The 914,964-nt window shown below is 61.8% G+C and carries 837 protein-coding genes, 13 tRNA genes, 3 rRNA genes, 1 other RNA gene, 1 pseudogene and 1 riboswitch (2 of these 856 only partly in view); of the genes and pseudogenes, 459 read left to right on the top strand and 396 right to left on the bottom strand.

Annotation, left to right across the window (positions count from 1 at the left end):
• On the top strand, positions 1–130 hold the final stretch of the coding sequence (gene coaA / locus BLW50_RS21125) for a type I pantothenate kinase (protein ID WP_090706247.1). It extends 827 nt beyond the left edge of the window; 130 of the gene's 957 nt are visible here — the last part of the coding sequence; its start codon lies beyond the left edge, outside the window; its stop codon occupies positions 128–130.
• Between the two features lie 3 nt (positions 131–133).
• Here coaA and BLW50_RS21130 read toward each other — a convergent pair whose 3' ends face one another.
• A complete protein-coding gene (locus BLW50_RS21130; protein WP_090706250.1) occupies positions 134–715 on the bottom strand; it encodes a GNAT family N-acetyltransferase in 582 nt (193 codons plus the stop codon).
• A 213-nt stretch (positions 716–928) separates the two neighbouring features.
• Between BLW50_RS21130 and BLW50_RS21135 the strand changes: the two genes are divergently transcribed.
• Positions 929–1,996 carry an aromatic ring-hydroxylating dioxygenase subunit alpha gene (locus tag BLW50_RS21135; RefSeq protein WP_090706252.1) on the top strand — a complete coding sequence of 356 codons (1,068 nt, stop codon included), beginning with the start codon at positions 929–931 and terminating at the stop codon, positions 1,994–1,996.
• 74 nt (positions 1,997–2,070) lie between these two features.
• Here the strand turns inward: BLW50_RS21135 and BLW50_RS21140 are convergent, their stop codons facing one another.
• Both BLW50_RS21140 and BLW50_RS21145 read right to left on the bottom strand, forming a co-directional pair.
• Positions 2,071–2,982: a hypothetical protein gene (locus tag BLW50_RS21140; RefSeq protein ID WP_090706255.1), complete on the bottom strand. Its 912-nt coding sequence runs from the start codon at positions 2,980–2,982 to the stop codon at positions 2,071–2,073.
• A gap of 82 nt (positions 2,983–3,064) precedes the next feature.
• Positions 3,065–4,354, bottom strand: a complete 1,290-nt coding sequence (locus BLW50_RS21145) for a glycosyltransferase family 2 protein (protein ID WP_090706258.1) — start codon at positions 4,352–4,354, stop codon at positions 3,065–3,067.
• Between the two features lie 171 nt (positions 4,355–4,525).
• Between BLW50_RS21145 and BLW50_RS21150 the strand changes: the two genes are divergently transcribed.
• Positions 4,526–4,987, top strand: a complete 462-nt coding sequence (locus BLW50_RS21150; RefSeq protein ID WP_090706260.1) for a GNAT family N-acetyltransferase — start codon at positions 4,526–4,528, stop codon at positions 4,985–4,987.
• Positions 4,988–5,252: 265 nt separating this feature from the next.
• Positions 5,253–6,239, top strand: coding sequence for a Bug family tripartite tricarboxylate transporter substrate binding protein (locus BLW50_RS21155; protein ID WP_090706263.1), 987 nt, complete (start codon positions 5,253–5,255; stop codon positions 6,237–6,239).
• An 87-nt stretch (positions 6,240–6,326) separates the two neighbouring features.
• On the opposite strand, the gene BLW50_RS21160 is transcribed toward BLW50_RS21155, so the two are convergent.
• The gene (locus BLW50_RS21160; protein ID WP_090706266.1) at positions 6,327–6,797 is read right to left on the bottom strand and encodes a winged helix-turn-helix transcriptional regulator; all 471 of its coding nucleotides are present in this window, start codon (positions 6,795–6,797) and stop codon (positions 6,327–6,329) included.
• Between the two features lie 99 nt (positions 6,798–6,896).
• Between BLW50_RS21160 and BLW50_RS21165 the strand changes: the two genes are divergently transcribed.
• Positions 6,897–8,138 carry an MFS transporter gene (locus BLW50_RS21165; RefSeq protein ID WP_090706267.1) on the top strand — a complete coding sequence of 414 codons (1,242 nt, stop codon included), beginning with the start codon at positions 6,897–6,899 and terminating at the stop codon, positions 8,136–8,138.
• A 51-nt stretch (positions 8,139–8,189) separates the two neighbouring features.
• Here BLW50_RS21165 and BLW50_RS21170 read toward each other — a convergent pair whose 3' ends face one another.
• From BLW50_RS21170 to BLW50_RS21190, 5 genes are all read right to left on the bottom strand, one after another.
• A complete protein-coding gene (locus BLW50_RS21170) occupies positions 8,190–9,188 on the bottom strand; it encodes an adenosine kinase (protein WP_090706269.1) in 999 nt (332 codons plus the stop codon).
• 85 nt (positions 9,189–9,273) lie between these two features.
• Entirely contained in the window at positions 9,274–9,648 is a 375-nt protein-coding gene (locus BLW50_RS21175) for a helix-turn-helix domain-containing protein (RefSeq protein ID WP_090706271.1), read from the bottom strand.
• Positions 9,645–10,277: a Smr/MutS family protein gene (locus BLW50_RS21180; protein ID WP_090706274.1), complete on the bottom strand. Its 633-nt coding sequence runs from the start codon at positions 10,275–10,277 to the stop codon at positions 9,645–9,647. The genes BLW50_RS21175 and BLW50_RS21180 overlap by 4 nt, the downstream gene beginning before the upstream one ends.
• Complete coding sequence (locus tag BLW50_RS21185) at positions 10,274–11,398, bottom strand: murein transglycosylase A (RefSeq protein ID WP_244544334.1); 1,125 nt, start codon at positions 11,396–11,398, stop codon at positions 10,274–10,276. Before BLW50_RS21185 ends, BLW50_RS21180 begins: the two co-directional genes overlap by 4 nt.
• Positions 11,399–11,495: 97 nt before the next feature.
• Positions 11,496–12,224: a Tim44/TimA family putative adaptor protein gene (locus BLW50_RS21190; protein WP_090706277.1), complete on the bottom strand. Its 729-nt coding sequence runs from the start codon at positions 12,222–12,224 to the stop codon at positions 11,496–11,498.
• 156 nt (positions 12,225–12,380) lie between these two features.
• Between BLW50_RS21190 and BLW50_RS21195 the strand changes: the two genes are divergently transcribed.
• Positions 12,381–12,821 carry an FxsA family protein gene (locus BLW50_RS21195; RefSeq protein WP_090706279.1) on the top strand — a complete coding sequence of 147 codons (441 nt, stop codon included), beginning with the start codon at positions 12,381–12,383 and terminating at the stop codon, positions 12,819–12,821.
• 113 nt (positions 12,822–12,934) lie between these two features.
• The gene (gene secB / locus BLW50_RS21200) at positions 12,935–13,423 is read left to right on the top strand and encodes a protein-export chaperone SecB (RefSeq protein WP_090706281.1); all 489 of its coding nucleotides are present in this window, start codon (positions 12,935–12,937) and stop codon (positions 13,421–13,423) included.
• 66 nt (positions 13,424–13,489) lie between these two features.
• On the opposite strand, the gene dnaQ is transcribed toward secB, so the two are convergent.
• Genes dnaQ through BLW50_RS21220 form a run of 4 tightly spaced genes read right to left on the bottom strand, consistent with a single transcriptional unit; the run spans position 13,490 to position 16,286 of the window.
• Positions 13,490–14,176, bottom strand: a complete 687-nt coding sequence (gene dnaQ / locus BLW50_RS21205) for a DNA polymerase III subunit epsilon (RefSeq protein WP_090709476.1) — start codon at positions 14,174–14,176, stop codon at positions 13,490–13,492.
• A gap of 52 nt (positions 14,177–14,228) precedes the next feature.
• Positions 14,229–14,813 carry a dephospho-CoA kinase gene (coaE, locus tag BLW50_RS21210; RefSeq protein WP_090709478.1) on the bottom strand — a complete coding sequence of 195 codons (585 nt, stop codon included), beginning with the start codon at positions 14,811–14,813 and terminating at the stop codon, positions 14,229–14,231.
• 11 nt (positions 14,814–14,824) lie between these two features.
• Positions 14,825–15,445 carry a Maf family protein gene (locus tag BLW50_RS21215; RefSeq protein ID WP_090706283.1) on the bottom strand — a complete coding sequence of 207 codons (621 nt, stop codon included), beginning with the start codon at positions 15,443–15,445 and terminating at the stop codon, positions 14,825–14,827.
• A gap of 7 nt (positions 15,446–15,452) precedes the next feature.
• Positions 15,453–16,286 carry a pyruvate, water dikinase regulatory protein gene (locus BLW50_RS21220; protein ID WP_090706286.1) on the bottom strand — a complete coding sequence of 278 codons (834 nt, stop codon included), beginning with the start codon at positions 16,284–16,286 and terminating at the stop codon, positions 15,453–15,455.
• Positions 16,287–16,735: 449 nt separating this feature from the next.
• Here BLW50_RS21220 and hemE point away from each other — a divergent pair, with 449 nt between their 5' ends.
• From hemE to BLW50_RS21260, 8 genes are all read left to right on the top strand, one after another.
• A complete protein-coding gene (hemE, locus tag BLW50_RS21225) occupies positions 16,736–17,770 on the top strand; it encodes a uroporphyrinogen decarboxylase (protein ID WP_090709480.1) in 1,035 nt (344 codons plus the stop codon).
• Positions 17,767–18,195, top strand: a complete 429-nt coding sequence (locus BLW50_RS21230) for a CopD family protein (protein WP_090706288.1) — start codon at positions 17,767–17,769, stop codon at positions 18,193–18,195. Before hemE ends, BLW50_RS21230 begins: the two co-directional genes overlap by 4 nt.
• Positions 18,196–18,402: 207 nt before the next feature.
• On the top strand, positions 18,403–19,671 hold the full coding sequence (rho, locus tag BLW50_RS21235) for a transcription termination factor Rho (protein WP_090706290.1): 1,269 nt from the start codon (positions 18,403–18,405) through the stop codon (positions 19,669–19,671).
• 88 nt (positions 19,672–19,759) lie between these two features.
• Complete coding sequence (gene mnmE, locus BLW50_RS21240; protein WP_090706294.1) at positions 19,760–21,076, top strand: tRNA uridine-5-carboxymethylaminomethyl(34) synthesis GTPase MnmE; 1,317 nt, start codon at positions 19,760–19,762, stop codon at positions 21,074–21,076.
• A gap of 57 nt (positions 21,077–21,133) precedes the next feature.
• The gene (gene mnmG, locus BLW50_RS21245; RefSeq protein ID WP_090706296.1) at positions 21,134–22,996 is read left to right on the top strand and encodes a tRNA uridine-5-carboxymethylaminomethyl(34) synthesis enzyme MnmG; all 1,863 of its coding nucleotides are present in this window, start codon (positions 21,134–21,136) and stop codon (positions 22,994–22,996) included.
• A 1-nt stretch (position 22,997) separates the two neighbouring features.
• Positions 22,998–23,630 carry a 16S rRNA (guanine(527)-N(7))-methyltransferase RsmG gene (gene rsmG, locus BLW50_RS21250; RefSeq protein WP_170850282.1) on the top strand — a complete coding sequence of 211 codons (633 nt, stop codon included), beginning with the start codon at positions 22,998–23,000 and terminating at the stop codon, positions 23,628–23,630.
• A 40-nt stretch (positions 23,631–23,670) separates the two neighbouring features.
• Positions 23,671–24,486 (top strand): ParA family protein, encoded by an 816-nt coding sequence (locus tag BLW50_RS21255; protein ID WP_090706301.1) that lies wholly within the window; start codon positions 23,671–23,673, stop codon positions 24,484–24,486.
• Between the two features lie 52 nt (positions 24,487–24,538).
• Complete coding sequence (locus BLW50_RS21260) at positions 24,539–25,453, top strand: ParB/RepB/Spo0J family partition protein (protein WP_090706303.1); 915 nt, start codon at positions 24,539–24,541, stop codon at positions 25,451–25,453.
• Between the two features lie 86 nt (positions 25,454–25,539).
• On the opposite strand, the gene holA is transcribed toward BLW50_RS21260, so the two are convergent.
• The 3 genes from holA to leuS are packed head-to-tail and all read right to left on the bottom strand — an operon-like array spanning position 25,540 to position 29,752.
• Entirely contained in the window at positions 25,540–26,577 is a 1,038-nt protein-coding gene (gene holA, locus BLW50_RS21265) for a DNA polymerase III subunit delta (protein WP_090706306.1), read from the bottom strand.
• Between the two features lie 9 nt (positions 26,578–26,586).
• Positions 26,587–27,132: an LPS assembly lipoprotein LptE gene (gene lptE / locus BLW50_RS21270; protein ID WP_090706308.1), complete on the bottom strand. Its 546-nt coding sequence runs from the start codon at positions 27,130–27,132 to the stop codon at positions 26,587–26,589.
• The gene (leuS, locus tag BLW50_RS21275) at positions 27,119–29,752 is read right to left on the bottom strand and encodes a leucine--tRNA ligase (RefSeq protein WP_090706311.1); all 2,634 of its coding nucleotides are present in this window, start codon (positions 29,750–29,752) and stop codon (positions 27,119–27,121) included. The genes lptE and leuS overlap by 14 nt, the downstream gene beginning before the upstream one ends.
• Before the next feature lie 111 nt (positions 29,753–29,863).
• On the opposite strand from leuS, the gene BLW50_RS21280 reads away from it, so the two are divergent.
• Positions 29,864–30,553, top strand: coding sequence for a YggS family pyridoxal phosphate-dependent enzyme (locus BLW50_RS21280; RefSeq protein ID WP_090706313.1), 690 nt, complete (start codon positions 29,864–29,866; stop codon positions 30,551–30,553).
• A gap of 11 nt (positions 30,554–30,564) precedes the next feature.
• On the opposite strand, the gene BLW50_RS21285 is transcribed toward BLW50_RS21280, so the two are convergent.
• Entirely contained in the window at positions 30,565–31,290 is a 726-nt protein-coding gene (locus BLW50_RS21285) for a L,D-transpeptidase family protein (protein ID WP_244544335.1), read from the bottom strand.
• On the opposite strand from BLW50_RS21285, the gene BLW50_RS21290 reads away from it, so the two are divergent.
• Both BLW50_RS21290 and BLW50_RS21295 read left to right on the top strand, forming a co-directional pair.
• Positions 31,271–31,951, top strand: a complete 681-nt coding sequence (locus BLW50_RS21290) for a response regulator transcription factor (RefSeq protein ID WP_090706316.1) — start codon at positions 31,271–31,273, stop codon at positions 31,949–31,951. The genes BLW50_RS21285 and BLW50_RS21290 overlap by 20 nt on opposite strands.
• 25 nt (positions 31,952–31,976) lie before the next feature.
• Entirely contained in the window at positions 31,977–32,423 is a 447-nt protein-coding gene (locus tag BLW50_RS21295) for a Crp/Fnr family transcriptional regulator (RefSeq protein WP_090706317.1), read from the top strand.
• Positions 32,424–32,518: 95 nt separating this feature from the next.
• On the opposite strand, the gene xth is transcribed toward BLW50_RS21295, so the two are convergent.
• The 9 genes from xth to BLW50_RS21340 all read right to left on the bottom strand — a co-directional run bounded on the left by xth (position 32,519) and on the right by BLW50_RS21340 (position 44,363).
• Entirely contained in the window at positions 32,519–33,334 is an 816-nt protein-coding gene (gene xth, locus BLW50_RS21300; RefSeq protein ID WP_090706319.1) for an exodeoxyribonuclease III, read from the bottom strand.
• A 92-nt stretch (positions 33,335–33,426) separates the two neighbouring features.
• Positions 33,427–34,128: an outer-membrane lipoprotein carrier protein LolA gene (locus BLW50_RS21305; protein ID WP_090706322.1), complete on the bottom strand. Its 702-nt coding sequence runs from the start codon at positions 34,126–34,128 to the stop codon at positions 33,427–33,429.
• A gap of 75 nt (positions 34,129–34,203) precedes the next feature.
• Positions 34,204–36,795 carry a DNA translocase FtsK gene (locus BLW50_RS21310; RefSeq protein WP_090706325.1) on the bottom strand — a complete coding sequence of 864 codons (2,592 nt, stop codon included), beginning with the start codon at positions 36,793–36,795 and terminating at the stop codon, positions 34,204–34,206.
• Positions 36,796–37,000: 205 nt separating this feature from the next.
• Complete coding sequence (locus BLW50_RS21315; protein WP_090706326.1) at positions 37,001–39,202, bottom strand: xanthine dehydrogenase family protein molybdopterin-binding subunit; 2,202 nt, start codon at positions 39,200–39,202, stop codon at positions 37,001–37,003.
• Positions 39,203–39,204: 2 nt separating this feature from the next.
• The gene (locus tag BLW50_RS21320) at positions 39,205–39,663 is read right to left on the bottom strand and encodes a (2Fe-2S)-binding protein (protein WP_090706329.1); all 459 of its coding nucleotides are present in this window, start codon (positions 39,661–39,663) and stop codon (positions 39,205–39,207) included.
• 260 nt (positions 39,664–39,923) lie between these two features.
• Positions 39,924–41,408, bottom strand: a complete 1,485-nt coding sequence (locus BLW50_RS21325) for an ammonium transporter (protein WP_090709483.1) — start codon at positions 41,406–41,408, stop codon at positions 39,924–39,926.
• A gap of 37 nt (positions 41,409–41,445) precedes the next feature.
• Positions 41,446–41,784, bottom strand: a complete 339-nt coding sequence (locus tag BLW50_RS21330; protein WP_090706332.1) for a P-II family nitrogen regulator — start codon at positions 41,782–41,784, stop codon at positions 41,446–41,448.
• Positions 41,785–42,044: 260 nt separating this feature from the next.
• On the bottom strand, positions 42,045–42,923 hold the full coding sequence (gene tesB / locus BLW50_RS21335; protein WP_090706335.1) for an acyl-CoA thioesterase II: 879 nt from the start codon (positions 42,921–42,923) through the stop codon (positions 42,045–42,047).
• Between the two features lie 132 nt (positions 42,924–43,055).
• Positions 43,056–44,363 carry an ammonium transporter gene (locus BLW50_RS21340; protein WP_090706338.1) on the bottom strand — a complete coding sequence of 436 codons (1,308 nt, stop codon included), beginning with the start codon at positions 44,361–44,363 and terminating at the stop codon, positions 43,056–43,058.
• Positions 44,364–44,658: 295 nt separating this feature from the next.
• On the opposite strand from BLW50_RS21340, the gene BLW50_RS21345 reads away from it, so the two are divergent.
• A complete protein-coding gene (locus BLW50_RS21345; protein WP_170850283.1) occupies positions 44,659–45,891 on the top strand; it encodes an FAD-dependent monooxygenase in 1,233 nt (410 codons plus the stop codon).
• Positions 45,892–45,905: 14 nt separating this feature from the next.
• Here BLW50_RS21345 and BLW50_RS21350 read toward each other — a convergent pair whose 3' ends face one another.
• The 4 genes from BLW50_RS21350 to BLW50_RS21365 form a co-directional block, all read right to left on the bottom strand.
• Positions 45,906–46,073, bottom strand: a complete 168-nt coding sequence (locus BLW50_RS21350; RefSeq protein ID WP_090709485.1) for a Trm112 family protein — start codon at positions 46,071–46,073, stop codon at positions 45,906–45,908.
• 89 nt (positions 46,074–46,162) lie between these two features.
• On the bottom strand, positions 46,163–46,834 hold the full coding sequence (locus tag BLW50_RS21355; protein ID WP_090706342.1) for an LON peptidase substrate-binding domain-containing protein: 672 nt from the start codon (positions 46,832–46,834) through the stop codon (positions 46,163–46,165).
• A gap of 16 nt (positions 46,835–46,850) precedes the next feature.
• Positions 46,851–47,771, bottom strand: coding sequence for a thioredoxin (gene trxA / locus BLW50_RS21360; protein WP_090706345.1), 921 nt, complete (start codon positions 47,769–47,771; stop codon positions 46,851–46,853).
• 103 nt (positions 47,772–47,874) lie between these two features.
• A complete protein-coding gene (locus BLW50_RS21365) occupies positions 47,875–48,372 on the bottom strand; it encodes a prolyl-tRNA synthetase associated domain-containing protein (protein WP_090706347.1) in 498 nt (165 codons plus the stop codon).
• A gap of 183 nt (positions 48,373–48,555) precedes the next feature.
• Between BLW50_RS21365 and BLW50_RS21370 the strand changes: the two genes are divergently transcribed.
• The 3 genes from BLW50_RS21370 (at position 48,556) to BLW50_RS21380 (ending at position 50,765) form a co-directional block, all read left to right on the top strand.
• A tRNA-Gly gene (locus BLW50_RS21370) sits at positions 48,556–48,630 on the top strand.
• Between the two features lie 155 nt (positions 48,631–48,785).
• Positions 48,786–50,000, top strand: coding sequence for an LLM class flavin-dependent oxidoreductase (locus tag BLW50_RS21375; protein ID WP_139267699.1), 1,215 nt, complete (start codon positions 48,786–48,788; stop codon positions 49,998–50,000).
• 6 nt (positions 50,001–50,006) lie between these two features.
• Positions 50,007–50,765, top strand: coding sequence for an IclR family transcriptional regulator (locus BLW50_RS21380; RefSeq protein ID WP_090706352.1), 759 nt, complete (start codon positions 50,007–50,009; stop codon positions 50,763–50,765).
• Positions 50,766–50,863: 98 nt separating this feature from the next.
• On the opposite strand, the gene BLW50_RS21385 is transcribed toward BLW50_RS21380, so the two are convergent.
• Positions 50,864–51,118, bottom strand: coding sequence for a DUF2798 domain-containing protein (locus BLW50_RS21385; protein ID WP_090706354.1), 255 nt, complete (start codon positions 51,116–51,118; stop codon positions 50,864–50,866).
• Positions 51,115–52,005, bottom strand: coding sequence for an NmrA family NAD(P)-binding protein (locus BLW50_RS21390; protein WP_244544336.1), 891 nt, complete (start codon positions 52,003–52,005; stop codon positions 51,115–51,117). Before BLW50_RS21390 ends, BLW50_RS21385 begins: the two co-directional genes overlap by 4 nt.
• 181 nt (positions 52,006–52,186) lie before the next feature.
• Between BLW50_RS21390 and BLW50_RS21395 the strand changes: the two genes are divergently transcribed.
• The 6 genes from BLW50_RS21395 (at position 52,187) to BLW50_RS21420 (ending at position 62,986) form a co-directional block, all read left to right on the top strand.
• Positions 52,187–52,549, top strand: a complete 363-nt coding sequence (locus BLW50_RS21395) for an MmcQ/YjbR family DNA-binding protein (RefSeq protein ID WP_090706357.1) — start codon at positions 52,187–52,189, stop codon at positions 52,547–52,549.
• Between the two features lie 4 nt (positions 52,550–52,553).
• On the top strand, positions 52,554–53,447 hold the full coding sequence (locus BLW50_RS21400; RefSeq protein ID WP_090706359.1) for a LysR family transcriptional regulator: 894 nt from the start codon (positions 52,554–52,556) through the stop codon (positions 53,445–53,447).
• 113 nt (positions 53,448–53,560) lie between these two features.
• Positions 53,561–54,760, top strand: coding sequence for an oxygenase MpaB family protein (locus BLW50_RS21405; protein WP_090706362.1), 1,200 nt, complete (start codon positions 53,561–53,563; stop codon positions 54,758–54,760).
• Complete coding sequence (locus BLW50_RS21410; protein WP_090706365.1) at positions 54,757–55,674, top strand: LytTR family transcriptional regulator DNA-binding domain-containing protein; 918 nt, start codon at positions 54,757–54,759, stop codon at positions 55,672–55,674. The genes BLW50_RS21405 and BLW50_RS21410 overlap by 4 nt, the downstream gene beginning before the upstream one ends.
• Before the next feature lie 236 nt (positions 55,675–55,910).
• Positions 55,911–62,291, top strand: a complete 6,381-nt coding sequence (locus BLW50_RS21415) for an autotransporter outer membrane beta-barrel domain-containing protein (RefSeq protein ID WP_139267701.1) — start codon at positions 55,911–55,913, stop codon at positions 62,289–62,291.
• A gap of 185 nt (positions 62,292–62,476) precedes the next feature.
• Entirely contained in the window at positions 62,477–62,986 is a 510-nt protein-coding gene (locus BLW50_RS21420) for a GNAT family N-acetyltransferase (protein WP_090706370.1), read from the top strand.
• Here the strand turns inward: BLW50_RS21420 and BLW50_RS21425 are convergent.
• Genes BLW50_RS21425 through BLW50_RS21440 form a run of 4 tightly spaced genes read right to left on the bottom strand, consistent with a single transcriptional unit; the run spans position 62,983 to position 66,563 of the window.
• Complete coding sequence (locus tag BLW50_RS21425) at positions 62,983–64,032, bottom strand: LLM class flavin-dependent oxidoreductase (RefSeq protein ID WP_090706372.1); 1,050 nt, start codon at positions 64,030–64,032, stop codon at positions 62,983–62,985. The genes BLW50_RS21420 and BLW50_RS21425 overlap by 4 nt on opposite strands.
• Before the next feature lie 55 nt (positions 64,033–64,087).
• Positions 64,088–64,699: a LysE family translocator gene (locus tag BLW50_RS21430; RefSeq protein WP_090706374.1), complete on the bottom strand. Its 612-nt coding sequence runs from the start codon at positions 64,697–64,699 to the stop codon at positions 64,088–64,090.
• Positions 64,700–64,737: 38 nt separating this feature from the next.
• Positions 64,738–65,400 (bottom strand): methionine biosynthesis protein MetW, encoded by a 663-nt coding sequence (gene metW, locus BLW50_RS21435; RefSeq protein ID WP_090706376.1) that lies wholly within the window; start codon positions 65,398–65,400, stop codon positions 64,738–64,740.
• Complete coding sequence (locus BLW50_RS21440) at positions 65,400–66,563, bottom strand: homoserine O-acetyltransferase MetX (protein ID WP_280141540.1); 1,164 nt, start codon at positions 66,561–66,563, stop codon at positions 65,400–65,402. Before BLW50_RS21440 ends, metW begins: the two co-directional genes overlap by 1 nt.
• A gap of 230 nt (positions 66,564–66,793) precedes the next feature.
• On the opposite strand from BLW50_RS21440, the gene BLW50_RS21445 reads away from it, so the two are divergent.
• Genes BLW50_RS21445 through BLW50_RS21455 form a run of 3 tightly spaced genes read left to right on the top strand, consistent with a single transcriptional unit; the run spans position 66,794 to position 69,774 of the window.
• Positions 66,794–67,675 (top strand): chorismate mutase, encoded by an 882-nt coding sequence (locus tag BLW50_RS21445; protein ID WP_090706378.1) that lies wholly within the window; start codon positions 66,794–66,796, stop codon positions 67,673–67,675.
• 40 nt (positions 67,676–67,715) lie between these two features.
• Positions 67,716–68,834: a histidinol-phosphate transaminase gene (gene hisC / locus BLW50_RS21450; protein ID WP_090706381.1), complete on the top strand. Its 1,119-nt coding sequence runs from the start codon at positions 67,716–67,718 to the stop codon at positions 68,832–68,834.
• Entirely contained in the window at positions 68,815–69,774 is a 960-nt protein-coding gene (locus BLW50_RS21455; RefSeq protein WP_090706384.1) for a prephenate/arogenate dehydrogenase family protein, read from the top strand. Before hisC ends, BLW50_RS21455 begins: the two co-directional genes overlap by 20 nt.
• Positions 69,775–69,777: 3 nt before the next feature.
• On the opposite strand, the gene BLW50_RS21460 is transcribed toward BLW50_RS21455, so the two are convergent.
• Positions 69,778–70,803 (bottom strand): DUF2125 domain-containing protein, encoded by a 1,026-nt coding sequence (locus BLW50_RS21460; protein ID WP_090706386.1) that lies wholly within the window; start codon positions 70,801–70,803, stop codon positions 69,778–69,780.
• A gap of 155 nt (positions 70,804–70,958) precedes the next feature.
• Between BLW50_RS21460 and BLW50_RS21465 the strand changes: the two genes are divergently transcribed.
• Positions 70,959–71,525, top strand: a complete 567-nt coding sequence (locus BLW50_RS21465; RefSeq protein WP_244544337.1) for a gamma-glutamylcyclotransferase — start codon at positions 70,959–70,961, stop codon at positions 71,523–71,525.
• A gap of 28 nt (positions 71,526–71,553) precedes the next feature.
• Here the strand turns inward: BLW50_RS21465 and BLW50_RS21470 are convergent, their stop codons facing one another.
• From BLW50_RS21470 to ftsE, 3 genes are all read right to left on the bottom strand, one after another.
• On the bottom strand, positions 71,554–72,309 hold the full coding sequence (locus BLW50_RS21470; protein ID WP_090706388.1) for a lysophospholipid acyltransferase family protein: 756 nt from the start codon (positions 72,307–72,309) through the stop codon (positions 71,554–71,556).
• A 78-nt stretch (positions 72,310–72,387) separates the two neighbouring features.
• Positions 72,388–73,362, bottom strand: coding sequence for a cell division protein FtsX (locus BLW50_RS21475; protein WP_090706390.1), 975 nt, complete (start codon positions 73,360–73,362; stop codon positions 72,388–72,390).
• Complete coding sequence (gene ftsE, locus BLW50_RS21480) at positions 73,355–74,017, bottom strand: cell division ATP-binding protein FtsE (RefSeq protein WP_090706393.1); 663 nt, start codon at positions 74,015–74,017, stop codon at positions 73,355–73,357. The genes BLW50_RS21475 and ftsE overlap by 8 nt, the downstream gene beginning before the upstream one ends.
• Positions 74,018–74,149: 132 nt before the next feature.
• On the opposite strand from ftsE, the gene BLW50_RS21485 reads away from it, so the two are divergent.
• Together BLW50_RS21485 and BLW50_RS21490 are read left to right on the top strand one after the other, a co-directional pair.
• Positions 74,150–74,899, top strand: coding sequence for a hypothetical protein (locus tag BLW50_RS21485; protein ID WP_090706395.1), 750 nt, complete (start codon positions 74,150–74,152; stop codon positions 74,897–74,899).
• A gap of 19 nt (positions 74,900–74,918) precedes the next feature.
• Complete coding sequence (locus BLW50_RS21490) at positions 74,919–76,064, top strand: trans-sulfuration enzyme family protein (protein WP_090706398.1); 1,146 nt, start codon at positions 74,919–74,921, stop codon at positions 76,062–76,064.
• Here the strand turns inward: BLW50_RS21490 and BLW50_RS21495 are convergent.
• The 5 genes from BLW50_RS21495 to htpG form a co-directional block, all read right to left on the bottom strand.
• Entirely contained in the window at positions 76,061–77,737 is a 1,677-nt protein-coding gene (locus BLW50_RS21495) for an acyl-CoA dehydrogenase family protein (RefSeq protein WP_090706401.1), read from the bottom strand. The genes BLW50_RS21490 and BLW50_RS21495 overlap by 4 nt on opposite strands.
• Positions 77,738–77,838: 101 nt before the next feature.
• Complete coding sequence (clpB, locus tag BLW50_RS21500; RefSeq protein WP_090706403.1) at positions 77,839–80,487, bottom strand: ATP-dependent chaperone ClpB; 2,649 nt, start codon at positions 80,485–80,487, stop codon at positions 77,839–77,841.
• 256 nt (positions 80,488–80,743) lie between these two features.
• Positions 80,744–81,697: a DUF4167 domain-containing protein gene (locus BLW50_RS21505; RefSeq protein ID WP_244544338.1), complete on the bottom strand. Its 954-nt coding sequence runs from the start codon at positions 81,695–81,697 to the stop codon at positions 80,744–80,746.
• Between the two features lie 317 nt (positions 81,698–82,014).
• On the bottom strand, positions 82,015–82,929 hold the full coding sequence (gene prmC / locus BLW50_RS21510) for a peptide chain release factor N(5)-glutamine methyltransferase (RefSeq protein WP_090706406.1): 915 nt from the start codon (positions 82,927–82,929) through the stop codon (positions 82,015–82,017).
• 10 nt (positions 82,930–82,939) lie between these two features.
• Positions 82,940–84,880, bottom strand: a complete 1,941-nt coding sequence (htpG, locus tag BLW50_RS21515; protein ID WP_244544339.1) for a molecular chaperone HtpG — start codon at positions 84,878–84,880, stop codon at positions 82,940–82,942.
• A 469-nt stretch (positions 84,881–85,349) separates the two neighbouring features.
• Here htpG and BLW50_RS21520 point away from each other — a divergent pair, with 469 nt between their 5' ends.
• The gene (locus BLW50_RS21520) at positions 85,350–85,802 is read left to right on the top strand and encodes a DUF2794 domain-containing protein (RefSeq protein ID WP_090706409.1); all 453 of its coding nucleotides are present in this window, start codon (positions 85,350–85,352) and stop codon (positions 85,800–85,802) included.
• Between the two features lie 110 nt (positions 85,803–85,912).
• Here BLW50_RS21520 and BLW50_RS21525 read toward each other — a convergent pair whose 3' ends face one another.
• From BLW50_RS21525 to BLW50_RS21535, 3 genes are all read right to left on the bottom strand, one after another.
• Entirely contained in the window at positions 85,913–86,653 is a 741-nt protein-coding gene (locus BLW50_RS21525) for a Bax inhibitor-1/YccA family protein (RefSeq protein ID WP_090706410.1), read from the bottom strand.
• A gap of 186 nt (positions 86,654–86,839) precedes the next feature.
• Positions 86,840–89,443: an ABC transporter permease gene (locus tag BLW50_RS21530; RefSeq protein WP_244544340.1), complete on the bottom strand. Its 2,604-nt coding sequence runs from the start codon at positions 89,441–89,443 to the stop codon at positions 86,840–86,842.
• A gap of 1 nt (position 89,444) precedes the next feature.
• On the bottom strand, positions 89,445–90,146 hold the full coding sequence (locus BLW50_RS21535; protein ID WP_090709497.1) for an ABC transporter ATP-binding protein: 702 nt from the start codon (positions 90,144–90,146) through the stop codon (positions 89,445–89,447).
• A 105-nt stretch (positions 90,147–90,251) separates the two neighbouring features.
• Here BLW50_RS21535 and BLW50_RS21540 point away from each other — a divergent pair, with 105 nt between their 5' ends.
• Together BLW50_RS21540 and thpR are read left to right on the top strand one after the other, a co-directional pair.
• Positions 90,252–90,875, top strand: a complete 624-nt coding sequence (locus tag BLW50_RS21540; protein ID WP_244544485.1) for an arylesterase — start codon at positions 90,252–90,254, stop codon at positions 90,873–90,875.
• 129 nt (positions 90,876–91,004) lie between these two features.
• On the top strand, positions 91,005–91,595 hold the full coding sequence (thpR, locus tag BLW50_RS21545) for an RNA 2',3'-cyclic phosphodiesterase (RefSeq protein WP_090706415.1): 591 nt from the start codon (positions 91,005–91,007) through the stop codon (positions 91,593–91,595).
• On the opposite strand, the gene BLW50_RS21550 is transcribed toward thpR, so the two are convergent.
• From BLW50_RS21550 to argH, 12 genes are all read right to left on the bottom strand, one after another.
• Positions 91,536–92,021 (bottom strand): hypothetical protein, encoded by a 486-nt coding sequence (locus BLW50_RS21550; RefSeq protein ID WP_090706417.1) that lies wholly within the window; start codon positions 92,019–92,021, stop codon positions 91,536–91,538. The genes thpR and BLW50_RS21550 overlap by 60 nt on opposite strands.
• A gap of 4 nt (positions 92,022–92,025) precedes the next feature.
• Positions 92,026–92,595: an HNH endonuclease gene (locus tag BLW50_RS21555; RefSeq protein WP_090706419.1), complete on the bottom strand. Its 570-nt coding sequence runs from the start codon at positions 92,593–92,595 to the stop codon at positions 92,026–92,028.
• A 117-nt stretch (positions 92,596–92,712) separates the two neighbouring features.
• Positions 92,713–93,594 (bottom strand): 3-hydroxybutyryl-CoA dehydrogenase, encoded by an 882-nt coding sequence (locus tag BLW50_RS21560; RefSeq protein WP_090706421.1) that lies wholly within the window; start codon positions 93,592–93,594, stop codon positions 92,713–92,715.
• Positions 93,595–93,671: 77 nt separating this feature from the next.
• Entirely contained in the window at positions 93,672–94,616 is a 945-nt protein-coding gene (locus BLW50_RS21565) for an electron transfer flavoprotein subunit alpha/FixB family protein (RefSeq protein ID WP_090706423.1), read from the bottom strand.
• On the bottom strand, positions 94,616–95,365 hold the full coding sequence (locus BLW50_RS21570) for an electron transfer flavoprotein subunit beta/FixA family protein (RefSeq protein WP_090709499.1): 750 nt from the start codon (positions 95,363–95,365) through the stop codon (positions 94,616–94,618). The genes BLW50_RS21565 and BLW50_RS21570 overlap by 1 nt, the downstream gene beginning before the upstream one ends.
• Positions 95,366–95,490: 125 nt before the next feature.
• Complete coding sequence (locus BLW50_RS21575; RefSeq protein ID WP_090706425.1) at positions 95,491–96,180, bottom strand: rhomboid family intramembrane serine protease; 690 nt, start codon at positions 96,178–96,180, stop codon at positions 95,491–95,493.
• A 95-nt stretch (positions 96,181–96,275) separates the two neighbouring features.
• Positions 96,276–96,857, bottom strand: coding sequence for a cob(I)yrinic acid a,c-diamide adenosyltransferase (locus tag BLW50_RS21580; RefSeq protein WP_090706428.1), 582 nt, complete (start codon positions 96,855–96,857; stop codon positions 96,276–96,278).
• 35 nt (positions 96,858–96,892) lie between these two features.
• Positions 96,893–97,078, bottom strand: a complete 186-nt coding sequence (locus tag BLW50_RS21585; protein WP_244544341.1) for a twin transmembrane helix small protein — start codon at positions 97,076–97,078, stop codon at positions 96,893–96,895.
• A gap of 102 nt (positions 97,079–97,180) precedes the next feature.
• Positions 97,181–99,805: a TIGR02302 family protein gene (locus tag BLW50_RS21590; protein WP_244544342.1), complete on the bottom strand. Its 2,625-nt coding sequence runs from the start codon at positions 99,803–99,805 to the stop codon at positions 97,181–97,183.
• 204 nt (positions 99,806–100,009) lie between these two features.
• Positions 100,010–101,281, bottom strand: coding sequence for a diaminopimelate decarboxylase (gene lysA, locus BLW50_RS21595; protein WP_090706432.1), 1,272 nt, complete (start codon positions 101,279–101,281; stop codon positions 100,010–100,012).
• A gap of 11 nt (positions 101,282–101,292) precedes the next feature.
• Positions 101,293–101,520 (bottom strand): LPS translocon maturation chaperone LptM, encoded by a 228-nt coding sequence (locus BLW50_RS21600; RefSeq protein WP_170850284.1) that lies wholly within the window; start codon positions 101,518–101,520, stop codon positions 101,293–101,295.
• Positions 101,521–101,631: 111 nt separating this feature from the next.
• The gene (gene argH, locus BLW50_RS21605; RefSeq protein ID WP_090709505.1) at positions 101,632–103,017 is read right to left on the bottom strand and encodes an argininosuccinate lyase; all 1,386 of its coding nucleotides are present in this window, start codon (positions 103,015–103,017) and stop codon (positions 101,632–101,634) included.
• A gap of 25 nt (positions 103,018–103,042) precedes the next feature.
• On the opposite strand from argH, the gene BLW50_RS21610 reads away from it, so the two are divergent.
• The 5 genes from BLW50_RS21610 to BLW50_RS21630 all read left to right on the top strand — a co-directional run bounded on the left by BLW50_RS21610 (position 103,043) and on the right by BLW50_RS21630 (position 107,318).
• Positions 103,043–103,732, top strand: coding sequence for a thiol:disulfide interchange protein TlpA (locus BLW50_RS21610; RefSeq protein ID WP_244544343.1), 690 nt, complete (start codon positions 103,043–103,045; stop codon positions 103,730–103,732).
• A 101-nt stretch (positions 103,733–103,833) separates the two neighbouring features.
• Complete coding sequence (gene sdhC / locus BLW50_RS21615; RefSeq protein ID WP_090706436.1) at positions 103,834–104,247, top strand: succinate dehydrogenase, cytochrome b556 subunit; 414 nt, start codon at positions 103,834–103,836, stop codon at positions 104,245–104,247.
• A gap of 16 nt (positions 104,248–104,263) precedes the next feature.
• Complete coding sequence (gene sdhD, locus BLW50_RS21620) at positions 104,264–104,656, top strand: succinate dehydrogenase, hydrophobic membrane anchor protein (RefSeq protein WP_090706439.1); 393 nt, start codon at positions 104,264–104,266, stop codon at positions 104,654–104,656.
• Between the two features lie 51 nt (positions 104,657–104,707).
• Positions 104,708–106,522, top strand: a complete 1,815-nt coding sequence (gene sdhA, locus BLW50_RS21625; protein ID WP_090706441.1) for a succinate dehydrogenase flavoprotein subunit — start codon at positions 104,708–104,710, stop codon at positions 106,520–106,522.
• Between the two features lie 16 nt (positions 106,523–106,538).
• On the top strand, positions 106,539–107,318 hold the full coding sequence (locus tag BLW50_RS21630; RefSeq protein WP_090706443.1) for a succinate dehydrogenase iron-sulfur subunit: 780 nt from the start codon (positions 106,539–106,541) through the stop codon (positions 107,316–107,318).
• 82 nt (positions 107,319–107,400) lie between these two features.
• Here the strand turns inward: BLW50_RS21630 and BLW50_RS21635 are convergent, their stop codons facing one another.
• Positions 107,401–108,039 (bottom strand): GNAT family N-acetyltransferase, encoded by a 639-nt coding sequence (locus tag BLW50_RS21635; protein WP_090706445.1) that lies wholly within the window; start codon positions 108,037–108,039, stop codon positions 107,401–107,403.
• A 249-nt stretch (positions 108,040–108,288) separates the two neighbouring features.
• On the opposite strand from BLW50_RS21635, the gene zapE reads away from it, so the two are divergent.
• From zapE to lpdA, 8 genes are all read left to right on the top strand, one after another.
• Positions 108,289–109,464 carry a cell division protein ZapE gene (gene zapE, locus BLW50_RS21640; RefSeq protein WP_244544344.1) on the top strand — a complete coding sequence of 392 codons (1,176 nt, stop codon included), beginning with the start codon at positions 108,289–108,291 and terminating at the stop codon, positions 109,462–109,464.
• Between the two features lie 12 nt (positions 109,465–109,476).
• Positions 109,477–110,094, top strand: a complete 618-nt coding sequence (locus BLW50_RS21645; protein WP_090706450.1) for a TetR/AcrR family transcriptional regulator — start codon at positions 109,477–109,479, stop codon at positions 110,092–110,094.
• Between the two features lie 256 nt (positions 110,095–110,350).
• Positions 110,351–111,313, top strand: a complete 963-nt coding sequence (gene mdh, locus BLW50_RS21650; RefSeq protein WP_090706453.1) for a malate dehydrogenase — start codon at positions 110,351–110,353, stop codon at positions 111,311–111,313.
• Between the two features lie 86 nt (positions 111,314–111,399).
• Positions 111,400–112,599 carry an ADP-forming succinate--CoA ligase subunit beta gene (gene sucC, locus BLW50_RS21655; protein ID WP_090706457.1) on the top strand — a complete coding sequence of 400 codons (1,200 nt, stop codon included), beginning with the start codon at positions 111,400–111,402 and terminating at the stop codon, positions 112,597–112,599.
• A gap of 9 nt (positions 112,600–112,608) precedes the next feature.
• On the top strand, positions 112,609–113,493 hold the full coding sequence (gene sucD / locus BLW50_RS21660) for a succinate--CoA ligase subunit alpha (RefSeq protein WP_090706459.1): 885 nt from the start codon (positions 112,609–112,611) through the stop codon (positions 113,491–113,493).
• Positions 113,494–113,565: 72 nt separating this feature from the next.
• Positions 113,566–116,529 carry a 2-oxoglutarate dehydrogenase E1 component gene (locus BLW50_RS21665; protein WP_090706461.1) on the top strand — a complete coding sequence of 988 codons (2,964 nt, stop codon included), beginning with the start codon at positions 113,566–113,568 and terminating at the stop codon, positions 116,527–116,529.
• A gap of 62 nt (positions 116,530–116,591) precedes the next feature.
• Entirely contained in the window at positions 116,592–117,800 is a 1,209-nt protein-coding gene (odhB, locus tag BLW50_RS21670) for a 2-oxoglutarate dehydrogenase complex dihydrolipoyllysine-residue succinyltransferase (RefSeq protein ID WP_090709507.1), read from the top strand.
• Positions 117,801–117,844: 44 nt separating this feature from the next.
• The gene (gene lpdA, locus BLW50_RS21675) at positions 117,845–119,248 is read left to right on the top strand and encodes a dihydrolipoyl dehydrogenase (protein ID WP_090706464.1); all 1,404 of its coding nucleotides are present in this window, start codon (positions 117,845–117,847) and stop codon (positions 119,246–119,248) included.
• Between the two features lie 194 nt (positions 119,249–119,442).
• Here lpdA and BLW50_RS21680 read toward each other — a convergent pair whose 3' ends face one another.
• The gene (locus BLW50_RS21680) at positions 119,443–120,018 is read right to left on the bottom strand and encodes a DUF4337 domain-containing protein (protein ID WP_090709509.1); all 576 of its coding nucleotides are present in this window, start codon (positions 120,016–120,018) and stop codon (positions 119,443–119,445) included.
• Between the two features lie 111 nt (positions 120,019–120,129).
• Here BLW50_RS21680 and BLW50_RS21685 point away from each other — a divergent pair, with 111 nt between their 5' ends.
• On the top strand, positions 120,130–120,687 hold the full coding sequence (locus BLW50_RS21685; RefSeq protein ID WP_090706467.1) for a hypothetical protein: 558 nt from the start codon (positions 120,130–120,132) through the stop codon (positions 120,685–120,687).
• Between the two features lie 17 nt (positions 120,688–120,704).
• On the opposite strand, the gene BLW50_RS21690 is transcribed toward BLW50_RS21685, so the two are convergent.
• Positions 120,705–121,709, bottom strand: coding sequence for a tyrosine recombinase XerC (locus tag BLW50_RS21690; RefSeq protein ID WP_090706469.1), 1,005 nt, complete (start codon positions 121,707–121,709; stop codon positions 120,705–120,707).
• 101 nt (positions 121,710–121,810) lie between these two features.
• Positions 121,811–122,134 (bottom strand): DUF1476 domain-containing protein, encoded by a 324-nt coding sequence (locus BLW50_RS21695; RefSeq protein WP_090706472.1) that lies wholly within the window; start codon positions 122,132–122,134, stop codon positions 121,811–121,813.
• A gap of 318 nt (positions 122,135–122,452) precedes the next feature.
• Here BLW50_RS21695 and purC point away from each other — a divergent pair, with 318 nt between their 5' ends.
• The 7 genes from purC to grxD all read left to right on the top strand — a co-directional run bounded on the left by purC (position 122,453) and on the right by grxD (position 127,389).
• Positions 122,453–123,217 (top strand): phosphoribosylaminoimidazolesuccinocarboxamide synthase, encoded by a 765-nt coding sequence (gene purC / locus BLW50_RS21700; RefSeq protein WP_090706475.1) that lies wholly within the window; start codon positions 122,453–122,455, stop codon positions 123,215–123,217.
• Positions 123,218–123,295: 78 nt separating this feature from the next.
• Positions 123,296–123,535 carry a phosphoribosylformylglycinamidine synthase subunit PurS gene (gene purS / locus BLW50_RS21705; protein ID WP_090706478.1) on the top strand — a complete coding sequence of 80 codons (240 nt, stop codon included), beginning with the start codon at positions 123,296–123,298 and terminating at the stop codon, positions 123,533–123,535.
• Between the two features lie 18 nt (positions 123,536–123,553).
• Entirely contained in the window at positions 123,554–124,252 is a 699-nt protein-coding gene (gene purQ / locus BLW50_RS21710) for a phosphoribosylformylglycinamidine synthase subunit PurQ (protein ID WP_090706480.1), read from the top strand.
• 39 nt (positions 124,253–124,291) lie between these two features.
• Positions 124,292–126,508, top strand: a complete 2,217-nt coding sequence (gene purL, locus BLW50_RS21715) for a phosphoribosylformylglycinamidine synthase subunit PurL (RefSeq protein ID WP_170850285.1) — start codon at positions 124,292–124,294, stop codon at positions 126,506–126,508.
• Positions 126,509–126,522: 14 nt separating this feature from the next.
• Positions 126,523–126,726 (top strand): hypothetical protein, encoded by a 204-nt coding sequence (locus BLW50_RS21720; protein WP_090706482.1) that lies wholly within the window; start codon positions 126,523–126,525, stop codon positions 126,724–126,726.
• A gap of 4 nt (positions 126,727–126,730) precedes the next feature.
• Positions 126,731–126,964 (top strand): BolA family protein, encoded by a 234-nt coding sequence (locus BLW50_RS21725; RefSeq protein WP_090706485.1) that lies wholly within the window; start codon positions 126,731–126,733, stop codon positions 126,962–126,964.
• A gap of 83 nt (positions 126,965–127,047) precedes the next feature.
• The gene (grxD, locus tag BLW50_RS21730) at positions 127,048–127,389 is read left to right on the top strand and encodes a Grx4 family monothiol glutaredoxin (RefSeq protein ID WP_090706487.1); all 342 of its coding nucleotides are present in this window, start codon (positions 127,048–127,050) and stop codon (positions 127,387–127,389) included.
• Between the two features lie 65 nt (positions 127,390–127,454).
• Here the strand turns inward: grxD and BLW50_RS21735 are convergent, their stop codons facing one another.
• Both BLW50_RS21735 and BLW50_RS21740 read right to left on the bottom strand, forming a co-directional pair.
• Entirely contained in the window at positions 127,455–127,775 is a 321-nt protein-coding gene (locus BLW50_RS21735) for a DUF167 family protein (protein WP_090706490.1), read from the bottom strand.
• 12 nt (positions 127,776–127,787) lie between these two features.
• Positions 127,788–128,084: a YggT family protein gene (locus tag BLW50_RS21740; RefSeq protein ID WP_090706492.1), complete on the bottom strand. Its 297-nt coding sequence runs from the start codon at positions 128,082–128,084 to the stop codon at positions 127,788–127,790.
• 205 nt (positions 128,085–128,289) lie between these two features.
• On the opposite strand from BLW50_RS21740, the gene BLW50_RS21745 reads away from it, so the two are divergent.
• From BLW50_RS21745 to BLW50_RS21790, 10 genes are all read left to right on the top strand, one after another.
• Positions 128,290–128,365, top strand: a tRNA-Ala gene (locus BLW50_RS21745).
• Between the two features lie 366 nt (positions 128,366–128,731).
• Positions 128,732–129,898, top strand: a complete 1,167-nt coding sequence (locus tag BLW50_RS21750; RefSeq protein ID WP_090709514.1) for an ABC transporter substrate-binding protein — start codon at positions 128,732–128,734, stop codon at positions 129,896–129,898.
• A gap of 157 nt (positions 129,899–130,055) precedes the next feature.
• Positions 130,056–130,748 carry a glutathione S-transferase family protein gene (locus BLW50_RS21755; protein ID WP_090706494.1) on the top strand — a complete coding sequence of 231 codons (693 nt, stop codon included), beginning with the start codon at positions 130,056–130,058 and terminating at the stop codon, positions 130,746–130,748.
• Positions 130,749–130,830: 82 nt separating this feature from the next.
• A complete protein-coding gene (locus BLW50_RS21760; protein ID WP_090706496.1) occupies positions 130,831–131,487 on the top strand; it encodes a GntR family transcriptional regulator in 657 nt (218 codons plus the stop codon).
• A gap of 103 nt (positions 131,488–131,590) precedes the next feature.
• Entirely contained in the window at positions 131,591–132,160 is a 570-nt protein-coding gene (locus BLW50_RS21765) for a biotin transporter BioY (RefSeq protein ID WP_090706498.1), read from the top strand.
• Positions 132,157–133,131, top strand: a complete 975-nt coding sequence (gene bioB / locus BLW50_RS21770; RefSeq protein WP_090706500.1) for a biotin synthase BioB — start codon at positions 132,157–132,159, stop codon at positions 133,129–133,131. The genes BLW50_RS21765 and bioB overlap by 4 nt, the downstream gene beginning before the upstream one ends.
• 28 nt (positions 133,132–133,159) lie before the next feature.
• Positions 133,160–133,293: riboswitch (TPP riboswitch) on the top strand.
• Positions 133,294–133,346: 53 nt separating this feature from the next.
• Complete coding sequence (gene thiO / locus BLW50_RS21775; protein ID WP_090706503.1) at positions 133,347–134,546, top strand: glycine oxidase ThiO; 1,200 nt, start codon at positions 133,347–133,349, stop codon at positions 134,544–134,546.
• The gene (thiS, locus tag BLW50_RS21780; protein WP_090706505.1) at positions 134,543–134,755 is read left to right on the top strand and encodes a sulfur carrier protein ThiS; all 213 of its coding nucleotides are present in this window, start codon (positions 134,543–134,545) and stop codon (positions 134,753–134,755) included. The genes thiO and thiS overlap by 4 nt, the downstream gene beginning before the upstream one ends.
• Positions 134,715–135,524, top strand: a complete 810-nt coding sequence (locus tag BLW50_RS21785) for a thiazole synthase (protein WP_090706508.1) — start codon at positions 134,715–134,717, stop codon at positions 135,522–135,524. The genes thiS and BLW50_RS21785 overlap by 41 nt, the downstream gene beginning before the upstream one ends.
• On the top strand, positions 135,521–136,144 hold the full coding sequence (locus tag BLW50_RS21790) for a thiamine phosphate synthase (protein ID WP_244544346.1): 624 nt from the start codon (positions 135,521–135,523) through the stop codon (positions 136,142–136,144). The genes BLW50_RS21785 and BLW50_RS21790 overlap by 4 nt, the downstream gene beginning before the upstream one ends.
• Before the next feature lie 4 nt (positions 136,145–136,148).
• Here the strand turns inward: BLW50_RS21790 and BLW50_RS21795 are convergent, their stop codons facing one another.
• The 5 genes from BLW50_RS21795 to BLW50_RS21815 all read right to left on the bottom strand — a co-directional run bounded on the left by BLW50_RS21795 (position 136,149) and on the right by BLW50_RS21815 (position 140,925).
• Positions 136,149–136,853, bottom strand: a complete 705-nt coding sequence (locus BLW50_RS21795; protein WP_090706514.1) for an ABC transporter ATP-binding protein — start codon at positions 136,851–136,853, stop codon at positions 136,149–136,151.
• A complete protein-coding gene (locus tag BLW50_RS21800) occupies positions 136,853–137,575 on the bottom strand; it encodes an ABC transporter ATP-binding protein (RefSeq protein ID WP_090706516.1) in 723 nt (240 codons plus the stop codon). Before BLW50_RS21800 ends, BLW50_RS21795 begins: the two co-directional genes overlap by 1 nt.
• Positions 137,572–138,570 carry a branched-chain amino acid ABC transporter permease gene (locus tag BLW50_RS21805; RefSeq protein ID WP_090706519.1) on the bottom strand — a complete coding sequence of 333 codons (999 nt, stop codon included), beginning with the start codon at positions 138,568–138,570 and terminating at the stop codon, positions 137,572–137,574. The genes BLW50_RS21800 and BLW50_RS21805 overlap by 4 nt, the downstream gene beginning before the upstream one ends.
• Positions 138,567–139,433: a branched-chain amino acid ABC transporter permease gene (locus BLW50_RS21810; protein ID WP_090706521.1), complete on the bottom strand. Its 867-nt coding sequence runs from the start codon at positions 139,431–139,433 to the stop codon at positions 138,567–138,569. The genes BLW50_RS21805 and BLW50_RS21810 overlap by 4 nt, the downstream gene beginning before the upstream one ends.
• 253 nt (positions 139,434–139,686) lie before the next feature.
• Complete coding sequence (locus BLW50_RS21815) at positions 139,687–140,925, bottom strand: ABC transporter substrate-binding protein (RefSeq protein ID WP_090706524.1); 1,239 nt, start codon at positions 140,923–140,925, stop codon at positions 139,687–139,689.
• Positions 140,926–141,334: 409 nt separating this feature from the next.
• Here BLW50_RS21815 and phhA point away from each other — a divergent pair, with 409 nt between their 5' ends.
• Entirely contained in the window at positions 141,335–142,192 is an 858-nt protein-coding gene (gene phhA, locus BLW50_RS21820; protein WP_244544347.1) for a phenylalanine 4-monooxygenase, read from the top strand.
• A complete protein-coding gene (locus BLW50_RS21825; RefSeq protein WP_090706529.1) occupies positions 142,192–142,485 on the top strand; it encodes a 4a-hydroxytetrahydrobiopterin dehydratase in 294 nt (97 codons plus the stop codon). Before phhA ends, BLW50_RS21825 begins: the two co-directional genes overlap by 1 nt.
• A gap of 3 nt (positions 142,486–142,488) precedes the next feature.
• On the opposite strand, the gene BLW50_RS21830 is transcribed toward BLW50_RS21825, so the two are convergent.
• The 6 genes from BLW50_RS21830 to BLW50_RS21855 form a co-directional block, all read right to left on the bottom strand.
• Positions 142,489–144,906 carry a FecR family protein gene (locus BLW50_RS21830; RefSeq protein WP_170850286.1) on the bottom strand — a complete coding sequence of 806 codons (2,418 nt, stop codon included), beginning with the start codon at positions 144,904–144,906 and terminating at the stop codon, positions 142,489–142,491.
• A gap of 12 nt (positions 144,907–144,918) precedes the next feature.
• The gene (locus BLW50_RS21835) at positions 144,919–146,325 is read right to left on the bottom strand and encodes a tetratricopeptide repeat protein (protein WP_139267702.1); all 1,407 of its coding nucleotides are present in this window, start codon (positions 146,323–146,325) and stop codon (positions 144,919–144,921) included.
• 125 nt (positions 146,326–146,450) lie between these two features.
• The gene (locus BLW50_RS21840) at positions 146,451–146,726 is read right to left on the bottom strand and encodes a DUF6295 family protein (protein ID WP_090706537.1); all 276 of its coding nucleotides are present in this window, start codon (positions 146,724–146,726) and stop codon (positions 146,451–146,453) included.
• Positions 146,727–146,736: 10 nt separating this feature from the next.
• The gene (locus tag BLW50_RS21845; RefSeq protein WP_090706539.1) at positions 146,737–147,507 is read right to left on the bottom strand and encodes a dienelactone hydrolase family protein; all 771 of its coding nucleotides are present in this window, start codon (positions 147,505–147,507) and stop codon (positions 146,737–146,739) included.
• Between the two features lie 142 nt (positions 147,508–147,649).
• Complete coding sequence (locus BLW50_RS21850) at positions 147,650–148,309, bottom strand: CoA transferase subunit B (protein ID WP_090706542.1); 660 nt, start codon at positions 148,307–148,309, stop codon at positions 147,650–147,652.
• A gap of 21 nt (positions 148,310–148,330) precedes the next feature.
• Positions 148,331–149,038 (bottom strand): CoA transferase subunit A, encoded by a 708-nt coding sequence (locus tag BLW50_RS21855; RefSeq protein ID WP_090706545.1) that lies wholly within the window; start codon positions 149,036–149,038, stop codon positions 148,331–148,333.
• Between the two features lie 256 nt (positions 149,039–149,294).
• On the opposite strand from BLW50_RS21855, the gene BLW50_RS21860 reads away from it, so the two are divergent.
• Positions 149,295–151,067 (top strand): glucan ABC transporter ATP-binding protein/ permease, encoded by a 1,773-nt coding sequence (locus BLW50_RS21860; protein ID WP_090706547.1) that lies wholly within the window; start codon positions 149,295–149,297, stop codon positions 151,065–151,067.
• A gap of 93 nt (positions 151,068–151,160) precedes the next feature.
• Here BLW50_RS21860 and aroB read toward each other — a convergent pair whose 3' ends face one another.
• Positions 151,161–152,858, bottom strand: a complete 1,698-nt coding sequence (gene aroB / locus BLW50_RS21865) for a 3-dehydroquinate synthase (protein WP_090706550.1) — start codon at positions 152,856–152,858, stop codon at positions 151,161–151,163.
• Between the two features lie 171 nt (positions 152,859–153,029).
• Between aroB and BLW50_RS21870 the strand changes: the two genes are divergently transcribed.
• From BLW50_RS21870 to BLW50_RS21885, 4 genes are all read left to right on the top strand, one after another.
• Positions 153,030–153,173 (top strand): histidine kinase, encoded by a 144-nt coding sequence (locus tag BLW50_RS21870; protein ID WP_090709517.1) that lies wholly within the window; start codon positions 153,030–153,032, stop codon positions 153,171–153,173.
• 4 nt (positions 153,174–153,177) lie between these two features.
• On the top strand, positions 153,178–154,125 hold the full coding sequence (locus tag BLW50_RS21875) for a site-specific tyrosine recombinase XerD (RefSeq protein ID WP_090706553.1): 948 nt from the start codon (positions 153,178–153,180) through the stop codon (positions 154,123–154,125).
• A gap of 199 nt (positions 154,126–154,324) precedes the next feature.
• The gene (locus tag BLW50_RS21880; protein ID WP_090706555.1) at positions 154,325–155,278 is read left to right on the top strand and encodes an acetyl-CoA carboxylase carboxyltransferase subunit alpha; all 954 of its coding nucleotides are present in this window, start codon (positions 154,325–154,327) and stop codon (positions 155,276–155,278) included.
• 181 nt (positions 155,279–155,459) lie between these two features.
• On the top strand, positions 155,460–156,932 hold the full coding sequence (locus tag BLW50_RS21885; protein ID WP_244544348.1) for a L,D-transpeptidase family protein: 1,473 nt from the start codon (positions 155,460–155,462) through the stop codon (positions 156,930–156,932).
• 248 nt (positions 156,933–157,180) lie between these two features.
• On the opposite strand, the gene BLW50_RS21890 is transcribed toward BLW50_RS21885, so the two are convergent.
• Positions 157,181–157,498 (bottom strand): hypothetical protein, encoded by a 318-nt coding sequence (locus BLW50_RS21890; protein ID WP_170850287.1) that lies wholly within the window; start codon positions 157,496–157,498, stop codon positions 157,181–157,183.
• Between the two features lie 297 nt (positions 157,499–157,795).
• Positions 157,796–160,615 carry a preprotein translocase subunit SecA gene (gene secA / locus BLW50_RS21895; RefSeq protein WP_090706557.1) on the bottom strand — a complete coding sequence of 940 codons (2,820 nt, stop codon included), beginning with the start codon at positions 160,613–160,615 and terminating at the stop codon, positions 157,796–157,798.
• 285 nt (positions 160,616–160,900) lie between these two features.
• Between secA and BLW50_RS21900 the strand changes: the two genes are divergently transcribed.
• From BLW50_RS21900 to BLW50_RS21910, 3 genes are all read left to right on the top strand, one after another.
• Positions 160,901–161,761: a peptidylprolyl isomerase gene (locus tag BLW50_RS21900; RefSeq protein ID WP_090706559.1), complete on the top strand. Its 861-nt coding sequence runs from the start codon at positions 160,901–160,903 to the stop codon at positions 161,759–161,761.
• Positions 161,762–161,863: 102 nt separating this feature from the next.
• The gene (argJ, locus tag BLW50_RS21905) at positions 161,864–163,111 is read left to right on the top strand and encodes a bifunctional glutamate N-acetyltransferase/amino-acid acetyltransferase ArgJ (protein WP_090706562.1); all 1,248 of its coding nucleotides are present in this window, start codon (positions 161,864–161,866) and stop codon (positions 163,109–163,111) included.
• 10 nt (positions 163,112–163,121) lie between these two features.
• A complete protein-coding gene (locus BLW50_RS21910) occupies positions 163,122–164,732 on the top strand; it encodes an AMP-binding protein (protein WP_090706564.1) in 1,611 nt (536 codons plus the stop codon).
• Between the two features lie 370 nt (positions 164,733–165,102).
• Here BLW50_RS21910 and BLW50_RS21915 read toward each other — a convergent pair whose 3' ends face one another.
• From BLW50_RS21915 to BLW50_RS31270, 5 genes are all read right to left on the bottom strand, one after another.
• On the bottom strand, positions 165,103–166,254 hold the full coding sequence (locus BLW50_RS21915; RefSeq protein ID WP_090706567.1) for an AAA family ATPase: 1,152 nt from the start codon (positions 166,252–166,254) through the stop codon (positions 165,103–165,105).
• A gap of 111 nt (positions 166,255–166,365) precedes the next feature.
• Complete coding sequence (locus BLW50_RS21920; protein ID WP_090706569.1) at positions 166,366–167,598, bottom strand: FAD-dependent oxidoreductase; 1,233 nt, start codon at positions 167,596–167,598, stop codon at positions 166,366–166,368.
• Positions 167,599–167,670: 72 nt separating this feature from the next.
• Positions 167,671–168,963 carry a GNAT family N-acetyltransferase gene (locus BLW50_RS21925; RefSeq protein ID WP_090706571.1) on the bottom strand — a complete coding sequence of 431 codons (1,293 nt, stop codon included), beginning with the start codon at positions 168,961–168,963 and terminating at the stop codon, positions 167,671–167,673.
• Positions 168,964–169,113: 150 nt separating this feature from the next.
• Positions 169,114–170,277: a CobW family GTP-binding protein gene (locus BLW50_RS21930; RefSeq protein ID WP_090706573.1), complete on the bottom strand. Its 1,164-nt coding sequence runs from the start codon at positions 170,275–170,277 to the stop codon at positions 169,114–169,116.
• 10 nt (positions 170,278–170,287) lie between these two features.
• Positions 170,288–171,832 (bottom strand): D-alanyl-D-alanine carboxypeptidase family protein, encoded by a 1,545-nt coding sequence (locus BLW50_RS31270; protein WP_090706576.1) that lies wholly within the window; start codon positions 171,830–171,832, stop codon positions 170,288–170,290.
• Positions 171,833–172,047: 215 nt separating this feature from the next.
• Here BLW50_RS31270 and BLW50_RS21940 point away from each other — a divergent pair, with 215 nt between their 5' ends.
• Entirely contained in the window at positions 172,048–173,214 is a 1,167-nt protein-coding gene (locus BLW50_RS21940) for an acetyl-CoA acetyltransferase (RefSeq protein WP_090706579.1), read from the top strand.
• Positions 173,211–173,528, top strand: a complete 318-nt coding sequence (locus tag BLW50_RS21945; protein ID WP_139267703.1) for a hypothetical protein — start codon at positions 173,211–173,213, stop codon at positions 173,526–173,528. Before BLW50_RS21940 ends, BLW50_RS21945 begins: the two co-directional genes overlap by 4 nt.
• Positions 173,529–173,553: 25 nt before the next feature.
• Here the strand turns inward: BLW50_RS21945 and BLW50_RS21950 are convergent, their stop codons facing one another.
• Entirely contained in the window at positions 173,554–173,832 is a 279-nt protein-coding gene (locus BLW50_RS21950; protein WP_090706584.1) for a BolA family protein, read from the bottom strand.
• A 192-nt stretch (positions 173,833–174,024) separates the two neighbouring features.
• Here BLW50_RS21950 and BLW50_RS21955 point away from each other — a divergent pair, with 192 nt between their 5' ends.
• From BLW50_RS21955 to cobT, 3 genes are all read left to right on the top strand, one after another.
• Positions 174,025–174,627, top strand: a complete 603-nt coding sequence (locus BLW50_RS21955; RefSeq protein ID WP_090706586.1) for a J domain-containing protein — start codon at positions 174,025–174,027, stop codon at positions 174,625–174,627.
• Between the two features lie 87 nt (positions 174,628–174,714).
• On the top strand, positions 174,715–175,704 hold the full coding sequence (gene cobS / locus BLW50_RS21960; protein WP_090706588.1) for a cobaltochelatase subunit CobS: 990 nt from the start codon (positions 174,715–174,717) through the stop codon (positions 175,702–175,704).
• Between the two features lie 162 nt (positions 175,705–175,866).
• On the top strand, positions 175,867–177,804 hold the full coding sequence (gene cobT, locus BLW50_RS21965) for a cobaltochelatase subunit CobT (RefSeq protein ID WP_090706590.1): 1,938 nt from the start codon (positions 175,867–175,869) through the stop codon (positions 177,802–177,804).
• 128 nt (positions 177,805–177,932) lie between these two features.
• Here cobT and rpmB read toward each other — a convergent pair whose 3' ends face one another.
• Positions 177,933–178,226 carry a 50S ribosomal protein L28 gene (rpmB, locus tag BLW50_RS21970; protein ID WP_090706593.1) on the bottom strand — a complete coding sequence of 98 codons (294 nt, stop codon included), beginning with the start codon at positions 178,224–178,226 and terminating at the stop codon, positions 177,933–177,935.
• Between the two features lie 358 nt (positions 178,227–178,584).
• Here rpmB and BLW50_RS21975 point away from each other — a divergent pair, with 358 nt between their 5' ends.
• The 4 genes from BLW50_RS21975 to fdxA all read left to right on the top strand — a co-directional run bounded on the left by BLW50_RS21975 (position 178,585) and on the right by fdxA (position 184,174).
• Positions 178,585–179,400, top strand: coding sequence for a DUF3108 domain-containing protein (locus BLW50_RS21975; RefSeq protein WP_170850288.1), 816 nt, complete (start codon positions 178,585–178,587; stop codon positions 179,398–179,400).
• A 642-nt stretch (positions 179,401–180,042) separates the two neighbouring features.
• Positions 180,043–183,330, top strand: coding sequence for a helicase-related protein (locus BLW50_RS21980; protein ID WP_090706598.1), 3,288 nt, complete (start codon positions 180,043–180,045; stop codon positions 183,328–183,330).
• Positions 183,327–183,713, top strand: a complete 387-nt coding sequence (locus BLW50_RS21985; RefSeq protein ID WP_090706601.1) for an RNA-binding S4 domain-containing protein — start codon at positions 183,327–183,329, stop codon at positions 183,711–183,713. The genes BLW50_RS21980 and BLW50_RS21985 overlap by 4 nt, the downstream gene beginning before the upstream one ends.
• A 122-nt stretch (positions 183,714–183,835) precedes the next feature.
• Positions 183,836–184,174, top strand: coding sequence for a ferredoxin FdxA (gene fdxA, locus BLW50_RS21990; protein ID WP_090706603.1), 339 nt, complete (start codon positions 183,836–183,838; stop codon positions 184,172–184,174).
• A 420-nt stretch (positions 184,175–184,594) separates the two neighbouring features.
• Here fdxA and BLW50_RS31120 read toward each other — a convergent pair whose 3' ends face one another.
• On the bottom strand, positions 184,595–184,987 hold the full coding sequence (locus BLW50_RS31120; RefSeq protein WP_244544349.1) for a hypothetical protein: 393 nt from the start codon (positions 184,985–184,987) through the stop codon (positions 184,595–184,597).
• 169 nt (positions 184,988–185,156) lie between these two features.
• Here BLW50_RS31120 and BLW50_RS21995 point away from each other — a divergent pair, with 169 nt between their 5' ends.
• Both BLW50_RS21995 and BLW50_RS22000 read left to right on the top strand, forming a co-directional pair.
• Positions 185,157–186,050: a CarD family transcriptional regulator gene (locus tag BLW50_RS21995; protein WP_244544486.1), complete on the top strand. Its 894-nt coding sequence runs from the start codon at positions 185,157–185,159 to the stop codon at positions 186,048–186,050.
• Positions 186,051–186,141: 91 nt separating this feature from the next.
• Positions 186,142–186,498: a hypothetical protein gene (locus tag BLW50_RS22000; protein ID WP_090706607.1), complete on the top strand. Its 357-nt coding sequence runs from the start codon at positions 186,142–186,144 to the stop codon at positions 186,496–186,498.
• A gap of 10 nt (positions 186,499–186,508) precedes the next feature.
• Here BLW50_RS22000 and BLW50_RS22005 read toward each other — a convergent pair whose 3' ends face one another.
• The 4 genes from BLW50_RS22005 to BLW50_RS22020 all read right to left on the bottom strand — a co-directional run bounded on the left by BLW50_RS22005 (position 186,509) and on the right by BLW50_RS22020 (position 191,737).
• The gene (locus BLW50_RS22005) at positions 186,509–187,939 is read right to left on the bottom strand and encodes a M48 family metalloprotease (RefSeq protein WP_244544350.1); all 1,431 of its coding nucleotides are present in this window, start codon (positions 187,937–187,939) and stop codon (positions 186,509–186,511) included.
• Between the two features lie 279 nt (positions 187,940–188,218).
• Positions 188,219–189,352 (bottom strand): hypothetical protein, encoded by a 1,134-nt coding sequence (locus tag BLW50_RS22010; RefSeq protein ID WP_090706609.1) that lies wholly within the window; start codon positions 189,350–189,352, stop codon positions 188,219–188,221.
• Between the two features lie 2 nt (positions 189,353–189,354).
• Positions 189,355–190,725 (bottom strand): MBOAT family O-acyltransferase, encoded by a 1,371-nt coding sequence (locus BLW50_RS22015; protein WP_090706611.1) that lies wholly within the window; start codon positions 190,723–190,725, stop codon positions 189,355–189,357.
• A gap of 118 nt (positions 190,726–190,843) precedes the next feature.
• A complete protein-coding gene (locus BLW50_RS22020; RefSeq protein WP_139267704.1) occupies positions 190,844–191,737 on the bottom strand; it encodes a thermonuclease family protein in 894 nt (297 codons plus the stop codon).
• Between the two features lie 22 nt (positions 191,738–191,759).
• Here BLW50_RS22020 and BLW50_RS22025 point away from each other — a divergent pair.
• The 8 genes from BLW50_RS22025 (at position 191,760) to BLW50_RS22060 (ending at position 200,774) form a co-directional block, all read left to right on the top strand.
• Positions 191,760–191,836: transfer RNA gene (locus BLW50_RS22025), tRNA-Arg, on the top strand.
• 210 nt (positions 191,837–192,046) lie between these two features.
• Positions 192,047–193,129: a ComEC/Rec2 family competence protein gene (locus tag BLW50_RS22030; protein WP_090706615.1), complete on the top strand. Its 1,083-nt coding sequence runs from the start codon at positions 192,047–192,049 to the stop codon at positions 193,127–193,129.
• The gene (locus BLW50_RS22035; RefSeq protein WP_090706617.1) at positions 193,129–193,908 is read left to right on the top strand and encodes a hypothetical protein; all 780 of its coding nucleotides are present in this window, start codon (positions 193,129–193,131) and stop codon (positions 193,906–193,908) included. The genes BLW50_RS22030 and BLW50_RS22035 overlap by 1 nt, the downstream gene beginning before the upstream one ends.
• A 387-nt stretch (positions 193,909–194,295) precedes the next feature.
• Positions 194,296–196,113: a thiamine pyrophosphate-binding protein gene (locus BLW50_RS22040; protein WP_090706619.1), complete on the top strand. Its 1,818-nt coding sequence runs from the start codon at positions 194,296–194,298 to the stop codon at positions 196,111–196,113.
• The gene (locus tag BLW50_RS22045; RefSeq protein WP_170850289.1) at positions 196,106–196,999 is read left to right on the top strand and encodes an amidohydrolase family protein; all 894 of its coding nucleotides are present in this window, start codon (positions 196,106–196,108) and stop codon (positions 196,997–196,999) included. The genes BLW50_RS22040 and BLW50_RS22045 overlap by 8 nt, the downstream gene beginning before the upstream one ends.
• Before the next feature lie 123 nt (positions 197,000–197,122).
• The gene (locus BLW50_RS22050) at positions 197,123–198,163 is read left to right on the top strand and encodes a Bug family tripartite tricarboxylate transporter substrate binding protein (protein WP_090706624.1); all 1,041 of its coding nucleotides are present in this window, start codon (positions 197,123–197,125) and stop codon (positions 198,161–198,163) included.
• Positions 198,164–198,228: 65 nt separating this feature from the next.
• A complete protein-coding gene (locus tag BLW50_RS22055; RefSeq protein WP_090706626.1) occupies positions 198,229–198,981 on the top strand; it encodes a class II aldolase/adducin family protein in 753 nt (250 codons plus the stop codon).
• Between the two features lie 53 nt (positions 198,982–199,034).
• Entirely contained in the window at positions 199,035–200,774 is a 1,740-nt protein-coding gene (locus tag BLW50_RS22060) for a chorismate-binding protein (protein WP_090706629.1), read from the top strand.
• A 40-nt stretch (positions 200,775–200,814) separates the two neighbouring features.
• On the opposite strand, the gene BLW50_RS22065 is transcribed toward BLW50_RS22060, so the two are convergent.
• The 6 genes from BLW50_RS22065 to BLW50_RS31125 form a co-directional block, all read right to left on the bottom strand.
• Positions 200,815–201,882 (bottom strand): aromatic ring-hydroxylating dioxygenase subunit alpha, encoded by a 1,068-nt coding sequence (locus tag BLW50_RS22065; protein WP_090706631.1) that lies wholly within the window; start codon positions 201,880–201,882, stop codon positions 200,815–200,817.
• 24 nt (positions 201,883–201,906) lie between these two features.
• Positions 201,907–203,274 carry an MFS transporter gene (locus tag BLW50_RS22070; RefSeq protein ID WP_170850290.1) on the bottom strand — a complete coding sequence of 456 codons (1,368 nt, stop codon included), beginning with the start codon at positions 203,272–203,274 and terminating at the stop codon, positions 201,907–201,909.
• Between the two features lie 40 nt (positions 203,275–203,314).
• Positions 203,315–203,746: a Rieske (2Fe-2S) protein gene (locus BLW50_RS22075; protein ID WP_090706635.1), complete on the bottom strand. Its 432-nt coding sequence runs from the start codon at positions 203,744–203,746 to the stop codon at positions 203,315–203,317.
• Positions 203,743–204,849 (bottom strand): amidohydrolase family protein, encoded by a 1,107-nt coding sequence (locus BLW50_RS22080; RefSeq protein WP_090706638.1) that lies wholly within the window; start codon positions 204,847–204,849, stop codon positions 203,743–203,745. Before BLW50_RS22080 ends, BLW50_RS22075 begins: the two co-directional genes overlap by 4 nt.
• A complete protein-coding gene (locus BLW50_RS22085) occupies positions 204,846–205,949 on the bottom strand; it encodes an amidohydrolase family protein (RefSeq protein ID WP_090706640.1) in 1,104 nt (367 codons plus the stop codon). Before BLW50_RS22085 ends, BLW50_RS22080 begins: the two co-directional genes overlap by 4 nt.
• A gap of 456 nt (positions 205,950–206,405) precedes the next feature.
• Positions 206,406–221,663 (bottom strand): autotransporter-associated beta strand repeat-containing protein, encoded by a 15,258-nt coding sequence (locus BLW50_RS31125; RefSeq protein WP_170850291.1) that lies wholly within the window; start codon positions 221,661–221,663, stop codon positions 206,406–206,408.
• Between the two features lie 235 nt (positions 221,664–221,898).
• Here BLW50_RS31125 and BLW50_RS22100 point away from each other — a divergent pair, with 235 nt between their 5' ends.
• On the top strand, positions 221,899–223,590 hold the full coding sequence (locus BLW50_RS22100; protein WP_244544351.1) for a winged helix-turn-helix domain-containing protein: 1,692 nt from the start codon (positions 221,899–221,901) through the stop codon (positions 223,588–223,590).
• A 10-nt stretch (positions 223,591–223,600) separates the two neighbouring features.
• Here the strand turns inward: BLW50_RS22100 and BLW50_RS22105 are convergent, their stop codons facing one another.
• Together BLW50_RS22105 and BLW50_RS22110 are read right to left on the bottom strand one after the other, a co-directional pair.
• On the bottom strand, positions 223,601–224,512 hold the full coding sequence (locus BLW50_RS22105; protein ID WP_090706650.1) for a LysR family transcriptional regulator: 912 nt from the start codon (positions 224,510–224,512) through the stop codon (positions 223,601–223,603).
• A 138-nt stretch (positions 224,513–224,650) separates the two neighbouring features.
• Positions 224,651–225,622 (bottom strand): Bug family tripartite tricarboxylate transporter substrate binding protein, encoded by a 972-nt coding sequence (locus tag BLW50_RS22110; RefSeq protein ID WP_090706652.1) that lies wholly within the window; start codon positions 225,620–225,622, stop codon positions 224,651–224,653.
• Between the two features lie 164 nt (positions 225,623–225,786).
• On the opposite strand from BLW50_RS22110, the gene BLW50_RS22115 reads away from it, so the two are divergent.
• Complete coding sequence (locus tag BLW50_RS22115) at positions 225,787–226,668, top strand: LysR substrate-binding domain-containing protein (RefSeq protein WP_210186112.1); 882 nt, start codon at positions 225,787–225,789, stop codon at positions 226,666–226,668.
• A gap of 159 nt (positions 226,669–226,827) precedes the next feature.
• Here BLW50_RS22115 and BLW50_RS22120 read toward each other — a convergent pair whose 3' ends face one another.
• The 9 genes from BLW50_RS22120 to BLW50_RS22160 all read right to left on the bottom strand — a co-directional run bounded on the left by BLW50_RS22120 (position 226,828) and on the right by BLW50_RS22160 (position 237,728).
• On the bottom strand, positions 226,828–228,027 hold the full coding sequence (locus BLW50_RS22120; protein WP_090706657.1) for an FAD-dependent oxidoreductase: 1,200 nt from the start codon (positions 228,025–228,027) through the stop codon (positions 226,828–226,830).
• 186 nt (positions 228,028–228,213) lie between these two features.
• On the bottom strand, positions 228,214–229,944 hold the full coding sequence (locus BLW50_RS22125) for a tetratricopeptide repeat protein (RefSeq protein ID WP_170850293.1): 1,731 nt from the start codon (positions 229,942–229,944) through the stop codon (positions 228,214–228,216).
• 160 nt (positions 229,945–230,104) lie between these two features.
• The gene (locus tag BLW50_RS22130) at positions 230,105–231,730 is read right to left on the bottom strand and encodes an AMP-binding protein (RefSeq protein WP_090709529.1); all 1,626 of its coding nucleotides are present in this window, start codon (positions 231,728–231,730) and stop codon (positions 230,105–230,107) included.
• A complete protein-coding gene (locus tag BLW50_RS22135) occupies positions 231,730–232,878 on the bottom strand; it encodes an acyl-CoA dehydrogenase family protein (RefSeq protein ID WP_090706663.1) in 1,149 nt (382 codons plus the stop codon). Before BLW50_RS22135 ends, BLW50_RS22130 begins: the two co-directional genes overlap by 1 nt.
• Before the next feature lie 2 nt (positions 232,879–232,880).
• Positions 232,881–233,693: an enoyl-CoA hydratase family protein gene (locus BLW50_RS22140; RefSeq protein ID WP_090706665.1), complete on the bottom strand. Its 813-nt coding sequence runs from the start codon at positions 233,691–233,693 to the stop codon at positions 232,881–232,883.
• Positions 233,690–234,163, bottom strand: coding sequence for a MarR family winged helix-turn-helix transcriptional regulator (locus BLW50_RS22145; protein WP_090706668.1), 474 nt, complete (start codon positions 234,161–234,163; stop codon positions 233,690–233,692). Before BLW50_RS22145 ends, BLW50_RS22140 begins: the two co-directional genes overlap by 4 nt.
• Complete coding sequence (locus tag BLW50_RS22150) at positions 234,157–234,915, bottom strand: SDR family NAD(P)-dependent oxidoreductase (RefSeq protein ID WP_090706670.1); 759 nt, start codon at positions 234,913–234,915, stop codon at positions 234,157–234,159. Before BLW50_RS22150 ends, BLW50_RS22145 begins: the two co-directional genes overlap by 7 nt.
• Before the next feature lie 83 nt (positions 234,916–234,998).
• On the bottom strand, positions 234,999–235,391 hold the full coding sequence (locus tag BLW50_RS22155) for a RidA family protein (protein WP_090706672.1): 393 nt from the start codon (positions 235,389–235,391) through the stop codon (positions 234,999–235,001).
• 12 nt (positions 235,392–235,403) lie between these two features.
• Positions 235,404–237,728 (bottom strand): bifunctional salicylyl-CoA 5-hydroxylase/oxidoreductase, encoded by a 2,325-nt coding sequence (locus BLW50_RS22160; protein WP_090709531.1) that lies wholly within the window; start codon positions 237,726–237,728, stop codon positions 235,404–235,406.
• 259 nt (positions 237,729–237,987) lie between these two features.
• Here BLW50_RS22160 and BLW50_RS22165 point away from each other — a divergent pair, with 259 nt between their 5' ends.
• Positions 237,988–238,617, top strand: coding sequence for an invasion associated locus B family protein (locus BLW50_RS22165; RefSeq protein WP_090706675.1), 630 nt, complete (start codon positions 237,988–237,990; stop codon positions 238,615–238,617).
• Positions 238,618–238,619: 2 nt separating this feature from the next.
• On the opposite strand, the gene BLW50_RS22170 is transcribed toward BLW50_RS22165, so the two are convergent.
• Entirely contained in the window at positions 238,620–239,396 is a 777-nt protein-coding gene (locus BLW50_RS22170; protein WP_090706677.1) for a cyclase family protein, read from the bottom strand.
• 282 nt (positions 239,397–239,678) lie between these two features.
• Here BLW50_RS22170 and BLW50_RS22175 point away from each other — a divergent pair, with 282 nt between their 5' ends.
• From BLW50_RS22175 to BLW50_RS22185, 3 genes are all read left to right on the top strand, one after another.
• The gene (locus tag BLW50_RS22175; protein WP_090706680.1) at positions 239,679–240,908 is read left to right on the top strand and encodes a VOC family protein; all 1,230 of its coding nucleotides are present in this window, start codon (positions 239,679–239,681) and stop codon (positions 240,906–240,908) included.
• A gap of 76 nt (positions 240,909–240,984) precedes the next feature.
• The gene (locus BLW50_RS22180; protein ID WP_090706682.1) at positions 240,985–241,893 is read left to right on the top strand and encodes a fumarylacetoacetate hydrolase family protein; all 909 of its coding nucleotides are present in this window, start codon (positions 240,985–240,987) and stop codon (positions 241,891–241,893) included.
• Between the two features lie 140 nt (positions 241,894–242,033).
• Positions 242,034–243,035 (top strand): amidohydrolase family protein, encoded by a 1,002-nt coding sequence (locus BLW50_RS22185; protein ID WP_090706685.1) that lies wholly within the window; start codon positions 242,034–242,036, stop codon positions 243,033–243,035.
• A gap of 16 nt (positions 243,036–243,051) precedes the next feature.
• Here the strand turns inward: BLW50_RS22185 and BLW50_RS22190 are convergent, their stop codons facing one another.
• The 10 genes from BLW50_RS22190 to BLW50_RS22235 all read right to left on the bottom strand — a co-directional run bounded on the left by BLW50_RS22190 (position 243,052) and on the right by BLW50_RS22235 (position 257,552).
• A complete protein-coding gene (locus BLW50_RS22190; protein ID WP_090706687.1) occupies positions 243,052–243,321 on the bottom strand; it encodes a hypothetical protein in 270 nt (89 codons plus the stop codon).
• A gap of 143 nt (positions 243,322–243,464) precedes the next feature.
• Positions 243,465–244,631, bottom strand: coding sequence for a cellulose biosynthesis protein BcsN (gene bcsN, locus BLW50_RS22195; protein WP_090706689.1), 1,167 nt, complete (start codon positions 244,629–244,631; stop codon positions 243,465–243,467).
• A gap of 1 nt (position 244,632) precedes the next feature.
• The gene (locus BLW50_RS22200) at positions 244,633–247,311 is read right to left on the bottom strand and encodes a tetratricopeptide repeat protein (protein ID WP_090706691.1); all 2,679 of its coding nucleotides are present in this window, start codon (positions 247,309–247,311) and stop codon (positions 244,633–244,635) included.
• On the bottom strand, positions 247,296–248,426 hold the full coding sequence (locus BLW50_RS22205) for a glycosyl hydrolase family 8 (RefSeq protein ID WP_244544352.1): 1,131 nt from the start codon (positions 248,424–248,426) through the stop codon (positions 247,296–247,298). Before BLW50_RS22205 ends, BLW50_RS22200 begins: the two co-directional genes overlap by 16 nt.
• Positions 248,426–251,236, bottom strand: coding sequence for a cellulose biosynthesis cyclic di-GMP-binding regulatory protein BcsB (locus BLW50_RS22210; protein ID WP_170850294.1), 2,811 nt, complete (start codon positions 251,234–251,236; stop codon positions 248,426–248,428). The genes BLW50_RS22205 and BLW50_RS22210 overlap by 1 nt, the downstream gene beginning before the upstream one ends.
• A gap of 89 nt (positions 251,237–251,325) precedes the next feature.
• Positions 251,326–253,611 (bottom strand): UDP-forming cellulose synthase catalytic subunit, encoded by a 2,286-nt coding sequence (bcsA, locus tag BLW50_RS22215; RefSeq protein ID WP_090706700.1) that lies wholly within the window; start codon positions 253,609–253,611, stop codon positions 251,326–251,328.
• 287 nt (positions 253,612–253,898) lie between these two features.
• Positions 253,899–254,648, bottom strand: coding sequence for a cellulose biosynthesis protein BcsS (gene bcsS, locus BLW50_RS22220; protein ID WP_090706703.1), 750 nt, complete (start codon positions 254,646–254,648; stop codon positions 253,899–253,901).
• 254 nt (positions 254,649–254,902) lie between these two features.
• Positions 254,903–255,316, bottom strand: coding sequence for a Rieske (2Fe-2S) protein (locus BLW50_RS22225; protein ID WP_090706705.1), 414 nt, complete (start codon positions 255,314–255,316; stop codon positions 254,903–254,905).
• 2 nt (positions 255,317–255,318) lie between these two features.
• Positions 255,319–256,443 carry an amidohydrolase family protein gene (locus BLW50_RS22230; RefSeq protein ID WP_090706708.1) on the bottom strand — a complete coding sequence of 375 codons (1,125 nt, stop codon included), beginning with the start codon at positions 256,441–256,443 and terminating at the stop codon, positions 255,319–255,321.
• Positions 256,440–257,552: an amidohydrolase family protein gene (locus BLW50_RS22235; protein WP_090706712.1), complete on the bottom strand. Its 1,113-nt coding sequence runs from the start codon at positions 257,550–257,552 to the stop codon at positions 256,440–256,442. The genes BLW50_RS22230 and BLW50_RS22235 overlap by 4 nt, the downstream gene beginning before the upstream one ends.
• Positions 257,553–257,794: 242 nt before the next feature.
• On the opposite strand from BLW50_RS22235, the gene BLW50_RS22240 reads away from it, so the two are divergent.
• Both BLW50_RS22240 and maiA read left to right on the top strand, forming a co-directional pair.
• A complete protein-coding gene (locus tag BLW50_RS22240) occupies positions 257,795–258,826 on the top strand; it encodes an ABC transporter substrate-binding protein (RefSeq protein ID WP_090706714.1) in 1,032 nt (343 codons plus the stop codon).
• A gap of 3 nt (positions 258,827–258,829) precedes the next feature.
• Positions 258,830–259,474 carry a maleylacetoacetate isomerase gene (gene maiA / locus BLW50_RS22245; protein WP_090706718.1) on the top strand — a complete coding sequence of 215 codons (645 nt, stop codon included), beginning with the start codon at positions 258,830–258,832 and terminating at the stop codon, positions 259,472–259,474.
• Between the two features lie 86 nt (positions 259,475–259,560).
• Here maiA and BLW50_RS22250 read toward each other — a convergent pair whose 3' ends face one another.
• Complete coding sequence (locus BLW50_RS22250; RefSeq protein ID WP_090706721.1) at positions 259,561–260,448, bottom strand: alpha/beta fold hydrolase; 888 nt, start codon at positions 260,446–260,448, stop codon at positions 259,561–259,563.
• A gap of 12 nt (positions 260,449–260,460) precedes the next feature.
• Entirely contained in the window at positions 260,461–261,030 is a 570-nt protein-coding gene (gene efp, locus BLW50_RS22255) for an elongation factor P (protein WP_090706724.1), read from the bottom strand.
• Between the two features lie 230 nt (positions 261,031–261,260).
• Here efp and epmA point away from each other — a divergent pair, with 230 nt between their 5' ends.
• From epmA to BLW50_RS22275, 4 genes are all read left to right on the top strand, one after another.
• Positions 261,261–262,304, top strand: coding sequence for an EF-P lysine aminoacylase EpmA (gene epmA, locus BLW50_RS22260; protein ID WP_090706727.1), 1,044 nt, complete (start codon positions 261,261–261,263; stop codon positions 262,302–262,304).
• An 87-nt stretch (positions 262,305–262,391) separates the two neighbouring features.
• Positions 262,392–263,543: a lysine-2,3-aminomutase-like protein gene (locus BLW50_RS22265; RefSeq protein ID WP_244544353.1), complete on the top strand. Its 1,152-nt coding sequence runs from the start codon at positions 262,392–262,394 to the stop codon at positions 263,541–263,543.
• 66 nt (positions 263,544–263,609) lie between these two features.
• On the top strand, positions 263,610–265,982 hold the full coding sequence (locus BLW50_RS22270) for a DUF3772 domain-containing protein (protein WP_090706729.1): 2,373 nt from the start codon (positions 263,610–263,612) through the stop codon (positions 265,980–265,982).
• Positions 265,983–266,510, top strand: coding sequence for a CAP domain-containing protein (locus BLW50_RS22275; RefSeq protein ID WP_244544354.1), 528 nt, complete (start codon positions 265,983–265,985; stop codon positions 266,508–266,510).
• A 31-nt stretch (positions 266,511–266,541) separates the two neighbouring features.
• Here the strand turns inward: BLW50_RS22275 and BLW50_RS22280 are convergent, their stop codons facing one another.
• Both BLW50_RS22280 and BLW50_RS22285 read right to left on the bottom strand, forming a co-directional pair.
• Positions 266,542–267,279, bottom strand: coding sequence for a glutamine amidotransferase-related protein (locus BLW50_RS22280; RefSeq protein WP_090706734.1), 738 nt, complete (start codon positions 267,277–267,279; stop codon positions 266,542–266,544).
• Positions 267,280–267,376: 97 nt separating this feature from the next.
• Entirely contained in the window at positions 267,377–268,159 is a 783-nt protein-coding gene (locus BLW50_RS22285; protein ID WP_090706737.1) for an SDR family NAD(P)-dependent oxidoreductase, read from the bottom strand.
• 172 nt (positions 268,160–268,331) lie between these two features.
• On the opposite strand from BLW50_RS22285, the gene BLW50_RS22290 reads away from it, so the two are divergent.
• On the top strand, positions 268,332–270,647 hold the full coding sequence (locus tag BLW50_RS22290; protein WP_090706739.1) for a xanthine dehydrogenase family protein molybdopterin-binding subunit: 2,316 nt from the start codon (positions 268,332–268,334) through the stop codon (positions 270,645–270,647).
• A 113-nt stretch (positions 270,648–270,760) separates the two neighbouring features.
• On the opposite strand, the gene BLW50_RS22295 is transcribed toward BLW50_RS22290, so the two are convergent.
• Complete coding sequence (locus tag BLW50_RS22295) at positions 270,761–271,039, bottom strand: hypothetical protein (RefSeq protein ID WP_139267705.1); 279 nt, start codon at positions 271,037–271,039, stop codon at positions 270,761–270,763.
• An 83-nt stretch (positions 271,040–271,122) separates the two neighbouring features.
• Entirely contained in the window at positions 271,123–271,977 is an 855-nt protein-coding gene (locus BLW50_RS22300; RefSeq protein WP_139267706.1) for a hypothetical protein, read from the bottom strand.
• Positions 271,978–272,525: 548 nt separating this feature from the next.
• Here BLW50_RS22300 and BLW50_RS22305 point away from each other — a divergent pair.
• Both BLW50_RS22305 and BLW50_RS22310 read left to right on the top strand, forming a co-directional pair.
• A complete protein-coding gene (locus BLW50_RS22305; RefSeq protein WP_090706748.1) occupies positions 272,526–273,560 on the top strand; it encodes an aspartate-semialdehyde dehydrogenase in 1,035 nt (344 codons plus the stop codon).
• A gap of 162 nt (positions 273,561–273,722) precedes the next feature.
• Positions 273,723–274,880 carry a cobalamin-independent methionine synthase II family protein gene (locus tag BLW50_RS22310; RefSeq protein WP_139267707.1) on the top strand — a complete coding sequence of 386 codons (1,158 nt, stop codon included), beginning with the start codon at positions 273,723–273,725 and terminating at the stop codon, positions 274,878–274,880.
• A 261-nt stretch (positions 274,881–275,141) separates the two neighbouring features.
• Here BLW50_RS22310 and leuB read toward each other — a convergent pair whose 3' ends face one another.
• Together leuB and acnA are read right to left on the bottom strand one after the other, a co-directional pair.
• Positions 275,142–276,251: a 3-isopropylmalate dehydrogenase gene (gene leuB, locus BLW50_RS22315; protein ID WP_090706753.1), complete on the bottom strand. Its 1,110-nt coding sequence runs from the start codon at positions 276,249–276,251 to the stop codon at positions 275,142–275,144.
• A gap of 240 nt (positions 276,252–276,491) precedes the next feature.
• Complete coding sequence (gene acnA / locus BLW50_RS22320; RefSeq protein WP_090706756.1) at positions 276,492–279,218, bottom strand: aconitate hydratase AcnA; 2,727 nt, start codon at positions 279,216–279,218, stop codon at positions 276,492–276,494.
• Between the two features lie 161 nt (positions 279,219–279,379).
• On the opposite strand from acnA, the gene ccmA reads away from it, so the two are divergent.
• The 5 genes from ccmA (at position 279,380) to BLW50_RS22345 (ending at position 283,625) form a co-directional block, all read left to right on the top strand.
• Positions 279,380–280,036: a heme ABC exporter ATP-binding protein CcmA gene (gene ccmA / locus BLW50_RS22325; protein WP_090709534.1), complete on the top strand. Its 657-nt coding sequence runs from the start codon at positions 279,380–279,382 to the stop codon at positions 280,034–280,036.
• Positions 280,033–280,701 (top strand): heme exporter protein CcmB, encoded by a 669-nt coding sequence (gene ccmB, locus BLW50_RS22330; protein WP_090706758.1) that lies wholly within the window; start codon positions 280,033–280,035, stop codon positions 280,699–280,701. The genes ccmA and ccmB overlap by 4 nt, the downstream gene beginning before the upstream one ends.
• Before the next feature lie 120 nt (positions 280,702–280,821).
• Entirely contained in the window at positions 280,822–281,799 is a 978-nt protein-coding gene (locus BLW50_RS22335; RefSeq protein ID WP_090706760.1) for an ABC transporter substrate-binding protein, read from the top strand.
• Positions 281,800–281,802: 3 nt separating this feature from the next.
• Complete coding sequence (locus tag BLW50_RS22340) at positions 281,803–282,573, top strand: class II aldolase/adducin family protein (RefSeq protein WP_090706762.1); 771 nt, start codon at positions 281,803–281,805, stop codon at positions 282,571–282,573.
• 23 nt (positions 282,574–282,596) lie between these two features.
• Entirely contained in the window at positions 282,597–283,625 is a 1,029-nt protein-coding gene (locus BLW50_RS22345; protein WP_090706766.1) for a Bug family tripartite tricarboxylate transporter substrate binding protein, read from the top strand.
• 187 nt (positions 283,626–283,812) lie between these two features.
• Here the strand turns inward: BLW50_RS22345 and BLW50_RS22350 are convergent, their stop codons facing one another.
• The 3 genes from BLW50_RS22350 to BLW50_RS22360 all read right to left on the bottom strand — a co-directional run bounded on the left by BLW50_RS22350 (position 283,813) and on the right by BLW50_RS22360 (position 286,916).
• Positions 283,813–284,802 (bottom strand): DODA-type extradiol aromatic ring-opening family dioxygenase, encoded by a 990-nt coding sequence (locus BLW50_RS22350; protein WP_210186113.1) that lies wholly within the window; start codon positions 284,800–284,802, stop codon positions 283,813–283,815.
• Positions 284,803–284,836: 34 nt separating this feature from the next.
• Positions 284,837–285,790, bottom strand: a complete 954-nt coding sequence (locus BLW50_RS22355; protein ID WP_090706767.1) for an ABC transporter substrate-binding protein — start codon at positions 285,788–285,790, stop codon at positions 284,837–284,839.
• Positions 285,791–285,947: 157 nt separating this feature from the next.
• Positions 285,948–286,916, bottom strand: coding sequence for an ABC transporter substrate-binding protein (locus BLW50_RS22360; RefSeq protein WP_090706769.1), 969 nt, complete (start codon positions 286,914–286,916; stop codon positions 285,948–285,950).
• A gap of 191 nt (positions 286,917–287,107) precedes the next feature.
• Between BLW50_RS22360 and BLW50_RS22365 the strand changes: the two genes are divergently transcribed.
• Genes BLW50_RS22365 through BLW50_RS22375 form a run of 3 tightly spaced genes read left to right on the top strand, consistent with a single transcriptional unit; the run spans position 287,108 to position 288,602 of the window.
• Entirely contained in the window at positions 287,108–287,863 is a 756-nt protein-coding gene (locus tag BLW50_RS22365) for a heme ABC transporter permease (RefSeq protein ID WP_090706772.1), read from the top strand.
• Positions 287,863–288,015 (top strand): heme exporter protein CcmD, encoded by a 153-nt coding sequence (gene ccmD / locus BLW50_RS22370; protein WP_090706775.1) that lies wholly within the window; start codon positions 287,863–287,865, stop codon positions 288,013–288,015. The genes BLW50_RS22365 and ccmD overlap by 1 nt, the downstream gene beginning before the upstream one ends.
• Entirely contained in the window at positions 288,012–288,602 is a 591-nt protein-coding gene (locus BLW50_RS22375; protein WP_090706778.1) for a DsbE family thiol:disulfide interchange protein, read from the top strand. Before ccmD ends, BLW50_RS22375 begins: the two co-directional genes overlap by 4 nt.
• Before the next feature lie 195 nt (positions 288,603–288,797).
• Here the strand turns inward: BLW50_RS22375 and BLW50_RS22380 are convergent, their stop codons facing one another.
• Together BLW50_RS22380 and ftsY are read right to left on the bottom strand one after the other, a co-directional pair.
• Positions 288,798–289,457 carry a septation protein A gene (locus BLW50_RS22380; protein ID WP_090709538.1) on the bottom strand — a complete coding sequence of 220 codons (660 nt, stop codon included), beginning with the start codon at positions 289,455–289,457 and terminating at the stop codon, positions 288,798–288,800.
• Between the two features lie 16 nt (positions 289,458–289,473).
• Positions 289,474–290,547 carry a signal recognition particle-docking protein FtsY gene (gene ftsY, locus BLW50_RS22385; RefSeq protein WP_090706781.1) on the bottom strand — a complete coding sequence of 358 codons (1,074 nt, stop codon included), beginning with the start codon at positions 290,545–290,547 and terminating at the stop codon, positions 289,474–289,476.
• Positions 290,548–290,697: 150 nt separating this feature from the next.
• Here ftsY and BLW50_RS22390 point away from each other — a divergent pair, with 150 nt between their 5' ends.
• Positions 290,698–291,411, top strand: coding sequence for an RluA family pseudouridine synthase (locus BLW50_RS22390; RefSeq protein WP_090709540.1), 714 nt, complete (start codon positions 290,698–290,700; stop codon positions 291,409–291,411).
• Here BLW50_RS22390 and mtaB read toward each other — a convergent pair.
• Together mtaB and dapF are read right to left on the bottom strand one after the other, a co-directional pair.
• Entirely contained in the window at positions 291,408–292,703 is a 1,296-nt protein-coding gene (gene mtaB / locus BLW50_RS22395; RefSeq protein WP_090706784.1) for a tRNA (N(6)-L-threonylcarbamoyladenosine(37)-C(2))-methylthiotransferase MtaB, read from the bottom strand. The two genes, BLW50_RS22390 and mtaB, sit on opposite strands and share 4 nt — an antisense overlap.
• A complete protein-coding gene (gene dapF / locus BLW50_RS22400) occupies positions 292,700–293,569 on the bottom strand; it encodes a diaminopimelate epimerase (protein ID WP_090706786.1) in 870 nt (289 codons plus the stop codon). Before dapF ends, mtaB begins: the two co-directional genes overlap by 4 nt.
• Positions 293,570–293,734: 165 nt before the next feature.
• Here dapF and BLW50_RS30765 point away from each other — a divergent pair, with 165 nt between their 5' ends.
• Positions 293,735–294,463: a GyrI-like domain-containing protein gene (locus BLW50_RS30765; protein ID WP_170850295.1), complete on the top strand. Its 729-nt coding sequence runs from the start codon at positions 293,735–293,737 to the stop codon at positions 294,461–294,463.
• A 12-nt stretch (positions 294,464–294,475) separates the two neighbouring features.
• Here BLW50_RS30765 and BLW50_RS22415 read toward each other — a convergent pair whose 3' ends face one another.
• The gene (locus tag BLW50_RS22415) at positions 294,476–295,540 is read right to left on the bottom strand and encodes an MBL fold metallo-hydrolase (RefSeq protein WP_090706795.1); all 1,065 of its coding nucleotides are present in this window, start codon (positions 295,538–295,540) and stop codon (positions 294,476–294,478) included.
• Positions 295,541–295,766: 226 nt separating this feature from the next.
• On the opposite strand from BLW50_RS22415, the gene BLW50_RS22420 reads away from it, so the two are divergent.
• The 3 genes from BLW50_RS22420 to BLW50_RS22430 all read left to right on the top strand — a co-directional run bounded on the left by BLW50_RS22420 (position 295,767) and on the right by BLW50_RS22430 (position 298,048).
• A complete protein-coding gene (locus BLW50_RS22420; RefSeq protein WP_170850296.1) occupies positions 295,767–296,813 on the top strand; it encodes an LLM class flavin-dependent oxidoreductase in 1,047 nt (348 codons plus the stop codon).
• Positions 296,814–297,161: 348 nt separating this feature from the next.
• Entirely contained in the window at positions 297,162–297,449 is a 288-nt protein-coding gene (locus tag BLW50_RS22425) for a hypothetical protein (RefSeq protein WP_139267708.1), read from the top strand.
• A 341-nt stretch (positions 297,450–297,790) separates the two neighbouring features.
• Complete coding sequence (locus BLW50_RS22430) at positions 297,791–298,048, top strand: hypothetical protein (RefSeq protein WP_090706804.1); 258 nt, start codon at positions 297,791–297,793, stop codon at positions 298,046–298,048.
• 65 nt (positions 298,049–298,113) lie between these two features.
• Here the strand turns inward: BLW50_RS22430 and BLW50_RS22435 are convergent, their stop codons facing one another.
• Both BLW50_RS22435 and BLW50_RS22440 read right to left on the bottom strand, forming a co-directional pair.
• The gene (locus BLW50_RS22435) at positions 298,114–299,664 is read right to left on the bottom strand and encodes a UbiD family decarboxylase (protein WP_090706807.1); all 1,551 of its coding nucleotides are present in this window, start codon (positions 299,662–299,664) and stop codon (positions 298,114–298,116) included.
• A 75-nt stretch (positions 299,665–299,739) separates the two neighbouring features.
• Positions 299,740–300,813, bottom strand: a complete 1,074-nt coding sequence (locus tag BLW50_RS22440) for a Bug family tripartite tricarboxylate transporter substrate binding protein (RefSeq protein ID WP_090706809.1) — start codon at positions 300,811–300,813, stop codon at positions 299,740–299,742.
• 227 nt (positions 300,814–301,040) lie between these two features.
• Between BLW50_RS22440 and BLW50_RS22445 the strand changes: the two genes are divergently transcribed.
• From BLW50_RS22445 to BLW50_RS22490, 10 genes and pseudogenes are all read left to right on the top strand, one after another.
• Complete coding sequence (locus tag BLW50_RS22445) at positions 301,041–302,627, top strand: CYTH and CHAD domain-containing protein (protein ID WP_090706812.1); 1,587 nt, start codon at positions 301,041–301,043, stop codon at positions 302,625–302,627.
• Between the two features lie 76 nt (positions 302,628–302,703).
• Positions 302,704–303,480 (top strand): hypothetical protein, encoded by a 777-nt coding sequence (locus BLW50_RS22450; RefSeq protein ID WP_090709542.1) that lies wholly within the window; start codon positions 302,704–302,706, stop codon positions 303,478–303,480.
• Between the two features lie 264 nt (positions 303,481–303,744).
• Complete coding sequence (gene ffh, locus BLW50_RS22455) at positions 303,745–305,301, top strand: signal recognition particle protein (RefSeq protein ID WP_090706815.1); 1,557 nt, start codon at positions 303,745–303,747, stop codon at positions 305,299–305,301.
• Positions 305,302–305,368: 67 nt separating this feature from the next.
• Positions 305,369–305,728 carry a 30S ribosomal protein S16 gene (rpsP, locus tag BLW50_RS22460; RefSeq protein WP_090706818.1) on the top strand — a complete coding sequence of 120 codons (360 nt, stop codon included), beginning with the start codon at positions 305,369–305,371 and terminating at the stop codon, positions 305,726–305,728.
• Positions 305,728–306,303, top strand: coding sequence for a ribosome maturation factor RimM (rimM, locus tag BLW50_RS22465; protein ID WP_090706821.1), 576 nt, complete (start codon positions 305,728–305,730; stop codon positions 306,301–306,303). Before rpsP ends, rimM begins: the two co-directional genes overlap by 1 nt.
• Before the next feature lie 24 nt (positions 306,304–306,327).
• Positions 306,328–306,774 carry an acyl-CoA thioesterase gene (locus BLW50_RS22470; RefSeq protein WP_090706824.1) on the top strand — a complete coding sequence of 149 codons (447 nt, stop codon included), beginning with the start codon at positions 306,328–306,330 and terminating at the stop codon, positions 306,772–306,774.
• Positions 306,771–307,325, top strand: a complete 555-nt coding sequence (locus BLW50_RS22475) for an MOSC domain-containing protein (protein ID WP_090706826.1) — start codon at positions 306,771–306,773, stop codon at positions 307,323–307,325. The genes BLW50_RS22470 and BLW50_RS22475 overlap by 4 nt, the downstream gene beginning before the upstream one ends.
• An 80-nt stretch (positions 307,326–307,405) precedes the next feature.
• Positions 307,406–307,717, top strand: a complete 312-nt coding sequence (locus tag BLW50_RS22480; RefSeq protein WP_090706829.1) for a DUF1330 domain-containing protein — start codon at positions 307,406–307,408, stop codon at positions 307,715–307,717.
• Positions 307,718–307,752: 35 nt separating this feature from the next.
• The gene (gene rlmN, locus BLW50_RS22485; RefSeq protein ID WP_244544487.1) at positions 307,753–308,973 is read left to right on the top strand and encodes a dual-specificity RNA methyltransferase RlmN; all 1,221 of its coding nucleotides are present in this window, start codon (positions 307,753–307,755) and stop codon (positions 308,971–308,973) included.
• Between the two features lie 374 nt (positions 308,974–309,347).
• A pseudogene (locus BLW50_RS22490) lies at positions 309,348–310,099 on the top strand (MipA/OmpV family protein).
• A 16-nt stretch (positions 310,100–310,115) separates the two neighbouring features.
• On the opposite strand, the gene BLW50_RS22500 reads toward BLW50_RS22490, so the two are convergent.
• Positions 310,116–311,033, bottom strand: coding sequence for a LysR family transcriptional regulator (locus BLW50_RS22500; RefSeq protein WP_090706838.1), 918 nt, complete (start codon positions 311,031–311,033; stop codon positions 310,116–310,118).
• Positions 311,034–311,147: 114 nt separating this feature from the next.
• Here BLW50_RS22500 and mdlC point away from each other — a divergent pair, with 114 nt between their 5' ends.
• From mdlC to BLW50_RS22520, 4 genes are all read left to right on the top strand, one after another.
• Entirely contained in the window at positions 311,148–312,770 is a 1,623-nt protein-coding gene (gene mdlC / locus BLW50_RS22505) for a benzoylformate decarboxylase (RefSeq protein ID WP_090706840.1), read from the top strand.
• Positions 312,767–314,230, top strand: coding sequence for an aldehyde dehydrogenase (locus tag BLW50_RS22510; RefSeq protein WP_139267709.1), 1,464 nt, complete (start codon positions 312,767–312,769; stop codon positions 314,228–314,230). The genes mdlC and BLW50_RS22510 overlap by 4 nt, the downstream gene beginning before the upstream one ends.
• Before the next feature lie 241 nt (positions 314,231–314,471).
• Positions 314,472–315,797, top strand: a complete 1,326-nt coding sequence (locus BLW50_RS22515; protein WP_090706842.1) for an MFS transporter — start codon at positions 314,472–314,474, stop codon at positions 315,795–315,797.
• Positions 315,798–316,172: 375 nt separating this feature from the next.
• The gene (locus BLW50_RS22520) at positions 316,173–317,303 is read left to right on the top strand and encodes a PilZ domain-containing protein (RefSeq protein ID WP_090706845.1); all 1,131 of its coding nucleotides are present in this window, start codon (positions 316,173–316,175) and stop codon (positions 317,301–317,303) included.
• A gap of 168 nt (positions 317,304–317,471) precedes the next feature.
• On the opposite strand, the gene BLW50_RS22525 is transcribed toward BLW50_RS22520, so the two are convergent.
• The 5 genes from BLW50_RS22525 to BLW50_RS22545 all read right to left on the bottom strand — a co-directional run bounded on the left by BLW50_RS22525 (position 317,472) and on the right by BLW50_RS22545 (position 321,189).
• The gene (locus BLW50_RS22525) at positions 317,472–317,957 is read right to left on the bottom strand and encodes a disulfide bond formation protein B (RefSeq protein ID WP_090706848.1); all 486 of its coding nucleotides are present in this window, start codon (positions 317,955–317,957) and stop codon (positions 317,472–317,474) included.
• Positions 317,957–318,538: a YqaA family protein gene (locus BLW50_RS22530; RefSeq protein ID WP_090706851.1), complete on the bottom strand. Its 582-nt coding sequence runs from the start codon at positions 318,536–318,538 to the stop codon at positions 317,957–317,959. Before BLW50_RS22530 ends, BLW50_RS22525 begins: the two co-directional genes overlap by 1 nt.
• A 190-nt stretch (positions 318,539–318,728) precedes the next feature.
• Positions 318,729–319,322, bottom strand: a complete 594-nt coding sequence (locus tag BLW50_RS22535; protein ID WP_090706854.1) for a DUF2852 domain-containing protein — start codon at positions 319,320–319,322, stop codon at positions 318,729–318,731.
• 254 nt (positions 319,323–319,576) lie between these two features.
• Positions 319,577–320,236, bottom strand: a complete 660-nt coding sequence (locus BLW50_RS22540; RefSeq protein ID WP_090706856.1) for a TetR/AcrR family transcriptional regulator — start codon at positions 320,234–320,236, stop codon at positions 319,577–319,579.
• Positions 320,237–320,241: 5 nt separating this feature from the next.
• Positions 320,242–321,189: a LysR family transcriptional regulator gene (locus BLW50_RS22545; protein ID WP_090706858.1), complete on the bottom strand. Its 948-nt coding sequence runs from the start codon at positions 321,187–321,189 to the stop codon at positions 320,242–320,244.
• A 114-nt stretch (positions 321,190–321,303) separates the two neighbouring features.
• Here BLW50_RS22545 and BLW50_RS22550 point away from each other — a divergent pair, with 114 nt between their 5' ends.
• Positions 321,304–322,302 carry an NAD-dependent epimerase/dehydratase family protein gene (locus BLW50_RS22550; RefSeq protein WP_090706860.1) on the top strand — a complete coding sequence of 333 codons (999 nt, stop codon included), beginning with the start codon at positions 321,304–321,306 and terminating at the stop codon, positions 322,300–322,302.
• A 54-nt stretch (positions 322,303–322,356) separates the two neighbouring features.
• On the opposite strand, the gene BLW50_RS22555 is transcribed toward BLW50_RS22550, so the two are convergent.
• Genes BLW50_RS22555 through BLW50_RS22580 form a run of 6 tightly spaced genes read right to left on the bottom strand, consistent with a single transcriptional unit; the run spans position 322,357 to position 328,881 of the window.
• On the bottom strand, positions 322,357–323,805 hold the full coding sequence (locus BLW50_RS22555; RefSeq protein WP_090706863.1) for a porin: 1,449 nt from the start codon (positions 323,803–323,805) through the stop codon (positions 322,357–322,359).
• 37 nt (positions 323,806–323,842) lie between these two features.
• The gene (locus BLW50_RS22560) at positions 323,843–325,210 is read right to left on the bottom strand and encodes an MFS transporter (RefSeq protein ID WP_090706865.1); all 1,368 of its coding nucleotides are present in this window, start codon (positions 325,208–325,210) and stop codon (positions 323,843–323,845) included.
• A gap of 48 nt (positions 325,211–325,258) precedes the next feature.
• Complete coding sequence (locus BLW50_RS22565; protein ID WP_170850299.1) at positions 325,259–326,245, bottom strand: TAXI family TRAP transporter solute-binding subunit; 987 nt, start codon at positions 326,243–326,245, stop codon at positions 325,259–325,261.
• A 5-nt stretch (positions 326,246–326,250) separates the two neighbouring features.
• The gene (locus tag BLW50_RS22570) at positions 326,251–326,583 is read right to left on the bottom strand and encodes a non-heme iron oxygenase ferredoxin subunit (protein WP_090706869.1); all 333 of its coding nucleotides are present in this window, start codon (positions 326,581–326,583) and stop codon (positions 326,251–326,253) included.
• Between the two features lie 15 nt (positions 326,584–326,598).
• On the bottom strand, positions 326,599–327,954 hold the full coding sequence (locus BLW50_RS22575) for a cupin domain-containing protein (RefSeq protein ID WP_090706870.1): 1,356 nt from the start codon (positions 327,952–327,954) through the stop codon (positions 326,599–326,601).
• A 12-nt stretch (positions 327,955–327,966) separates the two neighbouring features.
• Positions 327,967–328,881, bottom strand: a complete 915-nt coding sequence (locus BLW50_RS22580; protein WP_090706872.1) for an aromatic ring-hydroxylating dioxygenase subunit alpha — start codon at positions 328,879–328,881, stop codon at positions 327,967–327,969.
• A 637-nt stretch (positions 328,882–329,518) separates the two neighbouring features.
• Here BLW50_RS22580 and BLW50_RS22590 point away from each other — a divergent pair.
• The 7 genes from BLW50_RS22590 to BLW50_RS22620 all read left to right on the top strand — a co-directional run bounded on the left by BLW50_RS22590 (position 329,519) and on the right by BLW50_RS22620 (position 335,538).
• Positions 329,519–330,178, top strand: coding sequence for a TetR/AcrR family transcriptional regulator (locus tag BLW50_RS22590; RefSeq protein ID WP_090706875.1), 660 nt, complete (start codon positions 329,519–329,521; stop codon positions 330,176–330,178).
• Positions 330,179–330,200: 22 nt separating this feature from the next.
• Complete coding sequence (locus BLW50_RS22595; protein ID WP_090706878.1) at positions 330,201–331,199, top strand: MBL fold metallo-hydrolase; 999 nt, start codon at positions 330,201–330,203, stop codon at positions 331,197–331,199.
• A gap of 6 nt (positions 331,200–331,205) precedes the next feature.
• Complete coding sequence (locus BLW50_RS22600) at positions 331,206–332,153, top strand: fumarylacetoacetate hydrolase family protein (protein ID WP_090706881.1); 948 nt, start codon at positions 331,206–331,208, stop codon at positions 332,151–332,153.
• Between the two features lie 93 nt (positions 332,154–332,246).
• Entirely contained in the window at positions 332,247–333,179 is a 933-nt protein-coding gene (locus tag BLW50_RS22605) for an ABC transporter substrate-binding protein (RefSeq protein WP_090706883.1), read from the top strand.
• Positions 333,180–333,181: 2 nt separating this feature from the next.
• The gene (locus BLW50_RS22610) at positions 333,182–334,003 is read left to right on the top strand and encodes an ABC transporter ATP-binding protein (protein ID WP_244544356.1); all 822 of its coding nucleotides are present in this window, start codon (positions 333,182–333,184) and stop codon (positions 334,001–334,003) included.
• A 36-nt stretch (positions 334,004–334,039) separates the two neighbouring features.
• Positions 334,040–334,777, top strand: a complete 738-nt coding sequence (locus tag BLW50_RS22615; RefSeq protein WP_090706885.1) for an ABC transporter permease — start codon at positions 334,040–334,042, stop codon at positions 334,775–334,777.
• Positions 334,774–335,538 (top strand): ABC transporter permease, encoded by a 765-nt coding sequence (locus tag BLW50_RS22620; protein WP_090706887.1) that lies wholly within the window; start codon positions 334,774–334,776, stop codon positions 335,536–335,538. The genes BLW50_RS22615 and BLW50_RS22620 overlap by 4 nt, the downstream gene beginning before the upstream one ends.
• Position 335,539: 1 nt before the next feature.
• On the opposite strand, the gene BLW50_RS22625 is transcribed toward BLW50_RS22620, so the two are convergent.
• Positions 335,540–336,019: a MarR family winged helix-turn-helix transcriptional regulator gene (locus tag BLW50_RS22625; RefSeq protein WP_090706890.1), complete on the bottom strand. Its 480-nt coding sequence runs from the start codon at positions 336,017–336,019 to the stop codon at positions 335,540–335,542.
• Positions 336,020–336,272: 253 nt separating this feature from the next.
• Between BLW50_RS22625 and rplU the strand changes: the two genes are divergently transcribed.
• From rplU to proB, 5 genes are all read left to right on the top strand, one after another.
• The gene (gene rplU, locus BLW50_RS22630) at positions 336,273–336,587 is read left to right on the top strand and encodes a 50S ribosomal protein L21 (protein ID WP_090706892.1); all 315 of its coding nucleotides are present in this window, start codon (positions 336,273–336,275) and stop codon (positions 336,585–336,587) included.
• A 128-nt stretch (positions 336,588–336,715) separates the two neighbouring features.
• Entirely contained in the window at positions 336,716–336,988 is a 273-nt protein-coding gene (gene rpmA, locus BLW50_RS22635; protein ID WP_090709550.1) for a 50S ribosomal protein L27, read from the top strand.
• Positions 336,989–337,155: 167 nt separating this feature from the next.
• Positions 337,156–337,764 carry a GNAT family N-acetyltransferase gene (locus tag BLW50_RS22640; protein WP_090706895.1) on the top strand — a complete coding sequence of 203 codons (609 nt, stop codon included), beginning with the start codon at positions 337,156–337,158 and terminating at the stop codon, positions 337,762–337,764.
• Positions 337,765–337,949: 185 nt separating this feature from the next.
• Positions 337,950–339,029, top strand: coding sequence for a GTPase ObgE (gene obgE, locus BLW50_RS22645; protein WP_090706897.1), 1,080 nt, complete (start codon positions 337,950–337,952; stop codon positions 339,027–339,029).
• A 93-nt stretch (positions 339,030–339,122) separates the two neighbouring features.
• Positions 339,123–340,271, top strand: a complete 1,149-nt coding sequence (gene proB / locus BLW50_RS22650) for a glutamate 5-kinase (protein WP_170850413.1) — start codon at positions 339,123–339,125, stop codon at positions 340,269–340,271.
• A gap of 17 nt (positions 340,272–340,288) precedes the next feature.
• Here the strand turns inward: proB and BLW50_RS22655 are convergent, their stop codons facing one another.
• Positions 340,289–341,041, bottom strand: coding sequence for a superoxide dismutase (locus BLW50_RS22655; RefSeq protein ID WP_090706901.1), 753 nt, complete (start codon positions 341,039–341,041; stop codon positions 340,289–340,291).
• A gap of 232 nt (positions 341,042–341,273) precedes the next feature.
• Here BLW50_RS22655 and BLW50_RS22660 point away from each other — a divergent pair, with 232 nt between their 5' ends.
• Positions 341,274–342,023, top strand: a complete 750-nt coding sequence (locus BLW50_RS22660; protein WP_090706902.1) for a sulfite exporter TauE/SafE family protein — start codon at positions 341,274–341,276, stop codon at positions 342,021–342,023.
• 108 nt (positions 342,024–342,131) lie between these two features.
• Here the strand turns inward: BLW50_RS22660 and BLW50_RS22665 are convergent, their stop codons facing one another.
• Genes BLW50_RS22665 through BLW50_RS22675 form a run of 3 tightly spaced genes read right to left on the bottom strand, consistent with a single transcriptional unit; the run spans position 342,132 to position 345,034 of the window.
• Entirely contained in the window at positions 342,132–343,109 is a 978-nt protein-coding gene (locus BLW50_RS22665; RefSeq protein ID WP_090706904.1) for a Bug family tripartite tricarboxylate transporter substrate binding protein, read from the bottom strand.
• A gap of 42 nt (positions 343,110–343,151) precedes the next feature.
• Positions 343,152–344,126, bottom strand: coding sequence for a Bug family tripartite tricarboxylate transporter substrate binding protein (locus BLW50_RS22670; protein WP_090706907.1), 975 nt, complete (start codon positions 344,124–344,126; stop codon positions 343,152–343,154).
• 14 nt (positions 344,127–344,140) lie between these two features.
• Positions 344,141–345,034, bottom strand: a complete 894-nt coding sequence (locus tag BLW50_RS22675) for an MBL fold metallo-hydrolase (protein WP_090706910.1) — start codon at positions 345,032–345,034, stop codon at positions 344,141–344,143.
• 111 nt (positions 345,035–345,145) lie between these two features.
• On the opposite strand from BLW50_RS22675, the gene BLW50_RS22680 reads away from it, so the two are divergent.
• Positions 345,146–346,057: a LysR substrate-binding domain-containing protein gene (locus BLW50_RS22680; protein WP_090706913.1), complete on the top strand. Its 912-nt coding sequence runs from the start codon at positions 345,146–345,148 to the stop codon at positions 346,055–346,057.
• Here BLW50_RS22680 and BLW50_RS22685 read toward each other — a convergent pair.
• Positions 346,054–347,079 (bottom strand): LacI family DNA-binding transcriptional regulator, encoded by a 1,026-nt coding sequence (locus BLW50_RS22685; protein WP_090706915.1) that lies wholly within the window; start codon positions 347,077–347,079, stop codon positions 346,054–346,056. The genes BLW50_RS22680 and BLW50_RS22685 overlap by 4 nt on opposite strands.
• A 151-nt stretch (positions 347,080–347,230) precedes the next feature.
• Here BLW50_RS22685 and BLW50_RS22690 point away from each other — a divergent pair, with 151 nt between their 5' ends.
• Entirely contained in the window at positions 347,231–347,881 is a 651-nt protein-coding gene (locus BLW50_RS22690; protein ID WP_090706918.1) for a carboxymuconolactone decarboxylase family protein, read from the top strand.
• 206 nt (positions 347,882–348,087) lie between these two features.
• Here the strand turns inward: BLW50_RS22690 and BLW50_RS22695 are convergent, their stop codons facing one another.
• Positions 348,088–348,969 carry a dihydrodipicolinate synthase family protein gene (locus BLW50_RS22695; protein WP_090706920.1) on the bottom strand — a complete coding sequence of 294 codons (882 nt, stop codon included), beginning with the start codon at positions 348,967–348,969 and terminating at the stop codon, positions 348,088–348,090.
• 130 nt (positions 348,970–349,099) lie between these two features.
• Positions 349,100–350,011, bottom strand: a complete 912-nt coding sequence (locus BLW50_RS22700) for a LysR family transcriptional regulator (protein WP_090706922.1) — start codon at positions 350,009–350,011, stop codon at positions 349,100–349,102.
• Positions 350,012–350,191: 180 nt separating this feature from the next.
• Here BLW50_RS22700 and BLW50_RS22705 point away from each other — a divergent pair, with 180 nt between their 5' ends.
• The 10 genes from BLW50_RS22705 (at position 350,192) to arsH (ending at position 357,572) form a co-directional block, all read left to right on the top strand.
• Positions 350,192–351,622, top strand: coding sequence for an NAD-dependent succinate-semialdehyde dehydrogenase (locus tag BLW50_RS22705; protein ID WP_090706925.1), 1,431 nt, complete (start codon positions 350,192–350,194; stop codon positions 351,620–351,622).
• Positions 351,623–351,697: 75 nt separating this feature from the next.
• Complete coding sequence (locus BLW50_RS22710) at positions 351,698–352,993, top strand: glutamate-5-semialdehyde dehydrogenase (RefSeq protein ID WP_090706927.1); 1,296 nt, start codon at positions 351,698–351,700, stop codon at positions 352,991–352,993.
• A gap of 82 nt (positions 352,994–353,075) precedes the next feature.
• Complete coding sequence (locus tag BLW50_RS22715; protein WP_090706929.1) at positions 353,076–353,264, top strand: type II toxin-antitoxin system HicA family toxin; 189 nt, start codon at positions 353,076–353,078, stop codon at positions 353,262–353,264.
• A gap of 17 nt (positions 353,265–353,281) precedes the next feature.
• Positions 353,282–353,677, top strand: a complete 396-nt coding sequence (locus BLW50_RS22720; RefSeq protein WP_090706931.1) for a type II toxin-antitoxin system HicB family antitoxin — start codon at positions 353,282–353,284, stop codon at positions 353,675–353,677.
• A gap of 106 nt (positions 353,678–353,783) precedes the next feature.
• The gene (locus BLW50_RS22725) at positions 353,784–354,434 is read left to right on the top strand and encodes a nicotinate-nucleotide adenylyltransferase (RefSeq protein WP_244544357.1); all 651 of its coding nucleotides are present in this window, start codon (positions 353,784–353,786) and stop codon (positions 354,432–354,434) included.
• Positions 354,435–354,496: 62 nt separating this feature from the next.
• Positions 354,497–354,853, top strand: a complete 357-nt coding sequence (locus tag BLW50_RS22730; protein ID WP_090706936.1) for an ArsR/SmtB family transcription factor — start codon at positions 354,497–354,499, stop codon at positions 354,851–354,853.
• Positions 354,846–355,373 (top strand): arsenate reductase ArsC, encoded by a 528-nt coding sequence (locus BLW50_RS22735; protein ID WP_090706939.1) that lies wholly within the window; start codon positions 354,846–354,848, stop codon positions 355,371–355,373. Before BLW50_RS22730 ends, BLW50_RS22735 begins: the two co-directional genes overlap by 8 nt.
• A complete protein-coding gene (arsC, locus tag BLW50_RS22740; protein WP_090706942.1) occupies positions 355,373–355,798 on the top strand; it encodes an arsenate reductase (glutaredoxin) in 426 nt (141 codons plus the stop codon). Before BLW50_RS22735 ends, arsC (BLW50_RS22740) begins: the two co-directional genes overlap by 1 nt.
• A gap of 6 nt (positions 355,799–355,804) precedes the next feature.
• Complete coding sequence (gene arsB / locus BLW50_RS22745) at positions 355,805–356,863, top strand: ACR3 family arsenite efflux transporter (RefSeq protein WP_090706945.1); 1,059 nt, start codon at positions 355,805–355,807, stop codon at positions 356,861–356,863.
• Positions 356,856–357,572 carry an arsenical resistance protein ArsH gene (gene arsH, locus BLW50_RS22750; RefSeq protein ID WP_090706948.1) on the top strand — a complete coding sequence of 239 codons (717 nt, stop codon included), beginning with the start codon at positions 356,856–356,858 and terminating at the stop codon, positions 357,570–357,572. The genes arsB and arsH overlap by 8 nt, the downstream gene beginning before the upstream one ends.
• On the opposite strand, the gene BLW50_RS22755 is transcribed toward arsH, so the two are convergent.
• The 3 genes from BLW50_RS22755 to BLW50_RS22765 are packed head-to-tail and all read right to left on the bottom strand — an operon-like array spanning position 357,569 to position 361,414.
• On the bottom strand, positions 357,569–358,819 hold the full coding sequence (locus BLW50_RS22755) for an MFS transporter (protein WP_090706950.1): 1,251 nt from the start codon (positions 358,817–358,819) through the stop codon (positions 357,569–357,571). The genes arsH and BLW50_RS22755 overlap by 4 nt on opposite strands.
• The gene (locus BLW50_RS22760; RefSeq protein ID WP_090706953.1) at positions 358,816–359,184 is read right to left on the bottom strand and encodes a hypothetical protein; all 369 of its coding nucleotides are present in this window, start codon (positions 359,182–359,184) and stop codon (positions 358,816–358,818) included. The genes BLW50_RS22755 and BLW50_RS22760 overlap by 4 nt, the downstream gene beginning before the upstream one ends.
• A gap of 7 nt (positions 359,185–359,191) precedes the next feature.
• Positions 359,192–361,414 (bottom strand): TonB-dependent receptor, encoded by a 2,223-nt coding sequence (locus BLW50_RS22765; protein WP_244544358.1) that lies wholly within the window; start codon positions 361,412–361,414, stop codon positions 359,192–359,194.
• A gap of 188 nt (positions 361,415–361,602) precedes the next feature.
• On the opposite strand from BLW50_RS22765, the gene BLW50_RS22770 reads away from it, so the two are divergent.
• Positions 361,603–362,661 carry a helix-turn-helix transcriptional regulator gene (locus BLW50_RS22770; RefSeq protein WP_244544359.1) on the top strand — a complete coding sequence of 353 codons (1,059 nt, stop codon included), beginning with the start codon at positions 361,603–361,605 and terminating at the stop codon, positions 362,659–362,661.
• Between the two features lie 62 nt (positions 362,662–362,723).
• Here the strand turns inward: BLW50_RS22770 and BLW50_RS22775 are convergent, their stop codons facing one another.
• Positions 362,724–363,401: a thioredoxin domain-containing protein gene (locus BLW50_RS22775; RefSeq protein ID WP_090706955.1), complete on the bottom strand. Its 678-nt coding sequence runs from the start codon at positions 363,399–363,401 to the stop codon at positions 362,724–362,726.
• A 199-nt stretch (positions 363,402–363,600) separates the two neighbouring features.
• Here BLW50_RS22775 and BLW50_RS22780 point away from each other — a divergent pair, with 199 nt between their 5' ends.
• Positions 363,601–364,968 carry a dicarboxylate/amino acid:cation symporter gene (locus tag BLW50_RS22780; RefSeq protein WP_090706958.1) on the top strand — a complete coding sequence of 456 codons (1,368 nt, stop codon included), beginning with the start codon at positions 363,601–363,603 and terminating at the stop codon, positions 364,966–364,968.
• 34 nt (positions 364,969–365,002) lie between these two features.
• Here BLW50_RS22780 and BLW50_RS22785 read toward each other — a convergent pair whose 3' ends face one another.
• The gene (locus tag BLW50_RS22785) at positions 365,003–365,935 is read right to left on the bottom strand and encodes a LysR family transcriptional regulator (protein ID WP_170850300.1); all 933 of its coding nucleotides are present in this window, start codon (positions 365,933–365,935) and stop codon (positions 365,003–365,005) included.
• Between the two features lie 150 nt (positions 365,936–366,085).
• Here BLW50_RS22785 and BLW50_RS22790 point away from each other — a divergent pair, with 150 nt between their 5' ends.
• Positions 366,086–367,069, top strand: a complete 984-nt coding sequence (locus BLW50_RS22790) for a Bug family tripartite tricarboxylate transporter substrate binding protein (RefSeq protein WP_090706962.1) — start codon at positions 366,086–366,088, stop codon at positions 367,067–367,069.
• Positions 367,070–367,120: 51 nt separating this feature from the next.
• Positions 367,121–368,326, top strand: a complete 1,206-nt coding sequence (locus tag BLW50_RS22795) for an FAD-dependent monooxygenase (protein ID WP_170850301.1) — start codon at positions 367,121–367,123, stop codon at positions 368,324–368,326.
• A gap of 71 nt (positions 368,327–368,397) precedes the next feature.
• Here BLW50_RS22795 and BLW50_RS22800 read toward each other — a convergent pair whose 3' ends face one another.
• From BLW50_RS22800 to BLW50_RS22810, 3 genes are read right to left on the bottom strand one after another with little or no spacing between them, the layout of a single operon-like run.
• Positions 368,398–369,288 (bottom strand): VOC family protein, encoded by an 891-nt coding sequence (locus BLW50_RS22800; RefSeq protein WP_090706964.1) that lies wholly within the window; start codon positions 369,286–369,288, stop codon positions 368,398–368,400.
• Positions 369,285–369,494, bottom strand: a complete 210-nt coding sequence (locus BLW50_RS22805; RefSeq protein ID WP_090706966.1) for a hypothetical protein — start codon at positions 369,492–369,494, stop codon at positions 369,285–369,287. Before BLW50_RS22805 ends, BLW50_RS22800 begins: the two co-directional genes overlap by 4 nt.
• Positions 369,491–370,867 carry an MFS transporter gene (locus BLW50_RS22810; RefSeq protein WP_090706968.1) on the bottom strand — a complete coding sequence of 459 codons (1,377 nt, stop codon included), beginning with the start codon at positions 370,865–370,867 and terminating at the stop codon, positions 369,491–369,493. Before BLW50_RS22810 ends, BLW50_RS22805 begins: the two co-directional genes overlap by 4 nt.
• Positions 370,868–371,094: 227 nt before the next feature.
• Between BLW50_RS22810 and BLW50_RS22815 the strand changes: the two genes are divergently transcribed.
• The 11 genes from BLW50_RS22815 to BLW50_RS22865 all read left to right on the top strand — a co-directional run bounded on the left by BLW50_RS22815 (position 371,095) and on the right by BLW50_RS22865 (position 381,977).
• The gene (locus BLW50_RS22815) at positions 371,095–372,069 is read left to right on the top strand and encodes a LysR family transcriptional regulator (RefSeq protein WP_090706970.1); all 975 of its coding nucleotides are present in this window, start codon (positions 371,095–371,097) and stop codon (positions 372,067–372,069) included.
• Positions 372,070–372,256: 187 nt separating this feature from the next.
• On the top strand, positions 372,257–373,423 hold the full coding sequence (locus tag BLW50_RS22820; protein ID WP_090706971.1) for a Rieske 2Fe-2S domain-containing protein: 1,167 nt from the start codon (positions 372,257–372,259) through the stop codon (positions 373,421–373,423).
• Between the two features lie 115 nt (positions 373,424–373,538).
• Complete coding sequence (locus BLW50_RS22825; RefSeq protein ID WP_090706973.1) at positions 373,539–374,438, top strand: VOC family protein; 900 nt, start codon at positions 373,539–373,541, stop codon at positions 374,436–374,438.
• A 10-nt stretch (positions 374,439–374,448) separates the two neighbouring features.
• Complete coding sequence (locus BLW50_RS22830; protein WP_090706974.1) at positions 374,449–374,829, top strand: nuclear transport factor 2 family protein; 381 nt, start codon at positions 374,449–374,451, stop codon at positions 374,827–374,829.
• 33 nt (positions 374,830–374,862) lie between these two features.
• Positions 374,863–375,672, top strand: coding sequence for an SDR family NAD(P)-dependent oxidoreductase (locus tag BLW50_RS22835; protein WP_090706976.1), 810 nt, complete (start codon positions 374,863–374,865; stop codon positions 375,670–375,672).
• Positions 375,673–376,015: 343 nt separating this feature from the next.
• A complete protein-coding gene (gene rsfS / locus BLW50_RS22840) occupies positions 376,016–376,351 on the top strand; it encodes a ribosome silencing factor (protein WP_348272861.1) in 336 nt (111 codons plus the stop codon).
• A gap of 174 nt (positions 376,352–376,525) precedes the next feature.
• Positions 376,526–377,008 carry a 23S rRNA (pseudouridine(1915)-N(3))-methyltransferase RlmH gene (gene rlmH, locus BLW50_RS22845; protein WP_090706978.1) on the top strand — a complete coding sequence of 161 codons (483 nt, stop codon included), beginning with the start codon at positions 376,526–376,528 and terminating at the stop codon, positions 377,006–377,008.
• A gap of 160 nt (positions 377,009–377,168) precedes the next feature.
• Positions 377,169–378,596, top strand: coding sequence for a murein hydrolase activator EnvC family protein (locus tag BLW50_RS22850; protein ID WP_090706980.1), 1,428 nt, complete (start codon positions 377,169–377,171; stop codon positions 378,594–378,596).
• On the top strand, positions 378,593–380,056 hold the full coding sequence (locus BLW50_RS22855; protein WP_090706981.1) for a S41 family peptidase: 1,464 nt from the start codon (positions 378,593–378,595) through the stop codon (positions 380,054–380,056). Before BLW50_RS22850 ends, BLW50_RS22855 begins: the two co-directional genes overlap by 4 nt.
• Positions 380,057–380,209: 153 nt before the next feature.
• A complete protein-coding gene (locus BLW50_RS22860) occupies positions 380,210–381,451 on the top strand; it encodes a divergent polysaccharide deacetylase family protein (protein ID WP_170850304.1) in 1,242 nt (413 codons plus the stop codon).
• Positions 381,452–381,473: 22 nt separating this feature from the next.
• Complete coding sequence (locus tag BLW50_RS22865; protein ID WP_090709559.1) at positions 381,474–381,977, top strand: RNA pyrophosphohydrolase; 504 nt, start codon at positions 381,474–381,476, stop codon at positions 381,975–381,977.
• 59 nt (positions 381,978–382,036) lie between these two features.
• Here the strand turns inward: BLW50_RS22865 and BLW50_RS22870 are convergent, their stop codons facing one another.
• On the bottom strand, positions 382,037–382,627 hold the full coding sequence (locus BLW50_RS22870; protein WP_090706985.1) for an acyloxyacyl hydrolase: 591 nt from the start codon (positions 382,625–382,627) through the stop codon (positions 382,037–382,039).
• Positions 382,628–382,836: 209 nt separating this feature from the next.
• Here BLW50_RS22870 and BLW50_RS22875 point away from each other — a divergent pair, with 209 nt between their 5' ends.
• The 3 genes from BLW50_RS22875 to BLW50_RS22880 all read left to right on the top strand — a co-directional run bounded on the left by BLW50_RS22875 (position 382,837) and on the right by BLW50_RS22880 (position 385,316).
• The gene (locus tag BLW50_RS22875) at positions 382,837–384,126 is read left to right on the top strand and encodes an NCS2 family permease (protein ID WP_090706988.1); all 1,290 of its coding nucleotides are present in this window, start codon (positions 382,837–382,839) and stop codon (positions 384,124–384,126) included.
• 262 nt (positions 384,127–384,388) lie between these two features.
• On the top strand, positions 384,389–384,592 hold the full coding sequence (locus tag BLW50_RS30475) for a hypothetical protein (RefSeq protein ID WP_139267711.1): 204 nt from the start codon (positions 384,389–384,391) through the stop codon (positions 384,590–384,592).
• A gap of 130 nt (positions 384,593–384,722) precedes the next feature.
• Complete coding sequence (locus BLW50_RS22880; RefSeq protein WP_139267712.1) at positions 384,723–385,316, top strand: hypothetical protein; 594 nt, start codon at positions 384,723–384,725, stop codon at positions 385,314–385,316.
• A gap of 4 nt (positions 385,317–385,320) precedes the next feature.
• Here BLW50_RS22880 and BLW50_RS22885 read toward each other — a convergent pair whose 3' ends face one another.
• From BLW50_RS22885 to BLW50_RS22900, 4 genes are all read right to left on the bottom strand, one after another.
• Positions 385,321–386,307: a tripartite tricarboxylate transporter substrate binding protein gene (locus tag BLW50_RS22885; RefSeq protein ID WP_210186114.1), complete on the bottom strand. Its 987-nt coding sequence runs from the start codon at positions 386,305–386,307 to the stop codon at positions 385,321–385,323.
• A 143-nt stretch (positions 386,308–386,450) separates the two neighbouring features.
• Entirely contained in the window at positions 386,451–386,687 is a 237-nt protein-coding gene (locus BLW50_RS22890) for a hypothetical protein (RefSeq protein ID WP_090706994.1), read from the bottom strand.
• Positions 386,688–386,905: 218 nt separating this feature from the next.
• Positions 386,906–387,604 (bottom strand): class I SAM-dependent methyltransferase, encoded by a 699-nt coding sequence (locus BLW50_RS22895; RefSeq protein ID WP_090706996.1) that lies wholly within the window; start codon positions 387,602–387,604, stop codon positions 386,906–386,908.
• Between the two features lie 31 nt (positions 387,605–387,635).
• The gene (locus BLW50_RS22900) at positions 387,636–388,568 is read right to left on the bottom strand and encodes a LysR family transcriptional regulator (protein WP_090706997.1); all 933 of its coding nucleotides are present in this window, start codon (positions 388,566–388,568) and stop codon (positions 387,636–387,638) included.
• 139 nt (positions 388,569–388,707) lie between these two features.
• On the opposite strand from BLW50_RS22900, the gene ilvD reads away from it, so the two are divergent.
• Positions 388,708–390,564 (top strand): dihydroxy-acid dehydratase, encoded by a 1,857-nt coding sequence (gene ilvD, locus BLW50_RS22905; protein ID WP_090706998.1) that lies wholly within the window; start codon positions 388,708–388,710, stop codon positions 390,562–390,564.
• A 132-nt stretch (positions 390,565–390,696) separates the two neighbouring features.
• Here ilvD and BLW50_RS22910 read toward each other — a convergent pair.
• Positions 390,697–390,781, bottom strand: a tRNA-Leu gene (locus BLW50_RS22910).
• A gap of 227 nt (positions 390,782–391,008) precedes the next feature.
• Here BLW50_RS22910 and BLW50_RS22915 point away from each other — a divergent pair.
• The 3 genes from BLW50_RS22915 (at position 391,009) to BLW50_RS22925 (ending at position 393,031) form a co-directional block, all read left to right on the top strand.
• Positions 391,009–391,098, top strand: a tRNA-Ser gene (locus BLW50_RS22915).
• A gap of 111 nt (positions 391,099–391,209) precedes the next feature.
• Positions 391,210–392,499: an MFS transporter gene (locus BLW50_RS22920; protein ID WP_090709561.1), complete on the top strand. Its 1,290-nt coding sequence runs from the start codon at positions 391,210–391,212 to the stop codon at positions 392,497–392,499.
• 34 nt (positions 392,500–392,533) lie between these two features.
• Positions 392,534–393,031, top strand: coding sequence for a GNAT family N-acetyltransferase (locus BLW50_RS22925; RefSeq protein ID WP_090706999.1), 498 nt, complete (start codon positions 392,534–392,536; stop codon positions 393,029–393,031).
• Positions 393,032–393,041: 10 nt separating this feature from the next.
• Here BLW50_RS22925 and BLW50_RS22930 read toward each other — a convergent pair whose 3' ends face one another.
• Entirely contained in the window at positions 393,042–394,586 is a 1,545-nt protein-coding gene (locus BLW50_RS22930) for an FAD-dependent monooxygenase (RefSeq protein WP_090707000.1), read from the bottom strand.
• Positions 394,583–395,734, bottom strand: coding sequence for an FAD-dependent oxidoreductase (locus tag BLW50_RS22935; RefSeq protein ID WP_090707001.1), 1,152 nt, complete (start codon positions 395,732–395,734; stop codon positions 394,583–394,585). Before BLW50_RS22935 ends, BLW50_RS22930 begins: the two co-directional genes overlap by 4 nt.
• Before the next feature lie 83 nt (positions 395,735–395,817).
• Between BLW50_RS22935 and BLW50_RS22940 the strand changes: the two genes are divergently transcribed.
• The 3 genes from BLW50_RS22940 (at position 395,818) to BLW50_RS22950 (ending at position 398,187) form a co-directional block, all read left to right on the top strand.
• Positions 395,818–396,486 (top strand): TetR/AcrR family transcriptional regulator, encoded by a 669-nt coding sequence (locus tag BLW50_RS22940; protein ID WP_090707005.1) that lies wholly within the window; start codon positions 395,818–395,820, stop codon positions 396,484–396,486.
• A 113-nt stretch (positions 396,487–396,599) separates the two neighbouring features.
• Entirely contained in the window at positions 396,600–397,505 is a 906-nt protein-coding gene (locus BLW50_RS22945; protein WP_090707007.1) for an alpha/beta fold hydrolase, read from the top strand.
• A 49-nt stretch (positions 397,506–397,554) separates the two neighbouring features.
• The gene (locus BLW50_RS22950) at positions 397,555–398,187 is read left to right on the top strand and encodes a class I SAM-dependent methyltransferase (protein ID WP_090707010.1); all 633 of its coding nucleotides are present in this window, start codon (positions 397,555–397,557) and stop codon (positions 398,185–398,187) included.
• A 9-nt stretch (positions 398,188–398,196) separates the two neighbouring features.
• On the opposite strand, the gene BLW50_RS22955 is transcribed toward BLW50_RS22950, so the two are convergent.
• Positions 398,197–399,456 (bottom strand): MgtC/SapB family protein, encoded by a 1,260-nt coding sequence (locus tag BLW50_RS22955; protein WP_090707012.1) that lies wholly within the window; start codon positions 399,454–399,456, stop codon positions 398,197–398,199.
• Between the two features lie 104 nt (positions 399,457–399,560).
• Positions 399,561–400,466, bottom strand: coding sequence for a LysR family transcriptional regulator (locus tag BLW50_RS22960; RefSeq protein WP_090707014.1), 906 nt, complete (start codon positions 400,464–400,466; stop codon positions 399,561–399,563).
• Between the two features lie 112 nt (positions 400,467–400,578).
• On the opposite strand from BLW50_RS22960, the gene BLW50_RS22965 reads away from it, so the two are divergent.
• The 4 genes from BLW50_RS22965 to BLW50_RS22980 all read left to right on the top strand — a co-directional run bounded on the left by BLW50_RS22965 (position 400,579) and on the right by BLW50_RS22980 (position 404,328).
• Positions 400,579–401,226, top strand: a complete 648-nt coding sequence (locus BLW50_RS22965; RefSeq protein ID WP_090707016.1) for a DsbA family protein — start codon at positions 400,579–400,581, stop codon at positions 401,224–401,226.
• Positions 401,227–401,258: 32 nt separating this feature from the next.
• Entirely contained in the window at positions 401,259–402,158 is a 900-nt protein-coding gene (locus BLW50_RS22970) for an MBL fold metallo-hydrolase (protein WP_170850305.1), read from the top strand.
• Between the two features lie 155 nt (positions 402,159–402,313).
• A complete protein-coding gene (locus tag BLW50_RS22975) occupies positions 402,314–403,063 on the top strand; it encodes a glutathione S-transferase family protein (protein WP_170850306.1) in 750 nt (249 codons plus the stop codon).
• 26 nt (positions 403,064–403,089) lie between these two features.
• Positions 403,090–404,328 carry an FAD-dependent monooxygenase gene (locus tag BLW50_RS22980; protein ID WP_090707023.1) on the top strand — a complete coding sequence of 413 codons (1,239 nt, stop codon included), beginning with the start codon at positions 403,090–403,092 and terminating at the stop codon, positions 404,326–404,328.
• Here the strand turns inward: BLW50_RS22980 and BLW50_RS22985 are convergent.
• The 3 genes from BLW50_RS22985 to BLW50_RS22995 all read right to left on the bottom strand — a co-directional run bounded on the left by BLW50_RS22985 (position 404,325) and on the right by BLW50_RS22995 (position 406,412).
• A complete protein-coding gene (locus BLW50_RS22985) occupies positions 404,325–405,155 on the bottom strand; it encodes an IclR family transcriptional regulator domain-containing protein (RefSeq protein WP_090707025.1) in 831 nt (276 codons plus the stop codon). The two genes, BLW50_RS22980 and BLW50_RS22985, sit on opposite strands and share 4 nt — an antisense overlap.
• A 302-nt stretch (positions 405,156–405,457) precedes the next feature.
• Positions 405,458–405,988, bottom strand: coding sequence for a hypothetical protein (locus tag BLW50_RS22990; RefSeq protein WP_090707028.1), 531 nt, complete (start codon positions 405,986–405,988; stop codon positions 405,458–405,460).
• Positions 405,989–406,055: 67 nt separating this feature from the next.
• On the bottom strand, positions 406,056–406,412 hold the full coding sequence (locus BLW50_RS22995) for a hypothetical protein (RefSeq protein WP_090707031.1): 357 nt from the start codon (positions 406,410–406,412) through the stop codon (positions 406,056–406,058).
• Between the two features lie 160 nt (positions 406,413–406,572).
• Between BLW50_RS22995 and BLW50_RS23000 the strand changes: the two genes are divergently transcribed.
• Together BLW50_RS23000 and BLW50_RS23005 are read left to right on the top strand one after the other, a co-directional pair.
• Entirely contained in the window at positions 406,573–407,139 is a 567-nt protein-coding gene (locus tag BLW50_RS23000; RefSeq protein WP_170850307.1) for a DUF4142 domain-containing protein, read from the top strand.
• A gap of 123 nt (positions 407,140–407,262) precedes the next feature.
• Entirely contained in the window at positions 407,263–408,396 is a 1,134-nt protein-coding gene (locus BLW50_RS23005; RefSeq protein WP_090707037.1) for an FUSC family protein, read from the top strand.
• A 4-nt stretch (positions 408,397–408,400) separates the two neighbouring features.
• On the opposite strand, the gene BLW50_RS23010 is transcribed toward BLW50_RS23005, so the two are convergent.
• Both BLW50_RS23010 and BLW50_RS23015 read right to left on the bottom strand, forming a co-directional pair.
• Positions 408,401–409,438: a Bug family tripartite tricarboxylate transporter substrate binding protein gene (locus BLW50_RS23010; RefSeq protein WP_090707038.1), complete on the bottom strand. Its 1,038-nt coding sequence runs from the start codon at positions 409,436–409,438 to the stop codon at positions 408,401–408,403.
• Between the two features lie 180 nt (positions 409,439–409,618).
• Positions 409,619–410,479 (bottom strand): polysaccharide deacetylase family protein, encoded by an 861-nt coding sequence (locus BLW50_RS23015; RefSeq protein ID WP_170850308.1) that lies wholly within the window; start codon positions 410,477–410,479, stop codon positions 409,619–409,621.
• A 210-nt stretch (positions 410,480–410,689) separates the two neighbouring features.
• Between BLW50_RS23015 and BLW50_RS23020 the strand changes: the two genes are divergently transcribed.
• Both BLW50_RS23020 and BLW50_RS23025 read left to right on the top strand, forming a co-directional pair.
• Positions 410,690–411,622, top strand: coding sequence for a LysR family transcriptional regulator (locus BLW50_RS23020; RefSeq protein ID WP_170850309.1), 933 nt, complete (start codon positions 410,690–410,692; stop codon positions 411,620–411,622).
• Positions 411,623–411,723: 101 nt separating this feature from the next.
• Complete coding sequence (locus BLW50_RS23025) at positions 411,724–413,502, top strand: chloride channel protein (RefSeq protein WP_170850415.1); 1,779 nt, start codon at positions 411,724–411,726, stop codon at positions 413,500–413,502.
• Between the two features lie 33 nt (positions 413,503–413,535).
• On the opposite strand, the gene BLW50_RS23030 is transcribed toward BLW50_RS23025, so the two are convergent.
• Entirely contained in the window at positions 413,536–415,128 is a 1,593-nt protein-coding gene (locus BLW50_RS23030) for an alkaline phosphatase D family protein (protein ID WP_090707044.1), read from the bottom strand.
• Positions 415,129–415,246: 118 nt separating this feature from the next.
• Positions 415,247–416,545 (bottom strand): guanine deaminase, encoded by a 1,299-nt coding sequence (gene guaD, locus BLW50_RS23035; protein ID WP_090707046.1) that lies wholly within the window; start codon positions 416,543–416,545, stop codon positions 415,247–415,249.
• 183 nt (positions 416,546–416,728) lie between these two features.
• On the opposite strand from guaD, the gene BLW50_RS23040 reads away from it, so the two are divergent.
• On the top strand, positions 416,729–417,274 hold the full coding sequence (locus tag BLW50_RS23040; protein ID WP_090707049.1) for an AAA family ATPase: 546 nt from the start codon (positions 416,729–416,731) through the stop codon (positions 417,272–417,274).
• Here BLW50_RS23040 and BLW50_RS23045 read toward each other — a convergent pair.
• On the bottom strand, positions 417,271–417,735 hold the full coding sequence (locus BLW50_RS23045) for an Lrp/AsnC family transcriptional regulator (RefSeq protein ID WP_090707052.1): 465 nt from the start codon (positions 417,733–417,735) through the stop codon (positions 417,271–417,273). The genes BLW50_RS23040 and BLW50_RS23045 overlap by 4 nt on opposite strands.
• Before the next feature lie 129 nt (positions 417,736–417,864).
• On the opposite strand from BLW50_RS23045, the gene alr reads away from it, so the two are divergent.
• The 6 genes from alr to BLW50_RS23075 all read left to right on the top strand — a co-directional run bounded on the left by alr (position 417,865) and on the right by BLW50_RS23075 (position 424,269).
• A complete protein-coding gene (gene alr / locus BLW50_RS23050) occupies positions 417,865–418,986 on the top strand; it encodes an alanine racemase (protein ID WP_090707054.1) in 1,122 nt (373 codons plus the stop codon).
• A 26-nt stretch (positions 418,987–419,012) separates the two neighbouring features.
• Positions 419,013–420,266, top strand: coding sequence for a D-amino acid dehydrogenase (locus BLW50_RS23055; protein ID WP_090707056.1), 1,254 nt, complete (start codon positions 419,013–419,015; stop codon positions 420,264–420,266).
• A gap of 125 nt (positions 420,267–420,391) precedes the next feature.
• The gene (locus BLW50_RS23060) at positions 420,392–421,636 is read left to right on the top strand and encodes an MFS transporter (protein WP_139267713.1); all 1,245 of its coding nucleotides are present in this window, start codon (positions 420,392–420,394) and stop codon (positions 421,634–421,636) included.
• Positions 421,637–421,757: 121 nt separating this feature from the next.
• Entirely contained in the window at positions 421,758–422,297 is a 540-nt protein-coding gene (locus BLW50_RS23065) for an SRPBCC domain-containing protein (protein WP_170850310.1), read from the top strand.
• Positions 422,297–423,325 carry a quinone oxidoreductase family protein gene (locus BLW50_RS23070; RefSeq protein ID WP_090707063.1) on the top strand — a complete coding sequence of 343 codons (1,029 nt, stop codon included), beginning with the start codon at positions 422,297–422,299 and terminating at the stop codon, positions 423,323–423,325. Before BLW50_RS23065 ends, BLW50_RS23070 begins: the two co-directional genes overlap by 1 nt.
• Before the next feature lie 14 nt (positions 423,326–423,339).
• The gene (locus BLW50_RS23075) at positions 423,340–424,269 is read left to right on the top strand and encodes a PDR/VanB family oxidoreductase (protein WP_170850311.1); all 930 of its coding nucleotides are present in this window, start codon (positions 423,340–423,342) and stop codon (positions 424,267–424,269) included.
• 206 nt (positions 424,270–424,475) lie between these two features.
• Here the strand turns inward: BLW50_RS23075 and BLW50_RS23080 are convergent, their stop codons facing one another.
• Positions 424,476–425,387 carry a LysR family transcriptional regulator gene (locus tag BLW50_RS23080; RefSeq protein WP_090707067.1) on the bottom strand — a complete coding sequence of 304 codons (912 nt, stop codon included), beginning with the start codon at positions 425,385–425,387 and terminating at the stop codon, positions 424,476–424,478.
• 98 nt (positions 425,388–425,485) lie between these two features.
• Here BLW50_RS23080 and BLW50_RS23085 point away from each other — a divergent pair, with 98 nt between their 5' ends.
• Complete coding sequence (locus tag BLW50_RS23085) at positions 425,486–427,009, top strand: aromatic ring-hydroxylating oxygenase subunit alpha (protein WP_170850312.1); 1,524 nt, start codon at positions 425,486–425,488, stop codon at positions 427,007–427,009.
• A gap of 3 nt (positions 427,010–427,012) precedes the next feature.
• Here the strand turns inward: BLW50_RS23085 and BLW50_RS23090 are convergent, their stop codons facing one another.
• From BLW50_RS23090 to BLW50_RS23110, 5 genes are read right to left on the bottom strand one after another with little or no spacing between them, the layout of a single operon-like run.
• Entirely contained in the window at positions 427,013–428,464 is a 1,452-nt protein-coding gene (locus BLW50_RS23090; RefSeq protein WP_090707072.1) for an amidohydrolase family protein, read from the bottom strand.
• Positions 428,465–428,513: 49 nt separating this feature from the next.
• Complete coding sequence (locus tag BLW50_RS23095; RefSeq protein ID WP_170850313.1) at positions 428,514–429,593, bottom strand: ABC transporter substrate-binding protein; 1,080 nt, start codon at positions 429,591–429,593, stop codon at positions 428,514–428,516.
• A gap of 43 nt (positions 429,594–429,636) precedes the next feature.
• Complete coding sequence (locus tag BLW50_RS23100) at positions 429,637–431,034, bottom strand: amidohydrolase family protein (RefSeq protein WP_090707076.1); 1,398 nt, start codon at positions 431,032–431,034, stop codon at positions 429,637–429,639.
• Between the two features lie 12 nt (positions 431,035–431,046).
• Positions 431,047–431,847, bottom strand: coding sequence for an ABC transporter permease (locus tag BLW50_RS23105; protein ID WP_090707078.1), 801 nt, complete (start codon positions 431,845–431,847; stop codon positions 431,047–431,049).
• Positions 431,844–432,650 carry an ABC transporter ATP-binding protein gene (locus BLW50_RS23110; RefSeq protein WP_090707081.1) on the bottom strand — a complete coding sequence of 269 codons (807 nt, stop codon included), beginning with the start codon at positions 432,648–432,650 and terminating at the stop codon, positions 431,844–431,846. Before BLW50_RS23110 ends, BLW50_RS23105 begins: the two co-directional genes overlap by 4 nt.
• 184 nt (positions 432,651–432,834) lie before the next feature.
• Here BLW50_RS23110 and BLW50_RS23115 point away from each other — a divergent pair, with 184 nt between their 5' ends.
• The 6 genes from BLW50_RS23115 (at position 432,835) to BLW50_RS23140 (ending at position 439,236) form a co-directional block, all read left to right on the top strand.
• Positions 432,835–433,383: a MarR family winged helix-turn-helix transcriptional regulator gene (locus tag BLW50_RS23115; RefSeq protein ID WP_170850314.1), complete on the top strand. Its 549-nt coding sequence runs from the start codon at positions 432,835–432,837 to the stop codon at positions 433,381–433,383.
• Between the two features lie 437 nt (positions 433,384–433,820).
• Positions 433,821–434,450, top strand: coding sequence for a fused MFS/spermidine synthase (locus BLW50_RS23120; protein ID WP_090707086.1), 630 nt, complete (start codon positions 433,821–433,823; stop codon positions 434,448–434,450).
• Positions 434,447–436,039: a fused MFS/spermidine synthase gene (locus BLW50_RS23125; RefSeq protein ID WP_090707088.1), complete on the top strand. Its 1,593-nt coding sequence runs from the start codon at positions 434,447–434,449 to the stop codon at positions 436,037–436,039. Before BLW50_RS23120 ends, BLW50_RS23125 begins: the two co-directional genes overlap by 4 nt.
• 195 nt (positions 436,040–436,234) lie before the next feature.
• Entirely contained in the window at positions 436,235–436,744 is a 510-nt protein-coding gene (locus BLW50_RS23130) for a VOC family protein (protein ID WP_090707091.1), read from the top strand.
• A gap of 65 nt (positions 436,745–436,809) precedes the next feature.
• Positions 436,810–438,012, top strand: coding sequence for an alpha/beta fold hydrolase (locus BLW50_RS23135; RefSeq protein WP_244544360.1), 1,203 nt, complete (start codon positions 436,810–436,812; stop codon positions 438,010–438,012).
• 27 nt (positions 438,013–438,039) lie between these two features.
• Positions 438,040–439,236 (top strand): FAD-dependent monooxygenase, encoded by a 1,197-nt coding sequence (locus BLW50_RS23140; protein WP_090709567.1) that lies wholly within the window; start codon positions 438,040–438,042, stop codon positions 439,234–439,236.
• Positions 439,237–439,331: 95 nt separating this feature from the next.
• Here BLW50_RS23140 and ybaL read toward each other — a convergent pair whose 3' ends face one another.
• The 7 genes from ybaL to BLW50_RS23175 all read right to left on the bottom strand — a co-directional run bounded on the left by ybaL (position 439,332) and on the right by BLW50_RS23175 (position 450,187).
• Entirely contained in the window at positions 439,332–441,068 is a 1,737-nt protein-coding gene (gene ybaL / locus BLW50_RS23145; RefSeq protein WP_090709568.1) for a YbaL family putative K(+) efflux transporter, read from the bottom strand.
• Between the two features lie 171 nt (positions 441,069–441,239).
• Positions 441,240–441,722 carry a hypothetical protein gene (locus tag BLW50_RS23150; RefSeq protein WP_090707094.1) on the bottom strand — a complete coding sequence of 161 codons (483 nt, stop codon included), beginning with the start codon at positions 441,720–441,722 and terminating at the stop codon, positions 441,240–441,242.
• A 63-nt stretch (positions 441,723–441,785) separates the two neighbouring features.
• On the bottom strand, positions 441,786–443,627 hold the full coding sequence (locus tag BLW50_RS23155; RefSeq protein WP_090707097.1) for an ABC transporter ATP-binding protein: 1,842 nt from the start codon (positions 443,625–443,627) through the stop codon (positions 441,786–441,788).
• Positions 443,628–443,664: 37 nt separating this feature from the next.
• Positions 443,665–445,725 (bottom strand): FAD-dependent oxidoreductase, encoded by a 2,061-nt coding sequence (locus BLW50_RS23160; protein WP_090707099.1) that lies wholly within the window; start codon positions 445,723–445,725, stop codon positions 443,665–443,667.
• 301 nt (positions 445,726–446,026) lie between these two features.
• Positions 446,027–447,085, bottom strand: a complete 1,059-nt coding sequence (locus BLW50_RS23165; protein ID WP_090707101.1) for an ABC transporter substrate-binding protein — start codon at positions 447,083–447,085, stop codon at positions 446,027–446,029.
• Positions 447,086–447,169: 84 nt separating this feature from the next.
• Positions 447,170–448,357, bottom strand: coding sequence for a M29 family metallopeptidase (locus tag BLW50_RS23170; RefSeq protein WP_090707104.1), 1,188 nt, complete (start codon positions 448,355–448,357; stop codon positions 447,170–447,172).
• A gap of 87 nt (positions 448,358–448,444) precedes the next feature.
• On the bottom strand, positions 448,445–450,187 hold the full coding sequence (locus BLW50_RS23175) for an ABC transporter permease (protein ID WP_170850315.1): 1,743 nt from the start codon (positions 450,185–450,187) through the stop codon (positions 448,445–448,447).
• Positions 450,188–450,374: 187 nt separating this feature from the next.
• Between BLW50_RS23175 and BLW50_RS23180 the strand changes: the two genes are divergently transcribed.
• The 4 genes from BLW50_RS23180 (at position 450,375) to BLW50_RS23195 (ending at position 453,512) form a co-directional block, all read left to right on the top strand.
• On the top strand, positions 450,375–451,412 hold the full coding sequence (locus BLW50_RS23180; RefSeq protein ID WP_090709570.1) for an aromatic ring-hydroxylating dioxygenase subunit alpha: 1,038 nt from the start codon (positions 450,375–450,377) through the stop codon (positions 451,410–451,412).
• Between the two features lie 146 nt (positions 451,413–451,558).
• Positions 451,559–451,939, top strand: coding sequence for a PilZ domain-containing protein (locus tag BLW50_RS23185; protein ID WP_090707108.1), 381 nt, complete (start codon positions 451,559–451,561; stop codon positions 451,937–451,939).
• A 102-nt stretch (positions 451,940–452,041) separates the two neighbouring features.
• Positions 452,042–452,824: a hydroxypyruvate isomerase family protein gene (locus BLW50_RS23190; RefSeq protein ID WP_170850316.1), complete on the top strand. Its 783-nt coding sequence runs from the start codon at positions 452,042–452,044 to the stop codon at positions 452,822–452,824.
• 10 nt (positions 452,825–452,834) lie between these two features.
• Positions 452,835–453,512 (top strand): class I SAM-dependent methyltransferase, encoded by a 678-nt coding sequence (locus BLW50_RS23195; RefSeq protein WP_090707113.1) that lies wholly within the window; start codon positions 452,835–452,837, stop codon positions 453,510–453,512.
• Between the two features lie 338 nt (positions 453,513–453,850).
• Here the strand turns inward: BLW50_RS23195 and BLW50_RS23200 are convergent, their stop codons facing one another.
• From BLW50_RS23200 to BLW50_RS23210, 3 genes are all read right to left on the bottom strand, one after another.
• Positions 453,851–454,117 carry a hypothetical protein gene (locus tag BLW50_RS23200; protein ID WP_139267715.1) on the bottom strand — a complete coding sequence of 89 codons (267 nt, stop codon included), beginning with the start codon at positions 454,115–454,117 and terminating at the stop codon, positions 453,851–453,853.
• Between the two features lie 65 nt (positions 454,118–454,182).
• The gene (locus BLW50_RS23205; protein ID WP_090707117.1) at positions 454,183–455,295 is read right to left on the bottom strand and encodes a patatin-like phospholipase family protein; all 1,113 of its coding nucleotides are present in this window, start codon (positions 455,293–455,295) and stop codon (positions 454,183–454,185) included.
• Positions 455,296–455,308: 13 nt separating this feature from the next.
• Positions 455,309–456,094, bottom strand: coding sequence for a 3-hydroxybutyrate dehydrogenase (locus BLW50_RS23210; RefSeq protein ID WP_090707120.1), 786 nt, complete (start codon positions 456,092–456,094; stop codon positions 455,309–455,311).
• A gap of 106 nt (positions 456,095–456,200) precedes the next feature.
• Between BLW50_RS23210 and BLW50_RS23215 the strand changes: the two genes are divergently transcribed.
• Together BLW50_RS23215 and ispG are read left to right on the top strand one after the other, a co-directional pair.
• Complete coding sequence (locus tag BLW50_RS23215) at positions 456,201–456,671, top strand: transcriptional repressor (RefSeq protein WP_090707123.1); 471 nt, start codon at positions 456,201–456,203, stop codon at positions 456,669–456,671.
• An 86-nt stretch (positions 456,672–456,757) separates the two neighbouring features.
• Entirely contained in the window at positions 456,758–458,047 is a 1,290-nt protein-coding gene (ispG, locus tag BLW50_RS23220; protein WP_090707126.1) for a flavodoxin-dependent (E)-4-hydroxy-3-methylbut-2-enyl-diphosphate synthase, read from the top strand.
• Between the two features lie 26 nt (positions 458,048–458,073).
• On the opposite strand, the gene BLW50_RS23225 is transcribed toward ispG, so the two are convergent.
• The 5 genes from BLW50_RS23225 to BLW50_RS23245 all read right to left on the bottom strand — a co-directional run bounded on the left by BLW50_RS23225 (position 458,074) and on the right by BLW50_RS23245 (position 462,376).
• The gene (locus tag BLW50_RS23225; protein ID WP_090707128.1) at positions 458,074–459,267 is read right to left on the bottom strand and encodes a D-alanyl-D-alanine carboxypeptidase/D-alanyl-D-alanine-endopeptidase; all 1,194 of its coding nucleotides are present in this window, start codon (positions 459,265–459,267) and stop codon (positions 458,074–458,076) included.
• A 119-nt stretch (positions 459,268–459,386) separates the two neighbouring features.
• Entirely contained in the window at positions 459,387–460,148 is a 762-nt protein-coding gene (locus BLW50_RS23230; protein WP_090707130.1) for a class II aldolase/adducin family protein, read from the bottom strand.
• Between the two features lie 2 nt (positions 460,149–460,150).
• The gene (locus BLW50_RS23235; RefSeq protein ID WP_090707132.1) at positions 460,151–461,176 is read right to left on the bottom strand and encodes a Bug family tripartite tricarboxylate transporter substrate binding protein; all 1,026 of its coding nucleotides are present in this window, start codon (positions 461,174–461,176) and stop codon (positions 460,151–460,153) included.
• A 175-nt stretch (positions 461,177–461,351) separates the two neighbouring features.
• The gene (locus BLW50_RS23240; protein ID WP_090709572.1) at positions 461,352–461,627 is read right to left on the bottom strand and encodes a hypothetical protein; all 276 of its coding nucleotides are present in this window, start codon (positions 461,625–461,627) and stop codon (positions 461,352–461,354) included.
• An 11-nt stretch (positions 461,628–461,638) separates the two neighbouring features.
• Positions 461,639–462,376 (bottom strand): sulfite exporter TauE/SafE family protein, encoded by a 738-nt coding sequence (locus BLW50_RS23245; RefSeq protein ID WP_090709574.1) that lies wholly within the window; start codon positions 462,374–462,376, stop codon positions 461,639–461,641.
• A 91-nt stretch (positions 462,377–462,467) separates the two neighbouring features.
• Between BLW50_RS23245 and BLW50_RS23250 the strand changes: the two genes are divergently transcribed.
• A complete protein-coding gene (locus tag BLW50_RS23250) occupies positions 462,468–463,349 on the top strand; it encodes a LysR substrate-binding domain-containing protein (RefSeq protein ID WP_090707135.1) in 882 nt (293 codons plus the stop codon).
• Here BLW50_RS23250 and BLW50_RS23255 read toward each other — a convergent pair.
• Both BLW50_RS23255 and BLW50_RS23260 read right to left on the bottom strand, forming a co-directional pair.
• Entirely contained in the window at positions 463,346–464,056 is a 711-nt protein-coding gene (locus tag BLW50_RS23255; RefSeq protein ID WP_090707137.1) for a DUF1345 domain-containing protein, read from the bottom strand. The two genes, BLW50_RS23250 and BLW50_RS23255, sit on opposite strands and share 4 nt — an antisense overlap.
• A gap of 21 nt (positions 464,057–464,077) precedes the next feature.
• The gene (locus tag BLW50_RS23260; protein WP_090709577.1) at positions 464,078–464,989 is read right to left on the bottom strand and encodes a polyprenyl synthetase family protein; all 912 of its coding nucleotides are present in this window, start codon (positions 464,987–464,989) and stop codon (positions 464,078–464,080) included.
• A 285-nt stretch (positions 464,990–465,274) separates the two neighbouring features.
• Here BLW50_RS23260 and rpmF point away from each other — a divergent pair, with 285 nt between their 5' ends.
• Both rpmF and BLW50_RS23270 read left to right on the top strand, forming a co-directional pair.
• Positions 465,275–465,463: a 50S ribosomal protein L32 gene (rpmF, locus tag BLW50_RS23265; RefSeq protein WP_090707139.1), complete on the top strand. Its 189-nt coding sequence runs from the start codon at positions 465,275–465,277 to the stop codon at positions 465,461–465,463.
• 168 nt (positions 465,464–465,631) lie between these two features.
• On the top strand, positions 465,632–466,885 hold the full coding sequence (locus BLW50_RS23270) for an alpha/beta hydrolase (protein WP_244544361.1): 1,254 nt from the start codon (positions 465,632–465,634) through the stop codon (positions 466,883–466,885).
• A gap of 19 nt (positions 466,886–466,904) precedes the next feature.
• On the opposite strand, the gene BLW50_RS23275 is transcribed toward BLW50_RS23270, so the two are convergent.
• The 3 genes from BLW50_RS23275 to BLW50_RS23285 form a co-directional block, all read right to left on the bottom strand.
• Complete coding sequence (locus tag BLW50_RS23275; protein WP_090707141.1) at positions 466,905–467,135, bottom strand: hypothetical protein; 231 nt, start codon at positions 467,133–467,135, stop codon at positions 466,905–466,907.
• Between the two features lie 154 nt (positions 467,136–467,289).
• Positions 467,290–468,438, bottom strand: a complete 1,149-nt coding sequence (locus tag BLW50_RS23280) for an efflux RND transporter periplasmic adaptor subunit (RefSeq protein ID WP_090707143.1) — start codon at positions 468,436–468,438, stop codon at positions 467,290–467,292.
• Positions 468,439–468,453: 15 nt separating this feature from the next.
• Complete coding sequence (locus BLW50_RS23285) at positions 468,454–471,609, bottom strand: efflux RND transporter permease subunit (protein ID WP_090707145.1); 3,156 nt, start codon at positions 471,607–471,609, stop codon at positions 468,454–468,456.
• A gap of 465 nt (positions 471,610–472,074) precedes the next feature.
• Between BLW50_RS23285 and BLW50_RS23290 the strand changes: the two genes are divergently transcribed.
• The 4 genes from BLW50_RS23290 (at position 472,075) to BLW50_RS23305 (ending at position 474,337) form a co-directional block, all read left to right on the top strand.
• Entirely contained in the window at positions 472,075–472,722 is a 648-nt protein-coding gene (locus BLW50_RS23290) for a TetR/AcrR family transcriptional regulator (RefSeq protein ID WP_090709582.1), read from the top strand.
• Positions 472,723–472,792: 70 nt separating this feature from the next.
• Complete coding sequence (locus tag BLW50_RS23295; protein WP_090707147.1) at positions 472,793–473,095, top strand: Mpo1-like protein; 303 nt, start codon at positions 472,793–472,795, stop codon at positions 473,093–473,095.
• Between the two features lie 41 nt (positions 473,096–473,136).
• On the top strand, positions 473,137–473,691 hold the full coding sequence (locus BLW50_RS23300) for a chromate resistance protein ChrB domain-containing protein (protein ID WP_090707150.1): 555 nt from the start codon (positions 473,137–473,139) through the stop codon (positions 473,689–473,691).
• Between the two features lie 58 nt (positions 473,692–473,749).
• Entirely contained in the window at positions 473,750–474,337 is a 588-nt protein-coding gene (locus BLW50_RS23305; protein WP_090707153.1) for a hypothetical protein, read from the top strand.
• A 37-nt stretch (positions 474,338–474,374) separates the two neighbouring features.
• On the opposite strand, the gene BLW50_RS23310 is transcribed toward BLW50_RS23305, so the two are convergent.
• The 3 genes from BLW50_RS23310 to BLW50_RS30480 all read right to left on the bottom strand — a co-directional run bounded on the left by BLW50_RS23310 (position 474,375) and on the right by BLW50_RS30480 (position 477,698).
• Positions 474,375–476,123: a thiamine pyrophosphate-requiring protein gene (locus BLW50_RS23310; RefSeq protein ID WP_090707156.1), complete on the bottom strand. Its 1,749-nt coding sequence runs from the start codon at positions 476,121–476,123 to the stop codon at positions 474,375–474,377.
• Between the two features lie 83 nt (positions 476,124–476,206).
• Positions 476,207–477,178, bottom strand: a complete 972-nt coding sequence (locus BLW50_RS23315) for a Bug family tripartite tricarboxylate transporter substrate binding protein (RefSeq protein ID WP_170850318.1) — start codon at positions 477,176–477,178, stop codon at positions 476,207–476,209.
• 304 nt (positions 477,179–477,482) lie between these two features.
• Positions 477,483–477,698: a hypothetical protein gene (locus BLW50_RS30480; RefSeq protein WP_139267716.1), complete on the bottom strand. Its 216-nt coding sequence runs from the start codon at positions 477,696–477,698 to the stop codon at positions 477,483–477,485.
• On the opposite strand from BLW50_RS30480, the gene BLW50_RS23325 reads away from it, so the two are divergent.
• Both BLW50_RS23325 and BLW50_RS23330 read left to right on the top strand, forming a co-directional pair.
• Complete coding sequence (locus tag BLW50_RS23325) at positions 477,675–479,864, top strand: dehydrogenase E1 component subunit alpha/beta (protein WP_090707164.1); 2,190 nt, start codon at positions 477,675–477,677, stop codon at positions 479,862–479,864. The genes BLW50_RS30480 and BLW50_RS23325 overlap by 24 nt on opposite strands.
• On the top strand, positions 479,861–480,895 hold the full coding sequence (locus BLW50_RS23330) for an ACP S-malonyltransferase (protein ID WP_090707166.1): 1,035 nt from the start codon (positions 479,861–479,863) through the stop codon (positions 480,893–480,895). Before BLW50_RS23325 ends, BLW50_RS23330 begins: the two co-directional genes overlap by 4 nt.
• Positions 480,896–480,922: 27 nt before the next feature.
• Here the strand turns inward: BLW50_RS23330 and BLW50_RS23335 are convergent, their stop codons facing one another.
• Together BLW50_RS23335 and BLW50_RS23340 are read right to left on the bottom strand one after the other, a co-directional pair.
• Positions 480,923–481,198, bottom strand: coding sequence for a hypothetical protein (locus tag BLW50_RS23335; protein WP_244544362.1), 276 nt, complete (start codon positions 481,196–481,198; stop codon positions 480,923–480,925).
• Between the two features lie 216 nt (positions 481,199–481,414).
• Entirely contained in the window at positions 481,415–481,621 is a 207-nt protein-coding gene (locus tag BLW50_RS23340; protein ID WP_090707168.1) for a hypothetical protein, read from the bottom strand.
• A gap of 577 nt (positions 481,622–482,198) precedes the next feature.
• Between BLW50_RS23340 and BLW50_RS23345 the strand changes: the two genes are divergently transcribed.
• Positions 482,199–483,293, top strand: coding sequence for a phospholipase D family protein (locus BLW50_RS23345; RefSeq protein ID WP_090707171.1), 1,095 nt, complete (start codon positions 482,199–482,201; stop codon positions 483,291–483,293).
• Here the strand turns inward: BLW50_RS23345 and BLW50_RS23350 are convergent.
• Positions 483,290–484,648, bottom strand: a complete 1,359-nt coding sequence (locus BLW50_RS23350; RefSeq protein ID WP_090707173.1) for a DNA adenine methylase — start codon at positions 484,646–484,648, stop codon at positions 483,290–483,292. The two genes, BLW50_RS23345 and BLW50_RS23350, sit on opposite strands and share 4 nt — an antisense overlap.
• A gap of 80 nt (positions 484,649–484,728) precedes the next feature.
• Here BLW50_RS23350 and BLW50_RS23355 point away from each other — a divergent pair, with 80 nt between their 5' ends.
• Together BLW50_RS23355 and BLW50_RS23360 are read left to right on the top strand one after the other, a co-directional pair.
• Positions 484,729–485,985, top strand: a complete 1,257-nt coding sequence (locus BLW50_RS23355) for a site-specific DNA-methyltransferase (RefSeq protein WP_090707175.1) — start codon at positions 484,729–484,731, stop codon at positions 485,983–485,985.
• Positions 485,986–486,701: 716 nt separating this feature from the next.
• On the top strand, positions 486,702–488,576 hold the full coding sequence (locus BLW50_RS23360; RefSeq protein ID WP_170850319.1) for a DEAD/DEAH box helicase: 1,875 nt from the start codon (positions 486,702–486,704) through the stop codon (positions 488,574–488,576).
• A gap of 125 nt (positions 488,577–488,701) precedes the next feature.
• Here the strand turns inward: BLW50_RS23360 and BLW50_RS23365 are convergent, their stop codons facing one another.
• Positions 488,702–489,532: an oxidoreductase gene (locus BLW50_RS23365; protein ID WP_348272862.1), complete on the bottom strand. Its 831-nt coding sequence runs from the start codon at positions 489,530–489,532 to the stop codon at positions 488,702–488,704.
• Between the two features lie 77 nt (positions 489,533–489,609).
• On the opposite strand from BLW50_RS23365, the gene BLW50_RS23370 reads away from it, so the two are divergent.
• Together BLW50_RS23370 and BLW50_RS23375 are read left to right on the top strand one after the other, a co-directional pair.
• The gene (locus BLW50_RS23370) at positions 489,610–490,056 is read left to right on the top strand and encodes a MerR family transcriptional regulator (RefSeq protein ID WP_090707179.1); all 447 of its coding nucleotides are present in this window, start codon (positions 489,610–489,612) and stop codon (positions 490,054–490,056) included.
• Between the two features lie 59 nt (positions 490,057–490,115).
• The gene (locus tag BLW50_RS23375) at positions 490,116–490,754 is read left to right on the top strand and encodes a LysE family translocator (RefSeq protein ID WP_244544364.1); all 639 of its coding nucleotides are present in this window, start codon (positions 490,116–490,118) and stop codon (positions 490,752–490,754) included.
• 104 nt (positions 490,755–490,858) lie between these two features.
• On the opposite strand, the gene BLW50_RS23380 is transcribed toward BLW50_RS23375, so the two are convergent.
• The 4 genes from BLW50_RS23380 to BLW50_RS23395 form a co-directional block, all read right to left on the bottom strand.
• Positions 490,859–490,934: transfer RNA gene (locus BLW50_RS23380), tRNA-Thr, on the bottom strand.
• Positions 490,935–491,235: 301 nt separating this feature from the next.
• Positions 491,236–492,816, bottom strand: coding sequence for a heme biosynthesis protein HemY (locus tag BLW50_RS23385; protein WP_090707182.1), 1,581 nt, complete (start codon positions 492,814–492,816; stop codon positions 491,236–491,238).
• A 16-nt stretch (positions 492,817–492,832) separates the two neighbouring features.
• Complete coding sequence (locus BLW50_RS23390; protein ID WP_090707184.1) at positions 492,833–494,161, bottom strand: COG4223 family protein; 1,329 nt, start codon at positions 494,159–494,161, stop codon at positions 492,833–492,835.
• 103 nt (positions 494,162–494,264) lie between these two features.
• Positions 494,265–495,215, bottom strand: a complete 951-nt coding sequence (locus BLW50_RS23395; RefSeq protein ID WP_170850320.1) for an HpcH/HpaI aldolase/citrate lyase family protein — start codon at positions 495,213–495,215, stop codon at positions 494,265–494,267.
• 190 nt (positions 495,216–495,405) lie between these two features.
• Here BLW50_RS23395 and BLW50_RS23400 point away from each other — a divergent pair, with 190 nt between their 5' ends.
• Genes BLW50_RS23400 through BLW50_RS23410 form a run of 3 tightly spaced genes read left to right on the top strand, consistent with a single transcriptional unit; the run spans position 495,406 to position 498,154 of the window.
• A complete protein-coding gene (locus tag BLW50_RS23400) occupies positions 495,406–496,122 on the top strand; it encodes a carbonic anhydrase (protein ID WP_090707187.1) in 717 nt (238 codons plus the stop codon).
• Positions 496,123–496,171: 49 nt separating this feature from the next.
• Positions 496,172–497,212: an LLM class flavin-dependent oxidoreductase gene (locus BLW50_RS23405; protein WP_090707189.1), complete on the top strand. Its 1,041-nt coding sequence runs from the start codon at positions 496,172–496,174 to the stop codon at positions 497,210–497,212.
• Between the two features lie 57 nt (positions 497,213–497,269).
• On the top strand, positions 497,270–498,154 hold the full coding sequence (locus BLW50_RS23410; protein ID WP_090707192.1) for an MBL fold metallo-hydrolase: 885 nt from the start codon (positions 497,270–497,272) through the stop codon (positions 498,152–498,154).
• A gap of 161 nt (positions 498,155–498,315) precedes the next feature.
• Here the strand turns inward: BLW50_RS23410 and trmD are convergent, their stop codons facing one another.
• Together trmD and BLW50_RS23420 are read right to left on the bottom strand one after the other, a co-directional pair.
• The gene (gene trmD, locus BLW50_RS23415) at positions 498,316–499,002 is read right to left on the bottom strand and encodes a tRNA (guanosine(37)-N1)-methyltransferase TrmD (protein WP_090707194.1); all 687 of its coding nucleotides are present in this window, start codon (positions 499,000–499,002) and stop codon (positions 498,316–498,318) included.
• On the bottom strand, positions 498,999–499,886 hold the full coding sequence (locus BLW50_RS23420; protein WP_090709595.1) for a methyltransferase domain-containing protein: 888 nt from the start codon (positions 499,884–499,886) through the stop codon (positions 498,999–499,001). The genes trmD and BLW50_RS23420 overlap by 4 nt, the downstream gene beginning before the upstream one ends.
• 182 nt (positions 499,887–500,068) lie before the next feature.
• Between BLW50_RS23420 and BLW50_RS23425 the strand changes: the two genes are divergently transcribed.
• The 6 genes from BLW50_RS23425 (at position 500,069) to BLW50_RS23455 (ending at position 503,482) form a co-directional block, all read left to right on the top strand.
• Complete coding sequence (locus BLW50_RS23425) at positions 500,069–500,809, top strand: ComF family protein (RefSeq protein WP_090709598.1); 741 nt, start codon at positions 500,069–500,071, stop codon at positions 500,807–500,809.
• Positions 500,810–500,841: 32 nt separating this feature from the next.
• Positions 500,842–501,099: a glutaredoxin 3 gene (grxC, locus tag BLW50_RS23430; RefSeq protein ID WP_090709600.1), complete on the top strand. Its 258-nt coding sequence runs from the start codon at positions 500,842–500,844 to the stop codon at positions 501,097–501,099.
• 12 nt (positions 501,100–501,111) lie between these two features.
• A complete protein-coding gene (locus tag BLW50_RS23435; RefSeq protein ID WP_090707196.1) occupies positions 501,112–501,597 on the top strand; it encodes a DUF1178 family protein in 486 nt (161 codons plus the stop codon).
• Positions 501,598–501,652: 55 nt separating this feature from the next.
• On the top strand, positions 501,653–502,213 hold the full coding sequence (locus BLW50_RS23440) for a GNAT family N-acetyltransferase (RefSeq protein WP_090707198.1): 561 nt from the start codon (positions 501,653–501,655) through the stop codon (positions 502,211–502,213).
• 117 nt (positions 502,214–502,330) lie between these two features.
• Positions 502,331–502,666, top strand: a complete 336-nt coding sequence (locus tag BLW50_RS23445; protein WP_090707199.1) for a DMT family transporter — start codon at positions 502,331–502,333, stop codon at positions 502,664–502,666.
• 591 nt (positions 502,667–503,257) lie between these two features.
• Positions 503,258–503,482, top strand: a complete 225-nt coding sequence (locus tag BLW50_RS23455; protein WP_139267718.1) for a hypothetical protein — start codon at positions 503,258–503,260, stop codon at positions 503,480–503,482.
• Positions 503,483–503,610: 128 nt separating this feature from the next.
• Here BLW50_RS23455 and ubiG read toward each other — a convergent pair whose 3' ends face one another.
• Complete coding sequence (gene ubiG / locus BLW50_RS23460) at positions 503,611–504,396, bottom strand: bifunctional 2-polyprenyl-6-hydroxyphenol methylase/3-demethylubiquinol 3-O-methyltransferase UbiG (protein WP_090707203.1); 786 nt, start codon at positions 504,394–504,396, stop codon at positions 503,611–503,613.
• Positions 504,397–504,630: 234 nt separating this feature from the next.
• On the opposite strand from ubiG, the gene BLW50_RS23465 reads away from it, so the two are divergent.
• Entirely contained in the window at positions 504,631–505,881 is a 1,251-nt protein-coding gene (locus BLW50_RS23465) for an aspartate kinase (RefSeq protein ID WP_090707205.1), read from the top strand.
• 16 nt (positions 505,882–505,897) lie between these two features.
• Here BLW50_RS23465 and BLW50_RS23470 read toward each other — a convergent pair whose 3' ends face one another.
• A complete protein-coding gene (locus tag BLW50_RS23470) occupies positions 505,898–506,836 on the bottom strand; it encodes a DMT family transporter (RefSeq protein WP_090707207.1) in 939 nt (312 codons plus the stop codon).
• A gap of 5 nt (positions 506,837–506,841) precedes the next feature.
• Positions 506,842–507,798: a DMT family transporter gene (locus BLW50_RS31130; protein ID WP_090707210.1), complete on the bottom strand. Its 957-nt coding sequence runs from the start codon at positions 507,796–507,798 to the stop codon at positions 506,842–506,844.
• A 117-nt stretch (positions 507,799–507,915) separates the two neighbouring features.
• Between BLW50_RS31130 and BLW50_RS23480 the strand changes: the two genes are divergently transcribed.
• Complete coding sequence (locus BLW50_RS23480; RefSeq protein ID WP_170850321.1) at positions 507,916–508,920, top strand: Bug family tripartite tricarboxylate transporter substrate binding protein; 1,005 nt, start codon at positions 507,916–507,918, stop codon at positions 508,918–508,920.
• Positions 508,921–509,096: 176 nt separating this feature from the next.
• Here BLW50_RS23480 and BLW50_RS23485 read toward each other — a convergent pair whose 3' ends face one another.
• From BLW50_RS23485 to BLW50_RS23585, 21 genes are all read right to left on the bottom strand, one after another.
• Positions 509,097–510,335 carry a threonine ammonia-lyase gene (locus BLW50_RS23485; protein ID WP_090707216.1) on the bottom strand — a complete coding sequence of 413 codons (1,239 nt, stop codon included), beginning with the start codon at positions 510,333–510,335 and terminating at the stop codon, positions 509,097–509,099.
• Positions 510,336–510,403: 68 nt separating this feature from the next.
• On the bottom strand, positions 510,404–511,519 hold the full coding sequence (gene cfa, locus BLW50_RS23490; RefSeq protein WP_090707218.1) for a cyclopropane fatty acyl phospholipid synthase: 1,116 nt from the start codon (positions 511,517–511,519) through the stop codon (positions 510,404–510,406).
• Between the two features lie 102 nt (positions 511,520–511,621).
• Positions 511,622–513,376, bottom strand: a complete 1,755-nt coding sequence (locus BLW50_RS23495) for a mucoidy inhibitor MuiA family protein (protein WP_090707220.1) — start codon at positions 513,374–513,376, stop codon at positions 511,622–511,624.
• A 164-nt stretch (positions 513,377–513,540) separates the two neighbouring features.
• Positions 513,541–513,948, bottom strand: a complete 408-nt coding sequence (gene ybgC, locus BLW50_RS23500; protein ID WP_090707223.1) for a tol-pal system-associated acyl-CoA thioesterase — start codon at positions 513,946–513,948, stop codon at positions 513,541–513,543.
• Positions 513,945–514,874, bottom strand: a complete 930-nt coding sequence (locus tag BLW50_RS23505; protein WP_090707226.1) for a metallophosphoesterase — start codon at positions 514,872–514,874, stop codon at positions 513,945–513,947. Before BLW50_RS23505 ends, ybgC begins: the two co-directional genes overlap by 4 nt.
• Before the next feature lie 62 nt (positions 514,875–514,936).
• Positions 514,937–515,980, bottom strand: coding sequence for a Holliday junction branch migration DNA helicase RuvB (ruvB, locus tag BLW50_RS23510; protein ID WP_090707228.1), 1,044 nt, complete (start codon positions 515,978–515,980; stop codon positions 514,937–514,939).
• A gap of 25 nt (positions 515,981–516,005) precedes the next feature.
• Positions 516,006–516,623, bottom strand: a complete 618-nt coding sequence (gene ruvA / locus BLW50_RS23515; protein ID WP_090707231.1) for a Holliday junction branch migration protein RuvA — start codon at positions 516,621–516,623, stop codon at positions 516,006–516,008.
• Between the two features lie 135 nt (positions 516,624–516,758).
• The gene (gene serA, locus BLW50_RS23520; protein WP_090709603.1) at positions 516,759–518,345 is read right to left on the bottom strand and encodes a phosphoglycerate dehydrogenase; all 1,587 of its coding nucleotides are present in this window, start codon (positions 518,343–518,345) and stop codon (positions 516,759–516,761) included.
• Between the two features lie 92 nt (positions 518,346–518,437).
• Positions 518,438–519,610, bottom strand: a complete 1,173-nt coding sequence (locus BLW50_RS23525) for a phosphoserine transaminase (RefSeq protein WP_090707233.1) — start codon at positions 519,608–519,610, stop codon at positions 518,438–518,440.
• Between the two features lie 122 nt (positions 519,611–519,732).
• On the bottom strand, positions 519,733–520,119 hold the full coding sequence (locus BLW50_RS23530; protein WP_090707236.1) for a VOC family protein: 387 nt from the start codon (positions 520,117–520,119) through the stop codon (positions 519,733–519,735).
• A gap of 11 nt (positions 520,120–520,130) precedes the next feature.
• The gene (locus BLW50_RS23535) at positions 520,131–520,418 is read right to left on the bottom strand and encodes an addiction module antidote protein (protein WP_090707238.1); all 288 of its coding nucleotides are present in this window, start codon (positions 520,416–520,418) and stop codon (positions 520,131–520,133) included.
• Between the two features lie 2 nt (positions 520,419–520,420).
• Positions 520,421–520,711, bottom strand: a complete 291-nt coding sequence (locus tag BLW50_RS23540; protein WP_090707241.1) for a type II toxin-antitoxin system RelE/ParE family toxin — start codon at positions 520,709–520,711, stop codon at positions 520,421–520,423.
• A 62-nt stretch (positions 520,712–520,773) separates the two neighbouring features.
• Positions 520,774–521,220 carry a DUF3237 domain-containing protein gene (locus tag BLW50_RS23545; RefSeq protein ID WP_244544490.1) on the bottom strand — a complete coding sequence of 149 codons (447 nt, stop codon included), beginning with the start codon at positions 521,218–521,220 and terminating at the stop codon, positions 520,774–520,776.
• 21 nt (positions 521,221–521,241) lie between these two features.
• On the bottom strand, positions 521,242–522,540 hold the full coding sequence (locus BLW50_RS23550; RefSeq protein ID WP_090707244.1) for a TRAP transporter large permease: 1,299 nt from the start codon (positions 522,538–522,540) through the stop codon (positions 521,242–521,244).
• A 4-nt stretch (positions 522,541–522,544) separates the two neighbouring features.
• Positions 522,545–523,042, bottom strand: coding sequence for a TRAP transporter small permease (locus BLW50_RS23555; protein WP_090707247.1), 498 nt, complete (start codon positions 523,040–523,042; stop codon positions 522,545–522,547).
• Positions 523,043–523,113: 71 nt separating this feature from the next.
• A complete protein-coding gene (locus BLW50_RS23560; protein WP_090707250.1) occupies positions 523,114–524,127 on the bottom strand; it encodes a TRAP transporter substrate-binding protein in 1,014 nt (337 codons plus the stop codon).
• A 268-nt stretch (positions 524,128–524,395) separates the two neighbouring features.
• Entirely contained in the window at positions 524,396–525,439 is a 1,044-nt protein-coding gene (locus BLW50_RS23565; protein WP_090707253.1) for a TRAP transporter substrate-binding protein, read from the bottom strand.
• Between the two features lie 187 nt (positions 525,440–525,626).
• Positions 525,627–527,246: a GMC family oxidoreductase gene (locus BLW50_RS23570; RefSeq protein WP_090707255.1), complete on the bottom strand. Its 1,620-nt coding sequence runs from the start codon at positions 527,244–527,246 to the stop codon at positions 525,627–525,629.
• A 95-nt stretch (positions 527,247–527,341) separates the two neighbouring features.
• Complete coding sequence (locus BLW50_RS23575; protein WP_090707258.1) at positions 527,342–528,961, bottom strand: GMC family oxidoreductase; 1,620 nt, start codon at positions 528,959–528,961, stop codon at positions 527,342–527,344.
• A gap of 32 nt (positions 528,962–528,993) precedes the next feature.
• Complete coding sequence (locus BLW50_RS23580) at positions 528,994–529,974, bottom strand: D-2-hydroxyacid dehydrogenase (RefSeq protein WP_090707261.1); 981 nt, start codon at positions 529,972–529,974, stop codon at positions 528,994–528,996.
• Between the two features lie 131 nt (positions 529,975–530,105).
• On the bottom strand, positions 530,106–530,891 hold the full coding sequence (locus tag BLW50_RS23585) for an FTR1 family iron permease (RefSeq protein WP_090707263.1): 786 nt from the start codon (positions 530,889–530,891) through the stop codon (positions 530,106–530,108).
• A gap of 445 nt (positions 530,892–531,336) precedes the next feature.
• Here BLW50_RS23585 and pal point away from each other — a divergent pair, with 445 nt between their 5' ends.
• From pal to ftsH, 4 genes are all read left to right on the top strand, one after another.
• On the top strand, positions 531,337–531,840 hold the full coding sequence (gene pal / locus BLW50_RS23590) for a peptidoglycan-associated lipoprotein Pal (RefSeq protein WP_090707267.1): 504 nt from the start codon (positions 531,337–531,339) through the stop codon (positions 531,838–531,840).
• 258 nt (positions 531,841–532,098) lie between these two features.
• A complete protein-coding gene (locus BLW50_RS23595) occupies positions 532,099–533,175 on the top strand; it encodes a tetratricopeptide repeat protein (RefSeq protein ID WP_090707270.1) in 1,077 nt (358 codons plus the stop codon).
• The gene (tilS, locus tag BLW50_RS23600) at positions 533,162–534,190 is read left to right on the top strand and encodes a tRNA lysidine(34) synthetase TilS (RefSeq protein WP_244544365.1); all 1,029 of its coding nucleotides are present in this window, start codon (positions 533,162–533,164) and stop codon (positions 534,188–534,190) included. The genes BLW50_RS23595 and tilS overlap by 14 nt, the downstream gene beginning before the upstream one ends.
• A 178-nt stretch (positions 534,191–534,368) precedes the next feature.
• The gene (gene ftsH / locus BLW50_RS23605) at positions 534,369–536,285 is read left to right on the top strand and encodes an ATP-dependent zinc metalloprotease FtsH (protein WP_090707276.1); all 1,917 of its coding nucleotides are present in this window, start codon (positions 534,369–534,371) and stop codon (positions 536,283–536,285) included.
• A 53-nt stretch (positions 536,286–536,338) separates the two neighbouring features.
• On the opposite strand, the gene arsC (BLW50_RS23610) is transcribed toward ftsH, so the two are convergent.
• Positions 536,339–536,689 carry an arsenate reductase (glutaredoxin) gene (arsC, locus tag BLW50_RS23610; RefSeq protein WP_090707279.1) on the bottom strand — a complete coding sequence of 117 codons (351 nt, stop codon included), beginning with the start codon at positions 536,687–536,689 and terminating at the stop codon, positions 536,339–536,341.
• 208 nt (positions 536,690–536,897) lie between these two features.
• On the opposite strand from arsC (BLW50_RS23610), the gene glmM reads away from it, so the two are divergent.
• The 6 genes from glmM to BLW50_RS23640 all read left to right on the top strand — a co-directional run bounded on the left by glmM (position 536,898) and on the right by BLW50_RS23640 (position 542,630).
• Positions 536,898–538,262 carry a phosphoglucosamine mutase gene (gene glmM / locus BLW50_RS23615; RefSeq protein ID WP_090707282.1) on the top strand — a complete coding sequence of 455 codons (1,365 nt, stop codon included), beginning with the start codon at positions 536,898–536,900 and terminating at the stop codon, positions 538,260–538,262.
• A 163-nt stretch (positions 538,263–538,425) separates the two neighbouring features.
• Complete coding sequence (locus BLW50_RS23620) at positions 538,426–539,334, top strand: outer membrane protein (RefSeq protein ID WP_090707284.1); 909 nt, start codon at positions 538,426–538,428, stop codon at positions 539,332–539,334.
• Between the two features lie 188 nt (positions 539,335–539,522).
• Entirely contained in the window at positions 539,523–540,464 is a 942-nt protein-coding gene (locus BLW50_RS23625; RefSeq protein ID WP_090707286.1) for an outer membrane protein, read from the top strand.
• Positions 540,465–540,536: 72 nt separating this feature from the next.
• Entirely contained in the window at positions 540,537–541,058 is a 522-nt protein-coding gene (locus BLW50_RS23630) for a carboxypeptidase regulatory-like domain-containing protein (protein WP_139267719.1), read from the top strand.
• Positions 541,055–541,462 (top strand): (deoxy)nucleoside triphosphate pyrophosphohydrolase, encoded by a 408-nt coding sequence (locus BLW50_RS23635; RefSeq protein ID WP_090707291.1) that lies wholly within the window; start codon positions 541,055–541,057, stop codon positions 541,460–541,462. Before BLW50_RS23630 ends, BLW50_RS23635 begins: the two co-directional genes overlap by 4 nt.
• 118 nt (positions 541,463–541,580) lie before the next feature.
• The gene (locus BLW50_RS23640) at positions 541,581–542,630 is read left to right on the top strand and encodes an amidohydrolase family protein (RefSeq protein WP_170850322.1); all 1,050 of its coding nucleotides are present in this window, start codon (positions 541,581–541,583) and stop codon (positions 542,628–542,630) included.
• Between the two features lie 12 nt (positions 542,631–542,642).
• Here BLW50_RS23640 and BLW50_RS23645 read toward each other — a convergent pair whose 3' ends face one another.
• From BLW50_RS23645 to tsaD, 4 genes are all read right to left on the bottom strand, one after another.
• Entirely contained in the window at positions 542,643–543,056 is a 414-nt protein-coding gene (locus BLW50_RS23645; protein ID WP_090707296.1) for an EVE domain-containing protein, read from the bottom strand.
• A gap of 81 nt (positions 543,057–543,137) precedes the next feature.
• The gene (locus BLW50_RS23650) at positions 543,138–544,151 is read right to left on the bottom strand and encodes an NAD(P)H-dependent glycerol-3-phosphate dehydrogenase (protein WP_090707299.1); all 1,014 of its coding nucleotides are present in this window, start codon (positions 544,149–544,151) and stop codon (positions 543,138–543,140) included.
• Positions 544,148–544,771, bottom strand: a complete 624-nt coding sequence (locus BLW50_RS23655) for a phospholipase D-like domain-containing protein (protein WP_090707302.1) — start codon at positions 544,769–544,771, stop codon at positions 544,148–544,150. The genes BLW50_RS23650 and BLW50_RS23655 overlap by 4 nt, the downstream gene beginning before the upstream one ends.
• Before the next feature lies 1 nt (position 544,772).
• On the bottom strand, positions 544,773–545,831 hold the full coding sequence (tsaD, locus tag BLW50_RS23660) for a tRNA (adenosine(37)-N6)-threonylcarbamoyltransferase complex transferase subunit TsaD (protein ID WP_090707305.1): 1,059 nt from the start codon (positions 545,829–545,831) through the stop codon (positions 544,773–544,775).
• Positions 545,832–545,972: 141 nt separating this feature from the next.
• On the opposite strand from tsaD, the gene hemC reads away from it, so the two are divergent.
• The 6 genes from hemC to BLW50_RS23690 all read left to right on the top strand — a co-directional run bounded on the left by hemC (position 545,973) and on the right by BLW50_RS23690 (position 553,851).
• A complete protein-coding gene (gene hemC, locus BLW50_RS23665; protein WP_090707308.1) occupies positions 545,973–546,887 on the top strand; it encodes a hydroxymethylbilane synthase in 915 nt (304 codons plus the stop codon).
• A 3-nt stretch (positions 546,888–546,890) separates the two neighbouring features.
• On the top strand, positions 546,891–547,607 hold the full coding sequence (locus BLW50_RS23670; protein WP_090707311.1) for a uroporphyrinogen-III synthase: 717 nt from the start codon (positions 546,891–546,893) through the stop codon (positions 547,605–547,607).
• A gap of 599 nt (positions 547,608–548,206) precedes the next feature.
• Positions 548,207–549,349, top strand: coding sequence for an ABC transporter substrate-binding protein (locus BLW50_RS23675; RefSeq protein ID WP_090707313.1), 1,143 nt, complete (start codon positions 548,207–548,209; stop codon positions 549,347–549,349).
• Positions 549,350–549,442: 93 nt separating this feature from the next.
• Positions 549,443–550,537: an NAD/NADP-dependent octopine/nopaline dehydrogenase family protein gene (locus tag BLW50_RS23680; RefSeq protein WP_090707316.1), complete on the top strand. Its 1,095-nt coding sequence runs from the start codon at positions 549,443–549,445 to the stop codon at positions 550,535–550,537.
• Positions 550,534–551,538 (top strand): 3-hydroxybutyryl-CoA dehydrogenase, encoded by a 1,005-nt coding sequence (locus tag BLW50_RS23685; RefSeq protein ID WP_090707319.1) that lies wholly within the window; start codon positions 550,534–550,536, stop codon positions 551,536–551,538. The genes BLW50_RS23680 and BLW50_RS23685 overlap by 4 nt, the downstream gene beginning before the upstream one ends.
• 48 nt (positions 551,539–551,586) lie before the next feature.
• A complete protein-coding gene (locus tag BLW50_RS23690; RefSeq protein ID WP_090709607.1) occupies positions 551,587–553,851 on the top strand; it encodes a primosomal protein N' in 2,265 nt (754 codons plus the stop codon).
• Positions 553,852–553,872: 21 nt separating this feature from the next.
• Here the strand turns inward: BLW50_RS23690 and BLW50_RS23695 are convergent, their stop codons facing one another.
• Together BLW50_RS23695 and BLW50_RS23700 are read right to left on the bottom strand one after the other, a co-directional pair.
• On the bottom strand, positions 553,873–554,547 hold the full coding sequence (locus tag BLW50_RS23695; protein WP_090707321.1) for a hypothetical protein: 675 nt from the start codon (positions 554,545–554,547) through the stop codon (positions 553,873–553,875).
• Between the two features lie 432 nt (positions 554,548–554,979).
• Positions 554,980–556,431, bottom strand: coding sequence for an aldehyde dehydrogenase family protein (locus BLW50_RS23700; protein WP_090707323.1), 1,452 nt, complete (start codon positions 556,429–556,431; stop codon positions 554,980–554,982).
• Between the two features lie 528 nt (positions 556,432–556,959).
• Here BLW50_RS23700 and BLW50_RS23710 point away from each other — a divergent pair.
• From BLW50_RS23710 to BLW50_RS30920, 7 genes are all read left to right on the top strand, one after another.
• Positions 556,960–557,523: a F0F1 ATP synthase subunit delta gene (locus BLW50_RS23710; protein ID WP_090707329.1), complete on the top strand. Its 564-nt coding sequence runs from the start codon at positions 556,960–556,962 to the stop codon at positions 557,521–557,523.
• Entirely contained in the window at positions 557,523–559,052 is a 1,530-nt protein-coding gene (gene atpA / locus BLW50_RS23715; protein WP_090707331.1) for a F0F1 ATP synthase subunit alpha, read from the top strand. Before BLW50_RS23710 ends, atpA begins: the two co-directional genes overlap by 1 nt.
• Before the next feature lie 78 nt (positions 559,053–559,130).
• Positions 559,131–560,015, top strand: a complete 885-nt coding sequence (locus BLW50_RS23720; RefSeq protein WP_090707334.1) for a F0F1 ATP synthase subunit gamma — start codon at positions 559,131–559,133, stop codon at positions 560,013–560,015.
• A gap of 24 nt (positions 560,016–560,039) precedes the next feature.
• A complete protein-coding gene (gene atpD / locus BLW50_RS23725) occupies positions 560,040–561,473 on the top strand; it encodes a F0F1 ATP synthase subunit beta (protein WP_090707336.1) in 1,434 nt (477 codons plus the stop codon).
• 27 nt (positions 561,474–561,500) lie between these two features.
• Positions 561,501–561,902, top strand: a complete 402-nt coding sequence (locus BLW50_RS23730) for a F0F1 ATP synthase subunit epsilon (RefSeq protein ID WP_090707338.1) — start codon at positions 561,501–561,503, stop codon at positions 561,900–561,902.
• A gap of 249 nt (positions 561,903–562,151) precedes the next feature.
• On the top strand, positions 562,152–563,447 hold the full coding sequence (locus tag BLW50_RS23735) for an adenylosuccinate synthase (RefSeq protein ID WP_090707340.1): 1,296 nt from the start codon (positions 562,152–562,154) through the stop codon (positions 563,445–563,447).
• 100 nt (positions 563,448–563,547) lie between these two features.
• Positions 563,548–565,029 (top strand): hypothetical protein, encoded by a 1,482-nt coding sequence (locus tag BLW50_RS30920; RefSeq protein ID WP_090707343.1) that lies wholly within the window; start codon positions 563,548–563,550, stop codon positions 565,027–565,029.
• 257 nt (positions 565,030–565,286) lie between these two features.
• On the opposite strand, the gene rpoH is transcribed toward BLW50_RS30920, so the two are convergent.
• Positions 565,287–566,204 carry an RNA polymerase sigma factor RpoH gene (gene rpoH / locus BLW50_RS23745; protein ID WP_090707345.1) on the bottom strand — a complete coding sequence of 306 codons (918 nt, stop codon included), beginning with the start codon at positions 566,202–566,204 and terminating at the stop codon, positions 565,287–565,289.
• 342 nt (positions 566,205–566,546) lie between these two features.
• Here rpoH and ssrS point away from each other — a divergent pair.
• The 7 genes from ssrS (at position 566,547) to BLW50_RS23780 (ending at position 573,276) form a co-directional block, all read left to right on the top strand.
• Positions 566,547–566,701: non-coding RNA, 6S RNA (gene ssrS, locus BLW50_RS23750), on the top strand.
• Positions 566,702–566,841: 140 nt separating this feature from the next.
• Entirely contained in the window at positions 566,842–567,441 is a 600-nt protein-coding gene (locus BLW50_RS23755; protein ID WP_090707346.1) for a 5-formyltetrahydrofolate cyclo-ligase, read from the top strand.
• Between the two features lie 49 nt (positions 567,442–567,490).
• Positions 567,491–568,306 (top strand): TIGR00282 family metallophosphoesterase, encoded by an 816-nt coding sequence (locus BLW50_RS23760; RefSeq protein ID WP_090709609.1) that lies wholly within the window; start codon positions 567,491–567,493, stop codon positions 568,304–568,306.
• Positions 568,307–568,468: 162 nt separating this feature from the next.
• The gene (locus tag BLW50_RS23765) at positions 568,469–569,452 is read left to right on the top strand and encodes a DMT family transporter (RefSeq protein WP_090707347.1); all 984 of its coding nucleotides are present in this window, start codon (positions 568,469–568,471) and stop codon (positions 569,450–569,452) included.
• A gap of 143 nt (positions 569,453–569,595) precedes the next feature.
• Entirely contained in the window at positions 569,596–570,342 is a 747-nt protein-coding gene (locus BLW50_RS23770; RefSeq protein WP_090707348.1) for a YebC/PmpR family DNA-binding transcriptional regulator, read from the top strand.
• A 146-nt stretch (positions 570,343–570,488) separates the two neighbouring features.
• A complete protein-coding gene (locus BLW50_RS23775) occupies positions 570,489–572,369 on the top strand; it encodes an ABC transporter ATP-binding protein (RefSeq protein ID WP_244544366.1) in 1,881 nt (626 codons plus the stop codon).
• Between the two features lie 214 nt (positions 572,370–572,583).
• Complete coding sequence (locus BLW50_RS23780; protein WP_090707349.1) at positions 572,584–573,276, top strand: DUF4336 domain-containing protein; 693 nt, start codon at positions 572,584–572,586, stop codon at positions 573,274–573,276.
• 21 nt (positions 573,277–573,297) lie between these two features.
• On the opposite strand, the gene BLW50_RS23785 is transcribed toward BLW50_RS23780, so the two are convergent.
• Together BLW50_RS23785 and BLW50_RS23790 are read right to left on the bottom strand one after the other, a co-directional pair.
• Positions 573,298–573,672, bottom strand: a complete 375-nt coding sequence (locus BLW50_RS23785; protein ID WP_090707350.1) for a cell division protein ZapA — start codon at positions 573,670–573,672, stop codon at positions 573,298–573,300.
• A 2-nt stretch (positions 573,673–573,674) separates the two neighbouring features.
• Positions 573,675–573,980 (bottom strand): DUF4164 domain-containing protein, encoded by a 306-nt coding sequence (locus BLW50_RS23790; RefSeq protein WP_090707351.1) that lies wholly within the window; start codon positions 573,978–573,980, stop codon positions 573,675–573,677.
• A 263-nt stretch (positions 573,981–574,243) separates the two neighbouring features.
• Between BLW50_RS23790 and tkt the strand changes: the two genes are divergently transcribed.
• The 11 genes from tkt to BLW50_RS23845 all read left to right on the top strand — a co-directional run bounded on the left by tkt (position 574,244) and on the right by BLW50_RS23845 (position 586,201).
• Positions 574,244–576,223: a transketolase gene (tkt, locus tag BLW50_RS23795; protein WP_090707352.1), complete on the top strand. Its 1,980-nt coding sequence runs from the start codon at positions 574,244–574,246 to the stop codon at positions 576,221–576,223.
• 50 nt (positions 576,224–576,273) lie between these two features.
• A complete protein-coding gene (gene gap, locus BLW50_RS23800; protein WP_090707353.1) occupies positions 576,274–577,281 on the top strand; it encodes a type I glyceraldehyde-3-phosphate dehydrogenase in 1,008 nt (335 codons plus the stop codon).
• 55 nt (positions 577,282–577,336) lie between these two features.
• Positions 577,337–578,536, top strand: a complete 1,200-nt coding sequence (locus BLW50_RS23805; RefSeq protein WP_090709613.1) for a phosphoglycerate kinase — start codon at positions 577,337–577,339, stop codon at positions 578,534–578,536.
• Between the two features lie 57 nt (positions 578,537–578,593).
• Positions 578,594–579,658: a class II fructose-bisphosphate aldolase gene (gene fba / locus BLW50_RS23810; RefSeq protein WP_090707354.1), complete on the top strand. Its 1,065-nt coding sequence runs from the start codon at positions 578,594–578,596 to the stop codon at positions 579,656–579,658.
• 123 nt (positions 579,659–579,781) lie between these two features.
• Positions 579,782–580,234 (top strand): MarR family winged helix-turn-helix transcriptional regulator, encoded by a 453-nt coding sequence (locus tag BLW50_RS23815; protein WP_090707355.1) that lies wholly within the window; start codon positions 579,782–579,784, stop codon positions 580,232–580,234.
• Between the two features lie 94 nt (positions 580,235–580,328).
• Positions 580,329–580,997 carry a thiamine phosphate synthase gene (locus BLW50_RS23820; RefSeq protein WP_090707356.1) on the top strand — a complete coding sequence of 223 codons (669 nt, stop codon included), beginning with the start codon at positions 580,329–580,331 and terminating at the stop codon, positions 580,995–580,997.
• 2 nt (positions 580,998–580,999) lie between these two features.
• Complete coding sequence (locus BLW50_RS23825) at positions 581,000–581,995, top strand: tetratricopeptide repeat protein (RefSeq protein ID WP_090707357.1); 996 nt, start codon at positions 581,000–581,002, stop codon at positions 581,993–581,995.
• A gap of 134 nt (positions 581,996–582,129) precedes the next feature.
• Positions 582,130–582,921 (top strand): inositol monophosphatase family protein, encoded by a 792-nt coding sequence (locus BLW50_RS23830; protein WP_090707358.1) that lies wholly within the window; start codon positions 582,130–582,132, stop codon positions 582,919–582,921.
• Positions 582,922–583,171: 250 nt separating this feature from the next.
• Complete coding sequence (locus BLW50_RS23835; protein ID WP_090707359.1) at positions 583,172–584,125, top strand: flagellar motor protein MotA; 954 nt, start codon at positions 583,172–583,174, stop codon at positions 584,123–584,125.
• On the top strand, positions 584,125–585,150 hold the full coding sequence (locus tag BLW50_RS23840) for a peptidoglycan -binding protein (RefSeq protein WP_090707360.1): 1,026 nt from the start codon (positions 584,125–584,127) through the stop codon (positions 585,148–585,150). The genes BLW50_RS23835 and BLW50_RS23840 overlap by 1 nt, the downstream gene beginning before the upstream one ends.
• 25 nt (positions 585,151–585,175) lie before the next feature.
• Positions 585,176–586,201, top strand: coding sequence for a Bug family tripartite tricarboxylate transporter substrate binding protein (locus tag BLW50_RS23845; protein WP_090707361.1), 1,026 nt, complete (start codon positions 585,176–585,178; stop codon positions 586,199–586,201).
• Positions 586,202–586,274: 73 nt separating this feature from the next.
• On the opposite strand, the gene BLW50_RS23850 is transcribed toward BLW50_RS23845, so the two are convergent.
• Together BLW50_RS23850 and BLW50_RS23855 are read right to left on the bottom strand one after the other, a co-directional pair.
• Complete coding sequence (locus BLW50_RS23850) at positions 586,275–588,197, bottom strand: L,D-transpeptidase family protein (RefSeq protein ID WP_244544367.1); 1,923 nt, start codon at positions 588,195–588,197, stop codon at positions 586,275–586,277.
• A 162-nt stretch (positions 588,198–588,359) separates the two neighbouring features.
• Positions 588,360–589,844: a sigma-54-dependent transcriptional regulator gene (locus BLW50_RS23855; protein ID WP_090707363.1), complete on the bottom strand. Its 1,485-nt coding sequence runs from the start codon at positions 589,842–589,844 to the stop codon at positions 588,360–588,362.
• Positions 589,845–590,041: 197 nt separating this feature from the next.
• Here BLW50_RS23855 and BLW50_RS23860 point away from each other — a divergent pair, with 197 nt between their 5' ends.
• Both BLW50_RS23860 and BLW50_RS23865 read left to right on the top strand, forming a co-directional pair.
• Positions 590,042–591,154, top strand: a complete 1,113-nt coding sequence (locus BLW50_RS23860) for a DUF2252 family protein (RefSeq protein ID WP_090707364.1) — start codon at positions 590,042–590,044, stop codon at positions 591,152–591,154.
• Between the two features lie 136 nt (positions 591,155–591,290).
• Positions 591,291–593,639 (top strand): bifunctional salicylyl-CoA 5-hydroxylase/oxidoreductase, encoded by a 2,349-nt coding sequence (locus tag BLW50_RS23865; RefSeq protein WP_090707365.1) that lies wholly within the window; start codon positions 591,291–591,293, stop codon positions 593,637–593,639.
• A 28-nt stretch (positions 593,640–593,667) separates the two neighbouring features.
• Here BLW50_RS23865 and BLW50_RS23870 read toward each other — a convergent pair whose 3' ends face one another.
• A complete protein-coding gene (locus BLW50_RS23870; RefSeq protein WP_170850323.1) occupies positions 593,668–594,633 on the bottom strand; it encodes an AraC family transcriptional regulator in 966 nt (321 codons plus the stop codon).
• Positions 594,634–594,855: 222 nt separating this feature from the next.
• Between BLW50_RS23870 and BLW50_RS23875 the strand changes: the two genes are divergently transcribed.
• On the top strand, positions 594,856–596,157 hold the full coding sequence (locus BLW50_RS23875; protein ID WP_170850324.1) for a phenylacetate--CoA ligase family protein: 1,302 nt from the start codon (positions 594,856–594,858) through the stop codon (positions 596,155–596,157).
• 8 nt (positions 596,158–596,165) lie between these two features.
• Here BLW50_RS23875 and BLW50_RS23880 read toward each other — a convergent pair whose 3' ends face one another.
• The 4 genes from BLW50_RS23880 to BLW50_RS23895 all read right to left on the bottom strand — a co-directional run bounded on the left by BLW50_RS23880 (position 596,166) and on the right by BLW50_RS23895 (position 600,188).
• The gene (locus BLW50_RS23880; RefSeq protein ID WP_090707368.1) at positions 596,166–597,539 is read right to left on the bottom strand and encodes an ABC1 kinase family protein; all 1,374 of its coding nucleotides are present in this window, start codon (positions 597,537–597,539) and stop codon (positions 596,166–596,168) included.
• A 4-nt stretch (positions 597,540–597,543) separates the two neighbouring features.
• A complete protein-coding gene (locus BLW50_RS23885; RefSeq protein WP_090707369.1) occupies positions 597,544–598,416 on the bottom strand; it encodes a heme-dependent oxidative N-demethylase family protein in 873 nt (290 codons plus the stop codon).
• 32 nt (positions 598,417–598,448) lie between these two features.
• Complete coding sequence (locus BLW50_RS23890) at positions 598,449–598,850, bottom strand: DUF2147 domain-containing protein (RefSeq protein WP_244544368.1); 402 nt, start codon at positions 598,848–598,850, stop codon at positions 598,449–598,451.
• Between the two features lie 129 nt (positions 598,851–598,979).
• A complete protein-coding gene (locus BLW50_RS23895; protein WP_090707371.1) occupies positions 598,980–600,188 on the bottom strand; it encodes a pyridoxal phosphate-dependent aminotransferase in 1,209 nt (402 codons plus the stop codon).
• Positions 600,189–600,416: 228 nt separating this feature from the next.
• On the opposite strand from BLW50_RS23895, the gene BLW50_RS23900 reads away from it, so the two are divergent.
• Positions 600,417–600,701, top strand: a complete 285-nt coding sequence (locus BLW50_RS23900; RefSeq protein ID WP_090707372.1) for a hypothetical protein — start codon at positions 600,417–600,419, stop codon at positions 600,699–600,701.
• Positions 600,702–600,756: 55 nt separating this feature from the next.
• Complete coding sequence (locus BLW50_RS23905) at positions 600,757–601,152, top strand: ComEA family DNA-binding protein (protein ID WP_090707373.1); 396 nt, start codon at positions 600,757–600,759, stop codon at positions 601,150–601,152.
• A gap of 58 nt (positions 601,153–601,210) precedes the next feature.
• Here the strand turns inward: BLW50_RS23905 and BLW50_RS23910 are convergent, their stop codons facing one another.
• The 8 genes from BLW50_RS23910 to BLW50_RS23945 all read right to left on the bottom strand — a co-directional run bounded on the left by BLW50_RS23910 (position 601,211) and on the right by BLW50_RS23945 (position 609,291).
• Entirely contained in the window at positions 601,211–601,570 is a 360-nt protein-coding gene (locus tag BLW50_RS23910; protein WP_170850325.1) for a DMT family protein, read from the bottom strand.
• A 173-nt stretch (positions 601,571–601,743) separates the two neighbouring features.
• The gene (locus tag BLW50_RS23915) at positions 601,744–602,979 is read right to left on the bottom strand and encodes an MFS transporter (RefSeq protein ID WP_090707374.1); all 1,236 of its coding nucleotides are present in this window, start codon (positions 602,977–602,979) and stop codon (positions 601,744–601,746) included.
• A gap of 35 nt (positions 602,980–603,014) precedes the next feature.
• On the bottom strand, positions 603,015–604,250 hold the full coding sequence (locus tag BLW50_RS23920) for a DUF1501 domain-containing protein (protein WP_090707375.1): 1,236 nt from the start codon (positions 604,248–604,250) through the stop codon (positions 603,015–603,017).
• Positions 604,251–604,256: 6 nt separating this feature from the next.
• Positions 604,257–605,765, bottom strand: coding sequence for a DUF1800 domain-containing protein (locus BLW50_RS23925; protein WP_090707376.1), 1,509 nt, complete (start codon positions 605,763–605,765; stop codon positions 604,257–604,259).
• A gap of 126 nt (positions 605,766–605,891) precedes the next feature.
• Positions 605,892–607,019, bottom strand: coding sequence for a zinc-dependent alcohol dehydrogenase family protein (locus BLW50_RS23930; protein WP_090707377.1), 1,128 nt, complete (start codon positions 607,017–607,019; stop codon positions 605,892–605,894).
• An 84-nt stretch (positions 607,020–607,103) separates the two neighbouring features.
• Entirely contained in the window at positions 607,104–607,475 is a 372-nt protein-coding gene (locus BLW50_RS23935; RefSeq protein ID WP_090707378.1) for a VOC family protein, read from the bottom strand.
• 46 nt (positions 607,476–607,521) lie between these two features.
• The gene (locus tag BLW50_RS23940; RefSeq protein ID WP_090707379.1) at positions 607,522–608,406 is read right to left on the bottom strand and encodes an NAD(P)-dependent oxidoreductase; all 885 of its coding nucleotides are present in this window, start codon (positions 608,404–608,406) and stop codon (positions 607,522–607,524) included.
• 21 nt (positions 608,407–608,427) lie between these two features.
• Positions 608,428–609,291 carry a hypothetical protein gene (locus BLW50_RS23945; protein WP_090707380.1) on the bottom strand — a complete coding sequence of 288 codons (864 nt, stop codon included), beginning with the start codon at positions 609,289–609,291 and terminating at the stop codon, positions 608,428–608,430.
• Between the two features lie 145 nt (positions 609,292–609,436).
• Here BLW50_RS23945 and BLW50_RS23950 point away from each other — a divergent pair, with 145 nt between their 5' ends.
• The 3 genes from BLW50_RS23950 (at position 609,437) to BLW50_RS23960 (ending at position 612,253) form a co-directional block, all read left to right on the top strand.
• Positions 609,437–610,423 carry an ABC transporter substrate-binding protein gene (locus BLW50_RS23950; RefSeq protein ID WP_090707381.1) on the top strand — a complete coding sequence of 329 codons (987 nt, stop codon included), beginning with the start codon at positions 609,437–609,439 and terminating at the stop codon, positions 610,421–610,423.
• Between the two features lie 103 nt (positions 610,424–610,526).
• The gene (locus BLW50_RS23955) at positions 610,527–611,345 is read left to right on the top strand and encodes an NAD(P)-dependent oxidoreductase (protein ID WP_170850326.1); all 819 of its coding nucleotides are present in this window, start codon (positions 610,527–610,529) and stop codon (positions 611,343–611,345) included.
• Positions 611,342–612,253, top strand: coding sequence for an amidohydrolase family protein (locus BLW50_RS23960; RefSeq protein WP_090707383.1), 912 nt, complete (start codon positions 611,342–611,344; stop codon positions 612,251–612,253). The genes BLW50_RS23955 and BLW50_RS23960 overlap by 4 nt, the downstream gene beginning before the upstream one ends.
• 230 nt (positions 612,254–612,483) lie before the next feature.
• Here the strand turns inward: BLW50_RS23960 and BLW50_RS23970 are convergent, their stop codons facing one another.
• Positions 612,484–614,103, bottom strand: coding sequence for a bifunctional 3-(3-hydroxy-phenyl)propionate/3-hydroxycinnamic acid hydroxylase (locus tag BLW50_RS23970; RefSeq protein ID WP_090707385.1), 1,620 nt, complete (start codon positions 614,101–614,103; stop codon positions 612,484–612,486).
• A gap of 18 nt (positions 614,104–614,121) precedes the next feature.
• Positions 614,122–614,892: an IclR family transcriptional regulator gene (locus BLW50_RS23975; RefSeq protein ID WP_090707386.1), complete on the bottom strand. Its 771-nt coding sequence runs from the start codon at positions 614,890–614,892 to the stop codon at positions 614,122–614,124.
• 203 nt (positions 614,893–615,095) lie between these two features.
• Between BLW50_RS23975 and BLW50_RS23980 the strand changes: the two genes are divergently transcribed.
• From BLW50_RS23980 to BLW50_RS24005, 6 genes are all read left to right on the top strand, one after another.
• Positions 615,096–615,896, top strand: coding sequence for a class II aldolase/adducin family protein (locus tag BLW50_RS23980; RefSeq protein ID WP_090707387.1), 801 nt, complete (start codon positions 615,096–615,098; stop codon positions 615,894–615,896).
• Positions 615,897–615,952: 56 nt separating this feature from the next.
• Positions 615,953–616,999: a gentisate 1,2-dioxygenase gene (gene gtdA / locus BLW50_RS23985; protein ID WP_210186117.1), complete on the top strand. Its 1,047-nt coding sequence runs from the start codon at positions 615,953–615,955 to the stop codon at positions 616,997–616,999.
• A 308-nt stretch (positions 617,000–617,307) separates the two neighbouring features.
• Complete coding sequence (locus BLW50_RS23990; protein WP_090707389.1) at positions 617,308–618,555, top strand: glycerate kinase type-2 family protein; 1,248 nt, start codon at positions 617,308–617,310, stop codon at positions 618,553–618,555.
• Position 618,556: 1 nt separating this feature from the next.
• Positions 618,557–619,126, top strand: a complete 570-nt coding sequence (locus tag BLW50_RS23995) for a chromate transporter (RefSeq protein WP_090707390.1) — start codon at positions 618,557–618,559, stop codon at positions 619,124–619,126.
• Positions 619,119–619,676 carry a chromate transporter gene (locus BLW50_RS24000; protein WP_090707391.1) on the top strand — a complete coding sequence of 186 codons (558 nt, stop codon included), beginning with the start codon at positions 619,119–619,121 and terminating at the stop codon, positions 619,674–619,676. Before BLW50_RS23995 ends, BLW50_RS24000 begins: the two co-directional genes overlap by 8 nt.
• 177 nt (positions 619,677–619,853) lie before the next feature.
• A complete protein-coding gene (locus tag BLW50_RS24005; protein WP_090707392.1) occupies positions 619,854–620,180 on the top strand; it encodes a rhodanese-like domain-containing protein in 327 nt (108 codons plus the stop codon).
• A gap of 63 nt (positions 620,181–620,243) precedes the next feature.
• Here the strand turns inward: BLW50_RS24005 and BLW50_RS24010 are convergent, their stop codons facing one another.
• A complete protein-coding gene (locus tag BLW50_RS24010; RefSeq protein ID WP_090707393.1) occupies positions 620,244–621,275 on the bottom strand; it encodes a S1C family serine protease in 1,032 nt (343 codons plus the stop codon).
• A gap of 207 nt (positions 621,276–621,482) precedes the next feature.
• Here BLW50_RS24010 and BLW50_RS24015 point away from each other — a divergent pair, with 207 nt between their 5' ends.
• The 9 genes from BLW50_RS24015 (at position 621,483) to BLW50_RS24055 (ending at position 629,493) form a co-directional block, all read left to right on the top strand.
• Positions 621,483–621,926: a c-type cytochrome gene (locus tag BLW50_RS24015; protein WP_090707394.1), complete on the top strand. Its 444-nt coding sequence runs from the start codon at positions 621,483–621,485 to the stop codon at positions 621,924–621,926.
• A gap of 237 nt (positions 621,927–622,163) precedes the next feature.
• Positions 622,164–623,090 carry a cytochrome c gene (locus BLW50_RS24020; RefSeq protein WP_090707395.1) on the top strand — a complete coding sequence of 309 codons (927 nt, stop codon included), beginning with the start codon at positions 622,164–622,166 and terminating at the stop codon, positions 623,088–623,090.
• Positions 623,091–623,165: 75 nt separating this feature from the next.
• Positions 623,166–623,837, top strand: a complete 672-nt coding sequence (locus BLW50_RS24025) for a hypothetical protein (protein WP_139267720.1) — start codon at positions 623,166–623,168, stop codon at positions 623,835–623,837.
• A gap of 9 nt (positions 623,838–623,846) precedes the next feature.
• On the top strand, positions 623,847–624,881 hold the full coding sequence (locus BLW50_RS24030; RefSeq protein WP_090707397.1) for a DMT family transporter: 1,035 nt from the start codon (positions 623,847–623,849) through the stop codon (positions 624,879–624,881).
• Between the two features lie 105 nt (positions 624,882–624,986).
• Complete coding sequence (locus BLW50_RS24035) at positions 624,987–625,604, top strand: helix-turn-helix domain-containing protein (protein ID WP_090707398.1); 618 nt, start codon at positions 624,987–624,989, stop codon at positions 625,602–625,604.
• 35 nt (positions 625,605–625,639) lie between these two features.
• Complete coding sequence (locus tag BLW50_RS24040) at positions 625,640–626,788, top strand: ABC transporter permease (protein ID WP_090707399.1); 1,149 nt, start codon at positions 625,640–625,642, stop codon at positions 626,786–626,788.
• Between the two features lie 38 nt (positions 626,789–626,826).
• Positions 626,827–627,663, top strand: a complete 837-nt coding sequence (locus tag BLW50_RS24045) for an ABC transporter ATP-binding protein (RefSeq protein ID WP_090707400.1) — start codon at positions 626,827–626,829, stop codon at positions 627,661–627,663.
• Positions 627,664–627,750: 87 nt separating this feature from the next.
• Positions 627,751–628,797, top strand: a complete 1,047-nt coding sequence (locus BLW50_RS24050) for an MlaD family protein (protein ID WP_090707401.1) — start codon at positions 627,751–627,753, stop codon at positions 628,795–628,797.
• 78 nt (positions 628,798–628,875) lie between these two features.
• Entirely contained in the window at positions 628,876–629,493 is a 618-nt protein-coding gene (locus BLW50_RS24055) for an ABC-type transport auxiliary lipoprotein family protein (RefSeq protein ID WP_170850327.1), read from the top strand.
• A gap of 136 nt (positions 629,494–629,629) precedes the next feature.
• Here the strand turns inward: BLW50_RS24055 and BLW50_RS24060 are convergent, their stop codons facing one another.
• Complete coding sequence (locus BLW50_RS24060; RefSeq protein WP_139267721.1) at positions 629,630–635,509, bottom strand: apolipoprotein A-IV repeat region-like domain-containing protein; 5,880 nt, start codon at positions 635,507–635,509, stop codon at positions 629,630–629,632.
• 284 nt (positions 635,510–635,793) lie between these two features.
• On the opposite strand from BLW50_RS24060, the gene BLW50_RS24065 reads away from it, so the two are divergent.
• From BLW50_RS24065 to BLW50_RS24075, 3 genes are all read left to right on the top strand, one after another.
• Positions 635,794–636,189 carry an Hpt domain-containing protein gene (locus BLW50_RS24065; RefSeq protein WP_210186118.1) on the top strand — a complete coding sequence of 132 codons (396 nt, stop codon included), beginning with the start codon at positions 635,794–635,796 and terminating at the stop codon, positions 636,187–636,189.
• A 209-nt stretch (positions 636,190–636,398) separates the two neighbouring features.
• Positions 636,399–636,719 (top strand): 2Fe-2S iron-sulfur cluster-binding protein, encoded by a 321-nt coding sequence (locus tag BLW50_RS24070; RefSeq protein WP_090707405.1) that lies wholly within the window; start codon positions 636,399–636,401, stop codon positions 636,717–636,719.
• Between the two features lie 170 nt (positions 636,720–636,889).
• Positions 636,890–637,927 (top strand): NAD(P)/FAD-dependent oxidoreductase, encoded by a 1,038-nt coding sequence (locus BLW50_RS24075; protein ID WP_090707406.1) that lies wholly within the window; start codon positions 636,890–636,892, stop codon positions 637,925–637,927.
• Positions 637,928–637,939: 12 nt separating this feature from the next.
• Here BLW50_RS24075 and BLW50_RS24080 read toward each other — a convergent pair whose 3' ends face one another.
• From BLW50_RS24080 to BLW50_RS24090, 3 genes are all read right to left on the bottom strand, one after another.
• A complete protein-coding gene (locus BLW50_RS24080) occupies positions 637,940–639,196 on the bottom strand; it encodes an Hsp70 family protein (RefSeq protein WP_090709618.1) in 1,257 nt (418 codons plus the stop codon).
• A 162-nt stretch (positions 639,197–639,358) separates the two neighbouring features.
• Positions 639,359–640,090, bottom strand: a complete 732-nt coding sequence (locus tag BLW50_RS24085) for a DUF2161 domain-containing phosphodiesterase (protein ID WP_090707407.1) — start codon at positions 640,088–640,090, stop codon at positions 639,359–639,361.
• A gap of 125 nt (positions 640,091–640,215) precedes the next feature.
• The gene (locus tag BLW50_RS24090) at positions 640,216–641,310 is read right to left on the bottom strand and encodes a diguanylate cyclase domain-containing protein (protein WP_170850328.1); all 1,095 of its coding nucleotides are present in this window, start codon (positions 641,308–641,310) and stop codon (positions 640,216–640,218) included.
• 187 nt (positions 641,311–641,497) lie between these two features.
• On the opposite strand from BLW50_RS24090, the gene BLW50_RS24095 reads away from it, so the two are divergent.
• On the top strand, positions 641,498–642,373 hold the full coding sequence (locus BLW50_RS24095) for a protein-methionine-sulfoxide reductase heme-binding subunit MsrQ (RefSeq protein ID WP_090707409.1): 876 nt from the start codon (positions 641,498–641,500) through the stop codon (positions 642,371–642,373).
• Here the strand turns inward: BLW50_RS24095 and BLW50_RS24100 are convergent.
• The 6 genes from BLW50_RS24100 to BLW50_RS24125 form a co-directional block, all read right to left on the bottom strand.
• On the bottom strand, positions 642,354–643,418 hold the full coding sequence (locus BLW50_RS24100; protein WP_244544370.1) for a YcjF family protein: 1,065 nt from the start codon (positions 643,416–643,418) through the stop codon (positions 642,354–642,356). The two genes, BLW50_RS24095 and BLW50_RS24100, sit on opposite strands and share 20 nt — an antisense overlap.
• A 23-nt stretch (positions 643,419–643,441) precedes the next feature.
• A complete protein-coding gene (locus BLW50_RS24105; protein ID WP_090707411.1) occupies positions 643,442–644,935 on the bottom strand; it encodes a YcjX family GTP-binding protein in 1,494 nt (497 codons plus the stop codon).
• 120 nt (positions 644,936–645,055) lie between these two features.
• The gene (locus BLW50_RS24110) at positions 645,056–646,018 is read right to left on the bottom strand and encodes a hypothetical protein (protein WP_090707412.1); all 963 of its coding nucleotides are present in this window, start codon (positions 646,016–646,018) and stop codon (positions 645,056–645,058) included.
• A gap of 12 nt (positions 646,019–646,030) precedes the next feature.
• Complete coding sequence (locus tag BLW50_RS24115; RefSeq protein ID WP_090707413.1) at positions 646,031–646,558, bottom strand: SixA phosphatase family protein; 528 nt, start codon at positions 646,556–646,558, stop codon at positions 646,031–646,033.
• An 8-nt stretch (positions 646,559–646,566) separates the two neighbouring features.
• Entirely contained in the window at positions 646,567–647,409 is an 843-nt protein-coding gene (locus BLW50_RS24120; protein WP_090709621.1) for an AAA family ATPase, read from the bottom strand.
• A gap of 115 nt (positions 647,410–647,524) precedes the next feature.
• Entirely contained in the window at positions 647,525–647,779 is a 255-nt protein-coding gene (locus BLW50_RS24125) for a GlsB/YeaQ/YmgE family stress response membrane protein (RefSeq protein WP_090707414.1), read from the bottom strand.
• 183 nt (positions 647,780–647,962) lie between these two features.
• On the opposite strand from BLW50_RS24125, the gene BLW50_RS24130 reads away from it, so the two are divergent.
• Both BLW50_RS24130 and BLW50_RS24135 read left to right on the top strand, forming a co-directional pair.
• Complete coding sequence (locus BLW50_RS24130) at positions 647,963–648,919, top strand: amidohydrolase family protein (protein ID WP_090707415.1); 957 nt, start codon at positions 647,963–647,965, stop codon at positions 648,917–648,919.
• 41 nt (positions 648,920–648,960) lie between these two features.
• Positions 648,961–650,136 (top strand): vWA domain-containing protein, encoded by a 1,176-nt coding sequence (locus BLW50_RS24135; RefSeq protein WP_090707416.1) that lies wholly within the window; start codon positions 648,961–648,963, stop codon positions 650,134–650,136.
• Positions 650,137–650,344: 208 nt separating this feature from the next.
• Here BLW50_RS24135 and BLW50_RS24140 read toward each other — a convergent pair whose 3' ends face one another.
• The 4 genes from BLW50_RS24140 to BLW50_RS24160 form a co-directional block, all read right to left on the bottom strand.
• Positions 650,345–651,430, bottom strand: coding sequence for a YeeE/YedE family protein (locus BLW50_RS24140; RefSeq protein WP_090707417.1), 1,086 nt, complete (start codon positions 651,428–651,430; stop codon positions 650,345–650,347).
• A gap of 186 nt (positions 651,431–651,616) precedes the next feature.
• Positions 651,617–654,298 (bottom strand): alanine--tRNA ligase, encoded by a 2,682-nt coding sequence (alaS, locus tag BLW50_RS24145; protein WP_090707418.1) that lies wholly within the window; start codon positions 654,296–654,298, stop codon positions 651,617–651,619.
• 521 nt (positions 654,299–654,819) lie between these two features.
• Positions 654,820–655,887 carry a recombinase RecA gene (recA, locus tag BLW50_RS24150; protein ID WP_090707419.1) on the bottom strand — a complete coding sequence of 356 codons (1,068 nt, stop codon included), beginning with the start codon at positions 655,885–655,887 and terminating at the stop codon, positions 654,820–654,822.
• A gap of 823 nt (positions 655,888–656,710) precedes the next feature.
• Entirely contained in the window at positions 656,711–657,703 is a 993-nt protein-coding gene (locus BLW50_RS24160) for a Bug family tripartite tricarboxylate transporter substrate binding protein (RefSeq protein WP_090707421.1), read from the bottom strand.
• Between the two features lie 120 nt (positions 657,704–657,823).
• On the opposite strand from BLW50_RS24160, the gene BLW50_RS24165 reads away from it, so the two are divergent.
• Positions 657,824–658,324: a MarR family winged helix-turn-helix transcriptional regulator gene (locus tag BLW50_RS24165; RefSeq protein WP_090707422.1), complete on the top strand. Its 501-nt coding sequence runs from the start codon at positions 657,824–657,826 to the stop codon at positions 658,322–658,324.
• On the opposite strand, the gene BLW50_RS24170 is transcribed toward BLW50_RS24165, so the two are convergent.
• From BLW50_RS24170 to BLW50_RS24185, 4 genes are all read right to left on the bottom strand, one after another.
• On the bottom strand, positions 658,321–659,304 hold the full coding sequence (locus BLW50_RS24170; protein ID WP_090707423.1) for an aromatic ring-hydroxylating dioxygenase subunit alpha: 984 nt from the start codon (positions 659,302–659,304) through the stop codon (positions 658,321–658,323). The two genes, BLW50_RS24165 and BLW50_RS24170, sit on opposite strands and share 4 nt — an antisense overlap.
• A 6-nt stretch (positions 659,305–659,310) precedes the next feature.
• A complete protein-coding gene (locus BLW50_RS24175; RefSeq protein ID WP_244544371.1) occupies positions 659,311–660,288 on the bottom strand; it encodes an ABC transporter substrate-binding protein in 978 nt (325 codons plus the stop codon).
• Positions 660,289–660,461: 173 nt separating this feature from the next.
• Positions 660,462–660,845, bottom strand: coding sequence for a hypothetical protein (locus BLW50_RS24180; protein ID WP_090707425.1), 384 nt, complete (start codon positions 660,843–660,845; stop codon positions 660,462–660,464).
• A 132-nt stretch (positions 660,846–660,977) separates the two neighbouring features.
• Positions 660,978–663,437 carry a cell cycle histidine kinase CckA gene (locus tag BLW50_RS24185; protein ID WP_244544491.1) on the bottom strand — a complete coding sequence of 820 codons (2,460 nt, stop codon included), beginning with the start codon at positions 663,435–663,437 and terminating at the stop codon, positions 660,978–660,980.
• A 514-nt stretch (positions 663,438–663,951) separates the two neighbouring features.
• On the opposite strand from BLW50_RS24185, the gene BLW50_RS24190 reads away from it, so the two are divergent.
• Positions 663,952–664,914 (top strand): flagellar biosynthetic protein FliO, encoded by a 963-nt coding sequence (locus BLW50_RS24190; protein ID WP_090707427.1) that lies wholly within the window; start codon positions 663,952–663,954, stop codon positions 664,912–664,914.
• 201 nt (positions 664,915–665,115) lie between these two features.
• Here the strand turns inward: BLW50_RS24190 and dksA are convergent, their stop codons facing one another.
• Positions 665,116–665,538 (bottom strand): RNA polymerase-binding protein DksA, encoded by a 423-nt coding sequence (gene dksA, locus BLW50_RS24195; RefSeq protein WP_090707428.1) that lies wholly within the window; start codon positions 665,536–665,538, stop codon positions 665,116–665,118.
• A gap of 151 nt (positions 665,539–665,689) precedes the next feature.
• A complete protein-coding gene (locus BLW50_RS24200) occupies positions 665,690–666,901 on the bottom strand; it encodes an NADP-dependent isocitrate dehydrogenase (RefSeq protein WP_090707429.1) in 1,212 nt (403 codons plus the stop codon).
• Positions 666,902–667,185: 284 nt separating this feature from the next.
• On the opposite strand from BLW50_RS24200, the gene BLW50_RS24205 reads away from it, so the two are divergent.
• From BLW50_RS24205 to BLW50_RS24225, 5 genes are all read left to right on the top strand, one after another.
• Entirely contained in the window at positions 667,186–668,763 is a 1,578-nt protein-coding gene (locus BLW50_RS24205) for an ABC transporter substrate-binding protein (protein ID WP_090707430.1), read from the top strand.
• Between the two features lie 154 nt (positions 668,764–668,917).
• Positions 668,918–670,477, top strand: coding sequence for an ABC transporter substrate-binding protein (locus BLW50_RS24210; RefSeq protein ID WP_090707431.1), 1,560 nt, complete (start codon positions 668,918–668,920; stop codon positions 670,475–670,477).
• 257 nt (positions 670,478–670,734) lie between these two features.
• Positions 670,735–672,210, top strand: coding sequence for a DEAD/DEAH box helicase (locus tag BLW50_RS24215; protein ID WP_090707432.1), 1,476 nt, complete (start codon positions 670,735–670,737; stop codon positions 672,208–672,210).
• A gap of 116 nt (positions 672,211–672,326) precedes the next feature.
• Complete coding sequence (locus tag BLW50_RS24220; protein WP_090709624.1) at positions 672,327–673,217, top strand: RNA methyltransferase; 891 nt, start codon at positions 672,327–672,329, stop codon at positions 673,215–673,217.
• Positions 673,218–673,246: 29 nt separating this feature from the next.
• Positions 673,247–673,972: an alpha/beta hydrolase gene (locus tag BLW50_RS24225; protein ID WP_090707433.1), complete on the top strand. Its 726-nt coding sequence runs from the start codon at positions 673,247–673,249 to the stop codon at positions 673,970–673,972.
• 148 nt (positions 673,973–674,120) lie between these two features.
• Here BLW50_RS24225 and murD read toward each other — a convergent pair whose 3' ends face one another.
• The 3 genes from murD to BLW50_RS24240 all read right to left on the bottom strand — a co-directional run bounded on the left by murD (position 674,121) and on the right by BLW50_RS24240 (position 680,040).
• Positions 674,121–675,431, bottom strand: a complete 1,311-nt coding sequence (gene murD, locus BLW50_RS24230; protein ID WP_170850329.1) for a UDP-N-acetylmuramoyl-L-alanine--D-glutamate ligase — start codon at positions 675,429–675,431, stop codon at positions 674,121–674,123.
• A complete protein-coding gene (locus tag BLW50_RS24235; protein ID WP_139267723.1) occupies positions 675,421–676,785 on the bottom strand; it encodes a MurL-like N-terminal domain-containing in 1,365 nt (454 codons plus the stop codon). The genes murD and BLW50_RS24235 overlap by 11 nt, the downstream gene beginning before the upstream one ends.
• Positions 676,786–677,109: 324 nt before the next feature.
• Entirely contained in the window at positions 677,110–680,040 is a 2,931-nt protein-coding gene (locus BLW50_RS24240) for an autotransporter outer membrane beta-barrel domain-containing protein (protein WP_090707436.1), read from the bottom strand.
• Positions 680,041–680,572: 532 nt separating this feature from the next.
• On the opposite strand from BLW50_RS24240, the gene BLW50_RS24245 reads away from it, so the two are divergent.
• Positions 680,573–681,019 (top strand): DsrE family protein, encoded by a 447-nt coding sequence (locus tag BLW50_RS24245; protein WP_090707437.1) that lies wholly within the window; start codon positions 680,573–680,575, stop codon positions 681,017–681,019.
• Positions 681,020–681,021: 2 nt separating this feature from the next.
• On the top strand, positions 681,022–682,023 hold the full coding sequence (locus tag BLW50_RS24250; RefSeq protein WP_090707438.1) for an NADP-dependent oxidoreductase: 1,002 nt from the start codon (positions 681,022–681,024) through the stop codon (positions 682,021–682,023).
• Between the two features lie 2 nt (positions 682,024–682,025).
• Here BLW50_RS24250 and BLW50_RS24255 read toward each other — a convergent pair whose 3' ends face one another.
• Positions 682,026–682,532, bottom strand: coding sequence for a winged helix-turn-helix transcriptional regulator (locus tag BLW50_RS24255; protein WP_090707439.1), 507 nt, complete (start codon positions 682,530–682,532; stop codon positions 682,026–682,028).
• A 94-nt stretch (positions 682,533–682,626) separates the two neighbouring features.
• Here BLW50_RS24255 and BLW50_RS24260 point away from each other — a divergent pair, with 94 nt between their 5' ends.
• A complete protein-coding gene (locus tag BLW50_RS24260; RefSeq protein ID WP_170850330.1) occupies positions 682,627–683,214 on the top strand; it encodes a dihydrofolate reductase family protein in 588 nt (195 codons plus the stop codon).
• 10 nt (positions 683,215–683,224) lie between these two features.
• Positions 683,225–683,878 carry a glutathione S-transferase family protein gene (locus tag BLW50_RS24265; RefSeq protein WP_090707441.1) on the top strand — a complete coding sequence of 218 codons (654 nt, stop codon included), beginning with the start codon at positions 683,225–683,227 and terminating at the stop codon, positions 683,876–683,878.
• Between the two features lie 208 nt (positions 683,879–684,086).
• Here BLW50_RS24265 and BLW50_RS24270 read toward each other — a convergent pair whose 3' ends face one another.
• Positions 684,087–685,151 carry a Bug family tripartite tricarboxylate transporter substrate binding protein gene (locus BLW50_RS24270; protein ID WP_139267724.1) on the bottom strand — a complete coding sequence of 355 codons (1,065 nt, stop codon included), beginning with the start codon at positions 685,149–685,151 and terminating at the stop codon, positions 684,087–684,089.
• Positions 685,152–685,503: 352 nt separating this feature from the next.
• On the opposite strand from BLW50_RS24270, the gene rpsD reads away from it, so the two are divergent.
• Positions 685,504–686,121, top strand: coding sequence for a 30S ribosomal protein S4 (gene rpsD, locus BLW50_RS24275; protein ID WP_090707443.1), 618 nt, complete (start codon positions 685,504–685,506; stop codon positions 686,119–686,121).
• Between the two features lie 79 nt (positions 686,122–686,200).
• Here the strand turns inward: rpsD and BLW50_RS24280 are convergent, their stop codons facing one another.
• Together BLW50_RS24280 and BLW50_RS24285 are read right to left on the bottom strand one after the other, a co-directional pair.
• Entirely contained in the window at positions 686,201–686,656 is a 456-nt protein-coding gene (locus BLW50_RS24280) for a cupin domain-containing protein (protein WP_090707444.1), read from the bottom strand.
• A gap of 68 nt (positions 686,657–686,724) precedes the next feature.
• Entirely contained in the window at positions 686,725–687,378 is a 654-nt protein-coding gene (locus tag BLW50_RS24285) for a glutathione S-transferase family protein (RefSeq protein ID WP_090709628.1), read from the bottom strand.
• Between the two features lie 38 nt (positions 687,379–687,416).
• Here BLW50_RS24285 and phaZ point away from each other — a divergent pair, with 38 nt between their 5' ends.
• Complete coding sequence (gene phaZ / locus BLW50_RS24290) at positions 687,417–688,691, top strand: polyhydroxyalkanoate depolymerase (protein ID WP_348272865.1); 1,275 nt, start codon at positions 687,417–687,419, stop codon at positions 688,689–688,691.
• On the opposite strand, the gene BLW50_RS24295 is transcribed toward phaZ, so the two are convergent.
• From BLW50_RS24295 to BLW50_RS24310, 4 genes are all read right to left on the bottom strand, one after another.
• Positions 688,688–689,404 carry a cytochrome c biogenesis CcdA family protein gene (locus BLW50_RS24295; RefSeq protein ID WP_090707446.1) on the bottom strand — a complete coding sequence of 239 codons (717 nt, stop codon included), beginning with the start codon at positions 689,402–689,404 and terminating at the stop codon, positions 688,688–688,690. The two genes, phaZ and BLW50_RS24295, sit on opposite strands and share 4 nt — an antisense overlap.
• A gap of 13 nt (positions 689,405–689,417) precedes the next feature.
• Complete coding sequence (locus BLW50_RS24300; protein ID WP_090707447.1) at positions 689,418–689,816, bottom strand: thioredoxin family protein; 399 nt, start codon at positions 689,814–689,816, stop codon at positions 689,418–689,420.
• Positions 689,817–689,953: 137 nt separating this feature from the next.
• Positions 689,954–690,964: a Bug family tripartite tricarboxylate transporter substrate binding protein gene (locus BLW50_RS24305; protein ID WP_090707448.1), complete on the bottom strand. Its 1,011-nt coding sequence runs from the start codon at positions 690,962–690,964 to the stop codon at positions 689,954–689,956.
• 57 nt (positions 690,965–691,021) lie between these two features.
• Positions 691,022–691,606, bottom strand: a complete 585-nt coding sequence (locus tag BLW50_RS24310) for an RBBP9/YdeN family alpha/beta hydrolase (protein ID WP_348272885.1) — start codon at positions 691,604–691,606, stop codon at positions 691,022–691,024.
• Positions 691,607–691,736: 130 nt separating this feature from the next.
• Between BLW50_RS24310 and BLW50_RS24315 the strand changes: the two genes are divergently transcribed.
• The gene (locus tag BLW50_RS24315) at positions 691,737–692,177 is read left to right on the top strand and encodes an HPP family protein (protein ID WP_170850331.1); all 441 of its coding nucleotides are present in this window, start codon (positions 691,737–691,739) and stop codon (positions 692,175–692,177) included.
• Between the two features lie 21 nt (positions 692,178–692,198).
• On the opposite strand, the gene purB is transcribed toward BLW50_RS24315, so the two are convergent.
• On the bottom strand, positions 692,199–693,506 hold the full coding sequence (gene purB / locus BLW50_RS24320; protein WP_090707451.1) for an adenylosuccinate lyase: 1,308 nt from the start codon (positions 693,504–693,506) through the stop codon (positions 692,199–692,201).
• Between the two features lie 386 nt (positions 693,507–693,892).
• Between purB and carB the strand changes: the two genes are divergently transcribed.
• From carB to BLW50_RS24335, 3 genes are all read left to right on the top strand, one after another.
• Entirely contained in the window at positions 693,893–697,393 is a 3,501-nt protein-coding gene (gene carB / locus BLW50_RS24325) for a carbamoyl-phosphate synthase large subunit (RefSeq protein WP_090709630.1), read from the top strand.
• A 203-nt stretch (positions 697,394–697,596) separates the two neighbouring features.
• Positions 697,597–698,073: a transcription elongation factor GreA gene (greA, locus tag BLW50_RS24330; protein WP_090707452.1), complete on the top strand. Its 477-nt coding sequence runs from the start codon at positions 697,597–697,599 to the stop codon at positions 698,071–698,073.
• Positions 698,074–698,184: 111 nt separating this feature from the next.
• Positions 698,185–699,156, top strand: a complete 972-nt coding sequence (locus tag BLW50_RS24335) for a mitochondrial fission ELM1 family protein (RefSeq protein ID WP_090707453.1) — start codon at positions 698,185–698,187, stop codon at positions 699,154–699,156.
• Positions 699,157–699,262: 106 nt separating this feature from the next.
• On the opposite strand, the gene BLW50_RS24340 is transcribed toward BLW50_RS24335, so the two are convergent.
• Entirely contained in the window at positions 699,263–699,937 is a 675-nt protein-coding gene (locus BLW50_RS24340) for a 2OG-Fe(II) oxygenase (RefSeq protein ID WP_090707454.1), read from the bottom strand.
• Between the two features lie 207 nt (positions 699,938–700,144).
• Here BLW50_RS24340 and BLW50_RS24345 point away from each other — a divergent pair, with 207 nt between their 5' ends.
• A complete protein-coding gene (locus BLW50_RS24345) occupies positions 700,145–701,080 on the top strand; it encodes an alpha/beta hydrolase (protein WP_244544372.1) in 936 nt (311 codons plus the stop codon).
• 52 nt (positions 701,081–701,132) lie between these two features.
• On the opposite strand, the gene carA is transcribed toward BLW50_RS24345, so the two are convergent.
• The gene (carA, locus tag BLW50_RS24350) at positions 701,133–702,335 is read right to left on the bottom strand and encodes a glutamine-hydrolyzing carbamoyl-phosphate synthase small subunit (RefSeq protein WP_090707456.1); all 1,203 of its coding nucleotides are present in this window, start codon (positions 702,333–702,335) and stop codon (positions 701,133–701,135) included.
• 168 nt (positions 702,336–702,503) lie between these two features.
• Between carA and BLW50_RS24355 the strand changes: the two genes are divergently transcribed.
• Entirely contained in the window at positions 702,504–702,953 is a 450-nt protein-coding gene (locus tag BLW50_RS24355; protein WP_090707457.1) for a GatB/YqeY domain-containing protein, read from the top strand.
• Between the two features lie 71 nt (positions 702,954–703,024).
• On the opposite strand, the gene BLW50_RS24360 is transcribed toward BLW50_RS24355, so the two are convergent.
• Positions 703,025–703,327 (bottom strand): hypothetical protein, encoded by a 303-nt coding sequence (locus BLW50_RS24360; RefSeq protein ID WP_090709632.1) that lies wholly within the window; start codon positions 703,325–703,327, stop codon positions 703,025–703,027.
• A gap of 249 nt (positions 703,328–703,576) precedes the next feature.
• Here BLW50_RS24360 and dnaG point away from each other — a divergent pair, with 249 nt between their 5' ends.
• The 5 genes from dnaG to BLW50_RS24385 all read left to right on the top strand — a co-directional run bounded on the left by dnaG (position 703,577) and on the right by BLW50_RS24385 (position 708,751).
• Positions 703,577–705,523, top strand: coding sequence for a DNA primase (dnaG, locus tag BLW50_RS24365; RefSeq protein WP_090707458.1), 1,947 nt, complete (start codon positions 703,577–703,579; stop codon positions 705,521–705,523).
• A 174-nt stretch (positions 705,524–705,697) separates the two neighbouring features.
• The gene (gene rpoD / locus BLW50_RS24370) at positions 705,698–707,749 is read left to right on the top strand and encodes an RNA polymerase sigma factor RpoD (RefSeq protein ID WP_090707459.1); all 2,052 of its coding nucleotides are present in this window, start codon (positions 705,698–705,700) and stop codon (positions 707,747–707,749) included.
• Positions 707,750–707,773: 24 nt separating this feature from the next.
• Entirely contained in the window at positions 707,774–708,049 is a 276-nt protein-coding gene (locus tag BLW50_RS24375; protein ID WP_090707460.1) for an HlyU family transcriptional regulator, read from the top strand.
• Positions 708,050–708,147: 98 nt separating this feature from the next.
• The gene (locus tag BLW50_RS24380) at positions 708,148–708,564 is read left to right on the top strand and encodes an acyl-CoA thioesterase (protein WP_090707461.1); all 417 of its coding nucleotides are present in this window, start codon (positions 708,148–708,150) and stop codon (positions 708,562–708,564) included.
• 111 nt (positions 708,565–708,675) lie between these two features.
• Positions 708,676–708,751 (top strand) — tRNA-Ile (locus BLW50_RS24385).
• A gap of 100 nt (positions 708,752–708,851) precedes the next feature.
• Here the strand turns inward: BLW50_RS24385 and BLW50_RS24390 are convergent.
• From BLW50_RS24390 to BLW50_RS24400, 3 genes are all read right to left on the bottom strand, one after another.
• The gene (locus tag BLW50_RS24390) at positions 708,852–710,213 is read right to left on the bottom strand and encodes an MFS transporter (RefSeq protein WP_090707462.1); all 1,362 of its coding nucleotides are present in this window, start codon (positions 710,211–710,213) and stop codon (positions 708,852–708,854) included.
• A 196-nt stretch (positions 710,214–710,409) separates the two neighbouring features.
• On the bottom strand, positions 710,410–711,222 hold the full coding sequence (locus tag BLW50_RS24395) for an alpha/beta fold hydrolase (RefSeq protein WP_244544373.1): 813 nt from the start codon (positions 711,220–711,222) through the stop codon (positions 710,410–710,412).
• Positions 711,219–711,716: a 4-hydroxylaminobenzoate lyase gene (locus tag BLW50_RS24400; RefSeq protein ID WP_244544374.1), complete on the bottom strand. Its 498-nt coding sequence runs from the start codon at positions 711,714–711,716 to the stop codon at positions 711,219–711,221. Before BLW50_RS24400 ends, BLW50_RS24395 begins: the two co-directional genes overlap by 4 nt.
• Before the next feature lie 154 nt (positions 711,717–711,870).
• Here BLW50_RS24400 and BLW50_RS24405 point away from each other — a divergent pair, with 154 nt between their 5' ends.
• Complete coding sequence (locus BLW50_RS24405) at positions 711,871–712,677, top strand: enoyl-CoA hydratase-related protein (RefSeq protein ID WP_170850332.1); 807 nt, start codon at positions 711,871–711,873, stop codon at positions 712,675–712,677.
• Positions 712,678–712,685: 8 nt separating this feature from the next.
• On the opposite strand, the gene BLW50_RS24410 is transcribed toward BLW50_RS24405, so the two are convergent.
• Positions 712,686–713,594 (bottom strand): shikimate kinase, encoded by a 909-nt coding sequence (locus BLW50_RS24410; RefSeq protein ID WP_090707465.1) that lies wholly within the window; start codon positions 713,592–713,594, stop codon positions 712,686–712,688.
• Between the two features lie 139 nt (positions 713,595–713,733).
• On the opposite strand from BLW50_RS24410, the gene boxC reads away from it, so the two are divergent.
• The 13 genes from boxC (at position 713,734) to BLW50_RS24475 (ending at position 729,118) form a co-directional block, all read left to right on the top strand.
• Positions 713,734–715,434, top strand: coding sequence for a 2,3-epoxybenzoyl-CoA dihydrolase (boxC, locus tag BLW50_RS24415; protein WP_090707466.1), 1,701 nt, complete (start codon positions 713,734–713,736; stop codon positions 715,432–715,434).
• A gap of 32 nt (positions 715,435–715,466) precedes the next feature.
• Positions 715,467–716,936: a benzoyl-CoA 2,3-epoxidase subunit BoxB gene (boxB, locus tag BLW50_RS24420; protein WP_090707467.1), complete on the top strand. Its 1,470-nt coding sequence runs from the start codon at positions 715,467–715,469 to the stop codon at positions 716,934–716,936.
• A gap of 59 nt (positions 716,937–716,995) precedes the next feature.
• Positions 716,996–718,204, top strand: a complete 1,209-nt coding sequence (gene boxA, locus BLW50_RS24425; RefSeq protein ID WP_090707468.1) for a benzoyl-CoA 2,3-epoxidase subunit BoxA — start codon at positions 716,996–716,998, stop codon at positions 718,202–718,204.
• Complete coding sequence (locus BLW50_RS24430) at positions 718,188–718,652, top strand: acyl-CoA thioesterase (protein WP_090707469.1); 465 nt, start codon at positions 718,188–718,190, stop codon at positions 718,650–718,652. Before boxA ends, BLW50_RS24430 begins: the two co-directional genes overlap by 17 nt.
• Positions 718,653–718,689: 37 nt before the next feature.
• Positions 718,690–719,874, top strand: a complete 1,185-nt coding sequence (locus BLW50_RS24435; RefSeq protein ID WP_090707470.1) for an ABC transporter substrate-binding protein — start codon at positions 718,690–718,692, stop codon at positions 719,872–719,874.
• 72 nt (positions 719,875–719,946) lie between these two features.
• Positions 719,947–720,849: a branched-chain amino acid ABC transporter permease gene (locus tag BLW50_RS24440; RefSeq protein ID WP_090707471.1), complete on the top strand. Its 903-nt coding sequence runs from the start codon at positions 719,947–719,949 to the stop codon at positions 720,847–720,849.
• On the top strand, positions 720,846–721,904 hold the full coding sequence (locus BLW50_RS24445; protein ID WP_090707472.1) for a branched-chain amino acid ABC transporter permease: 1,059 nt from the start codon (positions 720,846–720,848) through the stop codon (positions 721,902–721,904). The genes BLW50_RS24440 and BLW50_RS24445 overlap by 4 nt, the downstream gene beginning before the upstream one ends.
• Positions 721,897–722,673, top strand: coding sequence for an ABC transporter ATP-binding protein (locus BLW50_RS24450; RefSeq protein WP_244544375.1), 777 nt, complete (start codon positions 721,897–721,899; stop codon positions 722,671–722,673). Before BLW50_RS24445 ends, BLW50_RS24450 begins: the two co-directional genes overlap by 8 nt.
• Positions 722,663–723,379: an ABC transporter ATP-binding protein gene (locus tag BLW50_RS24455; protein WP_090707474.1), complete on the top strand. Its 717-nt coding sequence runs from the start codon at positions 722,663–722,665 to the stop codon at positions 723,377–723,379. The genes BLW50_RS24450 and BLW50_RS24455 overlap by 11 nt, the downstream gene beginning before the upstream one ends.
• Positions 723,380–723,405: 26 nt before the next feature.
• Positions 723,406–724,989 (top strand): benzoate-CoA ligase family protein, encoded by a 1,584-nt coding sequence (locus tag BLW50_RS24460; protein WP_244544376.1) that lies wholly within the window; start codon positions 723,406–723,408, stop codon positions 724,987–724,989.
• Positions 724,986–726,539: a phenylacetic acid degradation bifunctional protein PaaZ gene (paaZ, locus tag BLW50_RS24465; RefSeq protein WP_244544377.1), complete on the top strand. Its 1,554-nt coding sequence runs from the start codon at positions 724,986–724,988 to the stop codon at positions 726,537–726,539. The genes BLW50_RS24460 and paaZ overlap by 4 nt, the downstream gene beginning before the upstream one ends.
• Before the next feature lie 98 nt (positions 726,540–726,637).
• Entirely contained in the window at positions 726,638–728,362 is a 1,725-nt protein-coding gene (locus BLW50_RS24470) for a feruloyl-CoA synthase (protein WP_170850334.1), read from the top strand.
• 444 nt (positions 728,363–728,806) lie between these two features.
• A complete protein-coding gene (locus tag BLW50_RS24475) occupies positions 728,807–729,118 on the top strand; it encodes a hypothetical protein (RefSeq protein ID WP_090707476.1) in 312 nt (103 codons plus the stop codon).
• Between the two features lie 208 nt (positions 729,119–729,326).
• On the opposite strand, the gene BLW50_RS24480 is transcribed toward BLW50_RS24475, so the two are convergent.
• Entirely contained in the window at positions 729,327–730,259 is a 933-nt protein-coding gene (locus tag BLW50_RS24480; RefSeq protein WP_170850335.1) for a flagellin N-terminal helical domain-containing protein, read from the bottom strand.
• A 251-nt stretch (positions 730,260–730,510) separates the two neighbouring features.
• Between BLW50_RS24480 and flgB the strand changes: the two genes are divergently transcribed.
• From flgB to BLW50_RS24630, 31 genes are all read left to right on the top strand, one after another.
• Positions 730,511–730,897 (top strand): flagellar basal body rod protein FlgB, encoded by a 387-nt coding sequence (flgB, locus tag BLW50_RS24485; RefSeq protein WP_090707478.1) that lies wholly within the window; start codon positions 730,511–730,513, stop codon positions 730,895–730,897.
• 2 nt (positions 730,898–730,899) lie between these two features.
• A complete protein-coding gene (gene flgC, locus BLW50_RS24490) occupies positions 730,900–731,322 on the top strand; it encodes a flagellar basal body rod protein FlgC (protein ID WP_090707479.1) in 423 nt (140 codons plus the stop codon).
• Entirely contained in the window at positions 731,319–731,657 is a 339-nt protein-coding gene (locus tag BLW50_RS24495) for a flagellar hook-basal body complex protein FliE (protein ID WP_090707480.1), read from the top strand. Before flgC ends, BLW50_RS24495 begins: the two co-directional genes overlap by 4 nt.
• 8 nt (positions 731,658–731,665) lie before the next feature.
• A complete protein-coding gene (gene flgG / locus BLW50_RS24500) occupies positions 731,666–732,454 on the top strand; it encodes a flagellar basal-body rod protein FlgG (RefSeq protein WP_090707481.1) in 789 nt (262 codons plus the stop codon).
• Between the two features lie 4 nt (positions 732,455–732,458).
• Complete coding sequence (gene flgA / locus BLW50_RS24505) at positions 732,459–732,935, top strand: flagellar basal body P-ring formation chaperone FlgA (RefSeq protein WP_090707482.1); 477 nt, start codon at positions 732,459–732,461, stop codon at positions 732,933–732,935.
• Positions 732,935–734,035 carry a flagellar basal body P-ring protein FlgI gene (gene flgI, locus BLW50_RS24510; protein WP_090707483.1) on the top strand — a complete coding sequence of 367 codons (1,101 nt, stop codon included), beginning with the start codon at positions 732,935–732,937 and terminating at the stop codon, positions 734,033–734,035. Before flgA ends, flgI begins: the two co-directional genes overlap by 1 nt.
• Before the next feature lie 495 nt (positions 734,036–734,530).
• Complete coding sequence (locus BLW50_RS24515; RefSeq protein ID WP_139267725.1) at positions 734,531–735,073, top strand: MotE family protein; 543 nt, start codon at positions 734,531–734,533, stop codon at positions 735,071–735,073.
• A complete protein-coding gene (gene flgH / locus BLW50_RS24520) occupies positions 735,057–735,800 on the top strand; it encodes a flagellar basal body L-ring protein FlgH (protein ID WP_090707485.1) in 744 nt (247 codons plus the stop codon). Before BLW50_RS24515 ends, flgH begins: the two co-directional genes overlap by 17 nt.
• A 15-nt stretch (positions 735,801–735,815) precedes the next feature.
• On the top strand, positions 735,816–736,322 hold the full coding sequence (locus BLW50_RS24525; protein WP_090707486.1) for a flagellar basal body-associated FliL family protein: 507 nt from the start codon (positions 735,816–735,818) through the stop codon (positions 736,320–736,322).
• Positions 736,319–737,065 carry a flagellar type III secretion system pore protein FliP gene (gene fliP, locus BLW50_RS24530; RefSeq protein ID WP_090707487.1) on the top strand — a complete coding sequence of 249 codons (747 nt, stop codon included), beginning with the start codon at positions 736,319–736,321 and terminating at the stop codon, positions 737,063–737,065. The genes BLW50_RS24525 and fliP overlap by 4 nt, the downstream gene beginning before the upstream one ends.
• Positions 737,066–737,255: 190 nt before the next feature.
• Positions 737,256–738,185 carry a flagellin N-terminal helical domain-containing protein gene (locus BLW50_RS24535; protein ID WP_090707488.1) on the top strand — a complete coding sequence of 310 codons (930 nt, stop codon included), beginning with the start codon at positions 737,256–737,258 and terminating at the stop codon, positions 738,183–738,185.
• A 143-nt stretch (positions 738,186–738,328) separates the two neighbouring features.
• Positions 738,329–739,966: a flagellar basal-body MS-ring/collar protein FliF gene (gene fliF, locus BLW50_RS24540; RefSeq protein WP_090707489.1), complete on the top strand. Its 1,638-nt coding sequence runs from the start codon at positions 738,329–738,331 to the stop codon at positions 739,964–739,966.
• On the top strand, positions 739,963–740,592 hold the full coding sequence (locus BLW50_RS30495) for a hypothetical protein (protein ID WP_139267726.1): 630 nt from the start codon (positions 739,963–739,965) through the stop codon (positions 740,590–740,592). Before fliF ends, BLW50_RS30495 begins: the two co-directional genes overlap by 4 nt.
• Positions 740,492–741,973 (top strand): flagellar motor protein MotB, encoded by a 1,482-nt coding sequence (locus BLW50_RS31280; RefSeq protein WP_170850336.1) that lies wholly within the window; start codon positions 740,492–740,494, stop codon positions 741,971–741,973. Before BLW50_RS30495 ends, BLW50_RS31280 begins: the two co-directional genes overlap by 101 nt.
• A 329-nt stretch (positions 741,974–742,302) precedes the next feature.
• On the top strand, positions 742,303–743,130 hold the full coding sequence (locus tag BLW50_RS24550) for a hypothetical protein (protein WP_139267727.1): 828 nt from the start codon (positions 742,303–742,305) through the stop codon (positions 743,128–743,130).
• On the top strand, positions 743,127–744,722 hold the full coding sequence (locus BLW50_RS24555) for a flagellar hook-length control protein FliK (protein ID WP_090707492.1): 1,596 nt from the start codon (positions 743,127–743,129) through the stop codon (positions 744,720–744,722). Before BLW50_RS24550 ends, BLW50_RS24555 begins: the two co-directional genes overlap by 4 nt.
• Before the next feature lie 19 nt (positions 744,723–744,741).
• Positions 744,742–745,254 carry a transglycosylase SLT domain-containing protein gene (locus BLW50_RS24560; protein WP_244544378.1) on the top strand — a complete coding sequence of 171 codons (513 nt, stop codon included), beginning with the start codon at positions 744,742–744,744 and terminating at the stop codon, positions 745,252–745,254.
• Positions 745,255–745,390: 136 nt separating this feature from the next.
• Positions 745,391–746,641: a flagellar hook protein FlgE gene (locus BLW50_RS24565; protein WP_090707494.1), complete on the top strand. Its 1,251-nt coding sequence runs from the start codon at positions 745,391–745,393 to the stop codon at positions 746,639–746,641.
• A gap of 29 nt (positions 746,642–746,670) precedes the next feature.
• Positions 746,671–748,140: a flagellar hook-associated protein FlgK gene (flgK, locus tag BLW50_RS24570; protein ID WP_090707495.1), complete on the top strand. Its 1,470-nt coding sequence runs from the start codon at positions 746,671–746,673 to the stop codon at positions 748,138–748,140.
• Positions 748,141–748,144: 4 nt separating this feature from the next.
• Complete coding sequence (locus tag BLW50_RS24575) at positions 748,145–749,191, top strand: flagellar hook-associated family protein (protein ID WP_090707496.1); 1,047 nt, start codon at positions 748,145–748,147, stop codon at positions 749,189–749,191.
• Positions 749,192–749,221: 30 nt separating this feature from the next.
• Positions 749,222–749,569 carry a flagellar biosynthesis regulator FlaF gene (flaF, locus tag BLW50_RS24580; RefSeq protein ID WP_090707497.1) on the top strand — a complete coding sequence of 116 codons (348 nt, stop codon included), beginning with the start codon at positions 749,222–749,224 and terminating at the stop codon, positions 749,567–749,569.
• A 7-nt stretch (positions 749,570–749,576) separates the two neighbouring features.
• Positions 749,577–750,002: a flagellar biosynthesis repressor FlbT gene (locus BLW50_RS24585; protein ID WP_090707498.1), complete on the top strand. Its 426-nt coding sequence runs from the start codon at positions 749,577–749,579 to the stop codon at positions 750,000–750,002.
• A gap of 25 nt (positions 750,003–750,027) precedes the next feature.
• Positions 750,028–750,426: a flagellar hook assembly protein FlgD gene (flgD, locus tag BLW50_RS24590; RefSeq protein ID WP_090707499.1), complete on the top strand. Its 399-nt coding sequence runs from the start codon at positions 750,028–750,030 to the stop codon at positions 750,424–750,426.
• On the top strand, positions 750,427–750,699 hold the full coding sequence (locus BLW50_RS24595) for a flagellar biosynthetic protein FliQ (RefSeq protein WP_090707500.1): 273 nt from the start codon (positions 750,427–750,429) through the stop codon (positions 750,697–750,699).
• Between the two features lie 181 nt (positions 750,700–750,880).
• Positions 750,881–752,971 carry a flagellar biosynthesis protein FlhA gene (flhA, locus tag BLW50_RS24600; protein WP_090709642.1) on the top strand — a complete coding sequence of 697 codons (2,091 nt, stop codon included), beginning with the start codon at positions 750,881–750,883 and terminating at the stop codon, positions 752,969–752,971.
• A complete protein-coding gene (fliR, locus tag BLW50_RS24605) occupies positions 752,968–753,723 on the top strand; it encodes a flagellar biosynthetic protein FliR (protein WP_090707501.1) in 756 nt (251 codons plus the stop codon). Before flhA ends, fliR begins: the two co-directional genes overlap by 4 nt.
• 6 nt (positions 753,724–753,729) lie before the next feature.
• Positions 753,730–754,128, top strand: coding sequence for a hypothetical protein (locus BLW50_RS24610; RefSeq protein ID WP_139267728.1), 399 nt, complete (start codon positions 753,730–753,732; stop codon positions 754,126–754,128).
• A gap of 130 nt (positions 754,129–754,258) precedes the next feature.
• On the top strand, positions 754,259–754,654 hold the full coding sequence (locus BLW50_RS24615; RefSeq protein WP_244544379.1) for a rod-binding protein: 396 nt from the start codon (positions 754,259–754,261) through the stop codon (positions 754,652–754,654).
• 23 nt (positions 754,655–754,677) lie between these two features.
• Positions 754,678–755,190, top strand: coding sequence for a hypothetical protein (locus tag BLW50_RS24620; protein WP_090707504.1), 513 nt, complete (start codon positions 754,678–754,680; stop codon positions 755,188–755,190).
• Positions 755,187–755,636, top strand: a complete 450-nt coding sequence (locus tag BLW50_RS24625) for a hypothetical protein (protein ID WP_090707505.1) — start codon at positions 755,187–755,189, stop codon at positions 755,634–755,636. The genes BLW50_RS24620 and BLW50_RS24625 overlap by 4 nt, the downstream gene beginning before the upstream one ends.
• 28 nt (positions 755,637–755,664) lie before the next feature.
• On the top strand, positions 755,665–756,114 hold the full coding sequence (locus BLW50_RS24630; RefSeq protein WP_090707506.1) for a hypothetical protein: 450 nt from the start codon (positions 755,665–755,667) through the stop codon (positions 756,112–756,114).
• A 22-nt stretch (positions 756,115–756,136) separates the two neighbouring features.
• Here BLW50_RS24630 and BLW50_RS24635 read toward each other — a convergent pair whose 3' ends face one another.
• On the bottom strand, positions 756,137–756,679 hold the full coding sequence (locus BLW50_RS24635) for a hypothetical protein (protein ID WP_090707507.1): 543 nt from the start codon (positions 756,677–756,679) through the stop codon (positions 756,137–756,139).
• 272 nt (positions 756,680–756,951) lie between these two features.
• Here BLW50_RS24635 and BLW50_RS24640 point away from each other — a divergent pair, with 272 nt between their 5' ends.
• Positions 756,952–757,644: a response regulator transcription factor gene (locus BLW50_RS24640; RefSeq protein ID WP_090707508.1), complete on the top strand. Its 693-nt coding sequence runs from the start codon at positions 756,952–756,954 to the stop codon at positions 757,642–757,644.
• A gap of 127 nt (positions 757,645–757,771) precedes the next feature.
• On the opposite strand, the gene BLW50_RS24645 is transcribed toward BLW50_RS24640, so the two are convergent.
• Genes BLW50_RS24645 through BLW50_RS24660 form a run of 4 tightly spaced genes read right to left on the bottom strand, consistent with a single transcriptional unit; the run spans position 757,772 to position 761,254 of the window.
• Positions 757,772–758,383 carry a hypothetical protein gene (locus BLW50_RS24645; RefSeq protein ID WP_139267729.1) on the bottom strand — a complete coding sequence of 204 codons (612 nt, stop codon included), beginning with the start codon at positions 758,381–758,383 and terminating at the stop codon, positions 757,772–757,774.
• A gap of 5 nt (positions 758,384–758,388) precedes the next feature.
• On the bottom strand, positions 758,389–759,714 hold the full coding sequence (gene fliI / locus BLW50_RS24650) for a flagellar protein export ATPase FliI (RefSeq protein ID WP_090709645.1): 1,326 nt from the start codon (positions 759,712–759,714) through the stop codon (positions 758,389–758,391).
• 38 nt (positions 759,715–759,752) lie between these two features.
• Positions 759,753–760,472: a flagellar basal-body rod protein FlgF gene (gene flgF, locus BLW50_RS24655; RefSeq protein WP_090707510.1), complete on the bottom strand. Its 720-nt coding sequence runs from the start codon at positions 760,470–760,472 to the stop codon at positions 759,753–759,755.
• Between the two features lie 2 nt (positions 760,473–760,474).
• On the bottom strand, positions 760,475–761,254 hold the full coding sequence (locus BLW50_RS24660; RefSeq protein WP_090707511.1) for a DUF1217 domain-containing protein: 780 nt from the start codon (positions 761,252–761,254) through the stop codon (positions 760,475–760,477).
• Positions 761,255–761,384: 130 nt separating this feature from the next.
• Here BLW50_RS24660 and motA point away from each other — a divergent pair, with 130 nt between their 5' ends.
• The 8 genes from motA (at position 761,385) to BLW50_RS24700 (ending at position 768,056) form a co-directional block, all read left to right on the top strand.
• On the top strand, positions 761,385–762,254 hold the full coding sequence (gene motA / locus BLW50_RS24665) for a flagellar motor stator protein MotA (protein WP_090709648.1): 870 nt from the start codon (positions 761,385–761,387) through the stop codon (positions 762,252–762,254).
• 6 nt (positions 762,255–762,260) lie between these two features.
• Positions 762,261–763,259: a FliM/FliN family flagellar motor switch protein gene (locus BLW50_RS24670; protein ID WP_090707512.1), complete on the top strand. Its 999-nt coding sequence runs from the start codon at positions 762,261–762,263 to the stop codon at positions 763,257–763,259.
• A gap of 12 nt (positions 763,260–763,271) precedes the next feature.
• Positions 763,272–763,592, top strand: coding sequence for a flagellar motor switch protein FliN (gene fliN, locus BLW50_RS24675; RefSeq protein WP_090707513.1), 321 nt, complete (start codon positions 763,272–763,274; stop codon positions 763,590–763,592).
• 42 nt (positions 763,593–763,634) lie between these two features.
• On the top strand, positions 763,635–764,621 hold the full coding sequence (locus tag BLW50_RS24680) for a flagellar motor switch protein FliG (protein WP_170850338.1): 987 nt from the start codon (positions 763,635–763,637) through the stop codon (positions 764,619–764,621).
• Between the two features lie 53 nt (positions 764,622–764,674).
• Positions 764,675–765,790 carry a flagellar biosynthesis protein FlhB gene (flhB, locus tag BLW50_RS24685; protein ID WP_090707515.1) on the top strand — a complete coding sequence of 372 codons (1,116 nt, stop codon included), beginning with the start codon at positions 764,675–764,677 and terminating at the stop codon, positions 765,788–765,790.
• Complete coding sequence (locus BLW50_RS24690) at positions 765,768–766,196, top strand: hypothetical protein (RefSeq protein WP_210186119.1); 429 nt, start codon at positions 765,768–765,770, stop codon at positions 766,194–766,196. The genes flhB and BLW50_RS24690 overlap by 23 nt, the downstream gene beginning before the upstream one ends.
• A 462-nt stretch (positions 766,197–766,658) precedes the next feature.
• Positions 766,659–767,567 carry a hypothetical protein gene (locus BLW50_RS24695; RefSeq protein WP_090707517.1) on the top strand — a complete coding sequence of 303 codons (909 nt, stop codon included), beginning with the start codon at positions 766,659–766,661 and terminating at the stop codon, positions 767,565–767,567.
• 84 nt (positions 767,568–767,651) lie between these two features.
• The gene (locus tag BLW50_RS24700; RefSeq protein WP_090707518.1) at positions 767,652–768,056 is read left to right on the top strand and encodes an NUDIX hydrolase; all 405 of its coding nucleotides are present in this window, start codon (positions 767,652–767,654) and stop codon (positions 768,054–768,056) included.
• Between the two features lie 98 nt (positions 768,057–768,154).
• Here BLW50_RS24700 and BLW50_RS24705 read toward each other — a convergent pair whose 3' ends face one another.
• The 3 genes from BLW50_RS24705 to BLW50_RS24715 all read right to left on the bottom strand — a co-directional run bounded on the left by BLW50_RS24705 (position 768,155) and on the right by BLW50_RS24715 (position 770,883).
• Positions 768,155–769,048 carry a dienelactone hydrolase family protein gene (locus tag BLW50_RS24705; protein WP_090709650.1) on the bottom strand — a complete coding sequence of 298 codons (894 nt, stop codon included), beginning with the start codon at positions 769,046–769,048 and terminating at the stop codon, positions 768,155–768,157.
• Between the two features lie 228 nt (positions 769,049–769,276).
• Positions 769,277–769,963: a GntR family transcriptional regulator gene (locus tag BLW50_RS24710; RefSeq protein ID WP_170850339.1), complete on the bottom strand. Its 687-nt coding sequence runs from the start codon at positions 769,961–769,963 to the stop codon at positions 769,277–769,279.
• Between the two features lie 128 nt (positions 769,964–770,091).
• On the bottom strand, positions 770,092–770,883 hold the full coding sequence (locus tag BLW50_RS24715; protein WP_090707520.1) for a TauD/TfdA dioxygenase family protein: 792 nt from the start codon (positions 770,881–770,883) through the stop codon (positions 770,092–770,094).
• Positions 770,884–771,231: 348 nt separating this feature from the next.
• Between BLW50_RS24715 and BLW50_RS24720 the strand changes: the two genes are divergently transcribed.
• The 3 genes from BLW50_RS24720 to gdhA all read left to right on the top strand — a co-directional run bounded on the left by BLW50_RS24720 (position 771,232) and on the right by gdhA (position 775,844).
• Positions 771,232–772,500, top strand: a complete 1,269-nt coding sequence (locus tag BLW50_RS24720) for an MFS transporter (protein ID WP_210186120.1) — start codon at positions 771,232–771,234, stop codon at positions 772,498–772,500.
• A gap of 80 nt (positions 772,501–772,580) precedes the next feature.
• Entirely contained in the window at positions 772,581–774,200 is a 1,620-nt protein-coding gene (locus BLW50_RS24725; RefSeq protein ID WP_170850340.1) for a tannase/feruloyl esterase family alpha/beta hydrolase, read from the top strand.
• 294 nt (positions 774,201–774,494) lie between these two features.
• On the top strand, positions 774,495–775,844 hold the full coding sequence (gdhA, locus tag BLW50_RS24730) for an NADP-specific glutamate dehydrogenase (protein ID WP_090707522.1): 1,350 nt from the start codon (positions 774,495–774,497) through the stop codon (positions 775,842–775,844).
• 61 nt (positions 775,845–775,905) lie between these two features.
• Here the strand turns inward: gdhA and BLW50_RS24735 are convergent, their stop codons facing one another.
• The 8 genes from BLW50_RS24735 to soxY all read right to left on the bottom strand — a co-directional run bounded on the left by BLW50_RS24735 (position 775,906) and on the right by soxY (position 782,623).
• Positions 775,906–776,298, bottom strand: coding sequence for a c-type cytochrome (locus BLW50_RS24735; RefSeq protein WP_090707523.1), 393 nt, complete (start codon positions 776,296–776,298; stop codon positions 775,906–775,908).
• 138 nt (positions 776,299–776,436) lie between these two features.
• Complete coding sequence (locus tag BLW50_RS24740; protein ID WP_090707524.1) at positions 776,437–777,708, bottom strand: NAD(P)/FAD-dependent oxidoreductase; 1,272 nt, start codon at positions 777,706–777,708, stop codon at positions 776,437–776,439.
• Between the two features lie 20 nt (positions 777,709–777,728).
• Positions 777,729–778,046 carry a c-type cytochrome gene (locus BLW50_RS24745; RefSeq protein WP_090707525.1) on the bottom strand — a complete coding sequence of 106 codons (318 nt, stop codon included), beginning with the start codon at positions 778,044–778,046 and terminating at the stop codon, positions 777,729–777,731.
• Positions 778,047–778,060: 14 nt separating this feature from the next.
• Positions 778,061–778,738, bottom strand: a complete 678-nt coding sequence (locus BLW50_RS24750) for a c-type cytochrome (RefSeq protein ID WP_090707526.1) — start codon at positions 778,736–778,738, stop codon at positions 778,061–778,063.
• Positions 778,722–780,002: a sulfite dehydrogenase gene (gene soxC / locus BLW50_RS24755; protein WP_090707527.1), complete on the bottom strand. Its 1,281-nt coding sequence runs from the start codon at positions 780,000–780,002 to the stop codon at positions 778,722–778,724. Before soxC ends, BLW50_RS24750 begins: the two co-directional genes overlap by 17 nt.
• A gap of 27 nt (positions 780,003–780,029) precedes the next feature.
• Entirely contained in the window at positions 780,030–781,727 is a 1,698-nt protein-coding gene (gene soxB, locus BLW50_RS24760) for a thiosulfohydrolase SoxB (RefSeq protein ID WP_090709656.1), read from the bottom strand.
• A gap of 86 nt (positions 781,728–781,813) precedes the next feature.
• Entirely contained in the window at positions 781,814–782,140 is a 327-nt protein-coding gene (soxZ, locus tag BLW50_RS24765) for a thiosulfate oxidation carrier complex protein SoxZ (RefSeq protein ID WP_090707528.1), read from the bottom strand.
• An 18-nt stretch (positions 782,141–782,158) separates the two neighbouring features.
• A complete protein-coding gene (gene soxY, locus BLW50_RS24770; RefSeq protein WP_090707529.1) occupies positions 782,159–782,623 on the bottom strand; it encodes a thiosulfate oxidation carrier protein SoxY in 465 nt (154 codons plus the stop codon).
• Positions 782,624–782,885: 262 nt separating this feature from the next.
• Between soxY and soxA the strand changes: the two genes are divergently transcribed.
• Both soxA and soxX read left to right on the top strand, forming a co-directional pair.
• The gene (gene soxA / locus BLW50_RS24775) at positions 782,886–783,671 is read left to right on the top strand and encodes a sulfur oxidation c-type cytochrome SoxA (protein ID WP_244544493.1); all 786 of its coding nucleotides are present in this window, start codon (positions 782,886–782,888) and stop codon (positions 783,669–783,671) included.
• Positions 783,672–783,684: 13 nt separating this feature from the next.
• Positions 783,685–784,302, top strand: coding sequence for a sulfur oxidation c-type cytochrome SoxX (gene soxX, locus BLW50_RS24780; RefSeq protein WP_090707531.1), 618 nt, complete (start codon positions 783,685–783,687; stop codon positions 784,300–784,302).
• 83 nt (positions 784,303–784,385) lie between these two features.
• Here the strand turns inward: soxX and BLW50_RS24785 are convergent, their stop codons facing one another.
• Positions 784,386–785,102, bottom strand: a complete 717-nt coding sequence (locus BLW50_RS24785) for a substrate-binding domain-containing protein (RefSeq protein ID WP_170850341.1) — start codon at positions 785,100–785,102, stop codon at positions 784,386–784,388.
• Between the two features lie 127 nt (positions 785,103–785,229).
• Between BLW50_RS24785 and BLW50_RS24790 the strand changes: the two genes are divergently transcribed.
• Positions 785,230–785,844: a hypothetical protein gene (locus BLW50_RS24790; RefSeq protein ID WP_090707533.1), complete on the top strand. Its 615-nt coding sequence runs from the start codon at positions 785,230–785,232 to the stop codon at positions 785,842–785,844.
• Between the two features lie 2 nt (positions 785,845–785,846).
• Here the strand turns inward: BLW50_RS24790 and BLW50_RS24795 are convergent, their stop codons facing one another.
• Positions 785,847–786,557: a B3/B4 domain-containing protein gene (locus BLW50_RS24795; RefSeq protein WP_090707534.1), complete on the bottom strand. Its 711-nt coding sequence runs from the start codon at positions 786,555–786,557 to the stop codon at positions 785,847–785,849.
• Positions 786,558–786,762: 205 nt separating this feature from the next.
• On the opposite strand from BLW50_RS24795, the gene BLW50_RS24800 reads away from it, so the two are divergent.
• Together BLW50_RS24800 and BLW50_RS24805 are read left to right on the top strand one after the other, a co-directional pair.
• A complete protein-coding gene (locus BLW50_RS24800) occupies positions 786,763–787,695 on the top strand; it encodes a fumarylacetoacetate hydrolase family protein (protein ID WP_090707535.1) in 933 nt (310 codons plus the stop codon).
• Between the two features lie 4 nt (positions 787,696–787,699).
• Positions 787,700–788,479, top strand: a complete 780-nt coding sequence (locus BLW50_RS24805) for a sulfite exporter TauE/SafE family protein (protein WP_170850342.1) — start codon at positions 787,700–787,702, stop codon at positions 788,477–788,479.
• Positions 788,480–788,490: 11 nt separating this feature from the next.
• Here BLW50_RS24805 and BLW50_RS24810 read toward each other — a convergent pair whose 3' ends face one another.
• Positions 788,491–789,387, bottom strand: coding sequence for a LysR family transcriptional regulator (locus BLW50_RS24810; protein WP_090707537.1), 897 nt, complete (start codon positions 789,385–789,387; stop codon positions 788,491–788,493).
• A gap of 90 nt (positions 789,388–789,477) precedes the next feature.
• On the opposite strand from BLW50_RS24810, the gene BLW50_RS24815 reads away from it, so the two are divergent.
• The 3 genes from BLW50_RS24815 to BLW50_RS24825 are packed head-to-tail and all read left to right on the top strand — an operon-like array spanning position 789,478 to position 792,600.
• Entirely contained in the window at positions 789,478–790,281 is an 804-nt protein-coding gene (locus tag BLW50_RS24815; protein ID WP_090707538.1) for a hydroxypyruvate isomerase family protein, read from the top strand.
• On the top strand, positions 790,275–791,588 hold the full coding sequence (locus BLW50_RS24820; RefSeq protein WP_090707539.1) for a Rieske 2Fe-2S domain-containing protein: 1,314 nt from the start codon (positions 790,275–790,277) through the stop codon (positions 791,586–791,588). The genes BLW50_RS24815 and BLW50_RS24820 overlap by 7 nt, the downstream gene beginning before the upstream one ends.
• A gap of 28 nt (positions 791,589–791,616) precedes the next feature.
• Positions 791,617–792,600, top strand: coding sequence for a Bug family tripartite tricarboxylate transporter substrate binding protein (locus tag BLW50_RS24825; RefSeq protein WP_090707540.1), 984 nt, complete (start codon positions 791,617–791,619; stop codon positions 792,598–792,600).
• 69 nt (positions 792,601–792,669) lie between these two features.
• On the opposite strand, the gene prpB is transcribed toward BLW50_RS24825, so the two are convergent.
• From prpB to BLW50_RS24845, 4 genes are read right to left on the bottom strand one after another with little or no spacing between them, the layout of a single operon-like run.
• On the bottom strand, positions 792,670–793,584 hold the full coding sequence (gene prpB, locus BLW50_RS24830) for a methylisocitrate lyase (RefSeq protein WP_090707541.1): 915 nt from the start codon (positions 793,582–793,584) through the stop codon (positions 792,670–792,672).
• A gap of 9 nt (positions 793,585–793,593) precedes the next feature.
• Positions 793,594–794,802: a bifunctional 2-methylcitrate synthase/citrate synthase gene (gene prpC, locus BLW50_RS24835; protein ID WP_090707542.1), complete on the bottom strand. Its 1,209-nt coding sequence runs from the start codon at positions 794,800–794,802 to the stop codon at positions 793,594–793,596.
• A gap of 13 nt (positions 794,803–794,815) precedes the next feature.
• On the bottom strand, positions 794,816–796,381 hold the full coding sequence (locus BLW50_RS24840; RefSeq protein WP_090707543.1) for an MmgE/PrpD family protein: 1,566 nt from the start codon (positions 796,379–796,381) through the stop codon (positions 794,816–794,818).
• Positions 796,378–796,806 carry an acyl-CoA thioesterase gene (locus BLW50_RS24845; protein WP_090707544.1) on the bottom strand — a complete coding sequence of 143 codons (429 nt, stop codon included), beginning with the start codon at positions 796,804–796,806 and terminating at the stop codon, positions 796,378–796,380. The genes BLW50_RS24840 and BLW50_RS24845 overlap by 4 nt, the downstream gene beginning before the upstream one ends.
• A 139-nt stretch (positions 796,807–796,945) precedes the next feature.
• Between BLW50_RS24845 and BLW50_RS24850 the strand changes: the two genes are divergently transcribed.
• Positions 796,946–798,370 carry a short-chain fatty acyl-CoA regulator family protein gene (locus BLW50_RS24850; RefSeq protein WP_090707545.1) on the top strand — a complete coding sequence of 475 codons (1,425 nt, stop codon included), beginning with the start codon at positions 796,946–796,948 and terminating at the stop codon, positions 798,368–798,370.
• Positions 798,371–798,449: 79 nt separating this feature from the next.
• On the opposite strand, the gene BLW50_RS24855 is transcribed toward BLW50_RS24850, so the two are convergent.
• Positions 798,450–798,526: transfer RNA gene (locus tag BLW50_RS24855), tRNA-Pro, on the bottom strand.
• Positions 798,527–798,785: 259 nt separating this feature from the next.
• On the opposite strand from BLW50_RS24855, the gene BLW50_RS24860 reads away from it, so the two are divergent.
• The 3 genes from BLW50_RS24860 to BLW50_RS24870 all read left to right on the top strand — a co-directional run bounded on the left by BLW50_RS24860 (position 798,786) and on the right by BLW50_RS24870 (position 800,236).
• Positions 798,786–798,860, top strand: a tRNA-Gln gene (locus BLW50_RS24860).
• Positions 798,861–799,120: 260 nt separating this feature from the next.
• Positions 799,121–799,498: a nuclear transport factor 2 family protein gene (locus tag BLW50_RS24865; RefSeq protein ID WP_090707546.1), complete on the top strand. Its 378-nt coding sequence runs from the start codon at positions 799,121–799,123 to the stop codon at positions 799,496–799,498.
• 291 nt (positions 799,499–799,789) lie between these two features.
• Positions 799,790–800,236 carry an RrF2 family transcriptional regulator gene (locus BLW50_RS24870; protein WP_090709659.1) on the top strand — a complete coding sequence of 149 codons (447 nt, stop codon included), beginning with the start codon at positions 799,790–799,792 and terminating at the stop codon, positions 800,234–800,236.
• A 55-nt stretch (positions 800,237–800,291) separates the two neighbouring features.
• On the opposite strand, the gene BLW50_RS24875 is transcribed toward BLW50_RS24870, so the two are convergent.
• From BLW50_RS24875 to BLW50_RS24890, 4 genes are read right to left on the bottom strand one after another with little or no spacing between them, the layout of a single operon-like run.
• Positions 800,292–801,131 (bottom strand): CmcJ/NvfI family oxidoreductase, encoded by an 840-nt coding sequence (locus BLW50_RS24875; protein WP_090709661.1) that lies wholly within the window; start codon positions 801,129–801,131, stop codon positions 800,292–800,294.
• Between the two features lie 34 nt (positions 801,132–801,165).
• Entirely contained in the window at positions 801,166–801,894 is a 729-nt protein-coding gene (locus BLW50_RS24880) for an ABC transporter ATP-binding protein (protein WP_090707547.1), read from the bottom strand.
• 2 nt (positions 801,895–801,896) lie between these two features.
• Positions 801,897–802,664 carry an ABC transporter permease gene (locus BLW50_RS24885; protein WP_090707548.1) on the bottom strand — a complete coding sequence of 256 codons (768 nt, stop codon included), beginning with the start codon at positions 802,662–802,664 and terminating at the stop codon, positions 801,897–801,899.
• Positions 802,661–803,638: an ABC transporter substrate-binding protein gene (locus BLW50_RS24890; RefSeq protein WP_090707549.1), complete on the bottom strand. Its 978-nt coding sequence runs from the start codon at positions 803,636–803,638 to the stop codon at positions 802,661–802,663. The genes BLW50_RS24885 and BLW50_RS24890 overlap by 4 nt, the downstream gene beginning before the upstream one ends.
• A gap of 93 nt (positions 803,639–803,731) precedes the next feature.
• On the opposite strand from BLW50_RS24890, the gene BLW50_RS24895 reads away from it, so the two are divergent.
• The 7 genes from BLW50_RS24895 to BLW50_RS24925 all read left to right on the top strand — a co-directional run bounded on the left by BLW50_RS24895 (position 803,732) and on the right by BLW50_RS24925 (position 812,655).
• On the top strand, positions 803,732–804,688 hold the full coding sequence (locus BLW50_RS24895; protein WP_139267730.1) for an ABC transporter substrate-binding protein: 957 nt from the start codon (positions 803,732–803,734) through the stop codon (positions 804,686–804,688).
• A gap of 13 nt (positions 804,689–804,701) precedes the next feature.
• Positions 804,702–805,931 carry an SfnB family sulfur acquisition oxidoreductase gene (locus BLW50_RS24900; protein ID WP_090707551.1) on the top strand — a complete coding sequence of 410 codons (1,230 nt, stop codon included), beginning with the start codon at positions 804,702–804,704 and terminating at the stop codon, positions 805,929–805,931.
• A gap of 33 nt (positions 805,932–805,964) precedes the next feature.
• Entirely contained in the window at positions 805,965–807,092 is a 1,128-nt protein-coding gene (locus BLW50_RS24905) for an LLM class flavin-dependent oxidoreductase (protein WP_090707552.1), read from the top strand.
• An 11-nt stretch (positions 807,093–807,103) separates the two neighbouring features.
• Positions 807,104–808,045 carry an amidohydrolase family protein gene (locus BLW50_RS24910; RefSeq protein ID WP_090707553.1) on the top strand — a complete coding sequence of 314 codons (942 nt, stop codon included), beginning with the start codon at positions 807,104–807,106 and terminating at the stop codon, positions 808,043–808,045.
• 236 nt (positions 808,046–808,281) lie between these two features.
• Positions 808,282–809,724 (top strand): DUF6600 domain-containing protein, encoded by a 1,443-nt coding sequence (locus BLW50_RS24915; protein ID WP_090707554.1) that lies wholly within the window; start codon positions 808,282–808,284, stop codon positions 809,722–809,724.
• A 257-nt stretch (positions 809,725–809,981) separates the two neighbouring features.
• Positions 809,982–811,100, top strand: coding sequence for an FAD-dependent monooxygenase (locus tag BLW50_RS24920; RefSeq protein WP_090707555.1), 1,119 nt, complete (start codon positions 809,982–809,984; stop codon positions 811,098–811,100).
• Between the two features lie 67 nt (positions 811,101–811,167).
• Entirely contained in the window at positions 811,168–812,655 is a 1,488-nt protein-coding gene (locus BLW50_RS24925) for an aldehyde dehydrogenase (RefSeq protein WP_210186121.1), read from the top strand.
• Between the two features lie 44 nt (positions 812,656–812,699).
• On the opposite strand, the gene BLW50_RS24930 is transcribed toward BLW50_RS24925, so the two are convergent.
• Positions 812,700–813,482 (bottom strand): short-chain dehydrogenase/reductase, encoded by a 783-nt coding sequence (locus BLW50_RS24930; protein WP_090707556.1) that lies wholly within the window; start codon positions 813,480–813,482, stop codon positions 812,700–812,702.
• A gap of 184 nt (positions 813,483–813,666) precedes the next feature.
• Between BLW50_RS24930 and BLW50_RS24935 the strand changes: the two genes are divergently transcribed.
• A complete protein-coding gene (locus BLW50_RS24935; protein ID WP_090707557.1) occupies positions 813,667–814,830 on the top strand; it encodes an acyl-CoA dehydrogenase family protein in 1,164 nt (387 codons plus the stop codon).
• A gap of 65 nt (positions 814,831–814,895) precedes the next feature.
• On the opposite strand, the gene BLW50_RS24940 is transcribed toward BLW50_RS24935, so the two are convergent.
• The 12 genes from BLW50_RS24940 to BLW50_RS24995 form a co-directional block, all read right to left on the bottom strand.
• Positions 814,896–818,156, bottom strand: coding sequence for an efflux RND transporter permease subunit (locus tag BLW50_RS24940; RefSeq protein ID WP_090707558.1), 3,261 nt, complete (start codon positions 818,154–818,156; stop codon positions 814,896–814,898).
• Between the two features lie 10 nt (positions 818,157–818,166).
• On the bottom strand, positions 818,167–819,396 hold the full coding sequence (locus BLW50_RS24945) for an efflux RND transporter periplasmic adaptor subunit (protein WP_090709665.1): 1,230 nt from the start codon (positions 819,394–819,396) through the stop codon (positions 818,167–818,169).
• 84 nt (positions 819,397–819,480) lie between these two features.
• Positions 819,481–819,864 carry a hypothetical protein gene (locus tag BLW50_RS24950; protein ID WP_139267731.1) on the bottom strand — a complete coding sequence of 128 codons (384 nt, stop codon included), beginning with the start codon at positions 819,862–819,864 and terminating at the stop codon, positions 819,481–819,483.
• A 9-nt stretch (positions 819,865–819,873) separates the two neighbouring features.
• Positions 819,874–820,266, bottom strand: a complete 393-nt coding sequence (locus BLW50_RS24955) for a hypothetical protein (RefSeq protein ID WP_090707560.1) — start codon at positions 820,264–820,266, stop codon at positions 819,874–819,876.
• A 147-nt stretch (positions 820,267–820,413) separates the two neighbouring features.
• Entirely contained in the window at positions 820,414–821,484 is a 1,071-nt protein-coding gene (locus BLW50_RS24960; RefSeq protein ID WP_090707561.1) for an acyltransferase family protein, read from the bottom strand.
• A gap of 263 nt (positions 821,485–821,747) precedes the next feature.
• Positions 821,748–822,926, bottom strand: a complete 1,179-nt coding sequence (locus tag BLW50_RS24965; RefSeq protein WP_090707562.1) for an alpha/beta fold hydrolase — start codon at positions 822,924–822,926, stop codon at positions 821,748–821,750.
• Positions 822,927–822,939: 13 nt separating this feature from the next.
• Positions 822,940–823,470: a VOC family protein gene (locus BLW50_RS24970; protein ID WP_090707563.1), complete on the bottom strand. Its 531-nt coding sequence runs from the start codon at positions 823,468–823,470 to the stop codon at positions 822,940–822,942.
• A gap of 73 nt (positions 823,471–823,543) precedes the next feature.
• Complete coding sequence (locus tag BLW50_RS24975; RefSeq protein ID WP_210186122.1) at positions 823,544–824,281, bottom strand: ABC transporter ATP-binding protein; 738 nt, start codon at positions 824,279–824,281, stop codon at positions 823,544–823,546.
• On the bottom strand, positions 824,274–825,074 hold the full coding sequence (locus BLW50_RS24980) for an ABC transporter ATP-binding protein (RefSeq protein ID WP_090707565.1): 801 nt from the start codon (positions 825,072–825,074) through the stop codon (positions 824,274–824,276). The genes BLW50_RS24975 and BLW50_RS24980 overlap by 8 nt, the downstream gene beginning before the upstream one ends.
• On the bottom strand, positions 825,071–826,000 hold the full coding sequence (locus BLW50_RS24985) for a branched-chain amino acid ABC transporter permease (RefSeq protein WP_090707566.1): 930 nt from the start codon (positions 825,998–826,000) through the stop codon (positions 825,071–825,073). Before BLW50_RS24985 ends, BLW50_RS24980 begins: the two co-directional genes overlap by 4 nt.
• Positions 825,997–826,893: a branched-chain amino acid ABC transporter permease gene (locus BLW50_RS24990; protein WP_090707567.1), complete on the bottom strand. Its 897-nt coding sequence runs from the start codon at positions 826,891–826,893 to the stop codon at positions 825,997–825,999. The genes BLW50_RS24985 and BLW50_RS24990 overlap by 4 nt, the downstream gene beginning before the upstream one ends.
• Before the next feature lie 29 nt (positions 826,894–826,922).
• Complete coding sequence (locus tag BLW50_RS24995; protein WP_170850343.1) at positions 826,923–828,089, bottom strand: ABC transporter substrate-binding protein; 1,167 nt, start codon at positions 828,087–828,089, stop codon at positions 826,923–826,925.
• 131 nt (positions 828,090–828,220) lie between these two features.
• Between BLW50_RS24995 and BLW50_RS25000 the strand changes: the two genes are divergently transcribed.
• Together BLW50_RS25000 and BLW50_RS25005 are read left to right on the top strand one after the other, a co-directional pair.
• Positions 828,221–828,814: a VOC family protein gene (locus tag BLW50_RS25000; RefSeq protein ID WP_090707569.1), complete on the top strand. Its 594-nt coding sequence runs from the start codon at positions 828,221–828,223 to the stop codon at positions 828,812–828,814.
• Between the two features lie 213 nt (positions 828,815–829,027).
• Complete coding sequence (locus tag BLW50_RS25005) at positions 829,028–829,672, top strand: TetR/AcrR family transcriptional regulator (protein ID WP_090707570.1); 645 nt, start codon at positions 829,028–829,030, stop codon at positions 829,670–829,672.
• On the opposite strand, the gene BLW50_RS25010 is transcribed toward BLW50_RS25005, so the two are convergent.
• The 6 genes from BLW50_RS25010 to BLW50_RS25035 all read right to left on the bottom strand — a co-directional run bounded on the left by BLW50_RS25010 (position 829,669) and on the right by BLW50_RS25035 (position 836,945).
• On the bottom strand, positions 829,669–830,196 hold the full coding sequence (locus BLW50_RS25010; protein ID WP_090707571.1) for a MarR family winged helix-turn-helix transcriptional regulator: 528 nt from the start codon (positions 830,194–830,196) through the stop codon (positions 829,669–829,671). The two genes, BLW50_RS25005 and BLW50_RS25010, sit on opposite strands and share 4 nt — an antisense overlap.
• Positions 830,197–830,285: 89 nt before the next feature.
• Complete coding sequence (locus BLW50_RS25015; RefSeq protein WP_090707572.1) at positions 830,286–831,479, bottom strand: aromatic ring-hydroxylating dioxygenase subunit alpha; 1,194 nt, start codon at positions 831,477–831,479, stop codon at positions 830,286–830,288.
• A gap of 90 nt (positions 831,480–831,569) precedes the next feature.
• Entirely contained in the window at positions 831,570–832,688 is a 1,119-nt protein-coding gene (locus BLW50_RS25020) for an ABC transporter ATP-binding protein (protein WP_090709668.1), read from the bottom strand.
• Between the two features lie 7 nt (positions 832,689–832,695).
• On the bottom strand, positions 832,696–834,477 hold the full coding sequence (locus BLW50_RS25025) for an ABC transporter permease (RefSeq protein WP_090707573.1): 1,782 nt from the start codon (positions 834,475–834,477) through the stop codon (positions 832,696–832,698).
• Positions 834,477–835,511: an ABC transporter substrate-binding protein gene (locus tag BLW50_RS25030; RefSeq protein ID WP_090707574.1), complete on the bottom strand. Its 1,035-nt coding sequence runs from the start codon at positions 835,509–835,511 to the stop codon at positions 834,477–834,479. Before BLW50_RS25030 ends, BLW50_RS25025 begins: the two co-directional genes overlap by 1 nt.
• A gap of 114 nt (positions 835,512–835,625) precedes the next feature.
• Positions 835,626–836,945 (bottom strand): Rieske 2Fe-2S domain-containing protein, encoded by a 1,320-nt coding sequence (locus BLW50_RS25035; protein WP_090707575.1) that lies wholly within the window; start codon positions 836,943–836,945, stop codon positions 835,626–835,628.
• Positions 836,946–837,104: 159 nt separating this feature from the next.
• On the opposite strand from BLW50_RS25035, the gene BLW50_RS25040 reads away from it, so the two are divergent.
• Complete coding sequence (locus BLW50_RS25040) at positions 837,105–838,487, top strand: UbiD family decarboxylase (protein ID WP_090707576.1); 1,383 nt, start codon at positions 837,105–837,107, stop codon at positions 838,485–838,487.
• Here BLW50_RS25040 and BLW50_RS25045 read toward each other — a convergent pair whose 3' ends face one another.
• Genes BLW50_RS25045 through BLW50_RS25060 form a run of 4 tightly spaced genes read right to left on the bottom strand, consistent with a single transcriptional unit; the run spans position 838,488 to position 842,312 of the window.
• The gene (locus BLW50_RS25045; RefSeq protein WP_244544380.1) at positions 838,488–839,402 is read right to left on the bottom strand and encodes an ABC transporter permease; all 915 of its coding nucleotides are present in this window, start codon (positions 839,400–839,402) and stop codon (positions 838,488–838,490) included. It lies immediately after the preceding gene.
• The gene (locus tag BLW50_RS25050; protein WP_244544381.1) at positions 839,392–840,204 is read right to left on the bottom strand and encodes an ABC transporter ATP-binding protein; all 813 of its coding nucleotides are present in this window, start codon (positions 840,202–840,204) and stop codon (positions 839,392–839,394) included. Before BLW50_RS25050 ends, BLW50_RS25045 begins: the two co-directional genes overlap by 11 nt.
• Before the next feature lie 10 nt (positions 840,205–840,214).
• A complete protein-coding gene (locus tag BLW50_RS25055) occupies positions 840,215–841,243 on the bottom strand; it encodes an ABC transporter substrate-binding protein (RefSeq protein ID WP_090707577.1) in 1,029 nt (342 codons plus the stop codon).
• 19 nt (positions 841,244–841,262) lie between these two features.
• Positions 841,263–842,312, bottom strand: a complete 1,050-nt coding sequence (locus BLW50_RS25060; RefSeq protein WP_090709673.1) for an aromatic ring-hydroxylating dioxygenase subunit alpha — start codon at positions 842,310–842,312, stop codon at positions 841,263–841,265.
• Positions 842,313–842,780: 468 nt separating this feature from the next.
• Here BLW50_RS25060 and BLW50_RS25065 point away from each other — a divergent pair, with 468 nt between their 5' ends.
• Entirely contained in the window at positions 842,781–843,668 is an 888-nt protein-coding gene (locus tag BLW50_RS25065; protein ID WP_090707578.1) for a TauD/TfdA dioxygenase family protein, read from the top strand.
• A 71-nt stretch (positions 843,669–843,739) separates the two neighbouring features.
• On the opposite strand, the gene BLW50_RS25070 is transcribed toward BLW50_RS25065, so the two are convergent.
• Positions 843,740–844,753, bottom strand: coding sequence for an aromatic ring-hydroxylating dioxygenase subunit alpha (locus BLW50_RS25070; RefSeq protein ID WP_090707579.1), 1,014 nt, complete (start codon positions 844,751–844,753; stop codon positions 843,740–843,742).
• Positions 844,754–844,812: 59 nt separating this feature from the next.
• On the bottom strand, positions 844,813–845,850 hold the full coding sequence (locus tag BLW50_RS25075; protein ID WP_090707580.1) for a LysR family transcriptional regulator: 1,038 nt from the start codon (positions 845,848–845,850) through the stop codon (positions 844,813–844,815).
• Positions 845,851–846,041: 191 nt separating this feature from the next.
• Here BLW50_RS25075 and BLW50_RS25080 point away from each other — a divergent pair, with 191 nt between their 5' ends.
• From BLW50_RS25080 to BLW50_RS25100, 5 genes are all read left to right on the top strand, one after another.
• Entirely contained in the window at positions 846,042–847,049 is a 1,008-nt protein-coding gene (locus BLW50_RS25080) for an isopenicillin N synthase family dioxygenase (protein ID WP_090707581.1), read from the top strand.
• The gene (locus BLW50_RS25085) at positions 847,046–847,522 is read left to right on the top strand and encodes a VOC family protein (protein WP_090707582.1); all 477 of its coding nucleotides are present in this window, start codon (positions 847,046–847,048) and stop codon (positions 847,520–847,522) included. Before BLW50_RS25080 ends, BLW50_RS25085 begins: the two co-directional genes overlap by 4 nt.
• Positions 847,523–847,583: 61 nt before the next feature.
• Positions 847,584–848,585, top strand: a complete 1,002-nt coding sequence (locus BLW50_RS25090) for an ABC transporter substrate-binding protein (RefSeq protein WP_090707583.1) — start codon at positions 847,584–847,586, stop codon at positions 848,583–848,585.
• A gap of 33 nt (positions 848,586–848,618) precedes the next feature.
• Complete coding sequence (locus BLW50_RS25095; RefSeq protein WP_210186123.1) at positions 848,619–849,401, top strand: ABC transporter ATP-binding protein; 783 nt, start codon at positions 848,619–848,621, stop codon at positions 849,399–849,401.
• Positions 849,349–850,200, top strand: coding sequence for an ABC transporter permease (locus BLW50_RS25100; RefSeq protein WP_090707584.1), 852 nt, complete (start codon positions 849,349–849,351; stop codon positions 850,198–850,200). Before BLW50_RS25095 ends, BLW50_RS25100 begins: the two co-directional genes overlap by 53 nt.
• Here the strand turns inward: BLW50_RS25100 and BLW50_RS31145 are convergent, their stop codons facing one another.
• The 3 genes from BLW50_RS31145 to BLW50_RS25115 are packed head-to-tail and all read right to left on the bottom strand — an operon-like array spanning position 850,201 to position 852,671.
• Entirely contained in the window at positions 850,201–851,091 is an 891-nt protein-coding gene (locus BLW50_RS31145) for an energy transducer TonB (protein ID WP_244544382.1), read from the bottom strand.
• Positions 851,092–851,138: 47 nt separating this feature from the next.
• Entirely contained in the window at positions 851,139–851,909 is a 771-nt protein-coding gene (locus tag BLW50_RS25110) for a VOC family protein (RefSeq protein WP_090707585.1), read from the bottom strand.
• Between the two features lie 33 nt (positions 851,910–851,942).
• Positions 851,943–852,671 carry a DUF899 domain-containing protein gene (locus BLW50_RS25115; protein WP_090707586.1) on the bottom strand — a complete coding sequence of 243 codons (729 nt, stop codon included), beginning with the start codon at positions 852,669–852,671 and terminating at the stop codon, positions 851,943–851,945.
• Positions 852,672–852,752: 81 nt separating this feature from the next.
• Here BLW50_RS25115 and BLW50_RS25120 point away from each other — a divergent pair, with 81 nt between their 5' ends.
• Positions 852,753–853,208 (top strand): MarR family winged helix-turn-helix transcriptional regulator, encoded by a 456-nt coding sequence (locus BLW50_RS25120; RefSeq protein ID WP_090709680.1) that lies wholly within the window; start codon positions 852,753–852,755, stop codon positions 853,206–853,208.
• A gap of 27 nt (positions 853,209–853,235) precedes the next feature.
• Here the strand turns inward: BLW50_RS25120 and BLW50_RS25125 are convergent, their stop codons facing one another.
• The 4 genes from BLW50_RS25125 to BLW50_RS25140 all read right to left on the bottom strand — a co-directional run bounded on the left by BLW50_RS25125 (position 853,236) and on the right by BLW50_RS25140 (position 858,250).
• Positions 853,236–855,053 carry an ABC transporter ATP-binding protein/permease gene (locus tag BLW50_RS25125; protein WP_090707587.1) on the bottom strand — a complete coding sequence of 606 codons (1,818 nt, stop codon included), beginning with the start codon at positions 855,051–855,053 and terminating at the stop codon, positions 853,236–853,238.
• A gap of 114 nt (positions 855,054–855,167) precedes the next feature.
• Positions 855,168–856,082: a pirin family protein gene (locus tag BLW50_RS25130; RefSeq protein WP_090707588.1), complete on the bottom strand. Its 915-nt coding sequence runs from the start codon at positions 856,080–856,082 to the stop codon at positions 855,168–855,170.
• A gap of 290 nt (positions 856,083–856,372) precedes the next feature.
• Complete coding sequence (locus BLW50_RS25135; protein ID WP_090707589.1) at positions 856,373–857,557, bottom strand: FAD-dependent monooxygenase; 1,185 nt, start codon at positions 857,555–857,557, stop codon at positions 856,373–856,375.
• A 141-nt stretch (positions 857,558–857,698) separates the two neighbouring features.
• Positions 857,699–858,250 carry a gamma carbonic anhydrase family protein gene (locus BLW50_RS25140; RefSeq protein ID WP_090707590.1) on the bottom strand — a complete coding sequence of 184 codons (552 nt, stop codon included), beginning with the start codon at positions 858,248–858,250 and terminating at the stop codon, positions 857,699–857,701.
• Positions 858,251–858,470: 220 nt separating this feature from the next.
• Between BLW50_RS25140 and BLW50_RS25145 the strand changes: the two genes are divergently transcribed.
• From BLW50_RS25145 to thiD, 4 genes are all read left to right on the top strand, one after another.
• Positions 858,471–859,481, top strand: a complete 1,011-nt coding sequence (locus tag BLW50_RS25145) for a Bug family tripartite tricarboxylate transporter substrate binding protein (RefSeq protein WP_170850345.1) — start codon at positions 858,471–858,473, stop codon at positions 859,479–859,481.
• A 140-nt stretch (positions 859,482–859,621) separates the two neighbouring features.
• Positions 859,622–859,936 carry a DUF1244 domain-containing protein gene (locus BLW50_RS25150; RefSeq protein WP_090709682.1) on the top strand — a complete coding sequence of 105 codons (315 nt, stop codon included), beginning with the start codon at positions 859,622–859,624 and terminating at the stop codon, positions 859,934–859,936.
• A gap of 40 nt (positions 859,937–859,976) precedes the next feature.
• The gene (locus BLW50_RS25155) at positions 859,977–860,486 is read left to right on the top strand and encodes a DUF2937 family protein (protein WP_090707592.1); all 510 of its coding nucleotides are present in this window, start codon (positions 859,977–859,979) and stop codon (positions 860,484–860,486) included.
• A 5-nt stretch (positions 860,487–860,491) separates the two neighbouring features.
• On the top strand, positions 860,492–861,292 hold the full coding sequence (gene thiD, locus BLW50_RS25160; protein ID WP_090707593.1) for a bifunctional hydroxymethylpyrimidine kinase/phosphomethylpyrimidine kinase: 801 nt from the start codon (positions 860,492–860,494) through the stop codon (positions 861,290–861,292).
• Between the two features lie 171 nt (positions 861,293–861,463).
• Here the strand turns inward: thiD and BLW50_RS25165 are convergent, their stop codons facing one another.
• Positions 861,464–862,399, bottom strand: a complete 936-nt coding sequence (locus BLW50_RS25165) for an aldo/keto reductase (RefSeq protein ID WP_090707594.1) — start codon at positions 862,397–862,399, stop codon at positions 861,464–861,466.
• A complete protein-coding gene (locus BLW50_RS25170) occupies positions 862,396–863,706 on the bottom strand; it encodes an NTP/NDP exchange transporter (protein ID WP_090707595.1) in 1,311 nt (436 codons plus the stop codon). The genes BLW50_RS25165 and BLW50_RS25170 overlap by 4 nt, the downstream gene beginning before the upstream one ends.
• Before the next feature lie 191 nt (positions 863,707–863,897).
• Here BLW50_RS25170 and hemH point away from each other — a divergent pair, with 191 nt between their 5' ends.
• Entirely contained in the window at positions 863,898–864,968 is a 1,071-nt protein-coding gene (gene hemH / locus BLW50_RS25175) for a ferrochelatase (RefSeq protein WP_090707596.1), read from the top strand.
• The gene (cutA, locus tag BLW50_RS25180) at positions 864,968–865,297 is read left to right on the top strand and encodes a divalent-cation tolerance protein CutA (RefSeq protein WP_170850346.1); all 330 of its coding nucleotides are present in this window, start codon (positions 864,968–864,970) and stop codon (positions 865,295–865,297) included. Before hemH ends, cutA begins: the two co-directional genes overlap by 1 nt.
• 3 nt (positions 865,298–865,300) lie before the next feature.
• Here the strand turns inward: cutA and BLW50_RS25185 are convergent, their stop codons facing one another.
• The 3 genes from BLW50_RS25185 to BLW50_RS25195 all read right to left on the bottom strand — a co-directional run bounded on the left by BLW50_RS25185 (position 865,301) and on the right by BLW50_RS25195 (position 869,603).
• Positions 865,301–866,755 carry an AMP nucleosidase gene (locus tag BLW50_RS25185; RefSeq protein ID WP_090707598.1) on the bottom strand — a complete coding sequence of 485 codons (1,455 nt, stop codon included), beginning with the start codon at positions 866,753–866,755 and terminating at the stop codon, positions 865,301–865,303.
• 113 nt (positions 866,756–866,868) lie between these two features.
• Positions 866,869–868,275, bottom strand: a complete 1,407-nt coding sequence (locus BLW50_RS25190; protein WP_090707599.1) for an SGNH/GDSL hydrolase family protein — start codon at positions 868,273–868,275, stop codon at positions 866,869–866,871.
• A gap of 17 nt (positions 868,276–868,292) precedes the next feature.
• A complete protein-coding gene (locus BLW50_RS25195; protein WP_090707600.1) occupies positions 868,293–869,603 on the bottom strand; it encodes a lytic murein transglycosylase in 1,311 nt (436 codons plus the stop codon).
• Between the two features lie 262 nt (positions 869,604–869,865).
• On the opposite strand from BLW50_RS25195, the gene BLW50_RS25200 reads away from it, so the two are divergent.
• Together BLW50_RS25200 and BLW50_RS25205 are read left to right on the top strand one after the other, a co-directional pair.
• Positions 869,866–870,849 (top strand): SPFH domain-containing protein, encoded by a 984-nt coding sequence (locus tag BLW50_RS25200; protein WP_244544383.1) that lies wholly within the window; start codon positions 869,866–869,868, stop codon positions 870,847–870,849.
• Positions 870,850–870,880: 31 nt separating this feature from the next.
• On the top strand, positions 870,881–871,330 hold the full coding sequence (locus tag BLW50_RS25205; RefSeq protein WP_090707601.1) for an NfeD family protein: 450 nt from the start codon (positions 870,881–870,883) through the stop codon (positions 871,328–871,330).
• 12 nt (positions 871,331–871,342) lie between these two features.
• Here the strand turns inward: BLW50_RS25205 and BLW50_RS25210 are convergent, their stop codons facing one another.
• The 5 genes from BLW50_RS25210 to BLW50_RS25230 form a co-directional block, all read right to left on the bottom strand.
• Positions 871,343–872,053: an ABC transporter ATP-binding protein gene (locus tag BLW50_RS25210; RefSeq protein WP_090707602.1), complete on the bottom strand. Its 711-nt coding sequence runs from the start codon at positions 872,051–872,053 to the stop codon at positions 871,343–871,345.
• A complete protein-coding gene (locus BLW50_RS25215) occupies positions 872,040–873,845 on the bottom strand; it encodes a branched-chain amino acid ABC transporter ATP-binding protein/permease (protein ID WP_090707603.1) in 1,806 nt (601 codons plus the stop codon). Before BLW50_RS25215 ends, BLW50_RS25210 begins: the two co-directional genes overlap by 14 nt.
• A 1-nt stretch (position 873,846) precedes the next feature.
• Positions 873,847–874,695: a branched-chain amino acid ABC transporter permease gene (locus tag BLW50_RS25220; RefSeq protein ID WP_210186124.1), complete on the bottom strand. Its 849-nt coding sequence runs from the start codon at positions 874,693–874,695 to the stop codon at positions 873,847–873,849.
• A 31-nt stretch (positions 874,696–874,726) separates the two neighbouring features.
• Positions 874,727–875,959: an amino acid ABC transporter substrate-binding protein gene (locus tag BLW50_RS25225; protein WP_210186125.1), complete on the bottom strand. Its 1,233-nt coding sequence runs from the start codon at positions 875,957–875,959 to the stop codon at positions 874,727–874,729.
• A 193-nt stretch (positions 875,960–876,152) separates the two neighbouring features.
• On the bottom strand, positions 876,153–877,169 hold the full coding sequence (locus BLW50_RS25230) for a KpsF/GutQ family sugar-phosphate isomerase (protein ID WP_090707604.1): 1,017 nt from the start codon (positions 877,167–877,169) through the stop codon (positions 876,153–876,155).
• Between the two features lie 323 nt (positions 877,170–877,492).
• On the opposite strand from BLW50_RS25230, the gene BLW50_RS25235 reads away from it, so the two are divergent.
• Positions 877,493–879,079: an outer membrane beta-barrel protein gene (locus BLW50_RS25235; protein ID WP_170850347.1), complete on the top strand. Its 1,587-nt coding sequence runs from the start codon at positions 877,493–877,495 to the stop codon at positions 879,077–879,079.
• 45 nt (positions 879,080–879,124) lie between these two features.
• On the opposite strand, the gene galU is transcribed toward BLW50_RS25235, so the two are convergent.
• Positions 879,125–880,012, bottom strand: a complete 888-nt coding sequence (gene galU, locus BLW50_RS25240) for a UTP--glucose-1-phosphate uridylyltransferase GalU (RefSeq protein WP_090709690.1) — start codon at positions 880,010–880,012, stop codon at positions 879,125–879,127.
• Positions 880,013–880,245: 233 nt separating this feature from the next.
• Here galU and galE point away from each other — a divergent pair, with 233 nt between their 5' ends.
• The 5 genes from galE (at position 880,246) to BLW50_RS25265 (ending at position 885,915) form a co-directional block, all read left to right on the top strand.
• Positions 880,246–881,253: a UDP-glucose 4-epimerase GalE gene (gene galE / locus BLW50_RS25245; RefSeq protein ID WP_090707606.1), complete on the top strand. Its 1,008-nt coding sequence runs from the start codon at positions 880,246–880,248 to the stop codon at positions 881,251–881,253.
• A gap of 279 nt (positions 881,254–881,532) precedes the next feature.
• Positions 881,533–883,287, top strand: a complete 1,755-nt coding sequence (locus tag BLW50_RS25250; RefSeq protein ID WP_244544384.1) for a peptidoglycan L,D-endopeptidase MepK — start codon at positions 881,533–881,535, stop codon at positions 883,285–883,287.
• A 216-nt stretch (positions 883,288–883,503) separates the two neighbouring features.
• Positions 883,504–884,367: an ABC transporter ATP-binding protein gene (locus BLW50_RS25255; protein ID WP_090707607.1), complete on the top strand. Its 864-nt coding sequence runs from the start codon at positions 883,504–883,506 to the stop codon at positions 884,365–884,367.
• A complete protein-coding gene (locus tag BLW50_RS25260) occupies positions 884,360–885,136 on the top strand; it encodes an ABC transporter permease (protein WP_090707608.1) in 777 nt (258 codons plus the stop codon). Before BLW50_RS25255 ends, BLW50_RS25260 begins: the two co-directional genes overlap by 8 nt.
• A complete protein-coding gene (locus BLW50_RS25265) occupies positions 885,115–885,915 on the top strand; it encodes an ABC transporter permease (RefSeq protein ID WP_244544385.1) in 801 nt (266 codons plus the stop codon). The genes BLW50_RS25260 and BLW50_RS25265 overlap by 22 nt, the downstream gene beginning before the upstream one ends.
• A gap of 50 nt (positions 885,916–885,965) precedes the next feature.
• Here the strand turns inward: BLW50_RS25265 and BLW50_RS25270 are convergent, their stop codons facing one another.
• The 3 genes from BLW50_RS25270 to BLW50_RS25280 all read right to left on the bottom strand — a co-directional run bounded on the left by BLW50_RS25270 (position 885,966) and on the right by BLW50_RS25280 (position 888,506).
• Positions 885,966–886,214, bottom strand: coding sequence for a DUF2312 domain-containing protein (locus BLW50_RS25270; RefSeq protein WP_090707609.1), 249 nt, complete (start codon positions 886,212–886,214; stop codon positions 885,966–885,968).
• A gap of 186 nt (positions 886,215–886,400) precedes the next feature.
• A complete protein-coding gene (locus BLW50_RS25275; RefSeq protein WP_090707610.1) occupies positions 886,401–887,366 on the bottom strand; it encodes a Bug family tripartite tricarboxylate transporter substrate binding protein in 966 nt (321 codons plus the stop codon).
• Positions 887,367–887,489: 123 nt separating this feature from the next.
• Entirely contained in the window at positions 887,490–888,506 is a 1,017-nt protein-coding gene (locus BLW50_RS25280; RefSeq protein ID WP_090709695.1) for an amidohydrolase family protein, read from the bottom strand.
• A gap of 369 nt (positions 888,507–888,875) precedes the next feature.
• On the opposite strand from BLW50_RS25280, the gene BLW50_RS25285 reads away from it, so the two are divergent.
• The 3 genes from BLW50_RS25285 (at position 888,876) to BLW50_RS25295 (ending at position 891,058) form a co-directional block, all read left to right on the top strand.
• Positions 888,876–889,457, top strand: a complete 582-nt coding sequence (locus BLW50_RS25285) for a DUF1134 domain-containing protein (protein WP_244544386.1) — start codon at positions 888,876–888,878, stop codon at positions 889,455–889,457.
• A 155-nt stretch (positions 889,458–889,612) separates the two neighbouring features.
• On the top strand, positions 889,613–890,869 hold the full coding sequence (locus BLW50_RS25290; RefSeq protein ID WP_139267734.1) for a coiled-coil domain-containing protein: 1,257 nt from the start codon (positions 889,613–889,615) through the stop codon (positions 890,867–890,869).
• A gap of 114 nt (positions 890,870–890,983) precedes the next feature.
• Positions 890,984–891,058: transfer RNA gene (locus BLW50_RS25295), tRNA-Glu, on the top strand.
• 112 nt (positions 891,059–891,170) lie between these two features.
• On the opposite strand, the gene BLW50_RS25300 is transcribed toward BLW50_RS25295, so the two are convergent.
• Positions 891,171–892,454, bottom strand: coding sequence for a pilus assembly protein TadG-related protein (locus tag BLW50_RS25300; RefSeq protein ID WP_090707612.1), 1,284 nt, complete (start codon positions 892,452–892,454; stop codon positions 891,171–891,173).
• Between the two features lie 287 nt (positions 892,455–892,741).
• On the opposite strand from BLW50_RS25300, the gene BLW50_RS25305 reads away from it, so the two are divergent.
• Together BLW50_RS25305 and BLW50_RS25310 are read left to right on the top strand one after the other, a co-directional pair.
• On the top strand, positions 892,742–893,416 hold the full coding sequence (locus tag BLW50_RS25305; RefSeq protein ID WP_090707613.1) for an FABP family protein: 675 nt from the start codon (positions 892,742–892,744) through the stop codon (positions 893,414–893,416).
• Positions 893,417–893,991: 575 nt separating this feature from the next.
• Complete coding sequence (locus tag BLW50_RS25310) at positions 893,992–894,930, top strand: class I SAM-dependent methyltransferase (protein WP_090707614.1); 939 nt, start codon at positions 893,992–893,994, stop codon at positions 894,928–894,930.
• 17 nt (positions 894,931–894,947) lie between these two features.
• Here the strand turns inward: BLW50_RS25310 and BLW50_RS25315 are convergent, their stop codons facing one another.
• Genes BLW50_RS25315 through dctP form a run of 6 tightly spaced genes read right to left on the bottom strand, consistent with a single transcriptional unit; the run spans position 894,948 to position 901,545 of the window.
• Positions 894,948–897,308 (bottom strand): xanthine dehydrogenase family protein molybdopterin-binding subunit, encoded by a 2,361-nt coding sequence (locus tag BLW50_RS25315; protein ID WP_090707615.1) that lies wholly within the window; start codon positions 897,306–897,308, stop codon positions 894,948–894,950.
• Complete coding sequence (locus tag BLW50_RS25320; protein ID WP_210186126.1) at positions 897,305–897,787, bottom strand: (2Fe-2S)-binding protein; 483 nt, start codon at positions 897,785–897,787, stop codon at positions 897,305–897,307. Before BLW50_RS25320 ends, BLW50_RS25315 begins: the two co-directional genes overlap by 4 nt.
• The gene (locus tag BLW50_RS25325) at positions 897,784–898,662 is read right to left on the bottom strand and encodes an FAD binding domain-containing protein (protein ID WP_090707616.1); all 879 of its coding nucleotides are present in this window, start codon (positions 898,660–898,662) and stop codon (positions 897,784–897,786) included. Before BLW50_RS25325 ends, BLW50_RS25320 begins: the two co-directional genes overlap by 4 nt.
• Positions 898,659–899,969, bottom strand: a complete 1,311-nt coding sequence (locus BLW50_RS25330) for a TRAP transporter large permease (RefSeq protein WP_210186127.1) — start codon at positions 899,967–899,969, stop codon at positions 898,659–898,661. The genes BLW50_RS25325 and BLW50_RS25330 overlap by 4 nt, the downstream gene beginning before the upstream one ends.
• Positions 899,966–900,508 carry a TRAP transporter small permease gene (locus BLW50_RS25335; protein WP_090707618.1) on the bottom strand — a complete coding sequence of 181 codons (543 nt, stop codon included), beginning with the start codon at positions 900,506–900,508 and terminating at the stop codon, positions 899,966–899,968. Before BLW50_RS25335 ends, BLW50_RS25330 begins: the two co-directional genes overlap by 4 nt.
• Before the next feature lie 32 nt (positions 900,509–900,540).
• Positions 900,541–901,545 carry a TRAP transporter substrate-binding protein DctP gene (gene dctP / locus BLW50_RS25340; RefSeq protein WP_090707619.1) on the bottom strand — a complete coding sequence of 335 codons (1,005 nt, stop codon included), beginning with the start codon at positions 901,543–901,545 and terminating at the stop codon, positions 900,541–900,543.
• Between the two features lie 415 nt (positions 901,546–901,960).
• Between dctP and BLW50_RS25345 the strand changes: the two genes are divergently transcribed.
• From BLW50_RS25345 to mtgA, 16 genes are all read left to right on the top strand, one after another.
• Positions 901,961–902,359, top strand: coding sequence for a VOC family protein (locus BLW50_RS25345; protein ID WP_090707620.1), 399 nt, complete (start codon positions 901,961–901,963; stop codon positions 902,357–902,359).
• Positions 902,359–903,519: an enolase C-terminal domain-like protein gene (locus BLW50_RS25350; protein ID WP_090707621.1), complete on the top strand. Its 1,161-nt coding sequence runs from the start codon at positions 902,359–902,361 to the stop codon at positions 903,517–903,519. Before BLW50_RS25345 ends, BLW50_RS25350 begins: the two co-directional genes overlap by 1 nt.
• A gap of 19 nt (positions 903,520–903,538) precedes the next feature.
• The gene (locus BLW50_RS25355; protein WP_170850348.1) at positions 903,539–904,873 is read left to right on the top strand and encodes an aromatic ring-hydroxylating oxygenase subunit alpha; all 1,335 of its coding nucleotides are present in this window, start codon (positions 903,539–903,541) and stop codon (positions 904,871–904,873) included.
• Entirely contained in the window at positions 904,873–905,352 is a 480-nt protein-coding gene (locus tag BLW50_RS25360) for an aromatic-ring-hydroxylating dioxygenase subunit beta (protein WP_170850349.1), read from the top strand. The genes BLW50_RS25355 and BLW50_RS25360 overlap by 1 nt, the downstream gene beginning before the upstream one ends.
• Positions 905,353–905,366: 14 nt before the next feature.
• Complete coding sequence (locus BLW50_RS25365; protein ID WP_090707623.1) at positions 905,367–905,933, top strand: TetR/AcrR family transcriptional regulator; 567 nt, start codon at positions 905,367–905,369, stop codon at positions 905,931–905,933.
• Between the two features lie 830 nt (positions 905,934–906,763).
• Positions 906,764–908,247 (top strand): 16S ribosomal RNA (locus BLW50_RS25370).
• A 165-nt stretch (positions 908,248–908,412) separates the two neighbouring features.
• Positions 908,413–908,489 (top strand) — tRNA-Ile (locus tag BLW50_RS25375).
• A gap of 46 nt (positions 908,490–908,535) precedes the next feature.
• Positions 908,536–908,611: transfer RNA gene (locus BLW50_RS25380), tRNA-Ala, on the top strand.
• Between the two features lie 348 nt (positions 908,612–908,959).
• A 23S ribosomal RNA gene (locus BLW50_RS25385) occupies positions 908,960–911,772 on the top strand.
• 102 nt (positions 911,773–911,874) lie between these two features.
• A 5S ribosomal RNA gene (gene rrf, locus BLW50_RS25390) occupies positions 911,875–911,989 on the top strand.
• Together the 16S, 23S and 5S rRNA genes with 3 tRNA genes alongside form the textbook arrangement of a ribosomal RNA operon.
• 114 nt (positions 911,990–912,103) lie before the next feature.
• Positions 912,104–912,180: transfer RNA gene (locus tag BLW50_RS25395), tRNA-Met, on the top strand.
• A gap of 173 nt (positions 912,181–912,353) precedes the next feature.
• Positions 912,354–912,536 (top strand): hypothetical protein, encoded by a 183-nt coding sequence (locus BLW50_RS25400; protein ID WP_090707624.1) that lies wholly within the window; start codon positions 912,354–912,356, stop codon positions 912,534–912,536.
• Positions 912,537–912,633: 97 nt separating this feature from the next.
• Positions 912,634–912,849: a hypothetical protein gene (locus tag BLW50_RS25405; protein WP_139267735.1), complete on the top strand. Its 216-nt coding sequence runs from the start codon at positions 912,634–912,636 to the stop codon at positions 912,847–912,849.
• A gap of 257 nt (positions 912,850–913,106) precedes the next feature.
• On the top strand, positions 913,107–913,457 hold the full coding sequence (locus BLW50_RS25410; RefSeq protein WP_090707626.1) for a hypothetical protein: 351 nt from the start codon (positions 913,107–913,109) through the stop codon (positions 913,455–913,457).
• A gap of 60 nt (positions 913,458–913,517) precedes the next feature.
• The gene (locus tag BLW50_RS25415; RefSeq protein ID WP_090707627.1) at positions 913,518–913,817 is read left to right on the top strand and encodes a hypothetical protein; all 300 of its coding nucleotides are present in this window, start codon (positions 913,518–913,520) and stop codon (positions 913,815–913,817) included.
• 490 nt (positions 913,818–914,307) lie between these two features.
• Positions 914,308–914,964, top strand: the 5' portion of a protein-coding gene (gene mtgA / locus BLW50_RS25420) for a monofunctional biosynthetic peptidoglycan transglycosylase (protein ID WP_090707628.1). It continues 51 nt past the right edge of the window; the window shows 657 of its 708 coding nt (coding positions 1–657); it begins with the start codon at positions 914,308–914,310; its stop codon lies off the right edge, out of view.

The following is a 914,964-nucleotide window of genomic DNA, read 5'->3' on the forward strand; positions in this document are numbered from 1 at the left end:
CGACATCTGGACGCGCATCAACCTGCGCAACCTCAACGAAAACATCCTGCCGACACGGCCACGCGCCAGCCTGGTGCTGACCAAGGCCGCGATGCATAGCATCGAGCAAGTGGCGTTGCGGAAGCTGTAGGCTTTATGCCCAGCCCAAGCGATCGCGCAGACGAGCGCTGACCTGCGGCCACTCGCTATCGATGATGCTGTAGCGCATCGAATTGCGCTGTCGGCCATCCGGCATGATGCGCTCGTTACGAATCAACCCTTCCTCGGTGGCCCCGAGCCGCAGAATGGCGGCGCGCGACGCTTGGTTGAGTTCGTCTGTCGTGAACTGCACCCGGACGCAGGCCAAACTTTCAAACGCATGTTGCAGCATGAGGAACTTCGCCTCGGTGTTGACGAAGCTGCGCTGCTGGCTGGCGGTCAGCCAGGTGTGGCCGATCTCAAGCTTGCGATTTTCCTGGTCGATCTTCCAAAAGCGCGTGCTCCCCACAATACGGGCATCCACCTGCGTCACGAACGGGATGACCGTCCCCGCCTCGCGTCCTTTCAAGGCCGCCTCGATATAGCGATCGACGCTGTCAGGTCCGGGAACGGTCGTTACGCGCAGCTTCCAAAGCTCGCCATCGGCGGCAGCGGCAAGAAGCGCCTCCCGGTGCTTTGTTTCCAGGGGGATCAGACGCACGCGTGGGCCCGAGAGAGTCGGACGCAGATCGATCATGTGAAAGCCTCGATATCTTCCTGGCCTTCGCATATCATTCCGATGCAGATGTTGTCTTTCGACGAGTTTTTCGCCAGGAATTTCTCGGCCGCTTTGAAAGACTTACGCCACTCATAAGTGGCCTTACTACATTTATAATTTCAAACCGCGTTGTTGCGTGCGGGAACCCCTTCGTACGCTGTCGACATCGGGTCGCGACGGGAGGGTCAAGACATGAGCGATAAAATCAACGCTCCGTTTCTGAGAAACGCTTGGTATCAGGCGGCGTGGAGCGACGAGCTGAAAGACGGCATGCTGGCGCGCACCATCATGAATGAGCCGTTGCTGTTCTTCCGCGATGCCAGCGGCAAGATCGGTTGTGTCGAGGATCGTTGCTGCCATCGCGGTGCGCCGCTGTCGCACGGCAAGATCGTCGAGAACGGGCTGCAGTGCGGCTACCACGGCCTCGTCTTCGACGTGAATGGCAAGTGCGTTGAGATCCCTGGCCAAGACAACATTCCGCCGATGGCGAAAGTGAAGTCGCATCCGGTCGTCGAACGGCAGGAGTTCGTCTGGGTGTGGATGGGCGATCCGGCGCTGGCTGACGAAAGTAAGATCGTCGACTGGCCCTATCACGACAATCCGAGGAAATATCCGCACCGCAAGGCGATGATGCCGATCAAGATCAATTACATGATGATGATCGACAATCTGATGGACCTGACCCATCTCGGCTATGTCCACACCAAGACCATCGGCGGCAATCCCAAAATCCATGTCGAAGCAAAGATGCACGCGGAGCGCACCGAACATGGTGCCCGCCTCATTCGCTGGCTTCTCGATGTCACACCGCCGCCGACCTACGTGCGCGCGGTGGGTTTCAAGGGTAAGATCGATCGCTGGATGGATTTCGAATACGTCCTCCCCGGTAGCGTCAAGCAATGGACCGGTGCGCTCGATGTCGGCCGTGGCGCGGTCGAAAACCGCGAACAGGACGGTTTTCACCTGCATCTCTTTCACGGCATCACACCGCAGACCGAGAATACCTCGCTCTATTTCTGGTCAGCCGCCAACAGCTATCGGCAGGATGAGCCGCATGCCACCGACGAACTTTACAACGAGATTCACCCGACCTTCCTGGAAGACGTGGTGATCATGGAGGCGCAGCAGCAACGCCTCAGCGCCGATCCCGATCGTCCGCTGCTACCGATCAAGGCCGACTATGCGCTGACCCATGCGCGCCGCGCTTTCCAGAAGGCGCTGGATGAAGAGCGAGCGACCCTCTCCACGGCGGCGGAATGACCTTCGCGATTGATGGCGGAGCGTGGGCTCGTTACACAGGTCGCGGCTTTGTACTTCGTTCCGCAAGCTCGATGCTACCAGCCGAGCAAACGCCGAAACCAAGATCGTTTGGTCGCACTCGTCAACTTGTCATATCGCTCGATAGTCACCCATTCTCGAGCCTGCTGAGAAGGTCCGTGTCCAATTTTCGTAATAAGATTGTACTTAGGAGATTCATAGTGATTCTCCGCAGTGAATGGTTTGCGAAACTTCCGGCCGACGTCACTAGCGGCCACAAAATACGCGTTGACGCCAATCGGGTCGCACCCGACAAGGTACATCTCCTTGTTCAGGCCAATAAGCTCCAGCGCCTTTAACCCGGCTCCGAACCAATTTGATCCGTCCCATACAGCGATCGGATCATAAGGCACTTCGATCGGATAGCTGGGCGGTAAAGATGCGTTGTATTCGACGCACACAACCCTCGATCGCCGATTGAGAACACGCCAAATATGGCTCGTGTTTTGGTCAACATCGATAGATACGAGGTCGAATAAAGGGGGTGCCCCGGCGTCATCCAACAGCTCGTTGATGTTGCTGGTCGTCACCATCGCCGAGACGATCTTCAACGCGCCGGATTGAATATAGCGTCGAAAAAGCATTCTCGCGCGTTCTGCTTTTTCACTGTCGCCTTCTATCCAAATGCCATGCCATCCCTGCTCCAGCAGGAGGCGCGTCGTGCATTCGCGCCCATCTTCGATTCCTATTTCAAGAAAAACTCGGTATCTGATGCCAATTCTATGAAATATTTCGGCAAGTACTCCGTCTTCGGAATGCTGGCTGTAGACCTGCGAATACGCGCGACCCAGGCGAAGAGGATCGCTGTATCTGCCATCGGCGGCATTCAGCAACGCGAGAAGACTGAGATTCGAATATTCCTTTCCCAGCCAGGTGTGAGTTTTGATGGCGTCTAGATTGGACTGCAATCTATCTGCGAATTTCGACATCGTATTTGGGCCTATGCCGTTGTTGTCGATTAAGGGTTGAATGAAACCCCTTGGAGCTTCGTGGACGATCCAAGCCTCAAAGTCACAGCCGAGGCAGCAATCGCAAGCCCACTAGGAGACGGAAAAGACGATTTCGCCCCAAAGAAAGACAATGGTCGTTGAATTTGTGAAGAACTCTCGTTGTTTCATCGAGCCGTGTAGATGTTTGCTCGAAGTTGTTGCGCAGCGTTTCATTTTTTTCAGCGAGCACTCGATTCGTCTCTGTTAGGCTGCTTGTGTGGTTCGTTTGCGCCTCAAGAGCCCGTCGAGCCTCGGCGGCCCACCGCATAGTTGAGAGGATTAACTCGTCGACACCGGACGCAGGTGCACGTTGATCCCCATTGTGCATCTGTGGAAGAAAATAGAAACAGTTCTTGGATTTTGCGTCCGCGACGCCAGCATTCTCTGGCGGCAGCTTCGCAGCAACCTCCAGAGCAAAATCCCAATCGTTCAAAACCACTCCGGCTAAGACGGCGAGTTTTATATGCGCTTTTCGTTGAACCGGCTTGGCCGTGGGCTTTCGCCAACTGGAGCAATGTCGAGCAACAACCATGTTCCGCATAGCGAGGTATTCGTGAAGATCAAACAGTCGGTTCTTGATGACTTGTGCATCGAGACGACGGAGAATTCGGCTCCATGAAGGTACGTGAGTTATGTCAAGTTCAACCCCACCTTGTTTGGGATGAATGACGAATACCGCGCCGGGCTCCGTAGTGATGTAGACTGGAAACTCGCTAAAGACTTGCGTCTGAAAATCGATGTCGCTTGGCAAGCCCGCGTGCAGATATGGATATCCAATAAAGCGCAAAACGTCGGATCGCCATAAAATCGAACTCCAAGCGTAATGACCAAACGTCATCCAATCCCTTAGATGTTCTTTCGCTGTGAGCTTGCCGAACCGAAGTTTATCAAGGGGCGACGGATACGTGCCGAGAAAATCGCCATCTTCATTTCTAACTTCAGACACAAATATCGCGGCGCCAAGTTCTCGATCTTGATCGAGGATTGAAGCGGCTTTCCACAAAAAGTCCGGAAGAAGCCAATCGTCGTCGGCTAGCGGCACGAAATAGTCGGACTTTATGCTACCGAGCGCCCGCTGAAAGTTGGCGGTAGGGCCAACGTTGTCTCCATTTCTGAAATAGGTAACTCTCGAATCTGATCTCGCCAGGCTGCTTACGTATTCCTCTGTCCCATCAGTGGATGCATTATCGAAGACATGCACCTGGATTGATACACGCGTCTCCTGAAGCACGCTTTCAAGCGCCTTTTTTAATGAATCGCGACGATTGTAGGTCGGCACAACAACGGTAATTTTGACGTCAGCTGATTGCATTTTTCGGGCCGATCGAACTCTGTCTCATATGAGCGGCATTGTCGCGGTGGTCTCTAAAATGTCAATTTATTAAGGGGATAGCCGTGGCCACTCTCTTCGCATGGCGACTGCCACGCGCCCTGACACCAACATGCAGATTATCTGCCAGCCATAAGCTCATACAAACACCCCATGATCGACATCACCTTCCGCAAGGCGACCCGCGCCGACCTGCCCGCCATTGTCGCCTTGCTGGCGGATGATCCATTGGGCGCGGCGAGAGAAGAATTCACAGATCCATTGCCCGCAGCCTACGTCGAAGCGTTTGAAGCCTTGGACCACGATCCCAACCAGCTTCTCGCAGTCGCCGAGAGCGAAAGCAAAATCATCGGCACGCTGCAATTGAGCTTCATTCCCGGTCTGTCGCGACGCGGCGCCTGGCGTGGCCAGATCGAGTCGGTGCGTATTGCAGCAGGCTCTCGCAGTGCGGGGATTGGCGAAAAGATGTTTCACTGGGCGATCGAGCAATGCCGCGCGCGCGGTTGCCAACTTGTGCAGCTGACGACCGATAAGAGCCGCGCCGACGCGCATCGCTTTTATGATCGTCTGGGCTTCAAGGCGTCGCACGTCGGCTACAAACTCGAGTTGAATTGAGGCGCTTTACGCAACAGTCCTCCGCACATCCCTAGATCCTGGATCGCCTTCGGCGTCCGGGAAGATGCCAAGGTGCGTGCTCGCCAGGGGCGATGGGCCAAGTCCCAAAAGCCAGCTCCCAAGAGCGCTGTCCCACATCAATGGCCGTGCTCATCGCGGCAAACCGTCGGAACATGTTGTTCTTGCACGAGACGCCACCCTCCGGTTAATGACGAGGCAACGAACCCGCATAGACATTGAACGCGGGCCATAACGGGAGGGATGCATGAAACGCAAAGATTTGGATCGAAGAGACGTCGTCAAAGGGCTTGGCGCAGCAGGACTGACGCTGACCATACCGGCCGCGGCTTTTGGTCAAACCGAATATCCGGCGCAACCCATTCACATCTATATCGGCTTTCCGGCCGGCAGCGGCGCGGACATTCTTGGCCGTTACTTCACCAACAAGCTCGCCGAGATTTCCCCCAAGCCGATCGTTGTCGAGAATCGCCCGGGCGCGACCAGCAATATCGCGGTCGGCTTGGTCGCCAAGGCAAAGCCCGACGGCTATTCGGTGCTGTTTGTCGCCAACTCGAACATGGCCGGTTCGCGCTATCTGTTTAAGTCGCTGCCGTTCGACACGGTGACGGATTTCACGCCCGCCGCTTCCTTCGCGCAGATCGTGTTCGTCATCGTCGTGGCGCCGGACTCGAAATACAACTCGGTGGCCGAGCTGACCGCGTTTTTGAAAACCACCGATCGCGCCAAATATGGCTATACCAACCAGACGGCGCAGTTGGCCGCCGAGCTGTATAAGGCGATGGGCAACGTCAAAGCCGAGCCAGTGTCCTACCGCACGGCGCCCGATGCCTTGCCGGACGTGACCAATGGGACGCTCGACTTCATGGTGATGGACGGCACGTTCGCCGCGGCTCAAGTGCGATCCGGCCGGCTCAAATGTCTTGCCGTCACGACGAAGGAGCGCTCCTCGTCCTTCCCCGGCGTTCCGACCATGGATGAGGTCGGCTTCAAGGGCTATGAGTTTGCCCCCTGGTGGGGCGCCTTCTTCCCCAAAGGCACACCGCAACCGATCATCGATAAGTTCGCCGGTTGGTTGATCGAGATCGGTAAAATGCCTGAGACGGCGAAATTTCTTGAGACGGTCGGCGCCATTCCGCACCATGAAAACGGCAAGGAAGTTTCAGCGCGGATCTTGGCCGACATCGAACGATGGGGGCCGATCGTCAAGGCGGCGAATATCGTACCGCAATAGGCGGGTCGCCTAAGCGCCACACGCTCGGAAATCCCGGATCACCTGCTGTGCAGGTGTCCGGAAAGACACCGAGCGAGATCAAATCATTTAGCGGTCGTCCCCGACGACACGCGTTTCTGGCACCTTGAGAATGAGCGTATCGTCGGCGACCACAGGCCGGCCGCTCTGGGCGCGCACGTCGAGGCGCACCGGCTCTCCCGTGGCGCGTTCAATCAAGCGCGAATGCTCCTCGCCTGGTCCGAACAGATGCTGCTCGCCCCATTGCCGGAGCGCCACCATGACTGGGAAGAGATCACGGCCCATGGCGGTGAGGTGATATTCCTGGCGGGAGCCTTTGTCGGAGGCCGGCACCGCTTCAAGAATGCCCCGCGCGATCAGCATGCGCAGGCGCTCGGACAGAATGTTCTTGGCGATACCGAGGTTCTTTTCGAATTCGCCGAACCGGGTCAGCCCGTCGAAGGCATCGCGCACGATCAGCAGCGACCACCAATCACCAATGGCATCAAGCGCCCGGGCGCTTGGGCAATAATCGCCTTGCAGGCTCCTGCGCTTGACCATGGCTGTTATCCATCACAACTGCGTTATATGGTTGCATAATAAAACCAATATTGATACGGATCAATTAGTTTCATTATAAAACTAACTGGAGCCAATCACATGGCCTTGGACATTGGAGCGCCACCGGACGACCGCGTCGAAACGGCCACGCTGTCCCGCGCCCTCATCCTGCTGTTCGCGGTGGCGAGCGGGCTCGCGGTCGCCAACGCTTACTTCGCCCATCCGCTGCTCGACGTGATGGCGGACGACCTTGGCCTGTCGCGCGCCACGGCTGGAATGATCGTTGGCGCCACCCAGGTCGGCTATGGGCTGGGGCTCATCCTGCTGGTGCCGCTGGGCGATCTCGTTGACCGGCGCAAGCTGGTGTTGGGGCAATCGCTGCTCTCGGTGCTCGCGCTCGCCGCGGTGAGTTGGTCGACGACGGGGGCGATGCTGCTGGCCGCCATGGCGGCGATGGGCCTATTGGCTGTCGTCACGCAAACCCTCGTCGCCTATGCCGCGAGCCTAGCGAAACCGGTTGAGCGCGGACAGGTCGTCGGTGTCGTCACCAGCGGTATCGTGCTCGGCATTTTGCTGGCGCGTGTCGTCGCCGGCGCACTCACCGACATTCTCGGCTGGCGCGCAGTCTATCTCGCCTCAGCCATCGTGACGCTGGCGATCGTCGCGCTGCTTTACAAATTTCTGCCGCCGCAGGAACGGCGCGAACAGACGCTGTCCTATCCGCGCCTGATCGTGTCGCTGTTCACGCTCTTTATGGAGGAGCCGGTGCTGCGCATCCGTGCCGTGATCGCCATGCTGATCTTCGCCAACATCACCACCTTGCTGACACCGCTGGTGCTGCCGTTGAGCGCGCCGCCGTTCTCACTGTCCCATGCGGAGATTGGCTTGTTCGGTCTAGCTGGTGCTGCTGGCGCGCTTGGCGCGACACGCGCCGGGCGCTGGGTCGACCAAGGCTACGGTCAGCGCACGACGGGCATCGCGCTGGTGCTCATGCTCATCGCGTGGTTCCCAATCGCGCTATTGTCACACTCGATCCTGTGGCTTGTTCTCGGCGTCGTCGTCATCGACTTCGGTCTGCAGGCCGCGCACGTTACCAATCAGGGCATGATCTATCGCGTGCGGCCGGAGGCGCAGAGCCGGCTGACCGCCGCCTATATGGTTTTCTATTCCATCGGCAGCGCCCTCGGCTCGTCGAGCTCAACGTGGATCTATGAGCATTGGGGATGGAGCGGCGTCTGTTTGCTCGGTGCCGGCATCAGCGCGCTGACACTGATTTTCTGGGCCGCAACGTTGCGGGCAACGCCGACGGTGGCAACGCAAGCGAACACCAGCAATACGTGAATAAAAAACGGCGCCCATGAAGGCGCCGTTTTCGAACTCGGATTAAACCGATCAGAGACCGAGGCCGTTTTCGTTGGCGAGCGCTGACAGGTTGCGCTGCGGGCGGGCGCCGATGTGCTGGATCACTTCGCCGGCGGCGAGCGCGCCCAGCTGAGCGCAGGTCCTGTGGTCCTGACCGCGCGACAGGCCGGCCAAGAAACCGGCGGCGTAGAGATCGCCGGCACCGGTGGTGTCGACCAGCTTTTCGATCGGATAGGCCGGCACCGCGATCGTCTCGCCACGGGTGACGACGAGCGAGCCCTTCTCGGAAACGGTGACCGCACCGAGAATGTCTTCGTTGCGCAGGGCGGTCACGGCCGAGTCAAAATCCGAGGTTTCGTAGAGCGACTTCAATTCGTGCTGATTGGCGAACAGAATGTCGACGGTCTTGCTGCGGATGAGTTCGAGGAATTCAGCGCGATAGCGATCGACGCAGAATTGATCCGACAAGGTCAGCGCGACGCGGCGACCGGCGGCATGGGCGATCTCGGACGCGCGCACGAAAGCCTGCTTGGCCGCTGGCGGATCCCAGAGATAGCCTTCGAGATAGGTGATGGCTGAAGCGCGCACCAGGTCAGCATCGACATCTTCGGGGCCGAGATTCTGGCAGGCGCCCAGGAAGGTGTTCATGGTGCGCTCGCCATCGGGCGTCACCAGCACGAGGCAGCGCGCGGTGGCCGGGCCATCCTGCGCCGGCTGGGTGGTGAAGTGCACGCGCATGGCGCGGATATCATGGGCGAAGGCCTTGCCGGTCTCATCCGCCTTCACTTTGCCGATGAAGGCCGTGCTGGCGCCAAACGAAGCCGCGCCGACGATGGTGTTGGCGGCGGAACCACCGGAGATGATCGTCGTCGATCCCATCTGCTTGTAGAGGCTTTCGGTACGCGCCTCGTCGATCAGCATCATGCCGCCCTTGGCGAGCTTCTCGCGCGACAGCAGATCGTCGTCCACCATGCTGATGACGTCGACAATCGCATTACCCAGTCCAAGCACATCGTATTGGGACGTCATCGTGCGGCATTCCCTCTGTAAATTCGGGTCAATTCAGGCGGGTTCGTGTCGCATCCACCGTCCGCGCCGTCAAGCACGGGCCTATCTAAGGGTTGGAATGGGCCTTCAGCCGCTTGCGCAGAAGTTCCAGAAATTGCACCAGATCCTCGCCATCGAGATTGCCAATCTCCTTGGCCAGGCGATTGGCGAATTCGGTGGCCTTGGGATTCATCCCAGCCGTCGACAGCGTGACGTTCGGATCGGATATCTCAGCCAGACGCTCGAGTTCCTCGGCCTCATCCCAGATAACATTGAAGAAGACGATGATGCGCTGGACCAGATACCAGGTGGGCCTGCCGCGACGGCCATGTTCCAAAGCCGACAGATAGGCGGGCGAGACGCTGAGCGCATGCGCCATGGTTTTGAGCGTAATTCCCCGCTCTTCCCGCAGGTCGCGGATTTTCTGGCCGAAGGGCGTCATGGATCGGACATCCGCGCACCCCGGCTGCGCAACCGCACATAGAGCGCGCCGCTACCGCCATGACGGGCCGAGGCTTCCTCGAAGCCGAGAACAACCGTGCGCAGTTCCGGCGCCGACAGCCATTGCGGCACAGCGCGTCGCAGCACGCCCGCTTCGCGAAACGGCATCGCGTCATCGGCCACGCGGGTCGAGCCCTTACCGGTGACGACGATAACGACACGGCCACCAGCCGCTTGGGCACGATGCAGAAAGCCGATCAACTGCACATGGGCGGTGGCTTGGCGCATGCCATGCAAATCGATGCGGGCGTCGACTTCGATCTGTCCGCGCGAGAGCCGCTGGCGGGTGCGCCGCTCGACCGGCGCCAAAGGCAGCAGCGCCGGTTTGGCCACGGGCGGTGCGACGACCGGCTTTGCGACGGCGGACACTTTCATCGGCTTGGCTTGCTTGACCGGTTTGTTGGCCGGCTTGGTCTCTTTCTGCGGCGGCTCTTCGACAGGCAACGCCTCGGCCGCGCGTTTGCGCCGGCGCAGCGGATTGACGTGCCGGGTCACGATTTTCCAGAGCTCCGCTTCATGCGGCTCAAGAGCGCGTTTACCGCGCGATTTGGAAACATCTTTCGGTTTCACCGTGACCCCACGCCGGTGCGCGGCAACAGAACATAGAAATTGCCGCCGTGCCTGATGTCACCCGCCAAAGCGCCGGCCTTGTCGCCCGTGCCGTAGAAAATATCGGCACGCGCAGCGCCGACAATCGCGGTGCCCGTATCCTGGGCGATCATCAACCGGCGAAATGGTTTGGTGCGACCCAACGCATCGGGCAGATCCGCATCGATCCAGAACGGCAGACCATAGTGCCATAGGCTGCGATCAACCGCGATCGATCGCAGCGGCGTGAGTTCGACCCCTTCGCCGCCGACGGGTCCCTGTTCTTCTTTGAGATTGTCGAGCGCTTTATAGAAGACATAGGAGCGATTGCTCTGCAGCAGCTTTCGACCCGGCTCGCCTTCGCCCTGGCCGTTGTCGCGCACCCATTGCTTCAATCGCGCCAGCGACATGTCGGCGACCGCGATCTGTCCGCCATCAACGAGGAGCTTGCCGATCGAGGTATAAGGATGGCCATTGCGCCCGGCATAGGCGAGACGCAGCAAGCGCCCACCGGGCAAGCGAACGCGTGCCGATCCCTGCACGTGAATCATGAAGGCTTCGATGCCGTCACGCACCCAAACGACAGGGCGGGTGCGCGTGGCGAGCGCGCCCTTGTCGATCTCGGCGCGGCTCGGCAGCACCGGCTGGCTGCTGATCGACGACGTATAAGCGATGTCATCGGGCAGGGACAGAATCGGCTCTTGAAAGTCGGCGCTACGTTCGAGGCTGCCTGCCACTTCCGGTTCGTAATAGCCGGTGAGAAAGCCGCGATCGTAAGGATTGGCGCCGGGGATCGGCTCGATGCGCCACGGCGCGAAATAGCGTTCGATCAAAGCGCGTGCCGCATGCGCATCTCGCGGGGCAGCTGTCAGCGCGACAGAGCAGAAAGCTTGAAACGTCGAACTCGGCACCTGGCCGATGCGGATCGACGGAGCGGCCTCATTGAGACGTTCGCAGGATTTGCGCAGCGTCGTCCAGGCAGCAAGGTGATCATCGCCGGCAAAACCTGGCAGGCGCTCGAAGGAAATCTCTTGCAAGCGGGCGCGCGCCGCCAGTTCGGGCGGCGGGAAGCTTTCAGCGGAGAGAGAGGAGACAGGGGCCATGGCGATCACCATGACAGAAAATACAACGCCTAACCCTACCGATCTATGATCGGTTCCGCTCCGGCCGGTTTTATCCGGCCGGCTCTCGGCCGACGCCTCAACGATCGCCGTCGGCGACAATCACCAGGCGCCAGTTTGGATCGCGCGCGCTGGTATCGCGCTCGAAGGTCCAGACGTCGACAAGATCGGACACATGTTCCGCATCGCCATCGATGACAGTGCCGTTCCGGTCGCGAGTCGCAGTGATGAGCTTGCTGACGAAGCGCATGGTGATCTGCGCCACCTTGCCGCGCAGGATCGCATCGGTCATCTGCGCCTTGTCGATGGACACAAAGGTGGTCTCGACCTTTTCGCCACGCGCTTCGCGATCGGTGATTGCCTGGGCGAAGCTGTCGAACACCTCTTTGGCGAGCAGTCCACGCAGGGCCTGGCGGTCGCCCGAGGCAAAGGCCGTGATGATCATTTCATAGGCGGACTTGGCGCCGGTGATGAAACCCTTGCCGTCGAAACTCGGGTCGACAGCGACGATCTGGTCAAGGCCAAGCCAAACCTTGGAGCCAGGCTCGGCCACATCGGTCCAGCGATCGCGGGATTCGGCCACCGCGGCCGTTGTCGGCGCGCCGGCATCATTAGCCGCTCCCGGCAGGCGCACGACGACGCCATCATTGCCATTACGGCCGGGGGCCGCGCCATTGGGCGCTGGCGACCGCTCGGGCCGGGGCTTTTCCGGACCCGGTCGCGTCCCAAGCACGGATCGCAGCTTCCAGACCACGAAAATGGCCAGAAGCGCGAAAACAATGGTTGTTACATCAAACGAGTCCTGCATACCGACCTGTTTCCTAGTCTCTTACGCCTTTGACCACAGGCCCTGGCTCGTTATCTTGCCGGGTCTTGTGTTGCGCAACCATAAAATTTCGCCGCGCCCACCCTATATTGGCGTCAAATGGCTTTCTAACCAGATGAAGGATGCGAACAAAGCAGCATGCGCGGATTTTCGCTAGGAACTCTGTCCTTTATTTTGCTGTTTCTTGCAGAAATTGCGACTTATGTGGTCGTAATCGACGCATGGGGCTTTGGCGCCGCTCTTGGCATCGGTTTTGGCTCGCTGATGCTCGGATTTTTGGTCCTGGCTAAGCTTGGCAGGAATATGGGCGAGGTGTTCGCCGGCGCGGGCGGGCGGATCGTCCAGCTCTCTTTCAACGGCCTGTTTTCGGGCGGCTTGCTGATCGCCGGCGCAATCTTGCTGATTCTGCCGGGTTTCCTCACCGATTTCATCGGCCTGCTGCTGATCGGCGCCAGCTGGGGCCTGAAACTGCTGCCGGCGCGTTTCAGCCCGGTCTCTTCGCCGATCCGCGAAGCCAATGACGGGATCACCGACCTGCGGCCGGAGGAATGGTCGTCGAACCGCAACAGCCAGCCCTGATGGCTTTTGCGGGATCGCATTTGTCCCGGCCCGGCAATCATGCTAGGCGGCGTCGCGATAATTGAAGGCAGCCCATTGGCTGTCCGACGACACGACCGGACAAGGGTTTAGCAATGGCGGAGAATGGGTCGAACGGCGCGGCGAACGGAGCAAACGGCGGCGCTTTGCCGCAGCTCAACGTGCTGGTCCAATACACGAAGGATTTGTCGTTCGAAAACCCGAACGCGCCGCGTTCGCTGGCCCCGCAGGGCGAGCCGCCGAACATTTCCATCCAGGTCAATGTCAACGCCAACCAGATCAACGAGACCGATTTCGACGTCAATCTGATGCTCGAAGGCTCGGCCGGCGAAGGCGCCAATGTCCTGTTCAAGTTTGAACTCACCTATGGTGGCGTGTTCAAGCTGCAGCACATTCCCGAGAACGAAATCCATCCGGTCGTGTGGATCGAATGCCCGCGGCTGCTGTTCCCCTTCGCCCGGCAGATCGTCGCCGACGCGGTGCGCAATGGTGGCTTCCCGCCGCTGCTGCTCGATCCGATCGATTTCGTTGCCCTCTATCGGCAGCGCATGGAACAGCTGCAGGCAGCTGGCGCGACCGCGTAACCACGGTCCGTCATTCCAAATCATCGAAGCTGGTTCTGACACGGTCAGAGCCAGCTTTTTTATTGTTTAGAAATAGCGTTGCCAGATCGCCTTTTCGCCGAGCTTCTCGAGCAGCTTGCTGTGTGCGGCAAGCTCTTCGACGCTGACGGTTGGCGCCAACGCGGTTTCGCGCTTTTTCAAGAAATCGCCCACCACTTGATCGACGGCGGTGGACTGGGATTCGGCCAGCACGAAATGCGACTGACGGCCACCCAAGAGCTCCGCATAGACCTCGGCGAGAATTTCCGAATCGAGCAAGGCGCCATGTTTGGTGCGGCGTGAATTGTCGATGCGATAACGGGAGCAGAGCGCGTCGAGAGAATTCGAGGCGCCTGGATGTTTGCGCCGCGCTAAGGCGAGGGTGTTCGTCACCCGGTCCATCTTGAGCAGCGTGCGCTGCGTGCGCCCCAGCTCAGCATTGAGAAATTTGATATCGAATTCGGCGTTGTGAATGATCAGCTGATCGCCGGCGATGAACTCAATAAACTGGTCGGCGACATCAGCGAATTTCGGTTTGCCCTTCAGAAATTCGGCCGACAGGCCGTGAATGCGAAAGGCTTCCTCCGGCATGTCGCGTTCGGGATCGAGATAGACGTGAAACGTCTGTCCGCTTGGAATGAGATTGATCAGTTCGACGCAGCCGATTTCGACCAGTCGGTCGCCGCTGTTGGGATCAAGGCCCGTGGTTTCCGTATCGAGAACGATTTCGCGCAGCGACACTCGTTATCCTCTTCAAACACTCAATATATAGTTCAACGGCAATAATTCAGCGTCCTGCGATCGCAGACAGCAGATCATCGACCTGCCGCGCCGCATGGGCGAATCCATGGCCGGTATCGACAATATAATGAGCTTTGGCGCGCTTGATTGCGTCAGGAGTCTGCCGGGCGAGAATTGCACTGAATTTTTCGTCGCTCATGCCTGGCCGCGCCAGGACGCGCGCCTTCTGGACCTCCGCACTGGCGCTGACGACGACGACCATATCGACGCTGCGCTCACCACCGATTTCGATCAGAAGCGGAATATCCAGGACGACGACGGGTGTGCGCTGGGCGCGGCAGCGGGCGAGGAAAGCATCGCGATGGGCGCCGACCAGCGGATGGATAAGGGCTTCGAGTTGCTTCATCGCTTCAGGCCGGTTGAGCACGGCGGCACCGAGCTTTTGCCGATCGACAATGCCGTCGACGACGGTGCCGGGAAACGCCGCCTCGATCAGCGGCGCGGCCGTACCCTGATAGAGTTCATGCACGGCGCTGTCGGAATCATGCACAGGAACGCCGCGATCGCGAAACATCTGCGCGGTCGTGGATTTTCCCATGCCGATCGAGCCAGTCAGTCCGATGACGATCATCTGGCGTCCCTTCATCGGCACAGATAACCACTTTCCCGCAGGAAGGCGAGCAAAGGCATGAGCGGCAGGCCGCGAATCGTCCAGTGATCGCCGGCGATCGCAGCGAACAGATGAACGCCGGCGCCTTCGATGTGATAGCAGCCGACCGAGCCCAGAACCTCCGCACCGACATCCTTGAGATAGCGGTCGATGAACGCCTCTGAGAGAGTGTGCATGGTCATGTCGGCGATCGACAGGGTTTCGAACACCACTTTCTCGTCACGCACGAAACAAGCAGCGCAATGCAGACGGTGGGTCCCGCCCGCAAGACCCCGCAGGGTCGCCCGCGCTCCGGCTAAATCGGCGGCTTTATGAACAATGTCATCACCGACGGCGAGAAGCTGATCGCCACCCAGCACCAGACGTCCCGGCAAGCGGCGCGATACGTCACAGGCCTTTTCGCGCGCCAGCGCGGCGGCTATACGCGAGGGACGATTGGTACCGGTGTCGATCGCGGCCTCCAGGGCCCGCTCATCAACCTGCGGCAAAGCCACCTCGAATGGCAGCATGGCCTCGCGCAGGATTTTACCGCGTGAGGCACTGCCTGAAGCCAGCACCAATGGCTGTTCCGCTTGCCACAGGGAGGAAGCCATCTTGCTGTTATGACTCGGCAATGAATTTCAGGCGGTGCTCGCGATAGAGATCGATGATCGCAGCAGCGGTCTCCTCGATCGAGCGACGGGTGACATCGATGGTCGGCCAGCCGTTCTGCTGAAACAACCGACGGCTGTTGGTGATTTCCTCAGCCACCGCCATGCGATCGACATAGGGCGTTTCCTGATCGGCATTGAGCGTCAGCAAGCGGTTCTGGCGAATTTGAACGATACGCTCCGGCGAGGCGAGAAGACCGACGATGAGAGGATTGCGAACTTCCGTCAGCGCATGGGGCGGTGGCACATGGGGAACCAATGGAATATTGGCGGTCTTGATGCCGCGATTGGCGAGATAGATGCTGGTTGGCGTTTTCGATGTGCGGCTGACGCCGAGCAGGATGACATCGGCGTCTTCAAGATTTTCCGGCAACTGGCCATCGTCATGCATCATGGTGAAGTTCAGCGCATCGATGCGTTTGAAATATTCTGCATTCAGCATGTGCTGGGCGCCGGGGCGCGATGTCGACGCGGTACCAAGATAAGATTGAAACAGATTCAACACCGGCTGCAGCACGTTCAACGCAGGGCTGCCAGTCTCCGCACAAACCCGTTCCACTTCCGCCGATAGTTCCGCATCGACCAACGTATAAAGAACGATACCCGGCGAGACCGACAATTCGGACATAGCGCGATCGAGCTGCGCGCGATTGCGGATCAAGGGATAGACATGTTCGATCGCCGAGATGCCCTGGAACTGCGCGGTGACGGCGCGGCTGACGGCAATGAGAGTCTCGCCCGTCGCGTCCGACACGAGATGCAGATGGAAATAATTGCGGTTCACGCGGGCCTCTCGATGACGTTCTTAGACGCTGTGCTGAATGCTGTGAGTCAGTGTGGAAAACTAGCCGGGAATTGGTTGCCGCGGACTTATCAGCAGGTCTGCGGGGATAAGCCACCGGGTTCTAGGTCATTCGCGGGGCTGGGGATAAAGGGGGCAGGTCTCGCCGCCTTAATTGTTAACACAAAGCTAAGGCGTCTCTCATCCACAAGGGGCATTTAACGCATCTTAATGAAATCTTAACGGAAACTTTCCTGCCCACAGGGCATGGTTGAACCCGATCCCTCTCTACACGGCTGTGGAAGAGAACGGGGATGAAAGATGGTTAAGAATTTATGAGTCTTATCCCCTGCCTAGGAATCTAATAAGCAGACTCTTAAAATCTATAATATTTCTTTAAGTGAGATCGCGTGACCCAGCTTTCCGGGGAATCCAAAACAAGGACCAAGCCAATATCGAAACCAGTTTTTCTTTCGGTTCTCGACGGACAGGCTTTCGCACAGCCACCGATCTGGATGATGCGGCAAGCGGGACGGTATCTTCCCGAATATCTGGAGATCCGGGCGAAGACGAAGTCGTTCCTCGAGTTCTGCTACAACAGCGAACTGGCGATCGAGGCAACCCTTCAGCCCATCCGGCGCTTTGGGTTCGACGCCGCTATCATCTTCAGCGACATTCTGGTCATCCCTGATGCTCTAGGGCAGGACGTTAGGTTTGAAGTCGGTGAAGGACCTCGTCTTGCAGCGATCGAGGCTCCCGACGGATTGAAGCGCCTATCGACAACGCTCGATATGGATCACCTGGCGCCTGTCTATCGGGCGATCACCGGCGTGCGCGCCCAATTGCCAGCTGACGTGGCGCTGGTCGGATTTTGCGGGGCGCCGTGGACTTTGGCGACCTACATGATCGGCGGGCGGGGAACCCCGGACCAGGCGCCGGCGCGGCTGTTTGCCTATCGCTATCCGGCAGCTTTCGCGCAGCTCATCGATTTGTTGGTTGAAGTCGCTATCGTGCATCTGTCGGCGCAGATCGAGGCTGGCGCCAATGCGGTGCAGATTTTTGACTCCTGGGCTGGCAGCTTGCCGACAGGGGAATTGAAGCAATGGTCGGTCAGGCCGATCAGGCGGATCGCTGAGGGGGTGAAAGCCCGTCATCCAGGGGCAAAGGTCATCGGCTTCCCCAGGGCCGTGGGCGAGCAACTGACGCGGTTTACGGAGATCGGCGCTCTCGATGCTTTGAGTATCGATACGACAGCCGATCGGCGCTGGGCGCGGCAGGCGGCTGGTGGCAAGCCTTTGCAAGGGAATCTCGATCCGCTGGCTTTATTGGCTGGAGGTTCGGCGTTGGATCAAGCAATCGATTGTATTCTTGAAGATTTCGCCGGCTATCCCCATGTCTTCAATCTAGGACATGGTATTCTACCACCGACGCCGATCAAGAATGTTGAACATTTGATCGGTCGAGTAAGATCAGGTAGAAGACGATGACCTTCTATACTGCGGTCAAGATCGTCCATGTTCTCTCTATTATTTCATGGATGGCAGCGATACTGTATCTGCCGCGGCTTTTCGTCTATCATTCTGATACTGATCCACAATCGGATACCAGTCGATTACTGAGCGTGATGGAACGAAGACTGCTGCGGGGCATTATGACCCCCGCCATGATTGCTGCCTGGCTCACCGGTGGTTGGCTGGCAGTCACCGGCGGTTTCACTCATGATATTTGGTTTATGGTCAAGTTTGCAGCTGTCCTGCTCATGTCCGGGATGCATGGATTTCTGAGCCGGGAGCGCAAGCTGCTGGAGCTGGGACAGCGGCCGCATACATCGCGTTTCTATCGGCTCATCAACGAAGTACCGACGCTGTTGATGATCGTCATCGTGACCATGGTGCTGGCCAAGCCATTTTGAACCGATGCGGATGTGCTGCTGAAGTCATGCTTAAAGGTTTCGCTTGAAGTCGGCACTGAATCGCATTATCCCGAAACTCCCTCCCCAAATCCGGTCCTGACGACCCTTTAGGTTCGCGACCGGCCATCGCCGTATCGTCACATCCGCCTCATTTGCGATCTGACCGCCCGGTTTGTCTTTTCCGTCTTTTAGCTACGGCTACACTCAATGTCCGAGATCAAACTCCAGGATTTAAAGAAGAAGTCTCCCACCGAACTGCTTGCGTTCGCTGAGGAGCACGAGGTTGAAAACGCCTCGATCATGCGCAAGCAAGAACTCATGTTCGCCATTCTGAAACAGCTGGCGAGCAAGGAAATCGAAATCGTCGGTGAAGGCGTTGTCGAGGTTTTGCAGGATGGCTTCGGCTTTCTGCGTTCCGCCGATGCCAATTATCTCGCCGGCCCCGATGACATTTACGTTTCGCCCTCGCAGATTCGCCGCTTTGGCCTGCGCACCGGCGATACGGTTGAAGGCCTCATCCGCAGCCCGAAGGAAGGCGAACGCTACTTCGCACTGCTCAAGGTCAATTCGATCAACTTCGAAAACCCTGAGAAGGCCCGTCACAAGGTTCACTTCGACAACCTGACGCCGCTCTATCCCGATGCACGGCTGAAGCTGGAAATCGAAGATCCGACCCGTAAGGATTTTTCCTCGCGTGTCATCGATATTGTGTCGCCGATCGGCAAGGGCCAGCGCGCGCTCATCGTCGCGCCGCCGCGTACCGGCAAGACGGTTCTGTTGCAGAACATCGCTCAGTCGGTGACCGCCAATCATCCCGAATGCTATCTGATCGTTTTGCTGATCGACGAGCGTCCGGAAGAAGTCACCGATATGCAGCGTTCGGTGAAGGGTGAGGTTGTCTCCTCGACCTTCGACGAACCGGCGGTGCGCCACGTGCAGGTCGCCGAAATGGTGATAGAGAAGGCGAAGCGCCTGGTCGAACATGGCCGCGATGTCGTCATCCTGCTCGACTCGATTACGCGTCTTGGTCGCGCCTACAACACGGTGGTACCGTCATCGGGTAAGGTTCTGACCGGCGGTGTCGACGCCAATGCGCTGCAGCGTCCGAAGCGCTTCTTTGGCGCCGCGCGTAATATCGAAGAAGGCGGCTCGCTGACCATCATTGCCACGGCACTGATCGACACCGGCTCGCGCATGGACGAAGTCATCTTCGAAGAGTTCAAGGGCACGGGTAACAGCGAAATCATTCTCGACCGTAAGGTCGCGGACAAGCGCGTCTTCCCGTCGATCGATATCACCCGCTCGGGCACGCGTAAGGAAGAGTTGCTGGTTCCGCCGGACATCCTCAAGAAGATGTATGTGCTGCGCCGTATCCTCAATCCGATGGGCACGATCGATGCGATCGAATTCCTGCTCGGCAAATTGCGTGAAACGCCGAAGGGCAATTCGACGTTCTTCGACTCGATGAACACTTAGTCGAAAGACATACTCGGTAAGCATGTTCGCCGGTCGATTCGGTTTCGTGACGAATTGACCGGCGTTTTTGTTTTCAGGATGTGTGGACATGGCCGATACGATCTTTGCTGTTTCGAGCGGGATGGGTCGGTCGGCAGTTGCCGTCATCCGCATCTCCGGGCCTGAAGCTGGCCCGCTCTGCCGGAGCCTGATCGGCTCGCTCCCGGCGCCGCGTCATGCACAGCTGGCGGCTCTCCGCGATCCCAACACCCAAGACATTCTCGATCGCGGGCTCGTGCTGTGGTTTCCCGGCCCGCACAGTTTTACCGGCGAAGATAGCGTCGAGCTGCAAATCCATGGCGGACGCGCGAGCATCGCCGCTGTCCTGCGTGTGCTGGGCGCGCATCCGTCCTGCCGCTCGGCGGAACCTGGCGAGTTCACCAAGCGGGCCTTCACCAATGGCAAGATGGATCTGGTCGCCGTCGAGGGGCTGGCCGATCTCATCGATGCCCAAACCGATCTGCAACGGCGCCAAGCGCTCAATCAGACTGACGGCGCTTTGGCGCGGCAGATCGATGGGTTGAGAGAGAGTTTGATCGAGGTGATGGCACTGGTCGAAGCCAGTATCGATTTCGCTGACGAGGGGGAGGCACCGGCCTTTGAACCGGCGCAGCTCGCGGCGCTTCTCCAGGATATGCGGATGCGTCTGACAGATGCGCTCGCCAGCTATCGCCGCGCCGAGATCGTGCGCGAAGGATTCACGGTTCTCTTGAGCGGGCCGCCGAATGCCGGCAAGTCGAGCCTGCTCAATCATATTGCTGGGCGCGAGGCGGCTATCGTCTCGGATATACCCGGTACGACCCGCGATCTCCTCGAGGTGACCTTCGATCTCGAGGGACTCCCGGTCGTACTTATCGACTCGGCCGGTATCCACGAAGCCGGGGACGAGGTTGAGCGAATCGGCATAGAGCGGGCGCGCAGCCGCAGCGAGCATGCTGATCTGGTGCTTTGGCTGAGCGATCGCGCCGAGACCGACGTGCCGTTGGTGATGGAACGGGACGATCGGCAATCGATTCGGATCAGAACCAAGACGGATATGGGCAGAAGCACGCTTGGCGGCCTCGACGTGGCGATCTCGACGCGGACAGGTGAGGGCGTCGATACGCTGTTGGCTCTTGTTCGTGAAAGACTGTTTGCTGTAGAGAACTTCGCAGAGACCGCCGTGGTCACTTCGGCGCGGCAGTTTGCGGCGCTCTCGGATGCGGTCGCAGGGATCAACAGAGCGCTGATGCGGATCGCCGGGCAGCCTGAGGTTCTCGCGGAAGAGCTTCGCTCTGTTGCGGTCTCTCTCGGACGCGTATCTGGCAGGATCGGAGTCGAGGACTTGCTCGATTCGATTTTTGCCCGGTTCTGTTTCGGTAAATAAAACGTTAACGGCCGGAATGTTTCACGTGAAACACTCCGTCGATTCGGAAGCGGATTGATGACCCAGTTCTACGATGTGATCGTCATTGGCGGCGGACATGCTGGTTGCGAGGCTGCGGCTGCCGCAGCACGCATGGGCGCGCGGACGGCACTGGTCACTCATTCCGCCGGAACCATCGGCGAGATGTCCTGCAATCCCGCGATCGGTGGTCTTGGTAAAGGCCATCTGGTGCGCGAGGTCGATGCCCTCGATGGGCTGATGGGCCGGGTGGCAGATGCGGCCGGTATTCAATTCCGAGTTCTCAATCGATCGCGTGGTCCCGCGGTGCGGGGTCCTCGCGCTCAGGCTGACCGCAAGCTCTATCGGGTCGCCATGCAGGCGGCGATTGCCGACCAAGCTAATCTGACTGTGATCGAAGGGGACGTCGAAGAGATCTGCCAGATGGAAGGGCGTATTACCGGGGTTGTGGTCTCAGGTGATCGTCGATTCGGATGCGGTTCAGTTGTCGTGACCACGGGGACCTTCTTAAGGGGCCTTATTCATATCGGCGACCAGCGGGTGCCGGCCGGTCGGGTTGGTGAAGCGCCTTCGACCCGACTTTCGGCCTCGTTTGAACAGTTCGGCCTGCGCCTGGGTCGTCTGAAGACGGGAACACCGGCTCGGCTGGATGGTAGGACCATCGATTGGGCCAGTTTGGAGCGTCAGCCGGGCGATTCGGTACCGGAACCCTTTTCCGAGCTGACCCGGGTGATCACAACCCCCCAGGTTGATTGCTTCATCACTCGAACAGTGGAAGCGACCCACCAGATCATTCGTGACAATATGCATGTGGCGCCGATCTTCAACGGATCGATTTCCGGGCGCGGCCCGCGCTATTGCCCGTCGATCGAAGACAAGGTGACCCGTTTCGCCGATCGCGATACCCACCAGATCTTCCTGGAGCCGGAAGGGCTCGACGATCCGACCATTTATCCGAATGGCATTTCGACCTCGCTCCCGGCAGATGTCCAGGCGGCTTTCCTACGGACCATACCGGGTTTGGAGCAGGTGGCGATCATCCGGCCGGGCTATGCCATCGAGTATGACCACGTCGATCCGACCGAATTGCGCTCGACTTTGGAAACAAAGAAGGTGGAGGGCCTATTCCTCGCCGGTCAAATCAACGGGACGACCGGCTATGAGGAGGCGGCCGCCCAGGGCGTACTAGCGGGCATGAATGCTGCCGCTAAATCATCCGGTTCCGAACCAATCATCTTGAGTCGTACCGAGGCTTATATCGGGGTGATGATCGATGATCTGATCACCCGAGGCATCACCGAGCCCTACCGAATGTTTACATCGCGGGCCGAGTTCCGTTTGTCCCTGCGTGCCGACAATGCCGATCAGCGGCTGACTTATCGGGGCCTGACCGTTGGGGTGGTGGGGCCGGAGCGAGCCGCCTATCACCGCGATAAGATGAAGAAGCTAGGTGACGCCCGGCAGATGCTGGAATCCCGCAGCCTGTCGCCGACCGAGGCGCGCCGTCATGGCCTGATGATTAACCAGGACGGCGTGCGCCGGAGTGGGTTTGAGCTGCTTTCTCATCATGAGATCGAGGGCGCGGCTCTGGCCGGCATCTGGCCAGAAATCGGTGCGGTAGAACCTAGGATTCTCGAGCTGGTTGGGTTCGAGGCCAAGTACCACGTCTATCTGGATCGCCAGCGAGCTGAAGTACGTGATAGTCTGCGTGAGGAAAGCCTACCGATCCCGCCAGATCTTGATTTTGCCGGTATTTCGGGGCTGTCCCAGGAATTGCGGTTACGTCTGGCCCAAGTCGCTCCGGCGACCATCGGTCATGCCGGACGGATCGAAGGGATGACCCCGGCGGCGATCGCGCTGCTGATCGCCCATTCCCGCAAGAGCCAGCGGCAGGCCGTCTGACGTGATCAACGCACCTGATCGGCAACGGGCAGCGAAATGGCTGGATGTTTCACGTGAAACATTGGCTCGGTTGGAGCTCTACGAGGACCGGCTGCGCAAATGGCAGAAGGTCAAGAATCTGGTCGCACCCTCAACCTTGGACCAGATTTGGACCCGGCATTTTGCCGATTCCCAACAAATTCTTGCGCACGGTGGCGGGGCTAAAACCTGGGTTGATCTTGGCTCCGGTGGTGGCTTCCCAGGCCTGGTCATCGCGATTTGCCTAGCCGGGACCGATGCCCGTGTTCATCTGGTCGAAAGCGACCATCGGAAATGCGCCTTTCTGCGCGACGTCGCGCGCGAAACGCAGGCGCCGGCTGTCGTCCACAATCTTCGCATTGAAGACTGCTACGCAGCGGTGGGCCGAGTTGATATGGTGACCGCGCGGGCCTTGGCGCCGTTGTGGAAATTGCTCGATCTGGCGGCGCCTTTTATCGAGGATGGCGCCAAGTGCTTGTTCTTAAAAGGACAAGATGTAGAGTCAGAGTTGACCGAGGCTACAATATCTAGTAGTCTCGAAGTGAGTCTGATCAAAAGCCAAATTGATCCGCAGGCCCGACTCGTGGCGGTGCGGAAAGCGGATACGGACCAATAGCCAGACCTAGTATTGGTCTGCGGCGGGGCAAGACGAGATCATGGGTACGCCAGCCAATCTGAGAGTCATTGTTCTCGCCAACCAGAAGGGCGGGGTCGGTAAGACCACGACCGCCATCAATCTGGGCACTGCCTTGGCGGCCATTGGCGAGAAAGTTTTGATCATCGACCTTGATCCGCAAGGCAATGCCTCGACGGGTCTGGGCATCGACCGTCAGTCGCGCAAGCTGTCGACCTATGACGTCTTGGTGGGCGAGAAGGGGCTGCTCGAGGTTAGCCGTCCCACCTGTGTGCCGCGACTTTTTGTCGCACCATCGACTCTCGATCTTCTCGGCGTCGAACTCGAGATCGCCAACGACAAGGACCGTGCCCACCGCATGAAAAGCGCGGTGCACGATTTCGCCGTGGCGACCGAAGCCACCGACGACCCTTTCACCTATGTTCTGTTCGATTGTCCGCCGTCGCTCAATCTGCTGACGGTCAATGCGCTTGTGGCCTCCGACAGCGTGCTGGTGCCGCTGCAGTGTGAGTTCTTCGCGCTTGAAGGTCTGTCGCAATTGCTGTCGACCATTGATCAGGTGAAGCGTGCGCTGAATGCCGATCTCGCCATCCATGGCGTGGTGCTGACCATGTTCGATCCGCGCAACAATCTCGCCACGCAGGTCGTGGCCGACGTGCGCAAGTTCATGGGCGACAAGGTCTATGACACCATTATTCCGCGCAATGTGCGCGTGTCGGAAGCACCGTCACATGGCAAGCCGGTGCTGCTCTACGATCTGAAATGTGCCGGCAGCCAGGCCTATCTCAAGCTGGCGTCGGAAGTGATTCAACGCGAGCGCCGGCTGCGCGCGGCTTAAATCTTTGAGCGAATGATCCGGTTCGCGTGATGCGTAAACAAGAGGGTATGTGATGGCAGAGGAATCGCGCCAGCGATTGGGACGTGGTCTGGCGGCGCTCTTAGGAGACTCGGCGCCCGATCCGGAAGTCAAAGCAGCGGCTGTGCCGACGCGGCAGGTGTCGATCGAACTTCTGCGGCCGAACGCGCACAATCCGCGCAAGGTGTTCGACGAAGCGGCGCTGGAAGAATTGTCCTCGTCGATCCAGAAGCGCGGCATCATTCAGCCCATCGTCGTGCGTAAATCGGCCAACCCCTCCGAGACGTCCAACGTCTACGAGATCATCGCCGGCGAACGACGCTGGCGGGCGGCGCAGCGCGCCGGTCTGCATGAAGTGCCGGTGCATGTGATCGATGCCGATGACCGCATGGTGCGGGAACTGGCGATCATCGAAAACGTGCAGCGCGCCGATCTCAATCCGATCGAGGAAGCCGCTGGCTACGAACAGTTGATGCAGGACTATTCCTACACGCAGCAGGACGTGGGGCAGATTATCGGCAAAAGCCGCAGCCACATCGCCAATACGTTGCGTCTGCTGAACCTGCCCGAATTGACCAAGAAGCTAGTGTCCCATGGACACTTGTCGGCCGGTCATGCGCGCGCGCTGTTGTCGCTGCCCGATCCGGATGCGGTGGCGCAACGGGCCGTGGCGCAAGGCTTGAGCGTACGCGATCTGGAAAAGATGGTGCAGGAGCAATCGGCGCCGAAGGCCACAGCCGCTGGCCCGCGCAAGGCGAAGGCCGAGAAAGATGCCGACACACGGCAGATCGAGCGCGAGCTGAGCGAAGCCACGGGCGTCAAGGTGACGATCGAGGCGAACAATCCGGACAACGGCCAGGTGGTGTTGCGCTATACGTCGTTTGATCAGCTCGATGCGATCATCGAACGGCTGCGGCAGGGTTTGCAGCTGTCGCAGCGGAGCAACTAAGAATTCTTTCCGCAGTCTCTGTGCCTTCCCGGACACGCGCAGCGTGATCCGGGAGCCAGGGCAAACGGTAGAACATCACGTCGTCTTCATCGCCCGGGGTTGCGCCCCGCCAGAGCAATCGACCAGAGCGCGCGGGTGGCGATCTCAGGCGCTAAGTGCGCCTCCAACCGTGAGCGGCGAATCGCGTCACCCAGTGTCGTTACGGCGCGCGCCAGTTTCGGTGCGCTCCATTGCCGGGCGTGAACCGAGAGGGGTGCGCGACGCGGAAACGGCACCGGCATGATGCGTGTCGCTGTTTCAACCGCGCGATCGGCGGGCGTTCCGCTGTCGATTTCGAGCCGGGCGCGATGGGCGATAACCGCGTGGCGGAGCGCCTGAATCAAAAAGCCGCCCGGATCGTTGCCGGCGGCGAAGACACGTTCCAAGGTTTCGCTAACCGCCGCATGATTGCCGGCGAAGGCGCCGTCGATGGCTTCATCAATGACCAAAGCCGAAGCGTCGGCGCAGCTCTGCAACACAGCGTCGAGATCGACCACGCCCTTTTCATGGGCGTAGAGCAATAGCTTGTCGATCTCGCTGCGGGTGGTGAGGCGGTCCGCGCCAAGCAGCGAGACGAGCAGCTCCTTGGCGTCGGGGTCGATCTTCATCTGCGCCCGCGCTACCTCGGCGTCGATCAGGCGAACCAGATCTTCCTCGCGATCGGGATTACACTCGATGGCGACGGCCTGGCGATGCTGGGTGAAAAGTTTGCGCAGGGCCGAATCGCTGCGCAACGCCCCGGCCTCGACGATGACGGTCGAATCAACCGGCGGCACATCGAACAGCGGTTCGAAGGCCGGTGCGATATTGCCCGAACCCGAGCCGATAAACACCGCCCGCTTGCCGCCGAACAGGCCAACCGTATTGGCTTCGTCCAAAAGCCGCTGCGGATCGGACGCCAGTTCCTCGCTGGTCATCTCGACCACTTGGAACGGATCCTTGGGATCGTCGACTGAAAGGCGCAGCGCCTTGCGGGCGCGCTCGCTGATCAAGCCGGTATCGGCGCCAAAAAACAGATAGAAGCGGATATGCTCCTGCCGCGACGCCAGAAGGCGATCCGCTTCGCTGCTGCGAATCGCGACCATGATGCGCGATCAGCTCTTTTGGGCCAGGCCGGCCGCGATGCGGGTGCGAATCTGGTCGGCGAGCACCTTGGCATTGCGAATTTCCGCATCACGCGCTGCGCGCTGGTTGGCGAAGCGCTGGCTGGTGCGGTCATAGCTCTGTGCCGCCACCACAATGCCTTCTAGAACCGGCTTCTGGTCGTCGGTCGTGGTGAAGAGTTTATACTCGGCGTCGATCAGAACCGTGGCGGCGGTGGCACGCGCGGTGACGGTGTCGACCAGCGGCGAAGTCACCCGCTCGCGCGCGGTGATGACAAGCCGATAGCGCGGCGGCACACTCGATCCCGTGCCGTTGAGCGCGAAGATCAATTCGTTGCCGAGATAGTGGCCGAGCCGATCGGGAACCGGCTCCACCTTGATGGCCGCCAGATCGTCCTGCAATTGCTGGCCGGCGAGGCCGCCATACATGGGCTGGAAACAACCGCCGAGCGAGACAGCGAGCGTACCGGCGACAGTCAGCGCCGCGATCCGTGCACGAAAGTCTTGCCGAAAGCCTTGTTGGTTAGACCACCACATTGACGATCCTGTTGGGTACGATGATGACCTTCTTGGCGGCCTGACCATTCAGGACGCGTTGGACGTCATCAAGCTTCAAGGCTTCGGCTTCGAGCAATTTTGCATCAGCATCGCGCTCGATGACAAGCTCGCCGCGCTTCTTGCCGTTGACCTGGACGGGAATCGAAATCGTGTCTTCCCGCGACAGGGCCGGATCGACCTTGGGCCAGGGCGCATAAGCGACGGCGCCGGAATGGCCGAGACGTTCCCAGCATTCCTCTGCCAGATGCGGCATCATCGGCGCGAACATCAGCACCAGCGAATCAGCCGCTTCACGACAAGCCAAACGGAACTGCGGCGACAGCTGCTCCGGCGATTCGATTTCGCCGATGACTTTGCTCAGCGCATTCGACAGCTTGCGGATTTCGGCGATGGCGGTGTTGAAGCGCAGGCGCTCGATATGTTCGGCGATGCGGGCGCAATGCCGATGGGTCAGACGCCGGACGTCGATGGCCGCGGGCTCGGTGACATTCTGTACCGGCGTGCCGGCCGGTGCCGCCATATCGGCGAGCAGGCCGATCAACCGCCACAGCTGCTGCACATAACGCGCGGCGCCCTGCACGCCTTCTTCCGACCAGATGACGTCGCGATCAGGCGGCGAATCGGAGAGCATGAACCAGCGCGCAGTATCGGCGCCATAGGTGCCGATGATGTCGTCGGGATCGACGGTGTTGCGCTTCGACTTTGACATCTTCTCGACGGCGCCGATGGTGATCTCACCGCCGGTGGCAAGGTTGAAAGCCTTACGCGTGCCGTTGTCGATGCGCATTTCGATCTCGGAGGGCTGCAGCCAGTCGCCGTTGGCCGAGCGATAGGTCTCGTGCACGACCATGCCTTGGGTGAACAGGCCTTCGAACGGTTCGGCAATACCCAGATGACCGGTCTTGGTCATGGCGCGGGTGAAGAAGCGCGAATAGAGCAGATGCAGAATCGCGTGTTCGATGCCGCCGATATATTGGTTCACCGGCAGCCAGGCGTCGGCATCGCGTCGCGTCGTCGGCGCCGTTTCGTTCCAGGGATCGGTGAAGCGGGCGAAATACCAGGACGAATCGACGAAGGTGTCCATCGTGTCGGTTTCGCGTGCCGCCGGCTTGCCGCACTGCGGACAGGCGACGTGCTTCCACGTCGGATGGCGCTCCAGCGGATTGCCCGGCCGATCGAAGGTGACATCCTCCGGCAATTTCACCGGCAGGTCCGCATCGGGCACCGGCACGTTGCCGCAGGCGTCGCAATGGATGATCGGAATCGGGCAACCCCAATAGCGCTGACGGGAAATGCCCCAGTCGCGCAGTTTGAAATTGACCTGACGCGCGGCGCGCGGTTGACCGCCTAAGGTCTCGCCTTCCAGACGACGGGCGATATCTTCCTTGGCGGCGGCGATGGTCATGCCATCGAGGAAGCGTGAATTGATCAGCAGGCCATCGCCGTCATAGGCGGTGTCGGTGATCACGAAGGTGGTGGGATCGACATCCGGCGGGCAGACGACCGGCGTGTTGCCGAGGCCATAAGCATTGGCGAAATCCAAGTCGCGCTGATCATGAGCAGGGCAGCCGAAGATGGCGCCGGTGCCATAATCCATCAGCACGAAATTGGCGACATAGACCGGCAGCGTCCAGTTCGGATCGAACGGATGTACGACGCGGATGCCGGTATCATAGCCTTTCTTCTCGGCGGTCTCGAGCGCAGCCACCGAGGTGCCCATGCGATGGCATTCGTCGATGAAAGCCTGCAAGGCCGGATTGCCGACAGCAACCGCTTTGGCCAAAGCGTGATCAGCTGACACGGCCAGAAATTTCGCGCCGAACAGCGTGTCGGGGCGGGTCGTATAGACCTCGATCTCGCTGGTGTCGGTCTTGTTCGTCGCGGCATCGATGTCGAAGCGAACCAGCAAGCCTTCCGAGCGGCCGATCCAGTTTTGCTGCATCAGCCGAACCTTTTCCGGCCAGCGGTCAAGCGTTTGCAAGGCGTCGAGCAGTTCCTGCGAATAGTCGGAAATTTTCAGGAACCATTGGGTCAGCTCGCGCTGTTCTACCAGGGCGCCCGAACGCCAGCCGCGGCCGTCGATGACCTGCTCGTTGGCGAGCACGGTCATGTCGACTGGATCCCAGTTCACCTTTGACTTCTTGCGGTCGACAAGACCGTTGGCCAGGAAGTCCAGGAACATTTTCTGCTGGTGGCGGTAATAGCTCGGATCGCAGGTGGCGATTTCGCGCGACCAGTCCAGCGACAGACCCATGGATTTGAGCTGCCCACGCATGGAGGCGATGTTCTGATAGGTCCAGGTCGCCGGGTGAGTGTTGTTCTGCATGGCGGCATTTTCGGCCGGCATGCCGAAGGCGTCCCAGCCCATCGGGTGCAGCACGTTGAAGCCGGTGGCGCGCTTATAGCGTGCGACGACATCGCCCATGGCGTAGTTGCGGACGTGTCCCATATGAATGCGCCCGGACGGATAGGGAAACATTTCAAGGACATAGTACTTCGGCTGTGGCGCATCGTTGCGCGTTTTGAACGTGCCGGACTCGTCCCAGAACCGTTGCCATTTCGGCTCTGTCTCGCGTGGGTTATATCGATCGGAAAACATTCAGGGTCGCAATCTGCTGACGGAGGGCGCTATAGCGCCGAAACTGGCGTCCTTTTACGGCCCAACACAATGGCTTGCAACTTGTGGCGCAGGTAAGGAGCGACGAGGCAAATGGGTGAATTCGGTGATGACGCCGGCGATATTCTGGCACGGTTCCGTAAGGTCCGCGAGGATATTGACCGGGCGGCGCGGCATGTGCCGCGCGATCCTGCGTCGGTGGCGCTGCTGTGCGCCTCGAAAACGCAAGATGCCGCGCGAATCGAGCCGCTGCTGGCCGCCGGCCATCGCCTGTTCGGTGAAAACCGCGTGCAGGAGGCGAAATCGAAGTGGCCGGATCTGCGCGTCCGCTATCCCGACCTGGAGCTGCATCTGATCGGGCCGTTGCAGACCAATAAGGTGCGCGACGCCCTGGCGTTGTTCGATGTCATCGAAACCCTCGATCGGGACAATCTGGCCGAGGCGATTGCTACCGAGAGCGCCAAACTTGGGCGGCGGCCGAAACTGTTCATCGAGGTCAACACTGGCGCCGAGCCGCAAAAAGCCGGCGTGCTGCCGGCGGAAGCCGATGCTTTCATTGCCCGTTGCCGGCAGGTGCATGGCCTGGATGTGGTTGGGCTGATGTGCGTGCCACCGGCCGAGGAACAGGCATCGCCGCATTTCGCTTTGCTCGGCGAGATCGCCAAGCGCAATGGGCTCAGCCAATTGTCGATGGGCATGAGCTCCGATTTCGGCCAGGCGGTGCAGCTCGGTTCGACGGAAGTGCGGGTTGGGACGGCGATCTTCGGGCAACGCCAGGCTTGAGCCTGGCGGACCTACCCGATCTCGATTCGGCAATCGCGGGCCAGGCGCGGCAGTAGCCGGCGCATGGCTTCAGCTGAAATCGCCACGCAGCCGGCGGTTGGCGCCGGCGGGGTCCGGGTCAGGTGGAAGAAAATGGCGCTACCGGCGCCGCGAATCCTTGGTCTATGGTTATGGTCAAGGATCAGGACCACGTCATAGATATGGTCGTCCCGCCACATCGCCTCATGGCTGGCCGGAGAGGGGTGAGGGACGGGGCGGTTATATTGTCCGCTCGCGCGATCGTCGCACCAGCCATCCGAAGGGCGCTGCGGCTGCAGGGGAATGACCGTTTGCGGGCGCCGCAGTCGATCCGGACGATAAAAGCCACGGTAGAGGTGGAAGGAGCCGGCGGGCGTGGCGCCATCACCTTCGACCTTGCGGTGAACGATACCGGCGGGGCCTAGTTTGCAGGGGATGGTTAAGGTGCCGATGGTCAGCCAACCGTCGGAGCGACTGCCAGCCGCTTGGGAGACACGGAGACGCGAGATCGGCTTCACGGCGGCGGGACCTGTGGCATTCACCTGTTTGTGCATGGCATTCGTCGCCAGATCAATCAGTTCAGGGCGCCGTCGCTTGCGGAACCGATAGATTTCCTTGAATATTGCGCAGCGCAAATCAGTTTGCGCCTCATTTGTGCTGCGTAGCGTCACGCAGCGCGCAATTGGACCGGCACCGCACTTGATCCGAAAAATCCTCATCACTGACGATGACTTCGATCTGCGCACGGCTTTGGCCAGCCAGCTCGACCTGCATGAAGAATTCTCGACGATCGAGGCCGATACGGCGACCAAGGCCCTGCAGATGACCCGCAGCCAGACGCCGGACCTGGTCATCATGGACGTCGGGCTGCCGGACATGGATGGTCGAGAGGCCGTGCGCATCATGCGCAAGGACGGGTTCAAGAATCCGATCATCATGCTGACCGGGCAGACCTCCGACGCCGATGCGGTGCTCGGCCTTGATTCCGGCGCCAATGATTATGTCAGCAAGCCGTTCAAATTCGCTGTGCTGCTGGCGCGCATCCGCGCCCATCTGCGCCAGCATGAATCGAGCGACGATGCGACTTTTCAGATCGGTATCTATTCGTTCAAGCCGAGCTCGAAAATGCTCGTCAACGACAAGGGCAGCAAGCTCCGGTTGACGGAAAAGGAAACGGCGATCCTGCGGTTTCTCTATCGCGCCGGCCAACAGGTGGTGACGCGCGATGTGCTGCTGCGCGAAGTGTGGGGCTATAACGCCAATGTCACCACGCACACGCTGGAGACGCATATCTATCGCTTGCGGCAGAAGATCGAAAAAGATCCGGCCAGCGCGCAATTGCTTGTGACGGAAGCGGGCGGCTACAAGCTGGTGCCTTGAAGCGTAGAGAAAGTAACGGTTCACCATGTCCCTTGAAGACGATATCCGCACGCTGTCAGCGGTGCCCGTTTTCGACCAGATGGAAGTCGAAGCGGTCCGCTTGATCGCTTTCTCGGGCATCACGCGCAATCTGAAAGCCGACGAAGTGCTGTTCAAAACGGGTGACACGTCTGAGGGCGGTTATCTCGTGTTGAACGGCCGCATCGCCATCGAGCAGAATGGCAATGTCGCTCGACATATCGCTGGCGCCGGCACGCTGATTGGCGAAGTGGCGCTGATCGCGGAAACGGAATGCGGCGCCACCGCAACGGCTTTGCAGCCAACGCAAGTGTTGTTTGTCTCGCGGACCCTTTTTCGCCGCGTGCTGGGGGAATTTCCCGTGAGCGCCAACAGGCTCAAGACACGCATGGCGGAACGGTTGACGCGCACCAGCCGCGAGCTGGCGCAGATGCGTGGTGTGTTGGAGAATTAGCGAAAGCTCTGTGTCATACCGGATCACGCTGCGCCCGCCCAGGATGACATCGAGGTTTAGGATCGTTTGGGCTTCGAATCGTTTTGGCGGACTCTTTAAGAGTCGAGATCAACGATGACAGGTACATGGTCGGATGGCCGTTCCCAGCCGCGTGCCTCTTTCAGAATTTCCATCGTCTTCAATTGCGGCGCCAATTTCTGGCTGAGCCAGATATGGTCGAGACGCCGGCCTTTATTGGCCGCCGCCCAATCGGAAGAGCGATAGCTCCACCATGTGTAAAGCCGCTCCGGCTCCGGCACGAGATGGCGCATTGCATCGATCCAGGGGCCGGCGCCGAAGACGCGCTGCAGCCGTTCCACTTCCACCGGCGTGTGGCTAACGATTTTGAGCAGCGCCTTGTGATTCCAGACGTCGCTTTCGAGCGGCGCGATGTTGAGATCGCCGACCAGGACTGCTTTGCCGCCAGCTAGGCCGTCGGTCTTGGTCCAAGTTTCCAGCTCATCGAGGAAACTGAGCTTGTGCTCGAATTTTGGGTTGAGCTGCGGATCGGGAATATCGCCGCCGGCGGGAATGTAGAAATTGTGCACGGTCACTGGCTCCGCGCCGAGCGTGCCGGCGTCGAAGGTCGCGGCAACATGGCGCGCATCGCCCTTCTGGCAGAATTCGCGTGCGAACGATTTTCCAAACGGCACGCGCGAAGCAATGGCGACGCCGTGATAGCCCTTCTGCGCATTGATCGCGATGTGCGTGTAGCCCATGGCCGTCAGCGGCGCGGAAGGAAATTCAGCCTGCCGGCATTTGATCTCTTGCAGGCAGAGAATGTCGGGCTGATGCGATTGCACGAATCGCTCGATCAACGGCATGCGCAGGCGAACGGAATTGATATTCCACGTGGCGATACGTTTGGTCATCGGCGATCCGGGTCAATTTCAATCCCGGATCGGATATCACGTGGAAAGCGGAAGTCGAAATAGCGCTACCGAGGGTTCGGCTCCGTGGCTTCTCAATTGTTGTCGGTGCGCTCGTAATTGATGCGGAACAGAGCTGGATCCGGGATCTTGCGCAGATCGACATTGCTCAGCGCCACCAGGGTTTCAAAGCCCTGTGGGTCGCTGACCACCCAGTTGCGCAAGGAAAAGTCCGAGGAGTTGAACACCAGCGTGATACGCGAGGTGCCGCCAAACGTCGCCTTGTCCTCGATCTTGATCGAGGTCACTTCCGGTCCCTGAGTGACATCGAGAATCTTGGTGTCGCGGGCGAGGTCGATATTGGGCTTGAGCAGGAATTTGAGCGGCGTCTGGCCGATGAAATAGAGATCCTGGGTCGCCAGCTTGCGGTTGCGGATGGCGACGCTGGTGCCATCGGCGATGACTTCGAGTGGCGATGGCTTGGTATATTCGAAGCGCAGCTTGCCCGGCTTCTGCAAATAGAGCGTGCCCGAGGTTTTCCGGCCATCATTGCCGGACTGGGTGAAATCGCCGATCAGGGTGGTGATGCCATTGAAATAAGCGTTGGCACGGCGCACGGCGGCGGCGGCATCCTGTGTGGCGATGCGGGCCGGAGGTGCGGCTTTGTCGATGGCTTGGGCGGCGGGCGCGGGCTTTTTGCCGCCGAGAATATCCATCTGCGCCGAAGCGGGACCCATTGCGGGCGAAGCTGCGGAGATCGCGGCTCCGAGGCCCAGAACGAGCATTAAATGGCGCATTTTACTGCCTTTCGAACGATCACAGTCCTAAATAGGAGCCGGTTATGGCGAATGTTCGGCCAATAAAGGGCCGTTTCAGTCGTCAGGACCCGGTTCGAACGCACCACGATCGACACCACCACCCACGAGGATCTCACGCTTGCCAGCGTGGTTGGCCGCACTGATGAGGCCTTCCTGCTCCATGCGCTCGACCAGCGAGGCGGCCTTATTATAGCCGACCGACAGGCGGCGTTGGATATAGCTCGTCGAGCATTTGCGGTCGCGCAGGACGATGGCCACGGCGCGATCGTAATAGTCGCTCGATTCCTCGGCATCCATGGAACCCGGATAGGCGCTGTCGCCGCCGCCGCCCGCGTCATCGCCACTGTCGTCGTCGGCGGTGATCGCTTCGAGATATTCCGGCGTGCCCTGGGTCTTGAGATGGCCAACGATCTTTTCGACTTCCTGGTCCGACACGAAAGGCCCATGGACGCGCGAGATGCGGCCGCCGCCGGCCATATAAAGCATGTCACCTTGGCCAAGCAGCTGTTCGGCGCCCTGCTCACCCAAAATGGTGCGGCTGTCGATCTTCGACGTCACCTGGAAGGAAATGCGCGTCGGGAAGTTGGCTTTGATGGTGCCGGTGATGACGTCGACGGAGGGACGCTGCGTCGCCATGATGAGGTGGATGCCGGCGGCACGCGCCATCTGCGCCAGGCGCTGGATGGCGCCTTCAATATCCTTGCCGGCGACCATCATCAGGTCGGCCATTTCGTCGACGATGACGACGATGAATGGCAGGCGATCGAGCTTCATCTCTTCCGACTCGAAGATCGCCTCGCCGGTCTCGCGGTCGTAGCCGGTCTGCACGGTGCGGGTGATGATCTCACCTTTCGCCGCCGCTTCCGTGACACGCGCGTTGAAGCCGTCGATGTTGCGCACACCGACCTTCGACATTTTCTTGTAGCGGTCTTCCATCTCGCGCACGGCCCACTTGAGCGCGACGACGGCTTTCTTCGGATCGGTGACGACGGGCGTCAGGAGATGCGGAATGCCGTCGTAGACGGAGAGTTCCAGCATCTTCGGATCGATCATGATCAGTTTGCAGTCATCGGGTTTGAGCCGATAGAGCAGCGACAGGATCATGGTGTTGATGGCGACCGACTTGCCCGAGCCGGTGGTGCCGGCGACGAGCAGATGCGGCATGCGCGCCAGATCGACGATCACCGGCTCGCCGCCGATGGTTTTGCCGAGCGCGATGGTCAGGCGGTGCTTCGATTTCTCGAAATCTTCCGATGCCAGAAGCTCTCTGAGATAAACGGTTTCGCGACGCTGGTTAGGCAGTTCGATGCCGATGGCATTGCGCCCCTGCACGACAGCGACGCGGGCCGAGACAGCCGACATGGAGCGGGCGATGTCGTCGGCCAGACCGATGACGCGCGATGACTTGATGCCAGGTGCGGGCTCAAGTTCGTACAGCGTGACGACCGGGCCGGGGCGCACATTGATGATCTCGCCCTTGACGCCGAAATCATCGAGCACGCCTTCCAGCAGGCGGGCGTTCTGTTCGAGTGCATCCTCTGACAGTTTGCCGACGGTGAGTTTCTTGGCTTCGCTGAGCAGCAAAAGCGGTGGCAGTTCATAGCGTGAGCGATCGAGGAAGGAGGGCTGCGCTTCGCGCGACGCACGCTTGCCTGGCTTGATCGCGGCCGGTGGTTTGGCGACGCGTGATTCGGCCGTCAGATCGAGATCGTGATCGTCGGCGTCATGGCTCGCGGCTTCGCGGGCGACGGGAATGTCGAAGGAGACCGGCGCGTCGATGGTGATGCGGCGCGGCGCTTTGCGTTCGGTTTCCGGCGGCGCTGCCGCGGGCGCGCGCAATCTTGGCTCCACCAGCTCCGGCTCGTCGCGCTCGTCGAACGCGGGACGCGGCGCTTTGCGGCGCGTCAGCAGGCGGGCAAGGTTGGCCTTGCCGCGCAGCGCCAGATGGATGGCGCCGCCAAGCATGGTGAGCGCCAGACCCGGCTCGCTGCCACGATCTTCTTCATCCTCCGGCTCGGCCGCGGCGCGGGCGCGCTTCTTGGTCGGCGGCAGATCATATTCGTCGGCCAGCGCTTCTTGCTCGTCGGCGGCGACGCGGCCCATGGCGGCGGTGAAGGCGACGATGGCGATGGCGCCAATGATGGTGGCGAATACGGCAACGACGATGGTGCTGCCGCCGAGCCCGCGCCGGGGCAGGGCCAGCATGGCATCGCCGATGACGCCGCCGAGGCCGGTCGGCAGCGGCCAGCTGCCGCTCGAGGGGAAGAGCGAGACAATGGCGGCGGCGCAGATCACGCCGGCCACCATGCACAGGATGCGGAACGCGACCCGGTCGAGACGCCGGCGCGACAAAAGCGACACGGCCCAGCCGAGAATCGGTGGAATAAAGCCGATCGAGGCCAGACCGAACAATTGCATGCTCAGGTCGGAAACAACCGCGCCGTTCTTGCCGAGCAGATTGCGGATACGGCCGGAGGCGGCATAGTTCAAGCTAGGGTCGAGCGCTGACCAGGACATCAGCGCGACGACAAAGCACCCGGCGAGCACCAGCAGCAAAAGACCGGCGCTTTCGGCCAAGCGACGGCCGAAATAGAGGCGGACTGGATCGGGAATGCGTTCCAGTACCGATGAATTGTGGGTGCGCATCGTGCAAGCAAACAATCAGTCGCGAGGAAAGATCTGGCGGGCCGCCGCGTGAGCCTTAATGCTACGGCGCGCGCGGTTAATGCGCGCTTAACCTTACCCCTCCCCGCCCACAGCATTTTGCCGTTTGACGGCAAGCGCCAAACGGCAAAAGATCTTGAAAAATAAGAGGTTAAAAACCGCGTTTCCATCGAAACGCGGTTTTTTCTTAGGTCGACAGGTGTTTGAGGATCGGCAGTTTGCGAACCGTTTTCCCCGTTGCCGCGCGCAGCGCATTGGCCACCGCGGGTCCGATCGGCGGCACACCGGGTTCGCCAACGCCTGTCGGCGGCTCGTTGGACGCTACGATATGAACCTCCACCTTCGGCATCTGGTTGATGCGTAGGGGCGTGTAGGTGTCATAGTTCTGCTGGTCGACCACACCGCCGGTCAATGTCAGCTCCTCCTGCAGGATCGCGCCCAGCCCGAAGCCGATGCCACCTTCCATTTGGGCGCGGACCTGATCGGGGTTGATCGCCGTGCCGCAATCGACGGCGCAGACGACGCGGTCGACCGAGAAGTCGGCGCCACTTTTGACGGTGATCTCGACCACCTGGGCGACAAAGGTCGAGAAGCTTTCGTGCAGCGCCACGCCGCGGAAGCGGCCTTGCGCCAACGGCGTTCCCCAACCAGCCTTTTCGGCGGCAAGTTTGAGCACGGCGGCATGCCGTGGGTGCTTGTCGAGCATCGCCAGCCTGAAATCGATCGGATCGCGCTTGGCAGCTGCCGCGAGCTCGTCGATGAAGGTTTCCACCGCGTAGGCTGTATGGGTGGAGCCGACCGAACGCCACCACAGCACAGGGATTTTTGTCGCGACCGTGGTGAGATCGATTTTCAGGTTCGGGATCGCATAGGGCATGGTGGCCGCGCCCTCGACCGAGGTCGGGTCGATCCCGTCCTTGATCATCATAGCGAACGGGCCGCCGTCCATGATCGACTGGCCGACGATATGGTCATAGAGCGCGACCAGTTTGCCGTCTTTGTCGAGGCTTGCTTTCATCGCATGCACGTAAGCTGGCCGGTAGCGACCACCGCGCATGTCGTTCTCACGCGTCCACTGCACCTTCACTGGCTTGCCAGGGCCGAGCGCCTTGGCGATGGCCACCGCTTCGGCGATCAGATCGCCATCGGAGACAGCGCGACGACCAAAGCTGCCGCCGGTTTTCATCACATGCAGACTGACCTTGTCTGGTGTGGTGCCGGCGACCTGCGCGGCGATGGCCTGGTAGAGATCAGGCATCTGGTGGCCGCCCCAAACGTCGACGCGACCGTCTTCACTGATGCGGGCGACAGCATTGAGCGGTTCTATGGCCGCATGGGCCAGATAGGGAAACTCATAGGCCGCTTCGATCGTCTGCGCCCCGGCGCCGGCATTGGCGAAGGCGCCAGCGACGTCGCCGTCGTTGCGCGCCGTAACCGCAGCTGGGCCCTTGGCGAGTTTCTCATACTCATTGAGCAGATCAGCGCTGCCACGTTGCTCGGCATTGCTCTCGTCCCATAGAACTGTCGTCAGATCGCGTCCCTTCAACGCGGTCCACATGTCGCGGCCGACCACGGCGACGCCGCGCGGGATCTGCACGACATCGACGATGCCGTTGAGGGCCTTCGCCTTCGACGCATCGAAGCTCTTCACTTGGGCGCCGAACTTGGGCGGATGAATCATCACCGCCGTCAGCAGGCCGTCCATCTTCAGATCGATCGTGTAGGGTTGCTTGCCGTTTGTCTTGCCGGCCGAATCGTAGCGCTTGAGCGTGCTTGAGCCGATCTGCGTCCAGCGCTCACGCGGCTTTAGCGGCACATTGGTAGGCACGGGGAGTGCCGCCGCCGCCGTCGCTAGATCGCCGAACGTCGCCGTCCGACCGGAGGCGTTGGAGAGCGTCCCAGCCGCGACTTTGATCTCGCTTTCCGGCACATTCCATTGTTTCGCCGCAGCCGCTACCAGCATGGCGCGGGCCGTGGCGCCGGCCTTGCGATAGCGTTCCCAGGACGAGGCCATTGAGGTCGAGCCGCCGGTGCCTTGGAAAGCTCCGCCCATGGCGAGATTGCCGTAGAGAGACGGATTGCCCGAGGCGCCGATTACATCGACCTGGCTCCAATCGCCGCCCAGTTCCTCCATCACCAGCGTGGCGACACCGAAATAGGAGCCCTGACCCATTTCGAATTGCGAGGAATGGATCACGATCCGATTGTTGGCTGTGATTCCGACATAGGCCTGGAACGGATTTGGTGCTGTCGCAGCCTGAGCCAGCGCCGGTGCGGCAACGACCAACTGGTACCCCACAGTCAGGCCGGCTGCCGTGGCCGCCGTGCCGATGAGAAAGTGTCGGCGGGTTGGTTGGGCGGCGCCTGTTTGTGAGCGGAAGTGCAACATGATCAGCCTCCCAGCCGGTTGGAGGCTTCATGGATGGCGGCGCGGATGCGGTGATAGGTGGCGCAGCGGCAGAGGTTGCCGCTCATCGCCGAATCGATGTCCTCGTCCGTGGGTTTGGGCGTGTCGGTCAAAAGTGCGGTAGCCGACATGATCTGGCCGGACTGACAGTAGCCACATTGCGGGACGTCGAGTTCGGTCCAAACCGTCTGTACGGCTTCCGCGACTTTGCCCGAGAGGCCCTCGATGGTGGTGATCGACGCGCCGTCGATATTGCTGATTTCAGTCTGGCACGCGCGCACTGGAGATCCGTCGACGTGGACGGTGCAAGCGCCGCATTGCGCCATGCCGCAACCGAACTTCGTGCCGGTCAGGCCAATCACATCGCGGATGGCCCACAGCAAAGGCATCTGTGGGTCAACGTCCAGCGTGTGTGCTTTGCCGTTGAGGGTGAAAGCAACCATTCTGCGCTCCTCTATGAGCTTCAATCTTTATGAGGTCTGTCGTCAGCGCCGAGGGAGGGAACGGGGCGGCGCGTGGCTCTGAGAGTCGTGGGGTTGCGAAGCGATCTGATCAAGTGCGGCTCACGCCGTTGTGAAGTGTCACAGCGCCTGGAGAAAATAACTCCGGGCAGAATTAAATATCTGTCGAAGGACGATGGGTAGAGCCGCAAACAAAAACGGCGCCCCTTAGGGCGCCGTCTGTTGTTGTAAATATTGGACTATCAGTTGTTGTAAGCGCGCTCGCCGTGTTCGGCGACGTCGAGACCTTCGCGCTCCTGATCGGGGGCGACGCGCAGGCCGACGATCAGATCGACGATCTTGTAGAGGATCGCCGAGCCGATGCCGGACCACAGCAGGGTGAAGACGACCGCTTTCACCTGAGCCATGAAGGCCGGGGCGAATTCATAGGCCGCGAGGACCATTTCGCCCGGCTTGCTCTCGTAGTCGGCGATGCCGGCGCCGCCCAGGGCCTGGTTGACCAGGATGCCGGTGCCCAGAGCGCCGATGATGCCGCCGATGCAATGGATGCCAAAGACATCGAGCGTGTCGTCATAGCCGAGCTTGTTCTTCACGGTGGCCACGAAGAAGAAGCAGATCGCACCGGCGACAATGCCGAGGACGATCGAACCCATCGGTCCGGCGAAACCCGATGCCGGCGTGATGGCGACGAGACCGGCGATGGCGCCAGAGACCATGCCGAGGAGCGATGGCTTGCCCTTCGCACCCCATTCCGCGAACAGCCAGGCGAGAGCCGCGGCCGACGTGGCGACGAAGGTGTTGAGGAAGGCCATGGCGGTGGTGCCGTTGGCTTCGAGGTTCGAGCCGGCGTTGAAGCCGAACCAGCCGAACCACAGCAGCGAGGCGCCAACCATGGTCAGGGTCAGGGAGTGCGGCGCCATCATTTCTTTCGGATAGCCGATGCGCTTGCCGAGCATCAGACAGCCGACGAGACCGGCGATACCAGCATTGATGTGAACGACCGTGCCGCCGGCGAAGTCGAGCGCACCCCATTTGAACAGCATGCCCGCGTCGGCCTTGACCTCATCGAGCTTAGCCATCGCCAGTTTCTTGGCAGCTTCATCGGTCGCAGCAGCAACCGCCTTGGCGGCATCGCCGATCGCGTCCGGGCCGCCCCAGTACCAAACCATGTGGGCCATTGGGAAATAGATCAGAGTGACCCAGAGGATGGTGAACAGCACCAGTGCCGAGAACTTCATGCGTTCGGCGAAGGCGCCGACGATGAGAGCCGGTGTGATGCAGGCGAAGGTCATCTGGAAGGACAGATAGGCCATTTCAGGAACGACGACGCCGTTCGAGAAGGTGCCAGCCGTCGTTTCCGGCGTGACGCCCATCAGGAAGGCCTTGGAGAAGCCGCCGACGAAATCGTTAAGGCTGCCACCATTGGTGAAGGCCATCGAGTAGCCGTAGAGCACCCAGATGATCGAGACGAGACAGACGATCATGAAGACCTGGGTAAGGACCGACAACATGTTCTTGCTGCGGACGAGACCGCCGTAGAACAGAGCGAGGCCTGGGATGGACATCAGCATGACGAAGGCGGTGGCGACGAGCAGCCAGGCCGTGTCGCCCTTGTTGGGGACGGGGGCGGCTGCGGCGGCCTGCGCGAAAGCTGGCAGGGCCGAGCCGAGCGCGAATGTGCAGGCAAGGCCAATTAAGCCGCCAACCCTGCCGAGATTAGGTGTCATTTTCATCGTTAAAAGCTCCTGGAGGAAAGGCGATGGCTCACAGCGCGTCGGAATCTTTTTCGCCTGTGCGGATACGGACGGCGCGCTCAAGGGATGAGACGAAGATTTTGCCGTCGCCGATCTGGCCGGTGCGGGCGGCGGCGATGATTGCGTCGACCACGGTGTCGGCCAGCTCGGAGGCGACGGCGACTTCAATCTTCAGTTTCGGCAGAAAGCTGACGGCATATTCGGCGCCGCGGTAGATTTCGGTGTGGCCCTTTTGGCGGCCATAGCCTTTGACTTCCGAAACGGTAAGGCCGTGCACCCCAACGGCGGTGAGCGCATCGCGCACCTCGTCAAGCTTAAACGGCTTGATGATTGCCATGACTATCTTCATTCGCTTTTCCCTGCTTGGCCGCAAATTCGACGCGCGGAATGCGACGCCCCCGGCTAGTCACGCGGCGCATCGTACGGACGGCCTCGTGCCCGTTTGGGAATCAATCTGCGTGCCAAATGACTTGGGCGGGACTCGTGCCGCGATTCAGCGCATAGCGAAGGAAGCGAGAGACTATTTTTTATGCAGAAGTGGGTCGATCGCCTAGGATCTAGGCGTCATGAGCTCGGCAGGCGGAGATCCTGAGTCTCGGAGATCTTCGATCAGGCTTTGGGCCTGATCAGCCCTTCCTGGGCGACCGAGGCCACCAGGTCCCCGTTGCGGGCATAGATGCCGCCCCGGGTGAGCCCGAGCGCGCCATTGGCATTGGGGCTGTCCTGGACATAGAGCAGCCAGTCGTCAGCGCGGAACGGCCGATGGAACCACAGGGCGTGGTCGAGGCTCGCCGCCTGGACCGTCGGGCTGAACACGGTGGTGCCGTGGGTCACCAGCGAGGTGTCGAGCAGGGTCATGTCGGAGAGATAGGCGAGCACGGCGCGGTGGATGCTTGGATCGTCGGGTAGGGGCCGGGTGGCGCGCACCCAGGCGCGCTGCTGCGCCGGCCGGTTTTCACCGTCTTTCAGCGGCAGATAGCGGCCCAGATCGACCGGGCGCAGTTCGATCGGCCGCTCGCCGGTGAAATATTGCTTGATGACTGGCGGAATGAGCTCGCCGTAATTCTTGATGATCTCCGCGAGGCTCGGCAGCGAATCCGGATCGGGGACGTCCGAGGGCATCGGGGTCTGATGCGAGAAACCCTCTTCCTCGATGTGAAAGGACGCCGAAAGGAAGAAGATCACCTGGCCGTTCTGGATGGCGACGCAGCGCCGGGTCGAGAAACTGCGGCCGTCGCGCACCCGCTCCACCTGATAGACGATGGGTTTCGAGGAATCGCCGGGCAGGATGAAATAGCCGTGCAAGGAATGCATGGCCTTGTCGGGCTCGACCGTGCGCGCCACCGCAGTCACGGCCTGTGCGATCACCAGGCCGCCGAAAGTGCGACGCCAGCTGGTGCGCAGGCCGACACCGCGAAAAATGGTCTCCTCGATCTGTTCGAGATCGAGAAGATGCAGAATATCGTTGTCGCTGTTGTCGCTGGCCATCAAACACACCCGGAAAACGGTCGTTGACCTACCTAGAGCAAATCGCGTTTCGATAGAAACGCGATTTTGCCCAGGATCGCCAAACTGCGAACCCTATGAGGGCTGTTCGCACCGGCTCGTCAAATCAACCGATTAGGGATGAAGCGCCTCACCGTGCAGAGACAGGTCGAGGCCCTCGCGCTCCTGATCGGAAGAGACGCGCAGGCCGATGGTGAGATCGAGCGCTTTCAGCACCACGGCAGTGCCAATCACGCACCAAACGATGGTGACGATGACGCCAATGGCCTGAATGCCGAGCTGGCGGACATTGCCTTCGATCAGGCCGGCGACGCCAGGCGCATCCGACGAGGCCGAGAGGGCCGCCGTGGCGAAAATGCCGGCGCACAGCGTGCCGAGAATGCCACCGACGCCGTGAACGCCAAAGACGTCGAGGGAATCGTCGTATTTCAGGCGCATCTTGATGACGGTGCAGAAATAGAAGCAGACGATGCCTGCAACCGCGCCAATGACGAGGCCATGCCAGGGTAGGACGTAGCCGGAGGCCGGCGTGATCGTGCCGAGGCCGGCGATGGCGCCAGAAATCACGCCAAGCACCGAGGGTTTGCCGCGTTCGATCCATTCGAGCGCGCTCCAGGTGATGGCGCCGGCGCAGGCTGCGAGATGGGTGGCGACAATGGCGAAGACCGCCCGCGAGCCGGCGCCCAGCGCCGATCCACCGTTGAAGCCAAACCAGCCGACCCAGAGCAGGCCGGTGCCGACCACCGCCAGGGTGAGATCGAACGGCGACATGTTCTCGCGGCCCCAGCCCTGGCGGCTGCCGATCATGTAAACAGCGACGAGGCCAGCGACACCGGCATTGATATGGACCACCGTGCCGCCGGCGAAGTCGATGACGCCAAGGCTCGCCAGCCAACCGCCGCCCCACACCATATGTGCCAGCGGCACATAGACGATGAACAGCCAAAGCACGCAGAACCAGCAGAAGGCGGAGAATTTCATGCGATCAGCAACGGCGCCGCCGACCAGCGCGCAGGTGATGATCGCGAAGGTCATCTGATAGGCGGCGAACAGCAGTTCGGGGATGGTCTTGGCCAGGGGATTGATCGAATCGAGGCCAATGCCAGCGAAGAACAGGCGATCAAAAGAGCCGAAAATGCTGCCCTCACCAGCGAAGGTCAGCGAATAGCCAGCGACAAACCATAGGATCGAGACGATGGCCGTGGCGGCGGCGCATTGCGCCATGGTCGCCAGCACGTTCTTCTTGCGCACCATGCCGCAATAAAACAAAGCCAGACCCGGGAGGGTCATCATCAGAACCAGGCCGGTGGCGATGATCATGAAGCCGGTATCGGCGGTGTCGATCCTGGCGCCGTCCTGTGCATGCGCCGCCGTTGCCGTCAGCACGCTTCCTGCGGCGGCTACCCATCCCATACGCTTCATCTCAGATGCCCCTGCCTAGAAATCCTGCATATGGCGAAATTCTAAGCAAACTTTATGCCAATAGCGGCGCTGGATTGGGCAGCCTGCGCAAACGTGGCTCATCGCAAGGGAATCCTTCAGATTGCGATTGGCGCTGCGAGACCATGCCAAGCGGTCTGCAGTTTAGAGCGGCAAAATGCCTATTTTCTGCTCACTCTGATGCTGGCGGATCACGCTGGTCTGCGAAGCCTGACCCGCTCCTGCGGTCGTGATACAAGCCCGCATCAGGGATTTGGGTCGATCCGCAAGAGCTATGATGTCCAGGAATTATGATGTGATCGTCGTCGGTGGTGGCCTGTCTGGGCTGGTTCTGGCGACCGCGTTGAAGCGATTGGGCGGCTCGGCCTTGGCTGTCGTTCTGGTCGATGGGGCGTTGGCGCGTCCGCGTCGTCATCATCGCACGTCGGCGGTGGCGCCGGGGCCGCGGGTGATGCTGGAGCGGCTCGGCATCTGGCAAGCGGTGGCCGATCGCGCCGCGCCGGTGCTGCGGATGGAAATCTCCGACTCCCGCCTCGCCGATGCGGTACGCATCCCCAATCTCACCTTCGACAGCCGCGATGTGAAAGGTGAGGCGCGAGGCGAGGTCTTGGCTCATATCGCCTTCCATGCCGATCTGGAGGATGCCGCGCATCAGGCTGCCACGGCGGTCGGCGTGGAGTTCAAGGCGGTCCATGCGGCCACGTTTGAAGCCGGGCCCAGTCTGGCGCGGGTGCGCCTCGCCGATGGCGAGGAGATCGCAGCGCGCCTGGTGGTCTCGGCCGATGGCAGCCGTTCTCCTCTGCGCGATCAGGCCGGGCTGAAATCCGTCTCCTGGGACTATCAGCGCACGGCCATCGCTGCGACCCTTGGCCATGAGGTCGATCACGAGGGTGTTGCGGTTCAGCACTTCCTCGAGTCCGGGCCGATCGCCATGCTGCCTTTGACCGGGCGGCGCTCATCGCTGATCTGGACGGCGACATCGGACGAAGCCAACGACGCTTTGTCGCTCACCGACGATCTCTTTCTGGCCGAAGTCGAACGCCGCGTCGGTCATCGCTGGGGCAAGCTGAGCCTCGTCGATCGTCCCCTGACCTTCCCGCTCACTTTCGGGCTGGCGCGTACCTTTGTCGCGCCGCGCTTTGCCTTGGTCGGCGATGCGGCGCATCGCATTCATCCCTTGGCTGGACAGGGTCTCAATCTGGCGATGCGCGATGTTGGTTGCCTGTGCGATGCGATCATCGAACAGGCGTCGCTTGGTCTCGACATCGGATCGGACCTGACGCTGAAGACGTATGAATCGGCCCGGCGTTTCGACTCCGCCGTTTCGGCGATAGGTGTCGATCTTCTGCACCACATCTATAAGATGAAAGGTCCGCTGGCCGATCTGCGGCGCAGCGGCGTGGCGGTGGTGCAGAATTCGCGATTGCTGAAGCGCGCGTTGCTGAGTGAAGCGATGGGCCTGTCAGGCCAACCGCCGCGTTTGTTTCGCGCGGAGAAAGCGGCGGCCTGACCGGGGCGTTTCGCTCAGTCTTCGATGCGCCGCGCTTCGTCGATGATGAGAATGGGAATGCCGTCACGCACTGGATAGGCATAGCGCGCCGATTTCGAAATCAGCTCCTGCGCCTCGCGGTCATAGACCAGCGGACCGCGCGTCACCGGGCAGACCAGAACCTGCAACAGCCGCTGGTCCATGGCCGTGCGCTCGTCCGCATGAGGTTCTTGCGCGTGAAGCTCTTGATGCGGCTCTTGCCCCACCGGCACGAGGTTGTTGTCGTTGTCGCTCATTGCAGGGCGGAGGGTGGCGTGGCGCCACCGCGCGCCAGTTCGAACTCAGTGATGGCGACCAGCGTTTCGGCGCGCGCCTTGAGATCGATGGCTTCGAGCAACGCCTGTTTTTCGCTTGGGCCGAAGGGGCTCATCATCGACAGTGCGTTGACCAGAGCTTCCGTCGGCGCACGCTGGATCTCATCCCAGTCCATGCGCAGGCCGCGCGCCTTGCTAAAGGTGCGCAGCGCTTCGACGACACTTTCGCGATCGACTTCATCGTCGCCGGCGTTCGGCTGCAGGTCATGGGCGAATTCGGCATAGGAGACGTGGCACTGGCGATAGGCGTGCTGCATCGGCAGTTCATCGATGACGCGAAAACGGCAGACGCCGGAGAGCGTGATCACATAGCGACCATCGCCGGACTCGGCGATCTGGGTGATGCGGCCGACGCCGCCGACCCCATGCAGGTGCGGATGATCGATATCGGATGCTTCCGTCATGCTGGGCTGAATCATGCCGATGAGACGATCGGCTTTCATCGCATCGTCGAACATGGCGATATAGCGCGGTTCGAAAATGTTCAGCGGCAACTGCGTGCGCGGCAGGATAATGGCGCGCGGCAGCGGAAACACCGGAATGATCTGAGCCAGGCCCGCAATGGATCGATAGGGTTTGTTGATCGACATGGCGGACCTTTGCTGATCAGGAGAACAGAGCCGCAGACAACTTGCGGCGTGCCGAGATCGTCTCTTCGTCCATATGGCCCCAGGCTTCGAAGAACTGCACGAGCTGCTTGCGCGCGCCGTCGTCGTTCCAGGTGCGATCGCGCTTGATGATGGCGATCAACTGGTCGGTCGCTTCCTCGCGCTTGCCCTGGGCGTTCAGCGCGAGGGCGAGATCGAAACGCGCCTGACTGTCGGCGGGATTGGCGGCCACCTTGGCTTCGAGTTCCGTTGTCTCGCCCAAATCGCCGGATTGTTCGGCGATCTCAATGGCGGCCTTGGCGGCGGTGATAGCGGGATCGTTCTCGCTGCCCTTGGGCGTCTGCTCCAGCGCGGCGCGGGCCTGTTCGAGATCGCCCAGGGCGACGAGCGCGCGGACCAGGCCGCCTAGCGCCTTGACGTTGGCTTCGTCCTCTTCCAAGGCGGCGGCGAATCCCTCCGCCGCACTCTCGGCCTCGCCAGCGGCAAGCGCTGCTTCGGCTTGCGCGATCAGATCGTCGGCGGCGCCGGTCAGCGGGCCGGTGAGGCGTTCGATGAAATTCTTGATCTGGCTTTCGGGCAGTGCGCCCATGAAGCCATCGACCGGCTGGCCGCGCTGGAAGGCGATGACGGCGGGAATCGACTTGACGCCAAGCTGGCCGGCGATCTGCGGATGCTCGTCGATGTTCATCTTGACCAGGCGTACCTTGCCCTGGGTGGCCTGGACGACCTTTTCCAGAACCGGGGCGAGCTGTTTGCAGGGGCCGCACCAGGGCGCCCAGAAATCGACGAGAACGGGTTGGCGCGCCGATTCGGCGATGACGTCGACGCGGAAACTAGCGCTGGTGACATCTTTTATGGCGTCTTGGCCGTTCTGCCCGCCGGTGGCCGCGCCCTCACCGATAATCAACTCGTCGTTCATTTCGTTACCCCAAAAGGCGGCCCGCCGCCCTAGCTTGAAACATATGCCACATATGGCGCCGAGAATACCGTTTCGCCAGCTTGGTTTGCCAGCTTTTCACCCGTCAGTCGGATAGCGGCAGCACCAGCGGCGGATGGCCGGTCGCCGCCAGAAAGCGCCGGAAGTCCGCCATCTTGATGCTGGTGGTCATCGTATTGGTGAGCGGATGGCAATTCATGATGTCGGCGTCGGCCAGCGCCGGGTCGAGAATGAACTGCACGGCGTGGCCGACATCGTTGACCAGGCCGAACGGCGTCACCGACCCTGGCGTCACGCCGAGAAATTCGCGCATTTTCTCTTCAGCGCCGAAAGAGAGCCGGCCGGCGGCGCCGAGCTTGCGGTGCAGGCCGTTGAGGGCGATTCGGGTGCTCTCCTGGGCGGTGACCAGGAAAAATTGGCTTTTGCGGTCCCACAGGAACAGATTTTTGGTGTGGGCGCCGGGAATCGCCTCGTGCAGATGCCGTGATTCGTCGACCGTAAACACCGCATCATGGCGCTGAGTGGTGGTTTCGACGCCGATTTCGTCGAAATAGCGGAACAATTCCTCCGGTGTGCTGGCCATGCGGTCCCGTATTGCCTCTGTCATTTCCCACAGATTCTGCTCTGGCGGCTCGTTTAGGGCAAAATGCCGCTGAAATCACCGGTGGCCAGATGCAAAATCGTTGCACATCGCCCCATTGAGCGTGTTGCAATCGCAAAAGGAATACGGCATATACGCCGCCGGAAGCGATCGCGTCCACGAGACGCGGGTGTAGCTCAGTGGTAGAGCACAACCTTGCCAAGGTTGGGGTCGAGGGTTCGAATCCCTTCGCCCGCTCCAATTTTCAGAATGAAGCAGCAGTCTAGATGATGCCAGGCAGGCATCGTCTATTTTTGCTTGCGTTGCGTCAGGCGCAAGAACCGCGATTGACGGTCTGCGCCGATCATCAAGACTTCCCCTAGCGACGATTGGGTTCGCGATTGGGGAGTTTTGCCGTGAAATTCGGAATGTTTTATCCGGTCGCCGTTGCCTCGGAAGCCGAGCTCGGGACCGGACTTTGGGGCCTCGACCGGCAGCGCTACGGCAATACGCTCGAAGAGCTGCGCGAGCAGGCGATCGCCGCCGATGAGACTGGCTGGACCTCGATGATGTTTGCCGAGCATCATTTCGAGATCGAGGGATATCACGTCACCCCGAATCCGCTGATGCTGAATGTCTATCTCAGCCAGCACACCAAGCGGTTGCGCCAGGGCCAGATGGGCCTTGTGTTGCCCAATTGGAATCCGTTGCGCCTGGCGGAGGATATCGCCATGGCGGACCACATGACTGGTGGCCGCCTCGATGTCGGGCTGAGCCGCGGCTATCAACCACGATCTGTCGGCGTCATGGGGCAACATTATCATGCCAATGCGTCAGGCAGCGGCCGGGCGGAGGTCGAAGCCACCAATCGCAAAATCGTCGAGGAATGGTTCGACGTCATGTATCGGTCGTGGACCGAGGACCTTTGGAGTCTCGATGGCGAATTCATCAAGGTGCCGCCGCAGGGACTTGAATGGAAGCATCCGATCTCGTCCGGATTGGCGGCGGGCGTTGAAGACGGTGTTCTCAAGCGAATCGCCACGGTCCCAAAGCCAAAGCAATTGCCGCATCCGCCGCTGTTCACGACGCTGACGCAGAGCCTGGAAACGCTCAAATGGTCGGCCAGGATCGGCAGTTCGGTTGTTACGCTCGCCGCCAATCTCGATATCGTGCGTGCGGTCTTTCAGGGCTATGTCGATGAAGCGGCGAAACATGGTCGGCAGCTGAAGTTTGGCGAATATTCGCCGCGGGGTGGCGTCGTCCTCTGTCGCAATCTCGCTGTTGGGCGCACCCATGACGAAGCCATGGAAACGGCCCGGCAGGGCGCGGCTTTCTGGACCCATTGGCTCGGTGAGTTTGGCTTCTTCGAAGCGCTGCGCATGCCTGGTCAGGAAGGGCCTGTGCCGAAGACGTTCGAGCAGATGATCAAGAGTGGTTTTCAGATTGTCGGAACGCCTGATACAGTCGCCGCCGAAATACAACGTCTGAAGAACGAGCTGCAGGTGGAGTACATGATCTTCATCATGTATGGCGGCATTACCGAGCACGCGCGCATGCTCGATTCCATTCGTCTATTTGGCGAGCATGTTATTCCCAGATTTCCCGATCTTTCCGCGCCAATAGGAGCGTAGAAGACCTTGGCGACAAAGAGCGACACGCCTGGCGAAATTCGCTCCGTCGGGCGGGCTTTTGAGCTCCTTGAAATGATGCAGCTGAGAGCACCGGACGGGATCCGGGTGCAAGAGGCAGCCAAACATTTGAACGTCGATCCGGCGACTGTTTCCAGGCTCCTGTCGACTATGATGGCGCATGGCTACGCCAGCCGGTTGCCGAACCGACGCTACATGCTCGGCACGCGTTCACTTAGGCTTGCGATATCGTGGATCGATCGTCTGACCCAGGCTGTCGGGCCGCCGATGGCACGCGTCGCGGCCAACTGCGGCGAGACGGTCTATCTTGTACAGCTGATCGACTCGCAAGCGGTGACCGTTGCGCGGCTTGCTGGCGGGCGCCGCGCGATGATCGATGTCGAGATCGGCCCAAGCTATCCGCTTTGGGCATCGGCCGCGGGTCGCGCGCTCTTGAGCCGCGTCGAGAACAGGCATCGTCCGCTGCTCTTGCCGCCGGAACCTTTTACAGCTTTTACGCCGAAAACGAGGACGCGGTGGTCGGAGATCGTCGCGGCCATGCAGCAGGCCCAGCGCGATGGCATCCATATCGAGGAAGGCGAGCTTGATCCGCATCTCAGCTGTTACGCGATCCCGCTTTTGCATCATAGCCGTGACGAAAAGCTCGCCATTGCCATCAGCTTTGAAAGCCAACGCTCCGAGGGCGATCGACGGCTCATCAGGCGCGCCTTGATGAAAGAAGGCCGGGAGCTCGTGAAGCAGATTTAAAGACCTGATGCATTGCGATCATCGTCACCTCGTTTTGTCGCATGCTGGCGGGCGATAAGATAATGCGCATCGACACTCTCATCGCCCGCTGTTGATCATCACTTCGGTGCTTCGACGAGACGTGACACGATCCGCCGCACCATGGGCAGGAGCAGCAGCAGGCTGGGGAAGGCGACGAGCCAGGAGATCGCCCAGGCTTTCGGCCAGGCGTGCAGAGCGGCGAGCGCGAAGCCCGTGTTGACCGCGATGGCCGCGGCCGAGACGACGGCCGACATGACGATGGAGAGAAGCAACGGCACGAGCAGCGCGGCGTAAGCGCTCGGCAGCCGCTTGAGAAGCAGGATGTGGGTCATGCGCGCGCCCCCGACACCGTGCTCTGCGACTGCGCCGCGATCAGATCGCGAATGTACGTGCGCATGGAACGGGGCTCGCGGCCCAGCGCCGCTTTCAGCGTCAGCGCATTGCCGCCCAGGCCGAAGGCGCGGTAATGCGCATGCACCTTGGCGAGCAGCGCCAGTGCCTGTTCATCATAAGGCAGGCGCGCTTTTGCCACCCATGCGTCAAAGCTCACTTCGGCGGCTTCGATCGGCCGGCCGAGTTCTTCGCTGATGATTTTCGCGATCTCGATACGGTCATACATGCCGGCGCTGAGTTCGAGCGTCGCATAGGACAGGCTGTCGCCGGTCAAGGCGATGGCGGCGGTCTCGGCCACGTCGCGATAATCGACTTTCGCCAGCCGCGCCGTGGCGGGAAAGGGTTCAGCGAACGTGCCGGAGGCGATAATGCCGGCCCAGGCGAAGGCGATGTTCTGCATGAAATTGGCCGGGTGCAGGATCGTGTAATCGAGCCGCGAATTGTACAGCGCCGTCTCGACGGGGATTTTGCTGGCGTGGTTTTTCAGCGTCGCATTGGTCGGCTGGATCACCGACGAATAGACGAACTTGCGCACACCGCCGCGCGTCGCGGCTTCGACCAGCGCGACGCCCATGGTGCTTTCATCGGGCGCGAAGGCGGGGCCGATGAAGAAGACGCCGTTCGTGCCGGCGACGGCGGGCGCCAGCGTGTCGGGATGGCCGAGATCGGCGCGCACCACTTCGCTGGCGCCGAGGCTCCGCACCAGCGGCTCCTGGCTGGCGTCGCGGATCAGGGCGCGCACCTGTGCCTTGCGCTTGACCAGTTCCGGCACGACGAGCTTGCCGAATTTTCCGGTCGCGCCGGCGACCAGGACGGTTGGATTCATCTGTCTCATCTCGCTCATTCCTTGTCCGCCGGGATGGCCGCAGTGGCCGGCTCCGGCCGCTGGAAAAAGGATAGGAACTTGCAATTTTGCGGACAATCCTCGTAGATTGAGAGATATTTCACCGATTTTCGAGAGAATAGGGCCAATCACATGCTTGGCCGGCGCGTGACGGGGCTCGTCCATGACCTATGAGGAGTACAACGCCTTCTGTTCTGCCCTTCCGGCGACGAGCCATGTCGTCCAGTGGGGCGGATCGCATGTCTGGAAGGTCGGCGGGAAGGTGTTCGCCATCGGCGGCTGGCATAAGGACGAGCCGAGCTTCACATTCAAGGTGAGCGACATCGCCTATGAGATGTTGAAAGAGCAGCCGGGCCTGCGGCCGGCGCCCTATCTCGCCTCGCGGGGCATGAAGTGGATTCAGCATTTCGCCAAGCCCGGCCTCTCGGATGGCGAGCTGCGCGACTATCTGCGCCAATCGCACACCATCGTCGCGCGCGGGCTCTCGAAGAAACGGCGGATCGAACTCGGGCTCGTGGAGCCCTAGAGCGATGGCGCGTCTGACCGACCTCGAAACCTTCGTCGCCATCGTCGAGAGTGGCAGCCTCACCGAGGCGGCGCGGCGCCTCGGCCGGTCGTTGCAAAGCGTCAGCCGGTCGTTGAACGCGGTCGAGGCTGATGTCGGGGCCAAGCTCATTCACCGCACGACGCGGCAGCTCACGCCGAGCGAAGCCGGTACCGGCTTCTACAATCGCATCAAGTTGGCGGTGGCTGAGATCAACGAAGCGACGCAGGACGTATCCAACAGCCGTTCGGAGCCGTCGGGCGTGTTGCGCATCGGCGCGCCGGTGCTGTTCGGGCCGGATTATCTTGTGCCGATCATCCGCGATTATCAGGCGCTCTATCCGCGCGTCGAAGTCGATCTGCAACTGGCCGATACCTTCGTCGATCTGCCGATCAGTGGCCTCGATCTGGTGGTTCGCATCGCGCACCTGCCCGACTCCAGCCTGCAAAGCAGACAATTGGGCGCGCTGCGGCTGGTCGTGTTCGGTGCGCCGTCCTATTTCGCCCGGCACGGGCGGCCGCAGCATCCTAAGGAGTTGAGCGGACATAATTGTCTCGTGCGCTCGGTCGATGCGCAGCCGGGCAAGTGGGCTTTCATGATCGACGGGCGGCCGAAGACGATCGCGGTGAACGGCTCGTTCAGGGCCAACACGACGAAGGCTGTCTATGCGGCAGTGACGGCGGGCATGGGGCTGGCCTGTTCGCCGTTGTGGCAGATCCGCGATCTCGTTGCGGATGGTGCGCTCGAACTGATCCTCGAGGATTACGAAGTCAAGCCGGTGCCCATCCACGCGCTGTGGCAGGAGAACCGCATGGCGCCGGCGAAAATCCGCAAATTTATCGACCTTCTGTCGGCGAAACTGAAGCTGCGTGGACTTTAACCATATCGCGGTGCCGGCGCGCTCATCCGCGTTTATGAATCGTCTTCCCTGTCGACAGCGTTCCGGCGTGATGCGACGATCCTGTCGCGGGTTGATGATGAAGGGGCTGCGTTTTGGAGAGCGTTCGAGATAACGGCTGGCCGGGCGCGCGTGGGCGGCGATCGAGCATTGCAACGCAGTTTGGGAGCGACCGGGCCGATCTTCTTGCCTGGGCGCTGACCACCGGCGATCCGCAGGCCGATGCGGTGGTCGAAGCGCTCGCGCAAGATGGCGCGCAGAATGGTGCGCGCGACGATCTCAATCGCGGTCTCGTCTACGGCCTGGCGTCGCTGCACAATCCACATGCCGCCGTGGCCGCCTTTCTCGGCCATCTCGAACGTACGCCCGACTATGTCGATGACGATCTCCTCGATCGCGGTTCGCGGCCATTTCACAGCATGCCGCCGGCCGTGCATATCGTCTCGCTCAGCGTTGGCGCACTCATTCGCGTTTATGAATCGCCTTCGATCACCGCCGTTCTCGCCGACACGGGGCGACTGATCGATGGCGCCGCCGGGCGCATTCGCGAGACCGCCAAATGGCTCGGCACGGTGATGCTGCCGGGGGCGCTGCGCGTCGGCGGCGCCGGTTATGTGGCCACCGCGCAGGTGCGGTTGCTGCATGCGCGCGTTCGCCATGCGGTGCGGCGGCGTGGCTTCGATGAGGCGGCGTTTGGTGTGCCGGTCAATCAGGTCGATCTCGGCCGCACATGGATGGATTTCACGCTCACCGCCTGGAGCGCCGAGGCGGCGATGGGCTTTGGCCTGACGACGGTGGAGCTCGAACGGCTCTATCGCATCTGGTGGCATGTCGGCCATCTCCTTGGCATCGATGCACGCCTGATCGAAGGCGTGTCCAATCACGAACAGGCGCGGCGCATCGACGATCTCTTTCAGGCGGTGACCGGCCCGCTGACGAAAGACTCGGTCGCTCTCGCCGATGCGACGTTGCACAGCATCCAGGCCGAATTGCGCGCCGCGCTTAGCCTGCCCGAGACATTGGGCATTCGTGCGTTGTGGAGCCTGGCGCGGCGCTTTCATGGCGATCGTATCGCCGACGAATTGCAAATCCCGCGTTCGCCTGTCGCCGATCCACTGATCGCGGGTGCCATCGAGATCGTCAGGTCGCGCCGCGCCCATGCGCGCAAAGATGCGGTGCAGTGGGAGGCGGGGATAGACGGGAACATCGACGAGTTGTCGAAGCAGCTGGCGGCGTTTCTCTCCAAAGCTGAATATGAAGACGTCGCGCCCACGTATCAAACCTCTCGCCGATGACAGACCGCGCCGCGCCCTTCGAAACCCTGCATCGCGATGATGTCGCGGGCGCGGTGGCACCTGAATGGGCATTTCGATCGGCTCAGCAGTTGCTGCAGCAGCCGGTCGATGCGGCGCTGTCATCGGTGCTGGAGGAGGTCGGCCATCTGGCGGCGGCGGATCGGGCGTGGATGTTCGAATATGACGAGGCGCTGCTGCGCTTCCGTAACACCCATGAGTGGTGTCGGCCGGGTATCCTGTCCTTCCTCGATGATCTGCAGGATGCGCCGGTCACCATGATCGCCTGGTTGCAGCAGTATCTTCTGGCCGATTGCGCGGTCATGATCAGTCAGGTGAAGGCGCTGCCACGGTCAGCGCGGCTGTTGCAGGTCGAGATGCTGCGCCAGAGCGATCAGAGCGTGCTATGCGTGCCGGTGTTTCATGGCGAACGGCTGCGCGCCTGTATCGGCTTCGATGCGGTGCGCAGCGCGCATCAGTGGTCGCCGGCCGAGATCAAGGGGCTCTTCCAATGTGCCGACCTGATCGCGCTGGCGCGTTATGGCGTGGCCAGCAAACCATCAGCCACCGGACGCGTTGATTTCACGCCGCTGATTTATCTGCGCCGCCATGGCGGTGTGCGCGGCGTCTCGACAGATATGATCATTGGTTTGCGCTCGGCCCGCAATTACACCGAGATCTGGCTAACGGACGGATCATCCGTTCTCGATCTGCGCCCCTTCGCGATCTGGTCGGCGCTGGTGCCGGCTGCATCTTTTTTGCGCATTCATCGGACCACGATCGTTAACACGATGCATATCCGCGATGTCGAGCGCCCCATGAATGGTAAATGGCTGGCGTGGATGCGCGGGATGAAAAGTCCGTGGGCCGTGTCGCGATCCTATCGACAGGAGCTGCGCACGCGGCTCGGCATTTGAGGCGGATGGGACTGCACAGGCCGCATGCGGTTTGACCGACCGGCATGTCGATTCGTCCTAATTCGCTTGTCGTCTCGCGAAAGCGGTCCTTCATGAGACATTGAAGGGAACCGGGGGCTCGCATGGATGAAGCGGGGCGGCGCGATGGTGGCGCGCCATGTCCGTCTGCATGTTGTCTGTCAGCGTATGGGGACAATGGGTCGGAGCTGAGGCGGCCGTCGCCGGCAGGCGTGCGCATGTTGCGTCGTCGCACGGCTTATCTCGCGGCGACTTCGTTGAGTGCTCTGGCGGTTTCCTGGCTGGGTGTGGATCAGGCCGCAGCTTGTTCGCCGAGTTCGCAAGTGCCCTATACCCTCGATTGTAGCGGTGCGCGGGGCGCCGACGATTTCAGCAGTTCCAACGGCCAGGACGGTGGTGACGGCGGGAAGGCCAACGCCACGCTTTCAAATAGCATCACGACCAGCCACCCCACTGATCCGTTTACCGGCGCCGTGACCATTACCGCACGAGGTGGTGATGGCGGTAACGGCAAGGATTACACCACAAGTCAGAATCACTGGGGCGGCAACGGCGGCAACAACGGCACGATCAGCCTTTCGGCTGAGAATATCACCATCACCAATCAAGCTGGCAATGGTGTTGTACTTGATGCTTCGGGCGGCAACGCCGGCTCTTATGCTTTCGGCACTCCCGGGGAGTCGACGCTTTACGGGTATGGCGGCAGCGGCGGTATCATCGACGTCAATCTGCAAAACGTGACGATTAATGCCCATGGCATTTATGCTCTGGTGGCCACGGCCAACGGAGGCTATGCGGCGCCTGCCTCGATCCGAGGCCTCGGCGCCAATCCCATGGGCGGTGAAGGTGGATTTGGCGGCGCGATCATCGCGACGATCTCGGGCGACATCACCAACCCCGCCGGCGTCGGTATGGCCTTTCAGGCGATCGGGGGTCGCGGTGGCGATGGCACTGGCGATGCCTCTCATCCGGCCGGCTATGGTGGCGCGGGCGGCACGATCAACGTCACCTATTCGGCGGGCTCCATCAAAACCATGCAGGCGGGTATTTATGCGCTGAGCCAGGGTGGCGGCGGCGGATCGGCCCAGGACGGATATCAGACTCCAGGCGGCGCGGACCTCGGCGCCGGTCAAATCCATATTGTCATCGGGGCCGGCGCCTCTATCGTGACCACGGGCACCACCAGCAGTATTGGCGACGCGGAGCACATTGCCGACGGTGTCTTTGCGCAAAGCCGGGGCGGCGACGGCGGCAATGGCGGCAGCAGCGGCGTTTTCAATCCGATCACCGGTAAGCCGGGCGGCGATGGTGGAGCCGGCGGTGCCGTCAACATCCAGAATTATGGGTCCATCTCGACGTCGGGTTTCTCGGCGCGTGGGATTGTCGCGATTTCCGAAGGTGGTCGCGGTGGCTCTGGCGGCTCGGATACCGGCATCATCTATTCACATGGCGGCAGGGGCGGGGCCGGCGGAAGCGAAGGCGACGTTGTTGTCGACAATTATGGCACCGTTCGAACGACGGGTGATCGCGGCTCCGGCATTGTCGGCCAAAGCCTTGGCGGTGGTGGTGCGACGGCGGGTTCGGCGGGCGGTGGCTTCGTCTCCATCGGCGGCTCTGGTGGCAACGCTGGCAGTGGTGGCTGGGCCGTGATCAAAAACCGCGCTGGCGGCTCCATCGAGACCTATGGCAGCCAAGCCAATGGTCTTGTCGGACAAAGTATCGGCGGCGGCGGCGGTGACGCCGGCGGTGCCTTCGCCATCGGCGTCTTGATCCCCCTGACAGTCAGCGTTGGTGGCACGGGTGGTGTCGGCGGCGACGGGGGCGTCGTCAACATGGAGAACGATGGCCAGATCACGACCCATGGTCATCAGTCATACGGCATTCTGGCGCAGAGTATCGGCGGCGGCGGTGGCAATGGCGGGACGGCAACGTCGGATCAACTCGTGCTCGCGCCGCCCAATCCGTCCGGGATCAGCATCGTCAGCCTGAATCTTGCGATCGGTGGCAAGGGCGGCAGCGGTGGTAGCGGTGACCACGTCAGCGTCGATAACTATGGGCGTATCGTCACTTACGGATCGCAGTCCCATGGAATCGTCGCACAGAGTATCGGCGGTGGTGGCGGCAATGGCGGTTCCGCGACGGTCAACAGCATTACCGTGTCCCCCGACATATCCCTTTCGGTCAGCGCCGCCGTCGGTGGTGATGGCGGCACCGGCGCCATGGGTGGCGGCGTCAGCGTCTATAATGATGCCGCTGGCATTATCTCGACACTCGGCAGCGGTGCGGTCGGCATCTTCGCGCAGAGCATTGGTGGCGGGGGTGGCAACGGTGGCAGCAGCATCAGCCATGTCGGCGGTGCCGCACTTGTTAAGGGATACTCGCTCGACGCCGGTATTTCCGTAGGCGGCAATGGCGGCAGCGGTAATGTCGGCGGCGCACTCGACGTGATCAACTATGGGTCCGTCACCACGGAAGGCGATCATGGCTATGGCATTTTCGCGCAGAGTGTCGGTGGTGGCGGCGGCAATGGCGGTAACAGCCAGGGCTTGTCGAGTTCAACACCGGTGTTCCGTTCGACGATAACGCTTGGCGGTATGGGCGGCAGTGGTAACCATGGCAGCGCCGTTTCGATCTCGAACCACGGCGCCATCACCACTTACGGAGATTACGCGGCCGGCATCTTCGCACAGAGCATTGGCGGGGGTGGTGGTAACGGCGGCCAGGCCAGCGATGTCGCGAGCTCGACCTTTCAGTCGGCCTTCTCGGATGCGAACGCCCTGCAGAACGTATTGCTGGCCATCGCCAAGGGTGTGTTCAATTTCATTCCGGGTGGCGACCCCAACAATCCCGCTCCGCCCGGACAGCTTTCCTCCGTCAATGTCAATGTTGGTGTCACGGTTGGCGGTGGTGGCGGCAGTGGTAACAACGGCGGTTATATCGAAGTCGACAATAGCGGCTCTGTTGATACCTCCGGCGCCAATTCTCCGGGTATCATCGCGCAGAGCATCGGCGGTGGTGGCGGCAATGGCGGAGCGGTCAACTCGGCCTCCAACATGTCTCAGACGCAGATGATCTTGGATCTTCTGGCCGGCGTGGCCAAGGGTGGCGCTACGATCTATGGCGGACAATATTCGCCGAGCCTTGGGTTCCAGTTTTCGATTGGCGGTTATGGCGGTTCTGGTGGCGATGGCGGAACTGTGATCGCCAACAACTCCCATACGGTTATAACCCGAGGCGATAATTCGCCCGGCATTCTCGCGCAGAGCATTGGTGGCGGCGGTGGCAATGGTGGCGGTGTCGAAAAGCCCCTCAGTTCGCTCTTGTCCAACGCGGACAGTCACGCTGCCGATATCGTCAACAGCATCCTCAAACTCATCCCTTACAACGCCAGTCTGACGACCGGATTCTCGGTGGGCGGGTCGGGCGGTGCTGCCGGCGATGGTGGTTCCGTCACGGTCAACACGAGCGGTACGATCGTCACCGCGGGCGCCAATTCCGACGGCATCTTGGCGCAGAGTATTGGCGGTGGCGGCGGCAATGGCGCCCATGCTGCACCGATTAACGGCGACAGTTTGGTCGATCTGCATCTTGAAGCTGGTGGCAGGGGTGGCGGCGGCGGTAAGGGTGGAGCCGTCTGGGTCGAGGTTCAGCCCAACGGCGGCGTCCACACTGTCGGGGCAAACTCGATGGGCATCTTGGCGCAGAGCATCGGCGCTGGCGGTGGCAAGAGCACCGAACGCATTGGCGGCGGCTTTGGCATCATCAATCCCCGGCTGAGCGGCAATTGGTACAGCGGCCTTGGCGCGGATGGCGCTTCTGGGGCCGGCGGCTCCGCAACCGTGCAAGTCGATGCGGGCGGCCAGGTGCAGACCGAGGGCGTGCTGTCGCACGGCGTCATGGTTCAGAGCATTGGCGGTGGCGGCGGCACCACGGTGATGACCTTCGATCTGCCGGTTGCGCCACCGGCGCCGACGCTGGATGCGGCGGATGCGAAGACCAACACCTATGAGCTCGGCGCCAATGGCTCCGGCGTGCGGGGTGATGGCGGAGCAGCGACAGCGACAATCGCGGGCTCTGTCCAAACGTCGGGCGCGCTCGCCTTCGGCGTTCTGGCGCAAAGCGTCGGTGCCGGCGGCGGCTATTCGGCTGTCGTCGATGGCAAGGATGCGGCGACGACGCCCTTTGATCTCCGGCTGAACGCGACTGGAGACGCCGTTGGATATGGCGGCACGGTGTATGTGAAGGCTGAAGCTGGCGGCAGCATCGCGACCAGCGGCCAGAATGCCTTCGGCATCCTGGCGCAGAGCGTCGGCGGTGGTGGCGGCGTGGCCGGTCTGACAACGAAGTCCGGCCTGGTGACTCTGATCACCGGTTCCGGGCATGGTTTCGGCGATGGCGGCACGGTGAATGTCGATGTCGATGGCCGTATCCAGACAACTGGCGATGGAGCGGCCGGCGTGGTCGCGCAAAGCGTCGGCGGCGGCGGTGGTTTGGCCGGCAATATGGCCAGCGTCACCTACGATCTCAATCTGATCAAGGATGCCGGGGTCAGCGGCGGTGCGGGCAACGGTGGAACCATCAACATCAATGTCATCGGCAATGGTGCTGGGGACACGGGTCATCCGGGCTCCATCAGGACGAGCGGTGCCAACGCGCCCGCTATTCTGGCGATGAGCCTGGGCAGCGGCGCCGTTCTCTCCGATGCTGGTTTGTTGTTGCGCCAACCCTGGGAAGGGGCGGGGAATGCTGGCGGCAATATCAACATCAAGGTGGACCAGAGTGCAGACGTCATCGCGCAAGGACTGAATTCGCCGGGCATCTATGCGGTGAGCGTCGGCAATTCCAGTTCCGGCCACCGGGGTGGCGCCATCGACATCACGGTGGGAACGGCTTCCACCGTCAAGGGTGGAACGGGGTCGGGTGCTGGCATCATCACCAACACGACCGGCATGACGACGATCACCAACAGCGGCACCATTGCCTCGCTTGGCAATGACGCCATCGTCACGGCGGGCAACGCGACGATCAACAACGCAAGCAATGCGAGCATCAACGGCAATATCCGGGTCGGCGGAACGGGCACTTTCACCAATGCCGGTGACTTCTCCCCCAACGATACGATCGATCTGGGCGTCAACGGCCTCTTGACCAATTCAGGCTATCTGGATCTCACCAACAGCGGGCAATATTACGTGACGCGCCTGACGGGCGGCTTCACGCAGACAGCCGACGGCAACCTGGTTGTCGGCCTTGATTTTCTGAACAATCGCAGCACTCGGCTTTCCGTGAGTGGCGAGACGAATCTGGCGGGCACGATCGATTTCGATACGCGCAATCCGTTGAAGGGGCGGTCTCTGGCAATCGGTCATTTCGATACGCCGGTGTCGAATTTTTCGGCGCAAAGCAGCGATCTGGACGGGCTGCCAATCAATTACGCGTTGCAATTAAGTGCGGATCGACGCGACCTTTCGGTGTCGGCCACTGGTAATTTCCGTAACGCGGCCGCGGCTCTTCCGGCGGATCGTTTCAATACCGCCAATTATCTCCAGGCGCTTTGGGATTCGGGCTATACCGGGGCTGCACCTCTGTTCACCTATTTCGCTCAACTGACCAGCGCCAAAAGCTATGGCGATATGCTCGCCGGCTTGGCCAACGATGCGACGCACAGCCGTCTCGCCGCGCAAGCGCATCATTCCTATTCTTTCTTCAACACGCTGATGAGCTGCCCCTATTTCCTCAACGGCAGCACCCAGCGCAGCGAAGGCGAATGCGTCTGGGGGCGCGTCACCGGCAATCGCGTCAATCGCTCTGGCACGAGCGACGACACCGGTTATCGCGCCACTGTGGCGACCTACCAGATCGGCGCGCAACGACAGATCGCCCGCGACTGGTTCCTCAGCGGCTCGCTGAGCTACATGGCGAGCGACACCAAGTCCGACGCAAGCGCCGTGGCCATCACCAGCAACACGGTCAATGTCGGTGCTGCTCTCAAGCGGCAGGTCGGGCCTTGGCTGTTCGCCGCCGCCGTGCGTGCCGGCTATGAGAGCTCCGACATGACGCGGCGAGTCTTCCTGCCGGGCTTTTCCGCTGTGGCGCGGAGCCATCCGCAATTCGTGCATCTCGGCGGCCGGCTGCGGGCGGCTTACGAGTTCTCGTTCAATAACTGGTATCTCAAACCGTTCGCCGATCTCGATGTCAGCTTTGTGCGTCAGTCGGCCTATCGCGAGGCCGGCGCAGGGCTGTTCGATCTGGCGGCTCTGGCGACAAGCCGCACCAGTGTCATGGCGACGCCGGGCCTTGAGATTGGCGGTCGGATCAATGTCAGCAAGACCATGACGTTGCGGCCCTATGTGATCGGTGGCGTCAGCTTCCTGGGTAATGGTGGCTGGGTGGCGCGGATGCAGCTCGCCGATTTCGCCGCCAGCGGCATCGCGCCGTTCCAGATCACCACGGGTGCGCCGAAGGTCTATGGCAATCTGACCGCCGGCCTGGAACTGGCGACACAGAGCGGTTTTGAGTTGCGCGCCGAATATAGTTTGCGCGCCGCTCAGCGCTATATCGATCAGACCGCCTCGTTGCGGGCGGCGCTGCGGTTTTGAACGACCGCGCAACCTCCAGTTCGGGCGACAATGTCTTGTTCAAGCAAAGCGGCGCGGTAGCGTACCTCGTAGGACGCTTAAACGCGCTGCACAGCCTTTTCGAAAAGACACAATAGAAAACAACGAGTTCTAAAAATCCAAAGCAAGGCTTGTGCATGTCGGCGTTTCGGACCAGTCTACGGAGGATGCAACAGGCTCTCCTTTCGGTGCGAAGCGCGAAGGCCGATGACATTGCCGGCCTAGCCGACGTCTATGCTGCTGCGTGGGTTCACGCCTATCGCGGCATCATCCCTGGGCGCGAACTCGATCGCATGGTGCGCCACCGCGGTGCGCGCTGGTGGCGGGCGGCGATGCAGCGCGGCAGCGGCCTGCTCGTCGCCGATTTTGAAGACAGTGTCGCCGGCTATGTCAGCTATGGTCGCAATCGCGATGCCTCGGCGCGCTACAGCGGTGAAATCTACGAGCTTTATCTCTTGCCGGAATTTCAGGGTCTCGGCTTTGGTCGTCGCCTGTTCCGCACCGCCCAGGACGATCTGGCGCGGCGCGGCTATGCCTCGCTGGTGGTCTGGGCCCTGGCGGAGAACGAACTCGCCACCGGCTTTTATGAAGCCATGGGAGGCAAGGTTTCGGGCAAGGCGCTTGAATATTTCGGCGCGAAAGTGTGCGAGCGCGTTGCCTTCAAGTTCGAGCGCTAGCTCGCCAGCAGGTCGTGCACCATCGGAATAACCTTGCGACCGTAGAGCTCGATGCTGCGCATCAGCTTACTGTGCGGCAACGGGCCGGCGCTGTATTTCATGTCGAAACGGTCGATGCCGAGGTCCTTTACGGTCGCGGCGATCTTGCGGGCGACGGTTTCGGGCGCGCCGACATAGAGTGAGCCGTGGGCGATCTCTTGGTCGAACTGGGCGCGGTTTGTCGGCGGCCAGCCACGCTCAGCACCGATGCGGTCGTGCATGCGCTTGTAGCAGGGCCAGAGATCTTCGCGCGCCTGCTCGTCGCTGTCGGCGACATGGCCGGGCGAGTGCACGCCGATCGGGAGCGCTGGCTTCTTGAACTCGGCCAGCGCCCGATGAAACAGATCGACATAGGGATTGAAGCGGGCGGGATCGCCACCGATGATGGCGAGCATCAACGGCAGGCCGTAGTGCGCGGCGCGCACCACCGATTGCGGGCTGCCACCAACTCCGATCCATGTCTTCAAGGTGCCGCGTTCGATCGGCGGATAGACGCGCTGCTTGTCGAGCGGCGGACGCACGCTGCCATGCCAGGAGATTTCCTGTTGCGGCAGCAACGCGGCAAACAGATCGAGCTTCTCCTCGAACAGTTTCTCGTAGTCGTTGAGGTCGAAGCCGAACAGCGGAAAGGATTCGGTGAAGGAGCCGCGCCCGAGAATGACTTCGGCGCGGCCGTTCGAGGCGGCATCGAGCGTCGAAAAGCGCTGGAACACGCGGATCGGATCATCGGATGAGAGCACGGTCACGGCCGAGCCAAGCCGGATGCTTTTGGTGCGCGCGGCGATAGCGGCCAGCACCACTTCCGGCGCGGAAATGGCGAAATCGCTGCGGTGATGTTCGCCCAGGCCAATGAAGGCGCAGCCAACCTCGTCGGCCAGGACAGCCTGGTCGATGACATTGCGAATCACCTGGGCGTGCGGCAGCAGCTCACCATCGTCGCCGAAGGTAACATCGCCGAAGGTGTCGAGGCCGAGTTCTAGGGGGCGCTGGGTCGCGTCATCAGTCATGAGGCGGGGATCCGAAAGAGGCGGGAAGCTGAAAGAGGGTCGCCCCTTATTTAGGTTATCGTTCGCTCAGTGCAAGCTTGGCTCCGAGCGCCACGAAAGCGGCCGCGAAAGTCCGCCGCATCCAGGCCAGCACCGTCGGGCTCGACAACACCCTGTCACGCATCGTTGACGCGAACAGGCCGTAGAGCGTGAAAATGACGAAGGTCGCCAGCATGAAGACGCTCGAGAGCACCATCATCTGCGCCAGTACATTCGGCTGCGCAGGGCTGATGAATTGCGGCAGGAAGGAAACGAAGAAGATCGACAGTTTCGGGTTCAGCAGGTTGATCAGAATGCCGTCGACGATAACCTGCCAACGGCCGCGCGCATCGTTTCCTGCGTCGATCTTCATCGACCCCCGTTCCTTGAGCATCGCCCAGGCCATGTAGAGCAGATAGGCCACGCCGGCATATTTGACGATTTCGAACAGAAGCGCCGAGGCATGCAGCAGCGCGGCCAGTCCGGTCATCGCCGCCAGCAGATGCGGGACGATGCCAAGCGTGCAGGCGAATGCGGCCCAAACGCTCGCCTTGGCGCCGCGGTTCAAGCCGGCGGCGATCGTATAGGTCGCGCCGATGCCGGGTGAGGCGACGATAATGAGCGTGGTGATGAGGAATTCGGGAGACATGATGCGCAACCCTTTGCACAGCGGCGCCCCCGAGGGGGCTAGCGAGAGCCGCGTTTCAAAAGAAAAAGCCCCTGCTCGCCGAACATGTTCCAGACCCACCAGGGCGCGGTGAAGCCCAGAGGAGCACCGAAGCGGTTGAGCGCCTCGGCCCGTTCGATCTTGGCGCCCACTTCATCGACCAGACCGACGAAGTCGCGAATGGTGCAGAAGTGAATGTTGGGCGTGTCGTACCAGGGGTTGGAGAGAATGCCGGTCATCGGCATCTTGCCCTTGACCAGCAATTGCAGACGCAATTTCCAATGGCCGAAGTTTGGAAACGATACGATGGCATGGCGACCGACCCGCAGCATGTGTTCGAGAACCACCTTTGGGTGGCGGGTCGCCTGGATCGTTTGCGACAGGATCACATAGTCGAAACTGTCGTCGGGATAATCGACAAGGTCGGTGTCGGCATCGCCCTGGATCACCGACAGGCCCTTGGCGACGGCTTCGTTGACGCCGCTCTTTGACAATTCGATGCCGCGTCCGTCGACGCCATGCTTGTCGGTGAGCAGGCGCAATAGTGCGCCGTCGCCGCAGCCGACATCGAGCACGCGCGTGTTGTCGCTGACCATGCTGGCAATGAGGAGATGATCGAGGCGGCCTTCGTTGCCGAAGGACGGAACGTTGATGCCGCCCGAGCGCGTCACGGTGTCGGTCATCAGGACGATTTTACCTTTGGTGGGAGACCGCGTGCCCGCGCCGCCGCTTCGAGGAAGCCGCGCGATGTAGCGAAGAGTTCCGGCACGTTGAGCAGAAAGGCATCGTGGCCACGATCGGTTTCGATCTCGACGAAAGACACCGATGCGCCGCTGGCATTCAGCGCATGGACGATGGCGCGCGATGCCGATGTGGGAAACAGCCAGTCGGACGTAAACGAGGTGACGCAGAAGCGCGTGCGGCTGCCTTTGAAGGCGTTGGCGAGCACGCCGCCGTAATCTTCAGCGAGATCGAAGTAATCCATGGCGCGGGTGACATAGAGATAGGAATTGGCGTCGAAGCGCTCGACGAAGGTCGAGCCTTGGTAGCGCAGGTAACTTTCGACCTGGAAGTCGGCGTCGAAGGAGAAGGTCGGGGCTTCGCGGTCTTGATATTTGCGGCCGAATTTGCGCTGCAGCGCTTCGTCGGAGAGATAGGTGATATGCGCGGCCATGCGCGCGACGGCGAGGCCCTTCTGGGGCCTCACGCCCTGGTCGAAATAGCGGCCAGCGCGCCAGTCGGGATCGGCCATGATCGCCTGGCGGCCAACCTCGTGAAAGGCGATGTTCTGCGACGAATGCCGGGCGGCCGCGGCGATCGGCATGGCGGCGAAGACGCGCTGCGGATACAGCGCCGCCCATTGCAGTACCTGCATACCACCCATGGAGCCGCCGGCGACGCAGAACAATTGATCGATGCCGAGGTGGTCGATCAGCATCGCCTGGGCGCGCACCATGTCGCGAATGGTGACGACCGGCAGGTCGAGGCCATAGGGCTTGTCGGTGGCCGGATTGATCGAGGTCGGGCCAGTAGTGCCCATGCAGCCGCCGACCACATTGGAGCAGATGACGAAATAGCGCTCGGTGTCGATCGGCCGGCCCGGGCCGACCATGGTGCCCCACCAGCCCGGCTTGCCGGTAACCGGGTGCACATTGGCGACATGCTGGTCGCCGGTCAGGGCATGGCAGATCAGGATGGCGTTGGACTTGTCGGCATTGAGGGTGCCGTAGGTCTGGTAGGCGATGGTGAGGGGGGCGAGCAGGACGCCGGCGTCCATGGCCAGGGGCTGGCTGGCGGGAAAATGGGCGAATTGGCTGGGAATGTCGTCGGGGGCGGCCGTGGACAGGGGCGCATCCGCCGGGAGCGTTCCGGTACCTGCCACGCTTAACGTCCTTTCGATCGCGTATCGTTCTCTATTTCGAACGCGTTGTACGATATATAGGTGTCGCTCCAGCGGTAAGTCAAGGCAAGAGGGCGCTTCGGGGCAAGCCTTAAACTCTATTCCTTTGCCTTCGGCGGGGTGCGTGATTATGACATTTTCCGCCGCCCCATCGTGTTCAGGCCGTGAAACAAGCTATGTCAGCAGACCTCAAGCCGAAATCTGGTTCTTCTGCCGCCGATCCCGTGGTGGATCTGGCGACGCTCCGCGTCGATATCGACCGGATCGACCAGGAGATGCATGAGCTGCTGATCGAGCGCAGCGCCATCATCGACAAGTTGATCGCCATCAAGGCGTGCCAGGGCGGTGGATCGGCGTTCCGGCCCGGCCGCGAGGCTGAAATGATGCGCCGCCTCGCCATCCGCCACCGGGGCTTGCTGCCGCTCGACACTGTCGAGGGCATCTGGCGCATCATTATCTCGACCTTCACCTATGTGCAGGCGCCCTACAGCGTCCATGTCGATACGGCGGCGGGCGACGCGATGATGCGCGACTCCGCCCGCTTCCATTTCGGCTTCACGGTGCCCTTCATCCCCCATTATGGCGCCTCTGGCGTCATCGACGCGGTGGCGTCATCGCAAGGCGATCTCGGCATGGTGCGCATGGACAGCGGTGCCATGGCGCAGCCGTGGTGGCATCGCCTGGCGCCGCCCGAGGCGCCGAAAATCATCGCCCGCCTGCCCTTCGTCGAACGGCCCGATCATCCAGCCGGCGTGCCGGCCTTCGTGCTGTCGCTGCCGCTCGCGGAAGCGGCTTCGCGCGACGTGGTGATCTACGAGGCGTCGATCACGCGCTGGCGCGATGCCTTGCCGGAACTGGTCGGGCGTGCCGGCGGCGAAATCCTGGGCAATGTCGGCAGCGAATGGGGCCTGTCGCTGCTTTTGGCCATGCCGGGCGATGTCCCCCTCGCCAATGTCAAAACGCTGTTCGCGCAGGCCGGACATAGCGATGTGCGCCTGGCTGAAATCGGTAGCCATGCCTTGCGACATCAAGTGCACCGACATTCCACCGACATCTGATTTCACCTTTTCTGACGCATCGACGTTTCCGGAGTTTCTGATGACAACCACCCTGTCTCGCCCCGCCCCGCGCGCCGGCATTCTCGACATTGAAGCCTATGTGCCTGGCAAGAGCCCGGCCAAGGGCAGCGGTAAGACCTTCAAACTATCCTCGAACGAAACGCCGTTCGGGCCGTCGCAGGCTGCATTCGAAGCCTATCAGGCCGCCGCCAAGACGCTTGATCTCTATCCCGATGGCGCGGCGCGCGTGTTGCGCGAAGCCATTGCCGCGCGCTTTGGCCTCGATGCCAATCGCATTGTCTGTGGCTGCGGCTCAGACGATCTGCTGCACTTGCTGGCGGCGGCCTATATCGGGCCCGGCGATGAAGCGATCATGACCAAGCATGGCTTCCAGATCTATTACATCGCCATTCAGGCGGCGGGTGGTACGCCGATCATTTCGGAAGAGAAGAATTACACCACCGATGTCGACGATATCCTGTCGCGTGTCACGGAACGCACCAAGGTTGTCTTCATCGCCAATCCGAACAATCCGACTGGCACCTATCTGCCGTTCGAAGAGGTGAGGCGCCTGCATGCCGGCCTGCCGCCGCATGTGCTGCTGGTGCTCGATGCGGCTTACGCGGAATATGTGCGCAAGAATGACTACACCTCAGGTCTCGAAATGGTGTCCGAGTTCTCCAACGTGGTGATGACGCGGACGTTTTCGAAGATCCACGGCCTGGCGGCTGTGCGCATCGGCTGGATGTATGCGCCTGAAGAGGTTTGCGACATCATCAATCGCGTGCGCGGCCCGTTCAATGTCAGCGGTCCTGGCCTGATGGCCGGTGCGGCGGCGATCAACGACACCAAGCATGTCGAAATGTCGGCGGCGCATAACGAGAAGTGGCTCGACTGGCTGACGCAGGAAGTGCGCACGGCCGGCCTCGAAGTGACGCCGAGCGTAGCCAATTTCATTCTGGTGCATTTCGGCCAGAAGCCAGGCTTCACCGCCAAGGAGGCCGAGGCCTTCCTGGGCCAACGCGGGCTCATCGTGCGCGGCGTCGGCTCCTATCACCTGCCCGATGCAATCCGTATCACCATCGGCACTGACGAGGCCTGCCGCCTTGTTGCCGAGGCGCTGCGTGATTTCGCCAAGCATGGTGCGAAGGGTGGCTGATAGCCAAGACCACGCGCCGCTGTTCGACCGGATCACCATCGTCGGTGTCGGTCTCATCGGCTCGTCGATCGCGCGAGTGGCGCGCGATCGACATCTCGCCCGTCACATCGTCGCTTGCGACAGCGACAAAGCGGTGCGCGAGCGCGTGGTCGAACTGAAGATCGCCGATGAGGTGATCGAGGACGTGGCGCAGGCCTGCGCCGACTCAGATTTTGTTGTGCTGTGCGCGCCGGTCGGCGCCAATGCGGCGATCGCCGCCGCCATTGCCAAAGTATTGAAGCCAGGCGCTATCGTCTCCGATGTTGGGTCGGTGAAACAGGCGGTGGTCGATGCAATCGCGCCGCAGCTGCCCAAGGGCGTGCATTTTGTGCCGGCGCATCCGGTGGCGGGCACCGAATATTCCGGGCCCGATTCTGGCTTTTCGACGCTGTTCATCAATCGCTGGTGCATCCTGACGCCGCCTGAAGGCGAGGATGAAACGGCGATCGACAAGGTGCGCCGCTTTTGGGAAGCCTGTGGTGCCAATGTCGAAGTGATGTCGCCTTTGCATCATGATCTGGTGCTGGCGATCACCAGCCATGTGCCGCATCTCATCGCCTATAATATCGTGCGCACGGCCGACGATCTTGAAAGCGTGACGCAGTCGGAAGTGATCAAATTTTCCGCTGGCGGCTTTCGCGATTTCACCCGCATAGCCGCCTCCGATCCGACGATGTGGCGCGATGTCTTCCTCAATAATAAACAAGCCGTGCTGGAAATGCTCGGTCGCTTTCAGGAAGATCTGGCGTCGCTGCAGCGGATGATCCGCTGGGACGATGGCCAGGGCCTGTTCGATCTGTTCACCCGCACGCGCGCCATTCGCCGCAGCATCATCGCGCAGGGACAGGAGACCAATGCCGCCGACTTTGGTCGTGGCAGTGCGCCGCCGCCAAAGACATAGAGCCTAATATAGTGGGCGCAGGCGTACGGGCGCGCGCACGGGCCCGATATAGACGCCGCCATTGCGCAGGGTGACCGGCAGGCGCAGGCCGGCAGGTTCCGTCTTATCCGCGCCAGGAGAGCGCCGGCGCATCAGGCTCTCGATCGCGGTGAGGCCCGTGGGAATCCCAAAGCGGGTGAGCAGTGGCTCGATGCCGGCAAAGCGCGCGCTGATATCGCCGGCCAGTCGATGGGACTCATCAAGTGTCAGACGGCCGCTGGCTTCCGCCGTCGTGTCGCCCTTGGAAAAGCGCAGGCTGTTGATGACGAAAGCGCCGCCCAGCAGGCGAAATTCGTCAAGCCGCTCTTCCAGCGGTCTGTTGCCGAAGGGCGAAAACTGCGACAGCCGGCCCTTGCCGTCGAGATGTGTCGCTTGGCCGTTGGCGATGAAGGAGTCGACCGCGGGCGAGGCCACGCCAGCGAGCGTGAAGGCGATGTCATAGGCGTTCTGATCGGCGGTGACGTCGGCGGCCTGGGTGATGTCGACCGACAGATGATCGATGCTCTCGATCTCGCCGTCGGGCATCAGCGATTTGCCGGTGAAAGCGAGTTTGTCGCCGGTCAGGCGCGCGGCGACCGGGCCGCCCGAACCGAATCTCAGTTCGGTGTGCAGATCTTGCCAGGAGACAGCGCTTGCTTGGCCTTCAATGTCGACGTTGAGCGGCGCGATGGCTTCGAGCAGCAAAGTGCGCGGTGCCTGCGCCTCGGCGCGGGCGATGAGATTGGGCAGGGTGGCGGAGAAGGCCTTGCCGGCATGGGTGCCTGACACCCGCGCGTCCTTGCAGGTGATGCCCAGGGTAAAGGGGAAGCCGAAGGCGTTCTGCTCGCCACAGGTCCAGGTGCGGCCGCGATCGGCCTCTGCGCTCATCCATTGGCCCAGGTGGTGACGGGTCAGGAGCAGACCGCCGTACCAGACAAGGGACCAGATTGCGGCGAGCGCGATCAGCAGGCCGAGGGCGAGAACGGGAAGTCTGGCCTTGCGGCTTGGCATTTCAACGGGGCTCCGGAGTTTCGCAGACAGTGGCGGGCATTCGCCGGGGCGGCAAGTGCGTTTGGTCAGTGCGTTTGGTCAGTCAGGCCTGTCCTTACCGCAGATGCACCAGACCGTGCAAAAACGGCCGATTTACAGCGGGGAAGGGCGGCTATATGTCCAGCGCCATGACGACGGCCAAGGCGACCACGATGACCACGGCGCACGATTTCTGGGTGTTCGGCTACGGCTCGCTGATGTGGCGGCCGGGCTTTCCGTTCGAGGAAAAGCAGATCGCCTCGGTTCATGGCTATCATCGATCGCTGTGCATCTATTCGCATGTGCATCGGGGCACCCAGGAGATTCCAGGGCTGGTGCTCGGGCTCGACCGGGGCGGCTCCTGCCAGGGCGTGGCTTTCCGCGTGCGGGCGGAGAATTGGGACGAGGTGATCGCTTATCTGCGCGAGCGCGAGCAGGTCACCATGATCTATCTCGAGACCTTCCTGCACGTGCGCCTCGCCACAGGCGACAAGGTGGCAGCCGTTGCTTACGTCGTCGATCGAAGCCATCAGCAATATGCCGGTCGGCTGGAGCGGGACGAGCTGATCCGTCTCGTGCGCCAGGGCAAGGGCGTGTCGGGTGACAATCCAGACTATGTGGTCAGCACTTATCAGCACCTGCGCGAGATCGGCGTGCATGATGCGACCTTGGCCTGGCTGGCGAAGCATCTCGCGGCGAATTGACGGATGATACGAAGGTTGGGCAGAAGGCTCAGCCTTCCTTCACCATCAGTTGCGCCAGCGATGGGTCCTTGGCGATAGCCTCAGTCATCAGCCGGTTGGAGGCGTCCTCGATGACGGTTTGCAAGCGGGTGAAGAATTCCTCGCGCGGCAGGCCGGGGGGAATGACCGGCAGAAATTCCACGACGATGGTTCCCGGCCGGCGCAGGAAACTGCGGCGTGCCCAGAACAGGCCGGAGTTCATGGCGACGGGCAGGCAGGGCATGCCGGTTTCCATATAGATCTGGGCGATGCCGATCCTGTAGCGCGGGGGCGCGCCTGGCGGGCGGCGCGTGCCTTCGGGAAAGCAGAGCAATTGCCGGCCCTGCGGCGGGAGCTTTTTGGCCTGCTGGATAATCTGCTCCAGTGCCGATCGGCCGCTGGCGCGGTCGATGGCGATCAGGTCGGCGCGCTTGAGATACCAGCCAAACAGCGGCAGCCACATCAGCTGCCGCTTCAGGATGATCGAATAGTCGTCGAAGAACATTTCCAGCGCGAAGGTTTCCCAGATCGACTGGTGTTTCGGCGCGATGATGAGTGCGCCCTTGGGAATATTCTCGAGGCCACGAAATTCAGCCTTGGTGCCGCAGATTTTGTCGAGCAGCCAGAGCGAGGACTTGCCCCAGATCTTGCACAGCCAGAAGACCGAATAGCGGTTTGTCGCGAGCAACGGCAGGCCCAGAATCATGATGATGATCAAGTTCAGGTAAAACAGCACGTTGAACAGGGCCGAGCGGATGTAGAGCATGTCACGCCAATTGTGTTGAGGGCCTGCTTTTATAGCATTTTCGGGGGAAGGAAATGCGCCAGATCGGTCAGTTCTTCTTCAGTTCATGCGCCGCAGGCGGTGCAGCACGACCGAGCGCGACATGGCGGCGGTGAGCAGAGCGATGCCTGCCGAAATGACGATGATCGTCAGATAGCCGACAAAACCGAGGGAAAAACGGCCGAACATTGCTTCGACCTGGCTTGCCTCGGGGCTGGCGATCCACCAGGCGGTGAGGAGGCCAGCCAGATAAAAGATGACCAGGGCGCTGACGCCGCCGATCAATCCGCCCCGCAGACCGAGCTTGAGGAAATGGCGCTGGAATTCGGCGGCGATGAACCTGTTTCGGGCGCCGACGAAATGCAGGACATCGATGATCTCGCGGCTGCCGGCCATGGCGCCACGGGTGGCGAAGGCGACGGCCAGCACCATGGCGAGCAGCACCAGGAGCAGGATGACGACGGCGACGACGACCAGTGCTCGCGACATGGTGCTGAGGCGGTCGAGCCAGAGGTGATGATCGTCGAGCGCCGCGTTGGGCACCTGCTGGCTCAATTGCGTGCGCAGGGCGCCGAGATCGGGCCGGGCATCGTCGGCGAGTTTGAGCACGATCAGCCGTGGCACCGGCAGTTCGCTGAGATCGAGCCCGGCACCGAGCCACGGCTCCAACAGTCGTGAAGATTCCTCGCGGGTAAACACGCGCACGTCGGCGAAGCCTGGCATCCGGGCGATCGCCGCCGCCTTGCGCACATCGGCTTCGATGTCGCGACCGAGCTGCGGTTTCACCTGAATCGTCATTTCGCGCGAGATCGCGGAATTCCAGTTCTGCGATGCCTGATAGATCAGCATGGCGCCGCCGCCCGTTAGGGTGGCGAGGAAAGTCATAATGGCGATGACGATGACGAGTGCCCGGCTGGCGGTGCTGTCGGCGGGAATCAAGGTCAGCCGCGGTTTGGAAAAGGCCTGGATCGACCGCTTCAGCGGGCTTTCGCGCGATGGCGGGGCCACCGCTTCCGGGCTGGAGGTGTCAGTCATAGATGTGCAGCCGTCCGTCGCCGAGTACGAAGCGCCGCGCGCTTTCAAACTGATCCATCAAGGCCAGATCGTGGGTGGCGATGACGACGGACGTGCCCGATTTATTGAGCTCCATGAATAGGCGCAGCAGCCGGCGGGCCAATGTCGGATCGACATTGCCCGTGGGCTCGTCGGCGAGCAGTAGTTCTGGCTGCACGATCAGGGCGCGGGCGATAGCGGCGCGCTGCTTCTCGCCGCCTGAGAGCACCGGCGGATAGGAATGGATGTGGTCGCCGAGGCCGACCCAGCGCAATAGTTCGATCACCTGCGGGCGATAGGTGCTCTCCTCCTGGCCCTGGACGAACAGGGGCAGCGCCACATTCTCATAGGTGGTGAGGTGATTGAGCAGGCGGAAATCCTGGAAAACCACGCCGATGCGGCGCCGGATCGCCGATATGTCGTCCTTCGCCAGTTGTGAGGCATCCTGGCCGAAGAGCGAGATGAAGCCGCGCGTCGGCTTCAGAGACATGAGAATCAGGCGCAGCAAGGTGGTCTTGCCGGCGCCCGAAGGGCCGGTGAGGAACTGGAAAGACTGCGGTTCCACAGAGAAACTGATGTCTTTGAGAACTTCCGTTCCCATGCCGTAGCGAAGGCCGACATTCTCGAAGCGAACCAAACCCGACCTCGTTTATCGGTGCGCCGATACCGTATCGGCGCGCTGCGAATCTTTAACCGGAATTAACCATAACCGTCGATGATCACAACGTCGCCAGACGAATCCCCGGCGCCCTCCAAACGGTCCCATTAGATGAATTCTCAGTCGATCACCACGTTCTCTCCCGATCACTCTTCCGATTACCTGCGTGTTGTCGAGGTTGAAGCCGATCCGTACTCGGTTGAGCATGGGTCGGCCGAGCTTGGGCAGATTGAGCTTGGGCAGGTCGAACATCGGTTAGTCGAGCATGCGCGTGACGATATGGCGTTCGACGTGCTCATTTTACGTGATGAGCAGTTTAGGCCGCGCTCGGTGAGCTTCAAGGGTGTTGCGCCGGTTGTACCGTCGTTTCCGGAGGTTCCAGTCCAGAGCCGCGCCGCGCGTCGGATGGCACCGCAAGCCCGCCCATTGCGGCGCTGGCCGGGTCGCGTGCCCTTGGTGGCCGCCGTCGCTCTGCTTGGTTTGTCGAGCGCGGCATTGGCTGGCCGGCATCAGCTGGCGGCGATCGCGCCGCCGACGGCGAGTGTGTTCAGCGCCATCGGACTGCCCGCCAATACGCTTGGCGTGGAACTGCGTGGCGTGAAGGCGTCGCTGCATGAAGCCGATGGTCAGAGCTATCTGATCGTCGAAGGCCAGATCGCCAATCCATCCAAAGCGCGCCGGAAAATCGGTGAGCTGCAACTCCTCCTGCAAGACAATGGCGGCCGCGAGATTTACCGCTGGTCGATGGCCGCGCCGGTGACACGTCTCGATGGTGGCGAAACCGCGAGTTTCAAAACACGCCTCGCAGCGCCGTTGCGTGAGGCCAGCGACGTGCTCGTGCGTTTCGCCAAGCGCGGATAGAATCGACGGTTGAAAAGCGATGGCTGAAAAAGGTGTTTTGCGTCCGCGGTCCTTAGTGGCGCAGGCGCTGGGGCGGATAGACGGGCCAAGCGGCGCCATCGTGTTGCCGATCCATGTGGCCAGTACCTATGAGCGCGATCCCGACAATGGCTACAGCCGTGGCAACAGCTATGGCCGGGCTGACAATCCCACCGCTCGTCATGCGGAAGAGATTATCTGCAAGCTCGAAGGCGGCGCCGAGGCGATGGTGTTGTCGTCGGGCATGTCGGCGGCGCTTGCGGTCTTTCTGGCGCTAAAGCCGGGTGATCGCATCATCGCGCCCACGGTTCTCTATTGGGCGTTGCGCCGCTGGCTGATGCAGGACGCGACCAAATGGGGTCTCGTTGTCGATCTCGTCGATATGCGCGATCTGGCAGCGCTTGAAGCCAGCCTGAAGCGCGCACCGACCGCGTTGGTGTGGATCGAGACGCCGGCCAATCCGCTCTGGCACGTCTGCGATATCGCCGCCATCGCCAAACTGGCGCATGCGCACGGCGCGTTGCTGGCAGCAGACTCGACCGTGGCGACGCCGATCCTGACGCGGCCGCTCAGTCTTGGCGCCGATATCGTCATGCATTCGGCGACCAAATATCTCAACGGTCATAGCGATGTGATCGCCGGTGCGCTGGTAACGACCACGATCAATGAGCTGTGGTCACGCATCGCAGCGGTGCGCAGCGCGCACGGCATGATCCTGGGCCCGTTCGAAGCGCATCAATTGATCCGTGGCATGCGTACGCTTGATCTCAGAGTGCGGGCCTGCTGCGAATCGGCGCAAGCTATCGCTGAAACTCTGTCAGTACATGCGCAGATCGATGCAGTGCTGTATCCGGGTTTGCCTGATCATCCCGAGCATGCCATCGCCGCGCGGCAGATGCATGGCGGCTTTGGCGGTATGTTGTCCATCCGTTGCCATGGCGGCGCTGAGGCCGCGATCAAGACTGCGGCACATGTGCGCTTGTGGAAACGTGCCACGTCGCTTGGATCGGTCGAGAGCCTCGTCGAACATCGCGCCAGCGTTGAAGGTCCGGGCACGCCCTGCCCCGACGATCTGTTGCGGCTATCGGTTGGCATCGAGGATCCGGAAGATTTACTCGATGATCTCGATCAGGCGCTGCGGGCCTAGGCTTCTTCCAACAGTCGCCGGCCGATGACATGGGCCTGAATCTCGGCAGCCCCTTCGAAGATCGACAGGATGCGCGCGTCGCAGAGCAGGCGCGAGGCGGGATGTTCGAGCGCGAAGCCGGTGCCGCCGTGGATCTGCACGGTGCTGTCGGCGGCTGCCCAGGCGACGCGTGCGGCCAGCAGTTTCGCCATGCCGGCTTCAAGATCGCAGCGCCGGCCGAGATCCTTGGCGCGGGCGGCGAAATGGGTGAGCAGGCGGGCGGCGAAAATCTCTACCGCCATCATCGCGATCTTGTCGCTGACGCGGGGAAAATCCATCAGAGCCTTGTTGAACTGGCGCCGTTCGAGCGCGTAGCGCATGGCCAATTCGAAGGCCGCGCGCGCGACGCCGATGGCGCGGGCGGCGGTCTGGATGCGGGCTGATTCGAAGGTCTGCATCAATTGTCGAAAGCCGCGGCCTTCCACCTCGCCGAGCAGCGCCGATGCCGGCACCACGACATCGTCGAACATCAGTTCGAATTCCTTCATGCCGCGATAGCCCAGCACTTCGATCTCGCTGCCGGAGAGACCTTGAAGCGTGAAAGAGTCGGCGTCGTTGCCACGCGGCTTTTCGACGAGAAACATCGACAGGCCATCGTGGCGTGCTTCAGCCGATCCGGTGCGTGCGAGCACCAACATCAGATCGGCGCGCGCCGCATGGGTGATCCAGGCCTTGGCGCCGCGCAACAGATAGCCGTTTGCGGATGGGGTGGCGCGCAGGCGCAGGCTGGCGAGATCGGAGCCGGCGTCCGGCTCGGTAAAGACGGCGGTGGTGATGATCTCGCCCGAGGCGATGCCCGGCAGGTATTTTTGTTTCTGTTCTGCTGTGCCGCCGGCGAGCAGAAGCTCGGCGGCGATTTCGGAGCGGGTGCCAAGCGAGCCGACGCCGATATAGCCGCGCGACAATTCCTCGGTGACCGCGCACATGGCGGTCTTGCCGAGGCCGAGGCCGCCGTAGGATTCCGGCATGGTCAGGCCGAAGACGCCGAGGCTCGATAGCTCCGTGATGATATCGAGCGGGATATAAGCATTGTCGCGGTGCCAGCCGTGCGCGTGCGGCGCGACTTTTGTTTCGACATAGCGAAAGATCGTTTCGGTGATCGCCGTCAGATCGTCGTCCGCTCCATCGTTGAAGAGCTGCGCCGGCTCGGCCTGGCGCAGCGCTCGCATCAACGCGGCCCGGGTTTCCGCTGTGTTGCCTTGGGCGATCAGTCGTTCGATGGCTGATGTCTGATAGGACGAGGCTTCCGCTGCCGAAAAGCCGAAATCGCTAGGGCGGGCGATTTCCGATTGGCTCATTGGCAGGCCGCCGAAACATTGCGCCAGATATTCGCCCGATAGGATCAGGGCCATCAGCTGCGTCGTCGCGGAGGCCTGCCCCTGCGCTTCGGCTTGTTTGAGGTGATCGCAGATCTCCTGCAATACTTGGCGATAGGTCGCGAGCCAGGCGAGGCCGTGCAGGGCGCGTTGCTCGGTGTCAAGCCGGCTGGCTGCGCAGGCCGCATCGTGCCCCAGTCTTTTGCGAACACGCGCCCTGGCGGCATCCTCGAAATGGGTCAGGGTCGTCACGGCGTCGGGCAGAAGGGCCAGAAGCGCGTCCACGTCGCTGTGTGGTTCGCTTGTCCGTGCGCGCATCGCCCTCTCCTCATACAAAAAAAACCGGGCGACGCTAACACGCCGCCCGGCTTCCAAGAACTTACGACGATCCAAACATCAGGACCGAAGATCAGGTGCGGTTACGCGCCTTTCGGAAAATTCACCACAGTGGCGCCGCCGCTCTTGGCTTTTTCCGGTGCGTCCTCGTCCTTCACCCGGCCGTTGATGACGATGCCGCCACGTTCGGCCGAGATGCGGATGGTGTCCTGATCGTGGATCTCGCCCGACAGAATGGCTTCCGCCAGCGGGTCCTGAACGTGCTTCTGGATGACGCGCTTCAGCGGACGCGCGCCATAGGACGGATCGTAGCCCTTGTCGGCCAGCCAGGTGCGGGCCTTCTGATCGAGATCGAGGGTGATCTTGCGATCCTCCAGGAGCTTCGCCAGGCGGCTCATCTGGATATCGACGATGGCGCCCATGTCCTCGCGGCGCAGCCGGTGGAACAAAACGATTTCGTCGACGCGGTTGAGGAATTCCGGCCGGAAATGGCCGCGCACCACGTTCATCACTTCCGTCTGCACCGCCGCCGAATCCTCGCCTTCCTTCTGCATGACGAGATATTCGGCGCCGAGGTTCGACGTCATGATGATGAGCACGTTGCGGAAGTCGACCGTGCGTCCTTGCCCGTCCGTCAGCCGGCCCTCGTCGAGAACCTGCAGGAGAACGTTGAAGACATCGGGATGCGCCTTCTCGACTTCGTCGAACAGCACGACCTGATAAGGCCTTCGCCGCACCGCTTCCGTCAGAGCACCGCCTTCGTCATAGCCGACATAGCCCGGAGGCGCACCGATGAGGCGAGAGACCGAGTGCTTCTCCATGTATTCGGACATGTCGATGCGCACGAGCGCCGTCTCGTCGTCGAACAAGAAGTTCGCCAACGCCTTGGTCAGTTCGGTCTTGCCGACGCCGGTCGGGCCTAAGAACATGAACGAGCCGATCGGCCGGTTCGGGTCTTGCAGGCCGGCGCGGGCGCGCCGCACGGCGGTCGAGACCGCATGCACCGCTTCCTTCTGGCCGACGACACGCCGCGACAGGTCGTCCTCCATCTTGAAGAGCTTTTCGCGTTCGCCTTCGAGCATTTTATCGACCGGCACGCCGGTCCAACGCGACACGATCTGGGCCACGTGGTTGGGCGTCACCGCTTCCTCGACGAGGCCGGCGGAAACAGCGTTTTCGTTGTCGGCCAGCGTCTTCTCCAGCTCCGGGATCACGCCATAGGCGAGCCGGCCGGCTTCGGCGAAATCGCCGCGGCGTTGCGCATTGGCGAGATCCGTGCGGGCGCTCTCCAGCCGCTCCTTGAGCTTCTGGGCGTCGCCGAGCTTGCTCTTTTCGGCCTTCCACTTGTTGGTAAGGACCGTGGACTTCTCTTCCAGCTCGTCGATTTCCTTGATGAGCTTGGCGAGCCGATCACGCGAGGCGGTGTCGGATTCCTTCTTCAGCGCTTCGCGTTCGATTTTGAGCTGGACGATGCGGCGATCGTATTCGTCGAGTTCTTCCGGTTTGGAATCGACCTGCATGCGCAGACGTGAAGCGGCTTCGTCGACAAGGTCGATGGCTTTGTCGGGGAGGAAGCGGTCGGAGATATAGCGGTTCGACAAAGTAGCCGCCGCGACGATCGCCGCGTCGGTGACGCGCACGCCGTGATGCAGCTCGTACTTTTCCTTCAAGCCGCGCAGAATCGAGATTGTATCCTCGACCGTCGGCTCGCTGACGAATACGGGCTGGAAGCGCCGCGCCAGAGCCGCGTCCTTCTCGACATATTTGCGATATTCGTCCAGCGTCGTGGCGCCGACGCAATGCAGTTCGCCGCGTGCGAGGGCGGGCTTCAGCAGGTTGGAGGCGTCCATCGCGCCATCTGCCTTGCCGGCGCCGACCAGCGTGTGCATCTCGTCGATGAACAGGATGATTTGGCCTTCCGCCGCCGTGACTTCGTTGAGCACGCCTTTCAGGCGCTCTTCGAACTCGCCGCGGAATTTCGCGCCGGCGATCAGGCTACCCATGTCGAGGGCGAGCAGCTGCTTGTCCTTCAGGCTTTCCGGCACGTCGCCGTTGATGATGCGCAGCGCCAGGCCTTCGATGATGGCGGTCTTGCCGACGCCGGGCTCGCCGATGAGGACGGGATTGTTCTTGGTCCGGCGCGACAGCACCTGGATGGTGCGACGGATTTCCTCGTCGCGGCCGATCACCGGGTCGAGCTTGCCCTCGCGGGCGGCTTCCGTCAGGTCGCGCGCATATTTCTTCAACGCGTCATAGGCGTTTTCCGCCGTCGCATTGTCGGCGGTGCGGCCCTTGCGCAGATCTTCGATGGCGGCATTGAGGGTCTGCGGCGTCACGCCGGCGTTCGCCAGAATCTTAGCGACGTCGCTCGACTTCTCCATGGCGAGTGCCAGCAGCAGCCGTTCGACGGTGACATAGGAATCGCCTGCCTTCTGGGCGATCTTCTCGGCCGAATCGAAGACGCGCGCCGTGGTTGGCGCGAGATAGAGCTGGCCAGCGCCAGTACCCTGAACCTTGGGGAATTTCGACAACGCCAACTCGGTCTGGACCAGAGCCTCGCGTGAACGCCCGCCGGCGCGATCGATCAGACCGGCGGCTAGACCTTCATTGTCGTCCAACAGAACTTTAAGCAGATGTTCGGGCGCGAACTGCTGATGGCCTTCGCGCAAAGCCAGTGACTGCGCCGACTGGATGAAGCCACGCACCCGCTCGGTGTATTTTTCCAAATTCATCAAATCCTCCTGCCCGCGCCCAAGTCCCGAAGCGACCGTTGCGCGTCACGCATACTGATTCGGCCCCGAATGGCAGCCGTCGAGTATGATGTAAGGAGCATTCGACGAAGTAAAAGGCGCGCGACTGTATTCTGGCAAAAATTTGGGTCGAAATCCGGGCGTTACCGGGTCACCAAGCGGTGCCCAAAGGCAAAGGCCCGGTTCGGGAACCGGGCCTTCGATCATTCTGAGGGATTATTTTCCGAGCGATCCGCGATCATTCCCCGGCGGGGAGATCGTCCGTCACCGGGCGTTCGGCTTCGCCTTCGGGGGCGGCCTTGGGCCGCCGGCGACGCCGGTTGCGCAGGTGGAAGGTCGCATCCTCATGTTCGGTGCCGGCCTCCGGTGCGCCTGCGGCAGCTGGTGCTGCTGCGGCCGGTGCGGGCTCGGGCGGCAACGGGCGGGTCGGCGCGGTGATGAAGGAGGGGAGACCGACGGGAAGTTCGGGCTCGGGCGCCGGGGCGCGATTGGCGTTCTGCTCCGGCTGGTTCTCGAAGCGGGGCACGTCGGGCTGCGGCTGCTGATAGTCGCGCTGCTGGCCATTATTGCCGCGATAATTGTCGCGGTTGTTATTGTTGTTGCGATTGCGATTCTGGTTGCGGTCGAAGAACGGCCGATCGGGGCGGGGGCCGCGATCCTGATAGGGTCGGTCGCCCTGTTGTCCGCCCTGCCGATCCTGACCTTGCTGGCGCTGATCGCGCTGATCGCCCTGGGGGCGGTCGCCGTAAGGCTGCTGGTTAGGATACTGGCCCTGCGGCTGCTGCCCGTTCTGCGGATAGGGCTGCTGCGGGGCCGGGGGCTGGCGCTCGATCGGCGAAGCGAAGCGATCCGGGATGCCACCGAAATCGTCGTCATCCTCCGATTCGTCGGCCTCCTGCTCGCCTGGCGGGCGGTTGGTGCCCATCTGGGCCTGCTGCTGAGCGAGCTGCGCGGCGGCGATCAGGCGGAAATAATGTTCGGCATGCTGGAGATAGCTCTCAGCCATGACCGGATCGCCAGAGGACTGGGCGTCACGGGCAAGCTGAAGGTATTTTTCAGCCACATGATGGGCGGTGCCGCGGATTTTGACGTCTGGACCGTTGGATTCGTAGGTACGTGTGAGCGGATTTGGGCCCTTGCGGTTGTTGTTATTGCTGCGACCGCGCATCCGCTTGTTCTGACCTGGTCTCATGGATCTTTCCTAAGGCATACCAATCACGACGAACGCCCCACATGACGGCAGTGCCATGCGCGCTCGTAATTCAAGGATCATTCCTGGATCATTTGATTGCGAATAATGAGGCTCTCCGGCCAAGGTTCGCTCGCCACGGCCCCGCCGTGGAACTATCTTTCCGGTCCATCACACAGGGCCGACAGATTAGGAGAAACATTTATCGTCGTTTCGGCGCTGCCTATAGCGGCAAGCTGGCTCGTCAAGACGATTCAATATCAAAACCCTAGTCGGTTTTTGCCCGTCTGCCAAGCGGCAAGTTTTACGTGTCCACCCGTCTAAGCAGCACGCGCAAACACGACGCGATCGTGGCCGCCGAAATCCTTGATCACCTCAATATGGGGAGTGCCGGCCGCCGCGACAATGGCTGAGACGTCCGCCGCCTGCGCCGCACCGATTTCAAGAGCTACCAGACCGGTGCCGGGGCGCAGCAGGTTTGGCAGGGCGCTGGCGATGGCGCGATAGGCGGCCAGACCGTCCGGCCCGCCGTCGAGGGCGAGATGGGGGTCGAAATGTCGCACCTCTGGGTCGAGGCCGGCCAGGGCCGCGCTTTCGATATAGGGCGGGTTCGACACCACGATGTCGAAAGGCCCGTCGATTCCGGTGGCGTAATCGGCGACGCGGATCTCGGCTCGTGCGGCCAGGCCGGCGGCCTTGAGGTTTTGCTGGGCGATGGCGCAGGCCGCAGGGCTGATGTCGGTGCCAAGTCCGGTGGCCGCCGGGAATTCGCTGAGCAGGGCAGCGAGAATGGCGCCGGAGCCGGTGCACAGATCGAGAATGCGCAGCGGCGCGTTGTGCCGGTCGCGGCAGGCGGTGACGACCGCCTCGACCAGGGTTTCCGTATCCGGGCGCGGATCGAGGACGTCGGGGCTGATCGCCAGATCGAGCGTCCAGAAACCGCGCCGACCCAGGATCCGCGACACCGGCTCGCGGTTGAGACGGCGCACGGCAAAGCCACTGAGCTTTGCAATCGCGTCGGCGTCGAGCCGGTCGCTGGCGTGGGCCAGAACGGCGGCGGCGTTCATATCCGTTGCCGCGGCGACCAGCAGGCGGGCATCAAGACGGGGCGTCTCGATGCCGGCCCGCGCGAAGGCATCGGTGAGCCGATCAATGGCGGCGGCGATGCCAGGCTGCGCGCGCAATACTTCCGAGAGCTCGGCCTCAGAAAGCGCGCGCACGGCAGCCGTGGTCATACGCGGATCCTCATGTTCCCGCCTTGGTCATGATCCGGAACAGGCGATTGGCAAAGGCGCTCAGATCAACGATCTTCTCGCCGTCCATCAGCCGCGCTTCGTCATAGATCAGCCAGGTGGCGTCCTCGACGAAGTTCTTGTCGTTCTCGTTCTGCACGCGCAGCTTCAGAACCTCGATGAGGGGATGCGTGGCGTTGATCTCAAGGATCGCCTTGGAGATGTTTTGTAAGCGGCCGTGTTCGGCAAGAATGCGTTCAAGCCGCCGGTCGGGGCCGCTATCGGGCGCGATCAAGCAAGCCGGGCTATCGGTCAGCCGATCGGAGACGCGCACATCCTCGACCGTCTCGGCCAGGGTCTGCTTCATATAGGCGAGCAGGGCCGCGGTCTCGGCCGAGTCGGCTTGGCTCGCCGGCTGTTCGCTGCCGTCGGCAAGCGGAATATCCTTCAGATCGGCGGCGCCTTGCGTCACCGACTTGAACGACTTGCCATCAAAGCCAAGCGCCGTCGTCACCCAGAAGGCATCGACCGGATCAGACAGCAGCAGCACTTCAATGCCACGGGCGCGGAAGCCTTCCAGCTGCGGGCCGACGGCCAATTGCTTGGCATCGTCGCCAGTGACGTAGAAGATGGCGTTCTGATTGGGCTTCAGGTCTTTCACATAGTCGGCGAGCGAGCGCTTGCCGTCTGGATGCGTCGAGGTGGTGAAGCGCGTGATCTTGAACAATTGATCCCGCCGTTCGGGATCCTCGTACAGACCTTCCTTGATGACGGCGCCGAAATTATCCCACACGCCGTTGAACTTCTCGGCATCGTTTTCCGAAAGCTTCACCAGTTCCTGAACAAGGCGATTGGCAACGGCCTTGCGGATGGTGGCGAACACCGGGCTCTGCTGAATGAGTTCGCGCGACACGTTGAGCGGTAGGTCAGCCGAATCGACGAGCACGCGGAAGAAGCGCATCCAGCCCGGCAAAAGATCGGCTTCGTCGGAGATGAGCACGCGACGCACGTAAAGCCGTGCGCGGCCCTTGCGCATCGGATCGAATAGATCGAGCGGGCGTGAGCCAGGAATGAAGCCAAGCACCGTATATTCATGCCGTCCCTCGGCGCGCCAATGGGCGGTCAAGGCCGGCTCGTCGAACTGATGGGCGAAGCCGCGATAGAATTCCGTGTAGTCTTCCGGCTTGATCTCGCTCTTGGCCTTCGTCCACAGCGCCACCCCTTCGGTGAGCTGGCGCGGTTCGGCGTCGGATGTTTCGCGCAGTTCGATGGGAATCTGCACAGCGCCGGAATGTTCGCGGACGACGCTCTCGATCTTGTAGGTTTCGAGATAGGTTGCGGCCTCTTCCTTCACATGCAGGACGATACGGGCACCACGAGCCGGCGCGGCGTCGGCGGCGACCGCTTCGATCGTATAGGCGCCGAGCCCGTCGGAGGACCAATGCCAAGCCGCGTCCTCGCCCGCCTTGCGGGTGAAGACATCGACCTTATCGGCGACCATGAAGGCCGAGTAGAAGCCAATGCCGAACTGGCCGATGAGCTGCGTGGCGCTCGTGCCGCCGCCGTCGGTCTCGCGCTCTTCGTCGCTCTTTTCAGTCTTGGGCTTTTCCAGCTTTTCAAGGAAGGCGCGGGTGCCAGAGCTGGCGATGGTGCCGAGCGCCTGGACCAGGTCGGCGCGATCCATGCCGATGCCGTTGTCGCTGACAGTGAGGGTCTTGGCTTCCTTGTCGAGGGTGATTTCGATGCGGAACGGTGATTCGTCACCGAGAAGCTGCGGTGATTGCAGCGCCAGATAGCGCAGTTTTTCGCAGGCGTCGGCGGCGTTGGAAATCAATTCGCGCAGGAAAATGTCGCGGTCCGAATAGATCGAATGGACCATGAGATGCAGCAGGCGCGCGACATCGGCCTGAAAGGCATGGGACTCGGAGGGCGTTTGTGCTGTTGTTTCGGTCAAGGACAAGCTCATCGCATGAGGCGGGGAATCCGGCGCTCATATCGCGGGATTGGCAGGATGTTTCAAGGCCTGGCCTTTCGGCGGCCGGATAACGACCCTGTAGACAAAGAAAAGGGCCGACAGGCGCATGGCGCTCTGTCGGCCCAGAAATCGCTTGCCCTCTGGGGGCTCTCTTACCGACCGTCATTCCCGGGGGGCTGGGGGGCTGACGAAATCCAGGAACGGACGGTCGTACTCAAGAGGCGACCATCACAGACTGATCCCGGATCGGGGCGCGTGTTCGGCTGGAAAGCGGCAAAACTGTGATATTTTCAATGCGTGAATCACGGGGAAAACCTCAAGAATTCCGAGGGATTTGTTGACCGGCTGTAAAGGTCTGGATGGGCGGGCATCGTGTCTTGCTGCGACGGGCCGGCGGGTTCACAATACGGTCACGTGATGATTTGCACGCGATCGGCTTGGAGGCCGGATGAGCGACGGCGATCAGGGATCGAAAGACGGGAGTTCAGGTCGCGGCAGTCCGGCGCGCGGTGGTCTTGGTCAGGTCGAATGGCTGCGACCACCAAGCGCGACAGCAGGCCAGGCCGCAACAAGCCAGTCGGGGTCTCGTGCGGTTCTGCCAACGGTTGTGTCTTTCAACCGGCTTGAGTTGCGCGAAATCATGAATCTCTATGGCCGCATGGTCGCCGCCGGTGAGTGGCGCGACTACGCGATGGATTTCCATAGCGACAAGGCTGTGTTCTCGATCTTCCGGCGCACCTCGGAAATGCCGCTTTACCGGATCGAGAAGGATCCGAAGCTGGCGCGCAAGCAGGGCCTCTACAGCGTGGTGGCGCCGATGGGCCTGATCCTGCGCCGCGGCCATGACCTTGCGAAAGTGATTGCGGTGATCGACCGCAAGATCAAGCTCGTCGCTGGCTGACGCAAGCACGATGGTTGCGGGGTAAGTCTCACTTCACGTTTGGCTTTATGCGCAAAGAAAAAGGCCCCGGCGGGAAACCGGGGCCTTCTTCATTCGTTCTGCGGCAACGATCAGTTGTTGCGCGAGCCCGTCAGCGACAGGATGAACTGGAACATGTTGACAAAGTTCAGGTAGAGCGACAGCGCGCCCATCACCGAAGACTTCGCCATCATCTGGCCGTCCTGCGACAGGTAATCATAGTCTTCCTTCAGGCGCTGGGTGTCCCAAGCGGTGAGCCCGGCGAAGATCAGCAGGCCGATCATGCTGATGGCGAAGCTGAGCATGCTGGAGCCGAGGAAGATGTTGATGACGCTCGCGACGATCAGGCCGATCAGGCCCATGATCAGGAACGAGCCGATGCCCGATAGGCTACGCTTGGTGGTGTAGCCGTAGAGGCTGAGACCACCAAAGGCGATCGTCGTCACCATGAGCGCCTGCACGATGCTGCCGACCTGGTAGACAAGGCCGATCGAGCCAAGCGAAAGACCCATGGCTGCCGCGAAGGCCCAGAACGTGCCGAGCAGCGCGGTGTAGCTCATCTTCTCAAAGCGGAAGGAGAGCACGAAGACGAAGGCGAGCGGCGCCAACATGATGACCCAGCGCAGCGGCGAGCCGTAAAGAGCCTGAGTGATCGGGCTGCCACGGCCGAGCATGAAAATACCGGTTGCGACGAGCGCTGAGATCGCCAGCGCCAACGTCATGTGATTGTAGATGCCGAGCATGTACGACCGGAGTCCGAGGTCGTATTCGGCCGTCCCGGCGCGAGCAGTGCTCCGGCCCCAGACGGTTGCGTTGCGATCGAAGTCCGACATGTGTCCCTCTCTGAATTCCGTCCGACGTCCTGTCGGGCCGGCCCGATGCCACGGCGGCATCCGAGTTGTGGATAATATGGAGACCCGCGAAGTTACACACAAGAGGAAGATTACCCGGTAACCTACGATAAATGGCGCAAGTTAATGGCTAAAATCAAAGCGAAACTGGTCTCCGTGGGTTCACGGTCACAAGTCCCGTAGGTGTCTTCCTGGTTTTTGCCCTAGTACTCTTACCGTGGCGACGAGACCCAAGAGCACGCTGACGACCAAGGCGGCCAAGGCGCCCAGTGAAGCCGCGCCCCAGGCGAAACTGTAATCCTGGACGCCCATTACCCGGGTCATGATCGCCCAGGCGGCGATCGAACCGGCCAGAACGCCAAAGACCGCCGTGGCGGCGCCCAGGATCGAATACTCAAGCAGGAGGGCGCTCAACAGCCGCCGTCGTGTCGCTCCCAGGGTTTTCAAGATCACGGCATCATAGATGCGCGCGCGCTGGCCGGCGGCCAAGGCGCCGCCCAATACCAGCAGCGCTGCTGCCAAGGCGATGCCAGTTGCGCCGCGAATAGCGAAGGCCAGCTGGTCGGCGATCTTGGAAACAGCCTCAAGCGTGTCCTTGATGCGGATGCTGGTGATCGTCGGGAAGGTTGCCGCCAGCTCCTTCAGCAAAGCGATCTCCTGCGTGCCATGATCGCCGTCTGGAAAGGTCGCCGTGGCGAGATGAGTGTGCGGTGCACCAGCGAAGGTGTTGGGCGAGAAGACGAAGACGAAATTGATCCCCATGGTGCGCCAATTGACGGCGCGTAGATTGGCGACCTTGGCGGTGATATTGCGGCCAAGCACATTGACGATCAACGTATCGCCGACATGAACGCCAAGGCCAACGGCAGCGTCGCGCTCCATCGAGACCAGCGGCGGCCCGTTGTAGTCGGCCGGCCACCATTCGCCGTCAACGAGTGTTGAGCCGTCGGGCATGCTGGCGGAATAGGTGATGCCTCTGTCGCCTTCCAGCACCCAGGCCGCATCTTCCTTGGCCTTGATGTTCTCGGCTCTCGTATCGTTGAGCTGGACGAGGCGGCCGCGCATCATCGGCACCCGTTCAACTTTGGCGTCCGGCGCATTGGCCTTCAGGAACGCGTCGAACTCGGCGGTCTGCCGGTTCTGAATGTCCATGAAGAAGAAGCTCGGTGTCTTGCCGGGCATGCCCTGGCGTAACTGGCCACGGATGTTGATGTCGATGAGAGTTAAAGTCGTCAGCAGCGCCAGGCCGAGACCGAGGGCCAGAACGACGGAATGAGTCAAAGCGCCCGGCCGATGAATGTTGGCGATCGCCATGCGCAAAGCGGTGTTCGATGAACGCGGCGCCCGACGTGCCAGAGCGATGATGGCGAGGCTGACAAGCCGCAGCAGCGCCATGCCGCCGAAGGTGGCCAGAATATAAATCAGCGCCAGCCGGCGATCGTTGGCGAGCCAGATGATGGTGGCGATGAGCAGTCCCGATACGCCGGCGAGCATGGCGAGATAGGGCCAGCGCAAACGCGTTGAACGATGATCGATGCGGTCGCGAAACAGCGCCGAAACTGGAAGATCATGGGCGCGGCCGATCGGGCCCAGCGAGAAGGCCAGTGTCGTCAACACACCATAGAGCAGGCCTGACAGGGTTTCCGTTGGATAGACGGCCGCTTTGAACGGCACGGGAATCAGGCTGCCAAAAGCCCATGAGATGACAAACGGCAACGCCAGACCAAGCACCATGCCGATGGCGATACCGGCCACCGACATCAGCAGTACTTCGGTCAAGGCGACAGTAAAGACGTCCCGGCCGGTGGCGCCCAGCGATTTCAACGTGGCGAAATCGGGCGTGCGGCGATCGATGAAAGCGCGCACTGCATTGGCGACGCCGACACCGCCGACGATCAAAGCGGTCAAGCCAACTAGTGTCAGGAATTGCGTGAAGCGTTCGATGTTTTTTTGGAACTGCGGCGAGACATTGTTACGCGTGCGGATCTGCCAGCCTGCATCAGGAAAGGCTTTCTCCGCTGCGCGCATCATCGTGTCGATGGCGGCATCGGGGGCTGCGCCGCCGTTGCGATCATCGACGAGAACCCGATAGGACCAGCGCACGAGCGATCCCGGCGCCAACAGTCCCGTGTCCTGCAAGGCCTGTTGCGACAGGATTACGCGCGGTCCAAAGCCGATGCCGCCGGCCAGTTTGTCAGGTTCGGAGAGCAGCGTGGCGCGGAATTCGAATTCGCCATCGCCGAGAAAGAAGCGGTCGCCCGGCTTGAGATTGAAGCGTGCCTGCAGGGCCTCGTCGGCGATGGCGCCGGGAAGGCCGTTGCGTTTCTCCAGCAATGTGGCGAGCGGTTGCGTCCCATCGGTCTCGACATCGCCGAGTGAGGGATAATTGCTGTCGACGGCTTTCAATTCGACTAGCGCTGGCGTGCCGTTGCCGGCGCGCGCCATGGCGCGCATGGTGGCGATGGTCGAGATCGCGCCTTGCGCCTTTAGCCAGGCCTCTTCCTGCGCATTGGCTTGGCGATGGATCAGCGAAAAAGAAATATCGCCGCCGAGAATGCGGCGGCCTTCTTCGGCGAGCGAATCCGACAGACCGCGCGATGTGGCATTGACGCCGACGATGGCGGTGACGCCCAACGCGATACAGGCGAGGAAGATGCGGAAGCCGCGCAAGCCGCCGCGCAGATCGCGCACGGCAAAGCGCAGCAAAGCACCCAGGCGTGTCAGGGCCGAGGCCGTGACCATTGGAACATGGGCCGTCTGAACATGAGCCATGTCAGGCGTCCGCCGCGACCGGAGCGGCATGCTCTGGATCAATCGCGCCGGAGCGCAGGCGGATGCGGCGGTCGCAGCGCGCTGCCAGATTGGCGTCATGGGTGACGAGCACCAAGGTAGCGCCACGCTCGCGCTTCATCGCGAACAACAGGTCCATGATCGACAGGCCGGTGGTCTCGTCGAGATTGCCAGTGGGTTCGTCGGCGACGAGGATCGCCGGATGGGGTGCCATGGCGCGGGCGAGCGCGACGCGCTGCTGCTCGCCGCCGGACAATTGCGCGGGATAATGATCGAGCCGTTCACCCAGTCCGACGGCGCGTAATTCTTCGGCGGCGCGGCGATCAGCGTCGGCGACGCCGGCCAGTTCAAGCGGCACCGCGACGTTCTCGAGGGCTGTCATCGTCGGAATGAGGTGGAAAGATTGGAAGACGATGCCGATATTAGCACCGCGAAAGCGCGCCAAGGCGTCTTCGTCCATATCGGTCAGCCGGGCGCCGTTGATGGAAATTATCCCCGAATCCGGTTTCTCGAGCCCGGCCATGGTCATCAGCAGCGTTGATTTGCCCGATCCGGACGGGCCGACGAGGCCGACTGCCTCACCCCGGCCAATTTCCAATGACACCCCCTTGAGGATATGGACGCGGGCCCGCCCCTGACCGAGGCTGAGATGAACGTTTTCGATGGCGATAACAGGTTGAGTCAAAGGCAGGATGTCCCCGGTGCGAGCCCATGGAGTGGCCAATCGATGTCATATGGTGTGTCGCGCAATTTCGTCCAGCACATGGCGAAGCCGTTGGCGTGTCTGCTGATGGCGCTCACGTTTTGCGTGATGGCGGGCACTGTTAAGGCCGAGGCGGCCACGCGGGTGCTGGCTCTGGGGGACAGTCTGACAGCCGGCTACAATCTGCCGGCTGATGCGATGTTCCCGGTCGTGCTCGAACGACGCCTGCGTGCCGCCGGTCATGATGTGGAGGTCGTTAACGCCGGTGTTTCGGGCGATACGGCCCAGGGTGGTCTCGAGCGACTGGATTGGGCGCTGGCAGACAAAGTCGATGCGGTGATCGTTGAACTTGGCGCCAACGACATGCTGCGCGGCATTGATCCGGCTCTGACCGAGAAGTCACTGGATGAAATTCTGAGCAAGCTGAGCGAACGCAAAATCCCGGTTTTGCTGGCTGGCATGCTGGCGGCGCCAGGGCTCGGCAAGGACTATGGCACGCAATTCTCGGCGATCTATCCGCGCCTCGCACAAAAATATGGCGCGCTGCTTTATCCGTTCTTTCTCGACGGCATAGTCGGCGACAATACTTTGAACCAGCCAGATGGCATGCATCCGACGCGGGCTGGCGTCGAGATAATCGTCGAGCGTATCATGCCGAAGGTGACGGAATTGCTGGAGCGCGCCAAGTCAAAAACGAGCCAGCCAAAATAGCGAGGTCGAATCGACGCACCCTAACGGTGCTTTTTTTCCCGTCAGCAAAATGAAATGCTGCGCATTCAGGATTTGCTGATTTGATTCGGTCTGCCGGGCCAGCCGGCGCATCTGGAGAAAGGGCGAGCCATGCCGAGACTCTTCACCGGACTCGAGCTTCCTGACGATCTCTCTGACGAATTGGCTCTTCTACGCGGCGGCTTGCCCGGCGCCAAATGGATTGAACCGGAAGACTATCATCTCACTTTGCGCTTCATCGGCGACATCGGCGATGCGATGGCCAACGAAGTCTACGATGCGCTGTCGTCGATCCGTCGGCCGGCCTTCGTGGTGACGCTCGATGGTTTGATGTCGTTTGGCGGGGAGAAGCCGCGCGCCATTGTCGCGCGCGCCAAGCCAACGCCAGAACTCACTGAGCTGCAGGCAGATCATGAACGCGTCATGCGCCGCCTTGGCTTTCCTGTCGAGACACGCAAGTTCGTTCCGCATGTGACGATCGCGCGGTTGCGCAATGCCTCGGCTGCTTTGACCGCTGATTGGCTCGGCTCGCGCGCGTTGCTGCCAAAGACATTCGCCGTCACCAATTTCGTGTTGTTTTCGTCGCGCGCTTCGACAGGCGGCGGGCCCTATATCAGCGAGGCCAGCTTCCAGCTCGAACGTTCAGCGTTTGGCGGGCGCTTGGCGGCGGCGGGTGAGAGCCCAGTAAATCGCTCCCGATAAGGCGGCGCAGATAAAAAACAGAGCCAGGAAGCGGTTCTCGACCGGCGCCTGATTCGCCGCTGGCGCCGTATCGCCGCGCAGCGTCAGGCGCAGGATCCACGGCATAGCCGCAGCCAGAACGCCTGGCATCAGCACATGCCATAGGAAGGAGCGTATGCGCGCCGCTTCCGCCAGCACCACGGATAGAACATGCGGCACGACGCAGATAGCGACGACCGCATGGGAGAGCACGGAGAAGGCGAGTATGAAAAAAGCGCCCGATTGCCAGTCCTGATTGGGCGCGAGCGCTTCGTCGAACAAGCCGGCGAGCAATTGTAATGTCGCTTGTCCCGCGATCGGATCGGAGACGATCGCGATGAACAGAAAAACTACATTGCAGGCGATCGCGAAGGCGAGCGCAAAAAGGGCAACCAGTAAACGTCGCATGCTTTTAGGGTTCCAAAATGGAATCCCAGTATAGGTAATCCATCCAGCTTTCGTGAAGATAGTTGGGCGGAAACAATCTGCCGCTTTGGTGCAGATCGCCAACGCTCGGTTGGAACGGCGAGCGCGACGGCCACATATGGACATCGTCGGGCAGCCGATCGGCCTTGCGTAGATTGCACGGCGAGCAGGCGGCGACGACATTCTCCCACGTGGTCATGCCGCCGCGCGAACGCGGGATCACATGGTCGAAGGTGAGATCGTCGCGGGTGCCGCAATATTGGCAAGCGAAGCGGTCGCGCAGGAAAACGTTAAAGCGGGTGAAGGCCGGTTGCCGCGTCGGCTTGATGTAGGTCTTCAATGAGACGACCGAGGGCAGCTGCATTTCGAAGCTGGGGCTGCGAACTGTCTTCTCGTAGTTGGAGACGATGTTTACCCGATCGAGAAAGACCGCTTTGATCGCATCCTGCCAAGACCACAGCGACAAAGGATAGTAACTCAACGGCCGGAAGTCGGCGTTGAGAACTAAGGCTGGACAGGCTTCCGGCGAAATCGCCGGATGGACGTGAACCGTCACTCCCGCAATCCTCTCGATACCCGGACAAAAGAATCGATCCGGTTTCGCTAGGCATTAATCTACAGGTGGGATGACGGCTTTGTGAAGGCCCTAGATGTCGCGGCGGAATCGAGGGTTTTAGCGGGTCGGAATCGGGGTGCCGGACCGGTAATCGTAGAAACCGCGCTTGGTCTTGCGTCCGAGCCAGCCAGCTTCGACATATTTCACCAGCAGCGGGCACGGCCGGTATTTGGAATCGGCGAGGCCCTCATGCAGCACCTGCATGACTGAGAGGCAGGTATCCAGGCCGATAAAATCGGCCAGTTGCAGCGGACCCATCGGGTGATTGGCACCCAGGCGCATGGCGGTGTCGATTGCCTCGACCGAGCCAACACCTTCATAAAGCGTGTAAATCGCCTCGTTGATCATCGGCAGCAAGATGCGGTTGACGATGAAAGCTGGGAAATCTTCCGACACTGTCGAGATTTTACCGAGCTTCTCGATGAAGCCCTTGGCAGCCTCGAATGTGGTGTCGTCGGTGGCGATACCGCGGATCAGCTCGACAAGCTGCATCACCGGCACCGGATTCATGAAATGGATGCCGATGAAACGCTCCGGCCGGTCGGTAACCGAGGCGAGCCGGGTGATCGAAATCGACGAGGTGTTCGACGCAACAATCGCATCGTCGCGCAGCGACGGGCACAATTTCACGAAAATCTTGCGTTTGACGTCTTCATTCTCGGTTGCAGCCTCGATGACAAGGTCGCAATCGGACAGATCGTCAAAGCTGATCGAGGGGCTGATGTGCTCGAAGGCAGCCTTGCGCTCAACTTCGGAAATCTGGCCGCGGCCGATCTGGCGGGCCATATTGCCGTTGATCGTCGCTAGACCCGCCGCCACCCGCTCTTCCGAAACGTCGTTAAGCCGGACATCGAGGCCCGCGAGCGCGCAGACATGGGCAATACCGTTGCCCATTTGTCCTGCGCCGATAATGCCGATCTTCCTGACGACGAGAGCCATGATGTCCTGTTGTTTGGCGAATGCTAATCGCCATGATCATAAGCCAAGCGCCGGGAAGGTCCAGCGCTGGCCACCGGCTAACGCTTGATCTTGTCCAGCTCCTGGGCAAGTTCGGGCAAAGCGGTAAACAGATCGGCAACCAGGCCATAGTCGGCCACCTGGAAGATCGGCGCTTCCTCATCCTTGTTGATCGCGACGATCACCTTGGAATCCTTCATGCCGGCCAGATGCTGGATGGCGCCGGAAATGCCGGCGGCGATGTAGAGTTGCGGCGCGACGATCTTGCCCGTCTGCCCCACCTGCCAATCGTTCGGCGCATAGCCTGCGTCGACGGCGGCGCGGGAGGCGCCCATGGCGGCGCCCAGGCGATCGGCTACCGGCTCGATATATTTCTTGAAGTTCTCGGCGTTCTGCATGGCGCGTCCGCCCGAGATGATGATCTTCGCCGAGGTCAGTTCGGGGCGATCGGACTTCGCCACCGCTTCTTCCTTGAAGGAAGAGAGCGACGGATTAGCGGCGGCGGCGATCTTTTCTATGGCAGCGGAACCGCCGGCGCCGGTTGCGGCGAAAGCGGCGGTGCGCACGGTGATCACCTTGATCTTGTCGGCGCTCTGCACGGTCTGAATGGCATTGCCGGCATAGATCGGCCGCTCGAACGTGTCGGGCGAGACGACCTTGATGATCTCTGAAATCTGCATCACGTCGAGCAGAGCTGCGACACGCGGCATGATGTTCTTGGCGCTTGTCGTCGCGCCCGACACGATGGCCGTATAGTCTTTGGCAAGGCCGACGATCAGCGCCGCAACAGGCTCTGCCAGTTGATGATCATAGATCGCATCATCGGCGACGAGCACTTTGGCGACGCCGTCGAGCTTGGCGGCGGCGTCCGCCGCGGCGGCGCAATTGTGGCCAACGATCAGAACATGAACGGGCGCACCCAGCGCCGTGGCGGCGGTGAGTGTCTTGGCGGTGGCGTCGCCGAGCGTATCCTTGGCGAGATCGGCCAGAACAAGCGTGCTCATTAGATCACTCCCGCTTCGTCTTTAAGTTTGGCAACGAGTTCAGCGACCGAGCCGACCTTCACGCCAGCCTTGCGCCCGGCTGGTTCCGTGGTCTTGAGAACCTTCAGACGTGGCGCGGTGTCGACCCCGTAATCCGCCGGTGACTTTTCATCGATCGGCTTTTTCTTCGCCTTCATGATGTTGGGTAGCGAGGCATAGCGCGGTTCGTTGAGGCGCAGATCGGTCGTCACCACGGCCGGCAGTTTCAACGTCACCGTCTGCAAGCCGCCGTCGACTTCGCGCGTCACGTCGACCGAGCCGTCGCCGATAACAATTTTGGAAGCGAACGTGCCCTGGCTCCAGCCGAGCAGCGCGGCCAGCATCTGGCCGGTCTGGTTGCTGTCGTCGTCGATGGCCTGTTTACCGAGGATGACGAGGCCGGGCTGTTCGGCGTCGATGATGCCCTTGAGAATCTTCGCGACCGCCAGCGGCTCAACCACACCGTCGGCTTTGACGAGGATGCCACGGTCTGCGCCCATGGCGAGGCCGGTGCGGATGGTCTCCGACGCTTGCGCCGGGCCGATTGAGACGACGATCACTTCCGTCGCTTTGCCGGCCTCTTTCAGGCGCAGCGCTTCTTCGATGGCGATTTCGTCGAAGGGGTTCATCGACATTTTCACATTCGCCAGCTCGACGCCGCTGCCGTCGGATTTGACCCGAACCTTGACGTTATAGTCGACGACGCGTTTCGCCGGCACGATGATTTTCATGTCGCGTTCTCCCGAAGGCGATCCCATCCAGGGGGTTTCTGGTAAATGTGGCCTGAGGCCAAGTCAACGCGCCAAGAAAGCACGTCAAGGCGACACGGGAAGTCAGCCTAGCCAATGCTCCGCTTTCAGGCGGTGCGCTTGCCAAAAAGCGGAACTTCGGGCCGGCGTAGCAGCGGTGTCAGCGCCGCGCCAGCGATCAGGCCGCCAACATGGGCCCACCAGCCGGTCTCCGTGTCGCTGCTGAACAGGGCCGAGCCAAACTGTACGACAATCCAGGCGAGGATGATGTAGAGCGCGGTGATCGACAGGGGCAGCCAGGCAAAGGCCAGCACGAAGACATGGACGCGCGGGTAGAGCAGCACATAGGCGGCGACGACGCCGGAGACCGCCGCCGAGGCGCCGATCAGGGGCGCCTGGGATTGTTGTTCGAGGGCGGCATAGAGCAGGGCACCGGCGACGCCGCTCAACAGATAGAAGGCGGTGAAGCGCAGCGATCCCATCGCGTCCTCGACATTGTCGCCAAACACCCAAAGGAACAGCATGTTGCCGGTGAGGTGCAGGAAGCCACCATGTACGAACATAGATGTCAGCAGTGTCGCCCAGGCCGGCACATGGGCGATGGCGGGGTCGACGACAGCCGAGCCGAAGATGACGGCGGGAATCATGCCGAGCTTTAGGCCGATGGTCTGCGGACTGCCGAGCAGGCCGGTGGCGATCGTCAGATAGACAAAAACATTGAGGGCCAGCAGACTATAGGTCGCGATCGGTCGTTTCAGATAGCGCAGCGCGACGCCGTCGTAGAGCGGAATGAACACGGACACTCCGTGAGATGAGGAGTGGCCAGCCTACAGCATTTTCAGGCGAAGGGGATGCCGGCTCGCGTCGGGGAGATGCGGGCGAGAAACCGGTTCTACCGGTTTTTGCCTGGCGTCCACAGGATGTCGCCTTGTGCCTTCCAGTTGCAGTAACGGGAGGCGACGAAGAGGAGATCGGAGAGGCGATTGACATATTTCATCGCCGGCGTGCCGACTGTCTCGTCGGGTTTGCCCACCAGCTCCACCATGCGCCGTTCGGCGCGGCGGCAGACAGTGCGCGCCACATGCAAAGCTGCCGCCGTCGGCGTGCCGCCGGGAAGGACGAAGGTGCGCAGCGGTTCAAGATGGCTGTTGAGCTGGTCGATCTCGGCTTCGAGACGGTCGACCTGAGTCTGAATGATGCGTAGCGGCTCGTAGCCGAGATCGCGATCGACGGGCGGCGTGCACAGATCAGCGCCGAGATCGAACAGGTCGTTCTGGATGCGGCCGAGCATGGCGTCGAGCGCCTCGTCCTCTTGGCGGGCGGTGAGGCGGGCGATGCCGATAGCGGCATTGGCCTCGTCGATGGTGCCGAAGGCCTCGATGCGCAGGTCGTATTTCGCCCGGCGCTCGCCGGTGCCCAGCGCCGTCGAGCCATCATCGCCGGTGCGGGTGTAAATACGGCTGAGAACGACCATGGTGCTAACCTCCCGACGACGCGCCTATTGACGCTCTAGCCGCGGAACCACAGCACGGCAAGCACGACGATGATCGCGACGAACTGCAGAATGACGCGCCAGCGCATCAATTTCTGCGACGTGTTGGGGTCGCCGCCGCGCAACATGTTGAACAGGCCGAGCAGCAAAACGACGACGACGGCGCCAAGCGCGATCCCAGGAAGTATGCCGGATGTCATCATGAAGGCCGGCTCCTCGCGGCGAAGTTCAATTCTAATGCATTCCCGAATGCATTGCCAAATAACGCCCGAGGAATTGCCGTAATTTGGCTGATTGCGACAGTCTCAATAACGTCGCAGCAGCCGCTCCAGATAGTCCAATTCCTCGCGCGGGCGGGTTTGGTCGCCGAGGCGCCGGCGCAATTCTTCCAGCACCTGCTGGGCGCGCTGGGCGGCGGGCACGCCGAGCGGATCATAACGGCTGCGCGAATTGTCGCCACGGTCGCGCGATTCCCGGCCGAGCGGATCGGATCGGGCGGCGTCGCGGCCGCGCTGGCCGGGGCCGTTGGGTTCGCCCTGGCCGCCGGCTTGCTCGCCGGGCTGGTTGCCTTGCTGCATCTGCTGCGCCAGCGACTGGGCGCCCTGACGCAGGGCCTCAAGGGCGCGCCCTTGCGAGCCCACGGCCTTGCCCTGTCCGTCGCCGCTGCCCTCGCCGAGCTGTTGCTCGGCTTCGCCCATGGCGCCTTCGGCGTCGGAGAAGCCCTGTTCCGGCGGCAGGCCCATTTCGCGCATGCGCCGCTGCAGATCCTGCAACTGCTTGCGCAGAGCCTCCTGGCGCTGTTGCAGGCCCTGGCTGTTCTGGTTGTCGGCGCTGTCCTGGTCGTCGCCGCCGGGTTGCTGTTGGCCTTGCTGGCGCTGGCCACGCTGCGACTGGCCGCCCTGGCCTTGTTGTTGATTGCGCTGCGCGCGCTGGCGTGGGCGGCCCTGGCTTTCGCCATAGGTGTCGTCGCGCAATTCCTGCTGATCGCGCATCATCTGATCGAGCTGGTTGAGCGCGCGGTTCATTTCGCGTTGCGCTGAATTTTGCTGCTGGTTCTGCCGCCGCGCGCTTTGCAGATTCTCCAGCATGTTCTGCAATTGATCGAGCATGCGCTGGGCGTCGGCCATATTGCCATTGCGCGCCATGTCTTCCATGCGGTCGAGCATGGAGCGCAGATCCTGCGGTGTCACGAAGCGCTGGTTCGGATCGGCCGGCTGGTTGTCGGCCTGTTGATCGCCGTCGCGCATCTGCCGTTCAGCCAGTTCCTGCATGAACTTGTCGAGCGCGGCGCGCATCTGGTCCATCAGCTTGCGCAATTCTTCGTCGGAGGCGCCACGGTTCATGGCATCGCGCAAGGCTTGCTGCGCGGCGCGCAGATCGCGTTCGGCGCCGCTGAGATCGCCCTCTTCGAGGCGCAGCGCCATCTCCCACATCACATCGGCGGTCTCGCGCAGATCATCGTCGGAACGGGCTGATTGCAGCCGCTTGGCGATCGCGTAAAGGCCAAGATAGGCGGCGGTGCCCGTCTGGAATCGCTCCGGCTCGATCATCAAGGCTTCCATCGCGGTCATGACGCGACTGCGGTTGTCAGGATCGAAGACGAGATTGCGGCGCTGTTCGACCAGCGCCCGCGCCAGCGGCTTGACGAAGGTGCGTTGCGGCAGGGTGATTTCCGTTGGGTCGCTGCGGCCGGAATTGCCGGCTTCATCACGCGCCACCAGCGTCATGGTCACTTGCGCGCCAGCCCAGGGATGTTCGGAGAGATCGCCCGTGGTCTCGCCGTCGCCGAGGCCGCCCGGTCCTTGCGCCAAAGCCAGCGGCATTTTCGGCGCATCGACGAGCATGCGTCCTGTCACCGGCTTGCCACGCAGGGACGGTTTGGCGAATTCGGCTTCGGCGCCGATGACGCCGTAGTCGTCCTCGATCTTGTAGGCCAGGGTCAACGATCCCCGCACATTGTTCTTCGGCTCGCCCTTCAAGGTGATCACCGGCGGCCGGTCGGCGATGGCGGCGATGTCGAAGGTGGCGATGGTGCTGCCGAGGCGGCGCAGGGTCAGGGTGCCGTCGGTGCGTAACGACCAGCGCTTCTCCTGATCCGACCGTTTGGTCTCCGCCACCGGCCGTGTCGCGGGTTTGGTCTTGTCGTCGGCTTTGGCGTCATTTTTGGCTTCATCAGCCTGGTTGACGATGCCGCCCTTGATTTCGGCGCTGACGCCGGCGCCGTCGGACGCCCGCATGATGATGGTCGAGCCGGCGGGCGCCTGGATCTTTTGCGCCAAGCTGCCGGGGCGGGCGCCGTTTTCGTCTTGCAGGCGCAGCACCAGCGGCGCGCGGCCCGTATAAGCGGGTGGGTCGATCCAGGCATCAAGGCGATAGCCTTGAGAGATCGAACCGGCGGCGCTGAAATCGAAAGCAGCGAGAACGCGCGGATATTTTTCCGGTCCGGCGATGAAGGCGGACGCGCATAAAGCCAGCAGCACGCCGCCGCGCACCGCATAACGATCGAGCTTCGATACGCCGGGCGAGGGTGTGCCGATCTTGAACTGCGAGGCCACCTGCGCTGCCCGCTGCAAGTGGATGCGCCACAGCGCGCTGGTGGCGGGATCGGCCGAGGCATTGGCGAGCTGGTCGTCGAGGGTCGCGGCGGGCCGGTGCGGCAGGCCGGAATCGCGGTCGATGCGATCCAGCGCCTCAGCGCGCGAGGGCAGGCGCACGCGCAGGAACAGCCAGGCCGGCCAGATCAGGAAGGCGGCGAACACGACAAGACCGGCGATCCGCCCCCAGCGCGGCAGCTGCAGCCACAGGCCGAGCCAGGAGACGGTGAGAAACAGGGCAACGATCACCCCAAGCGCCAAAAGCGGCGGCCACAACCGTTCCCACGACAGCGCCCACCCGGCGACACGCGCCAGGCGATCAAGCCGCTGGGTCAAAGATGAACTCCTGGTCGTCCGGTCCTGCAATAGCTCTCTCCGGGCGGCATTCCGCGCCGCACACAAAACCAACAGAGGTAGGCTAACACGCGTTCCCCGAGGATGCATATTGCCCGCCACGTCTTGACGTGAATGTGTTCACGCGACGTCGCGAGCAAGGCGTCTTTGCACTCTCCGGGAATTTTGTTCCGGGATTTCGGCGGGTCAGGCGAGCCAGTTGGGGGTGCGGTCGAGGCCAATCAGGTCGTCGAAGGTCTGGCGCGGCCGCACCACGGCCCATTTATCGCCGCTGACCAGCACTTCGGGCACCAGCAGGCGGGAATTGTAGGTGCCGGCCTGCACCGCGCCATAGGCGCCAGCCGACAGCACGGCGATGAGATCGCCCGGCTTGAGCTCCGGCAGCCGCCGGTGCAGGGCGAGATAATCTCCCGTCTCGCAGACCGGGCCGACGATGTCGGCATAGATCGTCGGTTCGTCGCCGGCCGGCTCCGTGACCGGCCGGACGCGGTGGTAGGCGTGATAGAGCGTCGGTCGGATCAGATCGTTCATCGCGCCATCGACGATGACGAAATTCTTGCCGTCGCCGTGCTTCAAATAGAGCACGCTGGTGACCAGGATGCCGGCATTGCCGACAAGAAAGCGGCCTGGCTCGAACAGCAGTTTGCAGCCGAGATTATGGGTGTGCTTGCGCACGATCGCCGCATATTTCTCGGGCTGGATCTCGTCTTCCGGATCGGAGCCGCGATAGGCGATGCCGAGGCCGCCGCCCAGATCGATGTGTTCGATGACATGGCCATCACCGCGCAGAGTGCGCACGAAATCCGACAATAGAGCGAAGGCTTCGTCGAACGGTGTCAGATCGGTGATCTGCGAGCCGATATGCATGTCGATGCCCGTCACCTTGATGCCGGGCAGTTTGGCGGCGCGCGCATAGACATCGCGGGCCTGGACCAGCGGAATGCCGAACTTGTTCTCCGACTTGCCGGTCGAGATCTTCTCGTGGGTCTTGGCGTCGACATTCGGATTGACGCGCAGCGAGACGTGCGCGCTCGTGCCGCGCGCTGTCGCGATGCGTGAGATCAATTCGAGCTCGGGCTCGGATTCGACGTTGAAGCAGAAGATGCCGGTTTGCAGGGCTAAGTTGATTTCCGCTTCGGTCTTGCCGACGCCGGAGAAGGTGATCTTGTTGCCGGCCACGCCAGCGGCGATGGCGCGGCGCAGCTCGCCCTCCGACACCACGTCCATGCCGGCGCCCAGGCGCGCCAGCAGTTTCAGCACGGCTTGGTTCGAATTGGCCTTCATCGCGAAGCAGACGAGCGCATCGGTGCCGGCGAAGGCTTGCGTGAACGCGCGATAGCGCGCCTCGATCGCCGATGCGGAATAGCAATAGAAGGGCGTTGGCAGTTCGGCGGCGATGTGACGGACATCAACGCCTTCGGCATGCAACGTGCCGAGCCGATAATCAAAATGGGTCATCGTGGCGTTTGTCAGAGAATGGGATCGAGGAGGAACGGTTCTTTCGACGGCACGACGGCTTTCGGTTTGTCGGACTGCCGTGTCGGCGAATAGATGTTGGTGTTCTGCTCGGCTGGCTTTGTGGCGCCGCCGTCGGGAATGTCGAGCGGGCCACGGCGGCCGCAGGCCGACAGGCCAAGCGCCAAGGCGGCCAACAAAGGGGCGATAACAAACAGGCGCGATTTGGTCTGCGGCGTCACTGACATCTCCGGATCACGCGACTTGAGTAACACAGGCCGGCGCGAAAGGCGCTCCCACCGCTAAGGTGGGCCGGCTTGGCAGGTTGGTCGGGTCTGCGGCGTTTTGCCGCATCAGGCGGGGCCGAGGCGCTTGCGCCAGGCTTCCGCCTGCTGCCGGACATTGGCGGGGGCAGTGCCACCATAGGAGGTGCGGCTCTCGACCGACTTCTCGACGCCGAGCACATCGAAGATCTCGGCCGTGATGCGCGGCTCGACGCTCTGCATCTCGGCGAGCGACAGCGCTTCCAGGCCGACGCTCCGGTCCGAAGCCAGTTTCACCAGCGAGCCGGTGACGTGATGGGCGTCGCGGAACGGCATTTTCAGGGTGCGGACCAGCCAGTCGGCGAGATCGGTGGCGGTCGCATAGCCGGCGCCTGCGGCTGCCTTCATCCGTTCGGTATCTGGCGTCATATCGCGCACCATGCCGGCCATGGCCGCCACACACAGCGACAGGGTTTGGAGGGCGTCGAACGTGCCTTCCTTGTCCTCCTGCATGTCCTTGGAATAGGCCAAGGGCAGGCCTTTCATAACGATCAGAAGGGCATTGAGACCGCCGATGACCCGGCCGGTCTTGCCGCGCACCAGTTCCGCCGCATCGGGATTGCGCTTCTGCGGCATGATCGAGGAGCCGGTGGTGAATTTGTCGGACAGGCGGACGAAGCCGAACTGCGGCGTGGTCCACAGAACGAATTCCTCGGCTAGGCGCGACAGATGCACGGCGCAGATCGAGGCCACCGACAGGGTTTCGAGCACGAAATCGCGGTCGGAGACGCTGTCGAGCGAATTGGCGGTGGGGCGGTCGAAGCCGAGCGCTGCCGCTGTCGCCTGACGGTCGATCGGAAACGAGGTGCCGGCCAAAGCGGCGGCGCCGAGTGGGCATTCGTTGAGCCGGTCGCGGGCATCGGACAATCGGCCGCGGTCGCGCGCCAGCATCTCCACATAGGCCAAGAGATGGTGACCGAAGGTGACCGGCTGGGCCGATTGCAAATGGGTGAAGCCGGGCATGACGGCGTCTGCATACTGTCCGGCGCGGGCAACGAGGGCTCTCTGCAAGTCCTTGATTTGGCCGTCGATCTGGTTGATGGCGTCGCGCACCCAGAGGCGGAAGTCGAGCGCCACTTGGTCGTTGCGCGAGCGCGCCGTGTGCAGCCGGCCGGCGGTCGGGCCGATTAATTTGGCCAGCCGCGACTCGATGTTCATATGAATGTCCTCGAGTTCGCGCGAGAACGTGAACGTGCCTGCCTCGATTTCGGCTTTCACCTGGTCTAGACCGGCCGAAATCGCCTGGGCGTCGGCCTCCGTGAGGATGCCGGTCTTGGCCAACATGGAAACATGCGCCTTCGAGCCCGCGATATCCTGCGCGGCGAACCGGTAGTCGAAACCGATCGAAGCGTTGATTTCTTCCATGATGGCGTCGGGGCCGGTTTCGAACCGGCCGCCCCACATCTTGTTGCTCATTTTGCGCCCTTTGGAACGAAACTCGATGGCTGACGAAGCGGAAAAGAAAATTTCAGGCGGTGCGGCGGGCAAACCCGGCGTACCCCGTGGCACGCTCGTGCTGGCGGGGGTGGCCGCCGTCGCGATCGCGGCTGTCGTATACGGGATCATCGCCGTCGGCGGCAAGGAAACGGCGACCGGAAATTGCGCGGTGACCGAGGCTGGCCTGGCGCCCCTGCGCGCCGCTGCCACCGGCGATGTCGCCGGGCTGACCGTCAACAAGCTGGTGAAACCCGCCACCGAGATCAGTTTCGACGGTGCCGACGGGCAGCGCAAGACCCTGGCCGACTTCAAGGGCAAGACCGTTCTTCTCAATTTATGGGCGACCTGGTGCCTGCCGTGCCGGGCGGAAATGCCGGCGCTCGACCAGTTGCAGGCGAAGCTCGGCGGCGCCAATTTCGAAGTGGTGGCGGTGAATATCGACACCGCGCGGCTTGAAAAGCGGCAGGCGTTCCTCGACGAAGCGGGGGTTAAGTCCTTGGCTTTCTACGCCGATCCGAAGGCCGGTGTGTTCCAGACCCTGCGTCAGGCGGGCAAGGTGGTCGGACTGCCGACGACCCTGCTGATCGATTCGCGTGGCTGCGAATTGGGGGTCATGTCTGGTCCCGCCGAATGGGCTTCGGAGGACGCGCTGCGCCTGATCCGGGCCGCAACGGCTCTAAAACCGGCAACATAGCTGATTTTGCGCCGTGAAATGTCGGGCTTAAGGTTCGGATTGCGCGGTGCACACTCTTCGATTAGTGAAGCCCCGACGAATTCAGAGCGAAGGGGCCCACCATGGCCGAACCGAATCCGAACCCGCTGGCCGCAGAATCGCGCCGTCCACTGTCACCGCATTTGCAGGTTTACCGCCTGACACTGACGATGATGATGTCGGGTATCCACCGCATCACCGGCATGGGCCTATATCTCGGGACCCTGCTGCTCGCCTGGTGGCTGATCGCCGCGGCGACTGACGCGACCTCCTTCGAAACCGTGTCGTGGATCCTGTCGTCGATCATCGGCCGCTTGATCCTGCTCGGTTTCACCTGGGCGCTGTTCACTCACATGATGGGTGGCATCCGCCACTTCATCTGGGACATGGGCAAAGGCATGGAGCATCCGGAGCGCGAATATCTCGCGCATATGACGGTCTGGGGCGGTCTCGCGCTGACCCTCATCGTCTGGATCATCGCCTACGCTGTTCGCTGAGATCGGGAACGCCGCCATGACAAACACGCCCAATTCCATTCGCACGCCGATGGGCAAGGTCCGTTATCTGGGCTCTGCCAAGTCGGGCACGCGCCACATGCTGCACACGCGGCTGACGGCGATCGCGATGGTGCCGCTGTCGATCGCCTTTGTGTGGATCGTGCTGTCGCTGGTTGGCAAGGACTACGCCACGGTGCGCGCCTCGCTCGGCAACCCGCTCGTCTCGATCACACTGCTGTTGTTCCTGCTCGCCGGCATCTACCACATGATGCTGGGCATGCAGGTCATCATCGAGGATTATGTGTATGGCGAGCACACCAAGTTCTGGTCGCTGACCGCCAACACCTGTTTCGCCATCGCCGTTGGCTTTGCCTGCGCCTATGCGGTGCTGCGGCTGAGTTTCGTTTAAGCACTTTCGTCTGCGCGACTGGCGCCACTAGACACGAAAAAGGGTAAACCCATGGCCACTTCTTCCGCCGCCAACGGTAGCGCCTATCCGATTACCGATCACACCTTCGACGTGGTGATCATCGGTGCTGGCGGCGCCGGTCTGCGCGCTACGGTCGGCTGTTCCCAGGCGGGCCTGCGCACGGCCTGTATCTCGAAAGTGTTCCCGACCCGCTCGCACACGGTAGCGGCGCAGGGCGGCATTTCCGCTTCGCTCGGCAATATGGGCCCGGACGACTGGCGCTGGCATATGTACGACACGGTCAAGGGCTCCGACTGGCTCGGCGACCAGGACAGCATCGAATATCTGGTGCGCAACGCGCCGGCCGCCGTCTACGAGCTGGAACATTGGGGCGTGCCGTTCTCGCGTACCGAGGAAGGCAAGATCTACCAGCGTCCGTTCGGCGGCATGACCACCGACTTCGGCAAGGGCATCGCGCAGCGCACCTGCGCCGCCGCTGACCGCACCGGCCACGCCATCCTGCACACGCTCTATGGCCAGGCGCTGCGCAACAACACCGAATTCTTCATCGAATATTTCGCCATCGACCTGATCATGGATCAGGAAGGCCGTTGCCGTGGCGTCGTCTGCATCAAGATGGATGACGGCACGATCCATCGCTTCCGCGCCAATCTGGTCATCCTCGCCACCGGCGGTTATGGCCGCGCTTATTTCTCGGCGACGTCGGCGCACACCTGCACCGGAGATGGCAACGCCATGGCGCTTCGCGCGGGTTTGCCTCTCGAAGATATGGAATTTGTCCAATTCCACCCTACGGGCATCTACGGTTCAGGCTGTCTGATCACCGAAGGCGCGCGTGGCGAAGGCGGCTATGTGACCAATTCGGAAGGCGAGCGCTTCATGGAGCGCTATGCCCCGTCGGCCAAGGATCTGGCTTCGCGCGACGTGGTTTCGCGCGCTATGACCATCGAAATCCGTGAGGGACGTGGCGTCGGCAAGAAGAAGGATCACATCTTCCTGCATCTCGACCACCTCGATCCGAAGGTTCTGCACGAGCGTCTGCCCGGCATTTCGGAAAGCGCCCGCATCTTCGCCGGCGTCGATGTGACCAAGGAGCCGATCCCGGTCATTCCGACCGTCCACTACAACATGGGCGGCATTCCGACGAACTATCATGGCGAAGTGCTGACCAAGAAGAACGGCGATCCGGACTTCGTCATCCCCGGCCTGATGGCGCTGGGCGAAGCGGCCTGCGTGTCGGTGCATGGCGCCAATCGCCTCGGCTCCAACTCGCTGATCGATCTGGTCGTGTTCGGCCGCGCCGCTGGTCTGCGCGCCGCCGAGCTGATCAAGCCCGGTGAGAAGCAAGCCGAACTGCCGAAGGGCTCGGCCGATCTGGCGCTGTCGCGGCTCGACAAGTTCCGCTGGGCTAAGGGCGGTACGCCGACGGCGGAGCTGCGCAACAAGATGCAGACGACGATGCAATCGAACTGCGCGGTGTTCCGCACTGGTGAAGTGCTCGAGGAAGGCTCGAAGCTCATTCACGATGTGTGGTCGGGCATCCAGGACATCGGCGTCACCGATCGCTCGCTGGTGTGGAATTCCGATCTCATTGAGACCCTGGAATTCGACAATCTCATCATCCAGGCGGTGGTGACGATGGATTCGGCGGTGCAGCGCAAGGAAAGCCGCGGCGCTCATGCGCGCGAGGATTATCCGAACCGCGACGACAAGGAGTGGATGAAGCACACCTTGGCGTGGGCCGATGACGAAAAGCAGCAGGTGGCGATCGATTCACGTCCCGTGCACACTTACACGATGTCGAACGACATCAGCTATATCGAGCCCAAGGCTCGCGTTTACTGAGCCGGAGAATTCCGCAATGGTCGAATTCGCACTTCCGAAGAACTCGCGGCCGACAAAGGGCAAGACCTGGCCGAAGCCGGCTGGCGCCAAGAACGTGCGCGAGTTCCGTGTCTATCGTTGGAACCCGGACGACGGGCAGAACCCGCGCATCGACACCTATCATGTCGATATGGACGATTGCGGGCCGATGGTGCTCGACGCCATCATCTGGATCAAGAACAAGGTTGATCCGACGCTGACCTTCCGCCGCTCTTGTCGCGAAGGCATCTGCGGGTCCTGCGCCATGAACATCGACGGCGCCAATACGCTCGCCTGCACCAAGGACATGAGCACGATCAAGGGCGCGGTGGCGATCTATCCGCTGCCGCACATGCCGGTGGTGAAGGATCTCGTTCCCGATCTGACGCGCTTCTACGCCCAGCACGCCTCGATCGAGCCGTGGCTGAAGACGGTGACGCCGCAGCCGGAGAAGGAATGGCGGCAGTCGCATGAGGATCGCGTCAAGCTAGACGGTCTTTACGAGTGCATTCTGTGCGCCTGCTGCTCGACCTCGTGCCCGAGCTATTGGTGGAATGGCGATCGTTATCTCGGCCCCGCCGTTCTGCTGCAGGCCTATCGCTGGCTGATCGATTCGCGCGACGAAGCGACCGGCGAGCGCCTTGACAATCTCGAGGATCCGTTCCGTCTCTATCGTTGCCACACGATCATGAACTGCGCCAAGACCTGCCCGAAGGGCCTGAACCCGGCGAAGGCGATTGCCGAGATCAAGAACATGATGGTGGCGCGGCAAATCTGAGCCTCCGCGCAGGCTGATAAAACAAAAGAGCCCGGTTCTGATCGCAGAACCGGGCTCTCTTCGTTTTGGAATGTTGAACGCGTCAGTCGGCCGGCTTGTCCTTCAGCCAAGTGCGCTTCTGCAGATCGACCATGGCGATGGCGAAGCTGGCGCTGTCTTCCACCATTTCCTGCCAGACCGAGGCTGGCGAGGCCGCCACCGGCTTGAAGGCGGCGTCGACCTGGTCGATGTCGTGCTGCAGGACGGCGGCGAACTTGCGGGCGATGCGCTGCATGGGCGTGTTGTGCGGCAGGCAGCTCATGTAGAGCTCGCCGGCGCGCCGATTGCGCGCCGCGCGCACGATGCGCTCCATCAGCTCGGTGCCGATGCCGCGGCCGCGCCAGTCACGTTCAACGCTGAAAGCGGCTTCGGCCGCGCCACCAAAGGCGAGCGGCAAGCCATGGCCAAGTCCGCGTAATTCACCGGCGCCGCGCAGGACGCCGTCGACGAAGAAGCCGTGAATCACGTCATCCATGCCGAAACAGCGCTCGGCATAGCGGGCGATGAAATCGTCGGAGACGCCGAAACCGAAGCGGTCATGGCGGCTTTGCGGGTCGAGACGGAGGAGGTGGTCGCGGAAGGCGGCCTCGTCGGCGCGCCAGATGCGGCGGAACTGTTCGCCGTCCTGCGGCGCATAGCGGCTCTGCGCAGGGGGGCGTGAGGGGGGTAATACATGTTGCATTGCGTCAAAACCTTGTAATTCCTACCGACTGTCTCCGCTCCCGGACAATCGGACGAAGGTAACTCCCTTTCGAATCAGTGACGAAGTCGGTGCCTGGCAGTATCCTTGATATCCCAAGGATATGCTGCGCTGCAATATCGATAAAATGATGGCCAGGAGCGGAAATTCAAGCCGGGCTGTTTGTCGCGCTTGCGCTGCCCACGCCTGCGCCGGTAAGTGGGTTGGTTTCATTTCACAGCCCGTTGTCACGTGACCCAGACCGTTTCGGATTTGTATACCCAGCATGTCCGCGACGGACATTTCGAGGACGACCCAGCGCAACGCAAGCTGGTGCGCCGGCTCGACCAACTGGCCGAAGCGCTGCGCGAGCGCCAGCTGGCGCGCAAATCCAGCCCGCTTGGCTGGCTGTTTGGCCGCCGCCAGGCCAAGGTCGAGATACGCGGCCTGTATATCTGGGGCTCGGTCGGTCGCGGCAAAACCATGCTGATGGACCTATTCTTCGAGGCGGCGCCGGTCGTGGCCAAGAAGCGCGTCCACTTCCACGCCTTCATGGCCGACGTGCATGCCCGCGTGCACGCCTGGCGCCAGGCCAAAAAGGCCGGCACCGCTAAGGGTGACGAACCGATCCCGCCGATCGCCGAGGCGCTGGCGGACGAAGCGACCCTGCTCTGCTTCGACGAGTTCAGCGTCACCGACATCGCCGATGCGATGTTGCTGGGCCGGTTGTTCGAAGCGCTGTTCGCGCGCGGCGTCATTGTTGTGGCGACATCGAATGTCGAGCCCTCACGCCTTTATGAGGGCGGGCTTAATCGGGCGTTGTTCCTGCCGTTCATCGCGTTGCTGAGCCAGAAGATGGATGTGGTGACGCTCGATTCGCGTACCGACTTCCGGCTTGAGAAGCTCAGCGGATCGTCGGTCTATTACGTGCCGCCGGATGCGGCGGCGCGCACCGCGATCGACCGCATGTTCAAATCGCTCACCGGCGTTGAGCACGGCACGGCGACAACCTTGCGCGTGCTGGGCCGCGATGTGCCTGTGCCGGAACAAGCGGCTAACGTGGCGCGCTTCACCTTTCGCGACCTATGCGAGAAACCGCTGGCGGCAGCGGATTACCTCGCCATCGCCGAGCACTTCCATACGGTGATCATCGAGAACATTCCGGTGATCCGACCGAGCCAGCGCAATGAAGCCAAGCGCTTTATCAATCTGATCGACACGCTCTATGATCGTCACGTCAAACTGATCGCCTCGGCCGAAGCGGAGCCGACCCAAATCTATACGGCAACCGAAGGTCGCGAAGCGTTTGAGTTCGAGCGCACCGGCTCACGTTTGATCGAGATGCGATCGGAAGAATATCTGGCTTTGCCGCATGGTCATGTCACGTCGGAAGCGTCTGGCGATACGACTGGGCTGATTGACACTTAACCGGAGGGTCGCATGGCGCGCCGAGCTCAGCCTGAACCGGTCGATGCCCGGCTTCTGAAGATCGCCGCCGCGCATATTCGTCGCTTCGGCATCGCCAAGACGACGATCGTGTCGATTGCCGCCGAGGCCGGCATGTCGCATGCCAATGTCTATCGCTATTTCCCCTCCAAATGGGCGCTGTTCGAGGCGCTGGGCGACCGTTGGTTGAAGCCGGTCGAGGGCCGATTGCGCGAGGTGGCCGACGGGCCCGATCCGGCCGACGACAAGCTGGAGCGGCTTGTCAGCCTGCTGCACCGGGCCTATCGCGACAAGCTGGAGGCGGAGCCGGAGCTGTTCGCCATCTTCGTCGAATCGCTCGAAAAGGGCCGGGCGGGGGCGCGGCGGCATCGCGCCCGGCTGCAGCAGGAAGTGCAGCAGGTGATCGAGGACGGCATTGCGGCCGGTGTTTTTCTGGTTTCCGATCAACGCCGCGCCATGGCGCTGGTTTTCGACGTGTTGCACCGTTTCATCCATCCGGCGGCGGTCTGGCACGACCGGGAAGTGCCGCGCGACCAGCTTCAGCTTCGCCTTGATCGGGTGACCGCTCTGGTGACCCGGGCGCTTGTCGGCGGGCTGCGGCAAGTTCTATGAGAAGCGGCGTAATAATTTACAAAATTTGAAAATTGTTACATAAATTTTCCGTGTGCTGGCGGGCACCGGAAAATCATCCTAAGAATTTGAATTAACGCATGAATATAGCAAAGCTGGCGCTTGGCGATCGCTGCCATTGCAGCGCATCAATGCGATTCAAGATGCTGGTTTGGCTTGCCTGGATCGTCAGAAAGAGTCAAAGACGCGCGCCGGCCTGAATAGAGGCCCCAGATTCAACTGCGAAGGACGTCAACCTATGGCGCGAAATAAGATTGCATTGATCGGTGCGGGACAAATTGGTGGCACGCTCGCTCTGCTGGCCGGTATCAAAGAATTGGGCGATGTCGTCCTCTTCGACATCATGGAAGGCACCCCGCAGGGCAAGGCGCTCGATCTCGCCGAAGCCGCCCCGGTGGAAGGCTTCGATGCCAAGATGACCGGCGCGAACGATTACTCGGCGATCAAGGACGCGGATGTCATCATCGTGACCGCTGGCGTGCCGCGTAAGCCCGGCATGAGCCGCGACGATCTGCTCGGCATCAACCTGAAGGTGATGGACTCGGTTGGCGCGGGCATCAAGCAATATGCGCCGAACGCTTTCGTCATCTGCATTACCAACCCGCTCGATGCGATGGTGTGGGCGTTGCAGAAGGCCTGCGGCCTGCCGACCAATAAGGTGGTGGGCATGGCTGGCGTGCTCGACTCGGCACGCTTCCGTTATTTCCTCGCTGAAGAATTCAACGTTTCCGTCGAAGACGTGACGGCCTTCGTGCTCGGCGGCCACGGCGACGACATGGTGCCGTCGGTGCGTTACTCGACGGTTGCTGGCATTCCGCTTCCCGATCTCATCAAGATGGGTTGGACCACGCAGGAGAAGCTCGACGCTATCGTCAAGCGCACCCGCGGCGGCGGCGGCGAGATCGTCAACTTGCTCAAGACCGGCTCGGCTTTCTATGCGCCGGCCTCCTCGGCGATCTCGATGGCCGAAAGTTATCTGCGCGACAAGCGCCGCGTGCTGCCCTGCGCCGCTTACCTCAACGGCCAGTATGGCGTGAAGGACATGTATGTCGGCGTGCCGGTAGTGATCGGCAAGAATGGCGTTGAGAAGATCGTCGAGATCTCGCTCGATGCGGCCGAAAAGGAAATGTTCGCGACGTCGGTGAAGTCGGTGCAGTCGCTGGTTGACGCCTGCAAGACCATCAATCCGGCTCTCGCCTGATCACAATCGATCCGTCACGAACCGCTGCCATGGTTCGTGACGGTTTGCACTGAAGCCGATCGCCCAAGCGGCATCCGGGGGTTTGCATGAACATTCACGAGTATCAGGCCAAGGCAGTGCTGAAGGAATTCGGCGTGCCGGTTTCAAAAGGTGTCGCCATTCTGAAGGCCAGCGACGCGGAAGCGGCGGCCAAGGAACTCGGCGGCCCGCTTTGGGTCGTCAAATCGCAGATCCACGCGGGTGGCCGCGGCAAGGGCAAGTTCAAGGAAGCCGCTGCCGGCGACAAGGGCGGCGTGCGTCTCGCCAAGTCGATCGACGAGGTGAAGACCTTCGCCCAGCAGATGCTCGGCAACACGCTCGTCACCGTGCAGACCGGCCCGGCCGGCAAGCAGGTCAACCGGCTCTATATCGAAGACGGTTCCGACATCGAGAAGGAATTCTACCTCTCAGCGCTCGTCGATCGCACGACCAGCCGTATCTCCTTCGTCGTGTCGACCGAAGGGGGCATGGACATCGAGACCGTCGCGCATGACACCCCGGAGAAGATCGTTTCCTTCTCTGTCGATCCGGTCACCGGCATCATGGCGCATCATGGCCGCACCGTCGCTGAAGCGCTCGGCCTTGAAGGCGATCTCGCCAAGCAGGCGGGCAAGATTGTCACGCAGCTCTATACGGCGTTCGTCGCCAAGGACATGGAGATGCTTGAGATCAACCCGCTGATCATCACCAAGCAGGGTCAGCTCAAGGCGCTCGACGCGAAGATCTCCTTCGACAGCAACGCACTCTACAAACATCCCGAGATCGTCGCCCTGCGCGACGAGACCGAAGAAGATGCCAAGGAGATCGAAGCCTCTAAGCACGATCTCGCTTACATCGCGCTCGACGGTAACATCGGCTGCATGGTCAACGGCGCCGGCCTCGCCATGGCGACGCTCGACATCATCAAGCTCTACGGCATGGAGCCGGCCAACTTCCTCGACGTCGGCGGTGGCGCCAGCGAAGAGAAGGTGACGGCGGCGTTCCAGATCATCACCGCCGACCCGAACGTGAAGGGCATCCTGGTCAACATCTTCGGCGGCATCATGAAGTGCGACGTGATCGCCCGTGGTGTGCTGGCAGCGGTGAAGACCGTCGGCCTGCAAGTGCCGCTGGTGGTTCGCCTCGAAGGCACGAATGTGGAGGAGGGCAAGCGCATCATTCGTGAGAGCGGCCTGAACGTCATCCCTGCCGACGATCTCGACGATGCGGCGCAGAAAATCGTGAACGCCGTCAAGGCCGCCGCGTAAGGAGCCCCGATGTCCATTCTGATCAATAAGAATACCCGAGTCATCACCCAGGGCTTCACTGGCAAGAACGGCACGTTCCATTCGGAACAGGCGTTGGCCTATGGCACGAAGGTTGTCGGCGGTGTTTCGCCGGGCAAAGGTGGCTCACGCCATCTCAACCTGCCGGTGTTCAACACCGTGGCCGAAGCGCGCCAGGAAACCGGCGCCGACGCGACCGTGGTCTATGTGCCGCCGCCAGGCGCGGCCGACGCTATCTGTGAAGCGATTGATGCGGAAATCCCGCTGATCGTTTGCATCACCGAAGGCGTGCCGGTGCTCGACATGATGCGCGTTAAGCGCTCGCTGGCGGGTTCCAAGTCGCGGCTGATCGGTCCGAACTGCCCGGGCATCGTCACCGCCGGTGAATCGAAGATCGGCATCATGCCGGCCAATATCTTCAAGCCGGGTTCGGTCGGCATTGTCTCGCGCTCGGGCACGCTGACCTATGAAGCAGTGTTCCAGACCACCCAGGAAGGCCTCGGCCAGACGACGGCGGTGGGCATCGGCGGTGACCCGATCAAGGGCACCGAGTTCATCGACATGTTGGAAATGTTCCTGGCCGACGAGGCCACGAAGTCCATCGTCATGATCGGCGAAATCGGCGGTTCGGCGGAAGAAGACGCGGCGCAGTTCCTTAAGGACGAAGCCAAGCGTGGTCGCAAGAAGCCGATGGTTGGCTTCATTGCTGGGCGCACGGCTCCTCCGGGACGGCGCATGGGTCATGCTGGCGCCATTATTTCGGGCGGTAAAGGTGGGGCGGAAGACAAGATCGCTGCGATGGAATCAGCGGGTGTCAAAGTCTCGCCGTCGCCCGCCAGGCTTGGCCACACGCTGGCCGAGCTGCTGAAGGGTTGAGTTTCAGGCCGGGCGTAAGCCCGGCCCTTTCGGTTGCCATAAACGGCGTAAAACGCTGCGAGGAAAACGACCATGTCACGTCAGGATTCAAACGCTGCGCTGAGCAGGACATCGTTTCTTGATGGCGCCAACGCGAGCTATATCGAGAGCCTCTACGACAAATATCGCAAGGATCCGTCGAGCGTCGACGGCGAGTGGCGGGACTTCTTCGCCAGCCTAGGCGATGATGCCGAAGATATCGCCGAGAACGCCCGCGGTGCCTCGTGGAAGCAGCCGAACTGGCCGATCCCCGCCAATGGCGAATTGGTCTCGGCGCTCGACGGCAATTGGGCACAGGTCGAAAAGGCCATCGGCGAAAAGATCGTCGCCAAGGCTGCCAAGCAGGGCGCGCCGGCCAGCGATGCCGATGTGCATCGGGCGACGCGCGACAGCGTCCGGGCCCTGATGATGATCCGCGCCTATCGCATGCGCGGCCATCTGCACGCCAATCTCGATCCGCTTGGCCTCGCCGCGGTGAAGGATCTCGAAGAGCTGCATCCGTCGAACTACGGCTTCGCCGAGACCGACTGGGACCGGCCGATCTTCCTCGACAATGTGCTGGGTCTGGAGTTCGCCACCATCCGCGAGATGCTGGCGATCCTGAAGCGCACCTATTGCGGCACGATCGGCTTCGAGTTCATGCATATCTCCGATCCGGCCGAGAAGGCCTGGATTCAAGAGCGCATCGAAGGGCCGGATAAAGAAATCACCTTCACCAGCGAAGGCAAGCGCGCCATCCTGCAGAAGCTGATCGAGGCCGAAGGCTTCGAGAAGTTCTGCGATCTGCGCTTCCGTGGCACCAAGCGTTTCGGCCTCGATGGCGGCGAAGCGATGGTTCCCGCGCTCGAACAGATCATCAAGCGCGGTGGTGCGCTTGGCCTGCGCGACATCGTGCTCGGCATGCCGCATCGTGGCCGCCTCAACGTGCTCGCCAATGTGATGCACAAGCCGACCCGCGCCATTTTCCACGAGTTCAAGGGCGGTTCGTTCACGCCTGACGAAGTGGAAGGCTCGGGCGACGTCAAATATCACCTGGGTGCTTCGTCGGACCGTGAGTTCGACAACAACAAGGTGCATCTGTCGCTCACCGCCAACCCGTCGCATCTCGAGATCGTCGATCCGGTCGTGCTCGGCAAGGTGCGCGCCAAGCAGGATCAGCTCGGCGACTTGACCGAGCGCAGCACGGTGCTGCCGCTGCTCATCCATGGCGACGCGGCTTTCGCCGGCCAAGGCGTCGTCGCGGAATGTTTCGGTCTGTCGGGCGTGAAGGGTCATCGCACCGGCGGTTCGATCCATTTCATCGTCAACAACCAGATCGGCTTCACCACCTATCCGCGCTATTCGCGCTCCTCGCCCTATCCTTCCGATGTGGCGAAGATGATCGAAGCTCCGATCTTCCACATCAACGGCGACGATCCGGAAGCGGTGGTGTTCGCCGCCAAGGTGGCGATCGAGTTCCGGCAGAAGTTCCACAAGCCGGTCGTCCTCGACATGTTCTGCTACCGTCGCTTCGGCCACAACGAAGGCGACGAGCCGGGCTTCACCCAGCCACTGATGTATCGCAACATCCGCAATCATCAGCCGATCCAGGAACTCTATGCAGATCGCCTGATCGGCGAGGGTGTGATCAGCCGCGAGGAAGTCGACACCGCGGTGGCTGACTGGCGTGGCAAGCTCGATATCGAGTTCGATGCGGGCCAATCCTACAAGCCGAACAAGGCGGACTGGCTGGATGGTCGCTGGGCCGGCCTGAAGGCTGGCGAAGGCATCACCGACGATCCGCGCCGCGGCGAAACCGGCGTCGAGTTGTCGAAGCTGCAAGCCATCGGCAATGCCATCACGACGATCCCGGAAGGGTTCAACGTCCACAAGACGATCCAGCGGTTCATCGAGAACCGCCGTAAGATGATCGACACCGGCACCGATATCGATTGGGCGATGGGCGAGGCGCTTGCCTTCGGCTCGCTGCTCGACGAAGGCCATCCGGTGCGCCTCTCCGGCCAGGACAGCGAGCGCGGCACGTTCTCGCAGCGTCATTCGGTTCTCATCGATCAAGAGAACGAAGAACGCCTGGTTCTGCTCAACCGCATCCGCGACGGCCAGTCTCGCTACGAGGTGATCAATTCGATCCTCTCGGAAGAGGCGGTGCTGGGCTTCGAATATGGCTACTCCCTGGCCGAGCCGAATTGCTTGACCATGTGGGAAGCGCAGTTCGGCGATTTCGCCAACGGCGCGCAGGTCGTGTTCGATCAGTTCGTCTCATCGGGCGAGCGCAAGTGGCTGCGTCTGTCGGGTCTCGTCTGCCTGCTGCCGCATGGCTATGAAGGCCAGGGCCCGGAACACTCCTCGGCCCGTCTCGAGCGCTTCCTGCAGATGTGCGCGGAAGACAATATGCAGGTGGCGAATTGCTCGACGCCGGCGAACTACTTCCACATCCTGCGTCGCCAGCTGAAGCGCGATATCCGCAAGCCGCTGATCCTGATGACGCCGAAGTCGCTGCTGCGCCACAAGCGCGCGGTGTCGACCTTGGCTGATCTTTCGACCGGTTCGTCGTTCCATCGTCTCCTGTGGGACGATGCCGAGCGCTCGAAGGCGGGCGACAAGATCAAGCTGGTCAAGGACGAGAAGATCCGTCGCGTCGTGTTGTGCACCGGCAAGGTCTATTACGACCTCTATGAGGATCGTGAGCAGCGCGGCGTCGATGACGTCTATCTCCTACGTACCGAACAGCTCTATCCGTTCCCGCTCAAGGCGCTGGTGAACGAGCTGTCGCGCTTCCCGAAAGCGGAAGTCGTCTGGTGCCAGGAAGAGCCCAAGAACATGGGCGCCTGGGCCTTCGTCGAACCCTATCTGGAATGGGTTCTGTCGCAGGCCGGTGGCGTCTCCAAGCGCCCGCGCTATGTCGGACGTCCGGCATCGGCGGCGACGGCGACGGGTCTGATGTCGAAGCATCTGGCGCAGCTCAAGTCCTTCCTCGATGAGGCGTTCGCGGAATAACACCGCGCCCGTCTCCACTGATTGATCACCTTGAAAGGCCGCCCGTGGGCGGGAAGACACCGATGACAACAGAAATCCGCGTTCCTACTCTTGGCGAATCCGTTTCAGAAGCGACCATCGGCAAGTGGTTCAAGAAAGCCGGTGATGTGGTGAAGGCCGACGAGCCGTTGCTTGAGCTGGAGACGGACAAGGTCACCCTCGAGGTGAACGCGCCGGCCGCCGGCGTGCTGGCTGAGATCACCGCCAAGGACGGCGAGACCGTGGCGCCGGGCGCGTTGCTCGGCCAGATCACGGCTGGTGGACAGGGCGCCGCTGCGGCTCCTGCCGCCAAACCCGCCGCCGCCAAGGCGGAAGCGCCGAAAGTCGAAGCCAAGGCCGATGGCAAGATGCCGCCGTCACCCGCTGCCGCGAAGGTTGCCGCCGACAAGGGCGTCGATGTCGATGCGGTTCAGGGTTCGGGCAAGCGCGGCCAGGTGTTGAAGGGTGATGTGCTTGACGCCGCCAGCGCGCCGAAGCCTGCGGCGGCTCCCGCGCCGATCGCCGTGCGCGCGCCCTCGCCCGCCGACGATGCCTCGCGCGAAGAGCGCGTGCGCATGACCAAGCTGCGCCAGACCATCGCGCGCCGCCTGAAGGAAGCGCAGAACACCGCCGCCATGCTGACGACGTTCAACGAAGTCGATATGACGGAAATCATGGCGCTGCGCGCCAAGTACAAGGATATCTTCGAGAAGAAGAACGGCGCCAAGCTCGGCTTCATGGGCTTCTTCGTGAAGGCCTGCGTGCAGGCGTTGCGCGACGTTCCGGCAGTCAACGCCGAAATCGACGGCACCGATCTCGTCTACAAGAATTACTATCACATCGGCATCGCGGTCGGCACCGAAAAGGGCCTGGTCGTGCCGGTGGTGCGCGACGCCGATCACCTGAGCATTTCCGGCGTTGAAAAGGCGATCTCCGATTTCGGCAAGCGCGCTCGCGACGGCCAGCTCAAGATCGACGAAATGCAGGGCGGTACGTTCACCATCACCAACGGCGGCATCTACGGTTCGCTGATGTCGACGCCGATCCTCAATGCGCCGCAGTCGGGCATTCTTGGCATGCACAAGATCCAGGAACGTCCGATGGTGGTTGGCGGCAAGATCGAAATCCGCCCGATGATGTATCTGGCGCTGAGCTACGATCACCGCGTCGTTGACGGCAAGGAAGCGGTGACGTTCCTGGTGCGCGTCAAGGAAGCGCTGGAGGATCCGGCCCGGCTCGTGCTCGACCTTTAATCTTGTCGGCGATCGATCGTTGTTCTTTTAAAATGCGGTGAGTGATGTCCTACGATCTTGTTGTTATCGGCACCGGCCCTGGCGGCTATGTTTGCGCCATCCGTGCGGCGCAGCTCGGCTTGAAGGTCGCCGTGGTGGAAAAGCGCAAGACCCTGGGCGGCACTTGCCTGAACATTGGCTGCATCCCGTCGAAGGCGATCCTGCACGCTTCGGAAATGTTCGAGCAGGCGACCCATGACTTCCCGGCTCTCGGTGTTGTCGTCGGCAAGCCGAAGCTCGATATGGCCGCCTTCATGAAGCATAAGGACGACACCGTGGCGGGCAACGTCAACGGCGTCGCCTTCCTGATGAAGAAGAACAAGATCGATACCGTCTTCGGCACAGGCACGATCGCCGCTGCCGGCAAGGTCACTGTGACCGGCGAGGACGGCAAGACGCAGGCGCTCGAAACCAAGAACATCGTCATCGCCACCGGTTCCGACGTGGCGACGCCTCCCGGCGTTGCGGTCGACTTCGACGAGAAGACCATCGTCAGTTCCACGGGCGCGCTGTCGCTGGCCAAAGTGCCAGGCAAGATGGTGATCGTCGGCGCCGGCGTGATCGGCCTCGAGCTTGGGTCCGTCTGGAAGCGTTTGGGTGCGGAAGTGACGGTGATCGAATTCCTCGATCGCATCTTGCCGGGCATGGATGGCGAAGTCGCCAAGCAGTTCCAGCGTTTGCAGGAACGCCAGGGCGTGACGTTCAAACTGTCGTCGAAGGTGACGGCGATCGCCAAGGGCAAGTCCGGCGCGTCGGTGACGTTCGAGCCGGTGGCAGGTGGCGAAGCCACGAAGCTCGATGCCGATGTGGTGCTGGTGGCGACCGGCCGCCGGCCCTACACCGATGGCCTCGGCCTCGAAGCGGTGGGCGTCGCGCTGGAGCGCGGCCGGGTCGTCATCGACAATCAGTTCAAGACCAATGTCGCCGGCATCTATGCGATCGGCGATGTGGTGCGCGGGCCGATGCTGGCGCACAAGGCCGAGGACGAAGGCATTGCGACGGCTGAGATCATCGCCGGCCAGCACGGCCATGTGAACTATGACGTCATTCCGGGCGTGGTCTATACGACGCCTGAGATCGCCGCCGTCGGCAAGACCGAAGAAGAGCTGAAGGCCGCTGGCATCGCCTACAATGTCGGCAAGTTCCCGATGTCGGCGAACGGCCGCGCGCGCGCCATGCGCGCCACCGACGGCTTCGTCAAAGTGTTGGCCGATGCCAAGACCGACAAGGTGCTCGGTGTGCACATCGTCGGCTTCGCGGCTGGCGAGCTGATCGCCGAAGCGGCGGTGCTGATGGAATTCGGCGGTTCGTCGGAAGATCTGGCGCGCACCTGTCACGCCCATCCGACCTTGTCGGAATCGGTGAAGGAAGCTGCGCTCGGCGTCGAGAAGCGTTCAATCCACTTCTAGTGGATAGGCCTGCCCTCTGTGTCTTCCCGGATGCCGCAGGCGATCCGGGAACCAGAGCGCGTGACGAATGCCGCTTATCTTGATGCGTTGAAGACGTTGCATCGCTGCTGCGATTAAACGCTTTACCGCCTGCCCCTGGATACCGGATCACGCTGGGCGTGTCCGGTATGACACCAAGATTCCAGCGCGTGTTCTCAGTGCAGCACGAGATGCAGCACTTCCGGCTTCAGCATCGCGCACAGCATCACGATGAAGGATATGCCGCCGAGGCCGCCTGCGGCCCAGGCCAGGGCCGCGATGCCGGTGATGATCATCGCTGAAGCCAGCACAATGCCGATTTGCACCAAGGCCGAGGCGATCTCGAACAATTCATTGCGGGCCCGTTCGTGGTCGCGTTTTTCCTCGGCCTGCTTGGCGCGCTCGACGAGCTGCTGACGGCCTTCGCCGGTTGAGGGCTCCGAGTCGTAGCGATCAGCCGTGCTCTTCCAATCGGCGATGCGCTTTTCCATCGCGGCTCTTACGCTGGGATCGGTGGCCAGCGGCAGCTGCGTTTCCATCTGTTCGGCCGCTACCTGCACAGTCGTGCGGCGCACCGTCTTGGCTTGGAAGAAAGCCCATAGGTTTGAGGCTTCCAGATTATGCGCCACCGCTTCGCGCTCGCCGTATTTGACGCCCATCTCGGCGAAGGCCAGCATGAGGGCGAGGATCGCGATCAGCAGTGCGACCCCTTTGTTGCCGCCGCCTTCCGGCATATGTGTATGCTCCGACATGAACGTCTCCGAAGTCCGAATCATCGATCCCGGCAAGCTGTCATCGTGTCCGGCCTGCAATCAAGTCGGGCTCCGATCCAACTTCGCCACAATTTCATGACGCAATTAGACATGCGCCGACTTCATCGTATTCCGCTCTATATTCTTGCCTTGCTCTTCCTGTTCGAGGCGTGGCTCTGGGACCTGTTCCGCGCGCTGGGTGACTGGCTGGCGCGGGTCATTCCGTTCGAGCGGTTCAAGGCCTGGATCGCAAGTCTCATCCAACGCCTACCGCCCTATGCGGCGCTGTGCCTGTTCTGCATTCCGATCCTCGTCATCTTTCCGTTCAAGGTCGCGGCGCTGTGGCTGATCGCCAAGGGCCATTTTGTGTTCGGCGGCTGTGCCTTCTTCGCCGCCAAGGTCGCCGGCCTTGGCGTCACAGCGTTTCTCTACAATCTGACGTCTGAAAAGCTGATGACGCTCGATTGGTTTCGGCGCCTCTATGTGCTGGTCATGAGCTGGCGCGATTGGGCACATCGCCTCGTCGATCCCTATAAACAGCAGCTGGCGGAATTCATGCGGGCGCAGCGCGCATGGGCCTTGCGCATGGCTGGCGGTCGGCGGGAAACGGCGGGCTTCAACAGGCTGGTGCTGCGTCTGCGCCAACGCATCCGCCGGCGCTTCAGCTAGCGCGCGATTCTAAACCGTTATGAACTGGCGCGCGGATGGGCGTTGCGCCAAGCATCCATCAGCCGGTTGGTGTCGACGGCGGTGTAAATCTGTGTCGTCGAGAGCGAGGCGTGACCGAGCAATTCTTGGATCGATCTGAGGTCGCCGCCGCGCGACAATAGATGGGTGGCGAAGGAATGGCGCAGCGCATGGGGCGTCGCCGTGTCCGGCAGGCCGAGCGCGCCGCGCAGCTGTTCGACACAAAGCTGGATGATACGCGGCGACAGCGGGCCACCCTTGGCGCCAACGAACAGAGGTCCGTCTGCCGGCAGCGAGAAGGGGCAAAGCTCCAGATAATTTTCGACCGCCTGCCGCACTGGCTGGATGACCGGCGTCATGCGGGTTTTGCGGCCTTTGCCGGTGACGGTGAGCTGGTCGACGGCGCCGACCGGCGCTTCGGAGCGGCGGATCGACAAGGCCTCGGAAATGCGCAGGCCCGCGCCATAGAGCAGGGCGAGGACGGCGGCGTCGCGTGCCAATATCCACGCTGGGCGCGTGTCGCCGGCCCGGCTCTCGGTCTGGGTCATGCCCCGGGCGGCGGCCGGAGACACCGGTTTGGGCAGGGAGCGGGCGATTTTCGGGGTCTGCACCAAAGAGAAAACCGAAGCAGAGCCTTTGCCGTGTTTTTCCAGAAAGCGGGCGAAGGAGCGTAGGCCGGCGAGCGCCCGCAGCAGCGAGCGGCTTTCGACGCCGGTGGACCGGCGGCTGGCCATGAAGCTGCGCAGGTCAGCCGGCGCCAGGGCGGCGAACAGGGGTAGCGACACCGGCTCGCCGAAATGGTCCTGCAGGAAGGCGATAAATTGTCTGAGATCGCGTCCGTAGGCGGTGAGCGTATGGTCGGCCAGCCGTCGCTCGGTGGCCAGTGCCGTCAGCCAGCGGCGCACCTCGGCCGCGAAGGCCGCGTCGGCACCGGGCAGGACAAGGCCTGAAAAGGCGGCGGGGGAGTTGGCCGCCGTCGTGTCGGTTGTTATTTGATCGGTCATGGGTCCAGCCTCGCCTGGGCCGGCTAATTTTCGGTTTCAGGCGAGGCGGAACCTGGGAGACCCCCAGGGGGATCTATTTGAAGGGGCCGACTTTAAAGGGCTTATTTGCCCGCTTGGATCTGCTCGATGGCCTGGGCGAACAATTCGTCCATGGTGCGGCGGATCTGGTGGTCGGACTGCTGCACGCCGGCGGCGTCGAAATCCTTGCGCAGCTTACGGAAAACGTCCTCGTCGCCGGCTTCTTCGATATCCGCGACAATCACGGCCTTGGCATAGAGGTCGGCGTCGTCGCCGGTTTTGCCGAGTTTTTCGGCAGCCCAAAGACCGAGCAGCTTGTTGCGCCGGGCATTGGCCTTGAAGCGAAGCTCCTCATCGTGGGCAAACTTCTTCTCGAAGCCTTCCTCGCGCTTGTCAAAGCTGCTCATACCTGGGGGTCCTCTCGGGGGTTGGCGGGGTGATTTAGCGGTCCCCATATAAGGCGCGGCCGTGACGATTGAAAGTGCGCCCCGGCGGCCGGGTGCTTGATGGCGAGCTGTTTCAGGCGCGGCAATTTGCTGGGCAAGAAAGGGCTTTGGCGCGCAGCTGGCGATTGTCAGGAGCAGCGGGACGGGATAGGAGGAAGCCCGCTCCGGAACGTTCAGCGAAGGGCCGAATCATTTGTCTGGCCGGTGCGGTCCGCAAGCCGGACGACCCGCTCCCGAGGCCGTCAATCGGATGCCGATCCTCAAACCACGGTAACGTCGATGAAATCCAAACGCCGCATCTACGAAGGCAAGGCCAAGGTTCTTTTTGAAGGGCCAGAGCCAGGCACGCTGATCCAGCATTTCAAGGACGACGCGACCGCCTTCAATGCCAAAAAGCATGAAGTGATCGACGGCAAGGGTGTGTTGAACAACCGTATCTCGGAATATGTGTTCCAGCACCTGAACGAGATCGGTGTGCCGACGCATTTCATCCGCCGGCTCAACATGCGCGAGCAACTCATTCGCGAGGTCGAGATCATTCCGCTCGAAGTCGTCGTGCGCAATGTCGCCGCCGGCTCGCTGTCGCAGCGCCTGGGGATCGAGGAAGGCACGCAGCTGCCGCGCTCGATCATCGAATTCTATTATAAAAACGACCAGCTCAACGATCCGATGGTGTCGGAAGAGCACATCACGGCCTTCGGCTGGGCGACGCCGCAGGAAATCGACGACATCATGGGCCTCGCCATCCGCGTCAACGACTTCCTGTCGGGCCTGTTCCTGGGCGTCGGCATTCGTCTCGTCGATTTCAAGATGGAGACGGGCCGGCTGTGGGAAGGTGACATGATGCGCATTGTCGTCGCCGATGAAATCTCGCCGGATTCGTGCCGGCTGTGGGACATCAAGTCGTCCGACAAGCTGGACAAGGATCGGTTCCGTCGCGACATGGGCGGGCTTGTTGAAGCCTATACGGAAGTCGCCCGTCGGCTTGGCATCATGAACGACAACGAGGCGGCGCGTCCCACTGGTCCCAAACTGGTTGAATAGTCGTTTTATAATAGCCTTTCCGTAAGAACTGTGTCGGCCTCTGCCGTTGTCGGCGGAGGTCGCGATCTGGAGCAAAGAATGAAAGCGCGTGTCACCGTCACGTTGAAGACGGGCGTTCTCGATCCGCAGGGTAAAGCCATCGAGGGCGCGCTGCGTTCGCTCGGCATCGATGGTGTCGACAGCGTGCGGCAAGGCAAAGTATTCGACATCGAGCTGGGCACGGCCGATAAAGCTGGCGCCGAGGCGGCGTTGAAGAACGCCTGCGAGAAGCTGCTCGCCAATACGGTGGTCGAGAACTATCGCGTCGAAATTCTCTGAGGCGATGGAGATCTTTCGATGAAAGCCGCCGTCCTTCTGTTTCCGGGCATCAATCGCGAGAATGATGTGGCGCGCGCGCTGGCGCAGGCCGGCGTCAAGCCGACCATCGTTTGGCACGCCGAACATAATCTGCCGCAAGGTACCGATCTCGTCGTCGTGCCCGGCGGCTTCAGCTATGGCGACTATCTGCGCTGCGGCGCCATTGCCGGCCGCGCCAATATCATGGACGCGGTGCGCGCCCATGCGGCACGCGGCGGCCTGGTGCTGGGCATCTGCAACGGCTTCCAGATTCTGTGCGAGAGCGGCCTGCTGCCTGGCGTGCTGATGCGCAATCGCGATCTGAAATTCGTCTGCAAGGAACAGCACCTGCGCGTCGAACGTCATGACACGCCCTACACCAATGCCTATGGTCACCATCAGATCATCAAGGTCTGCATCGCCCATGGCGAAGGCAATTATGTTGCCGATACGCAGACGCTCGTGGCGCTTGAAGGCGACGGCCGGGTGGCCTTCCGTTATTGCGATGCGGCCGGCCATGTTGGCGGCAAGGGTAATCCGAACGGCTCGATGAACGACATCGCCGGCATCTATTCGGAGAAGCACAATGTGCTCGGCATGATGCCGCATCCGGAAAACCTGATCGATTCTCTTGTCGGCGGCATCGATGGCCGCGGCATGTTCGAAAGTCTTGGCGCGTTCGGCGCGCGCGCCGCATGAGGCGTGCCGCCGTTTCTTTCTCGCGCGGTCCGTAACCGGATGGAACCAGTGCATCGTAACGAACCTGAAATCACGCCGGCCCTTGTTGCTGAACATGGGCTGAAACCCGATGAATATGAGCGCATTCTCGCTCTGATTGGGCGCACGCCGACGATAACTGAACTCGGCATTTTCTCAGCGATGTGGAACGAGCATTGTTCCTATAAGTCGTCGCGCCTGCATCTGCGTTCCTTGCCGACGAAGGCGCCGTGGGTGATCCAGGGGCCGGGCGAAAACGCGGGCGTCATCGACATCGGTGACGGCGATGCCTGTATCTTCAAGATGGAAAGCCACAACCATCCGTCGTTCATCGAGCCCTATCAGGGCGCGGCGACTGGCGTTGGCGGCATTCTGCGCGACGTCTTCACCATGGGCGCGCGGCCCGTGGCTTGTCTCAATCTACTGCGCTTCGGTTCGCCCGATCATCCGCGCACGCGTCATCTGCTTGAAGGCGTGGTCGCCGGCATCGGCGGCTATGGCAATTCCTTCGGCGTGCCGACGGTCGGTGGGTCGGTGAATTTCGATAAGCGCTATGACGGCAACATCCTCGTTAACGCCATGGCGGTGGGCATCGCCAAGGCGAATGAGATTTTCTACGCCAAGGCGACGGGCGTCGGCCGGCCGATTGTCTATCTCGGTTCCAAGACTGGGCGCGATGGCATTCACGGCGCGACGATGGCCTCAGCCGAATTCGACGAGAACAGCGACGAGAAGCGCCCGACGGTGCAGGTCGGCGATCCGTTCTCGGAAAAGCTGTTGCTCGAAGCAACGCTTGAGATCATGGCCAAGGGCTGCGTCATCGCCATCCAGGACATGGGTGCGGCGGGCCTCACCTCTTCGGCGGTCGAGATGGGTGCCAAGGGCGATCTCGGCATCGAACTCGATCTTGATAAAGTGCCGTGCCGCGAAGAAGGCATGAGCGCTTACGAGATGATGTTGTCGGAGAGCCAGGAGCGTATGCTCATGGTGCTCGATCCCGCCAAGGAAGAAGAGGCCGAAGCCATCTTCCGCAAATGGGGCCTCGACTTCGCGGTGATCGGCAAGACCACCGACACGCTGCGTTTCGTCATCAAGCATCAAGGCGAAGTGAAAGCCGATCTGCCGATCAAGGAACTCGGCGATGAGGCGCCGCTCTATGATCGGCCGCATGTGGAAACACCGAAGCTGCCGGTCATCGACGCGGCGCAGATCAATGCGCCGATGCCGCATGATCAGGCGCTGCTGCAATTGCTGGCTTCGCCCGACCAGTGCTCGAAGCGCTGGGTGTGGGAACAGTATGACCATCTCATTCTCGGCAACACCGTGCAGCAGCCCGGTGGTGACGCGGCGGTGATTCGTCTTGGCGATGGGCCGAAGGGTCTGGCGCTGTGCACCGACGTGACGCAGCGTTATTGCGAGGCTGATCCGTTCGAGGGCGGCAAGCAGGCGGTGGCCGAAGCCTGGCGCAATTTGACTGCGACCGGCGCGCTGCCACGTGCGCTGACCGACAATCTCAACTTCGGCAATCCGGAGCGGCCCGAGATCATGGGCCAGTTCGTTGGCTGCGTGCGCGGCATCGGCGAAGCGGCGCGGGCACTCGACTTCCCGATCGTCTCGGGCAACGTCTCGCTCTACAACGAGACTCAGGGGCGCGGCATCCTGCCGACACCGTCCATTGGTGGCGTTGGACTAGTTGCTGATGTGACGAAGACCGTCGGCATTGGCTTCCGTTCGGTTGGCGAAACCATCCTGCTGATCGGTGAAACCCAGGGCTGGCTCGGTCAGTCGATCTATCTGCGCGATGTCTGCGGCCGCACCGAGGGCGCGCCGCCGCCGGTCGACCTGGCGGCCGAGCGCCGCAATGGCGATGCGGTGCGGGCCCTGATTGGTACTGGGCTGATCGCCGCCTGCCACGATCTCTCCGATGGTGGCCTGGCGCTTGGCTTGGCGGAAATGGCGCTGCCTTACGGTGTCGGCGCGACGATCGCCGATCCGGCCGAGGGTGTGTCGCTCACCGGCTGGCTGTTTGGCGAAGACCAGGGGCGCTATCTCCTGGCCTGCCAGACGCCCAACCTTGAGGATGTCGAGGCGCAGCTGCGCGCCGCCGGCGTGCCCTTTGCGGTTATTGGTCGCACCGAAGGCAATGTTCTGGCCCTGCCCGGCGCTGCCCCGCTCTCCGTCCGGGCGATGCAACGGTCGCATGAGAGCTGGCTGCCGGATTACGTCGGCAAGGCCTGACACAGGAGCTGCGGATGGTCTTCATCGAGGTGAAATCGCTGGGCGGCATCAATTATCTGCGCGCCGCCGATGTGGTGGCGGTGCAATATGTCGAACCGAGGAAGAGCACGGTGGTTCTGGGCACCGGGGCGTTGATCCAATGCGTCGAGGCGGCCAAGGATATCGCCGAGCGGGTCGAAGCGGCTGTCGCGGCCACCGCGGCGGGATTGAAAGGGTAAGACCATGGCGATGCAGGCGAATGAGATCGAACGGCTGATCCGGGAGGCGCTGCCGGATGCCCAGGTCGAGATCAAGGACCTGGCCGGGGACGGCGACCATTATGCCGCCACGGTCGTTTCGGCCGCTTTCAAGGGTAAGAGTCGGGTCCAGCAGCACCAGATCGTCTATGCGGCGCTGAAAGGCCAGATGGGCGGCGTCTTGCATGCCCTGGCCCTGCAGACGAGCGTCCCGGATTAGCACCCTCTGGCAGGGGCTCTGCGGAGCGTCTATATAGGCAAATGACAGCGGAGCCTTGACCTCCGTTTTGAAAGGATTTGGCCATGGCCAATGCGCAGGAACAGATTGCCAAGGAAATCGCCGGCAACGACGTCGTGCTGTTCATGAAGGGCACGCCGCAATTCCCGATGTGCGGTTTCTCCAGCCAGGTTGTGCAGATTCTCGATTACCTGGGCGTCCCCTTCAAGGGCGTCAACGTGCTCGACGACGAAGGCATCCGCCAGGGCATCAAGGAATTCTCCAACTGGCCGACCATTCCGCAGCTCTATGTGAAGGGCGAATTCGTCGGCGGTTGTGACATCATCCGCGAAATGTTCCAGGCCGGCGAGCTTGCCGCGCATTTCAAGGACAATGGCGTGCCGGTGTCCGAGGCGGCCAACTCCTAAACTTCCTGCCTGAGGGTCTAGAGCAAATCACGTTTCGGTAGAAACGTGATTTTGCTTAGATTCTCTTATTTGGACAGCAGGGCCGTCAGCTTTTTGTCTATCTCTTGAACATCGCCTGAAATCGCCAGCACCTTGCTGCGTGCGGTGGCGCCGCTGCGCAGGCTCACCGCCGAGCGCGGCAGGCCGAGTGTTTCAGCCACCAGCCGAATCAGCGCCACATTGGCTTTGCCGTCTTCAGGCACCGCGCGGACCCGGACTTTCGCGACCGTCGAACCGTTCGCCAGGGTAGCGCTGCCGTCAATATTGTCGCGCGCCGCTTTCGGCGTCAGTCGCACCGAGAGCAGCACTTCGCCGTCACGCAGCGTCCAAGGCCGGGCGGCGCCCAATCACTTGCCCAGTCACATGCCGATGAAGGACGGGTAGATGTAATAGGCGATGATTCGCTGCAGCAGGAAGATCAGCAGCAGCAGCACGACCGGGGACAGGTCGACCGCGCCCATATTGGGCAGGATATTGCGAATCGGACGCAGCAGCGGTTCGGTGACGGCGGTCAGGGCCGACCAGATCGCCCGCACGAAATCATTGCGATAGTTAATCACGTTGAAGGCGATCAACCAGGACAGGACCGCCGAAACGACGATCACCCACGTATAGAGATCAAGGACAAGCAGAATAACGTCCAGAATCGCACGCATAGGCCCACCGGCTGCAAGAGGATCACTGCGCCGGTTTAGAGCATTTTTTCCCATTGGGGAATGGCTTGAGGGGCGTTTGCAAGGATTGGCTTGGCAATGTCCGCGCCGGACGCCCACCGCCCTGTGTTAGCGCCTCATTCTTGCCAGTCTTGCGTTGACAGTGCGCCAGCCGGGCCGTAAACCACGGCCGCTGGATCCTAGATCCGGGGCTGTAGCTCAGATGGGAGAGCGCTGCAATCGCACTGCAGAGGTCAGGGGTTCGAATCCCCTCAGCTCCACCAAGCCCCATAAAACAGAAGAGAGAATTTCGGCTGCGGCCGCGTCGACGGTGGTCGAGGCGTGCCTGGTGGGTCGAGTATTTGCTGCGATCCGTTTACGAGGCTGTCTCGACGAGGTGCCCCTGTTGACGTCCGGAGGAGTCTCTCCTTCTCGCCCACCTGACTCGGGCTGGCTGGCAAGCCGTGATTAATTGCCGTGATATCTGAATTCATACGAATATGTTGAATTCTCGGGTGCTCTCGCGGACTTCATGGTCCTCGACACTTCGGGCGAATGCCGCGTGTTTCGTGTCGGCATGTGCGTGCATTTACGCGCACTCATTGCGGCCCGTCGTCCAAGAAGAGATCAAAGAAAATCAGGAGTCCAGGATGAAACGTGGTGGATTGCTTTTGGGACTAGCAGCGTCGTTTCTGGCGACGGCGGTCCTCGCGCAGCAGCCCGTCAAGATCGGCATGATCACGACGCTGTCGGGGCCTGCGGGTTATCTGGGGCAGGACGTGCGCGACGGCTTCAAGCTCGCTGTCGACATGGCCGACGGCAAGCTCGGCGGCGTGCCGATCGAGATGGTTGTCGAGGACGATGGTCTCAAGCCTGGCCAAGGCAAGCAGATCGCCGAACGGATGATGACGGTCGATAAGATTAAGCTGATCAGCGGTCTGGTCTTCTCCAATGTGGCCTCCGCTGTCGTGCCCGATGTTCTCGATGCGGGTGGCATCGTCATCAGTCCAAATGCCGGCCCTTCGGAATTCGCTGGCCGCGAGTGTCATCGCAACTACTTCGTGATGTCCTGGCTCACCGACACGATGCAGGGCAGCGCTGGGCGCAATGCCACGCAGCTTGGTTACAAGCGCGCTTTTGTTCTGGCGCCGAACTATGCCGCCGGTCGTGATGCGATCACTGGCTTCAAGCGTTTCTTCGAAGGTCAGGTCATCGGCGAAATCTATACGCGCCTCGATCAGACCGATTTCGCCGCCGAGATGGCGCAGATCCGCGCGGCCAAGCCCGATGTGGTATTCCAGTTTCAGCCCGGCGGTCTCGGCATCGCGTTCCTGCGCCAATATCAGCAAGCTGGCCTGTTGGGGACGATTCCGATGGTGATCGCCGAGCCGTCCATGGATCATGCGATTCTGAAAGCTGTCGGCGAGTCGGCACTCGGACTGAACGTCTCGGGAAATTGGAATACCGATCTCGACAACGCCGCTAACAAGACTTTTGTCGCCGCTTTCACCAAGGCCTATGGCCGCGTGCCGACGATGTATGCCGCACAGGGGTATGACACGGCGCGCGCCATCGGCGCGGCGCTGGGCAAGACTGGCGGCAAGGTTGATGACGCAGCCGCATTCCGCACCGCGATGCTGCAAGCTGATTTTGAATCGGTGCGCGGTTCTTTCAAGTTCGGCGTCAATCAGCATCCGGTTCAGAACTGGTATGCCATGATCGTGGAGAAAGACGCGAACGGCGCGCCGACGTTGAAGACGACGGGCACGATCCTGTCGAACTATGTCGATCCCTTCGCCGAGCAGTGCAAGCCGTAACGCGCTGTTCGCTGCCTGGAGCCTTTGCTTCAGGCGGCGATACTCTTGGCATCGTCGTGCCTGCCACCGGGAATTGTCTCAGGGCGTTCGATGAGTCAGACTGCTCGGTGCGTTCCTAGGCCAGGAACATGGCCGAGGAAGCGCTGAGGAAACGCCAATGACGAAATATCTTCTGGTCAGCTTCAAGACATGCCCATGGGTGCAGCGGGCGGCGATCGTCTTGCGCGAGAAGAAGGCCGAATTCGAATTCACCCATATCGATCAGAACAATCGACCCGATTGGTTCCTGGCCATTTCTCCGCACAAAAAAGTGCCGGTGCTGCGTATCGACGATAAGGTGTCGCTGTTTGAATCCAACGCGATCGCCGAATATCTCGACGAGACGATCGCGCCGCGCTTGCACCCCGACGATCCCGTGGTGCGCGCGCTCAATCGTGCCTGGACAGATTATCTGCCGACCTTCGCCAGCGCCGTGACCAGCCTCGCCTATGCCGCGAGCGAGGCGGACTACACCCAAAACGTCCGCGATCTTTCGGTGCCGTTCCAGCGGCTGGACGATGCGCTTGGCAATCAGGGAGATGGGCCCTTCTTCAACGGTGTGCGCTATTCCTTGGTCGATGCGGCCTATGCGCCGTTTCTGCAGCGATATTTTTTCCTCGATCGGATCAAGCCGATCGGCGTCATCGAAAAGTTCCCGCGTCTGCAGGCCTGGGGCCAGGCGCTCGTCGCGCGCCCGTCGACGCATTCTTTTCCGGCGGCGGAATTCGAGGCTACGTACCGGTCTGTCTTGAAGCAGCGGCAGAAATGGCTGGCGCAATTCATTGCGCCAGATGCGGTCGCGGCGGCTTGAGCGGGGCCTGGCTTTCGCGGTGACGGTGGACGCCCGTAACGCGCGATTGCTATCGGCGGGGTCTCCGAATTATCTATAAAAGATGACGACAGCCAAAGACGACACGCTCGCGGTGCGGATCAGCAAGGTACTGGCCGAGCGCATTATCGCGGGCGCCATCGCGCCGGGCGTGAGGCTCGGCCAAGACCATATTGCCGAGGAATTTGGCGCCAGCCATGTGCCGGTACGCGAAGCTTTTCGCCGTCTCGAGGCGCAGGGGCTCGTCGTCAGCGAGCCGCGCCGGGGCGTTCGGGTGGCTGGTTTCACCGTCGAAGAGGTCAAGGAGGTCGCGGAAATGCGCGCCGCGCTGGAAGTGCTGGCGCTGCGTCATGCTGCGCCGCATCTGACTAAGGCTTTGTTAGATCAGGCGGAAGAGGCGACGCGGGCCGGCGACAAGGCCACCGATGTGCAGGCCTGGGAGCAGGCTAACCGGCATTTCCACCGCCTCATCCTGACGCCCTGCGCTATGCCACGCCTGTTGAAGGCGATCGACGACCTGCACACTGCCAGCGCCCGCTTCCTGTTTTCAGGTTGGCGGGCCGAATGGGAGGCGCCGACCGATCGGGATCATCGGGCGATTCTCACTGCGCTGCGGGCCGGGCAGGTGGAGACGGCCGGATTGGTGCTTGGCCGACATGTCCAAACGATCGGCCAGAAGCCCTGGCAAACCAGTCGCTTGCGCTCCACCGCGCGCAGCTGATGAAGGCCTCTGCGGCCAAGCTCTTGCAATTCCTCGCCGTCTGTGGACTCTTTTAGCGATAGAGTTAGAAAATTATCTATAATTTTGCGATGGAAGAGTAGCGATGCATGACATTGGTGTGCGGCCGGTCGAAAGCCGCGCCGTCTGGTCTTTCCCTCTCACCGTGGTCGCTGGTGCGGCCGTCATGACCTTGGCTGCCAAGGTGCAGGTTCCGTTCTGGCCGGTGCCGATGACCCTGCACACCTTGGCGGTGATGGGCTTCGCGGTCGCCTTCGCGCCGCGCCGCGCCGTCGCGATTTTCCTGGCCTATCTGGCGGCGGGTGCCGCCGGCCTGCCGGTCTTTGCAGGCTCGCCGGAACGTGGCATCGGGCTCGCCTATCTGGCAGGTCCCACCGGCGGCTATCTCGCCGGCTATCTCTTGGCGTCTGGCCTTGTCGGCCGGCTCGCCTCCGGCAAAGGCACGCTGGGTCGTTTCGCGGCCATGCTCGCCGGGCTGGCGGTGGTCTATGCCCTTGGCGTCGCCTGGCTCGCGGTCTATGTGCCCGCCGGTCAACTGTTCGCCGTCGGTGTCGCGCCGTTTCTACTCGGCGATCTCGTCAAGATTGCTCTTGTCGCTGCTGGCTGCAGTCTGTTGCCGGCTCTCTTCGCGCGCTTGCGGGATAAACGTTCATGAGTGCCGCGGATGAAACGATCCGGCACGATTGGACGGTTGACGACATCGTCGCGCTGCATGACCTGCCGCTGCTGGAATTGGTAGGCCGCGCCAATGCTGTACATCGCCAGCATCACGATCCCAACAAAGTGCAACGGGCGAGCCTGTTGTCGATCAAGACCGGGGGATGTCCGGAAGATTGCGGCTATTGCTCGCAATCGGCGCATCACCGCGAGGTGAAGCTGACGCGCGACAAGCTGATGAACCCGCAACAGGTGATCGCGCTGGCGACGACAGCGAAAGCGGCGGGCGCGGATCGCTTCTGCATGGGCGCAGCGTGGCGTCAGGTCCGCGATGGCAAGGAGTTCGATGCGGTCATCGACATGGTCAAAGGCGTGCGCGCGCTCGGCATGGAAGCTTGCGTGACGCTGGGCATGTTGCAGCCGCATCAGGCCGAGCGCCTCGCTGACGCCGGGCTCACCGCCTACAATCACAATCTCGATACGAGCCCAGAATTCTACGGAAAGATCGTGTCGACGCGCACCTATCAGGATCGTCTCGACACGCTGGCGACCGTGCGTTCCTTCGGTATCGATCTGTGTTGCGGCGGTATCATCGGCATGGGGGAGACGATCCGCGATCGCGCTTCGATGCTGCACGTGTTGGCGCAAATGGATCCACATCCCGAGAGCGTGCCGATCAATGCGCTGGTGGCTGTCGCGGGAACGCCGCTGGCACACCGCTCGCGCATCGATCCGCTCGAACTGGTGCGCATGGTGGCGACGGCTAGGATTGTGATGCCGACATCGACGGTGCGGCTGTCCGCCGGTCGTTCACATCTCAACCGTGAAGCACAGATTCTCTGCTTGATCGCCGGCGCGAATTCGCTGTTCTACGGTGACACGCTGCTGACGACACCGAATGCTGATCTTGGCGAAGACGCGGATCTGTTCGCGGCGATCGCAGAGCCGGAAAGTGTCCCCGCTGCTTGACATCGCGACGGGCGTGGTTTCAGACTGTGCCCATTCCAGGGAGATCCCCGGCAAGGGGCTGAGAAACCGCTGGCACGCCGGACATCGTCCGGATGAACGCGCGGAAATCCTTAGAACCTGATCCGGTTCATACCGGCGTAGGGATTGGATTTCGCCCCGCTCGCCACTCGCACGAAGCGCTCGATCTCCTCCCCGGCGCCGTCCGAGGAGTTGCGATGCGAGGCCCACCCACCACCACCCTACGGCGTTTTCGTCAGAACGTCCAAGATGAGAACACGCCTGCGGCGCAGGATGTGCCGAGGTCGACTGACATTGCCATTATTGGTGGTGGTCTGATCGGCCTGTCGATTGGCTGGCGCCTGGCGCGCCGTGGTCTCGACGTTACGTTGTTCGAACGCGGCAGCATCGGGCAGGGCGCGAGCCTTGCCGCCACCGGCATGCTGGCCGCCGCCGCCGAACTTGAACCCGGCGGCGAGACGCATCTGGCCTTGGCCCTGGAAAGCCAGCGGCTGTGGCCCGACTTTGCACGCGCGCTTGAAAACGAAGGCGGCGTTGATATCGACTATCGCGCCGATGGCGTTCTGCTGGTGGCGCTTGGCCGCGAGGAGGTCGATCGTCTGCGCATGCGCTACGATCTGCAACAACGCGCCGGCCTTGAGACGCAGTGGCTCAATGGCCCGCAATGCCGGAGCCTGGAGCCGGGCCTCAAACCTTCCGTCACCGCCGGCATTCTCTGTCCCGCTGATCATCAAGTCGATCCGCCACGCGTTATGGCGGCGCTGCGCCAAGCCTATCTGGCGCAGGGCGGCCAGCTTGTTGAGCATTGTGAGGCGCACCTGGAGTTGGCGGGCGGCAAAGCCGTTGGTGTGGCGACGCAGTATGGCGTGTGCCCCTCTCGCATTGTCATCGCGGCCGAGGGCGCTTGGACAAAGCTCGCGGGCCTCGACATTCCCGTGCGGCCGCTGAAGGGGCAATCATTGGCGTTGCGTCCTGCGTCAGGCCCAGCACCGCTGTCGCGCATGGTCTGGACCGAGCAGATTCATTTTGCGCCCAAGAGCGATGGGACTTTGATCGTCGGCGCCACGATGGAGGAATGCGGCTTCGACGACAGCGTCACCGCCGGCGGTGTCTACGCTTTGCTCGAAGGGGCGCGGCGCGCACTTCCTGCTGTCGAAGAAATGCCGTTGGAGGCCGTATGGTCCGGCTTCCGCCCGACTTCAATCGACGATGCGCCAATCCTCGGCGATACCGGCATCTCGGGCCTGCTCGTTGCCACGGGCCATCACCGCAACGGCTATCTGCTGGCGCCCGTCACAGCGGTCGCGATCGAACAGTGTGTCATCGACACTCACATCACTGGGCCAGCCGCTGAGTTCGGCCCGTCCCGTTTCGCACCCGTGGGAGCCCGCTCATGAAGCTGATCGTTAATGGCCAGAGCCGCGACAGCGCTGCCCAAACACTCGATGCGCTCTGGCACGAGGAGACCGCCGAACTCGATCTGCCAGGGCCGAAGGGCTTTGCCATCGCACTGAACGGCAAGGTGGTGCGGCAGGCCGATTGGGCCAAGACGCCTTTGTCCAATGATGACCGCGTGGAAATCATCCGCGCCTTTGCGGGAGGTTGATATGGAAGATGTTCTAACGATTGCCGGCGTGGCTTTGTCCTCGCGGCTGTTCATCGGCACTGCCGGCTATCCCAATCAGCGCATCATGGTGGATGCGATCGCGGCGAGTGGCGCCGATCTTGTCACGCTGTCGGTGCGTCGCATCTCCTTGAGTGGTCATGGATCGGATACGGCACGCTTGCTTGCCGGCCGCCGTTTCCTACCCAATACGGCCGGCTGCGAAACAGCGCGCGATGCCATTCTCACCGCACAACTGGCGCGTGAAGCGCTTGGCACCAACTGGATCAAGGTTGAAGTGATCGGCGATCGTGAGACGCTCTATCCCGATGTTGGCGAGCTGCTGGAAGCAACGCGTCAGTTGGTCGATGATGGCTTCGTCGTGCTGCCCTATTGCAACGACGATCCGGTGATTTGCGCCCGTCTTGCCGATCTGGGTGCCGCCGCTGTCATGCCTATGGGCTCGCTCATCGGTTCCGGCATGGGGGTCGCCAATCCGGCCAATCTCGAACTGATCTGCGCTCGTTCGCCTGTTCCCGTCATCGTTGATGCCGGCATCGGCACGGCGTCCGACGCGGTCATCGCCATGGAGTGTGGCGCCAGCGGCGTTTTGCTCAACACGGCGGTGGCGAAGGCCGACGATCCGGTGCGCATGGCTCATGCCATGCGCCACGCGGTGGAGGCGGGCTGGAACGCCCGGCAGGCGGGCCGCATCGCGCGGCGTGGCCGGGCGGAGCCGTCGAGCCCGCAGCTCGGATTGGTGGGCTCGTGAGTTTTGCGAACAGATTGCCGGACCAATTGCTGGTCGTTACCGACCGGCATCAGGCGTCACGAGATTTGCCGGATGTGATCTCGGCGCTCCTTGCTGGCGGTGCGCGCTGGATCTGGTTTCGTGATCGCGATCTTGCCGCAGCGGAACGCCGCGCCTTGGCGTTGCGTCTGTATGAATTGACGCAAGTCGCAGGGGCCATGCTGACCATTGGCGGCGATATTGGGCTCGCCGCCGAGGTGGGCGCGCAAGCGGTGCATCTGTCGCCTACTGACGACGTGCCTGCGGCTCGCGCGCTGCTTGGCGCTGATGTGCTGGTTGGCATCTCGGCCCACAACGAGGCCGATATTCAGGCAGCGCTCGCGGCCGGTGCCGACTATGTCACCTTGAGCCCGATTTTCCCTACTGCCAGCAAGCCGGGCTACGGCCCGGCTTTGGGTCCGGGGATGCTACGGCGGGCCAGCGCGCTCGGCCTGCCGATCCTGGCGCTTGGCGGTATCACCACGGATCGCGCTTCCGCCTGTCAGGCAGCGGGGGCCGCTGGCGTTGCGGTGATGGGCGAGGCGATGCGCGCCGATGATCCCGCAGCACTCGTTCGCAGCTTCCGCGCGCATGTGTCTTAAGCCGCTAAAGCCCGAGATAGGCCTGGCGCACACGTTCGTCGGCGAGCAGTTCGGCGCCGGTGCCCGATAGGGTGACGCGGCCGTTTTCGAGCACATAGGCGCGGTTGGCGATCTTCAGCGATACGGCGACATTCTGCTCGACCAGCACACAGGTCATGCCGGCGGCGTTGAGCGCGCGGATGGCTTTCAACACGTCGTGGACGATGGAAGGGGCGAGGCCGAGTGACGGCTCGTCGAACATGATCAGCTCTGGCTCGCCCATCAGGCAGCGGCCGATGGCCAGCATCTGTTGTTCGCCGCCCGACAGCGTACCGGCGGCCTGGCCGAGGCGCTCCGACAATTTCGGGAACATCGCTTCGACCCGCTCGCGATTGCGGGCGCGGCTGGCCCGCGCGCGCGGCAGCATGGCGCCCATGTCGAGATTCTCTGCCACGGTGAGCGAGGGGAACACCTGTCGCCCTTCGGCCACCTGGCCGATGCCGAGATTGCAGACGAGATGGCTCGGCAGGCCGGCGATCTCCTTGTCGTGGAAGCGGATGCGGCCGTCCGCTGGCTTGATCATGCCACCGATGGTGCGGATCAGCGAAGTCTTGCCGGCGCCGTTGGCGCCGACGATGGCGACGATGGTGCCGGCTTCGACTTCGAGGCTGACATCGTCGAGAGCCTGGGCGTCACCATAGAAGACATCGAGGTTTTCGACTGTGAGCATCACAGGTCCTCCACGCCGAGATAGGACTCGATCACCGCGCGTTCGCGCAAAACGGTGTCAGGCGCGCCCTGCGCGATCACCGCGCCGTGCTGGAGGACGAGAATGCGCGAGGCGAGTGCGGTGACGGCGCGCATCACATGCTCGATCAGCAAAATGGTGAGGCCGGTGCGATTGAGATCGCGCAGGATGGAGACGATGCGGTCGGTTTCCATCGGCCGCAGGCCGGCCATCACTTCATCGAGCAGCAGAAGTTTGGGTTTCGTCGCCAAGGCGCGGGCGACTTCCAGGCGCTTGCGGTCGGGTAAAGTCAGGCTCGAAGCGGTTTGCATGCGTTTGGTGGCGAGATCGAGCTGTTCCAGGATGTCCCGCGCCACGGTGCGCGCTTCGCCGATCGTTTTGGCATGCAGCAAAGCGCCGATCACCACATTGTCCTCAACGGTGAGGGCGGGAAACGGCTTCACCAGTTGGAACGTGCGGCCGATGCCGCGCCGGGCGATCTCGTCGGCGCGCCGGCCATCGATTGGCTGGCCATCGAAATGGATCGACCCGCTGTCCGGCGTCATGGCACCAGCGATCATGTTGAAGAGCGTGGTCTTGCCGGCACCATTGGGTCCGATCACCGCGAAGATTTCGCCGGGTTCTACGTCGAAGCTCACTTCGCTTACCGCAGTCAGGCCGCGAAAGCGTTTGGTGACATGGGTAACAGAGAGCAAGCCGGTCATTTGCCTGCTCTGTCGAGGCGAAGATAGCGGGCGAGCCAGGGCCAGACGCCTGAGGGCCGCAGCGAAATGATGATCATGAGGATGAGGCCGTAGAAGATCGATTTGGCGCCGGGAACGTTCAGGCCCGAGCTTTGGATGAAGGTCGTGAGGCCTTCTCCCAAGGGCGTCAGAATGATGGCGCCAACGATCGGGCCGAAGATCGTTCCCAGTCCACCGATGATCGGCGCGAGAATCAGCTCGATTGAACGGCTAATGTCGAAGATCTGCGACGGAAACAGGTTGCGATAGTAGAAGCCATAAAAGACGCCACCGACAGAGGTCATGCCGGCGGAGATCAGCATGGCGATCATGCGCACGCGAAAGACATCGATTCCTACGGCCTGCGCCGCCAGCGGATCTTCACGCACGGCGAGCCAGCGATAGCCGAGTGGGGATTGCCGCAGCCAGGCCACGAGCGCCGTTGCCGCCACAGCCAGCGCCAGCGCCACATAGTAGAAAAAGCCGACGCCGCCGTTCAGATTCCACCAATCGTGCGCCGTTGGGCTGACGGGCAGGAACAGGCCGCCGGAAGCACCCGTGATTTGCAGATGGTCGAAGCCGATGCGCGTGAATTCAGCGAAGGCGATGGTGAGCAGGGCGAAATAGACACCTTCGACACCGAAACGCCAACCGAGCCAGCCGACGATCAGTCCGGCTGACGCGGCAACGGCGATGGCAATAAAGACGCCGATCCAGGGACCGATGCCGAACAGCAGCCAGAGCGTCGTCGCTGTATAGGCGCCGAGGCCCAGGTAAAGGGCGTGGCCAAGCGACAATTGGCCGGCGAAGCCCATCAGCAGATTCCACGCCTGGCCGAGATAGGCGAAATAAAGCACCAGGATGAGAACCGACAGCAGATAGCGGTCGACGACAAATGGCGCCACGATGAAAGCCAGCAACAGCAGCAGACCAAGCCATATCCCGTGCCGGGGCATCTGCGTCCAAAGCGTATTCATAGGCGGCGCCCCATGAGGCCTTGGGGGCGCAGGATCAGCACCAGAATTAGCAAGCCGAAGGAGAACATGCTTTTCATCGACGGCTGAATGAAGAAACCCGCGAGCGCTTCCGACACGCCAATCAGGACACCGCCGACCAAGGCGCCGGCCATGGAGCCCAAGCCGCCGATGATGACGATGACAAAGGCCATCAAGGTGTAGGACGGGCCGAGGCTCGGAGAGGCGTCGGCAATCGTCTCCATCAAGGCGCCAGCGGCGCCGATGCAGACGAAGCCAACCCCGAACGTGACGGCATAGAGTTGTTTGACGTTGAGCCCGACAACGGCCGCGCCTGTGAGATTATCGGCGCAGGCGCGGATCGCGGTTCCGGTGCGCGTGTAGCGAAAGAACAGAAATAGGAGCGCCGAGACCGCGAGCGCGGCGCAAGCCGCCAGCACTCGCACCTTGTCGAGGATCAACGGGCCCAGCTCGTAGCTGTCGAAGCTATAGGACAGATTGACCGGCCGCGCGTCCGGCCCAAAGGCAATCAGCAGTCCATTGACGACTACCGTCGCCAGTCCGACGAGAAGGATGAATTGCTCGTGTTCGGCGCGGCCAATGAACGGATTGATCAAAGTTCGCTGCAACACATAGCCGAGGACAAAAAAAGCCACGGCGATTGGCAGAAGTGAGATCAACGGATCGAGATGGAGCATTTCGAACATGACGAAGGCGGCATACATCGCCACCACGGCGAATTCGCCATGGGCGAAATTGACGACGCGCATGACGCCGAAGATCACCGACAGGCCAAGCGCCATCAAACCATAGACGAGACCGGTCAGCAGGCCTTGAACGATGATATTCAAGGTGATGGCCGTCATGACGTACTGATCCTCAAATCTTGAGTCCTCGATAACTTAGTCCTGAAGGGGCGCTTTGCGATAGGCGAAACAAGTAGTCTATGGCCGAAGCCGGAGTGTCATCCCGGGCGCCGAAGGCGACCCGGGAACCAGGGACCAAAAGGCGCGAACGCCAATCGGCGATAGCTCGAAGTAACGCAGCCTTTGACTCCTGGATCCCGGATCGCGCCGTTGGCGCGTCCGGGATGACACAGAGGCTGCGGCTCGACGCTGCTCAGGTGCGCCCCTGCCACGGCGGCTCGGGGAGAACCGGCGTCATGGTCGCCACGTCGGCCGGCAGGACGACGGTTGGCACGCGCCCGCGGTTTTGCACGACAGCGGCCGGGATATTGGTGTTCTGGCCTTTCTCGTCGAAGGTGATCGGCGGTCCAATCATGGCGTGATCGGCCAGGTTGGTGGCCTTCAACGCTTTCATCAGTTCAACGCCATTGGTCGTGCCAGCGCGTTTAAACGCATCGGCGGCGGTGAGCAGTGCGTCGAAGGTGAAGCCGACGTTGAAACATTCGATGGGGAAGCGGAAATCGGGCTGCATTTTCTTGAAGGCGGCTTCCAGCGCCTGGGTCGACTTCGACTTGGGGTTGGCCCAAGGCAAAGCATAGGCGTGGTAGTCGGCCAGCGGCCCCAGCGCCTTGAAAAACTCTTCGTCATAGAGACCGGGCGACCCGGGCGAGAGAATGGCCATCGGCTGGAATTTCTGCCGCACAACATCGCGCACCAGTTTGATCGCATCGGCGGCGCGGGTCACTACCAGAAGAATATCCGGGTTGAGACTACGCATCTTGGTGACTTCGACTGAGAGGTCCTGCGCCTTGGGATCGTAGGCGATCGATTCGACCAGTTTGAACGGCATGTTGGCGGCCGGGAACAGCTTGTCCATGCCCTGTCGCTGCGCCATGCCGAAGGTGTCGTTGGCGTGCAGGAAGACCGCCGTTTTCGGCGCGACTTTGGTGACGTCGATCAGCGCCTTGATCTGCTGCAGGCCGCCGGTGACCAGCATCTGCCCGGTGGGGAAGTTGCGCACCAGGAATTTATAGCCCTGTTCGGTCAGTTGCGGCGCGGCAGCGATGTTGACGACGAGCGGCACCTGACGCTGTTCGCACACCTGCGCGATGGCCAGGGTTCCGGCCGAGTCGAAGGCGCCGACAATGCAATGGGCGCCATCGTTGATGGCGCGTTCCGCCTGGGTGCGTGCCACATCGGGATTGGACTCGATGTCGATGTGAACCAGTTCGACCTTATAGCCGAGGTCGGCCAGGACCGGGGCCGAGACCAGGGCGCCGCGGTGGCAGCTCTGGCCGGCCTGGGCGAGATAACCCGATCGGGGCAGCAGAACGGCGATTTTCAGGGTTTGCGCCTGCGCCCGCAGGATCGATGGGGAAGCCAGCACCGCGGTACCGACGGCGGTGCCCGCCAAAACGGTGCGGCGGCTGAACTTTGATCGGTCATTCAACATGGAAGATCCTCCTGCCCCGCCGCTCTCGAGGCGGCGATCTGATCGCATCATTATGGTTCGTGATGGCGAATGGCTGCCGATGGCATGGAAGCGGCGACACTGTGTCGGGCCGGCCCCTTGCCTCGGTTGGACTTCGCCTCGATGGAAAGTCTTGGTCTCCTCCAATCTTTCAGCAAAACATCCGTGAGCGGGACTTATCAATTAGTTCAGTATCGCGCCCGGACGTCTGCTCTGGGCGGAGTTTCGCCTGCTCTTTCGGCTTTGTCGAGCAGATGCGCTCGCCGGCGGAAACAATCGTTTCAAACGCTCGTCGCTCATTATGTGCGGAGAGCGTCGGCGAGATCACTTCAGTGGTGACCGCATGGAAAATCTCGTCGTTTTCTGCTAAGCTCTCTCCATGACAACGGTCTTGTCTACTTCCCCGCCGCCTGGTGCGGCCGCCGACTGGACCATCCCGCAGGCGTGGACCAGTTATCGTCCCGATGAGCATGCCATGTGGGACCGGCTGTTCCAGCGCCAGTCCGCCATGTTGCCGCAGCGCGTGACGCCGGCTTTTTTCGAAGGGCTCGACATCCTACGCCTGTCGAAGCCGGGCATTCCCGATTTCAACGAGCTCAACGATCGACTGATGAAGGCGACTGGCTGGCAGGTGGTGGCCGTGCCGAGGCTGGTGCCTGACGAAGTGTTCTTCGAGCATTTGGCCAACCGGCGCTTTGTCGCGGGCCGTTTCATCCGCACGCCGGCGCAGATCGATTATCTGGAAGAGCCGGATGTCTTCCACGATGTGTTCGGCCATGTGCCGTTGCTCGCCAACCCGGTGTTCGCCGATTACATGCAGGCCTATGGCCAAGGTGGCTTGCGCGCCGCCGGCCGTGGCGCCATCGAGAAACTGGCGCGGCTTTATTGGTACACGGTGGAGTTTGGCTTGATCCGCGATGGCGATCACTTGCGGCTCTATGGCGCCGGCATTGTCTCGTCCTACGGCGAATCGATCTTCGCGCTCGATGATCCCTCGCCCAATCGCATCGGCTTCAATGTGAAGCGATTGATGCGGACTAATTATAAGATCGACGATTATCAGCAGACCTATTTCGTCATCGACAGCCTGGAAGATCTTTTAGACAAGACGCTCAACACCGATTTTGCGCCGATCTACGAAGAGCTCGAAGGGGTGCAGGCCTATGCGACCGATGCGGTGCTGCCCGACGATGTGGTCTATCATCGGGGCACGCAGGCCTATGCGCAAACGCATTCGAAGGTAGGGTGATGATCAAGAAACTGGATGCGGCGGCACGCGACAAGGCCTTGGCGGCTCTAAGCCACTGGCGCTACGAATTCGAGCGCGATGCCATCGTGCGCGATTTTAAATTCGCCAATTTCGTCGAGGCTTTTTCGTTCATGTCGGCGGTGGCGCTGCTGGCGGAGAAGGCCGACCATCATCCCGAATGGTCGAATGTCTATAGTCGCGTCTCGATTCTGCTGACCACCCACGACGCCAAGGGCCTGTCCGAGCGCGACATCGCGCTGGCGCGGGAGATTGATCGGTTGGCCAAGGCGTAAGCCTCAGCGTTTGCCGATGAAAATGCCCGTGCCCATGTAGGGCGCTCCGCCATTGTTCTGGAACATGAAGCGGCCGCCGGTCTCGATGGCGTTCGGGCCATAGAACGAGCCGTCGAAAGCGCCGGTTAAACCGGGGCTGGACATTGCGCCGTAGAAATTGACGCTGTTGGCGCCAAAGCTCGAGGCGCCGGTGTAGTTGCGGCCGTCGAGATTGTTGATGGCGAAGGTGCCGGTGCGGGCGCCGAAATCGACCGTATGAGAGAAATCGCCACCGGCGACATATTCGCTGCTACCGGCGCGGATATTGGCGATCGCATTGCCCGTATAAGTGCCGGAACCGGTGATAGGCATGCTGGCGATGTCGGTTGGCTGCCCGGCGACCCAGGTGTTGAGATTGCCGGTGCGCAATTGCTGGCGCGAACCGTCGCTCGATGTGTAATTGATCTCGCCGGACCAGAAGCCCCATTGGGCGTAGTCGTAGTTGTGCCACTGGGTGACGGTGGGGAAAAAGCTGCGCGCCGTGGCGCGGTCCTGCGCCTCGAACATGCTCCAGGGCACGAGCAGCATGCGATTCGGCCGGCTCGGATCCGACGGGCGCAGGTCCCCGTTGTTGTTGGTGGTGATCTCCGACGGCTGATAATCGAGGGCGTAGGAATTGCCGGTGACGGTGCCGCCATTGCGCGACACCTGCTCGCGCATCACCCAGGTGTTGCGATCAATATAGGCGGACCGCGTCGGTGCATTGGCGTCATTCGGATTCTCGCCGAACTGGAACAGGCCACCAATGGCAGAGCCAATGGCGTTGCCCGTCGCTTCGACAAAGGAGATGAAGCCCGAGCCAGTTGACCGGTTCGGATTGAACTGCAGTTGCGTATCACCATAGACGGTGCCGGGATCGGCGTTCGGTGTCGCATTGCCATTCGGGTCGATGCTGAAAGACTGCATCGTGCCGGCGGCATACCCCTGCCACGTTCCCGCTGCGCGATCGGCGCCGATATTGCCGGGCGCGGGGCCTCCGGCCACGGGGATCAGATAGCTGTAGGTCGTGGTCGGTGACGTGCCGCCGAGATGCTGGGTCGCCAGATCAGGGACGATCGCGCCACTTGAGGGCACATAGCGGTTCTGGGTGAGAACCATCTGCGTCGGTAGCGCATCATTGTTGAGCGCGACGCTACCGGGAACCGACGTCAGATTGCCGCTGGAGAAGCCAGCGCCCTGGCCGGCGCTCTGGCGGCTGGCGGCGACAAAGCCGCCGGTGAAGCGTGAGCCATTGGCGGTGCCGTCACTGATGAAATTGCCGGTGGCGCCAGCAAGGGTCGAACGTTGGTTCGCACCCTGTCCATCGATAGACAAAGCCGCGGTGGCGAAACGGGTGCGTGAACCAGCGGTGCCCTCACCGCCATTGCGATAGCCATAGGCTGGCGTCACGATCACCGGGCCGTTGGTGATGAAGTTGCCCATCAGATAGGGCGCACTGCCAGCGCTGACGAGCGCATAGGTGCGCGGTTGATAGGTCAGTGGCGGCGGCGGTGGAGGGGGTGGGGGCGGCGGAGGCGGCGGGCCTACATTCGGATTGGTGCGCTGCGCCGCAGCGGTGCCCGCCGTGGCGTTCTGGATCACCGGCTGCTGATTGAGGAACTGCGGCGAGCTCGACAGGACACGTGGCCCATTGGCCGACGTGCTGGCCTGCTGCTGCGGGATGGTGTTACGCGGCTCGGTCATCGCATTGGTGCGGCCGAGGTCGTTGAGCGTGGCGATTGTATCGGTCGGCGGCGTCCTGGAGCCACCGGTCTGGGCGGTGCGGCTGGTCAGTTGCTTGTTGGCATCATCGAGCTGCGCTTGCGTCACGCGGGTGGGTGTTGGCGGTGGCTGATTGCCATCGACGATCTCGACGCCGAAGCCAGGGCGGGACATCACTTCGGTGCCGCCATTGGTCGTCACCGTGGTGCGGCCGAACAGGTTCGTCACCTGCGTGCCTTGCGGCGTCTGGAAGATCATTGCCACGCCGCCACGCACGCCGATCGTCGCCGTCGGCGTTTTGATGGCGACATTGCCGCTCTTGCTGATCTGGCCGCCGACAAAGCGCATGGCGCCGCGGGTCAGGCTGATGGCGGTGCGGCCGCTCTGGGCACTCGGATCGTAGACGAACTCGTCGATGACGAGCTGGCTGTTGGGGCCGATGCTGAGCGTCGATTTATCGACGAAGGTGACCTGCAGCGAACCGGAGGCCGAGGTGGCGATGCGTTCGCGGAAGATAACGTCGCTGCCCATGTCGACGGTACGCGTCGCGCTGCCGCGCTGTGCTGTCGTTGCCGGATTGACCGCGCCGGCGGTGCCGACCCGCTGTTGCGCCACGGCGGATGTGGCGGCGGCCAGCGCCAGAAGCGACAGGCCGGAGAGGAAAGTTGAACGAAATTTCATCATCCTCTCCGATCAATAGCGAGCCGTGGGGCCCATCACGATGGTGAAATTATTGGTGCGGTAGTTCGCCAGGCTGGACGTGGTTTTCGACCAGACCAACTGGGCGCCGAAGCCGAAATTCTCATGCACCGGCATGTCGAAAGCAACACCGGCGCGCCAATCGACATCGTTGCGGCGGATCAGCGGGTCGATGACGATGTTGGGCGTCGTGTAGCGGGTGGCGTAGCGGCTGACGAAGGGCGTCACCGTCCAGCGCTTCTGGATCGCGGCGAAAGGCGGATCGAAATCCATCGCCAGAGACGCCTCAAAACCGTTCTGGTGGAAGGAGTTATACGTCAGCACCGAGGCATTGTTGCCAAGCATGGCGCGCAGGTTCAGCCGTGCCCAAGGCGCCAGCGGATAGACGAAATTGGCATAGGCGATGTCGAGCTTGCCGGTCTGGCCGTAGGCGGTCGGATAGGTGAACGAATTAGAGAAAGTGCGGTCGCGGCGTTCGGCGCCGACTTCGATAATGCCGCCGAAGGGTGTCGGCGCGGCGACGCTGGCGCCATAGCCCAGCGTGCGCATGTAGGGATTGCCGCCAAGCTGGAAGCCATTGGCGATGAGATAGGGGCGGAAGGTCCAGCCGGTCAGCACATCAGGCAGGATGGCGAGGCGTGGGCCGGTGCTGATTTCACCGAGCAGCAGATCGAGTTGGGTGAAGCGGTTCTGCCGGGTCGCATAGCCCTGCACCAGGGTTTCCCAGGTGTCGCCGCGCTGGTTGTCGAAATCGTAGACATAGCGCACGCCGCCGAGCGCGAAGAGATTCCAGTCGGGCGCGCGACGGAAGTTCTGGCTGATCTGGCCGTCGAAGCCGAAGACGCGGGCGTTGCCGCCATCGGGCCCGGCATTGGCATTGCTCTGGTGGCGCACGCCGATCTGGCCGAAAGCCGTAATGCCATGGCGGCTGTTGCGGCGCTCGATCTCGGTCAGATAGGGCTGCACGCGAGCGCGTACTTCGAATGGTACATCCGGTTCGGCCAACACGGTTTCGAGATAGGATTTCGCCTGCGTGTAAGAGCCGAGGCGAAAATAGAGAATGCCGAGTTCGAGACGCACGCGGCCGAGCTTGCTGTTGTAGAACAGGATGCGTTCGAGCGCGCCGATGGCGGCTTCGTAGTCCTGCACCTGCGAGGCAACTTCAGCGAAGCGGAACGCCAGAGCCGCATCGCTTGGATTGTGCAAGGAGGCCTGGAACAATTGTTCGAATTCGGTGCGCTGCGCGGTCTGCGCTTGCGGCGAGGTCGTGGAGAGGACGAGGAACGCCGCGCTCAGCGCGGTGATGATCTGACGATGATGCTGGCCGAGAGTGGCGCCGAGGTGCCCGGCACGTCTCCACACATTCGCCGGCCCGCGACCCGGCGAGATCTTCGCAGTCACCCCTACGCTCCTTCACGCACGCCAGCTGGCTGTCCAGGCCAACTTACCCCAAGTAAACCATATAGGACCGGACTACGACTGTATACCCGGCCCAGAGTGTCGCGCTGTACTGTGACGCGAAAGCCTCAATACTGGTTAAGGCCGGCGTGTTCCATTTCGCCCCGATCGAGAGCGGCGGTGATCGCCTTCACCAGTTCGCGGGCGGTTTCAGCCGACAGTTCCACGGCGATGCGTTCGCGCCCACCCGCAGCTTCGTTGATGAAGTCGATCGACAGCGCGTGGTCGAGCGGCGTGTGGAACGGATGGTCGAAATAGACGTGGGCGGTGTCGATGCTTTTCCAGTCCGTCTGCGCCTTGGCGCTGCCGTAGAGGGCGACCTTTTCGACGATGTAAGAGCACATGGGGAACTCCTTAGTTCTCGGAAAAGCGGGCGCGCGGGCCGATGGTACGATCGAGGAAGTCGATGGTCTTGCGCCAGCCGTCGTGGGCCTGTTCGGGCCGATAGGCCGGCCGATCGGCGGCGAAGAAGCCGTGTCCGGCGCCGTCGTAACGGTGGAATTCGTAGGTTTTTCCCAGCTTTTTCAGTACGGCTTCGGTCTCGTTGACCTGTTTCGGGCTCGGATTGGCGTCGTCATTGCCGAAAATGCCAAGCAGTGGGCAGCTGATGTCGGCGGAGAGGTCGATCGGTGCCACCGGCCGCGCCGGCGTGATGTCGGCGGGATCTTCGACGATCACGCGGCCGCCCCAGCAATCGACGGCGGCATCAAGGCGCTTGAGTCGGCAGGCAGCGAGGTAGGCCTGTCGCCCACCCGAGCAGAAGCCCATCACCGCCACCTTGCCATTGCTGTTCGATTGCGCCCGCAAGAAGCCCATGGCGCCGGCGACATCACCCATCACCTGGTCGTCACTGACGCCGCCTTTGGCGCGGGCCCGCGCGGCGCAATCGTCCGGAGAGCCCGGCCGTTCGCGGAAATACAGATCGGGCGCGATACAGGCGAAGCCGAAATGGGCGAGCTTGCGCGTCGCCTCCTGAATCCAGTCGTCCCAGCCGGGCATGTGATGGATCAACACGACGCCGCCGACGGTCTGCTGCGTTGTCGGCCGTGCGTAATAGGCCTGTCCAGCTTCGCCCTCATGGGCGGCGAAGGGAACAACCTCGGTGACCATGCCCAGATATGACATTCAAAACTCCCTGCGAATTTTATGGATTTTGCGGCAGCCTATCGGGTTCCGCCATTGGGCGAAATGCTTTCAGGGCCACAGAGTTCCAATAAAAACGCCGGGCACGAGGCCCGGCGTTAAAAGAGACAATCGATGCTGCGTTTCAGGCCGCGACCGCGAGGCCCGGCGCCACTTTGAACGGTGCTTCGGTCTTGCTCTTGATCTCGTCGAGAGTGACGCCATCGGCCAGTTCGAGCAGCGTGAGCCCGTCCTTGCCTTTCTGATCGACCTTGAACACGCCCAGATCGGTGATGACGATGTCGACGACACCGGCGCCGGTGAGCGGCAGGTTGCAGCGGCTGAGGAGCTTGGGGCCATCCTTGGCCACATGTTCCATGACGACGACGACTTTCTTGACGCCGGCGACGAGGTCCATCGCGCCGCCCATGCCCTTCACCATCTTGCCGGGGATCATCCAGTTGGCGAGGTCGCCGTTCTGGGCCACCTGCATGGCGCCGAGGATCGACAGATCGATGTGGCCACCACGGATCATCGCGAACGAGTCGGCGGACGAGAAGTAGCTCGTCGTCGGCAGTTCGGTGATGGTCTGCTTGCCGGCGTTGATGAGATCGGCGTCCTCATCCCCTTCATAGGGAAACGGGCCCATGCCAAGCATGCCGTTCTCGCTCTGCAGCTGCACGCTGATGCCGGCGGGAATGTAGTTGGAAACCAGCGTCGGAATGCCGATGCCGAGATTGACGTAATATCCGTCCTGCAGCTCTTTCGCGGCGCGGGCGGCCATCTGTTCGCGTGTCCAGGCCATAGTGCCTCTCCCTTTACGAAGCTATGCGATCACGCGCTTGCGCGTGGTGCGGAACTCGATGCGCTTGGGTGCGTCCTTCGCCACAACGATGCGATTGACGAAGATACCAGGCGTGTGGATGTGATCGGGATTGATCTGGCCGGCTTCGACCAGTTCCTCGACCTCGACCACGGTGATCTTGCCGGCGGTGGCCATCATCGGGTTGAAATTGCGCGCCGTCTTGCGGAACACCAGATTGCCTTCGGTGTCGGCCTTCCAGGCGTGGATGATCGAGAGGTCAGCGCGCAGCGCCCGCTCCATCACATATTTCTCGCCGTCGAATTCACGCACTTCCTTGCCTTCGGCGATGATCGTGCCAACGCCGGTCTTGGTGAAGAAAGCGGGAATGCCAGCGCCGCCGGCGCGGATGCGCTCCGACAACGTGCCCTGCGGGGTGAATTCCAGCTCCAGCTCGCCCGCCAGATATTGCTGGGCGAAAATCTTGTTCTCGCCGACATAGGACGAGATCATTTTTTTGATCTGCCGGGTTTCCAGAAGCTTGCCGAGGCCAATGCCGTCGACGCCAGCATTGTTGGAAATGACAGTCAGGTTCTTGACGCCGGATTCGAGAATCGCATCGGCAAGAACTTCAGCAATACCGCACAGACCAAAGCCGCCGGACATGATCGTCATGCCGTCTTTGAGCACACCGGCCATGGCGCTGCGGGCGTCAGGATAAACCTTGTTCATGGAACCACCGGAAAATGTCGGAAAGTGACCGCAGATGAATACCCGCCGGACCCGGTGAATCCAAGCCATTTATCGCCCGGTCCGGGCCGAGAGGTGTCAGGGGCCCGTTGACGCGCCAACTGAGCTGCCAACTGAGCTGCCAACTGACCTGACAGGTGGCCCGCTATGTGATGCGATCATGCCGATGCGACAATGGCAGTGGCATGTCGGGCGCGGGTGAATTATCCCTAGGTGGATTATCTGGTGGAAACGGCGAATGAAAATTTTTCGGCTTTATATCCGCGTCTTGGGCCAACTCGGCAGTGAGCGCAATCTGGCTATCCTGCTGGTGCTCGCCAATCTGGCGCTGGCGATCGCGGCTTTCGCCGAGCCCGTCCTGTTCGGCCGGATCATCGACAAACTGAGCGAGGCCCAGAAGGAGGCGCGCGCGGTGAGCTGGAGCGAGCTGGGCACGCTGATCGGCGCCTGGGGCGCTTTCGGCTTTTTCACCATCGCCGCGTCGGTCCTGGTCGCCATGCATGCCGACCGGCTGTCGCATCGCCGCCGCCTCGTAGTGATGGGTCAATATTTTGAACACGTGTTGCATCTTCCGTTGGGCTTCCATTCGGCGGTTCATTCCGGTCGCCTGCTGAAGACGATGCTCGACGGCGCGACATCGATGGCAGGTCTGTGGCTGACGTTCTTTCGCGACAATTGCTCGTCCTTCGTCGGCCTGTTCATCTTGCTGCCAGCCACCATGTTCATCAATTGGCGGCTTGGCGCGCTGCTGGTGCTGCTGGTGTTCCTGTTCGCAGGGGTGATGTGGTGGGTGCTGCATCACACCGAACGTCTGCAGGGCAAAGTCGAAATGCTGCAGACGGATCTCGCCGAGCGGGCCTCGGACGCACTGGGCAATGTGCCCGTCATCCAGAGCTTCACGCGCATTCAGCGCGAGTCGCAGGCGCTGCGCAGCATCAGCGACATGTTCCTGGCCGCGCAGATCCCGGTGCTGTCCTGGTGGGCCCTGGCGGCGGTGGCGACGCGCGCCGCAGCGACCCTGACTTTGCTGTCGATCTTCCTGCTCGGCACCTGGCTTTACATGCATGGTCTGACGACGATCGGTCAGATCGTCACCTTCATGAGTTTTGCCGGTCTGCTCGTGGGCAAGCTCGAACAGGTGGTCACCTTCGTCAATTGGATGCTTATGGTGGCGCCGAAGATGCAGGAATATTTCGACGTGCTCGATACCAAGCCGCAGGTCAGCGACCTGCCGGGGGCCCGCGACATCGGCCGGTTGGAAGGGCGCGTCATCTTCGATCATGTGACGTTTAACTATGACGCGCGCCGCATCGCGGTGGACGATGTTAGTTTTGACGTTTCGCCCGGGGAAACCATCGCGCTGGTCGGGGCCACCGGATCGGGCAAGTCGACGACACTCGGCCTGCTGCATCGGGTCTACGATCCAGTCAAAGGTGCGGTGTTGATCGATGGTATCGACATTCGCGCCATGACCTTGGAATCGCTTCGCCGCAATATCGGCGTGGTGTTCCAGGAGCCGATGCTGTTTGCCCGTTCGATCGAGGAGAACATTCGCGTCGGCAAGCCGGATGCGACCGATGAAGAGATCGAATTGGCGGTCGAACGGGCGCAGGCCAAAGACTTCATCGCGCGCCAGCCCGACGGGCTCAAGACCATCGTCGGCGAACGCGGCCGGTCGTTGTCGGGCGGCGAGCGTCAGCGCGTCGCCATCGCGCGCGCGCTGTTGAAAGATCCGCCGATCATGGTGTTCGACGAAGCGACGAGCGCGCTCGACGCGACAACGGAGAAATTGCTGCAAGCGGCGCTGGAGGCGGCGATGCAGGGCCGCACAACCTTCATCATTGCGCATCGCCTGGCGACGATCCGCAATGCCTCGCGCATTCTCGTGTTCGATCAGGGCAAGGTGGTCGAGAGCGGCACGTTCGAAGAGCTGGTCGCGCTCAATGGGAAATTCGCGGCGCTGGCGCGGGCGCAATTCATGGCCGATGCCCCGGTGCCAACCGCGCACTGAACGTCATCTGCGCACCGGAATGTGGCGTCACGGGCCAAGGATCCGAGCGCAGTCTGCCGAAGCCTCTGTGTCATCCGTGGTTGCGGAGGACGTTTACGAGCGCGCCAATTCTTCCGTCAAAAACTCACGCACCTGCGCGGCATCGACGCCACGGGCGATGAAGCTGCGGCCGATGCCATGCATGAGGATGAAGGTCAGCGAGCCACGCTGGACCTTCTTATCCTGAAACATGGCTTCGAGGATTTGGTCGGGGCCGTGGTTCCAGCCCTTGATGTGCGTGATGCTACTTGGCAGGCCACACTCGCGCAGATGCGCTTCGACACGCTCCGCATCGGCTGCGTTGGCATAGCCGAGTTTGGCTGAGAAGCGCGCCGCGCAAGCAACGCCGATGGCGACGCCTTCGCCATGCACCAGCCGTTCGCTGTCGTAATGCAGCAGGGTTTCGAGGGCGTGGCCAAATGTGTGGCCGAGATTGAGCAGGGCGCGATCGCCCTGTTCGGTCTCGTCGCGGGCAACGACCGCGGCTTTCGAGGCGCAGCTCTTGCGGATCGCTTCAACCAGTTCGGGGCCACGGGCGAAGATCGCCTGCCAATGGGTGGTGAGCCAGTCGAAGAATGGCGCGTCGTCGATCAGGCCGTATTTGACGATCTCGGCATAGCCGGCGCGGAATTCGCGTGGCGGTAGGGTGGCCAGCGCGCCGGTGTCGGCGAGAACGAGTGAGGGCTGATAGAAAGCGCCGATCAGATTCTTGCCGTGTTCGGAATTGATCGCGGTCTTGCCGCCGACGGAGGAATCGACCTGCGCCAGCAGGCTGGTTGGAATCTGCACGAAGCGCATGCCGCGCCGCACGGTGGCTGCGGCAAAACCGGCGAGATCGCCGACCACACCGCCGCCGAGCGCCACGACCAGATCACCTCGTTCCATCTTGGCGGCGATGATGTCATCGCAGACGCGCGCGAAGGTGCTCCAGCATTTCGATGGTTCGCCCGGTGTGATGACGATGCGGGCGTGGCGGATGCCATGGGCATCAAGGCCGCGCTCGAGCGCCGGCAGATGTTCGCGCGCCAGGTTCTCGTCGGTGACGATGGCGCAGGCGGATTTTGGAAACAGCGCGGCGATGTGGCGTCCGGCCGAGGCAATCAGATCCTGGCCGATGATGATGTCATAGGCGCGCTCGTCGAGTTCGACGCGGACGGTGGCTTGAGTTGGTGTTTCTTGGTGCACGAGACGATCTAAACTGTTGCTGAGTTTGTCGAGGATGGCGTCGACGACCACGTCATGCGGTCCGTCGATGGAGACAACGGATAAATCGGCCTGGGCATAGATCGGACCGCGTTCGTCGATCAGTTTGCGCAGGGTCTCTTCCGGATTGGCTGTGTGGAGTATTGGCCGGTTGGTGCGCTTGCGGACGCGGCGAGCCAATACGTCGACGTCGGCATTGAGCCAGACCGAGATGCCGTGGCGGGCGATGTTCTCGCGCGTCTGCACCTGCATGAAGGCGCCGCCGCCTGTTGCCAGCACCCGCTGCTTTTCCGCCAACAGGCGGGCCATCACCCGGCGTTCGCCGTCGCGGAAATAATTCTCACCATTGCGGCTAAAGATTTCCGGAATGGTCATGCCGGCGGCGGCTTCGATTTCATGGTCGGCATCGACGAAATCGAGGCCGAGGCGCTGGGCTAGCCGGCGGCCGACCGAGGTTTTGCCGGAGCCCATCATGCCGACGAGTACGATCGATCGGCCGCGGAGCTGGCGGACGATGGAGGCGGCTCGGGGGTCGACTTCGGTAAGCATGGGCGAGCCTGTATCACGACGGCGGGGGAAATTTAAACCGATCCCTTCAACCGATCCTTTCGATCCCTGACGGACCTACCCTCTGACCCATCGCACGCCGGGACTGCGCGCGGTGATTGCAATCCGTTGATATCGGTGATCAAACACGCGGATTCCGGCGTGGAGACACCTGTGCCGAGCCTGATTCGGTTCCTGCTTGTCATCGCGATCCTGGTCGGCCTCGTCTGGGGCGCCATGGTCGCGCTCGTGTCTTTTGTCGAGCCGCAGCCGCGCGAAATGATCCAGACAATCCCGCCCAACCGGCTCAACCGGTAGCCCCATGCGCGCGCTTCCCGCCACCACTCTTGCTCGCCAATTTCTGGAAATGGTCGCGGCCGAGCGCGGCGCGGCCAAGAACACGCTCGATGCCTATGGCCGCGATCTGGAAGATTATCTTGGCTTTCTCATCGAGCAGGGCCTATCGCCCGGCGATGTCGACAGCACCGGTGTCCAGGCCTATCTGGCCGATCTTTCGGCGCGCGGCTTAAAGCCGACCTCGGCCGCCCGACGGCTTTCCTGCATCCGCCAATTCCATAAGTTTTTGCATGCGGAAGGCCGCCGCAACGACAATCCGACCATCATCATCGATGCGCCAAAAACCGGCCGGCCGCTGCCGAAAGTGTTGACGGTCGCCGATGTCGACCGGCTGTTGCAGGTGGCGCAGGAGGGGCTCGACGATCCTAGCCGCCCGGCCGGCGAGAGGCTGCGGGCGGCGCGCATGTCCTGCCTGTTGGAATTGCTCTATGCGACCGGGCTACGGGTGTCGGAGCTGGTGTCGCTGCCGCTGAGCGCGGCGTCGCGGCAGCAATGGCTCACCATCCGTGGCAAGGGTGGGCGCGAGCGGATCGTGCCGACCTCGGACGTGGCGCAAAAGGCGATGGCGGCCTATCGGGCGCTGTTTGACGAACTGCGCCCCGGGCAGGCGACTCAACCCTGGCTGTTTCCCGCCGACAGCGAGAGTGGTTATCTGACCCGCCAGGCCTTCGCCCGGGACCTGAAAACCACGGCGGCGGCCGCCGGCATCGCCGCCGCCCGCATCAGCCCACATGTGCTGCGCCATGCCTTCGCCAGCCATTTATTGCAAAACGGCGCCGATTTGCGGGTGGTTCAGGAGCTTTTGGGCCACGCCGACATCTCGACCACACAAATTTACACCCACGTGCTGGACGAGCGGACGAAAGCCATGGTGCGCGACCTGCATCCGCTGGCCGACGATCCGTCCGAATAGGTCCATTTCCGAGCCTATCTTCTTGACTTCGAGGGGGCTGGAGGCCAGTTTCCGCGCGCCGAGCCAACCCCAGAGCAAATTGCGATAAAACCGTAATTTTGCCTCGGCTCTTTGTTTTGACACGTCTTTGTGGCGTTTGGCCGGTTAACTGACTTGGTCAAACTGCAAAACGCTCCATAGCTCAGTTTCCCAGGTGCCGATGCGTTCCTATCTGGATTTTGAAAAACCTGTCGCCGAACTTGAAGCCAAGGTCGACGAATTGCGCGCCGTCGCCGATCGCGATGGCAGCATCGCCATTGGCGATGAACTGACGCAGCTTGAGGCCAAGGCCGCCAAGGCGCTCGGCGATCTCTACGGCAAGTTGACGCCGTGGCAGAAGACGCAGGTCGCGCGGCATCAAAGCCGCCCACATTTTGGCAATTATATCAAAGGCCTGATCGAGGATTTCACGCCTCTCGCCGGCGATCGCAAGTTTGCCGAGGATGAAGCCATCGTGTGCGGCTTCGGCCGCTTTCGCGGCCAGTCGGTCTGTGTCATGGGCCAGGAAAAGGGCTCCGACACGGAAGGCCGGCTCCGGCACAATTTCGGCATGGCGCGGCCGGAAGGCTATCGCAAGGCGGTGCGGCTGATGGAATTGGCCGACCGGTTCGGCATTCCGGTCATTTCGTTGGTCGATACGGCCGGCGCCTTTCCTGGCATCGATGCCGAGGAGCGGGGCCAGGCCGAGGCCATCGCGCGCTCCACCGATGCCTGTCTGCAGCTCGGCGTGCCGAATATTTCGGTGATTGTTGGGGAAGGCGGATCGGGCGGCGCCGTCGCCATTGCCACGGCCAATCGCGTGCTGATGCTGGAACATTCCATTTATACAGTGGCTTCGCCGGAAGCCTCGGCGTCGATTCTGTGGCGCGATAGCGCCCGCAAGCAGGATGCGGCGACGAATATGAAGATTACTGCCCAAGATTTGCTGAAATTCGGCATCATTGATGCCATCGTGCCGGAGCCGATGGGGGGTGCCCACCGCGATCCGGAGAAAGCTATTCAGTGGACTGGCGATGCCATCGAGACGTCGCTGCGCAGCATGGACAACATGCCGCCAGAGGCGATCAGGCTGGCTCGTGAAGAGAAGTTTCTGGCGATCGGTCGCCGGCTTTGATGGGTTGGCGAAGGCGTTTCTGTTGATGCGCCTTTGCCCTAGGACGCCGCACAGTTAACATATCGTTTACCCTATCCGGGAATTCGATCCAGCCTCAGTAACCTGCGTGTAACGATAACGGCCGTAAATCGGTTCGGGCCGCTTAATTTTCCTAACGCCGTTTAGACGGATTTGCTGCGCAATGACTTTGAAGAAGTTTGCTTCCAGCGCCACTTCGGCGAAAGCGATGAAAATCGCGGCGGCGCTCGTGGTCGCCGGCGTGCTTGCCGCCTGCCAGGATTCTGGCGGGTTGCGCAGTGCCAGGGCTTATCAGCCGATTCCGGCCGAGACATTGGCGCTGATCCAGACCAAGGGCTCGTCGAAGAACGCGCCGATCCTCATCCGGACTTATAAGAAAGAGTCCGAGCTCGAGATCTGGAAGCAGACCGCTGACGGCTCTTACGTTCATCTCAAGACCTATCCGATGTGCCGCTGGTCCGGCCAGCTTGGTCCAAAGCGCCGCGAAGGCGACCGGCAGGTGCCGGAAGGCTTCTATTCGATCACGCCGGCGCAGATGAATCCGAATTCGAACTACTATCTGTCGTTCAATGTCGGCTATCCCAACGCCTATGACCGGGCGCATGGTTATACCGGCAGCATGATCATGGTGCATGGCGACTGCTCGTCGGCCGGCTGCTTCTCCATGACCGACGAACAGATCGCCGAAATCTATGCGATCGCGCGCGAGGCTTTCTCCGGTGGCCAGCAGGCCATCCAGATGCAGTCGATGCCATTCCGCATGACGCCGGAAAATCTCGCCAAGCATCGTATCGATCCGAACATGCCGTTCTGGAAAGAAATCAAGGAAGGTTACGACCAGTTCGAGGTGTCCAAGCGCGAGCCGCGCGTGGCCGTCTGTAATGGCCGCTACGCTTTTGGTTCGGCTTCGATGAACGGTGCTGGTTGCGCGCCTGTGCAAGACGCGGACGTGAGCGCGCTTGTCGCCGAACGCCGCCGCGACCAGGAAGCCAAAGTCGCCGATCTCGTCGCCAGCGGCGTGAAGCCGGTGAAGGTGGTTTATTCGGACGGCGGCCAGAACCCGCAGTTCGCCCATGTTTCCATGGTCAGCCGGCCAGAGGCGCTCGCCGCCGGGCCGGTTGAAATCGCTCTTGATGAGAAGGGTAAGCCGGCGCCCGCGCCGCGCACTGCCGTCGCCAAGGTGACGCCGGAGGCGACCCAGCCCGCCGCCGCACCGCAGCCTGCAACAACGGCCGTCGCCCGCTCAACGGTTCAGCCGGTGCCGGCCGTGCCCGCCGCCACCGCTTTCGCGCCCGCCACTCCTGTCGCTGCGCCCGCCACGGCTTCCACCGACAAGCCGTTCTATCAGCGCTGGATGGGGATCGGCGACATTCTGAAGGCCGACGAGCAAGCCGCGTCGCCGGCAACGTCCGCCGATACGACGGCGTCGACCACGCCTTCGACAACACCTGCGGTGACGCCGGTTGTCGCGCGCCCGTCCGTCCGGCCCGCAGCGCGTTCGTCTTCGCGCCAGCAGCCGGCGCAGCAACCGGAGCAGAATTCCAAGATCGTCGATCCACGGCAGAAGACGTCGGCTCTGCCGCAAGTCATCGCTGGGGCGCAGCAGCCGCTGCCGGCTGGGACGCTGGCGCGCTGAAGCTTTGAAATTTGTCGGATTTTGCATGCCGCTGTCTCTCAAGGGCAGCGGCATTTTCTTTGCTTAGATCCTCTTATTTGGACGCGCTTTCATGGCGCTCGACGATTCCGTCGAGCTTTGAAACGCTATAGCGCGGCGCATAAAAAGACCCCTCCGGACGGGGTGATCCGGAGGGGCTGCGACGGTCCTGTGCGGTGCGGGGCGGGGTAAAGTTCAGGACCGACGATCAGTGACGCCGTGGTTGGCGATTAGTTACAGACGCGAACCGGACGCCAGCCGATGAAGTCGCCGTAAGCGTTGTAGGCCGGACGGCGGTCGACGTAGCAATAGGCCTGCGGCTCAGCCACGGGGTAATAAGCGGGGGCGTCGTAGTAGCGCGGCTGCGCTGCCTGCGCGGCGATCGCGCCGAGCGCCAGGCCGCCGATCACGCCAGCGGCGACAGGGACACCCCAACCGCCACGGCCGCGCCAGCCAGCGTCGGCCGAAGTCGAGGTAGCGACCATCGCAGAACCCAACGCCAGGGCAGCGACGGCGGCGGTTACGGTCTTGCGGATAATCGAGCTCATGCAAATCTCCTGTGTCGGTTTCAGTTCTGCCAAACCCGCAGGTCACTGAAGCGATGAGACGACATTAGAAGATGTTTGCTGAACGCAGCGTGGCAGCGGCGTTCATACACGGTTCATCGGGGTGCCCGGGCCTGGGTATTCGCGTCGATCCGGAGTTGGTGAAACGTACCGGCGACGCCATCAGATGATGGTCACAGCCTGACGGTTCCCGCGCTTTCAATCACCGCAAAATAAAAGCCTCGGTTCTGCTCATCAGAACCGAGGCTCAATCATGTGGCGGTGATGCTGAACGTCAGCTCAGACCAGCGCGCCGTGGCAATGTTTGAACTTCTTGCCGGAGCCGCAGGGGCAGACTTCGTTGCGACCGACCTTACCCCAGCTTGATGGATCGTCGGGATTGCGTGGCGCCGCAAGGACCGGAGCGGAGAGTGGCGCCAGGGCCGTCGCGGAGAATTCACCGGAGGCGATCTGCGCGTTGATGGCCTCGATCGCGGCCAGATCTTCCGCCGTCGGCGGCTGATCGGAGTAACCCTGTCCGGCGAGTGGATCCTGGTTGGCGCCCGGCTCGAACGAGACTTCGACGCGCATCAGCTGCTGGGTCGCGGTTTCGTGCCAGCGGGTGATCAAGGAGTTGAACAGGTCGAACGCTTCCGACTTGTATTCGTTGAGCGGATCGCGCTGCGCGAGGCCGCGCCAGCCGATGACCTGGCGCAGGTGATCGAGCTGCACGAGATGTTCGCGCCAGTAATGGTCGAGCACCTGCAGCACGACCTGCTTTTCGACATAGCGCATGACGTCGGGCGTGTTCTTCTCGACGCGCTCGGCATAGGCGGTATCGGCCGCCTTCTCGATGCGCTCGTTGAACTGTTCCCCGTCGATGCCCTCTTCCTTCGCCCAATCGCCGACGGGAGGTTCGATGCTGAGAATGTTTTTCAGTTCTTCGGTGAGGCCGGGGATATCCCAGGTCTCGGGATAGGAATCGGCCGGGACGTGTTTGCGGACCAGTTCGTCCACCACATTGGAGCGCATGTTGTGGACGGTCTCTTCCAGCGTTTCCTGCGCCATCATTTCGCGGCGCTGCTCGAAGACGACCTTGCGCTGGTCGTTCATCACGTCGTCGTATTTGAGAATGTTCTTGCGGATGTCGAAGTTGCGCGCCTCGACCTTCTGCTGCGCCTTCTCCAGCGCCTTGTTCACCCAGGGGTGGACGATGGCTTCGTCATCCTTGAGGCCGAGCTTGGTCAGCATCGAATCCATGCGTTCGGATCCGAAGATGCGCATCAAATCGTCCTGCAGCGACAGGAAGAACTTTGAACGTCCCGGGTCGCCCTGACGGCCGGAGCGGCCGCGCAGCTGGTTGTCGATACGGCGGCTTTCGTGACGCTCGGTGCCGATGATGTAGAGGCCGCCAGCGGCGATGGCCTTTTCCTTCAACGCGGCGATTTCGCTGCGGATCTCGGCTTCGCGCGTCTCGCGCTGCTGCGGATCGGTGACGTCCTTCAACTCGTGGGCGACGCGCATTTCGACGTTGCCGCCGAGCTGAATGTCGGTGCCGCGGCCAGCCATGTTGGTGGCGATGGTGATGGCGCCCGGCACGCCGGCTTCGGCAACGATATAGGCTTCCAGTTCGTGGAAGCGGGCGTTGAGGATGGCGTAGAGTTTCGCCGGCTTGCCGGCGTTGGCGGCGGCATAGAGCTTGGAGAGCTGCTTGGGATCGTCGAAGTTGATCTGCTTGTAGCCCTGCTTGCTGAGAAACTCTCCCAGCTGTTCGGACTTCTCGATCGAGGTCGTGCCGACGAGCAGCGGCTGCATGCTGGCATTGGCCGCTTCGATTTCGCGGACGATCGCCTTCAGCTTTTCTTCGGCCGAACGATAAACCTCGTCGTCTTCGTCGATGCGCGAAACCGGCCGGTTGGTCGGGATTTCGACCACGTCGAGCTTGTAGATCTCGGCGAATTCGTTGGCTTCGGTCGCCGCCGTGCCGGTCATGCCAGCAAGCTTCTTATAGAGGCGGAAATAGTTCTGGAAGGTGATCGAAGCCATGGTGATGTTTTCGGGTTGAACCGTAACATGTTCCTTGGCTTCGAGGGCCTGATGCAGGCCCTCCGAAAAGCGGCGGCCGGGCATCATGCGGCCGGTGAACTCGTCGATGATGACGACTTCGTCGTTGCGGACGATATATTCCTTGTCGCGCTGGAACAGCGTGTGGGCGCGCAGCGCCTGCTGGACGTGATGGACAATGGTGACGTTGGCGGCGTCGTACAGCGACGTATCGGTGATCAGTCCGGCCTCGCGCAGCAATTGCTCGATGTGCTCGTTGCCGGCTTCGGTCAAATTCGCCGTGCGCTGCTTCTCGTCGATTTCGTAATCGGCGCGCACCAGGTTGGGGATCAGCTTGTTGATGGAGTTGTAGAGATCCGACTTGTCTTCGGACGGGCCAGAAATGATCAGCGGCGTGCGCGCTTCGTCGACCAGGATGGAGTCGACTTCGTCGACGATCGCGAAATTGTGGCCGCGCTGGGCCATCTGCGCCAACTCATACTTCATGTTGTCGCGCAGATAGTCGAAGCCGAATTCGTTGTTGGTGCCGTAGGTGATGTCGGCCGCATAGGCGGTGGCGCGCTGCTCGTCGTCGATGCCGTGGACGATGATGCCAACGGTCATGCCGAGGTAGCGGTAAATCTGGCCCATCCATTCGGCGTCGCGGCGGGCGAGGTAGTCGTTGACGGTGACGACGTGGACGCCCTTGCCGGCCAATGCGTTGAGATAGGTGGCGAGGGTGGCGACCAGGGTCTTGCCTTCACCGGTGCGCATTTCGGCGATGGAGCCTTCGTGCAGGACCATGCCGCCGAGCAGCTGCACATCGAAATGGCGCTGGCCGAGGGTGCGCTTGGCGGCTTCGCGGACGGTGGCGAAAACCGGAACCAGGAGGTCGTCCAGGGTCTTGCCGGTGGCGAGCTCGGCGCGGAATTTTTCCGTCGAGGCGCGCAGTTCGTCGTCGCTCAGCTTAGCGATTTCGGGTTCCAGCGCGTTGATGGCGTCGACCTTGGACGCATATTGCTTCAGGCGTCGCTCATTGGCGGAGCCGAAGATTTTTTTCGCGATGGCGGCGAACATTCAAAAACCCTTCTGATCCGGCGAGCCGTTCTAGGCGAGCGGGCGGCTGTAGCTTGTTCCGCTGCCCAGGCGTCGGGCGGTGTGCTCTCGGGCGCAGCGGGAAGCTGGCAGAGAGCCGCAAAACGGGCGAGAAATAAGATCGGGGTACACCCTTGTCAATGAAACGAGTGCTTTGAAGTGGCGGGCCAATCGGCGCAGGCGGGACGTTCGCTTGTCCGACTCACGGAATTGACAGATTGTGGGTTCAGTAATCCTACCATCCTATGGCCGTTACTGGAGCTTTCTATGACATTTCACCGTTTTAGGCCGTGGCTTGGCGCGGCCGGCCTTGCTATTTTTCTGGCAGGGCTCACCCCGGCTACAGCCAAGGTTTTGGCCAAGGTGGACGGTCAGGAAGTCACCGACGATGACGTCAAACTGGCGTTGGACGACATTGGGGCCACTTTACCGGCCCAATTGCAAGGCGCCGAGCGCGAAGCCTATGTGGTCGACTATCTGATCGACATGATCCTGGTTGCCCGCAAGGCCGACGCCGACAAGCTTGGCGATGGCGCCGAATTCCAGCGCCGGCTGAAATATATGCGCGAACGGGCCCTGATGGAGACGCTTTTCGCCAATCTGGGCAAGGAAGCTGTGACCGACACCGCCCTCAAGGCGGTCTATGATCAGGCGGCCAAGGCGCAGACCAGCGAGCCGGAGATCAGAGCCCGTCACATCCTGGTGCAGACCGAGGCGGAGGCGAAAACGGCGCTGAAGCGCGTGCGCGACGGCGAAGATTTCGCCAAAGTGGCGACCGAAGTGTCGCGCGACCCCGGTTCCCAGGGCGGCGATCTCGGCTGGTTCACCAAGGACCAGATGGTGCCGGAATTCGCCAATGCGGCCTTCGCCATGGAGCCGAACCAGATTTCCGAGCCGGTGAAGAGCCAGTTTGGCTGGCACATCATCAAGGTTGAGGAAAAGCGCACCAAGAGCTTCCCGCCCTTCGAGCAGGTGAAGGATCAGGTGACGCAATATGTCGTCCAGCGCGCCCAGCAGGACCTGATCATGAAGCTGCGCAGCGCCGCCAAGATCGAGCGCATGACGGCGGATGCCAAGCCGGCGCAAGCCGCGCCGGATGCCGCCAAACCCGAGCAGCCAAAGAAATAGGCGCGCCGAAACCGGTTCTGCCTCTTGCTTTGGCGCGCCGGATCGGTTTTGGAGTGCGGCGTTCGCCCAACTGGCCTTCGTGGCCGAAATCCGGAAAATTCCATGGCCCAGTCCGTCGCCGTGTCTCCGCTTGCGCCGAAATCCTATCCTGAACTGCCCGCCATCGAGGGCGTGCGGTTCGCCACCGCCGCGGCCGGCATCCGCTACAAGGGCCGAACCGACGTGATGCTGGCGCTGATGGACAAAGGCACCCAGGCGGCCGGCGTCTTCACCAGGTCGAAATGCCCGTCGGCGCCGGTCGAATGGTGCCGCTCGAAGCTGAAGGGCGGCAAGGCGCGGGCGTTGGTCGTCAACTCCGGCAATGCCAATGCCTTCACCGGCAAGACCGGTCTGCAGCAGGCGAAATTCACCGCCGAACTGGCGGCCAAGGCCACCGGCGCGCCGTTGGGCGAGATTTTCCTCGCCTCGACCGGTGTCATCGGCGAGCCGCTCGACGCCAGCAAGTTCAAGGGCGTGTTCGACAAGCTGGTGAAGCAGGCGTCGCCGGATGGTCTGCTCGACGCCGCTCGCGCGATCATGACGACCGATACCTTTCCGAAGGTCGCCACGGCGCGCGCCAAAATCGGCGGCGTCGAAGTCACCATCAACGGCATCGCTAAGGGCGCCGGCATGATCGCGCCCGACATGGCGACCATGCTGTCCTATGTCTTCACCGACGCGCCGATCGCCGCCGCGGCCTTGCAGGCCATGCTGTCGAAGTCGGTGCAGGGCAGCTTCAATTCCATCACCGTCGACAGCGACACCTCGACCTCCGACAGCCTGATGCTGTTCGCCACGGGAGCTGCCGCCAAGCGCGGCGCACCGAAAATCGCCAGCGCCACCGATCGCCGCTTGCTGGAATTCCGCAAGGCGCTCGATGCCGTGCTGCTCGATCTTTCCCATCAGGTGGTGCGCGACGGCGAGGGTTGTCGCAAGTTCGTCGAAGTGATCGTCGAGGGCGCGGCCACCGCTACAGCGGCCAAGAAGGTGGCTTTCGCCATCGCCAATTCACCGCTGGTGAAGACGGCGATCGCTGGCGAAGACGCCAATTGGGGCCGCGTCGTCATGGCCGTCGGCAAGGCGGGCGAGAAGGCTGATCGCGATAAGCTCGCCATCTGGTTCGGCGGCATCCGCGTTGCTCACAAGGGCCTGCGCGATCCTTCCTACGACGAGGCGAAGGTGTCGACCTATATGAGGGGCGAAGCGATCGAGCTGCGTGTCCATATCGGCGTTGGCAAGGCCAGCGGCACCGTGTGGACCTGCGATCTGACAAAGGAATATATCGCCATCAACGGCGATTACCGGAGCTGATCCAAGCTTGATGCTGCCTGAAATCCGCGACTACGACCGGCTGATCCGCGCCTTCGAATGGCGCATGCCGCAGCGCTTCAACATGGGCGTTGCGACCTGTGATCGCTGGGCGGCGCGGGAGCCCGATCGCGTCGCCATTCTGGAAGCGCGTGGCGACGATTTCGCGCCGGTCTCCTATGGCGCCCTGCGCGAGCGTTCCAATCGTCTCGCTCAGGCGCTCATCGCGCGCGGTGTGAAGGTCGGCGATCGCGTCGCGATCCTGCTGCCGCAGATGAGCGATGTCGCCGTCGCGCATCTCGCCCTCTACAAGCTCGGCGCCATCGCCGTGCCGCTGGCGGTGTTGTTTGGCATCGATGCGATCGAATATCGTTTGCGCGATGCCGGTGCCAAGGCGCTGATCACCAATGACGCCGGCTTGCAGAAACTGCGCACCGGCACGCGGCCGGCCAGCCTCGAGATCATCCTCTCGACCGATGGTGATGATGGCGACGCCGTGGATTTCTACAAAGCCATCGCGGCCGCGCCGGCCGCGTTTACGCCGGTCGACAGCACGCCCGACGATCCCGCCCTCATGGTCTATACGTCTGGTACCACCGGCCAGCCGAAGGGCGCGCTGCATGGTCATCGCGTGCTCATCGGCCATTTGCCTGGCCTGCAATTCACCCACGAATTTCTGCCGCAGCCGGGCGACCGCATGTGGACGCCGGCCGATTGGGCCTGGGCCGGTGGCCTTCTTAATGTGCTGCTGCCGTCGCTCTATTTCGGCGTGCCCGTGGTCGCTCGCAAGTTCGAGCGTTTCGATCCGGAAGCGGCGTTCGATCTGATGGCGCGGGCCGAAGTCCGCAATGCCTTCATTCCACCGACCGCGCTGCGCATGCTGCGCGCGGTCGAGGCGCCGCGCAAACGCTTCGCTTTCAATCTGCGGACGATTTCTTCCGCTGGCGAATCGCTGGGCGCCGAGACCTATGACTGGGGTCATGAGGCGCTGGGTCTGACGATCAACGAATTCTATGGCCAGACCGAAGGCAATTATGTGCTCGGCTCCAGCGCGGCGCTTGGCGTCACGCGCCGTGGCGCCATCGGCAAGCCGATCCCCGGCCATCGTGTGGCGATCGTGCGGGCCGACGGCAGCGTCTGCGCCGTTGGCGAGCAGGGGCAGGTCGCCATGGCGCGGCCGGACCCGACCCTCTTCCTGGGCTACTGGAACAATCGCGAGGCGACCGAGAGGAAATTCATCGGCGACTGGATGATCACTGGCGACCAGGGCATGTGCGACGAAGATGGCTACATCCATTTCGTCGGCCGCGACGACGACGTGATTTCCTCGGCCGGTTATCGCATCGGGCCGGGTGAGATCGAGGATTGTCTGTTGCGTCATCCAGCCATCGCGCTGGCGGCCGCCGTCGGCAAGCCCGACGAGTTGCGCGGCGAGATCGTCAAAGCCTTCGTGGTGCTGCGCGAGGGCTATGTGCCTTCCGATGCGCTGGCTGGCGAAATCCGTGACTATGTGCGCACGCGCCTGTCGGCTCACGAATATCCGCGCGAGATCGCTTTTGAAACCGAATTGCCGATGACGACCAGCGGCAAGGTCATGCGCCGCCTGTTGCGCGACAAAGACTGACTGCGCACGGGCTCGCGTCATGGCGGGCCCGAAGTGACCTGGAAAATCACCTTGCATGGGGTTGTTCCTCAGAATCTCGTGGCACCCCCCCTTCTGACGAGATTATGCGGGTGGCTAGCGGGGCAGGTTCGGCTCGAAACGGTGGTTGCGGCCTGACCGCGCGGCTTCGATGTCTTTGTTCCCTGATCCAAGAGCCACTCTCCCCGAAGCCTGCCGCGATGAAGTCGGGCTCAAATTAGGGAGGAAGGCCGGCGGAATTATGTTCTTGTTTTGTTCTAGATAGTCGGCCACGCCGCCGCCGTTTGCGTATTCGGGATGACACCAAGGCCGTGGCGTAAAAACGCTATTGGTTCTTTCCACACAGACGCGATCATCGGTTTGGCCACTGCCACGCCATATGGTTGATCCCCTCGACAGTGGTTTCGCCGGTGTCCTTTTTGAGCTCGTGACTCAGCGCTCCCGCCGCCTCGAGTGTCTGCGCCAGTGTATCGGCGTGAGTGACCACAATGATCTGGCATCGTTTCGAAGCATCCTGGATGAGGCGCGCCAGCGGTGCCAGCAAGTCCGGGTGTAGGCTCGTTTCCGGTTCGTTGAGCACCATCAAGCCGGGCGGCCTAGGTGTCAGCAACGCGGCCAGGAGAAGCAGATAGCGCAGAGTACCGTCTGATAGCTCAGTTGCCCGGAGGCTCCGCAGCAGACCTTGCTGATGCATCAACAAATCGAACTTGCCGCCGCTTTCCTTGATCTCGATCGAGGCCCCAGAAAATGCGTCATCGATCGCGATATCCAGCCCTCGATTGTCTCCGATTTCGCGGATGGTTTGAAGCGCCGCGGCCAGGTCGCCGCCATCCGAACTCAGCGCCTGTGTTCGCGTTCCAATCCGCGATGATCTTGCGGGCGCCTCCGCGTCGGTTCGAAAGTGGTCGTAAAATCGCCAGCCGCGCATCCTCTCTCTCAGAACCAGCAGTTCCGCTAGTTCCCTTGGATCGGCGGCATGGGTCATCATGCTTTCGTAGGGCGGAAGGGACGGAATGAGAACAACCCTTCGTCCCGTGCGATCGAGAGCTGTTACCGCCGGGCCGGACCGCGCAGCAAACATGTTGCGCTTGCTCAGGACATCTCCCGCCCACACGGCTTCAGCTTTGATCTCGGGATCGAGATTGAACATCGATCGACCGGGGACAGGAAAGCCAAGATCGATGGCGTAGCCATAATCTTCGGCGGCGAAGCCAAGCCGGAGAGCGACGCTGCTTTTCCTAACCGTACCTTGTATGGGATGAATGCCCTGCCGCATGGAACGCGATATCTGTTCGGGTCCCGCCCACAAGGTCGAAGGCAATCCACCTTCCGTCGCGAGCGAGGTTATGACCCGTCCTTGGGCAACCTCCGCCAGCAGCCGCAAAGCGCGGTAGAAGCTGGATTTCCCCGTACCGTTTCGGCCGGTCACGATGGTTAGGCGTGCCAGTGGCAGGACAAGATCGCGGATGGAACGGTAGCCGGAAATTGCGAGTGAATGGATCAAGACACCTCCTTCGGTGGAAACTGACTCGCCGGTGGAGACTTCGATAATTCATTATTGGAAGCAGCGTAATCTGTACCGCAGCAGCGCAGCGCTCGCTTCGTTTGAAAATGCTCACCTCTTGATGGGCGGCTGCGGCGTCGTCGTCACATGTTCGGGTCGCACGCCGATGCCGACGAAGCGAGCCGGCAGGTCGCGCAGTAGCGGGATGTAGCGAAGGTGGCGCAAGAGCCATGGCGCGCGCCCGCGCGGCTTGTCGGCGAGTGCCGGTGCGATGATACGGTTCTGCACCATCACCTGCACCCATTGCGTGACACGCACGGGCCATTCGCGGCGTTGCTGCACCAAAGCGAGATCGCTTTCCCGGATGCTACGACTGCGCAATTTCGGCGCCAGCAGATTGGCGGTGGCGATGGCGTCCTGAATGGCGAGATTGATGCCGATGCCACCGATGGGCGACATGGCATGGGCGGCGTCGCCGATGCAAAGCAGCCCCGGTTTGTGCCAGACCGGCAGGCGGTCGACGGCAACCGTCAGCAGTTTCACGTCGTCCCAGCTGCCGATCTCATGGACGCGATCGGCGAAGATCGGCGCGATCTGGACGATGGTTTCCTGCAGGTCGGTAATGGGGTGCTGTCGCAGGGAGCCGAAAGAGCCCTTGGCGATCACATAGCCGCATTGCCAGACGTCGTTACGATTGATGGTGATGAAGATGCGGCCGGCGTCGAAATGGCCCATGGGTTCGGCATCATCGCTGGCGCGGCGGCTCAGTTTGAACCACAGCACGTCCATCGGTGCGCCGAGTGTTGTCGGCTGCAGGCCGGCCTGCGCCCGCATATGAGAATCGCGGCCGTCGCACGCCACCGTCAGGTCGGCGCGGATGGTCACGGGGCCGTCAGGCGAGGTGGCGTTGATGCCGACGATGGTGTCGCCATCGCGGATCAGTTCCGTCGCCTCGGTGCGCATCAGGATACGGAAATTGCGATAGGCGCTGGCTTTCCGCGTCAGAAAATTCAGCAGGTCCCATTGCGGCATGATGGCGATGAACGGATAGCGGATGTTGATGCGTGAGAAGTCGGCGAGGATGACGTCCTCGCCATTGATGCTGCCGTGCAGGGTACGGATCTTCTCATGTGGCAGTTGCAGCAGTTCGTCGGCGAAGCCCAGCTCGTACATTGCTTGCAGGGTGGGTGGATGAATGGTGTCGCCGCGAAAGTCGCGCAGGAAGTCGGCGTGTTTTTCGAGGACGATGACCTCGACGCCGCTGCGCGCCAGCAGGGTGCCGAGCACCAGGCCGGCCGGACCGCCGCCGACGATGCAGCATTGGGTGGTGAGTGAACTGGCCACGGCAGACCTCCCGCAAAGAATGTAATCTGCGGGCGCAGCGTGATGCTGGCAAGCGGCGTTAAATAAAGCTGCTTACGAGGCTTTACGGCCGCGCAGGCGATACCAGATATGCTTGGCGAAGGCGCGGGCGCGGCGACGGGTAAGCTCGCGCGAGACAAGCGACTGGAACGACGCATTGGCGTTCTGGGTGCTGATCATCACGTCAGCGATCGGCATGCGGTCGGGCCATAGGCGGTTGATCATCGGGTGATCGGGAATGGCGCAGGAATCGACCAGCTTGATACCCTTTTCCGTGGCCAGACGCTGGGTCAGGTCGAGGGTGAAATGCACGCCGGGTGAGAGCGCCGCCAGGCTTTCATCATAGGCGACCTTCCAGAAGGCGGCGGTGTCGTCGGCGAAGAGGACGATGCCCATGGCGATGGGTTTGCCGTCGATCTCGAGGCTGTCGACCCAGCAGCGGCCCTCATGCGCCAGGAGGCGCGTCATGGTGCGGGTGAAGGTGGCGAGCGAGGGATCGCAGAGCAAAGCGGTGTGGCGCTGGCCCTTCCAGCCCTGCGCTTCCAACGTCAGGAAACGCTCGATGGCGTCGCGCACGTCTTCCGGCTCGCGGGCCGAAACATAGGTCAGCGTGCCTTTGTCTTCGAGGCGATGGCGCTGTCGGCGCAACTCCTTGCGGCGTTTGGCTGGCATGGCCGCCTCAAGCAGGCGATGGTTGTCCATGCCGCCGTGCAGCACCGCCCGGTGATGCTTGTCGAAGTGATGATATTGCAGCCGCCGCGCTTGGGCGTGCGACTGTAACAAGCGCGCCGTTTCCGTCGCGGTCGGGACGGAGGGGAACAGCATTGCCGAGACATTCGGCCAGACAGCCGCCATCCAGCGATGCATGAGGTCCAGCGCCTCGAAGCCGAAAGTCCTGTCGAGCAAGGGCGTGCCGAGCGCCATTTGCGGGGGCCGCCAGGATTTGACGACGGCGTGGCGGCCGCGCTTGGGCATGTGCACGGGACACAGGCCGATGAGGCGACCCGGCACAGCGCCGGGGCGCGGATCGTGGACGACGAGGAACATCGGTCGCTGCGACTCGGGGAAATGCTGTGCGGCGGACGTGGCGAAGGCTGGTTCGATGAAAATATTGCGGTCGAGGGCCCGACGGGCGAGATCGTCCCATTCGCTCACGATGTTCATCGCCTGCGTCCAGTCGATCAGATCGACGTGGGTCGGCTTGGCGGCGGGGCTGCTGGCGCGCTCGAGCAGCAGCGGCGTGGCGGTCGCCCGGCCAAAATCGGCAATCGTCAGATTGGTGGCCAAGGACGCCGTCGCCGCTGATCGGCGCCGCCTGATCCCGAAGGGAAGCGAATCTGCACCCATACCCAACTCCGCCGGGCTACCCGGCGCCCCCACGTTGAACTTGGACAGGTCGTGCCATTTTGGCACGGATGCTGTGTATAAACGTCGTTCACCGAACAAAGGGACAAGAACCGGGCCAATGATCGGGGAAAGGTCCGGTGTTGGTTAAAATCAGCGCAATAGGCCGCCGGGACGGGGATTCAGGGGATTGTCGGCGGTTGCCGCCGCATCGGGCGTATCGATCCGGGATTCGCCCGAAAAGGCGGCGAACAGGCCGCGCAGGTGGTCGGGCTCGAGATCGCGGACGATGAAGACGATGCGCGTCGAATGATCGTCGTCGGGCCAGCGGTCGAGCCGCTGCGGCGGATGGAAGACGTGCTGCACGCCGTGGATCACCACCGGCCGGTTGGGATCGTCGCTGAGCGCCAGGATGCCTTTCACGCGCAACAGATTGGGGCCGTGAATCTGGCGCAGCATTTCGATGAAGGTGTCGAAGGCGCCGGGCGCCAGTGCGGCGGGGCTGGTCAGGCAGAAAGCGCGGATGCTGGCGTCGTGACGATTCACATCGTGGCGATGATGGGCATGATCATGCGCGTGGCCGTGATCATGGTGATGATGATCGTGGTCGTGATGATCCGATTCGGCCGCGTGTGTCTCGGCGTTCAGCCATTTGGTGACGTCAGGATGTTTGGACTTCGGGTTCCACAAGCCGGTGTCGAACAGATTGGCGGCCTTGGCCTCGTTCACATCGATGATCGTGGCGAAGGGTGCCAGCCGGCGCAGGCGCTCGGTGATGTCAGCGCGTGCCGCCTGACTGGCGATGTCGCCTTTGGTCAGCACGATGCGGTCGGCGACGGCGGCCTGCTTCACCGCTTCGATATGATTGTCGAGGGTCAATGCGCCATTGACGGCGTCGACGGTGGTGATGATCCCCTGCAGGCGGAAGCGCAGCATCAGATAGGGATGGTACATAATCGTGTGCAGCACCGGCGCTGGATCGGCGAGGCCGGTGGTCTCGATGACGATGCGCGCGAACGGTTTCAGGCGGCCGTTGTCGAGGCGTTTGAGAATATCTTCGAGCGTCGAGACGAGATCGCCACGGATCGTGCAGCACAGGCAGCCCGAGGCCATCATCAGCATGTCGCCGTCGATCTTCTCGACGAGCAGATGATCGAGACCGATCTCGCCGAACTCGTTGATGATGACGAGCGTGTCGGCGAGCGCTGGATCGCGCAACAGCCGGTTGAGCAGAGTGGTCTTGCCGGAGCCGAGGAAGCCGGTCAGGACGGTAAGGGGAACCGGAGGCGGCGGACGGCGCTGGAGAGCTGAGGTCATCTCAGTAAGGTCATTCTGCCTTGTCGGTGGCGCGGCTGCTGGCGCTCAGCTGCTTCTTCTTGTCGGCGGTGGTGTTGGCGGCCGCCGGTTTTGGTTTCTCGGCTTTTTTCTCAGGCTTCTTTCCAGCCTGCGGTTTGGCGCCAGCTTGGGGCTTTGCAGTGGCTTGGGGCTTTGCAGTGGCTTGGGGCTTCACGCCTTTGGTCTTGTCGACCTTGGCGGATTGCGCGTTGCCCGAGAGGTCGAGCGGCTTGGCGGCCGCTGCTTTGGCGCTGGGCTTGGCCGGCTTGGCGCCGACTTTCGTCGGTTTCGCCAGCGTTTCGCCGGCCGGTTCGGTGGTCGTTGTCGCGACGGCGCGGCCGCGGCGGCCGGCGTTCTTCTTGCCACGCGGATTGTCGGCCGCCGGATCGGCGGCCTCGTCATCGTTGGCATGGGCGACAGTGCCGCTCCAGCCCGGCGCACGGCCGAGGTAGATCGGGATGGGCTGGAACACCTGGCGCGGCCCCAGATCCATGCCGGAGCTGGCGAAGGCGGCGACGGGCGCCATGGCGCGCGCGCGGTCGGCAGCGAAGAAGGAGGCTGCGCTGTCGTTCTGATTGGCCGCCGTCGCCTGCGACGGATCGCCAGCGACCGGAATGCCGAAATCTTCCTCGATGCCGCGGTTGCGATTGCGACCGCAGATTTCCGGCCGGATGTTCGGCGGGTTCGGGTCCGAGGCATCAGCGAGCGACACGACATTGCCGCCGCCGCTGGTCTGGCCCATGAAAGCGGCGTCGAGCATCGACATCACTTTCAGAGTGCGGGCCTTCGCATTGGGCGAGCCCATGACGACGGCGATGAGACGACGGCCGCCGCGCGTCGCACTGGCGACGACATTGAAGCCCGAGGCACAGACGAAGCCCGTCTTCATGCCGTCGGCGCCGGGATAGCGGCCGAGCATGCCGTTATGATTGGTGATGATCGTGCGGCCGAGCTGCAACGCACCGATGCTGTAGAGGTCGCGGTGCTCGGGGAAGTCGCGATAGAGCGCGCGGCCGAGGATCGCCATGTCGCGGGCGGAGCTATAATGATCGTCGTTATACAAGCCGTTCGGATTGACGAAATGCGATTCGCGCATGCCGAGCTGGCGCGCCACCGAATTCATTTCGGCGGCGAAGGCCGGCACGGAGCCCGCCACGCCTTCGGCGACGGTGACGGATACGTCGTTGGCCGATTTGACCATGATGATCTTCAGCGCATTGTCGAGCGTGACCTCGGTGCCGGGCTTAAAGCCCATTTTCGAGGGCTGCATCCGCGCCGCGCGATTGGACACCACCATCGGTGTGTCGAGCGACATGCGCCCGTCGCGCACCGCCTTGAGGGCGACATAGACGGTCATCAGCTTGGTGGTGGACGCTGGATACCAGGGGCGGGTCGCGTCTTCCTGGTAGAGGACTTCGCCGGATGCGGCGTCGATGACGAGCGCCGGGGTGGCAGAAGCGGGGGAGAACTGGGCGGAAGACAGTGAGCCGGAGAAGCAGGTGAGAAGGCCCACGATCGCAAAAGTGATGCGTTTCATTCAGGGATCCGAATCGCAATGTTGGACGGGGGCCGAACAGCCTGAAAGCCTGTCCTAATCCCGAACATCTTAAAATGAAAGTCGGGCCACAGCGATCCGACAACGGCTGGCATGAGGCGGGATCGGCCGCGTCATACAGGTCAGCTTTGTAATTGCTGTCCAAACTGTGGCCGATTTGCGTATATTGACCGGGAATATGCCTGAGGAGGCCTGAAATGAGTGCGGCAATCGTGGGGTGGGCGCATCTGCCGTTTGGCAAGCATGATGCGGAAACGGTCGAAAGCCTGGTGGTTCGGGCGGCTTCCGAGGCTTTGGCCCATGCCGGCGTGCCGGCGGAGGCGATCGACGAGATCTTCCTGGGGCATTTCAACGCTGGCTTCAGCGCGCAGGATTTTACCGCCTCGCTGGTGCTGCAGGCCGATCCCGGCCTGCGCTTCAAGCCGACGACGCGGGTGGAAAACGCCTGCGCCACCGGTTCGGCTGCGGTCCACACCGCCATCCGCTCGATCGAGGCGGGCCGGGCCAAGCTGACCCTGGTGGTCGGCGTCGAGCAGATGACCCGCACGCCGCCGGCCGAGATCGGCCGCAACCTGCTGCGCGCCTCCTATCTGCCCGAGGATGGCGATATTCCAGCTGGCTTCGCCGGCGTTTTCGGCAAGATCGCTGAAGCCTATTATCAGGCCTATGGCGATCAGTCGGATGCTTTGGCGATGATCGCGGCGAAGAATCACGCCAATGGCGTCGCCAATCCCTATGCGCAGATGCGCAAGGATCTGGGCTTTGCCTTCTGCCGGCAGGAAAGCGACAAAAATCCCTTCGTCGCCGGTCCGCTCAAGCGCACCGATTGCTCGCTGGTTTCCGATGGCGCGGCGGCACTGGTCATCGCCGATCTTGAAACCGCGCAGACGATGCCGCGCGCCGTCGCCTTCCGCGCCACGCAGCATGTGCAGGATTTCCTGCCGCGCGCCCATCGCGACATCATCGCCTTCGAGGGCTGCGCGCTGGCTTGGCGCAAGGCGCTGGAAGAGGCGCGGATCGGTCTCTCCGATCTGTCCTTCGTCGAGACCCATGATTGTTTCACCATTGCCGAATTGATCGAATACGAAGCGATGGGCCTGACCAAGCCGGGGCAGGGCGCGCGCGCCGTTGCCGATGGCATCACGGCGAAAACCGGCAAGCTGCCGGTCAATCCGTCCGGTGGATTGAAGGCCAAGGGCCATCCGATCGGCGCCACCGGCGTGTCGATGCATGCGCTGACGGCGATGCAATTGTGCGGTGAGGCCGGCGACATGCAGATCGATGGGGCCAAGCTCGGTGGCATTTTCAACATGGGCGGCGCCGCCGTCGCCAATTATGTCAGCATTCTGGAGCGGGTCAGGTGAGACTATGGATTAGCGCGGCGCTTGCCGCGCTTGTCGTATCATCATCGGCCTGGGCGCAGACCATGCCGAACCTGCCGCCCGGCACGTTCGATTTTTGTCCGCGCCCGGTGCGCCCGGTCTGTGTCGATGACAACGATACCTATACCAAGCCGGCGTCGCGCAAAGCCTGCGACGAGGAGATGGCGCGTTTCGTCAAGGCGACGTTCGACTATCGCACGTGCCTGACGATCCAGATGGAGAACGTCATCCGCGAGACCAACAAGCTTGCCGAAAAATTCCGCTGCAAGGCGGACGGCAAGCGCACTTGCGGGTGAGCGTTCGCGAAATTATTCGCGAATATTATTCCCCCGGCGCTCTGGCTTCGATGGCGAGCGCGTGAACGCCGTCGTTCAGTTCCTGCGCCAGGGCCTCGTTGACCAGGCGATGGCGCTGCAGGCGTGATTTGCCGGCGAAGGCCGCGGCGGTGACGCGCACCGTGAAATGGGTTTCGCCGCGCGGTTCGACGCCACCGGGATGCAACATATGCCCGGCGTGTTTCGCGGAATCGTCGATGACGTCGAGGGACACCGGCGCGAGCGCAGCGGTGAGTTTCGCGACCATCGTTTCCTTAACCGTCACTTCGTATCTCCATTCTAGGGTCTGGTGTTTCGCTCAGGCCGGCGTCTCAGGTCGGGCGTCGCGGGAAAATGTAGCAGAGGAGCTCGTCATTTTTGCATCCCTGCTTTGCCTTTTTCGCAGCGCAACACCATTTATTGCTTCCGGGCCCGACAGTGCTTGCCGCAGCCCCTCCACGTACCTAATGTTTCGAGCATGAATCTCAATTCGCCACTCTTCGATCGGATCAGGACTAAGGCGGAAGCGCCAGCGCGGCCGGCTGAGCCGGCGCGTATCCGTTGCGACCATCCTGGGTGCGATCTCCCGGGCGACCACCGGGCCCCGATGGGGCGCGACCGGGAGGGACAGTACTTCTGTTTCTGCATGAACCATGTCCGCGAGTACAACAATTCCTATAACTATTTCAAAGGGATGACCGACGACGATGTCGCCCGGTACCAGAAGGAGGCGATCATTGGCCATCGCCCGACCTGGACCATGGGCGCCAAGGGCGGCGGCAATGGATTTCGTGAGGACGGGGTCGATCCGACCGGGTTTGTCGACCCGATGGGCCTGTTCCGGGCCCGTGAGCGGGCCCAGGCCGCACCGGCGCGTCCGCGCCTGCCCGTGGCTTCGGCCAAGGCCTTGGCGGTGATGAATCTTGAAGAATCAGCCGATGCACAAACCGTGCGGGCGCGTTACAAAGAACTGGTCAAACGCCTCCACCCGGACGCCAATGGCGGCGACCGGTCTCGGGAGGACAAATTGCGCGAGATCATCCAGGCCTATAAGCATCTGCGCAGCGTCAAGCTCGCGTAAGTTTATTGGGACCGCTGGATTTTCCGGCTCATGGCTTGAGGCCTTTCAGGGTGCGCGCACGCGCCATTAGCGTGCGGCGTTGGAGGAATGATGCAAGCGGATACGAAAGAAGCGAACGGCCTGCCCGATATCAAGGTTTCCGTGCGCCAGTTGTTCAATATCGATTCCGACATGGAAGTGCCGGCCTATTCGACGTCCAACTCTTATGTGCCGGACCTCGATGAGGATTACATCTTCGACCGACCGACCACCCTGGCCATTCTCGCTGGCTTTGCCCGCAACCGCCGTGTCATCGTCACCGGCTACCACGGGACCGGCAAGTCGACCCATATCGAGCAGGTCGCCGCGCGCCTTAACTGGCCGTGCGTGCGGATCAACCTCGATAGCCACGTCTCCCGTATCGATCTCGTCGGCAAGGACGCGATCGTGCTGAAGGAAGGCAAGCAGGTCACGGAATTCCGCGACGGCATTCTGCCCTGGGCCTATCAGAACAACATCGCGCTCGTGTTCGACGAATATGACGCCGGCCGCCCGGACGTGATGTTCGTGATCCAGCGCGTGCTCGAATCGTCCGGCCGCCTGACACTGCTCGACCAGAGCCGCGTGATCAGACCTCATCCGGCGTTCCGCCTGTTCGCCACCGCCAATACGGTGGGTCTCGGTGATACGTCGGGCCTCTATCACGGCACGCAGCAGATCAACCAGGCGCAGATGGATCGCTGGTCGATCGTCACCGTGCTCAACTATCTGGCCCACGACAAGGAAGTCGACATCGTGCAGGCGAAGGCGCCGCACTATCGCGACAAGGAAGGCCGCGAGATCGTCAACAAGATGGTGCGCGTCGCCGATCTCACCCGGAGCGCCTTCATGGCCGGCGATCTGTCGACGGTGATGAGCCCGCGTACGGTGATCACCTGGGCTGAGAATGCCGATATCTTCAAGGATGTCGGTTTCGCCTTCCGCCTGACCTTCCTCAACAAGTGCGACGAACTCGAACGCGCCCTCGTCGCCGAGTTCTATCAGCGCGCCTTCGGACAGGAACTGCCCGAGAGCACGGTGAATGTCGCGCTGAGCTAAGGCTCAGAGCATTTTCGAGCGAAGCGGACGCCGGTTCGCGTGGAAAATGCATCCAGACGAAAACGAGTTTGGTTCTGATTTGATCAGAACCAAATTCCAGTCGAGGCGAGAACACAGGGTCCGCACCGTGCTAGGTGCGGGCGGTAATGGGATAGCCATTTCATGAGTTCCAATCGCAAACCGGCAACAAAGGGCGAAGCGCCGCAGGAGCCGTTCAAGCGCGCGGTGGCGAGCTGCATGCGCGCCATGGCAGGCGTGCGCGATCTGGAAGTGACCTTCGCGGCCGAACGTCCCTCGCTCGTTGGCGGCGATACGCCGAAGGCGCGGTTGCCGGAGCCGGCGCGCAAGCTCACCGTGCAGGAAGCGGCGATCGTCCGCGGCCATGCTGATTCGCTGGCGCTGAAACTTGCCTGTCACGATGCCAATATGCATCGCCGATTGACGCCGACCAATCAGGCGGCGCGCGCTGTCTTTGAAGCGGTCGAGCAGGCGCGGGTCGAATCGATCGGCTCGCGGCGCATGCAGGGCGTGGCTGGAAATCTCTCGGCCATGCTGGAAGACCGCTATCATCGCGGCACCTATGCGGATGTGACCGATCGCGCCGATGCGCCGCTGGAAGATGCGGTGGCGATGATCGTGCGCGAACGGCTCACCGGCCTTGCGCCGCCCAAGGCGGCGCAGAAGCTCGTCGATCTGTGGCGGCCGATCATCGAGGATCGCGCCAGCGCCGATCTCAATGCGCTGGGCGCTTCCATCGAAGATCAGCGCGCCTTCGGCAAGGTGGTCCATAAATTGTTGCAGTCCCTCGAAATGCTCGACGAGGGTGCGATGGATCAGGACGAAACCGGCGACGAGCAGGGCGATTCCGAGCCCGATGCCAAGCCCGAGGACGCGGAAGGTGAGGGCGAGCAGGACCAGACCGGCGAGGCCGTCGAGATGGACCAGACCGACGACGCCTCCGACGACATGGAAGACGGCGAGATGGAGGCGGAAGACGCCCCATCAGGCGAAATGCCCGAGGACGCCGACATGGGCGACGCCGACGAAGCGTCCGAGAACAAGCGTCCGCCGACCCATGGCACGATCGAACATCGCGGCCCCGATTATAAGGCGTTCTCGATCAAGTTCGACGAGACCGTGCATGCCGAAGATCTGTGCGAGCCGGAAGAGCTGGAGCGTCTGCGCGCCTATCTCGATAAGCAGCTCAGCAATCTGTCGTCGATTGTCGCGCGTCTCGCCAATCGGTTGCAGCGCCGGCTGATGGCGCAGCAGAATCGTTCATGGGAGTTCGATCTCGAAGAGGGCATCCTCGATCCCGCACGTCTGTCGCGCGTCATCATCGATTCGCAGCAGCCGCTGTCGTTCAAGCGCGAAAAGGACATGAACTTTCGCGACACGGTCGTCACTCTGCTGCTCGACAATTCCGGATCCATGCGCGGGCGACCGATCACCGTTGCCGCGACCTGTGCCGACATTCTGGCGCGCACTCTCGAGCGTTGCGGCGTCAAGGTGGAGATCCTTGGCTTCACCACGCGGGCGTGGAAGGGCGGGCAGGCACGCGAAGCCTGGTTGCAGGCCGGCAAGCCGGCCAATCCGGGCCGGCTTAACGATCTGCGTCACATCATCTACAAGTCAGCCGATGCACCGTGGCGCCGCGCGCGCCGCAACCTCGGCCTGATGATGCGCGAAGGTTTGCTGAAGGAGAATATCGACGGCGAGGCGGTCGATTGGGCGCATCGTCGCCTGCTCGCGCGCAGCGAACAGCGTCGCATCCTGATGGTGATTTCCGATGGCGCGCCGGTCGACGATTCAACCCTGTCGGTCAATCCGGGCAATTATCTCGAAAAGCATCTGCGCTGGGTGATCGACGAAATCGAGAATCGTTCGCCGGTCGAGCTCATCGCCATTGGCATCGGCCATGACGTGACGCGTTATTATCGTCGCGCCGTGACGATCGTCGATGCCGAGGAACTTGGTGGCGCGATGACGGAGAAGCTGGCTGAATTGTTCGACGAGGATTCTGGTCCAGCGACGATCATCCCTTCGCCGCAGGTGGTACGCGCGGCGCGCATGGCGCAGCAGCCGGCGCGGCCGAAGTGATGTGACGGAAGCCTTGGTGTCATCAAGGCAGTGATGAGAAGCGCTGACACAGAGGTGTCGGTATTTTCCGCCAACAAAAAAGCCCGGTCGCGAGACCGGGCTTTTTTAATGCGATGATGTCGCTGAAATCAGGCTGCGACCGCAGCCTGCTTCTTGGCGATTTCACGCTTCAGGGTCAACGCGCCCTGCGACAACTCGGCGTCACGCGCCTTGAGCAGGAAGGCGTCGAGGCCGCCACGATGTTCGACCGAACGCAGAGCCGCGGCGGCGACGCGCAGGCGCACCGAACGCTGCAGCGTGTCGGAGATCAACGTGACATTGCACAGGTTCGGCAGGAACCGTGTCTTGGTCTTGATATTCGAGTGGCTGACGAGATTGCCAACCTGGACTGCCTTGCCGGTCAGTTCGCAACGGCGCGACATAGGATATTCCTTTCAAACGCTACGACAGACGATAGCCTCAAGAACGCCGCCGGCGGGCGGATGCCTTTGTCTACGACTGAACGGAAGGCGCGACAAACCGCAATCGTTCCGGGTTCGCCGGAATTGGGTCGCGGCTCTATAGTAGAAGGGGCGGTGTGGCGTCAAGGCTTTGGCGACAAAGGCCGGCAACAAAGCTGGATCAAAAGCTGCCGTAAAGCCACACGTCGGCTGGATCGGCGGCTTATCGGCCCTGAATCCGACGAATTTACGAAGTGTAAGCTATAAGATGTTTCAAATCCGACAACAGCATCGGGTTCAAAACTTCATGATCAGCAGGGCGTTCAAAATTAAGACGATTTTGCCTAGGGGGCAGATTCTTGCCGCGCTTTCCCTGGCCGCGCTGGCGCTGCCCTGTGCCAGCGCCCAGGCTGAAACGCTGCACGCGGCCTATTCGGTTCGTATCATCGGCCTGACCTTGGGAACCGCCGGTCTCGTCGGCACGATCGAGCAGAACGCCTATCGGCTTGAGGCTTCGGCCAAGCTTGCCGGGATTGCCTCGGCGCTGACCAAATCCGAGGGCGGCGCCACCTCCACCGGCGCCATCGTCAAGGGCCGGGTGCTGCCGGCGACCTATGCCAGCGCCTCGCAGAACACCAAGGAAACCCGCACGGTCCGCATGGCGTTGAACGCCGGCACGGTCAGTGCCGCCGAAATCGTGCCGCCAGCCGATCCGTATCCCGATCGCATTCCGGTGACCGAGGCGCAGAAGCGCGGCATCATCGATCCGCTGAGCGCGCTGGTGATGCCGGTCAGCACGCCGGGACCGCTCGTTGGCCCCCAGGCCTGCGCCCGTACCATTCCGATCTATGACGGGATCACCCGTTTCGACGTGCCGCTGTCCTATGTGGGAACGCGCCATATGGATGTGGCTGGCTATAGCGGGCCGGTGGCTGTGTGCTCCGCCCGCTACCGGCCGATTTCCGGCCATCGCCCCGATCGGGAGGCGACCCGGTTCATGGCCGAGAACAAGCAGATGGAAGTCTGGCTGGCGCCGCTTGAAGAAGCGCGGGCGCTGGCGCCGATACGCATCACCGTCGCTACCATGATCGGCATGCTGGTGATTGAGGCGACGCGTTTCCAGACCTCGCCCTCGACCACCGCCTCGACCCGTTAACACCTCACCGGTTCACTGGCCGGTCGAACCGTCCGTCTTTTGCGAACCCGCTGGCTATCTTGGCCGGCGGGTTTTCTCATGGCGGCTCAAGCGGCGCGCCCGCGCGGTCCCCCGGCCAGGCGCGGCCGTCCCAAATCGACCGCAATCGTTAATGCCTTCAATTTCAAACCCCTATTCCCTAAGCTCTGCAATGTTCCAGCTAGTGGTATTGGAGCGTCTGGCCACCCACATATGGCGTGAACGGGGCGGGAAAGGTCGGGATGCAGCGATTCGTGCCGGTTACGTTCGTGCTGCGTACTGGAGGTAAACGGTGGATGTTCTGGTCCCTGTGGAAAATCGATTGACAGAACAGCGGCTCGGAGTCCGTCCGACAGTCGAGCGCGAGTCTAGTGAATCGCGTCTCGAGTCGAGCCGATTCACAATACATAGTAATTCTTGGATGGGTCGGAACGAAATCTTGTGGGGAACAAAAGAAGACTCAGGAAGAGTCGCCGATTCGATGCCGATTCGTTCCCGCCCCGTTCGAATGCTGAAGAAATCTGCCCGTCCGCCGTCGCAGCATGATACACCGGCGCTGTTCCGGCAGGGTCCGGCGGGGCAACCCGCTTCCGTTGTTCGGCATCGTGCCGCAGGTTCGTTTCGATGAATGTTCCGCTGCCGGCGGGTCGCGCCGGCCTTCCGCCTTTTCGCTCCCGGCCGGTAACGGCGGTCCTGGGGCCGACCAATACCGGCAAGACCCATCTGGCGATCGAGCGCATGATGGGCCACACCAGCGGCATTATCGGCCTGCCGCTGCGGCTCCTGGCGCGCGAAGTCTACAACCGCATCGTCGACAAGGTCGGTCCGGCGCAGGTGGCGCTGATCACCGGCGAGGAGAAGATCAAGCCCGAGCGGCCGCGTTATTGGGTTTCCACCGTCGAGGCGATGCCGCGCGATCTCGACGTTGATTTCGTCGCGGTGGACGAAATCCAGGTCGCCGCCGACCTTGATCGTGGCCACGTCTTCACCAATCGTCTGCTCAACCGGCGTGGCCGCGAGGAGACGATGATGATCGGCGCCGAAACCATCCGGCCGCTGATCGAACGGCTGATTCCCGATGCGGTCATTGTGTCGCGGCCGCGGCTGTCGAATCTCACCTTTGCCGGCGAGCGCAAGATTTCGCGCCTGGCGCGGCGCAGCGCCATCGTCGCCTTCTCGGCCGAGGAGGTTTACGCGATCGCCGAATTTATTCGGCGCCATAAGGGCGGCGCCGCCGTGGTGCTGGGTGCGCTCAGCCCGCGCACCCGCAATGCCCAGGTGGCGATGTATCAGAACGGCGAGGTCGATTATATCGTCGCCACCGATGCCATCGGCATGGGCCTCAACCTCGATGTCGACCACATCGCCTTCGCCGGCGATCGGAAATTCGACGGCTGGCAATACCGCCGGCTCAACCCCAGCGAGTTCGCTCAGATCGCCGGTCGGGCCGGCCGCCACACCAATGACGGCACCTTCGGCACCACCGGGCGGTGCGCGCCTTTCGACCCGGAATTGGTCGAGGCGCTGGAGAATCACCGATTTGATGCCCTGACCACCCTGCAATGGCGCAATTCGGAGCTCGATTTTGCTCACATCGGCGCCTTGCAGGCCTCTTTGGAGCGGGAGCCGCCGGCCCAGGGCTTGACGCGGGCGCCGCTGGGAGAGGATGTTCTGGTTCTCGACGTGTTGTCGCGGGACGAGACCGTTCGCAAGAGTGCTGCCACCCGCAAAGATGTGGAGCGTCTCTGGGACGCATGCCAGATCCCCGATTATCGCAAACTATCCCCCGCCGCCCATGCGGAACTGGTGCTGACCATCTATGGTTTCATCGTTCGGGCGGGAAAAGTGCCGGAAGACTGGTTTCAACGCCATCTTTCGACTTTTGATCGCACGGATGGTGAGATTGACACATTGTCGGCGCGTATTGCACAGATACGCACCTTCAATTTCATCGCTAATCGTCCTGACTGGCTGAAGGATCCCGAGCATTGGCAGGGGATTACCCGTCAGGTAGAGGACAGGCTTTCGGACGCGCTGCATGAGCGGCTCGCCCATCGATTTGTGGACCGGCGCACCAGCGTGCTGATGCGCCGCCTGAGAGAGAACGCAATGCTGGAAGCGGAAGTAACGACGTCAGGCGATGTGCTTGTCGAGGGGCAGCATGTCGGCAGCCTGCAGGGGTTCCGTTTCACGGCTGATCCCATGGCCGAGGGCGAGGTCCAAAAGACCCTCAACGCGGCGGCGCAAAAGGCGCTGGCGAGCGAGATCGACGGGCGCGCCACGCGCGTCGGCGATGCGGTGGACGATGCCTTCGTGCTCGCCAACGACGGCACCTTGCGCTGGCTCGGCGAAGTGGTCGGTAAAATCGCCGCCGGCGATCACATCTTGAAGCCGGTCGTGCGCGTGCTCGCCGACGAACGGCTGAGCGGCGCGTCGCTTGAAACCGTGCAGCGCCGGCTCGATCTGTGGCTGGCGCAGCATGTCAAGAAATTGCTTGGTCCCTTGTTCGAGCTGGAAGCCGGCGAAGGCCTTGAAGGCATCGGCCGGGGCATCGCCTTTCAGGTGGCCGAATCGCTGGGCGTGCTCGAACGCCAGCGGGCAGCCGCCGAGATCAAGAATCTCGACCAAGCGGGGCGCGGTAGCTTGCGCAAGCTGGGATTGCGGTTCGGCGCCTATCATATCTACCTGCCGCAATTGCTGAAGCCGGCGCCGCGTTCGCTGGCGGCGCAATTGTGGGCGCTCAAGCACGGCGGTCTTGAGACGATGAAGGGGCTCGACGAAGTGGCGCATCTGGCGTCCTCGGGGCGCACGTCCTTCGCCGTCGATAAGGATGTGTCGAAAGGCCTGTATCTGGCGGCCGGTTTCCGCGCTTCGGGCGACCGCGCCGTGCGCGTCGATATTCTCGAACGTCTGGCCGATCTGGTCCGTCCGGCGATTGCCTATCGTCCCGGCGCCACGGCTGGCGATCCGCCGGCAGGCACGGCCGATGGCGATGGTTTCATCGTCACCGTGGCGATGACCTCGCTCGCGGGCTGTTCGGGCGAAACCTTCGCGTCGATCCTGCGTTCGCTTGGCTATCATTCGCAGCAGCGCAAGGGGCCGGCGATCACCGTGCCGCTGGTTCCCAAGGCCGCGACCGAGCCGGTCAAACCGGTTCAAGCCGCAGCGGAGACGGATGCCGCGACCGAAGCCGCCGCTGTGTCCGAGGATGCACCGGCAGCTGCTGACGTGAGCGCGGAAGCGCCGGCGGTCGAGGCTGTGTCGGAGACGGTCGAGGCCGCGCCGGTGGAAGCCGTCGTGGAAGCGCCGGAGCCCGTTGCGGACGTGGTGGCTGAAGCCGAATCGGAAGCCGTGCCGCAAGCTGAGGTGGCCGAGCAAGGTGAAGTCGCCGTGGTGGCTTCGCCTGAGGTTGCGACCGCCGACGCGTCGGTTGAGACGGCCGAGACTGCCCCAGACGTCGTCGCCGAAGACCCGATGATCGAAGTGTGGACGCCGCATCGTCGGCATGAGCCGCGTAAATTCGATTTCACCCAGCGCCGACCGGGACGTAACGAAGGTCGCAACGAGGGGCGTGGCGAAGGCCGCAACAGGGGCCCGCGTCCGCAGGGACGTTCCGACGGACAAACGGGCACTCCCGAGGCTGGCGTGGCGGCTGCGCCTGTCGATGGCGCGGAAGCGCCGGCGCAGCAGCAGCGGCGCGACGGTGGCCGCGATCGCTTCAAGAAGAAATTCGAAGGGCGCGGCGGTCAGAAGCCGGGCGAAGGTCGTCGGGACCGGCCGGATCAGCAGCGTCCGCAGAATCAGCGCTTCGAGCGGCCGAAGCCGAAAGAACGGCAGCCCGATCCCAACTCGCCCTTCGCCAAGCTGGCGGCGTTGAAGGAGCAGCTGGAGAATAAGGATCGCAGCAGGTGACGATTGCCGGGCGGCAACGGCTGGATAAGTGGCTGTGGTTCGCCCGCGTCGTTAAATCTCGCACCTTGGCGGCGAAGCTGGTGATGGATGGCTTTGTGCGCGTGAACAGCGTCAAGGCCGATGCGCCAGCCAAGCCTGTCGGTCCGGGTGATGTTCTGACGATCGCCTTGGAGCGCCAGGTGCGTATCCTCAAAGTTCTTGCGCCGGGCGTCCGGCGGGGTCCCTATGAGGAGGCGCGCACCCTATATGAAGATTGTTCGCCACCGCCCGCCGCGCGCGATGAGACGCCAGAATTTGGCGAGCGGGAGCGGGGAACGGGCCGGCCGACGAAGAAGGAGCGCCGAAGCCACGACGCGATCTTCGGCTCTGGCAAAGTTGATTAAGATGATCAGGGTTGCAATCGCCGACGCATTCAGCCAAGAGGCTGCCGATGTCAGGCAGCGGGCGTAGCCCCTGTGAATGACCGCCCAAATCCGCAAGGGGTCATGGGCGCGAGGAGAGACTGATGACCTATGTCGTCGTAGAGAACTGCATCAAGTGCAAGTATATGGATTGCGTCGAGGTGTGCCCCGTGGACTGTTTCTACGAGGGCGACAACATGCTGGCGATCCATCCCGACGAATGTATCGACTGCGGCGTGTGCGAGCCAGAGTGCCCGGCCGAGGCGATCAAGCCGGATTCGGAGCCGGGCCTGGACAAATGGCTCAAGCTCAATGCCGACATGGCCAAGTCCTGGCCAAACATCACGATCAAGCGCGATGCGCCGGCGGATGCCAAGGAATTCGACGGAAAACCGGGAAAATTCGAGGCTTACTTCACGGATAAGCCCGGCGAAGGCGATTAAAGCGCGGCATTTTGGCCCGGTCGCCGTGGCGGTTTCAGCCCGGCCACTGCCAGTAGGGTCAAAGTTCCGCCATCAATTCCAGTGAATTGCAACAATCCACGCCGTTCTGGTGGGACGGCGTTAACCTTTGCGCGCGGCCAAAGCACAGTTCCATGCCGGAATTCTTTGATTCCAGCAGTATTTTGTGCTATACCTCTTTTTAACAGTCGTTAATTCCGCTCACCGAGGACCCGCCGTTACAGGAGGCCGCTCCGGTTTTCCGGGGCTGTTTTTTTGTCGACATGGGACAGCCCCTTGCCGGCGCTGTTTTCAATCTGAACGAGCGAGCAATTAATCACTGTTTTTGTTTAGGTAATCAGTGCTCTGCTCCCATGTGAGCGCTGCTTCTACCTAACCGGATGCTCTCTGTCATCCGGAAAATCACCCCGTCTCCACAGCGGGGTAAGCAGGAGTAGCGAGTATGTCGTCGACCAAGAAAACGGCCAAAATTATAAAGGCCAAGGCTATGGCGCGTTCATCCACGAAGGAAAAGGTGAAAACCGGGCTTTCCGGCAAAACCGCGAAATCCGAAGTGGACAAGGCCAAATTAAAGGCGGCGACAAAAGACAAGGACAAGGCGGCCAGCAAGGCGAAGGACATCGCCAAACCGGTCGCGAAGACTTTCACCAAACCGGTGGCTAAGCCGGTGATCGTAAAGTCGGCTGTCAAGCCGGCGGTAGGGAAAGTGTCCGCTGAAGCCAAGGTTGACAAAAAGTCTGCCGGAACAACAGCAAAGACTGCTTCGGTACAGGTTCTTAAACCTGTTGCTGGCAAGAAGTCTGAGGCACTTCCCAAAGCGCAAGAGAACAAGACAACAATCGTGAAAAAAACTCAGCAAGCGAATGATGTGGCGCCTCCTGCCAAGGATAACGCGCCCGTGAAATCTGCCGCCCCGGTGAAGCCGGTGGCAAAAGCCATCCCCGCCAAGGCCGTCGAGGCCAAGGTGGAAGCCAAGACCGATGCGCCGAAGCCGGCTGCGAAGGTTGCTGCCAAGCCGGCGCCGGCGAAAGCCGAGAGCGCGAAGCCGGCGGCTGCCAAGCCTGCCGCGCCGAGCAAAGCGGCTGCCGCGCCTGTTGCTGAGACCAAACCTGCTGCCATTCCCGCCATGCCGCCGCGTCCCGTCGGGGGCCCGGTGCCGCCGCGTCCGCCAGGTGGTGGCATGCCGTCGGGCCGGTTTGGCGCCGCCCGCCAGCCGTTCCCGCCGATCGTCAAGCCCGTTGATCCGCGCGCTGCCGCCAATGGCGGCAAGGTGCCGGGTGGCGTCGCCAAGACCGGCTTCAAGACCCACGAATATATCGTCTATCCCGCTCACGGCGTCGGTCAGATCATCGCCACCGAGGAGCAGGAAGTCGCCGGCCACAAGCTGGAGCTTTATGTCATCAGCTTCTTCAAGGATAAGCTGACCTTGAAGGTGCCGCTGCCGAAGGTTCTGTCCGGCGCGATCCGCAAATTGTCGGATGGCCCGACGGTGCAGAAATCGCTCGACACGTTGACCGGCCGCGCGCGCGTCAAGCGCACGATGTGGTCGCGCCGCGCTCAGGAATACGAAGCGAAAATCAATTCGGGCGATCTCGTTGCGATCGCTGAAGTGGTGCGCGATCTTTATCGCTCCGAAGCGCAGCCCGAGCAGTCCTATTCCGAACGGCAGCTCTACGAAGCCGCCCTCGATCGGATGGCCCGCGAAGTCGGCGTCGTGCAGAAGCTCACCGAGACCGAATCGCTCAAGGTGATCGAGCAGCATCTGGAGAAGGGGCCGCGTCGCGGCACCCGTGCCGAAGCTGCGGCGGAGGCGGATGCCGATTCGGACAGCGACGGCGAAATCGACGCCGCCGCCTGATCGGCCCAAGCTTCAACATTTCAAGAAAAACCCGGCTCGCCAGCCGGGTTTTTTATTGCGAGACTGGCGTCATGGATCGGTGGAGGGGCCGATGGACGCGCATAACTTTCTCATCTCGGATCGTGCTCGCGCCTATTTCGAGGATTGCACGAAGCTCGATCTGTTCCGCGATCTCAGCACGAAAATTTCCGATCTCATTCCGCTCATTGCTTGGACGCTCGGTGTCGAGAGCCGCAACCGGGACGGCGAGATCATCGCGCAGCGTGGTCCCCACTACGCGATGACTTTCATGAGCAAGGATAAAATCCTCACGGGCAAACAGCCGTTCGTATTGCTGCCCTTTGACGGTGGAACAATCGGCCTCTGGCCCGGGCCTGACGTGACGACAGAAGCTGCTTACGAGATCGACGTGATCGAGGGGCAGATTTCGGTCTTGCCCCGCGCGTAACGATAGCCGTTTATTCGACGACGATCTTGTACTGCCGGCCCGGCTCCAAGCTGGCGCCGCGCTGTAGGCCGTTGATCAGCAGGAACACGTCGAGATTGCGATCGGTCATCGCCATGCGCTGCGCCATACTCGAGATGGTGTCGCCGCCCTGGGCCGGGACGATGGCGATGTGCAGCGGCTTGAGGGCGCGCGCCTCCTGCGGCGGCAGGCGGCGGAAGGAATTGATGGCGGCCAAGAATTTTTTGTCCGCGTCCGGCGTTAAATTCTTGCTGGCGAAAATGATGCGGAACACGTCGCCGCCCATGCGCACCACGGCGACGCGAAAGCGCCAATCGTTTTCGGTGGCTGTTGCGGTTGCCGCCGGCAGGCCGTTGATGGTGAGCGCCTGGATCGTCGATTGGTCGAGACCGGCGACCCAGCCTGTGCCGAGATAGGCCTCAAGCGATTGCTCCTCGCCGAGGCGGACATTGTCGAGGCGCAGGGCTTCCGAACCACCGGCGGCGACGCCGAGCACCGCCTGGGCGGTGTTCTCCAGGGTAAAGCCTTCCGGTGCGATGAAAGAGAATCCGAGCTTGCCATGGGCGAAGCGGCGACCGCGCACGATGCCGTCGGCTGGATCATCGCCGAAGTCGATGCCGTTGATCGCCGCGAGATAGGCCTCGCGGTCGATGGCGCCCATGCCCGGCGCGCCGAACTGGCGGGCGGCGTTGCGGGCCCGTTCGATGCGTTCCTGGGTCGAGGGATGGGTCGACATGATGTCGGGCTGTTGATCGCTGCTGCGGTTGCCGAGCAAGGCGGCGCGCATCGCGGTCGAGCGGCTCAGCGCCTGCAGGAAGCGCGAGGCGCCATAGGGATCGTACCCGGCGCGGCCGAGGTTGCGCACGCTGATCAGGTCGGCGTCGAATTCCTGCTGGCGGGTGAAGCCGGCGAGGGTGAGCTTGTCGAAGGCGGAGACCTCTTCGCTGCGCTCGCGGCTTTGCAGCTGCCGGGTGACGCGGCTGCGCAATTCGCTGGTCTTCAGCGCTTCCTCGCGCTGAAAAGCATGGCGCGCAGTGACATGGCCGATTTCATGGGCCATCACGGCGGCCACCTCAGCGGAATCATTGGCCAAAGCGAGCAAGCCGCGCGTCACATAGATATTGCCCGACGGCAGCGCGAAGGCGTTGACGACAGGAGAGTTAAGGATCGTGACACGATAGGCAGGGCCGGGATTTTCATCCGCCGCCGCCAGTTTCGCCAGAATCTGATTGAGCAGCTGTTCGGCCGCCGGCGCTCTGTATTCGCCACCGAACATGGAGACGAGCTGGCGATGTTCCGCCGTCCCTCGTGGTTCGTTTCCGGTGGTGCGCGGCGCCTGCGAAGGCACGGCCGGGCCTTGCGGCTGTTGGTTGTTGTCGGGGTCGAACGTGGCGCAGCCGGCCAACGCCAGCAGAAGGGCCAAACTGGCCAGCCGGGCGGAAAACGATCGGGAAAAAGGGTAAGTAAAAGAATTCATAGATTTATAACGGCAAACCATAGGATTGAGTTCAACCTGTGGCAAAAATCGACCGATCCGTCTCGGCAAATGGTCGAGCAGATGGTCGAGGTTGAAGCTCATGGCGTAAGGACGGGCTCCCCCAGGCTGATAAAATCTTAGAACCCATCTTGCCACGGCTCGATGGAGGATTTCTTACCACTTATTATTGCGACTTGTTACCTATCGCTTGTTATTTGCCGCTTGCTACCTGCCGCGGACACGCACTGTCCAGGCGCCATCGTCGGCGGCGTCCTTGCCAGCCAGCGCCGCCGCCAGATCGTCCTCGATGCGTTGAGCGACAGGCAGCCTGTGATGATAGGGGTCCCAGAAGGTGGCGTCGTTGCGATTCAAGGCTGAATCGATGCGCCAGTCGATGACCGTTGCCTGATGGCGGCGAGCCACCGCGTCCATGTCGACCTTGCAGGCGGCTTCCTCGGCCGCCTCGCGGGAACCCGGCACGGGTAAGGTCGAGATGTGGGTCGGCAGCCAGATCAGCACGGTGCGGGTGCGATCGCCTTCGCGTTTCAGAATGTCGTCGAGCCAATCTTGGGCCGGGAAGCGCAGCGCTGCCTGCTCGGCCGGTGTGAGCACGACCGGCGGCGTGACCGGCACGATGGTGTGGGGACGATCACCCCAGATGCGCTGTTGCGCGGCGGCGAGATCATAGGTGTCGTCGGGCGGCGTGTAGACGCTGAAGCCGTTGGGCTGCAAGCGGATGCGGCCATGGCCGAGATTGGTCATGACGATGCGCGCCGCCGTCTCGATCGTCTTGCCGTTCAAGAGATAGAGAAAATCGTTCCACGGATTGTCGTCGAACATCCAGTCGGGGAAAGCGCGGATGGTCAGCTTCCTGTCCGGCTGATCAGCGCGCGGGTCGCACCACCAATGATCGAGGCCGACGATCAGCACCTTCGGCGGGCCCTTCACGCGCAGGAACAGATCGGCCATCTGCATCTGTTCCCAGGGCGTCGCGGCGTTCATCGCCACATTGGCGAGGCGGCTGCCGAAGGTCTTGTCGAGCCGATCGGGATCGAACAGGCGGATCATCGAATTGCCGACGATGATCGAATCGTAATTCCCCTTGCGAATGATCGCTGGATAGAAATGCCGCTGGCTGGTGTCGATGTTCGGGCGTGGCATCGCTGGCGCGAACGGCACCACCTGATAGGGATCGACGATCAGGATGAAGGCCGCGCACGCCGCCAGTCCGCCAACGAAAGTGCCGAACAAGGTCTTGCTGAAACGGCGCCAGCGCGAACCGCTCGACGCGTCGCGTTGCGCATCGTCGCGTTTGGCGGCGATCCAGTTCGTCAATCCTGTGCGCAGCGTATCGAGCATGATCAGAACTGGAAGTAGATGAAGGGAGTGGGCGCGCCCTTGCCGATTTCAAGGACGCAGATGACGGCAACGACAGCGACGACGACGGCGAGCAGCACGCTGGGGAAAATATAGCGATCCTTCAATTCATGCGCTGAAGGGATGAGCGCGGCGATGGCGGCGGCCACCAGCATCATGCGCCAGGCTTCGAGCCGGCCGCTGAAACCGTTGAAGCCGGCCATGGAGGAGAGAATAGATCCGGCCGAGGTAAAATCGACGGAGCGGAAGATGACCCAGCCGACGATGACGAACAGCATGGTGATGAACCAGGCCAGGAGCGTCGGCATGGGGCGGCCGAGGCGTTGCCAATAGCGGCAGATGACCAGGCCGACACCGTTCCAGACGCCCCACACCACATAGGTCCAGCCGGCGCCGTGCCACAGGCCGCAGATCGCCATGGCGAGAATGATGGCCAAGATGTAGCGCAGTTCGCCATGGCGGCTGCCGCCGAGCGGAATGTAGAGATAGTCGCGAATGAAGTTCGACAGCGAAATGTGCCAGCGCCGCCAGAAGTCCTGCAGCGACGTCGACAGATAAGGCCGGCGGAAGTTTTCCGGCAGGACGAGGCCGAACATTAGCGCGATGCCGATGGCCATTTCCGTATAGGCGGAGAAATCGAGAAACAGCTGGAAGGTGAAGGCGAGCGCCGCCGTCCAGGCTTCGCCGAAGGTCAGCGCCGTATGCGTGGCTTTGTCATAGAGCCTATCGGCGATGGGACCGAGCTGATCGGCGACGAGAACTTTCTTGGCCAGGCCCAAAACGAACAGCACGCCGGCGACGGCGAAGCGTTGGGCGAGGCCAGGGCGGCGCGGATCGAGCGAGAACTGCGGCACCAATTCGTTGTGACGCACGATCGGGCCGGCGATCAGATGCGGAAACACCAGAACGAACAGCGCGAAGGGGCGCAGCGGATAGATCGGCGCTTCGCCGCGGCGCAGGTCCACCAGATAAGAGATGAGCTGGAAGGAGAAGAAGCTGATGCCGATCGGCAGTATCAGGCCGGAGCGCGGCAGATGCCAACCGGTGATCGCGTCCAGCGAGGCGACGAGGAAATCGAGATATTTGAAAGTGGCGAGCGAGCCGAGATTGATCAGAACGCCGAGCACGATCACCGGCAGGCGGCGGCCTTTGTTCGACAGCCGGGCCAGCAGCCAGGTCAGCCCGATCTGGCCGATGAGCAGCGGCAGAAAGCGCACATCCCACCAGGCGTAGAACACCAGCGAGGCGGCGATCAGCGCATACTGCCGCAAACGCTCGCTCGACACTGCCAGCCAATAGGCGGCCAGGGTCAGCGGCATGAAAATCAGAATGAACGGCTGGCTTTGAAACAGCATCCGGGGCGGTTGTTTGGTTATAGCGGCAGGTTCGATACGCCGCCGGCTGCGATGCGGCGGACCATAGTGGCTGGGGGGGCCGCCGCCAAGCCGGGATTGCCTTGGGGCAAGCGGCGGATCAGCGCTGGGGCGGGTGCCAGCCGTCGGATTGGGCTTCTTTGAGGATTTCCAGCGCGCCGGGGACGTAAAGCTCCATGCGCGGGCCGAAACGACTGTCGATGAGGCCGCGCGCCCGGATGGTTTTGCCGGTCAGGCCCTTGGGATCGAGGCCGGCGGCGGTGAAAGCTCTCATATTGCGGGCCGAAACGGTCAAAGTGAGCGATTTTCGCCGGTTTTTGCCCAGATTGATGAAAGTGCGATTACGGCCGGCGTTGACGTTGGCGACGATGCCCGAAACCACCGCGATCCGCCCCTCCAGGCCGGAAAAGTCGGGATCTTGAGCCGATTCCTGATCGAGCAGCGCATAGGCCGGATCGGCCCAGAGGCCGTGCCGGGCGGCCCGCGCGCCCTCCTCGGCTTGCAGAAGCGGTTTGAGGCAGGGGCCGGTTTCGCTCAGCGGATCGACCCGCGCCCAGCCGGCCTCGATCAAGGCGGTGGCCAGCGACAGGGTGTCGGGCGCCAAAAAGGCCCGGGCCCGCACCCGGCCCCAGCGGTCGGGGACCGGATCGAGCGCCGCCAGGGCCACGCTTGAACCGACGGTCCAGAGCGCGAGATCGGCCCGCGCCTTGTCCGCGAGCCGGGGATCGTCCCGGGTTGCCCGCGCCGGCTCGATGCCGGCGATGCGGACGATCCGGCCGTCGGCGAGTTTCAATTCGAGATGGGCGGTGACATCGGCGACCTCGACCGGCTCGCCCGAGGGGCGGTCGCAGGCGTCGCGCGCCGCAGCGGGAGCGCCTTGCGCCTGGGCGCCGGAGGGCTGATCCAGCAGACAGGACACGACAAAAGCGAGTGCAAACGACCACTTCTTCGCTGCCTTCAACTTTTCATTTGCCGCCCCTGTGCTAAACAGCATGCCCCGTGGGTCCTCCGCGTCCGTCCCGGTAGCTCAGCAGGATAGAGCAACGGTTTCCTAAACCGTAGGTCAGGGGTTCGAATCCCTTCCGGGACGCCATTCCGCTTACATGCGATCAAAAATAGCCGGAAGGCGCGGTTTATACCTGCGTCCTGCATAAGGATCGTTCCCCGTGATCAACGGCGGTCAGACAATCTGTTGGTAGCTTCCGGCGTGTGCTGGGGATTATGGTGAACGAACGGTTGCAGGCCGGCTCCCGCATACCCACACTGCTCAGGGCATTTGGGAAGGGAATCGGGGGCGCGGCCGATGGCCGATTTTTTTGAAATTGATTTCATTCCGGTGCATCGCCGAGATAGCGGCGATGCGATTTCCATGCGCTACATGATCGGTGATTTCTGGGACGTGCATGTCATTGATGGTGGTTTCGATTCGACAACGGCCCTTGTCTCGGCCCACATCAGGGAGAACTACAGGACTGATACCATTAACCGGGTCATCGTCACGCACCCGGATCAGGACCATGCCGAAGGGCTGGCCGGTATCCTCGAAACGTTCAACATCTACGAGCTCTGGATGTTGCGCCCATGGGAGTATGCGGACATTCTGCTCCCGGATTTCGCCCGCTACACCAGTGCTGAACGGTTGAAGGAGCGCTTGCGTGACGACTACCCCTACATTGCGAAGCTCGAAGCGATTGCGCTTCGCCGCGGGATCACGATCCGAGAGCCATTCCAGGGTAAGCAGATCGGAGCGTTTACGGTCCTCGCGCCCTCGCGTGAGCGATACCTGAACCTCATTCTCGAATCAGAGCGCACGCCGCAGCGCTCGATTCGGTCGAGGGCGCAGCAGACGCTCCTCGGAGCATTGACCGAAGCCGCGCGTCCCGTCCTCGCCTTCATCAAGGCCGGATGGGGCTCTGAGAAATTCTCGCCTGATCCTACGAGTGTCGAGAATGAAATGAGCGTCGTTCAATATGCTTATATCTGCGGCAAGCGTATTCTGCTGAGCGGTGATGCCGGACGCGAAGGGATGACGGAAGCGGCGGACTATCTCGAAAGCCGGGGCGTCTCTTTACCAGGGATTGATCGCTTCCAGTTTCCGCATCACGGTGGGCGCCGCAACATGTCTACGGAGCTCCTTGATCGCTGGGTGGGGCGACGGCTGACGCAACCTGTCAAGGAAGGTGAAGAGCTGTTCACCGCTATGATCTCTTCAGCGAAGGAAGATCCTGAGCATCCTCGCAAGGCGGTGCTGCGCGCGCTGCATCATCGTGGGGCCAAGATCGCGACGACGGAAAATGGACATTTCCGGACGCATAAGAACGCACCCCAGCGCGACGGGTGGATAGCACTCAAGCAACCGGCATATCCAGACGAACAGGAAAATTGATGCCGAAGGTGCTCGACGCATACGCGCTCAAGGCGCGCTACTATCCCGCACTCCTTGCAACCATTCCGGCGCTCGTCGCGCTTGCTATCTTGATCTCGCGCGTGAAGTTCAGCCTCACGACTGGCATCGCGTCACTCGCGATCCCAGTGCTCGTGTTCGCTGCCGCTGACGTGGCGCGACGCCTGGGCAAGCGGATCGAGAATGAAATCTATGCGGAGATGGGCGGTAAGCCTTCCGTCACGATGCTCCGCTACACCGACAATGAGTTCGACGTAGCGGCAAAGGAGCAGTACCGGGCATTCCTTTCCTCGAAGGTGAGCCAGCCTGTCCCGACTGAAGAAGCCGAGAATCAAAACGTCAAAGCAGGGGATGCCTTCTACGAGCGGGCCGGCGCGTGGCTGCGCGAGAATACCCGCAACACAAAAAAGTTCGGTATTTTGTTCGCGGAGAACGTAACGTACGGATACCGGCGCAATTTGCTCGGGCTCAAGTGGCCTGCACTCGTGACGAACGTTGTTCTCGTCCTGCTGTGCACGTTCGTTCAGTATAAAAAAGGCGCGATTGATGCCGACGATGAGACGACGATCGCGCTAATGATCGTGGTCGCGCTTGCCGTCGTTCACTCGCTCTTCATGGCCTTCGGTGTCAGTCGGCCAAGTGTCGTCGAAGCGTCGCGAACATATGCACGCCAGTTGATCCTCGCGTGTGAGACTTTCCTTGGCAAAGAAAAGCCCGTGGCTCCTAAGGCCACTCCTAAGCTGAAGGCAGCGAAGACGTAGGGGTAGCGATCCACAGCTCCGGCGTTGGGCGAACTTAGCTGTATTTGTCGCGGATGATCTACCAGCCGATCTCGCTGTCCGTATCCCGTGAATGTCCGTTTCGCTGCGGCCATATTTTCGATGGTACTTGGTGCGGGGCGAACGAAACTCTGGGCCATGGCTTCGCAAGCAAGCCGACGGGCGTAGCCAGGCCGCTATCGGCTGCTTGGGCGGCGCGATCTAGATAGTCGCATGAGCCGGAAATCTGACGATAGCGAATTGGCGCGCGCGAAAGCGATGCTGAACAGTTATGTCCTCGGGACAAAAAGGAAGTAGCGGCTCTGGCTGATGTTGGCCAACATGGACATGCATCCTAACAGGGATGCGGCCATGGGAGGCGCGCTTTAGATGACGGTCGTAGGCCTGGAAGATCTGGATCGTCCAACGAATGCGCGTAAGACCGATCTAGGGTGGGGATCCGATCCGATCGCGGTGCTGCTTTCGAAGTTGGGATATGAGTATGTCGCGCTCGTGCCCGGCGCCAGCTACAGGGGCCTCCACGACAGCATCGTGAATGTGCTGGGCAACGAAAACCCGCAAATGCTGACATGTCTGCATGAGGAGCATTCGGTCGCCATCGCCCACGGCTATGCGAAGGTGACGCAGCGGCCGATGCTCGCTTTCGTGCACAGCAATGTCGGATTGATGCACGCGACCATGGCGATCTACAACGCCTGGTGCGATCGCGTGCCGATGGTGATCATCGGTGCGACGGGGCCTGGCGATGCGCATCAGCGTCGGCCTTGGATCGATTGGATTCACACCTCCCGTGACCAAGGCGCGCTGGTGCGCAACTATGTCAAATGGGATGATCAACCTGGCTCCGTGCCGGCGACGTTTGAATCGCTGCTGCGCGCCCATCAAATCACCATGACGGCGCCTGCTGGGCCGACCTATATCTGTCTCGACGTGGCGATGCAGGAAGAGCGTCTGTCGGAGCCATTGCAGGCGCCAGACCCTTTGAAGTTTCGCGCGGCGCAGGCCCCGGTTCCCGCGCCAGAGCAGATCGACATGGCGGCCGATTGGCTTGTCGCCGCCAAGCGCCCCGTCGTTCTCAGCGGCCGCGCCTCGCGCTTCCAGCATGATTGGGATGATCGCCAGGCCGTGTGTGAAGCGATTGGCGGCGTGGTCATCACCGATCAGAGAACCGGCGCCTCGTTCCCGACCGAGCATGGCTTGCATGTCATCGAACCGCAATCGCGCTTGTCGGCCGCGGCGATTGCGCTGCTGGCCGAGGCGGATGTCATTCTGGCGCTCGATTGGCTCGATCTTGCCGGTACGCTCAAGACCTGCGCGCGCAAGGCGCGACTCACTGCGAAAATCATCCATGTCTCCGTCGACAGCTATCTACACAATGGCTGGAGCATGGATCATCAGGGCCTTGCTGCTGTCGATCTGCCTGTGCTGACGACGCCGGAGGCGATGTTGAGGCCGTTGCTCTCAGCGCTCGACGCGCGCGTGAGCGGGCGACGTCTGACACGTCCGAAGTATGACGTTGACGTGGTGGCAGCCAAGCGTGAGGCGGTCACATCGGGGCCGATTTCGCTACGCCAGATGGCGCGCTGTATCGCGCAGGCGACCAAGGACCAGGCGGTGACATTCACGCGCTTTCCGCTCAAGTGGCCGGCCGATGTCTGTCAATTCAAAGGACCGCTTGATTTCTTGGGCGGTGATGGCGGCGGTGGCCTGGGGTCGGGGACTGGTATTGCGATCGGTGCGGCCTTGGCGTTGAAGGGCACAGGCCGGATTCCGATCGCGATCATCGGCGACGGTGATTTCCTGATGGGCGTCAACGCGCTTTGGACCGCCGCGCGCTGTCGCATTCCCGTCCTCATCATCGTGGCCAACAACAGGGCCTATCAAAACGACGTCACGCATCAGGACCAGGTCGCGGTGGTGCGGGATCGCCCGCGCGAGAACAAGTGGATCGGTCAGAGGCTCGACGATCCGGCAGTGGATCTGGTGGCGATGGCCCGCGCGCAAGGATTCATGGCGTCGGAGCCGGTTCTCGCGTTGGAGGAGGCTTCGGACGTTCTGCAGCGCGGTCTGCAGGCCGTGCGCGAAGGCCACTGCTACATGATTGAATTTCTGCTCGATGCCGTGACCATCGGTGAACAGGCCTCTCTGAGCGATAAGAAAAATCGGGAAGGACATGCTCATGGATGACGCGCCGGTTTATCTCCAATGGGAGAAAAACACACGCAGCCCCAATCCGCCGCCGCCGCCGCGCAGTTGCGATAGCCAATTCCATATCTATGGTGACATCGCGCGATATCCGGCCAAGGAAGGCGCGCTCTACGACCCGCCCAAGGCTACGTTCGATGATATGATGGGCGTTCTGGCCAAAATGCGCTTCGAGCGCGGCGTGATCGTGCATCCGATGCCCTATGACACGGATCATCGCCTGCTGATCGACACGCTTGAAGCCATTCCCAACAACGATCACATCCGCGCCGTCGGCATCATCAAGGATCATGTCACCGACAGCGAGCTTGATCGGCTCAATAAGCTTGGCGTGCGCGCGGCGCGTTTCAACATCGGCAAATATTATAATGAACGGCGCTCGCCGGAATCGCTCATCCGCTCGCTGGAACGTGCGCGCGAGATCGGCTGGCATGCACGGCTGCATGTCGCTGGCCCCGATATTATCGAGTATTCCGATATCCTGGCTTCAGTGCGCGACATGACCTTTGTCGTCGATCACATGGGGCATGTGGATTTCAGCGCCGGATTGCAGGCGCCAACGTGTCAATGGCTGTTGGACAGATTACGTCATCACGGTTGGTGGATGATGCTGTCCAATGGCGCAAGATTGTCGCGCATGACGGATGACTGGGACGATGCCGTTCCTTTCGGACAGGCCTTTGTCGAAGCGGCGCCCGATCGCATGATCTGGGGATCGGATTGGCCGCATGTGCGCTGGCGCAAGAGCCGGATGCCAAACGATGGCGAGCTGGTCGAGCTCATGTACCGCTATGTCGACCACGATGCGGATCTCATCCAGAAGATCCTGGTCGACAATCCAGCGCGCCTTCACGGATTCGCGCCCTAGATTCTTGCCAGAACCTTGTCGCGCGCAGCGGACGTGGCTTCGCGCGAAGATAGTAACAGCCGACGCAAAGGGACGATCTAAATAGAGATTCGATGACTACAACATCACCCTGGGGAGGAGCGGATGTGCAAGGTCATTCTGGCCGGATTGGTATCCGTGTTGGTCTGGGGAGGCATCGTAGATGCTTCGCGCGCAGAATCGGTTGAGGATTTCTACAAGGGCAAGCGGATCACGCTTTATGTCGGCTCTTCTCCGGGAGGGGGAACCGACACTTACGGCCGGGTGATCGGGCAATTTCTGGGCAATCATCTGCCCGGAAAGCCAACTGTCGTTGTCGCCAACATGCCCGGCGCCAACGGCTTGATTGTGGCCAATCAACTGGCCAAGTCGTTGCCGAAAGATGGCACTGCGCTGGGCACGTTTGATCGGAACGCCGCCCTGCATTCGATCTGGGGCAATCCGGCCGCTCGTTTCGTCGCGGCTGATCTGGCATGGATCGGCAGCGCCAACGTCGACACCAGCACCTGCGTCACCTGGCATACAACGGGCATCGACACGCTGGAAAAATTCATGACCCGCGAAGTCGTGCTGGGGTCCACGGCGGTTTATCACGCCAATCTTCTCAACTCCTTGTTCGGCGCCAAGCTGAAACAGGTGTTGGGCTACCAGGGCGGTAACGACGTGGTCCTCGCATTGGAGCGGGGCGAGGTGCAGGGCCGCTGCAACTGGTCCTGGTCGTCCATCATCGCGACGCGCCCGGCTTGGGTGCGCGATAAGAAGATCAATATCGTGCTGCAATTCGCCGAGGAGAAACACCCGGAACTGCAGGATGTTCCGCTGGTGGGCGAGCTGGTCAAGACGCCCGAACAGAAACAGATGATCGATATGATTCTGATCAGCCAGACCATGGCCCGGCCCTTCGCCGCGCCCCCGGATGTGCCCGAGGTGCGGATCGCGGCGCTGCGCGAGGCCTTCATGGCGGTTGCGAAAGACCCTGACTTTATCGCCGCGGCCCATGCGCAGCAGCTCGAAGTCGCCTTCGTCGAGGGCGCGCGGATCCAGGAGAATATCAGGCGCATCTCGAGCGCGCCGAAGGCTCTAGCCAGGGAGCTGCGGGACGTTATGCTTGGGCCGGAAGCATCCGCCGAGATGGATCGTAAATAGCGTCAAAACAAAAATGAGAGCTCGGTTCTCGGTCGATCAAGACCGCGTTCGAGCCTGGAGGATGAATGTCGAGACCGATTGAACAGCAGCCCAGCAATATCGCGCGTCTGGCGGCCGAACTCGCCGCCGTTTCGCGCATGCTCGAGACGATGAACATCTTGAGCTACAGCGGGCATATCGCCGTGCGTATTCCTGAGCGCAACGCCCTGATGATTCAGCGCCGCACCGACAGCCGGGCCGAACTTGCGCCCGATCGCATGTTGCTCGTCGATCTCGATGGCAAGGTGATTCAGGGCGATGGCAAGCCACCCTCCGAGACCTCGATCCATATCGAAGCCTTCCGGGCGCGACCGGATGTCAACGCTTCGCTGCATAGCCACATGGACCTCGCCATCGCCTTTACGATGATGAAGGGCGTCCAGCTTCTGCCGATGCGGGCCCGCGCCACGCGCTGGAAAAGCGGTATTCCGACCCATCCCGATCCAAGCCACATCAAATATCCGCAGCAGGGGCGTGAACTGGCGGCAACGCTGGGGCCGCACCATGTGGCGTTGATGCGCGCGCATGGACTGTTGCTGGTGGCGGAATCGCTGCCGGCGCTCTTCAGCGATGCCGTGCACTTCCAGGAAAATGCCCAGGCGCAGATGGACGTGCAGCAGGCCGGAGCCGTTCCCGAGCCGCTCAGCGACGCGGAAATCGAAAAGATCCTGGCGCTGGAGGATCGTCCGCATCACATCGCTAAAATGTGGAACTATTATATTCGCAAGGGCTTGGCGGCGGGCTCGGTGGAAAAGAGCTGGAATCTGTTCGCGGCATAGGCCGCGCTGGCTCCCAATTGCAAAGCGCAATTGGGAGCGTTACCAGACGCGGCATGAGCCAGCCGAGCGCCGCCTGCACCATTGATTTCCCTGACGAAGCCGGTCGGCGCGTGCAGCACCGGTTCGCCAACCCGCGCACCGTTTTGACGGCGTGGCAGCCTGGCGAAGTGGCTGCGCTGCTGCGGCAGGTGGGCGAATTCAGCCGCGCCGGTTTGTGGGCGGTCGGCATGGTTTCGTATGAAGCCGCGACCGCCTTCGATCCGACCTATCCGACCTTCGCACCTATTCCGGGCTTGCCCCTGGCGGCGTTCGCCATCTTTGATACGCCCATCGAAAATGATCCTCAGAACGCACCGGGTGACTTTTCCTGCGCCGGATGGCGCAACGAAATCACGCGCACGCGTTTCGTCGACGCGATCAGAACGATCCGCGAAGATATTGCCGCCGGCGATTACTATCAGACCAACTTCACCACCCGTTTCCACTCGCCCTTCGCGGGGGATGCCGCCGGCCTGTTCGCAGCGCTGCGGGCGACGCAGCCGGAAGCCTTTCAGATCTATCTCGATTTCGACGCGTGGCAGATCGCGTCGGTGTCGCCGGAACTATTTTTCCGCTGGGATGCGACGACCGGTGCCTTGGTCACGCGCCCGATGAAGGGGACGTCGCCTTTAAGTGTGCCAGCGGCCGAACTCGCTGCCTCCGTCAAGGACCGGGCGGAGAATCTGATGATCGTCGATCTGCTCCGCAACGACATCAGCCGGATCGCCAAACTCGGATCGGTACAGGTACCGCATCTATTCACCATCGAGAACCTGCCGACCTTGCGACAGATGACGTCGACTGTTGTCGGCGTGACGCAAGAGCATGTCGGGCTAGCGGAGATTTTCGCCGCGTTGTTTCCGTGCGGCTCCATAACGGGCGCGCCGAAACACGCGGCGATGAAAGCCATCGCCGCGCTCGAAGCCTCGCCCCGAGGGCCCTATTGCGGGGCGATGGGGATCGTCCAGCCTTCCGGCGCGGCCATCTTCAGCGTCGGCATTCGCACCGTCTATGTCGCCAAGGACAAAGCGGAGTGCGGCATCGGCGCGGGGATTACCTGGGGGTCTGATCCGCAGGGCGAATATGCCGAGTGCCTGCTCAAGCGCCGGTTCCTGTTCCGAGCCAGCGCCGATTTTAAACTGCTTGAGACTATTCGGCTTGAGGGTGGGAAATACTGGTTTTTGCTGGCGCATCTGGAGCGCCTGATGCGTTCGGCCGATCATTTCGGCTTTCTCGTCGATCGGACGCAGGTTGAGCGCGATCTCGATCGTATGGCGCTGGACCATGCCACCGGCGCCCATTGCGTTCGTCTCTTGCTGGCGCGGGACGGCCGAGTGCAATTGCAGCTGCTGCCTTTGCCGCAGACGCCTGCCGCGCCCACCGTCGTTCTGGCCAGCCATCCCGTTCAGGCCGACGATGAATTTCTGTATCACAAGACCACTCGCAGAGACGTGTACGAGGCCCGCGCGCCGAAAGACACGGCGCATTTTGATGCGCTGCTGTTCAACGAGGCCGAAGAGATCACCGAATTCACGCGCGGCAATGTGGCCGTGATGATCGATGGCGCTCTGGTCACGCCGCCGCTCAGCTCGGGGCTCTTGCCGGGCACCTTACGCGGCGAGCTGCTTCAAACGGGGCAAATGCAGGAACGCGTCGTGCGGCTTGAGGACTTGAAAAGCGCGGACTCGATCTGGTTCCTCAATGGTCTCAGAGGAAAAATCGAGGTGCGGCTGGTTCATGGACTGGCGGGATGATGCACGCAGGATCGCCCGATCGGATCATGATGCGCGATGATCAGGCGGCTTGTTCCTCCGCCGCTTTGCCTTCTGGAGCCTCGGCTTGCATCAGCCGGGCGATCGCTTTGCGTATGGCGGCGCCGGCCTGATCGCCCTGAAAGTTCATCAAGGGCTTGCCGCTACGGTCGGCGCGGATCGTCTGCTGCTGGCGTTCCAGCATCTGCGCGTCTTCGTCGAAGGCATGGCGCGTTTGCAGGTACATCTGTTCCGACACATGGGCGTCGTCCAGCGCCGCGCTGCGGCAGACCGACCAGAAATAATGACTCGTTTCTTCAGTCTCCGGCGTTATGCAGTTCAGCACGATATGATGCGGCCGCTGCATCTCCTCGCAGACGCCGGCCAGTTCACCGCCGAGCACCACGGTGAAAAAGCTGGGGGCGAAGAAATCGGAGGTTTGGAAGCGATCGATCTTGTCGGTTTGGGCAAAGCGCCCGGTCATCAGCATGAAGCCCGACGGCGAGATATCGCGCATGGTGCGGGAGCTATGCACCGTGTCATCCTTGATGGTGACGCGCAGCGGGTTGTTGAACCAGCCGGTGCGGCCGCTGGCGCCGATGGTCGAGCGATGTACGAAGGCGAGATGGGTGAGATCGGCGAGGTTATCGAGCAACAGAAGGTAGTTGGCCTTGACGTGATGATAGCCATGCACGGTCGTCCAGTCCGGATCGGTGTTGGTGCTCCAGGCATCGGGAATGCCATCGTCCGTGGCGCGCGCGGGATCGCCGATCCAGACGAAAATCATGTCGTGGCGTTCCAGCGCGGGGAAATGCGTGACGCTCATGCCGCGCGGCGGGATCACATCCTGGCTCCGGATGTGGATGCAGCGGCCTTTGCCGTCGAATTGCGCGCCGTGATAGCCGCATTCGATCGCGCCATCGACCACTGATCCAGAGGACAGGGGCGCCTTGCGATGCGGGCAGATGTCCTCCAGCACGGCGATGCCGCCGTCCTTGCCGCGGAACATGACGAGCGGGATCTGGCAGATCGTGCGGGCGAGCGGCTTTGCCGTCAGTTCGGCTGATGTGGCGATCGCGTACCAATGATTGAGCGGATAGGTGCGGGCCATGGGACTGTCCTTCCGTTGGGGGTGTCAGCGCTGGCTCGCTGGTTGCAACATTGGCTGGCGCGCGGCTGCGCGTCGTCTGGCGCCCAGAAGGAACAGGCTGAGAAAGACGATGATCTCGGGCAATGCCGTGGCGAGGAACAATGTGCTGCGATCGACCTTCGCGGCGATCAGGAAGCCGCCCAGCAATGGTCCGAAGATGGCGCCGAACTTCGCCACCGCCAGCGCCAGGCCGACACCATTGGCGCGGCGTTCGCTGGGATAGAGCTTGCCAACGGTGCTGTTCAGCCCCTGATGAGAGCCGATGACGAAGAAGCCGGTGATGAAGATGACGACCAGGTAAAACAGGTTGTCGAGCTGGATATAGCCCAGCGTGGCGGCGATCGGGCCGGCGATCAGCGGCATGATCATCAGGCCGAAGGCGCCGTAGCGATCGACAATATGGCCGGCGAGCAGCCCGCCGAGCGCGCCGCCCATGGAGAGAACCGTCAAAGCAATGGCGGCTTCCGAGACGTTGCGGCCGAAGGATTCGATCAGCACCGGCATCCAGCTGATCAGGAAGAACATGGTCAAGGAACTGGCGATATAGGCGAGCCAGATCACCGCCGTGCTGAGGCGCAGGTCCGGCGAGAACAACGAGCGGACGATCGCGATCACGCTGGTATCGGCGGCCGTTTTCGCATCCTGGTTGGAGACGAAGGTGGTGCCGGCGGGCACGGGTCGGCCGGTAATGGCGCCCACGATCGACGCCGCTTGGGGCGAACGCGGATCGCGCCGGATCAGGAATTCCAGCGATTCCGGAATCCAGACATAGGCGACCAGCAGCAGGAGGAGGGCGGGAATGCCGCCGGCGATGAAGACGGCGTGCCAGCCGTAGCTGGGAATGATCCAGGCCGCGAGCAGGCCGCCCAGGCTCGATCCCAACACATAGCCAAACATGATGACCGCGACGATGAAGCCGCGCCGTTGCGGCGGCGTGTATTCGATGCAGAGCGCGTAGCAGATGGGGGTCAACCCGCCGACGCCGATGCCGGTGAGAAAGCGCAAGACGAGCAGATGCGCCATATCCGAGGCAAAGACCGTCGCGGTGGTGAAAATGCCGACGATCGCGATGGCCAGGAGAATTGTTGGGCGGCGCCCGAGCCGGTCGCCGAAATAGCCAAAGAGAATGCTGCCGACCATCAGACCGGCGAGACCGGCGCTGAACACCGGGCCGAAGAACGATCGATCGACCTTCCAGGAGGCGATGATGGAGGGGGCCGCGAAGGCAATGGTCTGCAGGTCAAAGCCGTCGACGAGCATCAGCAGCGTCGAGATGATGATCAGGCGCGTGACCAAGGCATTGCGTGACTGCGTGGCGACAACGTCAGCCACATTGACTGAATTCTGCAGCATGTAGTCCTCCCTTATCGTCCTTGGTTGTGCGCTTTGCCCCTCAGCCGTGCACAACCACGTACAAATCATCGAGCGAGACCTGTAAGGGCTCCGCTTTATAAGGCCCCTCTTCGTAAGGCCCTTTTTGCAACGCCCCGCCTTTGGTGACAGCGACGTCATAGCGTGGCGTGCGCGTCTTCCTGGGGTCGCAGTAGGATTGCCCGGTTTTGATGTCGAACTCCCAGCCGTGCCAGGGGCAGCGCAGGAACTGGTTGTCTTGCGCCAGGTCATAGTCGCCAGGTCCATCCGAGACGACGAGCGCGCCGAGACGGCCTTTGCAGAGCTCGGCGCCCTCATGCGGGCAGCGATTCAGCAAAGCGTAGAATTCATCCTCGACGCGGAAGACGACGACCGAGCGGCCATTGACCTCGACGACTTTGCGCGTGTTGGGCGGAAAGTCGTCGATATGGGAAATCACATGAGATGACGTCATAGTCTGTAGGCCCGTTGCGCATTGGTAGAGAAAATCATCTGGCGTTCGTCGTCGCTCAGGCGAAGTTTGAAGGCCTGTTTGGGGTCGTCGTAATCCCAGTGTGGATAGTCGCTGGAATAGAGCAGGCGATCGACACCGATCCATTCGATGACGTCACGCAGCTGGCCTGGCGTGCGGCATTCTTCCATCGGCTGTGTCGTGAACCAGGTGCGCGAGCGGATATATTCGGAAGGCTTCTGCTTCACATGCGGAACTTCGCTGCGCATGCGCTCCCACTGGCGATCGAGACGCCAGGTCATATGCGGCACCCAGGTGAAGCCGCCTTCGACAAAGACCACCTTGAGAGCAGGGAATTTCTCGAACACGCCTTCAAACACCAGGCTCATGATGATGTTCTGGTAGAGCGGGCCCGACGTGTAATGATCCTGGATATAGAACGTCGGCCAGCCGATGCCCGATGAAGGGTGCCCACCACCGGGAATCACCGGATGAAACACGATCGGTAGATTGGCACGGCAGGCCGCCTCATAGATCGGCCAATAGCGCCGCCGCCCCAAGGGTTCGATCGGCTTCGGCGAGAGCATGATGTGGGAGAAGCGCGGATCGGCCGCCCAATAGTCGATTTCAGCGACAGCCGCGAGCGGCTCTTCCTGGGTGACGATGATGCCGGCATGCAGGCGCGGATCCGGATCGACCCAGGTGGCCAATTGCCATTGATTGACCGCGCGCGACAGCGCCGCGCCATAATCCTGATTGCGCTCGTCGCTGACGGCGGTGCCCAGTGCGATCAAAGTGCCGGCACCGATATCGTTGGGGTCGAGATGCTGCCGCTGCATCAGTCCGAGGTCGGAGCCCGCCGGGCCGGTCTCGGGAAAGGCATCGAGCCGCATGCCACGGCCATCCATGCGCGGATGAATCTCCTGGCCGGTGATGCCCTGGCGGATATGCGGGCCGTAGTCGCGCATATGCGTCTTCCAGCGTTCCGACAGGAAGGGCAGGAGATCGTTGGGTGAGCGCGGCGTTGGATGCAGATCGCAATCGACCGTGGCGAGTTTTGCCGGCGTGGGTGTCGCCGGCGCGTTTGAACCAAGGGTGAGGGTCATGACGAAGCTCCAACGGGCTGGGTGCTGTCGGCAGCGATGGCGAGGCGGGTATAGGTCTCGACCGGATTGTCGATGGCGATGCGTTTGACCAGAGCGTCCGGGAAGCCGTCGGGCAGTGCGTTCAAGCCGTCGAAATGGGCGTGCGGGTAGTCGGTCGAGAACAGAATCACGCGATCGGAATCGAAGTGATTGATGAGCCGCTGCAGCGCGGCCGGTTCCTCGGGGCCATCGAAGGGCTGCAAGGTCAGCCGTATGCGCTCGTTGATGATCTCGTGCGGCACGCGCTCGATCCACGGCACTTCGCGGCGGGTGGCGCGCCACATGCGATCATTGCGCCAGAGCAGGGCCGGGTACCAGCTCACGCCGGATTCGGCCAAAACGAAGGTCAACCGGTCGAACTTGCGAAAAACCCCTTCGGCCAACAGGCTGACCACGACATTCTCGAAGGCGGCCGATTGGGCGATATAGTCTTCGACGAAGTGCGAGGGCCAGCCGCCGCCGGTGGTGGCGACACGATGCAGGCTGCCGGCATGAATGCAGATCGGCAGGTGCAGCCGCTGCGCAGCTTCAAAGATCGGCCAATAGAGGCGGCGGCCGAGCGGCAGCTCGCCCATCACCGGCAAAAGCACCTGCACGAAACGCTTGTCTTCGCCGAGGCGCTCGATTTCCGAGACCGCATGGGCCGGGTCGGTCGGCGACACCAGGATCGAGGCGCGCAAGCGCGGGTCGCCGGCCAGGAGGGTGTCGCGGGTCCAGTCGTTGACGGCGCTGATGATGGCGGCGGCCATGTCTTGATGGAACAGGGCGATGGAGCCATGCAGGACATTGCAGATGGCGTAACGAAGATTGAAGGGCTCAAGCAGCTCGTTGCGCAGTGTTGGGATGAGGTTCGCCTGGTCTTCCAGTGGCGTGCGCCAGTCAAGGCGGCGCGACAGCGGCACATTGGGTTTGTAGCTGGTGAAGGTGTAGTTCACCGTATCGAGCGCGCGCTCGACCAGCTGCGTGCGCCAATAGGGCGTCATATAGGGCAGCAGGCTTTTGATCGGCGGGGCGGCTGGATGGGTGTCGCAGTCGATGGCGCCTGTGAAAGGCAGTTGCATGTTTCCTCCCTGGCCGCATGCGTCGTGGCGTTGGCTACAAGCTGGGAACAGGGGAAACACACGCGAACAAGGCTGGGCAAATAACCGGGGCTAATGACGCAAATTAGCAAATCGAATTTTGCGCTGCGAAAGCAGCGAAATTCGAATGAAATCAGTTCTCGTGTCGATGGATGGGAGAACTATTTCCGCTTCAGTAGATTTGTCCTTGCTTCTTGCGAGGGCGTGGCAGGTGAAGCCAGTCGCTGGAGTGATGCATGGGTTTTGAAGATCAGCGCCGGCAAGGCAGCGCGGGGAACATGATTCCCCGCGACATAAGAACGGATCAAAGTCGCGGCGACGCGTAGCAGCCTATCTTGATCCAATTCCATGCTTCCCACCTCACGCAATAGTAGGCTTCAGTACAACCCTGCGTCCATCAACTCGTTCCATCTCCATCAGGCGTGCGTCGAGCGGGCCCTACCATTGGTAGCGAAGCGCACCCTTGCCGGCGTAGCTGTTGCCGCGACCGGAGAACTCGCCTTCAAAACTGGCCGCGATTGACCAGCCGCTCGGCCACTTCATTTCAGCGCCAGCCGTGACCAGCGCGGCATTGCGGGCTTGCGCCGCGCCGTTGACCACGAAGCTTGAGGCCGGAAGGTTGAGGAAGGATGCGGAGAGCGAGCCGTCCGGATTGAAGTTGTGCGCCCAGGCGAGGCGACCGCGCAGCCAGAGCGTGGCAGATCCGATATCGATCGCGGTATCGCCGCGCAGGCCGAGTTCCGTCCGCCAAGCGGTGACGTTCTTTGCTGCATAGTTCAGGGCGAAAAGGCCAGGGCCGGTCACTGCTTGCTCGCTATATGTCGGCAGAGCGATGTTGGTGAACTGGCCAGCCGCGTAGGGCGTCAAGCCACCAAACGGCGTGGTGATACGAGTGCCACTTTCGAGCCGTCCGGAGAAGCTGTGGGCGCTGAACCGCGCCCGCAACTGATCGAACATGACGCGCCGGTCGGTGGTCACGTCCTGCCAGCCATAGGCCAATGAGCCAGCGACATAGGCGGCGCCGAAATTCTGGCGACCATAGAGACCGGCCTGGAAGACATTGGACGAACCGCTGCCCACGCCGCTGGCGAGATGATAGCTGGTGCCGCCGCCGCCGAGCGCGAAGCCCACGACCGTATCGGGCGAGACGCGATAATCGGCGCCGGCCACCATGCCATAGATTCCGCCGCTATATGTGTTGGAGCCGATGAAGCTATTGCCACGCGTCGTTTGCGTGCCGCCATAGCCGGCCGCCCAGACACTCCAGCGCGGCTGCAAGGCGACCATGATCGGCTGCGTGCCGCGCGGTAGCGGGGCATAGGACATGGGCAGCATGGCCGTGGCGCGGCCGCTGGCCGAGGGATCGTTCATCAAGTTGAGGAAACGATCCATGATGGTGAACGTGCTCTGCTGCACGCCCGTGGCGGATTCGCCCGAGGCCTGTGTGAGGCCAGATGATCCAAGCGTGCCGAACACCAAGGGAATGCCGCCCGCAAAGTTGAAGGAATTCACCAGCCCGTAAGCGACGCGAGCCTGGTTCGACGTCAGACCACCGCCAAAGCTCGGTGCGGTTGGCGGCGTGTAGTTCAGCGTCAAGTCGAGATAGGCGTTGTTGGCATCGTAATTCAGCGCTGACGAGAAATTCGTCGGCAGGTTGGTGTTGACCGGCCCCGAGAACGTCCCATTCACGCCGCCGGTTGCGTTGAGCACGGTATAACGCTTGTTCACATAAGAGCCGGGATCATACATCGCCGCGAGCGAGGCGCCGTTCAGCGCTGCAGTGCCCGAGACATTGACCCGGTCGGCGGCGGAGGGCGAGACCTCGACCCGATAGGTCGATCCAGCCATGAAGGTCAGATCGCCTTGGACGGTGAGCAGGCCAATGGAATTGCCCGGCGCCAAAGTGCCGCCGGCATTGATGAGCGTGCTGCCAACCGTACCGTTGCCGGACAGCGTGCCGCCACTATTGACAGTCAGCAATGAAGACGAAGTGATCGAACCGTTCACCGACAGCGTGCCGTCGTTGACCGTCGTTTTGCCGGTATAGGTATTGATCCCCGACAAGGTCATCTTGCCGGTACCGACCTTGATCAGGGAGCCGCCGGTGCCGCCGCCCGTGCCGCCATCGGCGATCACGCCAGTGACTTCGGTGGACAGATTGTTGCCGCCGATAGTCAGTTGCTTTTCGCCGATATAGAAGGTGCCGCCGCCGGCGAACGAGCCCACGGTGAACTTGTTGTCGCTATTGGGGCCTGGCGTCATCGACAGATCGAAGACGCCGCTGGCAGCCGTATTGATCAGCTGCGCATTGCCTGGTGTCGAATTGCCATCGAACAGCACGTTGCCACTGTTCTTGATGGTGGCATTGCCGGCGCTCGTATTGGAGTCGAATGTAAGCTGGGCACTATTGTTGATCGTGGCGTTGCCAGCGGTGGACTGCTGGGTAAACAGCATCGTGGCGTTGTTAGCGATGGTGGCGCCGCCGGCCGTGCTGGAATTGTGGAATTCGAGAGTGGCAGCGTTCGTGATGGCCGCCGTGCCCGCCGTGGCGTGATCGGCGAAGACTAAACTCCCATTGTTGGTGATGGTTGCGCCGCCGGCGGTCGCGGTGTTGGCGATGCGCAACGTGGCGCCGGTAATGTTGGCGATGGTGGCATTGCCGGCGCTGGCGCTGTCGACAAACGAGAGCGAACCCCGGTTCGTAATCGTCGCGCTGCCGCCCGTGCTGTTGTCGGTGAAATCGATCTGGGCACCGGCATGATTCGTGATGATGGCGCTGCCGGCGCTGGTATTTTGCGCGAACGATATGATGCCGTCGCTATCGATCGTCGCGCTTCCAGCCGTGCTGCTGGTCGAGAAATCAATCCTAGCTCCAGCCACATTGGTGATCGTTGCCTGGCCGGCAGAGCTGTTGTCGTCGAAAGTGAAATATCTGTTGTTGGTGATATGAGCCGTGCCGGCGGTGGCGTTGTCGAAGAACTGGATCGTGCTGTCGTTGTTGATGGTGGCGCTACCAGCCGAACTCATATCGAGGAAAGCGAGAGGAACCGGGATGAAAGTGTGGCGGTCGCCGTTTTGGATGATCGCGGTTCCCGCTGTGCTGGTGTTGCTGAACACCATCGGACCCCGGTTGTTGATCTGGGCATTGCCGGCCGTGCTCGCGTCCTTGAAATCCACAGTGTAGGTATTAACGATCACCGCGTTACCGGCCGTGCTGGTATCGAAGAAGGATAGAGCGCCGGTGTTCGTAATGTAGGCGCTGCTGGCGCTCGTGGCATTGCGGAAGTTCGTGGCACCGCCGTTTGTAATATTGGTAACCCCGCTCATATCGGCGTTGAAGAGCTCGAAGGTTCCGCTGACACCAACCGAGACATGCCCCACGATAGAGCCCATGAGGCCGGCATTGCCGATCTGCAAGGTGCCGCCGTTGATCGCTGTTCCGCCGGTATAGGTGTTGGCGCCCGTCAGGATGAGCGTCCCGGCGCCAGCCTTGGTCAGGTTCGTGCCGCCCCAACCCGTCACCGGATTGGCCGCCTGATCGGTCAGCGATGCCCCGACCGTGAAACTGTCGGTGGCATTGGTCAGCGTGAACGTGCCGTGGGCGAGATTGTTGCCGGCGCTCCAGTTCAGACTATAGCTGGCGAGATACTGCAGGCTGTCAGCCGACTTGCGGGTCGACACGGTGAGATAATCCACTGTGCCGCTGAAGCCGCCGACGGTGACGGGGGCGAAGTCGCCGTTGATTCCGGAGCGGGTATCGATCAGCACCTTGTCGAGCTGGCTCGCATCGCTGATGCCGCTGATATTGAAGCCGACATTGTTGCCGACAATGACGCGATCGGCTGACAGCGCCGGGCTGTTCGTGCCCGCAGTGACGGAGAGCGCCGTGTTGTCGGCGAAGCTCACATCGCGCGCGACGTTCAGGGTCGCCGGTGTTTCGATTGCCAGCGTGCCGCCGTTGACGTTGACGTTTCCGCCAAGGGTGTTGCTGCCGCCCGCAGTGCCGTCGCCGAACTGCAACCGGCCGCCCGAGACGGTGGTGTTGCCCGTATAACTGTTCGTGCCGGTCAGGACCGTCGAACCCGGGCCGACCTGCCACAGCTCGCCGCCGCCCGAGATGTTGCCCGACAAGGTCAGCGTTCCCGTCCGGTAGATGGAGAGCACGCTATTGTTGACGACATTACCGACGATCGAACCGGTCGCTCCGCCATTGCCGATCTGCAGCAAGCCGTTGTCGATCCTCGTGCCGCCGGTATAGGTGTTGTCGCCCGACAGGGTCAGCCCGCCCGTACCCGTCTTGACCAGCGAACCGCCGGTGCCCGAAATGACACCACTCACCTCGTTCCCGGCGCCGTTGGAGCCGACCGTCAGTTCGTTGGCGCCGAGGATAAAGGCGCCCGCGCCAGCGATCGATGCGGCGCTGATCTTGCCATCGCCATTGAGTCCTGTGGTGCCCGAGAAATCGACCGTACCACTGGCATTGTTGACAATGGTCGCGTTGCCTGCGGTGCTGCGGTCGCTGAAGATCAGGCGATTGCTGTTGGTGATGGCAGCGTTGCCGGCCGTGCTTGAATTGCGGAAAGCGATCGTCCCTGGGGTGTTGTTGGTGATGGTGGCATTGCCGGCGGTGCTGGTGTCCAGGAAGGACAGGGCGCCGTCATTGGTGATGCCAGTGCTTCCGGCACTGTTGGCGTTGCGGAAATTCGTCGTGCCGCTATTTGAAATATTGACGATGCCGCTCATGTCGGCATTGAAGACGTCAAACGTGCCGTTGGCGCCGACCCCCACGTTGCCCAGGATCGCACCCGTGTCGGTGGAGGTGCCAAGCTGCAAGGCGCCACCGTTGACCGTGGTGCCACCTGTATAAGTGTTGATCCCGGACAGGGCTAGAGTGCCAGTACCGGTCTTAACGAGCGAGCCGCCAACGCCGGAAATAACGCCACTCGCCTCGGTCGAGAGATTGTTGGAGCCAACAGTCAGTTCGTTGGCCCCGAGGATGAACTGGCCATCCCCGGCGATCGAACCGGCCGTCAGTTTATTGTCGTTGTTCGGGCCTGTGCTGGTGGAGAAATCGATACTCGCGCTGGCCCCAGTGTTGATCAACTGCGCATTGCCGCCGGTCGACTGGCCTATGAAGGTGACGACGCTGCTGTTGCTGATGCGAGCATTTTCAGCGGTGCCATTGCCCAGAAAAATCAGATTCTGGCTGTTGGTGATATCGGCGGTGCCAGCCGTGCTGTTGTCTGAGAATTCAGTATAGGCGTTGTTGGTAATACGAACATCGCCAGCCGAACTGGCACCGTTGAAATAGAGGTCGAAAGCGTTGGTGATGACAGCGCCGGAAGCGGTGCTGCTGCCAAAGAAACGCAGCCGGCCATTGTTGGTGATTGTAGAGCCATTGGCCCCGCTGTTATCGGAAAACGACATGATGTTGTTGTTCGTGATGTTGGCCGGGCCGGCGGTGCTATTGTTTCGGAAAAGCAGGTTGCCAGCGTTTGTGATTGTGGCGCTGCCGGCCGTACTGGCGTCATAGAAGAATATGTCACCGGCATTGGTGATGCTGGCCGCGCCTGCCGTGCTGGCATCTTTGAAAGTCAGGCTCTGATTGTTCGTGACGGTGGCGGTGCCTGCGGTGCTGGTATCTTTGAAAGTCAGGCTTTGATTGTTTGTGATGGTGGCCGTGTCGGCGGTGCTGGTGCTGTTAAACGCGAGAGTACCGTAGTTGACGATCGTAGCCGCACCGGCCTTGCTGCCGTTGTTGAATGATAGATTCCCGTTGCTGTTGTTGCTGACGGTCGCAAAGCCTGCCGTGCTGTCATCGAAGAACGACATGTTGGCGGTGTTCGTGATAGTCGCAGATCCCGCCGTGCTGGTGTCGTAGAAGGACAGGCGATTGCCATTCGTAATACTGGCGCTGCCAGCGCTGTTGGTATTGCGGAAATTCGTGGTCCCCACATTCAGGATGTCGGTGATCCCACTCATATCGGCGTTGACGATTTCAAATGTGCCGCTGGGATAAGTATCGACGCGTCCCACGATGGAACCCGTGTTGCCGGCATCGCCGATCTGCAGGGTGCCGTCACCAATCGACGTGCTGCCGGTATAGGTGTTGCGGCCGGTCAGGATGAGCGTGCCGGCGCCGGCCTTGGTCAGGTTCGTACCGCCCCAACCGGTCGCGGGATTGGCCGCTTGATCGGTCAGCGATGCTCCCACCGTGAAGGTGTCGGAAGCATTGGTCAGCGTGAACGTGCCGTGGGCGAGATTGTTGCCGGCGGTCCAGCTCAGGTTGTAGCTGGCGAGATATTGCAGATTGTCGGCGGATTTGTGGGTGGACACGGTGAGGTAGTCCACCGTGCCGTTGAAGCCACCGACGCTGATCGAAGCGAAGTCGCCGCTGATTCCCGAGCGCGTGTCGATCAGAACCTTGTCGAGCTGGCTCGCGTTGTCGATGCCGCTGATGTTGAAGGCGACGCCGCTGCCGATCCCGACGCGCTCGGCCGATAGCGCCGGGCTGTTGGCGCCAGCGATAATGGACAGCGCGGTGTTGTCGGCAAAAGTCACGTCGCGCGCGACGTTCAGGGTCGCCGGCGTCTGGATCGCCAGCATGCCGCCGTTCACCGTCAGGTTGCCGCCGAGGTTGTTGCTGCCGCCCGTAACACCGTTGCCGAATTGCAACCGACCGCTGTTGATGATCGTGTCGCCGCTATATGTGTTGGTGCCGGTAAGGATCGTCGCGCCTGTGCCTGTCTGATACAGCGCTCCGCTGCCCGATATATTCCCGGCGAACGTATAGGCATCGTTGCGGTTGAAGGCGAGCACGCTGTTGTTGACGACATTGCCGATGATCGAGCCGGTGGCGCCGCCATTGCCGATCTGCAGCGTGCCGCCACTGATCGTCGAGCCGCCGCTGTAGGTGTTGGTCCCCGACAGGATCAGCGTGCCCGTGCCGGTCTTGACCAGCGAGCCGCCTGTGCCCGAGATGATACCGCTCACCTCGGTGGAGAGATTGTTGGAGCCGACTGTCAGCTCGTTGGCGCCCAGGATGAATTGGCCAAGGCCTTCGATCGAACCGGCGGTGAGTTTGTTGTCGCCGTTCGGGCCGGTGCTCGCGGAAAAATCGATCAGCGCGTTGGAGCGAGTGTTGATCAGTTGCGCGTCGCCGCCGGTCGCGTTCCCCGTGAAAGAGACAGAGTCGTCATTGTAGATCGTGGCGCTCCCAGCCGAGCTGGTATCGCCGAAGGACAAAGCTGCGTTGTTGTAAATGGTGGCGGTTCTGGCCGTGCTCGTATTACCGAATCTGACTAAACCATTGTTGGTGATGACCGCGCCGCCGGCCGTGCTCGCATCAACGAACCCAACCGTCGCTCCGCTATTGTTGGTGATTCTGGCGGAATCGGCTGTGCTGTTGTCGTGGAATGTCAAAGTTCCAGCATTCGTGATGCCGGCATTACCAGCCATGGAATTCCCCCAGAATCCCACGCTTGCGCCGCTCTTGTTGTCGATGGTGGCGCTGCCGGCCCTGCTGGTATCGACGAAATTCAAGCCGTAGTAGTTGGTGATACTGGCGGTGCCGGCGGTGCTGCTCTCCCTGAAATTGATATTGGTATAGTTGGTGATCGTGGCGGCGCCCGCCGAACTGGAGCCGTTGAACTCTATGCTGGCATTGCCGACATCGTTGAGGACGGTGGCATTCCCCAACGTGCTGTTCATGTAGAGATACATGCGGTTTTTGTTGGTGATATTCGCATTGCCGGCGGTAGCGAAATTGAAGAACGACAGGCCCATGTTGTTGGTGATCGTGGCCGAGGCCGCCGTGCTGTTGTCGACAAAGCCCATCACGCCGCCATTGTTGATGGTGGCGCTGCCGGCGGTGCTGGTGTCGTTGAAATACAAGCCGCCGTTGTGGCTGATGTTGGACGTGGCGGCCGTGCTGTTGCCATAGAAATAAATGGAACCGCCACTGGTGATGGTGGCGCTGCTCGCGCTCGTGCCGTTCCGGAAGAACACAAAACCGTTGTTGGAAATATTCGTGATGCCGCTGGTGTCGGCATTGACGATATCGAGCGTCCTTTGCGTGCCGACGCCCACGGTGACAGCGCCGACGATCTTGCCGGCGCTGCTCAAGGTGCCGAGCTGCAAGGTGCCGTTGTCGATGGTCGTGCCGCCGGTATAGGTGTTGGTGCCTGACAAGATCAGCGTGCCGGTGCCGGTCTTGACCAGCGAACCGCCGGCGCCCGAAATGACGCCGCTGACTTCTGTAGAAAGATTGTTCGATCCGACCGTCAGTTCGTTGGCGCCCAGGATGAATTGACCGGGGCCAGCGATCGAGCCGGCGGAAAGCTTATGGTCGCCGTTCGGACCGGCGCTCCCGGAGAAATCGAATATGCCCTCGTCGAAAAAATTGAGTAGCTGCGCGTTACCCGCGGTCGCGTTCTGATTGAAATAAACAGAGGAGAACAGATTTGTGATGTAGGAGCTGCCAGCCGTACTGTTTTCATTAAAATAGACGCGGGTGCGGTTATTAATGCTTGAACTTCCCGCCGTGCTCGTCCCCTTGAACGTCATGTTGCCATCGTTCGTGATGGCGGCCTGATCGGCGGTGCTGGACCCCGCGAAATTCAACTCGTTTTTGCTGATGATGGAAGCGTTTCCGGCCGTACTGCTTGCCGAAAAAGCTAAAGTGCCATGATTGACGATGTAGGCGTGGTCGGCGCTGCTGCTGCCGCTGAATGACGTGCTGTAGCCGTTATTGTTGGTGATGGAGGCGGATCCAGCGGTGCTGGCATTGTTGAAAGAGAGGATGCCTGCGTTGGTTATTGTGGCATCACCCGCCGTGCTGGAGCCGCTGAAGTCCAGATATGCGTAGTTGGTGATGGTCGCGTTGCCGGCGGTGCTGATGTCGTTGAAAGATGTATTGGCCGAATTTGTGATGATGGCGCTGCCGGCGGTGCTGGCGTTGTTGAAAGTCAGATTCACGAGATTGGTGATATTGGCCGTGCCGGCGGTGCTGGTGTCATTGAAGGACAGCAGGTCACGATTTTCGATGAGGGCGTTGCTCGCGCTCGTGCTGTTGTAAAATCTGGCGCTGCCGCGGTTGTCGATACTCGTGATGCCGCTGGTGTCCGCGTTGATGACCGAGAAAGAGCCATTCGGGTCAATAGCGACCGCGCCCGCAATCGCGCCGGTGGTGCTGAGGTTGCCGAGCTGCAGCGTGCCGCCGTTCACCCTGGTGCCGCCGGTATAGGTGTTGTGGCCGGTCAGGATGAGCGTGCCATCGCCGGCCTTGGTCAGGGATGTGCCGCTCCAGCCCGTCACAGGATTGGCCGCCTGGTCGGTCAGCGCTGCCCCGACCGTGAACGTGTCGCCGAAATTGGTCAGGGTGAAAGTGCCATGGGCGAGGTTGTTGCCGGCAAACCAGCTCAGGCCATAGCTGGCGAGATACTGCAGACTGTCGGCTGATTTGCGGGTCGACACGGTGAGATAATCCACCGGGCCGCTGAAGCCGCCGATGGTGATACTGGCAAAGTCGCCGCTGATCCCCGAGCGGGTGTCGATCAGAAGTTTGTCGAGCTCGCTCGCATTGCTGATGCCGCTGAGATTGAAGGATACGCCGTTGTTGATCAGGACGCGTTCGGCTGATAACGCCGGGGCGTTGGCGCCAGCGACAATGGACAGTGCGGTATTGTCGGCGAAGGTGACGTCGCGCCCGACATTCAAGGTCGCTGGCGTCTGAATGGCCAGCGTTCCGCCATTCACCCTCACATTGCCGCCGAGGTTGTTGCTGCCCCCCGTAATGCCGTCGCCGAACTGCAGGCGCCCATCGGAGATGATGGTGTCGCCGGTATAGCTGTTATTGCCGTTCAGGATCGTCGTGCCCGTGCTCGTCTGATACAGAGCCCCGCTGCCCGATATATTCCCGGCGAACGTATATGTATTGTTGCGGTTGAAGGCGAGCACGCTGTCGTTGACGACATTGCCGATAATCGAGCCGGTGCCGCCGCCGTTGCCGATCTGAAGCGTGCCGTTCGCGATCCGCGTGCCGCCATCGTAGGTGTTGTCGCCCGACAGGATCAGCGTGCCAATGCCGGTCTTGACCAGCGAACCGCCTGCGCCCGAAATGATGCCGCTTACCTCGGTCGAGCGGTTGTTGGAGCCCACCGTCAGTTCGTTGGCTCCGAGCATGTAGCTGCCACCGCCCGCGATCGACCCAGCGCTCAGTTTATGATCGCCGTTCGGGCCGGTGCTGGCCGAGAAATCCACAGTGCCGAAGGGGCCGTTGGTGATGGCGGCGTTGCCGGCCGTGCTGGCGCCCGCAAAACTCATAGAGCTGTTGTTAGTGAGGGTGGCATTGCCAGCCGTGCTGTTGCCACGGAATTGCGTAGCATTGCTGGTGATGGTGGCATCACCGGCTGTACTGGCGTTGTCGAAAGTCAGAATGAAATTGCTTGTGATGAAGGCATTGCCGGCCGTGCTGTTGCCGGAAAATTGTATATTGCCGATGCCGTTGCCATTGCTGCTGTTGGTGATGGTGGCGTTGCCGGCGGTGCTGGTGCCGTTGAAAAACAGGCTGCTGTAGTTGGCAATGGAGGCGGTGCCAGCCGTGCTGCTATCGTTAAAGGAAAGGTTGCCACTATTGGTGATGCCGGCGCTACCAGCGGTGCTGGTGTTGTTGAAGTTTAGGGTGCCGCCGGCGTTGTTGTTGATGGTGGCGGTACCGGCCGTACTGTTATCTTTGAAGGACAGGCTGGAATTATTGGTTATCTGAGCATTGCCAGCCGCGCTGCTATCGTTAAAGGAAAGGTTGCCACTATTGGTGATGCTGGCGCTACCAGAGGTGCTGGTATTGTTGAAGTTTAGGGTGCCGCCGGCGTTGTTGTTGATGGTGGCGGTACCGGCCGTACTGTTATCTTTGAAGTACAGGCTGAAATTATTGGTTATCTGAGCATTGCCCGCAGTGCTGCTCCAACCGAAGTTGATGTTGGAATTATTGGTGATCGTAGCATCGCCCGCCGAGCTATTTAGATAGAAATCGATGTTGGCATTGCCGGCGCTGTTGGTGATGGTGGCCTGCCCCAACGTGGCCTGATCGTAAACATACATCCGACTGTTGTTGACGATGGTCGAGGTGGCGCCGGTGCTATAGGCGAAGAAAGATAGACCGGAGTTGTTGGTGATGTTGGCAGAAGCAGCCGTGCTGTAATCGCGGAAGCCCATAACGCCCCCATTGGTGATGGTGGCGTTCCCCGCGCTGGAATAGCCGTTGAAATAGAAACGACCGGTTAAACCGGTTTGGCTGATGGTGGCGTTTCCAGCCGTGCTGACGTCATTGAAACTCAGATTGCCGCTACTGGTGATCGTAGCAGTGCCCGCACTCGTGCCATTGTAAAAATTGGTATCGCCGTTATTCGAAATGCTCGTGATGCCGCTGGTGTCGGCATTGACGATGTCGAACGTCTTTTGCACACCCACCGTGACAGTACCGACGATCGCGCCAGTCTGGGCCGCAGTGCCTAGCTGCAAAGCGCCGCCGTTGATCGTGGTCCCGCCGGTATAGGTATTGGTGCCCGTCAGGGTCAACCTACCCGTGCCGGTCTTCACCAGCGAGCCGCCGACGCCCGAAATGACGCCGCTCACCTCGGTCGAGAGATTGTTCGAGCCGACCGTCAGCTCGGTTCCGCCAAGATAGAATTGGCCACCGCCCTCGATCGAACCGGCGGAGAGCTTGTGGTCGCTATTGGGGCCCGCGCTGTTGGCAAAACTGAACGTCGCGCTTGGACTGTTATTGATCAGCCGCGCAGTGCCGCCCGTCGCCTTCTGCCCAAAGCCGATCGTGTCATTGTTAATGATCGTCGCATTCCCAGCGGTGCTCTCGTCTGAAAAGTACAAGAACCTATTGTTGGTGATGGTGGCTTGCCCGGCCGTGCTGTTGTCGAAGAATTCCGTGTATTCGTTGGTGGTAATCGTGGCGCTGCCGGCGGTGCTGGTGCCGCGGAAGTAAAGCCCGAAATCATTGGTGATCTGCGCCGTGCCGGCCGTGCTGCTGTCCCTGAAGTCGAGCCGGCCATTGTTGTTGTTGGTGATGGTCGCGGCACCAGCCGAACTGGTGCCATAAAAATAAACATACTCGGCATTAGAGATGGTGGCGCTGCCGGCAGTGCTGGCATCGTTGAAAGTCAGGGAGCTACCGGCGAGATTGGTGATCTTCGCGTTTTCAGCCTGGCTGGTGTTGTTAAAGAAAACATCGCCTCTGTTGGTGATCGCGGCGGTGCCGGCCTTGCTGGCATCATGGAAGCGCAGAGCGGTATTGTTGTTGATCGTGGCATTACCGGCGCTGCTGTCTTGAAAGAAGTTCAGATCGTTGTTGTTGAGGATCGTGGCGTTGCCGGCGCTGCTCGTGGCGGAAAAATAAGCGATGCCACTGTTGGTAATGCGCGCATCGCCAGCCGTACTTGCGCCGACGAAAGCTAGACTAACAGTGTTGGAGATGGTGGCCTGCCCGGCCGTGCTGCTATCGTTGAAGACGAGACCGGAATTGTTGGTGATGGTCGCGGTAGCAGCCGTGCTGGTGTTGTTGAAAGTCAGCGTGTCATCATTTCTGATCGTGACGTTACCGGCGCTCGTGCCGTTCCAAAACCGGACGGCGCCGGCGTTCGCAATGGTGGTGATGCCGCTGGTATCGGCATTGACCACATCAAACACGCCATCCAGCGTCACATTCACGGCGCCGGCAATCGCGCCAGTGCTGCTGATGCTGCCGAGCTGCAAGGCGCCATTATCGATCCGCGTGCCACCGGTATAGGTATTCACGCCCGACAAAATCAGCCTGCCGCTGCCGGTCTTGACCAGCGAACCACCGACGCCGGAAATGACGCCACTCACCTCGGTCGAAAGATCGTTCAAGCCGACCGTCAGCTCGTTGGCGCCGAGGATGAACTGTCCCACGCCCTCGATCGAACCGGCGGTGAGCTTTTTGTCGCTGTTGGGGCCCACGCTACGAGAAAAATCGATCTGCGCATTGGCATCATTATTGATCAACCGCGCGCCACCGCCGGTCGCGTTATGTCGGAAGACAAGATTGCTATTGTTGATGATCGTGGCGGTCCCAGCCGTGCTGGTTTCGGAGAAATACAGATCCTTGTTGTTGGTGATGTTGGCAGTGCCGGCCGTGCTGCTGTTGAGGAATTCCGTGTAGTGGTTGCTCACAATAGTAGAGGCGCCGGCGGAGCTGGTGTCTCTGAAGTCGAGCACAAAATTGTTGGTGATGGCGGCGGTGCCGGCGCTACTGCTGTCCCGAAAGGTGAACTGGCCGCTGTTGGCAATGGTCGCGGCACCCGCCGTGCTGGTGTTGTAGAAATTGACCCCGCCGAAACTGTCGTTGGTGATGGTGGCCGTGCCGGCCGTACTGGCGCCCAGAAAAGAAAGGATGTTGCTATTTGTGATGTTGGCGTTGCCAGCGCTGCTGGTGTTGTCGAAGGACAGAGTGCGGTAATTTCTAATAATGGCGGTTCCCGCCGTACTGGCATTTAGAAAAGAAAGGGTACCGCCGCTGAAATTGTTGATGGAGGCGTTGCCCGCCGTGCTGGTGTCGTTGAAAGACAGGGCGGAATAATTGTTAATTTTGGCGCTCTCTGCCGTAGTGGCATCTCTGAAAGCAGCGGCACCGAAGATTATGAGGGTAGCGTTGTTCGCCGTACTCGTATTTTTGAACGATAAGCTGCCGTTGTTGGAGACAGTTATGGCGGCGTTGCCGGCCGTGCTGGTGTCGTTAAAACCCAAAACGCCATTATTGGTAATGATGGCGTTGCCAGCGGTACTGTTGTTTTTGAAAAGAACGCTACCGCTAGCGGAATTGGTGATGTTGGCGTGACCCGCCGTGCTGGTGTCGTTGAAGCGCGTAAACAGGTTATTGGTTATCGTGGCGTAATCGGCCGTGCTGGAGCCGTCGAAGTTTAACCCCCCGTTGTTGGCGATGGTCGCGCTTCCGGCGGCGCTGTTGTTGGCGAAGAATATACTCCCCCAGTTAAGAATATTGGCGGTGCCGGCCGTGGTTGAGTCATTGAAAGTCAGATTATAGTTGTTGGTGATGGTCGCGCTGCCAGCCGTGCTGCTGCCGCTGAAATTCGCAGTCCCAGTCCCAGTGTTGATGATGGTCGCGTTACCCGCCGTGCTGGTGTCGTTGAATTGTGCAGTCCCTTCATTGGTTAAAGTGGCATGATCTGCCGTGCTGGAACCGTTGAAGTACAGAAGCGAGTAGTTGCTGAGGGTCGCGCTTCCGGCGGCGCTGTTATCGTTGAAGGATGCACGCAACCAGTTGGTGATTCTGGCATTGCCGGCCGTGCTCGAGTTGTTGAAAAACAGATTCTTGTTGTTGTTGATATTGGCGGCGCCAGCCGTGCTCGAATCATGGAAAGCCAACTCACCACTATTGGTGATCGCGGCATTGCTGGCGCTCGTGCTATTATAGAAATTTGTGAAACCACCGGTCGCTATGCCGGTGATGCCGCTGGTATCGGCGTTGACGACATTGAATGTGCCAAACGGGGTCGTGGATACGTTGCCCACAATCGTGCCGGTGCTGCTGGCGCTGCCCAGCTGCAGCACGCCATCAAGCACTCTGGTGCCGCCAGTGTACGTGTTGGTACCCGACAAGGTCAGCGTGTCGGTGCCGGTCTTCACCAGCGAACCGCCGACGCCGGAAATGACGCCGCTCACCTCGGTCGAAAGATTGTTCGCCCCCACAGTGAATTGCTTAGCGCCGATGACATAGTTGCCGGCGCCCTCGATCGAGCCGGCGGTCATCGCCGCGAACCCGCTCGGGTCGGAAACATCCACCGTGCCGCCAGCCTCGGTGATGAAACGCGCATTGGCGCTCGTACCGGCGGAGATAAACTGCGTGTAACCGCCATTCTGGGTCGTGATCGTCGCGGTAGCTGCCGTGCTGAAGCCACGGAAGGTCAGGGTCCCCCCGTTGCTGATGGTGGCATTCTCCGCCGAGCTGCTGTCGTAGAATGTCAGATCGCTCTTATTGGTGATCGTGGCGTTGCCGGCTTTGCTCGTATCGTTGAAACTCAGAGCGCTGTTGTTGAGGATGGTGGCGTTAGCAGCCGTGCTGAGATTGTTGAAAAGCAGCGAGTCATTATTGGTGATATTGGCAGAGCCGGCCGAGCTGGAGTCATAGAACCACGCGGTGCTGCCGTTGATGAGGGTCGCGGTGCCGGCGGTGCTGGTGTCGTGGAATTCCAGAAAGCTGTTGTTGTTGATCGTCGCCGCGCCAGCGCTACTGGAATTTCTAAAATACAGATCTCTATTGTTGTTTAAGGTGACGGCGCCGCCGTTGACGACGATGCCCGCGCCCGTGAAATTCAGATAAGCGCTGGTCGCATTGGTGATGTTGTAGCTTGAGGCGCCGGCGTTGAACGTCCATCCGCCGATGTTGATGCCGCCATCCGGGGGCGCGCCGCCGATCGTGATGCTTGTCCGAGCCGACGTGCCGAAGAAGGCCGTGCCGGTCGGCATGGCGCCGCTGTCCCAGTTGATGCCGCCGGTATAGACGCCCGAAAAACTTCCGGTCCAGGTGGCGTCCTGCGCCCGCACCGGGCCGGCGATCGGCAGAAGCGCGGCCATGACCAAAGCCGTGGTGGTCAGCAGAGCGGCCCGCAGTCCGCCCGCCGCGCCAAATCGATTTCCTACGGTCACCAACGCATCCCCCATACCGTCACACGGCCGAGGGGCGGCCCCCTCCGTCCTGCGGTGGGCGATCGTCCAGCCAGCCGAAAACTTTCATCAGCGCTGGATTCATCTCATTGTCGGGGGCGTAACGTCTTGATACGGAGCCCGATATAATTCTGAAAATTTCTGATATTTACCATTCAGACCCGGCATCGGGGCCATTTCGATAAACTTCCGTTGTATGAGGCGGTTGGAGAGTCGCTTGGGGGACACGGTGTACCGTTTCATCGGTTTTGAGCTGGACCCGCAGCGTGGCGAGCTGCGGGGCCCCGACGGCCTTGCGATCAAGCTCCGGCCGAAGACTTTTGAGATGCTGCGCCTGTTCGCGACCCATCCTGGCCGGGTCCTCAGCAAGCAGGACCTGATGGAAGCGGTCTGGCCGAACATTCATGTCGGCGAGGACAGCCTGTTCCAATGCGTCCGCGAGCTGCGCGCCGCGCTTGGCGACGAGCGGCGACAAATCATCAGGCTCGCCTCCGGCGGTGGCTATCTGCTGACAGCCCCAGTAACGGCGGACCCATCGGTCGAGCCGTCAACCGAGCTGGCTGGCTCCGACGCGACCTTCTCCAGCCCAGCCGCAGCGCCCGCGGCCGCTCAACCATCCATCTTTGGCTGGCGGGGGTGGACTGCGATTGCGGCGGCGGGGGTCTGCGCGGCCATTGGGCTTGCGGTGGCCGCACCGGCGTTGAGGCCAAGCTTCATCTTCCAGCGAGCGCCACCGGTCGTCGCCGTGATGCCGATTGCCGCCGCGAGCCTTGATCCGCGCGGCGTGGCAATGGCGGCGGAGGTGACCGGCCGTCTCGCCGATGGCTTCGCCAAGATCGACAATATCAGGATTGTCGCGCCACAATCGGCGAACGCCCCTGCTACGCCCGCCGATTTCGAAATACGGGGGGAATTGCAGCGCAGCGAGCACGCCTGGATTTTACGAGCGCGCATCATCAAGACGGCGACCGAGGAGGTTCAATCGGTCGCGACTGTTTCTGTCGACATTGACGAGGCGGACGCGCAACTTCAGCAGTCCCGGCTTGCCGCGGGGGTGGGCCACCCTCTGGCGCGCGGCCTGAACGACTTTTTGGAAGCCAGCGCATCTTCGTCCGCGAACAAGGTGACGTCGGCCGGGAAGGTTGTCATCGAGCAGGCGATCGCCTCGATCAATCAAACGACCGAAGAGCGGTTTGGCGTGGCGCAGACAATGTTGAAGAAAGCGCTCGCCGACGAACCCGAGAGTGTCGATATCGCGGTTGCGCTTTCCTCGCTGCAACTGCGCGGCATCCAAATGCGTTGGTTCAAACCGGATGAAGCGATCGCGGTCGAAGCCCAGGCCAGCGCGACGCTTGAGCGCGCCTTGCGCGCACGGCCCCATTCCATCGCCGCGCTGGAAACCTATTGCCGTTTTCTCAGCGCGACGAACCGTTTCGTCGAAAGCCTCGTCACCTGCGCCAGGATTTTGAGCTTCGATCCCTGGAACGGTGGCGCGCTCTATCTGATCGGTCTCGGGCAGATATTCCTGGGCCGTTTCGACGATGCGCTTGCGACATTCAAACAGGCCGACCGTTTTGACACACCGCGCGTCTCCCGCTGGACATGGCTTCTCGGCGCGGGCTGGACGAATATTTTGATGGGACGCGGTGAAGAGGCGGTGCCGTTGCTCCAAAAATCGATCGCGATTACGGCTGGGTCCGGACGCTCGCATATGATCTTGGCCGCAGCTTACCAAAAAATAGGTCGGCTCGAAGACGCAAGAGCCGCCATGCAAGAGGGGCTGAAACTGCGGCCCGGCACGACGACGCTCAATGTCGCGCCGCCGGCAAAGAACAACAGCCCGATTTATCTCGATGCCGCCAAACACGTCATCCAACTGATGGTCGACGCGGGGCTGCCGCAGCAGTGAACCGGGAGAACTATTTCCGCATCCAAAGTTGCGCCGCCAGCTGACGCAGCCATTTGTGGGCCGGATCCTGTTGCTTTCGTTTGTGCCAGATCTGCCGGATGTTCATCATCGGCGAAGGGAAGGGCAGCGGATAGCGGACGATGCCTGTTTGCTTGGCAAAGTGCCGGCAGAGGAAGTCGGAGGCGATGACGAGGAAATGCGCCGCCGGCAGAATCAGGGGAATGCTGACCAGATGCGGCAGTTGCAAGACGATGCGCGGCCGCAATCCCTGTTCCAGCATCATCTGATCGTAGAGCGTGCGCAGGCGGCCTTCCATGCCGATGAGGGCATGATCGAAGGTGGCGAAAGCCTCGAGCGTCAGGCCCTCGTCGGGAACCTTGAGGCTTTCGCTGGCGAGGCAGCCGAGCCCATGGTTGAACAGCGACTGCTGCATGTAGTTCGGGCTCGTGAGCTCAGGCAGGTAGCCGATGGCAAGATCGACGGTGCCATTGTCGAGCAGATCATCGATGGATTGCGTGTCGGCGGGCACGACCATGAGGGAGGATTGCGGGGACAGGCGCGTGATTTGCGCCAGAAGAGCTGGCACACAGGATAGCTCTCCCAGTTCACCCGTCGAGACAACGAAACGACGGCCTTCGGCCAGCGGGTCGAAGGTTTCCTTCTGCAACAGCGTGCCGTCGACGAGATTCAAAATCTCGGTGACGGGACCAGCGAGCGCCAGCGCCCGTTGCGAGGGTTCGAGGCCGCGCTCGGTGCGCACGAACAGCGGATCGTCGAACAGGGTGCGCAGGCGATTCAGCGACTGGCTGACCGCCGGCTGGCTGATGCCCAGATGTTTGGCGGCGACCGTCCCGTTGCGATAGCGCAACAGCGCATCGATCAGCTTCAGATGCCGTATTTCTAGATCCTGGACGTCCATCATCTTCCCCTGCGGACGTCTTACAGGAGTTTGGCGGCCATTGCGACGGCGGGGCTTCCGTCGAAATACGATCGGGGCATAAATCCGGCGGAAGCTGATCTTCCGCCGGAGATGTTGGGCACTTCTTGCGTGGGATACTGCCTACTGAATGCGCGCCTTGGACAGTTTCACCACATTCTCCATCCGGGCGGCTTCCTGCGCGATGAAGGTTTTGAAATGGTCCGGCATATCGGCGATGACGGTCAGGCCCAGGGTTTCGAGGCGCGATTTGACGGTCGGGTCGCGCAGCGCTTCAGCCATGGCTTTGTTGAGCTTCTCGATAATGTCGCGCGGTGTCGCCGCCGGCGCGACGATGCCGTACCAGATGCCGGCTTCAAGGTTCGGCAATCCGGCCTGGGGCGATGTCGGGACTTTCGGCAGCTGCGGGCTCGGTTCGGTGGCGGTGACGACGATCGCCTTCAGATCGCCGCTGTTGATATAGGGCACCACGTTGGAGAGGTTGTCGCAGATCATCGACACGCGACCGCCGAGCACGTCCTGAATGGCCGGCGCCGGACCCTGATAGGGCACATGAATGATATCGATGCCGCCCATCACCTTCAGTGCTTCGCCGCAGATATGGCTGGTGCTGCCGTTGCCGGCGGAGGCAAAGGAGAGCGTGCCGGGTTTGGCTTTCGCTTCCGCGATCAGCTCCTGCAACGTATTGGCTTTGACCGTCGGATTGACGACGATGATGTTGGGTGTCGCGGCGAGGTTGATGATGGGCGCGAAGTCCTTCTCGGGTGAGTATTGCGGCGACGCGTAAATCCATTGGTTGATCGCCAGCACGCCCGTCGTGCCGAGCAGCAGTGTGTAGCCATCTGCCGGAGCGGTCGCGACGCGCGTCGCGCCGACCGAGCCATTGGCGCCAGCGCGATTTTCAATGACGACCGATCCGCCGAGCGACTTTCCCATGATCGGTGCGATCAAACGCGGGATCGTATCGCTGGTGCTGCCGGCGGGAAACGGCACGACAAGAACGATCGGCCTGTCGGGGTAGTCGGCCATGGCGGGCATGGAGACAAGCGTCAAAACGGAAGTTGCGATCGCGATACTCAAGGCCCGGAAGGTCATGGCTTCTCTCTTTGCTGGAAGACGAAGGCTTAAGGCTAAGGCTCATGACAAGCCTAAAATTGCTGTACAATGCGGGCAAACGAGTTAAGTTGAAGAGTTCTTGAGTTTTCGGCAAGACCTGAAAAACCACTCGGAAAAGTCCCATTCGTCGCCGCATCCCCAGCATGAATGCGTTGCTTGCTTTTGAGGCAACTGCACGCCACGAGAGCATCACACGCGCGGCAAATGAGCTGGCGTTGACGGAAAGCGCTGTCTCCCGGCAGATCTCTTTGCTTGAAGAGCATCTCGGCGTGCGGTTGTTCAACCGTATCAAGAAACGTCTTTCGCTCACGCGCGCGGGCCGCGCCTACGCCAATGACATCTCGCACACGCTGGAACGGCTGGAGCGCGACACGCTCAAAGTCATGTCGCTTGAGGGCGCCGGCGGTAATCTCGAAATCGCCGCGCTGCCGACGGTTGGCTCGTCATGGCTCATTCCGCGTCTGTCCAGCTTTTACGCGCAACATCCCAATGTCACCATCAATGTCAGCGCGCGCAGCGAGCGCTTTTTGTTCGATGGCACCGATATCGATGGCGCGCTGTGTTTCGGCGATGCCAACTGGCCGGGCGCCTTGTCGGACTTTTTGTTCGAGGAAGATCTGGTGCCTGTCGCTAGCCCGAAACTGTTGACCGGGCGGCGCAGCGGCCAATTGGAACGGTTGATCCGGCAGCGGATGCTGCATTTGAAGACACGCCCCAGCGCGTGGCAGTCTTGGTGCGTGGCCAACGGCTTGTCGGATCTCAATTTCATGAGCGGGCCGCGCTTCGAAATCCAGGCCATGCTCATCGGCGCGGCGTGCGCTGGACAAGGCGTGGCGCTGCTGCCGGAATTTCTGATCGAAGCGGAGCTCAAGTCCGGCGCGCTGAAGATTCTGTCGGATAAATCCGTGCGCAGCAAAGGCGCTTATTACTTTGCCTATCCCGAATGGCAGGCGGATGAACCGTTGCTGTCGCATTTCCGAGCCTGGCTGCAGGACCAGGTTCGGCTGTTTCGCGGCAATGACTAGCGACGAAGCAATCCAGAGCACGCGGTAGAGTGTGAAGAAATGCCTGTGGTACAGGTCTATTTACGTCAACAACTCTGCACTTTGGTCCTGGGTTGCTTCGCTTCGCTCGCAATGACGATCGAGTGTTCGCGCGCCATTCCCGGATGCGACCTTTACCTGCTAGAGTTTCGCGGCGCGCTCTAGGCTGTCGAACATGGCGATGCGCCGCAGGAAAGCGCGGGTGTTGTCGCGGGTCGACAGCGCCGTCTTGATCTCATCGCGGAAAGCCTGGCGATCTTCCGGCGTCTTGGCTTCAAGATTGCGCTTGTTGCGGATGGTGCCGTTCTGAATGGCCTCCATCGTCACGGTGCGGCGCTGGCGGTCATAGGCATCGAGCGTGGCTGCATTGGCTTTGCCCTGGATGACCGGCCCAAGCAGAGCGGTTAGATTCAGGGCATCATGCACGCCACCGTTCATGCCCATGCCACCAAGCGGATTGTTGATATGGGCGGCATCGCCCGCCAAAAACGTGCGGCCTTCACGAAAATGGTCGGCGACGCGCTGGTGGACGCGATAGAGCGTGGTGTGCTTGATCGGCGCATCGGTGGCTTCGGGCAGGATGCTGGTGAGCATGTCGCGGGCGAAGCTGGCGCTGGTAACGGTCTCGTCGGGAATATCCGGCGGTACCGGGATCATGATGCGCCAGGCATCGAGGATGCGCAGGAAGAAATGCCAGCGCTGTGGGTCGGCCCAATAGCTGACCGAGGTGACATTGGGACGTGCCGCTTCCACATCGGCCGGCGTGGTGATGACGAGGAAACGCTCCGCCCAGGTGAACCCTTCGAACGGGATGTTCTGGCTGCGGCGCACGATGCTGTTGGCGCCATCGGCGCCGATGAGCCAGGCGCAGCGCAAGGTGCCGTCTCCGTCCGGTCCGGTGAAGCTGAGGCTGACGCCCTGTTCATCCTGCGAGACGCCCTTGAGTTCCGTGCCGAAGTGAATGTTGAACAGCGGGTTATCTTGCAGCGCGTCGAGAATGATGCGCGTGAGCTTGAACTGCTCGGCCTGCAAGCGGAAGGGATGGCGCGTCAGATCGGCGATCTCGGCGAAATCGAAGGTGCCGAGTTCGCCGTCGATCATCGAGCCGTATTGCACCTGCGGCGCCTTCAGCCCCTGCGCGATCAACGTTTTGGCGAAGCCGAGATCGTCGAGCATGTCCAAGGTAGGTGGATGAAAGGTCGAGGCGCGCGACTCGCGGCTGAGCTCGGCGCCGGCCTCCAGAACGGTGACAGGCACGCCCTGGCGCACCAGATCGGCGGCGGCGACCATGCCGACAGGGCCCGCTCCGGCAATCACGACGGGCAGCACATTCGTATCCATCACATCATCCTCATGTGGAACCGGACGATGACGGAACGCCGAGGCGCTCGATCATCCGGGCCGATGCTTAGAATTCGGCCGCGGAAGATCAATTGATGAATCCCGAACAGAACTTGAGTTTCGCTCAAGTCGGTGGCGAAGGGTGGCCCCGGGGCTGGACTTATAAGGCGTCGTCCAGGTGAGTCCTCAGCGCCCGGCTTGCGCTTTGCGTTTCACCGCGTCGGCGCGGTTGTCGATAGCCCGCTGATAGTCGGGGTTCAGCTTGATGGCTTGATCGTAATTCTCGATGGCGCGGCCATAGTCGCCTTTGCGGAAATAGGCGAGGCCGCGATTGTTGTAGGCCAGGGCATAGTTTGGATCGATGCGGATCGCCTGGTCGAAATCGAGAATAGCCCTGTCGTGCTCGCCCCTGCGGCTATAGATCAGGCCACGATTGTTGAAGGCGATCGTGTAATTCGGCTTGTGATTGATCGCCTGATCATAGTCTTGCAGCGCCTTGTCGTTGTCGTTTTTATTATTGTAGGCGATGCCGCGATTGTAGAGAGCCTTGGTGAGATCGTCCGGCGGTGGCTTGACGGCGCTGATGACGCCACTGCAGCCCTCGATCGTCTGGTCGTCGGTCGAGGCATTGCTGTTGCACAAGGCCCGTAGCTGGCCGTAATTTTGCGGCAGATCGCCAGTGGCAACAGCCTCGCGCAGTTTCATGGCCTCGGCGCGATTGTCGATGGCCTTTTGATATTCGGGCTGGATGCGCAGCGCCTGTTCGAAATCTTCCAGGGCGTGATTGAAGTCGCTCTGGTTCTCATAGGCGATGCCGCGATTGTTGAGGGCCAGGGTATAGTCGGGCTTGAGCCGGATGGCCTCGCTATAGTCTGCAATGGCGCGATCGTATTGAGCCTTGCGATTATAGGCATAACCACGGTTGTTGTAGCTGGTGGCCAGGTCCGGTTGCGCGCCATTGCTGGCGGCGGCGATCACGCCGTTGCAGCCTTCGATCGTCTCGTCATCCGTCGAGGCATCGCTGTTGCACAGCGCCTTGAGCTGCCCGAAATTCGCCGGCAGCCCGCCGGTGGCCTGGGCGTCGCGCACCTTGATGGCGCGGGCACGGTTATCGACGGCTTTCTGATAGTTCGGCCGGAACCTGAGGGCCTGATCGAAATCGGCGATGGCGCGGGCAAAGTCACCCTTGTTCTGATAGGAAAGGCCGCGATTGTTGAAGGCGAGCGCATAGTCGGGCCGCAGGCGGATCGCCTCGCTGTAGTCGCGAATGGCCTGATCGTATTGGCTCTTGTTGTTATAGGCATAGCCGCGGTTGTTGAGGGCTGGCACCAGATCGTCCGGCGGTGTCTTACCGGGCACGATGATGCCGTTACAGCCGGCGATCGTCTGATCGTCGTTGGAGGCATTGCTGTTGCACATGGCTCGCAGCGCGCCGTAATTCGCCGGCAGGTCGCCCCTGGCTTGCGCGTCGCGCACGACGAGGGCGCTGGCGCGGTTCTCGAGCGCCTTCTGATATTTCGGCTGTATCTTGAGCGCCCGATCGTAATCCTGAACCGCGCGGACGTAGTCGCCCTTGTTCTGGTAGGCGAAGCCGCGATTGTTATAGGCCAGCGCGTATTTGGGATCGCGGCGAATGGCTTCGTTATAGTCCTGGATGGCGCGATCATATTGCGCCTTGTTGTCGTAGGCATAGCCGCGATTGTTATAGGCGGTGGTGACATCGCGGCGCGACGCCTTGCCGGCGATCACGCCATTGCAACCGTAAATCGTCTGGTCGTCGGTGGACTCGTCGCTGTTGCACTGTTGCTGCAGCTCTTCAAAGGATTGCGCGGCGGCGGGCAACGCGCTGAAAAGAATCATCGCCAAAGCCGTCGTCGTCGAAAACAATCCGAGGGCGTGGGCCTTCGTCCGTATCATCGTCCGTCTCCAATGATTTTCGTTCTGCGAAATTATCGGATTCGTAGCCGAAAATTGGATGACAGGCCATATTGGATGGTTGCGACGCATGGAATGGACGTCCACGAAGATCGCGGACGTCCATCTTGTCGCCTACCGAAATAGATTATTTCCGAAGCGCTTACGCGCCTTCGCGCAATCGAAAGCGCTGGATTTTACCTGTCTGTGTCTTCGGTAGCGCCTCGACGAAATTCACCGCACGCGGATATTTGTAGGGCGCGATCGTTGCCTTGACGTGATCCTGCAGCTTCTTGATCTCCAGGGCGTCGGGCGCGATGCCGTCGCACAGCACCACATAGGCGGCGACGATCTGGCCGCGTTCGGGGTCGGTGGCGCCGATCACCGCGCATTCCCGCACATCCTCGTGGGAGAGCAGAGCTGCTTCGACCTCGGGGCCGGCGATGTTGTAGCCGGCCGAGACGATCATGTCGTCGGAGCGGGCGGCGAAGTGGAAATGGCCGTCCTCGTCCTGGACGAAGGTGTCGCCGGTGAGGTTCCAGCCGTCGCGCACATAGACCTTCTGGCGTTCGTCGGCGAGATAGCGGCAACCGGTCGGGCCGCGCACGGCGAGGCGACCGGGCGTGCCGCGCGGCACTTCGTTCATATCATCATCGACAATCTTGGCCTGATAGCCGCTGACAGGGCGGCCGGTGGAGCCCGGCGCCATGTCGTCGAAGCGATTGGTGATGAAGATGTGCAGCATCTCAGTGGCGCCGATGCCATCGAGCATAGGCTTGCCGGTCTTGCGCACCCAATCCTCGAAGACCGGTGCCGGCAGGGTTTCGCCGGCGGAGACAGCGACGCGCAGCGACGACAGATCGGCGCCCTTGTCCATGGCGGCGAGCATGGCGCGATAGGCGGTGGGCGCGGTGAAGCTGACCGTCGCCTTATAGTTCTCGATAATCTCGATCATGTTCGGCGGCGAGGCGTTTTCCAGAAGCGTCGCGGCGGCGCCGAAGCGCAGCGGAAAGATCGCCAGTCCGCCGAGGCCGAAGGTGAAGGCGAGCGGCGGCGAGCCGACGAAGATGTCGCTTGGCTGCACATTCAGCACTTCGCGGGCATAGCCATCAGCGATGATCAGGAGGTCGCGATGGAAATGCATTGTCGCCTTGGGTTTGCCGGTGGTGCCGGAGGTGAAGCCGAGCAGCGCGACGTCGTCGCGGCCGGTCTTCACGGCCTCGAACTTCACCGGCTTGTCGAGGGCGATGCGATCGAGTTCGGCATCGTGGTTGGCGGTGCCGTCAAACCCGACAACCTGTTCGAGGAACTGGCTTTCCTTGGCGCAAGCGACGAGTTCGTCCTTGATGCGGGTGTCGCACAACGCCAGTTTGATCTCGGCTTTGTCGATGACCTGGGCCAGTTCGCCGGCGCGCAGCATCGGCATGGTGTTGACGACGACGGCGCCGGCCTTGGTGGCGGCGAGCCAGCAGGCAACCATGGCCGGATTGTTGGCGGAGCGGATCAGCACGCGATTGCCGGGCTTGACGCCATAGACCTCAACCAGCGCATGGGCGAGGCGGTTGGTCCAGTCGGACAGCTCTTTGTAAGTGCGGCGCCGACCGTTGCCGATCAGCGCCGTATTGTCACCAAAGCCGCGCTCGACCATGCGGTCGGTGAGTTCAACGCCGACATTGAGATAGTCGGGATAGTTGAAGCCGCTGAGCGGGAGCTGCGGCCATTGATCGAGCGGCGGAAGATTGTCGCGGGTGAAGGTGTCGATATGCGCGGTGGGGCCTAGTCCTGACATCATGCGCCTCCCATAATCTGCCGGGCGATGACCACTTTTTGCACGTCCGACGCACCTTCATAGATGCGCAGCGCACGGATCTCCCGATACAAGCTTTCAACGATATGGCCGTGGCGCACGCCATCGCCGCCGTGCAATTGCACGGCCTTGTCGATGACACTCTGGGCGCGGTCGGTGGCATAGAGTTTCGCCATGGCGGCTTCGCGGGTGACGCGCGGCGCACCATTATCCTTGCTCCAGGCGGCGCGATAGACGAGTAGGGCGGAGGCATCGACATCGAGCGCCATGTCGGCAAGATGGCCTTGCACCATTTGCAGGTCGAACAATGGCGCGCCGAACAATTCGCGCTTGGTGGTGCGCGTCAGGCTTTCATCGAGGGCACGGCGGGCGAAGCCGAGCGCCGCCGCGCCAACGGTCGAGCGGAAGACGTCGAGCACCGACATGGCGATCTTGAAGCCATCGCCCGCTTTGCTGATCAAAGCGGAAGCCGGCACGCGGCAGTCCTTGAAGGCGAGGCGGGCCAAGGGGTGCGGCGCGATCACTTCGATGCGCTCGGCGATGGTCAACCCCTTCGTCTCGGCCGGCACGAGGAAAGCCGAGAGGCCCCTGGCGCCTGGCGCTTCGCCGGTGCGAGCGAAGGTGATGTAGAAATCGGCGATGCCGCCGTTGGAAATCCACGTCTTTTCGCCGTCGAGCACATAGCCATCGCCATCACGGCGCGCGGTCATGTCCATATTGGCGACATCGGAGCCGGAGCGCGGCTCCGACAAAGCAAAGGCTGCCAGCGCCTTGCCGGCGCGGGTCTTGGTGAGCCACTGGCGCTGCTCGGTCGTGCCGTAGAGGCTGAGCGCGCCGGTGCCGAGGCCCTGCATGGCGAAGGCGAAATCGGCGAGGCCATCGTGGCGGGCGAGGGTTTCGCGCGTCAGGCACAAGGTGCGCACGTCGAGGGGCTTGGGATCGGCGGGGTCAACGGCGGTTGGCAGCAACCAGCCGTCGCGGCCGAGCATGGCGACGAGTTCGCGGCAGGCGGCGTCGACATCGCCATGATCGACGGGCAGGTGTTTGGCGCACCAGGCGTCGAGCTTTTCGGCGTGGGCGCGATGGTGATCTTCGAAGAAGGGCCAGTGCAGAAAGGAACGATCGGGCATGATTAGTTTCCTTCAAACACGGGTTTGCGCTTGGCGACGAAAGCCTCGTAGGCGCGGCCGAAGTCCTGCGTCTGCATGCAGATCGCCTGGGCCTGCGCCTCGGATTCGATGGCCTGATCGAGGCTCATCGACCATTCCTGGTTCAGCTGCGTCTTGGTGATGCCGTGGGCGAAGGTTGGTCCTGCGGTGATGCGCTTGGCGAGATCGATCGCCTCGGCGTCGAGCTGTTCGGGTGCGACGAGCCGGTTGAAGAAACCCCAACGCTCGCCTTCTTCCGCACTCATGGTGCGGCCCGTATACAGCAGTTCAGCGGCGCGACCCTGGCCGATGATGCGCGGCAGGATGGCGCAAGCGCCCATGTCGCAGCCGGCAAGGCCGACGCGGGTGAAGAGGAAGGCGGTCTTGGCCTGCGGCGTTCCAATCCGGATATCGGAGGCCATGGCAACGATGGCGCCGGCGCCGACCGCGACGCCGTCGACAGCAGCGATAATGGGCTTGCCGCAATGGATCATCGCCTTGACGAGATCGCCGGTCATGCGCGTGAAGGTGAGGAGACCCTTCATGTCCAGGCCGATCAGCGGGCCGATGATGTCATGCACATCGCCGCCGGAACAGAAATTACCGCCGTTAGAGAGAAATACCACGGCGTCAATGTCGTCGGCGTAGACGAGATCGCGAAACGTGTCGCGCAGCTCGGCATAGGATTCAAACGTCAGCGGATTCTTGCGCTCTGGGCGCAGAAGCTTCACCCGGGCGATGCGATCGCTAACTTCCCAGAAGAAATGCTGCGGCTTGCGTGTGGCCATAGCTGTCATGTCTCGGCTTCCCAATTGCTGCGGAATGATTGCAAAACGGAGGCCAGTTCATGCGCCTCGCCTTCGCCAATGTCGGCGAGACGGGCATTGACCCAGCCTTCGTGAACGGCGGCCATTTTGGCGAAGAAGGTACGGCCGCTCTTGGTCAGGCTCACCATGGAGGTGCGGCGGTCGCCTTCGCGCAAGGCGCGCACGACAAAGCCATCGGCTACCAGACGATCGATGATGCCGGTGACATTGCCATTGGAGACCAAAAGATAGCGCGAGAGATCGCTCATCAACATGCCGTCGGGCTCGCGGTAGAGCGCGGCCATCACGTCGAAGCGCGGCAGGGTGGTGTCGAATTCGGTTTTCAGCTTGTCGCGCAGCTCCGCTTCGATCAGGCGCGAGACGCGCAGGATGCGGATCCACAGCCGCAGCCGCTCTTTGCCGGCTTGCGGCGCAAGCGCGGCAGGCCGGGCGGCTACCATGTTTCGCCTCCGGAGATGGAGATGGTCTGGCCGGTGATCGACTGCGCGCCATCGCCGATCAGCCAGAGCACAGCGGCGGCGATCTCTCGTGGCTGGACGAAACGTCCTTGCGGATTGGCGGCGGCGAGTTCGGCGCGGGCCTCTTCGGCGCTGCGGCCGGTCTTGGCGGTGATACGCTCGATCGAATCCGCCAGCAGTTCGGTTTCGGTGAAGCCGGGGCAGATGGCGTTGACGGTGACGCCGCTCTTGGCCGTCTCAGTCGCAAGCGCGCGCATCAGGCCGACGACACCATGTTTGGCGGCGACATAGGGCGCCACATAGGCATAGCCCTTGAGGCCGGCGGTCGAGGCGATGAAAATGATACGGCCGCTCTTGCGTTTGGCCATGGGGCTCAGCGCCGGCTTCACGGTGAGGAAGGCGCCGGTGAGATTGACGGCGAGGCTGGTCTGCCAATCGACAAGCGATGTGCGGGCGGCGGGCCCACTCATCGCCATGCCGGCATTGGCGATGACAATGTCGAAGGGCGCGCCGTCCGCGTCGGCCTTGGCATGAACGGCGGCCATGGCGGCCTCATCGGTGACATCGGCGACGGCGATGTCGATGCGCGGATTGTTTTTCGCCACCGCCTCGAGGGGTGCGGCGCGGCGGCCGGTGATGGTGACGTCGATGCCGGCGTCCGCCAGCGCCAGAGCAACAGCCCTGCCGACGCCGGTTCCTCCTCCCGTCACAAGAGCATGCTGTTTGACGCTCATTGTCCCTCCCGCGGGCTAGTCGGTTGTAGTTGACGCATTTTCTTCACGCGAACCGGCCTCCACTTCGCTCGAAAATGCTTCCGTTAGGGCACGACCGCCGTGGCTTGAATTTCGATCTTGGCGCGATCTTCGATCAGGGCGACCACCTGCACGCCGGCCATGGCCGGATAGTGTCGGCCGATGATGTCACGATAGGCGCCGCCGATGCCTTTCAGATTGTCGAGATATTCGCGCTTGTTGGTGAAGTACCAGGTCATCGAGACGATGTGCTCGGGCTTGGCGTCGCCGGCAGCGAGGACATCAACGATGTTCTGCAAGGTCTGGCGCACCTGGGCGACGAAGTCGTCGGTCTCGAATTCGCAATTGGCGTTCCAGCCGATCTGGCCACCGACATGGATGGTGCGGCCCGTGGCGGATATGCCATTGGAATAGCCGATGGGCTTCTTCCAGCCGTCAGGTTGCAGGATCTGATGCATGGTGTCTCTCGCTCACTTCACGCGCGCTGGTTCAGCACGGGCCAGCAGGGTCTCATATTGCGATTTGCCGGAATAATATTGTTTCGGCCAGGGGATCGAGGTGAGGCCGATCTTGGCGGCTTCATGCAGGGCCCAGGCCGGGTCGGCCAGATGCGGTCTGGCGACAGCACACAGATCGGCGCGACCGGCGGAGATGATGGAGTTGGCCTGGTCGGCGTCGGAGATCGCGCCAACCGCGATGGTGCCGATGCCGATTTCGTTGCGGATGCGATCGGAGAACGGCGTCTGCCACATGCGGCCAAACACCGGCACTTCTTCCTTCACCACCTGGCCGGTGGAGCAGTCGATCATGTCGGCGCCGGCTTCTTTGAACAGGCGGGCGAAGATTACGGCGTCGTCAGCCGTGTTGCCGCCCTCGGCCCAGTCGGTGCAGGACAGGCGAACCGAGATCGGCTTGTCCTTCGGCCAGACGGCGCGCACGGCGGTGAAGACCTCAAGCGGATAGCGGGCGCGGTTCTCGTGGCTGCCACCGTATTCGTCGTTGCGCTGATTGGTCAGCGGCGACAGGAAGCTCGAGAGCAGATAGCCGTGGGCGCAGTGCAGTTCGAGCCAGTCGACGCCGGTGGTGACGGCAAGCTCGGCCGAGCGCACGAAGTCGGCCTTGATCCGCGCCATGTCCGCTTGCGTCATCGCATGCGGCACCTGGCTGTTGGGCAGATAGGGCAGAGCCGAGGCTGAATAGAGCGGCCAGTTGCCGCTTTCGAGCGGTTGGTCGATGCCGTCCCAGGCCAGTTTGGTGGAGCCCTTGCGGCCGGCATGGCCGATCTGGATGCCGATCTTGGCCGCGCTGTTATGATGCACGAAATCGGCGAGGCGGCGCCAGCCGGCGGCCTGTTCTTCGTTCCATAGGCCAAGGCAGCCCGGCGTGATGCGTCCATCGGCTGAGGTGCAGGTCATTTCGCCGAAGACGAGGCCGGCGCCGCCCATGGCGCGCGAGCCGATATGGACGAGATGGAAATCGCTGATCAGCCCGTCCGTGGCTGAGTACATCGCCATCGGCGACATGACGATGCGGTTTGGCAGGGTGACGCCGCGCGCCGTAAACGGCGTGAAGATTGGCGGCAGGCCGCGCTCTTTTTTATTCTTCTCGCCCTTCACGCCGGCGCGTTCGGCATACCAATGCTCGAAGCTTTCCAGCCAGGTCTTGTCGCGCAGGCGCAGGTTCTCGTGGCTGATGCGCTGTGAGCGCGTCAGCATGGAATACATGAACTGTTCCGGCTCGAGCGTGTCGGCATAGCGCTCGCCGACCACTTCGAACCATTCCATGGCATTACGCGCCGCGTTTTGAATGCGGGCGACATCGACCCGGCGGATTTCCTCGTAGACCTTCAGGACTTCGGGGATGTTTTCCTTGGCGTGGCCATGGGTCTGGAACTGGCGGGTCAGTTCGATGGCGTCGTCGATGGCAAGCTTGGTGCCCGAGCCGATGGCGAAATGCGCGGTATGAGCGGCATCGCCCATCAGCACCACCTGGGACTGGCCGTTGAAATGGCTCCACTTGCCGCAGATCAGCCGGCTGAAATTGATCCAAGCGGAACCACGCACATGGCGCGCATTGGTCATCAAAGGCGCGCCTTCGAGCGTCTCGGCGAAGAGCTTTTCGCAGAAGGCGATCGACTCGTCCTGGCTCATCTTGTCGAGGCCGTGAGCGAGATAGGTCTCTTCCGTGGTCTCGATGATGAAGGTCGAGGTCTCGGCGTCGAATTTATAGATATGGGACTGGAACCAGCCGTGTTCGGTGCGCTGGAAATCGAAGGTGAAGGCGTCGAACAGCTTCTTCGTGCCGAGCCAGATGAAACGGTTGGGCCGCACCACGAGATCAGGCTGGAAGACCTCCGGATAGCGGTTGCGGATCTTCGAATTGACGCCGTCGGAGGCGATGATCAGATCGGCGTCGGCGAATTCGAGATCGGAATTGACGTCGCGTTCGAACACCAGTTCGACGCCAAGCGCTTCGCAGCGCCGCTGCAGGATGTTGAGCAGTTTCTTGCGACCGATGCCGACGAAGCCGTGGCCGCTGGTGCGCAGCTTCTTGCCCTTGAACACCAGTTCGATGTCGTCCCAGTGGTTGAAGGCGTCCTCGATCTCGGTGGCGCTTTCCGGATCCCAGGCGCGCATGGCCTCCATGGTGGCGTCGGAGAAGACGACACCCCAGCCGAACGTGTCATAGGGACGGTTGCGCTCGACCACCGAAATGGAATGTTCGGGGTGCAGCTTTTTCATCAGCAGGCCGAAGTAAAGGCCGGCCGGTCCTCCACCAATGCAGACGATACGCAAGGGCATCTCCCCAGTCTGGGCGCGGGCTGCTCAATTATTTCAAGCTTAAAATATCTAGGTTTAAAATATTGTCAAGGACCTCGGCTGTGCCAGGGACCTGGGCAAAGACTCGGCTCTGAGAGGTGGGGCGGCGTGCTGCAGTGATCTATTCTAGCGAACAAGTGTCACGACGACGACGATTTTGCGCAGCATGACGTGCTGGCTTTCGTGGGCGATATGGCTTATCGCGCAGCGGACAAATGTAGCGGGAACCATTGATATGCTTTCATTTTTCTCATTCAAAACTGTTTTCGGCGCCGCCGGCGCGCTGCTCGTGGCCGGCACCGCGCTGGCGCAGACCGCCGAGCCGTCGGCCGCCGATACGGCCGCCGCCATGGAGCGGCTGCGGCGCGCCGCGCAGAACACGCCGGCCGGTGCTCCGGCTGCGGCGACCACCGGTCTCGCCAATGGCGCTACGGCCATCAACGAAGTCTACGAGGATTGGACCGTCGATTGCCGCATCGCCAATGACCGCAAGCTGTGCCGGCTGTCGCAAGCGCAGGGCAACGGCCAGACTCGCCAGACGGTGTTCGCCATCGATCTCGATGTCCCGCGTGACAACAATCTGACCGGCACCGTGTTGATGCCGCTCGGCGTCAAGCTCGATGCCGGTGCGATCGTGCGGCTCGACGACAAGCCGCTTGGCCAGGGCCTGCGCTATTCGGCCTGCGTCGCCCAGGGCTGTATCGCGCCTTTGACCATTCCGGCGGCCTCGGTGGATGCGCTGCGTAAGGCGCAGAACATCAGCGTCGCCTCGCTCAACCTGCAGAATGACGAGCCGGTGGTGTTCCGCGTCTCGATGAAGGGCTTTTCGGCGGCGCTCGATCGTCTCGCTCAGTTGGCGAAGTAGGCTCAGTCCTCGAAAATGGCGACGGCGCGGGTCCAGCCGGCAGACCCGCCCTTCACCTTCACCGGGAAACAGGCGACCGAGAAACCTTTGGCCGGCAGGTTTTCGAGATTGTGCAATTTCTCGATGTGGCAGTAGCCGATCTCGCGGCCGGCCTTGTGGCCTTCCCAGATAATGCTGGCGTCCCCGGTTTGCGCATAGCGCTGGGCGGTGAAACCGAAGGGCGCGTCCCATGACCAAGCGTCCGTGCCGGTGACGCGCACGCCGCGCGAGGTCAAATACAGGGTCGCCTCGCGGCCCATGCCACAGCCGGTCGGCACATAATCGGGCTGGCCGTAGCGGGTGCCGGCGGCGGTATTGACCAGAACGATGTCGAGCGGCCGCAGGCTGTGGCCGATCCGTGCCAGCTCCTTCTCCACATCATCAGCGGTGGCGACATAGCCGTCGGCAAAATGGCGGAAGTCGAGTTTGATCGCCGGTTGAAAGCACCAATCGAGTGGCACTTCATCGATGGTGATGGCGCGTTTGCCGCCATCCATGGTCGAGGCATAGTGCCAGGGTGCGTCGAGATGGGTGCCGTTGTGCGTGGTGATCTGGCAATGCTCGATCGCCCAGCCCTCGCCGTCGGGCAGGTCTTCCGGTTTCAGGCCGGGGAAATAGCGGGCGACCTGCGGGGCTTGCTCCTTGTGGTCGATGTACTTGATTTTCGGTTCGAGGCCTGGTGGATCCGAGGCGATCCCGGCTTCCAGCGGCACGGAAATGTCGACAATACGGCGGCCCATGGCATCCTCCCGATCCAATGCTATCGCCAGTTTCTCCATATTCGCTGATTTGTCGATGCGGCCGGCGTGTCGACCTACAGCGATCGAACTGTCGAAAGCTGCGGCGACAGTGGTGTTTTTACATCGGCCCGGTGGACAAGACCCCTTGCGACTCGCTAGGTTCTCGCGCTGCCGATGCGAGCGATGATCGCCGGCTGCGGGCGCGGGCGACACACACTGTTTGGAACATGATCTTCCTGACAACCAAGACCAAAGGTCCTGCGCGCGACAAGGGAGGACGCTATGCCTGAAGATATTCGGGTCGGAGAACGGCAATTCAACGTGGGCGGCGTGGTGCTTGACCGGCCCTTTCAAATCCGCCGCCTCGGCCATTTCGGATTGGACGTGCACGACATCGATGCGGGAATCGCGTTTTACACCCGCATGTTCGGATTGAAGATTGCCGATCCGATCGATTTTGGCGCGCGCATGCCGGCCGAGGAGCAGGGCAAGCACGGATCGGGCATCGGCTATTTTATGCGCCACGGCACCGACCATCATTCCTTCGTGCTGTTTCCGCGCCGGGTGCGCCGGGTGCTGCTGAAGCACCTGCCGCCGCACATGACCATCAATCAGATCACCTGGCAGGTCGGCAGCCTGCGCGAGGTCGTCGACGGCTCGACCTGGCTGAAGGGCGGCGGCATCCGCGTCGCCCGCGCCGGCCGCGATAATCCGGGTTCCAATTGGCATGCCTATCCGGTCGATCCGGAAGGCCACACCAATGAAATCTACTATGGCATCGAGCAGATCGGCTGGGACGGCCTGAGCAAGCCTAAGGGCATGCATCGGCGCGACTATCACGATTCACCGGCTCTGCCGCACCGCTCCGAATTCGCCGAGGTCGAGGAAGGACTGGCGGCCAAGATCGCCGTCGCCGACGGCTATCGTTTCAAGGAGCCGCTGGACGAAAAATACGATGTCGGCGGCATTCTGCTCGGTCGGCCGTTCAAGGTGACCAAGATCGGGCCGATCCGCCTCTTCGCCGAAGACGTTGACGCCGTCACCGCCTTCTACCGGGATACGATGGGACTGCGCTTCACCGAGGAGGTGACGTGGAACGGCCATCGCTGCACCTTCCTGCGCGCCAATACGGAGCACCATTCGCTGGCGATTTATCCGGTGGCGCTGCGTGAGGAACTCGGCCTGAGCCCCCATACATCGCTGTTCTCCTGCGGCTTTCAGGTCGGCGATTATACGCAATTGCGCGATGCCGTGGCGTTTCTGGAGGGTGAGGGCGTCACCGTGCGCAAGCTGCCGCCGGAGCTATTTCCCGGTGTCGACTACGGCGCCTTCGCCATCGATCCCGATGGCCACGCCATTCAGCTCTATCATCACATGGAGCAGATCGGCTGGGACGGTCGGCCGATGCCGGCGAACTTGCGCCGCAAGGTCGATAATGCGAATTGGCCGCAGACATTGCCGGCGCAGAGCGACAGCTTTAATGGCGAGGTCTATCTCGGGCCTTGGAATTGAGGGCTGGGGATAAAGGCTGGGCTTAAGAAATTCGGGACGGTCATCGTGACCGGATCGCAATGATGAGGACGATAACGTGAAGTTTCTGACTTACAAATCCGGGAAAGAGTTGAAGGTCGGCGTACTGGACGAAGAGAATGGTGTGCTCGACGTCGTGCTGGCGGCCAAGAAGCTTTTGAAGACCGACCTGCCCGACACGCTGCGCGACATTATCGCTGGCGGCCCGAGCGCCCTGTCGACGGCCAAGAAGGCCCTCAAGGCGGCGCAGGCGAAGCCGAAGGGCATGTTCACGCCGCTCAAGAAGGTGAAGATCGCGACGCCGCTGCCCGGCGCCACGAAGAACGTCTTCTGCGTCGGCCGTAACTACAAGCTGCACATCGAAGAAATGGCCGCCACGCGTGGCATCCCGCCGAACTACCCGAAAATGCCGGAATTCTTCTCCAAGCCGCCGACCACCATCGTCGGCCACGAGGACAAGGTCGAGCGGCACGCCGACTACACCAACGAGCTCGATTACGAAGTCGAACTTGCTGTCGTTATCGGCAAGAAGGGTCGCAACATTTCCGAAGCCAATGCGCTCAAGCATGTGTGGGGCTATACGGTCGTCAACGACGTCACCGCCCGCGACGCGCAGCGCAATCACGGCCAGTTCTTCAAGGGCAAGAGCTATGACTCGCATTGCCCGATCGGCCCCTATGTCGTCACCGCCGACGAATTCGGTCAGCCAGGCGGCCATAACCTGACCCTCAAGGTCAATGGCAAGATCCGCCAGGATTCGAACACGTCCGACCTCTATTTCGGCGTGCCGCGCATCATCGAAAGCCTGTCGGGCGCGCTGACGCTCGAGCCGGGCGACATCATCGCCACGGGCACGCCGTCGGGCGTTGCCGCTGGCATGAAGAAGCCGGAATTCCTGCAGGTCGGCGACATCGTCGAGGCCGAGGTCGAAGGCATCGGCGTGCTGCGCAACAAGATCGTCGACTAAGACTGTTTGGGCTGTGCCCGCTGCGGCGGGCACAGCTTTTTCAAGCTGGATCAACCAGCAATAAAATAGCGAGGGAGCGGCGTCCTAGACCAAACGCGATTTTGGTTGGACGTTGCAGGAGAACGCCTGGGAGAGAGCCCATGACCATCGACATGCATGCGCATTGGCTGCCGGAGGCTTTCTGCGACGCCATGCGGGCGCGCAGCACGCCGCCGTTCATTCGCCGCAAGGACGACGGTCGCGAATATCTCGAATCCTCGTTCAATTCCTCGCCTTTGGCGCAGCGCGAAAGTGCTGAGCAGCGCATCATCGAAATGGACAAGGCCGGTGTCGCGTGCGGTGTGTTGTCCCTGACCCCGGTTTACGGCGTCGAGCGGCTGCCCAGCGCCGAGGCGGTGCCGCTCTGCCAAGCATTCAACGATGCGGTGGCCGCCGTTTGTGCGCAATATCCGGGACGGTTCAGCGGCCTTGCCGCACTGCCTGTCGCCGACATGCAGGAAACGCTGAGCGAATTTCATCGCATCATGGCCATGCCGGGCATGGTCGGAGCATTGCTGCCGGGCGACGGCTTTCTATCCACCAAGCGCGCCGAAAAGTTCCGGCCGCTGTTTGAGGCCGCCAATGCGCTGGGCGCCGTCTTCCTGGTTCACTACGCCAAGATTGCCGACGATCCGGAGGCGCCGAAGGTGGATGCCTCGGACAATGGCCATTCGCGGGTCGGCACGCTCGACATGCAGGCGCGCCTGTCGTCGAACATGATCACCTTCTGCATGACTGATTTTTTGAAGTCTTTTCCGAACGTGACGGTGCTGTCGCACAATCTCGGCGGCAATATCCCCTTCGAGGTCGACCGGCTCGATCACCGCAGCCTGCTCGACCGGCCGCAGGACGAATTGCCGTCGAAGCGGATCCGGGAAGCCTCGGTGCTGGTCGATTGCAATTCACTGGGCGCCAAGGCGATCGAATTGGCCGTCGATTGCTATGGGGTTGAGCGCATCGTCTATGGCTCGGACGGCACCGGTTTCGGCATGGACTGGACGAACAAGGCGATTGCCGACGCTCGCATTTCCGACGCGGAGAAGGCGGCGATCCTGCACAACAATGCGGCACGCGCTCTGGCGCGGGTCCGCAGACCGCAATAACTACGGTTCCAAGAAACTACGGTTCGAAGAACAGGCGGATGACGTCGGCGTGGCCGGAATCCATGACCGGGATGTCGCCGAACTCCGCTTCCATGGCGGGATAGGCATCCTTGGGCAAATGGATTTCCGTCAGCGGCGTGTTGGAACGCGCGCCGGAGAGAACGGCCTTTTCGAGCAACACCAGCAACTCGCCTTCATGGCGAGGAACTTCGGTCAGTGTCAGCGACGTCTTGCCAGTGCTGGGCAGGACCGCATGTAGCATCTGTTCGAACTCAGGTATCGACATGGGTACTCCCAGGCACGACGAACCCGCCAAATAGGCGCTCCGCCGTCGAATACAACAACTGTATGACGCGCGACAGCCGGATCGGTTTCGCTCCGGATGACCACAAAGATCAGCCGGGGCGGAAAAAAGGCTTTTTTGTCAGTTTATTGACGGGAATTGGGCGGCCGATACGGCTCCTGCGACGTTGGGCCGCGATAGGCCTGCGCCGGCAGGTTGGGGTTGAGCCGCTGCGGCACCGGGGCGCCCGAGGCATAAGTTCCCGCTTGCGGGGCCATCTGCGGAACTGCCGCCTGCTGGGGCACCGGGCCGAGGTAGCGCGGCCCGCTGGGCTGGGGTGGCTGCTGCGGTACTAGGGTGGTGGCCGGCGGCAGCTGCTGGACCGGGGGACTGGCGGCCTGACGCGGCTCGTCTTGCGGTTCGCGCGGCTTGTGGCGGGCAACGCGCCGGGCCGGGCGCGGCTGGGCTGCCACTTGTTGCCGGGCTTCGGTGACGGGGCGACCGCCGCTCAGAGCGCTTTCCAGGCTGCCGACCCGGGTGACGGGGGCGGTGATCCCGGTGGCCGCTACGCCGCGACCGCTGTCAACGGCGGCGACACCTGGATCGATATTGCGGCGATCCATCATCAGCACACGGGCGAGGGCTTCCGGCTCGCCCATCTGCAAGGACTCGACGGCGCTCGCCAATGTATCGAGGTCCTTGGTGCCGCTGCACAGGCGCACGCGGATCGAAGCCGGTGCGGCACGTCCGCCGAGCACCGAGCCGAAGCGCGCGAAGCTTGAACGGTTTGGTCCGGCGTCGCGAATATTGTCGACCCACTGCCAGGCGTAGATGCAGCGATGGCCGTTGCTCTGCTTGCCGATGGCGAGACCGAAGGGGCCGAGCGCATTCTGCATCGGCTTGGTGACGATGTTCATCTGAATGCCGCGAAACCGCGACAGAATCTCCGATTGAATGCCGCGCTCTGACGGCTTGCCGGCCTGCAGCATGTTCGGGCCGCCGGGCGAAGATGCGGTTTCGATGCTGACTTCGAGCACGTTCTCGGCTTTCGTGCCGGCATCGAAGCCCATCACGATATCCTGGCGCGTGCCATTGGGATAGTTGCGCTCGCGGATGCGCGTCACCGCGCCCGCTTCGATCGGCAGCAACATCACGGCCTGGGTGAAGGTCGCGTCGCCAGTGGGATTGGCGGTGACGGGAACGGTTGCGACCGTGGCGGTGGATTCATCACGTGAGAGAAAGCGCTGCTCGCTGGAGGATCTGCCGCAGGCGGCCGTGAGCAGCACGAGAGGCAGGACAAACCAATGTTTCATGTTAGTGGCCCTCCTCTGCAATGGGCGCTGTGACGATGAATTCCGCCGACGCCACGGGCGCGGGCGTGTTGAGATTGTCGAAGACCTGTCGGGCTTCACCCAACCGGCCGAGGTTGAGCAGAGACCAGCCGCGCACGAGACGCAGGTCGAGCGGTTCCGGCAGGGACCGGGCGCGGCGATCGAGCGCTGCCAGTGCGGCGCTGTAGTGTTGATCGTTATAGCGGGCGACGGCTTCGCGGCCGGCGTCGTCGGTGGCTTTCGCCTGCGGCGCCCGTGCCGGAGCCGCCGGTAATGCATCCGGATCGATCGGGCGCGGCTTCAGGAAAGCCAACAACGACAGCGTCCGTGCCGCCGGCGAGGAAGCGTCGGTGGCGCTGCTGCGCGCGATCCTGGTGATGCCGCCGCTGCCTGTTGGCGTGCGATCGATCTGCGAACGCCGGCCGCCGCCAGGCTGGAACTGTTGCATCGTCGGTTGCGGCTGCGCCGGCGTGAAGGGCGTCATGCCACCCAAATTGCCACCCATGACGGCGGCGGGCGGCGGCACGCGGGGCAACTGCCCGAGCATATTGGCTATGCCTTCGAGATCTTGACGCAGAGCATCGCCGCCGGCGCCTTGAGAGGTGCCGCGGGTGGCGAGAGCGTCCTCCGCCTGCTGGGTCGTCCAGATCGTGCCCTCGGGCGCTTTCTCCGCGTTACGCGGCTCGCTCGCGGTGGTTATGCCGTTCCATCCCGGCAGCAGTGCAAAGCCGTAGCGCTCATAGGGCATCGGTCCGACACCAGGCACGCGCCGCGCCACGAGCGGATAAGGGCCACGATAATATTCCGTCGCCATCGGCGTCAGCGCCATGGTGCCGCTGGCGGCGATCGGCATCGGCTTGCCGAACCATTTGCCGGACGAGGCAAAGCGCAGCGGATTCTCCGGACCGATCGCAACCGGGAATTCCTGCGGATTGAGCTTCGGCATCGGTGGTGCCGCCGTCTGCCACGATCCATAGCCCTGCTGCATCGGCGTAAACTGCTGCACGCTGCCGCCGTTATAGCCAGGGCGTAGACCGCCGGGTCCAGCTCCAGGTCCCGGTCCCGTTGTGCGCGGTGCCGCCTGGCCGAGATACATGGTCTGTTGCCCAGCAAAGGAACTTTGCGCCGCGTAATAGCCGTTCAGCATCTGCTGGCGCTGCTTGGGCGAAGCGCTTTGCAGATCGCAGGAGGTCGGCGGCTTGCGGACGCCGTCGGGGAAGACCAGCTCGATGACCTTCGGGAAAAGGCCGTCGTAGCGGTTGATCAGCTCGACATATTCCTTCATCCGCTTGGTGCGGCGCGCGGAGACGGCGAGGCCATAGACGGTTCCCTCTTTCGGGAACCAGGCGGCGGCGCGGGAGAACCATTCGTAGGCGGTGTCGAACTGGCAGGAGTTATAGGCATACCAGGCGAGCGCCTGAGCGCCTTCACCCGAGCCGATGTCCATCGTCACCTGCGCATAGCGCAACAGCCGCTCCGGTTCGATATAGGGCGGCACTTCCTTGGTGAGATCGCGCTCGAGAATATCGATGAAGAGGATGGCGTTGTTGATCAGCGGCTGCCGCCAAGCATAGGCGACTTCCTCGGTCTCGCGATACATGCCGAGTTCGCGCAGCGAATGGGCGAGACCATGGGCGATCATCGCATCGCCGCCGCGCTCAAGCGCCAGCTTGAACCATTCCAGCGCTTCGCGGAACGCCTTGGCCTTGTAATAGTACCAGGCGACGAGGCCGGCCTGGTTGGGATCGCTCGCGCTGCGGGCGTAATCCTCGAAGGTCTTCAGCTCTGGCGCCGGAACTTCGTCCCGCCGCTCATCATGCAGATAAGCGCTGATGCGCATGCGCGTGACGTCGGTTTGCATCCGGGCAAATTCATCGTTCTTGCCCATGGCGATCAGCTGTTCGACATCGGACGTGCGCAAGGTCGCCATCGCCTTCTGGATGGTGGCGAGGCGCACGTCGGATTCGCGGTTCATCGTCAGGATCGACTTGTAGGTCTGGAGCGCATCCTGCGTCTGTTTGGTCTTGGCATAGGCCTCGGCGATCGCCCACAACACGTCGACGTCGGCGTCTTCCGAATTGAAATTGTCTTTCTTAAGGGTGTCGAGCAGGTCCTGCAGCCGGCCGCTGTTGAAGAGGCCGAGAATGCGGTTGCGCTGGGTTTTCCGCGCCAGTTTTTGCGTCAGCTCGGCGGACGGATTCCAGCCGGGCTCGCTGCGCCCGCGCTGATCGATGGCGGCCCGCAAATCGTCGAGTTGATCGGCGGCGAACAAATCCCAGAAGGCTTGTTCGTCCTCACCGCCCGTCTTGCTCTGATCATAGAGATCGGCCGGCGCTTCCCAGCCCGGATAGAGCCGTTGCAGGCGGCGCATTTCCGTCTGCACGCGCTGGGTCTGGTTGAGCGAGGCGTAGTAACGCAGAGCTGAATCGTCGACTGTCTCGCCCGGTCCCAAAGGCAAGCCGAGGCCAGGCAGCGATTGCACGGTCTCTCTGGACGCGGGCCGCTGTGGATCAATCGGTCGGGCCGGCACCGGCGCGATCGCCGGGCGTGGCTGTGCGCCATCGACGATGAAATCGCTTTGGCCAAACGCCGTCGACGCCGCGACAAGCGCGGCGGCGCAAACGCTCAGGCTCAGGAGCCGCGATTTCAATTTCTGAGGCATGAAGCATACCTCATCTGAATCGCCAGCAACGTCATCATATGCAGGGTCGTCGGATAGTAATTGTCGGCGTCGCGCGTCGCCCGCAGATTGGCGGGGATCTGTGTCTGATCGACGGCACAAGACACCAAGGCCGCGATGCTCGCATAGCCGGCTTCGCTCAGCTGTTCGACTTCGCGACCAGAACTTACTTCAATGGCCGCGACCGTGCCGCGCTTGCGGTTGGCCCAAGCGTAGAACGGTGCGTAGCTGTCCCAATCGCCGACGCCGGCCCAAGCCATGTAGAGCGGAATGCGGATCGAATTATAGGAGAACTGCGCTGGAAAGCCGTCGGCTGGCCGGATGCCGCTGTCGCGGATGGAGATCCATTCGGTCGGCAGATTCTGCGGGCCAAAGCGCGCCGTCTTCATCAGGTCGAGGCCGGTCTGCGTCAGCCCGTTCCAATCGAGCTCGGGCGCGACGAGATAAAGCCGCGAGAAGGCCGGAAACACATAATAGGACAGGTTCAGCACCGGGCCGTCGGGTCGATCGCCGGCGGAGAAGCCGTTGATCGCCGGCAACAGCAGCGCGCCCTGCTGGCTCTTGAACAGAACCAGCTTGCGGCCGACTTCAACGGCAATGCGCCGCCCGGCAATATAATAGGAGACATCGGCCCATAGCTCGCCGGCTTCGGCGAGCGCCCAGGCGACGAGAATATCGCCGTCGCTGGCATTGTTCATGTCCGAGACGCCAGGGCGATGATTGGGCGACCAGCGCCAGGCCATCAGCTGATCGTCGCGCACCATCAGATTGGCGCGCGTCCAGGTCCAGATGCGGTCGAACGTCGAGCGGTCGTTGGCGGCGACCGCCAGCAACATCGCATAGCCCTGGCCTTCGCTATGGCTGATGAGATCGTTGGCGGTGTCGACGACGCGGCCGTTGTTGGTGATGAAGCGCGCCTTATAGGCCTGCCAATATTGCAAGGCCTTGAACGTGCCGCCGAGCGGCAGCACGCGCGCATCCAGGGCGAGAGCGCGCCGCGGCTCGCTCGCCGGCACATTGGCCGGCGTCACGGTCTGCGCCTGGACTGAGGACGCAAACAACAGCGAGGCGGTCACGATCGCCTTCAGGATACGCATCATGTACTCCGACCCACGCCCTTCAAGAACCAGTGCGTGGCACACGCTAGAACCAGCGCCAGTATGAAGGCCAACAGAACGTAAATATTTCGATTCAGCGACAGCCAGCCGGCTGCGATCAGCCGCATATTGTCGATCGACATCGGTTGCGTCGCCACCAACCGGGCGTTCTCGACCGGGATATCGACCATGGCGCCTTCGGCGGCGTTCAACACCGAGACACGGCCGCTGATCTGCTGCCAGACACGCGGGTCGATCAGACAGGCGACCGACTGCGCGAGCATGGCGGCGTTTGGCGCTGTCACCAGGGTGCGTACGCCGTCGGGGGTGCTGCCGGTCAGATCCTGGGCCATGACGAGCGAGGCTTGGCGGGTCAGGACCGGACGTTGGATGCGCACCTCGAAGTGGTCGCCGATCCAGCCGCGTGTATCGCTGAAGAGAGAGCTGCCCCAATCGACGACACGGTTATAGGTGTTGACAGCTCTGCCAATGATGCCGCCCTGGTTGCGGATATTGGAATCCCACTCATCGTAGAGACCCTTGTCCGCCTCGCCGATGGCGCCGACGGCGAACCGGTCGGTGGTGAATTTGGCTGAAGCCTCGGCGGTGCGATAGCCGCCTTGCGGCGTTGGCATGTGGCAGGCGGCGGGGAAGTTGCGTTGCAGGACGAGGCGATGGCGGGCCATGGCTTCGGTGCGCGTCAATTGATCGGACAGAGGCGCGGCTTCCGCATTCACCGCTTCGTTCCAATTGTCGAGGATGGCCTGCTGCTGCAGGCCGACGGATTTGAACGTGTCGCCTTGCACGGAGAGCGCCGGCGCGACGATCAGGGCGGGGCCTTGTTCCGCGGTTGGCGCGCTCAAGGTCAATTCGAAATCGATCGGCTTACCGGCGGAGGTGGCAAGGCGCGTGGCGATGGTCGCGGCAGCGCCAATCGCTTCCTTGCTTGGCGCTGGCACATAAAGCACCGGGCGCTTTTCGGCGGCGGCGTAGGGGAAGGCGCCGGTCGCGGTCACCGCAAGGTCGGGCATGCGGCCGATGCGGGCGATTTTCGGCAATTCGATCTCGGTCGAATCGAGCAACAGGAAGCGTTTTTGGCCGGTGATGGCGGCGAGGGGGTCGCAAGCCGTGTCGCTGGGAACCGCCAGTTGCGCCTCGATTTCGATGCGGTTGAGGCCGGGGCGCAGGGTGCCGAGGGGAATCGGAATCGGATTGCGCTGGAAGACGTCGCCGCTGCTCTTGGGCAGGCTCAAGCTGACCGCGGTGCGGGTGTTGACGCTGACGACGACCTGGGCGCCGGCGCGCAAACCGGGCGCATAACCGCCGGCGAGGTCGAGAATCACTTTCGCATAATCGGCGGAATAGAAGTCCGGTGGCAGGACCACATTGAAGCCGACGCGGAAGAGGCGGCCGCTGAATTCCTGGCTGATGACGCCGAGATCGCGCAGTTTGACGCGTTCGCCGCCGAACAGCCGATAGCCGGGGAAAGCCTGCGCGGCGCGAATGCCTTGCGGCGTGCCTTTCAGTTCCGACGAGATGGCGAACTGGCGTAGCGCCGCGTTCACATCTTCATCGGTGCGGCCGGTGAAGACCACGGTGGTGCGCTTGCCGCCGGAGGCCGGCACGATGACGACGCGTGGCCCCAGCACCTGACCGACATTCATCGGCCCGAGCAGGCTGCCGATCTCGGCGATGGTGCCGATGGCGAGATTGATGCCATGGATGCCGTCGGCGAGCGGGCCGACATCGACGACGGTCTGCTGGAAGCGGCCGTAGAGCGCCAGCATCTGGGTGGCGCGGATGACGCGATCGATACCCGCGACGCTGGTCTTGCCGGGGATGACGGCGCGGATTGGCATGGCGCCCTGTTCGTCAACGGGCAGGGCGGCGAGTTCGGCGATATTGGTGACGGCGCCACTGCCCGAAAGCACAAGGCCCGTCTGGGTCGGGTCGATCTGCGTCCACAATTCATAGGTCGCTTGCAGCGAGCAATCGACGCGATGGCGCTGCTCGGCCATGATGCGGATCGAGTTGAAGCCGGCTTTCATCAGGCCGTCGGGAATGTCGAAGACGGCGGTGCGCACGCCGCGCGAGCCGGTGATATTGGTGCGGCCGACCGTCTGATCGTTGATCATCAAGGTCAGATAGGACGCCTCCGGCATGACGGAGACCGCCGACAGAAAGCCGATCTGGAATTTCAGTCCACGCTGAATCTGGCTTTCGGTCATGTAGAGCGGCCATTCGGACGAACCGATTTCGCCGGTCAGGCGGAAGCCCTGCACATTGTTGGAGAGATGCCGCAGAACGACGCCGTTTTCCTTCAGCGAGCCGATATGGCTGGTGATGGGCTGGCGCGGCTGGGCCGTTGGCGTGAACGGTTTCGGCGCGGCCATTTGCGGCGAAGCTGGAATGGCGACCGGGGCCATCCCGGGCGCCGGCGCGACGGGGGCGGTCTGGGCCGTTGACGGGGCTTGCGCCACAGGGGCTTGAGCCACAGGGGCTTGAGCCATTGGGGCTTGCGCCACGGGCGCAGGCGCAACTGGCGCTTGAGCGACGGGGACCTGCGGTGCGGCGGCTGGCGCTTCAGCCGTCGTCGGCGCGGGGCCGAGGGGAATCTGGCGCGGCGGCGCGCGCGTCTCGGTGCTGGCCTGCGGGGGAAGCGACCGGCGCAATTGTTGGACGCCGTAGAGATCGGAGGGCGTTTGCGGCTGGGACGGCTGCGATGGTTGCGACGTCATCGGCTGTAGGCGCTGCAAGCTCGGCGGCGCGGTCGTGAATATCGGCTGCCCATGCGCGCTGGTGGCGGCCATGAGTATGACCGCGGCGAGCGTCTGCTTCGCTGCAAACGATATGGACCGGCTGTGACGCATTTTCTCTTGTCTGGTCCTTTGATCCTGTTTCACGCGGCCTTGGTTTCGATTTTCTTGCCGGCGGTTTCGGCGGACGGCGTCCCCGCCTTTGCCATTTCGACGAGTTTCTTCAGCATCTCGACGGACATTTCGGGCGCAGCATCTGCCTTATCGACGCTCTTCCGGTCGCCGATGTCCTTGCGCAGATAAGAGACCGCGCGGAACGGTTCGGTGATGCCCCACCAGACGAATTGGAGCGTGCCGGCGACGATGCTCTTGTGGGCGCGGCGCGTGGCGAGGAAGCGTGGCACGGCCTCGGAATCGGCATACATCAAGTCGGCGAGGACATAGTATTCGCGCGGCGTCAGATCGGCGAAGGCGAGACCGTGCACGACGACGCCCTTCACTGAGCGGCCGGGTTTCATCAAGACCGGCAAGGTCTCGGTGGTGATGATCTCGCCCATGGGGGTGATGCTCAGCCGACCGACAGCGCCTTCGTCCGCCAAGGTGGGTGCTGCATCCTCGAAGGTGATGGCGCAGCCACCGGCGGAGACATTGATGATCTTGACCGGATATTTCTTACCTTCGACCTCAACCTCGCCGCGGCGGTCGATGAGGAGGCGGGGATGGCGGTCAATCTGCTTGCGTTCGGCGACCGCGCCCAAGGCAACGCCGGCGATCATCAGATTGAAGGCATTCCACGCGCCGACCACGAGCATCAGATCGCTGACGCCGGGTTCAAACATATAGCGCCAGCCAGCCATCGCGGCGCCGGCGAGCAGCAGGCCGTAGAGGGCAAAGAACGGCCACGCCAGTTCGGAGAGATGGTCGTTGTCCAGCGACAGACCCTTCGCCGTCACGTTGAACGTCGGCTTGCGCGGGCTGAGCGCCACCGAGAACAGTGCTTTGGAGAGGAAGACGCCCTGGACATATTCGTAAAGCTCGGACACCCAGGGCCAGCGCACACTGCCGTAGAGGTAGTTCTGCAGCATCAGGTTCACGACGATATAGGTCGATGTATAGGCGAAGGCCTCGTCGACGTTGGAGACAAAAATCTTCACGTCGAAGAAAATGTAGGAGAGCGGCGCCAGCATGAAGGTCAAGCGTGGCAGCGGGAAGAACCAGAACGACATGCTGGAGAGATAGGCGAGGCGCTGGATGGCATGCAGGCCGCGCTTGAACAGCGGGTTCTTCAGAATCAAAATCTGGAACATGCCCTGCGCCCAGCGTGAACGCTGGCCGATGAAGGACACGAAGGTTTCCGGCTGCAGGCCAGCGATCAGCGGCTTGTCGACGAAGACGCTGGTCCAGCCGGAGGAATGCAGGTCGAGCGCCGTCTCGCAATCCTCGGTAATGGTGACGCCGGAGAAGCCGCCAACGGATTCAAGCGCCGTGCGGCGCAGCAGGGCGGCGGAGCCGCAGAAGAACGAACCGTTCCATTTGTCGAGGCCGCGCTGCGTCACCGAATAGAACATCTCGTTTTCGGACGGCATGCGATCGAAGGTTTGCAGGTTCTTCTCGATCGGATCGGGATTGAGAAAGACGTGCGGCGTCTGCACCAGAAACAGTTTCGGGTCGCGGGCGAAATAGCCGACGGTCTCGCGGAGAAAGGCGCGGAAGGGCGCGTGATCGGCGTCGAACACGACGACGACTTCGCCGCGCGAGGCTTTCAGGCCATTGTTGAGATTGCCGGCCTTCGCATGTTCGTTGCGGGCGCGCGTCAGATATTTCGTGCCCATCTGCGCGCACAGCGCCTGCAAGTCGACGCGGCGCTGGCGGGCGGCTTCGGCCTTGCCGGGGTTCGTATCGTTGCACTTCTGATCGGTGCCGCCGTCGTCGAGCAGCCAGACCGTCAGCTTCTCGCGCGGATAATCCATCGACATGGCGGCGGCCATGGTGGTGGCGAGAATATATTCGTCCTCGTTGTAGGACGGGATGAAGACGTCGACCGTCGGCAGGGCCTCATCTTCGTCGCGCGGCAGCGGCGCCCGTTGCAGCGGGTCGGCGTTGATGATCAAGCTGATGAACAGGATCATCACGCAATACATCTCGGCCATCAGCAGGAAGACGCCGAGGGAAAAGCCGAGCATGTCGGTTGCAGGCGGCAGCGTGCTGGTGAAGCGCCAGTAGAGGTAGCGCATGACCACGAAGGTGCCGAGCGCGAGGAACATCTGGCGGGCCAGTTTGCCGTGGCCGAATTTCCAAACGGCGATCATGGCAACGATGACAAAACAGCCGAGAGTCAGTTGCGTGCCGGTGCTGACCGGCTGGGTCAGAAACAGGAACGCGGCCAGGCCAGACGTCAACCAGGCGGCGGTACGCAACACAGCAAGCATCTGACTCGAACTCCAGCGCGACGCATTAACCCTAAAACGGAAGATGTAACGAAGGACTTAACATCCTGACTCTCTTCGAATTTCGGGCGATACTTGTCGTTAACGGTGTGTTGCCCCGACCATGGCAAAGCGCGCCTATGGGCGTAACCAATTGAGAAACACGTGAGCTAAGAGTCGGTTAAAGGCCGGCCAGAAATTGCCTCTGACCGGGTCCAGGTTTCTGTTTTCTTGCTGTTTGGCCGTAGTTTCTTCACGCGAGCCGCAACCGCGCTGCGCTCGAAAATGCCCTAGAAGGTGATGCGGGCGTCGAGAATGCCGTAAAAGCCGGTGCCGCGCACGCGGTCGCTGACATAGCCGCCTGACAGTCCAAACTGCAGTGAGCCGAACTGGATGCCGGTGATATGGGCGCCAGCGCGCCACTGGCTGTAGAAATTATCGCCGAGGAAGAGAACCTCGGGACCGACAAAGATGCGGTCGATGATGGCGATGCCGGCCTTCAGGCGGGCATAATAGGCCTTATGCGCGGTGGAGAACGAAAATACACCCGAGACCATCGTGTAGTCGGTTGGGTTGGCGTAGAAATCGGCCGAGACCTTCATACCGCCGGCCATGCCGGCCGATTTGTTCTGGATGTCGACCTTATCGAGCGTGTTATTGGCCACTTCGCCGCCGATATAGCCGGCGAAGCTGGCGTTACGCGTCACCCATTCATAACCGACCAATAATGAGCCGCTGGCCTGATCGCCCCTGACGCGGCCGACGCCCGGTGTCGTCGATATATAAGCAAAGGAGCCGAGGAGACCGCTGGCGCGGAGGCGGACGCCGCTCTCCTCCAATTTGCTGAACGGTGCGATCGTGCCGATGATCGTGCCATGGGCCGTGTCCTGGGACGTTCCGGTCAACGATAAGTCGATGGCGACGCTGGGGCGCGTGTCGTTCTGCGGCGTGCGCGGCGCGCCCGTATACCAATCCTGGGCCTGCGCGGCCGTGGCGCCGGCGGCGATGACCGCGGAAAGAAAGAGAACTCGACAACCCATGACGCCGATAACCCGTACTCGACCGTTGATGGTTGCGCGCGCCGAATGTCGGCGGCGAAACGCTCGGTATTCCAGCCGAGTATCGGGGGAGGGATTTACGCGGGAGTTAATCGAAAGCCGTTAGAATTTGTTATCTCTAACAAGAGATGAAGATCGGCTGTTTCGATTAATCCCGCTTTAGGACACCAGAGCATTTTCGAGCGAAGTGCGATGGCCGTGAAGCCTTACGGTTCGCTCGAAGAAAACGCGAAACCCTACAGGTTGATGACGACGTAATCGTCCTCGACCGTCACCTTGAAGGTCTCGGCGACATAGGGGCCTTTGCTCAGGTCGGTGCCGTGCTCGACCTTGGCGTCGTAAGCGCGCACCCGCGTGCCTTGCGGGTCGCACCAGGACTGGCCGGTGCGGATGTCGAATTCCCAGCCATGCCAAGGGCATTTGATGAATTCGCCGGCCCGCGTCAGGCGATAGTCGCCGGGCAGATCCGCTTCGGCCAAGCCGACGAGGCGGCCGGCGCAGAGCGAACCAGCCTCGTGGGGGCATTTATCGCCGATGGCGAAAAATTCACCTTGCAGATTGAACACAGCGATGGGGCGCCCCTTCACCGTCACCAATTTGCGGTCGCCGGGGGGGACATCGGCGACTTTTGCAACAACGTGCCTATCCATCTTCACTTCAATCCGTAGAGGGCTTTGGCATTGCCCGCCAAAATAGCCTGTTGTTTCTCCGCGCTGAGGGCGAGCTTGCTCAGGACGAAGCGTGGATCGTCGAAATCCCAATGGGGATAGTCGGTCGAGAACATGATGCGGTCGCAGCCGACGAATTCGAAGGTCTCGGCGAGGTCGCTGTCCTTGTCGGGCTCGTCGAGCGGCTGCGTCGTCAACCAGATGTGGTCATGGATATATTCGGACGGCAGGCGCTTGAGATGCGGCACCTCGGCTTTCAGGCGCTTGTAATGCTTGTCGAGCCGCCATTTCAGCGCCGGCATCCAGGCAACGCCGCCTTCGACCAGCACGACGCGCAGGGTCGGGAAGCGCTCGAACACGCCTTCCAGCACCAGGCTGGTGACGAGTTGCTGCATGCCCTGCACGTTGGTGTGCTGTTCCTCGATATAATAGGAGGGGTAGCCGCTGGCGGTGGCGGGATAGCCGTTTATGCCGCCGACATGAAGCGCGAGTGGCCGGTTGGCGGCAACCGCCGCCTCGTAGATCGGCCAGTAGCGTTTGCGGCCGAGCGGCTCGAGCGAGCGCGGCGGCAGCATGATCTGGGCGAAACGTTCGTCGCCGGCGCGCTTCTCGATTTCGGCGATGGCGGCTTCCGGATCTTCCTGGGTGACGACGATGGAGGCGCGCAGGCGCGGCTCCGGCGTCACCCATTTGGCGATCTGCCAGTCGTTGACGGCGGTCGCGAGGGCCGCGCCATAACCGAGATTACGCTGATTGCCGGGGCCGCGATTGAGCGGCATCAGCATGCCATAGGCGACGCCATTGGCGTCGAGATGCTGGGCGCGCATGAAGTCGAGATCGGAGCCGGGCGGGCCTTTCGGCGGCCAGGAATCGGCGCGCGACACTTCCGGCGACATGCGCGGATGCGACAGGGTGTCGGCGAAGGCCTGGCGGTAGTTGCCGCCGAAGGTCTTCACATGCTCGCGCCAGCGTTCCGGCAGGAACGGATGGATTTCCTCGGGCGTCGAGAAGCCAGGATGGATGTCGCAGTCGACGACGCTGAGTTTCTGGCGCTGCGGACGGGCAACTTGCGGCTGCCGTTCGGCGGTGATGCTGCCGGTGGTGCTCATGGAGAAATCTCCTTCGGCGCGAAAGCGGTCGCCGTCTGGGTGCCAGCGAGGCGCGTGTAAGTGTCGAGAGCGTTCTGGTAGAGAATCTTCGGCGCCAGCGGCGAGGACGGGCTGATCGGCAGAGCGTCCTTGTCGTCGAAATGCCAATGCGGGAAGTCGGTCGAGAACAGCAGCAGTTGGTCGGACTGCATCTGTTCGACGAAGCGCTCCAACCGGGCGCTGCCTTCGGGTTCGTCGAAAGGCTGCAGGGTCAGACGAATGTGCTGGCGCACCAGTTCGCCCGGCACGTTCTTCACCCAGGGAATTTCCGGGCGCACGCCGCGCCAGGTCTTGTTCAGGCGCCATATGCCGGCCGGCAGCCAGGTGACGCCGGATTCGATCAGCACGACTTTCAACTCGGGGAATTTGGCGAAGGCGCCTTCGCAGACCAGGCTGACGACCTGGTTCTCGAACGCGAAGGCATTGGCGACATAATCCTCGAGGAAAAACGAGCCCCAGCCGTTCAGTGTCGGATGATGATAGAGACCGCCGGCATGGACGCCGATCGGCAGGCCGTGGCGCACCGCTGCTTCATAGATCGGCCAGAGACTGCGCCGGCCCAACAATTCATTGCCCATGGCGAGCAGGGTGATCTGGACGAAGCGCTTGTCGTGGGCGCGGCGTTCGATTTCCGCGACGGCGAGTTCGGGCGCTTGCTGCGGCACCAGGATGGAGGCGCGCAAGCGCGGCTCCTTGTCGAGCCAGTTCTCGACCACCCAGTCGTTCACCGCCTTGCACATGACGGCGGCGAGATCTTCGCTGTGCAGCGCCATGCCGCCGAACAGGCAATTGGCAATGGCGAGGCTCGAGCCGAAACCGTCGAGCGCACCGGCGCGCAACAGATCGAGATCGCTGCCAGGCTTGCCGGCTTTCGGCCGCCAATCCGGCCGTGCCGCCAGCGGTGTGTTCGGTGGATCGCCCGTCAGGGTGAAGCTCGTCTTCTCGATGCCACGCGAGCGGAAGGCATCATACCAATAGGCATCGAGGTACGGCATCAGCGCGGCAGTGTTCGGCACGGCGATATGCACATCGCAATCGATCGCTGGATGGCCGAAAATGGAATTCTGCATTTCCAATTTCTGTTTCCTTGGGGCGTTTCAACTCATGGCGTAGATGTGGCATGAGTTGGCGGCAGCTTGACGCTGACGATTTGGTTGATCCGATCTTACAGCAACAGGTTTTGCGAGGCCAGTGCGCTAGACAGGCTGCCTGGCAATGTTAATGTCGCGCCGGACGAGGCCACTGTTGGCCATTATTGGCCGCTGCTCATGTGACGCGGCCCAACTGATCCATAAGAGTGGGAGGGATACCAATGACCGCCAGATTGAACCGCATACATGCCACAGGTCTTGCCGCCAGCCTTGTCGCGCTGCTCGTCGCGGCGCCGGCGATGGCGCAAGAGAACTGGGATGCGGTGGTCGCGGCGGCGAAGAAAGAAGGTTCGATCGTCGTCTATCATGCGCAGCTTGGCGCGGCGCATTGGAAGGACGTGGTGCGCGCCTTCGAGAGCAAATATGGCATCAAGGTGCAGGAATATGATGCCCGCGCCAGCGAATTGACCGAGCGTATCCGTGTCGAGCAGACGTCGAAGCGCTATGTCGCCGACGTCGAGTTCCACGGCAAGGCGTCGATCGCCCAGCAGCAGATCGAGAACGATTTCATCGCCGACATCGGCGATATCCCCAATGCGAAGAATCTGCGCGCCGACTATCCAGCCGACAAATATTCGGTTCCGGCCTGGAGCCAAGTCGTGTGCATGCTGTCGAACACGAATCTGATCAAGCCGGAAGACGAGCCGAAGAATTGGACCGATCTGCTTGATCCGAAATACAAGGGCAAGCTGCTCGCCGACGACATGCGCGCGGTCGGTTCCGGCCAGACCATGTTCGGCGTGACGATCAAGAAATACGGTCCCGAGTTTCACAAGAAGCTGAACACGCAGGATCTCGTCTTCAACCGCGATCTGCAGGTCAATTCGCGGCGCATCGCGCGCGGCGAGAACGCCATCTTCATCCATCAGATCATCGCCTTCGCCTCGGAGCTGAAGGGGCTGCCGGTGAAAGTGCTGCTGCCGACCGATGGTTGTCCGTTTACCGGCATTCGCGGCGCCATCCTGAAGGGTGCGCCGCATCCCAATGCCTCGCGGGTCTTCATCAACCATTTCCTCGATCTTGATTCGCAGGTTCGCTACGCCAATGCCTGGATGGGCACGGTGGTGAAGGGCGTGGCGGAAAAGCTCACCGATCCGGATGCGAAGCGCTATGCGGACGTGAAGCTGATGGGCGAGATCGACTACACCGAGCGTGAGCCGATGCTGAAAGCGGCGGTGGAGATTTATAAGTAGGCCATGACCGATACCTACATCGTCCATGGCGCGGTCAGATCTTCGGCGGCTTACCGCGTCCGCATCGTGATGAAACTGAAAGGTCTCGCCTATCGCGAGATCTTTCTCGATCTGGCTGGTGGCGACCAGAACAAGGACGACTATCGCGCCGTCAATCCGCAGGGTCTGGTGCCGGCGCTGGTCTGTCCCGATGGGGCGGTCATCAACCAGTCGATGGCGATCATCGAGTATCTCGACGACATGCATCCGGAGCAACCGGTGATGCCGCGCGATGCGCGCAGCCGCGCCCGCGTGCGCGCTCTGTCGCAGATGATCGCTTGCGACATTCATCCGATCAACAATATGCGGGTACGCAATCACATCCGCGATCTGTTCCCCGACGATCCCAATGCCGTGACGACATGGATGGAGCGGTGGAGCAAGGCGGGTTTCGACGCGCTCGAAGCGCGGCTCGCCAGCGACAAGGAGACGGGTCGGTTCTGTCACGGCGATACGCCGACGATGGCCGATGCCTGCCTGGTGCCGCAGGTCGCCAATGCGCGGCTCAGCAGTCGCGATCTGTCGCCTTATCCGACAGTGGTGCGCATTGCTGAAGCCTGCGAGGCGCTGCCGGCTTTCGTGGCGGCAAGGCCGGACAAGCAGAGTTAGGGGTTCTCACGCACCTTGGTGTCATCCCGGACACTTGCGCAGCAAGTGATCCGAGAGAGCCAGAGGCGTGTGATAGAGTGCGGGCCTTACAGCCCCACCTGGCGGAGAAACGCTTTCGTCTCGCGCACGCACTCGTCCGGCTTTTCCACCTGCAACATGTGATTGGTGCCAGGCACGACCACGTGATGGATGCCGTGATGGGCGGCAGCCACAGGGCCGACTTTGGCTGGGGCGAGCGGGCGCGGCACGTTCGGGTCGGCGCCAAGGATCATGGTCGTGGCGCGCGGCAGGGAAGCCAGCGCCGCCCAGGATTCGGTGTGCGCATTGTTGAGATAGATGCGCGCTTCATATTCGCCGGGGCAGGACAGTTCGAAACCGCCCGAGGCCGCGGGCCGTGTCGTGCCTTCCGCCATGTCGAAGGCGGCGCCATCGACCCAGCCGCGGGCGAGGCGAGCGCCGTAGATTTCGGCAAGCTCCTCGACGCGGTCGAAACGATGCTGACGCTTGCGGGCATTATCGGCGAAGAGGCTGTCGACGCCCTGGCCGTTGTCGCGCAGCGGGTTGCCTTCCGGCGCGATCAGCGGCGGATCGTAAAGCACCAGCGCATCCCATGGCGTGCCATGCAGGTGCACCGCCATGATCGCGGCGATCGATGAGACCGAGTGGAACAGACCTGCGGTTGGGCGCTTGCCGAAGGCCGCGTTGACCGCGTCGAGCACGCGGCCGTGGTCGGCGGCCATGTTGGCGATCGTGTGGCTCTCCACGTCGAACAGTGGATTGCGACCGTGATTGCGCAGATCGTAGACGACGATTTCATAATCGTCGCCGAGCTTTTCCCAGAACTTGCGATAGCCGTCGATGCCGAAGCCGTTGCCGTGCGACAGCATGAGGCGCGGTGCGCCATCCTTGCGATAGCGCCGCGCCAGAATGCTGGCGCCATCGCAGGCGATCGTCAGATGTTCGGCGGCTGACACGATGTGAGCGCTTTAGTCCTTGGCGCGCTCGACATAGGCACCGTCTTCCGTCTGGATGACGATGCGCGTGCCGGTCGCGATGTGCGGCGGCACCATCACGCGGGCGCCATTGGAGAGCTTCGCCGGCTTGTAGGACGACGACGCGGTCTGGCCCTTCATCGCGGGCTCGGTCTCGACCACTTCGAACGTGACGCGCTGTGGCAGCTGCACGCCGACGGCGAGGCCGTTGAACAAGCTGAGCATGACCTTCATGCCTTCTTGAAGATAGACGGCGCTGGCGCCGATCGTCTCTTCCGGCACGGCGATCTGTTCGAACGACGCGTTGTTCATGAAGTGATAGCCGTCGCCGTCACTGTAGAGGAAGTCGAAATCCTGATCCTCGACATGGGCGCGCTCGACCTGCTCGGTGGTCTTGTAGCGGTCCGTCGTCTTCACGCCATCGGAGAGGCGGCGCATGTCGATCTGGGTCGTCGGCGTGCCCTTGCCGGGGTGAAAGCTCTCGGCCGACAACACGACATACAAATTTCCGTCCTCGCGCTCGAGGATATTGCCTTTACGAATGGAACTGGCGATGACTCTCACGAGGCTCTTTCCTTGATGGTGCGGGCCGAACCGGCCTATGACCGGGCAGATGAAGGGTCTTCTGCCCAGTGAAATCCGGCGCACAATACTGATTGTGACGCGAATCGCTAGAGCAAATCGCGTTTCGGCCGAATCGCGATTTCGCCTAGAATCTCTTGTTTTGACGCGTCTTCTTAGCGTTTGATGCTTCTATCAAACGCAGAAACGCTATTGCCGTATTGACAGGGTCGATGACCAATAAACGACAGACCGCCAGTCCCTCGCCCTGGTGGAGCCCCCATGTCCATGCCGATCGCCGGCCCTTCCTGCTGGCCCGCCAGCGCATCGCCGCCGCCTGCCGGGCCTGGTTCGCGGACGGGGGATTTTGCGAGGCCGAGCCGGGGATTTTGCAGGTTTCGCCCGGAAACGAGGCCCATATTAGCGGTTTTGCCACCGAAATCGTCGATCCGGACGGGGAGAGACGGGCGCTGTACCTGCATTCATCGCCGGAATTCGTCTGTAAAAAGCTGCTGGCGGCCGGTGAAGAGCGGATTTTTGCCCTGTCGCGGGTGTTTCGCAATCGCGAGCGCGGCCCCCTCCACCATCCCGAATTCACGATGTTGGAATGGTACCGGGCTCAGGCTCCCTACAGCCAGCTGATCGCCGATTGCCAGGGCCTGGTCGCCGCCGCTGCCCGGGCGGCGGGCACCAAGGTTCTTGCCTGGCGCGGCCAGACCGCCGATCCCTTTGCGCCGTTCGAACGGCTGACGGTGCAGGAGGCTTTCCTTCGCCATGCCGGCATCGATCTTCTCGCCCTGTTGGGCGACCGCGATGGGCTGGCGGCCGCTGCCGCTGATCTGGGCCTGCGCATCACGCCAGATGACACCTGGTCGGACGTGTTCAGCAAGGTGATTTCCGAGAAAATCGAGCCAAATCTAGGGCTTGGCCGTCTGACTGTGCTTGATGAATATCCCCTGGCCGAGGCGGCGCTGGCACGCCCCTGCGCCCATGATGGGCGGGTGGCCGAGCGGTTCGAGCTTTATGCCTGCGGCGTCGAGCTGGCCAATGCCTTCGGCGAACTGACCGATGCCGCCGAACAGCGCCGTCGTTTCGAAGCCGAAATGGCCGAGCGGCAGCGGATCTATGGCGAGAGCTATCCGCTGGACGAGGATTTTCTGGCGGCGCTGGCGATCATGCCGGCTTCAAGCGGCATCGCGCTGGGGTTCGAGCGGTTGGTGATGCTGGCGGCGGGGGCGCAGCGGATCGACCAGGTCATCTGGTCGCCGGTTCCCTGAGCGAGCCAGCTCTCGCCGGTCCCGAAAATGGCATCGTTTGCGCCTTTCATCCGGCTCTTCTACACAAGCGGCCCGCGGACGACAGACATGGACGACAGAATGGACGATACATTTGGTCTTGCCGTCACCCGCACCCTGCGCAGCGCCGACGATCTCGTTGATGCCCATCTGATCGGAGCGGAGCAGCGGGAGGCCGTCGCGCGGGTCAATGCCGCCTATTCGATCGCCATCACGCCGGCCATTGCCGCGCTGATCGACCCGAGCGACCCGGATGATCCGATCGCCCGCCAGTTCGTGCCCGATGCGCGCGAGCTGGAGCGCTTGCCGCAGGAGCTGAGCGATCCGATCGGCGATGAGGCCCACGCGCCGGTCGAGGGCATCGTGCATCGTTATCCCGACCGGGTGCTGCTGAAATTGCTGCACGCCTGCCCGGTCTATTGCCGCTTTTGTTTTAGGCGCGAAAGCGTTGGCGATGGCGGCAGCAATATTCTGTCGCCACAGGCTCTGGCGGCGGCGCTGGGCTATATCGAGACGACGCCGGCCATTTGGGAAGTGATCCTCACTGGCGGCGATCCCCTGTTTCTGTCGCCGCGCCGACTGCGCGAGGTCATGGAGCGCCTTGGCGCGATCGCCCATGTCAAAATCATCCGCATTCACACACGCGTGCCGGTCGCCGATCCGGCTCGCATCGATGCGGCCCTCATCGCCGCGCTGCAGGCGAGCGGCAAGACGGTCTATGTGGCGGTGCATGCCAATCATCCGCGCGAACTCTCCGTAGCGGCGCGGGGCGCCTGCGCCCGCCTGGTCGATGCCGGCATCCCACTGCTCAGCCAGAGCGTGCTGCTGCGCGGGGTCAACGATACGGCCGAGACTCTGGCCGCTTTGATGCGGGCATTCGTCGAAAACCGCATCAAGCCTTATTATCTGCACCATCCCGATCTTGCCCCCGGCACGTCGCATCTGCGTGTTGAGATCGCCACGGGCCAAGCGCTGATGCGCGCCCTGCGTGGTCATGTTTCCGGGCTCTGCGTGCCTGAATATGTGCTTGATATTCCGGGCGGCCACGGCAAATCGCCGATCGGCCCGAGTTATCTGGGCGCGTTGCCGGATGGAACCCCAGATGGAACCCAAGATGGAACCGTTGTCGTCGAGGATTGGCGTGAGCGCCGCCATGCTTATGGCGACAGCTTGGGCGACAATTCTCGGGACGCCTCGTCAAAACCACATTCCCCGGCTTGAAAGCGTCGCGCGAGGTTGGCCGGTCTTCGCTAGACTGGCGCGGCTGATTCGCCGGGGAGACGACACTTGCTCAATAGGTTGCGGCCGCTGATTGTTGCGGTGTGCCTCTTCATCACTGCTGGCGTTCTGGTCGGTTCTGCGTTGGCGCAGACCACCGCGGCCACCGTCGGCGCGAAGATTGATGCGGCGCGCGCCAGCCTGTCCCAGGTCGAAAAATCGCTCGCCAATCAGGATCTTTCAGACGCGGCGCTGCTGGGATTGCGCAACGATCTCGATCCGGTGACGCAATCGATCCAGGATGCGCTGAGTGAGCTGACGCCGCGCCTCGACGAAATCAAGACGCGTCTCGATCAGCTTGGCCCCAAGCCTGCGGCCGGCGCCACGCCTGAAGCGCAAGGTGTGACGACCGAGCGGGATGACCAGCAGAAGCGTTTCAACGACATCGATGCCCAGGTGAAGCGCGGACGTCTCTTGCTGGTGCAGACCGAGCAGGTCGGCAATTCCATCGTCAATCGCCGGCGCGCCACGTTCCGTCAGGCGCTCTTCCAATTGTCGTCGAGCATTCTCAATCCGAGACTCTGGATTTCGGCGGTGAGCGAACTGCCGCGCGACGCGCAGGCCGCTCGTTTCGTGATTGGCGAATGGCTCGATAACGCGGCAGCGCAGTTGCGCGGCTCCAATGGCTGGATCATGGCGGGCTTGGTGGCCGCGATCGCGCTTGGCTATGCCATCGCCAAAATGTTGGCGAACCGCATACTGTCGCGCACGCCGACGATTCAAGAGCCATCGCGTCTGGCCAAAGCCCTGGCGGCGATTTGGGTAGCGGTGGTGACCGCTGTCGTGCCGATCGTGGCGACGATCTTACTGATCGAAGTGGCGCGCGCTTTCAACATCGTTACACCACGCACCGAGCCAGTGGCGCAGGTGATTTTCGAAGCCGTGCGCCGTATCGCGATCACCGCCGGCATCGTGCGCGGCCTGCTGGCGCCGAGCAATTCCGATTGGCGTCTGCTCGATCTGACGGATGAGACCGTCGAGCGGCTGGCGCGGCTCGCCATCGCTGTCGCCGTCATCGTTTCGGGCTTGAAAGTCATTGAAGCCTTCAACGATCTGGTCGCCGCCAATGTGCGTGTGTCGGTGCTGTTGCGCGCCGTCGTCGCGGTGATCGTCGGCGTGCTGATGGTCCGGGCGCTTTATGGTGTGGCGCCGCCGCCCGATCCGGCGGACGATTGTTTCGGGCCACCGATCGTGCCGACGCGCGACTGGTATGCGATCTGGCGCACCTGCGCCTGGGCCGTCATCGCCATTATTCTGGGCGCCTCGCTGATCGGCTATATCGCGCTGGCGACGTTCTTCGTCGATCAGTTGATCTGGGTCACGTTTGTCGGTGCCGCCGCCTATCTTCTGTACATCGTCGCCGAAGACGGGTTGGCCAGTGCGTTCCAGCCGCAGGCGGCTGTGGGACGGGCGATCATGAACAGCATCGGGCTGAAGGGCGACGGGCTGCTGCAGCTCTCTGTCGTCCTGCGCGGCCTCGCCAGTGTTATTCTCTGGGTTGTTGTTGCCCTGTTGATCCTGGCGCCATGGGGCATTGAGTCCGACGACATGCTGGGCAGCGTGCGCGCTGCCTTCTTCGGCTTCCAGGTCGGCGATCTCACCATTTCGCTGGCGACGGTGTTTTCGGCCCTACTGCTGTTCATCGTCGGCTTTTTGATCACGCGGGCGGTGCAGAACTGGCTTGAGGGCAGCTTGCTGCCCCATACCCATCTTGATCTGGGCCTGCGCGCCTCCATCCGCACCAGCGTCGGCTATGTCGGCATGCTGCTGTCGTTGGGTGTGGCCCTCGCCCATGTCGGCATCGGCTTGGACAAACTGGCCATCGTCGCCGGCGCGCTCTCCATCGGTATCGGTTTCGGCCTGCAGTCGATCGTCAATAATTTCGTCTCGGGCCTCATCCTGCTGTGGGAGCGGGCCGTGCGGGTGGGCGACTGGATCGTCGTCGGCGACGAGCAGGGATATGTTCGGCGCATCAATGTGCGCTCGACCGAGATCGAGACGTTCGATCGCGCGACGATGATCGTGCCCAATTCCAACATGGTCTCCGGCGTGGTGAAAAACTGGGTGCGCAGCGACCGGGTGGGGCGCATCAAGATTCCTGTGGTCGTCACCATGGCCGCCGATCCCGATCACGTGCGCGAAGTCCTGCTGGGCTGCGTCAAAGGGCAAGAGATGGTGCTGGCGACGCCACAGCCGAGCGTGGTGTTCGCCTCCATGGAAAATGTGCTGCGCTTCGAACTCGTCTGCTTCGTCAGCGATGTGGAGAAATCGGCGAAAGTGCGCAGCGATCTCAATTTCAAGATTCTGCGTTGCCTGCGTGATGCGAAGATCGAAATGAATGCGCCGGCGCCCGCGCCTATCGTCGTCAAGGTTAGTAACTGAATGTTAACTCTGCCTGATCACACCGGCCGTATGGCTTATTGCATCCCCTTCCTCGCCGCGCTCGGTCTTGCCGTCGCTGGCTGTGCCGAAAAACCCGCGCCGCCCTCGACGCCGACGTTCTATCGCTCCCTGGCCGAGCCTGGCGCGGCCATCGATCCGGCCGCGGCACGCGATATGATTTCGATCTACCGCACCAACAATGGCCTGCCGGTGTTGACGGTCGATCCGGCCTTGCAGCGGGCGGCCCAGCAGCGGGCGCAGGAGATGGTGAAGGCGGGCGCCGCCTCGCCCGACACGGCGCAGAAGCTCAAGGCGCGGCTGGCCTCCGAAGGCGTCACCGCCGGGGTGGCGGTCGAGAATGTCTCGGCCGGCTATCACACGCTGGCGGAGGCTTTCTCCGGCTGGCGCCAGTCGACCTCGCACAATGCCAATATGCTGAACCGTTCGGCGACCCGCATGGGCATCGCCACGGCCTATGCGCCGGATTCCAAATACAAGGTCTATTGGGCGCTGGTGCTGGCCAACTGATTTCAGGCCTGTGTCGTGAAGGCCGGCCTAGCTAGGCCGGCAAGGACATCGGCTGCCTCGTCGCCCAGGCGGCGAGGAAGGTGCGGGTCCACTGCGCGATGGTCTGGTCGTAGAGGAACCAGCCGTCGAAATGCCGGTCAGGCGTTTGCGCGCCGGCGCACATCATCCGTTCACCAGCCCGGGTCGTCCAACTGCAGATGGTCGAATAGCTGACCTCGGGATGGAATTGCAGGGCCACGGCGCTGCCATAGGCGAAGGCCTGGGTCGGGAAATCGGTGCCGCCGCGCGCCAAAAGCTGGGCGCCCTTGGGCAGGTCGAAGCCCTCGCGATGCCACTGATAGACCGTGCGGGGGCAGGGCGTCGGGCACAGCCGATCACCCTCGGGTGTCGGGTCGATCGGATAATAACCGATCTCGGCGCGGCCCTGCGGGTGCGGGCCGACCCGCTCGCCCAGATGCCGGGCGATCAGCTGGGCACCGAGGCAGATGCCGAGTAGAGGCTTTTCTTCCTTCAAGGCGATGCCGACGAAATCGGTTTCCTGGCGGATGTAGTCGTAATCGTCGTTGGCGCTCATCGGACCGCCGAAAATCACCGCGCCGGCATAGCCCGCCAGGGTGGTCGGCAGCGGATCGCCGCAGCTCGGACGGCGCTCGTCGAGGAGATAGCCCTGGCTCCGCAAGATCCGGCCGACGCGGGCAGCCGATGACGTTTCCTGATGCAGGATGACGAGAATCGTGCCGGAAGGGGAATCAGAGACGGGCAGATACATGGCCTTGCAGTTCTCGTGGCTGTTGAATCCAGAATCAAGCAAACACTGTGCCGCGGATCGAATAGACAGCCATCGTGGCGAGAACCCGGCAGCGAATCTATTTTCTACGGCCTGCTTGCAAATGTTGCAGAACAGACATGAACAGAAAGTGAGGAATGACACCTGACACGAAGGCCAGCAGGCGATTGTGCAGGCCTGGCACCACCACGCGGCGGCCGGCCATGAGGCCTCGATAGCCCGCTTGCGCCACCTGCATCGGCGACATCGGCCGCAGCGCCTGGATCAGTTTGGGGTTGACGCCGGCGCGGTCGAAGAAGGCTGTGGCGGTGGTGCCGGGGCAGAGCACGGTGACGCCGACCCCGTCCTGTTTCAGCTCCTGGTGTAGGGCTTCGCTGAGCGACAGCACATAGGCCTTGGTGGCGTAATAGACCGCCATGCCGGGCCCGGGAAAATAGGCGGCGGTCGAGGCGACATTGAGGATGCGGCCGCGCGCCGCGATCAGGTCGGGCAGCAGCAGATGGGTGAGCTCGGTCAGCACCCGCATGTTGAGATCGGCCATGTTGAGCTGGCTCGCGCCCTCGAGTTCGGCGAAGCGGCCGGCAAGGCCATAGCCGGCATTGTTGACCAGGATGGACGCGGTGGTGTCGTGCTGGCGCAGGGTGTCGACCACCTGTTGGGCCGCGCCTGCCGCCGTCAGGTCAATCGCCAGGACGATCGGCTTGGTCGCGCCTGGTACAGCCTCGATCTCGCTGGCCAGCGCCTCGAGCGCCGCCACATTGCGCCCGGTCAGCAGAAGGCGATGGCTGTTGCCGGCGAAAATGCGGGCAAGATCGGCGCCGATGCCGCTCGACGCTCCGGTGACGATGGTGACATGATTCATAGTTCATCCCGCTTTCGCGATGTTCAAATCGGGTTGCTTGCTGAAGGATTTGGTTGCTGAAGGAAATGTCGCGTCTGATGCCGAGCCGGGGCTATCGTATAGAGTGCTTATGATCGGCGCCATCGAGAAGCCGGAAAAGAGACGTCAAGAAACTGGAGCCTGGAGGAATCCCATGGGAGACTATGCGCTTGGACAGCCGGTGCCGCGTTTCGAGGATCCGCGTTTGATCCAGGGCGGTGGACGCTACACCGACGATGTGTCGATGGAAGGGCTCGTCCATGGCGTCGTGCTGCGCGCCCGCCATGCCCATGCGAAAATCTTGAAGATCGATACGAGCCGCGCTCTGGCCGCGCCGGGCGTGCTGGCCGTGCTCACCCATCAGGATTGGGCCGCATCGGGCTATGGCGACCTGCCGCGCCCGCAAGGCAAGACCAAGCGCGATGGCTCGCCGATGTATGCGCCGCCGCTGCCGGGCTTTCCCAAGGACTATGTGCGCTGGGTCGGCGATTTCGTTGCCTTCGTCGTCGCCGAGACGCGTTGGCAGGCGATGGATGCGCTTGAGCTGGTCGATGTCGATTATGAGGTGCTGCCGTCGGTGTTGACGGCCGAGGCGGCGATCAAGCCCGGTGCGCCGGCCGTGCATGCGGACAATCCCGGCAATGTCAGCTTCACCCATTTGGAAGGCGACAAGGCGGCGACCGATGCCGCCATCGCCAAGGCCGATCATGTGGTGAAGCACACGTTTTACATCAACCGCGTGATGGCCGCGACGATGGAGCCGCGCGCCTGCGTCGCCCATTACGATCCCGCCGCCGATCGCTACACGGTTTATACGACGTTGCAGCGGGCGCTCGATTATCGCGAGCGGCTATCGCAATCGTTGCGCGTTCCTGAAAGCAAGATCCGTGTCGTTGCCGGCGACATCGGCGGCAGCTTTGGCATGAAGTCTGGTGTCTTCAACGAAGTGGCGCTGGCGCTGCTGGCGTCGAAGAAATTGCATCGGCCGGTGAAATGGACCTCGACCCGCAACGAGGCTTTTCTGTCGGACGCGGCGGCGCGCGACAATCTGACGACGGCGGAACTGGCGCTGGACAAATCAGGCAAGTTTCTGGCTCTGCGCGTCAACACGTTGGTCAATCTTGGCGCCTATCTGCAGACGGGATCGGAAACGGCGCTGTTCAGCAACATCGGCACTCTGGCTGGCGTCTACACGACGCCGGCGATCCATGTCGATACGACCGGCGTGCTCACCCACACCCATTGGATGCGGCCTTATCGTGGCAATGGCCGGCCGGAAGCCGCCTATATCATCGAGCGCATCATCGACATCGCCGCCGATGAGTTGGGCTTCGACAAGGTGGAGTTGCGCCGCAAGAATTTGATTCCGGAAGATGCCTTTCCGTTCCAGACCGGCTTGTCATTCATCTACGACAGCGGCGCGTTCGAAAAGAACATGGATCTGTGCCTGAAAATGGCGGACTGGAAAGGCTTCGCGGCGCGCCGGGCCGAGGCGCGCAAGCGCGGCAAGCTGCGCGGCATCGGTCTGTCGAATTCAATTGAGAAGGCGGGCGCGCCGGGGATCGAAGGGGCGGAAATCCGCTTCGACCGTTCCGGCAGCATGACCATTTTGTCGGGTTCGGTGACCCAGGGGCAGGGCCATGAAACGGTGTTCAAACAGCTCGTCTGCGATAGGCTCGGCATCGATCCAGCCGAGGTGCATTACGAACAGGGCGACACCGATGTGATCTTCTATGGCGAGGGCACCGGCGGTTCGCGCACATCGGCGCTTGGCGGTGGCGCCATGGTGATGGCGAGCGAGAAGATCATCGCCAAGGCGGTGAAGATCGCCGCGCACGTGTTGAAGGTCGATGACATCGAGTTCAACGAGGGCGTGTTCTCAAGCCGCAAGACCAATCGCAGCATGACGATGAAGGAGGTGGTCCTGGCGGCCTCGAAACCCTCGAACCTGCCAGACGATATCGAGCCCGGCCTCAACGCCACGGCGGTCTACAACGCACGACAACCGAATTATCCGAATGGCTGTCACGTCGTCGAGTTGGAAATCGACGAGGAGACCGGCACGGTCGAACTGGTCAATTACAATGTGGTCGACGATGTCGGCGTGGTGATGAACCCGTTGCTGCTCAAGGGGCAGATCCATGGCGGCATCGCCATGGGCGTCGGCCAGATGCTGATGGAGGATATGGTCTACACCGAAAGCGGTGAGGTGCTGACCGCTTCCTTCATGGACTATGCCATGCCGCACGCGGACAATCTGTGCGCCTTCGAGGTGAAGAGCAATCCGGTGCCGACCAAGACCAATCCGCTGGGGGTGAAGGGCGCCGGGGAGGCAGGTTGTGTCGGCGCGCTGCCGGCGGTGGCCAATGCGCTTGTCGATGCGCTGCGCCATCTGGGCGTGCGCGACGTGCCCATGCCGGCGACGCCACCGCGGCTCTGGCGGCTCATTCACGGACTGCAGCCGGTCTAAAGCAAAAGCCGGCCGTTGCCGGCCGGCTTTTCGCGCAGAGGAGTTCTGCGATATCTTCTTGGTTCCCGGATCGCCTGCTGCGTCCGGATGCACACGACGTCCCTAAAATCAGCTCAGCGGCCCGGCAGGTCCCACAGGCGCGGCAAGGTCTCACCGCCGTAACGGCCGCGCTGGGCGTCGTAGGGCATTTTGTTGAAGGTGGTGCCGATGGCAACGTAATTGCTCAGGCTGCCGACGGGCACGACGCGGCCGCTGTCGAGGAAGCTGCGGGCCTTTTGGCCCTTGATGACGACTTCGCGCTTTTTGCGTGTTTGGGCATCGGCGGACGTGACGGTGAGGCCGGCCATTGCCAAGGCGCCGAGCGCCAGAGAAACCATAGCCACGATACGCATTGCATCCCCCGGTTGGTGTTGGTTCTTATAGGTAGTCATCGGCGCGCCGCCTGCCCAGGGCTTTTCGCGGTAATGTTTAAGATTTATCGGCGGCGCGGTTTTGCCGCCACGCCGCGCAGCGGAACGGCCATGGCGTTTTGGTCGATCCAGTTTGCAAGCACGTTGGGTTGGACGTTGGGTTGGACGTTGCTTTGGGCATCGGCCGGGGCATCCATCTGAGTGTGGTTGCGCCGCGGCGTGCAGTGCGGATCACGACGAGTTTCCGCGTTGGTGAAAAAGCGGGCGAGGTCGTGATCTTCCCCGGCGGAGATCAGCTGGATCCCGTCGAGCGTGCAGGCGAGCGTCTGGCGATCGACGGGTGTGTCCCCCGTGCCGCAGGCAAAGCCGGTCATGCGGACGAGGCGTTCAGCCGAACTGAAGCGGAACCCGAGGCAATTGGATTGAGCACTCCCGGATTCGAGCATGACATCGGCCGCCTCGAACAGGCCGAAGCGGGTCGTCATCGGGTCGGCGACATTGCCGCGGGTGATGGCGGCGCCAAAACTGGCGGCTTCGCGCACCATATGGATGAAGAAGGAGCTATCCGCGATCGCCTCGCGGCCAACCCGGTGGACGGCGAGGCGCAGATAGGGGTGGGCGTCGTCGTCGAGGCGGCCCCAGGTTAAAATATCGATGCGTCCGCGCCCCTCGCGGTGGCGCTTGGCCTCGAAAGAAGTGGGTTCGCGGCCAAATTCCGCGGCATTCAGCCCGTACATCTGAAATGGACGTTCGAGGACGGTCCAGGGGCTCTGGGGCAGCGGTTCGGGCGCGGGCGCTGGGGCCGGCGGGGCCGGAAACAGCGCTACAGCGATGAAAATGCTGGCGATCAGCCCAATTCCAAGACCAAGGTAAAGCCCGAAGGAACGGATGGTTCTGCGCCAAAACAGGCGGACGCGCACAGCGATTTCCGCAGTCTTTCCGGGGCCGTCTGGCGCGCCGAAGACGATGAAACTCATGGTCCGCTTACTCTCAATACTCGGCAGTTCGCCGATCGTCGGGCCCACCAAGCCCGGAATGTACGTATTTTGAGCAAAGCTCTTAACGACCGGGTTACCAGCCGGCGGCCAATTGGTCGGAGAGTGAACGTCTGGTTAAGCTCGGAGCCGGTTCGTGGGCCGGCTGGCGGTGCGCTGCAACCGGCGCCCGCAATTGGTGGCCGGCTCCCGCCTTTGGCGGTCTGCTCCCGCCTTTGGCGGTCGCGGGATCATTGACATTGTTCCAGATCGCGTGTTTTTGAGGGACACGGCATGTGTGCCGGGACACGTTCAGATCATGGTCATCGCTTCTTTCACGAAACCGACGACGAACCCGGCCGCTAAACGCGGCACGGTTGACTGACGCACGTCCTCGCTTCCGGGCCTCTCCCCTGGCGGGAGAAGAGGCGAAGCCCGCAAAAGCCGGGTCTTCATCCCCGGGGAGACAGATTTCCTACTCAGGGTCCACGCAGATGGGTTTCAAGGTCGCAATCGCAGGCGCAACCGGCAACGTAGGCCGGGAGATGCTCAACATTCTCGCCGAGCGCCATTTTCCCGCCGATGAGGTCATTCCTCTGGCCTCCAGCCGCTCGATCGGCACCGAGGTGTCCTATGGCGATCGCACGCTGAAGTGCCGCCATCTCGACACTTATGATTTCTCCGACACCGATATCTGCCTGATGTCGGCTGGCGGCACCGTGTCCAAGGAATGGTCGCCGAAGATCGGCGCCCTGGGCTGCGTCGTCATCGATAACTCCTCGGCCTGGCGTTACGATTCCGACGTGCCGCTGATCGTGCCGGAAGTGAACCTCCACGCGTTGTCGGGTTTCACCAAGCGCAACATCATCGCCAATCCGAACTGCTCGACCGCTCAGCTCGTCGTGGCGCTGAAGCCGCTGCATGACGTGGCGAAGATCACGCGCGTGGTGGTGTCGACCTATCAATCGGTGTCGGGCGCCGGCAAGGAAGGGATGGACGAACTGTTCGCCCAGACCCGCGCCGTCTTCGTCTCCGATCAGGTCGAGACCAAGAAGTTCCCCAAGCGCATCGCCTTCAATCTCATTCCGCAGATCGACGTCTTCATGGAGGACGGCTACACCAAGGAAGAGTGGAAGATGATGGCGGAGACCAAGAAGATCCTCGATCCGAAGATCAAGCTCGTCGCCACCTGCGTGCGCGTGCCGGTGTTTATCTCGCATTCGGAATCGGTGAATGTCGAATTCGAACGGCCGATCACCGCCGACGAAGCGCGCGACATCCTGCGTGATGCGCCGGGCTGTCTGGTCATCGATAAGCACGAGCCGGGTGGTTACATCACCCCGCACGAAGCGGCCGGCGAAGATGCCACCTACATTTCGCGCATCCGCGAGGACGCGACCGTGGAGAACGGCCTCGCCTTCTGGTGCGTCTCCGACAATCTGCGCAAGGGCGCGGCGCTCAATGCGGTGCAGATCGCCGAAGCGCTGATCGGGCAGAAGCTGATCCAGCCGCGTGCCAAGGCTGCCTGAGATATTGACCGCCTGACGTCTGCAGTTTGAACGATCGAGCCCCTGCCGTCCGCGGCGGGGGCTTTTTTGTCAGTTGCGCTGCGAAGCTAACGCATCTTGCGCGGCGGCGCATTTGGCGACATCGTGTGTGCGAATCTTCATCAAGAAGAACAGGAAACGCTCATGTCGATTGCTACAGAACGTAAACGCCGCATTCTCACGACCCATGTGGGCAGCCTCCCGCGCCCCGAAGCCCTCAGCGAATTCATGGCGGCGCAAATGGATGGGCGCACGGTTGATGCGGGAAAATATGCCGCCGCGGTCAGCCATGCGGTGGCCGATTGCGTCGCCTCTCAACTCGAGACCGGGATCGACATCATCAGCGACGGCGAGCAGTCGAAGCCGAGTTTCTACGCCTATGTGCATCAAAGACTTGGTGGCATCCAGCGCCGCACCGGCTCGCCGCAAGGGCGCAGCCATACGAAGGAAATCGACGCCTTTCCCGATTTCTACACCGCCGGCCATTCCGGCACGCAGCCGGCGGGTTTTGAGTGCGTCGGGCCGATGACCTATGCGGGCACCGATCTGTTGAAGATCGATCTCGACAATCTGCGGGCGGCGGTCGCCGGCCGTAATCCGGTCGATGTTTTCATTCCCGCCGCCTCGGTCGCAACCGTCGAAGGCGCGGTGGTCGATCGTCACTATAATAACGAAGAGGCCTATCTCGCAGCGATCATCGAAGCGATGCGCGTTGAATATGAGGCCATTGTCGCCGCCGGTTTCTCGGTGCAGCTCGACGATCCGCGCCTTGCCATGCATTACATGCTCAATCCTCAGATGACGGTTAAGGAGGCGCAGGCGTGGGCGCGTCGCCGGGTCGAGGCGATGAATGAATCGGTGCGCAATATTCCTTCCGACCGCATCCGCCATCACACCTGCTACGGCATCAATATCGGCCCGCGCACCCATGATCTCGAGATGAAGCATCTCACCGACATCATTCTGTCGATCAACGCCGATCATTATTCATTCGAATACGGCAATCCGCGCCATGAACATGAAGCGGGGATCTGGAAAGGCGTGAAGTTGCCGGAAGGCAAGGCGTTGCTGCCCGGCTTCGTCACCCATGCCAGCGTGCTGGTCGAACATCCCGAGCTGGTGGCGCAGCGTATCGTCCGGTTCGCCGATATCGTGGGCAAGGAGCATGTCATCGCTTCGACCGATTGCGGCTTCGCTTCGTCGCCGCGCGCTGTGCCGGAGGTGATCCCGAGCATCGTCACCGCGAAGCTGCAGAGCCTGGTTGAAGGCGCGAAGCTGGCGTCGAAGCATTTGTTTGGGTGAGCTCTATCCGCGACCTTGGTTTCATCCCGGACGCGCTGCAAGCGCGATCCGAAAACCAGGGGCGTGAGGTCGAGGCGAACGAAACGCACGCATCGGATCAAAGCCGCCGCCAATATTGAGGCGGTTGCCCCTGGATACCGGATCACGCTTCGCGTGTCCGGTATGACACCCAGGCTTCGGTGTGGTGATGGCCGTGTCGGTCTGACCCCAAACAACAATGCCCGGCGGAGCCGGGCATTGCGGTGGTCTTGATGGAGAAGCTTACGCCGACTTCTTCAGCTGCGCGACGATGGCGTCGCCCATTTCTGTGGTCGAGACATGGGACGGCGCATTGCCCTTGATGTCGGCGGTGCGCAGGCCGGCTTCGAGCACGTCGGCGATGGCCTTCTCGATCTTGTCGGCCGCGTCGCCGAGGCCGAAGGAATAGCGCAGGCACATGGCCAGCGACGCAATCATGGCGATCGGATTGGCGAGGCCCTTGCCGGCGATGTCGGGCGCCGAGCCGTGCACCGGCTCATAGAGCGCCTTGCGCTTCTTCGTTTTCGGATCGATGTCGCCCAGCGAAGCCGACGGCAGCATGCCGAGCGAGCCGGTCAGCATGGCGGCGATGTCGGACAGCATGTCGCCGAACAGATTGTCGGAGACGATGACGTCGAACTGCTTGGGCCAGCGCACCAGCTGCATGCCGAGGGAATCAGCGAGCTGGTGTTCGAGGGTGACGTCGGCGTAATCGCGCTTGTGCAGGGCGGTGACGACTTCGTTCCACAACACGCCGGACTTCATCACATTGCGCTTCTCGGTCGAGGTCACCTTGTTGCGGCGCTTGCGCGCCAGTTCGAAGGCGACGCGGGAGATGCGCTCGATTTCGTAGGTGTCATAGACCTGTGTGTCGATGCCGCGCTTCTGGCCGTTGCCGAGGTCGATGATCTGCTTGGGTTCGCCGAAATAGACGCCGCCGGTCAATTCGCGCACGATCATGATGTCGAGGTCCTCGACGATCTCGCGCTTCAGTGAGGAGGCATCGGCGAGCGCCGGATAGCAGACCGCCGGGCGCAGGTTGGCATAAAGGCCGAGGTCCTTGCGCAGGCGGAGGAGGCCCGCTTCCGGACGCACGTCATAGGGCACCGCGTCCCACTTCGGGCCGCCGACCGCGCCGAAGATCACGGCGTCGGCCGCATGGGCCATGGCCATATGCTCTTCGCTGATCGACTGGCCGTGGGCGTCATAGGCCGAGCCGCCGACCAGGCCGCGTTCCATATTGAAGCTGGCGACGCCGCTTTCGTCGAGGAAGCGGGCCACTTTCTCCACTTCCGCCATCACTTCCGGGCCGATGCCGTCGCCGGGCAGGAGAAACAGATTGTAGGTGGCCATGAGGGGTCCTCGGTCTGAACGGTTGAATTGCGCGGCTTTGCTACCGGCCTGCCGCTGGAATGGCAAGCGACCCGCTTCACGGGCGGGGCTGATATGCAAAAAGCCGCCACTTAAAGCTTTTTTGAGCGAAGTGGAGGCCGGTTCGCGTGAAGAAAATGCGTCGAAATAGAAAAGGGCTCGGTTCTTAGAACCGAGCCCCTGGGCGGCTTTTCAAGGGCCTGCCTTGGCCTATGCCTGAGATCAGGCGGCCAGCTGGCGGATCACGTACTGCATGATGCCGCCGTGGCGGAAGTATTCGAGCTCGTCGAGGGTGAGGATGCGGCAGTCGACCGGGATCTTCTTTTCCGAACCGTCGGCGAACTTGATCGAGGCTTCCATCTGCTGGCGCGGCTTCAGCTTTTCGCCGAGACCATGCACGGTCACCAGTTCGTCGCCCTTCAGGCCCAGCGTCTGCCAGGAGGTGCCGGCTTCGAAGGTGAGCGGCAGGACGCCCATGCCGACCAGGTTGGAGCGATGGATGCGCTCGTAGCTCTGGGCGATGACCGCGCGCACGCCGAGAAGGCGCGTGCCCTTGGCCGCCCAGTCGCGCGACGAGCCGTTGCCGTATTCCTCACCGGCCATGATGACCAGCGGCACCTGCTCGGCGGCGTATTTCATCGCCGCGTCGTAGATCGACAGCTTTTCGCCCGACGGATAGTGGACGGTGTTGCCACCTTCCAGCACGTTGCCGTCGCTGCCCTTGTTCATGAAGTTCTTGATGCGGATGTTGGCGAAGGTGCCGCGCATCATCACTTCATGGTTGCCGCGGCGGGTGCCGTACTGGTTGAAGTCCTTCTCGCGCACCTGACGCTCGGCCAGCCATTTGCCGGCCGGCGAGGTGAGCTTGATCGAACCGGCCGGAGAAATGTGGTCGGTGGTGATCTTGTCGCCAAACAGCGCCAGGATGCGGGCGTCGACGACGTCGGCGATCGGCGCCGGAGTCATCGTCATGCCTTCGAAGTAAGGCGGGTTCTGCACATAGGTGGACGACATGTTCCACTTATAGGTCTGGCCCACCGGCGCCTTCACCTTGCGCCAGTTGGTGTCGCCCTTGAACACGTCGGCGTAGCGTTCCTTGAAGGTCTTCTTGGTGACGAACTTGCGGATGAAGGTGTCGATTTCCTTGTTCGTCGGCCAGATGTCGCGCAGGTAGACCGGCTCGCCCTTCTTGGTGTGGCCGAGCGGCTCCTTGGTCAGGTCCTTGGTCACGGTACCAGCGATCGCATGGGCGACGACCAGCGGCGGCGAGGCGAGATAGTTCGCCTGCACGTCGGGGCTGACGCGACCTTCGAAGTTGCGGTTGCCGGAGAGAACGGCGGCGGCGACGATGCCGTTCTTGTTGATGCTCTCGGAGATTTCCGGCGCCAGCGGGCCGGAGTTGCCGATGCAGGTGGTGCAGCCGTAACCGATCAGGTTGAAGCCGAGCTTATCGAGATCCTTCTGCAGGCCGGACTTGGCGAGATATTCGCCGACGACCTGGGAACCCGGCGCCAGCGAGGTCTTCACCCACGGCTTGACGGTGAGGCCCTTGGCGGCCGCGTTGCGGGCGAGAAGGCCCGCGCCGATCAGCACGTTCGGGTTCGACGTGTTGGTGCAGGAGGTGATCGCCGCGATCACGACGTCGCCGTGGCCGATGTCGTAGTTCTTGCCGTCGACCTTGTAGCGCGAGGCCATGTCGTCGACCTTGCGGTAGTCGGTGGTCATCGCCGAGGTGAAGCCGGTGCTGACGCCTTCCAGCGGCACGCGGCCTTCGGGGCGCTTCGGGCCGGCCATGGACGGGGTGACGGAGCCGAGATCGAGTTCCAACGTGTCGGTGAACACCGGATCCGGCGTCGCCTTGACGCGGAACATGCCCTGCGACTTGGCATATTTCTCGACCAGCGCGATGCGGGCCGAAGCGCGGCTCGATACCTTCAGATAGTCGATGGTCTCGGCGTCGATCGGGAAGAAGCCGCAGGTCGCGCCGTATTCCGGAGCCATATTGCCGATGGTGGCGCGGTCGGCCAAGGTCAGCGAGTCGAGGCCAGGGCCGTAGAATTCGACGAACTTGCCGACGACGCCCTTCTTACGCAGCATCTGCGTGACGGTGAGCACCAGATCGGTGGCGGTGACGCCTTCCTTCAGCTTGCCGTCGACGCGGAAGCCGATGACCTCAGGCAGCAGCATGGAGAGCGGCTGGCCGAGCATGGCGGCTTCGGCCTCGATGCCGCCGACGCCCCAACCGAGCACCGACAGGCCGTTGACCATGGTGGTGTGCGAATCGGTGCCGACGAGCGAATCCGGATAAGCCAGTTCGACGTTCACGGCTGGGCCGCGTGCCGGCTTGTACTTTTCCTTCTTCGTCCAGACGGTCTGCGACAGATATTCCAGGTTGACCTGGTGGCAGATGCCGGTGCCCGGCGGCACGACGCGGAAGTTGTCGAACGCGCCCTGGCCCCACTTGAGGAAGTTGTAGCGCTCGATGTTGCGCTCATATTCGAGCTCGACGTTCTTCTTGAACGCGCGGGCCGAGCCGAATTCGTCGACGATGACCGAATGGTCGATGACCAGATCGACGGGGATCAGCGGGTTGATCTTCTCGGGGTCGCCACCGAGCTTGGTCATGGCGTCGCGCATGGCGGCCAGATCGACCACGCCGGGCACGCCGGTGAAGTCCTGCATCAGGACGCGCGACGGGCGGAAATTGATTTCGTGTTCTTTTTTGCCTTTGTTCGAGGCCCAGGCGGCGCAGGCGACGATGTCGGCCTTGGTGACGGTGCGTCCGTCTTCGAACCGCAGCAGGTTCTCAAGCACGACCTTCATGGAGAACGGCAGTTTCGAAACGCCCTTCAGCCCGTTCTTCTCGGCATCCTTCAATGAATAATAATGATAAGTCTTGGTGCCAACTGTGAGCTTTTTCCGGCATTTGAAGCTGTCGAGGGAGGTCATTGTATGATCCCGGTTGGAGGTGGGGGGATTGACGGGGCTTATAGATAATTCCTGCGGCGCGCGCTACACGCTGATTGGTTGATTTTTTGTCTCATATCACAAGACCGATCTCATGACGGGCTTAGACTGTTTTGCCTGATTTTTCGCCCTCCCCCGTTTCGCTGCGCGTCGCTGGTCTCGATCTGGTGCGGGGCGAGCAGCATCTGGCCGCTCAATTGACGTTCACGGTCGAGGCCGGCACCGCGCTGGCGGTCGTCGGCGCCAATGGCTCGGGCAAATCGACATTGCTGCGGTGTATCGCCGGCCTGCTGCCGTTCGAGCAGGGCTCGGTCGAAGTGTTGGGCGCAGAAATACCAGGCTCCGGCGATGCGCCGATCGCCGCGCTGTCCCACTATCTGGGACACCAGGAGGCGATGAAGCCGGCGCTGACCGTCGGCGAGAACCTGCGCTTTTGGGCCACCATGCTGCGTCAAGAAGCTGGAAATGCGGGGGCTGGTGAGGCGGCAAGCCAGGGCGAAGACCTCACGCCGGTCGCCGCGCTGGAGCGGTTCGATCTCGCCCATGTGGTTGATACACCGGCCGGATATCTCTCCGCCGGGCAGCGTCGCCGGGCCGCGCTGGCGCGGCTTCTGGTGGTGTCGCGGCCGATCTGGCTGCTCGATGAACCGACGGCGGCGCTCGATGCGGCTTCGGTGAAAAAACTCACCGAAGTCATGGCGGCGCATCTCAACGGCGGCGGTCTGATCGTCGCCGCCACCCATGACCAGCTCGGCATCGCGGTGCACGAACTGCGGTTGGGAGAGGATGCTGGTCCATGATGGCCGCCTGCGGCGCCTTGTTCATGCGCGAGCTGCGCATTGCCCATCGGATCGGTGGTGGGGCGACGATCGGCGTCGTGTTTTTCCTGATCCTCGTGACCATCGTGCCGTTCGCCATCGGCCCCGACCTCAATCTTCTGGCGCGCATAGGGCCGGCGATTCTCTGGATCGCGGCGCTGCTTGCGACCCTGCTCGGCCTCGACCGGCTGTTCCAATCCGATGCCGAGGATGGGTCGCTCGATCTTCTGCGCATGGCTGATCTGCCGCTGGAGCTGATCGTTGCGGTCAAATGCGCGGCGCATTGGGTGGCGACCTGCCTGCCACTTGTCATTGCGGCGCCGCTGTTTGGCGTGATGCTGGCGGTTGACGGGCCGGCGCTGGCGGCGCTGACAGCTACGCTGGCTGCTGGCACGCCGGCTCTTACCTTTGTTGGCGCCATCGGCGCGGCGTTGACGGCGAGCTTGCGGCGCGGCGGTTTGTTGATGGCGGTGATCGTTCTGCCCTTGACCATCCCGGTGCTTATCTTCGGTGTGTCGGCGGCGCAGGCAACGAGCGGCACCGTGCCGTTCTTGTCGCCGTTCCTGATTCTGGTGGCGTTGTCGCTGGCCGCGATTGTTCTGGCGCCTTTCGCAGCAGCGGCGGCGTTGCGCGCCATGGCCCGCTGAATTTGGCGCGCTGAATCTCTGCGACAAGCATCAATCGCGTAGATCAACATTGTTCTGCGCATTGATTGCGCCGGCCTGTGTCCTGCGCCATTGTCCCCGGCAAATCAGTCCGGAGGAACAATGACCAAGCTGAAACTAACTTTTGCCTGCGGCCCCTATGATCGGATGGAGGCGCTGGCGAGCGGCGAAGTGAAGCCGGAGGGGATCGATCTCGACTATCGGGTGATGGACGACCCGCGCGAACTGTTCGACCTGCTGATGTCGAGCGACGATTTCGACATGGCGGAGATGTCGTCGTCGGAATACATCGCCAATACGGTGGCGGGCACCAGCCCGTTCGTGGCGCTGCCGGTGTTTCCTTCCAAGGTCTATCGCCACGGCTTCATCTGTTACAATCGCAAATCCGGCATCAAGACGCCGAAGGATCTGGCCGGCAAGCGTATCGGCGTGCCGCTCTATACGATGAGCGCAGCGCTGTGGTGCCGGGGCATGCTGGAAGATGAATATGGCGTCGATCTCTCCGACGTCACCTGGGTGCAGGGCAATATGCATACGGCCGGCACCCATGGAAATCCGCACGCGCCGCCGCTGCTGCGTCCGCTCAAACTGGAAGTGAACGCCACCGCGTCCTTGAGCCAATTGCTCAGCCGTGGCGAGATCGATGCCACTTTGGGCGCGCTCATCCCCGATACGCTGGGCGTCGATCCGGATGTGGTGCGGCTGTTTCCGAACTTCCGCGATGTCGAGATCGACTATTACAAGCGCACGAAAATTCATCCGATCATGCATCTCGTGGTCATCCGCAAAAGCGTGTTCGAGAAGAACCCCTGGATCGCGCGGCCGCTGTACGAGGCGTTCGAGGCGTCGAAGCGCAGCATGTGGGAGAAATTGCAATATTCCGGTGCGCAGCGCGTCATGCTGCCGTGGCTTTATGCCGAGATCGACACGATCAAACAGACCTTTGGCGACGATCCCTGGCCTTATGGGCTGAAGGCCAATCTGCCGACCCTGACCAAGGCGATCGAATATATGCATCGCGACGCCATGATCGCGCGCAAGCCGACGATGGAAGAATTGTTCGTGGATGTGGGAGCCTGAGCCATGGACGCAATTAAATTGGATGCGATCAAAACCGCCATCCGCGATGTCGTCATCGCCAACCGCATTCTGGCTTATGAGCATGTGCTCGATGCCTATGGCCATGTCAGCATGCGCCATCCGCACGATCCGTCGCGCTATCTGCTGTCGCGCTCGCTCAGCCCCGGCATCGTGACGGAAGCCGATATCATCGAATTCCATCTCGACGGCACGCCGGTGTCGCCGGACGAAAAGCGGCCGCTCTATCTGGAGCGCTTCATCCACGGCGGCGTCTACGAGAAACGTCCCGATGTGATGGCGGTCATCCATTCCCATGCGGAGGATGTGCTGCCCTTCACCATTTCGCGGCGCAAGCTGCGACCGGTGCTGCATGCGGTCGGCAATATGGGCGCGCATGTACCGGTGTGGGATATCGCCGAGAAGTTTGGCGATCGCACCACGTTGCTGGTGACCAATATGGAGCAGGGTCGCGATCTCGCCGGCTGCCTCGACTGCAACCGTATGGCTTTGATGCGTGGCCACGGCTTTGTCTGCACTGGCGTATCGATCCAAGACCTGGTGCGCCTCGCCGTCTATATCCCCAAGAACGCGCGCGTGCAGATGGCGGCGATGCGCATGTGCTTGAGCGATGACGAGAGTGAGATTAGGGCTTTGTCGCAGGGTGAGATCGAGGCGCGGCTGGCGCTTGATCCGAACTCTCCAGCGTTGCTGCGCGGCTGGGAATATTGGGCGCGCGAGGCCGGTTGTGGCGATATGCTGGGCGAACTCTACTAAGAAACGAAAAAACGGAGGGAATAATGACCAAGGATAAGGTGCAGGCGGCGCTGTTGGCGGCTGCCGTTGTGGCGTTCGCGCCGACGGCGCACGGGCAGACGGGCGCTGATTTCTACAAGGGTAAGACGGTGTCCATCCTGATCGGCTTTCCGCCGGGCGGCGGTTACGACGCCAATGCGCGTCTGCTGGCGCGCTATATGGGTCAATATATTCCCGGCGAGCCCACTCTGGTGCCCTCCAATATGCCGGGCGCGGGCTCCCTGGTGGCCGCCAATTACACTTACAATGTCGCGCCGTCCGATGGTTCTGTGTTCACCATGTTCGCGCCCTCGACGGCGATGGAGCCGATCCTCGGCAATAAGACGGCGCGGTTCGACCCGGCGAAATTCTCTTGGCTCGGCTCGATGGCGCAAGAAGTGTCCTATTGCGGCATCTGGCAGGGGCCGGGTGTCGCGACTTCCTGGGATGATGCGATGAAGCAGGAAGTGATCTTCGGTGGTGGCGCCACATCGGCCATTACCTATCAGCATCCGATGGTGCTGAAGAATGTGCTCGGCGCCAAATTGAAGATCGTGCCTGGCTATCCGGGCACGCGCGAGATCAATCTCGCCATGCAGCGCGGCGAAGTGCATGGCTCCTGCGGGCTCTACGTCTCCTCGATTGCCACGCAGTGGAGCCGGGAAGTCGCCAACGGCCAGTTGAAGCTGGTGTTGCAGATGGGCTCGAAGACGACCGACCGCTACGGCAAAGTGCCGAGCGTCTTCGACTATGCCAAGACCGAGGAGCAGAAGCAGATCCTCGACGTGCATTTCGGCCAATTGCTGCTGTCGCGCCCCTTCGCCGCGCCGCCGAACGTGCCAGCCGACCGGCTGGCAGTCCTGCGCTCCGCCTTTATGGCGACGATGAAGGACAAGGGGTTCCTGGCGGAAGCGGAAAAGGCCGGGCTCGATGTCGATCCGGCGACCGGCGACGAAATCCAGGCGATCCTGGCGAAGTTCGCCAGCTTTCCGCCGGATGTGCTGAGCAAGGCCGATGCGGCGATGGGGCGGTAGGTTCTGCTCAATCTACGTGTCATCCCGGACGCGCTAAAAGCGCGATCCGGGACCCAGGGGCAACAGACGAAATGCTGTTCGTTGAAGGCGTTCTCGGTTGCAATCCGAGATTCATCCACACGCCCCTGGGTCCCGGATCACTTGCTGCGCAAGTGTCCGGGATGACACCGAGGGCTTCGGTAACCTCTCAGCCCCAGACCGCGAAACCCATGCCGCAGCCGGTGCCGGCGAGCGAGCGGTAGCAGGGCACATAGTCCTGCCACTGGGTGTCGAGATGTTCGCAGGCGCCCGCCACCGCCAGCCAGTTGCGCACTTCCGACGTGCCGGAATTGAGCTTGTTCATCGGGATGGCGCGCAGCCAATCCGCGTTCTTGTTGCGGAAGGCTTCGAGCAGAGCGAGATCGAGCTCCTCATTGACGGTAAAATGGCTGAGGCCGCCGGAGGCGAGAATGCCGACGCGGCGCTCTTCCGGCCAGGCTTTCACTGCGGCGGCGATGGCGCGGCCCAGATCATAGCAGCGCCGTGGGCGTGGCTGGTTCGGCGGAAAGTAGGTGTTGAGCGCGATCGGCACGATCGGCACGATTTCCTGCGGCATCAGCCGCTGGTGCACGAAGCCGAAGGCATGACCTTCGCCATGTTCCTTGCCGAGGCGCTTGGCATGGCTGATGTCGAAATCCGCATCCATCAACGCATTGGTCAGATGGCGGGCCAGCGCGGCATCGACCGGATATTCGATCGAGCCATTGGTGACGTGATATTGCTGGCGGGCCGTGCGCCACCATTGCGGCGCATCCTCATCCATATGCAGCGGATTGTTGAGGATGGTCTCGCCGGAATAGATCAGGATCGACGGCATGTTGTCGTCGAAGAACTGTTCGTTCTGATCGTCGCCGACGATGATCAGCGCATCAAGTTCACGGTGCTGGATGATACCAGCCAGCTTCTCGATATTGGCGGTGCAGCGCGCGGCGCGCTCTTCCATCACCTGCGGGGTGATCTGCGCGGCAAGCGTCGGGCCGGCCAGTTCGACGAGCTCGCCGAAGCTGCGCGGATTGCCGTCGCGATCAAGCAGCTTGCGGCCGCTTTGGTCGATCTCGGCGTGTTTCGGATAATCTTCGGCCGGGGTTGCCAGCATCGGCGAATGGGACGTGCCGATGCCCAATACGATCTGTGCCACGGTGTTCTCCTTTTCTTTTTCGTTATCGCTTCAATCAGCGCGGCAAAATCTGGAATAGTTCTTTTGTCTGGGCTTCGGTCAGCGGAGCGGCGATGTATTTGTAGGTCACCGCGTCGGGCATGATCTCGTTGAGGCCGACAATCTTGTCCGGATCGATCGCCGATTTGGCGAAGAACTCGTCGCGGGTGCGCGTGGCGACCGCTTCCGACACGCCGACGAATTCAGCATAGGTTTTCAGCATGGCCGGATCGTCGTACATGCGGTCGATGGTCTCGCGATAGGCTTTCATGAAACGTTCGAGCTGCGGTTTCTTGCTCTGCAGGGTCTGCGCATGCACGTCGAGCAGGCGCACGGTCTGGCCTTTGAACGCGGTGTCGTTGCCGGTGGCGATGACGCGGATTCTCTTCTGGTCGATGAAGTCGAGGCCAGAGGGCGGCGCCGACCAGCCCATGTCGACCTGACCGGACATCACCTGCGTCAGCGTGGTCGACGGGCTGCCCGTCGCGACGGGCCGTGCCTTCAGCTTCATCTCGTTGAGGAAGGCGGTGACGATGCCGTGGGTCGAGGAGCCGTTGGTCGAATAGGCGATGGTGCGGCCATCCATGTCCTTCATGGTTTTGACCGGTGAATCCTCGCGCACATACCAGAACAGATCGCCAGCGCCGGTCGATTGCGCGCCGATGACGCGGATGGGCGCGCCTTTCGAGAAAGCGCCGAGCGTGCCCATGATGCCAGCGGCAACGCCAACGTCGACGGAATTCGACAGCACCGCTTGAATGGTTTCGCCGCTGCCCTGAGTCCAGAGGATTTCAAGTTCAAGGCCGTGTTTCTTGAAGATGCCGGCGCGCTGGCCGATTTCAGCCACGGCGGAATCCCAATTGCCGCGCTGGCCCACCGCCAGTTTCAGCTTGTCTTGCGCGATGGCGGGCACAGCCGCCAAGGCCATGGCAAGTATCAGTCCGGCACGGATCAGCTTCGAGGCCGTCATTAGGGTTCCCTCCGAAAATATTATGGCGCGGGCCATCAGTAATGACCCGCGCCATAGCAAGAAAGATCAAGGGCAGCAATCGTTGTTGCCGCGTCGAGATGATGATGAATTCAGATCAAATCGATCATGATAGACGATCGGTTTGATGTTTCTTTGTTTAGCGCGGCGGAATCTGGATCAGTTCCTTAAGCTGCGCCTCGGTCAGCGGCGCGGTGATATATTTGAAGTTGACCGCGTCGGGCATGATCTCGTTGAGGCCGACAACTTTGTCCGGATCGATCGACGCGGGCGGAAAGAACTGGTCGCGCGTGCGCTTGGCCACCTGTTCGGGTATGCCGACGAAATCGGCATAAATCTTCAGCGCCGCTGGATCCTTGTACATCATGTCGATGGTTTCGCGGTAAGCCTTCATGTAGCGCTCGATCGCCGCTTTCTTGCCTTGCAGCGCCGTCGCATTGGTGATGACGAGCCGCACGGTCTGACCTTTGAAGGCGGTGTCATTGCCTGTGGCGATGATGCGGATCTTGTTCTGGTCGAGCAGGTCAAGGCCGAAAGGCGGCGCCGACCAGCCGATGTCGATCTGGCCGGACATGACCTGCGTCAAAGTTGCGGAAGGTCCGCCGGTGCCCGTCGGTGTCGCCTTGATGCCGAGGTCCTTGATGAAAGCCGTCACCACGCCATGGGTCGAAGAGCCGTTGGTGGAATAGGAGATGGTTTTGCCGGCGGCATCCTTGAGCGACTTGATCGGCGAATCCGCTTTCACATACCAGAACAGGTCGCCGGCGCCCGTGGTCTCGGCGCCGATGATGCGCACCGGCGCGTTCTTGGAAAAGGCGCTGAGCGTGCCCATGATGCCGGCGCCGATGCCGATGTCGGCCGAGCCGCCGATGACCGCCTGCTGGGTCTCGCCGCCACCCTGGGTGTAGAGCAGTTCCAAGACGAGATTGTGCTTTTTGAAGATGCCGGCGCGCTGGCCGATTTCGGAGACCGAGGTGTCCCAATTGCCGCGCTGTCCGACCGCCAAGAGCAGTTTGTCCTGGGCCAGGGCTTGGCCGGCGATGAAAAGGGAAGCCGCAGCGAGCGCCAGTTTCCAACCTGTTTGGCGCGAAACCCTCGAAATCGTCATTTGTCCCTCCCAAATATCGGTGATGTGGCGGCCTCTACGGGTGTTGCCCATCCGATAATAGGCAGCGATATCAAGAAACCTTAGGGTCGGCAAACAAATGATCCAATCGGTGTAGTTTGCGGTGTAATTTGATCGCCCTGTGACCGGCCGGCGCGTTGCCATGGGGCCTCAAGAGCAATAGACGTTTCGCGATGCTGAAATATGCCAATCCAGCCAATTTCCTCTGGCTTGCCGACCGCTTGATCCCCTGGCTCGGTGCGGCCGCCGCCGCAGTGCTGGCGGTTGGGCTCTATCTGGCTTTCTTCGTCGCGCCGGCGGACTATCAGCAGGGCGAAACGGTGCGGATCATGTTCATTCATGTGCCGGCCGCCTGGCTGTCGATGTTCTGCTATGGGCTGATGGCGCTGTCGGCGCTCGGCACCCTGGTCTGGCGTCATCCGCTGGCCGACGCGGCGCAGCAGGCGGCAGCACCCTTGGGCGCGGCTTTCACCTTCGTCTGCCTCGTTACCGGCTCGCTGTGGGGCAAGCCGATGTGGGGGACGTGGTGGGTCTGGGATGCCAGGCTGACCTCGGTGCTGGTGCTGTTCATCATCTATCTTGGCCTCATCGCCTTATGGCGCACCATCGAGGAACCGGCGCTGGCCGGCCGCGCCGCGGCGATCCTGACCCTGGTCGGCTGCGTCAATCTGCCGATCATCAAATTCTCGGTCGATTGGTGGAACACGCTGCATCAGCCGGCGTCGGTGTTTCGCCTCGGCGGCCCCACCATTCATCCTTCCATGCTGTGGCCGCTGCTGCTGATGGCGTTGGGGGGAACCTTGCTGTTCCTCACCCTGCATCTGATGGCGACACGCAATGAGGTGCTGCGGCGCCGACTGCGGCGGCTGACCATTGTCGCGGCGCAGCGTGGCGAGCGCGCGCCGCTGGCGGCGGGGGAGGCGGTCTGATGGGCGAGCACGCGGGCTATATCGTCGCTGCCTATGGCATCACCGTCGTCGTCATTCTTGGCGTCATCGGTTGGACGACGTTTGACTATGCGCGGTTGAAGCGCGCCTTGCAGCGCTTTCCGACGCGCGGCGATACGGACGGTGGCGCATGACCGATCAGGCCAAATCCGAAACCGGTCAGTCTTCACGCCGGCTTTTGACGCTGATCCCGCTTGCCGCCTTTCTGGCGCTGGCGTTGCTGTTCTTCTTCCGCCTCGGTGCCGGCGATGCCTCGCGTGTGCCGTCGGCCTTGATCGGCAAGCAGGTGCCGGCCTTCTCCCTGCCGCCGGTCGAAGGCACGAACCGCCCCGGCTTCAGCGATGCGGATCTGCGCCAAGGACATGTTTCAATCGTCAATATTTTCGCCAGCTGGTGCGTGCCGTGTCGCGACGAGCATCCGCTGCTGAGCCAGCTCGCCGCCGATGCAGCGTTGAGCGCCAAAGGCGTGCGCCTGATCGGCCTCAACTACAAGGACGAGCCGGTCAATGCGGCGCGCTTCCTGAACGAGCTGGGCAATCCCTATGCGCTGATCGGCAGCGACAAGCCGGGCCGGGCGGCGATCGATTGGGGTGTCTATGGGGTGCCGGAGACTTTCGTCGTCAAGGGCGACGGCACGATCGCCTTCAAAGTGGTAGGGCCGCTGAGTGAGACGAGCCTGCGCACCGTGCTGCTGCCGGAAATCGAGAAGGCGCTGCGCTAGCTTCTCAGGATTTGCCGCGATCTTCGTGTCATCCCGGACGCCGCAGGCGATCCGGGATCCAGAGCGCGTGGCAGGGGCTCAAATCTTGCTGCGGCACAGCTCTTTCTGAAGCATCAGGACAAGCAGCACTCGTCAAATGCCCCTGGATCCCGGATCACGCTCCGCGTGTCCGGGATGACACAAAGGCTTCGGTCTTTACTCCGCGTCCGGGTTCTTGACCTCGTACTTGAGGATCAACGGCACCTGAGACAGGGCGAAGATGATGGTCAGCGGCATAATGCCGAACACTTTGAAGCTCACCCAAAAGTCCGTCGTCTGCGTGCGCCAGACGATTTCGTTCAGCGCGGCCAGCACAAAGAAGAACAGGCCCCAGCGGACGGTGAGCTTGCGCCAGCCTTCCTCCGTCAGATGCATCACGGAATCGAGAACGACCGGCAGCAGCAGTTTGCCGAAGGCCAGCGAGCCGAGCAGCACCGCGCCGAAGATGGCGTTGACGATCGTCGGCTTCAGTTTGATGAACAGATCATCGTGAAACAGGAAGGTCAGCACGCCAAAGAAGACGACGGCGATGCAGGTGACGACGGGCATCACCGGCAGGCGTTTGGTCAGCCGCCAGGAGATGAGCAGCGAGACGACGACGCTGATCATGAGAACAAGCGTGGCGGCGAAAATGCCGGCCTTCTCGCCTTCGAGCAGTGACGCGGGCATGATCGGTTCAAGCAACGGGCGGAACAGCGCCGGGCGCGAATTGGCCAGGAAGAACAGAACCAGTGGCCCCATTTCGAGGGCCAGTTTCAGCATCGGGTTCTGTTTCGGTGCGGCGGTGCGCGCGGCGATGGTGGGTTCGGTGCTCATCAAAAGTCCTGTTGCATCATTCGTCGAGCCCGGCGATGGCGCGGGCGAAATCATTGGCGGTGAAAGGTTCGAGATCATCCATCTGTTCGCCGACGCCGATGAAATGCACCGGCAGGCGGAATTTTTCGGCGATGGCGACGAGAATGCCACCGCGTGCCGTGCCGTCGAGCTTGGTCATCACCAGACCGGTGACGCCGGCCTTCTGGCCGAAGATCTCCACCTGCGACATGGCGTTTTGGCCGACGGTGGCGTCGAGCACCAGCAGCACCGCGTGGGGTGCTTGCGCATCGACCTTCTTCATCACGCGGACGATCTTTTCCAGCTCGGCCATCAGTTCGGCGCGGTTCTGCAATCGGCCCGCCGTATCCATGATCAGCACGTCGGCATTTTCGGCGCGCGCCTGTTCGATGGCCTCGTAGGCGAGGCTCGCGGCATCCGATCCCTGCGCGCGGGCGACGACGCTGGCGCCGATGCGTGAGCCCCAGATCTTGAGCTGTTCGATGGCGGCGGCGCGGAAGGTGTCGCCGGCGGCGAGCATCACCTTGTGGCCTTCGGCGGCGAGCTTGCCGGAGAGCTTACCGATCGTCGTCGTCTTGCCGGAACCGTTGACGCCGACGACGAGGATGACGAAGGGCTTATGCGTCGTATCGATCTCAAGCGGCTTGGCGACCGGCGCCAGCACGCTTTCGATCTCGCTCGCCATGATGGTGCGCACTTCCTCCGGCGAAATTTCCTTATCGTAGCGGCCTTTGCCGACAGCTTCGGCGATGCGGCCGGCCATGGTGACGCCGAGATCGGCCTGGATCAGCGCGTCTTCCAGCTCCTCCAGCGTGTCGCTGCCGAGCTTCCGCTTGGTGAAAATGTCGCCGATGCTCTGGCCGAGCGCCGAGGAAGAGCGCGACAGGCCCTGTTTGAGCCGTTGCCACCACGATTTCTTCTCGGATTTTTCCTCGGGCTTTTTTTCCTCGTTCTTTTCGGCAACCGGGGTTTCAGCGGCGCGTTCGTCGACAGCGGTGTTGGCTGGCGCGGCCTCGCGCCCGAACAGGCGGCCGAAAAAGCCCGGTTTCTTCTGTTCTTCGTCCGACATCATCGCCTTCTATTGCGAACGGACTACGATATTCGCAGGCCGCTCCAAATATAAGATTGATCACGTTTATGACTTTTGATCGGTACGATCCAAGGTCATCGCGATCTTTGCGGGCTTGACGGGCCCGCGCCGCGCCTCGATAGCCTGTTCTCCATGACGCCGGAAGAACTTAATCAACGCCTTCTCTATCGCGACGGGCTGATGCTCGTGATCGACAAACCGTTCGGCATCGCCGTGCATAAGGGCCCGAAAGGCGGCGAAAATCTGGAGGCCTATTTCGACGCGCTGCGCTTCGGCCTGCCGCGCTCACCAGCGCTCGCCCATCGGCTGGACCGCGATACGGCCGGCTGCCTGGTCCTGGGGCGCCACCATAAAGCTCTGGAAAAACTAGGAAAACTGTTCAAACACGGGCAGATCGACAAGCGCTATTGGGCGGTTGTCGAGGACGGTCCGACAGAGGCGCAAGGGCTGATCGATTTGCCGCTCGGACGGCTCGACGCGACGCGCGGTTGGTGGATGAAGGTCGACCCGCTGGGCCTGCCGTCGCAGACCCGCTGGCAGGTGCTGGGGCGGGGCGTTGACGAAGAGGGCAAGGCGCTGACCTGGCTCGAGCTTGAGCCTTTGACCGGGCGCACCCACCAGTTGCGGGTGCACTGCGCCTCCATGGGCTGGGCGATTGTCGGTGACCCGGTCTATGGCTCGGCCGCGCCGGGCACGGGACCTGGCCTGCAATTGCTGGCGCGCGAGGTCAGCGTGCCGCTCTACAAGAACAAGGATCCGATCACGGTGACGGCGCCGCCGCCGGCCCATATGCGGGTCCGACTCGCCGCCTGCGGGTGGAGCGAAACGGCTGAAAACGCTGCTTAAACCAGCAGCAGCGCGCCGTCGTGGCCGGTGATGGTGGCCTCGACAATCTGGCCGTGAGCCGCCTCGCCGATGCGCACCGGCGTGAAATCCTCGGCGCGGCCGATGCCGCCGCGTTCTCCCAGCACGTTCAGTGTGCGGCCGATCTGGCTGTCGAGATGCAGGCGCAGGCGTTCCTCGCCTTTGGCGCGCAGCCGTGCGGCGCGTTCGCGGATGATGTTGCCGTCGACGGGGGGCATGCGCGCCGCCGGCGTGCCGGGGCGCGGTGAAAATGGAAAGACATGCAGGTGGGTGAGGCTGCAATCGTCGACCAGATCGAGCGAGCGCTGGAACATCGCCTCGGTCTCGGTCGGGAAACCGGCGATGATGTCGCACCCGAAGATCATGTCCGGCCGAGCCGCCTTGATGTCGGCGCAGAAGCGGATGGCGTCGTCGCGCAGGTGGCGCCGCTTCATGCGCTTGAGGATCATGTCGTCGCCGGCCTGCAGCGACAGATGCAGATGCGGCATGAATCTTTTGTCGCCGGCGATGACATCGAGCAGCGCCGCATCGGCTTCGATACAGTCGATCGACGACAGGCGCAGACGTTCGAGACCTTGCACATGGCGCAGGATATGTTGCACCAGGCGGCCAAGTGACGGCTTGCCCGGCAGGTCATCGCCATAGGAGGTGATGTCGACGCCGGTGAGCACCGCTTCGCGATAGCCGTTGCCGACAAGGCGGCGGATTTGCTCCACCACATCGCCCATGGGCGCCGAGCGCGACGGGCCGCGGCCATAGGGAATGATGCAGAAGGTGCAGCGGTGATCGCAGCCGTTCTGGATTTCGACAAAAGCGCGGGTGTGGCCCTCGATCGCATCGACGTCGCCACTGGCGACGAAGTGATGCGCCGTTTCCGGCAGCGCCATGATGTCGTTGACGCGGGCCTTTGCCGTTGCCGCAATGCCGAAATCGAGCGCTGTTCGAAGTTCGGTCCAAGTTGCTGGCTTGGTTTTGTCGCCGTTGCCGATCACGCGCGTCACTTCCGGCATGGCGGCGAAAGTGGCGCTGTCGATCTGCGCGGCACAGCCGGTGACGACAATCTGCGCGTCTGGCCGTTCGCGGCGCGTGCGGCGGATCGCCTGACGTGCCTGGCGCACAGCTTCGTTCGTCACCGCGCAGGTGTTGAACACCACGACATCGCGATGGCCGGCTGATGTGGCGGCGCGGCGGATCGCTTCGGATTCGATGGTGTTGAGGCGGCAGCCGAAGGTGACGACATCGACTTCATGGTCGTGTCGTACCGGCGCGTTCATACGGTGGCCTGCGCGAACAGGGCAGGATCGAAGTTGCCTTCGAATTCCAGCTCGACATCGCCGGTCATCAACACATGGTCGTCGTCGCGCCAGGTGATGACGAGGTCGCCGCCGGGGAGCGACACGGTGGCGCTACGGCCGGTGAGGCCGTTGCGGGCGGCGCAGACGAGGGTGGCGCAGGCGGCCGACCCACAGGCCTGGGTGATGCCGGCGCCGCGCTCCCAGACGCGCAGGCGGATGTGATCGCGGCTGACGACTTCGGCAAAGGAGATATTGGCGCGGGCGGGGAACAGCGGATGGTGCTCAAGCTGCGGGCCGAGGCCGGCGACGTCGATCGCGGCGACATCCCGCACCCAGAAGATGGCGTGCGGATTGCCCATGCTGGCGGCGGAGAAGGGGCCGAGCGCTTGGATTTCAGGGGTAGCGTCGGGGACGGCCACCACCCGGGTGTCCTCGACGGGGTCGCGCAGCGGGATGTCGCGCCAGCCGAGCCGGGGCGGGCCCATGTCGACGGTGAAATTGCGCTCGGCGTTGCGGCGAATATCCAGCTGGCCGGCGCTGGTTTCGAGCCGTAGCCGATCGCGGTCGCTGCCGCGCGTCAGCGCCCAGGCGACGCAGCGGGTGCCATTGCCGCAGGAGGCGGATTCCGACCCGTCATTGTTGAAAATGGTCATGAAAGCGTCGGCGCCGGAGGCGCGCGGATCGCCCAGTACCATCAGCTGGTCGTAGGCCAGGCCCTCGCCCCGGGCGATGGCGCGCGCATCCTGCGGCCGCACCGCAAGGCCGGTGCCGCGCAGGTCAAGAACGACGATCTCGTTGCCGATGCCGTTCATCTTCAGAAATGGGCGGTGCGCGAGCGGATTCATGGTAGATTTGCGGGGTTCCGGACGGATTTTCTCGCGCTCTATATAGGATCGCGGGGGCGGAGGCCAAATTATGTGCGGGACGAGCGGCCAGCATTGACATAGCTGTCTTGGATTCGCCGTAAGGTTACACTGCAATCAACGAATCGCGCGCCCTTCGGAGCGACCATGAACGTGCCTCAGACCCGGTCCCTTTTCCGCATGCCGCATTTCGGCTCGCCTTTGAGCTTGGCGGTGGCAGCACTGCTGTTGATTGTCGCGCCGGCCATGGCGCAGGCGCCGACCCCAGCGCCCCCGACCTTGGCGCCCCCGGCCGCGTCGCCCGCCGCACCTGCGGCGTCGCCGACTGTCCCGGCCTCGCCCCCGGCAGCGCAGGCCACGCCCGCACCCGCTGCCCCCCTGGCCGCCGGCGCGGACAAGCCTTCAGGCGATGCCTCCTCGGTTAAAGCGATCGAAATGGCGGCGCGCCCGGCCCTGACCTTCTCCGGCAAGGCGGATTGGGACACTGGCTATCAGACGATCATGGCAACGATCGCCAAATTGCGCGCTGAAGCAAAGCGGGCGGGCCTGACGGTGACAGGCTACCCGCTGACCGTGTTCCGCTCGACCGACGATGTCGGGTTTCGCTTCGATGCGATGCTGCTCGTCGATCCGGCGCCAACCGATCCGCAGCTCGGCGCTGATTTCAAGATCATGCAGACGCCGTCAGGCAAGGCGGTGAAGTTCGAGCATCGCTCGTCTTATGAAGAGATCGAATCGACCTATGAGGCGATCACCGCCTGGCTCGACGAAAAGGGCCTGGATTCCCGCGATCTGTTCATCGAGGAATATCTCAACGAAGGCAAAGGCGCCGATGACACCGACCTGCAGGTCGATATCTATGTCTTCGTGAAGTAGGCCGCCGATCCTCTAGACCACTGCCAATTGCAGCACTTCGCCTGGCCGTTTCGTTTGAAACAGCGATGCCGCGATGCCTTCGCGCTCCAGCGCGGCGGTGAGGCGGCGCGGCGGTTCGTCGATCGCCTCATCGGTCAGTTGAAACGTGCCCCAATGGTGCGCCAACGCCCGTTCCGCGCCGCACATCTGCAAAATGCTCACCGCCTCGTCTGGATCGATATGCTGGTCGCGCATGAACCAGCGCGGCTCATAGGCGCCGATGGGCAGGATGGCGAGGCGGAAGCCGCCGTGTTTCTCCCGCGCCTGGCGGAAGATGGCGCCATCGCCCAGAGCCGTGTCGGCGATATGGTAGATATTGCCGGACGGCGTCTCGATGACGAAAGCGCTCCACAACGCCATGCGTCGGTCGAACAGGCCGCGCGCCGACCAGTGATAGGCCGGCTCGAAATGCACGAAGACGCCGCGCCCGATCTCGACACGCGCATCCCAATCGAAGGCTTCGGCGCGAATTGAATTGTCATGACCGCGCATGATCACGTCATTGCCGAGCGGCGTCAGAAAGCGCGTGCGCGGATTGCCCGCCAGCGCCGTCAGGGTGGCGAGATCGAGATGGTCGTAATGGTTGTGGGAGACCAGAACCGCGTCGAGTGGCGGCAGATCGGCGAGCGCGATGCCGGGCGCGTTGACCCGTTTCGGGCCGGCGAAGCCAAAGGGGCTGGCGCGCTGCGACCACACTGGATCGATCAGAATATTGACGCCGTGGGTTTGGATCAGCAGCGTCGCATGGCCGACGTAGGAGACACGCAGATCGGCATCGTCGACCCGTGCCGGCGGTTTGTCGCGCGCCGGGCTTGGAAAGCTCTCGGGCCATTTCTGCCGGTTTCCGGCGAATTGCCATTTCAGCAAATCGCTCGTCGCCTTGTCGCGGGTGATGCCGGGAATATGAAACCGCAGGCCGTCGAAATGGTCGCTGACCGGGCCGTTGTAATAGGGATTGCGCAAGCTGGCGTATCCGGCATAGCCGGCGCCGCCGAGAAGAGGCAGGCCGAGCAGGGTGAGGAGGCGACGGCGGTTCATGGCTCGCAGGACTTCATAGTTCGAAGGACTTTTCGCGTGAAGGACTTGGGAGAGAAACGGCTGTTCGTCAAGGTGATGGGTTCATGTGGGGGTTCTCACGCCCTTTCGCCAGCTGGGTTGAGCCGCTAAGGTTCCGCGCGTCTAAGGGGTTTTGTTTTGACGCGTCTTTGTAGCGTTTGATGTAACCATCAAACTGCAAAACGCTATGGAGAGAGGGCGAGGAAACATGAAGTTCGGCATTTTCGACCATATCGACATGGCCGGTGATCGGTCGCTGGCGACGCAGTATGACGAGCGCCTGACCTTCGCGCAGGCGGCCGACGAAGCCGGCTTTTATTGCCTGCATATTGCCGAACACCATGCGTCGCCCCTCAACACCGTGCCGGTGCCCGGTATTTGGCTCGGCGCTTTGGCGCGGGTCACCAAGCGCATGCGGCTGGGGCCGCTGGTCTATCTGTTGCCGCTTTATTCGCCGCTGCGGCTCGCCGAGGAGATCTGCATTCTCGATCATCTGAGCAAAGGACGGCTGGACGTCGGCGTCGGGCGCGGCGTATCGCCGTTCGAGCTAGCCTATCACAAGATCAAGCACGATGATTCGCGCGATATTTTCGCCGATGCCTATAAGGCCCTGAACACGGCGCTGACCAGCGAACTGTTCAACTATGAGAGCGAGCGCTACAGCTACAAGAACGTGCCGATGCCACTGCGGCCGTTGCAGCAGCCGACGCCGCCCATGTGGTATGGCTCGTCGAACGCCACGGGTTCAGCCTGGGCTGGCGATCACGGGCTGCACTTTGCCTCGAATGGGTCGACCGAGCGGGCCAAGGGCAATATCGAAGTCTTCCGCGAACATTTCGCCAAGCATGGCGAGCCGGCGCATCCCAAGCCTGAGTTCGACGGCGGTGTCGTCATTGGCGTTGGCCGGCAGATTGTGGTCGCTGAAACAGAGGCGGAAGCTTTGCGCATCGCCAAGCCGGCGGCCGAGCATCATCACGCCAATCTCACCTATCTTCTGCGCGTGCACGCCAATGACGAAGCGGCGAAACGTTTCAATGTGCCGGTGCGCGCCGGCCTTGAGGAACAGATCGCCGACGGCAGCATGATCGTTGGGACACCGGCAACGGTGGCGGAGAAGATCGCCGAACAGGTCGAGACCATGGGTCTCAATTACATGATGGCCTATCTGTTCTTCGGCACGATGCAGCTGTCCGACGCATTGCGCTCGCTCGAACTGTTCCGCTCCGAAGTGATGCCGAAATTCGCCAAACGCTAGCCGGGGCGACGCTCGATTCGTGATCTTGCGTTGACGGCAGCGTCGTCAACGCAGTTCAGCCATCGATGGTGCGCACGTGAACGAAGCACGAGCGCGTGAACGCGATGCTGTGTTGTTTCACGAAGCTGCGAGCACAGCGGCTCTCGCACTTTCATCGTTTAAGCGCAAAGCCCTTGTCTCGCATGGCTTAAGCCATGGATGCATCTCACAGCGACATTACGGCCCGTTCACGCTTGTGGCGTGATGGCCAAGGTTGCGCCAGATTGCGCGCGCAATTGCAGCGCAACTCGACACCCGTGGGAGACATTCGATTGACGTTGATCGTCGATCACCCCGTGGAGCACGATCATGTTAAACTTGAACCGTAAGCGTCTCATTCCCGTTATGGCCGTTGCTGCCTTGCTGGGCGGCTTGGCTTCGGCGCCGGCCTCGGCGGCCGCGCGGCATCATCAGACGGATCAGTCGCAGAACTATCAGGCGATGCAACCGGACGAGGTTGAAGCGCCGTTGACGGCATCGCCGACCATCATGCGTGACAGCGAATCGGGTGGTGGTTGCTATCCGACGCGGATCCAGGAAGAGGTTGTTGGTCACGGTCTGCAATGGGTGCCGGAACTGACCTGCCCCTATGAATAGCCGCTGACGAACACGTGTCGCAAAACGGCGAGAGCAATCTCGCCGTTTTCCATAGGCGACGGCCGTTGCCTGTTTGCTATGCATTTCTTGCGTTTTGAAAGTGTCACGAACGCGTGACTATGGCAGTGGGTTGTCTCACGAACCCGCGACCGGGGCGTTAAGTCGTCATCGGATCAATCTCGAGAAAACCCTTGCGGCACAGGGCTTAAGTCGACAATCAATCTTGATGCGACATTACCGGCAATACACCTATGTGGCGAGATTGACAAAATTGAGCCAGAATCCAATCGCAATTGCGGCGCACCTCGACACCCGTGATCATTTTATCACGGAGAACTCACATGTTGACTTTCAGCACACGCCTTATCCCGGCCGTTGCTGCCGCTGCGCTGCTTGCTGGTCTCGCCGTGTCGCCTGCTTCTGCAGCTCGCGCCCGTCACCATCACGCTCAACCCGTGCAGGAACAGGACTTCATGGCGACTGTTCCGGTTGGACCGGAGACGTCGGATCCCAATTGCTATCCGACCCGCATTCAAGTGCCGACGGTGAGCGGCCTGCAATGGGAATATCAGAACACTTGCCCGTATGCGGACAATTGATCCTGATAACGCGTAAATAAAACGGCGGGCATGGGGCCCGCCGTTTTTCATTGAGCGGCTTTTTTCTAGCGGCTCTTCTGCCCTTCTTCCTGGTAGACGAATTTCTCTTCGCTTTCGAAGGCGCGCACTTGCGGCGCCTTGCCCGGCAAGCCCAACTCCTCCCAGCGCGCGGCGACCTTGTCATAGGTTGATTTGCGCAGCGTGGTGCGGGCGGAGAACACCGGCAGATAACGGTGATCCTTGCAGGCGTTGATCAATACCTTCGAGCCATAGGGCCGCTTCTCCGGCGGGTTCTGCGACGGATCGAGCGGCGTGCTCCAGGTGTTGCGCAGAATGTCCATGTCATCGATGGGATTGCAGCGGCTGCCCATGGCCCACAGCACCTGATCGATGTCGGTGGGATCGACGTCCTCGTCCACGGCGATAATGAACTTGGTGTAGTAGGCGCCTCCCGGCACTTGCGCCGCGAGCGCCAGCACCTGCGCGGCATGGCCAGCATAGCGCTGCTGCAGGCTGATGATCGTCATGCCGAAGCCGCCGGCAGCGGCAGGATGCGAATAGATGCCTTGAATGCCAAGCACACCGAGCTTGTCGAAATCGTCCCAGATTTTCGCCGAGCGGACAATGGCGAAGAAGCCGCTCTGCTCGCAGGACGGATAGTCGGCCATCAAGGCGTTGGTCAGCACCGGGCTGGTGCGATAGTGCACGGCGGTGATTTCGACGAGCGGGCAGGCCGCTTCCGGCTTGCCGTAATAGCCGGTGAACTCGCCAAACGGACCCTCCGCTTTCAAGGCGTTGGGGCGCAGGATGCCCTCGATGACGAGTTCGGCATTGGCCGGGATCAAGAGATCGGTGGTCGTGCCTTTGACGACGGGAATCGGCTGGCCCTTGATGCCGCCGGCATATTCATATTCCGACACGGTCTTGGGGAAGGATTGCGATCCCACCAGCATGAACAGCGGGTCGATGCCCCAGGCGGCGGCGACATGCAGCGGCTCGCCCTTGTCCCAGGCCTTTTGGATGTGCAGGCGCGCGTCCTTGCCGGGCGACAGATAGAGCCCGACATGGTTCTTGTCCTGCTGCATCATCCGGTAGGTGCCGATGTTGAGATAACCGGTCTCGGGGTCGCGGGTGATGACGGCGTCGCAGGTGCCGGCATAGCGGCCGCCGTCGCGCGGCCAATGCTTGGGGATCGGCAGCAGGTCGAGGTCGATATCCTTGCCGGTAAGCGTGTTCTCGTAGACCGGCGCTTCGCTGCGCGGAACCTCGCGCGGCGGCGTGCGGCGCTTCAATTTGTCCTTGGTGCGACGGATCAGTTCGACTGTCGGCGTATCTGGATCTTCCTCGAGCGAAATGGCGATGCGACGCACGCTCGGGCCAAACGGCGACCACAGATGCCGCGCGCCGATGGGATTGTTGTCGAAGCCGACGACCTTGCTGAACAAAGCGGCGGGTGATGGCTTCTGCTTGGCGAGCAGGTAGGAGATGGCGCTCATCTCTTCATCGCGATCGACCGGCTTGTCGACGCGCACCAGTTCACCGATCTCTTCCACACGGGCGAGCCATTCGCGCAAATCCTGAATCGGCGCGCGCACCGTGTTGGTCGTGTCGTCCATAGCGTTATCCTCTCCTAATTATGTCGCGTGCGAAGTGGCGCGGATTATTTCGCGCTCTATGGCACGGCGCGCGCTCTATTGCTCGAAATATTTGCGCGCCCGCAATTTCAGCGGATCAGGCGCGGCAAACAGTGCCTCGATGGTCTCGTGCATGCGCTGCGGGCTGATCGGATTGACGTCGATCTGGGCCGCCGCCGCTTCCTTGAGAAACTCCGGATCCTTGGTCATGGCGACGAAGGCTGAGCGCAAAGCCGCGACCCGCTCGGCCGGCACGCCGGGCATGACGGTGAAGGGATAGCCCATGCGATTGCCCGTGGTCACGATCCGCGCCACCAGTCGATCCTCCGCATTCGGGATCACATCGTCGAGTTCGGGGACGCTTTTGAGCTCGTCCGGCTTCAGGCCGGAATAAACCAGAATGGACACATCCTTGTTGGCGATCCAGTTCGGCTTGGTGCTCTTGATACTGTCCCAGGAGTTGTTGCGGGCTTCCACCTCGCCACGTTCCATGGCGAGGTTGAGAGCGCTGGAGCCGGGATAGCCGGTGATCATTTTGAATTTGGTGCCGGCCAGATCGTTGAGCATCACCGGATAAATATAGGTAATGCCGGAGGTGCCGTTGGAGCCGGCGATGATTTCCTTCGTGCGGGCTTCGGCGATGGTGTGCACGCCCGTCGTCTTCCAGGTGATCATGGTTTCGGTGGTCGGTGTTAGCGCGCCGATCCATTGGAACTGCCGGGCGTTGAATTGCACGCCCTCCTTGCCCACCGCCTGATAGGTCGGCAGTCCATTCTGGATCAGGCCGATGGCTGTCCCGTCGCGGGGGGCGACACGATAGAGATAGTTGGCCATCACCAGGCCGGTGGCGCCGGTCATGTTCTGCGGCACCGGTGTCGGATTGCCGGGGATGAAGCGGACAATATGACGCGCGACAAGGCGCATCTGCAGATCGTAACCGCCGCCGGCGCTGACGCCGACAAGAAACTGAAGATTCTTGCCTTTGTAGAAATTTTCGACCGGGTCGGCCTGCGCCAGAGTGGCTGCGGTCAGCAGACCAAGCGCCGCTCCCGTGCAAGCGCGACGAAAAGCCGAGCGACGAAAAGTAATGCGGAAAATGCCAAATTTGCTCCCGATCATCCCCATGATCATTATGTCGTCCTCCCGAATTTAATTTGTTGCAGTAATCTTATACGGAGTTCGGGCGGAAGGCGAAGGACCTGTGGTCTAGCTGGCTGCCGCGAGATTTTGATCCTGCGCGGAGAATCCGCTTCGCGCGGCTTGATTGTGACACTGAGGTGACGGCCTATAGTGCTGGCGGCAGCGGACCGCCCGCACGCGTTCTTTTGAACCCCCTGCGCCCTGGACCCGATTTAACCATGACAGACACGACCGATACGGTCGCGCCGGCCCCCGAGACTGTTGCGGAAAGTCCGCAATCGGTCGGCCGTGAAATTGAAATCAAGCTGACAGGCGACACGCGACAGATCGTTGATGCTTGCGATTGGCTGGCCCGCAATGGCGCTGCATTTCGGCCGCGTGCGGCCAGCCTCTACTCGGTCTATTTCGACACCGCCGACGAGCGGTTGCGCGCCGCCGGCATGGCGCTGCGCGTGCGCAAGGTGCGTGGCCGCCACATTCTCACGTTCAAATGGCGCAGCCCCGATGCGGCGACGGCGTTCGAGCGTGGCGAGGCGGAAGCGCGTGTCGCGGGGCCCGAGCCTGATCTCGATGCGTTGGGCGCCGACACAGCCGCGCTTATCCGCGGCGTGTGCGGCGAGGCGGCGTTGGAGCCGCGCTTCACCACCGAATTGAAACGGCGCGATGCCATCGCTCTGCCGGGCCTGTCGAATATTAAAGTGTCTGTCGATCGTGGCCATGTCATCGCGGGGGATCGCCGTGTCGAGGTCGAGGAAATCGAATTCGAACTGGCGGACGGCGATATTGGCGATCTGATCGATCTTGCCGCGCGCCTGACCGACGCCTGCGGTCTGCGGCTTGGGTCGCGCACCAAATCGGAACGCGGCTATGCGCTCGCCGCCGGCGAAGTGCCGCAATGCGTCAAGGCGCTGCCGCTGACATTAGCCGCCGATGCGGCGACAGAAGTGGCGATCGGCGCCATTCTCACCGCCGCCGTCGAGCAGTTCGTCGCCAACTGGCCGGGCCTGCTCGAAGCCGAGCAGCCAGAAGCCGTGCATCAGATGCGCGTCGCGCTGCGCCGCTTGCGGGCCGCGATCAAATTGTTCCAGCGCGAATTTCCCTGCGCCGATTTCGCCATTCTCGAGCGTCGCGCCAGCGACATCGCTTCGGCCATGGGCCAGGCGCGCGACATGGATGCTTTCACCGCTCTCGTCGAGGAGGGCCCCGGCGTCACTTTGAAGGATGATGCCGATTTCGGCCCGCTGCTGGAGAGCGCGGCGCTGCGCCGGTTCGAGGGCTATGAAAAGGTTCGGGCGGTTCTGCTCGATCCGACGACCACCGGTTTCGTGCTGGACCTTTATAGTTTCGTGCTGCGCCGCGGCTGGCGCGGGGCGCTCGATGTCGAAGCGCTCGGCCGCCTGTCGATGCCCGCCGAAGCTTTCGCGAGCGAAACCCTCAACCGGCTGCACAAGCGGGTGCGCAAGCGCGGCAAGGACATCGAGCATCTGAGTTCGGACGAGCGCCACCGCCTGCGCATCGCCTTCAAGGACCTGCGCTACGCCGCCGAATTCTTCTCGGCGCTGTATCCGCAAAAGGCCGGAGCGAAGTCGTTCATCCGCGCCATTTCCAAGCTTCAGGACGTGTTCGGCGCCTATAACGACACCATCACCGCCCACACCATCGTGGCGGCGCTGCAGGGCGAGGGCGCCATCGACGGCGCGGCCGGCATGGTGCTTGGCTGGTGCGCGAGGGGCGCTGCCGATGCCGAGACCCATCTGGCGGCGAGCTGGAAGACCTTCCGCAAGCTGGAGAAATTCTGGGACTAGGTGGAACGCCTTGGCGGTCCTGGCAACCCAAGGGGCCGATGGCCCCTTCCAAGTGCCCCTTCAATATGAGCCTTTCTTGAAATACACATTCCCGGCGCTTTTGTTGGCACTCTGGTTTGGTCTTGCGCCGTCGGTGGCCCAGGCTGATGTCTCCGCCTCAAACCAGAATGAAGCGGCTTCCGCGTTTCAAGCGGTTGATGCCCTGACGCGCCAGACGCGTGCGCAAGGGGATTTGCCGCGCTGGTCTAATCCGGAACACGCCAAAGTGCTCGGCAGGTTTTGGGATGTGAAGGCGACCCTGGGCACGCCGCCCTATCGCTCCGCCGACGTGCCGGCGCTTCTGCCTATCGGCCATCGGGCAGGGGCGCTCTACAAAACCTATGTCCTGTTCGCGCCGCAGGCGGGAACCGTGCCGGACACAGCCGCCAATACCGCGAAATATCAGGACGAGATCGCCCGGGCGGGCGCCTATCTCTTGCGTGTGCAGGCAGTCGGTCTTGAGGCCATCGCCGATTTTGTCGAGACGCTGCCGGCAGCCCAGATGAACGCCGCGCGCCGTGATGGACTAAGTAAATTACGACTTGGAATCAATGAGATGGTGACGGGTATCGTCTTGATGCTGCGCTCGCCGGACCTGCGCTCCGAAAACCGCGGCCTTCTGCTCGATGCGCTGGGCGAGGGCGCCGCGACCCTGGCGGCTTCGACCCCGCCGGCCGATCGGACGGCTCTGATCGCTCAGATCGACACGGTCCTGCCCGGCCTGTCCGCGCCGGAGCGTGAAAAGGCACTGGCGCTCAAAGCGGCTTTCGAGCGTAAGGCGTGCGTCGGGCTCTGCGCCGTGGAAGCCCAGTAAGTTGAAGGGCTTGCAGTTATCGACGGCGGCTGTGCGAAGCCGCTGAACTGTCATTGGGGCGGCCAGGGAAAGTTGACTCTCCCGTCGCCCCCGCCTAAAAACCACCCACTCTCGTCAGAGACGTTCTTTTGACACAGCCCCGTGGAACCCCTGAGGTTCGGGGTCAACGCCCGGCAGCGCGATGCGCCCCCGGGCGCGCTTGGCTTTGGAACTCGGCTTTGGAGCGCGGCTCTAAAGCCCTGACACGAGCGATTGGAGTTTTGCATGTTCGAGGGCCTTTCCGACAAGCTCTCCGGCATATTTGATACGCTGACGCGGCGCGGCGCTCTCTCCGAGAGCGACGTCAATACCGCTATGCGCGAAGTGCGACGCGCCTTGCTTGAGGCCGATGTCGCCCTCGACGTGGTGCGCGACTTCACCGAGAAGGTGCGCGTCCAGGCCATCGGCGCCAATGTGGTGAAATCGGTCACGCCGGGGCAGATGGTCGTCAAGATCGTCAACGACGTGCTGATCGAAACGCTCGGCTCGACCGCGGTGCCGATCGACCTGACCGCCGCGCCGCCGATCGCCATCATGATGGTCGGTCTGCAAGGCGCTGGTAAAACCACCACCACCGCCAAGATTGCCCGCCGCCTCACCGACCGGATGAAGCGCAAGGTGCTGATGGCCTCGCTCGACGTGAAACGTCCGGCGGCGCAGGAACAGCTTGCCGTGCTCGGCCGCCAGGTTGGCGTTGACACTTTGCCGATCGTCGCCGGGCAGACGCCGGTGCAGATCGCGCAACGGGCCGAACAGGCGGCGCGCTTGCAGGGCTATGACGTCGTTCTGCTCGACACCGCCGGCCGCACCCACATCGACGAGCCGTTGATGGAGGAGATGGCGGAGATCAAGCGGGCCACTAGTCCGCATGAAATCCTCTTGGTCGCCGATGCGCTGACCGGCCAGGACGCGGTCAATCTCGCTCGCAACTTCAACGATCGCGTCGGCATCACCGGCATCGTGCTGACGCGTACCGACGGCGATGGCCGTGGTGGTGCGGCGCTGTCGATGCGTGCCGTCACCGGCAAGCCGATCAAGCTCATCGGTACCGGTGAAAAGGTCGAGGATCTCGACGACTTCAATCCACAGCGCATCGCCAATCGCATTCTCGGCATGGGCGACATTGTCGCGTTGGTCGAAAAGGCGGCGGCGTCGATCGATGCCGAAAAAGCCCAGGCCATCGCCGAGAAGATGCGCAAGGGCAAGTTCGACCTCGACGACATGGCCGAACAATTGGCGCAGGTGGAAAAGATCGGTGGCCTTGGCGGCATCATGGGCATGCTGCCCGGCATCGCCAAGATGAAGGATCAGATCGCCTCGCGCATCGACGACAAGATGATCAAGCGCCAGCGCGCCATCATTCTGTCGATGACGCGCGCCGAGCGGCGCAATCCCGACGTGCTGAAGGCGTCGCGCAAGAAGCGCATCGCCGCCGGCGCTGGCATGAAGGTGGAAGACGTCAACCGGTTGCTGAAGCAGCACCGGCAGATGGCCGACATGATGAAGGCCATGGGCGGCGCCAACAAGCGTGGCCCGATGGGCAAGATGGCGCAGATGTTTGGGCTCGGCGGTGGCGGCGGCATGCCCTCGCCGGAGCAGATGGCTGAATTGCAGAAGCAGATGGGTGGCGCTGCACCGCAGCTCCCCGAAAAGCCCCCGCCGGGTTTGACCAGTGGCGGGCCGCTTCTGCCCAACGGACTTCCGGGACTGGGCGGGCCGAAACTGCCCGGCCTCGGCGGCGGAACACCGGGCGGGTTCAACCCGTTTGGGAAGAAGAAGTGAAGTGAAACGCGTGATGCGGGCAGGAACTGCCGTGCATCGTCAAATGAAGATCTGAAAGGAAGTCACTATGTCTCTTAAAATTCGTCTGTCGCGCGGTGGCGCCAAGAAGCGTCCGTACTACAGCATCGTGATCGCTGACTCGCGCATGCCGCGCGACGGCCGTTTCATCGAGAAGATCGGCACGTTCGATCCGCTGAAGCCCAAGGACAACGCCGCGCGTCTCGTGCTCGATGTCGAGAAGGCCAAGGATTGGATGACCAAGGGCGCCCAGCCGACCGATCGCGTCTCGCGTCTGCTCGATGGTCTCGGCGTGCTGAAGCGCGAAGCGCACAGCAACCCGGAGAAGGCCAAGCCGAAGAAGAAGGCGCAGGAACGCGCCGCTGCTGAAGCGGCTGCCGCTGCCAAGGCTGAAGCGCCGGCCGCTTGATGGCTGCTGCTCTGGGCGGGCGCGACGGCAACACTGTCGCGCCGGCTTCCGGCCTCGTCCTCGTCGGCCGCTTCGGCGCGCCGCACGGGGTGCGTGGCGAAATCCGCATCAAATCCTATACGGGCGACCCGTTGGCGCTTGCTGGTTACAGCGGGTTGACCGATGCCACGGGCACGCGGTCGTTCGCGCTGAAGCGGGCGCGGCCGGTGAAGGACGATATGATCGTCGGTCAGGTCGACGGGGTCGGTGACCGCAACGCCGCCGAAGCACTTGTCAATCTCGAGATCTTCGTGCCGCGCGCCAATCTACCGGCGCCCGACGAAGACGAATTCTATTTCTCCGATCTGATCGGGCTCGCGGTCCTGCTGCCTGACGGCAGCACGTTCGGCAAGGTGCGGGCGGTTGATAATTTCGGCGCCGGCGACATTCTGATGATCGAGACCGCCACGGGCGACGAGGCGCTGTTGCCTTTCACCAAGGCGGTGGTGCCGAAGGTCGATATCGCAGGCGGCGCCGTGCATGTGATTTTGCCGGAAGAGATCGAGGGCGAGCCCGAGAGTCCGCCAACCGAGTGAAATTTAAGCGCGAGGTGTTTGGGGATGGCTGAGAGATCGCAACTTGCCCGCCGCGCCGATTATGTGCGCTTCGTGCCGATCTCGACGCGCTGGCACGACAATGATGTCTACGGCCACATCAACAATGTCATCTATTATTCCTACTTCGACACGGCGGTGAATCAATTGCTGGTCGAAGCCGGCGTGCTCGATCCGGTGACCAATGAGATCATCGGGCTCGTGGTCGAAACGCGCTGCGCCTATTTCGCGCCGATCGCTTTTCCCGATCGGATCGATGTCGGCGTCAAAGTGGTGCATCTGGGCACGTCGTCGGTGCGCTATGATGTCGGTATTTTCCGGGGTGACGCGGAAATCACCAGTGCGCGGGGTGATTTCACCCATGTCTATGTCGAGCGCGCTTCGGGCGCGTCGACGCCTATTCCCGCCGCTGTCCGTGCGGTGCTGGAACAGTTGCAAGGCAGTGAAACATGAATGGTGTGGTCCAGGGCCTAGTCAAAGCCGTCAGCGTCAGCCCGCGCCATGCCTTCAGCAAGGCGAATGCCTTGTCGATCCGGCTGATCGAGGGCCATGGCGTCGATGGCGATGCGCATATGGGCGTGACGGTGAAGCATCGTTCGCGTGTGGCGAAGAACCCGCAGGCGCCGAACCTGCGCCAGGTGCATCTGATGCACGCTGAACTGTTCGAGGAATTGCAGGCGGCCGGCTTTAGCGTGGCTGCCGGCGATATGGGCGAGAATGTTACGACGCGGGGCGTCGATCTGTTGTCGCTGCCGCAGGGCGCGCGGCTCAGGCTCGGCGACGAAGCGGTGGTTGAAGTGACCGGCCTGCGCAATCCCTGCGGCCAGATCGATAAGTTTCAGCCGGGCCTGATGAAGGCGGTGCTCGGCCGCGATGCGGACGGCGGCCTCATCCGCAAAACCGGCGTCATGGCGATTGTGCTCACCGGCGGCGAAGTGCGGCCCGGGGATGCGATTGCCGTCGAATTGCCGCAAGGCGAGCCCAGGAAGCTGGAGCCGGTTTAGCGACTGCGGATGCGAAAATCGCCGAAAGGCGCTATGCCTGGGGTCGAAATTGCCGATTTCGGCCTGAAACAGGGTGGCGCATGTCGGACAAGGGTTTGCCCGCAAAGGGATATTGGATCGGGACCGTCGATGTGACTGACCCGGCCGCCTATAAGGACTATATAGCGGCCAATGCCGTGGCCTTCGAGAAATACGGGGCCAAGTTTCTGGTGCGCGGCGGTAAGACGGAGACGCTGGAAGGCCGGTTCCGGGCTCGAACCGTCGTTCTCGAGTTCAAGGATTACGAGACGGCGCTCGCCTGTTACCACTCGCCGGAATATGCGGCGGCCAGGGCGTTGCGGGACAATGCCAGCATGGGCGATCTGATTGTTGCCGAGGGCTATATGTCCTGAGGTGATGTGAAATGGTTGGAATGATGAACGAGACGATGACAGCGCAGACCGATTTGCGATCCGACATCAGCCCCGCGCCAGCGCGGGCTTTGCCGTCGCTTGTTGGTATGACGCGCGCGCGTCTTGGTGAGGCGCTGCGCGCCGTCGACGTGCCGGAACGTGAGATCCGCATGCGCGTCGGCCAGCTCTGGCAGTGGATCTATTTCCATGGCGCGCGGGACTTCGCCGCCATGCTCAACATCGGCAAGCCGCTGCGCGCCCTCCTGACCGAGCATTATTCGTTGACGCGGCCGCAGGTCGTCGCCGAACAGGTGTCGAGCGACGGCACGCGCAAATGGCTCATCCGCCTCGATCCTGTCGATGCCAAGGATAAGGGCGCGGAAGTCGAGTGCGTCTACATTCCCGAGAGCGATCGCGGCACCTTGTGCGTGTCGAGCCAGGTTGGCTGCACGCTCACCTGTACGTTCTGCCACACGGGCACGCAGAAACTGGTGCGCAATCTGAGCGCCGAAGAAATCGCCGTGCAGGTGGTGGTGGCGCGCGACATGCTCGGCGATTTTCCCGGCCAGACGCCGCCGACCAATGGCTTCATCCCCTCGGGCGAAGGCGTGCGCGCCGTCTCCAACATCGTCTTCATGGGCATGGGCGAGCCGCTCTATAATTTCGACAATGTCACCGCGGCGATTTCGGTGCTCACCGATGGCGAAGGCCTGTCGCTGTCGAAGCGGCGCGTGACGGTGTCCACCTCCGGCGTCGTGCCGCAGATCGGACCGTTGGGCGAAGCCAATGGCACCGCATTGGCGATCTCACTGCATGCGGTGCGCGATGATCTGCGCAACACGCTGGTGCCGCTCAACAAGAAATATCCGATCAAGGATCTGCTCGACGCCTGCCGCAATTATCCGGGGCTATCGAACGCACGCCGCATCACCTTCGAATATGTGATGCTGAAGGGCGTCAACGATTCCCGCGCCGAGGCGAAAGAACTGGTGCGGCTGCTCAAGGGCATTCCGGCCAAGATCAATCTCATTCCATTCAATCCATGGCCGGGCACGAAATATGAGTGTTCGGACTGGGATACGATCGAGCAATTCTCCGACATCGTCTTCAATGCCGGCTATGCCAGCCCGGTGCGCACGCCGCGCGGCCGCGACATCCTGGCTGCCTGCGGCCAGTTGAAGAGCGAGACCGAGAAGCTGCGGGCGCGCGCCCGCATGATCGAAGCTGATGACGAAAGTCATCCCGAATCCAAATGAAAACAGCGTCCTAAAATGGCTTTCATGTTTTGTTAGCCATGTTGCTTTGGCTCGCATTAACGTAAACGGCCTATCTGTCGATTCATTGATCGTTGCTGTTCATTTGAATCGGATTGTCCATGCGTTTGCGTTTGCCCATCGCTGTTTTCGCGGCGTCTGCTGTTGTCCTGCCCGCCTTTCTGATCAACACCGTCGAAGCCGCGCCGCGCCAGGAGCGACATCAAGAGCGGCATCGTCATCTGCACAAGACGACGAAGAAAAGGCCGCATCCCACCGTGCGCCGGCATCATCATGCGGCGCCGCGTCCCGTCTATCGACCGGCGCCGCGCTATGTCGCAGCACCCATGCCGATGTCGGCGCCCTTGTCAGCGCCGATGCCCGAACCGGCCGCGCCATCGTTCTTCTCGCCCTATGGCTGGTTGATCACGGTGAATGCCAAGACTTTCGTCTCGCCGCGCTTCACCGGTTCCGACAATTACAGTTTCATCGCTTTTCCCACCGTGTCGTTTCGCCGTCCGGGCGAAGCGCCGGAATGGTCATCGCCCGATGACAACATCAGCTTCGCGGCCTTTTCGAGCGGTGGTGTCAGCGCGGGCCCAGTCGTTGCCTATCGCGGCGGTCGCTACGATCAAGGCAATCGCGAATTGTGGGGCGTGCACAACGTGCGCTGGACGTTGGAGCCTGGCCTGTTCGGACAGATCTGGCTGGTGCCCGATACGCTGCGCGCCCGTCTTGAAATCCGCCGCGGCTTTCGCGGCGAGGATGGGTTCGTCGCCCTTCTGGGCGCGGACTGGGTGACGCGCTGGCAGCAGTTCACTTTCGCCATCGGCCCGCGCTTCAACTTCGCCGATGGCCGTTCGATGCGCTCGCGCTTTGGTGTCACGGCGACCGACTTCCTCGCCAATCCGGTCTATGCGCCCCACGCGCCGGGGCGGGGTTGGTTTCGGCCGGTCTCTATTCGTCGCTCACCTATCGCTATTCGCCGGACTGGGCGTTCACCCTGCACGGTGGCTACGACAGGTTGACCGGTGGGGCGGCGTCGAGCCCGATCGTGCGCCAGACCGGCAGCCGCAACCAGTTCACGGTCGGCCTAGCCGCCAGCTACACCTTCCAGCTGACACGCTGATCGGAATGCTGCTCGACTACGTGCCTTTACTGGCACGTTTTCCAACACTGCGGATGTAGTGGAGCAGGGCCGCAGCCGAAGGTGTCAGCAGGCCTTTTCTGCGACGATAGACGCGAAACGTGCGCCGCCATTCGAGCTCGGCAACAGGTATGCGCACCATCTCTTCCCGTCGTACTTCGGCCTGCACGGTTGGTAAGGGCAGCCAGCAGAGAATGTCGGCGGATTGTACCGCGGTCTTGATGACCTGCACCGAACGCGAAACGATCAACGGCATTTTCGGTTCAAGCGCGTGGTTGTGAAAGCGCTTCAACCACTCCTTGCCAACCGGGCTTCCGATCGGCGGCAGCGCCCAATCGCGGGTGGCGATATCCGCGATTGTCACGGAGCGCTGCTGGGTCAGCGGGTGGTGGGCGCCCGCATAGACATAGACCGTGTCGAACAGGATATCGGGCGCCGCCAGACTGATGGCATCGCCGACATAAGGCTCGGACGAGACGGCGATGTCCAAATCCCCCGATTTGAGGGCTTCCAGCACGCTGTCCTCTAGTCCCTCCGTGACTTGGAACGAGATGTCGGGATGGTTTTGCCGCATGTCGCAGATCGCCGCCATGACGATGCCGCCGACCACGCTGGCAACGCCACCGACGCGAACGACGCCACGGCTGGCGCCGCGCATCTGTTGGATCACGTCGCGGGCGCTGGCCAGTTCCGAGACGACGAGTTCGGCGTAGGGCAGCAGCGCCTCGCCATAGGGTGTTAGCGCCACGCCGCGCGTGTTGCGCTCGAACAGCGGAACGCCAAACCCCTCTTCAAGAATTTTCAATGATCTGCTGACCGCTGGCTGGGTCAGGTTCAAGGCCGTGGCTGCCCGCCCCAGGCTGCCCTTTCGCACGCATTCCAACAGAATCGTGGCGCTTCGCACGTCCAAAGTCATGTTTTTTTGTAATGGCTTTTTCCAATTTTATCAATTCCGGCGAGGGGCCCGGTTTGCCACTGTGCCCGCAAGTTCTTGACGCAAGCCCAGAAGCCGGGCGCACGAGGAGAGGGGATGAACAAGGAAAATAACGACTTCGCACGGGGTTCGGCGGTCGCTGGCCTCACCGTTAGCGAAGCAGTCTTCGATTTTCTGCGGCGGCAAGGGGTCGAGCGCATCTTCGGCAATCCCGGTTCGACCGAACTGCCCATGTTCGTCGATCTGCCGCAGAGCTTTTCCTATGTCCTGGGATTGCAGGAATCGATTGTGGTGGGCATGGCCGACGCCTATGCCCAGCTCACCGGCCGCCCCGCCTTCGTCAATTTGCATTCCGCCGCCGGGCTTGGCCATGCGATGGGCAATATCTACACGGCCTTCCGCAACCGCGCGCCTCTCGTGATCACGACAGGCCAGCAGACGCGCGACCTGCTGCCTCACGATCCCTTTTTGTTCAACGAAAGCCCGACGGAATTTCCCAAGCCCTATGTCAAATGGGCCTGTGAGCCGGCGCGCGCGGAAGACGTTCCTGCCGCGATCGCCCGGGCGTTCTACATCGCCATGCAGCCGCCGAGAGGCCCAGTTATCGTCTCCATCCCGCTCGACGATTGGTCGCGGCCGGCGCAGCCGGTGCTCGAACGAAGGTTGAGCACGGTCCTTGGATGCGATCCCGAGGCGCTTGAAAGAATCGCGGGCCAAATTGATGCGGCCAAGGAGCCGGTCCTGGTGGTGGGACCTGGTGTCGATAGCGATGATGCTTGGTTCAGCACCGTCCGGCTGGCGGAAAAACTGCAGGCCAAGGTCTGGGTAAGTCCGATCTCGGCCCGTTGCAGCTTTCCTGAGCGGCATCCCCTCTTCGCCGGCTTCCTGCCCGCGCATCAACCAGGGCTTTCCGACTGTCTGGCACCGGCGGACTATGTCCTCGTCCTCGGCGCGCCCGTTTTCACCTATCACTTTCCGGGAAGCGGCGGCCATTTGCGTGAGGGCACCGGCCTCGGCTTGATCAGCGATGATCCCCGTCACGTCACCGGCGCGGCTTTGGGCGACGCGATGCTGTCCAATATTCGCCTGGCAACGGAACAGCTCGGCGACAGAGTGCGGTCGCGCGCGGCCCGCGCGGATGGTCCAGCGCGTGTCATACGGCGCATCGAGGCGCCTGCCGGCATTACGCCTGACTTTCTGTTCCAGACCCTCGACGATGTCCGCTCGCCGCAGAGCATCATCGTCGAGGAATCGCCGAGCACGCGCTCGACAATGCATGACCACTTTCCCATCGAGAGGCCGCGTGGCTTCTTCGCAACCGCCAGCGGTGGTCTGGGTTACGGTCTTCCGGCGGCGGTAGGCGCAGCCCTTACGCGACCGGAGCATCCCGTCATCCTCATCATCGGTGATGGCTCCAGTCTCTATGCCATTCAAGCGCTGTGGTCGGCCGCTGAATATGACGCTGATCTCTTGATCGTCGTCCTCAACAATGGGGGCTATGAGGCGTTGCGCGGCATTGCGCGGACCGAAAGCGCGCCGCGTATCGACGGCGTCGGCATCGGCCATATCGATTTCGTCGCCATTGCCCAAGCGCAAGGCTGTGCGGCGACGCGCTGCGAACGCGGCGCGGAGCTCAACGCCTGTTTGCGCGATTTGCTGAACCGCAAAGGCCCGCGGCTCTTGGAAGTCATTTTGTCAAAGGAGGAGGGACAGGCATGAATATGATCGCTCGAGACATTGCACCGCCCAAGGCGCCGGAAAAGTTCTTCATCGACGGAAAATGGGTCGAACCCTTGTCGCAAAGCCGGCTGGAGGTCATCTCTCCTGTCACCGAAAAGTCGATCATGACCTATCCCGAGGCGGGCAAAGCCGACATCGATCGCGCCGTCGCTGCGGCGCGCGAAGCCTTCGACAACGGCCCTTGGCCGCGCCTCACTCCAGCCGAGCGCGCTGGCTACTTGCGCAAAATCGGCGACCTTCTGACCAGCCGCCTTGATGATATCGCCCATGCGTGGACCTTGCAGGTCGGCGCGCCCATCATGCTGACCAAGAAGCTGGTCGGACAGAACCCAACGCTTTTCAAAACCTATGCGGACATCATCGAAAACTACGCCTTCGTCGATGAGCGCACCCGCCAGGATGGCGGCAAGCTGCGCGTGGCGAAGGAGCCGATCGGTGTCTGCGCGGCGATCACGCCGTGGAACGCACCGCTGGTGCTGCTGTGCTACAAGATTTCGGCGGCGCTCGCGGCAGGCTGTACCATCGTCGCCAAGCCTTCGCCCGAGACACCGCTGGAAGCCTATATCCTCGCCGAATGTATCGAGCAGGCTGGCTTGCCGCCCGGTGTCTTCAACCTTGTGCCCGCCGGGCGCGACAGCGGCGATTATCTCGTTCGCCACAAGGATGTCGACAAGGTGGCTTTCACCGGCAGCACGGCCGCCGGCAAGCACATCGCGTCCGTCTGCGCCGAGAGGCTGGCGCGCGTCAGCCTGGAACTCGGTGGCAAGTCCGCCGCCGTTCTGCTCGATGATGCCGACTTCGCCGCGGCCCTGCCGTCTCTCATGGTCTACACCATGCCGATCACGGGGCAGGTCTGCTTTTCGCTGACACGCATTCTCGTGCCCGAACATCGTAAGCAGGAATTCACCGATCTGTATCTGGGCGCAGTTTCCAAGATCAAGGTTGGCGATCCGTTCGATCCGTCCACGACGATGGGGCCCCTGACCAAGGTCCAACAGCTCGAGCGTGTATTGAACTATATCCAGATCGGCCGCGACGAAGGCGCGACCGTGGCCATCGGTGGCGGTCGACCTGCTGGATTCGAGCGCGGCTACTTCGTCGAGCCCACCGTCTTCACCGACGTGAAGCCGGAGATGCGGATTGCTCAAGAGGAGATCTTTGGCCCTGTCGTCTCGCTCATCACCTATACCGACGAAGACGATGCGGTGAAGAAGGCCAATGATTCCGTCTATGGGCTGAACGCCTCCGTCTACAGCGCCGACCGCGAACGCGCCTATGCTTTCGCGCGCAAGGTTCGCGCCGGCAATGTGACGGTGAACGGCGTTATCGTCGATCCGCAACATCCGTTCGGCGGCTTCAAACAATCCGGTGTCGGCCGCGAAGGCGGCGTCGAAGGCCTCGAAAACTACCTCGAAACAAAGACGATTCATTTCGCCTGATTCATTTCGAACACCGGCGGCGGGAGAGTTGCCGCCGGTCCTGCGCCACAAAACCTGCCGGCCTAATGTTCTGCAGGCTCATATATAGAGGAATCGCTTGCTAGCCCGGCGGCGTTAGTTCGCCTGCCGGCGGCTCCCAATCTCGTTCAATCCGCCGTCAACAGGCGGCCATAGCTCACGCGCGACGCGCTGCGAGGCAGCCGTTGCTCGGCCATCTACAATCATATCCGAGGGAGAAATCATGACCGACCAAGTTGCCGCCATCCCTATTGTACGCGACGTCTCGAAGGAACGGAGACTGCTCGTTTCCTGCTTCTTTGGATCGACGCTCGAATGGTACGACTTCCTGATTTACGGCCTTCTGGCCCCGAGCGTCTTCAATGTGCTGTTTTTCCCGCAATTGAATCCGACCGTCGGCATGATCGCCGTCTTCGGCATTTTCGCGATCGGCTTCATTGCGCGGCCGCTGGGCGGAATTGTTTTCGGCCACTATGGCGACCGCGTTGGACGCAAGCCGGCGATGATTGTCACATTGATCATGATGGGCATCGCCACAACGGGCATGGGCTTGTTGCCGACCTATGAGATGGCTGGGTTATGGGCGCCCGTTGCCTTGACGGTTCTGCGCTTCCTGCAAGGCTTCGCGCTGGGTGGCGAGACGGTGGGGGGGCCGTTGCTGGCCATGGAAAGCGCGCCGAGCGAAAAGCGCGGTCTTTATGCCGCCATTGTGCAGAGTGGCGCCGCCTCCGGTTTTGCCTTGGGCGCCCTGGTCGCGCTTCTCGTCAACATGCTGCCGCAGCAAGATATGCTGAGCTGGGGCTGGCGCTTGCCCTTCCTGGCTTCCGTCATTCTGATCGGTATCGGCCTGTATATCCGCACCAAAGTCGACGAGGCCAAGGACTATCGCCTGGCAGCCCGTCAGGAGCAGCCAAAGGAAGCGCCGCTCGTGGCAGTGCTTAAATATGCCAAGAAGCCGATCCTGATCATTTTTCTGCTGGAACTCGCCGCCTCCAGCGTTCCCTATCTCATCACGGTGTTCGGCCTGGCTTACGGGCTTCAGACGCTCCACGTCGATCGCTCGGTGATGCTGACGGGTATCATCATCGGCAACGTCCTTGGGATCGCCACCAATCCCTTGGGCGGCTATATCTCCGATCGGGTTGGACGCCGGCCCATGCTCTGTGTGGCCTACATCGCGTGCGCGATCTACGTCCTGTTCTTCTTCTTTCCCATGCTGGCATCGGGCAATTCATTCCTGATCGCCGCATCCATGGCGGTTCCCGCGATGGTGCTGCAACCGATGATCCTGTCCGCCAATGGCAGCTTCTACGGCGAGCTCTTCGACGATCCGCGCTATCGGTTCACCGGGGCTTCATTGGGCAAGCAGCTCGGAAACGTCGCCGGTGGCGGCATGATCCCCATGATCGCGGCCTCGATTATGGCCGCGACAGGCAATATCGGGTTCGTTAGCGCTTATTTCTGCGGGCTGTGCGTGCTCGGTCTTTTCGCCCTGTCTATCGCTCATGAAACAAGCCATGGCGCGTTGCGGCGGAAGTCGCAGCCGTAAGGGGCAGCTGTAAGGGAATGTCCTGAAAGGCGTTCATTTACAGCCAGTTCATCCGGCCGTGCCTCGGTATGGCCGGAGTTGACTGCTCCAAGTGAGAGCGCGCTATCGAGAGGCCAAAAGAGCGCCAGCAAGCGCCGCCGCCACGATATTTTAAACATTTGTCCACCATACTGGCGCGGGATACTGGCGGGTTAGATCAGGATGACTTTGGATCATTTCGATCCGAAGTCATGAAACGTGATCGAATTCAAAAGTGTAGAGCGGAATGCGAAAAGCCGGTGTTGGTTTTCGCAAGCCGCTTGGGCCGCGCGTTGACGTATCGCAAGTTTTGCGTCGGCGAGTTTTGCGTTGGCAAGTGCTGCGTTGGAGTGGGTTATGGGTGTGCGTCACGAGTGGGTTGGCCGGCGTCAGGCTGTGCGCCAAGCCTGTCACATGCGCGCGGAAATGCGCTTCATCGACGGGCGCAAGTCGATCGACTGCATGATCACCGACATCAGCGCCACCGGGGCCCGCCTGGAATTGCCGGAGGGATTCGACTGTCCGCAAGATTTCGACCTCTACATTCCCTCCCGCGATGAGACCAAGCACGCCAAGGTCCATCGGATTACCGATGAGGGCGTTGGCGTCACCTTCCTGAAATCCCGAACCGAAGAGCCGCTGGTCGTGATGATCGAGCGGTTGGCGCAGCTGGAATTGGCTTTCAACGAAGCAAAAAGCCTGGCGCCGTCGCGAGACGGTGATGTTCGGCGTGCGGTGGCGCAGGTGGAGGCGCTGCCAGCGCTTGAAGCGCGGATCAATGAACTGGCCGCCGGCCTCGCCGACTTGCGTGCGATGTTCGAGACGCGGATCGCGACACCAGCGCCAGAGCCGATCGATCATGCGCGTGAGATTGCGTCGCTACGTGAAGAGATTCGCCATGTGAATGAAGCGGCAGCGCAGCCGGCGCGCGAGTTTGCTGAGGAGACGGCCAGGGATTTCGCCGGCATCCGCGCCGACATGGGCCGGCTCGACACATCGGTACGCGCCTTGACCGAGATGGCCAGCGTCAATGCGGCGCTGACCCCCAACGATCATGGGCCTGAGATCATTTCGCTGCGTGGCGAAGTGGCGGCTTTGGCGGCGGCGGTGCGTGATGTCATGGAGGGCGCTGCGCCGCCCTCGACGCCGGCCGAGGATCTCTCCGACATCCGCGCCGAGATGGAAAAGCTCGGCGTGTCGATGCGTGGACAGGCGCATATTCCGCGACCGGAATTGTTTCGGTCGGAGGAATCCGACCCTGCTGCGACGCCGCTCGCCAGTGCGTCTAGCGCGGCCGAGATCGTTGAGCTGAAAGCGCAGATCGCAGAATTACGCGCGGCAGTCGCCAAGCTGTCTGCTGAGCCTGCAGTGCCGGTAGAGGGCGGTTCGGACGCGCTGCGTGGCGAAGTCGCGGAACTGCGCCAGTCGGTGCGCGCTTTAATCCTTGTGGTGGCCAAGAGTCTCAACACGCCGCGTCAAGCAGCCTGACCGGCGGCAGAGCGCTAACCTTGTGTCACCCCGGATACGGGCAGCGTGATCCGGGGTCCAGGAGCGCGTGGTAGAAACAAACGAAAATCAGCAGTGAAGCGGTGGCCCTTGGGTCCCGGATCGCACCTGAGGTGCGTCCGGAATGACACCAAGGTTGAGGCTTGCTTCCTACGCGCGTCTGATGGTGCGCGCCGCCAGCGCCGTAAGCACCACCGAGATCACCGCGTTCCAGCCCGCCAGCGACAGGCCGAGGATGCGAATGGCGACGGCGTCGCAACGCACCACTTTGGTGGTTTCGAGCTGGCGCATGAAATCGCTCATGTCGGAGGCTTTCTGCGGGATCGCGCCGGTACAGCCGGTCGGGCCTTCCCAGAAACCCCATTCGACGCCGGCGTGATAGGCGCCGAAAATGGCGCTGCCGATGAAGATCAGAGTCAGCAGCATGAACAGCAGTTTCGCGACCGGCGATGGCTTGCCCGACAGGGTGCTGGCCACGGTCAACGCCGCCACGGGCACGCCGATGTAATAGGCCCAGCGCTGCTGCAAGCAGAGTTCGCACGGCAGATAGCCGGCGTATTCGAAAATCCAGGCGCCGGCGATGGTGGCGAAGGCGATGGCGAAAATAGCCAAAGCGATGCGAAAGGGAGAGAGCATCAGAGCACCTTTATGGCTAACCAAAAGCCCAGCACGACAAAAGCGATGATGACCACCATGAAGACACCAAAATGGCGGTCGAGCAAGGCGCGGGCCTGATCGCCGTAGCGATGCAGCAGGCCCGCGACAATGAAGAAGCGGGCGCCGCGTGTGATCAGACACAGCAGCACGAACAGCAGGAAATTATATTCGAGCAGGCCGCTGACGATGGTGACGAGCTTGAAGGGAATGGGCGTTGCGCCCTTCACCAGAATGAAAGCCCAGCCCCATTGGGCGTAGAAGGCGCGCAGGGCGTCGACCTTGTCGGTATAGCCATAGAGATTCATCAGCCATTGGCCGACGGTCTCGTAGAGCAGATAGCCGATGCCATAACCGACGATGGCGCCGAGCACGGAGGCGATGGTGCAGACGGCGGCGTAATAGTAGGCCTTCTCCGGCTTGGCCAGCGCCATCGGCACCAGCACCACGTCGGGCGGAATCGGAAAGAAGGAGGATTCCGCGAAGGAGATCGCCGCCAGCGCCGGCGTGGCGCGCGGCGATGCGGCGAGAGAGAGCGTCCAGTCGTACAAGCGTTTGAACATGGGCCCCGAGATCAGCGGCGGGAATCAGCACGGAAGATGATTGTTGGCAAAGGCCTAGCCGGCCGCTGGCGCGGCAGCAAGCCGTGGAGTTACAGGCACCGGCGATCCCGCATGATCGTGATCCGCGTTTGAACGAAAAATGCCGTGGCGGTTGGCCGCCACGGCATCGATATTGGGGAGGATTTAGGCCTTACTGGGGCTGGCCGTTGCCGTCCGATTTACGATCGTCGAAGGGCTTCCATCCACTTTCGCCACGGGCCTGGGAGTCTGAGCGTTCGCGCTTGAAGCGTTCGAACTCTTCGCGGTCGCGGGCCATGCGCAGATGGGCGAGATATTCACCGAATTCACGCTGAGCTGCCTCAAGTTTGCGACGTTCTTCCTCGATCCGCTCGAGTTCGGCTGAGCGCCATTCGTCGAAGGCCTGGTTGCCGGTCCGGTCCGAACCGCGACTCCAATTCGGGCCACCGCCGAAACCACCGTTGCCACCTTCCCGATTGCCGAACTGCCAGGGACCACGCCAATTGGCTCGAGCCTTCTCGCGCGCTTCATCGAAGCGCATATTGGCGAAACCGACCAAATCACCCGGTTGGCCCGACCTCTTCTGCCAGATTTTCAGCATCAGAATCGCCAGGCCGATCGGCCAGAACACGATGAAACCAAGGATCATCGCGACCAACTCGAGCGGGCGCCACGGCACCCGGTTGTAATTTCCACGTTTCCAGTCACAGCGGCCGCGGCGACCCTGGCCGCGATCGTTTTCCGCCCATTCCGCAGTCGCACTCATTTCCGCTCTCCATGTCGGCCGCTATGGCCTAATGTAAATGTAACGTACATTAACATGAGGCCCGAGTCCATGGCCCGCAAGAGGGCCGGCGAAAATTTCAGGCGGGGGGACCGATTTGGTCCGTCTGGGCACCTGAATATCCGGCGAGATTGAGGACTCGGGAAGAGGTGGGGGCTGCGCCGGGCCGTGCAAGACGGCGGGCGCGGACGAGCACATATTTAATGTGAGCTAAAGCTTGGTCGTGAACGCGATTGTTAGCGCGACCAAGGGCCCTTGCGGGCGGTGCGGCGGATGGCGCCCTCGACCAGGCTCTGGGCGGCGGCTTCCAGGATCGCCGCCGGATTGGCGCCGGTGCGGACCGGATCCAGATGGCCGGACAGCATCAGCATGGCCAGGCCGTGGGAGAGCGACCAGATTTCGAAAGCCAGCGCCTTAGCGCCGTCGCGTGGCGCGCCGTTGTGGTCGAGCACGCTGGCGCAGGCTTGGCGGATGCTTTCCAGCGCCCGGTCGGCGGCGGCGCCTGGCTCCGGCGCGTTCAGGGTTTGCACATTGCCGAACATTGAGGCGTAGAGGCCGGGCTCCTCCCGGGCAAACTCCAGATAGGCGGCGCCCATGCGGTGGAACGCCACCTCCGGTGACGGCTTGCCGCCGTCCCAGGCGGCATCGAGCTTTTTGACGAATTGTTCGAAACCGCGTTTGGCCAATTCTTCGATCAGCGCGCCGCGATCGGCGAAATGGCGATAGGGTGCTGCGGGGGTCACGCCGACGAGTTTCGCCGCCTCGGCCAGGGTGAAGCCGGAGGGGCCGCGCTCGGCCGCCAAATGGCGCGCCGCTTCCAACAGGGCCTCCTTGAGATGGCCGTGGTGGTAGCCGCGCCGTTCGCCGCCAAAGAATCCTGGGCCGAAAGTGTGCATGGCGCCTACATAGGCATGATTGCGGCGGACGGCGAATCCGGACTGGACGCGCTGGATTCTGTGTCCGGCTTAATAGAACGGCTCATCCCCTCGACCAGGGCGTCGAACACCGCCCGGCAGCGTGGGCTCGTACTGAGATCTTCGTGCATGACGATCCAGACTCCCATTTCGAGTGCAAAGTCGTTGGCCAGCACGCGGACCAGATCGGGATTGCGCGCCGCCAAGGGAATCTGGCACCCGCCGATGCCGAAGCCGCAACGGATCGCCGCGAGTTGGGCGAGGTCGCTGTCGGCGCGCAGCGCGAAAGACGATCGGTTCAAGGTCGGAACAGATTGTAGAAACGCGCGCAGCGCCGGTGTCTCGCGATCGAAGCCGATGCAATCGTGCTGCGCCAGATCGGCCATCGACGTCGGCACGCCACGTCGGGCGAGATAGCTGCGATGGGCATAAAGCCCCAGGCCGATGCTGGCGAGCCGTTTTGCCACAAGCGCGTCCTGCACCGGCTCAACCATGCGCACGGCGATATCGGCGTCGCCGCGCAACAGATCACCAACCGCATTGGAGAGCACCAGTTCGATCACGAGCTGGGGGTGGAGCTCGCGCAACCTGGCGAGGATGGGCGGCAGATGCTCGGCGCCGACGACTTCGCTGGCAGTGATCCGGACTGTCCCTCGCACCGTCTGGCCGTGACCCGATGCGGTGCGCATGAGCGCCGTCGCCGTTGCGGCCAGGGTTTGCGCATAGGGTTTGAGTTCGAGGGCCGCGTCGGTGGCGATCAATCCCCGTTGCGAGCGCAGAAACAGGCCGCAGCCGGTGGCCGCCTCAAGCGTATCGATGTGCCGGGCGATGGTCGGCTGGGTCAGCCCGAGCAAGCGCGCCGCGCCCGACAGGGAGCCTTCCTCGAGGACGGCCAGAAAACTGCGATAGAGATCCCAGCTTGGATCGGCGTTCATATATTTTCGTATATCATATCCAGATATTTCAGCAATTTTGTTTTATAGGCGCTTGGCCCATCCTCTCCCCATGGTTCATCCGGGTGGTTTCATCCAAGTGGTGGAGTGACGGCTATGCAGAACAAAATCGCACTGGTTCTTGGCGCAACGGGGGGTATTGGCGGGGAAGTCTCCCGCCGTCTCAAACTGCGGGGCTGGACGGTGCGCGCCCTGCACCGGAAGCCCGAACAGATTAACAGGCGTGGCGAGATTCACTGGCTTCGCGGTGACGCCATGGTGGCTGGCGATGTTCTGGCCGCAGCCGAGGGGGTGTCGCTGGTGGTGCATGCGGTCAATCCGCCGGGCTATCGGAATTGGGGCGAGCTGGTTCTGCCGATGCTCGACAATACGCTGGCCGCAGCGCGGCAGTCCGGAGCCCGCATTCTCTTGCCAGGCACCGTCTATAATTACGGGCCTGACGTTCTGCCGCTCATCGATGAACAGTCACTGCAAAATCCGCAGACCCGGAAAGGCAAAATCCGCGTCGAGATGGAAACCCGCTTGCAAGCGGCCGCTGCAGCGGGGGATGTCAAAGCCCTCATTGTGCGCGCCGGCGATTTCTTCGGGCCGCAGGCCGCCAACAATTGGTTCTCGCAAGGGCTGGTGAAGCCGGGTCAGCCGGTTCGTTCGATTTCCTATCCGGGCCGGCCAGGTGTCGGACATCAATGGGCCTATCTGCCTGACGTGGCCGAGACCATGGTGCGCCTGGTCGAACACGATGGTCTCGCCGATTTCGCGCGCTTTCATATGGAAGGGCACTGGGACCACGATGGCCGCCAGATGATCGACGCCATTGCGCGCGTGGTCTCCAAGCCCGACATCCGTGTCAGCCGGCTTCCCTGGCTGGCCTTGGCCTTGGCGTCGCCGTTCGTGCCGCTGTTCCGGGAACTCATCGAGATGAAATACCTCTGGCAAATGCCGGTGCGCATGCAGAACGGCCGCTTGTTGGCCGCGCTCGGGGCCGAGCCGCATACGCCGCTCGATGCGGCGGTGCAGGCGACACTGGCGGGCTTGGGCTGCATGGACGCGGGAGAGACCCGTCAGGCGACGGGTCAGAAGAACGTTCTGGCTTAGAAAAAACGCCGCCGGATTACGGCGGCGTTGTCGTTGGCAGATGATGTTGGCCGATTAGAACGTCCGCTCGGCGCGCACACGCGCTGTCCAATTGCTCGGGCTGACTTGAGCCAGCGTGCCAAGGCCAACTGGCGCCGACAGCGGTAGGCTCTGGTTCAATTTGGCGTAGGACAGTTCGACGCCGAGGTCGAAATTGCGCACCGGCGACCAAACCAACTGGCCGGCCACATTCCACAGACGCGCCTTCGATAGACCGCCCTGTGACCAGGCGGTGTTCTGGGTGATGCTGCCAGGTGTGACCTGCACGTAAGTGCCGATGAAGTTCGAGCGCAGCGACGGTGTCCAATAGTGGGTGAAGATCGCGGTTGCGCCAAAGGCTTTCGTTTGCTCTGCGCCGCCGGCCGTACACGCCGCATTGATGCAATACAGCGTGACGTTGCGGTCGACGCGCAGGAAGCCACCGAGGAAGTTCGTCGTCATCGCGAAGTTGGCATTGAGGCCCAAGCCATAAATGTAATCGAGCGCACCGACGCCGTAGTTGGCGAAGAACTGCACGTGATCACCGGCCGCGATCATCGGCAGCAGGATGCGGGCGCCAGCACCGACGGCCCAACCGGTGCGACGGATTTGTGGACCAGCATTGCCGACCACCGCGAGCGGTGCATTGCCGAAGGTGGCGGTGTTTTCCTGCAGCATGGCCGAGACCATCGCGGTGCCCCACGCCTGATCGACACGCAGGTTGCCGATGAGCGAAGGCAGACGCTGGGCGACGGGGCCAGCGGTCGCGGCGGTCGCGGTGAACGGATTGGCGCCGAGCGTGTTGGCGGCAGCCGTCAAGAGTTCGTCGCCGCGATTTTCCAGGGCCAGACTGGCCGAGAAACCATTGCCGAACGTGAGGGTGTAGGCGAGCTGGCGGACGCCGTTGGGGAAGCCGCCATTATAGAGCGAGTGATATTGATAGGGCGGCAGCAGGAAGAAGTTGGACGCGGCCTGACCGACGGTGAATCCGGCGAAGCGGATGTAGGCCGCTTCGATGGTGGCAGTGTTGTTATTGCCAGCTGCAAAGACACTCGAGGCATAGCCAAAGGGCGCGTTGGCGAGACCCGAGCCTGCCATGAGACGCAAAGCGAAGACGGTCTGCACCGTGCCCCACGCCGACTGCGTGCGGGCATCCATGTTGACGATACCGCGCGCGAACCAACCGTTCTGATCAACGCCGTTCGAGCTGATGAATGTGCCGGCCGGTGTTGCGGCGCTGGCGGTCGAGCGATGCACGACGGCATTTTTTGCTGGTGTGTACCAGGCTTCAATGCGGACGCGGCCGCCAACCTTCAAACAGGTGTCCGTGCCGGGGATCCAATAGAACCCCGTGCCATAGGCATCGCAAACCCGAACATATTCGACGGGGGCGGCTTTGCGCGAAGGCAAATCCGCGCCGTAAGCCATGGCGATAGGCAAAAGAATAGCGCCGGCGCTCAAGAGCGCCGTTTTGGTATGCTTCATAGTCCCCCTCCTCTTGAAAAAACTTGGAAGTCGGTGCTTAGGCCGGTGTGTGTTCCTGGGCCGGAGCGCGTTCGTTGGCGCCCGACACGGGGCGGGCGCGCAATGCGTAGAAGATCAGGCAGAGAATGGCGGTGACGATGTAGGGGATCGCCATAGCGATGCTCATGCCGCCCAGCGAGAGCTCCGACATGAGATGCCCACCGATGATCGGCCCGACGATGGCGCCAACGCGTCCGGCGCCGCTGGCGAGGCCGACGCCATTGCTCCTGATCGCCGTCGGATAGAACGAGGCAACAAGGCCATTCAACGAATTGTGCGCGGCGACCGCAAACGACATGGCAATGACGATGAGACTGACAACCATGGTTGTTGTCAGATCGGCCATGCTGAGGCTGAGCAGCGCGAGCGTGGTGATGATGACGGCCGCCAGGGTGGCGAGCCAGCCCAAAGAATCGATGACACGCGCCAACAGAAGTTGCGCGGCGAGGCCGCAGAACCCGGCATAGGCAAAAGCCAGCGAAGCGTGGGCTGGAGAAGCGCCGCCACGCTCGACGAGTACCGGTATCCAACTCGCCAGCGTGATGAAGGTGAGGGCCTCGGTGAAATAGATCGCCCAGAGCAATGGCGTAATGGTCGCCAGCCGGCCTTGAAACAGGTCGGCCAGCGCGACACGCGCTTTAGCTGGCTCGGCATCGAGAATGAATTGCGTCTGCGGCCCCACCGCGACATCGGGCGCGAGACGACGTAGGGTCTGACGCAGTTCGTCCGACTGCGGCTTCTTCAACGCGAGAAAACGGACCGATTCCGGCAAGATGAAATAAAGCAGAACGCTGAGCAGAAGGCCTATCGTGCCGACGACAATAAAGATCGAAGGCCAGCCGGCGCGGGGGATGAGCAAGGCCGCGACCGCGCCTATCGTGCCGGGCCCAAGGGAATAGCCAATTTGCGCAAGAAGCACAGAGCTGCCGCGCAAGCGTTTTGGAGCACCCTCGGTGATGAGCGAGATGACAAGAGGGAGGACGCCGCCGATGCCAATGCAAGTGAGGAAGCGCAGGATCAGGAGATGTTCGAAGGAATTGGCGAAGGTCGTTGCAAGCGCCGGTAGACTGTAGGCCAGCACGCCGCCGATGATGCAATTGCGGCGGCCGTAAATGTCGCCAAGTCTCCCGAAAATGAGCGCGCCTGTGAGCATGCCAAGATTACCGGCGCCAAAAATCGTGCCTATTGCCTTCGGGTCGAGCTGCCAGTCGCGCAAGATCGACGGTGCGGCGACAATCATCGCGGCGAAATCCATGCCGTCGACAAATAAAGTAACGAAGCAGAGGATGAAGATGCCGATATGCGTGCGGTTGATCTTCATGTCGTCGAGCAAGGGCCCGATGTGAATGGTCTGTCTGGCGTCCATGAAATTCCTCCCCGGATTTCTTCGTAAAACTCTCGGCTTTCGCTGCGTCTATGGTTGTTTTGTTAAATGCCCCGCTTCGCGGAAGTAGCGTTCAGCGCCCGGATGCAGCGGGATTGGCGTGCGGCAAGCGGCCTTCGGATCGATCGGATAATTGACCGGGCTGCGTTCCGAAGGGATGTGCGCGTATTGCCGCGACAGGCCCTCGTAGCGTTCGACGAGGCTCCAGGCCATGGCATAAGCGACATCGTCAGGCAGGTCGGTCGTTGTCAGCAGGATGAAGTCGGAGAAGTCGAGGAACTCGCTTTCGACGTCGAGGCCGGGCTGGTAGTTCGCCGGCAGGGTAGCGCTGGTCCAGCCATAGGTACGCTGCAGCTGTTCCTTCGTCGCTGCTTCGATCGGCAGATAGAACAGATCGACCTGGCGCGCCATGTTGTGCCAGAACTCGCTCATCACCGCTTCCATGATGATGGCGTCGGCACGGCCGGCGATCATGTCGCGGAAGCAGTCGATCGGCTCGTCGCGCTCCAAATAGCGACCGCCCCAGCTTTCCAGCGTGGTTCGCGGAATGCCGGCGGTGTGCATGAAGGTCTGCGTCATCATGCCGATGGGATTGGTGCCATCGTCGCGCGCGGCGATGATCTTGAGTGGCGGTTGCTTGGCGCGCAGATCAGCAAAGCTGCGAATGTCGTGTTCGCGCCGGATCGCCAAGATGAGGCGGTCATTCTGTGGCACGAGACCCAGGGCGCGCAGATGCGGAAAGGCTTCGTCGGCGCTGAAGCCAGTGCCCTCGAAGGGCATTCTCGCGCAGCAGGCTGGCGTCATGATGGCGACATCGATCTCGCCACGGCCGACGGCGCGCGCTGCATCCATGCCGCCGGTGCTATTCCAGATGGCGAAGCGAAACTGCGGCCCGGCGAGACGGCCAAGTTCATAGCCGAGCCAACCCATGACGCGATGCAGATTGGCGCGGCCCCAGTCGCCCATGAAATGCAGGGTGGGTGGGTTGTCGAGAGATGGCGGCGGTATTTTGGTCATCACCGTCATGCGGGTAGACCGACTGGCAAGCCGACGAGTACGTCTTCGCCGTCGACGCGGACGGGGAAGGTTTTCAGATCGTGCGTGCAGGGCGCGGCCACGGCCTTGCCAGTGCGGATCTCGAAGGCGCCGCCGTGATAGGGGCATTCGATGATCTCGCCTTCCACATAGCCCTCCGCCATACGCGCATAGGCATGGGTGCAGATGCCGGCGGTGGCATAGAAATCCTCGCCGAGGCGATAGATCGCCAGCAGAGTGGCGCCGACCTGGGCCTCGCGCATATCGCCATCGTCGAGATCGGCGGTGGAGGCGACACGGTGGTAAGTAAGTTCGCTCATCGATTTTCTCTGCACTCAGGCAACAACGGGAACGGGCGTGGATGCTTTGGCGGCGGCCTCAGCCATGGTCTTGCGCGCCTGAACGACGATATGGGTGCGGCGGCGATAATCGGCCCAACCCCAGTATTGCGTCGGAAACGGCGCGTTGACATGGCCGCAACTCTTGCAGGTGCGTAGCGACGGATCGCGGTTGGTCAGTTCGAACATCCAGGCGTCCTGGGAGATGGTCGGTAGGCCGAGAAGCACCGGATCGTCGGTCTCGATCGCGTCGGGGAAGACATGGGCATCATAGGGGTGGCGATGCAGCTCCGTGTCGCAATTGGCGCAGACGATGGAGACGGCCTCGCGCTGCGGCGTGTCGATTGCCTGGCGCTGGGTGATGACGGCGATGGCGATCATGTCGGCGCGGTCGCCATTGCCCGGCCGTTCGCCGACTCCGTGCTTGTCGCCGGCGTGATCGTCATCCGGGGCGTGCTTGTCGCCGACGCCGTGATGCAGCGGGCCGACGAAGACTTGGCCCGGCGCGCGGAAGGTGCTGCGCGCGCCGAAACAGACATTGACCTCCTGCTGGGTGTTCTCGTGCAGGAAATAGCCCATGCCGCCTTTGAATTCGGGATCGTGCATGGCGGTGCAGGGCACGATGCAGCCGGCGCCGAGATAGGGGAACAATGGATTGAGTTGCGTCGTCGCGGAGCGCACGGCGTCATAGACATTGACGCGCAGGGGTTCGGTATGGGTCGGCGGCGTGCGGAAGGTGCGATCGGCGCGCGGCTTGGCTTCAAACGACAGGCCACGCTTGGCGGCGCGTTCGCGTTCAGCCTTCTCGGAGGCGCGGATGTCTTCAGCCAGCGCCTGCCAGTTGAACCGGGAGAGATCTATAGGCGGCAACACCGTGCCGCTGGCCGGGCACGTCCGCATCGATGGCGTCGCATTAAAGAGCGTGCAGGCGCGCTGATAGGCTTCCTGCGGCAGCTCGGTGGCGCAATCCCAGGTGACGCGGCTGATCTCCTTGCCGGTCGCTTCGGAAAACCAGGCAACCGCTTCGAGGCCGGGATCGTCGGCCTTGTAGCGCAGATGCACGGAGGTTTCGCGCGGCATCAGGCGATGCGGCGTGCCGCCAGGCACATAGACGAAATCGCCGAGCACGAGATCGAAATAATTGACCGAAGCGTTGCGGAATTCGATCCGCGCCGACCCCGACATCTGCACGAGGACGCAATCATGCTCGCAGATCAGGAAGAAGGGCTGTGCCACTTCGTTGCGGCTGAGATGGAGTTGCGGATCGATGCCGAGTTCGAGGATCGGCATTTCATCGAAATTGCCGCGGCTGGCGGCTTCAGCAAAAAGATCGGCGCGATTCTTGCGGCGCATGTCGTTTCCCCTTTAATTTCCCTGTGCGTGGCCCGTGGCGTCTTGCCCGCTCTGCTCGATCAGCCGCGCAAGGGCCCGGCGCGCTTGGACGGCGCCGACGTCGATCGAGAGCAGCACCGGCTTGAGTGACCAGAAATCGGAGGTTCCCATATTGCGCTGCTGCGCTTCGATCATGGGCTTGTCCTCCGTCGTGAAGGCGTGCCGGATGACGGCCGCTTGCTTGGCCGTGAATTCGGCATTGTCCTGTTCGTAGTTACGGACCGCGCCGTAGAAGTAGTGCGTCGAGAATTCGGACTCCGGCGTCATGATGTGTGCCGAATTGGATTCGAACCAATTCTCCAAAGGCTCGCCGGCCGGTGCGACTTGCGCGCGAAGCAACATCACCGCCGGAGGCAACCATCGAACTTGCAGGCGCACGTGGGCCGGTTGTCCGGGCTTGGGGAGCCGTCTGTCGAATATGGGGAGCGCGACATCGTTGGGTGCATCCCAGGTGACGCTGATCATGGAGCCGTCCCGCTCCAGTCTGGGCGCGCTGCGCGTCATGGCGCCGCCACCCAGCGTGTCGGGATGGAGGAAGTCGGCGTGGCTGAGGTCCAGAATATTATCTGTCAGCAGTTCGTAGTGGGCTGCGGTTGGAAGGTGTCCGCCATGGAACCCGGCGTCGTTGACGTTATCGAAGCAGGAAAAGTCGGGGACGGCCGACACATTTGCTTCGGCTGCGTCGCCAAGCCAGATCCAAACGATCCGGTGTTTCACCGTAACGGCGATCGGGCGATGGCCGGCAGCGTTGGAGCGGCCGTTTCCTGCACCTTCGGCTGCGAGAGCGACCACGATCGGTTCGTCAGCAATCACGCGCGTGATCGAGGGCGCCGCGTCGAACTCCTTGGCCCAAGCGAACATGTACCAGCAATTGCGCAGCACTCTCATGCGACGCCTCCATCCTGCTCTATGCCGACAAAAATCTGACCGTCGCGCTGCTCCACAGGGTAGGCCGTTACTTTCGACAGGGACGGGATCGCACCGTCGCCATGGGGATTGAACACGCAGCGGCCGTGATGGCCGAACCTGAGGCCGTGATACGGGCACTGGATCGTCCCATCGACCACCTTGCCCAGGCTCAGAGGTGCGAAACGATGCGGGCAGCGATCTCGCAGGGGCTGTCACCCCCGCCGCGCTTCTGACGATCACAACGGGAATGTCGGACACGATCTTTGGGACGGGCTGTTCGATCGGGATCTCGTTCAAGGGACCGACTGGATGCCACGCAATCACCGGCTCGCCCTCCGCTCGAGGATCGGCATTTCATCGCAATTGCGGCGGCCTGAAGCCTTGGCAAATAGGGCAGCCCGGTTCTTGCGGCGCATATCACTCCCTCCGGCGTTTCTTCGGCCAGCGCAGGTGTCATCGCATATATGACAGAATGCTGTCAAGATGACAGTGAAGAGCTTTTCAGGGCCGCCTGGTTCCGAACTCCCCAGCCAAGGCCAAGTCCGTTGTTTTCGACTCGTTTCGACCTTGCCTGCCGGCCATTGACCGGCGGCGCGTTCTGAGCCAGATTTTGAACATGTGTTCAAAACGAGTGTTCAATGCCCGGCCCAATCCGACCCGCCACGCGATTGCGGAATCGGCGTTGCGGCTGTTCGCGGAGCGCGGGGTGGAGAACACGACCATGCGCCAGATCGTCGATGCCGCCGGCATCAGCCTGGGCACGGTCAATTTCCACTACGGTTCCAAGCTTGGGCTGGCGCAGGAGGTGCTGGAGCGCCTCTCCAAGGAGGTGCGCGATGCCCGTTTTGCTGAATATGACGCGCTGGAAGCGGCAGCCGGCGACAAGCCGGTCGACCTTCGCGATCTGTTTCGCGCGCTGATCCGGCCCTATGTCGAGGGCGACGAACATGCCCGCCTGCTCGTCATCTATATTTTGCAACAGCTCAAGCTTGCCAGCGTCGGCAAGCCGGAACTGACCACGGCCAGCATCATCACCTATTTCGACGAGGTGGCGCATCGCACCGTGCAGATGGCCAAGAAGGCCCGCCCACATCTGTCGGATGCGGATATCTGGTGGCGCTATTCGCTTGGCCTGGGCGCGGTCTTGTCGGCGGTGTCCGATTGCGGCCCCAACAACCGGCTGGCGCGACTGTCGGAGGGCATGGCCGATGCCTCGGATCGCCAGAAGCTGGTCGAGGAAAGCATCAAATTCTGGGTGAAGGGGTTCGACACTTAAAGCAAGATCGAGGGAGGAGCGTGTGAGCAAGTGGGAATATACGAAAGGTCTGCATGACCTGGGGCACGGCAACCATGCTTATCTGTTGCCGGATGGTGGTTGGGGCTGGAGCAACGCCGGCCTGATCGTCGATGGCGACCAGAATCTGCTCGTCGACACCCTGTTCGATCTTAAGCTCACCCAGGAGATGCTCGATGTCATGCGCGATGCCGTGCCGGCGGCGCGCAAGATCAAAACGCTGGTCAACACCCATGCCAATGGCGACCACACCTTCGGCAACCAGCTGATCACCGATGCTGAGATCATCACGACGAAGGAAACCGCCGAGGAAATGTTCGATCGGCAGCCTCACGTCGTCGCGGAATGGAAGCGCAATTACAAACAATTGGGCGAAGGCGCGGCCTTTCTCTACGAGGTCATGGGCCAGCATTTCGCTTGGGAGGACGTGCGTTATACGGCGCCCACCAAGACCTTCACGGGCAATCTCGATCTGAAGGTCGGCGATAAAGAGGTCAAACTCATCTATGCGGGCCCGGCGCACACCAAGGGCGACACCTTGGTCTTCGTGCCGCAGGACAAAATTTTGTATGCCGGCGACCTGCTCTTTGTTGGCGGGCATCCGGTGATCTGGGCCGGTCCCATCGGCAATTGGATCAAGGCCTGCGATCTCATTCTCGGGCTTGACGTCGATATCATCGTGCCAGGTCACGGACCGGTCGCCGACAAGGCGGCGGTGCGGAGCTTCAAGAGCTATCTCGAATATATCTACGCCGAGGCGCGCAAGCTCTATGACGCCGGCGTCGATCGTTACACGGCAGCGACGATGATCAAGATGGATCCCTATCTCGATTGGCTTGATTCCGAGCGCATCGTCATCAACGTCGCCTCGCTCTATCGGGAGTTTGGCTCAACCGAGCCGGTGGTTCCACTTGAGCTGTGGGCCAGCATGGCGCGTTTTCACAAAGCCGGGCTTTGCAACTGCAGCCATTTCCATCGCGGCTTCAAAGCCGAAGGCGTGTGAGGTTCCATGAAGCTCGTCACTTTCCTCACGCCGAAAGGCGAACAGCATATCGGCGCACTTGGCGTTGATGAAAGCACCATCGTCGATTTCTCCGCCACCGACCCTTCGCTGCATTTCCGCGACATGCTGGCGCTGATCGATGGTGGCGATCGGGCGCTTGATGCGGCGCGGAAGATGCGCGAAAGCGCTCGCTCCGTGGTCGTCTCCGCCGCGCAGCAAAGGTTGCTGGCGCCGGTGCCGGAGCCGCGCCAGATGCGTGACTGCCTGTGTTTCGAGAAACATCTGCGGCAAGCGCGCGCGTCGCGCATGCGGCGCGACGATCCGACATCAACGGTTACCCCGGCGGACATCAAGGTCGCCGACGTCTGGTACAAGCAGCCGATCTATTACAAATGCAATCGCTTCAGTGTCGTGGGCCCTGAAGCCGACGTGGAATGGCCGAGCTATTCCTCCATGCTCGATTACGAGATGGAATTTTGCGTCTTCACCGGCAAGGGCGGCAAGAACATCGCGCGCGACAAGGCGCGCGAGCACATCTTTGGCTATTCGATCTTCAACGATGTCAGCGCGCGGGATGCGCAAGCCGAGGAAATGGCCGGCATGCTGGGCCCCGCCAAGGGCAAGGATTTCGACACCGGCAATGTGATCGGCCCCTGGCTCGTCACCGCCGACGAAGTCGCCGATCCCTATAACCTCACCATGACGGTGCGGGTGAATGGCGAGCAGCGCTCCAGCGGCAATAGCGGCGAGATGCATCATAAATTCGAAGACATACTTGCGCATGTCTCGAAACATGAAACAATCCGGGCGGGAGAGTTCTTCGGCTCGGGAACGGTCGGTGGCGGTTGCGCCCTCGAAATCGGCGGGTTCCTGAATGTGGGGGATGTTGTCGAACTGGAAGTGACGGGACTTGGCGTTCTGCGCAACAGGATCGTCGCGCCGAAAATGCACTGAGCCAAATTGTTCCGAGAATAAACTGGCTGACGATGCATGAAGTGATGAAGCATGAATTGACGTTCTGATTTTGAACACCGGGGAGGGAGAACCATGTTCAAACGCATTTTGTCTTACGCGGGTGTGGGTGGCATAGCGCTGGCATTGATGAGCGGCGCTATGGCTGCAACAAAAATCAAGCTGGGATATTCGGCCTCGACGGCTTTCGCCAATGCCTATGTGGCGGCCGATCAGGGGCTTTTCGCCAAGCACGGCCTCGATGTCGAAATGATACTCGTGCCCAATTCCTCGACGACGCCAGCGGCGCTGATCGCCGACAGTCTGCAGATTGGGCCGCCGACAGCGCCGGTTACTTTGCAGGCGATGGAGAACGGTCTTGATCTCGTCATTCTGGGTGGTGGCGGCATCACTGATCGCAACGCCAGCGAAGTTGGCGTGCTGGCGCGCGAAGGCTCAGGCATCAAGACGGCCAAGGATTTCGAAGGCAAGAAGGTTGGCACGCCTGGCCTGAACGCCTTCTTGCACGTGATGTTTCGCGAATGGATGACGCGCAACGGGGCCGATTGGAAGAAGACCACTTTCGTTGAATCGCCATTCGCGCAGCTCGGCGACGTGATGAAGGCCGGTCAGGTCGACGCCGTCGTCACGGGCGACCCGTTCAAGACGCGCGCGCTGGAAGCGAAGCAAGGTTATCTCGTCGCCAACTATGTCAGTGACATGGGCGATGGCATCGCCACCGGCTGGTTTGTCGCGTCGCGCAAATGGGCGACGCAGAACAAGGAAGCCGCCAAGGCCTTCCAGACCGCGCTGAACGAGGCGACCGCGCTTGCCAAGAAAGATCCGGCCGTCCTGCGCAAAGCGATCGGCGCTTATATCAAGCTGCCGGAAGGGGTGTTGGCGCAGGTGCAATTGCCGGCGCTGCAGCCTGATGTCACGCCGGAGCAGATCAATGATTGGTCGAAAATCTGCGTCAGCCAGGGATTGACCAAGAAGCCGACCGATCCGGCGCGGGTTCTGTGGAAATGACCATGGTGCAGATGAAACCGGTGGAGCTGCAGCGGGCGGAGACGTGTCAAAGCCCGCTGTTGTCGATCGAGAACGTCAGTTTCTCCGTGCCCGTGGCACAGGGGAAGCTGACGATCCTGCAGAATATCTCGCTTGAAGTGCGGCAGGGCGAGTTCGTCTCGATCATCGGCGGCTCGGGTTGCGGCAAGACCACTTTGCTGCGGCTGATCGGTGGCCTTAATCAGCCGACCGAAGGCCGGCTAATGTTCGATGGTGCGCCGATCGATCGCCCGTCGCGCCGCCGCGCCGTGGTCTTCCAGGACTACAGCAAGGCGTTGTTGCCGTGGCGGACGGTGACGAGCAATGTGCAACTGGCGCTCGATACCGATCCGACGCCGCGCGATGCGGCGACGAAGAAGCAGATCATCGAACGGCTGCTGGCTCAGGTCGGCCTCGCCGAAGCGGCGGATCGCTATCCACGCCAATTGTCGGGCGGCATGCAGCAGCGTTTGCAAATCGCCCGCTGTCTGGCGCTGGAACCGAAGATGCTCTTGATGGACGAGCCGTTCGGCGCGCTCGATGCGATGACGCGCCAGACCTTGCAGGACGAGATCGCCAAACTGGCCAAGGAAACCGGCATGACGGTGATCTTTATCACCCATGACATCGAGGAAGCGATTTATCTTGGCGATCGGGTCTGCGCCATGGAAAGCCGCCCGGGCCGGATCTCGGCCGTGCTCGACATCGATCTGAAACGGCCGCGCGACCAGCTGACGACGCGCGAGGACGAGCAGTTCCTGCGCTATCGCCATGAGCTGTTCGAGTATCTGCCCAGGAAGCATTGAAATATTCAAACATTGAAACATTGACGGAAGGCTTGGATGCGCGCGCTCGTATTGCCCGTCTCACTGTTGCTGTTGTGGGAGTTCGTCGGTCGGTTTGGGATCATCCAATCCGACATGATGTCCTATCCGAGCGCCGTGATGGTGGCGGGCGCTGCCGCGTTGATGGACGGCAGCATGCTAATGGCGACGCAGCAGACTATCGCCAGCGCGCTGATCGGCCTTCTGATCGGTGGTGGCATCGGCATCGCGCTGGGCGCCTGGTTTGGCATGTCCGATGTGGCCAGCCGGCTCGGGCGTTTTTCGGTGGAGGCGGTACGGCCGATTCCTTCGGTGGCCCTTATCCCGCTCGCCATGCTGGTGTTCGGCTTCGGCTACGGCATGACGATTTCCGTCGTTGCCTTCGCTTGTATCTGGCCAGCGCTGATCATCACCCAGGCGGCGGTGAAGCAAGTGCCGCGCGAATTGCTTGAAGTGGCGCGTGGGCTCGAACTCGGCTGGGTGCGGCGCCTGTTCACTATTGTCCTGCCGGATGTGGTGCCCAATCTCTTCACCGCCTTACGCCTTGCGGCTGGTGTCGCCTTGATCGTCGCCGTGACGGTTGAGATCACCGGCAATCCGCAGGGGCTCGGTTATGCGCTGATCGTTGCGCAGGAAACGCTGCATCCCGATCGTATGTTCGCCTATCTGATCTGGATCGGCCTGATCGGTTGGCTGCTGAACTTCGGGCTGTTGCAGGCGCAACGCCGGCTCTTCACGCGTTGGGATTTGGCATGACCGCGCGCGCCTTCTTCCTCAACATCGGCAGTATCGTCGTCTTGCTGCTGCTGCTCGCCTTGTGGCAGTTCGTTGCCGTGACCGATCTGGTCTCGCGTGTATTCCTGCCGCCGGTCAGCGATGCGTTCGACGCCTTGTGGCGGCAGGTGGATGATGGGTCGTTGGTGCAGGCCATTCTCGGCACGACCGGCCGCATGCTGGTCGGCTTCGCCTTCGCCGTCATCGTCGGTTGTGGCTTTGGCCTGTTGATCGGCCTGTCGGCGACCGCGCGCGCCTATATCGAGCCGAGTCTGGAATTCTTGCGGCCGCTGCCGGCTTCGGCGATCATTCCGGTGGCGATCCTGCTGCTCGGCCTGACCAAGACGATGATCATTTTCGTCATCGCCTTCGGTTCGCTGTGGCCGATCCTGCTGGCCACCATTCAGGGGGTGAAATCGGTGGAGCCGCGCCTTTTCGAAATGGCGCGCAGCATGGAGCTGTCGCCACGGGAGGTCATTATCTCCATCGTCCTGCCGAGCGCCGTGCCGGATATTTTCGCCGGTGTGCGATTGGGGCTGACGGTTTCGCTGATACTAGCTGTGATCACCGAGATGATGTCGGCGGAGGTGGGGCTGGGCGCCAACATCCTGCACGCGGCGCGGTCCTTCAACAGTCCGGATCTGTTTGCCGGCGTCATCACCCTGGGCCTGCTCGGCCTCGTCATTAATGCGTTCATGGAAACGGCGCAGCGCCGCCTGACGCGCTGGCAGCAGGATTATTGAACTACCGCGCCGGCTTGCGGCCAGGCTTTTCCGCGTCCAGCGCCTGGCGAAAGCCGCGCAGGGTGCTGAGGGAGGTCTGCAGGTCCATGGTGGCGAGGCGGCCACCCAGTTCATTGGCCCAGGTGGTCTGGCGGACCTGCAGCTGCCGGCGGATGTCGACGCCCTTTTCGGTCAATTTGACCAGTTTGGCGCGCTGGTGGTCCGGGTTGTCGAGGAAAACCGCATAGCCGCTGTCCACCAGCCAGTCGACCAGGCGCTGCACGCTCTGGCGGGTCAGGCTCATATGGCGGGCGAGCTGGGCGACCGATCGGAGGCCGCTGCCGGCCGCGCCGAGCACCTGCCAGCGGGCGCTGGTGAAGCCGAGATCGCGGGACATGCGGTCGCCATCGGCGATCAGCTGGGCGTTGACCAGGAATATTGTCTGGATCAGCTCGGTGACAGCCGCGCCATTGGGGGTGTGGGAGGGGGGCGAGTCGGACATTGTCGCTCAGATCATAAGGATTCGGCCGGTTCCGTCGAGCCGCTAGGCGGGCTAGAGGCCGAAATCAGCGCCGAAAAGTTTGACAGGGCGGCGTTCTTGCGCTTATAGAAGCCCCGTTCCAGCGCGGCGAAGGCCGCGTTTTTCGCATTTTGCCGTTTGGCGGTCCGAAAATCGGGACATTTTCGCTGGTTAGACCCTGCAAAGAAGCCGGCCGCGATCCTCGCAGAGCCGGGAATGAACACGGAGAAAAACGATGTTCGCAGTGATCAAGACCGGTGGCAAACAGTATAAGGTTGCCGCCGACGATGTGATTACCGTGATGTTGCTGGCCGGAGCGGTTGGCGACAAGGTGACGTTCGGTGACGTTCTGATGAGCGTCGACGGAGACAAGACGAATTTTGGCGCACCGTTCCTGAGCGGCGCCCAGGTGTCCGGCGAGATCGTCGGGCAAGAGCGTGGTGAGAAGGTCATCGCCTTCAAGAAGCGCCGCCGCAAGAACTCGAAGCGCAAGCGTGGCCACCGTCAGGATCTGACCCTGGTCAAGATCACGGGCATCTCCCTGAGCTAATTTAGCTCCTCGGCGATTCCCTTTCCCATGTGTTTCGGGTATGGTGCCTGAATACACAGTTTCATCTGAGGCGGCGCCCCGGTTTTACCTTGGCGGCGCGCCTGACAGAAGCAGGTTCGGAGCAGGTTATGGCTCATAAAAAGGCAGGCGGCTCGTCCCGTAACGGTCGCGATTCAGACGGACGCCGTCTTGGCGTGAAGAAGTTTGGCGGCCAGGCAGTCCTGGGCGGCAACATTATCGTGCGTCAGCGCGGCACCAAGTGGCATCCCGGCGTCAACGTTGGCATCGGCAAGGACCATACGTTGTTTGCGCTCTGTGAGGGCACGGTTGCTTTCGTTTCGAAAGGCAAACGAGCTTACATCAACGTACTTGCGGCCCAAAAACTGCAAGCCGCCGAATAGGTGAAGGTCAGCGAAGGACTTCACCGGCTCCAAATCCCGGTGGACCGTCCTTCAGGGAAGACCTGAAATCCAGTCCAAGGCCAAAGTGGCCAAGCCAGGGGAAATGGGGCTCCATTTCCCCTTCGCGTTTTTGGGCGCGGAGGCGCCCGTTGGACGGGAGAACGGGTATGTTCCCGGATTTGCTACGCGACGACATTTTCCGGCTCGAAACCAAGCGTTTGTGGCTCCGTTGGCCGCGAATTGCCGATTCGGCTGCGATTGTACGCCTAGCCGGGGACAAAGACGTCGCGCAAATGACGGCGCGCATCCCTCATCCCTATCCGCAGGGCGCGGCCGACCGCTGGATTTTCGAGAGCCGGGTGGGCAATGCCCAGGGCAGCGCCGTCGTTCTGGCGATGACGTTGAAGGAAAAGCCCGGCGAGCTGATTGGCGTCATCGGCGTGCATCAGACGCGCTCCGGGCGGGCCTTGCTTGGCTATTGGCTCGGGAAGTCCTTCTGGGGCCAGGGGCTGATGACCGAGGCGACGCAGACTTTGGTCGATCTGGCCTTCCGCACCAGCGAGGTCGAGAAGATCGAAACGCATGCACGGGTCGATAATCCACGCTCGTGCGGCGTGCTGCTCAATGCCGGCTTCGTCGTCGAAGGCGAAAAGCCGGTGGATATGGCCGAGCGCGGTGGGGTGTTCGTCTGCCGGTATTTCGGTCTTGACCGGGAAGCTTGGCAGGCGCGCCAGACGGCGCCGCTGGCTTCGGGCGATTTGCGCGTCGCCTGCTAGTTTTACCTGCCCGACGGGTGGGTTTTAGGGTTATAGAGGTTCGCAGCCGCGGCTAGGGCAAATGCGTTTCGATGGAAACGCATTTGTCCTGGATTTTTGTTTTGACGCGTCTTTGTGGCGTTTGATTATGTCAAACTGCAAAACGCTATGGACGTCGCGGCTGTGGTTGTTTGTGGAACAGGGCGATGAAATTTCTCGATCAGGCGAAAATCTATATCCGCTCGGGCGATGGCGGCGGCGGATGCGTCTCGTTCCGGCGCGAGAAGTTCATAGAGTTCGGCGGTCCTGACGGCGGCGATGGCGGCCGTGGCGGCGATGTGATCGTCGAGTGCGTCGATGGCCTCAACACGCTCATCGACTATCGCTACCAGCAGCATTTCAAGGCCAAGACCGGCGTGCACGGCATGGGCCGCAATCGCGCCGGCGGCAAGGGCGCCGATGTGACCCTGAAACTGCCGGTCGGCACGCAGATTTTCGAGGAAGACAATGAAACGCTGATCGCCGATCTCACCGAGGTCGGCCAGAGCTTCGTCATCGCCAAGGGCGGCAATGGCGGCTTCGGCAATCTGCATTTCACCACCTCGACCAATCGTTCGCCGCGCCGCGCCAATCCGGGTCTGCCGGGTCAAGAAATGACGATCTGGTTGCGCCTGAAGCTGATCGCCGATGCCGGCCTCGTCGGCCTGCCCAATGCCGGCAAGTCGACCTTCCTGGCCACTGTCTCGGCGGCGAAGCCGAAGATCGCCGACTATCCCTTCACCACCTTGCATCCGGGGCTTGGCGTCGTGCGCGTCGATGAGCGCGAATTCGTGCTCGCCGATATCCCCGGCCTGATCGAGGGCGCGCATGAAGGCCTTGGCCTCGGCGATCGTTTCCTTGGTCATGTCGAGCGCTGCCGCGTCCTGCTGCATCTGGTCGATGCCGGCTGCGAACATGCGGGCAAATCCTACAAGATTATTCGTGGCGAACTCGAAGCCTATGGCGGCGGGCTCGAGGACAAGCTTGAAATCGTTGCCTTGTCGAAGACCGACACGGTCGATGCGGACACGCTGAAACAGCAGGCTGAACGGTTGAAGCGCGCCATCCGCTCGGCGGGGCCGGCGCGGGCCGAAGGCGTGAAGGCGCAGCCGTTGCTTCTGCTTTCGGCGGCGACAAGCACCGGCGTCACCGAGGTTTTGCGCGCGCTGTATAAGCAGATCGGCGTCGTGCGCGCCGCCGATCCCGAGGCCGCGGCGTCACGCGAACCGACTTGGCAGCCGCTGTAAGCTATTCACAGTCTACTGGGTGAAGGATCAAACCCGAGAAACAGTGGTTATCGTTTCTTTACGTTCCATTGGCATTACGGTCCCGTGACAACCATTCCGCACCTCGTCTCGTTTCGCCGCATCGTCGTCAAGGTCGGCTCGTCATTGCTCGTCGATCAGAGCAAGGGCGAAGGGGAAGGGGCTGTGCGCCGCGACTGGCTAGAGGCGCTGGCGCATGATCTCAGCGAATTGCATCGCAACGGCAAGGATGTGCTCGTCGTCTCCTCGGGGTCGATCGCGCTGGGGCGCACGATCCTGAAACTGCCGCGTGGTCCGCTGCGGCTGGAAGACAGCCAGGCGGCGGCGGCGGTGGGACAGATCGCACTGGCGCGCACTTGGTCGGAAGTGTTGTCGTCACGCGGCATCACGGCGGGGCAGATTCTCGTCACCCTCAACGATACCGAAGAACGCCGCCGCTATCTCAACGCGCGCGAGACGATTGGGCGCCTGCTCGAGATGCGCGCCATCCCGGTCATCAACGAAAACGATACGGTGGCCACCACCGAAATCCGCTATGGCGACAATGATCGTCTGGCGGCGCGTGTCGCCACCATGGCCAGCGCCGATCTCCTGGTGCTGCTCTCCGACATCGACGGGCTCTACACGGCGCCGCCGCATCTCGATCCGAACGCGCAACTGATTCCCGTCGTGCCGCGGGTGACGGCGCAGATCGAGGCCATGGCTGGCGGTGCGGCGTCTGAATTCTCGCGCGGCGGCATGTTCACCAAGGTCGAAGCGGCGAAGATCGCCACCACCGGCGGCACCCATATGGTGATCGCCGATGGGCGCATCGAACATCCGATCGCCCATGTGGCGGCGGGCGGTCGCTGCACCTGGTTTCTGACGCCGTCCAATCCGGTGACATCGCGCAAGAAATGGATCGCCGGTTCGCTCGAACCGCGTGGCACGGTGCATGTGGATGCGGGTGCCGCCCGCGCCTTGAAACGCGGCTCCAGTCTGCTGCCGGCCGGTGTTACGCGCGTCGAGGGCGCTTTCGCGCGCGGGGACTGCATCATCATCCGCGACGAACAGGGCGCTGAACTCGGGCGCGGCCTCATCGCCTATGATGCGGCGGAAGCCGGCCAGCTCGTCGGGCGCAATTCGAAGGATATCGAAAGCGTGCTCGGCGTGCCGGGGCGCGCCGAGATGATCCATCGCGATGACATGGCGCTCGCCGGCGACGTCTCGCTCGACGAGGCCTAGCGCTTAGCCCTAGGCCTTTATCCCTTGGCCTTGGCGTAATTGTCGGCTGCCTTGTCCCAGTTCACCACGTTCCACCAGGCGGTCAGGTAATCGGGCCGGCGGTTCTGGTATTTCAGATAATAGGCGTGTTCCCAGACATCGACGCCAAGCACGACGGCGCGGGCGCCGAGATCCCACGGCGTGTCCTGATTGGCGGTCGAAATCACTTTCAGCGCACCGTCCTTGTCGACGATCAGCCAGGCCCAGCCGGAGCCGAAGCGCGATGTTGCGGCCGCATTCATGGCCTGTTTCATCTTGGCGACATCGCCGAAAGTGGCATCGATGCCGGAGCGCAGTTTGTCTTGCGGCTCCTTGGTGCCGCCGGGCGCTATCAATTCCCAGAAGTAGCTGTGGTTCCAATGGCCGCCGAGATTGTTGCGCACGGCGGTGCGTTCCTTTTCGGGCACTTTGTTGAGATCCTGCAGGATCTCGATCACCGGGATTTTGGCGATCTCCGGCCAGCGTTCGGCCACAGCATTGATGCCGTTCACATAGGCCTGATGATGGCGCGTGTAATGAATGTCCATGGTCATTGCGTCGATGTTCGGTTCGAGCGCGTTGAAGGCAAAGCCCAGTTTGGGGAGGTGGAATGGCCCGTTCGGCGATGTGGCGACCGGCGCCGGCGATTGCGAGTTGACCTGTGCTTGCGCCGATCGTGGCAGCAGCGATTGAGCAAACGCCAGCGCTGCGGCGCCGACGGAGGACTGGAGAAGGGTGCGACGCGCATACATGGGACGTCTCCTGGGGAGTGTTGCGGCGGGAATGTAAGGCCCAAAATGTAAAGCAATTGAGGCCGGATTTGGTTTCAGCTTTTTCCGCAACGGGCCCGCAGCTTAGCGAAGGCCAGGAAAGCTGCCAATTGCTCGATCCTATCGACCTTCGTCGCCATGTGTTTCCCGCCTTGACGATGATCGCGTGTTGGCCGAAGTCTCAGGCTAACGCAGCCGCTAGGGACGGAGACGCATGACCACCTATCTCCTGCTATGTGCTGCGGGCTTTCTCGCCGGTGCGATGAACGCGCTGGCGGGCGGGGGCTCTTTCGTCACTTTGCCGGCTTTGATCGCCGCGGGCGTGCCCTCGGTCGCCGCCAATGCGTCGAGCACCGTGGCGTTGTGGCCGGGCGGTGCGGCCAGCGTCTGGGTCTATCGCAACGGGCTCGGTCAGGTGGCTGGCGTGCCGTTGCGGCCGACATTGTTGACGACGCTCATCGGCGGTCTTGTCGGCGCACTGCTGCTGCTATGGACGCCGTCGAGCTTGTTCGATCACGTGTTGCCCTGGCTGCTTCTCGTTGCCACCGTCATGCTGACCTTTGGGCCAAGGCTTGGGCCCTGGATGCGGCGGCATTTCTCCGCCGGCATCGTGACGATTCTGTCGATCCAGTTCATCCTGGGCGTCTATGGCGGCTATTTCGGCGGCGCCGTCGGCTTGATGATGCTGGCGGTGTGGAGCCTGCTCGATTCCGCCGACCTCAAGACGCTCAATCCATCGCGCGCCTTGATGACCACGGCGGCGAATACGATCGCCATGCTGGTCTTTGTGTTTTCAGGCATCGTCACTTGGCCGGAAACGGCGGTGATGGCGCTGGGGGCTCTGGCGGGCGGCTATGGCGGTGCCCATCTTGGACGTCGGTTGCCGCCGCAGATCGTGCGCGGCGGCACGATCCTGTTTGCCTGTGCCGTAACGGCGATGTTTTTCCTGCGGGCTTACAAGTGATTCAGGATTGTAGCGCTTTGCAGTTTGACGGGGCCGTCAAACGTCACAAAGACGCGTCAAAACAAAGACCACAGGCAAAATTGCGTTTCTATTGAAACGCAATTTGCTCTAGTCCGCGACCGCGAACTTGCCCTTGGCGACGATGTCTTTCCACATCGCGGCTTCCTTGATGCTGTTTTGCAGGAACTGTTGCGGCGTCTCGCCGCCGGGCAGGAAGCCCAGTTCGTCGAAGCGTTTCAGCACGGTCTTGTCCTGTAAGGCGGTGCGCGTCGCCGCATAGACGGCCTCGATCACCGCCGGCGGCGTGCCTTGCGGCGCGGCCAATCCCCACCAATTCTCCATCACATAGCCGGGCACGCCGCTTTCTCCGGCGGTCGGCAGATCAGGCACGTTGGGCAGACGTTTCTCAGCGGCGACAGCGAGCGCTTTCACCTGGCCGGATTCGACCAGGGAGCGGCCGACGCCCCAGCCGGCGAGATAGAGCTGGACGTCGTTTTGCACCACCGCCTGCAAAGCTTCCGGCGCGCCGCGAAACGGCACATGGGTGATCTCGATGCCAGTGAGCTGTTTCAACCGCTCGACCGCCAGATGCGGCGCTGTGCCCGCACTGGGTGAAGAATAATTGAGCTTGCCGGGGTTGGCTCTCGCATAAGCGATGAACTCGCCAAGCGTTTTCGCCGGCACCGACGGATGCGTGTACATGACCGAGGGAACAACGGCGACCCGGGTGATCAAGGCAAAGGCTTGCAGCGGATCGAGGCCTGATTTCGGCAGCATGAACTGGTTGATGACGAAATTGTTCGTCGCGCCCATCATCAGCGTATAGCCATCAGGGGCGGCGCTCGCGACCGCCTTGGCGCCGATCATGCCACCGCCACCGCCGCGCGCATCAATCACCAAGGGCCTGCCGAGCTGCTTCTCCATCACCTCGGAGAGAAGCCGGATGGTGACGTCGCCAGCACCTCCCGGCGCATAGGGCACGACGATCATGATGGGACGTTCTGGATAGGCGGCGAAACTTCGCGTCGAAATGAGAGGCGCGGCGGCGGCGATCGTCAGGAAAACACGGCGGCTGATCGCACTCATTGTATCTCTCCACGCTGGCTTTTCGATGCGAAAGCCTCTGTGTCAGTTGGTATTCGCGAACCCGCCCTTGGCGATAATGTCTTTCCACATTGTCGCTTCGGCGATGCTGTTGCGGGTGAATTGTTCGGGCGTCTCGCCGCCGACGAGCAAGCCGAGTTCATCGAATTTCTTCAATGCCGCTTTGTCTTGCAGGGCTTCCTGCAGTGCCGCCAGGATCAGATCAATCGTTGCGCGCGGCGTCCCCTTGGGTGCTGCAAGCCCCCACCAGTTGTCGGCAACAAATCCCGGCAGGCTTTCGATCGCGGTCGGAAGATCGGGAGCCTCCGCCAGGCGTTTCTCGGATGCTACCGCGAGGGCGCGGAGTTGACCGGCTTGCACGAGCGCACGGCCGGTTCCCCAGCCGCCAAGAAGAAGTTGAACGTCGTTTTGAACGACGCCCTGCAGCGCTTCCGGTCCGCCACGATAAGGGACATGCGCGATGTCGATGCCGGTGACCTGCTTCAGTCTCTCGACCGCGAGGTGCGGGGTCGTGCCAACGCCGGGTGAGGCATAGTTGAGTTTCCCCGGATTGGCCTTCGCATAAGCGATGAAATCGCCGAACGTTTGAATAGGCAGCGAGGGATTGGCGTAGATCACCGAGGGGACAATCGCCACCCGTGTAATCAGTTCAAACTGTTGCATGGGGTCGAACCCCGCCTTGGGCAGCATGAATTGATTGATGACGAAATTATTTGTCGCGCCCAGCAAAAGGGTGTGGCCGTCGGGGTCCGAGCCAGAAACCGCTTTAGCGCCGATCATGCCGCCGCCACCGCCGCGCGTATCGATGATCAGCGGTTTGCCAAGGCGCCTTTCCATGCTGCCGGCCAGAAAGCGCAGGATCGTGTCGCCCGTTCCGCCGGCGCCATATGGCACGATGATGGTAATCGGCCGCTCGGGGAAAGCGGCGAGCGCGCGGGTTGATAAGAGCGATGTGGCGAGGGTTGCGGAAAGAAATACACGACGGTCGAAGGATTTCATCGCAACCTCCCGCCTCAAAGATCGATCCGCATGAGATCGTGGGCGATCCGCAACGGACCTTTATAGGTGCTGCGGATTTCCTTCACGAAGGCATCGATCTGATGAGGCCCCATCAAATCGACCGGCAGATGTTTGCCCGCCGCGCGTTTGAGCACTGGCGATAGCGAATCGACGTGGCCGATATGGGTGGCGATCACTTCTTTCACGCCGCATTCGACCGCAAGCTTGCCCAGTTCAGCCGGGCTGGTGTGAGAAAAAGTGCCGACGGCCGATTTACGGCGATGTTCGATGAAGGCCTCGGTGAAGGTGCATTCGTGGATCAACAGATCCGCGCCTTTCGATATCTGGCGGATGCCTTCGCAGGGCGCGGTGTCGCCGCTGAAGGTGACGACCTTGCCTTCCGCCTCGATGCGGAAGCCGTAGCAGGGCGAAATCTCCACCGGGATGTGATCCATGAGCGCGGTGGTGACGCGAATGTCCTTGTCTTCGAAGACGAGGCCCTCGCCATATTCGTGCACGGCGGGGCGGATCGCTTCCATATTCGCTTGTCGTGCCGGGAAGGAGCTGCGGGCTCTAATATCGGCAGCGAAGGCGCCATTCTCGAACAGATGGCTGACCATGTCCTTGGTGCCGGCGGGGCCGTGCAGGTTGAGCGAACCGGTTTTGCTCAAGATCCATTGCGAGATGACGAAGAAGGGCAGCTCACAGACGTGGTCGTGATGCAGATGGGTGAGGAAGAGATCGCCGACATCGGCCGGATTGACGTCGACGCGCATCAGCTGGCGCGTTGCGCCATGGCCGCAGTCGAGCATCAGATGGCGGCCGTTGTCGAGGGTGACGAGAATCGAGGTATGGCCACGGTCAGGGTCGGGCAAAGCCGCGCCGGTTCCAAGCATCACGATCCGCATCTCTTATCCTCCGTTATGGGCGCAGTATGAAACGGCGCCATGATAAGAGAAGATGGATTTTTGGCATCATATGATAACTAATAGGAATATTATTTCGGGCGGAGGTTTGGGATGATTTCGTCGCTGCGCATGCGCCACCTAGAGGTCGTGCTCGCTGTCGCCCAAGCGGGCTCGATGCAGCGCGCCGCCCAGCGCGTGCGGCTGACCCAGCCGGCGATCTCCAAGCTGATCGGCGAAATAGAATCGATCCTGGGGGCGGTGCTGTTCACGCGCAGCAAGCGCGGCGTTGTCCTCACTGAAAGTGGTGTGGCCTTCGTCGGCCGGGCCGAGGCTCTGCTCAACGATGTCGAGCAATCGCGCAGTGAGGCGGTGGCGATCAGCAAGGGGCAGCGCGGCCTCTTGCGCATCGGCATGTTGTCGGTGGCCGAAGGCGATATCTTGCCGAAGAGCCTGCTCGCTATGCAAAAGATCGCGCCGGGTCTGCGTGTGCGCATCGAGGAGGGCACCTATGCGGCGCTGCTCGACGCGCTGCAGCGCGGCGAACTCGATTGTGTCATCGGCCGTCTTGAAACGGGGCTCAGCCAAGTCGACGTGCAGACTGTTGCGCTCACCCATCCGGCGCCGAGCCTTGTCGCGCGCGCCGGCCATCCGCTGGCGCGGCGCAAGCGCGTGGGCCTGGAAGATCTGGTTGAATGGCCCTGGGTGCTGCCGCGCGGCAATGCGCCCGTGCGTGTGGCCATCGACAAGATCTTCATTCAGGCGGGCCTGCTGCCACCGCTGCCTTTGGTTGAATCGACGTCGATCCGGTTGAACTACGAGCTTTTGAGCCAATCCGACATGATCGGCGTGATGACTGCGGATGCCACGGCCGACTATGTGGCGCGGCGCAAGCTTGTGGTCTTGCCGCTCGCCATCGGCGCACTGCTGCCGCCGATCAGCGTCATGCAGCGCGCCGGCCAGCGCTCGAATGTCATGAGCCTGTTTCTCGATGTGTTGAAGAAGGTCGGTGCTAACCTGGCTTAAGGTGCTGCCGTCGATTGGCGGGCAATGAACTGCGGGCGCAGCAGAATGTCGCCGGGCATGTCTTCGCCGGCGATGCGGGCGAGCAGGATGCGCGAGGCTTCCAGCCCCATGTCGCGCTGATGGATGCGCACCGTGCTGAGTGGCGGCGACACCACGTCCATGAACGGTGAATCGTTATAGCCGGTGATCGAGACGTCACGCGGGCAGACGATGCCCTGTTGCGCGAAGACGTCATAACAGCCAAGCGCGATCATGTCGTTGGCGGCGACGATGGCGGTGAGGCCGGGGTTTTGTGCGAGTAGGGTGATGCAGGCCTTGCGGCCTTCTTCGCGCGAGAAAGACTCGGCGGTGACGACCGGACGTTTTGCCTCGGGGATCGACAGTTCGGCGCAGGCGAGCAGAAAGCCATTGAGGCGCGCGGCGCCGGTCGAGAGCGAAGCCGGCCCGGCGATATGGCCGATGTGGCGATGGCCAAGACCAGTGAGATGGCGCACGGCGAGGCCGATGCCGCGAATGTCGTCGCTGAGCACGGCTGGGGCGCGGCCGAATTCATCGGTGCGGTTCATCAGCACGATCGGTGCTGGGCCCTGTAGCCATTCGTCGAGGATCGGATCGCGCAAGGTGGCCGATGCGATGATCAGGCCGTCGACTTGGCGCTCCATCATGCCGGCGAGGATGCGGCGATGGCGCTCGGGATCGTTGGCCGAATTGGCGACGATGGTCATGTAGCCCTCCTTCAGGAGGTTGTGCTCGATGCCTTCGAGAATGGGCGGAAACAACAGGCTCGCCATGTCGGGCACGACGACCCCGACAACGCCGGAGCGTTTGGTGCGCAGGCTGGAGGCGAGCGAATTGGGCCGATAGCCGAGGCTGCGCGCCGTCTCGACAATGCGGGCGGCGATCTGTGGCTTGACCAGAGTGCGGGTGGCTGGGTTGAGCGCCCGCGAGACGGTCGAAAAATGCACCCCGGTCGCTATGGCGACATCCTTGAGGGTGACAGGGCTTTTCGGCTGGGCGGACATGGTTTGGGGCCCGGAAGGCGAGAGGCTACAAACGTTTGTATCTTATTTCGCCAGGAACCCAATGGGCAATTGACAAAACCTGGGGATATAGGCGTATATTCTCATTACAAACGTTTGCAATGATAGCCGTTTGAAACCCAGGGAGGCCCTCATGGCGCCACGTATCAGCTATGTCGAACCCGCTACCATGACCGATGCGGCGATGTTGCAGGAGCTTGACCGCTGCCGGCGTGAAGGCACGCCGCGGCCGGAGAGCCAGGCGATCCGCGCCCATGTGCCGGCGGCTTTCTGGTCCTTCGCCAACACCTGGCAGACCGTGTTCCGCGAAGGTGTGGCCGATCACAACATCAAGGAATTGTGCCGGGTCTACGTGTCGCGTTCGGTGCTGTGCGAATATTGCGGCAATCAGCGCTCGGTGAAATCGGCCAAGGCCGGGCTGGAAGAAGCCGACTACAAGGACCTGATCAACTTCGAGAGTTCGTCGCGCTATGACGATCGGCAGAAGGCGGCGCTCGCCTATGCCGAATGCATCACCTGGGATCTGCCGTCCACCGACACATTGTGGGAACGGCTGCGCGCCCATTTCAGCGAGCCGGAACTCGTCGAGATTGGTTATTTCGTCGCTATCACCATGGGCCAGCAGCGCTGGTTGCGCACCTTGAACATCGAACACCATCAGGTGCTATCGGGCACCGATGCATCGATGGCGCCGGGCTTCGAGACGATGGACGATCTCGCCCGCTCGAAGGCCGATGCCAACTACTGGGCGAAGTCAAAAGCGGCGCCGAAGTCGGCTGCTTAGCAGGCTGATGCGTGGCATACCGTAGCGTTTTACCACGCGCCCCTGGGTCCCGGATCGCGCTTTCAGCGCGTCCGGGATGACACCAAGGTGCCGACCTGTTCTTCAACGTTCGTCATTTCTCCGCAGCCTCCGTGTCATCCCGGACACGCGTAGCGTGATCCGGGATCCAGGGGCAAAGGGGTGAATGTTTGATCGATACGCCGCTCTTACAGTTTCGCGATGTTCTCCAAGACCTCTGCGACAGCCTTGCGTTCGTTGCCCGCTAGCGCGCGCTGCGGCGCGATCGGATTGCCGACCTGATAGCCCTGGATCTCGAGCCCGGCCTTGATGCAGGCGGCGAGATTGAACTTGGCGAAGGCCTCGTTCAGTGCCCATAGGTCGCGCTGCAGCCGTGCGGCTTCGTCCCATCGGCCGGCGACGCAAAGATCATAGAGTTTCACGCTCTGTCGCGGCGCCAGACAGGCGGGGCCGGAGAGCCAGCCTTTGCCGCCGATCATCATCACGCTTGTCACGAGATGCGAAGACGCAGCGAAAATATCGAGACGATCCTGGCAGCGGCGCGCCACGGTCAGGAGCTGGCCGGTGTTGGTCGAAGCATCTTTCAAGGCGACGATGTTGTCGTGACGGGAGAGCTGCTCCAGCACCTTCAGGCTGAGGTGGGTGCGCTGAAAATTTGGATTGGTGTAGATGATCACCGGAATGTCGATGGCCGAGGCGACCGAGGTGAAATAGTCGATGACCTGGGCTTCATCGAGCGGGAAGTAAGATTCCAGGACGAGCAAGATGCCGTTGGCGCGCAGGGCTTGATAGCGTTTGGCTTGCCGGATCGCGTCATCCGTGCTCAGCGCCGCCACGCCAGGGATGACAGGAACGCGGTTCCGCGCCGCCTCGATCGTGGCCGTGACCACACGCTCGCGCTGAGCCTCGCTGAGGTAAGGATATTCGCCGGTGCTGCCGAGGGGTGTCAGGCCATGCACGCCCGACTTAATCAGGTCATCGCATAATTGACCGAGGACCGAGGTGCGTATGGTTCCGTCGGCGTCGATCGGCGTGACGAGGTAAGGCATCACGCCCTTGAAGAAACTCATGTCCAAATCCTGGAGCTGTCGATGGCTCGTTGCGAGCGATTCTGCAGCGACAGTCTCGGCCAACGAGCGATCGCATCAAGGTGCGATCGCTTATGGATTTATAACTCTGAGGTTGGACAAGAGTGACAGGTCATCCGGCGTTTGGCGGGAAGAGGCTACTCTTTTGCGCGCGTAACAGGCGCAGGAATGACATGGCCGCCGGCGACAGGGCGCGTGTTTCCGAATAGATGATCGAGACATCGCGGCGCACGTCCGGATTCGTCAGCGGTTTGGCGAGCACGCCAAAAGCCTGCGCGAAACGCCAAGTGTAGGACGGCAGAACCGCGATGCCGAGATCGGCGGCGACCATCATCACCGCCGTTGTCACCTGCGACACTTCATGGGCCGGCTTCACGGATAGGCCAAGGGACTCGTAGGCGTGGTCGAGCAGAAAGCGCAGGCGGCTTTCGCGCGTCAATGTGATCAGATCTTCCGAGGGGATATCGGACCAGTCCAGGCTCTTTTTGGCGGCGACGGGCGAAGACGGCGCGCACCAGGCCATCATGCTGTCCTGAAATAGCAATTCGTGGCGCACGCCCTGTTGCTCATCGGGAAAGGTGCCGATGCCGCAATCGGCATCGCCGCGCCGCACGCGATCGACGATCAGTTCAGGCGCGATGTCGAGGACGACGACCTCGATGCGCGGAAACTTGCGTTTGTACTGCTGGATCGCCTGCGGGACGATCATCGCGGCGAGCAGCGGCGGCGCGGCGATGACCAGCCGCCCGCGCTTGCGGTGCGCCAGCTCCCGGGTGTTATGAACCGCATGTTCCAGATCTTCGATCAGGCGGTCCACGGCCTGTAGAAATTCGCGGCCGGCGGCGGTCAGTTCGACACGGCGGGTGGTGCGGTCGAAGAGCCGGGCGTCGAGCTCCTCCTCGAGTTCGCGGACGATCTGCGACAGCGCCGGCTGCGCCAGCCCCAGGCGCTGGGCCGCTGCCGTGAACGTGCCGGCTTCCGCCACTGCTTTGAAACCATAAAGTTGGCGAAGGGTAATATTCATCAGCTCTGATTATAAATTGAGACGCGTTTCTTATCTTGCAGAGGGCGGCGCAACCAAGCAAGACAATTTCAAAGCCGCGAAAGTCGCCGTATAGGTCTGCTTCACGCCCTTGTTCACGTTCTTGCCATACGCATTTGCTTTCCGCTTCCGGCCCTGCCCGGTTGTCTCGTCGAGGTTCCCATGACGCGTTATCCTGATCTGCAACTCTACATCGGTGGCTCCTGGCGCAAGACCAAGCGGTCGCAGCCCGTGATCAACCCGGCCGACGAAAGCGTCATCGGCGAAGTGCCGCTGGTCGATCAGTCTGATCTCGACGATGCGCTGCAGGCCGCGGCCGAGGGTTTCAAAGTGTGGCGCAAGGTGGCGCCGCGCGTGCGTGGCGAGATCATGCTGAAGGCGGCGGCTCTGATGCGGGCCCGCGCCGATGAGATTGGCACCTCGATCACGCTCGAACACGGCAAGCCCTTCCCACAGGCGAAGTTGGAAGTGATCCGTGGCGCCGAATTCTTCGAATGGGATGCGGCCGAAGGCCAGCGCACCTATGGCCATGTCATTCCGAGCGAGCCGGGCATCAAATACATGACCCTGCATCAGCCGATCGGCATGGTCGCGGCGTTCTCGCCGTGGAACTTTCCGATGAGCCAGCCGTGCCGCAAGATCGCTGGCGCGCTGGCATCGGGCTGCTCGATCATCATCAAGGCAGCCGAAGAAACACCGGCGGGCGCCCTGCATGTTGCGCGTGCGCTCCATGATGCCGGCCTGCCGCCGGGCGTGCTGAACCTGGTGTTTGGCGTACCGGCCGAAGTGTCGAGCTATCTCATTCCGCAAGAGCAGACACGGCTGATCGCCTTCACTGGTTCGACGGCGGTTGGCAAGCATCTGACGGGCTTGGCCGCGCAGCATATGAAGCCGGTGCTGATGGAACTTGGCGGCCATGCGCCGGTCATCGTTTGCGACGATGTCGATCCGATCGAAGCGGCGATCACCTCGGTGTCGCGCAAGATGCGCAATGCCGGCCAGGTCTGCACCTCGCCGACGCGCTTCTATGTGCAGGAGCCGATCTACAACGCTTTCACCAAGGCGTTCGCCGAGCATGCGAAGAAGATCGTCGTCGGCAATGGTTTCGATGCGGGCGTTGAAATGGGCCCCGTCGCCAACCACCGCCGCATCGAGGCGATGGAAATGCTGGTCGCAGATGCCAAGGCCAAGGGCGCGCGCCTGCTCGCCGGCGGCGACCGCATCGGCAATAGTGGCTATTTCTTCGCGCCGACCGTGCTGGCGGATCTGCCCGACGATGCGCGCGTCATGCGCGAAGAGCCGTTCGGACCGCTGGCGGTGATCAATCCGGTGAAGACGCTGGATGAGGCGATCGAAAAGGCCAATGCCCTGCCGTTCGGCCTGGCCGCCTATGCCTTCACCCGCTCGTCGCACAATGCCGATCAGATCATGGACCGGGTCGAGGCTGGCAATGTCTCGATCAACACCCTGGAAGCCTCGGTGGCGGAAGTGCCGTTCGGCGGCGTCAAGGACAGCGGCTATGGCCGGGAAGGCGGCGCCGAAGGCCTGTCGCACTACACCGTCGTTAAAACCGTCTCGCATCGTATGATGTAAGCGCCGGGCTGGCTCGCGCGGGGGAGATACCCCCGCGGGTGGCGTGGCGGCGGCGCTGATGTTATAGGCACGCCCATGAACAGCCACGTCCAGCCCGCCGTTTCCGAGATCGCTAACGTGCCTGCCCTGATGGCAGGCCTGGGCGCCAACGCCCGCGCGGCCGCCCATGCCCTAGGCTTGGCCAGCACGCAGACCAAGAACCTGGCTTTAACCCAGGCGGCCACGGCGCTGCGCCGCGACGTCGACAAGATCATCGTCGCCAACCGCGTCGATATGGAGGCCGCGACCAAGGCTGGCGTGTCGAAGGCCAATCTCGACCGGCTGATGCTTGATGTCGGTCGCGTCGAAGCCATGGCGCGCGGTCTTGATGAAATCGCCGAACTGCCCGATCCCGTCGGCCGGTTGCTCGCCACCTTCGAGCGGCCGAACGGATTGAAGATCGAACGCATCGCCACGCCGCTTGGTGTCGTCGGCGTCATCTACGAGAGCCGCCCCAATGTGACGGCCGATGCCGGCGCGCTGTGCCTGAAGGCGGGCAATGCGGCGATCCTGCGCGGCGGCTCCGACAGCTTCCATTCTTCTCGTGCCATTCACGCGTGCCTGGTCGAAGGTCTCAGCGCGGCGGGTCTGCCTGAGGCCGCGATCCAGATCGTGCCGACGACGGATCGTGCCGCAGTTGGCGAGATGCTCAAAGGACTTAATGGCGCGATCGATGTGATCGTGCCGCGCGGTGGCAAGTCACTTGTCGCGCGCGTGCAGGACGAAGCGCGCGTGCCGGTGTTCGCGCATCTGGAGGGCATCGTGCATATGTATGTGCACGACAAGGCGAAACTCGACATGGCGCTGGAGCTGCTGCGCAACGGCAAGCTGCGCCGCACGGGTGTTTGCGGCGCGACCGAGACCTTGCTGATCGATCGTCGGGTGGCGCAAAGCCATGGCCCGGCACTGGTGAAAATGCTGCTCGATCTGGGCTGCGAAGTGCGCGGCGACGACACTTTGCGCACCGCCGATCCACGCGTCAGCGCTGCCACCGAACAGGATTGGTCGACCGAATATCTCGACGCGATCATCTCGGCGAAAGTGGTCGACGGGGTCGATGCCGCCATCGCCCATATCGAGCGCTATGGTTCGCATCACACCGATTGCATCATCACCGAAGATCAGGCGGCGGCCGACCGCTTCCTGCGCGAGGTCGATTCCGCCATCGTGCTGCACAATGCCTCGACGCAATTCGCCGACGGCGGCGAATTCGGTTTCGGCGCCGAAATCGGCATCGCTACCGGCCGCATGCACGCGCGGGGGCCGGTTGGTCTCGAACAGCTGACCTCGTTCAAATACCGCATCCACGGCGCCGGCCAGATCCGGCCCTGAGAACAGCCATCGCGGATTGAATTTTACACACTCATACACATTTACCTGTTGAGCCTGCCTATTTTTGTGTAATAATACACAAATGGACAGCCGTGAGATCATACGCCGGCTTACGGCCGATGGGTGGGTGCAGGTCGCCCAGGTCGGTAGTCACATCCAATTTAAACATCCGGTGAAGCCTGGCCGCTGCACGGTTCCGCATCCGAAAAAGGATATTCCGATCGGGACACTCAAAAGCATCGAGAAGCAGGCAGGGATCAGGCTTCGCTAGCCGGGCAGGAGGTTTTCATGAACCAGTATATCGCCATCATCCATAAGGATGCCGAGAGCGACTACGGCGTCAGCTTTCCCGATCTGCCCGGATGCATCACTGCCGGTAGCACGCTGGAAGAAGCGCGGGCGATGGCGCAAGAGGCGCTGGAACTGCATCTGCGTGGCCTCATGGAGGATGGCGAGGATATTCCCGCGCCGTCGACGCTTGACCAGATCGTCGCGTCGGGCGCAACGGCCGATGGTCTTGCCGTCATCACGCTGGCCGTCCCGATCGCGCCCAAAACTGTGCGCGTGAATATCTCGTTGCCTGAAGTGCTGCTCGCAGAAATTGATCGGCACGCGGAGGCAGAGGGCTATACGCGATCGGGCTTCATCGCCCAGGCGGCGAAGCGGGCCATGGAGAAGGCTTGATCTTTTCGACTGCGGCACGGCGCCTCTTGCGCGAGCCTCGCGGCCGGCGGTAAATATGTTCCAAATGAGCATAATGGCACCTGGAGGCGGCGATCCTCCCGATCGCGTGACAGAACTCGCTCTTGCGCGGGTGCAGCTTCCGATTCCGGGGCGGGTTCCCGCGCGCCTGCCGCCGCATGCGCCGGGCCAGCGCATTGGCCTGTTCGGTGGCTCGTTCAATCCGCCCCATGACGGTCACCGGCTGGTCAGCACCACGGCGCTGAAACGGCTGCGGCTCGATGCGGTCTGGTGGCTGGTGACGCCTGGCAATCCTCTGAAGGAAAACAGTGGCTTGCCGCCGCTCGCCACGCGTATCGCGGCGGCCCAGGCTGTCGCCGCCCATCCGCGCATCATCGTCACCGGCGTCGAGGCGGAGATCGGCACACGCTACACTTACGACACGGTGCGCTATCTGACGGCGCGCTGCCCGGCGGTGCGTTTCGTCTGGCTGATGGGGGCCGACAATCTGGTTGGTTTTCATCGCTGGCAACGCTGGCAGGAGATCGCCTCGCTCGTGCCGATCGCGGTGATCGACCGGCCGCAATCGACCCTGACCGGCGCGCACAGCCGCGCCGCCGCCTGGCTGGCGCCGCATCGGATCGACGAAGGCAACAGCTCGATCCTGCCCGATCTGAAGCCGCCGGCCTTTACCTTTCTGCACGGCCCGCGCTCGGATCTCTCCTCCACGGCGCTGCGCGCGGCAGGGCGGACGCTCTAGAGTAATCGGCTGTTTCCAGGTTCCGGCTTGCCAAAGACCAATATATCGATTATTCTCGATATATGGATGAAAAGCTCGCCCTTGATGCCTTTGCGGCGCTCGCCCAGCCGACCCGGCTGGAGACCTTTCGCCTGCTTGTGACGCGTGAGCCGGAAGGCGTGCCGGCCGGTGAACTGGCGCGCCTGATCGACGTTCCGCAAAACACCCTATCGTCGCATCTGGCGATCCTGGCGCGCGCCGATCTGATCATTGGCGAACGGCAAAGCCGCTCCATCCTCTATCGCGCCAACCTCGAAGGGCTGCGCAACCTGATGCTATTTTTGCTCAAGGACTGCTGCAACGGCCGAGCCGAGTTGTGCGTTCCTCTCTTCGCGGAACTCTCTTCCTGTTGTCCATCTGTGGAGATGTCTCATGAGTGATCGCGTCTTCAATGTTTTGTTTCTGTGCACGGGCAATAGCGCCCGTTCGGTCTTGGCCGAGTCCATCCTGCGCAAGGAAGGGCTGGGGCGTTTCAAGGCCTATTCGGCGGGTAGCCAGCCGAAAGGCGAGGTCAATCCGTTCGCCATCAAAGTGCTGCAAGCGCTCAACTATCCCACGAACGATCTGCGTTCGAAAAATTGGGACGAATTTGCCCAGCCGGATGCGCCAGTGATGGATTTCGTTTTCACCGTTTGTGACAACGCCGCCGGCGAAGCCTGTCCGGTTTGGCCCGGTCAGCCGATGACCGCGCATTGGGGCATCGAAGATCCGGCTGCGGCCGAAGGCACCGATATTGAAAAGGAGGCCGCTTTCGTCGCCGCGGCCCGCTATATGAAGAACCGTATTCTGGCCTTCGCCAATCTGCCGCTCGCCAGCCTGGACAATCTGACCACGGCGGCGCGGTTGCGGGAGATTGGCCATCAGGATGGCACGTCGCGCCGGCGGCCGGAGGTGGCGTAGTGGACGTCATCATCTATCACAACCCGGCCTGCGAAACCTCGCGCAACACTCTGGCGATGATCCGCAATGCCGGCATTGAGCCGCATGTCATCGAATATCTGAAGACACCACCGACACGCCACTTGCTGATAGACCTGCTGCGGCGTGCGGATTTAAGCGTGCGTGACATTCTGCGCGAGAAGGGAACGCCGTTCCACGAGTTACGGCTCGGCGACAAAACGCTCGCTGACGCTGCGCTGCTCGACGCGATCGAGGCGCATCCGATTCTGATGAACCGGCCGATCGTCGTTTCGCCTAAGGGGGTGCGGCTTTGCCGCCCCTCCGAAACCGTGCTCGACTTGTTGCCGCCGCAGCGCGGCGAATTGTTCAAGGAAAATGGCGAACGGGTTGTCGATGAGCATGGTCGCCGCGTGGCGACAGCGTGAGCCGCCATGTCCTTCTTTGAACGCTATCTGACGCTTTGGGTGGCTCTGTGCATTGTCGCTGGCATTGCGCTTGGCCAGGTCATGCCTGGCGCTTTCGCTGCTGTCTCGGCGATGGAGATCGCCAACGTCAATCTGCCGGTCGCCATTCTGTTATGGCTGATGATCGTGCCAATGCTGCTAAAGATCGATTTCGGCGCCCTGGGCGGCGTGCGTGAACATTGGCGCGGTGTCGGCGTGACGCTCTTCGTTAATTGGGCGGTGAAGCCGTTTTCGATGGCGCTGCTCGGCGCTTTGTTCATAGGCCATCTTTTTGCGCCACTGCTGCCGGCCGACCAGATCTCGTCTTATATCGCCGGCCTCATTCTGCTTGCCGCAGCACCCTGCACGGCGATGGTGTTCGTCTGGTCCAATCTGTGCGAAGGCGAGCCGCATTTCACCTTGAGCCAGGTCGCCTTGAACGACGTGCTGATGGTGTTTCTCTTTGCGCCATTGGTCGGGCTTCTGCTCGGCGTCGCTTCGATCACCGTGCCCTGGGCGACGCTGTTGCTGTCCGTGCTGCTCTACATCGTCGTGCCGGTGATTGTTGCGCAGTTGTGGCGGCGATCCCTGGTGGCGGCCGGTCCGGATGTTTTGAAGCGCACGCTGGCGCGCTTGCAGCCCGTTTCCCTTGTCGCGCTGCTGGCGGCCTTGATCCTGCTGTTTGGCTTTCAGGGTCAGCAGATCATGGCGCAGCCGATGATTATCGCGTTGCTGGCGGTGCCGATCCTTATTCAGGTCTATCTCAATGCCGGTCTGGCCTATTGGCTGAGCCGGCGCCTCGGCGTGGCCTGGTGTGTCGCCGCGCCGGCGGCTCTCATCGGCGCGAGCAATTTCTTCGAATTGTCTGTGGCTGCGGCGATCAGTCTGTTCGGATTGAACTCCGGCGCGGCGCTGGCCACCGTTGTCGGCGTGCTGGTGGAAGTGCCGGTGATGCTGTCGGTCGTGCGGATCGTGAAGGCGACGCGGCCTTGGTATGAGGAAGGGGCAGGAGTGGCGGCAAAACCAGAAGTGACATCGCATGGTTGATCTGTCGGGCCTCCCCAATCTTGATCCGGAAATCTTCGCACCCGTTGACGCAAAGGCCTTAAGCAGCGGTGCATTCGCTCATGCGCCGCGCATTCTGCTGCTTTATGGCTCCGCGCGCCCGCGCTCCTATAGCCGTCTTGCCACCTTGGAAGCCGCCAGGCTGCTGCGGGCGTTTGGCGCCGAAACCCGCATTTTCGATCCGTCCGGCTTGCCGCTGCCGGACGACGCGCTACCCTCCCATCCCAAGGTGCAGGAGTTGCGTGATCTTTCGACCTGGTCGGAGGGGCAGGTCTGGTGTTCGCCGGAGCGCCATGGGTCCATGACTGGGATTATGAAAGCGCAGATCGATTGGATTCCCCTCTCGATCGGCGCCGTGCGGCCGACCCAGGGCAAGACCCTGGCGGTGATGCAGGTGAGCGGCGGCTCGCAATCCTTCAATGCGGTCAATCAGCTGCGCGTGCTTGGCCGCTGGATGCGAATGGTGACCATTCCCAATCAATCCTCGGTCGCCAAGGCTTATCAGGAATTTGGCGAAGACGACCGGATGCGGCCCTCGCCCTATTACGATCGTATCGTCGATGTGATGGAAGAACTCGTGAAGTTCACGTTGTTGACGCGGGAACGCTCGTCCTATCTCACTTCGCGCTATAGCGAGCGGAAAGAGGCTGCGGACAGGCTCTCCGAACGGATGAGCCTGAACGCGATCTAGGCCGCTTGTCTTGGCATGGCCTCATGCAATTCCTTGCGGCCCAGCGACGTCAGAATCTGCAAGGTGGCGACGACGGCGATAGCCGACAGCGCGGTGGCGAGGCCAAAGAGCTGGCCGTAGCCGAGGAGATCGGCGATCTTGCCCGACAGCATCGAGCCTAAGAGATAGACGATCAGCTGCGCGCAGGCGAGAATGGTGAAATCGGTGCCGGGTTGTTCCGAGGATGTCACCGACATGAACAGCGAATACAGCGCGACGATTTCCATATAGCGGATCAGCGTCTGGAAGCCGGCGGCGCCAAACAGCGGCAGGGTGCCGGTGACCAGGCCGAAGGCATGGGCGGCGAAGAGCGCGAAACAGAGCGTGCGCAACAGGCCGAGCAAGCCGAGCGTTGTGGCGGTGCCGAAGCGCTTGACCAACACTGCGGCGATCACCGAGCCGGCGAGCCCGGCGGTCGTCGCCGAAATGCCGGAGAGATAGCCGATCTGGTCGAGCGGCACGCCGGCATCGACGAGATAGGGCCCTTCCATCGCTTTCACCAAGCCTTCGCTGACGCGATAGATCAAAGCGATCCACAGTATCTGGCGCACTTCGGGGCGGCGCAGGAAAGCCATGATCGAGGGGCGGGGCGCAAGTGCTGGCGCCACCGGATCGCTCTCGCGCATGGCGAAGGCGGCGATCAGCGGCAGCAATGAAAAGGCGGCGATGACGAGCAGCATCACCGTCCAGCCGGCATGATGATAGAGCAACAGGCCAAAGGTGCCGCCGATGACGACACCGAAGGCGATCGAGCCGCCTTGAATGGCATTGCCGATGGCGCGGTCTTCTGGCGGCAGATATTTCGCCGCATAGCCATCGGTCGCGATGTCTTGTGTTGAGATCAGCAGCGAGGCGACGAAGCCGACAGCGACAATGCCCATGACATGGGTGGGGCCAAGCGGCAGCATCGCCAGGATGCAGGCGATGACGCCGGCCTGCGTAACGATGATCCAGCCGGCGCGATGGGCCCTGGCGAAGGGGCGCAGACGATCGACATAGGGCGCCCAGAGGAATTTCAGCACCAGCGGCAGGAAGAGCACGCTCATATAGCCGATGGATGTGCGCGACACGCCGAGCTCGCGCATGATCGGCGGCAATGCTGCGACGATAAGATAGGACGGGATCGATTGCGCCAGATAAAGCCCGCCGAGCACGACGAACAGCCGCATGCGGCCGATCGGGCGAACGGGCGTGGTGAGTGCGCTCATGTCATCGCCATATGTTGCGCGAGAAAGGCGCGGGCTGCGGCCTCGTCGGCGGTTGCGGTGAGGGGCATCGGCCAGAGTTTGCGGAAGGTCTCGGCCATTTTCTCAGTGGCGCCAGGGCGCACGATGGCGATGGCCTTGCAGTGTTGGGCGAAGCGCGCGCGCGTTGCCTTGAACCACAAAGCCTGTTCGCGCTCGCCCGCCTGCGACAGGTGGCCGCCGCCGGCGAAGATGGTGAGCAGGACGAAGTCGCCGTCATAGCGGCCTATCTCAACGAGCGCGTCGAGATAGGCGCGCTCGTCGGTATCGGCGTAAGGCGGCAGGTAGCGCAGGATCTGCCAGCCGCCTTGTTGTTGGAGCGTGACCATTGTTGTCTCAGAACGTTTTGCGATAGCCGAGCGTCACCGTGCGGCCCCAGGAATAGACGGGCAGGTTGCGCACGGAGGTTGCGGTCGGGTTTTGCAGATTGGCGTTGAACAGATTGTTGACGGAGAGATAGGCCTCGCCATCCAGCATCGGCGCGGTGAAAGCGAGATTGACCGTGGCGCCTGAGGGGATCTTGTAGCGCGTGCCTGCCAGATCGATCGCCTGGTTACGGCCGCTATAGGCTTCCACTTCGACGCGGCTGGTGATGCCACTGTCGAAACGATAGCTGCCGAAGGCCATGCCGCGTAGCGGCGTGGCGATGCGGTTGTTGGGCAGCCAGCTGTCGAGTTTGCCATCTTTATTGCTGTCGTAACGACCCTCGCGATAGCCGACCATGCCGCCGAGCGTGAACTGATCCGTCAGCGCATATTCACCGGTGAATTCGGCGCCGTAGATGAATTCTTTCTGCTGCGAAATCACATTGGTCAGCGGATCGAAGGTGACGCCCTTGTCCGACGTGCTGATGAAGCCGGTGAGGCTGCCCTTGAAGCGGCCGAGCGAGCCGCGCACACCCAATTCGTAATTGTTGACGATCTGCGCCGAGGGGCCAATCATCGCATAGCTGATCGTGCTGCGTGACGCGGGCAGACAGTTGGGTGTCGCCACCGGGCAGGCATAGGCGGTGGAGAGACCGGCGCGGCGTGTATAGGCGCCGACATCGGGCAGAGCGAAGCCCTGCGAGAAGCCGCCGAAGATTTCGGTCGTGTCCGTCAACCTGAAAGTGGCGCCGATGTTGAAGGTCGGCGAGGCATAGTTGAAATTGCCGCCGATGACATTCAGCGCCGGCAGGACGAAGGCCTGATAGCCAAGCGGCGTGCGCGCCGCCACCGCCGCATAGGCGGCCGGCCGTGTGAAGCCGTCAACATCCAGCGCGAAATGTTCGTAACGCATGCCGCCGCGCACGGTCAGGCGATCGGTGAGGGGCACTTGCAGCAAGCCGAAAACAGCCTGGGTTGTCTGGCTCAATGGTGTGAACACATCCTGGCCATTGGTCAGTGTCTGGCGTGTACGCTCGTGGATGAGGTCGCCGCCCCAAGTGAATTTCGCGCCCTGCCAGACCGGATCGAGCGGCGTGTCGATGGTCAGGTTGATGCCGCCGCGCTTGGAGTAAAGCGTGGTCTGATTGGCTTGGCTCGTCGGGCTGAGCGGGTTGAAGGAATAATAGACCTGCGAATTATAGGGGTAGGAGAAGGTCGAATAATTGAAGCGCTTCTCGATGTCGTTGTAGAAGGCGACCGCACTCAGCGAGCCGAGAAAGAACTCCTTGTCGCTGTAGCGCGCGGTGAAGGACTTGGTGTTCTCCATCACGCTGCGACCGGTATAGGGCTGGGTATAATCAGGCCGCGCATAGGGGCCGGCGTAGTTGGTCAGATATTGCGGCGTCTGGTCGAAGGTGAGCCAATTGGCCGACATTTCGAAACGCTTGCCGCCGTCGAAATCGCGGCCGATCTTGGCGAAGAGATTGCCGCTGTTGAACCGATCGCCGCCGCCCTGGCCGAGCATGGAATCAGACGGCAGTTCACGGCCCGCGCCGTCATAGGTGCGCCGACCGACACGGCCGGAGCCGACCAAAACATAGTCGAAGCCGTTCTCGGCCTTGCCGGAAATGGTGGCCGAAACCTCCGGCGAGATCGAGGCGCCGGGGTTGGCGGTGAAGCCACGCAGGGCTGAATTGATGGTGATCTTCGGCGGGCCGGCCTCGGCCTTTTTGGTGATGAAATTGACCGTGCCGCCCGTGGCGCCGGCGCCATAGAGGCTGGAGGCGCCGGCGACCAGCTCGATCCGCTCGACCGAATTGAGATCGATGAGCGAGAGAATGCGCGAGACGTCACGCAACGGCGTGTTGAGCGGCACGCCATCGACGAGCACCAGCAGATCGCGGCCGCGATAGGTTTCCGAGGCGCCGGAGACGGTCTGGTTGGACATGGAGAAGCCAGGGACGATCTTGGCGAGCGCCGCTGAGGCGCTGCCCGATTGCTGCACCTGGGTCTCGATTGCCTTCTTGTCGATGATCTGCACCGACTGCGGGATGTCCGACTGCGAGCGCTCGGCGCGGGCCGCCGTCACGGTGATCGTGTCGAGCTCGACATAACCTTGGTTCTGCTGCGCCAGAGCGGCGGTCGCCACCAGACCAACCGCCGTGGTCGACAAAAGGATTCTTCGCATCATCATCAGCACGCCCCTTGTGTATTTCTTTTCAGCCCATGCTGTCTGCAAGCTTCTGGCTGTCATCGCGGCGGATGTTCTGCTGTTTGGAACTATTTTAATTTGCGTCTACTGCCGCAATGCTTTCCAAACGCCGCCCATCGCCATAAGTGTAGTGAATTGCACTAGAGCGTTGACGTCTCGGCATCTTGGACATGGGCGAAGTGGAAAGCGGACTCAGGCGAACAAAGGGCACGCGGCGCGCGCCTGTTGCGCCATTGCGACAGGCTGGACGCGGCGCTGAGTGCGCGCGGCTGACGCCTGTATGGTTCGTTGCTGATAGTGCGCGGGGGCATCGCAATCTGCCGGATTTCAAGACGCCGGGGCTTGGCGGTGCGCCGCGCCGTCTCGAATCGCCGCGCGATACCTTGTTCGAAGCCAAGGCGGTTTTGCGCATGGAGCCGGATGTCGGCTTGATGTCCTGCTTCGATCCAGCGCCGCTCTGGGCCTTCGATGCAAGCGCGCTGGCTCAGGCGAGCGCTTTGGTCGTGCGTCCGTCGAACGGCATTGTCGTCGTGCATCAGGATGGGGCGCAGGTCGTGGTCGCCTCGCGTGAAGCGGCGATTATCTCCTGCGCCAAGGCGGCGCGTTTCGTCCTCACCGATGTCGACCGGCTTGATTGCTTCTTGTTGCCACGCAGCGCGAGCGAGGATCCCTTCGCTGAAGCGACTTTACGCAAATTCGCGCAGGACAATGGCGCTCTGCTGCTGCTCGGCCATTATGCGGCGGCGTTGATGCGCGGCCTCCTGCCGATGAACAGTGATGGATTGCAGGATCTATCGATGCGCTACATGCGCGATCTCGTCGCCAAGATGTTCGAGGATGGGCCGGTGGTCGAGCAGGCGCCGCGCCCGGCGATGCGTCTGCGCGCCATCATGGTCGAGATCGAAGCGCGGCTCGACCAGCAGTCATTGTCGGCGCAGGAGGTGGCGAGCCAGCACGGTGTCAGCACGCGCTATCTGCAGAAGCTGTTCGAGGCGGAGGGCGGGACCTTCTCCGAATATGTGCTGCGGCGGCGGCTTGAGCGGGCGGTGCTGCTGTTACAATCCTCGGAAGCGCCGCAGCGGCCGATCAGCAGTATCGCCTTCGATGTCGGCTTCGACGATCTATCCTATTTCAACCGCACCTTCCGGCGCCGCTTCGGCTCCTCTCCGCGTGAGATCAGGGCGCGTCATCGCGCCAATCTGTTGGCGCAAGGGAGTGGTGGTTCTTAGTTGAAATCTTGGTGTCATCCCGGATCGTCTGCTGCGCAGTCGTCAGGGATGACACGGAGAATCTACCCGCAGCTCAAATCATCGCATTCGCGCACCGAGGCGACGAGGCGGGCGACGGTCTTGGGGCCGGGGTAGCCGAGGATGCCGACGCCGTTCAGCATGTAGGACGGCGTGGCGTTGAAGCCGAGATTTTCGGAGAGCTTGATATGTTTCTTCAAGGCTTCGCCGATCAGGGGATCGTTGGCCTGCGCCTCGACTTTTCCGACGTCGAGTTTCAGTTGCTCGGCGACATCAAGGGCGGTGCGGCCGCCGACGACACCGCGCCGGGCGAACAGTTCGGTACGCATGCGATGCGCCGGCTGCGGCCCATGCAGGCGCAGGACGGCGAGGAAGACGCGGGCGGCTTGGTAGGAATCGAGGCCGAGCACGGCATTCTGCACCATGCCTATTCGCAGCGCCTTGTCCTTCTGTCGTAAGCTTTCGAGATCGCGCGCGGCACGCTTGCAATAAGGGCAGTTGAAATCGGAAAACTCGGCGAGAATGACGTCGGGGGCATCGGAGCCGATCCAGAACACGCCGGGCAGGCCATCAAGCGACAGTTCTGACGGCACCTTGTAATTGGTCACCGGCTTGCCGCTGTCGTCCTTCAATTCGTGCAGGCTGTCTTGCGCGAAGGCGCCTGTGGCTGCCAGTGTCAGGCCGCCGGCCGCGACCATAAAATTCCGTCGTGTATAGAACATTCAATCGCCCGCATCTTGAGTGCCGCCGCCGAAAATCCAATTCAGCCCGCGTCTTAGGGCGACTCATGGCAATAGAAACCGGCGTAACTGGGGCAGGACTTCGAACTGCAACCCATGGATCGCGTGGCATATCGCTTGCTTTCTATCCTCCTGGCCACGCTTTCAGAGGAGCCTGGCCAAACCACCCAGGAGGGATGCGATGTCAACCTCAATGGCCGCTCCGGCGGAATCAATGAAAAGCGCCACGCCGCTTTATAAATCCTTATTCTTCCAAGTGATCGCCGCGCTCGGGCTCGGCGTCGTGCTGGGCATGGCGGCGCCCGACTTCGCCGTGCAGCTCAAAGTATTGAGTGACGGCTTTCTCAAGCTGATCTCGATGGTCGTGGCGCCGATCGTCTTCTGCGTCGTCGTGCATGGCATCGCTGGCGCCGGCGATCTGAAGAAGGTCGGCCGGGTCGGCGTCAAAGCCCTGGTCTATTTCGAAGTGATGACCACGGTGGCGCTCGCGCTCGGCATCCTGCTCGCTTATGTCTTCGGCCCCGGCCATGGCATGAATATCAACACGGCGAACCTCGACGGCAATGCGCTCAACAGCTATGCTGACAACGCCCATAAGTTGCAGGGCGGCGGCCTCTCGGCCTTTCTGCTCAACATCATTCCCAGCACCTCCTTCGATGCGCTGTCGCGCAACGATGTGTTGCAGGTGCTCTTCTTCGCGATCCTGTTCGGGGTCAGCCTGGCGCTCTACGGCGGCCCGCAGGCGCAGAAGGTCTCCGACATGATCGAGGCGGTGTCGGGCGTGCTGTTCAAGGCGATGAGCCTGATCGTGCGCGTTGCGCCGCTGGGCGTGCTCGGCGCCGTGGCCTATACGGTGGGGCGCTATGGCGTTGGCTCGCTGAAGCAGCTCCTGTCGCTGGTGGTGCTCTATTATGTGGCGGTGCTGCTCTTCGTCTTCGTGATCCTGGGCGCGGTGATGCGGCTTGCCGGTATCAATATTTTCAAGTTTCTGGCTTATTTCCGCGAGGAGCTGACGATCGTGCTGAGCACGGCGTCGTCGGATGCAGTGCTGCCGCAGATCATGCGCAAGCTCGAAGTGATGGGCATCAAGAAGTCGACAGTCGGCCTTGTGGTGCCGACGGGCTATTCGTTCAATCTCGATGCCTTCTCTATCTATCTGACGCTCGCGGTGGTGTTCATCGCCCAGGCCACCAATACGCCGCTGTCGGTCGGCGACCTCTTGTTGGTGTTGGGCATTTCGCTTGTCACCTCGAAGGGTGCGCATGGGGTGCCGGGTTCCGCCATCGTCATCCTGGCCGCGACGCTCCATGCGGTGCCATCGATCCCGGCGATTGGCCTGGTGCTGGTGTTGTCGGTCGATTGGTTCATCGGCATGGCGCGCGCACTTGGTAATCTCATCGGCAATTGCGTCGCCACCGTTGTTGTCGCTGCCTGGGAAGGCGATCTCGATCACGAGAAAGCAGAGCAGGTGCTGAACGGCTCCACCGATGTGAGCGGCATGGTGGAGGCGTCTGGGGGTGAGGCTGAACCGATAGCGTCTGCTGCGTGAAAGCGGTCTCACCGCTTCCTTACTCGCTGTTCCTCTAGCCGCGTGTGACAGCGGTGGTGTGGCGTTGCTTCAAAGCTCTTGCCGCGCGCTCCAAGCTCTCGATGAAGGTGATCGCGCCAGGCGAGAGCGTGCGGTCAGCGCGATGGACCACATCGAACTCGCGCTTCAACGACGGCCCGCTCAGCGGGCGCGCGATGAGCTGCTCCGATGGCAGTGCCGCTAACCCATAAAGCGGCAGTACGGTGATGCCGAAGCCCGCCTCGACCATGGCGATGACTGTCGCCAGCTGGCTGAACTCATGCAGCGGCTCGGCCGTTAGTCCGGCGGCAGCGTAGCCGCGTTCGAGTTGTTCGCGAATACCGTTGCCGCCGCGTAGCGCGATCAGCGCATGGCCGGCGAGGTCGCGCCAGCGTGGCCTCTTCAATGCAGCGAGCGGATGATCCGTCCGGCACAGCAGCGAGAAGGAATCGGTGACGAGGGAGCGGCGCGTGATCGCTGGATCGACGCGTAGGAATGTGCCGATCGCCAGATGCAGCTCGCCATCCTTCAGCATCTGAAGCAGGTCGGCGATCGGGCGATCGATCAAGGTCACGGTGATGCCCGGCGCGACGCTGGCGAAATCGGCCATGACATGCGGCATCAACGCGGCTGCAAGCAGGGGCGGTGCGCCGACGGCGATGTGGCCACGGCGGCGCAGGCCGATGTCGCGGGCGCGGCGCACGGCCATCTCAACATTGTCGTTGATCCGCTCGACGTCATGCAGAAATTCAAGGGCAGCATCGGTCGGCTCGACGCGGCGCGTCGTGCGATTGAACAGGCGAAAGCCAACCTCGGCCTCGAGATCGCGCACGAGGCCGGAGACGATGGGTTGCGCCAGGTTCAGCCGCTCCGCCGCGCGGGTGAAGCTCTGGGCCTGCGCCACAGCGATGAAAGCCTGTAATTGGCGAAGTGTGATGCGTGATGACATTGATATAATTTCCATATCAATTGATCAATTAATCGCTGATTGTTTAATAGATGTCGAGCCCCTAATTGCCATCACACGGTGGCCTCGATTTGAGGCCGTTCTTGATGCTGTTCTTGATGCTGTTCTTGATGGCGTTCTGGGGAGGAACATATGGATCGTCGCCGCTTCAATACGGCGCTGTTGGCTTCAGGCGCCGCCGCGCTGCTGCCGCAAGGCGCGCGGGCGCAACAGGCGGACTGGCCGAAACAGCTCGTGCGCATCGTCGTGCCGTTTCCGGCCGGCGGGACGTCCGATGCCCTGCCGCGGATGATCGCCGATATACTCACCCAGGTCTGGAAGCAGCCTGTCGTCATCGAAAACCGCCCAGGTGCTGGCGGCAATGTCGGTGCCGAAATGGTGGCTGTTTCTCAGCCCGACGGTTACACGCTGCTCGCCGCCCCGCCGCCACCGATCGCCATCAATCACAATCTCTATCCCAAGCTCGGCTACGATCCGACCAAGCTCAAGCCGATCACCATCATGGGCTCGGCCACCAATGTGGTCGACGTCAGCAACAAGCTCGGTGTTTCGACCGTGGCCGAATTGATCGCCAAGGCGAAGGCCAATCCTGGCCTCATCAACTGCGCCAATCAGGGCAATGGCAGCACTTCGCATCTGACGGCGGCGCTGTTTGAAAACATGGCGGGGGTCAAGTTCAACCATGTGCCCTATCGCGGCACGGCCCCGGCGCTGGCCGATCTCGTGGCCGGCCATGTCGATCTCTTCTTCGACAATATCTCGCAATCACTGCCGCAGCATCGTGCCGGCACGCTGAAGATGATCGGCGTCTGCGCGCTGGAACGCTCGCCCGACGTGCCCGATGTGCCGACCGTGTCGGAACAGGGCTTGAAAGGGTTTTCTGCTATCGCCTGGTACGGCATGATGGCGCCTCCGGGCACGCCCGATGCGTTGATCGACAAGATCAACCGCGACGTGGTGGCGATCATCCGGTCGCCGGACATCACCCGAAAATTTCTCGATCAGGCGGCGCAGCCGATCGGCAATACGCCGCAAGAGGCGGCCGCTTTCATCGCCAGCGAGGAGAAGCTCTGGGCCGGCGTGATCAAGCAGGCCGGCGTCAAGCTGGGTGAATGATTGGCTGGCGCATCCGCCGGTGCTAGGCAGAGAAAACTGAAGGATAAGACGATGAACGATCATCTGAACATGGGGCGGAAACTGCGTGTGGCTGTCGTTGGCGGCGGCATGGGCGGATTGGCGGCGGCGAATTTCCTGCTGCAACGGGGTTTCGACGTCACCGTCTATGAACAGGCGGCGGCCTTGGGCGAGGTCGGCGCCGGTCTGTTCGTCTATCCCAACAGCCTGCGTCTTTTGGAGCGGATCGGTTTTCGCGAGCCGCTGGGCAAGGTCGGCGCCAAGGTTGGTCCCGGCTCGCAATATTACCGGATGGACGGCACGGTCGTCGGCCCGATCCTGACGACGGATTCGAACGGCTGGAACGGCATGTATGGCATGCACCGGGCCGACATGCTGAACGCGCTGGCGGCGGCCCTGCCGGCGGATCGCGTGCGCACTGGCCATCGCTGTGTCGGCTTCGAGCAGGATGAGCAGGTGGCGCGGCTGTTCTTCGCCCACGGCGCCCAGGCAGAAGCTGATGTGGTGATCGCCGCCGATGGTATTCAGTCGGTGCTGCAGAAATATGTGGTGGCGCCGCAGCCGCCGGAATATTCCGGCTCGCGCGCCTATCGCGGCCTGGTGGCGCGCGACAAGCTCGCCAGCTGGAACGATCAGACCCATCAGGTGTGGATGGGCGACGGCAAGCATTTCATGGTGTTTCCGGTACGCGGCGGGCAATTGCTCAACTATGTCGGTTTCGTGCCGACGGGCGATGAGCTGGCCGAATCCTGGTCGGCCCATGGCGATCGTGACGAGTTGGCGGCGTCCTTCGCGGGCTGGCATGCACCGGTCACCGATCTGCTCGGCAAGGTGGAGAGCTGTTTCTGGTGGGGCCTTTATGATCGGGCGCCGCTTTCGTCCTGGGCCAATGGCCGGCTTGTTCTACTCGGCGATGCGGCCCATCCGATGTTGCCGCATCTGGGCCAGGGCGCCAATCAGGCGATCGAGGACGGCTGTGCCTTGTCGGTCTTCCTCGAGGGTTGCGCTTCATCCGATGTGGCGGCGCTTCTGAAAGACTACGAAGCTTTCCGCCGGCCGCGCACCGACATGATCCAGGCCGAGGCGCGCCGCAATGGCCTGCGCTACGATTCGCGCAGCGGCAGCATCGAACAACGTGACCGCGAGATCGCCACCTCGGCGCAGTTCCGCAAATCGCTCTATGACTATGATGTGGAGAAGGATGCGCTGGCGCGGTTGGGACGAGAGGTGGCGGCGTGAATTGAGCCAAGCCTCGCTCTTGGAAGAGCGAGGCTTCTATGACTTGGTAGATTGGGTTTGGGCCAAGGCGTCTACGGATAGCCGGGAAAGGTGCCGAACGAGCCGAAGCCCCAGGCGCTGCGCCAAGTTTCCTTGGGCCATTTCTTCGGCCGCAGTGGCATTTCTTCGTGCCAGGGCCTGGGCTCCCAATAGCCCAATTGTTCGTCAGCCATGATATCCATCTCGCAATAGCATTCGATCCGCAGATCATCACTGTTGCGATGGTAAGCGGCGACGTTGTGTCCGACGATGTGACGCAAAGGGCCCCAGACCAGTGGGAATTCGTTGCGCGCCAACACCTCGCAGGTGCGATGGATTTCCGCCCAGTCTTTCACTTCGAAGGCGACGTGATGCAGGCGCTGGGTTTCATATTGCACGAAGTTCACCGTGTGATGCTCGATGCCGCAGCGCATGAAGACGAAGTGATCGCCGAGCCAATCGGAGGCGCGGAAGCCTAAAAAATCCTGATAGAATTTGGCCACCTTCTGCACGTCGTGCACACGCGAGGCGACATGGCCGATCTTCAGCGGATTGACGCCACCTTCGCTTTTATCCCGCTTGTGAAAGCGGCAGTCGGCGAAAATCTCGACGAGCGTACCTTTCGGATCGGTGAAGGTCAGAGCGTCGCTGATGCCGGGCGTCGGATCAGACTGGCGGTCGCTGGCGACGCCTTCCTGCTTCAGCTGCCGCGCCAGGGCGTTGAGGTCCGTGCCAGGCGCGACTTGAAAGGCGATGCGTTGCAGATCAGCATGATCTCCGGCCTCCAGCACTACTGACTCTTGCCCGAGCTTGGTGGCGAGCACAGCGCGCTTCGGCGAGCGGTCCACCAGCGAGAGCCCCATGACGTGCGTCCAATAGTCGACCTGGCGGTCGAGGTCGGGCGTGGAGAAGGTTGCGTGCCCCAGCCGCTTCACTTGAATCATGCGTTCGCTCCCGGCGATATTTCGGCGGCCAATTGATTGGCGCCGCTTACCTCCATCTTCATGTATAAAAATCCGCCTTGCAACGGCAATTCGGGCGTTTCGAGCCGTTCGCCGCGGGGAGCATCCAGTTCGGATTTGGGCGGCCGCCGGGTCGCTTGCTTGGACACGAGCGGCCGTTCTTCAGGACGATGGTCCCGATCGTTCATTCGGCGCTGGCGAGAGCTGTCGCGGAGGATTTCCGGCGCCACATCAGGAAGCCCATCAAGAGAATGAGGACCACATTCGCCAGCGCCCCCGTGCCAAGCGTCAGTAGCGTAACGGGTGTTGCCCAGCTTGCCGCGAACATCAGGCCGACCACCAGCGGACCCATGGAACTGCCGACGCGGCCGAAGCCCGAGCTCCAGCCGATGCCGGTCGAACGCATGAAGGTCGGATAGATAATGGCTGCAAGCGCGTAGAGCCCGCTCAATCCGCTGCCCATGCAGAAGCCGGCGATCGCTGAGAAGAAACAGACAGCCAGGAAATGGGGTGCGGAATATCCGATCAGGCTCGTCGCGATCGCACCCCCGAGGAATACGCTGGCGAGCACCCAGAACAAGGCTGAACGATAGCGATCGAGAATCTGGCCGGCGATGACAATGCCCAAAATACTGCCGATGTTATTGAACATCAGCGCCAGGGAGCCCTCGGCAATGGTCATGCCAGCCTGTTTCATCAGGGTCGGCGTCCAGACGAGCGTGCCCAGAAGCACGAGATAGTTCACGAAGAAGGCAAGCCACAGGACCACCGTCAGCGGGCCGCGCGATTCGGTGAACAGGTGTTTCACCGGCGCGTCCTGCCTGATCTCCTCGTCGATGATGAATTTCGCGTTGGGGATGGTCGACATGCTCGGCTGCAGCTTGGTCAGCACCGAGCGGATCGATGCGGGATCATGCTTGCGGGTGATCATGAAGCTCAGGGATTCCGGCAGCGAGAGGTAAACCAGAAGACTGACCAAGAGCGAGAATATTCCGCACACCAGATAGACGACGTGCCAGTTGAAATTGCCGAGCAGGCTGGCGCCGAGCAAGCCTGCAACGATGCCGCCGCATGGAACCGCGCCGAGGATGGTGGCGACGACGCCGGCTCGTCGATTTTCGGGGGCGTATTCCGCAGCAAGCGCGAGATAGCAGGGTACGGCGCCGCCGACGCCGAGGCCGGTAATGACGCGTAGCGCGAACAGCGCCGTGAATGAATCGGCCCAGGCGGTCGCCAGCGTGCCAATGCTGAAGACGAGGCCGCAGGCGAGCAATGTCTGGCGGCGGCCCCAGCGGTCGGCGAAGAAACCGATGCCAAAGGCGCCGACGAGGGAACCCCATTGCGAAGCCGACAAAAGCGGTCCCAGTGCTCCAGCAGGCAGTTGCATATCCCGAGCCATGACCGGTCCGGTTACGCTCATGATCTGGGAGTCAAGGCCATCGACGAGCGAGATCAGAAAACAAATCGCGAAGAGCCAGAGCTGATAGCGCCCGATTCCTCTGTTGATTACCGTGCTTACGTTTACAACCGTGGCAGTTGTCATCGTCGCTCCCCCAAGCATGGCTTGCAAAGCACTTATGTTGCAAAGCGTTTATTTTGATTGCCAGGCGCAAATGCATGCACGTGCGCCTGTCCCTCTCCGGAACAAGAAGCTATAGAGTCGAGGGGTGTCGAGGGAACGCAGCCGGGCGTGATATTTTCAGAACGATTTATACCGGAACTGATATGAGCTGTCCGTAACGAGGCGCGCGAGGGAGGGAAACATGGTCTTGCGAGCAGGCAGACGACGTGAACCTTAAACAGAAACTGACCATCCGGCATTTGCGCCTGATCGACACATTGGGCCGCGAGCTGAGCATCAGCCGCTGCGCCGAGGTTCTGCACACCTCTCAATCGGCGATTTCGCGTGGGCTGAGCGAGGTCGAGGAGATTCTGCAAACGCGTTTGTTCGAGCGTACCACGCGGCGTGTCGTGCCGACCTCGTCGGGCCAGATGTTGATCTGGCATGCGGAGCAGATTCTCGGGCAATTCGATCGGGTGGAAGCTGATTTCGATGCGCTTCAACGCGGCGTCGGTGGCGCGCTCAATGTCGGCATGATGGGCGGGTTTTCACCCACCTGGCTGGTTCAGGCGGTGAAGCTCGCCAGCGAACAGGCGCCGGAGTTGACGATCCGGCTACGCAGTAATTTCGCCGACAATCTTCTGGCTGATCTGATCAGCGGTCGCTGCGATATCATCGTCACGCATTTCGATATCCGGCAGTTCAGCAATGAGGAACTGGTTGTCGATGTGCTGTACAATGAACAGGTTGTTGTCGTTGCCGCGCCAGGGCATCCGCTGACGCGGCGCAAGAAGATCGATTGGTCCGATCTGGTTAACGAACGCTGGGTGATGATGCCGCCCGAAACCTCGACGCGGCGTGCGGTCGAGCGCAATCTGGTGATGCATTCGCGCAGCATCAGTCCTGTCATCACTGAAGCGTTTGAGCTGCATTACATCGTCGAACTGGTGCGCAGTGCCGGCATGTTGACCGCACTGCCAACGGCGCTGGCAAGCTGGTTGGAGCGCGAGGCCAATCTCGTGCGCCGTCTTCCTGTCGTCGACGAATTTTCACCCTGGGCGGTCTGCGTGGCGCGGTTGCGTTCGCGCGCGGCTGGGCCGGCCGAACGGCTGTTCATCAACAGTCTGAAAACGGTCGCGGCCAAAAGCCAATCCGATCTGTCGCCGAAGAACAAGAAGAAGCAGCATTTCTTTGAAGCTTAGGCGTTGGCGGCAGGTTTGTTTCGGCGGGCCGTTCGGCGCGAAATTCCATTCATATCGCCGCGGGTATCAATGTTTGCGCAAAGATCAGCATTGGCGCCCTATGCGCCGCATATGGCCGCTCTATGGTTTTCTTCATCCGCAGTGAGGCGAAGGCAATTCGCATCGCTGCGCAAAGTGGAGGAAGACGATGGGCGTGGGAACGATGCAGCTGCGAAGCAAGAGCATGGATTATGCCTCGGCGGGGCCTGACACCATGGGTGGACGCTTTCTGCGAAAATTCTGGCAGCCGGTCTATATGTCGAACAGCCTGGCGAAGGGCACGGCGCGGCCGATCTTGATCATGGGCGAGAAGTTCACGCTCTATCGCGGGGAATCGGGCACGGCTTTCGTTGTCGATCAACGTTGCGCCCATCGCAGCACGCAATTGTCGACAGGCTGGGTGCGCGGCGACAATATCCGCTGTTTCTATCATGGCTGGACATTCGATGGCCGTGGCGCCTGCGTCGAGCGTCCGGGCGAAGTGCCGTCCGGCGCCGCGCCTGGCGTGCGCATCAAGGCCTATCCGACCCAGGAGCACATGGGCCTGATCTATGCCTATTTCGGCGAAGGTGAGCCGCCGGCCTTTCCGCCCTTCCCGGAATTTGAAGGCGAAGGCGTGGTCGAGAACATGATGGAAGAGTTTCCCTGCAACTGGTTCCAGACTTATGAGAACCAGGCGGACGAGGCGCATCTCTCCTTCGTTCACAGTCCCAGCGGATCGCACAATGCGCTTGGACGCGACCAGATCAAGATCCCCGAGTCGTCGGCGGAAGAGATGCCGTTTGGCATGGTGCGCTATAGCCGCGTCGGCGAAGGCAAGCGCCGCTCGACACTCTATCTGTTTCCCAACACCATGCGCATCATCATCCCGCCCTTCGGCGGTCTGCCCATCGGCGGCTGGCGTGATTCCTATCTGACCTTGGTGCCAACCAGTGACGAAAGCCATATTCTGTTCATGACGCAGTTCGCCCGCGTGGCGGCGGCGGACAAGGCGGCCTATGCCGAAGCGGCCGCGAAGAATGATCAGAACATCAAGGCGGCGCGGAAGCTTGCCGATATCGCCCGGGACATTCTCGACGGCAAAGCTGTGCTGGAGGATTTCCGCGATCACCCGCGGTTCCTTTTGATCGAGGACGCGGTTGCTCAGGGCGGACAGGGATGGATCGTCGATCGCAGCCAGGAGCATCTCGGCCGCACCGATATCTGCATCGTGCGCATGCGACGGCTGTTCGATCGCGAATTGAACGCCATCGCCGAGGGCGAGGCGACCAAAGACTTCCGCTATTCCGGCGAGCCGCCGGAGCTTGGTTTCTAAGCGGAACGTGGTCCAAAGCCTGCGGGTGGCGCGATCCCGGAAGGGTCGTGCTCCTGCAGGCGCGCCTCTTCTCGCCCCGCCAGCTAACTCATAAATCGTCGAGGGAAGAAACAGCATGCAGCCATTGGTTCATCGTCTAGGGCATATCGCTCTCAATGTTCGCGATCTCGATGTCGCCATCCGCGATGCGATCGATGTCATCGGCCTTGCGTTGGTGGAGAGGACCGCGACGGCGGCGCTCCTGACCTCCAACACGCGGCACGCGGAACTGGTGCTTCATCAAGCGGGGGCAAACGAGGTTCACCGGATCGGTTTGGAGGCACGATCGGCCGAAGCCGTTGAAGAAGTCGAGAAACGGGTCAAGGCTGAAAAGCTCCGTATCCTGTCCGACAAGCCTTCCCTTCCGGCGATCGAGCGTGCCGTGACGTTCTCGTCCAGCGAGGGTCACATCATCGAGGTCCATACACCGATGGCGACTGATCGGCCGCAGCGTTACGTCGGTGCGGGTATCCATCCCCGCTACCTGGATCACGTCAACCTTGCCGCGCAGGATCCCGAAAGAATTGTCGGTGAATTGAACCGCACGCTTGGTTTGCTGCTGTCCGAGCGCACACGAGGTTATGAGCTTGCCTGGATGCGTGCGGGCGATGGCCGTCATCACACGGTAGGTGTCTTGAAGGGGCGGTCGGGCATTCATCACTATAGTTGGGAGTTTGCTGACTTTGCCGACTTCAAGCGCCTTGGCGATGTTCTTGACTCTCTTGATCGTGTTCTTGCGTGGGGCCCAGGTCGGCATGGCGCTGGCGACAATATCTTTTCCTATTACGTCGATGCGAGCGGCTTTATGGTGGAGTGTACCGCTGAGATGGAAGTGATTGCCGATCCGAATTTCCAGCCGCGCATTGTCGACCCGGGTGAAAACCTCTCAAACTACAAGGTCGTCAACCGTTGGGGCATCTTGCCGTCGCAGGCGTGGATGTCGCATCACAGTGATTTCGCGCATCGTCCGGCCTAGGGATTACGTCATGATCAGCGACCAAACGCAGATGATCCATGATCTTGAGGCACGGCGTTACATCGCGATGTTGGCTGGTGATGCAGATACCTTGGCCGAACTTTGTTCCTCCAATCTCATCTATACCCATTCGCAGGGTGATCGGGATGATCGGGAAAGCTATCTCTCAAAGGTGATCGGCGGCTTCTTCGTCTATCGAGAGATTGCCCATCCAGCCGATCGCATTCTGGTTTGTGGCGATGCTGCTTTAGTCACAGGGCGCATGACAGCGCGCGTCAGTGTCGCGGGTGAAGAGCGCCGCATCGACAATAGTTATCTCGCTGTGTGGTTGCGCGAGGACGGCCTCTGGAAATTCGCCGCCTATCAGCCGACGCCGTTACCGCAAGGCTAGGGCACGATAAATCGACACAGGAGAGGAAGAGCGATGAAAACAGGGCTCAAGGATCGGTCGGCGGTGATCAGCGGCGGGAGCAAGGGGATCGGCAAAGCGATCGCCCGATCGCTCGCCGCTGAAGGTGTTCACGTTGCTCTGCTGGCAAGGTCTGAAGAGGAGGTCTCTGTTGCTGCTGCGGAGATTGCCGCGGAGTTTGGCGTCATCGCTGTGGGCCTGCCGACTGATATCACCAAGACCGATGCGCTCAAGGCCGCTGCGGTCCGTTTGCAGGGCATGGCTGAATTCAAGACGATCCATATCATCGTCAACAATGCCGCCGGCCCGATCACCAGTCTGGAACGGCAAATCGTGTGGTCTGACGACGAATGGATGTCGGCGATCGACGTCAAGACCGTCGGCGCTCTCCGGATTATTCGCGAATTCCTGCCGATGCTAGCCACCGACGGGTCCGGTCGCGTGATCAACGTCGCCGGTGCCTCGGGCGTTGCGGTGTGGAGCCCGGCGCTGCTCCACGGCATCAACAATGCGGCGGTTATCTACGCCACGGGCTTCCTGGCAGCCGACCTTGCGCCGTCCCGCGTCACCGTCAACGCGATCATCCCGGGTCTTGTGGCCACGGAATTTCGGCAAGACTGGGCGCAAAATCTGGGAGAGCAGCAAGGTAAGACCAGCGACCAGGCTATTTCCGAGCTTTGCAAGGCCAAGGGCATCTTGCTCGGCCGCATGGCGGAGATGGAAGAAATCGGTGATCTCGCTGTTTTTCTCGCTTCCGATCGTGCGTCCTATATCACCGGTGCCAAAATACCCGTCGATGGCGGTTTCCTGGTCAATGCGCGCTGAACGGAAATCTTTCCTCGCACTGGGCTCGGCCCTGTCTGTGGGGGCGGCCCCCCTGCGGCAACCTGTCCTGCTATCCGATGGGGGCAGGTGAAGGGCGCAAGTGTGTTGCTCCGCCGCATCATTTTCGGCTGATTTTGCTTACACGCGACCCGTGAGCGGCCAATAACCGGCCTGTGAATTGAAATTGTCGCGAATCGGGTCCATGTATTAAAGCATCGCGCTAGTTTTGATTGAGGCGCGAGCTCAAGGAGAAGTCGCACTGACAAGCACCGTTCATCTGGAAGCAGCCCTGGTGCCGCTTCGCCCGGTTCCCTCGCCGCGTGGCCTAGAGACCGGAAGCCTAGTGCAGAACGTGTTGCAGAGCCTTGAAGACCTGAAGGCGGAAGAGATCATCTCTATCGAACTCGCCGGCAAAACGACCCTCGCGGACACGATGATTATCGCGTCCGGGCGGTCGAATGTGCATGTGGGCGCGATCGCCGAAAGCGTCGTAAGGGCGTGCAAGGATGCCGGCATTGGTTCGCCGCGCATCGAAGGCGTGCCGCATTGTGATTGGGTGGTGGTGGATGCGGGCGATCTGATCGTCCATGTCTTCCGACCGGAAGTCCGCAAATTCTACAATCTGGAAAAGATGTGGAGCGGCGACCGGCCAAACGAGGCTGAGGCGCGCCGATCCTGATCGGTGACACCCAGCCCTGATCGCCTGATCGCTTGTCCATGCCCGTATGAGGCGGGTAGCGGACAGAGGGTTGCGCAGACGGCCGCCGCGCATTTGCGGCGGGAGATGAGTTTGCGCATCCCGGTGCCGATCGTGCGGTCTTGAAAAACAAGCGCCTATGACCATCATGGTTCTGTGAAAATCATCCTTGCAGCCGTTGGCCGCCTGAAGAATGGGCCCGAGCGCGAGCTCTGCGCCCGCTATCTTGAGCGCGCGCAGGCCAGCGCGCGCGGCGTGGCGCTCACCGGCGTCGAGATGAAAGAGATCGACGAAGGCCGCGCCCGCCGTGTCGAGGATCGCAAGGCGGAGGAGGCGCGTGTGCTCGCCGGGCTCATCACCGACGGCGCCCGCCTGATCGTTCTCGATGAGCGCGGCCGGCCTCAAAGCAGCGCCGAATTCGCCGCCGATATTGGTCGGGCCCGCGACGATGGCATGCCCGCTTATGTGTTCGTCATTGGCGGCCCGGATGGGATCGATCCGGATCTGCGCGCCCGCGCTCACAAGGTCATCGCCTTTGGCGCCATGACCTGGCCGCATCAGCTCGTGCGCATCATGGCGGCGGAGCAGATTTATCGCGCCATCACCATTCTTGCCGGCCATCCCTATCATCGGGTGTGAGCCACGTTTGCGCTGCCTGTATCAGCACGTTGGCATTTCGCGCGAAAATGCTCCCATGCCATTATGGTGGCTGCGAATCGCCACAATCGGCATTCATCTCGTGAAAGCGCCCCCGAACCGGCCGCGGGCCGCGCGAACGTTCAAAGGCCGGTGAGAGCCCATGCAGCGTAGTTCGTCCCTTCTTTCGGCGTCCGGCGTTCGTCGGTCCCGCCCTGCTGGGGTTTTGGCCGCGACTTTGTCCGTGGCGTTCGGCCTGGTGGCCGTGCAAGGGCGCGCGCAGCCCGCACCGCAGGGCGGCCAGCCTGCTTCCTCTAGTCCTGCGCCCGCAGGTTCGGCTGCCAGTGCTGCTCCTTCTTCCGCTGCCGAGCGCAGCCGGATCGAAATGCGCCAGGAAGAATTGCGGGCGATTGAGCAGGGGTTGCGCTTGTCGGACGAACAGCGGCGCAAGATTGAAACCGAACTCGAAGCGATCAAGACCGATCGCGCCCAGCTCAACACGGCCCTGGTCGAAACCACGGCGAAAGTGCAGGCCGCCGAGCGCAGCATCAGCGAGGTCGAACGTCGGCTCGAAAGTTCGGTGAATGCCGAGCAGGCGATCCGCAAGTCGCTCGAGGCGCGGCGCGGCGTCATCGCCGAAATCCTCGCCAGCCTGCAGCGCATGGGTCGCAATCCGCCGCCGGCGCTGCTGATCGCGCCCGAAGATATTCTGAAAGCGATCCGCACCGCGATGATGCTTGGCGGCGTGGTGCCGGAACTGCGCGCGGAAACGCAGGTTCTGGTCAATGATCTCAATGATTTGGTCGAATTGCGCAAAGCCATCGCGGTCGAGCGTGAGCGCCTCGACGGCGAGGTGAGGGCGATGGCGGCCGAGCGTCAGCGGCTCGCCGGCCTTATCGACGCGCGCCGCGCCACCATGGGGGAGACGGAACAGGCGTTGCAGACCGAGCGCGGCAAAGCGCAGCAGCTCAGCCGTCAGGCGCTTGATCTCAAGGATTTGATCGGCCGTATGGAGGCCGAGGTGGAGAGTGCCCGCAGGGCCGCCGAGGCCGCCAAAAAGGCCGAAACCGACCGTCAACAGATGGCGGCGATCAAGCCGCCGGATCCTCGTAAACCGGCCGATTCTTCGCGTCTGCAACCGGCAATGGCCTTTTCCGAGGCCAAAAACATGCTTCCCATGCCGGTTTCGGGCTCGATCGTCAAAAAATTTGGCGAGCCCGACGGGTTCGGCAGCGCCGAGCGCGGGCTTTATATCGGAACACGACCAGGTGCGATCGTGGCCTCGCCAATCGACGGTTGGGTGCTATTTTCGGGTACTTTCCGTACCTATGGACAATTATTAATCATCAACGCCGGCGGCGGATATTATATACTGCTCGCTGGAATGGCTCGGAACAATGTGGAGGTTGGCCAGTTTGTCCTTTCGGGCGAACCTGTTGGGCTCATGGGAGACGCGTCGGCAACAAACGCCGCCGCCCTTGCCATTGGCGCGACTCAACCCATTCTCTATGTAGAGTTTCGAAAAGACGGGACGGCCATAGATTCATCGCCCTGGTGGGCGAAGCCGGTAGCTGAGAAGGTTCGCGGATAATGCGGAAACTATCCCTCATTTTATTGAGCGCAGCAGTTGGTGCCGGAGCGGCCACCGCCGTTACGCAGGTCGGGTTTGTCGATGGCATGGCGGCGCGCGCCGCAGTCTCGGAGACCTACAAGAGCCTGAACCTGTTCGGTGACGTCTTTGAGAAGGTGCGCACCGACTATGTCGAGAAGCCCTCCGAGCAGAAGCTGATCGAGTCGGCCATCAATGGCATGCTCACCAGCCTCGACCCGCATTCGAGCTATATGGACGCCAAGAGCTTCCGCGACATGCAGGTGCAGACGCGCGGTGAGTTCGGCGGTCTTGGTATCGAAGTGACCCAGGAAGACGGGTTCGTGAAGGTGGTGACACCGATCGACGATACGCCGGCTTCACGCGCCGGCATCATGGCCGGTGACGTGATCACCGCCATCGATGACGAGCAGACGCAAGGTCTGACGCTGAACCAGGCGGTCGACAAGATGCGCGGCGCCATCAACACCGCGGTCAAGCTGACTGTGATGCGCGGGCCGGGGCGTGAGCAGAAAGAGTTCCGCATCACCCGCGATCGGATTCAGATCAAGGCCGTGCGCTCGCGCATGGAAGGCGATGATGTCGGCTATATCCGCGTCACCCAGTTCAACGAGCAGACCTTCGATGGGCTGAAAAGCGCCATCCAGAAGATGCAGGCCGATAAGCCGGGCGATCAGCTCAAGGGCTTCGTCATCGATCTGCGCAACAACCCAGGTGGTTTGCTCGACCAGTCGATCTATGTGTCGAACGCCTTCCTGGAGCGTGGCGAGATTGTCTCGACGCGCGGCCGTAACGCCGAAGAGACGCAGCGTTACAATGCCAAGCCTGGCGGCGAGCTGGCGAAGAACAAGCCGATCGTCGTTTTGATCAACGGCGGTTCGGCTTCGGCTTCGGAAATCGTGGCTGGCGCTCTGCAGGACCATAAGCGGGCGACCATTCTGGGCACGCGCTCCTTCGGCAAGGGGTCGGTGCAGACGATCATCCCGCTCGGCCAGAACAATGGCGCGCTGCGGCTGACCACGGCGCGCTACTACACGCCGTCCGGCCGTTCGATCCAGGCCAAGGGCATCGATCCCGATATCCAGATCCTGCAGGAAGTGCCGGACGAGTTTAAGGGCCGCGACTCCACCAAGGGTGAAGCGGCGCTGCGTGGCCATTTGAAGAATGGCGACGACGAGAAGGGCGGTTCGCAGGCCTATGTCCCGACCGATCCGGCCAAGGACAAGCAGCTGATCGCCGCTACCGAACTGCTGCGTGGCAGCAAGAAGGCGGCCGAGCTCGTCGAGCAGAACAAGGCGGAATTGATGGCTGCGGCGCAGACATCGCCCCCCGCGCAAGCGCAGACTCCGGCGCCTGCTCCGGCTGCCCCGACCCCGGGCGCTGCCGCCCCCGCCGCGCCCGCCCCGGCGCCGGTGGAGAAGCAGCCCGAAACGGTGAAGTAAGACGATCCGCGTCTGGTACGTGTGCCTGACGCGGAAAGGTTGAAGATTTCAACTCGACTGGCCCGGCGTGTCGCATGAAAATGCAGCGCCGGGCCTTTTGATTCGAAAACGCGGCGCATCTGAGAAATGGCATTGGTTGGACGGAATACTGGCATGCAGGGTCCCGATCAGGACGAATTCGACTCTCTCTCCAGTTCCCCTCTGCATGCGCCCCTTGGCCTTGAGCCACGGCGTCGCGGGCCGCCGAGCCATTTGTCGGCGCGGCAGCTGGTCGTTGGCGCCAGTGTCGTGGCTGTCGCGGGCATCGCGGTGCTGATCTGGCGCGGTAAGGATTCGATGGGCGGCGAGCCTTATGCCGTGGCGCGCATCGAGCGGGTCGCGCCGGAGAAGCCTGCCATTGTTGCTGCGCCCGTTGCGAGCGCTCCTGATGTCACCGGGTCGATCCCACCGCGCGCCAGCGGCGCCGAAGTCGAGGCCGCCGCCGGTGTGAAAGTGACCCGTGGCGGCGATGGTGGCGAGGTTCCGGCCGGGCTCATCATCCAGGTGCCCAAGACATTCGATATCCAGCTGACGCCAGCGCCAGATCGCCGCCTGGTCGAGAAGGGTCCCTATGGACCGTTGCCGAAGATGGGCGCCGACGGCACGCGAGCAGCGGATATTTATGCCCGGCCGCTGATCAGCCGCACCGATGCCCGCTCGGGCACGCCGCGCGTGGCGCTGATGGTCGGTGGCATGGGGCTGAATATCACGCTGACGCGCGAGGCGATCAACCAATTGCCCGGCGCGGTCACGCTTGGCTTCGCGCCCTATGGCAGCGATCTCGATACTTTGGTGGCGGAAGCGCGCAGCGCCGGCCATGAGGTGATCCTGCAATCGCCGATGGAAAGCTTTGGCGAGAGCGACGATCCCGGCCCCTTCGTGCTGAAGACGTCGCAAGAGAAAGCGCAGATCCTCGACAATCTGTATTGGCAGATGAGCCGCTTCCAGGGCTATGTCGGCATCGCCGGCTTCCTGGGCGGGCGCTTCACGGCGAGCGAGCCGGCGTTCACGCCGGTGCTGCGCGATATCGGGGCGCGCGGTCTGCTTTATCTCGATGACGGCAGTTCGCCGCGCTCCTTGGCCCGCTCGCTCAGCCAGACCACCAATACGTCCTTTGTCGGCGCCGATGTTCTGGTCGAAAGCCGCAATGGTGAAGAAATCGACGCGGCGCTGACGCGGCTTGAGAGCCTCGCCCGCGACAAGGGCGTCGCGGTGGGCACCGCGAACGGTTTGCCGGTGATCATCGAGCGCATTGCGCGTTTCACGAGAACGTTGGAGAACCGCGGCATAACGCTCGTTCCCGTGAGCGCGCTGGCGACACGTGCACCTTCGGTGTCTTCGCGGGCGCGCCGCTAGAGTAATTGAATTCGAGGCGATGATGGCGAAAGACGCATACCGTCCCTGTGTCGGCGTGATGCTGCTCAACCGCGACGGGTTGGCCTTCATCGGCCGTCGTCGCAACAAGAACCTGGTCGAGCATGTGGCGCCGGGGCACGAGTGGCAGATGCCGCAGGGCGGCATCGATGACGACGAGGAGCCGCTGGTGGCGGCGCGGCGCGAATTGATGGAAGAGACCAGCGTGACGTCCGCCACTTTGATCGGCGAAGCACCGGAATGGCTCGCCTACGATCTGCCCGACGACATCGCCCAGCAATCCTGGCGCGGCAAATATCGTGGCCAGATTCAGAAATGGTTCGCCTTCCGCTTCACCGGCGATGACAGCGAGATCAATATCGAACATCCGCCGGGAGGCCATAAGCCGGAGTTCGATGCCTGGCGCTGGGAGGAAATGACTCAGCTGCCATCGCTGATCATCCCGTTCAAGCGCCCGGTCTATGAGCAGGTGGTGGCGATTTTCGCGCCGCTGGCGCGTCAGGTCTGACATCAAGATATAGGTGCGTAGCTGGTGCAAATCGCGTTCCCATGGAAACGCGATTTCGCCTAGAACGACCAGGCGGCGCGCAGGCCGAAATTGGTCAGGCCGCGATTGCGCGCGCACAAGCCGGCATTCGACAGGTGTTCGACCGTGCCCATCACGGCGAGGCTGGATGTGAAGCGATAGCCCAGCGACACGCTCTCGCGGAAAGCGGCGCGGCAGCCCATGGCGTTCCGGCCTGGCACCGGTACGGCGCCGATCGTGCCGTTGTGGATGGCGCCGCCGAAAGACATTTCCGCGAACAGGCTTTGCGTCAGGTCGAACGTCCAGGTCAGGCCGGTATAGAGCGAACTGGTCTTGCCGGCGGTGTTGATCGTGGTGCCGGCATGCAGGCGCGGTGTCAGCCAGGACAGGGCGGATGGCGGCGGGTGGAAAGGTGCGAAGAGCGCTTCGGCATTGATGTCGATGCTGCCGCGTTCGGGGCTGAGGCTGTCGTGGACGAACGTGCCCAGGCGCAGTTCGTAAGTCTGGGGATTAAAGGCCGGGTTTGGCACATCACCTGCTACGGCGGTGCTGGCGGCCAGCAGCGCCGCGCATACGGATGCGAACGTTGCCGCTCGCTGGGCCGGCGCCGCGCCGCGTCCGGGCCGTCGCATGAAGAATTCCGCGCCGCTGAATCCAAGATCGGAATCAGATGGTTAATGATGTATTGACTGTGCCCTATCAGGGTTAATGAAAGGCAAATATCGCGCGCTGCTAGCCTGTGCGAAGCGACGGAAATTGTTAATAAAGTCTTGCCGTGTCGCGGAGGCTGTTGGACAGTGGCTTAAGCGATACTGGGGCATAGAAGAACGCGGGGGCGTCAATGCTGAATGACTTTTTCAAGCTCGAAGCGAATGGCACGAGCGTGCGCACTGAGGTGATCGCCGGGATCACGACCTTCCTGACGATGGCCTATATCATCTTCGTCAATCCCTCGATCCTCAGCCAGACGGGGATGGATTTCGGCGCCGTCTTCGTCGCGACCTGTCTCGCGGCGGCCTTCGGCAGCGCCTTTATGGGCCTGTTCGCCAATTATCCGATCGCGCTTGCGCCGGGCATGGGTCTCAATGCCTACTTCACTTTTGTCGTCGTCAAGAAGATGGGCTTCGCCTGGGAGACGGCGCTTGGCGCGGTGTTCATTTCCGGGCTGATCTTCTTCCTGATTTCGGCGGTGAAGTTGCGCGAATGGATCGTCAACGCCATCCCGTTGTCGCTGAAGCTTGGCATCGCGGCTGGTATCGGCCTGTTCCTCGGCATCATCGCGCTTGAGAATGCCAAGATCATTGTCGGCAACCCGGCGACCCTCGTGTCCTTGGGCGATGTCACGACACTTCCCGTGCTGCTGGCGACCATCGGCTTTGTTTTGATCGCGGCTCTGTCGGCGCGGAAAGTCACCGGAGCGATCATCATCTCGATCCTGCTGGTGACGATTGCTGCCGCCCTACTGGGCCTGACGGAGTTTAAGGGCATTGCTTCGATGCCGCCTTCGATGGCGCCGGTGTTTTTGAAAATGGACATCAGGGGCGCGTTCGAGGTCGGCCTTTGGACCATCGTCTTCGTCTTCCTCTTCGTTGATATGTTCGACAACACCGGCACGCTGATCGGCGTGGCCCATCGTGGTGGGTTTCTCGATAAGGATGGCAAACTGCCGCGTATCGGTCGCGCCTTGATGGTCGACTCGACGTCGGCTGCGGTCGGCGCCGCACTCGGTACCTCGACGACGACGAGCTATATCGAGAGCGCCGCGGGTGTCGATGCCGGCGGCCGTACCGGTCTCACCGCTGTCGTCGTGGCGATCTGCTTCCTGCTTGCCGTGTTTTTCGCGCCCTTGGCTGGCACCGTGCCGGCCTTCGCAACCGCGCCGGCTCTGCTGTATGTGGCCTGCCTGATGACGCGCAGCCTGAAGGATCTCGACTGGGAAGATACGACGGAGTTCGTCCCGGCCATCGTCACGGCGATCACCATGCCGCTCACCTACTCGATCGCCGATGGCCTCGGCATTGGCTTCATCGTCTATACGGCGATCAAGATTCTGTCCGGCCGCTGGTCAGACTTGAACCTCGCCGTGCCGCTGATCGCCATCGCCTTTCTGGTGAAGCTGGTCGTCGGCTAACTGGATACGATCCGTGAAGGCCACGGCGAACGTGGCCTTCACCATTCCAGAGTGCGGCGATGTTGCAGCGTTGCCGCGAGTTTACCGGGTGCGATTCATATCCTGAAAAGCCTGTGCGGCATCAAAGGGGTCGCGCCGGTTCAAAGTGCGACAATCGTTCAAATGCCAGCGATTCCGCTAAGCTTTGGTCAAGACTAACGCGCCAGTTTCGGCGTCTTGAGTTCCGTGTGATGGAACGGTCTGTGATCGAAGAGAGCGTCTCGTGAGCCAGCTCAAGCTTGATCCTGCCTTTAAACGGATGGCCCGGACGCCACGCGTCGGCGGCTCGGTGCCGCTGGAAACGCCGAAAGCGCCACGGCTGTCCTGGCCCAAGCTCGCCGCTTCGGCGTTCGTCTGCATCTTGGCTGGTGCGGCTGTCGTGTTGTCTTGGCCGCAGATCGCCTTCTGGCTCGGGCTGGCGCGTTGAGCGCAAGCTGAGCGCGACACCAATTCGTCCTCACGTGAAGTTGCTTTGCATCGCTCGCCTCGGCGCCTAACCATGCGAAAATCACTCACAAAAAGCTATAAGGGCCATGGGAGCCCCGGGGGAGGAAGTTATGCGATCGATGTTTTCATTTCAGGCTGTAGTCGGTCTCGCCATGCTGGGCTTTGTTGCGCCGGCGTTGGCGCAGCAGGCGACCAATATTCGCGGCACGATCACCAGTTTCGACGGCAAGGTCATCGCCATCAAGACGCAGGATAGCCGTGACATCACAGTCGATCTGCCGGAGACGGTGAATGTCGCGATCACGCGGCCCTTCACCATGGCCGATGTGAAGCCGGGGATGACGCTGGGCGTCACGACGGTGGTGCGCGACGACAAGGTCGTCGCCATCGACGTGCGGCCGATCCCACCGGCCGCACCGGCGGGTCTTTCGTCCTATGATCTGGCGCCGCAATCGACGATGACCAATGCGGTTCTGGAAGCCTCGGTCGCGGCGAGCGGCGGCAACGAGCTGACGCTCAACTATAAGACGGGAACGGTGAAAGTGCTGGTGCCGCCGGGCACGCCGATGTCGCAATCAGCGCCGGGCACGCGCGCCGATCTCAAGCCGGGCGAAACGATCTATGTCGCCGCGCGCAACGACGGTGGCAAATACACGGCCGTGCGCGTGCAGGTGTCGAAAGACGGCGTCAAGCCAACGCAATAAACGCTTATTCCACCGTAGCGCCCGATTGCTTGACGATCGGTGCCCAACGGGCGACGTCGCGGCGAATGAAAGCCGCGAAGTCGGTGAGGCTGTTGCCGGCTGGCGTCGCGCCTTCGGTCGCCATCTGGCTGCGCATCTTCGGGCCATTGAGCGCGGCGACAACGACGGCATTCAATTTCGTCGCGATCGGCGCGGGAAGGTTGGCTGGCGCGAAGAGGCCAAACCAGGCGGATGACTCGAATTGCGGAATCACTTCGCTGACGGAGGGGACATCGGGCAGGGCAGCTTGGCGGTCGAGCGTTGTGACCGCGTAGGCGCGTAGATTTCCGGCGCGGATTTGCGACAGGCCGACGACGGGGCTGATAAACATCAAATCGACGTGGCCAGCCACGACGTCAGCTATCGCCGGCGCCGTGCCTTTGTAGGGGACGTTCAAAAGATCGATGTTGGCCATGGTCTTGAATTGCTCGCCAGCCATGTGGAGAGACGAGCCGGTTCCGCCGATCGCGATGGTGAGCTTGCCCGGCTTCTGTTTCGCGAGCGCGATGAGTTCGGGGAGGGTCTTGGCGGGCACTTGCGGATGGCCAACCAGTATGTTGGGCACCGTGGCGATCATGCTGATGGGCGTGAAGTCGTTGATCGGATCGAATGGCAGCTTTGAATAGAGCGTGGCGTTGATCGTGTGGCTGGTGAAACTCATCAGCAGGGTGTGGCCATCGGGAGCGGCTTTGGCGACGAAGTCAGCGGCGATATTGCCACCGGCGCCTGGCCGATTTTCGATGATGACCGTTTGACCCAAGGCCGGCGCTATTTCAGCGGCGATGGCGCGCGCCATGGTGTCGGTCGTTCCGCCGGGAGGCGCGCCGACAAGGATCTTGATGGGCTGCGTCGATGCCAGGCCGGTTTGCGCCGGGTTCGTTTGGGCAATGGTTGGATGAGGTCCAGCGAGGATACAGGCGCCCAAAATCATCCCTAAATACTTCTGGCGCATCGTCCCCTCCGTTGTCGCACTCGTTTGCGAATGCCGATTGTCCGTTTGTAGGGAAAGGCGCTGCAAGCGGCAAGAAGTCTCAAGACGAGCAACAACGAAAGAGCCGGCTCGTATGAACCGGCTCTCTCACTCAGACACAACGGTTAACGGCAGACGCGAACCCAACCGATATAACCGGGCACCAAGCGGCAGCGCGGAATGTAAGCCATGCGGTAGCCGTAGCCACCACCATAACCCCAGCCACCACCATGGAAGTGGTGATGATGACCCCAGCCACCACCCCAACCACCACCACCCCAGCCTTTGGCGGAGGCGCTGGTGGCGGACAAGCCGACGGTGGCGAGGGCTGCAAACGAAGCGGCGAGAATGAGCTTTTTCATGACATATCTCCTAGAGTTGCGAGGGCGTGAGATATTCAAGTCCTGTGGTGATGAGGGGAGCTGCATCAGCCACGCTCGCAAGGTCTCACAGACATCGACGCATCGATGTGCAACGCCGCACAGGTCGTTCGCGTCACGAAGAAGGCGATCATCAGATCAAGTTGCCGACACCTTTGCTGTCATCTTCATCGTGCAGCTGCATGGGTGTGATGGCGAGGCTATGCGTATCCTACCCAGCCTCTGAAACTCAGGCCGGCATAGAATAGACTGACGTTTGAGAACCCCGCTTCGCGCAGCAGGGCTTCGTCTTCCTCAGGCGACAGAATGGATAGCTTGGTCGCGATCGCCTGCTTGGCGCGCTCGACGTGAGCGGGGTCGGTTCCGCTGAAGGTGACATGACGAGCGATCCATATCGACCGCTCGGGCTCGGTCTGCGGAAAACTGATGTGAGCGACGACGAATGGTGCACGCGGCACAAGGCGACGATGGATCTGGCGCAGGGTCTCGAGGCGTTGATCGCGGGACACGAAATGCAGTGTCAGCAAGCAAGTGGCGCCATCGAACGGCCCTTGCGGCGCAGTGTCGATGTAACCTTCATGAAGGTGGATGCGCGCCGCGTGCGGTGCCACGATCTGTTTCGCCACCTGGAGCATGTCGGCCGATGGGTCCACGCCATCAAACGTCCAACCGGGATGATCGTCGGCGAGCGCCTTGAGCTCCAGGCCGCCACCCGCGCCGAGCACCAGCACCCGCCCGTGGGCGGAGATGCGCTCCGCTAAAAACATCGAAGTCATGCGGAGAAGGCCGGCGAAGCCGGGAACTTGTCTGGGCGGCCCCTCGGCATAAGCGCGTGCATGGGCCGCGTTAAAGGCCGCAGTGCTGTTGGGAGCGCTCGGCAAATCGTTATCTCTTGTCATGTAACTTTTATCATTACATGATGCTTTAATGTCAACTGCCGACCGGCTGCGAAACGAGGCCCGTGGGATCGTCGATCACCGTGGCGAGGAAACGGCGCAAGGTCGGCGTCATGTCGTCGGTGCGCCAGGCGATGCCGGTTTCAAGCGTCGGTGGTTCGACCATCAGGTCGATGTAGCGCACGCCGGTGCGGGCGAGATGGCGCAATGAGGCCGGCACCAGCGCGATGCCCATGCCGGCGGAGACGAGACTGATGATCGTCTGCATCTGAATGGCCTTCTGTACGATTGTCGCGGGCCGGCCATGGGCGGTGAAATAGCCGGTGACGAGATCGTAGAACGACGGCGCCGACTGGCGCGGAAAAATGACCAGCGGCGCGTGGACCACGGCGTCTGGCGCCAGCTGGTTGTTGGTGAGCGGCAGGCGTCCCTCGTCGATCCAGCTGTCGGGCACGGCGGCGACCAGCGGTTCGGAGACGAGGCGATGATAGCCAAGCTGCTCCGGCAATGTGCCGTCGGCTGGCGGGATGATGAGCCCGGCATGGCCGCGGCCTTCCAGCAGAGCCGTGATCTGCACGTCGCTCGTCGCCTCGGTCAGGGCGATCTCGACATCGGGATAGAGCGACGCATAGCGGCGCACCAGGGTTGGCAGGATGCTGTAGTCGGCGGTCGAGACGAAGGAGAGCTCAAGCCGGCCGGTTTCGCCATCGCGCAGGCGTTTGGCGATGTCGGGCAGGGCGTTCACCCCCTCAAGGGCGGCGCGCACCGGAATGAGCCATTGTTCGCCGAAGGGAGTCAGGGCCACGCTGCGCTTGGTGCGCACGAACAGGGGCGTGCCCAGCTCCCGCTCGAGCGCTTGTATGGACTGGCTGAGCGGTGGCTGGGTCATGCCGAGCCGGGCGGCGGCGCGGCCGAAATGCAGGGTTTCGGCCACGGTGGCGAACTGTCGGAGCTGGCGGACGTCCATAATTCAATCCAGACTGATATATTTTACGACCTTATTAGCATGAAATAATATATTTCACCTTGTTCCGGAAGCAGCGTAGAGAAGTTCCAAACTAACCCCACAGCTGCCCCTCAGAGGCGCGACATAGAGGCTTGGACCCATGCCGGCATATCGTTCCAGAACCACCACCCATGGCCGCAACATGGCCGGCGCGCGCGGCCTGTGGCGGGCGACGGGCATGAAGGACGAGGATTTCGGCAAGCCGATCATCGCCATCTCCAACAGCTTCACCCAGTTCGTGCCCGGCCATGTCCATCTGAAGGACCTGGGTCAGTTGGTGGCGCGCGAGGTCGAGGCCGCCGGTGGCGTCGCCAAGGAGTTCAACACGATCGCTGTCGACGACGGTATCGCCATGGGCCACGATGGCATGCTCTATTCGCTGCCGAGCCGCGAGCTGATCGCCGACAGCGTCGAATATATGGTCAATGCCCATTGCGCCGACGCGATGGTCTGCATCTCCAATTGCGACAAGATCACGCCCGGCATGCTGATGGCGGCGATGCGGCTCAACATCCCGGTCGTCTTCGTCTCGGGTGGCCCGATGGAAGCCGGCAAGGTCGTGATGAAGGGCGAGACGCGCGCGCTCGATCTGATCGACGCCATGGTCGTCGCTGCTGATGATTCCTATACCGACGAGGAAGTGAAGACGATCGAGCGTTCGGCCTGTCCGACCTGTGGTTCATGCTCGGGCATGTTCACCGCCAATTCGATGAACTGCCTCACCGAAGCGCTTGGGTTGTCGCTGCCGGGCAATGGCTCGACGCTCGCCACCCATGCCGATCGCGAGCGGCTGTTCCGCGAGGCCGGCCATCTGATCGTCGATCTCGCCAAGCGCTGGTACGAGCAGGATGACGCGACGGCGCTGCCGCGCAACATCGCCAGCTTCAAGGCCTTCGAGAACGCCATGAGCCTCGACATCGCCATGGGCGGTTCGACCAATACGGTGCTGCACCTTTTGGCCGCCGCGCAGGAAGGCGGCGTCGATTTCACCATGGCCGATATCGATCGGCTGTCGCGTCGCGTGCCGTGCCTGTGCAAGGTCGCGCCGGCCAAGGCCGACGTGCATATGGAAGACGTGCATCGTGCCGGCGGCATCATGTCGATCCTGGGCGAACTGGAACGCGCCAATCTGATCGACGCGACCCTGCCGACCGTGCATGCGCCCACCATGAACGATGCATTGGCGCGCTGGGACATCGGCCGCACCAAGAGCGAGGACGTGCGCAATTTCTATAAGGCGGGGCCCGGCGGCGTGCCGACGCAGACCGCCTTCAGCCAATCAGCGCGCTGGAAAGAGCTCGATACCGATCGCGAGAACGGCGTCATCCGCTCGGCCGAACATCCGTTCAGCAAGGACGGCGGCCTCGCCGTGCTGTTCGGCAATCTGGCGCCGGAAGGCTCGATCGTGAAGACGGCCGGTGTCGATGAATCGGTCCTCACCTTCCGTGGCCCGGCGGTCGTCTACGAAAGCCAGGAAGACGCGGTGAGCGGCATTCTCACCGGCAAGGTGAAGGCCGGCGACGTGGTCGTCATCCGTTATGAAGGGCCGAAGGGCGGGCCGGGCATGCAGGAAATGCTCTATCCGACCAGCTATCTGAAATCGAAGGGCCTGGGCAAAGCCTGCGCCTTGATCACCGACGGGCGCTTCTCCGGCGGCACTTCGGGCCTGTCCATCGGCCATGTCTCGCCGGAAGCGGCCGAGGGTGGCCTGATCGGCCTGGTCGAGCAGGGCGATTCGATCCTCATCGACATCCCCAACCGGGTGATGAAGCTCGAGGTCGACGACGCCATCCTGGCGGCGCGCCACGAGGCCATGGTCGCCAAGGGCGGCGACGCCTGGAAGCCGATGGCCGCGCGCCCGCGCAAAGTCTCGCCGGCGCTCCGCGCCTATGCGGCGATGACCACCAACGCGGCGCGCGGCGCGGTGCGCGATGTCAGCCAGGTGGAGCGGAAATAGGCTGTTGCCATCGAAGTTTTGGAGCCCCGCGCCTCACCGTGCGGGGCTTTTTTGTGCGTGATGGCAGTCAAACGGCCATACAGCCACACCCGCCCGCGAGGACGGCCGAAAACGGCGCTAGGTAAAGAAAAATGGTGCCCCTGGCCGGAATCGAACCAGCACTCCTTGCGGAACTCGATTTTGAGTCGAGCGCGTCTACCAGTTCCGCCACAGGGGCCGCGCTTGGGCCTAAACCCTTGCAGCGGCGGGGATCATAGCCAGGGACGAGTCTGGGTCAACCGGCAAAATCGTGGTTTGCCAGGTTATTTTTCGGTGATTTCCCAATCGAATCCGTCGGCAGTGGGGGCAAGTGCGCCTTCCCCCGTAAATCGGCGCTACACCGCTTGTCTGCGCCCGCAGGTTCATGTTAGGTCGCCGCGACCATCGGACAGCTTGTCCGCACCCGGAGAGGTGGCAGAGTGGTCGAATGCACCGCACTCGAAATGCGGCATACGGGCAACCGTATCGGGGGTTCGAATCCCTCCCTCTCCGCCACTGCACCTTCGGAAAACGACCGGGGCCGGGCCTTGATCGCGTGGGCCGGCCGTTCGTCGTAATTTTGCGGACTGTCCGCCCGGAGGCGTATACGATCCGTAGGATACGATGATGACCCAAACGACCTCGCCCCTCGCTGCCGCCGCCAAGCCGCTGAACTCCCCCGCGCGGGTGCTGACGGCCAGCCTGATCGGCACGACCATCGAATTCTACGACTTCTATATCTATGCGACAGCCGCGGTGGTGGTCTTCCCGACGCTGTTCTTCCCTGGCAGCGATGACGCCACGGCCTTGCTGGCCTCCTTTGCCACCTTCTCGATCGCCTTCTTCGCCCGCCCGTTCGGCGCCTTGGTGTTCGGCCATTTTGGCGATCGCGTCGGCCGCAAAACCACGCTGGTGGCGGCGCTGCTGACCATGGGCGTTTCGACGGTTATGATTGGCCTTCTGCCGACCTATGCCTCGGTTGGATTGCTGGCGCCGCTGTTGCTGGCGCTGTGCCGCTTCGGCCAGGGCTTTGGTCTTGGGGGCGAATGGGGCGGCGCGGTGTTGCTGGCCACCGAGAACGCGCCGGAAGGCAAGCGCAGCTGGTACGGCATGTTCCCGCAGTTCGGCGCGCCGCTCGGCTTGTTCCTGGCCTCGGCGACGTTCTGGATCCTTCTGCATTTCATGTCGAAAGAGGATTTGCTGAACTATGGCTGGCGCATTCCGTTTGTCGTCTCGATCATTCTGATCGTTGTTGGCCTTTGGGTGCGGCTGTCGATCAGCGAGACACCGGAGTTTCAGGCAGCGATCGATCGCGCCGAGCGAGTTGCGGTGCCGGCCTTTGAGCTGCTGCGCAAACACAAGCGCAGTCTGTTCCTCGGCTCCTTCCTGGCGCTGGTGACCTTTGTACTGTTCTACCTGTCGACCGCTTATCTGTTGGCCTACAACACCAAGGTTCTGAATATGACCTTGGTCGATGCGATCGGCGTGCAGGCCTATGCCTCCGTGATTTTCGGCATCTCGACGATACTGGCTGGCAAGCTGGGCGATATTTTCGGTCGGCGCACGCTGTTGCTCGTCGGCATGCTGGCCATCGCCGCGTTTTCGTTTGCGTTCGGTCCGATGCTGTCGGGCGACGTCGAGGCCATCTACATCTTCGTCACGGTGGCGATGTTTCTGTTCGGTCTCAACTACGGCATCATCGGCGCGGTTCTCGCCGCGCCGTTCCCGCCGCAGGTGCGCTATACCGGGGCGTCGATGACCTTCAACATCGCCGGTATTCTGGGCGCGTCGCTGGCGCCCTATGCCGCGGTCTGGCTGCAGAGCCATTATGGCATCGTCTCCGTCGGCTACTATCTGCTGGTCTGCACGATCATTTCCCTGCTGTGCCTGCTGGCCACGCGCCGCGACGAGATCTGACCGGGCAGGGCAGTGCTCTGAGACGCAGGCGATCATGATACCGACCCTTATGACCACGCGATTGATCCTGCGTCCCCTGCGCCCCGAGGATTGGGTCGCCTATCGCGATTTCCTGGCGTCAGAGCGCGCGCGCTATGTGGGCGGGCCATTCGCGCTCAAAATGGCTTGGGGCATATTCTGCGCCGACCACGCCCAATGGGATTTCTATGGCTGCGGCGCCCTCATGATCGAAGAGCGCAACACCAGCGCATGTCTCGGACAAGTCGGAATCAATTTCGGGCCGCTTTTCCCCGAATGGGAACTCGGTTGGCTCCTCTATTCGGGGGCGGAAGGGAAAGGCTACGCCTTTGAAGCTGCGAGCGCCCTGCGAGATTGGGCGCGACAGGAAAGACAACTGAGCACCTTGGTCAGTTACATCGATCCGCAAAATGAACGCTCGCGCAGATTGGCTGAGCGTCTTGGCGCGACGCTGGACGAGCAAGCGCCGAAACTCGATCCGATCGATCTCGTTTACCGTTACTTCAAGTCTTGATCGCGCCGCTTCAGGCGGACCGGCGACCGAACCATTGCGACAGCGCCTGAGCGGCTTCGTCACGATCAGGCGTTCCTTCGCAGGCCCAGGCGATGAAGCCGTCGGGTCGCACGAGAACGGCACTCAGCCCCAGCCGCTCCTTGGCGTCGCTCGCCACATAGGCGATCCGGTCACGCCAACCACTTGCCAGCACTTGCAGCGATGAACGCGCGTCGAAGTCCAGCAATAGGCCTTTGCCTGTTCTCAGCAGACCGCCGATCTTCGTTCCGTCAGCGAGCTCGAAGTCGGGCACGCTGCGGCCCACGAGCGGATGGCTGTCGCCGAAATCATAGCGCAGGGAAACGCCCCACACGCGCTCGGCGAAATAGGTCGCGCCGTCGCGCGTGTCGATGAGATCGCGGATGATAGCCTCGAGCGCGCGCGAACTGCGGCTCGGTCGCATGAGTGCGACTTGAGCGCGCGACCAATCAAGGACATCTGCGCCGACGCGATGACGTTCGTTCGCATAGCTGTCGAGGAGACCGATCGGCGCGTGGCCTTTAATCGTGGCAGCGAGCTTCCAACCCAGGTTCATCGCGTCACCCAGTCCAAGATTGAGGCCTTGGCCGCCCAAGGGCGAATGGGTGTGCGCGGCATCGCCCGCGAGCAACACCCGTCCTTTCCGGTAAGCCGTCGCCTGATAGGCGCGATCCGTCCAGGTGCTGGCGAGATGGAGCGTGGTCAGCGTGACATCCGTGCAGGAGACACGGCGCAGAACCGCCTGCACATGTTCGCGCGTGATCGGCTGGGTGCGATGGAATGCGCCGCCGTCGAAATCGACCATCCCGATCGTCCCGGGCCGCGCGTAAGTGTACATGCCCGTCGGCGTGTAGTGACGGCCCAGGGGCAGCTTGTCTGGATCGCTCATCTCGACTTCGACGGAATAGCCGGTGAATTCGGGAGCGGTGCCGACGAACTCAAAGCCGCCGGCCTTGCGCACCGTGCTGCGGCCGCCATCACATCCAACGAGCCAGCGTCCGCGAAAGGTCTCGCCGGCAGTCCGAATGCTCACATCCTCGTCCGACAGAGCGAAGCCTTCGACACCGAGGCCGCGCCTGATCTCGACGCCCATCGCGCGGGCGTGAGCAGCCAATGCGAGCTCGAGCGTTTCTATGTCGACCGCCAGGCTGGTGCTGTTCGAGCTTGGCAGACGATAGGGCCATTTCGAAGTGTCGATGTTGTCGAAGTAGAATTGGATGCCGGCGAAGTGGCCGGCCGGGCGGCGCGGCTGTTGCATCCAATGCGCGGCGGCCATGGTGCTGCCGCCCGTGGCCTCACGCGCGCGCTGTGCCGCAACGATGTCGTCCAGCAATCCGCGACGGTCGAAGGCTTCAATGGTGGGCACTGAGAGGCCGCGCATGCCGAACGGCAGTCGCTTCAAGGGGGAGTGGGGATCCTCGGCTTGCTCCAGCACCAATACGGACAGGTCCGCGAGGCGCAGCTCGCAGGCGAGAAACAAGCCGACGGGGCCGGCTCCGGCAATCACGACATCGTAGATCACGGGTAAATTCCTCAAGCGATGGAGGCGCCTTCGTCGTGCCTCTCAAACGCACTCTTGAAGAAATCGATGAGGCTGAAGGGCGCGCGATCGTCGAGACAGAGCGCCAGGGTCTGGTGCGCCTCGGCTGCGGCCGTTTGGCTGCGCGGAAACATCGCCGCTTCATAGGCAGCAAGCGCCGCCTCGACGTTGTCGGGGTGGGCAGCGATCGCCGCTGCGAGCTCGGCGCCGTCGAACATCGCGAGGTTCGCGCCTTCTCCGGCCGGTGGCGCCAGATGCGCGGCGTCTCCGAGAAGTGTCACGCCCGGCACGCGCTCCCATCGATGTTCGGTCGGGAGGGTATGGAGCATGCGCAAGACCGGCACGGCTTCGCCATCGGTGATCAAAGCGGTGAGCGCTGGGGCCCATCCGTCGAACTCGGCCGCGACTTTCGCCAAGCTGCTCGTGTTGTTGAAGTCGATATCGGCGAACCACGTCGCCGGTCGGTTCAGCGCGACATAAGCATGGAGAATGTTTCCAGCCTCACGATGCGCGAAAATTCCCTGTCCGGCGGCAAGCGCGAACAAGGAACCACCGCCGGCCGCAGCGGCTGCCGCGGCGTGTCGCGCATCGGCGTCGTGCAGGTAGGTCTCGACGAATGACGTGCCGATATATTCGGGCTTTGCCTGGGAGAGCAGGGGCCTGACTTTCGACCAGGCGCCATCGGCGCCGACGAGCAGGTGGCTGGTTGCGGTCGACCCATCGGCGAAGCTCAGCGCGTGTCGGCCGTCGCCAAGCACTGTCACATCGCTCAGCTTCTTGCCCCACTGGATCGTCCTTGGCGGCAGGGAGTCCAGAAGAATGCGCCGCAGATCGCCCCGAAGAACCTCGGGCCGGCCGCCCGTGCTGTCGTCGAGTTCTTCGAAGAGCACCGCGCCGTGCCGGTCGAGCACGCGTGTGGCCTCGCCGCCTGCGTGGATGATGGCGCGGAATGCGTCGGTGAGGCCGGCCGCGGCCAGTGCGACCTGGCCATCGTGCGCGTGGATATCGAGTTGGCCGCCTTGGGTCCGGGCTTCCGCCGAAGGCTCGGCTTCGTAAATCGTCGCGGGGATGCCGTGGACATGGAGGACACGGGCCAGGACCAGGCCACCGAGGCCCGCCCCGATAATCGTCACGGGGGTCTTCATCGGATTTCCTTCAACAGTGGATTGGAACGTTGTTCCATTCATGCTTATTGGAACATTGTTCCAGGCATGTCAAGTTGAGTCTCATGACACCTAAGATTCGGACTGAACGGCGCGCGGATGCCCTCTCGAAGGAGCGGATCGTCGAGGCTGCGATCGAAATCCTCGACAAGGAGGGCGAGGGCGCGCTCACCTTCCGCGCATTGGCGGCGCGCCTGGCGACCGGCAGCGGCGCGATCTATTGGCACGTCGCCGACAAGCAGGACCTGCTCGCCGCGGCCACCGACCACATCATCGCCCGTGTCACGTCCGAGGCGGTGAAAGGGGCGACGCCGCAGGACGCGATCCGCACCCTTGCCCTGGGTGTGTTCGATGTGATCGACGCCCATCCTTGGGTGGGGGGACAGCTGTCGCGCGACCCATGGCAGTACGCGGTGCTGCGGATATTGGAGGGTATTGGCGGGCAGATTCAGGCTCTTGGCGTGCCCCAACAGGCTCAGTTCAATGCTGCCACCGCCCTGATGAGCTTCCTCCTCGGCCTCGCCGGACAATATGCGGCCGGCGCCGGCGTCCTGTCGCGCGACATGGATCGGACAACGGCGCTGCGCGCCGTCGCGGCCAAGTGGGCGCAGCTCGATCCCGTCGAACACCCGTTCGTGCGGCAGGTGGCGGCGGTGTTGCCCGAGCACGATGACCGCGAGCAGTTTCTGGCTGGCATTAACCTGATCCTTGCCGGCATCGAGAGTGTCGGATAGGGCGCGCGATTGACTCCAGACCCTATTGGCAAATATATTTTACCCGGGTATTAATTGGGCGACCCGCCTGACCGGTCGGTGGTTCGGCACAGAGGATTGCAACGGCCAAGATCATGACAACCGTCCAGGCCAATGGCCTCGAATTGGCCTATGAGAGCTTCGGCCATGATGCCGAGGAACCCGTCTTGCTGATCGCTGGGTTAGGCACCCAGATGATCCGTTGGTCGGTTCCGCTCTGCGAGAGGCTTGCGACGTGCGGCTACCGCGTGATCCGGTTCGACAATCGCGACGTCGGATGCTCGACGCATTTCAGCGCAAGCGCGGCACCTGATCTCGGAACGCTGGCGGCGGCGCTCATGGCGGGGCGACAGCCGGAGGTTCCTTACACGCTGCACGACATGGCCGCCGATGCCATTGGCCTGCTGGATGCCTTGGCCATCGAGCAAGCGCACGTCGTCGGCCGATCGATGGGCGGGATGATCGCGCAGATCATGGCGAGTGAATATCCCACGCGGATCTTGTCGCTCACCTCGATCATGTCGAGCACAGGCAATCCGGCGCTTCCACAAGCCGCTCCCGACATCATGGCGATGCTGATGCGCCCCTCGCCCAATCCCCACTCCGACGAGGCGGGATTTCTGGCGCAGAGCCTTGCCTTTGCCCGTCGCATCGCCGGCACGGGCTATCCGTTTGATGAAGACGCTTATCGTCGACTTGTTCTGGAAGAGGTGCGGCGCGCCTACGATCCCGGCGGTGTCGGGCGGCAGATCGCTGCGATGGCGGTTGCCGGTGACCGTCGCGCGCGTCTGGCGACCATCACCATGCCGACCCTGGTCATTCACGGGGCTGATGATCTTCTTATTCCCCCAGCCTGCGGTCGCGATACGGCGGCTGCGATCGCGAATGCGGATTTCAGGCTCGTTGCCGGCATGGGGCACGACCTGCCGCCCGAACTTGATCGTGATGTTGTCACGGCGATCGACCAGATAGCGAAAAAAGGGCTGCCGCATGCCCGCTAACGCTGTTCGTGCCTTTCTCCGCTAAAGATGTTGGTGAGGAGCAACCATCATGAGTCTTGCGAGCGACGCCCGCTTTTGGGACCGGACGTCACGGAAATATGCCAGGGGCGCGATCGCCGATCAGGCCGGCTATGAGCGCACGCTGGCGCGCACCCGCGCTCTGTTGCGATCAGGCGATCGGGTTATAGAACTGGGCTGCGGCACGGGAACGACGGCGTTTCATCTTGCGGGCCAGGTGCAGGACTATCTGGCGACGGATATCTCTTCTGCAATGGTCGCGATCGCCGAGGAGAAACGCGCGGCCGATCCGATCCCAGGCCTTATCTTTCGCGCGGCGACAGCCGAAGCGCTGCTGCCTGACGCGCCGTTCAATGCGGTGCTGGGTTTCAATTATCTGCATCTGGTTCGCGACCTGCCGGGCACCTTACGCAGCATCCATGCGCTGATCGCCACGGACGGCGTGTTCGTCTCCAAGACACCCTGTGTCGGAGAGATGAACCCGCTCATCCGGTTGGTCTTGCCGGCGATGCGCGCCATCGGCCAAGCGCCTTATGCGGGGGTCTTTCGGGCGGCGGAGCTGAGCCAGTACATCGAGGGCGCGGGCTTCGACATTATGGCCAGCGAAAACCACGCCACGAAGGGCAACGATCAGCGTCCCTACATCGTGGCGCGCAAGCGGTGAGGTGCCGCGTCACGCCTGCGGCCACCAGAAAGCGACGGCCAATCCACCAACAACCGCCACGGCGCTGATCCAACCCACCAGCAGCCCTATCCGTGCGCCGCCGGTCCAGGCCGAGAGAACGGCCTTCGATAAAGTGTTGGTGGCCACGGCGACGAGAATCGCCACGCTGGCGATGTTCAAGGTGAGGTCTTTGCCGCCCAGTTTGGCCATTGAGAGGGTGATCGCATCAACGTCGGCGATGCCGGAGAGGAAGGCCAGGATGATGATGCCGACGCCGCCGAGAGTGTCGCGCAGCACTTCCGCAGCCAGCATGACGACGGCGATGAAGACGACGAGCTTGATCGTCGTGCCCAGTGCCAGCGGATTGGCGATCTCAAGGCTCGGCTTCTCGTGGCTGTCGCGCCGGCTCAACAGGACGGCGGCACCGAGACAGAGAATGGCGCCGCCCGCGATCAGCGGCGGCGCCAGGCTCGGCAACAGCGCAGGGTTGAGCGCGATGGCGATCACGGCGACGCGGGCCACCATGATCACGCCGGCGATCAGAATGCCGGCGCCCAGCAGGCGAAAGGCTTGCGGATGATCGCGGTTCATCTGTGCGAAAGTGACCGTCGTTGCGGTCGATGACGCCAGGCCGCCGGCGACTGCCGTCATGACGACGCCCAGCCGGTCGCCAACAACTTTGACGGCGATATAGCCGCAGAAGGAGATGGTGGCGATCAAGATGGCGAGGACCCAGAGTTCATACAGGTTGATCGCATTCCACGGGTCGATCGGCTTGTTGGGCAGAAGCGGCAGGAGCAGGAACGACATCGTCAGGAGGACGAGCACGGAGCGAATTTCCGGCCATGTCAGCGAGGCGACCCATTTATGCAGTTGCTCGCGCAGCGCCAGAAGGATCGCCATGGCAACGGCGCAGGCAATTGCGATCTGTTGGTCGCCGGTGACCGCCATCGTGCCGAGCAGAAAGGTGACCATGCCGGCGACGACGGCGGTCACACTCATATTGTGTTCGGCTTTCGCTTCCAGCCAGTGAAAGGCGGTGAAGGCGAGGGCGTAGACGGCAAAAACAGAACTGACAAGCGCGCCGCCGACCTGTTGCGAGAGGACGCCGGTGACGCCGCCGAGCAATCCCGACAAAGCGAAGGTTCTCAAGCCGGCGGCACGCTGATGATCTTGTTCGTCGCGCGAGCGCCAACCGCGTTCCAATCCAATCAGAAGTCCGATGGCCAATGAGACGGCAAGGCGGGAGAGAATTTCGGTGGTGTTCATACCAGGCCAATGAATTTCAAAAGGAGAAGCTGTTCAGGCAGCTTATGCCATCTTCGCGATTGTGTTTCATGTGTTCTTGCTTCGTGTGTTTTTGTGACGGCAGCTCATTGTTTCGGCGTCGTCCGCTTCTGCGCGTCCACCAGCATCGCGACGAAGCGGGTGACTTTCGGCGGGCGAAAGCGTGCCGCGGGATAGACCGTGTGAATGCCGCCGGACGGCAGGTCCCATGCTGGTAACAGGCGCGCGAGCCGGCCGGATGCGATATGCGGCTGAGCTTCGAAATCAGGCAGGATGGACAGGCCGCCGCCCGCGAGCGTCGCCGCTAGCACTGCAGGCGTCGCGTTCATGGCAAGGGCCTGACGCAGGCGCACGGTGCGCCGGTCAAAGTCGCCTTGGCTGAAACGCCAAGTGAGGGGATCACGCAGGGCAAGGTTGGCGATGAAAGGGTAGCTCGCAAGCTCTTCCGGCGCCGTGGCGCGCACGGTCTGCGCCACGGCAGGCGCCGCCACCAGGAGTTGCCGGAACGTGCCGATCCGACGGGCCTGAAGTGTTGAATCCTGCAACCAGCCGACGCGAATAGAAACATCGATCTGGTTGTCGACCAGATCGATCTTGGCGTCGGACAGAATGAGTTCGACGCTGCAGGCGGGAAAGCGCTGCGAGAAGGCGGCGGCCAGCGGCGCGATCATCGAGGTGCCATAGTCGCTGGGCGCGGTGATGCGCAGCGTGCCCGTAGGTTCCGCATTGGCTTGCGTCAATTCTCCGACTGCATCCTCCGCCTCGCGCAGGATCAGGATGCAACGGGCATGCAGGAGGCGGCCGGCCTCGGTCGGCACGACCCGTCGCGTCGTGCGCAGCAGGAGGGTGGTCTTCAGCTCGCTCTCCAGCTTGGCGACCTGCTGGCTGACCACGGCTTTGGTGATGCCGAGCCGTTCGGCGGCGCGCGTGAAGGAGCCAGCGTCCACCACCGCCGCGAAATAAGCCAGCCGGTTGAAGTTGACGGCCTCCATCGGGCACTCCGCAATTGTAAGTCTATAGCATACATTATGTATTATTATGCGATATTTATCAACAAGCTAACGAGGTCTATCTTCCGATCATCGCTCACCACGGAAGATCGACATGCAAGACGCCTCTCTCCAAGCCACCTATCTCTTCGATCCGCTTTGCGGCTGGTGTTATGGCGCGAGCCCGGCGTTGGAGCGCCTGGCGCGATTGGACGGCGTTTCCGTCGCGTTGGCACCGACCGGCTTGTTCGCCGGTGAAGGCGCGCGCCCGATGGATGCGCAATTCGCCGCCTATGCCTGGCAGAACGATCAGCGCATCGCCCGTCTGACCGGCCAGCCGTTCACGCAGACCTATCGCACTGGGATTCTCGATCGGGCCGACGGCCTGTTCGATTCAGCGCCGGCCACTTTGGGCATCGTCGCTGTGGGTTTGAGCGAGAGCGCGCGCGAATTCGAAGCGCTGAAGGCGCTGCAACGGGGCCGCTATGTCGAGGGGCGCGACACCGCCGATCTGGCGGTCGTTGCCGACATTCTCGAGCAAGCCGGATCTGCCGCCGCCGCCGCGCGTGTGCGGCAGCCGGATGAGGACTTGCTCGCCGCTTATCGCAACAGGACTGCGGCCGCCCGCACCAAGATGAGCCGCTTCGGCGTCAACGGCGTTCCCGCCCTGATCGTGGAAGGTGCGAAGGGCGAGCGCCTGCTGCCGAGCCAAGCGCTGTTTGGCGACTTCGATCAATTGGCCGCGCAGGTGCGCGCCGCGTGACGCTGAAAGGAAGGATAGCCATGGAGACGATCATGTATTCGAGGAGAGATGCGATGAAGACGACTTTTGCTGTTGGCGCGGCTGCAATGTTCGCGCCTGCCGGTCTGAGCCATGCCGCCGGTTCCAAACTGAGCTGGAAGCATTTTCCGGCGGGGCCAAACGGCTTTTTCCGCGCGCCCGTTCTGCTTTCGGGGCCGAGCGAAGCGCTGTTGATCGATGGCGGGTTCACCTATCCCGATGGCAAGGCGCTGGCTGAAGCCATCAAGGCGACCGGCAAGAAACTGACGGCGATTTATATCAGCCAGTCGGACCCTGACTATTACTTCAGCCTGAAGCCGGTGCATGCGGCTTTTCCGGATGCGAAGGTCATTGCCGCGTCGGAAACCGTCGCCGCGATCAAGGCCAGCATCGAGAAGAAGCTTGCTGCCTGGGGGCCGCAACTGAAAGAGAACGGCCCGCAGACCTTGGCCGACATCGTTGTGCCGGAAGTGTTTGACGGCAAGTCGCTCACCGTTGACGGCGAAACTGTTGATATCGTCGCGGCGGAAGGTCTGGCGAACCGTCGCACGCTCTGGGTGCCGTCGCTGAACGCGGTGTTCGGTGGCGTCCTCATCTTCTCGGGCGTGCATGTCTGGACGGCCGATACGCCGACCAAGCAGGAGCGTGCCGCTTGGATCGCCAACCTCGACAAGATCGCGGCCCGCAAGCCGGCTGTCGTCGTGCCCGGTCATATGGCGCCGGATGCGGCAACCGATCTTTCGGCTGTAACATTCACGAAGACCTATCTTTTGGCCTTTGAGGACGAACTCGCCAAGGCGAAGGATGGCGCTGCCTTGAAGGCGGCGATGGAAGCGCGCTTCCCGAACCTCGGCATGGGTGTCGCGCTCGACATCGGCTCCAAGGTCGCTAAAGGCGAGATGAAGTGGGGTTGATCGGCAATCTGGAACGGGTGCGGAGGCCGCGCTGAATTAAGCGGCTTCCCTCCAGCATCGCGGTCCGGGCTGTTCGCCTGGCGGACGGATCGAGCGAGCCAGATTGAAAGTCGACCGCCTTGGTGGTCGGCTCTCCCGTCATGGGAGGTGGAACAATGTTGGAGCTCTATCACGATTGGCGGTCCTTCTGTTCGATCAAGGTTCGCCTGTGCCTGGCCGAGAAGGGCTTGCTTTGGGAAAGCCGCTTCGTCGATCTGATGAAACTTGAACACACGACCCCGGCCTATCTGCAGCTCAATCCGAACGGGGTGGTGCCGACGCTCGTCCATGATGGGGTGCCGATCCATGAAAGCACGCTCATCAACGAATATCTGAACGAGGTTTTTCCAACGCCGGCCTTGATGCCCGATAACCCCGTCGATCGCGCCCGCGCCCGTTTCTGGGTCAAGTTCGAAGACGACGTGTTGCATCCGGCCATCCGGCCGGCGACCTTTGCCGTGATGATGAGCCCGGAACTCGCGGGGAGGTCGGATGAGGAGCTTGAGGCGCTGGTGGCGTCGCATCCCAATAAGGCGCGGGCCGAGGAATATCGCCGGGCGGCGCGTCAACCGATCGACCAGGCGAAGGTCGATACAGCGCGACAGGCGATCATCTCGGCGCTTGGTCGCATGGAGCGACGGTTGTCCGACGTGCCGTGGCTGGGCGGGCAGGCCTATTCGCTCGCCGATATCGCGGCCGCCCCATTCATCGATCGATTGGAGGAGCTGAATTTTTCGGATCTCTGGGGGAGCCATGGTGCGATCCGCGATTGGGTCGCGCGTACCAAGGCTCGCCCCGCATATAAGATTGCTGTCCCCGACAGCGATCAGCGCTTTGCAGCTGCCGCACGACCCAACGTCGCCTAGCTCACGCAAGCGGGGAGGAGACTACGATGTTTGAGGCGCGTAATTCTTTGCCGATCGTCATTGCTGGTGGCGGCATCGGTGGTTTGGCCTGCGCGCTGGCTTTGGCGCAACGCGGCTTTCACGTCATCGTCTGCGAACAGGCGGCGGAATTCGGGCAGGTCGGTGTGGGTTTGCAGGTCGCGCCCAATGCCTTGTCGGTGCTGGATGCGCTTGGCGTCGGGGATCGCGTTAAGAGCGAAGGCCTGCTCATCGAGCGCATGCTGATGATCGACGGGTTGGATGGACGAACGATCTGCGACATTCCTTGCGGTGCCGACTTCATTCATCGTTTCGGCAATCCCTATGCCGTCTCGCATCGCGCTGACGTACATGGGGCGCTGCTGCAAGGCTGCATGGCGGCGCCTCTGATCGAGCTGCGGACCAACAGCAAGGTCGTCGCATATGCCAACACCGACGATGCGGTGAGCGTCCGCTTGCAAACAGGTGACAGCCTTGTTGCTGGTGGATTGATTGGTGCAGACGGCGTGCGGTCGCGGGTGCGTCAGCAACTGGTGGGCGATGGCGAGCCCACGCCAGCCGGCGCGGTCATTTATCGTGCCTTGGTGCCGGCGGCGAAAATGCCGCGCGAATGCCAGAAGCCCTATCCCAGTCTTTGGGCCGGTCCCGGCGCCCATGCGATCTATTATCCAGTGCGCGACTGGAGCGAGTTCAATTTCGCCATCACCGTGCATGCCGCGCCGGACGATGACTGGGAAGGGGAGACGAGCCCGGAGCGCCCGCGTGCATCGCTTGAGGGGTGGTCGAGCACGGTGACTCAGCTGGTCGAAGCACAGCCTCGCTTTCAGCGCTATGTCATCCGCCACCGCGCCCCCATCGATAATTGGACCGATGGGGCGGTGACGCTCTTGGGTGATGCGGCGCATCCCATGGTGCAATATATCGCGCAAGGTGCGGCGCAGGCGCTGGAGGACGCGCTCTGTCTTGCCGAAGAAGTGGATCGCGCCGCCGGCCATCTGTCAGCGGCCTTCGACGCCTATCAGGCTATCAGGATCGTGCGCGCCGCGCGCGTGCAGATCTCGGCGCTGATGATGGATCGGCTTCTGCATGCCTCTGGTATCGAGCGGCTGGTGCGCAACTCCCTCTTCGAGGGCCGGCAGGCGGCGGAGTATTATGATCGGCTGGCCTGGTTGTTCACCGCGCCAGAGTTTGTCGAGCGGGCACTCGCCGATGGCGGACTGCGGACTCGCATCGTCGCGACTGACTAGATTTCAGAAGACTTATTGATGCCGTCGGCGATTTTGGCCGCGGTGGCTTGCAGCAAGGGCAGATAGGAATCGACGACAGTCTGCGCGCTTTTCGCTGACGCGATATAGGTAATGGCAATCGAACAGCGCGCTTGTCCGTCGATGAGGACGGGCACCGCAAGACTGCCGGTTTCAGGCATGAAACTCTTCGCGCGCAGGGCATAACCGTCCCGCTGCACCTTGCGCAGCAGTTGCCGGATGGCTTTGGGCTCTTTCGCCAGGACGTCGTCGGGATGCCGGCTCTCGGACAGACGCTCGAGAACGCCGGCGACCACCTCTTCCGATTGATGGGCGAGATAGGCGCGGCCGCAGGCGGTCACCAGCAACGGGGTTCGCAGGCCAACCAAAGCGCGATCGATCGTCCAGGGACTGACGCGCCGGGTCGTGCGTCGCATGATCATCGTGTCGTCGAAGAAGGCGAACAGGTCCGTCGGCCAGATGACGGTCTTCTGCAATTCGTCGAGCAGCGGTCCGGCGATCTCCGATATCCAGGAATCTTCGTTAAACCCTTCGCTCAACTGCCGCACCAAAGGCGTGAGCCGGTAGGTTTCGACGTCGGAATCGGCAACGAGATAGCCAGCGCTGCAGAGGGTTCGCAGAATGCGATAGAGCGCGGTGCGTGAAATCTGCGTTGTTCGATGCAGGTCGCGGATCGTGGCGCCGTTGCTGATATTGAGCTGCCGCAAAACCGTCAGCGCACGCAGCACGCTGCGCATTTCGGCATGGCCGTCGGCGATTTTGTCAGACTGCCGGCTGCGGTTGGTGGGGCGTGTCTGGGCAACAGGCAAGATAGTTCCTCTTTTGAACGGTGCGGTGGCCCACGATGCGGCGTTTTGCCCGCTACTGCATCGTTGAATAAATCAACTGACGGCGGTACATCGGGCGCGCATTTATGCTCCTTTGAATAACGGCGAAGTCGCTCTCCCTCCCTTATGCGGCTTCGTACGACTCAAGGGATTCGGGTTCCTCATGAGAAAGGAACCCAACCCTCCCAATGACTTGGCCCTGTCGCTTTCGAGCGGCAGGGCCTTTCTGCATTTGGGCGCGTGGCGCAGGCGGCGACACGGATCTCACTGAAATGGTTCGCGCCTTATTTGCCGGGACGGCTATCCCGCCGGGCCTGCGCAACTTTCGTCGCCCGCACGACGCGGCCGACGTTGGCGCGATTGACCAAACTGTCCTGTCGATCGCTTGCGACAGGGTGCATGCCGGCGCGGCTGGTGCGTCCGGACGCAGGGCCATTGCGCCGGTTGGCGCTTGTCTTGAGCGTGAGCGCGCGTTGGGCTGAATCCATCAAAGCCTGGTGGGCGGCAATGGCTTCGCGGCGCGCGACTTCGGCATTGAGCCGCTTCAAGGCGCCGCTGAAGACTTGCTTGCGTCGCGCGGGCTTTTCGATATTGCCGGGAAAGCTTGCGCCACGCGGTTCGGCTTTGCCGCGAATGCCGCGTCGCATGCCGCGCGCGAAGGTGCGCGCCTTATCGTGCAAGTCTCGAATGCGCTTTTTGGCGGCGGCAATCGCTTCGTCTTCCAGGGCGATGAGGGCAGGGTAGTGCGTTTGAGACAGAAGCTCGAACTCCTCGTGAGACATCAAGGCACGTTCGGTTTTGACAGAAAGGGACATGGCACTCTCCTGCTGCGGGTCGCAGTTTGGACCACTATAGGACGTCAATTTGGCGGCAGGGGCGAGCTTATTGTTGCGGGCCCATGGTTCCGCTGGTCTTCAATCTTGCCGCTTTGACCCAGCCGCTGATGTCTTTCCCCGTTTTGGGGTTCGTATACATCACCGACGCCCAGCCGCTGTTGGTTTGCGCATAGGCGATCAACTGGTCGTTCGGGATGACGAAAACAGCCTTCATGGCGCAATGGCTGTCTGGCGCCGTGTAAAACGGCAGCCTGCCGGCGCCGGTCACGACCATGGCGAGGGGTGGTGAGAACAGCGGCGCTGCGTTTGTTCCTGTTTGCGGCTCGCGACAGGCCGCTTGCGCGGTGTGCGAGAACAGGGGGCTCGCGATCAGAACCCCCAACCATACCATGCGGGTCTTCATGGGCAGCCTCGCGTGATCGTTCGTCGGCGAGAGGCAGATTAGCCCCATTTTTGCGCCGCGCCAGCTTCCCGGCGGCGGTTCAGCGCGCGATAATTCGGAACAGATGACGCCGCCCGGCGTTCAGTTCGAGGTATTGGGTCACCCGCAGGGGAGCGCTACGATGCGTTACGTGCTGATCGCCGGCTGGCTGCTTCTTGCCCCAGTTCTCATCCCAGGTCCTGGTGCCCCCCTCAGTTTCGCCCAGTCGCCCAGCGGGCCGGCCGAGGCCGATCCGTCGCCCGAAGTAGCGTCACCTGAAGTCATGACCGCGATCGACTTTGTCAAAGAGGTGGCGGCCTCCGATCAGGTGGAGATCGAAAGCAGCCAGATCGCGCTGGAGCGCGGCACTTCGGTTCAGCAGGCTTTCGCCAAACAGATGATCGACAGCCATGGGAAGACGAGCGCTGATCTGAAGCGGCTGGTCTCCATCGAGAAGATCGCGGTCGATCTTCCGGTCGAACTGGGCGATGGCGATCGGGCGCGGCTCGATAAGCTGAAATTGGTCGAGGCGGCGAAATTCATTGGCGAATACAGTTCGCTGCAGGTGGTCATGCACAGAAATGCGGTCGCTCTGTTCGAGCGTTATGCCAAGGACGGGGACAATATGAGCCTCAAGGCCTGGGCGCGGCGCACGCTGCCGGTCTTGCGGCATGATCTGGCGGCGGCGGAGAAACTGCCACGCTCCTGACGGGCGAACCAAAAGTCACATGGTTCAGGCGCCGCTGGCTTTGATCCAAATTCCTGTGCCATAGCTAAAGCGCTGGTTACGACGCGAATTGCCGTAACGATCGGATATTCATCGGATTGCGCGATGGCGGATTCCATGGCGACTGAGGCGGCCCGTCCTGGCCTGCGCCGTTGGCTGGATAGCTTCTCCCATGGTCCCCGGTTGGTGGACGATGTGGAATGCGCCGCGTCGGTGCTGCTGGCGATCCTGTTCGCCCATCTCGTCGGCGCGCAGAACGTTTCCTGGGCCGCCTTCTCCGGCTATATGGTGATGCGCGGCCATATCGCCGACACGCTGCTGCGGGGGTTCCTGCGCATTGTCGGCACGGGCTGCGGCGGTGCGCTCGCTTTGTTCATCGTGCCGGTTGTCGCCCCATCGCTGCCACTCTCGATCCTGGCGATTGCCGTCATCGGCGGCGTCAGCATGTATGGCGCGCTGACGGCGCGTCGCGCTTATGCCTGGCTGTTTGTCGGCCTCACCTTCGCGATGATCCTGCTCGATCAGATCGAGCATCCGAACCATGCGCTGAAGGGCTTTGTCGAGACGCGCATGCTGGAGGTGGTCGCCGGCACTTGCGCCTGTATCGTCATCGGCATTCTGTCGTCCTTGACGTTGCGGCGGCGCTGGCCCGGCACGCGCCTGCCGCCTGCGCCGCGCATCGGCTGGCATCTCCAGGCTGCTGGCCATGCGGCTGAGGCCGCGTTTGCTTTGGCGCTGCTGCTCATCGTCTGGCGGCTGTTCGCACTGCCCGAATTAGCGCAAGGGGCGGTGAGCATCATGGCGGTGATGCTGATCCCGATTTCCAGTATCGGTGTCGGTGGGTTCAAACTGGTCAGCCGCAAATTGATGCTGCGGTTCCTCGGCTGCCTCATCGGCGGCGTGGTGGCCGCCGGCGTGCTGTTCGCAGCCCATGGCAGTGCGCCGATCCTGATCGTGGCGACGGCGATAGGCGTTCTCATCGGTCGCCATATCGAGAACGGCAGCCATGGACTGACTTATATAGGCACGCAGTTCACCCTGGCCATTCTGGTGACGCTGGTGCCCGACAACTATGCGGACGCCGCCATCAGGCCAGCGCTCGAACGGTTGGTCGGCATTCTTGCCGGCACCGCCGTTCTCGAGCCGGTGCTGATCATCAGCTATTTGCTGTATCTGTGGAGTGGATCGTCGCAGCCCGCGCCTGTGGCGAAGTCTTCCGACGACCCAGCGAACGAGTGAGCCGCTAGTTCGTCAGCTGCGCCACCTTGGCGATGATCGATTTCGGCATTTGCAAGGTCTCGCGCACGATCGCGTCCATATCCTCACCGCTGGCGGCGTCGACCATCAGGCCGCGCTTTTGGCAAGCGGCGAGGAAATCAGGATCGCTCAGCATTGTGTTGAAGGCCTCGCGCAGCAGGGCCAGCCGATCGGCGGGCACGCCAGGCGTTGTGAGAATGGAGCGGCCGATCTCGCCGGTGCTGGCGACAGCGCGCAGCACCTCGCGGCCTTCGTCATCGGTTGCCAGTTCCGGCAAGGTCGGGACATTCGGCAACAGGTGATGTCGCTTCAGCGAGGCCTGATAGAGAATGGAGGCTTCGCCGCGTTCGATCCAGCCCGGCTTGCTGATGAGGATACCTGGTAGTCCATAAGCGCCGACGATGTCGACTTCGCCGCGTTCCATGGCGAGCTGAATATCGGTCGTGCCGGAATAGCCGCGCACCAGTTTGAATTGCGATCCGGCATAGGTGTTCAGTGCCGAGGGGAACAGAACGGTGGTCGAGCCGCCGCCGGAGGCACCGACCGTGAAGGGCCTGTGGCGGGTGTCGTCGAAAGTTTTGATGCCGCTTTTCGGCAAGGCCACGCCGGTGTCGATGTTGGAAACAACGCGGCCGATGTAGGAGAATTTCGAGACGTCGATATTGGCGGTGTTGCTGACGATGCTGTCGAGCGCCAGGGTCTGTGCCAGGCTGCCGAGAATGGTGCCATCCTTCGGCGCGACTTCGGCCATGTATTTGGCCGCCAGGAAACTGCCGGCGCCCGGCATGTTCTGCGACAGAATGCTGGGATTGCCGGGAAGGAATTTCGGCAGGAATTCAGCGACGAGGCGACCGTAGAGATCATAACCGCCGCCGGGGCCATAGCCGATCAGGAGGCGCATGTTCTTGCCGCGATAGAAGTCCTTGGCGTCTTGCGCCGAGGCGGCTGTGGTGAGCCCCAAGATCGCCAATAGAGAGCCGGCGACGAGGCCGACAAGCTGGCCGATCATAAGCCGTTTCCTCATGACTTTTCCCTCATGTGTTGCTCTTCGCAAACGCTGCACATTGGTTTTGCCGCGTTTCTCGATGGACGCAGCTTGGGTCGTGTCTTGTCGGCGCTTAGGGGCGTCGCCGGCACGGGGCCGATGACGCGTCTTCGTTCAGGCCGCGCGATGGCCGCCTTTTAGTTTCGCGTCACAGTTGGTTCACCGGGCCGAGGCGCGGGCGAGTTCCTGGACTTCAGCCTTGAACAGGTCGTTGCACCAATCGGTCAGTTCCATGCCGGTGGCGAACCAGACGTTGCCGGCCTTTTTGATGTGCTGGATGATGCCGCGCAGCGCCAAGGTGCGGCCGGGCCGACCGATGATGTAGGGATGCAGTGTGAACGGGATATAACCCGGCTGCTGGCTTGTTTCGGCATACAGCTCGTCGAAATAGGCTTTCCAGGTTTCCAGCCCATGGAAGGGATTGCCGTATTCGCCGTGGCGATGGCCAAACAACGTGCCGTCGCCAAACGGCTGACGCGGCAGTTCAACCAGCGTCTTGCCGTTGTGCTCATAGAGAAACGGGCGTTCCTCATGGAAACAATTGCTGTTCCAGGCAAAGCCATGCTCGATCAGCAGCTCGATGGTGTTGGTGCTCTGGGTGCAGGAGCGCCAGCCATAGGGCCTGCGGCCGGTGCGCTCCTTGATCATGGCGATGGTCTTGCGCATCACCTCGGTCTCTTCGTCGCGCGGCAGATAGCGGGCGATCTCGTGATTGTAGCCGTGGCCTTCGACCACATGGCCATGGTCGAGAATGGCTTGCACCGCTTCGGGAAACCGTTCGGCGATGGCGCCGCAGGTCATGAAGGTGGCGCGAATGTCCTCTTCCTTGAGGATGCGCAGCAGCCGATAAATGGCATGGTGAGGGCCGTATTCGCCCTGGCTCCACATTTCGTAATTGAGAAAGCCATTTTTGTCCGGCTTGACGTCTTCGCCGCCCTGGAAATCGAAGGTCAGGAAGACCGCGGCCCGTTCACCCTTGGGCCAGCGGATGAGGTGGTCATAGTGATATTCCTTGAGCATTGTTATTCCTCGTATTTCGAGTGCGGGTCGGTCGAATCTTGGTTTTCTGATTGCATCAAAATGATAGATTGGCCCCGCAAGAGCCGGTAGCCGATGTCTTGGAAAGACTGTTGTTCCGGGACCCGCGAACCGCGCCGCAAGGGAGGACGACCGGTACGTGCGTATTGCAGCGCACGTGCGCCTTATAAGACGGCAGGATCGGGGGAGAGGATGACAGTGACTGCACCGTTGCGCGATCTGAAGAAGCTCAACACATTCGTGCGGGTGGCGGAACGTCGAAGCTTCACCAAGGCGGCGGAGGATTTGCGCACGACGCCTTCGGTCGTCAGCAAACATATGAAGGAGCTGGAGGAGACGCTCGGCTTCAGTCTTCTCAACCGATCGACGCATGGTATCGTCTTGACCGATGCGGGCGAGGGACTGTTTCAGAATTGCCTGCACATGCTGGCGAGCCTCGACGACTATCTGGTGGAAGCGCGCAATTCGCAGACGGGACCGTTTGGAACGTTGCGCGTGCAGACGACGAGCGACTACGCCCGCCTTGTTCTCTCACCGCTGATTGGCGCCTTCGCCGACCGTCATCCCGGGCTGCGCGTGCATCTGGCCGTTGTGCCCGAAGACCAGACGCCGAGCGAGGATGGCTGCGATGTGATCGTGGCTGGGCGCAAGCCGTCGCTGCCCGGTCTTCTGGAGCGAGACCTGGGGCCGGTGCCTCATGTGATCTGTGCGGCGCCGGCCTATTTCGCCCGTTGCGGTCGCCCGCAGGATCCGCAGGATCTGCGCCAGCACAATTGCCTGGTGAATCTCTATGGCGGTCCCAAGAGCTGGCCGTTTCAAGCGGCGTCGCGTCCGCTCCTCATCGAGGTGAAGGGCTCGCTGTCGTCGAACAATACGGCCGCCCTCATTCAGATGGCCCTGCAGGGCTGGGGGATTATTCGGGTGCCGCTCTCCGCGGTGCAGGCCGAGCTTGCCGAGATGCGCCTCGAGACGATCCTGGATCAGGTGGCGTTGTCGCCCGAACGGATCAGCCTTTATTTCTCCAAGGCGAAACATCTGCCGGCCAAGACGAGTGACTTCATTCAGTTTCTGTTGGCGGCGATGGCGGAGAAGGGCCCGGGCAAAGCGACTGAGTTGATCGAGTAAGGCGAGGATGCGCCGCCGCCGCGGCAATTTCGCTTGACCACGACAGTGAGCATTCCATGCTATAGCCGAGCGCGCTTCATCCGATATTCGTGAGCCGTCTGTTGCTGTCCATCGATCGTCCACTCGTCCGGATCCGCCGAATGCGCGGGATGATGCGCCTGCTGGCGCTGCTGGAAGCCCGCGGCGTGATCATCGTGCTGTTGGCGCTGCTGGTCGGCGCTCTCGCCAGCGTGCTGGTGACGGCGATGAACCACGTCGTCCAGTTTCTGCACGGGCTGTTGTTCGAGACGCCGCCGGGCGGCCGGTTGTCGGCGATGATGACGCTGCAGAATCCGCTGGAAGCTCTGGTGCCGGCGGTCGGCGGCATTCTGCTCGGCCTCAGCATTGTTTGGCTGCGCTGGCGCAAGTTTCGCACGCCGGTCGATCCGATCGAGGCCAATGCGCTGCATGGCGGGCGCATGTCCTTGACCGACACCTGCATCATCGCCGGTCAGACCATGCTGTCGAGCGGCTTTGGCGCGTCGGTCGGCTTGGAGGCCGGCTATACCCAGGTCGGCTCGGGCCTCGCTTCCTATATGGCGCGGTTCTTTCGCTTTCGCCGGGGCGATGTCCGCATCCTGGTCGGCGCCGGCGCGGCAGGCGCCATTGCCGCCGCCTTCGATGCGCCTTTGACGGGTGCCTTTTATGGCTTTGAACTGATCATCGGCATTTACTCCATTGCCAATGTGGCGCCGGTGATGGCGGCGGCGATCACCGCTTCGCTGGTGGCGACCTGGCTGGGCGGCGCGCCGTTCCCGATCGATCTGCCGGCCTTGCCGGCGCTCACCGCCAGCCAATATGTGCCCTTCATTTTGCTGGGCCTGTGCGGCGGCGCCATCTCGATCGGTATCATGTATCTGGTCGCAGGCGTCGAGCGGGTCTTCGTCAAACTGTCTATTCCCGCAGCGGCCCGCCCGTTCATCGGCGGCTGTATCGTCGGCATGCTTGGTCTGGTGACGCCGCAGGTTCTCTCCAGCGGCCATGGCGCGCTGCACAGCGTCTTCTCGTTCGACCACGGCCTGTTTGTCGTGGGCACTATTTTCCTGCTCAAGATCGCCGCGTCGTCGATTTCGCTGGGTGCGGGTTTTCGCGGCGGGCTGTTCTTCGCCTCGCTTCTGCTGGGCGCGCTATTTGGTAAGCTGTTTGCCGGTGTCACCGCGTCGATCGCGCCGTTTCTCGGTATCGATCCGGTGGTCGCAGCCGTGGCCGGCATGACGTCGTTTGCGGTCGGCATCGTCGGCGGTCCGTTGACGATGACGTTCCTGGCGCTGGAATCGACCCACGATCTGGCCCTAAGCGGCGTGGTTCTGGCGACCTCCGTCATGACATCGCTCTTGGTGCGCGAAACCTTTGGCTATTCCTTCTCGACCTGGCGTTTCCATCTGCGCGGCGAGACGATCCGCAGCGCCCAGGATGTCGGCTGGATGCGCAATCTCACCGTCGGCGCGATGATGCGCAAGAATGTGGAGACGGTCGAGGCGACGACGACGATTGGAAGCTTTTGTGTGAAATATCCTCTGGGCGCGGCCCAGCGCGTCATCGCCGTCGACGAGCAGGGTCATTATGCCGGCATGCTGATCGTCGCCGAGGTCCATGGCCATGAGCTGGGACCCAGCACGCCGGTGAGCATTGTGGCGAAATACAAAGATGTGGCGCTGGTGCCGCATATGGATGTGTCGCAAGCCGCCAACGCCTTTCAGGATGCCGGCGCCGAGGAGCTCGCGGTGATCAAGAGCGCGGAGGACCGCACGGTGATCGGTCTCTTGACCGAGAACCATTTGATGCGCCGCTACGCCGAGGAGCTTGAGAAGGCGCGCCGCGATCTGGCCGGCGAGAAATAGCGCGGCGTTCCGGCCGCCGCGCTGTTGGCGTGTTCAAGCCCGTTTCGGCTCGATCTTCGTCGACCATAGGGCGTTGTCGTCGATGTCGCGCAAGGTCACGGTCATCGCTTCGCTTTCGCCATCGATCGCTACATGGCCAAAGAACTGCAGCCCTTCACTGGGTCCGGCATTTCTCAGCTGGTTCTGGCCTAGTCCCTTGGCATAGGCGAGTTGCGGTCCAAAGGTGTTGTCGAGATCCTTGGGGCTGCCGCTGCCGGCGTGCAGCGGGCCGGAGATGAATTCCCAGAACGGTTCGAAATCCTGGAACACGGCTTTGTTGGGATCGTAGTGGTGGGCGGCGGTGTAATGGACATCAGCCGTTAGCCAGACGGTATTGTTGATTTTATTCTGCTTCATGAAAAACAAGAGATCGGCGATCTCAAGCTCGCGGCCTCTGGGCGGGCCATTGCCTTGGGCGATGGCTTCCGAGCCCCATTTGCGATCGTTGTCATAGGTCACGTTCAGGCTGAGCGGCATGTCGGCGGCAATGACCTTCCAGGTCGCCTTCGACGCCAGGAGTTCGCGCTTGAGCCAGGCGATTTGCTGGGGGCCGAGGAAATAGGCGTCTGGGCCATAGGTTTCCTGCTGGTTCTCGCCGTTGGCACCGCGATAGCTGCGCATATCAAGCATGAAGACGTCGAGCAGCGGGCCGTAAGGGATCTTGCGATAGACGCGGCCGGGCTCGGCGATTGAGTTGCGTAGCGGCAGATATTCGTGGAAGGCACGACTGGCGCGCGCCATCAGGATCAACGCGCTCTTCTCGGTGTATTTGCGGCGCTGATGCTCGGCGCGGGTCAGCGGCTCCTCCGGCCACCAATTGTTGCTGACCTCGTGATCATCCCATTGCGTCAGGATCGGCACTTGCTCGTTGAAAGCCAGCACGTTCTTGTCGAGAAGATTGTATTTATAATTGCCGCGATATTCGGCAAGCGTTTCCGCCGGCTTGGATTTGTCCTCGGTGACGAGATTTTTCCAGATCTCGCCGTTTGGTAGTTTCTGCTCGGCCGGAAGCGGCGCGTCGGCATAAATATTGTCGCCGCTATGGATGAAGAAATCCGGTCGGTGCTTCAGCATGGCCGCATAGGTCCGCATGCCGCCGCGCGCTTCATCAATGCCCCAGCCTTGGCCGGCGGTGTCGCCTGACCAGACGAAAGAGATCGAGCGGCGATCGGTCGGTGCGGTGCGGAAGCGGCCGATCTTCTGTTCGCCGATGAGGGTCGGCGACGACAGATCCTGCAGGCGGATGCGATAGAAGATGTCCTGGTTGGCCGGCAGGCCTTCGATCAAGGCTTTGGCGGTGAAATCGCTCTCGGGCAAAGCATCGATGAAGAGCGAGGTATGAATGTCCTTGAAACTGTCGGTCGTCGCGATATCGACCAGCATGCGCGAGGGGCGGTCGGCGCGGGCCCAGACCACGCCGCCATCGGTGGAGACATCGCCCGATTGCACGCCATGGCTGATCTGCGGCCGGTCGCCGGCGCGGCTGATATAAGGCCGGGCTATGCCGCCGGCCAAAGAGGCGGCGAGGGCCGAACCACCGGTGAGCAGCAGGCGGCGCGAAAATTTGGGTGCAACAAGCGCAGGCATGGGGATCCCTTTTGGGCTCCTCCATGGGACTGTTACACATCCGAAGGCGCCGCCTGAGGACTAGCCTTCGCTTTCGACAGTTTTGTGATGCTCGCAAACTCTTGGCGACACAGGCCGATCAATCGCGGGTGTGAACCTTTCGGCCGGCGACATAAGTTGCTTTGATGGCGCGCTCGTCGCCCAGCGTCATCAGCACGAACAGGCGTTCGTCGAGGCTGCGGGCATAGGATTCGCGCTCGGCCAAAAGCGGCGTCGCCATGAAGTCGAGCACGGCGAGATCGGCGTCCTTGCCGGCTTCGATACTGCCTATGTGCTGATCCTGATAGATGGCGCGGGCCGAGCCGAGTGTCGCCAGATAAAAAGCCTGATGGGCCGACAGCGGGAAGTTGCGCAGTTGCGCCACCTTATAGGCTTCGTTCAAGGTCGCCAGTGGCGAGAAACTGGTGCCAGCGCCAATGTCGGAGCCCAAAGCGGTGCGTACTGGATTGGCGGAGACTAAAGCGCGTTCCAGATTGAACAGGCCGGAACCGAGAAACAGATTTGATGTGGGGCAATGCACGACGGTGGCGCCGGCTTCCGCCAGGCGTTGCCATTCCGCTTCGACCAGATGGACGCCGTGGCCGAACAAAGCACGCGGGCCGACGAGACCGAAATGATCGTAGACATCGAGATAGTTCTTGTTGTTGGGGAAGAGTTCTTCGACCCATTTCAGCTCATCGGTGTTTTCCGAAATATGGGTCTGCATATAGACGCCGGGAATCTCCTTGAAGAGCGCGCCGGCGGCTTCCAGTTGATCCGGCGTGCTGGTCGGCGCGAAGCGCGGTGTCACCACATAGAAGAAGCGGCCGCGATTGTGCCATTTCTCCGCCAGAGCCTTTGACTGATCATAGCCGGTCTGCGTGGTGTCGCGCAGGCCATCGGGCGCATTGCGGTTCATCAGCACCTTGCCGGTGCCGGTGCGCAGCCCTAACAGTTCGGCTTCCTCGAAATAGGCGTCCACTGCTTCCGGATGTACGGTGGCATAGGTGACAGGCGTGGTGACGCCGGCCTTGATCTGCTCCCGTAGAAACACCTTGGCGACATGGCGGGCGAAGTCCTTGTCGTGATAGCGCTGCTCGGTGACGAAGACATATTGGTTGAGCCATTCGAGCAATTTCTTGCCGTAAGAACCGACCATCGGCGTCTGCGGATAATGTACATGGGCATCGATGAAGCCGGGAATGATCAGGCCATCGCGGTGATGTTCTGGTATCACGCCTGCGGGGACACGGTGGGCGTCATAGGCGCCGGCATAGGTGATTTTGCCGCCGTCGATGACGATGAGCCCGTCGGATTCGTAGCGATAGGTGCTCTCCGCCGCGTCCTTGAACGGGTTGCTGGTATAGGAGAGAAAAGCACCACGCAGGGCGGAGGTCATCGTCGAGGTCCTTCAGATCGTGGCGGGCGTCACGACATCACATGCTTGGCGGAGATTGCATGAAAGCGTGATGGACACAAAACCCGTGGCCGCGTTAGGCGCGGTTTTGGTTCAAAAGCGCTTTGCAGCTCTTACAAAAATGCATTGAAAATTGGGGTTAGAAAGCCGGATGGGAGTCTCAACGTGAATCGTTTCGTCATCATCTCGGGCTGTTCGGGCGGCGGCAAGTCGACTTTGCTCGCCGAGCTGGCGCGGCGCGGCCATGCGGTGGTCGAGGAGCCGGGACGGCGGATCGTGCAGGACGAGGTGGCGCGACAGGGCACGGCTTTGCCCTGGATTGATCTCACGGCCTTTCTACGCCGGGCCGTAGCGGTGGCATTGGCCGACCGTGAGGCGGCGGCCGCGCAAAGGGGCTGGGTGTTCTTCGATCGCGGTCTTGTCGATGCCGCCGTGGGGCTTGAGCATGAGACTGGCGAGCCGCTGTTGCAGGCGCTGGGCAAGGTTTTAGGGACGGCGCATCGTTCTCACCACCGCGCATTCCTGACGCCGCCGTGGCCTGAAATCTATGTCACCGATCCGGAGCGGCAGCATGGTTTCGCGGCGGCGGTGGCGGAATATGAGCGGCTGCTCGTCGCCTATCCGGCGCTCGGCTATGACGTCAGTATTTTGCCGAAGGTCAGTGTCACCGAGCGCGCCGATTTCATCCTGGATCTGCTGGAACGCGACTAGCGGCTCTGGCCAACCCGCGTCGCCAGCACGTTGCGAATGGCAAAGCTGGAATGGATGCGCTGCACGCCGGGTAGGCGCGAGAGAATGCCTTTGTGGATGGCCTCGAAGTCGCCGGCGCTGGCCACTTCGACGCGCAGCAGATAATCGGCGCCGCCGGTCATCAGATAGCATTCGAGGATTTCGGGATGCTGCTTCACCGCTGCCTCGAAGCGGTCGAGGTCTTCCTCCGTCTGGCGCTCCAAAGTGATGTTGATGATGACGGCGATGGCCGAGGCGTCGGAGGCCTGGCCGATCAGTGCCGTATAGCCGCGCAGAATGCCGTCGCGCTCCAGCATCTGGATACGGCGTAGACACGCCGATGGCGACAGGCCGACATCGGCGGCGAGCTTGGTCGTGCTGATACGGGCGTTGAGCCGTAGCAGGCGGATGATGTTGCGGTCGATCGTGTCCAATCCGGCCATGCAAAAATCCAGCGTTATTTGAATAAAGGCATTAAAAATCATCTATTTTTGCAGTAATCAATGATCAATTGCGCGAAAATTCCACATATCTTGCGCTAGATTGCCACGATTGGACGGCAGGAGTGGGCAATGGGTGAGGCGGTGGGATTGGGGTGCATCCCGAGTGGTTGTTCCGGCGTGCTCACCATTGATCTTGGTGCCCTTCAGCGGAACTACCGGGCTCTGGCCGACCGATCGCGCCCGGCCGCGACGGCAGCGGTGGTCAAGGCCGATGCCTATGGGCTGGGGGTTGATCAGGTAGGCCCGGCGCTCCAGGCCGCCGGCTGCCGCGATTTCTTCGTGGCGCAGTTCGGCGAGGCGGTGCATTTGCGGCGCCTGCTCGCCAATGACGCGCGCGTGTATGTACTCAACGGCTTGCAGCCGGGTGAGGAAGCAGCGGCCGCCGATCTCGCCGTTATCCCTGTGCTCAATTCGCTCGAACAGCTTTCGTTGTGGTCGGCGCTCGCCAAGCAGCGCGCTGTCATGCTGCCGGCGCTCTTGCAGGTGGACACGGGCATGTCGCGCCTTGGCCTGTCACGCCAAGAGGTCGATGCGCTCGCCGCCGATCGAGGCTTATGCGATGGCGTCGATCTGCGCTTTTTGATGAGCCATCTCGCCTGTGGCGACGAACACGCCCATGGGCAGAATGCCGAGCAGCTGGCGGTTCTGCGTCAGGTCGCGGCCTTGTTCCCCGATCTGCCGCTCTGCTTCGCCAATTCGGGCGGCATCTTTCTCGGGACCGATTTTCACGGCAACCTGGCGCGTCCGGGCATCGCGCTTTATGGCGGCACGCCGAGCGATGCGCCTGGTGCCGCGATGCAGCCGGTGGTGCGCCTCGACGTGCGCGTGGTGCAGACGCGCAGCGTGCCGGCGGGGGCACGCGTTGGTTATGGCGCCACCTATGTGGCCTCGACCGAGATGCGGCTGGCGACCATAGCTGCGGGTTATGCGGACGGTCTGCCACGCAGCCTCAGCAGCAAAGGTGCCGCTTATTACGACGGCATCCGCCTGCCGATCGTCGGCCGCGTTTCCATGGACAGCCTGACGCTCGATATCGGCGCGTTGCCGCCTTCGGCGTTGCGTCTCGGCAGCTTGGTCGAAATCATCGGCCCGCACCAGAGCCTGGAAATGATCGCCGCTGATGCTGGCACCATCTCCTATGAAATCCTGACCAGTTTAGGTCGCCGTTATCATCGTCATTATATCGTTTAGACTATGCCATTCGGACTGGGGCTATCATGAAGATCGTTGTTCTGGGCGCGGGTGTCATCGGCGTCACCACCGCCTATTATCTGGCGAAGGCCGGCCATGAAGTGGTCGTGCTTGAACGCCAGCCCGATGTTGGGCTCGAAACCAGCTTCGCCAATGCCGGTGAAATCTCGCCAGGCTATGCCTCGCCGTGGGCCGCGCCCGGCATTCCGCTGAAGGCGCTGAAGTGGATCTTTATGAAGAACGCGCCGCTGATCCTGCATCCACTGATGGATACGGCGACCTGGCGCTGGATGTTCTCGATCCTGATGAACTGCACCGCGCCGCGCTACGCCCTCAACAAAAGCCGCATGGTGCGGGTCGCCGAATATAGCCGCGATTGCCTGATCGCGCTGCGCGACGAGCTTGGCATCACCTATGATCATCGCACCCAGGGCACGCTGCAATTGTTCCGCACGCAAAAGCAGCTCGATGGCACCGCCAAGGATATCGAGGTGTTGCGTGATTATGGCGTCGCCTATGATGTGCTCGATCCCGATGGCTGCATAGGCGCTGAGCCGGCGCTGGCCCATGTGCGCGAGAAATTCGTTGGCGGCTTGCGGTTGCCCCATGATGAAACCGGCGATTGCTTCAAATTCACCACGATCCTGCGGGCGCATGCCGAAGCGCTGGGCGTGACGTTCCGCTTCGGCGTCGATATCCGCGGCCTGAGCCAGGCGGGCGATCGCCTCACCGCCGTTGAGACCGATCAAGGCGTGGTGACGGCGGATCTGTTCGTCACCGCGCTTGGCAGTTTTACGACGGCGATGCTGAAACCGCTCGGACTGAAATTGCCGATCTATCCGGTGAAGGGCTATTCGATCACCGTGCCGATTGTCGAAGAGAGCCGCGCGCCGGTCTCCACCATCATGGACGAGACCTATAAGATCGCCATCACGCGGCTGGGCGATCGCATTCGCGTCGGCGGCATGGCGGAGATCGCCGGCTTCAACACCGATCTGCAGACGGGTCGGCGCACCACTTTGGAATTTTCGGTCGAGGATCTGTTCGGCGGCGCCGGCGACCAGAGCCGCGCCACCTTCTGGACCGGTCTGCGGCCGATGACGCCGGACGGAACGCCGGTGATCGGCGCCACCCGCTTCAAGAACCTCTACATCAACTCCGGTCATGGCACGCTCGGCTGGACCATGGCCTGTGGTTCCGGCCGCGTGCTGGCCGATCTGGTCAGCGGCCGCAAACCCGACATCGAAACCGCCGATCTGGCGCTCAGCCGCTACAATTGACCGTACCTTCGATCGAAATCACTCATCGACTCGCCCAGCTTTAAGATTTGGATCGATGCAGGCGGCATCGCTATCCTCGCCTCGTTCGCCTGCTCCAGCCAGCGGCCGGCGACGGGGAGGATGCGATGGCTCAGGATGAGGGACGGGCGGGTGCGCCGGTCGGCATAAAATTGGGTGTGGTGAGCGCGATCATGGCCGCGAGCCTGACGACAAGCATCACCGTGCCGCCGATCCTGCCGAAAATGCTGGATCACTATCGCGATGTCCCCAATGCCACTTTCCTGGTGCCACTGGTGGTGACACTGCCGTTCGTCGTCAGCGTGATCATCGCGCCGTTCGTCGGTGCGCTCAGCGATCGGATCGATCGCCGCGCCATCGTCATCGCCGCCTCGCTGTTTGCGACGCTGTTCGGCTGCGCGCCCTATTTCCTCGAAGCCCTGCCGGCGATCCTCATAGCGCGCTTTCTGATGGGGCTTGCCACCGGCACCCTGCTGGTGTGCACGTCGGCTTTGATCGCTGATCTTTTTGTCGGCCCCGGTCGGCAGCGCATGCTCGGACTGAAATACGCCGCGCTCGGCATCACGCATATTGCGGCTTTCGCTGTTATCGGCCATCTCGCCGAGACCGATTGGCATAATGCCTTTCTGATCTTCCTCTGGGGCCTTGTCGCGGCGGCTTTGACCTTGGCCTTCATTCCGCGCCGGCCCAATGTCGAGCGTGGTACCGCAGTGGCACATGCCGCGCCGATTCCGTGGCGGCGTTTGGCGCCGGTCTTTGGCGGCGTGCTCCTCGGTGCCATGGCGTTCGACGTGCTGCTCACCGGCACGCCCTTCCTGGCGATCGAACGTGGTCTCGGCGGCGCGCGCATGGCGGGCTATCTCGCCGCCGTCGCCTCGACCGGCATGCTGATTGGCGCCAGTCTCTTTCCCTTCATCGCGCGGCGCATCGAAGGGGCGGCGCTGTGGATCATCATCTTCGCCATCGCCGCCGCTGGCTATCTGCTGCTCGCCGCCGCGCCGTCGCTGCCCTTCATGGTGGCTGGCATTCTTATCGTCGGCGCGGGCTGCGGCATGGTGCAGCCCAACAGCCTGAGCATTCTGTTCGGCCTGGTGCCGGTGACGGCGCGCGGCCGCGTCGCTGGCATACAGACCACCTGCTTCTTCCTCGGCATGGCGGTCGGGCCGTTGATCGGCGTGACGCTCGGCAAGGCGCTTGGCTCCCACGCCATTCTGTTCGATGGCTTCGGACTGGTGCTGGTGGCGATCGCGGCGATCTATCTACTGCTGTTGTGGCGCGAGCGCCGTTCTGGTCCGACGCCGGGTGAAGCGACTTCCTCCAAGCCGGCGACATCAATCAGTTCCATTCATTGAGACGTTAGTTTTTATGCGTTGGATTGATGAATGAGTGGATCCTAGTCTGCCTCGGTGTTTGAAAAACCCCTGTGCCGCAAGGCGGGGCATGCTGAGGGAGGGGCCTGTGTCGGAGAGTTGTGTGTCGCGATCCACGGGAGGGCGCGACGGCTTCCTATCCTATGATCTGCTTGGTCTCACGGTGGCTTTCGACCGGACCTATCCCGTGCCGATGGCTGATCTGTGGGCTTGCCTGACGCAGCCCGATCGCATGGCCGGTTGGCTTGGTCCGGTTGAAGAGATCGATTTGCGTGTCGGCGGACGCATCGTCGCCTGTCTGCATCCACAAAACGGCGCCTGGTTGCACGGCGAAATCCTGACGCTTGAAGAAGGTCGCCGACTCGAATTCACCTGGACGGTGCCGGCCCATGGGCAGACGCCGGAGTTTTCCGGTACGGTGCTGGCGCTTGGTCTTGGGCCAGCACCAGGCGGCAGTCGTTTGCTGTTTCGCCATCGCGGCGTGCCGCAACCGCGCGTGCCCGATCTTTTCGCCGCTTCGCATCTGCGCCTCGACCAGCTGCCGACGATGCCTGGTGCGCGCGCCGTGGTCGATCGCCAGCGCTTCCTGGCGCTGCGCGAACTTTATGCCGCCGATTTTTCACTTGGTAAGGAGACCGCTTGATGCGTGCCATTGTCATTTCACAACCGGGCGGCCCTGAAGTGCTGGCGCTGCATGATCTGGCCGAACCAAAGCCTGGCCCAAACGAAGTGGTGCTGCGGGTCGGCGCCGTCTCGGTCAACCGCTCTTATGACCTCGCCGTGCGCGCCGGCACGTCGCCGTTCAATCCGTCTTATCCGGTGACGCCGGGTGTCGATCCCTCGGGCGAGATCATCGCTGTCGGCACAGGCGTCGATCGCACGCGCATTGGCCAAAGGGTGACGGTGCTCGGCATGGTCCGCTGCGGTAAATGCGAGCCCTGCCAGGCAGGGCGACGCTGCCTGCACAACAAGCCGATCGGCGTGCAGGCGCCAGGCGGCTGTGCCGAACATGTGGCTGTCGATCAGCTGCAAGTGCGGCCGATCCCCGACGGGCTCGACTATGCCGATGCGACGGTGATCAGCCGCCATGGCGCGGCGGCAACGGCGCAGATCGCCACCGCGCAGTTGCAGCCGGGCGAATGGGTTTTGGTGATGGGGGCGGCCGGCGGGCTCGGCAATATCCTCATCCAGCTTGCTGCCATGGCCGGTGCGAAAGTGATCGCGGCGGCTGGCAGTGCCGAGCGCGTGCAGGCGGGGCTTGATGTCGGCGCTGCTTTCGGTATCGATTATCGCCGCGACGATCTGGCCAAGCGTGTGATGGAGATCACGGATGGTCATGGCGCCGATGCGGTGCTGGAAAACATCGGCGATCCCGATCTGTTCAAAAGCGCCTTCGCCAGTCTCGCCACCGGCGGCCGCCTCGTCACCATGGGCTATCACGGCGGCGGCGTCGTGCCGCTCGATGTGAAGCAATTGCATCTGAAACGGTTGCGGGTGCTTTCGGTGGCACCGGCCAAGGGCGATGCCGATCTGATGCGCTGTTTGCAGCTGGGCGCCGAAGGCAAATTGACGGCGCTGATCGCCAAGACCTTTCCGCTTGAACAGACGATCGATGCGCATCGGCTGGCGGAGCAGGGCAGCGCCATCGGCAAGATCATCATCGCCCCTTGATCATGACAAATGCGATGATCGAGGTCGTCGTCCAGACGGTGACGCGGCCCGTGGCGGGTGTGCGGCGCTTCGTGCTGGCGGCGGCCGACGGTGGCCTGCTGCCGGCCTTCGCGCCGGGCGATCATATCGAAGTCGAAACGCCGTGCGGTATCGTGCGGCCCTATTCCCTGTGTGGCGATCCGGCGCGGCGTGACGTTTATGAGATCGCCGTGCTGCGTGAGGGCCAGGGACGTGGTGGCTCGCGCTCAATGCATGATGCTTTGGCGAAAGGGCGGGGCCTGCGCATCTCGGAGCCGCGCGGCTTGTTTCCGCTGCGGCCAGGTGCTGCCTTCACACGCCTGGTGGCGGGCGGCATCGGCGCGACGCCACTCGTCGCCATGGCCCATCATCTGGCACGCGAGCGGCTGGCGTTCGATTTTCATTATTGCGCGCGCGATCGCGATGGTCTGGTGTTTCTGCCGGAGCTGCAACGGCTTGTTCCGCCCGAGGCCCTGCATGTGCATCTGTCGGGGGGTGATGAGGCCAGGCGGTTCGATCCACGGCGTCATCCGCTGACCGATGCGGCGCGGAGCGCTGTCTATTGTTGTGGACCTGATAGGCTGATGAGTGCAGTCAGGCAGGCCTATCGAGATGTCTGTCCGGTCCACACCGAATCCTTCAAGCCGAGTATGCCTGACGATGCGATGGCTTTCGAGGTCGTGCTGGCGCGGACGCAACGCACCGTGCCGGTGAAAGCCGATGAAAGTATTCTGGTGGCGCTGTGGCGGGCCGGGATCGAGCGTCCGTTGAGTTGCGAGACCGGCATTTGTGGGACGTGTCGCACGCCGTGGTGCGGTGGCGAGCCGGAGCATCGCGATGCTCTGCTGACCGAGGATGAACGCAAGCGGGAGATGTTGATTTGTGTATCGCGCTGCCGCTTGAAAACGCTGGTGCTGGATATCTAGCGCTTCGGAGCATGCATCGTTGAGTTGTAACGCGACACCTCGGTGTCATCCCGGACATTTGCATAGCAAGTGATCCGGGAGCCAGGGGCGCGTCGTAGAGCCTGCCGAAACGAGCAGTATCCGAGGAACCGTTTCTGTCGTTGAAGCGGTTGCCCCTGGATATTGGATCACGCTCACGCGCGTCCGGTATGACACCGAGGATTTAGCTAGTTCGCCGGATATAGGCTTCTGATCTGCGCCTGCAGCCAGACCAGCGGCGGCTCGGTCACCCGTGCTTTGCTGATCAGAATGTCGAGCGTGGTGCGTGGCGGCTTCACCGGTGGATCGAACAGCGCGAGACCCTGGGTGTCGACGAACAGGTTGGCCAGGGTGCGGTCGACAATCGCCACCATGTCGGTGCGCGCCACCATCAAGGGTGCTGCGAGATAATGCGGCTCGACGACGACGATGTTGCGCTTCAAGCCGGCGGCGGCGAAGGCTTCGTCGATCGGCTCTCCCGTATAGCCGTGCGGCGCGACGACGATATGCGGCAGGGCGGCGAAGGTCTCGAGCGTCATCGGCACGCTCAAGCAGGGATGGTCGCGCCGTACGATGGCGACGAATTCCAAGGTCGTGATCGGCGATCGTTCGAGCCGGGCGATGGTGGCCGACGACACGGTGATGGCGAGATCGATCTCCATGCGGTCGATCGCCGGCACCACGTCGTCGCGTCCCGTCGGCAGAACGCTGATGCTGATCGCCGGCGCCTCGCGGCGCAGTTTCGCCATCAGCGGGATCAGCACGGCGTTGATCGCCCCGTCGGTGGCGCCGATCTTGAAAGCGTGTACGCGCGTCGCGTCGAACTGAGTGGGGTCGGCGAGGATGTCGCTGGCGTCGGCCAGCACCTGGGAAATGCGCGGTGCCAGCGCCATGGCGCGGGGGGTCGGCTCGACGCCTTTCGGGTGACGCACGAACAGCGGATCGTTGAGGGTTTCGCGAAGGCGCCCGAGCGCATGGCTGACGGCGGATTGGGTGAGGCCGAGGCGTAGCGCGGCGCGTCCGACATGGCGTTCGGCCATGAGGATTTCGAACACGATCAGATAGTTCAGATTGGCGCGGCGTAAATCGAAATGGCTCATGAACAAATGAATTTATACGAGTTGGATTAATGGCGTCAATCAAAGGACCGTCGCGGTCATGGAGGCGGCGTCTGCGCGGCGCGACAGGGAGTGGGATCGTGAACTTTCAATCCAAGGTGCAATCGAAACCTGAGCGGATCGATTTCAATAAAATTACCGCGACGGTAGAGGATGAGGATTACAGCCGGCTGTTTCCCGCCGAGCGCTACATTTCGCGCGAGTGGCTGCAACGTGAATATGAGGAACTCTGGTCGCGCGTCTGGCAATGGGCTTGTCGCGAAGAAGAGATTCCCCATCCCGGCGATTACTATGAATATCGCATCGGCGATCAGTCGGTGCTGATTATCCGCACCAATGACGGTGGCATCAACGCCTTCCACAATTCGTGCATGCATCGCGGCACGCGGCTCGCAGAAGGCGGCACGCCGGTGGGTGGCGCTGGCTCGTTCCGCACGCGCACGCCGGTGGGCGGCGCCGGCTCGATGCAGAACAACAAGGCGCATTTCAAAGGCAAGATCCAATGCGTGTTCCATGGCTGGGCCTGGGATCTCGATGGCGAGATCGCGCATCTGCCTGGCGCTAAGGATTTCGCGCCGGAGTGCATTCAGCGCGACAAGATCGGCTTGCGCAAAGTGCTGGTCGACACCTGGGAAGGGTTCGTCTTCATCAATCTGGATCCCGAGGCTGGGCCGCTCAGTGAGTATCTCGATCCGGTGCCGGAGCGGCTGGCGAAATTCGAAATCGGCAAGATGCGCATCCTGCGCCACTACACGACGATCCTGCCGTGCAATTGGAAATATGGCGTCGATCAGTTTCAAGAGGGCTATCACGTCTGGGCCACCCATGTGATGGACATGAACGAAGTCGGCGCTGTCTCGACTGGCCCTGGCGGACGGCGCGTCGGCGAAATGGCCAAGGGGCCGCCGCCGGCCGATATCGTTGGCGCCATGACGACCTATTCGCTACATGGCCGCCACACCAATTTCTGGGAACCGGATTGGGAGCTTGGCACCGGCCTGCCCAAGGGCATGAAGCTGCGCGATATCGCCGCTGATCCGCGCGCGTGGATCCGCGAAGCGATTGCCACCATGGTGGTGCAGGGGCGCGCCGCACAATACGAGGTCGATTATTTCGACACGCTGGGAGAGCTACCGCTCGACATGGAAGGGCCGCATTTCATGGCGCTGAACCGCCGCGATGCCTGCGCTGCCAAAGGCATCGATCTGTCAGCCCTCACCGATGAGGAACTCTACGGCTTTCCCTGCGAGCATCGGATATTCCCCAATATGCTCGGGCCCGTGGCGGGCAACACCTTCGGTCTGTTCCGTTCGCGGCCGAATGGCGACGATCCCGATAGCTGCATCTGGGACATGTATTTCATGTTCCGCTATGCGGAGGGGGAGGACGTGGAGCGCGATGTGCTGTTCATCCCCGATTGGCGCAATCCGCCGCCGGGCCGCATCACGCCCTCCTTCATGCAGGATTGGCGCACCACGCCGCTGTTTCAGGCCGGCATGCACCAGAAGAGTTTCCCCGGCCATCGCTTCTGCCGCCAGGAGCAGAATATCATCCATACCCACAAAATGCTCGATCAGATCATCGGCAAGGCATTGAAGGAGTAATGTTCACTGCGCGGGTTGGTCCGCCGGTTGCGCTGTGGCCCGCTGCAGCGGCCAGGGCGAGGCCATGCGATCAGCGAGCCCGGCGCGGCGCGCGATGTCGGCGCCAACGCGTTCGGCCTCGTTCAGGACCTCGCGCGGGTCTGGGCCGTTGCTAAACTGGCCGTCGCGATAGACGATCTGGCCGGCGACCAGGACGGCCTTGGCATCCGATCCTTTGCCGGCACAGACAAAGGCCGAGAGCGGGCGCTGCAACGGGCCGACATGGGGGCGGCGCATGTCGAAAATGGCGATATCGGCTTGCTTGCCCACATCGAGCGAGCCGATCTCCTGGTCGAGACCAAGGGCATGGGCAGCATCGATGGTGGCCATTTCCACGGCGCGCTCGACAGGCATGCGGGTGGGGTCGAGATGGCGCTGATGCTGGAACAGCACGCATGCCTTGATCTGTTCGAACATGTCGTCGGAATAGTCGACCATCGGGCCATCGGTGCCGAGCGCCGTGTTGATGCCGAGATCGGAGGCATTGGCGACCGGCGCGAGGCCGCCGCCGCGAATGGCTTCGCTGGTCGGGGTGTAGATCAGGCTGGCGCCGACATGGGCCATCTGTTCGAGGTCGAGTTCGGTGCAATGGATGCAATGCGCCAGGAGCCAGCGGTGATCGAGCACGCCGAGCTGCATCAGATAACGCACGTCGGTGCGGCCGGTCTGGCGCAGGTGCTGAAGAAAGCCTTTTTCCATCGAGAAGGTGCCGGCGGCGATATGGCTTGAGATACGCAGGTCAAGCGTACGCGCCAGTTCCGCGCCGCGCAGGATCAAATCCTCGGTGCTCATGCCGGAAGAGGTCCAATGGGCGTTGGCTTCGATCACCATGCCCATGCGGACGAGGCCGTCGCGCGCGCCGTTCCAGCGCTCCACGTCCTCCTTCAGGGCGGCGAGGGATTCATCGAGCGACAGCGGATGAGCGGTGAAGCGGGGGTTGCGGCAGCGCAGTTCCTTGCCGAACACCTGCCTTATGCCGAGTTCGGCCTGTGGTTCGATGATCGCTTTCACAGTGTCGGGCGTCGTCACCGTCACCGAATGGTTGAATGAACAGGTGGTGCCGGTCGCCAGCATTTCCATGCCGCATTGATAGCTGGCGACGCGCATGGCGTCGTTCGACAGGTGCTGCACCAAGGGGAAGACCAGGTCGCTGATCCAGTCCTCCAGCAGCAGGCCGTCGGCCATGCCCTTGAACAGGCTGTACCAGTGATGCTGATGGGCGTTGATGAGGCCCGGCATGACGAGACAGCCTTGGGCGTCGATCACCTCGTCGAAATCGCGCTCGTGCAAGGATACGGCCGAGGCCTGCACCGATTGTATCTGGCCGTCGGCAACGGCGACCGCGCCGCCGGGCCAGACGTCGCGGTTGCCGTTGACGGTGACGACATAGCCATTCTTGATCAAGATACGGGTCATAGCATCCTCACATCGTCTCAGCCGGGCGTCTTCTGTCTGTCGGCCGTCCTCAGCCGAACGGCTTTTCCTGCTCCAGCCGCTTCAGCGCTTCCGCCGCCACGGTGGGCTCGAAAATCTGCGCTGGCGTCACCTTGCGCTCGACCAGTTTGAACGGGCCGCTCCAGAAATCCTGCTGCGCCAGCACGGAGGCTTCGTTCGGCGCGCCGTTCTCGGAAATCCATTCCCAATGCGGTGCGACGGCGGTGAGCAGGCCGACATCCTTTACGAAGATATATTTGGTGATCATCTCGATGATGTCGCGGTGTTCGGTGGGCGCGCCGGCGACCTTGTTGAACAGTCGCGCGGAATGAATATAGGCCATGGCGAAGCGCACCACGGTGTCGCGCCGCTTGGCGAGGAAATCGTCGCGCACGGCGATCATCGCGGTTTGCGAATTGGGCAGGATTTCGTCGCGTGAGATGATGATGGTGCCGAGCCCCTGTTCCTCCGCCAGATAAGCCAGATGATAGGTGATGTCGGCGACATCGACCTGCTTTTGCGAAAGCTGTTTGACGATGTCGGGTTGCTGCACGCTGGTCTGCCATTTCACGTCATTGACCGGATCGAGCCCGGCCATGCGCAGGCCCGTGGCCATGCCATAGTGATTGATACTGCCGGTGGCGCCGACGGCGACGATCTTGCCCTTCATCGCTTTCAGATCGGCGAGAGTCCTGAGGCCCGATTCGTAATGATCCTTGCGCATGACGGTGGCGGTGATGGCGCGGCCCTTTTGGGCCTGGCCGTTGCAGAGGATCGATTTGATCGGCGCGCCACGGCTCAACGAATTGAACAGGCCAGCGCTGCAGGTGACGACACCAAGATCAACCTCGCCTGATATCATCGGCGCGACGATCAGCGATCCATCGGGAAAGCTCTTGATCTTTGGATCGACGCCGACCTTGGCGAAATAACCCAGTTCGCCGGCCATGAAGATCGCCGCCTGATTGATGAAGGGCGAAGCGGCGATGGTGAATGTGTCGAGCTTCTGCCCGTAGGATGGGCGGATCGCCGTGGCGCCAAAGGCCGCGAGGAGCCCGGCTTTCGCGCCAGTCTTGAGAAGGGTGCGGCGTGTGCTGGTCTGGCCAATCATCTGCTTCTCCATGGGTATGTTGAACGGGGTTTGTCGAACGGCGTTACCAATGCGGTTGCGTACGGGCTTCTAGTCCGGCCTTGAGGATGACGGTTTGGGCACGACGGCTGGCCTGGGCCAGGAGATCGTCCGGGCAGGATCGCACCAGTTTGCGAGAGCGGACCACGATCTCGCCATTCACCAGAACCGTATGAGCATCGGTGCCGCGCGCCGAGTAGACGAGCGCCGCCAGCGCATTGTTGGCTGGCATTGCGCGGACGGTCGCCAGATCGAATAGAACGATATCGGCACGTTTGCCGGCTTCAAGCGAGCCGATCTCACTGTCGAGGCCCAGCGCTTTGGCGGCGTTGATGGTGGCCATTTCGAGACAGCGCTCCGGCCCCATGAGCGTGGGGTCGAGATGTTTGGCGTGCTGCAACATCGAGCAGGCTTTCATCTGTTCGATCATGTCGACGGAGTAATCGACCATCGGTCCGTCCGAGCCCAAGGCGACGTTGACTCCCGCCGCGCGCATCAGCGCCACGGGGCCGATGCCGCCGCCGCGCACCGCCTCGCTGGTTGGCGTCGAGACGACGGACGCACCGCTGTCGGCGATCATGCGGATGTCGGCCGGCGAGCAATTGATACCGTGGGCCAGGATGTAACGGGAATCGAGGAGGCCGAGCTGCATCAGATGATGCGTTTCGCTGATGCCCGTCTTGCGCAACACCTGCAGATAACTCTTGTCGAAGGACAGGGTGCCGGCGGCGATGTGGGTGGTGATCTTGAGGTCGTGCCGGTCGGCGAGCCGTTTTCCGGCGATCAGGAGCTCTTCCGACGTCACCTGCTGATCGATGAAGATGGCATTGCACTCGACGGCGAGGCAGAGGCGGGTGAGGGCGCTGCGCGAGGCCCAGCGTGGGATCAGATCGTCGAGAAAGCTGATCTCTTCGGCCAAGGTGCGGGGATGATGTGGATTGCCGGGCAGGCGGCATTGTACTTCCTTGCCAATTACCTGGCGGATACCGAGGGTTTCACCCGGCGCGGCGATGCGTTGCAAGGTCGCTTCTGTCGAGGGCAAGCGCAGATGGTTGAGGCTGCAGGTGGTGCCCGACAGCAGCATTTCAGCCGACGCCAGCCACGCCGTCAGCTCCATGTCGTCATCGCTCAGATGTGGCGTGACGCGGTGAACGACATCGGGAAACCAATCCTCGATCAAAAGGCCGCCGGCGATGCCTTTGAACAGATGATAGTAAAAATGCTGGTGGGCATTAATCAGTCCGGGAATGACGATCATGCCCTTGGCATCGATTACGTCGTCGAAGCCGCCCATGGCATCGGCTTGAGTTGGCAGGACAGCCTCTATCGCGCCATCGTCGATGATGACGGAGCCACCGGGAAAGACGTCGCGACCGGCGTTGATCGTCACCACATAGCCGCCTTTGATCAGGATGCGGGCCATAGTTGTTCCTGGCTATTCTTTGCCGATCGCCCAAGGGGCGATCCAGCGATCGATGCGTTCCTGGGCTTTGATGATGAGGCCACCGAAGACGGCGAGAACGACCAAGGCGGCGAAGACCTTCTCGGTTTCCAGCACCTGGCCGAAGCGGATCAGCAGATAACCCATACCGCTCTGGCTTGACGCGCCGATCATTTCGGCGGCGACGACGAGGATGATGGTGACGCCCATGCCCAGATGCAGGCCGGAGAAAATGCTGGGTATGGCGGCGGGGATGACCACTTTCAGCTGTACCTGCCGCGCATTGGCGCCGAGATCGCGCGCCGCGCGCAACAGGCCCTGGTCAGCCTGGCGAATGCCGGAATAGGTGCTGATGACGACGGGAAAGAAAGCGGAAATAGCGCTTATGGTGAGAATATAGGCCTCGCCCGTGCCGAGCCAGATGATGAGGAGCGGGATCAGCGAAATCTTCGGCAGCGGATAGAGCGCGGCGATCCAAGGATCGGCCAGGCGGGCGACGATGCGCGACATGCCCATCAATACGCCGAGCACAATGCCGAAGAAGCCGGCGATGAGAAAACCAGCCATGATGCGCAGGAAGGTGACGGCAAGGTGATAGGGCAGCGATCCGTCGAGGGTCATGATGGCGAGATAGTCGGCGATGACGCTGGGCGCCGGCAGGATGATGGGGGTGATGCCGCGTAGGCGCACCACGGCTTCCCAGATCGCCAGAAACAGCACGATCGAACCGAAGGGTAGAAGCCGGAGCCAAAGTGGATCTTTGGATTTCTTCTTGGATTTCGGCTGGCCGCTCATGGTTCCACCGCTTCGTTCTGCTGCCGCATGGCGTTCAAAACTTCCTCGCGGATCAGATGCAGGATGCGGTCGTAGAGTTCGCCGAATTCCGGTGTGTTGATCAGTTCCTGCGAGCGTGGTCGTGGCAGGTCGATCTTGATGACCTCCTTGATGCGGCCGGGGCGCGCCGTCATCACCACCACTTCATCGCCGAGCAGAATGGCTTCGTCGATGGCATGGGTGACGAACAGGATGGTCTTGCGGGTGAGCTCGAAGATGCGGGTCAACTCCTCCTGCATGACGATCTTGGTTTGGGCGTCGAGGGCGGCGAAAGGTTCGTCCATCAACAGGATCGGCTGGTCCATCACCAAGGCGCGGGCCAAGGCGACGCGCTGGCGCATGCCGCCGGAGAGCTGGTTGCAGCGTTTCTCCTCGAAATGTTTGAGACCGACGGAGGCGATCATCTGGCGGGCGCGGCTGTAGCGCTGCTCGCGCGGCATGCCGGCCATTTCCAGGCCGAAGGCGACATTGTCGATGACATTGCGCCAGGGGAAGAGGTTGAGGTTCTGCCACATCATCACCGAGCGTTCGCCCGGCCGGGCTTGAATGGTGGGCTTGGCGGGATCAACGATGCGGATGGTGCCGGAGGTCGCCCGTTCGATGCCGCCGACGATTTGCACCAGGGTGCTCTTGCCGCAGCCGCTCGGGCCGAGCAGGCAGGTCAGTTTTGCCGAGCTGAAGTGATGGGTTATGCCGTCGATGGCGGTGATACCGTCGCCGCCATCGTCCCAGATTTGCACGAGATTCTCGACAAAGATATCCATGCCGTCTCCATGTGCCGCGGCCTGTGGGCCGTCTCTTTCTCGGCATTGACTGTCTGGCCGGGGTTGGCCAGATTGAATGTTCAATACTAAGTATCTTAATGTTGAGGTATCTTGCCGCGGCATGTCAAGCGCATCGAAGCGGCAAAGCCGATTAATTTTCCAGCATGCGGATCAGTTTTACGCCATGACAAACCCACTCACCGATTCAGTCGAACATCTGTTGCAGGAATGGCAGCGCGAGCGGCCGGAGCTCGATCCATCGCCGATCGGTGTGCAGGGACGCATCGTGCGCTTGTCCGCGCATTTCCTGCGCGCGGCGGAAGACTATCTTGGTCCGCTTGATTTGGGCTGGGAGGCGTTTAGCTTGATCGTTACTTTGCGCCGCTCAGGAAAGCCTTATGAAATGCGGCCAACCGACATCCTGCGCGAATCCCTGCTCACCTCCGGCGCCGTCACCAATCGGATCGATCGGGTCGAGCGGTTGGGTCTCGTAGAGCGCCGGCCGGACACGGAGGATCGCCGCAGTTACGTGATCCGGCTGACACCGGCGGGCAAGAAACTGGCGGATAAGGCCATCGCCAATCACATCGACGCGGTCGGTGGGCTGCTCGATGTTCTCTCGGCCAAGGAGCAGGCGCAGCTGGCCGGCTTGTTGTCGAAATTGCTCGGTGCTTTCGAGAAGAAGGCCAAGCCGAAAGCGCGCGGGCGGGGACGGTCGGCAGCCGAGGTCTAGCAATCCCGGCCGATCGGCGGCGCGCCTCGCTTGCCCGTGGAATCGGGCCGAACGGCCGAGATACCGTCGAAATTCATCGGTCGCGGTAACCAATAAATAGGAAAAGACTCATTTGCTGGTGCTGCGATCAATGACTTGCAGATAACTCGCCCTCGGGTTGCCCTTTTTAATTTGACGACAAATCAGGACTCGGCTCTATTGAAGGTGTCGTCGCTGGTCCGCTGCCGTGCGAATGACCGTCCCGTCGCCGAAAAGGGCTTCCTGGCGCACTACTGAACCCCGCTGCTCGCCGCCGCGGGGTTTGTTTTTTGGTCAAACCGTCTGAACAAGGCTGGCCGTTCGTCGAAAAACTGCTAGCCCTGCGGCATGATCCGAAGCGCTTTTTTCCGACGGTTTCTTGAATCTTTCTTTGCTGCGATGCAGCATCGGCTTGCCGCATGCTGATCGGGATATTGGCGGCGGAAGCTTTACTGGCCTTTTGCACATTGGCCTTTGAACTGGCGATGGCGCGGCTGGTCGCCCCCCATGCCGGCATGTCCACCGATACTTGGACGGCGATCATTGCCGCCTTCCTCATCGCCTGGGCGTTGGGCACGTTTGTGGGTGGGCGGCTGGCCGAGCGCGCTTCCATCGCGCAGGTGTTGCTACGCGCCGCGATCGCGGCAGCCGCGGGCGCCGTTTTGGCGGTCATCGTTCCCGCCACTTTGAATGTCTGGGACAGTCTGGTTCTAGATCCCGCGCCATTGCAGGTGTGGCGCGTCGTTGTTTTCGCCGGCCTGCCGCCGCTGCCGGTTGGATTTTGTTTCGGCCTTGCCGCGCCGCTGTTGCTGACGGCGATCGTGCGCCTGACGAACGGCAGCGGACAAAATAGCGGCTTGGCCATTGGCCTCGTCAATGCCATGGGCGCGGCGGGCAGCGTGCTGGGCGCGCTCGCCATGCTGTGGTTTCTGCTCGACACATGGGGCGCGCGCGGCGCGGTGCTGTGCATCGCCGCCTTGGCTTTCGTCACTGCCCTTTTGCTGCTGGCGCTGGCTTGGCGTCTGCGCGATCGCGAGGTGCCGGCATGAGCGCGCGCCTGCATCCTTCCCTCTATATCCTGCCGGGGGTGACGTTTCTGTCCGCCGCAGCGGCACTGGCGCTTGAAATCGCCATTGTCCGGCTCGGCGCACCCTATGTTGGGCAAGCGCTGGCGCCCTGGTCGGCAGCTATCGTCAGCGTGCTGCTGGGTCTGGCCTGCGGGCATATGCTCGGTGGCCTGGTCGGCGGGGCGCGGGCCAGCGTGCATCGTCTGCGCGTCAGCCTTGCGCTGGCCTGGTTCTTCGCCGGCCTCACCGCCATGGCGGTGCCGCTGCTGGTGGCGCCTGTCATCGATGCCTTGTCGGGCGATCAGGAGCCCGGCCGTCTCGCTGTTCTCGGCCTTTCGGCCTTGGTCTTTCCCGCCAGCGTTGCCGCTGGCCTGTCGTTGCCGGTCGCCCTGCGTTTGTGCGTCAAGATCGCCGATGGCGTGCGGCCGGGTCGTCTCGCTGTTCTGCTGGCGGCGTCCGCCACAGGTAGCGTGGCGGGAACGGCGATGGCGGGCTTTGTCCTGTTGGAGACGGTCGGCGCGATCGGTTTGGCCAAGGGGATCGGAGGGCTCTGGATCGCTTTGGCGCTGGTCATCCTGCCATGGCAGGAATTGCGTCAGCCGCTGCGCCTTCTGGCGCTGCTGCCGGTCGCCGTCGCCACTCTGCTGATGCTCCGGCCGGTGGTCGGCAAGGCGTGCTGGACCGAGACGCGCTACACTTGCATCCAGATCATCGACAAGACGCTTGGGAATGACGGGCTGCTGCGTGTGATGGCGCTTGATGAAGGCCTGCACAGCCTGTCCGATCGCGATAATCCCACCCGCCTGCATCTGGGCTATGCGGCGCTGGTGGATGTGCTGGCGCGCCCGGCTTTCATCGGACAACCCGCGCCACGTGCCCTGGTGATCGGCGGCGGTGGCGCCACCTTGCCGCGCGCCTGGGCGCAATTGCAGCCACCGGTTCGCTCCACAGTCGCCGAGCTTGATCGCCGGGTCGCGGCGGAAGCCGCCGATATGATGTGGGCCGATAGCCCCAACATTCGCACCATCGTGGGCGATGGCCGGGCGGTGCTGCGCAGTCTCAAGCACGAACCTTTGTTCAACGTGGTGCTGATGGACGCCTATCGCAGCCACAGCGTGCCGGCGCATCTGGTCAGTCGCGAGTTCAATGCGGAGGTGGCGCGGCATCTGGCGACATCTGGCGTCTTTCTCTCCAATGTCATCGATCGCTACGAGAGCTTGCATCTGGTGGCGAGCGTCGCCGCGACTTTGCGGCAAACCTTTCCCGTGGTCGATGTCTGGATTACCGATGCCGATGGCGCTGGCATGACCAATGCGGTTGTCGCCGCCTGGCCCAATGCGGCGCAGGCCTCGCGGCCACCGCAAGTGACGGTCGATGTCACCCGCTGGAACGCCAGCGAGGCCGTGCATACGGAGCAGGTGGTTTGGCGTCGCTTCGATGCGGCGGAGTTGGCGCGGCAACGTGGGCTCTGTACCATCGTGTTGACGGATGATTGGGCACCGGTCGATCGCTTGCTGGCGGGACGGCCGGTTTGCAATACCGTTCAAGGTGATAGGCCGGCTTCGCCGTAGCTTGTCCGATATCTGGTCAACATCGCGGCGCGAGGCTTCAAAAAAAAGCCTGCGGTGCAGGCGTATCTCCGCATTGCAATCGCATCGGCAATCTGCCAACACAGCGGCCGATAACACGAACGGGCGAGGAGCGATCAGACACACCTTGTCCGCCATTGTGGCAGTTCGTTGCAGCAAGCGTGGTGAGGATCTCCGATGACCCGTTCGATCCAGCAGTATTATCATTTCGCCTATCCCTGCCGCGATGCGGAGGAAACGCGCCACTTCTACGAAGACGTTTTGGAACTGCCGCTGGTGCATTGCATGCAGGTCGATGCGGTGCCGAGCTCCGGTGATAAGGGGCCTTACGCCCATATCTTCTTCGAGCTCGCCGATGGCTCCTACATCGCTTTCTTCGATCTGGGCAAAAACGAAATGCCAGCGCCCTCGCCCAACACGCCGAAATGGGTGCAGCATCTCGCCATGCAGGTGGCGAATGCCGACGATGTGTTGAAATACAAGAAGCGGCTGGAAGCGGCTGGCATCGAAGTGTTGGGCCTCGTCGATCACGAGTTCATTCAGTCGATCTATTTCTTCGACCCAAATGGCCTGCGCCTGGAAATCACCACCCGCACCGAAGCGCCGGGCTTTCTGGAGAAGGCCGCCGCCGAGGCGCATGAAGAACTGGCGAAATGGTCGGCGTTCAAGAAAGCGAACGCGCACTAGCCCTTCAGCCCAGTGGCAGTTGATCCGGCGCGCTGTAGCGCGCCTTTTTGATACGGAGAAGTCCTTTGTCCGAAGCCCCGTTGCGTTGCGTGTGGGATCGCGTGCCGATCGTTCTGTCTTTCGCCGAACAGGTGAAAATGACCGAGACCTATGGCTTTGTCGGCAGCCAAGGCCGCACCGTGCTGGAGGGACAGAGGCTGCTGCCGCGTGATCGTCCGTCGGACACGGTCTATCTGTTCATGCACCCGACCTCGACCCTGCAACTGCTGCCGATGCCGACATCATTGGCCGATGCTGGCCTGCATGTGATGTGCTGCGGCAGCCGTTATGCCAAGAACGACAGCGCGCTGATCATGGAGAAGGTCGCTTTCGATCTTGGACAATATATCCGCCACGCGCGCGAGGTGCTGGGATATCGCAAGGTGATCCTTGTCGGCTGGTCGGGCGGCGGCTCGCTGTCGCTGTTCTATCAGGCGCAGGCCGAGAAGCCGTCGATCACGCATACGCCGGCTGGCGATCCTTATGACCTGACGGTGACGAACCTGCCGCAGGCCGACGGCATTATTTTCATCGCCGCGCATCTGAGCCGCGCCGAAACGCTGACCGAATGGCTCGATCCGTCGCTGACGGATGAATTGCGGCCCGACATGCGCGATCCGGAATTCGACATCTATGCACCCAATGCCGTGCATAAGCCGCCGTTCAGTGCTGACTACATCGCTCGCTTTCGCGCCGCGCAGCTGGCGCGCAATCGCAAGATCACCGACTGGGCGCGCGATACGCTGGATTTTCTGAAGCGCAAGGATGATGGCGAGATGGAGCGCGGCTTCGTCGTCCATCGTACCATGTGCGACGTGCGCTGGATCGACCCCGCCATCGATCCCAACGACCGCAAGCCGAACTGGACCTATCTGGGCGATCCGCGCATCGTCAATGCCGGGCCAGCCGGGCTGGCGCGCTTCTCGACCCTGCGTTCCTGGCTGTCGCAATGGTCCTATGATCTGTCAAATGCCAAAGGCCCAATGAACGCGGCCAAAATCACCGGCGTGCCGGTGCTGCAGATCGAAAACAACGCCGACGACGCGGTGCCGGCCACCCACAATCCGGCGATCCGTGAGGCGCTGGCGACGAAGGACAAGGAATTCATCCAGATCCGACATGCGACGCATTATTACCTCGGCCAACCGGAACTGCTCGCGCGCTGTCTCGAAACGGTGATCGACTGGAGTCTGCGCAAGCAATTGCTCGAACGTCGGCCCACGGTCTGACTGCCTGAATTGATGAATGGATTGAATATGTCGAAGCAACTCAACATCGCCGTGGCCGGCGCCGGCATCGGCGGCCTCATCGCGGCGCTCGCCCTCATCCGCAAGGGCTATGACGTCACGGTCTATGAGCAGGCGCCGGAATTGCGCGAGCTTGGCGCGGGCTTGCAGATCAGCGCCAATGGCACGCGCATTCTGATCGCGCTCGGCCTGCGCCAGGCAGCGGAAAAGATCGCCTGCGTGCCCGAAGGCAAGGAGGTGCGTCTCTACAGCACCGGCCAGACCTGGAAGCTGCTCGATCTCGGTGATGCTGCGGTGAAGGAATTCGGCGCGCCCTATTGGATGGTGCACCGGGGCGATCTGCACACGCTGCTGATCAATGCGGTGGAGGCGGCGCGTCCTGGCGCGATCAAGCTCGGTCACAAGCTCACCGACCTTGAGCAGGATGGATCGGGCGTGCGTATCGGCTTTGAGAATGGCGCGCGCGCAACGGCCGATGTGCTGGTTGGCGCCGATGGCGTGCATTCGCGCGTGCGCCAGCTGTTGTTTGGCGATCTGCCGGCGCAGTTCATGGGCGTTGCCGCCTGGCGCGGTCTGGTGCCGATGGAACGGTTGCCCGTGCATCTGCGTCGGCTCGTTGGCAGCAATTGGGTTGGTCCCGGCGGCCATGTCATCACCTATCCGGTGCGCGGCGGCTCGATCCTCAATTTCGTCGCTGCCATCGAGCGCGACAACTGGGCGGTGGACTCGTGGACGGAGCGCGGCACGATCGAAGAGTGCGCCGCCGATTTCGTCGGCTGGCATGACGACATTCAGGCGATGGTGCGCAATCTGGAAGTGCCCTACAAATGGGCGTTACTTGGCCGCGAGCCGTTGCAGCAATGGGCCGTCGGCCGCGTTACCCTGCTCGGCGATGCCAGCCATCCGACTCTGCCGATGCTGGCGCAGGGCGCCAATATGGCGATCGAAGACGGCATGGTGCTGGCGCGCTGCATCGAGGCTGATGCGGATCCGGTCGCGGCGCTGAAGCGGTTCGAGGTGGCGCGGGTAGCGCGCACATCGACGATCGTGCATCGCTCGACGGAAGCGGCCAAGCGCTTCCACAATCCGGAACTGGGCAATGCGGAAGGTGCGGCCGCTTATGTCGATCGCGAATGGACCAGCGAGAAAATCGATCAGCGCTATCGCTGGCTGTTCGAATATGACGCGCTGACCGTGCCGGTCTAACGGAAACAGGCGGCGGAAACGCCGCCTGTAATCCAGAGCATTTTCAAGCGAAGTGGATGCCGGTTCGCGTGAAGAAAATGCGTTAAACGAAAGCTCTATGCGGCCGTCGGGGGCGCCGCTGGCGCCGGCAGCAGCACGTCGGCGATCATGCCGTTGGCGATCTCATCCTCGCCGACGATGATCTTGTGAGCGCCCAATCCGCGCAGGTGATCGACCGCTTCCTGGGAATGAGCGCGGGCGATGACGCGGATCGCTGGATTAACGGTGCGGGCGTGCTCGATCAGGTGACCAGCCTCGAACGGATCGGGAATGGCCGAGAGCAGCCAGCGGGCGCCGGGCAGGTTGATACGCTCAAGCAACGGTTTTTCGCCAGCCGGCCCGACGAAGGTTTCGATGCCGGCTTTCGTCAGCTCCGCCACCTGTGACGGCTCTTCTTCGATCACCAGGAAGGGCACGCCTTTTTCGCGCAGGGCGCTGGAGATGCGGCGGCCGACACGGCCATGGCCCACGAGAATGGCGTGGCCTGTCAACTCCGTCGGCTTTTCCTCGGGCACTTTCGGCGCTGGTGGTTGCGCGACGGGCGCCGGCTGCGCTTCCGGCTTTGCCAGCTTGTCCTCGTTCTGGGTGTAGCGATCGAGCCACATGAACAAGAGCGGATTGACGAAGATCGACATCAGCGCGCCGGCAACGACGAGATCCCGAGCGATGCCGGGCACGATGGCGAGCTGTGCCCCGAGCACAATAAGGATGAAGGAGAATTCGCCGATCTGCGCCAGGCTGGCGGAAATCGTCAAGGCGACGTTCTTCGAATAGCCGAAGGCGCGCACGATCAGATAGGCGGCGACCGACTTGCCGACGACGATGGTCAGGAATGTGCCGATCACCGCTAAGGGCTGGTCGAGCAGCACCTGCGGGTTGAACAGCATGCCGACCGAGACGAAGAACAGAACGGCGAAGGCATCACGCAGCGGCAGAGTTTCACGGGCCGCCTGGGTGCTCAACTGCGATTCCGCCAGCACCATGCCGGCGAAGAAGGCGCCGAGCGCGAAAGACACGCCAAACAGTTCGGCCGAGCCGAAGGCGACGCCAAGCGCGATGGCGAGCACCGACAGGCGGAACAGTTCACGCGAGCCGGTATGCGCGACGTAATGCAGAATCCAGGGAATGACCTTGCGCCCGACGATCAGCATCAGGGCGACGAAAGCCGCGACCTTGACGCCGGTTAAGGCGAGCTTGCCACCCAAAGTGGTGACGCCGAGCCAGGCGGCGAGGCCCGCTTCATTCGCACTGGCGGCCGGATGGCCGCCGAGAAGACCGGCGAGGGGCGGCAGCAGCACCAAGGTGAGGACCATCACCAGGTCTTCGACGATGAGCCAGCCAACGGCGATGCGGCCGCGCTCGGTCTCGATCAGTCGGCGATCTTGCAGCGCTTTAAGTAGAACTACGGTGCTAGCAACCGAGAGGGCGAGGCCGAACACGAGACCGGCGCCGACAGACCAGCCGAGCGTATAAGCGAGGCCCATGCCGATCAGCGTGGCCGCGAGAATCTGGCCGATGGCGCCGGGCAAAGCGATGGCGCGTACCGACAGCAAATCTTTCAAGGAAAAATGCAGGCCGACGCCGAACATCAGCAAGATGACGCCGAGTTCGGCAAGCTCGGTCGCTAATTGTTGATTGGCGACATAACCAGGCGTGAAGGGACCAATAACGACGCCGGCTAAAAGATAGCCGGCAATGGGGGGTAATTTGAAGCGCTGGGCGAGCAGGCCGAAGATGAAGGCAAGCCCTAAGCCGGCAACGATCGTGGCAATAAGCGGCGTATCGTGCGTCAGGGGCAACCTCCGATGGGATCGATATGGGTATGGGGAGGCGGCCCGCGCCAGCGCCGACCACCGTATTTAATATGGTGGCGGATCAAGACGATGCAATGGCATTTTTGCGCGCAAATGCGCGCAGCGGCGATTTCGCGCCAGCTTTTCGCACTATGGTTACAGACGGTCCTCTTATCGGAGCGGGCGAAAGTGCCGGATCGCCTGAACCAGCAGGATCAGGAAGATGATCAGCAGAACGCCCTGGGCAATGGCGAAGGGCGGTTCCGATTGGGTCGGCGCCAGCGCCTGCAGCGCATGCACCTTCAGGAAAGCCTGAGCGACGAGCACGAACAGCAGAAAATACTGACCGAGCGTCACGCCTGCCGCATAGATCCAGCGCCAGGCGCCGGCATAGTGGAATGTGTAACGCGCCAGAACGGCCAATATCAGCAGGATGGTCGACAGGATGCCGACCGCGTGCGACGGCAGGAATTGCGTTGCCGGCAGAAAGAAGCCGGTGATGTTAGTGGCCAGCGCGGTGACGAGGAAGGTCGTGGTCCAGGGATCGTCGGCGCGCGACTGCAACAGGTCACGAATGACGGGAAAGCCGGCGATGATCGCCACCAGGCTGATGATCGTGTGCACCCATACGAATGGCGTCAGATTGAGGTCCATGGCGCGCCCCCCTGGGCGTTCGAGACGGTCTTATATTGTCACGTTCCTGACGGGCTGGCGACTTTAACCGTCCGAAAGCGAGGCCTCAGGGCTGTCGCTGCCCTGCTGCTGGGTGCGCCACAGATGGGCATAACGGCCGTTGCGGGCGATCAGTTCGGAGTGGGAGCCGGCTTCGGCGATCCGGCCGTTCTCCAGGACGATGATCTTGTCGGCGCCGGTCACATTGCTCAGGCGGTGGGTGACATTGATGACGGTGCGTTCGCGGGCAATCCGCTGCAAGGTGACATTGACCGCCGCCTCGGCGATGGCGTCGAGCGCGCTGGTCGCCTCGTCGAGCACGAGGATGGCGGGATTGCGCACCAGGGCGCGGGCGATGGCGATGCGCTGACGCTGGCCGCCGGACAAGCGGCCGCCGCGTTCGCCCACCACCGTCTCGACTCCCTCCGGCAAGCCCGTCACCGCCTCCCAAACCTCGGCGGCGCGCAGAGCATTTTCGACTTCCTGGTCGGTCGCATCGGCCTTGCCCATGCGGATATTGTCGCTGATCGAGGCGTTGAACAAAAAACTGTCCTGGAAGACGATGCCGATCTGGGCGCGCAGAGAATCCTGCGTGACGGCGCGGATGTCCTGGCCGTCGATAGCGACGCGGCCTTCCGTCGGATCGTAGAAGCGCATCAACAGATTGAGGATCGTACTCTTGCCCGAGCCGGAGCGGCCGATGATCGCCACATAGCTATTGCGCAGCACATCGAAGCTGGCGTTTGCCAGCACGGTTGCGCCGCCGGGATAGGCGAAGGTGACATGTTCGAAGGCGACGCGATCGCGCATCGGCGTCAGGATCGTCGCGGTTTCGGCATCGGTGAGGCTCGGCTTTTCTTCGAAGATCTCGCTGAGATGCTGCATCGAGCCAGTGGCCTGCGCCAAGGTCGGCACGAATTGGGTCAGGTTGGTCAGCGCATAGCCCATAGAGACGAACATGGATTCGAAGGCGACCAGGGTGCCGATCGTAATCTCCTCCGTGTAGGCCCAATAGGCGCCGAGCACGATGATGATGATGTGGATGACATAGACGCCCATATAGGCGGTGCTCTCAGCGAGCGCGGAGAAAAAATACACCCGGAAAGCATTGGCCATCCAGTTGAGATTGAGGCCGCGAAAATGCGCGCTCGAGCGGCCGTGCAACGCGAAGGCCTTGATCACGGGCTGCGCCTGCACGTTTTCCTGCGCGGCGGACAGAATATCGGCTTCCTGCGTCCGCTTGTCGTAAGACAGGGCGAAGGCTTTGCGCGAGAATAGACTGGGGCCAGCGAGGATGACTGGAAAAATCAGCAGGCCGATCAGCCCGAGCCAGACATTGAAGTAGAACATCAGGATGGTCGAGTAGATCACCTCCAACAGCGGCAGCGCCAGCCAGGGGATCATCTGCACCAGCATGGTTTCGCTGGCGACGATATCGCCGGAAAAGCGCGACAAGATGTTCCCCGAAGGCGTGCGCTGAAAGAATGGCATGGGCAGGCGCTGGATCTGCTCGAACAGGGCGATGCGCAGATCCTTCACCACATTCGAGAAGATGCGCGAATAGAGATAGTCATTGCCGATGGAGATGACCGAGACGACGATCGCCGCGATGCTGAGAAAGATCAGGACGAAGACCAGGGCGTTCCAGTCGCGTTCGATCAGGCCCCGGTCGATGAGATATTGGGTGGCCAACGGGAAGGACGCGTTGAAGACCGTCTGCAATGCCAAAAGCGCCAGCACGATGCCGAGCTGGCGCCGATAGGGCACGAGATAGGGACGCAGGAAGCGGAACATGAAGCTGAAATCGCGGGCGTTGATCTCCGCGTCAGGCTCCTCGTCCTCAAGATAGTGGGAGATATCTTCGGACGAAGGTTTCATGTCAGTCATGGACCTGGCTCCCGCGCAGGCGCAGCCGGCGCGGGCCTCACTTGCCAGTTGGCTTGCTGTAGAAGCACATGCGCATGGTCTTGGCGTCCGGGTACCACGGGTAGTCACCTTCGTTCGACTGGCATTCGATGCGCCAGACCTTTTTTAGCACCTTTGGGTCGTTGATGGCCATGCGGAAACCGTTCTTCATGAACCGTTCCGACCATTGCCAGGCGGTCATCAGCGACTGCACGCCGTCGAAAAGCTCGTGGTATTCGATCACTTCCTTGGTCATGTCGGAGGTAATGCCGCCGAAAAACACGCCCTTGCGCACCACCCGGAACAGTTCGCTGATGGCTTGGTCGAGGTCTTCGTCGGGCAGGTAGCACAGGCACGTGTCATAAACATAGTCGAAGGCATTGTTTTCGAAGGGCAGGTTGCGGACATCGCCGAGGAAGTTGCGGTGCTTCCATTTTTCCAAGGTCCGCGCATGAATATGGGCGGAATTCTCGATGCCCCAGCATTCGATGCCGATGCGGTCGAACAGTTCGATGGTGATGCCGGTGGCGCTGCCGACGTCGAGCAGCTTGTAGGGTGCTTTGTCGCCCCAGATCACCTTGATCAGATCGGCATTGTAGTTCTCGTCGAAATATTCAGCGTAGGATTCTTCGTAGGTTTTGTCGTGGGCATAGGCGTCGTGATAGTCGGCGCCAAGCGCGTGCGCATTGGCCGCCGACGGCGCCAGCTCGTTGCCGTCGGGCCTGTATTTTTGATCGCGCAATTCCGTCATGATGAGGTCGGTGGCGAAATCGGCGGAGTCATAGGTGGCGTTGACGGTGGAGTCGAAAATATAGTCGCCGACCGTCAGGAGGCCGGGATGTTCCGACGGCTCGGGGCGGTGGCGCTGCAGGAGATCATGGGCCGGATTGCCGCCGGGCAGGGCGTTGACCGTGCCGACCCAGCGCTGCACATAGCCTTCGAGCAACAGGTCGCGACCCTCGGCGAGCGGTTTCGGCAGCGAGTCGATCACCCGGTCGATGATCTGCTGATCGCTGAGGTTGGTCATGGCCAGGGCGGCGGTGCCGGCGATCAGCCAGCCGAGCGAGCCATATTTCTTGCCGGGATGGCGCGAAGCTTCGTCATAGAGGCAGGCGCCGCCGAAGACGTCCTGCATGAAATAGGAGCCTTTGACCTTGGAACGCCAGAACGGTTCCTTGAACAGGCAGCTGACGCGCAGATAGTGCGCTGGATGATCATAGTGGGCGAGATGGGCGTCGAGCGCCGTGCGCAGCTTGCGGCCATCGAAGTCGATATTCTGCAGCCAGTAATTGGGCAAAGCAAAGACCACATAGTCGAAATCGCGATGCGTGGTCTTGCCGCTGTGCCGATACCATAGGCGGTAGCGTTCGCCCTCCTTGGCGACCCTCGACACCGGCGCGTTCTTGACGACTTCCGCCGCCGTGGTTTCGGCCAGCCGTTGCACCAGCCTCTCGTTGCCGCCGACGATCGAATAGAGCCGCAGATATTCATCGTGGTCCATCAGCACGTTCTTGGCGCCGTTCATCGCATTGGTGAGATGCGGCGATACGGCGACATCGGTGTGAACGGCCGTGGCGATATAGCGGCGGGCGGTCTCGTCGGGGATCGTATCGAGGATGTCGCCGAAGGTCTTTGTCGACCAGGGATGCTTGTTGTCGTCGCGCCAATAGCTTTCGTAATAATTTTCGGCACTGATCTCGCGCTCACACATATCGTGGAAGTCGTCGATCGCGGTGAGTGTCTCAGGGCCGAGCTTGCGACGGATGTCGCCATCGGTGTTGAGGATCTTGTCGCCGAGGATGACGGTGTCGCCGCTCATCGGCACGGTGAGCAGGCCGAGACGTTCGGCCAGTTCGCGCACCGGATCGGAACCGAATTGCGAATAGTCATAAAGCTCGGCGACGCCCGCTTCATAAAGCACCATGGGCGCGCTCTTGAACGTGCGGGTCACCAGCTTGCCGCCCAACCGGTCGGATGCCTCGAAAATGGTCGCCTGGCAAAGGTCGCCACATTTATCTGCAAGAATCTGGGCGGTGAACAAGCCCCCTGGTCCACCGCCGACAATCGCCACCCGTTTCATCGAACACCTGACTGGTTGGAATCCTGTTCAATCGTCTTAGGTGCGAGATCCCCCAACCCCGCTTGGTACCTATGACATGCTATTGGCGTGCCGCGTTCTCACGAGCTTGTTCTCAGGCACGCTATTCTTGACGTCAATTTGTAGCAAAGAGCTGCGGTGTCCTGTCAATGCAGCCAATCATGGCCGCCAGGACACGCCATCCGATGATACGCTTGCCAAGATAATCGCTTGCTGAGGATGGGCAGCAATTGGGCAAGTGGGCCGGCGGGATGGCCGCCGGCCGCTTAAAAGATCGGCAAGCTCAGCGCGCGCCGCGCGTGCTCATGATCTTGTTATAATCGGCGAGTAGACGCAGGAAAGTGGGATAGTCCGTCAGTGGATATTCGGAGAGCTTGCGCCCTGCCACCAGCTTGGCCGCGTTGGAGCCTTCGACCCTGGGATTGCCACGGCCGGTGGCGGCTTCATAGGCATCGGCGCCATCGCGGCCGGCGAGCCAAGTAGCCAGCACTTGCGCACCTTCCGGATTGGCGCTTTTTGACACGCAGCACGTGTAGAGCGTGCTGATGGCGACCGGATCGGTGAAGGCGAACTCGACCGGCGCGCCGGCCGCCATCACCGGCAAGGTTGAGTGGGTGAGCCCATAGCCGACTTCGATCTCACCAGTGCCGATTTCCTGCGCTAGCCGATAGGTGGAATCGTAGAGTTTCGGCTGCATGGAGACGAATTTCTGCAGGTGGGCGCGCACGTCTGCTTCGCCCATCAGATGGGCCATGCTGACGTAGACCGGGGTGCGCAGCCAAGCTCCCGCCTTGCCGGTCCAGCGTGGGTTGGTGAGATCGCTGAGGCTTTTGGGCCGGTCGGCCTCGGAAACCTTTTGCTTGTTCCAGACGATGACGCCGATGGCCGAGGTGGTTGGCACCATGAAGGGCGAGACCACGGAGGCCTGCGCCACGCCAAGGGCCGCCCAGTCCGGGCGCACGAGCAGGCCGCGCTGGTCGAGCACGGCGAATTGCGATTGATCGCCGGTGAGAACGCCGGCTGGTGTGCCGCCGGCCTGGGATTCTTGCACCACTTTGGCGGCCAAAGTGCCGCCGCCGGTGTCGCGGATGAACTCGACCTTGATGTCGGGCCAGGTCTTGTTGAAGGCGGCGATCACCTTGGCGATGGCGGCTGTGTCGGAGCTTTCCGACCAGACGACCGGCGGCTTTTTGGCGGCGATGGTGGCGAGATCAGCCAGCGCCTTGGGCGCGGCGCCCTGGGCGCGGGCGCTGTTGAGCGGCGTTGTCGCCAATGTTGCGCTTGCCAATGTTGTTCCTGCCGCCGCGACGAAGCCGCGCCGTGACATCGACGGATATGACATGTTCCCCCTCCCTTTATTGTTGATCTGTCCCTCTGGAGAGAGCGGCCCGAGATCCCTCCGATCCGGAGCCGCCCGCTAATTTGGTTAGACCGGGAACTGTTCGAGCAGTTCGAGCGGGTCGCCGTAACGCTGCGCGCATGCGATGACTTTCGGGTCGCGCAGCGATTGCAGGAAGCCATCTTCGATCAGGGTGCGATTGCCGGCGGTGACTGTCGCGTCGAAGGTGACGAGATCCATATGCACGTGCGGCTCTTCCCAATTGGGCATCATGCGGCGCAGATATTCGCTTTCCTTCAGGCCGTTGATGCCGAAGTGCAGCGCGCCGGGCGAATTCGGTCCGGCCGGATAGATGTCGAAACGCGGCGCCTTGGGATTGTGGCCGCAGCCCAGTTCCTCAAGCGTGCCGCCGATGAGGAATTCGCGCAGCACGGCGGCTTCCTCGCTGTCGCCATGGACGGCGACGACGCGATCGTCCTTGAATTCGACGCCGGGCGGGTCGTCGAACGGCTTGTCGAAGCCGACGCCCCATTGCGCATAGATGACGCCATTGATGCCGACCTTGTGCTCGGGATCGTTGCCGAACATGAAGGGGTCATAAAGATTGGGGCCATGGGTGGGCATGTAGTGGACATAGCAGCCGTCCTCATTGGCGTAGTTGTGCCCACGCCAACGATTGTCCTTCTTCATGCGCTCGCGCATGTCGGCGCTGAACGGCACGCGGAAATCGGTGCCGCGCTGATCGGTGATGCGCATGTCGAAGGGGCCGTGTTCGGGATAGAGCCGGGACGTGCCGCGCACCAGTTCGCCGACGATCTCGATGGGGAAGCGCGCCTGTGGCGTGTGCCACAGATCGATATTGCGGAAGAAGGTGATCTTGACCCAGCGCTGGCCCTTCTTGCGGCGCAGGTTCTGGCAGAACGGATCGAACACCGAGGCAAACCAGGTCGAGACGACGAAGGTGGCCCGTTCCAAAAGCGCTTTCGCCTCGTCGGGCACGACGACATAGCGGGTCGATTCACCCATATAGGAAATGAAGCTGGCGCCGCGCGCCTTGCACAGGCCCTGCACGGTCTGGAGGACGCGCGGGTCGAGCAGCGGATCGGTGAGCATCACCACATGGTCGCCGGCGCGAATGCCGAACACCTGGTGAAAATTGTCGAGCGCCTGGATGTATTCGGCGGTCGTGGCGGTGCCATAGTCGACCGGATAGGGCAGGCCACGCCGGGTCTTCGACTTCATGATGTCGGCATTGGTGTTTGGAATACGCACCATCGTGTTCCTCCCTAGATATCTTGCCTCGACGCTTGCCTTGATATTCTGCCTCAAGGACGTTGGCATGAAGTCTATATTGGTGTGCGCTCAGGTGGAAGTGCGGCGAGCGGCGATGGCTTGCAGGAGATGGGCGACCGCCAGCAGTACGACGAGCCCAAAAACGAACCAGACCGCGACGGCCGCCGTTTTCGCCGGCTGGCCTTGCGTCCAATAGGCAAACAGCAAGGTTGGCAAAGTGGCGTTGTCGCGGCCCTGAAGCAGCAGGGCGGAGCCTAACTCACGCAAGGAATGGGCAAAAACCCAGATCCACACCGCCGCGAGCGCCGGCAGAAGCAAAGGCGCAACGACACGCCGCAGGGTTGTGAACCAGGCCGCGCCCGCCATTCGTGCAGCTTCTTCAAGGTCGGTATGCAATTGATACATGGCGGCATTGAGGGCACGCGAGCCGTAGCTGAGAAAGACGGTGGTGTGGGCGATGGCGATGATCCAGATCGTGCCATAGATGCGCAGCAGCGGCACCGACAGATAGACATAGATCAGCGCCGTGGCGATCAAGACGCCGGGAAAGGCCAGCGGCATGAAGGCGAGGATGTCGATGATCTGGCGTCCGGGCGCCTTGGTGCGCACCACGACCCAGCCGACAAGCAGACACAGAAGTGTCACGGCGCAACTGGCGACGAGCGCGATCACCAGCGAGTTCCCCAGCGTCCGGCCGATCACCGGATCGCTCAGGAAGGCGATGTGATTGGCCAGCGTGATCTGCTTCAGCGCGTCGAGCGAAAAGGCCATCTGATAGGGCAGCAGGCTGGCCCAGATGATCGCCAGGATCGGCGCGACGATGGCGATTGCAACGAATAGGGCGATGCCGATTTCAGCGACGATGCGGCCGCGGCCAAGTGGGATGACGCGGTGGCGCGAGGTCTTGCCGGTGACGGTGACGAAGCGGCCGGCGGCGCGCATCAAGCGTTGGTAGAGCAGGCACAAAGCTACGAGCGCGGCAGCAATGATGATGGCGATGGCGCTGACCTGGCCATACTCGGGCAGGCCGGTCGGCGCGTGATGCAGCAGATCGTAGACATGGGTCGAGACTAGAACGATGCCGACCGGATGGCCGATGGCGCCGGGAATGTCGAACACGACCAGGCTGACGATGAGGAGATAGATGGCGGCGCCAGCCAGCGCTGGCAGCAGGAGCGGCAGCACGACGCGGCGCAGCATCTGCAGGGACCCGGCGCCCGACATCAACGCCGCCTCTTCCAGCGCCGCATCGATCTTGCGGAAGGCCGGCACCATGATCAGGAAGGCCGAGGGCGCGAGCGACAGACCCTCGACGAAGATTAGCCCGCTCATGGTGTAAATGTCGAAGGGCGGAGCCGTGAAGCCGAAGATCTGCACCAGCGCCAGATTGACGATGCCGGTGCGTGGGCTGAGCAGGATCGTCCAGGAAATGGCCATGATGAAGGGCGGCATCGCCATGGGCAGGATCATCAGGGCGCGAACGAAGCCGGCGCCACGGATGTCGGTGCGTTCGACCAGCCAGGCGAGGCCGGTGCCGATGACCAAAGCGAAAACGCTGGAGCCTATGGCGAAGTGCAGGGTGCGGGCGAACAGGCGCCAGAGGTCCGGATCGCTCCAGGCGGTGACGATATGGTCGGTGGTGAAGCCAGGGTCGAGCAGGAAGCCCGTGGGCCTGAAGGCGCAGACGAGCAGGATGACGAGCGGCACAACCACCAGCCAGAACAGCGGTAGCGCCAGCAGCACTGTCGGCAAGGCGTCTGTGCCGAAGCCGCGCCATCGTCCCGCGGCGCTCGCGCCTGCCTCAGCAGCCATGCTTGTCGACCGTGTCCTGTCCGTTTCCGCAGCCTGCGTGGTTTCCCGCAGGCGTCCCAGTGCTTTGTCGCCTCTGGCGTCGGGAGAATCAAGTTGGGTGTGGCTGCTGTGACTGATTGAATGGCGATGCGTGCTGTGACAGATTTCCCGCAACAGCGCGCAGACGCTCATTGGGAAAGAGGCGGCGATGTATCTGCGCAATGCCTGGTATGTGGCGGCTTGGAGCCGCGAGGTGACGCGTGGCCTGTTGGCGCGCACGTTTCTCGACGAGCCGGTGGTGCTGTGGCGGCGACAGGATGGCTTGCCCTGTGCCATTGAGGATCGTTGCTGTCACCGCTCCCTGCCGTTGTCGCTTGGCGCCGTCATCGGCGACGATCTGCGCTGCGGTTATCACGGCCTCAAATATGACGGGTCGGGCGCCTGTATCGAAATCCCCGGCCAGCCGAATATTCCCGAACGGGCGCGGGTGAAATCCTATCCGCTGGCCGAGCGCTATGGCTGCGTGTGGATCTGGATGGGCGATCCGGCTTTGGCCGATCCGGCGAAACTGCCGGATCTGTGGTGGTGCGAACATGCCGATTGGGTCACCACGCGGCCGGACATGGTGCATCTGAACGCCGATTATCGGCTGATCGCCGACAATGTGCTCGATGCCACGCATCTGACCTATGTGCATGCTTCGTCGATCGGCACGGAATCCCTGACCGAGATCGAGCCGCTGACGACACAGAAGGACGACGAAGTGGTGCGGGTGGAACGCTGGATTTATAATCGGCCGCCACCGCCCGCCTATCAGAAAGCCGGCCATTTCACCGGTCCTTGCGATCGCTGGGCCGCCGTCGAGTTTCATCCGCCGAATTTCTGCGTCAATTTCGCCGGCTGTGTCGATGCAGGGCTGGGTGGCCCGGGCAAGGATCTGTCGCTGAGCCAGCACAAAGTGGAGCTCGTCGCCCTCAGCCTGCCGACGCCGGAGACGAGTACGTCGCAGCATTACTTTTTCGCCTTCGCCCGCGCCTTTGGCCTGAACGATCCGGAGGTGGAGGCATTCTTCAGCGCGGGGATGCTGGATGTGTTCCGCGAAGATTTCGTCATCCTCGAAGCGCAGCAGCACCGCATGAACCAGATGCCGAATGCGGTGCGCATCGACATTAAAACCGACAATGGCCCGATCCTGGCGCGGCGCATGCTGGACCGGCTGATCATGCTCGAGCACACGCCGGCCTGACGCCTATGGCTTGAATCGATGGGGGATTCGCCCCGCGTAAACCTTTTCTTAATTATGACGGACGGTTCACGATCGGCGCAAAGCTTCGTTCAAATTTTGCCTCTATCCTGCGGGACAAAGCGCCCGTGAGCGAAACGAGGACTTCGATGACAGAACAACGGCAGGTTGCGCGCGTCCGCTCCATGCTCGGCGCGCAGATCGTATTCAACAATCGCTCGACCACCATCGACTGCAGCATCCGGAACGTGTCGCCTCGGGGCGCCAAGCTCCTGGTCGGTGAAACCATGTCGATACCTCAGGAGTTTGAGTTGAGCGTGCCGGCGAAGGGCCGCTCCTATCGCGCCACCATCATCTGGCGGCGTGCCGGGGAAGTTGGTGTCGAATTCGCCCAGGAGCCGTCGCGCGCGACGTTGATGATGGATGACAGCGAGCGCGTGCGCGAGCTCGAAAGCGAAAATGCTTTGTTGCGCAAGCGCATCGTTGATCTCAAGTCGCAACTTGAGCGTTTCATGCAAACCGACGCGTAGCCATCGCAGGTATTTGCATGGCTGACGGACTGGCTCTGGTGTAAAGGCTAATCTCCGCGCCGCTGGTGTCTGTGGGTCGCCACGTGCCTTTTGGAGATGATCATGCCTGCCGCCCTTCGCCTATCCGCCAACATTTCGATGATGTTCACGGAACTGCCGTTCCTCGACCGGATCGATGCAGCGGCGCGGGCTGGCTTTGTCGCGGTGGAATGCCATTATCCCTATGAGTTCGATCCGCGCGAAGTGAAGATACGGCTCGATGCGGCCGGCGTTGTCATGAACGGCATCAATACGATTTTCGGCCAACCGGGCGAAGTCGGTCTCGCGGCGCAGGCGGGCCGCCAGGACGAGTTTGCCGCCGCCATCGATCAGGCGCTGAGTTTCGGCTCCAAGGTGGGTGTCCGCACCATCCATTGCATGTCCGGTGTCGTATTGCCGCCGGCGCGTGAAGCGGCACGCCAGGCTTTTCTCGAAAACATGGCGAAGGCCAGCGATGCGGCGCGCAGCGCCGGCATCACGCTGCTGATCGAGCCGATCAATCGTTACGACCGGCCGGACTATTTCGTCTCGCGTTCCGACGATGTGGCGGTGCTGCTGGCGGAGCTGCGCCGCGATAATGTGAAGTTGATGTTCGACTTCTATCACATCCAGATTTCCGAAGGCGACCTGCTGCGGCGCATGGAAGCCTATTGGCCGATCATCGGTCATTTTCAATTTGCCTCGGTGCCGAAGCGGCAGGAACCCGATACGGGCGAGATCGCCTATGGCGCGATCTTCGCTGACATCGCGGAGCGTGGCTGGCCAGGTTTCGTTGCAGCGGAGTATCTGCCGCGCGCCACCACCACCGAGGGGTTGGGCTGGATGCGCACGCTTGTGGTCGCATGACCCAAGAATCATGAATCATGATCCGGTTGCTCGAACAGCTTTCATCCGCGCCAACACGGCCTTGATGCCGGTGCCCTATGCGCCTGAGATCAAATTGCATCTGGCGCATGAGGCATTGGAACTTTGGGAAAAGACCGAGGAAGATCTTGAGGCGATCGGCCTGCCACCGCCGTTCTGGGCTTTCGCCTGGGCCGGCGGCCAGGCGCTGGCGCGCTATATTCTCGACCATCGCGAGATTGTCGCCGGCCAGCGTGTGTTCGATCTGGCGTCTGGCTCCGGCCTTGTCGCCATCGCCGCGGCGATGGCTGGCGCGCGACACGTGACCGCCAACGAGATCGACGATTTCGCCTTGGCCGCGATCGCGCTCAATGCGCAGGCCAATGATGTGGAGATTGCCGTCGCTGCCGGAGATATGATCGGTCGTGATGAAGGCTGGGACGTGGTGCTGGCGGGCGATGTTTCCTACGAGCGCGATATGGCTGAAAGGATCACCGATTGGCTGGCGGGCTTGCATCGGCGCGGTTGCACCGTGTTGATCGGCGATCCCGGCCGTAGCTATCTGGCGCGGGAGCGGCTGGTCGCCGTGGCGGAATATCAGGTTCCGGTGACACGGGCGTTGGAGGATGCGGAGGTCAAACGCAGTAGCGTTTGGCGTTTCAAAAGCGAAGGTAATGCCGACCCGGCCTAGAGCATTTTCGCGCGAAGTGCGATTGCCGTGAAGCATTTCGGTTCGCGCCAAGAAAATGCGTCAAAATAGAAACTAGGCCCGATGAGAATCGGGCCGAGTTGCGATTGAGGCATGGGCGTGCCGCGTGGCGATCAAGGCCGCCATGCCACCACCGATGGCGCCGAGGAAAGCGCCGGCGAAGGCGCCACACAGGACGAACAATAAGCATTTCAGCAAGTGCAACATGACGTCCTCCCGTATCGAGAGATCCAAGATATTCCAGGGATCATGGTGCATCACATCATGAACACGGCCGGAGCGATGTATGCTGACGCACGTGGCGTTCGTGGCGGGATGGATCAGAAGCGCGTGAGACGTTCGTTTGGCCGCGCCACGATCAGGCCGATCATGCCGCCAGCCATGGCGCCACCGGGGATAAAGGCGCGGGCGATGAGGTCGGCGCAAGCGGCGCCTGTGCAGCCGTGCTGGGCGAATTCCATATAGGCGATGCCGACCATGGTGCCGAGACAGGTGCCGATAAAGGCCCCGCCAATGGCGAAGACGAGGTATTTCAACAGGCGCACCATGACGCTCTCCGGCACCAAATAGGATGGTGATGGGATCATGGCGCGGCCATGTGCGCCGTATGCCGGCGCACATGATGTCAACGGGCGTTTGGGTGATGCGGGCGTTATTGATAAGCCAAGCGCAGGTCGAGCGTGCCTTGCTGGCCAATCTTGTCGTAGTTCTCTTCAAGCCACGTGCGCGCCACTTTGCGACCGATGTCGCGCAACTGGACGAGGAAGCTCCAGCGCGCATCCATCTTCGAGGCGGCCGAGAAGATCGCTGTTTCGTCGGCGCCGTCGATGCGGTGGATGAAGGGGCGCTTGTAGCGTGGCGGCCCGAGCACGCCCTCGTCAAACAGGCGGTTGACGAAAGAGACGGCGCGCAATTCGCCCATCAACGCGCTGTTGAAGGTGATTTCGTTGAGCCGGTTCTGGATATCGCGCGATGTTTTTGGCGTCACCATGCGCTCGATCGGATTGATCTGGACGATGATGATGTCGGCGGACTGGGTGTTGTAGAACAGCGGGAACAGGGCGGGATTGCCCATATAGCCGCCGTCCCAATAGGGCACGCCATCGATTTCGACCGCCTGGAAGACGGTCGGCAGGCAGGCTGAGGCGAGCAGATGCTCCGGCGTCAGGATCTTCTTGTCGAAAATGGCGATGCGGCCGGTATGTACATTGGTCGCGCCGATAAAGAGCTTGATGCTGTTGGAGGCGCGCAACTTCTCGAAATCGACGATCGAGGTGAGGTGATCGCGCAGTGGATTGATGTTCAGCGGATTGAGCTGATACGGGCTTGAAAAGCTCGTCAGAAAGTTCATCCACGCTTGCACGGGCGAGGAATCGAACGACCAGGAGGCGAAAAGCTGGTCGAAGATTTGGCGTTGGGCGAGATTGAGGCCGCTCTCGTCGCAGACGGCATTCCAGAATTTCTCCAAGGTGGCGCGCGCCCCGTCGCGGCCGCCTTCGAGATAGCCGTGAGCCAGTGCCACGGCGTTCATCGCGCCGGCGCTGGTGCCAGTGATCGCCTCGATTTCGAGGCGTCCGTCTTCGAGGATGGCGTCGAGAACCCCCCAGGTGAAGGCGCCGTGGGAGCCGCCGCCCTGCAAGGCAAGGCTGACGGTCTTGGGCGTGTTCGTCTTGGAAGCGTCTTTCGGCGCGTCTTGGGACGAACTCTCGGGTGAGCTCTCGGGCGGGGTTTTGGGCGCGTTGGCGCCGTGGCTTTTGCTGGCCATGGGGCTTTGCCCGTCAGGCCGCTGTCCAGCCCCCGTCCATGGAAATGTTGGCGCCCGTGATCTGCGAGGCTGCGTCGGAACAGAGATAAACGGCGCAGGCCGCCACTTGCTCGACGGTGACGAATTGCTTTGTCGGCTGCGCGTCGAGCAACACCTCGTTGATGACTTGCTCGCGCGTCATGTTGCGGGCCTTCATCGTCTCGGGAATTTGCTTCTCGACCAGCGGCGTCCAGACATAGCCGGGCGAAATCGCATTGGCGGTGATGCCGAAGGCCGCGACTTCAAGGGCGACGGTCTTGGTGATCCCGGCGATACCGTGTTTGGCCGCGACATAAGCGACTTTGAACGGCGAGGCGACGAGCGAGTGGGCCGAGGCGGTGTTGATGATGCGGCCCCATTTGCGCGCCTTCATGCCAGGCACGGCGGCGCGAATGGCGTGAAACGCCGAGGACAGATTGATGGCGATGATCTGATCCCATTTCTCGACCGGGAAGTCCTCGATCGGCGAAACGAATTGAACGCCCGCATTGCTGATGAGAATGTCGACGGAGCCGAGCTTGCTTTCGGCGTCCTTGACCATGGCGGCGATCTCGGCCGGCTTGGTCATGTCAGCGCCGTTGTAGATGCACTTGACGCCGAAATCCTTCTCGATGCCCGCGCGTTCTTTTTCGATCGCATCGGCATCGCCAAAGCCGTTGATGCAGACGCTGGCCCCTTCCGCGGCGAGTGCGCGGGCATAGGCGAGGCCGATGCCGCTGGTTGATCCGGTGACGAGAGCATTGCGCGACTTCAACGACATCTGATTGTCTCCTTTGACCCCAGTTTGATATATTGCATCGCACAAATATTGTCACCGCATTAGGGCGGGTCTCGCAGAAGTGATCGAATCTCCCTATGTTAAGAACATGACAGCTCAACACACCGCCGATGTCCATCACGACCATGACCACTGCGAGGGGCATGGGGTGAGCCTGCATGAGCATCCAGTCAAGCTTACGCCAGGCCGGAAAATCATTTTGGATCTGCTGTGTAGCGCCGCCAAGCCGCTGGGCGCCTATGACATGATCGATCGGGTGGCGGACGCCACCGGCAAGCGGCCGGCGCCGATTTCGGTCTATCGTGCCCTGGATTTCCTGCTCGAGAACGGCCTGGTGCACCGGCTGTCGTCGCGCAACACCTTCGTCGCCTGTGGCCACCGCCATGCAGCCACCGATCCCCTGGTCTTCCTGATTTGCGATGTCTGCGGCAAGGTGTCCGAGGAGACCTCGGCGGAGCTGGGCAGCTGTCTTGAAGCCGTCGCCAAAGGGGCGCATTTCACCCGCAAGTCGCAGGTTATCGAGGTCAGCGGCGTCTGCGCGAGCTGCGCCAAGGCCTAAGTCGCTGTCGCGTGACTTGACCAAAGCCTGAACTGGCGGCAAGCCCTAGACAGATTACGCAAGGGTCGCGTTGCGAAGGACTGGCCATGCCTGCTGACGATATTCTTTCCAGCCTCGAGGGTTCGGAGCCCGCCGGCCCGGCGCCGCGCCACCGCACCGTGGGCGTGCGCGTTGGCACCGGCCGTGGATCGGTGGTAGTTGGCGGCAATGCGCCGATCGTCGTCCAGTCGATGACCAATACGGACACCGCCGATGTGGACGCCACCGTGCAGCAGGTCGCTGCCCTGGCGCGCGCCGGCTCCGAATTGGTGCGCATCACGGTCGATCGCGACGAGGCCGCCGCCGCCGTGCCCCATATCAAGGAGCGGCTTTTGAAGATGGGGATCTATGCCCCCATCGTCGGCGACTTTCACTATATCGGCCATAAGCTGCTCGCCGATCATCCGGCGTGCGCCGAAGCGCTCGACAAATATCGCATCAACCCGGGCAATGTCGGCTTCCGCGAGAAGAAGGATCGGCAATTCTCCGCCATCGTCGAGAAGGCGATCGAACACGGCAAGTCGGTGCGCATCGGCGCCAACTGGGGCTCGCTCGATCAGGAATTGCTCACCGGGCTGATGGACGCCAATGCGCGCTCAACGCGGCCGGTGGATGCGCGCGCGGTGACGCGCGAAGCGCTGGTGCGCTCGGCCATCTGGTCGGCGGAGCGGGCGGAAGAGATTGGCCTGGCCAAGGATCGCATCATCCTGTCGGCGAAGGTCTCGGCGGTGCAGGATCTGATCACCGTCTATCGCATGCTGGCCAAGCGCTGCGATTACGCGCTGCATCTGGGCCTCACCGAGGCCGGCATGGGCTCGAAGGGCATCGTCGCCTCGTCGGCTGCCATGGGCATTCTGCTGCAGGAAGGCATTGGCGACACGATCCGCGTGTCGTTGACGCCGGAGCCGGGCGGCGACCGCACGGTGGAAGTGCAGGTGGCGCAGGAACTGCTGCAAACCATGGGCTTTCGTACCTTCGTGCCGCTGGTCGCTGCTTGCCCCGGCTGCGGCCGCACCACGTCGACAGTGTTTCAGGAACTGGCGCAGAGCATCCAGTCTTACATCCGGGACGAGATGCCGGGATGGCGCGAGAAATATCCCGGCGTCGAAGGGCTAAACGTCGCGGTGATGGGCTGTATCGTCAACGGCCCCGGCGAATCCAAACATGCCGATATCGGCATCTCGCTGCCGGGCACGGGCGAAGCGCCGACAGCGCCAGTCTTCATCGATGGCAAGAAGGCGATGACCTTGCGCGGCGCCGGCATCGCCACTGAGTTCAAGCAGATCGTCGACGACTATATCGAGAAGCGGTTCGGCGCGAAGAACGCGGCTGAGTAAGCACGCGGCGGAATAAGAGCTTCTGGTTAAAGCCCCGCCGCAATCGTCCGGAGCAGCCGGAAGCGCAGCCCGCCGTCATTGTTCGTGAGCGCGATGACGAAACGCACCCGTCCGTTGTTTTTGGTGTCGGCATAGCCCGCGAGCGTGCGAACCCCGTCCATGGTGCCGGTCTTGTTCATGCCGCCGTCATGGCCGCGGAACAGGTCGGCGTGGGGCGCGAAAAGCGCCAGTACTTTGGCCAGGCCACGGGCGGTGAAGCGGTTGTCGCGGCTGATGCCCGAGCCTTCTTCGAGGCGGATGGTCTTGTCGAGGCCATTGGCGGCGAGCTTTTCATTCAGGACCTGTCGCGATTTCGCCAGGCTGACCGGGCCGCCCAGGCGCTTCCCGCCCGTCTCCAGGAAAACTTGATTGGCGATGTAATTGTTCGAGCCGGCCATCAGTTGGACGATGATCTGCGAGAGGGCGCGTGATTGCCGGTGGACGTAAATCGGCGCCAGCCCCTGGGGGACAGAGCCGGTTGAGACATTGCCCTTCACGCTGCCGCCGGCGCGCGTGATGAATGCGGCGATCAGCTCGCCGGCATATTGCAGGCTCATCGCCGGGTCTTGGCTCAGATTGATGCGGCCGCTGCCTTTCGGGCCGCGCTGCAGGAATTGGCTGATCGCGAGGGGCGTAATCGGGGTCTGCGGCTCGCCTGAGAGTACCGTGTTGCCTTTGCGCACGGCGGCGACCGTGTTGAAATTCACCGCCAGGGCGGAATTCAGCGCATTGTAAGCCTCGCCGGTGCTCTCGATGCCGGGGATGCGGATGTTTGGGGGATAGTAGCTGCCGTCCAGCACGATGCCGGTGATCGGCTTCTTGCCGGTGGCCGCGACCAGCGCTGTCGCCAGCGGCGCCAGTTCCTCTGAAATCAGGAAAGGATCGCCGCCGCCACGCACATAGAGCACCCGGTTGGCGTCGAGGTAGAAACGGGTCTCGAAGCGGTAGTCGCCGCCCAGGACGTCCATCGCCAGCCAGGCCGTCACGATCTTGGCGATGGAAGCCGGGACGAAGGGCGCATCAGCGTTTTGCGCCACCAGCTCGTTGCCGTTGGCATCCAACACCAGCACCACGCCCGTTGGCGCCATGGCCGCGACATCTTCCTTGACGCCGGCCAGGGCCGGGGCCGGGAGCAGGAGCAAAGCAAGGGCAAGCGAACGAAACCGCAAGTTAAACCACATGGCGACTCCAGCGCAGGGGCAGCGCCTGCAAACTATCACCGCCTTGCGGACAGACGCCACTCTTTCGCCATGGCTGCGACTCTAGCGCCGGTTGCGTTGGCCGGCGATTGCCATCGCGGTCACTTCTTCTCGATCACAACTTCGCAGACCGGCGGCACCTTCCTGCCCTCGGCCCGGTCGCAGCAGCGGCAGACATAGTTGAACAGGTTCTGATAGAGATCCTGGCGGCGGTTGCGCTGGCCTTTCGCCTTGGTGTCGGCGCTGTTGCCGATGAGCTTCGGTCCGCCCGCCCATTCGGCGTAGAGCTGCACTCTGCAGGCCTTATCGAGTTTGATGGCGTAGTAGACCGCTTCCTCGATCGTGGCGCCGCAGGTGACGATGCCGTGGTTGCGGAGGATGAGCGCATTGGCCTTGCCAAGCCGGCGTGCCACCGCCGCGCCGCGTGCGGCATCGATGATGAGATCGGTGGTTTCGTCGAAGATCGGCAGGTCTTCGAAAAGGGTGGCGTCGGAGACCACGGGCAACAACGGCTTGCCGAGGCTGGAGAAGGCGACCACATGGGAGGGATGGGTGTGGATGACCGCGTTCGCATCGGGCCGCGCGCGCAGCACTTCCGAATGAATGAACACTTCGTTGTGGCGCGGCATGTCACCGCCGATCTTGGCGCCATCGGCATCGATGACGATAATATTGTCCTCGTTCATTTCCTCGATGCCGATGCCGGCGGGCTTCATCAAAAAATGGCCTGACGCGTCGGGCACCCGCACCGTGATATGGCCAGCGACATAATCGCCCTGACCCTCATGGGCCAGACCGCGGCCCGCTTCGATGAGCTTCTTCTTGAGATGCCGCAGGGCTTTGCGGGATTTTGCTTTTGACATGACTATTTCATCATCTCGGTCGAGGCTTGAACGATATCAGGTGGCGTCGCGTAAATCTGCCGCAGCACGTCCTCGACGGCGGAGCCATCGATGGGGCTGACGTCGAGGCCGACCTTCTTCGCCTCGGCGACGAAATCGGGATCCGCCGTCGTGCGCATGAATGCTTCGCGTAAAGCTTTCAGGCGATCAGGGGGAATGGCGGGCGGGCCGACGAAAGGGCGCCCCGCCGTGAGTGAGATGAAGAGGAAACGCACGATCGCCTTTTTGCGTTCGGTGTCGGCGAGTTCCATCACGGTCGGCACATTGGCGATATCGGGATTGCGTTTCAGGCCATATTGCACGATCACGTTGATCGTCTTATCGGCGATCCAATTCGGCCTTGTGCTCATGATGCTGCTCAGGCTCCAGGCGCAGCGCCCCTCGACCTCGCCGCGCTCCATCGCCAGCGAGATGTCGTTGCCACCGGGGTAGCCGGAGACGAATTTGATTTTGGCGCCGAACATGTTCTGCAGCAGGGCCGCGGCGGTATAGCTGATGTCGGCGCGGCTGATGCCGCCGGCGACGAACTCCAGCCTTTGCAAGTCCTCAAACGTTTTCACTTTTGAGCTATTCAGGGCGACGCAGACCATGCTGTCTTCGGTGACGCTGCCAATCCAGCTCATTGTGCTGAAGTCGATCTTGGGGCTGTTGGGATCGACGAGCGGAATAATGAACAAGCCACGGTCGACGATGCCGAAAGCGGTGCCGTCCTTGGGCGCGACGTCCCTGAGATAAAGCGCCAGTTTCATGCTGCCGGCGCCGGGCATGTTCATAGGGACGAGATCGGGGCGGCCGGGAATATGACGCCCCATAAAGCGCGCGATGATGCGGCCGTAATTGTCGTAACCGCCGGCGCCAAAGCCGATGTAGAGATTGATCGTCTTGCCTTTGAAAAAGCTTTCGACGTTCTGCGCGAAGGCGACAGGTGCGCTGAGTGTTGCGCTTGCCAGCGTTGCGAGCGCCAGCAGGGCGACGGCTTTGACGCGCATGATCCCTCCCACAATTTTCGTGATGATAGAGCGGAATGCGAAAAAGGGGGTACCTGTTTTTCGCTAAATCCGGCTCTATTCTTTGAAGCGATCACGTTTTGGATCGATTGATCCAAACCCATGCTGATCTTCTGCACGAAATCGATCGGGGAAACGCCGATGTCGAAACGCCTGTTCAGGCGGGAAAGACGGCGGTCATGTTGCCCATCGGGACTGTTGGATGCATTGTCAGGAAACGATAGCCCGCCTCCGTCACGGTGATCATCGCGGTGCCATCGATCCACGTGCGCGCGAGCAATCCGCGCTCGATCGCGTCTTCCCACACGGTCAGGCGTGGGCAGGAGGTGCGCCAGGCATCGATGACATCCGCATAGGTGCGCGGTTCTCGCGCCACCCATTCCACCAGATCGCGGATGAGTGGGTCGAGGTTTGGGCTGAGTTGCTTGGACATGGAACGCTCCATCACAGAAGCAGGTAGCAGCCGGTCGCCACATAGAAGGAGGCGATCGCGGCGATGATGCGGCTGGCCCACTGGCGATATTGCAGGTCGCTCAGCCGCTCCAGAATCGGCCGCGCCGCCGTGGTGCCGGTGATTGAGGCCGTCACGGCGATCACCGCCATGGTCGGATCGACGCTGCCGCCATCGGTGACGAGGCCGCCAAAGTAAGCCAGTTTGGCGAGATGGCCGAACACTTGGCAGACCGCCTTGGTGGCGACGATCTCGCGCCGCTGTAAGGTACCGCCAAGAAAATAGGTATCGACCAGCGGCCCGGCGACGCCGGTGAGCAGCAAGAGTGCCATACAGCCCGCGCCATAGGCCATGCCGTTGAGAATGCGCGTTGGGTTCGGCCGCAGGCTCTCAGGGATGATCCGCGCGACGAAGGGCGACAAGCCGAGCAGCAGAAAAGCGAGGGGTGTCGGCGGCACATATTGCCACCAGGCCCAGGCCGTGAAGGCCAAGGCGCTGCCGGCGAGGAAAGCGGTGGCGGCGTGCCAACGGATGTGCCGATACCAGAGCGCGCCCCGCCAACCGTTCGACGCCATCTGTGTGATCGCATGCAAGGTCATGGTTTCGGGCACGGGCAGCAGCGCCAGCAGCACGCCCATCAAGATCAGCCCGCCGGCCATGCCGAAAATGCCGGACAGGAAGGCGGTGAAAACCATTGCGGCGGCCAGGGTCGCCGTCAGCAGAATCGACATTTTGCGTATCTCCGGCCCTTTCGTGCGCCGGTTGCGTGGACGGCGCAAACGCAGTTAAATCGCCCTTAGCCCAAGATTTTTAGGGGGTAAGGTGAGCCGCTATCTCTATCTGAACGGCATCAAAGCCTTCGAAGCGGCGGCGCGCTTGGGCAGTTTCGCGGCCGCAGCTACCGAGTTGAACGTCACGTCCTCGGCGGTTAGCCGGATGGTGCGTCTGCTGGAAGATCGGCTCAGCACCGCTTTATTTAAGCGTGAGGCGAACAGGCTGATGCTGACGCCGGCCGGCCAAGCCTATCTTGCCGGGCTGACGCCACTGCTCGAATCCCTGGTGCGCTTGAGCGAGCATGTGGCGAGTTTCGGCCATCGGCGGGTGTTGACCGTCGGCGTCGGGCCGACTTTCGCGATCCGCTGGCTCATCCCGCGCCTGGCGGACTTCCGCGCCGTTGCGCCCGATGTGGAGGTGCGCTTCGCCACCGGCGGCGTCGCCGGTCCGTTCGCCGAGGATTGGACTTGCGGCATCAAGCTGGCGCCGGGCGGCGAGCCGGGCTTCGTCAGCGAACGGTTGTTCGAGGCGGATCTGACGCCGGTCTGCACACCGGCGCTGGCGCGGCGGATCGCTGCAGTGGCTGACCTCAACGAAGCGACATTGCTGCGGGTGGCGCATGCGCCGCAGGACTGGCCGACCTGGCTCAAGGCCGCCGGGCGTCCCGATCTTTCGGCGCGCGGGCCGGTGTTTGAAGTCTACGGCCAGGCGCTGCAAGCGGCGGCCGATGGGGTTGGCGTGGCGCTGGGCCTGCGGCCCTATATCGACGACGACATTCAGGTCGGGCGTCTGGTGGCGCCGCTGGCGCTGACCGTGTCGAAGGGCATGAGCTGGTATCTGATGTTTCGCGAGCACCGCCGCGACGAGCCGGCCTTCAGGCTGTTTCGCGATTGGCTGCAGGCCAAGACGATGCAGAACGTCGTCGATTAGCTCGTCGCCAGTAGACCTGCAGCAATGTTGATCGTCAGCGCCAGGATCGTGGTGTTGAAGACGAAGGCCAGGATGCAGTGCAGGGTGGCGAGCCGGCGCATCGGGCGCGACGGGATAGACACGTCGGCGGTCTGGCAGGCGACGCCGATGACGAAGGAGAAATAAATAAAGTCGCTGAACACCGGCGGTTGGCCGCCTGGGAAACGCAGGCCGCCGCGATCTTCCGGCTTGAGCTGTTTCTCGCTCTCACGTTCGATGAAAAATTCATGGGTGTAGTGGTGGGCGAAGACCAGATGGATGAAGGTCCATGACGTGGCGATCGTCAGAATCGCAAGTCCCAGATGCAGCGCCTTGCTGCCGTCCTTAAGGGCGTTGGCGGTGCTCAGTTGCGCGATGACCGCAATGAAAGCGGCGATGGCGGCGATGATGGTCAGCGCCAGGACGATAAAGCGTCCTTCGTCCACGGCTTCGGCGCGATGGCGGATCGAGGCGGCCGTAGCGCCGCTCATCTTGATGACGATCTCCGCCATGTAGATTGAGATCGCCAGGTTCCAGCCGATGAGGGCACGGGTGTTGACGTCCCAGGCGGACGGCAGGGCGAAGTAGCAGATGAAGCCGACGGCGATGCAGACGAGAAGCCGCCAGCGCGCCTGGATGTTGCGGGCGAGGGCGCCGCGCTGGAGAGCCGCTTCTGTCTGATCCGCCACGGCCCGTTCCTTCGTCTTGTATTATCGGTCGCGTGCCACCGTGAAGCGCGCCGCCTCGATGAGGATCGCCGCGCGGTCGCCGAAGGGCCGCAGCGCCGCGATCGCCTGATCGGCGAGCTGGTCACGCAATTGCGCAGCTTCATCGTTCCCAAGCAAGGAGACAAGGGTCGCCTTGTTGCGACCGGCATCCTTGGCGACACGCTTGCCCATGGTGGCTTCGTCGCCCTCGGCATCGAGAATGTCATCGGCGATCTGGAAGGCGGCGCCGAGCGCGGTGCTATAGGCGTTGATGGCGGTAAGGTCGGTCGCCGAGGCGCGGCCGAGGATGGCGCCGGCTTCCGCCGCATAGCGCAGGAGCGCGCCGGTCTTCATCTGTTGCAGCCGTTCGATCTCGGCGCGCGGCAGGGGCGTCAGAGTGCGTTCGGCCATCAGATCGAACATCTGGCCACCGGCCATGCCGCCGAGGCCGGCCATCTGCGCCAGCCGCCCCACCAGCTTGATGCGGATCTGGGGATCGGTATCGGTCGCCTCATCGGCCATGACGTCGAAGGCATAGGTCAGCAGGGCGTCGCCGGCGAGGACAGCCGTGGCCTCGTCGAAGGCTTTATGCACGGTGGGGCGGCCGCGGCGCAGATCGTCGTCGTCCATGGCAGGCAGGTCGTCATGGACGAGGGAATAGCAATGCACCATTTCCAGGGCGCAGGCGGCGCGCAGAGGTCCCTCGCCGTCGCTGCCGAACAGGCGGGCGCTTTCGATAAGCAGGAACGGCCGCAGGCGCTTGCCGCCGCCCAGCGCCCCATGGCGCATGGCGTCCACCAGCCGCGCCGGGCGCGCCGCTTCGCCGTTTTGGGGCGGGTGCGACAACAGCTGATCGAGCTTGGCCTCGACACGCGCCGCCGCCTGAATCAAACGCTCCGAAAACTCTGGATTCACCTGCTTCTCCACCGCTTGTTTGGGCTTGCCCGATCGGTCTGAGGGGGTCAAGGTGGCGATATCGGGCGAAACTGGGTGTTCGGATAATATTCCTAGACTCTTTCACCCCGTTCAGCGCGGGTAGGGCCTAGCCAGAGCGGGCTAATCCGTGTATGAGCCGCGCGGAATTCGAAATTTGTGCCAGCCAGCGGGGCGGTAGCTTCGCGCGGTGGCATATCTTGTTTTGATGCGTCTTTGCGACGTTTGGCCGTTCCGTCAAACCGCAGAACGCTAGTGGAGTTTAAAATGGCTGTTCCCAGGCGAAAGACCTCCCCCTCCCGTCGCGGCATGCGCCGTTCGGCTGACGCGCTCAAGGCGCCGACCTATGTCGAAGACAAGGATTCGGGTGAACTGCGCCGTCCGCACCATGTCGATCTGAAGACCGGCATGTACAAGGGCCGTCAGGTCCTCAAGGTTCGTTCCAACGACGCTTAAGTCTGCCTGCGGGCGGATGTGAAAGGGCCGGCTTCGCGCCGGCCGTTTTTGCTTGCGCGCATGCTTGCTTCCATACCTGCGTTTTCGCTGCGATTTCCCCTGTTTCGCTGATGCTCGAGATCGGGCATAAGGGCGGCGCGGTCAGCTGTGGCTGTTGTGGGGTTGATGATGCGTTTGGCGTTGCGGATGTTGCCGGCTTTGGCCGGTTTCGCGTTGCTTCTGGCGGGATGCAGCGGTCGACCTGACGACACGCTGATCCCGGTCGCGGCTGCAGCCGCCAACGGGTCGACTGTCGATATGCTCGTCGCCACCACGCGCGCGCCCGATAACGATCCGGCGCGGATGTATTCGGGCGAGCGCGACCAGGCCTTCAATTTCGCCGATGTCAAAATCGCGATCCCTCCCGATAGCATGCGCCCGGTGGGCGAGGTGCAATGGCCCTCGCAGCCGCCCAATCCGTCGCGTGAGTTCGTGGCCCTGAAGGCAGAACGGCTCGACGAGAAGCAGGCGTTGCGCACGTTCCATGACCGGCTGCAACGCACTGCGCATCGGCGCGTGCTGGTTTTCGTGCATGGCTACAACACGCGCTTCGGTGAAGCGGTGTTCCGGCTGGCGCAGATCGTCCATGATTCCAAGATCGACGCACTGCCGGTGTTGTTCACCTGGCCGTCGCGTGGCCGTTTGCTCGCCTATACCTACGATCGCGAGAGCGCCAATTATTCGCGCGATGCGCTGGAGAAAGTGTTGCAGGGGCTCGCCAAGGACCCTGCGGTCCGCGAGATCGCGATCCTGGCCCATTCGATGGGCAATGTGGTGACGCTGGAAGCCCTGCGGCAGATGGCGATCCGTAACGGCGCTATCGCGCCCAAGATCAAGAGCGTCATGCTGGCATCGCCCGATGTCGACGTCGATGTGTTCCGCCGGCAGGTCATTGAAATGGGGCCGAAGCGGCCGCCGTTCACCTTGTTCGTCGCGCAGAACGACGAGGCGCTGGCGCTGTCGAGCCGCATCTGGGGCGGGGAACCGCGTATCGGTATGATCGATCCGAAGAAAGAGCCTTACCGGACGATGCTGGAGCAGCAACGCATCAACGTTCTCGATCTGACCGATATCAAGAGCAGCGATTCGCTCGGCCATACCAAGTTCGCTGAGAGCCCGGAGATCGTGCAGCTCATCGGTGGTCGATTGGCTGCGGGCCAGACCCTGAGCGATGGACAGGCGGGGCTCGGCGACCGGCTGGCGCGCATCACAACAGGCGCTGCCGCGACCGTTGGCACGGCGGCTGGCGTGGCGCTCTCGGCGCCGATCGCCATCGTTGATGGTCGCACGCGTGACAATCTCAACGAGCAATTGCAGGATCTCGGCTCCCATGTGCAGGACACGGCGGGTTCCACCGGTCGCGTCATGGGCACGCGCTACTGAGGCGCTCGAACAACGGCCTTCAGGCAAAGTCGCGTTTCTCCTGAAACGCGACTGGCTCTGCATCGGCGGTTTGAAATCGCCGTATTCGAGAGTCTGGGTCACCGCATCGGTGCTTCAGGCCATCCGGCACGCCGATCCACAGTTTGGTCGCGGTCGCCGGCTTCAGGTTCCGCTGCTTGTCTTCATAGACATTCATCGTCACGCCGTTCAGCGTCTGGCTTTGCGGGCCCGTGCCTTCGCTTAATGGCATTTGCAGCGGGGCAGCTTCGGTCCTGCTCTTGCACTGGACCGCACATACTGATCCCCAAAAGAAATCGGGGCGCCGATGGGGCGCCCCGAGGATCAGATTGAGGGGATGGGAACCTTGCCTCGCGTTCTCTGTGTCGCGAGGTGAGGCTATCGCCTTAAGACTTTTTCTCAGTCTGCGGCGGCAGCGGCTGGACCGGAGCGCCCGGGCCGATTTTCTGCAGATTGCCTGAGATCACCTGATCGGTGTCCTTGAGGCCACTCTGGATAACGACCAGCGGCCCTTCGGTGCGACCGAGGGTGACCGGACGCATTTCCACTTTGTTTCCTTCGCCGACGACATAGAGGAATTTGCCGAGCTGGCTCGAGCCCAGCGCCACCTGCGGCACGAGCAAGGCGTTGGGCTGTTCGCGCAGCAACAAGCGAACGCGGACATATTGGCCGGGCAGCAGGCTCTTGTCGGTATTCTTGATCGTGGCGCGAGCGCCGATCGTGCCGGTCAGGCGATCGACGCTGTTGTCGATGAACGTCAGCTCGCCCTTGTGGCGGGCTTCCGTCTCGCCGGGAAACGACACTTCGGCAATCACCGGCCCGGCGGCGCGGGCCTTTTGGATTTCCGGAATTTCCGTTTCGGCCGGATTGAACGTGACATAGACGTTGTCGAGATAGACCAGCGTGTTCAGCACCGTGCCTATGGAGCTGATCAACGTGCCGATGGGGGCCTGGTTGCGGCCCAACCGGCCGTCGAACGGTGCGCGAATTTCGGTGTAGCTCAGATTCAACTGGGCCGTCCGAACCGCTGCCTCGTCGGCGATCAGCGTGGCTTCCGCCTGCCGCTCGGCGCTGAGGCGTTGCTCATAGAGATCCTTGGACAGATAGCCGCTCTTGATCAAATCCTGGCCACGCAACGTGTTGGCGCGCGCATAGTCGAGCGCAGCCTTGTCGCGTTTCTGATTGCCCAGCGCCTGATCGAGCGCACTCTGATAATCGCGCTGGTCGATCTGATAGAGCAGATCGCCCTTCTTCACATCGGATCCATCGGTGGCCGGCTGGGCTTGAATGTAGCCGGCGACCTTGGCTTGCAAGGTGACGCTGCTGATCGCCTCCGTGCGCGCCGCATATTCGTAATAGATCGGGATGGACTTCTTGATGACGGGTGTCACCGGCACCGGCATGGCGAAGGGCGCCGCCGCCGCGTTGGCGGTTTGCTCGGCGGCGCCGGGAGCCCATTTGGTTTTGGTGACATAGGCCGCGGCGGCAATGACGACGATAAGCGCGCCGACCGCAACTGACTTCGAGATTCTCATATCAAAGACTCCAAATTATTCGGCTGGTCCGGCTGTCGGCGCCGTCACATGATGTGAAACATTCTCGTCGGCGTGGCGGCCTTCGCGCATGCGTTCGATGACGGCATAGAACACTGGCACGAACACCAGGGTCAGGACCGTGGCCACGAGCATGCCGCCGAACACCGCCGTGCCAATGGATTGACGGCTGGCCGCGCCGGCGCCTTGCGCGATCATCAACGGCACGACGCCGAGGATGAAGGCGAAGGCCGTCATCAGGATCGGGCGCAGACGCAGGCGTCCGGCCTCGGCCGCCGCGTCGACGATGGACATACCGCCTTCACGCAGAAGCCGGGCGAATTCGACGATCAGAATGGCGTTCTTCGCAGCCAGGCCAATCAGCATGACGAAGCCGATCTGCGAATAGACGTCGATCTGCATGCCGCGCACCCAGATGGCGAGCAGCGCGCCGAACAGAGCGAACGGCACCGCCAGCAGAACCATGAACGGCATGGTCCAGCTTTCATACTGCGCCGCCAGGATTAGGAACACGAAGACCAGCGCCAGGATGAAGATGATCGTGGCAACCGAGCCTGCCCGCAGTTCCTGCAAGGTGATGCCGGTCCATTCATAGCCAAAGTCCTTCGGCAGGGCGGCTTGGGCGGCGCGTTCCATCGCCTCCACCGCCTGGCCGGAGCTGTAGCCTGGCGCCGGCGCACCGTTGATCTTGGCCGACGTGTAGTTGTTGTAATGCGGCACGCTTTCCGGGCCGATGATCGGCTTCAGCGTACCGAGCGTGCTCAAAGGCACCATGCCGCCACTGTTGTTGCGGACATAGAGCTTGGAGATATCGGTGGCATCGGCGCGCGCTTCGTTCTCAGCCTGCAAGGTGACGCGGAACGTCCGACCGAAGAAGTTGAAGTCGTTGACGTAGAGCGAGCCGAGATAGATCTGCAGGGTGCTGAAAATGTCCGGCAGGTTGAGGCCGAGCAGTTTCGCCTTGTTGCGATCGAGGTCGTAGTTGTATTGCGGCGTCGAGGTTGAGAAGGCCGAGAACAGCTGGTGGCCATCGAGTTCCGGCTGTTTGCGGGCTTCGGCGATCACCGCCTGCGTCGCTTCGTTGAGTGCGATGGAGCCGCGTCCCGCAAGATCCTCGACCTGGAATTCGAAGCCACCCAAGGTGCCAAGACCCTGGATCGACGGCGGGTCGAAGCTGAGCGCGATACCTTCGGGGATCTGCAGCAGTTTCGGGCGGACATTGGCGACAATCTTCGAAGCACTCTGTTCCGGCGGCCGCTCATCCCAAGGCTTGAGGATGGCGAACACGACCGCGGAATTGGACTGCGCCGCATTGGTCAGGAAGTTCAAGCCGCTGACGAAGCCCACGATATCGACGCCCGGTTCCGCCGCGATGATGTCTCGGACCCGTTTCGTCGCTTCGTCGGTACGCTCCAGGGAGGCGCCGTCGGGAAGCTGAACGATGGCGAAGAAATAGCCCTGGTCCTCGACCGGCAGGAAGGTCGAAGAGATGCGTGTCGAGATCAGATAGGTCGCGCCCAAAATCGCCAGGAACAGCACCAGCAAGGTGATGCGCCAGCGAATGAAGACGTGAACCATGTCGGAATAGGTGTGCGACAGCCAGTTAAAGCCGGCATTGAACCAACGGAAGAAGAAGAAATTCGGCGGCCCACCGTGGCGCAGGAAGACCGCGCTCAGCGCCGGGCTGAGGGTGAGCGAGTTAAACGCCGAAATACCGACGGAAATCGCCACCGTCAGGGCGAATTGCTTGTAGAGGGCGCCGGACACGCCGGGAATGAAGGCGACCGGAATGAACACGGCCATCAATACGCCGGTGGTGGCGATGATCGGGCCGGTCACTTCGGACATCGCCTTGCGCGCCGCCTGTAAGGGCGGCAAGCCGGCTTCAAGCTGGCGTTCGACGTTCTCGACGACGACGATGGCGTCGTCGACCACAAGGCCGATGGCTAGCACCATGCCGAGAAGGCTCAACATGTTGAGCGAGAAACCCAGCGCATGCATGACCGCCAGAGTGGCGATCAGCGATACGGGAATGGCGATCGTCGGAATGATCGTCGTGCGCCAGCTTTGCAGGAAGATGAAGACGACGAGCACGACGAGCAGGAGCGCTTCGCCCAAAGTGATGAGCACGTCATGGATGGCGGCCGAGACGAAGCGCGTCGTGTCGTAATGCATGTTGTACTCGATCCCCTTGGGGAACCGAGCACTCAACTCCTGCATTTTCTTCTCGACGGCTTGCTTCAACGCCAGCGAGTTGGAACCCGGCGCCTGGAACACGGCGAGCACCACGGTCGGCTTGTTGCCGAACATCGTCGTCGATGAATAGAGCAAGGAGCCGAGTTCAATGCGGGCGACGTCGCGCAGGCGCACGACCGAGCCATTGCCGGCATTGGCGCGCACGACGATATCGCCGAACTGCGCCGGATCGCTCAAGCGGCCTAAGGCATTGACCTGCATTTCAAACGCCGTGCCCACGGGGGCTGGCGTCTGGCCGATCTTGCCGGCCGCGACCTGAACGTTTTGTTCCGCGACAGCGGCTTGGACGTCGGTGGCGGTGATGCCGAGATTGGCGAGCTTGTCGGGATCGAGCCAGATGCGCATCGAATAGCGCCGCTCGCCGAAAATCTGCGTGTCGCCGACGCCAGGCAGGCGCTTGATCGGGTCAACGAGCTGGAAAAAGGCATAGTTGCTCAGTTGCACCGGATCGACGGAGCCGTCCGGCGAGGTCAGGTCGACGATGAGGACGAAGTTCGGATTCTGCTTCTTAATCGTCACGCCGGCCTGGTTGACGATCGCCGGCAGCACGGCGGAGGCCTGCGAAACACGGTTCTGCACGTCGACGGCGGCAGTGTTGATGGGGTAGCCGACCTTGAAGGTGATGGTGATCGAGGACGAGCCGTCGTTGGAGCTCGCCGACGACATATATTCCATGCCTTCGACGCCGTTGATCTGCTGTTCGAGCGGCGTCGTCACCGTATCGGCGACCACCTGGGCGCTGGCGCCCGGATAGATGGCGCTCACCACCACCTGGGGTGGCGAAATGTCGGGGAACTGCGCGACAGGCAGCGAAAAATAAGCAATCGCGCCGGCCAGCATCATAATGATGGCGATGGCCGACGCGAAAATCGGGCGCTGAATGAAATATCCGACCATTGATTATTCCTGTCCGCAGAACTGCGACCGCGTGGTCGGTCCGTAAGAAGTGAGTTTTTTGCGCCAGGCGGCACCCCAGGGCTTGGTCCTCTGGGATGGGGTCGGAGCATTGTTTGGGGTGTTGGGTCGCCGCCCGCCAGCTGGTGGGGGCCCATCACTCGATATCTCGCTGGGTTTTAGCTTATCCGCGGCTTCTCGCCAAATGGCGCGCACATCCGCGGGATTGACATGATCCGCCCGCATGATCGCCTGAATGAGTGTATCATCCAGGAGATCATCGATACGTTCATTGATCCGTCGGTCCGCACGCGAGCGTTCCATCTGACTGTCCTTGTGGGTGTTTGAAATTTTTCCAGGCCTTGACGGCCTGTGGGCCGGGTGTTACCGGTAAGTAACTATGGTACAGATCGGTAACATTAGTCAAGGGACTGCTAGGCAAATTTTTTAAAGGAGCGAGTGACCATCATGGAACCAGCGATTGCAGCCACGCGAAAACCCCGGGAGCGGATTATCGAGGCGGCTTGCGACCTATTCCGAAAGCATGGCATTCGCGGCGTCGGTGTCGACGCTATCGCCGAGGCAGCAGACACCAATAAAATGACGCTTTATCGGCATTTCGGCTCGAAGGACGATCTCGTTGTCGCCTGGTTGCGCGAGGTCGAGCAGGCCGGTGAAGCGGCGTGGAACAATCTGCAGGCCGCGCATCCGCAAGACCCGATGGCACGCATCCATGATTGGGTTGGCATGGCGGCGGAATGCGCCGTGGGCGACGGCCGCGGCTGCGACATGGCCAATACGGCCATTGAGCTGACGGAAGAAGGCCATCCGGCGCGCCAGGTCATTCTGGAATTCAAGACCCGTCATCGCGAGCGGCTGCTGCAGCTTTGTCGCGATGCCGGCATCATCGAAGCGGATCTGCTGGCGGATGCGCTTTATCTTCTGGTCGAGGGCGCGCGGGTCAGCCGCCAGAGCGTCGGCGCCCAGGGGCCATGCTCGCATTTCATCAAGGTCGCCGAAGCGGTGATCAAGGCGTTCGCCAACAGTAAGCCGGGCACTGCTGCTTCCAAGAAGTCGGTCGAGAAATCGCTCGAGAAACAGGCTCAGCGCGCTTAAATCGCGGCGAAATCTCGCTTTCACTCTCGAGACTTTGACGTATCCTGCCATGAAGAGCGGGAGGAACGTCATGAGCCGGTTCGCCAGTTTTCGCGAATTCTATCCGTTCTATCTGTCCGAACATGCCAATCGCGTGTCGCGCCGCCTGCATTTCATCGGCAGTTGCGGCGTGCTGGTGTTGATCGCCGTCGCGATCCTGCGGGGCAATGCCTGGTGGCTTCTAGCCGCGCTTGTCTGCGGCTACGGCTTCGCCTGGATCGGTCACTTCTTTTTTGAAAAGAACCGCCCGGCGACCTTCCAACATCCACTCTATTCGCTGATGGGCGATTGGGTGATGTTTTGGCAGATTCTCACAGGCAAGATTAAATTGTAGAGCAGCACGAGCGCGGTGCGCCGGCTGATGGGGAGACGTCAATGAAATGGGTTACACGAGATTTCGTGCATCTGGATCGTGTGGCCGCGCCGTGGCTGATCAAGCGCTTTGTCGACCATGAAGCTGAATTCGTCTTCGTGCCTTGGGGCGAGGAAGAGCGGCGGCCTGCCGATGCCATTGCGCTGGCGCTTCCCGGCGCCGAGCTTGGTCCTCACGACGAGAAAGGGACAACTTTTCGTAAAGTGATAACCAAATATGATCTGCGCGATCCGGCGCTGGACGACATCGCGAAAGTCATCCAATGCGGCGTCGATTATGTTCTGCACGATTTCCGGCCGTCATCCGACGACGTGCATGGCCAGGTGGCGGTGGGCTTGTTGAATATTGCCGAAGGCTTTCTGATGATCCACCGCACGGATAGCGCCATTCTCGAAGCCAGTTTTCCCATCTACGATGCGCTCCATGCCAATTTCACCGTCCATCACCTGGTTGAAGCCAAGGGCGTGACGCTTCCGCCTCACGCTGGCAACGGGCCGACCGCGCCGACGATTTTTCTGAGGAAAATATTTGACGCGAAGAGGGAGGCGAAAGGTTAAGCCTATCGGTGTCGTCGTCGGCTCGCTAGCTTAACGCTCCTCACAGGTTGATCCGTTTATGGACCCGCAGCCTTCTCCCGAACTGTTCCCCCATGTCCGCATCGTGCTGGGCATGGTCATCGGTCTTGGCATCACGCGCTTGCTGACGGGGGTGGCCGGGTTCATTCAGCATCCCGGCCGTTATAGGTTTTCGCTGCTCCACATGCTGTGGGCGGTGTCGATCTTGATCGAACTGGTGCTGTTTTGGTGGTGGGAGTTCGGACTCAAGCATATCGACCACTGGACTTTTAGCATCTTCGTCTTCGTGATCGGTTATGCGGTGGTGCTGTATCTTCTCGCGGCTCTGCTTTTCCCCGACAACATCGCGGAATATGGCGGCTATGAGGATTTCTTCCTCAAGCGGCGGCGCTGGTTCTTCGCCTTTCTGGGCACGACCTTCGTGTTCGATATCATCGATACGTTGATCAAGGGACTGGATTATTTCAATCGTCTCAGCATCGACTATCTGGTGCAGGTGCCGATCGGCCTGGCGCTTTGCATCATTGGCTGCATCTCCGCCAATCGCAATGTTCAGATTACGCTCGCGTTCGTCCATCTCGCCTATCAAGCCTATTGGATCGTGCGCGTGTTCAACACATTGCACTGACGAGGGCTGCATGCCGGGCCGTTAAGACCCGGCGCGCTTACACGGCGACGGGGCCTGGCACGCGCACGGCGATGACTGCCGGAGCGCCCTTGCGCACCTGCCGCAAGCCTTCCGCAAGGGCCGGGGCGACATCGGCGGTTTCGGTGACGAGGCGACCATATCCACCATTAGCCTCAGCCAGTTTGGCGAAGTCCGGTGGCGGTTCGAAAATGCCGCCGTTGTAATTGTCCGCGCCGACGGCGACGCCCTGCGGGTAGAGGCGCTTCAGGCCCGTCGTACCCGTGCTGTAGCTGCCGTTGACAAAGACGACGGAGAGATAGGGCGACTTGTGATAGTTCGCCGCCCACAGCGCCGCCATGGGCGTGCCGAACATGAAATAGCCATCGCCGCTCGCCAGCACGACATCGCGATCGGGCGCGGCAAGCTTTGCGCCGAAAGCGGCGCCCGAACCCCAGCCACCGGCGCTGCCGCCGCTGCGAAAATAGCTGCCGCTCGATTGACGACGGGCGTAGGCGCGCACGAAGTCGCTGTTGCTGATGGCGTCGTTCAGGAGCACCGCATCGGGGCGCAGGAGGCGGCCGAGTTCGTAAGCGACATGGCAGCCGTTGGGACGGTTGCCCTTGGCAGCCTGTGCCGCCTGGTCCTGGAATTCCGCATCGATCTGGCGCTTGCGCGCCGCAAGTCGTTCGCGGCGGCTGGCGATACGATCGAGAGCGCCCTTATCGAGAATTTTTTCGGCCTCGGCATGGACCGCGCGCAGCGTCAGCGCGACATTCGCGGGTGACCAGATATCGGCGCGATATTCCATGGTTTTGTAACGTGACAGAACGGGGTCGGTGCCGATCCAGGCAATTTTCGCGCTGGCCGGCGGCGACTCGCGCCCCGGAATGAAGGGCGCGGAGATATCCAGCATCAGCAGGGCGTCCGCGTCGCGTGAGTGCGGACCGGTGCCGAAATGCGCGTGGGTATGGGGGAAATTCATGCGGTCGGCGCCGGCATTCTCGGCGATGGGAAGCGCGAGAAGGTCCGAAAGTCGCACCAGCTCGTCAACGGCGGCTGGATCGCGGCCGGAGCGTTCGACAAACACCAGCGGATTATGGGCGTTGACCAGCCAGCGGGCGATATCGCGCGCATCCTCCGGCGCGGGGGCGACCGGGCGGGCGATGCCCAATTGCGCGGCGGTGGGAAAGCTCGACTCGCCGCCCGTGCGCAACATGGCGGTTTCACGCGGGATCGACAGATAAACCGGACCGCGCGCCTCGCTCATGGCGATCTGCAACATGCGGCTGACGATGAGGCCGGGATTGTCCTGATGTTCGAGGCGATGATCGACCTTAGTGTAATCGCGCACGATGCCGTTCTGGTCGCGCGGTTCCTGATGCCATTGCACAAGCGAATCCCGGGCGCCGGGCATAGACCCTGGAAAGGCGCGCGGGCCGGTGCCCCCCATGATCAGCACTGGATAGCCGCCGCGCCAGGCGGTGTGCAGCGCCGCGCCGTAGTGAAACGTGCCGACGTCGACATGGACGATCGAAGCCGTGGGCCGCCCGCTGATCATGGTCGATCCCAAAGCCGCGTTCAGGGCGACGGATTCATGGACCATGGTGACAAGCTTGGGAGCCGGCGTGCCGCGTTGCTCGGCTTTGGCGATCGCTTCCTGAAAGAAATTGATCTCCGTGCCCGAGACGAAGAAGAGATGGTCGATGCCGCTCATTTTCATCGCCGCGACGACGGCATCGGACCATTCGTCGGTCTTGCAGGTTTGCCAAAAATTATCCGTGCTCATTTCCGCCCGCTCGCATTCTTGTTGTTTCTATTCTTGTTGCTGCGCGCGAAACACGCGCGCAGCCCAGATTCTTCCGCGTCGTGTCATTCGGCCTTGATATCGTTGGTCCGGATTAGCGGCTCCCAGCGCGTGAACTCGGTCTTCAACAGTTTATCGAATTCGGCCGGCGTCGAGCCGACGATATCGATCCCCAAGCTGTTCATGCGCTCGACCAGTGCCGGATCCTTCAGCGCGATGACGGTGTCGTTATAGATCTTGTCGACGATGGCCTGGGGCGTGCCTTTCGGTGCCATCAAACCGCTGAGGGCATAGACCTGTACGTTGGGATAGCCGAGTTCGGCGAAGGTCGGCGTGTCGGGGAATTTGTCGGAGCGTTTATCGGCCGCGATGGCGATGGGCTTGGCGCCGGGCGAGTTCTTCAGGGTATTCGCCGCTTCCGGCACCAGCGCCAGGGTCAATTCCACCTCACCGCGCGCGAAGGCCTCGCCCGAAGGCGCGCTGCCGCGATAGGGAACGTGAATCAGGTCGATCTTGGCTTCCTGGGCGAAAAGCGCCACGCCGAGATGGCCCGAGAGGCCGATCCCCGACGATCCGTAGCGCATTTTGCCCGGATGGGCCTTGGCGTAATCGATGAGTTCCTTGAGGGTCTTCGCCGGCACCGCACTGCTGGCCATCAATAGATTCGGGGTGGTGCCGAGAATCGTGATCGGAACGAAAGCGTCGCGACCGTAGGGAACCTTGTCCCGCAACAGATGCGTCATCACGTTCGCCGCGAGCGTGCCGAGCAACAAGGTGTAGCCATCGGCGGGGGCACGCGCCACCGCTTCGCTGCCGATCACGCCGCTTGCGCCCGTGCGGTTCTCGACGATGATCGTCTGGCCCCATTGCTTCGAAAGCTGGTTGGCGATCAGGCGCGCGGTGATGTCGGTGGCGCCGGCGGCAGGAAACGGCACGATCAGGCGAACATTGGTGTTGGGATAATTCTGCCCCATCGCGGCACCGGCCAGCGGCACGCTCACCGCCATGCCAACCAGCATTCGTCTGACCCAGTTCATTTGTTTCTTCCCTTGTTGTGCGGCTGTGCCGAGTTGGGCCGCAAAGTGGCCGATCATCCCACCTATCGCAAGCCCAAAGGGTCACCGCAATGCTGCCTCGTTAAGCAGCCAAGCTTTTGAAGGGGCTATTCGCGATGAGGTCGATCCGCGGAAATCCAATTTCCATCTGCAGAGATGGCGCTGCCGACGCCTTTGGCCGTTACCTCAATATATCTCGCGCCACACGCCATGTGGGCCGGGCTCATTTGGGGCGGTATTTGATCGCAGACAAATTTCAGCCGGCCCTGCGCGGCAACCAGTTGTTTCAGTGCGGGCTTCCCGATATGCAAACGATCATCGCGCCCGGTTTATAAGCAAGCGCGAAGCGATCGGTTTCGACGGGGAGGATGCGCTGAAGATGATTGCGCTCATCAAACGCAACACGAGCGATGTCGCGCGTCCCGTCGCGATGGGGTTGCAGGCCCTTTTGTTGGGGCTCTTTTTCTAAGAGGTCGCTGTGCCACGTTCGATCATCGTCCACGAAAATTTCGCCCGCCGCATCGCCGCGCTCGATTTTCCGCCGGGGCCGCCGCCGGCTGCTGGCCTGTCCCCAGCGGAGGCCGTGGGCCTCTACCGGGCGCAATGCCTGTCGCGGGCGCTGGATCTGACCAGCCGCGCCATGCAGAAGGCCGGCCAAGGGTTTTACACCATCGGCTCCTCGGGCCACGAAGGCATGGCGGCGGTGGCGCATGCCTTGCGGCCAACCGACATGGCTTTCCTGCATTATCGTGACGCCGCCTTCCAGATCGCGCGTGCCGCGCAACTGCCCGGCCAGACCATCGCCTGGGACATGCTGCTGTCGTTTGCTGCTTCAAGCGATGATCCGATTTCGGGTGGCCGGCACAAGGTGCTGGGCTCGAAGGCGTTGAATATTCCGCCGCAGACTTCGACCATCGCCAGTCATCTGCCGAAGGCGGTGGGCACTGCCTATTCGATTGGTCTGGCGCGCCGGCGGCCGCCGGAGCATCAACAATTGCCCGATGATGCGATTGTCATGTGTTCGTTCGGCGATGCCTCGTCCAATCACTCGACGGCGCAGGGCGCCTTCAACACCGCGTCGTGGACGTCCTATCAGAGCATCCCGCTGCCGCTGCTGTTTGTCTGCGAGGACAATGGCATCGGCATTTCGGTGAAGACGCCACACGGCTGGGTGGGCGAAAATTTCAAGAACCGGCCGGGCCTTAAATATTTCTCGGCCAATGGTCTCGATCTCTATGAAACCTTTGCCGTGGCGCAGGAGGCGGAGCGCTATGTGCGCGAGCGGCGCAAGCCGGCTTTTCTGCATCTGCACACAGTGCGGCTCTATGGTCACGCCGGGGCCGATGTGCCGACCACCTATCTGAGCAAGGAGGAGGTGGAGGCCGAAGAGGCGAACGATCCGCTGTTGCATACGGTGCGGCTGCTGCACGAAGCTGGCGCGCTCACGCCGCAAGAAGCGCTCGCCATCTATCACGAGACGTGCGCGCGCACCGACCGGATCGCTGCTGAAGCGATCAAGCGGCCGAAGCTGAAGGATGCGGCTGGTGTCATGGCGAGCCTCATTCCCGGGCCGCGGCCGTGCCGGCCGAGCAATGGGCCGACCGAGGATGAGCGCGCCGCTGTGTTTGGATCGGACCTCGCCGCGATGACCGCGCCGCAGCCGATGAGCCGCCTGATCAATTGGGCGCTGGCCGACCTGATGCTGGAACATCAGGAGATCGTGCTGGCGGGCGAGGATGTCGGCCGCAAGGGCGGCGTCTATGGCGTCACGCAGAAGCTGCAGGCGCGCTTTGGCGCGGATCGGGCGGTGGACACCTTGCTCGATGAACAATCGATCCTGGGGCTCGCCATCGGGCTTGGTCAGAATGGCTTTCTGCCGATCCCGGAGATTCAATTTCTGGCCTATCTGCACAATGCCGAAGATCAGTTGCGCGGCGAGGCCGCGACATTACCGTTCTTCTCCGACGGGCAATACACCAATCCGATGGTCGTGCGCGTCGCCGGGCTCGGCTATCAGAAGGGCTTTGGCGGTCATTTCCATAATGACAATTCCATCGCTGTGTTGCGCGACATTCCGGGGCTTGTCATCGCCTGTCCCTCGAATGGTGCCGATGCGGCCCGTATGCTGCGCGAATGTGTGCGGCTGGCGCGCGAAGAGCAGCGGGTGGTGGTGTTCCTGGAGCCGATCGCGCTTTACCCGATGCGCGATCTCCATGCCGACAAGGATGCGCTGTGGATGAACCTCTATCCGCCGCGTCAGGAGGTGATCGCTCTGGGCGAGGTTGGCGTTCACGGCAGCGGCAAGGATCTGGTCATCGTCACCTTCGCCAACGGCACTTATCTCGCCCGCCAGGCGGAAAAGACTTTGCGCGCGCGCGGCATCGACCTGCGCATCATTGATCTGAGATGGTTGGCACCACTGCCCGAGAAGGCGCTGCTGTCGGCTGTGGCTGGTTGCCGCAACATACTGGTTGTCGATGAATGCCGGCGCACCGGCGGGCAGTCGGAGGCGCTGATCACCTTGTTCAACGAACACAAGAAGACCTCCATCGCGCGCATCGCCGCCCATGATTCCTTCATCGCCACCGGCCCTGCCTATGCGGCGACCCTGCCGTCGGCCGATGACATTGTCGAAGCGGCGTTGCGGTTGATGGAGGTTCCGGCGTGAAAACGGCTGTCGTCATCTGTCCCGGGCGCGGCACCTATAACAAGACCGAGCTCGGCTATCTCACGCACCATCACGCCGACAAGCGCGAGCTGTTGGCCGGTTTCGACGCGGTACGCACAGCCAATGGTCAGGAGACCGTGACGGACCTCGATGGCGCGGCGAGCTATTCGGCGACGCGCCACACGCGCGGCGATAATGCCTCGGCGTTGATCTATGCCTGCACTTACGCGGATTTCCTCGCCATTGATCGCAGCGCCATCAAGGTCGTGGCTGTCACGGGCAATTCCATGGGCTGGTATTCGGCCCTGGCTTGTGCCGGCGCGCTGTCGCCGCGCGATGGTTTTACGCTCGCCAATACGATGGGCACCTTGATGCAGCAGCGCCTCATCGGCGGACAGCTGATCTATCCCTTCGCTGACGAGACCTGGCGGATGGATCTCAACCGTCGCGCCGAATTGCTGGCGCTGATCCAGTCCATCGACGCGGAACCGGGGCATGATGTGGCTCTGTCCATCGATCTCGGCGGCATGCTGGTGATCGCCGGCAATGACGCGGGGCTGAAAGCGTTCGAACGCGCCGTGCCGCGCGTGCAGGAGCGCTTCCCTCTGCGGTTGGCCAATCACGCGGCGTTCCACACAGCTTTGCAGGCGCCGGTTGCGGCGGCGGGACGCGAGAAGCTGCCGCGCACGCCCTTCGTGCAACCGTCTCTGCCGTTGATCGATGGCCGTGGCGCGATCTGGTGGCCAGGCGCTGTGGATGCGGCCGCGCTCTATGACTACACGCTCGGCCATCAAGTGACCGCGACCTATGATTTTACCCAAGCGATCACGACGGCGGCGCGGGAGTTCGCGCCCGATCTCTTCATCATCACGGGGCCTGGCACGACGCTGGGTGGGGCCGTGGCGCAATCCCTGATCCGTGCGCAGTGGAAGAACATGGCGTCGAGAGCGGATTTCGAGACGACCCAGAAAGCATCGCCCGTGATTGCCGCCATGGGCATGGCGGATCAACGCGCAACCATCTCGGCGTAGCGTAGCGATCAGCAGAGACGGGATTGACTACCTGATCCGGCGCAGGTGGCAGACCTTCACCTTGCCGCCGCGTCCATCGGCGCGCCAGACACAGCCAGGATGGCGCGGCGTGCGATCATAGAGCGTGATGACAGCGCGGCGCTTGCGATTGAAGGTCTGGTTGGAAAAATCGTGTCCGCCGACCCGCACATTCTTGCCGAAGCGCACTTCGGCTGAGGCGGGGGAGACGAGCGGCGCTGAAGCCAACAGTGTTATCGCAAAGACGAGAAAGGTGGCGACGCAGAGCCGGCGTAAAGAGTTCATGGTTTGAAATCTCTTCGGCTTGAAATCTCGTCAATTTGAAACGTCTTCGAGCCGTTCACTCAGCTCGATCACTCAATGGATTCTTGCCAGGGTGCTGGGATCGTCGCGTGAAGCCACTGCGCATACCATCATGACGGGCCTCTGGGAGAACCCGTCATGGAAGAATTTTCGAACCTCACAGGCCACCTGGCCAGCCCTTTGGCGCTCTGCGTTGCGTTAAACGGGATTGGCGCCCGGCGTTCCGCACTTGGCGAATTTGCCCTTGGCGTCCTTGCAGCGTGTGGCTGAAGCGGGTGCCGGCGCCGGACATTTGATGAACTTGCCCTTCGGATCCCGGCATTGCTCTGCCGCATAGGACATCGAGGGAATGGTGAACGTCGCCGCAGTGGCAATGGCAAATGTAAGCGCGAGGATATTCTTCATCGGCACCTCCTCTTCATGCGACCCAGTCCGAGTCGTCGGCGTGATGATATACCTGGGGGGCGCTGTTGCCACTGTGTGTTCAACGATCGGTTCCAAGCATCCTTGCGATCCGCCCCGGTGTGAGGGGGGGGGACGCCAGAAGAAGGCTTTGGGTGCCCGGTTGGACGTCCAGCGGCCGGAGTGGTGGTTAGAGGGAGGCACGTTTCTATAATAATCGATAATATAGTAATTTACTCTGAAATTCGAAATCTGAAGAAAGATTAACAATGCGGGTGCGATATTGGTGCGCGGTTGACAGTGTGCTGGAATTTGCCAATTCGCGTTAGAATCCGTCGTCGGTCCACTGTCTCACAGATTGGTTCTCTGTGGTGTGGCGGGTGTTTAGGTTGTGGGCCCTTTTGCATTCTCTTACGATCAGAATGGGACGTCTGCGAATCTTGGGTTGCTGATTTTATGGGCGTTAATTCAATAACTTACGATTGTGCGGCTCCCTTTTGGGACACGCTTGACCCCGCATACCGTCTTTGCAATGCATTCAAGTAGAGAATCAGTTATTCCTCTGCGCGCAGGGGGGGCGATGAGCTGGTTTCTACAAACGCCGGATAGTGCAAGTCCGAAACTTCTCAAAAATATAATGGACCAATGCGGACCTGCCGAAAGAGGCGGCGCTGCTTTCGCGTTCGCGTCTGCTCAAGGCGTGAAGCTCCTCGGTGCTGAACCGATGTTCAGCAAATTCCTCAAGGCCTCCGAATTCACCATCATCGTAGGCCTCGATGCGATCACAGATACGCGCGCGGTCGATGAGTTGCGGAAACTGAGCAAAAGCCATCCAAATTTTAAGCCTAAGCTCTTTCTTCATTCCATGGGCGGCTCACTCTTCCATCCAAAGACGATGTGGCTGAAGACCTCGAAGGGTGGCGTCATCATCACAGGCTCCGGCAACCTCACATCTGGCGGCCTCAAGTCAAACTGGGAGGCGACTGCTGTGCAGACGCTTACACCTGCGGAGATTGCCGAGGCGGTGAAGAGCTGGGACGCCTGGCTTAAGACGCACAAGAACCAAATCGTCGATCTCGACGACGGGAAAGCAATCGAAAAAGCCAAGGCGAATGAAGTCGTGCGATCGAGGATTAAGAAGGTGCTTAAGAAGCCTGGTGCCGAAGAGGAACCGGCTGACCAAGAAGTCGATGCGATCGCAGAGATCGTTGAAGACATCGAGGATGATTTCTCACTCAATCCGGTCTTAATTGCTGAAGCACCTGGCGGTGGGCGGTGGAAGCAAGTTGGATTCAGTTTAGAGGCGTACGAGCAGTTCTTCGGAGTGACTCTTGGAAAGAAAAAGCACGTCCGATTTTACCAGGTCAATTCAGACGGCAGCCTAGAGCCCGTCGAGAACAGCGAGTCTGTCGCTGTGAAAAGCAAGAATTACCGTTTTGAAATTAGGGCAGCGCAAGGGCTGCCGTATCCCAAAAAGGGTCATCCGATCGTCGTGTTTGAAAAGATCAGTGACTCCGATTTCAAATATATTCTCAGGATGCCTGGAAATCCGGAGCACACGTTGATCCAGGATTTCTTGGATAAGAACTACAGCAAGTCGCGGGCGAAGCGAAGAATCCAGATCACTGCCGGCGATCTTGAGAAGGTCTGGCCTACTGCACCCTTCTTCCACTAACGACAGAGAAAGAGCATTTCAGCTTCGGTGGATGCGTCAATGTGAAGACGGGTAGCATTCAGCTTCATGTGGCTGAACTTTCCCGTTGAAATCGTTTCAACACTTTCAAAGTATCGGCTGGCGAGCGTCATAATTTGATCCACGGTCATTACGCGCGGATGTGCGTCGCTGTCGGATGCATACGGCGAATAGGAAAGCACGAGCGGTGCTTTCAATGCTTGCACGCCAGCACAGAGCTTTTCAAATGCAACAGGTGCCTTGGACTTAATGCAGAACGGTGATTGATGTCGATCAGCCCTATACATCCCTCGGCTGAATGTTTCCGTGAGCGCACGGATGCGCGTCGTCGAGACGCCGGGGTTGTCCCATAGGCACATTGTTTCCAGCACATGATAGAAGCGGCTGTAATGGTCGCGCGTGTAAGGGGGGTCCGCATATACCACGCCTACCTCGCCTGTGATCTGCGCAAGTGCATCAGCGTAGTCCCTGCGAATGACCTGATGTTTTCGCGTGGCTTTTGGCAGCGAGCGATACCGGTTGAGCCATAGCCCGAAGAGCTCGAACACATCAATGGAACGGTCGCGGACGATCTTTGCGATCAAATTCCGCTTTGGCTTCCCTTCCGAATTTCGCGGCTTGATTGGTTGGGCAAAGTGCTTGCCCACCGTGTTCACAATTTCGCTCGCGGTACTGATGATGGCTGCCAGCAAAAGATCCCGCTCCGCTCCTTTCGCTACGTGAGCAATGGTCAAGAGTGCGTCGAGGTGGGTCGCTTGCCGGTATGAAAAGAACAAGCCGCCATAGAAGCGGAGGACTAGTGTCGTCCGGCTTTCCACGTCAATGAGTTTGCGGGTCCACTTTTGGGCATGCTCGAAATCAGGCCGGACGGCTGGTCGGCCTGATGCTACAAATGCCACCATCGAAGCGTGCTCAATTAGCTCGCATATCGGTTCATGGTCGCCGCGTTGCGCCTGGGCAAGACAAGCTTCCTCGTACTCAATGAGGGGAGCCGCAGCCGCTTGGGTTCCGATGGCTTGTTCGTCTACTCTGGCGATGAATTCTCGAGCGGTTTTCTCTGCGATCGTGGCGGGTAGCAGGATCGCCGAACAGAGGACGCGGGAATATTCTTGAATATCGATCGAGATCACGTCGCGGGTCGCCGCCGCAGCGGCTGACACCGTGCCGGAACCGGAGAAGAGGTCTACCAGGCGGCCTCGGTTTGGGTCCACTTGATCAAAAGCTAGACGCAAAGGCTCGACCAGCCGGAGCTTGCTGCCCAAATAGTGGATTGGGCGCCAAACTTCTGCAATAGGTTCGTTATCGTCGATCGGGAGCCGAAGCTGAGGCTTGTTCATTCGTCCAGAATCAATATGATTCGCTACAGAGTGCGTCAACGCTGGCGACTCCGACGCAGCTTTTCGGGCAGGTTATCCCCATGTTGACAGACTTGCAGGCCACTCTGGAAGCCAGAGCTGAAGGCGGAGCGCCTCTTTCGATCTCTTTCCAGTCGGTGAAAGGCCTTTCGTCGGGTGGCGACACCGATAATGCGATCATCCAGGGCGACAATAGCGACGCTTTGGAACTCTTAAAGCTTCGATACGCGGGGAAAATTCGCTGTGCGTACATTGACCCCCCCTACAACAACCAGGAACGGTACAACCACTACGCCGATAATCAAAGCCATGAGACTTGGCTTGCGGAGATCGTGGCGAGCGTAAAGAAAATCAAACCGCTACTCCGGCCGGATGGAAGCATCTGGATTTCAATCGACGACCGGCAAGTTCACTATCTCAAAGTCGCGCTCGATGAGGTATTCGGAAGAGAAAATTTCGTCACTACAATTGTGTGGGAACAGCGCACCACGCGTGAAAATCGAAAAGTCTTCTCGAACAACCACGAATATTTGCTCGTCTACTCGACCGACATTCGCAAGTTCAAAGACAAGCGCGGGCTGCTCGATTGGGACGATGAGGTCCTCTCTCGTTTCCGGAACCCAGACAACGATCCTCGCGGACCATGGCAGTCGGTCTCCGCAAACGTCCAGGACGGGCATGCGACGAAAAGCCAGTTCTATGATGTGATCGCTCCAAATGGCCAGCGACATAAGCCGCCGAAAGGCCGATGCTGGGTCTATAACGAAGTACGTATGAAGCGGGAGATCGCTGACAATAACGTATGGTTTGGCAAGCATGGCGATTGCGTGCCACGTCTTAAACGTTTTCTCTGCGACGCGCGTCGTGGCTTTACTCCGCAGACTCTCTGGCCCGCGAACGAGGTCGGCACGAACGATCAAGCAAAAAAGCATTTGCTCGAACTCTTTCCGCGTCAGGCTGTCTTCGACACACCGAAACCTGAGGCGCTTATTCGACGCATCCTTTGTATCGCGAGCGAGCCAGGGGATTTGATTCTCGATGCATATCTTGGCTCGGGCACTACCGCCGCCGTCGCGCACAAAATGAGCCGTCAGTACATCGGGATTGAAAAGGGCGATCACGCGGCGACACATTGCGTTGAGCGGATACGTAAAGTCATTGCGGGTGAAAAGGGGGGGATTTCTGCTGAGCTGGGATGGACGGGCGGAGGAGCCTTCCACTTTTATAAGCTAGATCAGCAGGAAGACCGCAGCAAGATTGCTGGCGCAGCTCGTGCTCGCAAAACTTTAGCGAAGCCTAGGGGCCGCAAAGCCAATTAATTTCACCAGATCACGCTCGAAGGTCGACCACTGCCCGTCTTTTTCCGGCCGACTTAGCAATTTTCGAACCGAAATTTTCTGTCTAACAGGCTACATCCGACCCGGCGACCAAGCGTTGCATCAAGGCGCCATCCATTTGCTGGTGAAGCTCGTCTATCTGATTTACCAGCCCATTATAGGTTTTCCAGCGCATCCATTTCGGCTTAATCGGCATGTCGGGATCGTCGCTTTGCAGTTTTGGAACAGGATGCGATTTCGCTGCGAGCAAATTTGATCGATGCCGGCCGCTGTCCGCTGGGAGCGGGGCCAAACGCCAACTGATCCGCACCAGGAAAGTCTGATGGTGCCGCAAGAGGGTTTCGGCTGGGCGGTTCTTTGGTATTGATTTTATTAGGTTTTATCGTCGCGGCCAAAGCCGTAGTGTACCCCAGTGTCGTGTATCAACTACAAGCTTACGCACGACTTCCGGTCTGCCTATCGAAATAGCCTCGAACTCCTGATCGGACTCCTGCGCCCCGATGGCGAAAGCCGTCGGAAAATAGGGGGCGCTTCGTGTCAGAGGCGTGTCCTGCGCTGTAGAAGCGCGCCTCGTGGCTGTAGCTTCCAGGCTTCCATCCGACTAGTAAGGCATTCTAGGAACCTTCCCAGAAACCTTCCGATGGCTGCCCTTCGACGCCGGACGATAATGCGAACAGGCGGAACCAGCCGTGCCTTTCATGACGACAAATCCGGCGCTTGCCCGTTCCCTGGCAGAGCGCGACTACAATAATCCGACGCCGGTGCAGCTTGCCGTGCTGGCGCCGGAGGCAGCAGCGCGCGACCTTTTGGTGTCCGCGCAGACCGGTTCCGGCAAGACCGTCGCCTATGGCCTGGCCATGGCCGAGACGCTGCTGGGCACCGAAGAGCGATTTGCCCCCGCAGCCGCGCCGCAAGCGCTGGTGGTGGCCCCCACCCGAGAATTGGCGCTGCAGGTGCAGCGGGAATTCGCCTGGCTTTATGCGGCGACGGGTGCCCGCATCGTGTCCTGCGTCGGCGGCATGGATCCGCGTCAGGAGCAACGGCTGTTGAACCAGGGCGCGCATATTGTCGTCGGCACGCCCGGGCGCTTGCGTGATCATCTGGAGCGTGGCCGCCTCGACATCTCGGCATTGCGTGTCGTCGTCCTCGACGAGGCCGACGAGATGCTGAACCTTGGTTTCCGCGAGGATCTCGAATTCATTCTCGACGCCACGCCCCCCGAGCGGCGCAGCCTGCTGTTCTCGGCCACCATGCCGCGCGGCATCGTCACGTTGGCCCGGCGCTATCAGCGCGATGCGTTGCGCATCGAAGTGGCGGGTGGTGGAGGCGGTCACGCCGACATCGAGTACCGCGCGATCCGCGTCGTTCCGACCGAGATCGACCACGTGGTTGTCAACGTGCTGCGCCACTATGATACGCCCGGCGCGCTCGTGTTCTGCAACACGCGCGAAGCGGTGGGGCGCCTCCATGCCATGCTTCAGGAGCGGCAATTTTCCGTCGTAGCCCTATCAGGCGAATTGAGCCAGAAGGACCGCAACCACGCCCTGCAAGCCCTGCGCGACGGGCGCGCCAAGGTCTGTGTCGCCACCGACGTCGCGGCGCGCGGCATCGATCTGCCGAACCTCGGCCTTGTCATCCACGCCGACCTGCCAAACGATGTCGAAAGCCTGCAGCACCGCAGCGGTCGCACCGGGCGGGCGGGCCGCAAGGGCGTGAGCGTGCTTCTGGTGCCGCCGTTCCGTCGTCGGCGGACTGACGACATGCTGCGGGGACTGGGCATCAAGCCCATCTGGTCCGGCCCGCCGACCCCCGAAGACATTCGCAAGCTCGATCACGAACGTATGTTGCGCGACGCTTTGATTACCGATGAGCCGAACGAAGAAGACGCGAGCGCCGCCTTGGCGTTGCTCGCCGTGCACGCGCCCGAGCATCTGGCAGCCGCGCTAGTGCGCCTCTATCGGACCGGCTTGCCGGCCCCCGAGGAGGTCTCCGATCCGGGTGAGGAGCGCGCGCCGCGCGCCGGGCGCGATCTTGCGGCGGCCGGCAGAGACGGCGGGTTTGACGTCGGGGGCACTTGGTTCCGCCTCAACGTCGGCCGCCGCAACAATGCCGATCCGAAATGGCTGCTGCCGATGATCTGCCGACGCGGAAACCTGACGCGAAAGGATATCGGCGTTATCCGCATCCTCGACGAGGAGACGCACTTTGAGGTCTCGCCGGTCGCGGTCGCTCGTTTCAGCAAGGCGGTGCGCAAGATAGATACCGGCGACCTGATCATCGAGCCGTTGCCCGGCGGCCGGCCGGCCGGCGATGCGGAACGTCCCCGCGGTAAGCCGCATGGGGGAAAGCCACCCTACGAGAAACCCTTCCCAGGCAAGAAATTCCACAAAGAGAAATTCCACAAAGAGCCCGGGCAGGGAAAGCCGGCCTACGGCAAGGTGAAGGACGGCAAGCCCGCATTCGAGAAGCCGCGCGAGGGCAAGCCGTTCGGTCAGGGCAAAGGCGAACATCGGCCGAAGGGCGCGCGTCCGGACGCGCCTGGGAGCAAAAAAGGAAAGCCGCGACACCCTTGAGGGTGTCGCGATGACGTCACCGCGCATGCACGGATGTTCAAGGCAGGCCCAGGGCCGGTGGCAGGGGCATGTCCCAATGGCCTAGCGGCCGACTTTCCGCCTCCGGTACTCCAGCGGACAGCTGGTTAGCCGGCGCTCTGCGACATCCGCCATATCAGGCGGTCGATCAGTCGATCAGGAAGCAACCAGGTAAGAAATACAATCAACTTAGCGCCGCCGCCGGTTGCGTAGCGCGGGCGCGGATTGCGCGCCGCCACGGCCTTGCCGATCGTCCGCGCGACGACATCGGGCGGAGAGGCCAGGCGCGAAGCATCGGCGCCTCCCAGCATCGCGGCATGGCGTCGCGCATAGGGGCCGTAGGCAGTGGCTCCCGATCGCGCAATCAAGCTGTCGCGCGCGATTGCGTTCCATTCGGTGCGGATGGCGCCGGGTTCGATCACGATCACGCGAATGCCAAATGGTTTGAGCTCAAGCCGCATGCAATCGGAAAGCCCCTCCACCGCGAACTTGGTGGCGTGATACCAACTCCCGAACGGCTCGCCGAGTTTGCCCCCAACCGAAGTGACATTGACGATCGTTCCAGACTTTTGCGCCCGCATGAGCGGAATGGCGAGTTGGCTGAGCCGCGCCAAGCCCATCAAGTTTACTTCGACCTGGCGGCGGCCCTCGTCTATCGGCACATCCTCAAGCGCGCCATAGCTGCCATAGCCGGCATTGTTGACGAGCACGTCGAGCCGCCCGCCGGCAGCGCGTTCGACTTCCGCGACCGCCGCAACGATCGAGGCGTCGTCAGTGAGATCGAGCGGAACAAGCGTGACCCCCAAGGCTTCAAGCGGCTTCATTCGGTCGAGTCGCCGGGCGGCGGCGAATACCTTGTATCCGTCGCTGACGAGTTGACGGGTCGTCGCTTCGCCGATCCCCGACGATGCGCCGGTCACAAGAGCTGTTTTCACCACGATTTTTCGACTCCAATTCAATAGAGCCAAGCCCTATAAGGGTGGAGTATAGTCCATGGTCAAGAGATAATCGCATTATGCTGATTTCGGAATTTGCGCGCGCGGCGGGCATGAGTGTCGATACCGTCCGCTTTTATGTGCGTCAGGGGCTGCTTCGCCCGCAGACGGGTATGAAGGGCGGCGCCAATCCCTATCAAATATTCGACGCTGAGCAGGTCAATGGCGCGCGCGTCATTCGCTTGATGCAGAGCCTCGGCTTCTCGTTGAAAGAAATCGGCTGCATTGTCGAGGAATATCATCGCGGCGACATAACGCCCGAGCGCGCGCGCGCGATCATGGCCAGCCAGCTCGGCAAACTGGAGGCCAAGCAAGACGGGCTCGACGCGATGATCACTTATATGCGCGCAAAGATTGCCTGGATGGACGGGGGGAACCAGGGTCCGGAGCCTAAACTGGCCGGGTTCGGCGCATGTGGCGCCGATGGGATACAGCCCGCGACCAAGCGCCACCCGCGAACAGTCTAGCCAGCCACGCCACCTTGCCCCTTCGCTTTAATCCACGATGATACGAAGGCCGGTCATGATTGACGAACAAATTTATCGAGGCTGACGTGACTGAAGCAGTCCTTGGTTCATTCATATTGACGTGTTTGCTTATAGAGCTAACCCCAGGGCCGAATATGACCTACTTGGCCCTGATTTCGGCCGCTTATGGGCGTCGAGCCGGGTTCGCAATGGTAGCGGGAATCGCCCTGGGCTTAAGTCTTATTGGGGCTGTCTCAGCTTTCGGTGTTGCCGAGATTATCCAATCCTCCGACTTCTTTTATAATCTTTTGCGCTGGGCTGGGGTGCTCTATCTGCTCTACCTTGCTTGGAATGGATGGGTCACCGCAAGCAATGGCGCAGAAGCCGATGATGATACCGAGGGGCGATATTTCCTCCGAGGCATCATCACAAACATTCTGAATCCAAAGGCCGGCATTTTCTTCATAGCGGTCCTGCCAACATTCATTGACCGCTCACACCCACCCGTACCGCAAGCAATGATACTAACCGCTCTCTATGTTGCGGTTGCAACATTCGTTCATGCCGGAATTGTGGGCTTAGCAGGTAGCTTCCAAGTGCTCATCAACGTACCAAGTCGAGAGCGATTGATGCGGCGTACCTTGTCCGCCATTCTGGCCGCCATCGCACTATGGTTCGCATGGTCGAGCGCGAGGTAGAACAGCACACAATCATCGGCCACGAGAAAGTCCGCGCCGCGAGATGAGCGGCAGGAACTCAGAGAAGCCACGTCTGGCTGGTCGCTAACTGTCTAGGAAAGCCGTGGTGCCGCAAGAGGGATTCGAACCCCCGACCCCATCATTACGAATGATGTGCTCTACCAACTGAGCTATTGCGGCGATGTGCTGCGCTGAGAGCGCGGCGAGAAGTGGGGCTTCCATAGCTAACCCCTCCTGTCATTGCAACCCGTCGGCGTCCCCATCCTGTCTCCTTTTAGGCGGGGAGGCTGTGGAGAGGTCGGGGCCAATGGCCCCTGGATCCCGGATCGCCTGCTGTGCAGGCGTCCGGGAAGACATTGAGATTGCGGGGTGTTCGGGAGGCGTTGGAGGGCCTGCTGTGCACCTGGAAGACATGAGGTCGCGGGGAGTTCCGTTTGGGGCGCCGTGCGATCGGCGTCCGCTTCACACAAACGCGCCCGAATCAGGAAAACCAGCCCTTCTTTTTGGGTTTGTCGGCCTCGGGATCCAGGCCGGGGTCGTCCGGGGCGGCGATGAAAGGCAGCGGTTTGGCGGCTTCGGGGGGCGCGGCCTCGGCTTTCGCCGGCGTGGCGGCCGGTTCAACGACCGCTGTTTGGCTCACGATGACGGGCGCTTCCGCCTCGGCCATGGCGGCTTCGGCGTCGGACGCGGCGTGTTCGATCAGTTTGGCGTCGGGCGTGGGCAGGTCGAGGGGCGCGACGAGGGGTTCGAGCGGGGCTTCCTCGGGGGCGTGCAGGCGTTCGGCCGGGGTTTCCCAGCGGAAGGCGTCGATGCGGCCGGTGACGGGGGAGGCGGGCGACCAGGTGTCGCTGATCACGCCATCGGCGACCCAGGCCGGATCGCGCGGGGCACGCGCCGCACGGGCCAGCCATTCGCGCATGCGGCCGGATTGGCCATATTCGGTTTCTTCCAGGTCGGCCATCAATAGGCAGATGCGCGCCGTCGGCCGGCTGGCGTTGCCGTCGAGCAGCGGCGCCATGGTCTCGCGGGCAAGCGCGAAGTCGCGCGCGTCGATCGCGGCGCGGGCGACGGCGAGGCGGCTTTCGCGATGGTCGGGCGCGAAGCGGGCGAGGGCTTGCGCACGCACCAGGCGGTCGGTGGAGGAATCGCCGGGTCTGAGATCCAGATAGGCGGCGGAGATATCGGGATGGGGCAGGACGCGCCAGCCCGATTCGAGCACTTTGGCGGCGCGGCGAATGTCGCCTTTGCGCGCCAGCATGCGGCCGGCCAGCACGTAGGCGGGCAACAGGTCGGGGGCGAGCTTGATCGCCTCGCGCGCCATTTGCAGCGCTTCGTCGGGCGCGCGATCGGTCATCGACAGGCCGATGCCGGTCTTGAGCACGGCGCGTTGTCGGTCGGCGGTGCGCCGGTCGATGGTCTTGCGGGCGAAATTGCGTTCGACCACATCGAGCGCGCCGCGCCAGTCATCGCTCATGGCGTGATGTTCGATGATCGCCTGGCCGGCCCAGGGCAGAGCGGCGGCCGCATGGGCCTGTTCGGCGATGGCGAAGGCTGTGGCGTCGTCGCCGCGCCGGCAGGCTTCAGCATAGAGGCCGCGCAGGCCGAACAGGCGGGTCGCCGGCAGGTCGGCCATGCGCTTGAAGGTTTCCTCGGCGGTGGCGCTGTCGCCGCTGATTTGCGCCGTCTGCGCTTTCAACAGCAGCGCCAATGGTTCATGCCCGAGGGTCTTTTCGGCGATGCGTGCCGCCCGGTTGGCGCCGGCCACGTCGCCAGCACCAGCTGCGATCATGCCTTGCGACAAAGCCGTGTAGCCTTTGTCGCGCTTGCGCATGCGCATGGTGATCGAGGCCAGGGTCGGCACGCGCAGCGTGAAGCGCAGCAGGCTCCACAGCACCATCAGCACGAAAGTGGCGATGAGCAAGATGCCGAGGCCAACCACCGGCGACATTTCATAGCGCAGGCCGCCCCAGACGACGGAGATCGCGCCGGGCTGGTCGGCGAACCAGGCCATGGCGAAAGCGATGAGGGCGAGGAGCGCGATATAGATCAGAGTCCGGATCATGCGGGCACCGCGCCGTTCAGGATTTACGGCCGAGCGCGGCGAGCGCGTCGGCGACAAGGGCGCGGGCGGCCGTATCGGCGGCGAGACGGGCTTTCGCCTGCGCCGCCCAATCGGCTGAGGCGGTTTTGGCCGAGGCCGGGAAGAGTTCCCACGCACTCATCGCGCCGGCGATATTGCCGGCGGCGAGTGCCGTCTCGATGCGGGCGACCAGATCGTTGGGCGAGGTGCCGGTGGGTTCGCCGGCCGGGCGCACGCGCACCAGGCGTTGGGCTGCAAGCGACAGGCGGTCCATCACGCCGGCGTTGGCGGCGGGCTTTTCGGGCTCGGCGAGCTTGTCGGCCAAGGTGGCGAACGAACTGGCCAGGGTCTTGGCCGAGGGGGCGCCAGAGGCCGCGAAGGCGGCCAGCGGCGCCAGGCGATCGGGCGCCACGCCGAGGCGGGTCAGAGTGTCGATCTCGCCTTTCAGCGGTGCGCCACGTTCCAACGCCTGCTGCAAGGATTGCGCGGCGATAGCCTGTGCTGTGGCGCGGCTGCGGGCGGCTTCCTCGTCGAGTTTGGCGGTCGCGGCTTTCGCCGCTTCACTGCTGCCGGCGATCGAAGATTGCAGCGGTTGCAGGCGCTGCTCGACGGCGGCGATGCGCGCTTCAAGCGGTTTGATGTCGACGGATGGCGCGGGCGGCGGCGTTGGCGTCGCTTCGATGCGCGATTCCATGGCGCGGTCCGAAGCCTTGGGGGCGGCGGTGGCCGCTTCCAGCGTGGCGAGGCGCTTATCGAGATCGGGCGGCAGGCTGCTCATGACGCCGACTGCCGGCGCGGCCGGCCGGGGCTTTTCGAGCGCGGCGAGCCGTTGCTCGATCGGCGCGAGATTGACGGGCGTCGGCGTTGTCAGGACTTCGGCGGCGGCGATGCGCTTTTCGAGACTGGCGACTGCAGCGGCTGTGGCCGCGGCCGTCAGGCGCGTCTCCACGGTGGCGATGCGCTTGTCGAGTGCCGCGACAGCCGGATCGGCGGTTGGCGAACTGGCGTTGAACTGCTGCCAGCCGGCGGCGCCGACGAGGGCGATCACCGCGCCGACAAGCCCGGCGACGGCCTGGGGCACGAAAGAGCTGTTGGAGGAGACCGGCGCTGTGTGCGGCGTAGCGGGGGGCGGTTCGGGAGCTGGATCGGGAACCGAATCGACGGGAGCGCCGGCCATGGTTTCGGGCGTTTCCGCCACGGGCTCACTTACTGCCGGCGTCACGTCCTCGGCGCGGACATCGATGGTGGCGGGTTCGCGGCGTGCGGTGCGGCCGGGTCTCATGTCGCTGGCCGGCGAAGCACCTGTGTCGCGTTTGTCGTCACTCATGGTCAGTTACCCACTCATACGCGAAATGATCAGCATTCAAGACATAGACCTTACAAAGGTATAGGCCATGGCGGCGGCCGGCGGAACCTCTTAGCGGGGATGTTTATGGCCGCAATTGTGCGATCGCCCCGGCCAAAGCGAGGGTGCGGGTGGCGATTTCGGCGTGCAGCCGCTCGACCATGCGCCCATTCACCGACACGGCGCCGAGATTCGCGGCTTCCGGTGCCGCGAAAGCCGCGACGATAGCGCTGGCCTCAGTGATCTCAGCGGCGCTCGGCGCGAAAATCTCATTGGCGATGGCGATCTGATTGGGATGGATCAAGGTTTTGCCGTCGAAACCGAGCGCGCGGGCCGCCGCGCATTCGCCGCGCAGTCCGTCCGCATCGGAAAAATCGTTCCTCACGCTGTCGAGAATGGCGAGGCCATAGGCGCGTGCGGCGAGCAGGCATTGCAGCAGCACTGGCTGCAGATGATCGCGGTTGGGCGTCAGTTGCGCGCCGGTTTCCTTGGCGAGATCGTTGAGGCCGAGGACGAAGGCCGCCAGCCGCACCGAAGGGTCGACGGCGGTGGCGGCGATATTGCGGATGTCGAGCACAGCCAGCGGCGTCTCGATCATGATCCATAGCCGGGTCGCCTCCGGCGCACCGGCCTGGGTCAAAGCATGTCCGGCACGCACCACCTGGCCGGGCGCTAGGATTTTCGGCACCAGAATGGCGTCGGGGCCGGCACCGGGACTGATTTGCGCGATGGCGGCGAGGTCGTCCTGGGCAAAGGGGGTATCGAGCGCGTTGATGCGCACGATGATCTCGCGCCGGCCATAAGCCTTGCTCTCCAGGGCGGCGCGAATCTGCCGGCGGGCCGCGTCTTTCTGGCTTGGGGCGACAGCATCTTCGAGGTCGAGGATCAGGGCGTCGGCTGGCAGGTCGCGGGCTTTTTCCATGGCTCGGGTGTTGGAGCCGGGAATATAGAGGGTGCTGCGGCGGGGGCGCGGCAGGGCGCTGGCGGCCTGCGCTGGCGGCGCCGAAGGGGGGGCGGCGTTCTGAACGGCGGTCATGGCCGAGTTATGCCATAGATCGAAGGGCAATGCTGCCCTGCAAAAAAGGGGTTCGCCTGGCCGTCCGGCGGGAGTATGAAGCGCCGGTGCGTTGGTAAAACGCGCCAGACAAAGATTTACAGGGCAAAAATGCGTTTTTGCCGAAACGCATTGCCTAAGCGGTTTTCACCGTCCCGGATTAGGAGGTCTCATGAGCCAGTCGTCGCGTCCACCGGTCGCACCCGGCTTTCCCGAGCGGCTCGAAGCGGGCTATCGCTCTTTTCTCTCCGGACGCTTCAAGGCCGAACATGAGCGCTTCGCTGAACTGGCGAGCGGTCAGAGCCCGCGTGTCCTGCTAATCGGCTGCTGCGATTCGCGCGTCTCGCCGGAAACCATTTTCGACGCTCGGCCCGGTGAAATCTTCGTCGTGCGCAATGTCGCCAATCTGGTGCCGCCCTATGCGCCCAACGATGATTATCATGGCACTTCGGCGGCGCTGGAATTCGCGGTGATGGGCCTGCGGGTCGAGCATGTCGTGGTCATGGGCCATGCCCGCTGCGGCGGCATCAAGGCTTTCGTCGAAAACGAGCTCGATCCCTATTCGCGGCCGCTGTCGCCGGGCGATTTCATCGGCAAATGGATTCGGCTGGTGCAGCCGGCCTTCGATGCCATCGGCCCGGCGCCAGAGAGCGGCCCGCTCGACGGCTTCATAGCCAAGCTGGAATTGGAGGCGATTCGCCAGTCTCTGGCCAATTTGCGGACTTTTCCCTGTATTTCGACCCTCGAGCAGCGAGGTCTGCTGCAATTGCATGGCGCCTATTTTGGCGTGATGGACGGGCGGCTCCTTGCTTATGATGAGGCGAGTGGCCAATTCAACCCGATTGCCGCTGACGCCCATGCCGTGGCGTTGAAAGAACCCCGTTTCTGAGCCGTGCTTCTAAAGCGGGCTCTTTTGGCCTGCTGAAGAGGTTTTGCCGATGTCGTTATCGACGCCGCTGTCTGTTCTCGACCTGTCCTTCGTCACCACGCAGACGCCGCCATCGCGGGCGCTCGCCCAGACGATCGAACTGGCGAAACATATCGACACCCTCGGCTATACGCGGCTGTGGCTGGCGGAGCATCACAGCCTCGCTTCGATCGCCTCCAGTGCGCCGGAAATCATGATCGGCCAGGTGGCGGCGGTGACGAAGAATATCCGCGTCGGCTCCGGCGGCGTGATGCTGACCAATCACGCGCCGCTGATGGTAGCCGAACGGTTCAAGCTGCTTGAAGCATTGTTTCCCGGCCGCATCGATCTCGGCCTTGGCCGCGCGCCCGGCACCGATCAGGTGACGGCCTTCGCTTTGCGCCGGAAGATGGAAGAGCGGCAGGGCGATGATTTCCTCGAGCGGCTGCAGGAATTGATGGCGTGGGAGAGCGGCGACTTTCCCGAAGGTCATCCGTTCAACAAGGTCTTCGCCATGCCGACCGATGCGCCGCTGCCGCCGATCTGGCTGCTCGGGTCGAGCGACTACAGCGCCCAGCTCGCGGCACAGATCGGCGTTGGCTATTCCTTCGCCTCGCATTTTTCCGATTTCGACGCGGTCGAGCCGATGCGCGCTTATCGCCAATTGTTCCGGCCGTCGGCGACCTTGGCTAAGCCCTATGCGATCATCGCGCTCGCGGCTGTCGTCGCCGAAACGGATGCGGAAGCCGATCATCTGGCCAAAACCTATGATCTCAATTGGATCCGGCGGGCGCGCGGCGAGATGAAGCCGCTGGCCAGCCCGGAGGAGGCGGATGCGCATCCGTGGACCGAGGCCGAGCGCGCCTATGTGGCGCGCAAACGCGTGCGGCTGTTTTCCGGTTCGCCGCGCACCGTTGTCACGCGTCTGCGCCGTTTCATCGAGGAAACCCAGGCCGACGAGGTCATGATCACGTCCTCGATCTTCGACCATGGCAAGCGCCTGCGCTCCTATGATCTGTTGATGCGCGAATGGACGGCGACGGCTGGAGCGCCTGCGACACTCGAGGCCTGATTTCCACACGATTGTTGTGCTATATACGTGTCGTCCAGAACGTTGGAAGGATGACACGTGAGCGACCCGGATTTGCAGATCGAGGCTTTCTTCGATGAGCCGACCAATACGGTCAGCTATCTCGTCTGGGATGGGTCGAGCCGGCATGGGGCCATCGTCGATCCGGTGCTCGATTACGATCACAAGTCCGGCGAAGTGGACAATCGCTCGGTCGACGCCGTTCTGGCGCGGGCCCGGGCGCTCGGTTTGACCATCGACTGGGTGCTGGAAACCCACGCCCATGCCGATCATCTGTCGGGGGCGCCTTACATTCGCGCTAAGACGAGCGCCAAGATCGGTATCGGCGAGCATATCCGCGATGTGCAGCGCATCTTCCGGCCGATCTTCAACATGCCGGACCTGAAAACCGATGGCAGCGATTTCGATCGACTGTTTAAGGATGGCGAGCGGTTTGCGATCGGCGGCCTGTCTGTCGAAGTGATCCACACGCCAGGGCACACGCCAGCCTGTGTCGCCTATAAGATCGGCGATGCGGTGTTTGTCGGCGACACGTTGTTCATGCCCGACTACGGCACAGCCCGCGCCGACTTTCCCGGCGGCGATGCGCGCCAGCTTTATCGCTCGATCCACAAACTGCTGACCCTGCCGCCGCAGACGCGTCTGTTCATGTGCCACGATTACAAAGCGCCGGGCCGCGACGTCTATGCGTGGGAAACCACGGTCGCGGCCGAGCGCAACAATGTGCATGTGCGTGAAGGCATCAGCGAGGATGATTTCGTCGCCATGCGCGAGAAGCGCGACAGCACGCTAAGTGCGCCGACGCTGTTGCTGCCGTCAATCCAGGTCAACATCCGCGCCGGCAAATTTCCGCCAGCGGAGAGCAATGGCGTGCGCTATCTGCTGATCCCGGTGGTGGCGAAGCATGCGGATGTGATTGCTTAAGACACTGCATCTGTGTGTCATCCCCGACAGCTGCATAGCGGCTGAGCGGGGATTCAGAGCGTGTTGTAGAGTGTGTTCAGCGGAGCAGCGTTTGCCCCTGGATACCGGATCACGCTACGCGCGTCCGGTATGACACTGAGGGTATGGCGCGCGATTGAAGCTTACGGCTTGCGGAACAAATCCGGCCGTCTCTCCCGCGTAATCCGCTCCGCCTCTTCCCGCCGCCATTTGGCGATCTTGGCGTGGTCGCCGTTCAATAGCACTTCGGGAATGTCGCGGCCTTCCCAGCTGCGCGGGCGGGTGTAGTGCGGATATTCGAGCAGGTTGTTCTCGAAACTTTCCTCGCTGCCGGAATCGATCTTGCCCATGACACCGGGGATGAGGCGCACGCAGGCGTCGATCAGCACCATGGCGGCGATCTCGCCGCCCGAGAGAACGTAATCGCCGATCGACACTTCCTCGAGCCCCCGCGCCTCGATCACCCGTTCGTCGACGCCCTCGAAGCGGCCGCAAACGATGATCGCGCCTTGGCCTTCCGCCAGCGCGCGCACACGCGTTTGCGTAAGCGGACGGCCGCGCGGCGACATCAACAGGCGCGGCCGATGGTCGACGCTGCCAAGCGTTGTGTCGAGGGAAGCGGCCAGCACATCGGCGCGGATCACCATGCCGGGGCCGCCGCCCGCTGGCGTGTCATCGACGGCGCGGTGGCGGCCGAGGCCCTGGTCGCGGATGTTGTGCACGTCGAGCGCCCAGAGGCCGCGTTGCAGGGCGTCGCCCGACAGCGACAGGCCGAGGGGGCCGGGGAACATATCCGGCATCAAAGTGAAAATGCTGGCGCGAAACGTCATAGCTTGCTTTCTTTCACACCGAGCGCATCGGCAAGCCGCATTTTGGCGCTGCCCGGTTGCAGGGGTTTCTGCTGGCTCTCGTGCGGCGCCCAGCCGGACAGCCAGATCAGTTCGAAGGTGGCCCGCAGCCGCCCGTCCGCATCGGCATAGCGCTCAGTGTAGATTTCGGCGGCTCGCAGGAAGAGGGCGCGGCGGGTTGGACGATGCAGCCGTTGAGTCAGGACATTGGTGGCGCCCATGGCGCGCAGATCCGCCATCAGGGCGAAGAGATTGGCGTAGCGCACGGTGATCGTGTCCGTGTCTGTCACCGGTAGGGCGAAGCCGGCACGCTGCAGCAGGGCGCCGAGGTCGCGGATGTCGGCGAAGGGCGCGACGCGCGGACTGGCGCCGCCGACAATCTCTTCCTCGGCAGCCGCCAAGGCGGCGCGCAGCTCGGTCAGGGTCTGGCCGCCGATGATACAGGCGAGGAACAAGCCGTCGGGGGCGAGCGCCCGGCGAATCTGGATCAAAGTACCCGGCAGGTCGTTGACGAAGTGCAGCGCCAAAGCGGAGACGGCGAGGTCGAAGCTCGCTGGCGCAAAGGGCAGGGTTTCGGCGTCGCAGACGAGGGTCTCGATGCCGGGTTGGGCTGTTTCGGGCAGGGGCGCGGCGCGGGTGATGTGGCGATCAGGCCTGGTGGCGAGGGTCTGCGCCAGCAGCGGCGTCGGCGTCGCCAGGTCGAGCACGCGCGGAAACGGCCGCAGCACGGCGTCGAGCCGGCTGGCGACATCGTCGACGACGCGCTCGAGCAGGAAAGTGGCCGGCTGCGCCTTGAGGGCGCGCGCCAGCCGCCGCGCTAGAAGCGGGCGGTCGAAAATCTGCGGCGGCGCGGTTGATGTCGTCATGAGCGGCATATTGCGCGGCGCGGCGCGGGCGTAAAGGACGGTTTTTGTCCGCGCTAGCGCCGGTTTCGGGTCCACGATAGGTTTCTTTCATGTGGATACAGGACGGCGTTTCGCACCCGCGAAAGGAAGTCGACGAGCCGGCGCTGCCGCGGCAGAAGCGGGCGACACGGTCGCTTGCCCTATTGCAGGGCCTCTTCCGCCATGCTGCGCAGCAAGCTGTTGATATTGTTTATCCACCCTCCTGCATGGCGTGTCTTGCTGCAACGCAACAAAGTGCAGCATTGTGCGCAACATGCTGGACCGCGATGCCCTTCGTCGAACGGCCGTTCTGCGAGCGCCTGGGCACGCCTTTTACCCATGATCTCGGCCAGGGGCTGATCTCGCCGGAAGCCATGGCCAATCCGCCGGTCTATGGCCGCGCCCGCGTGGTGGCGCGCTACGAGGACGGTCCGGCGCGCCAGCTCGTCCATCGGCTGAAATATGGCGATCGAACCGAACTGGCCGGCGCCATGGGCCGTTGGATGGCCCGGTCGGGGGCCGATCTCCTGAATGACGCCGATCTGTTGGTGCCGGTGCCTCTACATCGCTGGCGGCTGTTCGGCCGCCGCTTCAACCAGGCGGCCGAACTGGCCCGGGTGGTCGCCGACATCAGCGGGATTGCCGTCGATCCGCTGCTGCTGCGCCGTATTAAGCCAACCCGGCCGCAGGTCGGGCTGACGCGGGCGCAACGGGCCGAGAATGTCCAGGGCGTGTTCCGGGTGGACGAGGCGGCTAAAGCTGTGATCGCGGGGCGCAAAATCGTTCTGATCGACGACGTGATGACATCGGGCGCCACGGCCAATGCGGCGGCGCGGGTTTTGCAGCGGGCCGGCGCGGCTGGGGTCGATGCCCTGGTGTTCGCCAGGGTTGTGACAACCCAATGAAGCGCCATATATAGGGGCTGAAAGGTATGCCGATGCCCGAGATTACAATCTACACTAAATCGACCTGTGGTTATTGCCACGCAGCAAAGCATTTGCTGCGCACAAAGAATGCGCCGTTCAACGAAATTTCGGTCGATGGTGACAGTGCCGCCCAGGAAAAAATGGCTGAGCGCGCCGGCGGCAGCTGGACCGTGCCGCAGATTTTCATCGGTGGCACCCATGTCGGTGGTTGCGATGACCTGCACGCGCTGGAGCGTGCCGGCAAGCTCGACGCGCTGCTCGCGGGCTGAACCGGTAAAATCATGATCAAGTATTCGCTGGTTTGCGACAAGTCGCACGACTTCGAGAGCTGGTTCCCCAGTTCCGATGCGTATGACAAGCAGGTGAAGCGCGGCCTGGTGGAATGCCCGCAGTGCGGCTCGCTGAAGGTGTCGAAGGCGCTGATGGCGCCCTCGGTCTCGACCTCGAAGCGCCGCGCCCGCAACAGTTTCATCGAACACGCGCCGCCGCTGGCGGTAGCCGAAGCACCGGCCGCGCCGCAGCCGATGACGCTGCTCGACGAGCAGCAGATGCAGGTGCGCGCCGCCATCCGCGAATTGCATCAGAAGATCGCCGAAAACACCGTCGATGTCGGCAAGGCGTTCACTGCCGAGGCGCGCAAGATGCACGAAGGCGACGTGCCGCAGCGTGCCATCCGTGGCGAGGCGACCTTCGCCGAAGCACAGGAATTGTGGGAGGAGGGTATTCCGGTTCTGCCGGTGCCGGGCCTGCCTGACGATCGCAATTGACGATCGCGCATAACCTTTGATCTGATGGCGCCCGCCCCACGATAGGCGAGCGTCCATGCCAAAGCAGGCCATCCCGCATCCGATCCTCTCGACCCCCCGGCTGCGGTTGCGCCAGTTCCGCATGGAAGATGCGGAGGCGATGCACGATTGCTTTGCCAGCGCCGAGGCGATGCGTTTCTGGAATACGCCCGTCCACACCAAGCCGATCGAGACCGAGCGCGTCGTGCAACGCTTGATCGATTGCACCCCGTCCTACTATCGGTTTTGGGCGGTGGCAGATGCTGGGACCGATCGCTGCCTTGGCCTGGTCAACTATCATGATGGCCACATTCGCAGTAAGCGCGTCGCCATTGGCTATATCATCGATCCCGGCCGCCAGCGGCAGGGCATCGGGATCGAGGCGGTTGCCGCGATGCTTGATTTCTGCTTCGGCGAACTCAGCCTGCACCGTGCCCAGGCCTTTATCCACCCTGACAACGCCGCGTCGCGCAAGCTGGTCGAGAAACTCGGCTTCCGTTGCGAGGGCCTGCTGCGCGACAACCTGCGGGTTGGCGAGGAATGGCGCGACGATCTGCTCTATGCGCTCCTCGCCACCGACCCTCGCGGCCAAGCCTGATCGCGCACCGCGCGGCTCGCACCTGAAAATGCCGCGCTCCCGTCATGGCGGCGTCACGCCGCCGACATGGCACCCCCGTAAGCCGCAGACTTGAGGGTTCGAATCGCGGCGGAGCCGATGAGCTTCAGCTATGTTTATCTGGCGCTGGCCATTGTCAGCGAAGTGGTGGCGACGACGTCGCTGGCGGCCTCGCAGGGGCTGACGCGGCCGTGGCCGATCGCCGCCATGGCGTGTGGCTATGCGATCGCTTTCATCTTTCTGGCGCTGAGCCTGAAATCCATCCCCGTCGGCATCGCCTACGCCATCTGGTCGGGCGCCGGCATTGTTTTGATCGCCAGCATTGGTTGGGCGCTGTTTCAGCAGCCGCTCGACATGCCGGCCGTCGTCGGCCTGGGGCTGATCATCGCCGGCATTTCGATCATGCAGATCTTTTCACGTATGGCGCTGCATTAGCTCTGCGCAGCCGAACCTCGGCTTTGAGAAATTGATTCGTTAATTCCGGCGGCCACGGGTTCAGAGAAATCAAGCAGATGGCAGCCCAATATTTTTGGGCTGTGAGTATCGGGAATCTCCACCGAAACAACAGGTTTATTTATAACCTTCTGTGACAGGGGCCAAAAATCGCTTCTACAATCGGTCGTCAGTCGAGTGAGTCGGCTGGCCACAGAAAAGGCGGCTCAACCGAAGTTGGCCGCCCGATCCGTGCAACGTCAGAATGCCTTTCCGCGTGAACGGAGAAGCCTGCAAACAGTCGCCGACTTAAGCACCGGAACTGTATCAAAGCATGCAACACCCAACAAGCGGAAAGGCCCATCTACGAGGTCTAAAACGCATGCATCACGATAACAAACAGCATCACAAGATCATTTCCTTTCCGTGCCGTCGCCGGTCGCCTCCGGTTACGCACAAGATGGCCGATCACATTCGCTGGCTCTATCGGCAAGGGATGAACCAGCATGACATTGCTGCCTACTACGGCGTCAATCAGGGTCGTGTGTCTGAGGTCGTCAACAACAAACGCTTTCCTGAATGAAGGAGGTACTAGTGACACGCATCCGCACAGGCAGCCCCAGTGGTACCATCAGGCCGTTTGTCCCGAACCTCGGCGTTGCAAATGACGTTGAAGGGCAAAAGGCTGACGCGCTGGATCATATCGCTAAGGCTCTTTCAGCCATCGACCATAATTTCGAAGTATTGATCAATATCGCGAAGGAGCAGAATAAATTGCTCGCGCAGATTGCATCGACCCTTCCTTCGAAAAGGCACTAACAACTCGAGCTGATATTCTGGGGCCAGGAGCTGTCTTGCGATTTTTATGGCCCCCCAAAACAAGGCCCGGACTAATCTCCGGGCCTTTCATTGATCGCCTTCAATAGAGGGCGTGCCCAGGTTCGGAATTACCGCGTGGCCACCCGCTCCGCCATCAGCATGTAGTTGACGTCCATGTCGCGGCTTTCGCTCCAGGCGTCGCGCAGCGGATTGTAGACGACGCCAGTGCGCTCCGTGACATCGAGGCCGGCATCGAAAATCCAGTCTTCCAGCTCCGCCGGCTTGATGAACTTTTCCCATTGATGGGTACCGGGCTCGACCCAGCGCAGCACATATTCGGCGCCGACGATGGCGAGCGCGAAGCTTTTGAGCGTGCGATTGAGGGTGGCGGCGAAGAGCAGGCCGCCAGGGCGCACCAGTTTCGCCGCGACAGCGATGAAGGCTGCGGGATTGACCACGTGTTCGATCACTTCCATGGCGCAAACCACGTCGAACTGGGCGCCGCTGGCGGCCAGTTCTTCGGCGGTGACGGCGCGATAGTCGATGCTGATCCCGCCTGCCTCGGCGTGGTGGCGGGCGATGTCGACATTGCCGGGGGCCGGGTCGATGCCGGTCACCTTGGCGCCGAGCCGGGCCAGGGGTTCGCTGAGCAGACCGCCGCCGCAGCCGATGTCGAGCAGGCTGACGTTGGACAGGACCCGGATCGGCTCATTCTCGGGCTTGCCGAAATGGTCGGTGATCCGGTCGCGCAGCCAGCGAATGCGAGTCGGATTGAACTTGTGCAAGGCCGCCATGGGGCCATCGGCGCGCCACCAATCGGCGCCGAGGCGCTCGAAATAGTCAAGCTCGCGCTGGTCGATGGAGGCGGCGCGGGGGGCGGCGCTTGCAGAGCCGGCATTTGGCCCGGAAACCATGGTTTTCCCTCAGAATAAGCCGGCGTTGACACGTCGGGACCGCGCGTTAGATATACGCGCCCTTTCAAACCCGGGCGAGCGGTCAATCTGCCGCGCGCCCGCCTCCGGGCAACATCTGGGCTCTAGAGCAAATTGCGTTTCGCCCGAAACGCAATTTTGCTTTTGGGATATTTGGTTCGACGCGTTTTTGTGCGTTTGACGAAGTCAAACTGCAAAACGCTATTGCAGGCAATCATGGCCCGTCTGGTAATGAAATTCGGCGGCACGTCCGTCGCTAATATTGAACGTATCCGCAACGTCGCTCGCCACGTGCAGCGCGAGGTCGAGGCCGGCTATCAGGTGGCCGTCGTCGTCTCGGCCATGTCCGGCAAGACCAATGAACTTGTGGGATGGTGCCGCGAGGCGGCGGAATCGGTGTCCAACGACCCGCTCTACGATCAGGCCGAATATGACGCCGTGGTCGCCTCGGGCGAACAGGTGACGTCAGGCCTGTTGGCGCTGACCTTGAGCAAGATGGGCATCAAGGCCCGCTCCTGGCAGGGCTGGCAGATCCCGATCGAGACGTCGGACGCCCATGCCTCGGCGCGGATCACCAGCGTCTCGTCCGTCGGGCTCGATGCCGGTTTCGCCAAGGGCGAAGTGGCCGTCATCGCCGGCTTCCAGGGCGTCAATCCGGAAACCGGCCGCCTCACCACTTTGGGCCGTGGCGGCTCCGACACGTCGGCGGTGGCGATCGCCGCCGCGATCAAGGCGGAGCGCTGCGACATCTATACGGATGTCGACGGCGTCTACACCACCGATCCGCGCGTCGTGCCGAAGGCACGCAAGCTCGACAAGGTGTCGTTCGAAGAAATGCTCGAAATGGCGTCCCTGGGATCGAAGGTCCTGCAGGTGCGCTCGGTTGAAATCGCCATGGTGCATGGCGTGCGCACCTTCGTGCGCTCGTCTTTTGATGATCCGGCCGCGCCGCGGCCAGGCACGCTTATTTGTGACGAGGAGGAAATCGTGGAACAGCAGGTTGTCACCGGCATCGCCTTCTCGCGGGACGAGGCCCAGATCACCCTGCGCCGCGTCGCCGACAAGCCCGGCGTGGCCGCAGCGATCTTCGGTCCGCTCGCCGATGCCAATATCAATGTCGACATGATCATCCAGGTCGTCTCGGAAGATTCGACCACGGACATGACGTTCACCGTGCCGGCCGCCGATTATCAGCGGGCGCAGACGGTGCTTGACCAGGCCAAGAGCCATATCGGCTTCGCCAGCATCCAGGGCGCCACCGACGTGGTGAAGATTTCCGCCATCGGCGTTGGCATGCGCTCGCATGCCGGTGTCGCCGCCAAGGCGTTCCGCGCCCTGTCGGAAAAGGGCATCAATATCCGCGCCATCACCACCAGCGAGATCAAGTTCTCGGTGCTGATCGACAAGGATTACACCGAACTGGCGGTGCGCACCCTGCACTCGCTCTACGGCCTCGATCAGATCTGATCATTCGCTGATCTGATCACTCGCCGGCCGCGGCTTTCCTGCGGCTGGCGCGGATCGCCGAGGACTCCGAGATGTAAATGCCGGCGATGACCAAGAGCATCGCCAGCATGTGATAGGGCTGCAGCGCTTCGCCCAGTATCAACACCGAGAGCGCAGCGCCGATCACCGGCGTCAGGTTGTGGAACATGGCGGCGCGGCTCGGTCCGAGCATTTCGGCGGCGCGCATGAAGAAGATATGGCCGCACATCGAGACGAAGATCGCGATGTAGAGCAGGGTGCCAAGGCCGGTCCATGTCATCGGATAGAAATTGCCGGTCAGAACCTCGATCGTCATCAGCGGGATCGAGATGATGAAGGACACCACCGCGATAACAGTGAAGACGGCGAGGCTTGAGACCGCCGGCCGATTGCGCAACGCCACCACATAGGCGGCGTAGATCGCAGCCGAGAGCAATTGGTAGATGTCGCCGCGATTGAATTGCAGCGCGAGAATGGTCAGCGGCTCACCCTTCGTCGCCACCAGGATGACGCCGAAGATGGTGATCAGAACGCCAGCGCCCTGAATCAGCGAGATACGGGCGCGATAGGCCAGAAAGGCGCCGGCCAGCACCAGGGCCGGGGTCACCCCTTGCAGGATCGCCAGGTTGATGCCGGTGGTATATTTCGCGCCGATGAAGACGAGCGAGTTGGACGCGGTCATCGCCAGCCCCATCAGGAGCAGAAAGCGCCAGCGCGCGCGCAGCGAATAGACCTCCGTCCAGACCCGCTTGGGCGCGAAGATCCAAAGCAGAGTGAGCGCGATGGCCCAGCGGGCGCAGATGATGGTCATCGGCGACACTTCGCCCACCGCCATCCGCGACACCGGCACGCCGCCGCCCCAAAACAGCATGGTCGCCAACAGCAGGACCCAGGCTGATTGACCGGCTTTGGCGAAGGGGCGGGTCGGTAGCACCATGGGGGCTAGGTCGCGCTTTGAGGTTTGGCGCGGAAGGTTTCGGCGATGGCGATGCCGCCCAGCACCAGCACCAAAGCAGCGCCATGATAGGCGACGAAGGGTTCGCCCAGCACGACGACCGACATCAGCGCGCCGAAGACCGGGACGAGATTGTAGAACAGGCCGGTGCGCTGCGGCCCGATCAATTCGACACTGCGAATGTAGAAAACTTGCGACAGAATGGTGGGAAAGGCGATGGAATAAAGGAAAATCATCCAGCCCTTGGGGGTCGGCCAGAAGAAATAGCCGAGCGACCATTCGGCATAGAGCAAGACGAAGCCGACCAAAGTGCCGGAGATGCACAGGGCGATGAAAAAGACCAGCGGGTGCATGAGCGGGCGTTGGCGCAACGCCACCGTGAACGACGCATAGATAAAGCAGCCGGCGAGGACGATCAGGTCGCCGCGGTTGAACTGAAATTCCTGGAGGCGGGTTATATCGCCGTGGGTGGCGATGAGCAGCGCACCGAGGAAGGTCATCGCCAGGCCGAGCAGGAAGATGAGAGGCATGCGCGAGCGGTAAGCGATCCAAGCGATGGTGACGGTAAGGACCGGGTTCGTCGCCAGCAGAATGGAGAAATTGACGCCGGTGGTATAGGCGCCCGCCACATAGAAGAGCGCGCTGAAGATCGTGAAACCCATGCCGCCCATCAGCAGCAGGTACAACCAACGCTGCCGCATGATCGGCAAGGCGCGGATGAACGGGCGCCAGACAAACGGCAGCACCAAGGCGGCGGCGATCGGCCAGCGCATGCCGGCGAAAAACATCGGTGGAAGCTCGCCAACGGCCATTCGCGAGAGGATGACATTGCTTGCCCACGCCAGGGTGGTGAGCACCATCAATAGCCAAGGATTGGACCAGCAGCCGGCGAGCAGACCTTTCGATATGGGAGGGCGGGTTTCCCCGTCGGCGTTCTTGAACATATGTTCAGTTCTTGGCACAGTTCATCTGCAAACCAAACTGCGTTCTGCGCACGTCTGCTCCGCCAGAACAGCGGGCGGCATGTGACAAAGCCGAAGCGAAACATTGGGGAGGGAAGAATGGACATCACGCGCCGACGTGTCAGCCAAGGCATTGCCCAAGGCATCGCTCGAGGCATGGGCCTGGGTCTGTTGGGATCGGCCGCGTGGCCGGCGATGGCCCAGCAGGATTATCCCACCCGCGCCATCCGCTCATTGTGCAACTTCGGGCCCGGCTCGGGCGCCGATATCGTCGTGCGCTTCTACAGCGATCGTCTGTCGAAATTGTCGGGCCAGCCGGTGGTGGTCGACAACAAGCCAGGCGCCGCTGGCAATATCGCGACGCAGATCGCCGCCACGTCCAAGCCAGATGGCTATACGATCATGATTACGCCGGGCAATGCCACTTTGGCCTCGGCGCCGCATCTGTTCAAGGATGTCGCCTTCGATCCGATCAAGAGTTTCGAGCCGGTGGCGCGCCTCGCCCGCGTGCCTTTCGTCATGATCGTCAAACCGGATTCACCCATCAATAACATTGCCGATCTGACGGCCGTGCTGAAATCAAAGGGCCCCAAGGCGCGCTATGGCGCCAGCACCAACACGGCTGTGATCACCGCCGAACTCTATGCGCAGATGGCCGGCGTGCAGGTCGAGCGGATCAACTACAATGCGGTCGCCGATGCGATGCGCGGCTTGTTGGCCGACGAATTCGACTTCGCCGCTTATGACGCCACCTGGGTGGCGGGCATGGCCCATGCAGGGCGGGTGAAGCCAATTGCCGTGACGTCGACGGTACGGTCCTCTGCTCTACCCAACGTGCCGACCCTGGCCGAATCCGGCTTTCCGTCCTTCAATCTGACGCCATGGTGGGGCGTTGTCGTCTCGGCTGGCACGCCGAAGCCGATCGTCGACAAACTGTCGGGCTGGTTTGGCGAGATCACCAACAGCCAGGACACGAAAGATTTCATGGGCAAGCTCGCCACCGAGACCTGGGCCGGCGGCCCTGACGATCTGCGCACGCTGATCGCCAGCGAGCTTGACGCCTGGGGCAAATATATCGCGTTGGCGAAGATCGAGAAGCAGTGAGGGTTTGTCCTCGGTGTCATCCCGGACACTTGCGAGGCAAGTGATCCGGGAGCCAGGAGCGCGTGACGAATGCTGCGTGTCTCGATGCGTTGAAACGTGAAGCGTGATCGAAGGCTCTACCGCTCGCCCTGGATCCCGGATCGTCTGCGGCGTCGGGGATGACACCGAGAGAGAGCCTACACAGGGCTATGCCGCCAGACCACACCCATGCCATGGGCGCGCAGATCGGCTTCGATCAGTTGACGCGCCTGCGGGTTTTGCAGTTCGAACTCGATGTCGATCGCCGTGGTCTTGGCCAGTGGCGAGCCAAAGACGCGATCATGCCAGACCTCGACGATATTGCCGCCGTGGTGAGCGATGATCGCGGCGATGTCGGCGAGCTGGCCGGCCGCGTCTAATGTTGTCACGGTGAAGCGGACGAGCCGGCCGCGTCGCACGAGAGAGCGCTGCAAGATCGTCGACAGCAATTGCATGTCGATGTTGCCGCCGCACAAGACCGTGCCGACCCTCTTGCCCTTGAACCGATTCGGATAAGAGCTGATCGCGGCGATACCGGCAGCCCCTGCGCCTTCGGTGAGGGTTTTTTCCACTTCAAGCAGCAGCACCACGGCATCCTCGATCTTGGGCTCGGACACGACGAGCATGTCGTCGACATGACGGCGCACGATCTCGCGCGTCAGCAAGCCGGGCTCCTTCACCGCGATGCCTTCAGCGAGCGAAGGGCCGCCTGTGCTCATGATTCTCGCGGTGTCGAGAACCTGGGCCATGCCGGAGTAAAGCTCTGTCTGGACGCCGATAACCTTGATATTGGGCTGCAAGGCTTTCGCGACCGTGGCGATGCCACCGATGAGGCCGCCGCCGCCAACGGGGATGACGAGCAGATCGAGCGGCGGCGCGCCGGCTGCCGAGACTTGGGCGAGCATCTCCAAACCCACGGTGCCCTGGCCGGCGATGACCGCCGCATCGTCAAAGGGATGAACCAGAACGAGGCCGCGCTCGGCGATCAAGGCTGGAATGCGCTCGGCGGCATCGGCGAAGGTCTTGCCGTGCAGAATCACTTCGGCGCCACAGTCGCGCACGCCCATCACTTTCACCGCCGGCGCCGTCTCGGGCATGACGATGACGGCCTTCACGCCGACGCGGCGTGCATGGTAGGCGAGGCCCAAAGCATGATTGCCGGCGGAGACGGCGACGACGCCTCGCTCCCGCTCCTCTGGCGTCAGCTGCAGGAGCTTGTTCAGGGCGCCGCGTTCCTTGAACGAGGCGGTGAAATTGAGGTTCTCGAACTTCAGCCACAGTTCGCAGCCGAGGATATCCGACAGGGTGCGCGAATGCAGGAACGGGGTTGGTGCGAGGGTCGGCCGAATACGCGCCTCTGCGGCGCGTATGTCTGTCAGGCTTGGGATGTCATTCATTCAAGTGACTTTGCATCCAACAGGCCTTTGACGATAATCCGGTACATGATCGAGACAATCATGCTTGATCAGCGCACCGCTGTATAGCCTTCGCGAACGCCGTGCGGTGACAGGACAAACTGGCCGACGCTGATCCCGCGCGAGCGGAAGCCACCGGCGCAGCACAACAGATAATACTCCCACATGCGGCAGAAGCGTTCGCCGTAGTCGCGTGCCATGTCGGCGCGATGGCTTTGGAACTTGTCGTTCCAGGCCATCAAGGTGAGATCGTAATAGGGCCCGAAATTGTGCACGTCCTCGACGACGAAGAGTTGGTGCACGGCGCTCGTCACCTGGCCGACTGTCGGCAGCACGCCGTTGGGGAAGATATATTTGTCGATCCAGGGGTCGATGGCCGGCTCTGGTTCGTTGCCCCAGATCGTGTGCAGGCAGAACAGCCCGTCTTCCTTGATCAGTCGGCGCGCCGTTTCGAAATAGGCGCGGTAGTTTTTCGAGCCGACATGTTCGAACATGCCCATCGAGACGAGATGATCGTAGGGGCCGCCCGTGGCGTTGCGATAATCCATCAAGGTCGATTTGACCGACAGGTTGGCATAGCGGTTCATCGCATAGGCCACCTGTTCCTTCGATACGGTAACGCCCTCGCAGTGCGCGCCGTATTTCTCCGCCGCGAAGCCCATGAAGGCGCCCCAGCCGCAGCCGATGTCGAAGACGCGTTGACCTTGCTTGAGGCCGATCTTGCGGCAGATCAGATCGAGCTTGGCATCCTGGCAGGCGTCGAGATCCTTGGCCTCTTTCCAATAACCGCAGCTGCCGGTGAGGCGCTTGTCGAAGGTGGCTTCGAAGATTTGGACGGGCAGGTCATAATGCACGTCGGCGGCGATGAAGGCGCGCTTCATGTTCTGTCGGTTCTGGATCTTGGAGACCAGCACCAGCCACGCGGTTTTGAAATTGAACGGGATTTTCTCCGATAGGCGGGAGCCGACCAATCGGTCAAACAGCTGGTCGAGCTTCTCGCAGTCCCACCAGCCGTCCATGTAGGATTCGCCGAAGCCGAGCGACCCTTGCGCGACCGATCGGGCATAGAACCGGTCGTCGTGAACCTTGATGTCCCAGGGTTTGTTGCCGTTGATCTCGATACCGGCGATTGCGAGCAGATTCTTGACGGTGGTCTCGGCACTCATTCCGCTTCCTCGTCCCCTCAATGAAACCGGAGGAAATCTACGGAAAAAAAGCCGAGGCCCGCAAGGCCCCGGCTTTCATCACAGATCGACTGTGGAATGCAGCTAGCGCATGGGTTGTGACGATTGCCCTGGTGGGTTGGGCACGGTTTCGAAGGCGACAGCCCGGTCGGCCGGCCATTTCATGCGATAGGCCAGTTTGATCTCCTTGCTGGCCGTGGGCGCGAGATCGAAGGTCCAGCCCATGACGCCGCGCCGGTCCTCGACGATCTTGTCGGTGGGCGGTGTCGTGGCCGCGAGCTGTTCGATGACGATGGCCGAATTCTCCGAGATCGGCATCTGATCGATGACGCTCACTTTCACGGGGAAATCGTGCAGGTTCTTCACTATGGTTCTGAACTCACGCATTTCCAGCTTGGTCGAACCGAGCCAGGAGGGCTCGTTCTCGCGCCGGCGCACGGGCACGCGCGAAACCTTGACCCGGTCATCGACGCCAAAGCCCAGACGTGTCGTTTCCCCTTGCGCGATCAGGTTGAACTGGCCGCGTCCGACAAAGGCGCCGTCGCGTTGCAGTGCGACTTCGCCGGGCAGGAGCGGCGCCTCATCCTCGTTGACGAAACTGACATCGAGGTAGGCGCTCTGGTCCAGCGCCGGCGTGGTGCGGATCAAAACATCGGCTGCCACGGTCTTGCTGCCGATGCGCAGCGCGCGCTGGCCGCCATCGCCTTGAATGTCGATGCGGCCTGGCACGCGGAAGGCGGCTTCGAAAGCGCCGGTCTCAAGATTGGACTCCACCTCCTCGGCCTTTTTGAAGCGCGCCTCATCCGACGATTGCTGGGCTTCGGCTTGAACCGGCGCATTCAATTTGGCTCGTGGCGGCGCGGGGGCAGCCGAGCGCGACATGATCACCGGCGGTTCCCAGAAGGCCAGGCGTTGGGTCTGCATGTCGGGCGCACGGGTGCCGCGATTGACGCGCGCGGTCGAGACCGAAAGCGTCACGCCTTTCCAATCTTCGCCGGTGCGTTGCGAGATCAGCGCGCGGCGCACCAGATCGAGCGACGCCTTGCCGCCCTTCGCATCGGTGGTCAGCTGCGCGTCGTAGATCGGACGCCAACTCGCGCCGTTGACGCGATAGGTGAGGAGCATCCTGCCTTTCAACGCGCTGCCGGCTTCGAGCTCGACGGTCACTTCGCGCAGCGGCCGTGTGCGGTTGTCGGGTGCGCGGGTTGAATTCTCCACCGTCTTGATCTTGTCGTCGAGATCCCGCAGATCGTTGCGGGCGACACGCAATTCTTCGTTGATCTTGCCCATGGCGCCACCGACTACGTCCCAGGCGGCATTCCATTTGTCGATTTCGAGCGGCGCGCTGTCGCCGCCAAGTTTCTCCGGCGAGGCTTGCGCATAGCGGCTGATCATGTCGCGCTTGGCATTGAGCGTGTCGATCATTGTTTGCTTGATGTCGCGATCGTTGCGCAGCTTGCGCAATTGCTCGGCGATGGCGGAATCCGCCTGGGCATTGTCGGCCGGCGCGATGCGCGATTCGACCGAGCCGATCGACAGTTTACCGTCGGACTCACCTTCGATGCGCAGCGAGGCTGGGTCGAGGTTCATCGGCAGGCCGCGAAACACCAGGGTATGTGTGCCGGCGGGCAGTTCGATGCTGGCGTGGCGAATGACGCTGGCGGCATCGGGATAGACGGTGACCGCATCGATCTTGGACGCGACCTCGAAAGAGGCGGCGAAGGCTGGCGCTGCGGCGAGCAAAGCGGGCAATGAAACGATGGTGAGAATAGAGCTGTTGCGAAAGGATGTGGAGGCTGCGGCGAAGGCAAGGGTCTGCGGTCGCAAGGGTGTCTCCATGGATGTCTCCCAATGGGGCTTGAAGGTGAGCAGCCAGCCCCGGCGGCGGTGCGATTTCTGCCAACAATTACGTTGAATTCACGGCGGTAAAACGACGCGATCGGGCGGCGATCACATGACGGACCGACGTGCATGAACGCTGCGAGGATGTGCGTTAACGCACCTTACGCGAGGCGCTCGCGCACCCAGGCTGGTAAGCGCGCGGCGCGGCCGTTGATCACGCAGGCGACGCGCACGTCGGCGGTGGCCAGCACTTCGTCGCCGCGCAGCACGCGTTGCGCCAGATCGATCGCCGCGCCGCGAATCTCGCGGGCTGTTGTTTCCACCGTCAGGAGATCGTCCATTCGCGCGGGGCGGCGGAATTCGATGTTCATCCGATGCACGACGAAGCCGAAGGCTTCGCCATGCAGGCCGGCGAAAACCTCGTGCTGATGAATGCCGGCCTGGCGCAGATATTCGGTGCGGCCGCGTTCCATGAAGCGCAGATAATTGGCGTGATAGACGGCGCCAGAAAAATCCGTGTCCTCGTAATAGACACGCAGCGGCAGAAGATGCGGCGGGTGCTGGTTCATGCGCGCGAGGTCGTCAGCGGTTGCGTCGGCTGGCCGAGATCGACGACGACGATCTCTGGCGGCGAGCCGATGCGCACGGGAAGGATCGAGCAGCCAAGGCCGCCGGAGATGATGAGATCGCGGCCGCCTTCGTTGACATGGCCGTAGACGAAGCGTCGGCCATAGTGCGAGGGCACCACAGGCGCATAGCCGAAGATGCGGATCTGGCCGCCATGGGTATGGCCCGAGAGGGTGAGGGATACGCGATCGGGCACTTTCGGAAAAATGTCCGGCTCATGCGCCATCAGGATGATGGGCGCATCGTCGGTGATCTTCGCTAACGTGCCGGGAAGATCGTCGATGCCGTGGTGTGGATTGCGCCAGCCGCGCTGGGCAACGAAAGCGACTTGATCGCCAAGCCCCGCGAGCCAGAATGGCTTGCCGTCTTTTTCAAACCGCGCGACGTCGTTTTCATAGACCTTGATGCCGACATCTTCGAGCGCCTGGCCGGCGATCGTCGGGCCTTTGCTGCGCTTCATCGCCGCCCGGTCCTGCCACCAGTCGTGATTGCCGAGGACCGCATGAACGCCTAATGGCGCATGTAAAGCCTGCAGCGCCTGGGCCCATTCATGCGGCGGGATCGGCGTCTGGTATTTGTGGCCGGCGATATAGTCGCCAAGCAAAAGAATCATATCGGCATTCATCGCATTGGTGCGCGCGACAATGCCGGCGACGCGTTCGGCCGTCATCCACGGCGAGCAGGCATGGATATCGGCGACGATGGCGAGGCGCAGATTGAGATCGGCCGGCCAGTTGCGCGGCTTCAGCGCATAGCGCGTCACCTGCAACCGGTAGAGCGGCTCGATGACGATGCCGTAAGCGGACGTCGCTGCGCCGGCCGCGACAAGGCCGGAGAGAAGACGGAGGAAGGCGCGGCGCGTAACCATCAGGCGAGCATCAAGCTCCGGGGCGGATGGAAGGAGGAGCAAGCGGGATAAGAGAACTTGGCCTAATCTTCTTCATCGTCAAACAGGCCAAATTGCGGCACCTCCCGCCTGGGTTCGGCAAGGCCCAGATGTTTGAAGGCGTTGGTGGTGAGGAGGCGGCCGCGTGGGGTGCGCTGCAGGAAGCCCTGCTGCAGCAAATACGGCTCGATAATGTCTTCGATGGCGTCGCGCGGTTCCGACAGCGCCGCCGCGATGGTCTCGATGCCGACCGGGCCGCCGCCGAAATTTTCGGCAATCAAGGTTAAATAGCGCCGATCCATCTGGTCGAGGCCAATGGCGTCGACATCGAGCAGGCGCAGCGCCCGGTCGGCCACCGTACGGGTGACGACCGCTTCATTGTCGACGATGGCGAAATCGCGTACCCGGCGCAGCAGGCGGCCGGCGATACGTGGTGTGCCGCGCGCCCGGCGCGCGATCTCGTTGGCGCCGTCCTCGCTCATATTCATGCCGAGCACGCGGGCGCCGCGCCGCACGATGCTTTCAAGCTCGGGCACGGTGTAGAAATTCAGTCGCACCGGAATGCCGAAGCGGTCGCGCAACGGCGTGGTCAGCAGGCCGGCGCGGGTGGTGGCGCCGACCAGGGTGAATTTCGACAGGTCGATCTTCACCGAACGCGCCGCCGGCCCCTCGCCGATGATGAGGTCGAGCTGGAAATCCTCCATCGCCGGATAGAGGATTTCCTCGACGGCCGGGCTGAGCCGATGGATCTCGTCGATGAACAGAACGTCGCCTTCTTCGAGATTGGTGAGCTGCGCGGCGAGATCGCCGGCCTTGGCGATCACCGGGCCGGAGGTCGAGCGGAAATTGACGCCGAGCTCGCGGGCCACGATCTGCGCCAAGGTCGTCTTGCCAAGGCCGGGGGGGCCGACGAACAGCACATGATCGAGGGCTTCACCGCGGGCCTTGGCCGCCTCAATGAAGACGCGCAGATTCTTGCGCGCCGCTTCCTGGCCGGTGAAATCATCGAGCGACAGCGGCCGGATCGACGTATCCGTGTCGTCGTCGCGCTTTTCCGGCGAGATGAGGCGGCGGGGCGGAGTGGTCAGCGTACTATTCCTTTAAATCACTCGATTACTGCGCCAATTCCTTCAGACCCCGGCGGATCAGGGCGCTGGTTTCAGCCGTTTCGCCCAGGGCTCTGACGCTGGCGGCGACTGCGACGGCGGCCTGCGGCCGGCCGTAGCCGAGATTGACCAGGGCGGAAATGGCGTCCTGCACCGGCTTGGGCGCGCTCGTCGCTTCCTCGGCGCCGGACAGCCTGGCCACGGCCGGATCGACATGGCCGAAGACCGGGGCCTTGTCCTTCAATTCGGCGACGATGCGGGCCGCCAGTTTGGGGCCGACGCCGGGGGCGCGGGCGACCATGGATTTGTCCTGGGTGCCGAGCGCGGTCGCCAGTTCGCCGGGGCTGAGAATGCCGAGGATTGCCAGGGCGACTTTGGAGCCGACGCCTTGAACCGTTTGCAGGAGGCGGAACCAGTCGCGTTCGGAGTCGGACGAGAAGCCGAACAGGCGGATGGCGTCTTCGCGGACCTGGGTTTCGATGGCGAGCGCTGCGGCTTCGCCGACGCGCGGCAACTTCTGCAGGGTTCTGGTCGAACACTGCACCACATAGCCGACGCCGTTGACGTCGAGGATGACGAAATCCTCGCCGTAGCTGTCGATGAGACCTTTGAGCTTGCCGATCATGCCGTTGCCCGATTCGCTGAAGCGATAGCCTATAGCGTTTTCGGGCGAAAAACGCGCCGTCTCATAATCAAAAGGCCCCGGTTCTGGCGAGCCGGGGCCTTAAAGCTGTGACAGATGAGGCGGTTGGTCCGCCGATCAGAACCGCAGGGTTTTGGCCTGCTTGACGCCTGGCAGCGCCTGGATCTTGTCCAGGGTCGCCGGCGGCACGTCGCCGTCCACCTCGACCAGCGCGATGGCCGAGCCACCCGGCTTGTCGCGGCCCAGCGCGAAGGTGGCGATATTGACCTTGGCGTCGCCGAGTTCGCCGGCGAAGCGGCCGATGAAGCCCGGCTTATCCTCGTTGGTGATGTAGATCATCGTCGGCGAGAATTCCGCGTCGACCTTGATGCCCTTGATCGACAGGATGCGCGGCTTGCCGTCCTGGAAGACAGTGCCGGCGATGGCGCGTTCCTGCTTGTCGGTGGTCACCGAGAAGGTGATCAGCGATTCATAGTCGCCTTCGGCGGCGCGGGTGACTTCGTCGATGACGATGCCGCGTTCCTTGGCGACGATCGGCGCCGAAACCACGTTCACGTCCGACAGCATCGGCCGCAGGAAGCCGGCGATGGCCGCGGCGGTGAGCGCCTTGGTCTTCAGTTCGGCGACATTGCCTTCATAGGTGATCGTCACCTTGCGCACTTCGCTCTCGGTCAGCTGGCCGGCGAAGGAGCCGAGTTTTTCGGCAAGCGCGACGAAGGGCGTCAGCTTCGGCGCTTCGGCTGCGGTGATCGAGGGGAAGTTCAGCGCATTGGAGATGGCGCCGCGCATCAGATAGTCGGACATCTGTTCGGCCACCTGCAACGCCACATTCTCCTGCGCTTCCGTGGTCGAAGCGCCAAGATGCGGCGTGCAGACCACGTTGGGCAGGCCGAAGAGGACGTTCTTGGTCGCCGGCTCTTCCGAGAACACGTCGAAGGCGCCGCCCGCGACATGGCCCGATTCCAGCGCGGCGCGCATGGCGTTTTCGTCGACAAGCTCGCCACGGGCGCAGTTGATGATGCGCACGCCCTTCTTGGTCTTGGCGAGGTTTTCGGTCGAGATGATGCCCTTGGTCTGCGGCGTCAGCGGCGTGTGCAGGGTGATGAAATCAGCACGGGCGAGCAGGTCTTCGAGTTCGACCTTCTCGACGCCCAGTTCCTTGGCGCGCTCCGGCGTCAGGAACGGATCAAACGCGATGACGCGCATCTGCAGGCCGTTGGCGCGGGTGGCGACGATCGAGCCGATGTTGCCGCAGCCGATGATGCCCAGTGTCTTGGCGGTGATTTCGACGCCCATGAAGCGGTTCTTTTCCCACTTGCCGGCCTGAGTCGAGACGTCGGCGGCGGGGATTTCACGGGCGATCGCGAACATCATGGCGATGGCATGTTCGGCGGTCGTGATCGAATTGCCGAAGGGCGTGTTCATCACGATGATGCCCTTGGCGGTGGCGGCGGGAATGTCGACATTGTCGACGCCGATGCCGGCGCGGCCGATCACCTTCAGGCGGGTCGCCTTTTCCAACAGTTTGGCGGTGACCTTGGTGTTGGAGCGGATGGCGAGGCCATCGTAATTGCCGATGATCTCGGCAAGTTTTTCTTTGTCCTTGCCGAGGTTCGGCTGGAAATCGGTTTCGACGCCTTGATCCTTGAAGATCTGAACGGCGGCGGGGGAAAGCGCATCGGAAATCAGGACGCGTGGAGCCATGGTGAAGTCCTCACGATGAATTGGGGGATTGCGCGGCCGCACAACGGCCGTCGCGAAAAACATCCGGATGGGTTGCCCCATCCGGAGCAGGATCAGACCGGATTGGCGACTTTGGCGTGCGCCTGGGCGAAGGCCCAGTCGAGCCATTCGGTCAGCACCGTGACGTCAGCGGATTCAACCGTCGCGCCGCACCACACGCGCAGGCCCGGAGGCGCATCGCGGTAGCCGTCGATGTCGAAAGCTGCCTTTTCCTTCTCGATGAGGGCGACCATTTCCTTGACGAAAGCGGCCTGGGCCTCGGGGGCGAGGGCCGCCACCGTCGGGTCGATGACCTTCAGGCAGACGCTGGTGTTGGAGCGGATGTCGGCCGATTTGGCCAGGAAATCCACCCACGGCGTCTTCGCCACCCAATCCGAAAGGACCTTCAGATTGGCGTCGGCGCGGCCGACCAGGGCATCGAGGCCGCCGATCAGCTTCGACCATTGCAGGGCATCGATATAGTCTTCGACGCAGAGCATGGACGGCGTGTTGATCGTGTCGCCGACGAAAATACCTTCGATCAGCTTGCCGCCATTAGTCATGCGGAAGATCTTCGGCAGCGGCCAAGCCGGGGCATAGGTCGTCAGCCGCTCAACAGCGCGGGGTGACAGGATGATCATGCCGTGGGCGGCTTCGCCGCCGAGCACTTTCTGCCAGGAGAAAGTCACCACATCGAGCTTCGAATAGTCGAGGCGCTGGGCGAAACAGGCCGAGGTGGCGTCGCAAATGGTCAGGCCCTTACGATCAGCCGGGATCCAATCCGCGTTCGGCACGCGCACACCGGAGGTGGTGCCGTTCCAGGTGAAAACCACGTCATTGTCGAAATTGACGGTCTTCAGGTCGGGAATCTCGCCATAGGGCGCTTTCAGGATGCGGGCATCCTTCAATTTCAGCTGCTTGGCGACATCGGTCACCCAGCCTTCGCCAAAGCTTTCCCAGGCGAGCATGTCGACGCCGCGGGCGCCGAGCAGCGACCACAGGGCCATTTCGACCGCGCCGGTGTCGGAGGCGGGCACGATGCCGATGCGATAATCGGCCGGAACCTGCAGAATTTCACGGGTGAGATCGATCGCAAGCTTCAGCTTGGTCTTGCCGACCTTGGCGCGGTGCGAGCGGCCGAGCGGCGCGTCGATCAGATTTTCGAGAGCCCATCCGGGGCGCTTGGCGCACGGGCCGGAGGAAAAGTTCGGGTTTGCCGGCTTACGACCGGGAATGCTTATGCTCATTGCTATCTCCATCCTTACAGATGGGCGCCTCCCGTTGGGGGGAGGTGTCCCGAGGCGGGAGGTACGCCTGGATGGTGACGGCGTCAAGACACCAGCGATTTTAGGTCGTGTGGCAGAATCCCTCAACCGGGCGCGTGACAGACGGCTTCGATATTGTTGCCGTCCCGGTCCAAGACGAAGGCGCCATAATAGTTGGGATGGTAATGAGGCCTGAGGCCCGGCTTGCCATTGTCGCGCCCACCGGCGGCGATGGCCGCCGCGTAAAACGCATCGACGTGCCCGCGTGTCGGGGTTGTGAGCGCGACATGCACGCCGCCTTTCGGCTTGTCGCTCGTGCCGATCCAGAAAAACGGCTTGTTGTCGCGGCCAAAGCCGGCGTGTTCATCGCCGCCAGTCTGTTCTTTCGTCACCTCCATCAGGAGGGTGAGGCCGAGCGGCGCCAGCGCCGTGGTGTAAAAGGCTTTCGCTTCGGCGAAATTGGTGACGGCAAAACCGATGTGATCGAGCATGCGAAATCTCCCTATGCGGCAGGCTTTACTGTTAGTCGCAGCCCGAGCGCCTTTGTTGCCTTGGCGAGCGTTTCGAGCGTCGGATTGCCGCCAGGCACAAAGGTTTTGTAGATCGCCGCCCGGGTGATGCCGATTTCCTCGGCGAATTTGCCGACGCCACGGGCGCGGGCAATATCGCCAAGAGCGGACGCGATCACCGATGCGTCACCGTCTTCGAGCGCCGCATCAATATAGGCGGCTTGCTCCTGCGGGGTGCGCAGGTGCTCTTGAAGATCAAACTTCTTGGTTTCGAGGGGCATTGTCATAACTCCTTGGCCATAGCTTTCGCCGCCGCAATGTCGCGCGCTTGCGTTCGCTTATCGCCGCCGCAGAGCAACACGACGACAGTGTTGCCGTGCCGAACAAAATAGACCCGGTACCCTGGGCCATAGTCGAGCCGCATCTCGCTGATGCCTTCGCCAACCGGCTTCACATCGCCAGGGTTGCCGATTTCTAGCCGCTTGATCCGGATGAGGATGCGAGCCCTGGCATTCAAGTCGCGTAGACCCGCAAACCAATCGGCGAAAGCAGCGGTTTGGCGAACCTCAATCATCGTCAACCATAGTAGACAAATACGGCGAGAATGTCAACTATAGTTGACGGTGAGCGGCTGTTTTACGCCAGCCGATAGACGCTCAACTCCACCGTGCGCGGCGTCCTCACCCCCGAGCAGACGAAGATCGAGTGCATCAGCCAGGCGTGGGCGGGGCTCGCGGTCTCGAAGCGTGGCACTGAGCGGAAATAGATCAACGCGGGATCGACCGGCTCGCCGCGCTTGAGTTTGTCGAGCGCATCCTTCGGGCCGAAGCGGATGCCGTCGTTCTCGATATAGATGAGCGCGCCGTCGTCGGCCTCGATGACATAGCGGGCGTGCAGCACGGTGAGGCCGTTGGGCCTGATGATCTGGAAATCGGCGCCGGGGCGGACGCGGCCGTTGAGGTGTGGCCCCGTGATACGCCCGCCGGTGATGTCGATGATGCGCCGTTCGCCCAGGCCCGTGTCGCCGATCTCAAGCGGCTTGGCGACTTCGACGCTGATGTCGCAGACATGCTCCAGATTGATGTCGATGGCCACGCTCTCGCCTCACATGCGCGAAGGCAGGAAAGTCACCAGCCCCGGAAAGACGATGATGATGAGCAATGTGAAGAGCAGGGCGAAGAGGAAGGGAATGACGCCCCTGAAAATTGTCGAGAAGTCGAGTTCCGGCACCATGCTTTTGATGACGAAGACATTCATGCCGACAGGCGGATGAATGAGGCCGAGTTCGACGGTCATGACAATGACGACGCCGAACCAGATCGGGCTGAAGCCGAGCTCCGTGATCACCGGGAAGACGATCGGCACCGTCAGGATGATCATCGCCATGGCGTCCATCAGACAGCCAAGGATGATGTACATGATCAGGATCAGGATCAGCACGCCGTAGGGGCCGACACCGAGGCCGGTGAGAAATTCGGTGACCTTCTGCGGCACCTGGGTGATGGTCAGGAAATAGCCAAAGAGCAGCGCGCCGATCAGAACCGTGAACACGGCGGCGGCGGTGCGTGTCGCGTCCAGCAGCGATTTCTTGATTTCGGCCTTGCCGAGGCGGCCGCGCAGGAAGCCGATGATGAAGGCGCCGCCCGCGCCCATGCCGCCGGCTTCGGTCGGCGTGAAGATGCCGCCGTAAAGACCACCGATGACAAAGATGAACAACAGGAGCGGCGCCCAGACGTCGCGCAGCGCCTGCAGCCTTTCCTTTGTCGTCGTGCGCGGCACGGTGGGTAGGAAGTTCGGCTTGAAATAGCCGATCAGAACCACCGTGGCGATGAGAACGCAGATTTCAAGCAGGCCGGGCAGAATGCCGGCAATGAACAGCTTGCCGATGTCCTGCTGGGTGATGATGCCGTAGACCGCCAGCACGGTGGAGGGTGGGATCATCACACCGAGCGTGCCGCCGGCGGCGATGACACCGGCGGCAAAGCTCTTGGGATAGTTGTGCCGGCGCATTTCCGGATAGGCGACGGCGGAGAAGGTGGCGGCGGTGGCGACCGACGAACCGCAGATGGCGGCGAAGCCGCCGCAGGCGGCGATCGTGGCGACGCCGAGGCCGCCACGCCAATGGCCGACGAAGGCATTGGCCGCTCGAAACAGTTCGCGACTGATACCGGCGTTCGAGACGAAAGCGCCCATCAAAAGGAACATCGGGATGATGCCGAAGGTGTAATCGGTGACCGTGCGCATCGACGTCTGGCCGATGAGTTTCAGCGCGGTCTCGTAATTGGTGAGATAGCCGAAACCGGTGACGCCGACGAGGCCCATGGCCATGCCGACGGGAACCCGCAACAGCATCAAAGTGAAGAGAGCGATAAAGCCGAGGACGGCGACGGCGTCTGTGCTCATGCGATCAGTCCGCCACTTTCAGTTCGGTTTCATCGTGGACTTCGTCGGGATGGAAGATCAGTCGATAGGTGCGGATGGCGATCAGCAGGACCGCGCTGACATCGCCGATCCAGGCGAGGGCGAAGAACGGCCAGGTCGGCAGGCCGAGGTCGAAGGTGAGGACGTTCGAGTGGTAGGTGTCGACCACTTTGTCGAACAGGGTGTAGGTCTGCACCGTGACGACGAAGAGCAGGACCAGCGTGGCGAAAATATCGATGTAGCGCTTCCAGCGCGTGTTCGCGGCGCTCCAGACGAGATCGACGGTGATGTGGGTGCCACGATAACTGGTGGCGGCAATGCCCCAGAAAATGAGGATGCCAAGCAACATGCGTCCGATATCGTAGCCGTCGGGAATCGATGACGAAAAAAAGTAGCGGAGCAGGACGCCAAAGAAGATCAGGGCAACGACGCAGGCGACGAAAATCGCGGCGATCCACTCGATCGTGTCGATGAACCCATCCATATATTTGCGCAAAGCGAACCCCGATCGCTGGTCGTGGAAACGGCGGCCGTTGCCGGCCGCCGCCGGTAGACTTAAAGACCGGCGTTGTTGCGCGCGATCGAGTCCTTCAGTTCTTTCATCGCGACATCGGGATCGACGCCGATCTTGCGCACCGCATCAGCCCACTTCGCCGTCAGCGGCTCGACAGCCTTGCGCCATTCGCCAAGCTGCGCCGGGGTCAGTGCGGTGACTTCATGGTCGGGCAGGGCCTTCATCTTGGCGATGCCGGCATGCTCGAACTCGCCCCAAGCGGTGGCGAATTTCACCGCCCATTCGGTGGTGCAGTGGTCGTCGATCACCTTCTTCTGCGCCGCCGACATATTGTCGTAGGTGCGACGGTTGATGTTGTAGGTGAACATGGTCGTGTAGAGCGGCGCGTCGATCGAATATTTGGTGTATTTCTCGACGCCGAACAGGAACATCGATCCCCACGGGAAGAAGATGCCGTCGGCGACGCCGCGTTCCAGCATGTCGCGCGCTTCTGGCGCCGAGGCCTGCACATTGGTGCCGCCAAGCATGGTCACCAGTTCGGCTATGGTGCTGTGGGCGGGGCGGATTTTCATGCCCTTGATGTCGGCGGGAATGAGCACTTTCTTGCGGCTGTGCAGGGAGCCTGGATCGTGCATGAAGGCGAAACAGAACTTCGTGTCCTTCATCTCGGCCGGTGCATATTTGCGATACCAGGTATCAAGCGCCGCCGTGCCTTTGGCCGCATCGGAGAAGGTGAATGGAATCTGGCCGACGGCGATGACTGGGAAGCGGCCGGGCTGGTACCCAGGATTGATGTAGGTTACGTCGGCGATACCATCACGAGCCATGTCGTAATGGTCGAAAGCTTTGCCGAGCTGCTCGGCCGGGAAGAGTGTTGCCTTGATTGTACCGTTGGAGGCTTTCTCCATCGATTCGGTCCAGGCCTTGGTCGACGGATAGAGCGGATGCGCGGTCGGCACCCAGAGCGAGACTTTCAAATTGACTTGCTTGTCCTGAGCCATAGCTGGCGCTAGCGCGCAGCCTGCAACCGCCAATGCGAGAGCAATGCGTCTCATCCATCCCTCCTCACGCACGCCTCATCTGGTCAAACCCCTCCGACCATATTTCGACGCTATGACGATAAGTGTAACCGCGTGTCGAGCCGGGTCAATCGACAATGTGTTGGTCTTTCTACCGATGAACGATGATCAGCAAGAGAGCCACGCCATGCAACTATTGATATAGTCCTGGTCCGGTCATGCATGGCAGCGCTCCTGATCATGCAAGACGGCTATCGATGACGGCGTGGGGCGAAGCTCTCCTGTGGCCATCGCTTCGATGACTTCAGAAACCAGCATTGTTGCTGGCAATAGAGTCTTTCAGTTCTTTCATCGCCACATCCGGATCGATGCCGACCTTGCGGACGGCCTCTCGCCATTTTTGCGCCAGCGGCTCGACGGTCTGGCGCCATTCGGCGATCTGAGCGGTGGTCAGCGGATAGACCTCATGACCGGGTAGGGCTTTCATCTTGGCGAGGCCATCATGCTCGAATTTGGCCCAGGGCTCGGCGGTTTTCACCGCCCATTCCGTGTTGCAATGATCGTCGATCACCTTCTTCTGCGCCGCTGACATGTTGTCATAGGTGCGGCGGTTGATGTTGTAGGTGAACATGGTGCTGTAAAGCGGCGCGTCGATCGAATATTTGATGTGCTTCTCGATGCCGAACAGGAACATCGATCCCCATCCGAACGAAATGCCGTCGGCGACGCCGCGCTCCAGCATGTCGCGGGATTCAGGAGCGGAAGCCTGGACGTTGGTGCCGCCGAGCATGGTCACCATTTCGGCGATGGTGCTGTGCGCGGGGCGGATCTTGAGGCCTTTGATGTCGCCGGGCAGCACGATTTTCTTCTGGCTATGGAATGTGCCGGGATCATGCATGAAGGCGAAACAGAATTTCGTGTCCTTCATCTCGGCTGGCGCATATTTGCGATACCAGGAATCGAGCGCGGCGGTGCCCTTGCTCGCATCGGCGAAGGTGAACGGCAGCTGGCCGACGGCGATCACCGGGAAACGTCCAGGCTGATAGCCTGGATTGATGAAGGTGACATCGGCGATGCCGTCACGCGCCATGTCATAATGATCGAAGGCCTTGCCGAGTTGCTCGGATGGAAAAATCATCGCTTTGATGGAGCCGTTGGAGGCTTTTTCGATCGACTCGACCCAAGCCTTGGTCGATGCAAACAGCGGATGTGCGGTCGGCACCCAGAGCGAGACTTTCAGATTGACCTGTTTGTCAGGGGTTCCTTTGTCTTGTGCTGCTTTGTCTTGGGCCGTGGCCGGCGCGAGCGTCCAGCCTGCAAGCGCCAAAGCGAGAGCAATGCGCTTCATGGGCTTCTCCTCATGCGCCTGACCCGGTCAAACCCCTCCAACCGGTTGTCGGGCGCTTTAAGGGAAGTCTAGAGGTGCTCGATGTCGGGTCAATCGCAGGCCAGGGCCGTGATCTTGCTATTTGGCGAACGCTGCATTTGTCGCGATACGCCACATACTTGAGCCGTCACGCTCGTTGGCATCGTGGTCAAGCTACTCGCAACAGGTATTCGGCAGCCTTTTCAGCGATCATGATGGTTGGCGCATTGGTGTTGGCGCTGACCAAGGTCGGCATGATCGAAGCGTCGGCAACGCGCAAGCCCGTGACACCGCGCACGCGCAATTCCTCGTCGACCACTGAACTCTCGTCCACACCCATGCGGCACGTGCCGACCGGATGAAAGACCGTGCCGGCATTGGCCACGATAAAGGCATCGATGTCCGCATCGCTTTTGACCGACGGTCCGGGCGCGATTTCGCGGCTGTTCATCTTGGCGAAAGCCTTCTGCGCCAACACGTCGCGCAGGATCTTTACGCCGGCGCGCATCACGTCGCGATCGGCGGCGGCGGAGAGATAATTGGCGCGAATGACAGGTGGTGCAAATGGATCAGCGCTGCTCAGAGTGATGTCGCCACGGCTTTCGGGGCGCAAATGGCAGATCGTGCCGGTGAAGCCATAGCCGTCATGCACGCCGGGCGCGGGCTTGCGGAAGGGAATGCGAGGACCGGTGGTCACCGGGATGCCGGGGAAGAAATGCACCTGCAGGTCAGGCTCAGCCACATCTGGTCGCGATTTCAGGAAGGCGCCGCCTTCAAGCGGCCAGGCGGAGGCCGGGCCTTTGCCGGTGAGGATATTGCGCAGTACGGCAAAGCCGGCGCGATCGATGCGGCGTAGATCGTAGAGCGAATCTGGCTCCTCGCAGCCATGCGAAACGCGCACGGTCAGATGGTCCTGTAAATTCTTGCCGACAGCGGGCAGGTCGACGGCGGATTTGATGTCGTGACGGTGCAAAGCGTCCGCCGCGCCGATGCCAGACTGCATCAGCACGGTCGGCGAGGTAATGGCGCCGCAGGACAGAACGATCTCACGCGCGGCGGAGATGACGCGCTTCTCCCGGCCGACCTTGACCTCGACGCCGGTGGCGCGGCCGTTCTCGATGATCACGCGCAGGATATGTGCGCCGGTGAGAACGGTGAGGTTGGGGCGCGCGCGGATCGGTGTGATGAAAGAGCGCGCCGTGCTCATGCGCTTGCCGTTGCGGATGGTGAAATGATAGCGGCCGAAGCCTTCCTGCTGCTCGCCGTTGAAATCCGGGTTGCGCGGAAAGCCGGCCTGCACACCCGCTTCGACGAACGCGTCGTAAAGAAAATATTTGGTCGGCGGTCGGGTGACGGGCAGTTCGCCGCCGCTGCCGTGATAGTCATCGGCGCCTTCAGCGAAATTTTCAGATCGCTTGAAGAAAGGCAGCACGCGCTCATAGGACCAGTCGCGCAGGCCGAGCTGCGCCCAATGATCATAGTCGCCGCGATTGCCACGGGTGTAGACCATGCCGTTGATGGAGGAGGAGCCGCCGAGCACACGACCGCGCGGCCAGGCGATGCGGCGTCCACCAAGGCCCGGTTCCGGCTCGGTCTGATAGGCCCAGTTGTGGAAGCGTGATTGCATGAAATAGGCGGTCATCAGCGGTACGTGGATCAGCGGATTCCAATCGCGCGCGCCCGCTTCAATCAAGACAACCTGCGCCGCTGGATCAGCCGACAGGCGATTTGCAAGGACGCAGCCGGCCGAGCCGCCACCGACGACGATATAGTCATATCCCTTGGTCATCTTCCCTCCCAATGGTTGTGACCATAGCGCACAAGAGCCTATGGGGCCCGCATGGCTAGTCGGCAGCGGTCTGAGCCGCCGCCGGTCTCAGGTGATCAATGCGCCCGCAGAATGTAGTCGGCGCCTTTTTCGGCAATCATGATCGTCGGCGCATTGGTGTTGGCGCTGACGAGATTGGGCATGACCGAGGCGTCGATCACCCGCAGGCCGTCGACGCCACGCACCCGCAATTGCTCATCGACCACGGAATCTGGGTCGATGCCCATGCGGCAGGTGCCGACGGGATGATAGATCGAGCCGCTGTTTTGGCGAATGAAGGCATCGATGTCGCTGTCGGTCTTCACCGTGTTGCCCGGCAAGACCTCGTCGCCGCGAATCTCGTCGAAGGCCTTCTGCTGGAAGAGGCCGCGCAGACGCTTGAAGCCTTCACGTACTGCCAGGCGATCGCCTTCGGTGGCGAGATAATTGGCGTGGATTGCTGGCCGGTCGAGCGGATCATTGGTCTTCAGCTTGATGTGGCCACGGCTTTCAGGGCGCAGATGGCAGACATTGGCGGAGAAGCCATGGCCCTCGTAGAGACCGTTGGCGGGCTTGCGCTGGAACGGGTGACGCAGATTGGCCGTTGAGAGCCCCGGTGTGAAATGAATCTGCAGGTCAGGCGCCGTCAGGTCTGCCCGGGACTTGATGAAGGCGCCACCTTCCAGTGGAAATTTCGTTGCTGGGCCGCTCTTGAACAAGATGGCGCGGGCCATGGCGAGGCCGGCGCGGTCGAAGCGGCGCAGGCCGAAGAGCGCGTCTTCCTTCTTGGCCGCATATTGCATGCGGACGTTGAGATGATCCTGAAGGTTCTTTCCGACATTCTTCGACGCGACTGTGACGGTGACGCCGGCGGCTTTGAGATCATCGGCATCGCCGATGCCCGAATGCATCAGGACTGTGGGCGAGGAAATCGCGCCGCAGGATAGGATCACTTCGCGGTCGGCCTGGATATGTGCGCGCAGGCCATTGGCGAGGAGATCGGCGCCAGTGGCGCGCGCGCCTTCGACAGTGATCTTCAGCACCGAGGCGCCGGTGACGATGTCGAGATTGGGGCGATTGCGCACGGGATCGATGAAGGCGCGGGCCGTGCTCCAGCGTTCGCCTTTGCCGATCGAGGAATGATAGCGGCCGACGCCTTCCTGCTGTTCGCCGTTGAAATCGGGATTGTAGGGCAGGCCGCTGTCGAGCGCCGCCTTGTGGAAGATGTCGTAGAAAGGGTGCTGGGTGCGCGGCTGGCTGACTGGCAGCTCGCCACCGGCGCCGTGATAGTCATTGGCGCCGTCTTCGAAATCTTCGAACTTGCGGAAATAGGGCAGGCATTTCTCGTAGGACCAGTCGCGCAGGCCGAGCTGCGCCCATTGGTCGTAGTCGTAGCGATTGCCGCGGGTATAGACCATGCCGTTGATGGCGGAGGAACCGCCGAGCACGCGGCCGCGCGGCCATTCGATGCGACGATTGTTGAGATGTGGTTCGGGTTCGGTGAGATATTGCCAGTTGTGCAGGCTGCGGCGATAGAACTGGCCGGCCATCAGCGGCACGCGGATCAGCGGATCCCAATCACGCGGCCCGGCTTCGACCAACAGCACAGTGCAAGCGGGGTCGGCCGAGAGCCGATTGGCCAAGACGCAACCGGCGGAACCACCGCCCAGAATAATGTAGTCGTACCCCTTCCTCATTCTCTCCCTCTCTAAAACTATGTTGCTCTCTCTTAGGTCGCTCTGTTGCCGTCTGTTTCCATGACGATGTTGGAGAGGCGTTGGCCGGCGCGCCAACGTTGGAGATTGTCGATGAACAGCGATGCGGCCGTGGACACGCCGGCATCGCCGGCGCCGCCGACATGGGGTGTCAGCAGCACATTCTTCATCGACCAGAGGGGATGTCCTGGCGGCAGGGGCTCGGTCTCCATCACATCGAGACCGGCGCCGGCGATGCGGCCGGCTTGCAGTGCGTCGAGCAACGCAGGCTCTTCGACGAGCGAGCCACGCGCGATGTTGACGAAGAAGGCGGTCGGCGGCAGGGCGTCGATGACGGCGCGTGAAATCATGCCGTCGGTCTGCGGCCCGGCAAGCGCCGCCACCACCAGATAGTCGGCGGTACGCGCCGCTTCGACGAGGGCTTCGCGCGGGCGCAGGTCATCGAAGGGCGCCAGCGGTGTGGTCGAGCGGCTGATGCCGGTGACGCGCATGCCGCAAGCCTTACCCATGCGGGCAATTTCTTGGCCGATCGCGCCCGTGCCGACGACGACCAGATGTCGTCGTGCCAGATTGGTGACGAGCGGCGAAATTTCGTCGCGCACCCATTCGTCTTTCACGCGTGCCGCCTCGGACGCCCGCAGGTGCCGGGCAAGGCCCAGCATCAGCGCCAAGGCATGTTCGGCGACTGCGAAGGCGCGCAGTCCGGCGACATTGGTGATGATGACATTGGGTGGCAGGCCGCTATTGACCGCCTTGTCGATGCCCGATGTGACAAAGTTGAGCCAACGCAGGGCGCGGCCGTGCTGGCGGATCAAAGCCGCCGGTTCGGGCAGATAGAAACGATTGCCGGTGATGAGGATTTCGGCGCCATCGACCGCAGCGGCAATGTCTTCGTCGCGCTCGGCGACCGTCAGACGCACGTCGGGGAAAGCACTCAAGCGTTCGAAAAATTCCGCCGGATCGAACAGCGGATTGTACAGGGCTATTTTTAGCATTTTGGTCCGGGCGTTGCTCCGGATACACAGTAACCCTGATATGTGGATCGCGTCTACATGGCGCGTTATTAGCGCGCGTTAAATGCGTTATTGCCGAAACGCATGATGCAACGCGCATCATGCGATGGGCATCAGCCCGTGGTTGCGGGCTGCACCTTGCCGCGCATCGTGAAAATACCGGCAAGCGCAATCAACGCGATGGCGAGTTGCGCGCCAAGTGCTTCCCACGTTGGATTGCCGGCGATCGACACGAGCCAGTCCGGCGCGGGCGAGAGATCGTAGGGGACGATCGTCTGTTCCTGCAATTCCTGGATCGCCGCGCCGACGAAGCGCAGACCCATGATGAACAGGAAAGCCGACGTGATGATGAACAGCGGGCGGATGGGAATCTGCATGGCGAGCCATTGCATCGCGATATAGATGGCGACGAGCGCCGCTGCGGCGACGACCAGGCCCAGAATCAATTCCGCCGACCAGCCACCGCTCGTCGAGGCGAGCGCATAGAGAAAGAGCACGGTCTCGGCGCCCTCGCGGAATACGGCGAGGAAGGAAATCAGGCCGAGCGAGAAGCCGGTGCCTGCTGTCAGCGCATCGCCGCTGAGCCGCGCCATTTCGGCTTTCCATTTCTTCGGGTCCTGCCGCAGGAACAGCCAGCCGCTCATATAAAGCATCAGGATGGCGGCGATGACGAGGACGACGGCTTCGATCCGGTCGTCATGGGTGCCATCGAAGTAAATCTGGAAAATCCAGGCGGCGACCAGGCTGGCGAGGATGGCGAGCACAGCGCCGATATAAAGCGGACGCAGGCGCTCATGGGCGCCGGCGCGCCGCATGGCGGCGGCCAAGGCGGTGACGATCAGAAGAGCTTCGAGACCTTCGCGGAGCAGAATGAGGCCGGATTCGAGCGCCAGTTTCATGGAAGCGTCCAGTAAATATACGGGTCTCGACCATGCCCTCGCGTGCTGACGCGCGCAACGAAAAAGCATCTGATCCGATTTGGAATAATTCCAATTTTTGCTGTTCTGTCAGAAGGTTCCGGTGCCGGCCTGTGCGTGGGAAGAAGCTTAAATCAGCCCCAAAATCGGCCTTCGTTACAGCTCTTTATTGCTTTGTGATCGCGGTTTCGGCGCAAATCGCGGTCTGCGCCGGTGGCGCCGGGTCCAGGCCGCATTGCCGCCACGAACCTCCGGCTTAAGGTCACAATCTATTAACCATGGCGGTGATTGGCTAAAATGCAACGCGTTTTAACAACCTGTCGGCAAGGTTGACGGAACCTTCGCTTAACCAAATGCGCCTTACGACATGGGTGAGCTGACGGTGGCGCGGATGGGCCCGTTCGCGCATCTGTTAAGGAGTTTCGGTATGTCTTTTTTCTCTGGCGTTCGTCTGTTGCGCGTTGCCGCTGCATTGACCGTGGCGCTGGCGATTTCCGCCTGTTCCAAAACTGAGGATCCGAATGCCGCTGGTCTCGGCGCGGGCGCGGGTGCCGCGACGCCTGGTAGCCAGCAGGACTTCGTCGTCAACGTCGGCGACCGCGTGTTCTTCGACACGGACTCGATCGAGTTGAATGCCTCGGCGCAGGCGACGCTCGATAAGCAAGCGCAATGGCTCAGCCAGTATTCGCGTTACAACTTCACGGTCGAAGGCCATGCCGACGAGCGCGGCACGCGTGAATATAACTTCGCGCTGGGCGCGCAGCGCTCCGAAGCGGCAAAGAACTATCTGATCGCCCGTGGCGTCCAGTCGAGCCGCATCCGCACCATCAGCTATGGCAAGGAGCGGCCGGTGGCTGTCTGTAACGACATTTCTTGCTGGTCGCAGAATCGGCGTGCCGTCACCGTGCTTGGTGGGGCTGGCGGGTCCTGATCAGTTCCAAATTCCCCGGCGCGACGGGCGCCGCGTCCTCCAGGCGTCGTCCGTTCTCGGTGAAGACCTCTGCCGGCGTCCTCTGACGCCGGCATTTTTCTTTTCAGCGCTGTTTTCTTTTCGCTTCATGGAGGTGTTCGATCTTGGAGGCGTCCGATCTTGGCCGCAATTTCGCCAAAGCGCCCTTTATGCTAGTTCTCGGGTTCCGCAGCGCCTGATGCGCTTAGCGAATTCGTGATTACGGCCCGGATTCACCAAATGATTTTGAAGATGTTTTCCGCAGCCACCGCCCTTGTTGGGCTGGCGATGTTTCCCATGGATGCCGGGGCGCAGACGTACCGTCCGCCCGGACAGGTGCCCGAGGGCGGTTATTATCAGCAGGCCCAGGGCGTCGATGCCGCTGGCCTGCTGCTGCGCATCGAGCGGCTGGAAGGCCAGTTGCGCTCGATGACCGGGCAGATCGAGCAATTGCAGTATCAAAATCGCCAGTTGCAGGAGCAGATGCAGCGCGGCGGTGCGCCGGCTGGTGGCGAAGGCCGCCCGCAACCGCAGCGCCGTGGCGAGGCTGGCACGGCGCCGGCTGCGCCGCTGCCCTCGCGTGGCGGACGTAACGATGCTTTCGATCCCGATCTCGACCGCGATGCGCCGGGCGCGCCGCGTGTCATCGGCGCTTTGCCGGATCAGCCGCGTGGCGGCCGCCTGCCGCAGGGCCCCATCGATTCGATGGGGCCGCCGATCATCGACGAAGGCGGTGATGACGGCGGCGGTCCGATCGATCTGACCAATCCGAACGGAGGCATGTCGAACGGCGGCATGTCGCGCCAACCCGCCGGCCAGCCGATGCGGCAGGGCTCGATCAGCAGTGCGCCATTGCCGGCGCCGGGGCCGCAGCAGATGCAGCCGTCGGGGCCGCCAGTTGCTGCCGGCGACCAGGTGGCGGCGCTGCCACCCGTGTCGGGGCCGCGCGGAGAGTTCGATCAAGCCGTGGCCACATTCAAAAAGGGCCAGCTGGAGCAGGCGGAAGGCGAGTTTCGTGGTTTCATCGGCCGCTACCCGACTGGACGGCTGACGCCGGAGGCGACCTATTATCTCGGCGAGACCTTCTCGCGTCGCAATCGCCATCGTGAAGCGGCCGAGCAGTTTCTGAAAGTTTCGACCGACTTCCCCAAGTCCGGCAGTGTGCCGCAGTCGCTCTATCGTCTGGGCCAATCGCTGGACAAGCTCGGGGCGAAGGAACAGGCCTGCGCGGCTTGGAGCGAAGTTGGGCGTAAACCCCAGATTTCGGCCAGTCTCCGCAATGCTGCCGACCGCGAATACAAACGTGCGCAGTGCTGAGGACGCGCCCGATCCGCAGCAGGTCTTCGCGCCTTTCGCCGCCCATGGACGGATTCTGATCGCCGTTTCTGGTGGGCCGGATTCCATGGCTCTCCTATGGCTGGCGCGGCAATGGTCACGCTCGGGTGGCGGTGCCGTCGTGGCGGCGACCGTCGATCATGGCCTGCGCCCGGAGGCTGCCGAGGAGGCCGCCACGGTGGCTGCCTGGTGCCAGGGCGCCGGCATCGATCACACCATTTTGCGCTGGGACGGGCCCTATCCGAAGACCCGCATCCAGGAACGGGCGCGCGAAGCGCGTTATCGGCTGCTCGCCGAGGAGGCGCGACGCCATGACGCTGCGGCTATCGCGACGGCCCATCACGCCGACGATCAGGCCGAGACGATCCTGTTCCGGCTTTTCGGCGGCAGCGGCGTCGCCGGTCTGCGCGGTATTCAGGCGGTCAGCGCGACAGATGGCTTGACTGGCGGGCTGCCCGTGCTGCGTCCGCTGCTCGACTGGACCAAGCCGGCGCTGGAAAAACTATGCTCTGACAACGGTTTACCGTTCTCGCGCGATCCCTCGAACGACGATCCGCGCTATGCGCGGGTACGGCTGCGGCAGCTTTCCGGCCAACTTGCGGCCCAGGGGCTCGGCGCGACCGAATTGGCGCGCCTTGCCCGCCGTATGGCTGGCGCCCAGGACGTCATCGATTGGGCTGTCGAAACGCAGCGGACACAGCTCGTGCGCACGCCATTGCAAGATGCACGTGGCGAGGGCCAGAGGCTTGATTTCGCGCCTTTCGCCGCTTTGCCGGTCATGCTCGTCGCCGCCATTTTGCGCGCCGAGATTGCCGCTGTCACCGGCAACGATGGCGCCCTTCGCCTCGACCGGTTGGAGGCCGCGGCCGCGGCGATTTCCGTCGCTCTGACCCAGCATCAAGCTTGGCAGGGGACACTCGGCGGCGCGGTTCTGAAGCTTGACAAGACAGGCCGGCTGGAAATGCGCCGGGAACCCAGCCGAAGGCGCGGCCGCTAAAGGCCTATTCACCGTTTACGGTCAGACTTGCTTCACGTTGCCGCCTGAATTGACCGTTCATAATGCAGCATCAACAGCGGCTTCCCTTGGCAAGGAGCGGGTCGCGGCTTACATATGATCATGATCTGGATGGCGTGCGGCAAAGTGCGCTGGAGCCAGAAGCCATTGGCAGGATCGAATGAACCCCAACGTCCGGAATTTTGCTCTCTGGGTTATCATCTTTTTGCTCGTCGTTGCTCTGGTGATGTTGTTCAACAACCCAGGCCAGCGTGAGCCGTCGCAGCAGATCGCCTTCAGCCAGCTCCTTGGCGATGTCGATCAGGGACGCGTGCGTGAGGTGACAATCGCTGGCCATGAAATCACCGGCCATTATACGGACAATCGCTCGTTCTCGACCTATGCGCCGAGCGACCCGTCGCTGGTTCAGCGCCTCTACAACAAGAATGTCTCGATCTCGGCGCGTCCGCCGAGCGATGGCAACAACTGGCTCGTCACCTTGCTCGTCAACGGGCTGCCGGTCATTGCCTTCCTGGGGCTCTGGATTTTCCTCTCCCGACAAATGCAGGGGGCCGGCGGGAAAGCCATGGGCTTCGGCAAGTCGAAGGCCAAGCTTCTCACGGAAGCGCATGGCCGCGTCACATTCGAGGATGTGGCCGGCATCGACGAGGCCAAGGAAGATTTGCAGGAGATCGTCGAATTCTTACGCGATCCGCAGAAGTTCCAGCGGCTCGGCGGCCGAATACCGCGTGGCGTTCTGCTTGTGGGCCCGCCCGGCACCGGTAAGACGCTGACGGCGCGTGCCGTCGCTGGCGAAGCCAATGTGCCGTTCTTCACCATTTCCGGTTCTGACTTCGTCGAAATGTTCGTCGGCGTCGGCGCCAGCCGCGTGCGCGACATGTTCGAGCAGGCGAAGAAGAACGCACCTTGCATCATCTTCATCGACGAAATCGACGCGGTCGGTCGCCATCGTGGCGCTGGTCTCGGCGGTGGCAATGACGAGCGTGAACAGACGCTCAACCAGTTGCTGGTCGAGATGGACGGCTTCGAAGCCAATGAAGGCGTGATCATCATCGCCGCCACCAACCGGCCTGACGTGCTCGATCCGGCGCTGCTGCGCCCGGGCCGTTTCGACCGGCAGATCGTTGTGCCCAATCCCGATGTCTCGGGCCGCGAGAAGATCTTGCGCGTGCATGTGCGCAAGGTGCCGCTGGCGCCGGATGTCGATCTTAAGGTCATCGCGCGCGGCACCCCGGGCTTCTCCGGCGCCGACTTGATGAACCTCGTCAACGAAGCAGCCCTGTTGGCGGCGCGGCGCAACAAGCGCATCGTCACCCATCAGGAATTCGAGGACGCCAAGGACAAGGTCATGATGGGCGCCGAGCGCAAATCCATGGCCATGTCGGAGGAAGAGAAGAAGCTCACCGCCTATCACGAAGCGGGCCACGCCATCGTCGGCATGTTCGTGCCGGCCGGCATTCCCGTGCACAAGGCGACGATCATTCCGCGTGGTCGCGCGCTCGGCATGGTGAAGTTCTTGCCGGAAGGCGATCGCTATTCGATGAAGTACAAGGAGTTCACCTCGCAGCTTGCGGTCGCCATGGGCGGACGCATGGCGGAAGAGTTGACCTTCGGTAAGGAGAACATCACCTCTGGTGCCTCCGGCGACATCGAGCAGGCGACGAAAATGGCGCGCGCCATGGTGACGCGTCTTGGTTTCTCCGAAGAACTCGGCACCGTGGCCTATGGCGAGAACCAGGAAGAAGTGTTCCTTGGCATGTCGGTTGGCCGGCAGCAGAACATTTCCGAGGCGACGGCGCAGAAGATCGACGCTGAAGTGCGCAAGCTCGTCGATACGGCGACGCAGGCGGCTCGGAAGATTCTCACCGATAAGCACGACGAGTTCGTCAATCTCGCCGAGGCGCTGTTGGAATATGAGACGCTGACCGGCGACGAGATCAAGGATCTGCTCAACGGCAAGCGTCCCACCCGTCAGCCGACGGATGAGCCGCCGGCACCGCGTTCCTCGCCGGTGCCGACCACCAACAAGCCGCGTCCGCGGCCTGAAGGTGGCCTGGAGCCGCAGCCGACCGCGTAAGCTCTGTTGGCGTTAAAACGATCAATGCCCGGCGCTCGCGCCGGGCATTTTGTTTATGCGGGAAAGATCTCGTCGAGCCGTTCGGCCGGGCGGCAGACGCGCGCGCCTTTCGCCGTGACCACCACCGGACGCTCCATCAGGATCGGATGCGCACCGAGCGCATCGAGAAGCTGTGCGTCGGTGAGATCGGGATTGTCGAGACCGAGATCGTCATAGGGCGTGCCTTTGCGGCGCAGGATGTCGCGCGGAGTCATGCCGAGCTGTTTCAGCAACGCCTGCATCTGCATGCGGCTTGGCGGCGTCACCAGATATTCGATCACCTGTGGCTCGACGCCGGTTTCGCGGATGCGTGCCAGAACGGTGCGGGACGTCCCGCATTTCGGATTGTGATAGATCGTAGTCATTGATTTTCCTCGATTCCCTGGCCAGCCGATGGCGTGTTGTTGGTATAAGTGATTGCGGGGAAGCGTTAAATACGTTGAATTTTAAGGAAAGACTCCGACATTACGCGACGTTACAGTGATATAGCATCCTGCTTGGCACGCTTGGCCGGGCACGTTTGGATAGCTACGTTTGGGCGGGCACGTTTGGTGCCTGAAGCGGAAGTTTTTGATGGCAGTAGCACGCAAATATTTTGGCACCGATGGCATTCGCGGTCGCGCCAACAGCATGATTACGCCCGATCTCGCTTTGCGCGTGGGGCAGGCTGTCGGCCTAGTGTTCCAGCGCGGCGAACACCGTCATCGGGTCGTGATCGGCAAAGATACGCGGCTGTCAGGCTATATGATCGAATACGCTTTGGTCGCGGGCCTCACCTCCGTCGGCATGGACGTGCTGCTGCTTGGCCCGATGCCAACGCCGGCCGTCGCTATGCTGACGCGCTCGATGCGCGCCGACATCGGCGTGATGATCTCGGCTTCGCACAATCCGTTCGAGGACAACGGCATCAAGCTCTTTGGCCCGGATGGCTACAAACTGTCCGATGATGTCGAGCGGCATATCGAAACGCTGATCGACAGCGACATGTCGGCGCAACTGTCGAAGTCGCTCGATCTTGGTCGCGCCAAACGCGTTGACGATGTGCGGGCACGCTATATTGAAGCGGCGAAATTGACGCTGCCGCGCAATCTATCGCTTGATGGTTTGCGCATCGTGCTCGATTGCGCCCATGGCGCTGCTTATCGCGTGGCGCCGGAAGCCCTGTGGGAGTTGGGCGCCGAGGTCATTCCGATCGGCGTCGATCCCGATGGCATGAATATCAATCGCGAGGTCGGTTCGACCGCGCCTGAGGCGTTGATCCGCAAGGTGCGCGAAGTGCGCGCCGATCTTGGTATCGCGCTTGATGGTGACGCCGATCGTGTGCTGATCGTCGACGAACATGGTCATCCGGTGAACGGCGATCAGCTGATGGCGGTTGTTGCGCAGAGCTGGAAGGAAGATGGCCGGCTCAGCAAGCCGGGCATTGTCGCGACGGTGATGTCCAATCTGGCGCTGGAGCGCTATCTGGCGTCCATCGGCCTGTCGATGGCGCGTACCGCGGTCGGTGATCGCTACGTGCTCGAACATATGCGCGAGCATGGCTTCAACCTGGGCGGCGAACAGTCGGGTCATATCATCCTGTCGGATTATTCAACGACAGGCGATGGCCTCGTCTCGGCCCTGCAGGTTTTGGCGGTGGTGCAGCGGCGTCAGCGCCCGGTGAGCGAAGTCTGTCACCTGTTCGATCCGCTGCCGCAGATTCTCAAGAATGTCCGCACGACACTGCGCGATCCGCTGGGCGAAGATCGGGTGGTGCGGGCCATTGCCGATGGCGAAAGCAAGCTCGGCAAGAACGGTCGGCTGCTGATCCGTCCGTCCGGCACCGAGCCGGTGATCCGGGTGATGGGCGAGGGTGACGATCACGCCCTGGTCGAATCCGTGGTCGATTCGATCTGCGCCGCGATCGAAAGGCGAGGCGATAAACTCGCCGCTGAATGACCCATTCGGGCTCACTTTAGCTACTGATTTTATTCAGCTTTTTATCAATATTAAGGTTAAGTCTTAGGGTTAAGTCCCCATTAACCGGAATCGTTGATGATCCCGCTCGTTGAACTTTGCGTGCGCGCCGTTGGGCAGTGCGGCAAAACGAGAGGATCGAGTCATGGGCGTTTCTAGGGCCCTCATTGTTGCCGCAGCTTCCCTTGCGTGTCTGACGACGGCGGGTGCAGCCGATTTGCTGCCGCCGCCGCCGATGATCAGCAGCCCCGCTGTCATGGCGGTTCAGGATTTCTCCGGCTGGTATTTACGCGGCGATATCGGTGTTGGCCTGAATAACAAGGTCAACGCCCAGAACGTGCCCAACCCGCTGAGTCAGGGCGGCCCAGGGTTCATCCCGACGGCCTATTCGCTCAACCCGGCGCAGGTGAGCGCGGCGACCTTCATCAAGTTCGGTATCGGCTATCAGATCAACAGCTGGTTCCGTACCGACATCACGGCCGAATATCGCGCCAGCAGCTTCTCCACCCAGGATGAGCTGTCGTGGAACAACGGCGCGCAATTCTATGTGCTGCGCAACTTCTATCGCGGCAACACGGCGAGCTTCGTTGGCCTGTTGAACGGCTATGTCGATCTCGGCACCTGGTATGGCATCACGCCTTACGTCGGCGCTGGTGTCGGTTTCGCCAGCAACACGATGCACGGCGTCACCGATAACGGCTACAGCAATCTGTACGCCGGGCCCGGCGCCTTCGCCTCGTCGCCGACAGGCGGCTATTACGCTTCCAAGACGACCAGCAGCTTCGCTTGGGCGCTCATGGCCGGTCTGAGCTACAACGTCACGTCGAACCTGAAGATCGATTTCGGCTATCGCTATCTGAACTACGGCAAGTCTTCGGCCGGCGCTCCGAATTGCTTCAACGGTGGTCCGGGCACCAGTGCCTGCGACAATGTTCTGCAGTTCTCGCGTGCTGGTTCGCATGACTTCTCGATCGGTCTGCGCTGGATGCTCGCCGACTACGCGCCGCCGATCATGGCGCCGCCGCCGCCGATGCCGCTGGTTCGCAAGTACTGAGTTCAGCAAAAGCATTCTTTGAGCAACGGCGCGGGTTTCCCGCGCCGTTTGCTTTTGGCGGGCCAGGTATTTTTGCAGTGTCAAGTTGAAAGCCGCTTTATGCTTAAGGGGAGATTAAGCAATGGCTGCGATGCTTTCCGCATCAACGTCTGGCGAGGCATCGACCAGACAGCGGAAGGAATGTTCGAATGATGCGCTTGGGGGCATTGACTGCGGCGGCTCTGGCCGGGTTGAGCGCGACCGCATTCGCGGCTGATATGGATCTTCCCACCGCCTATCCATCTTATCCGACGCTCCAACAGGAAGTGCCGATGGAGCTTGGTACGGGGTGGTATCTGCGCGGTGACGCGGCGTTCACGCGCGAGATGACTCCGCAGCTTTTCGGCGCGCCGGGCGCCATAGGTACGGCTGCGCCACAGAACTCGCAATTGCTCAATGTCGGCGGAACGAAGAACGGTTGGTCTCTCGGTCTGGGCTTCGGTTATCAGTTCAACAACTGGATCCGCGCGGATGTTACCTATGATTATCGCAATATGATCAGGGCGGACGCCAATTCAGGACAATTCAACTGCCCCTCTAGCACAGGGCCTTTCGATCGGTTGAACCCCGATGGCAGCACCACGCCTCTCGGCGTGTTCGTTCAAAATAATAAATGTACGGCCGCTCAGAAAGCCACTCTGACGCGCTCGGTCTTTCTCGCGAACGTTTATATCGATCTCGGCACTTTTGCTGGTTTGACGCCTTACGTCGGCGCGGGTGCTGGCTTTTCTTACGGCAATACATCGGCCAGCTATAATTGGTACAATGCATCGGATGGCAGCGTTTATGGCCCAACTCTGACGTTCCCGAGTGGCTATCCGCCGACCCTCTACGCTTTCGACAATCTCGGCAGACCTATTGCGGCAACCCCAATCAACTATGGCGTGCAGAATCGCGCGCAAGTGTCCAGCGGCGGTTCATATGCCTTCGCCTGGGCGTTGATGGCCGGCTTCGCGTATCAGCTGACGGATCGCGCCAAGATCGATATCGGCTATCGCTATCTCAACATGGGCAATACGTCGAAGACGCCGGGATCGAAGGCGCTGACCTCCAACGAGGTGCGTGTCGGCTTTCGCTACGCCATCGACTGAGCCTGACGTCGCCGCATCATCTTGCTTTGTCACTGCCGATCAGCCACGTTCCACCCTAGGTGGAGCGTGGCGATGCGTTTTAGCGGTGTGATTCTGGCGTGTGTTTTCGTGAGCGGATGCCAGTCGACATCGTCGACCGCGCCGCCTGTTCGCTTCGATGCACAGGCGGCGCAGTTCATCCACGAAAAAGGTCCTCACCGCATCGAGGGCCAGGCGCTGTTCATCACCCGTGATGGCACACCCCATCAACTGACCGGGGAGACGGTCCGGCTTGTGCCGGCGACGTCCTATGCGGTGGCGCGGTTCCGGGCGTTCTATCGCGGGCGGTCTTCGATCCCGGCCATGTGGATCCCGTCGGTCGATGCTGACCGGACCTATGCCTCGTACACACGCACGACCCGGGCCAGGGCAGGCGGTGTCTTCTCTTTCGATCATGTGGCGCCCGGCACCTATTTCGTCACGGCGCAGAAGATCTACACGGCCAAGGGCTCCTTTACGCCCGAGGGCGCGACGATGTACGAGACGGTCAGGGTCAGTCCGGATCAGCCGGCTGTCGCTGTCACCCTCGTTGGACGTGAGGAAGGCCGCTTTTGAAAATTCTGCTCGTCGTTGCCGTTGCCCTGATCGATGCGGATGACCGCATTCTCATCGCGCAGCGCCCGGAAGGAAAACAGCTCGCCGGCCTGTGGGAATTTCCGGGCGGCAAGATCGACGCGGGCGAGCGGCCTGAGGCGGCGTTGATCCGCGAATTGCATGAAGAGCTGGATATCAGCGTCAAGGAAGATTGCCTGGCGCCGCTGACCTTCGCCAGCCACGCCTACGCGGACTTCCACCTGCTGATGCCGCTCTATATCTGCCGGCGTTGGGAGGGCTTCGTGCGACCGCGCGAGGGCCAGGCGATCAAATGGGTGCGCGCGGCGCAGTTGCGCGACTATCCGATGCCGCCAGCCGATGCGCCATTGATTCCGCCGTTGATCGATCTGCTCGGCTCCGGCTGATCGTCACAGGCCCATCATATGGCAGACCAGCCATGAAACTGGGTCCTTCCCTGCGCCCTATACAGCCTTTCGCCCGGGTTGTAGTCTTTCCAACCCACTCTGGCGCATGGGGGCTATGATGGCTGTTGAGAGCAAGGCATCGCGACGTGACATTCTGGGGGCGCTGGGTGCCGGTGTCGCCGCAAGTACATTAGCTTCCTCAACGAGTGCCATGGCGCAAGACGCGACGCCATTGAAGATCGTCGATTTTCACAATCACTTTATGAATACGTCGTGGAGTCTCAATACGCTGGCCAATGTGCCGACGGCAGCGCGCCCGACCTGGGAAGCGATCACGCGCAATCTGCAAAGCCCCGATGCCTTGCTGGCTTCGCTTGAGGGATCAGGTATTGCCGCGCGGGTGATCAACGCACCGACCGCTTTCATCGAAGATGCTGATGGCAATGTGCCGAAGGACGCGCAACAACGTATCAACGATCAGATGGCGGAACTGGTCGCCAAACATCCGGGCAAACTCTACGGTCTTGCCACGGTCAACGCTTTTGGTGGCGATGAATCTGCCCGCGAGCTGACGCGGGCGGTGCGCGAACTCGGCTTGCGCGGCGTGTTCGTCGAAAGCGCGCGCGGCGATCTGTTGCTCGGCGCCAAGGAATCGCGCCCCGTGCTGGCAACGGCCGCGTCGCTCGGTGTGCCAGTCTTCGTCCATCCGCAAACCGATGCCGCGCTTCACAAACGCTTCTCGGCGATCGGGCCCGTCGGCACGCGGCTGGCGCGCGGCACGATCAACAGCGCGGCGCTGATCTCGCTGCTTGAAAGCGGTACGTTTGATGAGACGCCAAATTTGCGCATCGTCGTGACTACATTGGCGCTGGGCGGCGTGTTGCTGGCTGGCGGGTTTGGCAATGGCCAAAACATTCGCAGTGACGCGCCGGAACTGGCCCGGCGCCATGTCTACGTCGATACGATGGGCATCAATCCGGTCGCCGTGCGCTGCGTGATCGATCTGCTCGGCGCCGATCACGTGTTGATGGGCACCGACTGGCCAATCGTGGTGGAGAAGGATGTGCCAGCGCGGCTGCAGAAAGCGTTCGTCCATGCCGGTCTCAACGCTGCTGAACAGCGGATGGTCGCTGGCGGCAATACCCTCAAACTGCTTGGGGTCGGTTGAATCTCACGCCTTTCAAAGTCCGCCCATCTTGCAGACGAGTTTCCACTCGGCATCGGTGACCGGCTGCACTGACAGGCGGAACGAGGTGACGAGCGACATCTTGGCCAGTGCCGGGGTCGTCTTCGCCTGTTCCAACGTCACCGGCGTTTTCAGCGGCTTCACCGCCTTGAAATCGACCATGCCGAACTTGCCGGTCTTGTCGCTCGGGTCGGGATAATAGAGTTTCGACACTTCGACGATGCCGACGATCTCCTTGCCCTCGTTGGAGTGGTAGAAGAACACTTGCTCGCCGAGCTTCATCGCCATCAGATTGAGTTTGGCGGTGTGGTTGCGCACGCCATTCCACGGCGTGCCCTTCGCACCGGCCTCGACCTGCTGGTCCCAGGACCAGGCCGAAGGTTCGCTCTTGACCAGCCAATGTGCCATGACGTCTGTCTCTCCGAGAATTTTTTAAAACCCTACATCCATCGACCGTGCGAAGGAACCTTCGATCGGCCGCTGTCCACTCTAGGACGCTTCGCCGCGCTGCGGCCGCGTCATCAAAGTATCGACGGCGCCGTCGATGCTGAGCTGGCCGGCGAGAACCGCATCGACCGCCTGGGCGATCGGCATGTCGATCCCACGGCGGCGGGCGAGGTCGAGAATGCCGCTGGCGGTAAAGGCGCCTTCAGCCAATTTGCCAGCCTTGGCATCGGCGAGGGTGATGCCTTGGCCGAGTGCCACGCCGAGGGCGAAATTGCGCGATTGGGTGCTGCCGCAGGTCAACACCAGATCGCCGAGGCCGGAAAGGCCCATCAAGGTTTCGCTGCGGGCGCCGAAGGCGCGGCCAAAGCGCGACAGTTCGGCAAAGCCGCGCGCCACGAGCGCAGCGCCGGCGCTGGCGCCCAGGCCGCGTCCGGCGGCGATGCCGCAGGCGATAGCGAGCACATTCTTGGCGGCGCCGCCGATCTCGACGCCTCTGAGATCGTCGGTGTGATAGAGCCGGAACGACGGCGTGGCGAGCGCCGCGCCGATATGCTGGGCGAGCCCACCGTCGCTGGCGGCGATCGTCACTGCTGTCGGCAGGCCGCGCGCCACGTCATGGGCGAAGCTCGGTCCCGACAGCACGGCCACCGGATATTGCGCCATGATCTCGCCGGCGATTTCGCTGACGAACATGTCGGTGCCGATCTCGATGCCCTTGGCGCAGAGAACGAGTGGCGTGGCGCTCTTGAGCACGGGCGCGAAGCTGCGCAGCACGTCACGCAGGCTCTGTGTCGGCACTACGGCGAGCACGAGATCGGCTGTAGCGATCGCCTGCATATCGCTGGTCGGCGTGACGGCCTTCTCAAGGCCGATGTCTGGCAGATGGCGCGTGTTGACGCGCGTCTTACGCAGCGCCTCGATCTGCGCGGCGTTGCGGCCCCACAGATCGACCGCATGGCCGGCGCGGGCTGCGACATTGGCGAGCGCGGTGCCCCAGGCACCAGCGCCGATCACGCCGACGCGGGCATAGCCCCGCGATGGCCTGCTGTCATTCATGGCCGATCGTCTCCAAGGAAGCGCCGTGCTGTTGCCGGCGTGTCGCGGTTGAGCGGCGTATTGCCGGGGCGGGTCCAGAGATATTCAAACTCGCGGACGAAACTGGCGACGGCGTCGCGGCCTTCGATCAGCAAGAGATCATTGTCCTGATACTGGCCACCGCTGACCGAGAAATTAGCCGAGCCGGTGCGCAGGATGCGACTGTCCACGTGATAGGCCTTGAGATGCATCAGATCGTTGCCGCCGGTTTTGAGGCGGGCTTCGACACCGTTCTGGCCAACCAGCGACCAGAAGGCGGGATTGGCATCTGGCCGGCGCAGGGCCGGCTGGTCGGGATCGAAATAGAGCCGGACTTTGACGCCGCGCCGTGCCGCATCCGACAAAGCTTCGACGATGCTGCGATCGGTCAAGACATAGCCGGTGAAATCGATGGTCTGTCGGGCGCCGGCGAGAACAGCGCGATCGATCTCGCGCAGATTGTCGCGCGGGGCGTAGAAGATGCGCAGGCTCGCGGTGACGCGATCGACATCGAGTGGGCCACGCGCCCCGCCCGGCGTCAGGCCGAAGATGGCGAGGGCGAGAAGAACGGTTTTGATGCCTGAATGCAGCGGACGCCGCATGTCACGCCTTTCCGTTGTGAACCCGTTGTGCGTCCGGATCGAGCGGCCAACGCGGCTTTGGCGCGAAGTCCATGCCGTCCTCGAAGCCGGCGCGCAGCCGCTCAATACCGGTCCAGGCGATCATCGCGCCATTGTCGGTGCACAGATCCGGCGGCGGCATGACGAGCGGCAGGCCGGTTTCCGCGCCGAGGCGCGCCAGCGCCCGGCGGATCGCGCCATTGGCGGCGACACCGCCAGCGATGACCAGGGCGGTCGGATAGCCGTGGGCGGCGCGGAAAATGCGCAGGCCGGCGCGCACGCGGTCGATCACCATGTCGACGACGGCGGCCTGGAAGCCGGCGCAGATATCGGCGGCGTCGCTTTCGGTGATAGCGCCGAGCCGATCGGCTTGCAGACGCACGGCGGTCTTCAGGCCCGACAGCGAGAAATCGGCATGGGGGCGGCCCTGCATGGGGCGCGGAAATTCAAAGCGGCGCGGATCGCCGCGATCGGCCATGCGCTCCACCTGCGGACCGCCGGGATAGGGCAGGCCGAGCATTTTGGCGACCTTGTCGAAGGCTTCGCCAATGGCGTCGTCAACCGTGGTGCCGATGCGCGTATAGGCGCCAACGCCCGTGACGGCGATGAGCTGGGTGTGGCCGCCAGAGGCGAGCAGTAGCAGATAGGGGAAGTCGACCTTGTCGGTCAGCCGGGCTGTCAGCGCGTGGGCTTCCAAATGATTGACGGCGACGAAGGGCTTGCCGGCGGCGAGCGCCAGGGCCTTGCCGGTGGTCAGGCCGACGATGACGCCGCCGACCAGCCCGGGGCCGGCCGCGGCGGCGACCGCGTCGATGGAGGCCATCGTCGTGCCGGCCCGTTCCAGGGCGCGGCGGATGATGTGGTCGATCAGATCGACATGGGCGCGGGCGGCGATTTCGGGCACCACACCGCCATAGGCGGCGTGTTCGGCGATCTGGCTCATCACCTCGCTGGAGAGGATTTCGCCACTGCCGTCGGGGCGGGTGGCCACCACCGCCGCCGCTGTCTCATCGCAGGTTGTTTCGATTCCCAGAACGCGCATGCGACACTTGTAGACTGTCCGGATGACGCTTGAAACCCTATAGTCCGGCCAGTTTTTAGGTAAGACGTGTCAAATCAAGGACGAGAGAGCAAAATGCGTTTCTGGAGAAACGCATTTGCCTACAATTTGGCGAAGAGAAGAATGAATTTGATCCGAATCGGGACGCGCGGCAGCCAGTTGGCGCTGGCGCAGGCCCATGAGACCCGCCGCCGCTTGATGGACGCCCACGGCCTGGCTGAGGCTGCGATCGAGATCGTCCCGATCCGCACGACAGGCGACATGATCCAGGACCGGGCGTTGGCGGAGGCCGGCGGCAAGGGCCTGTTCACGCGCGAACTCGACGCGGCGCTGGTCGAAGGACGTGTCGATCTGACGGTGCATTCGTCGAAGGACCTGCCGACGATTCTGCCCGATGAAATCGAAGTCTCGGTCTATCTGCCGCGCGAAGATGTGCGCGACGTGCTGATTGCCCGCGATGTCACGCGCATTGCCGATTTGCGCCAGGGTGCGCGCGTCGGCACGGCCTCGCTGCGCCGGGGGGCGCTGATCAAGCGGCTGCGTCCCGATGTCGAGATCGGTCTGCTGCGCGGCAATGTGGAGACGCGGCTGCGCCGGATCAGCGATGGCGATTTCGATGCGACCTTGCTGGCGCTCGCGGGCCTCAAACGTTTGGGGCTTGAAGATCGCGCCGCCGCCATTCTCAGCACCGACGAATTTCCGCCAGCCGTCGGGCAGGGCGCCATCGGCATCACCGCGCGCAAGAACGATGCGGCCACCCGGGCGTTGCTGCTGCCGATCGGTGATGAGCCGACCGGCCATGCGCTGACAGCGGAACGGGCGTTCCTGCGCGTGCTCGATGGCTCGTGCCGGACGCCGATCGCTGGATTGGCTGAGGTGAAGGGCGATCGCCTGACATTCTCGGGCATGATCCTGCGCACCGATGGCAGCGAATGGTTCGATATCGCCGACGAAGGTCCGGCCGTCGAGGCGCAGGCGATCGGTGAACGCGCGGGCCGCGCCTTGCTGGCACGCGCGCCCGCCGACATTCTGGCCTGACCCATGCGCGTCCTCGTCACCCGGCCGCAAGGGGATGCCGAGAGTACGGCGACGCACCTGGTGCAAGCCGGGCATGAAGCGATCATCGCGCCGGTCCTGCGCATCGTGCCGACCGGGGCCACGGTGCCGGGCGCGAATGATGCAAGTGTGGATTATGATGGCGTGATCATCACCAGTGTCCATGCGTTCGATGCGGTGATCCCGGATGCACGGTTTGCGTTTCTCTTCGATAAACCGCTGCACTCCATCGGCACGCGCAGCATCGCATTGGCGCGACGGGCCAATATCTTCGAGGATGGCCTCAATGGGCGCGATGCGGCCGCGCTCGGCAAGATGCTGTTGCGCGAGATGCCGCGTGGGACGCACCTGCTTTATCTCGCTGGGCGCGATCGCAAGCCTGATCTTGAATTGGCTTTGTCGGCGGGCGGGCTGCGCGTCGAGATCGCGGTGGTCTATGACGCGCGTGCGGTCGAGACCTTGCCCGATGTGGCGGTGACAGCGCTGCAAGGCGGCGCACTCGATGCGGTGTTGCATTATTCGCGGCGCAGCGCCTCTATCTTTGCCGACCTGGTCGTCGATGCCGGGCTGAAGGATCAGGCCGCGCGGCTGCGCCACGTGTGTATTTCGTCCGACTGTGCTGCCGGTCTTGTCCGTTTGAATGTCGCTGCGGCGATTGCGGCGGCTCCGACCGAAGCGGCGATGATCGCCCTTCTGGCCTGATCGATCTCTTTCAAAAAGCTTGGTGGGGACGTGTTTTGACGCACGATGCCATCTATTCGATTGGCGCTGCTTGTCTTTTGTCAGGCGAAGCGTCAGCTTGCCTCAAATAAATCCTAGACTCTTCATGCATGAAATAATATTCTGAATCTTGTTCGGTTCATGCCGGGTTGCAGAATATAAAATAGAGCCTCAAACAGGCCGATAAATAGCAGTAACGGAGGTTTTATGAGCCTTTCTGGAGGGAGCTATCCGGTCTTGTGTGTCGGTGCCGACGCGCAGACTCTTTGGGATTTCATTTAGGTCCAAACTATTCCGTCTCTCTTCGTGAAAGAGAGTACGTAGGCTCGCGCTGGGGTGGTGTCTCGATGGATTGGCAGGGAGTTAGGGCCATTCCGGCATGTCGCCGCGATCGCAAGTCGCACGTCTTTCTTCCCGTCCAAACGTTGTTGCCGCCACGCGTTTCGTGTGGCGTCCGGCAGGCTTTTGCCTTGCGTCAGTGAAGGGCGCTGATGCGAAGGGAAGAAGCCTCAATGCATTGATTTTGGCGTTGCTTGGGTTTTGGCGTTGCTTGCAACGGTTCATGCTGTGGAGAGGTCGTTATGCGCAGGCTTATGTCGGCAACAATTCTCACGGGGAGCATTCTCCTTGCGACGGGTGCACAAGCGGAAATCAAGGTTGGCTTCATCACATCCCTGAGCGGAGGTGCGGCGGCCCTTGGCATTCCTTATGGGAAAGGGATGAAGGCGGCGCAAATCTACAAGCGCCAGATTGGTACGGAGACCATTAAAGTCATCGAACTTGACGATGCGTCTGATCCGTCCGCCGCGACACGCAATGCGCGCAAGCTCATTGAGGAAGAAAACGTCGATATTCTGATCGGCACGAGCACGGTGCCTTCGAGTATTGCGATGACGGCCGTTGCCAAAGAGCTGAAAGTGCCGATGATCGCCCTCTCTCCCATCAGTTCGGCGGATGCGGACCAATGGAGTGTGACGGTGCCGCAGTCGCCGGTGCTGATGGGGAAAGTGATCGCCCAGCGTATGAAACGCGATGGCAAAACCAAAATCGGATATATCGGCTTTTCCGACTCTTGGGGTGATCTCGTTTATGATGGAGCCAAGCAGGCTGAGGCGGAGGGGCTCATCAAAGTTCTGACGAACGAACGCTATGCACGAACCGATACCTCGGTCACTGGCCAGATCCTCAAGATCCTCGCAACTCAGCCTGATGGTGTTCTGATCGGTGGGTCTTCAACGCAGGCGGCCCTGCCGCTGATCGAGCTGGCAAAACGCAGCTATAAAGGTGGGCTCTACGGGTTGGCGCCGCTCGTCAATGCGGACTTCGTTCGTGTCGGTGGCAAATCGGTGGAAGGCGTCAAGGTGACGATCGGGCCCGTGGTCGTGGCCGAGCAATTGCCGGATACGCATTTTGCCAAGGCTTTGTCGCTGGCTTTTCGCGATGCCTATCAAAAGGCGAATGGCGAGGCGACGACGGACGGGTTCTCCGCTTACAGCTTCGATGCATGGCTGGTTTTCACCAATGCGGCAGAGCGGGCCTTGCGCAATGCCAAGCCGGGTACCGCTGAGTTCCGTAGCCAGCTCAGAGACGAGATTCTGAAAACGAAGGAACTGGCTGGCGTTCATGGGGTCTACAATTTTTCCAAGGGCTCCAGCTACGGCGTCGATGAGCGCTCGCTCGTGATCGTCCAGCTCGTCAATGGCGTCTGGAAATATGAGCCGTGATGGCTCTTTGGATCGCTTAAGTTTGGGAAAAAGGAGCCGGTTCTGAATCATCAGAGCCGGCTCTCGCGCGGGTTTATCTGAGGAGGTCATGGAATGCGTATTGCCGTTATCGGAGGGGGAAATGGATCGCTTGCGGGAGCCGCTGATTTCGCTCTAGCCGGTCATGAGGTCGCCCTCTGGCGTCGCGGCGAGGCGGATGTCGCCAAGCACCGTGCGCTTGGTAACAAACTCGTCGTGCGAGATTTCTCCGGCACGCGCAACGCAACGCTCGCCATGGTCACCAGCAACGTGGCCGAAGCGCTGAAGGGAGCCGAGCTGATTTTTTGTCCTGTGCCTGCGACAGCGCATGAAGATCTGGCGACCGTGATCGCGCCGCATCTGCGGTCGGGCCAGGTTGTCTTTCTGCCGCCCGGCACATTGGGCTCGCTCATCTTCGCCAAGGCCGCGAAAGAAGCGGGGACCGTCCAGGGCGTGGCTTTCGCCGAAACTGGAACGCTTCCTTGGCTGGTGCGCAAACACGGTTTCGCCGAGCTGCTCATCACGACGCGCGCGACACGCTTGCCCACGGGCGTCTTTCCGTTGAAGGCCCATGATCATGCGATCGCAGTTATCAGCAAGGCTTTTCCCGGGGCGATCGAAACCTGCGGCGATGTCCTTTCGGCCGCGCTGATGAATGCCGGCCCGGTCATCCATCCGCCGCTGATCATTATGAACGCGGCGCCGCTCGAGCATTTTCCCGAGTGGGACATTCACAACGAGGGCACGCAGCCGTCGGTGCGGCGGGTGACCGATCGGCTCGATGCCGAGCGCGTTAAAGTGCGTGAAGCGTTGGGCTATGGCGCACCGCATTTTCCGCTGTCCGATCACTATCGGAAGGATGGCGATGAATGGATGTATGGACGCAACTCGCATAAGCAGCTCACCGACTCGGGCGACTGGCGCGAGAAGATCGTTCTGACCGAACATCGCTACATGATGGAGGATGTGCGTCTCGGCCTCTCCCTCCTTGCTTCCGTGGCCGATCTGGCCGGTGTCGAGGTTCCCGTCGCGCGGGCGATGATGTCAGTGGGTGCTGCCATCTGTTCAGATGATTTCGAGAACAACGGTCGGCCGCTGTCGAAAGTCGGCTTGCCCTCGCTCGATCGTGCCGCCATCACGCAGTTCCTGCACAATGGGTACGACGCATGACGGGCGCGACATCCAAGACCAAGCCGGAGAATATCGTCGCCGTCGGTGCCGGCCGCATGGGGCGTGGCATCGCCATCGTTTTCGCTTATGCGGGCCATCCCGTTACGCTGCTCGATTATAAAGAACGCCCCGCGGCGGAATTCGCGGCGCTGGCAGTCGATGCGCGGGCGGAGATCGTCGAGACGCTGACTTTGCTGTCGGAGATCGGTCTGTTCGAGGGCGGTCCGTCCATCGAACAGATCGCCAACCGTGTTCGCTTCGTCGCCAAGCCAGACGCGGCAGCCGTCTTGGCCGCAGCCGACATTGTCTTCGAGGGCTTTCCAGAAGTCCTCGAGCTGAAACAAGCGGCTCTGCGGGATGTGTCCCGGCAGTGTCCCCCGACAACGATCATCGCGTCGACCACATCAACGATCCTGGTCGATGATCTGGCGCCGGCGGTGGAGATCCCACAGCGTTTCCTGAACGCCCATTGGTTGAATCCGGCTTTCATCGTGCCGCTGGTGGAAGTGTCGCCGGGCAAGGAAACGAGCGCCGAGACCTTGCAGCGCCTGAAGGAGCTTTTAGAGCGTATCGGTAAAGTGCCGGTGGTGTGCGCTTCGAGCCCTGGCTACATCGTGCCCCGCATTCAAGGCATCGCCATGAATGAGGCCGCGCGTCTCGTCGAGGAAGGCGTGGCCTCAGCCGAGGACGTGGAGAAAGCCGTGAAATATGGCTTCGGCTTCCGCTTCTCGGTGCTGGGATTGCTCGAGTTCATCGATTGGGGTGGGGGCGATATTCTCTATCACACGAGCAAATATCTCACGGGCGCGTTGAATGACCGGCGCTATTCGGCCCCGTCGATCATCGAGCGCAACATGGAGGCTGGCCGGATCGGGTTGAAAACCCAGCAAGGCTTTCTCAATTACGAGGGCATGGACGTGCCGGCCTATCGCAAGGAGCGCCTGGCCGCGTTCGTCGAGCGCCTGCGCCATCTGGGGCTGACGCGGACGCCGGTCGTCTAGACTAGCGATCCGCCTTGCTGCCGCCGCCGGCCTGTGATGGAAGGCGGCATGGTGTTAGCAGCGGGCGAATCAGGATCGGCCACCGCCGTCAGTTACGTCGTTGACGTGCTGGTGCCGGTCGCGGTCGACACCGCCTATTCCTATCGGGTTCCGGCGGGGATCGACTTGCAACCGGGCGATTTCGTCGAAGTGCCGCTCGGCACCCGCGAGGCGACGGGGATTGTCTGGAGCGTGCGCGCGGCGCCGGGCGGCAATCTTAAAGCGGTGATCGCCAAGCGCGATCTGCCGTCTGTCCGGGAGCCGCTGCGCGCGCTGATCGACTGGATCGCCAAATGGACCCTGGCGCCGCGTGGCATGGTGCTGCGCATGGGCGTGCGGGCGCCCGATCATGCCGGACCTGAGCCGGTGCGCATCGGCGTGCGTCTGGCGGGCGATCCGTCCGCGCCGCAGCTGCCACGGCGGATGACGCCGGCGCGGGCGCGGGTGATTCAGGCAGCGGAAGGCGGATTGTTGATCGGTAAATCCGCTCTGGCGGAGGCGGCGGCCTGTTCCGCTGGCGTCATCGACACGCTGATCGACGAGGGCACGCTGGAAACCGTGGCGCTGCCGGCGGAGCCTGTGGCTTTGCCGCCCGATCTCGATTTCGCCGTGCCGCGTTTTGAGCCCGGCCAGCAGGCGGCGGCGGACGCGCTGGCGCAGGCGGTGGCGGAAAAAGCTTTTTCGGTCACTTTGCTCGAAGGTGTCACCGGCTCGGGCAAGACGGAGGTTTATTTCGAGGCGGTCGCGGCGGCGCTGCGCGCCGGCCGGCAGGCGCTCATCCTGATGCCTGAAATCGCCCTGACCGGCCAGTTTCTCGACCGTTTCGCCAAACGTTTCGGCGTCCGCCCGGCCGAATGGCATTCTGGCGTTTCGGCGCGCAAGCGGGCGCGGATCTGGACCGGGGTGGCGTCAGGCGAAGTGCGGGTGGTGGCGGGAGCCCGCTCGGCGCTGTTCCTGCCCTATGCCGATCTCGGCGCACTGATCGTCGATGAAGAGCACGAGCAGGCCTACAAGCAGGAAGATGGCGTCGCCTATCACGCCCGCGACATGGCGGTGGTGCGGGCGCGGCTGGAGAATGCGGCGGTGGTGCTGGCCTCGGCGACGCCGGCGCTGGAAACCCGGGTCAATGCCGAACAGGGGCGCTACCGCTACCTGAAGCTGGAAGCGCGCTTCGGCGGCCGGTCGCTACCGCAATTGCAGGCCATCGACATGAAGTCTGGTGGGCCACCGCGCGGCAAATGGATTTCGCCGCGTTTGGCCGCCGCCATGGACCAGGTGTTGGAAAGGGGCGAACAGGCGCTGCTGTTCCTCAATCGGCGCGGCTATGCGCCGCTCACCCTGTGCAATGCCTGTGGCCACCGCTTCCAATGCCCGCAGTGCACGGCCTGGCTGGTGGAACACCGTTTCCGCCGGGCGCTGGTCTGCCATCACTGCGGCCATATCGAGCGCCGGCCGGACGTCTGTCCCGAATGCCATACGACCGACAGCCTGATGGCTTGCGGCCCTGGTGTCGAACGCCTCGCCGACGAAGTGGCCGAGCGGTTTCCGGGCAAGCGCGTGCTGGTGCTGTCGTCGGATTTCCCCGGCGGTACCGAGCGGCTGCGGCGCGAGATCGAGGAGATCGCCAATGGCGCCTTCGACATTGTCATCGGCACCCAGCTGGTCGCCAAAGGCCATAATTTTCCGGGCCTTACCTTGGTCGGCGTGATTGACGCCGATGTCGGTCTTTCAAGCGGTGATCCCAGAGCCGCCGAACGCACGTTCCAGATGTTGCAGCAGGTTACGGGCCGGGCCGGGCGTGGCGAGAAGCCCGGCATTGGCCTGGTGCAGACCTGGCAGCCGGATCATCCGGTTATCAAAGCCATCCTCTCAGGAGATTCCGAACGGTTTTATGCCGAGGAGATCGAGCAGCGCCGCCGTGCCGGCCTGCCGCCCTTCGGCCGTCTGGCGGCACTGATCGTGTCCGGCAACGACCGGCTCTCGGCCGAAACCCATGCGCGCGCCCTGGTGCGTGCCGCCAATGCGGTTCCCGATACGGAGCGCTGGCGGTTCGCCCGGCACGGCGCGCTGCCGGAAGAAGATGACATGGTCTTGCTGGGGCCGGCCGAAGCACCGATCGCGGTGGTGCGCGGGCGCCATCGCTTCCGACTGCTTCTGAAGGCGCCGCGTTCGGCGGATTTGCAAGGATTTCTGCGCGCCATGCTCGAGGCGGCGCCGCCCGAGCGCGGCGGCGTGCGCGTTCAGATCGATGTCGATCCGATGAGCTTCATGTAACGGGGGTGCGCGCGTCTTTATTCAGGGCGCGCTTGTGGTCGCGGTCAGATCGAGCTTCGGCGGGCCCAATTTCTCGATGACGGAGCTTTCTTCGGCCGGGTCGGTCTTGGCCTGGAATTCCGTCGATTTGCCACGCGAATGGATGACCAGCGGCGACATCGGATCGCCTTCCGCCGCTGCCGTTTCGAGCTGGCGCAAGGTGAAGGCCCGCTGCAGCTTGGCGAGATCGGTGCGGTTACGCAGCCGTGATTGGGCCAGGGGGCGGAACGGATTCTTGCGCGACGACGCGCCTTCGTAAACCGCGATACCCGTCGCGGTGACGACAATGTCGCCAGAGCGCAGGGTCGGGTCTTGCATCAAAGCGGCTGTAATGCCTTGTTTTTGCGCCACATCGGCGAGACGGCGGACGGTCTGCAGGTCGCGGGCGATTGTCGGGCTCGGGCCATCGGCATTGGCCGACAGAGGCTTGGTGCGTTTGGCATCCCTGCGCGCTTTGTCGTGAGCGAGAGGCTCGCCATGCGGCCTGGCCGCAGGCGGCGGCGCATAGACAGGCTGCCGTGGCTGCTGATTGCCGAAGAGGAAATCAAAGAGACCGGCCTGGGCCGGAGCGGTGCTGACGAACTGGATTGTACCCGCGAGGAGTAAACAGGCAGGCCAAGAACGCTTCACCGAACGCACAATCACAGTCGGTTTCATCGTCGCTTCCCCAATAGCGGGCCACCAACCCGACACGCTTACACAATGTATACACATAAACGAGACACTCTAACCTCGGCAGCCATGCTTTTGTCTATGGCCTGGTGTCTCAGAAAACGGAATTTTGCACCTGTTGAAGTAAGATGGTTACTTCTCATGGCATCGGCGCTTGTCCAATTCGAGGCAAGTGTGAAAGTTCCATCGCGTTGCGAGACAGCGCGACATCACTTTTTCGATCTTCGATGAAACTTTCATAACGGATCCGGCCGGTCTGTGCGTTAACGCACGTCCGCGCGCCGGGAAGGTTCCGAAATCCACAGTGGAGAGGGTGGGGCCTCGTCTGGGCGGGCTCCCCAAGCATTTTGAGCGAAGTGACTTACGGTGGGGCGCGGACGCGGGAACTTTGTATTCTCCCGCGTCCGCCCTTTTTATTTATCCCTGCGGCACGTTGATGATCTGCGGCTCCATATAGGACTGCACGCCCATCACGCCGTGTTCGCGGCCCATGCCCGATTCCTTGAAGCCGCCGAAGGGAATATCCGCTTCCGAGCCGACATGGTGGTTGATCCAGACCGTGCCGGCCTCGATCTGCGCCGCCACTTCGGCGCCCTTCTTCATGTCCTTGGTCCAGACCGAAGCGCCGAGACCCATGCGGGTATCATTGGCGCGGGCGATGGCGTCATCGAGGCTGGAATATTTCATCACCGGCAGGACCGGGCCGAACTGTTCCTCGGTGACGAGGCGCGTGTCGTCCTTGATATCCGCGATGATCGTCGGCTCGAGGAAATAGCCGGGGCGGTTCAGCTTGTGGCCGCCAGCGATGACGCGGACGCCGGGCTGGCGCTTGGCGTCTTCGAGTACGTCGATCACCTTGTCGAACTGCATCTTGTTCTGCAGCGGGCCCATCTGCACCTCAGGCTCGAAGCCTTCGCCGACGCGATGGTTCTTCGCCAAGGTGGCGAAAGCCTCCAGCACCGGCTCGTACATCTGCTCCGGCACGTAGACGCGCTTCACCGCCATGCAGATCTGGCCGCAATTACCGAAGGCGCCGTTGAAGATTTTCTGGGTGGTGGCGGCGATATCCGCATCATCAAGAATGATCGCGGCATCGTTGCCACCGAGTTCGAGGGTGACGCGCTTGAGCGTGCCGGAAGAACTGTTCATGACGCGCTTGCCGGTGGCGACCGATCCGGTGAAGGAGATACGGTCGATGCCCGGATGTTCGGTCATCCATTGGCCCAGATCATTGCCGCCGGCGACGACATTGAAAACGCCGGGCGGAAGAATGTCGCGGGACAGCTCGCCGATCAGCAGGGTCGAGAGCGGGGTATAGGGCGAGGGCTTCAGCACCATCGTATTGCCGGCGATCAGCGCCTGGGCGATCTTGTGCGAGGCGAGGCCGACGGGCACGTTCCACGGCGTGATGGCGCCAACGACGCCCATCGGCCGGAAGTGGATGCTGATCTTGTTCTTGCCGTCGTCGCGCAGCACTTCGTCTTTGACTTCGATGTTCGACATCGCCTCGAGCGAATGGGCGGTGCCGGCCATTTCACGCAGGGCGTTCGACAAGGGCTTGCCCTGTTCGCGGGTGATGAGGGCGGCGATCTCATCGGTATTGTCGCGCACGGCCTTGGCCAGTTTGTGCAGATAGGCGCGGCGCTCGCCGAAGGAGAGACGGCTCCAGGCGGGGAATGCCTTGCGGGCAGCGCCGATGGCCTGTTCGAACTGGTCGCGTGACGCGTCCGGGCACTGGGCGAAAACCTGTTCGGTGGCCGGATTGGTGACACCGAAGGTGGCGGTCGCCGGAACGGCCTTGCCGTCGATCGTATGGGTGAAGGTGTAGTTTACTTCACCTTGGCTATTTGCCTGGGTCTTGGGAGCCATATTTTCCTCCTTGAGTTGTCCCTCTCGCTATATTCAAATCGATATAGCGATATCAAGCGCTCAATGGCTGAACGCGTTCAGGCGCCGGGCGCCTTGTGTGGTCATCAAAACCAGCAGCGACCTGCAAAAGCAACGTGGCCGCGTTGCTGAAATGCGAAAGCTTGCCCATCGCCAAAAGGTCGTGGGCCGAGGCCGCGAGAGAGACGAGGGCGTGGGCCGCGCGTGTATCGGTTTGCGAGCTGGCTTGCGCGCGCTCGAATGGCCTCCGTAGATTCACGGGGTATTCAATGCCCATGTCAGGAAGGCTGCGGCGTCTCGCCTCACTCTCGACAAACTCTTCCACGCCAGGCGGTGTTGCGTGGCCAAACCCCATATGTTACCCCCTGCGCGCCTTGTGGCGGGGTCGCGCGGGCTGCGCGATCCGGCCCATTTCCAGCCAGCATGCAATCCGGGTTTTTCCAGCGCCGACGACGCCGGGGAATGCCCGGAAGATGTGTGCAGGCATATCAACCAGAGGCCAGATTTCACGTGGCGCAAGAGGTTTCCATCGTTTCCGGCATGGCAGGGCGTTACGCTCTTGCTCTGTTCGAGCTCGCCAAGGAACAGAAATCGCTCGATAAGGTCGCCGACGACCTGAAGTCCTTCGCTGATCTCATTGCTGCTAGCCCCGATCTTGAGCGGCTGGTGCGCAGCCCGGTCTTCTCGGCCGAGGATCAGGTCAAGGCGCTCGACGCGCTTCTCGCCAAGGTCGGTATCACCGGCGTGGCCAGCAATTTCCTCAAACTCGTCGCCTCCAAGCGCCGTCTGTTCGCGGTGCGCGACATGATCCGCGACTTCGGCAAGCTGGTTGATCGCGAGCGCGGCGTGACGCGCGCTCAGGTCACCGTCGCCGAGCCGCTGAACGACAACCAGATGAGCGCCCTCAAGGCGGCGCTCGCCAGCATTTCCGGCGGTCAGACCGTCAATGTGGACGTAAACGTCGATCCGGCGATCATCGGCGGGCTTGTCGTCAAGCTCGGCTCGCGCATGGTCGACGGTTCGCTCAAGACAAAACTCAACTCAATTCGCACTCGTATGAAAGAGGTCGGCTGATGGATATCCGCGCCGCTGAGATTTCGGCGATTCTCAAGAATGAGATCGCTAATTTCGGTAACGAAGCAGAAGTTACCGAAGTCGGTCAGGTGTTGTCGGTCGGTGACGGCATTGCGCGTGTCTACGGCCTCGACAATGTTCAGGCCGGCGAGATGGTCGAGTTCGAAAACGGCATCCGCGGGATGACGCTGAACCTCGAAAGCGACAACGTCGGTATCGTTATTTTCGGTTCCGACCGCGACATTAAAGAAGGCCAGACCGTCAAGCGCACCGGCGCCATCGTCGACGTGCCGGTTGGCAAAGAGCTGCTCGGCCGCGTCGTCGACGCGCTCGGCAATCCGATCGACGGCAAAGGCCCGATCAAGGCGACGAAGCGTGCGCGCGTCGACGTCAAGGCGCCCGGCATCATTCCCCGTAAGGGCGTGCATGAGCCGATGGCGACCGGCCTCAAGGCCATTGATGCGCTGATCCCAGTCGGTCGCGGCCAGCGCGAGCTGATCATCGGCGATCGTCAGACCGGCAAGACCGCCGTGGCGCTCGACAGTATCCTCAACCAGAAGTCGCTGAACCAATCGACCGACGAGCAAGTCAAGCTCTATTGCGTCTACGTCGCTATCGGTCAGAAGCGCTCCACCGTCGCGCAGTTCGTGAAGGTGCTCGAAGAGCAGGGCGCGCTGGAATATTCGATCATCGTGGCGGCCACCGCCTCCGATCCGGCGCCGATGCAGTTCCTGGCGCCGTTCGCTGGTTGCGCCATGGGCGAGTATTTCCGCGACAACGGCATGCACGGCCTGATCATCTATGACGATCTGTCGAAGCAGGCCGTCGCTTATCGCCAGATGTCGCTCTTGCTGCGCCGCCCGCCGGGCCGCGAAGCCTATCCCGGCGACGTGTTCTATCTGCATTCACGTCTGCTCGAGCGTGCCGCCAAGCTCAATGATGAGAATGGTAAGGGCTCGCTCACCGCTCTGCCGGTCATCGAAACCCAGGCGAACGACGTGTCGGCCTATATTCCGACGAACGTCATTTCGATCACCGATGGTCAGATCTTCCTCGAAACCGATCTGTTCTACCAGGGCATCCGCCCCGCCGTGAACGTTGGTCTGTCGGTGTCGCGCGTCGGCTCGTCGGCGCAGACCAAGGCGACCAAGAAGGTCGCTGGCAAGATCAAGGGCGAGCTGGCGCAGTACCGCGAAATGGCGGCCTTCGCTCAGTTCGGTTCGGATCTCGATGCGGTGACGCAGCGTCTGCTCAACCGCGGCGCGCGCCTCACCGAACTGCTCAAGCAGCCGCAGTTCTCGCCGCTGAAGATGGAAGAGCAGGTCTGCGTGATCTATGCCGGCGTCAACGGCTATCTCGATAACCTGCCGGTCAACCGCGTGCGGGCGTTCGAGGACAATCTCTTGACCCTGCTGCGTTCGAGCCACGGCGCGCTGCTCAACAGCATCCGCGATTCGCGCGATCTGTCTTCGGCCGACGAGGCGACGCTGAAGGGCATCGTCGAGACGTTCGTGAAGAATTTCGCCTGATTGCCAGTGGCGGCGGCTTCGGCCGTCGCCCCGTCTGTCCAACCTGACCTTCCACACGGAAGGGGATGAGAGACACAAATGCCTTCGTTGAAGGACCTGCGAACCCGGATTTCGAGCGTCAAGGCGACGCAGAAAATCACCAAGGCGATGCAGATGGTCGCCGCCGCAAAGCTGCGCCGCGCGCAGACCGCGGCGGAAGCAGCGCGGCCCTATGCCGAACGCATGGAAGCCGTGCTCGCCAATGTCGCCGCCGGCCAGACCGGCAACGGTCCGGCGCTGCTTGCTGGCACCGGCAAGGACAACGTGCATCTGCTCGTTGTCTGCACGGCCGAACGCGGCCTGTGCGGCGCTTTCAATTCGTCAATCGCGCGCCTGGCACGTGAGCGGGCCAATTCGCTGATCGCCCAGGGCAAGACCGTCAAGATCATCTGCGTCGGCAAGAAGGGCTATGACCAGCTTCGCCGCCAGTTCGAAAAGAACATCATCGAACTGATCGAGCTGCGCTCGATCCGCCAGGTGGGCTTTGCCAACGCCGACGAGATCGCCCGCAAGGTGATTGGTCTCTACGAAGCTGGCGAGTTCGACGTCGCGACGCTGTTCTTCTCGCAATTCCGCTCGGTGATCGCGCAGATCCCGACGGCGCTGCAGATCATTCCGGCGCAGTTGCCGGTTGCCGGCGAGGCGAAGCCTGTCGTTGGCAAGGATCAGCCGGTCTACGAATACGAGCCCGAGGAAGACGAAATTCTGGCGAGCCTGTTGCCGCGCAACATCTCCGTCCAGGTCTTCCGTGCGCTGCTCGAAAACGCCGCCTCCGAACAGGGCGCGCGTATGAGCTCCATGGACAATGCCACGCGCAACGCCGGTGATATGATCAAGAAACAGACGATCATCTACAACCGTTCGCGCCAGGCGATGATCACCAAGGAATTGATCGAAATCATCTCGGGCGCTGAAGCGCTCTGACCGGAATAGAAGCGAGGAACTATCATGGCATCCGATAACAAGGCCACCGGCCGCATCACGCAGGTCATCGGCGCGGTCGTCGACGTGAAGTTCGACGGCCAGCACCTGCCGGAAATTCTCAACGCGCTCGAGACCAAGAACCAGGGTAATCGTCTGGTGCTCGAAGTGGCGCAGCATCTGGGCGAAAACTCCGTCCGCTGCATCGCCATGGATACGTCCGAAGGTCTCGTGCGTGGGCAGGAAGTCACCGATACCGGCGCGCCGATCATGGTGCCGGTGGGTGAGGGCTGCCTGGGCCGCATCATCAACGTCATCGGCGAGCCCGTCGATGAGGCCGGCCCGGTGAAGTCCTCCGGTCTGCGCGCCATCCATCAGCCGGCCCCGAGCTATGCCGAGCAGGCCACGGATGCACAGATTCTCGAGACCGGCATCAAGGTCGTCGACCTGTTGGCGCCTTACGCCAAGGGCGGTAAGATCGGCCTGTTCGGCGGCGCCGGCGTAGGCAAGACCGTTTTGATCATGGAACTGATCAACAACGTCGCCAAGGCGCACGGTGGTTACTCGGTGTTCGCCGGCGTTGGCGAGCGCACCCGCGAAGGCAACGATCTCTATCACGAGATGATCGAAGGCGGCGTCAATAAGGCTGGCGGCGGCGAAGGTTCGAAGTGCGCCCTCGTCTATGGCCAGATGAATGAGCCCCCGGGCGCTCGCGCTCGTGTCGCCCTCACCGGTCTGACGGTCGCCGAAGATTTCCGCGACAAGGGCCAGGACGTGCTGTTCTTCGTCGACAACATCTTCCGCTTCACCCAGGCGGGTTCGGAAGTGTCGGCGCTTCTCGGCCGTATTCCTTCGGCGGTGGGTTATCAGCCGACGCTCGCCACCGACATGGGCGCTCTGCAGGAACGCATCACCACCACCAACAAGGGTTCGATCACCTCGGTGCAGGCGATTTACGTGCCGGCCGACGATTTGACCGATCCGGCGCCTGCCGCCTCCTTCGCGCATCTTGACGCGACGACCGTGCTGTCGCGCTCGATCGCCGAAAAGGGCATCTATCCGGCGGTTGATCCGCTCGACTCGACCTCGCGCATGCTGTCGCCGCTCGTCGTCGGCGAAGAGCATTACGACATTGCGCGTCGCGTGCAGTCGACCTTGCAGCGCTACAAGTCGCTGCAGGACATCATCGCCATTCTCGGCATGGACGAACTGTCGGAAGAGGACAAGACGACCGTGACGCGCGCCCGTAAGATCGAGCGCTTCCTGTCGCAGCCGTTCCACGTCGCCGAAATCTTCACCGGCGCCCCGGGCAAGCTCGTCGCGCTCGCCGACACCATCAAGGGCTTCAAGGGCCTGGTCGAAGGCAAGTACGACCATCTGCCGGAAGCGGCGTTCTACATGGTCGGCACGATCGAGGAAGCCGTCGAGAAGGCGCAGCGTTTGGCGGCGGAAGCGGCCTGATCGTTTTTGCGTTGAGAAGGTAGGGCAATGGCCAATTTCCACTTCGAACTCGTGTCGCCGGAACGCCTCGTTTATTCGGGCGAGGTCGAATCGGTGCTCGTGACGAGCACCGAAGGCGAAATGCAGGTGATGCGCGACCATGCGCCGGTGATGGCGATGCTGAAGCCGGGCGTCGTGCGTTTCACCGATGGCGGTGGCGCCAGGCACGATCTGTTCGTGCGTGGCGGCTTCGCCGACATGGCCAACAATACGCTGACGATCCTGGCGGAGCTGGCGGTTGCATTGGCTGATGTCGATGCCAAGCTGATCGATGCCGAGATCAAGGACGCCGAGGAAGATCTCGCTGATGCGAAGGTCGAACAGTCGCGCCAACAGGCCGCCGAGCGGCTGGAGCAATTGCGTGAACTGAAAGCTTCACTGAGCCTGTAAAGATCAAGCCCGCCGGCAACACCGGCGGGTTTTTTGTTTCTGCCCGAATCGCTGATGCTTGCGAAGATGGCTCTTGGCCTGCGGCAATCAGCCGGGCCGAGGTTTTGGCGCGGCATCTTTACTCGTGCGCCTCAATCCGGTAATTCATGACCGCAATGAGCCCCGGAACAGCCATTGCGGCAGTTCCGGGGTTTTTGCTTGTCGAGGTCAGCGCGGCGGTTATCGCCGTGCGAATGAGGCTTATTCGATATGGCGAATGTGGTCGTCGTCGGCGCCCAATGGGGCGATGAAGGCAAGGGTAAGATTGTCGATTGGTTGTCGCTCGAAGCCGATGTGGTGGTGCGATTCCAAGGCGGTCATAATGCCGGCCATACGCTTGTCATCGATGGCGTCACTTACAAGTTGTCGCTGCTGCCGTCGGGCATCGTGCGTCCCGGCAAGCTGTCGGTCATCGGCAATGGTGTCGTTGTCGATCCGGTTCACCTGAGCAAGGAAATCGCGGCTTTGCGCGCCCAGGGTGTCGCGATTTCGCGTGACAATCTGCGCATCGCCGAGAATGCGCCGCTGATCCTGTCGCTGCATCGCGAACTCGATGCGCTGCGCGAGAACAACGCGACCGCCGGCACCAAGATCGGCACGACCATGCGTGGCATCGGCCCGGCCTATGAAGACAAGGTTGGCCGTCGCGCCATTCGCGTGATGGACCTTGCCGACTTCTCGACGATCGACATGAAGATCGCGCGGCTGCTCACTCATCACAATGCCATCCGCCGTGGTCTTGGCATCGCCGAGATCAATCCTTCTGCTATTCGCGACGAATTGGCGGCGGTGAAGGACGAAGTGCTGTCCTATATGGATCGCACCTGGATGCTGCTTGAGGATCTGCGCCGCGACGGCAAGCGTATTCTGTTCGAAGGCGCGCAGGGCGCGCTGCTCGATATCGATCACGGCACTTATCCCTATGTCACCTCGTCGAATACCGTGGCGGCTAATGCGGCTACGGGCACAGGCCTCGGTCCGAAGGCGGTGCAATATGTGCTTGGCATCGCCAAGGCCTATACGACGCGTGTTGGCGAGGGACCGTTCCCGTCTGAGTTGAAGGACGCGACCGGTCAGTTGATCGGCGAGCGCGGCCGGGAGTTCGGCACGGTGACGGGCCGGGCCCGGCGCTGTGGCTGGTTCGACGCGGTGCTGGTGCGCCAGACCGTGCGCACCTCCGGCATCGATGGCATCGCGCTGACCAAGCTCGACATCCTCGATGGCTTCAAGGAGATCAAGGTGTGCACTGCCTATCGTCTTGACGGTGAAATCATCGACTATCTGCCGGCGAGCCAGGCGGCGCAGGCGCGGGTCGAGCCGATTTACGAGACGATCGAAGGCTGGGAAGGCACCACGCAGGGCGCCCGTACCTGGGCCGATCTGCCGGCGGCGGCGATCAAATACGTCCGCCATGTGGAGGAGCTGATCGGCGCGCCGGTGGCGTTATTGTCGACGAGCCCCGAGCGCGCGGATACGATTCTTGTCCATAACCCCTATCGGGACTAAGCGAAGGGTTTCGGATGGCGCTGAAAAGCGCCATCTTGGCAGTGGGATGGCAATAGCATTTAGGATTGACGCCTAAGCGCAAGGGTGGTCTGAACGCGTCATGGCCGATTATTATCCGCTACTTGCGCGAGCCGTATCAGGGCTCAGCCCAGAAGCGAAAGAACAGCGCCGAGGTATTTACGAGCGCGCCCGCAAGGCGCTGCTCGGGCAGCTGCGCGGCATCACGCCGGCGGTGCCGGAAGAAGATATCCAGCGCGAAAGCCAGGCACTCGATGCCGCCATTGCGCGGCTCGAAGCGGAAGTCGAGGCCAAGATCGGCGTCGAGCCGCCACCTGAGCCCAAACCCGAGATTAATGCCGAGGTTAAGCCGGCCGCTCCTGCGCCAGCGGCCCCTATTCCTCCGGCGCCAACTCCGCCTCCCGTCGCGCCGGTCGTGCGGCCGCCACCGAAACCTCCGGTCGGCGCGCCAACCATTGGCATTCCCCGGGAAGGTAAGTCCTTTGGCGAGGGGCCGTCCGCGGCACCGTCTATAGACATGGCCGCGCCCACCCTGGGCGGCGCGGCGCCGGCTATCGAACCCGATATCGGCGATGCACCGCGGGTGCCGATCAAGGTGCGCACACCCGATCTGGCTACCCGTGCTGAAGCGTCTGGTCGCGACGGCAATGGCGCCGAGGGCGCCACCCGGCCGGAAGTCATGCGGCCCGCCGCGCCGCGTCCACAGGAAAGTTCACGTGGTTTTGGCCGTGTCGCCCTGATCATCGGCGCCATCGCCGTGGTGTTTGGCGGTGTTGGTTTTGCCGCCTGGAAATGGCGCGACCGGCCAGAAGACATCACACGGGCGCGTTCGCCAGTCGTCGATCAGCAGCAGCCAGCCGCCGCGTCAGGCCCCAAGGTCAATGAACGGATTGGTTCCGGCGCGGCGCCGACGCGCGCGCCGGAATTGCAGCCCGAGCCGCAACGGCGAGCGCAAACACCGCCGACCAGCCAGCCGACGCCCGCCGCTCCGGTCCCCAGTCAGCCGGCATCGCCAACGGTGCAGGTGGCGCAGCGGGTCGGCCTGCTGTTGCAGTCTGAGTCGCCGCAAGGCTTCGATACCCAGATCGGCACCGTCGTGTGGCGGACGGATTCGATCAATCGCGGCGGCAACGCGCCTTTGTCTCAGGCGATTCGCGCTGATTTCGATGTGCCAGATGCCAAGCTCAAGGGCTTCATCACCATCGAGAAGAATTCCGATCCGACCCTGCGGGCTTCGCACACGATCACCGTGCGGTTCCTACCGGCTGAGGACAGCCCGCTGGCCAAGATCGTCGATATCGGTTTGCCGGTGATGCGCAATGAATCCGCCGCCAATGTCGAAGCGTTGGCCGGCGTGCAAGCGAAGATCACCGACAACATTTTCATCGTCGCCTTGACCAGCGATCCGCAGTTCGCCGTGCGCAATATCGAGACGATCAAGTCGCGTGGCTGGCTGGATATCCCGATGAAACTGGCCGACGGCCGCGCCGCCAAGATCACCCTGGAGAAGGGCAATCCAGGCGACCGCGTGGTGAATGAGGTCTTCGACGCCTGGGGGCGTTGAAGCTTAGTCGCGCTGACACATTCAAATAGGCTTGAATAAAGAAGCCGCCTGGATTGCTCCAGGCGGCTTCCTACGCAACGCGTAACTCTGTTTGACGACGCCCTGTACGCTGTACGCTACGCCTTGCCGCGGGATTTTCCCGTCGGCAAACTTCTCATAGCGTTTTGCAGTTTGATGGACTCATTAAACGCTGCAAAGACGCGTCAAAAATAAAAGGCGCTGGGCAAAATCGCGTTTCTTTCGAAACGCGATTTGCTCTAGCGATGCGCCGACAGGGCCGGCTTGTCAGCCGTTGCCGGAATGGCCTCGATCTTGGAGAGGCCATCGCGAACGGCGGCCTGCACCTTTTCAAAGGCCCGCACCTCGATCTGGCGAACACGCTCGCGCGAGACGCCAAACTCTTCGGACAGCTGTTCCAAAGTCGACGGGTCATCCTGCAGGCGACGCGCCTCGAAGATGCGCCGCTCGCGATCATTGAGCACAGCCAGCGCGCCGCGCAGGGCGGTCAGCCGATTGTCCTTCTCTTCGCTGTCGGCGAGGATGGCTTCCTGGCTGGCGCTGTTGTCAACGAGCCAATCCTGCCATTCGCCGCCTTCGCTGTCCTGACGCATGGGCGCATTGAGCGAGGTGTCGCCGCCGAGACGGCGGTTCATGTCGACCACGTCCTGCTCGGTGACGCCGAGCTTGGTGGCGATGGTCTTCACCTGGTCCGGATTCATGTCGCCGCTCTCCAGCGCCTGAATCTGGCTCTTGGCCTTGCGCAGGTTGAAGAACAGCTTCTTCTGATTGGCCGTCGTGCCCATTTTAACGAGCGACCACGACCGCAAGATGTACTCTTGAATGGACGCGCGGATCCACCACATAGCGTAGGTCGCCAGGCGGAAGCCCTTCTCGGGTTCGAAGCGCTTGACGGCCTGCATCAGGCCGATGTTGCCTTCGGATACGACTTCACCGATCGGCAGGCCGTAGCCGCGATAGCCCATGGCGATCTTGGCGACGAGGCGCAGATGGGAAGTGATAAGCCTGTGCGCAGCGTCGCGATCACCATGTTCGCGCCAGCGCTTGGCGAGCATATATTCCTCGCCCGGCTCCAGCATGGGGAACCGGCGGATCTCTGCGAGGTAGCGGGACAGTCCCGAGTCAGCGGACAGCACCGGAAGCGCAGTAGTAGCCATATTTACCTCCTGGGACCCCCCTCGGGCATCCCTCCACGGCCGCAATCGCCGGCCGCTCACGTGATGATATAGGGACGGCCGACCGTGGCTTAAAGAGGGCAGTATGGCGGCGCCGACGCGCCTGCAGCATTAAGGTTTCGCAATTTTTATCGGCGCTTTTCTTGTTAACTTATTGAAACTAATAAATTTAAATTTTGGTCGCTCACCGATCTTCACGACCCCGTGTGCAGCGCGCCAAAATCGCATGCCATCGCTTCGGGCAATCGCCACCATCGTCCACACCGATAAGAATAGTTGTTGAGCAGGGTGGCGCGCGTGACGCTTTGCACCTACATTGCAGAAGCGGGGCTGCGGTGTACGTGCGGATATGTATTCCCGGGGCCTTATCGATCTCTAAGGGAGCTGTCCCTGGCCTTGTCCGTGGACTTGGACACACGGCGCCCACCTACTCTGTAGGTTCCCGGGATCGATGATCTCACGGCTCAGGCGGCTCCGCACTTCTCTTTTTTCGCTTTTCTGTCCATTTTTCTGCCCTTCCGTCCCCTTGGCTTCTGATTTGATGGGGCCTTTGGCGGCCTTTCCTGTTGTCAGGGGCGCCTGGGGGGCCTAGGGATTCCGTGTCCCGTAGGCGCAGAAGATGTCCGGAATCAAAACCGTCCCCCTCAGCAAAGCCGAAATGCGGCGTGATGCCTTGGCGCGTCGCGCGTCGATCCCGGCGGACGTGCGTCAGGCCTTCGCCGAACGGCTGGCGATCGAAGGGGTGGCGATCGCCCGGCGCGCCATGGTGCGGACCGTTTCGGTGTTTTGGCCGATCGGCGATGAGGCTGATCCGCGCCTGCTCCTGCAAGCGCTCGACTACCATGAATTCGTGACGGCTTTGCCGGTGACCGTGGGGCGGGGACATCCGCTGCTGTTCCGGCGCTGGCGCTGGGGCCAGCCGATGGTCGACGGCCAGATGCGCATCCCGGAACCATCATCGCGCCTGCCGGAAGTGCAGCCGGATTTGCTGTTTGTGCCACTCGCGGTGTTTGATCGGCGCGGTTTTCGCATCGGCTATGGGGCCGGCCACTACGATCTGACCCTGGAGCGGCTGCGCGCCAGCCGATCGGTTCCAGCGATCGGCATCGCTTATGGCTGCCAGGAGGCCGCTCGGGTGCCGGAGGAAGCACACGACCAACCGCTCGATCTGATCATCACCGAGCGGGACGTGATCGACTGTTCATTGGCTTGGGCATAAATCTTGGGCACCAATCTTGGGCGCCAATCTTGGGATTGAAGGAACCGGCATGCGTCTGCTTTTCATCGGTGACATTGTGGGACGCACGGGGCGCACGGCGCTCCTGAATTATCTGCCGGATCTCAGAGCGCGCTGGAAGCTCGATTTCGTCGTGGTCAACGGTGAGAACGCCGCCGGTGGTTTTGGCATCACTGAGGCGATCTGCGACGAGTTTCTTAACGCTGGCGCCGATTGCGTCACGCTTGGCAATCACGCCTGGGATCAGCGCGAGGCGCTGGTCTTCATCGAGCGTCAGCCGCGCATGATCCGGCCCGCCAATTATCCCACTGGGACGCCAGGGCGCGGCGCCAATCTGTTTGAGGCGAAGAACGGTGCGCGCGTGCTGGTGATGAATGTCATGGGCCGCATTTTCATGGATCCGCTCGATGATCCGTTCGCCGCCGTCGAGCGTGAGCTTGAGGCCTGCCCGCTCGGGCAGATGTGCGATGCGGTGGTCGTTGACGTGCACGCGGAGACGACGAGCGAAAAATACGCCATGGGCCATTTCTGCGATGGGCGCGCCACGCTCGTTGTCGGCACCCACACCCATGCGCCGACCGCCGATGCGCAGATCCTGCCAGGCGGCACGGCCTATCAGAGCGATGCCGGCATGACCGGCGATTACGACAGCGTCATCGGCATGCAGAAGGGCGAGCCGCTGCAGCGCTTCACCCGTCGTATTTCCTCGGGCCGTTTCGAGCCGGCCGAGGGTGTGGCGACGCTGTGCGGCATCGCCGTCGAGGCTGATGCGGCCGGGCGGGCCGTGAAAGTCGCGCCGGTGCGCCTGGGCGGGCGGCTGGCGGAAGCCGTGCCGTCGTTTTGGTGACGCGGATACAAGCCACGCGTGAAGGGCGGTTGTCGGGCGGCGGCGCGCGTGCCCTAGAAAGCGGCGAGAGCGTTTCATAGCGATGAAGACGCGTCACAACTGAGACCAAGGCAAAATCCGCGTTTCGGCTGAAACGCGGATTTTACTTTCGGGGGTGAATGCATGCTGGGGGTCTTGCTGGCGCTGCTGTCTGCGGCGACCTTTGCGTTTAACAATGCGGCGGCGCGACGCGGTGTTCTGTCGGGCAGTGTTCTGCAGGCCATGGTGGTCTCGGTGCCGTTCGGCGTGCCCTTCTTCCTGGTCTGCCTGCCGATCTTCGGATCATTCGAGGATTTGTGGAGTTTCTCCTGGTGGGACGTGACCTGGCTTTCCCTGGCCGGGATCATTCACTTCGTCGTTGGGCGTTATGCCAACTACCGTTCGCAGAAGGCGATCGGCGCCAATCTTTCCGGCCCGATCCAGGACGCGAACATTCTGATCGCCTTGGCTCTGGCCGTCTGGTTTCTCGGCGAAACCCTGACGGGCGGCATGATTATCGGCATCGTGCTGGTGCTGTTTGGGCCGATTCTGGCCTTCAAGCGGCCAAAGCCCGTGGCGGCGCCGTCGGCCCGAGCGCTGGCGTTCACGCCGGCGTATGGCGAGGGCTTCTTCTATTCGGCCGTTTCGGCGATCGCCTATGGGGTGAGCCCGATCCTGGTGCGCTTCAGCCTTGAGAATGGCGGTCTCACGCTCGGGCGTGCGGTTGCTGCCGGGCTGATCTCCTATGCCGCGGCGACCGCGGTGGTCTTCGCCGCTTTCGTCAATCCCGCCGCCTGGCGCGATCTACGGACGATGCGCCGGGGCGATTTCGGTTGGTTCGCCGTGGCCAGTCTCTTTGTCGGGGTCGCGCAGATGACCCGCTATATGGCCTTGGCTGTGGCCCCGGTGGCGATCGTCGCGCCGATGATGCGACTGGCCTCGATTTTCCGCTATTATTTTTCCTGGATCCTCAATCGCGAGTATGAAGCCTTTTCCAATGGGGTGTTCATCGGTACGGTCGTATCGCTGGTGGGGGCGATGATCCTGGCCATTGGCATTGATACCTGGGTCGCCATCTTGCCGGATTTCGACTGGCTTATTCGCTTCATCAGTTGGCGCTGGCCTTGAGGGGAGGCCTGACTGACCATTGTCCGCCCTGGAAAACGGGCCGGCTTCCTTTGCAACAGCCCGATGACGGCGTATAACGCCGCCGATTTTTCCCGGGGCGTGCGCGCGCCTTTGCTGCGCCGCCCCCGCCCGTGGGGACCCTTATGGCAGGCCATAGTCAGTTTAAGAATATCATGCACAAGAAGGGCAAGCAGGACGCGATCCGCTCCAAGCTCTTCTCCAAATTCGCGCGCGAAATCACCGTCGCGGCCAAGATGGGCATGCCTGACCCGAACATGAATCCGCGCCTGCGCCTCGCCATTCAGGTGGCGCGTGCCGAGAACATGCCGAAGGACAATATCGAGCGCGCTATCAAGAAGGCCATCGGCGGCGACAGCGAGAATTATGACGAGGTGCGCTACGAGGGTTATGCGCCCGGCGGCGTGGCGGTGATCATCGAGGCTCTGACCGACAACCGTAACCGCACCGCCGGCGAAGTGCGCTCCTATTTCACCAAGGCGGGCGGGGCGCTGGCGGAAACCGGCGCGGTGTCCTTCATGTTCGACCGGGTTGGCGAAATCGAGTTCGACACCAAGGTCTCGTCCGAAGATGCGATGATGGAAGCCGCCATCGAGGCCGGCGCCGATGATGTCTCCACCTCGGAAGACGGGCATCTGGTCACCACGTCGCTGGAAGCTTTCGCCGAAGTCTCCAAGGCGCTGGAAGCCAAGTTTGGCGAGCCGCGCCGGTCCAAACTGGTGTGGCGGCCGCAGAATTCGATCGCGGTCGACGACGAAGCTGGCGAGAAGATTCTGAAATTGATCAACGCACTCGAAGACAACGACGACGTGCAGAACGTGTTCGCCAATTTCGAAGTGTCGGACGCGCTCGTGGCCAAGATGGGCGGCTAAACGGCGGGTTTATCTTCAGGGGCCCCGCACGGTTCCTGACAGCAATGTGTCGCAATCCAAGCGATTGTCACTACATCTCCGAAAGACCCGGAGCGCGGGACGCTCCGGGTTTTCCTTTTTGGGGACTGCCACTTTGAGGATTTGTCGTGCCACCGCCCCTTGTCCGCGCCACCCGTGCTAGCCGTGCCGAGCGTCTGTCGCAGGCAGGGCTCAGCCTCGACACCTGGAAACATCTGCCGCGCCTCGTGGCGACCCTGTGGGCGGTGAGCCCCGGCCTGCTGTCGTCGATCCTTGGGATACGCCTGCTGCGCGCGCTGCAAGTGCCGGCCATGCTCTATGTCGGCAAGCTGATCATCGATGAGGTGATCGCGCAGGCGCACCAGCCAGCGCCAGGGCCGGAGTTTCACGATTGGTGGGTGTCGGGCCGGTTGACCTTGCTGTTGGGCTGGCTGGCGCTCGAACTGGCATTGACCGCCGCCGGCAATGTCATGGGGCGGCTCACCACCTTGGCCGAAAACCTGATCGCCGAACGCCATAGCAATCTGATGGCTGGGCGGTTGATCGCGCATGTGGCGCGTCTCGATCTGAAGGATATCGAAGACAGCGAATTCCAAGACAAGTTGCAGCGGGCGCGGGCGCAGACCTTCATCGGCAACGGTCTGCTCGGCATGATGCTCAATCAGGTGCAGGACACGATCACCGTCGTGGCGCTGGTGGCCGGCCTGATTATCTTCGTGCCGGTGCTGGTGTTCCTGCTGCTGGTTGCGCTTATTCCCTCGACCGTCAGTGAGGCCTATTTCAATGGCCAACGCTATGGCCTGAACAGTCAGATCACGCCGGAGCGCCGGCGCATCGAATATTTGCGCTGGGTCGGCGCCAATCCGGAAGCCGCCAAGGAAGTGAAGCTGTTCGGCCTTGGTCCTTACCTGGTCGAGAGTTTCTCGAAACTGGCGGCGATCATTCAGACGTCCAACCGCAATCTGGCGATCCGCCGCACGATCTGGGGCAGCGCTCTCGGCCTCGTCAGTTCGCTGTCCTATTATGCCGCCTATGCCTATGTCGCCTGGCGCGCCGTGAATGGCGCCATCAGCATCGGCGACCTCACTTTTTTGTCGGGCTCGCTGCTGCGGCTCAACGGTCTGTTCGAGCGATTGACCGTCGGGCTGACGCAGATCGCGGCGCAGACTGCTTATCTCGACGATCTGTTCTCGTTCTTCGATGCCAAGCCGGCTTTGGCCGCTCCCGTGACGCCGCGTCCATTTCCATCACCGATCCGGCAAGGCATCGTGTTCGAGAATGTCGGCTTTCGCTATCCGGGCAAGGAGAACTGGGCGGTGCGTCACCTCAGTTTTATTCTGAAGGCCGGCGAAACCCTGGCGTTGGTCGGCGAGAACGGCGCCGGTAAAACGACGATCGTGAAACTGCTGACCCGGCTTTATGATCTTGAGGAAGGCCGTATCACTGTCGATGGCATCGACCTCAGAGACTTCGATCCCGACGATCTGCGCGCCCATGTCGGGGCCATCTTTCAGGATTTCATGCGCTACAATTTCAGCGCCGGGCACAATATCGGCATCGGCCGTGTCGAGGAGATCGACAACGCGCTACGTGTCCAGGCGGCGGCGCAGGACAGTCTTGCCGATCAACTGATCGCGCGCATGCCGCAGGGCTATGAGCAAATGCTCGGACGTGGTTTCGCCACGGGCTTTGATCTGTCCGGCGGCGAATGGCAGAAGATCGCCATTGCCAGGGCCTACTTCCGCGATGCGGAGGTGTTGATCCTGGATGAGCCGACGGCGGCGCTCGATGCACGTGCCGAGGCCGGCGTCTTCGACCGTTTCCGCAATCTCAGCGCGACGAAGTCGACGCTCCTGATCTCGCATCGCTTCACCACGGTGCGCATGGCCGATCGCATTCTCGTGTTGGAGAATGGCGAGATCGTCGAGAGCGGCAACCACGACGAGCTGATCGCGCTCGGCGGCCGTTATGCGGAATTGTTCGAGTTGCAAGCGGAAGGGTATCGTTAGGGTCTGTTGCTTCGGTGTCATCCCCGACAGCCGCGCAGCGGCTGAGCGGGGATCCAGAGGTGCCTGGTAGAGTGATCGACGGTGAAGCGGCTGTTCTGGATTGCCGCTCACGCCTGTGGCGTGTCGGGAATGACATTGAGGCTTCGATCACGCTTTCCCTTTGTCATCCGCGTCGACTATTCTCGCCAACGGCATCGATAGGATTGGGTCAAGCATGCTGAAGGAATTCGGTTCCGATATCTGGATCGCGGATGGCTCCGACGTGGTCGCGGCGTTGGGGTTTCATTATCCCACACGTATGGCCGTCATCAGGTTGTCGAGCGGCGATCTCTTCATCTGGTCGCCAACAGCACTGACGGACGATCTCTGCGCTAAGGTCGAGGCTCTCGGCAAGGTCCGGCATCTCATCGCGCCCAATTCCCTGCATCACGTCTTCATCGCCGATTGGCAGCAGGCCTATCCCGACGCGCGGGTCTATGCCGCACCTGGATTGCGAGAGAAGCGCAAGGACATCGCCTTTGATGGTGATCTTGCAAACGAGCCGCAACCGGATTGGGCCGGGGAGATCGATCAGGTCGTGATGTTGGGCAATGTCATCACGACCGAGGTGGTGTTCTTCCATGCTCGGAGCGGCACGGTGCTCTTCACCGATCTGCTGCAACGGTTCTCCGCCAACTGGTTTTCCGGCTGGCGCGCCTATGTGGCGAAATGGGATCTGATGGTGGCGTCGGAGCCCTCCGTGCCGAGAAAGTTTCGCGTTGCCTTTACCAATCGCCGTGCGGCGCGTGCCGCGCTCGAACGGGTTCTGTCATGGCCGGCGGAAAAGGTGCTGATGGCGCACGGAACGCCTGTGACCGAAGACGGGCGCGCGCTGATCCGTCGGGCGTTTGCCTGGCTCACGGGATGACGAGCCTGTTGCTGGTTTTTTCTATTGTTGCGTCTTGCCCGCGGCGTTCATCACCTGTGCCAGCCGTTCGATGCGGGCGGCGATATTATCCAGCCGGTCGGCGGCGCTTTCGGCGGCCGCGTCGCTGCTGGTTTGCGCCGAACGTTGCGCGTCGTTGAGCTCTTCGATCTCGCCGTTCAGGCGCGTGATCTTGCGGGTGCTTTCCGACAGTTCGTCGGCGATCGAAATCGCCGCCATCACCGCGAGGCGTTGATCGCCGATCTCGCCGAAGGATCCACGCAATTCGGTGATGCGGTCATCGACCACACGGGCCAATGATTCGAGATGGTCTTCCTCGCCATCGGCGCAGGCCATGCGATAGGGGCGTCCACCGACCGTGACTGTGATCTGCGCCATGGCTAGTCGCCCCCTTCGCTTGGTTCGCTGGGGCGGGTCTCGCTGATCATGACGCGCAGGGCGTCGCTGGCCTGTTCCAGGCGCTGGCGCACTTCGGAGTTGGCGAGCGACAGGCTGCGGGCGCGCGCAAGGGCGCCGTCGAGCTCCGCTGCCAGGCGGGCACGGTCATCTTGCATCACCATCAGTTCTTCCTCGAGATTGCCGCGCGTGCCTTCGGCAACGATGCGGCGTTCGCCGGCAGCTTCCAAATGGGACAGAGCGGCTTCGAGGCGTTTCATGGCGGCGTCGAGGCGGGGCGGCAGGGTCATGTCAGACTCGCGGCACGGCACGGCTGGATGCGCATGGGGCTATTAGCGACCAGTCGGGCGCGAGCGTCAACGTAAACGGTGATTTTGCCCACAGGACAATCGGTTTCCGGCGGATTTTCAGGCATTTTCTGAGCCAAATCCGTCGCCCGGCTTTGACAGGCCCGGTCGAGGTGCTATCAGGAGCGCGTTTTCGTTAGCAATCCAGCCCGTCGTCAGGAGTACGCTCGTCGTCGCTCGTTACGGCCATTCCACGGACAATCCCCATGACTGTTTCTAATGGCGCTATGGCCAACGCGATCCGCGCTTTGGCCATGGATGCGGTCGAAAAAGCCAACTCGGGTCATCCTGGGCTGCCGATGGGCGCCGCGGATATTGCCACGGTCCTGTTCGATAAGGTGCTGAAATATGATGCGGCGGCGCCGCACTGGCCCGATCGCGATCGTTTCGTGTTGTCGGCGGGCCACGGCTCGATGCTGCTCTATGCTGTGCTGTTCCTCACCGGCGCACCGGGCATGTCCTTGGAGCAGCTGAAGAATTTCCGTCAACTTGGGTCCTTGACGCCCGGTCATCCAGAATATGGCCACACTGTCGGCGTCGAGACGACGACGGGGCCGCTGGGCCAGGGCATCGCCACGGCGGTCGGCATGGCGCTGGCGGAGCGGATGCTCAATGCCGAATTCGGCGATGTGGTTGACCACCATACCTATGTGCTGGCCTCCGACGGCGACCTGATGGAGGGCATCTCCCAGGAAGCCATCGCCATCGCCGGTCATCTTAAGCTTAACCGGATGATCGTCCTGCACGACGACAACGGCATTTCCATCGATGGGCCGCTTTCGGTCGCCGACTCGGTCGATCAGGTGAAGCGGTTCGAGGCCTGCGGCTGGGCCGCCGAGCGAATCGACGGTCATGACCAGGCGGCGATCCTGGCCGCGATCGAGCGGGCGCAGAAGTCCGACAAGCCGAGCCTGATCGCCTGCAAGACCACCATCGGTTTTGGCGCCCCGACCCGGGCCGGCACGGCCAAGGCCCATGGCGAGGCGCTTGGCGCCGCTGAGATCGAGGGCGCGCGCAAGGCGCTTGGTTGGAACTACGGTCCGTTCGAGATCCCCGACGATATCCTGGCCGTTTGGCGCCAGGCTGGTAGTCGTGGCGCGGCGCGCCGCGAAGCCTGGGAAAAGCGCCTGGCGGCGCTCGATCCGGCGAAGAAAGCGGAATTCGAGCGGCGCCTTGCCGGCAAATTGCCGGCCGGTTTCGGTGCGGCGGTCGAAGCGTTCAAGCAGCAGGCTGCGGCCGACGCGAAGCCGTGGGCGACCCGCAAGGCGGGCGAAGCGGTGCTGGCGGCGCTGGCGCCGGTCGTGCCGGAACTGCTCACCGGTTCTGCCGATCTGACCGGCTCCAACAACACCAAGGTGGCGGCGACGCCGGAGATTTCGCCGGGCCATTACGCCGGCCGTTACATACATTGGGGCATCCGCGAACATGGCATGGTGGCGGCCATCAACGGCATGGCGCTGCATGGCGGCTTCATCCCGTCGGGCGCGACCTTCCTGGTCTTCACCGACTATTGCCGTCCGGCGCTGCGCCTCGCCGCGCTCATGGGTGTGCGCAATATCGAAGTGATGACCCATGATTCCATCGGTCTGGGTGAGGACGGTCCGACCCATCAGCCGGTCGAGCATCTGGCGGCGCTGCGGGCCATTCCCAATCTGAACACGTTCCGCCCGGCCGATCTGACCGAAACCCTGGAGTGCTGGCAGGCGGCGCTGGAAAGCGCCCATACGCCCTCCGTGCTCGCCCTGACCCGGCAGAATCTGCGGCAGGTGCGCACCACGTTCATGCGTGAAAATCTGAGCGCCCGGGGCGCCTATGAGCTGGCGGGCGCCGAGGGTGCCGCGCAGGTTTCGATCTTTGCCTCCGGCTCTGAGGTCGAGATCGCGCTGGATGCTCGTAAGCTTCTGGCCGAAAAGGGTATTTCGGCGCGAGTCGTCTCGGTTCCCTGCTATGATCTGTTCCTGGCTCAGGACAAGGATTATATCAAGCGGACGATCGGCGACGCTCCGGTCAAGGTCGCGGTGGAAGCCGCAATCCGCATGGGGTGGGACGCTATCATCGGGTCCGATGGGGTGTTCATTGGCATGTCAACGTTTGGTGCCAGTGGGCCCTATAAGAAACTTTACGAACATTTCGGTATTACCGCGCAAGCCGTTGCGGGTGCCGCAATTGCCCGCCACAACGGGTAGGGTGGCAAACAGGGTCAGGCCGTCGTAGCAGAGGATTGGAGAAAAACTTCATGGCAGTCAGGGTTTCGATCAATGGGTTCGGTCGCATCGGCCGTCTCGCCCTTCGTGCGATCATCGAAGCCGGCCGGAAGGATATCGAAGTCGTCGCGGTAAATGGCACGGCCCCGGTTGAGACCCTCGTCCACCTGTTGAAATACGACAGTGTCCACGGCCGCTTTCCCGGTCCTATTACCTATACCAAGGATACGATCGACGCCGGCCATGGGCCGATGAAGCTCACCATGGAGCGCGATCCCTCGAAACTGCCGCACAAGGACATGGGCATCGACATCGTCCTCGAATGCACCGGCAAGTTCACCAAGAAATCGACCGCCATCGCCCATATTGAGTCCGGCGCCAAGCGGGTGCTGGTGTCGTCGCCGTGCGATGATGCCGATCTGACCGTCGTCTATGGCGTCAATCACGACAAATTGACGAAGGACCACATCGTCGTTTCGAATGCGTCGTGCACGACGAACTGCCTGGCGCCCGTGGCCAAGGTGCTGAACGATACGATCGGCATCGAGCATGGCTTTATGACGACGATCCATGCCTATACCGGCGACCAGCCGACCCATGACTCGACGCATAAGGATCTCTATCGCGCCCGCGCCGCCGCGCTGTCGCTGATCCCGACCAAGACCGGTGCTGCCAAGGCCGTGGGCCTCGTGCTGCCGGAGCTCGCCGGCAAGCTCGATGGTTCTTCGATCCGCGTGCCGACGCCGAATGTTTCGGTTGTCGATCTAAAATTCACCGCCAAGCGGGCGACGACGAAGGAGGAGATCAACGACATTGTCCGTCGTGCCGCCTCCCAGCAGTTGAAGGGCATCCTCGGCTACACGGATGATCCGAACGTCTCCGTCGACTTCAATCACGATAGTCATTCTGCGGTCTTCCATACCATGGAGACGAAGGTCATTGACGGAACATTCGTGCGCGTACTGAGTTGGTACGACAACGAATGGGGCTTCTCATGCCGCCTGATTGATACCGCCGTCGCCATGGGTAAGCTGGTTTGATCCGATGCAGATCGCCGCGCTGAAATCTGATCAAGGAACCAGCCAGGACCTGACGATGGCGAAATTCCGTACTTTGGATGACGTCGATGTGACGGGTAAGCGCGTGTTGCTGCGCGTCGATCTCAATCTGCCCGTCGAGAGTGGCCGCGTCACCGACACGACCCGTCTTGAGCGCATCATTCCGACGATGAAGGAAATCATCAGTCGTGGTGGCCGATTGATCCTGCTGTCGCATTTCGGTCGGCCTAAGAATGGTCCCGATGAAGATTGTTCGTTGAAGCCGCTCGCCGCGGCCGTGTCCGAACATCTCGACTGGCCCGTTTCTTTCGCCTTCGATTGCATCGGCTCCGAAGCGCAGGAAGCGGTTGGGCAGATGAAGGACGGCGATGTCCTGCTCTTGGAAAACACGCGCTTCCATGCCGGCGAGGAAAAGAACGACCCGGTCTTCGTCGCCGAACTGGCGCGCCTGGGTGATATCTATGTCAACGATGGTTTCTCGGTAGCGCACCGCGCCCACGCTTCGACCGAAGGCCTGGCGCATGTGTTGCCGTCTGCGGCCGGGCGCAGCATGCAGGCTGAGCTCGACGCTTTGACCCATGCGCTCGACGAGCCGGAGCGGCCTCTTGCCGCCATCGTCGGTGGCGCCAAGGTGTCGAGCAAGCTGGAATTGCTCGGCAGCCTGATGAAGAAGGTCGAATATCTGATCATCGGCGGCGCCATGGCCAATACGTTCTTTGCCGCGCAAGGCAAGAAGGTCGGCAAGTCCCTGGTCGAGCGCAATATGATCGAGACCGCCTCGCAGATTCTCGCCAAGGCGCGTGAAGCTCATTGCACGATCGTGCTGCCAATAGACGTGGTGGTGGCGCATGAATTCAAAGCGCATGCGCCTTCGCGCGTTGCTACAGTTGACGATGTGCATGATGACGAAATGATCCTCGACATCGGCCCGGCCTCGATCGACGCGATCGACAAGCTGTTGTCGGATGTGAAGACGCTGGTCTGGAATGGCCCGTTCGGGGCGTTCGAAATCAGCCCGTTCGATACGGGGACCAATGCCGTGGCGCAGTTCGCCGCGCAGCGTACCGCCGATGGCGAGCTGCTGACGGTAGCTGGCGGCGGCGATACGGTCTCCGCGCTGAACCAGGCAGGCGTCGGCGATAAATTCAGTTATATTTCCACAGCGGGTGGTGCGTTTCTCGAATGGCTGGAGGGCAAGGCCCTGCCCGGCGTCGAGGTCTTGCGCGCCCGCAGCTAATCTCGCAGTTTATATCGGCGCGTCTCATGACGCGCATTTGTCTATCGGAGCGTTTCCATGGCCCGCATCACCCTCAGGCAGCTTCTCGACCATGCCGCCGAGCACGACTATGGCGTGCCGGCATTCAATATCAACAATATGGAGCAGGCGCTGGCGATCATGACGGCGGCGAACGCGACCAACGCGCCTGTCATCATCCAGGCGTCGCGCGGCGCGCGTGCCTATGCCAACGACATCATGCTCCGCCATATGATGGATGCGGTCGTTGAGATGTATCCGCATATTCCGGTCTGCGTGCATCTCGATCACGGCAATGAGCCGGCGACCTGCGTGACGGCCATGCAGGCCGGCTTTACCTCGGTGATGATGGACGGCTCGTTGAAGGCCGACGGCAAGACGCCGGCCGATTGGGATTACAATGTCGGCGTCACCAACAAGGTCGTCGAGATGGCGCATCTGGGCGGTGTCTCGGTGGAGGGTGAACTCGGCGTGCTCGGCTCGCTTGAGACAGGCATGGGCGAGAAGGAAGACGGCCATGGGGCGGAAGGTAAGCTGTCGCATGACCAGCTGCTGACCAATCCGGAGGAGGCAGTGAAATTCGTCAAGGAGACGCAGGTCGACGCGCTCGCCATCGCCATGGGGACTTCGCATGGCGCTTACAAATTCTCGCGCAAGCCCGACGGCGCGGTGCTGGCCATGAATGTCATCGAGGATATCCATCGCCGGATGCCGCATGTGCATCTGGTCATGCACGGCTCCTCGTCGGTGCCGCAGGATCTGCAGGACATCATCAATGCCTATGGCGGGAAGATGCCGCAGACCTGGGGCGTGCCGGTCGAAGAAATTCAGCGCGGCATCAAGAACGGCGTGCGCAAGATCAATATCGACACCGACAACCGGATGGCGATCACCGGACAGGTCCGCAAGATCCTGGCCGAACACCCCGGCGAATTCGATCCGCGCAAGTATTTGAAGCCGGCTCTCGACGCGATGACCAAGCTTTGTAAAGATCGGCTGGAGCAGTTCAATACTGCTGGTAAGGCAGCTAAGCTGACGCCATTGCCAGTATCAGTTATGGCCAAACGTTATGCTTCGGGTGAGCTTAACCCGAAGTTTGCCTGACATAGACCTGACTGAAACCCGTCTCACAACGATATTTTTGTTGTTGGCGGGGAGTGTTACTACAGTATAATTCACCGCGTCCGGGAGACTCAGCCGGGCGGAACTGTTTGGTGAGGGTTAGGCATGCCGGTAGAAGGTTTGAATACGCCAGCGCTCAGCCGCGAGGACTACGAGAAGCTGGCCCGTTTTCGCCACGCTCTGCGTCAATTCACGGCGCTCAGCGACGCGATGCTGGAGCGCTCCAATCTTGGACCGCGCCGGTATCAGGCGATGCTGGCCATTAAAGCCCGCCGTGACGAAGAGCCGATTAGCGTCGGCGAACTCGCGCGTCTGCTGCTGATCCGCCCGAACACCGCCGCTGAACTGGTCAATCGGCTGGAAAATGCCAAGCTGATTGAGCGGGTGAAAGATCCGAAGGATCGGCGTCGTGCGCTTCTGGCTCTGACCGATCACGGCGCGCGCAAACTGGCGGAAGTGGCGCATTTCCATATCGAGAAGCTCGAGGAGAGCCGCGCGGCTTTTGTCGGTCTCTTCGACAGCGCCTCTGAGCTCGAAGCGGCGACCCTGGCGGAATAGCCGCGCTTTCGCCCCAATCGGCGCGGATGTCTGGCTACAGATGCGTGCTACCCTGGCACGCTTCCTGTGCATGTTCGATATCCGGTAGTTTTTCATGTCTGAGCCGAGTGAGCCGACCAGGCTGTATTTGTTGACGCCGCGCCGGCCCGTTGCCGGCGCGCTCAAGCCGTTGCTGGCTGCCGCGCTGGCCGGTGAGGGCATTGCCTGTGTGCGGATCGATGACAGCGGTGGTGATGCCGCAAATCTTCGGCAGGCGATCGCCGCCTGTCAGGCGGCAGGTGCCGCGGCGCTACTGTCGAATCCGGCAGCCCCTGGCGGGGCCGACGCCGATGGCGTTCACCTAGAACATCCCGATAATGATGACGATCAGGCGTTGTTCGACCTGGTGCGTCAGGCCCGCATCGCCCAAGGCGGCGCGGATGGTCAGGGCGGTATTGTCGGCGCCGGCGGTCTGCGTACGCGCCATCAGGCGATGAGCGCCGGCGAACTTGATGTCGATTACGTCATGTTCGGCGAACCAGGCGCCGATGATGATTTGCCCTCCGCCGACGCTGTTTTGGAGCGCGTGCGCTGGTGGGCGGAGATTTTCACCGTGCCGTGTGTCGCCTATGCCCGTTCCCTTGACGATGTGAAGGGGCTGGTGGAGGCCGGGGCTGATTTCATCGCCTTGCGCGAGGTTGTCTGGGACGATCCGCGCGGCCCGCGCGCGGTCATCGATGACGTCTTGGCGATGATGGCGGCCAATACCGCTGCGGTGTCGTGACCATGCGCGCACTGCCTCTTATCGCGGCCCTGGTGGCCTTTTCCGGCGTTGCCGTGGCGCAGGAGCGGTTTGATCCGCCGTTCGATTCGTCGCGCCGGCCGGTGGCCTTGCCCGACCCGACAAAACTGCCGAGCTCCGCGCCGGCGCCGGCCGAACCCTATATCAAGGTGCCGGTCGACCTTGCCTTCGGCGCCTATCAGCGCGGCCTCTATGTCACGGCCATGCAGGAGGCGATGAAGCGGCTGGAAGCCAATGGCAATGACGCGGCGGCCATGGCCCTGGTGGCGGAACTTTACCGCGACGGCCTGGCGGTGAAGCAGAGCCAGGAAGAGGCCAATCGATGGTATCGGCTGGCCGCCGACCGTGGTGATTCCCAGGCGCAATTCGCGCTCGGCCTCGCCTATCTCGAAGGCCGGGGCGTGAAGGCCGATCCGCAGGAAGCGCGCGCGCTGTTCGAGAAGGCGGCGGCGAAGAACCAGTCCGAGGCCCTCTACAACCTTGCCGTCATGTCGATGCAGGGGCAGATTCAGGATTTCCGCAAGGCGGCGGACCTGTTCCGCAGGTCCATGGAGGCGGGCAATATCGAGGCGATCTACGCCCTCTCCATGCTCTACAAGGACGGTTCGGGCGTGCCGCAGGATCGCGCCATGGCGACGCAATTGCTGCGCCGGGCCGCCGACGAAAAGCTCGTTCCGGCCATGGTCGACTATGCCATCGCCCTGTTCAACGGCACCGGCACCGAGAAAAACGAGGAAGAAGCGGCCAAATATTTCATCCGGGCGGCTTCCCTTAACAATCCGGTGGCGCAGAACCGGCTGGCGCGGCTTTACGTGGTCGGGCGCGGCGTCAAGCCGGATCTGGTCGAAGCGATGAAATGGCACGTGCTGGCGCGGGCGAATGGTTTGCCGGACGATTGGCTCGAGGAAAAGCTCCGGACCCTGTCCCAGGGCCAGAAAACGGCCGTGGAAGAGGCGATCCAGCGTTTCCTTGGCAAATGATTTCTGGCAAATGACTTGACCTGACCCGGTGGCGCGGGCAGACATCGGCCTCTTCTGACCATCTCAGCCCGTCGCCGGGCAGGCCGTAGCCGGCCAAAACCCCTTAACCACACCTTGATCGGCGTTTTCTCGATATGATCCGCTCCGCTTTGATGAATGTGATGACCGCCGCCGCCGTGAAGGCGGGCCGCGGCCTCAAACGCGATTTTGGCGAAGTCGAGAACCTGCAGGTCTCGGTGAAGGGCCCCGGGGATTTCGTCACCGCCGCCGATCGAAAGGCCGAACGGATACTGCGGGACGAGTTGGCCAAGGCGCGGCCGGGCTACAGCTTCCTGATGGAAGAGTCCGGCGAGATCATCGGCAGCGACACGACACACCGCTGGATCATCGATCCGCTCGACGGCACGACCAATTTCCTGCATGGCCTGCCGCTGTTCGCCATTTCCGTGGCGCTGGAGCGCGAGGGCCAGCTCGTCGCCGGCCTCGTCTACAATCCGATCACCGACGATATGTTCGTCGCCGAAAAGGGCCAGGGCGCCTGGTACAACAACCGCCGCCTGCGGGTCGCCGCCCGGTCCGACATTTCCGAGGCCCTGATGGGCACGGGGATTCCGCATCTCGGCAAGGCTGAGGCGCATCCGAAGTTCAAGGCGGAACTGTCGTCCGTGATGGCGCGCGTGCACAACGTCCGCCGGCTGGGCGCCGCCGCGCTCGACCTCGCCTTTGTCGCCGCTGGCCGGCTCGACGGCTTCTGGGAGCGCAATCTGCAAGCGTGGGACATCGCGGCCGGGATCGTGCTGGTGCGTGAAGCCGGCGGTTTCCTGACCGATGCGGATGGCGGCAGCGACATGCTGGGCAAAGGTTCCATCTGCGCCGGCAACGAGTTCATGCAGCGGCAGCTTCTGGGCCTGATCAACAAGGCCTAACTTTCCGAAATCTAAAGCAAATCGCGTTTCGAGAAGCGCGATTTCGCCTGGCATCTCTGTTTTGACGCGTTTTGCAGTGTTTGATGGTTCCATCAAACCGCACATGCTCTTGCCGCACTTTCGCCGCGACGACACAAACTGATGGCTCTATCATCACCGTGGGCTTGATCGGACGCGGTTTCTGACGTTCTCTGACACGTCTGTGGGGCGCCTTGCGATTCCCGACGCGTCGTCTGGAGGATGGAGACATATGGCGACCGAGAACGACACGCGTAAACTGTCCGCGCCCAGCATTTACCTGCTGCGCATGATCGTTTTCCTGGCGCTCGTCGGTTTCGTCGCGCTGATCCTCTATCGTCAAATTTTATCGGCCTTCATGGCCAATCCAGGGCTCAACGCACTGATCCTGGGCGTGCTCGCCATTGGCATCGTGCTGACGATCCGCCAGGCTTGGCGGCTGCGGCGCGAGGTGCGCTGGGTCAATGCCTATCAGACCGGCAACGCGGCGCAGGCGCGCCCGCCCGTGCTGCTGGCGCCGATGGCGAAAATGATCGGTGGTAAAGATCATTCCTTGCCGATCACCACCCAGATGCTGCGCGTCATTCTTGATTCAGTCGGTGCACGCCTTGATGAATCGCGTGAGATTGCCCGTTATCTCACCGGCCTCCTGGTGTTTCTCGGCCTGCTCGGCACGTTCTGGGGGCTGCTCGAAACCGTCGGTTCCATTGGCAATGTCATCAAGTCGATGCAGGGCGGCAGCGATGCGACCTTGATGTTCGACGAATTGAAGAATGGTCTGTCGGCGCCGATCGCCGGCATGTCGATCTCCTTCACTTCGTCGCTGTTCGGCCTTGCCGGTTCGCTTGTCCTCGGCTTTCTCGATCTGCAGGGCGGCCAGGCGCAGAACCGCTTCTATACGGAGCTTGAAGATTCTCTTTCGGCTAGTGCGGGTGACGGGACGGCGCAGGCGATGGCCGGCCTGCCGCCCGATCTCGCGGCGTCGCTCGCCAAACTGGGTGATCCCGCCGGTTCGCGCGCGGCCACCGCTGCCATGGCCAATCTGGCCGAAGGCATCCAAGGGCTCGTCAAGCATATGCGTGGCGAGCAGCAGATGATCCGCGACTGGGTGGAAGCGCAGGCCGAACAGCAGCGCGAGATCAAGAAACTGCTCGAGCGGCTGTCGTCGGAGCCGGAGCGCCACTGATGGCTTACCTCCGCTCGCGCCGTCGCGGCGGCTTTGATTACTGGCCCGGTTTCGTCGACGCGCTGTCGACGATGCTCCTGGCCATCATCTTCCTTCTGTCGGTGTTCATGCTGGGCCAGTACTTCCTGTCGCGCGAAGTGACGGGCAAGGACAATGCGCTCGTCAAATTGAATCGGCAGATCGAGGAGCTGACGTCGTTGCTGGCGCTGGAGCGAGCGGGGCGTGTCGATGCGCAGGCCAATCTCAACACTCTGACGGCGACGCTCGACACGGCGCAACGCGAGCGTGCCCGCTTGCAGGGCTTGCTCGATGCCGGCGCGGCCAATGCGGGAACGACCGGCGATGCGGCGGCCAGCGCGCAACAGGCGCTTGATGCCGAGCGGCAGCTTTCGGCGCGCGCGGCGGCGCAGGTCGATATTCTCAATCAGCAGATCGCGGCCCTGCGTCGGCAATTGTCGGCGCTGGAGGACGCGCTCAATGCGTCGGAACAACGCGATCGCGACTCGCAGGCGCGCATCGCTGATCTGGGGTCGCGTCTCAATGTGGCCCTGGCGCAGAAGGTGCAGGAACTGGCGCGCTACCGTTCCGACTTCTTCGGCCGGCTGAAAGAGATCTTGGGCAATCGGCCGGGCATCCGCACGGTCGGCGACCGTTTCGTTTTCGAATCGGAAGTGCTGTTCGATACGGGCAAGGCGGAGATCAGTCCGCAGGGCCATGCCGAACTGGACAAGCTGGCGACGGCGATGGCTGATCTTGAACGTGAGATCCCGCCGGAACTGCCGTGGGTGATGCGGGTCGATGGCCATACCGACAAACGGCCGATCAGCGGTGGCGCTTACAAATCGAACTGGGATCTATCGGCCAGTCGCGCCATTGCCGTCGTGCAATATCTGGTCAGCAAGGGCGTGTCGCCGCAACGGTTGGCGGCCGCGGGCTTTGGTGAATTCCAGCCCATCGATCCAGGCGACAGCGAGGAGGCGCTGCGCCGTAACCGCCGTATCGAACTGAAACTGACCGACAGATAACAAAAAGATCAATTGGGGAGGGTGCATGATCGCGCGTTCAGGCGTGAAAGTCGTTGTCGCATCATTGGCTGTGATCGCCTGTTGGCTGTCACCGCCGCGACCGGCGCAGGCGCAGGATTTTTATGCTGGCAAGACCATTCTGCTCTATGCCGGCCAGCCGCCGGGTGGCGGCATCGACAATGAAATGCGCTTGGTGGCGCAGTTTCTCAGCCGCTTCATTCCCGGCGAACCGCAGATTCAGCCGCGCAATATGCCGGGTGCCGGTGGTGTCACCCTGGGCAATTATCTCTATGCATCGACCACCGCCGATGGATTGACCTTGGGCATGCCAGGCCGCGCCGGTTTCGTGTTGGCGCCGATTGGCGATGACAAGATTGCGCGTTACGACGTGCGTCGCTTCACCTGGATCGGCAGCGCCGCCAGCACCAATTTCATCTTCTGGGCCCGCAACACATCCGGTCTCAAATCGGCCGCCGATCTGAAAACGTTGACGCGCGAGATCAATGTCGCGGGCTCTGGCGCGACCACCTCCAACTCGATCGTGCCGGAAATTCTGGCGCGCTATGAAAAGTTTCCGTTCAAAGTGGTGCGTGGCTATCCGGGCATGGCGCCCGCCGTTCTGTCACTTGAACGCGGCGAGACGGAAGCAATCTTCTCTGATCGCGCCAGCATACGCGCCGATATGATTGCCTCGGGGCTGGTGCTGCCGTTGTTTCAGACCTTCGAGACGGAGCCCGGCCTGCCGACGATCGATACATTGCTGAACGATCCGCGCGAACGCGAACTTGTTGGCCTGCTGACGACGCCGATGCGGCTGGGGCTGGCGTTGATCGGGCCACCCGGCCTGGCGCCGGCGCAGACGAAAACCCTGCGCGATGCCTATGGCCGCATGGTCCGCGACCCGGCCTATCAAGAAGAAGCGCGCCGCCGCAATTTCGATGTCGGGGCGCCCAATGATGGCGAGGCGCTGACGGCCTATTTGTCGAAGGTGATCTCGGGTTTATCGCCGGAGGTGATCGCCGAATACAAGTCTTTCGTCGAGCGGAATTAGAGTAGCAGCCTCTGTATCATCCCAGACGCACCGCAGGTGCGATCCAGGATGACACCAAGAGCCAGATTTGGCGTTACAACCCGAGCGCGGTCTGCACCTTGCGCGAATAGCCGTAAATGTCTTCGCGCAATTGCACCTTGCCGTCTTCATCGACGAAGGCGGTGAAATATTCGATGTGGATCGGAATCTGTTGCGGCAGATTCACCAGGCGCTCGTTACCGCCGACCATGGCGCGCACTTTCTGTTCGCTCCAGCCATTCTCTTTGCCCAGCACCACTTCGGCGAGGCGGAAGGGCTGGTCGACGCGGACGCAGCCGTGGCTGTAGGCGCGGCGCGCATTGGCGAACAGGCCGCGCGAGGGCGTGTCGTGCAGATAGACCGCATGTTCGTTGGGGAACATGAATTTGATGCGGCCGAGCGCATTGCGCTCGCCGGGCGGCTGGCGCACCACCAGCTGGCCACCGCGCGTTTGCGTCACTTCATAGCCGCGCCGCTGGAAATAGCTCGGATCCTTGGCATAGCCCGGCATCATCTCTTTCTTGATGATGGACACCGGCACGTTCCAATAGGGATTGACGATGAGGTGCTGCATCGCATGGGAGAACACCGGGGTCGGCGTTTGCGGCTTGCCGACGACCACGCGGGCGGTGTGAATGACTTCGCTGCCGCGCGTCACCTTCACCTGGTAGTCGGGGATGTTCACCTCGATGCGCGTCTCACCCATGTCGCGTGGCATCCAGCGCCAGAACTCCATGTTCGATAGCAGTTCTGCTTCAAGCCGCAGCGGCTCGCCGCCCGACAGTTTGGCGATGGTGCGCGACGTCAGCGTGTTGACGGCCGGGAGGCCGTTGGCGCGGTTGAAATCGGCGACGGCGCTGGCAACGCGCACGTCGTAGAGCATCGGATCGGTTTCGCTTTCGGCGTCGACACCGAGGCGGGCGCGCAGCAGCGGCACGCGCTGGTCCTTCATACCGACGCGCAAAACCGGGCCGGGGCCAATGCGTTGGCTGGCGATGGCTGGATGTTCGCGGCGCAGTTCGGCCAGCTTGGCGCGTAGCGCCCGATAGCCAGGCTGCGGCGGGTTGAATGCGGCCAGCTGTTCGCCGACGTCGCGTCCGTCTTGGACGCCGGCCGAAGCGAGCGTGGCGAGGATGGTGGCAACGTCGGGAATCTCGGGTTTGGCGGTGATCAGGCCGATGGTGCGCGGGTCGATGCGCGCGCCACGTGCCTGCAGGGCATAGGTCACCGCCGCCGTGGTCAGGGCCAGTTCGGTGGCCGCTGCCTGGTCATCATTGGCGATGGTCGGGACGCCGCGGAAATCGACGAGATCAAGTCCATCTTCGTTGGCCCGATCGAGGCGGGCGACGAGGCTCGCGCCGGCCTTGGTCAAGGCCTTGCCATCGGTCCACAGGGGGGCATTGTCGCGCGCCGCATAGAAGGCGGCGACAGCCTCGCGCTCGCGGCGCTGGGCTTTCGCCGTGCGGGCCGGCTCGGCTTCGACGAGGGCTGCGGCCGCCTGGCGGATACGTTCACGCAAGGCCAGTTCGTTGGCCAAGTTGCTGGCCAAGTCTTTGGCTTGTTCGTTGGCCTGCTGGTCAACCTGCGGCGGCGTCTGAGCTTGTTGCGGCTGGGGCTGCTGTTCCTGCGCTGGCTTTTCAGCGGCTTGTTTGTCTTCGGTCGGTTGAGCCGGCGCGGCGACGGTGGTCGTCGGCTCGGGGCCAAGATGGAGCGGTGCTTCAGGCGGCAGCTCGACGATGACCGGAAGTTCGGCCGGCGGAGCGCTGTGCGGTGTGGCCTGTGCTGCGGTCGGCGCTTGGACCGGCGCCTGCACATCGGCGCTCAAGGCCGCGTCTGGCGGCAGGGGCGCGCTCACGGCAACGTCGGGAACGGAGCCGGTCTCTTGCGCTTGGCTCGGTGCGATGGGGGCGCTGAAAACAAGGGTCGCGGCCAGCAGGGCCGTGCCGTGTAGCATTCTGGTTCTGATAGATTTCAGCATCGTCCCCGCCCGTGGTTACGGCACTGCCGCCGGCAGGCGGGCCGCAACGTGTAAGATTTACGTGACGATCCACATTATGCCTAGGCACGCGGCGTGGTCCGTGCGCGATCACACACGAGCGTTGCAGAAATCCCACGCTCGCGGCGGTGTCTTGCCTTGGTTTTAGGCGACTTCGTCGGTTTCCATGCCCTCGTTGGGATCGTTCAGCCCGTAGTCCTTCATCTTGCGATAAAGGGTTGAGCGACCGATGCCGAGGCGGCGGGCCATTTCCGACATTTGCCCGCGATAATGGGCGAGAGCGAATCGAATCGATTCGGCTTCCATGTCCTCGAGTCGGCGGACATTGCCGTTCTCGTCGAGCAGGCGCAGCACGTTGGGATCACGCACTTCGATGCGGACGATTTCCTTCTGCGTCGTCAGCGGGGCGGCGGCGGGCGCGGGGGGAATGCGGACGTCGAAGCCATCGACCTGCGCGGCGATCTGCGGAAACTCCGCCACGGTCAGTTCGTCGCCTTCCGCCAGAACCACGGCGCGGAAGACAGCGTTTTCAAGCTGGCGGACATTGCCCGGCCAGTTGTAGCGGGTCAGCAACGACACGGCCTCGGAACTCATCCCGCGTAGCTTGCGGCCTTCTTCTGCTGCAAAGCGCGCGGTGAAGCGGCGGGCGAGATCGGGGATGTCGTCGCGGCGCGAGCGCAGCGGCGGAATCGAGATCGGGAAGACGTTCAGGCGATAGTAGAGATCCTCGCGGAAGGCGCCGCGTTTCACCAATTCGATCAGGTTCTGATTGGTGGCCGAAATCAGCCGGATATCGACCTTGATCGAGCGTTTGCCGCCGACCGGATCGATCTCGCCCTCTTGCAGGGCGCGCAGCAGTTTCACCTGGGTTTCGAGCGGCAGTTCGCCGACCTCGTCCAGGAACAGGGTGCCGCCATTGGCTTCCAGGAATTTGCCGGTGTGCTTTTCAGTGGCGCCAGTGAAGGCGCCCTTCTCATGGCCGAAGAGAATGGACTCGACCAGATTTTCCGGCAGCGCGCCGCAGTTGACGGTGACGAAGGCTTTGCCGCGTCGATCGGAAGCACCTTGAATAGCGCGGGCGATCAGTTCCTTACCGACGCCGGACTCGCCTTCAATGAGGACGGGAATGGTGGATTTGGCGGCCCGTTCGCCGAGCCGGATGATGCGTTCCATTTCCGGCGAGCGGGTGGCGATGTCTTTCAGGCCCAACGTGCCGTTGGCCTTACGATTCATGCGCCGGATTTCGTCTTCCAGAGCATCGGCGCGCAGGGCGTTCTTGATCGAAATTTGCAGACGCTCGGCGCCGACCGGTTTGACGACGAAATCGACGGCGCCAGCGCGCATGGCCGAGATCACCGCTTCGATCGAGCCATGGGCGGTCTGCACGATGACGGGTGTGCTGATCTTGCGCTCGCGCAATTTGCCGAGCACGCCCATGCCGTCGAGATCAGGCATGACGAGATCGAGGATGACCATGGACAGCGCGGGTTTGTCCGTCGCTTCAAGGCGCGCCAGGGCGGCTTCGCCGCCGTCCACCGACTCAACCTCGTATCCAAATCGCCGCACCATCGCTTCGAGAAGACGGCGCTGCACCGGATCATCGTCTGCAATCAGTATAATAGAACTCATTTCGCCCCTGTGCGCTGGCTACGGCCGCCAACGTAGGCCACAGACTCGGTTATCATGGTAAAGAGGCCGTTAAAGGGCGTCCAAGAACGGGACGGTTCCCTCGGCTCACGATAGGACTCTACCTTGATGATGACAAGGCGGGACACTGCCTTGCATGGTTCCCGCCTTGGTCTGGCGGGCTCTTTTGGGGGCGCTGCATGGCTGACAAGCATATGAAACCCGTTGAAGTTCCACCATTCAAGCAATCGTCAAAGGCTTATGAAAGTTGGCTGCGCAAACGGGCGGGCAAAAATTTTGTCGCCGCCGACATGACGTGGAAACGCCAGAAAATCAGCGAGAACGCTTTTTCTTTTTTGCGCGGCACCTATTGGCGGTTCGCCGAGACGATCCTGATCGATGCGCCGGAACTCGCGGCCCTGCCGTCTATTCTCGCCGTCGGCGACATCCATCTTGAAAACTACGGCGCGTGGCGCGATGCCGACAGCCGCATGACCTGGGGCGTCAACGATTTCGATGAAGCCGCGATCATGCCCTATGCGCTCGATCTGGTGCGCCTGTCGCTCAGCGCGACATTGGCGCGCAAGGGCGAAACGCCGACGGCCAAGGATATCTGCGCCCGTGTTTTGAAAGGCTACAAGAGCGGCATCGCCGATCCGCAGCCGACGATTCTGGAACGCGAATGCGACAAGCTGCGTGAAGCGCTCTATCTGTCGCCGCTCGAACGACGCAAATATTGGGTGAAGATGCAGGCGGCCTGTTTCGACAAGCCGATCCCGGCAAGCCAGGTGCTGCCGAAACATCTCAAAGCGCTGCGCGCGGCCATGCCCGATCCGCAGATGAAGCTGCACTTTGCCCGGCGTGTTGCGGGCACCGGCAGTCTCGGCCGCCCGCGCTTCGTCGCCTGGGGCGAGTGGCGCGGCGGCATCGTGCTGCGCGAATCGAAAATGCTGTGCGCCTCGGCCTGGGGTTTCAGCGGCTCCCCGGAAGCCGCCATCATGAGCGGGCGGATTGCCGGCGGCGCTCATCGCGCCCCCGATCCGAATTATCATGTCACGGAGGCGATCGTCGTGCGTCGCCTCGGCCCCAACAGCCGCAAGATCGAGGCGAAGCGCTCGCCGGCGGAACTGCTCGATCTTGAATTGCTGGAGATGATGGGGCGCGAACTCGCCGCCTGCCACGCCGGTGACACGGCCCATGTGGGCGCGGTGCGCAAGGATGTGAAGAAACGCACGACCCGCTGGTTGCGTAAACAGGTGGCGGTCGCGGCGCGTCGCCTGCGCGCTGATTTCAAGTCGCTGCGCAAACAATAGGTTTGTCCTGAGAATGCAACCGATGTCACCGGGCTGCAGAATTCGCCCGGTCAGTCGCACGTTGCAGATGACAGCGCGGCGCTCGTTCGTAGGTTTCTGACCACTGGGGTTTTGGGACATCGCGACGAGGCCGGACATGAAGCCGCTCAAATTTGCCGTGGTCGGGGGTGGGCCTGGCGGGTTGTATTTTTCGATCTTGATGAAAAAGGCCAATCCTGCCTGCGACATCACGGTCTATGAGCGCAACCGGGCCGACGACACCTTTGGCTTCGGGGTGGTCTTTTCCGATGAAACGCTCGGCAATTTCGAGGCGAGGGACAAGGAAAGCTACGAGGCGATCACCAGTGCCTTCATCTATTGGGGGGAAATCGATACCCATGTGAAGGGGCAGGTGATCCGTTCGGATGGACATGGGTTCTGTGGCCTGGGGCGTCGGAAACTGCTGCTGATCCTTCAAGATCGCGCCCGTGACCTGGGCGTGAAGCTGAACTTCAGCGCCGACGTCACCGATCTCTCCACGCTGGCCGACGCCGACGTGATTGTCGCAGCTGACGGGATCAACAGTGCGATCCGGGAACGCTATCAGGAACATTTCCGCCCCGAAATCGACTGGCGTCATAACAAGTTCTGCTGGCTGGGAAGCACGAAGCCGCTGTCGGCATTCACTTTTGCCTTCCGCGAGAACGAACATGGCATCTGGATTCTCGGTGCCTATGGCTATGAAGCCGGCATGAGTACGTGGGTGCCGGAATGCGACGAGGCGACGTGGCTGCGGGCCGGGCTCGATCAGGCGAGCGAGGCGGAGACGGTCGCCTATCTGGAGAAACTGTTCGCTGATCTTCTGGATGGCCATCGCCTGCTGACCAATCGATCGATCTGGCGCAATTTTCCGATGATCAAGAACGAGCGGTGGTTCCACAAGAACATCGTTCTGCTCGGCGACGCTCTGCACACCGCGCATTATTCCATTGGCTCGGGCACGAAACTGGCGATGGAAGATGCGATCGCTTTGGCCGATGCCTTCGCGCATGGGGAGACCGTTCAGACGGCGCTTGAACATTTCGAGCGCACCCGTCGCGAAGACGTCGAGAAGACGCAGCACGCGGCCGATGTCAGTCTGACCTGGTTCGAGAAGCCAGAGCGCTTCTGGAAACTCGAGCCGATGCAGATGGCGTTCAGCCTACTGTCGCGTTCGAAGCAGATTACCTATGAAAACCTGAAACGTCGCGACGGCGCCTTTGTCGCCAAGGTCGATCAATGGTGGGGCGAAAAAGTGCGCCGCGAGCAAGGAGTTGATATCGCGCCGGATCGTTCGCCACCACCGATGTTCACGCCGTTTCGTCTGCGTGACATGGCCATCGACAATCGCGTCGTTGTCTCGCCGATGAATATGTACAGCGCCGAGCCTGGCGGCGTGCCGGGCGATTTCCATCTGGCGCATCTTGGGCGGCTGGCGATGGGGGGCGCCGGCTTGGTCTTTGCCGAGATGACCTCGGTATCGGAAGAGGCGCGGATCACGCCGGCCTGCCCGGGGCTCTATAACGACGTGCAGCTCGCCGCCTGGCGGCGCATCTGCGATTTCGTGCACCGGCAGAGCCACGCCAAGTTCTGTCTGCAGATCGGCCATGCCGGGCGCAAAGGCTCGACGCGGCTGGCCTGGGAGGGCATGGACTTGCCGCTGCGCGGCGACGGCAATTGGCCGATCGTGTCCGCTTCGCCACTGAAGTTCAGGAAGGAAAGCCAGGAGCCGACCGAGATCAGCCGCGCTGAAATGACGGAGGTCCGGCAGGCTTTCGTGCGCGCGGCGCGTCTGGCGCAGGCAGCCGGTTTCGATATGCTCGAACTGCATATGGCTCACGGCTATCTGCTTTCGAGTTTTATCTCGCCTCTGAGCAATCAGCGCGTGGATGAATATGGCGGCAGCCCGGAGAAGCGTATGCGCTTCCCCCTTGAAGTGTTCGATGCCGTGCGCGAGGTCTGGGCCGACAAACCACTTTCCGTTCGCATCTCGGCGACCGATTGGGTGGCGGGCCGTGGTCTTGATATCGACGACGCGATTGAGATCGCCCGCCTGTTGAAGGGCCGTGGCGTCGATATTCTCGATGTCTCGGCGGGGCAGACCTCGATGGAGGCGAAGCCGGTCTATGGCCGTATGTTCCAGACGCCATTTTCCGATGCGATCCGCAGCGAGGTCGATATTCCCACCATCACCGTCGGCAATATCACCACGCCCGATCAGGTGAACACCATCGTCGCGGCGGGGCGCGCCGATCTGGTGGCCCTGGCGCGTCCGCATCTGGTCGATCCGCAGTTCACCCTGCGCGCGGCGGCCCATTATGGCTATGACGCGCAGGTCTGGCCGAAGCCCTATCTCGCCGGCAAGGAGCAGGCGATGCGGCTGTTTGAGCGCAGCAATGCCGAGGATGAGCAATTACGGGCGTCAGCGCGGATCAAGCCGTCAGCGGTGCGCCAGGCGGCGGAATGAGGTGCGATTGATTTGAGGGGAGGGCTTTCTAAGCCTTCCGCCCTTTGAACTTGAGGACAGCTGACGGTGTCTCGCCGAAGCGTTCGCGAAAATGCACGGCGAATTTCGACAGATGCGCGAAGCCGCATTCGGTGGCGATCGATGTCACCGTCGTCTGCGTGGGGTCTGCGTCCAACAGCATCCGCCGGACCAGATCCAGTTTCCGGTCGCGCAGATAGTTCAGAGGCGTGGTGTCGCGAAATTGCCGGAAGCCGTAATAGAGCGTGCGCGCGCTGACGCCTGATATCTCGATCATGTCGTGCAAAGGAAAGTCCGCCCTGGGATCGGCCTCAATCGCCTCTTCGACACGGTGGATGTAATAGGGCGCGCAGGTTTTCTGCGGCCTTTCCAGAGTGTCGGTGTAATTGTTGGGAAATGTCGCGATGATGGTCGACAGGATCATCTCTTCGACCTGACTGCGAAACCGAGCCGGCCGATCGGATATGGCGGCGACATAGTCATACATGGTCGCCAGGATTTGGCCGGCGTTCTCGGTGGCGGATGAGCGAAATTCGACCTCGTCGCCTTCGCCCGAGGCCAGCAGGCTTTGCAAGTGTTTGGCGATGGCCGTGCGTTCAACGCGCAAGATCAGCTGTTCACCATCCGAGGCCCAGTCTTTGGCGAATGTTTCACGCGCATTGACGGCGTAGGCCGTTCTCTCCAGTACGGTGGTGGCGCTGCGATTACGCCAGATCTGAAACGAGCCTTTCCGCGCTAATTGAAACAGATAGAACCGATCCATCTCCGATGAGCTCATCCTGACATCGCCGCCATACTTCAGGCGGTGAAAGGAAACGCTGCCGCAGGCAACCGTGCGGTGTTCCATCGTCAGCTGATGATTGGGGCTGCGAAAGTCGAGCCTGTGCGAACGGAAAGCCCCCGACAGATGGGCGCGGGCCATCTCCGGGTCTCTGGTTTCGAAGGCGTCGGATTTCCGTCCCAATGTCTCGATCATGAGGGCTGCTTCATGGAGTGAGCGCCAATCGCAAGACATTCAAGCAGGGAATGGGGAGGGGTTCAAGATCAGGGGTGGGCTAGCGGCATATCCGCGCTCGAGAGCCAAAAGCCTATGGGACAAGGCTTTATTGCATTCTTCGGCTGGCGCTTGCGCCGGTGGGCTAGTGCCGGGGAGGCCACACTCCCTAGCCTGCGTTTCAGGCCATCAGGACGATATTTGATGCAGTTTCCGCTTTCCCTGCCGAAGTCGCGCGCCGAGATTGCCGCTCTGCAAAGCGAGCGTAAGAAAGTGGCTTTCGCGCGGGCGAAGGCGGCCAAGTGGTATCGCAAGAAGCTGGATCATATCGATCCCGAAAAGCTCGACGATCCCTTGGAGTGGCAGAAGATCCCCATTCTCGACAAGGATGTTCTGCGACAGCTCGACCATGCCGCGTTCCTTGATAACTTCTGCACCGCGCCAGCGACCGAAGTCGCCGAATACTGGCGCTCTGGCGGCTCGACTGGACGTCCCGTCTTTTATCCGCGCACGGCCGAGGATATCCGCTACGCGCTGTTGTCATGGGGCCGCTCGTTTCCCTGCATGGGCATCGGCAAGGGCGATCTTTGCCATATCTCTTTTCCCATGGGCGTCCATCCCGCCGGCCAGGTTTGGGCGCGCAGCGCGCAATTGTTCGATGTCGGGATGATCTGGGTGGGGGCGGGCAATTCCTGTCCGTCCGAGGTGCAGCTCAATCTGATCGAGACGCTGAAGCCGACCGTCTTCATGGGCATGAGCAGTTTCGCGCTGCATCTCGCCAATCTCGCCGATGCCAAGGGCATCGACCTGGCTAAGAGTTCAGTGAAGAAAGTGGTGTGTACGGCCGAGACATTGTCGGATGCCAAGCGTGAAAAGATAGGCAGAACCTGGGGTGCGGAGGTTTTCGACGTTTTCGGTATGAGCGAAGCCGGGCTGATGGGCGCCGAGAACAGCGCGCATGATGGTATCCACGTCTGGACGGATCTCTATTATGTCGAGGTCGTCGATGTGGAGACTGGGATTCCCGTGCCGGACGGCGAGGTCGGCACGCTCTGTGTGACACCGCTTTGGACGAACAACGCCACGCCGTTCCTGCGCTGGAATTCGGGCGACATGGTGCGATTCATTCCGCAATCCCGGGGCTCAGGGCCGTGGGCCGATGTCTTCCCGATGATCCGGCACGCCAATCGCACGACCGGCTTCTTCAAGATAAGAGGCGTCAACGTCAATCACGCGGAGTTCGAGGATCTGATGTTTCGCAATGGCGCCATCAATGACTTTCAGGCGCTGCTGCTGACCGACGAAAAATCCGGCCGGGAGAATCTCAAACTGTTGATCGAAGTGCGGCGCGGCATGGATAATGTTCAGGCCAGTTCGGATGTGGCGCGGCTGGTCAAAAGCAGCTTCGAAGTGTCGCCGGAGGTGGAGGTTCTGCCGGCGGGCAGCTTGGCCAGCGCGTTTGAAGCCAGCATCAAGGCGCCGCGCTTCGTCGATCGCCGCGTGTAGTCAACCCTTCATGCCGGCGGCGACAGGCCGACTTTCCGCAACACCGCCGCCTGCCGCTCCGCCAGCCCCTCGACACTGAAATCAGCCAGGGCGTCGTTGAACATGGCGTAGAAATTGAGCCGTGCGTCGAGATGCAGGAATGCGCCACCGAGGCCAATGGCGGCGCGGTCCATGAAGACGAATTCCCGGGGCACGGTGACAGGACCGTGTTGCTTCAGCCCTTCATGAACGCGGCTGGCCTGGGTGCGGCCATATTCGGCGGGCGAGACGCCATCGGCAATGGGCCGCACGCGGTCGTCGAGCAAAGGGCCGTAGATGAAACGCGACCAGATGTTGAGGACATCGCGCAGGTCTTTGCTCAGGCCGCGAAAACCCCAGGTCTCGTAGGCGGCGGCGATGGCCGCTTCGTCGGCGTCGCGCAGGCCGCGATAGAGATCGACGACGCCTTTGACGAAGCTCGGCGGAAAGACGCGGATGCAGCCGTAGTCGAGCAGGTTGATGCCGGCAGCTTCGCCGCTCTCGCCGCGAAACACGGTGTAATTGCCGAGATGCGGATCGCCGTGAATGATGCCGAGCCGGATGAAGGGATGCCACCAGGCGCGGAACATGGCGGTAGCGATCGCGTTGCGCGCGTCCTGCGAAGCGGTTTTGAAATCGAGCAGCGGCTCGCCGTCGAGCCAGTCGAGGGTGATGAGGCGACGGGTGGAAAGCTCCGGCCAGACGCCCGGCACGCGCACATTGGTCTGGGTCGTGCTGTCGCCGAGAATTTCGCGATAGAGCGCGACATGTTTGGCTTCGCGCTGATAGTCGAGTTCCTCGCGCAGGCGCGCGCCGATCTCCTTGGCCGCTTCGCGGGTGTCGAGCGCCGTGTTGAGGCGGCGGCGCAGGGCGAACAGGATGTCGAGCTGTTGCAGGTCGGCTTCGACCACCGAGGTCATATCGGGATATTGCAGCTTGCAGGCGAGCGGCTTGCCATCAAGGGAGGTGGCGCGATGCACCTGGCCCAGTGAAGCCGCGTGCGCCGGATGCAGATCGAAGGCGGCGAACTTGCCGCGCCAGCCAGCGCCGAGTTCCGCCATCATGCGTCGATTGACGAAGCCGGCGCCCATCGGCGGGGCGTTCGATTGCAATTGCCGAAGACGGTCGGACAAATCCTGCGGTAGGGCTCCTGGAATGGTGGCGAGAAACTGCGCTACCTTCATCATCGGGCCCTTGAGTGATCCAAGTGCTGCCGTGAAGGCCGCCGCATTGGTGTCGTCGAGCACCTCGCGGCCGCGCAGGCGCGCGCCGGCCATGCGCGCGGCCACGCCGCCCACCTTGGCGCCGACTTGCGCGTAGCGCGCGGCACGCGCACTCAGTCTGTTGCGTTCATCATCGGTCATGGTGTCAGTCTGCCGCGATGAGCGCGGCGAGGGAATGAGCGATCCTGTCGCGGCTCTCCACCATATTCTTGTACGTGAGCTGCTCTGGCGTCAGCGCCAGAAGCTGCCTGCGCAAGGCGGTGGCGAGGTTCGCGCCATCGGGGTGATGACGCAACGCCGCGATCGGATCGACGAGAATGCGGATGGTGAAGAGGATGTCGCCCGATTGCGGCATTTTTCGCAGGCTCTGTCGCTCGACACGGATAAAAGCCGCATCGGCCGTGGCGGGAGCCTGTGGCGAGGGGTGCGGATGGTGCAAGGTCTCGCTGTCATAGATCGACCAGTTGAACCGCTCGACGGGCGCCTCGGCACGCAGATTGTCGAAAATGCGGGTGACGCGTTGTTCCATTCCGCCAGGAAAGCCCGGCACGGGCGCGTGAATGTCGGCGAGGTTACGGTCGAATTTCTCCCGTAGAAGCCACGTCGAGGGAAAGCAGATAGCGGCGGCGGCCAGACGCCAGCCGTCGTCGAAGCGGCGCATGAGCGCGAGATCGTCCTGCACCAGCAGCGCCGCCTGCATCAGCGGCGGTAGATCGTCGTCGAAGGCGACGCGCTGCCGCAAGGGCGTGATGACAATGCCGGCATCTTCGCGAATGTAGAGATCGGGAAACGTGCGCGTCAGATAGTCGGCGAGCGCATCGCGGATTTCGCTCTGGCTCGCTTGCGTGTCGGCGCGGGCGGTGAAGACATCGCCGCGCTGTTGGGCAAACAGCCGGCGCTTTTCGGCGAGGAAATGCTTCAGCCCATCGTCAGGCTCGATCCAGCGCGTTGGGTCGAGCGGGCGCAGGCCGATGGTGAAGGGCTTTGAGCTGCCATCGTAAGGCGTGTGGGCGAACATGCGGGAGCATAGCACGCCGACGCTTCAGCGGATCAATTCACCCGCGACCAGGCGACGGAACGGCAGATCAATCCGCCAAACACGCAGCCTGCTGTCGTCAGCGTCGAGCCGGACAGGCTCATCGTGCCGGAATAGGTCTTGCCGTCTTCCGGATTGAAGGCATTGCCGCTCCATTTGCCGGCGCCTGCTGGCTTCATATTGTAGAAGACACGCTGGCCGACTTTGGACGGGCCGCTGCTGTCGGCGAGCCAGCTGATCGTGCCGCACAGGGCGCCGCCGCAATCGGTGATGCGCACCCGGCTCTTGCCATTGTCACGCAGCCAGACGCCCTTGGCGTCCTGGGCCTGGGCCGGCAAAGCGCCGCAGAGCAGCAACAGGCCGGCGCCGCAGAGTAGGGATTTCGATGACAGGGTCCGAGATGATAAAGTTTTCACGGCACATCCCTCCATTCTGTACCTGACCCAGCATAGCCGGGTGGGCGACAGGCTCAAGCGCGGCGAAGGGAGACCAAGGCAGACGAAGGGATAAGCCGCGCACCCAGGAAGGCGCGCGGCTAGAGGATTTTAGGTCAGGCTGGCGGTGAAACGCTGGATGCGCCGGCAGGCGTCTTCCAGCAGGCCGGTCTTCGCCGCATAGGAAATGCGGAAGTTCGGGCCCAGGCCGAAAGCCGATCCGTGCACCACGGCGACGCCTTCCTGCTGCAGCAGTTCGCCGATGAAATCCTCGTCGGTCTGCAGCACCTTGCCGCTCTGCGTCTTCTTGCCCATCGCCTGCGAGCAATCGGGATAGACGTAGAAAGCGCCTTCCGGCATCGGGCACTTGATGTACTTGGCCTGGTTGAGCATCGAGACGACCAGGTCGCGCCGCTCTTCGAAGGCTTTACGGAAGATCGGCAGATGATCCTGCGGGCCGTTCAAGGCTTCAACCGAGGCCCATTGCGCGATCGTGCAGGCGCCTGAGGTTTGCTGGCCGTGCAGCAGGTCGAGGGCTTTGATGAGGATGTCGGGAGCCGCGGCATAGCCAATGCGCCAGCCGGTCATGGCATAGCTCTTCGACATGCCGTTCATGGTCAGCGCCCGATCCATCAGGTTCGGCTCGATCTGTACCGGCGTGGTGAATTTGAAATCGCCGTAGATCAGATGTTCGTAGATGTCATCGCTGAACACCCAGACATGCTTGTTCTTGGGCCGCATCAGAACATCGGTGAGCGCCTTCAGCTCGTCGCGGGTATAGGCCGCGCCGGTCGGGTTCGACGGCGAGTTGAGCAGCACCCACTTGGTCCTCGGCGTGATGGCGCGGTCGAGATCCTCGGGCTGCAGTTTGAAGCCCGACTCAAGCGTCGTCTTGACGATCACCGGCGTGCCGCCGGCAATGGTCACCATGTCCGGGTAGCTCACCCAATAGGGCGCCGGAATGATCACTTCATCACCCTTGTCGCAGGTGGCGAGGAAGGTGTTGAACAGGATCTGCTTGCCGCCCGTGCCGACGATGGTCTGCGACGGCTTGTAGTCAAGCTCGTTCTCGCGCTTGAACTTCTTGGCGATGGCCTCACGCAGCGGCACGATGCCGAGCACCGGCGGATATTTGGTCTCGCCGCGATTGATGGCTTCTATCGCCGCTTTTTTGATGTGATCGGGCGTATCGAAGTCTGGTTCGCCGACGGAAAGCGAGATGATGTCGCGCCCGGCGTTTTTCAGATCGCGCGCAACCTGGGTCGCCACCATGGTGGCCGAAGGCTTCACGCGGGTCACTGCGCCTGCAAGGAACGACATTGGTCTGGTCTCCGGGGAGTTTTAAGAATTTCCATGGATTCATGGAAGCGGCGGAAAATAGTTTCGCGGCGCGCAAAGGGCAAATGGAAAAGCCAGCTTTCGGCCGGTTTTCGGTCGAACCCTCGGCGGGATTGTGCGTTACCACACGGCAGAGGTGAGGCGGTCAGGTGTATCCCGTCCGGTGCGGGAAGGCTGTTCTGCCTCCCTGCCTGTGCCAAGGAGGCTCTGATGAGCTTCAAAAATGGGTCCGAATCGAACGAAAACAATGGCTTCAGCTATGCTATGTCGCCGGAAATGGCGCAGCAGCAGTTGCGCATGTCGGTTCGCCTCGTGGTGCTGATGGCCTTTGCCACCGCCATTGCCCTGGTCGCGACCATGCGCACGCCAACGCTGATGCCCCATTGGCCGAGCGAGGCGCATCGCAACAGGCTGTCGGTCATGACCTTCGTCGCTGACAATGGGCCGCTCCAAGTGGATCAGCAGGTGGGTTCAGCCACGGTTCATGTGCGCTGACTACAGTGATGACGTGAGGTGCCCAACAGGGCCTTCCGTTATTCTGGAGACAGACATGAAGACCCGCATTCTTGCCGCTCTTGCATTCGCGACCGCCCTCACGGGCGCAGCTTTGGCGCAGGCCCCGGCGCCTTCGACGCAGCCAGCGAAGCCGACCGTGCCGCCGGCAGCCGCAACGGCTCCTGCCACTCCAGCCGCCACCGCAAAACCCGCCGCGCCTGCTCCGGCCGCCGCTGCCAAGCCTGCCGCCGCGACCGATCTCCTCGACATCAACACCGCCTCGGCCGCTGATCTCGAAAAGCTGAAAGGCGTTGGCGCAGCGCGCTCGGCGGCGATCATTAAAGGTCGTCCGTATCACGGCAAGAACGAGCTGCTCGACAAGAACATCGTGCCGAAGAATGTCTATGAGGACATCAAGGATCACATCATCGCCAAGCAGACGGCGCACTAATCGTTCGGTCTGCTCACATCTTTGGAACGCGCCGCCGCGAGGTGGCGCGTTCTACATTTCAGATCTTATCTTTGAAGATGAAAGCGGCGCCCGCGGCAATCAGCGCGAAGCCGACGGCGTGATTCCAGCCGAGCTGTTCCTTGAGGTAAAACGTCGAGAACCCGGCGAACACGAGCAGTGTAATCACTTCCTGCATTGTTTTGAGTTCGGCGACCGAATAGAAGGCGCTGCCGTAGCGATTGGCCGGCACGGCCAGGCAATATTCGAACAGCGCGATGCCCCAACTGGCTAGAATGGCCAGCAAGATCGGGCTCTCCTTGTATTTCAGATGACCATACCAGGCGAAGGTCATGAAGACGTTCGAGAGGATGAGCAGAATGGGGGCAAGCAGGGCAGGCGGGATAATATTGGAGATCATTTCCGCTCCAGATGGCGCGTCTTTAAAGCCGGGGAGGCCGATGGTGGGTTCGATTTTGCGTGAGGTTCTCGCTTAACACGATCGCTATGGCAAAGTTCCGTTACGTTTTAGCGCGTTCGGCAGAGTGCGGATAAATCGCTTCACGACTAATTTCGTGTTGGCGCCAGAGGAATTCACCTCGCTGCTTGGGAAGGCTTTGGCCCCTCTGTTCCCAATGCAGTTTGCGCGGGCGGAAAGAATTTTGAATTCAGCAGCCAGAAGAGCAGGCCGGCCAAGGCGATGGCGCTTAGAATCAGGAAGGCCGTTCCGTAACCCCAACTGTCGGCGGCGAAGCCTGCGACTGCGGTACTGAAGGCCGCGCCGACACCTTGGGCCGTCATGACGGCGCCAATGCCGGCATTCACATGGCCGGTGCCCCAGAGAACCTGGGCGACGATTCCAGGCAAGGCGACGCCGAGCAGGCCGGCGCCGACGCCATCCAAAATCTGAACGGGGATGAGCGCACGGGGGTCGGTGAAAGACCAGGCGATGAGGCCTCTAAGAGGCAAAGCGACCAAAGCTGCGATGAAGAGCGGGTTGTAGCCGCGTGACACGGCGATCCGCGCCGCGATCAAAGCCATGGGGATCATGGTGATCTGCGCGATGAGGATGGTCGCGGCGGTGTAGGCGCTCGGATCCCATTGATCGCCGCGCGCGACCATCGCTTGCCCGAGGAGCGGCAGCATGGCTGCATTGCCCAGGTGAAAGAGCGCCATCGTTATGGCGATGACGATCAGCGGCCGGGATCTCAGCAAGGTGGAATAGCTCGTCTTGTCCGGTGTGGATGTGACGGTCTCCCGTCCTCTGGCGGCTTCATGATCGATATCGCTTTTCTTGATGAGCAGCACCGCGGCAACCGATGCGACCGCCATGATGGACATCAAGGCGAACACCGCGACGAAGCCGAAGATATAGCCAAGAAGCCCGGCAAGCGCTGCGGCAGAGGCATTGCCCGCATGGTTGAAGGCTTCGTTGCGGCCGAGCTGATGCGCGAAGCCGGCCTGTTTGACGAGGCCCAGTGTCAAGGCCGCGATGATCGGCCCCATGGCGGCCCCCCCGATGGCGCTGATGGTTTGCGCCACTGCGGTGGTTGGAAATGTCGGAGAGAGATAGTTCACTGTATTCGACAGAATGACCGCGATGATGGCCGCGATCGCCAGGGCGCGTTTGGCTTTCGTGCTGTCGACAATGATGCCGGTTGGCGTTGTCGCGACCATGCCCGCCAGTCCGCCGATCGTCATGACAAGGCCGATCTCGGATGCGCTCCAGTGTCGATCTTGCAGAAAGACGCCAAGGAATGGCCCCAGTCCATCGCGGACATCAGCCATGAAAAAATTCGCGGCGTTCAATGCGGCAATGGATGTCGGCATCGATGCCACAATCGAATTGCGCGGGATTGGTTCCCTTAAGCGATCAAGCCGCGCAGCGGTTTCGCTCCAGTCGAATCCGGAAAAACCGCTTCGATCTGGGCGGCGCCAATGTTCAGGTGATCGACCAGCAGGCCCTTAAGGACAGCGCGCAGGTCCGTCGTCGCCTTCAAGTCGCGCCTTTCGAACAGTTGATCGTCGCGCAGGCCCGGCCAGTCAGCGACCATTTTGCCGCCGGCGAGCGCGCCGCCGGCCAGGAAAGCCACTGTGCCGGTGCCGTGATCGGTGCCGGTCGTGCCATTGACCTTTGCCGTGCGGCCGAATTCGGTGATGGCGACGAGCACGGTATCTTTCCAGGCGGGACCGAGGCCGGTTTCGAATTCGGCGATGGCGGCGTCGAGGCCAGCCAGCAATTGCGCCAGGCGGCCGGTGGCGCCGCCTTCATTGGCGTGGGTGTCCCAGCCGTCAAACGCCAAAGCGGCGATGCGGGGGCCGTCATCGGCGGCTAGCAGCTTCGCGGCGCCGCGCGCGGGCGTACGCATCGCCTCGATCAGATTGCCGCCGGCGGGGCGCATGCCAGCGGCTTCCCGTTGCGCGATTTTCTCGATGTCGAGGCTTTCGGTGAGTACGGTGGCGAGCGCCTTGTCCTGCTGGCGATAAAGCGTCAGCAGGCGCTGTTCGAGATCGTCTTGCACAGCAGGCAAGGTGCTCGGTGTCCAGCCGGTGACGGGCGCGCCGCCGCGCAGGATAAGCGGTGTCGACGGGCCAACGCCGAGCGCCGGCCCTCGTGTGTTGCCGCGCGCCGCGACCCGCTCGCCTTTCGGCAGCACGGAAACGGTGCGGTTGAGCCAGCCTGAGTCCGTGCGTCCCGCCCCAGCATAGCCGCTTTCCAGCACATCCTGGCCGTCGAAATGAGAGCGGTCACGATAGGCGGTGGCAGTGGCGTGCACGATGGTCGCCTGTCGCGCCCCATAAAGCCGCGCCAGATTGGTCATGGACGGATGCAGGGCAAAGAAGCCGTCGAGCGGCAAAGCCGGTGTGTCGCCGGTGAGCGACATGGCGATGGGCCCATGCAGGCCGGCATAGGAAGGATCGCCGACGGGCGGGACAGCGCCGAGGCCATCGAGCGCGCCGCGCAGGATGATGGTGATGAAGCGTGGGTCGCGTGCGTCGGCGGCGCGGGCAAAGCGCGGCAGATAGGACCAGGCGAACAGCGCGCCGCCGGTGACGAGAAGCTGTCGGCGGGTGGGGAGATGCAGGATGGTGGAGGCCATGGGCGGCTATCTCCTTTGGAATTCCGGCGACATCAGCACGAGTGCGATGGCCTGTTCGCGTGATTCAGCCCGTCCGATCGCTTGGCGCAGATCGGCGGACGCGGCCGCGCCGGCGGCGGCGTCGAGCGCTTCCTCCGGATCGGTGAGATTGCCGAGGCGTTTGGCGATCTGGTTGGAGATTTCCAACCGTACCTTCATGCCGTTGGGCGTGGCCCAGGCAAAATTGCTGTCGGCGTAACCGTTGGGGCCAGGGGGCTGCCAGAGTGGCGCGCCCATCAAAGCGAGAGAGCCGATATAGCGCTGCGGTTGATCGGGCGTGCGCGCGAACAGGCGCGAGGAGGCGACCAGGAATTCATAAGGGCTGCGGATCTTGGTTTGCGGCGTCGACCAGGCCAGGGGATCGTTGACCAGGGCCAAGGAGATGGCTTTCAGATCGCCATCACTGTCGCGAAACACTTTCGCCAGTTTATCGACAAGCGGCGGCGGTGGGTCGTCGGCGATGAAATGCCGGACCAGCTTGGTGGCGATGAATTTGGCGGTCGAGGGGTGGCGCGCCAGGTCGGCGAGCGCATGTTCGCCCTGCGCCACGCCGTCTTCCGCATAGGCGCGGTTCAGCAGCGTGTGCGTGCCCGGCTCATGGGCATTGGCGTTGAAGGTGAACGTGCCCGGTGTGCCCAGGCGCGCGGCGGGGCCGACAACCGTCCAGCCGGTGATGATGCGGGCGAAAGAGGTGACATCCGCCTGTGTGTAGCCGCCATCGACGCCGAGCGTGTGCAGTTCCATCGTCTCGCGAGCGAGATTTTCGTTGAGGCCGCGTTTGCCATTCTGACCGGCGCGGGAATTGGGGCCGATGGATTGCGCATTGTCGAGATAGAACAGCATGGCCGGGTGCTGTTCGACGGCGTGCAGCATGTCAGCGAAACGGCCGAGCACGTGCGGGCGGATCGCCTCACGCTCAAACGCGCCGGCGGCGATGCGCACGCCGGGTCCCTTGATCGCCGAAATGCAGAAATGGTTCGACCAGAAGGCGACCAGCCGTTCGACATAGCCGCAGGCCGGCGCATGGGCGCGCTGGATGCGCGCCAGCGCCTCGGCGCGGAAGCGTTCGTTGATGACATTGAAATTGGGCTGGGGCGGCAGCGGCGGTGGCGCTGGGGGCTGTGACGCGGGCGTATTCGTGTCGGTTGGCGCGTCCGCCGTACGGGTGTTGGCATTCGCCGTTTGATTGGCGGCTTGCTGATTTGCTGCCTGTTGATTCGCCGCCTGTTGATTCAGGGCTTGATGATAGACGCGATCTTGCGCTTGCAGGCCGTAGAGTTCGTTGAGCAGGGCGTCTGTTGAATGCAGGGTCGGATTTTCGAGCAGGGCCGAGCGTGGGCTTGCCAGTTCGGTCAGAACGAAGTCGCGTGGATCGGCTGCGGCCGCGGCGAGGTCGCCGGAATTGCCGCCGCGCGCGCCATAGCCGAAGCGGTTGAGCGCGACGAGTGCTTGTTGTGCCGAAGTGTTTGCCGTCATCGCATCGTCTCACGAATGAACGCGTCGAAGCTTCCTTAATCTGCCATGATAAACATGGCTGCAGGATGAACGGATCTGGAAAAACGCGGAGCTTAGCGGAAACGCACGATCAGTTGAAGCGAACGGTCAACCGAAGCGAACGACTTGCCGGATGGCCTTGCCTTCGCGCAGCCGGTCGAAGCCGGCGTTGATGTCGTCGAGGGTGATCAGGTCGGTCAGCAGCTGGTCGACCGGCAGGCGGCCACGGCGGAAAAGGTTGAGATAGCGGGGCAGGTCGCGTGCGGGCACGCAGGTGCCGATATAGCTGCCCTTCAGCGTGCGTTCCTCGGCGACAAGGCTGACGGCGGGAATTTGCAGCATGGCGGAAGGCGCCGGAAGGCCGCCGGTGACGGTGGTGCCGCCACGCTTGGTGATCGCATAGGCGAGTTCCAGCGCCTTCGCTGAACCCGCCAATTCGATCACCGTATCGTAGCCGCCTTTGCTCGCTTCACGGATGGTCGCGACCGCGTCGGGCGTGCCGGACTCGAAGGTTTCCGTCGCGCCGAGCTGGCGGGCGAAGGCGAGCTTGCCGGCATCGAGATCGATGGCGGTGACGCGGTCGGCGCCGCAGGCAAGCGCGCCGAGCAGGGCGGAGAGGCCAACGCCGCCAAGGCCGACGATGGCGACGTTTGATCCCGCTGCGATCTGCGCCGTGTTGACGACAGCACCGACGCCGGTGAGCACGGCGCAGCCGAAAAGCGCCGCATGTTCAAGCGCAATGTCCTTGTCGATGCGCACCAGCGAGCGGCGCGACACCACCGCGTGATCGGCAAAGGCGGAGACGCCCATGTGATGATTGATCGTGGCGCCGTTGCGGGTGATGCGCTTTTCGCCTGACAGCAAGGTGCCCGCGCTATTGGCGGCGGCGGCCGGTTCGCACAGCGCGGGGCGGCCGGTGGCGCAGGGCAGGCAATGGCCGCAGCTTGGCACGAAGACGAGGACGACGTGATCGCCGATGGCGAGATCGTCTACGCCTGGGCCGAGGCCTGCGACCACGCCGGCCGCTTCATGGCCGAGCGCCATCGGCGTGGGGCGTGGCCGTGACCCGTCGATGACCGACAGATCAGAATGGCAGAGGCCGGCGGCGGCGATCCGCACCAGTACTTCACCGGGACCAGGCGGGGCGAGTTCGATCTCCGCGATCGTCAGGGGCCGCGATGTCGCATAGGGCGTGGATCGGCCCATATCTTCGAGAACGGCGGCGCGTACTTTCATCGACGATCCTCATGAGGAGAGCTATGATGCGGTCATTGGTTGTTTTATGCAATTGCTCGCCGGCCTCGCAGTAAACAACTCTGCTTACTCAGGCTGAAGACATGTCGCGACCTGCCAGATGTTGCCCCATTGATCAGCTATGGTGGCTCGACGATCGCCCCAAGGCATGTCGCTTGGTGGCTCAATGATCTCAGCACCGGCTGCCTCGGCTGATCGGCATGTCGCGTCGGTATCAGGCACGTAGACGTATAGCATTCCGGGCATGGAGGGTCTGATTCCTCCGCCGTCGCTGACCATGATGGTTGAGCCGGCTATCTTCAGTTCGACAGGTCTATTCTCGATAGCCTCTCCCTCGGCATTGAAGACAAGGCGAATGAACTCAACCAAACCTGCGACATCCGCCGTTATCAGGCGCGGCGTCACTGCGTGTAAGCCCTCCCGGATGTAATGAGCCATGACTTTGCTCCGCTCGTTGCCGCAGTGTGTGTGAGTCTAGCGAAGGTCAGTCGCTCACTTCAACGCCGGCTGGTTGCTCGAAATATTCGACAATGGAATTGTAGCCACGCTGGGGATTTTCCGCGTAGGCGCTGTCCCAAATCTCCATCACCGCCGTGCCGAGTGGGGCGGGCAGGCCCAGGGCTTGGATGGTTTCCATGTAGAGCTGCATGTCCTTGACGCCGATGGTCATCGGCGAAGCAAAATCGCGCGGCAGGATGGAGCGGGGGAATTTGTCGACGGTGGCCGAGTTGCGGCCGCTGCCATCGTTGATCGCATCGATCAGGGCTCTGGGATCAAGGCCCGCCTTCACGCCCATGACGATGGCCTCGCAGGAAATGGTGAGCGCGGTGATCGACAGGGCATTGTTGATGACCTTGGCGATCTGCGCCATGCCCGGCTCGGTGCCGACATGATGAATGCGTGATGTCATGAGGCGCAGCAGCGGCTGAACGCGCGCGAAAATGTCATCTGATCCGGCGCAGACAAAGGCGAATGTGCCCGCGTCAACGCCGCGCGGGCCGCCGGCCGCGCCGGTGACGGGACAATCGAGAACAGCGATGTTGGCTGGCGCGAGGTCGGCTGAGATCTCACGCATGGTCTTGACGCCGAGCGTCGAGCATTCGACGAGAAGGCGTAAGCGCGAAGCGCCGGTGATCTCATCGGCAACGGTGCGGCTCACCGCTGGTTTCGGCAGGCAGGCGAAGGCGATCTCGCAGGTGTCGGCGACCGCGCGGGCTGATGCGGCGATGGTGGCGCCGGCTTGGCTCATGCGCTGACAAGCCGCGGCATCGTTGTCGTAGATGGTCAGGCGTTGGCCTGCCTGCAGCAGTTTGCGCGCCAATGCGCCGCCCAAGGCGCCTGCGCCGATGAAGCCGATGGTCTCCGACATGAAACAATCCCTTCGTTGCGGTTACGCGGCGGTGCCGTGGGCCACTGGGAAGGCTGGCATGTCCGAGAGCAGAAGATGCAGCGATGAATTCGCCGTTATGGTCGCTGTTCCGTGGCTATCCGAAGCAAAGGCCGAATGCGTTCGCAAGGCATGCCCATCAACAGATCCAGCACCGGACAGAACGAAGCCAATGCGTTGGCCATCCCGCGCCGTCAGGGTGTGGTTGTGCCCAGGATAGATGCGCAGCAGTGCGAAGGCTGTTCCCCGCGCACCGAAAGTACCGAGCGATTTCGCGCTGACGCCGGGTTCGATGTCGATCCACGGCTGGTCCTGCGGCTGCATCAAGATCGGGGCGTCCCAGCGCTTGGGTGGGTAGGCGATGCGGCGGCCGTTGACGGCTTCCCAAATCGCTTCGAACGCATCCTGATTGCGACGCACGCCTTCGGGGGGATTGTCGGTGCGGTGGTAAATGCCATTTTCGAACGCGCCGTGCTGTTGCAGCAGCGCCGTGCCTTCATTCATCTGTCGTTCGCTGATGAAGCCTTCGCCACTGTCGCCGCCGAATTGCAGGGTGATGCCAAGGCGCGCGTTGTTGGCCACTTCGGGACCATAGGGCGTGCCTTCCGGGAAATAGGCCAGTTCGCCCGGCTTGATCCATTGGCCCGGCCCGTAATTGATGTCGCCTTCTATGGCGAAGCGTAGCTGATCGAAATTGTGACGGTGGCGCGGTGTCGCGATCGGACCGTCGACGCGCACGTAAACCAGGCGGAAGTTGCTGGGATGGCCTTCCACGCCGCTCAGAAGCGTGCGGAACAGCTTGCCGCCGCCGCGAAATTCCGGCGTCGTGACGGCCCCTTCGTAAGCATCCGCGTGGCCGATCTGCATGTCGTCCTCCCCGGGTATTGAAGGCGCTTTTTTTGGTCCTTGCAAGTATGATCCCGGCAAGCCGGGAAGGCGTATTTACGGGGGTGGGACAAGTCTCTACCCTCATCGCAAGACATAAAGCTTGAATAAATCCTGGGAGGGACAAATGGCGCGCTTTTCTGCGGTGCGGGTTGCGGCGCTTGCCGCCGGTCTGACGCTAGCCTTCATGGGACTGGCGCAGGCGCAGACCAAATTGCAAGCACTGACGAAATTGAAAGTCGGGAAATCCGGCGGCCCGATGATCCTCACCATTGTCGATGTCGGCAACGAAGCTGGCATCTGGAAGCAATACGGCCTGGAGGTTGAGTCTATCTATTTCGGCGGCGAGTCGCAAACCATGGTCGGTCTCGCCTCAGGCTCGATCGATCTTGGTTTCGGGTCGGGACCAGGGCTAGCCTATCCGGTGAAGGGCGTACCGGTCACGGCCATCGCCGCCGTCAGCGGCGCGCCCTACAATATGGTGGTGTTGGTGGCGGCCAATTCGCCGATCAAATCCTTGGCCGATCTGCGCGGCAAGAAGCTCGGTGTCACCTCAGCCGGCTCATTGACCGATTGGATGGCGCGCGAGATCGGGCGCGGGCAGGGCTGGGGCAATGACGGGGTGATCTCTTTTCCCACCGGCGCTTCCAGAACATCGATCGCCGCCATGCGCTCGGGCGATATCGATGGCGTGGTCATGGGCGCGGCGACGGCCTTCGACGCCGAGTTGAACAAACAGGGCCGGGTGCTGGCGCCGCTTGGCGACATCGTGAAAGACTTTCATTCCAATGTGCTGTTTGCCCGCAACGAATTGATCGCCCAATCGCCGGATGTGGTGCAGCGCTTCGTGGATGGTTGGTTCAAGGCGGTGGCTTTCGCCAAGGCCAATCCGGAGATTACCATCAAGGTCGGCGCCGCCACCCTGCGCATCAGCCCTGAATCAGCGCGCGCCGCCTATGAAGACGAGATCACCCGCATGGCGCGTGACAGGGGCGGATTCGACAAGGATGCGGTCGAAGTGATCCGCCGTTCGCTGCGCGAGATCGGCACGCTCGACACTCCGCCGCCGGCAGAAAAGCTTTACGATGAACGGTTTGTCGCCACCCATAAATAGTTTCTCGCGACCAAGGTTGTCAGCTGCGATCGGAATGGGTACGGATCGTCCCCTCGGATTACCCGTGCAAGATTATTATCCGTGCAAGACTAAGGGAACGCTCATGTCCGGCACCATTACACTAGGCATCATCGGCTTCGGCGAGGTCGGATCAACTTTCGCGCGCGAATTCCTCGCGCGTGGAGGTGTGTCGATCTCTACATATGACATTCTTTTCAATGACCCGCAGAAGGGGGCAGCGAAAATCGAATTGGCGAAAAGCATGGGCGTGCGGCCGGCGAAAAGCGCGGCTGACGCCAGCCGCGACGCGCGCATCGTCATTTCCGCCGTCACGGCTTCCAACGTGCTTGATGTGGCGGGCGAAGCGGCCGGCTATCTCAACCAGGGCCAGTTGTTCTTCGACATCAATTCGGCTTCGCCGGTGACGAAGAAGACGGCGGCGGGCCAGATCAATGCCTCGCATGCGAAATATGTCGAAGGCGCTGTGATGGCGCCGGTGCCTGGCCCCGGCATTAAAGTGCCGATCCTGGCTGGCGGTCCAGCGGCGGAAGAAGCAGCCGCGCTACTCAATGGTCTCGGCATGAACGTGACGCCGGTGACAACGGAGCCCGGCCGCGCCTCGGCGATGAAGCTGTGCCGCTCGATCGTCATCAAGGGTCTTGAAGCGATCATGGTCGATTGCGCCGCGGCGGCAAAACAATGGGGCGTCGAGGACGAAGTGTTCGCCAGCCTCGACGCCAGCTATCCGTCGATCGATTTCCGTCAGCTTGCGGAAACGATGGGCGGTCGTGTACGTCAACACGGCATTCGCCGCGCCGCGGAAATGCGGGAGGCGGCGATGATGGTTGAGGATCTGGGCATGAATCCCGGCCTTTGCAGCGCCATCGCCGACGCACAAGAAAGAGGAGCCGACAAGAAATGAGTGCGCTGGACAAACACAAAAACCCGCCGAGCGATTTCACGCCGACCATTCCGCCGCCGGACCCGAACACCAAGACGCCGAAATTCAAACTGCCGCACAATGCGACGGATGCGCATTGCCACATCTTCGGACCGGGCGACGTCTATCCGTTCGCGCCCGATCGTTCCTACACGCCGCCGGATTCAGGCCTCGAGAAATTCGCCGCTTTGCAGGCGAAGGTTGGTCTCACTCGCGCTGTCATCGTCAACGCCTCGTGCCATGGCAATGACAACACTGTGTGCCTGGATGCCATCGCCCAGTCGAACGGCCGCTATCGCGCCGTCGCCAATATCGACGACACGTTCAGCGAGAAGGCGATCGAGGAACTGCACAACGGTGGTATCCGTGGTTGCCGCTTCAACTTCGTCGCTCATCTTGGCGGCGTGCCCGACATGCGCGTGCTCCACAATGTCGTCGACAAGATCAAGAATTTCGGTTGGTCGCTCGACGTGCATTTCGATGCGATCGATCTGCCCGAATATGCGCCGATGCTGGCGAAGCTGCCGGTGATCTACACGGTCGATCACATGGGCCGCGTCAAGGCCAGCGATGGCTTGCAGCAGAAGCCGTTCGAATGTCTCGTCAACCTGATCAAGGACGACGAGAAGTGCTGGGTGAAGGTGTGTGGGTCCGAGCGTGTGTCCTCGACCGGCTATCCCTTCCACGATGCGATCCCGTTCGCCCGCCAGATCTGCGAGCTGGCGCCCGATCGCATCATCTGGGGCACCGACTGGCCGCATCCCAACGTCAAGCAGATGCCGAACGATGGCGATCTGGTCGATCTGATCCCGCTGTTCGCGCCGGAACCGGAATTGCAGCAGAAGCTGCTCGTCACCAATCCGGGCCGGCTCTATTTCGACGAGAAATAGGCTTTAGGCTCTGACGATATGAAGACGCCCGCATCGCAGGATGCGGGCGTTTTTGTTTCGAAGCCTCGGCGTGTCAGGCGACGCTTCGTCGTCATTGCGAGCGCAGCGAAGCAATCCAGGGTCAAGGTGTGGAAACATCAGCACCAGAGGTATTTCTCGGCATTTTACCGCGTGCTCCCGGATTGCTTCGTCGCTGCGCTCCTCGCAATGACGTTGCAAGTCGGACTGACCTAGCGCGAAGCGGCGACGCGCTCGCGCACCGCGTCGGCCAGTCTGGCGATATCCGCTGGCGACGTGATCGTGGCTGTCGCCATCGTGTAACGGTCCGGCCGCACCACGACGAGGCTGTCTTTGGCGACCGGCAGCATCTGCTCCAACAGTCCATCGACATCGCGGCAAGCAGGGATCGCCGGATCGGCGCGGCGGTCGATGTTGAGGCGCATCGGCGTGACGGCGAGGGTGCGCAGGCCGTCGATGCCGAAATCCTCGCGCAGCGCTCGGGCAATCGTGCCTTGCGCATTCTCGCCATAGGCGATGAGCGCAAAATGATTGCCGATGAGATCGTCCATCTTCGCGGTCGAACGGTCGAGCAATTCGACCGTCGGCTGCGGGAACATGCGGCCGACGACTTTCGATGTGGTGTCTTCCACCAGAAAGCCCTGCTTGTAATAGGGCTTCGGCTTGAACTTCATCTGCGCGAAATAGTTCTGCAGTTTGGGCACGAAGCGCATCAGGCGGAAGGCGCCTTGCACCAGGAAAGCCTGCACCGGCGAGGTCGGCATCATCACCTTGCCGATGTTGATGGCGAATTCGATCAAAGCCCAGGCGTGCGGCTTGCGCTCGGCCTGATAGCTGTCGAGAACGCCGGGGCCGGTGATGTCCTTGGCGATGGCGGTGAAGCGCCAGGCGAGCGCATGGGCGTCGCGCACGCCGCTGTTCATGCCCTGGCCGGCGAAGGGTGGCGTCAGATGGGCGGCGTCGCCGGCGAGATAAATGCGTTTGGTGTTCCACGTGTCGCAGACACGTGCATGGAAGGCATAGACCTGCCGGCGCACGATCTTGGCGTTTTCATCAGGGCCATACATGGCGAGCAGTTTCTTGACCGATTCCTCGGTGGCGATCTCCTCGTCGGATTCGCCCTCGCGTAGTTTGAATTCGTAGCGACGCTTGCCATCGGGGCCGGGCAGGCAGATGGCGGCGCGCGCCGGATTGCACAGCACGCGGGTCTGGCGCAGGCGCTCCTTCGTCTCTTCCATGTCGACGATGAGCCACTTGTCGGGGTAGGTCGAGCCTTGCAATTCGGCGCCGATGATCTTGCGCAGGGCGCTGCGGCCGCCGTCGCAGGCGGCGAGATATTGGGCGCGGATCGTCAGCGGCGTGCCGTCGAGACGTTTGATCTCGACGGTGACGCCGTCAGCATCCTCGTTGACGCTCTCGAATGTGTGCTGGAATAGCGGTTCGACGCTGCTCCAGCGCGACAGGCCCTGGCGTAACGTCGCTTCGAGCTCGGGCTGGGTGAAGGCGCTGCGGCGCGGATAGCCATATTCGCGCGTCGTCGGCTCGACGCGGGCGAAATTGACGCCTGTCGTCGACATATAGTGCGAGCCATAGTCCGGCGCGATATCGGCCATGACCTCTTTGATCAGGCCGCAGGCTTGCATGGTGCGCAGCGATTCATCGTCAATGGAGACCGCGCGGGGCGCTTGCACGGTGAACTCATTGCGTTCGACGAGAATGGTGCGAACGCCGGCCTCGCCGAGCAGATTGGCGAGGGTCAGTCCTGTTGGGCCGGCGCCGATAATGACGACGTCGCAGGTTTTATCAGGCTGAGCCTGGTCAAACGTAGTCACACTTCCCCCCTAATGGTGTCAGGCCACTTTCTGTGTCGCTTTGGCGGTGGCTTCGTAACGGTGGCGCAAATCTTCGGCCAGCAGGCTGGCTGCGGAAACGACAAGCAGGATCAGCCGACGCCGCTGGCCTTCATCGATGCCGGCATCATGCGCGACGATGGAGAGCGAGGCGACGAGCCCAGCGTCCTTCAGAATGACCGGCGCGGAAATGCCGGCGAGGCCTGGGTCGATCTCGCTGGCGGTCGAGCAGAAGCCGCGCTTGCGGATGTCGGCGAGCTCAGCGCGCAGGGCGTCGGCCGTACCGTCGAGCCCGGCATGGTTTTCGATGAGCTTGTTGAATTGGCGCGTCGGCAGATGGGCGAGGATGACTTTCGAGGTCGAGCCGCGGGTGAGCGGCATCGGCCGTCCCCGTTCGTAGCTCGAGCGAAACGGCGTGTCGGCGGCCGCCTCGTCGGCGACGCACATCACCGAGCCGTTGTAAAAGCGGGCCAGCATGGCGACGCAGGGCACATGCGCCTGCATCACCACATCGTGCAGGACGGGCCGGCCAGCCACCACCAGCGGATCGGTGAGGCGCAGCGAGCGATCGAATTCGATGAAGGCAGGCCCAAGCCGATAGGAGGCTTCGGCCGCCTGTTCGAGAAAGCCGCCGGCGACGAGATCGCGCACGGTGCGATAGACGGTGCTGGCGGGCACGCCGATGGCTTCGGCGATGGCCGGCACGGTCCAGGCCGGGGTGTCGGGCGTGAACAGGCGCAGGACGCCGAGGAATCTGCTGAAGCCAGCCATATGCCTTGCTCCTTTGTCAGAACTGCTCTGAGCTGCCTGCAAGATGCATCTTTATTATTATTTTTTGAGAATATTGACAATCAAAATCGTAAGCGATAATCATATTTATGAGACGCGGTGTCTTGCCTGCGACACGTTTGTGCGCGAGGGCTTGCCGCAGCAACGTCTCGACACAGGGTCGGGCATCGGGAGGAGCGAAGCGTATGTGTGCACCGGGACATAGTCATTCGTTTGATCCGGCGAGCGCCGGGGGCGTTGCCTCCACGACGGCGACGGCTGGTCCGAAAGCCGATGCCAGCCTCATCGAAGATCTCGTCACAGCCAATCATATTCTCTACGGCGAGGGCATCGTCGATGCCTTCGGCCACGTCAGCGCCCGTCACGACAAGCGGCCCGATCGGTTCCTTTTGGCGCGCAACATGGCGCCGGCCACGGTCGAAGCGGAAGACATCGTCGAGTTCGATCTCGATGGCGCGCCTGTCGATGCCCATGGCCGGGCCGTCTATCTCGAACGGTTCATTCACGCCGAAATCTATCGGGCGCGGCCCGATGTGATGGGCATCGTTCATTCTCACTCCCTGTCGGTCGTGCCGTTCAGTCTGGTGCCGTCGTTCCCGTTCCGCGCCGTCACACACATGGGTTCGTTCATCGGCACCTGCGCACCGATCTTCGACCTTCGCGACGTGGTTGGCGACGACAATGATCTGCTCATCACCAACGGCATGCAGGGCAAGGCGCTGGCGAAAGTCCTGGGCGATCTGAACGTCGTGCTGATGCGCGGCCATGGTTCGACGGCTGTCGGCACCACGCTGCGCGAAGCGGTGTTCCGCGCCGTCTATACGGAGCAGAACGCCAGGGTGCTGTCGGACGCCGCGCGCCTTGGCGGTCCGATCACCTCGTTGAGCGAGGGGGAAACGCGCACGGCGACCCGTGTCATCGGTGGCACCGCCTCGCGCGCTTGGAACCTGTGGGCCTTGCAGGCGCAAGGCGACATGGAAGGATAGGGGCCGATCAGGCGCCCTAAGGACTTGTTGTAGATAACCAACGGATGGAGCCTCAGATGTCGACAGCTACCGCAGTCGCGCCGGCGAAAGACCGGCAGAAGTTTTATGACCGCCTCGCGCCCCAAAATTTGGCGCCGTTGTGGGAAGTGCTCAAGGGCCTCGTGCCGCTTGAGCCGAAGAGCAAATTCGTGCCGCATGTCTGGCGCTTCAAGGAATGCCGCGAATTCCTGATGGAAGCCGGCGATCTCCTGACGGCGGATGAAGCCGAGCGCCGCGTGCTGGTGTTCGAGAACCCGGCCATGCCGGGCGGTTCGCGCATCACCGCCACCATGTATTCGGGCATGCAGCTCATCCTGCCGGGTGAGATCGCGCCGGCCCATCGTCACACCGCTTCGGCGTTGCGCTTCGTGCTCGAAGGCAACCTCGGTTATACGGCGGTGGCTGGCGAGCGCACCGAAATGGAGCGCGGCGATTTCGTCATCACGCCGAACTGGGCCTGGCACGACCACGGCCAGGAGCATGACAAGCCGGTGATCTGGATCGATGGCCTCGATCTGCACATGATCAACTTCTTCGAAACGGCCTTCAGCGAGCACGCCAATGACAAGGCGCAGCTGGTGCAGAAGCAGCCGGGTGAATCGCAGGCGCGCTGGGGTGCCAATATGGCGCCGTTCCAGATGGCATCGCCGTTCGGCCTGACGACGCCGATCTTCAACTACAAGTATAAGGCCAGCCGGGAAGCGCTGATGGCGATCGCCGCCGCCGGCAAGCCGGACGCTTATCGCGCCCACGCGTTGCGTTACACCAATCCGATCGACGGCGGCTGGCCGATGCCGACCATCGCGGCCTGGCTGTCGCATCTGCCGAAGGGTTTCGAGACCAAGCCGCTGCGCTCGACCGATGGCCAGACCGTCATCGTCGTCGAAGGCGAGATCGAAGTCGAAGCTGGCGACAAGAGCTTCCGCGCTGGCGAAGGCGATGTCATCTCGATGCCGAGCTGGGTGTGGCGCAAGTATCGCGCCTCGAAGGATGCGATCACCTTCACCTTCTCCGACCGCAGCGCGCAGGAGAAGCTCGGCCTGTTCCGCGAGGAACTGCGCTAAGCAAATTGGACTGCACTAAACTGCATTGATGACGCCGCGGCTGAACATTAGCCGCGGCGTTTTCGTTTGGGTCTCGGTATTGTCCGCCCTCAGCGCTGAGCAGCCGCCGCGAATATGTATGTTCTTCCATACCGGCGCGAAGCTGCCTCTGCCCAAGGCATAGACCGAAGCTGTCGTTCCCATAACCGAAGGCGATATGGCTGCGGTACGAGGCACAGGGCGTGTCTGGTCAAACTCATTTGAACACGCCGATTTGGGCTTGCGTTCCGCTGCGATCGGCGTCAAGCGAGAACGTAAGCGGAGGAATCATGACAGGGCGGCGGGCACTTCTGGAAACCATGTTCCGTGCGGCCATTGCTGCCGCCGATCCGGCTCTCGCCATTCCTCGTCATCTGCCGTCTGCGCCGCGTGGCCGGACCATCGTCATCGGCGCCGGCAAGGCCGCCGCCAGCATGGCCAAGGCGGTCGAAGACCATTGGCCGGGACCGCTCGAAGGGCTGGTGGTGACACGCTATGGCCATGGCGCCCCGTGCCAGCGCATCGAAGTGGTGGAAGCCGCCCATCCGGTGCCCGATGCGGCCGGCCGCGCCGCTGCCGGGCGTATCCTCGACAAGGTGCAAGGCCTCAGCCCCGACGATCTTGTCCTGTGTCTGATTTCCGGTGGTGGTTCGGCCTTGCTCAGCCTGCCGATCGACGGGCTGACGTTCGAAGCCAAACAAGCGATCAATTCAGCCTTGCTGAAAAGCGGCGCGCCCATCGGTGAGATGAACATCGTGCGCAAGCATCTCTCGGCCATTAAGGGCGGCCGGCTGGCGGCTGCGGCCTGGCCGGCGCAGGTGGTGTCGCTGATCATTTCCGACGTACCCGGCGATGATCCCGCTGTCGTTGCCTCGGGGCCGACGATCGCCGATCCCAGCACATCGGCACAGGCCCTGGAGATTCTCCAGCGCTATGGCATCGCCGTGCCCGAAGCGGTGGCGCAGCGCCTGGCGCGCGGCGAAGACGAAACGCCAAAGCCCGGCGATCCGCGCCTGGCCAGGGTCCAGACCCATGTCATCGCCACGGCGCAATTGTCGCTCGATGCGGCGGCGGAGATCGCACGTCAGGCCGGGCTCAAGCCGGTGATCCTGGGCGATGCGATCGAAGGCGAAGCGCGCGATGTCGGGCGCGAACATGCCGCGCTGGCTTTGCACGTGACGCAAGAGGCGCGTCCCTGCGCCTTGCTGTCGGGCGGTGAGACGACGGTGACGGTGCGCGGCACCGGACGCGGTGGTCGCAACGCCGAATATCTTCTCGCCTTGGCTTTGGCGCTCAAGGGCCGCGCCGGCATTCACGCATTGGCCGGCGATACCGATGGCATTGATGGTGTTGAAGCCAGCGCTGGCGCGTTGGTTGCGCCCGATACATTGCAGCGCGCTGCCGCGCTCGGTTTGAACGCGCAAGCGATGCTCGACAACAACGATGCCTGGACTTTCTTTTCGACGCTCGATGATCTGGTGGTCACGGGACCTACACTGACCAATGTGAACGATTTCCGCTGCACCATTATCGAGTGACATGACCGCAACCTCAGCCACTGAACACCCGATCATCCCGCTTCGGAAGATATTTTCAGTCTTCTTTTGGATCGGTGCTTTCAGTTTTGGTGGGGGTCTCACCGGCTGGGTCTATCGCGAGGTCGTGACCAAGCATGGGTGGATGACGGACGATGAGATCCTGTCCGGCATCGCTTTGGCCCAGGTGTTGCCCGGCGCCAATGTCACCAATCTCGCGGTCTTCGTCGGCAACAGGCTGCGCGGCTATGCGGGGGCCGCCGTTGCACTGGTGGCGTTGATCAGTCCGCCGCTGGTGATGTGCGTTCTGGCGCTTGGCGCCTATAGCTTCATCCAGCAGATATCGCTTCTGCATGCGGCGGTGGATGGCGTGGCGGCGGCTGCCGTCGGGCTCAACATCAGGCTTGGCATCGTGGGTGCCGTGCGGGTGGTGCGTCGTGTCGGGCCGACCATCACCATGCTGGCGACCTTCATCGCGGTGGGCGTGCTCAATTGGCCGTTGGTGCCGGTGGTGCTGGTGATCGCGCCGCTGTCGATCGCCTCGGTCTGGCCCTGGAAACGCACCCATGGATGACGGCAATAATTCCAGCTTCGCGCCGTTGATGGCGTTGATCGCGGTTCTGGCGCCGTTTTCGCTGGTCGCTATTGGCGGCGGGCCGGCGATTTTCGCGCCGCTGCAGCATCAGGCGGTGGACGTGCATCGCTGGGTCTCAGCGCGCGAATTCATCGAATTGTTCGCCGTCGCCCGGGTGGCGCCGGGGCCCGGGTCCATGCTGGCGACCCTGATCGGCTGGAAGGTCGCGGGCTGGGCCGGGGCGATCGTGGCGACCCTGGCGATTTTCCTGCCGTCCTCGCTTCTGTGCATCGTCGTCTCCCGCTTTTGGTCGCGCTATCGCGGCCGGGCCTGGCATCGGGCGCTGGAAGACGGATTGGCGCCGATCGGCACCGGATTGATGTTTGCCGGCGCCATGGCCATTTTTAAACTGGCGAACGCTGGCCCCTTGGGTTGGGGCTTGGGCATAGGGGTGGCGGGCTTGCTCACCCTGTGGCCAAAACTGCATCCTTTTCTTGTACTTGGCCTGGGGGCTGTGGTTTTTGTCGCGATCGCCGCCGTGCCGCATTGACGCTGTCGTGGCCGGTTGAGGGCGGCGGCTCTGGCTGGTATGCAGCATGCGTATAGCGTTTCATAGCTCGACGGCATCGTCGAGCTATGAAGACGCGTCCAAATAAGACGATCTAAGCAAAATCACGTTTCTACCGAAACGTGATTTGCTCTAGTCAGCGGATGACGGAGTTTTGAAATGTCTGGTCCTGTGGTGGAAAATGTCAGCCTCGACGAGCTGAAGCAGGGCTTGGCTAACGGCAGCATCATCCTGGTCGATGTCCGCGAGGCCAATGAATATGAGGCCGGGCATATTCCCGGCGCTTTGTTCAACCCGTTGTCCGGCTTCGATCCGGCGGCTTTGCCGAAGGAAGCCGGCAAGCGGGTCGTCCTGTCCTGCCGGTCCGGCCGGCGCACCCTGATGGCCCTGGAGCAGGCGCAGAACGCCGGCCGCAGCGACATCACCGCCCATTTCGGCGGCGGCATGCTGGCCTGGGACGCGGCCGGCGAGCCGGTCGAAACTTAAGAAAAGCGCGGTTCAATCGAACCGCGCTTTCGCTTTCAGCTCTCACTTCGCCCAATGGGCTGATCAGGCGGCATTCCGCTCGATCGGTGCGATCCACAGCCGGCGCATCTGCGAATTGCGCAGGAAGTCGACGGACAGGGTCTTGTTGATGCGATCGGCGTCGAGCAGGCGCACCAGGTCTTCCGTGCCGGTCACGGGATGATCGTCGACGGCGATGATCGTGTCGCCGGACATCAGTCCAGCTTGCGCGGCGGGCGAATCCTTCTCGACCACAGTGATCATTGACGCCGAGCGCTGGGTCAGCGCCAGGCGCAGGATGGTCCGGCGCGGCAGCGGAATCGTGCTGGCGCCGATACCGATCCAGCCGCGCCGCACGCGGCCATGGCGGATCATTTCACCGAGCACGAAATTGGCCGTATTGCTGGCGACGGCGAAACAAATGCCCTGCGCACCGGCGATGATGGCGGTGTTGATGCCGATCACCTCGCCCGCCGATGACACGAGCGCGCCACCGGAATTACCCGGATTCAGCGCCGCGTCGGTCTGCACCACGTCGTCGATCATGCGACCATTGGTCGAGTGCAGCGAGCGGCCGAGCGCCGAAATCACGCCTGCGGTGACGGTGGTGTCGAAGCCGAGCGGATTGCCGATGGCAATGGCGATCTGGCCTGGCCGCAGCCGGCTCGAATCGCCGAGCTTGGCGTGGGGCAAGGTCATGTCGGTCTCGATCCGCGCCAGGGCCAGATCGGTGTCGGGATCGCGCGCCAGGATGCGGGCCGAGAAATGGCCGCCGTCCGGCGTGGTGATCTCGGCCGAACGGGCCGACTGCACCACATGGCTGTTGGTGAGCACGAGCCCATCGGGCGAAACGATCACGCCTGAGCCGGAACCGCGCTTGCGGTTTTCGGCATCGCGAATGTCGAGGCGCACCACGGCCGGGCTGACACGCGCGGCCGCTTGCGACACGGTGAGCGAATAGGCATCGAGCAGCGCGTCATCTGACGGTGTTGCTGGGGCGTTTATATGGGTGGCGGAACCTTCCGCCTCGTGGAGCACTTCATCGTCCAGGATGAAGCGCGGATTTTCATCAAACATGGAACTCTCCTGGACCAGGATATGGAGATTGCATGGGTTTTCCACCAGAGGCCGCGCTACGGGCGGATTGAGCGCGCTCAAATGGCGGATTCCAATGCGTTTCCCTGATCCCCGATGAGCGGGGCCTTCACGAACTGTTGACGCGTGCAGTGCAACGTTTGCGATTAGAAACCTCTGTTGTCTCGAAAGCTTGAAGGGAGCTTTTTGATGAAATCGAATTGGATCATTGCTGGTATTCTGGTGGTGGGCGCGGCAATTGCAGCTGGCTCCGTCATGGCGCAGAGCGACCCGATCGCTCAGCGTAAGGCCCTGATGAAGGGCATCGGAGATGCCGGCCGTGCGCCCGCGGCGATGCTGAAGGGCGAAGCCTTCGCCCTGGAGCCGGTTCAAGCGGCGTTGAAGGCGATGCAGAACGCCGGCAAGCAAGGCCCGACGCTGTTCCCCGACACCAGCAAGACCGGCGGCGAAACAGCCGCGTTGCCGAAAATCTGGGAAACCCAGAACGATTTCAACGCCAAGTTCGCTAAGCTGGAAAAAGACGCCACGGAAGCGATGACGACCATCAAGGACGAAGCGAGCTTCAAGGCGATCTATCCGGCGCTGCTGCGCGATTGCGGCGCTTGCCACAGCGATTATCGCGCGCGGCGCTAAGCCCGAGCGTACTCAGTTCCCAAGCAAAAATTGCGTTTCTATAGAAACGCAATTTTGCCTGGGATCTTTGTTTAGACGCGTCTTTGTGGCGTTTGATCAAATCAAACTGCAAAACGCTATAGGGCGGCTTCGGCCGCCCTTTTTGCGTTTGTTATATATGCTAGCCAAGGTTTTCCGGAGCACCGCGATCGTGCATGATCGCGTAACCCAAATCTTGCGGTTCAATTGGGGATTCTCATGCGCAGGCTGCTGACCGTCTTGATCGCGCTGGGCGTGATCGCCGCCATTGCCGGCTGGTTTTTGTCGGCGCCGAAGCCGCTGTTCGCGGCCGGCGACAAATCGCTGGAAGCGGGCGGCAATGTCGAGCGCGGGCGACAGGTGTTTTTCGCCGGCGGCTGCGCCTCCTGCCATGCCACGCCTGGGCAGAGTGATCGGCTGAAGCTGGGGGGCGGTGTCGAAATGCCGTCGCCGTTTGGGTCTTTCTATACGCCCAACATTTCGCCCCATCCGACCGATGGTATCGGCCGCTGGACCGTCGCCGACCTCGCCAATGCGATGATGGCGGGTGTGTCGCCTGAGGGCTCGCATTTCTATCCGGCATTTCCCTATACGAGCTATGCCGGGGCCAAGCTCGACGATGTGCGCGACCTGATGACCTTTCTGCGCACATTGGAACCGGTGGCTGGCAAGGCGCGCGACCATGCGTTGCCGTTTCCATTCAACATCCGCCGTGGCCTTGGCCTGTGGAAGTTGGCTTTCTTCCATCCCGCACCTGTGCGCGATGAGCCCGGCCAGTCCGCCGAATGGAACCGTGGTCATTACCTGGTGGAAGCGCTCGGCCACTGCGCCGAATGCCATTCGCCACGCAATTTCCTCGGCGCCATCGTGCCTTCGCAGCGCTTCGCCGGCGGGCCTGATCCGGAGGGCAAGGGCTGGGTGCCCAACATCACTGAGTCCGAAAACGGGATAAAAACCTGGGACAAGGCCGATGTGGTGCAATTGCTGCAATTCGGCCTGACGCCGGAGGCCGATACGGTTGGCGGTTCGATGGGGTCGGTCGTCAAGAACATGGAAGCGCTGCCGAAGCCCGATCTGGAAGCCATGGCGACATTCCTCAAATCGTTGCCGTCGCGCGAAGGGCCGCCAAAACCAGAGAAGAAATGAGGCAACGGCGGCCATCAGCTTGCAATCATGAGCCTGACGGCGAAACTGGGCGCATCTGATTCGGGTGGGGCCGACATGACCAGCAATCTGCCCATGGCGCAGGTGGACGAGCATGATTTCGAGGCCATCGAAGCCGCGGTGATGGAAACCGCGCGTGGGCGCTGGTTTCTCACAGAATATGCGCGCCGCATGCGAGCTGCCGAAACGACCAAAGTGCTTGAGGCGATCACCCGGCTTGAGCGGTCCTTCGCCATCGACAAGGCGAAGCAAGCCACGGACGGGCCGCTGGGCGCGAGCGAATTGACGGAAGCCGTGGCGTTGATCGAGCGGCGGCTGAGCGAAATCGCCTGGAGCCTGCGCGAGCGCGGTTTCGATGGCCGAACCTGCACCGAGATCGAGAACCAGGCGCGCGCCTTGCGGCAGTTGACGGGCGCCGTGCCGGCGCCCGTGGCGCCGTCGATCGCTGCCGCGCCTGCCGCGCCGGTGATTGCGCCAGCACTGGCCCCGGTGGCCGCCGCGCCAGTGTCTCAGCCGATCGCGCCGAGCACCAGGCCGCCGGCAGCAGTTGCTGCGCGGACCATGTCGTCGATCGCCAGGCTCAACACCCGGCTGGCGGAAATTCGCCAGAGCGGCACCGTGGAGCGCGCGGGGACGAGCGACGCCGCGTCATTCGCTGGCCGCGCTTTGCGCAGCCTGGCTGAAATCGATGCGATGGACGATCGCGCCCGTGCCCGGCTGTTCAGCTGATGGCGGGAGGTGTCGATCCAGACGTCTAAGACTGTTCTCGGGATCGGCCTGAAGCTGACTGCGACGGCGGTTTTTTCGGTCATGCTGGCGCTGGGCAAGGCCTACAGCACCTATCCGGTGGCGCAGCTCGTCTTCTTCCGCTCGGCTTTCGCGCTCGTGCCGCTGATGATCTGGCTGTTGCTGCGCGGCGATTTTCCGCGGGCGCTCTACACGTCCAGGTTCCGTGGCCATCTGGTGCGATCTGTTGCCGGCATCGGCAGCATGTTCTGCATGTTCGCCTCCTACGCGCTGCTGCCGCTCGCCGATGCGACGGCCATCGGCTATGCCGCGCCGCTGATGATCGTCGTGCTTGCCGGCTTGCTGCTGGGCGAACGGATCACCTTGTTTCGCTGGGGGGCGGTGCTCATCGGTTTCTGCGGCGTTCTGGTGATGCTGTCGGACCATCTGGCCGGGACTATCGGCTCTGGCGTCGTGTCCGATCGCGGGGCCATCGGCGCGATGATCGCTTTTGTTGGCGCTATCCTTGTCGCCATCGCGATGATCCAGACACGGCGGCTGACCATGTCGGAGGACACCGGCGCCATCACCTTCTATTTCCAGGCGACCTGCACGGTCGCCGGCGCCTTGATCCTGTTCGCGGCCGCCTATTGGCCCTCGAACTGGCCGCTGGCCACGCTGATCCAGCCGCAGGCCTGGGTCTGGCCGACTCTCCAGGACTGGGGCCCCTTGATCCTGATCGGTTTCTGCGGCGGCGTCGGTCAGATCTTCATGACCCAGGGCTATCGCTACACCGATGCCTCGATCCTGGCCGTGTTCGACTATGCGTCGCTGCTCTTTGCCATCGTCATGGGCTTTTTCTTCTTTGGCGACGTGCCGTCCGAGGTGGTACTGGGCGGCGCGCTGGTGGTGATCGCCGCCGGTCTCGCCGTGCTGTGGCAGGAACGCTGGCAAGAACGTCGACAAGAACTTCGACAAGAACGCCAGATGGGCAAGAACGGCCAGACATCCGCTGTCCTGACAGGCCCCGACAATCGCCCGACATAAGCGCCTGTTACACGCATTTTCATGTCGAAGCCGGCTGATTTTGTTCTGTATTTCAAACAAATTTGTATATTATGCCAAACGTGACGTCTGGTGGCGGGATCGAATATGGGTGTCGAAGGACGAGATCGGCAAAAAACCATGGAGGCCGGCGCCCAGGCGCTGACCGGCCAGATGGGCAAGACCGTACAACGGTTGCGCAAAGCCTATAATCTCTCGCTGTCGGAACTGTCGGAGCAATCCGGGGTCGCCAAATCGATCATCAGCCAGATCGAGCGTAACGAAACCAATCCCACTTTGGCGACGATCTGGCGGCTGTCGCAGGCGCTCGACGTATCGATCGAGCGGGTGTTGCAGACGGCCGAGGACGAACCGTTCCTCGAGACGTCGACCAAGGGCGATACGCCGATCCTGGTCACCGACGACGGCCGCTGCCGCCTGGCGATCATCGGCTGGATCAAGACCGTCGAATGGCTGCAATGGTACGATTTTCGCGCCGCGCCCGGCGGCACCTTGGAATCGGAAGCGCATCAGCGTGGATCGGTCGAATCGCTTTCGGTGCTGGAAGGCGAACTCGAAGTGGAAGTGGCGGGCGTGATCGAGACGGCCAAAGCCGGCGATACCCTGCGCTATCGCTGCGACCGGCCCCACACGATCCGCAACAAAACGGGAGAACCTGCCCACGCCACAATGGTCTGCATTCTCAAAGCCGCGGTGATGGAATAATGCCGGTGTGCATCGATAGTGGCAGGATGTGGTGAATGACCTCGGCGACGACGGATAGGGACGCCCAGGCGCCTCAGGTTGAGAGCCGTGATGGCGCGCGGATTGTTTTATCCGGTCCCTGGACGGTTGCGCATGGCGCCGAGATGGAAGCCGCGGTCGCGCAGATCAATCACAGTGCAGCCGGTGACAAGGCCGTCACCATCGATCTTTCCGGTGTCGAGCGGCTTGATACGGCCGGCGCGTGGCTGATCGATCAAGCCCGCCGGCAGTTCGATGCCAAAGGCGTGCAAGCGACCTTCGCCGGCGCCAAGCACGAACAGCAAATCTTGTTGAAGGAAGCGCATTTCCGCACCTTCGACGAAGGCAAGCCCCGCAATACTCATGCGATCGTCGATCTGCTCGTCGATGTGGGCAAGAGCGTCGTCGGCGCGCTGAAGGATTTCTATGCCGGGTTCGCCTTCCTTGGTGAAGTGATCAGCGCGCTGCTGCGCGCGATCACCCATCCGCGCCGGCTGCGCCTGACCTCCGTCGTCTATCACTTGGAAAATTTCGCGCTGCGGGCGCTACCGATCATCCTGCTGATCAATTTCCTCGTCGGCTGTATCGTCGCGCAGCAGGGCATTTTCCAGTTCACGAAGTTTGGCGCGACGGCCTTCGTCGTCGATCTGATTGGCGTTCTGGTCTTGCGCGAACTGGCGGTCTTGCTGACCTCGATCATGATGGCTGGCCGCACCGGTTCGGCGATCACCGCCGAAATCGGTTCGATGAAGATGCGCGAGGAGATCGACGCGCTGAAAGTGATGGGGCTCGACCCGATCGAAGTGCTGGTTCTGCCACGGCTGATCGCCTTGATCATCGCCCTGCCGCTGCTGACGTTTCTTGCCGATCTCGCCGCCATATTCGGCGGCATGCTGATCGCCTGGGGTTATGGCGATCTGTCGCCGGAAATTTTCACCGCGCGCCTGCGCGAGGCGATCGGCATGAACACCTTCCTGGTCGGCCTCATCAAAGCCCCGTTCATGGCCTTGATGATCGGCATGATCGCGGTGATCGAAGGTTTCGCGGTGCAAGGCTCGGCCGAATCGCTTGGTCGCCAGGTGACGGGTTCTGTGGTGAAATCGATCTTCATGGTGATCTTCGTCGACGGTCTGTTCGCGATGTTTTTCGCGGCGATCAGATATTAGGGTTCGCAGATATCAGGGTTCGCAGGTATTGGGTCTCGATGATGGCGGCTGATCAAACTTCGCAACAGATTCCCGCCCGGTCAGCCAAGACAGGGGATGCCGACGGGCAGGCCGGCACGCTGGCTATACGCGCCCGCGGCGTCACCGTTGGCTTTGGCGAGCGCATCATTCTCAATGGCCTCGATCTTGATGTGAAGCGCGGCGAGGTGCTCGGCTTCGTCGGCGGTTCGGGCACGGGCAAATCGGTTCTGACGCGCACGATCCTGGGATTGATCCACAAGCAGGCCGGCAAGATCGAGGTCTTCGACCAGGATCTCGACAGCCTGACGCGCGACGGACACCGGGCGATCGAGCGGCGCTGGGGCGTGTTGTTTCAGCAGGGCGCGCTCTTCTCGGGGCTGTCGGTTTTGCAGAACATCCAGGTGCCGATGCGCGAATATCTGCATCTGTCGCACAAGCTGATGGACGAGCTGGCCATGCTCAAAATCGAGATGGTCGGCCTCAAGACCGATGCGGCGGACAAAATGCCGTCGGAACTGTCGGGCGGCATGATCAAGCGCGTCGCTCTGGCGCGCGCCCTGGCGCTCGATCCGGAACTGCTCTTTCTTGATGAGCCGACCTCGGGCCTTGATCCGATCGGCGCCGCCGATTTCGACGACTTGATCGCTACCCTGCAAAAGACGCTGGGACTGACCGTTTTCATGGTCACTCACGATCTTGACAGTCTGTACTCAATTTGTGACCGCATTGCCGCGCTCGCTGGCGGCAAGGTCGCGGCGGAAGGAACTATCCAGGAAATGCTGGAATCTGAACAGCCTTGGGTGCGTTCCTATTTCCACGGTAAACGCGCCACGCGGATGAATGGTGGCGTATGAAGCTTCCAATGAACTTGCCAGTGAACTTGCCAGGTGTTGGAAACAGGGATCGGGGCCTATATCCTCGCCGGTTCGGAGCGGAGTGAGATGGAAACCAGAGCCAACTATGCCCTGATCGGCTTGTTTACCCTTGCGGTGATCGCTGCGGGCTTTCTGTTCGTCTTCTGGTTCTCGCGTGGCGCGACGTCCGAGGGACGGGTCACCTATGACGTCAGTTTCACGACTTCGGTGTCAGGCCTGTCGCGTGGCTCGCAGGTGCTTTTCAATGGCGTGCGTGTCGGCGAAGTGATGCGGGTCGATCTGGATCCTCAGGATCCGACCAAGGTCATCGCGCGGATCACCGTCAATCCGCGTGCGCCGGTGAAGGTCGATACCGGGGCGCGGCTGGAGTACCAGGGTCTGACCGGCGTGGCCGCGATCGCCCTGACGGGCGGTTCCGCCGGGTCGGCGCCGCTGCAGAGTTCCGATAACACGCCAGCTGTCATCCATGCCGAGCGGTCTGATTTTCAAAACATCGTCGAAACCGTGCAGCGTCTTTCGGGACGTCTCGACGGTATCCTCGACAAGGCTGACAAACTGTTTTCGGAAAACAGCGGCTCCATTGCCAATACGGTGCACAATGTCGAGACCTTCTCCAAGGCGCTGGCCGACAATTCCGGTGGCGTGAAGCAGTTCCTGTCGGCTATGTCCGATGTCGGGACGGCCATTGGGCCGCTGACCCGGTCCATTGACGAGCGGGTCAAAGCTATCGATCCGCAGCGGGTGAAATCGATCGTCGCCAATGCCGACGACATTTCCAGCAAGCTCAACAAAGCGTCGGACAAGGTCGAGAGCGTGCTGGCGAGCCTCGATAGCTTCTTTGGCAGCAGCGAGGGCAAGGGCGCGATGACCGACATTGGCGAGGCGGCCCGGTCGATCCGCAAGCTGGCCGACAATCTCAATGTCCGCACCAAGGATTTGGCCGCCAATCTCAATCGCTTCAGCGGCTCGGGGCTGCGCCAGTACGAGGCCTTGGCCGCGGACGGGCGCAAGACCCTGGATGAGCTGAACCGGACGCTGCGCTCCCTCGAGCGCAACCCGCAGCAGCTGATTTTTGGCCCCAAGCCGTCGATTCCCGAATATAGCGGCCGCTGACCTGATATTGCTTTCGACCCCGTTTATTGCTTACTCCGGATTGATCGTATGAGCTTTGAAGAATCGCGGGAGCCGCGTGTGTCGAGAGCAGACGGTTCGTTTTCGGCTAACGTGCGCGGGTTGTCTCGCCGTACCAGGCGGTTTGCCGTCGCCTCCCTTCTGGCCCTGGCGGTCGCAGCCTGCGGCGGCTCACCTTCCGATACGTTTGATCTGAACCCTGCGTCGGGCGCCAAGGGCCGGGCAGGGCGTGGCCAGCTGGCCGTGTCCGAGCCAATCGCGATCTCGCCCTTCGATTCCGAGCGTATCGTGGTGCGCGGCGCCGACCAGGTGGCGTTCCTCAAGGGGGCGCAATGGACCGACCGTCTGCCGCGCCTGTTGCAGTCGCGCCTGGTGCAGACCTTCGAGAACGGCCGTCTGCTGCGGGCGGTGGGACGCTCGGGCGGTAAGCTGGTCGCTGATTTTACGCTGGTGACGGAGATCCGCCATTTCGAGATCGATCTGTCGACCAGCCAGGCGGTGGTGGAAATCTCCGCCAAGCTGGTCAGCGAGCAGTCGGGCCGGATTCGGGCGGCACGCATTTTCCACGCGGAGGCGCCGGGCTCGGCCGCCGACGGAGCCCGTGCCTCGGCGGCGCTCGATGTGGCGCTGGGCCAGGTGATGCGCGAGATCGTCGGCTGGACCTCGTCGGCGATGTAGGCTGGTCGTTCAGCGTTACAACAAAAAGGCGCAGCCCGTGGGCTGCGCCTTTTGTTTGTCGGGTGCCTGAACGCCCTTCCGATACCCCTTGTCCTGGCTCCCGGATCACGCTTGGCGTGTCCGGGATAGGAGGCGGTTAGATCGCCTCGTAGCGCTCCGAGGCGTGGGCGAACATCGTATAGACCTTGCCCGTGTCGGAGGTGAGGTAGGAGCGCGTCATCGTGCCGTCGCGATCGTCGCGGCCGACTTCGGTGAGGAGGCGTTCGAACTCCTGCATGTAGCGATCGACCGTCTCGTGGAACTCGCGGTCGTCGCGGTAGCGGCGGCGGATCTCGTCGAACGTCTGCTGGCCGGCGGCCGTGTAGAGCCGGCGCGAGAAGATGTTCTGATCGCCGCGATAGTAACGATCCCAGAGCGTGGCGACCGCCTCATGGTCGACCATCCGCGCCACGTCATGGGAGATGGCGTCGAGCGAATCGGCCGGCCGTTGCGGGGCGCGGGCGGGGACCGGCGGCGGCGCAGCCGGCCGTGCGGTTGCCGCGGGCGTCTCGTCGCGCGAAGCGCGGGCGAGAAGATCGGACAACCAGCCGGTGTTGGCGCCGCGCGGCTCGGCTGCGGGAGCCGGCGCTGCGGGGCGTGCCGGAGCCGGAACCGGGGTCGGCGCGGGAGCGGCAGGCGCTGCAGCTTGGGGACGCGGGCGCGGGGCCGGTTCCTCGCGCGGGGCGACGGGGGCAGGCGCGGGCGCCGGCGGACGCGGCGTCTGGCGCGGCGCTTCCATGCGCAGCGGCTCAGTGCGCGGTGCGGGCTCGGCCGGGCGCGTCGGTTCGGCGACGCGGCGCGGTTCGGCGAGATCGTAAGCGCGGCCCGAACGGGTGACGATATCGGTCAGCTCGTTGAGTGCCTTGATCTGCTCGGCGATGACGCGGCGCATGGCCGAGGTCTGTTCGGCGGCTTCGCGCGGCAGTTCGAGCGCACCGCGCTTGAGTTCGTCGCGGGTCGTGTTGATCTCGCGCTGGATCTCGGAAGCCATGCTGCGCATCTGGCCCGTGGCATCCTTGAAGCGTTCGATCGACGAGCCGAAGATGTCGCCCATCTCCGCATTGGCCTGTTCGTAGGCGGCGCGCAAAGCGGCTGCGGTGCGTTCGCGTTCCTTGCCGGTGGTGTCGCGCACCTGTTCGAACTGCTGGCCAATGAGATTGGTGACAGCCTGGGTCTCGTTGTTGAGGAGCGCGCCGATCTCCCTGGCGCGGGACTCGGCCTTCTTGAAGGATTCCTCGACCAGCGACGTGAAGGAGCGGGTAACCGCATCGAAATCGTCGGTGCGGCTGTGGACCATCTGCAGCAGATGATCGAGCGCCTTCTGGCGGGTCTCGAGCGTCTGGTCGAGCTGCAACTGGGTGCGCGCCAGTTCCGTGGCGCTCGTTGCCAGCTCGGTGTTCTGTTTGTCGAGGCGCGTGGCGAGATGATCGGCGCTTTCCATGGTCTGGGCGGCCGAGCTGTTCAGCGTCATCACCTGGGTCGAAATGGTCGCCAGCGCGGTCTGGAATTCACGCACCCGGTTGGTGAGCGCGCTTTCGACCGTGCTGAGGTTTTCGCCGGCATTGCCGAGGATGTTGTCGAGCGAGCCATTGGCCTTCGACAGGGCATTGAGCACCGTCGACATCTCGCTCTTGATCTTGTCGCTGGCATTGACGAGGGCGGTGATGGAACCGCCGGCGCTGGCCTCGATCACCGAGCGCAGGCTCGTCGACGAACGGTCGATCGCTTCGGTGATCTGAAGCTGACGTTCGTTGAGGCCATCGATGACGGCCGCACCGCGCTGGTCGATCGTATCGCTGACGAGTTCGCCGGCGATGGACACCTGGCGGGCGATCTCGCTGCCACGGGCGGACAGCAGTTCGACCAGCATCGGTCCCTTGGTGTCGAACAGGGTGTGCAATTCGCCGCTGCGGCCCGAGAGCGTCTCGTGCAGGTCCTTGGCGCGTTCGGAGAGCAGTTCGTTGATCTCTTGAATACGGGCGGCCAGGCTTTCGTCGACACCGCGCGGATCGAGCGCGGCGTTGATCTCCTTGGCGCCTTCGGAAACGACGCGGGCGACCTCAAGCGCATTGCGGGCCAGCGTTTCGTTGATGGTGCGGGCGCGAGCGTCGAGGCTGGTGTCGATCCTGGTGATGATGCCTTCGAGCGTGCCGCTGACCTGCAGCGACTTGGCCGTCGTCTTTTCCTCGTAGGTGCGGATCTGCTGGTCGAGGGCGGAGACGATTTCCGCCGTGCGCCGCACGGCGAGCTCGTCGAACGACTTGGTGCGTTCGTCGAGGCCCGACGACAGTTCGGCAAGGCGCAGTTGCGCCATGGCGCCAAGCGCATCGGTGCCCGTTTGCAGCTGGGCGACCAGATCCTGGGTGCGGGCATGGGCGAGCTGTTCCAGGCTGCGGGTGGCGGCCTCGATCTGCTCGACGATGTGATAGGTGCGGCTCTGGGCGACCTCTTCGAGGGCGGCCGTGCTCGATTGCAGCTGCACGGTCATCTCGCCGATGCGCGTCTGGGCGACGTCGTCGAGAACGCGGGTCGTCGCTTCGATGCGCTCGATGATGTCGCGCGTCTGGTTCTGCGTCACCTGGTCCAGCGCGTTGGTGCTCGACTGCAGCTGCGAGGTCAGTTCGCCGATGCGGGTCTGAGCGACATCGTTGAGGGCGCGGGTCGTCGCTTCGATACGTTCGATGATGTCGCGTGTCTGGTTCTGCGCGACCTGATCCAGCGCATTGGTGCTTGATTGCAGCTGCGAGGTCAGTTCGCCGATGCGCGCCTGGGCGACGGTGTCGAGGGTGCGGGTCGTGGCCTCGATGCGTTCGATGATGTCGCGCGTCTGGTTCTGGGTAACCTGCTCCAGGGCGCTGGTGCTGGTTTGCAGCTGCGTGGTGAATTCGCCGAGGCGGGCCTGGGAGACGCCATCGAGGGTGCGGGTCGAAGCTTCGAGCCGTTCCACGACGTCGCGTGTATGGTTCTGGGCGACCAGTTCGAGGGCGCTGGTGCTCGACAGCAGGTGGTCGCGCATCTCGCCGATGCGCGTCTGGGCGACATCGTCGAGGCTGCGGGCGGTGGCCTCGATGCGTTCCAGAATGCCGCGCGAATGGTTCTGCGCGACCTGTTCGAGAACGTTGGTGCCGGTCTGCATCTGCTCCTTCATCTCGCCGATGCGCGTCTGCGCGACTTCGTCGAGGGCGCGGGTGCTGGCGGTGAGCTGGGTCGTGATGTCGGCGATGCGGCGCTCGGCGATCTGCTGGAAGGCGCGCGTGCCGAGCGCGATCTTCTGCACCGCTTCGGTCGTGCGCGTTTCGGCGACCTCGGCGAGCGAGCGGGTGTTGGCTTCGATCTGTGTCGACAGCTCGGTGATGCGTTCCTGGGCGATATCGCCGAAGGAGCGGATGTGCTGTTCGATCGCCTGGGCCAGCTGTTCGGCGCGGGCGTTGGCGCTGCTGTCGAACTCGCGCACCTTCTCGTCGAGCAGTTCGGCGGTCTGCAGGGTGCGTTGTGACAGCTGCTCGGTGAAGGCGCCGGCATGGCCGCTGAAGGCCGATTCGACCGCCTGGAGCTTCTCGTTGACGACGCCGGTGAAGCGATCCGAATGATCGGCGATCTGGGTCGTCAGGTTGTTGCCGTGCGTCAGCACCATATGTTCGAAGGCGCGCAGGCGCTCGACCAGGGCTTCGTTGATGCGGTCGCCATGCATGCCGACGGCGGCGATGGATTCGGCGGCCGTGTTCATGAAGCGGGAATGCAGATCGTTGGTATGGCCGTCGAGCTGGTCGCGCACCAGGGCCTGGTGCTGTTCGAGGCGGATGGCGATCTCATTGCCGGCGTTGTGGAACAGGTCATAGGCGGCCTGGGTGCGCTCGCTGATGAGCTGGCCCATGCGATCGCCGGTGGTCGCCAACGCCCGCTCCAAGGTGTTGCCGTTGACATTGACCGTTTCGTCGATGCGGCTGGCGGTGGATTCCAGGGCGGCGATGAGGTGATCGCCGCGCGAGGAAATCTTGTCGCTGATCGATGCACCGGTTTCCTCGATGCGTTCGGCCGCTTCCTTGCCACGGATCGAAATGTCGAAGACGAGGGCTTCGCCGGTGGTGCGCAGACGATGGTCGACGCCGTTGAGTTGTTCCGACAGCGCGCCGGTGACTTGCTGCGAGGTTTCGCTGAGCTGGCGGGTGAACTGGTCGCCGGTCTCGGTCAGGTGGCTCAGGATGTTGGAGGAATGTTCGCTGATCTGGCCGACGATCGAATCGCCGATGCTGGCGATCGAGCTCGTCACCTGCTCGGACGAATCGGCCAGGCGCTGGCTGACGCCATCGCCGGTTTCGGTCAGGCGTGAGACGACGTTGTCGCCATGGGTGCCGATCTGGTCGATCACCGAATGCACCAAGGTCGAAATGGTCTCGGTGATCTGTGTCGAGGAATCGGTGAGGCGCTGGGTGACGCCGTCGCCCGTCTGGGCGAGGCTGGTGACAATGGACGTGCCGTGGCTGTTGATGCGCTCGACAACATTCTCGCCGAGTGTCGCCAGGGACGACGAAATCTGTTCGGACGAATCGGTCAGGCGGCGGGCGACACCTTCGCCGGTGTCGGCGAGATTGGTGACGATGGAGGTGCCGTGGCTGTTGATGCTCTCGACGATGTCCTGGCCGAGTGTCGCCAGCGACGTGGAGATCCGCTCCGAGGATTCGCTGAGGCGGCTGGTGACGCCGTCGCCGGTCGTCGTCAGGCTCGACACGATATTATTGCCGTGCGTGCCGATGCGCTCGACGATGTCGGCGCCGAGGCTTGCCAGGGAGGTGGAAATGTTGCCGGAGGCAGTGGTCAGCTTCTGGGTGACGTCGTCGCCGGTGCGGCCCAGGGTGAGATTGATCTCTTCGGCCTTGCCGCCGAGTGAGTTGGTGACGCGCGAGCCGGCATCGCTGACCGCTTCGGCCATCTTCATGCCGGCGGTCTCGAGTTCACGGGCCAGGTTTTCGTGGGCGCCTTCGATGGCGGAGCGCACGCGCTCGGCATTGCCGACGATGGCTTCGCGCTCGGAGGCCAATTCGTCGACCAGCGAGCGGACACGTCGCTCGTTGTCGGCATGGGAGCGTTCGAGATTGGCAACCTCGGAGCGCATGACGGTTTCGAGTTCGCTGGCACGCGCCAGCGCGCGCTCGATGCCATCGCCCATCGACGAGACTTCGCGGCGAATCGCCTGGGACAGAGTCACCACATGTTCGGCGGCGAAGGTCTCGGGCTGGGCGAGACGCATCACCATTTGCGACATGGCATTGGCGGTGAGGCGCATTTCCTGCGCCCGGCGCACCAGCACGCTGGCGATGAGGAAGAAGGCGATGGGACCGACCGTCGCCAGCGCGATCATCGCGGCATGGACTGAGGAGAGGGTCGCGAGTTCACCGGCGCGCGACAAGGTATAGAGATAAGAGGCGGTACCGGCGAGCCAGGCGAGCGAGGTCAGAACGGCCAAAGTCAGCGGCGTGCGGCTCGGGCGCGTCTGCAGGGATTGGAGAATCTGGCCGACCGACTGGCGGTCGTCATTGGCCGGCGCGCGCGCCGGGCTCGGTTCGGCAGTAGCCGTTTGTTGCGCGGCTGGGGTGTCGCTGGCGGGTGTGGTTGGCCGCGGCGCCGATATGGCGACCTTCGGCGCCTCTGCCTTGGGGGCGTCCACCTGGGGCGCTTCCACCTTGGGAGCCTCTGTTTTGGGGGCCTGCATCTTCGGCGGCTCGACCTTGGGCGCCTCCTTGGCCTTGGTGGCCTCTTTCGGCGAAAGCTCGTTGTCGCTCACGGACGGCAGTCGCGGCGAGAGGTCGAGCGCGAGATTGCCTATCGTCGGGAGGCCCTGGGGCGCTTCCGGTCCTGAAGACGAGGGAGTCCCCTGTGCGGGGGTCGCATGTTCCGGTTCAAGACCGAGGTTCAGGGCCTGTTCGATCGCGGACAGGGCTGCCGCTGCCGGGTCCTGAGCCTGTGGTTTCGTGGCCATTCTATCGCCTCTCGCTTCGCATCCATCGGCTTTTTCAGCCGCGCGCAGGCGCAAGGTTCACCGATGGGCCTCGGAACTCTACGCAAACGCATTAACCAATTGGTAATCTACCGCGCCGGGAGGCGGATTGAAACCAGTGTGGTCACGGAATGGTAAACAGCGTTAACGCGCCTTTTACTTACCTGGCCAACACTTGCCATGATTGGTGCCGATATATCCGGCTAGACCGGCTCTGTGGCTCCCGCCAGCGGAGCTTGGCCGACGGGAATCAAATGGATAAGGCCATGAACGTTTCAGTGTTGCGCAAACCGGACATCGGCGCCGAACAGGGCGAAGAGCGGCCGATCGACCTCGTTCACCTGGCGCGCCAGACCCTCGGCGACCGGGATCTGGAGATCGAATTGCTGCAATTGTTCGAGCGGCAGGCGGAGCAGATCATTGCCCGGTTGGCGAGCGACACAGGCGGCGCCGAGCGGCGCTGGCGGCTGGATTTGGCGCATACGCTGAAAGGGTCGGCCCGGGCGATCGGCGCCACCCAGGTCGCCAATGCGGCGCAACACTATGAAAACGTTCTGGCTTCGACGCGGGACGAGACGCAGATCACCGCCGTGCGCGAGGCGCTGGTCAAGACCGTCGATGTCGCTCGGCAGGCGATTCGCCGGCTGCTCGCCGATTCGTAAGCTCGGCGTCCTTCTCTCTTTCATTAAAATAGAAACAGGCCTCGCCAAAACGGCCGGGATTGTCTAGAACCCCAGCCTGGAACCTGGCTTGGGTTCTAATCTGTTGTTTTAACACATTTTCCTGACGCGAACGGATCTTCATTTCGCTCGAAAATGCTCTGCAACCGCGCCGGCGCGTCAGTGTCCGGATTACGTTTGGACACAGGATTATGCCGAAAATCACATTTATCGATGCGGCTGGCACGGCGCGGACGGTCGAGGCCGATCTCGGTTCGACGGTGATGGAAACCGCCATCCGGAACAATGTGCCCGGGATCGATGCGGAATGCGGCGGCGCCTGCGCCTGCGCCACCTGCCATGTTTATGTGGACGACGCCTGGATCGAAAAACTGCCAAAGGCTGGATCGATCGAGGAAGACATGCTCGATTTCGCCTATGACGTGCGCCCCGGTTCGCGCCTGTCCTGCCAGATCAAGGTGACCAACGAAATCGACGGCCTGAAGGTCTCGACCCCCGATCAGCAAGGCTGAGGGCTGCCGACGATCGTGCGTTGGCGTCGGCGCGCGCCAATTGAACACCCAATCTATGTGATAAATCGCAATTGATGGCTTTGGAGCGTTAAAATAGGACGCGACACTTCTAGTCGCTCCGCCGAGAGTGGTATTGGGAATGATAGGCCCAATACGGGAGAGAGAATTCCATGCCGGATGTGGTCAAGACCGATGTCGTGATCGTGGGCGCCGGGCCTGTTGGCCTGTTCGCCGTGTTCGAACTGGGCCTTCTCGATATCAAATGTCATCTCATCGATATTCTGCCCAAGCCCGGCGGCCAGTGCGCCGAGCTTTATCCAGAGAAGCCGATCTACGACATTCCTGGCTTTCCGATGATCACCGGCCAGGGTCTCACCGACAATCTGATGAAGCAGATCGGGCCCTTCGCGCCGCAGTTTCATTTCAACGAAATGGTCGAGCAGGTTGAGCCGATTGGCACGCCCGAGGCGCCGCTGTTTCGTATTCACACCAATGGCGATCAGGTGTTCGAAGCCAAGGTGATCATGATCGCCGCCGGTGGCGGTTCGTTCCAGCCGAAGAAGCCGCCGATCGCCGGCATTGATGCCTATGAAGGCAAGTCGATCCATTATGCGGTGCGCAAGATGGAAGCGATGCGCGGCAAGCGTATCCTGATTGTCGGTGGCGGCGATTCAGCGCTCGACTGGACTTTGAATCTGCAACCGGTCGCCGAGCGCGTCACCTTGTTGCATCGGCGCGATGATTTCCGCGCCGCGCCGCATTCGGTCAACGGCATGCGCGAACTCGTCGCCAGCGGCAAGATGGATTTGATGATCGGCCAGGTGATGGGCTTGAAGGGCGAGGACGGCGTACTCACCCATGCCACCGTGCGCGGCAACGACAATCAGACGAGTGACGTCGCCGCCGATGTGATGATGCCGTTCTTCGGCCTGACGATGAAACTTGGTCCCATCGCCGACTGGGGCATTCATCTCAACGAGAATCTGATCCCGGTCGGCACCGAGACGTTCGAGACCGATGTGCCGGGCATTTTCGCCGTTGGCGACATCAACAGCTATCCCGGCAAGCTCAAACTCATTCTCTCGGGCTTTCACGAAGTGGCGCTCGCGGCCCAGAAGGCGCATCGCTACGTCTATCCCGATAAGAAGCTCACCTTCCAGTACACGACGTCATCGACGAGTCTGCAGAAGAAGCTGGGTGTGAGCTGACAACAGATCAGATCAAGCGAAGCGTCGGCGCGCGTCGAGACCGAGGCCTCGGCCGACGGCGCCGAACATGTCGCCGGAGGCGAGATCGTCGCGCTGCAGCAGTTGCGAGACTTCCTTTTGCACCGCTGGCATCAGCGAGCTGCCGCCGGTCATAAACACGGTGTCGATTTGATCGCGCTTCAGGCCCGCGTCTTTGAGGGTTGCTGAAATCGCCTCGATAATGCGCGTGACACCCGGCGCGACTGCTTTGGCCATGCCCATGCGACTCAGCGCAATGCGGAGATCGGGCACGAATCGATGGAGATCGACCGTAGTTTTGGCGTTGGCGGTGAGATCGATCTTCGCTCGTTCCACGGTTTCGATCAGACGATGGCCGTCGTGCTGTTCGAGGATCTGCAGGAGCCGATCGAACTTTTCCCGTTCTTCTGATTCCCGCCGCAGCGAACGCACCGTCGATAGGGTCGTCTGGTTATAGAGGAAGTTGATCCGCGACCAGGTCGAAAGATCGAGGAACAGCGCGCGCGGCACTTCAAGCTTCTTCTCGCCATAATGCGAGCCGAGACCGAAATGCGGCATCACATAATGCATCGATAACATGCGATCGAAATCGGTGCCGCCAATGCGGATACCGCGATTGGCGAGAATGTCGCCGCTGCGATCGGCTTTCCGGGCCCGCTCTGGTGAAACGCGCACGACGGAAAAGTCGGCGGTGCCGCCGCCGATGTCGACGATCAGCACCAGCTCCTCGGCGCTTACGCTGCTTTCATATTCGAGCGCGGCAGCGATCGGCTCGAATTGAAAACCGATATGTTTGAAGCCGCGCTTGCGTGTCGCCGCCTCAAGGTCGTCCTGCGCCTGCCGGTCGGCGTCGGCGTCACCCTCGATGAACTGCACGGGGCGGCCAAGCACCACAGCGTCGAGTTCCTGCTCGATGAACTGTTCGCCATGCGTCTTGAGATGGCCGATGAACAGGCCCAGCACATCGGACAGGGCGAGGTTCTGTTTCTGCAGCCGTGTCTTTTCGTGAAACAGGCCGTAACCGAGGATGCTCTTGAGAGCGCGCATCAGGCGGCCAGGTTCGTGATCGGTGTAATCACGGATGGCGCGGCGGCCAAACAGCGGTCCTTCGGAAAAGCTGAAGAAAATCGCGCTCGGAATGGTCTCGTGCGCGCCTTCGACCGGCGCGAGCTTGATGTCGTTGCCGTGGGGCACGGCAACAGTGGAATTCGACGTGCCGAAATCGATACCGCAATAGCGCGGTTGCGCCATTTTCGTCTGCATGATCACCCGAATGGAGTTGACGGCTCGCCTCGTTGATGCGGGCGGCGCCAGGCGCATTTTTTAAGCGAAGCGGATCGCGTTCGCGTGCGGAAAATGCGCGGAAATGAAAGAGCGGGAGCTTTAGCCGATGGGGCGTGGCCTGACAACTCGTCAGCGGCCGTTTTGGCCTGCGGCTTGCGGTCTTTCTTCGTGTTTTTCTTTCAAACTTTCTTGCTGCCTTTCTTTCTGTCTTTCTTGCGGCCAGCGCTGCAGGGCCGCATGGCCGATTTCTGTCAGGGCATAAATGCCGCGCTCAGTGCGCGCGAACCAGCCGTAGTAATTGTCGCGCAGGATCTGTGCGGCTTTGGGCGCGTTGGGGCGCAGATCGCGCGGCCGCAGGGGACCGGGGACCAGGGCCGCGGCGCAGATCAAAGCTTCCTGCCGATAGGCGGTCATCACCGGTGCGCGGGTGCTGCCGCCGACGGCGGGATCGCCCTGGCGGCGGCGATGTTCCTCGACCAGCCGGGCGCGCTTGCGGGTATCCTTGCGCGGCATGGGTGCTACGGGGCTGACGAGGACACTGACATCGCCGGCCTGCGAGACGCCAAGCATGCCAAAGCCGAGGCGGCGACAGAGATTGCGGAAACGTGCGTCGCTTTCCCGGCCGTTGCCACGCAGGGATGTACGCGCCACCAGCCAGACCTCGTCGGCGGCCGCGGCGCGGTCGACCGCTTGCAGCACCAGTTCGAGATTGAACGACAGTTTCAGTTCGCCAATGACGACGATGGGCGGCTCGCCGTCCTTCAGCGCCACCAGATCGCAATTGCCGATCTCACCTTTGACCGTGAAGCCCAGGTCTTCGAGAAAATGCTTCACAGGCAGATAGAGCGAGGTCTCGGGCACCGGCAGTCCATTGATGGGTGGCCATTGATCGGTGGCAAGTGATCCGTGGCAATTGATCCGTGGCTTGGGGCCGGCACGCCTAGCGAATCACCGGCTGGCTGAAACTACCACGTCGCGATTTCGCCCTAGGATACCCGGGCGCTGCGGAACCGGCGGCGATCCAAGCTGGCGACGTCGGCTGGCGGGGCTGGGCGCGCGGGCACGGTGCTCAGCAAGGCCGGACTGAACAGGCGGTAGGTGTTGCGGCCAGAGGCTTTCGCGGCATAAAGGGCGGCATCGGCCTGGGTGAAAAGCTCGCTGGCTTGGCGGGTGCCGACACAAGCGACTCCCACCGAGGCGCCGATTTGAAACGAGCGGTCGGCGTATCTGATCGGTTGGCTGATGGCTTCGACGATCCGTTCCGCCGTTGTGTCGATGTCGGTTTGCGCGCAGGTGGCGCTCAACAGCACGGCGAATTCGTCACCGCCGATGCGCGCCACGAAATCGCCCTCACCGCAGATGCTTTTCAGGCGTATGGCGGCTTCTTTGAGGCATTCGTCGCCGAGCGCGTGGCCGAAAAGATCGTTGATCTGTTTGAAGCCGTCGAGATCAACCAGCAGCAGCGCGCCGAACGGCGCCTCCGCTCCTTCGGCCAGGGCATCAAGCCGCATCTGAAACGAGCCGCGGTTGGCGAGCCCGGTCATGATGTCGAATTCGGCGAGATAGCGCATGCGGTCGGAGAGGAGCTTCTCTTCCGTGACATCTTGCTTCATGCCGAAGATGCGCACCGGCAGGCCATTCTCGCACTCGACCGTGGCGGTGATCCTGATCCAGCGGTGACGGCCCTTGGCGGTGATGATCTCGGCGTCGAGATGGAACCCGCCGCGCTCAGCGATGGCGCGGCTGCGTCGCTCGTGCAACTGGTGCAGGGACTCGGGGGTGTAAAACGTCAGCAGGTTCTGGCGGTCGAGCGGGGCGCCACGGGGAAGTTCGAACAGGTCATAGACCTGATCGGTCCAGGTCAAGCCTTCGTCGGCGAGCTCGCATTCCCACACGCCGATCCGTGCCGTGGCCGAGGCGCGATCGAAGATTTTGCGGCTGTGGGCGAGCGCCGCCGATTGTTCGCGAATGAACTGGGCCTGGGCTTCCAGTTCGGCCCGCAGCGTCGCGATGGTGGCGGCATCGCCCGGCCGGCGGCTCTCGGGAGGCCAATTTTTTAGAGGCCTGGGGACAGCGGGCATGGGTGACGGCTCAATCGTCTGCGAGGTGAACAGGACCATGATAGGGCAGGAGGATTAACGCTTCCTGCGCCGGTTGGTGAAATCCACAATTTCGATTGGCATGCTTTCGCCCGGGCTCACGGCAATTGTGAGGCCGCGTGATGGGAAATTTCATGGCAATCGCCTGGTCGCTCATTAAACTAACGCCATGTCTATCGTCGTTCCATCCTGGTTGCCCTTTACCGACCGCAATGGTCGGGTGCCGCCCTTAAAACTCATTGCCTTTCTATTGTGCATTGCGCCGGCTCTGTGGATCCTGATCCAATGGCAGGCCGGCTGGCTATCGCCCAAGCCCGTCACCGATGTCCTGCGCCAGACGGGCGACTGGGCGATGCGTTTTCTTGTTGTCACCTTGGCTGTAACGCCGCTGCGGTGGACGGCGCATTGGAACAAGATCTATGCGGTGCGGCGCATGCTCGGCGTCACCGCGCTCACCTATACGCTGGTCCATCTCGTGTTCTGGTTCTGGCAACAGGATTTCGATTGGGGACCGATCGTCACCGAAATGGTGTTGCGCACCTATCTCTCGGTCGGCCTCGCCGCGACATTGATCATGGTCGGGCTCGGCATCACCTCGAACGATTGGGGCGTGCGCAAGCTTGGCTCGGTCGGGTGGAACAATCTGCATTGGTGGGTCTATCCAGCGGCGATTGCCAGCCTCGTGCATTACTTCATGCTGGTGCGGCTCAATGCGTTCGAGCCAGCATTGATGGCGGGGCTCTTGGCGCTGAGCGCTGGCTTTCGCTTCCTGCGCAAGCGCGAGGCGGATTTCACGCCGCTCAGCCTTCTGGTGCTGGCGGCGATCGGCGGCCTTGCCACGGCTTTGATCGAAGCAGGCTATTACGCCTTTTCAACTGGCGTCGATGTGCATCGCCTGCTCGAGGCCAATATCGATTTCACCTATGAGATCAGGCCGGCCTGGTATGTGTTTGGGGCCGGCGTGCTGCTGGCGTTGTTGCGCATTCTGCGCAAGCCGGCGGTGATGGCCAAGCGGACAGCGCGCGCTAGTCCTTCTTCCCGCTGAACAGGAAGGGCGCGACGTCGCTGACACCTGGCGGGGTCTCGACCGAGAAGGGCATGGGCCGGCACACGGCCATGGCGGAGAGGCCGACGCGCGCCGTCAGCAGGCCGTTCAACACGCCTTCGCCCAGTCGCGCCGACAGTTTCGCGGCGATGCCGTGGCCGAGCAATTGCTGCACCAGGGAATCGCCCACCGCCATGCCGCCGGTGACCGCGAGATGCGAGCCGACCGATTTGGCGATGCGCAGAAAGCCGAGCAGGCCCGGGCGGCCGCCATAGATTTCCGCCGTGCGGCGCACGAGGCGGACCGCTTGCGCGGCGACGAACAGCACATCGATCAACGCGCGCGGCGAAATGGCGGTGACGACGGAGACGCGCTTGGCCGCATTGGCGATCTCGCGCTGCACCAGTTCGTCGAGGGGATGGATCAGGCTGCGCTCGGTGATGTCGATGAGATCGCGGCCATCGACAATCTCGCGCGCCGTGCGCAACACCAGGGCGCGGGCATGAGCGGTCTCGGGGCGTTTCGCATAGAGCGAGGCGAGATCGGTGACGAGCGAGCGAGCCGCGTCGCGATCGTCCTTGGCGCGCGCTTCGGTGAGCGCCGCATGCAGCTTGGCGATATGGCGTTGGCGCAACACGCCGGCGATCTCGCGGCCAAGCAGCACGGCAAGCGCCAGAAGCGCCAGCGCCAGCAAGGCCACACCCACCCAGCCCAAAGTCAGCGAGCGGGTGAACAGATCGTCGATCAGCCGGTTGAACCAGAGGCCAAGGGCCAGGGTGACGAGGCCGCCGATGGCTGAGGCCAGCACGCTGCCCCAGGAAAGGAAGCGGCGCGCGATGATGCCGCGCGCTTGCGCGTATTCGGCGACGGCATTCTCGGTTTCGGGAACCTCCGTCTCCAGGGCATAGGCGTCAGGCTGTTCCTCGACGGTGGCGCGCGCGCCCGCAGGCGTGCCGTCCGCATCGAGGCGGAAAGCGCGGGGGCGTTTGGCGGGGGCTTCTTCGTTCATGGGGCCAGAGGTGAGCAGCTGAGGGGTACCCGTCAAGGGCGTTCGTTGGGCGGCGGTGGTTAACGGAGGCGGTCGCCGAGCAGGAATTCGAGCGCCCGGTCCATGCGTATATGCGGCAAGGGCGCCACCTTGCCATCGATCGGTGCACTGGGAATGGGCGGACGGAAGCGGACGAAGCGCCAGTCGTTTTCGCCTTCCGGCAGGGCCAGGCCGTCGCCGCGAAACACCCGTTTCGGATCGGCCGGTAATTCGCCGGGAAAGATCGCGGCCTCGGCCTTGCCGTCGAAGATTTCGCCATCGACCTTCTCGCCGGCCAGGGGCACGCCGACGATGGCTTCCAGGCTGCTACCGTTCTGGCGCACCGAGGCTTCACGCGTCGCGCGCACGGCGGCCAGCGCGATGACATCGACGCCGGCGCCGACGCCTTCGGCGCGGTGGATGGCGCGCTCGACCAGCAGGTTGAGAATGGCTTCGAGCCGGTCGTGGTTGGAGTGATGCAGATGGTCGGCCTTGGTGGCGGCGAACAGGATGCGATCGATGCGCGGGCGGAAAATGGTCGACAGCAAAGATGAACGGCCAGCGCGGAAGGCGGTCATCACGTCGGTCATCGCGGTTTCGAGATCGCGCACCGCCGAGGGGCCGGAATTCAAAGCCGACAAGGTGTCGACCAGCACGATCTGCCGATCGAGGCGGGCGAAGTGATCGCGGAAGAACGGCCGCACCACGTGGGATTTATAGGCTTCGTAGCGCCGCTCCATCATGGCGGCGAGCGACCCCGAGACGATGGCCGATCCATCGCCGAGCGGCATGGGCGCGAAGGTCAGCGCTGGTGAACCTTCCATTTCGCCTGGCAGCAGGAAGCGGCCGGGCGGCAGGGTCGAGAGCGCCAGCGCATCGTCGCGGCAGGCTCTGAGATAGATGGTGAACAGTTCGGCGGCGCGGCGCGCCTGCTCTTCGCTCGCTGGGCCTGAGGGATCAAGCGTGGCGAGGAAGCCGCGCCAGTCGGCGGCGAGATGGGCGCGTGTCGCGGCTGTGCTGGCGTCGATCGTTTCGCGCGACCATTGCGCGTAATCCTTGGTCAGCAGCGGCAGGTCGAGCAGCCACTCGCCGGGATAATCGACTATGTCGAGGGCGAGGGAAGCCGGCCCCTTGCGCCAGCCCGCGGCGCGCTCGAATTCGATGACGATGCGCAGTTCGGAAATACGCCGGGTCGATTGCGGCCAGTGGCGCGCATCGGGCCCGTCAGCCCCACCGGTCAGATCGGCGAAATGATCCTCATAGGCGAAGCGCGGCACCGCATCGTCGGGCTGCGGGTCGAGAAAGGCGCGGGTGAGCCGTCCTTCAGCGTGGACGCGGAAAACGGGGAAGCTGCGCTGGGCGCGCGTCTCGGCCGACAGGCGCAGCAGGTGATGCACCAGCGCGGTGATGAACACGGTCTTGCCCGAGCGCGACAGGCCGGTGACGCCGAGGCGCAGACCCGTGCCGGTGACATAGTCGGCGACGCTTTGCGCGGCGATCCGGGCTTCATTGGCGAGATCGGAGAAACGGCTCAAGCGGGGCTTTCCGGCGGGTTGTCGGTTCCTAAGTCGGTTCTATGTAAGCGCAGCGGCGCCGAAATCCCAATTTTCACGCGAATCGACATTCCATTCGTCTGCCGCTCGCCCGAAAAGGCGTTATTCGGCCGGTAATCGGGCCGGCAAGCTGTCGACAGCGCGGCGCACCAGGGCGATTTCGGCGCGATAGGGGCCGATTTCGACCGAGGCCATATTGACCAGGGCGCGGAAGAAATTGGGAGTGGCGCGGCCATCCGCGTCGAACAGTTTGAGATCGTCGGTTGGGCTGGCGGCGATGCCCTCGCTCATCTTGGCGGCGTAGTTGCGGATGCGGACGGATTCGCCGGTGCAGGCCATCGGCGGGATGGCCGGTCCCGGCAAAGGGCCAAGCGCGGGCAGGCCCAGCGAGGCGATGCGCACCGGGGCCAGGGAGACGGGCGTCGGCGTGCGCTCGCCCATGCCAACGGCGATGGAGGGCGCGCGGACCATGGCCACGCGGCGATCAGGCACGCGGGAGCGGGTGACGGCGACGGCGCGTCCGCGCGTGACGCCGCCCCGACGGTGCGAGGCCAGCCAACGCGCTCGCAGCGTATTGCCGAGGCCGCGGGTGGTGAGGCCGTTCAAATTGGCGCTCTGGCGTTTGCCGCTGCTTTTGCCGCGACCGCCGGCACTGGCCACCACCGGGCCGCCGCATTCGGCCGGCGCCCAGCGCGAGATGATGGCGAGCGCGCTCTTGCGATTGAAGTCGAGGTAATAGCGGCGCAGCAATTGCGCCGCGACGGCAGCGCCTTCGTCAGCCGAGGAAAAGGCGACATGCCCGGCGTTGTCGGTGGCGATCTCGCCGCTCCAGCGGGCGCTTTTCACGCACCAGTAATTGTTGAGGCGGATGCAGCGCGGCAGAGTGGCGGGCTCCGGCGCGAACAGCATTTGCGCGCGACGGTTGAGATCCGTGTCGAGATGCAGCGCCGCCTGCACGCGCCAATTGGAGACAGCGCGATTGGCTGGCAGATACAGCGCCGGCGTCAACGCCAGCTGGGGAGCGGAGCCGATATTGAGCAGTAAAGCAAAAATCTCGGCCAACATGTGCTGATCCGTTCAATCGTCTGTGTCGTCGGCGTCAGGGCGCAAGAGCTTCGGGGTGGTGAAATAAGCCAAATGTGCTTTCGCCGCGTTGAGTTCGATCCATTCGCTGGCATCGAATGCGAATACGGCTAGCGCCGCCGTCGGGAAATGATCGATGACGTCAGCGACGCCGCCCAGCGTGGCCAGCGAATGCGCCAGTTCCGCCATGCCCGGATTGTGGGCGATGACCATGATGCGCTCGGCCGGAGGCGGCGTTTGCATGACGGCCTTCAACAGTGTGGCGCTGTCGGCCAGATAGAGTTCGGGATCGAGGTGCTGTTCCACGGGCCGATCAAACTGGGCGGTAACGATGTCGAAAGTCTGGCGGGTGCGTTCGGAATCCGAGACCAGGGCCAGGTCCGGGACGAGGCCGCGCTCGCGCAAATGCTTGCCGATGAGGGCAGCGTCGCGCTCGCCGCGGTTGGTGAGCTTGCGGCCATGGTCGCCGTTCGGCGAGGACCGCTCTGTCTTGGCGTGTCGCAGGAGAATGAGCTGAAGCATCGCCGCCGTTACCGCTCGCGCCGATTGAGGAAGACGAGGCGTTCGAACAGATGCACGTCCTGCTCGTTCTTGATCAGCGCGCCATGCAGGGGCGGGATCGCCTTCTTGGTATCCCGCTCGCGCAGGGTTTCGACGGTGACATCTTCGTTGAGCAGCAGTTTCAGCCAGTCGAGCAGTTCAGATGTCGATGGCTTCTTCTTCAGGCCGGGCACGTCGCGGACCTCGAAGAATATCCGCAGCGCTTCCTCGACCAGCCGCTTCTTGATGCCGGGGAAATGCACGTCGACGATGCGCTGCATGGTCTCCTGATCGGGGAAGCGGATGTAGTGGAAGAAGCAGCGGCGCAGAAACGCGTCCGGCAGTTCCTTCTCGTTGTTGGAGGTGATCACGACGATCGGCCGCTTGGCGGCACGCACGGTCTCGCCGGTCTCGTAGACATGGAATTCCATGCGATCGAGTTCGAGCAGGAGATCGTTGGGAAATTCGATGTCGGCCTTGTCGATCTCGTCGATCAGCAGCACCGGGCGCTGGTCGCTGACGAAGGCCTCCCAGAGCTTGCCGCGGCGGATGTAATTGCTGATGTCGGAGACTTTCGGATCGCCGAGCTGGCTGTCGCGCAGGCGGGATACCGCGTCATATTCATAGAGGCCTTGCTGAGCCTTGGTGGTCGATTTGATGTGCCAGGTGATGAGCGGCGCGTTCGCGGCCTGGGCGATTTCTTCGGCCAGCACGGTCTTGCCCGTGCCCGGCTCGCCTTTGACCAGCAAAGGACGTTCAAGAACGATGGCCGCGTTGACGGCCACCTTCAGATCGTCGGTTGCGATGTAGTTGTCGGTTCCTTCAAAGCGCATCGCGCCGCTCACCCTTTCTGTTCCAGAGCCGTTTCGGCGCTGGCATTTGACTGGCTCGCATACTGTTCACGCGAGCCGATATTCCGCGCCCCTATTTATCGCGTTTGGAAATGCTCTAAGCTCGCTTTATCAGCATAACAATCAGCAAGATTATGACAGCGCCTATGGTGGCGTTAATGATCGAACCGACCATGCCGCCACCAATGAAAATGCCGATCTGGGGTAGCAGCCAGCTGGCGACGAAGGCGCCGATAATACCTAAAACAATGTTGCCTATGAGGCCAAACCCGCCGCCGCGGACGATGAGGCCGGCTAACCAGCCCGCGACTGCGCCGATGATGAGAGTAATCAGAAGTGCGCCCAGATCCATAGCTTACCTCCTCAGTGTCGCCGGTCGTCTTGCGGCCGCGATCTCCTAGAACCTAGTGCGGGGCCGGCGCGATGGCGAGCGCTTTCTTAAATTCGCCCAGGGGCGGTTTCACCCGCCGGTCCAGTGATGTATGGCCTGTGTCGAGGCTATAAAAACATCTGAAAACCATTTGGAGGAAACACGATGGCGCAGACCCGCCGTATCGACGTTCATCATCATGTCCTGCCGGATTTCTACAAGGACGTGCAGCGGCAGGCGGGGATCATGGGCAGCGCCTATCAGGCGTTCCCGGAATGGACGGCGGAGAAGTCTCTCGCCCTGATGGATGAAACGGGCACCGCCACCAGCATTCTCTCCTTCACCTCGCCGGGGATATTCTTCGGTGATGTGGCTCAGACGCGCGGGTTGGCGCGCCAGTTCAACGATTGGCTCGCGGAACTGGTGGCACGCCATCCGCGCCGGTTCGGCGCCTTCGCCTTTCTGCCTTTGCCCGATGTGGACGGGGCCCTGGCCGAGATCGCCCGTGTCTATGACGACTTGAAGCTCGATGGCATTTGCCTGCTCACCAGTGTCGATCAGCGCTACATCGGCCATCCGGATTTCTGGCCGGTCTATGAAGAGTTGAATCGTCGCAAGGCGGTGGTGTTCATTCATCCGTGCTATCCGCCCGGCACGGAGGCGCTGGGCTGGGACATTCCGCGCATGCTGATCGACTATCCGTTCGAGACGACGCGGGTTGCGACCAATCTGATCTTCAACGGCGTCACCGAAAAACTGCCGGATATCAAATTCATCCTCTCCCATGCCGGTGGCACGCTGCCGATGCTGGCGCATCGCATCTCGCTGTTCGACAAGAAGACCAAGCAGCGGGAGCAGTATCCGCACGGGGCGCTGCATTACATTGCGAAGTTCTATTACGATACGGCGCTCAGCGGCCATGCCGCGCCGCTCGATGCGCTGACAGCTTTCGTGCCGCCGTCGCAGATTCTGTTCGGGACGGACTATCCCTATGTGTCGGAGGATATCGCCATCGCCGAAACAAAGGGCTTCGACGCCTATGGCAAGTTCGATGCGGCCACCCGTGCGCTGATCGAGCGTGGCACGGCGGAAGCTTTGTTCCCGAGGTTGAAGGGGCTTTAGGGCGGTTGGACAGCCTGGGCGCCCAGGGTTAGGATCGGGCCATGTTTCTGACCTTCTTCACGGCGCTCAAGGATGCGCAGGTGCCCGTCACCCTGCGCGAATATCTCGTGCTGATGGAAGCGCTCGATAAGGATTTGGCCGACAAGTCGGTCGATGAATTCTACTATCTGGCGCGCACCATTCTGGTGAAGGACGAGCGCAATCTCGATCGCTTCGACCGGGTGTTCGGCACGGTCTTCAAAGGGCTGGAAAACCTGCTCGAGGCCATGGAAAAAGCCGAGATCCCGGAGGAGTGGCTGCGCAAGCTGGCCGAGAAGTATCTCACCGACGAGGAGAAGCGGCAGATCGAAGCCATGGGCTGGGAAAAGCTCATGGAGACCCTGCGTGAGCGGCTGCGCGAACAGAAGGGCCGGCACCAGGGCGGCAACAAATGGATCGGCACCGCCGGCACCTCGCCCTATGGCGCCTTCGGCTATAATCCCGAAGGCGTGCGCATCGGCCAGGATAGCAATCGCAATTTCCGCGCCGCCAAAGTGTGGGACAAGCGCGAGTTCAAGGATCTCGATGGCGACATCGAGCTCGGCACGCGCAACATCAAGGTGGCGCTGCGGCGCCTGCGCAAATTCGCCCGCACCGGATCACCCGATGAGCTTGATCTCGATGGGACGATCCGCGAGACAGCGCAGCGCGGCTATCTCGACGTGCAGATGCGCCCCGAGCGGCGCAATGCGGTGAAGGTGCTGTTGTTCTTCGACGTCGGCGGGTCGATGGATTGGCACATCAAACAGGTCGAGGAATTGTTCTCGGCGGCGCGCACCGAGTTCAAGCATATGGAGCATTTCTATTTCCATAACTGCCTCTATGAGGGCGTGTGGAAACAGAACGTGCGCCGCTTCACCGATCGCACGCCGACCTGGGACGTGCTGCACACCTATGGCCACGACTATAAGGTGATCTTCGTCGGCGATGCATCGATGTCGCCTTATGAAGTGTCGATGCCGGGCGGCTCGGTCGAGCACAACAATCCGGAAGCCGGCATCATCTGGCTTGAGCGTGTGACGCGCACCTATCCGCATGCGATCTGGCTCAACCCGGTGCCGCAGAACCAATGGCGCTATACGCAGTCGATCAAGCTGATCGAGGCGGCGATGGATGGCCGCATGTTTCCGCTGACCATCAAGGGCCTCGAAGAGGCGATGCGGGAATTGGTGCGATAGGACAAGAAGAAAACCTTGGTGTCATTCCCGACGCGCCGTAGGCGCGAGCGGGAATCCAGAGCGTGTGGTGGAGTGTACAATCACAGTACCGCAGCGCGATCTTCAATGCATCAAGGCAAGCATCCGTCGCTTGCTCTGGATCCCCGCTCGACTGCTGCGCGGCCGTCGGGGATGACACTGAGGCTTCGGAACGTTCTTGTGGCGTATCTTACGCCCTGATAGCGCCGGACTTCACAGCGCCGCTGCGCGCCTTCACCGCCGCGCGACTGTCAACCGCAATGCCGATCCACATGCCGGCTGCAATCGCAGCTATGGCGAGGAAGGAGCCGGGCGACAGGGTTGAGACGCCGGAGAGGCCCTGGCCGGTGGTGCAGCCAAGCGCCATGACGCCGCCAAAGCCCATCAGGATAGCGCCGCCGAGATAGCGCAGCATCTGGCGCGGGCCGTCAAAGCCTTGCAGGCGGAAGCGTCCGCCGATCAGCGATGAGAGGAAAGCGCCGCCGAGCGCGCCCGCCAGGAAGGCGACACCGAAGTCGATCTTCGCGCCGGTATAGGTCATCAGATATTGCACGCCATTGGCGAGCGGCGCGATGAAAGCGGCGCTCCACGGCTGCAACTTGTCGAAGCCGTCATCGCCGAGAAGCACCGAAGCGCTCCAGCCTGCCGCAATGGTGGCGCCAATGGCGATGGCGGCAAAACCGCGCCAGGCGCCAGCGAAGGCGGCGAGCGTTAAAGCGGCGACGAGCGCGATGGCGGCGATGACGTAACGACCAAGGGCGGCGAAGCCCGCCGTGGTGGCGAGATCGGCGGCCGGCGCCTCCGGCCGGGCGATGGCTTCGACAGGTAGGCGCAGCGGCGCCAGGATGCCGCGCATGGTGGCGTAGGCCGCAACACCGGCGACGAGAATGACGACGAAGGCGCGCAGATTGCCGCTCGCCGCCAGCACGGTCAGGCGACCGGCGCAGCCGCGCGTCATCGCCGCGCCGAGGCCAAAGATGAGCCCGCCGACGATGAGGCCAAAGAGACCATTGGTGTTGGACAGATAGACCGATTGCGACAGGTCGAGCACACCGGCGCCAACCAAGACTTGCGTGAAAGCAAGCGCTGCCAGGACTCCGGCGAAATAGGCGGTCAGCCGGCTGTTCGAGCCTTCGTTGCGCGCCTCTTTCAGGCCGCCGAGCAGGCAATATTGCGAGCTCTCGGACAGAGCGCCGAAGGCAAGGCCGATGAGGACGGCGGCAAGGGCTACGGCGAGGCGGGGCTCGCCGGCAAAAGATTGGATTTGTTCGAGCATGACACGCTCCGCCGTGCATTGCGGCAGTTGAGAACCTGCTGAATATATAATCCCGTCCTTGGCGGAGGACAATGTGATTTAAGTATAATCACATTCTGTGTTTGTATTTATAGTTTAAGACGCCGGCGAAAGTGCTCGCCGAGCGCTCGTCTTAAAGGCTGTTCCCCAAACGCTATCGACTAAGCGCTAGCCACCGAGCGCTTGGGCGATCGCGGCGACGGCCTCGTCGGCCTTGCTCCCGTCGGGACCGCCGGCCTGGGCCATGTCGGGGCGGCCACCGCCGCCCTTGCCGCCGAGCTTCTCGGAGGCAACGCGGACGAGATCGACCGCATTGAACTTGTCGGTCAGATCGCGGGAGACGGCGACGACTACGCCGGCCTTACCGTCGCCGGTGACGCCGACAATGGCGACGATGCCAGAACCGACGCTCTGCTTGGCTTCGTCGGCGAGGGATTTGAGATCCTTCATTTCGACGCCGGAGACCGAACGGCCGAAGAATTTGACGCCGGCGATGTCGCGCACCGCCGTGTCGCCGCCGCCAGCACCGCCACCCATGGCGAGCTTCTTGCGGGCGTCGCCGAGTTCACGTTCGAGCTTGCGGCGTTCGTCGATCAGGTTCGTCAGACGGCCGGCGGCATCGCTTGCCGGCGCCTTCAACAATTGCGCCACTTCGCGCAAGCGCCGGGCTTCCTCGTTGAGGTGACGGCGGGCGCCATCGGCGGTCTTGGCTTCGACGCGGCGGACGCCAGCTGCCACCGCGCCTTCGGCGACGATGGTGATCAGGCCGATATCGCCGGTGCGCGCCACGTGGGTGCCGCCGCACAGTTCCACCGAGTAATCGCGGCGGCTATTGTCACCACTTGCATTATCGCCGCCAGCATTGGTGCCCATGGAGACGACACGCACTTCGTCGCCGTATTTTTCGCCAAACAGCGCGCGGGCGCCAGACGCGATGGCGTCCTCGACACCCAGCACACGGGTGATCACCGGCTCGTTCTGCAACACCACCTTGTTGGCGATGTCCTCGATTTCGGCCAGTTCAGCGTCGGTGATGGGCTTGGGATGCGAGAAGTCGAAACGCAGCCGGCTGTCTTCGACCAGCGAGCCCTTCTGGGCGATGTGATCGCCGAGCACCTGGCGCAGCGCCTCGTGCAGCAGATGGGTGGCGGAATGATTGGCGCGGATCGCCGTGCGCCGGCTGTGATCGACGGTCAGTTCGACAGCCATGTCGAGCACGAGTTTCGCCGAATCCTTGTGAACCTCGACGTCGTGGACGAAGAGATCGCCGAGTTTCTTCTGGGTGTTCTTCACGTCGGCTGTGATGCCGGCGGCAGTCATCAGGCCGGTGTCGCCGACCTGGCCACCGGATTCGCCGTAGAATGGCGTCTGGTTGACGATCACGAGGCCGCTCTGGCCCGGCAGCAGCTCATTGGTCTCCTGGCCGTCGCGGAGGATGGCCTTGATGATGCCTTCCGCGCGTTCGGCGTCGTAGCCCAAGAATTCGGTGGCGCCGACCCGGTCCTTGATGGCGAACCAGATGGTTTCGGTGGCGGCTTCGCCGGAACCGGTCCAGGCCTTGCGGGCTTCGGCGCGCTGGCGTTCCATCGCCGCGTCGAAAGCCGGCAGATCAACGCCAATGCCTCGCGCCCGCAGCGCGTCCTGGGTCAGATCGAGTGGGAAGCCGTAAGTGTCATAGAGCTTGAAGGCGGTTTCGCCTGAGAGGCTCGCGCCGGCAACGAGCGTCTTGGTCTCGTCGTCGAGAATGGCGAGGCCGCGCGCCAAAGTGGTGCGGAAGCGGGTTTCCTCGGTGCGCAGCGTTTCGGTGATGAGCGTTTCAGCGCGCACCAGTTCCGGATAGGCGCGGCCCATCTCGCGCACCAGTTCGGGCACGAGGCGCCACATCAGCGGCTCCTTGGCGCCGAGCAATTGGGCGTGGCGCATGGCGCGGCGCATGATTCGGCGCAGCACATAGCCGCGGCCTTCGTTCGACGGCGTCACGCCATCGGCGACGAGGAAAGAGGAGGCGCGCAGGTGATCGGCGATGACGCGATGGCTCGCCTTCTGCGGGCCATCGGCGTCGACGCCGGTGGCTTCGGCCGAGGCGCGAATCAGCGCCCGCATCAGGTCGATGTCGTAGTTGGAATGGACGCCCTGGAGGATGGCGGCGATGCGCTCGAGGCCCATGCCGGTATCGATCGAGGGGCGCGGCAGCGGCACCCGGTCGCCAGGCGCGATCTGGTCATACTGCATGAAGACCAGGTTCCAGAATTCCAGGAAGCGGTCGCCGTCCTCGTCGGGGGAGCCGGGCGGTCCGCCTTGCAGGGCCTCGCCCTGGTCATAGAAGATTTCCGAACAGGGGCCGCAGGGGCCGGTGTCGCCCATCTGCCAGAAATTGTCGCTGGTGGGGATGCGGATGATGCGGTCGTCGGAGAAGCCGGCGATCTTGCGCCACAGCGCGTGGGCCTCGTCGTCGGTGTGATAGACGGTGACGAGCAGGCGGTCCTTGGCCAGGCCGAATTCCTGCGTGATCAGTTTCCAGGCCAGTTCGATGGCCTGTTCCTTGAAATAATCGCCAAACGAAAAATTGCCGAGCATTTCAAAGAAGGTGTGGTGGCGGGCCGTATAGCCGACATTGTCTAGGTCGTTATGCTTGCCGCCGGCGCGAACCACCTTCTGGCTGCTGGTGGCGCGGTTGTAGGGCCGCTTCTCGACGCCGGTGAAGACGTTCTTGAACTGCACCATGCCAGCATTGGTGAACATCAAGGTCGGGTCGTTGCGCGGCACCAACGACGACGAAGGGACGATTTCGTGGCCATTCTTGGCGAAGTAGTCGAGGAAGCTCGACCGGATTTCGTTGACGCCGCTCATGTTGGAAAACTGAACCTCGGACCGTAGTTGCAATGGCTGCGGCCCCAAGCAGGCAGCATGCCGGGTGGGCTTGCGCTGATGATGGTCGCAGGGGTGCGCGGCGGAGCTTGGCTCCGCCGGAAGCGGCCCGTTCTAGCGTGGTTTTGACGGAAATGGAAAGTCCGGCTTTTGCCCAGCTGCGGGTTCAGGCGCCGGCATGGCGGAGGCCTGCTGGCGGGGCGGCGCGAGGCGGGGCGCGGCAGGGTGCCTGAGGCAGTGTTTCGGCGGGCGACGCAGGCCGGGAGAGCGCCGAGAAGGGATAAATGAGGTGAAAAAAGGGGGCGAAACGGGAGCAACACCGGACATACGCACCGGCGACACGCTCCCGTTTCGCAAGACGGGTGGGACAGGGACTGGCCTGTAGAGGGGACCTTTCCACAAAACCGAAGCAAAAACGTGCAGGCGGCAGCTTCACGTTTTCGATGCGACCCTGTCCGCGCCCGTAATCAGAGCTGATGCAGCCCGACCGAGCGCTTTTGGCGCTAGTCTTCTTCTTCCTCGGGGCTGGCATCGAGGATGCGCTCGGCGATCAGGCCGGAATTCGCGCGAATGGCGGCCTCGATGCGGGCGGCGACATCGGGGTTTTCTTTGAGGAAATTCTTGGCGTTCTCGCGGCCCTGGCCGAGGCGCTGGGAATCATAGGAGAACCAGGCGCCGGACTTCTCGACCACGCCGGCTTTGACGCCGAGGTCGACCAATTCGCCGTTCTTGGAAATGCCTTCGCCGTACATGATGTCGAATTCGACCTGTTTGAACGGCGGGGCAACCTTGTTCTTGACCACTTTGACGCGGGTCTGGTTGCCGACGACTTCGTCGCGGTCCTTGATGGCGCCGATGCGACGGATATCGAGGCGCACCGAAGCGTAGAATTTCAACGCATTGCCGCCGGTGGTGGTTTCCGGGCTGCCGTACATCACACCGATCTTCATGCGGATCTGGTTGATGAAAATGACCATGGTCTTGGAGCGCGAGATCGAGGCGGTGAGCTTGCGCAGCGCCTGGCTCATCAGACGGGCCTGCAGGCCGGGCTGAACGTCGCCCATTTCGCCCTCGATTTCGGCTCGCGGCGTCAAAGCCGCCACCGAATCGATGACCAGGACGTCGATGGCGCCGGAGCGCACCAGGGTGTCGGTGATTTCGAGCGCCTGTTCGCCGGTGTCGGGCTGGGAAATCAAGAGGTCGTCGAGCTGGACGCCAAGCTTGCGGGCATAGATCGGGTCGAGCGCATGTTCGGCATCGACGAAGGCACAGACGCCGCCGCGCTTCTGCGCTTCTGCGATGACATGCAGGGTGAGGGTGGTCTTGCCAGAGGATTCCGGGCCGTAGATTTCGACGATACGGCCGCGCGGCAGGCCGCCGACGCCGAGCGCCACGTCGAGGCCCAGCGAGCCGGTCGGGACGGTCTCGATTTCGACCGCCTGCTGGTTCTTGCCCATCCGCATGATGGAGCCTTTGCCGAAGGCGCGCTCGATCTGGGAGAGGGCGGCGTCAAGCGCCTTGGTTTTATCCACGGAGGTACCTTCCACGAGGCGGAGATTGGCTTGGCTCAAGGGTCTGCTCCTTCTGGCACGATGCCGGCAAACAGCGCAACGGCGGGCGTTTCTTTGTCTGTGGAGGAGACTGTACGCTGTTTGTTCTCACTCGCAAGTTCTTTTTTTGTTCCTGCCAGCGGCTCCTGACAGGAACTGTCAGGAGATGGTTAAGGCCGCGCTAAAATAGGTTGTTTGTTACGATCGCTGCAACGTCATCTTAGGCGCATTAGGAGGTTCCGCTCGATTTCCTACCGAGGCGAGCCGACACTGCAGCCGATGGAATTTAGCGATGTGAGCGATGACCAGGTTTCGCGTCTTACTATTCGGTCTCCTGATCGTCGGCGTTTTATTCTACCTCCTCCCGGCTTGGGCCTGGGTATTGCTCCTGCTCGGGTCCGTATTTGTCATTCTGACATGGGGGTGGACAGCTCCCAAGTCGGCCCTCGAAGTCCTTTCCGAGCGGTATCCCAGAATTGCAGGTACGCTGGCTTTGGCATTTGGATTTGGCGTGCTGGGCTCCTGCCTGTTTCGGCTCTACCGCGCATACGCTGAGGGTGTCATTTGCAGCAGATACAACTCCTGCATGACATTCGACGCTCACCCGTTCAGTTTCGTATTCGAGGTTGTCCTGACAGCATTTGCTTTTTTGATATTCGCGATGCTTGGGACGGCTATCTTTTTGGCGCTACGAAGCGACCGCCGCCGAGAGAACCGCGCCAGGAATGCACCGCCCCTCGACCATGCGATCCGGCGATCAGTTGACGAGCGTTAGACCACGGCATGTTGTCGGCAACATGAAAGGGCGTGTCCGTCAAACAGCGCCCTCTCTATGTTGAGCGTCTCACTCGATCTTCAGCCCACGCTCCTGGATCAGCTTGCCCCAGATCGCCGTCTCCGACTTGATGTAGTCGGCCATGGCTTCCGGCGTGCCGCCCAGAATTTCGACGCCCATGTCTTCGAGCGGCTTGCGGGTGGCGGCGTTCTTCAGCGCTTCGTTGAGCGCGACGGAGAGCTTGTCGAGCATCGGCTTGGGGGTTTTGCCGGCGGCGGCGATGCCCTGCCAAGCGTAGAGCTCGACGCCGGACTGGCCGAGTTCCAGGAAGGTCGGCACGTCGGGCAGGCTCGCCAGGCGCTTGGCCGAGAAGACGGCGAGCGGGCGCAGCTTGCCGGCGGCGAAATGCGTCTGGCCGGCCACCGTATCGACCACCATCACCGGCACATGGCCGCTGAGCACGTCCTGCACGGCCGGCGCCATGCCGCGATAGGGCACATGCACGGCGGCGAGGCCGGAGCGCGACATCAGCATTTCCATGGCCAGGTGATGCGGGCTGCCGGTGCCGGGCGAGGCGAATTTCACCGCTTCCGGATTGGCCTTGGCGGCGGCGGCGAGGTCGGCAAAGGTTTTGTAGGGCGTGTCGGGTGACACCGCCAGCACTAGCGGGAAGCGCGCCAAGAGGCCGATGGGCGCCAGCTCGTCGACCTTGTAGGACAGTTTCGAGAACAGGAACGGGTTGAACACATAGGTGCCGTTGTCGCCGCTGATGATGGTGGCGCCGTCGGGCGCGCTGCGGGCGACATCCTGGGCGCCGATGGCGGTGGCGGCGCCGGGCTTGTTTTCGATCACCACCGGATGGCCTGTCAGCGTCGACATCTGCTGGCCGATGGCACGTGCCACCACATCGGTGCCGCCGCCGGCGGGATAGGGCACGATCCAGCGGATCGGCTTGAAGCTGTTGTCTTGCGCTTGGGCCGTTGGCGCGGCCACTGTTAGAAACGTCGACGAAAACAAAGCGGCCGCGAACATGGCGGCCGGACGGTGAAACAATTTACGCATGAGGCGCCTCCCTGTGATGGCCAAGCCTAGCGCCTTGCCTCGAGGTCCGGTAGTCGGTCCTGTGGCCTTGAATCTTGGCCCTTAGTCTGGCTCCGTTCGTCTTGCCTTGGGTAAGGAAATATGTACGCACGCACACGATCGCTCGGCTTCGTCGTCAATCAGGCCGCACGGCTCATGCACAAGGTCATGCGGGCGCAGCTCGACATGAAGGGCATGCAGCCAGCCTTCGTGCCGGTGCTGCTGTGGTTGTCGGAAACCGATGGCCTGACGCAGATGGATCTCAGCCGGCTCGCCGCTGTCGAACAGGGGTCGATGGCCGAGATCGTCAAGCGCATGGAGAGCGAAGGTTTTATTGAGCGCCGGCAGGACAAGAGCGACGGCCGCAAGCAGACCATTCACCTGACGGTGCGGGCGAAGCGGCTCAATCCGAAGGTGAAGGATTGGCTCGAAGCCAACAATGCCAGTCTCGCCACAGGCGTTTCCGAGAAAAATCTCGATATTTGTTTCGACGTGCTGGCGCAGATCGTCGCCAATCTCGAAGCGCAGCTTCCAGCCGACGCGGGCAAAGCGAAGCCGGCGCGCAAGCGCCGTGCTTCATCGGACGATCAATCGAGCAATTAATCGAGCTTATGTAGGCCAGCCATGATCGCCTGAGCCCGCGCGATGGCCTGATCCTGGCGCAGGTTCATGTCGCGCATCTGCGGATGGGCGAGAATAGTCTTGTGCTGCGCCTCGACCATCTCGCGGTCTTCATCATGCACCTTGGCGTTCTCCGCATCGAGTTTGCCGGTGAGGACAGTGTCGTCGATGAGAAAGTTGCGCGAGATGGCGACAAAATAGTGATGGCTCGTCTCGCTTTCAGGCGTGATGAAATGATCGAAGCGCAGATCGAGGGCGCCGTCGGCATCTTCATTGCGCACGAGAATGAGGACATTGCCGGGCCGCTGCCATTCGGAGATCGAACTGCGATCGACGAGGCCCTTGAAGTCGCGCCAGATGCGATGCGCCGGCGGTGGCTCGACATCCTTGAACACGCGCGTGCAGCGCACCTTGTCGCCGAAGGTTTCGACGACAAGCGGATCTTCCGCCAGCCGATCCTGGGCGAAGGCAATGGTGCGGGCGTGGACGAAGGCGACGTGGGAGAGATCGAGCAGATTGTTGGTGACGAGCTCAGCTGGCGCCCGCACGTGGAGATATTGCGTCAGTTCGGCGTTCCACGCTTTGTCTTCGCGCCAGGGCAGCGCCGGCAGTTCCGCTTCTGGTTCGCCGTCACCCGGCCAGATCCAGACCATGCCGTAACGCTCGATCACCGCATAGGCGTGCGCCTTCAACGAGGGCGGAATGCGGCTTTGGGCGGGAATGCGTTCGCACGCACCGGTGCGTGAATATTGGATGCCGTGATAGGGACAGGCGATGGTTTCGCCGATGACATGCCCCATCGACAGTGGCGCGCGCCGATGCGGGCAGACGTCGGCGAGCGCTGCGATCTGTCCCGACACGGTGCGAAAGAGAACGACGCTCTCGCCGAGGATCGTGCGCGCCAGGGGTTGCGCGCCGATCTCGCCGCTGGTGGCTGCCACATACCAATAGTTTTTCAGCATGATGTCTCAGCCGCCGACGAATTGGTTGGTGAAGAGGTCGGCCACCGGCGTGGCTTTCTCGATCAGCCCGTTGGCCAGATAAAAGTCCTGTACCTTGGCGACCCGCGTCGGATCGAACTGGCCCAAGGGAAAGCCATTGGCGGCGGGATAGACCTTCTGAGCGTAGAAGGTCAGGATCTTGGCGATCGACGGCAGTTCGCTGTCGGGCCGGTCGATCTCCTTCAGATAGGTGGCCGCGCTCTCCTGCGGATTGGCGGCGACGGCGGCAACGCCTTTTAGAACGGCGCTGACGAAACGGCGCACCAGATCAGGCCGCGCCTTGATCGTCGCGTCGCTGGCCAGAAGCGCCTGGGCCATGGCGGGAAAGGCACTGTCGATCTGGAAGGTCTCGATCGCGACGGCGTTGTTCTCAAGCGTGACGGCCCATTCGGGCGCACCGACGATCGCCTGCAGATTGCCGCTGGCCATCAGGGCGGTGATGCCCGTCGGACCAACGGCTTGGATGTTGGCTGAGTTCTTGTCGAGACCAACGCTCGCGAGCACGCCGAGCAGATTGTAAAACGAGGTGTCCTGATAGCTGACGACGCCGATCTGCTTGCCCTTCAAGTCAGCGAAAGAGCGGATGCCCGCGTCCTTGCGGACGATGAGCTGATGTAGGGCGTGTCCGCCCAGCAGAGCCACGGCGCGCACGGGAATGCCATTGGGACGCAGAATGATCGGCGTGTCGCCGATGCCGCCGGCGAGATCGGCATTGCCGGCCCCCACCTGCTTGGCACCATCGACACCGCCCTTGGCGGCCTGGAAGGTGACGTCGAGATTCTCGGCGGCGAAAAAGCCTTTCGCCTTGGCCACCTGGAAGGGCGCGAAAGCCGGCAATGTCGGGATCGTCGGAAACAAATACAGCAGCTTGTCGGCGGCAAAGGCCGGGCGTGCACCGAGACAGCTGGCGAGCAGCAGGCCGCCGGTGAAGGTTCTTCTGTCCAAGTTCTTTGCTGAGTTTTTTGCCAAGGCCATGTTGCCACCTCGAAAGCCGGAATGCTTTCAGGTGATCATGAGACTAATTCTAAGTCAATAGGACCCTATGTATTTTGGCGCATGCCGATGCGGGCGCGGTTGTGCGCCTGGTCATGATCAATGCGTTGATTGGGGCCCGGGTCTTATGGGGCCGGCGATTTACCGGGCTCGATCTCGCGAAAGCCAACATAGTCTTGCGGCGCGGCGCGCTGAAGCTCGCGGAATGTCCCTTGCGGCTGGGGCGGGGAGCTGACGGCGCCAACGGGCATCGGGTCAGCCGCGGTGGGGCGTATCCGTTCGGCTTCGGGGACCGATTGGGATGCCGAGGCCGCGACAGGCGATGGCGGCAGAGGCACTAGCCTCATCGTCGTGATCCGCGGTGGAACGCTGGTGGACTGCGGGCGAAGGAAAAGCAGGGCGGCCACCGTGCTCAGGACGGCGACACCGATGAGCGCGCGTTCCAGCAAGGCGCTGCGGGGACGCTTGCGGTAGGCGGGTCGGGGCAATTCCTGAAAAAAGAGCGGCAAGGTGCAAATCCTGGCGACTGCGCATCAAGCGCAAGCCGCCAGAGTTTCCCGCAACATGGTGAATAAAGCCTTGCGGGCAGGGGCAGGGACAGGGACAGGGACAGGGACAGGGACAGGGCAAGCGGACGGGTGCTAGCCCATCGCGCCTTTCACTGTCTCGATCAGTTGTTTCAGCGGGAAGGGTTTCGGCAGGAAACCGAAATCCTCGCCGGCGGGCAGATTGCGGGCGAAGGCATCTTCCGCATGGCCGGACATGAAGACGATCTTCGCCGTCACACCGCGCTTGCGCAGTTCACCCAGCATGGTCGGGCCGTCCATGATCGGCATCACCACGTCGGAGACGATCAGATCGATCTGGCCACCGACTTCGCTGACGATGTCGAGTGCGTCCTCGCCATTGCTGGCCTCATGCACCGTATAGCCGCGCGAGGCGAGCGCGCGGGAGGCGAAGGCGCGCACCGCTTCCTCGTCCTCGACCAGGAGAATGGTGCCGTGGCCGGTGGCGTCGGCGGCGGGGCTGATCGGCTTGGCGTCTTCGCGACGGGCGTTTTCTTCTTCGACCGTCGGGATATGACGCGGCAGATAGATGCGGAACAGCGCGCCCTTGCCCGGTTCGGAATCACAGAAGATGAAACCGCCGGTCTGCTTGACGATGCCATAGACTGTCGACAGGCCAAGGCCGGTGCCCTTGCCGACTTCCTTGGTGGTGAAGAAGGGTTCGAACATCTTCTCCTTCACCTCGGGCGGGATGCCAGCGCCCGTGTCCTGCACCTCCACCACCACATAATCGGCGGGCACGAAGCCGGGCTCGGTGACATGGGCGGCTTCGGCGGCGGTGACATTCTTGGTCGCCAGCATGATCTTGCCGCCGTCAGGCATGGCATCGCGCGCATTGACGACGAGATTGACCAGCACTTGTTCGAACTGGTTGATGTCGGCCTTGACGAACCACAGGTCTCGGCCGTGGCGCACGTCGATCTCGACCTTCTCGCCGACGAGGCGGCGCAGCAAGATTTGCAGATCGGATAGCGCGTCGTTGAGCTGCAACACCTGCGGGCGCAGGGTCTGGCGGCGTGAGAAGGCCAAGAGCTGGCGCACGAGACCCGCAGCGCGATTGGCGTTCTGCTTGATCTGCATGATGTCCTGGAAGGACGGATCGGTCGGCCGGTGGCGGGCGAGCAGCAGATCGGAAAAGCCGATGATTGCTGTCAGCACGTTGTTGAAGTCATGGGCGATGCCGCCAGCCAACTGGCCGATCGCCTGCATCTTCTGCGCCTGGGCGAAGCTTTCCTGCAGGGTCTTCTGTTCGGTCGTATCGAGGGCGAAGACAAGCGCGCTCGCCTCTTCGTTGGCATCCTCGCCGGGGGTGACGAAGAAACGGGCCGAGCGCGGCGTCTCGCCGCCAAGCCCGACGTCAACGGGCTCCGTGTCGGTGCGATGGGCGAGGGCATCGGCGATCACCTTGCGCAAGGTGTCGCGGTCGCGATCGATAATGCCGCTGAAGATGGAGCGGCCGTTTTCAGCAGCGCCCGACACCGCCAGCGGCATCAGGCGGGCGAAGCCAGCATTGGCGCTGAGAATGCCGCCATTGCGATCGACGGTGGCGATGGCCATCGGCGTCTGGTTGAAGAAGCGGGCGAAGCGCACTTCCGCCGCGCGCAGATTCTCTGCCGGCTCTTCACCAGCGGCGCGGTTGATCACCAGGGTACGCGACGGGCCTTGCGCGCGGTCCTGAGCGAAGGCGACGCGATGGATGACGCGCACCGGCAGGCTCTGGCCGTTTCGGCGCTTGAAGTCGACATCGAAGGTTTCGGTGCGCACTTCACTGGCGCGTCCGGCCACGGTGCCGATCAGGTGGGCGCCGTCGCCAGCGACGATATCGGCCAGGCGCAGACCGCCGGAGCCATATTGCGCGAGATCGTAATCGAGCCAGCCGGCGAGCGTGGCGTTCATATAGGTGATCTTGCCGTCGGAGCCGCAAGAGAAGAAGCCCGCTGGCGCATGATCGAGGAAATCGATGGCGTGCTGCAGTTCCTGGAAGACGTTTTCGTGGCGGGCGCGTTCGCGGGTGACGTCGGCGACAGTCCACAACGTGGCGCGCTTCTGGCCGAAACGCTCGAGCGGCCGAACGCGAATGCGATACCAGCCAACGGCACCTTCGCCAGCCAGCGGCGGGCTCAAGCGTAGTTCTTCTGAACCGCGCTTGCCGTCGCGCGCTGCCTGAGCAAGTCGATAGATAGCCTCTGACACTTCCGGCGTGCCAGAAAACAGACGCTCGACCGTGCGCAGATCAGCCAGGTCGTTGGCGCCAGCCAGCGCCATATAGGCTTCGTTGGCATAGAGGACGCGGGTGTCGCCCTGGGTCACCAGCATGCCTTCGACGCCGGTGTCTGAAATCAGTTTGGTGATGTCGTTCTTGGCCGCCTGTCCCGACAATTGCAGGAAGCCGACCGCATAGGCGAACAGGCCGATGACACCGATGATCGCCAAAAGGGCGAGCAGGCCGAGGGTGAGCCGGCCGGCATCCTCAGGATTGAGGAAGGAGAAGGAGGCGGCAGTGCCCACCAGGACCAGGGCCAGGACGAGAACCATGCCGGGACTGCCGGTGCGCTCGGTCCGGTCGACGACGCTCGGCGCCGAACTTGGCGCGGCGTTCGGCGAAGAACCTGGCGGCGAATTTGGCGGGGAGCTTGGAGAAGATCCCTGGCTAACCTGGGTCATGGAGGCTCGATCTGGCGCAGCCCGTTCGCCGGGATGACAAGCGGAGAATCAGGCCGGAATAGTGCGAATTCAAGTTAATTGCACGAAAAACGAATGAAATCATCAGGTCGTTGTTTCCGCCGATGGGCTACGGTCTTATGTTTCGGGCGTGCGTTTGGCAGGTTGGCTTCGTCAAACGCATGAAAGACGCGCCAAAACGAGGATCCGGGGGTAAATCGTCTTTCGATCGAAATCCGATTGGCTCCAGGCAAGGGCCATCGTGGTTAACCATTTCTTAACGTCGCGAAATATCGCGTTGTAAGGCGTGCTAAAGTATTGGCAGATAGTGTTGCATATTGTTTTGCTTGATGAGTTTGCTTTGGGGCGAGGCGGAGTGTAGGCGGCGATGCAGTATCTGACCACCATTCTGGGCGACGGAAAGCCCTTGCTGCAAATCGTATTGGGGCTTGCCGCTGCACTTTTAGTGCTGCTGATCGCTGTGGCCCTGTATCGTGCGATCATCGGACGCCGCATTCGCGGCGCCGCGGGCGGGCGGGCGCGCCAGCCGCGTCTGGGCGTCGTGGATGCCTATGATCTGGATCGCCAGCGCCAGCTCGTGCTGATCCGTCGCGACAATGTCGAGCATCTGGTGATGATCGGCGGTCCTAACGACATTTTGATCGAATCGACCATTTCCCGTGTGCCGGTTTCCGTGGATCTGCGTCAGCCGAAGGATTTTGCTGCTGCGGACGCGACGGTAGAGCCGCCCGCGATGGCCATGACACCGCCGGTGATCGCGGTCGCGCCAGCCGCGCCGGCCCCTGCAGCTCCGATGCCCGTGGCGCCAGCGCCGGTTCCTGTGGCTCCCATCCCTGTCGCCCCTATCCCCGTGGCTCCTGCGCCTAGGCCGATCCCGCCGCAGCCTCCTGCAACCGCTCCCGCGCCAGCCGCGCCTGTGGTGACGCCGCAGGTCGCGGTTCCCAAGGCCTCTCCGGCGCCGGCTGTCGCGCCGCCGCCGGCCGCTCGTCCGGCGGGTCCCTTCGTGCCGCCACCGCCGCCGCAGCCGCGTCCTTTGACGCCGCGCCCGCTGACACCCTCCGTGTCGCGCGCTGGGCCGACTCTGCCGCCGCGTGTCGATCCGGCCGCGCCTAAGCCAGCCTCTACGCCGCCTGTCCCGCCGCCATCGCCTGCTGCACTGGCGCCTATCAAGGTCGAGCCCAAGATCGAATTGCCGCCGGCTCCGCCGCCACAGCCGGAACCAAAGCCGGAAGTGAAGCCGGTCCAGGCGGCCCCCAAGGAACTCGATCCGCTCGACGCGCTGGAAGAGGAAATGGCGAAACTGCTTGGTCGCCCGACCGACAAGAGCTGATCGCCAGAGCTCATCCTGTTTCGATCAAATAGGCTGCGAACAACAAAAAAGGCCCGGATGACGGGCCTTTTTCAATTCTGAGGTCTTGTCGGGGACCAGCTTCAGAGCGTTTCACAGCGCGGTGGAATCGCCGAGCGCCATGAAGACGCGTCAAAACAAAGGTTCTCGGCAAATCGCGTTTCTGTCGAAATGCGATTTGCTCTAGTCGTCGCGATAGACTTTTTCGCGCTTCTCGTGGCGTTCCTGCGCCTCGATCGACAGGGTTGCGATCGGTCGTGCGTCGAGCCGCTTCAAGGAAATCGGCTCGCCGGTCTCCTCGCAATAGCCGTAGGTGCCTTCATCGATGCGGGCGATGGCGGCGTCGATCTTGGCGATCAGCTTGCGCTGGCGATCCCGCGCCCGCAGCTCGATGGCCCGGTCCGTCTCCGACGAGGCCCGGTCAGCGATGTCAGGGTGGTTTTCGCTTTCAGTCTGCAGGGTGGCCAGCGTCTCGCGGGCCTCCTTCAGAATGTCGTCTTTCCAGTTGATGAGTTTGCGACGAAAGTACTCGCGCTGGCGCTCATTCATGAACGCCTCTTCGTCACTCGGGCGATAGTCCCCGTCAATGATGTCCGCTGAAGCCATGCGTATCACACTGTCTCCGATTGGATCGGAGCGGCTTATAGCGAAACGGCCTAGCCTGGACAATGGCGTCGTTAGCTCTATCCCACGACAAATGAAAACGGGCGCGGTAACCGCGCCCGTTTCTGTAGCATTGCCCGGAGCTTGCTAGCCCTTAAGCCATGGCCTTCTTGAGGTTTTCGTCGATCTTGTCGAGGAAGCCGGTCGTCGACAGCCACTTCTGGTCGGCGCTGACCAGGATCGCCAGATCCTTGGTCATGAAGCCTGATTCGACCGTGTCGACGCAGACTTTTTCCAGGGTCTCGGCAAACTTCAGCAGGGCGTCGTTGCCGTCCAGCTTGGCGCGGTGCATCAGGCCACGGGTCCAGGCAAAGATCGAGGCCATGGAATTGGTCGAGGTTTCCTTGCCCTGCTGATGCTGGCGATAGTGGCGGGTAACGGTGCCGTGGGCGGCTTCCGCCTCGACGGTCTTGCCGTCGGGGGTGGTCAGAACCGAGGTCATCAGGCCGAGCGAGCCATAGCCCTGGGCGACGGTGTCGGACTGGACGTCGCCGTCGTAGTTCTTACAGGCCCAGACATAGCCGCCGGACCACTTCAGGGCCGCCGCCACCATGTCATCGATCAGGCGATGTTCGTAGGTGATGTTGGCAGCCTTGAACTTGGCAGCGAACTCGGTGTCGAACACTTCCTGGAAGATGTCCTTGAAGCGGCCGTCATAGACTTTCAGGATGGTGTTCTTGGTCGACAGATAGACCGGGTATTTGCGGGCCAGGCCGTAGTTCAGCGAGGCGCGGGCGAAGTCGCGGATCGAATCGTCGAGATTGTACATCGACATGGCGACGCCGGCGCCCGGGAACTTGAACACTTCCCGCTCGATGACGGTGCCGTCATCACCTTCGAACTTGATCGTCAGGCGGCCCTTGCCGGGGATCTTCAGGTCGGTGGCGCGATACTGGTCACCATAGGCATGACGGCCGACGACGATCGGCTGGGTCCAGCCGGGCACCAGGCGCGGGACGTTCTTGCAGATGATCGGCTCGCGGAAGATCGTGCCGCCGAGGATGTTGCGGATCGTGCCGTTAGGCGACTTCCACATGTCCTTGAGGTTGAACTCTTTCACGCGCGCTTCGTCGGGCGTGATGGTCGCGCACTTGACGGCGACGCCGTATTTCTTCGTCGCTTCGGCCGCGTCGATGGTGATCTGGTCGTTGGTCTCGTCGCGCTTCTCGACCGACAGGTCATAATATTTCAGGTCGATGTCGAGATAGGGGTGGATGAGCTTGTCTTTGATGAGCTGCCAAATGATGCGGGTCATTTCGTCGCCGTCCATTTCGACGACCGGATTGGCGACCTTGATCTTCTGCATGTGGCGCGACCTTTCAAATTCAGGGCAGCTATGGATGGGCCGGGATCGGCCAGATGAATTCCTGTGCCGGACGGTCCTCAAATGCGAGGGGCCATCCGGTCGGCGCGCCCCCTTAGCATGGGTGGCCGAAACGGCAAATACGGGTGCCTCGACCATCAGCCAAAATTTCGCGAGGGCTGGCGGGAAACGAAAAGCTGCAATATCGTGCAAACCCTAGGGAGAGCGCCTAATCGCCGGGATTTATACGCCGGCACATCACTTGCGCTCGGAGAGGGAGGGAAAATATGCTCACCAAAGGTCGATTCACGCGTCGATTTGGACTGGCCGTCGTTGCCGCTTCGGGGGCGGCCGCCGCCGGGCTGATGCCGCTGCCGGCCCTGGCCCAAAAGGCCCAGGATACGTTGCGCATCGGTGCCTACCAGCCGATTTCGATCATCGACGCCCTGTATGACCCGCAGCCACAGACCAATCTGATGGACCGGGTCGTTTTCGACACTTTGGTGCAATACGATTCGGACAAGCGCGAAGTGGTGCCCGGCCTGGCGGAATCCTGGAAATTCCTCAATGACACCACGGTCGAGTTCAAACTGCGCCAGGGGGTGAAATTCCACGACGGGTCGGACTTCACCGCTGACGACGTGGTCTATACGGTCAATTTCGTCATCGATCCGTCGAGTAAGTTCCGCTTCAAGGAAACCCGTTTCGGCCTGTTCGAGTCGATCGAGAAGATCGACAATTACACCGTTCGCCTGAAGGTCAAATCGCCTTACGCTTCGCTGTTGACGCGCATGGCCTCGACCCTGCCGATCTATCCGGCGCACATCCACAGCAAGCTCGCCGATAAATCGACGTTCGGCCGCAATCCCATCGGCACCGGTCCCTATAAGGCGACGATGGTCGATCCCAGCAAGGGCGTCATCCTGGAGAGGAATCCCTTCTTCAAGGAGGTCAATGCCGGCCAGCCGGCGGCCAAGATCGGCAAGATCGTCGTCATGCCGATTCCCGATCAGCAGACTCAGCTCGCCAAGATGATGATCGGCGAGCAGGACCTGATGTATGACGTGCCCACCGACATCGCCGAGATGATGAAGGGCAATCCGAATATTCAGATTTCGGTGCGTCCCAGCATCTCCTTCACCTATCTGGCGCTCGATGCGGCCAATCGCTCGGGCTTCGATAAGTTCAAGGACATTCGCGTGCGCGAGGCGATGTTCCGCGCCATCGATCGCAAGGCCTTGGTCAATGCGTTGCAGCCCAAGGAAATCGCCGACCAGCCGTTGCAGCAGGCGATGTGCCACTCGTGGCATTATTCCTGCGCATCGTCGATCGACCCACCTTCCTATGACCCGGCCAAGGCGAAGCAGCTTTTGACCGAGGCCGGCATGCCCAACGGGTTCAACGTGACGATCGCCACCTGGGGCGCGGCGCGGCCGGTGGCCGAAGCGGTCGCCGGGCAATTGCGCAAGGTTGGCATCAACGCGGCGATCGACAGCCTGACGTCGACCGGTTTCATCACCAAGCGCGCGGCTGGCCAGCTGCAGGCCTATATCGTGCTTTGGGATAATGGTGGCGGCACGCCGGACGTCGAATCGACGGTCAACTTTTTCTATGAGAAGGGCGATCGTAACTACAATCAGGATTCGGAGCTGGAGGAGCTGCAGAAGCAAGCCCTGGCCGAAATGGATCCGAAGAAGCGCGAAGCACTCCACAAGCGCATTTTCGACAAGGTGACCACCCAGCGTTATTCGATGCCGATCACGCCATTGGCTGCCATCATCGCCCACAGCAAGGACGTGAAGATTCCCGTCAGCGGCACCAAGAAGCCGGAAGGCTTCATGTTCAACCTGCTGGAATGGAAATGATCCTGCGGCACTAGAAGACAAAGGGGCGGCGCTCGGACAGGGGGCCGCCCCTTTTTATTTTCCTGCTCCTATTCTGCGACAAATCACTTTCTGCGACAAATCACTGGGCGACAGGGCGCGACGACAAGCGGCCAAGCCCGGACGGGAGGACGCGATGGGTATCACACGTCGATTGCAGTGTCGGCTTGGGCTGGCTGTCGTTGCTGCGAGTCTATTGTCTTGGCCGGCGCAGGCGCAGAAAGCGCAAGACACATTACGCATCGGCGTCTACCAGCCGATCTCGATGATCGACGCGCTCTATGATCCGCAGCCACAGACGGCGCTGATGGACCGCGTGGTCTTCGATACGCTGGTGCAATACGATTCCGACAAGCGCGAAGTGGTGCCGGGCCTGGCGGACTCCTGGACCTTCATCGACGACAGAACGATCGAATTCAAATTGCGCCAAGGCGTCAAATTCCACGACGGTTCGGACTTCGATGCCGACGACGTGGTCTACACCGTCAATTTCATTCTCGATCCGTCGAGCCGTTTCCGCTTCAAGGAAACGCGTTACGGCCTGTTTGAATCGGTCGAGAAGATCGACGCATTCACGGTGCGTTTGAAAATCAAAATGCCCTATGGGCCGATCCTGTCGCGGCTGTCGACTAGCCTGACGATCTATCCCTCTGACGTTCACGGCAAGCTTGCCGACAAATCGACCTTCGGCCGCAACCCTATCGGTACGGGGCCTTACAAGGCCACGATGGTCGATCCGGCGCGAGGCGTGGTGCTCGAAAAGAATCCCTATTTCAAGGAAATCAACGGCGGGCAGAAGGCGGCGAAGATCGGCAGGATCATCGTCATGCCGATTCCCGATCATCAGACACAGCTCGCCAAGATGATGATTGGCGAACAGGACCTGATGTATGACGTGCCGAGCGAAGTCGCCGAGCTGATGCGGGGCAATCCCCATATTCGGCTCGCGGTGCGCCCGAGCATAGCATTCACCTATCTTGCGCTTGATGTCGGGGCCCGCTCCGGGGTCGACAAGTTCAAGGACAAGCGCGTGCGTGAGGCGGTGTTTCGCGCCATCGATCGCCAGGCCCTCGTCAATGCGCTGCAACCGCAGGAAATCGCCGCCGAGCCCCTGCAGCAGGCCATGTGCCATTCCTGGCATGACGGCTGCGTGTCGTCGCTGACGCCGCCGGCTTACGATCTGGCGCAATCGCGGCACTTGCTGAAGGAGGCCGGGCTGCCGAGCGGTTTCAGCATGACGATCGCCACCTGGGGCGCGGCCCGGCCGGTGGCGGAAGCGGTGGCCGGGCAACTGCGCCGGGTCGGCATCACGGCGGCCGTCGAGAGCCTGACCTCGACGGGCTTCATCAGCAAGCGGGCCAGTGGCCAGCTGGCCGCCTATATCGTCGCCTGGGACAATGGCGGCGGTAATCCCGACGTGGAATCGACGGTCAATTTTTTCTACGAAAAAGGCGACCGTAACTACAATCAGGACGCGGAACTGGAGCGTCTGCAGAAGGCGGCCCTGGCCGAGACGGACCCGAAGAAGCGCGAGGCGATCCACAAGGTCATTTTCGACAGGGCCACGGCGGAACGCTATTCGATGCCGGTCACACCCCTGGCGTCCCTGATTGCCCATAGCAGGGATGTGAAAATCCCCGTGGGCGGCACCAAGAAGCCTGAAGGCTTCACGTTCAACCTGCTGGAGTGGAACTAGGCGCCTTTTTTGACGCGATTCTCGTGTTTTACGGGCCGACCGCGGGAATTCCTTTGACGTGAGTGTGGTTCCCGTGTATCGGAAGCACGCTGCATCGCAGCAAAAGGTGCTCCGGTCGCGTTAAGCCATTCTTTTGGCTCCTCCGTTGAGCGCCTCGGTCGAAACCCCACGACAGCCCGGATACGCGGGGCGCGTCCCCCAAACCAGCCTTCGGGCGGCGCGAAAAGCCGTGTCCAGGGGCCAATGAAAGATTCATCGTGACAGATTTTGCGGCTCTCGGCGTTGCCGAGACCATCCTCCGCGCTTTGCGTAAGGAGGGCTATGAAACGCCGACGCCGATCCAGGCCCAGGCAATCCCCCATCTCATTAAAGGCCATGATCTTCTGGGCATCGCCCAGACAGGCACTGGCAAAACCGCAGCCTTCGCGCTGCCGATCCTGACCCGTTTCGCTGGTGAGCGTAAGGTTGCCGAACCGCGCCGGGCCCGTGCCCTGGTGCTGGCGCCGACACGCGAACTGGTGGCGCAGATCGCCGACAGCTTCCGGGCCTATAGCCGTTTCTCGGGCGTCCATGTGACGACCGTGGTTGGTGGCGTCGCCTATGGCGCGCAGATCAAGGCTTTGACGCGCGGCGTCGACGTGCTCGTCGCCACGCCGGGCCGGCTGCTCGACCATCTCGAGTCGGGCACGATCAGCCTGGCGACCACGGATATCGTGGTGCTCGACGAAGCCGATCACATGTTCGATCTTGGCTTCATCGTGCCGCTGCGGAAAATTCTGGCCAAACTGCCGAAGCAGCGCCAGAGCCTGTTCTTCTCGGCCACCATGCCGAAGGAAATCGCCTCCCTGGCGGCTGAGTTCCTCAAGAACCCGGTCCATGTGTCGGTGGCGCCGGTGGCGACCACGGCCGAGCGCGTGCGCCAGGAAGTCATCATGGTCGATGGCGGCGCCAAGCAGTCGATCCTCATCGAACTGCTGAAACAGGAAGAGTTTCAGCGCACCATCGTCTTCACCCGCACCAAGCGTGGCGCTGATCGCGTCAGCAAGGCGCTGGAGATCTCGAAGATTCCGTCGGCCGCGATCCATGGCAACAAGAGCCAGGGCCAGCGGGTGCGGGCGCTCGACGATTTCAAGCAGGGGAAGACTCGTGTGTTGGTCGCGACCGACATCGCCGCGCGCGGCATCGACGTCTCGAACGTGACCCATGTGATCAACTTCGAACTGCCGGAAGTGCCGGAAAGCTACGTCCACCGGATCGGCCGCACGGCGCGCGCCGGCGCCGAGGGTGTGGCCATCTCGTTGTGCGATAACAGCGAGCGCGGCATGCTGCGCGGCATCGAGAAGCTGACGCGGATGACCATTCCGGTGGTCGAGCGGCGCTCGTCGCCGCCGCCCGCCGGCACGCCCTATGCCGAGCGCCAGGCCAAGCGTCCGGGCCAACGCCCGGGACCGCGCCAAGGCCAACAGCGCCAGGGTCAAGGTCAGCATCCAGGTGGCCATCATTCGGCTAGCCAGCATCCGGGTGGCCAGCGTTCCGCTGCGCCGCACAGCAGCAACCAGGTCCGTGGCGAACCGGGCGTGCAGGCGACCCATGCGCCGGGCGGCAAGCCCTACGCCGGCAAGCGCCCCTTCGGTAAGTCAGGTGGCGGCAAGCCGGGCTTCGGCAAGCCGAATGGCGGTGGCCAGAAGCGCTGGGCTGGTGGCGATCGCGGTCGCGGGACCGCCGCGCCGTAATTTTCGGATCATGTCTTTGAACGGGCGGCTTTGGCCGCCCGTTTGCATTTCTGGCGCTTGCCGTTGCGTGGACAACGACTATGGTGCGCCGCTTCACGCAAATTGCGGAGCTTCTGGTGGTCGGCGCAGGCACGAACAAATCACAACCGAACATTGCCTGCGGACCCGCGGTCATTCTGGTGCGGCCGCAATTGGCGGTGAACATCGGCATGTGCGCGCGGGCGATGGCCAATTTCGGCCTCAACGACTTGCGCCTGGTCAATCCGCGCGAGGGCTGGCCGCGCACCGGCGCGCTGCGCAAGGGCGCCAATGCGGCGGCGGCTGGCGCGGTGCATCTGCTCGAAGGCGCGAAACTGTTCGACAGCCTGGAAGAGGCGATCGCCGATCTCAATTTTGTCTGGGCGACGACGGCGCGTGAGCGCGGTCAGGGCAAACGGGTGGAGCCGCCGGAGGCTGCCATGCGCGAGACCCAGGCGGGCTTCGCCACGGGCGCCAAGCACGGCATTCTCTTTGGCCCCGAACGCACCGGCCTCGACAGCGACGAAGTGGCGCTCGCCGATGCCATCATCACCTTTCCGGTCAATCCGGCCTATGCGTCCCTCAACCTGGCGCAGGCGGTACTGTTGACCGGTTACGAATGGTTTCGCGCCGCTCATTCTGCGGCGCTGCCGTTCGAGACGCCCGAGCGTTCGCATCCGGCGACCCGCGAAATGATCGTCTCCTTCTTCAATTATTTCGAGAGCAAGCTCGATGAAGGCGGCTTCTTCCGCCCCCTCAGCAAGCGGCCGAGCATGCAGCGCAATATACGCAACATGTTCCACCGCATGCAGTTGACCGAGCAGGACGTGCGCACCCTGTGGGGCGCCATCGTCCGCATTTCCGAAGGGCCGCGGCTTCAAGCCAAGACGCGGCAGCGGCAGAAGCAAGCATCAGAGGAGCCGGAGGATGCGGAAGCCCCGGCTGGCCAAGATGCCGGCGGCGCGGTAGGCAAGCTGTCAGACGAATAAAGACAGCACTGAACAGGGAGGAATAACGGATGACCATTCTCTTGGTGCATGGCGCCTGGGCTGGCGCATGGTCATGGCGCGATACGGCGCGCCTACTGCGCAAACAAGGGTTCGATGTCTATGCACCGTCAATGACGGGCATTGCCGAGCGCTCCCATGTCGACCCGCGCTCCGTTAGTCTCTCGACGCATATCGCCGATATCGCCGGCCTGATGCGTTATGAGGAATTGGAAAACGTTCTCGTCGTCGGCCACAGCTACGGCGGCATGGTGATCACCGGCGCGGTGGATCGCGAGCCGCAACGCGTCGCCGGCATGGTCTATCTCGATGCCTTCCTGCCCAAGAGCGGGCAATCGCTCTGGGATATCGTCGGCGAAGAGCGTGTCGAGATGCAGAAGAAAGGCGCGATGGCCCATGACGGCGGCCATTCGGTGCCGCGCCCCAACGTGCCGCCGATGCCGCCAGAGCTGGCGGCGCAATGGGGACCGCTGTTCACGCCGCAGCCGATCGGCACCCTGTCGGAGAAATGGGTCTCGGTGCGGCCTGAGGCTGAGCGCACTTGGCCCAGGCGGCACTACATTCTCTGCACGGCCTACAAGGACTCGCCCTTCTATCAATTCGCCGACGAGGTAAAGGGCAAGCCCGATTGGGACTATAGCGAATTCGACGCCCTGCACGACGTGGTGCGCTCCCATCCCGAGATGACGGCGACCCGCATCGCCGAGATCGCTCGCAATTGGGGGATCAAGGAGTAGGGATCGTCATTGCGAGGAGCGTAGTGACGAAGCAATCCAGGGGCGGGCGGTGTAATGCTAAGAAGTAACTGCGGCGCAGAGGTATTTGCGATTCGTTTCGCCTCTGGCTCCTGGATTGCTTCGCTGCGCTCGCAATGACGGGAAGCGTTTAGGCGACAGCCTCAATCAATGCCTTGAAGCGGTCGCCGCGATCCTCGAAATTGCGGAACTGGCCGAAGCTTGGCGCTGCGGGCGAGAGCATGACGACGCCGTCCTGCGGCACGCGCGCCATGGCCTCGCGCACCGCCTGGGCGAGATCGTCGACCGGCACGATGGGGAAGGGCCAGTCACGACCCTTCATCTCTTCGGCAATCCGTCGGCCGGTGTCGGGCAAGAGCAGCAAGGCTGCGAGACCGGCGCCTGGCAGATAATCCAAAAGCGCGGCGTGGTTCTGGCCGCGATCGTGACCGCCGAGGATGAGCACGCAGGGCAGGCCGCGATAGGCTTCGAGCGCCACGAGGGTGGCTTCCGGCACGGTCGAGATCGAGTCATTGACACAAAGCACGCCATTCTTGGTGCGGAATTCTTCCTGGCGATGGCGCAGCTGGGCGAAATCGGGAATGGCGACGCGCTGACGCAAGCCTTCGATGCCGAGATCGTCAGCGACCGTGCAGGCGGCGGCGAGATTTTCCAGATTGTGGCTGCCGCGCAGCGGGAACTGGCTGGTGTCGACCTTTTGATCGCGAAAGAACAACGCGCCGTCGCGGACATGGAAGCCGTCGTCGCGATTGTACCACAGCACATTAGCGCGCTGGCCCGCATGGCTGCGCAGGCCTGCGTTGCCGTGATTGAGCACGGCGCGCGTACTCGGATCGGCGATCAAGCGCAGTTTGTCGGTGTGATATTGCGCGATCGAACCGTGCCAGGGCACGTGATCGACATAGAGATTGGTGATGACCGCCATCGACGGCGCATGGGCGAGGTCGGCGATCTGATAGGACGAGAGTTCCAGCACCGTATGATCGCGACCGGCTTTCTGGCCGAGTGCCGCGACGCCGACATTGCCGAGCAGCGCCACGTCGCGTCCGGCCTGTTGCAGGATATGATGCAGCAGACGCGACGTCGTGCTCTTGCCCTTGGTGCCGGTGACGGCAATCGTGTGGGCACTGGCGTTTTCCTTAAACCATAGATTGGTGGCCGATGTGATCGTGGCGCCAAGCGCCCGTGCCGCCGTTGCTTCAGGCCGGTAGAGGCTGATGCCGGGGCTTTTGACGATGATGTCGAAAGGCTCGGTGCGCAGCGCTTCGCCTGCGGCTTCGCCGGTGAGGACGCGTACCTGGGCCGGCGGGGCCGTATCGAGCGGCGTGTCGTTGAGGATGGTGAAGGCATCGCCCGGATGCAGCGCTTGCAGATGGACGAGTGCCGCCTGGCCCTCGCGGCCATAGCCCCATATGGCGATTTTGCGCGGCTTAACGGACATAGGCGTCGAGCATCGCGGCATAGCGGGGCGGCAGGGCGTGATCGAACGACGGCGTCATCAACTCAGCCCACACCTCTTGCCAATTTGGCATCAGCGTTTTGAGGCGCGGCGCCAGCGCACGAATGATAGCGGCGTCTTGCCATTCGGGCCGCTCGGCCAGGCGCAACAGCGCCGCGCCGGATTCAGCGATCTCGCCGACGCATTCCCACGGCTTGTGGCCGGAGAGGCCCATCAGTTCCTCATAGCCCTGCGTCTGCGTTTCATCGTCGAGCATGTTCTTGCCGAGAATGGCTTCGATGCGCGACTTCTCCATCGCATTGGCGAGAATGAGGAAGGTGAAACGGCATTTCGGACAATCACCGCACCAGCGCTTTGGCTCCTGCTTTGGATTGATCTGGAAGGCGCGGTTGCAGGAGGTGAAGGCGTGATCGTAGCGGCTCACGCGCGCCATCAGCTGGCCGATGTGGGCTTCCGACAGGGGGCGCAGCAGTGAGAAATAGCTCAGGCCCTTGTCGATATGGCGCGCCACATAAGCGGAGAGCTCGCGCTCGGCGCCAGTGGTCTTGGAGAACTGGTGGTTGATGTCGCGGCCATCGACATTGACATTGCCTTGGTCGGCGGAGCGTTCATTCGACAGCACGACAGTATCGAAGCCGTAAACGAAACTCGCGGCCAGCGCGATGAAGCTGACGATGGCGGTGATCGGCACATGGCCGTTGAGCGCGCCCTTTTCGTTCAGCTCAAACAGCAGCGGATCGAGCTTGCGGGTCACCTGGGCGAAGGGCAGGCCGCTGGCGGCCGCGGATTCGAGAATGGGCTTTTTCGGATTGACGGCGAACAGGCTCATCAGCTCGCCACCGGCACGCAGCATTTCAACCGAGACGAGCGAATCCTTGCCGCCGCCGATCAGCACGGCGGCGCGGCGGGTGAGGGGCGCGTTGCCGGCGCTGCGCACCGGGCGTGTATCGTCAAAACGCGCGTTGAGGAAATCGACGCGGGCAGCGACATCGATTTTATTGCGCACGCCGAACTCGCCGAGGCCGTCGACATAGAGGGTCTGGAAGAAACGACGCTGCGCGTCGTCGAGGCTGGCGCCCCGGATGATGAGGTGACGAGGCAGGCAGGTCTTATAATAGGAAACGCCGGCCAGGATGTGCAGCGCCTCGAGCGCCGCCTCGAAGCCCGGCCGCAATGGCGAGCTGGCGGCGGGCAGGGGCGCTTCGAAGGTCAGCCGCTCGGTAAAGGCGAGGGCGTCGCCGAGCCGGTAGTTGAGCGCCACCGTGCGCGTCGGTTCATCGATCGCGAAACCGTCGAAAGTGAATGTGTCGGGCCAGTCGGTCATAGTGTTTTGCATGGGAGGCTGTTGGGTGGCCCGCTTCGGCCGCGCCGTCAAGTCCGGCCCGGTTTGCCCGCGCCTTGTGCGCCCGGCGTACCGCCGAAACGGCCATTTGGCAGCGGAATTCCGCCGTTCCTACGGCGACGGGCAGGAAAGGCGTCATCCTTTCCTTCATTCCAGGTTTTTTCCGCCTTCATCGCGGGTTTTCTCGTTTCGGGTTCGGCCTTTGCCGGCGAGGCCGGTCTGACGACCGGTTGATGGATAAGGCGCCCCGCAGCGACAATGCCTATACCTGTTGTTCTCGGTCTATGAGGCGTCCTGGCTCAGGTGGACGTCGCCAAATCAAAATTGTGCGCGGAGACCGATGTTGCCCTTGAGGATGTAGCTGGTGCCGAAATCACGGAATGGCGTGCTGCCAGAAAGCTCGCCATAAAAGGTGAGAGCCTTGTGCCAGGTCACGCTCGCACCGAGGCCGAGTTCGCCCCATAGCCGTTCGCCGGCATTGATGATGGGTGTTCCCGCGACCAGAGTGCGCATGCCATGGAGCCATTCATAACTGACATTGGCGATTCCATAAATGCGACTGCGGCCGCCGTCCCATGAGCCTTGATGATCGAGCGCAATGCCCCAACGCGTCCGGAAGCTGTTGTTGTTGCCTGATGACACGAGCGCACCTGTCGGATCAACAAATCGATCAAACCGCACATTCGAATAGACCATCTGGAATTGCGGCGTGATGCCAAATCTCTGGCTCAACGAGATCCGTTTGCCTGCTTCGATGCTGAATGCCTCGCCGCTGCCGCCATTGTTGTGGGTGAGCAAGCCGAGAGCTTTGGAATTGAGGTTGCTGCTATAGCGGTTGATCTGCGCCTGACCGTCGACATAGAAGCCCGTGACACCATACCAGGTCAGTGTCGCGCCAAGGCCATAGCCGTTGGTCTTCAGTCCGCCGTCGCCGAACACCGAGTTGAGCCGGCTGTTGGCCTCGCCATAGGAGACGTTGGCGCTGGCCACCAGACGTCCCTTCGTGTCGCTATCGACAAGCACCCGGTCGGCGCCCACCTGCATCTTCCAGGTATCGATGCTCTGATCCAAGCCGGTGGTCGACACAGCGGCATTGCTGAAGCGGCCGCGGGCGCCTTCCGTTCGGCCCCAAATTCCATTGCCATCGCCATTGGCGCCTGGTCCCCAGATGCGGTTGCCGACGCGTTGCTGTAACGTCGGCAGAGTGTTGAGCGATTGTAAATTAGAGCCATAGGCTTCATAGACCGGCACGCCGGGCTGATAGAGTGGCATCGCAGCGGGACCGCCCGGTGCACTTGGCGTGCCGGGATCGTTCAGGGCTGAACGCAGATACCAGTCGCCATCCGTGGGTGTGGAAACGCCACCTTGATAGAGGCGATAGACATAAGCGCCGGCAATCACCGCCGGTGCTCCACCAAAGGTATAGTTCCCGTTGAGCACGAAAGTGCCGTTGGACGCACCTGCCACCTCGACGATCCTGATGCCTTCCACCGTCTGCGCGCCAATGCCACCACGGTTGATGATGCTGACTTGTGTAACGCCTGAGGTCGAGCCGGTAATCCTGAGGCGGCTGGTCTGCGAATTGTCGTCGCCCAGAACCGTCGCGATTTCGAGGCGGCCGCCGTTGCTGACATAGTCGCCCTGAATCGTGAGGGTCCCCATGGCATTGCCATAGCCCGGCGCGATGACACCCGTATTGACGACGTGGCCCACGCTGCCGGTGCCTACGAGCCGTCCGGCGGTGTCGACCAGCATGTTGCCGCCCAGCACGCCGTTCACGGCCAATGTGCCGGCTGACACGGTCGATGCGCCGGTAAAGCCGGAGCTGTCTCCGGTTAGCGTCAATTGACCGAGGCCCAATTTGTTGAAGTTGGACGAGCCGGAAAAATTTGTGCCTATGCCGATGTCATGCCCGTTGGTGTCAAACCAGGCGCCCCCGGCTGACACGGTCAATGCCGTGAAGCCGTTCAGAAAATTGGCTTCATTTCGGTTCGCACGCAGAATGCCGCCGTTGAGGTCGAGGATCGTAGTAGTGCCAATCCCTTTGATCACCGAGCCGGTTTCGAGAACGCCACGCCCGCTGGCATCCCCGTCGAGCTGGAGCGTGCCACTCGCCGTGCTGAAGCGGCCGATATACACATCGTTGGCGGCACTCACGAAGCCACCTTTCCCAACGGTCATCGTGCCGCTGCCGTTGCTACCAACATCAATGTAGTCGGTCGCGGTCAAACTCGAGACGTTGCCGGTGGTGCTTGAGACATTGACCGTGCCCTGGCTGCCGCTGAAGTAACCGATATAGATGGATGCAGCCCCGCCCCCGGGTTGAGTACGCGTGTCCACCGCGGCGCCGTCCGCTATCGTGAGCGTGCCGTTGCCTGAAAACCCGACATAGATATTGTTGGCGGCATTCCAGGTCGAGGCATTGCCGTTGCTGTCGCGGCCCGAGACAATTACATTGCCCTGGCTGTCGGTCCCGTAGGCAATAACGGCTTGTCCACTGTTCACCACCCCGCCATCCAGAATGTTGAGCGTGCCTGTGCCGCCACCGATATAGACTTGGTTGGTATTGTTCCAGGTCGAGGCATGGCCGTTGCCGTCGTGGCCAGAGACAGTGACCGTGCCGGTACCAGTGCCAGTGCCGTCGCTATCGATGCCGATCAAGGCCAATGCGCTGTTCACCACCCCGCCATTCTGGATGAGGAGCGTGCCGGCGCCATTGTCGCCAATGTTGATCTGACCGGTGCTGTTCCAAGTCGAGGCATTGCCGTTGACGTCGCGGCCGGAGACAGTGACGTCGCCCTGGCTGCCGGTCCCGGCACCGATATAGGCGTCGACATTGCTCACTTTGCCGCCATCCAGGATGCTGAGCGTGCCCCTGCCATCCTGACCAACAACGAGGTCACCGTTATTGGTCCAGGTCGAGGCGTTGCCGCTCGCATCGTGGCCCGAGACGGTGACCGTCCCTTGATCCAAGGCGTTTGCGCCAATCATGCCAGTGTCATTGGTCACCGTGCCGCCGCCCAGGATGTTCAGCGTACCACCGCCTGGAACGCCAACTTGGAGATCCTCGCCAACTGACCAGTTTGGCGATACGATGCCGCCCGGATTAACGCCGCTGCCGGTGACCGATTGCGCGCATACCGGTTGCATGCCGGCAATCGTGACGAGCGTGACCATCGCCGTCGTCAGAAACAAGAATCGGCGGAAGCTGACGGCATGGGCGCCGTCCGTTGCCGTGCGTCTCATCATTCTCCGCGTGCTCCCCCGGCTACGCACGCGCCGATTGGCGAAAAGCAGTTATCCGCTAGTTCCGCCACTGAGATGCAATGCGCAATGGATAAGGTCTAAGTCAATGATAAATCGAATCATTACGGTCGTAATACTCGAATGATCTAGGTTAATATTTGGTTATCTTCAATTGTCTTAGACCGGGGGCTGGCACGGTCGCGCAGCCACTTGCTCACGCGCTTCTGGGGCGGTGATGACGCAGGCCCGGTCGTGAAGTTCGGCTGCGGGATCGACTGCGATGGCGGCAGCATCCGATATCGCCATCGGGCGCGACGACCATTCCATCCGCCTATCGCTGGATCATGCCGGCCAGCTGGGATGATCCGGAATTCAGCGCCAGTCGGTCGGGAGCCGACGATAAATTGTTTCGCCTCGCTCGTGTAGCGGGCGCCGAAGCGATCGCCCGACAGGAAAGACCAGGCTGCGCTGCGCCCAACGAAGTGATAGCCTGCCGCCAAACAACGAACGGCAAACGAACGGTAGGAGCGCGACCATGCATAGGCGCAATATTTTCAAAGCGGCGGCGGTGGCTGTCGGCGGTGTCTTCGCCACGAAAGCGATGGCGCAAGGGGCCGGCGGCGCGGCGAAAGTCTCGGCCAGCAAGGTCGCCTATCACCTATCGGATGCCGACAAGGTGGTCTTCGTCCTCGGCAATATCCAGAACCATCTCGATGGTGGGCCGAAAGGCGTCGAGATCGTGCTCGTCGTGCACGGGCCGGCGCTGAAGGGGTTTCATGCCATGTCGGCTGATCCGGCGGTGTCGCAGAAGGTGGAAAATTTTTCCAAGGCCGGCGTCAAATTCGATGCCTGCGGCAATACGATGAAGGCGCAGAAGGTGGATCTGGCCGATCTGGTGCCCGGCTTCAAAGTGGTCGAGGAGGGCGGCGTCGTCCGCCTCGCTGAACTGCAATCCCTCGGCTACGCCTATCTGAGGCCATAACCATGGCGCAGAACAAAGCGTTCATCCTGGCCTCGCGCCCGTCGCGCGAGGCGCCGGCGGGGCCGCATAACTTTCAGCTCGTCGAGAGCGAGACGGCGGCGCCGGCCGATGGCCAGGTGTTGGTGCGCCATCACTATCTGTCGCTCGATCCCTACATGCGCGGGCGCATGAACGACGGCAAATCCTATGCGCAGCCGCAGGCGCTTGGCGAGGTGATGGTCGGCGGCACGGTGGGCGAGGTTGTGGCCTCGCAGAACCCGCGCTTCGCTGTCGGCGATCGCGTTGTCGGCACCGGCGGCTGGCAGCTCTATAGTCTCAGCGACGGCAAGGGCCTGCGCAAGATTGAGCCCGGTACGCCGATCCAGGCTTGGCTGGGGCCGGTCGGCATGCCTGGCGTCACCGCCTGGTATGGGGTGACGAAAATCATCGCGCCCAAGGCCGGCGAAACCGTGCTGGTCTCAGCCGCCACGGGCGCTGTCGGCTCCGTCGTCGGCCCATTGGTGAAGCTTGCCGGCGCGCGGGCGGTTGGCATTGCCGGTGGTCCGGAGAAATGCGCTTTTGCCGTCAGTGAGCTTGGTTACGACGCCTGCGTCGATCATCGCGATCCGGAGTTTCCGGCGCGGCTGAAAGAAGCGCTGCCGGACGGGATCAACGGAATGTTTGAAAATGTCGGCGGCGAACCGTTCCGGCAGGGGATGCGGCGGCTCAATCCGTTCTCGCGTGTCGCGCTGTGTGGTCTGGTGTCGTCAGGCTATGACGGCACGCCGACGCCGCTGCCGGATGTGCGTGTGCTGCTCGATACCCGTTCGCGCCTCGAGGGTTTCATTGTCTCCGATCATCTGGCGCTGTGGCCGCAGGCTCTGTCGGAGCTGGCCAGCCATGTGGCGGCCGGGCGTATCCGCTGGCGCGAAAGCGTGGCGGAGGGGCTGGAGGCCGCGCCGCAGGCGTTTTTCGCCATGTTGAAGGGCGGCAATTTCGGCAAGCAATTGGTGAAGCTGGTGTGAGTTTATGCGGTGGCCTGCGCGTCGCGCTGGGCCACCGCATTCAGATAGGCCGCCCGCAATTCGGCGAAGACGGAACGTTCAGGCTTTGGCGCATCCAGATGCAGGTGGCGCAATTCATCCATGAAGGCCTGCCACAGCGGCGGGCCGCCTTCTTCCAGAATTTCGGCGCGGATCGACAGTTCCGGGGACACGGGCGTGTGCCGGCGGCCCCAGGCGCCCATCTGCGCCAAAAGAGGCACGAGCTGGATCGATGGCTCGGTCAGGCTGTAGATCGCCTTCTGCTTATGGCTAGGGTCGTCGCGGCGCGACAGCAGGCCCGAGGCCACCAGCCGCTTGAGGCGATCGGCCAGGATGTTCGAGGCGATGCCTTCCTGAGAATGATTGAGCAGTTCGCGATAATGCCGCCGGTTTCCAAACATGACGTCGCGGATGACGATCAGGCTCCAGCGATCCCCCAGCATTTCCAAGGTCAAATTGATCGCGCAGCCGGAGCGTTGGCCGGGTTCCATCGCGGGGTCTCCAATACTGCTTGCAAGATAGGATCAGTTATGGCATTTCACAACTGCTTGCAAATTGAAATCAGTTTTGATGAGGGAAGCAGATATGGCCAAGCTGATCGTATCGATGGTGACGAGCGTGGATGGCTATATCGAGAAGCCTGGCGGGCAATTCGTGCCACCGCCATGGTCGGATGAAGTCGAGCGCCATTGGTCAAACTACGCCCTCGAACGGGCCGGGCATCTCATCTATGGCCGCGTCAATTTTTTCAAGATGAAGGACTTCTGGACGCCGGCCGAAACCGATCCGACGAGCATCGCCGCGACCATCCCCTATGCCAAGACCATGAACAGCCTGCCGAAGACCTTGGTCTCGCGCAGCTTCACTGGCGATCCCGGCTGGAACGGGACGCTCGCCAAGGGCGATCTTGCCGCCACGATCGCGGCACTGAACGCGAGTGTGAAGGGCGACATTTTCTGTTTTGGCGGCGCCGGTCTCGTCAACAGCCTGGTGACGCTCGACCTGCCCGACGAATATCGGCTGATGATCGCGCCGGTGCTGTTTGGCGATGGCAAGAAACTGTTCGAAGCGGGGGCCGACATCAAGAGCTTGCCGGATTTACCGCTGACGCGCACCGAATGTATTGCGCTCGATACCGGCTCGGTCATCCTGCATTATCGCCGCGACCGCTGAGGAGAAAACGATGTCGCTGACGCTCTATGGCCATCCGTTTTCGTCCTATTGTCAGAAGGTGTTCATCGCCTTCTACGTCAATGAGACGCCGTTCGATCTGCGCATTCTCGAGGACAAGGTTGCTTTAGCGGAATTCACCGCGCTCTGGCCGCTCAAGCGCATGCCGGCGTTGGTCGATGGCGGTAAAACGGTGGTCGAGTCGACGGTCATCATCGAACATCTCGATGTGCATTATCCAGGCGCCACGCGTCTTGTGCCGTCTGATCCCGCTGTGGCGCTCGATGTGCGCATGCTCGATCGTTTCTTCGACAATTACATCATGACGCCGATGCAGAAGATCGTCCTCAACCAGATCCGCCCTGCTGATGCGCGGGACAGCTATGGTGTCGAGGAAGCACGTGGCATGCTCGACACGGCTTATGGCTGGCTCGATGTGCATCTGAAAGGCCGCCCGTGGGCGGCTGGCGCGGATTTTTCTTTAGCCGACTGTGCTGCCGCGCCCAGCTTGTTCTATGCCGATTGGGCTCATGAGATCGCGCCACGCTTCGCTGAAGTGCGCGCCTATCGTGAGCGGGTGCTCAAACATCCCGCCGTCAAACGTGCGGTCGATGACGGGCGCCCGTATCGCTCCTATTTTCCGCTCGGCGCGCCCGATCGCGATTAAGCGCTTTGCCGTCGCTGCAAGGGCGCAGCGACGAAGGGCGCGGGAAGCATAATTCCGCCGCCCTTCCTCCGTATTTTGAGTCCGATTTCACCGCGGTAGGTGATGCCGGATTCCGTTGACGGAGGGGGTGTTGCGACATTCCGAGGAACAACCCCATGCAAGGGACGTTTCCGGATCATTTTCGTCGTGACGCCCAGCGTTGCGCTCGTCACTTGGCGTTCAGCGCATCCTTGAGCTGGCCGATGAGTTGCGGCGATGTCGTGTAAAGCGTGTCGACGATCTGCTGCAGTTCCTCGCCAGTTTGCGGCACCGCGTCGGTGCGCTGTTTGGCGGCATCGGCCTGGAGTTCAGGATCGCGCATGGTTTCGATGAACGCCTTGCGCAGGGCCGCGACCCGCTCCGCTGGCACCCCCGGCGGCACGGCGAAGGGCCGCGTGATGACGCCTTGGGTGTAGAACAGATTCAGGATCTGGCGCTGTTCCGGCGTCTTGGCGAAGTCGACGGTGAGCGGAATGTTCTTGCCGGCGAGTTCGGGATGCGGCTTCACGTCCTCCAGGGCCAACACTTTGACCAGGCTGGTGGGCTCAAACAAATCCGGATATTGCAGCTTCGCCGAAGACCAGCCGAGGCCGCAGATGCCTTGCAGTTCACCCTGCTGGACGGCGAGGCTGACTTCACGCGAGCCTTTGTAGCCGGAGATGATCTTCAGCTTCGCGCCCAGCAGATTGCGGATGACGACCGGATAATCGACCAAGGTGCTGCCGGGGCCGGTGGCGCCGATCACCAGTTCCTTCTGGAAGACATCGCCATAGGTCTGCACCGGCGCGTCGCGACGGGTGATGCAGACGACGGCTTCGGAATTGCCGTTGCCGATGAAATTGAGCTTGGTCGGATCGAAACTGGCGCGTTCGGTGGTGCCAAACAGCGGCTCGAAAATGGCGCCTGGCAGGAAGATGGCGATATGGGTGCCGTCCTTCGGAGCGATCGTATAGAGATGCTTGGCGGCGATCAGCGAGCCGGCGCCGGGCATATTGGTGGCGACCACGGTGGGATGGCCGGGAATGAACCGATAGAGATGGCGGGCGACCAGCCGGGCATAGACATCGAGCCCGCCGCCGACGGACGATCCGGCGACGATGGTGACGGTTCTGCCGCGATAGAAATCGGCGATCGGGTCCGGTTTTTTGCCCTCTTGGGCTTTGGCCGGAATGGCGAAAGCCAGCAAAGCTGACAGTGACGCAGCCGCCATACGCGTGGCGCGTGCGGAAATCATGGACCCCTCCCTTGTTTTCTCTCGGTTTTCTCTGAAGCGCGGTGACGGCGCTCTTTTCCTTCGTCTCTTCCTAGAGGATTGAGCGGCGGCCATAAAGCCGGGAGCAATTTGACTTTTGGGGCTATGGCCCCTAGAGAGCCCCAATCCGGGTGCCTTTGGGCGCCGGGATTATGCACCCGTGGCCGTTCCCAGGCCGGATTTTCCGGCGCGGTGAGCAGCCTGTCGGCCTCTTACGAGGCAGAGGAGGGCGCTTTCCTTCCCATGGCGGAAGGATCGCGGACAAGCGACGCGCCTTTGGCGCGGGCGCGGGCCTTGGTCCTTTTGCCGGTATGACACCGTTTCGAGGACTAAGATGACAAAGCGCGCAGAATCCAAGTACAAAATCGATCGCCGCATGGGCGAGAACATCTGGGGTCGCCCGAAGAGCCCGGTGAACCGCCGCGAATACGGCCCCGGCCAGCACGGCCAGCGCCGCAAGGGCAAGCTTTCCGACTTCGGCACCCAGCTCAAGGCCAAGCAGAAGGTCAAGGGCTACTACGGCAACATCTCCGAGAAGCAGTTCCGCAAGTACTATCAGGAAGCCGTGCGCATGAAGGGCGACTCGGGCGACAACCTGATCGCGCTGCTCGAGCGTCGTCTCGACGCGGTCGTCTACCGCGCCAAGTTCGTGCCGACCGTTTTCGCGGCCCGCCAGTTCGTCAACCACGGCCACGTCAAGGTCAACGGCCGCAAGGTCAACATCGCCTCCTATCTCGTGAAGGTCGGCGATCTGATCGAGGTGAAGGAAGCTTCGCGCCAGCTCGTCATCGTGCTGGAAGCCGCCCAGCTCGCCGAGCGTGACGTGCCGGACTATTACGAAGTCGACCATTCGAAGATGACCGCCAAGGTCACGCGCATTCCGCTGCCGTCGGAAGTTCCCTATCCGACCGTGATGGAACCGAACCTGGTCATCGAATTCTATTCGCGCTGATCGTTCGACGCGGCGAAACGTTCAAAGGGGGATGCTTCGGCATCCCCTTTTTTGTTTGCCCTGTTGTTGAACGCGCGGCCTATGTCCACGGCGTCGGTGCTGGCACAGCGGCCGGGCCTTGCTCGACATCGACGCTGGCGAAATCGGCGGGGCCGACGATTTCGAGATATTCCATGTCGGGCGAGTAATCGTAGAGATAATGCACGATGCCGGGGCGCTGATGGACGCAGTCACCGGCTTCAACGAGGGTGATTTTGTCCTCGTACATGAATTTCGCCCAACCCTTGGTCATCAGCACGATTTGGAAGTCGGCGACATGCTTGTGCCAGCCGGTGCCTTTCTCCGGCGGCAGATTGGCCTTCACCAGATGGGCGATGACCTTGCCGTTGGTCGCCTTGGCGATGCCGAGATCCTTGTAGAGAAAGAAATCTCGGAGACCTTCGCCGCGCCATTGGGTGTCGGCGGGTTTGGTGTGGGAGAATTCGGTCGGGTATGCAGAGGTTGTTTCAGGCTCGGTAGTGGGCTTGTCCAACATGGCATGCTCCTTTCGCCACGCTTCAAACACGGCTTGCCTTCGCCCAGGACTTCTCCCCTACGTGTTTTCTAAAACTCGACTTCGAGTTCCTCGATCTCTTCCGGTTCCGCCAGAGCGGAGTCGATCCACTCCTGCATCGCCGGCCAGGCGAGAATGCGGTCACGGAAACCGGCGCAAGTCTTGTCCAGCTTAACATCATAGGTGATGAAGCGGGTGGCGACGGGCGCATACATGGCGTCGGCCATGGAAAACTCCCCGAACAGGAACGGCCCGCCATAGGTCTTCAGGCATTCGGTCCAGATGGTTTCGATGCGGGCGATGTCGGCTTGGGCCTTCGACCAGACTTTGAAATTGGGGAAGTGGCCGCGCAAATTCATCGGCAGGGCTGAGCGTAAGGCGCTGAAGCCGGAATGCATTTCGCCGCAAATGGAGCGGCAATGGGCACGCTTCGCCTGATCCTTAGGCAGAAGGCCTGCCTTTGGGGCGATCTCGTTGAGAAACTCACCAATCGCCAAGGTGTCCCAAATCTTGATGCCATTGTGCTCAAGGCAAGGCACCAGGATCGAGGGCGAGAGCAGGAGAATCTCGGCGCGGGCGTCGAGATCGTCAGGCGCGACCATGATTTCCGTGAATGGTACGCCCGATTGCTTGGCCATCAGCCAGCCGCGCAACGACCAGGACGAGTAGTTTCTGCTGCTTAAGGTAAGGGTCGTGCGCACGATGCTCCCGCCTGTCTGAGCCCGATCAGGTCGGAATATCAATGCAATCACTATGCCATGGCATATGGCTTGCTTCGGTCTCGGTCCAACCGGGTGCCCAGGCGATGTATCACTACTATCAAGCCTACGCCGATCTCACCGATCCGGTCCGGATGCTGGCGGCGAATGCCGAGCGCATCCTCACCACCTGGGGCAGCAATGTCACGGCGTCGCCGATCAAACGCATGGCGGCCTATTACGAGCTCGTGACCCTGGCCGGCTTCACGCATGCGCGGCCCGATTATGGGATCAAGACGGTCAACGTGCGTGGCGAGACGAAGATGGTGAGCGAGACGGTCGTGCTCGACACGGATTTCTGCTCGCTGCTGCGCTTCACCCGCAAGGGTGGCGAGGACGCGCCGAAGGTGTTGCTGCTGGCGCCGATGTCCGGCCATTTCGCCACCTTGCTACGCGGCACAGTACGGACTTTGTTGAAGGACTATCAGGTCTATCTTTCGGACTGGAAGAATGTCCGCGACATTCCCTTGGCCGCGGGCCCGTTCGATCTCGATGATTTTATCGAGCACATCATTCGTTTCATCAAATTTCTGGGGCCGCAGTTGCATGTGATGGCGGTCTGTCAGCCGACGGTGCCGGCGCTCGCCGCTGTCGCGCTGATGGCGCAGGACAAGGATCCGGACCAGCCCGCCAGCCTGACCTTGATGGCCGGGCCGATCGATACGCGGATATCACCAACGGTGGTGAACAAGCTGGCGACGGATCATCCGATCGAATGGTTCCGCGAAAAGCTTGTCGGCATCGTGCCCGGTAGCCTCAAGGGCAGCGGCCGCCTGGTCTATCCAGGCTTCCTGCAATTGGCGGCGTTTATGAGCATGAACCTCGAACGCCATGCGAAATCCTTCGCCGATCTGTTCAAGCATCGTCTTGAAGGCGAGTTCGAGAAGGCCGACACGATCCGCGATTTCTACAAGGAATATTTCGCTATCATGGATCTGAGCGGCGAGTTCTATCTGCAGACGATCAAGAGCGTGTTTCAGGATGCGGCACTGGCGCAGGGCCAGCTCTCCTATCGCGGTCGTTTGATTGAGCCGCAGGCGATCAAACGCACGTTTCTGCTGACGGTCGAGGGTGAGCGCGATGACATTTGCGCCATCGGCCAGACCCTGGCGGCGCATGATCTGTGTTCAGGTCTGCGGCCCTATATGAAATCCCATCACATGGAGCCGGGCGCCGGCCATTACGGCGTCTTCAACGGCAAGCGCTGGGACAATCGCATCTATCCCAAGGTGCGCGATCATATTCAGGGTAGCGTTTAAAAACGTGTCGTCAGATCGGTCAGCCATTGTGGTGAGACGTTGACGAGAAAGGTCTCGATGCGCTTGTCGATGCCGGTCAAGACAGCGAGGCCGGCAACAATCAGAACTAGGCCGAAGACGATCTTGAGCACGCCACCGCTGCCGCGTAGGCGATCGCGCCAGGCGAGCAGGGATTGGCGAGAGGCAAAGCCGAGCAGGGCCAGCGGCAGACCGGCACCGATGCCAAACACAATCATGGTGAGAGCCACCATGCCGAGGTTCTCGCCGCGTGCGGCGAGAATGCTGGCGGCGCCCAGTGTCGGGCCGACACAGGGTGACCAGACCGCGCCAAGCAGCAGGCCGACGCCGAACTGACCGGCGAGGCCAGACGTCGAGAAGCCGCCAAAGCGCGTTTCCGCCCAATTGGACACCGGACCGGCGGCGGTCGCGAGCCGCATTTGGGCCGCCGGCACCATCAGGACGAGGCCGATGATGACGAGCAGAATGGCGGCGGCGTTGCGGAAGAAGTCAGCGTCGATATCGAGAGCGAAGCCGAACAAGGCGACGAACAGGCCAAGCAGCGTGAACGACAATGTCAGCCCTGCCGCCAGAACCAGTGGTCCCAACCGATGTTGCGACGCCGCGGCGCCGAGAACGACCGGCAACAGGGGTAATACGCAGGGCGACAGAAGGGTGAGCAGGCCGGCGATGAAGGCAAGCGCGAGGGATGTCACGCAATCTCCCCGCTCAGAGTGCGGTCTGCAACAAAGCGTCCAGCGACATCGGATCGGTAATGCCGGTCGAGCGTTGCATCTCGTCGGTGCCGGTGAAGCTGATATAGGTCGATTGATGGGTGACGCGGAATTTCTTCAGCACGTCTTTTTGGCTGTCGAAGTCGACCATGAAGATCAGCAGCTTGTCGTATTCCGGCTTCTTCTCCAGCTCCTTCATGACGACCTTCTGCTTGGCGCAGATCGGGCACCACGGCGCGTGGACTTCGATGACGATCGATCTGCCAGCCTTTTGCGCGGCGAGAAAAGCCTCTTCCGTATAGGGCTGACGTTCCGTCGCCCAAGCTGGCACCATGGTGGCGAGGAGGCCGCAGGCGGCCGACAGGAGGGCGGTGCGACGTGAGAGTATGATCATGTGTCCTCGCTCTGTCCCGGCAAGATAGCATGCCGCCCCGGTCCGTCCAGGATGCGCAGGCATGGATCAAGCGATGTTGAATGATGAGGATTTGCGGTTGCTTAGCTTCCCTCGCACAGCGACGAAGCCATCCAATTTCATTCGACGAGTTTTTTCAGCCGTTCGGCCAAAGGCTTCGGCGTTGCCAGCGCCGTTGTCACGAGGCTCTGCAAGTCCTGCCCGATGACCGGATCGATCTCGATCTTCAGGCTCTCGGCCTCCTGGCGAAATTCCCCATCCTGGAAGATGGCGCGATAGGCGGCGATGAGCGCCGCCAAGCGGTCGGCGGGAATGCCGGGTGTGCCGACGAGCGGGCGGCCGAGTTCAGACCCGGTCGCTAGCAATGCGAAAATCTTGCGATCGTCGGCATCGCGGGCAAGGTCCATGAGGAGCGGCGCGTCGGTGAAGCCTTCTGGCTTGTTCAAGGCCGACTGCACCAGGAAGATGATGTTCTTGTTGGCGATCCAATTCGGATTGGTCACCTTCCACGATGTCAGCGTATTCCAGCGCCCCATGGATTCGCCGTGTTCCATGGCGAGATTGATCTGCGCGCCGCCGGGATAGCCGGGCACAATCTTGATCTTGGTGCCGAGCAAAGCGTTCATCACGGTTGGCACCATGACGCTGGACGATCCAGCGCCGCTGGCGCCGAGAACGAATTCGCGCTTCGTCATCTCATCCCAGCTTTTGATGCCGGTGGTGTGCCAGGCGACGAGACTTTCCTGGGTGCGCGAGATCGTGCCGATCCAATTGAACCGGCCGGCGTCGAAGCGCACGGCCTGGTCGCCGAGCACCTGGCTCAAAGGCAGGCTCGACACCATGATGCCAAGCGACGTGCCGTCCTTGGGCGCAACATTGTAAAGATAATTCGCGGCGACAAGGCCGCCGCCGCCCGTCATGCTCTGATGGATCACCGTCGGCTGGCCGGGCAGGTGGCGGCCGAGAAAGCGGCTGATCAATCTGCCGTGAATGTCATATTCACCGCCAGCCGAAGCCCAATTGATGATGCGAATTGTATTGCCGCGATAGAAATCGGCAACGGGATCAGCTTGGGCAGTTGTCGCCGCGATATTGGCCATGGTCGCGGCCAAGATCGCGGATAAGAACATAGCTCCGCCATTCAAGCGCATTATGTTTCCTCCCAACTTTATTTGTTGGGCCGGAGGCTACAGTGTCTTCAGAAAGCCAGCAAATCGTATCAAGCCTTCAGGCCAAGGACCGTGGCCGGACTCCGCGTTGATGTGTCCGGCGTTGCCGGCATCGGCGATGGTCGAGCCCCAGTCTTGCGCCATGGCCTCGCTTTCGTCGAAGGTCGCGTAAGGATCATCGCGGCTTGCCACCAGCACCGAGGGGAAGGGCAGCGGCGTTGAGGGCATCGCACCGAAACGCGGATCGACTTCCGGCAAGGTCGCGAGGACGCGCGTTGATGGCGGTGCGACCAGGTAGGCGGCGGTGACGCTGCTGTTCTCCAATCGCTGTGCCGCATGGGCGATCGACAAAGCGCCAAGCGAATGGCCGACCAGGATGACGGGCCGTTCGCACCGGGTCGCCGCGTCGGTGATGCGCGCGATCCAATCGTCGTAATTGGGCTCGTTCCAGTTGGCCTGTTCGATACGGCGTGCGGTGGAAAGCTTTTCCACCCAGCGCGCATACCAGTGATCGGGGCTGCCGCCGCCGAGGCCGGGGGCGATCAGGATGTCGAGGTCGGAGAGTTTCAGTCGCTTGGCCTTTCCAAAATTGGGATCGCTTATTAGTGAGCGTGGGCCCCGCGCTGGTCAACCATAAGCATGGTGCCTTATCAGGCCTGCTTCTTGTATGAGGGCGTTTGAGGGGCGGTTTCTGCGCGAGCCGGTGTTCGCGTTATTTAGGGAATGGTCGCGGATGCGCAAGATCGTGGTGGCGGCGGTTGGTGGCGGGCTGGGGATCCTGTTGATGATCCTGCTCGGCCATGAGGTCGGGTTGGAACTGGCGCTGGTGCCGTTCACCACGTCGATCGTGCTGGTCATGTCGGCGCCGGAGACGCCCTTCGCCAAGCCGCTGAATATTTTCGGCGGCCATGTGATTTCGGCCCTGTGCGGGCTCGCGGTGGTCAAGCTGTGTGGCGACGGCGTCTGGTTTTCGGCGCTCGCCGTGGGTCTCGCCATCGCCGTCATGCTGGCGACCGACACCATGCATCCGCCAGCTGGCATCAACGCGCTGTTGATGGTCGTGGCGCACCCGCCCTGGACCTTCGTGCTGATGCCGGTGGCGGCCGGGGCGCTGATCCTGGTGGCGTTCAGTTGGGCCTATCAGAAGGCGACGCGGGCCGTCGCGGGCGGCTAGGCCGCCCGCTGGTCTTTCTCGTCAGGCTTCGCCGAACACGCGCTTGAAGATCGTGTCGACGTGCTTGAGGTGGTAGCCGAGGTCGAACAATTCCTCGAGCTCGGCGGCGCTTAGCTTCGCCGCCACGTCCTTGTCGGCCTTGAGCAGGGTGAGGAAATCACCCTCGCCGCGCCACACCGGCATGGCGTTGCGCTGGACATAGGCATAGGCGTCTTCGCGCGACACGCCCTTCTGGGTCAGCGCCAGCAGCACGCGCTGGGAATGAACGAGGCCGCCGAGGCGGTCGAGGTTCTTCTGCATATTGGCGGGATAGACGATCAGCTTGTCGACGACGCCCGTCAGGCGCGCCAAGGCGAAATCGAGGGTCACCGTCGCGTCCGGGCCGATCATGCGTTCGACCGAGGAATGCGAAATATCGCGCTCGTGCCAGAGCGCCACGTTTTCCATGGCGGGCGTGACCATGCCGCGCACCAGGCGGGCGAGGCCGGTGAGGTTTTCGGTCAGCACCGGATTGCGCTTGTGCGGCATCGCCGAGGAGCCCTTCTGGCCCTCGGAGAAGAATTCCTCCGCTTCCAGCACTTCGGTGCGCTGCAGATGGCGGATCTCGGTCGCCAGGCGCTCGATGCAGGAGGCGACGACGCCCAGGGTGGCGAAATACATGGCATGGCGGTCGCGCGGGATGACCTGGGTCGAGACCGGCTCAGGCGTCAGGCCCAATTTGGCCGCCACATGCTCTTCGATGCGCGGGTCGATATTGGCGAAGGTGCCGACGGCGCCGGAAATGGCACAGGTCGCCACTTCCTTGCGGGCGGCGACGAGCCGCTCGCGGCAACGGGAGAATTCCGCATAGGCCTGGGCCATTTTCAGACCGAAGGTGACCGGTTCGGCGTGGATGCCGTGGGAGCGGCCGATGGTCGGCGTCATTTTGTGCTCGAAGGCGCGCTTCTTGATCGCGGCGAGCAGGGCGTCGACATCGGCGATCATGAGATCGGCGGCGCGCACGAGCTGGACGTTCAGGCAGGTGTCGAGCACGTCCGAGGAGGTCATGCCCTGGTGGACGAAGCGCGAATCAGGGCCGATGAATTCGGCCAGATGGGTGAGGAAGGCGATGACGTCGTGCTTGGTCACGCGCTCGATTTCGTCGATGCGGGCGACGTCGAAGGTGACGTTGCCGGCGCGTTCCCAGATCGCCTTGGCGCTTTCCTTGGGGATGACGCCGATTTCGGCGAGAGCGTCGCAGGCATGGGCCTCGATCTCGAACCAGATGCGGAACCGGGTCTGCGGGTCCCAGATTTTAACCATTTCGGGGCGCGAATAGCGGGGGATCATGTGGAGAGGCCAGCCGTTGTGAGGGCGTCACGAGGACGCGGAAGGGGCAAAAAGGTCGCCTAACACGGTCTATAGGCCGGCGAAACCCCGTTAAACCCGGCTCGGTCGAACAAAGGGGTTGTGGCCAAGGGAAAGAATGACCACCTTTCCGTGGCAAAACGCCTCGTAAGGCTTCCCCCGGCGCGGATATTGGGCTAATCAACCGCCACTTTCGAGCCGGGCGGCCCTGCTCGAAGCCCCATCAGGGTTCACGCCCATAGCGGGATTTCGCGAGGACGCGCTCCGGCCTTTTGGCCGATAGCGCGGCCTTTTTTTGTGTGTGCAGATTTGGCCCCCAGGGGCCACCCGATGTGCCGCTCGCGGCGCCGGGAGCCAGACGGACGGACATGCCGAAACGCACGGATATTGAAACGATCATGATCATCGGAGCCGGGCCGATCATTATCGGCCAGGCCTGCGAATTCGACTATTCGGGGACGCAAGCGTGTAAGGCGCTGCGCGAGGAAGGCTACCGGATCGTTCTGGTCAATTCCAACCCGGCGACGATCATGACCGACCCGGACATGGCCGACCGGACCTATGTCGAGCCGATCACGCCGGAGATCGTTGCCAAGATCATCGAGAAAGAGCGCGGCGACCGTTCGAAGGGCTTCGCCCTGCTGCCGACCATGGGCGGCCAGACGGCGCTGAATTGCGCCCTGTCGCTGAAGCAGATGGGCGTGCTCGAGACCTACGACATCGAGATGATTGGCGCGACGGCGGAAGCCATCGACAAAGCCGAGGATCGCCAGCTGTTCCGCGAGGCGATGAAGAAGATCGGCCTGGACACGCCGCGCTCGCGGCTGGCCAATGCCTCCGACCTGAAGAAGGCGGACAAGGACGAATTCCATCGCCAGCAGGCGGCCGTTGCCGCGCAGCATAGCGATCCGGTCGAGCGCCAGCGGGCGGTCGAGGCGTCGGCGCGCGAGTGGCAGTCGAAAGAGGCGGAGCGCAAGCGCCGCTATGTGTCGAAGGGCTTGCAGGAAGCGCTGGAAGCCATCGACGACATTGGTCTGCCGGCGATCATCCGGCCATCGTTCACGATGGGCGGCACCGGCGGCGGCATCGCCTATGACAAGAACGAATATATCGACATCGTGCAGAGCGGGCTCGACGCCTCGCCGACGACGGAAGTGCTGATCGAGGAAAGCGTTCTCGGCTGGAAGGAATATGAGATGGAAGTGGTCCGCGATAAGGCGGACAATTGCATCATCATCTGCTCCATCGAAAACCTTGATCCGATGGGCGTGCACACGGGCGACTCGATCACCGTCGCGCCGGCGCTGACGCTGACCGACAAAGAATATCAGATCATGCGCGATGCCTCGATCGCGGTGTTGCGCGAGATCGGCGTCGAGACCGGTGGTTCGAACGTGCAGTTCGCCGTCAATCCCGAGAACGGTCGCATGATCGTCATCGAGATGAATCCGCGCGTCTCGCGTTCGTCGGCGCTGGCCTCCAAGGCGACGGGCTTCCCGATCGCCAAGGTCGCGGCGAAACTCGCCGTCGGCTACACGCTTGACGAGATCGCCAACGACATCACCGGCGGCGCCACGCCGGCGTCGTTCGAGCCGACCATCGATTATGTGGTCACCAAGATTCCGCGCTTTGCCTTCGAGAAGTTCCCGGGCGCCGAGCCCATTCTGACGACGGCGATGAAATCGGTCGGCGAGGCCATGGCCATCGGCCGTACCTTCGCTGAATCGCTGCAGAAGGCGCTGCGCTCGCTGGAAACGGGCCTCTCCGGCCTCGATCCGTTCGAAATCGATGGCATCGGCCGTGGCGACGACATGAATGTGCTGCGTCGGGCGCTTGGCACGCCGACGCCCGATCGCCTGCTTGTCGTCGGGCAGGCGCTGCGCATGGGCATGTCGGTCGAAGACATCTATGACGCTTGCCGGATCGATCGCTGGTTCCTGGAACGACTGGCTGAAATCATCGCGCTGGAAAAGCGCGTCGCCGCCCATGGCCTGCCGCAGGATGCCGACAATCTGCGTATGCTGAAGGCTGCCGGTTTCTCCGATCTGCGGTTGGCGTCGTTGACCAACGGCCACGAAGAAGACGTGCGCAAGCTGCGCCACGATCTCGGTGTGCGCCCGGTTTACAAGCGCATCGACACCTGCGCGGCGGAGTTCGCTTCGCCCACGGCCTATATGTATTCGACCTATGAAACGCCTTTCGCCGGCCAGCTGGCCTGCGAAGCGCGCCCGTCGGACAAGGAAAAGATCGTCATCCTCGGTGGCGGTCCGAACCGTATCGGTCAGGGTATCGAGTTCGACTATTGCTGCGTGCACGCCTGTTTCGCGCTGTCGGATGTCGGCTACGAAACCATCATGATCAATTGCAATCCGGAGACGGTGTCGACCGACTACGACACATCGGACCGGTTGTATTTCGAGCCGCTGACGGCCGAAGACGTGCTTGAGATCATGGACAAGGAACGCGAGAACGGCACGGTCAAGGGCGCCATCGTCCAGTTCGGCGGCCAGACGCCGCTGAAACTGTCGCATGCGCTGGAAGACGCCGGGATCACCATTCTCGGCACCTCGGTCGAGTCGATCGATCTCGCCGAAGACCGCGATCAGTTCAAGCGTCTGCTCGATCGGCTGCGGTTGAAGCAGCCCAACAATGCCATTGCCTATTCGGTCGAACAGGCGCGGCTTGTGGCCAACGAGCTTGGCCTGCCGCTGGTCGTGCGGCCGAGCTATGTGCTCGGCGGACGCGCCATGGCGATCATTCGTGACGATGCGGCGTTCGACGACTATCTGCTTGGCACCTTGCCGGGCCTGATCCCCTCCGACGTCAAGGCGCGCTATCCCAACGACAAGACCGGCCAGATCAACACGGTTCTGGGCAAGAACCCGTTGCTGTTCGATCGCTATCTGTCGGACGCGCTGGAAGTCGACGTCGACTGCCTGTGCGATGGCAAGGACGTGTTCATCGCCGGCATCATGGAACATATCGAGGAAGCCGGCATTCACTCCGGTGACTCGGCCTGTTCGCTGCCGCCGCGTTCTCTAACGCCCGAAACCCTGGCGCGGCTCGAGGATCAGACCCGCAAGCTCGCCCTGGGGCTCAAGGTCGGCGGCCTGATGAACGTGCAATACGCCATCAAGGATGGCGAGATTTACGTGCTCGAAGTCAACCCGCGCGCTTCGCGCACGGTGCCCTTCGTCGCCAAGGTGGTGGGCCACCCGTTCGCCAAGATCGCCTCCCGCATTATGGCTGGCGAATCGCTCGCCTCCTTCGGCCTCAAGCCGGCGGAGCTGAAGCATGTGGGCGTCAAGGAAGCGGTGTTTCCGTTCGCCCGTTTCCCCGGTGTCGACACGGTGCTCGGGCCGGAAATGCGCTCGACCGGTGAAGTCATCGGGCTCGACCGTAATTTCGAGATCGCCTTCGCCAAAAGCCAGCTCGGTGGTGGCACCAAGGTGCCGACCAGCGGCACGGTGTTCGTTTCGGTCCGGGATGCCGACAAGGCGCGCGTGCTGGACGCCCTCAAACTGCTGTCGAGCAACGGCTTCAAAGTGGTGGCGACTAGCGGGACCCAGCGGTTCCTGGAAGCCGGCGGCGTGCCGGCCCAACGGATCAACAAAGTGTCGGAAGGGCGCCCACACGTGGTCGACGCCATCAGCAATGGCGCTATCCAGCTGGTGTTCAACACCACGGAAGGCGCGCAGGCGCTGCTCGATTCGCGCTCGTTGCGCCGGGCGGCGCTGCTCCACAAGGTGCCCTATTACACCACTCTGGCCGGCGCCTTGGCCGCGGCCCAGGGGATCAGGGCCTATAAGGGGGGCGACCTGGAGGTCAGGGCCCTGCAGGATTATTTCGATCCTGCGGCTGCATCGTAACGGCGGAAAACGCAACTTTTCCTTCCGCTTGACGTTCAGCCCGCAAGAGGTTCCCATAAGCAGGAACTGAGCGGAGTTGCGGTGGCGTGACCATTGATATGGGCACGCCTCCGCCATATCGTATTGCCATGTTTCCGTGGCAGATGCGGCAAAACAACCAAGGAAGTATCTGTCCCGCCTAGCGGGTGAATCGAAAGAGAAGCATGATGGAAAAAGTTCCGATGACCGAGGTCGGTTACCAGTCGCTGGAAACGGAGCTGAAGCGCCGCCAGCAAGAGGATCGTCCGCGCATCATCCAGCAAATCGCCGAGGCGCGTTCGCACGGCGATCTGTCCGAAAATGCCGAATATCATGCGGCCAAGGAAGCTCAGTCGCACAACGAGGGCCGGATCGCCGAGCTTGAGGACAAGCTGTCGCGCGCCGAGGTCATCGACCTGACCAAGTTGTCGGGAAATACCGTGAAATTCGGCGCCACCGTCACGTTGATCGACGAGGACACCGAGGAAGAGAAGAAATACCAGATCGTCGGCGAGCCGGAGGCCGACGTGAAGTCTGGCCGCGTGTCCATCACCTCGCCGATCGCCCGCGCGCTGATCGGCAAGAAGGTCGGTGATTCCGTCGAAGTGATCGCGCCAGGTGGCGGCAAGAGCTACGAGATCATGAAGATCCAATTCGGCTGATCAAAGCCGCTCGATAGAAGTCGCACTTGGACTAGAAGCCGCACTTGGAAAGCCGCGCTTAGAAATCACGTTTAGCGCGGCTTTCTCTCCTCTCACCGACAGAGTACGGGCATGCAGGCGCCGCTGCTGTCACCAGCGACACGAGTGTTGGTTTTCGGGTCCGGCCTCGCCGGGCATGAGGCCAATGCCATCGGTGTCGCCGGCGCCCTGGTACCGGGTTATGCGACCGTGCGCGTGGCGCCGCGCCCGCTGTTTGCCGCGACGGCGCCCTGGGGCTTTGTCGATCCCGGTGACTTTGCTCGCGTTCCCGACGTCGATATCGCCATCGCTTGCGGTCGCGTCACGGTGCCTTATCTGCGCGCCATCAAGCGGCGGTCGGGCGGGCGGACGCTCACTGTCTTCCTGCAGGATCCGCGCGCCTGGCGCGGTACATTCGATCTGATCTGGGTGCCGGAACACGACAAGCTGCGTGGCGCCAATGTGATGACGACGGCAGTTTCGCCACACTCGGTTTCGCCCGGCATTCTGTCCTATGGGCGCGCCACGCCTGATCCACGGCTGGCGCCTCTGCCGACGCCACGCGTCGCCATGGTGCTGGGGGGGGACAGCGGCGCGCATCGTTTTGAAGCAAACGACATCGCTGCGCTTGCCGAAATCGCCGGTGAGATCGCCGCCTCGGGCGCCGGCCTGATGGTGACGGCGTCCCGGCGGACGCCGGCGGCCCTGACGGCGGCGATCCGCGCGGCGGTGGGCGCGGCGGTTGGCGATGGTGAGAATATCTTCATCTGGGACGGCACGGGCGAAAATCCTTATCGCGCCATGCTGGCTCTGGCTGATTCCATCATTGTCACCGGCGACAGCGTCAATATGTGTGGCGAAGCCTGCGCCACCGGCGTGCCGGTGCATATTTACGAGCCGACTGGCGGCTCACCCAAGATCACCCGTTTCATCGATGGTCTTGTCGCCCATGGCGCGGCGCGGCGTTGGGCGGGGCAATTGGAAAGCTGGTCCTATGCGCCGCTTGATGCGACGGGCGATATCGCGGCGGAAGTGGCGCGGCGCTATCTGGCGCACCACGCCTAAAGCAAATCACGTTTCGGCAGAAACGTGATTTGCTTAGATCCTCTTATTTGGATGGGTCTTCATGGCGCTCGACGATTCCGTCGAGCCCTGAAACGCTATGGAAGGATCAAACGCGGACAGGCTGATCGGCGAAGGACAGCTGTTCGCGAGCGCGCCAGTCGTGCGTCACATAATTGAGAATGACCGATTTGCGCACGCCGATGATCGGGCGGTTGACGAAGCCGTGCCAGGTGTTGTTGCCGGGCACGAACACCATCGCGGTGTTGGGAATGAAGGGCGAGCGGCCGAAGTGAGTCTTCTCGTCGGCATAAATGTCGGTGCCGAGCTCTTCATGTCCCGGTTCATCGGACAGATAGATCAGGCAGGTGAATTTCTTGACGCCGAGATCGGTGTGCGGCTGCAGCCAGAAGCCATCGATATCGAGAGCATATTCGAGACGCAGCAACGTGTCGTCGATCGGCGCGCCGAATTTCGCGGCGATGGCGCTGGTGACGTCGCGTCCATGCAGCGCCTTGGCGACTTCACGCATGACCGGGAAGCGGGTCATGTTGGCTTCGTCGAAATACGACCGCGTATCGTTGTGCAATTCGCGCTTGCCTGAAACGCCATCGGTCGAAGGCGCACGGAAGGGCAAAGTGTTCAACGCTTCCGACACGCCCGCCGGAAACAGGTCGTCCATCAGGAAATGCCGATAGGGCTGATCAAAGGGCCGCGCCGCATCGATCGATGCGCAGAAGGTTTTGGCAATTTGGTCGGCCGAAGCCGGAGAAGCTGCTGTCATCAACCTTGCTCTCTAGACGCGATCAGCGTCCGTTCTACATGTGCCCCAAAGCGCCGGCACCATAGTGCCCAGGGCCTGGAGCCGCAAGAAAGACCTGGAGCCGCAAGAAAATGGTTGATCAAGCCGTTGGCGCGCTCGGAAAACCATGTTCGAATTGGTCTTTCTCCAGACTAGGGCTGGACCGAGAGGAAAAACAGGGAGGCTGTTATGAAACGCGCGTTGATCGGGGCCATGGCGCTTGCTGCGGGCCTTCTGCTTCCGGCGGCCTATGCCAGCGCCCAAGTGCCGCAGGACATCGCCGCGAAACTGAAGGAGATCGGCCGCGCGGTGGCGCCGCCGCCGACCGCTGCGCTCTATCTGCCCTTGCAAGGCACCGATCCCTATCCCGGTGTCGACGTGAAGCGCGACATCAAATACGGCCCCGACGCGCGCAATCTTCTCGATGTCGTCACCGCCTCGGGCGCCGCGGGTGGTGCGCGCCCAGTGCTCGTCTTCGTTCATGGTGGCGGGTTCGTTGCCGGCAATAAGACGGCTGCGAATTCGCCCTTCTACGGCAATGTGCCGACATGGGCGGTGAAGAACGGTTTCGTTGGTGTCAGCATGACCTATCGGTTGGCGCCGCAAAATCCATGGCCGGCGGGCCGCGATGACGTGGCGGCGGCGATCAACTGGGTGCGCGACAACATCGCTTCATACGGCGGCGATCCACAGCGCATCTTTCTCATGGGTCATTCGGCTGGCGCCATCCATGTGGCGAGCTATGTCGCGCAGGTTGCCGAAAAAGGCGAAAGCCCGATCGGTGGCGCACTGATGGTGTCGGCGCTGTATGACTTCACGCCCGAGAACATCAGCAACGCGGAGCGCGCTTATTTCGGCGAGGACCGCGCCCGGTTGGCGGAGGGGTCTTCGCTGCCGCATCTTTCGAAAGCGAAGTTCCCGTTGTTGGTCGCGCATGCGGAACTCGATCCGCTGAATTTCGTCGCGCAATCGGAATTGGCCAACAAGACATTATGCGCGGCGCAGAAATGCCCGCGCTTCGTGCGGCTGGCCGATCACAGTCACATGTCCGAAATCTATGCGGTCGGCACAGCTGATACGTCACTGACCAGGGAAATTTTGGCTTTTACGCGCGGCGTTCAATAGCGCGGTTGTGGTGCGATGGGCCGCCGTTTCGCGGCGGCCCTCCGGAGGTCTGTTACGCGGCTTTCTTCGACTTCTGCATCAGTTCGACGAAGCGTTTGAACAGATAGTGCGAATCCTGCGGGCCGGGGCTCGCTTCGGGATGATGCTGCACGGAGAAGGCCGGGCGATCTTCCAGCGCGATGCCGCAGTTGGAGCCGTCGAACAAGGAGCGATGGGTTTCCTTGGCGTTCTTCGGCAAAGTCTTGCTGTCGACGGCGAAGCCGTGATTCATCGAGACGATTTCAACCTTGCCGGTGGTGTAGTCCATCACCGGATGGTTGGCGCCATGGTGGCCCTGGTGCATTTTCTCGGTCTTGGCGCCAACGGCGAGCGCCATCATCTGGTGGCCGAGGCAGATGCCGAAGGTCGGCACTTTCGCGTCGAGCAATGACTGGATGACCGGCACGGCATATTTGCCGGTTTCGGCCGGATCGCCCGGTCCATTCGACAGGAACACGCCGTCGGGCTTCAAAGCGAGAATGTCTTGCGCGGGCGTGGTGGCCGACACGACGGTGACGGCGCAGCCGGCCTTGGCGAGCAGCCGTAGGATGTTGCGCTTGACGCCGTAGTCGACGGCGACGACGCGATACTGCGGATCGGTCTGGCGACCATAGCCCTCGCCTAGCACCCAGGTCGTCTCGTCCCAGGTGTAGCGCTGCGCGGTGGTGACATCAGGCACGAGATCCATGCCGTCGATGCCGGGCCAGGCGGCGGCTTCTTTTTTCAGAGCCGCGAGGTCGAACTTGCCGTCGGGTGCATGGGCGATGACCGCATTGGGCATGCCTTTTTCGCGGATCAGCGCGGTCAGAGCTCGGGTGTCGAGACCGCTGAGGCCGATGATGTTGCGGGCCTTCAGCCATTGGTCGAGATGGCGCGTGGCGCGGAAGTTGGACGGATCGGTCACCGGGGCGTGGACGATGATGCCACGGGCGCCGGAGGCGGCCGCCATGTTGACGGTCTCGATATCTTCCTCGTTGGTGCCGACGTTGCCGACATGGGGGAAGGTGAACGTGATGATCTGGCCGGCATAGGACGGATCGGTCAGGATTTCCTGGTAGCCCGTCATGGCGGTGTTGAAACAGACTTCGCCGATGGCCTGGCCGGTGGCGCCGAGGCCGTAGCCCTCGATCACCGTGCCGTCGGCGAGTACCAGAAGGGCGGTTGGCGCGGGTTTGGTCCAGCCGGTGACTTCCGGCTTCGCTTGAACGTTGGTCATGGTCGCTTTACACCGTTCGCGCGTGCCTGCGGGCGCGCTGACGCGCCGGTCTGGCCGCGGACATGGGATTGAATTGACGCGCACGCTAACGCATGAGCCGCGAAAACGGAAGCGGCCGCGTGAAAAGTTCGCGGGAATCAGCAGAAATTAGCAAAACAGGAGCAGGGCATGCGCGAGCGGTTCACCACGGTCATGAAAGAGGCGATGAAGGCTGGGGACAAGCGGCGCCTGGCGACGGTGCGCATGATCCAGGCCGCCCTGAAGGACAAGGATATCGAGGCGCGCGGGCTGGGCAAAACCGTCTCGGACGATGATATTCTGGCGTTATTGCAGAAAATGGTGAAGAGCCGGCAGGAATCCGCCGACATCTACGGCAAGGCCGGGCGGCCGGAGCTGGAGACGCAGGAACGCGAGGAAATCGCCATTATCAACGAGTTTCTGCCCCAGCAGCTCAGCGAAGATGAAGTTAAGGCCGCCATCGCGGCTGCCATCAGCGAGACCGGCGCCACGTCGATGAAGGACATGGGCAAGGTCGTTGCTGCGCTCAAGGCAAAATACACCGGCCAGCTCGACTTTGCGAAGGCCAGTGCGCTCGTCAAGGGCATGCTGGGCAGCTGATTGGCGCCGCTCAGAATGCCGTTTCTAGGATCCTAAGGCAAAATTGCGTTTCGTCAGAAACGCGATTTGCTTTAGGCCTTGGTCTTCGTGGCGTTGATGATCATGCCGACGATCGCCGTGACCACAGCGCCGGAGACGCCGCCGCCGACCAGTTGACCCACGGCGGCAGCAATATCGAAGCCGCCGGTTCCGCCCGCTAGGGCAGGAATCAGCGACGACAGCAGGCCACCACCGGCGAGACCGCCGATCGCGCCGGCAATGGTATTGCCGGTCGAGCCGAGGCTCGCATTCTTTACCGCACCGGCGATGCCATTACCGCCGATAACGCCACCAACGATTTGCAGGATGAGATTGATCAACATTGCGCCGGTCATAGAAACCCCCTTCGCAAACGCCGCTTTCCTTCGCACGGAAGCGAAAGTGGCCACGAAGCCAAATGGCTCCGCCTTGATTGGACACGCAAATTTGGCTTCGCTGCAAGTATTTCCGTCGCTGCTTCGCAACATCGCGGGGGAAAGAATCTCAAAATCCGTGTGTGTGACCGCTGGAAAACGGGGAAAACCGCACAATATTAGGACTCTGCGGTTGCAAGGTTCTATCCTTGCGGATCGAGACCAGCGCTGATGCGATTTACACCGTCCCTGCTTGAAGAGATCAAAGCACGGCTTCCCGTATCGGAAGTCGTGCGTCGGCGCGTGCAATTGAAGAAGTCTGGCCGTGAGTTCAGCGGCTTGTCGCCTTTCTCCCAGGAAAAGTCGCCGTCGTTTTTCGTCAACGACCAGAAAATGGCCTGGTTCGATTTCTCCTCCGGCCAGAACGGCAACATCTTCGACTTCGTCATGCGCACCGAAGGGCTGACGTTCCCCGAAGCGGTGGAGCGGCTGGCGGCGGAAGCGGGTGTGCCGCTGCCGAAATCGACGCCCGAAAATATCGAGCGCGAAAAGAAACGCACGACCTTGCAGGAAGTTCTCGAACTTTCGGCGAAGTTTTTCGAGGAGCAATTGCAGGCGCGTAACGGCGCCAAGGCGCGCGGTTATCTGGCCGGCCGGGGCATGGGCGCATCGGTGCAAAAGCAGTTCCGGCTCGGCTATTCGCCCGACGAGCGATTCGCTCTGCGCGACTATCTTGCCGGTAAAGGCGCCAGCGCCGAGATGATGATCGAGGCCGGCATGCTGATCCACGGCGAGGATATCGCCGTGCCTTACGACCGGTTCCGCGACCGCGTGATGTTCCCGATCTGCGACCGGGCCGGCAAGGTGATCGCTTTCGGTGGCCGGGCGCTGGAAAAGGATGTTCCTGCTAAATATCTGAATTCACCCGAAACACCGCTCTATCACAAGGGCTCGGTGCTGTATAACCAACACAATGCCCGCAAGGCGGCGCACGAGGCCGATGGCCAGGTGATCGTGGTTGAGGGCTATGTCGACGCCATCGCCATGACGGGTGTCGGCTTCGCCAATGTGGTGGCGCCTTGTGGCACGGCGCTGACGCCGGACCAGTGCGAGAACCTCTGGCGCATGGCCGAAGAGCCGATCCTGTGTTTCGACGGCGACAAGGCCGGTCGCAAGGCGGCCCATCGGGCTATCGACACGGCCTTGCCGATGATCGGGCCGGGTAAGAGCCTGCGATTTGCCTTTCTGCCCGACGGACAGGACCCGGACGATCTCGCCCGCAGCGGCGGGCAGGAGGCGATCGGCGCTGTTTTGGCCGCGGCGCGACCGCTGGCCGATGTTTTGTGGACGCGCGAGAGCGAGGCCGGCCCCCTGGATACGCCGGAACGGCGTGCGGCGCTTGAACGCAGGCTCAATACCGTCGTTCGCGAAATCACCGACGAGACCCTGCGGCGCTACTATCTCGACGACATGCGATCGCGGCTCGACGCCCTGCTTGGGCCGCGTCGGGGCGGTGGCGCGGGGGGCTTCCAGGCAAAGGGCCAGCGGCAAGGTGCTGCCCCTGGGCGGGCGCCTGGCAAGCGTTTTCAACCGCCGGGGGCGGCGCAGGGCTATCGGTTTCTGTCGCCAGGCGTCAGTTCCAGCATTGCAAAATCAGTGCTTTTCACGCGCGCGGGCGGGTTTCCGGCTCGGGAATCGATGATTCTGCTGTTGTTTGCCAATCACGCGGAACTGCTGGCCCGGCATAGCGAGGATTTGGCCAGCCTCGAATGCACCAATAAGGACGCCGCCCGCCTGCGCGATGCGCTGGCGACCCTGGCGGCCGACCGGCTGGACAGCGATATCGAGATCCGGGCTGCCCTGACCGAAATGGGGCTGGGCCCCGATCTCCATAAGGCCGAGGCCATGGTTGGCGTGGCCTCGCTCTGGGTGCTAAAGCCGGCAGCGGCCCTGGAAGACGCAGAAGTGGCTCTGCAACAGGCTCTGGTCTTGCATCGGCGGGCCTTAGCGTTAAATAGAGAGCTTAAATCGGCTGAATTAGCGCTTGCCGAGGACGCCACCGAAGAGAACGTCGCCCGCCTCAGGGAAATTCAGTCGGAGCTTTCAACCATCGACGGCCGCGAGGCCGCATTGGAAGGGTTCGGGTTCATGTCCGGTCGGTTGAGCCGGGCATTGTAATTTGCGCCGTAATTTGCGTCCTGCCCCGGGCGCGGTGCTGTGGTTAAGGCGGACTTAAGTCCGCATCAGGAATGGTGAATGGAGCGAATCGCCCGTCAGGGCGATCCAGTGAGATTTTCCGGTGAGATTTCCCGCGCGCATGTGAATGCGGATGCGGTGTGATTGGAGTGCGAGATGGCAAAGAAGGACGAAGAGAAACGCGAAGGCGAGACCGCGGTCGTCGAGACGACCGACAGTCCTTTGCTCGATCTCTCCGATGCCGCCGTCAAGAAGATGATCAAAGCCGCCAAGAAGCGCGGCTTCGTCACCCATGACGAGCTGAATGCGGTGCTGCCGTCGGAGGAAGTGTCCTCCGACCAGATCGAGGACATTTACGCGATGCTCAACGAGATGGGCATCAATGTCGTCGATTCCGAAGAGGCTGAGGAAGGCGAGACCGAGGAAGCCGCCGAAGAGGAAGCCGAAGGCGGCGACCTTGTCGAGACGGCGCGCACCACGACTGTCGTTGCGACACGCACCACCGAGCCGGCCGACCGTACCGATGATCCGGTGCGCATGTATCTGCGCGAAATGGGTTCGGTCGAGCTGCTGTCGCGCGAAGGCGAAATCGCCATCGCCAAGCGCATCGAGGCTGGCCGCGAAGCGATGATCGCGGGCCTCTGCGAAAGCCCGCTGACCTTCCAGGCCATTATCATCTGGCGCGATGAACTCAACGACGGCAAGGTTTTGCTGCGCGACATCATCGACCTTGAAGCGACCTATGCCGGCCCGGACGGCAAGAACACGCCAAAGATCGACATGACCGCGCCTGGCGCCCAGGAGGCGCTCGCCGCCCGTCAGCAGGAGCAACAGCAGGCGGCCGCCAGTCGCGCCGCCCAACGCGCTGCCGGCGATGACGAAGAGGGCGAGAAGCCGCCGGGCGAAGAATCCTTCGACGACGAGGACGACATGGAAAATTCCGTGTCGTTGTCGGCGATGGAAGCGGAATTGAAGCCGAAAGTGCTGGAGACGTTCGATCGCGTCGCCTCGGCCTATAAGAAGCTGCGCCGCCTGCAAGATCAGAACGTCGAGAACAAGCTCAACAACGAGGCGCTGACGCCGGCGCAGGAGCGTAAATACAAGACGCTCAAGAAAGAGATCGTCGTCGACGTCAAATCGCTGTCCTTGAACCAGAACCGCATCGAGGCGCTGGTCGAGCAGCTGTATGACATCAACAAGCGGCTCATCGGCCTGGAACTGCGGCTGATGCGGCTGGCGGAAAGCCATGGCGTGGCGCGCGAGGATTTCCTGCGCAACTACCAGGGCGGCGAACTCGATCCGAAATGGGTGCTGCGCATCTCCAAGCTCGGTGGCAAGGGCTGGAAGGGCTTCGTCGCCATCGAGAAGGACCGCATCAAGGATATGCGCGCCGACATCCACAATCTGGCGACCGAGACGGGCCTGGAGATCCAGGAATTCCGCAAGATCGTGCAGATGGTGCAGAAGGGCGAGCGCGAAGCCCGGCAGGCGAAGAAGGAAATGGTCGAGGCCAATCTGCGCCTCGTGATTTCGATCGCCAAGAAATACACCAACCGTGGCCTGCAATTCCTCGATCTGATCCAGGAAGGCAATATCGGCCTGATGAAGGCGGTCGATAAGTTCGAATATCGCCGCGGCTATAAGTTCTCGACCTATGCGACCTGGTGGATCCGGCAGGCAATCACCCGTTCGATCGCCGACCAGGCGCGCACCATCCGCATCCCCGTGCACATGATCGAGACGATCAACAAGATCGTGCGCACGAGCCGCCAGATGTTGCACGAGATCGGTCGCGAGCCGACGCCGGAAGAGCTGGCCGAAAAGCTCGCCATGCCGCTCGAAAAGGTGCGCAAGGTGCTGAAGATCGCCAAGGAGCCGATCTCGCTCGAAACGCCGATTGGCGACGAGGAAGATTCGCATCTGGGCGATTTCATCGAAGACAAGAACGCCATCCTGCCGATCGATGCGGCGATCCAGTCGAACCTGCGCGAGACGACGACGCGCGTGCTGGCGTCGCTGACACCGCGCGAAGAACGTGTGCTGCGCATGCGCTTCGGTATCGGCATGAACACCGATCACACGCTCGAAGAGGTGGGCCAGCAGTTCTCGGTGACGCGCGAGCGCATCCGTCAGATCGAAGCCAAGGCGCTGCGCAAGCTGAAGCACCCGTCGCGGTCGCGCAAGCTGCGGAGCTTCTTGGATAATTGAGCTGAACAACTGAGTGAGCCGACCATGTCTCTCTTGAAAAAACTCTTCGGCATCGGCGGCGCCAGCGAAAGGCCGGCGGCGCCGACGCAGGAGATCGAGCATAACGGCTTCACCATTCGCGCCACGCCGTTTGAAAACGGCGGGCGCTACCAGCTGTGCGGCATTATCGTCGGCAGCGATGGCGTGGAAGAAAAATTCATCCGTGCCGATGCCTTCGGTTCACTGGAAGAAGCTGTCGACATGACCTTCTTCAAGGGCAAACAGATCATCGATCTGCGCAACGCCCGGATGCCGAGCTGATCCTGCAATCTGTTTTCGATTTTTAACTTGCGTGCTTGATCGGCTGCCGCCGATCGGCACAATCGGCTGTGGCGATTCCGCCCGGAGCAGATCCAGCCATGACGGCCCCCAATCCCTCAAAACCGCCGGCGCAGACCCGGCCGACTGGACAGCTCACCGTTCGCACCATCGCCATGCCCGCCGACACCAATGCCAATGGTGATATTTTCGGCGGCTGGGTTATGTCGCGAATGGACCAGGCCGGCGGCATCGCCGGCGTCGAGCGGGCGCAGGGGCGGGTGGTGACCGTGAAGGTCGATTCGATGGTCTTCATCGCGCCGATGAAGGTCGGCGACGTGCTCGAAATTTATCATGAGATCGAGAGTATCGGCCGCACCTCGATGAAGATCCGCATGGAGGCCTGGGCGCAGCGCTTTCAGACGACCCAGCGCGACAAGGTGACGGAAGCGACCTTCACCTTCGTCGCCGTCGACGACAACGGCCGTCCCAGACCGATCCCCAAGCATGATGGTTGATGCTTAACCGCACAGGATTTGCAACCCGGGATGTGCCCCCAGGATTTGCTTGCCGCGCGCAATCGAATATATGTGCGGCACTCCCGCAGGCGCGGCCGGTTGCCGTGTTTCGGGCCGATAGCTCAATGGTTAGAGCCGGCCGCTCATAACGGTCTGGTTGCAGGTTCGAGTCCTGCTCGGCCCACCAATCTCTTTCGGCGAAATCCGCTCGGCGAAATCGGCGAGCGCCATGAAGATCAATAAGAGGATCTCAGCAAAATCACGTTTCTACCGAAACGTGATTTGCTCTAGTGGGCGAGCACGACCTCGTCAGAGGGAGCGTTGGCGCCGGTGTCGTGCAGGAATATCATCACGATGCAGGCGACGAGGGAGATGAGCAGCGGCGCCGCGGCAATGAGGTAGAGATATTCGAGCTGGAAGTTCATGCCGATGAGCATGCCGCCCAGCGCCGGCCCGCCAAACGCACCGAAGCGTCCGATGCCGAAGGCATAGCCCACGCCCAGCGCGCGAACGTGGGTTGGGTAGAGGATGCCCGCTGTCGCATTGAGGCCGAACTGGATACCGAGCAGGCAAAATCCCGAAGCGAAGGTGATCCACACCAGCCACGGGGTTGTCGCCAGATATCCGATCGCAGCCGTCGATGGTATGCCCAACAGGATGAGCAGAATGACTGGCCGCAATCCCATCTTGTCGACGAACCGGCACATGACGAGCCCGCACACCGAGCCGCCGAGCTGGAACATGAGGCCGGCATTCTGCGCCGTGGCGGCGCTGCCGCCGGCCTTGATCAAGGCAGGGGTGATGATGGTCTGCAGCCAGATGTTGACGAAGTAGAACACCATAAGGTTGATCGCAAACAGCAGCCACATGAGTGGCGTGATCACCGCGAACTTGCCGACGAACAGATCGGTGAAGCGCGCCTTTTCCCGATTATGGCTGGCGGAGACGATGACGTCGTTGGGGCCGATCGCCGTTCCCATGCGCGCAGCCAAGCGTACCATCTCCTGCCGCCGCGATGGGATCAGGCTGAGATATTTGATCGACTCGGGCAAAATGAAGAACGAGAGAGCGGCGATCACGAGAGGTAGGATGCCGCCAATCCAGAAGATGATCGGCCAATCGTAGGTGCCCACCAATGTATTGGCGACGATGGGCGGGAAAATGCCGCCGAGCGTGGTGCCGATGAACATCAGGATGATGAATGTCGCGCGGACCCGGCGTGGCGCCATTTCCGCGTTCAGCGAGATCGTGTTTGAAACCACGCCGCCGACGCCGAAACCGGTGAGGAACCGGGCCCAGGTGAGATGCTCGACGGAATTCGACACGGCGACCAGCATCGTAAACAGGCCGAAGACGACGAGCGAGAGGATGATCGCGATTTTGCGCCCGTAGCGGTCGCCGACCCAGCCAAAGAGCGGCGCGCCGAACAACACGCCGAAATTGGTCGCGCTGAACGGGAATGTCAGCGCCGCGGGTGAAGCGAGGTGCCAGTCACGCACAAAAAACGGTCCGGCCGCGGGCGCCGCCGAAATGTCGTAGCCATCGATGAGCGTGATGATGAAACACCAGAACACCAGAAGCCAGTTGAAGCCCGTGATTTTCTGATTATCGACCAGATCGTCGATGTTGACCGTTGCGGCTTGAGGCACGGGGCGTCCTTCCTAGCGTATGTTCCGAGCCGGTCGGGCGCTGGGCGGGTTGCAGCCGGAACTTGGTACAACCTTAGCCAGAATGCCTTGACCTGTCATCCGCCGAGATTCTCATTCAAAGGAAGTTGATGATGAAAGGCCCATTGCAGAAGCACTTCTGTGGTTTCTGCCTGTTGTGTCGCAGCGCGAATCTAAGTCATGCCGCGTCGAGATGATCCGTAAAATTTTTGATCGCGGAAATGGTCTCTGCTGATGCTTCGCGATGAGGTGTGTGACGAACATTGGGCAGGAGGAGACGCTCGTGTTGCGTTCCTGTCGTCGTCAGCGCCTGATCCAAAGCATCGATCTGCGCGACGGTGCCATATTGATCTTCGGCGCCTTGAATCGCGAGCACCGGCATTCGCAGCGAAGCTAAATCTGAACGCATCTCAAGCGCTTGCGGGAAGTGGGGATTGAGCCAGACATCGTTCCAGCCGCGAAAGGCGCCGTCGACGTCCTTATGCCAACGGGCAAGCTTTTCCCGGAGGTCCGTCGTCTCATAGGCGGCTTTCGTCTTGGCAATCTCGCGGATCGAAAAATCCTCGACAAAGAAGTGCGGTGCGATGAGGACTGTGCCGCGCACTCTAGGATCAGGCTGCGCCGCTCCGTAGAGCGCGGCGATGGTTGCGCCGTCCGAATGCCCGACGAGCACGATGCGCGCCGCATCAATGCCGGCGATGACTTTAGGCAGAACGTTACGCGTATGCTGGCGCATATAGTCGAGCGGTCGCGGCAGTTGAATGGGCGTAGAGGCGCCATAGCCTTCGCGCGAATAGGCGAAGACGCCGGCGCCGGTGGCTTTGGCCAAAGCGGCTCTGAACTGACCCCACAGCTGGGCGCAGCCGAGCCCTTCATGCAATAGGAGAATAACCGGCGCATCGGCGGAGGCTGGCGGCTCGAACGTATATTCGAGAGCGTAGTCGCCCGCTTGGACGAAGCCTGATGTCGTCATCGTTGTGAGGTCCGTCACGCTTTTTGACCCGTGAATGCGATGGCGCCTTCGGGCAGGAGATAAAGGATGCAGGCTTTGCCGCCGGTGACGGTCGGGAAGTGCGCTGAGCCTGGTGGATAAACATACCAGCCGCGTGGCTTGCCATCGAACATGGGCGCGCCCGTGAGCGGCATGATCATGCCGATTTCGCCGGTCGTGTGGATGTGATGCGGCCCGGCGATGTTGTCCATGACAACCACGTCGACACTGAAGGTGCCGGCTTCCTGTCCCGGTTTGACGGCGCGGCCATAGGCAATCCCGCCCGCTGTGCGCGCGCAGAGCCAGCCTTCCTTGACGCCGTTGAGGACGAGTTGTTCGAGATCGTCGAAGTTCGTTTCGCCCGGCGGGAAGGTGCTTTGCAGAAAGCGTTCGAGATCGGCATCGAGCGGGCGGTCGCCGATGGCTTCAGCGATCTGGCCGACGGTGGCGCGGAATTGGCTTTCTCCTGTTGAAGGCATTCCTGCTGAAGACATGGCGGACCTTCCTCCGACTATGCAAAATAATGCATATTTCTTTCGGCTGGATTTGGCGAAGTCAAGAAGGAATGCATTATATAACATATTATACGAGTCTTGCACCGTTCGGCATCCTGCGATGTTGGATCGGAAGGCGCATCAGGAGAAAGCGATGTCGGAGCAACAGGGCCCCAGCGTCCTCGTTCAGAGAGACGGTTATGTCGGGCGCATCGTTCTGTCTCGCCCGCAGCGACTAAACGCGCTGACGGCTGACATGCTGAAGGCCTTGCAGGCGGCGCTGCGGGATCTCGCCGAAGACACAGGCGTTCGGACCATCGTGTTGACCGGCGCGGGGCGGGCCTTCTGCGCGGGGCAGGATCTTTCCGAGCGTGACCCGCGACAGCGCAGCGAGCCCTTCGATCTCGAGGCCATTCAGCGGCGCAGCTATCATCCAATCTTGCAGCTGATGCGCGCGACGCCGAAGCCTGTCGTCACCGTCGTCAATGGTCTCGCGGCGGGGGCCGGAGTTGCGTTGGCGCTTGCGGGCGACATCGTCGTCATGCGCGAAACCGCCCGGTTTGTTTTCTCCTTCGTCAAGGTGGGTCTGTCAGTGGACGCCGGACTTGGCTGGAGCCTGGTCAAGGCGCTAGGGCCGATGAAGGCGCGCACGCTGTTGATGCTGGGCGGCGAATTGTCGGCGCGCGAGGCGGCCACGATGGGGCTGGTCAGCGAATGTATCGCGGACGATGCCTTCGTGGCGCAGGCGGAGCATATCGTAAAAACTCTGGCAGCTGGCCCAGCAATGGCGCTTGCCGGATTGAAGCGCGCCGTGGATGCAGCGGCCACGACATCGGATTGGGACCATTATCTCGCCGTCGAAGCGCAGTGTCAGGGCGCTGCCGGCTTTGATCCCGATTATCGGGAAGGCGTTCTGGCCTTCCTGGAAAAGCGCGCGCCGAAATGGCGCGGGCTCAACTGAGGCTGATTTTAAGTCTGCGTCAGGGTTGCCGGCAGGTCCATAATGCGATCGATCTCGTTCAGGCAGGCCTCCGGTGTCAGATCCGTCGTATCGACGGCGAACTCTGCGCGCGAATACTCATCTTCGCGCGAGAGAAGCAGCTTGCGCACATGTTCAAGCGCGCGCGGCTCGGCCTGAAAGGGGCGCATGTCGCCTTGGTTGATCACGCGCTGCAAATGCGTTTCGGGCGATGCCTTCAGCCAGATGGTGCGAAATGAGGAGATGATCGTTGCCATCGCCTCTTTGTTGGCGACGATACCGCCGGCGGTTTCAACGACGATGAAGTCATCGCGGTTGAGGAGCGCGTTGATGGCTTCGTTCTCCATGGCGCGATAGGCATCGGGCCCGCCGAGATTGAACAGATCATCAAGGCCAATGCCGGTGCGCCGTTCGATCTCGCGGGTGACGCTGACGAAAGGCACATTGTGCCGCGCCGCGAGCAGGCGGCCGAGCGTCGATTTTCCAGCGCCGCGCAGACCCAGCAGAGCGACGCCGCGCTGGCTGCGGCGGCGTTCGTTGAGCCAGGCTTGCAGCGCCGGCACGCAGCCCTTCTGCTCAGCGCGCGACATGTTGCCGATCAAGGCGCCGAGGCTCTCATCCATGGAGGGATCGGTTGGCCGCGCGAAGGCTGTCGCACCGTCATCCATCAAGAGATCGGTCAGCTCGACGCCAAGTGCCGTGGCGATCCGCGAGAGGACGAGCAGGCTGACGTTCGATTCCGCCGCCTCGAGCTGAATGAGATAGCGCTCGGAGATACCGGCGGCCTCGACGACCTCCCGGCGAGAAAGCCCTCGGAGGTCGCGCAGGGTCCGGACCTTGCGGCCCACGCGAACAGCCAAGTCATCCGAATCGAGAGTTTCCGCTGATTTCATCGACATTCATGAACTGTAGTTCAGAAAATAAGGCCAATCAAGGCTTGGAATAAGAAAATTCACAATTTGAATTGACTCCTATCCGAGCCGGTGCCTAGTATTATGCATTATATCGCCTGTTTCGGCGGATGGGGAGGGTTAATTCATGAACTATCACGCAGATCGGCCAACCGCCGCCGCCCAGCCTTCCGAGGCGACGATCGACTTTCTCACGTCGCCTGATCGCTATCGGCATTGGAAGCTCATCGTGAACGGCGACATCGCCGAACTCGTCATGGACGTGAACGAGAACGCGCCGTTGATGCAGGGCTATCAGCTCAAGCTCAATTCCTACGATCTTGGCGTCGACATCGAACTGTCGGACGCGCTGCAGCGCCTGCGTTTTGAACATCCGGGCGTCAAGGTCGTTCTTCTCAAGTCGGGCAAGGACAAAGTGTTCTGCGCTGGCGCCAATATCCGCATGCTCGCGGCCGCCACGCACGTGCACAAGGTGAACTTCTGCAAGTTCACCAATGAGACTCGCAACAGCATGGAGGATTCCTCCGAGAATACGGGTCTTAAATTCCTCTGCGCCATTCGTGGCACCGCTGCCGGCGGTGGTTACGAGCTGGCGCTTTCTTGCGACTACATCATTCTCTCCGACGATGGCTCGTCCTCGGTGTCTCTGCCGGAAGTGCCTCTACTGGCCGTTCTGCCGGGCACGGGCGGTCTCACCCGCGTCACCGACAAGCGCAAAGTGCGTCGCGACCGCGCCGATATCTTCTGCACGGTGGAAGAGGGCATCAAGGGCAAGCGTGCCGTCGAATGGCGTCTCGTCGATGAAGTGGTTGCCAATTCCAAATTCGAAGCGGCGGTTCAAGCAGCAGCGGCCTCTCTGGCGGCCAAATCCGATCGGCCGGCCGGCGAGCCGGGCGTTTCGTTGACGCCGCTGGCGCGCGACATCACCACTGATCGTATCGCCTATTCCCTGGTCCATGTGGAATTCGATCGTGCGGCACGCCGCGCCACCATCACAGTGTCGGGCCCGCAGGATCCGGTGCCGGCATCCGTGGCGGAGGCGAAAGCGCTCGGTGCGCAATTCTATAGTCTACGCGTGGCGCGCGAGCTGGATGACGCTATCGTGCATCTGCGGCTGAACGAGCCTGAGATCGGCACCTGGGTGTTCCGCACCGAGGGCGATGCGGATCTGGTGTGCGCCTACGACCGCTTCCTCGAACAGAACAGCAAGGATTGGTTTATCCGCGAAACCCTGCATTTCTGGAAGCGGGTGTTGAAGCGGATCGATGTCACTTCGCGCTCGCTGGTAGCGCTGATCGAGACTGGTTCCTGCTTTGCCGGTTCGCTCGCCGAAATCGCTTTTGCTTGCGACCGCTCCTACATGTTTGCTGGCACGGTGAGCGGCGGCAATCAGTCCATGGCGCATATGACGCTGACGCCGCTGAACTTCGGTCCCTATCCGATGTCGAACGGTCTGACCCGTCTGGAGACCCGCTTCCTGGGCGAGCCGGAAACCGTGCAAAAGGCGAAAGGCAAGATTGGCGAGTCGCTGGACTCGTCCGATGCCGAACTGCTCGGCCTGGTCACCGAATCCTTCGACGAAGTGGATTGGGATGATGAAGTCCGCATCTTCCTGGAAGAGCGCACCAGCTTTTCGCCCGATGGTCTCGTCGGCCTTGAAGCCAATCTGCGCTTCGCCGGCCCCGAAACGATGGAAACGAAAATCTTTGGCCGCCTGACCGCCTGGCAGAACTGGATCTTCCAGCGTCCCAATGCGGTGGGCGCTGACGGCGCATTGAAGCGCTACGGCACGGGCCTCAAGCCTGATTACGACATCAAGCGCGTCTGACGCACTCACGGTCTCATACGAGGGAGCATATCATGTCGAATTCATCAGCAGCATTTGTCGAAGGCGCGGTGGATTATTCGACCCGGATTCCGAACAATGTCGGCCTCGTCGATGACGCGCGCGTCCTCAAGGCGATGGAGCAATGGTATCCGAGCTATATCGATTGGTGGATGAACATGGGGCCGGACGGCTTCCAGGCCTCCAACGTTTATCTGCGCACCGCCGTATCAATCGATCCGAAAGGATGGGCGCAATTCGGCTATGTCAAAATGCCGGAATATCGCTGGGGCATTCTACTGGCGCCGCAGGAAGAGGGGCGGCTGGTCAACTTCGGCTCCAACAAGGGCGAAAAGGCCTGGCAGGATGTGCCTGGCGAACATCGCGCCAGCCTGCGCCGTCTTGTGGTAATTCAGGGCGATACGGAGCCCGCTTCCGTCGAACAGCAACGCGCTCTGGGCGCCACCGCGCCGTCGCTCTATGACATGCGCAATCTCTTCCAGGTCAATGTGGAAGAGGGCCGGCATCTTTGGGCCATGGTCTATCTGCTGCAGAAATATTTCGGCCGCGATGGCCGCGAGGAAGCCGAAGGCCTGTTGCAGCGCCGATCCGGTGATCCCGACAAGCCGCGCATGCTCGGCGCGTTCAACGAGGCGACACCTGATTGGCTCTCCTTCTTCATGTTCACCTTCTTCACTGACCGCGACGGCAAGATGCAGCTCGAAAGCCTGGCTCAATCGGGCTTCGACCCGATGTCACGCACCTGTCGCTTTATGCTGACCGAAGAAGCCCATCACATGTTCGTCGGCGAAAGCGGCGTCGGCCGTGTCGTCGAGCGCACCTGCGAGGCGATGAAGGCCGCTGGTATCGACGATCCCTATGACATCAGCCGTGTGCGCGAGCTTGGTGTCATCGATCTGCCGACCATTCAGAAGAAGGCCAATCTGCATTTCTCCCTGTCGCTCGATCTATTCGGTTCGGAGATTTCGACCAATGCCGCCAATTTCTACAATGCCGGTCTCAAGGGCCGGTTCATGGAAACGAAGATCGACGACGATCACGTTCTCACCAACGCGACCTATTCGGTTTTGAAATATGTCGACGGCCAGATCCGCTATGTCGACGAGCCGGCCCTGACCGCGCTCAACATGCGCTTGCGTGACGACTACGCCAAGGATTGCCAAGGTGGCGTCAACCGCTGGAACAAGATCATCGAGAAATACGGGATCGACTTCAAGCTGACCTTGCCGTCTGTCGCCTTCAACCGGCAGATCGGCGAATTCCGCAACGTTCACACCTCGCCCGAGGCCCAGGTGCTCAGCGAGGAGGAATGGGTCAAGAATCGAGAGAAATGGCTGCCGTCGAGCGATGATGGGGCCTTTATCCAGACGCTGATGCAGCCATGCTGGGAAAGAGGCCAGTACGCATCCTGGATTGCTCCGCCGAAAGTCGGCGTCGACAATAAGCCAGGCGACTTTGAATATGTCGCGATCCATCGCGGCTGAACAAGGCTCCGCAAAGCCGCAGGCCCTGGCCTGCGGCCCATAAGTGGAGGGAGGCTCGCATGCCAGAGGATGTGGTTTCATCGGAGCTGCGCAAGCAGCACCTTATCGATCCTGAGATCTGCATCAGGTGCAACACCTGCGAGGCGACGTGTCCGGTGGGTGCCGTCACGCATGACGACAACAACTATGTCGTAGACGTGGAGAAGTGCAATTTCTGCCTCGACTGTATCGCGCCCTGTCCGACTGGTTCCATCGACAACTGGCGCGTCGTGCGCGCCGCCTGGTCGATTGAGGACCAGCTTGGCTGGAATGAACTGCCGCCGCAGGAAGAAGTGACCGGCGATGTCGCGACGCTCACCGGTGACGCGGTCGAGGATGAGATCGAGGCGCTTCTGGCCACGGCTCACGCGGGCGCCGGCGGTAAAGTCGGGCCGCCGGAATCGGCGGCGAAGCCGACGGTCAATCTGTTCCGCCGCGCCAAGCCGGCGATCGCGGTGGTGCAAGGCAATTATCGCATCACGGCGTCGGATACCGAAAGTGACGTCCGCCATATCGTGCTGGGTTTCGGCGATACGCCGTTTCCCGTGCTCGAAGGCCAGTCGATCGGCATCGTGCCGCCGGGCAGTCGCGCCGATGGCAAGCCCCACGACGTGCGCCTCTATTCCATCGCTTCGGCCCGCGACGGCGAAAAGCGTAGCGCCAACAATCTGGCCCTCACCGTGAAGCGTGTTCCTGGCGGCATTGGCTCCAACTATGTCTGCGATCTGAAGATCGGCGACAAGGTGCAGGTGACAGGTCCGTTTGGCGCCACCTTCCTGATGCCCAATGCCCATGATGCCAATGTCATCATGATCTGCACCGGCACCGGCTCCGCGCCCTTCCGCGCCTTTACCGAACAGCGCCGCCGCACCGGCCAGAATGCGACCGGCACCTTCGTCCTGTTCTTTGGTGCGCGCACGCCGCAGGAGCTGCCTTACTTCGGCCCGCTGCAAAAGGTTCCCGATGCGCTGTTGGAGAAACATCTGGTTTTCTCGCGCGTGCCCGGCAGCGATAAGGAATATGTGCAGGATCGTATCCGCACCCAAACCGACGCTGTTGCCGAACTTCTGCAGTCACCGAAAACCCACATCTTCATCTGCGGCCTGAAGGGCATGGAAGCGGGCGTTGACGAGGCCTTGGCCGATGTCTGCCGCAAGTACAGGCTCGATTGGACCGCATTGAAACCGGAAATGCGTGGGCAGGGCAGGTTCCATGTGGAAACATACTGATCAGCAAGTCCCGCCGGGCTCCTTCGTTCATGCGATCGCGCCTTATTGGGCGGATGCCGATCCAGCCGGCATCGTCTATACGGCGCGCTTCACCGATTATGCGCTGCGCGCCATCGATGCCTGGATGATCGATCGCATCGGCGCCGGCTTCTATGTGATGAACACCGAATGGGGCATCGGCACGCCCTTTGTCCATACCGAATGCGATCTGCGCGTGCCGGCAAGGCCTGGGGAGGCCCTGCACATTTCAGTTTCCGTGGAACGCGTCGGCACGACGTCGCTGACGTTCACGGTGCAAGGCCATGGCGCCCAACGTGGCTTGCTGCATTTTGAGGGGCGCTTTGTGTGTGTCTGCGTGAGCTCACTGGAGGAGAACGTCGAGGTGCAACCGATCGCGCTTGATGCGCGCATTCGATCGGCCGCCGAAGCGGAACTGAGGGTCAGTTGAGACGGATTATGTAGTCACCAATCGAGGAGGGGGAAGCATGCTCAATTACGGATTGATCGATCGTCGTCGCTTGCTGCGCGTCGGCGGCGGCTCACTGGTCGCGGCTACGATTCCGACGGGCTGGGCCATCGCGCAGGCGAAGCCCATCAAAGTCGGCCTCATGTTGCCCTATTCGGGCACGTTCGCGCAGCTGGGTGAAAACATCACCCACGCGGTCGAAATGCTCATCGCCGAGAAGGGTGGTACGCTGGGTGGTCGCCCCGTTCAGTTCATCCGGCTTGATGATGAATCGAAGCCCGAGGCAGGGCCTCAGAATGCCGAGCGCCTGGTCAAGAAAGACAATGTCGATGTGCTGATTGGCACCGTCCACTCCGGTGTGCAGATGGGCATTCATAAGGTGGTGCGCGAAAGCGGGACGCTGACGATCATTCCGAATGCCGGCAATAACGACGTGACGCGCAGCCTCTGCGCTCGCAACGTCTTCCGCACCTCGTTCACCAATTGGCAGCCGGCCTATGGCATGGGCCTGGCGCTGGCGAAGAAGGGCGTGAAGCGTGCCGCTTTCGTCACCTGGGACTATGCGGCGGGGCAGGAATCCGGCGCTGCCTTCAAGGAAGGTTTTGAAAAGGGCGGCGGCACCTTCGTGCGTCTGCTGACCCTGAACTTTCCGGAAACCAACTTCCAGCCGCTGCTGGCGCAAATTCCGGGCCTCAATGTCGATGCGGTCGGTTCTTTCTTCGCCGGCGGCGGCGCGGTGCAGTTCGTCAAGGAATATGCAGCGGCGCAACTCAAGCCCTCACTCTGCGGTCCGGGCTTCCTCACTGAAGGCACGCTGCCGGCGCAGGGCAAAGCAGCCGAGGGCATCGAAACGGCGCTGCACTATGGCGACAATCTCTCCAGCGTCAAAAACGATGCTTTCATGAAGGCCTTTCGCGCCAAGGCGGGCCGGGACGCCGATGTCTATGCCGTCCAGGGCTATGACGCGGCGCAATTGCTCGCGGTTGGTCTCGACGCCGTGAAGGGCGATCTCGACAACGAGGCCGGTCTTTATAAGGCGATGCGCGGCGCGAAGCTCGAGAGTCCGCGTGGCCCAATTTCGTTCTCGGATTCGCAAAACGTCGTCCAGAACATCTATTTGCGCCGCGTCGAAAACGGCCAGAACAAGGTGGTGGGCGTGGCTGTGGAAGCGCTCGCCGATCCGGGCACCGGCTGCAAAATATGAGTGAACTGGCCGGCTGCGGGACACCGTGGCCGGCCAAGACTACGGCTAGTCTCTCTCGAGCGAAGGACCGTTATGGGCGCCGCCTTGTTCTCGCAGCTTTTAAATGGCCTTCAGTATGGGCTGTTGCTTTTTTTGATCGCCAGCGGTCTGACGCTGGTTTTTGGCGTGCTTGGGATCATCAATCTGGCGCATGGCAGCCTGTTCATGATCGGCGCCTATATCGTCTTCTTCGTTGTCAGCAAGGTTGGCTCGCTGTGGATCGCCATTCCAGTGGCTGTCGTGTGCGGCCTCGCGCTTGGCGCGTTTTTAGAGCGCTTTCTGTTTCGGCATTTCTACGATCGCGAGCATCTTGATCAGGTTTTGCTCACCTTCGCCCTGATCCTGATTTTCGAAGAAGTCCGGTCGCTCCTGGTCGGCAATGATTTTCATTCCGTGCCCGTGCCGGCCATTCTCGATTTCTCCGTGCCGATCACGACCACGTTCAGCTATGCGGCCTATCGCTTGTTCGTTATTGCCATGTGCCTGGCCGTGGCCGCTGTCTTGTTCTACTGGATCGAGCGCACCAAAATGGGCGCTATCATCCGGGCGGCGGCGGAGAAGCCGGAGATCGTCGATATCCTTGGTATCGATGCGCGCCGGATTCATCTCATCGTCTTTGCGGTTGGTGCGGCGCTTGCCGTGATGGCTGGCGGATTGGCGGCGCCGCTGACTTCCGTCTATCCCAACATGGGTTCGGGCCTGTTGATCATTTCCTTTGTCGTCGTGGTGGTCGGCGGTCTGGGCTCGGTCAGCGGCGCCTTTTGGGCGGCGCTGCTTATCGGTCTGATCGATACATTAGGCAAAGCTTACGGCTCGTCTCTAGTTAGTTTGCCGCTTGGTCAGGTTTTGGCAGCGCTCGCCTCCATGTCGGTCTATATTGTGATGGTCGCCATTCTGCTGTTTCGGCCCACCGGGCTGTTCGGGAGGCGGGCATGACTGCATCTCATATGCTGCCGCAGTCCTGGGTCGGCTGGTGCGTGCTCGGCATCGGCGCGCTGCTGCTGGCTGTTCTGCCGTTTTATGTGCCGGCTTACTATGTCGGCCTCACCACCATCGCGATGATCGCCGCCATGCTGGCGTTGAGTGTGCACCTCCTGATTGGCGGCGCTGGCCTGGTCAGTCTTTGTCACGGCGCCTTCTATGGCGTCGGCGCCTATACGGTCTTCTTCCTGTCACCGGAAGGCGCGCCGCAGCCGGCCTGGTTTACCTTGCCGGCGGCTATGCTCGCGTCGGGCCTCTGTGCTTTAGTCGTCGGCGCGCTGTCGATCCGCACCAAGGGGTTCTTCTTCTTGATGGTGACGCTGGCTTTCGGCCAGATGTTGTTCACCGTTCTGCACGACACCAAGCTCGGCGGCGGCACGGACGGCGCCTATCTCGCCAAGCCGATCCTCTCCTTGTTCGGCTTTACCTTCGATCCGATGTCGTTGCCGCGCAGTCAGCGCTCCTTTCCGGCCTATTATGTAGCGCTGGCCCAGCTGATCGTGACCTATCTGGCGTTGGCGTTCCTGCTGCGCTCGCTGTTTGGCCGTGTGTTGCACGGCATCAAGCTGAACGAGCATCGCATGGAGGCGCTCGGCTACAACACGCGCTTTTATAAGCTCTGCGCCTTCGTCATCGCCGGCGTGTTTGCTGGGGCGGCGGGCCATATGTGGAGCCTGCAGTCCGGCTTCGTCAATCCCGAACTGCTCGCCTGGCAGAAGTCGGCGGAGGCGCTGCTGATGATTCTACTCGGCGGCATCAACTCTCTTGCCGGCGCCATCGTCGGTGCGTTTGCCTTCACCGCTTTGGGCGAGGTGGCGCAGAGCCTCACCGATCGTAAGCTTCTGGTCGAGGGGTTGGTTGTCCTGCTCGCGGTGATCGTCCTGCGCAACGGTATCGCCGGCATCCGCTTCCGCGATCCGCGTCGCCTGTTGCAGAGTTTTTCGCGGCTGAGTGCTTGGCCAAGTCTCTCTCCCCGCAAACCGGTACGGGAGGCTCGTCAGAATGACTGATCTCCATGGATCGATGTGCGAACCGATCTTGCGAACCGAGGCTGTGTCGCGCCGGTTTGGCGGGCTGTTCGCTGTCCGTGATGTGACGTTCGCTCTGGCCGAGCGTGGACTGCATGCGGTCATTGGGCCGAATGGCGCCGGCAAATCCACCTTCGTGAACTTGCTGTCGGGGCAGGTGCAGCCTTCGGGCGGGCGCATCCTGCTGCGCGGCCAGGATGTGTCGGGCCTGCCGGCCTGGCGCTTCCCGCATCTGGGCGTAACGCGCTCGTTCCAACGCACCAATATTTTTAAATCCTTCACCGTCCACGAGAATGTCCGGCTCGCCGCCCAGGCGACGCGCGTTTTCGGCAAAGACATTTTCTTGACCGCGCGCCGCGTCGCGCATCTCAGTGAAATCGCCGATCAAGCGATCGAGCGCGTTGGCCTGGCGGATCAGCGTGCGACGGCTGCCGGCATTCTGAGCCATGGCGCGCAGCGGCAGCTTGAAATCGCCATGACGCTTGCGGTCGAACCGCAAGTCATCCTGCTCGACGAGCCACTTGCCGGCATGGGCCAGGATGAGAGCGAACGCATGGCGGCGCTGATGAGCGGCCTGGCCGAGGACCATGCGGTGCTGCTGATCGAACATGACATGGATTTCGTCTTTCAGGTTGCCGACCTGATGACCGTTCTGGTCGAGGGCAAAATTCTCGCGACCGGCACCCCGGAAGACATCCGCCGCAATGCGGCGGTGCAGGCGGCTTATCTGGGAGACAGCAATGTCCATTAAGCCGCTCATCGCCGTGCATGGCCTGAACACCTTCTATGACGCGAGCCACGTCCTGCGCGATGTGACGCTGGAATTGCGGGAAGGTGAAACCCTCGGCCTCATGGGTCGCAACGGCATGGGCAAGACGACTTTGCTGCGTACCATCATGGGGCTAGTCAAGCCGCGCTCCGGCCGCATCAGTGTTGACGGGAGCGACGTCACGGGCGCCGCGACCTTCCGCATCGCCCGCCAGGGGCTTGCCTATGTGCCGGAAGGGCGCGGTATCTTTTCCACGCTCAGCGTTCTCGAACATCTGCAGATCGCCGAACGGCCTGGATTTAATGGTGGCCGGGATTGGACATTGCAGCGGGTGCTCGATCTTTTCCCGCGCCTGCGCGAGCGGCTTGGCCATCGTGGCGATCAGTTGTCCGGCGGCGAACAGCAGATGGTCGCCATCGCGCGCGCCCTGCTCACCAATCCGCGCGTGCTCATTCTCGATGAGGCGACGGAAGGGCTGGCGCCGCTCATCCGCGAGGAAATCTGGAAAATCATCCGTCTGGTGAAGGGGGCGGGTCTGTCGAGCTTGATCGTCGACAAAACGGTTTCGGAAGTCACGGCGGTGTCCGACCGGATTGCGATCCTGGTGAAAGGCGAAGTGGCGTTCTACGCGACGCCCGATGTTTTGAAGGCCGATCCGGATCTCATGCACCAGTATCTGGGCGTGTGAGAGGGAGGCGGAGGGAGGACTTGCAGATGAATGCGATGACGATGGATCTGACCTGGGCGCCGCCTGCGGGAGAATATAACGCGGCGAGCGACCTGGTTGACCGCACGGTGGCCGCCGGCTTTGCCGCAAAGGCTGCCTTTATCGATCCGACACGGCAGATCACCTATGGCGCGTTGCAACAGCGTTGCAATCAATTCGCCAACGGCCTGCGTCGGCTGGGAATCCGGCGGGAAGAGCGCATCGCGCTGATCACGCTGGATACGGTCGATATGCCGGTGCTCTTCTGGGGGGCGATTAAGGCCGGCGTCGTGCCGATCCCGATCAACACGCTGCTGACGCCAGAGTTCTGGACTTACATGATCGAGGACTTGCGGGCGGCGGCGGTCGTCGTCTCCGCCGAACTGCTCGAGCGCGTCGGTCCGGTGCTTGACAACATTCGCCGGCAACGGCCGCTGCCTGTAATCGTCAGCGGTAAGGCGGAATTTCCTGGCGCGCTCAACCTTGAAGCCTTCCTGGGTGAATCGCCGCGTGAAGCGGTGGCGGCCGCAACGCGTGCCGATGAAGTGGCCTTTTGGCTTTATTCGTCAGGTTCGACAGGGGCGCCGAAAGGCACACGCCATTTGCATGCGAGCCCCATGTATACGGCGCGCCTCTTCGCCCAGAACGTGCTGAAGTTTTCGTCTGAAGACGTGGTGTTCTCAGCGGCAAAACTGTTCTTCGCCTATGGGCTGGGCAATAGCATGTCCTTCCCCATGTCGGTTGGCGCGACCGCCATTTTGCTCCCGGATCGGCCGACACCCGACAGCGTCATGAAGGTGATGCGCGATCATCAACCGACGATCTTTTGCGGTGTGCCGACCCTGTTTTCTTCCATGCTGGCCAATAAGGATCTCGGCAAGGGCGCAGGGTCCGATCGTTTGCGCCTGACGACTTCGGCCGGCGAGGCGTTGCCGGAGGAGATCGGCCTGCGCTGGCAGGAAAAAGTTGGCACCGAAGTCATCGATGGCATCGGCTCGACCGAGATGCTGCACATCTTCGTCTCCAATCGTCCGGGCATGGTGCGCTACGGATCGTCGGGCACGCCTGTTCCCGGGTATGACGCGAAACTCCTCGATGATACCGGCAATGCCGTGCCGCAGGGCGAGATCGGCGAATTGGTGGTTAAAGGGCCGTCGTCGGCCGAAGGCTATTGGCTGCAACGCGATAAGACACGCCGCACCTTCTGTGGCGAATGGACCTATACCGGCGACAAATACCGGATCGGCGACGATGGCTTCTATTATTACTGCGGCCGCACCGATGACATGTTCAAAGTGTCGGGCATCTGGGTCTCGCCGTTCGAGATCGAAAGCGTCCTGCTCACCCATGCCTCCGTTCTTGAAGCGGCCGTCATCGGCAAGGAAGACACGGACGGGCTCGTGAAGCCGAAGGCCTTCGTCGTGCTAAAGCCGGGCGCGGCTAACAGCGAGACGCTGTTCGAAGATCTGAAAGCGCACGTCAAGAGCAATGCCGGGGCCTGGAAATATCCGCGCTGGATGGAGGTGCGGGACGATCTGCCCAAGACAGCGACAGGCAAAATTCAGCGTTTCAAATTGCGTGAGGAATCATGATCGAGCTTTCCAGCCATGTACTTGGACGTTGGCTGCCGCCCTCGACAGAGGGTGCGGATATTCGTAGTGCCGTCACCGGCGAGGCGGTCGCACGGGTAGCGTCAGGACCTGTGGCCACGGCAGATGTGCTCGCCTATGCCCGCAAGGTCGGCAGACCGGCGTTGCGTAAGACGACGTTCCGCGACCGTGCGGAGACGCTCAAGAAGCTCGCTGAATATCTGAATGCGCACAAGGAACAGCTCTACGATCTGTCGCGTCATGCGGGTGCGACCAAAATGGATGCCATGCTCGATGTCGATGGCGGCATCGGTGTGCTGTTCGTCTATGCGTCCAAAGGGCGGCGCGAATTGCCTGCATCCAATCTTCTGTTGGATGGTGACATTGAGCCGCTGACCAAGAGCGGCAATTTTATCGGACGGCACGTGCGCACGCCCCTGCAAGGCGTCGCGGTTCATATCAACGCCTTCAACTTTCCCTGCTGGGGTTTGCTAGAAAAATTCGCGCCGGCTTTCCTGGCCGGTGTCCCGGTCATCACGAAGCCCGCGACCGTGACAGCCTATGTGGCCGAACGGCTTGTCCGGCTGATGGAAGCCTCCGGCTTGCTGCCGGCCGGTGCGTTGCAGATGATCATCGGATCCACCGGCGATCTCTTCGATCACCTCACCGGCCAGGATGTGGTGGCTTTCACCGGATCGGCGGAGACCGCGCAGCTTCTGCAGCGTCAGCCGGTGATCGCGCGCGAAGCCGTCCGCTTCATCGCCGAGCGTGACTCGGTCAATGCGGCGCTGCTGGCGCCCGATGGGTTGCCGGGCACGCCAGAGTTCGATCTCTTCATCAAGGAAGTGGCACGGGAAATGACGGTGAAGGCCGGCCAGAAATGCACGGCGATCCGCCGTGCTTTCGTGCCGCGCAGCGCTTTGCCAGCGGCCATAGAAGCCTTGCGCGCGCGGCTCGCCAAGGTGACCATCGGCGATCCGGCACTTGAAACTGTCCGTATGGGGCCGTTGGTGGGGCTGTCGCAGCGGGGCCAAGTTCTCGATCTGGTCGGCAAGCTGCGAGGGGAATGTGAGCTCGCCTTCGGCGATCCGCAAGCTTTTGATGTGGTGGGCGCCAATGCGCAGACGGGCGCATTTCTACCGCCCCTGTTGCTGACCTGCGCGTCGCCTGCGTCGGCCAATCATGTCCATCATGTCGAAGCGTTCGGGCCGGTGGCGACGCTGCTGCCTTATGATGACCTCGATCAAGCCCTCGATCTTGTCAATCGTGGCGAGGGCAGCCTGGTGGCCTCCGTCTACACCTATGATGCGGCGGCGGCTGCACGCATCGTCCAGGATATCGGTTCGTTTCATGGTCGGCTTTTGTTCATCGACCGTGATTGCGGCGCCGAACAGACCGGCCATGGTTCACCCATGCCGCATCTGGTGCATGGCGGGCCTGGCCGTGCCGGTGGTGGCGAGGAGCTCGGCGGTTTGCGCGGTATGATGCACTACATGCAACGCACAGCGCTGCAGGGATCGGTTACGCGGATATCATCAGCCATCGACGGATAGGGGCGCTTAAGACAATGTCGCTTTCCTCACCCCTTTCCCCCTTGCCTCTGGATTTTACTTCGATCGCCGTGAGCTTGGTCACGCGGTCGGATGGCTCGATGATTTTGCGAAGCAATGTTCCCACCGTGGAAAGCGAGGACCGTCTACACGACTATTTACGCCATTGGGCCGCCGTGCGCCCGCAGCAAACCTTTCTGGCTGAACGCAATAAGGACGGCAACGGTTGGCGCGAAATCACCTATGCGGAGGCTGACGATGCGGTCTCGCGTCTCGGCGAAAGCCTCGCGTCGCGTCCGCTTGGGCCCGATCGTCCCATTCTCATTCTGTCCGGCAATAGCATCGACCACCAGTTGATGGCGCTCGCCGCGATGTCCGTCGGCATTCCCTACACGCCGCTCTCGGTGGCATATTCCACCCTCAGCGGGGACCTGGGCAAGCTGCGCGCCATTTTGACTCTCCTGGATCCGGGCCTCATCTTCGTTGACGATGCCCAGCCATTTGTGCGCGCGCTGGCTATTCCGGAAATGCAAGGCCGAGAGATCGTGGTCGCGCGTGGGCACGATCTGGTGCCGGGCGCTCAATCTTTGAATGGGCTCTTGAGCGCGCAACCAGGAAATAACCTCAAGAAACGTGCCGAGGCTGTGACGGCGGATACGGTGGCCAAGATTCTCTTCACGTCGGGGTCGACCGGAAGCCCGAAGGGCGTTCCCACGACCCATCGCATGATGACCACGTCGCAGGAGCAGATCGCCAGCATCTGGCCGTTCATGAGCCAGCAGATTCCCGTCATCCTCGATTGGCTCCCGTGGAGCCACGTCTTCGGCGGGTCCTTCAGTTTGAATAGCGCCCTGCGGCACGGCGGCATTTTCTATATCGATGATGGCCGGCCGGTTCCCGGCGAGTTCGCGCGCACGGTACGAAACATCCAGGACATTCGCCCGACGCATTATTGGAACGTGCCGAAAGCTTATGAGCTGCTGGTTCCAGCTCTCAGAGACAATGAGCTTGCGCGCAAAAATTTCTTTAGCGACTTGCTTATGATGTTCTATGCGGGTGCCAGTCTTCCCGAACCGATTTGGCGCGATCTCGTCGAACTCGGTCGGCAGACCACGGGGCGGGACGTACCGATGTTGACGAGCTGGGGACTGACCGAGACGGCGCCCTCCATCACCATTGTGAACTGTTCGGCCCTTGAAGTCGGCAATATCGGCATCCCCGTGCCTGGGCTTGAGCTCAAATTGGTGCCGCATCAGGGCAAGATGGAAGCGCGTGCGCGCGGCCCCAATGTGATGGCTGGCTATTGGAAGCTGCCGGAAGCCACCGCCGCGGCCTTCGATGAAGAAGGATATTTCCGCACCGGCGATGCCTTGAAACTGGCGGATCCCCATAATGCTTCGAAGGGCGTCATTTTCGATGGCCGTACCACGGAAGATTTCAAGCTTCTCAGCGGCACGTGGGTCGATGCCGCAAGTGTGCGGCTGCGCGTTCTCGCCGCCTTTACAGGGTTGGCGAGCGATGTCGTCGTGACAGGTGCGGATCGCAGCGAAATCGGTGTGTTGATCCTGCCGACAGCGGGTCGCAATCCAGACGATCCTGACTACCGTGACGCGCTCGGCAGAGCCCTGTCCAAGGCCAATGATGCTGTGTCCGGCTCGGCGCAAGTCGTGGCGAAAGCCGGCCTCTTGCGGCAAATGCCGACCTTCGATTCCGGAGAGATCACCGAAAAGGGTTCCTTGAACGCCCGCCTGATCCGCGAACGACACCGCGATGAGATCGATCGTCTTCACAGCGGGCTCGAGGTTGATACGATCGTGCCCGCATAAGGGGCGCAGGCTTAATGCATCAGATGGTTTCGCGTCGCCTCGGCTCCTCGCGCTGCCGTTTGTGCTGGTCGCGAGGCAAATAGCGCGTTAACGAATTCTGCCTTTGAGGCTGTGTTCAGCGACAAGCGTTCTCTGGCTTCGTTAAATAATCTATCTAGTAACGAAGCTTCAGATTCACTTTATTCTTCTTGAGATTACTTGCCCCGGCTTGTCGCACGCGCGGCAAATTGCCCGGCGATTACGCTTGATACGTCCCGTGATGTTTGGTCAAATTGGCGTGAAAAGGCTAGAACAGAGCGTGCCAATAGTTAATGCTGCCATTAGTTAGCGTGGGAGGCCGGGTGTTGGTTTGCTGGTTTTAATTCCTAATTTTTATTATATGAATAGATGGAACTTTTTGAACTGTCGTTTCTTTGTATATGAACTGATTGCAAAGGGGCCTATATGCCATTCGCTTTTATTTCTGATTTGCAGTCGGTGCAGGGGCCAGAGCGCGACCATCTGCAGCATATCGACGATGCGCTGACCAATGTTGTGCGAAAGAACGCTCTGTTGGCGCGCGATGGTGCTCTCAATCCGGACGTGATTTCAAATGCCACTGTCGCCTTGCTGCTGACGGTGGCGGCGCGCGAGGCGCTTGTCATTGCGGAGCAAGCCGGCCAGCGCGTCGATGGCGCTGCCTTCGAACGGCTGGCTAAAGAAGCTTTGAGCTGGGCGATAAGCAGGAGCGACGCCAGCCAGAAGGGGCTTCACTAGCGGCTGTTGAAACGCTCTGCGTTGTCATGCCCGCTCAACGGCTGCGCCGCTCGGAAATAACACCGAGGGCTTTTCAGCGGCATCGCCCCAGGTTCTCGTGACGAGATCGGATTAACGAGACTGGATCAAAAACAAAAGTTCGGTTCTGATGGAATCAGAACCGAACGCGTTCGGGGCGGAATTGGTCGGGAATTCGACGATTTGCCGATTAATTGCCGAAGAGTTTCAGGATCAATTGCGTGCTCTGGTTGGCCAGCGACAGCGATTGAACGCCCAATTGCTGCTGCACTTGCAATGCCTGCAGTTTCGTCGATTCCTTGTTCATGTCCGCATCGACCAGTGAGCCGACACCGCTTGTGATCGCATCCATCAACTGGGAGATGAACGTCTGTTGCGCCGAGATTCGTGACTTGACCGATCCCAGGTTTGAAGCGGCAATCGTCACGTCGTTCAGTGTCTCGTCCGCGATCTTGATATAGGCCGTCAAAGTGGCTTTGTCGGCGGCCGAATCGGTCAGCGCCGATACGTCGAACGTGGCGATCGCCGCCGTCGTCGTGCCAACGGTGCGGTCCTTGTCGAGAATGCCGCCCGTCGTGCCGGACGTGGCGGCGTCGAAGAGCGCAATCTTCGACGCATCGATATCGATCGTGCCGAGCGAAAGCGTTCCATCCGAATCGCGCGATATGGATGCCAATGTGCTTTTAATTGGATTGTAACCCGTAGCGCCGGAATCGACGAAGATCCAGTTTTGTCCGGAGACGGCGGCCGAATCCGCGACGCTCTTCATTTGCTTCTGCAGCTCGGTGATGTCTGACTGCACGTCCGCGCGATTGACGCCGGGCTGAGAGGCGGTCACCAGCTTTGCTTTGATCTGCGAAACCAGGTCTTTCGCCGCATTCATCGCGGCGGTGGCGACGTCAATCGTCGAGCTGCCCAAGTTCAGTGCGTCCGTCACCGACGAATTGGCGTCGTTGTCGGACTTCATCTTGGTGGCGATCGTCCAATAGGCGGCATTGTCGGCCGCGCTTGCGACACGCATGCCCGTCGAAATGTGCGACTGCGTCGTTGCCATGTCCTTGGACGTCTGGGTCAACGTTTGCAGAGCGATCAGAGCGGCATTGTTGGTCAGTATGCTGGTCATGCTCATACTCTTTCATTTTCTGGCGCAATCACCGAGGCGTCTCGGCTCGGTCAAAGGCCGGAAGCCGCGCCCGCGTGACGGCCTGACACGAGGTCTGAAAGCGCCCACTGGATATTTAGCCGGCCGAGGCTTTCGCGAAGCTTGCGTCTGCTTCGTCGTCCAATGCCGAGGGGGACGGGCGTCAGCCTCAGGCAAGTTTGAACGGACATGCTCACGGTGCGGACATGAAATAGGTGTGAGGCTTGAGTGGCATGACAATGGATGCGCTCCAATTATTTGGGCTGGCTTCGCGGCGGAATGAGTGGTTGACCGCGCGTCAGGCCGCCATATCGACCAACGTCGCCAACGCAAATTCACCTGGCTACAAGGCGGTCGATGTTCAGCCGTTCTCGAACGTTCTCGAGAGAATGGATCTGAGCGTCGCGACGACTAAGCCGGGCCATATATCGACTGGATCAATCGCGACGCAGGCGTCGATGGCGAAAGCCGCCCCGGGAGCGGAGGTCACCGTCTCGGGAAATTCCGTCAACGTCGAGGATGAGATGGTCAAGGCGGGCGAGGTGAACCGCGACTACGCGCTGAATACGAACATTGTGAAGGCCTTTCACAAGATGTTGCTGACCGCGATGAAGGCATAATCATGATCGATCCGCTACAGGCATCCCTCAGAATCGCATCGACCGGTTTGCAAGCACAGTCGAACCGGCTGCGCGTCATTTCCGAAAACGTGGCGAATGCGGAATCGACCGGCAATACGCCCGGCGCCGATCCCTATTCGCGTAAAACCATTACGTTCGAGAGCGAACTGGACCGGGCGGCCGGGGTGCCGCTCCTTCGCACTAAGAGTATTGGCGTCGACACCTCGCCGTTTCGGCTTGAGCGCAATCCAGGTCATCCCGCCGCCGACACGGATGGCTACGTCAAGCTGCCTAATGTCGACGTGCTGATCGAAATGGCGGATATGCGCGAAGCCAATCGCTCCTATCAAGCCAATCTGCAAGCGTACAAACAAGCGCGGGAACTGTTTTCCATGACGATTGATCTTCTGAAGGGTGGGGCATGATCGAAGCTGTTGGGTCGTCGTTTTTGAATACGTCCATCGGGACTGGTAGCGCCGTTACGCCGAACGCGTTGGGGAGCGTCAATCCGAACAACAAGGTGTCGGAGGGGCAAGCCGCCGGCGCCGATTTCGGTCAATTGCTGACGCAGCTCTCGGGCGAAGCGGTGCAGACCCTGAAATCGGCGGAACAAGTGTCGGTCGCGGCCATCGGCAGCAAGGTTTCGGCCCAGCAGGCGGTCGAGTCCATTCTTGCCGCGGAGCGGACGCTGCAAACGACGATCGCCGTGCGTGACAAGCTTGTCAGCGCCTATCAGGAAATCAGCCGTATATCGATTTAGGAGTTCCCATGCGATCTCTCGCCATTGCCGCTACGGGTATGAGCGCCCAGCAATTGAATGTTGATGTCATCGCCAACAATATGGCGAACATCAACACGACCGGGTTTAAGCGCGCCCGGGCGGAATTCACCGATCTTCTCTATCAAACCGAACGGCTCCAAGGCGTTTCCAGCCGGGGCCGGGATAATATTGTTCCCGAAGGCGCCTCCGTTGGTCTCGGCGTGCGAACCGCGTCCATTCGTAACCTGCATGTGCAGGGAACGCTCGCGGCGACGGGCAATAAACTCGACGTTGCGTTGACGGGGCGGGGATTTTTCCAGATCACCGGTCCTGATGGTGAGATGCTCTATACGAGATCTGGCGCCTTCAACACCAATGCCACTGGTCAGCTTGTGACGCTGGACGGATATACGGTTTCGCCGACGATCGTTATTCCGACCGAAGCGGTTGATGTCACCGTCAGTGATTCCGGCATGGTCAGTGTGTCGCTCGCCGGTCAGACCGCGCCCCAGCAGTTGGGCCAGTTGACGCTGGCCAATTTCGCCAATGAAGCCGGCTTGGCGCCGCTTGGCGGAAATCTTTATCGCCAGACCGCCGCGTCCGGCCAACCGGTGACGGGCGTGCCCGGCGATCCGGGAGTTGCGACTGTCAAACAGGGCTATCTGGAAAGCTCCAATGTCGATCCGGTTCGCGAGATCACGGAACTGATCTCGGCGCAACGCGCCTATGAAATGAATTCGAAGGTCATTCAGGCTTCCGACGAAATGGCTTCGACCGTCTCCAAGGGCATGAGGTAAGCAAATGTCCGTTGGGCGCTCCCGCGCAACCGGCTGGGTCGAAGCCGCGCTGCTCGCCGCGTTTCTCCTGGCCGGTACGGGCGTTTGCCAGGCGGAAAACTTCAATGTTCCGGTACCGACGGTGGTGATCTATCCGCGTGATGTCATCAAGGACAACATGCTTGAGGATCGGCAGGTGACTTATCGTCCGCAGGGCGCGATCGCGGAATCGCGAGCGCAGCTCGTCGGCAAGGTAGCGCGGCAGACATTGTTGCCGGGGGCCCTGATTCCTGCCAGCGCGGTCGAGGAACCTCGGCTTGTGACCATCGGACATCAGGTGAAAATGGTCTTCAATGTTGGGGGCATCGTCATTGTCGCCTACGGCCTGTCACTGCAGTCGGGGACGGCAGGCGAAATAGTCAGGGCGCGCAATATCGACAGCGGCATCAATATTTCCGGCATCGTGCAGCCGGATGGATCGCTGCTGGTTGGGGGCCTTTGATGCGGCTGTTCTTCTTCGTGCTGGCGGCCTGGTTGTTCGCGATCCCGAGCCAGGCTCTGGTCCGCATCAAGGATATCACGTCTCCGCAAGGCATGCGCGATAACCAGCTTGTCGGCTATGGGCTGATCGTCGGCCTTCAGGGCAGCGGCGATACGCTGCGTAACTCCGTGTTTACCGAGCAGACGCTGCAATCCATGCTCGACAGAATGGGCGTCAACATCCGCGGAATGGTGTTGCGCACGCGCAATGTCGCCGCCGTGATCGTGACTGCCGATCTGCCGCCCTCCATTGGGCGGGGTTCGCGCGTCGATATCACGGTCTCCTCTCTCGGCGATGCGACGTCCCTGATGGGCGGCACGCTGATCATGACGCCGCTGAATGGTGCGGACGGTCAGACCTACGCCGTTGCTCAGGGCGCCGTTATCGTTTCGGGTATGGCGGCCGTTGGGCAAGCTGAAGTCGTCACGCAGGGCGTGCCGACGGCCGCACGCATTCCAAATGGCGCAACCATCGAGCGCGAGCCTCCCGGGCGGCTCGCGGATCTGTCGCCGCTGAGCCTTGAGTTGAGGAATCCAGACTACGCGACCGTGGTTCGCATTACCGACGCCATCAATGAATATTCGTTGCAGCGATTTGGTAAAAGAACCGCCAGGGAGAGGGATTTTCGAACCGTCGTGCTCTCGCGGCCGCCGCGTATCGGGACAGCGCGTTTCCTTGCCGAGATCGGTGATCTGGTCGTCGAGCCCGATACGGTTGCCCGTATCGTGGTGGACGCCCGCACGGGAACGATCGTGATCGGGCAGGACGTGCAGATCTCCACGGTCGCGGTCACACACGGCAATCTGTCGGTTCGCATCACGGAAACGCCGGTCGTGTCACAACCAGCGCCGCTGTCGCGTGGCGGACAGACCGTGGTGACGCCGCAAACCGCCATCGATGTCAGTGAAGCAGGTGGCCAGATCGCCCTTGTCGGCGGGTCGACGCTGCGGACGCTGGTGCGCGGGCTCAATCAAATCGGGGTAAAGCCATCCGGCGTTATCGCCATTCTGCAAGCGATCAAAACGTCGGGCGCGCTCCAGGCCGATCTCGTTGTGCAGTAGCGCCGCCACAGAGATTCTCATCGGTCGATAGCTATGTTCACTCGACAGTCTTACGCAAGCTTGAAACGCCATACCTTCGATATGATGCTGCCGCCCCACAGGAGTAAGTATTCCAATTCACGGTTGATCTCCGTGGTTGGCAAAGCCTGCGTCCTCGCCTGCTGGCTTTATAGCGCGGGGTCGGCTTCGGCACAGGACCAGGCGCAGGGTCAAGCGCAGGGCCAAACACCAAGTCGTCTTGCACCAAGTCCTGCACCAAGTCTTGCACCAAGCCCTGCGCCAACTCCTGCACGAAGTTCCGCGCCAAGCCCGGCACAAGGCCAGGCGCAGGACCGAGCGTCGGCAGGACAGCCTTTGGATATCTTGCGGCCGGGGGCTCAGGGGCGGGCGAGAGCCAATTCGACAGGTCAGCGCGCGGAAGCTGCCAATCGGAAGCAGCGCCAGCAGCCCAAACCGGCGGCGAGCGTCCCGCCGCCGTCGCCTGCGGTACCGACCGTGGCGGTCGTGGAACCTGTTGCGAAAGTGCCCGCGGCCGCACCCGCGTCTGCTCCTGCTGCCACGCCAGCGCCGATACCGGTCGCGAGCTTGAGCGTCCCGGATCTGCCGTCGCGTCCGGTACCCGTTGAAGCCGCAAAGCCGACCAAGCCGACGCTGGCGCAGGACTATTGCGCGAGTTTTTCCAATGCGGCGTCGGAGTTCAGATTTGCCTGGCAAATGCAGCAGATGGCTGAGCTCGAAGGCCAGATCAAACAGCGCATCGCCGAACTCGAGGCGCGCCGGGCTGAACTCGTGCAATGGCAGGAAAAGCAGGAAGAGTTCCGGCGCAGGGCCGAAGAGGGGGTTGTGGCGATCTATTCCCGGATGCGTCCGGATGCTGCCTCGTCCCAACTCGCCGTGATGGAGGAGGCCGGAGCCGCCGCCATCCTGTCCAAGCTCACGCCGAAAACGGCAAGCCTGCTGCTGAATGAAATGAATGCCGCGAAGGCTGCGAAGCTGACGGATTTGATGACGGGATCGGTCGATGCCAGCAAGAAGTGAATATGCTCCTGTCAGAGGCCTGTTTCTGGCGATCGTGCTTGTGACACTTGGGAACTCGCTTGGCGGCTGCGCTGCTGATGTTACGGAGATCGGCCGCGAACCGCGCATGACGGCGGTTGGCAGCGGTCTCGATCAGGAGATCGCGACCCCTTCCGTTTCATCGGCTCCATTCCCATTGCCAGCATATGGAGGCAGGTCGCTGTGGAGCAGCGGACGGGGCGAGTTGTTTCGTGATCAGCGCGCCATGCGAGCTGGCGACGTCTTGACGGTGAGCATTTCCATCAACGACAGGGCTTCGCTCGGCAATACAAGCGATCGCTCCAAAGAAGCCAAAATTTCAAACAATATGGCTGCGCTGTTTAATCTGTTTGGCTGGACGAAGTCGGGGACCCTCGACGTTGAAGTCGACTCGAAGTCGTCGACGAAGGGTCAGGGCAATATCGATCGCTCGGAGAAGATCCAGCTGTCTATCGCGGCCATCGTCACCCAAGTGTTGTCTAACGGCAATCTGTTGATTTCGGGATCGCAGGAAATTCGCGTCAATTATGAACTGCGGCTGCTGAATATCGCAGGCATTGTCCGCCCGACCGATATCGCCCGCGACAACACGATTTCCTACGACAAAATCGCCGAGGCGCGCGTTTCGTATGGCGGACGCGGTCGCAGCATGGAGGTCCAGCAGCCCAATTGGGGCCAGCAGATCTACGATCTGGCGCGCCCGTTCTAGGTAAGTGATCAGCTTATGGCCAGAAATGTCTCGAAGGTGACGGTAAAGGAGAGCGAGCCCAAGCACGGGCCTTCTTTCCTGATGTTCATTGTGGGGCTGCTGGTCGTCACGCTGGTGGCTGTCGGCGGTGGATGGGTGATCAGCACGCAAACCTATGCGATGGCCCATCTCGAAATCGCGAAGGCGCAGAAGGAGGAGGAGACCAAGCCTCGGACCGCCAATAAGGTCCTCTCGAACCTGCTGGAATTGACGCCGATCGTGACCAATATGGGCGCTCCGGAAGAAGCCTGGATCCGCCTCGAAGCAGCCGTGGTCATCGACAATCCGGGCCAGGCGGACACCGATGTTCTGACGCGCGAGATCACCGGCGACTTCCTATCTTACCTGCGGACGATTTCCATCGCTCAGATCCAAGGGGCGATTGGGCTGCAGCATTTGCGGCAAGATCTGATGGAGCGCGCGTCCATTCGGTCCAAGGGACGCGTCCGCGAGCTCATCATTCACACCCTGGTTGTCCAATGAAGCGTCTGGCCGCAGCGTTCTCGCTTTTGGTGCTTTTCATTGTGCTTCATGCAGCACATGCTCAGGCGCAGACCATCGAGCTCGATAAGCTGCTACCGGGAGGCGGCACCTCGGTGAGCGGGCGGATGATCCAGATCTTCGCGGTGCTGACGGTTCTGTCCGTTGCGCCGGGGCTGCTCATCATGGTGACCAGCTTTACGCGGTTCGTTGTCGCGCTGTCGTTTCTGCGGTCTGGAATCGGACTGCAAAGCACGCCGGCCAATATCATCCTCATCAGCCTTTCGCTCTTCATGACCTTCTATGTCATGATGCCGACATTCGACCGCGCTTGGGAGACCGGCGTCCGGCCGCTCATGGAAAACAGCATTTCCGAGCAGGAGGCGATGGTCCGGATCTCGACGCCGTTCCGCGAATTCATGCAGTCGCAGGTGCGCGAGAAGGATCTCAAGCTGTTTTCCGAGCTGGCGCGCGACAAGTTTAAGGTTAACAGCGAAGGCGTCGTCGATTTCCGCATCCTGATCCCGGCGTTCATGATCTCGGAGCTGCGTCGCGGGTTCGAGATTGGCTTTCTTATTGCGATCCCGTTTCTCGTGATCGACATGATTGTCGCGACGCTCACCATGTCCATGGGCATGATGATGATGCCGCCTTCGGTGATCGCGCTACCGGTGAAGGTGCTGTTTTTTGTCCTGATCGACGGTTGGAACATGCTCGTCGGCAGCCTGGTCCGATCGGTCGTATGAACGTCCGGCGCCGCGCGGTTGCGGCGCCGTGCCGCTGTTGAGGAGTTATTAAGAGTCTGGTACGTACTGTCATCCCATAGCAGGTTGTGGCCCCTGGATGAGTCCGGGCCCAAAGGCATGATGCCGCCCTGTTATCCCGGTGCAAGTCCGGAATGTCCCCCACAGTAGTTTAGTTAAAGGGACATAAATTATGGCTAGCCTTATCACCAACAATTCCGCGATGATCGCCCTCCAGACGTTGACGCAGACGTCCAAGGACATGGCCACGACTCAATCGCACATTTCGACCGGCCTGCGCGTCGCCACCGCTGCCGACAACGCCGCTTACTGGTCGATCGCCACCAAAATGAAGTCCGACAACGATGCCAATTCCTCGGTGACGGATGCGCTGAACCTCGGTGGCGCGACGGTCGATGTCGCCACCTCGGCGATGAATGCGTCGAAGGACCTGGTTTCGCAGATCAAGGCGAAGCTCGTTACCGCTTCGCAGCCCGGTGTCGATCGCACCGCCATTCAGTCCGACATCTCCCAGCTGCAGAAGCAGCTCAAGAGCGTCGCCGATTCCGCTTCGGTCTCCGGCCAGAATTGGGTTTCGGTTGACTCGGGCGCGACCGATTACAGCGCGACCAAGAAGACCATCGCCTCCTTCTCCAAGGACACGACGGGCGCCGTTTCGATCGGCACGATCGATCTCGACGCTTCCAAGACCGCGCTCTATGACGTCGCCTCGACCGGCGCGACGGGCGGTATCCTGGACAAGGAGCGGACCATTGGCACCGACACGGCCTCGATCGCCACCCTCGACATCTCGGCCCTGACCGATTCGGCCGCCGATCAGACGACGATGACCAACTATATCAAGATGACGGAAGCGGCGTTCAGCGATATCACCGCCGCAGCGTCCACCCTGGGTTCGGTCAAGAACCGTATCTCGATCCAGCAGACCTTCGTCTCGCAGCTGTCGGATGCCATCACCAGCGGCATCGGTTCGCTCGTCGACGCCGACATGAACAAGGAATCGACCAAGTTGCAGGCCCTCCAGGTCAAGCAACAGCTCGGCGTCCAGTCGATGTCGATCGCGAATCAGAACACCCAGCTGATCCTGAGCCTGTTCCGCTAATAGCTCGGACCAGTATATTTCGAACTGAAAGCCGCGCTGGAAACAGCGCGGCTTTTTCCATTTCAATCCTCGCACAAGCTTCAGCGTGAACTGTTCGGCAGGACTGCTTTGCCAACACGCGGAATCATCTTGTGAATGGGTTCATGGAACAGCTTGAACGGCTGTGGGGCAGCCTTCTGGGGCTCGGTCGGCGCCGTCTGATCGCGCTGGCGATGGTCGGCGCGGCGGTTTTCGCCGCGACGGGGCTCGTGGGCTATCAGATGAGTCGCCCCTCATTTGAGGTGCTCTACGCCGGCTTGGACCGACAGGATGTCAGCCGAATCAGCCGCGCGCTGACGGAAGCGACGGTCGGCTTCGATATCAGCTCCGATGGAGCGACAGTCTATGTGCGTTATGGCGAGACGGCGCGGGCGCGCATGTTGCTGGCCGAGAAGGGGCTGCCGCACGGGGCAAGCGCCGGCTACGAGCTGTTCGACAAGGTCGGATCCCTGGGACTGACGTCGTTCATGCAGGAAGTCACCCGCGTGCGCGCGGCCGAGGGCGAACTGGCGCGGACCATTCAGTTTATGCGCGGGGTGCGAGCCGCCCGGGTGCATATCGTCATGGGCGATGAGGGGTCTTTCCGGCGAGGCCGGCAGACGCCTTCCGCTTCGGTGGCGATCCGCACCGATGCGACCAATGACGCTGCTATCGCCCAGGCGATCCGCCACCTCGTCGCGGCCGCCGTTCCAGGCATGCTGACCGATCAGGTCACGGTCATCGACAGCGACGGGACTTTGCTGTCATCGACAGAAAGCGAGGCTGATGCGGCGCCAGGGCGCCTGCACGGCCTCGAAAAATCGGTTTCGAAGGAAATTCAGGACAATGTCCGTAAGACGCTGTCGCCCTATCTCACTCCGAAGAATTTCCAGATCAGCGTCTTCACGAGGCTGAACACCGATAAGCGTCAGACCAGCGAGACCGTTTACAATCCCGAATCGCGGGTGGAACGCTCGGTGCGCGTCATCAAGGAAAACCAACAGACGCAAAATTCCACCAGCCAGCAGCAGCCCACCAGCGTTGATCGCAATCTGCCGCAGCAGCAACCGGATCGGGGCAAGAGCGGCGATAACAAGCAGTCGAACGAGGAAAATCAGAAGCGCGAGGAACTCACGAATTACGAGATATCCTCGAAGACGACGAGCACGGTCAGCGGCGGTTACGTGATCGAGGCCATGTCGGTTGCTGTCGTCATCAATCGGGCGAGCCTGGCCGGGGACGGCAAGGTGCCGGCGGAGCAAATTGCCGCCAAGGCTGCTGAAATCGAGCAGCTCGTGGCCACCGCTTCGGGCGCGCGAAGGGATCGCGGCGACACAGTAAAAGTGAGCGTTGTCGATTTCGCCGCCTCCGATCGCGATCTCGAGCCCACGCCGGCCCACGGCGTGCTCGATCTCCTGGCGCGATATGCCGGCACGCTCATCAATTCCATCGGCACGTTGTTGGCGATCGTCCTAGTCCTGGTCTTCGGCGTGCGCCCGGCGGTCCGCGCTTTGATGGCCGTCGCCGAGCCGGCGGAAGAGCCGATGACGCCGCTTCTGACGAATGAATCGGGCCAGATGCGGATCGAGGACAGGACGATGCCGTCGCCGATACAGGCGCTGGGCTTACCTGAGCCTGGACCAGAATTGATGTCGCAGCCGATCCATGCGGCGCGCGCCCGTCTCGAGCAGATCATCGCACTCGACGAAACTCAGTCCGTGGCAGTCCTCAGGCAATGGATGACCCATAGGGTGGCCGCGTGAAGACGGTACCAGTGGCGCTTTATCTCAGTCGCATGGATCGCATGCCAGGCGGCCCAAGGCTGGTCGAAGCCGGCCTGGCGATGGCTATGAATGAATCTATCGCCGGTGTTTCCGAACAGGATTGCGCCCGGCGCGTCGCCGAAAGCCTGGAGCACGGCATGCTGGAAGGACGCGCTGCCGCCTTGCAGGAGAGCGAGCAGCTTCTCGCCGTCGAGCGCGCCAGTTTTGAAGAGCGCCTGGCGGCCGAGCGCCAGCGCTGGATCGGGGAAGAGGCCGTTCCCATGCGGGCGGCCATTGTGGCTGGGCTCGGCCAGATTTCCGAACAGATCTCGTCGAAAGTGGCGGAGGCGTTGAAGCCCGTGATTATCGATGCGGTGCGCGCCAGCATGCAGGCCACGCTGGCCGACAAGCTGATCCAGCTTATGGGCGCCGATGGCACGACGCAGATCGAGATCAGCGGGCCAGCGGATTTTGTCGCCGGGCTCTGCGCTCAACTCCCCGAGCATCTGAATGTGGTGCGCGGAGATGCTCACGACGGCGTCGACGTCAGGGTTGCTGTTCGCGATACCGAACTGCAAACGAGCATTGGCGCTTGGATTTCGACTCTTCAGCATTTGGGTTCGTGAGATTTCCATGTCGGAACCAGAACGGCCTCACGAAATCGTCATCATCCGACGTAGTCATGATGATGATCACGACGCCCATCACGGCGGCGTCTGGAAGATCGCATTCGCCGACTTCATGACCGCCATGATGGCGTTCTTCCTCGTTCTTTGGATCGTCAACTCCTCGAGTAAGGAGACGCGGTCTTCCATCGCGCTCTATTTCAATCCGGTGCAGCTGACCAACAGCACGGCGGCGCGCAAGGGACTTCAGGATCCGAAAAAACTGGATTCCGATGCGTCCCATACGTCGAACGTCAGGGAGCCAGAGGCAAAGCAGAACGAGGACAAGGAAGGCGGCGCGGTCACTGTTGAGGACCACAAGCCGCAGAGGCAAGGGCCCGCGTCCGAAACGGAGAAACCGCGTGGCGAGGTGAAGGATCCCAAGAGTGCGCCCGATGTGAAAGAGCAGGCGGCTGCCCGGCCAGGGGGTGGGGCAGCCAGTGCTGCTCAGAGCGCCTTGAAACCGGGAGCTATCAACGAAAGCGCTCTCTTCCGCGATCCCTATGCCGTCCTGTCCGAAATCGCAGCATCGAGCGAAGAAGGCGGATTGAAAAAGGAAACACGGGAGCGGCCGCCCGAGGCGAACACCGGGCGACTGGGGCTCAATGCTGCCGATAAGTTCCGCGATCCGTTCGAGCCGGTGGTTCCGGTTCTGCGCAGTCAGGCGCTGGATACGTCCAGCGCCAATCAGATTGCGAATACGCTGGATACGTCGGCTCAGCCGCCGCGGTCGATCGCAGGCGTGGGGAGCGTTCCAGTCAATGCGGGCAGCCCTCCCCAAGATAGGGCCCAAGATCGGCCGCAAGATAAGCCGCAAGACAGATCATTAGACAAAGCTGCATCGGGCGCGTCGGACGAGGCGACAGGGGTGAGTGGTGACCAAGCCGCTAAACTGAAGGTGCTGCTCGATCAGGCGCTCAGGGATGAGGTGGGTGTCAAAAAATCACCGCGTATCGAACTCAAGACAACGCAGGAAGGGACTTTGATCAGCCTGACCGACGATCTTGAGTTCGGCATGTTCAAGATCGGATCGGCGGAACCGGATCCAAAGACCATTCGCGTGATGGCCAAGATCGGCAATATCTTGAAGTCTGTTCCAGGCTCCGTGGTTGTGCGCGGTCATACGGATTCACGCTCGTATCGAACCGCGTCCGGCGATAATTGGCGCCTGTCGTCTTCCCGGGCGCAAATGGCGTTCTACATGCTGGTGCGGGGTGGGTTTGACGAGAAGCGCTTCGACCGAGTCGAAGGACATGCTGATCGGCATCTGAAGAATGTCGCTTCGCCCTTTGCGGCGGAGAACCGGCGGATTGAAATTCTAGTCAGGAACGACAAGTCGTGAGAGCCGCCGCGCTAGGGTTTGCCATATCGGTCTTCGCCCTGACGAGCGCCTCGGCGCAGGCGCCGCAGGGCCCGGAGCCGTTCCAGCTGATCCGATCACTGCAAATGATCCAGTCGCAGATCGCCGCCGGTAGTCAGGCGGCCTATCTGGCGCAACCCAGACTCATGACCCAGATTGCCGACGACTTTTCGCGGGCGCCCGAGAGCGTCTGGCGGGAGGCGCGCAATGCACAGGCGGCGGCGACCTATCTTTTTAGTGGCGGATTGGCCCGCGTCATCAGGCCGCTCGTACAATCCAATGCGATCCAGGAGCCTGACCGGCCGCTGGTGATGGGCGCGCTCGCCTATGTCGAGGGGCGCGAACAGGAAGCGCTCTCGCTCTTGATGGGCATCGACGCCCGATCTGTCCGGCCAAGCCTTGGCGGGCAGCTCGCCCTGGTGCAAGCGGCTTTGATCGGGGCGAAAGATCCAGCTGCCGCAAGCGCGTTTCTGGATACGGCCCGCCTGTTGATGCCGGGGTCGCTCGTCGAGGAAGCAGCATTGCGCCGGCAGATCTTTATGACGGACGCCAATGTCGATCTCGACAAATTCTTTCTGATGGCGCGGCAATATTTTCAGCGCTATCGCAATTCCGTCTATGCCTCCAACTACTGGCCACGTTTCAACAGCCTGCTGTCGCATTCGGCGCTGTCCACCAAAGCGGGGGATTTCGAGAAGATCGAAACCTTCCTCACGGGCTTCAAACCGAACGAGCAGAGCGATCTCTATCTGAACATGGCCCGTTCCGCGATCCAGCGTGGAAACGCCAGAATTGCGCAACGCGCCGCGCATAATGCGAGGAAATTGTCCGAGACCGGAAGCGTTGAGGCGATCAGGGCCGATCTTTATGAGGGTGCGGCGATGATCGCGGGCAATCATATTGCGGCGGGCTTGGAAAAACTGGAGTCGTTGCCGGAGAAGACTCTCTCCAATGAAGAGAGAGAGCTTGGGATGGCGGCGAAGTCGCTGGCGATGAAGTTGCGCGCGCCTCCCACGCCGGTGTCGGCATCGGCGGAAAGCCTTGCGCAGACGCCCGTTTCGCTACCGCCCAGCATCCTGGTCGCGCAACAAGCGATGGCCGAGACAGACAAGTTTTTAAGCAGGAATGCGCAGCAATGAAGGATCTGTCCATCGCCTCCTTTGCTCCGCAAGCGCCCTATGCGCAGCGCGATCGAGCTGCCGACACGCCGGCGGCGGGCGGCGAGAGCGGCTCTTTCGCCGAGATGGCGGAGCGACCGGAAAAGGGAAAAAGTGCCGGCCCGGATCAGAAGGCTGGGCGCATGGCTCTTTCGGCCCGGGACATTGCGATCGCTGGATTGGGCGGACGGCGCGATCAGCGTGAGGCGGCCTCTCCAGAAAATGATGCGCCGCTCGCCGCTGGCGAGGATGCGGCGCCCGTCATCGCAACCAAGAGCGATCCCGTCGCTCTGCTCATGGATTTTGCCGCCGCACCAGTTCCAGCGGTCGTAACGTCTCATTCCACGTCAGGCAATCAACGAAGCGGGCAAGCTTCGGGACAGGAAAGCGCCGCCATGACGGATCTGCCCATCGTCTCCGTTGCCGTGCCCTACGTGCAGCGCGATCGAACGACCGATGCGCCAACGATAGTTCAGGAGGGGCGCGAGATCGGCTCCTATGCCGAGTTGGATCTGAAGGCCGAGCGCTCGGCGCTTTCGGCCCAGGAGATCGTCAACGCCGGACGGCGAGATCTGCGTGACGCGGGTGCCACGGAGCCGGAGGGGGCACCGAAAGTGGCTGGTCAGGATGCTGTGCCCGTCGTTGAAGCGCAGAGTGATCCGGTTGCTCTGCTCCTGGGTCTCGCCATCGCGCCACTTCCCGTTGCCGCGCCACCCCGTGTCTCGTCGGCACCAGCCTCGTCATCGCGAGCCCCTTCGTTCCAAGCCTCATCGTCCCAAGCGCTGCCATCGCAAGCCGCATCGCTCCAAGCTTTGTCATCTCAAATCGTGTCACCCTCCAACGCTGTGCCGCCGCCGGATGCTCAAACCGTGGCGACGCTCAACCCGGTGGACCAGGGGGCGCGTGAACGGCAGCGTCCGGAGCGTGATGTTTTCGCACGTGATGCTTTTGCGACTGTCGGTGCGCAAGGGCTGGGGGCGGGATTGAAGGCCAGCGAGATCGTCGAGGTGGACAGCACGTCGCATTTCGCGCCGCCTGGATCTCCGTTGCAGCAGGTGGCCGCGGCCGTGCGCGACAGTCTTGGCGCGGCGCCGGGCGCGCCTGTCAGGGCGGGACCAGATGCAGTTATCGCGCGAGAATTCGCGCCGACGTTGCAGGTGTTGAATCTGAAGTTGCAGCCGGAATCCCTTGGCAATGTGGCGGTTCACATGCGTCTGTCGGGCGAGACGCTGACCATGCACATCAAGGTCTCCGACGCCGCAACGCTGGCGTCTTTCCAGTCAGGTTCGAACAAGTTGGAAGACCTGCTGAAATCGTCTGGATACCAAGTGGATAAAGTGACGATCGTGGCGGCCCCGGCCCCCGCCGACTCTGCGTCGTCAGCTGATGCCGGCGCGCGACGCGATGGGAATCCTTCGACCATGACGCCGTCGGGTGATCAATCACATGACCGCAACGGGCAGGCGCGGGAAGGACATAGAGGCGGGGGACGGCAGGACGAGTTTAAGGGAAATGGTGGTCAATCGCATGAAACTTCGGGCCCTCGCACCACTCGCGCTGGCGTTTATCTGTAGTTCGGCTGTGGCTGCACCTATGCAAACAAGCGCGCCGGCGACCGCCGCGACCTGCGAACGAGAAATGCTGCGCGCCTCGCAAAAGTACAAGGTGCCGCTGGCTGTTCTCTATGCCGTCGGGCTGACGGAGACGGGCAAGAAAGGTTCCATGCAACCCTATGCGATGAATGTCGACGGCAAGGCGGTGTTCTCGCGGGATATGGCGGAAGCGCAACGCAAGTTCGAAAGCTTCCGGACCAGCGGCGCGAAATTCATCGACGTCGGCTGCATGCAGATCAACCACCGCTTTCACGGCAAACAGTTCCGATCCTTGGCGCATATGTTCAACCCGTCGGACAATGTGGAGTACGCGGCGCGCTTTCTCGTTGAACTGAAGTCGCGCGAACAAACCTGGACGATGGCGGTGGCGCGTTACAATGCCGGGCCGAATAACAATCCGGCGCAGAAGCGTTATGTGTGCGCGGTCATCGCCAACATGGTCGTCAGCGGTTTTGGCACGTGGACGCCGGCCGCGAAAAACTTTTGCGCCTAAGCGAGGCGCTATTGTCGAGAAGCATAAACGGTTGCGGATGAAAAAGGCTTCAAAATTGAACGCCCTAGCGAGTCTGGGTCAGCCTCGCGCAAGCCGAAACCGGTCCAATAACACAGCTTGATCAGGAGCCTGCGACATGAGCCTATTTGGAACAATGCGGACCAGCATCTCTGGTATGGACGCGCAATCGACCCGCATGAGCACGGTTGCCGACAACATCGCCAATGTCAGTACGACTGGTTACAAGCGGGCGTCGACCGAATTTGAAACGGTCATGGGCAGCAACAACGTCAAAAGCTATACGTCGGGCGGCGTGTCCAGTCTTGTTCGCTACAACATAACCGAACAAGGGACATTGCAAGGCACGACGAGCACGACCGATCTTGCCATCCGTGGCGAAGGGTTCTTCCTTGTGTCCAAGGACGGTGGTCCGCCCTATCTCACCCGCGCCGGATCCTTCGTGCCGAACGCCGCTGGCAATCTGGTCAATACCGCCGGCTATTCCCTGATGGGCTACGATCTTTCCACCCCGGGCGCCTCTGGCTCGAACGGGCTTTCCGGCCTGACTAAGATCTCCCTCAATCAGAACGCGCTCGTCGCCAGCCCGACGACCGCTGGCAACATCTCGGCCAATCTTCCCTCCACCGCCACGGCGGTAGACCCCACTAAGCTGCCGTCGGAGAATGCGGCGAACTCGACATTCACCAGCAAGACCTCGCGGGTTGTCTATGACAATCTCGGCGGCAAGGTGGAGCTGGACGTCTATTTCTCCAAGACAGCTGACAACACCTGGGAAGTGTCCGTCTTCAACAAGGCCGATGCGGCGCCGGGCGGTGGTTTCCCCTATTCGTCGGCGGCGCTGGCGACGGACACGCTGGATTTCAGTCCCACCAATGGTTCTGTGGTGAGCGGTTCTCCCGTGTCGATTGCCATCCCCGGGGGGCAAACGATGTCGCTGGATCTGAGCAAGTCGACGCAGCTGGCTTCAGCGTTTGCCATCAGCAACGCGACGGAGAACGGCAACGCGCCGAGCGCTCTCGATCATATCGAGATCGATAGCGATGGGATTCTGTCCTGCGTCTATCAGGACGGTACGCGCGTGCCGAAATTCCTTATTCCTCTGGCCAATGTCGCAAGCCCCGACAATCTGCGGCCGGTCGACGGCAATGCCTTCGCGGATACCTCTGCGTCCGGATCGATCCTGATCGGCAATGCCCGGCAGGGATCACTCGGCTCCATCAACTCGTCCACACTCGAAAATTCGCGGGTCGATCTGGGCTCCGAACTGACGACGATGATCGAGGCGCAGCGGTCCTACGCGGCGAATTCGAAAGTCTTTCAGGGTGCGTCCGAGATGATGGACGTGCTGATGAATCTGAAGGCGTGATCTCTTACTTAGTGAATTGAGGATATGAGATGACGCTCACCGGTGCGCTCAACACCGCTAAATCATCGCTGGCCAACGCCAGCACCCAGATGAACGTGACCTCGCGAAACATCGCGGGAGCCAACGATTCATCCTATTCGCGAAAGACGGTTGGGATCGTCGGCAATCTCGACGGGGGCTATCTCACGTCGATCACGCGCGCGACGAATTTGGCCTTGCAGACCAAGGCGCTGGGGGCGACCTCCGGCGCTGCGGCCAGTGCTGCCTTGTCCGCCGGGCTTGATCAGATTTCGCAAACGATCGGAACGTCCTCGGACGGTACGTCCGTGTCGTCTCGAATCGCCAGTCTGAATTCGGCGCTGCTGACCGCCGCAGGGAGCCCGAACAATCCAAGTTCCCTGCAGGATGCGGTGCGTGCGGCGCAGGATCTGGCGGCCGCTCTGAACGACGCCACCACCACCGTTCAAGGAATCCGCAAGCAGGCGGATTCCGAAATGGCGACTTCGGTGTCGTCGATCAACGATCTGCTGGCGCAGTTCAAGAACGTCAACGATGCGATCGTCAGGGGCAGCTCATCCAATGCGGATATCACTGACCAGCTCGATGCGCGCGACCGAATTCTAACGTCGCTTTCGAAGGAAATCGGCATATCCGTCGTGTCGGCGCCAGACAACGGAATGGCGATCTATACGGATAGCGGGGTGACCTTGTTCGACAAGGAGCCGCGCCAGGTCACGTTTCAGCCGACGGCCGCATTCTCGGCGGGGACGACTGGCGCCGCCGTGATGATCGATGGTGTCGATGTCACGTCGAAATCCTCCAATATGGGCATCAAGTCCGGCAATCTGTTCGGTCTTGCGCAGTTGCGTGATGACGTCAGTGTCCAATACCAGAAGCAATTGGACGAGACGGCGCGTGGGCTGATCAATGCCTTTGCCGAAAGCAACCAGTCGTCGGCGGGTGGTCCGGACAAGCCAGGTTTGTTCACCTGGTCCGGCGCGCCCGGAATGCCGCCGGGCTCGGTCACCGATGGTCTGGCTGCAAACATCAGCATCTCCGCCAGTGTCGATCCCGCGCGAGGTGGCAATCTGAATCTGCTTCGCGATGGCGGCATTTCGGATCCGGGCAATCCTGCTTATGTTTACAACAGCTCTGGCGGGGCGAGCTATTCCGGGCGTCTGCAGGGGCTTGTCGATAAGCTGTCGGCCAACCAGAATTTCGATCCTGCCTCGGGCATAGGGACTTCCGCCAGCGTATCGACCTTTGCAACATCGTCGGCGGCATGGCTCGCGGGCACCCGAAAGGCAGCGTCCGACAGGTCCGATCAGCAGAGCACGATTCGCGATAGCGCTACGCAAGCCCTGACGAGCGCCAACGGCGTCGATATGAACGATGAGCTGTCACGCATGCTCGATATCGAACATTCCTACCAGGCTTCGTCGAAGCTGATATCGGCGATCGACCAAATGTTTGGCGTCTTATTTCAGGCGATAGGCTGACATCATGACTAACGGGATATCCGCTCTGGCCACCTCCGATGCCATGCGCATCGCGCTTCAGAAAATCCAGTTGCAATTGGCCAAGGGACAGAAGGAACTCGCTTCTGGGACCGTGGCGGATGAGGGACTGACGCTTGGCTCGCGTGTGGGGCAGGCGTTCTCACTGAACAACCAGCAGAGCCAGCTCAGCGCCATACAAGATACGAACAAGCTGGCTGCGACGCGAATGACTGCTCTGCAGACGTCGATGACGGCGCTTATGAAGAGCGCTCAGGATTTCAGCGGCCAGCTCATGGGAGCGCGCAGCAGCCCAGGGAATGCTTCGAACATCGCCGATCAGGCGAAGTCTATGTTGCAGAACCTTGAGGGGATCCTGAATACAAACATCAGTGGAGATTATATCTTCGCTGGCGAGAACACGGGCGTGAAGCCGATTGCGAGCTATTTCTCGAATCCTGCATCAACGGCTCAGCAGGCGATCGATGCCAGCTTTCAGGCGACGTTTGGGTTTCCGCAAAGCGATCCGCGCGTGCAGTCGATATCGCAAAGCGACATGCAGAACTTTCTCGACAATCAGTTCCAGTCGGCGTTCAGCGCTCAGAACTGGTCGGCGACAACAAGTTCGGCATCCGACACAGCGATCAAAAGCCGCATATCGCCGAATGAAAGCGTCGATACGTCGGTGACGGCGAATGAGCCAGCCATGCGCAAGCTTGCGATGGCATACACCATGGTTGCCGGTCTTAACGTGGATAAGATGGGCAGCGGTGCCTATCAGGCGACCATGGATAAGGCGATCGCGATGATTGGTGAGGCCGTAACTGGGTTGACGGGGGCTCAAGCCAAAGTCGGGTACGCGCAACAGAGAGTGACCGCCGCAGACGATCGGATGACACTCCAGAGCAATATGTTTGAGAGCTCGTTGGGTGATCTGGTTGGCGTCGATTACAACGAAGTCTCGCTGAGAATTCAAAGTCTGACCACGCAGATGGAGATGGCGTATTCGATAACAGCGCGTGTTCAACAACTGTCGCTGCTGAAATATCTGTAGTGGAATGTCTGTAGCGATCCGGGAGCGGGCATGTATCAGTTTCTCTATTCCGAAGTTCTTGACGATGGCCAAGATGAGGCCAGACGTCGCGAGCGTGAGGCTTTTGATCATGCGTTGAAGCTGCTTCGTGCTGCGGAAGAAAATGGCGTCGGCTCCATCGAGACGGTGCACGCTCTGCATTTTCTGCAGATGTTCTGGTCCATTTTGATCAAGGATCTTTGTGGCTCCGAGAACGATCTGCCCAAGGATCTGCGCGCGGGTATTGTCTCGATCGGTCTTTGGATCGCGAAGGAAGTGGACGCGATCAGAAGCGGAAGCTCGACATCCCTCGCCGATCTGATCGAGATCAATCAGATCGTGCGCGATGGGTTGAAATGAGGTCGTCATGATCATTTCGTTGAAGCCGAACTCCAAGTTTTATCTCAATGGCGCGGTCGTTCAGGTCGATCGAAAGGTCAATGTTCAACTTATGAACGACGCGGTTTTCCTTCTCGACATTCATGTCTTGCAGGAAGCCGATGCGCGCACGCCGCTTCGTCAGCTCTATTTCGTGCTCCAGGCGGCCCTCATGGATCCGAAGACTGCACCGGTGGTCCACGGTCTACTGGCCTCCATGCTTCCCGCCCTGAACAATTCGTTCGAGAATGGTGAAGTTCTCGCCGGTCTCAAGACGGCAACGGCGCAGATCACGGCGGAGCGATATTTCGATGCGATGAAGACGATCCGCGGTTTGTTTCCGATCGAGGACGTCATTCTTCACCCGAAACCCATCGAGCCCATGGAACGCGTCGAAACGGTCAGCGCCGCGTAAGAGCGCTTCAATCGGAGAAAGTCGAATGCAGGTCAATTCCGCCACTCAGACGTCGGACACATCGACGACATCCACTGCGAAGGCGCAGCCGCCGACCGTGGACTACAACGCCTTTCTCACGCTTCTTGTGGCGCAGATGAAGAATCAGGATCCGACGAAGCCGACGGATTCGACCGAATTTCTGTCGCAGCTGGCGTCTTTCTCCAATGTCGAACAGACCGTGCAGATGAACTCGAAGCTGGGCGCTCTGCTGACGAACTCGGCGCTTTCGCAGGCGGATGGAATCATCGGGCGAAAGCTGACGTCGGCCGATGGCGCCATCACCGGAACGGTGAGTTCGGTGACGCTGCAGTCCGGAGGACTGGTGGCGATCCTCGACAATGGTAACAAGCTGGCCGTCACCGACGGTGTGACGGTTAGTTAAATGAACGAGGCTGACGCGCTCGATCTTGTCGACGCGGCGATGTGGACCGTCCTGCTCGGCGCGGGTCCGGCGGTCGCGGCGGCGATGATCATTGGCGTGGTGATTGCTCTGTTCCAAGCTTTGACGCAAGTGCAGGAAGCGACGCTGACCTTCGTGCCGAAAATCGTCGTCATGGCGGTCGTGATCGCTTTCTCGGCGCCGTTCGTGGGTGCGAAGCTCTATGTCTTTAGCGAATTCGCTTACTCCCGCATCGAATCCGGATTTGTTCACTGAACGCACCGGGCAAATTGCGCTTGGATAGAACGCAGTTCTGCCTGGGATCTTTGTTTAGGCGCGTCTTTGCTCCGTTTGACTGAATCAAACCGCAAAACGCGATAGCTGGCGGACCCGGCGATGTAGCCGGGCGGGGCATCCCGCGCCATGTCGTTTATATGAGGCAGGAGCAGACGTGAAGATGGCCGGGACTATCGCCGCAAAGCCGGCCAATGCTGCTCCGACCAATGTCCGAGACTTAGCGTTCGCGGCCTGTATCGTCTTTATTCTATGCATCTTCTTTCTGCCGATTCCGCCGATCCTGATCGACATCGGACTGGCCTTCTCGATCGCCCTTTCCGTTTTGATCCTGATGGTCTCGCTGTGGATTCAGAAGCCGCTCGAATTTTCAGCCTTTCCGACCATTCTGCTGGTCGCGACCTTGCTGCGTTTGGCCTTGAACATCGCCACCACGCGTCTGATCCTGTCGCATGGGTCGGAAGGCGTCACGGCGGCCGGCTATATCATCGGCGGGTTCTCGAAACTCGTCATGAGCGGCGATTTCGTCATCGGGATCATCGTCTTTATCATCATCATCACCGTCAATTTTCTCGTCATCACCAAGGGCGCGACGCGTATCGCCGAAGTCGGCGCTCGTTTCGCGCTGGATTCGATCCCCGGCAAGCAGATGGCCATCGATGCGGATCTATCCGCCGGGTTGATTGACGAGAAAGACGCGCAGCTGCGGCGCCGCGAACTGGAGGAGGAGAGTTCCTTCTTCGGCTCCATGGACGGTGCTTCCAAGTTCGTCCGTGGCGACGCCATCGCGGGCATCATCATTCTCATCGTCAATATTTTCGGCGGCATCATTCTTGGCGTCACGCGCCACAACATGGCGATCGGCGATGCTGCCGACGTGTTTGTGAAGCTCTCGGTCGGCGACGGTCTTGTGTCGCAAATTCCGGCGCTGATCGTCTCGCTTGCCGCCGGTCTCCTCGTCTCCAAGGGCGGCACGCGCGGTTCGGCCGAACAGGCGATCGTCGGGCAGCTCGGAAAATATCCGCGGGCTCTGTTTGTCGCGTCGAGCCTGATGATGCTTCTGGCGTTGGTGCCCGGCCTGCCGTTCATGCCGTTTGCCTTCCTCAGCCTGCTCCTGGCTTTTGTCAGCTATTCCATTCCCCGTCGGTTGAACGCGGCGAAAGCCATGGCCGATCGGGACCAGGCGGAAGCGGACCAGCGAGCGGAAACCGAGTCCAAGGAATCGGTGAAGGAGTATTTGAAAACCGCGGAAATAGAACTTTGCCTTGGCAAACAGCTGAGCGCGAAGATGGCGACCGCGCATGACGAGATCGGGCACAGGGTCGCTAAAATGCGCCGCAGATTTGCCCAGCAGTATGGATTCGTCGTGCCGGAGATCAAGCTGTCGAGCAGTTTGAGTGTTGGGCCGAAGAGTTATCAGATCAAGATTCACGGCACGGTTGTCGCCTCGCATGAATTGCGGCTCAACGAAGTACTCGTGGTGATGGGCGATGGTCGCAAGCCGGAGTATCCGGGCGACGAAGTGCGCGAACCGTCGTTCGGCATGAAGGCGGTCTGGGTTCCGGAAACCTTCTCGAGCGATTTGAAGCAGGATGGCTTCACGCCCGTCGATAATATTTCCATGATGCTGACCCATGTCAGCGAAGTCGTGCGCAACAATTTTTCGCAACTGCTGTCCTATAAGGACATGCGAAAGCTTCTGGATCGCCTGGATCCCGAATATAAGCGGCTGATCGACGACGTTTGCCCGGCTCATATTTCCTACTCCGGGCTTCAAGCGGTCTTGAAGCTGCTGCTGGCGGAACGCGTTTCCATTCGCAATCTCCATCTCATTCTCGAAGCTGTCGCCGAAATCGCGCCGCATGCGCGTCGGGCCGAACAGGTGGTTGAGCATGTCCGGATGAGAATGGCTCAGCAGATCTGCGGCGATATGAGCGAGGGCGGCGTTCTAAAAGTCCTGCGGCTTGGAAACCGTTGGGACCTGGCCTTCCATCAGAGCCTCAAGCGCGACGGCAAGGGCGATATTCAGGATTTCGACCTTGACCCCCGCATGCTCGAGGAGTTTGGCGCGGATGCCACCACGGCCATCCAGGCGCGTATGGACGAAGGCCATCACTTCGTTCTCGTCTCCACCGCGGAATCGCGCCCCTATGTCAGGATGATCACCGAGCGACTCTTCGCTTCTCTTCCGGTGCTTTCGCATCTGGAAATCGCACGCGGCATCGAGATCAAAAGCCTGGGTACGATTTCGTGACAGCTCTTGGGGCGGACATCGTCCTTGTGGCGATGGTCGTCTTCTGCCGCATCGGCGCCTGTCTTATGATCATGCCGGGGTTCTCCAGTCCGCGAGTGCCGATACGCGTTCGTCTCTTCATCGCCTTGGGCGTGACGCTGGCGCTCACGCCGATGCTCATGGATACGATTCGGCCCGCTGTGCCAGCGGACGCAGACTATCGTTTTGTCGGCCTCCTCGTGTCCGAAACCCTGATAGGCGGGATGATCGGCGTTCTGGGGCGCTGCTTCTTCGGGGCGCTCGAGACGATGGGGGCCGCGGCAGGCATGGCGATCGGCATCAGCAACAATGTCGGTGCGCCTATCAACGAGGATGAGCCTTTGTCACCGTTGGCGGCTCTGATGATGTTCGCGGCCACCATGCTGATGTTCGCGACCGATCTGCATCTGGAACTGTTCCGCGCGCTGGTGTCGTCTTACGCGACCATGCCGGTTTCGGAGGGATTCCATCCGCGATCCGGTCTGGTGCAGGTGACGAGCATTCTGGCCCGCGCTTTTGTGATCGCGCTGCAATTGTGCAGCCCGTTCATCATCTTTGGCATCATCATCAATTTGGCGTTTGGATTGCTGAACAAGCTGACGCCACAAGTTCCGGTCTATTTCTTGGCATTGCCGTTCACCTTGGCGGGCGGGCTCATCCTGTTCCTTTTTACAGGCAAATACATTCTGAGCGGTTTCATCCAGGCCTTTGGCTCCTGGCTCAGCGCGGGGTAGTTCGACGTGTCTCGTCGTTTGGAAAGTCTTGAACGAATCGAGCAGGCGCAGTCGTGGCGTCATCGCATGCTGGAAGCGCAGATTTTTGAGCTTCAGCGTCGCGAAACGGAGCTGGAGCGGCAAAAGCGCGAGCTGATGTCGGTCGCCAATGAGTATATCGGCGGCTATGGCAAATTCGTCGAACTGTTGGCCTCGAAAAGCCGACGTTTGGAGGAGGAGCTGGCGCTTGTCCGGCAAAACCGGCTCAAGCTTGCCGTCCGCTTATTGGACGAAGCCCGCCGTCTGAAGCTGTTCGGCCGATTGCGGGAGCGGGTTGAGGTCGTGGTCCGACGACAAGAAGAGGCAAAGGACCTCAATCGGCTGATCGATTTGCTGGGCGCGAAGCAGGCCGCAAGGCTCCCATAAGCTTCAGCAGAGAGAGTCCGCACGAGCAGTCATCAGGACCTATTTTATGGCGATCAAGCCACCTTCCGACATCGTTCTGGACGTTGCCCGGTCGGCAGATCCCGCGCGGTTGAATGTCGCCGTCAGGAAATTGGCGGAAGGCGCCTCACAAGCGGGTTCTGCCGATTTTGCGGCCGATCTTGCTCGTCTTCAGGGCCCGGGCTTTGGAGATATCCGCGCGCGGCTGGCCGGCTTGACTCAAAGCTCCGGCGCGGCGGCTGCAAGCGCGCAAAAGACGGCGAAGGAATTTGAAGCCGTTCTGTTGCAAAAGAGCATTGAGGCCATGCTGCCCAACAGCGAGAAAATATACGGCAAAGGAAATGCGGGCAGCATTTGGAAATCAATGTTGTCGAAGGAATTGGCCACCCAGCTGGTCAACCGTGGCGGCATCGGACTGGCCCAGCATATCGCGATCTATATCGAGAAGAAGGCGGAGGCGGCTAGCGCCGCCGCGGCTGGCGTCGGTGAGAAAACCGAACGCATTTAATCCAAGGCAACGAGAGGCATCACATGGATTTGCAGAGCTTGGATTCACAGGGCTTGGATTTGCAAGGCGCGTCCTTGCAGGACACGTCCATACAAGACACGTCCATACAGGATTTAGATTTGCAGGACTTGGATTTACCGGGCGTGGAGCTGCAGAGCTCGCGCCTTGCAGCCGATCCGTCATCGCTGGCGGCATTTCGCAATGCGGTCGCGCGCCTGGAGCAAACGGTTGCCCAGGAGATCCTCAGTCTTTCGGAAAACAATCTTTCGCAATTGCGGGAGTTCAACGATCGCAAGAGCCGGGGGCTTCTGGATCTGATCCGCGCGACGCGGTCCGTCGCCATTTCGGATCTGGACGATGACAGTCTCGGCCGTTTGAAAAGCCTGCGCGCCATTCTGGACGAGAATCAGCGGGTCATTGCAAATCATCTGGCAGCCGCCCGAGAGATTTCCGACGTTCTCGCGCATGCGATGGAATCGGTTGACTCCGACGGGACCTATTCGGCGCGGATAGGGAGCCGCGAGCGCATCGGATGATCAAGATCGTTCTTGCGGGTATCTGGGGCTGTGCCGTGATGATGATGTCGAGTTATGGCATCACCTATTGGCAAACCCACGGCAAAGTGCCCGCGGGCGAAGAGGCGGTCAGCGGAATCGAGTATCGAAAGGTGCGTCCCCTCAGCGTTCCGCTGCTGAGTGAGGGCGTTATTCAGGGCTATATCGTTGTGCAGTTCGTCTTCACAGCCGATGCCAGGGTCTTGAAGGAATCACCTGTTCCGCTCGAAATCTATCTTCTCGATGAAGCGTTCCGTCTTATCTATTCGGACGAGGCGCTCAGTTTCAAACAGACCGAGCGCTATGATCTCGCCGGCCTGGCCAAGGCGCTGACCGAAAAGCTGCGTGTGAGATTGAAGGGGGATCTGGTGAAAGAGGTCCTCGTCGATCAATTCAACTATGTGGCGAAGGCGGACGTGCGCAGATGATCTGTCGCCGCATCAAGGGTTCCTGCCAATGAGAAGAGCTTGGCTGGGCGTTACGGGAACGGTTCTGATCTCAGCGGGCTGGGCCATCCTGCTCGTCGCGATGGTGGATCTGCGCCCGTCCGCGGGCCTGCTTCAGACGGGGCTGGCCTGGTTGAACGGATATAACCTTGGCACCCTTGGTCAAAGCCTTATCCTGACCGGGTTCGGTTGCATCATTGTCGGAACGCTCAGGGAAGGGTTTGGCGCGCTTCAACGCTTCTTCGACGCCATTCTCATCCGGACGGCCAAGCAGCCGGCGGCACCGCAAGCGGCGGAGGCATCCGCCGCCGAGGAGGCGCCAGATATGATCGTCGATCGGGGTTGGATCAAGGATCGGGCCTATGTTGTCTATGCCGATGGCAGCACGGAGATCGAGACCCGCATTGGCATGCGTCGGTTCAAGTCGCATCAGGATGCGCGGGCCTTCGTCGGCGGGTGAGGGGCCGCACATGCGGTTTCGGTCAGTCGTTGACCGCGTAGTATTTCCCGCCCAGCGTGGCGCAGGGATGCTTGGCCGTCTGCGCGCTTTCCCAGACGTCGCGCAGGACAACGCCGATATCGCCATTGTCCGACCAGACCCGGCAAACATCGACGATCTTCTTGTCGAGGTCGTCGTAGAGGCGAAAAAATTGCGGCAACGCGACCTTGCGCATCGGGCGCACGCGGATGCCGCGCGCCGATCGGTCGACGATCACGCATTCGGACAGGAACTGATTGTTGGAGTCGACGATCTTCCCAGCCCGCAGCCTGGTGCGACGGCGGGGCGTCCGGCGCTTCTCGTTGCTGGTGGTGACCCAGTAGGTCACGGCAGGCTGCTGATCGGCGCTATCCGCATCCGGCGTTTTGGCGGTTCGGGACTCTTGGGGAGAGCGGATGCGCGAGAACCAGCCGGAGCGCGCCCGGTTGCTATGGGAGCCTTGGGGATCGGGTCCGGAGATCTTGCCGGCTTCCAGAAGGGGAGCTGCTTTTCCCGATGGAGGCCTTTCAAAGGAGCGGTCTGCCATTCTCGTTATTCCGGAGTCATGTCTTGGACTTAGTTCTAACGAGAGTGTGGAAGACCCACCACGATTAGCTCGAAACATGATGAACAAGCGCGGATCGTATTGTACAGCGTGAGGCGACTGGGTGCTTGCAGCGGAAATTGTGGCAAGAGAGTCACTGGTGCATGCAATCTTTCAAAACCTTCAATTCGCTAACTTTATGTTAAAGATTTCAGTTGGCGTTGCCACGACTTTGACCGAGAATCGCCACAATGTGATTCGGATTCAGGTGGCCAATGTTGGTGATCATCGACGAGCGGCAAGTTGTCCTCAGCGCCTATGCCTCAGGTTTTGGCGAGGCGGGGGTTTGTACAACTAAGTTTTCGCCGTCCGATTTCGGTGAATGGGTTGGCGCGGCAACGGGCGATGATTTTGAGGCCGTTGAAGGCTTCGTCATCGGCAATTGCAGCGAGCAGAACAACTTCCCAACGATGATCCGGAAGCGCTCGCGGGCGCCGGTCATCGCGCTGAGCGAGTATCAATCCCTGGAGCACACGCTGGCGCTCTTTGATGCCGGCATGGACGATGTCGTTAGAAAGCCGGTTCATGTTCGAGAGATCCTGGCCCGCATCGAAGCGATCCGGCGACGGGTTGCCGTCGAGCGACGCGTGACCACGACCAGAGGCAATCTGCGGGTGTTTTTCGACGGGCGGGATCCGCTGATCGACGACACACCGTTCATTTTGCCGCGTCGCGAACGCCGCATCCTTGAGTTTTTTGTCGCAAAGGCTGGCAAACGAGTCACGAAAACGCAGATTTTCAACGCGGTGTACGGGCTCTTTGATGAATGCGTCGACGAATGCGTCGTCGAAAGCCACGTCAGCAAGTTGCGCAAGAAGCTGCGTCAGCGCCTGGGATATGACCCGATCGATTCAAAGCGCTATCTCGGATATTCATTCGAGTTCAACGATCAGATCTCGACGGGCTAGATTGCTCGTCGGCAAGGAGCGAGCAGCTTCCTGACGTCAGAGATCCTCTTCAAATGATGATGCATGTGCGGCGGGCTGAGGTCCGCCGTCAAACGTTGCGGGTTGTGCAGCCGCGCCGATAGACCGGCTATTTTCCGCTTGTCAGATTGCCAACCGGGGTCCGCACGATCCAGTTTTCGCCCTGGCTTTGAATCGACTGGACCCGGCCGATGCCCGGAATTGTGTCTCCCGAGGACACGAGCAGATAGCCAGAGGGCCCCTGCAGAAGCGCCTTTCCGTCGAACACGCCCTGCAAGGCATAAGCATTCAGAGGCGCGGTCTGGCGCGTTGGGCTGTCTGCTGACCGGGCGGCGGATGCGCGACCGGCTGCGTTCGCCATGGGCGCGCCAGCCGTCGTCCTGATCGATCCGGTGACGATGGGGTCGAACGCGGTCTCATTGGCAAGTGGAGACTGGCCAAGCGGTGTTTGACCAAGCGGTGTTTGGCCGCCGGCGACCTGGTCGAGCGGCGTCTGGCCGGAGGCCGTCTGTTCGCCGGTCTTTCCTGGAAGCCGGCCACCGGTCGAAGGCATCGCGAATATGCGGAAATGCTCGATGCCGGTAAGGCCCGGAGCGGTGGTGTCGGAGATTTTGGTTATCGCGAACTTGAGGGAGAGCGCCGCGCAGACGACGCCCACGACACAAAGCGCCGCGTCACTTTTCCATCCTGTTTTCCGTTTGCGCATGAGGTGGTTTTCCAACTCCGTCAGCCAGGCTCGCGCAGTTTTTCAGCAAGGTCGCGGAAGGCCTCGCTGCTGAGCGGTTGCCCCGGTGATTGCCGCAAGGCGTCATAGAGCTTGGGCACCATCTTGACGGCCTGATCGAGTTCCGCATCGCTGCCGGGCGTATACCCACCCATGGATCTCAGGTCGCGGGTGTCCTCGTAGCGCGCCACGATCGCGCGCAGCTTCCGCACCAGTTCCCGCTGTTCTTGGGTCCAGACCTGCTGCGACAGGCGTGAGATAGACGCGAGAATGTTGATGGCCGGATAGCGTCCCTCGTCCGCGATGGACCGGTCCAGAACGATATGTCCGTCGAGCGTGCCGCGAATGCTGTCGGCGACAGGGTCGTTGTGATCGTCGCCGTCGACCAGGACGGAGAATATTCCGGTGATCGAGCCCTTGCCGGAGGGGCCGGGCCCAGCGCGTTCGAGCAATTTCGGCAGGTCGCTGAAGACGCTTGGCGCATAGCCGCGGGCCACGGGCGGTTCGCCCGCCGCGAGCGCGATGTCGCGCGATGCATGGGCAAAACGGGTGACGGAATCGACAATCAGCAGAACAGAGGCGCCGTCGTTCCTGAAATATTCGGCGATGGTCATCGCCGTCAGCGGCGCCTGCTTGCGCATCATCGGGCTCTCGTCACCGGTCGCGACAACGATGATTGCGCGCTCGGCGCCCAGGGCCAGAGAGTCTTCCAGAAACTCGCGTACCTCGCGGCCGCGCTCTCCAACGAGAGCAATGACGACAATGTCAAAGCCCTTGGCCTGCGCCAACATGCCCAGCAAGGTCGATTTACCGACGCCGGAGCCGGCGAAAATTCCGATGCGCTGTCCCGCGCACAGGGGCGTGAAAACGTCGATCGCCAATACGCCGGTTTTGATCGCTTCGCTGACGCGCTCCCGGCTCATCGCGGGAGGCGGGTCGGTATCGGTCGCGATCAGCACGCCGCCGCCCGGCAGCTTGCCCTTGCCGTCCAGCGGCTGCGCCAGTGAATTGATGACGCGCCCCTGCCAGGCCTTGTCTGGCGCAATGCGCAGCGGCCCGGCGAGCCAGGCCCTGGTGCCGAGGCCGACATCCATTCTGGTCTGAAAGGATTTGACGAGAACAAGCTCGTCGATGCGAATGACTTCGCCGAAAGCTGTCTGCTCACCCGTATCGAAGAAAACCTGATCGCCAAGGCGTGCGAATTTCGAAAGGCCGGACACGGAATAGGTGCCGGCGGCAACACTCTGGACGAGGCCGCCGGTGCGGATCGTCGGACCGTCGACCGCTGCCGATGCAACCGCGCCGGCCAGTCGATCAAGGGCGGACATGTTGGAATGATCTCGGCGCGCTTCGGAAAACGCCGATGTCATGTCGTGGCGCCGAGCGTCTTAATCGCATCGTTGAACGAGTTCTCGGAGCTTTCCATGGAGCTCGTCATGCTCTCAAACGCGCGCTGGATCATGACGAGGCGGCTCATCTCCATGATCGGATTCACATTGGAGTTCTCAGTAAAGCCCTGAACCAGCCCGCTGGCCCGGAAATCGAGAATCGGAATCGCGGGGCGGTCGGGGATAACGCCAGAATTTTCGGCCCGGGTCAATTTGGCGCTCTCGTCGATGGAAAACAGGCCGATGGCGCCGACCTGAATGCCGGCTTGGGTGAGCATGCCGTCGCGCGAGATGCTGACGGGGCCGTCTGCCGGATTGAGTCGGATCTGTGAGCCGCCAGCGTCGAGAATAGGGTTGCCCGCGATCGATTGCAGTACTCCGGTCTCCGCCATCATCATGCGCCCGTCGCGCGTATAGACGGTTCCATTCGGGGTTTGCAGACTGAGCCAACCCTCGCCGGAAATAGCCACGTCCAGAGGATTGTCCGACTTGACCATCGCGCCCGGGCGCCGCTGAATATAGGTGCTGCCGGTCGAGGCAAAGGCGACATCCTTATCGCCCGTAACCAATTTCTCGAACTTGATCTCTTCGCCGCGAAATCCCGTCGTATTGGCGTTGGCCACATTGTTGGCGATCGCATCGAGCTGCCGACGCAATGTCATTTGCGCGGAAATTCCAACATACAGGCTTGATTGCATTCCTATCGCCCCAACTTGAGGTTCTGCAGGCTCATCAGCAGGTCGGCGCCGATGCCGATTTGCGACGTCTGGCCGGTGAAGGCTGGCACAATGCTTGAGGTGCCGGTTGAGTTCGCGAGGTCGTACATGCTGGTGAAACGCTGCAGGAATTTGTCGAGTTTTTTGGGGTCCTGCAGGTCGGCCACCTTCAGCCGCTTGTCGATATCCTTGGCTTGGGCGTCGATATCTGCCGCCGAGGTATAGGGCGAAATGTTGAGGGCGGTCTGCACCACTTTCAAAAGGGCTGCATCGGCAAGAATATTGTACGACGACTTGATGGTGCCGACATTGCGCTTGAAATAGAGCGCTAACCTGACGCCCGCGTTGTCCTGGCCGGCCGTTTCTTCAAGCGTCTGCTGATTGAACTTGCTGACCGTTTCCGCATTCGTCGAGGCGAATGTGGTGGTCAGTTGTCCGTAGCGCGCGAAATTGAACGCCGTTGCAAAGGCCTTGTATCTGGGATCCGCCAGCCTATTGGCAAGGCTTTTGGAATTCTCCACGCCTTCCTGCAGCAGCTTGCGGATCATGCCCTTCGCATAGGTCATGTCCGACAAGCCATAGGCCTTCATGGCATAGGAGAAGAGTTTGTCGTCCTTCAGGAAGTCGTCGATCGACTTCACTTTTTCGATGTTCGCTTGATAGTAGTCCGTCGCTCGCTTGTTGATCGGGTCGGTGGCGACGCGATTCAGCGAGCGCGTCATATCGGCGTTGATGATCTTAAAGCTCTGATAGGTCGATAGCATGATCACACCTTAAAATATCTGTCGATCTCTAAGGTATCAGCCTTGCGCCAGACTGGCGCTGGCGGCGAAAGCCTCGCGCAAGGTTGACGTCAGCAAAACAGACATGGACGCAGCAGTGAAAGGCCATGAATTGAGCTTTGCCATCGGTCTTACAATAACTCTGGGTTGCATGTTGGGCGGCTTTGCCGCGCTCGGCGGCCATCTCATCGTCCTGTGGCAACCATGGGAATTCGTCATCATTTGCGGGGCGGCCTTTGGCACGTTCATCATCGCCAACCCGGTTTCCACCATTAAGGACACCGGGCGCGCCATCCTCGAAGTCCTTATGGGCAAGAGCACGAAGGCTGCGGATCACCTTGATGTTCTTGGCCTCATTCACGCGCTGATGCGTGAGCTGCGCGCCAAGGGCCGCAACGAGGTCGAGACGCATGTCGACAATCCGGAAGAGTCGCCGATCTTCCAGCAATATCCAAAAGTCCTAGCCAATACGGGGCTGCTCACATTCATCTGCGACTATCTGCGCCTGATCATTATCGGCAATGCGCGGACCCATGAAATCGAAGCGCTGATGGACGAAGAGCTGCACACCGTGCGTCACGACAATCTCAAGCCCTATACGGCGTTGACGACCGTGGCGGATTCTCTGCCGGCTCTGGGCATTGTCGCTGCCGTGCTTGGCGTGATCAAGGCGATGGGCGCGCTCGACCAATCGCCGGAACTGTTGGGCGGCCTGATCGGTGCCGCCCTCGTCGGCACGTTCCTTGGAATTTTCATTTCCTATGGCATCGTCACGCCGATCGCGAACAAGATCAAGATTTCCCGCGAGAAGCGGAGCAGGGCCTATATTGTCGTGAAGCAGTCGCTTCTTGCCTTTATGAACGGGGCCATGCCGCAGATCGCCGTTGAACACGGTCGAAAGACAATCTCTTCCCACGAACGGCCGACCATTGATGAAGTCGAGAACGCGACCGTCGCGGGCGGCACAAAAGAGGCTGCATAACAGGACATGACCATCGCCCGGGCCGATTCTAGCGAAAGTTCGCCCACCACGTATAATCTGTTGTCCGGGGGCCCCAATCTCGCGCGGTTGCCGATGGTGCCGATCGTCTTTGATCGAATCGCGGCGCAACTCGCGGTCGAGCTTCGGCAGTTGGATGAAACAGTGGCCGTCAGCGTGGCGGACATTTCATGCGTGGCCGCCGAGAAAATACTGGCGCGTTCAGAGCCGAAATTCCTCGCCGGTGTTTTTAATGTCGGCGAGTGGGATGAACGTGTCGTCGTGTTGATGGACGTTCCCTTTATTCTGACCATGCTGGAACGGATGTTTGGCGGGGCCGGCGGCGAGGCGGTATCGGGCACGGAACGGCCGCTCTCCAACCTCGAAATCCGTGTCGCCAACAGTCTGTTCCAAACGCTGTCGGGCGTTATGCAAACCGGCTTTTCGACGTTGCGACCTTCCTCCTTGCTTTTCGAGGGCGCCGAGCGGCGCATCGAACGGATTGAAATTGGGCGGCGGTCCAATCCGTGCGTCAGCGCCAAAATCAGGATCGTGGCGGGATCGACGTCTGTCTACGTGACGATTGTTGTGCCGTTTGGCGCGCTGTCCGTGTTGCGCCACGACCTCGCGCAGTCGCCGCAAGATCCGAATGTCAGGACGGACCAGGACTGGAGCCATCAGTTCGGGGAGGAATTGGTGAAGACGGAAGTCGTGCTGCGCGCCGTCATTAGCGATAGCAGTCTGACGCTTGGTGAAATCTCCCGTCTGAAAGTGAATCAGACCCTTTACCTGGAAACGACGATCGATGCGGGCGTTGTGCTCGAGTCCAATGGAAAGCCGCTCTACGCGTGCCAATTGGGGCAGTCGAACGGAGCCTATACCGCGCGCATCAAAGACTTCATTGGTGCCGCGCAGAATGAGACGTTGCGCTCGGTCCCGATTAAAGGCGATCTTTTGCGCGGCAAGAAAAATTTGGATTCATGCGTCGGGCAACAGTCGACGAATTGAAGCGAGAGAAGAATGTCCGAAATACGCGAAACATCTGGTGTCGAGATTCGGCCGCCGAACGGAGAAAATCCGGAGCCGGGCAGCATCGATCATATCCTGCAGATCCCTGTCAGGGTTGATATCGTCCTGGGATCGACAACGATGCCAGTCACGAGTTTGATGAAGCTCGGGCGCGGCGCCGTGGTTCTCCTCGATCAGCGGGTTGGCGATCCCGTCGACGTCGTTGTGAACGGTCGCATCGTCGCCCGCGGCGAACTGGTCGTGGCCGAGGAAAATGGTTCGCGCATCGGAATTTCCCTGACAGAGATTGTTGGTTCTTCCAGCTCCGTCTGATTCCCGTAAGGCAAGAGAATGGCTGTCAGAGAAGGCATGAGTATGGGGACGCCAGTTTCATGGCTGCGCGGCGTTGACAAAGTCGCCGCGCTGTTGCTGACGATGAATAAGTCGGATGCCGGCCGTCTGCTGAAGCACTTCAATCCGCAGGAATTGAAGGACATCACGCGATCCATCGCCACGCTCCGTGAGATCCAGCCGGACGTCGTTCAGCGTCTTGTCGATGAATTCGCCGCCGATTTCTCGTCGGGCACCAGTCTTGTTGGCTCTACCGACGATGCTGAAAAGCTGTTGGCCGAGGCATTGCCGGCGGACCAAGTCTCCGCCCTCATGTCCGACGTTCTGGGCAGTTCGAGCCAAGGCTTGTGGGACCAGATTTCCAGGGCGCCGGAAGGTGACTTGGCGAATTATCTTGCGGGCGAGCATTCGCAAACCTCGGCACTCGTGCTGTCGAAGATCAGTCCTGTCGCGGCCGCCGCCGTGCTGCGTCTCCTGCCAGACGGTCAGCGCAATGACGTGTCATTCCGGATGCTTGAACTGCAGCCCGTTTCCGAAGCCGCGCTGCGCCTGATCGGGCTGGGGTTGCAACAGGAATTGCTGTCCGGCAATGCCGGAAAAAGCGCGGGAAAATCGCATACACAATTCGCCGACATTATGAACCGTCTGGAGCGCGACCAGATGGAAGGCATTCTGCAGAATATCGCGGAATCGCGGCCCGAGGCAGCGGAAGCGGTTCGCAGTCAGTTGTTCACCTTCGAGGATGTGGTGAAGTTGTCGACCAAAGCGCGCCTGATCTTGTTCGAGAAGGTTCCGGTCGAAACGGTTATCCTTGCCTTGAACGGTACGGAGGCTTCGTTCAAGGATCTGGTCTTGTCGTCCTTGTCGTCGCGCGCCAAGCGCATGGTCGAGCAGGAGTTGGCGAGCAGTCAGGGCGTTTCCAAGAAGGATGTCGGTCAGGCCCGGCGCAAGGTGGCCGATACGGTGCTGGCCATGGCGGAACGCAATGAGCTGGAAATTCACGACGAATAGTCGTGGCTTCCTGCCGGACATGAGTTTGAACCGAGATTTAGGAACGGGTCGTCATGTCCGAACAGCCGGATCCTGATTCAAAAACCGAAGACGCTACCGAAAAGAAGATTTTCGATACGATCGAGAAAGGCCAAACGGCGTTCTCGAGGGAGGCGGCGGTCTTTGCATCGCTGTGCGGTATTCTCGTCGTCAGCGGTTTCTTGGTTGTGCCGAATGCAATAGGGCTTGTGCAGATGCTCGCCCAGATAATGGATACTCCGGGCGAATGGAACATAGTCCATGGCCCCGATGTCTTTCAGATTCTCGGGCCAATCGGGCTGCAATCGGCGATCTTCATTCTGCCCGTTGTCGGCGTATTTATGTTGTTTGGCATCGCCTCTTCGGTGGCGCAGAATCTGCCACAAATCTCCTTGGAGAGGATCTCGCCGGATCTGTCTCGGATTTCACCCAAGGCGGGTTTCAAGCGCATCTTCGGACTCTCGGGACAGGTCGAATTTGCCAAATCGATTGCCAAGCTCCTAGCGGTCGGCTGTGTCGCGGCGATCGTGCTGCGATCTGAAAGCCAGGCGCTTATCGATTCAGTCTTTGTCGATCCTGGCTCCATACCGGCGCGCACGCTGGCAATTTCCATCAAGCTGATCTCCGCATTGACAATCGGCGTGGGGATCATTGTCGCTGCGGACATCGTGTGGGTCAGAATCAAATGGTATCGCGATCTGCGTATGACCCGGCAGGAAATAAAAGATGAAATGAAGGAGTCCGAGGGCGATCCGATCGTGAAGTCGCGCCTGCGCTCGCTTGCGATCTCGCGAGCGCGCAAGCGCATGATGGCCTCGGTTCCGCGCGCCACACTCGTGATCGCCAACCCGACGCATTATGCGATCGCGCTGCGTTACGTCAGTGGCGAGAGCGGCGCGCCTGTTGTCCTGGCCAAGGGAAAGGACCTTATCGCGCTTAAAATCAGAGAGCTGGCGGAAAAGAATGGCATTCCGGTCGTGGAAGACAAGGCTCTGGCAAGGTCCATGTTCGACGCTGTCGCTGTTGATCAATTGATTCCTGCAGCGTTTTACAAAGCAGTGGCTGGGTTGATCCATATTTTACGAACTGAAGGCCAGGAAGGTCTCAGAAGGCGAAAGGCGAACGACATTGCTTCCTTCTCAGCGGACTGAGCTCTCGTATTTCCATGAAAAAATTCTTGCGGACGGTATTGTCGATGTTGCATCCGAGCTGCGCATGGTCGATATCAGCGACTTCATTTTTCATATCAAATCCGAGAACTTCGCGAACGTCGGCGATCTGATTAATTCGTCAGCGGAGCTGTATTTCAAGCCAGGGACGATCACATTCAACTGGGGCGCAACCCTTCGTGTCGACTGGAAAGCGCGGCCGGCGGTCGCCTTTGATCTCGAATTCAAGAATGCCGGTGTGAGGGCGCTCTTCAGTCTCGAACTGGAGGACGATCGCGCCAGCGTCGACATTCGCAGCCTTACATTCGAGAATCAGGCGAGCGGGGCGCAGCAGAATACCGAAATGTTCTACGACGCGATTCTCAACGCCAAGCAGGTCTCTGGATAGATCTCGGAAATCAGCCGTGTGGCCTGCGCGGTCCAGCGCAGGTCGCTTCAGGCCGATGGAGGGGCCGGCAACGCCACGCGTTGACCGGCCTTATCGCGTTCCTTCGTTCAGGAAGGGGCAAGGCGATGGTATTTCGGCGCCTTTCACCCGCGACTGCCTTTAAGACGTTTGAAACCTTCCTGGCTTACCTTGTTGGCACGACTTGCTGTTTCCAGGCGTGGCCTGGGCAACGCAGAGGCATGATGCCGCCAGGTCGTGCCGGTCTCAGTCCGGAATTCCCTTCCCTACATTGCGCTATTTAGAGCCTTTTGCGCTTCAAGGCTGGCCCTCGCGGGTTTGCCATGAAGTTCGGATTGGCTGGTCATGCTTTGCCGGGCTGTGTGCATGCCGATTGCTTCGCCAATAGGTCTGTGGGCTCGGAGAGATATGGCTTGGCCTATAGCTTGGAGCATGAGCGGTAGCATGTCGATCAGCTGCAGGAACGTTCTCATCGGAGAGGTACTGCTTGGCGCGGGCTATCTGATTGGAACGGCAACCAGTCATACGACGGTCGTGGCGATCTCGGCGTCGAGCCAGATCCAGGAAGCGGCCGCGGATATGACGGCTAAGAGTGCTCCCATGGGGCTTTGGCTTCTCGTCGCCTGTTCCGTATTGTTTCTTGGCTTGTGTGTGATCGGCAGCAGGAAATGGAAGTATCAGGGCCTGATTTCTGACGAACACCTGGGCGTCGGGGGCTCTCGCCAGGCAAAATGGATGCGGACATTCACGGCCTGGGCGAGGATCGTGACGAGAAGGGCCGGCAGTCGGTGCGAAAGCCAAAAGAATCCGTTTGGCAGTGACTATGCCCATTTGAAATTCGAAGATCGCGTGCAGATGGCTGGCGATCAATCTCTGGAAGATAATCAGATCATGGGCGTGGTCTGCCTGTCGCTGCATTCGTCGAGCAGTGATGAGGTGGCGGCACAGCCCGAACTTAGAAGCCGGATCCTCGATCTTGCGGATGAGGTGAGGCGCGCGCTTCGGGTAACCGACTGCGTTCAGGTTACGGAGGCGAACGAAATCGCGGTCTTCGTGTCAAGGCTTCGTAGCAGAAGCGATCTGCTGGAGACCGCCCGTCGCCTGTCCGTGCTCCTGGCTGAAAAAGGCGATAATCTGCGCTTCGCGGCTCCGGGCTTCGCGCTCTATCCGCTGCACGGATATACAAGCGCGGAACTGATCGACGCCGCGCGCAGGAATATCGTGTTCATCGGCCGGAGCCTGCGACAGCCGGCGGCCTCACAGGAAAACAGCAGCAATGGCGAGCCCGAGACGGCGGCGGCTGGGCTGGGTTCACCGCCCATGAAACTTTTTCCGCAGTTTTCCGACAAATAGTCCTTCCTACAGTCTGGCAACCTTCCTCGACTTCGCGGACTATGCGCTTCCCCGCGTAAGCGCTCGTCCTGAAGGCTCTGAGGCGTGACAACCTCTCCAAGCTCCATCATCCGCATTGCCTCGGCGATCATCAACGATCCGAGCGGCCAAACCCTCTTGGTTCGGAAGAAAGGGGCGCTGGCCTTCATGCAGGCTGGCGGGAAGATCGATAGCGGAGAAACATCGCTTGAAGCGCTGCGGCGCGAGCTGCGTGAAGAGCTCAGTCTGGACATTGGCCAGTGCGATATCGCGTTTGTCGGTCAATTCGAAGCTGTTGCCGCGAATGAGCCGGGGCATATCGTCATTGCGGATATTTTCAGGCTTTCGGTGGCGAGTGCCGCGATTCAGCCCAGTGCCGAAATTGAAGAAGTTGTGTGGGTTGATCCCAAATCACCGCCCCCGATCACGCTTGCGCCCCTCACCAGGGACCACATTCTCCCGATCGCTTAGGCACGGCTGTAGCAACCGTGAATAGTACGGCGATATGCAATGGGCCGCCCAGTGTCTGCGCGGCCCATCGGTAAGCGTTTTTACTTTCGCGTGTCTGGCTATCCGAGGTTCTTCTTAAAGAATGCGATCGTGCGCTGCCAGGAGAGCTCGCCGGCCGCCTTGTCGTAACGCGGCGTCGTGTCGTTGTGGAAGCCGTGGTTGGCATTGGGGTAGATGAAGGCTTCGTAGCTTTTGTTGTTGGCCTTCAACGCCGCTTCGTAAGCCGGCAGGCCTTCGACCAGGCGCTTGTCGAGTTCGCCGTGCTGGATAAGCAGCGGTGCCTTGATGCGCGGCACGTCTTCCGCTTTGGGCGCGACGCCGTAATAAGGAACAGCCGCCGCCAGATCCGGTAAAAGCACGGCCATCTGGTTGACGACGCTGCCGCCGAAGCAAAAGCCGACCGCGCCGACCTTGCCGTTGGTGTCGGGATCTTTTTTCAGCCATTCGAAGGCGGCGATGAAATCCATCAACAGCTTGGTAGGATCGAGTTTGGCCTGCATCTCGCGGCCTTTGTCGTCATCGCCGGGATAGCCGCCGAGCGAGCTCAGGCCGTCGGGTGCTAAGGCGATGAAGCCGGCCACCGCCAGCCGTCGGGCGACGTCCTCGATATAGGGATTGAGGCCGCGGTTCTCATGCACCACGACGACCGCACCATACTTGCCGCTTGCCGCGGGCTTAGCCAGCAGCGCCTTGGTGGGACCGTTACCCTTGGGCGATTCATAGGTGATCATCGTTGTCTTGATGCGCGTATCGTCGGGCTTCACCTGCTGGGCGAGGGCGTAGTTCGGCATCAGCATGCCGACCAAGGCCGCCGCGCTCACGCCAGTCCCGGCGAATTTGCCGGCACCGGCGAAAAACTGGCGGCGGTCGATCCGGCCGTGACAATAATCGTCGTAGAGATCGAGTACCCGCTGATCAAAATCTCCGGCACTCATGCGAGTATTGGCTTCCATCATACCCCTCTCCAGTTTCAAGCGACCGCTTTTGCGGTTCACTTCTGCTTCGCTTCTGTTTCCACCCACTGACAGACGGTCCGTCAGTTGCTTGGACTGTAGCAGCAATTGTGCGCTGGTCTCGGTAAAAAAGGCGCGATAAACGGCGAGGCCCATGTCGGGCGTACGATGGCGTCGCCACGGCCACGGCCACGGATCAAGAGAGCCGTATTGGCAAACGTGATTTACTCAGGCGCGATGAGGCTGCCGCTGTCTGGCGGTGGCGAGTTTGGTCGCCTCTGCGATCAGGATGGCGAGAAAATCGCTCATCACTTCGGCCGCCTCGTCGGGGTTGCGGGTGGTGATGGCGCGCACCAGCCGGCGTTCATGCCGAATGGTCTGGGCGCGCGAACTGGCATCCTCATGGATTTTCGAGCGCGAAACGCGGAACTGCTCGTCGACGAGCGAGGCGCAGCGCGACAAGATGGCATTGCGGCACATGGCGTTGAGCAACTGCCGGAAGGCTTGGTTGGCTTCGACGAAGGCTTTGTGATCGTCCGCCTTATGCGCGGCGATCTGCGCCTGCAGGGCTTGCTGCAAGGATTTGATCTGGGCGTCGTCGCCATCGAGAGCGGCACGGTGCGCCACCTGAGGATCGAGCAGACGGCGCACGAACAGCCGATCGAGGAGTTCCTCGCTGGTCGTTTCCAAGACGACATAGCCTCGACCGGCGGCCTCGACCAGGCCTTCCCGTTGTAGTTTGATCAGCGCTTCGCGCACGGGGGTGCGCGACACGCCATAGCGTTCGGCCAGCACCAGTTCCGGCACGCGTTGGCCGGGCACCAGAAACGACGATTTCATATCGTCGGTGATCAGGTCGTAGACCTGATCGCGAAGGAGGCCGCCGCGCGTAACCATCGGTGTTTTCGACATCATGATACTGGGCGCGTTTCCAAAGACACTTAGCGATTGCCGGTCAAAAGCTTTGTCCGACAAAATTTTAAGAGAGATTAAAGGGCGGCCGGCAGCCGCGCAATAGCGCCGCCAGCCGCCTCGCTCGAAGATCACTGTTCGATTTGTACGCGGATGCCGGAACGCTTGTTTGGGAAGTAATCCCAGACCGCGAGATGTTGCGTGCATCGGTTGTCCCAGAACGCCACCGAATTCTTCTCCCAGTGAAAGCGCGTCGAATAATCTGGCTTTTCGCAATGGTTGAACAGGAAGGTGAGCAGGTTGTCGCTTTCCGCCGGCGGCAGTTCATTGATGTGGGACGTGAAGCCGCGATTGACATAGATCAGTTTGCGTCCGTTTTCCGGATGGCTCTTGATCACCGGATGGGTGGCGATGGGAAATTTGCCGTTCGGGTCGAAACGCCGGAAGGCCTTGGCGCCATCATGGGTGGCGGTGAGGCCTTCGAGATAGGCTTTCATGCGATCGCTCAATGCTTCATAGGCGGCATACATGCTGGAGAAGATCGTATCGCCGCCGATATCGGGCAGGATCTGGATGCATAGAATACTGCCCAACGGCGGCGTTTCGTTGCAGGACATGTCGGTGTGCCAGTCCTCGCCGGAGACGTGTTTGGACTTTTCATCGGCATAGATATTTCGCACTTCCGGATGACCCGGCATGCCTTTCAGGGCGTGGGTGGTGAGATCGCCGAATTGCGCGCCCAATCGCTTCAGAGTGTCTGGCGTGAGCTGCTGGTCGCGAAAGAACAGAACGCCATGTTCGGCCAAGACGTGGCGCAGCTTCGAAGATGCGGCGTCGGACAGTGGCTGGGTCAGATCAAGGCCCGAAATTTCAGCTCCGACATGCGGGCTGGTTTGCTTTACCGAGAATAGATTGTCAGACATTTTTTCCTCCGAATAGGCATTGCCTATTTTCGCATCGATACCATTTGTCTTCGTTATTGTATACCGTGTTCAGTATGCAAATTTATTTCAGAATCATATCTTGCTGATATTGTTGATTTTAATTGATTCCGAACGAGAGCTGGAGCGGCTAGAATTTGAAAAATCGTCAAATTCGTCGTGAAAGCCTATTTCCAAATTTTGTCTGCCAGGATAGCTTTGTCTGACAATATTGAACGGCAGCACGATCTCTAAGACGAAGCTTCTCGCAGCGCCGCCAGCCGGGACATGGCAAAATAAGGCGCGAGGGGCGTGCTGATCTGGGGCCTATTTGTCAGGGGAGATCGGTTGATGAGCGTTTCAACGTCCAGCGCGCCTGTCCACGCTTACGAGCGGATCTCTGGCAGAGGATGGCTCCTTGTCGCCGTCTGCCTCATCGGCATATCGGCCGGGCCAGCGGCTTTTGGCATCGCGTCCCTGGGCCTCTTCATCGAGGTGTTTGAAAAACAATTCGGCTGGAGCCGCACGGAAGTCAGCTCGGCGGCCTCGGTGATGATGATCTGCACGGCGATCTCGATGCCCTTCGTCGGCCGTCTGGTGGATCGGATCGGGCCGCGTCGGGTGTTGATCCCGTCTATCGTCCTTCTCGGCCTCTGCATGCTGGCGATCCCGTTTCTGGTCACGCAGTTCTGGCAGTTCATGCTGATCTACGTGCTGATGGGAACGATCGCCGCTGGCACCAATAGCGTGCCTTACATGCGGGTGCTGGCGTCCTGGTTCGATCGCTCGCGCGGCTTGGCGATTGGCATCGCTGGCAGCGGCACCGGCCTTGGCTTTGCCTATGTGCCGCTGGTCGGCCATGCGGCGATCAGCCAGTTCGGCTGGCAGGCGGGTTATGTCGTCCTCGGTCTAATCATGTTCTGCATCGTCCTGCCGCTGGTGTTTTTCTTTCTCAAGGAAACGCCGGACGGCGGCCAGGTTGAAGATAATAGCGCAGCGAAAAAAGATCTCGCGGGCATGAGCCTGTCGGAAGCGATGCGGCAGCGGAATTTCTGGTTACTGGCGGCGATCTTCATCACACTGGCTTTCGTGCTCTATGGTCTGATCCCGCATCTGACGCCAATGCTGACGGATCGCGGGCTGACGGCGGCGGCCGCGGCTGGCATTGCCTCGCTCTTTGGCTTCGCGACGTTCGGCGGGCGCGTTTTCATCGGCTTTCTCATCGACAAGTTCGACGCACGGCTTGTCGCGGTGACGTTCTTCTCCATCTCGGCGCTCGGTCTGCTGTTGCTGGCGGTGCCGCTGCCGGATTGGGCGATCGTGGTGGCAGCGGTGCTCTTGGGCGGCAGCCTTGGCGCCGAGGTCGACATGCTCGCCTATATGACCAGCCGCTATTTCGGTCTGAAATGTTTCGCCGAAATCTTTGGCGTCATCTTCGGCGCGGTTCTGGTGGCCATGGGCTTGGGGCCGATGGCGTTCGGTCTCGTTTTCGATAAGACCGGATCTTACCAGGCCATTCTGCTCATCGGCGCGCCGGCCTGCCTGCTGGCTGCGGCGCTGATGTTCCTCTTGCCGCCGATCGCCCAGGCGCGGCGGGGCGCTGCGATTTCTGTCACCTGATTCGTCGCAGCGGTTGGCTCGATCGAGTAGGCGCTCGACATTTTCAAAACACTTCGATGAGGCGCGGAGGGAGAGAACCCATGCGTATAAAAGCTTTGATATTTCTTCTGTTGCTGGGCGCTGGTGTAGCGCAGATGGCCCCAGCCTGGGCTCAATCGGCATCGACCGTTTCAGTGGCGAGGATTGATGCGCAGACGCGCGGCGCGATCGAATGCGCATCTTTGCTGCAAGCTGATTTCAAGACTATTTCGGAAGCGTCGACATCGATCACGTCGGCTACGGTCGTTGCCGCATCCGGGGGCAACAAAGAATATTGCAAGGTCGAAGGCACGATTGCCCCGCAGATCGGTTTCGAGCTTCGTTTGCCGACCCAAAGCTGGAATGGTCGCTACTTTCAGGCCGGTTGTTTCGGCATGTGCGGGGCAATCCAAACCGATCGTTTTTGTGCCGATGCCCAAGCCCAGGACTTGGTCGTCTCCTCTAACGACATGGGACATAAGGGCACGATGTGGCAGGCCGATCCGTGGGGTGGTGTCGCGGAGCAGCGAGAGAATTTTGGCAAACGCTCGGCGCATGTGGTTGCCGTCGTCTCCAAAGCGGTCATCAACGCCTACTACGGGCAACGGGCGGCGCGCTCCTATTTCCGCGGATGCTCGACTGGCGGCCGCGAAGGACTAAGCGAAGCGCAGTTCTATCCCGGGGATTTTGACGGCATCATCGCGGGCGATTTTGCGATGCCGACCCGGCAGGGGATTGCGGCGGCTTGGGACGCGCAGTATCTGCTCGACACCAGTGACAATGATGTCTTCACCCTGGCCAAGGTCGAACTCCTGCATCGCGCGGTGATGAAGGCCTGCGACAAGCTCGATGGCCTGGAAGATGGAATCCTGACTGATCCGCGCCAATGTCGCTTTGATCCAAAAACATTGCTGTGCGCAGCCGGCATCGATCGGGATGATTGTTTGACCAAAGCGCAAATCGATGCGGCCGTCGCGCTTTATGACGGTCCGCGCAACAGCAAAGGCCAACGACTGACGCCTGGCGGTCGCGCCTTCGGCAGCGAACTCGGTTGGGGTGCCGGTGTCTATAGCGGCAGCAAAAACCGGCTTGAAATCGCCAATTCGGCGCTGAGAAACTTGGCCTTCGCCGAAGTGCGCCCGACTTTCAGTTATCGCGATTTCACCTGGGACAAGGATGTCGCGGCGATGGAGTCGCAGGTCGCGTTGTTCGATGTCATGCCGCCACGGACCGCGCCTGACTTGGCCAACTTCCAGAAGGCTGGCGGCAAGCTGATCGTCTATCATGGCTGGGCTGACGCAGGCGTGCCGGCGGTGGGGACACTCGACTACTATGCGCAGGTCCATACGCGCCAAGGCGGACTCGAGGCGACGCGCGATTGGTTCCGTGTTTTCCTCGTGCCCGGCATGTTTCATTGTAGCGGTGGTGATGCGCCTAACGAGTTCGACTTGCTTTCGGCGATGGTCGCATGGGTTGAAAAAGGTATCGCGCCTGATGGCATTCTTGCCACGCAGCTCAATGCGGATAAGAGCGTCAAGCGCACACGGCCGCTTTATGCCTATCCCGCCGTCGCTGAATATTCCGGCAAGGGCGATGTCAACGATGCAGCCAACTGGCATCGCGCTCTGCCCAAGACGGTGACCGATGATCGCGTCGATTGGATTTGGGCGCCGTCGCGCTGATCGTCGGTGTCGCCTTGGCGTAGGAAGAAAGCCGGGGCGATATTTTTCTGTCTTTCCGTGGCTGGACACGCGCCGCCATCCGTCACCGGACCCCGAATTGCCGCCGTGGGCCGAGATTTATCGGTTCATGCGGCTATTTAACCTCTCCGTTCCGGCTGGACGGGGAGGCCTTCAGGCTGCTATGCGGATGCTCAAAATATAGGCATCCGCTCGACTGGGGAGGGAGGAATGCCGATCCCTCACAGGCGATACGGCGTCACCGTTGGTCGTCCAAGAAAGACCGGAGGTGACCAATTGGTTGCTGTTGATGAGAAGCTTGAGCCCATCCTGAATGAAGTTCTGCGCCGCAATGCAGGCGAAACGGAGTTTCACCAGGCCGTCCGCGAAGTGTTGGAGAGCCTTGGCCGCGTCGTCGCCAAACATCCCAATTACGCCAATAACGCCCTCATCGAGCGGCTCTGCGAGCCGGAGCGGCAGATCATCTTCCGTGTGCCTTGGGTGGACGACAAGGGCCAGGTGCAGATCAACCGTGGTTTCCGCGTCCAGTTCAATTCGGCGCTGGGCCCCTATAAGGGCGGCATCCGCTTCCATCCCTCGGTCAATATCGGCATCATCAAGTTTCTCGGCTTCGAGCAGATCTTCAAGAACGCGCTGACCGGACTGCCGATCGGTGGCGGCAAGGGCGGCTCTGACTTCAACCCGCGCGGTCGCTCCAACGGCGAGATCATGCGCTTCTGCCAGTCGTTCATGACCGAGCTGCATCGTCACATTGGCGAATATACTGACGTGCCGGCCGGCGACATTGGCGTTGGTGGCCGTGAGATCGGTTATATGTTTGGCCAGTACAAGCGCCTGACCAATCGTTACGAGGCGGGCGTGCTGACGGGCAAGGCGCTGTTCTACGGCGGCTCACGTGCCCGCACCGAGGCGACGGGCTATGGCGCGACCTATTTCGTCGAGCGCATGCTGGCGACCAAGGGCATGACCTTCGAGGGCAAGCGCACGGTCGTGTCCGGCTCGGGCAATGTTGCTGTCTATACGATGGAGAAAGTCCTCGAGTTCGGCGGTAAGATCGTCGCTTGCTCGGATTCCAACGGCTATGTTGTGGACGAGAGCGGGATCGATCTCGATCTGGTGAAGGAGCTGAAGGAAGTGCGCCGCGCCCGTATTTCCGAATATGTGCGGCTGAAGGGTGCCGGCACGCATTACATCGAAAACGGCTCCATCTGGGACGTGCCCTGTGAGATCGCCATGCCGTCGGCGACGCAGAACGAACTGACCGGCGCTGATGCCAAGACCCTGGTGAAGAATGGGGTGAAGGCTGTGGGCGAGGGCGCCAATATGCCTTCGACGCCGGAAGCCGTGCGCATCTTCCAGGAAGCCCGTGTACTGTTCGCGCCTGGCAAGGCCGCCAATGCCGGTGGCGTCGCTACTTCGGCGTTGGAGATGCAACAGAACGCCTCGCGCGACAGCTGGACCTTCGAGCAGACCGAAGCAAAGCTCGCCACGATCATGCGCAACATCCACGATTTGTGCGCGCAGACGGCGGACGAATATGGCGCGCCGGGGGATTACGTGTTGGGGGCCAATATCGCTGGCTTCGTGCGCGTCGCCGAAGCGATGGATGCGCTGGGCGTTATCTAGCGTCAGCTAACGCGTCGCGCTCGCGAAGCCCAAGGCAAAGCGAGCGCGACGTCTGTCGTGATTACGGTGTTTTGCCGTCCGGCGCGAACTTCTTCAGATAGGCGATCAGATTGTCGATCTGCGTTTCGCTCTTCAGTCCGGCGAAGGCCATCTTGGTGCCGGGGATCTTCGCGCGCGGGTTGGCGATATATTCCTTGAACGTCGCTTCGTCCCAGGTGATGCCGGAATTCTTGTTGGCGTCCGAATAGCTATAGCCCTCGACCGAGCCGGCCTTGCGGCTGAACAGGCCGTTGAGTTCGGGGCCGACCAGATTACGGGCGTTCTCGCCGACCTGATGGCAGGGGCGGCACTGGTTATAGACGGTCTGGCCGGCGGCGGCGTCCTGGGCCTGAACGGCGGCGGGCGCGAGCGCGAACAGCATCGATGCGGCGACGGGCAACAGGTTCAGCTTCATGTCGTGATTTCCGTTAGCAAGGCGGCACGGGGAGCGCCGCCAATTTCCTCGGTCTCTTATTATGAGACTAATTAGAGCAGGATTCTTGCAAAAAAGCGGCATCCACTTTGTCGCATCCTGCTCACAAACATCTTACTTTCAAGCGAAAACGTCGGTCACGAAGGCCGAATACCAGGCCATATTCTCGGCCTGGGTCTGCTTGCGCAGGTCCGCCGACTCGCTGGTTTGCGAGATGAATGTGCTGGCGGCGGCGATCTTGCCGTCCTTTGGCTCATAAGCGCCGCCGACTTTCACCGCATCGTCGGTCTCGATCAGGCTCCAACAGGTGTTGGCATAGCGGGCCGGGAAGGTGCGGGCGCCGGTGAGATCGCCGCGCACCATCATCGCCGCCACTTTGGCCTGGCTGTTGGCCGAGAAGGCCGATTTCGGCATGTCGCCGGCAATGCAGGAATCGCCGAGAATGAAGATGTTGGGATCTTGCGCCGACTTCATATTCTCGGGGTTGATCGGGCAGAAGCCGGTCTGGTTGGCGAGGCCGGCGTTGAGGGCGATCTTGCCAGCGGTCTGCGCCGGAATGACGTTGACCAGCGCCGCGTCCTTATAGGTTTCGAAGCCGGTGACGACCGTGTTGGTTTTCGGGTCGACCGATTTGATGCCGTCGTGAATCTTCGGGCCGATCCATTCGATCATGCCGGGGTAATATTTTTCCCAGCCCTCCTGGAAGAGCGCCTGCTTGGAATAGTTTTCCTTGGGGTCGACGATGATGATCTTGGCCTTGGTGCGGCCAGTTGATTTCAACACGTGCAGCATCATCGATGCCCGCTCATAGGGGCCGGGTGGGCAGCGATAGGGATTGGGCGGCGCGACGATGACGATCAGGCCGCCATCGGGCACGGCGTCGAGGCGGCGCTTCAGCAGTTGCGTCTGCGGGCCAGCCTTCCAAGCGTGCGGCATGGTCTCTTCATGCTCCTGGCCCCAGCCGGGAACGGAGTCATATTTCAGATCGATGCCGGGCGAGACGACCAACCGGTCATAGGGCAGGCGCGAGCCATCGGCGAGCACGACCTCTTTCTTGTCGCGGTCGATGGTGTTGGCGAGCTGATGGTTGAGGCGCACGCCATAGGGCACGAGCTTGTCATAGCCATGGGTGATCGAAGCGAAATCGCGATAGCCGCCGAGGTACAGATTGGAATGAAAGCAGGTGGTGAACTGGCGGGTCGGCTCGACCAGAACCACGTCGATCGCGCCTTGCGAATCCTTGGCGATGTATTTGGCGGCGGTGGCGCCGCCGGGACCGCCACCGATGATCACGGCGCGCGGTTTGGCCTGGCCGATCACGGCCGGTGCGGCCAATGCAAAGGCGCCAAGGCCGACGCCGCCACGAACGATCTGCCTGCGGTTCATGTTCATGTTTGGACCCTCCGGTGATTTTATTTCCGACTAAGGCTACCAAAATACTCGGCTAATGCTTCCATGTCAGCATCCGAAAGGCCTGACGTGAGCGAATTCATAATCTGATGTTCGCGCACCTTGCTGCGATAGGCTTGTAGCACGGCGACGAACTGGTCGTTCGGCCAGTTGGTGATCGAGGGAATGCCCTCTTGTGATGTTCCATCCAGCCGATGACACGTGACGCAGGTGTTCGACAGATATTCGCCCAGCGCTCGATCGCCAGCCGCCTGTGCCGCAGGCATAACTGAAGCGCTGGCGCTGATCAGAGACAGGCCAACGACAAGGTTTTTCAGCATCGAGGCAGCCGCCGTTATTCGACCTTGGGACCGGATTTGGATTCCGGCGTCACGTCGATCATGCGGGCGCGGTTGAGCACCGAGACCTCGGGCTTGCAGTCCTTCATGCAGGGATTCTTGTTCCAAAAGACCTTCTCGGAGGTTTCCCGATCGTCATCATAGAAGCCGCCGACGTTGGGCATTTTCAACGAGGAAAAGTTCTCCCGTGAAAGTACGAAGTCATCTTTGACGATATCGTTCATGGAAAGCAGGAAGGCGGTGAGAGCATAGACTTCATCTGGTGTCAGCGATTGCGCGTTGCCGAAGGGCATGGCGCGGCGGATGTAGTCGAATGTGGTCGAGGCGTAGGGCCAGTAGGAGCCGATCGTCTTGTCGGGATTGTCCTTGTCGAGCGTGCCGCGTCCTCCGGCAAGGGCCGGCCAGCGGCCGGCGCCTTCGCCGAACTCGCCGTGGCAGGCGGCGCATTGATTGAGGAAAACCTCTTCGCCTTCTTTGACGCTGCCCTTGCCCGGCGGCAGGCCCTGGCCATCGGGGCGGATATCGATATCCCAGGCGGCGATCTCTTCCGGCAGGGCGACGCGGCCCAGACCATGCGATGTCTTCGCTGATTCTGCTTGCAGCGGCGCGGCCGTGAGAGCGAGCAGCGCGCCCAGCATGAGGCCTGAGAGGAGACTGTTACGAAATCTCGACATTCTCGGTCTCTCCATTGCTGCGCACGAGCCAAGTCTGAATGCCGTTGTTGTGGTAGATGGAATTGACGCCGCGTACCTTGCGCAATTCTTCCTTGGTCGGCTGCACATAGCCGGTCTCGTCCATGGCGCGAGATTGGATCAGCATTTCGCGGCCGTCCCAGTCGAAGTCGAGATAGAAGCGCACCATCGACATCGGCATGTTGGGGCCATCAAGCCGGGCCGTCGTCCAATTCTTGCCGCCATCAAGGGTAACGTCGATGCGCTGCATACGGCCGCGTCCAGACCAGGCGATGCCGGAGATGACGTTAGGGCCTTTGTACAAGAGCGGCGCCTGCGGCGAGGGCGACGTGACGATGGATTTGGCGTCCATGATAAAGGTGTAGCGGCGGGCGCGGCCATCGGCGAGGAGATCGGTGTATTTCGATGTCTCTTCGCGCTGTTCCCAAGGCTCGTCGCCGACTTCGAGGCGGCGCAGCCATTTCACCCACATGTTGCCTTCCCAGCCGGGCACGACGAGGCGCAGTGGATAGCCCTGTTCGGGCCGTAGCGCTTCGCCGTTCATGCCCCAGGCGACCATGCAATCCTTCAGCGCTTTTTCCATCGGGATCGAGCGTGTCATGGCGGCAGCGTCTGCGCCTTCCGCCAGAACCCATTTGCCCTTCGGCTTGAGGCCGGCTTCGTCGAGCAGCGTCTTCAAGGGAATGCCGTGGTACCAGACATTGTGGATCATGCCGTGGGTGAACTGGCAGCCGTTGAGCTGGGCGCCGCGCCATTCCATGCCGGAATTGGCGGCGCATTCGAGAAAATAGGCGCGGTTGAGGCGGCCGGGAAAGCGCTTGATGTCGTCCATGGTGAAGACCAGCGACTTGTCGACCAGGCCGTTGATCATCAGCCGATGTTTGGCGGGATCGACTTCGGCGACGCCGGAATGATGGCGCTCGAAGCACAGGCCCGAAGGCGTGATGACGCCGTCGATCGCATGCAGTGGCGTGAAGTTGACCGAGGATTCACGGCTCGCCGTCAGCCATTCGACATCTTGCCGGATGATGTGCTTTTCGAATTTCGACGGACTGCCATAGGGGGCGTTCTGCACGCCGGGACCGAGATAGCGCGTCCAGTCGGGCACTTCGGTGATCGCAGGGTCGGGCTTTGGTGCAATGGCTGGGGTTTGCGCCTGGGCCGCGCCCGTGGCGAGGCCGGCGCTCGCGACGGCTGCCGTTCGCAGAAACGCGCGCCGGCTTGCCCATGAGGAATGATTAGTCACAGCTTTCCTCCGTCGATCCGATATGTGCTAGGCGCCTCGCACGATCACCGATGTGTTGGGCTCGATCCGCACGGTTTTCACGTTGCTGAGATGTTTTTCGACCACGTCCCAGATCGGTGGTCCCTCCGTCGCCTGGTTGATGCTGGCCCAACCGGCGACTTTGTAGTTGCGCGAGGGGTCGATCGGCTGGCCTGTCTTGAGAAAGGTCATGTCCGAGATGCGGTTGTTGATTGGCTGGGAAACGTCGATCGTATAGCCCATGCCGCCGATGCGCACCATGTCGCCGCCGCCCTGGAAGTAAGGATCGGGGTGGAAGATGTTGTCGGCGACATCCTCAAGGATAGCCTTGAGCTGCGCGCCGCTCATGTCCATGCGGTAACAGGCCGGATAGGTCATGGCCGTGGCATTGGACAGAGCCTCGAAGGTGATGGCATCGCCTGGCACCAGCGAGCCGCCCCAGCGGAAGCCGGGCGAGAGCGAGATTTCCGCGTCGCGTTCGCTCAGCATGGCGTTGCAGATGAGATCGTCGAAGGTGCCGTTGAAATTGCCGCGCCGGTAGAGCAGGGAATCGGTGCGGCCCAGTTCGCGCTGCAGATCTTTCTCATGCGGGGCGCGCAGCTTCTGCACCAAGGCCTGCATATCGGTGTCGGCGGTGATGGCATCGGAGAAGATCGGCATCAGCTTGAAGCGATAGCCGTTGACCTTGCCGCCTTGCACGTCGAGATCGAGGCGCGACAGGAATTTGCCGTGCGAGCCCGAGGCGATCAGCACGGTTTTGTCGACGGTGATGGCGCCGGGCATGGCGTCGTGGGTGTGGGCTGTCAGAATGACATCGATGCCCTTCACCCGGCTGGCGAGCTTGCGGTCGACATCGAAGCCGTTGTGCGACAGGAGCACGACGACTTGCGCGCCTTCCGTGCGGGCTTCGTCCACCTGCTTCTGGATGTCTTCCTCGCGCAGGCCGAACTCCCAATCGGGCATCATCCAGGCGGGATTGGCGATCGGCGTGCGCGGAAAGGCCTGGCCGATGACGGCGATTTTGACGCCGCCCTTTTCGAACATGCGGCGGGCGTCGAAAACCGGCTCCTGCCATTCCTTGTCGCGGATGTTCTGGGCGAGGAAGGCGAAGGGCGCCTTGGCGATGATCTCCTTCACCCGCTCGGCGCCATAGGTGAATTCCCAGTGGGAGACCATGGCCTCGATGCCAAGCGCCACCTGGACATCGACCATGTCCTGGCCCTTGCTCTGCAGTGACGTCCAGCTGCCCTGCCAGGTATCGCCGCCATCGAGCAGCAGCACTTTATCGGCGCCGCGCTCGGCCCGCACGGCCTTGATAAGGGTGGCCAGCCGGTCGACGCCGCCCATGCGGCCATAGCTGCGCGCCAGCGCGACGAAATCGTCGCTGGTCAAAGCATAGTGGTTCGGCGAACCGGTGGCGATTTTGAAATATTCGCGGAACGCTGCTTCGGTGAGATGCGGCGGCAGGCCCTTGTCCGCGCCGACGCCGATGTTGACCGACGGTTCGCGGAAATACAGCGGCATAAGCTGGGCATGCAGATCGGTGACGTGGAGGATTGTCACCGTGCCGAGCGGGTCGAAGCGCAGAATGTCGCTTTGGCTCAGGCGCTGCTGGGCGGCGACACGGCTGAGCGGCCCGATACCTGAGGCCGCGACGATGGCCGAGGCCGAGGCGCTTGCTTGTAGAAAATGCCGACGCGAAATCATGCGATCATCCATTCCTTCGGTCAGCCGCCCGCATTCGGCGGCTCGCCGTTGTCACTCCACGCTGCACGTGATGCTAGAGCGGTGGTTTAGCTGACCGTCAGCTTGTTCTTTGCCTCATAGGTCGAGCCGTCGTCGTCTTTCCAGGCGAAGACAAACTCGCCGCTCTCCTTGGCCTTGTAGAAGAACGACTGGTACGGATTGGCCGAAATGGCCGGGTTCCAGTCCGCCTCGAACACAAGCTTGCCGTTGAACGTGGCCGTGAACTTATTGATGATCTTGCGCGGGATCACTTCGCCCTTGGCATCGCGGCGCTGGCCGCTTTCCATCTCGTGCGAGATGAGGGTTTTGATCTCGATCATTTCGCCGGGCTTGGCCTGGGCCGGGACGCGGACGCGCGGTGTGGGGTTTGCCATTGTGCTTCCTTCCCGAATCTAGCCGCCGCAGCCGCCGATGGTCACCTTGATCTCCGACTTGGCGGAGTAGAGCGAGCCATTCGACATTTCTGCGATGCAGATGATGTTCTGGGTCTGGGCCAGGCGCATGCGCGCGGAGGCATTGGCCTTGCCGCATTCGGGGGTGAACCGATAGGTCAGCACGTTAGGCAGAGGGTTGCCGTCGGCGAAGACATGCACGGTCTTGACGTAGTCGGCGTCCGTCATCGGGCTATCGACCTCGACGGTGATCGGCACGACCAGGCCATTCTCGGCGATCTGCGGCACGTCGAGCTTGATCTTGCCCGATTGCATCGTCTTGTCGCCATAAAGCTTTTTGATTTCGGCTTCGACGGCCTTGGTATCGGCCAGCGCCATGGAAGGTGCCAGGATGGCCACAACGGCCGCGATAGATCCTGCTTGCAACAAATCCCGCCGCGATGGCGCAGCGATTGCGGTCGCCATTCCTCACTCCTTGCTCTTCTCCCAGGGCATGTCCCTTGGTGATAACCTTATCTGGTTGTGCAAACTTATTCCCGCGATTTTTGCGCAATGCAAATTCCCAATGTACTCCTAAAAAATGTAATTTTTACATTGTAAATGCGCTGGTATTGAAACGGGAATCAAGCTGCCAGAGCGTTGCATTGAAGACGTTGCATTGGACACCGGGGGGAACATGAGGAACGTCCGTTTCAGAAGGCTCTTTGTCGCCACGTTCGGGTTGATCATGCTGGGTTCGGGCCTGGCGATGGCACAAGCACAGCAGGACGACGCGGAGAAGGAGATCGAGCGCTATCGCGCGATGATCAGCGATCCGATGTCCAATCCCGGCTTCCTGGCGGTTGATCGCGGCGAAGCGCTGTGGGCGACCAAGCGCGGTAAGAAAGATGTCTCGCTCGAGACCTGCAATCTGGGCGAGGGACCGGGCAAGCTCGAGGGCGCCTACGCCAAGTTGCCGCGTTATTTCCAAGACTCCGATCGGGTGATGGATATCGAGCAGCGCCTGTTGTGGTGCATGGAAAAAATCCAGGACCTCGACACGGCCGACGTGCGCCGCCGTCGTTTCGGTGGGCCGGATTATACGTCCGACATGCAGGACCTCGTGGCTTTCATCGCCAATAAATCGTCGGGCATGAAATACCAGCCGCAAGAGAGCCATCCGAAGGAAAAGGAAATGCTGGCGGCCGGTGAGGCGCTGTTCTTCCGCCGCGCCGGAGCGATGGATTTTTCCTGCGCCACTTGCCATGGCGAGGATGGCAAGCGCATTCGCCTGCAAGGCCTGCCGAACTTCTCGAAGGCGGGCAAGGATGCGCAGGAGACCATGGGCGGCTGGCCGACTTATCGCGTGTCGCAGAGCCAGTTGCGCACCATGCAGCACCGGCTGTGGGACTGCTATCGGCAGATGCGCATGCCGGCGCCCGAATATGCCTCTGACGGCGTTACCGCTTTGACCGCCTATATGGTGAAAATGGCCGAAGGCGGCGAAATCACTGTCCCCTCGATCAAGCGCTGAACGGAGAGAGCCCATGAAAACCCTGTTCATCGCCGCCAGCTTTGTCGCATTCGCCGGCGCTGCCCATGCGCAGCAGACGGCACCGACCAAGATCGATCCCGCTGTCGTCAATAAATATGTCGAGTCGATGTGGGCCAAGGTGCCGGAGCCATGGAAGACCGTGCCGGTTCAAGACGAGACGCAACGCGTCTGCACCGAAACGCGCAACAGCCCGTCTCAGGCCGAATTCAACAAGATCATGGAGCGGGAAAAGGCCAGCGTTGTCTTCCCCGCCGACGGCAAGGTTATCGGCGACTGGAAGGCCGGCGAGAAGGTGGCCAATACCGGCACCGGTGGCCAGTTCACCGATGGGCCGAACACGCCGCGCGGTGGCAATTGCTATGCCTGCCATCAGATGGCGCCGACGGAGTTGAGCTATGGCACCTTGGGGCCGAGCCTGCAGAACTACGGCAAGGACCGCAAATTCGATCCGGCCGAGGCGCGTAACGCCTATGCCAAGATCTATGACGCACAGGCGGTGTTTCCGTGCTCGCAGATGCCGCGCTTCGGCCTGCATAAATTCTTGAGCGAACAGCAGATGAAGGATGCGGTGGCGTTTTTGTTTGACCCGGAGTCGCCGGTCAACAAGTAAGCGGCGCATCGTCCGAATGCTTGGTTCAAGTGCTTGGTTGAAGTCTTCGTGATCCGGCCTGGGCCACCAGGCCGGATTCCTTTTTAAGCGGGGAAGAAACCGGCGCGCCGATAGATCTCGTCGCTGTGGCCATCGACAAGAGCGGTGAAGAAAGCGCCTGGGGCTGAAGGCGAAAGTGCTGGCGCCACCGCGTAGATCGTCGTCATCTGCACCTCTTCGGGCAGCCAGGCGGCGATATGGACGCCATCGACGGCGACGATCTCGGTCGACTGGGTGAGGCCGAAATCGGCGCGATCCTCGGCCACTTCCTGCATCACCTTATAGCCGCCGACTTTGAGAAGGGTCTTGGCGCGGGTCGGCTCCAGCAGGTCGATCCGTTCAAGTGCGCGCTGCAGGTGATTGCCGGCGGTGCCGCCGCCGGCGGGATCGCCCCGGGCGATGCTCCTGGCGGCGAGCATTACGGCGCGGAATTTCTCCAGGGTCGAGACGTCAGGCGCTGGCACGCCGTCCTTGAGGCCGAGCGCGATGCGTGAGGCGCCGACGGCGACGGGCGCGCCGATCCGGTCGGCCTTATGCAGAGCTTGCAGCGCGGCCAGCGAAGCGGCGACCACGTCAAAACTCTCGCCCGCATTGATCCGCTGTTCGACCGCGCCCGATGTGCCGAAGTGCAGATGCAGGCTGGCGCCGGTGCGGATGTGAAAATCCTGCGCCGCCGCCGTCATCGCTTGTCGCACGGCACTGGCGCTGAGAATGCGGATCGTCTGCGGGCTCATCGTCCCGATGATGGCTTCATCCGTCATGCTGCGTCTCATCTCCCTGCCGGCGTTTAGGTTAACAAACGAATAACGTTGCGCAATCAGCGGATCGGCGTTGTTTAGCAGGGCGGTATTGATTTTTGGGACATTCGAGGCCTGAGAGGGCGCACCTATGAAAACGTATTTTATCCCGCTTCCGGTGTTCGTGGCAGCTGCCACCGTGGCCGGTTCGGCTTGGGCTGGTGGCTGTGTGGGCGGGAATTGCTATCAGCGGGTCACAACGCCGCCCGTCTACGGCACTGTGCAGGAACAGGTGATGGTCTCGCCGCCGCGTGCCGTCGCCTATCGGACACCGGCCGAATATGGCGAAGTGGTTGAACAGGTCGTCACCCGGCCGGCGCGCACCTATGCGCGCGAGATCCCGGCGGTCACGCAAACCGTTGCCGAACAGGTGATGGTGCAGCCGGCCCGTAAGGTCTGGTCCGTTACGCGCGATGTTTATGGCCGTGAGATCGGCTGTTGGGTGGTGCAACCGGCGACTTATACGACGCAATATCGTCAGGTCGTGGTGCAGCCCGGTCGCGTCATCTATGAAACCGAGCCGGCGGAATATGCGACGGTGCGGCGTCCGGTGCAGATCCGCGCGGCGCAGACCTATTATCAGTCGATTCCGGCAACCTATGCGACGCAGACGCGTGAGGTGATGGTGCAGCCGGGCACTGACGGGTGGCAGCCGATTGGCGGCGGCGGTGGCTATCCTCGTCCCCGCCAATATCTCAACTGGTAGGTTCAGGCCAATTCGATAACAGGCGTCTCGCGATCAGCGATCGCGAGGCGGCTCTTCATGCCGAGCTCCGTTTGCGCCAGCGCCATCAGCGCGTGAGCCGCATTCTCGACCGATCCCTCACCATTCGACTGCAAGGTCAGCACGATCCGGCGCGTCTGCGGCGTGACGATCGAGCGTGCATCCTGACGCCAGTTCCAACGCCGGCACAGAACGGTGGCGCCTGAGGCATAGACCACTTCGCCTGATTTCGGCGGCTGCTCCGCCGGCAGGCCCTCGCCGGGCGCCATGTCGATGAAGGTGTCGTCGTCGCGGGCGAAGCGGAAGGCGAGATCCGGCGTGATTTTGTCGAGATCATCGGCGCCAAGACACAGCACATGGGCCAATGACACCGCATTGTAGAGATCGACGAAACCGTTGATGGCTGGCACGCTGTCGCCGGCCAGCACGCGTTTCACCAATCGTTCGACCGATGAACGATAGCTCGTGCTCTTGATGCCGAAGCCCTTATAGGCACGTCGCCAGGCGGCAATGCCAGGAATAGCGGACAATTCCTGGCCAGCCCAGCGGGTGCGGCATGAGGCTTTCGCCTCGGCGATATAGGCGGCAATGCCTGGCGTGCGCTGCGTCGCGATGCCATCGGCTTCGATCAGCAGGACCGCGGTGCGGAAATCGGGAAATGTCGGCAGAAGATCGGTGATCGAGAGGTGGAGCATGCAAGTATGATCTTGGAAGCCGGAGCAGGATTTGGCGCGGGCGTTGACGGGCCGAACCGCTAAGCTCAATATGGCCGGAAAGCAAGCGTGGAGGAAACGCGGCCGCTGCCCCTCAGGCAGTTCTTTGCATCGTGACCGCCGACAGGCGCGGTCCCAGCCAGACGCTCTCTTTTTGTTTTGTTTTGATCTTGCGCGGGAAACACCGATGAAAATTCTGTTTTTCAATGACTGGCGTTTGGGTGTGCTGAAAGATGCCGAGACCGTTGTCGATGTGGGCGCCTATGTGACCGGGCTTGCCCCGGCTGGCCCGCATGAGCTGATCAACCAGGTGATCGCCCGTTTCGCCGAGTTTCGGCCGCAGTTCGAAAAGGCTATCGCCCAGGATGTCGGCTTTCCGCTGGCGTCGGTGAAATTGCTGCCGCCGCTGCCGCGCCCGATCAACATCGATTGCATGGCCGTCAACTATATGGAGGACGGCACGCGCGCTGAGCCGGCGGCGATCAATGCCTTTCACAAATCGCCTTTCGCCATCATCGGCCCTGGCGGGACAATGGTGCTGCCGGATATTCCAGCGACGGTTTTCGAAGGCGAAGCGGAGATCGCTTTGGTGATCGGCAAGCGGGCTGTCAATGTGCCGGCGTCCGAAGCCATGTCCTATATCTTTGGCTATGTGAATTTCATCGACGGGTCGGCACGCGGCGTGCAGCCGGCCAATCAGTCTTTCTATCAGATGAAATCGCGCGACACCTTCGCGCCGATCGGCCCCTGGCTGGTCACCGCCGATGAAATTTCTGATCCGCAGAACCTACAGGTGAAGCTGTGGAACAACGGCGTGTTGAAGCAGGACTACAACACCAGCGATATGGCCCATAAGATTCCACGCTGTATTGAATTTGTCAGTTCCATCCACACGCTGGAGCCGGGAGACATCTTGGCGCTCGGGACCAACCACCGTGGCCTGCATGCCTTCCAGGACAGCGACAAGGTGGAGATGGAGGTCGCGGGCCTCGGCCGTCTTTCGATCGTCGTAAAAGACGCTCTGAAGCGCACCTGGCCGCGCGAAACCCGCCTGCAACGCCAGACCAATGGGCTCGATCCGATGGCGCCGCAGCTCTCCGGCAAATACCTTAAGGCTTGAACAGATGGTTGATTTTCTTGGCGTGCCTGACACAGGCGCGCTGCTGTTTTTCGGTTTGAGCTTTGCCTCCTTCGCCACCGCTTTCATTGGTGTCTTCACCGGCACCGCCGGTGGTCTCATCCTGCTGGCTTTGATGGCGATGGTGATGCCACCGGCGGCGCTGGTTCCCGTTCACACGGTGGTGCAACTGGGCGCCGGCGTGACGCGAACCATGATCATGTGGCGTTGGGTGATGCGGGCGACCCTGCTGCCCTTCATCGTCGGTGCTGCGATCGGCGCCGGGCTTGGTGCTAAGGCCTTTGTCGCCATGCCGACCTCGGCGACCATGGGCATTCTCGGTATCTTCATCCTGATCGTGACCTGGCTGCCGAAGCTTGGGCGCATGGGGGCGCTCGGCGGTCGTTTCGCCGTGGTCGGTTTCGTCGCCACTTTCGTTGGCGTCTTCGTCAGCGCTACGGGCACGTTGGTGGCGCCCTTTGTCGCCAGCGCCGCCGCCGATCGGCGCAACCATGCCGCTACGCTTGGCGCGCTGATGAGCTTTGTGCACATTCTGAAAATGGCGGCCTTCGCGGTCATCGGCTTCGCCATCACCGCCTATATCCCGTTGATGGCGGCAATGATTCTCACCGGCGCGGCCGGCAACTGGCTGGGGGAAGTAGCGCTCAACCGCACTAGCGAGCAGCGCTTCCGCCTGATCCTTCAGGTGGGGCTCACCGTGCTGGCGGTGAAACTGCTTTACGATGCGGTGGTCCAGGCGGGTTGGCTGCACGCCATCGGTCTTTAGCGCGACGGCGCTCAGATATCGACTTCGTTGAGAAAGTCGCGAAAGCTTGCGGCCGCGGGTGAGAGCTCATGGCCGCGCGGGAAGAACAACGAGAGCTGACGATCGACCACGGGCGCCACCAGCGGTCGCGCGACCAGGCCGAAGGCGCCGATGAGCGACAGAGCGCGGCCAGGCTGGGCAGTGACGCCAAAGCCGCTCTGCACCAGGCCGAGAGCCGTGGTGATGAACGAGACCTCGTGGGCTGGGTTCATCACCAGCGCGTCGGAATGTTTGAACAGATCAGCTTGCAGACGTTTGGTGAAATCGAGCGTCAGGTTGATCATCGGCTCCTTCAGGGCTTGCGCCCATGTCACGCGGCTGCGCGCGGCCAAGGGATGATCGGGCCGGCAGATCAACCAAATCCTGTCGGCGAGCAGGCTTTGCTGCTGCAATTCCAGCGGCGTTTCCCGTTGCGGCACGATGCCGAGATCGGCCTCGCCGCTCTGCACGCGCGCGAGCGCTTGCTGATTGAGGGAGTCCAGAACATAGACGGTGATCGCGGGGTATCTCTGTTTATAGCGCAGAAATAGCTGCGGCAGTGTTGTTGCCGCGTAAAGCGGTGTACAGGCGATGCGCAGCGTGCCGCGTTTTTTACGTTGTAGATCCTGCGTGCTTTCCAGCGCGCGGCCCAGGTCTTCCAGCAGTTTGCGAGCCAGTGGATAGAACTCGCTGCCAGCCAGCGACAAAACCGTGGAGCGCGTGCTGCGATCGAACAGTCGCACTTCGATGCCGCGCTCCAGCTCCTTGATGAGCAGGCTCAGCGCGGAAGGCGTGAGATGCAGTTTGCGCGCGGCGGCGGCGAAGCCACCGGCTTCTGCGATGGCCACAAAAGCGCGCAGCTGGCGCAGGGAGACGTTGCTGACATTCATAAATAAAACTCACCAGATGCTAAATATTATTAGTTTGTTTAAACGCTGAGGCAAGTCTTACCCTTCGCGGTATCAAGGGGTTTCCAAACGATGCTGCGATTTGATGCCAACCTGCGTTGGCTGTTTACCGAACTGCCGATGCTGCAACGCTATGAGGCCGCCGCTAAGGCTGGCTTTCAGGGCGTCGAGGTCGCTTTCCCTTACGACTATCCCGCCAGGGAAGTTGCCGCGCGGCTGCGCGACAATGGTCTGACGCTGGTGCAGATTCTCTCGCCGTTCGATTGGAATGCCGGCGAACGCGGCTTGGCCGCACTGCCCGGTCGCGCTGATGATTTCAAGGCGGGTTTCCGAAACGCGCACGAATATGCCGGCGAACTCGGCGATCCCTTCATCCATGTCATGCCGGGCAATATCGGGCCGCAGCTCGATCGCGCACGCTGCATGGATCAATTCCTGGAAAATCTGGCCTGGGCCGCCGATCAAGCGCCGCAGCTGACGCTGATCCTTGAGCCGTGCTGCCGGGCGCGCTTCCCGGAGTTTCTCTATCACCGTCTCGACGAAGGTATCGCGGTGCTGCAACAGCTGGGCCGCAGCAATGTGAAGCTCTGCTACGACACGTTCCATGTGCAGATGGAAGAGGGCGATCTGGCCGACAGGCTGCGCGCCGCCTGGCCGTACATCGGTCATATCCAGGTCGGCAATGTGCCGGGACGGCATGAACCGGGCACGGGCGAGATCCACTTTCCTTTTCTGTTCAAGCTCATGGAGGAGCTTGGCTGGCAGGGTTGGGTCGGCTGCGAATACACGCCTTCAGCCCATACGCTCGACACACTGACATGGGGCGCGCCCTTTGGTTTGGGCATGGCCGCTGCAAAGGAGGCTGCCACATGCTGAGCGCCGCCGACAATGAACTGCTCACCCGCACCGATGCGGAAACCCCGATGGGGCAGTATTTTCGCCGCTTCTGGCAGCCCGTGGCCTTGTCGCGCGAATTGCCCGAGCCCGATGGCGCACCGTTACGCGTGACGGTCATGGGCGAAGATCTGGTTGCCTTTCGCAACAGTAAGGGCGTGGTCGGCCTGGTCGAGGCGCGTTGTCCGCATCGCGGCGCCGATCTCTATTTCGGCCGCAATGAAAACTGCGCCATCCGTTGCGTGTTTCATGGCTGGCAGTTCGATCTGCAAGGACGGCCGCTCGAACTGCCGAATGTGCCGCCGGATGCGAGCTATCATCAAACCATACGGCTCAAGGCTTATCCGACGCGCGAATATGGCGATGTGGTGTGGGCCTATATGGGCCCCGATCCGTGGAACGGTGCCCTGCCGGACGTTCCGCAATTGGAATTCGGCGCCTTGCCGGCGACGCACCGCTACGTCACCAAGAAGCTACAGGAATGTAATTGGGCGCAGTCCATCGAAGGGGCGCTCGACACCTCGCATTTCTCCTTCTTGCACATGCCGGCGCCGCATGTGCCCTCGAATGCCAATCCAGATGCACCGGCCGATGAGAAGCGCCTGCGCTGGATTCGTGAAGACCCTCTGCCGCAATTCCTGATCCTGGATCATGAGGTCGGCTTCGTTGTCGGCGGCGCGCGGCGCGCCGATCATGGCATGCGCTATTGGCGCAGCGCGCAGTTCGCGCTGCCTTCGCATAGCACCACGCCATCGACGCTGCCGGGCGAAACCCATTTCGGCTATACGTGGGTGCCGATCGACGATGAAAATTGCTGGATCTACACCTATGCGTGGAATCCCGATCGACCATTGTTGGAAGACGAAATCGAAAAGTTCAGCAATGGCCATGGGGTGATCGCCGAGGTCGACGCGAACTTCATTCCGATCCGCAATCGCTCCAATAATTACCTGATCGATCGCCAGAACCAGAAGCACATCACCTATACGGGCGTGCGCGGTGTTGCCGAGCAGGATGCAATGATCCAGGAAAGCCAGGGGCGCGTCGCTGATCGCACGCGCGAGCATCTGTCGGCTTCCGATGCGGCGATCGTCCGGTTTCGCCGGGTGATGTTGAGCCAGGCCAAAGCATTGGCCGGGGGTGTCGAGCCGCAAGCGCCGTTCAAACATGCGGCCTATAGATTACGTTCGGGCAGTTGGATGGCCTCGGAGGGGGTGCCGTTCGAACAGGTGATGATCGAACGGTTCGGTGATCCGGTCGGGCATGTTACGGCCGAAACGGCGGCCTGATTGAGTTTATAACAAAAGGGGAGGGAACATGATCAGCAACTTGCTGCGGCGCGCCCGCGTCGTCGTGCCTTTGGCTTTGACGCTGGCAGGTGGCATCGCTGCCAACGCCCAGACCTATCCGGACAAGCCGATCAAGCTTGTGATTCCCTATGCGGTCGGTGGATCGACGGACCTCACCGGCCGCATGCTGGCGCGTTCGCTCTCCGATCGTCTTGGTCAACCGCTGGTGGTGGAAAGCCGTCCTGGCGCTGGCGGTTCAGTCGGCCATGAGTTCGTCGCCAAGTCGCCGGCCGATGGCTATACGCTGCTCTTCAGCGCCGCAGGCCCGCTCACCGTCACGCCGCACATTTACAGCAAGCTCGGTTACGATCCGATCAAAGCGTTCGAGCCGGTCACGCTCGTTGCCACGCAGCCGTTGTTGCTGGTGCTCAAACCCTCTCTGAATGCGCCCAGTCTCGCCGATCTGGTGAGGATGGCCAAAGCGCAGCCCGGCAAGCTTTCTTATGGCTCGTTCGGCTATGGCAGCGCCGCCCATCTCGCCGGCGAGTATTTCAAGATGCTGGCGGGTGTCGATATCGTCCATGTGCCCTATAAAGGCAGCGCGCCAGCGCTGACCGATCTGATGGCCGGACAGTTCGATCTGATGTTCGATGTGTTCAGCACCTCCGCACCTTTGGTCGAAGGCGGCAAGCTGCGCGCCATCGCCATCACGTCCAATGAACGGTCGCCGCAGTTTCCCGACGTGCCCACCATGCAACAGGCGGGGCTCGAGGGCTTTGAAGCAGGAACCTGGTTTGGTCTGCTGGTGCCAACGGGCACGCCCCGGCCGATCATCGACATGCTCTCGGCGGCGACCAACAAGTCGTTGGCAGAAAAGGAAGTGCGTGAGAACCTGGCGTCTCAGGGTGCGAGCGTTCGCGGCGGCACGCCCGAACAATTCGGCCAGTTCTTCCAGGCCGAATATGAGAAGTGGCAGAAGATCGTGAAGCTGGCCGGTATCACGCCCAATTAGAGCTGAAGAGGCGGAGCGGGGGAGATCGCTTCTCCGTCTCGTGACTTCTATTCGTCTCCCGCCGCAGCGCTATTCCGCCGCGCGCGGGAGGATCGTCTGGACGATCGTCGCGTCGAGAGCTTCGTAATCATGCAGGCCGATCGTGTCGTAAAGCTCGGCGCGCGTCTGCATGTCGCCCAGCATCGCCTCCGTGCTGCCATCGCGCGCGATCGTGGCGTAGAGTTTTTCCTGAGCCTTGCTGGCGACACGTAGGGACGAGACCGGCCAGATCACCATCCGATAGCCCATGGCCTCGAACTCCGTGGCTGTAAAAAACGGTGTTCGGCCGAACTCCGTCATATTGGCCAGCAGGGACACGCCGGCCATGCGTTGGGCGAATTCGCGGAACATCTCGGCCGTGGTCAAAGCTTCCGGAAAGATCGCATCGGCGCCGGCCTCGACATAGAGCTTGGCGCGGGCGACGGCGCCATCGATTCCTTCGCTGGCCGCCGCATCGGTTCGGGCAATGAGATAGAGGTGCCGGCGCGCCTTGGCGGCGGCGGCCACCTTCGCCGCCATGTCATGCGCATCGGCCAATTTCTTGTCGTTGAGATGGCCGCATTTCTTCGGCAGCAGTTGATCCTCGATATGGACGGCGCCAGCACCTGCCTCCTCGAAGGTGCGCACCATATGCATGACGTTGAGCGCTTCGCCATAGCCCGTGTCGCCATCGACGAGTACCGGCAGACCGCTGGCGCGCGCGACCTGGCGAATGAAGAAGGCGACCTCGTCGACCGTGATGATGCCGAGATCGGGCAGGCCCATGGAGGCCGTCATCGCCGCGCCGGACAGATAGAGGGCGTCGAAGCCGGCGGCTTTGGCTTGAAGCGCCGCCATACCGTTATGGGCGCCCGGAAGGCGGGCGATGCCGCCGCGTTCGATCAGGGCGCGAAAGCGCTGGCCTGCGGGCTCAGAAGGGAGATCGGAAGCTAAAAGATAAGGCATGATTGTTCCTCAAGCGGCCCGAATGGCGGATGCCGCGTGTCCGCGTCTCTCGATCGGCACGAAGACCTGGTTCTCCGGGCCGACATAATTGGCCGAGGGGCGAATGATCTTGTTGTCCTGACGTTGCTCGATCACGTGCGCGCTCCAACCGGAAGTGCGCGCGATGACGAACAATGGGGTGAACATGGCGGTCGGCACGCCTATCTGGTGGTAGGAAACGGCGCTGAACCAATCGAGATTGGCGAACATTTTCTTGCTGTTTGCCATCACGGCCTCGATGCGATCGGCGATCTCGAACATTTTCAGGGCGCCGGCATCGGCCGACAGGCGCCGCGCGACTTCCTTGATGATGCGGTTGCGTGGGTCGGCGATGGTATAGACGGGATGACCGAAGCCGATGACGACCTCTTTGGCGTCGATACGTCGCTGGATATCCGCTTCCGCTTCATCGGCATCACTATAGCGCTTCTGAATTTCGAAGGCGACTTCATTGGCGCCACCGTGCTTGGGCCCTCTCAGGGCGCTAATGGCGCCGGTGATGGCTGAATACATGTCAGCGCCGGTGCCAGCGATCGAGCGCGCCGTGAATGTCGAGGCGTTGAACTCGTGCTCGGCATAGAGATTGAGCGAGGTGTGCATCGCCCGAACATGGGCGTCGCTGGGTCGAACGCCATGCAGAAGGTGCAGGAAGTGACCGCCGATCGTGTCGTCATCGGTCTCGACATCTATCCTTCGGCCGTTATGGGCGAAATGATGCCAGTAAAGCAGCATGGAGCCGAGCGCGGCCATCAGCCGGTCAGCGATGTCGCGGGCGCCAGGATGATTGTGATCGGGCGCTTCCGGCAGCACGCAGCCCAATGTCGAAACGCCTGAGCGCATCACATCCATGGGGTGAGCTGCGGCGGGCAGGGCCTCCAGTGTCGTGCGCACAGCGGCCGGCAGTCCGCGCAACGCCTTGAGTTTGGTCTTATAAGCCACAAGCTCCGTGGGCGTCGGCAAGCTTCCGTGGACGAGGAGGTGGGCGATTTCTTCAAAGGCGCAGGTCTCGGCAATGTCGAGAATGTCGAAGCCGCGATAGTGCAGGTCGTTGCCCGAGCGCCCGACGGTGCAGAGCGCCGTATTGCCGGCGACGACACCGGACAAGGCCACCGACTTCTTGGGAGCGGCGTTGCGCAAAGGCGCCGCGCTGTTTGTCGCTTGAGCAGTTGCTTGCGTCATCGTTGTCTCCCCTTTAGCTGGCGACGGCGGATAGGTCGTGAACTCTCTCTTCCGCACCGCTCCAATCGAAGATGCCGGTCGCCTGTCCTGCGCCGAGCCACGCGGGATCGACCGCGAAGGTGAGGCCGGCGAGGTCGGCGGGCTTCAGCCGTGTCAGCTGTTCAACCGTCCCGAGGAAACGCTCCTGCTCAGCGGGTGCGATAATGCCTTCCGCCAGCGTGCGGAATTTTTGGACATATTGCGCCCGGGCGAAAGGACGCGCGCCAAGCGGATGGGCATCGGCGACGGCGATCTCATCTTCGAGTGTCGAGCCGTCGCTGAGGGTGACCACGACGCGGCCGCCGAACGCTTTCTCCTTCGGATCGTGGCTGTGATAGCGCCGCGTCCATGCGGCATCCTCGATCGTTGAAATCTTGTGCCAGAGCCCGATCGTTTCAGGACGATTGGCACGCTCGGCCGCATAGGAGCGCTCGTGGTGCCAGCCGCCGTCTTCCAGCGCGACAGCGAAGATATACATGATGGAGTGATCGAGCGTTTCGCGGCTCGCCTTCGGGTCCATCTTCTGGGGATCATTGGCGCCCGTGCCGATCACGTAGTGGGTGTGATGGCTGGTGTGGATGACGATGCTGGCGATTTTCGATAGGTCGCCAGCTTTCTCACGAATCTTCGGACCCATGCGCCGGGCGAGATCGATCAGCGCCTGGCTTTGATATTCGGCCGAGTGCTCCTTGGTATAGGTGTCGAGGATGGCGCGCTTTGGCTCGCCCTTCTCGGGCAGGGGCACTTGGTATTCGACCTTGGGGCCGCCGAGCAGCCAGGCGATGAAGCCGTCTTCGCCCTCCCAAGCGGGAGACGGCGCGCCCTCGCCGCGCATGACGCGATCGACCGCCTCAACGGCCATCTTGCCGGCGAAAGCGGGCGCATAGGCCTTCCAGCTCGAAATCTCGCCCTTGCGCGATTGGCGCGTGGTGGTGGTGACATGCAGCGCCTGCTGCACCGCCTGATAGATCGTGTCGACGGGCAGGCCGAGCGCCGCGCCTATGCCGGCAGCAGCCGAGGGGCCGAGATGGGCGATGTGATCGATCTTGTGCTCATGCAGGCAGATGCCCTTCACGAGGTCGACCTGAATCTCGTAGCCGGCGGCAAGACCGCGCACGAGCGCCGCGCCGTCCAGCCCGCAATGCTGGGCGACGGCGAGGACGGGGGGAATGTTATCGCCAGGGTGCGAATAGTCAGCCGCCAGGAATGTGTCGTGGAAGTCGAGCTCGCGCACGGCAACGCCATTCGCCCAGGCCGCCCATTCGGGTGAGACGCGGCGATGCGATGACAGGCCGAAGATTGTTGCGCCGGGCTTGAACGGATGCGCCGCGGCTTGCGCCCTGGCGCTTGCCACCGGGCGTCGCTTGAGCGAGGCCGCCGCCACCGCCGCATTGTCGATGATGCGATTGCCGATCATCTCGACGACCGCAGGCTCAACCGGAACGGGATCGGTCGCCACCTCGGCGATTTTCCAGGCGAGTTGCGCGGCGCGCGGGAGATTCTCAGCGGACTTATGGGTGCGAACCGTATTGAGCTTCACGAGAAAACATCCTCCTGCGGGGAAAAGGGATCGGGGGTGATGGCGGTGGGTCTGCCCGCTGCGTCGACGGCGACCATTTCGAAGGAACCGCGCACGGCGAGGCAGCGGCGACCGGTGACGAGCGCTTCGGCGATGACATCGACAACGACCGTCATCGACGAACGGCCGACGCGTTCAACGGTCGCGGTCAGTTCGACCAGTTCACCAACGCGGACCGGCTCATGGAATTCAATCTTGTCGGAGGTTGCCATCACGACGGCGCAGCGCGCCCGTCGCGTCGCGGCGATAAAGGCGGCCTTGCCCATCAGGCTCAGCGCATGTCCGCCAAACAGGGTGCCGTAATGGTTGGCCTGTTCGGGGAAGATCATTTCGACGAAGCGGGTGGGGATTCCCACGCCGATGTCTTGATCCTTGGATGTCGGCATTCTGGCGCTGCCTGTTCGCTGCCTCTCGACTGTTCTTTGCAATATCTGCATACTGTTGTCAGAATAAAGGGCTGAAATTGCATAGATTCGTGGAGCGTCGCAGCGCGTTTTGCAAAGTTTGCGAAGGCAAGGTGTAGCGATGAAAAAGGCCTTCATGGGCATCCGGCTGAAACGGCTGCGGGAAGAGCGCCAGTTGACGCAACAGGCGCTGGCCTCGGCCATCGGTCTTTCGCTGAGCTATCTCAATCAGCTCGAAAACAATCAGCGGCCGCTGACCGTGCCCGTGCTACTCAAACTCAATGCGGCTTTTGGCGTCGACGTTCAGCTCTTCTCTGAAGATGATGAAGCGCGGTTGATCGCGGATCTGCGAGAGGCGCTGGCCGATCCTATTCTCGGCGAAACGATTGCCTCCGCCGAGGTGCGGGAGCTTGCCAGCAACATGCCGGCGGTGGGGCGCGCGTTCGTTGCCTTGCATCGCCACACGCGGCGTGCGCTCGAACAATCAGCGATGCTCGCGGTCCGTCTCGGCGACGATCGCCAGGGTCAGGCGCCCGTCATGGCGTCCACTGCCTTCGAAGAGGTGCGGGATTTCTTCTATGCCCGGCACAATCATATCGCCGAACTCGATGTCGCTGCCGAACGGATTGCGCTCGAAGCCAACTTTCCGCTTGGCGCCATGGCCACGGCGATCGCCGATCGTTTGCGCGATCGTCATGGTGTGCGTGTGGTGATGCAGGTGGGTGAAGAAACCTCGAAAGAGGCGAAACGCAGTTTTGACGCGGCGAGCGGTGTTCTCAGGCTGTCGCCGCATCTTGGGGCTGGGCAGCAGGCCTTTCAGATGGCGACGCAACTGGCCTTTCTCGAACAGCGCGAGACGATCGACGCGATTGTCGCGAGCGGTCCTTTTGCCGATGCTGAATCGCGCCGCCTGGCGCGCATAGGACTGGCCAATTATTTCGCCGGCGCTTTGGTCCTGCCGTACACGGCGTTTCGCGAGGCGGCTGAAGCTTGCCGCTATGACATCGATCTTCTCAGCCAGCGTTTCGGCGTTGGCTTCGAAACCATCTGCCATCGCCTCAGCACGTTGCAGCGGGCCGGGGCGCGCGGCGTGCCGTTCTTCTTCATTCGGGTCGATCGCGCTGGCAACATTTCCAAGCGACAATCGGCAACCGATTTTCATTTCTCGCGTGTCGGTGGCACCTGCCCGCTGTGGAATGTCTATGAAGCCTTCTCGCAGCCCGCGCGGGTGTTGACGCAGATCGCGCGTATGCCTGACGAGCGCACCTATCTGTGGATCGCCCGGTCGGTGTCGCGCGGGCGCGGCGGCTATCATGCACCGCGCAAAACCTTCGCCATCGCGCTCGGCTGCGATCTGCAGCATGCCGAGCGGCTCGTCTATTCAGATGGACTGGATCTGCGCAATCCGGCGGCGGCGACGCCGATCGGCGCTGGGTGCAAGATCTGCGAGCGTCCCGCTTGCCCACAACGGGCCTTCCCGCCGGTCGGGCGGCCTCTGAATGTCGATGAGGCGCGCAGTTCCTTCGTGCCCTATGCCGCCAATTGAACGTGAGGGCGCGGTCGCGCGCGGGGCATCACCCCTGAGGGGAGCCATTCGATTCGAGGTCTATAAGTGACTGAAAGAATGGTCGGAGTGAGAGGATTCGAACCTCCGACCCCCTGCTCCCGAAGCAGGTGCGCTACCAGGCTGCGCTACACTCCGATCGAGATGCCCTGGATTGCGTCGCGCCGAAGCACGAAGCAGCGGTCTTATAGCCACGAGGGGCGGCGGCGACAAGCGCCTGTTGAGAAAATCGAACCGCTAATTGTGAAAATCGCATCAAACCGTCGCCGGTGCCGCTAAAGCGCGGAATCTGTTGGAAACGGGCGGTCTTCAAAGGGTCTGGGGACTGGATAATCCACTGTCCTGGCGCAAAGACGATTCCCCTTTCTGCGGAAATGCGCTATTGCCCCGGCGCCGGTGGGGCGTAGCCAAGTGGTAAGGCAGCGGATTTTGATTCCGCCATTCGGAGGTTCGATCCCTCCCGCCCCAGCCAGGCATCGTGCTTCGGCGCGAAAACGCTCCAGCGCCACTCATGCAAGATTTGAAAAACGGCTACGCCGTTTGCGTTGACGTTGGCTGCGATCTGCCTGGATTTTTTCTATTAAAATCAGAAGCTTAATTTTGATTACGCGGGAAGCTGGCGATCTTCGCCTCGGCTACAAGACAGCATCGCCGCGACAGGATAGGCGGGTGCAATTGTCGCGAGTATGAGACGATGCGCCCTCCCGTAGCCCCCGACTCTGGAAGGCGAAGATGAGCGCACAATCCGTCGATTATAACGGCCTGATGCAGGCCAATCTCGTTCGTGTGTTTGGTGAGCGCGATCCGGCGCGGCGCATCGCTGCAATCCGCGAACTCTATGCCGAAGATGCCGTGTTGAATGAGCCGGATCATTCCGCCACTGGCCATGCCGCGATTTCCGCCGCCGTGACCGCGCTGCTGGCCAGCTTGCCGCCGGACTTCGCCTTCACGGCGATCGGTACCGCGATTGGCCATCACGGCCTTGGACGGCTGCGCTGGCAGGCCGGCCCACCCAACGGTCCAGTCGCCGTCACCGGAATGGACATCGCCCATTTCGACAAGGGCCGCATCCACTCTCTCTTCGTTTTTCTCGATCCCCCCGGCGCTTGAACCGCCACCTGCATCTTTAAAGGAGTTTGCGACTGGCGAGCCGGATCTAACCAACTCAAATAGAATGTGAATTTCTAGGCGAGGGCCGTGGAAATGGTGCTTGGTGCACGAAGCGTCATCATGTTTTGTTCAAGCTTGGCGCCGCCCGAGCCGGAGGGCTTCCCGCCTTGTTCTGTGCGCGGAAGGCTGGAAAAGATCGAAAAAGCCGACCCTTTACACTATATAAGGCTGATCGGCTTTGTGGCTCAGACGGTGCGTCTGGCGCGCGGGCCTGCATCCGGAGTGGCTTGGTTGCTGACAAACAAGGGAAAATACGGGCTCAAAGCCATGGTTCACCTGGCTGGTTTCGAACCGGGCCAGCCGTCGCTTGTGTCGGACATCGCCACCACCAATAACATTCCCAAGAAGTTCCTGGACGCCATTTTGGGCGAATTGCGCAACGTCGGCCTGGTCCAGTCGAAGAAGGGCAAGGGCGGCGGCTATACGTTGGCCAAGCCAGCCCATGACATTCGCGTGGGGCAGATCGTGCGGGCTCTCGATGGGCCGCTGGCGCCGATCCGCTGCGCCAGCCACAATTATTATCGCTCCTGCGACGATTGCGACGAGAAGAACTGTCCGGTGCGGCTGATGATGTACGAGGTGCGCAACGCCATTTCGCGCGTCCTCGATGATCGGACATTGGCGGAAATGCGCGCGCTCACCGACGATGAGCGCAGCGACCTGATGTATCATATCTAAGGCCGGTTCTGACTTTCGTCAGAACCGTGCCAGGTCCGCACATATGTACGTCATCTTAGAAGAAGACGAAGGCTCTGAGCTCGATGCTCTCGCGTGGTTGGGCGTCAGGTGGGGCCAGCGGATTCTCAAAGGCTGTATGCGGCGCGAAACGCGCCACGGTTGAGCGCGAATCGTAGCATTTGAGGAACAGCACTTCGTCCGTCCGCATGTGCGGATAGAAGTACCAGCGATGTTGCGGCGAATAGGCCACCGAATAGGTTTCGCCCGTGCGCTGGGTATAGATCAGGTCGGTGCCGATCAGATCATCCGGCGCGATCGTGCGCGCATCGGCGACAGCGAGCGGTGAATCCTCGACCGGTCCTCGCGTCGGACGCCAGACATTGACGATGGCGAAGGGGCGTTGCGCCAGCTGGTCCGCTTCATCGCCGAGAAGTTCGCGCAACCGCTTGGGGCCTGATGTGTCGGTGTGGTCGACATGCACGCGTCCGACAGGGCCACGGCCGCTTGTCGCCCGGCCAGAGCCGAGGACTTCGCCGATCTGCCGGCGCCGGGTGGTGTGATCGAAAATATGCACCCGCGCGGCGCCCGTGCGCAGTTCGAGCAGGCGGGCAGCCTCCGGATAATATTTGGACTTCACCTCGTCCTCGTTGAAGAAATCGGTGACATTGCTGTGATGCGGGAAAAGCGCGAAGCCTTCGCGGTCGATGGAGGCGTCGATGGTGCGGCCATCATAGATGCCGACTGTTTCGGGATCGGGCACCACATTGGTGCGCGGCGTGCCCGGCGGCGGTTCGACCGCGTAATTGAAGCCCCGTTCCGCCAGCCGATGGCTGTAATTCAGGGCGGCGTGGAGGAGGGGCTGTTGGGCGGTTTTGGCATCGGCATGAATATTCATGAAGGCCTCCATTCAGCGGCGGGCGGAGAAAGGGTCAGCCGCCGTCTTGCTCGTCAACGCCGAGCGAAAGCAGAATTTGCTTTCGCAACAAAGCGAAGTCCGCGTCGTCTCGTTTGCGTGGGCGATCGAGATCGATGCGAAATTCCCGTGTGATGGAGCCTGCTTCCATCAGCAGAATTCTGTCCGCCAGAAGCAGGGCTTCATCGACATCATGGGTGACGAACAGGGTCGCGATCCGGTGATGACGCCATAGACGTAATATCTGTTGCTGCATCTTCAACCGTGTCAAGGCATCGAGCGCCGCGAAAGGTTCGTCGAGCAATAGCAGCCGGGGCGTGCGCACCAAGGCGCGGGCGAGCGCAACGCGCTGTGCTTCGCCACCCGACAAAGTGAGCGGCCAGGCATCGGCGCGTTCGCGCAAGCCGACCTCGGCCAAGGCGCCGAGCGCCCGCGTGCGCAGATGCCGGCCGGGGCCGGACAGGCCGAGCGTCACATTGCGCCAGACCGATTTCCACGGCAGCAATCTTGGATCCTGGAAGCAGATGGCATGTTCTGGGGCGACATCCACATGTCCTTCAGCGCCGCTGTCGAGACCGCCGACGATGCGCAGCAGGGTGGACTTGCCGCAGCCGCTCTTGCCGACCAGGACGACGAATTCGCCATCCTCGATGACAAGATTGATATCGCGCAGAATCTGCCGGCCGTCGAAAGCGCGTTCGACATTGTGCAGGATGATTGGGTCGCGAGTGGTATCGAGCGGCATGTTCAAGCGCCTTTGAAAGAGCGTTGCCAGCGCAGCGCCCGTTGTTCGATCAACCGGACCAGGGCGTCGGCGAGAACGCCGATCACCGCATAGATGGCGAGCGCGGTCATGATCACCGAGGTTTGCGCCAGTTCATTGGCCTGGACGATCAGCCAGCCAAGTCCTGACGACGAATTGATCTGCTCGGCGACGACGAGGCTGAGCCAGGAGATGCCGATGGCATAGCGCAGGCCGACGAGCGCCGAGGGCAAGGCGGCGGGAAAGATGATGTCGCGCACCAAGCGCCATTGCGATAGCTTGTAGCTGCGGCCCAATTCGATCAGCCGCTCATCGACGCTGCGGATGCCTTTGAAGACATTCAGATAGACCGGAAAGAAGGAGCCGAGCGCGACAAGCAGGATGCGCGGCGTCTCGCCCAGGCCGAACCAGAGAATGAACAGCGGCACGAGGCCAAGGAAGGGCAGGGTGCGGATCGCCTGAATGGTCGAATCCACCGCATCCTCGCCGACCTTCGACAGGCCGGCGAAAATGCCTGCCGCGAGCGCCGCCGTGGTGCCAACGAACAGGCCGAAGGCGGCACGCCACAAGGATATGCCGAGATGGGTGGTCAACTGGCCATTGCTGGCGAGCGTCCCCAAGGACACGCCAATGTCATAGGGCGAGGAACTGAAGCGGCGGTTGATCACGCCATAGCTCGCCAGCACTTGCCAGATCACGAGAATGGCCAGGGGCACGATGGCGCGGCGCAAAGGGCGGCTGAGAGCGTTCATGGCGCGATGGAACCGTTGAACTGATCGGTGAAGGACAGCGACGCGTCGAGGCGTTTGCCGATCAGGCCTTGCTCGAAGAAGACATCGGAGATTTTCTGGTTGTTGGCGCGCAACCGGTCGCCAATCAGTGCCAGCCGAGCGGGGCGCTTGCGTTCGGCGATGAGGGCAATCTCGGGATCGATCCGCAGCAGCTCCGCCACCGCTTTGGCGCGTTCTTCCGGTTTCGCATGGCCCCAAGCGACATGTTTCGCCAGGGCCGCGACGAAAGCGGCGATGGCTGCGTTCTTATTGGTGATCGCCGCATCGCTGGCGATGTAATAGAGCGGGTTTTCCGCGCCGACCTCGGCGCCGCTGGCGAGCCGCCGGCTGCCGGAGCGCTCGAACGCGGTGAGCAAAGTGTCGATGGCGATGGCGGCATCGATGCCGCCGGTTTCGAGTACAGCCTGCACATTGGTGCCTGGCGGCAGGAAGATGTGCTGGACCTGATCGGGTTTGAGCCCAGCTTTCTCCAAGGTCTTCAGCAACACCCAATGGGAATTGGTGCTGCGCGTATAGGAAATTTTCTTGCCCTTCAGGTCGGCGAGGTTGGCGATGGTCGATTTGTTATCGACCAGAATGCCTTGGCCTTCGCCCCAAGGCTCGGTCGCGGCGATGATCTTGAACGGAATGTCGGCCGATTGAGCGACAACGGGGCCGACTTCGCCCAGCTCGCCGATATCGAGTTCGCCGGCATTCAGCGCCGAAATGATCTGCGGCGAGCCGCCGTTGAACGGCACGATCTCAAACGAGAAACCGTTGAACGTGTCGTCGCCATTGGCTTTGAACGTGGCGGCAAAACCGAAGGTGTTGCTGGTGCCGATGCGCAACCGTTTGGGATCGGCCCGCCCTGTCTGTCCGCGCGCGGCAGGGGCAGCCGAAACGGCGAGCGTGGCAAGCGACGCCAGCAGCGCCGTCCTGCGAGACACAAACATCATCAAACCTCCACGCTTTCAACAAGGCGAGCATTGCAGGTTTGACACTAAAGTCAAGTTAGTCTATCAAAATTATATATTAATTAGGAGGCTCGTTTGTCCGCAGATATTACCCGTCGGTCTCTTACCGCCGCGATGGCTTTGGGTCCGTTCCTGTCCATCGCGCGGGCGCAGGGTCAGCGGCCTGTAAAAGTCGGTACCAATAATATCTACGGGGTGGCGGCGACCTTCCCGGCCAATGGCGATGACAAGCCGGCTGATGGCGCGATCGAGATCATCCGCTTCAACAGCGTGCCGGCGATGCTGCAGGCGTTGGACGCGGGCGAGCTCGATGTGGCCGAAGTCGGCGAGGTTGGTCCGGTCGTTGCCCAGGCTGCCGGCATTCCCATCAAGATCGTCGCCGCCACGCAGCCCTGGCCCGAGGGTGAGGCGATCATCGTCTACAAAACCTCGTCGATCCGCAGCGTGAAGGAACTCGTCGGCAAGAAGGTGTCTTATCCGCGCGCCACCAATGCGCAATGGCTGCTGACGAAAGCGCTGCGCGCCGAAGGGCTGAAGATCACCGATGTGGTTTCGGTCACTCTGCCGGCGGGCACCAATATTCTGGCGGTGCTTGAGACGGGTGGTGTCGATGCCTCGGTCTTCATCGATGCGTCGTTGTCGCAATATGAGGCGGAAGGCGCACGACGCATTCTCAATGCGGGCGAGGCCGGATGTGACAATTCGCTGTTCTATATCGCGACGGAAAAAGCCGTGGCGCAGCAGCGCGCCGGTGTCGGCCTCTTCGTGCGGCAATTGCACCGTCATCTGGCCTGGGCACGTAACAATCAGGAGACGCGGGCCCGCGCGGTGGCCGAGCTGCTGCGCATTCCCTATGACGTCGCTTTGGCCTCCGAGCGCAAGCGACCGGCAGGCCTGCGCCCGATCGATCGGGCGCTGATCGTCAACGGGCAGGACATCGCCGACACGTTCCTGGCTCAGGCGGTCATTCCGCAGCCGATCAAAGTCGATTCAACTTTCACCGAAGAGTTCAACGCCTTCATCGGCGCGTGATCGGAGCTATCCCATGGCCAGTCATCTGAAAGTGGTTCAAAGCGTTCCCGCTGAGCCGGGCGTGCATGTCATTCGTTCCGACGCGGAAGCGCTCGACGTCGTGGGGCGGCTTGCGGCGAGCTTCCGCACGGGCGCCATTGCCCGCGACCAGAAGCGTATTCTGCCTCGTGAAGAGATCGAAGCGCTGACGCAGGCTGGCTTCTTCGGTATTGCCGTGCCGAAAGAGCATGGTGGCGCCGATGTGTCCGCCGTGACCGTCTCCAAAGTCTTCCGGCTCCTGTCGGCCGCTGATCCGAGCATTGGCCAAATCCCGCAGAATCATTTCTGCTGGGTCCCGACGGTTGCGAACGGAACCGCTGAACAGGCGGCTTTCTTCTTCAAGCGCTTCCTCGCCGGTGATCGCATCGGCAATGCGCATTCGGAGGATACTAAGCGTCGGCCCAATGACTATGTGCATGATCTGCGCAAGGTGGAGGGCGGTTGGCGGATCACCGGCCGTAAATACTATTCCACCGGCGCGCTCTTCGCCCAGTGGATTCCTTTCACCGCGCATTTCGATAGGGATGGCCAGCACGAAGCCTTTATCTATTTCGTCGATGCGAACGGCGCTGGAATCGAGCTGATCGACGACTGGGATGGCATGGGCCAGCGGTTGACAGCCAGCGGAACGACGATTTTTACCGATGTTTTCGTACCGGACCATCATGTTTTTCCGATGTTGCCGCCGGGCGCCGATGGCCGCTCCTATTCACTGAATGCCGGCCTTATCCATGCGGCGATTGATCTGGGCATCGCCGACGAAGTGCTGGCCGATGCGGCGGATTATATTCGCGAGAACAATCGGCCATGGAACGGCAATCCCAATGCGCATCATTGGGAAGAGCCCTTCGTGGTGCGCGAATTCGGCAAGTTTGGCGTCAAGCTGCGGACGGCCGCACTCGTGCTGGAGGCTGCCGCCGGGAAGATCGATCATGCGCGGGCGCTTCCGTCCGAACATGCGGTGCTGGAAGCGCGGCTTGCGGTCGCCGATGCGCGCCTGCTCTGTTCGGAAGCGGCGACCCACATCGCCGATCAGTTCTTTTTGCTCACCGGCGCCCGGGCGACACTCGGCAAGTATGGTCTTGACCGGCATTGGCGCAATGCGCGGACCCATTCGCTGCATGATCCGTTGCGATGGAAAGAGTTCCATCTCGGCAATTATTACCTGAACGGCCAAATGCCGCCGCCCGGTTCTTATCTTTAGTCCGTCCCTATTTGCGTGAACCTGGAATAAGCCATGCCTGATCGTCTTCGTGCCGATTCCTCTTCGCCCATTCAGTTCGGTGTCTGGGCGCCCTATCGCGGCAAATGGGTCATCGACCCTTTGAAGGAGCGCATTGTCGCCAGTTATGATCTGACGCGCGACATGACTCTCAGCGCTGAAAAGGCTGGCTTCGATACCATTCTCTACGCGCAGCACACGATCAATCCGCTCGATCAAAGCGAGGAGATCCAGGAAGCCTGGACCGTGGCCGCCGCGGTTGCGGCCATCACGGAACGGATCGAGATCATCGCGGCGATCAAGCCTCGCCTCTATCATCCGGTGGTGCTCGCCAAGATGGCGCTGGGGATCGAGGACATCAGCCACGGCCGTTTCGCCATCAATGTAGTCAATGCCTGGTTCATTCCAGAGCTTGAGCGTTCCGGCATCGGCTTTCCAGCGCATGACGCGCGCTATGCCTATGGCGCGGAATGGCTCGATGTGGTGAAGCGCCTGATGGAAGGCGAAACGGTCACGCATCAAGGCGCGCATTTCAACATCGACGCCTATGCCCTGCGGCCGACGTCGCGTTTCCGCAAGCGTCCGGTGATCTATTCAGGCGGCGAATCGGAGCCGGGGCGCCAGCTCGCGCGTGACTATTCCGATGTCTGGCTGATCAATGGCCGGCCGATCGAAGACGTGGTTGGCGACGTCGCGGCGATGCGGGCCAAGGCGCGGCCGGGCGCGCCGCTTAAATTCGGCATCACCGGCTTTTCGATCACCCGCGAAACCGAGGCGGAAGCGCAGGCCGCCTTGGCGGAATTGTTCCGTATTCAAGATACGTTCTACGATACGCGGGCGCAGGACATGCGCAAGAATGTTGATCCGAAGGCGCAAACGCTGAGCTATGGCCGCAAATACAATGCGCGGATGATCGGCGCCAATGGCGGCACTTTGCCCGGCTTCGTTGGCAGCTACGATCAGGTGGCTGAAAAGATCGCCGCCTTCTGGCATATCGGCATCTCGACCTATCTTCTGTCCTTCTTTCCATTGATCGAGGAGCAGGAAAATTTTGCCAGGAATGTCATTCCCCGCGTAAAAGCACTGATCGGAGAGGACGCGCTGTCGCTTGCGGTCAAGTCAAACATTAGAAAGATTGCCTAGGAGGGGCTCGTATGTCAGCGGATTTCGTCGTCGATTTTCATAATCATCACATTCCATCCCGTTTTGAATCGACGGCAACGCGGACCTTTCCGCCGAACCAGCAGGCGCGTTGGCTCGAATTGAACCGCAAGCTCGCCGATGAAGACTTGCTGTTGCAGGACGTTCGGAACGGCGACCTCAACATGCGGGTGGTGAATACGCCGGCGGCGCTGCTCGCCGATGCCGACGGGCATCTGGCCCACGGGACGATTGTCGATATCAATGATGAATTGGCGGAGCTGGCGGGGCGCCATACGGGACGGCTGCGCGCATTGGCGACAATTGACGCCTATGACGGGGACCGAGCGGGACGCGAGGTCGAGCGCGCCGTCAAACAGCTGAAGCTTGCGGGCATTTTTGTCGACAGCGCCCGTGGCGATCTGTTGATCGATGCCCCGCAGGCACGGCCGGCTTTGCAGGCGGCGGCGGAGCTTGGCGTGCCGGTCTTTGTCCATCCGGTCAATCCGCAGCCACTGACCGATCAGATGTCGCGCTATGGCCGGCTTGGCGTGCTGTTCGCGCGTGGCACGGTGAATTCGGCGGCGCTGATCGCGCTGATCGAAAGTGGCGCCTTCACGCAATTGCCGGGTCTGAAAGTGGTCGTCACGGCGCTGGCCTTCGGCGGTCTGGCGATGGCGCATGGCTTTGTTCATCACAGTGTCTTGTCTGAAGGCACGATCGCGGCGCTGCGCAAGCACGTCTGGATCGACACCATGGGCTTTGATCCGGTGCAGATCCGCGCTTCGATCGACATTCTCGGCGCCGATCGCGTGATCGCGGGTAGCGACTGGCCGATCGTCAACGAGGGGCCGATCCGCCAAAGATTATTCGCGGGGCTGGACGCAGCTGGCGTAGCCGAAAAGGAGAAGGCTCTGATCACCGGCGCCAATGCGCTTTCGCTCGTCGGGCACTAGCATTTTTCGGTCGCGATAGAATCTGAACTGGCCAGCGCGCCGCGCTGTGCCAGCGCTCGTCATCGAGCCTGGTCGACCTTTCCAGAAAGCCGCCCCGACAGGCCCTCAATGGGCATCTGCATCGCATGTGCTTTCGCGCACGCAAGAGGCTCGCAAGCCGAGGCATCCTCATTCATCGCCTTCATTCGGGAGGCGCCGCGGCAAACCAGCCCGCAGCAATGGATAGGATCAGTCCCATGCTCAATATTGCAAGCAAGACCGACAGACGTTCCTTCGCGCGGCGGCCGGCTTTCGCGGCCGCCCTCTTGGTTGGCACGTCTCTTTTCCTCGTCTCCGCCGCCAGCGCGGAAATGGGGAGCGCGCCACAGGCCCCGACCTCGGCCGATGCCGGCCAGCAAGGCAATGGCGGTGGCGAAGTCCAGCAGATGCTGGCCCGCTACGGCCAATTCCTGAAACACGAGAAGTACGGCGATGTCTGGAAGCCGACCCAGGTGTCGCAGAACTGGCGGCCTTATGAGCCCTGCCACTGGACTTACAACAACGCCTCCCAGGCTTGGTACTTCGATGACAAGACCGAATGGGGCGCGATCGTACACCATTACGGACGCTGGACCCTGGACGCTCAGCAAGGCTGGCTCTGGGTGCCGGGCGCCGAATTCTCGCCGGGCTGGGTGGCCTGGAACAACCGCGGCAACGATGTCGGCTGGGCGCCTCTTCCGCCGGAGGAAGACGGGCCGGTCATGCAGAATGCCGGCTTCCAAAGCGATCCGAACCTCTGGATCTTCGTGCCCCAGAGCCAGTTCGGTAAAAGCTGCGGCATCGGTGCTCCGCCGCCGGCGCCCCGCGCCGCCATGCCAATGATGCCGCTGCCCGCGATGGCGCCGATGGCGCTTCCCATGCCGGCCATGGGTCCGATCGTCGGGCCGCCGCGCTATGTCGAGCGTGGATACCCCGTCATCGTCGGTGGCCGGTGGCCGGGCGGTGGGCACTGGACGCCCACGAAGCTTCCGCCGCCGATCATCATCATCACGCAGGGCCCAGGGGGTAAACCGGGCCAAGGTGGCAAGCCTGGCGGAGCTGGAAAGCCTGACATGGAATGCGGCATTGCCGGCCAGTTCTGCAAGCCGGACGGCAAACCTGGCGGCACCGGCCCCGTGGCTGGCAATGGCGCGCCCGGCGGCACCGGCTCGGGAGCCGGCAAACCTCCGGCCGGCAATCCGCCTCCGGGTGGCGCGGGTTCGGGCGCTGGCAAACCGCCTCCGGGTGGTACCGGCCCGATCGCCAACAATGGCACGCCGGGTGGTGGCAAGCCTTCGTCGATCCTCGTCGGCCCCAATAAGCTTCCCCCATTGGTTACGGGCAACGCTAAGCCGCCGAAGCCATTCCCGATCGGTGGGTTGAAGCCTCAGTCGACGGTTCAAAATGCCAGCGCCTTCCGGCCCGTGAACCCGCTTGTCGGCCCCCGGCCGCAGTTCACCCAGCGTGTCGTGCAACAGAAATACGTGCAGCGTCAGCAAAACTTCGTCCAGCGCCGGGAAGCCGTGACGATGCGCCAACCAAGCTTCGCAGCCCGTCAGCCGAGCTTTACGGCGCGTCAGCCGAGCTTCAGCCGGAACGTCGCCGTGAACCAGCCCAGGGCTAACCAAGGCGGTGGCAATACCTTCCGCAGACGCTTCTGACAGCCAACGCTTCTCACGATCTAGGCAAACAAGATCTCCGCCGGGCCAAACCCGGCGGAGATTGTTTTTGTGTCTCAATTTCTGTTGCAGGCGGGCGCGGCCTCTGGTTTCGATGGCGCGTTTCACCGCTTAAACGCGCCGCGTTTTGCTCGCAAAACACTCTCCGATCCGGGCCCGGAAGGGGGGATTTCCGCCTTGCCTCGAAGGTCGCCTTGAGGAAGATGCTGGGCTTTATAAGTCCTGTAGGCGAGGGGTTCATGAGCAAGCTTCGGATTGTCATTGTCGGTGGCGGTGTCGGCGGATTGACCGCTGCCCTGGCGCTGCGCAAGCTCGGCCATGATGCCCTGGTGTTTGAACAGGCCGCGCAATTCACTCGGATCGGCGCCGACATCAATCTGACGCCCAATGCGGTGCGGGTTCTCGATGGGCTTGGCATTGGCAAGGCCATTCGCGAGACGGCGGCACGGCCGACCTATCGCATCAGCCGCACCTGGGACACGGGCGAGGAGACTTCGCGTCTGCCGATGGGTGACCAAGCCGAGAAACTTTACGGCGCGCCGCAGCTCACCATCCATCGCGCTGATATTTTGAAAGCGCTCACCGATCCACTGCCAGACGATTGCATCCGTTTCGGCCAGCGTGTCCAGGCGATCGATGCTTCTGCCGCAGGGCCTTCTCTGACTTTGACGACGGGCGAGGTGGTCAAGGCCGATGTGATCATCGGTGCTGACGGCATTCACTCAGTTGTTCGCGCCGCATTGTTCGGCCCCGATAAGCCGGAGTTCACCGGGCTCATCGCTTTCCGGACCGTCGTGCCGCAATCGAGCCTGTCCGTGCCCAATCTCGATGCCTTCACCAAATGGTGGGGTCCGACGTCGGATCGGCAGATCGTCACTTTCCCGCTCAACCAGGGCCGCGAGACCTTCATCTTCGCCACCAAGGCGCAGGACTGGAAGCATGAATCCTGGACGACCGATGGCGACCCCAACGAGCTGCGGGAGACCTATGCGGATTTCAATGCTGAAGCCCAGGCGTTGTTGACGCCTGTTTCAGATGTGAAAAAGTCGGCGCTCAATGTGCGCGATCCGATGAAGAGCTGGTCTTCGGGTGCGGTGGTTCTGCTCGGCGATGCCTGCCATCCGATGATGCCGTTCATGGCGCAAGGCGCCGGCATGGCCATCGAGGATGCGGTGGTGCTGGCGCGTGCTCTGTTGGATCGTCCTGTGCCGCAGGCTTTGGCGGCCTATGAAGCGGCGCGGCTGGATCGCACGGCGAAAGTGCAGGTCGGTTCGCGTGGCAATGAATGGTTGCGCACCGACGGCAATGTTGACTGGCTCTATGGCTATGATGCCTGGAACGTGCCGCTCAATAGCTAGATTTAAAAGATAGAGTGGCTGCCACAGCGGCCGCTCTAAACGTTTATATTTGTTGGAGTTGAATGAGATGCTCGACAAGATCGATATGCCGCGTGATCGCCTCTATGTTGGCGGTGAATGGCGCAAGGGACAGGGCGCGGAGATCACCTCGATCTTCCCGGCCGATCGCACGCACAATGCCACAGTCTCCGGCGCTTCGGCCGCCGACGTCGAGGACGCGATCGCGCGGGCGCAGGAAGCCGCCAACGCGGCGAGCTGGAAGCGCCTGAAGCCGCATGAGCGCGCCACCTTCCTTTACAAAATCTCCGAAGGCATCTCCCGCAATATCGATCGCATCTCCTATATTCAGACGCGCGACACGGGCAAGACGCTCGGCGAGACGCGGGCACTGGCCGCTAGCGCTGCCGGCACGTTCCGCTATTTCGCCGCGGTCTGCGAAACGGAAGAAGAGCAGATCACGCCGGCGCGTGGCGATTACATCACCCTGTCGCGCTGGGAGCCGATCGGCGTTGTCGCCGCGATCACGCCGTGGAATTCGCCGATCGCCAGCGATGCACAGAAAATCGCGCCGGCGCTCGCTGCCGGCAATGCGGTGATCCTCAAGCCGGCCTCGTGGAGCCCACTGGTGTCGCTAGAGCTGGCGCGCATCATCGACGAGAGCGGTTTGCCGAAAGGCCTGCTGTCGGTTCTGCCGGGGGCAGGCGGCATTGTCGGCGATCTCCTGGTCACCCATCCGGCGATCGGCAAGGTGTCGTTCACGGGAGGCACGTCGGTTGGTCGCAATCTCGCCCGCAAGGCGGCCGAGAAGCTGATGCCGGTGTCGCTCGAACTCGGCGGCAAGTCGCCGACGATCGTGTTCGAGGATGCCGATATCGACCTGACCATTGCCGGCCTGCTGTTCGGCATCTTCTCTTCGACGGGCCAGTCCTGCATTGCCGGTTCCAGGCTTTATGTGCAGCGCTCGATCTATGCGGCGTTCATGGAGCGGCTTGTCGCGCGGACAAAGGCGCTGCGCGTCGGCCATCCGTTCGAAAGCAGCACCCAGGTGGCGCCGATGATTCACGAAGATCATCGCGCCAGCGTCGAGCGTTTCATCGCTCAGGCGCGCCGGGACAAAGGCACCGTTCTGGCAGGGGGGCAGCGTCCGTCGGGCGGCAACTATAACGAAGGTGTCTATTACGAGCCGACGATCATCGGCGATATGGCGCCGGGTGCCGAAATCTGCCGTGAGGAAGTGTTCGGTCCGGTGCTGACCGTGTTCCCCTTCGACGATGAAGAGACCTTGATCCGCGACGCCAACGACAACGAATATGGCCTTGCCTGCGGGATCTGGACGCGGGACGTCGTCAAGGCGCTGCGCATCGGCGCGGCCATCAAGGCCGGCACGGTGTGGATCAACACCTATAAGCAGTTCTCGATCTCGACACCGTTCGGCGGCATGAAGGCGAGCGGCCTTGGCCGCGAGAAGGGCCGCGACGGTCTGCGCGCCTATATGCAGCAGAAGTCCTATTACATCGACACGAGCGGCAACCCGCATCCTTGGGCTGGGCTCTGATCTGAATCGCCGATGTTATTGGTCAAACGTGAAGGCGGCGCGGTTTACACCGCTCCGCCGCGATAAGCGCTGCCGGCGTCGACATCGAGCGTTGCGCCGCTGACATAGCCGCAGGCGGGCGAAGCGAGGAAGACGGCGGTGCGGGCCATTTCGCCGGGTTCGGCGAGGCGGCCGAGCGGTGCGTGCTGCTCCATTTCTTGCCAGCGGCTTTCGTCGCCATATTTGGTCTTGGCGCGGGCCTTGGCCAGAGTGACGGCGCGATCGGTTTTTGTTGAAGAGGGGTTGATGCCGAAGACGCGGACGCCCCAATCGACGGAGCGTCCGCCGATGGCGCCGGTGAAGGCCATCAGCGCCGCATTGCCGGTGCCGCCGCAGGCATAGTCATAGCGCGGGCTGCGGCCGCCGCCGCCGATGATGTTGACGATGACGCCGGAGCCCTTTTCCTTCATGCGGCCGAGATAGATCTGGCTGAGATGGATATAGCCCATCACCTTTAGCGCCCAGGCTTGTTCCCAGGTCTGCATGGAGAGATCGAGCAGGCCGCCGCCGGGGATGGCGCCGGCATTGTTGACGAGAATGTCGATATCTTTGGCCTGGGCCGCCAGCCGCTCGCGCTCGGCAGGCTGCGAGAGATCGCCGGCGAAGCCTTCGACCGCGACTTGATAGGTGCCGGCCAATTTCTTGCGCGCCGCCTCGACGGTGGCGGCGTCGCGGCCGGTGATGACGATGGAGCAGCCTTCAGCGGCGAAGGTCTCGGCGCAGGCATAGCCGATGCCCTTGGTGCTGCCGGTGATGAGGACGCGTTCTCCCTTGAAGCCGAGTTCCATGGCGTTTCTCCGTTGCGCGAAATGCTTTCTTCCTGCGTAGCCCCTTGCCGGGTTGCGAACAAGGATGGGCATTGCATGGGCCCCGTGCGGCGACGGCATCGATGGGCGTTCGGCGATGCATTGACCCGTAGCCATCCCGCTTTAAAGTCGAACAAAACGATCGCACTGAGGTGAACGAAACGCCATGCAGATTCCGACGTCCGAAGACCACGCCGATATCCGCGAAGCGGTGCGCGATCTTTGCGCGGCCTATGATGGCGCCTATTGGCGATCCGTCGACGAGGCGCGGGCCTATCCGGAAGCATTCGCTGAGGCGCTGACCAAGGGGGGCTGGCTGGCGGCGCTGATCCCGCAGGAGTATGGCGGGTCTGGCCTTGGTCTCACCGAGGCCTCCATCGTCATGGAGGAGATCAATCGCTCCGGCGGCAATTCCGGCTCGGTGCATGGGCAGATGTACAATATGTCGACCGTGCTCCGGGCTGGATCGGAAGCGCAGAAGCAGGCCTATCTGCCGCGCATCGCCAGCGGCGAACTGCGCCTGCAATCCATGGCGGTGACGGAGCCGACCACTGGCTCGGACATGACCAAGCTGAAGACGACTGCGGTGAAACGCGGCGACCGCTATGTGGTCAACGGCCAAAAAGTCTGGACGTCACGGTTGCAGCATTCCGACCTGATGATCCTCTTGGCGCGCACCACGCCCCTCGATCAAGTGAAGAAAAAGACCGATGGCCTGTCGGTGTTCATCGTTGATGTCGCGCAGGCGTTGAAAGGCGGCATGGCGATGACGCCGATCGCCAATATGGTCAACCACGAGACCAATCAGGTGTTTTTCGACGATCTTGAAATTCCCGCCGAAAATCTGATCGGCGAGGAAGGGCAGGGCTTTCGCACGATCTTCGCCGGCTTCAACGCCGAGCGCGTGCTGATCGCGGCCGAATGTATCGGCGACGGCTATTGGTTCGTCGACAAGGCGCGGGCCTATGCGGGCGAGCGCGTGGTGTTCGACCGGCCGATCGGCATGAATCAGGGCGTGCAGTTTCCGATCGCGCGCAGCTATATGAACATCCGCGCCGCCGATCTCATGCGTTACAACGCTGCAGCGCTGCATGATGCCGGCAAGCCGAACGGGGCGGAAGCCAATATGGCGAAGCAGCTCGCGGCTGATGCGTCATGGGAGGCGGCGAATGCCTGTTTGCAGACCCATGGCGGTTTCGGTTTCGCCGCCGAATATGATGTCGAGCGTAAATTTCGCGAGACGCGGCTTTATCAAGTCGCGCCGATCTCGACCAATCTGATCTTGTCGTACCTCGCCGAACATGTGTTGGGTCTGCCGCGCTCCTATTGAAGAAGCGCGCTCTCGGTGTCATCCCAGGCGCTGCAAGCGACCCAGGATGACAGATAGAGCGTGTGTCAGAGTGTTTCGTTTATAGGCTCCAACTGCTTTGAAGGGATCGAAGCGTCTGAATGCTCTTGGTCCCTGCGAGCTGCCGCCACACGACCAAAACGGCTGTAGAGCGCCGGCAATACCAAGAGCGTGAGCAAAGTCGCACTGATCAGCCCGCCGATGACGACCGTGGCGATGGGGCGCTGCACCTCAGCACCTGTGCCGGTGGCGAGCGCCATCGGCACGAAGCCGAGCGAGGCGACAAGCGCCGTCATCACCACGGGGCGTAAGCGCGTCATCGCGCCTTCATAGATCGCCTCGCGGATCGATTTTCCTTCCTCCACCAATTGTCGGATGAAGGTCAGCATCACCAGGCTGTTGAGCACGGCAATGCCCGACAGCGCGATGAAGCCGACGGCGGCCGAGACCGACAGCGGCATGTCGCGCAGCCAAAGCGCCGCGATGCCGCCCGTCAACGCCAGGGGCACGGCGCTGAAGACAAGCAGCGCGTCGCGCACCGAGCGCAGCGCCGAGAACAACAGGATGAAGATCAGGAAGAAGCAGGCGGGCACGACGATCATCAGGCGCTGCTGCGCGGCCGCCAGATTCTCGAACTGACCACCCCAGGTCACCCAATAGCCAGCGGGGATCTGCACCTTGCGCTCGATCTCGCTGCGCGCTTCATGCACCACGGAGGCGATGTCGCGACCGCGCACATTGGCGGTAACGACGATGCGGCGTTTGCCATTTTCGCGCGAGATCTGGTTCTGTCCTTCGACCACATTGAACGCGGCGAGTTGTTTCAGCGGGATCGAGCGGCGCGCGCCATCGGCGCTGACCGGTAGCGGCACGGGCAGGTTTTCGAGCGCGGTGATGTCCTGCCTGGCGCTATCGGGCAGACGCACGATGATCGGGAAACGCCGGTCGCCCTCGAAGACGACGCCAGCCCGCTCGCCGCCGATGGCCGAGCCGATAACGCCATGGACCATGCCGAGGCTGAGGCCGACGCGAGCCAGCTGCGACTTGTCGACATTGATCTCCAGGAAGGGCAGGCCAGCCGCCTGTTCGACGCGCACGTCCTGTGCGCCTGGAACTTGACGTAGGATGGTGGCGATCTGATTGGCGCTGCGCAGCAGGGTGGGGAAATCGTCGCCGAAGACTTTTACAGCGACGTCGCCGCGCACGCCCGCGAGCAGTTCGTTGAAGCGCATCTGGATCGGCTGGGTGAATTCATAATTGTTGCCGGGCAGGCCCTCGACGCTCTGCTTGATGCGATTGACCAGGCTTTCCTTCGGTTCGGACGGATTGGGCCAATCCGTCTGCGGCTTGAGAATGATGAACGTGTCCGACGTATTGGGCGGCATCGGATCGGCGGCGATCTCGGCCGTGCCGGTCTTGGAGAAGACGAAGGCGACTTCGGGGAATTGGCTGACGGCCTTTTCCACGGCGAGCTGCATGTCCTGCGATTGCGTCAGCGACGTGCTGGGAATGCGGATCGCGTGCATGGCGATGTTCTTTTCGTCGAGCTGCGGAATGAATTCCTGGCCAAGACGGGAGAGCATCAGCATGGCGCCGACAAACAAGGCCACGGCGGTGATGATGGTGACGCCGGGACGTGCCAGGGCGCGCATCAAAGCCGGTTGGTAGGCGCTTTTGAAGGCGCGGATGGCCATGTTTTCTTTTTCCTGCACCGGGCGGTTGAGGAAAATGGCGATGGCCGCCGGCACGAAGGTGAGGGAGAGGACGAAGGCGGCTGCCAGCGCGATGATGACGGTGAGCGCCATCGGCTCGAACATCTTGCCCTCGACGCCGGTGAAGGTGAGTAGCGGCACATAGACGAGGATGATGATGGCCTGGCCATAGACCGAGGGTTTCACCATTTCGCCGGCCGAGGCGATGACTGTGTCGAGGCGCTCCGAGCGGGTGAGGGCGCGACCGAGTTTATGTTGTCGTTCGGCCAGATGGCGCAGGCTGTTTTCGGCGATGATGACGGCGCCATCGACGATCAACCCGAAATCGAGCGCGCCCAGGCTCATCAGATTGGCGCTGATGCGTCCCTGCAACATGCCTGTCGCGGTGATCAGCATGGCGATGGGAATGACCAAAGCGGTGATGAAGGCGGCGCGGAAATTGCCGAGCAGGATGAACAGCACAAAGATGACGAGGAGCGCGCCTTCGGCCAGATTCTTGGCGACGGTCTTGACCGTGGCGTCGACCAGGAGCGTGCGGTTGAGCACCGTCTGAATTTCGATGTCGGCTGGAAAGGCGGTGCGGATCTCCTGCACTTTCTTGTCGACGGCGGCGGAGACGGTGCGGCTGTTGCCGTTGATCAGCATCAGCGCCGTGCCGACGACCACTTCATGGCCGTTTTCGCTGGCGCTGCCGGTGCGCAGTTCGCGACCGATCGAGACATCGGCGACATCGCGCACGCGCACCGGCACGCCCTTGCGCGTGCTGACCACCACATCGCGGATATCGTCCATGGTTTCGAGCCGGCCGCCGCTGCGCACCACATAGCCCTCGCCATTGCGCTCGATATAGCCGGCGCCGCGGCTGGCATTGTTGCTTTGAATGGCTTCCTGGAGATCGCCGAAGGAGAGGCCGAAGCTGTTGAGTTTGGCGGGATCGGGCTGAACGTGAAACTGCTTCTCGAAGCCGCCGATCGTATCGACGCCAGCCACACCCGGCACATTGCGCAATTGCGGCCGGATCACCCAATCCTGCAGGGTTCTGAGATAAGCGGTCTTTTCCAGCTCGCTCGTCAGGCGGGCGCCTTCCGGCGTCAGATAGCTGCCGTCGCTTTGCAAGCCGGTGCTGCCATCACGCGCGGCGTCGGGCTTCACCTGCTTGTAGCGTACGGCCCACATGTAGATTTCGCCCAAGCCCGTCGAAATCGGCCCGATGCGGACTTCCGTGCCGGGGGGCAGGTTTTCCTTAGCCTCGATCAGGCGTTCGCCGATCTGTTGGCGAGCGAAATAGATGTCGGTCTTTTCCGAGAAGACGGCGGTGACCTGGGCAAAGCCATTGCGCGACAGTGAGCGGGTATTTTCCAGGCCGGGGATGCCAGCGAAAGCGGTCTCGATGGGGAAAGTGACCTGCCGTTCCATATCGACAGGCGACAGTGCTGGCGCGACGGCATTCACCTGCACCTGATTGTTGGTGATGTCGGGAACGGCGTCGATCGGCAGGCGCGCCAGCGACCAGGCGCCAAGCGCGCAGGCAAGGACCGTGAGCAGAACGATTAGCCAGCGCTGATGGACGGAAAAGGCGATGATACGGTTGATCATGACAGGCTCATCAATGCGCGTGTTCGGCTTCGGACTTGCCGAGATCGGCCTTCAACGTGAAGGTGTTTTTCGTGGCGATCTCTTCTCCGGGATCGAGGCCGAAAACGATCTGGCTGCTGTCGTCGTCGCTGTCGCCCAACGCCACTTCGCGTTTGGCGAAGCCTTCCTTTGTTCGCACGAACACAACCTGTTCGCTGCCGATGGTCTGTAGCGCTGACTTCGGCACTTTCAGTTCGACCGGCTTGGCATCGATGATGATCTTCGCGGTCAGATAGGTGCCGGGCCGCAGTTTCGCGCTGGTGTTGTCGAAGGCGGCGATCACCCGTGCGGACCGGGTCTCTTGATTGAGAATGGGGCTGACGAAGACGATCTTGCCTTCGATGGGGCCGGCATCGGTTGCGGCGGTGACTTTATCTCCCTCGTGCACGTGTGTGAGGTCAGCGGTGGGGACCGAGAGATCGGCCCAGACGCCGGACAGGTCGGCGATGACGTAAAGCTCCTTCTCCTGACCTTCGCCATTGACGGGGGCACCGACGTCGACGCGCCGTTCGATGATACGGCCATCGATCGGCGCGCGAATCTCCTTGCGTCGCAGGGCTTCGACTGGCTGTTTGGCGAGTGCGTTGACTTCGTCTGTGGTGAGATCCAGGGCGGCCAGCTTCTGCCGTGCCAGTTCCAATTGCAGGCGCGATTCCGTCGTGGTGGCGCGCACTCTCAGAAATTGCTGTTCCGCGCTGATCTTTTGATCGTAGAGCCGCTTTTCACGTTGGAACAGATCGGTCTGCAGTTCGTAGGTGACGGTGGCGGCGAGGAAGGCGCTCTTGGCTTCGGCGACTTCTCGGCTGTCGATGATGGCGATGATCTCGCCGGCGCGAACCACGTCGCCAAGCTTCTTGCGCATCTCGGCCACCGTGCCGACGACCTTGGCCGCGACGCGAGCGATCTTGTCGGGATCAGGCGTGACGACGGCCGGTGCTGTCAGGCGACGATACAGTTCGCCAGCGGCTGCGGGCGCCACAGTGAATTGACCGGCCTCGACCTGGGCATCGCTCAGAACGATCGCGCCCTCTTTGTCCTCGTGGCCGTGCGCTTCCTGCGGGGTCTGCGCCTGGGCCGGCGCGTCGGACAAGAGGCCGATGGCGGTCAGCGCATTGCGCACAGGTTCGATTTTCGACGCGGCAAGCGCGCCCATGAGAATGCCGGCGAACAAAGTCGCGGCAAGAATTGTGTTGCGTGTCATGGTCAGTCCCGAGAGCCCAACCGGCATCGCGCCGGCAATCAGGCGAGAAATCGCTACGAGCCGCGATGGCTCGAGTGGAGGCGATCAGGCTCTGGGGGGCTCGGGCAGGGGTGGCGGATCGCGCGACGCGAGAGGCGATACAGCCAAAGTGATGCGCTGACCGGCGATGGTCGGCGCTTCCGGCTGGGCCTGTGCCGACTGAAAGGCAAAGGTCGCGTGGCAGCCGCAATGGGCATGGATGTGAACGGCGCCGGAGGTGCCATCCTTGTCCTGATCCACATCGGAAGCGGTATGGACCGCCTGATGATGGAGCGAGGCAATGCCCGCGTCATGGTCGAACGAGACGTTCAAGGGTTGCGCGGTGTTGAGCGTGAGGACCAGTGCCAGCGCCAGAACCATAGCGAAAACCCACCGCAGCCCATGGGGCACGGAAGCCTGTCGCAATTGAATCTGGTGAAGCGTCCTCATGATATCCGATCAGCGCTTGATATCGGTAGTATAGCGGCCTTTGCCGATTTCGCCATCCTTGCCCTTCAGCGTCACAGTGGCGCGGAAGCGGCCTTCGACAACGAAGTCGAACTTACCTGCCAGACGATTGTCACCAGAAGGTGTCAATTCAACGGTCTTCTGTTCATTGCCTTTGGCCAACACCATGGCGATGGCGCTGTAGGGCGATGCGTCGACCTTCATGTCCTTGCTATCAGTCAGAAAAAGGCTGATCTCACCGCCGCGCACCACCATTTCGGCTTCGAGCTTGCCGATGTTGACAATCTGCCCGCCATTGGGTGCGGCATGCGAATGGCCCTGTGCCAGTGCGGGATATGACAGGGCGATGATCGCTGAGGTGAGGAAAGTTCTTCGTAATAACATAACGTACAGCTCCTCTGTTGCATGGGCCTGCACCTGTAACGCTATTGCGTCACAGGCGGCGCGTGAGCGCGGTGTCAGGCCGCACAGGGAGGTAGTGATTTTCGATAAGGCCGCAAGACAGATCCTACCGGGGTAGAATCTCCGCTCTCAGGTCAGCCGCGCCCAGCGCGGTCGCGTGTAGAGGAAGGAAAACGGCGTGTTCTTCACGACAATGTCGAGCACGATCGGTACCGTGACGGCGACAGCCAGCACCAGAAGCGAGGCGACGTCGACATTGGTGACGAAGCCCGATTTCAGCAGGGCGATGCGCATCGCTGCCATCGGCAGAACGAAGGTGAGATAGATCGCCAGGGAATGCGAGCCGATGTGGCGGAAGAAGCCGAAGGGTTCGTATTTTGCGAGCAGCACTGAAGCGGTGACGACCGCCAGGGCGCCAGCCAGGCCGAGGATGAAGCCAAGGCCTGGCAGGCTGCTATAGCCCGCCTTCCAGATCAGGCCATGGATGAGGGCCCAGACCAGGAGCGCGCCGAGCGCCGGCAGAGGTTGGGCGGCGATGCGCGAGGCCCATTGCAGGATGCGCGGTCCGGCCTTGGCGCCGATATAGAAGTAGATGAAGAACAGGCAGAACGCGTTGATCGCCGTCCAGCGGGTCAGAGTCGAACTCAAGCCGTAGTCGTTGGGATCAAGATGAAAGGCGGCGAGGAGATGCAGGCCAAAGCCGCCGATGAGCACCAGCCAGAGCGGCCGGGTCCAGACCAGGCGCAGTGCGATGAAGAGCAGCGGCAGCAAGTGGATGAACCACAGGGTGCTGAACGGCTCAACGAAACCCCACAGATATTCGCTGAGGAAACTCTGCGGATCGGTGAGCCCCATGCCACGCGCCTTGACCAATAGGATGATGGCCATCCAGAGCGCCAGGAAGTAGCCGAAATAGATGAGTTTGCGATCAAGGAAATCGCGCCAGGGGCGGGCCATGGCGGCGGTAGCGAAGAGGCCCGAGACCAGAAAGAAGTCCGGCATGCGGAACGGCTTGGCGAAAGAAATGAGATGGTGCATCCAGCCTGAGGTGCCGGGGAAAGCTTCGTCAACGCCGGTGACGGTGTGCAGCATCACCACCATGAGGATGCAGATCCCCTTGGCCGTGTCGACCCAAGCGAGGCGCTTGGTTGCGGGGCGTGCGAGAGGCGAACTTACGTCGGAGACGGTTTGAGCGGTCATCGTGTTTGCACCCCGAGGGAGGCCGGCACTAAGACGAACGGGTGGGGGGCTCCGCTGTCGCGGGCGGTGGTCAGTCGATCCTCGCGGTGCCAAGCCGGCGGATGCCCAGTCAGCAAAGAAACCGCATTTTCCCACATAACGCAGGGATAAGCCGCGCGGCCCTCGTCGGCAAGCGATGTTTCGATTTACGATGAATAGGTCACTACCACAGCGCCGGGCGGAGCCGTTGCAACGGCCCGAGGCCGGAGATCAAGCTCAAGGCCTCAGTTCTCAAGCAGCGCTTTGCGCCGGCTCCAGTCGCTGACGGCGCCGATACATTGGGCGAGCTCCGCCGGCTGGCCCAGGAAGTAATGGGTGGCGCCTTGGATCTCGACATAGTCCTTGTCGGTGGTGGCAAGCGCGGCGCGGATGGCCGGATTGTGCGTTGCCGGCACCGCATCATCGGCTTGGTTGACGATTTGCAACACCGGCGTCTTGGTGATCCGCGCCGCATTCACAACGCCGCGCGCATTGGTGTGATCGACCGACCATTGCGACAGCCAGGAGCGCAAAGACGTATAGCGGGCGATGCCGGCGGGGGCCGAATTGGCGATGCGGGGATCGCCGAGGAAACACCAGCCGGGCTTACGGCCATTGGGATCGACAGCGGGATCAAGCCAGCGCACGTCGCAATTGGTGCGATGGACGACGAAGCCGCGTTCCATCTCGCCGTCGTTCTTCTTCTTCAGCTTTTCCAGCATCGCCTGGACATTGGCGGTGATGCGTCGGTTGCGTGCCAGCTGGGCGCTGCGGAAGCGCGCGACGAAGTCGGCGCTATAGGGCGGCTGCGCCGGGCATTGGGCGTTGTAGATATCGAGCTCGAGATCGCGATCGTCGGGATCAGCTTCGTTGCGCAGCGACGGGTCGAGCCATTCGGTCAAGGTCTCGGCGCGGCTCAGATGGGCGGCGATGAAGATGACGCCATCGGCAGGTTGCAGGTTCGCCGTGGTGAGATCGTAAGGATCGCCGGCTGGCGTGTGGGTGATGGTCGGCGCCTCGGCTTGCGCTTGATAGAACAACGACAGGGAGCCGCCGCCCGACCAACCGACAAGCACCACTTTGCGATAGCCGAGCACTTCGCGCGCATGGCGAACATATTGGCCAAGATCGTAGACGACCTTTTCTATGATCAAGGCGCTGTCGTTCTTGGCGTAGCGGCTGCCGCAGCACATGACGTGCAGGCCGGAATCGGCGAGCGCTGTCGGCATCGGCAGAAGGTTCAAGGTCGTTGCCGGATGCATGAACAGGAAGACCGTGTCGGATGGCCTGTTGCGCGGCACAAGCCGCTGGCCTTCGAGCACGGTGATGCCCTGGCTGCCGACGAAACCATAGGTTTCGACCATGCGGACGGTTTCAGCAAAGCTGATGACGACCGGAACCCGGTCCCATTCGATTTTTGTCATTGGGATCCGATGGTCAGGCGGCAGCGGTGGCGCGATGCTTCTGCTTCCAGTCGCGCAGCGCGTCATGCGCCTCGCGCCGGTAGCCTTGCATCTCCTTGTCGTCGACCACCTGGGTGGTGAATTCGAGGCGCACGCCATTGGGATCGAAGAAGTAGATCGAATGGACGAAATGATGATCGACTTCGCCCAAAACTTCGATGCCGTGCTTTTGCAGATGCGCCTTCATGGTGCTCAGCGCCTTGTCATCGGGCACGTTGAAGGCGATGTGATTGACCCATTTCGGCGTGTTTGGCGAAGGTTCGCCAGCCTTGCCGTCGCCGAGATCGAAGAAGGCGATGCAGGAGCCATCGGCGAGCTGGAAGAAGAGATGTAGGAACGGGTTCGGATCGCCCGTCGAGGGCGCGTCGCCGCTGACCACATGGACCAGCGGCAGGCCCAAGATGTCTTCATAGAAGTGGCGGGTCTCTTCGGCGTCACGGCAACGATAGGCGGCGTGATGCAGGCCGAGGACGCTCGGAATGGTAGATGGTGATGCACCAGACATATAATCCCTCCGGATGTCTCTTGCACGAAGATTAGTACTCTAATCTTTTTTGCGGCCGCGCGCTACTGTTTCATCACGCGCTCTGTGGGCTCGACAGGCTGAAATAAAGATCGTGGATGTCGGAGCGGCGCGACAGGCTCGGGCAGTCGCTTTCCAAAACGATGCCGCCCTTGATCATTACATAAGCCCGTTCCGTCGCCATCAAGGCGATCGGAAGCTTCTGTTCGACCAAGAGAAACGTCAGGCCGTCCCGGCGCAGCAATTGCAGCGCCGCGAGGATTTCATCGATGACTTTGGGCGCGATGCCAAGAAAGGGTTCGTCGAGCAGCAGCATTTTGGGCTTGCTCATCAGGGCGCGGCCGATGGCCAGCATCTGCTGTTCGCCACCCGACATGGCGCCGGCGCGCTGGCTCTTGCGTTCGGCGAGGCGCGGAAACAGCGTGTAGACGTGGTCGAAGCGTTCTTCGAGCGTCGAGCGTTGGCCCAAGGTCATGGCGCCAAGGCGCAGATTTTCGACGACACTGAAGGGCGAGAAAATCTGTCGTCCCTCGGGCACAAGCGCCAGGCCTTTGGCGACGAGCCCATGGCTTGGCACGGCGCTGACATCCGCGCCGGCAAAGCGCAGCGTGCCGCGTCGGCGCGGTAAGGTCGCGGTGAGGGCGGCCATCACGGTCGACTTGCCGGCGCCGTTGGGGCCGAGCAAAGCCACGGCCTCGCCTTCCCGGATTGTGATCGAGACGTCGTGCAAGATGTCGCCTGGGCCATAGCCGCCGCTGAGCGTGATCGCCTCAAGCATGAGAGCTTTAGACATGAGCGCCTCCTGACGGCAGCTCGTTCACGGCGCTGCCGAGATAGGCTTCGATCACAGCCGCATTGGCGGTAATCTCCTGCGACGTGCCTTCGCCGATCTTACGGCCGAAGTTGAGCACGACGATGCGTTCGGCCAGCGGCATGAGGAAATGCATGTCGTGTTCGATCAGCAACACTGAAACGCCCTCGGCGGCGATGGTGCGGATCAGCGTGCCGAGGCGGCTGATTTCCGCTGCGGTCAGGCCGGCGGCTGGTTCATCGAGCAGGATGGCGCGGGGATCGCCGGCGAGCGCGCGGGCGATTTCCAACAGCCGGCCTTCGCCGAAAGAAAGCGTGGTGACATCGGCATGGAGATGATGGCCAAGACCGACGAACTCCACCAGTTCGGCGGCGCGCGCGCGGGCCTGTTTCTCTTCCTGCAACACGCGGGCGCGTTGCAGCAGGATATCCAGCACAGAAGCGCTGAAGCGCCGATGCGCGCCGACCATGACGTTATCGGTCAGCGACATGCCGGCGAAAGGCATATTGTGCTGGAAGGTGCGCAGCATGCCCTTTGAGGCAATGCGATGCACAGGCAGGCCATCGATCCGCTGACCATCGAGCTCGATCTGGCCGGAACTCGGCGCCAGCATGCCGGTGACGAGATTGAATGTGGTGGTTTTGCCCGCGCCGTTCGGGCCGATAAGGGCGAGAATTTCACCATGGCCGACATCGAAGCTCAGGTCCTCGACGGCAGTGAGGCCGCCAAAGCGTTTGCTCAATCCGGCGACGCGAAGGAGAGGCGCTTTGCTCATGATTGGGCTCGCGGACGCAAGCGATCAAGAAGACCCGCGAGCCCTGCCGGCTGATACAGGATGGCGAGAACGACGAGAATGCCGAAGATCACCAGATAGCCGTGGCCAACGATCGGCTCGAGGACGAAGGGGGCGAGATAGAGCAGGACCGCGCCGATGACGGCGCCGATCGGCCGGCCCATGCCACCGACGATGATCATGAACAGGAGCAAAAACACGTTGTCGAGCCCGAACACCGGCGGGTTGATGACATTGTCCGTATAGGCATAGGCGATGCCGGCAATGCCAGCGAGCGTGCTGGTGAGCGTGAAGGTGATAACCTTGGTGCGCCTGACATCGATGCCCATGGCCGCCGCCACTGCTGGATTTTCGCGGATGGCGCGGCAAGCGCGGCCAAAGGCAGATTCGCCGAGGCGGTTGAGCAACAGCAACGTGCCAGCGACCAGCAGCACCAGGACAACCGTGTACCAGGGCCCGCGCAGCTGGTAGCCGAAGATGTCGGGCAGGGTATAGCCGGCGATGCCGCCGGTGCCGCCTGTGAGGTCGCCGCCTTCATTGATAAGCACGGCGAACAATTGCGCGAAGGCGAGGGTGGCGAGCGCCAGATAGAAGCCCTCGAGCCGCGTCGATGGCACGGCGACAATGAAGGCGAGCAACGCGCAGAGCGCGATGGCGCCGACAAAGGCAATGCCGAAGGGTAAGCCGAGTTTGACCGATAGGATTACCATCGCATAGGCGCCAACGCCGGCGAAGGCGAAATGCGAGAAGGCGACCTGGCCGGCGGTGCCGAACAGGAAATTGTAGCTCAGCGCCAAAGCGACCCAGATGAGCATCTTGCGATAAACATCTGTGCCGTAGCCGCCGAGAACGAAAGCGATGGCGCTGGCCGCGACAATGGCGGCGATCCAGATCAGGGTGCGGATCATCTGACCTCGCGCGGCGAAATCAGCCCGGTGGGCCGCACCAGCAGGAACAAGATCAGGAGAGTGAATGGAAAGGCCAGCGTCAGGCCCGAGGGGATCGGCAGATAACGCGCGCCGAGTTGTTCGGCGAAGGCCAGGATGAGGCCACCGAGCAAGGCGCCTTCGACGCGGCCGACACCGCCGATCACCAAAGCGGTGAAGCCTTGAATGGCGAGCGGCAGGCCCATCATGTAGTGCGCCGAGGTCAGCGGGCTGATCAGCAGGCCGGCGACGCCAGCGACCGCCGCGCCGGCGGCAAAGGCGAGCGCTGTGACGCGACCGAGATTGATGCCCATCAGGGCTGCGGCGCGGCGGTTGATCGCCACGGCTTCAAAGGCGCGGCCCCAGACGGTGCGCTCGAAGAAATACCAGACGCCGGCGAAGATCGTCAGCGTGGCGGCGATGATGAAGAACTGTTGCGGCGCCCCGGCGAAGGGGCCGATCTCCAAGCGCCGGTAGCCAAAGGGCGGCGGCGAGGGAAACGGATCGGCGCCAAACAGCAGAGTGAGGGTTTCGCGAAAAATCACCAGCACGCCAAGCAGAGCCAGGATTGGGCTGGTGACGGCGGCGCCGCGCTTGACGAGTGGGCGCACCGCCAGCCGCTCTACCGCCCAGCCGAGCAGGCCGAGAACGACGAGCACGACGGCGACCGCGACCGGATAGGGCGCGTCGAGACGCGGCCATAGCAAGGTCGTCAGCACGCCGACACCAACGAATGCGCCCGTCGCCGCCCATTCGCCGATGGCGAAATTGATGATCGACGTCGGACGCAACACGATCAGATAGGAGAGGGCCATCAGCGCATAGATGCAGCCGGAGGCCATCGCGCTGACTGTCAGCTCAAGAAAGTCTTCCATTGTGCGGCCGTGCTACCTGGCGCAGGCGCTTAGTTCTGGCCAGCGTGGACGACAGGTCCATGCTGGTTGTCCTTGATGACGCGCACCACCGCGCCTTGCGGATCAAAGCCCGTGCGGCCGCCGTTGCGAAAGCCCCAGCTCGTGCCCTTGGCGCCGATCGCGCCGGTGAAATTTTGCGTCGAGGCGATGGCTTCGCGAATTTTTTCCTTGTCGAGCGACCCAGCCTTGGTGATCGCCGCGGCGATGAGGTGGATGCCATCCCAGCCATAAGCGGGCAGGCTGCTCGGCTCTTCCTTGTATTCCTTCACATAGATATCGTGGAAGGCTTTCGCCTCCGGCTTGGTGTCGTCATAGGCGTCGACGAAGACCACGCCGTCCATCAGATCCTTGGCCATGCTCAGATAGGCGGGAATGCTGAGGTTGTAGGAGCCAAGGATCGGTTCCTTCATGCCCAATTGCTGATAAGCGCGGAAGAACTGCAGCATTTCCGGCCCGAGAATGCCGGCTTGCAGAATGGCATCAACCTTTTCGGCGCGCACTTTTTGCAGATTGGCGACGGCCGACGTGGAGCCTTGGGGAATGACTTCCTCAAGCGCCACCTGGATGCCGACACCTTCCAACCCCTTGCGGAAGGACTCCGCAAAGGATTGCGACAGCGACGAGTTATCGCGGACAATCGCCACTTTCTTGAAACCGCGCGACTTGGTGTAGCTCATCAGGGTGGCGAGCTGGATCGAGGCGAGCGGACCGGTCTGGAAGAACCAGGGATTGTTCAATTGGGTGGTCAGCGTGTCGGCACTGTTGGCTGGCGTCAGATGTGGCGTCTTGGTTTCAAGCGACACGGTCTGCGCCTGCTGGGTGGCGGGAGAACCGGTGTTGGAGAGGATGGCGACGACACCGTCATCGACGAGTTTGCGCGCCTTGGCGGCGGAAACGTCGGGCCGGTTCTGGTCGTCTTCGATGATCAGCTGTATCTTCTTGCCGAGCACGCCGCCCTTTTCATTGATCATCTTGGCGCCGAGTTCGATGCCGCGCGTCACCGGCTCCGCATAGAATTTACCGCTGCCGACACGATCGGTGATGACGCCGATCTTGATGACGTCTTGGGCGGCAACCGGTTGGGTGAAGGCCGATGAGCCAACAGCCAGCAACCCAGCCGTAACGGCCAGCACGGATACAAAATGTGCGCGGATCATGAATGCTCCCCCCTCACCACTCGATATCGCAAGACTCATGGTCCTGCTTGATATCATCGTGCACCCTTCCTAATCTCAGAATATGAGGTCTCTAATGATTTGAGTCAACGCAAACGAGGAGGGAGCCCAACATGAGCAAGCTTCAAGACAATGCAGCACCGTTGATGCGCGGTGTTCATCATCTCGCGCTCTGCACCGATGACATTAAGAAGACGACGGAATTTTATGTGCGCGTGCTCGGCATGCCGCTGATCCACGCACTGCGTGTGCCGCCTGGACTTGGCACGGGCGCGGGCAATCGCGGCAACCCGCCGTATGAAAATATCCGGCATTATTTTTACGACATGGGCAATGACAGCACGCTCGCCTTCTTCGAAATTCCAAAAGGCAAGGAGCCGTTAGCCAATCGTAACGCGATAGGTGCGATGCAGCATTGCGCTTTCGTCGTCACGCCGGAACGCTTTCGTGACATCGAGGAACGGCTGAAGAAAAACAACATCTCCTATATTGGGCCAATCCCGCAGCTGCCGGGACTCGACGGGATCTATTTCATCGATCCCAATGGCATCCGGTTGGAGTTCGCCTGCCAGGCGGCTGATGGCACCGATCCGCATGTGATCGAATGCTGTGGCCAGTCGAAGGAGGAGGCGCTTGAGGAGCTGCGAACGCTTGGTGGCGTCGATACGGCCTGGCTCGATGAGATGACCAGTGCCATGGAGCACTGATTTAGGGCGCTAAGTTGCTGCCTTGCTTTGACCGGGCCCGCCAGTGGGCTCGGACAAGGTCAGGTTTGAAACGGCGGGCTTTGTGCAATAAACAAGACTCAGGCTAATATTGGTCGAAACGTGTATTGGCCAAGACTTGGTAGCCGAGACTGGCAGCCGAGACTTGGCAAAAGGGCCTTGGCAAAAGAGCCGGGCCGAACCTGGACAGATGCGATGCATGATAGGCTTCCTGGACGCGCGAGCCGTCTGACCCGGCGCGATTCTCAGCGCAAATACCGGGCGATCTTGGATGCCGGGATCGAGCTTTTCGTTGAAAAGGGCTTCGTTCAGACCACGATGGATGCGGTGGCCGAAAAGGCCTCCGTGTCAAAGCGGACGGTCTATGGGCATTTCAACAATAAGGAAGAACTGTTCTCGGCGGTCGTGCGCGAAATGTGCGGCGAGGGCAAAGTTCTGCCGGAAGAGGTGATCACCTCCGAAGGCACGCCCGAGGCGGTGCTGACGGAACTGGGCGCGGGCGCTTTGGCGAATATTTATGCCAAGGACATGAACGCCCTGTTCCAGACCGTGGTGGCGGATTCACGCCAGTTTCCGGAGATCGGCAAACTGTTCTTCGATGGCCCGGTCACCCGCTCCCACACGTTGATCGGCAAATATCTGACGGAACAGGTGGCGGCCGGAACGATCAAGGTCAAATATCCGGATATGGCGGCGCAGCAGTTTCTGGGTCTGTTGAAGACCGATCTGCAAATGCGCCTGCTGTTCAGCCAGAAGCCGCGCATCACCAAGGCGCTGCTGCACGAAATCGCGGCGCGGACGGCGGAAGTGTTCCTGTATGGGGTCGGCGGCCGGCGCTAATCTTTGGCGCTCATCTCCGTTGGCGTTTCATTGACCTGTTCAAGCAGCGCTTTGGCGCGCGCCGAGATCATCTGCAAGTGCTGGACAAAGACCGTGCGCTCCTTGTCGGTCATGTCAGAGAACAGGAAGTCCTCCCGTTGCGAGGAGAGGATCGCCACCTGTCGCATGATCTCCTCGCCCTCGGGGCTCAGGCGGATGCGCACCTCTTTCGACGGGCGTTCCTTGAGGACAAGGCCGCGCCGGACAAGCGCCGAGACTTCGCGGCTGGCGAGCCCTTTATCGAGGCCAAGCCGTTCCGCCAGTTCGTGCAGCGAGGTGGCGCCGCTCATCCCGATCGAGCCGATAATCGGCCATTCATGGGTCCCGAGATTGAGCTCGCGGGCATAGAGCGCGCTGGCCGAGCGGCGCAGATTGGTCGCCAGAACCATGATTTTGGCTGCGGCGACCTGCTCAAGATGCTGCTGGCTCTGCACTGGGGGCGGGCGGGATGGGGAAGCGGTGCGGTTGGCTTTGTTGGCTTCCATTCCTGATTCCAAGATCAAGGGCGCGACGTTCCCTCATCTATAGCAGATGCCGCCGCCCATCCGTAAAGCGCTGATCGCACAGAAAGTACTCAGTCCTTAAAGAAATTGCCGGCGCCGACCTTCATGATCTGTTGGGCGGGATCATAGATGACGCCGAGCGGGTCGCCACCGTCCTCGACGATCTTGATCTGCTGCTTCAACAGGCGGCGGAGCATGACGATGCCCTTGTCGCTGCCGGCCAGGTTTTCTTCCGAATGCAGGCTGATGGGTCCTTGACCGACTTGCGCTTCCCAATCGCCGGGAAAGCGCTGGTGCTCGTCCTCGCTCTTCTCGCTCCACTTCTTGCCCGGCAGACGCGGCATGCCATTAAACCCTTCCGGCACGCGCAGGGCATGGAACAGGCGGAAGTTGGTATCGTCGACCGGCACTACCCAGCCGATGCCGGTGGCGGGGCCGGGCGCGAGCTGCACGCTCGGCACGATACGCACATGCGGAAACAGGGCGAGGGTGACGCGGTCCATCTCGCGGCCATTGTCAAGCTTACGATAGGCGGTGTATTGCATGCCCGTGGGCGCATGTTCCCAATGGACCTGGGGCATCACGCCCATTTCGGGTACGAATTGCACGCCGCTGAAATTGGTGTGCAGGATCGGGATATGGAACGGGTCCATGATGTTTTCCCAGTCCTGCAGCCAGTTGCAGGGGACGATCTCGATAGTCTCATCGCCGCCGGCGCCGAAGCTTGATCCCGTCACATAAATCTTTTCGCCGGGGCCTGTGGCTTCAAGCGAGTCCCAATAGGGCAGCAGCGGCTGCTTTTCCGGCGGGCCCATATAGGCCCAGACGAGGCCATAGCGTTCCTGCAGCGGATACCAGGGCTGCATGACGCGGTCGCGGCTGCGTCCGCCATCGGCTTCGCAGGGTTGGTCGAGGCAGCGGCCTTCGACGTCGAAGAGCCAACCATGATAGCAACAGCGGATGCCGTTTTCCTCGACCTTGCCGTAATAGAGCGTGGTGCCGCGATGGGCGCAACGGGCATGGAGCAGGCCGGGCCGGCCTTGGCGATCGCGGAAGATGACGAGGTCTTCGCCGAGCATGCGCAGCTTCTGCGGCACGTCCTTCACCTTCTCCGACAGGGCGACCGGGTGCCAATAGCGGCGCATGAATTCGCCGAGCGGCGTGCCGGCGCCGACCTCGGTCATCATCGCATCATGGGTGGAGGGCTTGCGACCATATCCGGTGGCGCGGGCCTGTTGCGGAGCATCGACAGTTGATAGGCTCATCCTCGTTCTCCCTCATGTAACGTTTTCGAGCGAAGTGGACACCGGTTCGGGTGAAGAAAACGCGTCAAACAAAAGACTCTGGACTGTTGACTAAGGCTGATGCATGCGGCGATCCGGTGTTGCATAGACGACGCAACGCGCAGGATTGAGTTCGATCCACGCCTCGGCGCCCATATCGGCGTGGACGGAAGGATGGAGCATCGAACGGACAAGAGCCTCGCCAACCTTGAGGTGGCATTCGGTCAGTCCGCCCTGGAAACTCAAGCGGGCGACGGAGGCGCGCACGCCATTGTCGCTGCCGCCGGCGGAGAAGCGCAGGGGCGCATCCTCGGGACGAAAGACGATCTGCACCCGGTCGCCCTTGCCGAGGCCGGCGGGTAAAGCAATGTGGAGCCAGCCGCGATCGCCGTCGAAAGCGACCAAACTGCTGGGGGCGCCGACCTCGACAATCGTGGCATCGAGGAAATTGGCGCCGCCGAGAAAGCCGGCGACGAATTCATTGGCTGGCTGATCGTAGACGGCGCGCGGCGGACCCATCTGCGAGATCAAGCCGTCCGACATCACCGCCACATTGTCGGACATGGCCAGGGCTTCCGACTGGTCGTGGGTGACGTAAAGCGTGGTGATGGCGACGCGCGCGACCAGTTCCTGCAATTCGTAGCGCATCTGCTCGCGCAGCTTGGCGTCGAGATTGGACAGCGGCTCATCGAGCAAAAGCACTTTTGGATGGCGGACGATGGCGCGGGCGAAAGCGACGCGTTGCTGCTGGCCGCCGGAGAGTTTTGTGGCGGAGCGATTGGCGAGGCCATCCATGCCGACAAGGCGCAGCGCTTCCATGGCGCGGTCGCGGATCTCGTCGCGCGGTGGGCGTGGCTTGCGCACGACAAGCGGATAAGACACGTTTTCCAGAACGTTCATATGCGGCCAGATCGCATAGGACTGGAACACCATGCCGACGTCGCGCTTGAAGGCGGGGACGAAAATATCGTTGTCGGGTTGGGCGACGACGGTGCCGGCGATGGTGATGCGACCGCCGGTTGGCTGTTCGAGCCCGGCGACACAGCGTAACGTCGTCGTCTTGCCGCAGCCCGAGGGGCCGAGCAGGGTGAAGAACGAGCCGGTCGGCACTTCGAAGCTCACGCCCTTGACCGCATGCACGAGGCCATCGGGTGTCGTGTAGGATCGCTCGAGCCCTTCGACTTTCAGCATGGTATCCTCAATCGCGTCCATCGCGCGCCAGAACGAAGCGGCGCAGGCCAAAAATAATGGGAATGACGAACAGCACGATCATCGTGCCGACGGCGGCCGCCTGGGTCGTCTTGCCGCCCTGAAACGCCTGCCACATCATCACGCTGAGCACGGTGTTATCAGGCGATTGCAGGATCGTCGGGATGGTGAATTCGCGAAAGCCGATGATGAAAAGCAGGATGAAGCTGGCGACGAGCGAGGGCCGCAGCAGCGGCAGAACCACACGGCGGATGGTGGTCAGCCATTGGCCTCCGGCCACCGACGAAGCCTCTTCCAGTTCGGCATGGATCTGCATCAAGGCGGCGCGGGTCAGCCGGGTCGAGACGGCCATGCGGTAGGAATAGGCCAGCACTAAGGCCAGGACGGTGCCGTAGATGCCGATCGGCATCGACAGATAGAGCAGCATCGAAGCGAGGCCGGCGATGACGGCGGGAATGCCAAGCGACAGGAAGCTGATGAAATCGAGAATCCAGCGGCCAGCCACTTGGGTGCGCAGGATGGTCCAGGCGATGATGACGCCGATGGTCGTGACGATGATGGCGCTGGCGCCTGCGACGATGAAGGTGTTGCGCGCGGCGAGCCAGAACTTTGGATTGTTGAAGAGGTCGATATAGCCAGAGAAGCTGATCGTCGACAGAATTTCGAACGACGGCAGGCTGTAGCCAAAGAAGCTCGCCCAGATCAGGACGAAGCCCGGCAGCAGCGCGCCGAACAGCGCATAGGTGCCGATGAACAGAATGGCCGGGATGCGCCAGCGGCCAAGCGAAAAGCGCATCGGCCGGAACCCTTTTCCCGTCACGGTGACGAAGCTTTCGGCGCGACGGATGAAATGGTTATAGAGCAATAGCAGCAGGACGCCGCAGATGAGGAAGGGCAATGCGACGGCCGCGGCGCGCCCATAGGCCGGCAGGTCGGTGTCCGGGTTCAGCTCGAAGAAGATGCGGGTGCTGAACACATTGATGCGGGCGGGAAAGCCAATGACCAATGGCGTCTCGAACTGTTCCAGAGTGATCAATGTGGCCAGGATCAACGGCGCAAGAAGGCCCGGCAGCAGCACCGGGAGGGTGACGCGGCGGATGGTGGTGAAGGGGCTGGCGCCGGCGGTGTTGCTGGCTTCTTCGAGCGAAGGGTTCATCGAGCGCAGTGCGGCCGACAGCAGCAGGAAGACAAAGGGCACGAGGCCGATGCCCTGGGCCAGGATCATGCCGCCCATGCTGAAGATGTTCAGCGGCCCTGAACCTTCGAGACCGAGCAGGGTGCGCAAGATCACGTTGATCCAGCCGGTGTTGGGCGCCAGCAGGAAGATCCAAGTGATGGAGAGCACGATGCCGGGCACGAGCAGCGGGAACAGGATGATCGTGTAGACGCCGTTGCGGAACGGTAGATCGGTGCGCTCCACCAGCCAGGCGAGGGTGAAGGCGATGAAAAACGTGACGGTCACCGAGCCGGCGGTGAAGATCAGCGTGTTGGGAATGATCGTCGTATAGAGATTGCGATCGGAATAGACGGCGGCGATGTTGTCGAAGGTCCAGCGCGCGCCTTCCTCGAAAGGCAGAAAGTCCTGCGGGCCGCGAAAGGCGGTCGTCAGCAGCATCAGCAGCGGGCCGAGGATGAAATAGCAGGCGGCCACCGCGCCCAGTGCGATGACCGTCCAGCCGGCCCAGCCGATGTCGGCGCGCTTCTCCGCTTTGGCGGCTCGCTTGATGCGAGCGTTTTGAACGGCGCCCGAGGGCAAACTGATCTGGCTCATTACGGCCCGCGAATGATGCTCGAGAATTTTTTGTAGAAGTCGGCGCGCTGATCCATGGTCGCGAGGTCTTCAAGGATGACCCGCGCTTTTGATTGCACGACCTGTTCGGCCAGAGGCGATTTCGAGCCGGGGCGAATGCTGGCGCCGTAGACCGCCTTTTCGCGCGCGGCCATGCCTTCATCAGACGCCATCCAGGCGATGAGAAGCCGGGCGGCATTGGGATGCGGCGCGTTCTTCATCGCCGAGAACATGAATTGCACCGCAGGCACGATATCGAGAATGGTGTAGCCCGTCGGTACGCCATTCTCCGTATATTGGAAAGACTGGCTGACGGCGTCGCCGATGGAAAGAACCCGTTCGCCGGTCTTGAGGAAGCTTTCGCGCGGCGCATTGGTGATCAGCAATTTCTGATCGTTGATCATGGCGCGCCCCCATTTGGCGGTGCGTTCTTCGCCCCAGGCGATGGCGAGAAAGCCCATCAGGCGGGGAAATAGAAAGTCCTGCGCCACCATCTTGCCGCGCCATTTGGGATCGAGCAGATCGTCCCAGGTCTTCGGTAGGTCCTCGGACTTGACGAGCGGGCGGGCATAGAGCGTCGAATAGACGAAATTGTGGGCGGCGACGCCTTCGCCGTCGAACAGGATATTGCCCGGCAAAACACCAAACGGCAGCCAATCTGCCTTGGCGAACAGGCCGCGCTTCTGCACTTCGATCATGCCGCCCAGCGAATTTTGCCAGACATCGACGGAGTGTCTGTTGGCGCGGGCTTCGGCGATAATTTTGGTGGCGGCTTGAAGGTCGCCGGTGCCTTTCACCGTGATGCCGGGAAAGCGCTTGTTGAACTCAGAGTCAATCCAATCGGCCTCGGCCTGCACCGGGGTCCAGACGGTGACTTCTTTTTCTTCCTTTGCCTTCTCATAAGCCGCCTTGACGGCGGGAAGATCATACCAGGCGGTTTGGGCGTTGAGCCCTTTCGAAGACAGGCCAAAGAGTGCCGCGAAAGCAAGTGCCACCGTGCCGTAATGCCGGATCATCCCGTCCCTCCCTTTGCTCCCCTCTTGCCGGATCACCGATCCGGCAATGCATGCGACGGGCGCGTTGATCGCGCTGTTGATCGTTCATGCGGCCGCGCGCGAGGCGCGCGACGATTATTCAGCGGCGATGCGCAAAGTGCCTGTCGGGTTTTTCGAGGCGCGCAGCTCATCGGAATAGGCTTGCAGCCAGCCGACCGTATTGGGGCTGACGAAATCACCACCGCGCGCGCCCTGGAAGGTCTCCGGGTTGTCGACACCGGGCGGTGCGATGCCTTCAGCCGCCGCGCGGGCTGCCTGCAGAATGCGTCGCCGCGTGCGGGTGATCATCAAATCGCTCACCGCCAGATGTTCGAACGTGTGATCGACGATGCCACCCATGCTCTCGGTCAAGGCCTGGTCTTGCAGGTGGATGCCGTCGATGCCTGAGTAATTGTCGAGCCGCTGGGCGTCGCGGTCAATCAGATAGTCGTTGGAGGCATTGGCGGCGAGCCGCCAGCGGCCAAGCCAGCTCGTATCATTGGGCAGGAACTTATTGCCGATGGTCGCGCCGGGGATCTGGCTGCCATCTTTCTTCTTGCGCAGGCCCGGCGTGTTCCGCTTCCAGGAGATGTGGAAGAACATGGTGTGGGTGTCGTCGATGGGCACCCAGGCGCGGGCGATGACATGGTCGGTGAAGGCGCCGTCCGGCGGGATCGTCCAGAACGGGAACAGGAAATGCGCCACGCGCCAATAGGTTGATTGCTCTTCGGCCGGGCGATAGGCCGTGTACATGGTGCCCCAATCCGTATCGGCGACATGATACTCCGGCGCCGGGTGGATCAGCGCGTAGCGGCCGGTGCTGGTCGGGTCGACTTCGTCGGCATGCATGCCGCCCATGTGCAGGAAACTGAAGTGCGAGGTATCGATGTCGCCTTCGAGGCCTTGCAGCCAATTGCACTCGCGTTGCACGCAGAACATGTTGCGATCGGTCTCGTCGGCGATCATCACCGCTTCGAAACAGGGCAGCGGCGGCGCCTCGGCGCGCTGGCCCATATAGGTCCAGACGATGCCGTAACGTTCGGCGGTGCGATAGGCCTTGGCCTTGACGCGTTCAGGAAAGGCCTGGTGCGCCGGCACATTCGGCTGGTCGAGGCAATTGCCGTCGACGTCGAATTTCCAGCCGTGATAGGTGCAACGTAGCCCCTTCTCCTCGTTGCGGCCAAAGAACAGCGAGGCGCAGCGATGCGGGCAGCGATGATCGAGAATGCCGACGCGGCCGTCGCTGTCGCGGAAGGCGATCAGCTTTTCGTTCAACAGCATCAGGCGGGTGGGCGGCGCATCGGCCTTGAGTTCGGAGGAGAGCATGGCGGGGATCCAATATTCCCGCATCATGTTTCCCATTGGAGTTCCGGGACCAACGCGCGTCAGCAGTTCGCTCTCACTGGCTGTGGTCATTCTTCCACTCCCTTATGACGGGCCGCTTCTGCCCTTGAGTGTGATTTCACTCCTCAGAATTGACTTTGTCAAGTTTTAATCTGGCGAGGCCGCGTGAAGGCAGGTCTGAGCCTCCAGGCACGGGCATTGCTTCCGCAGCTTCAGCAAAGGGAGAGAGAGATGCTGACCTTGGATCGATTGAAGGGCACCGGCGCGCCGGACAGGCTGTCGTTGCGGAGCTGGCTCGCGGCGCTGCCGGCGCAGAATCTGTTGCGCATTAGCGAACCCGTCGATCTCGACTATTACCCGACGGCTTTGGTGCTCGAGCTTGAGCGGCAGGGTCGCTCTCCCGTGGTCTGGTTCGATGCGCCGCTCGGTTTTCGTGGTCCGGTGATCACCAATCTGTTTGGCTGCCGCGATCGCATCGCGGCCATGGTTGGCGCGGCGCCAGGTGGTTTCAACGCGGCGTGGAGCCAGGCACAAGGGCAGCCGCTGCCGTCGGTCGTCATCGCGAAGGGGCCGGTGCAAGAGGTGGTGGTCGAAGGTGCTGCTCTCGATGTAGGCCAACTACCGATCAGCCGGCATTTCGAAAAGGATGCCGGTCGCTACATCGGCTCCGGCATTCTCGTCTGCAAGGATCCCGATACGGGCGTGCGCAATCTCAGTTATCAACGCTTGCAGTTGAAAGGGCCGAACCGGTTTGGCGCCAGCCTGCATTCGCGCGGTCACATCTGGGAACATCTGGCGCGGGCGCGTGAATTGAAGCGCAATCTCGAAGTCGCCGTGGTGATCGGCGCTCATCCGGCCATCAATCTCGCCGCCGCCGCCAAAGTCGCCAAGGAGGTGGACGAGTTCGACATCGCCGGCGCGCTGATGGGCCAGCCCGTACAGCTGGTCAAATGCCGAACGATCGATGTCGAAGTGCCAGCCTTCGCCGAATATGTGCTGGAAGGCGAAATCCTCGCCGATGAATTCGAGGATGAGGGGCCTTACGGCGAATACACCGGCTATGCGACGGATCGCTCGACGCGCAATGTCTTTATCGTCAAGGCGATCACCTCACGTGCCGATCCGATCTTTCATGACATCATTCCCGGCTATTCGGCCGAGCATCTACTGCTGGGGCGCAGCGCCCGCGAGGCGCATGTCGCCCTGCGGCTGAAGGAAATGGTGCCGGGGCTGGTCGCGCTAAACTATCCCAAGTCCGGCACGCATTTTCACGCTTACATGTCGATGAAGCAGATGGCGAAGGGCCAGGCGCGCCAGGCTTTGATGCTGCTGATGGGGCTTGATCCCTATATCAAGCTCGCGGTGGCGGTGGACGAGGATGTGAACGTCTTCGATGAAAGCGAAGTGCTCTGGGCGCTGGCGACGCGCTTTCAGGCTGATCGCGACATGTTCATGGTGCCAGATGCCTTCTGCAACCGGCTCGATCCCTCTTCGCGCGATGGCGTTTCGACGAAGATGGCGCTGGACGCGACGATGTCGCCGGGCTGGGAGTTCGAGCGCAATGTCGTGCCCGCCGAGGCTGCGGCCTGGGCACGAAGTCTTCTCCGTAGCTGATCAGACGCCGGTCGCGCTCTGATCGCCCTGGCTGCGCGTTGCCCAGCTGATCGTGCGCGTCTCGATGAGGGTTGCTATCGTATACATGGTGACGCTCATCGCCGCCGTGACGACGACGCCGGCAAAGACCAGCGGCACGTCGAAGCGGCTCGACGCTACGATCATCAGATGGCCGATGCCGCTTTGGCCGGCGATGGTCTCGGCCAGAATGCTGCCGAGGAAGGACGAGGTGATGGCGATCTTCAGGCTGGCGAAATAATACGGCATCGAGCGGGGAAGGCCGACCTTGCGGACGATCTTCAACGGGCGGGCGCCGAGCGCGCGCAACACATCGCGCAGCTCCGGCTCCACGGTGGCGATGCCGGCGGCGACATTGACGGTGATCGGGAAGAAGCTGATCAGAAACGAGGTGAGGACGGCCGGCAGCGTACCGATGCCACACCAGATCACCAGGAGCGGCACCAGGGCGACTTTTGGAATGCTGTTGAACGCGATCAGCAGCGGATAAAGCCCATGATAGACCATGGTCGAAGAGCCGACGAGAACGCCGAGCGCCAAGCCCAGAACATTGGCCATGGCGAACCCGATCAATGTCGTCTTGAGGGTCTGCAGCGCATTGGAGACGATCGGGCTCCACCATTTGACGATGCTCTGCGCCACCACGCTTGGCGCCGGCAGGACGAATTCCGGCACATCGAAGACCCGCACGCCGATTTCCCACAGCAGCAGCATGGCGACGATGACGAGCCAGGGCAGCAAGCGCATGAGACGCCGACGCCGCACCGCCGCGGCGACGATCGCAGCATCGCGGGCAAAGTCGCCTTCCAACATGCCATCGGTTGCGGATGGTGATTTTGGCGTCGATTTTATCGGTGGCGCTTCGGCGAGGAGGGTGGCGACGGCTTCACTCTGCATGGGCCAGTTCCTCACCATGGCGGGCGCGGTCGATATGTTCGCGCAGGTCCTGAACCAGGTCCTGGAAATAGCTGCTGTAGGTCATCTGCTGGGTGCGCGGGCGTGGTAGGTCGACCTTGCGCTCGATCATGATGCGGCCGGGCCGGGCGGTCATCACCAGGATGCGGTCGGCGAGGAAGGCTGCTTCCCTCAGATCATGGGTGACGAGAATGACGGTGGGGCGCCGCGCCATCCAGAGGTTTTGCAGCACACCCCAGAGATCCTCGCGGGTGAAGACATCGAGCGCGCCGAAGGGCTCGTCGAGCATCAACAATTGCGGTTCGTGGACGAGGGCGCGGCAGAGCGAGGCGCGCTGCTGCATGCCGCCCGACAATTGCCAGGGGTTCTTGTGCTCGAACCCTTTCAGGCCGACGAGATCGAGCAGTTCGCGGCACCGCTGTTCATAAAGTCCGCGATCCCTACGCAGGCGCGCCGCCAGGGCATCGACCACTTCGAACGGCAGCATGACATTGTCGAGAACGGTGCGCCACGGCAACAGGGTCGGGTTCTGAAACGCCATGCCGGCGATGGAGAGCGGCTTATCCACTTCTTTGCCGGCGACGATGACCGAGCCGGCGCTTGCCGGCCACAGGCCGGTGACAAGGCGCATCAATGTCGATTTGCCGCAACCGGAGGGGCCGACGACGGCGACGAATTCTTGCCTGTCGACCGAGAGAGAGGTGTTGCGCAGCGCCAGCGTGCCGCCGGAGCCGGCATAGCGCATCCAGACGCGATCGATTTCGACAAAGGGCCGTGTTGCCATTTTCACTCCGTCAGATCATGCGCTGGGCGGCCGGCGGCAGATAAGCGTCGGTATAGACACGCTCCGGCGTCAGGCGCTGGGGCAGGCCATAGGCTTCCTCGATGGTGCGGATGCAGAGGCCGAGCCGTTCCGGATCAACCGCCGAAATGCCGTTCTCCTTCATGCCCTTGCCGATCGGCATGATCTTCTTGACGTAATCGACGCGCTCGGTCTCGATCTTGAGATCGGTCAGCGGTTCGGCCGTAACGAGCACTTTCAGCGAGTCCGTGGGGTCGCGGTAATATTCCACATAGGCGCGGAACAGGCCGGCCAAAGCGGCTTTTAGCGCTTGCGGATTGCGCTCGGCGAATTTGCGCGAGGCGACGAAACAGTTGGAATAGAGATCCAAGCCAGCGTCGCGATAGAAGAAGATGCGCTGTTTCGGGAAATCGATGCCGATGCGTTTCAGGCTCAACGCCGTACTGGAGGCATTGCCGGTGACGCCGGCGGCGCGTTTCTGCACCAGCATCGGCTCGCGCAGTTCGGGCGCGACCGAGAGCCAGGTGACTTTGCTGACATCGATGCCGGCGAATTTCGCATAGGCGGGGAAGAGCTGCCGGCCGACGTCGGATTCGGGCGCGGCGAGCGTGCCGCCTTCGATATCCTTGGGTGTTTTGATAGGGCCATCGGCCAGGACGGTCATGGCTACCTGATTGGTGTCCTCCAGAATGCCGACGATGATGAGATCAGCGTCCGGATTTTCCGCCATGAATTTCAAAGTGGCGCTCATCTCGCCGGCGCCGAGATCGAAAACACCGCCGGCGATGTCGACAGGCAGGCGCCCCGAGCCGAAGCCGCGCGAGATGGAGACGTCGACGCCAGCGTCCTTGAAATAGCCCGCGTGCGAGGCCCGCAGCATGTAGGATTGGCCGCCCTGGAACGACCAGCCGGCGGTGAAGCGGACTTTCGGCACGGCCTCCTGCGCGCGGGCAATCCAGGGCGCCGCGACCATGCCTGCTCCACCAAGGAGGGCTCCGCGCCGGGTCAACAAACCTGTCATCGTTGTCTCCTTTGGGCGCTCAAGCGCCGGCAAGCTCGGTTTCTTCGGTCACTTCTTGGGCTACGGGCGGCATCGATTTGCTCCGCAGATCGTCGCAGATCGAGCGGATCAACTTACGCATCAGCAGGCCGGGACGATCGCTGGCCATATGTTCTTCCTCGCCTTCGGAGGACTCGAAGGGCACGTTCGGATCGGTCGATTCGAGGATGGCCTTGTCTTCGAGCGTCACCATGCGGTCGAAGGCGATCACCTCGGCGGTGGAGACCTGCTCTTCCGTGTCGTTGCGCAAAACGAATTGGTTGAAGCGCGTGTTGCGGTCGCCGATCGGCGTCAGCGCCGTCACCAGAATGTTCTTCAAGCCGTTGGGATAGGCGATCTCGGTGACCCGGAAGAACGGCACGTAATAGCGGCCGGTGGTCATGCGCACGGTCGTCGCTTCGGTTGTGTGTAGGGAGACACGCAGCCCTTCGGGATTGCGCACGGCCGGTCGGCTGCGCGCCACGAAGCCATCGTCCAGGATCTCGATGATTGGCAGGTTTGGAACGGGATCGGTGCTGCCGAAGCTGGTGGCATGCACAAACGAGAGATGCGCGGCGTCGAACTCGTTTTCCATGATGCGCAGCGGCGCACAGGCCCAATCCTCGGAGAATTCGAAAACCTGGCGGAAGCTTGGATCGCCATAGGATGCGACGGTGGGGATATCGAAGGCTGGTTCGTCGAGGCAGACCCAGACCTGGCCATAGCGCGCGGCGCAGTGGTAGGCGCGGGCACGGATGGCGCGCTGGCGGGGCGTGGTTTCTTGCGGGATCAGTTTGCAGGTGCCTTCGCCGTCAAAGGCCCAGCCGTGATAGGGGCAGACGATGTGGCCGTTCTCAAGAGTGCCGAGCGAGAGTTTGGCGGTGCGATGCGGGCAGCGGTCTTGCACCGCATGAGGTTTTCCATCGAGATCCTTCCAGACGACGATGTCTTCGCCAAGGAGACGGAATGGCTGCGGCTTTTCTGTGAGATCGGAAACGGGAAACAGGCAATGCCAGAAGCGCCTGAGCATCGGTTCCTGCGTCATCAACATCATGTACCTCAATTGCATGGGGGCCTGAGCGACGAACGTTCCGCATCATTCACGCAAGCACGAGATGCGCCAATAATCGCGGCCTTATGCGACCCATAAGCTTGATCTCATGCAGGAAGATGTGACTGCCTATCCTGCTCAGCGATGCAGCCTGTTGCGCGCAACGCATGCGGATCTCAGCCGAGCAGCCCAGAAAGAAGGCAGTCGCAGCTTTGAAATGATCCACAGCGCGCGTGCGATAGAAATTGAAGAATGACGTGAGGCGTCTGAATTCTAGCCAGCGCGTGCCGATAATCGCCGTCTTATGCGTTCTATAAGGCTTATCCCATGGGACCGCGTGTCGGGCACGATCATGATGCGTGTGGTGGCGATAGCAAGGATGAGCTGGACTCATCGGTCGGGGCTGCCGGGATGCTTGTCGAGATTCTTGCCGTTTGAAGCTCAATTCCCCTTGGAAAGGAGGCCGCGATGGCCGCGGATTTACCAGACCTGAAGACGCAATGGCTGAAGGATGGGTTTGCCGTCGAGATTCTCGATCTCGATTTACCGACCGCGCGTGAAGCGGAACTGCTGGCGTTCGATGAGATCTGTCGGCGTCAGGCGGTCGTCGTCGTCCGGAATCAGGATCTCAGCCCCGCGCAGGTCATGGAGGTTTCCAGCCGGCTCGGTCGCGTCAGTCCGCAAAATTATACCGGGCCGCATCCGGATTTCCCCGGCATCTCGATCCTGTCGAACAAGAAAGTAGATGGAAAATATATCGGCGTGCGCGACGCCGGTCGCAATTGGCATACTGATGGCACGACCTATGCGAAGCTTGGACTGCGTACCATGCTCTATGGCGTCGAATGCCCGGACGAAGGCTCGGATACGCTGATCGCCGATGCGGCGGCTGCTTTCGAGGCTCTGCCAGCTGAGCGCCAGGCGGAATTGGAAAAGCTCAGTATCGTCCATAACCGCGCGCATCTGATTCTGAAGTACAGCCGCTCGGCGCTGTCGCCGGAGGAGTTGGCGCGGATGCAGGATGTCATCCATCCGATTGTGGTGAAAAGCGATGTGGATGGGCGCAAGTCACTCTTTATCACTAATGGATCGACCAAGCGCATAGATGGCATGGAGGAGGAGGCGAGCTGGGCGCTGGTCCAGGAACTGATGGATCATTGTACCCAGCCGCAATTTGTCTATGCCCATAAATGGCGCGCGGGCGACTGCCTGATTTGGAATGATGTCGGCACGCTGCATTCGGCCACGCCTTACGACGAGGAGAAATATATCCGCCTCGTCTATCGCACCTGGATGCGGCCGTTCGAGGTGGCAGCTGTCACATCCGAGGTCGAGGCTGCGTTACAGCACCATTGATTTTGCCGGCAAGAATTCATGAATAAAGGCGGGGCTTGGCCCCGCCTTTTGCGTTGAAAGGGACCGGCAGATCAGGCCGGGACTTCCTCTTCGCCATGTTCCTTCATCAGGTCGAGCAGGCGACGGCGCATGATCATGCCCGGCCGATCAGACGGCATGTGCATTTCTATGCGTCGGCTCATGTCGACGATGGCGTCAGGTGAGGTCGATTCGAGGATTTCGCGGTCTTCGACCAGTATGGCCGCATCCCAGTCGATCAACTCCTGGGTCGTGCAGCTCGCTTCGTCGTCGTTGCGGAACAGGATCTGGACGACCTGGATCGATTTGTCGTCGATCGGCGTGGCGCAATTCATGATGATGTGACGCAGGCCGGAAGGATATTCCATGTCGAGCCGGCGCGAGAAGGGCACGAACCAGCGGTTGCGCATGTGCCGCTTGGTATAAGGTTCGTTGCTGCCGGTGACACGCACCGCATGGGGCGGGTTGACGACGGTGACGATGGTTTCCGCCTCAAACCCCCAGTCCTTCTCGGTGATCTCGTATTTCTCCGGCTTGGGCTGGTTGATGTCGCCGAACGTGCCTTTGTGAACGAAGGCGAAATGGGAATTGTCGAAGGAGTTTTCCATCAGCCGCAGCGACGAGGTTTGCCATACGTCATAGAACTGGTGGATGCGGCGCCAGCCGGGCAGGCTTTCTTCCTCGAATTCGGGGATCGGCTGGAGTGGTTCCTCAAGAGCGACCCACACGTAGCCGTAACGTTCCGCCGTGCGATAGCCCTTCACCTTGCAGTCGGGTAGCGCCTGTTCGGGTGGAAACTGCGGAATGGCAACGAGATTGCCGTCGCGATCATATTCCCAACCGTGATAACCGCAGACCAGATTGCCGTTCTTCATCCAGCCTTTCGATAGTTTCGCGGTGCGATGGCAGCAGCGGTCCTCCAGGCAGCCGGTCTTGCCCTGCGCATCAAGGAAGATCACCAGCTTTTCGCCGAGCAGAACGAATGGCTTCGGCCCGTCCTTCAGGGACTCGACCGCGACGGTCGCGTACCAGAATTTGCGGAAAACATTCTGTTTCGTCACCAGCATTGAAGAGGCTCCAGATTAGTGCTGTGGGGCCTGGCCATGCCGATTGGCTGCCGCAGCCTTCATCTGGGAGTAAAGGCCTTGCGCCCGTGAGCCGCCATCTGCTGCGCCATTATGGGGGCCATCACCGGAGACTTATGCAAGGCGGGCTGAATGGCCGGCGGCGTGTCAATGGCGCGGATTTCAGCCGCAACCTTGCGAACCATGTCGCGCAGCCAACGTTCGAAAGCGGAATTATGGGCCCGCTCGTGCCACAGCATATAGAATTTCATCCGCCCCAGCTCCGGTGGTGCGCCAAGGATAGAAAACGGCATGAAGGAGGCGAGATGTTCGGCGAACGGCCTGGCGGTGGTGAACAGCAGGTCGGCGCGCGACAGCACGTAGGGGATCATCGAATATTCGGGAACGGAAATGGCGATGTTGCGCTGGCGATGCATCTGCGCCAGCCGGCCGTCAATCGGGCTCCAATGCATCACCGCTGTCGGTGTCGGCGAAACATGTGCTTGTTCCATATAGTCATCAAGGTCGATGGCGGCTTTCTTGGCGAGCGGATGGGACGATCGCGTCATGCAGACGATGTCGGTTTCCATCAGGGGCGCGATACGCAGATCTTCCGCGGGCGAAGGCCAGTTGCCGATGATGAGATCGACTTCGCCGCTTTCGAGGCGGCGCGACAGCGTGCCGTCTCCCGGCACGCTGCAGAATTCCAGTTGGACGCCGGGTGCTTCTTTTCGCAGCAATTCGACCAGGCGCGGCACGAACAGCACCGACAGGCCATTTGAAGCGACGATGCGTACATGGCGGCGGGCGATCTTGGGCTGGATCTCGTCACGCCAGGTGGCGATCTGCTCAAACCCGGCAAGCGTTGCATCGACCGTGTCGGATATTTCGACGGCGCGGGCGGTCGGCACCAGGCTGTTGCCGCTGCGCACCAAGAGCTGATCGCCAATGATTTCGCGCAGTTGACGCAAGGTGGCGCTGACGGCTGGCTGGCTCTGGCCGAGCCGGTCGGCGACGCGGGAAACGCTGCGTTCCTGCAGCAGCAGCTGCAAGACGCGCAGTAGGCGAATGTCGAGTTCCCGTCGTCCCAGTACGCTCATGGTCCGGTCTCCGTGCCTCGTTTGGAATCATTATGCATTTGCGATGCCAATCGAGACACGAATGGTTCGCTGCCAAGCATAAGCTCGCGAAACGCCGGCATAAGCAGCGGCTTATCGCGACATATGCCGAGCGCTGATGGGCGCTGGCCGAAGGCCGTGGTGTGTTTTGGCATCAGCCATCAGGACACCGAATGCATCTCTACGAACCGCCGAAAGCCCCGCAGTCCATTCCCTTGATCGATCTGTCGCGAGCCGGAGACGAAGCCGGTGAGAGGGCGGTTGCCTGGGATATCCATCGCGCCTGTCGTGAGACCGGTTTCTTCTACATCACCGGTCATGGCGTATCGGCGGCGCTGGTGGCGCAGCACTTTCAATTCGCTAAAGCGTTTTTCGATCTGCCGCTTGAGCGCAAGATGGCGATCCATATGAAGCAGTCTCCGACGACGGCGGGTTACGAGCCGATCGGTGGCCAAGTGCTCGACAGCCAGGACGACAAGGCGGAAGCGGCGCCGCCGGATCTCAAGGAAAGTTTCTATTGCGGCATGGAGCTGCCGGACGATCACCCTTGGGCGATCAAACGCATCCGTAACTTTGGCCACAACCAATGGCCGGACGAGCTGCCGGAATTTCGCGCACATATGGTTAGTTATTGGGCGCAGATGCGGGCGTTGGGCGATCGGCTGCTTGCTTTGCTGGCATTGTCGCTCTATCTGCCTGCCGATTGGTTTGCATCGTCCTTCGATATGCCGTCGGGCACCGTGCGGCTGATCAAATATCCGCCGCAGCCGGCGCAGGCGCTGTTCAACCAGATTGGCGCCGGCGCCCACACCGATTGGGGTGGCGTGACCATCCTGGCGCAGGATGCGACGGGCGGGCTTGAGGTCCGCAACGCCGCCGGCGCGTGGATTGAAGCGCCGCCGGTGGAAGGCTCCTTCGTCATCAATCTCGGCGACCTCATGGCGCGCTGGACCAACGGACTCTACAATTCGAACTTTCATCGGGTGAAAAACAATCGCAGCGGGCAGGATCGCTATTCGGCACCGTTCTTTTACACGGCGCGCCCCGATGCGCTGATCGATGCGGTGCCGGGCAGCATCACCGAGGCGCATCCGCGCCGGTTCGAAGCCTGTACGGCCTATGATCATATGGCGGAAATGTTCCGACGTTCCTATGGCTATGCGCCGAAGGCTGTGTCATGAGCCCCCGCGCGCGCATCGCTTATGTCAACATTCTGGCGCGCGAGCCCGATCGTCTCGCGGCGTTTTATACAAGCCTGTTCGGCTTTCCTGAGATCGAGGCGCATCGTTCGCCGATCTACCGCTGCCTCGATGCGCATGGTATCGAGCTCGGGTTCAATGCGCCGCAGGCCTATGAGCTGCTGGGCATCGCCGATCGGCAAGACGATGGGCAAGCCGAGGTGCGCGCGCCGGTGCGCGCCTATTTCACCATCGAAGTCAGCGAGGCCGCGATGGTCGATGCCACGGCGGCGCGCGTGGTCGGTGCGGGTGGGCTGGTCGTCAAAGCGCCCTACGATACCTATTACAACGCCCGCCAGGCGGTACTCGAAGATCCGGAAGGCAATATTTTCCGCGTCAATTGTCGCGTCGGCCCGCGCACGCCCTGGGCCGAGATCGAGAAAAGCGGCGCGCTGCCTTTCAGCGTGACGACATGACGGTTGCTGCGCCAGCGACGCTGGCACGTGCGTTGCTTTCCATCTTTCAAAGGAGTCATCCATGATCCAGGCTGTGGTCAGTGCTGTCGTTCGCCATCTTGTCGCGGCGACTGTTGTTCTTGGTGCTGGCGCCGGTGCGCACGCGGCCGAGAAGGTTATTTATATGAACGACTGGCTGCCGGGCGGTGACAAGGCCATTCCCTTCTATGCGTTGGAGAAGGGTCTGTTTGCAGCCGAAGGGCTTGATGTCACCATTCAGTCGGCGCGCGGCTCGTCGGAAGTGGTGACGCGCATCGCCACTGGCACGGCCGATGTCGGCAGCGGTGGCCTTGCGGCTTTCCTGCAGGCCAAGGCCCAGGGCGATGTGCCGGTCACGGTGGTGGCCAGCGCCTTTCCCGTGCAGCCCGATGCGACCTTCACGGTTGAGGGATCGGGTGTGACCTCACTGAAAGATCTTGTCGGCAAGAAAGTGGCGACGGCGACGTTCACGTCGTCCAACGTGATCTGGCCGTTGATCCTCGCCAACAATGGCATTGATGAGAAGAAGATCACCTTGATCAAAGTCGATCCGGCGGCGCTGGTGCCGATGCTCGCCACGGGCCAGGTCGATGCGACGATCAACTGGACCACCGCTTCGCCGCCCTTCGTGCGGGCGCTGAACGAAACCGGCAAGAAGCTGAAGATGCTGCCGTGGTCGGAATATGGCTACGATGGCTATGGCTATTCGGTTTTCGCCTCCAACAAGGCGATCAAGGAGCGGCCGGAGGTGGTGCGCAAGGTCGTGAAAGCCTGGCTGAAGGCGGCGCAGATGGCGCTGGCGGATCCCAAGGACGTCGCTCGCTCGATGAAAGTGCAGTTCCCGGAAATGGACGCCAAGCTGGTCGAAGAGCAGTTCCTGACGATCGTGCCGCTGCTCGACAATGCGATCACCAAGGCGGAAGGGCTTGGCACTTTGGAGCCGAAACGCTTGGCCACGACCTGGGAATGGACGGCGAAGTCGCAGAACATTCCGCTCGACAAGGTCGATCCGGAAAAGACGGTCGATCGGTCGTTTCTCCAGTAAGGCGCGGACGATGATGCGCGGGATGATTGGATAATGGCGATGGATGATCCGGTCATTCGCTTTCGCAATGTGGTGCAGGACTTCACGCGCGATGATGGCGGCCGGGTGCGGGCGCTCGACAATCTGTCGTTCGATATCGGCCGACATGAATTCGTCGCGGTGCTCGGCCCGTCGGGATGCGGCAAGTCGACCTTGCTGCGCCTGCTGGCCGGACTGGTGTTTCCGATCAGCGGCAGCGTCGAAATCTTCGGCATGAAGGTCAGCGAACCGCGCGATGAGATCGGCATCGTGTTCCAGCGGCCGACCTTGCTGCCCTGGTACAATGTGCTCGACAACGTCACCTTCCCGATGCGGCATAAATATGGGCGTGTCACCGAGGCGGAGAGGACGCGGGCGCGGGAATTGTTGGAGTTGGTCGAGCTCGGGGCGTTCGCCGGCGCCGGGATCGATCAATTGTCCGGCGGCATGCAGCAGCGTGTGGCCATCGCCCGCGCCCTGCTGCTTGATCCCGATATTCTGTTGATGGATGAGCCATTCTCGGCGCTCGATGCTTTGACACGCGATGAGATGAGTTTCGAGCTCATGCGCATCTGGGCCGAAAAGCCGAAGACGGTGCTGTTCATCACCCATTCCATTCCGGAGGCCGTTCTTTTGGCCGATCGCATCATCGTCATGACGCCGCGCCCTGGCGCGGTGCGCGAAGTGCTCGATGTGCGCGTGCCGCGCCCGCGTTCCCTTGCCTCATTGTCGGATCCCCAGTTCAATGCTCTCGCCAACCACATCCGCGCCAGCCTCTTCAGCCGTCGCGCCGCCTGAGGCGGAGCCGCGCAAGGAGGCATCCGCTTTCAACTTCGCCGCGCTGGCGTACCGTTTCGCGCCGCTGCTCGCCTTCATGGCGCTGTTGATCGTCTGGGAAGGCGGCTGCCGGCTGTTCCGCGTGCCGAGCTTTCTGCTGCCGCCGCCGAGCGCCATCGTCATGGGCGCGCGTGAGATTTCTGTCGATCTATGGCTGGGCCATGCCTGGGCGACAGTGCGGGTCGCGGTCATGGGCTATCTCGCGGCGGTGGCGATCTCGATCCCGCTCGCCATTGCTTTGTCGTCGTCGAAACTGCTGTCGCGCACGCTTTATCCGCTGATCGTCGTCGTGCACTCGATGCCGATCGTGGCGGTCGCGCCGATCATCGTCGTCACCTTGGGGGCGTCCGATCTGCCGCGCGTGGTCATCACCTTTTTGATCACCTTCTTCCCGATCGTCGTGACGACGACGGCTGGCCTGCTGGCAACGCCGGAAGAGCTGATCGAATTGTCGCGGTCGCTGCGCGCCAGTCGTTGGCGCGAATATACGCAGATCCGTTTGCCGTTCGCGCTGCCTTATATTTTCAGCGCATTGAAGATCGCAACGACCTTGTCGGTGGTGGGCGCGGTGGTGGCGGAGTTCGTCGCGGCTGAGAAAGGCCTCGGCTATATGATCATGTTCTCGACATCGTTCTTCAAGATCAACCATAGCTTCGCATCGCTGGCGATTTTGGTCGCGATCAGCCTGGGCTTTTTCCAGCTGATGGTCTTGCTGCAGAAATGGCTGGCGCCGTGGTCGCTGCCGCGTTCGGAGCGGTGATCAACGCAGACTGAAGCTGATCGTCGTGCCGGTGCGGAAGGTGCCCCCGGGGGGCGGCGGCACCTGCAGGCTGGCCAGCATTTGCCGGACGGCGGCATCGAGCAGGCCATTGCCTGAAGAGCGGATGGACGAACTGGTGACGCGCCCACCGGCGCCGATGGTGAAAGAGACGCCAACGGAGCCGGCGGCGCCGCTCTGGCGCGCCGCCGCCGGATAGACCTTCAGCCGGTTGAGCGCCGCCGCCACGAGCGAGGCATAGGCCGCGCTCGACATGCCGCTCTGGGCGGCGCGATTGGCGGTCGCCACGCCCGCTGCCGGGGAGGGGCGCGCCGCGCTGCGGGCCGCCGCTGGTGGCTCGGCTTTCGGGTGTTCCTTCGGCTTGGCCGCGACCTTCGGTTCCGGCTTGGGTTTAGCCACGGGTTTGGCGGCCTGTGGCTTGGGCGGCGGCTTGGGTGTTTCGCGCACCACGGGCGGCGCCGTGATGGCTGGCTCCGGCGCCGGTGGCATGACGGGCGTGGGTGGTTCGGGCAAAGCCGCGGTTTGCTGCTCTGGCTCTGGCGGGGGTGTTTCCGTTGGCTCGGTCTTGGCTTCCTGCGGCGGCTCGGCGGGCGTTTCTTGTGGCGTTTCTTGAGCGGCTTCCTGGCTCGCCTCTTGTGCCTGTTGCTGCTCCTGCGCGGGGGCCAGATTAGCGGTGATGTCGGCTGGCGGCACCAGATCGATGGCGATCGGCGGCAGGGACACCTCGGGCGCATAATTGGCGAGGCCCGCGATCACCGCGCCATGGGCCGCGAACGCCACCACAAACGCCAGTCCGGTCAAGCAGTTACGCTGGCCGGAATCGGGGAGATTCCGGCCCTCGGTCAGACCCAATTCGGTTGCCAGCACAGTCACGGTTCGATTGTTATACTATTACAATCTGGCGCGCGAGCTTATCGGGGTCATTTTTTTGGGGCGACCAGACTGAACAGCGCGCCCTGGGGGTCGAGGCCCTGGACGATCCAGTCACCGCCGGGCACTTCCATCGGTCCCATCAGGACTTGGCCGCCGGCTGCCTTGACGCGTTCCGCCCCGGCATCGGCGCCTTCGATATTGAAATAATAGTTCCAATAGGGCGCCGGCATTTCCGGCATCTTGTTCATCATGCCGCCCATCGGTTCGCTGCCGATGGCGAAGAGCTGGTAGGTGCCCATGGCGCCCATGTCGACACTGTCGGCCTTGGTCCAGCCGAACAGATCGCCATAGAAATCGAGCGCGGCGACATGATCGTTGGCATAGAGCTCGCGCCAGCCGGCCTGGCCTGGGGTGCTGCGTGGCGGCGGAGGCGGCGCCTCGCCCTGGCCCTTGAACAGGACGAAAGCCGCGCCCTGCGGATCGGCGACGATGGAGAAACGGCCGATGCCGGGAATATCTTCGGCCGCGCGATAGATCGTACCGCCTTTGCTCTTCACCTTGGCCGCCATGGCATCGACATCGTCGACGGCGATATAGCCGACCCAGCCGGGCTTGGCGCCTTGATCGCAGGCTTCTTTCGGCAAAGTCATCATGCCGGCCACCATCGCGTCGCCAGCCGACATCAGCCAATAGTCCATGTTGGGTTGGCCGGCGTCTTGACCCGTCCAGCCGATGACGTTGCTGTAGAACTTGCGCGCCGCCGGCAGGTCGGAGGTCATCAGTTCATACCAGCAGAATTTTCCGTTCCACTCAGACATTGGCTACTCCCACCTTTGCACTCTTAGATTTTATCACGCACAGCATGACGCTTTGGCGTTGGCCTCATATTCGTCGTGGCGGCGCACCCAGTTCATGGTCGAAGCTTCATTGCGGCCCTTCGGCGCGCGATCGAGCAGCATTAGGGAGCCGATGGCCTCCTCCATGCCGCGCGCATAGCTCGAATAGGTGTGGAAGACCTCACCGTTCTCGCCTTTGGCGAAACAGCTCAGGCCGGGCAGTTCGTCGTGGCCACGGTCGGAGCCGATCGTTTCGTAATTATAATAGATGTGTCCCTTGGCGAGTTCCTCAGGTGTGAAGGAAACATGATAGTCGGAGTTGAAGTCGTTACCATTGGAAGAAACCCAGGGGAACTTCCATGCCATGCGCTTGCGATAGGCCTCGATCTGGGGAAGCGTCGCGCGTGATACGGCGATCAGATTGACATCGTGATGGATGATATGCTGCCGCGCGCCATCGAGATGATCGGCGAGGAAAGAGCAGCCAGGACAGCCGGCGGTCCAGTCGGGGCCGAGCATGAAATGATAGACGATGAGCTGGCTGCGGCCGTCGAAGAGATCGGCCAAGGATTTGCCGCCGGTCGGCGTGTCGAATGTGTAGGTCTTGTCGACTTTCACCCAGGGCAGGGCCAAGCGTTCCTGGTTCAGCTGATCGCGCGCGCGGGTGTGTTCCTTTTCGCGCAGAAGCAGCGCTTCGCGCGCCTTGAGCCATTCCGCGCGTGAGACGACAGGGTGGTTGGCCATTGTCCCTCTCCCTTGTGTGGTGTATAAAGGTTGATATCAACATTATTCCGCAAGGTCAACCTGGGTATCGCCGACGTCATGATGAAATCCGCAACGAAATCTTCGCCGGTGCCTTATGCGACCACGTTGCATGTGCGCGACACGTGCTTGTGTTTTCACGCGCAAAAGGCGGCGCGCGTGCTGGCGCGCGTATTCGATGAAGCGATGCGGCCGTATGGCCTCACCAATGGTCAGTTCTCGTTGCTGATGTCGCTGAACAGGCCCGAGCCTGCGTCCATGGGCACCGTGGCGCATTTCCTCGCCATGGACCGCACCACATTGACGGCGGCACTGAAGCCGCTGGAGCGGCGCGGCTTGGTCGACATTGTCCAGGACCCTGATGATCGGCGCAGCCGTCTGTTGAAGCTGACGGCGCTTGGGCTCGATACACTAGCCGCCGCCGTACCGGTTTGGGAGAAGAAGCACGCCGAGGTTGAAAAACTTCTCGGCGCCATCGCGCCCGACGAGATCCGGCAGGGATTACGCGCGCTGAGTTGAGATTTTTGCGTCCACCGTGGCGGAAATTCAGCTCCCCTTTGAGCGGCGGAAGAGCCGTATGATTTTGCGTGGCAGTTTTCGCGATGTCATATGTGCGCCGACGTTGCGCTTTTCGAGCACGATCTTCCGGTCGTGAAATTCCTCGATGCCGGTGCGGTGTCCGACACTGAGAACGGTGGCCTCGGCCAGATCTTCCCGCAGCAGGGACAGCAGCGATTCCTGGCTTTCTTCGTCGAGGGCCGATGTTGCTTCATCCATGATGATGATCTGCGGTTTCTGGATCAGCAAGCGACAGAAGGCGACGCGTTGGCGTTCGCCGCCCGACAAGGTCTGGTCCCAGCGCATATCGGGCTCGTCGAGACGTTTGCTCAAATAGCTCAGGCCGCAGCGTTTCATGGCCGCGTGGATCACGTCGTCGCCGATGGTCGTTCCTTCGCTGGGATAGACCAGGGCTTCGCGCAATGTTCCCAACGGCAGATAGGGCTTTTGCGGCACGAAGGCGATGGTGACATTGAGGGGCACTTTGATGGAGCCCGACCCCCATGGCCAGAGGCCGGCCATGGCGCGTATCAGTGTGCTTTTACCCGATCCGCTTTCGCCGGTGACGAGCACTTTCTCACCAATCTCGATTCGCGTGGATGCATCCTTGATGACGACGCGTCCAGCAAGATCGGCAATGGAGAGATTGTTGAGATGGATTGCGCCGTCATCGCTGACGCCCAGTTCGATCCTGTTCTCGCCTTCCATGTCGGCGCCGAGATCGATTTCATTGAGTGCGCGGCCAAGTTCGCTGACGCGTCCGGCCGATGCATACCATTCGGCCAAGCGAACGATATTGTCGACAAACCAGACGAGCGCGCCCTGGACGGCATTGAACGCGGCGACGACCTGCATCACGGCGCCGAGGGATAAATCGCCAGCGAGATATTTTGGCACGACCAGGAGCAAGGGAACGATCGGGAACAGGCCGCCATTGGTGTTGAGCACGATGGCGATGACGCCCTGTTGGCGAATGATGTTGAGCCAGGCGGTGACGACATCGGCATAGGACGACTTCACCGATCCAAGCTCATCTTTATCGCCGCGAATCAGCGCGATGCTTTCGGCATTTTCACGCAGGCGCGTCATCTCGGCGCGGAACTGGGCTTCCGCTTCGTTCTTGGCCATCACCCAGGGCACCAAGGGCTTGCCGACCACATAAGCAGCGGTCGAGGCAATCGCTGCGTAAATCACGGCTGCGATCGCCATATAGGCGGGAATGTCAAATGTTGACGTGCCGAGCGTGAGTTGAGCAGAACCCGCCACCTGCCACAGAATGGCGGCGAAGGTCGCCGCGGTGATGAGCGCGCTGAACAGGCCGAGGGCCAATTCGACCAAGGGTTCGATGGCGAGGCGTACGTCGTCGGCAATGCGATATTCGGGTGCCGATTGGTTGGGGGCGACGAAGCCGAGGCGGTAATAGCGCTGATCGGCGATCCACCAGCCGGCGATGTGATTGGTCAGCCATTCGCGCCAGCGTGTTTGAAACAACATGCGTGTGACCACCAGCGCCGAAACGGAGGCGGCAATGCCGATCACAACGAAAGGTACCCAGGCGATGGCGACCCAGACGTCGGGCAGGCTCTTATGCTCAAGCGCATCGAAGAAGATACGATTCCAGGCATTAAGCCCGACTTGGCCGCCGATCTGGGCAAGTTGGCTGGCGACCACCAGGAAGGTGAGTGTCCAGGCGCGCAGTGCGCTTTCGCCGCGCCAAAATCCACCTGAAAGGGAAAAGAAGTTGCGAATGATCGGCGGGGTTTCAGATTTTTCTTGGTTCGCCGAGCTCGTCTTCAAGTCGTCCATAGTCTCCCAGCCTTCACGGCGAGCCCACCATGCCTGAGGCACGATGGGTTAGCTTCGCCGCGTTGCCGAGCGGCAGTTCGGAATGCAACCTGCTTCCAAACCACCGGCCAGGCGTCACTCGGGCAGTGGTATGAACTCTGTTTCGTGCGGCACCGGCGCGAATTGTCCGCGCTTCCAATCTTCCTTCGCCTGTTCGATGCGCTCCTTGCTCGAGGAGACGAAATTCCACCAAATATAACGCGGTCCGTTCATGGCGGTTCCACCGAGCAACATCAGCCGCGCATTGGTCGCAGCGCGAATGGTGATCTTGCCGCCAGGGCGGAAGACCAGCAGGCGCGAGGATTCGAAGCGTTCGCCGGCAACGTCGATCTCGCCCTCGACCACATAGATCGCGCGCTCTTCGTAGTCGGCATCAAGCGGCAGAGAGCTACCAGCGGTGAGGATGGCCTCGACATAGAACCAGTCCGAGAGCGTGTTGACCGGCGAGGCCTGGCCGTAGGCGCGGCCGGCGATGATGCGTGTTTCAACGCCTTTCTCCGAAACGCGCGGCAACACTTGCGCGGCGAAATGCTGAAAGCTTGGATCAATCTCCTCGAAGCCTTCGGGCAGGGCCACCCAGCTTTGAATGCCCGAGAGACTGTGGGTGCCCGCACGCAGGTTTTCAGGCGAGCGTTCCGAATGGGCGATGCCACGGCCGGCGGTCATCAGGTTCATGGCTCCGGGCGTGATCTCGAGTTCGTTGCCTTCGCTGTCGCGATGCATGATCGAACCGTCGAACAGATAGCTGACGGTGGCGAGGCCGATATGAGGATGCGGCCGCACGTCGATGCCATGGCCGGCGGTGAATTGCGCTGGGCCCATCTGGTCGAAGAAAATGAAGGGGCCAACCATCTGGCGCTTGCCGTGCGGCAGCGCGCGCCGCACATCGAAGCCGCCGATGTCGCGGGCGCGTGGCACAATCACCAGTTCCAGCGCGTCACAGGAATGAGGGTCGCCCGCCACAGGGTCGTTTCCAGCATGCCAGCTCATGAAGTCTCCGATTGTTGGAGTTTGCGCCGCACCACCAACCGTGCGCCGCGCTTTCTCATTGGGCTAAATGTAAGCAAGCCCGCACCGAAACCCAAACGCTGCTTGCGCGTGGAGGTTCCTGTACGGGCTCGGTGATGACAAAATGGCGAAATGGGTCGTCAGGCGGCCCATTTCACCGTTGTTTTTACTATAGCGTTTCACAGCTCGACGGAATCGTCGAGCGCCATGAAGACGCGTCCAAATATCGAGGATCTAAGCAAAATCACGTTTCTACCGAAACGTGATTTGCTCTAGACCAACGGCACGGTCAGCGGATTGTACGAATACAGCCAGCGATTGCGGTCGTTGCCCTCATCGCGCTTGGAGAATTCGGCGCGAATGGCGTCCTGGGACGGCAGATGGAACAGGCGGCGGTTATCGGTCGACTGGGTGACGATTTTCGCCGTCCGCTCGGCGCGGTTGCGCTGATAGACCTGTAGAGCCTTAGCGAGGTCCGGCTCTTGTTCCAGCGCCCGCATCAGGATCGCGCCGTCCTCGATCGCCATGGCGGCGCCCTGGGCGAGATAGGGCAGGGTCGGATGGACGGAATCGCCGAGCAAGGTGACGCGCTTCGAGCTCCAGTTCATGGTCGGCGGCCGGCCGAACAGCGACCAGCGGAAGCACTGGTCCTTGTCGGCGGTGTCGATGATGGTCTGGATCGCTTCATGCCAGCCGGCAAAGTCGGCTTTCAGACTTTCCCAGGGATAACGGACGGTCCAGGATTCCTCGGAGATGTCGTCGGTTTCGACGATGCCGACGAAGTTCATCAGGGTGCCTGAGCGCAGGTAATAGCAGACCGCATGGCCATTGGGGCCCATGAAGACCGACATCACCGGCTCGAGGAAATCCTTCGGTAGTTTTTCGACCGGCACGAGAATGCGCCAGGCGGCATCGCCAGTGTAGATGGCGGGCGCGGCGCCAAACAACTGGGCGCGCACCACTGATTTGAGACCGTCGGCGCCGATGAGGATATCGCCCTTGGCGGAGGTGCCGTCCTCGAAGTGCAGTTCGACACCCTCGGCCGTTTCCGTGAAGGATTTGACGCGGGTGTTGAGATGCACCACGTCCGGCTTCAGCTGGCGGGCGCGGGCTGCGAGAATTTCATGCAGATCGGCGCGATGCAGCTGGGTGTAAGGTGCGCCATGCATCGCCTCATGCTCTTTCGACAGCGAGAAGCGCTGGATGATCTCGCCAGTGTCATGCAGGCGGAAGACATAAGCGCCGGGGCTGACGCCAACGGCGGTGATCTCGTCGCCAACGCCGATATGACGCAGCACATGCATCGGATTGGCGCTGACTTGAATGCCCGCGCCGATTTCGCCGAGCGCTGGCGCCTGTTCGTAGATTTCGACATCGTGACCAGCTTGCAGCAGCACGCAGGCCGCCGTCAGGCCGCCGAGACCGGCGCCGGCAATAATGATTTTGTACTTTTGCACTCAAGACTCCAGCATTGTCGTTCTTGGTTATTCGTTCTTGGTCATTCTGGGGTGATCTGCCCTGCCAACCGGCTGTTTCCCCTTGCGCGGCGCTCTTTAGGGCAAAGACCGCGCCACCGCAATTCGCTCCGGGGATGCCAGCTATGTGCCAGATTCCGTGGCAGGTTCGCATTCCTGCAATTGGGCCGCGTAGCGTTGCCAATTGGCGATATAGCCCTTGGCGTTCCGTTCCATGCCGGCGAGGGCCTTTTCGTCGAGCGTGCGCACGACCTTGGCCGGCGAGCCGACAATCAGGGAATTGTCTGGGAATTCCTTGCCTTCGGTCACCAAAGCGCCCGCCCCGACCAGGCAGTTGGCGCCGATTTTGGCGCCGTTCAGGATCGTTGCGCCCATGCCGATCAGGGTGTTGGGGCCGATGGTGCAACCATGCAGGGTCACCCGATGGCCGATGGTGCAATTGGCGCCGATGCGCAATTGCAGGCCGGGATCAGTATGCAGGATCGAGCCGTCCTGGATATTGGTGCCATCGCCGATCTCGATCAGATCGGTATCGCCGCGCAGCACGGCGCCAAACCAGATGCCAACATCGAGGCCAAGGCGAACCCGGCCGATCACCACGGCGCCCGGCGCGATCCAGCAGCGTTTCGGGTCGGCGACCGTGGGGCGATATTCATTGATGGCGTAAACAGGCATCGATCCCGGTTCCTTGATCTATGACATGGGGGGATGCCTATCGCCCGGCCATGGCTATGGCAAGGTGGCGATATCCCTCCCTATTCTCCCTGGGCTGCCCATTTCGCGTCTCACTTGGTTCGCCTTTGGCCGCTTGCCCCCTCGCGCGATTGTCGGCAATCTAGCGGCGATCAAGCGCAAACGATCGCTGAAACCGTTGCGCCATCATGGGAGGGTGATCATGCACAGCAAACTGGCTATGGAATCGGCTGGACCGACGCGTCGCGATGTACTGGGTTCAAGCGCGGCGCTGCTGGCGGCCTCGGCGTTCGGAACTTCGGTTTCGGCGCAGGAAAAATATCCGGCGCGCGAAGTGCGTGTCATTTGCGCGTTTCCCGCCGGCAGCGGCGCCGATGTTTTCGCCCGCTATTTCGCTGAAAACATGCGGCCGTTTCTGGGCGGTACGGTGATCGTCGAGAACAAGGTGGGCGCCAGCGGCAATCTGGCAATCAATTTCGCCGCCCGGGCCAAGCCCGACGGCTATACGATTCTCATTCACGCGCCGAGCGCCATCGCAGCGAATATGTCGCTGTTCAAGGATCCAGGCTACGACGCCACCAAGGCTTTCGATGTGCTGGCCAGCGTCTGCCGTCTGCCGTTCACCGTGACGGTCGGCGCCAACAGCCCGCATAAAACCTTGCAGGATCTGATCAAGACCCTGCAGCAGAAGGGCGATAAGGCGAGCTATGGCACGACGGCGCCGACAGGCCAGGTGGCGGCTGCGTTGATGAAGGACATTCTGAAACTGAAAATGGTCGAAGTGCCGTATCGGACGGCGGCTGACTCGGTGAATGATCTGGAGAGCGGCAATATCGATTTCATGAGCTATGATCCGATCTTCGCCATGCCGTTCCATCGCAATGGCAAGATGCGTGTGCTGGCGCTCAGTTCCAAGGAGCGGATGTCGACCGCGCCCGATATTCCGACCATGAACGAGAGCGGTGTCCCCGGCGTCGATGTGGTGGGATGGTGGGGCGTGGCCGTGCCCAAGGGTGTGCCGGAGCCCATCAAGGCGCAGATCAGCAAGGCCTTCCTGCAGATGGCCGAAAAGCCCGAAACCAAGAAGTGGCTGGCCGAATTCGGCTCAGATCCCTTCATTATCGGCCCGGACGAGGCCCAGAAATTGATGTTGCAGGACATCAAGGATTGGGGCCGCTACGTGAAGATCGCCAATATGGAACCCAAGGGCTAAGCCACGGTTTGAACCTTAGGGTTGAAATTGGACTTCAGCCGAAGCGGGTTGGGCTGGCAATCCCAGGCCCGGGATGACTATATCTGTCGCGACCGCCTTTTGCGCCGGCCGGCGCGGAGGGCGGCGCGTTGGAGATGAAAATGCTCAATATCGACGAAAAAACCCGGACGGAGTTGGAAGCGGCGGCGTTCCGTCGGCTTGTGGAGCATCTGCGCGAACGGACCGACGTGCAGAACATCGACATGATGAATCTCGCCGGCTTTTGCCGCAACTGCCTGTCGAACTGGCTGAAGGATGCGGCCGACGAGCGCCATCTCGGGCTCGGCAAGGAAGATCTGCGCACTTACGTCTACGGCATGCCCTATGAAGAATGGCGCGGCCGTTTTCAGCGCGAGGCCAATCCGGATCAGCTGCGCCAATACGCCGAAAACAATAAGGGCCATAAGCACGCCTAATGAGGCGTGTGGCGGCTGACGGCGGGCGCGGAGGCCTTTCATGATCCTGCGATATTTCGCGCTGGCGGTTGCGCTTGCCGCTGGCCTGCTAACGTCGCAACTGCCGGAATTTTCGCAGCAGTATCGGCAGCGGCTTGGTGGCGCGATCGACGAACTGTCGCGCATTCTCGTCGCCTTCGATGCTGACGCGGGACGGCTCAATCTGTCGCGGGAAGAGGGCATCGCCCGCATGAAGACCAATGCGGACGAGCTGGTGCGCCAGCAGGGCGCGCATATGCAGGAAAACAGCGCGCGGCTGGTGCGTCTGCGCCAGCAATTGATCGAATATGCTGGCGCAGGCCCGCTGGCCCGCATCGGCGTCATGATGAGCAATTTCGATCAGGAGGTGGCGCGTCGCGCCATGGATGATTTCGAGCCGGCCGTGCCATTGACCAGCGAAGGCGCGATCACTACGGCGGCAGGGGCGGTGGCAGGCTGGGGGCTCGTTCGCCTGGTGTTCCTCCCCATCGTATTACGACGGCGGCGTCGCGTCGCCCAACGCAGGATTTGAGGGTTATGATTGCACATGTGTTGTCGGTGGCTGGGTCCGATCCGTCGGGCGGCGCCGGCATTCAGGCCGATCTGAAGACGTTCTCGGCTTTGGGTTGCTACGGCATGGCGGTATTGACCGCATTGACGGCGCAGAACACGCGTGGCGTTTCCGGCGTGCATGTGCCGCCGCCGAGCTTTGTCGCCGATCAGATCGACGCCATCTTCACCGACGTGCGCGTCGATGCGGTGAAGATCGGCATGCTCGCCTCGGGCGCGGTGGTTGAAATGGTCGCCGATCGGCTGAAGCACCATGGCGCGCGCAATATCGTGCTCGATCCGGTGCTGGTGGCCACCAGCGGCGCTTCGCTCGGTGCGCCCGATGTGATCGAGGCGATGAAGCGGCATCTGTTTCCGCTGGCGAGGGTGATCACGCCCAACATTCCCGAGGCGGTGCGCCTGAGCGGTGAGGCGGAGCCACACGACACGGCGGGCCTGGAAAAAATGGCGCGGGTTCTGCACGGGCAGGGTGCGCCGGCTGTTCTCGTCAAAGGTGGTCATCTCGGCGGCGAATATGCCGAGGATGTGCTGTTTGATGGCGCCGATGTGCGCGTGCTGCGTGCCCGCCGGGTCGAAACCAAGAACACCCATGGCACCGGCTGCACGCTGTCGTCGGCCATCGCCGCGCAATTGGCCAAGGGCCAGTCGTTGTTCGAGGCGACGGCCAGCGCCAAGGATTATCTGACCGCCGCACTGCGCGCTGCCGATCAATTGCAGATCGGCGCCGGCCATGGGCCCGTGCATCATTTCCACGGGCTGTGGCGCTAGCTATACCTGCGTCATTGCGAGGAGCGTAGCGACGAAGCAATCCAGGGCGCCTGGTAGAACGTCAAGAAATGCCTGTGGTGCAGGTCTATTGACGTCTATGATTCCAGACCTTGACTCCTGGGTTGCTTCGCTTCGCTCGCAATGACGGCTGGGTGTTCGCGCCTCACCCTGTTATAGCTGCTCGAAGTGATCGAGCATGCGCTTGCGCAGGGCCGCGTCCGGCAGAGGACCGAGACCGGCCTTGAGATTGTCGACCATATATTGCGGCTTGTCGGTGCCCGGGATCACACCATTGATCGCCGGATTGCCGAGCAGCCATTTCAGCGCATATTGCGCCCAGCTCGTCACCTCGATCTCCTTGGCGAAATCGGGCAGCGGCTTGCCCGCCACTTTCTGGAAGAACTTGCCGCGGCCGAAGGGCAGGTTGGTGAGAATGGCGCAACCTGAATCGGCGGCGGCGGGAATCAGCCGTTCCTCCGAATTGCGATCGACCATCGAATAATCGATCTGGAAGAAATCCGGCTTTTCGCGCTTCAACGTCTGTTCGACCGCGCTGTAGTCGCGGTCGAACGAGGACGTGATGCCGATATATTTACACAGGCCGGACTTCTTCCATTCGCGCAACAGGTCGAGATTCTGGTTGGCGTCGCGCACGTTGTGAAGCTGCATCAAATCGATGCGGTCGATCTTCATCTTGGCGAAGGAGGCCTTCATCTCGGCGACGGTGTCATCGCGGCTGGCGACGCGCACTTTGCCGGCGAGAAAAATACGGTCGCGCAGGCCGGTCATGGCGAAGAGATCGCCGAGCCGGTCTTCGGCCAGGCCGTAGGAGGGGGCGGTGTCGATCAACCGGCCGCCGCCAGCGACGAGCGCCTTGATCACTTCGGCGCGTTCGTCGAGCTTGGTTTTATCGCTCTTGTCGAAATCGAAAATGATTGCTGTGCCGATGCCAACCACGGGAAGCATTTCGCCGCTCGAGGGAATTTTGCGCGCGAGAATGCCGCTGGATTGGGCGCGCGCTGGCAAGGTCGACGCGGCGACGGCAATGCCGGTCGCAGCCGCCAGGGTCAAAGTTTCACGGCGCGTCAGATCGATGTTGGCCTTCATGTCTTTTCTCCTCTGAGTTCGTTTGCTTGTTGTGCGGAGCGCTTTTCCTGGGCCCGGCCAAGACCGAGCGCCAGCACGAGCCAGCCCAGCGCGATGGGAATGGTGAGAAGGGCGATGCCGGTGACATCGAGGCCGACGCCGCGCAGCGCCGTGAACGCCCACGCCCAAAGCGCGTCGGCGCCGCGAAACAGCGCGCCGTCGATAATGTTCTTGGCCTTGTATTTCTCTTCCCGATCGACGGCGGTGAACAGCATTTCACGCGCCGGATTGGAGATGGAGAAGTTGGCGGTGCGCTGTAGCGCCTGGAAGGCCATGGCGACGGCGAGCAGCGGCTGTGCGGCGAGGATGGCGAAACCGATGGCGAAGATGATCGGCAGGAAAGCCGTCGCCGGCCCGGTGCCGAAGCGTTGGATAAGGCGCCCGGTGGCGAGAAACTGCACGATGAGAGTCAGAATGCCCGAGACGAGATCGATGGTGGCGAAAATGCGCGTGCGTGTGGCTGGATCGCCGGACGCGGCGGTGACGAGTTCGGCCTGGGCGAAATAGAGGAAAGTGCCGGCCAGCGACAGCAGCACCACCCACAGCGCGATGCCGGCGAGATAGGGCGATCGGACGATCAGTGAGAAACCGGCGAAGGGATTGCCGCCGATGGCTTTCGGCGCTTTCTCGGCTTCGACAGGTTCGACGCGCTCGGCGGTCCGTTCAAGGCGCATGGCGCAGAACACGGCGATTTCGAGAAAAACCATCGCGACGAGGAGCAGATTGGCGGGGCCGAGGAGGCCGGCGAGCGAAACCGTCAATGTTGGTCCGAGCAGCGCGCCGGCAGTGCCGCCGGCGGCGACGAAGCCGAACAGGCGCTTGGCCTGATCGGTGCGGAACAGGTCCGCGAGGAAGGACCAGAAGATCGATACGACGAACAGGTTGAAAATACTGATCCAGACAAAGAAGGCGCGGGCCGCCTCACCTGGAAAAATGCGGAAGGAGAGGAAGACCCAGAACAGGACCAGGTTGAGCGCGAAAAAATGGTAAACCAGCGGAATGAAGCGCGCGCGGGGCAGGCGCGCGACGAGCGCGCCATAGATCGGCACGGCGATCAGCATGGTGATGAGCGTCGCCGAGAAGAGCCAGGGCATATTGCGCACGCCGCCGGCGACGCCCATTTCGTCGCGCACCGGCCGCAGCACGTAATAGCTCGTCAACAGGCAGAAGAAATAGGCGAAGGCCCAGAGCATGGCGCGCACTTCCTGCGGCCGCACTTCAACGACGCGTGACAGGGCACGCTCGATGGATTGCTCCCATTTCGCCATCTGAATTCCGGTCCTTGTCTTCAGCGTTCCCCACCGCGCACGGCCTTGTTTCCAGCCAGTTCCGCGACCTTATGGTAGCACGGGTTCCGGAGGTTTCCAGATGCACGCAAAGGGCCGGATCGACTTTTCAGTCTCCCGGCCCTAAATCAAGTTAATCATCCTCCACATCGCATAGTTTTGATAGCGGTCTCATGACAGGTGCCAGCGCCTCCGGCGCATCCAATCAGAGCCCAGGCCGGCCTTCGGGCAAGGTCGGTGTGCTCATCGTCAATCTCGGCACGCCCGACGCCACCGATTACTGGTCGATGCGCCGCTATCTGAAAGAATTTCTCTCAGACCCGCGGGTGATCGAGGTGCCTCGGCTGTTGTGGTGGCCGATCCTCAATCTGGTCATTTTGACAATTCGCCCCGGTCTCTCGGGTCGCAAGTATGCGGCGATCTGGAACCGGGAGCGCAATGAGAGTCCGCTCCGTACTTATACGCGGGCGCAGGCGGAGCGGCTCTCGCGCATGGTCGACGATGGCGCTCTTGGAGATGGCGGGCTTGGTGATCCCGCCCGGCCGGTCGTGGTCGATTGGGGGATGCGCTATGGCGATCCCTCGATCCGGTCGCGGCTTGAGGCGCTGCAGGCGCAGGGCTGCGATCGTATTCTGTGCGTGCCGCTTTATCCGCAATATGCGGCCTCCGCGTCGGCGACCGTCGCCGACAAGGCTTTCGCCGCCTTGAAAGCCATGCGCTGGCAGCCGGCGGTGCGCATCGCGCCGCCGTGGCCCGACGATCCGGTTTATATCGAAGCACTGGCGCAGAGCATGCGCGACGCTGTGGCGAAGCTCGATTTCGAGCCGCAGGCCATCATCGCCTCGTTCCACGGCATTCCACAAAGCTATGCCGACAAGGGCGATCCCTATGCGCTGCAATGCGCCTTAACGGCGCAGAAGCTGCGGCAGCAGCTCGGGTTTAACGAAGAGCAGATGCCGCTCGCCTATCAGTCCCGCTTTGGCCGCACGGAATGGATCAAGCCCTATCTCGATGCCACCGTGCGCGACATGGCCAAGCGCGGCATCAAGCGGATCGCGGTCATTGCCCCGGGTTTCGTCTCCGATTGCGTCGAGACGATAGAGGAAATCGGCATCGAGGTGCGCGATGCATTTCTGGCCGAGGGCGGCGAGAAATATGCACGGATCGCCTGTCTGAACGACAGCGATGCGGGGATGAACGTGCTGGCCCATGTGGTGAAGCGCGAACTGCAAGGATGGATATGATGGAGCCGGCCTTCGACAGCGGATATTCCATCGTTCTGACCACGACGAGCAGCGACGACAATGCGCGCCTCATCGCCGAGCGTCTCCTGTCGGATCGGCTGGCGGCCTGCGTGCAGTTGGCGCGCATCGAAAGCCTCTATGTCTGGGACGACAAATTACGCGACGAGCCGGAGATCGAAATCCGTGCCAAGATCAAAACCGCCGATTTCGCCGATGTCGAACGGGCGATTCGCATGGCGCATATCTATGAAGTGCCGGAGATCGTGCGCATCGCCATCGCCGAGGGCAATGCGCCTTATCTGCGCTGGATCAGCGATGTGACGCGCTGATTTTTACCGAAACGGCGGCTCGTCGAAACTGCGCAGTTTGCGCGAATGAATGGTGGCGCCGGCCTCGTTGAGCTTTCTTAAGGCGCACAAGCCGATCTTCAGATGTTCGCCGACGGCGCGCTCATAGAAGGCATTGGCGGCGCCGGGCAGTTTGATCTCGCCATGCAGCGGCTTGTCGGAGACGCAGAGCAAAGTGCCGTAGGGTACGCGCAGGCGATAGCCTTGCGTTGCGATCGTGCCGGATTCCATATCGACGGCGACGGCGCGCGACTGGTTGATGCGGCGGCGCTCCTTCGTCCACTGCAATTCCCAATTGCGATCGTCCTGGGTGACGACGGTGCCGGTTCGCAGCCGTCGCTTCAGCTTGTCGCCTTTTTCTCCAGTGATCTCGGCCGCAGCTTCCTGCAAAGCGACCTGGACTTCGGCGAGGGCGGGAATGGGGATGTCGGGCGGCACCAGTTCGTCGAGGATATGGTCCTGACGCAGATAGGCGTGCGCGAGAACATAATCGCCGATCACCTGCTCCTGGCGTAGGCCGCCGCAATGGCCGACCATCAGCCAGCAGTTCGGCCGCAGCACGGCGAGATGATCGGTGATGTTCTTGGCGTTGGACGGGCCGATGCCAATATTGACGAGCGTGACGCCGTCGCCGCCTTTGCGGATCAGGTGATAGGCTGGCATCTGGAACCGATGCCAGGGCGCCGACATCACCCGTTCCGCCGTGCCGCTGTCGATGTCGGCTTGGGTGATCCGGCCGCCGCCGGGCACAACCAAGGCTTCGGCGGTGCCGGCTTCGATTTCCGCCAAGCCTAGCCGGACGAACTGATCGACATAACGATGATAGTTGGTGAGCAGCACCCAGGGCTGCATGTCGCGCCAGTCGGTGCCGGTATAGTGGACGAGACGACGCAGCGAGAAATCCACCCGCACGGCGTCGAACAGTGACAAAGGCCGGGGTTCGCCGTCGATGAATTCGAACGTGCCGTCGGCGATCTCATCGCCGACCAAGGACAAGAGCGGTGTCGGGAAATAGCGGGCCAGTTCGACGGCGGTGACCTTGCCACGCCCCAGTTCATCGCCGCCATCAAGCGCATAAGGATAGGGTATTTCCTGCTGGCTGATGCCCGTCTCGATGGTTGCGCCATATTCGTCGACCAGTAGACGGAGCTGGTCGAGCAGATAGCCGCGGAACTCGGCCGGTTGCGTGATCGTGGTCGAATAGATACCCGGCGCTGGAAATTTGGCGAAGCCGCGCCAGGTCGCCGGTGGCAGAATCGTCTGCGTGTAGGTGACGCGCAAGACCGGGTAGCGATAACGCGCGCGTTCCTCCGCCGTCGGTGGCTGGTGGGTGTCGAAAAAGCGTTGCAGGTCGTCGCGCAGCGCTGCGCACGCGGCGTTATAAAGCGCCTCGAGCCTGTCGATCGCGTCCTCGGGGGTGGCTGCGATCTCGAAGGTCATGCGGCGGTACTCCTTGGCGAAGCGAGGCGGCCCCGGCGCGGTGCGTCGGGCGCATCTTTTTGATCATGTGGGATGCTGTTGGCCTGGTCCACGACTGTCTCGGTTGACTTGTCTTAATTAACGCGGGGCCAGGAGAAATCGTCGGCGCGGCCGGGCCGCGTTTCCAGCGGTGCGCCGGTGATGAGCGCCCGCTGTGTGAGATCGTTCGGATCGCTTGCGCGCGGCGCTTGCGCGCGGGTGGCGAGCCGGCCACCGGGCGATGTGTCCGGTGTGGTCAGGGTCAGCACTGGCCCGGCGGGGGGACGTACCGGCACGACGATTTGCGGGGGAGGCGGCGGCAGCGGGATCAGCAGGCCGGAGTTGCCCGGCGGCGGGACCTCTGGCGGCATGTCGACGCGGATCGTTGCTTGCTGTTGCATCGGCGTCGACAGCGGCCGGCCGGCAACGGCGGGCTCGCCGGGTTTCTGCGCGTCGAGGATGCGGCGAATATCGCCCTCCACGTAATAGGCGAGCTTGCGTGCGCCGGCACGGGTGAAATGCACGCCATCGCCGGTGCGCAGCCTGACGATCTGGCCATTGAGATCGGGACCGAAGATCGAGAACTGGTTGCGGTCGTCGACGAAGCCTTCCCAGATGTCGATATAGGTGGCGCCGGTCTTGGCGGCGACATCGCGATAGGTTTCGTTGAAGCTCAAGAGCTCCGCTGTCAGCCGCTCGTTTTTCATGACCGGCAGGCCGACCCAGAGCAGGGGGATTTTGCGGTCGCGGAATTGCGCGGCAATGGCCTCGACGCGCGCCGCATAGGCGGTGTTCCATTTTGGTGTGCGCGGGTCTAGCACCGCGCCGCCCTCGCGCAATTGCTGGCGGTCGTTGCTGCCGATCAGCATGACAGCGAGCTTGATCTTGTCGCTGCCGGCAAGAAGGTCGCGGACAGTCTTGTTCCAATCGTAATAATCGTCGCGCACGAGGCCGGAATTTTCCCGGGTGCGGCGCAGGATGGCGACATCAGGGCGCTCAGCGAAGGCATCCTGCAGGCCCTGGGCCAGCAATTGGCCGATGTTGTCGCCGATCACGGCAATATTGGTCGTGGCCACTTGGTTTGTTGTCGCCACTTGGGGCGCCTGGCCGGCGACGGGCGCGGGCTGAGACGGCGAGCCCAGGGTGGCAGGCGCCGTTGGGGTGGCGGTATCGACCGGATGCGGTGCCTCGGTTGCCGAATGTTCGGGCTGCAATTCGTGCGGCACTTCGCGGCTGAAGCCGCGTTTGGGCGCGGCGCGGCGGATCAGTTGGGTCGGCCGCTGCACCACGATCGGCGGCCGGCGCGCCTGTTGCAGGCGCACGCGTTCACGCTGCCAATACACGGCGCTGTTGGAATCGTCGAATTGGGCTATGACCGCCGGGCCGCCGGTCAGGAACAGGAAGATCCCGACCAGCCCGAGCTTGAAGGCGCGCGCCCAGCCGCCCTTTTGCCCTGGGGGCTTGGGGGAAGCTGCTTTGGCGTGCGACGCGGCGGGCTGCATGCCCCAGTTTTACCAGATCAGCGGCTCGAGCGCATCTGTTCGAGCAGGCCGACGGTGGCATAGCCATCGGGCGTCAGGCCGCGCCGTTTCTGGAAAGCGCGGATCGCCGTCTGCACCTGTTCACCGATCTTGCCGTCGACCTTGCCGGCATCGAGGCCCATGCGGTTCAATTGGCGCTGCATTTCCATCGCCTGGCCGGTGGTGAGCGGCTTGTCGCCGGTCGGCCATTTGGCGCCCAGGCCACCGGCGCCAGCGATGCGATCGCTGAGGATGGCGACGCCGAGCGCATAGGCCTGGGAGTTGTTGTAGGACTTGATGACGCGGAAGTTCGGCGTGATCAGGAAGGCCGGCCCGCGCGCGCCGGCAGGCAGAAACAAGGAGGCTTCGCCGCCGGTCGGCATCGGCTGGCCATCGGTGCGGCGCACGCCAAGCCCGGTCCATTGCGAAAAGGAGCGGCTGGTCTGCGGTTCGTGCGCGGCGAATTCGAAGCTCGACGGCAGCGCGACTTCATAGCCCCAGGTCTCGCCGCGCCGCCAGCCATAGTCGGCCAGGTAATTGGCGGTGGAGGCGATGGCGTCGGGAATGCTGGTCCAGATGTTCTTGTGGCCGTCGCCGTCGTAGTCGACCGCATGCTTGAGGAAGCTCGATGGCATGAACTGGGTCTGGCCCATGGCGCCGGCCCAGGAGCCGTTCATCTGCGCATAGGTGATGTGGCCCTGTTGCAGAATGGTGAGGGCGATCAGCAGTTCGTTGCGGAAGAAGTCTTTCCGTTCGCTGCCATAGGCGAGGGTGGCGAGCGAGCGCACCACATTCTTGCCGCCGGTCATCTGGCCGTAGCTTGTCTCCATGCCCCAGATGGCGAGCACGACGTAGCGGTCGACACCGTAGCGCCGCTCGACGTCGGTCAGCACCTGGCCATACCGCCGCGCCATGTCTTGCCCTTGCGAGATGCGTGCGGCGGTGACAGCGCCGGAGAGATAGCTCCACACCGGTTTGACGAATTCGGCCTGTTTGCTGCTGTGCTTCAACAGCGACATGTCGGGCGTCAGGCCGCTGAAAATCTGGTCGAAGAGCTGGCGGGAGACGCCGCGCGCCTGGGCCTCCGGCCAGAGGCCGGCGACGAAACTGCTGAAGCCGCTTTCGACGGCGGCCGGGCGGGGCGCGGGCTGGGCGCGCGCCGTCGAATGCAGGATGCTGACGAGGAGCAGGATGGCGCTGGCGACGAGAATGAGGGTGCGCAGAATCTGGCCGTGGGTGGCCGTGGCCAGCGAGGGTGAGATCGGCGGTTCCGCGTGGAACGGCTGCGGTCTCTTACGCACGAACGCCATGCTTTACTCCGGATTTCCTGCCCGCAACGGCGGGATTTGGCTTTCAACAGTGGAAATTAGGCGCAAGTCATTTCAGAATTGTTTACCATCCTGGGCCAAGGCGCAATTTGAGCCGCAATCTAAGGCGTAATTCGGGGCGCAATCTTGTTTGGTGACTTGAGCCCTGCGCGGACTGGCGCCTGATGCTTGGTCTGTGCGATTTGTCATGCCGTTGCCGCATGGCGTGAGAAAGAATGACGACCTCTTGGGAAAGGATTCCATCATGATGTTCTCCGGGCTGGGCCTGTTCGCCATCGCATTCGTGCTTTTTGTCGTCATCACGCTGCTGATGGGCGTGCGGCAGGTGCCGCAGGGCTATGCCTATACGGTCGAGAGGTTCGGTAAATATTACAAGACCTTGTATCCCGGGCTGGGCATCATCATGCCGTGGATCGACCGCATCGGCCGCAAGATCAACGTCATGGAGCAGGTGCTCGACGTGCCGACCCAGGAGGTCATCACCAAGGACAATGCCAGCGTCTCGGTCGATGGCGTCTTGTTCTTCCAGGTGCTCGATGCGGCCCGCGCCTCCTATGAGGTCTCCAATCTGCAACAGGCGCTGCTCAATCTCACCATGACCAATATCCGCACCGTCATGGGGTCGATGGATCTCGACCAGCTGCTGTCGCATCGTGACGAGATCAACACCCGGCTGCTGTCGGTCATCGAACAGGCGGCACAGCCTTGGGGCATCAAGACCAACCGCGTCGAGATCAAGGACATCGTGCCGCCGCGCGACCTGGTCGATTCGATGGGGCGGCAGATGAAGGCCGAACGCGAGAAGCGCGCCAGCGTGCTGGAAGCCGAAGGCCAGCGCCAGGCGGAAATCCTGCGCGCCGAAGGGCGCAAGCAGTCGGTCATGCTGGATGCCGAGGGCCGCAAGGAAGCGGCGTTTCGCGACGCCGAGGCGCGCGAGCGCCAGGCTCAGGCCGAAGCCGAGGCCACCCGTCTGGTCTCCGACGCCATCGCCAAGGGCGATATGGCGGCGCTCAACTATTTCATCGCCGAGAAATATGTGAAGGCCATCGACGCCTTGGCCCATTCGACCAATCAGAAGACCTTCCTGATGCCGATGGACATGGCCGGGCTCGCGGGCACGCTGGCCGGTATCTCCGAAATAGCGCGCCATGCCAACGACACGGGGCGTGGCAACGGCAGCAGCGAGACGCGGCGCGGCAGCAGCCTGCCGCCGACCGGCCGCAGCTGATCGTTAGACGCTGATTTATAAAGGGGCGAGGATGGATATGGATTTTCTCGGGCTACATCCCTCGTGGTGGTGGCTGGTCGCGGGCATACTTCTGTGCGCGGCCGAGGCTATAGCGCCCGGAATGTTCCTGCTGTGGATCGGCTTGGCGGCGATCGCCACTGGGCTGGTGCTCAGCATCATCGGGCTCACGGTGCCGTGGGCGCTCATGCTGTTTGGCATTTTCGCCATCGTCTCGCTATTGCTCGGTCGCAAATTTTATGGCTCGCGCGATAGCGCCGGTGATCAGCCGTTTCTCAACCGGCGCGCCGACGCGTTGGTGGGCCGCAGCTTCATCCTCAGCGATGCGATCCGCCAGGGCGAGGGACGCATCCGCGTCAACGATTCACAATGGGTGGTGCGCGGTCCCGATCTGCCGGCCGGCACCAAGGTCAAAGTGGTCGGCGTCGAAGATGCGATGGTGCTGCAGGTCGAGCAGGCTTAGGCATCTGCCGCTTCAATGCCCATGCCCGAGATAAGCGGCGCCAATTTCGGGGCGCTGGCGTAATTCCTCCGGCGTGCCGGAGGCGATCATCTGGCCGCAATCGAGCACATAGGCGCGTTGGGCTGCTTCCAATGCCTTGGTGGCGTTCTGCTCGATGAGCAGGATGGACACGCCGGTGTCGTGAATGCGGGCGATGGTTTCGAACACCTGTTTGATGATCACCGGTGCGAGGCCCAGCGAAGGTTCGTCGATCAACAGCAGACGTGGTCTGGCCATCAGCGCCCGGGCGAAGGCGACCATCTGCTGCTGGCCGCCAGACAGCGTGCCGGAAATCTGCCGGCGGCGTTCGCCGAGAATGGGGAACATCGCATAGGCCTGTTCCAGGCCTTCGCGTCTGTGCGGGCGAGCGCCGGCGCGATAGCAGCCGAGTTCGAGATTTTCCTCGACCGTCATCGAGGTGAACAGGCGGCGGCCCTCGGGAATGATGGCGACGCCGCGATCGGCCAATTGTTGCGGCGTCAGCCGCGCGATGTTTTCGCCGTCGAGGACGATGCTCCCGCTGCGGATCGGCAGCAAGCGGGCGAGCGCATTGACCAGCGTGGTCTTGCCGGCGCCGTTAGGGCCGATGATGGCGACGAGCTCGCCTTGGCCGAGTTCGAAGGAAATGTTCGAGAGCGCCAGGGCCTCGCCATAGCCCACACAGATTGTGTCAGCTTTCAACATCGGGCGTCCCCAGATAGGCGCGAACGACGGCCGGATCGTTCATCACGGTGCGCGGATCGCCTTCGGCGATCAGCTTGCCCTGGTTGAGCACGATCAGCCGGTCGGTCAGTTCCATGACGGCGCGCATATTATGTTCGACGAAGACGATGGTGCGTTCGCCGCCGTGGATGCGGCGGACCATGGCGATGGCGCTGGTGATCTCAGAGGGCGTCAGGCCGGCGAGCACTTCATCGAGCATGACGAGGCGGGCATCGGAGACGAGCGCGCGCGCCAATTCGAGAAATTTGCGCTGGTGCAGATTGAGTTCGCTCGGATAAGCGCCCGCGCGGCTGGCGAGGCCGACGAAGTCGAGCGTCTCCAGCGCTTTGCGGCGTGCGGTTTCCTGCGCGTAAGCCGCGCCGCCGAACATGGCGGCGACCATCACATTGTCGAGCACGCTGAGATGGGGAAAGGGACGCGGGATCTGGAAGGTGCGGGCCAGCCCCAGGCGGGCGATGCGATGGGCCGGCAGTTGCGCCAGATCGTGACCTTCAAGCAGCAGGCTGCCGGTATCGGGCTTGTAGAAGCCGTTCATGACATTGATCAGCGTCGACTTGCCCGAGCCGTTGGGGCCGACGAGGCCGAGAATCTCGCCCTGCCGGATGTCGAAGCTGACGCCATCGAGCGCCTGCACACCACGAAACGCGAGGCTGATGTTCTCTGCTTTGAGCAACACGGGCCGTGCGGTCGTGCGTGCTGGGGCTGTGGCCGGGAGGATCGGCGCGACCGGTGGCGCCACGGTCTCATTGCCAGGCTCTTTCACGGCGCGCCATTTGTGGACCCGCTTCTGCACCAGGCCGGCGACGCCTTCGGGCAGGAACAGAGTGGCGAGAATCAGCGCCAAGCCGATGACGATGCGGGCGGCCAAAGCGGAATCGCCCGAGACGAAGACGAAATTGATCGTCGTCACGAAGACCGCGCCGATCGCCGGGCCGAGCCAATGGCGCATGCCGCCGATGACGCTCATCAGAATGACGAACAGCGCCACCGTGCTGGAGAAGGTTTCCGACACGGTGACATAGCTGACGAAGATCGCATGCACGGCGCCGGCGATCCCGGCGATGGCCGAGGAAATGGCGAAGGCGATCAGCTTGTAGCGATAGGAGGGAACGCCGAGGCCTTCGGCGACATCCTCGTCGTCGGCAATGGCGAAGAGGCCGCGCCCGAGCCGGCCGTATTGGACGAAATAGGCGGTGGCCAGCGTGCCGATGGCGACGCAGGCGCCGAGCAGATAGATCGTCGTGGCGGAGTTGTCATAGATGCGCGGCAGCTGCACGCCGAGCAGATATTTGCCTGGGCCGCCGTCGATGGGCGTGTTGAGCACGATGGTGGCGACAACGATGGTCAGCGCCAAGGTGAGCAGCGCGAACAATTCGCCGCGCAGCCGGCGCACGCGAAACACCACGGCGCCGATGCCAAGGCTGAGCAGTGCGGCCAGGATCGCGGCGATCACGAGGCAGAGCCAGATCGGCAGCATGGTTCCGAGATTGGCGGTCGTATACATGCCGACGCCGTAGAAGGCGCCATGGCCGAAGGAGAAATAGCCGGTGAAGCCGCTGAGAATGGTCCAGGAGGTCGACAGCGCGATCCACAGGAACAGGAGATAGAGGAAGGACTCAAAGAACGGCGGCGCACCGAAGGCCGGCAACAGAGCGAAAAACAACAGGGCTACGGCGAGCGCTGCCGGCACGCCAAAGCGTGCAGTGAAAGAGCGATCCTGAATCACGGGGGTGTCTGCGGTTAGCGAAGCCATGTCATACTCGCTGCGGCCAGAACACGAGAAGCAGGATCAGGATGGTGAAGGGCACGACCGGCGCCCAGGATGGGGCGGTGACCGCCATGGTGATCGCCTCGCTGACGCCGATCAGCAGGCCCGCCGCCAAAAGGCCGAGGGGATTGCCAAGGCCGCCCAGCAAAACTGCGGCGAAGACGACGCCGAGCCAGGACAGGATCTGGCTGGGCGCCAGCGTGTAAAGAAGCGCGACGAAAAAGCCGGCGACGGCGGCGAGCACGGCGGAAAAGCCCGAGACCAACAGCAGCAGGCGATGGTTGGGTACGCCGAAGGCGGCGGCAATGGCTGGGTTATCGAGCCCGGCGCGCAAGGCCTTGCCGAGCCAGGTGAAGCGCATGGCGGCCCATGTGGCGACACAGAGGCCGACCGCGATGGCGGTCATCAATATGTCGGCGACGGGAAACAGCAAGGTGCCGGCCTGGAGATTGCCGTGCAGCGCGCGGTTTTCGTAGCGCACGTAGTCGGCCGACCAGAACAGCTGGATCACCGCTTCGGCGATGATCGCCAGGCCATAGGTGACGATCAGCGACGAGAATTCGTTGACGTTGAAGCGCAGTATCAACACCTGCTGGATGACGCCGAGCACGAAGAACAGCGGCAGCAGCAGAAGGACGACGGCGAGCGGGTTGAAGCCGCGCACGCCGGCGAATTCATAGGTCATGTAAGCGGCCAGGAAGACCAGGCCGAAATGGGCGATGTTGATGACCCGCAGATAACGCCAGGACAGGCTCATGCCGAGGCCCATCAAGGCGTAGAGACTGCCGGCGAAGATTCCCGACAGTATCGATTGTCCAAGCAGCGTTGCGCTCATCTGATGATGGCTTGCTTCTCTGTTTACGCTTTCACTTGCCCTGGGCCGTATAGCCGGGCGTGATCATGTCCTTCGGCCAGACGATGACCCATTTGCCCTGCTGCACCTGTTTGGTGCGCATCAGGTTCTTGCCGTAGTTGTTTTGACCATCGAAGCTGATGTGGCCGAGCACGGTGTCGGAGCCATTCTTCTTGATCTGGTCGGCCAGCACCTTGTCGTCGAGCGATTTGGTGGCTTTGACCGCGCCGGTGAGGATTTCCCACATCGACCAGCTGGCGCCGGCCTGGGTTTCCGGCTCGGTATAGGGCAGGCCGGCCTTGGTCGCCGCTTCCGTGAATAATTTGGCGAACGCCGCCGCGTCAGGATTTTGATTCAGCGGTGGCAGGTTTTCGAAAGCCGTCGTTGCCATGGCGTCATTGCCGAGCGGCGACGTCGCCAGCGGGCCTGGCGTCGGATAGACATAGAAATGATTGCGCGGCTTGTAGTTGAGCTTGTCGAGCGCCTCGAGCAATTGATTACCCTCAAGGCCAATGGCGCCGACGAACAGGAGATCGGGATCGGCCTCGCGCACGCGCGCGGCGATGGGGCCGAAGTCGCGGGTGCCGAATTCGAATTCGAGATAGAGCGCTTCCTTGATGTTGCGCGCTTTGGCCGCTTCGCGGGCGCCGACGGCAACGAATTGCACCGATGGGAATTTGCTGGTGACGATGGCGATCGTCTTCGGCGTCTTGCCGATTGAAGCCAACGTGTCGAACAGATCGTTCGGCATGGTCTTTTCCGGATCGATGCCGAGCGGCCAGGCCGGGAACTGACGGTCGTAGGTGGCAAGCTTCGGAATGCCGAAGGTGCTGTGCACGAGGACCTTGTTGTAGCGCTGCGCCACGGCCATCGCCGAGAGAATGCCCGCCGTGGCATAGGGGCCGATGATGAGATCGACCTTGTCGACGGTGATCAGTCGCTCATAGAGCGTGCGCGTGATGTCGGGCTTGGACTGGTCGTCGAGCAAGACCCATTCGACCGGCCGGCCGAGCAGGCCGCCCTTGGCGTTCAATTGCGCGACGAAAAGATCGCCGACGATCTTATGAATGGCGCCAGTCTGCGCCAGAGGTCCAGTGAGGGCGAGCGTGCTGCCGATCCGGATCGGCGGTCCTGACGGCGTTTGCGCTTGTGCCTGAACGGCCATGGTGGCCAAGGTCGCGCCTGTTGCAAGTCCGGCAGCAAGCATGAAACGGCGCGTAGCGCCGACGATGTCGCGTCCCCGCATAAATCTCTCCCTCGTGCCGAGGAGTTGATATCCCTCTCCCTCCTCGGACATTTGGTGAGCATGACGCGGAACGGCGCGTTCTGCAAACCTGCAAATGCGCGTGCAACGCAATCTTGCAGAAAAATTTCTGCAAAAACTTTCGATGCGATTGGTCGTTGTAAGCTCTGCTATTGCAAGCTTACCGCGATGCGGTTCAGGCGGCGCCGAGGTGCAACAGGTCGTGCAGGTGGACGATGCCCACTGGGCGTTGGGCGCCATCGACGACGAGCAGGACAGAGCGGCGTTTGTCGTTGAGCAGCGCCAAGGCTTCCGCCGCCATCAGATCGGGCGAGACGACGGTTGGGTTGATGGTCATGACTTCATCGACGGGCTCGTCGATGAAGTTGCCGGATTTTTCCATGCGCCGGCGCAAGTCGCCATCGGTGATGATGCCGGTGAGACGGCCGTTGCTGTCGACAATGCCGACGCAGCCGAAGCGCTTACCGCTCATTTCGATAATCGCATCGCGCATGGCCGAGCCCGCCGCGACCAGCGGAATTTCGTCGCCCTTGTGCATGATGTCGCGGACGAAGGAGAGGCGCGCGCCGAGCTTGCCGCCGGGATGGAACTGGCGGAATTCGTGCGCGGTAAATCCCTTGGCCTCGAGCAAAGCGACGGCGAGTACGTCGCCGAAGGCGAGCTGCATGGTCGTCGAAGTGGTGGGCGCCAGCCCGTTCGGGCAAGCTTCCTCGGCGCTCGGCAAGTGCAGGCAGACGTCGGCTTCGCGGCCCAGCGCGCTGTCGGCGTTGGAGGTAATGGCGATCAATGGGATCGAGAAGCGGCGCGAATAGGTGATGATATCGGCCAGTTCGGCCGTCTCGCCGGACCAGGACAGCAGCAGCAGCACGTCATTGGGGCGAATCATACCGAGATCGCCATGGCTCGCTTCGCCCGGATGGACGAAATAAGCCGGGGTGCCGGTCGAGGCCAAAGTGGCGGCGATCTTGCGGCCGATGTGGCCGGATTTGCCCATGCCCGAGACAATGACACGGCCTTCGCTGGCGGCGATGCGGGTAACGGCGGCGGCGAGCGCGGCGGCGAGGCCGCTTTCGGGCTGCAGCTTCAGCACGGTCTCGATGGCGGCCAGGCCAGCGCGCTCGAGGCCGAGCGTGCGCAGGGCCGAGGCTGTGGTGGCGCCAGGGGCGGGGGAGGCGGGATTCGGTGCGCTCATGGCGGGTTCCCTACCTTAATAGGCCAAGTCTGTCAGCTGGAGCCGCGTTTTGTCTCTGCCAGCATGGCGACAAGCGTCTGGTAACGCGACATTAACCATAAATCCTTAACGCTGGATTCACCATTCGAACCGCCGGGCTGGTCCGGCGCAGGTGTCCCAAGTTGAGACTTCCGACCGCCCGAATCCGGTTTGCCGGCAGCGTCGGCGCCCTGCTTATGGCGGGAGCGCTCAACGGCGCCTATGGGCAATCGTCGGATCAGACCGGGAATCCACCCTCGAATCAATCCTCTGGGGCATCCGGGTCGCCGTTCCGGCAATCATTCGTGCCCTATTCCAGCCCATCCCCCTCATCCGGCCAGGCGTCGGGGACGTCCACCGCGCAGGCGGTTGGCGCGGGCACCGATATGCCGATGGGCTCGCCCGGCGATACCGCGCAGTCCGGGGGGCAAAGCGGAGGTGGGGGCCAAAGCGGCGGCAGCCAAACCGACGCTGGCCCCGAAGGCGGCTTCGGCAGTCCAACGTCAGGTCAGCCCGCCGTGCCGTTCACCTCGACCAGTTATGGCAAGCGGCGCCAGCCATTGGATAAGCGCCTCAATTATAAGGGTCGGCCCAAAACCTTCGCGCGGCCGTTGCCGGCGTTGGTGCCTTATCCCAGCTCGCCGCAGGGCAAGCGGCCGCCCAATCCTCTTACCAATCCGCCGCAGCCTGCGCCCAATTACGCGCAGCAGCCGGGTATCCCGCGTAAAAAGCCGCCGGTGGCCGATCTGACGCCCTATGATCCCTTGGGCATCAATATTGGCTCGCTGCGTTTGAAGCCTTTCGTCGAGACCTCGGGGGGCTACGACAGCAATCCCAATCGGGCGGCCAATTCGACCACGCCCAAAGGGTCGACCTTGCTGCGCATGGATGCCGGCGTGCAGGCGCAATCGAACTGGTCGAACCATGAATTGCGCGCCGACATCAGAGGCGGGTATTCGCGCTATTCGACCACGCCGGAGGCCAACCGCCCCGATGGCGTCGGGACCGTCAACCTGCGGGTCGACGCGACACGCGATACAGCTTTGAATTTCGAACTGCGCGGGTCATTGACGACGCAGCGTCCCGGCACGCCTGGCTTGCCGACAAGTTTGCAGGGCCGTCCGCTGGTTGCCTCCTATGGCGCGTCTTCTGGCATCACCCAGAAATTTGGGCGGCTGGAGGCCTCGGTGACGGCGCTGGCCGATCGTGTGCAATATGAAGATGGTCATCTGAACAACGGCACGCGGGTGCCGCTGTCGGACAACAACTATAATACCTACGGTCTGCGCGGCCGTCTCGCTTACGAGGTCACGCCGGGGATTATTCCTTTCGCGGAGGTCACCGTCGACACCCGCAAACGTGACAAGCCGATCGATGATTCAGGCTATGCGCGCGATTCGAATGGCTTACTGGCCAAGCTCGGTTCGACGTTTGAATTTTCGCGCACGCTGACGGGACAGGTTTCCGGTGGCTATGGGCAGCGCAAATATGACGACGCACGGCTGCCCAATCTGAATGGGCCCGCCATCGATGGTTCATTGATCTGGACAGCGACACCGTTGACGACGTTTACGTTGCGCGCCGCCACCAATTTCTTTGAAACGACCTTGCCGGGTGCGTCGGGCGCGATCAGCCGGATGGGGTCGGTCGAAGTTTCCCATGCGCTGCTGCGCAATCTGAACATCGGCATGATCGCGTCGCTGACCAACAATCAATATCGTGGCGTCAGCCTGAGCGAGAATTATTACACTGTTGGACTGAAGGCGGAATATAGCCTGACGCGCTCGATCGTTATCAAGGGCAGCTATTCCTACGAGCGGCTGAAGTCGACGCAGGTCGGGGCCAATTATACGGCCAATGTCTTCTTGCTCGGATTGCGCTTGCAGCGCTGAGACGAAAACGGCCGCTGGTGGCAGCCGTCTTTGTTATGCGGTGTCTTAAATCGTGCCGACGATCTTCTTCAATTCGGCGAGGAAGCCCGGGCGGATGTCGTCACGCGCCATGGCGAAGGCGATGTTGGCGGCGAGGAAGCCGACCTTCGAGCCTGTGTCATAGGTCTTGCCGTCGAAGCGCACGCCGAAGAAGCCTTGGCTTTCGGAAAGCTTCTTCATGCCGTCGGTGAGCTGAATTTCGCCGCCGGCGCCTTTTTCCACGTTGGCCAGGATGTCGAAAATCTGCGGCTCCAGCACATAGCGGCCGGAGATGATGAGATTGGACGGCGCCGTGCCCTTGGCCGGCTTTTCGACCATGCCGTTGATCTCGAACGTGTGGCCGAAGTCCTTGCCGACGGAGACGATGCCGTACATATGCGTGTCTTCCGGCGCCACTTCCTCGACGGCGATGATATTGCCGCCGTGCTTTTCGTAAGCCTCGATGCATTGGCCGAGGCAGCGCGTCTTCTTGGCACCGGGCAGGGTGATCATGTCGGGCAGGATCACGGCGAAGGGTTCGTCGCCGATGATGTCGCGGGCGCACCACACAGCATGGCCAAGGCCAAGCGGCGCCTGTTGGCGCGTGAAGCTGGTGGCGCCGGCGGCCGGCAGATCATCGCGCAGCGCGTCATATTCCTTCAGCTTGCCACGCTTCTGCAGAGTGTCGTCGAGTTCATAGGCCATGTCGAAATGGTCCTCGATCACCGCCTTATTGCGGCCGGTGACGAAAACAAAATGTTCGATGCCGGCCTCGCGCGCCTCGTCGACGCAATGCTGCAGAACCGGCCGGTCGACGACGGTGAGCATTTCCTTCGGGATGGACTTCGTTGCCGGAAGCACGCGCGTGCCCAGGCCAGCGACGGGGAAAACGGCTTTGCGGATACGTTTGGCCATAAAGAAATCCATCCAATAATTGTTACCAACAATTGTTGCGACCATGCCCACTACGAGGATCTACTGCGTAGGTTTAACCTTATTCGACGAACGCCTATGCTTAGGCCTGAAATTCATATGAATTTAGATTCATAGGGATTTCATAGCCAGGAGCGATGGCACCCTGATAGGGGCGAATCCGTTAAGATCGGGTGATGCGTTTTTTCTGTGTCATCGACATGTTGTGAGGACAGATGAGCGTACTTGTTACGGGCGGCGCCGGCTATATCGGCAGCCATATGGTTCTGGAACTGCTGGATGCCGGCGAAAAAGTGGTCGTGCTCGACAACCTGTCGACCGGGTTCCGCTGGGCGGTGCCAGCAGACGTTCCCTTCGTGACAGGTGATTTCGGCGACGCTGCCCTCGTGAAGGAGACGCTCGCCCGCTACGACGTCAACGCCATCGCCCATTTCGCCGCCAAGATCGTGGTGCCGGAATCGGTGGCCGATCCGCTCGGCTATTATCTCAACAATACCGCCAAGGCGCGCAGCCTGATCCAATGCGCGGTCGAGGCCAAGGTTCCGCATTTCATCTTCTCATCGACAGCTGCGGTCTATGGCGACCCTGAGAGCAATCCGGTGACGGAAAGCGAATCGTTGAAGCCGGTGAGCCCCTACGGGCGCTCGAAATTGATGGTGGAGTGGATGTTGGAGGACGTCGCCAAGGCGCACGGCCTGCATTACGCGGTGCTGCGTTATTTCAACGTCGCGGGCGCCGATCCGAAAGGCCGGGTCGGGCAGTCGACCGCCAATGCCACCCATCTGATCAAGGTGGCGGTGCAGGCGGCGCTCGGCCATCGCGCTGGCATGGAGGTCTTTGGCACAGACTATCCGACCCGCGACGGCTCGTGCCTGCGCGACTACATCCAGGTGAGCGATCTGGCGGCGGCGCATATGGATGCGCTGCGCTATCTGCGGGCGGGCGGCGACAGCATCACCTGCAATTGCGGCTATGCGCGGGGATACTCGGTGCTGGAAGTGATCGATGTCGTGAAAAAGGTGTCCGGGGTCGATTTTCCGGTGACGATCTCCGGTCGTCGGGCCGGCGATCCGGCGGCGATCGTCGCCGCCAATGATCGTGTCCGCGCCGTTCTCGGCTGGACGCCGCAATACGATGATCTTGAGGTCATCGTCCGTCAGGCGCTGCACTGGGAGCGGCATTTGCAGCAGATGCGGGCGGATGCCGCAGCCCCGGGTAACTGAGGCAGGGCTGTGTCGTCGCTGGCCCTTGAGAGCATGGCAATTTGCACAATCGTTGTTCTTCGACACAAAACTGCCATGTTTGATAAGCCTTTTCACGGGGCCGTGTGTTGACTAAAGTCATGCGGCATCTCGGGCATGTGCTCGCACCGTTACGCGCCGTTAACGGTTTTCGGTAACAATTTGCTTGCGTTAACAATGTATTACCCTGCGTACCGGGGCAATCATCGTGAGCGGAGTGATTGACCGGAACCTGTGTCGCGGTCTGACGAAAAGGTGAGTTTGGCTTTGCAGAACCCGCGCCTCCACACGGCATTGCGCCGTTTTCTCAAATTTGCTGCGGCCAGCGGGTCGCTTGCTTTCGTTCTCACCGCGCTATCCACAACTTCGACGCAGACGGCGATCGCGAACGGGGACACCCGCACCATCAATCTGGTGCACGCCCATACGGGCGAGACGATCTCGGCGACGTTCCGGGTCAACGGCAGCTACGATCCGACCGTTCTGAAGCAATTGAACTGGTTCCTGCGCGATTGGCGCCGCGACGAACAGATCACCATGGATCCACGTCTGTTCGACGTGATTTGGGAGGCGCAGCGTGGCGCCGGTTCCCGCTCCGTCATCCGCGTGCAGTCGGCTTACCGCTCGCCCGAGACCAATTCCATGCTGCGCCGGCGTTCGCGCGCCGTGGCTGAATATTCCCAGCACACGCAAGGTCGGGCCATGGACATTCACGTCGACGACGTGCCGATGTCCTATATTCGTGAGACCGCCATGCGCATGCAGCGCGGCGGCGTCGGCTATTACCCGACCGCGAATTCGCCCTTTGTCCATCTCGATGTTGGTTCCGTGCGCGCCTGGCCGCGTATGACCTACGATCAGCTTGCCCGCCTGTTCCCGGACGGCAAGACCGTTCACATCCCTGCCAACGGCCAGCCGATGGCGCGCTATGAAGAGGCGCGTGCCGAGATCGAGGCCCGCGGTGGCGGCTCGATGCCGAGCCTGGCGCAGGTCCAGAGCAAGGGCTTCTTCGCCACCCTGTTTGGTTGGGGTGAAGAGGAAGAGGATATGGCGCCGGCGCCGCGTCAGGTGGCTTCGCGCCGTGGCGCGCCGGCACCGGTTCGCACCGCAGCCGCCACGCCGCCGACCACGGCCTATGCGGCCGCAGAGGACAACACCGCCGCGTCCTTCTTCCGCAACGACGCCTCGCGGCGTGACCCGTCGCGGGTCGCCGCCGCTCAGCTCGCGGCGACGGCGCAGCCCGTGCCGCAGCAAGTGCAACCGGCGCAGCTAGCGCCCGTGGCCGCCGCGCCTGAGGCGCAACCGGCCGCAGTCGCGGCAATGCCGGCGCCGCGTGGCAGGTCGATGAATTCGCCGGTTGATCTGCAGACCGAGATTCAGGTCGCCGACGTCCCGATGCCGCCGCGTCGTCCGTCCGACACGCAGGTTGAAGCGATGATCGCCGCCGCCGTGCCGCTGCCGCCGCAACGTCCCGCCGGTCTTATCGTTCTTGCCAAAAATGAGCCGCCTAAAACTGAGGCGCCGCTCCCCACCGCCAAACCGGCCCGTGACGCACTTGCTGCCCTTATCGGTGGCACGGTTTCGGGCAAAGTGGCGGCGACGCCGGGCCTGCCTGCCGTCATCACCCAGGGCACGCCGGTATCCGCCAATGTTCTCGCCTTCGCGCCGCTGCAGGCCGATGTGCCCAAGCCGACGGCGCGGCCGCAGCCGCGCAGCACCCCCGTTGTCGCTCGCCTGGTTGGCGTGCGCGCGGCGCGTGATGCGCACCCGGCTCCGCTTTCCGCCGCACGGCTCGACCGTTCGAATTTCTCGGCGTTGCTGTCGCCCGCCAGCATTTCGAAAAGCCCGGTTGCTGGCCTTGTGGCTTCAACCGTGGCGCCGCTGCGAGCCTCCTCCCGCAATGAGCTGAAAGCGGTGATGTTTGGACCGCCGATTCCGGTGCAGGTGGAAACGTCCGACAACATGGCCTCGGCCGTTGGTCGCCGCGCCGAAGCGGATACGAGCCGCGCCAACTAGAGCCAATCGCGTTTCAATCGAAACGCGATTTTTGCCGCGGCTTTGTAACGTTTGCCGATTCCGCCATCCAGCAAAACGCTATAAGGATAGCGCAGAAGCCCTCGCCAGATTGTGATAAACTGACGAGGGCAATTGCGCTATTGACCTCAGCGCGCATTCTTGTAACCAATAAAAAGATTAGATCACGAATAATTCTGGGAAGGGAACTGTCGTCTGATGAGTTCTGTGCAAACAGCGACGCGGCCCGGCGTAAGCCATGACGCGGACAAGCCCGTTTTGGTCATCGATGATGTGGTCAAGACCTTCGGCGATGCCGAAGAGGCCGTCACCGCTGTCGACCATGTTTCCTTCGACGTCAAACAGGGTGAGTTCGTTGCGGTCATCGGACCGTCTGGCTGCGGGAAATCGACCCTCTTCAACATTATCGGCGGCATGCTCGGCGAATATGACGGCGACGTGCGTATCGATGGCGAGCGCATTGCCGGGCCGCATCCGGCGGTCGGCATGGTGTTCCAGGAGGAGTCGACTTTCCCCTGGCGCAGCGTCATCGACAATGTCGCCTTTCCGTTGGAATTGCGCGGCGTCGCCAAGTCCGAGCGCTATGATCGTGCCCGGCACTTCATCGGCATGGTTGGTCTCGATGGTTTCGAGAAGCGTTATCCTTCGCAGCTCTCAGGCGGCATGAAACAGCGCGTGTCGATCGCGCGTACCTTGGTGTCCAATCCCCGCATTCTGTTGATGGACGAGCCTTTTGCTGCGCTCGACGAGCAGACCCGTCTGCTTCTGGGCGACAAGATCACCCAGATCCAGCAGGAGTTGAAGCAGACGACCTTGCTGATCACCCACAATCTGACGGAAGCGGTGCAATTGTCTGATCGCATCGTGGTTATGACCTATCGCCCCGGCAAGGTGAAACGCATCGCCGATATCGATCTGGCGCGGCCGCGCACGTCCGACGTGGTCGGCAGCGATGCATTCGGCCGCCATGTCGCCGATATCTGGAACGACCTGCGCGAAGAGGCGAGCCGCGGCATGCAGGAGAGCGAGCAGGTCGCACGGGCGGACCGTCGCCATGGCTGAGCGCCGCACGCCGCTAACCGCGACGCGCTGGTTTCCACTGACGGTCGGTGCTCTGACCATCGTGGCGGTCGGCCTCGTCTTTGAGATCCTGCTGCGCGTCGGCATTCTCAATCGCTACATCATCCCGCTGCCGAGCGAAGTGTTGGCCGCTTTCGAGCGGATCATCGTGGAAGAGGGCGTCCTTGAGCGCACCGGCACGTCCGCCTTCGAAGTGTTGACGGCGGGCTTTGCCTGCGTCGTCGTCGGCGTGCCGCTTGGCGTGCTGCTCTATCGCTTCGATATTTTGCGGCGGGCGCTCGAGGATTGGGTGGCCGCATTGGCGGCAGCGCCGATCGTGCTCGCCTATCCGCTGTTCATGGTGTTGTTCGGCCGCGGTTCGATGACGGTCATCGTCATCGCCTTCGCCTATGGTCTGGCGCCGATCGTGCTGAAGACCGTGGAAGGGCTTTCCGAGACACGCCGCGTGCTGATCAATGTCGGCAAGAGCCTGAACCTCACCGAAACGCAGATGTTTTGGAAGATTCTCTTCCCCTCGGCGATCCCGTCGATCTTCACCGGTATCCGCCTAGGTTGGACCTTCTGCGTCATCGCCGTGATCGGCGTGGAATTCCTGGTCAATCTCGGCGGCCTTGGCCAGCTCATCAATGATCTGGCGGAACGCTACGACATGCCGGGCACCTATGCGAGCATCGGCTTTGTCATCGGCGTCAGCATGGTCTTCTTCATCATTCTCGAATGGATTGAAAAATGGCTGCAACCGGCACGATGACCGTGGCGGCGCCTGTCTCGCGCAAGGTGCGCGAGCGGCGCGAGACGCGCAGCATACTCTATGTGCGTCTGGCGGTTATTTTCTTCTTCGTTGCGGTGTGGGAACTGCTGTCGCGCTCGGGCTGGTTCTTCGCCGACATCATTCCCTCGCTGGTGTCGATCGCCCAGGCGATGGTTCGGCTGCTATTCAATCCGGCGTTCTGGTCCAATCTGCAGGTGACGTTGTTTGAAGCGGCGCTGGCGCTCGGCATCGGCACGCTCGCTGGCGTTGTCGTCGGCATCGTGCTCGGGGCCAATCGTTTTCTCGGCGCCGCCTTCGAGCCCTATCTGTATTATTTCTCGCCGACGCCGCGCATCATCCTGTTCCCGATCATGATCATGTGGTTTGGCGTGGGGCTCGCTTCGAAAGTGGCGCTCGGTGCGTTGGCGAGCTTTTTCGCCGTGGCGCTCTCGACGGCAGCGGGCATGCGCCAGATCGACAAGGTGATTATCCGTGTCGGCCGCTCATTCCGCGCGACGCCCTGGCAAATGGCGACGAAAATTTATCTGCCGGCGATGCGCATCCCGGTCCTCACCGGCATCCGCCTCGGTCTCGGCAATGCGTTGATCACGGTGCTGTTAGCAGAGACGAAGCTGTCCAATCAGGGACTGGGCTATATGGTCAACACGATCTACCAGCGCTTCGATATTCCGACGCTCTATGCGCTGCTGATCATCGTTTTCCTGATTGCCGGCGCCTGCAATGCTGTGCTGGGCATGGTGGCCCGCCGGGCGCAATAGCACGCCCGTCAGCCAGCCTGAATTCTTCGATCAGAATTACTCAACCAGAATTATTCAACCATGCCGAGCGCAGCGAGATAGAGATCGAGAATCTCGGCCTCTTCCTTGCGCTTGTTGACTTCCTGCCGACGCAGGGAGACCACCTTACGGATGATCTTGATGTCGAAGCCGGTCCCCTTGGCTTCGGCGTAAACTTCTTTGATATCGTCGGAAATCGTCCGTTTCTCCTCTTCGAGGCGCTCGATGCGCTCGATGAAGGAACGAAGATGCGAACCGTTGACGGCGGAAGTGTCGTCCATGACCTGCTCTGAATTGGAAATGTGCGGCGCCTCAGCACCTTTGGCCGATGACGTTGCCGCCCCACAGGTTGGGCGTCAACGTCCGACTGGGGATAATCCACACTATCCCCGGCGCGTTATCCACAAGAGTGGCCCGCAACAGCAGCCTATTGTCCTGTGGAGCCGGTTTTGTCTTGTTTCGCGTCGTCAATCGCCGGCTTTGAATCCCGTGGAACGCACCAATTTGGCCCAGCGTTCGCTGCCTTGCGCGATGGCTTTGGCGAAAGTCTCCGTGGTCTGGCCGGACACCACGAAGCCCTGGGCCTCGAGCAGCTTGCGGATGTCGGGATCGGCATGGGCAGCGATGGCGGCCTGCAGAAGAGGCTCGGCGAGGGCCGGTGGCGTATCCTTGCGGATCAGAAGGCCAAACCAGATGCTGGTGTTGAACTCGGGATAGCCGAGTTCGGCGAAAGTCGGTGTGTCAGGCAGTTGCGGAAAGCGTTTCTCGCCGGTGACGGCAAGAGCTTTCATTTTGCCCGTTTCAACGTTCGGTACCGCCGATTGCGTCTGCGTGAAGCCAAACAGCGCGTGGCCGGCGAGAATGTCGATGGTCTGCGGCGCCGAGCCGCGATAAGGCACATGGGCGAGATTGAGATTGAAGCGTTCGTTCAGCTGTGCGCCGAGAAAATGCGAAGGCGTGCCAGGACTGTAGGAGGCATAGCTCAGCGATCCACTCTTGCTCTTCGCCCAATCGAGGAATTCCTGGAAGGACTTGGCCGGCACGCTCGGGTGCGTGACGAAAACCAGCGGCGCTTCGACGCCCTTGATGAGCGGCAGATAGTCCGATTGCGCCCAGCGCGGATGATCGAAGACATGCGGATTGATTTCCATCAGCGCCTGCGTGCCGATCATGATCGTCGTGCCGTCGGCCGGTGCATTGACCACATATTGCGCAGCGAGATTGCTGGAATTACCGGTACGACTTTCGACGATATAGGTCTTGCCGAGAGTCTTGGCCATGTGTTCGGCGATGACGCGCACATAGGCGTCGATGGCGCCGCCAGCGGCCGTGCCGACGATGAACTTCAACTGCTGCGCCGATGCCGATGTTGTGGCCGTCAGCGCCAAGGCGAATGTCGCGGCGATCGATGCGATACGCGTATGCTTGAGCATTGTTCCCTCCCAGTCCCATGCCCTTCCCACGAAAGTGCCTGCGAAAACTGCGTGGTGCAACCCGCAATAAAAAACGCCCGGCTTTTGGCCGGGCGTTGATCAATGCGGAGTGAATGGATCGGATTACTTGATGCCGAGATGAGTCTGCGCGTTCTTGAAGCAGATCTTTTCTTTGTCGGCCTGGCTCATGTTGAGCTCTTCCATGATGGCGATCGTCTCGCGGATATAGCCAGGGCCTTTTTCCGGATCGAACGGGCAGTCGGAAGCGAACATGGCGCGGTCGGGACCATAGAAGGCGAGGCCGCAATCGGTGGCCGCCTTCGAGCCGAACACGGCGGTGTCGGCGTAGAAGTCCTTGAAGTAGTCGAGCGGGCGACGCTTCATGTTCTTCAGCAGGGTCTTGTAGTCTTCGTCGGTGGTGCGGTTGCCAAGCTGATCCCAGCCCGGGCCGACGCGGCCTTCGAAATAGGGCACCATGGCGCCCAGATGATGGGCCAGAACTTTCAGCTTGGGGAAGTCATCCATCACGCCGCCGAACACCAGGCGCGCCATGGCGACGGAGGTTTCGTAGGGCCAGCCGAAGGTCCACCAGATTTCGTATTTCGATTTTTTCTCGGTCTTGTAGTCGGCCAGATCATAAGCGCCGCGCGAGGGATGGATGAACACCATCTTGTCGTGCTTCTCGGCGACTTCGAAGATCGAGCGGAATTCCGGCTCGTCGAGCGGCTTGCCGTTGATGTTGGAATGGATCTGCACACCGCAGGCGCCGTTCTTGAAAGCGCGTTCCAGTTCCTTGGTGGCATTGGGCGAATTCATCGGCAGCGAGGCGAGCCAGCCGCAGAAGTAATCCGGCTCCTTGGCGCAAAGATCGGCCATGCCGTCGTTGCCAAGCTTGGCGAATTCCTCGACCAGCTCGGGCGTGCCGAGAGCTTCGAGCGGCGGCATGCCGAGCGAAATGACTTGGGTGTAGTCATATTTGCTGCGGAACAGGTCGCAGACCTCTTTGCGGCGGTCGAGATCATAGATGGCCGGGATGCCGCGCATGCGCGAGCCGATATCGGCGGACGCACCGGGGGTGGACATCATCTTGTCCCACAGGTTCTGCGGGAAGAAATGGTTGAAGCAATCAATATACCGCATGGGAACGTCATCCTCCTTGGAGCCAATCGCCATGGCCCAGGAGCGATGCCCAAGAGCTGTGACGTGGCGGTTTGCGGCGGGCCGGTGCGGATCGGTTCGCCGAGGTCGCGGGCTGCTATAGCGCATTGGTTCGAGAACGGAAACGGTCTTCACCGCCGCAGGGGGAAACGCACAAAATTGGTTCACCCTGGCGATTTAACGGCGTTTGCCCGGTAAAATGGCAAGGCTTCGTTAACCATGGTGGGGCAGTCTGTCGGGTGGCCGCAGGACGGCGCGCTGAGCCATGGGCGCAGCATAATTCGACCGCAGTTTCACCGGAATCGGCCCTGAAATATGGGGCTGGATATCCGGCAACGATGAGGGACGACAATGCGCAACAATTTCTCGCGCAGGGATTTCATGACCAGTCTGGCCGCAGGGTCAGCCGTTGGGCTGAGCCCTTTAGCGGCTCTCGCGCAGGAGCGTCCGCAGCAGTTCGCGCCGCATGAGCTGCTTGAGAGTGGTCATCAATTCTTTGGCACGATTTCGCGGGGTCTGGCTTCAGTGGTCGAGGAAGCGACCCGGCGCTGGGGCCAGCCCAATGCCTATGTGCTGGGGCAGGAAGCCAGCGGCGCCTTTGTCGCCGGCGCCCGCTATGGCGAAGGCAATATGTACACCCGCAACGCGGGCGACCGGAAGATTTACTGGCAGGGCCCGTCGGTCGGCTTCGACGCCGGCGCCGAGGGCGCCCGCACGATGATGCTGGTCTACAACCTGCCGAGCACCCAGGCGATCTATCGGCGCTATGGCGGCATCGACGGGTCGGCCTATTTCATCGGCGGCTTCGGCATGACGGCGCTGGTCGCCGACGGGGTGGTCGTGGCGCCGATTCGCACCGGCGTCGGGGCTCGTCTCGGGGTCAATCTCGGCTATTTGAAATTCACCGACCAATCGACCTGGAACCCTTTCTGACGACAGAGAAAATGGCTCGAAAGTGGACCAAGGCCATGCCCTCTGAGAGCTGATCTGGGAATGGGGATTTGCTGGTAAATCTTTGATTTGCCCGGTCATGCGTGGCATGGTCCGGGCATTGCAACGGGCGTGTAACCCCCTTGATCGAACAGATCATGATATTCGCGTTGGGCTTCCTGTTCGCGGGGCTCCTGACGCTGTTGTTCCTGCCGGCTTTCTGGCGGCGGGCACTACGGCTTTCGACCCGACGGCTGGAAATGCAAATGCCGTTGTCGATGACGGAAATCGTCGCCGAACGCGATCAGTTACGGGCTGAGTTCGCCACCGCCACCCGGCGAATCGAACAGAAGAACGAGCATTTGTCCGAGGTTTCGGCCGTGCAACAGGCGCAGATGGGCCGGCAGGGGACGACGATCGTCGATCTCGAGGCCAAACTGCTCGCCGCGCGCCAGGATATCGACGGGCTGCGGGCGGAACTGGCGACATCGGACCGGCTGTTGCAGGAAGCTCAGGGCGAATTGGGTGCGCTGAGCAAGGAAGTGTTCGACGTGACCGGGCTCGCCGATCGCCGTGGCGCGGCGCTCGGTGATCTGGAGAGCCGACACGCGACGCTCGAACAGATCGCCAATGAACAGCGCGCCAGCCTTGGCGCCCTCGACACCCGGGTCTCTGGCCTGGAAATGGAATTGGAAGACGCCCGGCGCCATTTGTCGGCGAGTCAGCTGCAACTGACGGACAAGATCGCCGCCGCCGAATTGTTGACGCGTGAACGCGAAGCCGCCCGTTTCGATGCGTCGGCAGCCCATGCCAAGCGCAACATCATGCAATCCGGGTTGGATGAAGCCATCGCGCGCCTGGAGGCTATGGAGAATCAGGATCGCGCCGGCCAGCGTGCCCGATCGCGTCTGGTGGCTCAGCTTGCCGAGCAGCAGGAGACCATTGACGCTTTGAACGCGCGGGAAAGCGCGCTGCGTCAGGCCGCCGATGCCCATGGCCGCGGTACGAAGGAAGTCGAACGCCTGGCCTCCGAGCGCTTGCAAGCGGCGCGCGCCGAACGCGATGCTTTGCAAGGCGCCATCGATACCCTGCGCAAGGACAATCGGACCATGCGGCAGGAGCTGGCGGCCTTGCGCCAGACGGCGCAAGCGCCTGCGGTAGCCGCGATTATGCCAGCGAGCGTCGCGGTGGCCACCGATGGCGAGGCATTGCTGCGCCAGACGATCGCCGAGATCGGGGCCGAGGTGACACGGATCGCCAGCACGCTGGAGGCCCAGCAGGCCGCTCAGGTGCAGGCCGCGCAAGCGCAGGCTGAAGACAAAAACGGCACAGCCGAATTGGGTGAGGGGGCGGACCCGCTGCCCAGCGTCGCCGAGCGTATCCGTGCCCTTCAGGCCGTTGGCCGTCCAGGATGACGAGCTTCGCTGGCAGGCGCCTCGCCAAAGCGTTGTAAATCGTCGCCAAAACTATTTGCCCGCCGGCGAATATGTTCTATAGAGCCGATCTTGGTCGCGGTCTCACCGCACCCCGCTCCCTTCGTCTAGCGGTTAGGACGCGGCCCTCTCAAGGCTGAAACAGGGGTTCGATTCCCCTAGGGAGCGCCATTGAAATCAATGATTTATGATTTCATCTGGCCGCTTGTCGAACATCAACCTCATCAGATCTGCTGGGACGTCCTTGGGCGCCGCTGCGTCCGTGCCGCTCGTTGACCGGTTGCTAATGCGACAAATGCAGTTGTGAGAGCGAGGCACCAATCGAAGCGAAGGTCGTGATGATCTGGCTGGCCGAGGTGAGCATCACGAATTTCGAGGGATCGCTGGCGCAATATTGCAAGGCTGCCGCCGTTGGCGAATTGTCCGTGTTGACCTGCACCGCATAGATGGTCACGCCGGCCTGCTTGATATTATCGCAGAGAAGTTTCTGGCGCGCGTCGACTTGAGCCGAATAGGTCGTTCCATCGCCGTACCAGCGATCCTCGGTGTTGATGCCGTCGCTGAGAATGATGATGACATCCGAATAGCTTGATTGCGGATCCTTCGCCGGTGCGTTGAGCGGTGCGCCTGGTGTGAGCGATTGCCAGGCCCAGGCAAGACCGACGGCTTGATTGGTGCCTCCAACCGGTGTCATGGCCGCGACCTCGTTGCTCAGCGCGGTCCAATCATAGGTCAGGCCAATCAGACTTGTCGGGGTCGGGTCGTTGGAGGCCGCTTCCCCGGCCGGGAAAAGGGTCGAACCAACGCTGGGTGTCGTGTTCAAGAGGTCGTAGCTTTGATCACGATCGGCGATAGAGCCGTCCCAGAGTGTGTGGCTCATCGGCTTGCAGTTTTTTCCGCTGCTGTTGCAGGTCTGATAAGTCGTGTCGAAATAGCTCCAAGAAAGCCAAGACTGCGTCGCATTCGACGTGCCGACGTTGACGACCTTGGCGAAAGGGATGATCGACACATAAACGTCGCCGTCGTTAACCGCGGCGTTTTTCAACGACGTCAGCAAACTGTTGGTGGCCGTTTTCAAGGCCGTCATCTTGCCGGACGAGGCCATCGAGCCGGTATTGTCGAGCGCGAGCGCCACGCGAAGTTTGGTGTTGCCCCAGGTGGATGTCGAGCTTGCCGACACAGTGGTCGAGGTAATACCGACCAAATTCATGAACGTCGTCGGCACCACCGCGGAGGCCGTGATCTTGATGGTTGCATTGATGGAACTTGCCGGCGTGTAGGTTAAGGTCGTGATGGGCGCGCCGACGCCTTTGGTGGTGAAGGCGGCGGCGACCGAACTCTGCGCCAGGGCGAGCATCTGAGCGGTTGTCAGGCCGGGCGACTGGCGGGCGGTGTTGAGGGCAGCCGTATCGACCGCTGCCTGCAAGTCCGTTTTCACCCAGAGGTCGCGGCTATAATCAATAGCGGACCCCACGAAGATCATCATTGGAAGAGCCGCAAAAGCAACTGTCAGAGCGACATTGCCATCGATGGCGTGCTGAAAATTTCTAAAATATTTGGCCGTCATAGTTGAAGTCCGTCAGATCAATCGAGATCCTCATATTGGCGGACTTTCATTATCAAAGATCCCTATCAATGTTGCCTGGTACAACGGTGGGTTTCACCAGGTATTAAATATCGCCTGGCGAATGTCTTGGGCTGATGGGGCTCTTCCGCTTCGCAAGCTTTCAGAAAGAACGCAGGTGGGTGGCCGGCTCGGGCCAATGTGTCGTCTGCCGTATCTTTATGTCTTGATCCTGACAGCGGGATTGGGAAGATGCGGATGTCTGAGGCGACACGAAAGAGGGCAATTGCATGGACGTTCCGGCCGATATTTTTACCGAGCCAGATCCTGATTCCGACACGCTGGCTCATTTGGGGCCATTGCGCCGGCTGGCGGGTATTTGGGAAGGGCACCGTGGCGTCGATGTGAATCCCAAGGCCGAGGGTCCGGAACGCAAGGCCTATTATGAGCGCATCGAGATGCAGCCGATCGATCCGCAGACAAACGGCCCGCAACTTTTCTATGGTCTGCGTTATCACGTGCACATCAATACGAAGGAAGAAGAGATCACCTTCCACGATCAGGTCGGCTATTGGCTGTGGGAGCCGGCTACGGGCCTGATTTTGCAAACCGTGGCGATCCCGCGCGGGCAGGTGGCCATCGCCGCGGGGCAGGCCAAACCAGACGACAGCAAATTGATTTTGAAAGCGGAGCGCGGGCAGACCGAATATGGCATCTGCTCAACGACATTTCTTGAGCTCGCCTTTCGCACCGACTCCTATCGCATCGAAGTCGATTTCAATAGCGATGGCTCATGGAGCTATATCTTAGACACCACCTTGCAGGTGAAAGGCCGTGACGCGCCCTTCCTGCATCACGACCGCAACACTTTGACCAAGATTGCCGAGCCCGATCTCAATCCATGGGCGAAGATCAAGCGCGATGCGCGGCAGGCATCAGGCGGGAAGACGCTAGCGGCGCGTTAAAATTCTCCGTTGTCATCCCCGTTCAGCCACTGCGCGGCTGTCGGAGATGACACCGGCGCTTTCGGAATCTGTTATGGAGAGAAGCTTCCACGTCGCTAGTGTGGCGCGGCAATCGGATCGTGGGGAGCCTTGGCCGGAGCGATAGGACTTTCAGTCGTTTCTGAAATCAGCATCGCTGTGAAGACGATGACCAGAAGCAAGGCGATCGTTAGATACAAGATCGTCCGGTCAGACATTGAGCGCTCTATGTGTCTTGGTTTCCGCGAAAATCTGCTCAGGCAGATGATTGTGCAGGCGCAACGCAGAGAGGCAAATAAAGTTCATATATCTTCTTATTTTTTCAGACGTGAATGCCTGTGGGATTGAAGCGCTTATTGTTGAGTGGGCATGTGTGGGATGCGCTTCAGCTCACTCAACAATGTGCGTGTTCAATCTTGGAACTCACAAGCGTCTGATAATCAAACGTATGCGTTGCGAGGTTGAAACATCTCCAGGCATCGGTTAGGACCAATCACCACACGACGAACTTGGAGACGATCACTGCCGCATAAGCGTCAGTTAAAGGAGCATAAATATTGTCTGAAACACTCGCCAGAATTAATCAAAGCAAGGCCGTATTCGACGATATTTATGCGCAGAGTGATCCTAGGTCCTATTTTTCGGTGCTTGGTGCTCTCGACTACATGATCCCCGATGTTGCTGAACCGGTGATCAGGCAATTGCTCGATGCCCGCGCGCGATATCATGGCGAAGCCAACACGATTCTCGACATTGGTTGCTCCTACGGGATTAACGCCGCCATCCATCGCTTCCCCGTCAACTTCGCCAATTTGCGTCAGCGCTATGCGCGTCGCGAGATCATGGAACTCGATGTCGACGAGATGATCCGGCTCGATAGAAACTTCTATGCGAGCTGGCCTGACATTGGCCTTGGCCGTTTCATCGGCGTTGATATTTCGGAATCTGCCATTCGCTATGCCAATGCGGTTGGACTTCATGCCGATGGCATAGCGGCGGATCTGGAAAGCAATCCTTTGTCAGCCAAAGAGGCGGCAATCGTTGCGTCGGCCAATGTGCTGCTTTCAACCGGCGCGATCGGCTACGTGACCGATAAAACCTATGAACAGCTTCTTGGCGCAGTCGACACCTCGCCGTGGATCATCTCCTTTGTCTTGCGCATGTTTCCCTATGACGCCTTCGCCGATGCTTTTGCGGAGCGAGGCATGGTGACGGAGAAGCTGGCGGGATCGACGTTCGTTCAACGCCGCTTCCGCGATGAACAGGAATTCGAGCGGAGCCTGTATACTCTGCGGAGCCGGGGCATCGACACGTCTGGCTTCGAGGCCGACGGCCTTTTCCAGGCGGAACTGTTTGTGTCGCGGCCCAAGAGCGACGCCGAAGCCATGCCGTTGACCGACATCGTGACGGTGACCAGTGGTCGCTTCAGCAACTTCGGCGCGCGCTATGTTGAGGTTGGCCAGCAGAACGATATTCGCGTTGCCGTCGGTGCGTGAGTAGCAAGTCGGCGGCGCTAGCCTTTGCCGCGCGCCGCCGCGAGCCCATCGAGCACGCGTTCCGGCGTAAAGGGCTGCTGCGAGAGGACGGCGCCGAAGGGCGCGAGGGCATCGTTGACGGCGGTCCAGATGGCGGCGCCGGCGCCAACAGTGCCGGCCTCGCCGACGCCGCGTGCGCCCAAGGTTGTGGCGCTCGTCGGCGTCTGCACATGGGCGACGTGGATATCCGGCATTTCGCTGGCCATCGGCACCAAGTAGTCGACCAGGCTGCCGTTCTCCAGCTGCGCGTCGGCGCTATAAATGCACTGCTCGTAGAGCGCAGCGCCGATGCCTTGCACCACGCCGCCGCGGATCTGTTCGTCGACCAGCAGCGGATTGATGACGCGCCCGCAGTCATCGACAACCCAGAAATCGAGAACGCGGATCGTGCCGAGTTCGACATCGATCTCGACATGGGCGGCCTGAATACCATTGGCGGCGACATAGGGCAGATCGCGCGGGGCGAAGCTTTCGGTGATTTCGAGCGGCGGCAATTCCGTCAGCGACAATAGATGTGCCTTGAAACAGGCCGTTGTCGCGACATCGGCGAGGGTCATCTGCGCCAGCCCGGCAGCGTTATAGATCTGGCCGCCTTCGAGTTTCAGCACGGCGGCATCCGCCTGAAGGAGCGCGCCGGCAATCGTCAGGATGCTTTCTTGCAGCCGCCGAGCGGCCCGCAAGGCGGCTTCACCGCCCAAGGCGGTGCCGCGCGAAGCCCAGGCGCCGCCGCCGAAGGGCGTCAATTGCGTGTCGCCGGTCGCGACTTCCACCGTGTCGATATCGACGCCCAGCGTGTCGGCGATGATTTGCGCCAAGGCGGTGCCGGTGCCCTGGCCCTGATCGGTGATGCTCGTGGCGCAGCGAATGCCGCCGTCGGGCTCCAAGGTCAGTCGGCAGGCTTCCTGTGCCGAGGCGCGCACGTTCTGCGCCCCATAGAGCGCCGGGCCGACCGCAGTTTGCTCCATGAAGGCAGCCAGGCCAATGCCACGATAGATGCCCTGATCGCGCAGCGCCCGTTGCTGTTGGCGCAGGGCGTCATAATCCATGAGTTGCATCAGACGATCATGACAGCGTTGGAGAGACAATTCGGCCAGCACGATGCCACCGGCCGAGCGTGCGGTCGCGGTGGTAGCATCGACATAGTTGCGCCGGCGGATTTCGGCGGGATCGAGATTAAGTTGACGGGCGGCCAGATCGAGCAATTGCTCGGTTACCGTGGTGGCGATGGGCTGGCCGACGCCGCGCAGCACGCCGCTTGGGGCTTTGTTCTGGAAATAGCCGCGTACACGCCCGCGCAAATGCGCCATGCTGTAGGACGCTGCGGCCATATGCACGGCCTGCAGGCCTTCACCGACGCTACCGCGCGGATAAGCGGAATAAGCGCCGAAGCCTGAGACGACCGAGATATCCATCGCCATCAGCTTGCCATTGGCATCGACCGCCATGCGGCCCTGCACTTTGGCTTCGCGGGCGTGATTGTCGCTGACAAAGGATTCGAGACGGTCGGCGCAAAATTTCACCGGTTGCTCAAGCAGAACGGCAATGGCGGCGACGGCCATCTCGTCGGGATAGGCGGAGAGTTTCATGCCGAAGGCGCCACCGACATCGGGCGTGACGACGCGGACATGGGAAAGCGGCAGCTTGAGTTGCGCGGCGAAGATGTCGCGCATCTGGTGCGGCACCTGGTGCGAATGGTGCACGGTCAGTTGGCGCAGGCGTGGTTCGAATTCCGCAACGATCGTGCGCGGCTCAAGCGTGACGCCAGTTTGCCGGTCGAAGCTGAAGCTGTGCTCCACCACGACGGCTGCGTCGCGCAGGGCCGCGTCCGGATCGCCGGTCGCGACGGCATGATCGAGCCCGAGATTGGTCGCCATGGCGCTGTTGACCAGGGCCGCACCGGGGAGAGCCGCTACCTGCATATCGGCGACCGCAGGCAGTTCCGCCCATTCGATTTCGACGCATTCGGCCGCATCTTCGGCGATTGCGCGTGATGTCGCGACCACGGCGACGATCGCCTCGCCCTGCCAGCAGGTTTCGCCCAGCGCTAAAGGCATTTGTGGTGGCGAGAGATGGCCTGGCAGAAGCGCCAGCCGCGTCTGCCAGGGCAGGCAGATCGGGGCGAGGTCATCAGCGGTCAAGACGGCGACAACGCCGGTCATGGCTTTGGCCGTGTTCACCTCGGTGTTGACAATGCGCGCATGCGGATAGGGGCTGCGAACAAAGGCGACATGCAGCAGGCCGGCTACATTAATATCGTCCGTATAGCGGCCTTTGCCGGAGACGAGCCGCGTTGCGGCGCGCCGGGGCACGGACGTCCCTGTTTGCACGGGCGCCGTCATGACGTCTGACCGCGACGCTTCTCGGCGACGCTTTCGATGGCGTCAACGATGGCGTGGTAGCCGGTGCAGCGGCAGTAATTGCCCGAGAGGGCGTCGCGGATCTCACCGCGCGTCGGTGTGCCGTGGTTCAGCAGTTCGGCTGCGGTCGCTAGAACGCCTGGCGTGCAATAGCCGCATTGCAACGCGTTGCGGGCGGCGAAGGCCTCCTGCAGATCGGCGATTTTACCGCTTGCGGTCAGACCTTCGATGGTTTCGATCTGAGCGCCATCGGCCTGCACCGCGAGTGTCAGGCAGCTGCGCGTCGAGAGGCCATCGATCAACACATTACAGGCGCCGCAGACACCGTGCTCGCAGCCGATATGGGTGCCGGTCAACCGCAGCGTGTGGCGCAGAAAATCAGCGAGATGCAGGCGAGCGTCGACCTCAGCTGTTATGGACCGGCCATTGAGCGTGAAGGTGATGGTGTGCATGTCGGTCATGACAGTCGCGCCTCCACGTGAAAGGCGCGCGCCTGCATATCCTTCAGGGTCCGTCGTAGAAGGACGGCGGTCTGCCTGCGCTTGGTGTCGGCGCGTCCCTGGTGGTTTTCCATCGGCTCCATATCGGCTGCGATCGCCTCGGCGATGTCTGCCAGCATGTTGTTCGTCGTCTCGACAGTGATGCGCAATGAAGCCGCGGTCTGGCTGAGTAGCGGCGTTGGTTCGGAGCCAAAGATCGTCACATCGAAGGCTTCCAAGGCGCGGTTGGAGCGGCGTGCCCGGATGACGGCGCCGACCGTGGCAAAGTCACCGTGCCGCCGGGCGAGTTCGGCAAAGCCGAATATTTCGTCATCCGAGGCGCAAGGAAAGATCACTTCGGTGATCATCTCGTCGTCTTCGCGGCCGGTCTGATAGAGACCCTGAAAGAAATCGCGGGCCGCGACGATGCGCTGGGCGGTGCGGCTCGCAAGAACAATGTTGGCGTTGAGTGTCACAGCCAGGGCCGGCATTTCCGCCGAAGGATCAGCCAGCGCCAGGCTGCCGCAGGTGGTGCCGCGATTGCGCACGGCCATATGCGCCACATGGGGCAGGGCCATCGCCAGAAGCGGGACGCGCCGAGCGATCAGCTCCGAGGTCAGCACGTCTGCATGTCGCACCAAGGCGCCGATGCGAATGCCGTCCGGCCGTTCCTCGATGCCGCGCAGCACCGCAATCCGGTTGATGTCGACAAGAAGCGTTGGCGTGGACAGGCGCATATTCAATGACGCGATCAGGCTCTGCCCACCGGCGAGAACCTGGGTGCCATCATCGGCCAGCAGCGACAGCGCGTCTTCCAGCTGCTCCGGTCTTCGGTAGGCGAAGGCCGGAGCTTTCATGGGTTGGCCACGAAGCTCGTGACGATGGGCGGGAAAACGAAGATCAGCACCATCATCAGGATCGTCAGCCAGACATAGGGAATGGCAGCGCGGTAGATGAGACCGACGCCAATGCCAGGAGGCGCGACGCCTTTGAGGACGAAGAGCAGCAGGCCGAAAGGCGGCGTCAGCAGTCCGATCTGCATGCAGAGCAGGTAAAGAATGCCGAACCACACCAGATCGACGCCCATGGCGCGCAGGATCGGCATGTAGAACGGCAAGGTGATCATCATGATGCTGGTCTGATCGATGAAGAAGCCGAGAACCAGCAAGATCGTCAGCATGCCGATGAGGATGACGGTCTGCGGCAGGTTCGAGCTTTCGATCACAGCCACGAGGCCGGCCGTTGCGCCCGAGAAGCTGAGGAGTTGGGCGAAGGTGGTGGCGCCGACGATGATGAACAGCAGGGCGCCGGAGATCGAGGCCGTGCCCATCAGCGACTTCTGCAAGCTCTCCCAAGTCAGTTGCCGATAGAGGAGGGCGACGAGGACGGTGGCCAAAGCGCCCAGGGCGCTCGCTTCCGTCGGCGTCGCCCAGCCGCCGATCATGCTGACGACGACGAGCGCGAAGATGCCGATCAGCGGGATCACGGTGACGGCGAGGTTGAGCCAGGGATGGGCGACCGGCGGTCCGCTGTCTTCATAGGTTGGCGCGAGGTCGGGATTGAGCCAGCAGCGCAGGATCACATAGCCGATGAAGAGCGCGGCCAGAATGAGCCCCGGCACGATGCCGCCGACGAGCAGGCCGGTGATCGAAATGCCGGCGAGACTGCCGAGCAGAACGGCGAGACCTGAGGGCGGGATGAGGATGTCGACACCGCCGATCGCCAGGATCGGCCCCATCGCCGTCTTCGGTTCGTAATTGCGTTTCAGCATCTGCGGCAGCAGCAGGGAGCCGAGCATGGCGGTGGTGGCGATGGTCGAGCCCGAAATGGCGGAGAAGATCGTGCCCGCCACCAGGGTGACCACAGCCAGGCGGCCCGGCACGCGCCGGATGACCGCATCGACGGCGTCGATCGATTTCATCGCCAGGCCGGTGTGGAAGAGCACCTCGCCCATCAGCACGAACAGCGGGATCGGCACCAGCGAGAATTGTGCGACGGAAAGCTGTTCGTTGCGCACCATCTGTTCGAGGCCGGGAAAGCCGCCGAAGATCAGATAGGAACCGACGATATTGATGATGAAGAAGACGAAAGCGACGGGCAGCGCCGTGAGGAGAAGGCCGACTTTCGACGCGAACATCAGCGATAGGATGGATCCCCAGCTCACGGCATTTCCTCCGCTCGGAGGCCCGGAATATGTTCGGAAGCCTCGGTGCTCACGGCCAGCGTGGATGTTTTCAACATGACCATCAGCTCAAGCGCCTGCACCGCCAGGGCGAGCGAGGTGAGCGGAATGATCCAATCGAGCCACCATTGCGGGAAAATCAGATCCTTGAAGATCAGCGTGCCCAATTGGGCATTGGAGATCATGATGGCCGTGGCGATCGCGCCGGTGACGATCGAAACCGCGATCACGCAGCCCAACGCAAAGAATTCAAGCGTTCGCGCCGTCGCGGGTTCGATCCGCGACATAACGATATCGACGCGGATGTGTTCGTTCGTGCGCAGCAGATGCGGCGCGGCGAAGAAGGTGGAAATGAAGAGCCCGTATTCGGTCAGCTCGATCAAGCCGACGATGGAGGGGAAGCCGAACATCCTGAGGATGACTTCGGCACTGATGCCAAGTGTCATCGCCGCGATGGCGGCCACGGCTAGGATGCACAAAATGCGCACCAGCCAGCCGTTAAGCCAAAAGAGTACCCGCATGCGGCGGCCTCGCGAGAGAGATATTTAGAGGGCTATTTTTTGGTGAGCAGCGGCTGCAGCTTGGTGATGGCGTCCGGGCTGAGCTTCTTCAGATCGTCCCAGTAGAGATCGACCGCTGTCTTTTTGAACTCCGGCCCGAAATCGACGGATTTGATGCCGGCTTTGGTCTGTGCCGCGAGCGTCGCTTTGGTCGTATCGGTGGTATATTTGTCGTTGTCCTGCTCGAACCAGACGACGGCATCGTCGACGACCTTGCGCTGGGCGGCATCGAGCGAATCGTATTTCTTTTTGTTCATCAGGATATTGACGATCACATTATAGAAGCCGGGATCGACGCGCACTTTGGTCAGCTTTTCCCAGCCAAAATCCTCGATGCCCCACAGCGGCCAGCCATAGCCCTGCACCGTGCCGCGCTCGAGTGCGGTGTAGACTTCCGGCGCGGCGATGTTCACGCCGGCGATGCCGTAGTGCTTGAAGATGGCATTGTAGTTTGGCTGGCCGCGAAAGCGCAGGCCCTTGATGTCGTTGATGCCGCCGACCGGCATCTCCTTGGTGATATAGAGGTGGAATGGCACGCCGACGCCGTAGGTGGTGAGGTAAAGCGAATCCATCCGCTCGACGGCGATTTTGTTGAGGGCTGCGTAAGCGCCCGACTTGCGCTGCTCGGCTAGCGTCATGTCGGTGAGGATCTGTGCGTCGCCCTCCACCATGACGCTCTTGTAATAGGTCGGCGGAATGGAGGCGATGTCGAGCACGCCGGTTCTGACCGCCTGTGCCTGGCCATCGGCGGGAACCGCTTCCGGCCCGCCGACAATGCGGATCTGCAGAACGCCTTTGCCGGTTTCGTTGACGTGATCGACGAAGCGCTTGAACGGAATGCCGTAGGTGGTGGAGGGAGGAACGAAGACAGCAGCTTTGAGCGTGACTTCCGCAGCCGATGCGCCGCTCAGGGCGAACAGACATCCAAGTGCTGTGCCTGCAAGCGCTGAGGCAAGAGACCGAAGGGGAGTGGAGGCCGGGCAGGGCTGCACACGCATAACAAAATCTCCTTCGGTTTTGAAGAATTACGGTAATAAACAATGTTTCTGTATTTTAATGCAGTCAAGATCCTTTTTTCATCAAAACCGATTATTATTCTGGCAGTATATGCTGCATTGCAGCGCAGCTGGCTAAATCGTGTCGTTTCTTTCGCGGTGCCGCAATGCTGTCGTTCTGCGATATGTGTCGCCTTTTTGTGCTGCCAAGTAATAGCTGTGGTGCAGGCATTTCTTTGGCTAAGTCCGAATGGGTGGTTACGTGCCCTGATGTGCGGGCGTCGACAATCGATTCCATCTGCCTGAATTTTTCGCTTTCAAAACCGAAGAAGATTCTATTTTATGTGAAGTATAGAGCCGCTGCCGAGCCGCTTGCTTTGGTTTCCGGCCTCATCGCGTGGGCACAACGGAGAATGTCATGGCCAAAATCAGACATATTGCCATTCAGGTTCCCGATCTCGAGAAGGCGGCCGCTTTCTATGAGGGCGCTTTTGAGCTGCAGCGGGTCAGCCAGGTCGACAGTCCGATCGGCAATGCCATCTCGCTCTCGGACGGCGTGATGAACCTCACCCTGCTGCACTTCCCCGAAGGCACCATCGGCGGTAAAGGCGGCCCGGACTGGGCGGGCCTGCATCATTTCGGCTTCGTCGTCGAGAATGAGGAAGAGACGGCTGAGAAGGTCAAACAGCTCGGTGGCGAGTTCTTCATGCAACTGCCGAGCTATCCCGGCGTCGATGCTGAAAAGAAATTCAAGGACATCAACGGAATCGTCTTCGATGTGTCTGCGCATGATTGGCGGCAGGCAAAGGACGTTTGATGCGCATTCTGGCCATCAGGGAAAAAACGATCGCGCTAGGATCGGCCAGCCGCAATTCCAGCATCGGCTTCGGCGGTATGACGGCGAGCGCGATCGCTGTGCATACGGACGCTGTCCGCGATGGCCGTCCCGTTGTCGGTCTCGCCTTCGATTCCATTGGTCGCTATGGGCACGGTGGCCTGTTGCGCGAGCGCTTCATGCCGCGGCTCCTGGCAGCGTCGCCAGATTCCTACACGGATGGCAGCGGCGGCATTGATCCGCGCCGTGCCTGGACGATCGTGATGGCGGATGAGAAGGCGGGCGGCCATGGCGAGCGCTGCGGCGCTGTCGGCCTGATCGACGCGGCGCTCTGGGATATCAAAGCCAAACTGGCTGGCGAACCGCTCTGGAGCACGCTGGCGGCAACATCCGGCCAGACGGCAGATGGACATATGGCGGTTTATGCCAGCGGCGGCCACTATCGCGATGTCGATGACGTGAAACTGCTGAGCGAGGATATTCGTCGCGCCATCGGCGAGGGCCATCGCCGTTTCAAGATCAAGATTGGCGGTGTCGGTCTCGACGAGGACGTGGCGCGGGTCGAAGCAGTCCATGCGCTCCTGGGAGCGGGCATGACTTTGGCGGTCGATGGCAACGGCACCTTCGATCGGGCCAAGACGATCGGCTATCTGCAAGCGCTGGCGCCGCTCGGGTTGGCCTGGATCGAGGAGCCGGTTCACCCGCTCGATTATGAATTGCATCGCGAGGTCGCCGCTGTCTCGCCGCTGCCTCTGGCCACGGGTGAGAATTTGTTCTCGCGCGATGATGCCCGCAATCTACTCCGCCACGGTGGCCTACGCCCCGATCGCGACATGCTGCAGTTCGATATCTCGCTGAGCTATGGGATCGTCGAATATCTGCGCATTCTTGACGATCTCGCCGTCCACGGTTGGCGGCGCGATCGCTGCGCGCCCCATGCCGGGCATCTGCTTGCCGCCCATTGCGTCGCTGGCTTGGGCCTCGGCCTGGCCGAAGTGGCCATGGACCAGGAGAGTCTGTTTGGCAGCCTGACCGCAGATCTGCCGTTGCACGACGGCATCGCCACTTTACCGGATGTGCCGGGCGCGGGCCTCGAAACCTGTCGGCCCTTCAAGGCGATTTTCGCCGATCTTTTGCACTGATACTGGAGCTGAGGCGCCTATGACCGAACCTCATGTGAGTGATCTGCCAACGGCGGACGAAATTCGCGACCTTGTTCGCCCCGATCATGTTCATCGGCGCGCCTATGCCGATCCCGCCGTGTTTCAACTCGAGCAGGACCGTATTTTCGGGCGTCTGTGGATCTATGTCGCGCATGAAAGCCAGATCAAAAAATCTGGCGATTTCGTGCGCACGCGGCTTGGACCCCATGAAGTCCTGGTCACACGCAGCGAAGATGGCCAGATCAATGTCCTGATCAATCGTTGTCCGCATCGCGGCGCGCGGCTGTGCATGGTCGATCACGGCACGAGCCGGCTGTTCAGCTGTCCCTATCACGCCTGGGTCTTTCGCCCGGATGGTACGTTGTCGTCGGTTCCGCATCGCCAGAGCTATCCGGAAAGCTTCGATCTGGACGATGCCCGCAATCACATGCAGCGCATCCATCAGATCGAGACCTATCGCGGTTTCATCTTCGCTACGCTGAATGAAGCGCCCGAGCCATTAGCCAAACATCTGGGGCCGATGGTCGAGGTGATCGACAACCTCTGCGATCGGGCGCCCGATGGCGAAGTCGAAATGGCGGAATCGTATTTCTCGGTGGAGTATCGCGGCAATTGGAAGCTGCATATGGAAAATGCCGCCGACATTTTCCATCCGAGCTTCGTCCATGCCTCCTCGGTGATGCCCGCCCGCAAGGCGCCAGCGAATGCCTCGATCCTCGATCAGGACCAGACGCGCGAGATGCTGCTGGCCAATGGCTTCGGCTTCAAGGAATGGGAGGGCATCCAGCTCAACGGCCTGCCTGGCGGCCACGCTTATATGACCAACATCTACAGTGATGGCGTTTTGGTGAACAAGGACGCCGATCCCGTCGCGGCTCAGTACAGGGCCGCGCTCGTCGCCAAAGTGGGGGAGGCGCGAACGGCTGCGATCCTTGGCATGAACCGCTTCAACAACATCGTTTATCCCAATCTCATCATCAACGCGCAGTATCAGCAGATGCGCGTCGCGACCCCGTTGGCGGTCGATCGCACGCTCGTGCGCATCTATTGCTTCAAGCTCAAGGGGGCGCCGGACGCGATGTTTCACCGCGCCGTGCGCTTCCTGACGACGCTCGGCTCGCCGGCCTCAATGATCTTTTCCGACGATGTGGAAATGCTGGAGCGCTGCCAGCAGGGGCTCTCGAAAGATAGCGGCCCCTGGGTCGATTTCTCGCGCGGGCTCGACAGCGATCGGAGCGACCCGAATGGCATGCTTTCAGGCGCGGCGAGCGAGATGCCGATGCGCGTCCAATTCCAGGCATGGGTGAACTATTTGACCGCCGAGGCTGCCTGATGCTCGACCTTGCTCTGCAACGACAGATCGAACTCTTTCTCTTCGAGGAGGCGCGCCTCCTCGACGATGGCGATTTCGAAGGATGGCTGAAGCTCTATGAGCCACAGGGGATCTATTGGATGCCCAGCCAGCCTGGGCAGACCGATCCACTCAATGTCGCGTCGATCATTTATGAGGACCACGCGATCCTCTCGATCCGCGTGCGCCGGCTGTTGGAAGAGCGTGCGCTCGTCTTGACGCCGATGCCGCGCACAACGCATGTTGTCAGCAATATCGAGGCAAAAGCTGCGGGCGAGCAGGCATTTACGGTTGGCGCGGCCTTCATCTGCGTCGTCCATCAGGGCGACAAACAGACGCTCTATTCGGGTCGCCATAGCTATGATCTTGTCCGCTCAGACGATACGTTTCGAATCAAGATGAAGCGCGTGGCCTTGATGAATTGCGATGCCGCGCATGCGCCGATGACCATCCCCCTGTAGGGACGAATGAGAGCATGGTTCAGGTCAAGAAGAAGGAAATCCGGCAGGCGATCCTGGATAGCGCCTACGACCTCTTCTCCGAACGCGGCTATCACAGCACCACTTTGCAGGAGATCGCCGACCTCGCCGGGATCGGCGTCAGTAGCGTCTATTCTTATTTTCCTTCGAAGATCGACTTGTTTTATGCCGTCTTTGTGCCCTGGACAGAGGCGGCTTTTGAGCGCCTTGAGCAGCGCGTTAACAAGCAGAAGAGCAACCGGGAGAAGCTGCGCACCATCATGCTCGGTGTCTGGCGTGACATGCCGGAGGAGAATATCGGGCTCACCAACAGCCTGATGGAGGCCTTGGCCTCGGCTGATCCGAAACGGCCGAAGCCGGTGCCATTGCTGAAGTGGACGGAAGACAGGTTGATGGAGATGCTGAGAGGCATTCTGCCCGACAGCGGCATCGACTATGAGTTGCTGCCCAACCTGTTCATGATGGCGAATGACGGCTTCGTCATCAACCGCCGGCTCAACGACCTGCGCGACATTGAGCGGCTGTGCAACGCCATGTGCGATATCATTCTGGGGCGAAACTAGGGGACTGCCAGCTAGAGGCATGCCTGGAGGCCCAGAGGCCCAGAGGCCCAGAGGACAGCCAGAAGGGTTGCCAGGTGCGGGCGCAGGTAGGAAGCGCCCGGCGCTGACGCGATCGCCACCGTCGCTTCCTGTGCATGGGCGGGGCAGGCCTAAGAGTTCCTGACTTCCGGTCTTTTCACATGATCTGGTCGTATTTTAGGGGCCGAGCCCCGCACCGAATCCCCGGTGGCTCCCCCGAAAACGGCGTGGCCGGCATGGTTGCCCCCGGCTCTGGTGGCTGTTCGGCGAATCCCTGACCCTCCCGTTGCGCGGTTCGGCTGTTTCAGCCGATCTCAAAATCCGAAATTCACAGGTCCGGATCTAATTTCTACTGCCAAGTTTCGCTTCTTGGCGTGGGGTTTCTTTGATTTAAAAACTTATTGCGATGTTTTTTTGAAAAAACCGTGTTGACAGTTCCGGAGCTCTCCGCCATAAGCAGCACACCGACGGCGACGCCGCTTCCAACGGCTGCCGGAACTCGGCTTCTTCGAGCTTCTCGAGGCGTACATAATCTGGATTGTTCGGCCATGTAGGTCGGGTGATCAAGACGATAGCGGTTCTCCCGCTGTTACGTGTGTGTCTTGGTTTGGTGCGCTGTTTGACAATTAAATCGGAAGAAAGAGAGACGTGGACGGCGGATGTCCTTGCGGATGTTCCTGTAAAGGAATGTCGTATGAGACACTCTGACGGTCACGTTCTTCAAGTACACCGTTCGCAGCCGAGAGGCGCGGACAGTGCTTGGAACTCGTCAATAATGTTGACAGTGACCAGTCGGGATAAAATCTCAACTACAACTTGAGAGTTTGATCCTGGCTCAGAACGAACGCTGGCGGCAGGCCTAACACATGCAAGTCGAACGCTGTAGCAATACAGAGTGGCAGACGGGTGAGTAACACGTGGGAATATACCCTTTGGTTCGGAATAACTCAGGGAAACTTGAGCTAATACCGGATAAGCGCGAGAGCGGAAAGATTTATCGCCGAAGGATTAGCCCGCGTCTGATTAGCTAGTTGGTGAGGTAATGGCTCACCAAGGCGACGATCAGTAGCTGGTCTGAGAGGATGACCAGCCACATTGGGACTGAGACACGGCCCAAACTCCTACGGGAGGCAGCAGTGGGGAATATTGGACAATGGGCGCAAGCCTGATCCAGCCATGCCGCGTGAGTGATGACGGCCTTAGGGTTGTAAAGCTCTTTTACCTGGGAAGATAATGACGGTACCAGGAGAATAAGCCCCGGCTAACTTCGTGCCAGCAGCCGCGGTAATACGAAGGGGGCTAGCGTTGTTCGGAATTACTGGGCGTAAAGCGCACGTAGGCGGATCTTTAAGTCAGGGGTGAAATCCCAGAGCTCAACTCTGGAACTGCCCTTGATACTGGGGATCTTGAGTCCGGAAGAGGTAAGTGGAACTGCGAGTGTAGAGGTGAAATTCGTAGATATTCGCAAGAACACCAGTGGCGAAGGCGGCTTACTGGTCCGGTACTGACGCTGAGGTGCGAAAGCGTGGGGAGCAAACAGGATTAGATACCCTGGTAGTCCACGCCGTAAACGATGGATGCTAGCCGTTAGGCAGCTTGCTGCTTAGTGGCGCAGCTAACGCTTTAAGCATCCCGCCTGGGGAGTACGGTCGCAAGATTAAAACTCAAAGGAATTGACGGGGGCCCGCACAAGCGGTGGAGCATGTGGTTTAATTCGAAGCAACGCGCAGAACCTTACCAGCTTTTGACATGTCCTGGACGGATACCAGAGATGGTTTCTTCTCTTCGGAGCCGGGAACACAGGTGCTGCATGGCTGTCGTCAGCTCGTGTCGTGAGATGTTGGGTTAAGTCCCGCAACGAGCGCAACCCTCGCCCTTAGTTGCCATCATTAAGTTGGGCACTCTAGGGGGACTGCCGGTGATAAGCCGGAGGAAGGTGGGGATGACGTCAAGTCCTCATGGCCCTTACAGGCTGGGCTACACACGTGCTACAATGGCGGTGACAGTGGGATGCGAAGGCGCGAGCCCTGGCAAATCTCAAAAAGCCGTCTCAGTTCGGATTGCACTCTGCAACTCGAGTGCATGAAGGTGGAATCGCTAGTAATCGCAGATCAGAACGCTGCGGTGAATACGTTCCCGGGCCTTGTACACACCGCCCGTCACACCATGGGAGTTGGTTCTACCCGAAGGCGTTTTCTTAACCGCAAGGAGAGAGGCGACCACGGTAGGGTCAGCGACTGGGGTGAAGTCGTAACAAGGTAGCCGTAGGGGAACCTGCGGCTGGATCACCTCCTTTCTAAGGATGTTTCTTCAAGAGTGACTTCGGTCGTTCTTATCGAAACTCTTTCAGAATATAACGGTCAGTCAGACCGATCATGCGGGACAACCGCCGTCTTCGTTTCTCTTTCTTCTTGGACGAGCCCGCCAAGGTTCCTGCATCCTGCGGGATGTGGACCGGTTCGGGCTTGTAGCTCAGTTGGTTAGAGCGCGCGCTTGATAAGCGTGAGGTCGGAAGTTCGAGTCTTCCCAGGCCCACCATTTTGTCGCGTATCGCCAACTGTCACCCTGGTTCGAGCACTGGCTCGGGGCCATAGCTCAGTTGGGAGAGCGCGTGCTTTGCAAGCATGAGGTCGTCGGTTCGATCCCGTCTGGCTCCACCAGATGGTTGATCGCTGCGATCGCTTTCCGGCTCGTCCATATAAAGTTTGCGGCATGCTAACGCGTGTCCGCCAAGAGTTTTCTGACATCGTAAAGAGGAAATATATCCGGTTACCCGCAAGGGAAATCGGGCAAGAGGCTCGCAAGAGCAGTTCTGCCTGGTGGATCTTAAAGGGTAAGCATACCAGCAGCTGGTTCTATACCAGCAAGTGGGCGTAGCTTGACCGCAGCGCTCCCGGATATGTTTGAAGCAAAACTGGTCTTTTCTATCGCATCCTGCTGGACACCCTCCAGCGACCGCGTGGCCCTTTGCCGAGGGACCACGAGAGGTGGATAGCGATAATGAGAGTGATTAAGTGTAATAAGGGTATCCGGTGGATGCCTTGGCGCTAAGAGGCGATGAAGGACGTGGTACGCTGCGATAAGCCGTGGGGAGGTGCGAACAACCTTTGATCCGCGGATTTCCGAATGGGGAAACCCACCTTCGATATCTGTAATTCCGAAGCCTTCGGCTTTGGAAACAAAGCCTGATGGTTTTGGACTTACAGATATCAAAAGAAGGTATTTGTGCCTGAATACATAGGGTACAAAAGCAAACCCAGGGAACTGAAACATCTAAGTACCTGGAGGAAAGGACATCAACGAGACTCCGTTAGTAGTGGCGAGCGAACGCGGACCAGGCCAGTGCCTCAGTATTTTTAATCAGAATCGGTTGGAAAACCGGGCCTTAGTGGGTGATAGCCCCGTATGGATTTCGAAATACTGAGGACTTGAGTAGGGCGGGACACGTGTAATCCTGTCTGAACATGGGGAGACCACTCTCCAAGCCTAAGTACTCCTTAGCGACCGATAGCGAACAAGTACCGTGAGGGAAAGGTGAAAAGCACCCCGACGAGGGGAGTGAAATAGTTCCTGAAACCGGATACCTACAAACAGTCGGAGCCCAAGGTTCGTCCTGGGTGACGGCGTACCTTTTGTATTATGGGTCAGCGACTTAATCTGACGAGCAAGCTTAAGCCGGTAGGTGTAGGCGCAGCGAAAGCGAGTCTGAACAGGGCGTTCAGTTCGTCGGATTAGACCCGAAACCGGGTGATCTAGTCATGAGCAGGTTGAAGGTAAGGTAACACTTACTGGAGGACCGAACGGGTGCCTGTTGAAAAAGGCTCCGATGACTTGTGATTAGGGGTGAAAGGCCAACCAAACTCGGAAATAGCTGGTTCTCCGCGAAATATATTTAGGTATAGCCTTGCGTGAATACTCCAGGGGGTAGAGCACTGGATGGGCTAGGGGGGTTCACAGCCTTACCAAACCTAACCAAACTCCGAATACCTGGAAGTAATGCGCAGGAGTCACACAGTGGGTGCTAACGTCCATTGTGGAGAGGGAAACAACCCAGACCAACAGCTAAGGCCCCTAATTCGTGGCTAAGTGGGAAAGGATGTGGAAATCCCAAAACAACCAGGAGGTTGGCTTAGAAGCAGCCATCCTTTAAAGAAAGCGTAACAGCTCACTGGTCTAAATAAGGGTTTCCGCGCCGAAGATGTACCGGGGCTCAAGCCACGAGCCGAAGCTTTGGGCGCAGCAATGCGCGGTAGCGGAGCGTTCCATAAGCCGTCGAAGGGACAGCCGTGAGGCATCCTGGAGGTATTGGAAGTGCGAATGCTGACATGAGTAACGACAAACACTGTGAAAGACAGTGTCGCCGAAAGTCCAAGGGTTCCTGCGTAAAGTTAATCTTCGCAGGGTTAGCCGGTCCCTAAGGCGAGGCCGAAAGGCGTAGTCGATGGGAACCACGTTAATATTCGTGGGCCAGTGGGTGGTGACGGATTGCGAAAGTTGTACGGGATTATTGGATTTCTTGTGCAACCTGGCGGTCCCAGGAAATAGCCCCCACATTAGACCGTACCCCAAACCGACACAGGTGGACTGGTAGAGTATACCAAGGCGCTTGAGAGAATGATGTTGAAGGAACTCGGCAATTTACCTCCGTAACTTCGGAAGAAGGAGGCTCTCGGCTTGGGCAACCAGGTCGGGGGGGCACAGACCAGGGGGTGGCAACTGTTTAACAAAAACACAGGGCTCTGCGAAATCGTAAGATGACGTATAGGGTCTGACGCCTGCCCGGTGCCGGAAGGTTAAGAGGAGAGGTTCACGCCTTGAATCGAAGCCCCGGTAAACGGCGGCCGTAACTATAACGGTCCTAAGGTAGCGAAATTCCTTGTCGGGTAAGTTCCGACCTGCACGAATGGCGTAATGACTTCCCCGCTGTCTCCAACATCAGCTCAGTGAAATTGAATTCCCCGTGAAGATGCGGGGTTCCTGCGGTCAGACGGAAAGACCCCGTGCACCTTTACTGCAACTTTGCACTGGTATTCGTGTTAGCATGTGTAGGATAGGTGGTAGACTTTGAAGCGTGGGCGCCAGCTCATGTGGAGTCACCCTTGAAATACCACCCTTATTGACATGGATATCTAACCGCGCTCCGTCATCCGGAGCCGGGACAGCGCATGGTGGGCAGTTTGACTGGGGCGGTCGCCTCCCAAAGAGTAACGGAGGCGCGCGATGGTTGGCTCAGACCGGTCGGAAATCGGTCGTTGAGTGCAATGGCATAAGCCAGCCTGACTGCGAGACAAACAAGTCGAGCAGAGACGAAAGTCGGTCATAGTGATCCGGTGGTCCCGAGTGGGTGGGCCATCGCTCAACGGATAAAAGGTACGCCGGGGATAACAGGCTGATACTGCCCAAGAGTCCATATCGACGGCAGTGTTTGGCACCTCGATGTCGGCTCATCACATCCTGGGGCTGGAGAAGGTCCCAAGGGTTCGGCTGTTCGCCGATTAAAGTGGTACGTGAGCTGGGTTCAAAACGTCGTGAGACAGTTTGGTCCCTATCTGCCGTGGGTGTAGGAGAATTGAGAGGATTTGCCCCTAGTACGAGAGGACCGGGGTGAACGTACCTCTGGTGGAGCTGTTGTGGCGCCAGCCGCAGTGCAGCGTAGCTATGTACGGACGGGATAACCGCTGAATGCATCTAAGCGGGAAACCCACCTCAAAACGAGTTCTCCCTCGAGAGCCGTGGAAGACGACCACGTTGATAGGCCGGGTGTGGAAGTGCAGCAATGCATGTAGCTTACCGGTACTAATAGCTCGATTGGCTTAAACACTCTCATTAGTCGATATCCATCTAGGTCGACTCATGTCCCTTCAGGGATGTGAGTTTGGCCTGCGATAAAAACCCAGTTTTGCTTCTGTCCGCTTTTCGCCGGCCTGGTGACTTTTGCGGAGTGACCAGACCCGATCCCATCCCGAACTCGGCCGTCAAACGCTCCCGCGCCAATGGTACTATGTCTCAAGACCTGGGAGAGTAGGTCGTTGCCAGGCCTGCAAAAAGCGGAATATCCTCTTTATTATGAAAGTTCGCGACGGCTTTCTCTCGAAGGCCGTCGTTGCTTTTTAGGCTGCGACAATCTAATGAAGCCGCAGTCTTCCGGTTGGCGCGGGGTGGAGCAGCCCGGTAGCTCGTCAGGCTCATAACCTGAAGGTCACAGGTTCAAATCCTGTCCCCGCAACCAAATTTAAAGCCCCTCGTCTCCAGACGAGGGGCTTTTTTCGTTTGGAGGCGACGAAGCTTCCGCGATCCCTGCGGCCTTGCTTGAACTGTAGGCGATGGCGTTACTCGTCCACACAGTCATTGCGTGTTGAGTTACCGCATTGGTCTGCTTCCGGCCGTTCCCGGATCGCTGCTTTGCTGCTTTCGATCATTGGTTCGCTGTTCGCGTTGGTCCTGACGCGTGGTTACGTCGGGGGCGCCCGGCGGTGCTTGCTGTGTAGTGCCACTCGCGCCTTGGTCGGTGGTGTTGCGTTTCTGATCGTCGGTGCGCTGCTCGCGGCGATCCTGCCGATCCACGCCGACGCCGGGCGCTCCTGATGGTGCTTGTGCGCCAGGTCGTGTTCCTTGATCCGTTGTGGCGTCGGCGGGTCTCGTGTTGCTTGGTGCTGGTGCCTGCGCATAAGCGGACATGCTGATGATTGATGTCGCGAATGCAGCAGCCGTCATTATCCTGCGGATCATTGCATTTCTCCTTGCGTTGCTTTTGCAGGGTCAATCACCGGTTGCTGTGATCGTTCCCTATGCGATAAGACGCCGCCGTTTGTTCGCGCGAAGAGGCGTTTGGCGACATGGTCATTTCTGCCATTGCGCCATCGGCGATGATCTCATCGATAAGATCGTGAACTTCTAAGTTGCGTGGTGCGCGTCTACTCGCGCAACCCTGATGATAATGTTTGAATCTGTTGAGCGTTCCATCGAAGTGGCAGATGACTGATCCGGTTCCTTCGATGCTCGAGTGGTTCCGCGACTTCGCACTTTGGTCGCGTCAACTGCATGGAATGACCACATGATGAACAGAAGATGGCCGGTTTTGATCGTCCAACTGTGCGTACTCGCGGACCTATGACGAGCCGCGCCTGATAGAAAGGACGCACAATGCGAATACTGATGACACTCACAGCGCTCTCAGTCCTGGCCTTTGCAGCGTCAGCTCAGGCGCAATCGCAAGTTCCACAAAGCCGCTCCGAGGGATCCGCTGCGTCAGATACGTCTGCGCCCCAGCGATTTAAGAAGGTTCAGATTGTTGAGTTCAAAGACCTTCCGACCAATTCTCAAAATCAAGTCGATACGGTCATCGCAACGATGCAGCAGGACGATTTACAGAAGCTGCATCAATCAATTGATTCAATCCCGGCGGCTGCGCAGGCCTTGAAAGCGAAGGGCTTGAGTTCATCGCAAGTTGTCGTTGCCAGTCTTGATGATGAGGGAACGCTGACGTTGATTACCAAATCGACGTGAGGTCGCGCTTCCCAATTATTTGAACGTCGTGGGCCTTGGGGGCAATCCAAGGAGCATCCAATGAAACTAGCATCTGCAAATGTTGATCAAGCCATGAGTCATCTCGACGCACAAGTTGTGCCTGATGATCATCCAGTCAACGAGCGTCTGGTCAGTCTGTTCGGCGACCATACCTTCTTCCTCAATCAAAGTGGTCTCAATATCGTCGAGCCAGCGGAGCCAGTCGAGCCTGGTGATGATGGCGCTCTGACAGGACGAGTGATCAAGCTTGCGACGTGGACTGATGAAAGTCGCACCAGCTTGGCGCCGCATGAGCGAGAGGTCACGGAAGTCGTTGTCCCCCTGAGCGATGTCGCATAGCGAAGCCGAACTAAACAGCTATGGAACTTACGGCGCTCGTTGATGAACGGTTTTCATCTCGAGCGCCGTTTGTTTGAAGCCTTCCTTTGGGATTTGCGCGGTGAGAGGCTCTAAGCGCGCCTGCATGACGTGGCCGAGGGGTAATCGATTGGGCTCGCTGGTGGCATGTCACTCATCGCCGTCAGCTCATCAGGCCTCGACTTCCGACGGCCGAACAGCGTTCAGGGTGACGTCCCGATCAAACTTGCTCATCTCGGCTCTTTGCTCGCATGGAAGCCAACCCTATATTATCTGTTAGCGATCAATCGGTTATGCTAAGTTGGTCCACATCGTGGATGTATCGTCTTCTGCTGAAAATTGCGTTTGAAGGAGATGATCCGATATCTTCCTTTATCGGTATCGTTTTGCTGCTGTCTTTGTGGCGGGTTGATAGGAACGTGGAAGCGCGCAGCACGCGCGGCTTCACAGGTAGAGTGAGGCGGAAGCCGAGATGCCAGCACGCGGTCGTGGAGTGAGACGACGCGGCGGCCTCAGGTTCTGGTTCCGGCGGCTGCTGTTCGTTCTCCTGGCCTTGGCGCTGCTGCCGCTCGCTTTGACGCTTCTCTACGCCATCCCGCAGGTGCGGCCTGTTTCGACGTTGATGCTCGCGGACCTGGTTACAGGGGGGTACGATCGGCGATGGGTTGATATCGATGATATCGCGCCGGTGCTGCGCACCGCCGTCATCATGTCCGAGGATGGACAGTTCTGCGCTCATCACGGCATCGACTTTGCCGGGCTGAAGACGGTGGTCGATAAGACGTTGGACGGCGGGACGACCCGTGGCGCTTCGACGATCCCCATGCAGACGGCGAAGAATCTCTTTCTCTGGCCCGGTCGCTCTTTCGTCCGCAAAGCGCTGGAGGCGCCATTGGCGTTGTGGCTCGATGCGGTGCTGTCGAAGAAGCGGCTGCTCGAGATCTATCTCAACATTGTCGAATGGGGGCCGGGCATCTATGGCGCCGAGGCTGCCGCGCGGCATCACTTCGGCCGCTCCGCCAGCGAACTGACGCGCCGTCAGGCGGCGCTGCTGGCGGTGGCGCTGCCTAACCCGATCGTGCGCACCCCGGCGCGGCCAAGTGGCCTCCTCAATCGGCTTGCCTCAGTG

It is taken from the genome of Beijerinckia sp. 28-YEA-48 (genome assembly GCF_900104955.1).
Taxonomy (GTDB): Bacteria; Pseudomonadota; Alphaproteobacteria; order Rhizobiales; family Beijerinckiaceae; genus Terripilifer.

Excerpts from the sequence above, each read along its gene's own strand:
- BLW50_RS21130 (WP_090706250.1), bottom strand. The coding sequence starts at position 715 with ATGATCGATCTGCGTCCGACTCTCTCGGGCCCACGCGTGCGTCTGATC.
- BLW50_RS21135 (WP_090706252.1), top strand. The coding sequence starts at position 929 with ATGAGCGATAAAATCAACGCTCCGTTTCTGAGAAACGCTTGGTATCAG.
- BLW50_RS21140 (WP_090706255.1), bottom strand. The coding sequence starts at position 2,982 with ATGTCGAAATTCGCAGATAGATTGCAGTCCAATCTAGACGCCATCAAA.
- BLW50_RS21145 (WP_090706258.1), bottom strand. The coding sequence starts at position 4,354 with ATGCAATCAGCTGACGTCAAAATTACCGTTGTTGTGCCGACCTACAAT.
- BLW50_RS21150 (WP_090706260.1), top strand. The coding sequence starts at position 4,526 with ATGATCGACATCACCTTCCGCAAGGCGACCCGCGCCGACCTGCCCGCC.
- BLW50_RS21155 (WP_090706263.1), top strand. The coding sequence starts at position 5,253 with ATGAAACGCAAAGATTTGGATCGAAGAGACGTCGTCAAAGGGCTTGGC.
- BLW50_RS21160 (WP_090706266.1), bottom strand. The coding sequence starts at position 6,797 with ATGGTCAAGCGCAGGAGCCTGCAAGGCGATTATTGCCCAAGCGCCCGG.
- BLW50_RS21165 (WP_090706267.1), top strand. The coding sequence starts at position 6,897 with ATGGCCTTGGACATTGGAGCGCCACCGGACGACCGCGTCGAAACGGCC.
- BLW50_RS21170 (WP_090706269.1), bottom strand. The coding sequence starts at position 9,188 with ATGACGTCCCAATACGATGTGCTTGGACTGGGTAATGCGATTGTCGAC.
- BLW50_RS21175 (WP_090706271.1), bottom strand. The coding sequence starts at position 9,648 with ATGACGCCCTTCGGCCAGAAAATCCGCGACCTGCGGGAAGAGCGGGGA.
- BLW50_RS21185 (WP_244544334.1), bottom strand. The coding sequence starts at position 11,398 with ATGGCCCCTGTCTCCTCTCTCTCCGCTGAAAGCTTCCCGCCGCCCGAA.
- BLW50_RS21190 (WP_090706277.1), bottom strand. The coding sequence starts at position 12,224 with ATGCAGGACTCGTTTGATGTAACAACCATTGTTTTCGCGCTTCTGGCC.
- BLW50_RS21195 (WP_090706279.1), top strand. The coding sequence starts at position 12,381 with ATGCGCGGATTTTCGCTAGGAACTCTGTCCTTTATTTTGCTGTTTCTT.
- secB (WP_090706281.1), top strand. The coding sequence starts at position 12,935 with ATGGCGGAGAATGGGTCGAACGGCGCGGCGAACGGAGCAAACGGCGGC.
- coaE (WP_090709478.1), bottom strand. The coding sequence starts at position 14,813 with ATGATCGTCATCGGACTGACTGGCTCGATCGGCATGGGAAAATCCACG.
- BLW50_RS21215 (WP_090706283.1), bottom strand. The coding sequence starts at position 15,445 with ATGGCTTCCTCCCTGTGGCAAGCGGAACAGCCATTGGTGCTGGCTTCA.
- BLW50_RS21230 (WP_090706288.1), top strand. The coding sequence starts at position 17,767 with ATGACCTTCTATACTGCGGTCAAGATCGTCCATGTTCTCTCTATTATT.
- rho (WP_090706290.1), top strand. The coding sequence starts at position 18,403 with ATGTCCGAGATCAAACTCCAGGATTTAAAGAAGAAGTCTCCCACCGAA.
- mnmE (WP_090706294.1), top strand. The coding sequence starts at position 19,760 with ATGGCCGATACGATCTTTGCTGTTTCGAGCGGGATGGGTCGGTCGGCA.
- mnmG (WP_090706296.1), top strand. The coding sequence starts at position 21,134 with ATGACCCAGTTCTACGATGTGATCGTCATTGGCGGCGGACATGCTGGT.
- BLW50_RS21255 (WP_090706301.1), top strand. The coding sequence starts at position 23,671 with ATGGGTACGCCAGCCAATCTGAGAGTCATTGTTCTCGCCAACCAGAAG.
- BLW50_RS21260 (WP_090706303.1), top strand. The coding sequence starts at position 24,539 with ATGGCAGAGGAATCGCGCCAGCGATTGGGACGTGGTCTGGCGGCGCTC.
- holA (WP_090706306.1), bottom strand. The coding sequence starts at position 26,577 with ATGGTCGCGATTCGCAGCAGCGAAGCGGATCGCCTTCTGGCGTCGCGG.
- lptE (WP_090706308.1), bottom strand. The coding sequence starts at position 27,132 with ATGTGGTGGTCTAACCAACAAGGCTTTCGGCAAGACTTTCGTGCACGG.
- leuS (WP_090706311.1), bottom strand. The coding sequence starts at position 29,752 with ATGTTTTCCGATCGATATAACCCACGCGAGACAGAGCCGAAATGGCAA.
- BLW50_RS21280 (WP_090706313.1), top strand. The coding sequence starts at position 29,864 with ATGGGTGAATTCGGTGATGACGCCGGCGATATTCTGGCACGGTTCCGT.
- BLW50_RS21285 (WP_244544335.1), bottom strand. The coding sequence starts at position 31,290 with ATGAGGATTTTTCGGATCAAGTGCGGTGCCGGTCCAATTGCGCGCTGC.
- BLW50_RS21295 (WP_090706317.1), top strand. The coding sequence starts at position 31,977 with ATGTCCCTTGAAGACGATATCCGCACGCTGTCAGCGGTGCCCGTTTTC.
- xth (WP_090706319.1), bottom strand. The coding sequence starts at position 33,334 with ATGACCAAACGTATCGCCACGTGGAATATCAATTCCGTTCGCCTGCGC.
- BLW50_RS21305 (WP_090706322.1), bottom strand. The coding sequence starts at position 34,128 with ATGCGCCATTTAATGCTCGTTCTGGGCCTCGGAGCCGCGATCTCCGCA.
- BLW50_RS21310 (WP_090706325.1), bottom strand. The coding sequence starts at position 36,795 with ATGCGCACCCACAATTCATCGGTACTGGAACGCATTCCCGATCCAGTC.
- BLW50_RS21315 (WP_090706326.1), bottom strand. The coding sequence starts at position 39,202 with ATGTTGCACTTCCGCTCACAAACAGGCGCCGCCCAACCAACCCGCCGA.
- BLW50_RS21320 (WP_090706329.1), bottom strand. The coding sequence starts at position 39,663 with ATGGTTGCTTTCACCCTCAACGGCAAAGCACACACGCTGGACGTTGAC.
- BLW50_RS21325 (WP_090709483.1), bottom strand. The coding sequence starts at position 41,408 with ATGACACCTAATCTCGGCAGGGTTGGCGGCTTAATTGGCCTTGCCTGC.
- BLW50_RS21330 (WP_090706332.1), bottom strand. The coding sequence starts at position 41,784 with ATGAAGATAGTCATGGCAATCATCAAGCCGTTTAAGCTTGACGAGGTG.
- tesB (WP_090706335.1), bottom strand. The coding sequence starts at position 42,923 with ATGGCCAGCGACAACAGCGACAACGATATTCTGCATCTTCTCGATCTC.
- BLW50_RS21340 (WP_090706338.1), bottom strand. The coding sequence starts at position 44,363 with ATGAAGCGTATGGGATGGGTAGCCGCCGCAGGAAGCGTGCTGACGGCA.
- BLW50_RS21345 (WP_170850283.1), top strand. The coding sequence starts at position 44,659 with ATGTCCAGGAATTATGATGTGATCGTCGTCGGTGGTGGCCTGTCTGGG.
- BLW50_RS21350 (WP_090709485.1), bottom strand. The coding sequence starts at position 46,073 with ATGGACCAGCGGCTGTTGCAGGTTCTGGTCTGCCCGGTGACGCGCGGT.
- BLW50_RS21355 (WP_090706342.1), bottom strand. The coding sequence starts at position 46,834 with ATGTCGATCAACAAACCCTATCGATCCATTGCGGGCCTGGCTCAGATC.
- trxA (WP_090706345.1), bottom strand. The coding sequence starts at position 47,771 with ATGAACGACGAGTTGATTATCGGTGAGGGCGCGGCCACCGGCGGGCAG.
- BLW50_RS21365 (WP_090706347.1), bottom strand. The coding sequence starts at position 48,372 with ATGGCCAGCACACCGGAGGAATTGTTCCGCTATTTCGACGAAATCGGC.
- BLW50_RS21385 (WP_090706354.1), bottom strand. The coding sequence starts at position 51,118 with ATGACCCACATCCTGCTTCTCAAGCGGCTGCCGAGCGCTTACGCCGCG.
- BLW50_RS21390 (WP_244544336.1), bottom strand. The coding sequence starts at position 52,005 with ATGAATCCAACCGTCCTGGTCGCCGGCGCGACCGGAAAATTCGGCAAG.
- BLW50_RS21395 (WP_090706357.1), top strand. The coding sequence starts at position 52,187 with ATGACCTATGAGGAGTACAACGCCTTCTGTTCTGCCCTTCCGGCGACG.
- BLW50_RS21400 (WP_090706359.1), top strand. The coding sequence starts at position 52,554 with ATGGCGCGTCTGACCGACCTCGAAACCTTCGTCGCCATCGTCGAGAGT.
- BLW50_RS21410 (WP_090706365.1), top strand. The coding sequence starts at position 54,757 with ATGACAGACCGCGCCGCGCCCTTCGAAACCCTGCATCGCGATGATGTC.
- BLW50_RS21415 (WP_139267701.1), top strand. The coding sequence starts at position 55,911 with ATGTTGCGTCGTCGCACGGCTTATCTCGCGGCGACTTCGTTGAGTGCT.
- BLW50_RS21420 (WP_090706370.1), top strand. The coding sequence starts at position 62,477 with ATGCAACAGGCTCTCCTTTCGGTGCGAAGCGCGAAGGCCGATGACATT.
- BLW50_RS21425 (WP_090706372.1), bottom strand. The coding sequence starts at position 64,032 with ATGACTGATGACGCGACCCAGCGCCCCCTAGAACTCGGCCTCGACACC.
- BLW50_RS21430 (WP_090706374.1), bottom strand. The coding sequence starts at position 64,699 with ATGTCTCCCGAATTCCTCATCACCACGCTCATTATCGTCGCCTCACCC.
- metW (WP_090706376.1), bottom strand. The coding sequence starts at position 65,400 with ATGACCGACACCGTGACGCGCTCGGGCGGCATCAACGTTCCGTCCTTC.
- BLW50_RS21445 (WP_090706378.1), top strand. The coding sequence starts at position 66,794 with ATGTCAGCAGACCTCAAGCCGAAATCTGGTTCTTCTGCCGCCGATCCC.
- hisC (WP_090706381.1), top strand. The coding sequence starts at position 67,716 with ATGACAACCACCCTGTCTCGCCCCGCCCCGCGCGCCGGCATTCTCGAC.
- BLW50_RS21455 (WP_090706384.1), top strand. The coding sequence starts at position 68,815 with ATGGTGCGAAGGGTGGCTGATAGCCAAGACCACGCGCCGCTGTTCGAC.
- BLW50_RS21460 (WP_090706386.1), bottom strand. The coding sequence starts at position 70,803 with ATGCCAAGCCGCAAGGCCAGACTTCCCGTTCTCGCCCTCGGCCTGCTG.
- BLW50_RS21465 (WP_244544337.1), top strand. The coding sequence starts at position 70,959 with ATGTCCAGCGCCATGACGACGGCCAAGGCGACCACGATGACCACGGCG.
- BLW50_RS21470 (WP_090706388.1), bottom strand. The coding sequence starts at position 72,309 with ATGCTCTACATCCGCTCGGCCCTGTTCAACGTGCTGTTTTACCTGAAC.
- BLW50_RS21475 (WP_090706390.1), bottom strand. The coding sequence starts at position 73,362 with ATGACTGACACCTCCAGCCCGGAAGCGGTGGCCCCGCCATCGCGCGAA.
- BLW50_RS21485 (WP_090706395.1), top strand. The coding sequence starts at position 74,150 with ATGAATTCTCAGTCGATCACCACGTTCTCTCCCGATCACTCTTCCGAT.
- BLW50_RS21490 (WP_090706398.1), top strand. The coding sequence starts at position 74,919 with ATGGCTGAAAAAGGTGTTTTGCGTCCGCGGTCCTTAGTGGCGCAGGCG.
- BLW50_RS21495 (WP_090706401.1), bottom strand. The coding sequence starts at position 77,737 with ATGCGCGCACGGACAAGCGAACCACACAGCGACGTGGACGCGCTTCTG.
- clpB (WP_090706403.1), bottom strand. The coding sequence starts at position 80,487 with ATGAATTTGGAAAAATACACCGAGCGGGTGCGTGGCTTCATCCAGTCG.
- BLW50_RS21505 (WP_244544338.1), bottom strand. The coding sequence starts at position 81,697 with ATGAGACCAGGTCAGAACAAGCGGATGCGCGGTCGCAGCAATAACAAC.
- prmC (WP_090706406.1), bottom strand. The coding sequence starts at position 82,929 with ATGACCACGGCTGCCGTGCGCGCGCTTTCTGAGGCCGAGCTCTCGGAA.
- BLW50_RS21520 (WP_090706409.1), top strand. The coding sequence starts at position 85,350 with ATGAGCGACGGCGATCAGGGATCGAAAGACGGGAGTTCAGGTCGCGGC.
- BLW50_RS21525 (WP_090706410.1), bottom strand. The coding sequence starts at position 86,653 with ATGTCGGACTTCGATCGCAACGCAACCGTCTGGGGCCGGAGCACTGCT.
- BLW50_RS21530 (WP_244544340.1), bottom strand. The coding sequence starts at position 89,443 with ATGGCTCATGTTCAGACGGCCCATGTTCCAATGGTCACGGCCTCGGCC.
- BLW50_RS21540 (WP_244544485.1), top strand. The coding sequence starts at position 90,252 with ATGGCGCTCACGTTTTGCGTGATGGCGGGCACTGTTAAGGCCGAGGCG.
- thpR (WP_090706415.1), top strand. The coding sequence starts at position 91,005 with ATGCCGAGACTCTTCACCGGACTCGAGCTTCCTGACGATCTCTCTGAC.
- BLW50_RS21550 (WP_090706417.1), bottom strand. The coding sequence starts at position 92,021 with ATGCGACGTTTACTGGTTGCCCTTTTTGCGCTCGCCTTCGCGATCGCC.
- BLW50_RS21560 (WP_090706421.1), bottom strand. The coding sequence starts at position 93,594 with ATGGCTCTCGTCGTCAGGAAGATCGGCATTATCGGCGCAGGACAAATG.
- BLW50_RS21565 (WP_090706423.1), bottom strand. The coding sequence starts at position 94,616 with ATGAGCACGCTTGTTCTGGCCGATCTCGCCAAGGATACGCTCGGCGAC.
- BLW50_RS21570 (WP_090709499.1), bottom strand. The coding sequence starts at position 95,365 with ATGAAAATCATCGTGCCGGCGAAACGCGTCGTCGACTATAACGTCAAG.
- BLW50_RS21580 (WP_090706428.1), bottom strand. The coding sequence starts at position 96,857 with ATGGTCGTTCTCAGCCGTATTTACACCCGCACCGGCGATGATGGCTCG.
- BLW50_RS21585 (WP_244544341.1), bottom strand. The coding sequence starts at position 97,078 with ATGATGACATCCGGCATACTTCCTGGGATCGCGCTTGGCGCCGTCGTC.
- lysA (WP_090706432.1), bottom strand. The coding sequence starts at position 101,281 with ATGACCCATTTTGATTATCGGCTCGGCACGTTGCATGCCGAAGGCGTT.
- argH (WP_090709505.1), bottom strand. The coding sequence starts at position 103,017 with ATGAGCAACAAGATGTGGGGCGGCCGGTTCGAAACCGGCCCCGACGCC.
- BLW50_RS21610 (WP_244544343.1), top strand. The coding sequence starts at position 103,043 with ATGGCTGACGAAGCGGAAAAGAAAATTTCAGGCGGTGCGGCGGGCAAA.
- sdhC (WP_090706436.1), top strand. The coding sequence starts at position 103,834 with ATGGCCGAACCGAATCCGAACCCGCTGGCCGCAGAATCGCGCCGTCCA.
- sdhD (WP_090706439.1), top strand. The coding sequence starts at position 104,264 with ATGACAAACACGCCCAATTCCATTCGCACGCCGATGGGCAAGGTCCGT.
- sdhA (WP_090706441.1), top strand. The coding sequence starts at position 104,708 with ATGGCCACTTCTTCCGCCGCCAACGGTAGCGCCTATCCGATTACCGAT.
- BLW50_RS21630 (WP_090706443.1), top strand. The coding sequence starts at position 106,539 with ATGGTCGAATTCGCACTTCCGAAGAACTCGCGGCCGACAAAGGGCAAG.
- BLW50_RS21635 (WP_090706445.1), bottom strand. The coding sequence starts at position 108,039 with ATGCAACATGTATTACCCCCCTCACGCCCCCCTGCGCAGAGCCGCTAT.
- BLW50_RS21645 (WP_090706450.1), top strand. The coding sequence starts at position 109,477 with ATGGCGCGCCGAGCTCAGCCTGAACCGGTCGATGCCCGGCTTCTGAAG.
- mdh (WP_090706453.1), top strand. The coding sequence starts at position 110,351 with ATGGCGCGAAATAAGATTGCATTGATCGGTGCGGGACAAATTGGTGGC.
- sucC (WP_090706457.1), top strand. The coding sequence starts at position 111,400 with ATGAACATTCACGAGTATCAGGCCAAGGCAGTGCTGAAGGAATTCGGC.
- sucD (WP_090706459.1), top strand. The coding sequence starts at position 112,609 with ATGTCCATTCTGATCAATAAGAATACCCGAGTCATCACCCAGGGCTTC.
- BLW50_RS21665 (WP_090706461.1), top strand. The coding sequence starts at position 113,566 with ATGTCACGTCAGGATTCAAACGCTGCGCTGAGCAGGACATCGTTTCTT.
- odhB (WP_090709507.1), top strand. The coding sequence starts at position 116,592 with ATGACAACAGAAATCCGCGTTCCTACTCTTGGCGAATCCGTTTCAGAA.
- lpdA (WP_090706464.1), top strand. The coding sequence starts at position 117,845 with ATGTCCTACGATCTTGTTGTTATCGGCACCGGCCCTGGCGGCTATGTT.
- BLW50_RS21680 (WP_090709509.1), bottom strand. The coding sequence starts at position 120,018 with ATGTCGGAGCATACACATATGCCGGAAGGCGGCGGCAACAAAGGGGTC.
- BLW50_RS21685 (WP_090706467.1), top strand. The coding sequence starts at position 120,130 with ATGCGCCGACTTCATCGTATTCCGCTCTATATTCTTGCCTTGCTCTTC.
- BLW50_RS21690 (WP_090706469.1), bottom strand. The coding sequence starts at position 121,709 with ATGACCGATCAAATAACAACCGACACGACGGCGGCCAACTCCCCCGCC.
- BLW50_RS21695 (WP_090706472.1), bottom strand. The coding sequence starts at position 122,134 with ATGAGCAGCTTTGACAAGCGCGAGGAAGGCTTCGAGAAGAAGTTTGCC.
- purC (WP_090706475.1), top strand. The coding sequence starts at position 122,453 with ATGAAATCCAAACGCCGCATCTACGAAGGCAAGGCCAAGGTTCTTTTT.
- purS (WP_090706478.1), top strand. The coding sequence starts at position 123,296 with ATGAAAGCGCGTGTCACCGTCACGTTGAAGACGGGCGTTCTCGATCCG.
- purQ (WP_090706480.1), top strand. The coding sequence starts at position 123,554 with ATGAAAGCCGCCGTCCTTCTGTTTCCGGGCATCAATCGCGAGAATGAT.
- purL (WP_170850285.1), top strand. The coding sequence starts at position 124,292 with ATGGAACCAGTGCATCGTAACGAACCTGAAATCACGCCGGCCCTTGTT.
- BLW50_RS21720 (WP_090706482.1), top strand. The coding sequence starts at position 126,523 with ATGGTCTTCATCGAGGTGAAATCGCTGGGCGGCATCAATTATCTGCGC.
- BLW50_RS21725 (WP_090706485.1), top strand. The coding sequence starts at position 126,731 with ATGGCGATGCAGGCGAATGAGATCGAACGGCTGATCCGGGAGGCGCTG.
- grxD (WP_090706487.1), top strand. The coding sequence starts at position 127,048 with ATGGCCAATGCGCAGGAACAGATTGCCAAGGAAATCGCCGGCAACGAC.
- BLW50_RS21740 (WP_090706492.1), bottom strand. The coding sequence starts at position 128,084 with ATGCGTGCGATTCTGGACGTTATTCTGCTTGTCCTTGATCTCTATACG.
- BLW50_RS21750 (WP_090709514.1), top strand. The coding sequence starts at position 128,732 with ATGAAACGTGGTGGATTGCTTTTGGGACTAGCAGCGTCGTTTCTGGCG.
- BLW50_RS21755 (WP_090706494.1), top strand. The coding sequence starts at position 130,056 with ATGACGAAATATCTTCTGGTCAGCTTCAAGACATGCCCATGGGTGCAG.
- BLW50_RS21760 (WP_090706496.1), top strand. The coding sequence starts at position 130,831 with ATGACGACAGCCAAAGACGACACGCTCGCGGTGCGGATCAGCAAGGTA.
- BLW50_RS21765 (WP_090706498.1), top strand. The coding sequence starts at position 131,591 with ATGCATGACATTGGTGTGCGGCCGGTCGAAAGCCGCGCCGTCTGGTCT.
- bioB (WP_090706500.1), top strand. The coding sequence starts at position 132,157 with ATGAGTGCCGCGGATGAAACGATCCGGCACGATTGGACGGTTGACGAC.
- thiO (WP_090706503.1), top strand. The coding sequence starts at position 133,347 with ATGCGAGGCCCACCCACCACCACCCTACGGCGTTTTCGTCAGAACGTC.
- thiS (WP_090706505.1), top strand. The coding sequence starts at position 134,543 with ATGAAGCTGATCGTTAATGGCCAGAGCCGCGACAGCGCTGCCCAAACA.
- BLW50_RS21785 (WP_090706508.1), top strand. The coding sequence starts at position 134,715 with ATGACCGCGTGGAAATCATCCGCGCCTTTGCGGGAGGTTGATATGGAA.
- BLW50_RS21795 (WP_090706514.1), bottom strand. The coding sequence starts at position 136,853 with ATGCTCACAGTCGAAAACCTCGATGTCTTCTATGGTGACGCCCAGGCT.
- BLW50_RS21800 (WP_090706516.1), bottom strand. The coding sequence starts at position 137,575 with ATGACCGGCTTGCTCTCTGTTACCCATGTCACCAAACGCTTTCGCGGC.
- BLW50_RS21805 (WP_090706519.1), bottom strand. The coding sequence starts at position 138,570 with ATGAATACGCTTTGGACGCAGATGCCCCGGCACGGGATATGGCTTGGT.
- BLW50_RS21810 (WP_090706521.1), bottom strand. The coding sequence starts at position 139,433 with ATGACGGCCATCACCTTGAATATCATCGTTCAAGGCCTGCTGACCGGT.
- BLW50_RS21815 (WP_090706524.1), bottom strand. The coding sequence starts at position 140,925 with ATGTTGAATGACCGATCAAAGTTCAGCCGCCGCACCGTTTTGGCGGGC.
- BLW50_RS21825 (WP_090706529.1), top strand. The coding sequence starts at position 142,192 with ATGATCAAGAAACTGGATGCGGCGGCACGCGACAAGGCCTTGGCGGCT.
- BLW50_RS21830 (WP_170850286.1), bottom strand. The coding sequence starts at position 144,906 with ATGAAATTTCGTTCAACTTTCCTCTCCGGCCTGTCGCTTCTGGCGCTG.
- BLW50_RS21840 (WP_090706537.1), bottom strand. The coding sequence starts at position 146,726 with ATGTGCTCTTACATCGTCGAAAAGGTCGCCCTCTACGGCAGCGCCAAG.
- BLW50_RS21845 (WP_090706539.1), bottom strand. The coding sequence starts at position 147,507 with ATGTCATATCTGGGCATGGTCACCGAGGTTGTTCCCTTCGCCGCCCAT.
- BLW50_RS21850 (WP_090706542.1), bottom strand. The coding sequence starts at position 148,309 with ATGGCCTGGACACGCGAACAGATGGCCGCCCGCGCCGCGAAAGAGCTG.
- BLW50_RS21855 (WP_090706545.1), bottom strand. The coding sequence starts at position 149,038 with ATGAACAAGGTTTATCCTGACGCCCGCAGCGCCATGGCCGGTGTGCTC.
- BLW50_RS21860 (WP_090706547.1), top strand. The coding sequence starts at position 149,295 with ATGAAAATTTTTCGGCTTTATATCCGCGTCTTGGGCCAACTCGGCAGT.
- aroB (WP_090706550.1), bottom strand. The coding sequence starts at position 152,858 with ATGCTTACCGAAGTCGACCCCCGAGCCGCCTCCATCGTCCGCCAGCTC.
- BLW50_RS21875 (WP_090706553.1), top strand. The coding sequence starts at position 153,178 with ATGCGCGCGCTTCCCGCCACCACTCTTGCTCGCCAATTTCTGGAAATG.
- BLW50_RS21880 (WP_090706555.1), top strand. The coding sequence starts at position 154,325 with ATGCGTTCCTATCTGGATTTTGAAAAACCTGTCGCCGAACTTGAAGCC.
- BLW50_RS21885 (WP_244544348.1), top strand. The coding sequence starts at position 155,460 with ATGACTTTGAAGAAGTTTGCTTCCAGCGCCACTTCGGCGAAAGCGATG.
- BLW50_RS21890 (WP_170850287.1), bottom strand. The coding sequence starts at position 157,498 with ATGAGCTCGATTATCCGCAAGACCGTAACCGCCGCCGTCGCTGCCCTG.
- secA (WP_090706557.1), bottom strand. The coding sequence starts at position 160,615 with ATGTTCGCCGCCATCGCGAAAAAAATCTTCGGCTCCGCCAATGAGCGA.
- BLW50_RS21900 (WP_090706559.1), top strand. The coding sequence starts at position 160,901 with ATGACATTTCACCGTTTTAGGCCGTGGCTTGGCGCGGCCGGCCTTGCT.
- argJ (WP_090706562.1), top strand. The coding sequence starts at position 161,864 with ATGGCCCAGTCCGTCGCCGTGTCTCCGCTTGCGCCGAAATCCTATCCT.
- BLW50_RS21910 (WP_090706564.1), top strand. The coding sequence starts at position 163,122 with ATGCTGCCTGAAATCCGCGACTACGACCGGCTGATCCGCGCCTTCGAA.
- BLW50_RS21925 (WP_090706571.1), bottom strand. The coding sequence starts at position 168,963 with ATGGGTGCAGATTCGCTTCCCTTCGGGATCAGGCGGCGCCGATCAGCG.
- BLW50_RS21930 (WP_090706573.1), bottom strand. The coding sequence starts at position 170,277 with ATGACCTCAGCTCTCCAGCGCCGTCCGCCGCCTCCGGTTCCCCTTACC.
- BLW50_RS31270 (WP_090706576.1), bottom strand. The coding sequence starts at position 171,832 with ATGAAACGCATCACTTTTGCGATCGTGGGCCTTCTCACCTGCTTCTCC.
- BLW50_RS21940 (WP_090706579.1), top strand. The coding sequence starts at position 172,048 with ATGAGTGCGGCAATCGTGGGGTGGGCGCATCTGCCGTTTGGCAAGCAT.
- BLW50_RS21955 (WP_090706586.1), top strand. The coding sequence starts at position 174,025 with ATGAATCTCAATTCGCCACTCTTCGATCGGATCAGGACTAAGGCGGAA.
- cobS (WP_090706588.1), top strand. The coding sequence starts at position 174,715 with ATGATGCAAGCGGATACGAAAGAAGCGAACGGCCTGCCCGATATCAAG.
- cobT (WP_090706590.1), top strand. The coding sequence starts at position 175,867 with ATGAGTTCCAATCGCAAACCGGCAACAAAGGGCGAAGCGCCGCAGGAG.
- rpmB (WP_090706593.1), bottom strand. The coding sequence starts at position 178,226 with ATGTCGCGCCGTTGCGAACTGACCGGCAAGGCAGTCCAGGTTGGCAAT.
- BLW50_RS21980 (WP_090706598.1), top strand. The coding sequence starts at position 180,043 with ATGAATGTTCCGCTGCCGGCGGGTCGCGCCGGCCTTCCGCCTTTTCGC.
- fdxA (WP_090706603.1), top strand. The coding sequence starts at position 183,836 with ATGACCTATGTCGTCGTAGAGAACTGCATCAAGTGCAAGTATATGGAT.
- BLW50_RS22000 (WP_090706607.1), top strand. The coding sequence starts at position 186,142 with ATGGACGCGCATAACTTTCTCATCTCGGATCGTGCTCGCGCCTATTTC.
- BLW50_RS22010 (WP_090706609.1), bottom strand. The coding sequence starts at position 189,352 with ATGCTCGATACGCTGCGCACAGGATTGACGAACTGGATCGCCGCCAAA.
- BLW50_RS22015 (WP_090706611.1), bottom strand. The coding sequence starts at position 190,725 with ATGCTGTTTCAAAGCCAGCCGTTCATTCTGATTTTCATGCCGCTGACC.
- BLW50_RS22020 (WP_139267704.1), bottom strand. The coding sequence starts at position 191,737 with ATGCTGTTTAGCACAGGGGCGGCAAATGAAAAGTTGAAGGCAGCGAAG.
- BLW50_RS22030 (WP_090706615.1), top strand. The coding sequence starts at position 192,047 with ATGGCCGATTTTTTTGAAATTGATTTCATTCCGGTGCATCGCCGAGAT.
- BLW50_RS22035 (WP_090706617.1), top strand. The coding sequence starts at position 193,129 with ATGCCGAAGGTGCTCGACGCATACGCGCTCAAGGCGCGCTACTATCCC.
- BLW50_RS22040 (WP_090706619.1), top strand. The coding sequence starts at position 194,296 with ATGACGGTCGTAGGCCTGGAAGATCTGGATCGTCCAACGAATGCGCGT.
- BLW50_RS22045 (WP_170850289.1), top strand. The coding sequence starts at position 196,106 with ATGGATGACGCGCCGGTTTATCTCCAATGGGAGAAAAACACACGCAGC.
- BLW50_RS22050 (WP_090706624.1), top strand. The coding sequence starts at position 197,123 with ATGTGCAAGGTCATTCTGGCCGGATTGGTATCCGTGTTGGTCTGGGGA.
- BLW50_RS22055 (WP_090706626.1), top strand. The coding sequence starts at position 198,229 with ATGTCGAGACCGATTGAACAGCAGCCCAGCAATATCGCGCGTCTGGCG.
- BLW50_RS22060 (WP_090706629.1), top strand. The coding sequence starts at position 199,035 with ATGAGCCAGCCGAGCGCCGCCTGCACCATTGATTTCCCTGACGAAGCC.
- BLW50_RS22065 (WP_090706631.1), bottom strand. The coding sequence starts at position 201,882 with ATGGCCCGCACCTATCCGCTCAATCATTGGTACGCGATCGCCACATCA.
- BLW50_RS22070 (WP_170850290.1), bottom strand. The coding sequence starts at position 203,274 with ATGCTGCAGAATTCAGTCAATGTGGCTGACGTTGTCGCCACGCAGTCA.
- BLW50_RS22075 (WP_090706635.1), bottom strand. The coding sequence starts at position 203,746 with ATGACGTCATCTCATGTGATTTCCCATATCGACGACTTTCCGCCCAAC.
- BLW50_RS22080 (WP_090706638.1), bottom strand. The coding sequence starts at position 204,849 with ATGACCCTCACCCTTGGTTCAAACGCGCCGGCGACACCCACGCCGGCA.
- BLW50_RS22085 (WP_090706640.1), bottom strand. The coding sequence starts at position 205,949 with ATGCAACTGCCTTTCACAGGCGCCATCGACTGCGACACCCATCCAGCC.
- BLW50_RS22105 (WP_090706650.1), bottom strand. The coding sequence starts at position 224,512 with ATGATGGACGTCCAGGATCTAGAAATACGGCATCTGAAGCTGATCGAT.
- BLW50_RS22110 (WP_090706652.1), bottom strand. The coding sequence starts at position 225,622 with ATGACCTTCCGGGCCTTGAGTATCGCGATCGCAACTTCCGTTTTGACG.
- BLW50_RS22115 (WP_210186112.1), top strand. The coding sequence starts at position 225,787 with ATGAATGCGTTGCTTGCTTTTGAGGCAACTGCACGCCACGAGAGCATC.
- BLW50_RS22120 (WP_090706657.1), bottom strand. The coding sequence starts at position 228,027 with ATGGATACGAATGTGCTGCCCGTCGTGATTGCCGGAGCGGGCCCTGTC.
- BLW50_RS22125 (WP_170850293.1), bottom strand. The coding sequence starts at position 229,944 with ATGATACGGACGAAGGCCCACGCCCTCGGATTGTTTTCGACGACGACG.
- BLW50_RS22130 (WP_090709529.1), bottom strand. The coding sequence starts at position 231,730 with ATGTCAGGACTAGGCCCCACCGCGCATATCGACACCTTCACCCGCGAC.
- BLW50_RS22135 (WP_090706663.1), bottom strand. The coding sequence starts at position 232,878 with ATGCCCGATCGTTCCTTTCTGCACTGGCCCTTCTTCGAAGATCACCAT.
- BLW50_RS22140 (WP_090706665.1), bottom strand. The coding sequence starts at position 233,693 with ATGACAGCTATGGCCACACGCAAGCCGCAGCATTTCTTCTGGGAAGTT.
- BLW50_RS22145 (WP_090706668.1), bottom strand. The coding sequence starts at position 234,163 with ATGGTAGCCGCCCGGCCTGCCGCGCTTGCGCCGCAAGCCGGCAAAGAG.
- BLW50_RS22150 (WP_090706670.1), bottom strand. The coding sequence starts at position 234,915 with ATGAGCGTCAAACAGCATGCTCTTGTGACGGGAGGAGGAACCGGCGTC.
- BLW50_RS22155 (WP_090706672.1), bottom strand. The coding sequence starts at position 235,391 with ATGCATCAGATCCTGCAACCTGACGGCTGGAAGAAGCCCATCGGCTAT.
- BLW50_RS22165 (WP_090706675.1), top strand. The coding sequence starts at position 237,988 with ATGCTTTCATTTTTCTCATTCAAAACTGTTTTCGGCGCCGCCGGCGCG.
- BLW50_RS22170 (WP_090706677.1), bottom strand. The coding sequence starts at position 239,396 with ATGGGCCGCCGTATTGTCGACATTTCCGTGCCGCTGGAAGCCGGGATC.
- BLW50_RS22175 (WP_090706680.1), top strand. The coding sequence starts at position 239,679 with ATGCCTGAAGATATTCGGGTCGGAGAACGGCAATTCAACGTGGGCGGC.
- BLW50_RS22185 (WP_090706685.1), top strand. The coding sequence starts at position 242,034 with ATGACCATCGACATGCATGCGCATTGGCTGCCGGAGGCTTTCTGCGAC.
- BLW50_RS22190 (WP_090706687.1), bottom strand. The coding sequence starts at position 243,321 with ATGTCGATACCTGAGTTCGAACAGATGCTACATGCGGTCCTGCCCAGC.
- bcsN (WP_090706689.1), bottom strand. The coding sequence starts at position 244,631 with ATGAAACATTGGTTTGTCCTGCCTCTCGTGCTGCTCACGGCCGCCTGC.
- BLW50_RS22200 (WP_090706691.1), bottom strand. The coding sequence starts at position 247,311 with ATGCCTCAGAAATTGAAATCGCGGCTCCTGAGCCTGAGCGTTTGCGCC.
- BLW50_RS22205 (WP_244544352.1), bottom strand. The coding sequence starts at position 248,426 with ATGCGTATCCTGAAGGCGATCGTGACCGCCTCGCTGTTGTTTGCGTCC.
- BLW50_RS22210 (WP_170850294.1), bottom strand. The coding sequence starts at position 251,236 with ATGGCCGCCACCAGCGCGCATGGGCAGCCGATATTCACGACCGCGCCG.
- bcsA (WP_090706700.1), bottom strand. The coding sequence starts at position 253,611 with ATGCTTGCTGTGTTGCGTACCGCCGCCTGGTTGACGTCTGGCCTGGCC.
- bcsS (WP_090706703.1), bottom strand. The coding sequence starts at position 254,648 with ATGGGTTGTCGAGTTCTCTTTCTTTCCGCGGTCATCGCCGCCGGCGCC.
- BLW50_RS22225 (WP_090706705.1), bottom strand. The coding sequence starts at position 255,316 with ATGGATAGGCACGTTGTTGCAAAAGTCGCCGATGTCCCCCCCGGCGAC.
- BLW50_RS22230 (WP_090706708.1), bottom strand. The coding sequence starts at position 256,443 with ATGAGCACCACCGGCAGCATCACCGCCGAACGGCAGCCGCAAGTTGCC.
- BLW50_RS22235 (WP_090706712.1), bottom strand. The coding sequence starts at position 257,552 with ATGCAGAATTCCATTTTCGGCCATCCAGCGATCGATTGCGATGTGCAT.
- BLW50_RS22240 (WP_090706714.1), top strand. The coding sequence starts at position 257,795 with ATGACCGCCAGATTGAACCGCATACATGCCACAGGTCTTGCCGCCAGC.
- maiA (WP_090706718.1), top strand. The coding sequence starts at position 258,830 with ATGACCGATACCTACATCGTCCATGGCGCGGTCAGATCTTCGGCGGCT.
- epmA (WP_090706727.1), top strand. The coding sequence starts at position 261,261 with ATGACCAATAAACGACAGACCGCCAGTCCCTCGCCCTGGTGGAGCCCC.
- BLW50_RS22265 (WP_244544353.1), top strand. The coding sequence starts at position 262,392 with ATGGACGACAGAATGGACGATACATTTGGTCTTGCCGTCACCCGCACC.
- BLW50_RS22275 (WP_244544354.1), top strand. The coding sequence starts at position 265,983 with ATGTTAACTCTGCCTGATCACACCGGCCGTATGGCTTATTGCATCCCC.
- BLW50_RS22280 (WP_090706734.1), bottom strand. The coding sequence starts at position 267,279 with ATGTATCTGCCCGTCTCTGATTCCCCTTCCGGCACGATTCTCGTCATC.
- BLW50_RS22285 (WP_090706737.1), bottom strand. The coding sequence starts at position 268,159 with ATGAATCATGTCACCATCGTCACCGGAGCGTCGAGCGGCATCGGCGCC.
- BLW50_RS22290 (WP_090706739.1), top strand. The coding sequence starts at position 268,332 with ATGGGAGACTATGCGCTTGGACAGCCGGTGCCGCGTTTCGAGGATCCG.
- BLW50_RS22295 (WP_139267705.1), bottom strand. The coding sequence starts at position 271,039 with ATGCGTATCGTGGCTATGGTTTCTCTGGCGCTCGGCGCCTTGGCAATG.
- BLW50_RS22305 (WP_090706748.1), top strand. The coding sequence starts at position 272,526 with ATGGGTTTCAAGGTCGCAATCGCAGGCGCAACCGGCAACGTAGGCCGG.
- BLW50_RS22310 (WP_139267707.1), top strand. The coding sequence starts at position 273,723 with ATGTCGATTGCTACAGAACGTAAACGCCGCATTCTCACGACCCATGTG.
- leuB (WP_090706753.1), bottom strand. The coding sequence starts at position 276,251 with ATGGCCACCTACAATCTGTTTCTCCTGCCCGGCGACGGCATCGGCCCG.
- acnA (WP_090706756.1), bottom strand. The coding sequence starts at position 279,218 with ATGACCTCCCTCGACAGCTTCAAATGCCGGAAAAAGCTCACAGTTGGC.
- ccmB (WP_090706758.1), top strand. The coding sequence starts at position 280,033 with ATGATGGCCGCCTGCGGCGCCTTGTTCATGCGCGAGCTGCGCATTGCC.
- BLW50_RS22335 (WP_090706760.1), top strand. The coding sequence starts at position 280,822 with ATGACCAAGCTGAAACTAACTTTTGCCTGCGGCCCCTATGATCGGATG.
- BLW50_RS22340 (WP_090706762.1), top strand. The coding sequence starts at position 281,803 with ATGGACGCAATTAAATTGGATGCGATCAAAACCGCCATCCGCGATGTC.
- BLW50_RS22345 (WP_090706766.1), top strand. The coding sequence starts at position 282,597 with ATGACCAAGGATAAGGTGCAGGCGGCGCTGTTGGCGGCTGCCGTTGTG.
- BLW50_RS22355 (WP_090706767.1), bottom strand. The coding sequence starts at position 285,790 with ATGACGGCCTCGAAGCTGATCCGTGCCGGACTGATACTTGCCATGGCC.
- BLW50_RS22360 (WP_090706769.1), bottom strand. The coding sequence starts at position 286,916 with ATGACGATTTCGAGGGTTTCGCGCCAAACAGGTTGGAAACTGGCGCTC.
- BLW50_RS22365 (WP_090706772.1), top strand. The coding sequence starts at position 287,108 with ATGCTGAAATATGCCAATCCAGCCAATTTCCTCTGGCTTGCCGACCGC.
- ccmD (WP_090706775.1), top strand. The coding sequence starts at position 287,863 with ATGGGCGAGCACGCGGGCTATATCGTCGCTGCCTATGGCATCACCGTC.
- BLW50_RS22375 (WP_090706778.1), top strand. The coding sequence starts at position 288,012 with ATGACCGATCAGGCCAAATCCGAAACCGGTCAGTCTTCACGCCGGCTT.
- BLW50_RS22380 (WP_090709538.1), bottom strand. The coding sequence starts at position 289,457 with ATGAGCACCGAACCCACCATCGCCGCGCGCACCGCCGCACCGAAACAG.
- ftsY (WP_090706781.1), bottom strand. The coding sequence starts at position 290,547 with ATGATGTCGGACGAAGAACAGAAGAAACCGGGCTTTTTCGGCCGCCTG.
- BLW50_RS22390 (WP_090709540.1), top strand. The coding sequence starts at position 290,698 with ATGACGCCGGAAGAACTTAATCAACGCCTTCTCTATCGCGACGGGCTG.
- mtaB (WP_090706784.1), bottom strand. The coding sequence starts at position 292,703 with ATGAACGCGCCGGTACGACACGACCATGAAGTCGATGTCGTCACCTTC.
- dapF (WP_090706786.1), bottom strand. The coding sequence starts at position 293,569 with ATGAATCCGCTCGCGCACCGCCCATTTCTGAAGATGAACGGCATCGGC.
- BLW50_RS30765 (WP_170850295.1), top strand. The coding sequence starts at position 293,735 with ATGAACGTGCCTCAGACCCGGTCCCTTTTCCGCATGCCGCATTTCGGC.
- BLW50_RS22415 (WP_090706795.1), bottom strand. The coding sequence starts at position 295,540 with ATGAACCGCCGTCGCCTCCTCACCCTGCTCGGCCTGCCTCTTCTCGGC.
- BLW50_RS22420 (WP_170850296.1), top strand. The coding sequence starts at position 295,767 with ATGAAGTTCGGCATTTTCGACCATATCGACATGGCCGGTGATCGGTCG.
- BLW50_RS22425 (WP_139267708.1), top strand. The coding sequence starts at position 297,162 with ATGTTAAACTTGAACCGTAAGCGTCTCATTCCCGTTATGGCCGTTGCT.
- BLW50_RS22430 (WP_090706804.1), top strand. The coding sequence starts at position 297,791 with ATGTTGACTTTCAGCACACGCCTTATCCCGGCCGTTGCTGCCGCTGCG.
- BLW50_RS22435 (WP_090706807.1), bottom strand. The coding sequence starts at position 299,664 with ATGGACGACACGACCAACACGGTGCGCGCGCCGATTCAGGATTTGCGC.
- BLW50_RS22440 (WP_090706809.1), bottom strand. The coding sequence starts at position 300,813 with ATGATCATGGGGATGATCGGGAGCAAATTTGGCATTTTCCGCATTACT.
- BLW50_RS22445 (WP_090706812.1), top strand. The coding sequence starts at position 301,041 with ATGACAGACACGACCGATACGGTCGCGCCGGCCCCCGAGACTGTTGCG.
- ffh (WP_090706815.1), top strand. The coding sequence starts at position 303,745 with ATGTTCGAGGGCCTTTCCGACAAGCTCTCCGGCATATTTGATACGCTG.
- rpsP (WP_090706818.1), top strand. The coding sequence starts at position 305,369 with ATGTCTCTTAAAATTCGTCTGTCGCGCGGTGGCGCCAAGAAGCGTCCG.
- rimM (WP_090706821.1), top strand. The coding sequence starts at position 305,728 with ATGGCTGCTGCTCTGGGCGGGCGCGACGGCAACACTGTCGCGCCGGCT.
- BLW50_RS22470 (WP_090706824.1), top strand. The coding sequence starts at position 306,328 with ATGGCTGAGAGATCGCAACTTGCCCGCCGCGCCGATTATGTGCGCTTC.
- BLW50_RS22475 (WP_090706826.1), top strand. The coding sequence starts at position 306,771 with ATGAATGGTGTGGTCCAGGGCCTAGTCAAAGCCGTCAGCGTCAGCCCG.
- BLW50_RS22480 (WP_090706829.1), top strand. The coding sequence starts at position 307,406 with ATGTCGGACAAGGGTTTGCCCGCAAAGGGATATTGGATCGGGACCGTC.
- rlmN (WP_244544487.1), top strand. The coding sequence starts at position 307,753 with ATGACAGCGCAGACCGATTTGCGATCCGACATCAGCCCCGCGCCAGCG.
- BLW50_RS22500 (WP_090706838.1), bottom strand. The coding sequence starts at position 311,033 with ATGACTTTGGACGTGCGAAGCGCCACGATTCTGTTGGAATGCGTGCGA.
- mdlC (WP_090706840.1), top strand. The coding sequence starts at position 311,148 with ATGAACAAGGAAAATAACGACTTCGCACGGGGTTCGGCGGTCGCTGGC.
- BLW50_RS22510 (WP_139267709.1), top strand. The coding sequence starts at position 312,767 with ATGAATATGATCGCTCGAGACATTGCACCGCCCAAGGCGCCGGAAAAG.
- BLW50_RS22515 (WP_090706842.1), top strand. The coding sequence starts at position 314,472 with ATGACCGACCAAGTTGCCGCCATCCCTATTGTACGCGACGTCTCGAAG.
- BLW50_RS22520 (WP_090706845.1), top strand. The coding sequence starts at position 316,173 with ATGGGTGTGCGTCACGAGTGGGTTGGCCGGCGTCAGGCTGTGCGCCAA.
- BLW50_RS22525 (WP_090706848.1), bottom strand. The coding sequence starts at position 317,957 with ATGCTCTCTCCCTTTCGCATCGCTTTGGCTATTTTCGCCATCGCCTTC.
- BLW50_RS22530 (WP_090706851.1), bottom strand. The coding sequence starts at position 318,538 with ATGTTCAAACGCTTGTACGACTGGACGCTCTCTCTCGCCGCATCGCCG.
- BLW50_RS22535 (WP_090706854.1), bottom strand. The coding sequence starts at position 319,322 with ATGAGTGCGACTGCGGAATGGGCGGAAAACGATCGCGGCCAGGGTCGC.
- BLW50_RS22540 (WP_090706856.1), bottom strand. The coding sequence starts at position 320,236 with ATGCACACTTTCGGCCCAGGATTCTTTGGCGGCGAACGGCGCGGCTAC.
- BLW50_RS22545 (WP_090706858.1), bottom strand. The coding sequence starts at position 321,189 with ATGAACGCCGATCCAAGCTGGGATCTCTATCGCAGTTTTCTGGCCGTC.
- BLW50_RS22550 (WP_090706860.1), top strand. The coding sequence starts at position 321,304 with ATGCAGAACAAAATCGCACTGGTTCTTGGCGCAACGGGGGGTATTGGC.
- BLW50_RS22555 (WP_090706863.1), bottom strand. The coding sequence starts at position 323,805 with ATGAAGCATACCAAAACGGCGCTCTTGAGCGCCGGCGCTATTCTTTTG.
- BLW50_RS22560 (WP_090706865.1), bottom strand. The coding sequence starts at position 325,210 with ATGGACGCCAGACAGACCATTCACATCGGGCCCTTGCTCGACGACATG.
- BLW50_RS22565 (WP_170850299.1), bottom strand. The coding sequence starts at position 326,245 with ATGACCAAAATACCGCCGCCATCTCTCGACAACCCACCCACCCTGCAT.
- BLW50_RS22570 (WP_090706869.1), bottom strand. The coding sequence starts at position 326,583 with ATGAGCGAACTTACTTACCACCGTGTCGCCTCCACCGCCGATCTCGAC.
- BLW50_RS22575 (WP_090706870.1), bottom strand. The coding sequence starts at position 327,954 with ATGCGCCGCAAGAATCGCGCCGATCTTTTTGCTGAAGCCGCCAGCCGC.
- BLW50_RS22580 (WP_090706872.1), bottom strand. The coding sequence starts at position 328,881 with ATGAGAGTGCTGCGCAATTGCTGGTACATGTTCGCTTGGGCCAAGGAG.
- BLW50_RS22590 (WP_090706875.1), top strand. The coding sequence starts at position 329,519 with ATGTGTTCAAAACGAGTGTTCAATGCCCGGCCCAATCCGACCCGCCAC.
- BLW50_RS22600 (WP_090706881.1), top strand. The coding sequence starts at position 331,206 with ATGAAGCTCGTCACTTTCCTCACGCCGAAAGGCGAACAGCATATCGGC.
- BLW50_RS22605 (WP_090706883.1), top strand. The coding sequence starts at position 332,247 with ATGTTCAAACGCATTTTGTCTTACGCGGGTGTGGGTGGCATAGCGCTG.
- BLW50_RS22610 (WP_244544356.1), top strand. The coding sequence starts at position 333,182 with ATGGTGCAGATGAAACCGGTGGAGCTGCAGCGGGCGGAGACGTGTCAA.
- BLW50_RS22615 (WP_090706885.1), top strand. The coding sequence starts at position 334,040 with ATGCGCGCGCTCGTATTGCCCGTCTCACTGTTGCTGTTGTGGGAGTTC.
- BLW50_RS22620 (WP_090706887.1), top strand. The coding sequence starts at position 334,774 with ATGACCGCGCGCGCCTTCTTCCTCAACATCGGCAGTATCGTCGTCTTG.
- BLW50_RS22625 (WP_090706890.1), bottom strand. The coding sequence starts at position 336,019 with ATGTCCGACTCGCCCCCCTCCCACACCCCCAATGGCGCGGCTGTCACC.
- rplU (WP_090706892.1), top strand. The coding sequence starts at position 336,273 with ATGTTCGCAGTGATCAAGACCGGTGGCAAACAGTATAAGGTTGCCGCC.
- rpmA (WP_090709550.1), top strand. The coding sequence starts at position 336,716 with ATGGCTCATAAAAAGGCAGGCGGCTCGTCCCGTAACGGTCGCGATTCA.
- BLW50_RS22640 (WP_090706895.1), top strand. The coding sequence starts at position 337,156 with ATGTTCCCGGATTTGCTACGCGACGACATTTTCCGGCTCGAAACCAAG.
- obgE (WP_090706897.1), top strand. The coding sequence starts at position 337,950 with ATGAAATTTCTCGATCAGGCGAAAATCTATATCCGCTCGGGCGATGGC.
- BLW50_RS22655 (WP_090706901.1), bottom strand. The coding sequence starts at position 341,041 with ATGTATGCGCGTCGCACCCTTCTCCAGTCCTCCGTCGGCGCCGCAGCG.
- BLW50_RS22660 (WP_090706902.1), top strand. The coding sequence starts at position 341,274 with ATGACCACCTATCTCCTGCTATGTGCTGCGGGCTTTCTCGCCGGTGCG.
- BLW50_RS22665 (WP_090706904.1), bottom strand. The coding sequence starts at position 343,109 with ATGAGTGCGATCAGCCGCCGTGTTTTCCTGACGATCGCCGCCGCCGCG.
- BLW50_RS22670 (WP_090706907.1), bottom strand. The coding sequence starts at position 344,126 with ATGAAATCCTTCGACCGTCGTGTATTTCTTTCCGCAACCCTCGCCACA.
- BLW50_RS22675 (WP_090706910.1), bottom strand. The coding sequence starts at position 345,034 with ATGCGGATCGTGATGCTTGGAACCGGCGCGGCTTTGCCCGACCCTGAC.
- BLW50_RS22680 (WP_090706913.1), top strand. The coding sequence starts at position 345,146 with ATGATTTCGTCGCTGCGCATGCGCCACCTAGAGGTCGTGCTCGCTGTC.
- BLW50_RS22685 (WP_090706915.1), bottom strand. The coding sequence starts at position 347,079 with ATGTCCGCCCAGCCGAAAAGCCCTGTCACCCTCAAGGATGTCGCCATA.
- BLW50_RS22690 (WP_090706918.1), top strand. The coding sequence starts at position 347,231 with ATGGCGCCACGTATCAGCTATGTCGAACCCGCTACCATGACCGATGCG.
- BLW50_RS22695 (WP_090706920.1), bottom strand. The coding sequence starts at position 348,969 with ATGAGTTTCTTCAAGGGCGTGATGCCTTACCTCGTCACGCCGATCGAC.
- BLW50_RS22700 (WP_090706922.1), bottom strand. The coding sequence starts at position 350,011 with ATGAATATTACCCTTCGCCAACTTTATGGTTTCAAAGCAGTGGCGGAA.
- BLW50_RS22705 (WP_090706925.1), top strand. The coding sequence starts at position 350,192 with ATGACGCGTTATCCTGATCTGCAACTCTACATCGGTGGCTCCTGGCGC.
- BLW50_RS22710 (WP_090706927.1), top strand. The coding sequence starts at position 351,698 with ATGAACAGCCACGTCCAGCCCGCCGTTTCCGAGATCGCTAACGTGCCT.
- BLW50_RS22715 (WP_090706929.1), top strand. The coding sequence starts at position 353,076 with ATGGACAGCCGTGAGATCATACGCCGGCTTACGGCCGATGGGTGGGTG.
- BLW50_RS22720 (WP_090706931.1), top strand. The coding sequence starts at position 353,282 with ATGAACCAGTATATCGCCATCATCCATAAGGATGCCGAGAGCGACTAC.
- BLW50_RS22730 (WP_090706936.1), top strand. The coding sequence starts at position 354,497 with ATGGATGAAAAGCTCGCCCTTGATGCCTTTGCGGCGCTCGCCCAGCCG.
- BLW50_RS22735 (WP_090706939.1), top strand. The coding sequence starts at position 354,846 with ATGAGTGATCGCGTCTTCAATGTTTTGTTTCTGTGCACGGGCAATAGC.
- arsB (WP_090706945.1), top strand. The coding sequence starts at position 355,805 with ATGTCCTTCTTTGAACGCTATCTGACGCTTTGGGTGGCTCTGTGCATT.
- arsH (WP_090706948.1), top strand. The coding sequence starts at position 356,856 with ATGGTTGATCTGTCGGGCCTCCCCAATCTTGATCCGGAAATCTTCGCA.
- BLW50_RS22755 (WP_090706950.1), bottom strand. The coding sequence starts at position 358,819 with ATGAGCGCACTCACCACGCCCGTTCGCCCGATCGGCCGCATGCGGCTG.
- BLW50_RS22760 (WP_090706953.1), bottom strand. The coding sequence starts at position 359,184 with ATGGTCACGCTCCAACAACAAGGCGGCTGGCAGATCCTGCGCTACCTG.
- BLW50_RS22765 (WP_244544358.1), bottom strand. The coding sequence starts at position 361,414 with ATGATGATGCGAAGAATCCTTTTGTCGACCACGGCGGTTGGTCTGGTG.
- BLW50_RS22770 (WP_244544359.1), top strand. The coding sequence starts at position 361,603 with ATGGGCGAAGTGGAAAGCGGACTCAGGCGAACAAAGGGCACGCGGCGC.
- BLW50_RS22775 (WP_090706955.1), bottom strand. The coding sequence starts at position 363,401 with ATGTTCTATACACGACGGAATTTTATGGTCGCGGCCGGCGGCCTGACA.
- BLW50_RS22780 (WP_090706958.1), top strand. The coding sequence starts at position 363,601 with ATGTCAACCTCAATGGCCGCTCCGGCGGAATCAATGAAAAGCGCCACG.
- BLW50_RS22785 (WP_170850300.1), bottom strand. The coding sequence starts at position 365,935 with ATGTCATCACGCATCACACTTCGCCAATTACAGGCTTTCATCGCTGTG.
- BLW50_RS22790 (WP_090706962.1), top strand. The coding sequence starts at position 366,086 with ATGGATCGTCGCCGCTTCAATACGGCGCTGTTGGCTTCAGGCGCCGCC.
- BLW50_RS22795 (WP_170850301.1), top strand. The coding sequence starts at position 367,121 with ATGAACGATCATCTGAACATGGGGCGGAAACTGCGTGTGGCTGTCGTT.
- BLW50_RS22800 (WP_090706964.1), bottom strand. The coding sequence starts at position 369,288 with ATGATTCAAGTGAAGCGGCTGGGGCACGCAACCTTCTCCACGCCCGAC.
- BLW50_RS22805 (WP_090706966.1), bottom strand. The coding sequence starts at position 369,494 with ATGAACGATCGGGACCATCGTCCTGAAGAACGGCCGCTCGTGTCCAAG.
- BLW50_RS22810 (WP_090706968.1), bottom strand. The coding sequence starts at position 370,867 with ATGCTTGGGGGAGCGACGATGACAACTGCCACGGTTGTAAACGTAAGC.
- BLW50_RS22820 (WP_090706971.1), top strand. The coding sequence starts at position 372,257 with ATGGGCGTGGGAACGATGCAGCTGCGAAGCAAGAGCATGGATTATGCC.
- BLW50_RS22825 (WP_090706973.1), top strand. The coding sequence starts at position 373,539 with ATGCAGCCATTGGTTCATCGTCTAGGGCATATCGCTCTCAATGTTCGC.
- BLW50_RS22830 (WP_090706974.1), top strand. The coding sequence starts at position 374,449 with ATGATCAGCGACCAAACGCAGATGATCCATGATCTTGAGGCACGGCGT.
- BLW50_RS22835 (WP_090706976.1), top strand. The coding sequence starts at position 374,863 with ATGAAAACAGGGCTCAAGGATCGGTCGGCGGTGATCAGCGGCGGGAGC.
- BLW50_RS22850 (WP_090706980.1), top strand. The coding sequence starts at position 377,169 with ATGCAGCGTAGTTCGTCCCTTCTTTCGGCGTCCGGCGTTCGTCGGTCC.
- BLW50_RS22860 (WP_170850304.1), top strand. The coding sequence starts at position 380,210 with ATGCAGGGTCCCGATCAGGACGAATTCGACTCTCTCTCCAGTTCCCCT.
- BLW50_RS22865 (WP_090709559.1), top strand. The coding sequence starts at position 381,474 with ATGGCGAAAGACGCATACCGTCCCTGTGTCGGCGTGATGCTGCTCAAC.
- BLW50_RS22870 (WP_090706985.1), bottom strand. The coding sequence starts at position 382,627 with ATGCGACGGCCCGGACGCGGCGCGGCGCCGGCCCAGCGAGCGGCAACG.
- BLW50_RS22875 (WP_090706988.1), top strand. The coding sequence starts at position 382,837 with ATGCTGAATGACTTTTTCAAGCTCGAAGCGAATGGCACGAGCGTGCGC.
- BLW50_RS22880 (WP_139267712.1), top strand. The coding sequence starts at position 384,723 with ATGCGATCGATGTTTTCATTTCAGGCTGTAGTCGGTCTCGCCATGCTG.
- BLW50_RS22885 (WP_210186114.1), bottom strand. The coding sequence starts at position 386,307 with ATGCGCCAGAAGTATTTAGGGATGATTTTGGGCGCCTGTATCCTCGCT.
- BLW50_RS22890 (WP_090706994.1), bottom strand. The coding sequence starts at position 386,687 with ATGAAAAAGCTCATTCTCGCCGCTTCGTTTGCAGCCCTCGCCACCGTC.
- BLW50_RS22895 (WP_090706996.1), bottom strand. The coding sequence starts at position 387,604 with ATGACAAGAGATAACGATTTGCCGAGCGCTCCCAACAGCACTGCGGCC.
- BLW50_RS22900 (WP_090706997.1), bottom strand. The coding sequence starts at position 388,568 with ATGGACGTCCGCCAGCTCCGACAGTTCGCCACCGTGGCCGAAACCCTG.
- ilvD (WP_090706998.1), top strand. The coding sequence starts at position 388,708 with ATGCCGGCATATCGTTCCAGAACCACCACCCATGGCCGCAACATGGCC.
- BLW50_RS22920 (WP_090709561.1), top strand. The coding sequence starts at position 391,210 with ATGACCCAAACGACCTCGCCCCTCGCTGCCGCCGCCAAGCCGCTGAAC.
- BLW50_RS22925 (WP_090706999.1), top strand. The coding sequence starts at position 392,534 with ATGATACCGACCCTTATGACCACGCGATTGATCCTGCGTCCCCTGCGC.
- BLW50_RS22935 (WP_090707001.1), bottom strand. The coding sequence starts at position 395,734 with ATGAAGACCCCCGTGACGATTATCGGGGCGGGCCTCGGTGGCCTGGTC.
- BLW50_RS22940 (WP_090707005.1), top strand. The coding sequence starts at position 395,818 with ATGACACCTAAGATTCGGACTGAACGGCGCGCGGATGCCCTCTCGAAG.
- BLW50_RS22945 (WP_090707007.1), top strand. The coding sequence starts at position 396,600 with ATGACAACCGTCCAGGCCAATGGCCTCGAATTGGCCTATGAGAGCTTC.
- BLW50_RS22950 (WP_090707010.1), top strand. The coding sequence starts at position 397,555 with ATGAGTCTTGCGAGCGACGCCCGCTTTTGGGACCGGACGTCACGGAAA.
- BLW50_RS22955 (WP_090707012.1), bottom strand. The coding sequence starts at position 399,456 with ATGAACACCACCGAAATTCTCTCCCGCCTTGCCGTCTCATTGGCCATC.
- BLW50_RS22960 (WP_090707014.1), bottom strand. The coding sequence starts at position 400,466 with ATGGAGGCCGTCAACTTCAACCGGCTGGCTTATTTCGCGGCGGTGGTG.
- BLW50_RS22965 (WP_090707016.1), top strand. The coding sequence starts at position 400,579 with ATGCAAGACGCCTCTCTCCAAGCCACCTATCTCTTCGATCCGCTTTGC.
- BLW50_RS22970 (WP_170850305.1), top strand. The coding sequence starts at position 401,259 with ATGTATTCGAGGAGAGATGCGATGAAGACGACTTTTGCTGTTGGCGCG.
- BLW50_RS22975 (WP_170850306.1), top strand. The coding sequence starts at position 402,314 with ATGTTGGAGCTCTATCACGATTGGCGGTCCTTCTGTTCGATCAAGGTT.
- BLW50_RS22980 (WP_090707023.1), top strand. The coding sequence starts at position 403,090 with ATGTTTGAGGCGCGTAATTCTTTGCCGATCGTCATTGCTGGTGGCGGC.
- BLW50_RS22990 (WP_090707028.1), bottom strand. The coding sequence starts at position 405,988 with ATGTCCCTTTCTGTCAAAACCGAACGTGCCTTGATGTCTCACGAGGAG.
- BLW50_RS22995 (WP_090707031.1), bottom strand. The coding sequence starts at position 406,412 with ATGAAGACCCGCATGGTATGGTTGGGGGTTCTGATCGCGAGCCCCCTG.
- BLW50_RS23000 (WP_170850307.1), top strand. The coding sequence starts at position 406,573 with ATGCGTTACGTGCTGATCGCCGGCTGGCTGCTTCTTGCCCCAGTTCTC.
- BLW50_RS23005 (WP_090707037.1), top strand. The coding sequence starts at position 407,263 with ATGGCGGATTCCATGGCGACTGAGGCGGCCCGTCCTGGCCTGCGCCGT.
- BLW50_RS23010 (WP_090707038.1), bottom strand. The coding sequence starts at position 409,438 with ATGAGGAAACGGCTTATGATCGGCCAGCTTGTCGGCCTCGTCGCCGGC.
- BLW50_RS23015 (WP_170850308.1), bottom strand. The coding sequence starts at position 410,479 with ATGCTCAAGGAATATCACTATGACCACCTCATCCGCTGGCCCAAGGGT.
- BLW50_RS23020 (WP_170850309.1), top strand. The coding sequence starts at position 410,690 with ATGACAGTGACTGCACCGTTGCGCGATCTGAAGAAGCTCAACACATTC.
- BLW50_RS23030 (WP_090707044.1), bottom strand. The coding sequence starts at position 415,128 with ATGCCTGCGCTTGTTGCACCCAAATTTTCGCGCCGCCTGCTGCTCACC.
- guaD (WP_090707046.1), bottom strand. The coding sequence starts at position 416,545 with ATGACCTCCGCCCTGCGTGGTGCTTTTCTCTCCTATACCAGCAACCCG.
- BLW50_RS23045 (WP_090707052.1), bottom strand. The coding sequence starts at position 417,735 with ATGGCCGGATTGGACACGATCGACCGCAACATCATCCGCCTGCTACGG.
- alr (WP_090707054.1), top strand. The coding sequence starts at position 417,865 with ATGGGTGAGGCGGTGGGATTGGGGTGCATCCCGAGTGGTTGTTCCGGC.
- BLW50_RS23055 (WP_090707056.1), top strand. The coding sequence starts at position 419,013 with ATGAAGATCGTTGTTCTGGGCGCGGGTGTCATCGGCGTCACCACCGCC.
- BLW50_RS23060 (WP_139267713.1), top strand. The coding sequence starts at position 420,392 with ATGGCTCAGGATGAGGGACGGGCGGGTGCGCCGGTCGGCATAAAATTG.
- BLW50_RS23070 (WP_090707063.1), top strand. The coding sequence starts at position 422,297 with ATGCGTGCCATTGTCATTTCACAACCGGGCGGCCCTGAAGTGCTGGCG.
- BLW50_RS23075 (WP_170850311.1), top strand. The coding sequence starts at position 423,340 with ATGATCGAGGTCGTCGTCCAGACGGTGACGCGGCCCGTGGCGGGTGTG.
- BLW50_RS23080 (WP_090707067.1), bottom strand. The coding sequence starts at position 425,387 with ATGAGCCATTTCGATTTACGCCGCGCCAATCTGAACTATCTGATCGTG.
- BLW50_RS23090 (WP_090707072.1), bottom strand. The coding sequence starts at position 428,464 with ATGACCCGTATCTTGATCAAGAATGGCTATGTCGTCACCGTCAACGGC.
- BLW50_RS23095 (WP_170850313.1), bottom strand. The coding sequence starts at position 429,593 with ATGATTGGCCAGACCAGCACACGCCGCACCCTTCTCAAGACTGGCGCG.
- BLW50_RS23100 (WP_090707076.1), bottom strand. The coding sequence starts at position 431,034 with ATGGCCCGCATCCTGATCAAAGGCGGCTATGTGGTGACGATCAACGCC.
- BLW50_RS23105 (WP_090707078.1), bottom strand. The coding sequence starts at position 431,847 with ATGAGCGGCCAGCCGAAATCCAAGAAGAAATCCAAAGATCCACTTTGG.
- BLW50_RS23110 (WP_090707081.1), bottom strand. The coding sequence starts at position 432,650 with ATGGATATCTTTGTCGAGAATCTCGTGCAAATCTGGGACGATGGCGGC.
- BLW50_RS23115 (WP_170850314.1), top strand. The coding sequence starts at position 432,835 with ATGACAAACCCACTCACCGATTCAGTCGAACATCTGTTGCAGGAATGG.
- BLW50_RS23120 (WP_090707086.1), top strand. The coding sequence starts at position 433,821 with ATGCTGATCGGGATATTGGCGGCGGAAGCTTTACTGGCCTTTTGCACA.
- BLW50_RS23125 (WP_090707088.1), top strand. The coding sequence starts at position 434,447 with ATGAGCGCGCGCCTGCATCCTTCCCTCTATATCCTGCCGGGGGTGACG.
- BLW50_RS23130 (WP_090707091.1), top strand. The coding sequence starts at position 436,235 with ATGACCCGTTCGATCCAGCAGTATTATCATTTCGCCTATCCCTGCCGC.
- BLW50_RS23140 (WP_090709567.1), top strand. The coding sequence starts at position 438,040 with ATGTCGAAGCAACTCAACATCGCCGTGGCCGGCGCCGGCATCGGCGGC.
- BLW50_RS23150 (WP_090707094.1), bottom strand. The coding sequence starts at position 441,722 with ATGGACCTCAATCTGACGCCATTCGTATGGGTGCACACGATCATCAGC.
- BLW50_RS23155 (WP_090707097.1), bottom strand. The coding sequence starts at position 443,627 with ATGACTGACATGAAACCTTCGTCCGAAGATATCTCCCACTATCTTGAG.
- BLW50_RS23160 (WP_090707099.1), bottom strand. The coding sequence starts at position 445,725 with ATGAAACGGGTGGCGATTGTCGGCGGTGGACCAGGGGGCTTGTTCACC.
- BLW50_RS23165 (WP_090707101.1), bottom strand. The coding sequence starts at position 447,085 with ATGTCATATCCGTCGATGTCACGGCGCGGCTTCGTCGCGGCGGCAGGA.
- BLW50_RS23170 (WP_090707104.1), bottom strand. The coding sequence starts at position 448,357 with ATGGTGCGTATTCCAAACACCAATGCCGACATCATGAAGTCGAAGACC.
- BLW50_RS23175 (WP_170850315.1), bottom strand. The coding sequence starts at position 450,187 with ATGGCTGCTGAGGCAGGCGCGAGCGCCGCGGGACGATGGCGCGGCTTC.
- BLW50_RS23180 (WP_090709570.1), top strand. The coding sequence starts at position 450,375 with ATGTATCTGCGCAATGCCTGGTATGTGGCGGCTTGGAGCCGCGAGGTG.
- BLW50_RS23185 (WP_090707108.1), top strand. The coding sequence starts at position 451,559 with ATGACAGAACAACGGCAGGTTGCGCGCGTCCGCTCCATGCTCGGCGCG.
- BLW50_RS23190 (WP_170850316.1), top strand. The coding sequence starts at position 452,042 with ATGCCTGCCGCCCTTCGCCTATCCGCCAACATTTCGATGATGTTCACG.
- BLW50_RS23195 (WP_090707113.1), top strand. The coding sequence starts at position 452,835 with ATGAATCATGATCCGGTTGCTCGAACAGCTTTCATCCGCGCCAACACG.
- BLW50_RS23200 (WP_139267715.1), bottom strand. The coding sequence starts at position 454,117 with ATGATCCCATCACCATCCTATTTGGTGCCGGAGAGCGTCATGGTGCGC.
- BLW50_RS23205 (WP_090707117.1), bottom strand. The coding sequence starts at position 455,295 with ATGGCCAGCAAAAGCCACGGCGCCAACGCGCCCAAAACCCCGCCCGAG.
- BLW50_RS23210 (WP_090707120.1), bottom strand. The coding sequence starts at position 456,094 with ATGTCGTTGAAGTCGCGCAATGCTCTCGTCACCGGATCAACCAGCGGC.
- BLW50_RS23215 (WP_090707123.1), top strand. The coding sequence starts at position 456,201 with ATGACAGCTCAACACACCGCCGATGTCCATCACGACCATGACCACTGC.
- ispG (WP_090707126.1), top strand. The coding sequence starts at position 456,758 with ATGCCTGCTGACGATATTCTTTCCAGCCTCGAGGGTTCGGAGCCCGCC.
- BLW50_RS23225 (WP_090707128.1), bottom strand. The coding sequence starts at position 459,267 with ATGTGGTTTAACTTGCGGTTTCGTTCGCTTGCCCTTGCTTTGCTCCTG.
- BLW50_RS23230 (WP_090707130.1), bottom strand. The coding sequence starts at position 460,148 with ATGTCAAAAGCAAAATCCCGCAAAGCCCTGCGGCATCTCAAGAAGAAG.
- BLW50_RS23235 (WP_090707132.1), bottom strand. The coding sequence starts at position 461,176 with ATGCGCGTCAAAGCCGTCGCCCTGCTGGCGCTCGCAACGCTGGCAAGC.
- BLW50_RS23240 (WP_090709572.1), bottom strand. The coding sequence starts at position 461,627 with ATGTCCAAGCAACTCAGCCCAAACCTCGACCCACTCATCCGCGATCTG.
- BLW50_RS23245 (WP_090709574.1), bottom strand. The coding sequence starts at position 462,376 with ATGTCGATTCTGCTGACGGCGACCCTGGCCGCCGCAATGGTTTTCACC.
- rpmF (WP_090707139.1), top strand. The coding sequence starts at position 465,275 with ATGGCTGTTCCCAGGCGAAAGACCTCCCCCTCCCGTCGCGGCATGCGC.
- BLW50_RS23270 (WP_244544361.1), top strand. The coding sequence starts at position 465,632 with ATGCGTTTGGCGTTGCGGATGTTGCCGGCTTTGGCCGGTTTCGCGTTG.
- BLW50_RS23275 (WP_090707141.1), bottom strand. The coding sequence starts at position 467,135 with ATGCCATTAAGCGAAGGCACGGGCCCGCAAAGCCAGACGCTGAACGGC.
- BLW50_RS23280 (WP_090707143.1), bottom strand. The coding sequence starts at position 468,438 with ATGAGAATCTCGAAGTCAGTTGCGGTCGGCGCGCTTATCGTCGTCATT.
- BLW50_RS23285 (WP_090707145.1), bottom strand. The coding sequence starts at position 471,609 with ATGGTCGGATATTTCATTCAGCGCCCGATTTTCGCGTCGGCCATCGCC.
- BLW50_RS23290 (WP_090709582.1), top strand. The coding sequence starts at position 472,075 with ATGGAACCAGCGATTGCAGCCACGCGAAAACCCCGGGAGCGGATTATC.
- BLW50_RS23295 (WP_090707147.1), top strand. The coding sequence starts at position 472,793 with ATGAGCCGGTTCGCCAGTTTTCGCGAATTCTATCCGTTCTATCTGTCC.
- BLW50_RS23300 (WP_090707150.1), top strand. The coding sequence starts at position 473,137 with ATGAAATGGGTTACACGAGATTTCGTGCATCTGGATCGTGTGGCCGCG.
- BLW50_RS23305 (WP_090707153.1), top strand. The coding sequence starts at position 473,750 with ATGGACCCGCAGCCTTCTCCCGAACTGTTCCCCCATGTCCGCATCGTG.
- BLW50_RS23310 (WP_090707156.1), bottom strand. The coding sequence starts at position 476,123 with ATGAGCACGGATAATTTTTGGCAAACCTGCAAGACCGACGAATGGTCC.
- BLW50_RS23315 (WP_170850318.1), bottom strand. The coding sequence starts at position 477,178 with ATGAACTGGGTCAGACGAATGCTGGTTGGCATGGCGGTGAGCGTGCCG.
- BLW50_RS23335 (WP_244544362.1), bottom strand. The coding sequence starts at position 481,198 with ATGAACTCTTTACGCCGGCTCTGCGTCGCCACCTTTCTCGTCTTTGCG.
- BLW50_RS23340 (WP_090707168.1), bottom strand. The coding sequence starts at position 481,621 with ATGAAGAATATCCTCGCGCTTACATTTGCCATTGCCACTGCGGCGACG.
- BLW50_RS23345 (WP_090707171.1), top strand. The coding sequence starts at position 482,199 with ATGAGCTGGTTTCTACAAACGCCGGATAGTGCAAGTCCGAAACTTCTC.
- BLW50_RS23350 (WP_090707173.1), bottom strand. The coding sequence starts at position 484,648 with ATGAACAAGCCTCAGCTTCGGCTCCCGATCGACGATAACGAACCTATT.
- BLW50_RS23355 (WP_090707175.1), top strand. The coding sequence starts at position 484,729 with ATGTTGACAGACTTGCAGGCCACTCTGGAAGCCAGAGCTGAAGGCGGA.
- BLW50_RS23360 (WP_170850319.1), top strand. The coding sequence starts at position 486,702 with ATGACGACAAATCCGGCGCTTGCCCGTTCCCTGGCAGAGCGCGACTAC.
- BLW50_RS23370 (WP_090707179.1), top strand. The coding sequence starts at position 489,610 with ATGCTGATTTCGGAATTTGCGCGCGCGGCGGGCATGAGTGTCGATACC.
- BLW50_RS23385 (WP_090707182.1), bottom strand. The coding sequence starts at position 492,816 with ATGATCCGGACTCTGATCTATATCGCGCTCCTCGCCCTCATCGCTTTC.
- BLW50_RS23390 (WP_090707184.1), bottom strand. The coding sequence starts at position 494,161 with ATGAGTGACGACAAACGCGACACAGGTGCTTCGCCGGCCAGCGACATG.
- BLW50_RS23395 (WP_170850320.1), bottom strand. The coding sequence starts at position 495,215 with ATGACCGCCGTTCAGAACGCCGCCCCCCCTTCGGCGCCGCCAGCGCAG.
- BLW50_RS23400 (WP_090707187.1), top strand. The coding sequence starts at position 495,406 with ATGAGCCAGTCGTCGCGTCCACCGGTCGCACCCGGCTTTCCCGAGCGG.
- BLW50_RS23405 (WP_090707189.1), top strand. The coding sequence starts at position 496,172 with ATGTCGTTATCGACGCCGCTGTCTGTTCTCGACCTGTCCTTCGTCACC.
- trmD (WP_090707194.1), bottom strand. The coding sequence starts at position 499,002 with ATGACGTTTCGCGCCAGCATTTTCACTTTGATGCCGGATATGTTCCCC.
- BLW50_RS23420 (WP_090709595.1), bottom strand. The coding sequence starts at position 499,886 with ATGACGACATCAACCGCGCCGCCGCAGATTTTCGACCGCCCGCTTCTA.
- grxC (WP_090709600.1), top strand. The coding sequence starts at position 500,842 with ATGCCCGAGATTACAATCTACACTAAATCGACCTGTGGTTATTGCCAC.
- BLW50_RS23435 (WP_090707196.1), top strand. The coding sequence starts at position 501,112 with ATGATCAAGTATTCGCTGGTTTGCGACAAGTCGCACGACTTCGAGAGC.
- BLW50_RS23440 (WP_090707198.1), top strand. The coding sequence starts at position 501,653 with ATGCCAAAGCAGGCCATCCCGCATCCGATCCTCTCGACCCCCCGGCTG.
- BLW50_RS23445 (WP_090707199.1), top strand. The coding sequence starts at position 502,331 with ATGAGCTTCAGCTATGTTTATCTGGCGCTGGCCATTGTCAGCGAAGTG.
- ubiG (WP_090707203.1), bottom strand. The coding sequence starts at position 504,396 with ATGGTTTCCGGGCCAAATGCCGGCTCTGCAAGCGCCGCCCCCCGCGCC.
- BLW50_RS23465 (WP_090707205.1), top strand. The coding sequence starts at position 504,631 with ATGGCCCGTCTGGTAATGAAATTCGGCGGCACGTCCGTCGCTAATATT.
- BLW50_RS23470 (WP_090707207.1), bottom strand. The coding sequence starts at position 506,836 with ATGGTGCTACCGACCCGCCCCTTCGCCAAAGCCGGTCAATCAGCCTGG.
- BLW50_RS31130 (WP_090707210.1), bottom strand. The coding sequence starts at position 507,798 with ATGTTCAAGAACGCCGACGGGGAAACCCGCCCTCCCATATCGAAAGGT.
- BLW50_RS23480 (WP_170850321.1), top strand. The coding sequence starts at position 507,916 with ATGGACATCACGCGCCGACGTGTCAGCCAAGGCATTGCCCAAGGCATC.
- BLW50_RS23485 (WP_090707216.1), bottom strand. The coding sequence starts at position 510,335 with ATGAATGACATCCCAAGCCTGACAGACATACGCGCCGCAGAGGCGCGT.
- cfa (WP_090707218.1), bottom strand. The coding sequence starts at position 511,519 with ATGAGTGCCGAGACCACCGTCAAGAATCTGCTCGCAATCGCCGGTATC.
- BLW50_RS23495 (WP_090707220.1), bottom strand. The coding sequence starts at position 513,376 with ATGGAGACACCCTTGCGACCGCAGACCCTTGCCTTCGCCGCAGCCTCC.
- ybgC (WP_090707223.1), bottom strand. The coding sequence starts at position 513,948 with ATGAACCAGCACCCGCCGCATCTTCTGCCGCTGCGTGTCTATTACGAG.
- BLW50_RS23505 (WP_090707226.1), bottom strand. The coding sequence starts at position 514,874 with ATGGTTACGCGCCGCGCCTTCCTCCGTCTTCTCTCCGGCCTTGTCGCG.
- ruvA (WP_090707231.1), bottom strand. The coding sequence starts at position 516,623 with ATGATCGGCAAGCTCAAAGGTCTCATCGACAGCTACGGCGAGGATTTC.
- serA (WP_090709603.1), bottom strand. The coding sequence starts at position 518,345 with ATGGCTCCACGCGTCCTGATTTCCGATGCGCTTTCCCCCGCCGCCGTT.
- BLW50_RS23525 (WP_090707233.1), bottom strand. The coding sequence starts at position 519,610 with ATGAGCATAAGCATTCCCGGTCGTAAGCCGGCAAACCCGAACTTTTCC.
- BLW50_RS23530 (WP_090707236.1), bottom strand. The coding sequence starts at position 520,119 with ATGCTCGATCACATCGGTTTTGCCGTCACCAATTTCGCCGAAGCGAAA.
- BLW50_RS23535 (WP_090707238.1), bottom strand. The coding sequence starts at position 520,418 with ATGCCCCTCGAAACCAAGAAGTTTGATCTTCAAGAGCACCTGCGCACC.
- BLW50_RS23540 (WP_090707241.1), bottom strand. The coding sequence starts at position 520,711 with ATGATTGAGGTTCGCCAAACCGCTGCTTTCGCCGATTGGTTTGCGGGT.
- BLW50_RS23550 (WP_090707244.1), bottom strand. The coding sequence starts at position 522,540 with ATGAGCACAGACGCCGTCGCCGTCCTCGGCTTTATCGCTCTCTTCACT.
- BLW50_RS23555 (WP_090707247.1), bottom strand. The coding sequence starts at position 523,042 with ATGGATGGGTTCATCGACACGATCGAGTGGATCGCCGCGATTTTCGTC.
- BLW50_RS23560 (WP_090707250.1), bottom strand. The coding sequence starts at position 524,127 with ATGAGACGCATTGCTCTCGCATTGGCGGTTGCAGGCTGCGCGCTAGCG.
- BLW50_RS23565 (WP_090707253.1), bottom strand. The coding sequence starts at position 525,439 with ATGAAGCGCATTGCTCTCGCTTTGGCGCTTGCAGGCTGGACGCTCGCG.
- BLW50_RS23570 (WP_090707255.1), bottom strand. The coding sequence starts at position 527,246 with ATGACCAAGGGATATGACTATATCGTCGTCGGTGGCGGCTCGGCCGGC.
- BLW50_RS23575 (WP_090707258.1), bottom strand. The coding sequence starts at position 528,961 with ATGAGGAAGGGGTACGACTACATTATTCTGGGCGGTGGTTCCGCCGGT.
- BLW50_RS23580 (WP_090707261.1), bottom strand. The coding sequence starts at position 529,974 with ATGCTAAAAATAGCCCTGTACAATCCGCTGTTCGATCCGGCGGAATTT.
- BLW50_RS23585 (WP_090707263.1), bottom strand. The coding sequence starts at position 530,891 with ATGAAACTGGCGCTCGAATCCGGCCTCATTCTGCTCCGCGAAGGTCTC.
- pal (WP_090707267.1), top strand. The coding sequence starts at position 531,337 with ATGTCTTTTTTCTCTGGCGTTCGTCTGTTGCGCGTTGCCGCTGCATTG.
- BLW50_RS23595 (WP_090707270.1), top strand. The coding sequence starts at position 532,099 with ATGATTTTGAAGATGTTTTCCGCAGCCACCGCCCTTGTTGGGCTGGCG.
- ftsH (WP_090707276.1), top strand. The coding sequence starts at position 534,369 with ATGAACCCCAACGTCCGGAATTTTGCTCTCTGGGTTATCATCTTTTTG.
- arsC (WP_090707279.1), bottom strand. The coding sequence starts at position 536,689 with ATGACTACGATCTATCACAATCCGAAATGCGGGACGTCCCGCACCGTT.
- glmM (WP_090707282.1), top strand. The coding sequence starts at position 536,898 with ATGGCAGTAGCACGCAAATATTTTGGCACCGATGGCATTCGCGGTCGC.
- BLW50_RS23620 (WP_090707284.1), top strand. The coding sequence starts at position 538,426 with ATGGGCGTTTCTAGGGCCCTCATTGTTGCCGCAGCTTCCCTTGCGTGT.
- BLW50_RS23625 (WP_090707286.1), top strand. The coding sequence starts at position 539,523 with ATGATGCGCTTGGGGGCATTGACTGCGGCGGCTCTGGCCGGGTTGAGC.
- BLW50_RS23630 (WP_139267719.1), top strand. The coding sequence starts at position 540,537 with ATGCGTTTTAGCGGTGTGATTCTGGCGTGTGTTTTCGTGAGCGGATGC.
- BLW50_RS23640 (WP_170850322.1), top strand. The coding sequence starts at position 541,581 with ATGGCTGTTGAGAGCAAGGCATCGCGACGTGACATTCTGGGGGCGCTG.
- BLW50_RS23645 (WP_090707296.1), bottom strand. The coding sequence starts at position 543,056 with ATGGCACATTGGCTGGTCAAGAGCGAACCTTCGGCCTGGTCCTGGGAC.
- BLW50_RS23650 (WP_090707299.1), bottom strand. The coding sequence starts at position 544,151 with ATGAATGACAGCAGGCCATCGCGGGGCTATGCCCGCGTCGGCGTGATC.
- BLW50_RS23655 (WP_090707302.1), bottom strand. The coding sequence starts at position 544,771 with ATGCGGCGTCCGCTGCATTCAGGCATCAAAACCGTTCTTCTCGCCCTC.
- tsaD (WP_090707305.1), bottom strand. The coding sequence starts at position 545,831 with ATGCGCGTTCTGGGAATCGAAACAACCTGCGATGAGACAGCGGCGGCG.
- hemC (WP_090707308.1), top strand. The coding sequence starts at position 545,973 with ATGAATTTGATCCGAATCGGGACGCGCGGCAGCCAGTTGGCGCTGGCG.
- BLW50_RS23670 (WP_090707311.1), top strand. The coding sequence starts at position 546,891 with ATGCGCGTCCTCGTCACCCGGCCGCAAGGGGATGCCGAGAGTACGGCG.
- BLW50_RS23675 (WP_090707313.1), top strand. The coding sequence starts at position 548,207 with ATGCGCAGGCTTATGTCGGCAACAATTCTCACGGGGAGCATTCTCCTT.
- BLW50_RS23680 (WP_090707316.1), top strand. The coding sequence starts at position 549,443 with ATGCGTATTGCCGTTATCGGAGGGGGAAATGGATCGCTTGCGGGAGCC.
- BLW50_RS23685 (WP_090707319.1), top strand. The coding sequence starts at position 550,534 with ATGACGGGCGCGACATCCAAGACCAAGCCGGAGAATATCGTCGCCGTC.
- BLW50_RS23690 (WP_090709607.1), top strand. The coding sequence starts at position 551,587 with ATGGTGTTAGCAGCGGGCGAATCAGGATCGGCCACCGCCGTCAGTTAC.
- BLW50_RS23695 (WP_090707321.1), bottom strand. The coding sequence starts at position 554,547 with ATGAAACCGACTGTGATTGTGCGTTCGGTGAAGCGTTCTTGGCCTGCC.
- BLW50_RS23700 (WP_090707323.1), bottom strand. The coding sequence starts at position 556,431 with ATGGCTCCCAAGACCCAGGCAAATAGCCAAGGTGAAGTAAACTACACC.
- atpA (WP_090707331.1), top strand. The coding sequence starts at position 557,523 with ATGGATATCCGCGCCGCTGAGATTTCGGCGATTCTCAAGAATGAGATC.
- BLW50_RS23720 (WP_090707334.1), top strand. The coding sequence starts at position 559,131 with ATGCCTTCGTTGAAGGACCTGCGAACCCGGATTTCGAGCGTCAAGGCG.
- atpD (WP_090707336.1), top strand. The coding sequence starts at position 560,040 with ATGGCATCCGATAACAAGGCCACCGGCCGCATCACGCAGGTCATCGGC.
- BLW50_RS23730 (WP_090707338.1), top strand. The coding sequence starts at position 561,501 with ATGGCCAATTTCCACTTCGAACTCGTGTCGCCGGAACGCCTCGTTTAT.
- BLW50_RS23735 (WP_090707340.1), top strand. The coding sequence starts at position 562,152 with ATGGCGAATGTGGTCGTCGTCGGCGCCCAATGGGGCGATGAAGGCAAG.
- BLW50_RS30920 (WP_090707343.1), top strand. The coding sequence starts at position 563,548 with ATGGCCGATTATTATCCGCTACTTGCGCGAGCCGTATCAGGGCTCAGC.
- rpoH (WP_090707345.1), bottom strand. The coding sequence starts at position 566,204 with ATGGCTACTACTGCGCTTCCGGTGCTGTCCGCTGACTCGGGACTGTCC.
- BLW50_RS23755 (WP_090707346.1), top strand. The coding sequence starts at position 566,842 with ATGTCCGGAATCAAAACCGTCCCCCTCAGCAAAGCCGAAATGCGGCGT.
- BLW50_RS23760 (WP_090709609.1), top strand. The coding sequence starts at position 567,491 with ATGCGTCTGCTTTTCATCGGTGACATTGTGGGACGCACGGGGCGCACG.
- BLW50_RS23765 (WP_090707347.1), top strand. The coding sequence starts at position 568,469 with ATGCTGGGGGTCTTGCTGGCGCTGCTGTCTGCGGCGACCTTTGCGTTT.
- BLW50_RS23770 (WP_090707348.1), top strand. The coding sequence starts at position 569,596 with ATGGCAGGCCATAGTCAGTTTAAGAATATCATGCACAAGAAGGGCAAG.
- BLW50_RS23780 (WP_090707349.1), top strand. The coding sequence starts at position 572,584 with ATGCTGAAGGAATTCGGTTCCGATATCTGGATCGCGGATGGCTCCGAC.
- BLW50_RS23785 (WP_090707350.1), bottom strand. The coding sequence starts at position 573,672 with ATGGCGCAGATCACAGTCACGGTCGGTGGACGCCCCTATCGCATGGCC.
- BLW50_RS23790 (WP_090707351.1), bottom strand. The coding sequence starts at position 573,980 with ATGACCCTGCCGCCCCGCCTCGACGCCGCCATGAAACGCCTCGAAGCC.
- tkt (WP_090707352.1), top strand. The coding sequence starts at position 574,244 with ATGACTGTTTCTAATGGCGCTATGGCCAACGCGATCCGCGCTTTGGCC.
- gap (WP_090707353.1), top strand. The coding sequence starts at position 576,274 with ATGGCAGTCAGGGTTTCGATCAATGGGTTCGGTCGCATCGGCCGTCTC.
- BLW50_RS23805 (WP_090709613.1), top strand. The coding sequence starts at position 577,337 with ATGGCGAAATTCCGTACTTTGGATGACGTCGATGTGACGGGTAAGCGC.
- fba (WP_090707354.1), top strand. The coding sequence starts at position 578,594 with ATGGCCCGCATCACCCTCAGGCAGCTTCTCGACCATGCCGCCGAGCAC.
- BLW50_RS23815 (WP_090707355.1), top strand. The coding sequence starts at position 579,782 with ATGCCGGTAGAAGGTTTGAATACGCCAGCGCTCAGCCGCGAGGACTAC.
- BLW50_RS23820 (WP_090707356.1), top strand. The coding sequence starts at position 580,329 with ATGTCTGAGCCGAGTGAGCCGACCAGGCTGTATTTGTTGACGCCGCGC.
- BLW50_RS23825 (WP_090707357.1), top strand. The coding sequence starts at position 581,000 with ATGCGCGCACTGCCTCTTATCGCGGCCCTGGTGGCCTTTTCCGGCGTT.
- BLW50_RS23830 (WP_090707358.1), top strand. The coding sequence starts at position 582,130 with ATGATCCGCTCCGCTTTGATGAATGTGATGACCGCCGCCGCCGTGAAG.
- BLW50_RS23835 (WP_090707359.1), top strand. The coding sequence starts at position 583,172 with ATGGCGACCGAGAACGACACGCGTAAACTGTCCGCGCCCAGCATTTAC.
- BLW50_RS23840 (WP_090707360.1), top strand. The coding sequence starts at position 584,125 with ATGGCTTACCTCCGCTCGCGCCGTCGCGGCGGCTTTGATTACTGGCCC.
- BLW50_RS23845 (WP_090707361.1), top strand. The coding sequence starts at position 585,176 with ATGATCGCGCGTTCAGGCGTGAAAGTCGTTGTCGCATCATTGGCTGTG.
- BLW50_RS23850 (WP_244544367.1), bottom strand. The coding sequence starts at position 588,197 with ATGCTGAAATCTATCAGAACCAGAATGCTACACGGCACGGCCCTGCTG.
- BLW50_RS23855 (WP_090707363.1), bottom strand. The coding sequence starts at position 589,844 with ATGAGTTCTATTATACTGATTGCAGACGATGATCCGGTGCAGCGCCGT.
- BLW50_RS23860 (WP_090707364.1), top strand. The coding sequence starts at position 590,042 with ATGGCTGACAAGCATATGAAACCCGTTGAAGTTCCACCATTCAAGCAA.
- BLW50_RS23865 (WP_090707365.1), top strand. The coding sequence starts at position 591,291 with ATGAAGCCGCTCAAATTTGCCGTGGTCGGGGGTGGGCCTGGCGGGTTG.
- BLW50_RS23870 (WP_170850323.1), bottom strand. The coding sequence starts at position 594,633 with ATGATCGAGACATTGGGACGGAAATCCGACGCCTTCGAAACCAGAGAC.
- BLW50_RS23875 (WP_170850324.1), top strand. The coding sequence starts at position 594,856 with ATGCAGTTTCCGCTTTCCCTGCCGAAGTCGCGCGCCGAGATTGCCGCT.
- BLW50_RS23880 (WP_090707368.1), bottom strand. The coding sequence starts at position 597,539 with ATGACCGATGATGAACGCAACAGACTGAGTGCGCGTGCCGCGCGCTAC.
- BLW50_RS23885 (WP_090707369.1), bottom strand. The coding sequence starts at position 598,416 with ATGTTCGCCCACACGCCTTACGATGGCAGCTCAAAGCCCTTCACCATC.
- BLW50_RS23895 (WP_090707371.1), bottom strand. The coding sequence starts at position 600,188 with ATGTCGTTCCTTGCAGGCGCAGTGACCCGCGTGAAGCCTTCGGCCACC.
- BLW50_RS23900 (WP_090707372.1), top strand. The coding sequence starts at position 600,417 with ATGAGCTTCAAAAATGGGTCCGAATCGAACGAAAACAATGGCTTCAGC.
- BLW50_RS23905 (WP_090707373.1), top strand. The coding sequence starts at position 600,757 with ATGAAGACCCGCATTCTTGCCGCTCTTGCATTCGCGACCGCCCTCACG.
- BLW50_RS23910 (WP_170850325.1), bottom strand. The coding sequence starts at position 601,570 with ATGATCTCCAATATTATCCCGCCTGCCCTGCTTGCCCCCATTCTGCTC.
- BLW50_RS23915 (WP_090707374.1), bottom strand. The coding sequence starts at position 602,979 with ATGCCGACATCCATTGCCGCATTGAACGCCGCGAATTTTTTCATGGCT.
- BLW50_RS23920 (WP_090707375.1), bottom strand. The coding sequence starts at position 604,250 with ATGGCCTCCACCATCCTGCATCTCCCCACCCGCCGACAGCTTCTCGTC.
- BLW50_RS23925 (WP_090707376.1), bottom strand. The coding sequence starts at position 605,765 with ATGACGGCAAACACTTCGGCACAACAAGCACTCGTCGCGCTCAACCGC.
- BLW50_RS23930 (WP_090707377.1), bottom strand. The coding sequence starts at position 607,019 with ATGAAAGTACGCGCCGCCGTTCTCGAAGATATGGGCCGATCCACGCCC.
- BLW50_RS23935 (WP_090707378.1), bottom strand. The coding sequence starts at position 607,475 with ATGGCTCATTACATCCGGGAGGGCTTACACGCAGTGACGCCGCGCCTG.
- BLW50_RS23940 (WP_090707379.1), bottom strand. The coding sequence starts at position 608,406 with ATGTCGGAGACCATCGGCTTCATCGGCGCAGGCGCCTTGGGCGGCGCA.
- BLW50_RS23945 (WP_090707380.1), bottom strand. The coding sequence starts at position 609,291 with ATGCAGATCGGCCACGCGGATGCTTACGAAGGGGCCGTCACGACGCCG.
- BLW50_RS23950 (WP_090707381.1), top strand. The coding sequence starts at position 609,437 with ATGGCGCGCTTTTCTGCGGTGCGGGTTGCGGCGCTTGCCGCCGGTCTG.
- BLW50_RS23955 (WP_170850326.1), top strand. The coding sequence starts at position 610,527 with ATGTCCGGCACCATTACACTAGGCATCATCGGCTTCGGCGAGGTCGGA.
- BLW50_RS23960 (WP_090707383.1), top strand. The coding sequence starts at position 611,342 with ATGAGTGCGCTGGACAAACACAAAAACCCGCCGAGCGATTTCACGCCG.
- BLW50_RS23975 (WP_090707386.1), bottom strand. The coding sequence starts at position 614,892 with ATGGCTGGCTTCAGCAGATTCCTCGGCGTCCTGCGCCTGTTCACGCCC.
- BLW50_RS23980 (WP_090707387.1), top strand. The coding sequence starts at position 615,096 with ATGTGTGCACCGGGACATAGTCATTCGTTTGATCCGGCGAGCGCCGGG.
- gtdA (WP_210186117.1), top strand. The coding sequence starts at position 615,953 with ATGTCGACAGCTACCGCAGTCGCGCCGGCGAAAGACCGGCAGAAGTTT.
- BLW50_RS23990 (WP_090707389.1), top strand. The coding sequence starts at position 617,308 with ATGACAGGGCGGCGGGCACTTCTGGAAACCATGTTCCGTGCGGCCATT.
- BLW50_RS23995 (WP_090707390.1), top strand. The coding sequence starts at position 618,557 with ATGACCGCAACCTCAGCCACTGAACACCCGATCATCCCGCTTCGGAAG.
- BLW50_RS24000 (WP_090707391.1), top strand. The coding sequence starts at position 619,119 with ATGGATGACGGCAATAATTCCAGCTTCGCGCCGTTGATGGCGTTGATC.
- BLW50_RS24005 (WP_090707392.1), top strand. The coding sequence starts at position 619,854 with ATGTCTGGTCCTGTGGTGGAAAATGTCAGCCTCGACGAGCTGAAGCAG.
- BLW50_RS24010 (WP_090707393.1), bottom strand. The coding sequence starts at position 621,275 with ATGTTTGATGAAAATCCGCGCTTCATCCTGGACGATGAAGTGCTCCAC.
- BLW50_RS24015 (WP_090707394.1), top strand. The coding sequence starts at position 621,483 with ATGAAATCGAATTGGATCATTGCTGGTATTCTGGTGGTGGGCGCGGCA.
- BLW50_RS24020 (WP_090707395.1), top strand. The coding sequence starts at position 622,164 with ATGCGCAGGCTGCTGACCGTCTTGATCGCGCTGGGCGTGATCGCCGCC.
- BLW50_RS24025 (WP_139267720.1), top strand. The coding sequence starts at position 623,166 with ATGACCAGCAATCTGCCCATGGCGCAGGTGGACGAGCATGATTTCGAG.
- BLW50_RS24035 (WP_090707398.1), top strand. The coding sequence starts at position 624,987 with ATGGGTGTCGAAGGACGAGATCGGCAAAAAACCATGGAGGCCGGCGCC.
- BLW50_RS24040 (WP_090707399.1), top strand. The coding sequence starts at position 625,640 with ATGACCTCGGCGACGACGGATAGGGACGCCCAGGCGCCTCAGGTTGAG.
- BLW50_RS24045 (WP_090707400.1), top strand. The coding sequence starts at position 626,827 with ATGATGGCGGCTGATCAAACTTCGCAACAGATTCCCGCCCGGTCAGCC.
- BLW50_RS24050 (WP_090707401.1), top strand. The coding sequence starts at position 627,751 with ATGGAAACCAGAGCCAACTATGCCCTGATCGGCTTGTTTACCCTTGCG.
- BLW50_RS24060 (WP_139267721.1), bottom strand. The coding sequence starts at position 635,509 with ATGGCCACGAAACCACAGGCTCAGGACCCGGCAGCGGCAGCCCTGTCC.
- BLW50_RS24065 (WP_210186118.1), top strand. The coding sequence starts at position 635,794 with ATGAACGTTTCAGTGTTGCGCAAACCGGACATCGGCGCCGAACAGGGC.
- BLW50_RS24070 (WP_090707405.1), top strand. The coding sequence starts at position 636,399 with ATGCCGAAAATCACATTTATCGATGCGGCTGGCACGGCGCGGACGGTC.
- BLW50_RS24075 (WP_090707406.1), top strand. The coding sequence starts at position 636,890 with ATGCCGGATGTGGTCAAGACCGATGTCGTGATCGTGGGCGCCGGGCCT.
- BLW50_RS24080 (WP_090709618.1), bottom strand. The coding sequence starts at position 639,196 with ATGGCGCAACCGCGCTATTGCGGTATCGATTTCGGCACGTCGAATTCC.
- BLW50_RS24090 (WP_170850328.1), bottom strand. The coding sequence starts at position 641,310 with ATGCCCGCTGTCCCCAGGCCTCTAAAAAATTGGCCTCCCGAGAGCCGC.
- BLW50_RS24095 (WP_090707409.1), top strand. The coding sequence starts at position 641,498 with ATGTCTATCGTCGTTCCATCCTGGTTGCCCTTTACCGACCGCAATGGT.
- BLW50_RS24110 (WP_090707412.1), bottom strand. The coding sequence starts at position 646,018 with ATGTTGGCCGAGATTTTTGCTTTACTGCTCAATATCGGCTCCGCTCCC.
- BLW50_RS24115 (WP_090707413.1), bottom strand. The coding sequence starts at position 646,558 with ATGCTTCAGCTCATTCTCCTGCGACACGCCAAGACAGAGCGGTCCTCG.
- BLW50_RS24120 (WP_090709621.1), bottom strand. The coding sequence starts at position 647,409 with ATGCGCTTTGAAGGAACCGACAACTACATCGCAACCGACGATCTGAAG.
- BLW50_RS24125 (WP_090707414.1), bottom strand. The coding sequence starts at position 647,779 with ATGGATCTGGGCGCACTTCTGATTACTCTCATCATCGGCGCAGTCGCG.
- BLW50_RS24130 (WP_090707415.1), top strand. The coding sequence starts at position 647,963 with ATGGCGCAGACCCGCCGTATCGACGTTCATCATCATGTCCTGCCGGAT.
- BLW50_RS24135 (WP_090707416.1), top strand. The coding sequence starts at position 648,961 with ATGTTTCTGACCTTCTTCACGGCGCTCAAGGATGCGCAGGTGCCCGTC.
- BLW50_RS24140 (WP_090707417.1), bottom strand. The coding sequence starts at position 651,430 with ATGCTCGAACAAATCCAATCTTTTGCCGGCGAGCCCCGCCTCGCCGTA.
- alaS (WP_090707418.1), bottom strand. The coding sequence starts at position 654,298 with ATGAGCGGCGTCAACGAAATCCGGTCGAGCTTCCTCGACTACTTCGCC.
- BLW50_RS24160 (WP_090707421.1), bottom strand. The coding sequence starts at position 657,703 with ATGCGTAAATTGTTTCACCGTCCGGCCGCCATGTTCGCGGCCGCTTTG.
- BLW50_RS24165 (WP_090707422.1), top strand. The coding sequence starts at position 657,824 with ATGTACGCACGCACACGATCGCTCGGCTTCGTCGTCAATCAGGCCGCA.
- BLW50_RS24170 (WP_090707423.1), bottom strand. The coding sequence starts at position 659,304 with ATGCTGAAAAACTATTGGTATGTGGCAGCCACCAGCGGCGAGATCGGC.
- BLW50_RS24185 (WP_244544491.1), bottom strand. The coding sequence starts at position 663,437 with ATGGTTCTCGTCCTGGCCCTGGTCCTGGTGGGCACTGCCGCCTCCTTC.
- BLW50_RS24190 (WP_090707427.1), top strand. The coding sequence starts at position 663,952 with ATGCAGTATCTGACCACCATTCTGGGCGACGGAAAGCCCTTGCTGCAA.
- dksA (WP_090707428.1), bottom strand. The coding sequence starts at position 665,538 with ATGGCTTCAGCGGACATCATTGACGGGGACTATCGCCCGAGTGACGAA.
- BLW50_RS24200 (WP_090707429.1), bottom strand. The coding sequence starts at position 666,901 with ATGCAGAAGATCAAGGTCGCCAATCCGGTCGTCGAAATGGACGGCGAC.
- BLW50_RS24205 (WP_090707430.1), top strand. The coding sequence starts at position 667,186 with ATGCTCACCAAAGGTCGATTCACGCGTCGATTTGGACTGGCCGTCGTT.
- BLW50_RS24210 (WP_090707431.1), top strand. The coding sequence starts at position 668,918 with ATGGGTATCACACGTCGATTGCAGTGTCGGCTTGGGCTGGCTGTCGTT.
- BLW50_RS24225 (WP_090707433.1), top strand. The coding sequence starts at position 673,247 with ATGACCATTCTCTTGGTGCATGGCGCCTGGGCTGGCGCATGGTCATGG.
- murD (WP_170850329.1), bottom strand. The coding sequence starts at position 675,431 with ATGTCCGTTAAGCCGCGCAAAATCGCCATATGGGGCTATGGCCGCGAG.
- BLW50_RS24235 (WP_139267723.1), bottom strand. The coding sequence starts at position 676,785 with ATGCAAAACACTATGACCGACTGGCCCGACACATTCACTTTCGACGGT.
- BLW50_RS24240 (WP_090707436.1), bottom strand. The coding sequence starts at position 680,040 with ATGATGAGACGCACGGCAACGGACGGCGCCCATGCCGTCAGCTTCCGC.
- BLW50_RS24245 (WP_090707437.1), top strand. The coding sequence starts at position 680,573 with ATGCATAGGCGCAATATTTTCAAAGCGGCGGCGGTGGCTGTCGGCGGT.
- BLW50_RS24250 (WP_090707438.1), top strand. The coding sequence starts at position 681,022 with ATGGCGCAGAACAAAGCGTTCATCCTGGCCTCGCGCCCGTCGCGCGAG.
- BLW50_RS24255 (WP_090707439.1), bottom strand. The coding sequence starts at position 682,532 with ATGGAACCCGGCCAACGCTCCGGCTGCGCGATCAATTTGACCTTGGAA.
- BLW50_RS24260 (WP_170850330.1), top strand. The coding sequence starts at position 682,627 with ATGGCCAAGCTGATCGTATCGATGGTGACGAGCGTGGATGGCTATATC.
- BLW50_RS24265 (WP_090707441.1), top strand. The coding sequence starts at position 683,225 with ATGTCGCTGACGCTCTATGGCCATCCGTTTTCGTCCTATTGTCAGAAG.
- BLW50_RS24270 (WP_139267724.1), bottom strand. The coding sequence starts at position 685,151 with ATGATTTCCGCACGCGCCACGCGTATGGCGGCTGCGTCACTGTCAGCT.
- rpsD (WP_090707443.1), top strand. The coding sequence starts at position 685,504 with ATGACAAAGCGCGCAGAATCCAAGTACAAAATCGATCGCCGCATGGGC.
- BLW50_RS24280 (WP_090707444.1), bottom strand. The coding sequence starts at position 686,656 with ATGTTGGACAAGCCCACTACCGAGCCTGAAACAACCTCTGCATACCCG.
- phaZ (WP_348272865.1), top strand. The coding sequence starts at position 687,417 with ATGCAATCACTATGCCATGGCATATGGCTTGCTTCGGTCTCGGTCCAA.
- BLW50_RS24300 (WP_090707447.1), bottom strand. The coding sequence starts at position 689,816 with ATGATCATACTCTCACGTCGCACCGCCCTCCTGTCGGCCGCCTGCGGC.
- BLW50_RS24305 (WP_090707448.1), bottom strand. The coding sequence starts at position 690,964 with ATGTTCTTATCCGCGATCTTGGCCGCGACCATGGCCAATATCGCGGCG.
- BLW50_RS24315 (WP_170850331.1), top strand. The coding sequence starts at position 691,737 with ATGCGCAAGATCGTGGTGGCGGCGGTTGGTGGCGGGCTGGGGATCCTG.
- purB (WP_090707451.1), bottom strand. The coding sequence starts at position 693,506 with ATGATCCCCCGCTATTCGCGCCCCGAAATGGTTAAAATCTGGGACCCG.
- carB (WP_090709630.1), top strand. The coding sequence starts at position 693,893 with ATGCCGAAACGCACGGATATTGAAACGATCATGATCATCGGAGCCGGG.
- greA (WP_090707452.1), top strand. The coding sequence starts at position 697,597 with ATGATGGAAAAAGTTCCGATGACCGAGGTCGGTTACCAGTCGCTGGAA.
- BLW50_RS24335 (WP_090707453.1), top strand. The coding sequence starts at position 698,185 with ATGCAGGCGCCGCTGCTGTCACCAGCGACACGAGTGTTGGTTTTCGGG.
- BLW50_RS24340 (WP_090707454.1), bottom strand. The coding sequence starts at position 699,937 with ATGACAGCAGCTTCTCCGGCTTCGGCCGACCAAATTGCCAAAACCTTC.
- BLW50_RS24345 (WP_244544372.1), top strand. The coding sequence starts at position 700,145 with ATGAAACGCGCGTTGATCGGGGCCATGGCGCTTGCTGCGGGCCTTCTG.
- carA (WP_090707456.1), bottom strand. The coding sequence starts at position 702,335 with ATGACCAACGTTCAAGCGAAGCCGGAAGTCACCGGCTGGACCAAACCC.
- BLW50_RS24355 (WP_090707457.1), top strand. The coding sequence starts at position 702,504 with ATGCGCGAGCGGTTCACCACGGTCATGAAAGAGGCGATGAAGGCTGGG.
- BLW50_RS24360 (WP_090709632.1), bottom strand. The coding sequence starts at position 703,327 with ATGACCGGCGCAATGTTGATCAATCTCATCCTGCAAATCGTTGGTGGC.
- dnaG (WP_090707458.1), top strand. The coding sequence starts at position 703,577 with ATGCGATTTACACCGTCCCTGCTTGAAGAGATCAAAGCACGGCTTCCC.
- rpoD (WP_090707459.1), top strand. The coding sequence starts at position 705,698 with ATGGCAAAGAAGGACGAAGAGAAACGCGAAGGCGAGACCGCGGTCGTC.
- BLW50_RS24375 (WP_090707460.1), top strand. The coding sequence starts at position 707,774 with ATGTCTCTCTTGAAAAAACTCTTCGGCATCGGCGGCGCCAGCGAAAGG.
- BLW50_RS24380 (WP_090707461.1), top strand. The coding sequence starts at position 708,148 with ATGACGGCCCCCAATCCCTCAAAACCGCCGGCGCAGACCCGGCCGACT.
- BLW50_RS24400 (WP_244544374.1), bottom strand. The coding sequence starts at position 711,716 with ATGTCTTCAGCAGGAATGCCTTCAACAGGAGAAAGCCAATTCCGCGCC.
- BLW50_RS24405 (WP_170850332.1), top strand. The coding sequence starts at position 711,871 with ATGTCGGAGCAACAGGGCCCCAGCGTCCTCGTTCAGAGAGACGGTTAT.
- BLW50_RS24410 (WP_090707465.1), bottom strand. The coding sequence starts at position 713,594 with ATGTCGATGAAATCAGCGGAAACTCTCGATTCGGATGACTTGGCTGTT.
- boxC (WP_090707466.1), top strand. The coding sequence starts at position 713,734 with ATGAACTATCACGCAGATCGGCCAACCGCCGCCGCCCAGCCTTCCGAG.
- boxB (WP_090707467.1), top strand. The coding sequence starts at position 715,467 with ATGTCGAATTCATCAGCAGCATTTGTCGAAGGCGCGGTGGATTATTCG.
- boxA (WP_090707468.1), top strand. The coding sequence starts at position 716,996 with ATGCCAGAGGATGTGGTTTCATCGGAGCTGCGCAAGCAGCACCTTATC.
- BLW50_RS24430 (WP_090707469.1), top strand. The coding sequence starts at position 718,188 with ATGTGGAAACATACTGATCAGCAAGTCCCGCCGGGCTCCTTCGTTCAT.
- BLW50_RS24435 (WP_090707470.1), top strand. The coding sequence starts at position 718,690 with ATGCTCAATTACGGATTGATCGATCGTCGTCGCTTGCTGCGCGTCGGC.
- BLW50_RS24440 (WP_090707471.1), top strand. The coding sequence starts at position 719,947 with ATGGGCGCCGCCTTGTTCTCGCAGCTTTTAAATGGCCTTCAGTATGGG.
- BLW50_RS24445 (WP_090707472.1), top strand. The coding sequence starts at position 720,846 with ATGACTGCATCTCATATGCTGCCGCAGTCCTGGGTCGGCTGGTGCGTG.
- BLW50_RS24450 (WP_244544375.1), top strand. The coding sequence starts at position 721,897 with ATGACTGATCTCCATGGATCGATGTGCGAACCGATCTTGCGAACCGAG.
- BLW50_RS24455 (WP_090707474.1), top strand. The coding sequence starts at position 722,663 with ATGTCCATTAAGCCGCTCATCGCCGTGCATGGCCTGAACACCTTCTAT.
- BLW50_RS24460 (WP_244544376.1), top strand. The coding sequence starts at position 723,406 with ATGAATGCGATGACGATGGATCTGACCTGGGCGCCGCCTGCGGGAGAA.
- paaZ (WP_244544377.1), top strand. The coding sequence starts at position 724,986 with ATGATCGAGCTTTCCAGCCATGTACTTGGACGTTGGCTGCCGCCCTCG.
- BLW50_RS24470 (WP_170850334.1), top strand. The coding sequence starts at position 726,638 with ATGATTTTGCGAAGCAATGTTCCCACCGTGGAAAGCGAGGACCGTCTA.
- BLW50_RS24475 (WP_090707476.1), top strand. The coding sequence starts at position 728,807 with ATGCCATTCGCTTTTATTTCTGATTTGCAGTCGGTGCAGGGGCCAGAG.
- BLW50_RS24480 (WP_170850335.1), bottom strand. The coding sequence starts at position 730,259 with ATGACCAGCATACTGACCAACAATGCCGCTCTGATCGCTCTGCAAACG.
- flgB (WP_090707478.1), top strand. The coding sequence starts at position 730,511 with ATGACAATGGATGCGCTCCAATTATTTGGGCTGGCTTCGCGGCGGAAT.
- flgC (WP_090707479.1), top strand. The coding sequence starts at position 730,900 with ATGATCGATCCGCTACAGGCATCCCTCAGAATCGCATCGACCGGTTTG.
- BLW50_RS24495 (WP_090707480.1), top strand. The coding sequence starts at position 731,319 with ATGATCGAAGCTGTTGGGTCGTCGTTTTTGAATACGTCCATCGGGACT.
- flgG (WP_090707481.1), top strand. The coding sequence starts at position 731,666 with ATGCGATCTCTCGCCATTGCCGCTACGGGTATGAGCGCCCAGCAATTG.
- flgA (WP_090707482.1), top strand. The coding sequence starts at position 732,459 with ATGTCCGTTGGGCGCTCCCGCGCAACCGGCTGGGTCGAAGCCGCGCTG.
- flgI (WP_090707483.1), top strand. The coding sequence starts at position 732,935 with ATGCGGCTGTTCTTCTTCGTGCTGGCGGCCTGGTTGTTCGCGATCCCG.
- flgH (WP_090707485.1), top strand. The coding sequence starts at position 735,057 with ATGCCAGCAAGAAGTGAATATGCTCCTGTCAGAGGCCTGTTTCTGGCG.
- BLW50_RS24525 (WP_090707486.1), top strand. The coding sequence starts at position 735,816 with ATGGCCAGAAATGTCTCGAAGGTGACGGTAAAGGAGAGCGAGCCCAAG.
- fliP (WP_090707487.1), top strand. The coding sequence starts at position 736,319 with ATGAAGCGTCTGGCCGCAGCGTTCTCGCTTTTGGTGCTTTTCATTGTG.
- BLW50_RS24535 (WP_090707488.1), top strand. The coding sequence starts at position 737,256 with ATGGCTAGCCTTATCACCAACAATTCCGCGATGATCGCCCTCCAGACG.
- fliF (WP_090707489.1), top strand. The coding sequence starts at position 738,329 with ATGGAACAGCTTGAACGGCTGTGGGGCAGCCTTCTGGGGCTCGGTCGG.
- BLW50_RS31280 (WP_170850336.1), top strand. The coding sequence starts at position 740,492 with ATGCTCACGACGGCGTCGACGTCAGGGTTGCTGTTCGCGATACCGAAC.
- BLW50_RS24550 (WP_139267727.1), top strand. The coding sequence starts at position 742,303 with ATGGGCGCGCTCGCCTATGTCGAGGGGCGCGAACAGGAAGCGCTCTCG.
- BLW50_RS24555 (WP_090707492.1), top strand. The coding sequence starts at position 743,127 with ATGAAGGATCTGTCCATCGCCTCCTTTGCTCCGCAAGCGCCCTATGCG.
- BLW50_RS24560 (WP_244544378.1), top strand. The coding sequence starts at position 744,742 with ATGCAAACAAGCGCGCCGGCGACCGCCGCGACCTGCGAACGAGAAATG.
- BLW50_RS24565 (WP_090707494.1), top strand. The coding sequence starts at position 745,391 with ATGAGCCTATTTGGAACAATGCGGACCAGCATCTCTGGTATGGACGCG.
- flgK (WP_090707495.1), top strand. The coding sequence starts at position 746,671 with ATGACGCTCACCGGTGCGCTCAACACCGCTAAATCATCGCTGGCCAAC.
- BLW50_RS24575 (WP_090707496.1), top strand. The coding sequence starts at position 748,145 with ATGACTAACGGGATATCCGCTCTGGCCACCTCCGATGCCATGCGCATC.
- flaF (WP_090707497.1), top strand. The coding sequence starts at position 749,222 with ATGTATCAGTTTCTCTATTCCGAAGTTCTTGACGATGGCCAAGATGAG.
- BLW50_RS24585 (WP_090707498.1), top strand. The coding sequence starts at position 749,577 with ATGATCATTTCGTTGAAGCCGAACTCCAAGTTTTATCTCAATGGCGCG.
- flgD (WP_090707499.1), top strand. The coding sequence starts at position 750,028 with ATGCAGGTCAATTCCGCCACTCAGACGTCGGACACATCGACGACATCC.
- BLW50_RS24595 (WP_090707500.1), top strand. The coding sequence starts at position 750,427 with ATGAACGAGGCTGACGCGCTCGATCTTGTCGACGCGGCGATGTGGACC.
- flhA (WP_090709642.1), top strand. The coding sequence starts at position 750,881 with ATGGCCGGGACTATCGCCGCAAAGCCGGCCAATGCTGCTCCGACCAAT.
- BLW50_RS24620 (WP_090707504.1), top strand. The coding sequence starts at position 754,678 with ATGGATTTGCAGAGCTTGGATTCACAGGGCTTGGATTTGCAAGGCGCG.
- BLW50_RS24625 (WP_090707505.1), top strand. The coding sequence starts at position 755,187 with ATGATCAAGATCGTTCTTGCGGGTATCTGGGGCTGTGCCGTGATGATG.
- BLW50_RS24630 (WP_090707506.1), top strand. The coding sequence starts at position 755,665 with ATGAGAAGAGCTTGGCTGGGCGTTACGGGAACGGTTCTGATCTCAGCG.
- BLW50_RS24635 (WP_090707507.1), bottom strand. The coding sequence starts at position 756,679 with ATGGCAGACCGCTCCTTTGAAAGGCCTCCATCGGGAAAAGCAGCTCCC.
- BLW50_RS24640 (WP_090707508.1), top strand. The coding sequence starts at position 756,952 with ATGTTGGTGATCATCGACGAGCGGCAAGTTGTCCTCAGCGCCTATGCC.
- fliI (WP_090709645.1), bottom strand. The coding sequence starts at position 759,714 with ATGTCCGCCCTTGATCGACTGGCCGGCGCGGTTGCATCGGCAGCGGTC.
- flgF (WP_090707510.1), bottom strand. The coding sequence starts at position 760,472 with ATGCAATCAAGCCTGTATGTTGGAATTTCCGCGCAAATGACATTGCGT.
- BLW50_RS24660 (WP_090707511.1), bottom strand. The coding sequence starts at position 761,254 with ATGCTATCGACCTATCAGAGCTTTAAGATCATCAACGCCGATATGACG.
- BLW50_RS24670 (WP_090707512.1), top strand. The coding sequence starts at position 762,261 with ATGACCATCGCCCGGGCCGATTCTAGCGAAAGTTCGCCCACCACGTAT.
- fliN (WP_090707513.1), top strand. The coding sequence starts at position 763,272 with ATGTCCGAAATACGCGAAACATCTGGTGTCGAGATTCGGCCGCCGAAC.
- BLW50_RS24680 (WP_170850338.1), top strand. The coding sequence starts at position 763,635 with ATGGGGACGCCAGTTTCATGGCTGCGCGGCGTTGACAAAGTCGCCGCG.
- flhB (WP_090707515.1), top strand. The coding sequence starts at position 764,675 with ATGTCCGAACAGCCGGATCCTGATTCAAAAACCGAAGACGCTACCGAA.
- BLW50_RS24695 (WP_090707517.1), top strand. The coding sequence starts at position 766,659 with ATGTCGATCAGCTGCAGGAACGTTCTCATCGGAGAGGTACTGCTTGGC.
- BLW50_RS24705 (WP_090709650.1), bottom strand. The coding sequence starts at position 769,048 with ATGGAAGCCAATACTCGCATGAGTGCCGGAGATTTTGATCAGCGGGTA.
- BLW50_RS24710 (WP_170850339.1), bottom strand. The coding sequence starts at position 769,963 with ATGATGTCGAAAACACCGATGGTTACGCGCGGCGGCCTCCTTCGCGAT.
- BLW50_RS24715 (WP_090707520.1), bottom strand. The coding sequence starts at position 770,883 with ATGTCTGACAATCTATTCTCGGTAAAGCAAACCAGCCCGCATGTCGGA.
- BLW50_RS24720 (WP_210186120.1), top strand. The coding sequence starts at position 771,232 with ATGAGCGTTTCAACGTCCAGCGCGCCTGTCCACGCTTACGAGCGGATC.
- BLW50_RS24725 (WP_170850340.1), top strand. The coding sequence starts at position 772,581 with ATGCGTATAAAAGCTTTGATATTTCTTCTGTTGCTGGGCGCTGGTGTA.
- BLW50_RS24735 (WP_090707523.1), bottom strand. The coding sequence starts at position 776,298 with ATGAAGCTGAACCTGTTGCCCGTCGCCGCATCGATGCTGTTCGCGCTC.
- BLW50_RS24740 (WP_090707524.1), bottom strand. The coding sequence starts at position 777,708 with ATGAACATGAACCGCAGGCAGATCGTTCGTGGCGGCGTCGGCCTTGGC.
- BLW50_RS24745 (WP_090707525.1), bottom strand. The coding sequence starts at position 778,046 with ATGCTGAAAAACCTTGTCGTTGGCCTGTCTCTGATCAGCGCCAGCGCT.
- BLW50_RS24750 (WP_090707526.1), bottom strand. The coding sequence starts at position 778,738 with ATGTCGAGATTTCGTAACAGTCTCCTCTCAGGCCTCATGCTGGGCGCG.
- soxB (WP_090709656.1), bottom strand. The coding sequence starts at position 781,727 with ATGATTTCGCGTCGGCATTTTCTACAAGCAAGCGCCTCGGCCTCGGCC.
- soxZ (WP_090707528.1), bottom strand. The coding sequence starts at position 782,140 with ATGGCAAACCCCACACCGCGCGTCCGCGTCCCGGCCCAGGCCAAGCCC.
- soxY (WP_090707529.1), bottom strand. The coding sequence starts at position 782,623 with ATGGCGACCGCAATCGCTGCGCCATCGCGGCGGGATTTGTTGCAAGCA.
- soxA (WP_244544493.1), top strand. The coding sequence starts at position 782,886 with ATGCTGGGTTCGGGCCTGGCGATGGCACAAGCACAGCAGGACGACGCG.
- soxX (WP_090707531.1), top strand. The coding sequence starts at position 783,685 with ATGAAAACCCTGTTCATCGCCGCCAGCTTTGTCGCATTCGCCGGCGCT.
- BLW50_RS24785 (WP_170850341.1), bottom strand. The coding sequence starts at position 785,102 with ATGACGGATGAAGCCATCATCGGGACGATGAGCCCGCAGACGATCCGC.
- BLW50_RS24790 (WP_090707533.1), top strand. The coding sequence starts at position 785,230 with ATGAAAACGTATTTTATCCCGCTTCCGGTGTTCGTGGCAGCTGCCACC.
- BLW50_RS24795 (WP_090707534.1), bottom strand. The coding sequence starts at position 786,557 with ATGCTCCACCTCTCGATCACCGATCTTCTGCCGACATTTCCCGATTTC.
- BLW50_RS24800 (WP_090707535.1), top strand. The coding sequence starts at position 786,763 with ATGAAAATTCTGTTTTTCAATGACTGGCGTTTGGGTGTGCTGAAAGAT.
- BLW50_RS24805 (WP_170850342.1), top strand. The coding sequence starts at position 787,700 with ATGGTTGATTTTCTTGGCGTGCCTGACACAGGCGCGCTGCTGTTTTTC.
- BLW50_RS24810 (WP_090707537.1), bottom strand. The coding sequence starts at position 789,387 with ATGAATGTCAGCAACGTCTCCCTGCGCCAGCTGCGCGCTTTTGTGGCC.
- BLW50_RS24815 (WP_090707538.1), top strand. The coding sequence starts at position 789,478 with ATGCTGCGATTTGATGCCAACCTGCGTTGGCTGTTTACCGAACTGCCG.
- BLW50_RS24820 (WP_090707539.1), top strand. The coding sequence starts at position 790,275 with ATGCTGAGCGCCGCCGACAATGAACTGCTCACCCGCACCGATGCGGAA.
- BLW50_RS24825 (WP_090707540.1), top strand. The coding sequence starts at position 791,617 with ATGATCAGCAACTTGCTGCGGCGCGCCCGCGTCGTCGTGCCTTTGGCT.
- prpB (WP_090707541.1), bottom strand. The coding sequence starts at position 793,584 with ATGCCTTATCTTTTAGCTTCCGATCTCCCTTCTGAGCCCGCAGGCCAG.
- prpC (WP_090707542.1), bottom strand. The coding sequence starts at position 794,802 with ATGACGCAAGCAACTGCTCAAGCGACAAACAGCGCGGCGCCTTTGCGC.
- BLW50_RS24845 (WP_090707544.1), bottom strand. The coding sequence starts at position 796,806 with ATGCCGACATCCAAGGATCAAGACATCGGCGTGGGAATCCCCACCCGC.
- BLW50_RS24850 (WP_090707545.1), top strand. The coding sequence starts at position 796,946 with ATGAAAAAGGCCTTCATGGGCATCCGGCTGAAACGGCTGCGGGAAGAG.
- BLW50_RS24865 (WP_090707546.1), top strand. The coding sequence starts at position 799,121 with ATGAGCGCACAATCCGTCGATTATAACGGCCTGATGCAGGCCAATCTC.
- BLW50_RS24875 (WP_090709661.1), bottom strand. The coding sequence starts at position 801,131 with ATGAATATTCATGCCGATGCCAAAACCGCCCAACAGCCCCTCCTCCAC.
- BLW50_RS24880 (WP_090707547.1), bottom strand. The coding sequence starts at position 801,894 with ATGCCGCTCGATACCACTCGCGACCCAATCATCCTGCACAATGTCGAA.
- BLW50_RS24885 (WP_090707548.1), bottom strand. The coding sequence starts at position 802,664 with ATGAACGCTCTCAGCCGCCCTTTGCGCCGCGCCATCGTGCCCCTGGCC.
- BLW50_RS24890 (WP_090707549.1), bottom strand. The coding sequence starts at position 803,638 with ATGATGTTTGTGTCTCGCAGGACGGCGCTGCTGGCGTCGCTTGCCACG.
- BLW50_RS24900 (WP_090707551.1), top strand. The coding sequence starts at position 804,702 with ATGGCCAGTCATCTGAAAGTGGTTCAAAGCGTTCCCGCTGAGCCGGGC.
- BLW50_RS24905 (WP_090707552.1), top strand. The coding sequence starts at position 805,965 with ATGCCTGATCGTCTTCGTGCCGATTCCTCTTCGCCCATTCAGTTCGGT.
- BLW50_RS24910 (WP_090707553.1), top strand. The coding sequence starts at position 807,104 with ATGTCAGCGGATTTCGTCGTCGATTTTCATAATCATCACATTCCATCC.
- BLW50_RS24915 (WP_090707554.1), top strand. The coding sequence starts at position 808,282 with ATGCTCAATATTGCAAGCAAGACCGACAGACGTTCCTTCGCGCGGCGG.
- BLW50_RS24920 (WP_090707555.1), top strand. The coding sequence starts at position 809,982 with ATGAGCAAGCTTCGGATTGTCATTGTCGGTGGCGGTGTCGGCGGATTG.
- BLW50_RS24925 (WP_210186121.1), top strand. The coding sequence starts at position 811,168 with ATGCTCGACAAGATCGATATGCCGCGTGATCGCCTCTATGTTGGCGGT.
- BLW50_RS24930 (WP_090707556.1), bottom strand. The coding sequence starts at position 813,482 with ATGGAACTCGGCTTCAAGGGAGAACGCGTCCTCATCACCGGCAGCACC.
- BLW50_RS24935 (WP_090707557.1), top strand. The coding sequence starts at position 813,667 with ATGCAGATTCCGACGTCCGAAGACCACGCCGATATCCGCGAAGCGGTG.
- BLW50_RS24940 (WP_090707558.1), bottom strand. The coding sequence starts at position 818,156 with ATGATCAACCGTATCATCGCCTTTTCCGTCCATCAGCGCTGGCTAATC.
- BLW50_RS24945 (WP_090709665.1), bottom strand. The coding sequence starts at position 819,396 with ATGACACGCAACACAATTCTTGCCGCGACTTTGTTCGCCGGCATTCTC.
- BLW50_RS24950 (WP_139267731.1), bottom strand. The coding sequence starts at position 819,864 with ATGAGGACGCTTCACCAGATTCAATTGCGACAGGCTTCCGTGCCCCAT.
- BLW50_RS24955 (WP_090707560.1), bottom strand. The coding sequence starts at position 820,266 with ATGTTATTACGAAGAACTTTCCTCACCTCAGCGATCATCGCCCTGTCA.
- BLW50_RS24960 (WP_090707561.1), bottom strand. The coding sequence starts at position 821,484 with ATGACCGCTCAAACCGTCTCCGACGTAAGTTCGCCTCTCGCACGCCCC.
- BLW50_RS24965 (WP_090707562.1), bottom strand. The coding sequence starts at position 822,926 with ATGACAAAAATCGAATGGGACCGGGTTCCGGTCGTCATCAGCTTTGCT.
- BLW50_RS24970 (WP_090707563.1), bottom strand. The coding sequence starts at position 823,470 with ATGTCTGGTGCATCACCATCTACCATTCCGAGCGTCCTCGGCCTGCAT.
- BLW50_RS24975 (WP_210186122.1), bottom strand. The coding sequence starts at position 824,281 with ATGTCTAAAGCTCTCATGCTTGAGGCGATCACGCTCAGCGGCGGCTAT.
- BLW50_RS24980 (WP_090707565.1), bottom strand. The coding sequence starts at position 825,074 with ATGAGCAAAGCGCCTCTCCTTCGCGTCGCCGGATTGAGCAAACGCTTT.
- BLW50_RS24985 (WP_090707566.1), bottom strand. The coding sequence starts at position 826,000 with ATGATCCGCACCCTGATCTGGATCGCCGCCATTGTCGCGGCCAGCGCC.
- BLW50_RS24990 (WP_090707567.1), bottom strand. The coding sequence starts at position 826,893 with ATGGAAGACTTTCTTGAGCTGACAGTCAGCGCGATGGCCTCCGGCTGC.
- BLW50_RS24995 (WP_170850343.1), bottom strand. The coding sequence starts at position 828,089 with ATGATCCGCGCACATTTTGTATCCGTGCTGGCCGTTACGGCTGGGTTG.
- BLW50_RS25000 (WP_090707569.1), top strand. The coding sequence starts at position 828,221 with ATGAGCAAGCTTCAAGACAATGCAGCACCGTTGATGCGCGGTGTTCAT.
- BLW50_RS25005 (WP_090707570.1), top strand. The coding sequence starts at position 829,028 with ATGCATGATAGGCTTCCTGGACGCGCGAGCCGTCTGACCCGGCGCGAT.
- BLW50_RS25010 (WP_090707571.1), bottom strand. The coding sequence starts at position 830,196 with ATGGAAGCCAACAAAGCCAACCGCACCGCTTCCCCATCCCGCCCGCCC.
- BLW50_RS25015 (WP_090707572.1), bottom strand. The coding sequence starts at position 831,479 with ATGAGCCTATCAACTGTCGATGCTCCGCAACAGGCCCGCGCCACCGGA.
- BLW50_RS25020 (WP_090709668.1), bottom strand. The coding sequence starts at position 832,688 with ATGCTGAAAGTCGAAGGGCTCGAGCGATCCTACACGACACCCGATGGC.
- BLW50_RS25025 (WP_090707573.1), bottom strand. The coding sequence starts at position 834,477 with ATGAGCCAGATCAGTTTGCCCTCGGGCGCCGTTCAAAACGCTCGCATC.
- BLW50_RS25030 (WP_090707574.1), bottom strand. The coding sequence starts at position 835,511 with ATGATCCGGCATTACGGCACGGTGGCACTTGCTTTCGCGGCACTCTTT.
- BLW50_RS25035 (WP_090707575.1), bottom strand. The coding sequence starts at position 836,945 with ATGACCACAGCCAGTGAGAGCGAACTGCTGACGCGCGTTGGTCCCGGA.
- BLW50_RS25040 (WP_090707576.1), top strand. The coding sequence starts at position 837,105 with ATGCTGACCTTGGATCGATTGAAGGGCACCGGCGCGCCGGACAGGCTG.
- BLW50_RS25045 (WP_244544380.1), bottom strand. The coding sequence starts at position 839,402 with ATGCAGAGTGAAGCCGTCGCCACCCTCCTCGCCGAAGCGCCACCGATA.
- BLW50_RS25050 (WP_244544381.1), bottom strand. The coding sequence starts at position 840,204 with ATGGCAACACGGCCCTTTGTCGAAATCGATCGCGTCTGGATGCGCTAT.
- BLW50_RS25055 (WP_090707577.1), bottom strand. The coding sequence starts at position 841,243 with ATGACAGGTTTGTTGACCCGGCGCGGAGCCCTCCTTGGTGGAGCAGGC.
- BLW50_RS25060 (WP_090709673.1), bottom strand. The coding sequence starts at position 842,312 with ATGTTGATGACGCAGGAACCGATGCTCAGGCGCTTCTGGCATTGCCTG.
- BLW50_RS25065 (WP_090707578.1), top strand. The coding sequence starts at position 842,781 with ATGGCCGCGGATTTACCAGACCTGAAGACGCAATGGCTGAAGGATGGG.
- BLW50_RS25070 (WP_090707579.1), bottom strand. The coding sequence starts at position 844,753 with ATGCTGGTGACGAAACAGAATGTTTTCCGCAAATTCTGGTACGCGACC.
- BLW50_RS25075 (WP_090707580.1), bottom strand. The coding sequence starts at position 845,850 with ATGAGCGTACTGGGACGACGGGAACTCGACATTCGCCTACTGCGCGTC.
- BLW50_RS25080 (WP_090707581.1), top strand. The coding sequence starts at position 846,042 with ATGCATCTCTACGAACCGCCGAAAGCCCCGCAGTCCATTCCCTTGATC.
- BLW50_RS25085 (WP_090707582.1), top strand. The coding sequence starts at position 847,046 with ATGAGCCCCCGCGCGCGCATCGCTTATGTCAACATTCTGGCGCGCGAG.
- BLW50_RS25090 (WP_090707583.1), top strand. The coding sequence starts at position 847,584 with ATGATCCAGGCTGTGGTCAGTGCTGTCGTTCGCCATCTTGTCGCGGCG.
- BLW50_RS25095 (WP_210186123.1), top strand. The coding sequence starts at position 848,619 with ATGGCGATGGATGATCCGGTCATTCGCTTTCGCAATGTGGTGCAGGAC.
- BLW50_RS25100 (WP_090707584.1), top strand. The coding sequence starts at position 849,349 with ATGCTCTCGCCAACCACATCCGCGCCAGCCTCTTCAGCCGTCGCGCCG.
- BLW50_RS25110 (WP_090707585.1), bottom strand. The coding sequence starts at position 851,909 with ATGTCTGAGTGGAACGGAAAATTCTGCTGGTATGAACTGATGACCTCC.
- BLW50_RS25115 (WP_090707586.1), bottom strand. The coding sequence starts at position 852,671 with ATGGCCAACCACCCTGTCGTCTCACGCGCGGAATGGCTCAAGGCGCGC.
- BLW50_RS25120 (WP_090709680.1), top strand. The coding sequence starts at position 852,753 with ATGAAATCCGCAACGAAATCTTCGCCGGTGCCTTATGCGACCACGTTG.
- BLW50_RS25125 (WP_090707587.1), bottom strand. The coding sequence starts at position 855,053 with ATGGACGACTTGAAGACGAGCTCGGCGAACCAAGAAAAATCTGAAACC.
- BLW50_RS25130 (WP_090707588.1), bottom strand. The coding sequence starts at position 856,082 with ATGAGCTGGCATGCTGGAAACGACCCTGTGGCGGGCGACCCTCATTCC.
- BLW50_RS25140 (WP_090707590.1), bottom strand. The coding sequence starts at position 858,250 with ATGCCTGTTTACGCCATCAATGAATATCGCCCCACGGTCGCCGACCCG.
- BLW50_RS25145 (WP_170850345.1), top strand. The coding sequence starts at position 858,471 with ATGCACAGCAAACTGGCTATGGAATCGGCTGGACCGACGCGTCGCGAT.
- BLW50_RS25150 (WP_090709682.1), top strand. The coding sequence starts at position 859,622 with ATGCTCAATATCGACGAAAAAACCCGGACGGAGTTGGAAGCGGCGGCG.
- BLW50_RS25155 (WP_090707592.1), top strand. The coding sequence starts at position 859,977 with ATGATCCTGCGATATTTCGCGCTGGCGGTTGCGCTTGCCGCTGGCCTG.
- thiD (WP_090707593.1), top strand. The coding sequence starts at position 860,492 with ATGATTGCACATGTGTTGTCGGTGGCTGGGTCCGATCCGTCGGGCGGC.
- BLW50_RS25165 (WP_090707594.1), bottom strand. The coding sequence starts at position 862,399 with ATGAAGGCCAACATCGATCTGACGCGCCGTGAAACTTTGACCCTGGCG.
- BLW50_RS25170 (WP_090707595.1), bottom strand. The coding sequence starts at position 863,706 with ATGGCGAAATGGGAGCAATCCATCGAGCGTGCCCTGTCACGCGTCGTT.
- hemH (WP_090707596.1), top strand. The coding sequence starts at position 863,898 with ATGACAGGTGCCAGCGCCTCCGGCGCATCCAATCAGAGCCCAGGCCGG.
- cutA (WP_170850346.1), top strand. The coding sequence starts at position 864,968 with ATGGAGCCGGCCTTCGACAGCGGATATTCCATCGTTCTGACCACGACG.
- BLW50_RS25185 (WP_090707598.1), bottom strand. The coding sequence starts at position 866,755 with ATGACCTTCGAGATCGCAGCCACCCCCGAGGACGCGATCGACAGGCTC.
- BLW50_RS25190 (WP_090707599.1), bottom strand. The coding sequence starts at position 868,275 with ATGCAGCCCGCCGCGTCGCACGCCAAAGCAGCTTCCCCCAAGCCCCCA.
- BLW50_RS25195 (WP_090707600.1), bottom strand. The coding sequence starts at position 869,603 with ATGGCGTTCGTGCGTAAGAGACCGCAGCCGTTCCACGCGGAACCGCCG.
- BLW50_RS25200 (WP_244544383.1), top strand. The coding sequence starts at position 869,866 with ATGATGTTCTCCGGGCTGGGCCTGTTCGCCATCGCATTCGTGCTTTTT.
- BLW50_RS25205 (WP_090707601.1), top strand. The coding sequence starts at position 870,881 with ATGGATATGGATTTTCTCGGGCTACATCCCTCGTGGTGGTGGCTGGTC.
- BLW50_RS25210 (WP_090707602.1), bottom strand. The coding sequence starts at position 872,053 with ATGTTGAAAGCTGACACAATCTGTGTGGGCTATGGCGAGGCCCTGGCG.
- BLW50_RS25215 (WP_090707603.1), bottom strand. The coding sequence starts at position 873,845 with ATGGCTTCGCTAACCGCAGACACCCCCGTGATTCAGGATCGCTCTTTC.
- BLW50_RS25220 (WP_210186124.1), bottom strand. The coding sequence starts at position 874,695 with ATGAGCGCAACGCTGCTTGGACAATCGATACTGTCGGGAATCTTCGCC.
- BLW50_RS25225 (WP_210186125.1), bottom strand. The coding sequence starts at position 875,959 with ATGCGGGGACGCGACATCGTCGGCGCTACGCGCCGTTTCATGCTTGCT.
- BLW50_RS25230 (WP_090707604.1), bottom strand. The coding sequence starts at position 877,169 with ATGAGCGCACCGAATCCCGCCTCCCCCGCCCCTGGCGCCACCACAGCC.
- galU (WP_090709690.1), bottom strand. The coding sequence starts at position 880,012 with ATGGCCAAACGTATCCGCAAAGCCGTTTTCCCCGTCGCTGGCCTGGGC.
- galE (WP_090707606.1), top strand. The coding sequence starts at position 880,246 with ATGAGCGTACTTGTTACGGGCGGCGCCGGCTATATCGGCAGCCATATG.
- BLW50_RS25255 (WP_090707607.1), top strand. The coding sequence starts at position 883,504 with ATGAGTTCTGTGCAAACAGCGACGCGGCCCGGCGTAAGCCATGACGCG.
- BLW50_RS25260 (WP_090707608.1), top strand. The coding sequence starts at position 884,360 with ATGGCTGAGCGCCGCACGCCGCTAACCGCGACGCGCTGGTTTCCACTG.
- BLW50_RS25265 (WP_244544385.1), top strand. The coding sequence starts at position 885,115 with ATGGCTGCAACCGGCACGATGACCGTGGCGGCGCCTGTCTCGCGCAAG.
- BLW50_RS25270 (WP_090707609.1), bottom strand. The coding sequence starts at position 886,214 with ATGGACGACACTTCCGCCGTCAACGGTTCGCATCTTCGTTCCTTCATC.
- BLW50_RS25275 (WP_090707610.1), bottom strand. The coding sequence starts at position 887,366 with ATGCTCAAGCATACGCGTATCGCATCGATCGCCGCGACATTCGCCTTG.
- BLW50_RS25280 (WP_090709695.1), bottom strand. The coding sequence starts at position 888,506 with ATGCGGTATATTGATTGCTTCAACCATTTCTTCCCGCAGAACCTGTGG.
- BLW50_RS25285 (WP_244544386.1), top strand. The coding sequence starts at position 888,876 with ATGCGCAACAATTTCTCGCGCAGGGATTTCATGACCAGTCTGGCCGCA.
- BLW50_RS25290 (WP_139267734.1), top strand. The coding sequence starts at position 889,613 with ATGATATTCGCGTTGGGCTTCCTGTTCGCGGGGCTCCTGACGCTGTTG.
- BLW50_RS25300 (WP_090707612.1), bottom strand. The coding sequence starts at position 892,454 with ATGACGGCCAAATATTTTAGAAATTTTCAGCACGCCATCGATGGCAAT.
- BLW50_RS25305 (WP_090707613.1), top strand. The coding sequence starts at position 892,742 with ATGGACGTTCCGGCCGATATTTTTACCGAGCCAGATCCTGATTCCGAC.
- BLW50_RS25315 (WP_090707615.1), bottom strand. The coding sequence starts at position 897,308 with ATGACGGCGCCCGTGCAAACAGGGACGTCCGTGCCCCGGCGCGCCGCA.
- BLW50_RS25320 (WP_210186126.1), bottom strand. The coding sequence starts at position 897,787 with ATGACCGACATGCACACCATCACCTTCACGCTCAATGGCCGGTCCATA.
- BLW50_RS25325 (WP_090707616.1), bottom strand. The coding sequence starts at position 898,662 with ATGAAAGCTCCGGCCTTCGCCTACCGAAGACCGGAGCAGCTGGAAGAC.
- BLW50_RS25335 (WP_090707618.1), bottom strand. The coding sequence starts at position 900,508 with ATGCGGGTACTCTTTTGGCTTAACGGCTGGCTGGTGCGCATTTTGTGC.
- dctP (WP_090707619.1), bottom strand. The coding sequence starts at position 901,545 with ATGCGTGTGCAGCCCTGCCCGGCCTCCACTCCCCTTCGGTCTCTTGCC.
- BLW50_RS25345 (WP_090707620.1), top strand. The coding sequence starts at position 901,961 with ATGGCCAAAATCAGACATATTGCCATTCAGGTTCCCGATCTCGAGAAG.
- BLW50_RS25350 (WP_090707621.1), top strand. The coding sequence starts at position 902,359 with ATGCGCATTCTGGCCATCAGGGAAAAAACGATCGCGCTAGGATCGGCC.
- BLW50_RS25355 (WP_170850348.1), top strand. The coding sequence starts at position 903,539 with ATGACCGAACCTCATGTGAGTGATCTGCCAACGGCGGACGAAATTCGC.
- BLW50_RS25360 (WP_170850349.1), top strand. The coding sequence starts at position 904,873 with ATGCTCGACCTTGCTCTGCAACGACAGATCGAACTCTTTCTCTTCGAG.
- BLW50_RS25365 (WP_090707623.1), top strand. The coding sequence starts at position 905,367 with ATGGTTCAGGTCAAGAAGAAGGAAATCCGGCAGGCGATCCTGGATAGC.
- BLW50_RS25405 (WP_139267735.1), top strand. The coding sequence starts at position 912,634 with ATGATTGATGTCGCGAATGCAGCAGCCGTCATTATCCTGCGGATCATT.
- BLW50_RS25410 (WP_090707626.1), top strand. The coding sequence starts at position 913,107 with ATGACACTCACAGCGCTCTCAGTCCTGGCCTTTGCAGCGTCAGCTCAG.
- BLW50_RS25415 (WP_090707627.1), top strand. The coding sequence starts at position 913,518 with ATGAAACTAGCATCTGCAAATGTTGATCAAGCCATGAGTCATCTCGAC.